Genomic DNA, 922,746 nt, shown 5'->3' with positions numbered 1-922,746 from the left:
TTTGCCTGTGCCCAAGAAACCGGACAAAATATATACCTCTGTTTTTCCCATGTTCTCATCACCTTTTTTTCTATGTAAGATGGAAAATCTCCAGCAAAAGCTGGAGATTCTTTTTTAATGAATAAGAAAGTATAAAATTTTTGTACTTAGATTAGTGTCCAGCGCCTAGCCCCTCCAGCGCTTATCGGGGCTGACCAAGGCGCTTGCGCTTTTCTTATTTATTCATTTCCTGCTTTAACACTTCTATTGCTTTCTGAATTTGTGGATCGTCGTTCTTGATCTGTTCGCGCAGAGCATTCATTAATTCGATTGTTGAGCTTCCTTTAAGAACACCGGTCTCTTCAAGCTCGTTTGATTTTTGGAATGCCATGACAGCTTCCTTTGTCTTTTCATCATAGAAACCATCTTCACGGCCTGGTTCAAAGCCTAGAGCTTTCAGCATTTTTTGTGCAGCGCTGACCTGTTCTGAAGCTGTTGATACCTTCAATTCAGTTTCCGGGTCGATGAAAGGTAGCGAGGCATATTCAGGCATTGAAACTTCATGATCCGGCTTAATACCTTTCTTATGGATCCAATTGCCTTTAGGAGTCAACCATTTTTCAGTCGTGAATTTCATATTCGAACCGTCTGAAAAATCCTCTGCTCTCTGGACTGTGCCTTTCCCGAATGACTTTTCGCCAACTAGAGTAACTCCAGCTGATTCACTGACTGCACCTGCAAGAATTTCCGAAGCACTTGCACTTCCCTTGTCAATGATGACTACTAAAGGTAGGTTATTATTATTTTCGTTCTCTGATGCATATTTCTCTACATTGCCTTCACGGTCTTCAACCTGGAAGAGTATTTCTCCCTCAGGCACAAAGAGACTGGATATTTTGATTGCCTGATCCAATAGTCCACCTGGATTTTGACGAAGATCCAATACCAGACCTTTCATTCCTTGTTTCTGGAGATCATTCAAAATATTTACTAGTTCATTTGCCGTGTTTTGCGAGAAGTTAGTAATCTGGACTTTGGCAATTCCGTCATCCAGCATTTCACCATATACGGTTTCTAACGGTATCGTGTCTCGGGTAATTGTGACATCAACTGGTTTTTCTCCACCCTGTCTAAGGATCGAAAGCTTTACGTCTGTTCCTTTCTCACCTCTAATGAGAGACACAGCTTCAGTCGAACTCATGCCTTGAAGACTCTTCCCGTCCACTGACATGATTTTATCCTCGGGTTGCAGGCCTGCTTTTTCTGCTGGAGACCCCTTCAAAGGAGTGACAATGAAAATGAAACCGTCTCTCTCCTGTATTTCAGCGCCAATTCCTTCAAAAGAGGATGACAGACTTTGATGGAAATTCTTTGCGTCTTCCTGGCTCATATAATCCGAATATGGATCGTCCAAAGATTCAAGCATTCCATCTATTGCACCATTTATTAGCTTTTCCTGATCAACTTCCTGAAAATAGTCATTTTTCAAAGTATCATAAGCATCGTATAGCTTTGCAAATTCTTCTCTTTCTCTAATTACCTGCACTGCTGGCTTGTCTTCACCAAAAGCAAGCGCAAAGGTGGTAATACCCGCTGTTAAAAAGACTAGAAAAAACAACAGCATTGCAAAGTGGAACTTCTTTATTCGAAGAAAACTATTCTTGGCCTCTGCTTCTGCGGCCTTTTCTTGACCCTTAAATTCTTCTTTGTTTTCTTCATTCATATTTTGCTGATCCAACCCTTTTCACCACTTTCCAATCAAGCTTAAAATCCTTAATGATTAGGATAACATTTTTACTGTAAAATTAACAGAAAAATAGGTAACCTCCAAGTAGCTATAGCTTAAAGGCCTTAGCTCTGGCTAAATGTCTAAGTTATAAGATAAAAGTAAGCGCCTTGCTCATCCCCGACAAGCGCTGCCTGCATATAACGCCACGTCCTGCAACTGGTGGGGCTAGCACATCGCGTGCATCGGAGAGCCTGGCAGTGAAGTCGTTCTTTGACTTCATGAGCAGGGCTGAAAATGAAAAATAAAGCCAACCGTCCAGAAACGCAGAAACTGGAGACTAAACAAAGATGCGCTTTTTGCGTCTGCCGGCGTAGCTGAAGTTTCGGAGTATCTAGGAAGATCCATTTCACTAAGGTCTCTGGGAGTTTGGATCCGAAACTGGACAAGAGACTCTAAGGGCTAGGCGCTGTGCGAGCCACTAATTTATGTTGAAAAGCTTAAACTTTCTCATAAAGTAAAGTAAAAAAGCAGCGGTCTGAAAACCGCTGCTTTGCATGCCTATTCTACATCATAGCCTTGATCTTCTACAGCTGCTTTCATTTTGCTTACTTCAGCTTTAGAAGAATCATATTCTACTTCAGCTTTACCATCTGAAAGTGAAACGACGACGCTAGCTACTCCATCGACTCCCATCAATGCGTTTTTAACTGCCTTTTCACAGTGACCGCAAGTCATACCAGATACATTTAAAGTTGTTTTTTCCATTTGAAATCTTCCTCTCTTTTTTTAAAATTTATAACTTAATCCGCTTCAAACGAAGGGAGTTAGTCACTACAGAAACTGAACTGAATGCCATCGCTGCACCTGCCACCCATGGAGCCAGGAGGCCCAACGCCGCAATCGGGATACCCGCTGAGTTGTATGCGAGAGCCCAGAACAAGTTTTGACGGATATTTTTCATTGTTTTTTTACTTAATGATATTGCTTTAGGTATCAGGGTCAATTCCCCGCCTAGTATGGTGACGTCTGCAGCCTCAATGGCAACATCAGTCCCAGTACCGATGGCGATACCTATATCAGCAAGCGCGAGTGCAGGCGCATCATTGATGCCGTCCCCGACCATCGCAACTTTTTTGCCTTTAAGCTGAAGTTCTTTAACATGGTTCGCTTTTTCCTCTGGAAGAACTTCTGCTATTACATTGTCTACACCAACCTGTGCTGCAATTGCCTTTGCAGTGCGAGTATTGTCGCCTGTAAGCATATACACTTCAATACCCATGTCTTTGAGTTCTTCAATCGCAGTTTTCGCTGTTTCCTTCACAGTATCAGCAACTGCGACGATTCCATTCACCTTACTATTGATTGAAATCATCATCGCAGTCTTGCCTTCAGTCTCCAGTTTCTCAAGCAGATCTTCATATTGAGCGAATTCGATACCCTCTTTGCCCATCAGTTTTCTGGTTCCTACATACACTTTTTCACCGTTGATGGTTGCCGCGATGCCGTGTCCAGGTATTGCAGCGAACTCATCCATTGGTAATACCTCGATATTTTTTGCGCTCCCGTATTCCACAATGGCTTCAGCAAGAGGATGCTCAGATGCTTTTTCAGCAGATACCAAATATTTCAGGGTCTTTTCTTCATCACCAAAAACTTCCAGGTCGGTTACACTTGGCTTTCCTTTAGTAATTGTTCCCGTTTTATCAAGAACAATGGCATTAATTTTGTGTGTGGCTTCTAAGTGCTCTCCACCTTTAAAAAGAATCCCATTTTCTGCTCCTTTTCCCGTACCAACCATGATGGAGGTTGGTGTTGCGAGACCGAGTGCACAAGGGCAGGCAATAACAAGCACGGCAATGGCTGTTTCAAGGGCTGAGGCAAAGTTGCCAGGTGTGATGACAAAGAACCAGACAAGGAATGTAACGATTGCGATTGCGACAACAATTGGAACGAAAATTCCGGAAATCTGGTCAGCCACACGCTGGATTGGCGCCTTGCTTCCCTGAGCGTCCTCCACCACTTTAATAATTCCTGCAAGTGCCGTATCTTTACCAACCTTAGTAGCACTCATCGTCATGGTGCCATTCTTATTGATTGTAGCACCGATCAAAGAATCGCCAGCTGCTTTTTCAACCGGGATTGATTCGCCGGTGATCATCGCTTCATCCACTGCCGATTGGCCGGATAAGACCTTTCCATCGACCGGAATCTTCTCTCCAGGTTTAACGATGATGGTATCATTTACTTTTACTTCTTCAATCGGAATTTTAATTTCCTCACCATCCCTGATGACAGTTGCTTCTTTTGCCTGTAGGCTAAGAAGCTTGGAGATTGCCTCAGTTGTGCGTCCTTTTGCAAGAGCCTCAAACAATTTACCAACAAGTATCAAGGTAATCAGGACAGCACTTGTTTCAAAGTATAAATGCGGCATATAACCCGGATTGCCAATTGTTTTCATTGCTTCTGCAAGACTGTAGAAATATGCAGCCGATGTACCAAGAGCCACAAGAACATCCATATTTGCACTCTTGTTCTTGAGCGACTTATAAGCTCCCGCATAAAATTGTCCGCCAATCCAGAATTGAACTGGTGTTGCCAATAAAAGCTGGAACCACGGATTCATTAAGAAGTGAGGCATCGGCAGTCCCGTATCCCATGGAGCGTGGCCTATCATTGTATAAAGAAGTGGCAGTGATAAAAGGATTGAAATGAACAATTTTCGTTTCTTAGCATTGATCTCCTCTTCTTTTTGCTGTGCCTTCGCTTCCCGCAGTACTTTTTCCTTTGCATCATAACCCAGACCCTGGATCTTCTTGATGATTTTACCAGTTGACAGAACAGCACTATTAAACTCTACTGAAGCAGACTCGGTGGCCAGGTTAACAGTTGCTGAAACCATTCCGTCCATCTTGTTAAGGACTTTTTCAATCCTTGTTGAACAAGCTGCACATGTCATACCGAAAACATCCAAATCCATCTTTTCGTTTCTGACACCGTACCCCAGATTATTGATTTTATTGAAAATATCGTCAGGTTTAATTCTCTCAGGTTCATATGTGACTGAGGCATTTTCCATCGCCAGGTTTACAGTTGCCTCGACGCCTTCCATTTTATTAAGAACCTTCTCAATCCTTGTGGAACAGGAGGCACAAGTCATACCCGTAATGTCGACTGTCATTTGCTCTTTCATCATTTACACCCCGTTTCAATCGAAAATTATCATTCCCTCTACAATATTTACTATACCCCTGTATAGTATATTTAGCAACTGTAAAGCTTGTGTTTATTTTTTATTTTACCCTTAAATGTGAATACATCAGGTAAAAATGTCACAGTTAATACTTACTGATCATAATGAGATAAAATCGTTTGATTATTTACATATTCACAAAAAAAGCCTGGCAATAGACAGCCAGGCTTCTCTTATATTTTCTTCACATTTTCAAAGTACTCTTCTAGGGTCCAATCATTTTCATAAATCTCAGTTGCTGCCTTGATTCCCACATACCTGAAATGCCATGGCTCATACATATAGCCTGTTATACCTTCTTTACCCCTTGGGTATCTGAGTATAAACCCATATTTATGGGCATTGTGTGCAAGCCAGACACCTTCTTTAGTAGAGCCGAACTGTTCATTAAGATTAAAATTATTTGTCTTGCTTGAGATATCCATTGTCAATCCAGTTTGATGTTCACTGCTTCCCGGCCTCGCAACTGCCTGAAGTGCTTTTTCTTCACCAACTTTATTTACTTCAGCATTGAAGAGGGTTTCCTGGCGTCCATATGATCGGTACCCTGAAACAGCAGCTAGTTCAAATCCTTCAGACTTCGCTCCGTTAAACATCTTTTCCAATGCATCAGCAGCCTCTTTCCTCATCAGGCTCTTTTCAAGCTTCGCATCTCCAAAAGAGAATGGAACATTCGGACGAACTAAGTCTGCCGGAATATAGTTTTCGGGCAACCCAAATATTTTGTTAACTAGTGACATCGTGTTTTGGGGGTTCTGGATGACATTCTTCCCGTCTGAATCCTGGATGACATTGAAATAGGCAGCTTCTAGTGTCAGTTCATCTTCAGAAGTTGCGTCTTTCTCAGCCTGTTCATTATTATTCGAATCAGACTCCGTTTCTTCGACTTCCTCAGAAGGCTGATCAGCTTGTCCATCCTGTCCGAATAGTTTTTCTCCTAAATATGGTATTTTTTCCAGGTAAGGCTCGATCGGGGCACAACCTGTCAAAAGAATCGGAAATACAATCAATAGTAGTAATGTCTTTTTCATTATGTCCACCAATCTTCAACATTTTAAAGCAATAACACCATTCTATCACTTTTCGATAAACTTTCGAATGGCCTTTTTTACCATTATCACCTTTCTTCATTATATCTGCTTCAGGAGATGGGCAAACTCCCTGCATGCGGTGAAAGTGTATGGATTCTAATCTAAACTTGTTTGAAAATGTTATGCTGTTTCAGGTTCTTAGACATTTTGGGTTCTACTGTCCTTCGAAATGTCCATCAAACACAGGTTCTTAGACATTTTGGCTTCTACTGTCCTCCGAAATGTCCATGAAAGTTATTCCTAAGAAATATCCCCATAGGAAAACCCTCTCCTTAAGGGAAAGGGTTCTCTTCATTTTTATTCTTTTACTACAGCTTCAAGAGCTACTTCAATCATTTCGTTGAATGTAGTTTGGCGTTCTTCTGAAGTTGTTTCTTCTCCAGTCAGGATATGATCGCTGACTGTAAGGATTGACAGGGCTTTGCGATCATATTTAGCAGCAAGGGTGTAAAGTGCTGTGGTTTCCATTTCAACAGCAAGAATCTGGTACTGTGCCCACTTTTCCAACTCGGCGTTATCATTGTAGAACTGGTCTGCAGTGAATACATTTCCGACTTTAAGGTTCAAACCCTTTTCAAGTCCTGTGTTGTAGGCTTTGTACAATAAATCAAAGTTTGCTGTTGGTGCAAAGTCCACTCCGCCGAAAGTTAGGCGGTTCATTTGTGAGTCAGTCGAGGAGCTCATAGCAAGAATAACATCCCGTACTTTAACGTCCTTTTGGATTGCTCCGCAAGTTCCAACACGAATCAAGTTTTGGACATTATAGCTATTCATCAATTCATTGATATAAATCGAAATGGACGGAACTCCCATGCCTGTACCTTGTACAGAAATCCGCTTACCTTTATATGTCCCTGTATAGCCAAACATATTTCTGACTTCATTATATAGCTGTGCATCTTCAAGGAATGTTTCTGCAATGTATTTTGCTCTTAATGGATCCCCGGGAAGCAATACCGTTTCTGCAATTTCATTTTCTTTAGCACCAATATGTACACTCATTCAATAATCCTCCATCCTATAGGTTGCTACCTCAAAACTATACCACAATATAGTTAAGCAGGAAAATCTTCAGTCTCATGACAATTTTGTTAACGGGCAAGCTAGAAATAGCTTTACCGAAGCTGAAATAAAAAATTCCCCATTACCAATTATCAAAAAAATGAGGAGGAGATTTGAATCATGGGTAAGAAGCATCGCAACCGGACCAATTCACCTAAGAAGAATAACCATATTCCCCCTGAAGCAATCGTAGCTGAGCAAGAAGCACACGGCAAAGAGTTTTCAGCTGGTGGGAGAAAAAAGCAAGGATAAGAAAAGACGATGAAGCAGTGAGATCGCTTCATCGTCTTATTATCTTCAGCAGTAACTTTCAATAGTGTTTTGAAGTTTTTGCTTTAATGAAGGTAGGTCTGAGGCATGGATGTTCATTCTTACGTATGTTTCATCTGTTCCCATCGCTTCTGACAAGAAACCTCCAATTCCCCTCGCACTGCGGTCAACTTGCATCAAAACATCAATTTCGTTCTCGCTGTTTGGATAGAAAATTACCTCTAGTTCATCAAGTCTTCCTCTAAATGGGCCTGATGCTGGCACGAATTCAAACTCCTGGACGAATGGCATATTTCTCCGAAGATGTCTTGGCGCTTGTTCGCACTCAGCTTCCCTCAGCCTGAAGCCAAGATCGCTAATCCCATTAAATACTCCATTCATCAACTGAGTGGGCACCACTGTTAAATAATCCTTATCGCTTGGATCTACTGCATTTTTGATATCAAGCCCCGTTGACACCCAAACTTTCGTTCTGCCCATCGATAGTGGCATTTCTAATGGAAGCCTGAAAGTAAAAGGAATTTCTTTAATTTCATTCTCTTTGATTATGAATGACTGTGTTAGTTTGAAACGATCAATTTGGGCAGTGGCAGTATATTTTTTATCATCCGCTTCCTTAATATAAGTGGTATGTAAACTCAAATAGATGTCATCGATATTCTGCTCTGTATTCCCTCCACGAACCTCAACAATCCCGCGTACTTCTTCTCCTGGCATCACCTGGTCTTTTTCAAGCTTCGTGTCAACCTTAGCACCACCAATGCCGACACTGGCAAAAACCTTATTAAAAAATGACATACCCTTTGCCTCCTGATTTTACATATTTTCTTTCATATAAATGTATACGATTATAAGTTGGGAGAGTTTCATTGAACAGGATGTTTTTTTAAAGTACCTTGATATAAAAATATAAAAAGGCAGATTCATAAGAACCTGCCATTACACATGTGCATCTTACCTAGTCTATATCTTCTTCCTCATCGATAATACATTTTTCGATCAGATATTCAAATGTGATATCTGCCATCTCTTCAAGTTCTTCCTCTGTGGGAACGTATCCCCTTTTTACAAGTTCATGAAAGAAAAATTCAGCAATCTCTTCTGTATCAATAACAACCTCAATCTCTTTCACAGATTCGCCCCCCTTTATTCCAAATGTATGTGCAGCACCGATGTTTAATGCCAAGCCAAACCAATTTTCTGATAATTGTTCTATTTCTTTTGGACAAGCATAGAATTGAATAAATCAAATGAGGAGTGATCTAGTATGCAGAGACTGGGTATTCTTGCCGCAATGTTTGTTGAAGATGTGAACAATGAAGATAGTGTGGTTGTGGAGTTGTATGGCAACATAGTGAATAACCTTTTTAAAGTTTTCCAATTGGTAGGGATTCCTTTTCTCATTTATGTGCTGCTTGAATTTGCAGATTTCTTTTAAACATGGCTTTTTCCATCATTATTAGCCAGCATCGAAAGTTTGCGTAAAATGACTCTCATGACATGCGCGTACTCTTCATCATTGAACCATTTATATAGAATGCGATAATCATTATATAAATCGAGAAGGTTATCAATCGTCAGCCTCTTCTGATGGATTTTCCGCAACTCTTCTTTTTCGCCTGCTCTAGGCTGATTTGACTTTTTCTCTAGGTTGACGGATGGCTTTACTTCTTTATTGGCTGAAAACAAAAGTCCAAGCTTCTGAATAAACGTATCTGCACTGTCCGAGTCAGCAACAAGTGTAAGTTCTTCTTCCCCTGCTTCAAGCCATTCTCCATCTTTAATCCTGGACAGTTCATAAATGACATCCTCCCAGGCATCTTCCTTATATCTCCAGATTTCTGTACGAAATCCGACAACTTTAAAAAGATCTGAACCATATCCCTTTACCTGCACTAAGTCTCCGAAGAAATATTTGTATTCGATGTCGATTTGCTCCTTTTCAAGCAGCTTCCCATCGTATTCAGAGAGCATCTGCAAACTGGTTTCCAAATACAAGCCCTCGCTCTTATTTATCTCGTATACATGAAGGTCATCAAGCCATTTTACATCTGTCACTTTCCCCACAGTCCCATAAATAGTGATCACGACTGTATCACCGATGTTAAACTTAGGTTTTTTCCGTTTTTCCATTTCCTCCATCCTCTCAACGATGAGTCGTGAATTGTAATTACAACAGTATATGCACTTTTCTGAAAATCGCTACGCCTAGATGGAGATTGGAAGAAGCTTTTAGCTATTGTTGAGAGTGAGTTAGAAAACATCAACATGTCATGTAAAAATCAAAAAAAAGACTCTCGCGGTTATTTCGCCGCGAGAGCTTATTAACTTTCTGCTATCAAATATTCCTCCCAGGCTTCATCAAACACAGCCATACTTTCAGGATAATGTCCGTTCAATTCCAGGTATGAGCTAATTTCATCATAATCCTCCGAATTTTTAGGAAACGAGAGGTCATCATATGCGGAATTGGCAAACCTGCTGATTCCATCGTTCGGTTTGGTGGTCCGGTATTTCATGAGAAAGTGATAAAAGCTTTTATACATATATGAACGCCTGCCTATAGTTAAAATTAGTTTGACCATACTATAACGGATTTGATGAGTACACGTCTACTTAAATGCAAAAAAAAGAGCACCTTCCAATTTAGGTAAGGTGCCCTATTTTCCAACTATAAGAAAGTGTGAATTCTTTACACTTAGATTAGTGTCTAGCTCCATTCCCTAGCCCATTTTCATCCAAGAATATGCTTCCTCAAGTATCTTGCGAGAAGCTTGGATATTGAGCAATTCGAGACGCATAGGGCCAATGAAGTCAAAGAAAAACTTCACTGGCAGACCCTCGACCGCTTATCGCGAATGCTTAAGACATTGCGCTTACCTTATTGCCATCTGGCTGATTTCGCCATCTCAAGCAAAGCCCATATTATGTTAAACATCAAAATCGCCACGGTGATTGGCACGGCATGGAGCCAGTTCATCCCAAATTTCTCAATGATCACCCTGACATAATATCCGCAAAAGAATAAGACAACCATAGCCGCTACCAGCATAATAGATAAAGCGATGGACATTTTCTCTCCCCATTTCCAAATTAAATACTCCCCACTCTATTATAAAGAGGAGGGAGTAACTGGATAAAAAGGAAGTATAAAACTTTTGTGAACACGATTCTAATTTAGGTTATATTTGTCACATCAGCTTTTAAGATGAATAATCAAAGTAATTTCGCTTTAACAATCTTGGCTGCGCCATCAGTTCCTCAAAGGTGACTACTTTCCCAAGCTTTTTCGTATCGATTAAAAATAATTGGTCTTCGATTTCCTTTGTAATCAATTCGGTCTGATATGTCATTTGGCAGTCCAGACAATGGATGGCAGGTGTATCATTGATTTGAATTGCATTTGTTCCATCCGGGAGTTCCCAATAAACCTTGTCAGTTACAGGTTTGGTATTTACACTGCTGCACCACTCGCAATTCCCCATCTTTCAACCTCCTATTCCTTTGTGGATGGGACTGCGCCTTGCCCATCAACTGCTTCAGTTGTCGTTTTTTGCTGCTGCGCCATAAATTTCTTTTCCTTCAGTTCATCACGTTTTTCACGCTTATCCTTCAATGAAGCATGTGCAGGATCTTCCTCATACTTTTCCCTGCGGTCGATCCTGCCAACTCCTTCAGGAATCAAGTTGAATTCACTGTCGTTCATAATTGCTGCGATTCCAGTGTTCGATTTTTTCTTTTCATAATCTGGGTACACTTGTTTGAAGTAACCCTCCGCTTTGCCTGGAACGTAATTTTCAGGCTCTGGGTAAGAGGTGATTACTCCTTCAAAATTTCGCAGCACAACTTTTTCCGGACTCTGGGAGATCAGGTAATTAGGCTGCAAGGAGATTTTCCCCCCTCCACCTGGCGCATCAACGACGAACGTCGGGACAGCGTTTTTTATTGTAAGTACTTTTCAAATACAAAAAACAGCAAATCAAAAAGAAAACCTTGACTGCTGTTTCTATTGATACATAATGATAATTTTGTCTTTCATGCACTATTGCATAGTATCATTGTACTGCAGAAAAAAATTCATTCCATTATCACCAATTATTACACGTTTGTAATCTTCAATATCTCCTCAACTGTTAAATCGTTGCTGTATTTTTTATCAAAACTTTCCCAGACCGAAAGCATCTTTCTATACATGCCCAACACTGGCCAGTGTGTATTATAGTCAGGATATTTCTCGTTATCCCAAAGTTCTTTGTATCGATTCATATCATGCATAAAGAATCTTGCATAGGTCATGTAGCTCGTTTCGTTATTGCCATCGAATCCTTTGAATTTCAATTTTTCCACTTCAATTTTTTGTTTTTCTTCACCATCTAAATTTTGATAAGAAAAAATTCAATATCTATAAATATAAAATACGCCTTCCGCTTTCGCTGAATAATCAGTCATCGCTATCTTTATAAGCTAGTCCTACTGTATCGGCATTACTTTCAGCCAGGTCGTTTAAAATCATTAACTCTATACGGATTTGGTTCCGCATTAGTTAATTGTTTGCTTGCAGCTGAAAAGCATGCATTTAGTCTAATATGAAAAGAGGATCACTTAAAAGTAATCGTCTCTTAGATGTTTATTCTATTACCACAAATATACTTTTTTCTAATTAATCATAAAATTAAACAAATATATTTGCTATATTATATTTAAGATTATTTTAAGGAGGGGTGTCTATGGTTAAAGAATATAAAGGGCATAAATTTAAAAGTGGTAAATTTGTTACTCCATTTAATGAGCTATTAACACAATTAGGTAAAGAGGAACAATGGTATTTAGGAAGATTACCTGAGTATATGTGGTTAGCTTTAATTTTTCATTCTCATCCTCGAGAAAAAGCAATAATTTTAACTCAAGATATCTTACAAGAATTAAATAAAATTTCACCTGATACAATTATACAACCTAAAGTTTCATATATTCTTCAATTAAGTGAAGAAAAACAACAAGATTTCTATAAATTCTTATTAAGTAAAATAGATAAAAGCGTTTTAAGTCCTCTGACCATAATTATTACTTATTCAATTAGCCGCCCTTTTTCAAAATACTTTTCAATTAAGGATGAAAGTATAGAGGAAAAAATAAGTAAATTAGAATATATATTACAAACGTTTTCAAGTCAACATTCAGAACAGACAACGGACATTAGATATCTAGTTTTCTATTTTATTCAATTAAAAAATAAAATAGTTATGTCCCAGGATCAAAGTAAATTAATCAATCAATATCCAAATTTAACTCACGATAATCATTTAATGGCAATGATTAGACCGATGGTAAGAAACTTAGAAATGATGTCTTCAAACTTTGAGGAAAATCCTAATATTACATATCTAGAACTATTTTGGGAGAGGATGAGTGAATTGACGGATTGTGAATTATTTACTGTTCAATTTGAAATAGAAGACGCTTTAGATAAAAAAACAGCTTTAGAAAATTGTAATAAAGAGCTTAAATACTTCACCGACCTTTTTCATACAGTTTCTCCCCTAGATCAAAAAATGTTGGTCTTATTAGGGTTAACAACATTTTCCTATAAACGCTTTTTAGAATTAGTTGAGCATGATCTTTATAATACAATCACTGGTCGAAGTATTATTAGATCCCTAATTGAGAATTATATAATGATGAAATATTTGATCTTAAGGGAGTCAGAGAAGCCGAATATATGGGAAGAATATCAATATTATGGTTTAGGTCAATTCAAGCTTATTACTGAGAGATATGAGGATACTGGAGATATATTTCCAAATAGTCACGTTGAATATAAATATCTAAGTTTACTTGTGGAAGAATACAAAATGAGAGATTTTGTTGATATGGATTTGAATTATTTTGATCGTCATAATATAAAAACTAAAGCTGAAATGGTTGGTGAATCAAATCTATATAAACATTTATATGATTACGATTCTATTTATGAACATGGCTTATGGGGAGCTATTAGAGAGAGTAGTTTATTAAAATGTAATACAGCTAGTCATCAGTTTCATTGCGTTCCAGATATAGAAAATCAGCAGCAACTTAAAAGTGTATGGCATGATTGTCGACTACTAATGCAAGAAACACTAAATATATTAAAGAAACTATACGGTTACCCATCTCATCTAGAGGTGAAAATAAATGACAAAAACTAAATTTCAAGAAGAACTTATACATATTCAAAATGAATATAAAACTTTATTAAAAAGGGGACTAAATGAATGGGAAGACGAATATTTTGTTGAATTTATTGAAGAAGTAAATCTCTTTTGGAAACAAAATGAGCCTGTATTGTTAAATATCTATAATTATGAATTTCCTCAAATAGATACAGTTTTCCTTACAGCAGTTACAAAGATTGACCTAGAATATATGCAGCATTATTCAATGAAAATAACTGGAAGTATTTGTTTGATAGACGACCCCTTAATTAGTTATTTAAATCTTTTGAACCGAGAAATACCTAAAAGTATGAGAGAAAAACTTGCATCCGTTGCCCAGGCTAATATAAATGAATCTTTAAGGCTAATTGATAATTGCCCTAATGACTTTTTTATTTTACCTATTCGAACAATAATACCAATTGATATAATTACGAAAGCTTCAAAGCAATTTTTTGTATCACTTTTTAATAATATATCGGATACTGAAGATTACTTTAAAAAGATTAAAACTTTCAATGATATTGAACAGAATTTAAAAGATGTAGTAAAGACATGGGTATTATTTGGTTGGAATGATAATGGGTATCGCAATGGCAGTTTAAAAGAGAGATTTGATGATTTTGTGAAGGCAGAATATATAGGTAACAAAAATAGTACAGCTGGTGAAATATTTTTCGTTTCACAGATAGGGTATATATCACAATCAATGAATATTTTATTTACTATGATGGAACTTAATTTTGTCCCTTATGTACGTGGAATTGTGCCTTTTAGATATCTAACAATTCTATATACCAGTCTCAAAGAAAGTTTGAATTTAAACTTAGATATTCAAATGGTCCGAACTAGTATTAGCTACTTTTTTGAGAGAGTCTTTGATTATAATTTAGTTTCAGAAATTTCCTACAACGAATATATAAAAAAGATAAATGGTTTAAGTTTGTACAAATATGTTGAGGATGCTTTATCACTCATTAACAAAGAGTTGGATGAAATAAGTCTTAGACAGATAAATTTAACAGTCGAACAGTTTTATAAAAATGAATTTTTAGTATGTTTAAAATAGCCGTTAATCATATTTTCGGCTATTTTTTTATGATTAATTATTTACCGTAATACTTCTCCTTATGATCCTTAACGATAGGTTGCGTTAGCATAGATATAATTGTTGGTAGTAATAATCTACTACGCATTAAGCAAATAAAGATTTCCTTATTCCACATTATTCTTTTATTTATATATTAACCAAGATAGATTTTATCACATGACAAAGGCACCCATCGCTGAGTGCCTAATAATTATAAAGTTATTCTAAGAAGAAAAATCAAAATAATTTCTCTTCAACAATCTAGGTAGTTCCGTTAATTCCTTAAAACTTATCGTATTGCTGATTATCCTTGTATCCACTAAAAACAATTGATCTTCAATTTCCTTTGTTACGTTTTCAGTCTGGTACACCATGTCACATTCTCTACAATTAACGGCAGGTGTTGATGTAATCTCAATCGCCCTCGAACTATCAGGCAACTCCCAATAAACCGTTCCTTCCCCGTTGATTGCTTTTCCGCCGCACCATTCACAGTTTATATCCATATTCACACTCCCTATTCACTGGCTTTTGAGCTTTCCTTAAGGAACTTCCTGGCTATCCACTGATTTGTTTTGTTGTGCCAGAAATTTCTTTTCCTTCAGCTCATCGCGCTTCTCACGTTTATCTTTTAAAGAAGAATGTGTTGAATCCTCTTGATATTTCTTTCTACGATTTAAACGGTTAAGGTCTTCTGTGACTGCTAGAATAAAGTGAACAGTTTCCGCTAAATAAAAATGAACACTTATTTACTACAGAGAGTCTTGGCTATATCATAGATTATTAGCTTCTTAGATATAGGCAGGAGGAAATGAAGGGTGGATAAGTTTGAAATGTATATAGAGATTAGAGGACTGATCAATCAGAAGTACAGCGTTTCAGCTATTGCAAGGAAAATGAAAATATCAAGAAACACTGTGTATAAGTACTTACAGAAGACACCTGATGAAATGGCAGAATGGACGGCAGCTACTATGGCTAGAACGAAAAAATTAGATATACATAAAGAGTTGATATTAAATTGGTTGAGGGAATATCCAGACATGACGGCAGCCCAAGTATATGATTGGCTGAAAGAAAAATTTCCTACTTTCAAAGTTGGAGAAAGTACAGTAAGGAATTATGTAAAAGATATTCGGGCAGAGTTTTCAATCCCTAAAGAGGTTAACAAACGGGAATATGAAGCCATTCCTGATCCACCAATGGGTGAACAAATACAAGCAGATTTCGGTTTCGTGACTGTAAGAAACAAAGCTGGTAAGCCAGTCAAACTCATGTTCATCGTATTTGTGCTAGCGCATTCGAGGTTTAAGTATGTTTGGTTTCAAAATAGGCCATTTACGACTAAGGACGTAGTAGAGGCACATAAAAAAGCGTTCATTGCTTTTAGCGGAGTTTCCAAAGAAATTGTGTACGACCAGGATCGGCTACTGGTAGTAGCAGAAAATGAAGGAGATATTCTTCTTACCGAGGAATTTCAGCAGTTTGTCAACGAGGTGGAGTTTAAAGTAGTTTTATGCCGAAAGGCAGACCCTGAAAGTAAGGGCAGAGTAGAAAACGTAGTAGGCTTCGTCAAGAAGAACTTCGTTCAACACAGAATCTATCACAATATTGACTCCTGGAACGAGCAATGCCAGCACTGGTTGGATAGGACAGGCAATGGAAAAGTTCATAATGGAACAAAAAGAAGACCCGCCGATGTGTTTCTCCTGGAAAAGCAACACATGAGACAGGTCAACCTTTTAAAACAAAACATTAAATCAAGTATAACAAGAAGTGTAAGGAAGGACAACACAGTGTTGTTTCATTCGAACCGTTATACAGTACCACTAGGCACTTTCCATAAATACCCCGAAGTGCAATTAAAGCCTAGTAAGGAAAACAAACTAATCATTTTTGTTAAAGATACTGGAGAGATTTTAGCAGTTCATTCAATCAGCCAGGATAAAGGTCAGTTGATCCGTAATACTTCCCATCAACGGGATCGATCCAAGGGACTTACAGAATTAAAAGATTCTATAAGCAGCCACTTCACCGATCCTGAGAGAGCAAAGATGTATATTCAGGAGCTACAAAGAAAATATCCTAGATATGTTCGTGACCAGCTAAGCATCATAAAAAAGTGCATAGATGTGAGTGCTGTCGACGTTTTAGATGATTCCCTAGTGTTATGTATGGAGAGGAATCTATATAGTGCTAATGATTTCCGAGATGTAGTCCAGTTATTAAAACGCCAACGCCAAGTGAACATGAACAGTCCAAGTGCTATCGCTGAATACCAATCAACATCTGCCGATGTGGAGACATTGCCATTACTAAGCGCAGAAGCGAAACACCGTCCACTTAACCAATATGTCGCAATTATGGAGGGAATCAAATGAAACAGCTTCAGCAGCTTCAGGATGCCCTAGTATCCCTCCGTCTTTCGGAGGCTTCAAAAGAGCTTCCGGCTCTACTGGCCAAAGCCGAAAAGGAACAAGTCAGCTACCTTTCCTTCCTTCAAACTTTGGTGGATCATGAACGGGAAAAACGAGATGAAAAGAACATGGAAAAAAGGCTTAAGCTGGCCTCTTTTCCATGTATTACTCCTTTAGTGATTACAGCCACCCAAATGTACCACCTCTGCCATTGTTTTTACCAGAGAGTGACAAGAAATTTACCACTAATCGACAACTTAATTACCACCTAAAACCTTCCGTATAATTAGTGAGCATATCTACAGATATGACACTTTATATGGGAGGTTTTTTTATGATCCATTATCGTAAGATATTGGAATTATATGACGAGGGAATTAGTCTAAGGGGCATTGCCGCCAGTACTGGTCACTCTCGGCAGAAAGTAACTGAAATCATTGAATTGGCTGGAAAGAAAGGATTGGAATGCCCGCTAGAGGAGGAAATGGACGATAGATGGATTGAGGATTTTCTTTTTCCTGAAAAGACCATGGAAGGCTCCGGCAGACAGCCTCTTGATTTTGAGTACATTCACAAAGAGTTAGCTAAACCGAATGTTACTCTGTCTCTTTTGCATCATGAATACGAAGCACGTAGCCGTGCGAATAACACGATTCCTTACTCCTATCGGAGTTTTGTACGGTATTACAGTAATTATGCTCAAAAGTACAAGGCGACAATGCGTATTCGAAGAAAACCAGGCGAAATAATGGAGGTTGATTGGGCTGGGTCCACACTTTTCATTATTGATAGAGATACTGGGGAAAAAGTGAAGGCGTATGTATTTGTCGCTACATTACCGTGCAGTCAGTTTTCCTATGCGGAAGCAACGCTTTCAATGGATCGGCATTCCTGGATTAACGCACATATACATGCGTATGAATATTTTGGCGGCGTAACTCAGATACTGGTTTCGGATAATCTGAAAACCGGTGTAACGAAGCACACTTCTAGGGAACTTGTGTTGAATCCTACGTACAAGGAAATGGTAAATCATTACAATACAATCATTATGCCAGCACGTGTGCGCAGCCCTAAAGATAAAGCGAGTGTTGAAGGCTCTGTTGGTACGATTTCAACATGGATTATAGCAGCACTGAGGAATACGCATTGTTTTAGCATCGAAGAATTAAATGTGGAATTACGTAAGAAACTTGAGGAATATAACCAGCGTCCTTTTACCAGAAAAGAAGGATGCCGTTTTTCTGCTTTTGAGGAAGAGGAGAAATTTGCGCTTTCCCTCTCCCAGCCACGCCTTACAAAATATCTGAATGGAGAACGGCGAAAGTAAAGCCTGATTACCACATATCTGTAGACAGTATGTTTTACTCCGTGCCATACGAATATATTAATCAGGATGTGGATGTGAAGCTTACCGATGATATGGTTGTAGTCTATTTTAAGCACATGTGGCTAACTTCACACAAACGATTATATGGGAGATTCGGTCAGCCATCAACCCTTCCGGAGCATATGCCCGATAATCATAAGTTATATGTAGAGCACACGCCCGAAGTAGCGATTGAGTGGTAAGCAGCATTGGCTCCTCCACTACTATTGTCGTTCAATACCTTTTAGACTCCTATCAGTCTGAAAGACAGGCACTGCAATCTATCTTTTCTTTAAAGAAAATGGAGCAGCGTTACACCAAATATGAGATAGAACTGGCATGTAAAATGGTGTTATCCATGACAGGAAGACCGACGGTCAAAAGCATCCAGACAATATTGAAAAGCAACAAGAAAAAAGACGCTGAACAAGAAATAAATAAAAATACAGAGGTAAGCGAGACCAATTTTGGCTTCACACGTGGGGCTTCTTATTATGGAGGAAAAGAGTAATGTTAAATGAGCATATGTTATCCAAACTACAAGAAATGAATTTAGGAGGTATGGCCGAAGCATTTAGAGAACAATCCTTAAACAGAGAATACCAATCTATGAGTTTTGAAGATCGTTTTTCCTTGCTTGTCGACCTGGAATATTCGCGTCGGAAAAGCAATCATCTAAATCGTTTAATTAAAAACGCCACATTTTCAGACTCAAAAGCCTGCATTGAGGATATTGAATACCATGAGGATCGAAGACTTAAGAAGGAACTCATTTTGAAATTGGCCAGCGGCCTTTATATCCAAGATCATCATAACATCATTTTAAAAGGTCCCACTGGCTCCGGAAAAACCTACATGGCGTGTGCATTGGGTGTTTCCGCTTGCCGTCAGCAGTATAAAGTGAAGTATGTCCGGCTCCCAGAATTACTGGATGAACTGTCTCTGGCTAAATTGGCTGCCGACGGCAGCTATCGAAAGCTAATAAAAAAATACACAAAAACAGATGTACTCATTCTTGACGAGTGGTTACTTTCGGATCTTTCAAAAGATGAAGCAAATATCCTGTTGGAGATTACAGAAGCCCGGCACAAAACTGCTTCCACCATATATTGTTCCCAAATTGATCCGAGCGGTTGGCATATCAAATTGGGTAACGGAACGATGGCAGAAGCAATTTTGGATCGCATTGTTCATGACTCTTACCAACTACTTTTGGATGGGGATATTTCCATGCGGGAACGTCATGGATTGGGTATAGAGGTGTAGGATGAGGGAGTTATTAACGGTTCGGGAAGCCACCGAAATCTTACAATCTTGCGGAATAGAATGTCAGTTTCATGAAGTAAAGAAATGGGCTATAGAGGGGAAAATAAAAGCGAAGCATGAAAATAGAGTTTACAGAATCGGTCTTGATGATGTTTATGATTTCCTCGAAATACTTTGGAAAGGCAGCTCATACGAGATTGGAATAAATGATGAAACAAAGATAAGTAGGCTCATTCAGGAGAACAAAGAGATTAAGGATAGAATTATACAGCTAGAGAAGGAAAACAAAATACTAAGACAAAAGTTATCCTCGTTAAAATAAAGCTTTCAAAATTAATGGAATACCCCTGCCACTGGTCAAATAGGCAGGGGTATTCTATTGAAATGTGTATGGTAAAGAGCTTGGCATTTGGTGGTAAATTTTCTGTCATTGAGTGGTAAAAAAGATGGCACGGGTGGTAAATTCTTATGGCCGTAATCATTTAGAAACGTTTAACTTGGAAGAGCAAGAGTCATTGAGCCGAAAGGAATTCAACCAACTGAAGGAATTAGCATGGGTTGAACAGCTTTTCAACGTAATACTATTGGGACCGCCAGGTGTTGGTAAAACTCACTTAGCAGTCGGTTTAGGGTTGGAGGCCATTCAAAAGGGCTATAAGGTTTCATTTATTTCCATGGGGGGAATTGGTTCACACCTTAAAAACGCTGGACATAACGCGGAAATCGCAAACCAGGATAAAAAGGATTAAGGATTCACATTTAGTTATCATTGACGACTTAATGTACGCAGCAATGGATCCAAGGAAAGCCAACCTCTTCTTTCAGCTGGTCAACGATTTATATAACCATTCCTCGATTATTCTAACGTCTAACAGATCTCCAAAGGAATGGACAGAACTGCTTGGAGATGTAGGAGTAGCAACAGCTATTTTAGACAGATTAATTCATCGGGCTGAGATAGTAAGCTTCGTAGACGATAGTCATAGAATGAAGAACAGACAAAGAATTTTTATTGGAGAAAGTGTTCAAAAATAATCAGCGAAATTGTTCATTTTAACTTGACGCTCACATCTTCTGGGATAAGGTTGAATTTACTTTCGTTCATAACTGCAGCTATACCTACATTAGATTTATACTTATCATAATCATTGTAGATTCCATTGAAATAGTCATCCGCTCGGCCGGGTACGTAATTCTCCGGTTCAGGATATGACGTAATCACTCGTTCAAAATTTCGCAGCACCACTTTTTCTGTACTTTGTGAAATTAGATAATTTGGTTGTAAGGCAATCTTTCCTCCTCCACCTGGAGCATCGCAAACGAAGGTAGGGACGGCGTTTTTTAAAGTAAGTATGAAATCCCCAAAAAATCAGATCTTGATATGGCTTTGGATTGCATAGTATCGTTGTATTGCGAAGCAAATGACTATATTTTTTTTCGTCTTTCTTCTTCAACATAAGCACCCGTTTGTTTAAGTGCATTGTTTCACAATGCACCTTAAAACAAGGACCCAATTAAGGTCCTTGTATATGAAAACACACTAGTGAATTAGGCAGTAACTCATCAGTCAGAAGTTTTAATTAAATTCCCTTCGGAATCGAATTTAGACCAGCCATCTTCTAGACTTGGATAATGCATACCTTTTTCAATTGAACTCCCACCACTCATAGTAGGCGATTCATATACTATAAGTAAAACGCTATTAGTATTTTTATCGTACTCATACTCATATATTAGATTTGGTTCCTCAGCAAATTTATAAACAATCATCCACCTTCCTGTCTTAAAGTCTCTTGATGACCTCTTTTGGTATTCTTGCTCCAAATCTACTTTCTGAGCTTGCATATATGTATCAATTCTATCTTCTGCTATATTTTTATAACCAGGAAAATTCACATACCAAACAATAAAACAGACTAAAAAAATCACAATTGCAGTAATCCCAACAAACACTTTTTTCTTCACAAGAATCACCCTTAGTGTAATATTACACTAATTGTAGCATAAGAAATTATTAAACACTACCATAAAAATCCTTTTTTCATCATCCTGCTTCGTTTTTACAAAAAGGAATTCCACAAAAAAAGCGTTATTCCCTTCCTGGATCAACTAAACCGATTAAATCATTATTGTTGAAAAAATCGTTCTACTTTAGTATTGTCACTTATGTTTTCGTGCATAAAATCCCTTAATTCTTCCTCACTTTTATATTCACTAAAGTCTGTTCTGTACCATTCTAATAATTTTTCTCGAGAAACATTATATTCATTATCGTCAAACTTAATGGTAACCCAATCTACATTTTTAATTAGTGCAAAAATGAAGGTAGCATTATGGATTGCAGTTTCTTTTAAACTTAAATCGAACTCTACTTGTTCAATGTTGCCGTAATTTAAGATTTGAGTTCAAAGCTTGTCAATACTTCATTATAAGGTAATTGATTTAAAACTTTTCCTACTGAATTATTGTCTCCGACATATGAACCCTGATATTGATATAAATTTTCGTTATTTTTAGCTGCCAAGCAGCAACTAATCAATAAGATTAGTGATAATATGACCACCTGAAAAGCAATCTTCATTTATTGACCACCTTGCCCCTGTATAATTTCAACTTATAATTACGCTCGGTAATAAAATATTTTTCAGTTTTATTAAACTGCCCCAATAGAGTTCAATAAGGAATTCAACAAAAAAGTGCTTAATTCTTCCTGGATCAACGCACCTTATAGTTTAAGTAGAATTCTTCACATAGTCCAAATCTTACTTAAAAATAAATGTTTTATAATCTCCAGTATCAGAGGAGAATTTTATTATGTTTCCATCCGTAGGTATCCCTTCGAAAAAAGCCCCAATACAACCTGTGGTACATCTGTGACCAGATATAAGAATATTTAGTTCTTGCTTTCCATATTGATTTTCTAATTCTTTCATAAAACTAAACACTCTTTTAACAAAACTATTAGGTTGTTCTACCCCTTTATAGGCAGAAGAATCAGGTATATGACCAGACATCTTTACTTCGCTAATATGTAATCTGTCGGCTTCACCCAAATCAAATACATTCAACCTATCATCCAAAACAGCAGTTTTTCCAGTAACAATTTCTGCTGTTTGTACGGCTCTCTCTTGTGGGGAAGAAAATACAAAGTCAAAATCTATATTCTGTAATTTCTCTTTCAAGGCCTTTGCTTGTTTTATTCCGTACTCATTTAATGGTAAACCCTTTCTTCCCTGCATTTTACGTTCTTTATTTAAGTCTGTTTGTCCATGTCTAATTACATATATCATGTTAAATACCACCTCATTAAATATATCTAATGACTCCCTAATTGAATAATCCTGCATCTTATGTTTAATAAGAAATTTCTATAAAAACAGCGTTAATCCTTCTGGATCAACGCCCAATTAGCTCAACAAACTCCTTTAAACTCTATCTATGCTTTTCTAAACTTTTAGTAAGTCTTATTAACCAATATAAGAATATCCAAGGAAGAATAAATTTTATGGTCCATTCTACCACATTTGGTATCACATATGAAGAGTTGATACCAGCTAGTTCAAGAATTAACCAAAGTGCCAATATAATGCCGATACCCATAATTACATTTTTCTTCATATCAATCCCCTCCCACCACCATTATTTTTCCATATAAAACCAAACATACTTATTGAACATTACTGCCTCGTATGTTCAATAATAAATTTATGCCGATTTGAGAGAAATTGAAAAAGTGCATTACCTTTTTATGAGATAACGCACTTTAGATACTATATTCGTTGGCACGTTAGTCCTTTTGGTCAAACATTTTAAAATAGTGAATAGGTCGAATGTCTATTCTCCACCCTAAATGTTCACCAACTTCTATTTTTGTAGTTGGATGTGATGAAGCAATGCGAATAGCTTCTTCTATGGCATCTGCCTCTATGATAAAAACGCTGCCTACCACTTCTTTAGTTGTGGTAAATGGGCTGTTAATTACCTGGACGCTCCCGCCTACCCGCTGCAAAGATTTCACTTCTGAATCAGTACCTACATCCATTATTACTTGACCACTACTGTAAAGATTTTCGAGATGCGGTTGACATTGGCTCATTAAAGTTTCAATTTCAGCCTGAGGGAGGGATTCCATTTTCTCTTGATTAAAATAACCAATACAGAGATATTTCATTTTCAACCAACTCCTTTTTCATCTGAAAATCTAAAAAATGTATACTAACAAATTAATATTCAACAATCCTTTATAAAAATCCTTCTTCAACATTACTGCTCCGTTTGTTGAATAAGGAATTCAACAAAAAAGGACGTAAATCCTGCTGGATCAACTCTACCCGTTAGTTGAAAAAGGGGGTATTTCATTGATTTTCAGGTGAAGTTTAAATTCCTTATAAATCTATTCAATCTTTTCATTAGGTTTGAGTTTAGGGTTACTACCAATGCATTATATTAAAACCTTTAGTAATTTGTTTAGATTGCAAATGTCTTTAAATATTAATTCCGATTTCAAATCGTACCTTTTTTTATAAATGTTAATGGTCACGTTATTTTCATCGAGTAAGTTAAATTCCCATCTGTATTCAATAGTTTGCACCAGCTATGCAACCTATTAGATTACAAAACCCTTATATATTAAAATTTCCACTAATCCCCTTTCTATATCTCCTAATAGGGCTTTTCTCCACGTAAGGTTCGAGTAGTATTTTTTGAAAAACCAACTAAAAAAATCTACACCCTTTCCCCCCTTGGACTCCAAAATTCGGCAGGTTTGGGCTTGTCACCAAGCCGAACATATCCAAAAACGATTAAGTAATTCGGCTTGCTCTGGCCATTGTACCTACCGAACCGCCTGTGATGCCGTTCCAGGACCAACTCTCTCTGGCTCCCTTTAAAAAGTAAAAAGGACGCTGAGAAGCGCCCTCAATGCCTGAATTAATTAATCTTCAATGTACAATCGGACAGTATCCGAGGTAACTTTGCCTTTCATCTCTAAAAAAGATCTCGGCATAAACACTATCCACATATTGTTCAACATCAAGATTTGGACACATCAAAAAAGCATGTGTCTTAAAATCAACCCAAAGGTTGGTAGTTTTGTGTAAAATCCGCTAGCCAAAAATATAATGTCGTTGCAAAGAAAAAATAAAAAGGAAAGATAGTATGTGAATTATAGCAATTAATACGCTTGGTGTATATTTATTTTCTCTCTTTTACTGTTCTGAATCTAAATGTTCAATTTGTAGTAACTTTGTGGATTTTCCGCTTATCTCTGGTTGAGTACCTTGAGATTCCCATGTTACATTTACAAAATACTCTTTTTCATCCTCAATTAAGTTATAGACCCTTTCATCCTCAATGGTTATATAAAATTCTTGAAAAGGTGTATTAACATTTCTTGCTTTTACACCAAAACCTGAAAATCTATCATTATCTTTATATCGTTCAATTACTTGAATGTTCATAGTAGCCGAATGGTTAAAATCAGTAACTTCGTTTCTCTCGTTTTTTTTATCTGTATTCCAAAAATATACCAAAGCAAGTACTAATAAAAGAATGATGATACTTACACTTCTAATGATTGGCCTCATAAATTTCTACCTCTCGTTGCATATTTTTGGAACTTATTATAATATACTTTATTTCACTTATGAATTATATAGTTTATATTAATTTACAAAAATAGGTATAAAGTAGTTTCCTCTTTCTTACAAAAAATGATATAAATTTACATATAAGGGGGATGTTTTACAAATTATACAATTAGAGTGGAGGACAAAAAATGCGATACGTAGTCAGAACATGTTTATTAATTTTACTGGTAAGCCTAACAGGTATGTACACCACAAGTTCGGTTGATGCAGCGAAAATTAATAATAAAACTATCAATGAAGTAAATGCGCAGCTATTAGAGTTAGGTTATCCGAAAAGACTACTAGATAGGTTACCAATTGAAGAAAAATTGGATATCGTAAATGGTGACGAAATTGCAGAGTTTGTAGGAGCTAAAACAACTTATTTTGGTTTAGATAATGAAGTGTTATATGTAGATGATTATTCAGAACCTTTCTCGCCAGTACTTCCTGAAGGAACTATTAATAGTATGACTGTTAGCCAATATGCAAGTAGACTGGTAGATACAAGTTACAGAGATCGTTTTGAACTCCGAACTACACATCAATGGACAATCTCTCCAGTTTGGAGAAGAACAGATATGGTGGGTTATGCGTGGGATGGGAATAAGTTTAACTTGGTTCCTGGTACACACTACATTTCTGTTGGGGGTAACGGCATTAACGGTGCAGCAACTTATTCTAGTAAAAACTTATATAACTCAAGCTTTACAGGAGCTGGTTGGTCATTTCCGATGCCTACTTCCGGTGATCGCCCAGTGGCAATGACTAAAATTCAAATCCAAGAAGTTTCTCCAATATCTGGGTCCTCTCAATTTCATAGTTTATACGTACACACTAAAGATTCAAGTGGAACAATCGGATTGAATTATGGGATATTTAACGTAAGTTTTACAGGAAATATTAGTAATGATCAAAGAGCAGAAGTGGTAAATTTCAACCACTAAAATACTTTCCCCCTAGAAAAGAAAAAGCTGTACTCTCATTTAAGAGAATACGGCTTTTTCTTAATGCATGATGTGTTATTTTTTCGCTCTGAACACAATTTCAAGACTTCTTTTATTCAATCTCTTTTTAACCAACCTCTCAACAGTAGCAGCTTGTTCATTAATCCCGTTGGAAGGATAGTAACGTTGCCTGGCTGTCTCGAAGATTTCGTCGATCTCATCAAGAATTAATTTTCTCCAAAATCTTTAATAAACACGATTTGTCCATTGGAAATTCTCTTTCTTTGGATTTTGCCATCTCATCATTAGAATAACCAGAATTGTTTTTTAAGCAGCAAATGATCGCTCTATATAATTCTTAAAACATACTAAAAGCGGCCCTAATGAATACAGCCGATGAGCTTGCGAATGATTACACGCAGCTGAGTTGCCCCGATATGAGCAATGCTATCAGGGCTGGTGAAGCGCTTTTGCTTGTCCTGCTCCTACAATTTCTCAAGATGCTGGCGGCGGTTCGACTGTTTTCTCCGACTCCTTCTTCAACTAACCTTTGCTTCGTTAGTTCAATAAGGAATTCAACAAAAAAGGCAGTTAATCCTTCTGGATCGACACACCTGTTAGCTCAATTAGCATTTCATTACATCTTACTTTTCTTGAACAACGATATTTGTAATTTCGTTTTCTTCAATAGATAGAATACCACCTATATCGTAAAGGAAATATTTTATCTCATCGTAACGTTTACTTTTCCTTATAGTCTCAAATGTAAAAGTTAAGACATTATCTCTTACCTCTGCTTCCAATAATTTAAATGCCTTTATTCGTCTGTCTTCTCCCCAAGTCCATTGCTTGGCAAAATTCTTAAAACCATCAATCCAATATTCATCTAAAAATTCTTTAGCTGTAACAATTAAAACAAAGTTCTTACCTTTCTTATTTTCAAAGGGAGTGTAGAAGTTCAATACTTTTGTATATTCGAAATCTTCATCAGTAAAATAATCAAAATTGTCTTTTGTCATTTTAAACACCACCTAATGTAAAATAAAGTCGCTTAGCATCTTAAACTATCTTGCTCCGATAGTTCAATAAAATTTAGATTCCTTTAAGACTTGAAACCACTAGATTTCCAAATCTTTGAATATCTTTAACATAGTCAAACTCAGCATTTTCATTCGTATACAAACTATTGTACATCCTCACAGCAACAACGTTTAATTTTGGAATAACTGTACACGAACATCCTGAAGCACCTAGTATTTGATACGATCCTACTGGTAAGCTTGAACCTAATTCCTGTAAATCATATGAAGTACCAACACTTTTTATCCACCAAAGAAAACCAAACTTAGGAAGTTCTTTAGGTAGAGTTTCTGGGCTTTGTATTGTTGAAACAAGTTCAAAGATTTTATAAGGTAAGATTTCTTTTCCATCCATCATGCCTTTATTCAAATGTAAATTCCCCCAAAAAGCCAACTCCCTAGCACTTACATATAAATTTCTTTCATCTCCGATATTTGACCCAAGCCTTAGTGTAGGGTAACTATCAGGTGAACTTATGTCACAAACTAAATTATTTTTGCCTTCTGTTACCCACTCGGTATATCTCCATTTTAGTGGTTTAAATACTCTTTCTGTAAGTATTTCGTTGACTGTCTTACCAGTTGCTTTATATAATATTCGAGCTAACAGATCAGGTCTTTTTCCTTCAATATTGGTTCCTAAATCAAAGCTACGAACAACTTGATTATCTTTTATCTTCAGACCAGTACAGCGAGTTAATAAATGTCTAAGAGTTGTCTCGCCAAGAATTTGTTTATCGAGTTCAGGTAAATAACTACTAATCTTATCTTCTAAAGATAAGTAACCGTCAAATATAGCAATTGCCAGGGATAAACCAACATAGGTCACTCTTGTGGAATATACGTTGAACTGTGATTCCATGTCTATAGCTCTTGCTCCCTTTCCAAAATGGTGAGTGCCTGAATACCACTCATGAACTATTTTATTTTCTTTCATAATTACTAAGGCTGATCCTGTTGCGTGCATATCTTGCTTTATGCTTTCTGTATAATCCGTTATATCTTCGAAAGTTTTCAGTTTTGTTACTGCCATATGAATAGGTAGTCTCCCTTATGATTAGTTAATTGACTTTATATCGCATATCTTTGTTTTCTAATTACCTACTTCAACAAAAAAGTGCTTAATCCTTCCTGGATCAACGCACCTGTTAGCTGAATATCAAATATATATTAATTTAATGGGGATTCAATCTTTTCATTTAATGCCTCTGCTTGGCTCATAAAAGAATCCATATTGGCACTTATAGTAATATTTAATCCTAATCCAACTTCACGAAGTGTTTTCCGTAAGTCTTCAAAGTTCTGTTTATCCTCTTCAGTTAAATCAACAAAACTATATAATTTATCATTAGGATATTGATTTAATTTGGAATACAAGTTTTCAAGGATTTCCTTGTCACTTTTAGAGAGCGTTCCTAACTGCTTTCCAGTAGTCATTCCAAGCCAAATTCCGTTAGTTACATCCCCTAATTCAGTTGTAACCAGGTTAGGTTCAGGCCAATTATTATCCATCTGGTTAGCAATCAAGCCTTCCAATTCTACTAAATTATTTTGGACTTCTGTAACAAGAACTTGCTCCTTTACGAAGTTAATCTTTATAATTCCCCAAGCTACAATTGCGACGAGTAGTATATTCAAACCTATTGAAAATCTGAAAAGTAGCTTCTTTTTTTTACTCAATTTTATTCCCCCTTTACCCAAGATGATTTTACCATAAAAACCCATAACCCTTATTAAAGTATTCTGCTTCTTTAGTTTAATATGGAATTCAATAAAATAGTGCATTAATCCTTCCTGGAACAAGCACCCATTTTTGTTTAAGGATATTCAACTTTTAATAAAGTAAAAATGGGCTATTATGCATAGCCCTGTTTAAAATACTAATGTGCTTCCTTAAAACCCTTAAGAAAGTCTTTGGTTTCATCTAGTGATATATGTTGGCTTACCACATCATATATATAGTCACCTTTTTGCCCCGTTAAGTGAACCCATTCTCCATCAGTTTCCTTCAAACTTGTTCCTTTCCATTTAATCTCATTTAGTTGAAATGGAGATACAGTAGTATCTCCCACTATTTCAAAGTCCCCTATCTTTCTGACATATGAATCTTTATGATGAACCCTTACAGACAACATCTGGGAAGAATTATGGTCATTGTCTGGGTCAAGAATGTAGTACAAATAGCCAATTTTATATTCTTTAAAGGTTTCGTAGCTAGCAGAGATTAGTTGTAGATCAGAATGATTAAACCCATAGAGAAATGGCATATCGGACTTCATAAGATTATATACATCTTCTATCTCACTAGAACTTTTCGTTCCAGCCACTGGTACTACCTCATTTTCACGAGGATCTATTATTACTTTCTCCTTATCTCTACTGTTGGGTACATATCCCTCTAAGTCTGGGGTAAATAATTTCGTGTCAATAGGTACATTAACTTCTAGTTTTGTAGGATGTAAATAATCAACAATATCGCCATTAGCTTTATACGTCTCATACTTAATTAATATACCTGTGTCCTTATCTACCCAAAAGCGGAATGATTGGAAATCTCTATGATTTTTAATCCCTTTTATCACAAGTGTGTTATGACCTAGTAATTCTTCATTTTGTTTTTCTATTTCCCACTTTGTTAAATCTCGTGTATAGTTGGAGGCAATCTCATATGGAAACAAGGTTTCATTTGCAGTGCTAATTGGAGGCCTTTCTCTATAATTCGTTTGTGGATTTCCATCGGAAGCAGTTGAAAACGCTTGATCTAATGTTAGTGTAGTGCCACTGTTTCGGTTCGCTCTGAATTCCATATAGGTTTTTAATGATTCATTTATTGACCACACTTTACCATCTTTATAAAATTCTCGAGAAGTTATTTCACCTGTATCAAGTGTTCTTTTGCCATATCCTCCTGGTTCTTGCTTTAAACTAATAGCATATTCAACAGTCTCATAGCCAGGACTAAAGCTATAGTGCATTTTATATTCTCCTCTAGCAGTTTCAAAATAATCTACTGAGTTTATCATTTTAGTTAAAATCTCTTCTTTAGACATTTCATCATAATTTTCTTCTTGCTTAGGTGGTATATATGCCGATTTCTCATTTGAAGGTTTATTAAGAGAATCCTGTGTATTTTGTTTTGTTTCAGGGTCATTTAATAAGTTCAGCTGCGTTCCAACAAAATAGGTAATACCCAAAAACATTATAGAAACGACGGAAAAGCTAAGGAGATAATTAAACTTATTTTTTAGTAAAGACCTATTCTTGTCATTTTTGGAGTTTTCAATTGAGCTCAACACTTGTTGATATTGCTTAGCATCAAAATAAACATCTTTTAGAATGGTACTATCCATTTTATCTTTTAGATTTTCCAGTTTATTTACCACTAATTGCCCACGCTCCTTCAAATGATTCTTTTAGTTTAATGCGTCCCCGATGTAATCTAGTTTTAACCGTATTAGGATTAATCTTTAGCAAATTCGATATTTCCTCAATTGAAAACTCCTGATAGTAAAATAATATAATGACTTCCCTTAATTTCACTGGCAACTCTATTACTTGTTTAGAAATTAATTCATTTGCCTCGCCGCCAAAAGGTTTCTTCTCTAGAGAATTATAGGTTTGGTTTGGCTTAAAGAAGTTAGTAAGATATAAATTTTTAAAGGACCAACTTTTTAAAACATCTTTACATCTATTTACGGTAATTCTTATTAGCCACGTTTTATAAGATGATTCATTTCGAAAGGTATCCATTTTTTCATAGCATTTAATAAATACATCTTGTGCAACATCCTCGGCCAACTGTTTTTGTTTCAAATAAGTATAGGCAATTCGTATAACATCATTGCCATAGGCGTTCATTAACCATTTAAGCTTTTCTTCACGATTCAAATGATTCAGAGGTTCTGATTTAGAGTAATCTATCATATCAATCATTTTCTCCTCGCTTCCCTTTTGCTTTTTTAATTAGACGATTCGGATTTTTTTAAGGTTCTATTCTAAGACTTTTTCACAAAGAAATTTTGAGTAAATCAATTTACTTTCAACTAAAAAAGCCACCAATTATGGCAGCAATTCAATATTACCTTTATAAAAGAATGTTTAGAAGTGTTTCTTAGGAAGCTTTAGTCAATATGTAAGGGAGTTACAGTAGCCTATTGGTTGGCTTATGCATTCTTTAAATTGAATGACATTTTATTTATTTACAGCTTTTCTTAAATTAACAACGTTATTCGGGTTCATTGCCCATTTTCCCATAAGTTCCATTTGTTTCTTTTTTAAATCCTCATACGGTTCCTCAACTAACTCGACTTCATTAAATCTTCGCTCAAAAGCGTTGGTAGCTTTTATTTTTCTATATCCACCAAAACCTAAATCATCGTTTAATAGCCACACTACTCTTTTAATGTTAGCGAACAATATTCCACCTGTGCACATTGGGCAAGGCTCTAAGGAAGTATAGATTGTAAATTTCTCTCTTTTAACTTTCGCATCTAAGATTATATGACCAGCATTTCTAATAGTATCAATTTCTGCGTGAGCTGTTGCATCTTGATTTGGATGAACTCTGTTTCTCCCCTTAGCAATTAAATTATAATTTTCATCAACAATAATTGCTCCTATTGGATAAGTGTTCTCTTTCAATGCCTGTTCGGCTTCTTTAAGTGCAAGCTCTGAATAATACCTATCTTTATCCCTATTCATAGTTACTCCCCTGACGTTTTTCAGCAATGACTTATAAATTCGCTAAATTAGAACCTTCTCCTTCTTTCACTAAACTGCTTCGTTTGTTTAATAAGGAATTCAAACAAAAAAGGTGCCTAATCCATCTTGGATCATGCACCCTTTAGTTCAAGTTAGAAAGTATTATAAACGAAACAAATTACCTACTGACAAAATTAAAATTATCAATAAAGACAGCCATAAAGTAAGAAAGACAGTTACACTACTTCATATCATTGATTTCCAACAACTTATAAAAAGACAATAAAAAAAGACCTTCGGGCGATACATACAATACACAAAAAAGTGTAGATCCATCGACCACTAAGGTCGTTTATTTACTCAATAACCCACTAAACCCGATAGGTTTGTAAAAAAAGAGAAACAAAAAGTAATATAAAATTATCTTACAATGTTTTCTTTCCCTTTAAAATCTCTTGGTATAGTTAAATCCTACGTTTTAATAAAAGTGTTGCAATGATTATAAGAAATACAATCGAAACAACTAAAACAAAAAGGCCAGTATAAACATTCAATGCAGGGTTGTCGAGCAAAGTGGAAGCTTCTCCATTGACAATCCTATTTATGTCCAAGTACGTAAAAGGTGATAGATGTGCAGCAGCGACAAGGTAATGTTTACTACCCATAAATCCCCCGATCACGATGAATACTGTAGACACAAAAACAACGAATTGACTTTTGATAAAGATAGATAAGAATTGGCTTAGTATAAGAATAAAGAGCAATACCACCAAGAATAAAGATATAATTTGCATGAGGTACAATCCTAAGGGAATGAATTGAAATCCATAATAAATGGATTTCATGCCTTTATAGTCGGCTGTACTAGACTCACTCAATCCATCATAATGAAGGATAGGGTAATTCCAATCACCAAACCGGTCAAACACTGTCCCAATTAGGATGACAGTTCCGAATAAAATTAAGCATGTGATAATTGATACAATAGCTGAATGAAGGATTTTCCCATAAAAAATCGATTGTTCCGAAACTGGCTGTGTCCGCAATAAGGAGATTGTCGGGCGTTTTCCCCTCTCATAAGCCAGCCCTCCACCCACTAAAAACAACAGGAAAACTAGCGGCAGGAAATGGGCGTGTTGCTGGAAGAATAAATAAAGAGAAAATAGCCCATTATCATCTATTCTTTCATTGTTTACTATCCATTCCCTTGACAGCTTTTTCGTATTAGTATGGATATTTAAGAGAAGTCCCCCGGATGAAAGAGGACGTATCTTATGCTTTAAAAGCCACTGCTTTTCTGCGATGCTGGCATCCATTGTAAATTGTCCAATATCATCAACGACACTGTAGGATGAATCAAATTCCCCGTTTATTAAACGATTATCAAACAATTGATATTCAATTAAATGAATATAATTCCCTTTCTTATAGTCAGCTATTGCCAGACTGATAAGGTCCGCTAATTCTCTATGAGCGTTTAAGGCAATTTCTTGTTCGTTTAGTTGCTCCATTAAATAAGAGGTTTCCTCTTCCTTCTCCAAGGCTGTCTGCAGGTCAGTCTTTATATCATTTATGAATTGTTCTTGGAAGGGAATAGCAACTTCAATAAAGTCGATTCTGGAACTCTCCAAATTAGCTAAGAATTCCTGCTCCTTTTCTTTTGCTTCTTGAGAAATAAAAGCATAGCCGCAAGCGATAAAAATAATCGAAATCGCTAAAACAAACCGATAATTTCCTTTCCTTATCAATTTCCTCCATTCAAAAACGACGATCTTCCATAAAGAGTTCCTTCTAGCACTTGTCGCTCCCTTTCGAAAGGGCTTCTTGATTATCCTGGAATCTAAAAAGCTATATTCTCGTTCAGGCAGATAGACGGAAAGGAAAATCAAAAACAAACTCCAAACAAATGCGCTAATGACATATAGACCGTCTTTAGAATCAGGCACCGCAGTCAATAACGGTTCTAAATGAAGCAAGTAAAAAGGATTGAGCGGAGTCTCTAGAACTCCTGCCATGCTCGTCAACAAATACCCAGCAAATAAAATGGAAAACGTAATAACCAGGGCATTAAAGGTGTTTTGCATCCGGGTGCCAATGAATAAGTTCAAACCGAATGCAAATATCAACGCAACTATAAATAAAAAAATATTTTTTAATAAATATATGGCGGTTGAAATGATTTCGACTTCTGCTCCATTAAAGACAACTTGCGGATATTCCAATAGCAACGGCTGCTTTCCAAGTGCCATTGGAATCAACAAACCAAGACAGATGACGAATAAAATATACACCAGTGACACCAGCAAGATACTTACATACTTCGAAGTTAGCAGATCCCTCTGTGTAATCGGTTGTGTTCTTAACATTAAGATTGTCTTTTGGTCCTTCTCCTGTGTCAATGTGGTCCCAAAGAAAAATAGCAGGATCACAAGCCCAGCAAGCCCGATAAACAGGCTGCTTAACTGCTTTAATATCAGGTGGGGAGAAGTCGGATGTTCTTCATTTTCATATGGAAGGTTGTTGTCGCGCATATAGTCATTTTTCTTCACAGCTATTACTTTTTCCATGCCTTGCAAAGGAGGAAATACTCCTCCAGCCGTTTCAAATCGGCCCAAACTGTCAAGGAATTCTCCTTGCAGTTGAGGAATCTCGTCCCACTTTTTGCGCTCAACAGCGATTTGCCAATTATACAAGGCGTACCTTGCTTCCACGATATATTCTTGCTGCAGCAATCCAGGTTCATCAAGGAGATCTTCATTCCGTTTTCCTTCTAGGCCTGTCTGGATCTGTTCAGCCGCATTTTCGTACTCTACAATTTCTTCCTTTAACTTAATAACCCATTCATTCTGCTGGGAAGCATTGAAATGAAAAAGGTATGCCGTGCTGATAAGAATGATCAGGAAAAGCCACCATATCTTTTTTTGTTTCCAAATTTTCTTCAGTTCAAAGGTTAAAAGATTCATAAGATCTCTTCCTTTTTTCCAAAAATCATCTGATACCGTTCCTCGGAACCGATGGCTTTTTTCTCGATGTTCAATACCTGCACCCCATGGGTGCTTAACTGTTTGAACAACTGACTTAAAGAAGCATCTCCCAAACTTACAATCAGTTGATTTTCTTTTCCATGTTCAACTTCTATACCTGCGGCACTCAATACCCCGATCACTTTTTCTGGCTGCTGGACTGTAAGCTCATAGGCAACTTTTTCGTGGAGAGATAAATCTTCCTCAATAAGCTGGCCATTTTTTAAAAAGAGAATATGGGATGTCACTCTATCAATCTCGGACAGATTATGGGAGGAGAGAATAATGGCTGTACCTTCCTTATTCAACTCCAGCAGCAACTTCCTTACCCGGATGGCACTTGTTGGATCAGGCCGTTTAGAGGCTCGTCCAGAATCAGAAGCTTTGGCTCGTTGACAATTGCCATGGTAAGCAATAGATGCTGCTTCATCCCTAAAGAATACTTGCCAACTTTTTTATGCAAATAGCTTTCCATTCCAACCCGTTCAGCTGCAGATAGGATTTGACCTTTCGATATGCCTTGGACATCTCCGATAAATTGAAGATGGTCATAGCCTGTCAAATAATCATAGAGGACAGAGTTATCCTGCATAAAAGAAACATAGCGGAAAATTTCCGGATCTTTATTGGTACGATTTAAAATTTTCACCTTGCCATGGTCCGGGCTGATCAAGTTGGTGACGATTCCAAGAAGGGTAGACTTTCCCGATCCATTCGGTCCAACCAAAGCAACGATTTCAGGCTGATGAATCCGGATGCTCACTCCATGTAACACTTTTTCTTTCCCATATGATTTTTGTATTTCTTCAACAGATAAAATCATGTTTATCCCCCGTATAGCAATAATATATTATTGCTTTCGTTACCCTTAGTTTTTCAGCTTATCTTGTTAAACTACATTGTTAGCTAAATAAGGAAATCAATAAAAAAGGACGTTAATCCTTTGGATCAACGCACCCCTTCGCTGAACCTTCTTTTGCTAAACTGCTCCCCCCTGTTCGAAAATAAGCAAGAATGTACCTAAACAATTTTGTATCAATATTTTTTATAAACTAATTATTCCTAACTTATAACTCCTAAATAATAAAGAACAAAATATGCAATAAAGCACAATAGAGATCCTACTAAGAAGGGATTAATGGTAAATGTTGCTTTCTCATGTTGTGGCTTGTAATTTCCTAAGAACATATGAAAAACTGCTACCTGTGAATTCTTTGACAATGCGTCTCCTTTAGAACTAAATAAAAATGCTATAATGGTAAATCCAGCTGACCCTAAAAACATTGTATCTACAAGATTTGTTTCAAAATAATGTGATACCCAAAAAAGCAAACCTAATTCTAAAGCCAGGACTAGTGAAACGAAAAATACATACCATTTTAACTTCAATGTATCCCCCCTTTTATAGTATTTATTACGAATAAAATAGTCAGAAGTTTCAAAAATATGTTTATATAGGCATTTAAATCTTAAGAAGCCACTTCCCCTATTCGGTGCCTAATTTGACTAATCAAACTCAGTCCGCTGCCAACTGGTAACTCTAAGCCAGTTCTTCTCACTGCTGGATCTACACCTGCTCACACCTAATCTGCAAGCATTTTCGAACTTCCTACTGACTCGTACTCCTTCATTCCTAACTGTTCTCTAAATTCTTATTGAACTAACCTGCCTCTTGTGTTCAATAAAAGGTTCCAACAAAATTACATTTTTTCATCTCTCCATTTTAAAAAAAGCAATAATAATAAAATTATTATGATTACCCACCATAAATACAACAGCAGTTCATTTAATGAGCCTGGAAACCTACCTTCCATTTTATATGAGAAAAATAAGCTATTAGTTAAACTTATAAACCCAATAAATATGGTAATAAAAACTTGCCACCAATATCTCACTCTTCTTTTCTCCTCTTTATATTTCATTTATTGATGTTTCCTCAACCATTGATCTTCAAAATACCTGCCTCGTTTGTTGAAAAGCGGCAAGACAAAATTATTTATCTGCATTTTCTATCTCTTTTAAAATGCTCACACCATTTCTTTTAGTTTCGTAAGTTAACACATATGTTTTACCATTTTCAATTAAATTCCATACCATTGTTTCTTTTATGAAAATTTTTGACTTTTCTTCCTCCAAATACTTTTTAGATAAATCAGCATTTGGAGGTGCTACGATAATATATCCTTCACCATTTTCTTCAGAAAGGTCTTTTTCCAAGACTGTAACCACAGCGAATGTTGAACTTTCAGACAGCAAATTATACATAAGAACAGCAGCGGTCAAAACTATTATAAAAAATATAGTGCTTATTACTCTTCTTTTTTTTCTCATACTTTTAAATAACTCTCCCTATTAAGTTCAGCTATGTAATACTAATTGTTCTCATCTTCGGCTCTGCATCTTTAGCTCAATAAGGATTTCAACAAAAAAAGGAGGTAATCCTTCCTGGATTATTTATTTACAAAGCTTTTTACCTTTTATTGATTAAGTTCATCAATCGATTTGAATATTCTTGAATATACTTCTTTTATGTATTCATCCGTTTTTTTATCATTATACAAACCGTATTTCCAACTTTTTAACGAATCATCTTCTTTTAATGTAAGAACCCCAACAGCATAGCTTTGACCAACAGACCAATTCCAAGACTCATTATATTCTGTTTCTTTTGCGGTAAAAGGGATATGATTATTAGCTGATATAAAAAAGAATGGAATTGTAGAATTTAGGTAAACGTCTGCATATTGGCTTTCAGCAGCCTCTAAAAGATTATTTTCCCTGATAACTACTGCGTCATAAGACTTCAGTTCTTCACTTGCCATTTCATCAAATGTGATCTCTGTAAATATCACTTGTTCTTCATTTACTTCTGGTGGTTCTCCAACCACCGCTATTTCTAAAGGTTTTCCTTCATACAACTCAATATCAGGACTTTGAGTACAAGCTGTTTGTGCGAATAATAGTATTAGCAATATAAAAGATAAATAGTTTTTACCTTTTTTTCTATACATATGCAATCCCCTTTACACATCAAATCATACCATAAAATCCCATATTTTTTATTGAAGGATTCTGCACCGTTAGTTCAACAACTTCCTTAAATCAATTCTTGTATAAGTTTTGTTATAAGTCGTACCATCATCATTATAAAAAATGGCTTTTTTCAAATATGGATCTGAAATTGGTTCGTATCCGAGTTTGCCAATTAATTTTATCATTTTGGGATTTTCTATTGGGTCAACACTAACAAATATCTCAGAATAACCCAAATCCTTTGCAATTTTTTCTCTATACCTTATTAAACCTGAACCTATGCCATTACCTCGATAATCCTCTTTTACATAAAGGTCACTTAATTTAGGAAGAGTGATACCATTTAATTTAAGAACTCCAAAGCCAAATATAAGCGAATTTTGTTCAGCGATTGCTAAGTATGCTTCCTTTTTCGCATATTGCATTAAATATCTCGTAAATAAATCTTTATTGTTTCTAATTTTGCATAAACCAGATAAGTCTGTTTCATTAGCCAATCTTATAGAGTATTCCATTTAACTCCCCCTGGATCGCTTGCCCAACATTACTGCATCGTTAGTTCCATAAGGAATTCAACAAAAATGGTGCTTAATCCTTCCTGATTCAACGCACCCTTTATTTGTATCTCAAACTGAACAGTTGGAGTTGGAAATCCTTTTGGAACTAATGCTAAATCTTCACTGAATCCAATCTCAACAGCATTATTTTCAACAAAGTTTAGTGATGATCCTTCGCTATCTTCTATAGTAGGAAGCCAAAGTAAACTACTACAAACACTTACAAGGTTGAATAAACACCTAATTAGAGATAAAATAAAATTATGAAATCACTATATCATCCACCAATCGAATCAATTCCCTATACAAAAGTACTTCACGCATTAAGTGAACCAAACCGCATTCGAATTATTCGATGCCTAAATGAAAGCCGAGAAAATAATTGTTCTGCCTACTCGATAGAATTAATGCTAAAAAAATCCACTGTTTCCCATCATATAAAAATTCTTCGAGAAGCCGGACTAATTAAAGGTAGAATTGAAGGAAAAGAACATTTATATGCTCTACGCAAAGAAGAGATAGATGAAAAATTCCCAGGTCTCCTCAATTCAGTATTTGCTGTAAAAGAGGCAGATATTTAGAACATGTGAATTAAATACACATGTTCTTTTTTTTGTGAAAATAAAAGAATTAATACAAAATCCTTGTGTAAAAATATCGACGATGTTATTATCATTAAAGTTCGATGGTTATCGAACCATAAAACAATGGAGGGGAATATTATGAATAACATATTAGTAATTAACGGACATGAATATTATGATTTTGCGAAAGGACAATTAAACAAAACTTTATATAAAGATATTGTTTCTACTTTATCTGAAAAATTTGAAGTGAAAACAACTATCATAGAAGAAGGTTATGATATTAAAGAAGAGCAAGAAAAATTCAAATGGGCTGATACAGTCATTTTTCAAACACCGATCTATTGGTTCTCCCTTCCTGCTGCATTTAAGAAATATATTGACCAAGTTTATGAATACGGTGTTTTCTTTGGACCAGCAATCAACCAATATGGTGACGGTGGTTTAATGAAAGGAAAAAAATACATGTTCTCAACTACATGGAATGCCCCTGAATCTGCTTTTAACAATAAAGATGCAGACTCTTTCTTAAAAGGAGCAGACATTGAAGAGGCTATTCGTCACTTGCATAACATGCAGGCTTATGTAAATATGGTCCCTTTCAAAACATTCGGCGCTCACGATGTTGTAGCAAATCCAGATATTGAAAAGTATCGAAACGATTTACAAAAACATTTAAAAGAAGTTTTTGAGATTTAAGATTGGGAGGTCAAATGGCAATGAATTTATCAATGGAATTGGCCAAAGTAAAGGAAGCATTTCTATCTAGAGCACCGAAAGAGGTGATAGAAAGCGTTGAATTAGCAACAGAGGAGCTGATTCATTCAGGATTGGCAACTGGCCTTCGTGTAGGTGAAAAGGCACCAGATTTTCTTTTACCTAATGCAATCGGAGAAAGAATCTCTCTATATGAGCAATTAGAAAAAGGGCCTGTTGTGTTAACATTTTATAGAGGTGGTTGGTGTCCTTATTGTAACCTTGAATTAAGAGCATATCAGAATGTACTTAATAAAATTCAAGCAGCAGGAGCTACCCTTATGGCAATCAGTCCACAGAAACCAGATGTATCTCTTTCTACAACAGAAAAGAACGAATTATCATTTGAGGTACTAAGCGATGATACGTATGAGACAATCAAAGCTTATAATCTTTACTTTACTTTCCCTGAACATCTAATTCGCACATATTCAGACAAATTCAATATCAATTTAGCTGAAATAAATGGATCTGATAAACCTTGGAGTTTACCTATACCAGGCACATTTATTATTGATCAAGATGGTAAAGTGATATTTGCAAGTTCAGATGCTGATTATATGGAACGATTAGATCCATCAGAAGTAGTGAACTTTTTAAAATAGAGTTTATAAAAGGTGTCCATCTGGACGCCTTTTCTTTTCATAATCGATGGCTCATAAACAAAAAATGTTTGTTTCACAATGCCCCTTGTTTAATTGAATTTCTTCGCAATCTTAAAATGGTATGACTTCGTTTACGATTTTTGAAAACAACTATAAACATTCGACTAGAAGTTCTTAAATAAGCTTTAGTAAATGGAGTCCATTATCTTTTGAAATCCAAAGGGTGAAGTGAAAGCTAAGTAATCCTATTACAATAGAAGAAGCAGCAAAAACAACAAATTTACGAAAGGAAATTCCCCTCATATTTATAGGCGCTAAGAAATACTTTACTTAGACTAAAGGCAGTAATAAATATTATGATTGCTGAAAACATAGTTGCTAAGATTACCTCCATTGTGCAGCTCCTTTTAAAAACTCATTTATTGATTTTATAAAAAATTAATCAAATGCTTCTTCAACATTACTGCCCCTTTAGCTTAATAACACCAATTATAATACGTGAAGGTTTTCGATAGTAAAGGATACAATCTTTTGATTTTCATCTAATAAGGCTTCACAGGATAACGTTAAATCGCTACTTTGATTATCAATCCATAGTTCAAATTCTAAGGCATATCCAGAACCATCATTATATTTATAAAAAGCGACGTTTTCATAAGCTGCATCAGGAGGAACTGTTAATGTTCCCCATAGGCTCAACTCTTCTCTAAGGTCATTTATTGTAAGCCCGTTTTGTAACTTCTCTTGGATATTAATAAAATCACCTTTAACCAGATCTAGAATAGTTTCTCGAAGTAACAACTTAATTTTGTATTTTGTCTCCATAAACCCACCACACAGTCTTAATAATTCTGCAAATACCTTCTTAAGCTAACCTGCCCTTTTAGTCGAACAAGCAGCACGATTTGGAGCTCTGGTACCCGTTAGTGAAAATTTATTTTAAAAAATTCCGAAGGACATCAATAATCAAAGGAATTCCGCAAACTACCATTAAAGCAAACCCACTATATCGAAATATAACTTCTACATTATCCGTAACGTCTTTCCAAAAGAAAAAATGAGGTACAGGTAAAATCATTAATACAAAACCAACCATAAACCCATAAAAGAAAGTTCTTTGTTTATCCAATTTTATTCCTCTTCCCTACAATACTCTTCTTCAACATAACTGCATCTATAGCTTAATAAGGAATTCAACAAAAAACTACATAAATCCTTCCTGATCAACTCCCCCCTTACTCTTCACTAAGTTTTAGTTTTCCCTTTTGAAAACCTTATTTCGTTCTATAACTGTACATCCGTTATTCCGGAATGTTTTAAGCATTGGAAGGTTGTTGTGACCAGTGCAGCCAATATAATAGATCGCCATAAAGTCATTTTTTAATATTTCTAATGCTTGCTGATGAAGAAGTTTGCTTTTTCCCTTCCCCCTTTCGTTTGGAATGATGCCAAAATAAAATATCCTTCCTTCTTCTGAAGTCCCTGGTTCTATATGGGGCATAACTACTCCGATTGGATTTCCTTTATCATAAGCAATAATACAAGATTTCTTATAGTTTGGGCCTAACTCCAACTCTACACTTCGCATTTGTTCATCAACATCTAGCGAAGAAGGTGCATTTAATGATCCTTTCATAGATTCCTCCCAAACCCTTTTAAACTCTGCTAACGAAAGTTCGTGTAAATTCTTTAGTAAGAACCCGTTTTCAACCTTAGATGAATCATCTAAAACCTTGTGAACAGTAACATTCTCATCATGTAACTTAAACCCATTTTCTATTAAAAGAGAGTCTACTTCTTTGTTGAATTTACTATTTACCAGTATATTTACATTTTTACAGTTCTTTATAAATGACTGTCCCATCAGATATGTTAAAAGTTCAATTAGCTCTTGATTCGCCAGACTTTTTGTATCTTCTATAGTTACAAAGTTTTCTCCTCTTACAATTTTTATTCTTGCCAATAAATTAGAATTGCTTTGTGAATTCTTTACCTCCATCTTTTCAGCCCCTTAAACACAAATATAAAAGCATGGGACCACAGATGATCCGCAGTCCCACTCTATCATTCATTATTCAAATTCGATTATATTCCTAACAAACAAGTGCTTACTTTTATAAACAATTAAACTGACCACTGCAAGCAGTATTCCTGAGATCATAAACACGATTCTTATTCCCAGTAAATCTGCTAACAGTCCCATAACAAGAGAACCAACGCCAAAGATTCCAGTACCGATAGCTCCTAACGAAGTATAAACCGTTGATAGCTGTTCTTTTGTAACGCTGGTTTGTATCACTGTTTGTTGAGGTATGCCTTTAATTTGTCCAAAAATCCCTACAAAGAGCGACAATAGGAGTGCAGCTATTGGTATGCTGTTTATGCTAAATAGTAATGTTACTAAGGAACTTAGGATTGAACCTATAAATATAAAGGTCCCCAATTTTTTTCAATGATTGAAGAAAATTTAATACAGTAAACACTTCCTAAAATCAATCCTATAAAGAAGGCACCATTGATAAATCCCCACCACTGTCCACCAACCTCTAAAGCATCGTTAACGAACACAAGGAGTATGGCTGCTATCCAAACCGTTACTGCGATTGTCTCATAGAAGTCTAGCCAAGCAATCTTTCTTAATACTGGAGTGTTAGATAAAGTTACCCATCCCTCTGTAATCTGTTCAAATTTCCCTTTAGCAGCCTCAACTCTATTATCTGCTACATTTTCTAAAAGGCTGAGCAAGATGCTTGCTACTATAAACAAACCTCCTGCCATCCATACCAGTTGCTGTGAGCTCATAATAATCAAGAATAAACTCCCTATGAACCACATCACTGCTTGTATGATCTGTGTAACAGTTTCTGCAAATCCATTGGCTTTAATTAATTGACTAGGATTAACATAGTATGGAATTAATGTCTGCCTTATTGGATTTGCGCAGCCATCTAGTAAAGCAATCAATCCTATGATTAAGAAAATCAAAAAATAATTTGATGCTGTAACTCCACCTAACATTACTCCCAGAATAAAAAGCAGAATAGTCTTTCCGATTTGCGATCCAGCCATTAACCATTTAAGATTTACTTTCCCCACCAAAAGTGGTGTTAACAGACTAGATATAAACATGGAAGAAGTAATTGTAAATGGTACAAATGAGGAAGCTGTTGCCGAGCCCGTTAATACAAAAATCGTACTGATGATACTGACCATATACAATACATCGCCAATATTAGCGAGTGATTGACCCAATAGTAATAAAGAAAAGTTTTTATTCAAGTTCATTTTATGTCCCCCAATTTCTGAAATGAATGTTTTCTAAAATAGGGACATTTTTAAATTGGATAGTTCATTAAATATTTACTCCTTTCATATATCTGATAAATCTGGGGGACTAGATTTATCACAAGAATTGTTAGTATCATTATTAAATTTTTATATGAACTTCAGGCATATTTAAGACACTTAAAAACATTGTATTTGTAAAACTTATACTGCACACTCATATTGAATTAACCTGCTTAGTTTAGCAAAACCGCTTCCTGTATTTGTACTTCTCCATATACATTTCAACACTTCAAATGAATTAGCTCATTAGAAGACTTAGTTAAATTAACTAAGTTTGTTAGATATTATACAAATTCAATTCACCAAGTCTAAATTTCTATAAAACTGGCAAGAATACCTTCTAATATCCTAATTAAATGGGAGGGATTGGTTTGTTGTTATCAACTGCTTGGAAATCCTATGAAGCTGACAAACGTATAGAAGGCTTTTCACCTTATACTTTAAAAGCATATGGAATTCAAGCTAAGCTACTCATTGGTTATTTTAATGATCCGAATATCGATAGTTTCGAGACAGAAGGTTTAAAAAAAATATCTTGTTACTCAAGGAAAGGACTTAAAACCCTCAAGTTTGGCCCACAGAATCCGGTTTATGAAGTCATTGTTTCGATGGTGTCACGAGGAAGGCCAAACCATAAATCCAGCAGCAAAGATCAAGGAACCTAAAGCCGGCAAGAGAATTCCAAAGTTTCTATCAGAAAGGGAGATTGAACTTTTACGTGAAGCCTGTATCAGTCCTATGGAAAAGGCACTATTCGAATTGATGTTTTCTACTGGGTGCAGAATTGGAGAAATCGCTGCACTTGACCGCAATTGCTTTAATTGGTCTAACCGCTCTGCCATCGTCAGGGGAAAGGGTGACAAGGAACGTGAGGTGTATTTTAATATTCGGGCTGAATTATGGCTTAAGCGATACATTGATAGCCGCCAGGATAAAGATCCGGCCATTTTTGTAACAGAGAGACAGCCACACAGGATGAGTATTGCACAGATGAGGTATTACATTAAGAAAATCTCAGCGCGTGCCGGCATAGATAAGGAAATTCATCCCCACCAACTCAGACACAGCTATGCCACCCATTTATTGAATAATGGAGCCCCAGTTGAAGTTATCCAAAGCCTTTTGGGCTCCACGAGAAAAGTGAAACCACTCGAATATATGCCCTATTAAGCGGAAGGCTGAGACAGGAGTTTTATCAGAAATATTTCTAAGAAAGCGAAGAAGCAACGCAAATTATGCGTTGCTTCTATACTCTTGCTCACCTTAGTTCAACAAGGGTTGTAGATTAAAAATGATTAATCTCCTTGCTATCCATTATTCTTTCTCGTTGCTATCCACTAATGGTGGTTTAACGATTCCATGAAGTATGATACTTTTTTCTTTAAAATAGCTAAAAAATTCATGCTGGATAGCAAACTGGGGTATTTTGTATATTTCCTGCTTGTTCATATCTGATGTAAACACCATTATTTCCCCGTTTTTAAGTGGTAGCTTATATGTATTAGCCATATCTCAATCCCCTTTCGATACACGATTAAATTATATATAAAAGAGATTATTTAGCCGCATGTTGTTTATTAGCACCCGTTAGTTTAAGTGAAAGGGTTCGCAAACTTGTAAAAGCACGGCAAACCTTGCTGGATTATAAAACAAAAAAGATTGCAAAAAACAGAACAATTGTCCATATGTAGGAAGTAAGGATTGTTTTGTTGATACGATTGTTATTTCGTTGTTTCTTGTGCTCAATAGAAAAAATAAAGAGAAATATTAAAAATAGAAAGTAAATAAGGAATACATATAAGAGTGACCTCCACTGTTCCACCCAGCTCATAATTGTGTTAATGACGTTCTACAATGTCCAGAACTTGACGGCGCTAATTGTCCTAAAACTGACGGAATCACTGTCCATAATGAAGGGGAAGCAGCTCCGTTGCTTCCCCAATAATTTTACAAGTCAACTTGATACGTCTCATTTTTCTTAAGGTAGAACCTAACATCATTTCGACCCGTAAGGATGTACCAGTCTCTGCCCAGTTCCAGTCGACAGGAAAGAGTCTTCCCATTTCCCAGATGTAGATCAAACCATTCCCCACATCGCATCTTATAACCAGAATTTTCTCCCCAAAACACAACCCAACAATCCAACTCTTCATTGTAATTCATTTCTTTCCAGCGACTTTTCATGAAAGCTCACCCTGGATGACTTGCTTGATCATATGGTCGTCAATGATCCTTCGGCCATTTTGTGAGCCATAGAGTAGACTATGTGTGCAGAGTTTATTTATGAGCCTTGCGGCACCACCAGAAAACCGATGGATTTCGTCAAGAGCCCCATCAGAGAATATTGGTTGGTCAACTCCGGCATAACGAAGATGCCTAGAAACATATTCCTCAACCTGGGCACGATCGAGATGTCCTAACTGGAATTGGATATCGATTCTTTGGCGTATCGCTGCGTATGATTGGAGTCGAAGCCGATCCCACAATTCACTTTGACCGACGAGAATGAGTGCCATCGGGCTTTGCGAATCCATCTTGAAGTTCAGTAGGAAACGAACCTCTTCAAGCATTTCCCGGTCCAGAAGATGGGCTTCGTCCACTACCACTACAGGTTGTAGCCCTCGTATGCCTTTCATTAATTCAATCTCACGATGAAGCTGCCGTTTTGCATCTCCTCGATAAAACTTCGCTTCAGAACCTAACTGTTCCAAAAGACCTTTGTAAAAATGACGAGGCGTTAACTTAGAGTCGGACAGGTAAAGGATATGGAATTTCCCTTTATCCAATTTGTCCACAAACTTACGGATGGTTGTGGTCTTGCCAGTACCACTATCCCCACTCAGAACGGCAAAAAGCTGTCTTTCAGCTGTGTACTTCAGCCTTCCAAGAATTTCATGCATCATGGAGGAATCATACAATTGATCAGTCGGAAGATCTCTGGAGAAAGGGGTGTTATCCATTTCATAGAAGGCTTCAAACACGAGAATCATCCTCCTTCCAAACGGCACGGAAGGTCACGGCAGGTTTCTGTTCAGTTTGACGTTCCTGGTTCTTTCGTTCAGCTGCCTTTAATAGTCTTGAAGATTCTACACCCTGCACCTGCAGGTGCTCAGGTAATGCAGGACGCTTCCCAGCTCTTTCCCCAATGACAAGCTTCTTGGCTTTCCAAGGAGTATGATCATCGAACTCAATGGTAAGCTCCTCGATATTCGCAGGGTCATAAACTACCTCAACCTGTCGTCCAATGAATGCCAGGCCGACTTCATATTTTTGATCCATGAAACTGATGCATCCCGATTTATCGACTTTCCTCGTGTCACAATGGAGAAATGCATTACTCAACGTATCCGGATCGATGAACCGAATCGCTTTCTTATCTGAACGAAATGCCGTTTCTGAGCTGATTTTCTCCCCGAGTGCCGAATGGGGCTTATTCTGATAACACTCTGTCAGCCACACTTGGAAAAGTTCATTCAGACGATCCAAAGTATTGGGTTTTTCGATGACAGCTTCACTGATGAAAGAATCTATGACTCTATTAAAGCGTTCAATTTTCCCTTTTGATTCAGCTGAGTATGGCCGTGTGTAAGTAAGGCGGGTGCCTATTTTTGAACAGGTACGCGACATCCACTTGGTTCGATACTGCTTTCCATTATCGAAATAGACAGCTTCTGGAACACCATACTTCTGGATGGCCTGACGGAAGGCATCCTCAATGATCCTTGAATCCAATGTAGGATAGAAAGCTGCATGAAGCACAAACCTGGTGGCGTCATCGATAAAGGCGACAAGATATACTTGTTTCTTCATTCCATTCGGACCAATCGGCAAGTAAGGCCCATACTTGATATCTGACTGCCATAGTTGGTTGCGGTGTCGCTTCTGAAATCTCCTGGCAGCTACTCCTGTCTGGGAATAGAGTCGCATATGCCTTGTACTGTAACCTTTTTCCGTGAGCTTTTCCTGGAGTGTTGACCTTTTGATCTGTCCTGGTTCAGCCAAATCTTCCCATTCGAGAATCTGTATGATTTGAGCTACGCTCCGGCTAGGCACTTCCTTACGCAGAAGGATTGCCTGTTCCACTAAATGAGGAGGGATAGCTACTGACTTTCTAGTACCTTTTCTTCCTTGCGGCTTCAGTCCTCCAAACCCATCTTCCTGAAATTGAGCAAGATATCGCCTAATGGTTCTTTCTGAAAGTCCGCTGGCCTTCGCTATCTGGTCTCTTAACTCCTTTACTTTCCCAGCGTCAAGCCCCTCTGCCAATAATGGGGATATCAGCTGAAAACGCTGCACTGCCATTTCTTCTGATTTCTTATGGTCACTCATGATACATTCTCCTCTCTGTGTCTATCACGAGTGTAAATCAGGTTCTATTGGACAATGAATGCAGAACGGGTGTGTAACCATAAATTAATATTTACGATGGGACGGACAATTCTTGTCAGCCAACCATTGGCATCTCCTGCCATGCGTCCTATCCTTTGAAGTGCGGTCCCTGAACATTTGGACGTAACATCCTGGGGGATCTTTCCCTGGTTGGTCCTGATCATGATGGAATTCAAACAGCCGATCCAATAATCCATAAATTGATGAAACCAGCCGTGCCATCTCGAAAGAGTGGAATCATCGGCAGCAACAATGTGGGTGGATGGGTTCGTAAGAACGTCTTCGATACATTCAGCCTCATAGCGTTTATAAGGAATCAATAAATCTGGAAGTTCATGATGGATGGTCTGACAATTGGTGCACTGCAATCTTCGGATGTTATATGTTTTACTCTGACCTGTATGATCCTTGGCTTTTCGATTCTTTGTACCTCTAACCAACATGTCTTTACCACAGCAAGGGGAAGGAATCCTCCCCGCACCCCTAACTAAAAACTCCAGTAAGAGTGTTTTCAATCAGCTGATAATCTGATACAATAACCATATACTTTTTTGTGGGACGTCTCCTGTATAACTGTTGGCGCAGTTATACATTATGGGGGACGTCTTTTCCTTTCTCCAGAATAAATGTCGAAATGTTTCGAATTATATACGGACATTATAATCGACTAATTCTGGACAGGCAATACCGTCAACTTTCGGAAATTTAAGGGTGTCAAAAACAATAATTGGTCCTACAGTTCCCCCTACTAAAAACAGAATTATAGATAAAACACCAACCGAGATAGTAATCTTGGGCATCACATTCCAAAAGGGTCGTTTAAAAATATTGTTATTCTTTTTTGCCTCAAATAAAAAAATTAAATAGAAGCAAGATAAAACCACTGTTACGATAAAAAATGTGATGTAAATGTTGTTTGCTGGGGTCCAATTTGCAGAAGAGCTAACAATTCTGTTACCCTCATTTAATTCTAAAACCGCCATCAATATTCCTATAGCACCTAAAGTTAGGATTTGAAGTAAAAACCATTTCACGGAACATACACCTCCTAACTATATTACGAAGGACAATGGTAAAAGTTCTCAATAATTTCAGTTATTCAACATAACTGCTTCTTTAGTGCAATAAGAAATAATTCCACCAAAAAAGCGCAGGAATGCTCCCTCAATAAATGAAGCCAAAACGCCGATTTACTCATGTTTTCTTAGAATTTCATAGTCGTTTACCTTCGGTAACTGGCTTTATAAATGGAGGATCTTCACTTGAAAGGATTTTTTTGGACAGAGTAAGAAAAAAGAGCTACAACCCACTAACCAGTTCCTTACAGAAAATGGTGGATGAGTAAAAATATAACCGCACTGGTGGATGTCCACATTTACTCATGGAGGTCAACCCTCCCATGCCTCACAGAGTCTTCGCTCTCAAATTCCTTCGTCCAACCTTTCCATGAGGTGGATGTCAGCCATGCTGCCCCACAGGGTCTTAGCCCGTAATTTAGTTGCTTTGCCGACTAATCCGTGCTTCAAATGTCTCCAAAATCAATAAAACCAGAACTACTATTCATCTAAACTAAAACAGAGTTACGCTGCCATTTCCGTCTTCTTTGCTAGTGCCAAATGAGGGATGTCCTTTAACATCTTTTCTTCATTAAACTCAAATTGCTTTTTACCAATACTAAAGAGTATCCGGATTAGTTTATTACACAAAGCGATCAGGGACTGCATCTTCTTTAATGGATTATCCGGACGTTGAGTATAGTACGCATGTAACGCCTTAAATGCCGTATTTTTGGCGACAAGAATCATACAAACCCTGAATAACAGGGCCCTTAGCTTCTTACGGCCCCTTTTTGTAATGGTCGTTTTTCCTTTGTGCTTACCCGATGTATTTTCTTTCAAGCTTAAACCGGCCAGCTTGATAATTTGCCTGGGATGATTGTATTCGCCTAAATCTCCTACTTCAGCGAAGAAGCCGGCAATTGTATCCCTGCCCACACCTTTTATCGCTAACATTTGTGGTACACCTGGTATTTCATCAAGCAGACCATCAATTTTCGAATCTAATTCTTCGAATTGCAACTGAATTAATTCATACTTAGCCAGAATGGTTTTAAGCTCAAGTCTGGTCATATTGGCACCCTGTCTGAGTCCGATGGACTTAGTGGCTGCCTGTTTTAACTCGCGGATTTTGTTTAATCCAACACTCCGGGATACGGATTTTCTCAAATGGACAAGTAGCTCTTGTTCAGTGAATTCAGCTATTTCATAGGGTAAGGCATAGAGCTTTAAGAATTGTAAAGCAGCCTTACCCTCCCATTTCTTAAATACCTTGAGGAATTCCGGAAAATACCGGTCAATCCAGTTGTGTACCTGCCCTTGGACCGTTTGAAGGTCTTCAGTTAAAAGATCGCGTATTTTCTTTGCCACACGGAGTTCTGCATAAACACCTTGCGGTATCGTAGGTTCTGCGTATCTTCCGTCTTTGACCAGTTGGGCTATGACCTTGGCATCTTTCACATCATTCTTCGTAGGTGAGTTATCATCCAATTCCTTGCTTTTCTTGACGTGCAAGGGGTTTACAGCGACAAATTTAATCCCGTTTTCTTTTAAAATATGGGCCAAGTTAAACCAATAATGGCCGTCGGCTCCATGCCAACCATCACTTTTTCCATTCTCTGTTCTATTTTGATTACCGAAATCCATTTAAGAAAATGCTCAATTCCCTCTTTAGTATTTTTAAATTGACACGGTGATCCAAACTCTATTCCCCTGAAATCCTGGGCACGTGCCACATGCTTGAATTTTGCAATATCGACTCCTATAATAAGAGTCTGAGAAGTTATTTGAGCAATCTTCTTATTCTGGTTATAATTCATTTTAAAGCCTCCTGGTGTTTGAGATATTTGTCCTTTTTGCTGGCCAGCGTCAGGACTCTCTCATTCTACCAAGAGGTTATTTTCTTGTTCAAACTCCATTTTCTTTCATTACAGGAATGCTGCCTCGTTTGTTCAATAACAACGCTTCCTGATTGGTTAGGTGTTCCACTTGCAGAGGCATCTGAGTACATCAATCCATATTAGCTTTGATAATAAGGAATTGGGGACTTTTTAAAAGCATTTCATATTTTTCCTGGTGCCATTTGCTTAAACTTCTTTGTGGGTAGAGGTTCAATGACTTCTTCAATAGAAAAGTATTTCAGAGTTTCGTTTAAAATTAAGTTAAGAGGTCTTCGATAAAAAGGAACTTCAAATGACTTTCCATCTTTATTCCATTTATCAATAATTAATTCTGTGGAGAAATAGTTTGCATCCTGGAGCAGTTTTATATCTGAAAACGGATGGTGAACTGAAAATGCAAAAATGCCTTTTGGTTTTAAAATCCTTTTAAACTCACTAAAAGTAAGATTCCAATCCTTTATATAATGAAGAGTTAATGAACTTATAATGTAATCAAAGGAGTTATCTTTAAAAGGTAAGTTTTCTTCTAAATCCAAACAAAGAACATTTGCTCTATTTCCAACACGCCTAACAGTGGAACTAACCATATCGGGACTTATGTCAGTTGCAACCACATTCGCTCCTCTGTTGACTAATTGTTGAGTATACCAACCCGCTGCACAGCCAGCATCGAGAATATTCAAGTTATTTAAATTCTGTGGTAGCTGTCTTAACATTGAAGGTCTTTCGTATTCGCTATTAAATAAGCTAGTTGTATCCACTGTATTTTCATAAATATTAGCAAGGCTATCAAATGTGTCCTTTACTTTATCTTTCATATTTCACCTCTTTTTATATGATTTATGTAATTTACTTGTATACCTTATTAAGCAAACCTGCCCCATTTTTTGAATAAAGGAATTAAACAAAAAGGTGCCTCAATCCTCCTGGCTCAACGCACCAAGTATGTTGACCTGACGTCTTGGACTCATTACGAAAAGGCTTTGTTCTGAATTATTTTGTATTTATTCAAAACTTCCGATAATATTTCTTTGTTGTAACTCGTTCTTTGACTTATCTTTTCTACCCACTCTTCTATCTTTTCTAATTTAGGTTCCATAAATAAACCTTCACTTGTACTTAAAAAGCTCTCCCAATTATAGAACTCCCAATGTGCTATTTCGGATTTATAAGAGATTCTACATTCTAACAACGGGCTTGGCTTAATTAAATTCTGTGAAAACTCAGCAGCTTTTAGGAAGTAATTCATTTCAATTGGATGTGTATTGAATATCTGTTTTGATACTTTGCCGTTTGTACGATGATAAAGAATTTCTGTGCCATTTTGATTATTTAGTACTTGTACCTTAGCTCCAGGGAAAAAACCACTCAGTACATCATTGGTATAATCCTCACTATCAGTATCTATTAAAATTGGAGATAGCCATTGGTCTCCTAAATCGCATAAATAACGATTTCCTTTTTCATTTACTGCTATAACAGCAACGTGGGCATCTTCAGTGTTTAGGTTATGACCCACGGGATAAGCTTCTACTCCATCTTTATTAAATTCATCAAGTAACCAAAGAGCTAGGTCGAAACAATTACCTGATAAACCATATTGTTCTCTGTGTTCTCTCATAAGTGATACATTACGTTGTTTTTCAATATTTCCTTTGTTATAAAACCAAACCTTAGTTAATGTTTCCATCGGAAAATCGTTGAACTTCTCCCAAGTCTTCAGAATACTTTCTGTTGGTAACACCTGAACACCTTCTTTTATTAAAAATTTTAACTTCTATCCTGTCCCGTAAACTTAATAAAAGGTTTCAAGACTTCACCTAATTCTTTCTTTTTGTTTAGCCAAACATAATGTTCTGCTCCTTCGACTTCGATATATCTAGAATTAGAAATAAGGTTAGAGATTTGTTTAATGGACCAAGAAGGACGAATATCATTCTCGGCGTAAATAAAAAGTGAAGGTAAGTCAATCTGTGAGATTTCTTTTAACAATAATGGTTTCTTTATAAATGCTCTCCAAGAATCAATAAGAGATCGGTGAACAATCTTATTTGCTTCATACTCAAAATCCGGTTTCATTTCATCAATTTCTACTTTGTTTCGATTATAAGCTTCCTTCCAATCCCTATCATTTTGGATTCCAGTTCCTGAAATTGAAACATATCCTAATACAGAATTTGGATATAAAAGCGAATAAGCCAATCCTAAATCAGCTCCCCAGGAGTGCCCAATTACTACCCAGGTTTTTAGGCCGTACTCTTCCCGAATGTGTTCAATGTCTTGAAGACAAGCTTCTAAATTGTATCCATTCCCGTCAAAATGTGAACGACCACAACCTTTAGGATCAAACATAATAACTTCACAAATATCTTCAATAAGATTTGATAATGGTTCCAAATAATTACAAGAACCAGGTCCACCACTGATTAAAATAACTGGAACTCCCTGCCCTCTTTTTTCTGTCCATAGGTTGCCATTTTCAACTTTAATATACTTTTCAACCAACAATATCACCCTTGAAACAAGTTTTAATGCTGATATTCTTCCTAAATACTCCAAACTCCTTCTTCCACTAAACTGCTTCTTGTGTTTAATAAGCATATTCTGTAAAAAGAGCTTTAAGCTGGATGACTAACCCCCCGTTTGCATAATTAGGTTAGCCTACCAATCAGTTTATAAGGATTTACTTCCCAAGTTTCATAAGGGATAAAGTTGATTGCTTTTATAGAATCAAGTGTACGAGATCTCATATGCGGACGAGTTATGTAATTATCTATATTTTCTTCAGTAAGTTTAACGAATTTTGCTTCATTAATTTCTTCGGGTTGAATTTTTATTTCTCCGCTAACATATTTCGCCTTAAACACCACTGATAATAAATTTTTTGTGGCATTATATTATACTCCTGTTATTCCAATAGGTGAGATCACTATCCCTGTTTCCTCTAATACTTCTCTACAGACAGCTATATCAAGAGGTTCTCCTTCTTCTACCTGACCTCCTGGAGGTTCCCAAGTATCTTTTCTCCAATGAGTTTTGACTAATAAGGCTTCTCCATTTTCATTTGTAACATAAGCAGAAACTGCAATAATATGTTTCGGTGTAGTGTGCATATTAATTCCCCTAAAATCTTGTTATTAATAGTTTCTTGAGCTACGACGTTTTTACTTGTTTATTATCTGTTGTGAAACATTGCCTGCCCTTGTTCTATAAGAAAATGACACATTAGTGCACGAATTTTGGTTTCTTTCCCAGATTAGTTGCTTATTCTACTTCAGCATATTACTTAAGATTTTTTTATGGGTGTTTGACAGTTTAATCAAGCTGAAATTTCCTTTGTCTATTAAGCTTTTAAGATTTTCCACTTCGTTCAACGCCAATTTATATTGATATTTATCAATGATACCTCTTATTAACGCATCTTCCAGTTCATCCTCATCTTTTAAAATTAACTCTCCAGTTGGTAACACAACGATATCCAAAAATAAATCATCCCAAAAAGGAATATCATCTTCCGCTCCATTGTGAAGACAAATATCTATATTTCATTGAACTACGTTACCACTACTATCGAACATTGTAGTTACACAATGGTTTTTATCACAAGGAAATTGTTGAAGCCACATAAAACCATTATCAACAATACAAATATCTTTCTCGCCGTACCTCGTATGTAAAGGATTAGATACTTTTAATGTATGTAACAAAGTGATGTAACCTCTAAAGTCCTTTGTAGTAAGGAACGTCTGGGCATACCTTCTTTGCAATACTCGTTTCCAATCTTTTCGCTCTCCATATCTTCTCTTAATCATTCTCTTCCCCCTAAAGTTTTGCAAGACGCATTATCAGAGTTTGCTATGTTATCTTCTTGTACACAACAGTTTCTTTGCTCTCAGCTGCCTTTTTATTTCTCATAATCTTTTCAAGTTCTGTTTTTGTATCTGGATGCAGTATTATCTTATCTGTAAGATCCAAGTTCGATATTTTTACCTTTCTCCCCCACTTTCTTGAAAACGAACGCCAATCACAAACCATTTCAACCAGATATTTTCTGGGCATCGGCAAGGCTAGTTTTTTATTCGGATCAACAACCCAATACTCCCAATGGTGTTTATTTTTATGTTGATGATTTAGCCACGCATACTTCCATTTCATTTCCTCAAGAGGACTGAGTTCCTCATTAGAAAAGAATTTTTTAGCATACGGAAAAAATTCCTTTGGTGAAAATTTGGAAAGATCGTGGGTAATCCCTTGGATGTATAAACCTTCCTTCCAGCATTCAACAAAAACATTCAATTTATGGTCCAGTATGTATACTAAATTCCTCCAACAAGCCTTCCACATAAAATCCTCCACATATCCAATAATTGTTAGTTCATATTCTTCTTGTGAGCTTAAAATTCCTGCTTTTATTTCAGCAAAAAAGGACATTAATCCCTAACAGATTATGCCCTTGTTAATTAACCACGAGATTTCAACCCGTCTATATAGTAAAATCCTTGTTCAATTATCCTCCTCCATTTGTTCAATAAGGAATTCAACAAAAAAGGCTATTAATCCTTCTGATAAACTCATCCGTTAGTTAAGGACATTCTGTCTCAAACTTTAGATTCATTTAGATGTTTCTAAAATAAAATATTTTTCGAACATTATTGAATTATCAATTCTATAAATTTAGAATGTATACAAAGGAGGAATTACTATGAAACAGATTTATTCGCCACTACCCCAAGAAAGCTTATCAATATCCGTTGAGTCCTCACCAATATGGGAGATTGCCTTGGGTATTTCAGCCTTTACTCATAGCAAGTTACGTCACACCTTCGAGCAAGATGAAAATTGGTTGCAACACCAATCCTCTATGCCATTAACATTAGTGAGTAACCTAAAAGAAATCGAGGATTCAAATTTATGGTATGCGTTACTTATGTTGCAAAATAAACTTTGCTCTTCCAATGTTCAAGACTTTTTGAATTCATTAAATGAGTTGGAACCAGAATCGTTTTATGAAACAGTCTTACCCTATAAGGACCGTACATATGAGTCTATAAGGAAAAACACAGCAATGAATTATATGAATGGAGAGTCCTTTTTTCAATATGCTTCTTATTTTAAGGATCATGAATATCTCAATGATTATGTCCTTTCCTTTCGGCAAAAAGAATATAAGGTCATAATTGGCTTGTTAACTGAAACAATTCTTGTATGGTCTCAGTGGATCAGTGAACAAAAGGATTGGGCGAAGTGGTTGCAAGCCCTGTCTTTCGAAAATCAAAAAAACAGGGTAATTGATAATTCTAGACCATTGGAGGAAATTGAACGTATTACAGGAGGAGCGAAGTATCTGCCAGAACCATCTGTTTGGCAGGTAAAGCTTGTACCGCATGTATCCTATCGTCCATGGATTTTGGAACTACGCTCTCCAGACACAAAGCTGTTATTTTATCCATTAAACGAAGCTGCTCTTTTAGAACCTGGTGTTCCCCCTCAAGAACTCGTACAAGGTCATAAATCATTGGGAGACGAACTTCGCTTAAAGTTGTTGTTTCAAATCACAAAAAGAGCCATTTCTCTACAAGATTTGAGTATGCATTTTAATGTTTCAAAAACGACCCTTCATCATCAACTTTCCCTGTTAAAAGCAGCTAAGTTCATTAAGGTTGATAAAGGGATTTACTCAGCAAACACTTTGAAAATCCAATCTTTTTCCAAACTTCTTAATCAATATCTTGGAGAAATTCATGAATAATAAGAGATATTCGAGATCGTTCAAATCTCTTTGGATTGGAGAAATTGTTTCTGAGTTCGGGGGAGCTGCTGGCGGGATTGTAAATGGGCTTTTATTGTATGAGATTACGGGATCGAAGGAATGGATGGGAGCTCTCTGGTTGATTTACTTTCTTCCTTCCTTAGTACTTCAGGGAATAAGCTCACCTTTTCTTAACCATGTTATTAAAGAAAAAATGCTAAAAAATATACAACTAATTCGTTCAGGAGCATACCTTCTGCCTCTCTTAGGCTATTTAAGTGGAGAGAATTACATAACAATAATAGGTTTAATTATTTTACAATGTTTATTAGGCCTAGTTCAGCCAATATATGCAAGTCTTTCTTTCTCACTATTGCCTGATTTATGTTCTGAAAAAGAGCTAGTACAAGCAAATAGTTTATTAGACGGAACTCTTAGATTAATGAGTTTTATTGCGCCTGGTATTACATCATTACTTCTTATCGTCAGTCCTATTTATGTTATATACATAATTTCTAGTCTCATGTTTTTACTAAGCTATATATCCTTATTACAAATACCACAGAAGAGTGTTGAAAAAATTGCAACGTGGTCCAAAAAGTTCTGGTGGGACGAATTAAAAGCAGGGTACTTCACATTTTTTCAATACCCGCATTTATTAAAACTAACGATCTTATCTTCAATTGTGCAGTTTGCCGTAGGAGCAACTATGGTAATAAATGTTCCTTTTATTCGTGGGGAACTCAATGGACAAGCTTGGGAGTATGCTGTATTCTCTGGCGCTTTTCCCGTTGGATATGCTATAGGTATGTTACTGCTCACAAAGTTACCAAAAAACAATCTTTTAATGTATGCTGGTTTAATCGGTGGTGGACTTTCCTTTGTTCTGCTTTATTTCGTACCAACTATCCCATTAGCTTGGGCTTGTGAGCTAATAGGAGGAATTTTATTTCCATTGTTTAATGCACAGAGTGCTGCATACTTTCAGAGAGAAGCACCTAGAGAACGACTTTCACAGTTAAGTTCAATTCGTTTGCTATTTTTAAGACTTACTATGCCATTGGGGATTTTATTTGCATCTGCTTCATTCCTAGGAATTAGCACACGATTAACGTATTTGATAATTGGAACATTCATTGCACTTCCAGGTTTATACTTTTTAATAAAAACAATTATTAATAGGGACTCATCTCCTAAACAAATAAGAAATATTGGTTAACAAAAAGTGCAATGCCATTCAAATGCATTGCACTTTTTTTGTATTCTTCTTCAACTCTACTGCATCTATAGAATTCCTGTAGAGAGCTAATTCTCAACTTTGAAAAAAATAAGGTTCCTCAGTAAGATATGAGTATAGACACCACTCTAACTCAAAACCCTAGGAGGAACCCTTACTATGAAGTTTAAAATGCAGGACAAACAAAATCAACTAATAGAAAGAATTTCAGATAGCCACCTTGTGGTTGGTGTGGATATTGCACAAGAATTACACGTAGCTAGAGCTGTGAATTTCCGTGGAATAATAGTCGGAGATCCAATTACATTTGAAAATAATGAAGAAGGTTTTGCTAAATTACTAGAGTGGATAAACCAGTTAAAAACCTTAAGAGGATTTGCTTCCACTATCGTTGGTATGGAACCTACAGGACATTACTGGATTAACCTTTCAAAATGGCTTTATGACCAAGACATTGAAGCAGTAACTGTTAACCCTCATCTCGTCAAAAAGAATAAAGAAAACCGTGATAATAGCCGATCGAAAAGTGATAAAAAAGATGCTCTCGTCATCGCTGATATGGTCAAGAATGGTTATTATTCCTTTATTCATCATAGTTCTGAGACCTTTGAAAAACTAAGAGTTTTAATGTCTAACCGTGATATGACGGTTAAGAGACTTGTTAGTGCCATCAATCAAATCAACCGTTGGGTCGATATTGTTTTTCCAGAACTTCGACAGGTATTCAAAGATGTTAAAGGCAAAGGAGCTATGGCGACTCTTCGCCTATTCCCGACACCACTTGAACTTCGCTCAATGAAAGCAGTTGATATCGTTGAAGGCTGGAAATCCCAAATGAAAAGACAACCTGGGATAAAAAAAGCACAAGCGTTAATTGAATTAGCTGTGCATTCAGTCGGCACTCGACAAGCACTCGATGCTTATAAACTACACTTGGAACAGTTAATTGAAGAGTTTGATTTAGCCACTGTGCAACTTGAACGAGTTGAACAAGAAGTCACTTCCCTACTTAAACAAATTCCTTTCGCAAGAAAGTTGCTTGCCATCAAAGGAATTAGTGAAATTGCAATTGCAGGCATTCTTGGAGAATCAGGTGACCTCAGTGGTTTTGCGCATGGTAATTCTCTATTGCGCCATGCTGGATTACATCTTTCAGAGAGTAGTTCAGGTAAATGGAAAGGACAAATTGTCCTTTCTAAGCGTGGCAGATCTCGTTTACGGCGGTTTTTGTATTTAGCGACAATGAGTCTTGTCATGAACAACCCTGATTTTAAAGAGCTGCACGCCAATAATGTTAATGTGAAGAAGATGAAGAAAATGAAATCAATAATGAAATTAATCCATAAACTCGCCAGAGTATTAGTAGGAATGGCCAGAAAGAATGATTCTTATCGTTCCGAGAAGATCCAATCGATTTCACCAATAGCTGCCTAACGTTTAGTTGATAATTAAAGAAACACTTTAGATTTAATACCTTTCGAATACTGACTTATTCGCAGGACTCAAAGAAAGTACGAGTACCGGATTTATTGAACAAAAGGGCTCCGACCCGTTCCTATAGAAAGACCGGCCTCTACCACTTGGATAGGTGTAACGAAGGAATGAGAGGGCATTTGACCCGTTGAGACATGGGAGTGAAAACCTCCAAGGGTAGCGTGGAGAAAACGTGCATTATATGGAAATCATTGGATTTAGCATTAAATCCTTTATTAAAGTACGCCTTCTTGTAGCCATAATGTTCAAACTCATTCAATCAATCCCCTACTATTCTTTCAAGTGATTTGAAATCCTGCGAATAAGTGAGTATTCGAGAGATAATCGTATCTAACTGAGGGAGTTTAATAAATAAAAAGTGCTGCCCTACCACTACCTACTGGACACTTGCACCCCGCTAGTTAAAGATTATGGATAGTTATTTTGAAGGTATTTTTATTTAAATACACCTTTTCTTTTGGAAAGCCAATCTTCTAAGGCATCTTCGTGTTGTTTTGTGAATAATTTCGGTATTTGGTCTATTGGGAAGTATTTTAAATCTAAGGTCTCAATACCATCTGCGATAATTTCCCCATCAATTGGCTTGCATTGAAAAAAATGAGTGATAGTCTGAGCTTTATCTCCGTTCGGAAACTCACCAGAATATTTAGAGTAGACACCAATAAGATGTTCAACCTCAACATTTAATCCTGTCTCTTCAAGTATTTCTCGTTTAGCGGTTTCTTCAAGAGATTCTCCAAGTTCCATAGCACCACCTGGAAAACCCCACTCATTTCTATCTCCCCGTTTTTGTACAAGAATCTCATTTCGTTCGTTATAAACAATACCTCCAGCAAAATTAAGAAATATTAAATCGTGCCCTACTTTTCCCCGAATATAACGAATGTAGTCCTTATTTGTAGTCATAAATTCCCTCCCATTTTTAGCCTCTATCTAATTTTACAAATTATAAAGATAATAGAGTGATTAAATTAACCTGTACTTTAGTTCAATAACATGATAGGTCATCGAAAATAGCTTTGTATCTCGTATAAATTAGTCCATATGGATCGGAGAGTTTTCCTTTTGGTGTCTTTGGTAGATTTCCTATGTACTGTAATGATTCTATATGATGTTCTAAGCATAAATTAAGTCCTTTTACGGCTTTGTTATTACAGTGTTCTCTCCTACAATTTTCTTCTGATGCAACAAATTTATTTTCTGTTAAGAATCTGTCCATCAATGCCAAGTATATTAGTATTTCGTCAGGAGCAGTATAATGCTCTTCTTCCCACTTCTTTATTTCAATTGAAGGAATTTTAAACAAATATTCTCCATTACCAAAATTCCAAGCATAGCTCCCCTGCCACAGTTGATTGCATTCATTGCAAACATACAATTTTTCTTCGCCATTAGAGTGTTTAGCAATTAATTTAAATACTTCCTTTTGCATTTTACTTTCTTTAATACGTTTTGATATATCATTTCTTTGCAATGTTAAATCGTTATAGCTTTCACATCCGCAATTCATTACGAATCCCCATTTCATCTTCATATCCTACTTGAACTAACCTGCATCGTTCAATAAGAATTCTAAAAAAAGGGGTACAATCCGCACCCGTTTGTTCTTAATTATAAATTTTTTTCATTCCTATCTGTGACAATTGCCGATTTCTCTTAATAAATTCCATTCATAGTTGTAATTTGTTTTAAATTACTTTTATTTTTTAAAATCATATTTGTATAGAATGTTATTTACCTCCATTATCTGAATTGATTTGGCGTCTACATTGTTTTCATCAAAAATAACAACATTGTTCCCTGGCCCCATTGCACTATCGAATAAAATACCATCAAATCCTTTTGTTTTGATTAATTCAGTTATGTATTGAGTCGGTAAATATTCTATTTCTGATTTATTCGGGTCTACAGGAGTGCTTAATTCTTGAATAAAAGATGACAAAATTTTATTGATTTCTAAAATTTCATAAGGGGATTCAAAATCAAATGGAGATATTGGATCACTGAATAGACCAACCAATTTTAAATTCCTCTTTGGAATTAAGTGAGCAACAGTTACAGTAGCTCCTTTCCACGGCCTAATTTCAGCTATACTTGTAGCCTCATCTATAGCACAATATAAATAGCTTATTCCGCGAGGATTTGCTCTTCCTGGTGTAGTCAGTTCAGCGGGTGGTGCCATCATTTTTCCGATAGGATGTACACCTAACCTTGCTCTAAATAAATCCAACTTCTCGGTATATACAGTTCTATATTCTAAAATTTCATCAATTCGATCATTAAAAATATCATTTTTGGCTTCAGGAAAAAATCTATTAAAATGTTTTATTTCATTCTTGAAACTATCCCAGATTTGTTCCCAACCTTCTAAAGGATGAACAAAAGTAAATGCTTGCGTGATTCTTGAGTATAAATTATATGGATCAATATATCTTTCTGGGTCCCATCTCTTATTAAAGTTCAATATGTCGAATAATAAGTTTTCATCAGTTCCAGTTCCTATAATCTTTTCCGAAAATATATTCCAATCTTCATTTATTAAATCAATGAGCCTATCGCCAAATTCTGACGGATCATCATGAATCTCAGGATGAAAATATTCATAAGGTTCGGTACTTTCATAATGCTTAAATAGCCTATCAAAATCTTCGGTTAAATCATCTATATCTATAATAAATACTTCCTCACTATCACAATAGTCGCAATTTCCCACCTCATCATTTTCTCTAATCTTAGTAATTAAATGCATATCTTCAAAACAATATTGGCAGCATTTCAATTTTAAATCACCACTTCTAATCCATTTTTATACCATTATATAACATGTTGGTATTCAATGTTTCTTTTGAAGTAAAGTTATCCTTAAGCTAACCTGCCTAATAGTAGTTCCCGCAAGCTGACATGTTCTTCAGCCCATAACTTCCTATCAAAGGTGACTACTTCTTCCCTAGCCATTTTTCCCAATAATACATTGTCGTTTAAGGTATTAATTTACACACAAAATAGGCACCCATCATTGAGTGCCACGAAAAATTTTTCTATGAAGAAAAATCAAAATAATTTCTCTTTAATAGTCTTGGCAAATCCATAAGTTCCTTAAAGCTGATTGTATCTCCAATTATCTTGGTATCCACTAAAAACAATTGATCCTCAATCTCCTTAATTACCTTTTCTTCCTGATATACCATCGCACAACCTTTGCAAATCACAGCCGGTGTCTCCGTGATTTCAATTGCCCTTGACCCATCTGGCAGCTCCCAATAAACTTTACTAATTCCTAAAGCTGCTCTCCCTCCACACCACTCACAAATCATGTTCATGATCAATCATTCCCCGCTGGTTCTTTTTCTTGGCCAATTATCTTTGCTGAAGTTTGTTGTTGAGCTTTAAATTTCTTTTCTTTTAATTCATCTCGTTTTACCCGCTTATCCTTTAAAGAAGAATGATCTGGATCTTCATGATATTTTTGTCTTCTATCTAGGCGCTGAAGATCTTCTGGGACGAGATTGAATTTCTTATCATTCATCACAGCAGATATACCAACATTTGATTTATACTTTTCATATTCAGGATAAATACTCTTGAAATAACCTTCTGCAGTCCCTGAAACATAATTTTGAGGCTCTGGATAAGATGTGATAACACCTTCAAAGTTACGTAACACTACTTTGTCTGCACTTTGTGAAATCAGGTAATTAGGTTGTAGAGAAATCTTTCCTCCACCACCTGGACTATCAACAACAAAGGTTGGAACAGCATATCCTGAGGTGTGACCGCGTAAACCTTCAATAATCTCAAGCCCTTTTGAAACTGGGGCACGGAAGTGGCTAATTCCTTCAGATAGATCACACTGATAAATATAGTAGGGACGTACCCTTATTTTTACTAGGTCATGCATTAGTTTCTTCATAATTGGAACACTATCATTTATTCCTGCCAGAATAACAGACTGATTGCCAATAGGAACACCTGCATTCGCCAACATCTCGCATGCTCTTTTAGAATCCTCTGTAATTTCTATTGACGTGTTAAAGTGAGTGTTCAACCAAATTGGGTGGTACTTTTTTAAAATTGAACATAAATTTTCTGTAATTCGCTGTGGAAATACCACTGGTGCACGGGTGCCTATCCGAATAATTTCCACATGTTCAATCTCACGAAGTTTTTTTAGTATATACTCTAAAATTTGGTCGTTTATTAATAATCCATCTCCACCAGAAATTAAAACATCCCTTACCTCTTCAGTATTTCTAATATAATCAATTGCTTTATCTAATTGCTTTTTAGGTACGCCCATTCCAATTTGCCCTGAAAATCTTCTTCTCGTACAATATCTACAGTACATGGAACATTGATTCGTTACTAGAAATAGAACGCGATCTGGATATCGATGTGTTAGGCCCGGTGCCGGGGAATCTTCATCCTCGTAGAGTGGATCTTCTAAATCATATTTTGTTTTATAAGTCTCCTTAGATATAGGCACAGACTGTTTGCGAATTGGACAATTTGGATCATCAGGATTCATTAGCGAGGCATAGTAGGGAGTTATATTAAGTGGAATTGTTTTTGTTGAGATTCGAACACCTTCCTCCTCTTCAGGTGTCAAATTAATAACTTTTTTCAAATCATCCAATGTTCGTACTGTATTGGTTAATTGCCAAAGCCAATCATTCCACTGTTCTTCAGTAACTCTGTTCCAAAGATCAATTTCCTTCCAATGTCTTTTGGGTTTATATAATGTTTGTTTCATAATTGCCCCTCCTCTATACATTTTCACTCACTATTCAATTTGCAATTTCCGTGCCAACTTGAATTGTTAATTCCAAATGTTGGTGACAAATGGGTTTATCCGTTGAATGCACTTACAGGCTTTCGCAAACGCAAAAAAAACTGCCAATAAACGGGCAGTTAAATTGCATAGTATTTAAACTAATTCATAATTATTTATCGTAGTAATTTATTAAATGGGGAATTTAAAGTCGACTAAATATTAATTGCTTTCTAACTGGGGTTAGACACCGCTATGGAACCCAACAAAGCCATATAAGGACGAGATGTAATATTAAAATCTCGTTGTTATTACTTATTTTTTCAATACAAAGTGCTGATTTCTTGGCATTCCCATGCCCAAAAATTGGCATTAGTGGCATTATCCCTGTTACTGGATAATTCTAGTTGTCCTAAATTGTTTAAAAAATTTCTCAAACCCATCTTGCTTACTGTTAAATTCGATAAATAGGCGAATGGGATACCCTTCCAACAACAATACATACTTAAACTTTTTTGCTGCTCCTGAAGTTATATGACTAATCATGTGGTGGTTAATTCATTAATTTGCATTTTCATTTTTCTTTAATTCAATTTTGACATTGTAGCCATATTCCATAAACATCTGAATCAAATTAGATCCATCCAAAAGAGTCAGAGGCTTTCCTTTAGCAAATTCCCATGAATCGTTTCCATAATAACTTGTAGTTACTAATATTCCTTTTACTGCACCTTCATCTGCCATTATCCCATTCAACTCACGAACTGCTGATATAGGGACCACTTGGTTGTAACGTTTTGCTTGAATGATAAATTTCCCGCCACGAATAGGATCAGGGTCAAAAGCTACAGCGTCAATACCTCCATCACGGGTCGCTTTTGTTACTTTTACCTCAGCACCAACTGCGGAGAAATATTTTTCAAAGAGTTCTCTTACTAAATGTTCAAAATCTTCCCAGGACATAGCTGCTAAGTTTGGAATAGAATTGATCTCAGCTAAGATTTTTTTTGATTCTATAAAACGCTGATCCTCACGGTTAAGTTCCATTATTGGTCTTACTGGTGCTAACTGGTATAAAGCACCCGCGTTTAATCCCTTTAGATTTCGAAAACAATCTTTCGGTACTACCTTTTCAAGATTTAAGGCTAAAAACTCCTCCTTCATAGCCTGTAGGCTTACAATACAAGAGTGAAAATCTTGACCAGTTGAAGAATCAACCCCATGTATCCATCCATTAAATACAATAAGTTCAATTGTATTGCCATAATCAGCACTATAACACTCGTAAATATTTCGAAGTGTTAATTGGTAAATAACATCCTCGTAATATTCTTCAAATTCTTTTTTCTTCATTTTTTTAGAAACAATTTCGTTACGAGCTTGTACAAATTTATATTCAATGATGTCTGGAACATTTCCTGGTAGGGGTAAATCAAAATCAATAACCAAAGCTTTTGCTTCAGATAGATATTGGATATCAAGATTTTTATTTAATCCCTTTGGATAACCAGAAGAATCAATTACTGTACCAAAGTATTTTTCCACAAATGGAGTAACTGAATCTTCATATGCAAGCTTAAATTGTTTTACTGATTCGTTAATCTCCCTTTGTTCGTTAATAAATTCATTTTTTTCTCTCTGATATTCAGTATAGGCTAGATGATATTTCTTTTCTGCCTCATTCATTTTTTGAAGCCTCTTCTTCTTTAATGACGGGAGAAAAAACTCAAGAAATTTATCCTCTTTTGGAACATTTACCAGCTCAATGAATTTTTCTAACTCAGGTTCCTCAACTTCGTAAGTTTCCTTACTAAAAAGCTTGTCCCAATTAATAGAATGCTTTCTATTTAATGAGAATTGAAGAAGACACCGATATTCTTCAATTTGCTTTTGTGATCTTTTGGTATCTGTAATCGCAGAGCACTTTAACTTTTCAATCCTTTTTTGGTTCTTAACTTTATTTTCTTTATCTTTCCACCGCTGCTTTTGATTTTTAACTTTTTCTTCTAATTCCCAATGGGTCTTAGCTGTTATAACTTTATCTTCTTTTAGATAACGATTGGATATGTGAGTACGAAGCACTGATTAGATAACCTCCGTCATTTTCCAAGTTACTAAAAGTTTAACCATATATTTATAAAATAATAATTATAAAAACGTTACTTATTAAGCAAAAAAACATTAAGTATCCAATCTTTTACTTAAAGTTCATATGCCAAAAATTCTTGTTCGTTCATTTTATTTATGGAGCTAACTAACAATGGCTATAAATGTAACCTATACTCCTAATAAGTAAAGGAAAAGAACAAACAAGATCAAATAATTAGTTTTCAACTTAATTATTTTATTAGTGCTACTTCTAAAACCGACTGTTTAATTAGAAAAGGAAAAAGCTGAAGTTACAACGGTTATTTCACTGCCCCATAGCGAATCGTTATTAAATTTAAAAAAGGCCCCCCAAAAAGTAGAGAAGATCTTTCCTCTACTTATTTTCATTGATTGGCGAGCTTCAATAATTTATGAGTTTTTCAATGATCTTAAGTATAATTCCAGAAACCCTTTTGCCATTAGTTCTAAATTCGGATTATTTCTACATATTCTGGTGCAAGGTGGCTGGTTAGGACTCACATGGTTTGAGGTTTGATTCGCCTTTATCTTTATTTTCATGGTGACTTTTTTTCAGGTTTTATTATCTTTTCTTCCTCGTCTTTATATTTAAATCGTTCCTTTTCTTTTAGTTCCCATTTCTCCAATACTTTTAGAGCATTTAATTTTTTCTGTTCTAATGTTTGTGCTTTTGACTTACGCATCAAAAAACCTCCTATTACTTTAGTAATAAGAGGTTCTCTAGATCCTTGAAATAGTTTACGTGTATCATTAAATCATTATAAATACTTTAAATCTCCTTGCTATATAAGTCTATATTTTAAAACTTATAACTAATTGATTAAATTACTTTTAATTAGAAAAACCTCTTATTACTTCCTAGGATGTAATAAGAGGAATAAATATTTTAGGTATTAGAATGGATAGATTCTTTCTTTTCCAGGACTTTCACTTAAGTCATTTACATATTCCTCGAGTAGTTCAAGTGAGGTATTTTTATAAATGCCTATAAAAGTTAATTTTGGTACCTTTCTTAGTAACGACTCTTCTTTATACACATATTTTACACTACCCTGAAAAGCATTTAATAATTCCTTTATTTGACCTACTGATGCATATGGTCTTGATTCAAGGAAGATTTCAAATCGGAAGAAATTTACATTTTTATCCACTCTAACATATACATGATTTTTATGGACAAAAGGAATTTCCTTCTCGGAATTATCAACGATAAAACCCTCAATAATTCGACAGATATCTCTTTTCAGTGTCCATGATACAATTTCTGAAAACGATTGCTTATTATCCATTATCAAATAATCGTATTCATCAAAATCTGCAACTACCAATTCACTGGTGTCAAAACCTCTCAAATATCTAATGGGTATATCTAAGACTACAGCAAGTTTCAGGAGGGTTGTCTGCAAGCCCTCTTCTATCATTAATTCATAATTCTTTATATTAATGTAATTACCAGATGTAATTTGCATATTTTCTCTTAGATACGGAACCGATAAGTCTTCAGAATCCAGATATGCCTTTAGTCTAAAAGGCACAGGTAATCTTTCAATTAATTGATGCCAAATAAACGATTGCCTTCTTACAAACACCATGTGTTTCCACTTATAACCTCTACCAATCGGATGAAACCTTAAAAATTTTTCTAGCGTTATTTCCCCCAGCGCAAATTCATTTGCAGCTCTTACTTGATCAGTCTGGTACCCTTTCGGCTCTTTGGACATAGCTCATCACCAAAATAAGCATAGGTCCTTTTATCAAACAAAATCTCCAGTATCATAAAAACATGATAAATCTTCTCAAAAGTATTGATTAGGTTAATGCACTTAAAATATTTCATAACTATATCTTTATTATATATTGGATTCCTCGGTATTAGCTTAAAATGAAATCCAGTTAACAAACTTTATTTCAGCCTCCTTTAGCACTTTATTTGATTAAAGAGAAATGGCATAGAACAAAAATTCTACGCTAATTTTCTTTAACAAAGTAAAGCGAAATTGAATTACATGTGTTTAATTTGGTGATACTGGAAATTAGTATGACTGGTCAGGAAAAATTAACAGAGCAGAAAGTTAATTTCATAGCACTTTACGCAAGTATATTTTAACACAATATTCTAAATATTTATATTGGAGATTTTAAACCATGAGCAATCTAACAGTTATTAATAATGAAAATAATTTCGTAGTCCAAACTAATCCCGATTGTTTACCTGAAACCATAATTTCTTTTCTTGAAAGGAGTAATATTTCATCTAGTTATAAAAGAAAAATTAGCAGGGCTATAAATATTTTTCTAGCCGAATATGATATCAACCAGATGAACACTAAATTTCTATCCATAGAACATTTTAATTCTTATAAAAACACCTTAGAAAAGAAAATAGTTATGGGTGAATTAAATGCACGTACTGCGCAGGTCTATCTAAACATTATAAATTCACTATCAAAGCAATTATTTTTAGACAAACAGATCAACTTTATTTTCAATGCAACCTTAATTGAGAAATCAAAAAAAACTAAAGCTAAAAATAACGTTCCACCTGTTATTACTTCTTTTCTTGAGGATTTATCTTCTCAAAATTACAGCCAACTAAAAAACTATAGAAAAGACATTCTATACTTCTTTAAATTTTTAGCCGGAGAATTTGAAGATTTCCCAGCATCAGACTCACTCCAAGAGCGAGATGTAAAAAAATTAGAAAAAGAACATATTGGTTCATATCATAAATTCTTAGGGAGAAGAATTTCATTGAATGAAATTTCAAGAAGTAGGGCTTTGAATTTACTAAGGTGCTTAAAATTATTCCTTCAATATATTCGAAGACTGAACTTCATAAGTTTCAAATATGCTATACCTGACAAATTTCAAATTCAGCATACCCGAAATAATGAGTATGTTAATGCCAGAGAAACCATGAAATTAATAGATGCTATTCTAAATTATTCAAGGCTACCTGAAAGAAATTTAAGTGTTTTTTTAATTATTCTTGATACTGGATGTAGACCTATAGAAATCACTAATATGAAACTCCATGATGTATATACCTCAGAATCAACTATAGTGATTAGAAGCAAAAAATCAGGTCAGAGAAAGCTAAAGTTAAGTAACCTGGTAATGAAAGTACTAAGAAAATATCTAAAATACAGAGAACAATTAGATTATAATGGGGAAACTTTATTTTTATCAACAAGTAACGAACCGCTCACTGTTAATGCAATAGGTCAAATTTATGCTGCAGCAAATAAAAAAGTATTCGGAGAAGTAAAGTATACAGCGAAAACTTATAGGCATGCATATGCTACAAATGCACTAGAAAATAAAAATGACCTTGAAAAAGTATCCATGGCGCTGGGACACGCCCACTTAGTTTCAACTTACTATTATCTTGAAAAAAGCATTCAAAGACTTAAAAGGAATACTCTTCAATACAACCCTGAAACAGTACTAAAGGAGGAAAGTTAACGTGTCCTTAAAGATACAATCCAATATAGATTATGAACAGGTATGTAATGAGTTAGGGATTACCATGGAGACTTTAATGTCACTAACAAGTGCATATACAACGCAAAAAAACTCGTCAAAGGTTACTTTTTTAAAGGTAGCGGATGATTTTATAGAAAATTTAACATTGCAAGTTGAAAATAAAAAAAGAAGTGAAACTACACTGGTAACATACCTGAATTTCATAAATAGAATTAAAGAATATGTTAACGATGAAATTGATCCAAATTTAGCTTTGGACCAATTTAATGAAGTGATGCTTCTAAGATTCTTTTCTACTTTGAAGGCAAGGAGAAGTTCCAATAATCAAACTAAGGAGGAAAAGGAAGTTGACATAATAGAAAACGAAGAGAAAGAAAAATTATCGGATTATACAATTAATAAATATACTGCAATTATTAGAAAGCTATTTAAGTATGCATATATTGTTGAATATGTTGACAAAGACCTATCAGTTAGATTTGATTTTAATAAAACTAAATTACTCCCCAGGTATTTTAACAATAAACAGGTTAAGTCAATATTAAAACATGCTTATAGGAGAACATACGGTTACCGATGGTATTCTATGATATATTTTATGTTACTTACTGGGTGCAGAATTAGTGAAACAACTAATATTAAAATTAAAGATATTCATTTTGATAATGACATTATCTTTGTAAAAGGTAAAGGTGACAAAACAAGAATTGTCACATTATACCCTGAGACTAAAAAACACTTAATTAACTATTTAGATGAAACTGGCTTAACTAATAAGGAGAATTGCAATGGTTTTCTATTTTCACGGGACGAGGATAATGTTAGAAAGAAGCGGATCTCTAATAGGTCTCTTCAATATCAAATAAGTAATATTTTTAAAGATGCAAATATTAATGAAAGTTACTTTACGACTCATTCGTTCAGGCATACATTTGCTGTGAATTGCTTAAAAGCTGGAATGGAAATTCAATTCCTTTCTCAGTTACTGGGGCATACAAATCCGGCAACTACTGCAATTTATACTCAACTTCTTCCTATTGATTTAAAGGAACAAGTAATGAAAAATTATCCATTCCCTATGGAAGCTCTGCTTAATGAAATTTTTTAAAAGGAGTCAAAAAATTAGAAATGGAACCATATGTTAAGGAAATTAATAAATTTCTTCTATGCACAAATTTTACGAAGAAAACTAAAGAAGCTTATAAAGACAAACTGGAGCATTTTGGTCAATATCTATCCGAATTAACCGAACAAAAATATGGTGAATTGCATTTAGAACAAATATTTGAACTGATTGATGTAAACGGTAAAACTGTACGGTTTCTACCCATTAATTCTACTTTATTAGATCAGTTCTTATTTTCTAGAACTGATAAAGGGTATTCTTGGCTATCAACTTGTCACGCTGCACTTAAAAGTTTCTTTAAATATTTATTTAAGAACTATGCTTTTGATAATGTAATGATGGAAATTGAATTTAAATTAAAAAATTATAAACCATCGAGGATTCCACCGAGAATACTCAATCGGCATGAAATTATTAGGCTTTTACGAAGTATAATCAAACACAGTTGTAATTTAAAAAGAGATTTACTACTTTTCATTCTATTATTATCAACTGGCTCTAGAAAAAATGAAATATTGAATGCCACTGTCGAAAACATAGATTTCGACAATGATCTAATCTTTCTAAAAGAAACAAAAAACAAGCGATCACACTATTTAATTTTAAGACATGGTGTTGGTAAGCAAATACAAAAATATTGCATAGAAAATCACCTATCACATAGTGATAAACTTTTTCCCGGCTTAACTTATGATTCCGTAAATAAACTACTAAATTCATACCTAACTTTTGCGAATCTTCCCAAAGTTAGGGTTCACTCCATGAGACATAGTTTTGGAACAATGATGTTTGAATCGGGTGCGTTAATAACTACCATTCAACAATTGTTAAATCACATTGCTCTATCGTCCACTAGAACTTATATTGAACCAAACTACATTAGGAACTTTGAGTTATATATACCAGAAAACGAGGAAATATACAATAACATCAAATTACCTTGGTGAATTAGGCTGTAGGTATCTCAAAAAGACGAGATGCCTACAGTTTTAATTTATTGTTAACTAATTTTTGAATAGCTCATTTTAAATAGCTATTTTTTGTATTCAAATTCAAGCTGATACGGGTAGTACCTTCTCTGTTTATTCTGTGTGGATTTCACCAATAATTCTGCTGGAATAACTCTGGTATAAAATATCTTTTTTATAAATGTTTTAAGAGTTTGATTTACTTCTACAGTATTCATATTTTTAAGGTTTTCTATCGAATGAATAACGCCTTGTATATTTATTGTGATATTTTCAAATGATGGATTATTAATTTCATTTAATAAATCCTTTTTCTCTTTCTCTAAGTTCTGCTGTAGAGTTAATAACTCTTGCTTCTTTTCTCTTATCTGTTCAGTTGTAAAGATTCCCTCAACAGCAAAGTCTATTAGTCGCTTCTGTTGTCTTAAAACATCTTTTAACTTCTTTTCAACCTTTACAAGCCTTTCAGTTAGTTGATTTTTTAATTTAGTCTCATCGTTTAGCTGAATCATCCTGAGACTTTCCGTCAATTTATTTTTATATTCTTGTAGTTCATCGTACACTTCATTTTCTACGAATTCTAATTTAATTCCACAGTTTTGGCATTTTTCTCCACCAATTAGTAAATATTCACAGCGTTTTATAGTATAAGTACTTGTATTTTTATTATCTTTCCTAATTGTCATTTTTCTGCCACAAACGCCACAATAAATCAAGTCTTTTAACATAGTATATCCTGTTTTGATTGCAGGTTTTTCTCTAAATTGTCTTGCATTCTTTGCTCTTTCAAGACAATCCTGATTAGCTCTTTCCCACTCTTCAGGTGATATAATCCAAGGGTGAGCTTTATCCACTACAATGGTTTCTACAATTTCATACACAAACTTACCATCTTTCTTTTTCCTTTTCCTATCATTAAATACAATGGTTCCTTTATACACTGGATTTTTTATTATTCTTTTTATTGTAGGTAATTCAAAGTGATTGTTCTTTTTTGTTTTATATCCTTCTTTATTTAAAATTTCCCTTATTTTAAAACTGCCTAAACCACTTGAATGCAAGTCAAATATATACCTAACAATTTTAGCTTCCTTATCATTTATCTCTAGCTTCTTGGTTTCATTATTTCTAACATACCCAAACGGGACATTTCCACTAACATGTAAGCCTGCTTTAGACATCTGTATTTTGTTTATTTTACTGCGCTTGCCAATAACACCATGTTCATGGCTAGCAATCAAACTTCCTAAATCAAACATTAATCGGTCATTTTCATTATTTGCAAGGTCGTATTCATAGAATGGAGTAATAATGGGTTTATCAAAATCCATACAATATTGTTTAACCGTTTGAGAAATGAGTCCATTTCTTGATAAGCGCGAAAGCTCAATACATAAGATCGCATCATAATTTTCAATATTATTAAATAGCCTCTGAAGTTCTAACCTGTCTTCAATGTTAGATTTACCACCACTAATTACTTCACCATAAATATCATATGTACAATTAATAGCCTTGGCATGTTCCACCAGAATCTCCCTATGGTTCTTTAGTGTTTCTTCGTTTTCATTTCTTTTCTCCTGGCTGATTCTTAAATAGATTGCTACATGTTTGTGAAATCTTGTTTTTTCCATAAAAAAAACCTCTTATGCCTTTTTATTAAAAAAGTATAAGCAGGTAAAGTTATTTTTATACTTCCTATAAAAAATACTGTCGGGACGGCGTAACCAGACGTATGCCCTCTTAAGCCTTCGATAATTTCGAGTCCTTTTGTGACCGGCGCCCGGAAATGGCCAATGCCTTCTGACAGGTCACATTGATATATATAATAAGGCCGGACACGAATTTTCACCAGGTCATGCATAAGCTTTTTCATAATCGGAACACTGTCATTGATTCCTGCAAGTATGACAGATTGATTTCCGACAGGAACTCCTGCATTGGCAAGCATTTCACAGGCCATCTTCGATTCTTCAGTAATTTCAATTGATGTATTAAAGTGTGTATTCAGCCAGATTGGATGGTATTTTTTGAGGATCGAACAAAGATTTTCAGTAATTCGCTGTGGGAAAACAACTGGTGCCCGAGTTCCAATCCTGATGATTTCAACATGGTCGATTTCTCTCAGGTTCTTTAAGATATATTCGAGAATATTATCGTTAATTAGTAGCCCATCACCGCCAGAAATCAATACATCACGCACTTCAGGGGTATTCCTGATATAGTTGATTGCAGCATCAAGCTGTTTCTTCGCAACACCCATACCGATCTGTCCGGAAAATCTTCTGCGTGTGCAGTATCGGCAATACATCGAGCATTGGTTGGTCACAAGGAAAAGCACCCTATCAGGATATCTATGTGTTAAACCAGGTACTGGTGAATCCTCATCCTCATGAAGTGGATCTTCAAGATCATATTTTGTTTTGTGTATTTCCTTGGAGATTGGTACTGACTGCATCCTGATTGGACAGCGTGGGTCATCCGGATTCATTAATGAAGCGTAGTAAGGTGTGATATTCAGTGGAATTGTCTTCGTTGAGATCCTTACACCCTCTTCTTCTTCAGGTGTAAGATTAATAACCTTCTTTAGATCATCGAGTGTCCTGATAGTATTGGTAAGCTGCCATAGCCAATCATTCCACTGCTCTTCCGTAACATCCTTCCAGAGCTCAATATCCTTCCAATGTCTTGAAGGCTTATATAATGTTTGTTTCATCCCAATTCCCCCTAGCTGTTTTTATAGCTATTTATAATGCAAGTTCCGTGCCAAAAATGACGGATTATTCTGAATTCATTAAATTCAGCTTTCCGCAAAGGTTTGTGCATGATGCCGGGGTATATAAAGCGGGTATATAAGAAAATAACCTGCTGAAAATTCGGCAGATTAGATTGGGTTATATATTCAATTTCTTTATTTTATATTGCAATGTCTGTCTTGGAATTTCAAGGAGGACTGCTGCTTGCTGGACATTTCCGCCGGAAGCCTTCAGTGCATCATTGATTAATTGAATTTCGAGCTCCCTTAGATTCTCTCTCAAAACAAAGGAAGTACGAGTTTGTTCACTGGGATCTGGCTGGATGTTTTTCATCATCATTGGCAGGTCTTGACCAGTCAGCATCATTCTGTCTTCACACACGTTCATCATATATTCAACTGTATGCTTCAGCTCCCTGACATTACCTGGCCATTGATGTTTAAGGAAAATTGCTTTCACATTCTCGTCCAGACCTGAGACATGCTTCCGCAGCCGCTTGTTATATTGGCTGATAAAGATATCGGACAAATAAACGATGTCTTCCTTCCTTTGTCTTAAGGGCATCAGTTCGAATGTCAATACATTCAGGCGGTAAAACAGATCCGTCCGCAGCTGGTTTGCCTCCATTGCCACAGTAGGGTAAACATTCATCGCTGAAATCACTCTTACATCAACGGAAATGACATTCGACCCGCCGATTCTTCTGACAGCACCATCCTCAATGACACGAAGAAGCTTGGCTTGAAGGTCGAAGGGCATCGAATTCAATTCATCAAGGAAAAGTGTACCACCGTTAGCAAGCTCAAACAATCCAGGCCTGTCCACTGCTCCTGTATAGCTTCCCTTTGATGTACCGAAAAGGATGCTTTCAAGCAAATTCTCTGGTATTGCTGCACAGTTTTGCGCAATAAAAGGACCCGCTGCCCGGCTTGAGGCGTTATGGATGGATTGGACGAAAAGCTCCTTGCCGGTCCCGCTTTCCCCATACACAAGAATCGGAGAATCAGATTTTGCCAGTTTCTCTGCCTTCTCTTTAACCGTGATGAAATGTTTATTGTTTGTAAGCAGGTCTCTGAACGTATAGACTGCTTGTTGTTTTATTGCTTTTCCGCCACGTTGCTTGAGACTTTTTTGAATTTCGACCAGACGTTCAGAAAGCTGCTTGATTTGGGAATAATCCTTTGCAATTTCAACTGCTCCGATCAATTCCCCCTGTACAAAGATTGGCAAGGTTGTATTCACAGTGTCGATCTTATGTCCATGCAAATTAACGAAAGTTTGAGTTTCATTATAGATCGGTTTCTTCGTTTCGATTACTTTCAATAGAGTGCTAGACTGATTGTTCAATGAAGGGAATACATTAAGCAGGGGCTTCCCAACCACTTCGCTGATTCTCAGTCCATCGTGCTTGGCAGCAACTTCATTATAGAAAATGGTTATGCCTTCTGTATTCACGACATGGATGGCTTCGTCGATGCATTTCAATATTGCGCTCAAGATTTCTTCCGTCACATTTGATACTGAATTCAATCTCATCACACTCCCATATTGAGTATATGACAGAGTGCCGAAAAACTGTCTTATCACTGCCCAAAATTTGGCGGTTTTGCCAAATTCTTTACCCATACATTCATATTTTCAATTTTATCATAGATATATACATTGTTCACCAGCCTGCCTCGGTATGCATAACCCAATTGGTACAGTGCTGCGTTCATCCCGAATGATAAAGCCCTGGCGATAGAGTACGAGCAATAAATGCCATTTTCAATGAGTTCATCCTCTAGGCGGGCTAAAAGAACCTTCATCAGTCCATGCTTCCTATGCTCTTTTAATGTCGCGCAATCAGTCATTTCAGCATTTTTATAAAAAGAGTTCACTTCTGCTGATGCAGCGCTAACGATCTGACCATCATGAGCAAAACCGTAATAAATACTGCCTTCCTTCATCGTTTGGACGATATAGTCTTTATCATTCAACGGTGTGGGGTAAATTTGGAAAACTTCTTTGTATAACGCCGATAAACCTGAAGCATCAGTTTCGTCCATTTTTTTCAAAACATAATCTTTCGGAGGAGTGATTTTCTGTGCCGGCTCTGCCAAATGGTAAACACTTTTAATGATTCCGTCCTCTTGCAGCCAATGCGGTGAAGCCTTTCTATCGTCGCTGAAAAACTTCGAAAAGAACATACAATCTGAGCCTAGGAAAAATCCGTCAATACTTGCCTCAAAACTAAACCCTCGTTCAACCAGCTCGGTAAAATCTTCCCTTCTGCCCTTGATAATCAATTTATCGCCCTTTTCACTCTCTAGAAGTTCTTCAGCTCGGTCCAATACACTAGATAATCTCCCTAAATAGTCTTCAACTCTGACCCGCTTATTCTGTTTATCAAGATAAACGGTCATGTTATACTCCTTTTCTGATAAAACCATTGATCTCCCTAAATGCATCTTTGTGCCCCCTTTTAAAATCCCCATCGTATTAAAAGCCTGGCTTTTGGCCAGGCTGAGTGTTTAATCAAGTTTGATGGATACAAGCTTAAGTTCGGTCATCTCTTCTAAAGCATATTTAATACCTTCTCTCCCGGTCCCGCTCATTTTCACACCGCCATATGGCATATGATCAACCCGGAATGTCGGGATATCATTGATCATCACACCGCCTACATGTAGTTTTTTTTGCGGCTTTAAATGCTTTTTGCAGATCGTTCGTATATACTCCTGCCTGCAGCCCGTATTTAGAATCATTGACTTGATCAATTGCATCTTCGAATTCCTTAAAGGTGTTAATATGAACAACAGGTGCGAATACTTCCTCACAGGAAATTTTATCAGTAAGCTGGGCATTCAGCAGCACAGTTGGCTTGAGGATTTGTCTGTCACTTTCACCGCCATATACCAGCTCTGCTCCATTCTTCACCGCGTCCTGTATCCAGGTCTTTGCTCTTGTTACATCATTTCCGCTGATCATTGCAGCTAAATCTGTTTGCTCATCCAGAGGATCTCCTACCTTCAGTTTGCCAGCTTCTTCAATGAACAAAGATACAAATTCATCACATATCTTTTCGTGTACGAAAATCCTCTGGATAGAGATACAAACCTGCCCCTGATTAGAGAAGGCTCCAGTAACGACTCTTGGCATCACTTTTTTCAGGTGAGTCCCTTCATCGACAATCAATGCTGAGTTAGATCCCAGTTCAAGTGTTACACGTTTTAATCCTGCACGTTCACGGATGTGCTTCCCCACTTCAGGACTGCCAGTAAATGTGACCATTTTTACTCGATCATCGGAAGTCAGCACATCACCAACATTTTTTCCGCTGCCAGTCACTACATTTAAAGCACCCGCAGGGAGTCCTGCCTGATGGAAATAGGAAGCAATTTTATACGCGGATAATGGCGTCTGGCTGGCTGGTTTAAGGACTAACGTATTTCCGGCGGCGATTGCCGGACCGACCTTATGTGCTACAAGGTTCATCGGAAAGTTGAAAGGAGTGATTGCAGCAATTACTCCGAGCGGCTCCCTTTCAGTATAGGCCACTCTTCCTTCGCCTCCTGGAGCGGCATCCATCGGGATTGTTTCACCATGAAGCCTCCTCGCCTCTTCTGATGCAAATGTATACGTCATGATTGTACGGTCCACTTCACCAAGAGCAGCCTTCAATGGTTTAGAGGATTCCTCCGCGATCAGACGGGCACACTCCTCCCTGTCTTCCTGGATTAGTTCTGCCACTCGCCGAAGGATATCTGAACGCTTATGGGCGTCCATCTCTGCCATCATCCTTGCTGCCTCAGCAGCTGCATCGATTGCTCTTGTTACATCTTCCTTGCTCGCCTCTGCTACATCGGCAATAATTTTTCCATTATAGGGATTTGAAAGCGGCCGATATTTTTCTGTTTCAGCATGCTCTCCGTTAATCCATAAATTCTGTTTCATTTTCTTCCCCTCCTACCTCTGGCAGCATTCAGCAATTACTGATTCCAGTGCATTGAAGCCTTCATCCATCTGATCATCTGTTATTACAAGCGGAGCTAAAAGCCTGATTACATTTCCGTAGAGACCAGCACTCATTAAAATTAATCCTCTCTGATGGGCTTTCGCAAGTATTTCCCGGACGATTTGTCCGTTAGGCTGATTATTATCATCGAAAAATTCGATCGCACACATCGCTCCCAAAGAACGGATATCACCAACTTCGGTAAAACGATCTGTCAGTAGGCCGAACCTTTCCTGAAACTTCTCGCCGAACAGGTTCGCTCGTTCAAGAAGCTTCTGTTCTTCTATCATTTTAACGACTTCTATTGCCGCTACACAACCAAGAGGACTTCCGCCAAAGGTTCCGCCAATTTCCCCTATTCCGGCAGAATCCATAATTTCTGACTTTCCTGTGACCGCGCTGATTGGCAGCCCGGCAGCAATTGATTTGGACATTGTCATCAAATCAGGGATGACATCGTAATGCTCCATCGCAAACATCTTCCCTGTCCTGCCAAAACCGGTTTGGATTTCATCTGCAATAAAGAGGATGCCATACTGATCACAAATTCTCTTCACACCTTGAACAAAGCTTTTAGAGGGAATATTAAAGCCGCCTTCCCCCTGGATCGGTTCCATTATGACCGCTGCAATTTCAGTGCCTGGCACCTCGCTTAGGAAAAAGACCTCAAACTTTTTCAGCATAAATTCATCAAGTTCTTCAGGTGACATGGCTTTTTCTTGAGAATACACTGGGTAAGGTCATTTATATGTTTCTGGTGCGAAAGGTCCGAACTGGTACTTGTAGGGTTTCACTTTGCTAGTCAGGGACATGGTCATATAGGTCCTTCCATGAAATCCCCGTTCAAATGAAATAATTCCTTTTCGTCCTGAGTACTTCCTGGCTATTTTAATCGCATTTTCTACCGCTTCAGCTCCGCTGCTTAGGAAAAAAGTTTTTTTATCATGTGTACCAGGTGTGATTTTATTTAACAACTCCGAAAGTTCTATATATGGTTCATACATCATTACATGAAAGCAAGGGTGAAGATAGCGGTCGATTTGCTCATGAAGTGCCCTCACAACCTCAGGTGGACAGTGACCTACGTTCAGTGTGCCGATTGCACCTGCAAAATCGATGAATGTGTTTCCATCGACATCGGTCAATAATGCACCTTCGCCTCTTTCCGCAAAAGATTTAATTGTATTGAAAGGTCCAACAGGTACATTCTTTTCTTTTCTCTCCAGCAACTTCATTGCCTTTGGTCCAGGAATGGCCGTCCTTATCTTGATATCTCCCACTTTTTAATTCCCCCTCATCCTGATTTGAATGTTTAATTCCCTTTTATAAGATAGATATCAGTGCTCTTTGAGAATGGACAATTGTATAACTCTTAGTAAATGAACTGCTTTTTATCTGTGAAAAGTTTATTCGCTGATTCCACACCACTGAAGCAGTGTCAATGCAATGATTTCCGCTGCTTCAAAGATATCTTCAAGCTTGATATATTCATTTGCCTGATGAGCCGTTTCCGTCACTCCTGGACCAAAAACCACTACTGGCACTCCGCCGACCTTGGAAAGGATACCACCATCTGTAGCCCATGGAGATGCTTCGATTAATGGAGGCTGTTCCTTAACCTCCTTAAAGCTTTCAGTAAGGACGTGAATCAGTTCATGTTCAGGATCCAGGTCGCCTGGCAGCCAGCTTGCCCCGAACCATTCAAGTTCAGCCTTGTTTTCTGTTAACCAAGGATCCTGGTTGCAAACATCGACAATGGCTTTATACATTTCACGTTTTGCTTCTTCCTGTGTTTCATTTGGTGCAACCCCCCATCCTGCCCTCGATGACCGCTAAATCAGGTACAGAAGATGGCCAGTCCCCGGCCTGAATTTTACCAATATTGATAGGAATAGGAATGGGGATACTTTTAAAAAGCGGGTCTGTGATTCTTTCATTTCTCTGAGACTCCAAGCATCTCAATCTATCAATCACCAGCATCGCTTTTTCAATCGCATTGACACCTTCGTACCTCGTTCCGCCATGCGCCCCTTTTCCTTTTACAGAAACTCTGAACCACATCGAACCCTGCTGTTTTGGAAACAGCTTCATATTGGTCGGTTCTGGAATGATTGCAGCATCTGCTCCATAACCACGCAGGACTGTGGCAAGTGTGCCCGCTCCACCACTTTCTTCTTCAATCACACTTTGAAAAATGACATCGCCCTTTAATTTTATTCCTGAATTTTTTATTGCTTCCATTGCCATGAGCAGTGAAGTTGTTCCACCCTTCATATCCGTAGAACCTCTGCCAAACAACTTGCCACATTCAATATGGCAGCTAAACGCATCCTTATCCCAATCTTTTGGGTCACCAGCTGGAACTACATCGATATGTCCATTCAGGATCATCGACCTGCCTCCACCTGTTCCCCTCATGATTCCTACTGCATTCGGGTTTCCACTGAAATCTTTTCGATCAGAACAAAATGCGGGGTGAGCAGCCAGTCCGCTATCCCCGATTTCCCAAATATCCATTTCCAGTCCGAGCTCACGGCATTTTTCAATAATGACCGCCTGCGCTCCGCTTTCATTCCCTCTTGTACTTGGTTCCTGGACTAATTTTTGCAAAAGCCGTGTTCCCCTGATTCTGCTTTCCTTAATGTAATTTCTCACCTTTTGTTCAGCAGATTGCACGATATCAGCTCCTTTACTATTCAATAATCCGGATCTCCTCGGGGATTGAAAAGTCGCACGCGGTCTTGGCAGTAACTTCAGTAACAGTATGTGGAGCAAAAAGTTCAGACAGAATCAAGGAATCTTCATGTATTTTAAAAACAGCGAGATCCGTAATAATAATGTCGACACAGTTTTCGGCGGTCAAAGGCAATGTGCATGAGTCTACTATTTTAGGCACACCATTTTTGTCTGTATGGTTCATCAAAACGACTACCTTCCCTGCTTTTTGTGCCAGTTCCATCGCTCCGCCCATACCCGGAACTTTTTTGCCGGGAACGATCCAGTTTGCCAGGTCCCCTTTTTGGCTAACCTGCAAGGATCCTAGAATAGTAAGATCCACTCTGCCTCTGCGAATCATTCCGAAGGCTACAGCACTATCGCAATAAGACGAACCCGCCATGACCGTAACGGGAAAACCCCCAGCATTACACAGGTTTTCATCCTCCATTCCCTTTTCAGGCGACTCCCCCATACCAACAATTCCGTTTTCAGCATGAAACATCACACGAGTTTCTCTCGGAAGGTGGTTAGGTACTAGAGAGGGAATTCCAATGCCCAGATTGACAACCATACCTGGGACGATTTCTTCGGCTGCTCTGCGGTCCATCCTATTTCTTACATCTACTCCCATGCCCATTTCCAATCCACCCCTCCAGAAGGAATCACCATATCCACGAATACCCCAGGCGTCACGATTTCCTCAGGGTCCAGACTGCCAAGAGGTACAATTACCTCTGCCTCTGCTATCGTGAAATTTCCTGCCATGGCTACAAGCGGGTTGGTATTCCTGGCACTTTTATCAAAAACTAGATTTCCGTAAGGGTCTGCCTTTTTGGCATAAACAATTGATACTTCAGCGGTTAATGCTGTTTCGATCAAATACTCTTTCCCGTTTAAAGTCATTCTTTGTTTCCCTTTTGCAACGAAATCATGGTCAACACCTACATCTGTCAGAATGGCTCCAAGACCCATTCCACCAGCCCTGATGCGTTCCGTCAGAGTTCCCTGCGGCGAGAACTCAACCTCCATTTCACCCCTGGTCATCAGTTCGCCAGCTACTGGATTCGACCCAATATGGGAGGCGATGACTTTTCTTGCTTTTCCCCGGCTGACAATTTTCCCGATGCCGATTTCAGGGAAACCCGTATCATTTCCTATCAGCACCAGATCTTTTATTTTTTTTTCAAGAATGCCCTTTATCAGATCGGGAGGCGATCCTACTCCACCAAAACCGCCAAACATTAAGGTCATTCCGTCATAAAAATGATCCATTGCCTGCTCAAGCGTTGCTATTTTTCCGAATGGATTTTCCATCTATTATTCAACTCCATTTTCATAAGGAAATCCCAGTATTCTATATACTTCAAAGAAGGTTGCCTTCAGCAAGTTCACTAACTCGTCAATCTCACGCTTAGTGATAGTCAGCGGCGGGGAAATAATCACTGCGTCCCCTGACATTCCATCCAGGACGGCACCTGCAGGATACAGCAAGATTCCTTGATCCCTGCCAGCTTTTATAACCAGCTCAGTTAACTTCATACTTCGCTCGAACGGAATTTTCGCACCTGGCATTCTGACAAATTCTATACCTAGCAGCAAACCTTTTCCCCGTACATCTCCTATAAAATCAAACTGTTTTTTTAACTTATCAATTTTAGTTTTTAAGTAAATGGACTTTGATTCAACTTCACTTAAAATGTCATTTTTCTCGAGATATTCTAAAACTGCCAGTGCAGCGGCACATGATTGCGGATTCGCGCTAAGTGTATGGCCGCTCATAATCGATTTAGAGCCGTGCATGATTGGCTCCATGACGTGATCACTTACGACTGTCGCGGCAATCGGGGCGTACCCCGCGCCCATACCCTTGCCGAGCGCGACAATATCGGGGATGACATTCCAGTGTTCTGATGCCAGAATAGGACCTGTTCGGCCAAAGCCCGTCATCACCTCATCCGCAATGAATAATATATTATTATCGTCACAAATTTTTTTAATAGTTTCGTAGTAACCTTGTGGAGGTGTAATTGCCCCTCCCGCCGCACCAATCACAGGTTCTGCAATAAATCCTGCAATATGATCAGAACCGATCCGTTTGATTGCCCCCTCAAGCTCCATCGCACATAAATATCCGCACTCAGGTGCAGTGCTTTGATATGGACAGCGATAGCAATATGGAGGGGAAATCGATGGAAAGTCCTCAAGCAACGGAACAAATCTTGCTCTTCTGCCTGGATGTCCAGACATGGAAAGAGCACCCAGAGTAATGCCGTGGTAACTAATCCATCTTGATAGAATTTTTGTTTTTGACTTAATCCCTTTCTCTTGCCAGTACTGAATCGCAATTTTCAGGGCCGTTTCGGTTGCCTCGGAACCACTGTTCACAAAGAAACTCCAATTTAGATCCCCCGGCAAAGCATCAGCAAGTTTTTCTGCCAGTCTTTCTGCCGCCTCACTGGTGAATTGGGAGCGGTAAACAAAAGAAACCCGTTTCGATTGTTCATGCATAGCCAATATAATTTCCGGAACTCCGTGTCCAATATTTGCCGTGACAGCCCCGGATGCAGCATCAAGATACTTCTTGCCATCTTTGTCAAAAAGAAAGACACCTTTCCCATAATCAATTTCTGGATAGGTCTCATCCAGGGCAGGTTTAATTAAGTAGGACGGCTTCATAAATTCACTCCATTCACCGCAATTAAAATTAAATGGACATTCTGTAAAGTGTATGAATTGAAAATGGGAATCTTTCGTTAAGTTGTAAAAAATAAGTGGTATTGGTATTGGATTCTTGGGAAGGATGGATGTAGATCATATTTATAATTGAGGACTGCCTGCCTACATTGGACAAGTTCTGCTCTTCCGTTGGCTATTTTGTCTGAACCCGAGGTGACTTCGGACAAATTCTGCTTTTCCACCTGCTGTTTTGTCTGAACCCGGGGTGACTTCGGACAAATTCTATTCATTCACCAGCTATTTTGTCCGAACCCGGGGTGACTTCGGACAAATTCTGTTTTTTCAACGGCTGTTTTGTCCGAACCCGGGGTGATTTCGGACAAATTCTGCTTTTTCAACGGCTGTTTTGTCCGAACCCGGGGTGATTTCGGACAAATTCTGTTCATTCACCAGCTATTTTGTCTGAACCCGGGGTGACTTCGGACAAGTTTTGCTCTTCCATCGGCTGTTTTGTCCGAACCTGGGGTGACTTCGGACAAATTCTGCTTTTCCAACGGCTGTTTTGTCTGAACCCGGGGTGACTTCGGACAAATTCTATTCATTCACTAGCTATTTTGTCCGAACCCGGGGTGACTTCGGACAAATTCTGCTTTTCCAACGGCTGTTTTGTCTGAACCCGGGGTGACTTCGGACAAATTCTATTCATTCACTAGCTATTTTGTCCGAACCCGGGGTGACTTCGGACAAATTCTGCTTTTCCAACGGCTGTTTTGTCCGAACCCGGGGTGACTTCGGACAAATTCTATTCATTCACTAGCTATTTTGTCCGAACCTGGGGTGACTTCGGACAAATTCTACTTTTCCAACGGCTGTTTTGTCTGAACCCGGGGTGACTTCGGACAAATTCTATTCATTCACTAGCTATTTTGTCCGAACCCGGGGTGATTTCGGACAAATTCTGTTCATTCACCAGCTATTTTGTCTGAACATGGGGTGACTTCGGACAAGTTTTGCTCTTCCATCGGCTGTTTTGTCCGAACCTGGGGTGACTTCGGACAAATTCTGCTTTTCCAACGGCTGTTTTGTCTGAACCCGGGGTGACTTCGGACAAATTCTATTCATTCACTAGCTATTTTGTCCGAACCCGGGGTGACTTCGGACAAATTCTGCTTTTCCAACGGCTGTTTTGTCCGAACCCGGGGTGACTTCAGACAAATTTTGCTCTTCCATCGACTGTTTTGTCTGAACCCGGGGTGACTTCGGACAAATTCTGCTTTTCCAACGGCTGTTTTGTCCGAACCTGCACCTATTTCGGACAGATATTCTCTCCTTTTTTTCTTGATACAAAATCTGCAAATCCAGGCAAAAAAAAAAGGCACCCATAAAAAGGTGCCGTAATAATTGTAAACCCTATTCTTTTTGTTCGATAAAGATCTCCGTTTGGCCACGCTCTGCCTTTATTGTTGCAACTGCCCCAATAGGCAATGTGGCAAAAGGCTGGACATGTCCAAAGTTTACATTGGCGATGATTGGTATATTCCGCAACTCTTCCTTGCTGGATATAATCTTCCTTAATGCCTCTTCGGTAATATTGGAGTTCTTTTGGAATCGTCCTATCAATAGAGCTTTTATTGAATCAGAATCTGGGAGATGCAGCAGTGATTGCAGGTCCCTGTCAAAGCTTCTGGAATGGCTTTCTTCGTCATCTTCAATGAACAGGATGCTATCTTTCAGGGAAGGCATGAATTCTGTACCCTGAAGCAGGTTCATCGTACAGAGATTTCCCCCGATCAGTTTCCCCTCGGCTTCTCCTTCCTGGAGAATCAGGTAGCCATTTTGTTCGTGGAAAGTCCGATTTTCCTGGTCGAGATACCAGGCGTCGTCAGACCATGTTGTAGATGGTATCACTTCATATGGAGCATCATTGGTGACTGCCTCTAAAAATGATTCCATTGAATAATCAAGTCCATGTTTCACGCCGAAGCTCGAGAAATGGGGCCCTGAGTAAGTAACGAGACCAGCTTTCTGATAGATAGCCAGCTGAAGCGCTGTAATATCGCTATATCCGCAAAAAATCTTCGGATTGGCAGCAATTAAATCAAAATCAATGTACTTAAGCAATTGATTAGAGTTATATCCGCCAATCGCAGTAAGGATTCCTTTTACATTTGGATCCCCAAAAGCATCATGCAAATCCTGGATTCTTTCTGCTATCGAAGAGCTGAAAAACTCATCATGCGCATCTGCGTTCTTACCGAATGTCACATTGAATCCAAGCTTAGTCAGCCTTTCAACAGCCAAATCAACCTGAGCCTCTTTTAAAATAATCATGCTGGTCGCTGGTGCGATTACTCTTATTTCATCCCCTGGCAATAATCTAGGTGCAATCATACTCTCCCCGCCTCTTCTGTATTTAGGTTTATTTTATCAAAGAATAGGAAGAGTGTAAGCATGTTTAGACAAGTGCAGGCTCTGTTTTCCGTCCAGTCTTGGATTTTTGAATTATATCGGTCGCAATCCATACTCCGCATGCGCTTGCCTGAGCCAGTCCTCTAGTGATGCCGGCACCGTCCCCGCCAACATACAGGCAGCTGATTTCCGTTTCAAACCTGTCATTCAGCTTTGGTCTTGCGGAATAGAATTTCGCCTCAACTCCGTAAAACAAAGTATGTTCTGAAGCCAGACCAGGAGTAACTTGGTTGAGTGCTTCCGTCATTTCGATTAAACTCTTGAGTGTGTTATATGGAAGAACGAGTCCTAGATCTCCTGGCACCGCCTCTTTCATGGTAGGTTCCAGAAATCCTTCTTTAATCCTTTTTTCTGTGGATCTCCGCCCTTTTAAAATATCACCGTATTTCTGGACGATCAGACCGCCATTGGAAAGGCTGTTTGCCAGCCTGGAAATTTCATGTGCATATTCATTAGGCTTGTCAAATGGCTCAGAGAAAGTATGAGATACGAGCAAAGCAAAGTTTGTATTCCCGCTTCCCAGATTCGGATCTTTATAAGCATGGCCATTAGCAAGCATGATCCCAGAATGGTTCTCGACAACAACATGTCCAGATGGATTGCTGCAGAATGTTCTCACGCTAGTTCCCACGGATGTATTAAAAATAAATTTACCTTCATATAAATGTTCATTTATTTCTTCCATGACAACATTTGATGTTTCAACACGAACGCCAATATCGACCTGGTTATTGATCATTTTGAGCCTTCTTTTTTTCAATAACTGTGTCAGCCACTTGGATCCGTCACGGCCAGGGGCAACTACAACTTTATCAGCAAATATATTGTCACCGTTCCTAAGCTCAATACCTGTGACTTTATAGCCTTCTGGTGTTTTTTCGGTAATCAAATCCTGGATTTCTGTCTTGAATGCCATATCAACTTTATCTTTTAAGTACTCAAAAATATTTTTCAAGATCTCGAGATTCTGCTCAGTACCAAGATGGCGTACCTGTGCCCTTAGCAGCTTCAATCCGGCAGCATAGCCTCTTCGCTCAATTTCACGGACCTTATCTGTCATCGGATCTGTGATACTTTCGGTTGCGCCATGATTTAAATTGATTGCATCTACATATTTTATTAATTCGACAACTTTTGAATCAGGAAGATAATCCGTCATCCATCCGCCGAATTCACTTGTAATGTTGAACTTTCCATCCGAATAGGCTCCGGCACCGCCAAACCCATTCGTAATCGAACATGCCGGCAGGCAACCGGCAAAATCTTTCTTCCCTGCTGCTGGCGGACATTTTTCAATCTTCTTTTGTAAAATCGGGCAGTTCCTCCGATAAATATCGTGGCCTTTGTCAACAAGCAAGACTTTCGCTTCAGGCATCTTCAAAGATAATTCATAACAAGTAAATATACCTGCCGGACCTGCTCCAACGACAATCACATCATAGTTTGTATTCATACAGCATCCCCCGCCAATCAGTTATTTGCTTAACCATTGGTAAATATAACAAATGAAAGCAAGGTAGTCAATTAAAATTACGAACTATTAATTATAATACTCATTTTATCGTTCGTGTTTTAATGAATAAAATTAAAATAAGAGGCTGCCTGCTGTCAGACAACCTCTCCACATACTTTATTTTCAGTTCTTTTTGTTTTTACCAGTTATAGCTGCAGCAAGCACCAATGATGATTAACAAGATGAACAGAACAACGATCAATGCAAAACCGCCGTATCCGTAACCAGCACCGCCTACTCCTGCATAAGGATAACCTCCGCCACAGAAAGTGCCATGCATTGGTGCTGTTGCCATCGGTGCATTTACAGGCATTGGGGCATTATCATATCCGTACATTAAAAACCACTCCTCGTTTGTTTTTGAATTGCTTTCTCTTTACGGTATGATATGGGTACTTGACCCGTTTGTGCATTAGCCCATTTTTTCAAATTTATCGATTTTATCATTAAGGCTGTTTACAAGAGCGAGATTTCCGCTGAATTTTAAAAGAAAAATTTAATTATAATTGTCCAGAAATAACCGATAAAATATGGACAAAGATTTTTTTACCGGAGGGATACCATTAAGAATGAAATTCAGCGTTAAGAAGATTTTCAGTATAGTTTTCATTACCGCGGCAGTTATTTCTTTTTTAGCGATACAGTCAGAACATTACCTTTCCAAGGATTTAACAGTATATGAAAAAATCGAAGCGGGTATATCATTTAATTATTTGATCATCGGAGACAGCATTGGCCGTGGCGCTGGTGCAGAAAATAATAATTTGCGCTGGTACAGCCAGCTGGAAGTTCTTATAAAGGATTTCAGTGTTTCCCGTGCACGCCGGAATATGCTTGTCCAAAGCGGAGCAACTACCTTCGAAGGAATATACAAACTCCAGAAAGCTCCGAAATTTCCTGACATCGATCTCATCTTTATAGTTTTTGGCGAAAATGACCGTAAATACATGAATCCCGAACAGTTTACCTTTTTTTTACGAAAAATTAATCCGAGATGCCAAAGAGCGTTACCCTGGTTCAGAAATTATCACCATCATTGAAAGTCCATTGAGACAAGAACAATTTGCTGATGCCATTAAAAGAGTTTCCACCCATTACGAAGCAAAGACATTGGACATGCGCATTCCCTTCAAGCAATCAGGAATGCTCACAGAACAGCTAACGACTGATATGGTACATCCAAACGGCAATGGTTATCAGTTGTACGCTTCCTCCATACTTGAATTGATCAAGTATAATATCGAAATAGATGCCGAGATTGCCAGTCTGCCAAAGCCATTAACGAGGGGCCAAACCTTATACTTGTATGAAAAAAAAGCTAGTTTCTGCACGAAAAGGTTTTAGGATAGAAAATGGAATAAATATAAGCAAAGGTCTTGGAGATTATCTCGAGTACAACTTCGAAGGCTCCATCCTTGGGGTGGAGGCCATCCGAAGTCCGAATGGTGGAATGCTGAATGTTTTTATTGACGGGGAATATGTCAGGACACTTTCCACCTGGTGGCCTTTTACTCGTGAAAGATATCTTTATATCGCGAGCGGCTTGGATCATGGCGAACACACCGTTCGGTTTGAACCGGCAGAAAGTCCATCGCCAAGCACTACGAGTGAAAGATCATTGATTCAGATTTCATCCATAATCGTCGCCAAGGATAAGGAAAATTAATCATAGAAAAATCAAGGTAATATGTGTATGATACTTCCATAAGTTTTGTATAAGGAGTTAATTATGAAGAGTGTATTGAAAAATTTCATTAATGGGATCCTGACAATTGTCCCGATCATTCTCGTTATTTATGTCATTTATAAGACATTCATGTTTTTGGACAGCCTTCTTGGGAATGTTCTGAAGCCATATTTGCAAGAAAGGTACATTCCAGGTATCGGTCTTCTGACGACCCTTATCCTTATCACCATTTTAGGATGGTTGTCCACCCGATTCATCACCGGAAGCATCATCAAGCTCATTGACAGGCTATTGGAAACAACTCCTTTCGTCAAGACGGTATATTCTGTTATAAAGGATACAGTCCATTCTTTTCTTGGTGATAAAAAGTCGTTTTCCAAGGTCGCTTTAGTTACGATTCCAGGTACTAATATGAAGAGCCTTGGCTTCATTACTACAGAAAATCTGCAGGCATTCCATGAGCCATTGTCAGATCATGTTGCTGTCTACGTACCTCAAACATTCCAGGTTGCAGGATTCACTATCCTGATTCCCAGGACCGAGGTAGAAATCATTGATGTTAAACCAGAAGATGCCATGAAATTCATTCTCTCTGGCGGAATGACATCCCGCTAATGGCCAAAAGTCTGTTAATGAAAACAGCCGCTGAATCAGCGGCTGTTTTCATTTTGCCCTTACAGTTGTTTTCGGATGCTTTCCTAACTGCCGGGCATCCTGAAAAAGTGAATTCATTAGTCAAACGTCACCTCAAGGATCCCTGTCTCTCCCTTTTCAACATTTCCTTCTGTTAAAACCTTCAAAGAGGCCTCTTGATCTGTGTTGGTGATAATGACCGGTGTTACCGTACTCTTAGCCTTTTCGCTGATAATTCCAATATCAAAGGTCACTAGCTTCTCCCCTGCCTTGACTGTATCACCTTGCTTTACATGTGTTTCGAAGCCTTCTCCCTTGAGTGAAACAGTTTCCAATCCAATATGAATCAATATCTCTGCGCCGTTTTTCGCCCTGATTCCAACCGCGTGCTTAGTCGGGAATACCTGCATGATTTCACCATCAATCGGAGAGACGACAACTCCCTCTGACGGTTCAATTGCCAATCCGTCCCCCATCATTTTTTCAGAAAAAACTGGATCCGGAACTGCACTTAAATTTACTGCGTTCCCTGTCATTGGTGCTACCAGCTGAATTGTTTTTAAAGGTTCTTCTTTTTTCCCGAATAGCTTCTTAAACATACGAATCATCCCTTCCATTCTAAGAAGTATGAAAAAATCTCTGGATTAATCCTGGAACAGCTTCAGATACTCCCCATATCCTTCCTCTTCCATTTTTTCTTTAGGAATAAACCTTAGTGCAGCCGAATTAATGCAATATCGCAAACCATTTTCTCCTGGTCCATCATCAAACACATAGCCCAAATGAGAATCTGCTGTTTTGCTCCGCACTTCAGTTCTGACCATAAAATGACTTCTGTCTTGTTTTTCAATGACTTCTTCATCAATAATTGGCTTAGTGAAGCTCAGCCAGCCGCATCCAGCATCATATTTATCTCTGGAACTAAATAATGCCTTGCCTGAGACGACATCGACGTAGATACCCTCTCTTAAGTCATTCCAATATTCATTCCTGAAAGGTGGTTCTGTCCCGTTATTTTGCGTAACCTCATACTGCATGGGAGTCAATTTTTTCTTTAACTCCGCTTGATTTTTTTTCATCATTGCTTTTCCCCCCAATGATTCTTAATAAAAGCTGAACGTCCTGAACCAACCTGATAAGCATTATATCTCTCTGGGTTTTTCTTATAATAATGCTGATGGTATGTCTCTGCAGGATAAAATGGTTTTGCTGGCAGGATTGGCGTTACGATCGGCTTCTTAAATACTCCGCTTTCCCCAAGCTTTTTTTTTCGATTCTTCTGCTAACTCTCTTTGGCTTTCATTATTATAAAAGATCGCGGTTTGGTATGATAGTCCCCTGTCGTAAAACTGCCCTCCAGGATCGGTCGGATCTATTTGCTGCCAGTATAGTTCCAGCAGCTTCTCATAAGGGAAAATGTCTGGATCGAAAGTGATTTGTACTGCTTCATAATGGCCAGTTGTCTCGCTGCACACCTGTTCATATGTAGGATTCTCAGTCGTGCCTCCAGTATAGCCGGAAACAACACTGACAATCCCCGGCTGCTCATCAAACGGCTTTACCATACACCAGAAGCAGCCTCCGGCAAATGTCGCAAGCTCATGATTACCTTTTTCCATAGTGACACCTCTTCTTTCATGCTTTGGATAAATGAATGAAAATACTCTACTCAAATACTTATTCCCTATTGTATATCTTTTAAAGCAAAAAACACATTCAGAATGCTTAATCAGTAAAAGCCCCTTCCAGAGAAGGAGCTTTTCATTATTTCTGTTTGTGCTTTGAATGATGGCGGACTTCCTTACTAATGTTTTTCCAGTGTTTCTTTTCTTCAGCTTGCGCCTTTTTATCCAGCTTCCTGTCAATATAGGCCAGTTCTTTTTGCAGCTTTTTATAGCTTACAAGCCTATTTTCACTGAGTAGACCTTCGCTAATGGCTGATCTCACCGCACAGCCTGGTTCGTTTAAATGACTGCAATCGCGAAATTTGCAGCCTTCAGCATATTCTTCAATATCACTGAAGCTTTCCTTGATACCTTCCTCACTCGTCCAAAGCTGGATTTCCCTCATGCCCGGTGTGTCAATCAGTATCGCTCCTCCTGGAAGAAGAACCATTTCCCGATGGGTCGTAGTATGCTTGCCTTTATCATCTGTTTCCCTGATTTCCTGAACCAGCTGCTTTTCATATCCGGTGAAATAATTGACAAGACTTGACTTGCCGACTCCTGAAGAACCTATTAAGGTCACTGTTTTACCAGGAGCAAGATATGGTTGAAGCTCCTGAAGGCCCATTCCTTCAAGAACGCTTACTGCAATTACAGGGACCCCAATCGCCACGGCTGCAACCTGGTCTATTTTGGCATCTAGGTCTGTGGCTAAATCAGCTTTGCTTAAAATGATGACAGGGTTGGAACCACTTTCCCAAGCAAGCAGCAGGTAACGCTCAATCCTTCTTAAATTTAAATCATCATTAAGTGAGTTGACGATGAACACAGTATCAACATTCGCTGCGACTATTTGCTCCTCGGTAACATGACCGGCAGCCTTTCTGGAAAACTTGCTTTTACGCGGCAAGATTCCCTTGATAACCCCTTTCAATTCTCCTGGAGAAGTTTGCACGGCAACCCAGTCACCAACTGCTGGCAGGTCTTCACGCCCGACTGCCTCAAATGCTAATTTACCAGCTAGAGTACAAAGATATTCCCTATCTTCCAGCCATATCCTGTAACTATGCTTATGCTCTAACGCCACCCTGCCCAGTTTGAATCCATCAGGGTATTTTTCTATAAAGAGACTATTCAATTCAGCCGTCATTCCAATGTTTTTATTTGTTTTCAATTCTCATTTCCTCCATACTTTCCATAATATAAAAAAACCACAGGCACGCACAGCCCGTGGTTCATAAGCATGGAGAAAAAAAGACTAATAGTCTGTTGATCCGCTTAGGTTAGTGGGACGTGCAACAAGTAACCAACATCATCAATACATTTAACTTCCTGCTCATTGCACTCCACCTGCCTCTCGTTAAGTTATTTATAGTATATGGAAAAACATTCCGCTTGTAAAGCTTAAATTCAAACTTTTTAGAATAGCCATTGAAGCTGTTTCGCACCTATTGCGCCCAAATTGCATATTTTACATTTGAGCATTCATTAAAATTTAGGAGTGAGGGGTATGTCCAATAGGAACCAGAGTGATTACCTGCATAAAGCGGTCATGTATGATTTGTTGGCTAATTATTATAAATATCTTGACCCAAATAGGCACGTCATGTATTACCACAAACACCTGCGCAATATAAATAAGGCTGTCCAGTCAATGCGCTCTCATACGGTACCGGTTAGTCAATCCAACACATTACCATCCATGTTGCGTTTTTTGCACGCATCCCCAGAGGTGGAGGACGTCGATATTTATGTAAATGGCAGCAGAGTGCTCCGCGACTTCAGTTATAAAACGAACAGCAGCCACATGCAGCTACAGCCAGGAAAATATCAGATCGACATCTATCCTGCAGGAGATAGTGTTTCTACTGTAATCAGTAAAAAGATTACGGTAGAACCAGGGCGGATTTATACAGCTGCCATTGCCGGACCAGCCAATAAGCTAAGGCTGCTAACATTTGAAGACAACCCGCAGACACCTGTAGGAGAAACTAAAGCCCGATTTATCCACCTATCCCCTGACGCTCCTGCTGTAGACATCGCAGGGAAAAATGGTGATGTAATTTTCCCGAACGTATCTTATAAACAGGCAACAACCTATCTGGCCCTGACCCCAATGACCGTCACGCTAGAAGCAAAAATAGCCGGTACTAAGAATACGGTTGTTACGATTCCTGATGTGAAATTGGAGCCAAACAATGCCTACACAATCGTCGCGGTGGGCACTGCTAAAGGGGAACCGCCAATAGAAGTAATTTTATTGCAAGGATAAAGAGGCCGGTCGCCCGGCCTGACTTTTTTTTCTGCACTTCTTCATTTGGCCTACCAATCTATTCTTTTCTAGTTTTACTCCCTCAATTTAATAACATTTCCTTTCCTTTCCGAAACCAAAAAATAAAAAGAAGGCACCATAAAGTACCTTCTAATCCGCTGGAACCAGCAGGGTGAATTTAATATTGTCCTTTTTCAAATCAAACTTATTCACACGAACCTTGATATCACTTTTCAGCTTCAGTCTCTGCATAGATACATATACTCTTTCTTCCTTTGGCTGGATATTGACAGCATCCGGCATATCATAACTGTCACGAACAAATTTGAGTACGGTTGATACAGGAAGATTGAGTTTCCCCACTGAAATGGATCTCTGGTTCAAAATTAAATCACCATTCTTCAACGCTTGCGGTTCAAAGGTCAACTTCAATTCCAGTTCTTGACTGAAAAGTGGCAGCGTCCCATATAATTCAACTTCATCAGTAAGCAATACTTCGTAATTAATCTGACTGTTTTTTGCTTCTTCTTCTAAGTAATGGTTGATTACTTTGTTTAAGTCACGTTTGTTTGTCGAGACATTAAAAGCTACATCATCCGTTCCAGAGCCATTCGCTCCTTCTTCTAATTTTGTTTCCTCCAGTGGTGATGCTATAAGTATCCAAATTAACAGGATGGCTGCAATCATGACACCCAATAGAATAAAAAATCCGATTTTCCATTTATTTTTTTTCATTTATCTTTGTAACTCCTCTTCCCAATCTTTGGACCTTAATAAGACATGTAGTCGATGACCTGTTCATCAAGGATTTCATAGATCCTATCAGCAATTAATTGGTATCCCCGGTCATTTGGGTGAAAATAATCAGTATATAACAGATTTTCTTCATAATTACGAAAAATATCATCAATATCGACAAAGTAGGCATTCCCATCCTGCTTAACTATCGAAAGGCTTTCACCGTTCCACTCGTCAACTATTAAATTCATTTCCTTAACATCTGCAAACCAATTGTAAAATGGATTGTAGAGCCCGACTAAAACGATCGGTGCTTCTTGATTTTGGATTCGAATTGACATGAAAATTTCCTGCAGCTGCATAGCGAATAATTTTTGTTCTGTTTTGAATTGATTTAGTTTTAGGCTTGAGAAATTCTCTTTGACAACCTTCATCAAATCATTCCCGCCGATTGTTAACAAAATCAAGTCGGCTTCTTCAATAGAAGATTGTACATTTTTGTTTTTCAGTCTCTTAAGAAGCTGGTCGGTCCTATTGCCCCGCACTCCAAAATTCTCGAAATTCGCATTCTTTATTGTCTTTTCTTTTTCAAGCTGCTCAGCAAGATATGGGATATATCCCCCACCATTCGTACTGTCTCCAACACCCTGTGTCAGCGAATCTCCTGCAGCAACAATATGCAAATCCTTTGGAAAAAATGAAGTCGGCAATGGTTCCTTGATTTCCATTCCTGTTTCCTTGACCTTATTGAAGTTCCCTATTTGCAAACTTTCAAACTGACTGCAGGATCCTAATATTATGACAATTGCCAGTACAGCATAAAGTAAGGTGAATTTCTTCAACAATATTCATCACCTGCCTTTAAAAGTATTATTATTATAACATTTAATGCCACTTCAGGTGTTACTTACGCATTTTTGCTCTCTTTATCTTTGTTGGCGGTCTTACAAACGCATTTTGGAGGTCGGAATGATTATTTAATTTGTTCAAACTCGTGATGCTTATTCCTCGACCCAAAAAAACAGGCCACAAATGTGGCCTATTGAAGTGCTTTAATATCTTCAATTATTTGTTCAAAAGGAACTTCCTTCAATCCGGTATAATATTTCCTCATATCCCCGTTTTGATCGACAAGATAAAAATCAGTACCATGAATGACCTGATCTCCTGTTTCCGGTTTCTTGACAAGAGTCTTAAAATTCTCAAGCGCGAATTTTTCTATTTCCTCTTGTGTATATCCTGTAAGGAACGACCAGTTCTTGAAATCAACATTGAACTTCTTGCCATATTCCATAAGTGCCTCAGGATTGTCCACCGAAGGGTCTACACTGAAGGAAACAATCTCCACGTCCTTAAGCCCCTCTTCTTCAATCATATCCTGAAGCTTCGACATATTCGCTGTCATTGGCGGGCATACATCGGCACAATTCGTGAAAATAAAGCTTGCCATCCAGACTTGTCCTTCTAAATCCGCTTTGCTAAATGGTTCACCATCTTGATTCGTGAAAGTAAAATCCTCAACAGGATAGTTTTTTGCATCCTTTAATCCGCTGTTTCCACAGCCCGCAGCAAAGATGACTAATGCTGCAAGCATGAGTAGTGTAAAAACCTTTTTCAAAATCATCACCTGCAATCTTTCGAATAATGTCCATAGACAATTTTAGCAGACGCATTTGAGAGAAGAAAGAAAAAGGTATGAAAGAAGTGTGAATTTATCATCATTTACCTTGTGCCATTGTGAACTTGTGAATTTTTCATCGTAGTGAAGAAATCTTTGCTGAACTCTGTATAACTGAAGTTAACAGCCACTTTATGAGCTGGATATTCAGCTTTATCTATTGAATTCCTGAAATCCCCAATGCTTTGACCAAATGCCTCCCCTTTATTTACGACAATTTTAACCGGGATTTCATGGTAAACCACATGCGATTCTTTTACCAGCGCCCATAATGTAAGAACATCGTGAAGAGGGGCACCCGTCAAATCCGGATTTCGTTCTTTATAAAACTTATAGTAATAATCGAACATTGGCCTCACCAGCTTTCCTACTTCACTTCCGATAGTTTGGTAATATCTATCTAACTCATTGATCAATGCCGGCGTCACGATCGCTCCACTTGTCACATTAAGCGGAATGATTTTCACAGGTGGTTTTGCCTGTGTCAATACAATATTTGCTGCATAGGGATCTCCGTAGAAATTTGCTTCAGCCACTGGCGTCACATTCCCAGGTTCGTTGAATGCACCGCCCATAATGTAAAAATCCTTTACTTTTTTCATCGTCTCAGGATATAGGATGAAAGCAGCCGCAAGTGATGATAGCCTTCCTACATTGACGATTATGATTTCATCAGGATTTTTTTCGATGATTCCCTGAATGCCATGGAAGTTTTCAAGTGTGTAATCTCCATCAATATCAGGGATGATTGGACCGAACCCTTCAGTGCCGTGGACTTCAGGGACAAATTCAGGCCGATCTCCTGTTAATGGCATTTCTGCACCCGCAAAAGCTGGAACATCAGGTCTCCCTGTAAGCTTTTGCAAATAAGCGGCATTTCGAAGAGCATCTTGTTTTGAAACATTACCATAATCGGCAACTACACCAACAAGTTCTATCTCCTTACTAAAAAATGCGTATATGACAGCAATATTGTCATCTATCCCAAAATCACTAAAAAAAAGCACTTTTTTCAAGTCCGGGCACCTCCTTTATAAATTATACTTAGGTCTTTGAAAATAATGGCAAAAATTTAAAAAACCCTGAATTTTACTCAGGGTCTTCTGTAAAGATCGGGACCATTATCTCAAACGTGGTACCTTCACCTTTTTTGCTTGATACCTTTATCTGTCCTTTCATTCTTTCAACAATCTGGTAGCATACCATCAGCCCCATGCCTGTTCCCCGTTCCTTCAAAGAATAAAAAGCCGTTCCTAGTCTTGAAATCTCCTCCGCAGTCATCCCGGTGCCCGTATCCTTGATGACAAAAACACCGAAACTTCCTTGCTCCTCAAGCGTCACGCAAAGCTTTCCACCCTCACCCATAGCCTCAATGCCATTTTTCAGGATATTGATAAGAACTTGTTTCAATTCACTTTTATTGCCCTTTATTTTCACCTGATTCTTGATTTCAGTATGCAAAGAAATGTTTTTCGACATCATGGCGTAAGAGCTCATCAGATCCATTACTTGCTCCGCCATCTCACGGCCATCGATGATAACAAGTTTACCAACATCAGGTTTAGCTAGACTCAAATAGTCATTGATGATTGTCTCCGCCCTATTCAACTCTTCAATCATAAGCTTTAAATACATATGATCTTCCTCAGCCATTTCTTTTGAAAGGAAAATTTGCAGAAAACCTTTCACAACAGTCATGGGATTTCTGATTTCATGGGCAACAGAGGCAGCCAGCTGGCCTATTGCGTTCATTTTCTCCGCACGCTGAAGCTCCTGCTGAAGTTTTGTATGTTCATATATATCTTCCATTGTGTTTATTGCTTCTTCTAATAAGAGCGACTCCTTATCCTCCAGGTGTGTTTGGCCCAGCTGCTTTGATGCGGCTGACACCCTCTCGAATAGCTGGGAGAGCTGGGAAGCCATTTCATTGAATTTTTCGCTCAATAAACTTAACTCTGATTGATCATGCACTGGCAGTTTGACGGTGAAATTTCCAGAACTGATCTCTTTGATGCCAAAAAACAAATCATCTACCGGTTTCATGACCTTCCTAAGTCCCCAATGCAGGATTATATACACAACAGCCAGGATGGCCGCCATCTCCAATAATAACAGCAAGAGTATTTCCATTTGGTTTTCCTTGATGATGGATGCCTTTGCATCTATTCCAAGAATGGCCACCACATTTCCACTGTTATCTGTAATTGGGGCGAAGGATGAAACCCAAGATCCGTATTGATCAGTGAATACATCTGTACTCGTTATTGTCTTATTTTCCCTTGTATTTCGATATGCACTTATAAATTCTTCACCTGCATCATAATACATCAGGGAATCAAATGAGTAATCCCTGTAAATATCAGATGCAGAAAGGATATACACCTTCTGATTTGGGTATTCTTCAGGCAGCATTACATAGAATTTGCCCCGAGGAATGACGAACTCTTATCTCCCACCATAGTCAAAAGCTTCTCAAGACGCTTGATTGAAGGGTCTGACTTATCCCGTAATTCATCAGCTTTTCTAACATCCTCTGGATCAATTGTAGCTGACCAAATTCCTGCGACTCCTTCAACTTTGTCAGCCATTTGAGTCTTCAATTGTTTTGACTGCAGGTAGAAGCTCGTACCCATTATCAATACGACGACAACCGTTGTGATCATAAATGAGAACATTAGTATCTTTTTGAATAATGGCAGGTTCATTACGTTTAGCTTCATATTTTCGTTGTCACGTTCCGTTCTATGCTAAAGTGAATATTTTCAAATATTCGACATAATCCTTTGAATATCCTGTATTTTTAAAAAACTTTGAGTGATCAAAAACAACAAAAAAGCCCTGAAATTTTAAAATTCAGGACTTGAACGATTTTTTCTTATTCAATTATTCAAAGTAATACATGAACCCAATAGCGCCTGGTCCAGTATGAGTACTTACAATTGGCGTTGTTTCTTCAATGGAATAGTCTTCATATCCGGAAATCTCAAAAACAGCTTCTTTCACTTTCTCAGCGAGGCCTATTCCCTCTGCATGGGTAAGCCCTACCCCTTTAATGGATTTCCCTTTAATATCTGCGGCAAATTGATCTGAAAGGTATTTTACAACTTGCTTATGGCTTCTTGCTTTAGAGACAGGAGTATATTCTCCACCTTCGAGTGACGCAATTGGTTTAATATTTAATAATGAGCCAATCATTGCTTTTCCTTTGCCTATCCGTCCTCCCTTAACTAAGTTCTCAAGGGTATCCACGACGACAAAAAGGCGGGTTTGTTCTCTTATCTCATCCAGCCTTGTTACTATTTGTTCAACTGTTTTACCGGCAGCGGCCATCTGGGCAGCCTCAAGAACTTGAAATCCTAAAGCTTTCGAAATAAAGCGGGAATCAACCACATTTACCTTAGCACTAGTCATTTGGGCAGCACTTTCTGCAGAACGTACTGTACCGCTCATACCACCTGTCATATGTATAGAAATAATTTCAAACCCATCCGCAGCCAACTCGTCATACACCTTCAAAAATTCCCCCGCAGGCGGCTGCGAGCTCTTTGGCAATTCTGGAGCAGCTTTCATCTTTTCCATGAATTCTTTTGGGCTGATATCCACTCTATCTAAATAATTTTCACCATTAATAGAAATCGATAACGGGACAACGATAATTCCCCATTTTTCAATGATGTCACCATTCAAATCACAAGTAGAATCAGTTACAATCTTAATCTTAGCCATAAATTCACATCCCTATCAAAACACTAGATTATGACTATTATACCTATTATGAAATGCAAATAAAAATATTTACATTCGTTCCTGTAATTTGTTTTAGAATGCTAGAATTTTAGTGAAAATAGACAATTTTCCGGATTTGTTTAGCCATAAAATCAAATCCGAAAAAAGAACAAAAGCGCCTTTGTCAAGGCGCTTCAAAAATGAATCATCAGGCGTTATTTTTCAATTCAGCCGATTTGAATAACTGCTCATAATCCGGCCACTTCATAACTCTTTTTAGATACTCTTTAAAAGAATAAAACATTTTTGCGTTTCTTTCCTGATAGATCGCTGTAATAAAAGTTTGCAAACGGACTTGGATCATAAAATAATAGGTGCTCTCTTCTTCCAACACAGGAATATCCACGACTTTAACCTTCTGTCCAACAACATTTTTGAACTCTAGGCTTTTGAATAACAAAATATCAATCCTCTTTTATACCCGTTTGAATATATTATACCCTAAATCAGGGTCGAAATGTGTCTGTTTACGGAGATAAAAATATTTTTTTTAAACTTTTTTGATGCCGATAACTTAGTATTCTTCATGAATTCCAAATGAAAAATATGGGTGCTTATAGAGATTTTGGTCACAGAAAAACGTGTGGAAATTCCACACGTTTGAATGTCTGTTTATGCTTGTTTTAGATCTTGATCCATATCCTTACTTACAAGGATGATTCCTCTTCGCTATCCTCGTCCATATCCCCATATTGCTCTTGCCATTCTTTTTCCTTCTTCAGCTTACGTTTGTAAACAAATTTGGATAAGTTCACGCTAATTTCATACAAAACCAGGAGCGGAATCGTAACCAGGATATCTGACATGAAATCAGGCGGTGAAATAACGACTGAAATGACAATCAAAATAAAGTAAGCATACTTCCTTACCTTAACAAGGACGTAAGGATTAATGACTCCCAAGGAAGTCAAAAACATGACGACAACCGGCAATTCGAACAGTACTCCAAATGGTAGGGTCATATTCATGATGAACTTGAAATACTTTTCTGCTGTAAAGTTCGTAACAAGCATATCCCCGCTAAGTTCCACGAGGAAATTCAGAACCGTCGGGAAAATCACAAAGTATCCAAAAGCAAGACCCACGAGGAATAATATAAATAAAGCCGGGATATACGAAAGTGATATTTTCCTTTCAATCGGCCTGAGTGCTGGTTTGACAAAAAGCCAAATCTGTGTGGCCAATACCGGAATCGTACCAGCAATCGCGATGATGGTGGCAAGCATGAAGTAAATCCATACGATATCACTTGGACCCAATACTATTAACTTTACGTCCAAATCCCGGACAAAAAAGTTATATATTTCCTTAACATAGAAGAAACCTATGCCAAAGAAAATAATGAATGCTACAGCCGAAACAATCAGCCTGTTCCGCAGCTCATCGAGATGATCCACCAGATTTAATTCTTTATCGTCCATATAACAATCCCCTGCCAATTCCGTTTGGTGCATTTCTTGAATAAAGCCTGTCTTTTATTAGCCTTTTAAGAAAAAAGGTGTAAGACATAAGCATCTTACACCTTATTTAGTAACTTTCGTAATTTCCTTCTTTTCTTCTTCGAAATCTTCCATTACGTCGCTTGTCAATTCACGAGTTGACTTCTTGAATTCACGAAGCGTCTGTCCAAATGCACGTCCGATTTCTGGAAGCTTCTTTGGTCCAAAGATAATCAAGGCTAATACAAGGATCAAAATTAGTCCAGGAACTCCGATGTTTGATAACATATCAACATCTCCTTTTTCATATTGTAAATCTACTATGATTATAGTACTTTTACTCCCCAAAGTGGAAGTATCACGTGAAAGTTCATAAGAAATTCACAAAGATCTAAGTAATCCAACAAAGTGTGACATTTCTTATTTTATAACATCTATCTTCAATTATCTATTATAAATATTATACCAGTAAATTAAACAGCTGATTGTCCTTATTCAATTCCATGAAGTCAAAACCCTTATTTTCCATACTGGCGATCAGTCTCGGGTAATCCTGCCTGTTCTTCAATTCAATTCCGACGAGAGCCGGACCGCTTTCTTTATTATTTTTCTTAGTGTACTCAAACCTTGTAATATCGTCCCCAGGCCCAAGTACGTTATCAAGGAATTCACGCAACGCACCTGCACGCTGCGGGAAATTAACAATAAAGTAATGCAGCAAACCTTCATGGAGGAGCGACCTTTCCTTAATCTCCTGCATCCTGCTGATATCGTTGTTGCCGCCGCTTACGATACATACAACTGACTTTCCTTTTATCTCATCACCGAGAAGATCCAGGGCAGCAATCGGCAATGCTCCTGCCGGTTCAGTTACAATCGCATGCTCATTATATAGCTCGAGAATAGATGTACACACTTTCCCTTCTGGAACTGCAACTAATCTCCCCACATTTTCCTTACAAATTTCAAATGTCTTACTGCCTACGCATTTTACAGCTGCTCCATCTACGAATGTATCAATTTGCTTTAGGGGAATAACACCATTTTGGTCAAAAGCAGCTCGCATGGAGGCTGCACCGCTAGGCTCAACTCCAACCAGTCTGGTGGTCGGCGATACGCTTTTTATATATGTACTCAATCCTGCCATTAAGCCGCCACCACCAATACTTGCGATGATATAGTCAACAGAATCCTGACAATCATTCAAGATCTCCACCGCAACAGTTCCCTGTCCGGCAATCACTTTTTCATCATCGAAGGGATGGATGAATTCCCTTCCTTCTTTTTGAGCACATAGCTGCGCCTCCCGATATGAATCATCGAATGTATCCCCGACCAGGACAATCTCGACGAACTCACGGCCGAACATTTCCACCTGGCTGACTTTTTGGCCAGGAGTTGTCGCTGGCATAAAAATTTTTCCGTTTACTTTCAGCTGCCGGCATGCATATGCTACACCTTGAGCATGATTACCTGCACTAGCGCATACCACACCATGATCAAGCCCTTTTTCCCACAATAACTTCATTGAATAATAAGCGCCCCTTAATTTAAATGAACGGACATGCTGCAAGTCCTCGCGCTTTAAATAAATATCAGCTTCATATTTTTCAGATAAACGCTCATTCAATTGCAATGGAGTATGGGCAACAACCTCTTTAAGATGCCGATAGGCAATTAGGATATCCTCTACACTTACCCACTTTTTCCTCATAGTATCTTGTTCCATTTTGTCACCCTCACTTTGAAAAAAATATTAATTTGTCCATTATAACATGAAAAAAACTAATGGCGATTGAATTTTTTAAATATTTAAAATTCTAGGCTTTCATGTTGAATAAAATGGTAGTAAAATAACATATAATAACGAAAATATGCTGGAGGGAATGAGAATGGAATTTTCACTAAACAGTTATGACGGGGCTTTGCCGGTAGAGGTAACACTAGATGAAGACAATGGCCGCTATATGATTCGCAAAAGTGATACGAGCGGAGAGTACTTCAATAGTCCGCTGGAAATGGTAAGATGGATTCGTGATAACTTTAAACCCGACGATTTTTGCATACCTGCAGAATTCACACAAATGATGAATAGCCTTTCACAATTCGAATAACAACTCCATGACATCATCCAGCCATTTTTTCTAAAAATGAACAGCCCCTGCGATAAGCAGGGGCTGTTGACATTTAAAGAATGATTATGAGGCAATTCTTTTTTCCTTACGGGATTGAAGGATGGTATCCCTTATTTCTTCCGCAAGGGAAATCAGCTCTTTATCTTTATAATGCTGTCTATAAACTGGAGGACTTACGATTACTTTTATTTTTGAAGGTTTGACAAGACGTCCATTTTTTTCAAATACATCTGCTGTGCCCTGGATTGAAATCGGGACTATCGGAACACCAGAATCTTTCGCAAGACGGAATCCGCCTGCTTTAAAAAGACCTACAGGAGCACCTTTGCTTCTAGTTCCTTCCGGGAAAATCACCAGTGAATTTCCTTTCTTTAAAAGTTCCACTCCTGACATAATTGAATCAGCAGCTTTGTCACGATTCTTCCTGTCAATAAAGACACAATTGATGGCTTCCATCCAGGAAGATAAAACCGGTACCTTCTTCACTTCTATTTTCGAAATGAATCCAAAAGGCTTTTCAATGGCGCCAAGAAGAACAGGTATATCAAAATTACTCTCATGGTTACTGGCAAACAGCACTGGACCTTCAGGAATGTGATGAAGTCCTTCTACCTCTATCTGCGATCCTGTGAGTGCCATGAAAGTTTTTGCCCAGTTTTTTGGTGTATCATGAATTAGTTGTCTTTTTATATCTGATTTCATATCATCCGGCAGTCTCTTTACTCGTGAAAGCCTTGGGAAGGTATATACAAGATAGCCGCCCATATACAAAAAACACGCAATTAATCGAAGCATTGGATCCTCCTAATGTTATTCTGTTGTCATTATAATGGATTAGATCAATCAAGACTATATACTTCAAATAATTTTTTCAGAATCACTGAGGATAATTTATTGATCGCATGCCTCGAAAAATTCGGAATTCTGCATAAGAAAAGCACAAGCGTCTTGGTTAGCCCCTACAAGCGCTGGAGGGTCGACCGGTGAAGTCGTTCTTTGACTTCACCTGAGGGGACCGAAGCGACTCGAGGGGCTAGGCGCTGGAGCTGGCTTCATGAATGAACCAGGATTCAATACTTTTCAAAAGTACTTACCTATTAATAAAGCAGCCCAATTATTATGGACTGCTTCGGCATTACTTCCGTTTATAAATCAAAAACTCATAATCGTAAGGATTTCTTTCATCCTTCAGTCCGATTTCCCTTGATTCAAGCTCCCATTTATCAATGTCGAACACCGGGAAAAACGTATCTCCTTCAAACTGATGATGAATCATTGTTAAATAAAGCTTGTCTGCCTCTGGTAGTACTTCCTTAAAAATTTCAGCTCCACCGATGACAAATATCTCTTCAGAGTTGTTCTCAGAGGCATAGGCTACCATTTCCTCTATTGAATGCATCACTGTGCAGCCCTCTGGATTGTAATTTTCATCCCGTGTAATGACAATATTTTCTCTGCCCGGGAGAGGCTTTCCAATCGAATCGAAGGTTTTCCTGCCCATAACAATCGGATGTCCCATCGTCACTCGCTTAAAGAACTTAAGGTCTTCCGGAAGCCTCCACGGTAGCTGGTTATGGTATCCGATGACTCGGTTTTCATCCATTGCCCAAATTAGTGATATCATACACTGACAACCCCTTTGATATGCGGATGCGCTTCATAATTGACCAACTCGAAGTCATCATATTTAAAATCAAATATGGATTTGACTTCAGGGTTGATTTTCATTTGTGGCAATGGCTTAGGATCACGGGTAAGCTGAAGTTTAACTTGCTCCACGTGGTTCGAGTATATATGAGTATCTCCGAAAGTATGAACGAACTCGCCTGGCTCCAGCTCACAGACATGGGCGACCATTAAGGTCAGCAGCGCATAGGAAGCGATGTTGAACGGCACGCCGAGAAACACATCTGCTGATCTTTGATACAACTGACAGGAAAGCTTGCCATCAGCTACATAAAACTGAAACATGCAATGGCATGGAGGCAACGCCATTTTATCGATTTCAGCTACATTCCAGGCATTGACAATCATCCTTCTGGAATCAGGGTTCGTTTTAATGGTATGAATCAATTCTGAAATCTGGTCTACCGTTTCTCCGTTTGCTCCTGTCCAAGAACGCCATTGTCTGCCATAGACCGGGCCCAATTCACCATTTTCATCTGCCCATTCATTCCAGATGCGGACCCCATTCTCCTGCAGGTATTTCACGTTTGTATCGCCATTCAGGAACCATAGAAGTTCATGGATGATTGATCGTAAGTGGAGCTTTTTGGTTGTTAGCAGCGGAAATCCATCCTGGAGGTTAAAGCGCATTTGATAGCCGAAAGTACTGATGGTACCAGTACCTGTCCGATCTTCTTTTTTTACACCAGTGTTCAAAACATGTTCGCAAAGTTCTAGATATTGTTTCATGAATTTCCCTGCCCTTCAAAACGTTGAATTTCTTTTTCCTATTTTAGCAAATAAATCAACTATGGTGGAAGGAATTCTATTATTACTTTGCTATGGATTGCGTATTTCCTGCCAAAACACCACTAAATAGCAAAAAAGGCCTACTTAAGGCCTTCGATATATTGATAAGTTTGCGGTGCAGCTTCCTCAAGCAGCTTGGCCCTGCAATCCGCCAATATAGAACATCGCAAAGCATTCCGCAAAGAATTCCTCCGGATAATCAAGGAAATAGGCACGGCCTGGGAAGAGCAGCCGACTTTCATGCTTCCAGATTTTCAAGAATCTTTCTTCATTCCTGATTCCTTCATAAACATGGCGGTCAAGAGAGTGTGCCAGCTCATGCAATTCGAGGTTTACCGATCCATGTCCCTTCCCTTTCTCACTGCTGCCAATCTTAACAAGTACGGTCCTTGAACCTCCAATACCCGGAACCTGATCCCAAGTTTTATCAGAGGTATAACCCCGCGGAACAATCCCCTTCAAGTGGCTTGCACTTGGATTATCGGTCAATCTCCCTTCAAATAACTTTACTTTAATATTGCTGTCTACCGCTTTAATGATCATACTTTCCGGCAGGAGCATAAGCCTATTGATAATCCGGGCTGCTTCCCCTTGATCAAAGTCCTTTTCTGGCAGAACAATCAACTTACCGGCAAGATGGACGGTATCTGGCTGAAGCGATTCATATAGCAGAGATTGTTTAGGATACTCATATAAAAAAATGCCATCCATATTGGCATTGGAACTGCCAAGTAGTGATAAGGAAAGTATGATAACAACGAATATTTGAAAAATCCTTCGCATTTATTATCCCCTTTCCTGAAGTGTTTTTTCGAAGATGCAATAAGGGATGATGGAGTGTAATTATCGAGGAAAACATATTTATATTATTCTATTAAATTATAACATATGGTTGCTTGCCTGCAGGCTGAGAATTTCAGGAAATGCTTACGAATCCTCCATTATTTTTCGATAAAAAAAAACTCATCCAATTCTATATTCGGATGAGTCAGTCTGGTTTTAACAGCTATTGCAGCTTACTATTTTTATATTTTTTTTGCAGCTCTTGCAATCGTTGCCTTCCTTCTTCACGCAGCCGATTGTTTTCTTCCTCAATGGCTTTTGTTTCTTTTATCCCCTTAAGGATTATATGAAAGCATTCTTCAATCGTCTCAATCTTTAATCCTGGTGCACCTGATAGTCGGGCAATATCCACACTCCGAGCAGCAATGTCCTTGGCATTTTTACTCATCATTTCATTGGTGCGTCGATCGAGCTCCTTCAGTGATTCAGCCACCAGTTTTTGTCTCTTTGCTGTAACAGCCTGTATTAAGCCGCTTTTAAAAATTGGAATGGTCGTGACAAATGCCGAGTTTATTTTGCCAATCAGCTTGGCATTTCCTCGCTGAAGCAGCTTTATTTGAGGTGCGGTCTGCAGTGCGACCAGCTTTGCCAATCCAAGGTCATAAATTCTTTGTTCAAGAAGCTCGATTGCATTCCTGAGTGAATCTAGTTCCATTGATGACATTGTATCTCCATTCAAAGCCTCTTGTTCAAGTGGTGGAAGCTTTGTTGTTTTCAGTTCATTCAGCTTAAGCTCACCAGCCACTACATATTTTTCTAGTGTCAGGTAATATTGGTGGTTCTGTTCATACATGCGTTCAAGCCTGGTTGTCGTTTCTGTCATTTCACTCTGGTATTTAGAGATTTCCACATATACCTTTTCGATGTCCTTCCCCATAGACTGGTATTTGCTATAAAGTCTATCTAGCATCTTTTCACTTCTCTTGAATAGCTTACTGAACAGACCACCTGAGGCTTTGTCGAAATCCTTTTTGTCAAACCGATCCATGATCTTCCCAAGCTGCATTAGTAACTGCCCTGAGTCCTCCACATTGTTCGTCCGCATTACGCCAAGGATTTGATCAGAGAAGCTGGAGATTTCAACAGCGGGCTCCTTGCCGTATTCGAGGATTTTAATGATATCGTGTTCATCAATGCTCCGTGCCAGATTCTGCACCTCAGGCTCATTCCGCAACGCCAGCTTTATATCAGAAGCTGGCTCTCTACTCAACCGTTCCTTAAGATTATCAATTGGGGAGCTGGCATTTTGACCATTGATAGGATTCATCAACTTAATCTCTCCTTAGGATTTTTAGGATACCTTGAAAAATAACTTTCTTAAATGCGGAAGGTTCCTTTAGCTCTTGTTCAAATACAACATCCTCGAGCCAGTGGGAAACGAATGCGCCATTTTCGATGTATTTTTCTATGTCACTGTGACCAGCCGGGTTATAAATGACCAAATCAACACCTAGTTGGTTTAATAACAGCAGAAGCGCAGCATCTGGTCTTGTCAGCGATCCATTGAGTTGATTATCAAAAACAATCAACTTTGGCACGTTCTGGGAGTAATCGAATTTCTGGAGCATTTTCAAAATGAATTCTGGAATCTGCATCGCCTGGTTGAACAAATATACCTTTACATCCTCCTCTTTCTCACTGTTTAGAGGCTTCAGCTTCGGTACGGCACAAGTATTTCTGATTGCTGAAGCAAGACCTTTCTGCAGTCCAGAAGGCAGGTGATTGTACTTCCAATAATGGGCACCTTCCATCTTTTCAATATTGAGCAGCCCGTCATAGTCCAATGACTTACGATAATGAAATCGGAAGTCATTGTTCGTACCAGGAGAAAATGGCAAACTTTTAACTAGATACGTATTTTCCTGCAAAATTAATCGATGGAGGCGGTTCCAATATTCACGGCGATTACTTGTGACGCCATTAATTTTTGCAAAAATGGCAGGAATCTTTACCGTTCTGTTCTCGACTTCAAAACAGGGTCTGATCATCGACTTTTCCCTGGCAACTATAAACAATTCGTCATACGTTGTCTTCAAGGTAATGGCATTAGGTACGTAATCTCTCAACTGCCATGGTTTATAAAAAACCGTTCCCTCATAGTTTAGGATTTTTTCAATTTCCTTAGATGCCCTGTATGCCACAGTAGTAGTCTGCAAACTTTTTTCAACAGGCAATGGCATTGGAACACCAGTCTCCGGAAAAGTATGGACAAATTCTCCCATCCTACCTAGCGGATCTAAGGCTAATACGTCATTTCCCGCCGGTGTGAAAGTAACCAGATCTCCTCCAAATTCAATCAGATAGTATAGAAGATACTGATGGCTTACCCTGTAGTTTCCATACCATAGAAAAGCAGGCATTCCCCCTTCAGGATCTGCTTTTGTCAAATGGCAGCTCAGATGGTGGGTGATCCATACTAGGACATCGTTAAGAACAGTGCCGAACTCTTTGCTCCCCAACCCACCTTTTTCATTTCTTAAATACATTTGGATCATTTTAACTGCCGCTACTCTTATCTGTTTCTTAATCAAGAGATTTTCTGAAATGGGCAGTAAATTTTCTTGATCCAGGAGTTCCACAAATTGGTATACTGACACATGCTTCTTATTACTAATTTCGGTAATTTTCTGGATAGATTTTAAATGATCATTTGATTTATTCAACAACAGATCGCTCAACAAGATTAGTCCATTGGAGTGAACATAGGCTTGCAATTGATGATAATACTCAACTTCATCATGCGGAATGCCTATAAAACTAGCTTTGACTTGGCCTATATGTATGTTAGCACCATCTTTTTTGTAAAATGGTCTCTCGCTTGCCGGAGTAGTTAACAGCTCGAGCCAGTTGTAAATTGTAACAGGCAATGGATGTAGTATTAATTTTTTCATTGACGAATACATAGAATCACTTCCCGCCGAGGACGATAATCTTAAATTAATGATTTAAATTGGCTGATTATACTAATTATCATAACATAGATGTTAAAACACCTATTGGGCTTGTAATAGCAGTACGGACTACCTGATCAAAAGTTTCAAGAAAGTTCATAAATACTGAATTTCACCTTTATCCCTGTCCATGCATATAGATGAATACTTAAACCTGGAAGGTGAATTCACATGCGATTTATTTTTAAAAGAGAGCCTATTAAGGATTTGCGGTTGGAGTTACGGAAGGTCATCCAGGCAATGTGCTCCGGTCATCTTGTTTTAGTTGATCTATTATTCTATTCACTTATTTTCACTGTCTTAATCCTCCCAGCAACCTCTCCTATCCTCCACTTCACAGGTACTTTTTTACTCATATATGTATCATTTGCCTGCATATTCTTATTTGTCAGAAGGACAGTTAGAGAAAACATTGATTTTCACGAAAAGTAGGATTCAAATTAGGAAAATTAAAAAAGGAACAGACCTGTATCCGTTCCTGTGTTCCTTTATTGGACATTCTTTTGCTGTTCGCTTGCTTCAGCTTTTTTGTTGTTCATGTAATGGATAACAAATGTTGCTGTAAACGTAATCAGCAACAGAATAAAGAAATGGGCATGCTCTATATGGATGCCAAAAACGCCAGCCAACATTTTTGCGGATATGATAAAAATCAGAATATACGCAGTCGTCTCCAGTTCAGGTATCTTTTCAATCAATCTAAGGAATACACCCGCAACTCCTCGCATCATCAAGACACCGAGCATACCTCCAAGAAGCAGGACCCACACTTCTTCGCTGATCCCCAAAGCAGCCAGTACACTGTCTACTGAGAACGCAATATCCATTAATTCTACTGCGGCAACCGTACCCCAAAATGTACCAAACAACCGGATCAGCAGTCCATTCTGATTGATTCCTGCAACTTCCTGGTCATCCTGACTCTTCTCTTTTTTCTTTTCAATAAAATATTTAATTGCCAGCCAGGCAAGATAGCCTGCGCCCAGTACTTTCACCCACCAGAATTCGATCAAATATACACCTATACCAATTGCGATAAACCTGAAGGCATATGCGCCCAATAATCCATAAAACAAAGCTCTTTTCCTCTGTTTATCCGGCAAGTGTTTGACCATCACAGCCAGCACCAGGGCGTTATCAGCAGATAAAAGCCCTTCGAGGATGACGAGTGTCCCGATTAGCCCCCAGCTGACAGGATCAGTTAAAACCTCAACCCACATATCCCAATTGAAAAACTGGACATAAGTATCAACAAATCCTTGAAATATGTCTGCCATTCTAGATGTTCCTCCCATTTTTTGGTTCTTAGGAATTGTATAGAAAAACCCAGCATCAGCCGGGCTTCTATAAAAACTTATTTCGTTTTCCTCAATTTAAGTCCTAAATCAACCAAAATAAATGAGATTTATACTTGTTTCATTATTCAACCCAGCATTTTTTCTGGAGGTAATCCTCAACTTTTCCATTTGGGCGGAGTATTTTTCGCCCAGAAAATTCTACCAAGCTCGTAATGGGTCTGAAAGTTATCATGATAAGTGTGATAATGGAAATTAAACCAGAAACCATCCTTAGGCGGCTGGTCTCTTCTGACGTGAAACCGGATAATATCCTTGCCATTATCCCCGATTATATGAAATATTTTTTCAGACGCTCCGCCACCAGGTATTTCTGTAATACGGAGAGAATTGAGCTTTTCTCCGGGATACTGGAATGCTACCATTTCGATCGCCTTTTCGATGTTTGGCAGTATAGTTTGCCTGAATTCATCCTCAATCACTGGACCAATTTTCGCACCGAATTTCTGGAAGGACTGTTGTTCTGCTTCCATCATTGTCCGGTGTATGAACAATTCCCTCTCCGCTTCCTCATCTAAGGGGAGCTCGAGCGTATCAACGAAACTTGTTTCAGCAGCGGTCGATTTTTCAGATCTTTCTGTTGTAGTTGTCAGAAACCCATTAACCTGAGCAGGAGACACCATCCCAAATGTAACCATTGAGATCACGACAACAAGCGATTTGCGCAGCCATGCGGGCATGTGGATCACATCCTTATGTAAATAGGAACAATTATCTATAAAAATATTAATCTGTTTAAGTTAAATATCCATGTGTGTAGTAATAACCTGAATTGGTGATAATAAAAAATAGGCTTAGTATTATTATAACTTGTTTATACGTAAAATTGGGCAAAGGGTTTCAGATTTTTAAAAAATGGTAATAAGGAAATATTAGAGGCTTCAATTGAAGTTAAAAAGGGAGGTCATAAGTATGGAGTGGGTCGCTGTTGCAGTCAGCCTTTCTTTGCTTGCTTATTTTGTCTTTTTGGCAATAGCGGATTAAGCCCTTGTTGATGAGGGAAGTGATGAGTGATCTATTCTCCTTCATGTTCTGTTATTCCTATATTCTATTACATAGAAAAAGAATGGGGTTTTGCCTCATTCTTTTTCTATGGTTCCAAAATGAAATTTAGAGGATTTTCTTCTGTAAACATTGAATCCAAACTCTTCGAAGCGCTTGCTTTTGAAATGGTCTTTCAGGACTACCCTTTCCCTGGCTACACGAATTGCCTGCTGAATGACTTCCTCTGTTAGTCCGTCATATACAGCGAAGTGGCTGAGGCTCCTGATTCCATCCGACTCCAGAATCGATTCATCGAACATTGGATCAAAATAAACACAATCAAAACTCTTGTCTTCCTGAGCCTTAAGGAACTCTAAAGAATACCCGTTAATTACTTTTATTTTACCCATAGCATTATTGAGCGCTTCATATCCTGAATCCCATGATTTAAGCCCAGTTTTGACTAAATATGCGAGCTCCTGTCTTGCTTCTATCCCTGTGACAGAACCTGATTCACCAACAATAAAGCTAGCTACGATACTATCTGAACCAAGACCGAGTGAACAGTCAAGAAAGTTTTTGCCTTCCTGCAGTTTTCCTGCATCTAGGAGAGGATCACTTTCCCCTTTCATCAATCGTTTTACTCGGAACATAGCGGAATTCGGGTGGAAAAAGAAAGGCTCTGAAGCTCCTAATGGGAAAAGCTCGAGTCTCTCTTTGCCCACTACGAGGCAGTCGTCCTTCACGATATTCTGAAGTGCTGATACTGACCTTTTGTTCCTGGATACAAAATCTACTTCAAGCTCGCAGGCAATTGCTCTGGCATTAGCTGTCATTCCCTCATTTGTCCTGCCGGCAGTTGTCACAAACACACACAACACTTCCTGATACTAATTTTTAATTATTATAACTTCCTGGTTAACAAAGAAAAAGGACGTCCTTAGACATCCTTTTAACAAATTATAACATCGGCGATTATCTGTTCATTCTAAATGGAGATATCCTGAAATCAACTAAGCTTAGCAATGAGCATCGAAGGCAGATGTTAAGTTATCCATGATTGCTTCCATCGGCTGGCCTTCGATATCATGGCGCGGAATGAAGTGAACAACTTCTTTGCCTTTCAGCAGTGCCATTGACGGTGAAGATGGTTCAAGATCTGTGAAGTACTCTCGCATTTTTGCCGTTGCTTCTTTATCCTGTCCTGCAAAAACAGTCACAAGATGATCCGGTTTCTTCTCACTTCGCAAGATTGATTGAGTTGCTGATGGACGAGCCAGGCCTGCCGCACAGCCACAAACAGAGTTCACTACTACAAGGGTTGTTCCCTCAGCATTTTCCATAAATTCTTCTACTTCATCCGCTGTAAGCAGTTCTTTGAAATCCGCACGTGTCAATTCCTCACGCATCGGCTTGACCATTTGTCTCATATATTCTTCATATGCCATTGACATAAATAATCCCTCCCAAACGATAGTTTGCAGTGTTAGCATACTATATTATTTATATCAAACGCAATAAAAGAACGTCACATACTAGGAATGTACAGGCTCCTGAAGTGTCTTACCTTCAAAATGATCCGTTACGGCACCTTTGGAGGAACAAGAAACAAGTCTGGCGTATTTAGACAGTGCCCCTCTCTTCGGAAGGGGCGGCGGAGTCCAGTTTTTCCTCCGGGCAGCCAGTTCTTCCTCATTCAAGGCAACTGAGATCAGCCTTTGTTCACTATCAACCGTAATCATGTCCCCATCTTTGATTAGTGCAATCGGACCGCCAACCTGTGCTTCAGGAGCGATATGGTCAATGACCAGCCCATGGCTGCCTCCCGAGAACCTTCCGTCTGTCAGCAATGCAACCTCTTCTCCAAGGTCTTTGCCCACAAGGATCGCTGACAAACTCAGCATTTCAGGCATGCCCGGTCCACCTTTTGGCCCCTCATAACGGATGACCAGTACGTCTCCAGCGACGATTTCATCAGACATCACTGCTTTGGATGCTGACTCTTCATCATTAAAAACTTTTGCTGGACCAGTCATGGCTTTCACCTTCAGGCCGGATACTTTCGCTACTGCGCCATCTGGTGCAAGGTTTCCTTTTAAAACCACTAATGGTCCGTCCTTCCTAAACGGCTGAGATGCCGGCCGGATGACTTTCTGGCCATGTCTCAAGTCCGGAAAATCATTAAGGTTCTCTTCGATTGTTTTTCCAGTAACTGTGAGGCAATCACCGTGCAGCATTCCTTCTTTTAAAAGTAGCTTCATGACTGCTGGCACCCCTCCAGCTTCAAAAAGGTCCTGCATGACATATTTGCCGCTTGGCTTCAAGTCGGCAAGATGGGGAACTCTTTCCTGAATCCTGTTGAAATCATCCAGTGTCAGGTCGACTTCAGCAGCATGCGCGATGGCCATTAAATGCAGGACGGCATTCGTGGATCCGCCGAGAGCCATAACGACTGTAATCGCATTTTCAAATGCTTCCTTCGTTAAAATCTGTCTTGGACGGATATCCTGCTCCAGCATCCGGTAAACAACTTCTCCTGCCTTATAACAATCTTCCCTCTTTTCATCGGTTTCCGCCGGATGTGACGAACTGCCTGGCAGGCTCATACCAAGGGCCTCGATTGCACTGGCCATTGTATTGGCTGTGTACATTCCTCCACATGAACCCGAACCTGGACAAGCATGGCATTCAATCTTATGGAGCTGTTCATCACCAATTGCACCCTTGTTATATTGACCGACACCTTCGAACGCTGACACTATGTCAATGTCATTACCATCAAGCTTGCCCGGCTTGATGGTACCTCCATAAACAAAAACAGAAGGTAGGTCCATCCTCGCAATAGCCATCATACAACCAGGCATATTTTTATCACAACCCCCAATTGCTACGAAGCCATCAAGGCTCTCACCCTGAACCACGGTTTCTATTGAATCAGCGATTAAGTCGCGGCTTGGAAGTGAATAGCGCATTCCGTCTGTTCCCATCGAAATCCCATCTGATACCGTGATTGTGTTAAATATCAAAGGCGCCCCACCAGCAGCCCTGGCACCCTCTTTCGCTTTCACTGCGAGCTTATCAATATGTATATTACAAGGAGTAACCTCACTCCAGGTACTCGCTATCCCAATCATCGGTTTCCTGAAATCATCGTCACTGAATCCAACTGCCCGCAGCATAGCCCTGTTTGGCGCCTTTCTTGCATCATCACTAAATACATGGCTCTTGATTCTTAAATCTTTTTCCAAAGAATGTCCCTCCCGATTTTTTATTCATTACAATACCTCTTTCCGGGAATATTTGCAATAATAATCTAAATATTTTAATTATTACAAATAAGTAAGCGGATACATTTTTATCAGCGGAAAAATTACTAGGACCATAGCACCTGAAGGCTTTGAACTAAAAAAAGCATCCAGGATGATTTAAGAACATCCAGAATGCTTCACAGACTCTTTATTGTTTTCTAGCTTCAGTCATTTGTTTCCAAACTGAGCCTTTCGCTTCCTCACCATGCTCAATACGGGCAATTGCCAGTTTCACCTGCATGCTCACTTCAAATTCAGGATCTTCTTCAGCGGCATTTAACGCTGGCAGTGCCCTTTCGTCTCCAACTTCATACAGGAACATCGCTGCCCTCCAGCGTACAAGCTTGTTTGGATCCTTGAGGGCTTCCATCATTTCATCCATTGCTTCCGAAAAACCAAGGTCCGAAAGACAATCACCAGCAGTCCTGCGAACAGTAACCGTTTTGTCGTTCAAAGCTTTGTATAGCAATGGCAGGACCTTTTTGTCTTCGATCATTCCTAAATAAACGGTGGACAATCGGCGTATGGAAGCTTTCTCATCTTGAAGAGCCTTTTTAAGCACAGGCAAGTCCTCAATCGTTGGATCTTCCATTTGCTCAAGAAGCTGGTACCTTATCCGCCAGTCCGGATTGTCCAAATCGGCTTCTGTTACCCTGATTTTTTTCTTTGCTTCTTTAATCTGTGCCTCCTGACCAGGATTCTTAGCAAGCTTCACAAGCTCCTCCAGCCTCTCGGGAGGATATGCCGCTAACAGCTCTTCCACTACATCATTTCCTACCTGATCGAAATCTCCATAACGGACTCCCAGTTCCTTCCACCGGCGGACCATCACAACATTATCCTCCGGAGACTGCACCTCACCTACTTTTGTCACAAATGATTCTGGCAATCCAAACCGCTTCTCTTCATTGCCATCAGTCAGCTTCACCTGCATGGGAATTCCCTTATATACTTGTACAAGGACTTTTACTTCCCCAAAATGTTCATTGATTTCAGGCGTGCCGTCCCCCGATTCTTCTGCTTCTTCTCCGAACGCTTTCCTGACTTCAGGGAGGATTACCTTCCAGTCATATTTCGCATTTCTTTCGACTGCCAGAAAATCGGCAACATGGTAAACCCCTTTTACCCCATCAATATCCAGTATGTTCACAACGACTTCCGGTGCTCCAGCCGCTGAATCCTTTTTATAGTTATTGCTCTTGCCCATAGGAAGTTCTTCATCCAGATTGATCTTCATCGTATTCGGGCTTGGCGTTGGTTCAATTGATACAATTTTCACATTCCCACCCCTTTATTATTTTCAGGAATGAAGCCATTTTAACATAATGAAGATTAGATAGCATTTCGAAGCCCTTCACACCGAAATCATCAATGGTTCTGACAGGTTTTCCATTCCAATTCAACTAGGTAATCATCCAATACGCTTACCACCTATACAAAGGTAAAATAGAAAAGTTACAGAGTCTAAAAAGGGGTTCGGATATAAATATCTACCTATAACACAAACTTAACGAAAAATAAGACCCGGCACCCCAGGTCTTATTCGTCATCTGCGAGCTCAGATAAATAGCTCCATCTTTCAATTAAATATTCTAGCTGCTCATTCAACTCTTTCTCTTCGTTTACAAGTGCCTGGCCCTTTTCAAAATCGCTTCCGATATTGGCCATTTCTGCCTGGATCTCTTCAAGACGCGCTTCTGTTCCTGCGATTTTATCCTCAATTTCTGCCCATTCTTTTTGCTCTTTGAAGGAAAGTTTCTTTTTCTTAGGCTTTTCTGTCTGCTCTATCCTATCCTTCTTCGGCGTTGTCGGAGCAGGTTCTGGTTTCGGCCGTTTTTCCAGGTATTCAGTGTAGTTGCCATAATGCAAATCTGTCTGACCATTCCCCTCTAGTACAAGAAGCAAATCGACGACCTTATCAAGGAAGTATCGGTCGTGAGATACCGTTATGACAACACCCGGGAACTCTTCAAGATAATCTTCCAATACAGTTAACGTCTGCGTGTCCAAATCATTCGTCGGCTCATCGAGCAACAGGACATTGGGTTCTTCCATTAACAGCTTTAACAGGTAAAGTCTGCGCTTCTCGCCACCGGAAAGCTTCCTGATTGGAGTTCCGTGTGCATAGGGAGGAAACAGGAATCTCTCCAGCATTTGTGCTGCCGAGATGGTCTTACCATCGGTTGTATGGACAATTTCCGCTGTCTCTTTCAGGTATTCAATTACCCGCTTATTTTCGTCCATATCTTCATTTTCTTGGGTATAGTAAGCGATTTTCACGGTTTGTCCGGTAATGATTTCACCGTCATCAAGCAAGATCCTGCCGGCGAGAATATTTAGCAAAGTCGATTTGCCTGTCCCGTTGCGGACGATGATTCCCAGCCTGTCCCCAGGTTTCACAAGAAGATTGAAGTGATCAAGAATCACTTTATCTTCATATTTTTTGGTTGCTTCCTTCAGTTCAAGCACCTGTTTGCCCAGCCTGCTGCCGCTTAAAGAAATATCGAGTTTCTCTGAAGACTTCACGTTAGAGACTTCTTCGTCCAGTTTGTCAAAACGCTGAATACGTGCCTTTTGCTTAGTTGTCCTCGCCTTAGCGCCGCGCCTGATCCACTCGAGTTCCTGTCTGAACAAATTTTTCTTCTTTTCAAATGTTGCGGCTTCGTTCTCCTCACGGATAGCCTTTGCCTCAAGGAAGCTGGCATAGTTTGCCTTTGTAGCTGTAGAGACTGCCTCCATCAAGTTCAAAAATCCTGTTCGTCACTCTGTCAAGGAAATAGCGGTCATGGGTGACAAGCAAAAGTGATCCTGAATATCTGGAAAGGTAGTCTTCAAGCCATTTTACCGTCTCATAATCAAGATGGTTCGTAGGCTCATCAAGAATCAACAAATCTGGCGCTTCAATGAGTACCTGAGCGAGTGCAACACGTTTTTTCTGGCCGCCGGAAAGTTCGCCCATTTTTTTTGGAGAAGTCAGAAATTCCGAGCTGCATGAGAATGGACTTTGCTGCAGTATTGGCATCCCAGCCATCAGAACTATCCATCCTCCGCTGCAGGTCATAAAATCTTTCTTGAAGTCCCGAATCATCAGGCTTTCTGCTCAATTCAGAGAGAATAATCTCATAATTTCTCATCAGCTTTAAGATTGGCGCTTCTCCGCTGAAAACCTGATCAAGAACGGTATTTTCCAGTTCCATTTCAGGCTGTTGTGATAAAAAGGAGATTTTATAGTCTTTTGCAAAAATCAGATCTCCAGAATCTGGCTGATCAATCCCAGCGACTATCCGAAGTAAAGATGATTTACCTGTTCCATTGACACCAATTAAACCGACTCTTTCACGCTCTCCGATTGTAAAAGAAATCCCATTGAAGAGCTCTTTTTCTCCGTATGTTTTTGTCACATTTTCAACTGTGATCATCTTCATGCCTTACCATTCCATTCACTGTAAAATTGTTCAAGGAAAGATTCCATGAATTTATGTCTTTCCTCCGCAAGTTGTTTTGCTTGCTCGGTATTCATTTTATCTTTGAGCTTCAAAAGCTTTTCGTAAAAGTGATTAACTGAAGAACTGTCACCATTTCTATATTCTTCAAGCGACATCCGCCCTCTGACATTTAGTTCAGGCTCGTAAATCGGGTGACCTTTTTTTCCACCGAAGGCAAAGGTCCTTGCAATTCCGATCGCACCAAGAGCATCAAGGCGGTCAGCATCCTGGACAATCTCCGCTTCAATACTGTCAAGCTCGGTCACCCTGCCCCCTTTATAGGAAACTGTATCGATACAAGCTTTTATCCGTGATGAGATTTCGATATCCAAGTCTATGCTTTGTAAAAATGAATCTAGTTTCATCCATCCGGCTTCTTCCGATTCATTTAATTTATCATCTGGAATGTCGTGGAGCAAGGCGGTCATTTCAATAATGAACCAATCACCCTGCTGTTCTTTGCTCCATATAAGTCGGGCATTCTTTCTGACCCTGTCAATATGGTGCCAGTCATGTCCCGAAGAATCATTGCCAAGCTCAGTTTTAACAAATTCCTCTGCCATTGCTATTTTATCTATCATATCCTGCACCTACTTTCCTACCGAACTCATTTTACCATAGATGGTGATGAGAGATAGCTGGAATAATACTATTAGAATGCTTAAAATTCAGCATTTACTATTACCTTCGTTTTAATTTTATAAACAGCCTGTCTACCGGACACTTCTCACAGATCCTGATTTCCGTTTGTCACACGGAAACCTATTATCGGACACTTTATCCAGATTCTGCTCTCTTTTGTTCGTTAGAAGGATATCCCTAGTTTGTGGATTGTTCTTTCCAAAAGAAAAAGTGCCAAGATTGGCACTTACGCATCTCTATTATTCCAGCTAATCCCGATTGTGTGTTCACCAGCATGTACACCTATTACTGCTCCAATCGGACAACTGAGGAAACGGATATCAGGGAATGTCGCTTCAAGCTGGCCCTGCCATTCGTCAGCAACCTCTTTATGAAGGCCATATAGAATATACACTTCCTTAACACCGTATTTATCATGTGACTCTCTCAAGTAATCAAATATTTTCTCTCGCGCTTTTTTATCGCTGCGGACCTTTTCCTTTGTATTTAAAGCACCATCTTCAATACTGATGATGGGTTTGATATTTAGCATGCTTCCAAGATAAAACTGCATTCCTGACATACGGCCGCCGCTTCGATGAAGCTGTTCCAGACTGCCGATCATGACATAGGTTTCATTGGACTCTCGGATGACTTCCAGCTTTTCTTTAATCTCATCGACTGATGCTCCTTGCTCAGCTAAAGCCATTCCTTTTCTTAAAAGAGACGTCAATGCATATGTGAGAATTTTAGAATCAAAGGTCACGACAGGGATGTTAACTTCTTGTTCTGCCTGTACACTTGAAGCAACTGTTCCGCTCAGTTTGGATGAGATCAGGACTGAGAATACGATGTCATAATCTTTTTCAAGCCTCTTATATAATTCCATAAAAACCCCCACAGGCGGCTGAGAGGTTTTTGGTGCTGTTTTAACAGCTTTTAATTTTTCATATAGTTCTTCAGCCGTAAGATCCTTGCCATCCAGGTATTCTACATCATCCAAAACAATGGTCATCGGTACTTGAAAAACATCTGGATGGTTCCTTAACTCATCATCCAGATAGACCGTGCTATCTGTAACCCAGGCAATTTTCTTCAAACAATCTCCCCCTATTTCGCTTTTTTCGATTCTACTGAGTATCGCAGTTTTTGAAAATCCGCCAATCCCCTTTACTAAGAGACAGAAATGCTTGGACAATTCATGCGATACCTTCATCACACAGTGGATTTTTATATAATATTTTAAAATCCATTTGTTATAAGACTATTCTGAAAACAATACAGAAATTCCTGCCTCGGAGACAGGAATTATTATTCATCCAATAATTTTTTTGATTTTTTTCAGTGAAGCTATCATGTAATGAACCATTTCAGTTAAGTCATCAATCTGTTCTTCAAAAACTAGACGATTGAAGGACACCTGCACCAGGCTTTTGATAATTGGTTTATCTTCCAATGGGTCAACCAAAGCGGTGTGCACTATAACCCGTTCACTCCCCCAAATTTCCTCCAAGCCTTTATGTACTGCCTTAAAAATCACCTTTTCATTTTTATGTTGAAGTGAAAAAGAAATACTCACTTTACACCCGGCAAGCTGTTTAGCATTCACACTTTCCAATAGCTCTGCAGAGAGGTTCTCCAATCCTGCCTCAATGGTCATCTTTGCCGACAAAACCTCAGCCTCATAACCTTGTTTTGTCAAAGAAATTTCGTATTTACGCGACAACTTGGCGGCATTGATCCAGTCATTGCGATCGATGACGATGATTTCTCCGCTCAAATCCCTGTCATAAATATTGCCTTCAATTACGACTTTGATGTTTTCATAAGCTGTCGGATCGAACAAAGCTTTCACTCCTTTTTCAACCTTAGTCCTGCCATTTTATTAAAATTTAAAAATGGCCAGTCCATGCGCAGCACAGCGTCGGACGTGTGATTGAATACCATCTCACGTCAACACTATGCTGGCAGGACTGACCAAGGTTATGTTTTAGAACAATCCTACAGCGTTGCCATCTTCGTCAACGTCCATATTCAACGCTGCTGGAAGCTTCGGCAAACCAGGCATTGTCATAACTTCTCCTGTTAATGCAACGATGAACCCTGCACCAACTGGCTTAAGTTCCCGAACTGTGATGGTAAATCCTGATGGCCTGCCTAGTTTCTGAGGATCATCTGATAATGAATACTGTGTTTTAGCCATACAGACTGGCAGTACACCCCAGCCAAATCCATCAAAGTCAACGAGTTGCTTTTTCGCTTTCGGTGAAAATTCAACGCCATCCGCACCATAAACCTGACGGGCAATCGTCTTGATTTTATCTTCCAGTGAATCGGACAGATCATAAAGATGGGCAAACGTATTTTCACTTTTTTCAATTACTTCAAGAAGTCTCTCTGCAAGCTCCACTCCACCATTGCCACCTTTTTCCCAAACTTCGGTCAAGGCAACCGGGATTCCTGCATCCTCACACATTTCTATCAATGTACTTGTTTCAAGCTCTGTATCTGTTATAAATCGATTAATTGCAACTACATATGGCAAGCCAAAGCTGGCAATCGTCTCAATATGCTTTTTCAGGTTCGTGAAACCATCTCGTAATTCTTGAACGTCCTCGTTAACCAATTCTGTCTTCTTCATGCCACCATGCATTTTCAGAGCACGGATGGTTGCAACGATCACAACAGCGGAAGGATCAATTCCTACTGTTCTTGCTTTGATATTCAAGAACTTCTCGGCTCCAAGATCGGCTCCAAATCCTGCTTCTGTAACGACAAAATCAGCAAGCTTGGACGCAGCCTCGGTGGCGATGAGACTGTTGCATCCATGTGCGATATTCGCAAATGGGCCGCCATGGATTAACGCCGGGGTATGTTCAATAGTCTGGACAAGGTTAGGCTTGACTGCTTCCTTCAATAAAAGAGTCAAAGCCCCTTCTACTCCCAAATCGCCCACAGTAACAGGCTGTTTGTCATAATTATAAGCAACAACCATCTTTGAAAGACGGAGTTTCAAGTCCTTCAGGTCACTCGCAAGGCAAAGGACAGCCATAATCTCAGAAGCAACCGTAATATCAAAGCCATCTTCACGAGGAACACCCTGCATTGGCCCTCCAAGTCCGACGATCACTTTTCTCAGTGCACGGTCATTCAGATCTAGCGCACGCTTCCAAACAATTCGGCGCTGGTCTATGTTTAGCATGTTTCCTTGCTGCATGTGATTATCTATCAAAGCAGCCAACGCATTATTCGCTGTGGTAATCGCATGCAGGTCACCTGTAAAATGAAGATTGATATCCTCCATCGGAAGCACCTGTGCAAAACCTCCGCCTGTTGCGCCTCCCTTGATTCCCATAGTTGGCCCTAAAGAAGGCTCACGCATGGCAATCATTGTTTTTTTACCAAGTTTGTTCAGCGCATCTGCAAGTCCGACCGTTACTGTTGACTTCCCTTCACCGGCAGGAGTAGGATTAATCGCAGTGACAAGGACAACCTTGCCGCTTTCTTTTGTTTTTAATTTAGCCAAAGCTTCTGAAGACAGCTTCGCTTTATACTTTCCAAACAGTTCAATTTCATCGGCATCCAGGCCAATGCTCTCTGCAATATCAACAATCGGTTTCATTTTACTGTCACGAGCAATTTCAATATCTGACTTAACTTGAATATTTGTTCCCATTTCCAATCCCCCCAGATATTCTCTATATGCTTACCATCTTATATTTTACCATCAGAGAAATATTATCAGGTGAAAAAGATTCATTTGTCATAAAATTTCCTCTTTAGTCAATTGCTCCACGAAAGAATTCAGACTATAATAAAAATTATTGATTTTGTTTTCCAAAAGGGAGGTTACACTTTGCCAATAAAAATCCCGCTGCACTTGCCAGCGAAAGAAATTCTGGAAAAAGAAAATATTTTTATCATGGATAATAGCCGTGCTGCAAAACAGGATATCCGGCCGTTGAATATATTAATACTGAATCTAATGCCTGAAAAAGAAAAAACGGAAAGACAGCTGCTCCGCTTGCTCGGAAATACCCCACTACAGGTGAACATTACTTTTCTAAAGACGGCTACATACGAGGCAAAAAATACGTCACAATATCATCTTGAAGAATTTTATCAAACCTTCAATCAAGTAAAAGAAAAAAAATATGACGGCATGATCATTACCGGTGCACCAATCGAGTTGATGGATTTCGAGGAGGTAAACTACTGGGACGAACTAACGGAGATTCTCAACTGGACAGAGCGAAATGTAACGTCCACATTGCATATCTGCTGGGGAGCACAGGCTGCCTTATATCATCACTATGGCATCAATAAACATACTCTTCCGAGGAAATGCTCAGGCGTATTCACCCATAGAGTCCTAGACCATACCGAGAAGCTATTAAGAGGGTTCGACGATGAATTCATTGCTCCTCATTCAAGGAATACGGATATTTCCAAAAAGGCCTTGCAGAATCATCCTGAGCTGAAGCTGTTGGCTTCATCTGATGAAGCCGGTGCTCTAATTATTTCCAGCAAAGATAGCAGGAGAATCATGATCACCGGCCACCTTGAATACGAAGTTTCAACACTTGCCGAAGAATTCTTAAGAGATAAGAAAAAAGGCATTGAAATCGACATACCGGAGAATTATTTTCCACAGGATGATCCCGAAAAGGAACCGGTAAACCGCTGGAGATCACATGCCCATTTGTTCTTTTCCAATTGGCTGAATTACTATGTTTATCAGGAAACTCCTTATGAATGGGATTAGAAAAGGCATCGATGTGTTCGATGCCTTTTCCCTATGTTCTATTGTAATGAAAATAGGTGACTTGATGGTTTTCCCAAATGATCGGTGTTTCTTTTTCAAGATACACACCTTCAAAAGCAGTGCCTTTGAAGCAATTGAAATCATCTTCTTTCGTAAAGAAAACCATTGATACTTCATCAAAGTAACAAGTAAAACCGAATTCCTTATGTTCATCCATTAAGAACATAGGGCCGGAACAGAGGAAAAGTTTTTGGTCGAGGGTTAATTCTTTTAATTCAAACTCTCCTTCTCCCTCTATCAGTTTATTGTATAGGATTTTAGTTGCTCCTTTGGAGGTAAGAACCTTTAAGATGTCATCAATCAACAGAACTGAAAATTGATCCTCATTAGGAAAAAAAACTTCCGGATGGATAGCCTTCTGAATTTTCTCGAACAAATCCATCCTTTTGTAGATATTAATACCGCAGCCTCCTGTGACATACGCCGTTATCCCAATAGATACATCAGCTATTCTATCGAATCGAGTTCTAATTTGAACTTCCTTCCAGCTCACTCTATCAGCAAACTGGTAAACTTCCTCATCGCTAGGTCCATCCGGTGATTTCCAGCCATCAGGCATTTTAAAAAAGGGAGAAAAAATGACTGCAGCCAACTTATATCCATCTGGCAGCAGATCGATGACTGAATCCTTTATGGGTTCTTCTCCAAGAGGATAAAAAAAATCCAAGGGCATTCTCTCGCCTCCTAACCTTGCGGAGCATAATAGACTTCTTCAAATGGCTGGACGACAACGAAGCCATCCCCGGTGAATTTCATCTGGATCGATTCGCCGCTTCCACAGCCGAGGAATGTTTTGAACGAAATATCTGTTACAAATTCCGGCTGGAGATTACCAGACCAGGCTACTGTTGCGTTCGGGTCTGTATATACTGGATTATCCGGACTGACAATGAGGGTCAGCGGCTCATAATGAGATGTAATGGTCACCATTCCCACACCCTCGAGGCGGACATTGAACAAACCACCCGATAACATTCCGGCGACCCGGCGCATTAGCTTGATATCCCAGCTGATGGAAGGCTCAAAGGCCAGCAGGTCATTTCCGTTTACGAAAATGTCCTCATTTTGCAAATGCAAGATGGATATTTTCTTCCCCTGGTCAGCCAGATAAAGTTTTCCATTGCCATTTGCTTTCATTAGTGAAGCACCTTCACCTGTTAATGCTTTTTTGAACATCTTGCCGAGACCATGTTCAAGAACTCCCTCCCGCTCAAACTTGATCTGGCCGCGATACGATATCATCGCTCCTGCTTTTGACCATACCTGTCCATCCAGGTTGATCTCCAACATACGCGGTGTTTCCAATTCAAATAGCCCTTCCCCTTTATCCTGCTGCTTTGTGTTGCTCACAAACTCATCGATTGAATAACGACTCATATTAAAAACCTCCTTATTTTGTAACCTGGAACATGAAAACCCACATAAATGATAATGCCTGCTGAAGCTCTACTGGCAATGAATCAAGTGAAAGCTGCTCAGCCGCTTTTTTATATACTCCTAATTCACCTGCTTTTTCCCAGCCAGTTTCATGAGCAAGCCTTTCTAGCTCCCATGGCATGATTGTGTTGCAGATTACTTCTTCTCCATAAAGCCTTCTGTAGCTGTTCGTCCTCGGCCCTGCCGTTGGTCCAAGAATACCTATGCAAACAAAACCATTTGGCTTTACGATACGGGACGTTTCTTTCAGAGATAGATAGGGATTGTCTGTCCACTCTATTGAATTGATTGCCATTACGGCATCAAAAAAATTATCAGGACTTCCGCAATCTGACAGGGTAGCTTTACAGAAAGTACTTTGCTCATTCCGCGGATTCATTCTGGCTCTCTCCAGCATCTCCTCAGATACATCAATACCCGTCACATCATAGCCTGCCTCTGCCAACTTTTCCGAACCTGTTCCATCTCCGCAGCCTAAATCACAAACCAGGGAACCAGCCGGAACATACTGCTTGATGAATGGCACTATATCCTTGCGGCTTCCAGTTTCCCACATTCCCCTGCTTCTCGAATTCCACGAGGCAGCCATACTGTCCCACTGTTTTTCAGATTCCATTTCCCAATTGAAAGTACTCATAAGCTCACCTGCCTAGTTTTTAATTCCTATAATAACTATTTCGTTATGGATAAGGGAATTCCTCTTAAGTTTAAATTTCTCGAGAAAGAGCAAGACTAGAAAGGGAAAGGAGAGATTAGAATTTGGAACAGGAACAATTGGTTGCCATACATAAAAATAACGCTGGTGAAATCATCAGTTTCCAGACATCAACTGGAAGAATCATTTCCTACCGTAAAGCTTTGCTGGAAGCTAATACAGGAACAATTTCAGGAGTCGATATCCATGAAGAGGCAAATGGAACGACTTCTTTAGTTTCAGCAGATGGAACCGGTTTCGAACAATATCCTGATATTTACTAAGCATTAAGAAAAGCGTAAGCGCCTTGGTCAGCCCCGACAAGCGCTGGAGGGCCTGACAGTGAAGTCGCTCTTTGACTTCATTGGCAGGACCGAAACGTCTCGAGGAGTTAGGAGCCGCAGCAGGACAAGCGACTCGAGGGGCTAGGCGCTGGAGCTGGACACTAATCTAAGTACAAAAAATTTATACTTTCTTATTCATTGAAAAAAACACCTGACAGTTTTGTCAGGTGTTTAATTTACATATTAGAAAAGTATCTTAATAAAAATTGTTTAGATTCAAAACATGTCTGAACTTACTTATTCTTCTTCATTCTTTTTTTGAATTTCCCTTAATTCTTGTATACGGGATTTATCCTCTTCAAAGAACTGAACAAGGTCTCCAATTCTGTCGATTGCATCCCAGCTCAAATGATGTTCGATACCTTCGACATCATTATAGATATTTTCCTCTTTTACGCCGATCACCTTCAACAATTGCTCGAGCAGTTCATGACGGTCAACCAGCCTTTTGCCGGTTTTGTATCCTTTTGGTGTCAGCACTAGTCCCCGGTATTTCTCGTAAACCAGGAACTGGTCTTTATCAAGCTTTTGAACCATTTTCGTAACTGAGGAGGGATGGACCGATAATGCCTCCGCGATATCCACTACCCGGGCATATCCTTTTTGTTCTATTAATATAAATATTTGTTCAATATAATCTTCCATACTAGGTGTTGGCATCCCATGACCTCCAATGCTTAAACAATAGCCATATTAAAGTTTACTATAGAAGGACAGGGGTGACAAGGCGCTATCCACCTTGATTGACAGGCTGTGAATCTATATTGAATTTGAGTTTACTTTCCTCACCATCCCAATATAGCTTCGCGTTAAAGGATTTATCCTTGCTCTGAAACCCTTCAATCACATCCGTGCTTCCTTCGGCCAGCAGCTTCTTGATATTCTTTTGTGTTACTGTCTTGCCAAGGATTTGTTTAGAGAGTGTGAAATTACATTTTGTTTTCTGATAGTTTGAACATCCATAGAATGTTCCCTTGTCCACCACCATGCCATCACACTTTTTACATTTACCAAGAGTTGTACTCCGTTTGGAACGTCCGCCCTTTCTACCGGGCACAAAGGCGTTCGTAAGATCTTCGGAAAAAGTCCAGCCTGAGGAACCTTCGGATGTTTCAGACACAAGATGTTTAATCATTTTGGAAGTCTGCTCGATGAACTGCTTTGGTGATGCCTCTCCTTGCCCTATTTGATGCAACCTTTGCTCCCATTTCGCTGTCATTTCAGGAGAGGCCAGGACTTGTCCGCCAACAGCGGCCACGAGAATTTTCGCTTTGGCTGTCGCATATACGAGGTTTTTGCGGACTTCTATATACGCTCGATCCTTTAGCATCGTAATGATGCCCGCTCTCGTCGCTTCTGTTCCAAGTCCTTCAGCTTTCATCAGGACCTTTTCCAGTTCCTTGTCTTCAATATGCTTTCCTGCCGTCTTCATTAATGTAATCAACTGACCTTCAGTCAGCCTTTTTGGCGGCTGTGTCTTGCTTTCCTTCACCTCGGACTTAATGACAGTTCCGGTTTCGCCCTGCTGGACCGGAGGCAGCTCAGGTTCCTTGTCCGAGTCTTTTTGCGGGAGCACCTTTTTCCAGCCTTCATCGAGCTGAACTTTCCCTTTCGATATAAATTCAGCCCTTCCCTCCACGACTGTCTTGATTGTTGTATATTCCGCTATATACGGTCCGTAGTGGGCAGCAATCAGTGTCCTTGCCAGCAAATCATATAATTTTAGCTCGTCCCCTGACAGCCTGCTTAGATTAGGAACTTGTTCAGTTGGGATAATTGCGTAGTGATCCGTTACTTTTTTTTCATTTACGTAGCGTTTGTTATTATAGATCGATGAATTAGGCAATGGAAAAAGCGGCTGATAATCAGGGTTGGCCTGAAGTTTGCTCAAGATTGAAGAAAAGCCCTCTGCCTCCCCAGGGGTTACATGCCTGGAATCAGAACGAGGATAGGACACAATTCCCCTTTGATATAATCCTTGTAAAATGTCCAGCGTTTTTTTAGGTGACATTTTAAAACGGCGATTTGCTTCCGCCTGGATCGCTGACAGATTATAAAATAGCGGTGGCAAGAATTCTTTTTTCTCTGAAATAACCTCAGCGGCTTCTGCAGGTTTTCCATCGCAAAAAGCAGCAATTTTCTCAGCCATTTCCTTCGTTTTAATCCGTGATTCACCGTCTTTTTCCCATTTGCCGCTATACTTCTTACCATTGACATTGAATTTTGCAAGCACTTCCCAGAATGGTTCCGATACGAAGTTTTCGATTTCCAGCTCTCGTTTCACAATTAATGCGAGAGTGGGAGTCTGTACCCTGCCGACAGAGAACACATCTGAATAGCCTTTCATTTGAAGCAGAAGCGTGTACAGCCTGGATGCGTTCATTCCGACAACCCAGTCAGCACAAGCGCGGGTATAAGCTTCAAAATACAAATTTTTTGTTTCCGATTCATTCAAAAGGTTTTGAAAGCCTTCCTTTATCGCTTTTGGCGTCAGCGAGGAAATCCATAGTCTTTTCATAGGCTTCATGCAGTTGGCAAGGCGGAGGATATTCCTGATTATCAGTTCACCTTCGCGTCCAGCATCGCCTGCATGAATGATTTCAGAGACCTGTGGATCAGTTGCAAGCTTTTTTATGATTTGAAATTGCTTTGCTTTCGATTTGACAACTTCATACTTGAAGTTCTCTGGAATGATCGGCAGTGTATCGAGAGACCATTTTTTCCATGATGGATTGTAATGCTCAGGTGCGGACAATTCCGTTAAATGTCCGATTGCCCATGTGACGTATGCACCTTTAGGGGGAATATTTCATTTGGGAGAATCTCGATGAATCCATCCCTTTTTTTCATTTTAAATACGGAGGCCAGCGTTCTGCCCTGGTCAGGCTTTTCCGCAACAATCAATTTCATAAGTTCCTCCTGAAAAACTTTATATGAACGTACTTTATAAACCTCGCATTCTATTTTATCTTTTTTTCGACAAAAGCGTAAAGGACTTTTATTGCATATCGATTACCTGCCTGCAGGGAGTGTACATTCTGTCCTGTAAAAATAAACAGGCAGCTGAACTGATCAGCTGCCTTAAAGCTATTTTTCCTCAAATGGTTCAACTATGTTGTTGTCATTGATGTACCAACGATTCCTGTTAACGACTGCCGAAACGGTCAAAATCAGCGAAGGAATCTTTTCGATCCGCACCACTATTGCCCCCACCATCTGCTGGAAAATCACGAATGACTCCCCATGGCTAAATGCTGCCCACTGTGGGCCCATGATGGCAATGGAACGAATGATTTCTTCCTTTTCTGTTTGCTCAAGTGAAAGATGTTGAGAAAAAATGATGATCCAATCCTCATCACCTATCGAAAAGCGGTACATGCCCTCACCCTTTTAAATTCATCATCATTGACTAATAAAAGATATGAAGTGCATCTGGAGATTATACCCCTACAATGGAATCATTTATTACTCTCGAAATCCGCAAACCGCGATTAAGACGCAAGTCAACGAGTGTATCACCCGTTTTGATCAGTGCCCTTAACGGCTCGAATGGATCAACCATCAGGATTGTCCCTTCTTCTCCATCGCTAAGGAGAACACGTCTTCCGACAAGGCTGTCCATGATCCTAAACAGGAAAACGAGCATGATCTTCGGGTCGAATTTTCCGAATACATCGTTTTGCATCTGGGAAATAACAATATGGAAAGGTTCCGCCTGATGATAGACCCTTGAAGATGACATCGCATGGTACACATCCGCAATGGCGACGATTTTTGCAAGCTCGTCTATCTTCTCACTGCGAAGGCTGAAAGGATACCCTCCCCCATCCTCACGTTCATGGTGCTGCAGAGCAATCAGCGCGACTCTTTCATTTAGTTCCGGAATATCCTTCAACATTCGGTATCCATACACTGTATGGCGTTTCATTTCGTTGTATTCTTCACGTGTAAGCCTGCCTGGCTTGTTCAAGATGTTGACAGGGATACGAGCTTTTCCTATATCATGGAGTGTCGCTCCCAAAGCAAGGTCATGCAGCTCCGATTCATCTAAATTAAGCCATTTCCCTATCAATGTAGAGATGATGCCAACACAGACTGTGTGCCTGTAGGTATACTCATCCTGTGTTTTCAGCTCGTAGAAAAGGTGATAGATATGGGGAATTTCTGCTGCCTGCCTGATGACAGGCATGATGTCATTCTTGATTTCGCTCACAGGAACAACGCCTGTCTTTGCCACGATATCGAAAATTTCTTCCATTTGCATGGAGGCATCATCAATTTTTTTTGAAATATTATCAAGCTTCTTATTTACTGCGATCTGTGGTGTGTAGTCCTGAATGGCATTGCCATTCCTGATAGTATCCAATAATGCGTCAATTTGCTGATCAGTTAAGGACGTCAACGTCGATGGAGTGGTCTTCTTCATTCGTACCCTCCTCTTAGCTCAGAATACACTTCAAGACAAAATGAATTTTTAATCCATTACAGTTTACAATAGAGTGTTAATAAGAAAATAATAACAAATATTTCCGAAAATAGGAACTAAAGATGGAGATTTTCGATTTATTTTAAATTCGCATAATTTTAAGATTTTTTAGTTTGTAATACGCTTACATTGTTGACGCAATCCTTTGTGATATTGTATATTTAAGACATCATTTAATAGATTATACTTGCTATGTCAATACGGCAGATTGATCCATTGGATGATAATATTTAACTTTGGCACATATTTTTGTGTCGCGAAAGACATGGGAGGAAAGTTTATCATGCAAAACGGTAAAGTAAAATGGTTCAACAATGAAAAAGGTTTCGGTTTCATCGAAGTAGAAGGCGGAGACGATGTATTCGTTCACTTCTCAGCTATTCAGGGCGACGGCTATAAGTCACTGGAAGAAGGTCAGGAAGTTTCTTTCGAAATCGTCGAAGGAAATCGTGGGCCACAAGCTGCTAACGTAGTAAAACTATAATTTAAAAAGTTGAAGGCTGGCGCCTGGCGCCAGCCTTTTGATTTTTCTGCTATTCTCGTAAAAACCATTCAATGTCCATTTGAATTGGCTTTTTGGACATTTCAGTTTCCCTCATTCTCTGAAATGTCCAAAAAATGGTCTTTCTTAGACATTTTGGCTATGGACACCTCCTGAAATCTCCATAAAACGCTATTTCTTGGACATTTTGGCTTCGCGATTCCGATGAAATGTCTATTAAAAGCCATTTCTTAGACATTTTGCCCTCACACTTTCGCTGAAATGTCTAAAAGGTATGACCACGAGATCAACTCTACAGTTTTTGCCCGCAATTTTTTATTTTTTCCCCAACGGTGCACTCATTAATGCAGAACCGGTGGGCAGCCCTTTTTCCATGTTCTTGCCGATGATGCTTTTTCAGGAAACATCCATTGCAATAAGTTTTTAGCAATGTCTCAACCTCAGCAAGGATTTTAATACGCGTCAATCTATTCCCGCCTTTCCCTCCTGGTTATAATATTTGCATCTTACTGTTGATCATTTTACCCTGCAATGCCTGCGTGGCCAGTTTATCCGCTTCTTTATTTTCTTTCCTTCCTACTGGATTGTACTTCGGATACAAGCCAAGTTCCTTGATTTTCTTCTCGATTCTGTCAAGCCAGCGGTTGAGAGTTTCTTCATAGCAAGGCCACTCTCCTTCGAGCTGCTTCAAAACAACCTGGGAATCACCTTTTATATCGCAGCTCATGTTGCGGACACCCATTTCTTCAAGGATGGTTAAGGCAAAGTAAAGAGCAGCGTATTCTGCTTCATTATTCGTTTCAAGTTCATCGAAAACTTCATTGGCACGCAATCTGTACTTTTTCTTTCCTTGTTTGAAGTAGATTATGGTTCCGAGTCCTGCTTTATGATTATAATTATCAAAACCGCCGTCAAAAAAAACGGTAAGGTCATGTGGTTCTTCTTCTACTTCTGCAAGCAGCCTTCGCATTTCCTTCACTGTCCACAAAGTACCGATTTCATCTATGAATGAAATTTGTCCAACTCTACCCGATTTTTCTAATTCTTCACCAGCCTGGAGTGCATGCTCGCCATCAAGAAAATCCGAGCTGAAGAGGATGGGATTTATTCCTTTGGCTTTGTATTCCCACTCCAATTTATATCTCATGACTTCTCCCCCGCTTTCTGGACTGTTTTTTCCACTCTGCCAAATGGGTTATTTTTAGTTATCTTACCCATTTTACGAGCACGTTACAATTAAATAGGGACGATGATGCTTGAAATGGTCCTTGTATATTTTTATAAATTTCCACTGCTATTATGATACACTAACTATTATCTGTACAAACCAACTGGGAGTGATCTTTGTTGTTCGAAGTATATATTGATGGAGCAAGTGCTGGCAACCCAGGACCAAGCGGTGCTGGCATTTTTATAAAAGGAGAAGGGGAGGTTTTTAGATATTCCATTCCTCTTGGTGTCATGTCAAATCATGAAGCTGAATATCATGCATTTATAAAAGCATTGGAAATCTGCCTTGAAAATGGTTTTAAAGTTGTCTCCTTCCGAACGGATTCACAGCTTGTCAATGCAGCGGTTGAGAAAGAATTTGTCAAAAACAAACTATACGCACCCCTTTTGGAGGAAGCATTAATGCTTGCCAGTCAATTTGACCTCTTCTTCATGAAATGGATTCCATCGAGTGAAAATAAAACAGCTGACGATTTAGCAAGAAAAGCGGTAAGGAGCAATATCATGAAAGGAACCGAAAACTAACATGAAAGCATCAACCTTCGCGGATTTAAGCTTACTATTCGTAGCCCTCATCTGGGGCGCAACTTTTGTTCTTGTACAAAATGCAATTTCATTTCTTGAGCCACAATCCTTTAACGCAGTCCGCTTTGCCTTCGCAGCAATTTTGTTAGGACTCTGGCTTTTGTTTTTTGAAAAAGACCAGCTAAAAAAGCTGGATCAGAAATTACTATTATCTGGGATCATGCTGGGTTTCTGGCTGTTCATCGGCTATGCTTTCCAGACATTAGGTTTGCTTTATACGACCTCATCCAAGGCGGGCTTTATCACGGGTTTGAGCGTTGTCCTTGTTCCATTGTTATTGCTCGGAATCTTAAAACAGCGGCCCAGTTTGAACTCGATAGCTGGTGTTTCAGCCGCAACTGCAGGCCTTTACCTGTTAACTATGTCAGATGTGTCCAGCCTGAATATTGGTGACGGCTTCGTTCTAATATGTGCCGCAGGATTTGCATTGCACATTGTTTTCACCGGAAAATACAGCAGCAGCTTTCCGACACTCCTTTTGACGATGGTCCAAATTGCAACTGTCGCGGCTTTGTCTGCAATATCAGCTGTTCTTTTTGAGGATTGGCAAAAAGCATTCAATCCTGACGTCATCTTTTCAGCGAATGTCATGATTGCCTTGGTCGTTACTTCTGTATTGGCGACTGCTCTCGCTTTTTTTATCCAGACGAATTTTCAGAAACACACAACTGCCACTCGAGTTGCCTTAATTTTTGCAATGGAACCAGTTTTTGCGGCAATCACGGCTTACTTTTGGGCTGATGAACGTCTAACATACAGTGCTCTGGTCGGTTGTGCGCTCATTTTTGCCGGGATGATATTCGCAGAATTGCCCTCTGGCAGATTTGAAAGCTTTATTCGTAAGGTCTTCCCAAAAAAAGAGGCTGATTCTAAAGCGTAACGCTTTGAGACCAGCCTCTTTTTATAATTTTAATTATATAATTTCCACTTCGAGAATACTCCAGCTACAGCTCTTAGTCTTATGAGTGTCTTGTCTAGCTGCGGCTCTTAACTCCTCGAAACGCTTCAGTCCTGCCAATGAACTCAAATAGATAGTTCACCGGTCGGCTCTCCAGCGCTTCTCAAAGCCGACCAAGGCGCTTCCGTTTTTCGTCAGACGGTCAAAAGCTCGATTTTTTCAACATATTGTAATGCTGCTTTACGGGAATGAATTTTATTAGAAGCGAACGTTTCAAGCAACGAAATATAAAAGCTTCCATCAAAACCTTTTTGAGCCTTAAGGGTAATTTCAATGGCTGTATTTGTTAGCTCATCGGTGGAATTCGTATATTGCTGTCCGAAAAAAATAAAGCCGACGGCGTCCTCACGCAACTGGAACCCTTTGCTCTTCAAATGAAGCAAGTAATCTTCAACTGTCCGCACTGACTGAATCAATCCTCTCTTCAATCCGTTTCTAGTAAAATTTTACCGCAAATCCCGAGCTTTTTCTACCGTTTTTTTGTTAACAGATATCCAGCAAATCCCATAGCCATTCCAAAAAGTGCGCCGCCAAGTACCTCTTTTGGCTGATGGCCGAGCATTTCCTTTAATGGGTCTGGAGACTTTTCTTCAAACTCCACAGGGTCATCCTCGTGAATTTTATCAATTAATTCATCAAGATCATTAACTTTTAAAGTCAGTTCTCCGGTTTGTCTCCTTATCCCCTGGGCATCATACATGACAATGATGCCATACACGAGCGACAACGCGAATTCAACCGAACGTACACCTTTTGTTAGAGCAACATATGTTGTTAAAGATGAAACACCAGCAGAATGGGAACTTGGCATACCGCCGCTAGCCAAAAACAAATCTGGTTTCCACTCCAGTGTCTTTGCGTAATGAAACGGTATTTTTAAGGCCTGAGCAAGGCCAATACTTGAAATTGCAATAACTGCACCTTTATTCATCTTCTGTCACCTCCATGTTATTTTGAAGAAAAATGATTGCTTTTATTCTTGCCCGCTCATAATAAGGATTAAGCTGTAATAAGCAGACAACCTATAAAGGTTATTTCTCATTTCTGAACATTTTTAAACAAAAACTTTTTCTGGAGGGTCACTGATTATGAGTAAAAAGGGAAACAGAGGGACAAAGGCACCTGGTGTAAATCCACAAGGCTACGGACAGGATGTTGAATTTGCGGAAGAACCAAAGTCGAAGCTGGAAAATGCCGCTAAGAAGAAGAATACAAAATAAAAAGAAAAGCGTAAGCGTCTTGGTCAGCCCCGACAAGCGCTGGAAGGCCGACCGGTGAAGTCGTTCTTTGACTTCACCTGAGCGGACTGAAACCGAAATGGATAGCCGACTGGCCAGAAACGCAGAAACTGGAGACTCCGACAAAGAAGCGCTTTTTGCTTCTGCCGGCGGAGTTGAAGTTTCGGAGTTTCTAGGAGGCGACACTAGACAACTCGAAAAGCGGAGGCGACTGCCCAGCTCCGACAAACGCTGGAGGGCCTGACAGTGAAGTCATTCTTTGACTTCATTGGCAGGACCGAAGCGTCTCGAGGGGCTAGGCGCTGGAGCAAGACATCATCCGAAATTCGAAGAGTACAATATGTTATAAAAAAATAACGGCTGGTATAAAAACCAGCCGTTTCCATTATGCTTGCATCGTTTCGTATTCGAACAGCCGGTGCAGCCCTTTAAGTTCAACTTCATTGAACTTAAAAAGAAGTTTTTCCCGGTCAATTTTAAATTCTGCGTCGTCCATCTTGCATTCAACTGGTACATCACATTTGATTTCAGCTAGCTGTCTGCTTAAATGAAGCATTTCTAAATCTGCCTCGATTTTTGCTCGCTGTGATTTTGTCAGTTGATGCAGATTCGCGATAACACCTTCTACATCCCTGTGCTCCTGAAGCAACTTAATTGCTGTCTTTTCACCAATTCCGCGGACTCCAGGATAATTATCACTCGGGTCTCCCATGAAGGCTTTCAAATCGATCATTTGCTCAGGTCAGATACCCTTCTCAGCAAACAAGGAATTGCGGTCGTGGACCTGGTAATTGCCATAGCCCTTCTGTAGCAAGATGACAGAAATCCTGTCATCGATCAGCTGGAGAATATCCTTATCCCCTGTCAAAATCGTAACAGAATCCACTTCCTTAACCGTCCTGGCAATCGTCCCGATACAGTCATCAGCTTCATAGCCCCTCAAGCCAATGTTTGGGACGTCCAATGCTTCTACTACTTCTTTGACAAGGTCAAACTGTGGCAACAGCTCCACAGGCGCCTCAGGTCTATTCGCTTTATAATTATCGAACATTTCCGTACGGAAGGTTTTACTGCCCATATCCCAGCAAACAGCCGTATGGGTAGGCTTGAAATTTGCAAGTGCAGTCGCAAAGTGTTTGATGAAACCGTGGATCGCATTTGTCGGGACCCCTTTGGAATTTATCATGAACTGTCCGGAAACAGCTGTTGCATAGAATGCTCTGAACAACAAAGCCATTCCGTCAACCAGCATTAGCGAAGTTTTATTATTTTCCAAGTTGGTACCCCCATTGTGATAGTTTGAGCCAAGGCTCTATTTTAAAAGCATAATGTCTTAATATAAAAGTCAGCCTTGCTATTATAACATAATTCCTAGGTATCCCTTTTATATTCCGAAAATAACCATTCTTCGATTATTGATATACAGTTCATTGAAGAGCTGAATTTTCGCCAGAATTACATTCATTCCTGGAAACTGGATTTTCCTTGTAAGAAACCCAATCGCTATAGCTGCCTGCATAAAGCCTGACATTTTTGAAACCAGCTTCTTTTAGAGCGATAAAATTCGGTGTAGCTGTCACTCCGGAACCACAATAAACAATAACAGGCTGATTAGGGTTGAGTCCTGCGAATCTTTTTTCCTGTTCACTACTAGGTTTAAAAATTCCATTCTCATAGCCTTCCATCCAAGGCATATTGATCGCTGTTGGAATATGGCCTGGAACACGATCGATTGGCTCCTCGATCCCCAGGTACCTTTTACTTTCCCGTGAATCAATAAGGACCGCACTTCCCGACCCTTTTAGTGCGATATTTTTCACCTCTTCATAGGAAGCCAGCATATCATGATTTTCTGAGACAATGTATTTAGCAGTCTCATAATGGGGGACGGAATGATCAGTAGGGTAGCCTGACTTCTCCCATGCATCGAAGCCTCCGTTCAGGATATACACCTTTTCATGCCCAACGTATTTAAGAAGCCACCAAAACCTAGAGGCGAATGCTCCCTCCTTGCCGTCGTAAACAATAACCGATGTTTCATTATCAATCCCGGCATCCTGCAGCCTTTCTTTAAATAGATTTGTTTCAGGAAGCGGATGTCTGCCTCCATGCTCCCCGACTGTGCCGGACAAGTCTTTTTCGAGATCGAAATAAACCGCACCAGGGATATGACTTTGTTCATATTGAAGCCTGCCCTCCTCAGGACTCCCTAGCTTGAAACGACAATCGACAACTCTTATATTCTTGTCTCCAAGATGCTCATTGAGCCATTCAGAATCTACATGATTTTGCACCCAAACCACTCCTCAGGTAGTTTTTTTGGACATCAATTTTTTTACATGTTCTTTAGGATCCCAGCAGGAAAATTTATAATGGCTCTTCGTTTCATAGCCAAGCCTGCCACAATGGTAGTTCATTTTCCCATTCAGTTTTTCAGCCCGAAAATTAACACAAGTAGCACATGCATGAAATCTATTATGGGTCATCCTTGCACTCAACCTTTATTGAAAGTTTTTAATATTTACTAGTGCCGTTTTAACAGTATCAATAGAAAAATTATCTTCAAGTGCAGACGTAATTCCTTCATAATACTCTATGATCTGCTCTGAAATATCTTCCTGAACTTTTACAAACTCCCGAACCATTTCTGGCTGATAATGATTCTTCAGCCTGGCATTCTCTGCTTCAAGGTACTCACCTGCAGGTTCATGTAAAAGCTTTTCAAGTTCATCCGCCATTAATTTTTTTTCATTCTTCTCAAAGAAGGATTTAGGATTCTTAAACATACCAAGGGTTTTTTTAAACTTAGTTCGGTCAACGCTTTGATAGGCTGTTTCAAATTCCATTCCATTAAGCGGACCATTATCTGTTGCAGAAATGGACACTGTAGAGTTAATTTTCACTAGTTCTTTTAACAGTGCGTCCTGGAACTCTTTCAAGATCCGGATAATAAATGCTTCGGTCCTTAGCGACGTTGCTCTCATCTCCTGAGCCAGGTCATATCCAATGCTTTCAATCAACTCATCGAGCGCTGATTCTAGCGCCTTCTTCATATTGCGTCCATCATCCTTCAATAGCGCAGGATTGAACGCCTCCCTGAAAAAGTCGCCGAAACGGATGAAGACACGCTGACGAATGTAATAAGTCAATTCATCTGCTTCAAGGGTCAATCGTTCTTCAAGTACTGCTGATTTCTTTTGTGATAAGACACTCAGCATTTCTTCCTTTTCGGATAGGAGTTTTTCTCGTTTATCAGCCTTCGCTGCCTTGTCTTCTTCTGCAGAGTTGATCATTTCCTCAATCGTACCAACTGCCTGCCTCCATTTTGCCTCAGCGGCCTCAACAGCCATATTCATCAGGTCATTGGCTATGAAGGTGTAAAACGCATTTTCAAATTCATTAAATAGCTGGTCTCCGCCAGACTCATTTTCCAGCTTCGCATTTAGGCCCTTCAAACTGGAAACAGGAAATAAATGCGGCTTCCTGATGCCATACTGAACAAGCTGGCCCTCAACATACTCTAAAACTGCTTCCTGTTCTTCCTCCGAATTCGCTAAATCGACGGCATTGACTATGAAGAACATTTTATCAAGTTCAAACGTATCCTTGACCCTGCCAAGCTGTATCAGGAACTCACGATCAGCTTTTGAGAACGCGTGGTTATAGTAGGTTACAAATAAAATAGCATCTGAATTCTTAATATAATCGAAAGCCACCCCAGTATGGCGGGCATTGATTGAATCAGCACCTGGTGTATCAACAAGGGTTATTCCCTCTCTTGTAAGCTCACAATCAAAATAAACCTCAATCCACTCAACAAAACAGGATTTCTCCTCTTCTGCAACATACCCTCTGAATGATTCAAGATCCACCAATAGCTTTTCACCGAAGCTGTTTTTAAAACTGCTGAAGCCCTTGGCAAAGGCTTGCAGGAATGAGTAATGCGTCTTTTCTGCCGCACTGTAACCGCTATCCTCAGATTTAAGACTATTGATTTGATCGATCGCTCGCTCGAAATCAGATATGTTCTTGCCGAATAATCCTAATGATCGGTCCAATTCTTTCAGCAATTCGTCATCACTTTTGATTTTGACAATGACTGTCCCGTGAGGATGTTCAGTTGTCACCGGTTTAATTTTATTTATGGCAGCAGTTGTCGGATTGGGTGATACTGGCAATATCCGCTCACCTACCAGAGCGTTCGCGAAAGAGGATTTACCTGCACTGAATGCACCAAACAAGGCTACAGTAAATTCTCTTTCTTCTAAACGGACAGCTTTACCTTTCAATTCACGGGCGATTTTTTTCAAGCCAGGTATCGCTTCAATCTGTTCAGATGTGAAATTCATTTTCCTGACCAGCTGCTGCAGATTCTCGTGAAATTGCTCTATTCCATTCCCAGCTTGCTCTACTGGAACTTCTGCGGATGGAATAGCCTTTTCTCTAGTTTGGCTTACGGAATCAAAGTCCTTATTTAAAATCACTTCCGGCTTGTCTTCGACCGCTTTAAAGATAAGGAAGTCTTCCTCTCTATATTCTGCCGGTTCACCATAAAGAATTTCCGATACAAGTCTCCGTTGCTTGGAAAGGTTTCCCTGAATGGAATCCAACGATTTCCACGCAGATAAAAGTTTCTCGAGATTCTCTTCTTTTATGAGAAGTTCATTTACCTCCTCATCATCATGACCTTTAACATGGTTGATGAACAGTTCCTTAATCGGATCAAGTTTTCTCCTTGCAAGATTCTTCAATGCTTCAGCGACATCATTTGTATAATGGAGGACATAGTCCCCTGATAGTCTTGCACCAGTTTTAACGGCTTCCGAGAGCAGTTCTTTTTGGAACACGATATTGAAACCATTTGCTGCTGACTGCAGCTCGGTCTGCGATAAATTATGCTTCTTGAAAAGCTTTGATAAAAAGTCCTTGATATGCCAGTCAAGCTGCGATTTTACTTTATCCTCCATGTCTTGATAAAAATTTTCCAATCTAGCTGAGCGTTCCTGTTCTGTTTTCTGTTTTGAGAATAATAAACCCACCTTAAAGTCTGGCTGCCTTGACTGCAGATAAGCCTCGGCCAGTTCCCTTGTCTGGAAAGGCATAAGATAGGCGTTCTTTAAGATATCCGTCAGCCCCTCACGGAATTCCCGTTCAGGGTCCCTTTCAACTTGAATTTTTTCGATATGCATTCTTATTTTATCGAGTTCAGCTGAAAGCTGTAGTCGCTCACTGTCTGAAATACCTTCCAGTATCATTTCAGAATGATCTATTTTTTCAGCAACATCCTGATGAAGACTCACCTGATGGTCCTCCGAAAGCTTTTCTAACGACTTGAAAATTGAAACGGGCAGTATTTCTTTTCTCTTGCCTTTCCGCTCCATGATAAATGATCGAAGCTCTTGAAACTGGTTATGTGCTGATTCAGGGTATTTTAACGACGTATAAAAAATCCCTGCATGCTTTACTCCCCAATCAGCAAAAGAATCTTCAACACTTTGCTTAAATTGATTAAATGACAATTCTGCATCCTGATGTTTATCAACCTGGTTAATAATTAAGTAAAGTTCTTTTCCTGCGTCTGTTAATTCCTTTGTAAAAAGGAAATTAAGTTCCGATTGAACATGATTATAATCCATCATATAAAAGACGATGTCTGACAGATGGAGCGCCGATTCAGTCGCTATGCGATGGGCATCATCTGTAGAATCAATTCCCGGTGTATCCATAATGACTGCCTGCTCGAGGAAATCAGCTCCGTTATGGCTGATTTCAATAGCCTGGATTTGTTCGCCATCCTTGCAGTAGGTTTTGACCGTATCATAATCATACGGAGCCGGATACAGACGGGACCCGCCGTCCTTAAAGATGACCTTGGCATATTCAGAGCCTGATTTGATCCGCACCAAATTCGCACTGGTTGGGATTGGGCTTGACGGCAGGATGTTATCGCCAATCAGTTTGTTGATCATGCTCGATTTCCCTGCAGAGAAGTGTCCGCAAAAAGCGATTGAAAATTCCTCCTCAACTGCTTTCCGTCCCAATTCCTTTACTTTTTCAGCTGTATCTTCATCGTTATTTGTATTCATTAAATTATATAAAGATAGAATCTTTCCAAGAAGCTTTTGATCTTGCTGTGCAATAGTATGGCCCATTCCTCTAACCCCTTGTGACAAAATTGTGAATAACTTTATTTTAAATGATTTTTCGGTCTTTTCCTATAATTACATTTTCATCATGGGAAAAAGAAAAGCAAAAGCATCTTGATTAACTCGACAAGCAGATGGTTTGTTCAAAAAAGAAAAAGCCCGAACCTGAGTCCGGGCTTTCATCTAATTGAGAATATTGTTTATTAATGAGGTTTTAGAACATTGCTCAATACATATTTCATAAGTAAGGAATAAGCTGCTATGGTCGAAACAACTAACATGGAAACCATTGGTACGACACCATCCTTAAGATTCTTATTAACTGAGAATTATTTTCATCTTAAGAAAAGTGTAGCACTATTGATTATCATTTTCAATGGAAGTTGATTAATTGTCACACTTATTTAACAAATTAGGGACGAAACGACCCTGATTGGTGAATTCAGATTCATACTTCGTCAACTCCCTCAATGCCTTCTCCTCTGCTGGAATCCTGATGGATAAAATGAGGATATTCAGTAAAGTAAAAATCGCCATTGTAAAATAGGCATTGAACATTAACGGAATAACAATCAATTCTATGGCAACAATTAAATAGTTTGGATGCTTGATGATTTTATAGGGTCCTCTTTTAATGACATTAGCCCCTGGAAGAATGATAATCTTTGTATTCCAAAACCTTCCCAATGAAGTCAGTGCCCAGATTCGCATTGCCTGTGTAAATATAAACAGAGCAAGCAATACCGGCCAATAGAATGACAATTCTCTATCGTAAATGACTACTTCCAGGATGAAAAGTATAAAAAAAGCAGTGTGAATCGAAACCATTGCGGGATAGTGCCCCCTGGCCAAATTCCAATGCGCCTTGCGCTTTCATCCAGGCCTCATTTTTTCTCGCAATGACCAATTCTGTGATCCTTTGAAAGATAATCAACCCCACAAATATAAGGAATACCATCCTATTCCCACCTCATCAATAGCAATTCCGAGCTAAAACCAGGACCAAGTGCAGCACCAAGTCCCAGGTCGCCTTTCTCCGCAGACTCCATGAACCTTCTTAATACATATAGTATGGTCGCTGAAGACATATTCCCATATTCTTTTAAGACTTCCAGAGAAGTCTCTGTCATCGTTTCAGGAAATTTCATAGCAGAAACATAGGCATCCAGTACTTTTTTACCTCCTGGGTGCGCGATAAAATGATCAAGGTCTGGAACGTCAAGACCATTTGAATTTAAAAACCTTAAGACATTTGGCTGAAGCCAGTTTTCGATAATCGTGGGTATATCCTTTGAAAACACGACATACAATCCTTCATTCTTCACTTCCCATCCCATAACATCTTCAGAATCCGGCATGGTTGTGGACTGTGTACCGATAATATTTGGTGCAGCATCTTTTTTCATTATTTTTTCATACCCGGAATCATCACCACAGATCAGGGCGCAAGCAACCCCGTCTGCAAATAGAGAAGTTCCGATCAGATTGCTTTTTGAACGGTCGTTCCGCTGGAATGTTAAACTGCACAATTCAACGGATAGAACGAGTACTTTTGCCTTTGGGTAGGCCAGGCAGTACTCATAAGCGCGCGAAAGTCCGCTTGCCCCGCCAGCACAGCCGAGACCCCAAATCGGAATCCTTTTAGTGTATTGTGATGACGGCAAGATATTCATTATCCTCGCGTCAATGCTAGGCGTCGACACACCTGTACTGCTGATGGTAAAAATCGCATCGATTTCTTCAAGATGGACTTCGTTCTTTAGGAATTCATCATTCTTAAGGCAATTTGAAATCGCTTTTGCCCCAAGTTCCACAGCTGCCTCGATAAATGCATTATTCTTTTCTTCAAAAGTATGGTCACTTTCGAACCAATCAAGATCTTTCGCAAAATGGCGTTTCTCAATTTGGCCGTTCTGGAAAACGGTGAGCAGCCTATTTATATCTTTAAAGGATTCTTTGAATAGCTTTTCTGCGAAATCCATTACCTTTTCTTGTTCTATTGTAAATGGCGGCAATGCTTCAGCGATGGATATGACTCTTGGCATATTTATACTCTCTCCTCACATCTATATACGGTTACTTTTTCCATTTACCCAGAGAGTATACAATCAAACTCTCCAGGATTTAAACGAAAAAAAAGACTTTCCCGGTAATAAGGGAAAGCCTAACGTTTTGAAGGAGTTGCTGTGCAAGTTGATTATACAATGCTATATTGCCTTATTCACTATAAAATCTTTACCAGTTGACAAGCGATTTGTGTTTGTCAGTTACAAGTCAGTGCCTTTTTTCGAATAAAGCAGCATCCTAAAGAAGAAGATTCTTTTCCATTGAGTGTAATTCTATCTTCTCTTAATCAGAATCCGTGAATAGTCATGCCGCCGTCGACGAATATAGTTTGGCCAGTCACATAGTTTCCTGCATCAGAACTTAGGAAGACAACTGGTCCTACCAGCTCCGGCAATTCCCCAATTCTCTTCAAAGGAGTTACTGCAAGAATGTCTTTCACATACGTCTCATCTGCCAATAGTTTTTCAGTCAGAGGTGTTTTGAAATACCAAGGTCCAATTGAATTCACATTGATACCGTATTGTCCCCATTCCATTGCAAGCACCTTTGTCATCTGCATTAGGGCTGCCTTAGTTGCGGCATAGACTACACCGGTCCTTAGGGCTACTTGCCCTGCTACAGAAGCGATATTAATGATTTTGCCCCCTGATAGCTGTGCCTTCATGACTTTCCCTGCCTCCTGAGACATCATGAAAGCTGATTTTAAATTGGTATCCATGATCGTTTGCCATTCTTCATCTGTCGCCTCTAATGCCTTGGAACGGATATTCATGCCAGCATTATTGACTAGAATATCAATTTTCCCCCATTCAGTGCATACTGCTGAAATTGAATTATGTACTTGGTCCCTATTTGTTACATCGGTTGGGAGCACGAGCGTTTGATTCCCTAATTTTTCAATTACAGATGAAGTTTCCTTAAGATCCTCCTCCGTTCGTGCAAGCAATGCTACATTTGCTCCAGCTTCTGCAAGCCCGATTGCAATCGCCCGGCCTATTCCTCTTCCCGCACCAGTCACTACCGCTGTTTTACCGTTCAAATCAAAAGATGGCAAAAACATACACATCATCCTCCTGCTCTAAATTGACTTAATTTTAACATAATACGCAGGAGAATCAGGGTTACTCGACTGGCAAAAGAAAAAGCACCAAACCAGGTGCTATTTTTCGTTGGACTGCTTTTGTACCTCAATCCAGATTTGCTTTTCTGCTGCTCCCCCACATTTTTTACATAATCGCATTTCATCATATATTAAACGGCAATGTTCACAATAATACTTTTGCATATATACCACTTCCTGAGAGATCCATTTTCTATTAGTTTATTAGCTCTGCTCAGAATGGTGATTCCTGTTTTTACAATGGAATCAAGAATTCTTTATTATTTTGACATTTTTTAAGATGAATTGGACAAAGCTGTCATGATTCCTTTGCTCTCCAATGTCAAGTCGATTTATCACATCCTAATCCATGAGTGGTGATTTTGCTCACTTTTTCACATGATGGTTTTCACAGATTATTCACATTTACCCCTCGTTCCATGTGACTTAAATCACTGTGTTGACGGGTTTTCACCATTAACATAGTAAATATATCAAGTATGAACAATTTGTGAACTGTCTGAAACCATATTTACGTTTCCAAATTGTTTTGTATGATGAGAATGTACTTATCATTTACACATGAACATTTTATACGAAGGGAGTGGACCGGAATGGCTCAGCCTGGAATCGGGAAGAAAACACATACGAAGGTGGAAGACCAATCTTCCTTGAAAGGAACACTTGCATCCGTTTTCTTGTTAGGATTCTTTTTAATCGTTACTTGGGTAAGCATTTATTTCTTATTTGTTGATCGTTTTTAAGAGAGACCAAAAGGGGAGAAAGAAGCTATGCACATTCATAAATTTGAAAAAATCTGGCTGATATTCGGAATAACGACCTTGATCGTATTCCTAAGTGTAATTGGTGTCAGTGCCTTCTATTTAGGCAACCAGCCTCCAAGCTGTCTGGCAACCGTCAATCCTGAGAAGGTAGATACTACCGAACCTTTCAACGAGCCGGGACTGAAGAAGGTTGAAGGAAAAGAATGGGATTATGAACTTGTTTTTGTAGCATCCGCATTCGCCTACAACCCTGGACAGGTTGAAGTTCCAAAAGGAGCAAAAGTGAAAGTAATCGCGACAACAAAAGACGTTATTCACGGCTTTCAGGTTGCAGGCACTAATATCAACATGATGCTAGAGCCTGGATATATCAGTGAGTACGTTACTACGTTTGACAAAGCCGGTGATTACCTGATTGTCTGTAATGAGTATTGTGGTGTCAGCCACCACATGATGTCGTCTAAAATCGAGGTGGTAGAATAATGAATACAAAATCAGTAAATCCAAAGGTTGACCGCCGAGACGGCAAATTGGCAATAGCCCACTTTTATGTCGCATTCATCGCTCTTGCAATTGGTGGTCTTGCAGGTTTGCTACAAACCCTCGTCCGCTCTGGAAAATTCGAATTACCTTCATGGACAGGATACTACCAAATCCTGACGATCCACGGTGTCGTACTTGGCCTTGTTTTAACAACATTTTTCATCATGGGATTCCAGCTCGCGGCAGTGAGCAAAACATCTGGTACACTAACGGATAAACAACGATTGACTGGCTGGATTGGTTTCTGGACGATGACAATCGGTACTGTCATGGCTGCTATCATGATTCTTACAAACCAGGCTTCAGTCCTATATACGTTCTATGCACCATTACAAGCACACGCACTCTTTTACTTAGGATTAACTCTTGTCATCGTCGGAAGCTGGATTGACGGTGCAGCAATCATTATGGCTTACTCTTCATGGAGAAAAGCTAATCCTGGAAAGCCTAGCCCACTGCTGACTTTCATGTCACTCGTCAACACGCTTATGTGGATCGTAGCTACAATTGGAGTTGCTTCAACCGTCCTATTCCAACTGCTCCCTTGGTCACTCGGCCTTGTAGAGCGTGTAGATGTCCTTGTTAGCCGTACATTGTTCTGGTATTTCGGCCACCCTCTTGTGTATTTCTGGCTATTGCCTGCATACATGGCTTGGTACGCGATCGTTCCAAAAATCATTGGCGGAAAGATATTCTCAGATTCATTAGCAAGGATGTCGTTCATCCTGTTCCTGCTGTTTTCAATCCCGGTAGGTTTCCACCATCAGCTGATGGAACCAGGTATTGACCCAGCTTGGAAATTCCTTCAGGTTATTTTGACATTCCTAGTGGTTATCCCATCATTGATGACCGCATTCTCATTGTTTGCGACATTTGAAATGTTTGGACGTTCTAAAGGTTCTACCGGCCTATTTGGCTGGGTGAAAAAGCTTCCATGGGGAGATGCCCGTTTCGCAGTGCCGTTCATCGGAATGCTTGCATTCATCCCTGCTGGTGCTGGCGGACTTGTCAACGCATCCCACCAGCTTAACCAGGTCGTGCACAACACAATTTGGGTCACTGGTCACTTCCATTTGACTCTTGCAACTTCTGTCGTCCTTACATTCTTTGGAATTTCTTATTGGCTAGTCCCTCACTTGACTGGCAGGGTCCTGACAAAGGCTATGAATAAACTAGCCATTATCCAGGGTATTGTTTGGGCAATCGGTATGACTTTCATGTCCGGTGCGATGCACGCAGCTGGTCTGCTTGGAGCTCCACGCCGTTCTTCATTCTCAACATATGGCGGTTCAGAGCAGGCTGCAGAGTGGATTCCTTACCAGGTTGCACAGGCAGTTGGTGGATCGATTCTGTTCCTTGGAATCATCCTGATGCTTTACATTTTCATCAACCTTGCTTTCTTCGCACCTAAAGGGGAAGAAGAATTCCCTGTTGGAGAAGTTGCTGATGCAGCCGAGAAAACTCCAATGGTTTTCGAAAACTGGAAGCTTTGGCTCGGTATCACAGTTCTATTGATTCTATTCGCATACACGATACCGTTCATTGATATGATTGAAAATGCACCAATCGGGTCGAAGGGATATAAATTCTTCTAAGAAACACTTAAGCTGAATCAATAACGGATTTCTTTTAGAGGAAAAACCCCAACCAAAACAGGGAGTAAAATTTTTATAATTTCACTCCCTGTTTTTTTATGGGCTCTGTTAAACTCCGCTGTTGATTTTCATTCCATGCGCTTCGCGTTCCGCGCGAATGAATAATGAAAAATTCCAAAAGACGGATTATTCATAAACCAATTCCGCGTTGCATTCGGGAAGCCTTATCTGCGCTTTTTGCGCCTGCGGGGGTCTCCTCATGACTAGCTTATCCTGTAGGACATTGATTGGGCTTAATCGAACCATAAGACTACGTACGCACAAGGGAAATGCGTTAGCATCTTCGGAGGAGTCTTCTCCCCTTCCACTACAATCATCTGGAGTTGAAAAAATAGTTATAACAGAGCTTGTTCATAATAGCATTCACAAAAAAATAGGATGCCGCAGCATCCTATTTTTCATTTTTTACACCTATTAAAATTCTGCATTTCCTGGTGTACGCGGGAATGGAATGACATCACGGATGTTCTTCATTCCGGTCAGGTACATAACAAGTCGTTCGAAACCAATACCATACCCTGAATGCTTTGTGCTGCCGTATTTTCTAAGCTCCAAGTACCACCAGTAATCTTCTTCCAACATACCAAGTTCTTTAATTCGTTCTGCAAGGACTTCTTCTCTTTCTTCACGCTGGCTGCCGCCGATTAACTCGCCTATACCAGGAACCAAAAGGTCGGTCGCAGCAACTGTCTTGCCATCCTCATTCGCACGCATATAAAATGCCTTGATTTCTTTCGGATAGTCGGTTACGAAGACAGGGCGCTTGTAAATTTCCTCGCTAAGGTAACGCTCATGTTCCGTTTGCAGATCTGTACCCCATTCAACAGGGTATTCAAATTCCTTACCTGAGTTCTTTAATAGTTCAACAGCTTCACTATAAGTAACTCTTCCGAAATCTGATTGCAATGCATTCTGCAATCTCTCAATGAGCGTTTTATCGATAAAGCTGTTAAAAAAGGCCATTTCTTCTGGTGCATGCTCAAAAACGTAATCAATGACATACTTGACCATTTCTTCGCCAAGGTCCATGATATCCGGTAATTCCGCAAAGGCTACTTCAGGCTCGATCATCCAGAATTCTGAGGCATGTCGTGCCGTATTGGAATTTTCTGCTCTGAATGTCGGACCAAAAGTATACACATTACGGAAAGCAAGAGCAAAGCTTTCCACATTTAATTGACCACTCACGGTTAAGTTGGTTTCTTTCCCAAAGAAATCTGCACTGTCATCAACTTTTCCATCTTCGCTTTTTGGAAGCTTGTTCAAGTCCATTGATGTTACACGGAACATTTCCCCTGCTCCTTCAGTATCGCTTCCAGTAATAATCGGTGTATGTACATATACAAACCCTTTGTCTTGAAAGAATTTGTGAAGGGCATAGGATGCAAGAGACCTTACTCTGAAAACGGCTGAGAAGGCGTTGGCTCTCGGACGTAAATGAGCGATTGTCCTCAAATATTCAAGGGTATGTCTCTTTTTTTGTATAGGATAATCTGTATCCGACAATCCCTCGACGACAATCTTTGTCGCTTTAATTTCAAATGGCTGCTTCATCTCAGGAGTTGGAACAAATTCACCTTCTACTAAAACAGAAGAACTGATAGGCAACTTCGTAATTTCTTTAAAGTTATCAAGGGTATCCTCAAAAACAATCTGTACACTCTTAAAGAATGTTCCATCATTCAACTCCATAAAGCCAATGGTTTTTGAATCACGAAGAGTACGGATCCATCCTGTAATTTGAACAGTTTTGTCATTAAAATTCTCTTGATTTCTGTATAAGTCTTTTACTACTGTCTTAATCATAATTAGCCTCCTTATAGTAATTTTTTGCAATAAAAAAAGCCTTCTATCCCTAAAAAAAGGGACGAAAGGCTGAACTTCCGCGGTACCACCCAAATTGTCATAAAATGACCAACTTTACTATTGCATAACCCAGTATATAACGTGCTGGAAACGTCTAAGCCTACTCAAGTTTCCCCTTTCGGTTAGAACTCAAAGGTGTTCTTCATTTATGCTTCATCACCAGGCTTCCACCGTCCCCGGCTCGCTATTGAATATAGCAAAAACTACTTTCCTTTTCATCGATTTACCTTATGTAGTTTTCAAAAGGATTTTTACTGTAATAATTTATCACAAAAGATAATCCTTTGTCTAGTTGCCCCCTGATTTATCTGCATTTTTCCCTAAAAATCATCATATACAACCTTAAGATTATCTTAACTAAAAAACTATTTTAAATCGAGTTTTAAAAATAAACGGAAAAATTCCGCTTAAATTGAAAACCCCTCTTATTTTCTTAAAAATAAGGGGAGTTTTTCCGGTTATCTAAATCAAATCGTTGTATTTTGTCTTATTTTTAGCAATTAACCGGAATATCTCCGCCTATTCCACTTAAAAAACTTCAATTGTGTACAATAGCCGGAAATTCTCCCCTTTTAGATTCACTTATGATCACTAAAATCAGCTTTGAAAGATAACTGAGCCTTAGCTTAAAAGTACCTTTACTAAAATAGAAGCTTGGATTTGAACCTGGCTCTTTCCGTTTTTTATTTGCAATACTTTTCACACAGTGTAGTGATTTTTTTGCTTCCTGATTGGAATTGAGATATTGATAGATATCACAGATACGATGATCATCGAAGATCCGAGCATCTGAAGACTCCCCAGCCTGTCTCCATACACCAGTATTCCAAGCATGGTGGCAATAACGGGTTCCAGTGTAGCAACTACTGCAGCCGTACTGCTTTCCGTCCTTTCAAGGCCCCAGGAGTATGCAAAATAGGCAATTACAGTCGGGAAAATACCTAACCCTATCGCATAAAGCCACACATCATCAGCGAGAAGGACATCTGCTTTGCTGACGATTCCAGTTGTCGGTACCAGTACAGCGGAAGCCACAAGGAATGTATACAAAGTAACCGTAAAAGGGTGGTACCGGCGTAATGCGATCTTGCCAAAGATACTGTAAAGAGCATAGCCGAAGCCTGCCCCAAGTCCAATAAGGATACTGGAGACAGAATATGACGTTCCCCCATGTCCTGTCATGCCTGCTGCAAGCGTACACCCGATGACTGTCATGACAATTGCCAACAGCTTCTTCCTGTTTATCCTTTCTTTCAGGAAAAGAAAGGATAAAACCGCCACAAAAGCAGGAGAAGTATACAGTAAAGCTACTGCAATCGGGATGTTCATTAAGTTGATTGCTGTAAAGTAAGACCAATTAAAAAACACAATGCTTAAAATCCCTGTACCAACAAAAAGATACAAGTCTTTCACTCTTATTTTTAAATGGCCGCGGTAAAAAGAAATTCCCGTCAACATTAAAATAATGGCTGCAGTCAACACACGTATGGCCACAATCTCCATGGCTCCGAAACCCGCACTATTCAGGCCTTTGACAAAGAAACCAATTAGCCCCCACATTACGGCTGCAAATGCAATCAATAGATAAGGTAATTTCCTGGACAATAGGTTTCACCACACAGAAAAGATGGCAGAAAAACTGCCACCTTATTTTACTAAGACTCTTAATAGTTTAAAAGATGTATTTAGACTAATTCATATACCTTATTGTATTTGTCGTATAGGTAATCGACCAGATATTGCGCGTTGAGTCCCTCACCTGTTACCTCTGTCAAAATCTCAAGAGGCTTTTTCATTTTTCCATGTTTATGGACGTTCTCTGTCATCCATTCTTTAACAGGCTGAAGATTTCCTTGTTCTAGCAATTCCTCATAATTCGGTAAATCTTTCAGCATAGCGTTCTTGAACTGGGCGGCATACATGTAACCTAAAGCATATGACGGGAAATAGCCAAAGCTGCCCCCAGCCCAATGGACATCCTGAAGGACACCCTGTGCATCATTTTCGGTCCTGATGCCGAGATATTGTTCATACTTGTCATTCCAAATCTTAGGAAGATCCTTAACTTCTATTTCATCGTTGAACAATCCTTTTTCAATCTCATATCGCACCATTACATGCAGTGGATATGTTAGCTCATCTGCTTCAATCCTTATCAAGCTTGGTTTGGACTCATTGACAGCACGATAGAAACTCTCTACATCCACTCCGGAAAACTGACCATCTGAATACTCTTGCAGCAAGCTGTAATTGTGCTTCCAGAAAGAGTAATTGCGCCCAACAAAGTTCTCGTAGAATAGCGACTGTGATTCATGGATACCCATGGATGTGCCAGAACACAATGGAGTGCCGACTAGCTCTTCAGAAATGTTCTGTTCATAAAGAGCATGTCCGCCTTCGTGAATTGTACCGAAAACAGCTGTCCGGAAATCTGATTCATCATATTTTGTAGTAACCCTTACATCTCCAGGGTTAAGCCCCATCGCAAATGGATGGACCGTTTCATCAAGACGTCCAGCATCAAAGTCATAACCCATTTGTTTAAGGATTTCAAGACTGAATCCATGCTGCTTGTCTTTAGGAAAGTGCTTGAACAAGAATCCTGTTTCTGGTTTTGCTGTTGAACTGGAAATTTGCTGTACAAGTGGAACAATTTTTTCACGAAGATCCCCAAATACCTGGTCCAGAACTTCAACAGTAATACCAGGCTCATACATATCTAACAGTGTATTGTACTTATTTCCTTCGTATCCCCAGTAACCAATGAATTTCTTTGTCGTATTAACTAGTTTTTCAAGATAAGGTCTGAACAGATCAAAATCGGACTCGGCCTTCGCTTCTTCCCAAACTGTTTCTGCCTTGGATTGAAGAATCACATATTCTCGATATTCATCTGCAGGGATTTTCTTATTACGGTCATAATCCTTCATGCACTCATTCAGTGTTTTACGAGTAATTTCAGATAAGCTTTTTTCATTTGAAAGACGTGCTATGTATGATGCCATTTCTTCTGAAGTTGACATGTTAAAAAGCTCAGAAGAAAGTACCCCGATCACTTCTGAACGCTGTTCTGAGCCTTTTTTCGGCGCTCCTGTCCTTAAATCCCAATAAATCAAAGATAGTGCCTCACTATAGGCAGCCATTTTTTTGACATAATCCAAAAACTTCTTTTCTGTCTGCTTTACATCACTCATTGGTTTCACCTCATTTTTCTCTTTCCTGTTTATCTTATCATACTTTTCAGAAATTTAGTTTTTTCGAATATCAAAAAGCTGAAGCGCGTTGACATGCGCTGTAGAGCAAAACAGTGAAGTCGCACTTTGACTTCATTTGGCGAGTTAAAGCGTTCTCGAGGGGCTAGGCGCTGGAGCTGGACACTAATCTATGTACAAAAATTTTATACTTTATTATTCCGTAAAATAAAAACAACAGGCGAACCTGTTGTTTCAGTATCAGAGGATATTTTTAATTTTACTTAGTTTTTCCTATTGTCACACGCCATGTTTCTGGGCCTTCTTCAAGGTACTCCCATGAAAATGTTTCTGGACGCTCCATCATGAATTGGTATTGAAGCGGTCTAGGATCATGATCATTGACGATTTGCATGAATTCTCCCTTTTTCAGAGAATCAAAGCTTTTGAATATTGCAGGATGTTTTTCCCGTGGTGCATAGTCTGGTACATTGATAATTACGTTGAAAGTCATTTCCCTCTCTCCTTTATTTCCTGATTTCTTTACATTTTCATTATAAAAATTTTCAGTTTCCCTCTGTAGTGAGCGCGGTCACAGTTTGACTATGACTTCTTTCATTCAAGAGGAGCAGTTAATTTAATTATTCATAGTAAAATAGAGGAACTTATTTGATAAGAGAGAACTAAAAATGAGGGAGGGGATTTTTATATGAAAGATTTAGTAGGCAGCTGCGACCGTTGTGGAAGAGAGATTTTTTGTATGGATGGTTTTTTGAATGGTGTACATAAAGATGGGAAAGTGCTTTGTTTTGAATGCGACAAAGAAGAGGAACAGAAATCATCATAAAAACCGCAAAGCGATGACGCTTTGCGGTTTTCCTATTAGTCTTCATCAATAGCCAAATCTTTTACTGGCAGCTGTTCTTCTTCTTTATGTGTGACTTTACGGAGATTGAAAAGTGCTTTCACGCTGAATATTGCCAGCGCAGCAACACCAATCAAGAAGATTGTATCAGGGATTGATCTTAGCGTCAGGAGCATTTCAACTGTTTCCTGCTGTAAGAACTGTGATGAGCGTGAAGCTGCATAGCCGTTGAAGTATGCTTCTTTTAATTGAAGGTAGCCAATTGGCAGCAAGGACAGGAATACCATGCCAGCCAAGCCTGCGTTCAGCATGATGACAATGAATTTAACCCATCTGTCACTCCATTTTTCAGGCTTTACAATATTGCGCAATGAGTAGACCAATACTGCCCCTGCAAACATACCATACACACCCATCATCGCTGCGTGACCGTGGGCCGGTGTCAGGAATTGGCCGTGTTCAAGGAAGCTCACTGCAGGCAGGTTGATCAAGAAGCCGAGTACACCTGCACCTACCAAGTTCCAGATTGCTACAGAAATCAAGAACCAGAAAGTACCTTTGTAAGGGAAATCAACTCCCCCGTCTCTCATCATTTTGTACTGCTCATATGCTTCCAGGATAAGCAAAGTCAACGGAATGACTTCCAGTGCAGAAAATACTGAGCCCAGTGCGATCCAAACTTCGGAGGAACCATTGTAATAATAATGGTGTCCGATCCCAATGACGCCTGCTCCCATCAGCAGAATCAACTGGAAGTATAATGCCCTTATGGTTGATTTTTTTGTGACAAGCTTCATTTGGACCATCAAGAAACCAATGACAACTACTGCGAAAACCTCGAAAATCCCTTCAACCCATAGATGGATGATCCACCAGCGCCAGTAGTCAGCAAAGGTGTAATGTGTACCTGGATTGATCATGAAAGCAAAGAAGTAAAAGGCTGGTACGGCAATCGCTGAGTAGAACAATAGGTGAATCAAGCCGCCTTTGTCTGATTCCCTCTTCAAACCACTCTTGATGCCGCGGAATACGATGAACAGCCAGATCAGCATTCCGGTCGCAAGAATGAACTGCCATATGCGCCCCAGCTCAAGATATTCCCAGCCCTGGTGGTCCAGCAGGAACCAATTGTTTCCCAGATAACCGTTAGCACCAAGCCACTGGCCAATCATGCTGCCTGCTACAAGCACAACCAATGCCCAGAAAAGGATGTCAACCAGTAATCCCTGGCGCTTTGGTTCATGACCGCCAACCAGCGGCGCGATAAAAATACCCATCCCAAGCCATGCTGTCGCAATCCAGAAGATAGCCAGCTGCAGGTGGAAGCCTTTTGTAATATTGAAAGGCAGGATATCATAGACCCACTTCATTCCAAAGAAACTGTCAGGCTCGATATAATAGTGCGCAAGCAAAGCTCCGAACATTGCCTGTACAAAGAACAGCACAGATACAACTGCGAAATACTTACCTGTTTTCAATTGTGAAGAGGTAAGCGGCAGCTTCCTCAAATCGATCCTCGGAAAATTACCTGGTGTATAAGCCTCTTGCATTCCCAGGTGATATCGATAGAAGACAAACAGGATCAAGCCTATGAACAAGATCAAAATCGTCACACTCGCTCCGCTCCACCAGATTGCCGAAAATGACATCGTGTTTCCTGCGTCCTCATAATATGGCCAGTTATTTGTATAAGTGATATCATCGTCTGGTCTTTCAGTACTTGACAGCCAAGCAGTCCAGAAAAAGAAATCAGCGATTTGTTCAATCTGGTCGCCCTTTGAAACCCAGGCACGTTCGCCATCGGGCATATGCTTTTCCTGGATTAACCCTGGCTTCAGACCCCAATCATCACCCTTGGTAAAAATTGTATGATAAAATTCCCTTACTTTATCATGTCCATATAATTGCGCATCTGTCAGTACCAGCTTATCTGTATCCGGCACATAACGGTTTTCACGCATTTCCTTCATGACATTGTCACGGATAATCGTTTGTTGATCTTCTGATAACTCTTTAAAATTTTTACTGTATTTTTCTTGTGACTTGAAGTCATGCATACCATCAGTATAAATCTTCAGTGACTCAGCCGTATAATCAGGCCCCATATAGGAACCATGTCCTAATACAGTTCCATAATCCATCAAACCATATTTCTGAAAGACAGCCTGCCCTCCCATGATGCTCTCTTTCGTTAAGATGACCTCACCTTTTTCACTTGTGACTTCAAGCGGCCTCGGAGCCATCTCTTTAAAAATCCAGTAACCTCCTGTCAGGAGTACTGTAAAGCTAAGTAATAATGTAATGATGAGTACGGATTTCAACAGTGAGTTTCTATTCTTCTTGACCACTGTCTTCACGGATGTTACATGCTGGAGTTCCATTTACCATACATCCCCTTCCCAGTTTGATTTACAACCTAAGAATAAGGGGAATTTGAAGGTGAGTTTGTGAAGTTCCTCATTTTTCAGGTGTGATATTTCACACAGCAGTGATAATTATTTTCATAAAAACGTCAAAATATGATTCAGGTCACTTAGCTTTCCTGGATAGCTTGGTAAAATTCAACGTAGATAATAAACCCTATATAAAGAGGAGCAGTTTGATATGCATATATCCCAAATTAGACAGCAATTAAAAGAAGTTCCTATTTTCAAAGAATTATCACCTGAAGAACTGGATCCGATTGTTGAAATAGCCCACCCAAGATTCTTTAAAAATAAAATGTATGCATTCATGCAGGGAGATCCGCTTGATCGGGTGTTCTTCATCCATTCAGGAAAGGTGAAGATTTATAAAACAGACTCTTCAGGAAGAGAACAGATTGTGTCAGTCCTTGAAACTGGCGAGATGTTCCCTCACGCTGGCTTCTTCAGAAAAGGACAGTATCCCGCCCATGCGGAAATAATCGAGGACACCCAAATGATCATCGTCCCTATTTCTAAATTTGAAGAAATACTGGTTGCCTATCCTGAACTATCTATTAAGTTATTCCGCGTGCTTGGTGAGAAAATCATTGATTTGCAGGCGAGACTTGAGGAACAGATTCTTCATAATACGTACGAGCAGATCATCATGCTGCTGCTGCGCCTTTGTAAGACAAATGGCGAAAAAATAGAGCACGGTTTCAAATTAACCACTCATTTTACTAATAAAGAATTCGCCAACATGATCGGTACTTCGAGAGAAACCGTCAGCAGAACAATCAACCATTTAAAAAAGAAGGATTACATAAGCTTGGACGCTGACGGTTACTATCTGATTGATCATGAAAATTTGCATCAGGAATTGTTTTAAAAACAAAAAGCGCAAGCGCCTTGGTCAGCCCCGAGAAGCGCTGGAGAGCCGACCGGTGAAGTCGTTCTTTGACTTCATTGGACGGACCGAAATCGAAATGTATAGCCGACTGCTCAGAAACGCAGAAACTGGAGACTCAGACTAAGAAGCGCTTTTTGCTTCTGCGGGCGGAGTTGAAGTTTCGGAGTTTCTAGGAGGCGACACTAGACTAGCGTCTCGAGAAGTTAGGAGCCGTAGCTAGACAAGCGTCTCGAGAAGTTAGGAGCTGGATTAAGATACACAATAATACTTCTATAATTTCCTTTTCAACAGGAAAATGTAAATTTTGGAGTGTAAGTGATGCGCATCACGGAAGAGAAGACTGAAAATGATTATCATTTATTCATATCAACTAAAGTATCCGGGAGCTGATCGATATGGAACACAGAACGATTGAATTGGATGTACGTGAGGATATCAATAACAAGCTGGAACCTTTCCAGAAAATCATGGAGGACGTTGGCGAACTGCAATTGAACGACAGCCTGATTCTCCATGCCCCATTCAAGCCTGTTCCGCTCTATGGAGTGTTAAAAGCAAAGGGATTTGAACATGAAGTCGAAAAAATCGAGGCAAAACATTATAAAATCACTTTTACCAAAAAAGGAGGGAAATAAGATGATACTGGATAATAGAGGTCTAGAACCGCCACAGCCTATGATGAGGACGCTGACAAAGCTGGAAGAGCTTGAAGAAGGTGAGACGCTTATCATCATCAATGACCGCCGTCCGATGTTTCTTTTCGAGCAACTGGATGAACTTGGGTTTCTTTATTTGACCGAACAGCAAGAAGATGGCAGCTATCGCGTAACTATTTCCCGAAAAGCGGGGTGATTCAATTGTTTCAGCAAAGCAGTGGTAACGAAACAAATATAATACTTCCGTTTTCATTCATTGGCTTCAGCATGCTGGCATTGATACTTTCACAGCTGCTGATCCTGCTGAACGGTGACCTAATTGTTTCCGGCGTGTTCCGATTGCCTGCAATCTGGTCTGCTGCACATCTTTTCGTGCTTGGCTGGGCCCTGATGGTCGCAATGGGGGCGATGTACCAGCTGGTGCCTGTTGCATTCCTGACACCGATTTGGAACGAGAAATTCGGCTTTTGGCAATTGGCGGTAACAACTGCAGGAATTGTATCTTTCGCCGCGGCACTGTATCTTCGCCCACAGGATGCCCTATTACCTGGAATATTGACATTGCTCGGAATTTTGATGTTCATTTTTCAGATGTTCATGACGCTAAAAAGCCAGGCAAAACCAAATGTGCTGACATTGTTCGTCGGTACGGCACTTTTTTCTCTCCTGGCTACAATTACATTCGGTATCACACTGGTCCTGAGCATGAAGACAGGTTTTGCTTCAAGCTATTATCAAGCTATCTTTAAAACCCATATTCTGCTTGGGACAGTTGGCTGGTTCTCATTCTTGATCTTTGGCTTTTCTTATAAGATGGTTCCAATGTTCTCACTTTCCCATGCATATTCAATGAAACCTGCACCATATGTATTTAGTGTTTATGTTGTTGGAATTATTTTTTTGATTTCTTCATTTTTAACAGGCAGCCATCTGTTTGAAGTTTTGGGAACGCTCATGCTATTTGCCGGGTTCATGATTTTCACCTGGCATGTCAAAATGATCATCGATAAGCGTGTGAAAAAAAAGCTTGACCGCCCATTCATGTTCGCCTTGTTTGCGATTGGCTGCGGGGCTTTCATCCACTTTGCTGCTTTTGCAGGAAGTGCTGTGAATTTTCTTTCAAAAATGGCAGGACCAATTATTTTATTATATCTAGTCGCCTGGATTGCATTCAGCATCATTGGTTATCTATATAAAATCGTTCCATTCCTGTGGTGGACTCATAAATACAGCAAGGAAATCGGCAAAAAGAAGGTACCTGCATTAAAGGACATGATGGATGAGAAACTGGCAATACCGCTTTTCATCATGTTCACAGCAGGCACGATCCTTCTTTTACTGTCATTCATTGTCAAGCTTATGCCTGTCTTTTACATCAGCCAGGGATTGATTGTTATCGGAAGTGCCCTATTCAGCTATATTATCGCCAAAGTGGTAACCATATAAGGAGGAGTTAGAAATGACTGAATTAAAGGAAAAAATCAGGGAAAACTTAAAAACTGTGATAGATCCAGAATTGAATATTAATGTTGTTGACCTTGGCTTGATTTATGAAATCGGCGTTCCAGAACCTCGCACAGCAAGAATTTTAATGACACTCACGACTCCAGGCTGCCCTCTCCATGACAGCATCGCCAGCGGTATTAAGTATTCTGTGCAAAGCATGGAAGAAATTGACCGTGCAGACGTACAATTGACCTGGGAACCAGCCTGGACACCCGATCGGATAACGGAGGAGGGAAAAAGACTTCTGCAGGGTTTTTAATTGAACACCCGCACGTTTCAATACCTTTTAGAAAAATAAATGAAGTATTCATATAAAATAGCAAAAAAGAAACGCTTGGGCTCCAAGCGTTTCTTTGCAGGTTATTTAGCATTAGAAAGGCCAAATGACAATGCCTGACGAAAGTTGTTTTCTGCTTCCTTCAAGTCGGCCAGCTGGAATTCATCAGCATGCAATTCATTGCGCAAAGCCTCAGTACTGCTGGATAGAGCTTTTGAGATACGTTGAAAGTCGATAAAAGAATAATTCATTGCCATCCCTCCATTCATACGAAATGCTCAAGCGCCTTGCTCAGCTCCGACAAGCGCTGGAGGGCCTGACAGTGAAGTCGTTTTTTTTTGACTTCATTGGCAGGACCGAAACGTCTCGAGGAGTTAGGAGCCACAGCTAGACAAGCGACTCGATAGGCTAGGCGCTGGAGCTGGACATTAATCTATGTGTCAAAAGTTGATGTAAATGTATTTTATTCCCCACCACCCTTATTTATTCCAGAAAATAATGTGTCGTTGTTTTTCGAACATGTGCCTAAACGAATAAAGCATAAAATAGTGTTATCCACAAAAATCCCTTAAACAAAACACAAAAAACCTCCTGTTCGACAGGAGGTTTTGCGTGTACTTCTAATTATTTCTCAACTCTTGGAGGGCGTTTGCCCCAATATTGATAGTAGTCTGTTCTAATGAACCCATTGAACAGTTTCCGTTTCTTTGTTGCCGGTTTTCCGTATACTTGTTCAAAGTCCTCATTAGATGTCAGGATATAGATTGACCAAGTATCAAGTGGAGCAAAGGCTTCACCCATCTGGCTGTAAATTTCTTCAACAGCTTTCTTTTCACCCAATCGCTCACCGTATGGAGGGTTGCCAACAATGACACCATATTCCTTCTTTGTCGTAAAGTCCTGCACGCGCATTTGTTTGAATGAAATCAAATCGCCAAGACCTGCTTCAAAGGCATTTTCCTCTGCAATTTTCACCATCCGGTGGTCGATATCCATCCCGCTGATATCTAAAGGCTGGTCATAATTAGCAAGGTCCTCTGCTTCCATTCTTACCTCGTCCCAAATAGAATCAGGAAAAATAGGCCAGGCTTCTGATACAAATTCTCTATTAAAACCAGGCGCAATATTTTGACCGATTAACGCAGCTTCAATCGGAATTGTTCCAGACCCGCAAAATGGATCAACGAATGGTTTATCAGGATGCCAATTCGTCAGCTTGACCAGGGCAGCAGCAAGCGTCTCCTTCAATGGAGCCTCCCCCTGTCCAGACCTGTATCCACGCTTATGAAGGCCGCTTCCGCTTGTGTCGATTGTCAAAGTTACGACATCCTTTAGCAGAGCTACCTCTATTTTGAACAATGGCCCGTTCTCTTCAAACCATGAAGTCTTTTTGTAAGATTTTCTCATTCGTTCAACAATCGCTTTCTTAACGATCGCCTGGCAGTCAGATACACTGAAAAGCTTAGATTTTACTGACTTACCCGAAACAGGGAATTCAGCATTTTCCGGTAAAAATTCTTCCCATGGGAGGGCTTTAGTTTTTTCAAATAATTCGTCAAATGTATAGGCTTTGAATTCACCAATTTTGATTTTGATTCTGTCAGCAGTACGGAGCCACATATTGCTTCTGGCTATTGTCCTGACATCACCTTTATAAGTAATCTTCCCATTTTCTACTTGGCATTCATATCCAAGGTCCCGGACTTCCTTTGCGACGATTGCTTCAAGACCCATCGCAGAGGTTGCAATTATATCAAAATTCTTCATCGTTTCACCCTTTATATCCAATATCTTATGTACTTCATTAATAAGTTGCCCAATAACACTTAATATACATAAAAAAAGCTCTCCTGGCAAAAGGAGGGCTCTAGTAAACACTCATACAAATCCATTAATAACGTTCTGTAAGCCATGTTTTGTACCTTTGTACTGCAAACGACCATAAGTCTCGTACTCCGGTGGTAATCATCTATCTACAGATGAGTTCTCATCTGTCCTTCCCTTTGTTCAATTCCTCCAGGAAGGTGCCCCTACCATCGTTTGGGTTTCTCGCTCGTGGGGTTTACCTCGTTCCACCCTTCCGATTTCTCGGAAGGCTCCGTCACTGTGGCACTTTTATAGGTATTCATGCCATATCGTTGCCGACTTAGGCATTTTCCCGGCCGTCAGCCGAGCGTGAGCCCGACTGCCCTGGCTTATGAATTGGCCAGGCACGAACACTACAAGCATCTCAGCTTGTGCGAGCATGGACTTTCCTCTGCAGCAGAACTGCAGCGATTACCCGAACGTTATTAACAGCTACAAGAAACATTATATGAAAAATAGGTTTGAAAAGCAATGGTAATACATTTCAAAAACTAGCAAATACTGGATCAATCGTAAAGTTTATCGCCGAAAACATGCTTTTCTAGATTCGAAAGCCTTTTAAGGATATCGAAGTTAGTTGTACCAGCTGCCTGTGTACTTGGTCGGCGCGAAGCTTCGTCAAGCTGCTTTTTAAGACGCAAATTGTCCTGTTGAAGCTCTTCAATCTCCTGCTGCATCACTTCGTAGTCCTTGATGATCATATCAAGAAATTTATCAACATCTTCTGGTTTGTAACCCCGCATTGCTGTTTTGAATTCTTTTTCTAAAATATCTTTAGCATTTAACTGTATTTTATCGGATAGCATTCCATTCACCTCAATTATACCCCAATCGTCACATTTATTTTTTCAAAAACAAGGCGATTTGTCAATTTTTCTTTTATAAGCATTTTACATGGCTACACAAACAGGGAAATTTCAACAGAGAAAGACTTTTAATTAAAAACCCTGCTGCTTCAATTGCTCCTCTTCAACGACCATTTGTAAATCATATAGTGTAATTAATCTTATATCATAATCGTTAGTTTCTTGATATCTTTTTGCCGTTTCATATATAAATTTTGGACTGCCTTCTTTTTCAGGGTCATAAAGCAGGACCAACAGGTCGCTTTTCTCTATAAAAAATTGATTCTTCAGCCTGAATTGCCAAGGTTTTTCGTAAGGCTTTTTAGTGATGGAATCAACATGGTCAGCTCCGGCCATAACGGATTCATACCACTCCTTGTTGGTCTCTTTCCATTTGTCCTCCTGATTAAGGAATGGTGTGAACACCGATAGTTTTAAGTCAGGAAATTCTTCCTGCAGCTCGAATACAGCCTCACCAGCCCATAATTCAACACCGAGCTGTCCGCTTATCATCACCCATTCAAGTCCTTCCTCAATTAATGGAATCAGGCTCTTCTTTATCGCCATTTTTATGTATTCAGCTGACGGATGATCATGCTGGAATACGCCAAGTTCAAAAGGTTTATACCCAGATATCGCAGCTACTTTTGCCATGTAATCTCCTTTAAAACAAATTATGAATAAATCCATATTGAAGGTATTCCCTTTTAGGAGTAAATATTACACCTGAAATTGTCAAAAAAACAAGGGCTACAAGAGCCCTTGTTGAAGTCATTTTATCGACCAAATCCTGGACCGCCGAATCCTGGCCCAAATCCTGGACCGCCAAATCCCGGGCGTGGTCTAGGACCAACTGGAGCCACTCCGCCTGGTACCGGACCAGGTCCGCCATAAAAATTCTGGTGGGTCACCTGATTAACCGTGGACTGTGTCTGCGGGAAATAATGAACATGATCGTAATTGATGTGATTTACGTTTGTAGTGTGTGTTGGATGAATATGCGGAACCACATTGTTTGTAAAGTTATGGTTTGTACAGCACTTTGTAGGATGAACTACTGCTGGCAATACATGTGTCGGCTTGCAGTGCATAGTGCATAACTCCTTTCATTTAGACTTATTGTTTACATTATCAGCCTATGAAGAAGTGATGCGTCTTGTACTAATGAAAACACCTATTTTTCATAAAAATCTGCAATGGATGCCCTTATTTGATTTTTATAGGAATGTGTAAAAGTTGTCCTTAAGACCGCTGAAAATAACAGCGATGAGAGTGATTACGACAAAATATAAAATTAATACCGCTTTGTACATCAAACCCGCCCCGTAATATTATATTCTTTTTTAACACCATACAATTTTACATTTTACAATGTCTAAACAATACATACAACAGGATATTACAGGATTTGAAAAGATAAATGTTAAAATTTTGTTACAATTCAAGTGTACTTGGCGAATTTTAGCATAAAACCAGTTTACTTTGGCGAATTTTGCGCTTGCCCGGGAAATTCTTTCCGGGCAATCCTTTGAATTCTTTTTTCAAGCTCCTGGATAAAAATCATGTCTTTTTTTGTTGTTCCCTTTTCTTCGCTGTGTATTTCTTCAGCAAGCGAGCAATACTGCAACGCCTGTTCAAGATTTTTCTCGCGGTGCTCGTAATGTTTGGCCAGCTCGATGCACGCTTCTTTACGCTGCTTTTTTGTCCCTTTGGCTGCACTTTCTTTCCATAGCGCAACCGCTTTATTCCATTCCTTATGCTTCTTATACTCAAAAGCCAGTGCATGCTTAGCTGAAACCGCTTCTTCATCTTGACCATCCAGCAGCCCAGTGAATGCTTGCTTGGCTTTACCTGACTCACCAAGGTATGAAAACCAGCGTCCAACCTCGTAAGTTTCCCGTGATGTTTGGGCCTTGTCCCTTCCGAGAATCTGGAAGGTTAAATGTGTATAGAGCGTCAATAATGACAGGATATCTGTTTCATTATGCTTAATGACACCCAGCAATCCTTCTGGGTTTTTTCTCTCCAGAAAGTCAAAATATATCATTGGCGCCAAAAAGCCAGGAATGTCATCCTTTCTTTCAAGACCTAATATCTCTTGTTCCACTATGCTCAATTTCATCCGCTCAATTTTATGCTTCCATAATCTTCGCGCTGCATGGTACAAATCAAAATGGTCAAAGGAAGGCAGTTTGGGCACATGGTCACGGACAAGAGTGTGCCTCGTTTTGACCTGTGGCCAATCGAAGGCTTTGCCATTGTATGTAACCAATGTCGTGTAATCAGCATTTGTCAGAAAGCTCTGGTAAAGAGCAACTTCCGCTCCTGGATTCGGCAGGATATGCTGTTTCAACTTCACTGAATTCCCTTCTATGGATGCATGGCCAAGCAGGAAGATGGTGTTGCCTGCTCCTCCTCCAAGACCTGTTGTTTCGGTATCAAAAAACACCAGATCCAAAGGAGTGTGACCGGCTGCAGATAGCGGATGCTTCGTTCCCTCCTTGTTCCAGAGCGAAACAGCCTCGATCAAGTCGCCGAATCGGTAATGCCCATGCTGGTGATCAAGCGGATAACTGACTTCCCTGACCAGACAATATTGATCATCAAAATAGAAGGGGGAAACCTGTTGCTGCTCCCATATTTCCATATACGGAATTTCCAGAGTTTCTTTAGCTTCGGCCGGCATAGGCTTTTGTTTTTCAATTCCACTTTGTATATGAGGCTTTAACCGGTTTAATTTATTCTTAAGGCTCATTCTCCCCCTCCTCCCTTACACTGCTGCTTCAAGGAACAGATCCAGCAGCTTCACTACGTCCTTTTTTGAATGGATCGATGTGGTATCCGTGCCAATGCATGACGGACATCCGTCAGAGCACTGGCAATGCATCACCATTTCCTTTGCTTGATTGAGGATTTCTTCGATTCCGGAATAGATTTTCTCGCTCAAGCCAATTCCTCCAGGATAGCGGTCATAAAAGAAGATGGTCGGCTTTTCATTATGAGCTGCTTTCACCTGCGGGACTACATGGACGTCAGATGGGTCACACATCACGAACAATGGGGCGATATGCTTCAATGCCTGTGATGCACCTATCAGCCCTTCCTCGAGCCTGTCATGGCCAAATTCGGACAATTCCTTGTTGAGCGATATCCATGCTGAGCTTGTATGAAGTTCCTCTTCCGGAAGATAAATCGGTCCTGAACCGATATTTTCATGAGTTTCAAACCTGATCTTCTTGAAAATCGTTGCCATCGCTCTAACGCTGACATCTCCAAAGCCGATTTCTGATTCAGCATTGCCCCTCACCTTATCTTCCTCAAGAACGCTCAATTGAACTGCGAGATTTGCATCAGTAAAATAATCAACATCAACTTCACGGACATAGGCCTTTTTTTCCTCCCAATCAAGCTCTTCCACCTGGAATTGGATTCCTTGATGCAGATAAATGGCTTCTTCGTGCAGAAGCGTCATGGCTGAAAAAGTATCCATTTCGCCAATCACTCTGACATTGGCTACATCTGACTGGTCGATGATTACCACATTTTCCTGTGAAGCTGAACGAAGGCTGATATTGTGAGCGGGGAATGCATCATTCATCCAGAACCATTTGTCACCGTTTTGGTGAAGAATACGCTCCTCCGTCAAATAATCAAGTATCTCCTCAATTTCTGCAGCTCCAAAAGTGTCACCTTTTTTGAATGGCAATTCATAGGAAGCACATTTGATATGATCGATAAGGATAATTAAATTATCCGGATTGATCCTGGCAGTTTCCGGACTGCGGTTGAAAAAGTAATCGGGATTCTGGATAACGTACTGATCCAGCGGACTGGAGCTGGCCACCATGATGACAACAGACTCCCCGTGGCGCCGTCCTGCCCTTCCAGCCTGCTGCCAGGCACTTGCAATCGTTCCAGGGTAACCGTTCATGATACATACCTGAAGCTGTCCAATATCGACACCAAGTTCCAGCGCATTCGTGCTGACAACCCCGTATATATCACCTGAGCGTAGGCCCTTTTCGATTTCACGCCTTTCTGTCGGAAGGTATCCCCCCCGGTATCCTCGGATAGCCTTTGGTCCCAGCTTATGCTTGACCAACTCCTGAAGATAAGTCAGCAGGATTTCAACCCTCACTCTGCTTCTTGCAAACACGATGGTCTGGATCCTATTTTTTAAAAATTCACCTGCGAGCCTTCTTGTTTCAAGGGTTGCACTTCTGCGAACATTGAGCGGAATATTGACAACTGGAGGATTATAGAACAAAAAGTGCTTCCTGCCTGAAGGAGCTCCATTATTATCGATCAGAACCATACCCTTTTCAGTCAGACCTTCAGCAAGCTCCAGCGGGTTCGCTATCGTCGCAGAGGTACAGATGAAAACAGGATCGCTTCCATAGTAATTGCAGATTCTCTTTAGTCTTCTGATGACATTTGCCACATGGCTGCCAAAAACTCCCCGGTAAATATGCAATTCGTCGATGACTACATACTTGAGATTCTCAAACAAGGATACCCATTTTGTATGGTGCGGCAAGATCGCAGAGTGGAGCATGTCCGGATTCGTAATAACGATATGCCCTGCCCTCCTTACCTTTTGACGGATATTAGAAGGAGTATCACCGTCATATGTATAGCTGTTGATTGCCAGCTCCGCTTCCTGAATCAGCTCGTTGATCTCACTCTTTTGGTCCTGTGCCAGTGCTTTTGTCGGGAACATATATAGCGCTCTTGCGTTCGGATCATCAATGATTGATTGAAGTACTGGCAAGTTATAGCACAGTGTCTTTCCGGAAGCTGTAGGTGTGACAGCCACAATACTCTGCCCATTCATGATTTGGTCATAAGAAGACTTTTGATGTGTATACAAGCGGGAAATGCCACGTCTATCTAATGCTCTTTTCAGAATCTCACTCAATCCCTCTGGCATTTCTTCAGTTTGGGCTTCTTTCTCCTCAATCGTATGCCAGTGGACTATATTTTTCTTTACCGATTCACTAACCTTTAATTCTTGCAAAATCTCTTGCATGTTTTTCCGGACTTTCATAGCGTTCACCTCGTTATTCTTATTTTAGCGAATAAACGTTCGTTGCAAAAGATAAAAGTTCAATAAATCATATTGCTATTTTTTTGCATCCACCTTTTAGATTATCTTTTCTACCAAGCTTGGAACAATCAGTTATGTCAATTAATACAACCTTTTGCTAAAATAGAAGGGACATACAGTAGCTAATAGAGGTGTTTCTTTTGGATAAAATTGAAATCAAAAGTATTCTGGCCAGGTTTTCTTTGTTCAGGGACCTTGATGACTATGAACTTGAAAAGATTGTGGATATATCCATTTCACGAGAATGGCAGAAAAATAGTCATATTTTCATGCAGGGCGATCCGCTCGAAAATGTGTATTTTATTAATGAAGGAAAAGTGAAAATATATAAAAGTGATGCCAATGGCCGCGAGCAAATAGTGGCTATTTTGAAAAAAGGAGAAATGTTCCCTCACGTAGGATTTTTCAGAAAGGGCGGATATCCAGGTTATTCTGAAGTACTGGAGCAGGCAAGTCTTGTTGTCGTACCGATTTCGCAATTTGAGAAAGTTTTGGTTGATAACCCTCACTTAAGCATCAAGGTATTCAAAGTACTTGGAGAAAAAATCGTTGACCTTCAAGAAAGACTTGAAGCACAAATCCTGAACAATACTTACGAACAGATTATTAAGCTTTTAATCAGATTGGGTGAACTTCATGGCGAAAAACAGGAAGACGGCACAGTTCTGTTAAGGGCTGATTTCACCAATAAAGACCTGGGCAATATGATTGGGACGACGAGGGAAACGGTTAGCAGAACGCTGACCAAAATGAAAAAGGAAGAATTGATCACCACTGATTCCAATGGGAACATGATATTAGACCCGGACATATTGATGGATGAGCTTGTTTAATTTACTAGTAGTTGGGCAAACCCACTACCATCTTTTTTACTAGCATATGAATAAGGAACCCGAACAAAAGACAAACGTCTCGAGGGGCTAGGCCGCTCGAGCTTGATGAAAAAAAAACTGGATTGTTTTCGACATCGACATCTTTTTATCATTTCCCAGTATATAAAAAACGCCCGGAGCAATATTATGCTTCGGGCGTTCATATTATTATTCAGTTTTGCTTAACCCCATCATTGTTTCCAAATCTTCCTGTGCCGTTGTGATCAACTTCAGATTGAAGGTTTCCTGAAGTACTTCCATCACTCCATCAGAAATGAATTCTGGCGGCTTAGGCCCAATGCGAATATCCTGGATTCCGAGACTGAACAATCCAAGCAGGATTGCTACAGCCTTTTGCTCGAACCAAGAAAGGACGATACTTACAGGCAGATCATTTACTTCACAATCAAACGCATCAGCCAATGCCTTAGCGATTTTTACAGTGGAAACAGAGTTATTGCACTGTCCAAGATCCAAGTATCTAGGAATATCAGTTCCAGGAACCACTCCATAATCCACATCATTGAATCGGAACTTTCCGCAAGAAGTTGTCAGGATAACAGCTTCTGGAGGTAGTGATGTTGCAAGCTCACGGTAGTATTCTCCGCCTTTACCTGGAGCGTCACAGCCTGCAATCACAAAGAATCTCTTGATCTTTCCGGACTTTACTGCTTCGATGACCTCTGGAGCCAGGCCGATCACTGTTTCATGATGGAAGCCTGTCACCAATGTTTCTTCAGATTCCATATTCGCCTCAGGAAGCTCCAAAGCTTTTTCAATTAGCATGGTGAAATCATCATTCTCTATTTTTCTTACATTCTCAAGACCTGTAACTTCATAAGTAAACATACGGTCTGCATATGAACCTTTGATTGGCATTACACAGTTTGTCGTAGCCAGGATTGCTCCTGGGAACTTTTCAAACAAGCGGCGCTGGTCAAACCATGCTTTTCCGATATTCCCCTTAAGGTGCGGGTACTTTTTCAATGCCGGATAGCCATGCGCTGGAAGCATCTCTGAGTGAGTGTAAATGTTGATGCCTTTTCCCTCTGTTTGTTTAAGCAATTCTTCAAGTGCGAATAGGTTATGCCCCGTTACAACGATGCATTTTCCTTCAATTTTATTCTGGCTGACTTTTACAGGCTGAGGGATACCAAGGCGGCTTGTATGTGCTTCATCCAGCAGCTCCATCACGCGAACCGCTGATTGACCAACCTTCATAGCCATGTCGATATGTTCTTGTACATTAAAGTTTGAGTTAGTTAATGTCATATATAATGCTTCGTGGGTTGTTGCGTCAACAAATGGATCAGTAAAGCCAAGCTGGTTGGCATGTGTTCTATATGCTGCGATCCCCTTTAAAGCAAAGATCATAGTGTCTTGCAGACTTGCAATTGTTTCATCTTTTCCACATACACCAACAACTGTGCATCCTCCTGTTGGCGTTTGCTCACACTGGTAACAAAACATATGTGTATTCCCCTCTTCTGCGTTATTTACTGTTTTTAGCATACCGAGGATGAAATTATGGTTATGTGACCTAAATCACACTTAAGGCATTTTTCACAAAGTGTTCAAAAAGGTAAGGCGATGGAATGAAGTGTCATCAAGGAAATAATAGCTCAATCTTGAACATGGACATTCTTCTCAACATAACCTATTTATATGAATTTCTGCAGAGGAGGATGTGCATCGATGGCAACCAACAATCCTGACCGACCAAAAAGACATGAAGCCCTTGAACAATGGTTTAAATCCGTAAACCAGCTGATGCAGGAGAAGCCGGTAAAAGGCATACTCCAAAGTATTGATGATTTTTTCAGACAGCCCTTTCCGCATTCACCCTTCAATGTTGGGGTGCAAGAAACAGAAAAGGAATATATTGTGACAGCAGAATTGGCAGGAGTTAAAAGAGACCAGATTTCCATAAATATAATTAATAATTCGCTGACAATACTGGTCAATCAAACTGACGTCACTTCGGAAGTCAATGAAGTCTCAAAAACGGAGAGGCACATGGCTGCGGCGCGGCAATTAAGCAGGACGATCCCCTTTTCAGTTCCGGTCAATGAAAGAAAGACCCGCGCTTCCTATCGAAACGGTCTACTTGAAGTCAAAATCACAAAAAAACAAGGCAAGAAGATTGATATATTGTCAGATCACGTTGAATGAAATGATAAAACTTTTATCGTACCCTTATACCAGACGAAACCCTCGTATAAGGATACGATTTGCCCTTTATCGTACCCTTATACCAGACGAAATCCTCGCATAAGGATACGATTTGCCCTTTATCGTACCCTTATAGCGGACGAAATCCTCGCATAAGGATACGATTTGCCCTTTATCGTACCCTTATACCAGACGAAATCCTCGCATAAGGATACGATTTGCCCTTTATCGTACCCTTATAGCGGACGAAACCCTCGCATAAGGATACGATTTGCCCTTTATCGTACCCTTATACCAGACGAAACCCTCGCATAAGGATACGATTTGCCCTTTATCGTACCCTTATACCAGACGAAACCCTCGCATAAGGATACAATTTACCCTTTATCGTACCCTTATAGCGAACGAAACCCTCGCATAAGGATACGATTTGCCCTTTATCGTACCCTTATAGCGGACGAAATCCTCGCATAAGGATACGATTTGCTCTTTATCGTACCCTTATACCAGACGAAACCCTCGCATAAGGATACGATTTGCCCTTTATCGTACCCTTATAGCGGACGAAACCCTCGCATAAGGATACGATTTGCTCTTTATCGTACCCTTATAGCGGACAAAAACCTCGCATAAGGGTATGATCAAAAAACAAGCAGGCTAATTATTCGATAGCCTGCTTTTTTTTGTTCCTATAGCTTTCGATTCACCTCATAGTATTTCAGAAAATCTGGAAATCTCCATCTTAATTACACCTTAAACATTCCGCCTAGACCTTTGACGAGCGAAGACACCTGTGTCACGGCATTCATCATCTGTCCAGCAGTATCTACCATTTTGTTGACATCCAAATTTCCATCCTGGCTTTTGAAAGAGTTCATGATTGACTGCAAGCCAGAGGGCTGTTTAGGCATGAACGCATATTGTGGGTATGGGTTGAAGTTCTGATAATCCGCTTGTGGATTATAGTACCCGTAGATGGGGTCTCCCTCAGGCTCAAGCGGGTTTTGGAAAAGCATCTTAGAATAGTCATTCTTGTTCCCGCCCATTTGGTTAGGCTGATTCCAATAAGGATTCGCTTGCTGCATATTTGGATTCATAGGGTTGACCTGCTGCATATATGGGTTCACCGGGTTCTCCTGCTGCATATATTGGTTTTGCCAATTTCCTGGCATCCCATTCCAATTTGGATTGTTATACTGTTGAGGGAGCGGTTGCTGCCGGTTCAAACCTTGGTTATTCCCATATATATAATTTAGATCTGGATTATAATGGTATTCCCACCATTGTGGATGATTGGCATTCATATTGTTTCTGCGGCCAAACATGGCGAACATCCTCCTCCAAGTTTTCATTACGATATTATATGTTATTGCCGCCCAGTTGGTGATAAGGCTGGAAGGCACTTCCGATTTTGTCTAACGATGAAATATGTTGTCGGAAGTTTCAATTTTTGAAAAATAAAAGACAATTCCAATTTTATGATACGATTATTTCAAATGATGGAGGAGGATGAAAAATGAACGTTCACGAACTAAAAAATCTATTTGCCGAGACAAAAGAATGCTCTTCGGAACATGTAAATGAATTGCTCGATTTTACTAAAAAATCTTACATTCAGAATGAGATTACCATTTTAGAATACCGGAACCTGGTTCGTGAGCTGGAATTGCAAGGAGCTTTCATTCCCGAGGATCAGAAAGAAATATCGATATAAAAGGATTGAAGCACCAGATCAATAACAATAGATCTAGTGCTTCTTTATTTTCACTGCTTTGCTTTCTCAACGGCAATGATCATGCTATTTAATATGAATTCAACGGACTGAATCTGATCAAGGAATCTTTTCTTGCTCGTTTCAGGAAAAAAAGCCTGGACAGAAATGACTTCCAGATAGTCGGCCGCAGTTTCAATTTGATTAGCATGTAGATTCTTTGGTCTATTTTCCCTAATCCATTGGCTTGCTAATGCTCTCCATGAATCTGCTGCCAATTTCACCTCATCAGCGAATGGCTTTACTTCTGAATGAAAGTCACCCCTGACTCCCTCTTCCTTTGAAAGATGAAATCGTTTATGAGCTATTTCCACATCAACCAGCAGTTTTTTTGGATAATGCAAGAATGTTATTTTCCATTTCCACTTTAATCACACTTTCTTTGAATCTAATTTATTGTTTGTTAATGGCGTTAGTTCTCTCAATGGACTTAAACAAAAAAGCAGCCTTCTGTTAAGAAAGCTACTTAAATATGAATCCATTCTAATATAAGTTAAAAACTTAATTCAAGTTTTAAGGAGGATTGCTCTGACTTTGCTTGTAATTCAGTTTTTATGAATTGAGGCAGCTTGCCTTCCATTCTGTCTAAAAAAATGCCGGTTTCTGATAACTGTGATGAATGTGTCAGGCACATCGTTTCTCGTATTTCCACCAAATACTCATGCAGGTTGATATCCGTCTCTTCAAGGCTATGGTCCATATCAGTCAACATCCCTAAAATCTCTTCTTTTTCAATTCCTGGTCTCATCGGTCAATCTCTCCCAACTATAGTTATTTTAAGGTCTAGCAGCATGCACCCTGCTGAACGACAACGAATCCTCTATGAGGAAATATAGGAACTTACCTGTAAATTCTACTTATTGTTGAAACCTCCTTCACCGTTGACAAAACTAGTAGCAATTCGGCAAACAAAGTGGTTTTCAGCATCAATCTTTACAGCCTTCGACATTCAATTGCCGAATGAAAAAACAGCAAATGAACAAACTAATCTCGGGAGGTGTTCACATGAATAAGAAACAACAAAAAACTGCTCAGCAGCCCAATAAAATGGCTGAGAAGAAAACAGGCTATGGCGACAAGAAGCTGGAAGGACCAAACCGACCTGCAGAGTGAGACATAATGCTCCCGCGCCTCGAACTGCTTAACGCTTCTCGCAAGATACTCACGGGAGCTGTCTTGGGGATGAAAACCGGCTAGACGCTGGAGCTGGATTAAACAAAAAGCAAGGGAGCTCCCTTGCTTCTTTGTTTGGATCAATTTGAAGTGAACAATTCCTTTACCGATATCATGGCATGTAATTGTTTTTGCTTTTTTTTATACCACTTCGTCAAGTGAACAGGATGTTTCTGATTGAGTTCCTTGCTAAACCACCTCAGGTGAAATTTCCTCTCCTCATACCAGTCACCCTGTTGATGGAAATGATGCTGAATGATTGGATAAGTACAGCGAAGAAATGGAGTGTCTCTTTTTTTATCGTGAGGAAAGTACTGTTCATAGTCATGTCTTGAAGCAGTATGTTCTGTTCGGACCGCAAATTCCAGAAATAAGGGATAATACCTTTGATCAAATAAAATTGAAGCAAGCCTCTTCCCAAGATTTATTCTTTTACTCACAGATTTAAATCCATTCACGCTTGCCCCGTAGAGTTCTCCCTCACATGTTGGAAAAAGGACAGTGCTGAAATGCAGATAATCTTCAAAGGAAAACATCATTGTGTTAAATACTCTCTTTTTATAAACCGGATGTTTTATAACTGGCTTATGAATAACATTCTGTTCATTGATGATTAATGCGGTCAACAATCTTTTTTTATCTCCACGCTCCCAAAATAGCTGCCATTCTTTTTCCATAAACGTGGAAACGTCCAGGAATTTCAACAAATGAAACATTGGTGTTTTTTTTTTCGTCGAATAAGAGTATAGAGTGAGCTGCGAAAAGGCATCGCGGAATATCAGCCAATTGGCCCTTTCATATGTGAGGAACAACCGCTGGCGTATAGGAGGAGCCAGCATCTTTGGGAACCACTCACCCTCAAGGTCACACATACTATAGCCGCCATTCCTTGAAACCATGCTGGTCAGGAACGCCCAGATCATTTCGGGATACTCAAGATAAAAATCAAGATACGCTTTAGTTCTAGAGATATTGTCCAAATTCAGCTCATCAGTTTCAAGCCTTATTTTTCGGATGATCTCAGCTTCATGGTCAGGAAGCTGATGAAATTGAGGATTTTGGGTTATTGACACACCTTTTCTCTTCCTTCTCTATAGGTTCTTTATAGGGTGAATTGAAATGAGGCTTTTTATTCAACCAAAATCTGTTGATATTTGGTATGATATAGAGTAGTCTGCGAGGTGGTCAGCTTGATATTCAATTATCCAAATGGGAAAAAATATTCACCAAACACAAATACAGAGCCAGCAAAGAAAGCCAGGGTTCAAAAAAATGCAGCCTATAGTAATAGAGGAATGACATTGGAGGAGGACTTGAATGAAACAAACTCCTACTATGTGGACCGGGGCATAGCGGTCATCCATAAAAAACCGACACCCGTTCAAATTGTTAATGTGGACTATCCCCGCAGGAGTGCAGCTGTTATAAAAGAGGCATACTTTAAACAAGCTTCTACTACAGACTATAATGGGATATACAAAGGAAGGTACATCGATTTTGAAGCGAAAGAAACTAAGTTTTCAACATCTTTCCCTTTGAAAAACTTCCATGAACATCAGATTGTCCATATGAAAGCTGTGCTTGAGCAAGGAGGTATATGTTTTGTTATCCTCCGTTTCTCCTCGGAAGAAGAGATCTACATGCTGGAAGCGAGCCATTTGCTGACTTTCTGGGAAAGAATGAAAAATGGCGGCAGAAAGTCAATCACAAAGGAAGAAGTCATCGAATTTGGTCATCCAATCCCCCTTGGTCTTCACCCAAGGATTGACTATATAAAAGTTATCGATTATCTTTATAAACTTAGTTAGTTTTTTATTGCGAGAAAGGAATGAACTATATATGGCACAAAAACCTCAAACTAGAGAGGAGCGCCGAAAGCAACAAGCAGCCAAGACAAAGAAAACAAAAGGCAAGAAAGCGAATAAAGGAACCTTCAAGAAAATTTTCCTAACGCTGATTGCCCTTGGCATCATCGGCATGTTGACCGGAATCGCTACCTTCGCATTCATGATACAGGATACACCAAAACTCGATGAGTCCTTACTCAAAGACCCTATCTCTTCAAAAATCTATGATAAAGATAAAGAGCTTGTAACTGAAGTAGGCTCGCAGAACCGGGATTATGTAGCTTATGAGGATATACCAAAGCTAGTCGAAAACGCCTTTTTAGCGACAGAGGATGTAAGATTCTATAAACATAATGGGATTGACGTCATCCGTCTTGGTGGAGCGGTTATAGCCAATATAACTGACGGGTTTGGATCCGAAGGTGCTTCCACCATTACACAGCAGGTTGTCAAAAACTATTTCCTTGGGTTTGAAAAAACGATCTCAAGGAAAGCACAAGAAGCATGGTTAGCTTACCAGCTTGAACAAAAGTATACAAAGCAGCAAATCTTTGAAATGTATGTAAATAAAATTTATATGTCAGAAAATATGCATGGTGTCCTGACTGCATCAAAGACATACTTTGGCAAAGATGATTTAAGTGAGCTTGAGCTTCATGAAGCTGCACTGCTTGCAGGTATGCCTCAGAGCCCTAATAATTACAACCCTTTTACGAACCCTGAAAAAGCGGAGAAGCGAAGGAACACTGTATTATATTTGATGCATCAACATGGGTTCATTTCACAGGAAGAGAAAGAAAACGCCCAAAAAATCCCTGTTGAATCCAGCCTAGTGAAGGAAGAAAACAGAAATAACAAGAACGAAGAACCATTCGATGCCTTTATTGACATGGTAATCGAGGAAGTTACAGAAAAAACCGATTTTGATATTTTTTCCGATGGACTTGAGATTTATACAACCTTGGATCAAAGCGCACAAAAGCATGTAGAGAGTATCCTGAATACAGATTCAGCGGTACAATTCCCTAATGATGAAATGCAGGCTGGCATTACACTTCTTGATACGAAAACCGGGGAAATACGCGCGATTGGCGGCGGCAGGAAACAGCAGGTCAAGCGAGGCTTGAACTATGCAATAGATGTTAAAAGACAGCCTGGGTCAACGATTAAGCCAATCCTAGATTATGGCCCTGCAATCGAGCATTTACGATGGGGTACCTACCATATGCTAGAAGATAAGCCAATGACCTATTCCAATGGCGAACCGATCGGTAACTGGAACGACAAGTACAACGGGATCATGACGATGAGGATGGCCTTGGCCAAATCCATCAACATACCAGCCCTGCAGGCTTTCCAAGCTGTCGGTGATGAGAAAGCCAGAGAATTCGGTGTCAATCTTGGTTTGACTTTAAAAGACCCTATCTTCGAATCTGCTTCAATCGGTGCACATGAAATTGCGCCGATCGAAATGGCGGGTGCCTATGCGGCATTCGGAAACAATGGTTTCTTTACAGAGCCATACTCTGTGAATAAAATTGTCCTGCGTGATAAGACAGAAATTGATTTGGCCCCTGAAACTGAGGTGGTCATGAAAGACTATACTGCCTTTATGATTTCAGATATGCTTAAAACGGCCATCAAGCAAGGAACTGGTGCAACTTACGCAAACATTTCCAACCTGCATGTGGCGGGTAAAACCGGAACAACAAATTACACACAGGATGAAATTAATACATGGGGCATTAATAATGGCGGTGTTCCAGATTCCTGGTTTGTAGGCTATACAACAAGGTATACTGCATCGGTATGGACCGGTTACAATGACAGAAAGACCGCATTGTATGGAACCGAACAAAAAATATCACAGATGCTTTTCAAGGATCTGATGACCTATGTTTCAAAAGATGTAGATACTCCTGATTTCACCGTACCAAAGAGTGTTGAGAAGGTTAAAATCGAAAAAGGCACAATGCCTGCAAAACTAGCCAGTGAATACACTCCAAAGGATGAAATTATTTATGAATGGGCAGTCAAGGGCAATGTACCAAAGGAAACTTCCAAGAAGTTTGAAAAGCTCGAAACTCCTTCAAAGCTTGAAGCTAAATACGATGAAACAAAAAATGAAATTCTCCTGAGCTGGGAATTCAATCAGGAGAATAAAGAAGATATCCAATTCGAGGTGACCGCATCCCTTGATGAAGGTCCTGAGCAAACACTGACCACTACTGCAGAGACAGGCTTAAAAATCGCCAATGCAGTTCCAGGCGGAATTTATTCATTCAAAGTCACAGCAATACGTGGTGAACAGCGATCTGATCCAGCCACTCTAAAAGTTGAAGTTCCAGAACCATTCCTGCCAGAACCAGAAGACGGCCAGAAAGAAAAAGAAGAAGATGAGAAAGATGAAGGAAATGAAAATGGTCAAGGGAATGGGACCGGAACTGGGAATGGAAATGGAAATGATCCCGGTAACGGTGACGGTGAAGGAAATAATAATGGTAACAACAATGATGATGGAGACGACGACTGATCTCCATCCCAGAACTCAATAAAACAATAAAAAACAAACGTTCTGACTCAATCAGGACGTTTGTTTTTTGCTCTATTTAAAGCCACATGTTTGGCAAACTGTTTTTCCTGTTCAGCGAACAATTCAGCAAGTTGTTTATAAGAATGAAAAAGTTTGGGTCTTGATATGATAAATTCAAGCCTTTCTTCTACGTTCACCGGTTTGATTTCACAGTCTGTAATCGAACATAAATCTTGATTCATGCTATTTGAAAGATAAAGGAACTGTTCAAATAGATCAATTGCCCTCTTCATCCACGGCAGTGCCCTGTCGCTATCTCTGTTCTTGAAGTGAATATCTAGTTCATCTTTGCACTGGCCCCATTCACCTAGGACCCTCTCCACTGCTTGTACATGATCCTGAGAGGAAATATTTGTTCTTTCCATTACGTTTTGGCTCTCATTCTTTTTTTGCCCTCTCTGCACACATCCAGTAACGGACATGTTTCACACTTAGGATTTTGGGCTTTGCAATGGTATCGTCCAAAGAAAATCATCCTGTGATGAGTAATGGACCATTCTTCCTCAGGAATCTTCTTCATCAGTGTCTTCTCAACCTCGAGAACTGAATCCTTCCAGCGGCAAAAAGCCAGGCGCTTGCTGACACGCTCCACATGTGTATCAACTGCAATGGCAGGAATACCGAAAGCGACTGACACCACGACATTGGCAGTTTTACGCCCAACGCCAGGAAGCTTCGTCAATTCATCCCTGTCCTGCGGAACCTCTCCTTCATACTCATCAATTATCATCCTGCAAAGCTTTTGGATATTTTTCGCTTTATTGCGAAATAATCCAATTGACCGGATGTCCTGTTGCAGTTCTTCCAATGAAACACTCAAAAAATCCTCAGGACTTTTGTATTTTAGGAATAAGTTTTTGGTCACCTTATTCACCAATGCATCCGTGCACTGAGCAGATAGTGCGACTGCAATCACTAATTCAAAAGGGTTTGAATGGATCAGCTCACAATGCGCATTTGGGAACATACTTCCCATTTCATCAAGGCAAAACCTGATCTCCTGTTTATTTAACATATATCTCACCACATTCCTAAATTTACGATTTCTATATAAATTATTTCAGTCAAGACATCACGCCCAGAAAAAAACCTAAAAAAAGAGAGAATGGTTGAATTCTCTCGTTGCAATTACTGTTCAAGCCAATTATAAAATGGAACAGGATTCGCAGAAACTTTAGTTTCTTCCTTCCCTGTCTTTTGAGCACTCTGGTGCTGCCTGAATTTCCTTCCATAACTTTTGGCTTGTTCGATCGTCTTGATTCCATTCTTCTTCCATTCAAAAAGAATCCGGTCTATGTACCGAAAATTCAATTTTCCAGAAATGACAGCTTCTCTTAAAGCAGCTTTAATGATGATAGGGTCATGGTGATCATCATCCATCCACATTGCCAGTGACTCACATTCAAATGGTGATAATGGCCGTCCAAATTCCCTTTCAAACGCTGTATATAAATCCGTTTCTTCCTTCTGATTGGTCAACTCTTTTTCTTGTTTCCGTTTGAGCATAAACTGATCAAACAGCTTTTCCCACAGTGGTTCCAGTGAATATTTTTCATATCTGATTCCGTCCGTGGAATTCCCGTCACTTATCGATATAAACCCTCTCTGAATCAGTGCTCGGAGCAAATCTGTACATTCGAAAGCTGATATCGTCATTCGGGCTGCAAGTTCTGTAGGCGTAGGAAATTCATTTCCTTTTTCAGAAAAATAGAATACATGAAGTAATAATGCTAATTCTTGTTCGTTCAATCTCATTTCTTTGTACTGCGTAAGCAATGCAGCAGGAATTGTAACATTCCCCTCTTTCAGCCAATCTAACATATCTGCTTTTTTCATTCCGGACACCTCTTTTCATAGTATAGCATGAACAAGCCCGGCTGGTAATAAAATAGAAAAAGATTAAAAAGGGAAATTAGTCGAAAAATAACGAAAAGCAAGGCCGTTACTTCCCAAAATAAAACATGGTTCCCTAAGAAAAGCGCAAGCGCCTTGGTCAGCCCCGACTAGCGCTGGAGGGCCGACCAGTGAAGTCGCTCTTTGACTTCACCTGAGCGGACCGAAGCGACTCGAGGGGGTAGGCGCTGGAGCTAGACACTAATCTAAGTGAAAAAAGTTTATACTTTTTTATTCAGTAAAATACAACAAGACCCGCAATGAACGGGCCTTATCCATGGGTGTGTAATTTGTGAACAATGCAAGAGATCTCTAAAACTTGGAAAACGGATAATCAGCCGTTGATTCTCGGTTTCCTTTTTTACACGCGGCTTTCAACAAAGTGGTGAATTCTGCTGATCGCTTCCTCTAACTGGTCAAGGGATGTTGCGTATGACAGTCGCATATAGTCAGGAGCTCCAAAACCCGAGCCAGGAACTACCGCGACATTCGCTTCTGTCAGCAAGACTTCTGCAAACTCATCCACATCCTTGCAGCCTGCCATAAGTGCCGCTTCTTTTGCATTTGGGAACAGGTAAAATGCTCCCTGAGGCTTTATACAGCTGAATCCCGGTATTTTATTCAGCTTCGCATGAATGATTTCCAGTCTTTCTTCAAAAGCCGTACGCATTGTTACTACAGCAGCTTGTGACCCTGCATAAGCTGCTATCGTTGCATACTGGGCAGGAGTCGTTGGATTCGATGTACTATGGCTTGCAAGGTCGGTCATTGCATTGATGATTTTACTGTTCCCTGCTGCATAACCGATTCTCCAGCCTGTCATTGAATGGGATTTGGAAACGCCGTTGATGATGATCGTCTGCTTTTTAAGATCTTCTGAGAGCTCAGCAATTGAGATATGCTCAGCATCTCCATAAATTAACTTTTCATAAATCTCATCAGAGATGATCAGGATTCCATACTCAAGACATACATCACCAAGAGCCTTCAATTCTTCTCTGGAATAAACCATTCCGGTAGGATTGCTCGGGGAATTGATGATAACCGCCTTTGTCTTGTCGGTGACCTTTTCCTTTAGTTGTTCAGGGGTGATTTTGAAGTTGTTCTTTTCAATCCCTTCCACGTAGACAGGAGTTCCTCCTGCAAGCTTCACCTGCTCAGGATAGCTGACCCAATAAGGAATCGGAATGATCACTTCGTCACCCTCATCAAGAAGTACCTGGAAAAGGGTGTACAAGCCATGCTTAGCGCCGCTTGTTACAATGATTTCATTCAACTGATATTCTAGTCCTTGATCAACTTTTAACTTCGTTGCGATTTCCTTTCTCAACTCTGGCAGACCGCCGGCTGGTGTGTACTTAGTGAACCCCTCATTCATTGACTTAGCAGCAGCATCAATAATATGCTGTGGTGTATTAAAGTCAGGTTCTCCCGCTCCTAGTCCTATCACGTCTTTCCCTTGTGCTTTCAATTCTTTTGCTTTTGCGGTGATTGCCAATGTTGATGAAGGAGTTAGTGCTCCCACTCTGCTGGCTAATTGGATCTCCATCCCTTTCCCTCCTATTGTTTACATATGGCTATTATTAATTTCTTAATTTCGTATTGTCCATCAACTTCTTGAATCAAAAATTCGCAAAATGGAATCACAAATTATCAATGGCTCTCAGTTTCTCACCCGTATCAAAATCGACATAATAATAATTTATTGTATCGTTACTGTTCCGGTAAAATATTTCCCATGCCGGCCTGTCCGTCTTTTGAATTCTAGCCATACCGAGCCTTACATCAATAATTTCGTTAGGATTTTTTTCCTGATATAGTTTATTTAAAGCTTCTTTTTTCGTGATACCATTTTTTACATTTCTTGTGATAACTTCACTGTTTTTTTCATTGATCCAAACATAAACATCTTCCTGCTTGGAATTCTTACCCATCATCACATAATACGTCTCTTCACCACTATACAAACTGAAGTTTGTAAAATCTGATAGGTTCGTTTCTTTTAAGGCAATTTGGACAGCCTCTTTTTCAGCTGCCTTCACTGGCTCAACCGCGTTTAAGTATACATTGACCAGAATCCCCACAATTGTAACAACAATGAGGATACTGAATAATATCCATTTCTTCACTTGTATCCCCTTCTTTATGTATGCTCAATTACAATGACTAATCAAGACAACAGCTGAATTAATCAAGTACGATAAATAGTGAATATTGCTTTTTCTTTATCGTCCTGATCCAATGCAAGACCAAACATGAGGTCATCGCGTTTTAAAGTTCTGTTTAGTGCATCTACAATTTTATACAAATCAGGACTATTCTGTACTTTTACAGTCGAAACTACTTCAATTTTGCTTTCCATGTCCGCTACCTCTCCCTTCACACAATTTTTGTCATTTATATATGAGCGTTCAGATGGCAATAATACAATTAACACCACTCATTATATCAGGGGATGATCCTCACTGGTAAGAGTAAGTGCCGCACACCGAACAATTCAAAAAACTTATCTAGTCCACACATCAAAAATGGCTGCGCGATTTGCGCAGTTTTTCTTTGCCCCATTTATGATTTCGACATGAATTTCCAGCGAAAATAATATAAATTCACTGCACATCAAAACAGCTATTATTCTTCACTAAATATCGTGATGACATCATAGGTGGAATCGGTAAGCTTAATTGTAACAGTACCATGCTGCTTTGTGAAATAAACATCAATCCAGGCTTCATGCAGCATCTCCACTAAATCCGGATCAGGTTTAATCGAATTCGATTTGAAGATGATTGCTAGCTGAGGGTCGAGATGCTCGATCAACAAATCTGAAAAAGACCCTTTTGCAGCAAAAAACGGCACTTTGACAATATTGACATTCTTCAATGGTTCTGCAAGAAATGCTTGTTCAGAAGCATGACTAGCTGAACTAATATAAAAAATTTGATGATGGAAGAATTGAAAAGAGATGTCTGTTCCTTCTTTTTCTTCACTGCCATCGAAAATGACTTCTGCAGTCAGCCCTGGCACTAGTTTTATCAAATCTCCCTGCTTCCAGCTTTGGACCTTCACTTCTGTCGGGATTGGAGTTTCAGATAGAACCTGATTGCCAGCTTTTCCTGTAAATATTCTCTGGACATGATATTTCTGGATTATTTGATCGAGGTTTTCATGCCCCGCATTCTCTGTTAAGATAATCGTCGATAATTCATTAACATGAAAAAGCGTAAGCAGCCGCTCAAGTTCTTTGAATGTTCCATCGCCACCTGTATTCACCAGTATGTTCTCGCCATTAGCATGCTGAATCAGTGCGGCCTCTCCATCGCTTATTGCTAAAAATGTATAAGCCAGTTCGTTTCTTTTTAGATTGACATCTACCCCTTCAACCTCAACAGGAGCAGAAGGAGATTCATAAGGGAAATAATACCAATTCATAAATGCCAGGATTGCTACTAACAGCTTCATGTACACTCCTCCAATTACTTCTAGCTTTAGAGTGCGTCATTTAGCTGAAATTATAAAAAGCATTTTAAAAAAAGAAGTTCTATGTTATCTTTCACGCAACAGGACTAAAGCCAATCATGAATCATGTCGACTATTTCTGTTACAGATCCTTTTTCGACAGGAACATCAGGTACCGATTGTAAAAAGGCTCTTCCATAAGATGTGGTAACAAGCCTTCGATCAAAAATAAAAATAAGGCCTCTATCGTTTGATGTCCGGATTAGCCTTCCAAACCCTTGCTTAAATCTCAGGACGGCTTCAGGCAGGGATAATTCAGAGAATGGGCTACCGCCGTTTTCCTTGATTAACGCACACTTTGCAGCTGTTATTGGATCATCAGGTGGTGTGAATGGAAGTCTCACGATTATCAAGCATGATAGATCCTCACCTGGAATATCAACACCTTCCCAGAAACTGCTGGTGCCGAATAAAATCGCTTTGTCGAACCGTTTGAAGTTCCTTGTCAGCCTTGTTCTGCTGCCAGCAGTAATCCCCTGGGCAATCAGAATAAATTCTTCAAGAAGGCCGCTATCCTTTATCAGTTCGTAAGTCTTTTTCAGCATTTCATGAGATGTGAACAATATCAGCATTCTGCCTTTAGTTGCTTCTGCAATTGAAATGATATGTTCTGTTATGGCTGCCACATAATCATCATTAGATACAGACTTTATATCCGGCAAGTCATCAGGGACAATGAGCTTGACCTGGGACTCATAGGAAAATGGCGATGGAATTTGCTTTTCCATCAGCGTATTTCGCAGTCCCAATTCCTTTTTAATAAAGGTGAAGGAGTTATTCACAGAGAGGGTTGCTGATGTAACAACAACGCTTCTTTTTGTTGAAAAGAATTGTTCTGACAAATAATCAGATACATAAACAGGGCGTGAAAAAATGGTCGTAGAATTTTGCAAAGCCCTCGTATCTGCCTCAATCCATCTTACATACCCACTTTCATCTATAAAAAGCGTTCTAGCCGTAATTCGGATTTTTTCCAAGTCTTCTGTAACTGAAACAACCTCTTCAAGAATTGATTGCTGCATTGCGGTATAACGATGAGGGCTTTTCCCCGCCTCATCAAGTCTTCCTTCCAGACTGGTGATTAAATCTTTTAAGAGGAAATAAAATCTTTCTGCGGTTGTTTTCAATGCAGTCCAAATACGGTTATCCTTGTCCGGAACCATGCTTGCATTCAATTTGCTGCCATAAGATTTATTCTTCACCGCTTTTCTGGCATAAGTTCCTGCAAGCTTGAAGAGTTCTTCTGTTTCATATACCAAATCAGATATCAACTGATTGATTTCAAACGTATGAAGCCTGCTGTTTCCCGCATAGCCAATATTGTTAATCAATGTCTCCAATTTATAGAACAACTGATTTTGTTCATATAAACCAAGCTGATTAAGTACAAGCCTGACTGCCAGATAGTCCAGTGACTTGCCAAAATACTTTCCTGCCGCCTTCTCGAATTGATGACCCTCATCAAGTACTGCATAGTCATAATTCGGCAGCGGACCCTTCTCGGAAACAAGGTCGGCAAGCAGCATGGAATGGTTAGTGATCAAAATATCCGCATTATGCGCTTCTTCAATTGCCCTTTGATAAAAATCATAATCCTCCCAGTGCTTCGTCTTGAGGAAAAGCGCGCGTTCATTTTTCACTTTACTCCAGAATAGCATGCCTCCGCTGGACAAATTAAGTTCATCAAAGTCTCCAGTTTCTGTTTGCGTAAGCCAGACTAGGATTTGCATTTTAGTTAGGGCTGTATCGTAATTCTCCTCTAACTCCCTCAGAGAGTGCTCAAACCGGGCCATGCTAATATAGTTGTTCCTGCCTTTAATCAACGATGCATTAATGGTTGTACCCAATACCTTACCCAGTTTTGGGATGTCATTGAATAGAAGCTGTTCCTGAAGCTGTGTTGTGTATGTACTAATTACAACCGGATTGTTACTCTCCAATGAAAAAATTGCTGCTGGTATCAAATAACCAAGTGACTTTCCTACACCTGTTCCCGCTTCAATCAGAGCATGGCCATCGTGTGAGAATGCTTCACGAACGCAGTCCATCATCTCAAACTGTCCATGCCTGATCTCATATCCTGAAAATGCCTTTTGGAGTAAAGACTTCTTATCCTCCACTGATTCGGGATACACAACAGCACTTTGGGTAAATTTGCGGGTCTCGACTCTCTTTTTCAAGGCAATCCCACGGTAAACCTCAATCTGTTCAGGCAAGACCTCAAGACTACGCTCCTTCACATTTAAAACATCATCAAATATTAAGTGAAGGTCACTCTTAAGTCCTTCTGAAAGCTTTGCCAGTTCCTTGACTGTGACGATCGGCAAAGCGTTTAAATCTTCAAGCATAATCAGAAGCAACTCTGCCGTCACTTGAGCATCACTATCGGCTTGGTGAGGGCGGTCATGATGCAAGCCTTCCCTTGCGGCTAAATCAGTCAGTTTATAACTGTCAGCAGTCGGATACAGGATTCTTGCCATTTCCACAGTATCTATAACTGGTCCATAAAAACTTTCCTGACCTGACTTTAATAATTCTTCTTGTAAAAAAGAAAGATCAAATAAGACATTATGAGCCACGAAATAAGCATCTTCAAGCATATCAGAAACGTGTGGAGCGATTTTCTCAAATAATGGAGCATCCTTTACCATTGATTCAGAAATTCCTGTCAACTCTTCAATAAAAGCAGGAATCTCCTGCAAAGGATTAACAAGCGAGGAGAATCGGTCAACGATCTTCCCATCCTCTATGACCACTGCTCCAAATTGTATTATACGGTCCCCCTTTTTAGGAGAGTTGCCCGTTGTTTCTAAATCTACAACCACAAATTTTTGGCTCATTCTTCAATACACCTCTAACATTCAGTCAAACAAAACCGTATCATAAAATATATGAAAGTGGAAGCGTGACAGGCGGTATCGTCCCAACTCAGAAACTTTCCCCTTACAGTCCTACCCCTATTATTACCATTACTGTCTCTTTTGGATTATTCTTTTTTCGTTGATTGCCGTATGAAAAAACTCCCGATGATCCGGGAGTTTTCTGGCTCTATAGGAAAACCGTTCTTTCAGGTTCAGCATGGAGCATTTCAACTATGCGGTTATTCTCATCCATCAATGCTACTTTTGGCTGGTGAGACAGAACCTTCTCTTCAGGGACAAGCGCATAGGAGATGATGATTACAACGTCACCTTCATGAACTAGACGTGCTGCTGCACCATTCAGGCAAACCACTCCGCTCCCTCTTTCCCCAGGAATAATATAAGTTTCGAAACGCGCTCCATTGTTATTGTTAACAATTTGAACCTTTTCATTACCTACCATCCCGACTGCGTCGAGGATATCGGTGTCGATCGTGATGCTGCCGACATAGTTCAAATTGGCTTCAGTTACTCTAGCTCGATGTATTTTAGCATTCATCATGGTGCGGAACATGGAATATAATCCCCCTAAATAAATTATTCTACTTCTAAAATGATGTTGTCAATCAGCCTTGCCTTCAAAAACTTCACCGCAAGGGCAATGATCACTTTTCCCTTCACTGTCTCTAACTCTTGCAGCTCAGGATAAGAATAGATTTCAATATAATCAACGATACCTGACGTATTCTCATGGATATGATGTTTCATCATTCCAACAAGTTCATCCGGATTTCTTTCGCCTCTTCCAATGGAGAGCCTCGCCATCTCCAGGCTTCTGCTAAGTTCAACTGCCTGCTGTCTTTCATCTTCCCTTAGATAGACATTCCTCGAACTTTTTGCAAGGTCATCCTCTTCACGAACTGTTTCAACCTGAATCAATTCTATTGAAAAATTGAAATCCTTGATCAGACCATCGACGACAGCGACCTGCTGTGCATCCTTGAGGCCAAAATATGCCCTCGTTGGCTGGATGATATTAAACAGCTTGATTAAGACAGTTGCTACCCCGTCAAAATGTCCGGGCCTTGATTTACCGCAAAGGACATTTGTGCGGTCAACTACAGTTACTTTTACCGAAGCATTATCCGGATACATTTCCTCAACAGATGGATAGAAAATGAAATCTACTCCCTGATCCTCCGCAATTAGATGGTCACGTTCGAAATCACGTGGATAGGCGTCCAGATCCTCCGCAGGACCGAATTGAAGGGGATTCACGAAAATGCTCAGGACAAGAACGTCATTTTCCGGACGCGCCGTCTTCATCAATGATATATGTCCTTCATGCAGGAAACCCATGGTTGGAACATAACCAATGGATTTACCTTCAGATTTCATTTTTTGCATCTGTTCCTGCATCTCGGTGATTGTTCTAATGATTTTCATTCTTTTCCCCCGTACAATGCCTGCAATTCTTCTTCTTTCATGGTAAAGCTATGTTTATCTTCCGGGAAGGCCTTAAGCCTTACTTCTGCAACATAGGCACTGAGCCCGGAAGAGATTAGTTCATTCACATTCGTATATTGTTTCACAAATTTAGGTACCCTGTCCACGCCATAAGTGATTATATCGTGGTATACAAGTACCTGTCCGTCAACCTCCGCTCCCGCCCCGATACCTATCGTCGGGATAGTAATGGCCTGGCTGACCTGTTCGGCTATCTGTTTAGGGACGCATTCGAGCACGACTGCAAAGGCTCCTGCCTCTTCGCATTTTTTTGCGTCATCAATTAATTTTTTTGCTGCATCAGCGCTTCGCCCCTGGACTTTATAACCACCTAGTACCCCGACAGACTGCGGAGTGAGGCCAAGATGCGCTACTACAGGAACTCCTGCCTTGGTCAGTGCGTTTATATGATAAATGACCTCATCAGCACCCTCTAATTTTACGGCATTTGCCCCTGTTTCCTGCATGATTCTTGCAGCGTTTATAAGCGTGTCTTTGACTGACAGATGATAACTCATAAATGGCAAATCGACAACGATGAATGTATTGCCTGCTCCTCGCCTGACAGCTTTCGAATGGTGGATCATGTCCTCCATTGTCACTGGTATAGTCGAATCATAGCCGAGCACCACCATTCCAAGGGAATCGCCTACAAGGATTAAATCAGCTTCGGCCTGTTCGGCATGCTTGGCTGAAGGATAATCGTAGGCTGTCACCATGACGATCTTGTTGCCTGTTTGCTTCATTTTTAAGAAATCAGTTGTTTGTTTCATTTTCGTTCCTCCCTTTTTTTGAAGAGGAGATAAAACAATCCATCAATGCCAGACACTAAAAAAGGGCCCATCTATGCCAGAAGGACCCTTTGAAGCCTGTACTTGTTTCATCCCTCTGTCCCAGTCCGCTTCCGGATCCAGGCAGAACTATTTTTTTATAAAATAAATCAACAAGGTGCAGTTCTCTCGATACCGCCCAGATTGATTATAGCAAATGACTGCTTTTTTGGCTATATAAGTGTATTAACCTTCTATCTGAATATCTGCGGAGTAAATGTTGTGAATTTCCCCTTTTGCATCCTCAATCAAAAGAACTCCGTCTTCAGTAATCCCGATGGCTTTCCCTTTGATTTCCCCATTCAGGGTTCTTGCAGTAATTTGCTTGCCGATGCTTATAGCGTAGCTTTCCCACATTAGCTTTATCGGGAAAAAGCCTTTTTCCAGATAAAGCAAATACAGTTTTTCTAATTTTTCAAGTATGGTCCTGATCAACTTTTCTCTGTTTACGATTTTTCCAGATTCAATGGCGAGCGACGAAGCGATTGTTCGGATATCTTCAGGGAAATCTTCTGTGCCTGAATTGACGTTGATGCCGATTCCAATAATGATTGAATTAATCCGATCTGATTCAGCCTGAAGCTCAGTTAGGATTCCGGTAATTTTCTTGCCGTTAATGAGAATATCATTCGGCCATTTTATTTCTGGCAATAGGCCTGTTACTTCCTCTATAGCCTGCACAACTCCCACTGCAGTGATCAAGGTCAGCTGCGGAGCCTTTGGGATTGGGATTTTCGGCCTGAGGATGATGCTCATCCATATACCTGTTAATTTGGGAGAATGCCATTTCCGGTCCATCCTCCCTCTCCCTGCAGTTTGCTCTTCAGCAATCACCACAGTTCCCTCTTCAGCACGATCATAAGCAAGTTTATAAGCAATTTTTTGAGTGGACTCCACGCTGTCATGATAGTGCAAATTCCTGCCAAGAAATTCAGTGTTTAAACCGAGGGTTATTTTATCTGCGGACATATTGTCAGGAATTGAAATGATTTTGTATCCTTTTCTTCTGACCGCCTCAAATTCAAAACCTTCCTTGCGAAGCTCCTCGATATGCTTCCACACCGCGGTACGTGTACAGCCGGCAATGTCAGCCAGATGTTGCCCGGATAGATATTCAGTTTCATTTTTCGTAAAAGCATCTATCAATTTCTTTCTGATCTCAGATTGGACGCGCTCAGCCATTCCTTTATTTTCTCCTTCTCATTTGGCACGATGCCATAAATTACAGAACGTTCGATTTCCTCAAGAAACTCTCGCAGCCAGGGACCAGGCTGTCTGTTCAGCCAGGACATAACATCATTCCCCGTAACATTCAATTCCTTTCGATGCTTAATTGGAAGCACCCCATGCAATTCCCTGATTGTTTCAGTGCTGTCACTGATATTTTTAAGGGAGGCATACACTATTTCAGCGCTAATGGCATCTTCCAGCCCTGCATTATAAATCGATTCCAATTTCCAATCATTTTCGAGACGATATACTAACAAAGAATGAATTTGTTTGATCCTTTTAGTTTTTTGGACTGGAAGCTTCCATCCTCTCAGAAATCCGTCAATTTCTTTATCCTTCAGTCCTAATTCAGATACCAGCAGAACCCATGATTCCACTAACTGGATTTTTTCTCTAAATAGTTTTGAAAAACGTATTACTTCTTCCTTACGACCTTTCAATCCAGGCAAATATTGAATCATCCCACTCTTCGCCAGCAATTGGACCGCTTCGCTTCTGTCTGGCCCAATAAGCAATTTCTCGAATTCTACAGTTTTGCGTTCTACCGCTATGTTTTCCAGTAGATGACAGAGACCCGCAAGCGATTCCAGGGTCTGTTTTCCAATCGAAAAAGATAATTGTGACTGGAATCTAACAGCCCTCAGCATCCTCAATGCATCTTCACCGAAACGTTCATCCGGATTGCCTACTGTCACAATTTCTTTTTTATTTATCGCATCTTTGCCCGAAAAAGGATCAATTATGGTCCCTTCTTTGTCCATAGCTATTGCATTCATCGTGAAGTCACGCCGCTGGAGATCCTCATTTAATGACCGGATAAAAGAAACTTTGTCCGGTCTTCTGAAGTCGCTATACCCTTGCTCGGAACGGAAGGTCGTTATTTCATAATGCTCACCTTTATAATGTACAAGAATGGTTCCATGTTCAATTCCTACATCAGTAGTTTTAGGGAAAATTCCTTTTAGCTCCTCCGGTAATGCTGAAGTAGCTATATCAACATCGGATATTTCGCGACCGAGGATGTAATCCCTGACAGACCCGCCGACAAAATACGCTTCATACCCAGCATCCTCAATTAACTTAAGGACAGGCACTGCCTGTATGAATGGCTGACCAATCATTGTTGATCCTGCCTAATGAGATTATAGTAGATGCTTTCATATTCAGATACTATTTGTTCAGCGCTAAAGCTCTTTTCTGCCCGTTCAATCGAGTTCTCCGCAAATTGCTTGTGAATTTCCGGATTTGAGAGTAATTCAATAGCTTTTTCCGTTATCTCTTCGATATGTCCTAATTCGCAAATGTAACCTGTCTTTCCGTCCACAATCACTTCAGGTATACCTCCTACATTCGTACCAATACAAGGGACGCCGCAAGCCATTGCTTCTAAAGCTACTAACCCGAAACTTTCCTTTTCGGAGAGAAGAAGCATCAAATCACTTAATGAATATAGTTCCTCTACCCTCTCCTGTTTTCCAAGCAGCAGGACTTTGTCGCGAATCCCCAATTCACTCGCAAGATTGCATACAATCTTCATTTCCGGTCCATCCCCTACAAGTAAAAGCTTAGCCGGCATTTTTTCTGCGATGCCTGCGAATGTTTTGATCACATCCTGGACTCTTTTAACAGGTCGGAAATTGGATACATGGATGACCACTTTCTCTTCAGGAAGGATTCCAAATTCATTTCTTAGTTCTGAGGAATCTGTCCGTTTATTGATCCGAGTGTCTATGAAGTTGTACACACAGCCAATTTCTTTGTTTGGTTTGATCAAATCATGAGTTTGCTGGATGAGAGAATTGGACACAGCTGTAACGTAATCCGATTTTTCAATCCCGAATCGTATGGCATCAGTGAGTGATGGATCGTATCCAAGTACAGTAATATCCGTGCCATGAAGCGTTGTGACAATCTTCAAATCACGCCCGCTCATCTGGCGAGCCAATATAGCACACACAGCATGAGGAATGGCATAATGGACGTGAAGAACATCTAAATTCTCCAAAACTGCGACCTCTGCAATCTTGCTGGTCAGCGCAATATCATATGGAGGGTATTGAAAGACTGAGTATTGATTGACTTCAACTTCATGAGAATAAATATTTCGGTACATTTTTTTCAGGCGAAAAGGAAGACTCGAGGAGATGAAATGAATCTCATGACCTTTCTCCGCCAGCAGCTTCCCGAGTTCTGTTGCGACAACACCAGAACCACCTACCGTGGGATAGCAAGTGATGCCTATTTTAAGTTTCTTCATTTTCCTTCCCCTAACAAATCCTTGTGGATTAACATTGGTTTTTTGGACACAAAGCCTTCTGCGTATGCGACACCAGCTTCCTTGCCGAATAATTTCTCGCGTGCCTCTACTGTTTCGATATAGCCGTTCACAAGCGGGGTGTCAAATGTGCCTGCCCCTTTCATGAACTGGCTTTTGTAAGCATTCAGTGCATTGATTTTTAAATGGATATGATCCGATACATCAACTAGAAAATCAGGTTTATGGAATCCATTGATCATATAAAAATATAAAGCTTTTGGCCTGTGTGGCTTTAGCCCGCTCTCTTCATCATATTTTCTTACTGCTGCCGAAAAGACCGCCTCCTCAACAAGGCGGGCACAGCTGCCATGGTCAGGATGACGGTCATCAAAATAAGGTGCAAAAACTATGTCCGGTGTGTTTCGCCTGATCACTCTAACAATTTTCTTTATGTATTCTTCCTTTAAATATAAACCTCTATCAGGCATATCAAGCGCTTCTCTCATCTTCACTCCAAGAATGCCAGCTGCTTCTTCTGCTTCTCTGCTCCTGATCTCTACAGTTCCATTTGAAGACATTTCTGCTTTGGTCAAATCACAAATCCCAATCGATTTACCTTCAGCAGCATATTTTGCAATTGTACCAGCCATCCCGATTTCCACGTCATCAGCATGGGCACCAAATGCCAGTATATCAAGCTTCATTGTTGCCATGTTCATCACCAGTTTCTTCTTTCACTATATTTCGCCAACCAAGGTCTCCTCTTTCAATTCCCTTTACAAGAATCTCCGCTGTTCCCATATTGGTCGCAAGTGGAACCGAATATACATCACATAACCGAACCAAGGCTGTCACGTCAGGTTCATGTGGCTGGGCAGTCAATGGATCCCTGAAGAAAATCACTGCATCCATCAGATTGTTGGCAATCCTTGCACCAATTTCCTGGTCACCGCCAAGTGGACCGGATTGAAACCTTGTCACTTCCAAACCCGTTGCTTCAATGATCCTCAACCCAGTGGTTCCGGTTGCGAATAAAGTATGCTCTTCAAAAATCTCCTTATAAGCGACAGCGAAACCTACCAGATCATCTTTCTTTTTATCATGTGCAATTAAGGCAATGTTCATGGTTTCTCCTCTATTCTATGATATTCTCTAATCCGTACACAAAAGCATCCATTTTCATGACTGTATCTACTGCAAGCTTGACACCTGACATAAAAGAATTTCGATTGTATGAATCATGGCGGATCGTCAATGTTTGTCCGTCAGCACCGAATAAAACCTGCTGGTGGGCTATCAGTCCAGGAAGCCTTACGGAATGTATGTGCATACCTTCATAATCCGCACCGCGGGCACCTTGAATGGTTTCCTTTTCGTCAGGATGTCCTTGTGTTTTCTGCTCACGTACCTCAGATATCATTTGTGCCGTTTTTACTGCGGTACCAGATGGCGCATCAAGCTTCTGGTCATGGTGCATTTCAATAATCTCCACGTCATTGAAGTACTTGGCAGCCATTTGCGAAAATTTCATCATCAAAACGGCCCCGACTGCAAAGTTTGGAGCGATGATGCAGCCTGTTTCCTGTTCAGCACACAACTGTTCAAGTTCTTCAAGGTCTTCCTTACTGAAACCTGTTGTCCCAACTACCGGGCGAACTTTATATTTCAATGCGGTCTTTGTATGGAACATACCTACCTCAGGTGTTGTCAAGTCAATTAGTACATCTGGCCCAACTTCCTGGAGACATTTCTCAAAATCTGTATAAATTAAGGCATCGCTCGCTGGAAAACCCTCGAGCTCGCCAACTTTCATACCTTCATATTTCCTGTCAACAACTCCCACAAGTTCATATGTGCCGGTACCAAGCACTAGATTGACAGCCTCTTTTCCCATTCTTCCTCTAGGTCCTGCAATAACAATCTTTACTTTTTCCAATATATCTCGTCTCCTTTAGCTGTCTTTTCTCGTCCAACGGTCCTTGTCCCTTGTATTGAACTTCTCCATAACCATATTATGAGCTTCTTCAAGGTCTATATTTAAAGAGTTGGCAAAACAAATCATTACAAAAAGCATATCTCCCAGCTCTTCTTCTATTGTCTTTTCTGTTTCATCATTTTTCTTTGGCTTTTCTCCATAACAATGGTTTACCTCACGAGCCAGCTCCCCGAGCTCCTCGGTCATGCGTGCAGTCAAAGCAAGCGGACTGAAGTAACCTTCTTTAAATTGGCTTATATATGTATCCACTTCCTGCTGGAGTTCTTTCATTGTTTTATTTCCACTCAAGAAACTCACCCAACCTTTATATGTATGTTTTCTCTATATCGATGTTAGCTTAATGGAGGTGCTTTGACAAATATTTTTATTTCAGACTAATCATAGGCAATCACCAATAAAGCTTATTTCAACCTATTACTCTCATTACAAAACAGGCCTTAGAACATAGAATATTTCGACTCTTTATGCCCCTCCTGTAAAAGATTGCCCTTGTTGGTTATATTTTATATAATATAGACGCTTTATCAGGTAATTTTTAGTCGTACTAATTAGGAGGAATTCATCGTGCTTACCGGCCTAAAAATTAAAAATATCTTTTTCATATTGTTTGGTGCGGCTATTTTTTCATTCGGCCTCGTTCATTTCAATATGCAGAATAACCTTGCAGAAGGTGGTTTCACCGGTATTACGCTATTGCTTTATTTCGTATTTGGATGGTCTCCCCTCCATTACTAACCTATTATTAAACTTGCCGCTTTTTTTCATTGGATGGAAGCTGCTTGGGCGGAATGTGTTTATTTATACAATTATCGGCACTGTAGGCGTATCCATATTTCTGGCGATTTTCCAAAAATATCAAATTGAAATGCCATTGTATGAGGACTTATTTTTAGCGGCTTTGTTTGCGGGTGTGTTCATCGGTATTGGGCTCGGAATCATTTTCCGGTACGGAGGAACTACAGGCGGAGTCGACATTATCGCAAGGCTGGCTCAGAAATATTTTGGATGGACTATGGGCAGGACAATGTTCATGTTTGACTTTGGTGTCATAACACTTTCACTAATTACATACTTGAACTACAGGGAAGCCATGTATACACTAGTAGTCGTTTTTGTAGGAGCGAGGGTAATTGACTTCATGCAGGAAGGTGCATACGCCGCCAGGGGAGCCATGATCATCTCGGACAAAAATGAGGATATCGCAGCCAAAATCATGAAAGAAATGGACAGGGGCGTCACCAGCCTGAAAGCTGTAGGCTCTTATACAAGAGCAGAAAGAGATGTTTTATACTGCGTGGTTGCCAAAAATGAAATTGTCCGCTTGAAGAGTGTCATTAATTCAGTGGATCCCCACGCATTTGTATCTGTGACCGTTGTTCACGATGTCCTGGGTGAAGGATTTACGCTTGATGAAAATAAACTGCCTCTAGAAAGATAAAAAAAATCCGGATGATTATCCGGATTTTTTTTAATCTTCACTACTAGTCATGCCTGTGTAAATCATTACTAAACGAGCAAGTTCAAGTACCGCTACAGCTGCGGCAGCTACATAAGTCAAAGCTGCTGCATTCAATACTTTCTTCGTTTCTCTTTCTTCATCATTCCTGATGATTCCTGCTGATACTACTTGCTCCATTGCACGGTTCGAAGCATTGAATTCGACCGGCAAAGTTACCAGTTGGAACACAACAGCTGAGGTCATGAAAAGGATACCAAGCAACAGCAATCCGCTTAATTCAGCGAAAATACCAATCAGGACCAGGATCCAGGAGAAGTTTGAGCCCAGGCTTGCCACTGGAACAAGCGCATGGCGGAACCTGAGGAACGCATAGTCTTCAGCATCCTGCATCGCATGGCCTACTTCGTGAGAAGCAATTGCAGCTGCTGCTACTGAATGACCGAAAAAGTTATCTGAAGATAAACGGACAACCTTTGAACGTGGATCATAGTGATCACTCAAGTAACCTCTGGTTTCCTCGACGCCAACATTGTATAGACCGTTATCATCCAGGATTTTACGCGCCACCTCTGCACCCGTCATTTGGGACGAAGAAGCAACCTGTGAATATTTTTTGTATGCCCCTTTTACCTTAAATTGAGCCCATAACGGGATCAAAATAATTAGCGCAAAATAGATTATTATCGACATCTAGTACCTCCCATTACATCTCTTGATGTTATCACTATTTTATAAATACTAGAATAAGGTGTCAATTCTTATGTTCTTTTTGGACATTTTTCTTTTTATCATAATCACCTTTATATTTTCTCCACCCTACATAGGACAATGTAAGAATTATGATGCTTCCAGTAGAAATCATTACCCACCACAATGATGGGTCTGCTTCATCCTCAGTCATATCATCAAAAATGTTCTGCAAATCCGATTCTAACCCTTCTAGTTCTTCTTGACTGGAAGCTTCCTGCAACACCTGAGACCGGTACTGATCGATAAAGCTGACCTTGGCATCTACTTTTTGGATTCTTTCCGGGTTGATGTCAATCTTCAGGCTAGGATATATAACATTGTATAAGGAAAGGAAAGAATTAAGGTTTGAATGAAATTGATCATTGTCACCCTCATAGGCAGCAGTCTTCATATCATTAAAAACCGTCATGATAGGTCCTTCCATCTCTGTCCATAATGGCTGATGAGTGGAGGCAATCGCATCAATCACAAGCCTGAACTTTGTAACTCTGTTCATCCTTTCAGCATGTCCCAGATCAGCGTTTGCTACCGCCTCAACAGCTTCATCATGCGCCACAGTAATAATCCGCAGTTCATCCATAGTGAATGGCCTTCCATCTCCTGTGACTAGCAGGAATTCTTCCGAAAAATGATTCAACAGTCTGTTAGCGTCTTCGTATCGGTGGAGTTTCACCATTTGCAATGCTTGGTCTGATATATTGTCCAATTCTTCAACAGGCGACTGTGGTTCTGCATATGCTGCAAACGGCGCAAACAATAATAAAAGCACCGAAATGATTAATAGATATTTTGCTCTCATTCCTGTCCCCCCCCTCTAAATACTATTAAAATGTATGAGAAGGTGGACAAGGTTAGACCAAAATTCAAGGGTTATCTTGAGTTTTTTAGTGAAAGTGAGAAACGGCCCGGCCGCAGGGCGAAGTAATATCCAACGGCTATTGAGAAAATACTTAACCAAAATGTAAAGTAACCGATCTGGTCCATATACAAATCTAGCGTATGGTACCTTGGCATCATTTCAAAAACATAATCAATGATTTCATTATGTAGAAGAACAACTGCAGCTACAATCAAATGCCATGGTTTTATTCGATAAAAAGGTGCATATAAGACACCTTCCACTGCCATGGCAAAATGGGAAGCCATCAACATTAGCCCAATCCAATCAAGCTGACCTGAAACGAAGAATACCATTAAGTTCATCACTACCGCCCAAAGGCCATACTTGACTAGGCTAACGATAGCCAACGCTTCCATAAGCGGCCAGTTTTTACCCATCAAGAATGCCCCTAAAACGAACACAAAGAATAAGCTCGCAGTTGGACTATCCGGAACGAAAAGAAGAAATTTCGGCGGAGTATCGACAAGCTGCCACTTATACCAATAATACCCGTAAGCAGTCCCGAAAACATTCACCCAAAACAACAGCCATAATACGGATCTATTTCCTAGTAAAGGGTATATTTTTTTTTATCATTTTGAAAATCTCCATTCCCAAGTTTTCTATTCCTATTATTACAGCTTATAGAAAATAAACCAAGTTTTCCTTGGCTTTTTTCGTTAAGTGCTTTTATGTATTTAATTTAAACCCTGTCCATTATTCATCCTTAAAAAGTTTGCTGCTTCATGTAGGCTATAATTTCCATATCAGTCTTTTTACACAATGGGCATAAAAAAGAACCTGCAAGTTACCTTGCAGATTCTTTGACATATTACTCGCTAAGGTCATCGATGAATTCAGCAAGAGTCTGAAGTTCCTCGTCGGATCCTTTGAAGACCGCAGGCATGCTTCCTTTACCATTTTTGGCAACATCAGCAATTTCTTCTGCACTCATTTTACTATCCAATAGACTCGGAGCTGTAGCACCGCCGGCAAACTCACCGCCATGGCATGAAGTACAAGTTTGCGCCTGTGCAATTTTGTACCCATCAGAGTTCTTGTCAATCTCAACATCGACAATCGCCCCCTGCTTCTTTGCTGCTTCCCAGTCATGGTGGGCAACAGATTCCCATGTAAGGTAAAAGACTGAAGCGATCGACAACAGCATAAAACCAGTTGCAAGCGGACGCTTTGATGGGCGGCGTTCCGGACCGCGGTCAATAAATGGAGCCAGCAGTAGTGCTCCAAAAGCAAGACCCGGAATAACCAGTGCTCCGATTACTGTAAATGGACCGGAAGCATAAGAATATTTAAGCAATTGATATAAGAATAAGAAATACCAGTCTGGCAATGGAATATACCCTGTATCAGTAGGATCGGCAATCCTCTCAAGCGGAGACGGGTGAGCAATTGTCAAGCTCAAGTATCCGATGAGGAAGACCGCACCAACCATCCATTCCTTCAACAGGAAGTTTGGCCAAAACGCTTCCGTTTTACCAGGGTATTCCGAGTAGTCTTTCGGAATATTAGGCTTGCGTTCAGCAGGAACACGAGAGTCTCCTACGAACTTCATACCTTTACCACGATGCATCGAGCAATCCCCTCCTTTTTCCGTATCATTGAGCGAAACTCAATTCGCACAATCTTTTCATTCGAATTTTACAATGGACCAGAAATACCTTGCTTACGAATCATCAAGAAGTGCGCTCCCATTAAGCCTAATAATGCAGCAGGCAGGAAGAATACGTGAATCGCGAAGAAACGAGTCAAGGTTTGAGCACCAACAATTGTTGAATGTCCAGAAAGCAATATTTTAATGTAAGGCCCAATCAATGGAACAGCCTCTGCAATTTGCAATGTAACCTTAGTTGCGAATAATGCTTTCATATCCCATGGAAGCAAGTATCCTGTCAAGCCAAGAGCCAGCATGACGAAGAAAATCAGAACTCCGACAACCCAGTTCAATTCACGAGGTTTCTTATAAGCGCCCTGGAAAAACACGCGAAGCGTATGTAAGAACATCATAACGATAACAAGGCTCGCACCCCAGTGATGCATTCCGCGGACAATTTGTCCAAACGCTACCTGGTTTTGAAGATAATAAACAGATTCCCAAGCATTCTTGATGTCCGGCACATAATACATTGTCAGGAACATCCCTGATAGAATCTGAATGACAGTGATGAAAAACGTCAGACCGCCAAAGCAATACACGAACGCAGAAAAGTGGTGCGCCGGGTTAACGTGCTCAGGAACCTCATGGTCTGCGATATCGCGCCACAAAGGCGTAATATCTAAACGCTCATCTACCCAATCGTAAATTTTGTTTAACAAAGATTACGCCCCCTTTCGTGGTTCGGCTTTTCCTACATAAAGGAACCCGTCTTTTTCTTTTGTTGGATATACATCCAATGGTGCCAATGGCGGTGTGCCCTTTACGTTTGTTCCATCCTTTTCGTAAAGGCCGTAGTGGCAAGGACAGAAGAATCTGTTTTCATTTTTCTTATCCGTATTCCAGTCTACAACACAGCCAAGGTGTTTACATACTGGCGACAGGGCAATAATTTCCCCGCCTTCGTTCTTGAATACCCAAGCAGTTCCAGTTTCTTCCGATTCATACCATGCATCTTTTTGTGTGAATGAAAAGTTAACTTTTTGCGGTTCATTTGTGATATCTGCGATTTTCAATGGTGTCGCGATAAAATCTCCCGCATCCTCACCTTTAAGTACAGGATCAACGGCAAATCGGACCATTGGCATCAGCATCCCTGCAGCCATGAAACCGCCTACACCTGTTAGAGTATAGTTTAAGAATTGACGTCTTGAAACACGATGCTTACTCACGCTATTCCCCCCTCTATTCCCAAGTTAAGTCCCCAACGGACATAATTTAAACACATTTTAAAACTAGGACATAACCATGATATATCAATCTCATTACAAAATCAATATAATACTATGTTGAAAACATTTTTTGCAGTGATAAAAATAACATCAAGATTACTCCTCTTGCCATTTCTCAGTGAACAAAGATAATAGCTGATTCACCTGGTCTTCCACGATAGCCACCTTTTGCTGCTCCTGCATATGTTCCAAAGACAATGACGGCATCCACAGCAGGTTACCGGTTAACTCCTTCTCTTGCTGCCTCCAGCTGCTGTCAGAGGTAATATAAAACACATGCTTGAACTGCTTGTCCAATAAAGTGTCTTCCCATTCCTTCAAGGCTTTTATGCTAGCTTCATGTCCTTTTATGTATACAAAATCAGGAAATAAGAAGATACGACCTTTAAACTGCTTTTCCAGCTGTGTAGTAATGATTCCTATGAACTCTGCCATCGAGGCGTTTTGTTTCATATCGGCCCCAAAAGAAACTGGCAATAGCGGCACAATCGCCGTGTCTACATATTCTGCAGCTTTCTGGTACATCTCAACATCTGCAGCCACCCATTTCATAAAACCAACTCCATCATTCTATTAGGCCGCTGTCGTTTCTATTTAAATGAGTTACATAAGATACTCTACGACGAAAAGCCTGCTAATCAATCCATACCTATAATATCACGATTAAAACTCGTTTTCGAATGGTTTGTCAGGTTTGGACATTTCCACGGCTCCTCCATTGCGTTTTATCTGAAGTGAGAGTTGGTTCGGACATTTCGAAGGTCACTCCCTTGTGGTTTTGTCCGAAGTGAGGGCAAGTTCAGACACTTCAACCGCTCCCACCTTGAGTTTTGTCCGAAGTAAGGGCAAGTTCAGACACTTCCGCGATTCTCCCTTGTAACTTTGTCTGAAGTTGGATCAGGTTCGGACATTTCAACGGATCTTCCCTTGGGTTTTGTCTGAAGTTGGATCAGGTTCGAAAATTTCAACGGACCTTCCCTCTTGTTTTGTCCGAAGTAGAATCAGGTTCGGACATTTCAACGGACCTTCCCTCTTGTTTTGTCCGAAGTTGGATCAGGTTCCCCTCTTGTTTTGTCCGAAGTAGGATCAGGTTCGGACATTTCAACGGATCTTCCCTCTTGTTTTGTCCGAAGTAGGATCAGGTTCGGACATTTCAATGGACCTTCCCTCTTGTTTTGTCCGAAGTAGGATCAGGTTCGGACATTTCAATGGACCTTCCCTCTTGTTTTGTCCGAAGTAGGATCAGGTTCGAACATTTCAACGGCCTCTCCCTTGAGTTTTGTCCGAAGTTGGATCAGGTTCGGACATTTCAAAGGACCTTCCCTTGTGTTTTATCTGAAGTAGGATCAGGTTCGGACATTTCAAAGGTTCTTCCCTTGTGTTTTGTCCGAAGTTGGATCAGGTTCGGACATTTCAAAGGTTCTTCCCTTGTGTTTTGTCCGAAGTTGGATCAGGTTCGGACATTTCAAAGGTTCTTCCCTTGTGTTTTGTCCGAAGTTGGATCAGGTTCGGACATTTCAAAGGTTCTTCCCTCTTGTTTTGTCCGAAGTAGGATCAGGTTCGGACATTTCAAAGGTTCTTCCCTTGTGTTTTGTCCGAAGTTGGATCAGGTTCGGACATTTCAAAGGTTCTTCCCTCTTGTTTTGTCCGAAGTAGGATCAGGTTCGGACATTTCAAAGGTTCTTCCCTTGTGTTTTGTCCGAAGTTGGATCAGGTTCGGACATTTCAAAGGTTCTTCCCTCTTGTTTTGTCCGAAGTTGGATCAGGTTCGGACATTTCAACGGATCTTCCCTCTTGTTTTGTCCGAAGTTGGATCAGGTTCGGACATTTCAAAGGTTCTTCCCTCTTGTTTTGTCCGAAGTAGGATCAGGTTCGGACATTTCAACGGATCTTCCCTCTTGTTTTGTCCGAAGTTGGATAAGGTTCGGACATTTCACACCAGCCCGTTCAGTTCTTTTCCAAAAGAAAATAATTTTGCTCCAAATCAGCGACACAAGTGCTAATAACAGACAAAATAAAAAGCCTGCTAATAAAAAGCAAGCTATAACGAATTGACTGCGCCCAATCTTTTTAATTGTTCTGTAAGATGTTCGAAGGCTACCTGGTCCTGGCTGTCCAGTGCTTCATCGATCAAGGTAAGCAGTTTGTCTTTTTGGAATTTTTGAATGCTTTCCTCAAGAAATCTCTCTGCTACCATCTTGTCACTTTCGCTGATTTGGAGCTGACCTGGAACATAAGGGTTTTCTTCCAGCACGGCCGCAAACTGATGGGCTTTGTTTGAAGCGTGGAAATTCAATTGGATATAAATTTCTTCTTCCCTGTTCAAACGAATGTCGTGGAAAGACTTTTCAGCATCTGTCGTCATCACGTTTTCCTTGAAGAACCGGAATGGCACTTCCTCCACGCAATGGGTCGACATCACTAATCCCCTTGGGCAATATTGGGCATTTTCCACAAAGTGCACTTTTTCCATCAGCTGGTCATGGCTCATCAAGTAGTTAAGGATCCAAACGCATTCCCGCCTTTTAAGCTGGTAATGGTTTAAAAACCAGCGGATAAAATCCTTTTTCTCGTTGACAGATACAGGGGTTGTCATTTTTGAATCCCTCCTCTGCATAACTCATTTTTTTTGTTAAGCTTACTGATTCTCCGTCATGCGTTCCAATAATTCACGGAATTCTTCATTGCCAGGTTCTTTTTCAACTAACTTACTAAAAATTTCGGCGGCGTCAGCCATTTTTCCTTCTTCAATTAAAAAATATCCGTAGTCTGTCAAAAATTCTTTGTTGTCTTTAAAGAAAGTATATGCGAGTTGGTATTTGTTTAATGACTGTGAAAAGTCTTCCATTTGCTGGTAAGCAACTGCCTCATCCCAAAGAATTTGCGGTTCCTCTTCTTCTTCGTGGATGTCAGCTGCCCTCACAAGCTCAAGTACATCTTCATATCGTTCCTGTTTGAGCAGCAGTTTGTTCAGGACAAGGACTCCCTCCATGAAACCTGGATCAAGAGCAATCGCTTCACGAAGCAATTTTTCGGCAGCTTCTTCATCGGGAATTTTCAATGCTAATTTGCCGCCATAAAAGTATAAATCCTTATTGAACTCATCCTGCTCGATTCCCTGCTTCACTGCATCGAATGCCTCTTCAACCAGTTCTTCCCGCTCGTAAGCTTTGGCAAGATAAAGGTAAAGTGAATGGTATTCAGGATCAAGGGCTTTTAGTTCCTCAAACTTTTCGATTGCCGTTTTATTATAGCCTGCCTGCAATGCTGTAAAAGTATAACCGAACAATGTATTAATTTCCAGTTTTTGCTCAAGTGCTTTTTCATAATAATGAAGTGCCTCCTCAAACGATCCGCCGGCACTTAACGCTTCGGTCAATCGCTGGTTAATGTTCACTCCGCCAATCTCTTCATGCAACTTAAGAACCGTTTCGTAATACACGATTGCCTCAACAAGTTTTCCCTGGGAAGCGTACAGCTCACCAAGTGCAAAATCAATGACCGGCTCCTCCGGTAAAAGCCTTTTAGCTTGAAGTAGCTTTTTTTCACTCACTTCAAAAAGACCTTCCATCTGATACAGGTCAGCCAATAGAAGCAGCGCTTGAGGAAAAGAAGGGTCCTCTTCGTCAACTTTTTCAAGCGAAAGCATTGCCTCTTCCTCTTTGCCCATTTCGATCCGGGTTTCAGCGAGCAATACATGGAGTTCGCCCTCATCGGGATAATTCTTTAATAAACTCTCAATTAAAGTCTCCGTTTCTTCCATGAAACCGAAACGGAATAGCTCCTCAGAGAGCAGGAATTTTTCTTCGTCGCTGCCCTTTTCAAGAATTTCTTGATAGGCAACCATTGCTTTTTCAAGCTGTCCATTTTCAATATATTTTGTAATTTCTTCTACTGCGACCATCTCTATCATCCTATCCTTACTTCAGGCTGATCTATATTTTCCAGTTCACTTACAGCTGATTAACTAGCAATGCCTGAAGAGTTTTTAGTAATTGTCTGTAAAAAATCCTGGTGTCTTAATTATAACATTCTCTCCCTTTCCTGGCCGATAATAAACCTCGGCACCTGCGCGAATGACTTTTCCCTTGTCCACAGTCACCGCAAGATGCTTCGATTGAAAAAACAACCCGTGCTCATCACGGTATTTTGTTTCGAGGCTTCTGGAATAGAGATTATAGCTGAGTTCTCCGCCACTATGCAAATTTGATTTTTCAGGGAAGATTCCGGTCTTCTTTAAAATCGACCTTGACACAGGACCTGGATTCGATAAGTCTTCATACACCGCAGGAACCTTCTCCTTTTTCATCAAACCGCTCCAGGCATTAAGCTGAAGCTGCCTTCCTTTCTTATGCTTACTTTCAGGGAATGTTGGAATGATTGGACAGTTATAAGGAAACAGCGCTTCCTTAATCCATCCCCATGGCATCGTATTCAGAGTGTCCATCTCGTCGATCTCCAGAAAAATCGCTGGTACTTTCATCTTCTTACACTTCCTGATAAATCCAGGTTTCAATATTCGAGGCGGAACGCTGACCCGTAGAACAAAATCGATTGGGCTGTCTAGCAAATCACTTCTCGCCTGCTTAAGCTTTTCTTCGAGCTGCCGTTCAAATTGGATCTTTACTGTTGTGAATACAACGGTGCTTCCCTTTAGAATAAAATTATTCAAGTAATATTCTTTTCTTTCTTTAAAAGATTCCTTCATTGGGAGGTTCGTATCAAAGAGGACATGGGTTGGGGTCATGATATAGTTGTCAGCATCCATCCTCATGCAGTTATATCGTTCACAATTGGATGTTGTCGATATGATTCGCTGGTCCTCCACCAGTATATTTGTATCTGTGAAAGCTTGTCCTTTCAATAGATGGACATTCTCTATCATGTATGCCATAAAACCACTCCTTTATCGGTCTTATGACAAACTATGCAGAAATCCCGAGAATATAACGACGGCAGTTCTTTTTATAGATTTTACAAAAAGACAGAAGGCCATTCATTTATCATGATTGGCCTTCTAGACAATTTCTTATTTTCCTACAAGTGAATACAAGTCATCAAAAAAACCTGGGTAGGAAACGGCGACCGCCTCACTTTGTTCCAGTCTGACATCCTTTTTGCAGAGCAGAGCAGCGATGGAAAGCATCATTCCAATCCGGTGATCCCCATGTGCTGACACAGTACCGCCATCAAGGCTTTGTTGCCCATGTATAATCATCCCATCATCAGTAGCCTCGATATTTGCTCCAAGTTTCTTCAGTTCATTAACAACAGTATCAATTCGATTTGTTTCCTTAACCTTTAATTCTGATGCATCCTTAATGACCGTGTTTCCCTGCGCCTGCGTTGCCAGCAAAGCGATGACCGGGATTTCATCGATTAATCGAGGAATCAGATCACCTTCAACTATTATGCCCTTTAGTTTAGAATACTTAATTCTTATATCCCCAGCTGGTTCAGCTGATTCACTGTCATATGGTTCGATAACCAAATCTGCTCCCATTGCTTTAAGCACATCGATTATTCCAGTTCTTGTCGGGTTTAAACCAACATTCCGGAGTATGATGTCACTTCCAGGAACGATTGCTGCCGCCACCAGAAAAAAGGCGGCTGATGAAATGTCACCAGGAACATTTATATGTGTACCCTTTAGTATTTGTCCTCCAGTTATCCTAACTGTATCCCCTTCACGGACAAATTCGCCGCCAAACTGCTTGATCATGCGCTCAGTATGATCCCTTGTTTTCACTGGTTCGATAACGTTTGTTTCCCCTTCTGCTTGCAACCCGGCAAGGAGGATTGCCGACTTCACCTGCGCGCTTGCAACTGGCAGTTCATATGTAATCCCGTGTAATTTCTGGTCTTCCACTGTCAGTGGCGTAAATTCGCCATTATTCCTGCCAATAATGCTTGCACCCATTTTACCGAGAGGAAGAGTCACTCTAGTCATCGGCCTTTTGGCAATCGATTCATCACCTTCAAGGGTTGATGTGAAAGACAATCCAGAAAGAATCCCCATCATCAATCTGATGGTTGTTCCTGAATTCCCAACATACAGCGTGTCCTCGGGCTGGTGCAACCCTTCCGTGCCACTTCCGACAACCGTTACATCGCTCCCATTCTGGACAATGTCAACACCGAGCTGGCGGAAGCAGGAAATCGTACTTAAACAGTCTTCTCCTGGCAGGAAGTTTTCGATAGTGGTGATTCCATTGGCAATGGAGCCGAACATGACTGCTCTATGCGAGATTGATTTATCGCCAGGTACTTGGACCTGACCTTCCAAACTGGTTCTATTTATCAAAAGTGTTTTTACGGACATAGTTCTGCTCCTTCAGTTTACTTTCCAATAGACATATCATAGACTGTATTTCTTCCGATACATTCCTTGGCCCTGGCGCGGTCTTTAGGTGTCTGGAAGCTGATCACCAGGATGCCATAGATATCTTCACGAGTTTCTATGATTCTAATATTGGTTATACTGATATTTTCAATTGCCAGGTATCCCGTAATTTCAGAAATCACCCCTGGATAGTCGGGAACATCTACGAACAGGTCATAAAAACTAGGAATAGCTCCTTTTTCGCTGACAGGAAGTCCATCCCGGTAATTTTTTGCTGAATCAAAGAAATCATAGATGCTATCTCTATCATTAGTAACCAATAATTCTTTTACACGTCCCATTTCATCCTGCCAGTCATTTAACAAAGAAATTAGGACTTCACGGTTCTGAAGAAGAATATCTCTCCACATCCTCGGGCTGCTTGAAGCAATCCGTGTGATATCCCTGAACCCGCCAGCCGCCAGGCGTTTGACTAGCGGATTTCCTTCCTCCGCCCTTGACGCCTGGTGAACAAGGGACGCAGCGATGATATGCGGAAAATGGCTGACGACCCCTGTAAGATAGTCATGCTCTTCAGGGGAAACTTCGAGGAATTTGGCCCTCGTGCCAGAAAGCCAAGATTTTAACCGATCTACCGTCTCACTTCTGACCATTGAATCAGGTGTAAGAAGATAGAAAGCATTTTCAAACAGGATTTTCTTTGCTGCAGCTACACCACTTTTATGGGAACCAGCCATTGGATGGCCGCCAATGAATGCTATTCCTTTTTTTCTCAAGATGGCTGCCTTCATTGAAATGAATCCCTTCGTACTGCCAGTGTCGGTAACAATGACTTCATCTTTCAGTTGCAATGAAGCTAAAGATTCGATAATGCTTTCAGAGGTCAAAACCGGAGTGGCTACAATAATAAGATCCGCCTTAGGAGCTTCTATTTCGATACTTCCAGCTGCCCGGTCAATGACGCCCAGCATCATGGCCAGGTCCATTTGATCTTCGTCCGCATCAAATCCGATGAGTTCTGCCCCCGGATGCTGAGCTTTAATACACATCGCCAGAGAGCCGCCAATTAAACCGAGACCAATGATTAATACGCGGCCTTCCATAAGTTCCACACCCTTATTTAGATATTACAGTATCTACACTCAAATATTGTTTGATAACATCAATTACGCCTTGATTTTGTTCCTTTGAGCCAATGGTAATCCTTACACTAGTAGGGAAGCCGAGTGCTGTCCCGGAACGGACGATATACCCTCTTTCCAGGAGGAATTGAAATACCTCCTGACCGTCCCTTTTAAAGTTAATCAAGATGAAATTCCCTTGTGAAGGATAATAGCTCAACCCCGCACTATCACAGAACTGGTAAAACTGCTCTAAGCCAGCCTCGTTTTCTCTTTTGCATTCTTTTACAAAATCCTGATCATCAATTGCCGCAATAGCCGCAGCTTGTGCCAATGAGTTTACATTGAACGGCTCCCTGACAGGTTCGAGTGCTGAAATTGTATCCTCATGAGCAATTCCATATCCAACCCTAAAGCTGGCAAGTCCATAAATTTTTGAAAAAGTTCTCAGGATAATTAGGTTTTGGTATTGCTTAAGCAATCTTAAAGAATCATGATAATCCTCAGCGGTTACATATTCGAAGTAGGCTTCATCCAGCACGACAAGAACATGACTTGGCACACGTGCCATAAAAGCTGTCAATTCTTCTTCGGTTATATAAACCCCCGTTGGATTATTTGGAGAGCATAACCAGACCACCGTGGTGCGGTCATCAACAGCGGCAGCCATTCCATTCAAATCATGTGCACCATTTACCAATGGAATTTCTGTTATTTCACAGCCCTCAATAATACCATTGTGTTTATACTGAGGAAATGTTGGTGCCGCCATCACAGTTTTCGTGTGAGGTGTGAGCAGACCCCGGGCAATCATCTGGATGATTTCATCTGATCCGTTGCCAAGAATGATTTCTCCTTCTTTTACACCCAGGTGATCTGCCAGATGTGTACGAAGTTCGGTAGCATATCCATCTGGGTATACTGAAAATTTATCAGCATAGCCCGCGATTTCGTTTTTTACTTTTTCTGAAGAACCAAACGGATTTTCATTTGAAGCCAATTTTACAATCTCTGATAAACCATACTGCCTTTTCACTTCAGCAATCGATTTGCCAGGCTGGTATGGTTTAAGCTTTAAAAGCTGCTCTTTCCATCTCATCTTATCCACCTCGACTATTCTACTCTTTAATACACTATCTAATTAAAGCAATAAAGAACATGTCTATATCATACACTGTTTGGCGCTCGGGAAAAAGCATAAAATTAAAGATCAGGTCTAAGACTAGAAGCTCCCTCAAGATAAATGTGCTTGACCTCTTCCTGTGTTTTTTCGGTGTTGAAATGAATCATGACTCTGATACACTTCTGTAGCGAGCCGGGGACAGATAATTCTTGCATGCACATCACTGGGACATAGGTCCAGCCAGCCAGATTCCTTAAGGCTCTTGCCGGAAAGGCTGCATCAACATCAACCGTTGCTGATATGAAAATTGAAGCAACTTGATCCGGAGCAATCTTATTAGAAACGATAGCTTCCTTTAGAAGCCTTTCGGTCGCAGAAATGATTTCCTGCTCATCATTCTCGTTAACTGTAGTAGCTCCTCTTACTCCCCTAATCATCTTACTCCCCCTCTTCTACAAATTCCTTCAGGTGCATCAACAAAACTTTTTCTTCTATTTCAATGAGCGCAGGGACTCCAATCTTCTCTAGTAAAACGAAACGAATTGTATTGTTTACAGCTTTTTTATCCTGTTTCATCCTTTCAATCAGCTGCACATTAAAAAGTCCCGCTGGAATTGAAGTTTCGTATCCAAGATTTTTAAGCCAAATTTTAAATGCTTGTAAATTAAAATCAAGCCCAAGCAATTCTATGCTCAACTGAAGGGCAAATAGCATACCAATGATTATTGCCTCCCCGTGAGTCACTTTACCGTAACCTGCTTCAGCTTCAATTGCGTGGTCCAGTGTGTGTCCAAAATTCAAAAATGCACGGATTCCGGTCTCTCTCTCATCCTCTGCGATAATGGCTCCTTTAACTTGGATTCCCTTTGTCAAGAACTCGAGTATCTGTGAGTCATTCAGATTATCCAAAGAATGGATATCATTCTTAAGCCAGTTATAAAATACATCATCGCTTATCAGCGCGTGCTTGATGACCTCAGCAAAGCCAGATCGCACTTCATGTTCAGGAAGCGTCTGCAGGAAATTCAGATCATAAACCACAGCTTCTGGTTGATGGAATGCTCCAATCATGTTCTTGCCTAATGGATGATTGACTGCTACCTTCCCTCCCACCGCACTGTCATGCGCTAGAATAGTGGTTGGAACTTGTATGAATCGAATCCCTCTCATATAAGTAGCGGCGACAAATCCTGCTAAATCTCCCACTGCCCCTCCGCCAAATGAGATGATCAGCGATTTCCTGTCGAGTTTATTTTCAAGCGCTGAAGTAAGGCAATCTTGATATACCTCGAACGTTTTCGCTTTTTCCCCTGATGGGACGATCTTTACAACTATTTGTTCCAGAGCTGTATGTTCATGAAAAGCTTCAAGATGGTATGTTGCGACTGTTTCATCCGTAATGACCATGATAGATGTATAACTGTCTTCAGCACCATGAATAATCTCTGTTAGTTGCTGAATAGCACCTTTCCCTAGATGTACTGGATAGGATTTTGTGCTTGTATGGATATTGACTTGCTCCATCTTTAAAAATCCCTCGCAGTCCTTCTTTGCTCTTCAATTGATGCCTTCAGTGTGTCAAATCGATCGGCATAAAATTGATCAACGATAGCAGCAGCAAGCTCCCAGGCAACAACACTTTCTGCAACCACCGCTGCCGCAGGAACGGCACATGCATCAGAGCGTTCAATGCTCGCGGCAAAAGGTTCCTTTGACTCGATATCGACACTCATCAATGGCTTGTAAAGAGTCGGGATTGGTTTCATAACACCACGGACAACAATTGGCATACCTGTTGTCATCCCGCCTTCAAGACCTCCAAGCCTGTTCGTTTTCCGGTAGTAACCACGTCCCGCTTCCCAGGCAATCTCATCATGGACCTGGCTGCCAGGCCTACTGGCTGCTTCGAAACCAATCCCAATCTCAACGCCTTTGAAGGCATTGATGCTCATAATGGCAGAAGCAAGCTTCCCGTCAATCTTGCGGTCATAGTGAACATAACTGCCCACTCCAGCGGGCATTCCCTCTGCTATCACCTCGACAACACCGCCAATAGAGTCTCCATTTTGCTTTGCATCATCTATTGCTGCCATCATTTTCATTCCTGCATCTGCATCGAAGCATCTGACTGGAGAAGCTTCTGTTATTTCTTTAAGCTGTTCCAGTGATGTGAAGTCTTTCTTTTCAGCTTTTACTCCGCCGATTTCAACAACATGAGCAACTAACTCGATGCCCAGCAGTGACAAGAGTTTCTTTGCTGCAGCACCTGCAGCGACTCTGACAGTCGTTTCCCGGGCAGATGAGCGTTCAAGAACATTTCTCATATCCCGGTGTCCATATTTAATGGCTCCGTTCAAGTCTGCGTGACCGGGACGGGGACGGGTAATTTTCCTTTTCACCTCATCAGCGGATTGGTCATCGAGCGGTTCCTGTCCCATAATCCCGGTCCAATGCTTCCAATCATTATTTTCAACAACCAGGGCGATCGGTGAACCTAATGTCTGTCCGTGCCGAATTCCAGAGGTAATCTGCACCTGATCCTTTTCAATTTGCATCCTTCTGCCGCGGCCATAGCCTTTTTGCCTGCGCGAAAGCTCTTTGTTTATATCTTCCGCTACTAGCGGCACGCCTGCTGGCATACCCTCTATAATGGTTGTTAGCTGCGGTCCATGTGATTCTCCCGCTGTTAAGTATCTCATACACTTTCCCCCTTCAACTCGCTAAAGGATTTGTTTTACTATATCATACAGTTGAACAGAAATAAATTAAAAATTTCGAAATGTGTATTATGCCTTTTAAAGAATGAAGTCATTTTATCATGAAGAATGGTGACTCGCAAAAAACAATCTTCCGTACTCCAGCCTTAACTCTTCACCTGCAGAAATTGAATCCCATTGATTCGGGAAAAAACAAGAAGGAGCACGGAAATCCCGGCTCCTCCATTTATTTTTTCCTGTAAAAGAAAGTATCTGCAGTTTCAAACTCATATGTTCCAGGGTTGAAGATCTGTTCAGTGCTTCCAACAAACAGAATCCCTCCCGGTCTTAATGCCTGGCTGAATTTATGGTAAATGCTTTCCTTGGCTTCTTCGGTAAAATAAATGAGGACATTTCTGCAGACAATCAGGTCAAACGGACCGCCGAAACGATCGGCAAGCAGATTTTGCTTTTTAAACGTGACTGTCTTCTTAATGTCATCTTCCACCGTATAATAGGAACCTTCCTGCCGAAAAAATTTCTTTACCATTTCCCTAGGGGCTTCATTCAGTGACCTTTCTGCATAAACTCCGCGCTTCGCTTTGGTCAGGACGTTTTCATCTATATCAGTCGCCAGGACCTGGATTCTCGACAATGGCATATGGTTTGACAGCACCATCGCCAATGTGTATGGTTCTTCACCAGTGGAGCAAGCTGCACTCCAGATTTTCAGGTTCGGGTTTTTGCTTATTAACTCAGGAACTATCGATTTATCGAGTACTTCCCATCTTTTTGCATTTCTATAAAACTCAGATACATTGATTGTCATCCGATCCAGAAATTCGTTCATAAGCTGCTGGTCTTGATCAAGTACCTGAAAGAATTCCTTGAAAGATGAATAGCCTTTCTTTTGATAGAGTGAAGTCAACCTTCTTTTCATCTGGGCTTCTTTGTATAGAGCAAGGTTTATACCTGTCTTTTGGTGGATTCTCGAAATAAAGTGTTCATAGTCTTGCGGCATCATATTGCTCCTTAATTTTACTAGAAAAAGTTGAACATTTTCATTATATCGAAAAATAGGATTTTGGGTGATATATTTTTTTCATCTTTCTGAAGAGATATTAAACGTTCCTGAAAAAGAAAAAGGACACTTGCTTTTCACAAGTGTCCGAAGTTTAAGTCGGCTATACTTTTCGGTTTCGGTCAGCTCAGATGAAGTCAAAGAACGACTTCACTGCTCGGACCTCCATCGCTTGTCGGGGCTGACCAAGGCGCTTATGCTTTTTTTAGTAAACCCACTCGTTGATTAGTTTGCTGTATTCAGCTTGTTCTTCCTGTTTGAAGAAAAGTCCGATTTCACGCTCAGCGCTTTCTGGTGAGTCAGATCCGTGAATTACGTTCTTGCCTACAGTTACGCCGTAGTCACCGCGGATTGTTCCAGGTGCTGCATCCTTAGGGTTAGTAGCACCCATCATCTGGCGTGCAGTTGCAATAACATTCTCACCCTGCCATACCATAGCGAATACTGGTCCTGAAGTGATGAAGTCTACCAATTCGCCGAAGAATGGACGCTCTTTATGTTCGCCATAATGCTCTTCAGCAAGTTCTCTTGGGATGTTCAAAAGTTTTGCGCCAACTAACTGGAAGCCTTTCTTTTCGAAACGAGCTACAACTTCACCGATCAGGTTGCGTTGTACACCGTCAGGCTTGACCATCAAATAAGTCTTTTCCATGAGTTCCACTCCTAATTCATATATGTATGTGAACCGCTTACAAAAGCAACCCTTAGAAATAGTATCATTTTTTTGAAAAATTCGCAACTTGCTAATACTTACGTTTTCCAATGTATTTTGCGATGTCACGCAATGACTTCTTTGCCTTATTGTATGGGAGCTCTTCTAGGATTTCAAGAGCTTTATCCAGATAGCGGTCACTGATTGCCAGTGATTTTTCAATCGCTCCTGACTCTTGTACAAGCTTCAGGATGTCATTCAATTCTTCACTAGGCATCCCTTCATGGACAGTCCTGATCCGGTTTTCAATATACTCATCCTGCATTGCATACAGAACAGGGAGAGTGACATTCCCCTGGAGCAGATCTCCGCCAGCCGGCTTTCCAAGTTCCTTTTCCGTACCTGTGAAGTCCAGCACGTCATCAGTAATTTGAAAGGACATGCCTACATAGTATCCAAACTGATACAATTTACGATGGTCCTTCTCGGGAACACCTGCCACAACGGCACCAAGCTGGCAGCTCGCGGCAATAAGGAGAGCCGTTTTCCGCTTGATCCGCAGTAAATAATTACGCAGATTTTGATCAAAATTGTATTTATCTTTTATCTGTTCGATTTCCCCAACACTAAGTTCGACTATAGTATCAGAGAGGATCTGGTGTGCTTTTGGATTTTCTATGTCAGTCATAAGCTCCAATGCCCTGGCAAAAATATAATCCCCAGTATACATCGCAATCCTGTTATCCCATTTCGCTTTTATTGTCGCCTGCCCTCTACGCAATTCAGCATCGTCGATGACGTCATCGTGCACAAGCGAGTCCATATGGATGAGTTCCAGCGACACTGCGACATCCTTGATGATTTGAATATCATAATTTCCGAATTTACCGCCAAGGAGCACAAATACGGGTCTGATTCGTTTCCCACCAGCTTTCAGCAAGTGTAAGCTTGCCTGTCTGAGCAGCTGGGAATCCGCCTGAATCGCTTCTTCTAGTTCTCTTTCAATCAATGTCAAATCAGAATTCAAATATGTATATAATAGCTTCATCTTCATATATATCCACCCAGCTTTTACATCCTCTATATCCATTGATGCACATTCTCGCCTCAATGCAATCAGGAGATTTCTTATATGCACGGAGCTTTCCATCCGGCCAAACAAAAAAATACTTTTTTTGGCACCAATCCAGATACGGGTCACTTCGTTAAGCCGGAGAGAAGTGACAACTCTAAACTAAAACAGGCTGACCTTCCCTGCCGAGCGAAAAAGAAAAGGACAGCCATGGTCTATTGTAGACAGGATCAGGTTCCATATTGACCTGAAAGTATTGGTCCAAGCTCTAGCGCATTGTGAGCCTTCGACCAAGAAATGGCTGAAATTATCGATAGAAGCCACTCTTGGCATAGTCTTATAGCAGCAGGCTTGCGCTTTTCTTATTTGCGGCCGATATGCACGGCTGCTACTCCGCCGCTATATGGTTTATATTCAACGTTTACGAATCCTGCTTCAGAGAACATTTTCGCAAGTTCTTTCATGCCTGGGAAGTCCTTTGCAGATTCCTGAAGCCAAGAATACTCATCATAGCTCTTAGCGAACAGTTTGCCGAATATCGGCATGACAAACCTGAAGTACAATCTGTAAGCCTGCTTAAAACCTGGCATTGTAGGCTGGGATGTTTCCAGGCATACTGCCATTCCGCCGGGCTTTAAAATTCTGTACATTTCACGAAGCACCTGATTGTAATCAGGGACATTCCTCAAGCCAAAACCGATCGTGACATAGTCAAAACTATTATCTTCAAATGGGAGTTCCATTGCATTCCCATGGATTAGTGCTGCCTGGTCCAAGTTGCGGTCCTGCAATTTCTCCTCGCCAATCTTCAGCATATTTTTGCTGAAATCCAGTCCGACTACTTCACCATCTTTGCCAGCTGCTTCTGCAAGCGCAATTGTCCAATCAGCGGTGCCACAGCACACATCAAGTGCTTTCGCTCCTTTTGGGACATTCATCTTTTTCATTGTGTCATTGCGCCATTTAATATGCTGCTGAAAACTAATGACAGAATTCATCTGGTCGTAATTTTCATAGATTTTTTCAAAAACTCCATGAACACGTTGTTCTTTCGATTGCTGCATGGCATTACCCTTCTTCCACGAAATTTTTAGACATGGTCTGGTGCTGCCCGGAGATCAGGTCTAACCGTTCTATCAGCAAGCTGTTCATCCCTGGCAGCTTCTTTAACGCTGCATTAATTTTCGTCATTGAAAATTCAATATACCGAGTGCAAATTGTTAAAAGGTATTTTTGCTGTTCAGAAGAAATTTCAGTTGAACTCTGGTCCATTTTTGGCAAAGCAATTTTTTTTAGAGCATTGAATACCAATGAACTGCCGCTTTTAATGAACTTCGTTTCTTCAGATAGCATCCTCTTTACAAAAAGCCAATTAGAAGCGAATTCAAACCATTCAGCCGCATCAAAGTGATCAGCGACCTTGCCTAAAAGAGACGACTCAATTAATTTTACACTTTCCATTAACTTATCGATCGCTTCAGTTTCTTTTTGATACAGCGAAATTTTATGCTCATTGACTTCTTTTACACCCGAAGCCAACCGCTTGATCATTTCTATATCATCCATATCAGCCAGCAGCTTGTAATATAGTCCGCTGAAATAAATTCCAGCTAGAACCGTCAGCTGGCGGCGCTTATGGGTGTCATCCTCTTCACCTGGTTGTGAATTGTGGACATGCTCATGGGTATCAAGGGCAATTTGCAAGAGCATTGTGGTCACAGTGTAATTCTTTGCTCTATCCTGATCTACTTCCTGCTGTTCCAGCAAAGAAGTAAGCAACAAGAGCCGGTCATCATCTATAAAAGGAGATTCTACATGCTCCCGCAAATAAGGATGTGAAAGTTTTTTGAGTAGAAGCTCTCTGGTGCCATCTAATTTGTTTTGTAAATCTAGCAAATAAATCACCCTTGTTCCCCTTATTTATGCTGGATTGCCGGAGACATTATTCAATCAGGAAAGCCAGCAATTTGCAGATAGCTGGTCGTATCTAAATAGACATAAAAAAAGCGCCTAAGTTACTAGTTTGCAGTTGTACCGAACATTCCAAGGCAGTGACAATTATATCACAAATAGTGAAAACATAAACGAGATATTATAAATTAAACACGATTTGCATTGAATCGAACTTGATCTTGTAACAAAATAGTTGTTTTTTGAATTTACTCTTTCTTCTCACTCACTATTTCACCAAATGGAGTGACAATTTTCGCATGTCCCCTGATTTTGATGGCTGATGTATGTTCTGTGAACTGGGCAATCATAACTTCTCCCTGATCCAGCTTCTCTGAGTGATGGAATCGAGTGTCTGTTCCTCTAGTAAGACCAATCACGTTCACACCATCTTCAATAGCTTTGATGACAACATAGTCCGTGTTAACACCTTGTTTCTTATCCATTAGTATCCCCCTTACAGGAAAGAATATGTCGAACACGGGAGGTACCCACCCGAGTCGCAGTTATGTTTGTTTATGTGATTGGAAAGTATGGTATTCCTTTTTGAGAATTGTCAGGTCCAGCGCCTAGCCCCTCGTGTCGCATGTCTAGTGTCGCCTCCTAGAAACTCCGAAACTTCAACTCCGCCGGCAGAAGCAAAAGACGCTTCTTTGTCGGTGTCTCCAGTTTCTGCGTTTCTGGACAGTCGGCTATACATTTCGATTTCGGTCCTGCCAATGAAGTCAAAGAACGACTTCACTGGCAGGCCCTCCAGCGCTTGTCGGGGCTGACCAAGGCGCTTGCGCTTTTCTTATTGTCCAGCTCCAGCGCCTAGCCCCTCGTGTCGCTTCGGTCCTGCCAGTGAAGTCAAAGAACGACTTCACTGGCAGGCCCTCCAGCGCTTGTCGGGGCTGACCAAGGCGCTTGCGCTTTTCTTGTGATATAGCAAAAGGCTAAAAGAATTACTTTCAGCCTTTGACAACTTGAATGCTACTTTACGAAAAACTTCATTGCCATATTCTCTTAACCTTTAATCAATGAGAGAATTTCAGCCCTTGCGTTTACATCCTCTGCTAGAGTTCCTCTCACAGCAGATGTTACTGTTTTTGAGCCAGGTTTCTTGACCCCTCTCATTGTCATGCACATATGTTCCGCTTCTACCACTACCATGACACCATGGGGATCCAGCTTTTCCATGATGGAATTAGCAATAGTGGAAGTGATTCTTTCCTGTAACTGAGGTCTTTTCGCGACTGCTTCCACAGCTCTTGCAAGCTTGCTGAGTCCTGTAACCTTGCCACCACGCGGAATATATGCGACATGTGCCTTTCCAAAGAAAGGTACAAGGTGATGTTCACACATTGAATAGAAAGGGATATCCTTTACCAGGACTAGTTCCTCATGGTCCTCACCAAATATCGTTTCAAAATATTCTTTAGGATCCTGGTTCAACCCTGAGAAAACTTCCTCATACATCTTCGCGACTCGTTTGGGAGTATCAAGTAAACCTTCCCTGTTCGGATCTTCCCCGACTGCTTCTAATATTAAACGCACCGCTTCTTCGATTTGGGCACGATTGACGTTTGACATCTGCGTTTCCTCCTATGGTCCGACAATCTCATTATAATCTTGCATAGTTAATCAACTAATCGACTATAATATTTTCATCTTAGCATAACCAATTCTCAGCAGGCAAAACTTAATATTCCAGAACATAGAGAAAGGCCGCGAACAGGTCGCGGCCTTTAAGGTTTAGCATACGCTCAGTGCGTCGTATGTAATTATTTCACTGCATCCTTAAGCGCTTTGCCAGGTTTGAAAGCAGGCACCTTGCTTGCAGAGATTTCGATTTCATCACCAGTTTGTGGGTTGCGTCCTTTACGGGCAGCGCGCTCACGAACTTCGAAGTTACCAAAACCAATTAATTGTACTTTGTCCCCATCTTTTAATGCATTTAAGATTGAATCAAAAACAGCGTCAACTGCTTTTGTTGCATCTTTCTTAGAAAGCTCACTAGCTTCCGCAACTGCATTGATTAGTTCTGTTTTGTTCATGCCATTCACCTCCTCCCAAAGAGATCCCATTGCTCAGAAATTAAGCATCCTACTACATTTCTAAACAAAACATATGAATTCTATACGTTGTTGGAAGATTTTATTATCATAGTTTTAAAAAAACGATGATAGAGAAACCTTAAATCGCTTAAAACCGTGTTATATAAGGGTTTATAAGCTACAACGCTAATTCTGTTAAAAGATTATCATAATGTTTTCCTCTTATCAAGATAATTTCAAGAAATAATGGGAATCTTTTCTTCTTTGAAACATAATTGTAATATGATGACCCTAATTTATTACCCGTATAGGGTCGTATCAAACATACAATAATGAATTTTATGCCTATTCTTCTGTTTACGCAAGCAAAGGACATGTTCTTTACTCTTATTTTACTGATTATAAGTTATATTAGAAGATTAATTTTGGTCCAAAGTTACTTGAAAATAACTAGAATTTGCGGAAATCAATTTCTTTTGGCAGACAAAACAAAAAGACTCCCAAAAGGAGTCCCTTTATAAAATGATTGCGATTAATCCACCGGAACCTTCGTTGATGATTCTTTCCAGTGTTTCTTTTAATTTATACCTTGCATTTTCAGGCATCAAGCTCAATTTCGCCGAAATTCCTTCCCTGACAATTGAACTCAAGCTCCTGCCAAAGATATCCGAATTCCAGATTGACAGCGGATCGTCTTCAAAATCCTGCATCAGGTAGCGAACAAGCTCTTCACTTTGTTTCTCTGTCCCAATAATTGGCGAGAATTCGGATTCGACGTCCACTTTGATCATATGGATCGAAGGAGCAACTGCTCTTAGTCGAACACCGAAACGAGCTCCCTGGCGGATAATTTCAGGTTCTTCCAGACTCATGTCAGTCAGTGATGGCGAAGCGATGCCATATCCTGTCTGCTTAACCATTTTTAGCGCATCAGAAATCTGGTCAAACTCTGTTTTGGCGTATGCAAATTCCTGCATCAGCTCAAGCAAGTGATCCTTGCCGCGGATTTCTACGCCTACAATTTCTTTTAGAATCTCGTCATAAAGATCATCCGGTGCATACAGGTCGATTTCTGCTATACCCTGGCCCATTTCGATGCCCGCCAGTCCAGCCCTGTCGATGTACTCAAAGTCGCTGAATTGATGTACGACCCTGTCTACATCACGCAGCCTCTTAATGTCCTTGACAGTCTCCTTGACAGCTTCCTGATAGCTCTCACGCAACCAGTGGTTTTCGCGGAGCACCATTACCCAGCTTGGCAGATTAACGTTCACCTCGAGGACAGGGAATTCGTACAGTGCTTCCCTCATCACACTTAGAACATCTGATTCCCGCATGCTTTCAACACTCATAGCAAGCACAGGAATATCATATTTATCAGCCAATTGCGCACGAAGTGTTTCCGTATTTGGGTGATACGGCTGTGCGCTGTTGATCACCATAATGAACGGTTTTCCGACTTCCTTTAGTTCCTCAATTACTCTTTCCTCTGCCTCAATATAATCTTGTCTTGGGATTTCCCCAATTGTCCCATCTGTCGTAATGACGACACCGAGTGTAGAATGTTCCTGAATAACCTTCCTTGTTCCAATTTCAGCTGCTTCATGGAAAGGGATTGGTTCTTCATACCAAGGCGTATTGATCATCCTTGGCCCATTCTCATCCTCATAGCCCTTTGCTCCCGGAACTGTATACCCTACGCAATCTACGAGCCTGATATTTACATCCAGACCATCATCAACATGCACGGATGCTGCCTGGTTAGGCACGAATTTCGGTTCAGTGGTCATGATTGTTTTACCTGCTGCGCTCTGCGGCAGCTCATCAAGCGCTCTGGCTCTTTCAGCCTCGTTATTGATATTAGGTAAAACCACCAGCTCCATAAACTTTTTGATAAAAGTGGATTTTCCAGTGCGGACAGCACCTACAACCCCCAGGTAAATATCGCCGCCAGTCCTCTCGGCAATATCCTTAAAAATATCTACCTTTTCCAAGTGATCCCCTCCCGATCATAGAGTTAGTGGGAATAAATTCATCCAAATTAGTAATCTGGGACAGTATATATTTATGATGTTGTCCTATATCAATATGACAATTTTTTATTTTTTTACCCCCTTAATTTTAATTTCAAAAAAGACTTCTTCAATTCCCATTTATGAGAACAATCGATATCTTTTTAAAGACAAAAAAACCCTACTTCTACAATATATTTTGCAGAAACAGGGTTATGACTAATTTGTTAGAAAAGCGGAAGTGCCTTGGTCAGCCCCGACAAGCGGTGGAGGGCCGATCAGTGAAGTCGTACTTTGACTTCAATGAGCGGACCGAAGCGTCTCGAGGGGCTAGGGGCTAGGCGCTGGAGCTGGACAAAGAAATGCGCAAGCACACTGTCCATCTATACAAGTGCCAAGTTGTGAATTATTTTATTCTTTTACTAAAAAGACCGGTTCATCGGTCTCTTTATCAATCGTATAAGGCAAAGAATATGCTGGTACGAACATGGAATTATCTACGAGAATGTCACGGATATCCTCACCCTCTGAAAGCTCTTTGTTTGACGATTTAATAGCCTGGTAGAGGTCGCTCCGGTAATCTACATAAATTTCGCCATCCGTCGATATGATAAAATGCAAGTTCTGGTTTGTGAATGGGCTTACTACGACAGGCTCTTCTTTATAGCCAATTTTCTTAAAATCAAGAGTATATACATTTTCTGCGACCCGTTCCTTAAAAGGTGGATATCCAGATGCATTAATTCTCATTTTTATCTCACGAATAGTCTCTGCCATTCTCAAATCGAGCAGCTTCACTGTTGGATCTGTCTCAGCATCTACAAGGACATATTGAAACAGGCCACCGTTTTCATATGCATTTCCCGGTGCCTCAGCAATAAATCTTGGAACGATTTTCTTAAAATCTATTGGATACTTTTGATAAATCGGTGTTTCTAAATCCTTTGTTTTAATGGGCAGCAAGCCGCCATTGGCATCCTTATACTGGTCAACAGCAGACTGGACACTGTCTAATTGGTCCTTATAGGGAACCTGATTTTGCACAAGTTTTTCTTCCGGATACATACAGCCAGTCAATGTAAGTAACACCAGCATGCCTGTGATAAAAATACGGATTTTGTTCATTGATCCCAACCCTTTAATCCTATGTATTTTATTCGCTCGTCGGACCGCTGAAAACAACAAAAAAGATGATCAGCCCTGCTAAGATCATCAGCACATATGCTATGATCGCCGTCGCAATTTTGAAAACCCCTTTTAACTTATAACGGCTTAAATAGATGGCAAACAAAGACAGAATCATACTGCCCATGCCAACAAAAGAAATGTACATTTTCAATAATGCGGGTGACAAAATAAACCCCTCCCTTTTCCGAGAAGTATTATATCATATACAGCAAATATTCAAGCAAAAATAACCCTTATGAAAGCAAAAAAAACTGAAGTAAAGAAGGGGCGGTCAACTTTACCTCAGCCTACATGACTAAATACCCTAACACCCAGTTCAAACCACTAGTTTGCTTCGTTGCATCTTATGCAAGCATGGAATAAAACGCATCCTCGAATGCCTATATTGGCGATATTATTCATTAGAAAATTTTTCTAACTCAGATTTTACCTCCAAGGACATCAGCCAGGTCTTCCATCTCATGAGTTTTCTCGCGGGACATCAACCCATCAACAGCGTCCTTTGGATTGACGCCATTGAAAAGGATATTATATAACGCATTGGTTATCGGCATATTGACCCCAAATTTTTGAGCAAGCTGATATGCCGCCTTTGTCGTCCTTACACCTTCTACGACCATCCCCATGTTCTCAAGGACCTCATCAAGGTTTTGGCCTTTGCCGAGCAGATTTCCTGCCCGCCAATTCCTGGAATGGACGCTCGTACATGTGACAATCAAATCTCCTATTCCTGTCAATCCAGAAAAAGTCAACGGGCTGGCGCCCATCTTGACCCCAAGCCGGGCTATTTCAGCAAGCCCCCTTGTAATCAAAGCAGCCTTGGCATTATCTCCGTAACCTAATCCATCTGAAATCCCGGCAGCAAGAGCAATTATATTTTTAAGCGCCCCGCCGATTTCCACACCGATTAAATCGGGATTTGTATATACTCTAAAGTTATTGTTGATAAACATATCCTGGATCTTTTCAGCTGCTCCCATATTTTTCGAGGATACAGTAACCGTCGTCGGATGACGCAGGCTCACCTCTTCTGCATGACTTGGACCAGATAAGACTACAACGCTTTCTAATAAGCCTTCAGGCATTTCTTCTTCAATCATTTCAGAAATACGAAGCAAGGAATCAGGTTCGATCCCTTTACTGACATGGACAATTACCCACGGATCTGAAGTAACCTCAGTCATTTTTCGGATTACTTCACGGATTGCCTTAGTAGGGACAGCCATAATTACTGTTTTGATCCCTGCAAGTGCCTCCTGAAGTGATGAATAACCAATGATGGTTGCAGGCAGAGTAATTTCAGGAAGATATTTCTTGTTGGTATGGTGATGATTGATTTCATCAATTTGCACTGGATTGTGCCCCCAAAGACGAACCTCATGACCATTGTCGGCTAGGACCATAGCCAAAGCCGTTCCCCAGCTTCCAGCTCCAAGAACAGCTATTTTCTCACTCTTCCTTTCCATTTAAACCACAACCTTTACCTTATTTTCTTTGTCTTGCAAAAATCTTGATTGGTGTGCCTGTGAAATCGAAGGCATCCCTGATTCTGTTTTCAAGGAATCGCTCATAAGAAAAATGCAATAATTCAGGTTCATTGACAAAGACAACAAAAGTAGGCGGCTTTACCGAAACCTGCGTCGCGTAATAAATCTTTAGCCTCTTCCCTTTGTCTGTTGGCGTTGGATTCATCGCAATAGCGTCCATGATGACTTCATTCAGGATATTGGTCTGCACCCTCAGTGCATGATTCTCACTTGCCGTATTAATCATCGGCATCAATGTATGGATTCGTTTCTTTGTTTTTGCCGATAAGAAGACGATTGGGGCATAGCTCAGGAATTTGAAGTGGGCACGTATTTTCTCCTCAAATTCCTTCATAGTCTTTTCATCTTTCTCAATTGCATCCCATTTGTTAACGACTATGATGACTGCACGCCCTGCTTCTTCAGCATACCCGGCAATGTGCTTATCCTGCTCGATAATGCCCTCTTCTGCATCAATGACCACAAGGACAACGTCAGATCGCTCGATCGCCCTCAAAGCCCTTAGAACACTGTACTTTTCGGTCGTTTCGTAAACCTTACCCTTTTTGCGCATCCCTGCTGTGTCAATAATGACATATTTTTGCCCATCATAAGTCACTTGCGAGTCAATCGCGTCCCTTGTCGTACCTGCAATGTCACTTACAATTACGCGATCTTCTCCTAGAATGGCATTTGTCAAAGAAGACTTCCCTACGTTCGGCCGGCCAATTAATGAAAATTTGATTGCATCTTTATCATATTCATCTTCTTTGTCCTTTGGAAAATGCTTTGCGGCTTCATCCAGCAAATCACCCAAACCAAGTCCATGGGAGCCAGAAATCGGGAACGGTTCTCCAAACCCAAGAGCATAAAAGTCGTAGATTAGGTCTCTCATTTCCGGGTTGTCAATTTTATTGACCGCAAGAACCACTGGCTTGTTGGAACGATAGAGAATTTTCGCCACTTCTTCATCAGCAGAAGTGACTCCTTCTCTCCCGTTCACAAGGAAAATGATCACATCTGCCTCATCAATGGCAATTTCAGCCTGCTGGCGGATTTGATCCAAAAACGGCTCGTCTCCTAAATCTATCCCGCCAGTATCAATAATATTAAAATCATGTGTCAGCCATTCAGCTGAACTGTATATACGATCCCTCGTTACTCCAGGAATATCTTCAACGATCGAAATACGTTCACCAACGATTCGGTTAAAAATCGTAGACTTGCCGACATTCGGACGCCCAACGATAGCTACCACTGGTTTCGTCATGAACATCACCCTTTCAAAATTCTATTGTGCAGGTCAATGACCTGAGCCATAACAATTTCAAACTTAAGATCTATAGTTCTCATTATTAATTTAATGCCTTGAAGACACTTATAAAATAAACCCTTCTAGATTTACAGAAGGGTCTGGCTTAATCAGTTTATCAAAAGATGCCTTAAACAGGCAATGAAAACATTTCTTGTCAGTGTTTTACAATAATATAAAGTTCCTCCGTCAGGGCATGAGCGATCCCATCCAGGATGGCTTCAAGGTTCGCAGCGACCTTCTCCATTTCTTCCTTTGAATCGCAATGAAAAACAGCAGTTCCAGAGGGAACTTTTTTAGGATTCGTTGTGATGGCTGCAAGGACAAATTTCTCTAGCATCATAGAGTCCCACTCCCTTCATTGCTCTTTTTTTCAGAAGGCATCCTGATTGCATTCTCCAGTGTTGGCACATCACCAATCACTGTTATTGCCCACTCAATATCCCGTTCCTGGGGCAGCACGAACACTCCGACTCTGCCATCGTCCAGATCTCTTTTAGCTAGAGGAACAAGTGCAGGTGTTCCTGAATCACGATAAACACCAAGCGCAGTTGACAAATCATGCAGCACCGCCTGTCTCTGTCCCAGGTTCGCAATCGTGGAACGGGCATTCATGTTTTTCGGCTTTAAAATAAAGCCCATACCATAACGAAGTACCTCTTTCTGCCTTTCAGGAAGGCCTATATTCATAATATAAATATTATCAACATATAGGCCTGCGCCATCAAATCTAGGTTCCATGTATTCAATTTCTACAATATCCTTAAGCTTTCCGCCTGACATCAGCTTATGAGAAATAAGCACTGCGATGATAGCAGCAATAATTCCAGCCCAAATATTAAAAATCAAGTATGCGAGCGTGCTGACAAGAGAAGTGAAAATTACCAGGTAATTGCGGCTCTCAAATGCAATCGCAATACCCTCGATATAAGTCTTTCCACGGGAAACAAGTTCATAGCTATCAAGTTCAGTAAGAGTATTTCTCTCCATATTCCTGACTTCCCTGAATTGTGACGCAGCAAGGGTCAAGAAGGTGATCGCCGTGAATTCCTCCTCCATAATTGCAGGGCCTGCAACCGTGCCAAGGCCTGCTGCAATGAATCCGAGAGCTACATGAATGATTTTTCCATGCAAATACGTTGGATACTGACGGTAATCTGTCCTCAGCATAAAAAGTCTAGATAACGTTCCTATGGCAATTCCGAATACGATTGGTAACGTGTATTCATTCATGAAGTCTTTTGTTCCTCCCCTTCAACTTGGTTTATTGCGCTTCCCGACATGACCGCAATCATTGATTCAATACCTGACCAGGCAAGAAGCAATCCTATAGAAATGAACAATATGTCCATAAAACCCATGGATGCAACTGCATATGGAAAATTAAATTTCCACAGGATTGCAGAAAATAAAATATCACCCTGCAAAAAGCCTGAGATCATAGCCAATATACGATCATGTCTATCTTTATGTAACAGGACTGCCAGATAAAAACCTGCTGCTCCAAGCATGATTTTCCGATCGAACAATACCCACACCGGGTCAAATAATTCGAACATTAAAAAGCTTGTGTAGGCAAGCATGATAATAAATGAAGATAGAAATAAATAAAAAAATGAGCCAGTCGTCTTTCGCCTAGTTTCAATGAACATAAAAAAGGCAATCGTAAAAGCAGACAGGTGGAACTCAAAAATAAGAACATCCATTGTAAATGGCGCTGCAAAAATGACAGCAAGCAACATAACAGTCGATTTCCACCGCAGCGGATTATCTTTATTCATAAAGAAGGTAGTCCAAACCCAACCTATCCATGCCAGCCAATAAAAGTACAACCCTTCCATTCAACCCCTCCTATCATTTCCATTATGGTATTCACTTATGTAATTTAATCTTTTTTGCATAAAGTTTTTTACCTGTTCCATGTTAAGAAAAGCAGTACATTTCAAACCCGCACAATAACAGTTTCAGATTCGGGACATGGATTCGATCATCCGGACAAATCTCTGTAAGACTTTTATTTTTATGACCAGGAGGTAATGAAATGGGAAAAGACAGACAGGAAAAGAAACTTAAGAAGAGCGGACGAGTGGAGTCTGACCGTGACCAGGCACTGCACTACCCAGGAGCTGCTAAAATGCAAAGTCCTGAAGAAGCTCGTTCCTTAAATGACGGCAAGTATAGCTAAAACAAGAGCGACTGAGTGTTTATGACTGGCTGCACCATTCTGCTTCGTTATAACCACACAACCGACAGAAGGGCCCCCTGCAAAAGCAGGGGTACTCTTCTGTATATACTTTAAGATTAAAATTTTGCCCTTCTAGCATATATCTTCGTATCAATACCTCTTTGTTCAAGCCAATGATGCGTGTCTCCTGATATGACCAGAGGCACGTTTTTTAGCTCCTCAATTGTATGTACACCTAACGCTGTCATAATAACAGCCATTTCTTCTTTCAATATATGGATTTCGTTAATCAGATCTTCTGTTCGATTCTCCATCAAGATCTTTAGCAAGTAACCAGCCATTGCAGCACCATCCGCACCTAATGCTATTGCTTTAACAATGTCCAGGCTAGTCTGTATTCCTCCTGAAGCGATAACGGAAAGTTCTGGTGATGCAGATTTCGTTTCCATTATCGAGGCTGCAGTCGGTATTCCCCAAGCCTCGAAAAACGTCAACAAACGGTTCCTCCGCTTATTTTCTATTTCCGCAAAATTGGTACCTCCAAATCCGCCAATATCAATATAGCGGATACCTGAGGAGAAAAGCTTAGCTGCAGTCTCGGCACTTATGCCAAAACCAACTTCTTTCACGATTACTGGAACTCCCACACATTGTTGGATTTCAATCATCCTCTTTAACGCACCGTCAAAGTTTCGATCTCCTTCAGGCATGGTCAATTCCTGGACTACATTCAAATGAATTTGCAGTGCATCTGCCTGGATCATATGAATTGCGGCTTTTGCCTGCTCAACAGTTGCCTCACTGCCCACATTGGCAAGAATAATACCGTCAGGATGCATTTCCCTGACTACTTCATAGCTTCTTCGTTCGTCCGGATCCTTCAGTGCAGCCATTTGCGATCCAACAGCAATCGCAGACCCTGTCTCTCTTGCCGCTACAGCCAATTCACGGTTGATTCGGTACGTTCTCTCTCCGCCGCCGCCAGTCATGGCATTAATAAAAATTGGCGAACTTAAAGAAAGTTCGCCAATTTGAGTATTTAATTTTACTGAATCAAGATTTGATCCAGGCAAGCTTTGGTTTACAAACTTTATATCATCAAAACCAGTTTGTCGCTTCTGGCCTGTTTCGAGGGCATATTGTATATGGTCCCATTTACGTTTTGATCTTGACACTATTTATCACCATTACTGTTTAAGATTCTTTAGCTTGTCTCCGATCATATCACCTAAACTGAAACCTTTTGTTTCTTCAGGAAGTTCATAATCAAAAGCTTCATTGCTTTCTCTTTCCTCGAACTCCTTCATGCTAAGTGAAAGCCTTTGATCACCCTTGTTCACGTCAAGCACCTTCACTTTTACAGTCTGCCCTTCTTGAAGGACTTCATGCGGAGTGCCGATATGCTTATGGGAAATCTGTGAGATATGGACGAGGCCTTCAACCCCAGGGAATACTTCGACAAATGCACCGTAAGAAACTAAACGTCTTACAGTACCTTCTAGAGTGCTGCCCTTAGGAGCCTTCTCATCAATATCTGCCCATGGTCCAGGCAGTGTTTCTTTGATTGATAGTGAAATCCGCTCATTGTCACGATCAACGCTCAATACTTTAACTTTAACCTGCTGGCCTTCCTGAACAACATCTGATGGTTTTTCAACATGTTCATGGGAAAGCTGTGAAATATGGACAAGGTCATCAACTCCGCCGATGTCCACGAATGCACCAAAGTCCGTGATTCTCTGGACTGTACCTTCAATAACCTGTCCAGTTTGGATAGCAGCAAGCAAGTCTTGTTTCTTCTTGCCTTGCTCTTCTTCCACAACAGCGCGATGTGAGAGAATCAGGCGATTCTTCTCCTGATCTAGCTCGACGATTTTGAAGCTGAGTGTTTTCCCTTTGTAATCAGAGAAATCTTCCACAAAGTGGGATTCTACTAGGGATGCCGGAACAAACCCGCGTACTCCAAGGTCAACGACCAGGCCGCCCTTAACAACATCCTTTACTTCTGCCTCAAAGACTACTTCACTTTCAAACTTGCCTTTTAGTTCTTCCCAAGCCTTTACAGCATCTACTTTTCTCTTTGATAGAATTAAAGCTTCTTCCTCAACCTTTTGCACTTCAAGCTCCAGTTCATCACCGACAGATACTGCATCCTCAGCTTTTTCAACATGAAGACTTGAAAGTTCACTAATCGGAATGATTCCATCAAGCTTGCTTCCTTCAATGTCTACTAAAACTTGCTTTTCTTCCACTTTCGTTACCTGGCCTTTGACTCGGTCGCCAGCCTCAAAATTTTTTACCTCAACTTGATTCATATCTTCTGACATATGTACTCCTCCTTAATCCATGACTGCTGCAAATATATGCATTGTGGCAAAAAGCCACTTAAAAAACACAATAATTAGCCACTAAGTGAAAATTCTAAAAATATCTCTTCTTAATAACTTCTTACAAACAGACATTTTTGTCAAGCAAGAAACATTACTTATATTGGTTAATAAGTACTTGTATTTCACTCATGATCAAGTCAGTTGCCTGTTCAGCATTTAACTTTTTTTCCTTGATTGATCCCATATCGATAGGCTTGCCATATACCACCTTCAATTTCTTGAATGCTTTGTATGGACCGATGATCGCGCATGGAACGACATGAGCATCAGACCGAAGCGCAAAGAAGCCTGCTCCTGCAAGTCCCTTCCCCATTTCACCTGTCTTGCTTCTTGTTCCCTCTGGAAACAATCCTAAAACCTTTCCATCCTTTAAAATTCCTAGCCCTTTCCTTAAGGCTTCCCTGTCGCTCATACCTCTTTTGACAGGAAAAGCATTTAAGTGAGGAACAATTTTCCCAAGTAAAGGTACAGAGAAAAGCTCCTCCTTCGCCATGAAATGGACAGGACGGGGTGCGGTAATCCCGACAACCGGGGGATCCAGATTATCAATATGATTGGCACATAAAAGCACACCTCCATCGGAAGGCATATTTTCTCTGCCTATCACCTCAATACGATAAATCGGTTTTAATATTGAATTTACTAATGACCTTGCAAACGAATAAAACGTCAATTTCACCCGATCCTTTCAAGCGCCAAATCCATGATTTTTCCTACCACAGCTGTGATCGACATTGAGGTTGTATCAATTTCGACTGCATCATCTGCTTTTTTCAAAGGAGCCACTTCCCGCTCCGAATCAATTTTGTCACGTGCAGCAATCTCAACTTTCAGCTTTTCCAGATCTGATGGGAAGCCTTTCTGGGTATTCTCTGCATACCGGCGCTCTGCCCTTTCCTCAACACTTGCAAGTAAGAAGACCTTCACCTCGGCATTCGGCAATACATGAGTGCCAATATCTCTTCCATCCATCACTACACCGCCATCGACTGCAAACTGCTGCTGGCGTTTGACCATCTCTTTTCTCACTAGTTCATGAACCGCTACATATGATACTTGATTGGTAACTTCCGCGCTTCTAATTTCATTGGTAACTTCAGTACCGTCAAGCAAAACCTTTTGGCCTGTCTCTCCAGGCATTAGCTCGATTGATGTATTGTTCAAGATCTTCATCAACTCTGCTTCGTTGTCCAGACTGGCTCCTTTGTTCAAAGCCTTGTATGTAAGTGATCTGTACATCGCACCTGTATCGATGTAAATATAAGTCAGTTTTTCGGCTACAATTTTGGCAACCGTACTTTTTCCTGCTGCTGCAGGACCGTCTATGGCAATTGAAATTCGTCTAGTCATATTTCCTCCTGGTACACTCCTTGTTGTTCCTAGATATTCTCTTATATTTTAACACAAAAATCATTTAATCCTCGTCATTGAACACTTTTTTTAAGGCACTTTTCAAAACTTATCCTTTCCCCCTGTCATTAGAAAAATGTTCCTGGATTTAAGAATTTTAATACCTCATTTATAAAAAAAGCTTAACATAAAAAGTAAGCAGGCATATCACCAGCTTACTCTTTGCTCCTGAATGAATTCAGGACTTCTGAATGATTATTGTCCGTAACACCCTCGTATTGAGTAATTTGCTTGAGTTCAGGGAAAGCATTGAATTCATGGAAAAATACTTGGGCAATAACCAAGAAAATAAATTGAATGATAGCGATCTTGATTAAGATTCTTTCAAATGTTTTCATCTTTAATGCTCCTGTGAAAATTTTTATTCTAGTATTGGAGCATTTCCAGGTATTTATTCCTTTTAGACAGGAAGTCCTTTTTTCTTCATTTCAAGTTGTCTTTCGAAACAGAATCTTAGAAGCAATTGCCTGTCAATGCCCGATGAGTCAAAAAATTGAACAGAAGCTTTATTCATAGGTCCTTGACCATCGATAATCCGGACAACCTTGCCATGGAATTTCCGGTATTCGTATTCTCCATTTTGCATTGGGAGTACAAACCAGGTTTCAATCTCCATATCCTCTTTCAAACTGCTATTTTTCTCAATTAATAAGGCAACGCCCCCTGCACTGACATCATCAGTAACAGTTGTAAAAGGAGCGAATTCCCCCTTGCCAGAGTAAACAGCAACATCTACAGAGGTTTCCACCCTGACAAATTGCCTCCTCTGAATCTTGATAAGACGCTCATTTCCTGGATATGAAAGAATAACCATCGGGATGTTAAGCTTGATCCTTCCCTTAACCTCGGTGTCAAAACAATAGTGAGATCCTGATTCGGTTACAAAGTTAGCTTTCAAAGGTGTCCCCTCAAGCAAGAACACTGTCCTGTTAGTATTCATGTTTATAGGATAATCAATATACAGATCATTCCCTTTACGCTCCACCAGTTTACACTTATATTGTTCAAAACTATCGGAATACTTATGTTCAAGGATTATGTTATCACCAATTTTTATCATAGCTAATCCACTTCCCCACTTCTATCTATGCTGTTTTTCATATTTGGTTGATTGGTATCTTCTTTCTTTATGTCTATTATGACATGGCGGACTAAGCTGGTGCAATAGCCCTTTAATGGATGATTATTACAACGTTTTTTCAGGAAACTTTGTCAAGAGGAGAGTTGCAAACAATCTATCCGAAGTATCGTCTAAAAGAGCCATTTACCTTGTATCTGAATCTGAAAATAAAACAGGGAAAGCGCTTGGCTTTCCCTATACCACATCTTCATATACTGGTTCAGCGTTTTGAAGTTTTTCTACTTTTTCTTCTGTACCGTCTTCTGCATTGATATAAATCCTGAAGGTATCATTGCCGAGAACTCCGGTGAATTCATAGCATAGCACCTCTTCATTCAGGTCGTTCAGGATTATAACTTTTTTTTCATCCATCACTTTGAGGTTTGGATTGACCTTCTTTTTTGCCTCTTCTATCTCAATTCCTGCTTGCGGGATTTCTCTTGCTTTATGCGATTTTAAATAATCTTCTGCTGAAAAGCCAATCACATCGCCGTTATCCAACGCGACCTTCATGTTGATTGCATCTGGATAGACCCTTACACCGTCCTGGGTACCTACAAATGTAAAAACTCCAATTTTATCATATTGAGCACTTTCGAAGAGATCAAGGCTTTCAAAATTATGATCTTTTAAAAAGGCAATCGCCTTGTTAGACGCGTCATTAAGACTAAGCTTTCGATTCTTCACATCCCGATTAAGCAAGAACCAGATTGGATAGCCACCCTTTTTAGTTATATCCATACTCGCTTCCAGATTTGTTTCTGGATTTTGAATCGATACACTGAAAAAACCATAATCCGATCCTTTGCCGCTTTCGGTTACTTTTACTTTACCTCCGTTTTTGACAGGGGTGTATTCTTTAGTAATTTGAATAGCTTTTTCTTTTGATATCTTTTTACCAGGCAGCTTTTTAAAGTTTTCATCCTTCTTCTGAAGATTGATCTGTGCTGGACCGAAATCTGTTTCCGTATAGCCTTCGACTGTTTTTTCAACTGTCTTGAAACCATCAATGATGGTATTGTCAGTTTGTCCTTTTTCAGTCGCAAGGGCTAGCTCTACATCCATCCAGCGAAGATTATTTTCCAGTACCATATGCTGGACTTTTCTTAAATCCTGCTGAATTTCACCTGATTGCTCATACAGGGTCTTTAACGTCGAATATTCTTTTTCTGTCAACGGTTCTTTATCCAGATCACGAATCGCAGCTTTATAACTAAAATTCCCTATATTCGCTAAAAACTCTTCCGTTTTATTGAAAGGCAAAAGTGTCAAGGGAAGCTGGCCAACATCATTATGGGCCTGGGAAGTGATCTTCCATACTTCCGCTAGTTGAGGCGATAATGAACTTCTTGAATTCATCGCAAGTGTTGTACCGATTTTATCGTTGAGTAAATCAATTTGATAGGTCAAATCATGAAAAGCCCTTTGATAATTGTTTTCTGCATTGATAAGTACTGCTGTTTTTTCCCTATGTTCCTGATAACCCCAGAATGCTGTTCCTGCAATTCCAACAACCAGGACTGCTATGGCAATTCCTCTTAGCAATTCAACTCACCCCTATTTACAAAAAATGTGTTTTCCAATCTTTTTGATTTGCGGACGTGACCAAATCCAGGCGCTGGTTGCTGTATCGGGATTAAAATAGTACATAGCATTACCAGTAGGGTCCCAGCCATTGATAGCATCAAGAACAGCTTTTTTTGCAGTCTCATTTGGCGTGAGCCAGATTTGTCCATCAGCCACGGCTGTAAATGCCCTAGGTTCGAAAATAACCCCGGATATTGTATTCGGGAACGTGGCACTGTCCAAGCGATTTAAAATTACCGCTGCGACTGCTACCTGCCCGGTATACGGTTCACCCCTGGCTTCGCCATACACCGCATTAGCCATAAGCTGGATATCATTTTGTGAGAATCCATTGGGTGTATTTGTTGCAGCCGGTTTAGCTGCTGACTGACCTTGACCGCCACCTCCAGCTGAGCCACCACCTTGTGTTTCGCCACCCCAGGCAATTTTCGCATTTGGCGTCGCCTTCGCAAGCTTGAGTTTTGTTTTCCAGCCAGCAACCCCATCGATCTCCAAACCGAATTCGTATTGGAAATTCCTTAGAGCCCAGTAGGTACCCCATCCAAATACCCCGTCGATTTTGCCAGTATAAAAACCAATATGTTTGAGGCGTGACTGGAGTTCTATTACATCTTCTCCCGTCGAACCCTGCTGCAGCACCTGACTAGTAAAGGCCTCGGCCCTCTGATCCACTTCGCTAAATTGTACTAGAGACATGATCAAAGCCAACGCGGTCATCACCTTCAAGATAGACCGATAATTCTTCATTGAATGCAACCCCCAAAGATGTGTACTTAAAAGATTGCCCTTATTTTTTGTTAAGAGTTGACTTTTATTCCACAAAACAAAAAAACCCTCCATTTTTTAAGAATGAAGAGTTTTTTAGATTGGATATTGCTTCTCAATATGCTGAAGAGTCAATGTTCTCGCTTTTTTCACTTTTCGCAGTCCTAACCACCAGAGGAAAATCATAAATGGAACCATCAACACGAGCCAGTCTTCCCTGGTCATCAGAATGAAATCATACATACCGTGCAGAAGGACAGGAACTGATAACGAAAGGATGATCAACTTCTTTTGCACCACAGGTGAAAACTTTGCCTTACCTATATAGTAACCCATGATGACCCCAAAGAGCGCATGACTAGAAACAGGCAACAGCGCCCTTCCAAGTGCGTCCTGAAGACCGTTGGCAAGAAGATAAAAAATATTCTCGGCTGATGCGAAGCCCAGCGACACAGCCACACTGTATATGACTCCATCATAAGGTTCATCGAAGGAAATATGCTGAAAGATTGTGTAATATAGAATAAACCATTTAAAGAATTCTTCTAACAGGCCAACCGTCCCGAATGCTTTTATAAAATCATCCTGAAACAATCCCTCGGCAGAAAGAACATATTGAATGAACATAAGCGGAAATACAAGCAATGCACCGAATATAAACATTTTGAAAACCAAGGATAACGGCTCTGACCCATATTGGTCCCTTAAATAAAAATAACTTAACAGCGCCAGACCCGGAGCTAACCCGGCTGTAACTATTCCCAGCATATGCTGTCCTCTTTTCAATTTGTTTTTTTAATCGTATCATGTAATTAGAAGAAAGAAAATGGATTATTATTCTTTCTCACTGGTCATTCGGAGGTAATAGATTTGAAGAAGAATATTTTATTGATTCATACTGGCGGTACCATATCCATGAGTGAAGATACAAGTGGAGCAGTTAAACCAGGGAGGAATAACCCATTGACACAGGGAACGGATCTTTTATCCAGTTTGGCTGACCTTGTAGTCGAAGAGCCCTTCAATTTACCCTCTCCACATATTACGCCAAAAGAGATGATGCAGTTAAAATACATCCTTGAGGATTATGATAAAAAGGGCAACATTGACGGAGCCGTTATCACCCATGGAACAGATACACTTGAAGAGACAGCCTATTTCCTGGACCTCACCTGCCAGGCCAGCTTCCCAGTCGTCGTTACTGGCGCCATGAGGTCGAGCAATGAAATCGGTTCTGATGGGCTATATAATTTAATTTCTTCCTTAAGGGTTGCTTCCAGCCCAGATGCAAACGGTAAGGGTGTGCTTGTTGTCCTAAATGACGAGATTCACACAGCAGTAAACGTCACCAAAACACATACTAGCAATATCTCAACCTTTCAAAGCCCCCAATATGGCCCTATCGGCATCGTGACGAAACGAGGAGTACTTTTCCATCACACTCCAACGAAACACGAAAACTATTCGGTGGCGGACATTAGCAAAAAAGTCTCCTTGATCAAGGCACATGCAGGAATGGATTCTTCTTTGCTGCAAGCCGTACTCGGGTTAAACGTCGATGGAGTCGTGATTGAAGCACTTGGACAAGGCAACCTTCCACCTGCAGCACTTGAGGGCGTTCAAGATTTTCTTAAACACAATATCCCGGTAGTGATCGTATCCAGAAGCTTCGCTGGAATCGTACAGGATGTTTATGGCTATGAAGGCGGAGGCAAACATCTTAAGGAATTGGGTGTCATCTTCTCAAACGGTCTCAACGGGCAAAAAGCAAGAATCAAACTGCAAGTCGCTCTTGCTAAAACAGATCAGATGGATGAAATAGCCGAGATGTTCATGTTTTAAAATGATATAACAGAGACAATATATGAAAAACGCGGTGCCTGTATGTATGCAGGCACCGCGTTATTTTTTCAGTGACCATAAGGAAGCATTCCCTTATGGACATCGGATAAGCTCCATAAGGGTACGATTCTCCACTTATCGTATCCTTATAACACGCGATGGCTCTCCATAAGGGTACGATTCTCTCCTTATCTTATCCTTATAACATGCAAAAGCTCTCCGTAAGGGTACAATTCTCTCCTTATCTTATCCTTATAACATGCGATAGCTCTCCATAAGGGTACAATTCTCTCCTTATCTTATCCTTATAACATGCGATAGCTCTCCATAAGGGTACGATTCTCTCCTTATCTTATCCTTATAACATGCGATAGCTCTCCATAAGGGTACGATTCTCTCCTTATCTTATCCTTATAACATGCAAAAGCTCTCCGTAAGGGTACAATTCTCTCCTTATCTTATCCTTATAACATGCGATAGCTCTCCATAAGGGTACGATTCTCTCCTTATCTTATCCTTATAACATGCAAAAGCTCTCCGTAAGGGTACAATTCTCTCCTTATCTTATCCTTATAACATGCAAAAGCTCTCCATAAGGGTACGATTCTCCACTCATCGTATCCTTATAACACGCGACAGCTCTCCATAAGGGTACGATTCTCCCCTTATCTTATCCTTATAACATGCGATAGCTCTCCATAAGGGTACAATTCTCTCCTTATCGTACCCTTATAACACGCGACAGCTCTCCATAAGGGTACGATTCTCTCCTTATCTTATCCTTATAACATGCGATAGCTCTCCATAAGGGTACGATTCTCCACTTATCGTATCCTTATAACACGCGACAGCTCTCCATAAGGGTACGATTCTCCCCTTATCTTATCCTTATAACATGCGATAGCTCTCCATAAGGGTACAATTCTCTCCTTATCGTACCCTTATAACACGCGACAGCTCTCCATAAGGGTACGATTCTCTCCTTATCTTATCCTTATAACATGCGATAGCTCTCCATAAGGGTACAATCCACCTTAGTTGTGCCTTTATAAAGATTAACCTGCCTCCATTTTTTGTTCCCGTTCCGTAAACAAAGCGGTGCCATTCAGGCACCGCTTTCTTTCATTTACTTTAAGATTGGCTTGAGATAGCTTCTGCAATCTGGCCTCCATGGAATCGTCCATTCTCTATAAAAATTTCATTAGCATTATTACCAGCCGCAATTACTCCTGCAATATAGATACCTGGTACATTTGTCTCCATAGTTTCTGGATCAAAATGGGGACGTCCTGTTTCCGCCTCGATTTTCACGCCCATCTTTTGAAGGAAAGTGTGATCCGGCCGTAGATAACCAGTCATTGCGAATACATGGTCATTTTTCAATTCCACCAATTCCCCATCCTGTTCATAAACAATGGAGTCCTTAGTGATTTCTTTGACTTGTGCGTTAAATACCATATCAACAACACCTGTTTTAACTAGTGCCTCGAATTCTGGCAGCACCCACGGTTTAATGCTTGGCGAATACTCTGCTCCTCGATAAAGGACAGTTACTCTCGCCCCGGCCTTCTCTAGCTCGATCCCTGCATCCACACTTGAGTTCTTCCCACCAATGACTGCAACATCCATGTCAAAGAAAGGATGTGCCTCCTTGAAGTAGTGCGAGACCTTTTCAAGCTCTTCGCCCGGGATACCCATGAAGTTAGGATTATCATAATAACCAGTGGCGATGACAATATTTTGCGCGATGTATTTCTGTTTATCTGTTGTCACTTCAAAAAGGGATTCCTGGCTTTTAACTATTTCTGTGACCCTCTCATATTTATTCACTCTAAGCTTTTCCAGCTTCACGACTTCCCGGTAATAAACCAGCGCCTGATTACGCTTTGGTTTAAGGTTCTCAGTAATGAAGGGTACATCGCCTATAGCAAGTTTTTCACTGCTGCTAAAAAAAGTCTGGTGGGTTGGATAATTATAAATCGCATTGACAATATTACCTTTTTCGATGATAAGCGGATTCATACCCTTTTTCTGCAAAGCAATGGCGGCAGAAAGACCACATGGGACTCCTCCAACAATAATGACATCTTCCTTATTCATGTAGCAAAATCACTCCTTATGGATCTATATAAACCGTAACAGGATATATAAAGAAATCTCCCATCATTAAATGATAGGAGATTTGATCGTAATATTCAATGAAGAACCCTTTTCAAATATTAAATCCAGCCTCTGAAGCGGCTTGCTTCAGCCATTTTGCGGACACCGACCATATAAGCAGCAAGACGCATGTCTACTCTGCGGGTCTGGGCTGTATCATAGATACTGTCAAAGGATTTCACCATGACTTTTTCGAGCTTCTCTTCTACTTCATCCTCCGTCCAATAATACCCCTGGTTATTTTGTACCCATTCAAAGTAAGAAACGGTTACTCCACCAGCAGAGGCAAGGACGTCAGGTACAAGCAGGATGCCGCGCTCTGTAAGGATTTCTGTTGCTTCCAGCGTCGTCGGACCGTTCGCAGCCTCAACGACGATACTAGCCCTGATATTGTGGGCATTATCTTCAGTAATTTGATTTTCTATTGCAGCTGGAACAAGAATATCACAATCAAGTTCCAACAATTCTTTATTTGTAATTGTATTATTGAATAATTTGGTTACTGTACCAAAGCTGTCACGACGGTCAAGCAAGTAATCGATATCGAGTCCTTCTGGGTCATGCAGCGCTCCGTATGCATCTGAAATACCGATGATTTTTGCACCAGCATCATGCATAAATTTGGTCAAGTAGCTTCCGGCATTTCCAAATCCCTGGACAACCACTCTTGCGCCTTCAAGCTCTATTCCCTTTTTCTTTGCAGCTTCGCGGATACAAATCGTAACCCCTTTTGCTGTTGCTGATTCACGACCATGTGAACCACCGAGTACCAGCGGCTTGCCTGTAATGAATCCTGGAGAGTTAAATTCATCGATACGGCTGTATTCGTCCATCATCCAAGCCATAATCTGAGAGTTTGTGAAAACATCAGGTGCCGGGATGTCTTTTGTTGGTCCTACGATCTGGCTGATCGCACGTACATATCCCCGGCTCAATCTTTCCAGTTCCCTGAACGACATATCGCGAGGATCACATACGATCCCGCCTTTACCGCCGCCGTACGGCAAATCGACGATGCCGCATTTCAAGCTCATCCAGATTGATAAAGCTTTTACTTCTTTCTCCGATACGTTTGGATGGAAACGTATTCCTCCCTTTGTTGGACCCACTGCATCATTGTGCTGCGCCCGGTAGCCAGTAAAGACTTTAACAGATCCGTCATCCATCCTGACAGGAATTTTTACTGTCATCATCCTGAGCGGCTCCTTTAAAAGCTCAAAAACCTCATCAGGGTATCCGAGTTTTTCCAAAGCCTTGTGAATAACAGTTTGTGTAGATCGTAAGACGTCATGTTTGTCTTCTTTATTTGGATTTTCATTACCGTTTGCGGCTACCATTGATAAACCTCCTAAATCACTTTTGCGGATGTTGTCTTCTTTCATGGATTAGTATACACCTTTGGATATTTTATGCAAGAAGAAAAAAACAGTTTTCCGCATTTTTTGATTATTAAATGAAAACGCTACCATTCAAGTCCTTATTATTATTGACTTGATAATAAATTAACAGAATAATAAGACATTGTTTGGTGACAAGACTGTATTTTAAGAGTCAGATTTGAAGATAACTCCATAAAAATTCTCTAAAAATCCCACCTTAGCAATCAGCCCTATTTTTGCCTAAAGCGGCAAATTCCACAAGCACCTTTCCAGCACAAAATCTTCCATAAAAAAAGCCGAAGCCATCCATTATTTTATAAAATAATGGACAAGGCTTTCGACTGCACGTTCTTCCATAATCTCGTTCCCATATTCGAGCAGTCTGTGGATGCTCAATATTGATGGAACTCCATATTCCGCCATTAAAGACACTGTCTTAGTGGTCTCATCAGGCATTATTCCATTCATAAGCAAGTAATAATGATCATTCATGAAATGCAGGCTGCCTCCTTCAATACCGGAGTCCAGAAGTCTTTTTGCCAACTGGATAACGTCTTCGACATTTTTGAATTCAAACAAAATGTCTTCGCTTCCATCGACCGTGACCTGCATTTCGATAATCCCATCATCAAACTGTTCCTCATCTTCATCCTGTTCGATCATTGTGACGATCATGACCATCCCCTGGGCATGCAATGAGAAGATTTCCACTGCAACTGAACCGATGATATCCAAATCGAATTCTTCGCTGGCTTCCTCTAGCATATCGTGAAAAAGCTGATGCCACTTCATCGAATCTTTCCATATATCCTCTTTGGTCAATCCCCGGTCGGATAAGTCATCTATCGTAAGGAATATCTTAATTTTATTGTTGGTTAATCGTTCCAAGCGCATATTCATGCCCCCTGCCATCGACAAAGCTCTTATTTTAGTTTATGAAAATATCGCAGGTTGGTGAGTTATTTAATTTGATCAATGCGCTTTTTCAACCATTTTTCCCATTCCGCTCTTGTCATGCCAACAATGTTCTCTTTATATTCTTCCCGCTGTTCTAACGGTATGGAGTCAATGGCTATTCCACCCAGCCCAACTATAAGATCTGGATAGACTTTATTAACCTCCTCGGCGAGCTTCAAAGTTGCCTCTATATTTTCATCAAGAGTGCAGGATAAGAAGAGGAATTTGGGTTTCACCTTTTCCACCACTACTTCAAGATCATTCTCGGCAAGGCTTGTACCTAGGAAGACTACCTCAAATCCTTTTCGCCTTAGATACAATGTAAAGATTAATAAGCCTAATTCATGTCTTTCTCCAGGCCCGCAGACAGCAATTGACTTTGGCAGAAACGAATTGTGTGGAAATGAATTTGATAAACCTTCAATTCTCGAACGTATAAAAGACGAAGCAAAATGCTCATGTGCAGTCGTTATACTTCCCTCTTCCCATAAATCGCCTACCTTAATCAAAATCGGGCCTAATAAATCAATAACAGTTTTATCGATTGTAAACAAACTGAAGGCCTGGTTAATCAATTCATGAGCTTTGGAGCTATTGAACTCCAGAAGTGCAGTCAACAGATTGTCTCCAATCTCATCTAACATGTCCCGTGAAGGCACTTCAGCCTTTTCATTTGATATAGCTGAGTTTTCAAGCAAAGACACAGCCTGGCTGATGGTGAAGCCTTGATTTATTTTTGAGATCAGCCACCGCAAAATTTCTACATGCTCTTCGGTATACAATCGATGACCGGATTCATTTCTGACAGGGGCAATCATCTGATATCTTCTTTCCCAAGCCCTGAGTGTCCCAGGCTGAATACCAAGCATTTTGGATACTGCTTTAATATTGAATTTCCCTGTGTCGTTCCCCATCCTAAAACCTCCGTTATTACCAGTACTACCGATTATAGCCGTGTTGCTGCTCATGTGTAAAACTTCAATCTGCTGTTTTAGAATCCGCAGTCAATGTAAGTAAATGGGTCTCCGCTCTGGCTCCAAGTCTAAGAGGCACAGCAGTTGTGCCGTATCCATTGCTGGTAAGCACTGTTGCACTATTCTTCGTTTTAATACCGCCTAATTCATAAGGACCGAACCCGAATACCCTGATCTGTCCCCCATGTGTATGCCCGCTTAAGACGAGACTGATATTATGCTCTGGCTTGAGGCTGTTGACGATGGCAGGGTTATGACTAACTAGAATCTTGAATCCTTCTTCACCAGCATCACGGATTGCCAGGTCCAGTCTGCTTTTACCTAGACTTAAATCATCAATACCTAAAATATGTAATACATCCCCAGTACCCGATTCAAATTTCACTGCTGTGTTGTCAAGAACTTTAACACCCAGGTGGTAAAGGAGTGAGTCTAGTTCATGTGAGTTAAATTCATAATCATTGTTTCCCCAGACGAAGAATACTGGGGCAATCGTCTTTAATTTTTCTATATTGGCAGACACCCTCTCTAAAGGAACGCCTTTTTCCGCAAGATCTCCTCCAATAACTACAAGATCGGCCTTTCCTTTCACCTCGTTGACTATCGAATCTTGAATAGTCCGCTTATGGATATCTGATATAAAAAAGATTTTAACAGCCCCAAAGCTCTCCGGAAAATCCTTCAACCGGATTTCTTGATTCAATACTCTGTCTGTAAAGGCCTGGCGGTACATATATAGTAGAAGGAAGCTGCCGATCAGCAGCATTCCAAGTATAAAATAAATGAACTCCATTTCTTCCTCCCGCAAATCTTTATCTAGCTTCATCTAGCTTTCATTCGTGCCCTCTGTTGAACTAAATGACATCATACCATAAAGCAAGCAGAAAACGAAAAATACTGCTGTCTGCCAAGCTCCTAACGGTAAAAGCAGATAAAATGAGCCTAGACAGGCAATGGCTAAAATAATATCAGGTACTGAGTTTTCATTGCCTTTATATGCTCTTATGACAGCAACTCCTCCATCTCTGATCAATCCTCCAAGTGCATACATTCCGAATACAAGTGCCACTGCACCAGCAAGGTACTCAAATGGATTTAAAATAAACTCACCCAGGAACCCTCCAGAGGAGAACGGAAATATCGCTGCCAGAGAAAGGACAAACAGATAACCGCATAGCAGTCCAATGACCAACCTGAAAAATTTCCAAAGCATACAAAAACCTCCCATACACAATGTATGAAAGGCCCTTGTCTTTATTTCCGTATTAAGAAAAGCGGAAGCGCCTTGGTCAGCACCGAAACGTCTCGAGGTGCTAGGCGCTGGAGCTCGACATTTCTCGAAGTAAATGATTATCCTTTCTTATCTATGAAAAATCATACTTCATGAATATCAAGAATGCGGAATCCTGACTCTTCCAGCTTCTTGACAAACTTGTCAATGTTGTCCTTCTTTTCTATTTTCATGACGATCCTGCGAACGAGCTTGTCCGTCTCATCAAAAGTAACCAAAGATATAATATGTTCATGGAACTGGTGAGCAATATCTGCCAGCCTTGCGATACGACCTTCCGTTTCTACAGAAGTAAACGCAATCCTGACCCCCTCTCTATGAACACCAAATGCACTCTGGAACTGATCCAGAGCATCTGAGCGGGTTACAGCTCCCTGGAATTTCCCATTCTCATCTATTACCGCCATTAACGGAATGTCTTTCAATTTCACTAATGTTGTTTCGAAAACTTCAATGCCATGCAGAATTTGATCCTGTAAGGTCAAAATGTCTTTCGCGTATTTACTTTGCAGAAATTCATCTTTTTGCCCGCCGGTATTGAAGAATTCCTGATAAATCCCATGTCTTGTGACGACGCCAACATATTTGTCACCATCCAATACTGGAACTCCATCAATTTCATTGCCATCCAACTTTTCCAGCACAGTTTGCAATGCCTCATCCTGTTGAACAGTAATGCATTTGTACTTCGGTATCATGATACTTTTAACAAACATTCAACTCACCTCAAATTTAAAGTACTGCCATATATATATATAATTCTACAAGTTATTAATTATCCCTGCCTCCCAGACAAATTTAACATGAAATGAAATTTTGCTCATAAAATGAAATGAAGTTCATTTAGAGGAGGGCTTAGTTTGTCTACACACAGAAGAGTATGGTATCCGTACGCCAGTCCCTTCGATCCTTGTCCGCCTATTAAGGTAAAAACGTTCTCTACGCCGCCAAATTTATTTCTTGGCTTCCAGCCGCCCAATCTAGAGCAGTTTACGCCCATGCAAGCTTTAAGAACAGGGACACTGTGGAAGGTTTTCTATGATCCTTGGTATTCGCCATACGAAGCTCCAAGGGAGGATGATCACTCATGAAACAGTTGCCAAAGGAATTTTATGCTGCCATGGAAGAGCTCCAGGCAGTCGATTTTGTTCTCGTTGATCTAACCTTATACTTAGATACCCATCCAGAGGACTATGATGCGATTAACCAATTCAATCAGTTTGCAAAAGAAAGGCGCAGATTAAAAAAGGTCGTTGAAAGCATGTATGGGCCTCTCCAGCAATACGGAAACAGCTATTCTGGATATCCATGGGACTGGAAAGAAGGTCCATAGCCATGGCAGATCTAAACTAATATAGGAGGGGGTATGGAACATGTGGCTTTATGAAAAAAAATTACAGTATCCCGTAAAAGTAAGCACCTGTAATCCCATGCTTGCTAAATTCCTTGTAGAGCAATACGGCGGAGCTGATGGGGAGCTTGCTGCAGCACTAAGATACTTAAACCAGCGATATACAATTCCGGATAAAGTAATCGGGTTATTGACTGATATTGGTACTGAAGAATTCGCTCATTTGGAAATGATCGCCACAATGATTTACAAATAGATCATTTCTAAAGTGCAATAATATATTTTACGTTAATCTTCCTTATTATATAACTGCACCGATAAATTTACATAAAAAAAAGGATCACCTCCAAAATGAAGGTAATCCCATCGCAACTTCTATAAATTTATCCATATCCAATTCCCCTACGTCCTCAGCTTTTCCTATTCCTTTTACCTCAACAGTTTTGTCATCTACAATAACAATTTCATTTTCATGATGTTTTATCATGCTGTTCACCGTCCCTAACCGAATGTATGAGTGTTAGAGAATGTCCAATAACCTCCCACTCGGTAAAGAACTTGCAAACTCTACCTATATTAGGACATATATTTTAATTTTTATTCTGGGGAACCTGTACCGCCCTCCCCTTTCCTGCACATAGTATTAAGGGGAATTAAAGTTCCCTACGGTATAGACTTAAGAGTTCTCTTAATAAGGTATGGCTGTTGCCATTCCTTTTTTATTTGAACTTCTATTCCATAAAAACAGAACCACTAAGGAGGAAGACAGTGAAACCAGCTAATAACCGCTTACCTTACAACATGGAATATGATCAAAGGTATATAAAGCTAATTAGACTTTCCAGAAATAAAACACAGGTTGATTTTAGTGAGTACATGGGCATTGACCCAAGCACTATTGCAAAACTAGAAACACGAAAACTAGCATTTACCGCACACTATGAAAAGAAACTAAAGTACGCAATTCAGCGTCTGAGAATTTCAAATGCTGAACTAGCTTCAATTAAAAACATAATTGAATTAAAGGAAAGAAAAGGCTACAAGTAAAAAAACATTAGAAAGAGGGTTCTAACAATGACAAACTTTAATCCGGAACTAGTAAAGGCATTAGCACATGGAGATAAGCAAGCACAGGAACAGATTAAGGATTTACCAATACCAACTCGAATTGCTTTAGGTACTGCTGTAGATCAGATGAGACGGGATGAAAGCATTGTTCCAATGAATAGTGGCTTCTCTCTTTATGAGGAAAAACAAAGTGCTTACGTAAACGATGAAGCTGTTGGAGAAGCATTAGCAGAACGTAATAGGTTGCTAAGAGAGGCTGAGGAACGTAAAGAAAAAATCAGACAGGAACACTTAGAGAAAGAAGTTAAAGCAAAAGTAGCGAGGGCACGTGCTGGTCTTGCAATGAACGACAGATAAAATAAACAAATTGACCGTTAGCTAAATTGCTGACGGTCTTTTTAATTTACATTTGAAAGGGATTGATAGATATGTGTAATGCAATAAAAAAACTAGTAAGGACAAGCTGTGCTAATTATGTGGCGGGGCATTGTGCTTTATTAGATAAAGAATGTCCTTTAATTTCTGGTGGAGAGTATCGAGGAAAAGAGATACCAGCTAGCGACTGTAGCTGTAGTTATTTTGAAAAAGCTGTACTTCCATCCCATATTACCGCTGAGGCTATATATTATGGCAAAGAAGCTGTTATAGATAAGTTTTGTATTGGTTGTGGAAAAGGCTTTAATGCAGTATCTAACAGGACTGTATATTGCAGTGATATTTGCAGAAAGTCAGCTAGGAAACAATCACACGTGAAATACAATCAAAAGAGGGCTAAATAACGACAGTTAGAATGGACTGACCCCTTACACATCAAGGGCTGTAGAGGCTGTAAATTGAGGTCACATACTTTACTATTCAGACAGTTTCTAACTGTCGTTAAGAAAGGATAATGTCATGAATAAACAAGAATACGAAGCTAAGATTAACAAGACCTACAACGGGGCTGTTAAGGTTATTTCGCCCTATTTGAACCACCACTCTTCAATGAAGTTCCATTGTAGTAAATGTAACACTGTGTTTTACAATAAAGCTGGCTACATGCTAGGTAAAGATCATCAGAAACATATTTGTACTATGCCTTATGGTACTGCCCACGGTGAAAGGCTGTTAAAGGTCAGATCATCAAAACAAAATAGAACAAGAAAAACAAGGGACATTAGCAAAAGAATTTACCAGATGATCATAGAGGATTACACATACAAAGAAATAGCCAGTGAAATAAAAGTTAATTCAGTTATCATTAGAGACCACTTTATCGCTGAGGGTCTTATTGAAAGCAACACAAATAACCCCTAGTTTTTTATGCTAGGGGCTTCATTTTATTTACCATGACAATATTTATATTTCAGCCCACTTAGACACGGACAAGGTTCATTCCTACCGATTTTTCTATTAGGCATTTCAGATGTAGGGCTAACTTCCAGATTAGAAATATGCTGCTGATTCATATTATTATCAGGGGTAAAATACTGAATTTCGGTCTTAGGGTTAATATTTATTTCTGGGTTAATTTCAATATCCCCACCCATTCCTCCAATTAACGAAGCAACTGCTGTTAGATAAACTCCAAATTCTTTTGCATTCTTGGGAAGGTATTTTGCTAAGAAGGATAATTTAGGTGCTTCCTCTTCAATCTCCTTATGTACTTCTTCTGGAGGAATATTTTCTCTACTTGCTTTATCGACAATTACAAATAGTTTTTTTAAGTCTCTAATAGTTTCTGGAGTAGCTTCAAGTACCTCGATTGCACTATTGTAAAAGTTAAATACACCGTCTGGAACTCTAGCAGAATATCCACATCTAGGACATTGAGACGTACAACCTGACATTGTCACTCCTACACAATTCTCAAATACAAAACCTGATGGAAAAATATTGGTACAATTGTCACAAAAAGCAGGTACATTTACCATTAAACCCCTCCTAATATTTTCTAGTAAAATTATATCATATCTTGTGGAAATATATAGAAGTTAAATATTAAAACTTTCCCCAAAAAAATATTTTATAGACTTTTAAACACATCCATTGAAAGTTTCAAAAATGGTGCATATATTTAGCATACAGCAGACCGACCCCTACAGACCCCCCCGTCCCCCCTGCATACCCCCCTTCCCGCACATAAAGACAGCACATATTTACAGACTAGCTATGACCTCTTTGCCTTATCATTCTTTCTTTCATTCGTTTCTTTTGTTTGTCCATTCGATTGACTTGCTTCACTTGTCTATTGTTCTGATGTTCTTCTATCCTTAGTGCCTTACTTATGCTGTATCTATCCCTATGCCTATATGCTTCCACTGTAGCCCCTGTGTATCGTTCTATTACTTTACCAATCAACTTGTTCAGAACAGACCAACCTTCTTTCTACGGTACTATGTAAGGCGTATAGCAAGGGGGTTAATAGACTACCCCTAACCCTTTCTTTTAATCCCCTGATACCCTTCAATTTTGACAGCGATTTTTGATAGTAGCTAAACCTGCATTGTTACGTTGTTCAAGTGGTTCTATCAAATGTGCTGAGTTTTGATAGCTGTATAAAAAAAGTGTCATAACTTAAAAGTATTGACACCGTTTTAAGGGTGCTGTATTATCAGGGTGTCAATAGGTGTCATAACTTAGTGTCATAAATACATACTGAAAAGAGGCTGTTTTTCATGAAATACGGTTATGCAAGGGTTTCAACAGTACATCAAGATTTAGAGGCACAGATTAAGACTTTAAAAAATGAAGGCTGTGAAGAAATATATTCTGAGAAATTCACAGGAACTAAAGCAGATCGCCCAAAGTTTAAAGAGTTGCTGTCAATCCTTAAAGAAGGTGACACATTAGTAATAACTAAACTAGATCGCTTTGCACGTTCCACTGGTGACGCTATAGAGACCATTAAAGGGCTATTTAAAAAGGGTGTAAGGGTTCATGTCTTGAACATGGGAATAGTTGAGGACACGCCCACAGGAAGGCTTATATTCAATATCATGAGTTCTTTTGCTGAGTTTGAAAGAGATATGATAGTAGAACGTACTCAGGAAGGCAAGGCGATAGCTAAACAGCGTGATGATTTTAGAGAGGGTCGCCCTAACAAGTACAAAAAAGATCAAGTAGAACACGCATTAAAGCTGTTACAAGACCATTCCTATAAAGAAGTTGAAAGCATGACAGGAATAAGTAAAAGTACGCTTATAAGGGCAAAGAAGAAGGCTACACAGTAAAATGTGATAGCCTCTTTTTTATTTCTATATATTAGAACCAAAAGGAAGTCAGCACTTACTAGTCCTATTGTGCAGTGGTATTTTAATGTGCTTCTCTAGATCGCTTAGGGCTATTTACGAAATATCGTAAACTCAGGCGTTGTGCATTAAAAAGTTTTAGCAGGCTGTCCATACAAAGGGCAAGCAAGCGTTTCTAACGCACAAGAATGCACAGTCACTGTATTCATTAAACACACCACCATATTTCCATTTTTCACAAATAAAAAAAGCACCCTTTCGAGTGCCTTTATCTTATCTATGAAATTTCCTTTCAATACACTCTACCATAAAGTCTAAAGGATTCATTTCATGTTCTTCTATAGTCATCCACGGTATTTCACGTTTTTGATCTTTAGGTTCTATAGCCTTACCACGGTATTCTGTACCTTTAGAAGCTATAAAAACTTCCCAATGATAAGTACGAGTTTGTGAACCATTACTACCAAAAGGTTTCGTTTCTTTGATTTCTACTAAATGATGTTCCTCAACTTCAAAAGTCTTTTTTTCCATTCTATAAGCACCCCTTTTAAAATGGCATTGATTGATAAGCATTAAACACAGTCTGTGCCATGTTAACAAGTGACTGGACGGTACTAGCGTTGTCAGTGAATGTAGTAATCTTTTTCATAACTTCGGTGTACTTGCTTTCAGCCTCTTCCTGATTTGAACTTTTCATAATTGCTAGTATCTCAACCATTAGTTCAAACATATCGTCTTGCTTTTCATTGTTCTTTTGGAGAAGTAAAGTCATTTCTGCTAGCAGTGCTGTATTCTTTTCTATACCTTGTAATGTGCTAATGACCGATTCTCTGTATTCCTGTTCTTTCTTTTCTTTTTCTTCTTTCTCTAAAGCAATTTCCTCCATAGCCTCATCAAGATGACTAGTGTCAAAGGTCTGTCTTTCTACTGTAGGTAAAGGGGCTAATTTCGGCATTTCAAAGTCAAAATTTTTCCCCATTAAATCACTTAGCGTTTTCTTACTCATTTACCCGCCTCCTCAGTAGGTACATTATACGATAAAAAGGAAGGTTTTTCCTAGTATAGTCTATTTTTTTATTACACTGATTTAAGTGTTTTAGAGTATTACACGTTATGTACAATAAGCCCTTAAAAGTACCTTGTGATTAACAACTTTTAAAAAGCCTTTAATATCAAGGGTTCATGAGATTTAATAATCACAAGGAAAGTCACAGATAGTGTGATTAACAAAGTCCCTGTTTTACTGACTTTCATATTACTCAAAGACTATTAAGGTTAATCCCTAAAATGTTACCTTTGACAAAACCCTGTCATATCAAGGGTTTCAGCCTTCCCAGAAAATTTCTTTAAAAACTGCCTGTATCAGGTGGGGCTTTGGCACACTATAGGGTAAGGAACCTTTAAGGAACTGTAAATAACTATAATAAAGATAAAAGAATATGGCTTCGCCAGTTCGGAACTAAAGTTCCTCACCGATACTAAAAACAATAACTAATAACTACTCTAATAATTACTAGCATAGAATAATAGATAATACATATAAGATATACACTGAATGAACGTAGTGAATGAAGTGGCGTAAGCAATTCAATATCATTCTATCCCTCTAATGGCTTAATAGCTATTAGGGGGATTATTCTTTTATCCAAAATAAAAAACTGTCAGGCGTTAACCTAACAGTTCTCGTTTATATATTTAATCCTCAGACTGACCTTTATAGTGGATTTTCATTTCAATCTCTGCTTTATGATCGCCAACTCTTTTATATTCAATACGATCAATTATAGAGGTAAGCAGTTGATTTATATCTTTTGTTTCTAAATCTGACTTTCCTTCTAATAGGCTTTTTAGCTTGTCTAAAGTCCTTTGTAACTCGTCAACCTTCTCGTCTTTAGATTTAGTATCTAGCCTGCTTATTTGTTCCTGTATATACTCTTTTTGTTCCTTTAATCGCTTGATTTCTTTCTGTGCTTCTTCCTCTGTATATATCTCAGCTATAAAGCCCTTCTGTACTCTTTTAATACTTGCTTCAACCTTTTTCAAATTAGCTGTTTGTATAGCTTTCTCGTCAACAGGATTATTAGAATTATCCTCTTTCATGTTCCGCTTTACTGCTTCCAGATAGGATTCTAATTTATCTACAAACTGTTGGAACTTCGCAAAGAATACTAATTCAAATAGTTCCAGCTTTACACCCTTATTTTTACATACAGTATATTTCTCTCCGTCATCATCATAATACCTAGTTTGACATGATGTAATCCTAAGTTCTTTCCCTTTTCTTCGTTGAAAGCTGTGAGTTCTTCCACACAAGCTACATTTAATCAAGCCTGTGAATATAACCTTCCCTATCCTAGCTGACGGTGGCTTAGACAGACGACCTTCTCTAATGGTTCTTACAGCTTCCCAATCCTCAGGTGAAACAATAGGTGTGTGTGCATTCTCAATAATAATCTGATCATTTTCCTCAGTTTTCAGCTGTCTTGGAGAACCTGACGGCTTTTTATCTACCTTTGAAACTTTGGTTTTTCCATAGATTACAGTACCTTTATAAACAGGATTAGATAAAACTACAGATATTCTTGCTTTGTTCCACTTTGAACCTGAAGGTGTTAGCGTTCCTTCTAAGTCAAAAATTCTTTCAATGGCTGTAGATGAATTTCCAGACATATATAAATCATAAATTCTTTTAATGGTAGGTGCGTTCTCGTCAGGTGTTAGTTTCTTTGTCTTATGATCGTAACTATATCCAATAGGGGTTTTTCCACCTACCCAATTCCCGTCTTTAGCTGACTGCCTTTTTCCCCTCACAAGCCTTTTCTTAATGTTTAAATATTCCTGCTTAGCTACAACAGACTGCATATCAGACATTAAGTCATCTTCTTGTGTGGTGTAGTCATATATCTTAGATGAGGTTACTACCTGCACTCCATAATTAGTTAGAATTTCTTTTACCTGATGAAATCCCAATGTACTTCTGCTTAATCTATCCTGATCTGTAACTACAACAGCGTCATAGTGAAATGACTGTACTTTATCTAGCATTTTATTTAGTTCAGGTCTGTTACTATCTAGTGAAGAACCGTATTCTTGAAACACTTCAAATTCCCAGTTATTTTCTACACATTTATCAATAAGAAAAGCTAACTGTCTTTTGAGTGTTTCCTCAGTTTCATCAGGTCTGGATTTCCTGCTGTATATAGCAACCTTTTTAATTTTGTTCATTGGCACTGTTTCCATGCTGTCCTCTCCTGTCCGCAAAAATCCTTATGTATCAATATTTTAGCATGGTTGCATTTTGGTTACAATATATAAATTGACGAAGGACGCAACACCTGATCAAATGAAGCAGGCTGGGCTTGACGCGCACTACGCTAACCATGATAGCGCTCTCTTCTACCATAATGCAGCTGGTGTGCCATGGACTGCATCCTATATCGCTGCTAAAGGAGACCCGATAGCAGACTTATATGAAGATATTGCTGCCGAAGAAAAAGCAAGTGCCACTTATCAATGGATCATTAATATGAGCGATGACACTGATCTGAACGATGGATTACGATACCTCAGAGAACGCGAAATCATCCACTCTCAGCGCTTTCGTGAAGCAGTAGAGATTCTTAAGGACGAACAAGGAAAAAAGAGAGTATTCTAGAATATATTGAAGCATCCCTATTGGATGCTTCTATTTATTTTCGTGAAACAAGTTAATATCAAACTTTTTCTTCATCATATCAAACACTATATGACGGTTCTTCCATTCTTCTTCTTTTTTCCATAAATCCTTACTTCGGTCTACTATTTCACACCGAAGCGCCTGGTATTCTTTCTCTGCCTTTTCACGCTTCTCCTTATACAAGATCATTAATCCGTATGTACCAACCGTTAAGATGAGAAAATATAAATTCGCGGAGTTCTGGACATACACCGAAATAATCTCAGCGAAAGAATAAGAATACGGCTTTAACACCGTAATATAAAGATAGTAGAAATAGACAGAGATCAACCCAATCGTCACCCATACTGACATAAGATGGCGGGATTTATACCGGTCAAACTTTTTCTTTCGGTCTATTACGTTCTGAAGCATCCTTTTTGTTGCAGGATCCGTACGTTGATCCAGGTTCTCGATTTCCTGTTCCATGGCAAGCCCTCCCCTTTTTTAAAGCTCTTTACTCAAACTTTGTTGCTATTGAAAAAAAAAAGATTGAATGACCTATGTTCTTTCACAAAAAATTAAAGCGAATGAGAAAAGAGCTTGCACACTCAAAACTTTAAACAACAATCTTTACAAAACAGCCTTTTATAATTTTTATGAACTTGTCCATGGAGTTATGATATTGTGATCCAAAAAATAAGCGTAAATATTAGAAAAGCGGAGGCGACTACCCAACTCCGACAAGCGCTGGAGGGCCTGACAGTGAAGTCGTTCTTTGACTTCATTGGCAGGACCGAAATAGAAAAGTATAGCCGACTGTCCAGAAACGCAGAAACTGGAGACTCAGACAAAGAAGAGCTTTTTGCTTCTGCCGGCGGAGTTGAAGTTTCGGAGTTTCTAGGAGACGACACTAGACAAGCGTCTCGAGAAGTTAGGAGCCGCAGCTAGACAAGCGACTTGATGGCTAGGCGGTGGAGATAAACACTATTCAAAGTAAAAAAATTTATACTTTTTTATTCAACAAGAAGAACCGGATTCATTCCAATAGATGGACTGAATCCGGTTCTCGTTTGGGTTCTTCAGAAGACATAGTTTTATTAAGTCTTGATTTCTCTCAGGCTAATTTTTAATAGGTATCTTCAATACTTGTCCTGCCTGAATTTCATTTCCCTGGATGTTGTTTGCTTTTTTGATGATGGGGATGCCTTCCTGGGATTTATAATAGGTCATAGCTACTCTGAATAATGTTTCATTCGGCTTGACTGTATGATATACGATTTTTTCACCGCTTACGGGTTCAGCTTCACCTGCTGGTTTGGTGCCTTCTGTATCTGCTGGCTCATCCTCGGGCTCGGCAGAAGCTGAAGTTGGTAATTTTCCCCCTTCTTTATCATCACTGTCACCAGAGGATTCAGCAGTGTTTTTGTCCCCGCTGCTTGATGGAGCAGGCCCTGCTGCCACAACATCGATTTCCTCTGTTTCAGTAATTTCTTCATAAGACGGTGCCTCTTGGTCTTCTACCTGGTCATCACCATTTCCATCGTTCCGACTTTCCACATTGATCATTTCGACTCCTGCACGTTCCAGCGACTTATTCAAAGGCATCTTTGTGCCATCCAAATACGAGATAATACTGAAAAAAGAGATAGGCAGCAGAATGAAAAACAGAGCCATCAGCCTAATGACAGGGTATTTTACTTTGACTTTCGTTTTTTTCTGTTTTTGTCTGTGCATTTCACTTCTTGGTGGAAGGGATTCCTTTTTTTCAGCAGAATGCTCTGATTTACGTTCCACCCTTTTTCTCAGTCGCTCTGCCTGGTCCCTGATAGGTTTTTCCTTATTCACTGTCTGTACCCCCAGTTGTTGCTTGAGTCCTGAATTTAATGATCAATCCTAAAATGAAATCAATGATAAAATGCATCACGATCGTAACCACTAGATTATTTGTCATCATATAAATATAGCCAATCAAGAAACTCAATAAAATAATGTTAGTAAATAAAAACCAATTAAACAGATAGCGGTAATGAACGACTGCGAAAATCAAGCTTGAGATGATTAACCCTGTGTTCGTCTGAATGACTCCCCTAAAAAGGATTTCCTCACTGATTGCTACCATCGCCGCAATAAGCATGATTTGGAATACACTTCTATTTCTAAATATTCTTTCGTTCAATCCGCCATCGTCGTAGTACGACTTTGGCAGATATTTCATAAGGGTGAAGTCCAGAGCCACGACTGCCAGACCAGCAACCAACCCGATCGATAAAATGTTCCAATCGGCCCAAATAAACAATTCTTTGAATTCGGTCAAGCCGTCAAACAATATCATACCTAATATAGTTGAAATCGTTAATAGTAAAATTTGCGTAGCAACCAAGTGGAAAAGCAGTTCTTTTTCTGTAAGTCCTGCCACTGTATCCCTATATTCATCTTTCATTATATCCGCTCTCTCATCAATAGGATTGAAGCCAATTCCTGCTTCCAGTCCATCGCAGCGAGCGATTGTTCACTGGATGGGTCAGTTTCTTTAAAATAATCCAGTTCTATTCCACAACTGATGCAGCAATTCTGTGGTCGTTCCTGGACTTCTTCACCGAACATTTCCAAAATCACTTTCCTCTTACATTCCTTTGTATTAATCCAACCCAGCATCTTCTTAATTTTTGTGTTTTTTACCTCCAAGCGGTTTTCGATCAAGCGGAGGAGGCTCTGTTTATCCATCATATAATCTAGCTCTTCAATATTAGACAGATAATCTTCGACAATCCTCCATTGAATTTCGGTGAAGCCTCCTATCATTGACAGCTCTTCGGCGCGGCCAGGCAAGATCTTTATAAAGGAAACGGTTATCGATTAAAAACACAAACAGTCTTTCAATCTGATATTGGTCAGGGAGCTCACCTTCAGCTAGCTGATAGGCCAGTTGTTCATCTCCCGGCGAATAAATAAGGATGGCTATAGAATCGTGGTCATCTCTTGCTGCTCTTCCTATTTCCTGAAGGTAGGATTCTATTTGCATAGGCATGTGGAAATGGATCACATATCGGACATTTTCTTTATTAATTCCCATCCCAAAAGCGCTGGTAGCACATACAACGTCAAGTTGACCATTGATGAATTGCTGCTGTATGAGGACGCGGCTTTCAGAATCCAGTCCCCCATGATAGGCCATTGCTTTCTTGATCCCTTTTTCTCTCATATGAACTGCCGTTTGCTCAGCGACTTTCTTGCTGGAAAAATAGATGATCCCAGGACCCTTTAAATATTTCACCAGCTCAACTGTCCGGTCCAGCTTATCCTGAAAGGTAGATGCAAACTCCAAAGCTAGTGAAATAGCAGGGCGGTCTACAGAATAGACAACCTCATTCCAATCTCCTAAATGAAGCTTATCAGCAATATCCTTTCGAACTTCCTCTGAGGCTGTAGCTGTTAACGCAAGCGTCCATGGCTGTCCAAGCTTCTCTCTGAATTCACCAAGCTTTAGGTAGTCGGGACTAAAATCGTATCCCCACTGAGAGATACAGTGTGCCTCATCGACTACAAACAGGGATACAGCCAATTTCCTGATCCGATTCAACACAGATTCAATCCCCAGCATTTCTGGAGATATAAAAATAAACTGAAACCTTTCGAGTTCTTCCAGGGTCTTGGCTTTTTGCTGAGGTGACAAAAAGGAATTCAAGGCAATAACCCTCTTTTCCCCCATTGCCATCATTTGCTCCACCTGATCCTGCATTAGAGAGAGCAGCGGTGAAACAATCAAGACTGGCCCGTCAACTATATAGCCGGGAAGTTGATAGCAGAGCGATTTTCCTGTTCCGGTTGGCAACATAGAGATCGTATGTCTTCCTTTTAAAACGGATTCAACCGTTTCTTCCTGCCCTGGACGGAAATCCTCGAACTTAAAATACTTTTTTAAAAATCTTCTTAACTCCATTCCACATCACCATATTTGGCCAGAACTAGCCTGATTTCAAAATAAGAAGCATCAGCCACATGTTCCTTTATTTGCTTTAACTTTTTGGCAGAATTTCGCTGTGCCGTTTGAAGAATGCTTTCCCTTTTATCAAGAGGAACATAGTCATCTATATTGAATCCCTTGATAGAAAGAGCAATTTCCACGACATGATCTTCGATTGTGCTTTGTTTTAAGTTACGGACAGCCGCTATCTCTTCCAGGGCATAACCCTTTAGCATTAACTTATATGTCTTATCTGTCGAAATCGTCAAAGGAACGTTACGCTCTGGCTTCTTGATCAACCCATTTAGTAATGGGTAAGCATTTGAATTCTCCAGGACCTTATCAAACATAGCATGCAAGCAGTTGAGGAATTCGAAGTGATAGTGAGCCGGTTCCAGCCCGATCCATTCAGCAGCCTGCAAAGTCGTCAATCCAATTTTCCTGTAACCTGTCAATCTTAAAACAACCAGTTCAGGTTTCACATTTGGATTATCCAGTGCAGAGATAAGTTCAACATACAGCCTTTCTGCCAGCTTATATCGATCTTCATTCTGTTGCTTAATGTATTGTTTTACCCAGGTAAGAGTATCTCGCTTGTTCCTGACTGGTATAAAGGAGCGTTCATGGTTAATTAAATTCGAACTAACCTGGATGAGAAGCGTCAACCTTTCCCAAAAGGTACCCGTCACCTGGTGGTATTTCCAACCATTAAGATAATCAGGAAGTTTGTATTCAGATAATTGTTGATCCAGGACTGCTTCGCCCTTTCCTGTTAAAATTACCTTTGAATCTGCTATCTCCTCCACCAGCCCTCGATGCAGTAACCGGCTAATCATTTTTTCGAGCCCTTCTCTTGTAACTGAGGGATATGTATGAAAATATGCGGTGATTTTATATAAATGAGCGTCCTGAATTGTCTGAGAGGAACGCTTTCCCTGTAAAAGATGAAATAACGAATAGATGGTTCTTTCGCCATTGATGCGTTTCAATATTGACAAAACAACTGTCTCCAAATACGTTATCCCCATAACATCACCTTTGAATGAAATATTAAGCAATGGGCACGATAATATTCAGCCCCCACTATAGCAGAAAAATAATATACCATTATTTTAACATGAAAATATCTAGTGAAATGTTTTATTTTCAATGAAAAAACCATTCAATGCCTTGTGTGATAAGCATTCTCAATGCTTTTTTTATTGAAATGTTGGCGATACAGTTTTACAATAGATATGAGGAATACGTTTTCACTACTTTGTGAAAACAGCATATTATTGTTAAACACTTGGGAGGAATTATATCATGGCTAAGTACACAATTGTTGACAAAGAAACTTGTATTGCATGCGGAGCTTGCGGTGCTGCTGCTCCAGATATCTACGATTACGATGATGAAGGCATCGCATTCGTAACACTTGATGAAAATGAAGGGATTGTTGAAATTCCTGATGTATTACTTGACGACATGATGGATGCATTCGAAGGCTGCCCAACTGACTCAATCAAAGTTGCAGAAGAGCCATTTAATGGAGATGCTACTAAGTTCGAATAAAGAAATACATAATTCCCGCTTATAAGCGGGAATTTTTTTATGTTAAAAATTTTCGATATATTTGCTTTTAGTAAAGATTGCGGTAAAAATCCTAAAGCCGATTTTAACGTTTTATCTGTCATGCATCACCACATTTGAACAGCTGTCATGCATCACCACATTTGAACAGAATCTTTAGCTTCCTAAAAATTTAAAAGCAACGGTGCAGGCCGTTGCTTTTTTAAGACTCACATGAGTTTATGCACTTTTAAATGTCTGCTGTCTCTCGATCCATGTTTTCATCCTTGTGAAAATCAGCATGAATATGACAGACATCAGTATACCTTTGACGAAATTGAACGGCAGAATCCCGGCAACAATCATCGCACGCGCTTCCGGTCCAGACATTGCTGGCATGTTTAAGAACAATGTGTAGGCAGGAAGGAAAACGTAGTAGTTAAGGACACTCATCAGGATTGCCATACTTGCTGTCCCAGCTACTAAGGCAAACGTCATTCCCCTATTGGATTTCATCCGTTGATAAATATAGTAAGTTGGCAGAATAAATAAAACTCCTGCAACAAAGTTGGCAGCATGGCCTACTGGAACACCAGTATCACTGCCAGTCATGAAATAATCAAGCGTATTCTTCAAGAATTCTACTAAAATACCTGCTACCGGTCCAAAAATCAACGCAGCAATCAATGCAGGAAGATCACTGAAATCGACCATTAAAAATTTTGGAAACGGTGGCAGCGGAAAGTTCAGCAGCATCAATACATAAGAGATACTGCTCAGCATACCAATTGATACCATGGCTTTGACACTAAATTTTTTCATTTTCCTCTCTCCTTATAGAGATCCATCTCACATAAAGAAGAAAGGTTCAGCAATCACATACCATTAACAAATAAAACCCTCAAGATGTGAGCTTGAGGGAGTTTTGTGAAAGGCATGCTTAATAAACGTTCAAAACCTGCATTTTTTGAACGTCTGCAGAACCTCCATCTTCTCCCATCCAGACTATACTGTCGGCTTTGGAATCGCACCAAATCCTGCCCATACAGGCTCGCGGGCTTAGAGAATCAATCTCATTACCGCCGATCGGGAATTTCACCCTGCCCCGAAGATAGACCATATTTAATTTAACAAGTTCATTATACTGAAAAAAAGATCATTTGTGAAGATGTCTGCTTGTGACGATTTTTTGACTGTCCCATGTAAAATGAGACATGGCATGGAATGACCCACACAAATGCTAAAAAACTCCTGATAAATTCGGATTAACAGAATATATTTAGAATAAATCCGATAATTTTGACAGCGCTTGCATAGTATTTATGAACAATCTCGCAGTTTGACAAAAGAATATTCGTTTTGTAAAATAATCAGAAAATTAACACTTTGTTTTCAATAAAAGGAGTGGGTAAAAGATGTTTCACGTTCTAGCTGCAGATTCTATTAAAGAAGAAGGATTAAGGCCCCTTTTAGAACACAAGGGAATCCAGGTACATATCGGAAGTGTAGACTCAGGAACAATCGATTTACAAAAGATTGACGCCCTTCTCGTCAGGAGCGCAACAAAAGTCACCCAGGAACTGCTCGATCGAATGCCCTCACTAAAAATCGTCGGCCGTGCAGGTGTCGGTGTAGATAATATTGATATCGCCGAGGCGACAAAAAGAGGAATTATCATCGTGAATGCTCCAGATGGGAATACGATTTCTACCGCAGAACATACTTTTGCGATGATGTCAGCTTTAATGAGAAACATTCCGCAGGCACACTCTACTGTAAAAAAAGGAGAATGGAAGAGAAATAAATTCATTGGGAATGAACTTTACGGAAAAATATTAGGAATAATTGGTTTAGGAAGGATTGGTTCTGAGCTTGCAAAAAGAGCCAAGGCTTTTGGGATGTCAGTAAAGGTATACGACCCGTTCCTGACAAAGGAGCGTGCAGCCGTTTTAGGCGTTCAATTATCGACGTTCGATGAGGTTCTCGCCGAAACAGATATCATATCGGTCCACACGCCTTTAACGAAGGAAACGAAAGGCCTTCTTAACGAAAAGACTTTGAGCCAAACCAAAAAAGGGGTCTATCTCCTGAATTGTGCAAGAGGAGGCATAATTGACGAGATGGCTCTCGCCCATTATATTGAGAACGGTCATATTGCTGGTGCTGCACTGGATGTATTTGAAGTTGAACCCCCCAGAGAATCACCCTTTACTTAAGTTTGATTCAGTTATTGCCACCCCACACCTAGGAGCCTCTACAAAAGAAGCGCAGTTGAATGTTGCCACTCAGGTCGCAAGTGAAATCAGAACATTTTTTGAAAATAACCCTGTTGCCAATTCAATTAATCTTCCGGCCATGTCCAAAGAAATTTACCAAAAAATCCAACCTTATCACCAGCTAGCAAAAGAAATGGGAAAAATCGTTTCAGAATGCCATAACAAAGGAATCAGCGAGCTTACAGCTACTTATTCAGGCACTGCGGCAGAACTCGAAACCTCTTTTTTAACAAAGGCCTTGCTTGCAGGATTTTTTGAAAACCGCATTGATATGAAAGTAAATGAAGTAAATGCTATCCACATTGCCAAAGAACGCGGCATCATGGTTGGTGAAAAAGTGACCGGAAACTCCTATGGTTACGCAAATACGATAACAGTAACCGCAAGTGGGGATGGTGAATCTTTTACGGTGAGAGGAACTTACATTGACCATTACGGACCAAGGATTGTCAGCCTCGATGGCTTTAACATCGATTTTCATCCATCAGGAAACCTTTTGTATATCCAGCATATGGACCGCCCAGGTGTTATCGGGCATGTAGGAAAAGTCCTTGGTGATCATGGCGTGAACATTGCGACCATGCAGGTAGGCAGAAAAGAAGCAGGCGGCGAAGCAATCATGGTCCTGTCGTTTGATAAGCCCCTTTCAACAGAAATGATCGGCAAGCTTGAGTCGCTTCAGGACATTGTCACAATCAATAGTATCGTTCTATAAACACCGCGAACAGGCCTCCAATTAGCGAGGCCTGTGTTTTTTTGGGGGCGTTCTGCATCATAAGAAAATTAGCTGCGTTATCCCAAAGGATAGGATTTTCGCTCACCTTTGGAAAAGGTCACGATTTCCTCATAGCCAACTTCCCGAGCTAGCTCAAGAGCCTGATCGAAATCAGCACCGACATGCTCAGGTACATGGGCATCAGATGACAAGACGATTGGTATTTTCTTATCAAAGCACATCTGCAATAATTTTTTGTCTGGATACAAAGTCTGAGTAGGCTTCCGCAGTCCGGCTGTGCTAATTTCCACACATGTCTTGGACTGTGCCAATGCTGAGGTCGCACGGTCATACTGTTCCATGAGGAAGTTTTCATCTTCAGGCACATACTTAAAAATTTTTACCAGATCAATATGACCAATGATATCAAAAAGATTGGATTGAGCCAGCGTTACCACCTGATCAAAATAACTTCTGTAAACTTCATAAACATCTCTTTTGTCCCATTCTTCGCGAAACTCTGCAAGGTCTATCCCAAAATCATCAATCCAATGAATTGATCCGATTACATAATCGAAGTTATAGCTTTTGATAAACTGTTCCATCTCCTTATGCTTTCCAGGGGTATAGTCCATCTCGATGGACATTTTAACGTCAATTTCGTTTCTCCAGGCTTTCTCAAAAAGATGGACATAATCTGCCATATCATAAAATCTGCGTTCATCCACCCAGCTGTTGCGTAAAATATTCGCAGTCTGATAAAAGTGATATGCATGCTCAGAAATCCCGAAATGCTGGATTCCTTTTTGAGCCGCCGTATCAGTAAACTGCTTTAAATAGTCCAGCGTCAATGTGCCTCTTTCCAAATGGTTGTGGTAATCCGTCAGCATAGTCCCCATCCCCTTTGTGACCGTTTTACCTATTATACTTTCAGATTATAACCGGTACAAGGATAGATTATCGGGTAATTAATATTTGCTGAGGCTGTATCGTGTCAGATGTCAGATTGTTCAATGCTTTTAATTTTCCCACAGATGTATTTGTCTTTCTTGCGATCGAATGGAGTGTATCTCCTGAAGAAACGACATAACTCTTTCCAGCTGACTTCTCAATTATCAATATATCACCTTGAGTGATAATGCTATTATTTATATTATTTGTTTGCTTAATCGCTTCTACCGAAGTATTATAGTGATCCGCTATTGACCATAGCGTGTCTCCTCTCTGTACAGTATGCTTTAGCTGTCTTTCAACTGATTGAGGTACACTAGCCACTGGATTCTGTCCATTAATTTCTACACCTTCACCAATTAGGTTCTCGCCTTGACTTCCATTGGTGGTATCATCTGTCAGACGCAGCTTCGCGATTGTTTCCAGCGTCACTTGATTACTTTTTTGCTCCATCGCTACTATAGGTTGTCCTACAGTTGCTTCTCCCAAAGCCAGCACGGGATCTACGGCATTTCCCTTATCATATGTCCATTTTTCTTCATGGATTTCAAAATGGAGATGAACTCCAGAAGAATCCCCTGTATTTCCCATCAGGCCGATAATATCACCTTGCTGAACGGCCTGCCCTTTTTTTGACATTTCTTTTGTTCAAATGAGCATATACAGTTTCAAGGTTGTTATCATGCTTGATGAACACAACATGTCCATAAGAGCCTGAATAATAAGACTTTGTTACTACTCCTTTATCAACACTATGTATAGGTGTTTTGAATTCACCGGCAATGTCAATTCCCTTGTGGTGGCCATGACGTGTTCCATATAAATCCGTAATGACCCCTTCAGCTGGCCAAACCCAATCTGAAGTCAATTCCTTTATATTGAGCATTTCTGCCTGTGAGTGCTTTCCGCCAAGAAATAACAAGCTGATACAGAGTGCCATGATCCCGGCTATGAGTAAACGCTTTATGTAATCCTGCATTTTTTTCCTCCTTAACTTTTTACTCCCTTTCCATCCCTATGACAGCCTGTACGATATTAGAACTGTTCAGGCAGGAAAAGCAGCAGCTAAAAAAGCACATTCGTTATAATTGGTGGTAAACTGCTTTTTTATGCAAAAGAAGGAAAATTTGTTTTACAATAGGGATTTCAGTTATATCAAATCCACAAAAAAAAGAAAGACCTAGTAGCCTTTCTTTATTAATCAATATTTTTTTTGTTTGGAGCGAGTGGCAGGGGAAGAACTACGTTCAGATTAAAAGGTCCAAGCTGGTCGATGTTCGCATTTGTGAACCTGACTCCAGAGTAATCAAACTCCCTCGCTGTCATTAAGACTGCCTCAAGATTTGGCAGGAAACTATCGTCCAGGGTTGTATTTTTATCTAAGGTAATCTCTAATATACCATCTGCAGTTGTATTGGTTTGTGCCAAGCTGAAATCTTCCGGAAGTGATGCTGAGAGGTATCCTATTTCATCACCTTTCCACATCTGCGCGAAGGCAGCTCCTATTGTTTCATGCTGTTCTTTTGTCGGCACTAGGTACGGATTTGGCATACCTTCCACTGTCAAAAATAAGTATCCCCTTCTATTTTTTGATTCTGTGTTGAGTGGGAGTTCTTTCATTTGGCCATAGTTGCTTAATTCGATCCCTGGTTTGCCCTCTGTTGTGAGAACCATTTTATCTATACCTGCTCCAGAGAAATTTTGCGTCATCGATTCGACAAACATGATATTCGCTGCACTTCCATCACGATAAGGGTGATCTTGTTTCACATCCATGGTCAAAGTCTTCGTGGCTTCATCAAAGTTCCAGGTTGCATCCATAGGATAATAATCGGTCAATCCCCATTCCTTCTCCTTTAGCTTGGGCATCGTTTCGGTATAACTCTCTATCAGGGACTTGCCTTCTTCTTTCGGTGTTGTGACGGTAACCGGAACGATCGCCATAGCCTGGTCATCAGGAATTGCATAAGTGAAGGTTTCTGAAGTCTCAATGTCTACCTCTTCTGGATATAAAGAAATCAGGCCGTCATATGAATTTGCCTTATCCATTGCTGAGAACTCTTTGCTCTTTTTCTCAACATCACCATCGGCTGCATCCATCATGAGAGTGCTCTCCTCCTGGCTAGCACTTTCATTTGCTGTATCATCCCTGACAGCTGTATCCATCTCCATGGACGATTTGGCATCAGAAGCAGAATTGCTTTCCATGCTCTTATCGGCGGAGTGGTTCACACCCATCAATCCCGGTGAAAGGATGAACGCGAGGAATAGTACAGCTGCCAGTGCCGCACCCGGAATGACCCATGTCGGCATTTTTTTCCTTTTTTCAACACGATGGGCGATATTCTGATAAATGTCACGAGAGTCGCGATGATCTTTAACCTTAGGCATTTGGCCGAGGATGTCTTCTAGCTGCTTATCGCTTAGCTGTGACTTTTTCACTAGTCATCCCTTCCTTTTCAATCATTTCTTCCATCAGCTTTTTCAATGTCTTCAGAGCACGGTGCTGAGTCGTCTTTACCTTACTTTCCGTCCATGATAAAGCTTCTGCTGTTTCGCTGATAGTTAATTCATGTATATAGCGCATGATGATGACCATTCGCTGGTCAACCGTGCATTGGTCAAGGCATTTGTATATCACTTGAATCTCTTCACTTTGAAGTGCCATCTCTTCAGGAAGAGGCTGATCGTCCCTAACCTGCCGTGCAGACATATCAAAGGACTCAAGCAATCGCTGCTTCCAGCCCTTCTGTTTGCGGAAATGATCAATGGCGACATTTTTGGCAATCGAGAACAGCCATGTCTTTTCACTGCTCTTTCCCTCAAACCGGTCGTATGCCTTCAAAACACGAATGTATACTTCCTGTACAAGGTCTTCAGCAAGCTCCCTGCTTTTAACCATATAAAATAAAAATTGAAAAACGTCATGATGATATTTTTGATACAATTCATCAAAAACGGAGTTCATAGCTCTATTCGCCTCCGTATTCATTAGATTAGTCGTAAAGTATTAATAAAAGTTTCATATTAACTATATTATTTTTAGAATGGAAAAGAAAGGATTTTTCGGGGACAAAATATTTAATACAGATCCTTTAATTAAAAAAAATTCCCTAAACCTAACGATGGGTTTTGCTTTAAATGATATCCTCTATCAACGCTCTAATGGACCCTCTCTCTTTGTTTCCCCTCGAGTTTGTCCGATAGAAGGGTTCTAACGGACACCTTCCCCTCGTTCCTCTTGGAGTTTGTCCGATAGAAGGGCTCTAACGGACACTTTTCCCTTGTTCCCTTTGGAGTTTGTCCGATAGAAGGGTTTTAACGGACACTTTCCTCTTGATCCCCTTGGAGTTTGTCCAATAGAAGAGGTCTTACGGACATTTTACACCCATTCCCGTCTTTGTTTGTCCAATAGAAAGGGAGGCAGACTTTTCTTAGAGTTTACTACCACGGATTCATCTTGTCTTTCCTTTAGAAACACAAACAAGTCCACCCCAAAACGGCATGGACTTGAAGTTAATATTCATTGTTCCTCGTGAATCAAGAATAGTCGGCAAGTTATTCAATATTTCGAGGGATGAAAAAGGAAAATGTCGTACCTTGTCCGAGTTTGCTTTTTACAGAAATATTGCCTCGATGTGCGTCGATAATATTCTTGGCAATCGCTAGTCCAAGGCCGGTGCCAGATACACCGCGAGTCCTGGATTTATCGCCTTTATAAAACCTCTCGAACAAGAATGGCAAGTCTTCTTCAGGGATACCAGGTCCCTGGTCGCTTACTTCGAAATATAAGCCTTTTTCATCGGTTCTTCCGCTGACCACAACGGATGCCGAATCCGGTACATGCCTGATTGCATTATCGATCAGGTTAGTTAGGACCTGTTCGATGCGGTCTGGATCAAAACGGAAATCCTCTTCCTCTGCATTAACCTGGACAGATAACTCAATTCCCTTTTCCTTCGCCAAGCCATGGAATTTACGGATAATTCGATTTACATAGGGATTAATTTCGACAGATTCAACGTTCAGAAGGATATGACCTGCTTCCATGCGTGCCAGGTCAAGAAGTTCATTAACAAGGCGGCCCATCCGCAGGGATTCATCATATATGACCTTAGCCATTTCCTTCTTTTCTTCATCCGTTTGAGCGATGTCATCGACAATCGCTTCACTGTATCCTTGCATCATCGAAATTGGCGTCCTTAATTCGTGTGAAACATTCGCGATGAAATCTTCTCTCATCTTGTCAAGCTTTCGTTCCTCTGTCATATCCCGGACTACAGCAACAGCACCACGGATGAATCTTTTATTATAAAGCGGGCTGACGATGATCACCCAGGTTCTTCCCTGGGCAGTAATCTCACCAACCTGTTCTTTCTCCGTATTTACTGCGAGTTGGAATAACTCCATCACCTCAGAAGGGACGGCATCTGTGTTCTCGGAAGCAAGACCCTGTTCATAATACCAATACCTCAGGAATACTTCAGCAGGCGGATTCGTAATCAGGATTGTACCATCCCGATTGAATGTGATGACTCCATCTGCCATGCTGCTAAGGATGCTTGTCAGCTGTTCTTTTTCCTGACTCAATGCATTCATATTGAATTTTAGCTGCCTGCCCATCTGATTGAAGGCGGTTGCTAATTCCCCAATTTCATCATGAGTAAGGATTGGTACCTTTGTGTCGAACTTTCCTCTGGCTACTTCAAAGGCTGCCTCCCTCATTTTCCGCAAAGGTGCAGTAATTCTGGTGGACAGGAAAAAGGCAAATATGGTGGTAAGGACGATAGCGACTCCTGCAGCAAGCAAGATGAACTTGGTTGTCAGCCGGGTTGTCTCTTCCATCACTTCAAGGGACTGATAAATGAAAACTGCACCGTTCTCTTGCTCAAACTGGTCCAGCGGAACGCCGATCATTAAATATTGAGTATCATCAACTTCGTTTGATATCCCTGGCAAGGGCGTGATGATATCAACAGTCTTGTCCTTCTCAAAAACCGAAGAAAGATCCTGATCGTCCATAAAAAATGAAATTGGGACATGTGTCGCGTCGTCTCCACCAGGTGAGTAAAAATAAGTATCCCGATTTTTGATGACTGTTACCCTGGAGTCATCATCAACCATTTCCCATGCAATCTCCAGGCCCTAATTGTTCCTCCTGGCCAGGATGGTCTTCCAGAACCCTGGCTATTTTCTCTGCAGTATTGGTCATTCCTTTTCTGGTTTCATTAATGTGATAGTTCTCAAAGAACTCCATCAGCATGACTGTCAAGATGAATAACACAAATGAAACCAGTAAAAGGATGGTAATCCAAAGTTTACCTACTACACTGCGCCAAAACATCATTCATTGACTACCTCGAACTTGTAGCCAACCCCCCCAGACTGTCACGATCATTTTCGCAGCCTGTTCAGATACTTTATTCAGCTTTTCGCGCAGTCTTTTAACATGTGTATCGACGGTTCGCAAATCACCGAAAAATTCATAATGCCAAACTTCTTTCAATAATTGCTCACGATCAAAAACTTTATCTGGAGCTTTTGCAAGGAAGTATAGCAGTTCATATTCCTTAGGCGTCAGGCTCACTTCTTTGCCATCTGCCAAAACCCTATGGGCATCATTATCAATGGTTAAATGAGGGAAAACAATCACATCTTTAGCAGTCGTCTCTGTCTGCAGGTAGCTTGTGCTCGATGAACGGCGCAGCATAGCTTTGACTCTCAGGACAACTTCACGAGGACTGAAAGGTTTGACGATATAATCATCAGTACCGACCTCGAAGCCTTGTACCCTGTTCACTTCTTCGCCTTTAGCGGTTAGCATGATAACAGGTGTTGACTTCTTTTCACGGAGATCACGACAAACCTCGATCCCGTCTTTCCCAGGCATCATCAAATCAAGAAGGATTACATCATAATCGTTGGCAATCGATTTTGCCAGCGCTTCATTACCATCTTCTGCTTCATCAATTATATAGTTCTCTCTTTCAAGATACATCTTTAATAATCTTCTAATTCTTTCTTCATCATCCACAACTAAAATCTTCACGTCTTTTTCCATAAGGTATATCCCTCCCTGCGATTATTTTACATAAACATGCGCCTACTTGCCACGATTTTTTAAAAAAGGCCTTCACTTAAAACAGTGAAGGCAGTCATAAAATTGACACAAATCACGAACCTGCATAAGAATGCAGACCTGCAATAACTAGGTTAACTGCAACAAGGTTGAACATGATAATGATAAAGCCAATTACCGCTAGCCATGCAGATTTTTCACCATGCCATCCTTTTGAAAGGCGCAAATGCAAGAAAGCTGCATAGAAAAGCCAGGTTATCAATGCCCATACTTCCTTTGGATCCCAGCCCCAGAAGCGTGTCCAGGCAATTTGGGCCCAAATCATCGCAAAAATCAGACCGCCAAGCGTGAAGACCGGGAAGCCGATTAAAACGGAACGATAGCCAATCTCATCCACGAGATCCATGTTGATATTTTTCGTCCACGGTTGTAATGCGGCAGCAACGCGCTTGCGCAGGATAGCTCTTAATAAAAGATATAATACTATACCCGCTGCGAGCGACCAAATAACAGTATTCAATTGCTTAGCATCGATAAGTGCAGGTGTTTGGAACAACGGTTCAAAGCGTTCCTTGTCTGTTATCTCAAACTGATGGGGTCCAACAAGAGCTGGAACTGTATATTCTTCAGTAGCGGGCTGGTCATCCTTGTTGATGTAGTTAAAATTCGCTGAATAATCTGTAGCTGCGAAGAAACTCGAGACAAATACGAAGCCCAGTGTACTGATCAATCCAAACAAAACAATCTCAAGCCATAAAGTACTTTTACTTTTCTTAGTCTGGTCTACACTTTTCACGAGATAGATCAGTCCTGCAGCAAAACTGATAGCCAGGATTGCCTGCCCGATTGCTGTTGTCGTTACGTGTATGTGGAGCCAGTAACTTTGAAGTGCCGGAATTAACGGTGTAACATCCCTTGGGAACATGCTTCCATAGGCGATGATTAAAGCAGCTACCGGCAATGTGAACAATCCCAGCAATGGAGTTTTATACATGAAATAAATAACGATAAATGCCCCAACCAATGACATTCCGAAAAATGTTGTGAATTCGAACAGGTTGCTGACTGGCGCGTGTCCGGAAGCAATCCATCTTAAAATGAAAAATGTCAACTGCGAAAGGAATCCCGCAATCGTTACAACAAGTCCAATTTTCGCCCATTTATTAGGGGTGTCCTTTTTATCATGCCTTTTATCTTTAATAGCTCCCCCGAAAAACAAAATACCGACTAGATAGAGGATAAATGCTGCAAACAGAAAGTTAGAACTCAATTCAACCATTATTTTCCCTCCTTACTCCTTCTTTTCTTCTGACACCTGGTCTTCTGGAGCAGCTATTCCTGAATCTGAAAAGACATCTTCAAGCTCCCTTTTTAAGCCGTGCCAGTTTTTGTTTGTATGAGCGGCTGTCCACACCTGGTTATTTATTCTTCTCAACCATATACGTCGATGATTCCAATACGCCCCCTGGATTACACCGATCATGAATATTAATCCTCCAAGCGCGATGATCCAAAGAGTATGGTCTTTTCTGACAGTCAGAGCGGTAACATTCTTCGTTTCGATCCCATTGAATGTCATCTTGTAATCATTTTCACCCAATGGTTCGAGATTTTGCCTGATGGCTACGAAACTGACTTCCCCTTCAGGCTTTTCCGGGCTGAACATCTTGAAGATGAACGCAGGATTATTCGGGATTCGCGACTTTGTAGCAGGTTCCCCATCTTCATTGAACTCAAAATCGGGGAAATAGCTCATCACTTCGACTTTGTAGCCTTTCCCTAATTCGTACTCCATTTCAGTGCCATATAAATCTACAACTACATCACCAAATTGTTCATTCGTTTTTTTATTCTCCAGTTTGAACGCCATTTTGTTCATTTCATCAAGCTTATAATCAACCTGGTATAAAGCAAAGCCATCTATCTTCAGCGGCTTATTGACCTGAATTGCCTGGTCACGGATTTTTTCAAGTTCAGGTTTTTCACCAGGGACAATTACTCCCTGCCTTTGATATAACGTGGCATTGGTTTGATAGTTTTTAACAACCGTCCCTGCCTTGTTAATCGCATCCTGGAAAACTTCCTCATCTTTTTCCTTGTCATATACTTCAAAGATAAATTGATTGTTTTCAAGATAATAGCGGCCTTCAGTCCCAGGAATGGCTTTTGTCTCGCCTTCCCTTAGCCAGAGGATTTCATCGATATACATCCCAGGTACGAACCTCAGCATGCCGCCAATCAGAAAAATGATTAGTCCCAGATGGTTTACATATGGGCCCCATCGTGAAAAGCGATTTTTCTCCGCAAGAATGTCATCATTTTCCTCACGCAGCTTATACCGTTTTTTGGTAAGGTTTTCTTTGATTTTCCCTACTGCTTCATCAGTTAGTACAGCATCTGAAGTGCTGAACATTCTCTGGCGCTTCAAAAAGCTTTCATGCCTCGATACTCGCTGGTTTTTAAGTGATCTGTATAATGGAACCACCCTGTCAATACTGGCAATAACAAGTGATATACCAAGCGCAGCGATTAATAACAAATACCACCATGAACTGTACAGGTTATGGAAACCAAGGTCATAATAAAGCTTTCCTAACCAACCGTATTGCTCTTCATAGTATTCCCATGCGGGCATGACTGGCGGAATGTACATTTCCTGTGGAAAGATCGTTCCTAAAGAGGATGCAATCAAGAGAATGACGATCAGCCACACTCCTACTTTAACCGACGAAAAGAAATTCCAGATTTTATCGATGATTGTCTTGTTATATGTTTGGGAACGGCGTGCGCTTCCTTCATAACGCATATCGACTAGCTGTTTTTCTTTCTCCTTTTCCTCCAGCATTCTTCCGCAAGATTCACATAGGATTGTTCCCTGCGGATTTACATAGCCGCACTCGCATTTTACTTCGTTCATAGTAAAAACTCCCTGCTCCCCTTACTTTATTAAGGTTTTATCTGCTCCATGAAATCACGGACTGTTTTTTCATCTAATTCACCAGTATGACTCCTTACGACAATTCCTTCTTTATCAATCAAAAAGGTTATTGGCAAGGGGTTGATCCCATATGCTGCCTGAACTGGTCCCTCGTCGATCATCACTGGAAATGTCATACCTTTCCGTTCAATAAACCTATTAACGGCAAGTTTCGATTCACCTGAGTCAATTGCCAGGACTTGAACACCCTGGTCCTTAAACTGCTGATACTGCTTTTCAATATAAGGCATTTCTCTCTCACATGGCTTGCACCATGTTGCCCAAAAATTAAGAAAAACTCCTTGTCCCTTATATTCGGAAAGCCTGTGCTTATTGCCTTCCATATCTACAAGGACAAAATCAGGAGCAGGTTTTCCAATCACAATCTTCTGGTTTTTATCCTTATTCATGTTAGCGTATAAAGTATAGCCAACAGCCAAAACCATAACCGCGAGAATAATAGTTCGAGTGATTAGACGCTTCTGCTTCATTCCCTAAACCTCCCACCGTATTTCTCCCTTATTATAACATTCTAACTATAACAGTGTTGAAAAGTTAAGATTTTTTCATAGCCAATACACGAAGCTGCTTGACTTCGTGATGTGTAAGCTCTCTGATTTCCCCAGTCCTTAAGCCATTCAGCGTCAGGAAACCGTATTTTTCCCTTTTTAATTTCAATACAGGATGCCCGATGGCATCGAACATTCTTCTGACCTGTCTATTTCGGCCCTCATGAATCGTGATTTCGACAATTGCTGTATCCTTCTTTTTATCAACACTTAGCAATTTTATTCTAGCCGGTGCAGTTTTTCCATCTTCAAGCATGACGCCTCGAGCCAGGCTAGTCAGCTTTTCCTTTGAAGGAATTCCTTTTACCTTTGCCACATACATCTTATCAATCTCATTGCTTGGATGCATGAGCAAGTTTGCAAATTCTCCATCGTTCGTAAGCAATAGCAGCCCTGATGTATCATAATCTAGCCGCCCAACGGGATAGATCCTTTGTTCGATCGTTTGAAAAAAGTCGGTAACAACCTTCCGGCCTTTATCATCATGTACACTTGAAATAACACCGCGGGGTTTATAGAACAAGAAATATACTGGTTCTTCCCCTTCAATCTGGACTCCATCAACTTCAACTCTGTCAGATGGGGTCACCTTCCTGCCAAGTTCCTTGATAACACTTCCATTAACCCTGACTCTTCCTTCGAGGATCATTTCCTCAGCTTTTCTTCTCGATGCTATTCCTGCATGAGCAATAACTTTTTGCAGTCTTTCCATAAGGTCACTCCTAATTAATATCAATTAACTATGGTTAATATTTATATCTAATCCATCCTTATGAATTATGACATAACTCTCGCTGTTTTCAAAGTAAGCAATGGTGTAAAAAGTGAAAAATAAATAGGGAAAGTTAATGGTTCTTTAACAAAAGTTCGTTTTATAAACCTACTGTAATATTATTTTATCCTAATAATTGATTGGTTTGCGAATACTGAGGTAGCGATTTTTACTATGTTTGGCTCTGTTATTTTAGATTTTTGTTAAAAAAAAACAGAGAAGATACCTGCAGCAGGTATCTTCTCTTTATGATAGACATATGAGATTTCATTTTGTGCTCTTGCATGTGTTAATAATGGCTTTTTTTTAAAACATAAAAGCAACTACAATTATTGCAGTAATGATCGCTACTGCATCTGCTAGAAAGCCGACTTTGAGTGCGTCTCCCATTTTTTTTATGCCGACAGCGCCGAAATATACAGTTAGGACATAGAATGTCGTATCGGTGCTTCCTTGGAGTGTGGCAGCGAGTGTTCCTATAAAAGAGTCCGGACCATGTACCCCTATTAGGTCGCTCGTAATTCCGAGCGCTGCTGTCCCTGAAATTGGCCGAATCAGCGCAAGGGGGACGATTTCAGCAGGGATCCCTACCATCTCAAGACCAGGCCGGAGCCAATTGACCATTACATCAAGTGCGCCTGACGCTCGAAAAACAGCAATGGCCACCATCATCCCTACAAGAAATGGCATGATGGAAACGGCCATTTTGATACCTTCCTTACCGCCTTCTACAAAACTTTCATAGGTGGGGACTTTTTTATAGGTTCCATAAATCAGGATAAAGGCAATCATGACAGGGATGAACCATAGTGATATGGCAGATACAATTTCCATTTGGATTTACCCCTTTTTGCTTCTTCTGTAATAAAAGAAACGGTCAATTAATATCGCTGCAACTGCAGAGACAGCGGTCGCCACAAGAGTAGGTCCAACGATATCCGTTGGATTGGCTGAGTCATAATTCATCCTGATCGCGATAACCGTCGTCGGAATGAGGGTGATGCTCGCTGTATTGATTGCAAGGAAAGTGATCATCGATCGGCTTGCTTCATTCTTCCCATCATTCAGCTCTTTCAGTTCTTCCATTGCTTTGATCCCAAGAGGTGTAGCGGCGTTCCCAAGTCCGAACATGTTGGCAATCATGTTCGACAGGATATAGCCCATCGCAGGATGATTGGAAGGTACTTCAGGGAATAACTTTGAAATCACCGGTTTAAATAAAGTGGAGAGCTTTGACAATAGACCTGAATCCTCCGCGATCCTCATCATTCCAAGCCAGAATACAAGGATGCTAATCAAGCCGATACTAAGGGTAATGGCTTCCTTTGCACCAGTAAAAACCGCTTCGTTCACCTCAGCCATTGTGCCATTCACCATTGCAAAGCCAAGTCCGATTAAGATCATAACCACCCATATATAATTAACCATGATTCTTGATTCCTGCTATTGATGTGAAGATATTCTTAAAAAGATCGAAGAAGGACTTTTTTTCTTTTGTCTCCACCTTGAAATAGACAGGCAGACTTGCAATCTGCTTATCATCCAGGTAGACATTTGCCCGACCTGCAATCGAATTTCGCATATCCTCTTCATTTTTTTCAGCCTTTTTCAATCGATATTCTACTTTGACCTTGTCTTCTTCCTCTGAAGTTAGCGGGTAAACAAAGGAATGATCCAGGTAAACTTTATTCTTATAATGCGAATCCTTTATCCCTGTCACTTTACCTTTTGAAAGAATCTCTGCGACATCGTAATTTGAAAATCCTGTTTCAAACATCTGGATGTGGTCATTCCAATCATCAGGTGCATTAAGTGTCACTGCGATCAACTCAAAATCGTCCTTTTTTGCTGTGGAGACTAAAGTTCTTTTCGCCCGCTTTGTATACCCGGTTTTTCCGCCAGTACTAAACTTATATTTCTCTGTCAGCAGCCTGTTTTTATTTTTCCATACCCTGTCCCATGTTTCTGTTGGATTAGGAGCCCGGTGTATTTTTGTACCGGAAATTTCCTTGTAAATCTCATTTTTCATTGCATAGCGTGTCAGAATGGTCATATCATACGCTGTGGACACGTGGTCTTCGTGGTCATCCAACCCGTGTGGATTTGCAAAATGAGTATTTTCCATGCCGATTTGCTGCGCTTTTTCGTTCATTAGGTATGCAAATCCATCCAGACTGCCGCCTACGTGTTCCGCAATTGCAACAGCCGCATCATTGCCGGACCTCAGCATCAAACCATACACAAGATCCTCGAGCCTGATCTTTTCTCCGGGCTTCAAGTAAATCGATGATCCTTCAGCACGGACAGCAGTCTCGCTTACCTTGACCTTTTCATCCAGCATGCCCGATTCTATCGCAAGGATGGCCGTCATGATTTTAGTAATACTGGCGATTCTACTTACTCTGTGAGCATCTTTTTCAAATAACACCCTGCCAGATTCCTGTTCTATCAAAACTGCGCTTCTGGCACTTACCGACACAGAAGCCTGCACTGTTTGAGGAATGCAGTATATCAACAGAGTGGTAATTAACAATAATTTCATCCAATTCCTTTTCATTGACAGACCCTCGTCTCCTTTGGCAGTTTGTACAAGTTTATGCAGGACAAGGAGTGTTATGACATAAAAAGGTGATTGCCTCACAGGATGGACTGACAGAAATCCTAAGTTACAACCAAAACCAAAAGCGCCAGCGTCTCGAGGTGACTGGTGCAGTAGCTGTGTAAAGAAAACCCGTATAGATATCCACACTAAAATTTTCTTGTAAAATGAAAAAAGGAACAGCTGTAAATAGCTGTTCCCTTGTTTAGGTTATCTTGATTGGAGCATTTTTGTACGGTAATCTGTTTCATAGTATTCCAGTTCTTCCCGGCTTCTTTGAAAACCGTTTTCGAGGCTGACCATCAAATGGTGTACTCCAGCTGACACTGGTTGTCTGAATTTGATGGCATTTTTCCCTGTATAAGCAGCCCTGCTGTCTTCATACCAGGCATCACTTTTAGGTGAGAAGAATTCTTCAATGCATTGATAGTATATTCGATATAATGTTTTTTCAGCTGCAGGTTTTGAAAAAACCTCTGCATGAAGGATCACCTTGCAGGCATCTAATCCTTCCTCACAGTAAACAGCCAGCTTGCGAAGGCTTGAAAGAATCGTTTTATAGTATTCTTCGTCTGCCTGCTGCTCTTGTTTTAGAACTTCAAGAGTTGTGACATTCAGGTAGTTCTCAAGCTTAACTACAGTATCTGCCAAGAATTCTTTTACTTCCTCAATTTGTGTTTTAACTATCGTATTCCCCAAATTGACACCCCCAATGGATTTTTACCATAACTTTTTCGATAGTTGTTGCTTTACCATCAATATTAGCAGTCGACACTATTCAGGAACCAGGCTTTAGATCATATCCCGCAACCAAGAATCCATTAAAGCTAAAGGCAAAGCCAGCAAAGTTCACGAAAACAGCCTTGTTCTATACCGGCTGGACAATATAATCCAAGGGAGAGCGCACTTCAAAGCTGCCTTTTTGCTCGATACCCTCGAATACTCCAGGAATCTTGCTATAATCCAGTCCTTTGAATATATCCGCGAACTCTCTCTGTTCATTTATATATACCCTTTTCCGATGGCGATATCCCGGATTTTTCAATAATGCAGCAAGTGCTACCAAATCCCTCATATATACATCCTTCGTTCCAGCCTTGAAGATTGGGTCCTGTTCAAATGGAGTGATACTTCCAGCCAACTCATCAAAATACCTTACATAAAGAACATGCAGGGTCTTCTCCTTGCCATCTTCCACAAAAGTCACTTCGCTTCGGTTGAAAAAATCCTCCGAGGTGTTTGATTTTTCTTTTTCAAGTTCATAACCAATACATTGCTTAATAAGCATGGTATTCCTCCCGTTGGACATTCATTCTTAAATCCTTATAAGAATCGCACAGGCGACTTGACAAGCGTTGCCCTTTATCAAAAAATATGTAGCATCTTATAAAGAGTAGAAAGAAATGCTTTTCCAGAAGAAGCCTGCAGTGCGGCATCCAAATTAAAGCATTTCCCAAATAATTATTTTGATTTTATCATATATTCCAAACTTTGTGCACAAAAGCTATTGATCTGTTTCCATTGTTTCCTGGAATTTCTCGAAGAATAGATCCGCGTCATCCTGCAATTCGTCATCCTCAATATGATCCGGCAGAGGAGGCAGTTCGCTAATATGTTTCAAGCCAAAATAGTCAAGGAATTCTTTTGTCGTTCCATATAAAATGGCCCGTCCCGTTCCTTCTGCTCTTCCAACCTCTTTAATCAATGCCCTTGAAGACAAAGTATGAAGCGGCCTTTCCGTTTTCACTCCGCGTATTTCTTCGATCTCTGCTCTTGTGATTGGCTGCTTGTAAGCTACAATCGCCAACGTCTCAAGTGCTGCTTGCGACAGATGTGCCGTCCCTGGTGATTCGACAAGCTTCTTTAAATAATCAGCATGCTCTTTTTTAGTAGCGAGCTGGTAGGTTCCTGCCAGTTGGACGATTGTTATACCGCGGTTTTCATCCCTTTCATAATCCCTCTGAAGTTCAGATACAATTTCGTTTGCCTGGATTTCATCAACTTCCAGAACAGAGGTAATCTGCTTCAGGCTCAACCCTTCATCACCAGCTGCAAAAAGAAGGCTCTCTAATATCCCTTTCCACTTCACTATTCCCACGCTCTTACTCCTTTCTCGCTGTCATATATATTTCAGCAAAGTTTTGTTCCTGTTCAACGTCGATTTCTTTCCGTTTGATAAGTTCGAGAATTGCCAGGAAAGTAACGACAATATGTTCACGGTCAGATTCGGGAAACAGGTCATAGAATTTTTTCCTTGTGCCGCTAATTTTCAGGAAACTCAAGACTTCGTCCATCCTTTTTTTCTATGGAAATTTCCTGACGGGCTATTTTAGTCGATATGGGCCTTTGTAGTTTTTTCCTTCTTAAAAGCTTTTGAAATGCACCAAGCATGTCATACAAAGATATATCAAGATTAGTATTTTCACCTTTTATTTCATCAGCATACTCTGTAAGGTCACTTGGAGGTTTGGTATACATTAATCCCCGTTCCTCCTCAAGGGATTTCAGGTCAATTGCTGCCTCTTTGAATTTCTTATATTCAATCAATCTTTCCACGAGTTCATTTCGCGGATCCTCTTCTTGATCAAAATCAAATCCATCTTCCAATTCTTCTTCATGCTTAGGAAGGAGCATCTTGCTTTTTATTGCCAACAGCGTCGCTGCCATTACAAGATATTCACTTGCGACATCGAGCTGCAATTCCTTCATCGCATGGATATACATTAAATACTGTTCAGTTATTTCCGCAACAGGTATATCATAAATATCAATCTCCAAAGTATTGATCAAGTGCAGAAGTAAATCCAACGGGCCTTCAAAGGCCTCAATTTTCACGTTATATTGCATTATTTCCCACCAAAATTCCTATAATGAACTGCATCATTATATAAGTATAGTAGATTAACTTCATGTTATCCATTACAAATTTATAAGCACAAATATCTAGTTCATCCTTAAAAATACAAGCTTGCGCCCAAACCCTTCTCATCGTACCTGCATATGCTGTAATTGTATATTAGGCTATTTCACTAATAGGAGGTAATGCTAAATGTCAGATAAAAAAGGTTATGGATACGGAGCTGGATTTGCTTTAATCGTCGTGCTTTTCATTTTGCTCATCATCGTTGGTGCAGCCTGGTTATAAGCTAAGATAATTTGAAAAGCAATGAGTAAATGCCCGGCACCAGCCGGGCATTTTTAGCTTTGCTGTTTTCTTGTTTCATCATTTTATTAAATTTATGCTAAGCTAGGGGTACTTGATTGGGGGTTATTACATGACAAAATATCCATCATCCTATATACAATTCCTTTCTCATTTCCACGGAGACAGGGATTATTTTGAATGCCATGAGATCTTGGAAGAATATTGGAAAGCAACAGATTCTGGCAATAAAAAATCGATTTGGGTAGCACTAATCCTTTTGGCTGTGTCAACTTACCACCATCGCCGCAATAATTTTCCTGGAGCAATTAGGACTTTAACGAAAGCAGAGGAAATTTTTGCAGATACAAAAGAATCAACAGCAGAATTGGGAATCGACCCTGAGCTTTTGACAGAAACACTGTCTAAAAGAAGGCACACCCTGCTCAACAACGCTCCTTACACCAGCTTTAACCTGCCCTTATGCGACACCGAGCTTAAAAGACTTTGCTATGATGAGTGCAGAAATAATGGTTTTACATGGGGAACAAGCAGTAATCTGCAAAATCCAGACTTAATCCATCGGCACTCCACAAGAGATCGAAGCGATGTCATTTCAGATCGGCGGATGGCCCTTGAGGAAAGGAAAAGCAGAAAAAAATAAAAAGGCAGTTGGATTTAACATCCACTGCCTTCTACGCTATTGCACTTTTCGAAAAAGGAAGCCGTCTCAGCATTCGCAACTGCTTTCCATTCAGGAAACATCTCCTGCAGGGAATTGACCATACGCTTTCCAATCCCTTGATGGCGATGTGAAGGGTTCACTGAGATGTGAAGAAGCTGCATGATTTTATCTTCAGTGAAGTTAACACCCAATAGCCCGATGATATCTTCACCTTCCTTCCATAAAAACAGCTGCCAGGAATCATCTGTTTCATAATTCCTCATTGTCTGCTGAAGTTTTTTCAGATCCTTCTCATTTGGCATGAAAGATAGCAACCCCATCGCAATCTTTTCAAATGCCTTTTTATATCGAATTAACATAGATATCCCTCATTGTGGTTTGACAGTAATAATGGAATGATAACAAAACCATTTTTTCCATATTTCATCCAACTTAAACCTTTGCTTCCCGGAAATAGAAAGCACAAACAATCAAATGTTAAAACTTCATTTTGATAATATATGTTTTTCCGTCATTTATGGTTCTTCATTTTAATTGAATTGATAATATCATACATAATCTGTACCGATACTTCAAATCTTTTTCTGTGGCTATTGTCCTGGCACGATAAAAAACCAATAGTATGCTCCCCATCCAACAGACATCAATAATAATAACACAAATAGCAGCCAGTTGTTCTTTTTCAAACCAGAATCCCTCCCAATCAGTAATTCTACAATAAGACCGGGATTTTAGCCAACTTAAACAGGATAGCGCATGCGCCTTGGTTAGCCCCGACAAGCGCTGGAGGGCCTGACAGTGAAGTCGTTCTTTGACTTCATTGGCAGGACCGAAGCGACTCGAGGGGCTAGGCGCTGGAGCTGGATAAAGGAAAGCGCATGCGCCTTGGTTAGCCCCGACAAGCGCTGGAGCTAGATTAAGAATACTACATGTAGTTATCCACACCTGTACAATTTTATAGTTCCCCGCTTACCAACCAAAAAAAGCTGCGGAGTGCAGCTTAATTTTTCACCTTTTCTTTAAAAGGAAGATCCAATTTCACCATGTCTTCAAATGTTTCACGACGGACCACTAGCGTATCTTTGGAATCCTCCAGGAAAACGACCGCAGGCCTTGGAAGGCGATTATAGTTATTGGTCATTGAATAGCCGTAGGCACCTGTACAAAAAACAGCCAAAAGATCCTGGTCACCAGACTTTGGCAACGGAAGGTCCCAAATTAGCATATCTCCCGATTCACAACACTTACCGGCAATCGATACGGTTTCTTCAGGATTGTCCATTACCCTGTTTGCAAGAACTGCTTCGTATTTAGCCTGGTACAATGCCGGGCGAATATTATCACTCATTCCCCCGTCGACAGCTACGTACTGGCGGACATTCGGAACATCCTTTCGAGAACCGATACGGTAAAGGGTCGTGCCGGCATCTCCAACAAGGGAACGTCCTGGCTCGATCCAGATTTCCGGCATAGTCATCGAATAGTGAGAAGCTTGCTTTTTCACCTCAGCAATAATTTCCTCTACGTACTGTGCTGCTGGAATAGGATCATCTTCTTCTGTATAGCGAATACCAAAACCGCCGCCGAGATTGAGGACTTTGGAATCAAAAGACAAATCTTCTTTCCACTGATGCAGTTTTTCAAAAATTTTCTGTGCAGCAAGTATGAATCCTGTTGTTTCAAAAATCTGTGAACCTATATGGCAATGCAGTCCCAGAACATCGATATTCTTGTCATCAAGGCAAAGTTTCATAGCTGTATCAGCCTGTCCATTCTGTAAATCAAATCCAAACTTCGAATCTTCCTGGCCTGTTAATATATAATCATGTGTATGTGCTTCAATACCTGGTGTAACTCGTAATAAAACCTTGATTACCTTACTCTTCTCATTGCAAATATCCTTCAGCATTTCAAGTTCATAAAAGTTATCGACTACAATACAGCCGACATTGTTTTCAATAGCCATTACCAGCTCTTCCCGGCTTTTATTGTTGCCATGAAAATGGATTCTTTCTGTGGGAAAGCCAGCAGCTAGCGCCGTATAAAGCTCGCCGCCAGAAACGACATCAAGCGAAAGGTTTTCCTGCGCAGCCAATTGCACCATCGCAACGGTTGAAAAAGCTTTGCTAGCATAAGCTACTTGAGCGGTAATCCCAGCAGTCTCGAAAGTCCTTTTGAATGCTCTTGCACGTTCCCGGATCAAGGCAACGTCATAAACATACAGCGGGGTTCCATATTTTTCAGCCAAATGGATTGTATCAACACCGCCAATCTCCAAATGCCCTAGTCGGTTAACCTTTGCAGTTCCATGAAATTCCATGTTGTCCCCTCATCCCTTGCCTATCATTTAATTTGAGCTTGTTTTCTTATTGTTCTGTTATTTCAGCATAAACTTGTTTACATGCTTCGGTATCAGAACGATTAGCCGTGAAAATAAATAAATAGACAGTTCCCCTAATGAACTGTCTATTTATTTTTCGCTTTAAGTCTTTAGTAAATTAAAAACACTTTATCATAATTTGAGGGAACGCGCAATTGTAACATGGTCAGGACTATGATGGCTGCTTGTAGCGATTCCGTGCATGAACGATGCTTGGACGGATTTTCGATCCTGGCACAGCTCTCCTGATTATAATCTGCATGAAGGCTACAGGATGAAAAGGAATAAACGGCCATAGGTAAGGAGTGTTCAGGGATTTAATACTTGCAAGCATCAGCAGCCAAACGGTGGTTCCTGCTACAAATCCCGGTACATGGAATAAAGCAGTCGAAATCAACAGGAATACCCTTCCTATTTTGTTTGCTATGCTAAGTTCATAACTTGGCGTTGCGTAGGTCCCGATTGCCGCCACAGCAACATAAAGGATGACTTCTGGCACAAATAATCCTACATCGATTGCGATTTGCCCGATCAGGACTGCAGCGATTAATCCCATCGCTGTTGAGAGAGGTGTAGGCGTATGAATGGCCGCCATCCTTAGGAACTCAATGCCTCCATCTGCAAGCATGATCTGCAAGAAAATCGGAATATTGGAATCTTCATTCGGCCCGATAAATGAAATTTTATCCGGAAGCAGATCTGGATTCTGCACAAATAAATACCATAACGGCAAAAGTAATAATGAAGCAAGCACCCCAAGGAATCGTATCCAGCGAACCATTGTGCCGACACCAGGTGACTGCCTGTACTCTTCAGCATGTTGAAGATGGTGGAAATAGGTCGTTGGCGTAATGATGACACTAGGAGATGTATCCACATAAATCAGGACATGTCCTTCTAACAGATGGGTCGCCGCTACATCGGCACGTTCAGTATACCTTACGAGTGGGTAAGGGTTATAACCCTGTTTTACAAGGAATTCCTCAATGGTCTTATCTGCCATCGTAATCCCATCTATTTTGATTGTATTTAGTTCCTTTTTGATGACCTCAATCAAGTCCGGATTCGCAATATCTTTTATATATCCAATTGCAACATCTGATTTTGACCTTTCGCCAACCTTCATCATTTCGAAACGCAGGTTTTCATCCCTGATCCGTCTTCTTGTTAATGCAGTGTTGACAATGATATTTTCTACAAAGCCATCACGAGATCCACGCACGACCTTTTCGGTATCAGGTTCCTGGGGTTGTCTTCCGGGATAGCTTCTTACATCGACTACGAGTCCGATTGATTCACCTTCAACCATTATGACAATAAGTCCAGAAAGAACCTGATCGACAAGTTCATCCATCGTTTTGATTTTCTCGACGGATTGGTGGGTAATTCTATTTTCAACAATCTCCTGGAGATGGGTTGAAAGCTTTTCGTTATCATTAATATCCACGAGTTCTTCAACGATATGTACGATGAAGCTTGTATCGCACAACCCATTCACATAATAAAAATGGACATTTTTCTTCAGGATTTTCAGCTTTCGGACTCCAAGGTCAAAACTGGTTTCAAGGCCAACGTGCTCTTTCATATACTTTTCAGCTTCGTCCAATGATCGCGGGATTGGCAGCTTGTCATTCTTCTCTGGCATAGAATCCGCTCCTTTCAAGGATGATTTCCACTGCTTTCTTCGTTATCGGCGAACCTAATTTATAGTGGTCACGCCTTGCCATTTTACCTATATCACCTATCCCGATAATTAAGGGGACATCAAGCGTATCCAAGCAGTACACTGTATCTCCATTAATTCTCCCCATCTCAAGTTCTTGCAGCCCATGCTTATCAACACCATATGGCGTGAGTTCACCATCCCGGTCTATACAAAAATCAACCCGGCTCCATTCCGCCATATGTGTTTTCGATGCTACGGCAATCGCTCCGAGTACCTCAATGTCCTTATGCTCAGCTACGTATTTCAGCGCTTTCTCTCCGGCTCCTTCTCCAAGAAAACCACTGTCATCAAACATGACCAAAACTGGATCCTCCGCTGCTTTTTTGATCAATTTAACAAGCTGTGGCCCAGAAAGGACAGTAGGATTTCCATGTGAAAGAGAGATGCACCGCCCGCCAACATCTGCAGCCACACTCTCAACCGCACGCCGAGCGTAATCATCACCATCTGTAATTAAGATTACCTTCCTTTTCTCGGCCATTTTTTGCCGTCCTTTCTGCAGCTCATTTCTCTGCTAGCTGGGTGCCCGGATTTTTTCAGCATTCACAAAAGCCTTAACGTCCAACAAAGTAAATCCAATGGAATAATGATCCGAATACTTTTCCCAGCACGATCGCCATAAGCAACGTTTCTAGTTTGTCATCCACCCTGACTCTTTTAGCGAGAATGGGAAGTACATTCAGGACCTCTGTCAACGCCGCAGCCAGCATTCCCACAAATATTCCCCCCGCCAATCCAAGCGGAATCATAACCAGCGGAGAAAAACTGAGAAGTGGGTCCCTAAGGCTGCCGACAGTTCCCAAGAGAGCCCCAAGGACAACAGACCATTCATACCAGGAAATCAATTTCATTGTCTTCGTAAGCTGTGTAAGTCTGGGGATCACTCCTAGAACAGACAAAAACGCTACAAATCCAGACCCTACCGCCAGCCCGCTCGCCAGTCCCACCAGCATTATGAATAAGATGCTAATCGTCATCTATATGCTTCACGCTTTCCTTGTTTTCATGCAAGATTACATATTGGTCAAGCGATTGCTGGTAGTTGAACATTTCAACTTCAAGTGGACTGGGCTCTTCATTTAACCTCTTTTTAAATACATGATTAAAAAATACCACCATGCCAACTCCTATTCCAATTGAATAAGGAATTTGGAACAAAAGCGGCTTCTCTACTTTTTCTCCAGTCATAATGTAGTAAAGACGCTCATGGACCGTTTGCATACTGACATCCTCATGGAAATTCATAATGGTCAATGCTGCACCGAAAAACAAAAGGAACCAGACGAGGATAAAAAATGGAATTGACATTCCTTTTTTCTTGTAAATCACCTCGATAATTGTTTGCGGCGGTCCAACTGCCTGAACCTCATGATCCCTGTATATCCCCGTGATATATTCAATGACCTTCATGACATCAACAATGTGGATATGATCCTTAGGCGTAACTTTAAGGACCTTTAGTGCTGCCAATTCATCATAAATATCCTCACTGGCAATGATTTGCGCAATATCCTCTAACAAAAGCGATTCCTCAGGCTTGACCTGGACGCGGTTTCGCATGCGGATATAAATCGTTTTTTCCATCAGTTTCACTTCCAACACATTGTTTTCCTCGTATATTTAGTATGGGTTCATAACGCTTTTTCATGAAGTCCAATAAATGGTTAAGAAAGTAGCTACAATTGGTGGATGTTTTTCTGTAAAGAAGAGTTTGGGGGAGTGAATAACAGCTATTAATGAACTGTTTTTCCATGATCCGTAGTTTTATGATGCCAATAAGTCTGTTGGTGGTCTTATTTTCCATAATATGTATTTTCCAAGTGCCAATTCGTTCTGTAGGCGACCTCATTTTCCATAATAAGGAATTTTAATGCACCAACAAGCTCTATTGGTTTACCTTTTTTCCATAATCCGGAATTTTCGTGTGTCAACAAGATCTGTTGGTGAACTATTTTTCCATAATATGTATTTTATCGGCGCCAATAAGCTCAAATAGCGTATCTATTTTCCACAATAAGGAATTTTAATGCATCAACAAGCTCTATTGGTTACCTTTTTTCCATAAACCGGAATTTTCGTATGTCAACAAGATCTGTTGGTGAACTGTTTTTCCATAATCTGTATCTTACCAACACCAACAAGCTCTATTGATGGCCTATTATAAAATGAAAAAAAGCCATATGGATTCAAAGATCCATACGGCCTTTCATTTGCTGCAGTATTTTCTTTTCGAGGCGTGAGACCTGGACCTGGGAGATTCCGAGCCGGACTGCGACCTCGGATTGGGTCTGATCTTTATAATATCTCAGATATACGATCAGTCTTTCCCGTTCGTCCAGTTCATTTATTGCTTCTTTTAATGCGATTTTATCGAACCAGCGGCCTTCTTCCCCATTATCTATCTGGTCTAGCAGGGTAATCGGGTCACCGTCATTTTCGTACACCGTTTCATGGATGGATGCAGGACTGCGGCTTGCTTCCTGTGCCATGATCACATCTTCAGGCGAAATTTCCAGAAACTCGGCTATTTCATTGACGGTCGGGACTCTGCCGAAAGTCTTGGAAAGCTCATCCTTCGCTTTCCTGATTTTATTGCCAGTTTCTTTTAGTGACCTGCTTACTTTCACGGTACCATCATCCCTGATGAACCGCTGAATTTCTCCAATGATCATTGGAACGGCATACGTCGAAAACTTCACATCATACGAGAGGTCAAATTTATCAACTGATTTCAAGAGGTCGATGCTGCCAATCTGGAACAGATCGTCAGGCTCATATCCTCTGTTGAGAAAGCGCTGGACAACAGACCACACAAGCCGCATGTTCTTCTGGACGATTAGGTCCCTGGCGGCTTGATCTCCCTGCTGGCTTCTCAAAATCAGTTCTTTGACTTCATGGTCCTTAAGATACGTTTGGCTATTATCCTTTTTTACCTCCACATCCATAAGCAGAACTCCCTTAATTGCACAGCGCTTTGCTCTTTGACAGGTGCTTTTTCAAACGAATCTCTGTCCCAAAGCCGGGCTCTGATCTCACTTGTACTTCATCCATGAAATTTTCCATAATCGTAAAACCCATACCGGACCTTTCAAGTTCAGGCTTGGATGTATAGAGCGGCTGCATAGCTTCATCGATATCTGGAATCCCTATTCCTTCGTCTTTAATCAGCATTTCCACCGTTCCATCCTGAATCATCACAGAAATGAACACTTTTCCATCTGAATTACTTTCGTAACCATGAATGATGGCGTTTGTTACTGCTTCCGACACAACCGTTTTTATTTCGGTGAGTTCATCCATCGTTGGGTCCAGCTGTGCAATGAATGCTGCAACCGTGACGCGGGCAAAAGATTCATTTTGGCTTAATGCGCTAAAATGAAGATTCATTTCATTTTTCATAGATCAAGCAACCCCCAATCTCTCTAATGCATATTCTTCTGACGGTTCAAGACGGATGATCTTGAATAAACCCGACATGTCAAATAACCTTTTGATTGGCGGAGAAATTGCACAAACTACCATTTCTCCATGGAGCTGCTTAATTTGTTTATACCTTCCTAAAACTACCCCTAGACCCGAACTATCCATAAAGGTGAGGTGTTCGAGGTTCAAGACAATGTGGCGGACTTCTTCGTTTTCAAGGGCTTTTGTTGCCTGCTCGCGAAGCTGGTCTGCAGTATGGTGATCCAATTCACCACTAACTCGAATCAATAAGACATCATGCTTCACTTCAATATCAATGTTAAGACTCACTATCCAAAGCCTCCTTATCTGGTATAGTGAGTCAAATTCTCCATCGATTCGGTCAAATCCTTCTAATGAACAAAACTAGTGCTCATTCGCTAAAACTAGATGGAATGGCAGTGTTTTCGACAATCCATGCGGAGCCTGCGTTAATGCTGGTTTCCAGCTCTCGTAAACATACCGAACGAGCGCTTGTAAAGAATCCACCAGCTCGCTTTTTCTACCTTTGCATCTGCAACAAGAGGCGTTTCCGCAAGGGTCTTGCCGTCTTTTACCAGCTTCAAAGTACCAACTTGGTCTCCTTTTTCGACTGGCGCTTTTAGAGTTTTACTCAAAGTGATTTTCTGCTTTACGTCCTTTACGTCTGCTCCTTTTTTCGTTAGGAGAGAGACACTTTCAGATGTAACAGCATTGATTGACTTCTTGTCACCTTTACTGATCGCTGCCTTTCCTAGTGGATGTCCTTTCTTGAACATAGGATGGGTCTGGTATTGGCTGAAGGCATAGTCCAGCATCTTCGTTACCTGTGCATTCCTGGTCTTGGAAGTTGGTGCTCCAAATACAACAGCAATCGCACGCATGCCATCCTTTTCCGCTGTAGCAGTCAGGCAATATTTCGCTTCATTCGTAAAGCCTGTTTTCAGGCCATCGACTCCAGGATAAAAACGTACAAGCTTATTCGTATTGACCAGCCAGAACTTCTTCTCAGAATCCTCACGGAGGTAATCTTCATACGTTCCTGTGAACTTGGTAATTTTTTCGTATTTCAACAATTCTTTTGCCATCATAGCCATATCATATGCCGAGCTGTAATAGCCATCGACAGGCAATCCGGTAGTGTTCTTGAAAACCGTATCCTTCAGACCAAGTTCCTTTACTTTCTCATTCATCATTTTCACGAATGCTTCTTCTGAGCCGCCAATCCTCTCAGCCATTGCAACAGACGCATCGTTTCCAGATCCAATTGCTATCCCTTTCAGCATTTGCTCAACTGTCATTTCTTCTCCTGGCTCAAGGAAAATTTGAGAACCCCCCATCGATGCGGCATATTCACTGGCACGGACCTTTTCATCCATTTTCAGCCTTCCTTCATCGAGCGACTCCATGATCAAGAGCATTGTCATGATTTTAGTCATGCTCGCCGGCGGCAGCTCTTCATGACTGTTTTTATCAAATAGAACCTGACCTGTGTCACGTTCAATCAAAATAGCTGAACTGGCATCATTGGCGAGTCCAGGGTCTCCTTCATTCGCATACCCTTTTGGGGAGATAATTGCAGCGCCCATCAAAAAAACAAGCAGTAAACTCGTTAACTTTTTCAGATTCATGGCCATAACCCTCCTATCTTTATAGGGTCTATTTTTTCCAATGAATCCATTTTTATACAAACAAGGTATATAAAACCGATATTTTTGCACAGAACAAAAAGCGCCAGCGCCTCGTTCAGCCCCGACCAGCGCTGGGGCCTGCTGCCAGTGAAGTCGTTCTTTGAATTCATTGGCAGGACCGAAATCGATATGTGAAGCCGACTGTCCAGAAACGCAGAAACTGGAGACTCCGACAAAGAAACGCTTTTTGCTTTTGCCGGCGGAGTTGAAGTTTCGGAGTTTCTAGGAGGCGACACTAGACAAGCGTCACGAGGAGTTAGAAGCCGTAGCTAGGCAATCGACTCGAGGGGCTAGGCGCTGGAGCTGGATTAAGACACCTACATGTAGTTATCCAAACAAAAATGATTTTATATTTTCTTATACAACAAAAAAAGCGAAGAGTCTCCTCTTCGCTTTTTCTACTTTATTCATTCTGTAATTTCTTCATGAACCAAAATCGGTGCATCTACATGTTCGCTTGATACCATAATATTTTCATACAGCATTTCTTTCACTTCGCTTACATCCTCGAAGTTGCTGAAAATGGTTAACAGAGAGTCGCCTTTTTCAACTTTGTCGCCGATTTTCTTACGCAATACCAAACCTACTGCCAAATCGATTTCTGATTCCTTTGTTGCTCTTCCTGCACCAAGAAGCATCGCGGCTGTTCCTACTTCGTCAGCAACGATTTCGGAAACATATCCTGCATCTTTTGCTTCAAGTTCGAAAGTATATTTTGCTTGAGGAAGCCTGCTTGGATCATCAACAACAGAAGCATCTCCACCCTGAGATGCCAGGAATATCTTGAATGTTTCAAGTGCCGATCCGTCCTTAATCACTTCTTCTAATTTACTGCGTGCTTCTCCAAGGGTGTCAGCTTTTCCAGCAAGGAATACCATGTGGCTGCCAAGCGTCAAGCAAAGTTCTGTCAAGTCTTCTGGGCCTTCACCCTTCAATGTATCGATTGCTTCCTTAACTTCCAATGCGTTACCGATTGCATAGCCAAGAGGCTGGCTCATATCTGAAATGACAGCCATCGTCCTGCGGCCGACATTATTACCGATTCGGACCATCGCCTTAGCCAGTTCACGTGAATCATCAAGTGTCTTCATGAATGCACCTGCGCCTGTTTTCACGTCCAGGACAATTGCATCCGCTCCAGCAGCAATCTTCTTGCTCATGATCGAGCTTGCAATCAATGGGATGCTGTCAACGGTTGCTGTTACATCACGCAATGAATAGAGCTTTTTATCAGCAGGAGTCAGGTTCCCACTTTGGCCGATAACCGCAATTTTATTTTTATTTACAAGATTGATGAATTCCTCATTGTCGATTTCAACATGGAAACCTTCAACAGCCTCCAATTTATCGATCGTTCCTCCCGTGTGGTCAAGTCCGCGACCGGACATTTTTGCAACCGGAACACCCAAAGCTGCCACTAAAGGCCCTAGAACAAGAGTCGTAGTATCACCTACACCACCTGTAGAATGCTTGTCAACTTTCACACCTTCAATCGCAGATAGGTCAATCTGGTCACCAGACTTAACCATTGCCATTGTAAGGTCTGCGCGTTCTTTTTCCGTCATTCCCTGGAAAAAAATCGCCATTGTCAGCGCACTTACCTGGTAATCAGGAATTGAGCCATCTGTATATCCATCAACAAAAAACTGGATCTCTTCAGTTGATAATTCATGTCCGTCACGTTTTTTCTCAATAACGTCAACCATTCTCATCAATATCACCACTTATCATTATTTAGCCAAGAAGCTATATTTACTTATTTCCTAACGTTTTTACAATTTCATTTACTAGTAAAAGGAAGCTTGACTTCACCTTTTCAGTCGTTTCAATTACCTCATCATGGCTTAATGGCTGGTTCAAGATCCCTGCTGCCATGTTTGAAATGCAAGAGATGCCGAGCACTTCTAGTCCTGAATGTTTCGCAACGATTACTTCCGGTACTGTAGACATTCCGACTGCGTCTCCGCCCATCGTCCGGATCATTCTTACTTCAGCTGGTGTTTCATAAACTGGTCCAGGATTGCCGACATATACTCCCTCTTTAATTGTCAGGTTGTTCTTGTCAGCGACCTCTTTTGCGATTCTTCTTAGATTTTTTGAATAGGCTTCGCTCATATCTGGGAAGCGGACGCCGAAATGCGAATCATTCGGCCCGATGAGCGGATTCGTTCCCATATTGTTGATATGGTCCGTAATGATCATCAAATCGCCTGGCTCAAAGCTTTCATTCACACCGCCGGCTGCGTTCGTAACGATTAGTTTCTCAATTCCAAGTTCTTTCATAACGCGAACCGGGAAGGTAACCTTATCCATGCTGTAGCCTTCGTAATAATGGAAACGCCCTTGCATTGCGATTACTTCCACTCCGCTTAATTGTCCGCAAACCAACTGTCCTGCGTGCCCTTCTACAGTGGAAACCGGAAACCCTGGAATCTCGTTGTAGGGAATCTTAACCGGGTTTTCGATATCCTCAGCAAGGACACCAAGCCCAGAACCGAGAATCAATCCGATGATCGGTTGTTGTTTAAGCTTGTCATTGATAAATGATGCTGCTGTTTGAATTTGATTGTAATCCATGAAATCCTCTCCTTATTTCAATTCCTTCAGGAAACTTGTTCCGTGTTCAGGCATTTTGACATTAAAGTTTTCTGCCACAGTTGCACCGATGTCAGCAAAGGTTTTACGAACAGGCAGTTCTTTTCCTTCAATCATTCCTTTTGAGTAAACAAGGAGCGGCACGTATTCACGCGTATGGTCAGTTCCGTAATGAACCGGGTCATTTCCGTGGTCAGCTGTAATGATGAGCAGGTCATCTTCTTTCAATTTCTCGAATACCTCGGGAAGGCGGGCATCATATTCTTCAAGTGCCTTTCCATAGCCTTCTGGATCGCGACGATGTCCGAATAGAGCATCAAAGTCAACAAGGTTCAGGAAACTTAATCCTGTAAAATCCTGATCCAAAGTTTGGAGCAATTTATCCATTCCGTCCATGTTTGACACCGTCCGCAGAGATTCAGTCACACCTTCACCGTCATAAATATCTGAGATTTTACCGATAGCCAGTACGTCAAGGCCTGAGTCCTTCAATTCATTCATAACTGTTCTGCCAAATGGCTTCAACGCATAGTCATGACGGTTGGATGTACGTTTGAAGTCCCCTGGTTCACCGGTAAATGGTCTTGCGATTACTCTTCCAACCATGTATTTTTCATCAAGTGTCAATTCCCTGGCTATTTTACAAATGTCATAAAGCTCTTCAATTGGAACGATTTCTTCATGAGCAGCGATTTGCAGAACTGAGTCAGCAGATGTATAGACGATTAAGGCACCTGTCTTCACATGCTCTTCGCCAAGCTCAACAAGGATTTCTGTTCCGCTTGCCGGTTTATTGCCGATGATCTTCCTGCCAGTACGTGATTCAAGCTCGGATATCAACTCATCCGGGAACCCGTCAGGGAACACCTGGAATGGAGTCTGGATATTCAAACCCATGATCTCCCAGTGACCAGTCATTGTATCTTTGCCATTGGAAGCTTCTTCCATCTTAGTATAATAGGCGAGCGGCTTTTCTGCAGGTGCGATACCTTTGATTTCCTCGATATTACTTAGTCCTAGTTCACCCATGTTAGGCATTTTCAATCCATTCATTTTTTCTCCGATATAGCCTAATGTATGGGAACCTTTATCTCCAAACTTTTCCGCGTCTGGTGCTTCTCCAATTCCGACTGAATCCATAACGACTAAAAATACTCTTTTATATGTATGAGACATTCCTTCTCCTCCTTAAAAGTGTGAATGCGTTATTAACCTATTTACAATTTTATGATACCCTTTTTTGTTTCAGTTAATCGAATGCTTGCGTTTTCATTTGTCAGAAGTCTGACATCCTCATTGTACTAAATATAATTAAAAACACAAGAAAAAAAGCCGACTTTTAGACGGCTTTTTATGACAATTCTATGAAACTATTAAGCAATTGGAAAACAGCCTGTTAAATGGTCCCAGCATCGCAAAAGCAAATAGTCAAACTTTTAATTATGCACGAGGATGGAACTTTGTATATACGTCCTTTAATCTCGTCTTTGTCACATGGGTATAAATCTGGGTGGTCGAGATGTCCGCATGGCCGAGCATCTCTTGCACAGCGCGAAGGTCTGCCCCATTTTCAAGCAGATGGGTTGCAAATGAATGGCGCATCGTGTGCGGAGTCAATTCTTTCTCAATGCCTGCTTCTGTCGCAAGGCGCTTAAGAATCTTCCAAAAGCCCTGGCGTGATAGCCCTTTCCCATGGTGATTCAAAAATAAAGCGTCATCCTTATGTTTTTTTGATACCAGCTTGGGCCTCCCTTTTCCAGGTATTGCTCAATTGCGCCTGAAGCTGTCTTGCCAATCGGGATGATCCTTTCCTTGCTGCCTTTTCCCATGCAGCGGACAAACCCCATTGTCAGATGGACATCAGATAGCGTTAATCCAATCAACTCGCTCACACGGATGCCGGTAGCATACATCATTTCCAGCATTGCCTTATCACGATAACCAAAGTGGTCTGTCAGCTTCGGGCTGTCGAGAAGTATCTCGACCTCTTCCATGCTCAATACTTTTGGCAAGGAACGTTCATGTTGAGGACTCTCGATGTGCACAGTTGGATCATGGTCCACTGCCTTTTCTCGAAGCAGGAAGTGATGGAAAGCTCTGATCGAGGCTATGTGTCTTGCCAATGTTTTTGATGATTTGCCTGCGTCTTTCAAATGACCCAGAAAATGAACAATCTGAGGACGCTGCACACCATTAAAGTCTCCAAGCTGTTCAACATTTTTCAAATAAGTGATATAGCTATTCAAATCTCGTTTATAGGACACGATTGTGTTCTTTGAAAGTCCCTTTTCAACAACTAAAAAGTGGATAAAGTCTTCAAGCCTGTCTTCCATGTTTATTACTCCCCATTCAGATAAAACAGTATCAGCCTTTCAAGCATACTTCCTTTTTCTTCGTCAAAAGTACCTGACACCTTTATGGCTGCTCCCTCTGGTGCGTCATATCGATGATAGCTTTCATACTCTTCGTTAACCCACATGATACCATAATAAAATAAGATTGTGCATCCAGTGAATAATATAAACACCTTAATGGTATGCATGACTAATCCGAACCAAGATTTCATTTTACTTGCCTCCAACTCGACACATAGGACCATGAGTTTTTTCAAGGTCGTCTCATGTTCTATTCGACTTTACTTAATTACTAATCTGTATGCCAATTTGGACAAGAATTATACCTTTTACTGAAGCAATTTTAATAGGAAAATAAAAAACCCTTTCTCATGGAAAAAGGGTTTTGGGATCATTCAGTTTCAGCCGGTTCTTTTTCCTGGCATCTGTGGCAAATACCATGGAAAGTCAGGCGGTGGTCCTTAATTTTAAATTTCCAGTCTCTTTCAACGATTTCTTCAACATCTTCAAGAAGGTCGTCCTGGATTTCATCCACTGCTCCGCATTCGATGCAGACGAGGTGATGGTGGAAATGGGCAGCGCCTTCCTGGCGGAGATCGTAACGGGATACACCGTCCCCAAAGTTAATTTTATCAACAATTTTCAGTTCAGTCAGCAGCTCAAGTGTCCGGTACACTGTTGCCAAACCGATCTCAGGAGATTTCTCTTTGACAAGCAAATAAACATCTTCCGCACTCAAGTGGTCTTCTTCATGTTCAAGCAAAACGCGAACCGTAGCTTCACGCTGAGGCGTTAATTTATAGCTGGACGAATGCAGCTGTTTCTTGATTCTCTCAATTCTGTTTTCCATTTCGATAACTCTCACTCCCCCGCCACTATTCTTATATTATACCAGAAGGAAAATGAGATTCAAAATAAAATTATTACAAATAAGAAACAATAGTTTTTATCATTTAAGATTAATTTTAATTTATCGAATTAATGACTGCTTTCAATAATGCCGGTGATAAATAAGCCTCGACTCCTGCCGCCACAGCCAGGAAGACAAGAGCGGCGACAAATGAAAAAATATATCTAAAGAACTGCGGCATAATTGGCTGGTTGATTTTCTTCATGAATTGGTTCCGGATCATTTTCAGTGAAAAGGTCACCGCCATTGCAGCCGTAATAATGAATACCGGAATGATGATGAAGTTTTGCGGCAGGATGGATACAAAGGAGAGCAGAAATCCGTCCCATTGCATTTGATTGACAAGGAAGCCGACTGTGAAACCAACAACCATTCCCTTCATAAAAAGCAGGATCAGTATGACCGGAAGCCCTATGATGGAAACTCCGAGGATCCAGATTAGTCCGATGAATTTCCCATTGTGTAAGAAGCTTTGTAGAAATAAATCTTTTCCATCTGCTACTTTTCCGGAAGCGGCCTGGCCAAAAAACTGAGATAAGTAATAGAATAAATCCTCTTTTTGAGTAAAGCTGAGGCTGTTCACGATTACTGCCCCAAAGATGACTCCCATCAAAAACAGGACAATGACAAAAAGATAGATTGAGGAATATTCTCTTAAATGGGTTACTGCGACGTCCTGGTACCTTCGTTTCTTCATCTCTCTTCCTCCTGCATATTGGTTACTATCATCATATGCGGGGACAAGGAGTCTATGACTGCAAATCTTCTATTTCTAAAATAATAGAAGGCTGTTCTCGTTAGATTTTTGTTAAAATCCTAAAGCCGATTTTAACGTAATATATACCCATTTGGCAGGTCGGTACTAAGTTTACATGCTCTTTTCTCATAAGAAGCATCAACTTTACGAAAGAATATAGTTCAATCAAATTGTGCATTCAATAGCAATACAGTTTGAGAATAGAGCCTAACAGAAACAAAAATCCGGTCGCATGGACCGGACCAACTTAATCTGATATTTTTCCGTATTTGCCTCCCCCGCCTGCGTGAAAAGCGAGTTGGCCTCTTCTTGCTCTATCTATGGTTACTGCTGTCCTTTCCGGAATGACCTTTTTTAAAGAATCTAAAGGCACAGAATGAAGGACAGCCATTTCTGTCCCGAAGTGGTCCATCAGCTTTTCTAGCATTTTCGGCCCAAGCCCCGGAATGAATTCGAGCGGCACCTGGTGGATATATGGCGGCCTTCCACTTTGATTTCCCTCTGAAGTCTTCAATTCCTGGATTCTGTCGGCGACACCTTTTACCCTATTGACAGATCCACATTCATCGCACGCACGATCATATGATGGATTGAAAGCCAGACATTCTGCACAGACTGTACGGTGATACTTTCCAAGTTGCGGATCCAGACCGTAATTCGCTTTGATACCCCTGCCTTCCAGTTGTTTTAAAGCAAGTTCCAGCTCACGAAAAGATGGCTCAGCCATTTCAATCTTCTGGTATTCTCTCGCAATTTTAGCAAGAGAGTGGGCGTCGGAATTCGTTACAAATGAGTAACGATGAAGCTCAGCTAACTGGTCTGCCATGTTCGTATCCGAGCTTAAGCCTAATTCAATGCCATCAATCATGTCTGCATCAAAAATCTCTGAAAGAGAACTCTTCACCCCTTTTCCGTATAAGCTTTTGAAGGGTGTAAAAACATGAGCGGGAATGAAGAGGCCGCCAAGTTGTTTCACCTTCTTTTGCAAAACACGGCCAGAAATATAGACTCTTTGCGAGCTCAAATGAATATTTTTCAAGTGATTTTCCAGCCATTCTGAAAAAGCTCTCATCGTTTTCAAGCTGGGCAGGTAGCATAGCACGTGGAGTGGCCCCCTGGGTGCTTTCATCATTAATCTCTAACTCAGAACCAAGGATCACACTCATCCCGCCATAATTCAACCCACCATCTGGATGTTCCTGCAGTTCACCTGCTTTAAACAATTCTTCCATTTCATCAAGGACTTCAGGTGAATGACTGTCTATCACCCCTATCAGATCCAATCCTTTATAATCACGTGCGTGGCGGATTATATTGCTGAATGTCAGCGATTTTGCACCAGTGATTTTAACGGCACGGCCTGATTTCGTTCTGCCAATATGGATGTGCAGATCAACGAAGTATTCCTTCATTTACTTTTCCAATGCCTCCTGCAACTGCAGATGCTGCACTGCAAATGCTGTCTTCGCATCGAAGATCTTTTGTTCTTTCACAAGCTGAATTGCCTCTTCAAGGGTTATTTCCATCAAATTGACAAATTCATCTTCATCGGCTGCTGCCGGATTTGCTTTTTTATTTAGCCCTGTTGCCTTATATACATGGATGATTTCATTTGCAAACCCTGGAGATGTATAGAAGGAAATTAGCCATTCCAAATTAGCGCATTCATAGCCTGTTTCTTCCTCAAGTTCACGTGCAGCACAAACTTCCGGATTTTCTCCTGCCTCAAGCTTGCCTGCCGGAATCTCGACGATCGTCCTTTCAAGCGCCTTCCTGTATTGTTCAACCATGATGATTTTATGATCAGCTGTTACCGGAATGACCGCGACTGCGCCTGGATGCTTGACGATCTCCCTTTTTGATGTTTTTCCGTTCGGTAATTCTACATCGTCTAACTGCAGGCTAATGACCTTACCTGAAAAAATCTTCTCCGACTTCAATGTTTTTTCTTCAAGAGATTTCATTCATGTACACTCCTGTTCTAATCCGATATCGATTGCTCATACATTTTATCATACTTATTCGAGAGGAGTATGCTGATGAAAATATACGTCCATAGCCAGGGGATCACTCTTGCAGGCAAGGCATGGGAAATCAAACGCATACTGAAAGAGTATGGCAAAAAGCATGAGCTGGTAAAAGATTGGGTGGAGACAGTCAATCAGCCGGTCCGCCAACCTAAATAGTTGAATGCACTCCTTTCCTTTCGTTAAAATAAAATCAACATTGGATCGGAGTGATTTTTTATGAAGAGAAGGAAACTAGGTACATCTGACTTCTACGTCAGCGAAATCGGCCTTGGCTGCATGTCGCTTGGAACAGATTTTCTAAAGGCACAATCCGTAGTCGAATCTGCTTTGGAGGAAGGGATCAACTATTTTGATACTGCCGATTTATATGATTTCGGGGAGAACGAAAGGATAATCGGACAAACCTTAAAGAATGTCCGGGAGCAGGTCATCATCGCTACGAAGGCTGGCAATCGTTGGACTGAGGCGAAAGACAGCTGGACCTGGGATCCATCGAAGGATCACATCAAAGAAGCCGTCAAGCAAAGCTTGAAAAGGCTGAATACCGATTATATTGATCTTTACCAGCTGCACGGCGGGACGGTTGAAGACAATATTGACGAAACAATCGAGGCTTTTGAAGAATTGAAGGATGAAGGCTATATCAAATATTATGGAATCTCATCCATCAGGCCCAATGTCATTCGTGAATTTGCTCAAAAATCAAGCATCGTCTCCGTTATGATGCAGCTCAGCATCCTTGACCGGCGTCCTGAAGAAGAAGTGTTGCCTCTCCTACATGAAAAGAACATCAGTGCAGTAACAAGAGGCACCGTGGCTAAAGGCATGCTTAGTGACAGGATGCTCGAGAAAGCAGCCTCTAAAGGGTATCTTGATTACAGCTTTGAAGAATTGCAAGAGGTCCTTCCATTGTTGAAAGAGAAGCTTGCCTCAACTAGATCCCTTGCAGAAGTCGCCATTCAGTATAATTTATCACACCCTGCAGTAGCTTCTGTCGTAGCAGGGGCAAGCACCCCTGAACAAATAAGGGAAAATGCCAGGGCAGCAAATTCCGCTTTGCTCTCTACCGAGGAAGTCGAATTAATTCGATCAATTACAAAAGCAAATAAATATGACCAGCACAGATGAGCATAGAAAAGAACACTTTCGCATGTGAAAGTGTTCCTTTTTAGGCCTATTACAGGGTTTAAGCTAGCATCAACAAAAATGTGTAGCCTGCCAGTCCAGCGGCAAAGGCCCAAAAGTTACTCTCTCTTTCCTCTGGAAGCTCTTCTTTCATTACATTTAAAATGACACCCCCTGCAAGCAGGGCAAATAGCACTGCAATAATGCTTTCATCTACTTCCCAGATGAGGCCGATTGCCCAGCCTATCACTATTGCGCCAGCAAGAAGCCATCTTCCAATTCGGTCATATATTTCCTTGTGCGCCTCCCTAAGCGCATGGTCGCTCGTGATGAAATGGACGGCCAGGGCTATAAAATAAAATACCAGCCCCTTTACCGTTTCCTGTTCTCCATCAAGCAGCAAGTATCCTATCAAACTGTTATAAAGGAAAAAAGAAACGATATGGATCCAAAACACGCCCATAGTAGCCCTGTCCAGATTATTTTTCTCTTGCTGTCTTTTCTTTGAGTTCTTCACCATACGTTCCAGTCCATAAAATATGGCCAGACCAAGCATCGCTACTATGTATGTATGATTTTCAAAGAAGTTCAGGGCGTCAGATTGGATACTCTTGTCAAGGACCTCGTTATGTTTATTCAACTCAGGGAGCAGGTGGATGAATACGTATGCTACAGAAATGCCTCCTGCAGCTGAAAGCAGTCGGCTTCGAGGTACGTTGTCGAGGAAAGGTACATATCTTGAAAATAGATGGATTGAAACGAATCCAGCCGCTAATATGAAAGTAATAAGTAACAATGCTTTGCTCCTTTGCTTTTTTTACTTAATTGCCCTTTCGCACAGGGAGCAAAACATTTCTTATCTGACTGACCTCCATTGCATCGCTTTATTCTCCAACTCCTTTACAATCGGGGATTTTTCTGAAATATAGGATTCAATATCATACTCATATTTTTGGGCAGCTTTTTCTTTTACTTCAGCGTATTTTCTGGCTTCTCGTGGGTGAGCCCTTAAGTAATCGCGAAATACAAGATGCCTGTGCAATTGATGGCTGCCTTTTTCAAAAGAGTGCAAATGAACTTTTCGCACTCCATTTTCGTCATGTTTTTGAAAATACCGCCTCCGAGGGATGCCGTTTTCCCCTTTCGCCTCGTAGCCAGCACCCTCTATGGCAGGGGTTGCCTTTTCAACTTGCTCAAGGCTGTCAGCGGCTAACATGATGTCTATGATCGGCTTGGCGCTAAGTCCAGGGACAGATGTACTGCCGATATGGTAGATTTCCACTTCTGCTGGTAAAAAGATGGATTCCAGAAGTTGCTTCTCCTTTCCGAAAAGCGTTTTCCATTCATGATTATATGGAACTACTTCCACTCTTCTTCGGGTCATTTGAACCTCTTCCAATCCATGTCGCTTTCGGAGAGCAATTCTTCAAATGATTTGTTCTTCTCCCTTAAACGCTTCTCTTCCTTCTTGCGATCCCATTCAGCCTGCTTTTTCTTTTCTTCCTCCTCCTTTAATTGTTGTTGCTGGTCTTTTAACTTTTGCATGATATCCTGGTTCAGGAGATCGCCCAGTGTTGCTGGTTTTTCTTCTTTCTTTACTTGTTGCTGCTGGCGTTTTTGTTTCTTTTTCATCGTTGATCCCTCTTCTTTGCTCAGCTGAAGCAGATTAGCTTAGCCTATTTTTTACAAGATTATATCATGAAAACTTTTAAGTTAAATATCTAACAGTTTTAAAGACGAAGGAACGCCCTTTAACAGGCGTTCCCGATTAATCAATATGCGTCTAAGACAACTGAGTCGTCTACCTGGAGTTCAGGTTCTGTTGATTTGATGACATCGTCGACTGTGTAGCCTGAAGCTACTTCTACAAGCTTCAGTCCAAAAGGTGTTACGTCAATGACAGCCATATCTGTGATGATGCGGTTGACAACACCTTTTCCTGTCAGCGGCAAGCTGCATTCCTTAAGGATTTTCGCATCACCACTCTTGTTCACATGCTCCATGATCACGATGATTTTTTGTGCTCCGTGGACAAGGTCCATTGCACCGCCCATACCTTTAATCATCTTTCCTGGAATCATCCAATTAGCAAGATCTCCAGCTTCAGAAACTTCCATTCCGCCAAGAATAGCGATATTGATGTGTCCTCCGCGAATCATTGCAAAGGATTCTGCAGAATCAAAATACGCAGCCCCTGGAATCGCGGTAACCGTTTCTTTGCCTGCGTTGATCAAATCGGGATCGACGCTGTCCTCGGAAGGATAAGGTCCAATCCCAAGCAAGCCGTTTTCAGACTGTAGGACTACCTGCTTGTCGTCGGAAATGAAATTTGCAACCAGTGTCGGCATCCCGATGCCAAGGTTTACATAAAAACCATTTTCGATTTCTTTTTCAGCCCGGCGCGCGATTTTCTCCCGGACATTCCCTTTGTTTTTAATCATATGCCTTCTCCTTTCTTGATCAGCCAGAGTTAAGAGTTAACTTCTCACTGTCAGCCTTTCAATCCGTTTCTCCTGATTGCCCTCAATCAGTGTCTGGACATAAATGCTTGGAGTATGGATACTGTTCGGATCTAATTCTCCAACCTCATATAAATTCTCGACTTCAGCAATTGTGACCCTGCCGGCAGCTGCTATCATCGGATTGAAGTTCCTCGCTGTTTTATGATAGACCAGGTTTCCCATTTTATCGCCCTTCCAGGCACGGACTATGCTAAAATCCGCTGTCAGTGACTCTTCAAGGAGATACTCTTTGCCATTGAACATGCGGGTTTCTTTTCCTTCAGCAATTGGAGTTCCTACTCCTGCCGGTGTATAGAAAGCCGGAATGCCAGCTCCGCCTGCCCTGATTTTTTCCGCCAGCGTTCCTTGTGGGATCAATTCGACTTCGATTTCACCAGATAATACCTGTCTTTCGAACTCTTTGTTTTCCCCAACATAGGAACCTACCATTTTCTTAATCTGCTTGTTTTTAAGCAGCAGCCCAAGGCCCCCAGTCATCAACTCCACAGTTATTGGAGATGACAGTCAGGTCTTTCACCCCTTTTTCAACAAGTGCGAGGATGACATTTTCCGGGATCCCGCACAGACCAAAGCCGCCAACCATCAATGTTGCGCCATCTTGGATTTCTGCTACAGCGTCTTGAAAGGATGTGCAAATTGTTTTCATCGTTCTTCCCCCCTTTGACTATGGAAGCACGGGCAAATGCCGGTGCCTGATTTATTAAGTTACAAGATTTATAGGCTTAAGCGAGTTCCACAACTGTTGCGACACCCTGCCCGCCGCCTATGCACAGTGTAGCAAGACCGGTCTTTGCGTTACGGCGCTTCATTTCATGGATCAGTGTAACAAGGATTCTGGCTCCACTCGCTCCGATTGGATGGCCCAGGGCAATCGCACCGCCATTTACATTTAGAATGTCCTTGTTAAAATTAAGCTCACGATCGACAGCCAGAGACTGAGCGGCAAATGCTTCATTCGCCTCGATCAGCTCGATGTTTTCCATCGTCATGCCCGCTTTGTTCAATGCTTTCTTAACTGCGTCAACTGGTCCGATGCCCATGATGCTTGGGATCCACACCTGCGCTCGCATTTCCCTTAATGACAACGAGCGGTTTTAAGCCAAGCTCTTCAGCCTTTGCCCTGCTCATGACAACCAATGCAGCAGCTCCATCATTGATTCCTGATGCGTTCCCCGCCGTTACACTGCCATCCTTTTTGAATGCCGGACGAAGGCCGCCAAGCTTCTCAGCAGTTGTCCCTTTTTTTTGGGTACTCATCCGTATCAAAAACGACCGGATCTCCTTTTCGCTGCGGAATTTCGATTGGCACGATTTCATCCTTGAACGTGCCTTCTTCAATCGCCTTTGCTGCTTTTTCCTGGCTAGCTGACGCAAACTCGTCCTGCTCGCTTCTTCCGATTTCATATTTTGAGCACAGGTTTTCAGCCGTGACACCCATGTGGTAGTCATTGAATGCACACCAAAGGCCGTCTGAGATCATGCTGTCTTCGAGCTTCTGATCACCCATCTTGAATCCATCCCGTGCATTTTTCAATAAATATGGTGCCTGGCTCATATTCTCCATTCCGCCGGCAACGACAACTTCCGCATCACCTGCTATGATGGCTTGCGCTGCCAGGTGTACAGCCTTCAAACCTGAGCCGCATACTTTATTGATTGTCATAGAGGAAGCGCTTTCAGGAATACCCGCCTTAATCGCTGCCTGTCTTGCAGGGTTTTGTCCAAGACCAGCCTGAAGTACATTGCCCATGATGATTTCATCCACTTGACCAGGATCGACACCCGCCTGCTTCAATGCATCTTTAATTACAGCGGCACCGAGTTCTGGTGCGGAAATATTTTTCAAACTACCATTAAAGCTGCCAATTGCTGTCCTTACTGCAGCTACGATTACTGCTTCAGTCTTGCTCAAACTGCTCACCCTTTCTCTGGTTCTCACGTTTTAATTACTTCTATTGCTTTCGATAAAATCCCTTTTATTTTATCAAAATTTTATTTATTCTTGCATTTTTTAAAATATTCTATTTACAATTAAGGTATCTTAAGAGGAGGGTTATATCAAATGCTGCAGCTTCCCGAGAAGGTTGAAATAATTGAAGTTGGCCCGAGAGATGGGCTTCAAAATGAAAAGAATTTTGTTCCTACTGATGTAAAAAAAGCTTTTATAAATTCCCTGAAGCTTGCCGGAGTCAAAGAAATGGAACTTACTTCCTTTGTATCTCCTAAATGGGTGCCACAGATGGCAGATGCCTCAGAGATCGTTGCTGACTGTCTTGACAGCAATACAAGGAATATTGTCCTCGCTCCCAATAAAAAGGGTGTTGAACGTGTCTATATGACTGACTGCAAAGCAGTCGCTGTTTTCGTCGGAGTCAGCAATACCTTCAACCAAAAAAATATCAACAAAACGACTGCAGAGAGCCTTACGGAGGTTCTACCGTTAATCGCAGAGCTTAAGTCGAAAGACTATTTTGTTCGCGCATGCATCTCAACAGCTTTTTATTGTCCATATGAAGGCAAGGTTGAAGAAGATGAGGTCCTCGCATTATGCAGTAAATTCGTTGAGGCCGGGGTCGATGAATTGAGCGTCGCCGATACAATCGGCATGGCTGCACCCCATGAGTCCTATTCTTTATTTTCCAAACTAAAGGATGCCTGTCCGGATGTGCTGCTGACTGCACATTTCCATGATACAAGAAAGCTGGCATTGTCGAATATTTTTGCCGCTCTACAGGCAGGAGTCACCCGGTTTGACACTTCTGCCGGGGGCCTTGGCGGATGCCCGTTCGCCCCAGGTGCTGCAGGCAACGCTGCTACCGAGGATGTCGTCTATATGCTCCACAGGATGGGAATCGAAACCGGCGTCGATCTTGACACGCTGCTCAAGGCTATTGAGGTGATTCAGCCTCATATCTCAAGGACGATTGATAGTACCTATTTCAAGCTGAATTCTGTTACTGTTTAAGTTTTTGCATAAGCTTCCGCTCTTGAATCCATCTTATTAGAAGAGGTTATTTTGAAGAAGGGAGCATATTGCATGAGCCAAAAACGTGACAAAGGCTATAGCCAGCAAGGCAAGCCAAACGCAGATAATGTAAAACAGCAGATTGCCGCCGAGGATCTTGAAAAAGCGATTCACCCAACAAAGCGCCAGAATTCGCAGCAATAACGATGGGGGGACCGCCTGATTCGGCGGTCTTTTTTATGTTTGTTTTATATCCGCTAATGGTAAAATAGAGAAAATGAATTATCGGAGGGTTTAGCTTGAGAAAGGCATTCCGCGTGTTATTTTCTTTTTTGCTTGTCCTGACCTCACTGGGGGTTTTTATATCTAACAGAGTCATGTTCTTGAAAAAGAAAGATGATGACGAAATCTTTAACCGGGAAAAAGACGCTGGCCATCTGGTGCCAGATGAATATGAAGCACTGCCAAAAAGGGAAGTTAGCATTCCCTCTTCTCTCGGGTATCCTTTGAAGGCCGTCCTTGTCGAACCTCACGAGACAAACCGGTATATCATCATCGCCCACGGAGTTACCCAGAGCAAGACGAATTCTGTGAAATACATGAATTTGTTCCTCAACAGAGGCTTCAACGCAGTTATATACGACCATCGCCGCCATGGCGAATCTGGCGGTAAAACTACGAGCTATGGATATTATGAAAAATTCGATCTTAAATCGGTGGTAGATTGGCTCAGGAAAGAAAAAGGGCCGGATCTGCTTCTCGGAGTCCATGGTGAATCCATGGGGGCAGCTACGCTTCTCCTATATGCGGGCATGATTGAGGATGGCGCCGATTTCTATGTCGCAGATTGTCCGTTCTCCGACTTCAGTGAGCAACTCTCCTATCGCATCAAGGAAGAGGTTAAATTTTTGCCGCCAAGGTTATTGCTGCCAGTCGCCAGTATGTTTGTCCGCATCCGTGATAAATATTCTTTGAGTCAGGTATCTCCGATTGCAGTTATCGAAAATATTAAAAACCCAATCCTTTTCATCCATAGCCGCATGGACGATTTCATCCTGCCATCGATGACCGAGGCCTTGTTTGAACAGAAGCAAGGGCCGAAGAAGCTATACATGGCCGATAACGGCCTACACGCCCAATCCTACAGCGAGAACCGGGAACAATACGAGAAGGTGCTTGATGAATTTCTTGAGGAATATGTCTTCGCCGATCATGGAAGTACGAACGCAGATCATTAATACATGCTGAGCGAGGTTGTATCTTTTCAGCTCGTATAAATCCAATAGAGGTTTCTATTGGACACTTTTCTTCCGTGCCTACTTCCATTTGTCCGATAGAGACCTTCTATCGGACACTCTTCTTTGATTCCTGCTTCCGTTTATCCGCTCTTCTCCACAAAAAAAAAGACTGGCTCTTCTGAAGCCAATCTTTTACTGTTTTTCTCCCTGGCGATCCATTTCTTTTCCAGCACCGTCCAGTGCCCTGACTTCTTTGTAATCGCCAATTGCGTAATAATAACGTTCGTTTTCTTTTTCAAAGATTTCAATTTTGGTAAACTTTCCATCTGGTCCTGCAGCTTCAATGGTTTTGATATCGGGATTCACGATTTTCCCAAAAATCACGGGAAACTTCGTATCCAAAGTTCCGTCTTCTTTAAAGGTTGTGAAAGTGTCGGCATACAGGATCATGAAATCATTTTTATAATAAGTCCAGTGGTTATGCCCCGCATTTTCCCAGCCTTCTTTTTCGCTACCTTTGATATAGGCTACTGCGAGTGCGTCGAATGTGTTTGAGCCTTCTTTTTGCTCTGTTGTGTAAAAGATAAGCCATCCATCCTCGACTTTTTCCTTGTGGACGGTTTGTTTGATGTTGAACGGAATATCGTTTTGGATTGCTTCTCCCGCAGTCTTATAAGCGCACCCTGACAGCACAATCATGCACAAAACCAATATGGCTGACCTCCACAATTTCCCCATCTTTCTCCCCTGCCTTCTCATCAAACTTCTATGTATTTCTACACCCTTCTCTCTTATTTAACCTTTTTTTCAATTTTTTGTAAACTTAAAACTTCCTTTTATCATGGAAGCTCATTCTTGGATTCAGATATTCATTCGGGCTTTTTAATTGGAAGCACCCTGCTGTATCCTTATAATCAATTGTCATTTCTTCATCAAAAAAGACTTCCTTGGATTTTTCCATATAGATCGGAATCCCGTCTGTCTCTATCTTGTTTTCTTCCTCATATCGTTCACTTTCAAACCAGAGGGCAGCTACCCCACTTACTGCACAGCCGCATCCGTCTATATCATATTTCAATTTTATATACCCTTGTTTTCCTGAAATTTTTTCTTGAAGCTTGTTTAAAGCTGCTTCAGTGATCTTTAGTTTCATTAAACTGCACTCCCTTTCCAGTTTTTCATTTTATCATAAGAGAATCATTATTTCGTACGATAACCACTTGTCAATCTCAAAATAGTCTTGCAATTTTCCCGTTTAGCTTTTACTATCAAAGATAATTGTGACATTTGAAAGGGGTGCTTATTTTGACGAAAGTAACAATCAAGGTGAATGATAATGGTTCTTTAAGGATTTCCGGCGATGTTGAGCTGCTGGATGGGGCCGGCAATAAATATGAAACGAAGCCTGCTTTCTCGCTTTGCCGCTGCGGCCTGAGCAAAAACATGCCGTTCTGCGATGCTTCCCATAAAGGGAAATTCGAATCAGTCGTGCGTGCACCGGAAGCGGATGAAACGGAATAATATTTTTGAGGGCAATGGACAATCCATTGCTCTTTTTCATGAGGATATTTCTGGTGATTTTTTTTAAAATAAAAGCTCTCTCAGATTTCAAGTGAATCAAACTACCATTCATCCGCAATCCTGACATCGGCAATGTGTGTGATCCCGATACGATGGATTTCTTCGAATCTGTCAACGATATGGAGCTTCTGTCCAAGTTCATTCCAATAATGAATTTTCCCAATCACCAATTCATATTTCCTTTGCCTGAAATAGGTGATGCTGAGCGGGCGGTTATACTCCATCGCTTCGAGAATCGTTTCATTCAATTGTTCAAGCTGCTGTTCATCAAGCTGCTTCTCCGTTTCATATGCATCCTCCTGTGCCCAGTCACGCAGCATCTTGACATGCTCAGGAAGCATCATTGACGTCCATTTAATTCTTCCGCGGTCACGAATCACCTTGCTCTCCTCCTCCTTTTATCAACCCTTATGCCCGCCAACGAGTGCGGCGCGATGCCTTGCTGTTCCGGCTGCCGTATACGATACCGCCCTTAAGATAGCTGTCGAGCCGTAGCGGCTGCGGATCTGGTCCATTGCATAGCCCAGCTTTTTCTTTTTCCAGCCGTTTTTTTCAAAAAGATTCAATTGAAATTCACTGTCGGTGACGAGATTCCCGAGTGAAATCGAAATGCTTCGCACCGTCTTTCCCGTGTAGTTCTCGGCAAAAAGCTCGAGGCAGACACGATACAGGTCCATTGTAATATTGGTTGGGTCCTGAATTGTTCTTGAGCGATGGAAGCCTCCGCCGAATTCATCCTGGCTGTAACCGATCCCGAAGCTGATGGTCCGGCCAGCCTTACCATGGCTTCTTGCCCTGCGCGCGACTTCCTCGCTCATTTCGAGTATGACATGCTTGATTTCCTCTTCTTCTTTGTAATCCCGAAGCAGGATCTGGCTTTTCCCAAAGCTGATCTGCCCTTCCATGATTGGGGCACCGATATCTGAAAAATCGACTCCCCATGCGTGCCAGTATAGCTGATTGCCCATGATACCGAATTTTTTCTCCAGCTTCTCCAGGTCATAGCGCGCCAGCTGGCCGACTGTAAAAATGCCCATACTGTTCAGTGTTTTCTCGACACGGCGGCCGATTCCCCACATTTCCCTGAGCGGCGAGACATTCCACAGCTTCGTCTGGACATCCTCATAGGTCCATTCGGCAACGCCCTTTTTTTTTGCATCGAGGTCAAGGCAGAGCTTTGACATCAGCATGTTCGGTCCAATCCCGATTGCGCAAGGAAGCTGGAACTCACGCTCAATATCATCTTTGATTTTTTTTGCGATTGAAGCAGCGTCTCCCCAAAGCTTCGAAGCACCGTCTACCTTTATGAAGCTTTCGTCGACACTGTAGGTATGAATCGCTTCCTTTGGAACATAGCGATTGAATACACGGGAGATTTCTGTGGAAATTCGCAGGTAGGTGGACATCTGTGGATCAACGACCACAATTCGCGGATCATCGGGAATTTCAAATTTCCGTGATCCAGTCTTAATGCCAAACTCCTTTTTCAAACGCGGTGAGGCTGCGAGGACGACACTTCCCGGGCGGTCAAGATTCCCGACGACAGCCAGGTAGCAGTCAAGCGGATCGAGTCCAAGCATCACGGCGGAACAGCTCGCATAAAAGCTCTTCATGTCCACACATAAAATTTTATTTTGCGGCATTTCGCTGTAATCGATCATGTTCTTCTCTCCTTTCCGCAGGGATACCCACCAACAACAACAAGAACATCTGTTCCATTTCATTATACCCATTATATTAAGCGAATATGCGTTCGGTTTCAATGGTAATTTTCCGCCGGACTGACTTAATTAAGGGGGAAATGGTGGGTCATGCCAGGAATGGAGATATTTACGGAGGGTGTTTTAAAGGCGAACTTCCAAGTATAATCAGGGTGAGAGGTGCTAAGTTATGGATAAAAAACTCATTCGCAAGATGGTCCAGAAATGCCTCATCCAGTACCGGCATGATGGTTCACTGCCTTTCGGCGAGGCGGAATTCGAAGAAATTTATATAAAGATTGTGAAACAGAAAAATGAGGAGCCCGAAGCTGATTTGCATGACATCATCAATGACGCTGTTTATGAATTTTTGGCTACTTAAAAAAATCCCCTGAAAACTAAAGGCTGCCCTGGAATAAACAGGACAGCCTTTTGATTATTTTAATCTGATATTTGCTTCGCCGTTGATTGTTGCCGGATATTCATTCAACTTTAAGGTAATCGGGCCAGAAGTTGCTCCTTCACCGAAGTATGGGATCAAATAAGCAACTTGCTGTTCACCCGTGCTCCATCTGTAAGAGGCTGAACCGTCACCGATTTCATTCCCATTGCCGTCGACTGCCTGGTCGAGAGAAATATTTGTCGGTCCTTTCTTTGAACTTCTTTTGAAGGTAAGCATCAACTGATCCTCTTCTCTGCTGACTTGCAGCAATCGGCCGTCACTTGGAGCCTTCAGGATTTCCAGTTTATCGGGATCGACGATTAATTCGAGCTCATTTTTATTAAGTGCACGCACAGAATTGAAGCGAAGAAAAAGCTCCTTAGGTTTTTTAAAATAATTGCTTTGCAGGTAAAATTCCTTTCTGTTCTCCTCCGAATGGATCGAAGTGGTTCCATTATTAATTGCAGCCCATTCTTCTCCTGTTTCATCCACAAGCCTCAAATCCTCAAAGCCAAAAACCTGCTTGGTGTTCTGCTCGTTAAAATGGACGGTTACCCCAATTCTCGTAGGGTAAATGGACACTTCTTCGACAGTGATTTTCTGTCCTTCAAACTCAACTGTCTCATTTAAGACAAACACTTCTTTTTTATCCTTGAAAGCATCTTTATCAATCGAGAATGGAATTACCCATGTGTCATCCAGCTTAGCTATAGACTGACCATCTTCTGTTCTTCCTTCAGCGAGCTCAATACTCAGCTGCAAACTCTCTGAAAGATTATTCTGGTAAAACTCATATGTCGCCTGAAGCAGCTGCTCGTTATTCTCTGCATCATCCACCCATCCACCAAAAGAAAACACGGTTTCTTCAATGTTATTTCCTGCGCTGTCGGTCAGCCTCATGTTTTCAACCGAGATTTCCTTGTGTCCGCCTGAAGAGTCAACCTTATAAAACAGCACCATCATCTGCTCGTCAACAATCACCGAATCGAGGGTAATCTTGATGCCGTCATGTTCATCGGACACACCGATTTTTTGCGCGAAATCATTTTCGATGGCAGAGGTCAGCCCTTTGTCATAACGGACAAGCTCTACAATCCTCTCCATCCCAGGTATCGCGGTGACATACGTAGCAAATGTCTCTGACGTCCTGAGCATCGCTGTAAAAGCAAAAATCAAGATTGCTGCTGACGCAAAGGTCCTCATATATAAAAGGTTTCTCTTCCGCTTTCCTTTCCCCTTGCTGATTCCGGCAGCAATGGCCTGGTCCAGCTGGAGTTCAGGAACTTCGATATTCTCAAGTGCTGCCTGAGCGTTTGTCAGCTTTTTTTCCTCGGCATTAAGCATAGCCTAATCCCCCCTTTTCCTCGAGCTGTACGCGAAGCTCTTTCAGCCCTTTGTTTAGCCAAGTCTTCACGGTACCTTCAGGGCATTCGAGAATCTCGGCAATTTCCTTTATTTTAAAATCATGAACATATTTCAGTTCGATGACCTGTCTTGTCTTGGGATCAAGCTTGCCAATCACTTCATCGACCTCAAGCCAACTGGACTGGTGCTCAGCTCCCATCAGGCTTATGAGATCATCGCTGACGAGAATTTTCTTTCTCTTCTTTAATTCATCATTGCAATAGTTTATTAGGATCCTTGTCAGCCAAGTCGTAAAATACTGCGGCTCCTTCACCTTCCGGATCGATTGGAACGCCCTGAAGGTGACCTCCTGCAGCGCTTCCACTGCATCCTCACTATTTTTCAGGTAGCTGAGGGCCATCCGGTACAGTCGTATTTTATGAAGTTGCATCAATTCGTAAAATGCCGCTTCGTCGCCTTTCTTTGCTCTATGTACGAGTTCTTGAAGCTCCAAAATGTCTCCCCCTGACTTTGTCTCTATCTATTAGACATCGAACGCGGAAAAAAGTTTTACTCAATTGAAAAAACCGCCAAAAATTTTACAAGGCGGTCTTCGAAAGATAAAAATCGATATTTCTACTAAAGTTATTTCTGGTTAAAAACTCTTTTGCCTAAAAGTTCAAATGTACGGGGGAAGAGCGAGTAGACAATGCTGCCAGGACTCATCCAGCGCGGCAAATTGATTTCACGAGTTCTCGTCATCATGCGGTTGACCACTTGTTTCGCCACGTATTCAGGCTGCAGCATAAAACGTTTGACATTTTCCACATAGGTACCCTGTTTATCTGCGACCTCAAAAAAGTTCGTAGCAATTGGACCCGGATTGACTGAAGTGACAAAGATATTCTCGTCTGCAACCTCCATTCTCAGGCTGTTCGTATACCCAAGCACGGCATGCTTTGTTGCCGAATATACACTTGATTTAGGTGTGGCAATCTTGCCGGCCTGGGAAGCTATATTGATAATATGGCCGCTTCTCCGCTGCTTCATTGCAGGCAGCACCATCGAGGTACAGGCCATCAAGCCGACGACATTGACATCGAACATCGTTTTGATGTCTTCAATTTTCGCTTCATGTGCATAATCAAAAATACCAAAGCCGGCATTGTTGACCAATATATCAACGTAGCGAATATCAGTAAGCACCTCTGAAAAGACCTGCTTGATTGCTTCAGGATCAGACACATCCAGCTTCTGGGCATGGACATTGATCGCATATTTTGATTGTAATTCCTTTTTTAAACTCTCAAGTTTATCGATACTCCTAGCCAGAAGGACGAGATTCGCTCCGCGCGCAGCGCAAAGCCTGGCAATCTCGGCACCAATCCCCCCGGAGGCACCGGTTATAATTATATTTTTCCCTTTTAAGGATGACATCGTCTTTCACCTCATTTTGCTGTATAAACGAAGGATGTACCTTCTTCTCTGACTGAAATTGCGTCCAGGGATTGTAAATAGTCAAGCTGGCCGACTGTTTCCGAAATGGTCAGATTCAGTTCACGCTCATATACTGTCGGGAAGAGCAATTTGCAAATCTCAAAAACAGTGAGTTCCCTGCCTTCAAGCATCCCCCTTACCTGCAATGCCCTGTCATGCTGGCGGGCAAGTCTTTTTTCGATCAGGCTTTGCAATTCTGTTATCTCTGTTCCATGTCCGGTGTATACAAGCCCAATCGGGTACTGCTGCAGTTTTTTTAGTGTTGCGTTATATTGAACCAGGGGCTTCGGCCTTTCCGTTTCGCCTGGAAGCGGCGGCTCCAGTAATGGATTGGGCGAAATGCCAGCAAGAATTGTATCCCCGGCAATCATTGTGCCGTCTTTTTCACGCAATAGCACGACATGGCTCTGGGCATGGCCCGGTGTCTCGATCACTTTCCACCCTGGCAATGCCGGAGCAACATCGTTTTCCTGAATAGTTCCAGTCAATGAACGATCGCAAGAAAATACTAATGTCTTTTTCATCACTTTCATCGAGGGCACAAAATACTGCTCTGGTATGGCTGATTGTAAAAAGAATTTTTGATAGAATTCCTGATGTTCCTTTTCAAATTCCGGCGTCCTGTTGATCCACCTTTCATTCAGCTGATGTCCAAATACGCTGAGACTTGGCGAAAAATAATCCAGCATTCCAACATGATCTGGGTGATCATGAGTCAGGATGACCTGTTCAATATCCTCCGGCTTCAGTTTCAAATCGGCAAGCTGGGATTTGAACGACTCCCAGGACTGCTCCGTCTTCGTTCCAGCGTCAACAAGTGTCAACCTGTCCCCTTTTATTAAATATGCGTTCACATCACCGACCGGAAAAGGCGTCGGCAAAGTCAGTTTGGCAATTCCATCTATCCATTCAGCCATATAATCTATACACCCCAAAACATTATTTTTCTATAAGATAAACGGTTTGTTAATTTTAGAAATCATTCAACTTTATAGCCCGTGGTATTTTTTCAATATAAAATTAAGTTTACCTTTAAAGCGGGCAAATGTCATTATTTTCAGATTTTATTTTCTGAAAAAACTAAAAATTTACCGATTTCCTCTTGACATAAGGGTTGTCTTTCTTGCATAATCACTATTAAAATTTCGTAAAATCTTAAAAAGCATTCGAGCAAGACGAGTAGACAGGAATGGTGTAAGAGAGTGGAGTCCACCGGCTGAAAGGCTCCGCCGCCCTCTTCGTGTTGAACCCTACCTTGCGAGCTGCCAGGCAAACCTGGACGTAGACCGGCGTTAACGGGTGTTGAGCTGCACTTTTTTCAGCGCTGGCTGAGGAAGTGAATGAAGGTGGTACCACGGAAGCATGGCCTTTCGTCCTTTTTTGGATGAAGGGCTTTTTTGTTTTTCCCTTGTTTACTAAACGTAAACGAAACAAAAATATTTTGGAGGCGATCTTGATGAAGAAGCTTGTTTTTGTTGGAGCAGGTTCGATGGCAGAAGCGATGATTTCCGGAATAGGGGCAAGCGGGCTTCTTCCGGGAGAGCAGATTTGGGTTACTAATAAACAGGATACTGACAGATTACACACTCTGGAGCAGAGGTATGGAATCAAAGCGACATATGATTCAGGGGCACTTTTTAAAGACGCGGATGCAGTCGTCCTGGCAATGAAACCGAAGGATGCAGCAGCAGCAATCGAGGAGGTCAAATCTTATTTACCAGAAGGAACGCTTGTCATTTCCGTCCTCGCTGGGATTTCGATTGAGACAATTGAGTCAGCAGCAGGAAAATCGCTGGCAGTAGCAAGGGCAATGCCAAATACCTCGGCTGCGATTGGCAAATCGGCAACTGCCCTGGCAGTCAACTCCCTGGTGAATGAAATGCAAAAGACACTGGTGCAGGAGCTTTTTAACACGATTGGCATGACAACAAACGTTGAGGAATATCAGCTTGACGCAGTCACAGGATTATCAGGAAGCGGACCAGCGTATATTTATTACCTTGTTGAAGCGATGGAGAAAAGCGCCGCCGAAATCGGTCTTGAAAAGCAAACCGCAAAGCAGCTGATTATCCAGACGCTACTGGGAGCGGCAGAAATGCTGACGAAATCGGATAAGGAGCCTGCCCAGCTTCGCTTTGAGGTGACCAGCCCGGGCGGTACGACCGAAGCTGGAATCAGCATTCTTGAGCAGCATGGCGTCCAAACTGCTTTCGTTTCTTGTATAAAAGAAGCCACAGCCCAATCAAAAAGGCTTGGCCAACTGCTTGGCAATGAACTAGCAGCCGCAAATCGCCCGCTCTAAAATTGCATTTGGGCCTTGGGCCCTATGTTTCTCTACAATGGAGAAAAACAACAGGGACGTGTGCTTGGTGCTTATCATTTTACTTTCTTTGACTTTGGTCATCTGGATTGCAGCGACGATTGACGCTTTGATTGGTTTCAGGAAATTGGATTCCCTTGAAAAAGCTGAAGCTGCTGACCGGGGACCACTGCTCAGCGTAATCGTGGCTGCCAGAAATGAAGAGGAACATATTGTCCAGAGCGTTCGCACGCAGATGATACAATCCTATCAAAATGTTGAATGGATTTTGGTAAATGACCGCTCCGAGGATGGAACAGGTCAGGTGATGGAAGACTTAAAGAAGTCAGATTCGAGAATCAAAGTCATCCATGTCGAGAGTTTGCCAGAAGGATGGCTCGGCAAGAACCATGCTCTCTATAAAGGCTGCCAGCTCGCAGCTGGCAACATGCTCTTGTTTACGGATGCTGATGTTATGTATCATCCCCAGGCTTTTTCAAAGGCGGTTGGCTATTTTCAAAAGCATGAGCTCGATCATTTGACCGCGACTCCGAACCTTAGTGCAAGGCAGTTTTGGCTAAAAGCCTTCGTTGCCTTCTTTTTGTTTGGCTTTTCTTATTACAAGAGGCCGTGGCTTGGCAATAATCCACGTTCTAAAACGGGAGTCGGCATCGGTGCGTTCAATATGATTTCCCGGTCGGCCTATGAAAAAGTCGGCACCCATGAATATATAAGGATGCGGCCTGATGATGACTTGCAGCTGGGAATGATGGTAAAGCGTCAGGGGCTCAAGCAGAGGATCGTCACTGCTATGACGCTCATTGAAGTGGAATGGTACCAAAGCTTGAATGATGCATTAGCTGGTCTTGAGAAAAATACCTTTGCCGGTCTTCACTACCGGATCAGCATGGTATTATTTTCAGTATTTGGTGTCTTTGTTTCCCAGGTTGTGCCTTTCTTCACTCTTTTTTCAACAAATCATGCTGTTGCCATTTTAAGTGCTGCCAATCTCGTATTCCTGGCTTTCCTTTATGTGATGGTTACAAAGAAGATGACGAAATTTTCACCATGGCTGTTCTTTGTCCTTCCGTTCACTGCCCTGCTGTTCATTTTCTCCATCCTGAGAGCCAGCTACCTGACAATCAAAAGAGGCGGTATCATCTGGCGCGGAACGAAATATACGCTTGCTGAATTAAGAAAAAACACATTGCGGTGAGTACAATTTTTCCTTTCCTCAGGGAGCCCTGTTATACTTAAAATATATTTTGATAAACGAAATAAAAGGAGGCACCAGGATTGGAAAAGAAATTATTTTCCCCTTACAAAATTAAAGATTTAACTCTGAAAAACCGGATTGTCATGGCTCCGATGTGTATGTACTCATGCGAAAAAGAAGACGGGATTGTCACAGACTTCCATATGACACACTATGTGAGCCGAGCTGTCGGTCAGGTCGGCCTGGTCATTCTTGAGGCAACTGCAGTGACGCCGCAAGGACGGATTTCCCATCAGGACCTGGGAATCTGGAGCGATGAGCATGTGCCAGGTCTGACAGCTTTGACGGAACAAATCAAGCAGAGCGGTGCAGCTGCTGGGATCCAGCTGGCACATGCCGGGCGAAAAGCAGCATTGCGTAATGAAATCATCGCGCCTTCTGCTTTAGTGTTTGACGAGAATTATAAAGAACCGAAGGCTATGACAGTCGAAGAAATTAAGGAAACCGTCGAGGCGTTCAGGCTTGCTGCAGAAAGATCAAAGCATGCTGGCTTCGATGTCATTGAAATTCACGCTGCACATGGCTATTTAATCAACCAGTTCCTCTCCCCGCTTACGAATAAACGAGAGGACGAATACGGCGGCACTGCCGAGAAGCGCTTCCGCTTCCTTCAGGAAATTCTTGAAGAGGTAAAGACGGTATGGGATGGACCTCTGTTTGTCCGGGTTTCAGCTAGTGACTATCATGATGCTGGCCTGACCATCGATGATTATGTGACAATTGGTGCATCACTAAAAGAACTGGGAGTTGACCTGATTGATGTCAGCTCAGGCGCCGTTGTCCCAGCAAGAATCAATGCCTATCCAGGCTACCAAGTTAAATTCGCTGAAAAAATCAAGCATGAAGCTGATGTAGCTACTGGTGCAGTAGGATTGATCACGACAGGAATCCAGGCAGAAGAAATACTGCAGAATGATCGCGCAGATTTAATTTTCATCGCCCGCGAACTGCTGCGAGATCCATACTGGTCAAGGACAGCGGCTAAGGAGCTTGGAACGAGTATCGAATCTCCTAAGCAATATGAACGAGGATGGATATTCTAAGCTAAAACAATTTTAATTCTAAAGAGGCTTTTCCAGAGTATAGCTTTGGGAGGCCTCTTTTTTGCTTTGTACCCTTTTAACCAAAATTAATATGCATGACGGACACTTTCTTGCGTTTTTCATGAATTTCTGTCCGTCATAGCCTTAATGACGGACACTTTCTTGTGCATTTCATGAATTTCTGTCCGTCATAGCCTTGATGACGGACACTTTCTTGCGTTTGCCGTGAATTTCTGTCCGTCATAGCCTTAATGACGGACACTTTCTTGTGCATTTCATGAATTTCTGTCCGTCATAGCCTTGATGACGGACACTTTCTTGCGTTTGCCGTGAATTTCTGTCCGTCATGACCTTGATGACGGACACTTTCTTGTGCATTTCATGAATTTCTGTCCGTCATAGCCTTGATGATGGACACTTTCTTGCGTTTGCCGTGAATTTCTGTCCGTCATGACCTTGATGACGGACACTTTCTTGTGCATTTCATGAATTTCTGTCCGTCATAGCCTTGATGACGGACACTTTCTTGTGCATTTCATGAATTTCTGTCCGTCATAGCCTTGATGATGGACACTTTCTTGCGTTTACCGTGAATTTCTGTCCATAATATGCCTAAGATCATTTTACTCATGCTTTAACACCATAGAAAAGAGGCTGTCATCAAACAGCCCCTTTTTCTATGAAATTCTTAATTTAACAGTCTTTTTCGAGCAAAATTCTCCGGTACATATTCCCGAACATGACTCCTTCATCAAAAATCAGCCTAACATTTGTCTTTTGCGTTTCGGAGATTTTCTCAAAAGATACACCGATATCCGTTCCAAACAGCTTGATCACATGCCTAATAGTCTTTTTAAAAGTGGATAAGCTTTTCCCCGGCTCTGCAAATTTATCGAATACCAGCACCAAGCCATCCTTTCGGCAAACTCTTACCATCTCGCCAAATGCCTTTCTGCCGTCAGGAACTACTGACAATATTAAACTTCCAACAACGTAATCAAAGGCACCATCAGTGAAATCGAGCTGTTGGGCATCCATTTGCAAAAAAGTAATCTTCGAGTTTCGATATTTATCCTTCGCTTTCTGAAACATATCTTCTGAATAATCGATCGCGGTGATTTCCAAGTTTTCATGGGGCAATCTATCGATGTCAGCACCTGTTCCGACACCAACGAACAGCACCTTATCTCCGGGCTTGAAGTGGATATCTTTAAATAATGCATCTCTCGCCTTCGAAAAAGGGCCAGCATTGAAAATGGCATCATAAATTGGCGCCCAGCCTTTGTAGATAACCTTATTCCAAGAGTTTTTCATTTTACCCACCCCAGCCCGAATGATTTTAAACTTTCAATAAAGTTAAACCTTATTTGCTTTTGGTCTTGCATTTAAGGAAATTAATATCACTGACATTGCGCAATCGTCTATTTATCCTTGACTCTCAAAAGCCTCAAGCCATTCAGAGTAACAATCAAGGTCGCTCCCATATCTGCAAAAATCGCGATCCACAGGGTGAGCCAGCCGGGGATGACCAATAGCAGTGCCAGCAATTTCACGCCAATTGAGAAGGCGATGTTTTGTTTGATGATTGCCAGAGTTTTGCGGCTCAATTTAATCGTGAACGGCAGCTTTTTCAAGTCATCGGACATCAGGGCGATATCCGCGGTTTCGAGTGCCGTATCGGTGCCTGCTCCGCCCATCGCGACTCCAACCGTCGCAGCGGCTAGTGCAGGTGCGTCATTGATTCCATCTCCGACCATCGCGACTTTTCCGTGGTTTTTCTGCAGGGCTTTTATGAAATTGAGCTTATCTTCTGGAAGCAAATCGGATTCAATATCAGACACACCAGCCTGGCTGCCAATGGCCTTTGCTGTTCCTTTGTTGTCACCAGTCAGCATGATTGTTTGTTCAATACCAAGCTCATGCAGTCGGGAAACGACTTCCCTGCTCGACTCTCTTACTTCGTCCGCAACCGCGATCAAAGCAAGTACTCTAGACTTAACTCCTGCAACCATGACTGTTTTGCCCTCAGACTGCAGACGTGAAATTACTTCAGCTACTGCACCGGGGATTCCACCTTCAACAATTTCTCCAAGGTAATTAGGACTGCCGATATAATAAGTAATTCCGTCGACAGTTCCCTTTAAACCTTTACCGGTTACCGATGTGAAATCTTCTATTACTTGATCCAAGTAAGGTACTGCGTCTGCTTCTGCTTTACGGACAATCGCAGATGCAAGCGGATGCTGTGATTTATTTTCAAGGGCGGCAATTACTGCAAAAAGGCCGCTTGAATCTTCGCCAGATACCATTTTGAAATCGGTAACAGCTGGCACTCCTTTTGTGAGCGTCCCAGTCTTATCAAAGGCAATTGCTTTCAGTGCCCCCATTTCCTCAAGGTGGACGCCACCCTTTACAAGCACACCATGTTTAGCGGCATTGCCAATCGCTGTCACGATTGAAACTGGTGTTGAAATGACAAGGGCACACGGGCAGCCGACAACGAGGACAGCCAGGCCTTGATAAATCCACTCGCTCCATCCTGCACCGAAGAATAGGGGCGGAACAATAGCGACCAAAAATGCGATAAGGATAATAATCGGTGTGTAATACTTGGCGAAGCGGTCAACAAATGCCTGGGAAGGGGCCTTTTCCGCCTGTGCCTCTTCGACAAGGTGAATGATTTTGGCGATTGTGGTATCATCGACCAGTTTAGTGATTTTAACCTCAATGAGACCTTCTCCATTCAGCGTACCGGCAAACACCTCATCGCCTATGTTCTTATCGGCTGGTACAGATTCCCCTGTGATTGCCGCCTGGTTGACAGCCGAGAACCCCGCAAGCACTTCCCCATCCATGGCAATTTTCTCGCCGGGTTTTACAATCATGATGTCTCCGACTTCTATTTCATTTACGTTTATGCTGTATTCCCTGCCATTCCTGCGGACCAGCGCTTCTTTTGGGGCGATATCCATTAACGAACGAATCGAGGCTCTTGCCTTATCCATTGAATATCTCTCAAGCACTTCACTAATCGCAAACAAAATAACAACGACAGCACCCTCGCTCCACTCGCCAATTATGGCAGCACCGATGATGGCAACAGTCATCAGTGCCCTCATGTCAAAATCGAGTTTGAGAAGATTCTTTATCCCACTCTTAAACAGGGAGTAGCCACCTACAATAATGGCTCCTAAAAATAACAAGATGGCCGGCAAGCTTTCTTCGCCATAATTAAACTGGAAAAAATACGCGGCAATGATCATAACTAAGCTGATCAGTACCGTAAAGTTTTCCTGCCAGAACGGTTTCTTTTTTTCAGGGATAATCTCTGCTTTATCCGGGTAAAGCCGCAGGTTCTCAAATGCGCCAGCTTGCTCCAGTTCTTCAATGGAGGCTTTACCGAAAACAGTCAGCTTGGAAGCGCCAAAATTAACTTTTGCATCAAAAACACCATCCAGGTGTTTTACGTTCTTTTCGAACTTTCCGGCACAGCCTGCTCAGGTGAAGCCCTGTACCCGGTATATGGTTTTCTCGCCAGATTGCGCTGCTTCAGTCATTCAACTCCATCTCCTTTTGATGTTCAAACGCTAGGTGAATCAATTGCTTCACATGGTCATCCACCAGTGAATAATAAACAAGCTTTCCTTCTTTGCGATACTTAGCAAGCCCTAGATTTTTCAACAGCCTCAAATGGTGTGAAGCTGTTGCTGTAGACGAGTTTACGACCGCTGCTACATCACAGACACAAAGCTCTTTGCCAACATATAGTGAGTATGCAATTTTAATCCTAGTTTCATCTGATAAAGCTTTGAATATTTTTGCTGCTTCAAAAGTATTTTGTTCCTTTAACCCAGCAGCTACCTGTTCAACTTTATCATTATGGACGCAATTGACCTGACAGACATCCTGCTCCTTCAATCTGCTCACCCCATTCATTCAAATGATCTTTTGACTATATCTTATTCAAATATGTGTTTGATTGTCAAACAAAAATACATTCAAATGATCTTTTGATTATACCTTATTCAAATACGCGTTTGATTGTCAAACAAAAATAAAAAACCAGGATATCTCCTGGTTTTAAAGGTTAAGCGATTTTCTCATTCTGACGCTCGGCAACCTTCTTGAAGTAAAACCCTAATTTGACGAGGCCAACTGCGGTCAAGGATAGAATCATATTAAAGAAAACTGCGAATATCGCAAGATCCATTACTTCAAAGATGACGGCATATAAAAAACCAGCTGCTCCAAATAGTGAAATCGTGATGAGAAAATGCAACCTTGGGAAAAGAAAAGTAATGATACCACTAAACAATAGGACAAGTGAACCCATGATAAATAGATGAAGACCGAATAATAGCAAAAACTCCAAAATAATTCCCCCAGTATTACTGTTGCTGGTCTGATGGAAATGGTTCCACCACTTTCTAATTCCCTCTGGGTTCTTTTTTTAAACTAAAAGACTCTAAATTCGGTCATCCCATATTCGATTTAGCATCGTTTTTTCACTGGAAACGACAAGTTCGAATACATCCGGATTCGTCATTTCCATCAGGCAGTCGTAACCGAAACTTTCATTGAAATACCGCATGAGCAATGTAGTCATGTTACCATGGCTGACTAGTAAAATGTGGTCATGTTCTGAACATAATAAATCCTCAATCAGTGATTTCGCACGATTCATCGCAGCTGAATGGGATTCTCCTCCTTCAAAAACAAGCTCAAAATCCTCAAAGGTTTGCTTTAGCTTATCACGCCAGTCCTCAAAATTGACCGTACTCAGCACTCTTTCTCCGAGTCTGTCATCTTCAAGGACCCTTATGCCCCTTGAATCTGAAAGTGGTTTAATGGTATCGACGGCTCTTTTAAAAGGGCTACAATAGATGAGATCTATTTCTTTTCGCTTGAAAAAGTCAACTAGTGCCATCGCCTGTTTCCTGCCGTGTTCAGTCAGTGGTGAGTCTACAGGCTGGCCAGTCGCACTTGCATGTCGTACAAGATAGATTGTTTTCAATCAAAACACCCCTTTATCCAGTCCTGTTCATAAGGTACGTTAATTTCCATAAAATCTTCTGAGACAACAGTATTGGCAAAAACTGTTCGTGCTTCCTTTTCAAGCTCCTTCCAGTCATTGCGGTCATACCTGGAGCTAATATGGGTCAGGCACAGTTTTTTCACACCAGCATTCAAGGCTGTTTCTGCGGCCTGCAGAGTAGTTGAATGGAAATATTCAAAGGCAAGTGTACCTTCATCTGCTGAAAAAGTTGCTTCGTGGACGAGAAGATCTGCATTTTGTGCAAGCACTTGAGCATTTGGACAAACCCTTGTGTCACCCAAAATCGTGACAATCCTTCCTTTTTGCGGCGGACCGACAAATGCAGCAGGATCGATGACCGTTCCGTCGTCCAATATGACTTCTTCCCCGTTCTTGATTTTCCTGTAGTCAGGACCGGGCTTCACCCCTGCACTTTGAAGCTTGTCAGCAAGCAAGGTCCCGGGACGATCTTTTTCCTTTACTCTGTACCCATATGAGGGGATTCCATGCTCTAACAGTCGTGCTTCAACGATAAACTGCTCATCTTCAAAAATGATTCCTTCCTTCAGCTCGATGATTTCAATATGATATTTCAAGTAGGATTTACTAATTCTCAAAGATACCTCGATATACTCTTTAATTCCGGGAGGCCCATAAACCGTAACCATCGACTCTCCTCCCTGGAAGGAACGGCTCGACAGCAACCCAGGCAAACCATATATATGATCTCCGTGCAGGTGGGTAATGAAGATTTTTTCAATCCTCCGCGGCTTGATACTTGTATGTAAAATTTGATGCTGAGTTGCTTCCCCACAGTCAAACAGCCATACAGTTCCCCGTTCCTCCAGCAATTTCAGTGCGATTGAGGTCACATTCCTCAGCTTGGCTGGGACGCCTGCCCCTGTTCCAAGAAAAAAAACATCCATAATCCTGACATCCTCCCGTACAAAATGCCTGCGATCCATACAGACAATTATTATTCATTTCAATATATCACAACTAGCTTTATTCAATGAAACCAAACGCCAGATTTACTCAGGCGGGGATAGTTCCACGCAATTGGAAGAAAACTAAGCTCAGTTTAAACAGTTGCTAATTGTTCTCGAAAGGGATAAAATTTTGTATTTGTAGAGTGTTTTTTTACATACATTTAAATTCACATAAAAGAGAGGTTCTATATTGTGGCACAAACCGAAAAACCAACAGCCTTAATCATGATCTTCGGGGCTACGGGAGACCTGGCAAACCGTAAATTGTTTCCTTCCCTCTATAATTTGTTTGAAAAAGGAAAACTGGACAAATTCGCGGTCGTCGGCGTTGCCCGCCGCTCACTTTCTAATGAAGAATTTCAGCTGAAGGTAAAAGAATCTGTGAAGCAAAATGGGGAGACAGAAGCTGACATCGACGAATTTGTTTCCAAGTTTTATTATCATTCCCATGATGTTACTGATTCAAGTTCTTATCTCGCTCTTGGAAAGCTTGCAGAAGAATTGGACAGCCACTATGAACTTAATGGCAATAGAATCTTCTACCTGGCAATGGCACCAGAATTTTTTGGAACGATTGCTGAACATTTAAAGAAGGATAAGCTTACTGACGTATCCGGGTTTAAACGCCTTGTCATCGAAAAGCCTTTCGGGCATGATCTTGAGTCAGCAAAAGTGTTGAACAAGCAAATTCGGAAAGCCTTTTCTGAAGATGAAATCTATCGAATTGACCATTATCTTGGGAAGGAAATGGTTCAAAACATTGAGGTAATCCGTTTTGCAAATGCGATGTTCGAACCACTTTGGAATAACCGATACATTTCCAATATCCAGGTGACATCAAGTGAAACGCTTGGAGTCGAAGAACGCGGACGCTATTATGAGAAAAGCGGCGCTCTAAGGGATATGGTTCAGAACCATATGCTGCAGATGGTTTCCTTACTTGCAATGGAGCCGCCTATCAAGCTGACGACAGATGAAATCCGTTCAGAAAAAGTACGAGTGTTCCGTGCTCTCCGTCCTATAAAAGGCGAGGAAGTCAATGAGTATTTTGTTCGCGGTCAATATGATCAAGGCAGCATGAATGAAACAGACGTCCCTGCATACCGCCAGGAGGAAATGGTCAACCCTGAATCGAATACGGAGACTTTTGTCGCTGGTAAGCTGATGATTGATAATTTCCGCTGGGCTGGAGTCCCTTTCTATATCCGTACAGGAAAAAGAATGAAGGCCAAGTCAACTAAAATTGTGATCCAATTCAAAGATATTCCGATGGATTTGTATTACCAGCCGGAGAAAACGGTGAAACCAAATCTTCTCGTCATTCATATCCAGCCTGAAGAAGGAATCACGCTTCACTTAAACGCCAAGAAATCCGGCCAGGGTACTGACGCTACACCTGTAAAATTGAATTATGCCAATAAAGGAATCGATGGGCTGAACACACCGGAAGCATATGAAAAACTCCTATTCGATTCATTGCGTGGCGATGCTACAAATTTCACGCATTGGGATGAAGTCGCATTATCTTGGAGCTTTGTTGATAATATTTCAGAAGTCTGGGAAAACACAAAGGAACCGTCATTCCCGAACTATACGTCAGGCTCCATGGGTCCTGACGCAGCAGACAAGCTGCTAGAGCAAGATGGATTCTTCTGGTGGTCACTTACTGAAATCGATGTAGAAAAATGCTAATAGAACATGAAATCCCGCCCTGGCAACAGGCGGGATTTTTTTGTTCATCCGAAGAACAAATCAAGGATATTAGAACCTGCAGAAGCATTTTTATTGTAAAACTCTGAGTATCCGCAATTCTTGCAGTAAACGACAGTAAACTGGTTATTTTGGAAATCAAACATCTTGGACAAGCCCGTTCCTGTCATCGCAACATCTTTCTGTCCTGCATCTTTGCTTCCGCACTTAATACAACCATTTCCGTTCATCTATTTCATCTCCTTTTTTACTATCTTACATCTACGACTCAGCTAAAAATTGGTTTCACTTTATTGCTGTTATAACGGGCTCTAAATTGGAATGAATAAAACCTCTTCATACTTTCATTCGGGCAGACAGCAAAGTTTACGGAGGAAGTCTACATAAAAGAAACCTAAAAGGGATAACTTATGTTTGTTCTATTTTTCAGACTAGAGGTGCAAACATGGAATGGCTTGGCCACAGTAATGAAGACTTCGATTTCAATATGTTTTCTGCGAGTCATTTTACGATATTGGCAATCTTTGTTTTGGTTAATACTTTCATTTTCATTTATCGAAAAAAATTAAGTGATGAAAGATGGAGGAAAGTGGAGCTGGCAACTGCATTGTCCTTAATCTTGATTGAGATCACGAATCATCTATGGATGTACAAGCATGGAGTCTGGAAAATAGGCCGATCGATGCCCCTGGAATTATGCAATATAGGCCTCCTGCTCGCAATTGGATTATTATTGACCAGGAAGAAGATCTATTTCGAGCTATTATTTTTCATTGCTTTATTAGGGGCAACACAAGCCATTATCACACCTGCATTAACTTACGATTTTCCACATTTCCGCTTTTTCCACTTTTTCTATGCACATCTGATGATTGTGTGGGTAACCCTATATTTCCTATGGGTAAAAGCTTATTACCCCACCTTCGGTTCCGTGGTAAAAGTTGTTCTATTTATCAACCTGATGTTGCCAGCAATCCTGTTCGTTAATAAGGTTGCTGACGGAAACTATTGGTTCTTACGCCATAAACCTAAAAGTCCAAGTTTCATGGATATACTCGGACCTTACCCATGGTACATTTTATCAATGGAGAGTTTATTGGTGTTTTTAAGTTTCATTGTATGGCTCTGTTTGCGAAGCTGGCTAAAAGATAATAAAAAAACTTCTTTTTCAGAGTCATGAAACTTCTTTATGGTTCCCGGTCTTCCTTTTCTTCACACGACCGGGCACATATTACTCAATTTGTGTAATTATATTTGTCATCCAAATGCACTTTTTTAGAAGACCTGAGGGATTTACGAAATTTTTTTTAAAAAAAGCTCATGGAAGAAAACTTTTCCACAAGCTATTTAAACATCAAAGCTGTTTTTTTATCAATTCAAGCGTTTTATCAATGATCATTTGCTGGTCGTTGTCCAGGGTAGCAACGTGATAGCTTTCTTTCATATGATGGATTGCTTTTGTTTCTGAGCTGATTCGATCGTAAATGGTTTGTGAATTATCAGGCGGGACAACATGGTCTTCGTCTGAAACAAATATTAAGGCTGGACAATAAACTTTCGAAAGGTTTTCTTTCACCGTTTTCATGAATGGCAGGATCTCTTTAATGGATTGCACCGGTGTTTTTTCATATGCGAGCTCCAATACTCCGGCCTTCTTGATATCAGACCCGATTGCATCCAGGAATCTTGTGCCTTCTAGCTCAAGGACTGGCTCCATTGCTGGTATTTCAACAGCCGCATTTATGAGGACAATCCCTCTGATCTCAGGGTATTGTTCTGCCATGTACAAGGTCAGCGTTCCGCCCATTGACAGACCAGTTACAAAAACCGTTTCACAACGCTCTTTTAACCAAGAATACCCTTCTTCTACCGATGCAATCCAATCTTGATAGGTTGTTTGTTCCATATCTTCATGATGTGTGCCATGCCCCCTCAATCTCGGTCCGCAAACAGTATAACCAACAGAAGCATATGCCTCCCCCAGTGGTCGCATACTCTGTGTAGAACCTGTAAATCCATGGGAAACCAATATACCTACAGAATTCCCCTCAAAATAAAACGGCTCTGCCCCTTCAAGAACTGGATAACTCTCTGTCATACTCTTCCCCTCCAATCTTAAGTTCCATCCTTTAAAAGTTTCGACTGGCCTTTTTGAAAATCCTCCATTCACAAATAACTTTTATAATAGAAAAAACACAGCGAACGGTAAATTCGCTGTGCTGCTTTCTTATTCCATCCATTCAGTATGGAAGATTCCTTCTTTGTCGATGCGCTGATATGTGTGTGCTCCGAAATAATCCCTCTGGGACTGAATCAGGTTGGCAGGCAAAGTTTCTGTCCTGTAGCTGTCAAAATATGAAAGAGCTGCAGAGAAGCTTGGTACTGGAATTCCATTCATGACAGCGGCTGAGATAATTTCTCGCAGCGACTGCTGGTAGCTTTCCGCTATTTCCTTAAAGTACGGATCAAGCAGCAGGTTTTTCAGAGCCGGATCTCGGTCGTATGCTTCTTTGATTTTTTGCAGGAACTGTGCCCTGATAATGCAGCCTCCACGGAAGATCATCGCGATATCGCCATAACTCAAATCCCAGCCGTACTCATCGGACGCTGCTCTCATTTGTGCGAAGCCCTGTGCATACGAACAAATTTTACTTAAATAAAGGGCCTTGCGGATTGATTCAATGAAAGCTTCACGGTCACCATTGAAAGGCTTTGATTCTGGTCCAGTCAGTACTTTACTCGCTTCAACACGCTCTTGCTTCATTGCAGAGATAAAGCGGGCGAAAACCGATTCTGTAATGATTGGCAGCGGTACTCCTAGATCAAGCGCACTCTGGCTTGTCCATTTACCAGTACCCTTTTGACCCGCTGTATCAAGGATCATATCTACAAGCGGCTTGCCCGTCTCGTCGTCCTTCTTAGTAAAAATATCAGCCGTTATTTCAATTAAATAGCTGTCAAGCTCCCCTTTGTTCCATTCAGCAAACACTTCATGAAGCTCTTGAGCATTTAATCCTAGAACATGCTTCAACATAAAATAGGATTCAGAAATGAGCTGCATATCTCCATATTCGATTCCGTTGTGGACCATTTTTACATAATGGCCTGCTCCATCCGGCCCAATATAAGTGGTGCATGCTTCTCCATTAACTTTTGCAGATATATCCTGGAAAATAGGCGCAACCAAGTCGTATGCTTCTTTTTGTCCGCCAGGCATGATAGAAGGTCCGTGAAGTGCACCTTCCTCCCCTCCTGATACACCAGTACCGATGAAGTGAAACCCTAGCTCGCTCAATTCCTTGTTTCGGCGCTGAGTATCAGCAAAGTATGTATTACCACCGTCAATGATAATGTCTCCCTTTTCCAGATGGGGCTTCAATTGCTCGATTGTCGCGTCCGTCGCTGCGCCAGCTTTTACCATCAGCAGGATCTTCCGCGGCATTTCAAGCGATTGAACAAACTCTTCAATAGTAAATGTTCCGACGATATTCTTGCCTTTCGTTTCCTCAAGCATTTCATCCGTCTTTTCCCTTGATCGATTATATACAGATACAGAATACCCTCTGCTCTCAATATTCATCGCCAGGTTTTTCCCCATGACAGCTAGACCAATGACTCCAATTTGCTGTTTTGACATAGTTCTGCTTCCTCCTTCATGAAAACTGTTTTAAATCATACAAACTAATTTAACAATGTACATATGAGGTTGCAAACAATCTAGTTTGTTCCTCTTTATTTTGACTTAAGCTTAAGCTGTTAAACATCCATCAAAAATCTTTTTACTCACTTTCATTGCTTCTTCTTTTTCTGAAGGAAATCCTTATTAAAACTCGTCCCTGCAGCGGTATTCTCCTTAGCCGCCGGCTTTTTCACTTGTGAGCCGGCACTCTCTATGATATTTTTGCCGTATTTCTCACGCAACTGGCTCATCGTATTGATTAGAGGTTCCTTTTTCGCATCCTGCTCATAAGAGAATAGGTCAAGCTGCTTGACTGCTTTGTCCGCTTCAAGCAAGTCGGTACCCGTTATTCCCAGCAGCCGGATTGGATCACCATTCCAATGCTTTAAAAAAAGCATTTTGGCAGCGGCGGCTATTTCGTCCTGCTTAGATACAGGATTCTGCAATTTTTGGCTTCGCGTAATTGTCTTCCTGTCCTTGAATCGTATCATTACACTAATGCTTGTGGCGACCGCTTCCTTCCTCTTCATCCTTGCAGCTACTTGCTCCGACAATCCATCAAGAACTTTCAGGAGCTCATGCTGATTCGAAATATCGCGTGGCAGCGTAGTAGAATTGCCGATACTTTTAAAATCGTACACAGAATCCGGATCGACCTGGCGATTGTCCTGGCCATTTGCTCTTTCCTTCAATCTTAATCCGTTGATGCCCAGCAGTCCTTTAAGCTGAATGTCATTCGCTGCTGCCAATCCGCCAATCGTATCAATTTCAATACTTTTTAGTTTGTCCGCTGTTTTTGTTCCTACTCCATGCATTTCCCCAACCTCGAGCGGCCAGAGGACTTTGGGAATGTCTCGCTTTCTTAAAACAGTTATCCCCATTGGCTTCTTCATATCCGAAGCCGTTTTCGCCAGGAATTTATTTGGGGCGACACCGATGCTGCACGGCAAGTCCAACTGTTCAAGGATTCTTTTTTGGATGCTTCCGGCTATCTCCAAAGGGGCTCCGAGGTCGGAGCAATCTGTTATATCCATATACCCTTCATCAATTGAAACGGGTTCTACGACCTCTGTGTACTGGCGTAAAATATCGAACATAGCAGCGGATGCTGTACGGTATCTGTCAAAATTCGGTTTTTTTATAATTAAATCAGGGCAAAGCTTCTTGGCTTCCCAAAGAGGCATGGTTGTCCGTACGCCAAACTTCCTCGCTTCATAGCTGCAAGTGACAATGATTCCACGTCGTTCTTCCGGATTGCCGGCAATTGCCAGTGGCTTGCCCTTCAAATCAGAATCGTATGCCATTTCTACTGAGGCATAGAAGCTGTTCATATCAACATGCAAAATGACTCTGCCCTTTTTTGGATACATTTCTTTCATGATCCCACTTCCCAAATATACGTTCCCTCTTAGTTTAACAAAAAACCGGCTTCAATACTTACGAAAAGACTGGATACAGCCAAGGTTGAATATGTGAACTTTATGTGAAGATATTGAATAATCCTTTAAAGATTTAATTAAACAGACCGATATATAGTTATATGACAGAGAAAAGACGGAGGCGTACGAAATGCAACACTGGTCGATTGGCAGAAAATATGCAAGCGTTTTCGCGTTTATTATGGTCATCTTCCTGGCTAGCTTTATTTATTTATCATCGGTTTTATCTAATCTCCAAGGAGTAATTAATCTTGCTGAGGAGAAAAGTGATTATGCGATCATGATTAGTGAAATGGGAGCTTCTTTCCGGCAGAAATATATTATTATCACTGACTACATAACAGATCCGAAACCGGAACTTCTAGAATTGTATAAAGAAGAGTCTAAGCAATTTAATGCTTCGTCAAAAAAACTGAAGGGATATGTAAAATCAGAAGAAGCAAAGACATTGCTTACTGCGATTGAGAATATCGATCAACATATGAATAAAGTCTGGGAAGAAGACATTTTTCAGACTGTCACGGAATTCAAACAGAATTATGAACAGGTTGATATATATACCCAAACCAGCTTGAAGAACAAAGCAGAAACAATCCGTGATATGAACATCGAAAAGTTAAATGCTCTCAGGACAACGATTCTTGATGACAGGACAAAGCTTATGAAGGAAACCAATTCTTCAATAGCTTCGATGATTCGAAACACTTTCATCCTTATAATCGTTGCATTCATTGTTTCATCTGTAGCCATGTACTTCGTCTCCCGCAACATCAGCAAAAGCCTTGAAAAAGTAGTCGCATACTGCAAAAAGCTCGCTGCCGGTGAATTAAATGTGCAAGCTTTGGAAGCGAAGAGCAAGGATGAAGTCGGCCACATCATTCTGGCAATGAACCAATTATCCGGGAACTTGAAGGCATCAATTTCAACTATTCTTGCGTCTTCTGACCAGGTAAATGACATGTCGAGAAACTTAAAACTCAATGCTGAAGCTACGACTGAAGCCAACAATGAAATTACCACATCGATCATGCAGGTGGCTTCTTCATCTGATGAACAAGTGAAGATATCGGAAAGAACAAATGAAGCGGCAGAAAATGTCTCTTCTCAATTAATTGAAGTTACCGGGTCATTAAAAGAAACTCTTTCTACAGCCTCTAGTACAAAGAAGAAAATTGAGGAAGGCAAACAGTATGCTTTTAACGTGACTGAGCAGATGGATCAGATTAACGGCAAAGTAACCGAGTTAGCGACCGTCATTCATTCATTGAAAAATAATTCACAAGAAATCCATAGAATCATTGAAATCATCACCGATATCTCAAATCAAACCAATTTACTGGCATTGAATGCTGCAATTGAAGCGGCAAGAGCTGGTGAGCATGGGAAAGGGTTTGGTGTCGTCGCCCAGGAGGTCCGTAAACTTGCTGAACAATCGGCTGGTGCGGCAGATAGCATACGTACGATTCTTGAGCAGACTGGAAAAGAAACCAACCAGGCCGTAAGCGTCATGGATGAAAGCCAGGTGACCGTGCTAAAAGGCAATGAGCTTGTGGAGAAAGTGGCTACAATTTTCAGTGAGATTGCTGAATCGATTGAGGAAGTAAGTTTGAAGGGCAATACGGTAAGTGAAGCAGTCATCAATGCTAATGAAAAGATGGAATCAATGGCACAGTCTGCTAATGAAGTGATTACCGCATCCTCCAGATCCGCACTATTCCTCGAGCAGGTAGCAGCAACGACAGAAGAACAGAATGCAACGATGCAGGAACTGTTGGATTCATCCAACAAGCTGTCAAGCATGGCTGAAGACCTGAGGAAGTCATTCTCCAGCTTTAAGCTATAAAAGGAAACAAGCTGACCCGGATTATTTTGGGGTCAGCTTGTTTGTTTTCGTGCCACTAGTTATGTAGTTCCTGCTTTTGCTGTTTCATATAGTCTTTGATCTCTTTGATTCCCTCTAGTGAGTGAATCAGTGTTTCCGGGTCGATGACCATGATCATCCGTTTTTCCAAATTAGCGATCCCCGTAATGAATTTCGTGTTCTGGTAGGCGATAAAGCCCGGCTGTTTCAAGTTTTCTTCTGGGATTTCAAGAATTTCCTTTGCATCCCTGACAAGTACACCCAAAGAAATATCCGATGTCTCCAGCACGACCAGTCTTGTCTTGTCATCCGCCTGAATTTCCCGATGATACAGGACCATTTCGAGATCGATGACCGGAATCAATTCTCCCCTTACCTTTGTGATTCCTGTGACATAATCAGGCATATGCGGAATCGCTGTCATCCCTTCCATTTTTTCAATTGAAACGACGTAAAGAATCGGAAAAGCGTATTCTTCATTCCCCGCTTGAAAAACTACCGTCTTACTGCTTTCAGCCATAGAAGTCCACACCCTTTAATAAATTTCTGTCTATCACTCTATGTATGTAGATTAGATCGTTCATGCTGAATGATGTCATTCGATGTGAAGGTCATTCTAAGTATTATATCGGAATCTATTAGGTCACTTTTAGGTTTTTTAAATCATGAGCAGGTTTTTATGGACATTTCAAGGGTTTCTTCTTTCATAAATGTCTATTAAACCTTGTTTATTGGCCATTTCGTGGGCTCACTCTTCCGGAAATGTCTATTATAACTCTTCTCAAAAACATAGTACCTGTTCCAATAAATATATAAAAGGCTTCCACCCAAGGAAGCCTTTCAATTCTTATTGTGCTGCTACTTCTTCAATTAATGCGATGACCATTTCGGCAAGCTTGTTGAGCTCTTCGATTGGCATTCTTTCGTTTGTTGTGTGAATTTCTTCATATCCTACAGCAAGGTTGACTGTTGGTACACCAAAGCCTGCAATGACATTTGCGTCGCTTCCGCCGCCACTGTGCAATAGTTCTGAGCTTCTGCCAATTTTTGCGGCTGCTTTTTTAGCAAGCTCAACGACCAGGTCGCCTTCACCGAATTTGAAACCAGGATACATAACCTGGACATCGACATCTGCCTTGCCGCCCATTTCCTGTGCAGCAGATTCGAATGCTTCCTTCATTTTCGCTACCTGAGCTTCCATTTTTTCAGGTATTAATGACCGGGCTTCGGCAAGGATTTCAACGTGGTCGCAAACGATATTTGTCTGCGTACCGCCCTGGGAAACGGCCGATATTCGCAGTAGTTTCCTCATCGATACGGCCTAGCGGCATTCTTGCGACGGCCTTGGCAGCAATCGTAATTGCGGAAACACCCTTTTCAGGAGCCACACCTGCGTGAGCAGTCTTGCCGTGGATAACAGCTGCAACTTTTGCCTGTGTTGGCGCTGCAACAATAATGTTTCCAACCTTGCCGTCACTATCAAGTGCATAGCCATATTTTGCTTTTACCAAAGATGAATCCAAGGCTTTAGCGCCAACTAGCCCTGATTCTTCTCCGACAGTAATGATGAACTGAATTGTTCCATGAGGAATTGTTTGTTCCTTCAGGACGCGAATCGTCTCAAGCATGACAGCAAGACCGGTCTTATCATCCGCACCAAGAATCGTCGTTCCGTCAGTCACGACATATCCATCTTTAATGGATGGCTTAACTCCCTTGGCAGGAATAACAGTATCCATATGAGAAGTAAAGTAGATTGTATCTACACCTTCTTTTGTACCTTGTAAAGTACAAATCAGGTTTCCTGCTCCATAGCCAGTTTGTGCCGTTGTATCGTCCTCGAAAACCTCTACTCCAAGGTCCTCAAATTTTTTCTTAAGGACGCGTGCAATTTCAGTTTCATACTTTGTTTCAGAGTCAATTTGGACAAGCTCTAAAAACTCATTCAATAAACGTTCGTTATTAATCATCCTAGCCGACCTCCAATTATGTATATACTACTAGAGTATAACGCTAATTGAATCTCAACACCAAACACAAAATCCTACAGCGGGATATTGCCATGTTTTTTGCCTGGTCTGTCTTCCTTCTTGGTCCGGAGCATTTCAAGAGACTGAATCAATTTAATTCGTGTTTCTCGCGGATCGATGACATCATCCACCATTCCCTGGCTTGCAGCGACATATGGATTCGCGAATTTCTCACGGTACTCATCGATTTTCTGTTGCCTTGTCTGCTCTGGATTGTCACTATTCTGAATTTCCTTCGCAAAAATAATATTGGCAGCTCCCTGAGGCCCCATTACAGCAATTTCAGCATTCGGCCATGCAAACACAAGATCCGCCCCGATGGATTTGCTGTTCAAGGCAACATATGCTCCTCCGTAGGCTTTTCGTAAGATAACGGTAAGCTTTGGAACTGTTGCTTCTGAATAAGCATACAGGATTTTCGCTCCATGGCGGATGATTCCTCCATGCTCCTGTTTGATCCCTGGGAAGAATCCAGTCACGTCTTCAAATGTAATAATCGGAATATTGAAGGAATCACAGAACCTGATGAAGCGCGAGGCTTTATCGGATGAATCGATATCTAGTCCGCCCGCCATCACCTTCGGCTGGTTGCAGACAAGTCCTACGACCTCACCTTTGATTCTCGCAAGTCCAATCACGATGTTTTTGGCAAAATCCTTCTGAATTTCAAGGAACGAACCTGCATCGACAACCTGCTCGATTACCTTACGCACGTCATACGGTCTTATCGCATCAAATGGAATGGTATCCGTCAAATCAGGCCTGTAGTCATCTTCAGCATCTGCCTCTAGCCTCGGGGGCTTTTCTTCATAGCTTTGCGGCAAATAGCTTAACAGCACCCTTACTTGCTCTAATGTCTCTTCTTCTGACTGACCATGGAAATGAGCATTGCCACTGATCGTGTTATGTACAATCGCACCGCCAAGATCTTCAGCAGAGATTTTCTCCCCTGTTACCGTTTCGATTACTTTAGGACCGGTGATGAACATCTGGCTCGTTTTTTTCGACCATGAAAACAAAATCAGTTATAGCTGGTGAATAAACCGCACCTCCTGCACAAGGCCCCATGATCACGGAAATTTGCGGGATTACCCCGGAATAAATTGAGTTGCGGTAAAAAATATGGTCATAGCCATCGAGAGAAACAACACCCTCCTGGATCCTCGCCCCACCCGAGTCATTCAAGCCGACAAATGGAGCACCATTTTTGGCTGCCAGATCCATGACATTGGCGATTTTCTTTGCATGCATTTCACCTAAAGCACCACCGAACACGGTGAAATCCTGAGAAAATAAGTAAATTGGCCTGCCATTCACCTTGCCGTAACCAGTTACAACTCCATCCCCCGGTCCCTTCTGCTTCTCAAGTCCAAAGTCCGTGCTCCGGTGCTGAATAAATGGATTCAACTCAACAAAGCTTCCTGGATCGACTAGTAAATCAATCCGTTCACGAGCTGTCAGCTTTCCCTTTTCATGCTGCTTTTCGATCCGCTCGTCACCGCCGCCGAGTTCGATTTCCCTGCGTTTATCATATAGTTCATTTATTTTTTCATAGATGTCTGGCATTTCTATTCAGCCTCCCCGTTCTTCTCGCAAAGTTCGTATAAAACGCTTCCTGTAGATTTGGGATGCATGAATGCGACAAGTGCACCCCCTGCACCTTTCTTCGGAACATCCTGGATCATTTTGATTCCATTTTCCTTCATATCATTGATTCTATCCTGTATCGACTCTACGCCGAGGGCAACATGGTGGATTCCTTCCCCACGCTTTTCAATAAAGGAAGCGATGGCGCTATCCTCCGATAAAGGTTCCAGTAACTCTAGCTTTGTTTCTCCTGCTTTCAGAAAAGCTACTTTTACCTTCTCGCTTTCTACTACCTCTATCCCAAGTAGTGGCAACTTCAGCACATCTGTATAAAATGGGAGGGCATGCTCAATAGATTTGACAGCAATGCCGATATGGTCGACCTTTTTAATCATGTAATTCCCTCCAAATATTATTTAAATATATTTAACTGTTTTAATATTCGACAAAAATGTCACAATTCCTTCTTATTTAATGTAGATTTAGGATTGATTTTGAATGATGAATTGGCATAATATCCAATATCAGTTTTATTCTACTCTAACTTATTTATCGTGGATCAAAGGCCGAAATGTATCTCTTAAAAGGGTTGTTGAATTCATTAAGTGGTTGTAAAATAGTAGTGATAGATAGCGTAAGCTTGGAAGGGGGGATTTCAATTATGCGTAAGCCAAATATCAGGAAAGTCGTAGTATACGTCATGCTTTTTACTATGCTTGCTTCAACCCTTCTCATGGGATTATCAACTTTCCTATAATAACTTCAAAATGATCAAAGGGCTGTCAATTAGATTGACAGCCCTTTTTTATTCCTTGATTGCTCCATATTCTTTACCTAGTTCTGTAAAGTCTTTTGAAGTAGAAGTAACCAGGATTTTTGTTCCTAATGGTATGTAATCATACAATGATTCTACTGCCTCATTTTGAAGACGGACGCAGCCCATGGATATTTTTTTCCCGATGCTCAAGGGGTCATTCGTGCCATGGATTCCGTATGTTCGGCCATCCGTATTCTCCGCGTCGAATCCAATCCACCTGCTGCCAAGAGGATTGTTGGGGTCACCGCCAGGAATATCTTTTTTACGGTAGTATGGGTCAGGAGCTTTGACAGTGACGGTAAATAAACCTTCGGGTGTCAGTTCCTCTGTTTTACCAGTTGCGGCGCTGACTATCGTCTGGACTCTGTTCTCATTAATCAGTGCTACCTCATTCGTCTGTTTATTGACAATCACAAATGGATCTCCTGGCAGCGGGTTGGTACCCAGCAGCCATATAGGCGAAAAAATAAACGCTGCTAGAAGCATAGAAAGAAACACTGGCATGTTAATCCCTCCGTGGTCTATTTCCGTTAGTTTGTCACGGCAGCTTCAGATTTATCCTCACCCGTCTTCAATCCTTTAAATGAACGTTTCAACAATAGGAATTGTTCCATTTCATTAACAAAATGAAGCAGTGCGGCCCGCGCTTCGAACTCTTCCCTTGTTTTAGGAAGCTCCATATTCTCAAACTCCATTTTCATCCTCATTAATTTTTCGAGGTATATAAGGACGGTATTACCGGGATGGATTCCTCTAGACAGCGACTCGACAAACTCAGCAACAATATTAGCCTGTTCAACATGCTTAGGAATAGAAGTGATAGAAGGAAGAACCCTTTCAATGATTTCGTATTGCTTTTCCCTGATTTTAAAATATTGATAATATAAATTTTCATCTCTTAAAAAATGATTTTCTACGTCCTGGATGGCAAGTGCTTTTGCCTTTTCAATCAGTCTCGCAGTTTCAGTCAGCTCCCGGCCATCCCAGCTGGAATCCTGACTTTTAAGGTATAAGGCGATTTCGCTGAAAATCCTTTTAAAATGAGCTTCAATTCCTCGTTGGTACTCTTCCAGCTTATTATCGACACTTGGCATATACAAATTCATGATCAAAGCGACGCCAATTCCGATCGTAATGATCCCCAGCTCGTTCAATAATAGTTGTCCAGTGAACTTTTCCGCAGAGTAAATATGCATGATGATGACACTGCTTGTGACTACGCCTTCCTTTGCTTTAAACATAACCACGGTCGGGATGAAAAACAACAATAATAATCCAATGACTAGCGGATGATAAGCAATTCCTTCAAAAAATACCGCAGAGAATGCCATCGCAATAATACAGGCCAGGAACCGATGCCATGAAGCCTGAAGTGAACGTTTTTTAGTCACCTGGATGCAGAGAATTGTCAAAATCCCCGCTGACACATAATTTCCCAATCCAAGGTACTGGGCAATGATGATGGAAATCGCCGTCCCCAGCGCTGTTTTTAACGTACGATAACCAATTCTGAATTTCACATTAAATTCTCCTATCAAAAAACTTAAGCTTTCATAATTGCACGAACACCCATAACTGATTCCATATCCAATAAAAGTACGAAACTTCCTTTTACAGAAAATCTATCCGAGATTGGTAAAAGGGGAATGCAGCATGAAGCATGTATTTATAGTGAAAATTAAAAGATGACCACATCTAAGATATGATCATCCACTAGTTTATCAGATGCGTCACCATTTATAAAAGCAACGCATGTATCTTATAGCATTTTTTCGAGGAATTCTTTTGCCCTTGTGCTTTTTGGGCTGCTGAAGAATTCTGCTGGAGGGGCATCTTCAACAAGTACTCCACCGTCAAGGAACAGTACGCGATCCGCTACTTCACGGGCAAAACCCATTTCGTGAGTAACGATCGCCATTGTCATGCCGGTGTGCGCCAGTGACTTCATGACCTCGAGCACTTCTTTTACCATCTCGGGGTCAAGGGCAGACGTTGGCTCATCGAAAAGCATCACTTCAGGATCCATTGCAAGCGCACGGGCAATGGCTACGCGCTGTTTTTGGCCGCCTGAGAGTCTGTTAGGAAAGTCACGTGCTTTTTCAGAAAGTCCAACCTTTTTGAGAAGCTCTAAGCCTTGGCTTTCCGCTTCTGTTTTAGACAGTCCTTTTACCTTAATCGGTGCGTAAGTGATGTTCTGCAATACGGTCATGTGTGGAAAAAGGTGAAAATGCTGGAATACCATGCCGACATTTTCCCTGACTTTCATGATGTTGTTTTTTTTGTCTGTAATATCTCCTCCGTCAATTAGTATGTTTCCGCCCGTAGGCTGCTCGAGCAGATTCAAGCAACGAAGGAAGGTTGATTTGCCCGAACCAGATGGCCCTATAATCGCTACAACTTCACCATTTTCAATTGTTGTAGAAATGCCTTTCAAAACTTCTAATTTTCCAAATGACTTATGAAGGCCGTGTACTTTAATCACTCTGTCTCAATCTCCTTTCCACTGCCTTGCCAATCATTGTCAAGGTAATAACCATTACATAATAGATCAATCCGGCAAAAATCAACGGTTCAAAAAACCTGTACTGATCACCGCCAACAATATAAGCTCTGCGCATAATATCATTCACCGCAATAACTGTAACGATAGCAGATTCCTTTGTAAGAGTAATGAATTCATTCATTAAAGCAGGCAGGATGTTTTTCATTGCCTGTGGCAGGATAATATCAAACATCATCCTCTTCCCCGGAACGCCAAGGGTCATGGCGGCTTCTTGCTGCCCTTTATCGACAGCTAAAATTCCCGCCCTGATGATTTCTGAAATATACGCCCCTGAATTCAAGGAAAATGAAGCCACGGCAGCCCAGTAAGGAGCAATTTCATAATCAATCAGTTGAGGCAGCCCATAGTAGATGATCATCAGCTGAAGGATGAGCGGAGTTCCACGGAAAATCGATGTATAAGCGTCCGCAAACCAATTCAGTGCTTTTAATTTGCTGATCTTAAAAATGGCAAGGATGATTCCAAACGCAAAACCCAGGAGTCCCGCCAAAATTACTATTTTTAAAGTGACGCCGATGCCTTCCAATATATACGGCAGTGAAGGAAGGATTGCGGTAAAATCAAGATTCATAGTCTTAACAGCCCTCTCTATCTATTTCATGAAGGAGAAAGGCGCCCAGAAGGCACGAGCATCCTGAACGCCAAATAATGATTCTTACTTTTCTCCGCCAAACCATTTAACAATCAATTTGTCTACTTCACCGTTTTCCATTTTTTCTTTCAGAACCTTGTTAAATTCCTCCGTCAGCTTGCTTCCTTTAGGGAAAGCGATCGCAGATCCAGCTTCTTCTTCACTTCCGTCTTCGATTGTAAATCCATCAAGATCAGGATTATTCTTAAAGTACCCATCTGCTACTGTATCCTCGATAATCGCAGCATCAATACGACCAGCTTTGATTTCCTGAACCAATTCAGGAATTCTTGTGCGCTTCTCAATCTTGATATCCACTGTTTCAGCGATTTTCTCAGCTTCTTCTTCCTGAATGGATGAAAGCTGAACGCCAACTGTTTTACCTTCAAGGTCCTTAATTGATTTGATATTGCTATCTTTTGCAGAAACAATCATGTGCTTCGCAGTATAGTAAACTTCAGTGAAATCTACGTTCTTCTTTCGGTCATCTGTCGGAGTCATGCCTGCCATGACAAAATCAACACGGTCGGACTGAAGAGCACCAATAAGACCATTAAAATCCATATCTTTAATTTCTACTTCATACCCTAATTCATTTGCAATCAGATTGGCTAAATCTACATCAAAACCAATAATTTCATCACTTGTAGCTGTTTCTACGTATTCAAATGGCGGATAGTCCGCTGAAGTGCCCATTTTCAGGACTTTCTTTTCCTCGTCGCCGGTGCCTGATGTTTTTTCACTGCTTGTCCCACACGCAGCGAGGACTCCCGTTAATATAATGCCCACCAATAAAACTGAAATTAACTTTTTCATTTGATTGTTTTCCCCCTATAATGTCCATTCTGTAATTTTATACAAAATTATTAATATATCAGCTAGAAAACTCTTGTATTCATGCAAGATAATTAATAATTATTAACTAAAATGTATTTTAACACATATGAGTAAATATGCAATAATATTTTTAAATATAAATATATGATAATTTTAAACAAAAAAAGAACCCCGATAAAACCGGGATCCTTCAGTGTTTAAATTTCTTCACAATATTCTTCGAATGCATTTTGCAGCTTGTTTACTACTTGCATTGGGTCGTGTCCTTCGATTTCGTGACGTTCGACCATTGTGCAAAGCTTTCCGTCCTTCAGCAATGCGAAAGATGGGGACGATGGCGGATAGCCCGTAAAATAGCTTCTTGCTTTTTCTGTCGCTTCCTTATCCTGTCCGGCGAAAACAGTCACAAGATGATCTGGACGTTTATCATAGTGAACAGCATGTGCAGCTGCAGGACGGGCAATACCTCCGGCGCAACCGCAGACTGAGTTAACCATCACAAGTGTTGTTCCCTCTTTAGCCAATGCTTGTTCTACTTCCTCGCTCGTTGTTAATTCTGTATATCCAGCTGCCCCAATTTCCTGGCGAGCCTGACGGACTACATCATTCATGAAAAAATTGAAATCCATGCTCATCGTTACATCTCTCCTCTGCTGTATAGTAACTAGTACATAAATATATGATACCAATTAAAATTAATTTTTCAAAGTATGTTTAACTTTTATGGATTCCGGGAATGTTAACAATACAGCTAGATCCATACCCCTAAACTCCCTAGATGAAGGACAACGGAACATTCCGTTGTCCATTTTTTTTGCACGGTGCATACATTGTTTCCGGTTCACGATCGCATCGAATAATCCCCAAATTCCTAGAATAGATATGAAGAAAAGCTGCCCATTGCTGGACAGCTTAATTTTTGTCTCCAAAAAATGCTTTAAATAACTCCTCGACACCTGAAGCAACTGGTCTGTTACCTGAGATAACTTCATTTTCCACCTTAGGAAGCAGATTTTTTATTGCTGGATTATGAAAGAAATTTGCCTGAAGCTGATCAATAATCATATCATTCAGCCACTCTTTCGTTTGGAATCTCCTTCTTTCATCAAAGACTCCACTTTTTTTCGTTAAGCTCTCAAAGGCTGAAATTGTTTTCCAAATCTCATCAATGCCTTTGTTTTGTAGTGCTGAACTCGTCATAGCGGCTGTCTGCCAGCCTTTTGTTGCAGGCTGAAGGAAATGCAGGATCCGGTTATACTCTTCTTTAGTCTTTTTCGCTGATTGTTCGTTTAAACCATCCGCCTTATTCACTATGACTGCATCTGCAAGCTCCATGATTCCTTTCTTCATTCCCTGAAGTTCATCACCGGCACCAGTCAGCACGAGAAGCATAAAGAAATCAACCATATCCCTGACGATGACCTCACTCTGACCCACCCCAACAGTTTCAACAAGGATGACATCGAATCCAGAAGCTTCACATAATAGCATTGTTTCCCGCGTTTTCCGGTGGACACCACCCAGCTTTCCACCAGAAGGTGATGGCCGAATGAATGCTCTCGGATTACGCGCAAGCTTTTCCATCCTCGTCTTATCGCCAAGGATGCTGCCTCCAGTCAAGCTTGAGGTGGGGTCCACAGCCAGAACTGCAACTTTATGACCAAGATGGCATAAATAGCTGCCAAAGCTCTCGATAAAAGTACTCTTGCCAGCACCAGGCACACCTGTTATACCAATACGGATGGAACGTCCAGAATCAGCCAACAATTTCTGCAAAAGAGTTTGAGCCGTCTGAAAGTCATGCTCCGCATTGCTCTCAACCAAAGTGATTCCTTTTGCCAGAGCTGTCCTGTCCCCAGCTTTGATGTCACTTGCAAGCGCAGCTGGATCCAGTTTGCGTAAATTCCTTTTTTTTAACGAAACGCCCGGCTTTCGCTGCCGATTTTTCGACATTTCCCCCTGCCACGCCAGGCTTCACTACACTTGAGAACGAATCAGCCTTTTCAGGATTGAACCATTCCGGCCTTTTCTCATCTGCCATTAACTAGACACTTCCTCATAGCCTAGACGCTCATAAATAGTCCGTAAAACTGTCTGGGCCGCAACAGGGATGACTGTACCTGGCCCAAAAATCGCACTTGCTCCATTATCATACAAGAATTGATAATCCTGAGCTGGGATGACCCCGCCGACAATGACAACAATATCTTCGCGGCCTAATTTTTTGAGTTCATTCACAAGCAGTGGTAATAATGTTTTATGTCCAGCGGCCAAAGAGCTGATTCCAATTGCATGCACATCATTTTCAACTGCCTGGACTGCTGTTTCTTCAGGGGTTTGGAAAAGTGGACCAATATCCACATCAAATCCTAAATCAGCGAAAGCGGTTGAAATGACCTTTGCTCCGCGGTCATGGTACCATCCTGTCCCATTTTGGCAATCATGATCCGCGGCCTGCGTCCTTCATTTTCAAGGAACTCCTGTGTCATTTGCTGGACTTCAGCAATTTCCTCTCCATTTGTGAAGGCTGTGCTGTATACTCCGCTGACTGAACGGATAACCGCTTTATGCCTACCAGCTGCTTTTTCGATTGCATCTGAAATTTCCCCAAGTGTCGCCCTTGCGCGTGCCGCCCTGACTGCATACTCCAGAAGGTTGCCTTCGCCTGTTTCTGCTACCCTGGCTAATTCATTTAATGCTTCTTCTGCTTTTTCGTCATCACGGTTTTCCTTCAGCTGCTTTAGCCTTTCAAGCTGTTTCGCACGGACAGCAGTATTATCGATATCGAGGATTTCCAGGGGATCCTCCTGGTCCAGTTTAAATTTATTCACGCCGATGATTGTTTCTTTTCCAGAATCAATCTGGGCCGCCTGTCGCCTTTGCAGCAGCTTCTTCGATCCGCATTTTTGGAAGTCCGGTTTCAATTGCTTTCGCCATCCCGCCAAGACCTTCAATTTCTTCAATATGCTCCCAGGCACGCTCAATCAGCGAGTTTGTCAGACTTTCAACATAGTAACTGCCTGCCCAAGGATCAATGACCTTCGTAATTCCTGTTTCTTCCTGAAGGAATAGTTGTGTATTACGGGCAATGCGTGCTGAAAAGTCAGTCGGCAGTGCAATTGCTTCATCCAGGGCATTGGTATGCAATGATTGAGTGTGCCCCATTGCCGCTGCATGCGCCTCTATCAGTGTCCGAATAACATTATTATATGGGTCCTGCTCGGTCAAACTCCATCCGGATGTTTGCGAATGAGTTCTCAATGCCATCGACTTTTCATTTTTTCGGATTGAATGTCTTGATCATTTTCGCCCAAATATAGCGGGCTGCCCTCATTTTGGCTACTTCCATGAAATAGTTCATTCCAATCGCCCAGAAGAAGCTTAAGCGTGGTGCGAATGAATCAATATCAATTCCAGCCTTAAGGCCAGTCCTAACATATTCAAGACCGTCTGCAAGAGTGTACGCCAATTCGATATCCGCGGGAGCACCAGCTTCCTGCATATGATAGCCTGAAATGCTGATTGAATTGAATTTCGGCATATATTTGGAAGTGTACTCGAAAATATCGGCAATAATTTTCATCGACATTTCCGGTGGATAAATGTACGTGTTCCTGACCATATACTCCTTCAGAATGTCATTCTGAATTGTCCCGGATAATTGATCCTGTGTCACACCCTGTTCCTCGGCTGTCACGATGAAAAACGCCATGATTGGCAGAACAGCACCATTCATTGTCATGGATACAGACATCTGGTCGAGCGGGATACCGTCAAACAAAATTTTCATATCTAAAATGGAATCAATTGCGACTCCAGCTTTCCCGACGTCGCCCTCGACGCGAGGATGGTCAGAATCATAGCCCCTGTGTGTTGCCAGGTCAAAGGCAACAGACAAACCTTTTTGCCCCATGGCAAGATTTCGTCTGTAGAATGCGTTGCTTTCTTCCGCAGTAGAAAAGCCTGCATACTGTCTTACCGTCCAAGGCCGGTTCACATACATCGCTGGATACGGCCCCCGTAAAAGGAGGTAGACCAGGCATGCCTTCCATATGATTCGAAGAGCTTACATCTTCTTTTGTGTACACTGGCTTCACCTTGATTTGCTCATTCGTTTCAAATAATAAATCATCAATCTCTTGCTCTATATGGCGATCCACTTGATCCTTGTTGACTTCCTTTTCCCCATCGAATAAACGTATTTTTGTAAAGTCAGGCTTTTGCATTTGCGCCCACCTCCATTTCCTGAAGCATAGCTGATAGAGTCTGTACGGCATTGCTTTTTATGTGAAGAAACTCAATAATGCCGGAAGTTTTCCATTCGCTTTGTTTTTCATCAGGGATACCTGCCAGGTAAAGCTTGACATCGTGCTCCCTTGTTATCTCCAGCGCCAGCTCCGGTCCAATAGAATTGTAGGCAGCCTGATCGCCGCAAATAATAAACTGTCTAGCTTGAGATGAGTTAATGAACTCAAGGGCTGCTGAACTGGAGTCCACTTCCCCGCTTCTTTCAGCATCGATTCCTCCCGCCGACAATAAGCCGGAAATGAAATCTGCCCTTGCCTTATGCTTCTTCAGCTCACCCAGGCAAATCAGTCCGACAATAGGGTCCACACCCTTTTTCTCAAGTTTCATAGCCCTGAACCTCAACTCTTCATAAGGCTCAGCTAATCTTTTTAGATTTAACGGTGTAAAGCTTGCTTTCATATCTTTGAAATTTTCTAACAGTGAGCTTTCAGCGGTGATTTTACTGATGGCAACCTCAAGAGAGTCTATCATATACTTTCTTTTTAACTCCTGGACTGCAGGTTCAACGATATCATCCGAAGGGTTGGCATAAACGTTCGTTCCAATTATGCTCTTCATACGAGTAGCAATGTCCTGCCCACGTGCTTCTGCGGTCTGTGCAATTTGCTCCTGAAGCCAGCCTGCTTTCAGCGTTTCATAAATTCCATCCTTGCCATCAATTTCGAGGAATAGCTCCCATGCTTTTTCAGCCAGTTCCTTTGTCAATGACTCGACATACCAGGAACCTCCTGCAGGGTCAGCTACTTTTTCAAGATGTGCTTCAGATTGAAGCACCAGTTGTGTATTTCGGGCAACTCTTTCCGAAAAAAGATTCGCAGATCGTGCCGATTCGTCAAAGCTTCCTGTATGAAGGTACTGGATTCCGCCCAAAACAGCGGCAAAGGCTTCATTTCCCGTCCTGAGCATGTTCACGTATGGGTCGAAAATAGTTTTTGTGAACTTTGAGGTTTCAGCTGATAAAACCATTTTCCGGTCATCAAGCTCTGCTCCGAAAGCTTCTGCTGTTTTACTCCACAGAAGCCTGGCAGCTCTAAGCTTAGCCGTTTCCATGAAGAAGTTAGAGCCGATTGCAAAATGGAACACCATCTTTGATAACGCTTTCTTTAATTCCCATCCATTGTCCAGCAACTTTTGTAGAAGATAAACTCCCGTTGATACGGCAATAGCGAGTTCCTGCACTGCATTAGCGCCGCTGTTATGGTATGGAACGGTATTGACCAGCACTGTCTTTACTTCTGGTAATTTTTCATCTGCTTCTTCAAGTACCTTTGTCCAATTTGCAAAGTATTCATTTTCCTCCGTCGGAAGTCCACCAATCAAACTCGCTTCAGCAACAGGATCCGCTGCAACGAAACCTGATAGCTTCTCTTCACTACCGGCATCTTTACTGGCAATAGCCAAAGCTGCAAGCATTGGCGTCTGGAGCAAACCAGCGTCCAGGCTGAACGGATACTTATTTTTGTAAGAAGAGATGAAAGAAACTAAGGAACGATTCTCGGAAAATAACTCAGGTTGCACATCAAAGGCAATGGCTGATTGTCCCTTTGACAGTGCGTTATCAAGTTTCTCTTTCAACTCACCAACATTGGAATAAACGAGGCGGTTTGCTATATGCCAGGACTCTGACTGGTATCCAAGAGAATGGATGCCTCTTCTATAATCCGGCTGACCAGGCAGTTCTCCAGTCAATTCCTCTGGAAGATTTCTTTTTGTGTAAAGCGGTTTAAGTTTAATGTCCTCATATGTATTTGTATAAAGAGCATCAATCGGCTTGCCTTTTAATGAAGCAGCAGCTTTTTCCTGCCAATCTTCAATTGTTGTATCTTTGAACAAGGTCGCTTTCATATTTTCTATCGTCATAAACCTTACTGTCCATAGTACAGACAGCTTTCCCCCCTTCACATAAAAATTGTAGTAAAATTCTAATTTTTATACTCTTCTATATTTTAGTATACGATTGCTTTTCAAGCAACGAAGTGAATCACAATATGAAAAGCGCAAGCGCCTTGGTCAGCCCCGACAAGCGCTGGAGGGCCGACCAGTGAAGTCGTTCTTTGACTTCACCTGAGCGGACCGAAACCGAAAAGTATAGCCGACTGCCCAGAAACGCAGAAACTGGAGACTCCGACAAAGAAGCGCTTTTTGCTTCTGCCGGCGGAGTTGAAGTTTCGGAGTTTCTAGGAGGCGACACTAGACAAGCGACTCGAGGGGCTAGGCGCTGGAGCTGGACACTAATCTAAGTATAAAAAATTTAAACTTTCTTATTCATGAACAAAAAGCGCAAGCGCCTTGGTCAGCCCCGACAAGCGCTGGAGGGACGACCAGTGAAGGCGTTCTTTGACTTCACCTGAGCGGACCGAAGCGACTCGAGGGGCTAGGCGCTGGAGCTAGCTTAAGATTACTACATGTAGTTATCCACAACTAAACAATTTTTTAATTTCCTGGTAAACAATATAAAAGCCGCTGCATTAGCAACGGCTTTAAAATACGATTAATAAATAGAAGTAGTTTCTTTCGATGTATTCTCAAGGATCTCTTTAACCCTTGCAAGGAATCGGCCGCAAACCATGCCATCCAACACACGGTGATCAAGAGACAGACATAGGTTCACCATATCACGAACAGCGATCATGCCATTGTTCATGACTACAGGGCGCTTAACGATCGATTCCACCTGGAGAATCGCTGCCTGCGGGTAATTGATGATTCCCATTGATTGAACGGAACCGAAAGAACCTGTGTTGTTGACAGTAAAGGTTCCACCTTGCATATCCTCGGATCGAAGCTTTCCTGCGCGTACCTTTTGAGCAAGTTCATTGATTTCACGGCCAATGCCTTTGATTGTTTTTTCGTCCGCGTTCTTGATGACAGGTACGAAAAGGGCATCATCAGTCGCGACAGCAATTGAAATATTGATATCTTTTTTCTGGATAATCTTATCTCCAGCCCACATTGAGTTAATTTGCGGAAATTCCTTCAATGCCTGGGCAACTGCCTTCACGAAGAAAGCAAAGAAGGTAAGATTGAAGCCTTCTTTTTTCTTGAAATCATCCTTAAGGCCATTCCTGTACTCTACTAGATTCGTAACATCCACTTCTACCATCGTCCAGGCATGCGGAGCTTCATGTTTGCTGCGCAGCATGTTCGCGGCAATTGCTTTGCGAATGCCAGTCACTGGGATTTCAATGTCACCAGCAGCAACCGGGACAGACAGAGCTGGCGCAGATGGCTGTGACTGTGCAGCAGGCTGTGGTTGCGCCGAAGCAGTTTCAACCTTAGCCGCTTCTTTAGGTGCTTCAGTCTGTGCAGAAGCTTGAGGAATATTACCGGATTCAATCATTTGCTTAAGATCCTTACGGGTAATCCTTCCGCCCGCTCCGCTTCCCTTAACCAGGGATAAATCAATGTTATTTTCCTGAGCCAGCTTCAATACTGCAGGTGAATATCTGCCTTTGTTGCCTTCCTCTGCTGCAGGTGCTGGAGTTGCACTTGCACTTGTTGTAGATTCAGTTTCTGAAGAAGCTGCTGGTGCTTCTTCAGTAGCTCCGCCTTCGATTTCTATTGTGCAGATAATTTCCCCAACTGCCAATGTATCGCCTTCACCCGCAATCAATTCTTTGACTGTCCCTGAAAATGAAGATGGTACTTCAGCGTTTACTTTGTCGGTCATAACTTCTGCAAGTGGATCATATTTATTCACTTTGTCACCAACGGAAATCAGCCATTTGCTGATTGTTCCCTCAGTAACACTCTCACCTAATTGAGGCATTTTGATTTGTTCGATTGCCACAGATTGACCCTCCTTCTCCATTCATTCTATTTCCAATATGATTATGTTAAAATTCAGCAAGTTCTCTCATTGCTTTTTCAACTTTATCAGGATTGATCATAAAATATTTCTCCATAGTTGGAGCATAAGGCATTGCTGGTACATCAGGTCCTGCCAGTCTCTTGATTGGAGCATCCAATTCGAATAAGCAGTGCTCTGCAATAATCGCAGAAACTTCACTCATGATGCTGCCTTCTTTATTGTCTTCCGTTACAAGCAGTACTTTTCCGGTCTTTGAAGCAGCCTCGATGATGGCTTCTTTATCCAATGGATATACAGTACGAAGGTCAAGGATGTGCGCGGAAATCCCGTCTTTTGCAAGCCTTTCAGCTGCCTGAAGGGCAAAGTGGACCGCTAGACCGTAAGTAATGACGGTGATATCCTCGCCTTCACGTTTGACGTCAGCTTTGCCAATTGGAAGCACATAATCATCATCAGGTACTTCGCCTTTGATCAAACGGTAGGCACGCTTATGTTCAAAGAATAAGACTGGATCCTCATCCCTTATAGCCGCTTTCAACAGGCCTTTTACATCATAAGGTGTTGATGGCATGACGATTTTCAAGCCTGGCTGGTTCGCGAAAACCGCTTCAACCGACTGTGAGTGGTAAAGCGCACCGTGTACACCGCCGCCATAAGGAGCGCGGATGACCATCGGACAGCTCCAGTCATTATTTGAACGGTAACGAATTCTTGCTGCCTCTGAAATAATCTGGTTTACAGCCGGCATAATGAAATCTGCGAATTGCATCTCGGCGATTGGACGCATGCCGTACATTGCAGCACCAATTCCAACCCCTGCAATCGCTGATTCTGCAAGCGGAGCATCAATAACGCGATCTTCTCCAAACTTCTCAAATAAGCCTTGTGTCGCTTTGAATACTCCACCCTTTTTACCAACATCTTCACCGAGGACAAAAACTCTCGGGTCTCTTTCCATTTCTTCTTTGATTGCCAATGTCACTGCATCTATATAAGAAATTACCGCCATTTTCGTTCCTCCTTACTCTTCAGCATATACGTATTTCAGAGCTTGTTCAGGCTCAGCATACGGTGCATTTTCAGCATAATCAGTTGCTTCATTAACCAGCTTCATGATTCGATCGTTGATTTCCTTTTCAGTTTCATCATTCATGATGCCATTTTCCTTCAGATAAGCGCCGAAGGTAATGATCGGGTCCTTCGTTTTTGCCTGTGCAACTTCATCAGGCGCGCGGTAGCTTCTGTCATCATCATCTGATGAGTGTGGAGTCAGGCGGTAGGAAACTGCCTCGACAAGAGTCGGTCCTTCACCGCGTCGTCCTCGGTCAGCCGCTTCCTTGACGACTTTATAAACTTCTAATGGATCATTTCCATCAACAGTGACTCCAGGCATGCCATAACCGATCGCACGGTCGGAAACCTTCTCGGCTGCAACTTGCCTCTCGTATGGAATCGAAATCGCATATTTATTGTTTTCAACCATGAAAATGACAGGAAGCTTATGGACTCCCGCAAAGTTTGCTCCTTCATGGAAATCACCCTGGTTCGACGAACCTTCTCCAAACGTAACGAACGTTACTAAATCCTTCTTCTCCATTTTACCTGCAAGAGCGATTCCAACAGCATGAGGAACCTGTGTTGTTACCGGAGAAGAACCTGTGACGATCCTGTTCTTCTTTTGACCAAAGTGTCCAGGCATCTGGCGCCCACCTGAATTTGGGTCTTCCGCTTTGGCAAAACCGGAAAGCATCAGGTCTTTAGCAGTCATGCCAAAAGTTAAGACCACACCCATGTCACGGTAGTATGGAAGCACATAATCCTTATCCCGATCCAGGGCAAAAGCAGCTCCTACCTGTGCAGCTTCCTGTCCCTGACAGGAAATGACAAACGGGATTTTCCCGGCACGGTTCAATAGCCACATCCGCTCATCCAGCCGGCGGGCCAAAAGCATTGTTTCATACATTTTCATAACCTTTTCATCACTTAAGCCAAGTGCAGCGTGACGATTTTCTGCCATCTTTATACCTCCCAATTGTTCGTACAAGGCTCTTTTCCGGGGAAAAGAGCTCTTGCTTTTAAAATAGAATTTAAGAATGGATTGCCTTGCCATCCACAGCCAAGGCCGCTTCACCGATTGCCTCGGACAATGTAGGGTGAGGATGGATGGTGTGGGCAATTTCCCATGGTGTAGCATCTAGCACTTTTGCAAGTCCCGCTTCTGAAATCATATCTGTTACATGAGGTCCAATCATATGGACACCAAGAATATCATTCGTTTCCTTGTCAGCTATAATCTTTACAAAGCCATCGGATTCACCATATACGAGTGCCTTTCCGATTGCCTTGAAGGAGAATTTTCCTGTCTTCACATCGTGGCCTTTTTCTTTTGCTTCATCTTCAGTCAAACCAACACTGGCAGCCTCTGGAGAGCTGTATATGCATTTTGAGACAAGCGTATAGTCGATTGGGTGCGGATTTTGATTGGCAATGTGCTCAACTGCCACTATTCCTTCATGTGAAGCCAAATGCGCAAGCTGCAAGCCTCCAATCACATCGCCAATTCCATAGATATGAGATTCTTTTGTCTGGAAAAATTCGTTTGTCTGAATGAATCCTTTTTCCAGCTGTATTTCTGTATTCTCAAGTCCGATTCCTTCAACATTTGCCTGGCGTCCAACTGAAACAAGCAATTTATCAGCAGAAAATTCCTTCGTTTCACCTTTAACCTCTGCGCTGATCGTGACACCATCAGCTTTTTGCAGGGTCTCTGATAAGACTTTCGCGTTTGTTACGATTTTCACGCCTTTTTTCTTCATCGCACGCTGCATTTCTCTTGAAACTTCCTTGTCTTCGGTTGGAACAATTCGATCTGCATACTCAATCACAGTCACAGCAGAGCCAAAATCAGCGAGCATGGAAGCCCATTCGATTCCGATTACACCACCGCCAACGATGATGATTGACTTAGGAAGATCCTCCATGACAAGCGCTTCGTCTGATGTCATCACATATTGCCCATCTGCTTCAAGACCAGGCAATGTTCTAGGTCTTGAACCTGTCGCAACGATGACATTCTTCGGGATCAGCATTTCATTTTCTTCGCCATTGTTCATCTCTACAGAAATGGTTCCTGGCATCGGCGAGAAGATGGATGGGCCCAAGATTCTTCCCAGACCTTCATAAACATCGATCTTGCCCTGTTTCATCAGATGCTGTACACCACGGTGCAGCTGCTCGACGATTTTCTCTTTTCTTTCCTGAACCTTTACGAAGTTGACGCCAACTTCACCTGTCGTCACGCCAAATTCTTCGCTTTTCTTTGCGGTAGCATAAACCTCAGCACTGCGAAGCAATGCTTTGCTTGGGATACATCCTTTATGCAGGCATGTTCCGCCAAGCTTTCCTTTTTCAACAATGGCAGTTTTCAAGCCAAGCTGAGAAGCTCTGATTGCTGCTACATATCCGCCTGTACCGCCTCCAAGAATGACCAAATCATATTCTTGAGCCATCTGGATCCCTCCTCTATATATGGTCTAACCCTTTTATAAGAATGCTGATTTTCGCTCCAGGCTTTGGCATGTGTTATAAATAAGCCAGTCTTACATCCCCGGATATTCTTTTACATCTTCTTCACCGCGAAGGATTCGGAGGGCTCCTTCAGCAAGGGCCTGAAGTTCGTTTTCTCCCGGGTGGACTATAACGTCGGCAATCCAATTGATTCGTTCAGAGATTTCCTGGACGAACTCTTTGCCGTAAGCAAGTCCGCCAGTCAGTACAATCGCGTCCACTTTACCAGCGAGGACTGCACTAGCTGATCCGATTTCCTTCGCTACCTGATAAGCCATTGCTTCGTATACAAGCTTTGCCTTCCCATTTCCTTGCTTGATCATTTTTTCGACTTTCACTGCATCATTCGTGCCAAGATACCCCACAAGGCCGCCCTGGCCGACTAGTTTTTTCATTATTTCTTCGCGGAAATAATCGCCAGAAAAACATAGCTGAACAAGGTCACCCGCTGGTACTGTACCTGCACGTTCTGGACTGAATGGTCCATCGCCATGCAGACCGTTATTCACATCAACAACTCTTCCCTTTTTATGGGCACCTACAGTGATACCACCGCCAAGATGGGTAATAATCAAGTTCAGCTCTTCATATTTTTTACCCAGTTCTTTTGATACCCTGCGGGCGACTGCCTTTTGGTTCAATGCATGGAAAATACTCTTCCGTTCAATAAGCGAGAATCCCGATACACGCGCAACCGGGTCAAGTTCATCGACCACGACTGGGTCGACGATGAAGGAAGGGATATTCAAACCAGATGCAATTTCATAGGCTAGAATACCTCCCAGATTTGAAGCATGCTGGCCTGAATAACCTGCACGCAGGTCATCGAGCATCTTATTATTCACTGCATATGTTCCGCCTTCGATTGGCCGTAAAAGCCCGCCGCGCCCACAAACAGCACTCAATTTTGAAATGTTGATCCCTTCAGTATCAAGCGTTTCAAGTATCGTATTCTTCCTGAATTCGTATTGGTCGATGATGGTTTCATAGGAGTTGATGACAGCTGAATCATGACGGATCGTTTTTTCAAAAACCGAAACCTCATTGTCAAATACTCCAATTTTCGTTGATGTAGATCCTGGATTGATAACTAGAATCCGATGTTCTGTTTGTTGCACAGTTAAACCTCCAATTTGCTCGCGGAATGAAAAATCCGCAATACGTCAGTAGCATTTAGGAACAGCAGAGGCGCCGAAACAAATATTCAGCGCTCTCTGCAAAACCTTTTAGGCTATTTTCGAGAAATCATTGTTGGTCTCTGAATACCTAAACCCATTGAGTATATACTTCGGGGCTTTGTGCTGCTTATAAAAAGCATGATATTCACCCCAACAACTCTCTCGATATGAGCCAATATTAACGGCGGCTAAGGATATGGTGGCCGTTTTGCAGGAACTGGCTGCGAGAATTGCGCATTCTTTCAATACGCTCCTCTGCCATACGGTCAGCCGCTTTATAAGTAGGAATTCCATCCCTTTTAGCAATTTCGATTACTTTTTCGATATTATTGTAGATCGTTTCAACTTTCTTCATTGCTCTTTCAGCGTTATAGCCGTAAAGCTCATCCGCAACATTGATTACACCGCCAGCATTGATGACATAATCCGGAGCGTAAACAATTCCCATTTCATGGATGATATCACCATGTTTAGTATCCTTAAGCTGATTGTTCGCAGCTCCGGCAATAACCTTCGCTTTTAGCTGAGGAATTGTTTCGTCGTTGATTACTGCACCTAAGGCACATGGTGCGTAAATATCACAGTCTACGCTGTAGATTTCATCCGGCTCAACCGCTTTCGCGCCGAAGTCCTCAACAGCTCTTTGTACTGCTTCTCTATTAATATCCGTAACAATCAGCTGTGCTCCTTCTTCGTGAAGGTGGCGGCAAAGATTAAATGCAACGTTCCCTACACCCTGAACAGCAATTGTCTTTCCTTCTAGAGAATCAGTGCCAAAAGCTTCCTTAGCAGCAGCCTTCATTCCTCTGTATACACCATAAGCAGTTACCGGTGATGGATTTCCTGATGAACCGAATGCTGGTGAGATTCCAGTTACATAATCCGTTTCCTCATGGATTAAGTCCATATCTGCCACAGTAGTACCTACATCTTCTGCAGTGATATATCTTCCATTCAAGCCCTGGATATAGCGGCCGAATGCACGGAACATTTCTTCATTCTTATCCTTGCGCGGATCGCCGATAATAACTGTCTTGCCGCCACCAAGGTTCAGGCCAGCAGCAGCATTCTTGTACGTCATACCTTTAGCTAGTCGAAGCGCATCCTCGATAGCAGCTTCTTCTGATGCATAAGTCCACATACGAGTTCCGCCCAAAGCTGGTCCAAGAGTTGTATCATGAATTGCGATGATTGCTTTCAATCCTGACTGTTTATCCTGACAAAATACAACCTGCTCATAATCGTACTGTTCTAGATACTTAAAAATTTCCATTTCTAATTTCCTCCCCTGGTTTATGTAAATTATTTAATAGCAGAGCATAACGCTAATGCAAGTGAGTATAACTTACTTTCAGCAGTGTCAGCCCTGGATGTTAACACGATTGGTGCTTTTGCCCCGGCGATGACTGCGCCAACCTTTGCATTGGCAAAGTAAATTAATGATTTATAAAGGACATTTCCTACCTCGATCGCAGGGACCAGAAGGATATCAGCCCTTCCTGCCACTTCACTTTTTATCCCCTTATGCTCTGCGGCAAGCTGTGAAACTGCATTATCGAGGACCAGCGGTCCATCCACGATACATCCGGTAATTTGTCCTCTTTTGTTCATCAATGTTAATGAAGCTGCATCTATTGTAGCCTGCATGGTCGGATTAATCACCTCAACCGCTGCTAGTGGCGCGACTTTCGGCAGTTCAATCCCTATAGAATGGGCTATCTTGATAGTATTCTTGATGATTTGAGCTTTTTGCTCTAGATCTGGTGCAATATTCATCGCTGCATCGGTAACGATTGTAAATCGATCATAGCCCGGCACTTCAAATACAGCGACATGGGAAAGCACGGACCCGGTCCTAAGCCCATTTTCTTTATTTAAGACAGCCTTCAAAATCGCAGCAGTCGGGATATGCCCTTTCATCAGAACATTGGCTTCATTGTCTTTGACCGCTTTCACAGCCATTTCAGCTGCAGCATGATGATTAGGCGCAGAGATGATTCTAACCCCTTTGCTGTCTGCAAGCCCTGGATGCTTAGCTGCAATCATTTTTTCGATTTCTTCCTCGTTTCCATATAGAAGAAAATCGGCAAGCTCCAGGTTTACAGCTTGAGCAACTGCCTCCAATACTTCGGCATCTTCAGCCGCTGCGACCGCAACTGTTTTCCTGTCATTTTGGGATGCCATGCTGATAAGTGAGTCTAATTTCATGACTGATTCAACCCTTTCTGTCCTTCTCACATCACCGCTAATTAATTATGCAAGAACTGTGCCAACTTAAAAACGTTGGAAACGCTTTATTTTTGCCCAAAAATATTATGAAAAAAATTGCAGAGTATGAAGATTATTGCATGCTATCTCCTTCAATATTGAATTTTTCGAGCTTATAATATAAATTCCTGACGGATACCCCTAAAACTTTCGCTGCAGCAGTTTTATTTCCTTTTACAGCTTTAAGTGTAGTTTTGATTACCTTCGCTTCGTAGTTTTCCAACTGGAGCGCAAGCGGTTCAGTCGGAATTGACTGCCCGATTGGATCATCCCTATCCTTCAGTTGGCTGTTCTGCAATTCAGGCAAATGCTCTTTCTGGATGATCGTTTCACTAAAGCTCAAGAAGATAATAGCTCGGCCAAGGACATTTTCAAGCTCCCTTACATTTCCGGGCCAATCATAATCCATCAATTTATTAATGGCATCTTCAGAAATCCCTTCAACGACACGTCCATAATCTTGATTAATTTTATGGATCAACCTTTCACACAGGAGCGGGATATCTTCTTTCCTTCTTCTAAGAGGCGGGATATGAATCGGCATCCTGTTCAATCGATAATATAAGTCTTCTCTAAAACTGCCATTCGCAATCGCTTTTTCAAGGTTCATATTTGTGGCAGCTATCACCCTGACGTTGATTGGTACGGGCTTTGTTCCGCCCACACGTACAATTTCTCTCTCCTGTAAAACCCTGAGTAATTTGGCTTGCGTATTGGCCGGCAATTCGCCGATTTCATCAAGGAAAATGCTGCCGTTATTGGCTTCCTCAAAAAAACCGCGTTTCCCCCCCACGCTTAGCTCCTGAAAAGGCTCCTTCTTCATAGCCGAAAAGTTCGCTTTCGAGCAGCGATTCAGAAATTGCAGCGCAATTCACACGTATGAACTTATTGAACCTGCGATCACTGGCATTGTGAATGGCATGGGCAAATAACTCTTTCCCTGTTCCTGATTCCCCGCGAAGGAGGACAGTTGCAGGCGTTTTCGCCCCGAGCTTTGCTTGTTCAATCGGAATTGTCATTTCTTCTGATTGGCCGATAATATCCTCAAACGAGTATTTCGCTTCAAGAGTCCTGATAATCTGTCTTGCTCGTGTCAGCTCCCGGTTCAAGTTCTGGATTTCCGACATATCATGGATAACCCCTACACTTCCCTTTAACTTCCCATCAACTATAACGGGCGCTACGTTGACAACAACTTCCTTTTTATTAGGGCCGACCCTCATCGCTGTTCCTCGAACTGGTCTTCTCGTCTTAAGGACTTTCATGTGCATGCTATCGCCTTCTGATATATCTGCGGTAGCTGGCTGCCCGATTACTTCCTCTTCCTTAAGTCCGGTTATTCTGGTATAAGCTGGATTGATCAAAATCCCCCTGCCATCTTCATCTACTACAGAAATTGCTTCATCGCTTGAATTTATGATTGCCTGAAGCATTGTTTGGATTTCTTTTAGATTCGTTATCTCTTCGGCAAGATTAACGACTTCTGTAATGTCCTTAAAAACAGAGAACGCTCCAATCAGTTGGTCATTTTCATCAATGATCGGAATTCGTGTAGTGATGATTTTCGACCCATTTGGAAGCAATAATTCCTGGTTCGACTCTGTCTTTCTTGTATTCAAAATTCCCGGAAGTTTGCTTGTTGGTATAATTTCTAAAACATGTTGCCCTTCTGCCTGTTCCCTCGTTGTTCCGATAATTTTTTCAGCGCTTTTGTTAAACAAAGTTATGATTCCTTCTGTATTGATGACTACCATGCCATCTCCAGAGGAGTTAAAAATCAAATCATGCTCATATGTAATTTTTCTAAGAGTTTTTATTAACTCTTCCTTTTCCTCTAAAAGGGTCGCCAGTAGGAATGCGACACTGCCGGGTATCAGGACCGTGTTTTTGCCGCGCGCTTCCCTTAAATCCTTGAAAACTTCGTCCTCGCCGGTCACTTCAATGATGATATCCAGCTGATCTGACATATATTGACGCCAATCTGTTCCCGTTTGGATGCCAGCATTCTGAGCTGCAAGTATTCCGGGGGCGTGCGGATCAAGGTCAACCACTGCTATCACATCTGCAGTCTGTTTGAAAATGTTCAGGATGGCTGTTCCACCCTTACCCGCTCCTACAATCATTACTTTCTGCATAATATCCACCACATATCTGGAAAAATATTTCATGGCTCTAACATTCTAGTCTGCAAAATCTTTCACTATTATTATTGTAATTCTTTTTGTATGCGCTGACAAATTTCTTTGTTTTCTAACTCTTCTGTAAGTAATGCTCCTTGAACAACTTATATTGCGGAAAAACACGGGGTTAAGTATACTTTTAAAAAGAGGACAAATAACGAGGGGAAACCGAATGATCAGGATCATAGCATTAATCATTATGTTGATACCAGGAGTCATCGCTGCTCTAGGGGTAAAACTTATGCGAGACATGGTGTTTGGAATCTTGCAGGCACCATTTCCGTTTTTGTGGCTCCAATTCCTTGCTGGACTTCTGTTTTTCCTTGCTGGACTTGGGTTCATCGCTGGTTTTATCCTGCATCGTGATCGTAAAAGAAATAAAGTCCAGGCATTTTTCCGAATACCTGATAGCAATAAAAAGCAAAACAGGCCCTTGATTTATTCAGGCCCTGTTTATTTTTTTCCTTATTCTCTTTGCCTTTGCAGGGTCATCTGTTATAAGTGCACTGCAATTAACCTTGAATAGCCTTTCCAGCTCTGACTCTTTATTCACTGTATATGGTCTCACTTCAATCCCGCTTTCTAGCGAAGCCTTGACAATTTGATCTGGCGCAGCCCGCCAGTGCGGGTGAAATCCTTTAGCTTTTATCGACTGTGCATATATCCATGGCATGTATAAGCCTTCAGAAAGCAAAGGGGCTATTTCAATCTCTGGTGCCAGCAAATAACTGTGGACAATGCTGTAATGATTGAAAGAGGAAATGATAATCCTGTCTGATAAGCCAAAGGTCCTAACCATATTTATGACCTTTTCTTCCATCCCCTCATAAGGGATGATGCTGTTTTTTAACTCAATATTGCAGACCATTTTGGTTGCCGATATCCATTCGAGAACTTCATTCAAGGTAGGAATTTGTTCTTTTTTTGTTAATTCCTTGAATTTATAACGGGCATCCAACTTTCTTAAATCCTCATAATTGTATTCCTTTACCAGTCCAGAGCCATCTGTCGTCCGATCAACCTTTTCATCATGAATCACGACTAGCTCACCGTCTTTTGTCATCTGGACATCGAGCTCCAGACCTTCAGCACCTGCTTTTTCAGCTTCTTTAAATGCCAGCAAAGTGTTTTCAGGATATTCTGCTGCATAGCCGCGATGTGCTAAAATAAGAGTCATAATCCATCACACCATTCTTTTCAATTTGGAGGTAACTAAACAATGAGGCCATTACATATTTCTGCTGAGACTGCTGTTAAACTATCCGAAAAACTCGGAGTACCTATTGAACAAATCATGCATATGCCCCAACATATCTTAATTCAAAAGTTAACGGAACTTGAAAAAGAAAAAGAAAAATAAAGCCAAAACGCCTATAGGGCGTTTTTTCATGTAATCCTTATATATAATATACATGATAATACGCCTACTCATGGTTTTCCAATTTCCAGGCATATAAAAACATCTTACTTTCGTACGGCTAGACCGCGGTAAAGTAAGATGTTCCATAAAATATTATAAAAAAATTACTAAATCTTCCCTAACTCTTTCAAGAAGCTTTATGCTCCAGACGAAGCTTGTCAGCGACCATGGCGATGAATTCGGAATTTGTCGGCTTTGCCTTTGACATTGAAACAGTATATCCAAACAACGAGGAAATGGAATCAATATTCCCTCTGCTCCACGCTACTTCAATCGCATGGCGGATTGCACGTTCTACGCGGCTTGCCGTTGTATTGAATTTCTTGGCAATATCTGGATAGAGGACTTTTGTGATCGAGCCAAGTAGTTCAATATCGTTATACACCATTGAAATAGCTTCACGCAAGTACATATATCCTTTAATATGTGCAGGGACGCCAATTTCATGAATGATGCTCGTAATGCTTGCATCAAGGTTTTTAGGCTTTTGTTCCGCATTTGATCTGCCATAATTGATTGATGACGATGGCTTACGTGCTACTGATTTTGCCTTGCCGCTAACCTGACGGATATGACCTGCTAATTGCTCCATATCAAACGGCTTCAGAATGAAATAGGATGCCCCAAGGTCTACAGCTTTCTTGGTTACATCTTCCTGACCAAACGCAGTCAGCATGATTACATTTGGAATGATGCCCTTCTTCATTTCACGGAGTCTCTCCAGGACCGCCAGTCCATCCAGGTGCGGCATAATAATATCTAAAAGCAAAACATCAGGATCTGTATCTTCAAGCATTTCTAAACATTCCTGGTCATTATGGGCAACTCCAACAATCTCCATATCATCCTGAGAGGAAATGTATTCCTCAAGAAGACCTACTAATTCTCTGTTGTCATCAACTACGCATACTTTAATTTTGTTCACTACTTGGTTCCTCCTCAATCCAATTATGATCACAAACATTATCTTCTCTAAATTCTATTCTAAATGACTAATTCGACAATGCAACAGAAATTCCTCTTATTTTTAATTTTTTCTTAAAAAAGTAATATTTTCTTACTAATGCTTCATTTTCCTTTGTTTTTCGACTTATTTCGATAGTTGACAAAAAAGCTTCTGTTAATTTGTCGAATAATCTTGATATTTAAGTATTAATATTAGTTTGTACTGATATCTGTTCCATGCACTACGCTTTCCTCGGGACTGGCGCTGAGCCTACTCGTCGTCATAAGCTGACACTTTTGAGTTTCGTTGGCATTCTCTAGGTCTTCTTGCTTCTGATGACGGACACTTTTTCGGATTTCTCTTCGATTTCTGTCCGTCATCCCCTTGATGACGGACATTTTTTCACGATTTTCTTCGATTTCTGTCCGTCACGACCCTGATGACGGACACTTTTTCACGATTTCCTTCGATTTCTGTCCGTCATGACCCTGATGACGGACACTTTTTAGGATTTCTCTTCGATTTCTGTCCGTCACGACCCTGATGACGGACACTTTTTCACGATTTCCTTCGATTTCTGTCCGTCATGACCCTGATGACGGACACTTTTTAGGATTTCTCTTCGATTTCTGTCCGTCACGACCCTGATGACGGACACTTTTTCACGATTTCCTTCGATTTCTGTCCGTCAGCCCCTCACTCGCGGCGTATGTATTGTTACATACAAAGAAAAGGCGGCTATTTGCCGCCGCCGAATTCCTGTTTTAGCTTGCCTGCTCTCTTGGTTTTTCGTAAATATCTATGCCTGCTTCGTTCAACATCCATTCTATATGAACTCCATATCCACTTGTTGGGTCATTTACAAAGACGTGGGTTACTGCCCCAACTAGCTTATCTTCCTGGATGATGGGACTTCCGCTCATTCCCTGGACAATTCCACCTGTTTTTTCTAACAGTTCCGGGTCTGTTACCTTTATGACCATACCCTTGGTTGCTGGAAACTTCTGAGGGATGGTGCTGACAATTTCTATATCAAAAAGGTTTACTTCGTCATTGTTCACGACAGTCAAGATTTTTGCCGGGCCTTCTTTTACTTGATGCGAAAGCGCAATTGGCAGAGGTTTATCGAATATGCCATTTGAAATATCTTTGTTCAGTTCACCAAAGATTCCAAAAGGACTATTTCTTCTAATATTCCCAATTACTTCTCGATCAGATGAAAAACGGGCCAGCTTCTCCCCTGGATTGCCTTTATCGCCTTTTTCAATCGAAGTTACTGTAGATCTTACGATTTGCCCATCACCTACGACGATAGGCTTTTTCGTATCCATGTCAGAAATGACATGCCCCAGCGCTCCATATTTTTTTGACTGAGGATGATAAAAAGTCATTGTTCCAATCCCTGCAGCTGAATCGCGTATATACAATCCAAGCTTATAGGTGTTTTCATTTACATCCTTTTCTGGCTGGAGTTGAGTTTTGATTTTTTCATTTTCCCTCTTAATCACAACATCCAATGGCTTCCCGTCTTCCCCGGCTTGCTTCACAAACGGGACAACGTCCGCCATTTTTTCAATTTGCTGTCCATTGATTTCTGTGATAATATCGCCTTTTCTTATCCCTGCTTTTTCACCTGGTGACACTCTTCCAGCATCAGCTTGAACCTGATGATGCCCGACCACAAGGACACCAACCGTATTCAGCTTCACTCCTATTGATTGACCGCCTGGCCTGACCTTGAAATCCTTAAGGACATTGACATCGACCTTTTTGACGGGGAACCCGGCTAGTTCTAGGACCATTTCATCCTTACCGTGCCTTTTTGCCTCTAGAGACAAGGTTTCGCCTTTTTGGTCTACTGCGATATTAGTTTCTTTTACGGGAGCTGAGACTTGGACTGCATTCGCCTGGAAGTCAAGCTTTTGCCCCTCGAATAATGTTATATCTCCTGGAATAGATAAATAATCATGTACTGGTTTTGCAAATCCTAAAGCAATTAATGAAACAAGGAGAATTCCACCAATAAATTTTCTGAGAAAATCTTTTTTCAAATCCATTCACTCTCCTCGCTTCTAGTCCACACACATCGAAAATGGCTACATCTTTAATTTTGCCTCGACTCCCCGCATTTATAACCTGTATAAAAATAAAAAAGCTACCCATTATGGATAGCTTTTCATGTAATGGCCTTCATATTCTGTGCAAGCTTCAGTAATTCTTCAGCATGCTGTTTCGTGAGGTCAGTAACTTCAACCCCTGAAATCATCCTGACGATTTCCTTTACCTTCTCAGAAGAAGAAAGTGGAGTGACAGAGGTTTTTGTCCTTCCATTCTTTATAACCTTTGCGATATACAGGTGGGTATCGGCCATTGCAGCGACTTGAGGCAAGTGCGAAATACACAAAACCTGAGATCCAGTCGACACACTGTAAATTTTTTCTGCAATCGATTGTGCAACCCGGCCGCTTACTCCTGTGTCCACTTCATCGAAAATAATTGAAGTGACACCCTGATGTTTCGAGAAAATGCTCTTCAGGGCGAGCATGATCCTTGAAAGTTCTCCTCCGGATGCAATTTTTGACAAAGGCTTCAGAGGTTCACCTGGATTTGTCGAGATATAAAATTCTACCTTATCGGCACCACTTTTATGGAAATGTTCAGAGTCCGGGTCGATTCTAAGGTCGAATACCGTCTTTTCCATATACAGCTCTTTAAGTTCTTTATGAATTAATTTTGTAAGCTTTTTGGTCCATTTCCTGCGAGTTTGAGTCAGATTATTTGCCTCGATGCGCAAATCCTTCTTAAGTGACGCAAGCTCCTTCTCCATCTGGCCGATATGGACTTCCTTATTTTGCAGCGTCTCAATTTCTTCTTCGATTTTCGAGGAATACTCAAGGATTTCTTCTATCGTTTTCCCATATTTCCGCTTCAATTGATTGATTTCATTTAGTCTGTCCTCAATTACAATCAAGCGCTGCGGGTCATACTCAAGGGAATCCAAATCATTCCTGATAGTCCTCGCTGCATCTTCAAGCATATAAAAACTGTTTGCTACTGTGTCAGCTACATTTTTGTAGTCAGGATCCAGATCCGCTGCATTCTGCAGGTTATCCATGACCAAAGCAATCCAGTCAAGGCCCTTTTGCTCGCCCTGCAAAGCTGAATAACTGGTCTGAATGCTTTCGTAAATCTTTTCGAAGTTGCCAAGCTTATTCTTCTCTTCAAGAAGCTCCTCATCCTCATTCAACTTAAGGTCTGCCGAGAGGATTTCATCATGCTGGAACTGGATTAAATCAAGTCTATGGTCCATTTGCTGTTCATTTTCACTTAAGCTTTTGAGTTTTTTCTGTGTTTGTTCAAATGACCGGAAAACCTGCTGGTACTCATGAAGGGCAGGCATGATTTCATCTGATCCGAATTGGTCAAGCAGATTGATATGCTTTGCGTCATCCATCAATTCCTGGTGCTCGTGCTGGTCATGAATATCAATCAAGGTTGAACCTACCTCACGCAGGACTGCAATCGTGACAAGCTTCCCATTAATGCGGCAGACGCTTTTTCCACTCGCTGAAATATCTCTTCTCAAGACAATCATGGCATCTTCAATTTCAATGCCAAACTCTGCAACTTTTCCGTAACTCGGATGATTTTCGCCTTCCAGATGGAATAAACCTTCAATTTCAGCTTTACCTTCGCCATGGCGGACGAATTCTGCTGAACCCCTTCCACCCACGAGCAGGTGGATGGCATCAATGATGATGGATTTCCCAGCTCCAGTTTCGCCAGTTAGTACGGTAAGACCTTTATTAAAAGAAACGGATAATGATTCAATTATTGCGAAGTTTCGTATCGATAATTCATTTAACAAGCAAACGTCACCTCATTTACAGCATATCGAGAAAACGATTTGTAACTTGCTCCGTATCCTCTGGAGTACGGCAAATAATTAAGATGGTATCGTCTCCACAAATCGTGCCAAGAATATCTTCCCAATCGAGATTATCAATCAATGCTCCGATGGCATTCGCATTGCCTGGCAGAGTTTTCATTACTAAAAGATGGCCTGCCTGGTCAATCCGGATAAAAGCATCCATTAAAGACCTTTTTAATTTTTGCAATGGGTTGAAACGCTGATCTGCAGGAAGACTGTACTTGTACCTGCCGTCAATCAAAGGAACTTTTACAAGATGAAGCTCCTTAATGTCACGTGAAACGGTCGCCTGGGTTACGTTAAAACCAGCAGCTTTCAACCGATCGACGAGTTCATCCTGCGTCTCGATATCTTTACTTGCGATTAATTCACGGATTTTTATATGTCGCTGTCCTTTATTCATTAATATCACCCCTGGATATATCCGAAACATTCATATACTCATATGTTAGCCGATTTCAACAGAATGTACAATCATTCGTGGTCTTTCGGCAAAAGTTATCGGTGGAATTGACGAAGTGGTGAAAATTCCATAAAGAGAATTTTTTACAAAATTGTCCTTTAAAATTTGGCTGTTGATTTTCAACAACAGCATTAACAGAACCTAAAACCTATAGGGTTAAGGGTTAATTCCACTGCAAACATTATGGAATCTTAATTCACACAAAAAAGAACAGGCATAATCAGCCTATTCTTCCTCGCTAGTTTGCTTTGATTTCAGTTCATTATGCGCTTCTGTTACGACTGCTTCGGGCTTGGTTTTCAACAGCTGCCTGCCTACCTCATCTACGTTGTTGTTCCACTGAAGATGAAGCAGGAATTCGATATTGCCATCACCGCCAGTGATTGGCGAGTAGCTTAAGTCGATGACATCATAGCCCTCCGCTAATGAAAAAGATATGATCCTGTCCAACACTTGTTCGTGGACCTTCCTGTCACGGACGATGCCTTTTTTGCCGACTTGTTCTCTCCCAGCCTCAAATTGCGGCTTAACGAGAGCGACGATATCCCCGCCTGTTACCAGCAAGGTTTTTAAGACAGGCAATATCAGCCGGAGTGATATGAAAGATACATCGATGCTTGCGAAATTCGGCATCCCTTTCATGAGGTCCTCCGGTTTGACATAGCGGAAGTTTGTCCGCTCCATCACGACGACACGTTCATCCTGTCGCAGCTTCCAGGCAAGTTGGTTGTAGCCGACATCCAGGGCATAGGACATTTCAGCGCCATTTTGAAGAGCACAATCGGTAAAGCCGCCAGTCGAAGCTCCGATATCCAGCAGCGTTTTGCCCTGGACATCGAGGTTGAATACCTTCAGTGCCTTTTCTAGCTTCAAACCTCCACGGCTTACGTATGGGAGAGCATTCCCTTTTACAGTCAAGGGGATGTCACTGCTAACCTTTTCACCAGGCTTATCCAGTCGAGTTTCATTGGAGTAGACGAGCCCCGCCATGATTGTCCGTTTGGCCTTTTCCCTTGTTTCGGAAAGACCGCGTTCAACAAGCAGTACATCTAATCGTTCTTTTTTGATTTTCATTTGCTACGCCCTTTTTTGTTTCTGTCTCGCAAGCTTCTGCATTCGCAAGACGACATCTTCTGTTGTCATTCCAATTTCCTCAAGAAGCTTATCGACACTGCCATGCTCAATGAACTGATCCGGAATTCCCATCCTGTCGATATCGACATGCTGATAGCCGAGATCATGCGCTGTTTCAAGCACGAAGCTGCCGAATCCACCTTGAAGCACAGCTTCCTCAATTGTAAGAATCGGCATGTTTTCATTCAGGATGCCCACAAGCATCTTTTCATCAAGAGGCTTGATAAAACGGGTATTGACGACTTTTACAGATATGCCTTGCTTACCAAGGATCTCTGCTGCCTCGATTGCCATCGGAATTGTCGTTCCGAATGTCAGGATGGCTGCGTCTTCACCTTCACGAAGCACTTCCCATGTACCAATCGGGACTTCTTTCAACTCTTCATCCATTGGCACACCCAACCCATTGCCTCGTGGATAACGCATCGCAATCGGGCCTTCGTCATACTTTAGGGCCGTGTATACCATATGTTGTCCTTCATTTTCATCTTTCGGCATCATCAATACCATATTAGGCAAGTGCCTTAAAAAGGCGATATCAAATACTCCTTGGTGAGTTTCACCGTCAGCACCAACAAGTCCGGCACGGTCAATTCCAATGAACACATTCAAGTTCTGGCGGCAAATATCATGGACCACCTGATCATATGCCCGCTGCAAGAAGGTCGAATAGATTGCCAAGAATGGTTTCATATTTTGCGTTGCCAGTCCAGCTGCAAAAGTAGTCGCATGCTGTTCAGCAATCCCGACATCGATCATCCTGTCAGGAAATTCGCTCGCAAAACCCTCAAGCTTTGAACCAACAGGCATAGCAGGTGTTACAGCAACAATACGTTCGTCTGTCCTCGCGATTTTCCTGACTGTCTCACTAACTAGCTTACTCCAGGCTGGTGGTGAGGAATCTGGCTTTACAAAATCACCAGTTTCCATTTTATAAGGACCGGTTCCATGCCAAGTGCCTATTTTATCATTTTCAGCCGGGTTATATCCCTTGCCTTTTTTCGTAATCACATGCAACAATACAGGCCCTTCCTGTTTTTTGGCATATGCTAGGTTTTCAAACAGGTCGTCGTAATCATGGTCATCTACCGGTCCGAGATAAGTAAATCCTAATTCCTCGAAAAAGATGCCTGATACAAACAGATATTTTAAGCTGTCCTTGATTCTTTCGGCAGTCGCCGCGAGCTGACCGCCAATAGCCGGAACCTTTTTTAATAAGTATTCAAGTTCATCTTTTACCCAATGGTACTTACCAGCTGTCCGAAGGCGGCCAAGCACATTATGCAATGCGCCGACATTAGGAGCGATCGACATTTCGTTATCATTCAAAATGACAATCAGCTTCTTCTTTTCATGCCCGATGTGATTCAAGGCCTCTAAAGCCATGCCTCCTGTTAGGGCACCATCACCGATAACCGGAACGATATGGGAATCTTCCTTTTTCAGGTCACGGGCAATCGCCATTCCCATTGCAGCAGATAGTGAAGTTGAACTATGGTCAGTCTCCCAGACATCATGCTCACTTTCAATCATCTTTGGAAAACCGCACAGTCCTTTATGCTGCCTTAACGTATCAAATTGGCATGCTCTTCCGGTTAGGATTTTATGTACGTATGATTGATGGTCAACATCCCAAAGAAATTTATCCTTGGGGCTGTCAAAACATTTATGAAGGGCAATCGTTAATTCAACAACACCAAGGTTAGGTCCTATGTGTCCGCCTGTAACCGATAGTTTTTCAATTAAAAACTGCCGAATCTCCCCGCTTAACTCTTCCAATTCCTTATTCGAAAGGTTCTTTAAGAAGGAAGGGTCTTTTATTGATAAAAGATCCATTTCGGACCACTCACTTTCATTTCTGACTTATTATTCCTCGTTGTTCATTCATATTCTGAAAACGTTGTTAGTAATAACATATATTAAGTAAAGAAAGGTTTTCAAGCACTACCTGCAAATATGCGTCTATTTTTCTAATTTATGTATAAAAAAAGCTGCCAACACTGCCGTGCCAACAGCCAATTATAGCACACTGCTCACTATTGTACTATTCTCAGGCGACTGCTCTAATGATTGCGCAGTCCAATCAAATCAGTGATCTGGTCAAGAATTCCAACCTCAAGCCCACTTTTGGCAAGTAAAGCTTTCGCTTTTTGCAAATGGGAACCAAGCGCTTCTTTGGCTCCATCCAATCCAAGTAAAGCAGGATACGTGCTTTTTTCATTAACTGTGTCGCTTCCAACAGGCTTGCCGATCATTTCTTCAGTACCCTCAAGATCGAGGATATCATCGCGGATCTGGAATGCGAGGCCAATATGGTAGGCGAACTTGGACAGTGTTTCCTTTTGCTCCAAAGCTGCCCCGGCAATTTCTGCACCTGCAATGATGCTGTATTCGAGCAATTTCCCTGTTTTATTAATATGGATATATTCAAGCTGCTCAAGCGTCAGCTTCTTATTTTCCCCTTCCATGTCTGCTACCTGACCGCCCACCATACCAAGAGCACCAGCAGCCGCGGATAATTCGCGGATAAGTGCAAGCTTAACAGGGGCAGGTACGACATCCTCAGGAATGTCCGCCAGCAAGTTGAAACTCAATGTCAATAAAGCATCGCCTGCAAGAATGGCAGTCGCTTCACCGAATACTTTATGGTTCGTCGGCTTCCCTCTTCTCAAATCATCATCATCCATACTTGGCAAATCATCATGGATAAGTGAATAAGTATGGATCATTTCAATCGCCGCAGCTGCATCAAGCCCATCATTGGGGTCTTTTCCGAATGCCTCGATTACGGCGAAAGTGAGTAGAGGACGAATCCTTTTCCCGCCTGCTTCGAGTGAATAAAGCATTGCCTTAGCAAGATTCTCCGGCGTCTCAAGGGCACCAACAACCTCTCTAAGCCGTTCCTCGACAAGTGTCTTATATTTTTTTGCAAAAGAATCAAGTGAAACAGGCTGCAATACTATTCCTCCTCATTTATGGAGAAACCTTCAGTTCGTCCATCTTCAGTAATGATCTGGGCCAGCTGATCTTCCACATTCTTTAACTTATCATGGCAAAGCTTGGATAATTCCATTCCTTCTTTATAAAAAGAGATCGCTTCTTCCAAAGGCACATCGCCTTCTTCAAGTTTTTCAACTATAGTCTCAAGTTGATCCATCGCCTGTTCAAAACTTAGTTTTTTTTCATCCGCCATTGTTTTCACTCTCCTTGATATCTGTCACAACACATTGAATGCTTCCATCAGAAAGCTTCACCTTTATTTTCCGTTCAGGTTTTACCTGGGAGACTGTTTTGATCAGTTCACCATCGTCTGTGTATGCAAGGCTATAGCCTCGATCCATAATCTTCAGAGGGCTTAAGGCTTCAAGCGTTGAAAGTATTCCTTGGAACTCCTTTCGCTTCTCAGATAAAACGGCTGTCATAGCTCTGTTTAAAGCCCTCGTAGTTCTTACGCGCCTGTCAGCAGACACCTTTCTCAATTCTTCTGGGTGACTTCGTTCTAATCTTCTCTTCAGTTGAAGAAGTGCATCGTTTTTTGAAAAATAAAGCTTTTCAGCTCCACGAGTCAGCGATTCTGTCAGCTTGTCTACTTGTTCAAGTTTTTGTTCATATAACTTCCTTGGATAACGAAAGGCATATGACCTGATCAGCCGCTGATAGCGCTCCTGCTGGAAGAACACCTTTTCCCTCATCGCCCTCATTAATCTTGTTTCTCTGTTCATTACCCTCTCACTGAGCTCCTGGATATGAGGAACGGTCAGCTCCGCCGCTCCAGTTGGAGTCGGTGCTCTCATATCCGCGACAAAGTCAGCGATTGTAAAGTCTGTTTCATGGTCGACTGCTGAAATAATAGGAATTTTCGAGGAGAAAATTGCCCTGGCAACAGATTCCTCATTAAAATTCCATAGCTCTTCAATCGATCCGCCCCCGCGGCCAATAATCAGAACATCAATATCTGCCCTTGCATTTGCCTTCTCAATTGCCCTAACAATGGATGGGCCTCCCTGTTCTCCCTGTACCAGTGCAGGAAAAATGAGTATCTTCGTAATGGGGTATCTTCGCTTGATTGTTGTTAAAATATCGCGGATTGCTGCTCCAGTTGGTGAAGTAACAATGCCAACGGCTTTTGGGTACTTCGGTATAGGCTGCTTGTACTTTGGAGAAAAAAGGCCTTCTTGCTCAAGCTTCTTCTTCAGCTGCTCATAAGCAACAAATAAATCGCCAACTCCATCGGTTTTCATTTCTTTTATGTATACCTGATACTGTCCACTGCCTTCATACACTGAGATATCTCCTCTTACCAGAACCTTCATGCCATTTTCAGGCTTAAAATTCATGGTCCTGGCGGCACCAGCGAACATGACAGCAAGAATTCGGGCTTTCTCATCCTTGAGCGTAAAATACATATGACCGCTCGAATGCCTTTTAAAGTTGGAAATCTCCCCTTTGATATAGACGCCCTGAAGATGCGGATCGGCATCGAATTTTCGTTTTATGTATTTGGTTAACGCGTTGACGGTTAGATAACGCTGATTATCCATTTAGAAACTCCTTTTGTGGAACTATTAATTAGAAAAGCTTAAGCACCTTGGGCAGACCCGGCGAGAACTGGAGGTCCTGACAGTGAAGTCGTACTTTGACTTCATTGACAGGATCGAAACCGAAATGTATAGCCGACTGACCAGAAACGGAGAAACTGGAGACTCCGACAAAGAAGCGCTTTTTGCTTCTGCCGGCGGAGTTGAAGTTTCGGAGTTTCTAGGAGGCGAAACTAGACAATTCGAAAAGCGGAGGCGACTGCCCAGCTCCGACAAGCGTTGGAGGGCCTGACAGTGAAGTCGCTTTTTGACTTCATTGGCAGGACCGAAACGTCTCGAGGAGCTAGGAGCCGCAGCTAGACAAGTGACTCGACGGTCTAGGCGCTGAAGCTAGACACTAATCTAAGTTTAAAAAGTACATGCTTTCTTTAATATCAAAAAACTGCCCATACCCATTATAAATTTAGAATCCCGATTCGTCACTTTACATAAGTGGATTTTCAGTTTCTAACTTATAACAGATATGGACAGAATCACGCCCTTATAGATTTGAATTTTGCAGTCTATTCAAACGGTTCTTTGCAGACTTCATGGTATTGAACATCAACATGGCGATGGTCATTGGACCAACACCCCCAGGTACAGGAGTGATATAGCCGGCTTTTTCCTTGACTTCATCATAGGCTACATCACCACACAGTTTGCCTTGATCATCGCGGTTCATGCCAACATCGATGACGACAGCTCCTGGTTTGATATGGTCAGCGGTAATCAGGCCGGCTTTCCCGACTGCGGCTATGACTACATCCGCCTGTTTCGTGTGTTCCTTTAAATCTTTTGTCCTCGAATGGCAGTATGTAACTGTTGCATTTTCATTCAAGAAAAGCTGGCCTGCCGGCTTGCCGACAATATTGCTTCTGCCTACGACAACTACATGCTTCCCTGCAAGGTCAAACCCTATTTCCTTCATCATCACCATTACACCATATGGCGTGCACGGTAAAAAAGCATCCTGGCCAGTCATCATCCGACCAATATTGATTGGATGGAAGCCATCAACGTCTTTTTCAGGGGAAATAGCCTCAATCAGATTTTTTTCACTGATGTGATCTGGAAGAGGCAGCTGAACCAAGATGCCGTGAATGTTTTCATCACGATTGAGTTCGTCAATCTTAGCCAATAGCTCCTGTTCAGTAATAGAGACAGGATATTCTATCAGAACATTATGCATCCCAAGTTCCCTTGCAGTTTTTTGCTTGCTGTTGACATAGGTTCTCGATGCCTGGTTATCACCGACAAGTATCACAGCCAGGCCTGGAGTCATTCCCTGCTTTTTCAGCTCCTGAACCTCGTCGGCAATTTCGAGTTTCTTCTTTTTAGAAATTTCTTTTCCATCAATAATACTAGCAGCCATACTTTCTCCCCCTATGTGATCAGGGAAGGTCCAACCGCCTGCTTTAATGGTTTTTAGGAAATGCTCCGCTTTACTTTGGACAGAACACCATTAATGAAACGGCTTGATTGGTCATCCCCATATAATTTTGCAATTTCGATCGCTTCATCAAGAACGACATTCATTGGTACGTCTTCGTTACAATACTTCAACTCGTATACGGCAAGGCGCAAAAGATTCCGGTCAACAGCTGCAATTCTGTCGAGCGACCATTTTTCTAGATACGTCTTGATCTCTTCATCGATTTCTTGCTGATGCTCAACCGTACCGTTCACAAGCTTGTTCAGGTAATCATCCCCGGCTTCTTCTTCAAGGACATGTTCAATCGCGTCTGAAACTTCCACCTTGCTTATATCAATCTGGAATAAGGCTTGTAATGCCTTTTCTCGTGCTGTTCTTCTTTTCATTGAATTCTTTAGCTCCTTTAATGGCTTGTCTGATTCTAACAAAATAATAGCATATCATATCTTTTTACGCATGGTTTCCTATTATTTTTCACTTTTTAAAAAAAGTTAATCAAAACAAACGGAAATATCTCTTATCAGCTAATAATTTATGAGTAAATTAGAACAGCACTGGCAACTTTAACACTTAGCATTATATACTCCCACAAACAGTAACTTCTGTGGCGGGAATGGGTATTACCCTTATTTGGAGTTACTACGGACAACTTTTTCGCTACAGCACCAAATTTTACCCCAACCTCAAACACTCTGAGTCTCAATGTTACCAGGAGGAAAAACTCCCTGGACTACAAAAAAAACCAAAGGCATGCATAATTATGCCTTTGGTTCGGTGTTTAAACTTCTTGTTCGACTTCAGGTTCTACTTTTTGGTTTTCAAACTGGACGCCGACTACATGAATATTTACTTCAGTTGCATCAAGTGCAGTCATGTTCAATAATGCCTGGCGGATGTTATCCTGGATTTTTTGAGCAACCACAGGAATGGACACGCCAAACTTCATGACACAATAAACGTCAACCTTGATTCCTTCTTCTGCAAGTTCGACCTTTACACCTTTGCCGTGATTTTTCTTACCTAGTCTTTCAACTACTCCAGCCGCGAAGCTGCCGCGCATTTGCGTTACACCTTCTACTTCGGATGCAGCGATGCTTGCAATGACTTCAATTACTTCAGGTGCAATTTCCACTTTCCCTAAGCCGTTCTCATCATGGCTCATTTCAAGTAAATGTTGCTGTTCACTCATGGCTAGACCTCCTATTATTCTTCTTTCATAAGATCATGCATTTCTAAAAATTTTGTATTGAACTGCCCTTCCACGAAATCCTCATGGTTCAGCAGCTTGAGATGGAACGGGATGGTTGTGTGAATGCCTTCAATCACAAACTCACCAAGCGCTCTCTTCATGCGGTCAATTGCTTCTTCCCGACTGCTTCCATAAGTAATGACCTTCGCAATCATTGAATCATAGTAAGGCGGGATTGTATAACCAGGATATGCCGCTGAGTCTATTCTAACACCAAATCCGCCTGGAGGGAGATACATTTTGATTTTACCCGCAGATGGCATGAAGTTTTTTGCAGGATTTTCTGCGTTGATGCGGCATTCAATCGCCCATCCATTGAACTCAACATCTTCCTGTTTCAGGTTCAGCCTTTCACCTGAAGCAATCTTGATCTGTTCTTTGATTAAATCGACGCCTGTTACCATTTCAGTTACAGGATGTTCAACCTGTATGCGAGTATTCATCTCCATGAAATAAAATTTACGATTGTGATAATCATAAATAAATTCTACCGTGCCGGCTCCGGTATAATCAACTGCTTTCGCCGCTTTGACTGCAGCTGCTCCCATTTCAGCCCTTACTTCTCCGTCAAGTGCAGGTGATGGTGTTTCCTCGAGAAGCTTTTGAAGGCGCCTCTGGATTGAGCAATCACGTTCGCCGAGATGAATGGTGTTGCCATAGCTGTCTGCAAGCACCTGGATTTCAACATGGCGGAAGTCTTCGATATATTTTTCAATATAAACACCCGGATTACCGAATGCTGTCATCGCTTCCTGCTGGGTGATATTGATGCCTTTGATCATCTCCTGCTCCGTTCTGGCAACACGGATTCCTTTACCCCCGCCTCCTGCTGTCGCTTTGATAATGACAGGATAACCGATGTCGTTTGCAAGGCTGACAGCATCTTTCGTGCTCTCAATGATTCCCTGTGATCCAGGAACGATTGGAACATTTGCCTTCTTCATTGTTTCCCTTGCGACATCTTTCGTACCCATTTGTTGGATTGCTTCAGGAGATGGTCCGACGAAAATGATGTTGCACTCTCTGCAAAGCTCGGCGAAATCAGCATTTTCAGCAAGGAAACCATATCCAGGGTGGATGGCGTCACAACCAGTCAGTTTCGCTACGCTGATAATATTTGTGAAATTCAAATAGCTGTCTTTTGAAGCTTTCGGTCCGATACAATATGCTTCATCAGCAAGCTGTACATGAAGTGATTCCTTATCAGCCTCAGAGTATACAGCTACAGATTCGACTCCCAATTCCCTGCAGGCACGGATGACCCGGACTGCGATTTCTCCTCTATTGGCTATCAATAATTTTTTTATCATCAATATCGCTCCTTATTCGGGCTTGACCAGGAATAAAGCTTGGCCGTATTCAACCAGCTGGCCGTCTTTAACAAGAATTTCAACGATTTCCCCGTTTATTTCTGCTTCGATTTCGTTGAAGAGCTTCATGGCTTCTACTATGCATACAATTGAATCTTTGCTGACCTTTGAGCCTGCTTTTACATATGCATCTGCTTCAGGAGAGGAAGATTGATAGAAAGTTCCAACCATTGGTGAAACAATCTTATGTAAATTGGAAGTATCCTCGGTTTCTTCCTGCTTCACTTCCTGTACAGCTGCTGCTTCAAGCTTAGGCTCAGTTCGAGGAGCTTCCTGAACTGCCGGCACTGGTTGTGGAGCAGATGCTGGTGCGCTTGGCTGAACATGCTCAACTACAGATTTGGCTGCTCCATGCTTCTTCATCTTGATTTTTGATCCTTCATATTCATATGAAAATTCGTCAATGCTTGATTGGTCCACTAATTTGATTAACTCTCTGATTTCCTGTACTTTTAACATCTTTAGGCACCCCTTGTCCATTTCATAATTAAGACTAGATACTAATACTATACGATAATACCATGTAAAAATTCAATATGGAACGCTGTTTCTTGTCTTCCTTCTCTATTTTAATATTTTCTGAAAAAAAAGTGAATTCATACGACAGGAATCGCGAAATTTCTAGCGAATATAACAGTAGTTGAATTTTAGAGGAGAATACATTCGATGAAAAGTATGGAAGAAATTAAGAGAGATGATTTGGAAAGAAAAAATTCTTTAATCGTCAAAGCCACATTGGTATCTGTCATTTTGGCTGCAGTTGTTGATATTGCAATGCATAAGGAAATTGCCGTAATTTTTTCAATCATAGTGGGCGGGGGAGCCGGAGTAGGAATCGTTGCATTTCTCCACTATTCAAAAAAGTTAACGAAACTAATCCCTTATCTTTCTGTTGTCATTGTTTCCGCAGTACTTTTCTTAATTATGGAAACTAGTGTCTCACCTACTGCCTATACGCTTCTTTATTTTATCCTTGCTGCCGCAGCGATCTACATGGACAGGAAATTACTGATTTTGGCTTCAGGTCTCGGGTTTGTAATTATCACGGCATTCACATTGATGCATAACCACGAGCTGCCATTGGAAACGAAAAACTATGTAACTATTTATCTATTGTATATGCTGGTTACAGTCATGCTTGGCTTTCAGTTTTCCATCTCCAAGAAGCTCGCTCAAACGATTGTGTCGGCACAGCAGGAAACAGAGAGTCTGTTGATAAAAGATCTAGAGACACGCAAAGTAATCGAAAGCAATACAAGGAGCATTGCAAAGCTGATAGATGATGTTAAATTCAAGAGCAAGGAAAATTATCAATCTTCCATTGAAATGACCCAGTCCGTAACAGAGATATCTGCTGGGATCAATATTCAGTCTGATTCAGTTGTGGATATCACCCAATCTCTTGAGAGTACAAATCAGGTCATCTCCAGAACATCTCAACTTGTAACAAAGTTGCATCAGGACGCAATGACTGCCGAAATGGTTTCAGATAAAGGCGATGAACTGATGTCCAGCCTTATCTCAGAATTGACAGCTTCATATGAGAATATGCAGAATGTCAATTCACACATCCTGTCTCTATCCGCGCTGATCAAGGAAACAACCAGCTTTGCAGCGGATATCCAGGGAATTGCTTCCCAAACTAATTTGCTGGCATTGAACGCATCTATTGAGGCAGCGCGTGCTGGAGAAAGCGGAAAAGGATTCGCCGTCGTTGCAGAAGAAGTAAGGAAGCTCGCTGACATCACAAGTAATACAGCGACGCAAATAACCGAAAACTTACAAAGCGTTATGAGCGATACTTCTAAAACAAAAGAAGGGGTTAACCTGACGGCGGAAAAACTTACACAAAACCTTGAATTAGCTGCAGAGACAATGGAAGCATTTGAAACTATACACCAAACTTTCAAAGTATTGAAGAGTGACATTACTGAGCAGGAGGGTCTGACAAGAACCATTTTGGATTCCTCAATGGCAATCGAAAGTTCCATTACCGGCTTCAGCTCCGTCATCCAGCAGGCAAGCGCCGCGCTGGAGGAAATTTCATCATCAGCAATTTCGCAGAGCGAACATCATGAACATTTATTTAAATCAGTTGAAGCAGCACATCAATCTTTGGATAACTTAATTAAGCTGCAGGAATAAGAATAGCGCAAGCGCCTTGTTCAGCCCCGAAAAGCGCTTCGGTCCTGACAGTGAAGTCGTTCTTTGACTTCATTGGCAGGACCGAAGCGTCTCGATGAGTTAGGAGCGTAGCTAGACACTAATCTAAATACAAAAATTTTATACTCTCTTATTCAGAAATAAAGGGAAGGCCTTCGCCTTCCCTTTTACTTATCGTTCATTTATTTTACAGGCTCAAATTGTACAGCTACTGGCTGTAATGAGCCAAGTTCTGTACGCACCATCTGAATGATCTCGTTTGCTGCAGATGCTGAATGCTCCTGAGCTTTCACCGTGATTCTGACGTTTTCTCCGTCAGCACGGACAAGTGCATCTTCATAGCCCATTGAAGTAATCAATGTTTCAAGTACGCCTTCCTTTTGAGCCACTTCATCAAGCTCGTTCATCTTTTCAATAGCGTCGCTGCGGTCTTGGGCAGGCAGGTCAGTGGAAGCCACAATTGCCTGGAGGTCTTCCTTCATTTTAGTGCGCTGCTCCTCAAGCTTCATGCGAAGTGCTTCGAACTTTTCATCGCTTGCAATGCCAGAAATGACTGTTTTGCCATCCTTGGATTCTGTTGCCGCTGTTTCTTTACCTTCAGCCTGCTGCTCTTCAACACCTGCAAGATCTGCTTTTTGCTGCTCAGGTGCAGTAATATAATACACCGACAGTACCACTACAAGACTTAACATCGTCAATAACCAAACCGTTTGCTTTTTCAATAACATCTATTATTCCCCCTTAGATTTTTTAGGCATGACAGCCACCCGATGGTTTGGTACATCCAAAGCCCTGGTGACGGCCTCGATAATCCATTTTTTCACTTGTATATTTTCGGCACCCTTTGCCACTACGAGAACTCCTCTGATTTCTGGCTTCTTTGTCTCCAGAACGATAGGAACCTCTTTTTCACCGTTGCGGATGATGACCAGCTGCTCATCCTGTGAAGCGTCCTGGACCTTGCGTTTGCCGCCTTCACGATCCGTTTCATCAGTGGTCTGTGATTGGATGACCGTATTCTTTTCAAAGACTTTCTTGTCAGTAGCGTCCACGTTTACAAAAACTGTGACATCCCCAACGCCATTAATACCTTCGAGCATCTCGGTCAATTGGGCTTCATAAGCTTCTTCATACTCGGAAATGACGTCATTGCCTGCCGATTTCTTTTGTCCGAACACGGCAGCTTCCTCTTCAGTTCCTGCCTCCTTCGTGGCTGTAACCGCCACATCGGGATTCTGGTCACCCAGGATGTTGCCTATGAGCATGATTGCTGCCCCGAACAGGACGACAATCATTAAGTATTGGTATTTGCCAGATTTCTTCTCTGGCGGTCCGTCCTTGCCGCTCAATTGCTTCTTAAGCCAGCTTAGTGGACCCTTCTCATTATCCATCCTCGTCACTCCCCCCTTCTATCATTATTTGAATAGACTTTTCAGGAACATTCCATTTTTCTGACAGAAGAGAAGATATTTGATCTGTATTCTGAGAGGTTTGTTTTGATGGAAGGGGTGCGTTCGTATCAATTTCTACTTCTCTTACTACTGCCACAGTCTCTCCCTCATCTTCGGCTTTTTTCACATGCACGATGACATACTCCAGGTTTTCAGGGAAAGGCCGCTGATCCTGATCATTTACTGCAAGCTCGATATTAGCAATCTCCATTCCTTCTTGCTCCATCAACTCCTCCTCTGCGGCTGTTTTCAATTGGACAGCCATTGTTTCTAAAATATATGCATGCTGGGATGCTTGTATTTCTTTTTTCTGAAATTCTATTGAATTTTTTACATTTTCATTCTCCAAATGATTGAATTGGCCCATAGAAGCGATCGCCGATTCAAAGTCTGAAGTAAATAGTTTCATGACCGGGGACAGAATGATGGCGATTAAAATAAGGCCAGTAACAATTTTTGTGTATTTTTGGAAACTAGAATTTGGCAGCAGCATGTCAAGGACAGTCGCCAGGAGGATGAAGATAATAATATTGGTAACCCACTCTTTAATAAAACCCATTTCTTCTCCCCCTACCTCACCATCATCGTTAGATTTCCAGCGGCAATAATGACCGTAATCGTCAAAAAGAACATAAGTGAAACAATTCCCAGTGCGGCAAAAACATAGATGATGCTTTTGCTGATAATATCAAGACAGGTTATCACTGGTCCGCCACCCAAAGGCTGTAGAATCGCAGCGGCAAATTTATATATGAATGCTACCATCAGGATTTTCACGGCAGGAAAAGCAGCGATGATTAGAAGTATGGCCACACCCGCCAGACCGACTGTGTTCTTAAGCAGCATCGAAGCGCTGATCACGGTATCTGTCGCATCCGTGAACACACGGCCGATCACCGGAACAAAATTGCCGGTAATGAATTTAGCCGTCTTTACAGTGACTCCATCTGTTACGGCTGAGGATGCTCCCTGAACAGAAATGACACCCAGGAATACGGTTAGTAAAATACCCAGCAGCCCGACACTCCAGTTCCTGAGCATACTCGCCAACTGTGTGACCTTGTAATGCTCTGACAGGATACTGACGATACTCAGAAGGGTTGAAAGAAATAAGAGCGGGAGCACGACATATTGGATGAACATACCGCTGGTGTTCATCATAAAAATGATGACTGGATGGAAAAATGCTGCCGATATCAGGCCCCCCCCGGATGTTGCCATCAGGGCCAGGAGCAGCGGGATTAAGGCCAGGATGAATTGAATCATTGTGCCTATCGTGTCATTTGTGTAATCCACCACAACATGGAAACTGTTGAGCGCAATAATGATGAGGACCATGAACACGATAGAATAGGCAACCTTGCTGATCGTGCTTTTTTCAAAAGAATTTTGCAGGGCTTGAAGAAACATACTGAATACGGTGAGCAAAATAAGTGAACCTAATAATTTTCCATTGACGATAAATTCATGGAATGCAAAATTCAGTATGCCTTTGAACCATTCTTTCATTGAAAACTTTTTTTCACCGCTGATGAAATCATATAGACTGCCTTTCTGGCTTTCGGGCAAATAACCATCATATTTATTGATGATATCTTCCCAGAAACCTTTTAGCTCATCGATATTCAAGTCCTCAAGCTGTGCTCCGGCGATTTTATCCGGATTGATCAAGGAGCTGGTTTTCTCTTCGTCACCAGCAGCTTGTACAATTGGAATGAAAAAGAATAATTGGATCAATAGAATGCCAAGGATAAACTGCAGACGCTGCTTCAACTATGTTCACCTCTTTACGGGAGGGCTATCAATCAGCCCGGAATCAAGCGAATGATGGTTTCAATCATTACGGTGAGGATTGGAATGGTCATGGTCAGAATAAGGATCTTCCCACCTAACTCTATCTTTGAAGCAATTGCACCCTGACCTGCATCTTTTGTGATTTGGGCAGCAAATTCGGCAATATAGGCAATCCCAATAATTTTCAGGATCGTTTCCACATACACGAGATTTACCTTCGCATTAGCCGCAAGACTTTGGATCATTGAAATTATCTGGTAGATTTGATCAACCAGAAAGAGGAAGATCGCTGAACCAGTGAACACAATCAGCAAGAAAGCAAAGTTCGGCTTTTGTTCCTTGACAATCAGGGTCAGGAAAGTCGCGATCAGTGCTACACCTGTTATTTGAAGAATTTCAATGGCAGAGCCCTCCCTTACCCTTGAAATAGGAAAACAGACTTAATTTTTTGAAAGAGATCATCGACAATCGACGCCACCATGAAAAGGATGTAGATGAACCCAAACAAGGTTACCCACTGTGCATATTCCTTCTTTCCCACCTGATCGAGTATGGTGTGTAGAAATGCAACGACGATGCCTACACCTGCGATTTTAAAAATAATATCCACTTCAAGACCCATCTTGTCCTCCTCCTAAACGCTATATCAGTAAGATGATTAATAATAAGCCAGATAAAAAGCCGATACTTTTCACCATTTTTTCGTATTTCATTTGTTTTTCGCAGGCATCTGCTTCTTCTCTTTCCAGATGGGAGATCGTCAGCAGGATTTGTTTTTGCTGTGAATGCCGGTCATGCCTGCCGAGCGTCTCACCAAATTGCTTCATGATTTCAAACTCCCCCTGTTTGAAGGCGGTCAGTTTCCATACTTCTTTCAGACTTTCTTCCCATGCGGCTTTCACTGTTGTATCGGATTCTGTCAGCTTTTTAGAAAAAGCTTCAAAAAACCAGGATAAAGGCTTAGACATCTGGGCAGCGAGCTTTCTCGAGGCATCATGCAGTGGTGTGTGTCCATACATGATTTCTGCCTCCAAAGATTGAAGTGCCGACTTCAGGAGCCTAAGCTGTCTTGGACGCTCGCTAAGGTGCCTTGATGCCTCGAAACCTGTCCAAGTCGTGGTCAGGATAATTAAAATAGCGCCAATTATTTTTATCATTTATGTCACTCTCACTTTTTGGCGGATTTCTTTCCCGCTTGCTTCCCTGATCGAGATAATTGTTCCCGGGCCAGAAATCCTTCCAAGTTCCACAAATCGCTCAAAAATCCCCATCTCCAAAATCGGCTTCAACGTTGGCCTTTTCTGGATATCCTCTAGCGAATCTCCGTGTGTTGTCATGATCAATTTTATTCCTGCATTAACGGCTTCAAGAATTGCTTCTCCGTCTTCTTTGCGGCCGATCTCATCAACAATCAGGACATCGGGGCTCATTGAGCGGATCATCATCATCATCCCCTCGGCCTTGGGGCAAGAATCGAGGATATCTACTCTTGGTCCAAATGTAAGTTGCGGGACCCCTTTTACACACCCTGCTATTTCCGATCGCTCATCCACAATGCCTGCTTTTAGAGGAGGCAATTTCTTATCAGGAATTCCATTGGAAATCATCCTTGCTATATCCCTGAGCAATGTGGTCTTTCCAGTCTGGGGCGGTCCAATTATCATTGTATGCTTCCAGCCATTCTGATAAATGTATGGAAGCAACGGCTCTGCGATCCCGATTTTTTCCCTTGCGATCCTCAGATTAAAGGAAGAAATATCCCTTATTGCTTTGACAAAGCCATTTTCAAGGATCACTTTGCCTGCCAATCCCACTCGATGACCTCCGGCAATCGTGATATAGCCTCGCTTTAGTTCTTCCTCCAAGGTATACATTGAAAAATGCCCTAGCTTGTTCAATAGCTGGACAGCATCCTCAGGCGGAATGATGTACGGCAGGAATTGTGGCTTTCCTCTTACCGTTATTTCAAGCGGCCGGTTAATTCGTATCCGCACTTCTTCCATTCCATCTTTGTCATTAGGAGGCACTGCATCCAGCAATTCCGCAATTCGTTTCGGCAAAAAAGATAAGATATCGTCCATCATCGATCCTCCTGACATACGCTTACTTAATATGTATGCCTGCTTGGCCACTTTATGACCGGCAGATTCGTGGACGGTTGATAGAGATAGTTTGTAAAGTGTTGATCAAATACGATATTTTTCATGAAGGCTTTAAGCTAGCTGCATTGCTAAAACGAAATAATATCGCTTTTAAACGAAAAGAATAATGTCGAAAGGAGTTGATAAAAATGAATGAGGATCACAAGAAGTTCCAGAAAGTCCAGAGAGACGACCGCGCTTCATACCTTGGGGGCGGCAGAAGTCCAAAGGAATCACCGATGACAGACACTAAATATAACAACAAGAATGACACTGACAAAGCACCTGGAGCTGGTGAGTAAAAGGTTCAGTTCCTTTAATCCCATACCACGCTTTTTTCTATGACCGTTATTTGTTTTTCAATACCAACATAGAAATAGGTAATAGAAAAAGTAGTGTGGAGGGATGCTGGATGGATAGTGGATTGTATAAAGGCTACCGTAGCAACAGTTTCGGAAATGGAAAAAAGATCACTGTTAGCGGAGAAGGTTCTGTGTTTGCTGCGCCAAACAGGGCGACAGCAACGGTTGGCGTTCGGACCGAAAATCAAAACCTGCAAACTGCACAGGCTGAAAATGCCGCAAAATCCAATGAAATGTTAGCAGCCTTGCACAACCTTGGAATTGCAAAGGATGATATTAAAACGGCCGATTTCCGGATCGACCCAATTTACACTTATGAGGACGGCAAGCAGTTCTTTCAGGGATATCGTGTCACACATCTGTACACGATCACGATCAGGAATCTTCCACAGGCAGGATTGATCATCGACACTGCTGTTGAAAATGGCGCAAACGAGATCATGAATATACAATTTTCCGTAGCAGAGCCTCAGGAATTGTACAATCGCGCACTTTCAATGGCAGTAGTTGATTCATACAACAAAGCACAAACTGTTGCTCGGACTTTAGGAATCCAGACACCCATTTCCCCACTCACAATTACCGAAGAAGCCCAGAAAGGTTCACCAGGTCCCTTCCTAGTTGCATCTTTAGATACAAGCAGCGGGAGCGGGACACCGATTGAACCAGGACAACTGGAAATCAAAGCTACTGTAACAGGAACATATATTAGTTAATGAATGTGCAAAAGTCAGGCTTATTGCCTGGCTTTTTTGTGGTATAACGGTATAAGCTGAACATGCAAACAACAGCTGACACAAATTATCTATATCCAGTTTAATATTTTTACGTTAAAATACCTCTATATGTATTTAATAAGGAGAGATCTTCATGAAGAAATTATTCGTTTCAGTTATGTTCATATTATTGATCACCGGCTGTTCGGGTGGCGGTTCCTATACTGATGTTTCAGTCGATGAAGCAAAAGAATTGATCGATAGTGAGGAAGTTCAAGTTTTGGATGTACGTACACCTGATGAATTCGCAGCAGGACATATCCCAGGAGCGAAATTAGTTCCATTGCAAGTCATTGATAGCATGCTTTCCGAGCTTGATAAAGACCAAAAATATTTAGTCGTCTGCAGAAGTGGCAACCGCTCTACCCAGGCTAGCGAAATCCTCGTGGAAAATGGCTTCAAGAATATCTACAACATGACCGGCGGAATGAATGAGTGGACGTATGAAATAGAGAAATAGGCAATCGATGGCATTTGCCATCTCTGGCAAGCGCTGCAATATATTTAAGCATCTCGTTATTCGAGATGCCTTTTTCATACAGCTTTGGTATATCTGATAGTTGCCTTCACAGTATTTGAAAAATAAACGGATAAATTCCGCTTAAATTGAAAATGACCCTTGTTTGATTAAAAATAAGGGTAGTTTTTCCGTCTATTTACTCCAAATCGTTGGATTTTGTCTTATTTATCGCAGTTAACCGGAATATCTCCGCTTATTTCTGCTTCATAAGCTCCCTCTAAATACAATAGCCGGAAATTCTCCGCTTATGATTTCTTAAACCTACATGAATATCAACAGTGAATAATAACAGAGATTTTCATAAAAAAAACCTGCATAGCTGCAGGTTTTTTACTTTTAATTATGCACGAGATACATAAGATGAATCCGTTGTGTTGATGATGAGTCTGTCGCCCTGGTTGATGAAGAATGGAACCTGTACTGTAAGGCCGGTTTCCAAAGTCGCAGACTTAGTGCCGCCAGAAGAAGTGTCACCTTTGATACCAGGTTCTGTTTCTGTTACTTCAAGTTCTACAGAGTTTGGAAGTTCGACACCAAGAGTTTCGTGGCAGAATTGCATGATGTATACTTCCATGTTTTCCTTAAGGAATTTCAACTCATATTCAATAGAAGAACCTGGCAATTCGATTTGCTCATAAGATTCATTATCCATGAATACGTGCTGGTCGCCGCTTGCATATAGGTATTGCATTTTGCGGTTCTCAATCTGTGCTTTCGCTACTTTTTCACCAGCGCGGAAAGTTTTTTCCTGGATCGCGCCTGTACGAAGGTTGCGAAGCTTTGAACGAACGAAGGCAGCTCCTTTTCCTGGCTTTACGTGTTGGAAATCAAGTACACGCCAAATCCCATTGTCCACTTCGATTGTTAAACCTGTACGGAAATCGTTAACTGAAATCATTATTTGTCCTCCTAATGTGTCCTATAATATGATGAGTTCCTTAGTAGAATGTGTCAGTGACTCATTATGGTCTTTCGTAATAACAGTATCATCCTCAATCCTTACACCGCCAAGTCCAGCAATATAGATTCCTGGCTCAACAGTCACAACCATACCTGTTTCAAGGACGGTATCAGATCTGAAGGAAAGACCAGGTCCTTCATGTACTTCTAGTCCGATTCCATGCCCTGTAGAGTGGTCAAAATACTCTCCGTATCCTTTTTCGGTGATAAAGTTGCGTGTAAGGGCATCGGCTTCTTTTCCTGTCATGCCCGGCTTGATACCTGCCATTCCCCGAAGCTGCGCTTCAAGTACAATATCATAGATTTCCTTTAGCTTGTCTGATGGGCTGCCTACGGCTAATGTACGGGTAATATCAGATACATAACCATTAAAATATGCACCATAATCCAGGGTTACAAAATCTCCTGATTCAATCACCTTGTCACTCGCTACTCCGTGCGGAAGTGCTGAACGGTAGCCTGATGCTACAATGATATCGAATGAAGAGGATGATGCTCCCTGTTTTCTCATGAAGAATTCCAGTTCATTAGATACTTCCAGCTCTGTCCTGCCCGGACGAATAAACTCAAGTATATGTGTAAACGCAGCATCTGCAATAGCTGCTGCTTCCTTTAATATCTTAATCTCTGAATCAGTCTTAATCAAGCGTAACTTTTCGATTTCCCCTGATACGGGCACTAATTCAGCTTCCACACCATTATCGAAAGTTTTATAAGCTGAATATGTAACATGGTTTTCTTCGAAGCCTAACTTTTTGATTCCCAGGTTTTTGGCTTGTGCCGCCACTTCTTCCTGAATCAGTCCTTTATGCAGGACCACTTCGTAACCTTCGCATTGTTTTGCAGCCTGCTCGGTATACCTGAAATCCGTGATGAATAATGCTTTTTCTGCGCTGATCAGCACCATGCCTGCAGAACCAGTAAACCCCGTCATATATCTGCGATTGTAATCACTTGTGACCAGCATTCCATCGATTCCGAGCCTTTGAAAGCTCTCGCGCAATTTTTGAATTTTATTCATTACCTATTCCTCCCCTTTTGCTTCTCTTTTGAATGCTTCAAGCGCCAATTCATAGCCTAGAAAGCCAAGACCGGCAATCTGCCCCTTTGATACTGGAGCAATCACCGATGTGTGCCTGAATTCTTCTCTTTGATAAACATTGGAAATATGTACTTCGATAACGGGACAATTAATCCCTGCAATCGCATCCCTGATGGCATAGCTATAATGAGTAAAGGCTCCTGGGTTAAATATAATGCCATCCAAACCAGTGTCTTCTGCCTCATGGAGTTTGTCGATCAGATCTCCTTCATGATTCGATTGGAAGCATGTAACCTCAATCTGGCTTTCCACACCAAGCTGGACCATCCGTTTTTCCAAATCCTCCAAAGTCCTGACACCGTATATTCCGGGTTCTCTTTTTCCCAGACGGTTCAAGTTTGGACCATTGAGCATAAGTATTTTTTTCATGACAGGCTCCCGTAAAAAAAGAATGTTCAATAAGAACATTCTATCACAATTGATTTCGTTAAAACTACCACGAGACGCTCAAGAGGTAACTTCCTGCTGATTATTCTCACTGTTTCGATTTTCATTTTCTTCATATGATATGGAATAACCAACAAAAACACCGTAAAGAACATAAATGCAAATCGATGTGATCAACGTGTCCTTTGACAAGTCCCAGAAAGGTTTAATACCAGGAAACAGCGGATTGAGCACATAGAATACAAGAAAAAACAACGCCAGCCCAAAAGCTGCACCTGCCCATATGGACTTAAGCTTTCTCATTGCTGCATAATACACAAGAGCGGCGCCCGTAGAAAAAAGACCAATGACAACAATGGATATAACCGTACCGAGCCATTGCTTCTTCCATGCTCCCAAAGCCCATGGTTCGAGAATGACATTCGGACGAATCTCAGTAAAATGAAAGACATAGGCTAAATAAGCAAGCGAACTCCAAAAAATCCCTCCAAACAACCCGGTGATTATACTCATCACGATGAAAGACATTGGTTTTTCCCTTTGATTCTGTTCAAGGTTTTCTTGATTTTCTGCCATTAATTGCACCTCCATACTTAGTATGTCCCGGACAGACTAATCAATTGCACTTCTGGAAAAAATGTTGCATATGCTGTCCACTATATAGAGGTTTGTGCTAATTTTTAGTAAAATAAAAGTAACTGAACAAGTGGCTGTAATAATTTGAAATGAAAATCTATCGTTTAAAGCCCTTTTAAAAAGGAAAAAGTAGCAGGAGAAGAGTATAAAATTGGAGAATTTGTACAAAGTAATCGTTGGCAAGTTTAAAAGCTGGAAAAATTGCTCATGATGCTAGTAGGGAGGTGGCTTTCATTGAAGAATCGTATTTCTACGTATGTGGTTTCAGGACTGATCATTCTTGCAATCTTTGGTTTCGCCTTTACGTTATTTACTGATCCATTAAGTATCCTTATAACGCTTGCAACAATCGCCCTGATTGGTGCGTTAATTTATTTCCTTGTAACCCGCCTGACAAGTTCTAGCTCGGGAAGACAGCAGCAACGTGCATTCCAAAAGGCTGCAAAACGTTCCAAAAAGCGGTTTCAGCCAAAAGACGCAAATACTTCCTCTAAACGTTCAAAAATAAAGTCGCTCGCATCCGCGCGCAACAATAAGAAGGATGCGTCACATTTAACGGTCATAGATGGTAAAAAGAGCAGAAAAAAAAATCGGGCTTCGTTTTAAGCTCGATTTTTTCTGTATTTTAAAGCTAATAACACCAGGATTTAAAAAACTTCTCTGCGTTCTTTTTCCCCAGATCAATCAATTCCTGCTTCTTTTCATCTGAGAGCTGGAACTCAGTGGTCAAATTACCTTCTGTCGGAACGAAAATGATATTCTTTTCATGTTTTCTCGATATATAGCGGGAGTCATGAGCATCCTTCATCGTTTCAAACAAAGCTTCGAACATATTCAGGGCGTTTTTGATTTTGTTGGTAGGCTGCTGGATCAGATTTTGGCTCAGCTTGACCCCAAGTACCGGCCTGACTTTTTTGACATTATCCTTATCAAATAACCACATTGGGAAATTGCTTAGCACGCCTCCATCAACAACGATATTATTGCCGACCCGGTCACGCAGCTTTACCGGTTCGAAGAAGAACGGAAGACTGCAACTCATTCTGATGGCCCTTGCCACAGGAAAGGTTCTCGGGTCAACGCCATATTTGGGTAGATCGTCCGGAAGGATTAGCAGCCGGCCATTCGTAAGATCGGACGCGATGACCCTTAATGCATCTGGAGCAAGGTCTCCAAAAGTGCGCAGCCCTCTGGCGGTCAATATTTCAGCTATCCAGCACTCCAATTCATCACCTTTATAGAGACCCAGCCGCCAGTATACAAAAAGCCACTTGGTCAATGCTGATGGGAAGATCGTTTTTCTCGAATCAAGAAATTTCTTCAGGTCAAGTTCATCCAAAAGATTTGCCATCTCTGTGCTAGTGTAGCCAGCGGCGATCAGGCCCGCTATCAATGAACCCGCACTAGTTCCGGCAACCCTTTTAAATCGGAATCCCCGTTCTTCGATTGCTGCACAGGCACCCACCAATGCTAGCCCTTTAATTCCTCCGCCGGAAAAAACGCCGTCAATATACATATGAGCCACTCCCGTCGATGTAATCCCATCTTTACATCTTTAAGCGCTCAATTTGTAAAATAGTACGGCGTACAAGTTATAAATTTCAGTTTTATGTGAAATATTGAATCTCGGCTTCAGGGAAAAAAGAATGGATATACCCTCGAATTGTTGACTCAAGATCCTTTGCTTCATCGGTCTGGTAGACGTACTTTCCTATCCCGTAACGTCCCCATTTATATTTTCGTTTCTCTTCATCCATTTCAAGCTTGGATTTAGGGTAACGCTTTTGAATCACATTTTTTGCAGGCTTAGTGAAACGATGCTGGATAAGTTCAAAGCTTAGGCCTGTCAGATCGATTCCTTCAAGGGAATGGCTGAGTCTTTCAAATAATTCGTGATAGCCTTCTCTCCAGCCTTCATGGATATAAATGGGCGCAACAATGAAGCCCAGCGGGTAACCTGCTTGGGCTACCTTTCTCGCTGCCTCCAGTCTTTCATCAAAGGATGATGTGCCAGGTTCAAAATTTTTGATTACATACCGGGCATTGACGCTAAAACGAAATCTTGTTTTACCGTTATGCTTTGCATCGAGCAGGTGATCGACATGATGGTATTTCGTCACAAACCTTAATTGCCCATATTCCGACTCCCCGAAAAATTCGATTGTCTTCTTTAAAGCGTGGGTTAAATGATCTATTCCGACTATATCCGACGTACAGGCAGCTTCGAACCTGGTGATTTCCGGTTTTCTTTCGTCCATGTACTTTTGCGCCTGATCAAAAATTTCATCAAGGTTCACATATGTGCGGATATACGGTTTGCTTCCAAGCGTCGTTTGCAGATAACAATAATGGCAATGGCCCATGCACCCGGTCGCAAGCGGGATGGCATATTCGGCTGAGGGCTTGGATGTATCGAACTTCAGCGTCTTCCTGACACCAACAACAAGTGTCGACTTCGCATTGCGGTATTGTTGAAGTTCATTCTCTCCAGGTATGCCGCGAACCTGGTTATGCGAAGTAGTCTCTTTGATTTCAAGTCCCATCTTCTCGAACTTTTCCTTTAGCTCCCGCCCAAGCGGGTACTCCAAAGCCCTAGGCTCAATGTATACAAGCTGTGGTACAAAAGCTTTCATTTCAATTTCCTCATTTCATTCCATATAGTCAATAGTGTTAGTATGAGCAGAAATTAAAAAAGAGGATGGAAAAAATATTTCCATCCTCTTGAAGTATTATTATAATCCACATTTTAGCTGTGCGTTACAGTTTGTGCATGTATTGCAGCCGCCGATTTCTTTTACTTCGCCTTTGCGGCAGACAGGGCATGTATTGCCGACTTCAGAGCCGATCGTTACATTGGTAGAACGCAATTCATTGATCGTATCAACAAGGACAACATGCTGCTTTTGTCTTTCTTTCTTGTCGATTTCCTCTTCCATCGTGTTTTCTTCCGCTTTTAGCGTCAATACTTGGGAATCGCGGGAGCCGTCTACATAAACAGTTCCACCCTTCGCTCCACCTTTATACAGGCGCTCATAAACTTTTTCAACCTGCTCAACACTATAACCCTTCGGTGCGTTGACCGTCTTGCTGATTGAGCTGTCAATCCAGCGCTGGATGACACATTGAACATCAGCATGTGCTTCAGGAGCCAATTCCATCGCTGAAACGAACCAGTTCGGCAGGTTCTCAGGATCAGCTTCCGGATTGCGCTCAAGATATTCTTGAACGATATCAGCCTTCACTTCGATGAACTTGCCAAGACGGCCGCTACGGAAGTAAGAAAAGCTAAAGTAAGGCTCAAGTCCTGTTGAGACGCCAACCATTGTACCAGTTGATCCCGTGGGAGCAACAGTCAGCAAGTGTGAGTTGCGAATACCGTTTTCGAGGATCGACTCACGAATATCTTCAGGCATTTTCTTCATGAAACCAGTGTTCGTGAATGCCTTACGAAGCCTGTTTGTTTCTTCTTCTGTACCGCCTTGAAGGAATGGGAAGCTGCCTTTTTCCTTCCCAAGTTCAACAGATGCACGGTAAGCCGAAGTAGCGATTGTTTCAAAAACCTTATCAACTAGCTTGTTCCCTTCTTCAGAACCGTATTCTGTTTCACAGTAGATCAGAAGATCGTGAAGTCCCATGACACCAAGACCGACACGGCGTTCACCCAATGCTTGTCTCTTATTATCTTCAAGGAAGTAAGGAGTCGCATCGATGACATTGTCCTGCATGCGCACGCCAACTTCTACAGTACGCTTCAATTTTTCAAAGTTCACTGTCCTTGTTTCCTTGTCCGCCATTTCTGCAAGGTTAACAGCAGCAAGGTTGCAGACAGAATTTGGTGCGAGAGGCTGTTCCATTTTGTTATCCTAAAGGCTTTTTATCCCTTAGTTCTAACGGTTCGTTTCCCGTTAGTTCAGCATATCTTTTCAATGCTTCATCAGCATTGTTGCGGCCTCGTGGATGGATTATATTCTGCTATCGCAGGTTCACCATCTATGCGTTGCCCCTGACCTTGTTTTTACCCAAGGCCTTCGGTTCGGATTCCCATCTCAGGGTTCCCGCTTTATTCCGCAATTTTTAACGTGAGGCAAACTAAGCTACTCTACCACACGGATTTGTTGCTACAACTTTCTGTCCATATGCCTGTGCGTTTGTCATGTCGTTGGCATTGTCGATAAAGAAGATGCCTGGTTCGGCTGAGTATGTCGCACAGATGTTAATCAGGTTCCATAGTTCTTTTGCCTTGATTTTTCTATAGGTCCGGACTTTATAACCGAGCGTTTCCCACTCGCGAACATCACCGATTTTATGCCATTCTTCGTTATAAACCTTCATTGTCTCAGCATCATAGCTTTCAACATCAGGGAAGCGAAGTTCATAATCTGCATCATTGTCGACTGCGTCCATGAAATCCTTTGTCAGGGTGACGGAAATATTCGCACCTGTAAGGAATTCTGAGTTATGGACGGTATACGTTCCGCCTGTTGCAAGCTTTTCTTCAGCCGCTTTGATAATATCTGCGCTGAATCCACCGTATCCCGGGATGCTCTTGTAGTTCACGATTCCCTGGTACATTGCTTCTTCCTGCAACGTCAGTGGTGTGAATTTCAACTTTTCCTTCGCCATTTTCTTGATTGATTCATCATTTGTGCTTTCAATCAGGAAGCGTAGGATCCTTGGATTTTGCATTTTTGAAATGATGAATTCTACAATGTCAGGATGCCAGTCACTAAGCATGATCATCTGTGCCAAGTTGTTACGTTGATTCGCTACATCAACTCTTCAGGTCACCCTGAAGCTCAGACCATATCTTACACTCTTGCTTGAGTGCCCTCGCACTTCGGAATCACTTGATTCCTACTCTACTCACTTCCGCTGTCAGCGTGCTTTCGATGGTCGTTGAACCTTCTCCCTTTAAGGAGCTTGGCTGCTGATTGTCTTTAACCACTTGCTGTTTTTAAGCATTCACGCTTACTGTTTCCAGTTACGTTGTAGCCAGCAAGTCATAAAAGAGTTTCCAGCAATTCACGAGGTTTATTTATAGACGAGGCACGTTAAGCTGCTTTACCACGTCTTGACCCGCCCTGCTCAACTAAATGTGTCAGCTTGGCTATGTCATCAAGCCATGAAACCGATCCGGATGATTTTCCGTTTACACCCTTGGCTAGTGTGTTGCGCGGCCTTAGTGTCGAACCATTCGTTCCTACTCCGCCGCCGCGGCTCATGATTTCCATGACCTGCTTACGATGCTCGGAAATTCCTTCGCGTGAATCTTTTACAAACGGCATGACATAACAGTTGAAGTAGGTCACGTCTGTTGCCGCACCCGCACCGTAGAGAACACGGCCTGCAGGAATGAAGTTCATCGATACAAGCTCTTGATAGAACTTCTCAAACCATTCCTGGCGCTTTTCCTCAGTCTTTTCAACAGCTGCAAGGCCTGTAGCATTACGTTTCGCGATTTGCTCGTAGAATACTTCCAACGGCTTTTCGATGACATCCAGTGACTTTGTGATCACGCCGGTTGCTGCTTCTTCCGGGTCATCCAGCACACCGCGGAATTCTTCATCCACGAGCACTTTAGCTTTTTTGTTTTCCCAATCAATATCTTGTATGAATCCAAGTCCGCGTGCCGGGAACTTTGGATCCTCTTTGATAGTGAGGACGACGAAGTCACCATTTGATAGAGTAATTTTTTCAGTGTCTTTAAAAGTATAGCGGTCCAGCATGACTAAACGGGAGACGCCTTTGTGGGTAAGTTTCATATCAGAGGTAATCGGGTGAACCTGCGGGAACAGCTTAATATCCTTGTTCAGGCTTTCAACATCCAGGCTCATTTTTTGTCCAATAGTTACAGACATTTCTACAACTCCTTCTACGGTTTTAAATCTTTTCTCTAATGTATTACTAGAAGTATGTAATTCTAGCTGCATTTTTGAATTACCCTTACGTTATCATATCGAAACACCAAAAATCAATATATAGTGTATTTTTAATTTTCGACAATACTATATATGGTGTTAAGGTCAAAGGTTAGTGTTTTTGTCAAACCTGAAAACTATTAAAAAATAGAGATATAAAGAGAGAAAGATAGAATATCTCCAGTAAATGATAAAAAACAACAAATTTCGAGGGTTGCACTTTTTTATAAATCCTCAAAACCTAGAAAATACTGGATACAAACAAAAAAAAGCGGAAAATCCGCTTTTAAATATTTTTATCTTTTAAAATTCCACTCATCAGATTCGTACTTATTTTTAGCCAGTGCATTTACATAATCCAATTCATCTTGACTTAAATTATATGGCTCCAAAATAATTCCCAAGCCATCTTCAAAACCTTCCTTGAATGCTTTCTTCGCTTCTTCAAGATTAATCTTGCGGTTGCTGATCTCATTAATGGCAACAGCTTTTGTTTTAAAGGCCTTCTGCATTCTCTCTTTAACACGGTCATTCGGATACTTGAATAAACTGAAAAGCTTATCCTCATCTAAATCAAGCAAAATAGAACCATGCTGAAGGATAACCCCTTTTTGCCGGGTCTGTGCGCTGCCTGCTACTTTACGGCCCTCAACAACAAGCTCATACCAGCTTGGAGCATCAAAACAAACTGCAGATCGCGGGTTTTTCAACGTTTCTTTATCAGCAGAGGTTTTTGGTACAGCAAAATAAGCTTCCAGTCCTAACTTTTGGAACCCTTGTAAAATCCCTTCCGATATCACCCGGTATGCTTCTGTTACTGTTTTTGGCATTTCTGGGTGTTCTTCAGTTACAATTACGCTGTATGTAAGTTCATGTTCATGCAGGACGCCCCTGCCCCCAGTAGGTCTCCTTACAAAACCAAGACCGTGCTGCTTCACAGCCTCCATATCAATTTCTCTTTCGATCTTTTGAAAATAACCAACTGATAGTGTCGCCGGGTTCCAACCATAGAAACGGACCACCGGAGGAATTATTCCTGCACCATGCCAATCAAGCAAGGCCTCATCCAGCGCCATGTTAAAAGAAGGCGAACAGTCTCCTGAATCAATAAATCCCCATACCTCTTTATTCATACAAATTTAACCCCATTTAAAATAGTTTAAAGCTAAGATTTTTTTAGTCTAACAAAATAAATTTCAAAAGCAAAGCAAGTTGATTTAAAGAAATTTATTAATTTCCTTTGCTCTCTGCCATGAAGGCTTATATAATTAAAAGTGGCTCAGCTAAGCTTGAAAGGAGAAATATGTTTTGGATACACTTATCTTTTTAATCGTCCTAACAGTTGCGGTTATTCTTTACTCTGTGTTTATGTATTTCCGCCAAAAGAAAATCCTCAAGACCCTGACAGAGGAAGAATTTAAAGCCGGTTATCGCAAAGCGCAACTAATCGATGTCCGTGAACCAAATGAATTCGCTGGTGGACACATTTTAGGCGCGAGAAATATCCCGCTTACCCAGCTTAAGACACGCCTGAAGGAAATCAGGCCGGACAAGCCTGTCTACCTATACTGCCAGAGCGGATCACGCAGCGGACGTGCTGCACAGCTGCTTTACAAAAAAGGCTATAAGGACTTGAACCAACTTCAAGGCGGCTTCAAAAAATGGGGCGGCAAAGTCAAAGCTAAATAAGCAATTATCCCATAAAATTACCCCTCAGCATGATTGCTGGGGGGTTTAGTATTTTTTTTAGAAATCCGTAATATTGAATAGTCCAGAGACAGAATTCATGCTAGGTTCGGACAAAACTTTTGCTTATCCACCTGGTTTTGTCCGAAGTCACATCAGGTTCAGACAAAATCTCTGCTTGTCCTCTTAGTTTTGTCCGAAGTTATACCAGGTTCGGACAAAATCTTAGCTCTTCCTCTTAGTTTTGTCCGAAGTCATACCGGGTTCAGACAAAATCTCGACTTTCACTCTTAATTTTGTCCGAAGTCACACCAACTTCAGACAAAATCTCCGCTTTCACTCTTAATTTTGTCCGAAGTCACACCAACTTCAGACAAAATCTCGACTTTCACTCTTAATTTTGTCCGAAGTCACACCAACTTCAGACAAAATCTCCGCTTTCACTCTTAATTTTGTCCGAAGTCACACCAACTTCAGACAAAATCTCCGCTTTCACTCTTAATTTTGTCCGAAGTCACACCAGGTTCGGACAAAATCTCAATGCTCCCTTGACTTTTTGTCCGAAGTCATACCGGGTTCAGACAAAATCTCGACTTTCACTCTTAATTTTGTCCGAAGTCACACCAGGTTCGGACAAAATCTCAGCTTCTCTTCTCAGATTTGTCCGAAGTCACCCCAACTTAAGACAAATTCTCAGCCTCCGCTCTTGATTTTGTCCGAAGTCATGCCAGGTTTGCTTCCTTAAGGGATAAAAATGCAATAAAGTCCTGCCGAAACAAACCGGCAGGACCCTCAATCAATTCATTATTCTGCTTTCTGGTAGCGCAAGATCGGCTTCCTTGCAGCAGTTGTTTCATCCATACGGCCTACTACTGTGGAGTGTGGCGCTTCCTGGACGATTTCCGGATTCTCTTCCGCTTCCCTGGCGATTTGAATCATCGCATCGATGAAGGCATCAAGGGTTTCCTTGGATTCCGTTTCAGTCGGCTCGATCATGATCGCTTCTTCCACATTCAATGGGAAGTAGATCGTCGGCGGATGGTAGCCAAAGTCTAACAGGCGTTTGGCGATATCCAACGTACGAACGCCTAACTTCTTCTGGCGCTTGCCGCTAAGGACGAATTCATGCTTGCAATGCCTGTTAAATGGAAGGTCATAGTACTCAGCAAGCCTTCTCATCATATAGTTAGCGTTCAACACAGCATACTCCGTAACAGCTTTCAGGTCATCTGGACCCATTGTACGAATATACGTATAGGCGCGGACATTGATGCCGAAGTTGCCATAGTATGGCTTCACCCTTCCGATTGATTGCGGACGGTCGTAATCGAACTTATAAACACCATCCTGCTTCGTCACGATTGGCTTTGGCAGGAATGGTATCAGGTCTGCTTTTACACCGACCGGGCCTGAACCTGGTCCTCCGCCGCCATGAGGGCCTGTGAATGTCTTATGAAGGTTCAAGTGAACTACATCAAAGCCCATGTCGCCAGGGCGTGCCTTGGACATAACAGCGTTCAGGTTTGCTCCATCATAATAAAGCTTGCCGCCTGCGCTGTGGACGATTTCAGCCATCTCAAGAATGTTTTCTTCAAATAGACCAAGGGTGTTCGGATTCGTCAGCATCAACGCAGCTGTATCCTCACCGACAACCTTCTTCAGGTCTTCTAAATCGACCAGACCGTTTTCATCTGATTTTACAGTGATTGTTTCAAAACCAGCTACAGTTGCGGATGCCGGGTTTGTTCCGTGAGCAGAGTCAGGAACAATGACCTTCGTACGCTTGTCGTCACCATTTGCTTCGTGATAAGCACGGATCATCATCAAGCCCGTCCACTCGCCATGTGCACCAGCTGCCGGCTGTAGTGTCACCTCGTCCATGCCAGTAATTTCAATCAAGTGTTCCTGCAGGTCGTACATCAATTCAAGAGCACCCTGAACGGAGCTTTCATCCTGCAGTGGATGCAAATGGGCAAAACCATTGAAGCGGGCAACATTTTCATTCATCTTCGGATTGTATTTCATCGTACAAGATCCAAGCGGATAGAACCCGGAATCAACACCATGGTTGCGCTTGGATAGTGCAGTGTAATGGCGCATGATATCAAGCTCGGAAGCTTCAGGAAGTTCTGGTTCTTCTTCACGAAGGAATCCTTCTGGCAAAAGCTCGGATAAATTGGCTTCTGGAACATCCATTTCCGGAAGGCTGTAGCCGACACGGCCCGGTGTGCTTAATTCAAAAATGAGTGGCTGATCTTCCTTATGCATTGATATCCCCCATTTCCTTTACAAAAGTATCGATTTCTTCTTTTGTTCTTAATTCTGTTATCGCAACAAGCATGTGGTTTTCGAGATTGGAATCATCGCGTCCAAGGTCATAGCCACCGATAATGCCATGTTCAAGAAGCTTTTGGTTTACTTCTTTAACCGGCTTATTCAGCTTAACGACAAACTCATTGAAAGTAGGTCCTTCGAATGCGATTTCGAAGCCATTCTCTTTAAAAGCCTTTTTCGCATAATGAGCTTTTTGGATATTGGCCACAGCCATTTCACGAACGCCTTTTTTGCCAAGAGCCGTCATCGCTACTGATGCAGCCAGTGCATTCAGTGCCTGGTTTGAGCAAATATTGGATGTCGCTTTGTCGCGGCGGATATGCTGTTCTCTCGCCTGAAGCGTCAATACGAATCCCCGGCGTCCCTGGTCATCCTTCGTCTGGCCGACTAGTCTGCCTGGAACCTTTCTCATGAGCTTTCCAGAAACAGCGAAATATCCGCAGTGAGGACCGCCGAATGCTGTCGGTATTCCAAAAGGCTGGGCATCTCCGGTTACGATATCAGCACCGAACTTCCCTGGAGGAGTCAATGCTCCAAGTGCAAGAGGGTTGCTGGATACAACGAACAACGATTTATTTTCATGGACGATTTCTTCGATTTCCTTCATTGATTCAAGTCCGCCGAAGAAGTTTGGATATTGAACGATGACAGCAGCGACATCTTCACTTGCCATATCCTTAAGCACTTCAAGGTCAGTTACGCCATCCTTATGCGGTACTTCCACAACATCGATGTACTGTCCCTTTGCATATGATTTGACTACGTCCTTGTATTCAGGATGGACAGCACTTGAGATCAAGACTTTTTTACGTCTTGTATGTCCTGCACTCAGCATCGCTGCTTCAGCAAGAGCTGTTCCTCCGTCATACATGGATGAATTCGCTACCTCCATGCCAGTCAATTCACTGATCATGGTCTGGAATTCAAAGATTGCCTGAAGTTCCCCTTGTGAAATCTCAGGCTGATATGGTGTATAAGCAGTGTAGAACTCTGAACGTGAAAGGACATGGTCAACAATCACTGGAATGTAATGGTCGTAGACACCAGCGCCGATAAAGGAAGTGTTCATTTTCAAATCGGCATTTTTCGCAGCCATTGTTGTCAGTTCTTTCATAAGAGCTGTTTCAGACTTGGCTGGTTTAATGTTATATTCTCCGGCAAAACGGACTTTTTCAGGAATATCGCCGAATAATTCATCGATCGATGAAACGCCGATGCTTTCCAACATTGCGTTTTTATCACTTTCAGTCAGCGGTAAATAGCGATGCTTCATAACTTTTTCCCCTCTCCGGCTTTTACTTTTTATCTTTTATAAAAAGGTGTAGCTGAAACAGCAGCTTTTAGGCGTTTGCCGCGAATTTCAACTTCCACTTCATTTCCTAACTCAGTTTCCTTTGCATCAATCAGTGCCAGCCCGATATTTTTCTTGAGCGTCGGTGATTGCGTGCCCGTCGTGACTTCGCCAATCCGAGTAGCCCCTTTGTAAACGGGATATCCATGGCGAGGGATCCCGCGATCGATCATTTCAATGCCGACAAGCTTTCTAGGCAGTTCATTTTCTTTTTGTTGTTTAAGTGCTTCTTTTCCAATGAAATCAGCTTCCTTATTTAGCTTCACAGCAAAGCCTATTCCAGCTTCAAGCGGACTGATCTCAGATGAAAGTTCCTGTCCATACAGAGCAAGGTTCGCTTCAAAGCGGAGTGTATCCCTGGCACCAAGCCCGCATGGAATGACTCCTTCTTCTTTGCCTGCGTCAAGGATTTCTTTCCATAGGCTAACAGCATCCTTTGAATCGCAGTAAATTTCAAATCCATCCTCGCCTGTATATCCTGTTCGTGACACAAGCGCTTTCTTGCCGTTAAGATCAACTTCCTCACTGAATTTGAAAAAGCCGATTGAGCTAAGATCATGGTCCGTAAGCTTTTGAAGGACTACCTCAGCAAGGGGTCCCTGCAGAGCAAGCTGGGCTATGCCTTCGGACAAGTTCTCGATTGTCACATTGCCTGCAAGATGATCCTGCATCCATTCAAAATCTTTTTCAATATTGGAGGCATTCACAACGAGAAGGTAATGCTCATCCTCAAGTTTATAGACCAATAAATCATCAACAGTGCCGCCGGTCTCATAACACATCGCTGTGTATTGGGCACCGCCGTTTTTAAGTTTTGAAACATCATTTGTCATCATCTTTTGTAAATAGTCCAGACTATCGGAGCCTTTCACTTCAATTTCTCCCATATGGGAAACATCGAATAGACCAGATTTTGTCCTTACTGCTTCATGCTCTTCTTTGATGCTTGAAAATTGGACCGGAAGCTCCCAGCCTCCAAAATCAACCGTCTTCCCGCCGTATTCCTTGTACACTTCAAATAGCGGCGTTCGTTTTAATTCAGTCATTATGTATCCCCCTTCGTCCTATAGAAAAAAAATCAGTTTACAAAACGGGTTTTAAAGCGGTCAAAATTGTTACTGGTTCCCCTGCGCCAATGAAGCCATAAAAAAGGACAGAGTACCCCCTCTGAATCTGAGAAGGTCTCTGTCCTTTCACCTGAAAGTTTACCTTTAAAGGCTTTCCCCTTTGGTGGCTCCCACTAAAAAAGCGCTCTCCAGAGATGCGTCAAACAAGAGTTCTTTTGCCTGAGAGATTCACAAAGATTGCTTGCTCCTTCGGCGCTACGTAAGTAGTCTCTCCCCTTGTTGTCATCCGCATTAATATTATTTTCACAATTGGGCATGCTAGACGTTATTACATGTCTGTAAACTGACTATTTAAGTCTATAAAATGACAAATTTCAAAACATTCAAAAGCTAACTTCATCCTACCATTAGAGAGCCAATTTCGGCAATATATTTATACATTAAAAGAGGTGGATAAAATGACCGTTCAAATTAACTTTGATTCTTCCTGGCAGGACGAGATGGCTGAAAGAAATGAGAATGACGGCCCATGGGGAAATTGGGAGCTTTATAAGCTTGCCGTTGAGATAGAAAAACATACAATTATCCCGGAATTCGAAGGACTTCAGGCACCAGCGCATCTGCCTCAACTTACTCCTTTGCCACATCAGCTGGAGGTCGCGAAACAAGTCGTTGAAAACATGAACGGAAAAGCAATACTGGCCGATGAAGTCGGCCTTGGGAAAACAATCGAGGCTGGATTGATTTTGAAAGAATACATGATCAGAGGCCTGGTCAAAAAAGTATTGATTCTTGTTCCTGCATCCCTTGTCTCGCAGTGGGCCATGGAACTTAATACAAAATTCCATATTCCTGCTATTGCGCAAAAGAAAAGTTATGTATGGGAGCAATGCGATGTTGTCGTTTCATCAATCGACACAGCCAAAAGGGCGCCACACAAGGAAATCATCAACAACTTAAATTATGACCTTATCATTATTGATGAAGCTCACAAGCTAAAAAATAACAAAACAAAAAACTATGAATTTGTCCAAAATCTTAAGAAAAGATTTTGTCTTCTGCTGACAGCGACACCGATACAAAATCGGATTGAAGAAATTTTCAATCTCGTTTCACTCTTAAAACCAGGACATCTGGGCAGTGAATCGGTGTTCTATGATAAGTATAAGAAGGATGCCAGGTCTGTTAATGATGATGAACACCTTAGAGAGCTAGTCAATAAAGTCATGATCCGCAACAGGCGCTCCGATACGGGAATCGAATGGACTAAACGCCATGTAGAGACCATTCCTATCTACTTCTCAGAAGAAGAACGTGCACTGTACGATTCGGTTCAATCTTTAAGAGGATCAGAAGCCGGTCTTAGCTCCAGTCAATTCTCGTTAATGACACTTCAACGGGAAGCTTGCAGCAGCAGGGAAGCTGTATTCTACACCCTCAGGAACATGCTTCAGAGACAAGAAAATCCTTCGGTGGGATTCCAGAATACTATCGCCCAGCTGATAAAACGCGTTGAGGCGGTTACGAAAAACTCTAAGGCCGAAAAAGCACTTGAATTAATACAGCAGATTAATGACAAAGTGATTATTTTTACGGAATACAGGGCCACTCAGCTATACCTTCAATGGTTTTTGAAGCAAAATGGCATCACTTCTGTTCCTTTTCGAGGAGGATTCAAACGCGGGAAAAAGGATTGGATGAGGGAGCTTTTCCAGAAGAATGTCCAGGTGTTGATCGCAACAGAGGCTGGCGGCGAAGGGATTAATCTCCAATTCTGCAGCCATATCATCAACTTTGATCTTCCCTGGAATCCGATGAGGCTTGAACAAAGAATCGGAAGAATACATCGCCTTGGGCAGGAGAAAGATGTTAAAATTTATAATTTCGCGACAAAAGATACGGTAGAAGAACATGTACTGAAACTGTTATACGAAAAAATCAATCTGTTTGAAAAAGTCATCGGTGAACTTGACGATATACTGACGAAATTGGAATTTGGCAATATCGAAGATCATTTGACCGATATTTTCGGAAAATCAAATTCTGAAGGTGAGATTCGGATCAAAATGGAAAACCTGACATCAATGATTCAGTTCGCAGAGGAAATGAAGGAGGGACAGCAGCATGCAGCAACAGGAAATCCATAATTTTCTCGAGAGATATTTTACAGCTAATAACTGTGAATTAATGGAGAATGACAAGGGGTATATGACAGTCCAGTTAACTGTTGATCTCGATAAGGAATTGATGAACCGCCCGTTTTACTGGCATTACCTCGAGAAAACAGGCGGTGTTCCTAATCCAATGAAGCTGACCTTCATTACCAATAAACAGAAAGCACCAGATGATATCAAAGGTGAGGTCATCCATTTCGGGTCTCCTCGCCTTCATCAGATTTTTGCATCGACAAAAAATCTTGCCAGGTTTATCCGATTGTATCAAAGCAACCAATTTCCTACTCAAACACCGCTTATTCCCTGGATAGGGTTGAATGTGAAAATATCGTATCAATGTGACAGGAAGCGGGATGTATTCCATTCGATTGGTCTGCAGCTGATCAACGGAATGATGGTAGAAGACTTTCATGACAAAATATTGAAGCTGCCGTTGAATTCAAAGATTCCGGATTATGCCTATACACTTTCTCCATTAATAAGGCCAAAAAGTGGTGTAAACAGAATCCAGTCTTTTTTGACAACAAGGGTAGAACAAGAGGATCATACCTGGGCTGAAGAGGCAAGAAAACGCTGGCAGAAGGACCTGGAATTGCTTCATCACTTTTATGAGGACGAGGATGAAGAAACTGATAGTTTTAACACCGAAAAAGCCGCCTTACAAGAGCAATATGAACCTAAGGTCAATATCGCAATCGTCAACGGCGGATTATTTTATTTAACCGAAAATGCTATATGAGTGATCCTGATGCAAGAATAATAAGCACATGCGATTCGAGAGGTTAGCCGCTGAAGCTGGATTAAGAAAACTTCATGGAGTTATCTACACCTCAATAACTTTATAAATTCCTGGTTAAGAAAAGCGCCAGCGCCTTGGTCAGCCCCGACAAGCGCTGGAGGGCCTGACAGTGAAGTCGTTCTTTGACTTCATTGGCAGGACCGAAATCGAAAAGTATAGCCGACTGCCCAGAAACGCAGAAACTGGAGACTCCGACAAAGAAGCGCTTTTTGCTTCTGCCGGCGGAGTTGAAGTTTCGGGTTTCTAGGAGGCGACACTAGACAAGCGTCTCGAGGAGTTAGGAGCCGTAGCTAGACCAGCGACTCGAGGGGCTAGGCGCTGGAGCTGGACACTTTAACAAAAACAAACCCGGCTATCGATTTAGCCGGGTTTTCAAATTATCTCTTCTTTTTCTTTTTTATGCTCGACATTAACATGAACGGCAGGATACCAAACCACCTGAACAAAAAGGTAGCTTCTGCTTCTTTTTTCGCCTGCTTCATCTTCCGGCGTTCTTCTTTCGGCTGGTCAATATATTTTACAACAGTCTGGGTAAGGTATTTAACATAATCATTTGTTTTCATGGTTACACCATCCTTCATACGTTAACAAGTATAACCATGACTTACTTTTTCATACGCTGGATGATTTCATCGGCGATCATTGAAACTGATTTACCAGAGGCATCGACCTCAATATTTGCTGACTCTCGATATAGTGGGAGTCTGAGTTTGTACAGTTTTTCAGCAGCATTCAGATTGTCATGACTTAATAACGGCCTGGTATCATCATCTTTCAGTCTCTCCATGATGGTATTGAAATTCGCATTCAAGAAGGCTACATTCATTTTTTCTTTTAAGAACAACCTGTTCCTTTCGCAGCCAATAATTCCTCCTCCTGTGGAGACAACGGCATCAACTAGAGGCATAGCATGTAAAACCTTAGACTCCATTTCACGAAAATACTCTTCACCATCAATTGCAAAAATTTCATTTATTGTCTTTCCGGCCAATTTGACAATCTCCTGGTCTGTGTCAAATAAAGCCACTTTCAGCTTTTTGGCCAATTCATGTGATACCGTCGTCTTGCCAGATCCCATGAACCCAATTAAATATACAGCTTTCATTAACATAATCACCCGTCAATTCTTTTCTCTCCATCTTACCATCGCACCAGTCACCTTGTCATATTGGCCAATGCCAAGAGCCTTTTCCCCACTGTCAAGGTTAAGGTTGAATGTCACTTCATCCAAACTTACTGACAGAGGTTGTCTCTGATAGGCAACATTCCCTAACTCATAGGTCAATATGCCTGAAGCCGGTAAATTGCCCTCCTTCAGCATGGTCGCAGCCTGTTTTACCGAACACATCATATAGTACTCCTGTAATCGTATTGTCTCTGTTTCATTCGCGAATCTTTTCCCTGCTAGATAATTCTCGGTCAGTATCAGTAAATAAAAGGAAATCAGTAGCAAAAAGATCATCGTTAGCGGATACATAAAACCTTTTTGATTTATGGCTCCACACCCCCCGTTTGATAAAATTGGTGTATCCTAACAGAATAATTCCCTCCTTGTACACTCTTTGCCTTTATCTCGACACCATCAGCTATTTTGCCAAAGCTGAAGCTGGATAGATTTTGGACCAAAATTTCATGCCCCTGATAATTCACTCTCCTCCTCATACTGGAAGCATATTTTTCATAAAGAATGAATTGCCCATCAACCTTCATCAAAAGCTTATCAGACTGGACTGTAAGCTGCTGTGCTGACCGGATTTCCTTTTTCACCTGGCTGCTGAAGACCTCCCACTCCATCTTCCTTACTGCAGTATCAGCTACACGATTATCAAGGATAATTTTCATACCTAACGGCAGCATTGAGACGATCAGCAAAAATAGCAGTACAGATAAAAGCATTTCAACCATGGTGAAGCCTTTCTCACTCTGCGGGAGCACATTTTTCATATTGCTTCTGTAATAGATCATAATGAATACAAACCTCCCACGAAGAATCTTCCTCAATCTTAGTGACCACCACTTCATACTGATCGCCATTCTGTTCAATCTCTCTTCTCCCAGAATATACACCTGTGATTTTTAAGTACATCAGTTCGTCATACAATAAATTGATCGCTGTTGCTTTTTTTTCGGACTCCACTGTCTGGTTGATGACATGAATGGCAATCGGCAGCAATATTGCACTACCCATCAAAAACGCAGCCAGTGATAGCAGCATTTCACTAAGGAAAAAACCATCATTCCTCCAAAACATAGAACCTTCCCTTTCCAATTTGGATCATTAACTTGTATTTCTTCGAACCGGCTGTGACATATAAAGACCCGAAGCTATCGATATTCCCATCAGGCATGTAGTGAAATACCAGATTCATCGTCCCTTTTTTCAGCTTGATTCTTGAAGAATAATGTCTCTGGGACAAATACGGTGCAGCATAATCGGTTCCGCGGATATAGTAATAATTATTTTCCGGCATGATATGGACAGTAATTGTTTCTTGATGGGAGATCGCATATTGCTGGCTGTATAGAAGGTCGGTTCTTAATTGCGAAAAGAAAAGATCCTTTTCAAGCATGTCCTTTTGGGGTGAAAACAGGAAGGTTGATGTGAGGGTAAGCATCAGGAAGGCTGAAAGTACAATCAGCATTTCGACCAATGTAAAACCGTCAGAGTTGTTCATCATGAGCCAGGTGTAGTTGAAGATTTCTGAACAATCCCTTCTGCAGTAATCTCAATTGCAGTTCCGTCAGGACAAGCGGCTGCTTCACCTTTTAAGTAACCCCCACTCTGAAGCTGCGCAATCGTAGGAGTCCCATTTTTATCAATTTTGTACGCCTGTACCTGGGCTTCGACCATTTTCATATAAGCCTCGCAGCCCTTCTTATTGATATTAGAACTATGTGAAGATATATTGGGGACTGTAATGATAAGAAGTACGGAAATTACGAATAAAACAATCATCATTTCAATTAAAGTAAAGCCCTTTTGATTTTTCATCCTCTATTCTCCTTTATATTTTCGCATTAAGAAAATGCTTAAATCCCTTTCATCATTTGGAACATCGGCAACAAGATGGCTAGATACAGTGAAACGACAATCAGGCCAATGAAGCTGTATAAAATGGGCTGCACTGTTTTCAGCACCTTTTCCGTTTTTTCTTCGAGTTCTTTCAGGCAATGCCTGCTGTAAAAATAAAGCTCCTGGTCAAGCTTGCCATTTTTTTGTCCATGCCTGATGATCCTCGAAAGCTCAGCTTCAAAAAACTGGTACTCTCCCACTGCTCTGTCAAAATCTTGCCCGGCAGCCAACTTCGAAATCAAATCCTTGCCTAATTCCCTTGAAAAAGGTTCATGGAGATTTTGCTCGAACACCTTCAATGCAGCAAGCACTGAAAGGCCGCCAGAAAACAAATAGCTTAGCTGAACCGAGAAATAGTGTGAGTAAAAAAGCCTGATAAATTTGCCAGCAAACGGCAGCTTCACAAGCATCAATTTTTGTTTTAGTGGGTGAAGGTTCTTAAAGCTAATGAGGTAGTATAAGACAAGAAATGTAGTGAGACTAAGAAGAAAATAGAGCATGAAAGGAAGAATATTAGCTGCCGCTGCGATGGTTTCCATAAAAATATTGGGGGCAAGATTCATGTCTGTGAAAAGTGAATTGAATTTCGGCAGCAAAACCCTGTTGACGAAAAAAAACAATATAAACGTAAGCAATACTAGAAATATTGGATATGCGCCAAGCCTTTTTAATCTCTGGTAATCTGCTTCCCGCTTAAGGACCATGTCGCTGCCCTCTGATAAGGTACGGTCCAGTCCGCCATGCTGCTCGGCAAAGTAAACATAGCTGACCAGGTCTTTTTTAAATTTCAATTCTGCAAGAATCAAATATAAGGGAAAGCCCTCACGCAGCTTTTCAAGGCTTCTTTTAACCTCCTCTTTCCTATTTTTCTCCAAGTAAAAAGTCATGGATTCCATCGCTTCCGCCAAAGAATAACCCCGTGACAGCAGTTCCCCACTCCTTTTGAGGAACCGGGCCTGTTCAGCGACAGTCCACTTACTCTCCATCATTGAGAACCCACCTCTGGTATTCTGATTCCTTGATGAACCCCAGCGCGATGCCTTTACGGATTGCATCTTTGAGAGTTTTATAATGATAGCTCTGGAGTTCCCCTCTTGCTTCCTTCAGTACTGCAGATAAATCCTTCCCGGTAAGGATTTCAAAAACATTTCCTCTTTTGCCGCTGCCTGATGAATAGCAAAATGGCGAACATGTACCTTCGCAGTAAGGGCAAGTCAGCTCAACGAGTCTCTGTGCCGTAACTGCGATCAATGTTTGTTCAATCTCAAGCCAATTAATCCCGAATTCAATCAGCCTGTAAATCGCTCCTCTGGCATCCCTTGTATGCATCGTTGTCAGGACAAGATGTCCTGTGAGCGCTGCTCTTATCGCCGTTTCAGCAGTCTCTTTATCCCGAATTTCCCCAACCATTATAATATCCGGGTCATGCCGGAGGATTGCTTTCAGTCCGGCAGAATATGATATTCCGGCGCGTTCATTGACCTGGACCTGCAGCACTGTGTCACTCGGCTTTTCGATTGGATCTTCTAGCGTAATGACATTACGATTCACCAAATCCGAGGTTTCAGAAAGCATCGAATATAAAGTTGTCGTCTTGCCACTGCCTGTCGGGCCAGTAAAAATAATCAAACCATGTGCGTGTTTAAGTAGGGAAATCAGTTTTTTTGATGTGGATGGGAATAATGAAATTTGGTATGAAGGAGTTTGGTTTTGTTCGGGAAGGAGACGGATGACCATGCTTTCACTCTGGTAGGCTGGAAGCGTAGAGATCCTTAAGCCAATCTTCATTTCTTGATATTGATAAGTAAACGCACCACTTTGAGGCCGTCTTTTTTCACCAATATCCATTGATGCTGTAAATTTGAAGTGGGATATGAGCCGTTCACAATCAGCCTGGTCAAGCGTGTACCGGGGAAGCAGCTGATTACCGAGCCTGAATTTAATCAGTGTGTCTTTTTCACGGGGGATAATATGAATGTCCGACGCGCCACTTCTAAAAGCATCTTTCAAAACATTATCCGCTAGCTGTTCGATTGATTTAACAATAAGGATGCACCACCTTTTTCGGATATAGAGAAAGATTTCGTCATACACTTTTCCTTTCCTGCAAGAAATCCGATTTAAATGTGTATAAAAAGTGACAATTCTTATCATAATAACTAGCGTAACGTCAGCAAGTGCAATTATTGGGCTATAGCCAAGCGGTAAGGCAACGGACTTTGACTCCGTCATGCGTTGGTTCGAATCCAGCTAGCCCAGTACACAAAAAACGGAAGCGTTGTGCTTCCGTTTTTTCATTTATTTCCCGATTTTTTTCAAGGCATCAGGGTTAAATCCAACAATCAACTTTTTGCCATCAGTCAAAATCGGCCGTCTAAGCAGCTTCGGTTCCTTTATGACGAGTCTGATTACTTCTGAAAGCGGCAGGTCTTCCATATCCACTCCCAAATTTTTGTAAGTTTCTCCCCTTGTTGCAAGCAGTTCATCAAAGCCTTCAGTCGTGAGCGATAAAATCTGCAGAAGTTCTTTTTTTGTTGGAGTATCTCTGAACATATGGCGTTCATTGAATTTTACGCTGTTTGAAACCAGCCATTTTTTTGTTTTACGGCATGAAGTACAGCTTGGATATGAATAAAACGTCAGCTCTTCCATTAAGTTAACCTCCCGGCGATCGAATTATCTTATATACACATTGTATAACTTTTGTATAACTTTTGTATACTATTTTGTCATCATTTCGCCATTTAGTTGTGAACATTTTCTAAACATATAGTGCAAACAGTGTAAACCTTATTTTCCTCTGTATTATAATGAAGGCAAATTAGTGGTCTGAGGTGAACTAAGATGGAGCAAACATTAAAGATTACAAGTGTTTTGTCTGACCCAACGCGTTATTATATTTATCAATACATTACAAAAAGACATAAGGACGTCACTGTCCAGGAAATCGCCGACAATTTTGATATCCATCCAAATGTGGCAAGGCTGCATTTATCGAAACTTGAAGATGTGAACATGCTGATTTCAGAAACGAAAAAGACTGGAAAAGGAGGACGTCCAAGCAGACTATACCGACTGTCCGATGAAGTGATCCAGCTTCACTTCCCATTCCGGGATTACCAGCTATTGTCGAAGATCCTAATGACAACAATGATGTCGCTTGGAGAAGCAGGAAAAAAAGCATTGTATATGACAGGAAAACGTTTCGGGGAAGAACTGATTGAACAAGAAGTCACCCGACACCCACATATGTCAGCTGAAATGACGTTTGAGCATAAACTGAACTCAATCAAGAATGCTGCGACCCTAGCTGGTTTTTATCCTGAATTCGAAACTAACAGCGAAAAGACTAAGATTTACTTCCAGATATTCAACTGTCCTTTCAAGGAAGTCGCAATGGAACATACAGAAACAGTGTGCAATATGCACTATGAATTTTTGCGTGGAATGTTCGAATCCCTGTTTGGTGATATCGAGCTGATCGAAAAAGAGAACATGTTCACAGGCTGTGACTCTTGTTCCTATCAAGCTGTTATTGCACAATAATCAATCCTTGTTTACTTTTCACTCCACTTTACTTTATAATATGATAGTGATGGACTTGTAGGGTAAAGGAGGGATATCTTTGGATCGTATGTACAGAGTTTTAGGATTCTGGACGGGAATCTTTGCTGTGATGTTTTTCTTGGGTCACATGTATACGACGTCCTTGATTTTCTTTGGTCAAACTGGATTTTTCTTGCTTTTAAGTTACTTGAAACTGTCTGAGCGTATGTACATCTACGTTTTCGGCGCATACTTAACGGTTTTCTTTGCTGGATTTACTTACTGGTCAACATTTATGATGCCTTTAGGTGGAGCTGGACATTGATCAATTGTTACGCTCAAATAAAAAAAGCGATGTTTATACATCGCTTTTTTTATTTGATACGCGTATATTAAAATAATTTCCCACTTGTATGATCCAGCCCCTTCGTTTGAACAACGACATCAAAGGACTGGCTGATGCCCCCTGGCAAGATCAGACTTCGTATAGCGCGATTTCGCTTACTTTCAGCAGAAAACGGATTAGGGTCATTGTGGTCAGCAAGCTCTTCTAAAATGCCTGCAGCTAGAAGGAACTCATCCTGTCTCATTTTTTGCATAAAGTTCAGGCTGTATTTCTCCCCAATTAATTTGAGTACATCAAAATGCACATGACTAGTAATATCCATCTCTCCCGGATGCTGCAAAACATCATGATGCATCTGATGCTGATAATATCCCCTTAAGCTCCCACGGCCTCCTCGATGGGTTCATCCATTCTTCTTTCGTGTATCCGTAATCGACAGTCAACACGAGGCCTTTTGTTAAGTTTTCGGAGATAGATTTAATGAACGGTTCATAAGCAAGCGGAATCTCCATTCTTTGTCCTTCTGCCAGTTCAAGTTCTTGGTCCTTTAAAAAAAGAGATAATCCGTTCATCCTTTACCGGAACCATGATTTCTTTTAAACATCCATAATCAAGGCCCACGAAAACTTCTCTCACGATACCCTCACTTTTTTCGACGACATGGACTGGGAAAGCATCAAATAATTCATTCGAAAAAATCAGTCCTTGTTTCATGCCCGTATCTGCAAAAGTACTAGCGTAAAGGATCTTCACTTCTTCTAGCCCTTTCAACTCCGCTTCTTGAAGCTTACGATGATAAGGGCTGGCTTCAATGATAGAGTAGGTCAGCCTCTCATCATTCAATTCATTCCAACCCTGAATAAATGCCCGTGCAAACCGGCCATTCCCTGCTCCTACTTCACAAACAGATGGCGGCAGACCCAGTTTTCTTGAATGTTTCGCAAACCATTTCCCTATCAATTTGCCGTATACATCGGAAACATTGCTGGAAGTATAAAAGTCTCCTTCTTTGCCGATTTTTTGGCGTTCCTTTATGTAATAACCTTCCTCCGGGTGATAGAGTGCCTGTTCCATATACTCAGCATATGAAATCATTTTCTCCGGAGAAGCGTCAATAATCTGTCTAATAATTTCTTTCATATTAACTCCTCGAAAAAAAGTTTTCACTATTGACATAGTGTTTTTGATATTATATTGTTTTAGTAGTAGCTTAACTATATCCCCTCCCATGATATGAATAGAACATCCCCCCAGGAAAGCCCTTCTCTTTGAGAAGGGCTTTCCTTGCTTACTAGGAAAATTATAAAGGATAACTATACGGGTTTTCTTAATCCAGCTCCAGAGCCTAGCCCCTCGAGTCGCTTCGGTCCGCCCAATGAAGTCAAAGAACGACTTCACAGGTCGGCCCTCCAGCGCTTGTCGGGGCTGAACGAGGCGCTTGCGCTTTTTGTTCTTCTGCTACCTTATTAAAATCCGTTTAAAAAAGGATTCGAATCCATCTCTATACCAATGGAGGTTGTCGGTCCATGGCCAGGAAGCACCTCTGTTTGCTCCGGCAATACGAGCAGCTTTTCATGGATGCTTCTGATTAATTGATTATGGTTGCCACCCGGCAAGTCCGTCCTTCCGATGCTGCCGTTAAACAGAGCATCTCCTGCGAGGACAAACTCTGCATCTTGAAAATAAATCGATATACTTCCTGGAGAATGTCCAGGGGTTTCAAACACTTCTAATTTAAAGCTGCCAATTGTCATGGCACCTTCATCTTTAATCAAATGGTCAGCAGGACGTGCTTTGATTGGCTCATTAAGCATAAAATGCTTTGAACCATTCAAAGCAGGATCTGATAGCCAATCCTTTTCTTTCTCATGAATATATACCTTGATTCCGTACTTATCTCTTATTCTATCCACTGCCCCGATATGATCGAAATGAGCATGCGTGAGCACAATTGCTTCAGGATGCAATTCCAGTTGTTCTAGCACGGTTGCAAGCTTTTTCGGATTGTCACCAGGATCGACAATCAAGCATGATTTGTTTTCATCATAGACGATATAGCAATTCGTTTGTAAAGGACCTAGGGGAATCTGTTTCCATTTCATCAAAATAGCCTCCAGCTTCTAGTGGTATTATTAATACATTTATTTTACACTATTGTCAGGCAAGTTTTAAGGATTGCGATCGAAAAGCTCATGTGCCCTGATGAGCAAACCTGATGAGTTATTAAATCACAATTCATTCGTTTCGCACAACTAAGTACAAAGGAGGCTGCTAAGTGAAAGCTTTCATTGGAATTGAGGCTAGCCCTTTACTTTCAGAATTGGATGACTTTGAACAGTTTCTTCAATCTGCTGCACCTCCGCTTCTTGTTCATGAAAATATTTATATTTATCATGATCAGCAAATGGCAGATGTAGCTTCAGGCTTGATGTCAGAAGCAGACCTTTATGAAGAAACGCATCAATTGATAAAAACAGAAGGAACAACTGGAGAAGATTTTTTCGATTATGGTTTTCAAGCTGGTGATGATGTTTTTCTATTTGCTAATGATTTATCAGCCTTCAGATTTACAGACGGCAGCGAAGTTCAGAGTGAAATGGCTCTCCTGCAAATAGAAGAACATCTTGTTTTTACGAGTACGGAAGGCATTTATTTTACAATAAACCATTATACTGACCTGATATTGGGTATAGTAAGGGCATATGAGGTGAAAGTTGAGTTTTTAGACCTCGACAAATGGTGTAAAAAAAATATAAAATATAAAACGAGTGTATGCTTGTCATTACATAACAGGCTGCCGCCTAAAATTCAATCAAACTTATTCAACAAACAGGCTTTATGCCTGCCTAATTTATGAAGGGGGCTTTTCCATGGGTTTTGCTATTCTTTGCGCATTAATTACACTGCTTGCCGGCTATGCAACATTCTCGGCACTTAAAAACAAAAACATTCTTGGTATCGTGTTTGGTGGAGGAACATTCCTGGTTATTGGCTGGTTCACAGTCATGACAGTCCTTAACTCCGGATTCCCAGTAGCGCATTAATTCGGACACAAAAAGACCACCTGTAATGGGTGGTCTTTTTTTCGTTTTCTATTTCTGCAGCAATTCATTTACTCTGTTAACCTTATCCTGCATCTTTCTTTTCACATCACGTCTGTCATCAATCCGGATATTTGTGGCTACTCGCTGGATGCCAGCATTGAAAGGTGCTTCGTGAATTGCCTGGATTACCTCAAACAAAACGGGAAGTTCACCCTCTATCAAGGTATTCATCGGTGTAAGTTGATATTGGATTTTGCCCTGATCTTCATACTGCTTAAGAATTCTTTGGATATCTGCTACATAGGAACTGACACTTGGTGTCTGTGTTCCGATTGGGATCACTGTTACATCAACAATTGCCATTAATATCTCTCCTTGAAAAAAATTAGTGAACGAGATCAATTATCTCTTTAGTCTCAATATTCAAGACTTTATCAAACTGGAAACCGTACAGGCACAATTCACCTGAGGGAGAACAGGAAAGTGGCTCGTTGGCCATTTCGGTGAAGAGTACTTCGTCGTTACCTGTATCTAAATGATAACGCATTAAATCAAATCCTCTATCGTAAAGGTCCGCTTCACCCTGCTCTGTTGCCCGCAAATAAATAAAATTCTTTCCATTTTCCATTAAATCATAAAAGGGAACCACCCATCCAGAAAAAGAAGTTAAAAACGGAGCCTCGATACTTCCAACCGATTTGCCACCATTCCTGAAGAAGGCATACAGTCCCGATTCTTGATTTTCTTCTTCATTAACTTTTACAGCCATTAGGTATGGTCCTTGAGAATCAAATTGGTATACATCTTCGACTAGGGTTTCAGTTTTGTTTCCTTTCAAAGAAAAGATTCGTAACGGGGCTTTAAGTGAAATCCCGTCCTCGTCCCACTCCTGATAAACAAGGTCATCCTCAGAAATCCATCTTACAAAAGGCTCTGGCAGTTTGATTTCTTTCAGGTTATTGCTCTTTAAATCCAATAAATAACTATTGAAATCCCAGTCTTCAGTAAATGCAGAAACCTCGATCAAATTCTCATCGAATGGATTCCATTCAAAAGTCAGTTCATATGATTGAATGCTTGTCGAATACAATTCTTTCCCCGACAAATCAATAACAATGAGGATCCCTTCCTCTGAAGCAGCACTATGAATCATTACCTTTGTCTTCTCTGGACTTGGTATGGCGGTTATGATTGGCTGCTCACTTCTATACAGCAATGACGCCTTTCCTGTCCCAAGATTGTATGAATATAATAACGACGTACTGTCCCCTTTGTTTGAAATATAGAGAATTTCTGAATCACTCACCCAGCCTGCAGACTTATAGAATTCTTCCTGCTCCCCCATTTCGATTGGAACAATTTCCGCTCCTAAAAATGAAGGCCCAGGAGAATCCTTTACTCTATTGGAGCCGTGACCCGCTCCCTCATGCAATGAAGCATCAAGCTTCTGGGAGCAGCCGAAAAGGCCGAAAGCAGAAGTGATGATGACCAGCAATAACATGCTAACATAAGGTATACGATATGTATTCTCCTTCATGCTTCTCACCTCTCCCCCCAGTTTTAACAATGTATATATCTGTACGTTATAAACCCATAAATGTTTCAATGAATTTTGAAAAATCCATATATTCAATACCAAATGTTGCTTGCATATACCAATCTTTATAAAATCCTAATAAGTAATATCCCATGGTTTCAGACAAATTACCACCTTTATTTTAAATTCTGTAATGGATTATACTTCATAATAAAAACCTGCACCATTAAGGCGCAGGTTTCACTTGTATTCATTCATTTGTTTTAGGATAACCTTTTTCTTTACTGGCATTTTTCTCGCCATAAAATCTCAGCAAGTCGCCATAAATAATTTTATCGGAATACTCGAGCTCGTTCTTTGCTTGGTCAATAAAAGGCTCACAAGCTGCTTTGTCAGTCGGCTCACCAGTTGATTTATCATAGCAAGTTTCTCTAGTGAATACGTGGTCCTTAGTGATGAAGCTGCCATCGCGCAGAACCGCAAAGTCAAGCCGTTCCTTTGAGAATAAATCTGAACCGAAGTCAATGTTGTTCTTAGTGTCGATTCCTAACAGGTGGAGAATAGTCGGTTTGAGATCAATCTGTCCGCCAACAGTTGGAATCGTCTTGCCTTCCTGACCAGGAATATGAACAATCAGCGGCACCTGCTGCAGCTGCGTGCTTTCGAATGGTGTAATCTCCTTGCCGAGATACTCACCCATAGCCTTATTATGGTTTTCGGATATTCCATAATGATCTCCGTATAAAATGATGATTGAGTCTTCATAGAGACCTTCATCTTTTAGTTTTTGTATAAAGAGTTTCAAAGCTTCATCCTGATAACGGACAGTCGGGAAATAATTGTTGACTGTCTTGTCATTTGATGTAAAAGAATCAACAAAGCGATCTTCTTCATTCAATTCGAATGGGAAGTGATTCGTTAATGTAATGAACTTTGAATAGAATGGTTTTGGCATGGCCTTCAAATGATCAACAGACTGCTGGAAGAACTCAATATCCTTCATTCCCCAGCCTACTGAATTTTCTTCTTCCACATCATAATCCGGCAACGAGTAGAAGCGCTCGTAACCAAGTGCTTGATACATGATATCTCTGTTCCAGAAGCTCTTGTTATTCGCATGTAGAGAAGCAGTGAAATAGCCGTTCTCATTCAGGATTTCAGGTGTCGCTGTATATTCATTGCCTGAATGCGTAAAGAAAACTGCACCACGGCTTAATGGATACAATGAGTTATCAACCAGGAATTCTGAGTCTGAAGTTTTCCCCTGTCCCGTCTGGTGATAAAAATTGTTAAAGTAGTAACTTTCTTTAATGAAATCGTTCAGGAACGGTGTAATTTCCTGTCCATTCACAGTTTGATTGATCACAAAGTTCTGTGTGGATTCCATTGAAACCAGAATCACGTTTTTCCCCTTTGCAATACCAAACATGTCATCGCTCGGTGGAAGATAGTTAGCACGCACATAGTTATCGATATCCGCCAGTTCACTGCCATCTGCCATAGCTCTCTGTGCCGAAGACTTTGACTGTAGGAAAGCATCATACAGGTGATAATTGTAAGTCCCAATATTCTTGACCAGCATTTCTCTGTCGAATGTCCTTGTCAACAGCTGGGGCCGCTCCGTTTCAGCCATTCCCAGGTTAAAAAATGAGATCGCAATTGCCACAAGGAAATATGCTCTGCGGTCCACCTTGGAATATTCCCGGTATCCTAATATATTGGGTTTAACTTTTAATAAAAGTGCCAATACAACGATATCAGCGAAATATAACAAATCACTGAAGTTGATCAACTCGGTAACACTGCTTCCCAAGTCGCTCATATTGCTCGTTTGGAAAAGAACAGGTATCGTCAGGAAATCATTGAAGAAACGGTAAAACACCACATTCGCGAAAAGAATCGCTGAAACTATGAAACTTGTAATTAAAATGTAGCGTTTCTGCGCCTTTTCCTTCATGAACATGCTGACTCCAAAGATGACCATCAGAAAACTTAATGGATTCATGAACAGGATGATTTCCTGTCTCCAGTTCTCAATTTTTATATCAAAACTAGTTTTATAGGCAATATAAGTTTTTAACCAAAGCAGAATTGTCGCAATCGAAACAATGGATGCCTTAGTCCATTTATTATTGTTCATTTGTTTGTTACCTCCCTGTTAAAAATAACAGATATGGGAATTTTAAGGTGATTTTTTCCGCATGCTCAAGAATCAAAGATAATCTTAATACTTTTTTTTCTAAAAAGCAAACATAAATCACAGCTAAAAAAGCATAGACCAATTACTGTCATTTTCCTCTATTTTAGACGATTCAAACCCGAAAAAGTTTCAGGAATGTCCAAATTCCGAAAATTGAAACTTTTGGCACAGAAAAGCTCAAGCACATTGTTCAGGTCCGAATAACGGCTTAAGGGGGAGCTAGACACTAATCTTCAAAGAAATAAGTTTACACTTATAAAATAAAAAAACAGGGAGCTTTGTAACAAAACTCCCTGCAGATGCTTATTCATGTCCAAGTTTGTTCTTGACCAGCCACGCAGCACCAATCACGCCGGCATCATTACCCAATGTTGCGATACTGATTTCAGTCGATTGCGCTACTCGAGGAAAAGAATTTCGTAAAAATTGTTCTTTTATTGGTTCAAGTAAAACATCTCCTGCTTTTGAAACTCCGCCTCCAAGTACAATTTTTTCTGGATTAAGAGTATTAGCGATATTCGCAAGAGCAATTCCCAAATGCAAAGCAACAGAATCTATAACTTTCAGCGCTAATTGGTCTTTTCTTTTAGCAGAATCGAAAACATCTTTAGCTGTCACATGGCCAGTTTCCTTATACACCGCTGCCAGTTCTCCGGCTTGGGTTCCTTCGTTCAATGCTTCAGTAGCAATTCGGACAATTCCAGTTGCTGATGCAATGGTTTCCAGACAGCCAGTCTTGCCACAGTTACACGGAGCACCACCTTCAGCCATAGAAGTAATATAGCCTATTTCACCAGCAGCACCGCTAGCACCGTGTACAATGTCTCCATTCGTGATAACGCCGCCGCCTACACCTGTTCCCAGAGTGACACATACAAGATCTTTTGCACCATTTCCAGCACCTTTCCACATCTCACCGAGTGCTGCGCAGTTAGCGTCATTATCTATTACGGCAGGAAGTGATGTTTCGACTTCAAGTAAGTCTTTTAATGGGTACGGTTTTCTCCATCCAAGGTTCACCGCTTCATAAATCACACCAGAAGCAAGGTCAACTGGGTCAGGTGCTCCCATGCCTATCCCGATGATTTCACTTTTTGAGTGACCTAATTCTTCAATTTTCGCATCAATCGTCTTTGCGATATTGACCGTTATATTTTTCCCTGCGTCTGAAACATCTGTCGGAATCTCCCATTTATGAAGGATTTCTCCATATAAACTAATGAACGCAAGTTTAGTTGTTGTTCCTCCTAAATCTACACCTACAAGCCACTTTTCAGCCATAATAAGTCACCTTTTCTCATTTGCTTTTTTTTCTTTTTCCATCCGGATTTCCTGTCTTAAAATCAAAATGGCAGACTGGTAATCTTTTGTCTCAATCAATTGGGAATTATACAGTTCCTTCAATTCGCCTCCCATGAGCTCTAAATCAGCCACTCTGTCACCTATGTAAATAAATGTCCCGAATTTTTTCAGGAATTGCTGGATATCGTAAATTGTCTTCAACGTAATCCCCTCAATGTTTGTGAAAATAAGAGCATGTTTCCATTACTTAAGTATAAAGGATACTTAATGCCTCCTCAAGTATGCAGAAAAAGATTTTATGACAAATACCACTCAATTGGTCTGCTCTTCAGAATACACAAAAATAGACTATGGTTACTTTTTATAAGAAAAGCGCAAGCGCCTTGGTTAGCCCCGACAAGCGCTGGAGGGCCGACCGGTGAAGTCGTTCTTTGACTTCACCTGAGCGGACCGAAGCGACTCGAGGGGCTAGGCGCTAGAGCTGGACATTTCTCGAAGTGATATTTATACTTTTTTTCTCATATAAAAAAAAAAGCAGCAAACGCTGCTTTTTCATTCTTATCGATCTGGATCCTGCGGTTTGAGAATCCGCGGCCTTCTATTTTTTAATGGAATTGGAGACCGGACAAGTACGTCGCGGAATGCGCGCGGGTTGAACGGTATGAATGGCCACAGGTAAGGTACTCCAAAAGACTTCATTCTTGCAAGCAAGATGCTGAACAAGACGATCCCAATCAGGAATCCGTACAACTGGAATGCTGCAGTCAATACTAATAAAAAAATTCTTACAAGCCGATTTGCCAGGCTCATTTCATAACTTGGTGTGGCAAAAGTCCCTATTGCTGCAATCGCAAGGTAAAGGATGACTTCATTTGTCAGCAGACCTACTTCGACTGCCACTTGCCCAATCATCAGGGCGGCGACAAGACCAAGTGCGGTAGCCAGAGAGGTCGGCGTATGGATGGCGGTCATCCTGAGAATATCGATTCCTATTTCAATCAGGAAGAACTGAAGGAATAACGGAATTTGACCTGGATCATTCGGACCGATAAATGCCAGTTTCTCAGGGAGAAGTTCTGGTTTGACCGCGAATAAATACCATAAAGGAAGCATGAACAAGGATGCCCAGACAGCCATGAAGCGCACCATTCTCAGATATGCCCCGACAAGCGGTTTATTTCGGTACTCCTCGGCATGCTGTAAATGGTGCCAGAAGGTTGTCGGCGTAATAAGGACACTTGGCGAGCCGTCAACGATGATACAGACATGACCTTCATATAAATGTGTTGCCGCGGTATCCGGACGTTCTGTGTATCTTACAGTGGGAAATGGATTCCAGTGCTGGCCCGAGATAAATTCCTCGATTGTTTTCTCACCCATCGGCAGTCCGTCTGTATCTATTTTACTGATTGAATCCTTTACTTTCCTGACCATCTCCGGATCAGCAATATCCTCAATGTAACTGACTACTACATCCGTTTGCGACCTTCTGCCAACCTGCATGTACTCCATTCTCAGTGTGCGGTCACGAATCCTTCTTCTTGTAAGCGCAGTATTGAAGACCAATGTTTCAACGAAACCATCTCTCGAGCCTCTTACCACCCTTTCGGTATCTGGTTCCTGCGGCCCGCGGACAGGATAGGTTCTAGCATCAATCAGGATGATTTCAGCCACTCCATCTACCGCTAGCGCCGTAGGGCCGGCCAGTACCATATCTGCTACCTTATCGAGGTCGTCAGTCGTTTCTACTTCAACATAAGGGATGTATGTCTTGACCAGTTTCTTCAGTGTATCAATGTCCAGTGCGCCAGGCTCAAGCTTCGCAAGCAACTGCATGATATAGAGAAGGATATCGTCCTTAACGAATCCATCCACAAGGAACAAAGCCATTTCCCTGCCAGCATACTCGACATCCAGCTGGATGACATCAAAACTCTTGCCAATTCCAAGTTCTTCTCTAAGATACTCAATATTACTTTTCAGATTTTCCTGTACGGGATGCTTCGTTTTTTCTGCCATATTCTATCCAAACACCTTTCATTAAGGCTCTTTAATTAATTTTGTCGGTGCGGTCTTAAACCTAACTCCGTTCTTGATATAGGTTAAAGTTGAAAGAGCGCTTACCAGTATTACGGGAACAGCCATTAAGCAATTAGCTGACCAATATTTTCCTGTCCGCTTCTTTCACCATCTTAGACAAAAAAACTTAAATGCATACTTAATTGCATGTGTTCCGGACAAGTATCATATAGTGGTTATACCGACCTACCAGACAATCTGAAAAGGGTGAGCTTAATGAAAAAATATATATTTTTGGGATTTAGCGCTTTAGCCATTGCAGTCTCCGCATTAATGATCCAGCTGCAGATCGTTAACAGTACGGAAGAGACGATCACTTTTTTCCCATTGAATGAATCTGTGCAGTACAAGAGCGCAAGTACTTCGCTGACGCTGCAAAATGGGAAAAACAATGGGAAACATACGATTGGCTGGAAGATGCAATCCCGATTGGACCAGGAGGCTTATTTAAGACAGGATTTGGGGCTATTATTCGTCAACGGCCTTTTAAAAGGAAAAGCTGCCAAATGGGAACAGGATACAGAAGATGTATACCAGGAAGACTTCATTTCAAACGGGGAAAGCGCAAGGTATGACGCCATCACTTTTCATTATTCCGAACTGCATGGCGGCGGCGACATAATCACAAGCGCTCAAAGGATGTCTGATGACATGCTATATGTGATTGATTCGCGTTTCAGTCCACTTCAATCCTTCTCAGTCGCTAAGAGTAAACAAGAGAAGGAATGGAAGAACGTGCTGGATAAGAGTGTAAGGAACAGGCTGAATAAAAGCTTGAGTAAGGCTGAAAAGGCGTATGGGTTTAACGCTCTGAATTATATTGCTTTACCTCTCGATACAATCAGGCAATACGAAGACCAGCCTTTAAACGGTTTTACACAAAAGGAGACGGCCAATATCATCGGGAAGCTATGGGAGGGTATATATAAGAATTATTACCTCGGCATAAAAAAAAGCGATGGCACTGTCGTTGATCCGATTGACAGTACCATGCCTTTGATTTTGGTTTCAAATGACAAGAGTCATCTGCTGGTTGTAACACAAACTTACTCTGGTGAGAGCATCGTACTCAAGCAGCTTCTTCAAGAAAATAATTAATCTGTTCAAGTGTTTTTCGATAGCTATCCTCCCCAGGATTTAACTCTACCGCCTTTTTCGCAAATGTTTGAGCATTATCAAGGTCTTTTTCATCGAAATAAATCAATGCCAGATTGTAATAGGCTTCATGGAAGTCAGGAGACATATCAATAACCTTAAGAAGATTATTTTTAGCATCTTCAAGCTGACCCAGCTTGATTTCAGTAAAAGAAAGCATGAATAATGATTCCGATGAAAGTGTCTCTAACTGGCGATAATCCGTAAGCAGTTCATTTGCCTGCTCGTACTCTTCCGCTTTTATATGCTGTTGTGCAAGCATCAATATTGAACTTTCATCTACTAAATTTGCTTTGCCGCTAAAACTATACTGCATGGATAAAAAAACTGCAGCAACTGATACAACCAGGAATGCTGATTGAAGCAGTGGACGTTTCTTCTTAGGAAGATGGAGAATACCTGCTGATGCAAATCCTCCGACAAGACCTCCTATATGTCCAGCATTATCGATTCCAGGAATGGTAAAGCCAAAAGCAAGGTTGATTCCAAGCACTACAAGGATATTCAGTCCCAATGTCCTCCAAAACAGTCTTGGTTTAGCGACACCAAAATAAAGTAAAGCTCCAAAGCAACCAAATATCGCGCCGCTCGCACCTGCTGAAAGATTTGGACTGAAGATGAAGCTTGCCAGGACTCCGGCGAAACCTGAGAAAATATATATAAACAAAAACCGCAAATTGCCGTAAAGTCGTTCAACCATCGTCCCTAAGTAGTATAAAGCGAGTGTATTCATGAATAGGTGGAGCAGCCCAATGTGGATGATAATTGGTGTGAAAAACCGCCACCATTCTCCCTCAAGTATAAGAGGGTTGAATTTTGCACCAAATTTTATCAGCGTTGAAGTATCCGTGCTTCCCCCCCGCTGCCTCAAGAACCAGGAACATAAGCACCTGTACTGCAATGAATAGATAAGTGAAAAAAGGCTTCCCATAATTAAATATCGATTGTTCTTCCTTTGCACGACCAACCGCGCTGGAAAGAGCTTTTTTCTTTATAGACTCTATATCATCGACAGAGTATTCCTCTGCAAGATCAATCTCGATGTTGCCATCCATCCTATTTTCTATTTTCCATAATGCTTCAGACGCATTGGCCCGGTCCACTATAATGGACTCAACATTTACCTTGCCATTTTCAGAAAGGGTCGGTTCGGTCATTCTAAATTCATAATCGTCTACTGGCGAATACGCACTAAAGTAGAGGTTAAGAATCTTCAACTCTCCTTTGGCAAGTTTCCTGCGGATTCTGTCTCCATTCTCCGCAGTCATCCCGATATCACGGAGCAGCCAGTTGCTCCAATCAAGATTATAATGCAGCAGGCGAACAACCTGCGTATTCTTGTTTTCTGTCTTTTCCAGCCATAGCTCTCCATGTTCCTGTGATAACTGGAGGATACGATACTCCTTCTTCACAATCAGGAATTCCGTGACCTTCCAGTACAAATACTCTTCCAAAAAAGCCAACATCTCCCCTACTTTCCTGCTCCGGTCCAAGCCGTTGATATGTATTTATTTTTTCCTCTATAAAATTATTATAAACTAAAGATTCATTTGCAAGATATCAAGAGCCCTCAAAACAGAAAAAGACCTAAAAAGGTCTTTTTACTGAAACTCCGAAGGTCCTGAGAATAATGAATCCATCATTTTGCTTCTTATACCCGGAAGACCCATGATTGAACCCACGGCTAATCGGCGTAAAAACTTGTTGCCAAGAAGCATATTCATGACCCTGTACCTGTTCTCAAAAACAAGATAACCTGCCAGACCAAGCATGAAAATCGAAAGCATCTTCCTTGCCATATATATCCCTCCCTTTTTATTTTGGGAATAAAATCAATTTTTTATCCACGCATCTTTACAAGAACAATCGTAAGGAGTATATATAATAGAAGAAAACGATTACATAAGAAAAGTGCAAGCGCCTTGGTCAGCCCCGATAAGCGCTGGAGGGCCGCTAAATAGCAAAAAAATGAGCTGCACTAATTGGCAGCCCATCCATCTGTCCTTATATGATTGAATCCATTACTTTCCTCAATACTCCCACAGAATGGTCAAACTTCTGTTGTTCATCTTCATCCAGTGATAGTTCAACAATTTCCCGGATTCCGTTGCGGTTCACGATAGCCGGCACTCCTATATAGATATCTTCATGGCCATATTCGCCGTTTAGTTGTGCTGAAACAGTCAAGATTGAGTTTTCATCCTGAAGAATCGCTTTGGTTAAGCGAACTAGACCCATGGCAATTCCATAATAGGTAGCGCCTTTACGCTGGATGATATGATAGGCAGCGTCACGTACATTTGTGAAAATTTCTTCGAGATCATCATGCTTAAAATGCTCTTGATCTTTCATCATTTTTGCGATTGGCTTTCCGCCTATATCGGCATGACTCCATACAGGCAATTCTGTATCGCCATGTTCTCCAATGATATAGGCATGGACATTCCTGGTATCCACTTTGAAATAGTCTCCGAGTAAGAATCGGAATCTTGCTGTATCCAGAATCGTCCCAGAACCGATGACACGTTCTTTTGGCAGACCGGAGTATTTCCATACAGCATATGTAAGAATGTCAACAGGGTTTGTTGCCACAAGGAAAATGCCGTCAAAACCGCTTGCCATGATTTCATCAACTATACTCTTAAAAATTCTTGAGTTTTTTTCCACAAGATCAAGCCTTGTTTCTCCTGGTTTTTGATTGGCACCTGCGCAAAGAACTACCAAGTCTGCATCCTTGCAATCAGCATATGAGCCAAACCATATTTTCGTCTGGGAAGGAGCGAATGCCATTCCATGGTTTAAATCCATCGCGTCCCCTTCAGACTTTTCCTTGTTAAGGTCAACAAGCACTAATTCTTCTGTCACTCCCTGATTGACCATTGCAAATGCATAACTTGAACCAACGAAGCCTGTACCAACCAGGACAACACGATTTACATGATTTTTCATCTAGAATCCCACCTTGTTAAAATTATTAGTTATTCTAATTGTACTTTTTCTTCTCAGCTGAATATATGGCTTTTCTTCTGAGTAACCGTTATCATTATAAACATTTTGTTACATTTCAATTCGGATGGTTTTAAAGCATATTATATAATGACATTCCCAGTATAGCCACTGTAAAACATGAGACAAAATTCACGGCGTCGTTGTTCATTCTGTTAAAGCCTGAAACCTGCTTAGTTGGCATGGAGCAATGGGTTAATTTTTCAGTAAGAACATTGCAGTGAACGCATTTGAATTCAGCTTGAAAATAGGCACCAAGCACGGTGTCTGCCAACGACCCTGCCAGCCCGAACAAAAACACGAATAACACCCAAACAGGATCTCCGCCGAAAAGTAATAAAGCGGTTAAAGCAATCAATAAGGAACCTGCTGCTGAAGCTGCCGTACCAAAACCAGAAATCGCACCCGAAGTTCCTCGTGGCACCCTTTTAAAAGATTTGATCGATATTGGCTGCTGTTTACTTAAAACACCGAGTTCTGATGCCCATGTATCTGCATTGGCACTGGCTAGGGAGATGGCAAGGACAAGGAGCCAGACCGGATCAGGTGACAGAAAATTACCAAGGCCTGCAAAAGCTGCAGTACCACCATTTGCAGCTACTTGGGCCTTGGCCCAATCCCTTGCCGAGCCTTTTTCATGTATTTCTCCCAGTTGTTCCTTCACCTTACTTTTATACCTGGACAGGAAGCTGGAGGTTAGAAAGAAAACTCCCATTAAGATAAGTCCCTTCAAACCGAATCCTGCCCATACGAGCAAACCGGTTAAAAAAGCAGCAAATGCTCCCGATGGTTTCAATAATTTAATAAAACCTGAAGCTATCGAGAATATAGCAATAAACCCAATTACCAAGAGCTGGTCAATCCCCAATGATGATGACTCCTTCACTGCTGACTATTTTACGTACCGGGATATCATGATTTTCAACAGGGACTTCATGAACAATCTGGTCTTTAAACGCCAGGGACACCGTATATCCTTGATAGTTTGCCAGAAAACGGTCATAGTATCCTCCCCCGAACCCGAGCCTGTACCCGTCTCTTGAAAAAGCGAGTCCCGGCACAACCACTAAGTCTATTTCATCAGCGCTTACTGACTTCGTTTCGGAAACGATCGGCTCCAATAAACCATAATAGACTGATTCCAGTTCGGAAAACCTCTTCAATGTCCTGAAGTTTAATTGGCGGGACTTTGGCTCGCATTTTGGGACGACAATCCTTTTCCCTTGTTCCCAGCCTTGTCTGATGATCTGGAAAGTATCAACTTCCGGAGATCTCGAAACAGTGACTGCGATTGTTGAAGCATCAATCCATTCATCCGTTTGAAATAACTGTTGCGCAACCTGATAGCTCAGGTCTTCATATTGTGGCAGGCTCAGCTCTCCTAGTTTTGCTGTTATACTTTTTCTCAGGTCTTTTTTTGCATCCATCCATGCTTCCCCCTAACTATATAGGCTCTTATATGCAAAGATTTCTGAACATCTATCTGAATTATATATTAACAATACCATTCCTGGCAGTCCCGGAGAAATGATTTATAGGTTTTTAGACAAACAAAAAAGCAGCTGGGAAAAATCCCGCTGCTTATTTTGTTTCGCGATGTGTAGTTGCGCGCTTATCTCTAGAGCAGTATTTCTTAAGCTCAAGACGATCTGGATTGTTACGCTTATTTTTTTTAGAAATATAGTTGCGCTCTCCGCATTCTGTGCAAGCTAATGTAATATTTACACGCATGTAATTTCCCTCCAAACTATTCAAGCTAGGTTCGTGCATACGACTTTTCTATAATATCACTTTTTGTCGGGAATTGCTAGTGTGTTTTTTAAAAGCATTTCATTCAGATGAACAACCATATTTTTTTCATTTCCTTCGATCATCCAGCAGCTGCTTTTTTGTGTTTCACGAGGACCGATTTGCAAATCGAGCGAAAAAAGGCTGGCTGCAGAACCCTTTGCCATTGGCTGATAATTAAGCTTTCCTGATTGCCGGCAGTTCCAGAGTCGCTCAGTGCTCACATTCCATAACGGCTGGACTGTACACTGTTTCATCCTGCCATTGCTGTTCAAACCGTTTACAAGATAGATTCTTTTATCTGCAAAGTGAAAGATGACATCTTCATTTGGTGATACAAAACTGAATTGTTCATTAACACTATCCGCATGACGCTGCATCAAGATCAATTTCGCTTCTTTGCCAACTTTGGAATGGTTCGTCACATAGAGATTGAAAAACTCTATCCTTGAATGTACATTTGCCTGTTTGATTTTTATTGATAAATCTTCCTGTGGCAAAAGTTTCTCCGTTACATTCCCAAGCCAATAGACTTTTCCGTTTACCCATATGCCAGGACTAAAAATTAATGGTTTCCTGCTGTATTCAAAGTTTTCTTCATTTTCTATTTTGAGATAAGCATTTGTCTTCATTAATACCCTCCTTATGGCAATAGTTTGATATCGCTCTTATATATAGTGTATCTGTTGTCCTTGCATTTCGTTCCCAGCTGAATTTATCTTGAACTGACATCATACCGTTTCGGCCAATTTCCTCCGCATGAGCATCATTTTCAAGAATCCAATTAATGATATGGACAAGGCTTTCTTCATTTCCAGGCTGCATATGGAACCCGGTTTTGAAATCCTCAATCAATGTTTGCAACCCTCCGGTTTTTGCGACGACTGTCGGGATGCCAGCCGAAAGTGCCTCAGCTGCGGCAGGCCAAAGGGTTCATAGCTGCTGGCAAAAACAGCTACATCTGACCTTTTCATTAAAGCGGAACGGACTTCTTCATTAACAAACCCTATAAAATTTACGAACTCATCCAATCCCATCTCCACAACCTTTTCCCTATACTCTTCTAATAACGGACCATTTCCCGCTACCACAAAGCATAGTTCCGCAGCTTTATGTTTCAGATGTTCAGCTGCTTCAATCAAAGTTTGGAATCCTTTTTCCTTAACGATTCTTCCTATTGAAAAAACCAGTTTCTTGCCCGAAATGAACGGATATACCTCTTCAATATCGAAATCAGGTTCATTTGCTTTTTCTAGTAGAGCCCCATTAGGGACCACTGTGATTTTGTTGTGGGGAACTTTAAATAATGAGTTGACTTCAGATCTCATAAAATCGCTGCATACAATGATTTCATCTGCAGAATGGCAAAGTTCATTTTCTTTCCTGGAAATAAACTGCTGAAGCTCGGTAAAAATCCCCTTATTACGCCCGAATTCTGTACCATGAATCGTTGCAATCAGTGGGATATCAAATGTTCTGCCGATAAAATCAGCGGCTGGGCCTGTCATCCAGTCATGGGTGTGAACAGCATTAAATTCAATATGTCTTGCCATTCTCAAAGCTTCTTCGATGATTGCAAGATTCAAGCCGCCCATCCAGGAAAGGAAATCGGGATCCAGGTCATTAATGGGATTAACCCGGTGTACATGGACAGATCCATGATTTTCATAGTCTTGACTATCGTAGGGTTTACTGGTTATAACATGAATTTCCTGATGGCTTTTAGCAAGTTCAATTGACAGCGCATGTACATGTCTCGCAAGCCCGCCTATTATATGAGGTGGGTATTCCCATGAGAGCATCAGGATTGTTTTCTCTTTTTGACTAAGGCTGCCTTTCACTTAAGGATGCTCCCTTCAATACTCTCATAATATGTGTAGGTGCTTACCTTCGGAAAATTTGGCCCACCCAGGTGACAGTGGTTTGTCCACCATTATTTGACTTTCATTTTGCTGGATAGCCGGACTTGATTTTAGCAATGGAAAGAATATCTCTCTGCTTCGTTTAATTCCCAGTTCAACATAGTAATTCCCGGTAGGTTTAACTCCTTTGAACAGCCAGCTTGACACACCATGACGAAGAATGACTTCATGAATGACTTTCATGGAGTCATGATCGTATAAGCGCAGGATTCTAGTGGGCTGATCTTCCGGTATGTAAAAATACTTGCAAATGAACTGCACTTTTTCATCATGAAGCTGCCAGTAAACAAATAGTTTGCCAGGTGAAAGGATTCTCGCAACTAATTGATCCTGATGCTTGGTCATAGAATGCGTCTTCTTCGCCACGATGCACCCCCAAATTAATCATTATATTAATGGAATTGAAAATATAATCGTTAAATTTATGTTAGCATGTTCGTCTCCCAGCCACAATGAACGCAAATTGTCGTAATTTGCAGCTTGTTGGATACTCTGCGCAAAAACGTTTATTAATTTTTCAATAGTCTTTTAGGATTACAAATATGGCGGGGATTCGACAGCCTTTACAGCGACTGGAAATCATAATAAGACAAAACTATCATTTTTTTTTCAGGAAAAAAATATAAATCGAATTTTCCTACCTTGAATGGTAAACTAATTCTATGTGTTCTAATAACAGCTCGGGAGGAATAACAGATGGGCTACATGATTATCATTCTTTTTGTCCTGGCCGCGCTTCTTTTCGCAATTTCTTTTTTCTTGAAAGATCCATATAAAGAGTTGCGTGAAGAAATCGACCAGCTGACAATACAGCAAATCCAGGATCTATACCAGATCAAGAAAAAGCTTAAGGTACTGGAGGAAGAATTGCTCGTCAACGATACAACCCTGGATAAGCAATCTTCATTCAATACTGGCAAAAACCAAATTCACGCTATCATAAAAAATCAGGTATGGTCGCTTGCCCAGCAAGGGATGAATATAAATCAAATTGCCAAACAATCCTCACTTTCAAACAAGGAAGTCCAGGAAATCATTAATGAATTTGTTGATAAAGGACAGATCGTATGAATAAACGCACAGCGCAAGCATTCGCATTAGGACTTATTTTTGCAGCGATATTCCTCTGGGCAGGCAGCAGCGTAATAGCTGAAAAAGAACCAGAGAAGAAAGTTGCCGTTTCAGATGCCAAGAAGATCCTCGAAAAAGAAGGCTATAAGGTGTTGAACAGCGGCGAATTTGCCAAACTTAACGAGAAAAAAGCAGAAGTCGTGAAAGAAGAACAACCAAAAGAAAAAGCTCCTGCTGAGAAAGAAGAAAAAGTAGAAGAAGTAAAAGAAGAAAAGAAATTCACGCTCATAATTGCGAGCGGCATGTCACCCGGCGATGTAGCGACAATGCTTGAAAGTCAGGGAATCGTCGATGACGAGAGCAAATTCGAGCGATTCCTGATTGATAAGGGCTACCATACAAAGGTACAAATCGGGAAGTACGAACTAAAAAGCGGCCTGGATTATCATCAAATCGCGAAAATTATCACGAAAAATAGATAGTGAAATGAAGAAGGCCCTCTTTTGGAGGGTCTTTCTCATTGTATTTTTGAATTTTCATAGAAAAAGGAGCAGGGAATCCCTGCTCCTTAATCGCTTATTGATTTAGATCGTATCTTTTCCCTTTTACCAGGTAAAAGACGTTTTCGGCTATATTTGTTACATGGTCTGCTGAGCGTTCGAGGTAACGGCTGATAAATGAGAGCTGGGTGATTTGCGCCAGCTGCTCGGGCTTCGTTTGAGCAAGGCTCAAAAGCTCCTTGATTGTCTGCCCATACAGTTCGTCAACCTGATCGTCCATTTGCGCAACCTGTCTTGCTTTACCCAGGTCCTCTTCGTTATAAGCTTCTAATGATAACTTAAGCATTTCAAGTGAAATTTCGTGCATCTGCTTGATATGCTTAATTGGCTTTACAAGAGGCTCTTTCCCTATCCTGATCGTCGATTTCGCGATGTTTACAGCAAAATCCGCCATTCGCTCGATATCAGTTGCGATCTTGATCGCAACGATCAGCCTTCTTAAATCCACAGCTACAGGCTGTTGCTTCGCAATCAAAAGGATAGCAAAATCATTGATTTCTTCTTCGAGAAGGTTAGCGTTCGCGTCATCTTCAAGAATTTTCAAAGCAAGCTCAATATCTTTTTTTTCAAGGGCTTCTAGAGATTGATTAAGCGCATTGACTGCAAAGTTCCCTAGTTCCAGCAACTTTTCATGCAATGTCTTTAAGTCTTCATCAAACTTCCCTCTAACTACCATACATCATCATCCTTCCCATGAAATAATTCAATCAACCGAAACGTCCAGTAATATAATCCTCTGTTCTCTTGTCAGATGGATTTGAGAAAATCTTATCAGTTTCAGCAAACTCAATGACTTCTCCATTCAGGAAGAATGCAGTCTTGTCAGAAATACGTGCAGCCTGCTGCATATTATGAGTAACAATGATGATACTGTAATCTTTTTTTAATTCCTGGACCAATTCCTCTACCTTCAATGTTGATATCGGATCAAGCGCTGATGTCGGTTCATCCATCAAGATGACATCCGGTTCAATGGCAAGGGCACGGGCGATACAAATACGCTGCTGCTGTCCCCCAGACAAGCCGTATGCATTCTGGTTCAATCGATCTTTTACATCATCCCAGATGGCAGCACCTCTCAAGCTCTTTTCGACAATTTCATCAAGGATCTTTTTATCACGGATTCCATGAATCTTAGGGCCGTAAGCGATATTTTCATATATAGTTTTAGGGAATGGGTTAGGCTTTTGGAACACCATCCCGACACTTGTCCTTAAATCTTCTACCTGGTACGATTTTTCAAGAATGTTTCTTCCTCTGTATAAAATCTCCCCAGAAATCTTCACAGTCGGGACAAGTTCTACCATACGGTTCAACGTTTTGATATAAGTAGACTTACCACAACCAGATGGGCCAATGATAGCTGTAACCTCATTCTCGTTAATCGCAAGGTTAATATTCTTTAAAGCATGGCCTTCACCATACCAGAGATTCAGATCCTTTGTTTCATATACAACCTTTTTTGTATCCTCTTTTGCTGAATTCTGTGTATATTTTACAGAAGTATTCGACTGATCTGTTACTACTGACATATGTTACCCCTCCCAGACTAATATCTTTTTTGGAATTTATTACGAATTAAGATGGCAATTGAGTTCATCACAAATAAAACGAGTAGCAAAATGACGATTGTTGCAGCTGCCAGATTTGCATATTCAGCTACAAGAGCAGAGTCAATTGTCCAGTAATAAATTTGCACTGGCAAAATCGTGAACTTATCAAAGATTCCGTCTGGAATAGGTATTAACAATGCCGGAATACCGATTACAACAAGGGGTGCTGTTTCCCCAATCGCACGTGATAGAGCAAGGATGACACCAGTCAGGATCCCTGGCAATGCGGCAGGCAAAACAACATTCTTGATAGTCTGCCATTTAGTAGCGCCCATCCCATAGGAAGCTTCACGCAAAAATTGAGGTACCGCACGAATCGCTTCCTGACTTGCCACAACAACGACAGGGAGTACGAGCAATGCCATCGTCAAACCGCCAGCCAGAACAACTGAACCTAAATCAAGTGTCCTAGCAAATACCGTCAAACCAAGAATTCCAAATACAACAGATGGAACCCCTGCGAGATTTGAAATGTTGGTTTTAATAAAAGAAGAAACGCGTCCTTTAGTTGCATATTCTTCAAGGTAAATGGCAGTACCGATTCCGAGGAGCATCGTTACTGGTGCAACTACCACCATCAGCCAAAAAGTTCCTGTGATTGCGCCCCATATTCCCGCTCTTTCGGGATCAGTTGATAGTCTGTTCATCAGGAAATCGATGTTGATCCATGGTAATCCGTCTTTTATAACACGATACATCAGAACAACTAAGACTAGCAGCCCAAAGAGTGTTGACAGGAAGAAAAGTGCTTTGGCAAGGTTGTTGGCCAATAAACGAGAACCCATCTTTTTTTGGACTTGAGTGGAATCTACATATTTCATCTTAATATTCCTCCCTGAACTTGCGAGAGATATATTGAGCAACCAGGTTCATGATCAATGTAAAAACAAACAAAGTCATCGCTACTGCATATAGGCTGTAATACAATGTAGAGCCCGCCGCAGCTTCCCCCCTCCGGTAACTTCAACAATATATGCTGTCATTGTCTGCATGGATTGAGTGACATCAAATGTGAAGTTCTTTGAACTCCCGCTTGCAATCGTTACAATCATGGTTTCACCTATTGCCCTGGAAATCCCGAGAACAAATGAAGCGATAATACCAGAGATTGCAGCTGGAATGACAACTTTCCAGGTTACCTCAAGCTTGGTTGCCCCCAAAGCCAGTGCCCCTTCCCTCATCGCATTGGGCACAGAGCTCATTGCATCTTCGGATAAGGATGCAACCATCGGTATGATCATGATTCCCATAACCAATCCTGGACTCAATATATTTGTTGGTTCAAGACCAGGAATAAATGACCTTAATAAAGGTGTCACAAAGGTAAAAGCAAAAAAACCATAAACGATCGTTGGTATGCCTGCAAGAATTTCAAGGATTGGCTTTAGCAGCCTGCGCGTCTTTTCAGAAGCATACTCACTTAGGAATACCGCTGTCATCAGCCCCACCGGGATGGCGACTAGCATGGCAATTACAGTGGAAATAAGTGTACCGGTAAGCAATGGCAATACCCCAAATACAGCATTCTCACCTAGTGGCTTCAACTTTGTGCCTGTAAAGAAATCTATAAAAGGAACATCCTTAAAAAAGGCGATTGTTTCAGTAAGTAAGGTAAGTACAATTCCAATTGTCGTGAAAACTGAGATAGCTGCAATCCCAAATAGAATTTTCGGTATGAATTTTTCCGTATAATTATTAAAACTCTTTGTTTTTTTCTTTTGTTGGATTATATCACGCACATTCAAATTCTGGTCGTGTTCATGCACAACACCTTTTGCCACAAAAAAAACCCCTTTCATCCTCATCCAAGGAAGAACATCCTTTTTTACTAAAGGAAAACGATCCATTTATCATGAGCAAGAAGATGAGAAGGTCAGACTTCTCATCTTCCGCCATAAGTTTTACTTCTTCAAGCCATTTAGAGTGTCAAGTGATGCTTGTACGTCTTCATCAGATAACGGAGCGAACCCTGTTTCCTTTGCAACGGACTGAGCATTGTTCATTGTGTAGATAGCATAGTCCAGTACTTGAGGCTTTTCTTTTGCAAGATTCACGTTTAAATATGTGAACACTGGACGAGTGAATGGTGCATAGTCACCATCTTCTTTGATTGTTTCCAATGAAGGCTCTACAGGACCATTGCCGAAGTCAACTTTCACTGCAGAAAGCTTATCTTGATTGCTTTCATAGTACCCATAACCGAAGAAACCAATTGCATTCTTGTCTTTGGATACAAGGTCAACAAGAGTAGAGTAGTCTTGCTGAAGATTAATATCTTCAGGGAGATCTTGTTCCTCAAGGATTTTTTCAAACATGAATTCATATGTTCCGTGATTTTCATTTGGTCCGTATGTCTTGATTTCTTCATCCGGGAAATCAGCACGCACATCAGACCATTTTTTCTTTCCAGCGCTAGCGAGGAAAATATCTTTCACTTCTTGTTCAGTAAGTTCAGCAGCCCAGTCATTATCTTTGTTGATGACGATTGTAATACCATCAAGCGCAACTTTCATTTCTTGTACTTCAATACCAAGTTTTTCTGCTTCTGCTTTTTCTTCTTCCTTAATCTGACGTGAAGCATCGTTGAAATCTGTTCCATCTTCAACAAGGAATTTCTTAAAGCCCGCTGACGTTCCTGAGCGGCTTACTTCAACTGAGACATTTTCTTGTTCTCCCATATAATTTTCAGCCATACGTGCCATGAAAGGGTACACTGTACCAGAACCATCGATGACCACACTGCCTTCAAGTTCTTCACCATTTCCACCATCATTATCTCCGCCACCGCAAGCTGCAGTAAATACCATTACAGCTGCAAGGATTAAAAACAGGCTCATCTTTTTAAGACTCTTCATTGCTTAATTCCCCCTACGAGATGTGGTTGTTATGTCCTACTAGACCAAGAATACAGTTCTTCTTTTAAGACTGTTTTAACTGAATGTAAAGGTTTTGTAAATTCGTTGATTCTTGTGTATTCTTGTCGAAAAAAGGTAATACATTAAGTTTGTCCGGTTGGCGTTAGTATACCCATACTAATAAAAAAAACTGCCTCATAGAGACAGTTTTACCACTATTATTGTTCAATTTCTTCAGCAATTTCTTCAAGAAGTTCAGTTCCTTCTTCTTTCTCTTCAATTTCCTGGATTGGCTGCTCCGGATTCATATTTCCCTCAAGACGTTTCTTTTTCAGTTCGAAATACGTATCAAGGACTCTCCGCCCGATGTCATTATTTGCATGGTGTCCCTGATTGCCTTCATATGCCCAGGGAACCATGACAGCCATCGAAATTTCCGGATTTTCATGGGGAGCATAAGCAACCAGGCTCAAGTTCATTACTTCAGGAGGCTGATTATAATTCTCCCTTTTTGGTCCATCATAAAAAGCTTGTGCTGTACCCGTTTTGCCGGCAGGTTTATAATCGGCAGTATTAAATGCTCCATAGGCAGTTCCGCCTCTTTCCTGCATAACCATTCTGAAACCTTCCTGGACTCTGTCGAACCATTCTGGCTTGGCATCGACCTTGTTCAGGATAACAGGTTCGAATTCGTTCATGACCGGACCAACCTCATTATTTTTCATGACCGGCTCTCTGATCTCTTTGACGATCCTTGGCTGAATCCGATTGCCACCATTTGCGATCGTTGATACATATTGTGCCAATTGAAGTGTCGTGTACGTATCATACTGGCCAATCGCAAAGTCTAGCAAGAGACCTGGTCTATTCTCTGTTCCCTTAAAACCGACCATTTCATTTGGCAGATCGATTCCCGTCCTGGTGCCAAGGCCAAATTGACTGAAATAATTTCTCATTGTATCAAAAGCTTGTGGCTCAAGGTACAATGGCTGATCATACTTGTAATTTCCTTTTCCTATGTTTATTGCCGTCCTGAACATGTAGACGTTAGATGACACCTTCAATGCATTGCGGTCATCTAGTGTACCTAATCCTGCCTTCCAGGATTTTTTTGGGTTCGTCCCTTTAATCTTAATCGGAGTATCGTAAAACTGTGTACCTGGACTGATTGCTCCTGTGTTGAACCCTGTTAATATGGTTGCGCCTTTAACAGCGGACCCGACATTATAGGAAGTTGTAAAGTTGCCACTCGCAAAATCCTGCATAACCGTTTTTCCTGTTTCATCATCCTTAACGATTTGCTTACCAGCTAGTGTTAAGACCTCACCAGTATTAGGATCCATTAACACAACAAATGCCCTGTCCAGGAGTCCTGTTCTCGGCTGCTGCTTCGCCTTGGCCAATTCTTCTTCGATAATCTTCTCAACAGCAAGCTGCAAGTCCATGTCGATCGTCAGCACGAGGTCCTTGCCACGCTGTCCATCCGTAATCACCTGTGTGTCAAGAACGTTTCCGCCCTTATCGGTGATGTTTTTCACTTTTGCCTTCTGGCCGTGAAGCACGTCCTCATATTGCTGTTCAATGTAACTTAAACCGACTCTATCATTCCGGCTGTACCCGCGAGCAAGGTAAAACTCAAGCTTTTCTTTCGGCAGTCCCTTTTCGGAATCACTTACTTTTCCTAAAATGGACCTAAGCGTCTTGTCAAAAGAATATTTTCGCTCCCAGTCAGTCGTTGTATCGACACCTGGCAGCATTTCGAGGTTCTCACTGACAATAGCGAATTCCTCCGGTGTAACCTCTTTTTTGACGATTTGCGGCGATAAGGCGTATCCGCTCATCATCTCACGTAAAATAGCGAGTATTTCAAGATCTTCTTTTGTTAATTCATTGAGCTCATTTTCAGTGATGCGGTCCAGCTGGAGGTTATATAAGTCTTTATCATCCAGCTTTTTATTATCATACTGTGCCCATTCTTTTTCTTTGATTTTTTTCTTCGCACGCTCTTCATTTGTAATAATCCAATAATCTTTTTTGTCCCTTTCTCTGACTTTCTTCAAATCCTCTTCTGAATCCTTTGATATCAGTTTTGCGAGGCGTTCTGCGACCATGAGCATCTCTTTCGTCTCAGTGCTCTGGCTCTTTGTATATGTTATAGCCTTACTAGGTGTATTATCGACTATCGTTTTCATGTTCCGATCGTACATTTTCCCTCTTGGAACAGGATTGTTCACGGTAACGTCTTCGGTTCGCTCTATTTCCCTTTTGAAATCCTCACCGTAAACAATTTGAACAATGCCTAGTCTTAAAATTAGCATGGAAAACAAAACAAAAACTGCAAAAAACACAATATTCAGCCTGAATGGCACATGTGTCTTCTTCTTTTTCTTCTTATTCAAGCCTCTCCCACCTCTTCAGTCTGTATGTCCCTGATTATGCACTAACTTTTATTTTATCGAAAGTGACCGTTTTTTTCTATCAATAAACCATAGAAGAAATATTTTCCACATCTATTGGACTATAGAGAAAAGACCGGGGGGGGGGGGACAACCCGGTCATGCTGGAGCTTTTAGTTGGATTTTCCTTATAAAAAAGTAAATCAATGTATGGCCGCTCCCAAGAATGACCAGCAGGATGGGGATTGCCCTTTCCTCATTGAACATATGGGTCGAAACCAGGAATAAAATTATCGAAGCAATACGGCCAAGATTGAGAAATAATTCGCGGACAACTACATATTCGATTCTCATTTCAGCAGCTTTCCAGCCACGTCCAATCACATCATAGGTCATGGATGCATATGGGACGAGAAGCAATGGATAAGCGACGGCAATCAGAGCCGCATATAACAACAGACGGAAATAGCTGACCTGGAAAACCAACAGGAAAATGGCTAAAAAGAGGAGAACCCCGCCAACTAGAATCGCTTTTTTCCTGTGCTGTTTTTTCAGCATTCTTGAGACAATAAAATAGGCAACAAAGGATATACCTGAATTAATCAACCCATAGGTGCCTAACGCCATTTCGCTGTCTGTCGCAACAAATACAAATACCGAAACAATGAAAACAAATACTCCCTCCCTCAAGCCTTGAAAAAAATGAGCATTTGTAACCAATCGCCAATTTTTATTATGTTTCCTCTCCGTGATAATGCGCTGAAACCAATACTTCCCATGAGCAGGTCTCCGTTTCAGGAAGAAACTTAGCAACACTGCGATTGAAAAAAGACCTAATGAAAGTCCAAATACTACCGTATAACCAGTTAATTTTTCAAGACGGGAAATAATGAAACCTGCAGCTACGGGACCTATCATCCCACCGACTGAACCCAAGATGCCAAGAAAGCCATTAAAGAAATCACGTGTTTCCGGTTCCGTTATTTCAAAGGTAAGGACATTGTAGGCAAGCCAATAAAAACCATAGCCAATTCCTAAAAGAACACCTAGTATCAGTAAAAATTCAGAAGCTTTCGTCCCTACAATTAAAACTGTTACATAAAACAAAGCGAGAAAAATTACACCAATTCGAAGGACAATCACCCTGTCGACTTTTTTGGCCCATCTTCCCGCAAGAATGAATGTAAGTGGCTGGGCAATGAAAACCGATAAATTATACATTGCCAGATCGGCAAGCTCACCAGATTGCTTCCATAAATAAATGTTAACAAAGGTATTCGAAAGGGCAATGCTTAATGAGTACAATCCCCCAATAATCAAAAGGAGCGCTAAATCCTTTGTCAATTCAATGTCTCCTAATAATTTGCTTACTTTGCTCATGATCGACTCCCCTTTTCTCTTGGGTAGTTTCTAACAAAGTAATGGGGGTTATTCAGTTTTTCCAGAGGTCTTCAGTCGCTCTAAAAAGTTGAAATAAAAAAAGAGAGGCTGCAGTCAAAGGCAGCCCCCCAAGTTATCATAATTATTTTGCTGAAGCGAAACGCTTGCTAACTTCTTCCCAGTTAACAACATTCCAGAATGCACCAATGTATTCTGGTCTTCTGTTTTGGTAGTTCAGGTAGTATGCGTGCTCCCAAACATCAAGGTCAAGAACTGGAGTCTTGCCTTCCATTAATGGAGAGTCCTGGTTTGGAGTGCTAGTAACTTCAAGCTCACCGTTGTTAACAACAAGCCAAGCCCAGCCTGAGCCGAAACGAGTAGTAGCTGCCTTAGAAAACTCTTCCTTGAAGCCTTCGAAGCCGCCAAATTTAGAATTGATTGCTTCTGCAAGCTCGCCAGTAGGTTCTCCGCCGCCATTAGGAGAAATGACTTGCCAGAATAAAGAGTGGTTTGCGTGTCCGCCACCATTGTTGCGTACTGCTGTGCGTGCTGCTTCTGGAACTGCGTCAAGGTTAGATACTACTTCCTCAACAGTTTTAGAAAGCAGCTCTTCGTTGCCTTCCAAAGCATTGTTAAGATTTGTTACATAAGTGTTGTGGTGCTTAGTGTGGTGAATATTCATTGTTTCCTTGTCGATGTGTGGCTCAAGTGCATCATATCCATAAGGTAATTGTGGTAATTCAAATGCCATTATTAACATCCTCCTATGTATCGTGTTTCACTTCGAGAACAAAACCTTTCACATAATTCTGTTATTAGAATTGTTCTAAAAGTGCTTCTTGTTTAGATTACCAAAGAACGATAATCGTTTCAAATAAAATGCTTTGTTATAGCGTATTTAAAATCCCCTTTTCTTTAATCATGTATACATAATATTTTCATTAGCACTATCATTAATGAAAATTAAGTGGAAATTCTCTTGTGCCAGTCTATCAATTCTGTTCATAACAAATCGGCAATGGAGTCATATATAAAAGTTTCAGAAATTCGTCAATATTGCTCAAATGCAGTCCTGTCAACGATATATGTCGCATCAACAACATATATGCTCCAGTTATTCCCAATACACCGTTGACACAGTAAGAACAATTCTTTTAAATCAAAAGTATAGAAAGGCTTAATAAGGAGACGACCTTGATGGACAAAAATATATCATTATATAGCTTAATTCTGCAAAACTTCATTGATCGGGAAACCATTCAAAAAATAAAGCCGGATACATTGCTATTCCAGGAAGATGAAAATGTTCAGAATGTGTATGTAATCCTCAGTGGAAGTGTATCTGTTGGCCGTGTCCATATGAAAGGAAAGGAATTCATCCTAAAAATCTTGAATGGCGAAGAAATGATTATTGAATATGAACTGTTCAAGCATAATCCACGGTATCACTTCTCTGCTAAGACACTTACAGAATGTGAAATTCTCTTGATCAAAAGAGAGCAGTTCGAAGAATTCATTATGAACGATAAAACTGCTATGCACGCGATGGTAAACTGGCTAAGCACCAGATACCTAAAAGCACAGATGAAATGTCAGGATCTGATCATGAACGGAAAGAAAGGCGGCCTGTACTCAATTTTAATTCGGCTGTGCAATAGTTATGGTGTCATGACAGACGAAGGAATCCTGATTGATATACCTCTCACCCACCAGGAGCTGGTCAATTTAACGTATGGAACACGTGAAGTGATTCAAAGAATGCTGAAGGAATTACGCGAAAAAGACGTCATCGCTTATGATCAGCTTAAATTCACGGTAAAAAACCTGGGCTATCTAAAGAAAGAAGTTGATTGCCAGAATTGTTCATTTGAAATTTGCGGGCTTAACTAATAAATCCTGCAAAAGATGATGAAGTGCAAGCTTATGCATGGACTGAACTCAGCATTAGATCACGAATGCCTTCCGGTTGAACCCCTACCGCCTGTATACGGAGTTATAAAAAAATCGTGCTGCTACAGCACGATTTTTTTATACCAATAGGAAGAAATATATGAGCATGATGGTCATGATTAGACCTTTTGTTACCACACTGCTGACAAAACCGACCACAGAACCGAAGCCGACCTTAATCGCTTCATTCAGATTCTTTTTATTAACGAACAATTCTGCAAGTGCCGCTCCTAAAAATGGACCAACCAGGATACCAAGGACTGGTATGACAAAAGGTCCGACCAGCAAACCGATTGTGCTTCCCCACATCCCCGCCTTGCTTCCCCCGTATTTCTTCACACCAATTATGTTGGCAATATAATCCGCACCAAACAGTAATGCTACGAATAGACCTTGAACTGTCCAGAACAGCCAGTTAAAAGGCTCGAATGAAAAAAACAAGCCGTAAAGGATAAAACCTCCAAACAATAAGAGTACCCCAGGCAAAATGGGAACAACCAAGCTGGCAAAAGCTCCTACAAAAAGCACTCCAATAATGATCCAATATACAAAGTCCATTCTAACCATCCTTTTTTAAATAATAAATGCGCAAGCGCCTTGGGCAGCCCCGACAAGCGCTGGAGGACCGACCAGTGAAGTCGCCCTTTGACTTCACCTGAGCGGACCGAAGCGACTCGAGGGGCTAGGCGCTGGAGCTAGACAAAGAAAAGCGCAAGCGCCTTGGGCAGCCCCGACAAGCGCTGGAGGACCGATCAGTGAAGTCGCCCTTTGACTTCACCTGAGCGGACCGAAGCGACTCGAGGGGCTAGGAGCTGGAGCTAGACACTTATCTAAATGCAAAAAATTTATACTTTCTTATCCAGTAAAATAAAAAATAAGCAAAGGTTTCCCTTTGCTTATTTTACCACTATTTCTGATCTCCCAAAACGTACTCAGCGATGTTTACTGCATGGTCGCCGATTCGCTCCAGGTTGCTGACGATATCAACAAAGACGATGCCTGCCTGTCCAGAACACTGACCTTCATTCATGCGAAGGATGTGCTGCTTCCTGAGCGTACGCTCCATGCTGTCAATTTCATCTTCTTTTGTGACAACTGCTCTGGCTGCATCAGGATTCTTCTGATCCAACGCCTGAAGTGCTTCTTCGACAGTACTTACAGTCAGGTTGAACATGACTTCCAGGTCTTCCATTGCTGTATTAGTCATCTTGACCTTATTCGCCTGCTGATACTCGATTAGTTCTACTATATTTTCGAAGTGGTCCCCGATTCTTTCAATATCCCGGACTGTATCCATCAGCATGCTGTGTTCTTCTGATTCATGTTCTGATAGAGAGCTTGTTGCCAAATCTACTAGATAATCCGTAATTTTGCGGTCAAGGTTATTGATTGCTTCCTCTAACTGATATGCATTAGAAGAATGCTTTGTATTTTTTGTCTTTAAAAATTCATTTGTTTCTTCAAGTCCCTTCAGCGCAAACTTACCCATGCGCAGAACTTCTTCCTTCGCCTGTCCCAATGCAATCGAAGGAGATTGCTCGATGAATACTGGATCAAGGTGCTGCGCCTTGTAATCAACGATAGCATCTTCTCCCGGAATCAACTTCGTCACAATCAATGCCAATACTGCTACAAAAGGCAGCTGGATCAGAGTATTAGAAGTGTTGAAAATCCCGTGGGCAAATGCAATTGTCATTTCAGGATTTAGCGAAAGGTTGTCCCTCATGATTTCGATTATAGCAGTAAAAGGCTTTAACAATATTAAAAATAGGGTAGTTCCTATTAAGTTGAATAATACATGTGTTGCCGCAGCTCTTTTTGCAGCAACAGAAGTGCCAATGGCTGCAAGAACAGCGGTAATTGTTGTACCAACATTATCTCCAAATAATACTGGAAGGGCACCATTGAGATTAATCAAATTCTCAGCATGCAAGCCTTGCAGGATTCCAATTGTCGCACTTGAACTTTGGACGATAACAGTGAAAACTGTACCGATAACAACTCCAAGGAAAGGATTTGAGCTAAGCTCTACTGTCAATTCATGGAAAGATTCGAGGCTGCGAAGTGGCTTCATTCCACCACTCATCAATTCGAGTCCATAAAACAAGGCACCAAAACCGAAAACGATTTGTCCGATATTATGTACCTTTTTACTTTTAAAGAAAAATAATAGAATAGAACCAACTGCAATAATCGGCAATGCATATTCACCAACATCAATACCGATGATAAACGCAGTAATCGTCGTACCGATGTTTGCGCCCATAATGACCCCAATTGCCTGGCGCAGGGTCATGAACCCGGCACTTACTAATCCAACCGTAATAACTGTGGTTGCTGAACTACTCTGGACTAATACAGTTACAATCAGACCAGCTAGAACACCCATGATCGGGTTGGTCGTAAAGCGGTCAAGAACATCGCGCAATCGATCCCCGGCTGACTTTTGCAAACCATCACCCATAAATTTAATGCCGTATAAGAAAATTCCAAAGCCACCAAAGAACTCAAACAGCATTTCTTGAAGATTCAATTCCATTTTTTCAACCCCTAGATTTATTTCGACAAACATCTACAAACACAGCTTATTATGAAGTAAATATTAACGAAAAGTAAACTATTTTCGACTCGAATTTACAATACCTTAACATTTCATCGTTATGTTACAATTATGTTACAAAGTGCAGGTAAAAAGGTTGTTATTCAACTAGGTGAAAAGCTAAAATAGTGAGTGGAATTCTAATAAAGGACGTGTATTCATGAGTATTTTTACACAAATGGCTAAAAGCATGTATTCTCCGAAGGTGATTGCGGACACTCGATTTCAGGGAATAGGTAAAACTATCTTATTTGTCTTCATGCTGACCCTAATATCCATTCTACCTGTAGTCTCTTATATGTTTGTCGGGATTTCAGAGGCTGTTGGCTCTGTCAAGCAATCCATCAAAACGGATTTACCTTCTTTTACGATTCAAGATGGAGTACTGAAGTCAGAAATTAAGGCACCGGTCACAATTAAAAATGGTAGTTTCACGTTAATTTTTGACCCAACTGGTGCTATCGAAGAAAGTGAACTGGCTGGCATGAATGCAAACGTTGCAATGCTTCAAAATGAGATTGTGCTGGCTGCCGGCGGCGAAACCAATGCAGTTCCTTACACTCTTTTCACAACGGAAACTATGACGAAGGATGACATTATTTCTCTCATCAATACGGCTGAATCCTCGCTCCCTGTATTGCTAGGGATACTATTTATTGTCATTTATGCTTTTTCCAGCGGCATAAAATTCATCGAGGTTTCTCTATTAGCACTCTTTGGCCTTCTATTGAAAAATCTCGCTGGGAGAACGCTTCAATACAGACACTTATGGAGGATGGCAGCATACAGCATCACTCTCCCTACTATATTTTTCACGATCATGGCATTATTAAAAACAGAAGTGCCCTTCAGTTTCTCCATTAATTGGTTTGTTGCTTCAATGATGCTTTTACTGGCGATTAAAGAGCTGCCAGCGAAGAAACAATCGGAAAGTTAAGAAATGCGCCTCTGGCGTATTTTTTTCTTTCATATCATTCTTTAAGGTTTTCTTTCTTTCTGCCCCATTATGTATCCTCTTAAACAAAGTGTTTCCTCAACCCTAACAGATAGATTATTTTATTTTCTTGATATAAACTTTCATTTTTTTCTATCAAATATGTTCTTAACTCTATTTCTCCTGCATAAATAATGATATAAGCATTTAGGGAGGAAGGTCCTATGAAAAAACTGGCTGGATTATTGGTTTTCTTAATAGTAACTTACGCAGTCTACAATGATTTGAGCATAGGAACACTTCCAGCAGCGAAATTACAAGAACCTGAAATATTGGAAAATAAAATGGCAGAAACGGAAGATGGAGAAACTCAATCCACACAAGCAATCCCTTTTTTTGAACACGAAGTCCTGCCAGGTGATACGGTGCTATCAGTAATTGACAGTTATATGGACAAACCACTGAACGTTCCTGTCTCACAAGCAGTGGAAGACTTTAAAAAGCTGAACGATGGAACAAATCCACAAAAAATCAAGTTCGGTAACGTTTATAAATTCCCGGACTACAGCAGCCAAAATTAGCAAAGGCTAACAATTGAAGTCTTTCCTTGTCAATTTGAGCAAAAGATTGATAAAATGGGGTTGTGCATCTTTAGGAACATATTCATGAATTCCATTTTTCAAAGGAGCGAATCACTGTTGAGTGAAATTATACATCGTACCAAAACCCGTCCAATCAAGGTTGGGAATTTAACCATTGGAGGCAACAATGAAGTTGTCATCCAGAGTATGACTACTACGAAGACGCATGATGTCGAAGCGACTGTCGCTGAAATCATGCGCCTTGAAGAAGCAGGCTGCCAGGTTGTGCGTGTTGCTTGCCCGGATGAAAGAGCTGCAAATGCTATTTCAGAAATCAAAAAAAGAATAAACATTCCTCTGGTTGTTGATATCCATTTTGATTACCGTCTGGCGTTAAAGGCGATAGAAGGCGGAGCTGACAAAATCAGGATCAATCCTGGTAATATCGGCAGGCGCGAAAAGGTAGAGGACGTTGTAAAAGCTGCAAAAGAGCGCGGGATCCCTATCAGAATCGGCGTAAATGCTGGTTCTCTTGAAAGACGTATCCTTGAAAAATATGGCTATCCTACAGCTGATGGAATGGTCGAGAGCGCTTTGCACCACATCAAAATCCTTGAGGACCTTGATTTCCATAATATCATCGTCTCCATGAAGGCTTCTGATGTTAATCTGGCGATCGAGGCTTACGAAAAAGCTGCAAAGGCTTTTGATTATCCGCTTCACCTTGGAATCACGGAATCAGGCACTTTATTTGCAGGTACTGTCAAAAGTGCCGCTGGCCTGGGAGCGATTCTCAGCAAAGGAATCGGAAATACTGTCAGGGTATCATTAAGTGCAGATCCAGTGGAGGAAGTTAAGGTCGCAAGAGAACTGTTAAAATCGTTTGGACTTGCAGCGAATGCTGCGACATTAATCTCTTGTCCAACATGCGGACGAATCGAAATCGATTTGATCAGCATTGCCAATGAGGTAGAAGAGTACATCTCAAAGATAAAGGCACCGATTAAGGTAGCTGTGCTTGGATGTGCTGTTAACGGTCCTGGCGAAGCACGTGAAGCTGATATCGGCATTGCAGGTGCGAGAGGGGAAGGTCTTCTTTTTAGAAAAGGTGAGATTGTCCGCAAAGTGCCAGAAGAAACAATGGTGGAAGAACTAAAGAAAGAAATCGATAAAATTGCTGAAGAAAAGATTCGCGAAGCTGCGCTTCAGAAATAACATGATCAAAATGCCCGGGAATTAATTCCCGGGCATTTTTTATTGGCATTCAATTTAATACCGTTAAAAGAACGGCAATATAAAGATGCCGACGAGAATTGAGATTGTCCCTATCCCAATTGCCCAGCTTCCGATTGCGGATCCTCTTCTGCGAGCCATGAAGCCAAGGACAATCCCCGCAGCTCCGAAAAGAACAGGTAAAATAAACAGCGACAAGATCGATAAGGCAAGAGCTGATAAAGCAAGCCCTCGTCCTCCAGTTGTACTTTCTTCTTCTGACCTTCTTGTAAATGCAGGTTGAGCAGGAGCAGCAATCTCCGCCGCAGTTTCTTCCTGATACTGTTCCTTACGTACAGGCCGGGCGATTGCAGTCATCTCCTGGTAGTGCTCATCACGCCCAGGTCCAGCGATTGCTGTCATTTCCTGATAATGTTCCTCACGTTCAGGTCCTGCAATTGCAGTCATTTCCTGGTAATGATCATCACGTGCAGGAGAGTACAGTTCAGTTGCTGTTTCTTCCTGGTATATTTCATCACGCGCATCCCTTATAGTGATGACATCCTGCTTAGGTTCAGTGATATACTCGGTACCTCTCTGTTTTCGCTCTTGGTCTGCCACTTTAATCCCTCGCTTTCTTAAGTGGAGCATTTATTATTGTTTACGAGTAGCGAGGATTTCATCATGGCAATGTTTGACTAACTTGAGAAAGTAAATCTTTTGCGGGCCTTCCATATTTGGTAAGATGAAAGAAAGATCAATGTTTAAGGAGAAGATTGATGAAAAAACGTTTTGGCATAGACATCGATGGTACAGTCACTTGTCCGACTACATTTGTACCTTATTTAAATGAAGGATTCAATTTAAACATTACTTTAGATGATATTAAGCAATATGATTTTATGCCGCTTGTATCTGTATCTGAAAGAGAGTTCGCAGCCTGGTTCAAAAAGATGGAACCCGTGATTTATTCCAACTCCCCGTTAGCAGAAGGAGCAAAGGATATTTTAAAGAGCTGGGAGACACAGCACGAATTATATTTCATTAGCGCAAGGGGAACACATTTATTAAATCTGACTAAAGAATGGTTTTCTGCCAATGAACTGAGGTATCATGACATCCATCTGATTGGCTCACATGATAAAATCGAGGCAGCCCGCAAGTATGAAGTGGATATCTTTTTCGAGGATAAACACGACAATGCTGTCAGCCTGCACGAGGAACTTAGTATCCCGGTGATCCTTTTCAACACTCCTTATAACCAGGAACCGATTCCTGATGGAGTGATCCGGGTGAATGACTGGCAGGAAGCAAATGAATGGGTAAAAAACTGGTTTGAAAATAGTTAAAAACGGCCATTAGCATGGCCGTTTTTCCGTTTCAGTCAATATTTTATATATTTTGTCTATTGAACACAGTCAGGGCAGCGACCGTATATTTCAAATTTATGCCCGGAAATGTCATAGCCTTTGAAGCTTGCTTCGATATTCCTCATTGGACAGGTCTCAATCTCCTTCGTTTTTCCACAGTCAAGGCAAATGAAGTGATGATGATGCTCTTTGTGTGAGCAGGTGAATCGAAAATGCTTTTCACCTGACAACTCTGTCATTTCCAAAATACCTAGATCAGCAAACACGCTCAAATTCCGGTAGATGGTATCGAAGCTCAAGCCAGGATAATTTCCCTTCATTTGTTCAAGGACATCGCGAGCAGTCAGATATTTGTCATTATCGGAAAACAACTGGAGCATATCTTCCCTTTTCCCAGTATGCTTATAACCCTGTTCTTTCAACAGGTCCATTGCTTCGTTCACATTCATGATATCACCCCATTAGATGGATCTCGTAGCCGCTCGTTTTTTTAGCCAAATGGATAGCACAAGGATAAGGACTGCAATCATCACAATCGTTCCGCCAGGAGCAAGGTCAAGGTAATAGGACAGGAACAAACCGCCCAAAACAGATATCTCACCGAACAGGATGGAAAAGAAGATGGTTTGTTTGAAACCTTTCGCAAACCGAATGCTTGCGGCAACTGGCAGGGTCATCAGGGATGAGACCAACAGGATGCCAACGATCCTCATTGATGCGGCTATCACCAGTGCCACCATAACAATAAAAATAAAGTGAAGAATCTTTGCGGCAATACCAGTTGCTCTTGCATACTCTTCATCAAATGATAAAAGGAAAAGTTCTTTATATAATAATACAACAAGAGCGATAACCAGTATGCTGATAATCAGGATTGTCCATAGGTCAGCCCTGCTCACAGCACTCACGCTGCCAAATAAATAACTGAACAAATCTGTATTGAAACCATCCGCGAGCGAAATAAATATTACCCCAAGCCCGATTCCGCCAGACAGGATAATCGGTATCGCCAACTCCTGGTAATGTTTATAAACAGAACGCAGTTTTTCGATGAACAATGAGCCGCCAACTGAGAAAGCCATTCCCATGTAAAGTGGATTCACACCACTGAACATCATGAATTTTTTCTCAAGAAGCAGGCTTGCGGCAATTCCCGCTAATGTGACATGGCTGAGTGCATCAGCTATAAGCGAAAGCCTTCTGACTACGATAAACACGCCTAGAAGCGGAGCAATCACCCCGATGATCATTCCGGTCAAAAAAGCATTCTGCAAAAACTCATATTGCAACAGTCCGCTAATCATGAAGGTGCCCCCCTCCATGATGATGATGATGGTCGTGTGTCAATACATGGACATCATGACCATAAATCTCCGAAACATCATTTATCTTCAATTGTTCGAATTCCTCAGCACTTCCATGGAAATGCATGTTTTTGTTCAAGCAGGCCACATTTGTGACTTTTTCTGAAATCGTCCCTATATCATGAGTAACCAATAGAAGAGTGATCCCTTTCTCTTTATTGAGTAATTCAAGCATCCCATAAAAAGAATTGACGTTTTGAACGTCCACACCTACCGTTGGTTCATCCAAAATCAGCAATTCAGGCTCACTGACAAGTGCCCTCGCAATAAATACCCTTTGCTGCTGGCCTCCTGATAGTTCCCCAATATTCCTGTCGAGGAATTTCCCCATTCCGACAGAGTCGATCGCTTCCTTTATTTTTGAATGGTCATTCTTCTTCAAGAAGTTGAAAAGGCCAAGCTTTTTCGTCAGCCCGCTTGCGACTACTTCAAAAACGGTAGCGGGGAAGCCGGTGTTGAAAGAATTTGCCTTTTGCGATACAAATCCAATTTTTTGCTGTTCCTTAAACTTGCCGATATCTTGTCCGAAAAGGCTGATTGAACCTTGCTGCGGCTTAATCAGTCCGAGCATTAGCTTAAGCAATGTGGACTTTCCAGAACCGTTCGGACCCACAATTGCTAAAAAACTGCCTTTACGGATAGACAGATTTATATTTTCAAGAACATTTTCTTTATCATATCGATAATAAAGATCCTGTACCTGGACGATGTAATCATTCGTGTCCATTTTTATCACCTGCAAAATAAGAATCATTCCGATTTACTTTTAGTAGTATATCTCTTACTGACGATAATGTAAATAAAAGAACTCATAATCCAATAAAATTGTCACAAATCCAGAACTGGGCACATACCCTACTATGAAGGAGTGATGATCTTTGGCTATTTTCGAAAACATCATTAACCATAAAATAGGGAACATCACGGCAGATGAACTGCTGAAATACGCTTCTCAATTTAACATTTCCATAACAAAGGGGCAGGCAGAAAAAATCGCCGGATACTTACGCGGTAAAAAAGTGAACATCTTTATTGATTCAGAGAGAGCGGCATTGGTCAAACAAATCGCCAGAATCACCAGCCCTGAAACAGCAAAAGAAGTTAATAAGTTATTTGTTAATTTCACTAAATAAAAGGTGTGTCCGTCATGATTTCTATGACGGACACTTTTTTCTTTTTCCCGCCTATTTCTGTCCGTCATGACTCTCTTGACGGACACTTTTTCCTCTTTCCCGCCTATTTCTGTCCGTCACGACCCTTATTACGGACACTTTCTCCTCTCTCTCGGCTATTTCTGTCCGTCATGACCCTTATGACGGACACTTTCTCCTCTCTCTCGGCTATTTCTGTCCGTCATGACCCTTATGACGGACACTTTCTCCTCTCTCTCGGCTATTTCTGTCCGTCACGACCCTTATTACGGACACTTTTTCCTCTTTCCCGCCTATTTCTGTCCGTCATGACCCTTTTGACGGACATTTTTTCCTCTTTTCCGGCTATTTCTGTCCGTCATGCCTGTAACTATCATTCCACCTAGTGGTCACTCATAACCGGTCCTATTTTACCCGCAAAAAAAGCTGTGGAACTAAATCCACAGCTTTTGTTTAGCTATTCCTGATGATATCAAGCAAATTTTCTTCAAATTGTTTGCTTTTCAGCATGTCAATCTCATGTTTGTAGGGCGCCTTTTTACTGTTCTTGTCCTCACCGACAAAAGGAGTTTCGAGAATCTTAGGAACATGTGTCAATTGCGGATGATGGACAATATAGCTTAATGCCTCAAAGCCGATATGTCCGAATCCGATATTCTCGTGACGGTCCTTCCTCATCCCGACCTCATTTTTGCTGTCATTGAGGTGAAGCACCTTCAATCTATCAAGACCGATGATTTTATCGAATTCATTCAGCACACCATCAAAATCTTCAACGATCCGGTATCCTGCATCATGAGTATGGCAAGTATCGAAGCAAATAGAAAGCTTGTCGTTATGGGTTACTCCATCGATGATCATCGCGAGTTCTTCAAAGGATTTTCCGCACTCCGATCCTTTTCCAGCCATTGTTTCAAGAGCAATTTGAACTCGATCATCCTGTGAAAGCACTTCATTAAGTCCCTCTATGATTTTTTCAATCCCTTTTTCTGTACCTGCTCCAACATGCGCACCTGGGTGGAGCACAATTTGCCTGGAACCAATTGCCTCTGTCCTATCGATTTCACTTCGTAAAAATCTTACTCCTAAATCAAAGGTATCAGGATTTTGACTGTTCCCTATATTGATGATATAAGGGGCATGGACGACGATTTCATCGATACCATTCTGCTCCATATGCAGACGGCCAGCTTCAATATTCAGGTCCTCGATTTTTTTCCTTCTTGTATTCTGAGGTGCCCCCGTATAGATCATAAAAGTATTTGCACCATATGAGACAGCTTCCTCACTAGCAGCAAGCAGCATCTTTTTGCCGCTCATGGAAACATGTGATCCAATTAACATCTTGATCTCTCCTAAATCCCTTTATTTATTTCTTTTTTGTATACGGTTTTCTCGCTTTTTAATTTTATCCATCTCATATTTCATTTTCTTCTTATAGCCTGGTTTTACCTTTTTAGGTTTGGAAACAAGATTCTTTGCCTTCGCCTCGCCTGTAGTTTCTTTTTTCTTTCTGTTCAGGCGTCTGTTCCGCTCCTCGATTTCGGTAAGTTCACCTTTTTTCAAATCAATGTTTCTAAAAGTGATGCCCATTTTTTCAAGACGGATCAGTGCATCTTCATCACTCTGCTCATAGACCGTCAGGGCAACACCTGAAGAACCTGCACGGGCAGTCCTTCCAACCCTGTGAATATAAAAATCCAGGTCTGTAGGAAGTTCATAGTTGATGACATGGCTGATCCCTTGAATATCGATTCCTCTGGCGGCCAGGTCAGTAGCAACAAGATACTGGAACTCAAGGTCCTTAATCTGTTTCATGACACGCTTGCGTTCGCGCGGGCTCAGGTCTCCATGGATACGGCCAACCTTCATCCCTTTTTGGATCAAACCATCAGCAATTTCATCTACTTTTTTCTTTGTATTAGCAAATACAATACCAAGATACGGATTGAACGCAACCAGCGCTGAATAAACAAGCCCAATTTTATCACGATGCCTTGCAGGCAGAAGAATATGTTCAATCTTCTCTGCTGTAGCCTGTTTAGGATCGATTTGTACATATTTTGGGTTTTCCATGTACTTTTTAAGGAATGGTTTTAATTTTTCAGGAATCGTTGCTGAAAATACAAGCATTTGAAGCTTTTCTGGCATACGGGATGCGAACTGGTCAATGTCCTCGATGAATCCCATATCAAGCATTAAGTCTGCCTCATCGATCACGAGCATGTTCGCCGTATGCACAAATAGCGCGTTTTCCTTTACCAGGTCGTTAATCCTCCCCGGAGTGCCAATGACGATTTGCGGCTGTGTCTTGAGCTTTTCAATCGTTCTTTGCTTGTCTGTCCCGCCAATATAGCAACGAGCTGTGATCTGCTCTCCCTGCGGAGCGTGTTCAGCAATTTTAAGAACTTCATGGTAAATTTGGTTGGCAAGCTCACGAGTTGGCGCAGTGATTACCGCCTGCACCTCATTGCGTGATGGGTTAAGCTTGTCCATGATAGGCAGTACATAGGCATGCGTCTTTCCTGTACCCGTCTGGGATTGGCCGATGGCACTTTCTCCCTTCATGATCGTAGGGATAAGACGTTCCTGGATTTCAGTTGGCTCATGAAAACCTAGTTTATTGATCGCATCTATAATGAATGGTTTCAATTCATAACGATTAAATTTTGTTTCACTCATTGAGAATCTCCTTCTTTCACCCTGTTCCCTGTTAAAAAGGGATTTCAGCCGTTCCGTAAGCTGATTTCATCAGGTTCATCCTGTAATTATAATAAAGATTGCAGAAAATCTCCAATCAGTACTATCTTAACCTTTCCTTATAAAAAAACAAACCTGTTTCGCAAACATACTTTTTTCTTAAACCAATTCTGATTATATGCATACTCTAATAGGAGATGAAATAATGGGAAAGGAGGGGTCACGATGCTACATGGACCCCGTATGAACTCACGCGGAATGCAGAATCGGTTTTATGGTCCTGGCATGATGGGAGGTCCCTTCATGGGTCAGCGGCAGATGTACCCAAATCAATTTGGTCCTGGACCCAGGATGCCGCAGGGACAAATGCCTCGAATGATGGGAAGAAAACCGCAATCAAGACAAGGTGGAGGTTTGCTTTCAAAGATCCTAGGGAAAGGCAGCAGAGGCCAGGGAAATGGTATCTCGGGTTTAATACCAGGAGGCGGAAGTGGGCCTGCTCGTGCAGCCAGCTCTGGCGGAGGAATCCTGAAGACCCTCGCTGATCCATCTGCACTGAATGGTTTTCTCACCAACACGCAAAAAGTTCTTAGCACCGCACAGCAATTCGGACCGATGATCCAGCAATACGGTCCTCTCGTCCGTAATTTGCCTTCAATGTGGAAACTGTACAGAGGATTGAAGGACCTCCCGGATGCTGATGAACCAACAACCGAACAAGAAACGAACGAAAAAATCGACAAAAAGATTAAAGCCAAGAAGTCCAAAAACGCTGGTTCCAGTTCTCCATCACAAAAACCGCCAATCAAAAAGCAAAGCAATAATTCAGCTTCTACTCCTAAATTGTTCATATAATTGGAAAACAGTTAATTCATTCCTTCTGGAAAGTGGCTTTTGTATTCTTTCTGCAAGTCTTATATAATAAAAGAAAGAATCAGAGGTATTCTTAGGAGGTTGACTCAATGAATGTAATAAAAATATCGCCACGCGGTTATTGCTATGGTGTTGTCGACGCCATGGTCATTGCACGTAATGCTGCATTGGATAAAAGCCTGCCGCGTCCAATATATATACTTGGGATGATTGTCCATAATAAACATGTCACGGATGCATTTGAAGAAGAAGGCATCATTACATTGGATGGAAACAACCGCAAGGAAATCCTAGAAAAAGTTGAAGGCGGGACAGTTATTTTCACTGCCCACGGCATTTCCCCCGAAGTCAGGGAGCTTGCCAAGGAAAAGGGCCTTGTCTCGATTGACGCGACATGTCCAGACGTTACAAACACTCATAACCTGATCACGGAAAAAGAAAAAGAAGGTTATGAAGTTATTTACATCGGCAAAAAAGGGCATCCCGAACCTGAGGGAGCAGTAGGTGTCGCACCAGGGATCGTTCATCTTGTGGAAACAGCAGCTGATGTCGAGGCTTTAGAACTGCATGCTGAAAAACTGATTGTAACCAATCAGACAACGATGAGCCAGTGGGACGTTGCCGAAATCATGAAGAAAGTAACAGAAAAGTATCCGCACTCAGAAGTCCATAGAGAAATTTGCATGGCTACACAAGTACGCCAGGAGGCAGTCGCCGAGCAGGCTAAGGAAGCAGATGTGCTGATCGTAGTTGGAGATCCAAAAAGCAATAATTCAAATCGTCTCGCACAAGTATCTGAAGAAATAGCCGGAACTAAGGCATATCGAATTGCCGATATCACCGAACTTGATATCAATTGGATAAAAGATGCTGATACTGTCGCCGTAACATCTGGAGCATCTACTCCTACACCAATCACAAAAGAGGTCATTTCCTTCCTCCAGCAGTTTGACAAGAAAAACGAAGGAACTTGGGTAAAAGAGAAAAAAGTACCTCTTCACAAAATCCTGCCAAAGGTCAAGAAGACCGAAGCAAACGTATAAGTATAATATGAAAAGCAGCCTGAATTATCCATTCAGGCTGCTTTCTTATTTTTAGCGCTCATAAATACAACCCGAGATTTGGTGCTGTGACCGAACTCGTACTCGACTTCATTATTCTAGCGCAGTTTTTCTTATTCTGTGAGCGGAATGTTGCTAGAACAATCTTGAATCGATGGCAAATCCTAAATATGAGTAAATGGATCGGTCGATATTTCAGATGGAATGAACTTTACATCGTACCCTTTTTCCTGGCATCGTGCTTCCATCACAGTGGCGACTCCCACTTTCATGACCTTCTCGACATTATGACCCGGATCAATCATATTCAGTCCGGCCATCAGCGCGTCGTGTGCTGTGTGATAGTATATATCTCCGGTAATGTATACATCCGCCCCGCGGAATTTCGCCTGTGAGTAATACTTATTTCCGTCACCACCAAGGACAGCTACCTTTTTCACCTTTGCGTTCAAGTCACCGACAACCCGAACTTTATCAACTCCCAGGGCTTTCTTAACAACATTGGCATATTCAGACAGCGTCGTTTCTTCGACTGTTCCAATTCTACCAAGTCCAAGCTGTTCTCCCATATTTTCAAGTCGATATACATCATAGGCGACCTCCTCATAAGGATGGGCCTTGATCATCGCTTGAATCACCCTCTTTTCAATACTTTGCGGGAAAACAGTTTCAACGCGCACTTCATTGACCGCTTCAAGCTTTCCTTGTTCGCCGATATAAGGATCTGTATTATGACCTGGAAGGAACCGTCCCTCTCCGGGCCCGGAGAACGTACAATGGCTGTAGTTGCCGATTGCACCGGCTCCTGCATTCCCTAAGGCATCTCTGAGAATCTCAGCATTTTCCTCAGGTACGAAAACGACAAGCTTTTTCAACTTATCCTCATACGTTGGCACCAGCACTTGAGGGTTCTTTAAACCGAGAGCATCAGCCAGCAGGTCATTTACACCTCCTTTAGCGACATCAAGATTCGTATGGGCCGCATAAACTGCGATGTCATGCTTGATTAACTTGGCAATCATTCTTCCAGCAGGGGTGTCCGTCGCGATCTTCTTCAATGGCCTGAATATTGGCGGATGATGCGCAATGATCAATTGAACATTCTTGGCAATTGCCTCCTCCACCACTTCTTCTGTTACATCAAGCGCAACCAGGACATTATTGACCGCTGAGTTCAACGCACCTATTTGCAGGCCAACCTTATCGCCTTCCATTGCAAATACCTTAGGCGAAAATTGTTCAAAAAGCTGAATCACTTGATGGCCATTCACGTTTTTCACTGTAACGCCTCCTCTGCCATCTTTAGTTTCATTTTAAGTTCTTGTCTCTTGCTTTCTGTATCATCATTCTGTACAGCCTCATCGAGCTGCTTTAGGATACGCTCCCAATTTCGTTTTTCCCCATTCCACTTTTCAATGAATACCTTTGATTTTTCCTTCAGTAAAAATGGGCCAAACAATATTCCAATATCAAAATCAATATGCTGATATGGCTTCATTGGTTCGCCTTTCTCAGCAACTAGGATTTCGTAAATTTTCCCGTCTTCTTCTAAAATTTCTTCTTTGACCAATTCCCATCCACTGTCAACCAGCCATTTGCGGACCGCAAAGCTTCCAACATTAGGCTGTAGGACAAGCCTGCTGACTCCTTCTAGTTTCGATTTCCCTTGTTCGAGAATCGTTGATATCAATGTACCACCCATACCAGCGATGGTAATACAATCCACCTCTCCTGGTTGAATGACTTCAAGACCATCTCCTTTTCTGACTGAAATCTTCTCAGTGAGATTTTCTTCACGAACTTGCTCAATGGCAGATTGAAAAGGCCCTTCGGCGACCTCGCCTGCGATCGCCATTGTAACAGTTCCCTTCTTTACAACATTACACGGAAGATAAGCATGGTCAGAACCAATATCGGCCAGGCTTGCACCTTCAGGAATATAATTTGCTACGGCTTCAAGCCTGTCTGATAGTTTTTCAGCATTCATACAAGTCACCTACTAAATCTTATTTTGCTTTTATAAGTATATGAAAACCACGTGCCTCTTGTCCAATTATGTAAGAAAAGCGCAAGCGCCTTGGTCAGCCCCGACAAGCGCTGGAGGGCCTGGCAGTGAAGTCGTTCTTTGACTTCATTGCCAGGACCGAAATCGAAAAGTATAGCCGACTGGCCAGAAACGCAGAAACTGGAGACTCTGGCAAAGAAGCGCTTTTTGCTTCTGCCGGCGGAGTTGAAGTTTCGGAGTTTCTAGGAGGCGAGACTAGACAAGCGTCTCGAGGAGTTAGGAGCCGCAGCCAGACAAGCGACTCTAGGGGCTAGGCGCTGGAGCTGGACACTAATCTAAGTACAAAAATTTATACTTTTCAATAAAAAAGGCTCTTTGCAAAAGCAAAGAGCCTCAGACTGTAGACAAACTCGATGGAAATCGAGCTTGTCTACAGTCTTTTTTTTGGTTGGTGCTGGAATGGGGGCTGTTGATTTCCGTTCCAGGCGCTTCGCTTTCCGCGGGGCTGGCGGTGAGCCTCCTCACCGCCGTTGGCGTCTGCGGGGTCTCACCTGTCCAGCTGAGCCCGCAGGAGTCTACGCGCCTTCCACTCCAATCAACAGGACTTCCAAACTTAACGTGGAACTAACCATAAGTCTATTTTAAAATAGATATATATAACGCTTGAGGTGATAAACATGCTTTCGAAAAATAATCCAATCCAACGAGATCAATTAGAAGTGGTTGCTTTAGACCAACTGGTTCCTCAGGAACATTTAGTCCGTAAGATGGAAGCTGCCCTAGATTTTTCTTTCATTTATGACTTGGTGAAAGATGTGTATTCGGAAGTAGGCCGCCCAAGCATTGACCCTGTTATTCTGATTAAACTCTCATTCATTCAATATACATTCGGCATCCGTTCCATGCGCCAGACCATTGCCGAAGTAGAAACGAACATAGTACCGCCGCTGGTTTTTGGGTTATGGATTCCATGATAAAGTGCCCCACTTCTCCACCTTCGGGAAGAATTACGAACGCCGTTTTAAAGACACTGATTTGTTTGAACAGATCTTCTATCGAATTCTTAAGACCGCAGCTGATAAGAAACTTATTAGTGCAGAACACGTCTTCATTGATTCAACCCACGTAAAAGCCAGTGCGAATAAACATAAATTCGAGAAAAAAGTGGTGCGTAAGGAAACACGGGCGTATCAAGAGAAACTCCAGGAAGAGATCAATCTGGATCGGGAAGACCATGGGAAGGAACCTTTTCCACCTGATAAGTTCGATAAGGAAGAAACGAAGGAAATCAAGGAAAGTACGACCGATCCTGAGAGTGGATACTACGTCAAGGACGAACGGACAAAGCAGTTTGCCTACTCTTTCCATGCGGCATCAGATCGTAACGGATTTGTCCTGGGGACAATTGTGACACCTGGTAACACGCATGACAGCCTGATTCTTGAGCCACTGGTAGAACAAGTGATAGAGAAAGTTGGAAAGCCTACTGCTGTTGCGGTACGACGCAGCCTATAAAACACCAGCGATTACGAAGTTTCTGATGGAAAATGAAATGACCCCGGCTTTGCCTTATACCCGACCACGAACGAAGGATGGCTTCTTCCGTAAATATGACTATGTATATGACGAATTTTACGACTGTTACTTGTGTCCTGCCGGTGAAATCTTGAAGTATTCAACCACCACTAAAGAGGGATATCGTGAATATAATATCCCCCAAGCATATCTGCGCCAACTGCCCGTTTTTAGCGCAATGCACAGAAAGCAAGGACCACCAAAAGGTGGTAACGCGCCATATCTGGCAAGAGTACGTAGAAGAGGTAGACCACTTGAGACACAAACCAGAAGTAAAACAAATCTATGCGAAGCGCAAAGAAACCATTGAGCGCGTTTTCGCAGATGCAAAAGAAAAGCATGGCATGCGTTGGACAACCCTAAGGGGACTTAAAAAATTGTCGATGCAGGCGATGCTTACTTTCGCTGCATTGAACCTGAAGAAGATGGCCAACTGGACATGGAGAAGTCCAGTAATGGCCTAAAAGTATAGCAAAGAGAGTCTATTTCCTTAGAAAAATTCGATGAAATCCAAAAAGGGGTTCGGAATGAGAGCATTCCGAACCCCTTTTGTCTACAAACTGAGGCTCTTTGCAAAAGCAAAGAGCCTTTCATTCATTACTTCAATTCATTGACAATCCATTCTGCCATTTGATCTTCCTTGCCAGCAGCCAGACCAGGAGGCATTGCTCCTTTACCATTAACGAGGATGTCTTTGATTTCATCCTGTGAGTACTTGCTGCCTACACCTTTCAATGAAGGACCTGAAACGCCTTCATACTGGTTTCCGTGGCACATCGCACAGGATTGCTGGTAAAAATCCTCAGGGTTTGCATCAGCAGTTTCTTCTGTCTTTTCACCGCCGCCTTCTTTTTCCTTTGCAAGATCCTTGGAATCCCCAACACCCTTAAACGAAAGCAGGAACATCAAGCCGATCCCCATTACCATAATCAATACGAACGGAATAATTGGATTACGATTCATCATATACCCTCCTTTTATGTACAACATCTATTTAAATAATGATTTCACACAGATATTATTTTACTTGAAAAACGTTTACAGGGAAAGTAAAAAAGCAAACTTTGTCACACTTGTTCACAATTTAGACAAAAAACTTCATCGTATGATGAAGTTTTTGCGGTACATAGCATATTTAGGATATCCTTTTAGCAACCAATTAATCTTGCAATGACCATCCTTTGGACTTCGGACGTGCCTTCACCAATTTCCAGAAGCTTCGCATCCCTCATATAACGTTCCACTTCATATTCCTTCATATAGCCATAACCGCCGTGTATCTGGACTGCCTGATCAGCTACTTCCATTGCAATTTCAGAAGCATAGAGCTTACACATTGATGCTTCCTTTGAGAATGGACGTCCCTGATCCTTCAACCAGGCGGCCTTATATACCATATTGCGTGCAAGTTCAATTTTCATTGCCATGTCAGCAAGCTTAAACTGGATAGCCTGAAACTGTGATATCGGTCTGCCGAACTGCTGTCTTTCTTTGGCATACTTCAAGGCTTTTTCATAAGCAGCCTGAGCTACTCCTACAGCCATCGCTCCAATGCCGATCCTGCCTCCGTCCAATGTCACAAGGAATTGCTTGAAGCCCTCCCCTTTCTTGCCAAGCAGGTTTTCAAGCGGGACATGGACATCCTCCATCACCAGCTGAGTAGTATTCGATGCATTTAACCCCATCTTTTCATAATTATCGATGACAGAAAACCCTGGTGCATCTGTTGGCACAATAATTGCGCTAATTTCCTTTTTTCCATCCACATTACCAGTGATTGCGGTCATTGCGAGATGTTTGGCATAGCTTGCATTCGTGATAAAATTCTTGCTGCCATTGATGATGTATTCCCCATTAAGCTCTTTGGCAGTCGTCTGTGTTCCTCCAGCGTCTGAGCCTGCATTTGGTTCAGTTAGTCCGAAAGCTCCGAGTGATTCACCTGTGCAAATTGGTGCCAGGTATTTTTGCTTCTGCTCCTCTGTACCGAATAGATTGATAGGAGCGCCTCCAAGGGATATGTGGGCAGAGTATGTAATCCCAGTTGAGGCGCATGCCTTGCTCAATTCCTCTGTGACAATTGCAAAACTGACCGTATCAGCTCCTGCTCCGCCATATTCCTCGGGGAACGGCAAGCCCAGCATTCCTAGTTCTCCCAGTTTTTTGAAGATTTCTGTCGGGAATTGTTTTGTTCTATCTCTTTCAATCGCTCCTGGAGCAACTTCTTCCTCCGCAAACTCTCTAATTGTCCTTTTAATCATCGTCTGTTCTGATGTTAAATCAAAATTCATTTCCATCCCCCTTAAAACATTGAATGCGTTTACATTCTTCATTATAAAGGGGATTAAACAATTTTCTCAACATTTAAAAACTTTTAAATTTTTAAAAATTATATGAATATAGTAATTAACAGGACAATTAACCCGATGATTCCTGATAGTTTGAAGCTCACCATCTTCCACCTCATTCCTGCTGTAACCCACACTAAACAGTTCAGGCCCGTTACGATGTAAATCATGACCGGGTGTTTTGGAAATATTATTTCAGCTGCCTGAACAGATGTGATTAATAAAAGCAGGGCACAAGTAAGTAATGGAACCAATTCATAAAAAGATTTTTTCACCATGAAAACAGCTACTGTAAGAGTAGTCATTCCGAAAAAAAGGATAAGGGCCGTTTGCAAAAAGAGCGACAATTCAGTAAAATAAAATAAAAAAACTGAAAACGATAACAATCCAATTAAAATAAGACTTATTATTCCTTTAGAGCGGCTCGGAGTATATCTGGAAGTCGTTTCAGCTTCAGAGCTTCCCCCAGTATACAGGTTCAAGAGGAAATCACAATAGTGCTCTGGCAACAGCCTGTTTTGTTTCCAGTATTTAATCTCATTGGTGATGATTTTCCTGCGATGGTCATCCATATGTAGGCACATCCTGTCTTATTGGTTATCCAAACTTATAGCCAACGGTAAGAAAGTAAAAAAGGAATAGTTTACTTTTATTTTAAAAAGTAAACTATTCCTTGGCAATCCTATTCTAAAAAGTCTTTTAATCGTTTGCTGCGACTAGGGTGTCTGAGCTTACGAAGTGCCTTTGCTTCAATTTGACGAATACGCTCGCGCGTAACGCCAAATACCTTGCCCACTTCTTCCAATGTGCGTGTGCGCCCATCATCAAGTCCGAAACGGAGTCGAAGGACGTTTTCTTCACGGTCAGTAAGAGTATCAAGGACATCCTCAAGCTGTTCCTTTAAAAGCTCATATGCAGCATGTTCAGAAGGAGAGGTAGCATCCTGGTCCTCAATGAAATCACCAAGGTGGGAATCATCTTCTTCTCCCTATCGGAGTTTCCAGGGAAACTGGCTCCTGAGCAATCTTAAGGATTTCACGCACCTTCTCAGGTGACAGGTCCATGTCTTCACCAATCTCTTCAGGCGTTGGTTCGCGGCCTAAGTCCTGAAGTAATTGTCTTTGTACACGGATCAATTTATTAATGGTTTCCACCATATGGACAGGAATCCTGATAGTCCTTGCCTGGTCAGCTATAGCACGAGTGATCGCCTGACGTATCCACCAGGTAGCGTAAGTACTGAATTTAAAACCTTTGCGGTAATCAAACTTTTCAACTGCTTTGATCAAACCCATATTCCCTTCCTGAATAAGGTCAAGGAATAACATACCACGGCCAACATAGCGTTTCGCAATACTTACTACGAGTCGAAGGTTTGCTTCGGCAAGACGTCTTTTGGCTTCTTCATCGCCTTGTTCGATTCTTTCTGCCAGGTTGATCTCTTCTTCTGCAGAAAGCAAGTCGACTCGACCAATTTCCTTTAGGTACATCCTTACCGGGTCGTTGATTTTGACCCCAGGCGGGACACTTAAGTCATTCAAGTCAAATTCTTCATCATCTTTTGCAAGCTGTTTGATGTCAGGGTCTTCAACTTCATCGCTTTCACCTACGAGTTCAATCCCTTGTTCACCAAGGAACTCATAGAATTCGTCCATCTGATCGGAATCAAGGTCAAAGCTTGATAACCTTTCTGCGATATCATCATAGGCTAGGACACCTGTTTTCTTTCCAATTGCCGTTAACTGGTCTTTCACTTGTTCAACTGTCACTTCATTTTCAGTGACCTCTTTAGAACGGGCTGACTTTTCAGCCATATGTCCCCCTCCTTCCAAAAATCAAAAACAATCAGCATAGCTTTATAAGGTCTTGCGCAATTGGATAATTTCCGTTGCGATAGCCGCAGCGCGCAAGAAATCGTTTTGTCGTTCTGCCTGTTTTTGTTCTGCTGTTTTTTCCTTTATTTGTAACATTTTTTGATAATTCAAAACCTGCTTGATATAATCAGATAATTCCTGATCACTGATCTCCTCGTTAAGAGGCATCATCTCTATATCTGCAACGACCCTTTTTAGCTTATTATCCTGGAGATAATTTAAGAACGCGCTTGGGTCAGGATCATGTCCTTTTTCATAGTATGCAAATAAATAAGTAATAACAGCCTGATGTTCATCAATGTTAAATGTACTTCCTGCAAGCATTTCCTGTACCTTATATGCGACATCGGCATCTCTCATCATATGAAAGATCATTCGCCTTTCCGCAGTGTGATATGCAGGCTTCAGTTCTGATTTCCTGGCGTAGCTTACAGGTTTTGATTTTGCTTGCGGTTGATTTTGCCCCCTCTTTTGGCTTGACCCCTGAACCAGCTGATTGAGCTGTTGGGCTAAGGCATCCAGTGATAGCGAAAACTCATTTGCAAGCTGCCTCAAGTAAAGGTCAATTTCTACTGCTTTATCGAGGGTGCTGATTTCTTTAAGTACTTCTTCGATATATTGTAGGCGATCTCCTTCATTCTGAAGGTTTTTCCCTCGCCGATAATATATTAATTTAAAAGCCATCAAGGTGGCGCTGGAGCCAATAATATCGTTCCTGAATTTCTCCTCGCCATGCACCTTTATGAAATCATCAGGATCCATCCCATCTGGCATAGTTGCAACCCTGACAGCGAATCCCGCTTTTGACAACATGTTAGATGCCCTGAAAGCCGCTTCAATCCCGGCTTTGTCCGAGTCGTAGCAAATCGTTACAGCTTGAACATTTCTTTTTAGCAAGGAAATATGTTCTTCCGTTAACGATGTCCCCATCGTGGCTACTCCGTTTTCTACGCCTGCGCGATTAGCGGAAATTACATCGGCAAAGCCTTCGAAAAGTACAGCATGCTGCTGTTTTCGGATCACACCACGGGCAAGGTGAAAGTTATATAAAATTTTACTTTTGTTGAAGATCTGCGTCTCGGGACTATTCAGATATTTGGGTTCTTCGTCCCCCTGTGCACGCCCTGAAAACGCGATCGTATTTCCTTGATGGTCGAGGATCGGAAACATGATCCTGTTCCTGAACCTGTCAAAGTATGTCCCATCGTTTTCACGCTGGATGACCAGTCCTGCTCTCGAGATAATATCCAGGGGAAAAACCCCGTTTTTCAAGCAGTTTAACTGCAAAGTCCCATGAAGGCAGTGAATAGCCAATTTGGAATGTGTCAATGGACTCCTGAGTAAATCCCCTATTCAGAAGATATTCCAAGGCCTCTTGACCTTCTTTTGTGTTTACTAGCAAATGATGATAAAATTTACGCAATAGTTCATGCGCTTCAATCATTTGTTTGGAGCCTTCAGGCAGTTGTGGATTTTTTCCCGAAGCCGGTCCTTCTAGCTTCAGTTCGATGTTCGCACTTTCCGCGAGCTTGACTGCAGCTTCTTGAAACGACAGGCCATCAATATCCATCAGAAATGAAAATACATTCCCGCCGGCCCCCACAACCAAAGCAGTGATAAATCTGCTTATCAGGTGAAACTGAAAATGATGGAGAGTTTTCCCCATGAAATGGACAAAGCCCAAAATAATTCCGGCCTTGTTTTTTCAATTGGACGTAATCACCAATGACATCGACTATTTCAACCGCCTGCCGGATTTCATTTACTTTTTCCTCGGCAATCCTCTCTGCCATAAGCATGACCTCTAATTAGTTGTGATTACTTGAACATATCTTAAAATTCGACAAAAGCATGTTCAATTCCTTTATAAACTTTTCCCTGTCTTTTTCTGTAAAGGGTTTTGGTCCCTTACCATAGGATCCCTGCCTTCTAGCCTTGGCAGAAAGATACCTTAAGTCAAGGGCAGTCTGAATGTCCTTTTCTTCAAATAAACTTCCCCTAGGAGAGATGGCATAAACCCCTTTCGCAATGAGGGTAGATGCAAGACCAATGTCCTGCGTCACCGCAAAATCACCTTTCTTAACGTGATTCATTAAATAAAGGTCTACAGCCTCCTTATGAGAATCGACAAAAACCCAGTTCTGCCCTTGAAGGTCATTCTTCATATGAGCATATGAAGCCACAAAAACAGCTTCGATGGAAAACTTCGAAGCGATTTCGACAATTTCCTTAATAACCGGGCAAGAGTCCGCATCAACAAAAAGGGTCTGACTGTTGATTTTACTAGTATTAATTCTACATCACTCCGCATATTCCTTCTAAAGGATTGTATTTTTTCAAGGGAATTTTGTCGAATTTTTTCGTGGTCAACATCTTGACAACTGATAGTAAATAGTTTATTCGTAATCTGTCCAGTCTAAACCTAAACAGATACATTTTTATCACAATTTTTTATTATAGTATAAGAAAGCCTATTTTTCCATTATTTTTTCTCAGATAATGCATTAACAATCAAAAAAGAATAGCTTCACTAAGAACTGCCAAAAAGAAAAGCACATACAAAATATGTGCTAATCGTCCATTTTCTTATTTCGGACCATATTCAGAATGACATTCGCCGTTTCCTCTACCGCTTTGTTTGTTACATCAATGACTGGACATCCTATTTTTTCAACAATCCCATCAAAATATTCTATCTCTTCCTTGATTCTTTCGATATTCGCATATATCGCCTGATCGTTCAATCCAAGTGAGATTAACCTTTCACGGCGGATTTGGTTCAATTTATCCGGAGTTATCCTTAGGCCAAAGCACTTTTCCTTGGGTACAAGGAATAATTCTTCTGGTGGGTCGACTTCTGGCACAAGTGGCACATTCGCAACTTTGTAGCGCTTGTGGGCGAGATATTGTGATAATGGTGTCTTGGATGTCCTCGAAACGCCCACCAGGACGATATCTGCTTTCAGTATACCTCTAGGATCGCGGCCATCATCATATTTCACTGCGAATTCGATTGCTTCAACTTTTTTGAAGTAGTCTTCGTCCAGTTTACGGACAAGGCCAGGTTCGTATAGTGGTGTTTCACCACTTAGCTGCTGAACCTGCTGCATGAGCGGCCCCGATGATATCACAGGCATAGATTCCCTCTTTGGCCGCAGATTCTTGAAGATAGTTGCTTATATCTGGCTTGACCAATGTGTAGGCGATCATTCCGCCGTCATGCTTAGCAAGTGAAACGACTTCATCAATATGTACTTTATCCTCAACATAAGGAAATCTTTTCAGTGAAACATCCAAATGTTCGAATTGGCTGATGGCAGCCTTCGTAACGAGCTCTGCAGTCTCGCCGACAGAGTCAGAAACCACATAAATAATAGGTGTTTTATTCATCTTCTAACCAACCCCTTCTCTATTTGCTTCTTATTCCTCTGCCAAGGCTACAAACGCCTTTGTAATATTCGTCTTCGTCAATCTTCCTACTAACTCGTACCCATCATCTTCATCTTTGATGATCGGTAGGGCGTCAATCTGCTTTTCAATCAATTCCTTGGCAGCATCAATGAGCAAGTCATCCCGACGGCACACCGTAATATTTGGCATCCTTGTCATGATGATATTAACTGGCAAAGTAGTCAGCTCCTGCTTTCCAATGCTTGCTCTCAATAAATCTTTGCGAGAAAGGACACCTACTAGCCTTGAAGCGTTATCGACCACAAATAAAGTGCCTACATCTTCAAGAAACATCGTAACGATCGCATCGTAGACAGATACATTTTCAGGGACGACGACTGGAATGGACTGATAATCCCTGACGAGGATTTTTTTTCAGGTTTTCCGAAAGCAGCTGATTCCCGGATTTTCCTGTGTAGAAATAACCTACACGAGGTCTGGCATCCAAATATCCCGCCATCGTCAGAATGGCAAGATCAGGCCTGAGGGTAGCCCTTGTCAGATTTAACTTTTCAGCGATATTCTCCCCAGTGATTGGTCCGTTATCTTTAACGATTTGCAGAATATGCTCTTGGCGTTTATTCAGTTCGATTGTCCTCACCACCCATCGGGAGATTTTTAAAATAAGCTGTTCTCGCATTGGTTATTAAGTATTCAGTTATTTATCATTGCTACTATTTGGACCAGATTGCTAACCCTGTACCGATCCATGAAAGCATTAGACTGAACGTATAACAGCCTTTATGTAAAAAGACTAATACATTAATTATATACTACACAAGGTAATGAATAGGAATAAATATTCTATACTTATTAACAATTCTTTCTCGCTATTTCCACTGACTAAAGTTACTTGCTAAAGTGCCTCCCTGTATAGGAAGGCACTCAAATCATGCTTAACATTAAAAAGGTGTCTACTTTACGACAATGTCATTTACTTTTGCAAGCTTCATGATCAAAGCTGCCAGTGCAGCCATCTGATTCAGGCGGTTTTCACGTACATCCTGCTTATCAGACATGACCATTGTATGTTCAAAATAATCATTGATTTCAGGCTTAATGTCAACCAAAAGGTTATAATATGAAGTTGCATCCATTCCGTCCTCGGCTTTCTTTCCGAGTTCAAGATACTTTTTATACAATCTTTGTTCATACTCGTTTTCGAAACGTTCTGGATCGATATCTCCCTGAACATCTTTCTTGCTTGCGATATTAAGTACTCGGCTCAATGCCTCCATACTTTCTTTAAAGCCCTCACCACTGCTGGCAGACTGGAGCGCTTCTGCTTTTTCAATCAGTCTCGACACAATCCCAATCTCTCCTCCGAGGACAGCATCAATTAAATCGTAGCGGATCCCTCGCTCCTGTAACAAGTGCTTGACACGTAATTTAAAGAATTGGACTAGGTCATGGTAAACTTCTTCGTCAGTGCGCTTAGTAATTCCTGCTTCTGAAACAAGATTAAGTGAAAGGTCGACTAGATTTTCAAGTGAGATATTCCATTTCTTTTCGATCAGGGTCTGCACGATTCCGGTCGCCTGTCTCCTCAATGCATATGGATCCTGAGATCCGCTTGGAATGATACCTAGAGAGAAGAACGCAACAATTGTATCCAGTTTATCGGCAATTGCAACTGACGCTCCTGCTTGTGATTCTGGAATTGAATCATCTGCATTGCGAGGCATATAATGCTCATTGATAGCCACTGCCACTTCTGGGCTTTCGCCTTTTTGCAAGGCGTACTTTTCTCCCATTATCCCTTGTAATTCTGGGAACTCGTATACCATCTGTGAAACTAAATCGAATTTGCTGATTTGTGCCGCCCGATCCGCAAAATTGATAACATCTTGCGAGAATTCCAATCTTTCGCCAACCAAGCCCACAAGCTTGCGCACTCGTTCTGATTTTTCAGCAATTGTTCCAATCTCTTCGTGGTATACAACATTCTTCAATTTTTCCAAGGCTGCATCAATTTGCATTCTCTGGTCTTCCTTATAGAAAAATGCTGCATCTGCCAGTCGAGCTCTCAGTACTTTCTCATTCCCCCGTGCAACCTTTTCAATATGGACATGATCACCGTTCCTAACTGTAACGAAATGAGGCAGCAATTCTCCCCTCGTGGATTTCACCGGAAAATACCTTTGATGTTCCTTCATGGAAGTGATCAGTACTTCGCTTGGAATATCCAGAAATTCTTCCTCGAACCGGCCATATAAAGCTGTTGGATATTCAACAAGGTTATTGACTTCTTCCAATAGGTCCTCATCAACCGGAATAACCCAACCGTTCTCTTCCTCAATTCTTTCAAGCTGAGAAGTTATTGCGTCCTTACGCTTTTGCGCATCAGCAACCACATATTGTCCTAACAATGCTTCTTCATATTCCTGCGGATTGGATAATTGGATTTCACCCTCACTAAGGAATCGATAGCCTCTTGTCACGCTGCCTGTTTGGACACCAGCAATTTCAAATGGAATGATATCGTTTCCGAACATCGCAACAAGCCATTTAATTGGACGGACATAACGAAGCTCGAGGTCGGCCCAGCGCATGTTTTTCGGGAATGTCAACCCAGAAATGATTGCTTTCAGCTCAACAAGCAATTCAAAAGTTTCTTTTCCTTTGATGAATTTCTTTACGTGAGCATATTCAACACCGTTGATCTCCTTAAAATAAATATCCTCTACCGTTAAGCCTTGTCCGCGTGTAAATCCAATGGCTGCTTTTGACCACTCTCCGTCTTCAGCAAGGGCAATTTTTTTAGCAGGGACTTTTGCTTCTTCCTCGCTGTCCTCCTGGCGATCATCAACATCCAGGACCAGTAGTGCAAGCCTGCGCGGGGTAGAATAAAGCTGGATGGCTTCAAAACCAATATTATTCGTTTTCAGCCAATTCTCCACCTTGGAAGCCAGCTGGTTCATGGAGTCAGTAATAAATCTGGCAGGCATTTCTTCCAAACCGATTTCAAGCAATAAATTACGTTTAGTCATTTTCCACCTGCTCCTTCCGTTTAATGATTGGGAAGCCTAACTTTTCTCTTTCTTCATAGAACGTTTTCGCAACTTTCTTTGCAAGGTTTCTGATACGGGCAATATAACCGGTCCGTTCTGTAACTGAAATGGCTCCGCGAGCATCTAGAATGTTAAAAGTGTGAGAGCATTTAAGGACATAATCATAAGCAGGGTGTACAAGGCTTTCATCCATTTGTCGATTTGCTTCTTTTTCGTAAATATTGAAAAGGTTGAAAAGCATATCTTTGTCAGATGTTTCGAAAGTATATTTTGAATGCTCATATTCTGGCTGCCCAAAAATATCCCTTACTGTAAAATCGTTTGTCCATACAAGATCGAAGACATTTTCTTTGTCCTGGATATAGGACGCCAAACGTTCGATTCCGTAAGTGATTTCAACGGAAACTGGTTTGCAGTCAAGTCCGCCTACTTGTTGAAAGTAGGTGAATTGCGTGATTTCCATGCCATCCAGCCAGACCTCCCACCCTAGGACTGCACAGCCCAGAGAAGGATTCTCCCAGTTGTCCTCTACGAAGCGAATGTCATGTTCTAGTGGATCAATTCCCAGAGCTTTCAATGAGTCTAAATACAGTTCCTGAATATTGTCTGGAGAAGGCTTCATGATTACCTGGAATTGATGATGCTGATATAGCCTGTTTGGATTTTCCCCATAGCGTCCATCAGCTGGACGGCGTGATGGCTCAACATAGGCGACACTCCACGGTTCCGGTCCAATCGCCCGTAAAAACGTGTATGGACTCATTGTTCCTGCACCTTTTTCGGTGTCATAAGCCTGCATGAGGACGCATCCTTGTTCAGACCAGTGTTTTTGCAATGTTAAAATCATATTTTGGATATTCATCTTTACACCTCCGAAAATTTTAAATCAATTTTAAATCGATTGTTTCTAATACCTTTTATTACTATTGGCTTTCTTGCTCACTGGCAAATTCTATTGAAAATCACCAAGCAAAAAATCCTGAATTAAAACTCAAAAAACTCCCGCCCCCTATGCATCTTTTCATGCATAGGGACGAGAGTTTACCCGCGGTTCCACCCTACTTGCTGCAAAAAAGCAGCCTCTTTAAAAGTGATGTCGCTCCGGAACGCCTTCCTTAAATACTGCAATCCGGCTCACACCATACCCGGACTCGCTTTTACAGAGGGATTAAGTACTCTTTTCCTTCACAGCAACATATGTAATTTTTATCAACCGATACAGCGAAACGATTTCTTTAATCATATAGGTTGATTGCTACTAGCTTTTGAATTGAATAATAGCGAAAAGAAGACGCGATGTCAATAGCTACAGTTTGTCCCTGAATGAATCCATTTGGTCAAGGAATTTCCTTGTTTTCAGATAAAGTCCTGAGTACTCATCATAATAAGCGGAAATCACTTTTTTTAGCTCTGCTTTTGTTTCTGGCTTCACCGATATATTACCAAGACGGCTTAGGTCGAGCAAATAAAATAGGCGCAGCAGCCTCACCGTGCCTGACGAAGTTTTGATCCTGTATGGATCCATCCTGAAGCATCGATGGCAGAGCAGTCCTCCCTCTCTGATCGAAAAGTTGAAATCCCCCTCTGTATTGCCACAGTTTGCACACTTGTCCAAAACAGGGTAAAGTCCCTGGACATTCAGCATTTTCATTTCATAAATAAAAGTGAGAATCTCCATATCGTAACCTTCATTCATATAGTTTAGGGTCTGGAGAAGCAATTCGAACAAGAAAGGGTTGGACTTCTTGTCCTCTGTCACTTTATCTGTCAAATCGACAATGTAGCTGGCATGGGCTGTAAGGAAGATATCCTCCCTGATCGACCGCATCGAAGATATCATATCTCCCTGTTGAAGTCCGCCGAGTCCAGAACTTGCCTGGAAAAGGAAATATCCATAAGTAAAAAGCTGGGTGACAGCAGCAAGCCTGCTATTAGGCTTTTTAGCACCTCTTGCCATCACACCAACTTTTCCGAATTCCCTGGTATATAAGGTAACAATTTTGTTGTTTTCACCATAATTCGTCGTTCTAATGACAATGCCTTCACATTTCTGCAGCATCAGCTGTCACCATCCATTACTACAGACAAACCTATGAGATTGGAAAATCAATTTCTGCTAGTTCTTCCTCCTGATAACCGGGTATTTCTTGATCGTCTTTCTCTAATTCCTTAAAGAGAAGATATGTGTCAATGTTACCTGTGTGAGAGAACACCTTCCAGGTAAAATCCAACATCGAAAACCCCACCTTTCAATTTTTCACTAGCAATTTATTTATCCCAAATCCTTATGAATATCATAGCCTGTCAATCAGATTTTCATGTTACATAAAAATTGTTAATCCTATTTATGAATAATGTTTGCAACCCATTAATATGTTAATGAGGGAGCATTTTGCAAACAGGATTAATACTCATCTTCCCTGAAACCATAATCACGAAGCTGTGTGGCTTTGTTTCTCCAATCCTTCTGAACCTTTACCCATAATTCCAGAAATACTTTAGTACCGAGCAGATTCTCGATATCATGACGCGCCCTTTTGCCAATTTCCTTCAGCATACCGCCCTGCTTGCCAATGATGATGCCCTTTTGGGAATCCCTCTCGACAATGATCGTAGCCATGACATGCACCATTTCTTTTTCAGGCTGACGTTCCATCTTTTCAATTACAACTGCAAGCGAATGAGGAATTTCTTCTCTCGTCAAGTGCAGCGCTTTTTCCCTGATCAGTTCAGAAACAATGAAACGCTCTGGATGGTCTGTTACCTGGTCAGCGGGATAAAATTGCGGGCCCTTCTGGCATTTTCTCCTTGATTTGCTCCAGAAGCTTCTCAATATTGTTTCCTTCAAGAGCAGATATCGGCACAATTTCAGCGAAATTGAACTTTTCATTGTAGGAATCGATTAATTTAAACAACTCATCAGGATGGATTAAATCAATTTTATTGATGACAAGGAAAACTGGCGTTTTAACATTTTGAAGTTTCTCAATAATAAATTCTTCCCCGCGGCCATATCCTTCCTGGGCATTGACCATAAACAATACGAGATCGACTTCTTTTAAAGTATTTTGTGCAACCTTCATCATGAAATCGCCAAGCCTGTGCTTTGGTTTATGGATTCCAGGAGTGTCGATGAAGATCAGCTGTGAATCATCAAGTGTAAGGACACCCTGAACCTTATTACGGGTCGTTTGCGGCTTATCACTCATAATCGCAATCTTTTGCCCAATTACCCTGTTAAGAAAGGTCGACTTTCCTACATTAGGTCTGCCAATGATTGAAATGAAGCCTGATTTGTGAGATTCATTGTTATTGCCTTGATTATTAAAGTTCATACTGTATTTCCCTTCTCCACTTTATTTTAACTTATTTTCAGTGTGATTTCATCGTTTGTAGCAAAAATGAAATATAAAATTTTAAATTTTCTAAAAACATACAAGCACTGTTTATACACTGTGATGATATTTTACTGGAGTTTTCCCCTGTTTTCAAATTGGTACAAACATGAGGTGGGATATTGCAGTGCTTTTGATGGTAAAACAATCTTCAACCCCGCTCGTCATGGATAAAAAACTAATGAACCAATTACAAAAAAAGTTGCCCTCTATATGGACAACTAATTAAACCATGCAACTATTCTTGGCAGGAAAATGATTAGTCCAATCATGACACTGGCAATCGCAAATACCAGGACGGCACCTGCAGCGATATCTTTTGCCTCCTTTGCAAGCGGGTGGTATTCTTTCGTGTACATATCAACGGTTCTTTCAATTGCCGTATTCATCATTTCCAGCGAAAGCATTCCGCCAATGGATAGGATAATGGCCATCCATTCGTATTTGTTAATCGAAAAAATAAACCCGGCTAAAATGACGATAACAGAAATAGCCAGATGGATTTGCACATTTCGTTCCTTTGCTGCAGCTGCAATGATTCCCTCGAAACCAAATTTGAAAGAGGAAGCCAATGGATGCTTCCTCTGTTTATCAGCGGCCAAGACCAAACCCATCCAGAATTTCTTTTTGCCTGTCAAACATTTGCTTTTCATCCTGTTCGTTCATATGGTCATAGCCTAATAAATGCAAAAGACCATGTACCGCAAGGAAACCAAGTTCCCTCATGAAGGAATGGTTATATTCTTCAGCCTGTTCCCTTGCCCTTGGAATGGAAATGATAATATCGCCTAACACCCTCGGTATATCAGCACCAATTATTTCAAGCTCCCCTTCACCCATTTCCTCCAGTGCGAAAGAAATGACGTCTGTCGGGCGATCCTTGTCCCGATATTCACGGTTTATCTCTTGGATCCTTTCATTCGATACAAAGGTAACGGATAGTTCGCTCCCGTCCTGGACATTCTCTTTATCTGCTGTATAGTTCAACAAATTTTCTATTTTAATTATTTCTTCCTGTGTTAGTTCATTTATTTCATCCAAAAAATCGATTTCTAAACTCATGCCTGCTTCACCTTCTGCTTATTCATTTCTGGATATTCTATTCTTGAGTGAAATATTCCCTTTAAGGTTTCACAAAGTGTATCAGCGACGGTGTCCAGCTCTTTCAGCGTAATATCGCACTCACTTAGCTGGCCATCCTGAAGCCGATCCCCAATTATATTGTGTACCAAATTTTCAATTTGTTCATGAGTCGGGTGCGCCATCGAACGCACAGCAGCTTCCACACTATCCGCAATCCCAATGACCGCAGACTCTTTCGTTTGCGGCTTTGGTCCAGGATAGCGGAAATCCTCCTCCTTAACCTCATGCCCGCTTTGCACTTCTTTATGGTAAAAGAATTTTAGCAGCGTAGTTCCATGGTGCTGTTCTGCTATATCAATGATTTCTTTTGGCATCCGATGCTTTCGAAGCATCTCCGCTCCGTCAGTCGCATGGGCGATGATGATATTTTTACTTGTCAACGCCGGCAATTTATCATGAGGATTATCCATGTTAATCTGATTTTCAATAAAGAATTGCGGACGCTTCGTCTTCCCAATGTCATGATAATAACATCCGACCCTGGCAAGAAGGTCGTTAGCCCCGATTGCCTCACATGCCGCTTCAGATAAATTAGCCACCATGACACTATGGTGATAAGTGCCAGGAGCTTCCGTAAGTATCTTTCTTAAAAGCGGGTGGTTTGGATTGGAAAGCTCAATCAGCCTTAAAGTTGAAAGAATGCCAAACCCTGCTTCAAAAAACGGCAGCAAACCAATCGTCAATACTGCTGAAACGGTCCCTGAAACGAACGCTGCGATAAAATAAAACCCGTATTCAAGACCCGAATATTGACTGTTTCTTAAAAACAGAATCGAAAGGATAACAATCAGGTTAACGACCGACACACTCAGACCCGCTTGTAAAATCTTTGATCGTCTGCTCTGTTTCTGTAAGAACAAAATTGCCGCCAGACCGCTGATTAAAATGTAAATACCTATGGTGACATTCAATGTGCCTGTAATGCCTTCATTAAAGATGATCGTCCCGCAGATTGCAAGGATTGCCATCTGAAACAGAGCCAGTCGTTCATTGATTAAAATCTTGATCAACATCGCCCCCATTGCTGCAGGGAAAATATAGCCAATTTCCGAGTATTCAAATTCGTCAAAAAGACTGACCATCTTCATCAACAATATAGAAGTAATAAAAATAATACTGAATATCAAAAGGTTCTTCTGTTTTTTATCAGGGTTTTCCATCTCGTTGAAAACGACAAACAGCGCAAATAGTACTAACGCTACGAGCATAGCCAGCCCGATAAAAGGTTTAAAAGAATTTTCACTTTCCAACAAACCGACCAGCTTGAGTTTTTTATAGACGTCCCGGCTGATCAACTGACCCTCATCCACCAGAATTTGTCCCTCAAGGATCCTAACAGGTTCCACATTTTCCATAGCCTGCTGGCGCAACTCCTCAGTAGCTTCAGGGTCGTAGAACTCATTTTGGACGACCGCATACCGGCCGAGTTCGATAACAGCTTTCTTTAAACTGCTGCTTAAACTGGTATACTTTAATTCTTCCTCTACGTTAAGTTTTGCATTCTCTACTTCATCTGCAGGAACACTGCGTTTCATCGTATTGTTGATAGCTGTAACAGTCAGGTCTTTGGCAACCAGCAGTTCTTCCTTCGAAGATTGAAGCAAAGCAATGAACACTTCATCAGAAAGAGCTTTTGTTTCATTCTCAGTCAATTTCATTTTCAGCTTAGCCAGTTTTTCCTCAATTGTTGGCTCTTCAGGTGCAGGTGCATCTTCCCCATCTGCGTCTTCGGCTGCTTTTTTCTTTTGGTCAAGCTCTTCCTTCACCTCGTCATTCACTTCTGAAACCGAACCAAAAATCGAAGTGACCAAATCAACCCTGTTCTGTGCATATTCACTCTTGACTCTGTAAACATCCTTTACTAATTCGACCGCTTTCCTGTAGTTTGCATCTGTACTTTCTTTATCCTCAATCGTAATAGGTGACCGGATGGTTTGCTCAGCCACAGAGAACTGCTCCAACTTAAGCTTTTCAGGCTTAACATTGCTGTACATCGCCGAATACATCACGACACCAATCAGCAAAAATAACAAAATGCGAAAGATTTTTATATTCAGCAAGTTCAAAATGGAAGTTAATCGGACCTGCAGCTTATTCATTAACAACCCTCCTATTTGAAAAGCGTAAGCGCCTCGTTCAGGCCCGACAAGCGCTGGAGGACCTGTCAGTGAAGTCGTTCTTTGACTTCATTGGCAGGACCGAAGCGACTCGAGGGGCTAGGCGCTGAAGCTAGACACGAATCTAAGTTTAAAAGTTTATACTTTTAGAAAACGAAAAGCGTAAGCGCCTCGTTCAGGCCCGACAAGCGCTGGAGGACCTGCCAATGAAGTCGTTCTTTGACTTCATTGGCAGGACCGAAGCGACTCGAGGGGCTAGGCGCTGAAGCTAGACACGAATCTAAGTTTAAAAGTTTATACTTTTAGAAAACGAAAAGCGTAAGCGCCTCGTTCAGGCCCGACAAGCGCTGGAGGACCTGTCAGTGAAGTCGTTCTTTGACTTCATTGGCAGGACCGAAGCGACTCGAGGGGCTAGACGCTGAAGCTAGACACGAATCTAAGTTTAAAAGTTTATACTTTTAGAAAACGAAAAGCGTAAGCGCCTCGTTCAGGCCCGACAAGCGCTGGAGGACCTGCCAATGAAGTCGTTCTTTGACTTCATTGGCAGGACCGAATTTGAAAAGCGGAGGCGACTGCCCAACTCCGACAAGCGCTGGAGGGCTTGACAGTGAAGTCGCTCTTTGACTTCATTGGCAGGACCGAAGCGTCTCGAGGAGTTAGGAGCCGCAGCTAGACAAACGTCTCGAGCTGCTCAAAGCTGACGCTTATCCCAAGATACTCGAGGAAGCACTTTCGATGATGAAAATTGGCTAGGCGCTGGGGCTAGACTCTACTTAAAGTGTATCTAGATTTTATGTAAATATTAAATACAATGGAGTCAGTTTGAGAATAACTGGGAAATACACCTGACTTTATGTACCATCATATCAGTTTTTCTCTAAACTTTCATCTCTATTTAAAATTAGACCTAACTGCGGGAAAGCGGAGGGAGGGGGAAAAGATGATTATCTCCCTTTTTTCCTTCATACACCTTCGGAAGCAAAAATCCGCTCTTGGTTGCCAAGAGCGGACTAAGGTGTTTATTCATTTTTGCCATATGCTTCAATGATGCGACCAACAAGTGGGTGTCGCACTACATCAGCTTGTTCGAGGTGCACAAAGGAGATTCCAGATACACCGTTTAAGATTCTATCAGCCTCAACCAGCCCAGATTTTGCACCCTTTGGCAAATCAATCTGGGAAGTATCTCCAGTAATGATCATTTTAGATCCAAATCCCAGGCGAGTCAGAAACATCTTCATCTGTGCCTGAGTCGTATTCTGCGCCTCGTCCAGGATCACAAATGCATCATCGAGAGTCCTCCCGCGCATATAGGCAAGAGGTGCAATTTCAATCGTCCCTCTTTCTATCAGACGCAATGTATGTTCTGTACCAAGGATATCGTGCAGGGCATCGTATAACGGGCGGAGATAAGGGTCTACCTTCTCCTTCAAGTCTCCTGGAAGGAAGCCAAGGCTTTCTCCAGCCTCTACGGCTGGCCTTGTTAAGATAATTTTGGATACAGTGCCATTCTTAAGTGCCATGACTGCCATAACGACCGCAAGATACGTTTTACCAGTACCAGCAGGCCCAATTCCAAAAACAAGATCGCGGCTTTTAATAGCGTTAACATAGTGTCTTTGTCCGAGCGTCTTGACCCTGATCGATTTACCCTTTACGTTTTTGCTGATTTCTTCATCGTATAAATCCTTGAAATATTCCAAGGTTCCCTTTTCAGCCATTTGGATCGCGTAAATAGCTTCTCTCTGGCTAATGCTGATTCCTTTCCTGATAACAGCAAGCAGATTGTCCAAAACAGCCTGAGCTAACTCAACCTTGTCCTCCGGTCCTGAGATTCCTACTGCCTCTCCCCGGGTCACGATCGAGACACCAAGCTCCTGTTCAATCAGCTTAAGGTTCATATCTGCATTGCCGAATAATGAAATGGCTTCAGTGGGGTTCGCTAGTTGTATTTCCATCGTTTTTAAGTCTTCTGTCATTCTCAGTCTCCTTGATAATTGGTTGTCCTTCTGCTATATCTTCAATGATTGTAAAATGTGTGGTTAGATTTACTTTATCATTCTCAATTGACTGATGTAAAATTTTTTCCCCTTTAATGATAGCATTTTCAGGAAGATAGTTTTTTATATTCTTCCTCGCTAATTCTTTTGCACTTTCAACCGCTTCCTTCTTTGTATAGATGCGTGTTACCTGTTCCCGCTCCCTGATCGTCTTTTTTTCAACCTTTATGGGAAGTTCCCATTTCAAAAGCTTTATCGGCTGTTCAGATACTTCTATTTCATATTCGCTGAATTCTGGTTTTCCAAATCCCCAGACAGGCAGGGCTTTACCGCCGATCACGAGGGAAAATTTCTTTTTCTCATTCCCATTATATACTTGGAACGTACTCTTCAAAGGCAACTCCACCTTCGTGGAATACCATGTCTCGCCAAGGATTTCACCTTCAGCCGCCACAACTTTCAGGTCATCTTCTTTTCCATATAGACCAGAAACGAGAAGCTGGCCTGGCATTACATAATCATTCACCTCAACAACCGGCTCCCCTTTTTCCACAAAAATTTTGACGATGGCTGCTTTCCTTTTTGCTACCAGGTTCCTAGGCCCAATTACTTCTGCTTTTTCCGGCTCACTCTTTTCCACAGCCTGAAAATGATAGGTCGTCCCTTTCAGTTCCACACCTATCCATGTCAGGGCTCCTACTTTATCTGTCAGTTCCCTCTGTATACTCTCCACACTATCTATAGAAAATTGCATTTTCCCGAAGCCGATCCCCATCCTGTCCAATTCTTTGCGAATCTGGTGTTCCGTTGCCGGGCTCGCCCCTTTTATCTCTATGCCCCAAACCATGTTAGAAAGAAGAATCATCAAACCTAAAAATAAAAATGCTCCCGCTAAAAATCCACTGTTTGTCCATAATTTCCTCAATAAGAAAGGGCCGCCCACCCTCTCTAAAAACCTGATTTTGCAATGGCTGTTCCTTGCTGGAATTCTCAGCTTTTTTACATCCTGAAGATTAACATAAAAGGTGACAGCCTCGGATCCATGTTTTTTAACATTCCATATTGAAACACCACTCCGTGTCAACTGATTTAAAAATCTTTCTATACCCTTTCCGGTCAATTTCACTTTGACTGTGCCAGAAAAGGTGTGAATCCATTGGTTTTTCATTCGTCTCCCCCTCAATCACTCATTTATATAAATCACCTGATCTATTTTTCCTTCAAGCAAGATTTCTTCAGGCAGTATTGTTTTAATCACAAATGCTTTTCCCTTAACGAGAAGCTGGCCGCCTTTAATCATCAATCGCACTTCTCCATCAGAAAAAGTTAGCAGCCCCCTGTGATTCTCTATATAAATATGGACATGCCCAATCATCGTGATTCTAGGGAGATCCATCATGACATCTTGAGGAAGATCCATTTTTTGTGTCATCCATTTGCGTACATACTGGCTCCATTTTTTTGCCATAAAAAAAAGAACCCCCTTTCATCTCATATGTATGAGAAAAAAGGAGGTTCTAGCACCATTTTTAACTTTATGGATAGGCATTCTTCCAAAACTAGTGCGAATTACTATCCCTACTACCTTCGAAGCGGATTGTACGGTCTTTTGGCCCTCGGTTTGCCAAGGACTTCAGACCAAATCAATCCTTCTACCAGGGTGTCCCTGTCTGGCTGGAAGACAACTTCTGTTTCTTTTTCTTCTCTTTTCTGCTGCAATCGTCCCGATCCTTCACCAGACATGCGTCCGTTGCTTGATCTCTGTTTGTTCATCTGCTCTTCAGACTGAAGCTTTCTTTCCAGATATACCGTCTGGAGGTCATTTACGATTTCAACACCAGTTTCACGCAGAACTTGTTTTTCTGATTCCCGGCTTCGCTGTGTGTCTCTGCTCGTTTCATAACGGGGCTCAAAATCTTTTTCGATTTCCGCCCGAGGCTCAACCTTGGCCTCTGCCGGCTGTCTCCGGGCAGGAGCAGGACGAGGCTGCCTCGCTGGTCCAGGCTGTTGCATCGGACCGGGCGGCCTGACAGGACGGCGCTGTGGCTGCTGGCCGTCCTGCTTCTTTTTATTAAAAAGACTGGAGATGACCCCGATCAGAATAAACAGGGCTACCGGATTACTAAATAAAACAAATAAAAGTTCCATGAGGAGCCCCCCTTTCTTTTAACGGGTTCTCGCATCAGTTATTATTTTTGTCATCTTTTTTATTGTTTGAAAGTTTGCCAATGGATCCTCTCATGTCTGTGTCCGCTTCGATATTCTGGATATTCATATAATCCATCACACCGATATTGCCTTCACGCAGCGCTTCCGCCATTGCTAATGGAACAGTCGCTTCAGCCTCGACGACCTTCGCTCTCATTTCCTCGACGCGCGCTTTCATTTCCTGTTCTTGAGCTACGGCCATAGCACGACGCTCTTCAGCTTTCGCCTGGGCAATCTTCTTATCGGCTTCCGCCTGCTCTGTCTGGAGCTCGGCACCGATGTTCTTGCCGATATCAACGTCCGCGATATCAATCGATAAGATCTCGAACGCTGTACCCGCATCCAGACCTTTTGAAAGGACTGTTTGCGAAATCATATCTGGATTTTCCAACACTTTTTTATGGTTACCAGAAGAACCGATTGTCGATACAATACCCTCACCTACACGGGCAACGATTGTTTCTTCACCAGCACCACCGACAAGTCTGTCGATGTTTGCTCTTACCGTGATTCTCGCCTTAGCTTTTACTTCGATTCCATCCATAGCCACACCAGCGATGAATGGCGTTTCAATTACCTTCGGATTTACACTCATTTGCACAGCTTCTAATACATCACGGCCAGCAAGGTCAATCGCTGCCGCTCTTTCAAATGAAAGCTCAATATTCGCACGGTGTGCAGCAATAAGGGCATTTACGACCCTGTCAACATTACCGCCCGCAAGATAATGGCTTTCAAGCTGGTTTGTCGTTACACTCAAACCTGCTTTGTGCGCTTTGATCATCGGGTTGATGACTCTGCTCGGGATAACCCTTCTTAACCTCATACCAATCAGCGTAAAAATGCTGACCCTGACACCTGCCGCTAATGCTGAAATCCATAGCATTACCGGTACGAATGTCAGCAAAACACCAAGGAAAATGATCCCAAGTGCAATTGCTACTAAAACAAATGCTGTACTTGCATCCATATGAACTGCCTCCTAAAAATATTATTCCCTGTTCTTTGACTCTTCTTTATTTTACCAAATAAACTCAAAGACCACAGGTTTTATCTTCACTTGCTGTCTCATCGATTTGTCACGGCTAGAATAGCTCATTAAACAATACCAATGAAAGAACAAATTAGATCTCTGTCATTTCTCTAACCACAATTCTCGAGCCTTCCGTTTTTACAATTCTAACTTTCTTGCCCTTTGCAATAAATCCACCCTCACTGACTGCATCAATACGTTCATCTTCAACAACGATTGTGCCTGAAGGTCTGAGCGGAGTCAATGTAATCCCTTCTACGCCAATCAGTTCAAGACGGTTTTTATTGGATACATAACCCTTTTCAGTGCTTGTTGAATCTGTTAAAATGATTCTTCTGAAAAATTTCATCTTTTTTCCAAACACCCTTATCATTAAAATAGATAACACGATGGACGCAGTCAAGGCGATCAGTAACGAAATCCCCATATGCACCACATTATCAGATGCCATAAAAAAGCTTGCAAAGATAGCTAGTAAACCAATTGCCCCAGCTATGCCTCCTGGAATGAATAACTCAAGCAATATGAGCCCAACCCCAAGCGCGAACAAAATCAGCGTTTCAAAACCTGCCAGACCTGCAACCATATGACCATAGAAGAATAGGAGCAAAGATGACAAGCCTGCAATTCCTGGCAGTCCGAATCCTGGCGAATACAGTTCAAGCACCAACCCTAAGCTTCCGATCGTCATTAAAATCGGGATCACGACTGGATGCGTTATGAATCTCGCCAGCTTTTCAGCGAAAGTTTCATTCACATTCGTGATTTCAGCATTCTCCAAACCGAGCATTTCCAATACCTCATTGAGGTTTTTTACTGTTCCTTCTGAATAGCCCACTTCAAGGGCCTGATCTGCCGTAAGAGTCAGCAGTTCACCCTTGCCAGCCCCTAATTCAGGAAGATCAATGCTCTCATCAGCCATCGCCTGGGCATAAATCGGATCCCTGCCACTCTCGACCGCTGCCGCATTCATGGCAGCAAACCAGTAAGACTCTGCTTTCTTTCCCGCAGTGTTGCCCTGCTGGTCTATGATCGCAGCCGATCCCATGGTAGCTCCAGGAACCATGTATATCTCATCTGTATTCAAAGAAATATAGGCACCCGCGGATAGCGCTTTTTTATTGACAAAGGCAACTGTTTTCAAGTCAGTACCTGTCAAAAGTTTTCCAATCCCGTCAGCGGCATCAACGACTCCACCAGGTGTATGCACATCAAAAATGATTGCTTCTGCTCCAGCCTCTTCAGCCTCCTCCACCGCTCTTTCCAGGAAGGCAAGCAAGCCCTTTTCGACTGTTTCTGCAATCGGCACCACGTAGACAACCTTTTCATCTGCATTTGCAGAGAACGGATTGATCAGACTGGCCAGTGACAAGAGGATGATGATGCTCGCAATCACTGATTTGATTTTCAATTCGGCACCTCCATTCTATAAAATAAGGTCATAGTGGTAATACGCATTCGCACAACAAAAGGTTTCATTGATTTTTTACAGATTTCAAAAAGAATTCTTCTGAAAGTGTAAAAATTATGTATTTAATTTCAATGAAACACAAAGTACTATGTGAAGACACTTTTATTATACGCTAAAAAGGCCACAAGAATATCCTGCGGCCTTCGAGCTTTTTATGAAAGGTGTTGTTGTACAAGTTTATTAACGAGAGATCCGTCTGCTTTACCTTTTACTTTAGGCATAATGACAGCCATTACTCTACCCATATCGGCTTTAGATGCCGCACCGGTCTCTGCGATAGCTTCTTTGACGATTGCCGTCACTTCTTCTTCGCTAAGCTGCTGTGGCATGTAAATTTCGACATGCTTTAATTCTGTTTGTATCTTTTCAACAAGGTCTTGACGACCTGCTTTTTCAAATTCCTGGAGGGAATCTTTGCGTTGCTTCACTTCACGAGAAAGTACAGTTAACTCTTCTTCTTCGGATAATTCCTGCTTGCCGAATTTGATAGCTTCGTTTTGCAGGGATGCTTTGACCATCCGAATTGTCGTGAGTCTGTCCTTTTCTTTGTTCTTCATCGCTTGTTTCATATCATTATTTAAACGCTCGAGCAGACTCAATTTGATTCCACCCTCTCTTAGAACTTGCGTTTTCTAGCAGCTTCAGACTTTTTCTTACGCTTTACACTAGGTTTTTCGTAGAATTCGCGCTTTCTAGCTTCTTGGATAGTACCTGATTTAGATACAGTACGTTTGAAGCGTCGAAGAGCATCTTCAAGCGATTCGTTTTTACGAACGACAGTTTTAGACATTCTCTTTCCCTCCCTCCGAGCACAACACACTAACACCAAAACACATGGAAACCATGTACCTTGCAATTATAATATAACACTGGCATGAGGTCAACTGTATTTAGCCCTTGTTTTTACATTATGTATTTTTACAGGATATCATACAGGAAACAAATTTTGTTAGCATGTCCAGCCCTCCTTTTCATACATTTAAATGGGAGGGGAAGTCCAATGGTCTATCTACTATTTTTCCTATTATTTCTCGCTGTTTTCATCGGCGGCATGGCATTGCTTCGTAAAGGCTTGTTCGAGCTTTCCGCCACCAGAATGAAAAACTGGCTGTCCGTCATGACAGATACTCCACTTAAAGGGTTGGTTGCGGGAGCGATAGTGACCGCACTTTTGCACAGCAGTTCGGCTGTCATGGTGATTACGATCGGATTGATATCGGCAGGCCTTCTGAGATTCTCACAATCAATCGGAATAATTCTTGGATCAAATATAGGAACAACCTTCACTCTTGAAATCATTACTTTCAATATCGACGCTTTTATCGTCCCATTTGCTATTATTGGTGCCATTTTAATGGTATACCGTAATAAAACATGGCAAAACATCGGTGCGATTTCTTTTGGGATGGCTGCTGTTTTTGCTGCGATGCGAGGCTTCACCTTCCTTGCCGAACCACTGACCAGCCTGCCATTTGTAGAGCTAGCACTTACCAACCTGAATAACAGTCATTTAATCAGCATTTTCACAGGTACCATTGTGACTGCTATGATTCAATCTAGCACCGCCATGACAGGAATCATCATGGGCTTTTTATCAGAAGGAACATTAAGCATGGATACAGCAATTTCTGCGATGCTTGGTGCAAACATAGGAACTTGCATTACTGCGATGCTGGCATCTATTGGTGCAGGCAAAGAAGCCAGGCTCACAGCATTTGCCCACGTATGGCTTAATATCGCAGGAGCGGTATTCTTCTACCCTTTCATCGAGCAAATAGCTGCATTGGCTCCGATGACAGCCGCAAGACCAGAAGTTCAGCTGGCGCATGTCAGTGTCGTTTACAATATAATTGCTTCTTTGCTCATTCTTCCAGTCGCGGATCAGTTCGGAAAGATGATTGAATTCATTCACGGGAAAGAAAAACGTATTTAGCGGCAGGAATACCACTTCGACTAATAAACAGTAGATGTGGGTGAATTAGCTTAAAGTGTAGTTGATATATTTAAAAGTGTAGTCGAAATAGTTTAAAATGTGGTCGATATATCTCTATATGTGGTCGATATATTTAAACGTGTGGTCTAAATATCTCTAAATTGTGGTCTAAATATTAAAAATCTGGTCGGTTTTGGTCTATAACTTGGTCGATATATTTTCCCTGATTTATCGAAAATATTGCCGAAATACTTAAAAATGGTCGTTTAAATACCTGAATCCGTCCTTTGATTTCAAAAAAGAGCTGGCACTTTGCCAGCTCTTTCACATTGAACTACATAACAGCTTGTTCAGCTAAAATTTCATCTTCCAATACACGGACAAACTGACCTTCATTGAAAGGATAGCCTGCTTTGGCAATCTTGACCTTCACAATTTTTCCAACCATCTCTTCATTAGCAGGGAAAACAACCTTCAAGTAGTTGTCTGTATAACCTACATATAGTCCGCTATCTGATTGTTCCTTGTAGATTTCTTCAGGAATCACTTCAAGCACTTCATTTTCAAACTGGGAAGCATATTCCTTTGCAAGCTGGTTGGAAAGCTCAATCAATCTGTGAACGCGTTCGTTCTTCACTTCTTCATCAACCTGGTCTTCCATTCTCGCAGCAGGAGTGCCTGTCCGTTTTGAATAAGGGAAGACATGCAGCTCTGAGAATTGGTGCTTCTTAATAAAACTATAAGTTTCCATGAACTCTTCTTCCGTTTCACCAGGGAAACCAACAATTATATCAGAAGTAACCGCAAGACCTGGCAATACTTCCTTAAGGCGGTCAAGACGTTCACCGAAAAATTCCATCGTGTATTTGCGGCGCATGCGCTTCAGGACTGTGTCAGAACCTGATTGAAGCGGGATGTGCAGGTGACGCACGATGATATTGGATTGATCAATTACCTCTATTACTTCGTCCGTGATCTGGCTAGCTTCAATAGAAGAAATGCGCAGGCGCTTTATACCTTTAACTTGTGCCTCAAGATCTTTAAGCAGGGAAGCAAGGTTGTAGTCTTTCATGTCTTCACCGTAGCCGCCTGTATGGATACCGGTAAGAACAATTTCTTTGTAGCCAGCATCAACAAGCTGCTGAGCCTGGCGAATGACCTCCTGTGGATCACGGGATCTCATCAAGCCACGTGCCCAAGGGATGATACAGAAAGTACAAAAGTTATTGCAGCCTTCCTGGATTTTCAATGAAGCCCTAGTACGGTCCGTAAATGCAGGTACGTCAAGCTCTTCATATACACGGTTCTTCATGATATTGCCAACAGCATTGATTGGCTGGCGCTCTTGCTTGTACTGTTCGATATACTCAAGCATTTTCACGCGGTCCTGCGTTCCGACAACGATATCAACGCCAGGAATCGCCATGATTTCCGCTGGCGACGTTTGTGCGTAACAGCCGGTAACACAAATAACCGCGTCCGGATTCTTACGTACAGCACGGCGGATGACCTGGCGGCTTTTCTTGTCCCCTGTATTCGTTACCGTACATGTGTTGATGACATAAACATCTGAAGTAGATTCAAACTCTACCCGTTCGTATCCTTGTTCCTTAAATAACTGCCAAATGGCTTCTGTTTCGTAATGGTTAACCTTACAACCTAATGTATGAAAAGCAACTGTAGGCATTATCTTCACCCCAATAATTCAAAATGATAGGAAACAGCAGACAAGGCATATAGCGGTGCTGTTTCTGTACGCAAGATGCGCGGCCCGAGACCACAACCTAAAAATCCATTCTTATTTAAAAGGTCAACTTCTTCCGAGGTCAGCCCTCCCTCGGGACCAAATACAATTAGGAGGCTGTCGCCTTTCCCCAATTTACCGAGAGTAGAAGAAAGGACCGAAGCTTCTCCCTCCCTTGCTTCTTCCTCATATGCAACAAGCTTATAAGTATACTCACCGCTAGCTTTGATCAGTTCTTTAAGACTGACCGGTTCTTTCACTTCTGGAACATAGCTGCGATGGGACTGCTCCGCAGCTTCCTTGGCAATCTTCTGCCAGCGTTCAACCTTTTTGGCAGCTTTTTTGCCGTCCCATTTAACGATTGAGCGGGATGCGGTAAAAGGGACAAATTCATAGGCACCGAGTTCAGTACCCTTCTGGATAATCAATTCGAGCTTATCCCCTTTGGGCAGACCGCTCGCAATCACGACATGGACCGGAAGCTCCGTGGTCCCTTCCTCCCATTTTACAACGTGTGCCTCAACAATTTCAGCGGTAATTTCTGCAATCTGGCAAACCGCGCTTTTGCCCTTAGGCGTGACGCAGATGATTTCGTCCCCAGCCTTCATCCTCATAACACGGACAATGTGATGATGATCATCACCGGTAATATTGAATTGTTCCATATTCTCTTGTTCATCAATAAAATAACGCTGCACCACAGCACCTGCTTTCTGAAAAGCGCAAGCGCCTTGGTCATCCCCGACAAGCGCTGGAGCTAGACATTTCTCAGATTTAAGACAAATGATTAAAAAAGACAGAAAAAAGGGGTTATGCTTTTCCCCTTTTTTCCACATTATTTCTTTTTAGAGATGATCGCAACCCAGTCTTCCATAGAAATGATCTCTTCTATTTCAAAACCTGCATTGATCATTGCATCCTTAACGACTTCTTTCTTCTGCTGAATGATTCCAGATGTGATGAAATATCCACCTTGTTTCACGATCTTGCCGGCATCGTCAGCAAAGCGGAGAATTACTTCTGCAAGAATATTTGCTACTACAATATCCGCTCCTTCTGCTACACCATCCAGAAGATTGTTTTGTGAAATAGTTGCAACATCGTGGACTTTGTTCAGCTTGAGGTTAAGTTTCGCAACCTGTACAGCTACATCATCCAAATCCATCGCTTCTACTTTTTCAGCACCCAGCTTTGCCGCTGCAATACTGAGAACACCTGAACCAGTTCCAACATCCACGACGCGGTCACCAGGCTGGACTGTTCTTTCCAGCGCCTGGATACACATTACCGTTGTCGGGTGGGTCCCTGTTCCGAATGCCATACCAGGGTCAAGCTCAATGATCAATTCATCCGTGGTGACTGGAGTGTAATCCTCCCAGGTTGGCACGATCGTGAATTTCTCGGAAATTTTCACAGGATTATAGTATTTCTTCCAGGCAGTTGCCCATTCTTCTTCGTTCACTTCACTGATTGAAACTTTATTCAACCCGATATCAATATTGTAGATAATCAAGTTATTGATTGCTTCTTTTATTTCATCTACTGTCTCACCCAAGAAACTATTTACAGGGAGGTACGCTTTTACAATGACTCCTTCTTCCGGATAATCGTCTGGATTAAGCTGGTATATTTCTCCGAACTGGTCCTCTCTCTCCTTTTCAAGCTCCAGCGGATCTTCGATAACAACTCCGCTTGCACCTGCTTCATGCAGGATATTGGAAATCGGCTCAACCGCTTCATTTGTAGTTAAAATGCTGATTTCAGACCACTTCATTTATACCAGCTCCATTCGATTAATCACCTTTAAAGGCACGTTTTACTTTTGAAAAAAAGCTTTCCTCCTGCTCTCCAAGAGGGGACTGTCCGCTTACTTCGGCAAAGTCACGGAGCAGCTGCTTTTGTTTTTCAGACAGCTTTGTCGGAGTTATGATTTTAACCAAGACATGCTGGTCTCCAGTACCATATCCGCGGACATTCGGGACACCTTTGCCCTTCAGGCGGAATTTAGTACCCGTCTGTGTACCAGCAGGAACTTTCAATTTTACTTTGCCATGCAGTGTAGGGACTTCAACTTCATCCCCAAGGCTTGCCTGGACAAATGTGATTGGCATTTCACAATAAATATCATCGCCATCACGTTCAAAGAATTCATGCGACCTTATATGGAAGACAATATAAAGATCTCCTGAAGGTCCGCCATTGATTCCGGCTTCCCCTTTTCCTGCTACTCTCAACTGCTGGTCATCATCGACACCAGCCGGGATTTTAACATGAATCTTGTTTCTTCTAGTAACCTTACCGGTACCTGAACACGTTGTACATTTTTCTTTGATTTCCTTACCTGTTCCGTTACAGTAATGACACACCCGGCGATTAACAATACGTCCAAATGGCGTGTTTTGTTCAACACTCATCTGACCGCTGCCATGACAGTGTTTACATGTATCGACTTTAGTACCCGGTTTAGCACCAGTTCCATCACAAGTGTCGCATTCTTCTTCACGAGGAATCTCGATATCTGTTTCCTTGCCAAATACAGCTTCCTCGAACTTTAATGTCATTGTGTACTGAAGATCTGCACCCTGTCTTGGCGCATTAGGATCACGGCGTCTGCCGCCTCCTCCGCCGAAGAAGGAATTGAAGATGTCTTCGAATCCGCCAAAACCGCCGCCAAAATCCCCGCCGCCGCCAAATCCCTGGTTAGGGTCGACATGGTCAAACTGGTCATATTGGGCACGCTTCTGATCGTCACTAAGGACCTCGTATGCTTCTTTTACTTCTTTGAACTTTTCATCTGCTCCCGGCTCTTTGTTGATGTCCGGATGGAATTGTTTAGAAAGCTTACGGTAAGCCTTCTTTATTTCATCCTTCGAAGCCGAATTACTGACTCCGAGGACTTCATAGTAATCCCGTTTACTCATGATTACCACTCCCGAATCTTTTCACATAAAGATAATTCTAACATTCCCGTACATCCATACGCAATATTTAAAATATCTCGATATGCGTTTATTTTGTTTCTGTATTGGACCCAGTCCGTTACCCCTCATAAAATCAAAAAGCCAAAGCCAAGTATGACCTGACTTTGACTTTTTGGTTGCTATAAGAAATTATTTTTTATCGTCGTTTACTTCTTCGAACTCTGCGTCTACGACATTGTCGTCTTTTGCAGAACCTTCTTGTCCTTCTGCGCCTTGCTGTGCCTGCTGTTGCTTGGCAGCTTCTTCGTAAAGCTTGACGCTTAGGTTTGTAACGATTTCTTGAAGAGCGTCCTTCTTAGTGCGGATTTCTTCAATTTCTCCCTTTTCAATTGCAGCCTTCAGCTCGTCTTTTGCTTCGTTCGCTTTCTTGACTTCTTCTTCATCTACCTTGCCTTCAAGGTCCTTCAGAGTCTTTTCAGCAGTGAATACTAGCTGGTCAGCTTCGTTGCGAAGTTCGACTTCTTCTTTAAGCTTTTTGTCAGCTTCAGCGTTCTCTTCCGCTTCTCTTACCATGCGGTCGATTTCATCATCAGAAAGTCCAGTAGATGACTTGATTGTGATTTGCTGTTCTTTGTTTGTGCCAAGGTCCTTCGCACGCACATTTACGATACCATTTTTATCGATATCGAATGTTACTTCAACCTGAGGTACTCCGCGTGGTGCTGGAGGAATATCAGTTAATTGGAAGCGTCCGAGCGTCTTATTGGCAGAAGCCATTGAACGCTCACCTTGAAGCACGTGAATATCAACCGCAGTCTGGTTGTCAGCAGCTGTTGAGAAAACCTGTGACTTTGAAGTAGGGATTGTTGTATTGCGATCGATCAGCTTTGTGAATACGCCGCCCATTGTTTCGATACCAAGTGAAAGCGGAGTAACGTCAAGAAGAACGACATCCTTTACATCCCCAGAGATAACACCGCCCTGGATCGCTGCGCCCATTGCTACAACTTCATCAGGATTTACACCTTTATGAGGTTCTTTCCCAGTTTCCTTTTTAATAGCTTCTTGTACAGCTGGGATACGTGTAGATCCGCCGACAAGGATTACTTTATCAAGCTCGGATGGGCTTAAGCCAGCATCTTTTAGTGCCTGGCGAGTAGGTCCCATTGTGCGTTCAACCAACCCAGCAGAAAGCTCATCAAATTTCGCGCGAGTCATGTTCACTTCAAGGTGCAGAGGCCCTGCTTCCCCAGCCGTGATGAAAGGAAGGGAAATCTGTGTAGAAGTTACACCAGAAAGATCTTTCTTAGCTTTTTCAGCAGCGTCTTTTAAGCGCTGAAGAGCCATCTTGTCTTTCGATAGGTCGATGCCGTTTTCTTTCTTGAATTGTTCTACTAAATAATCAATGATGACCTGGTCAAAGTCGTCACCGCCAAGACGGTTGTCACCTGCAGTAGACTTAACTTCGAATACGCCATCACCAAGTTCAAGGATGGAAACGTCGAAAGTACCGCCGCCAAGGTCATATACAAGAATCGTCTGGTCTTCATCCATTTTATCAAGACCGTAAGCCAGTGCTGCGGCTGTAGGTTCGTTGATGATCCGTTCAACTTCAAGACCTGCGATTCTTCCAGCATCCTTAGTTGCCTGGCGTTCTGCATCGTTGAAGTAAGCAGGAACAGTGATAACCGCTTTTGTTACAGGCTCACCAAGATAGTCTTCAGCATAAGACTTCAAGTATTGAAGAATGACTGCTGATAATTCTTGCGGCGAGTATTCTTTTCCTTCCGCTTCAACTTTATGGTCTGTTCCCATGTGACGTTTGATAGAGATGATTGTATTAGGGTTAGTGATTGCCTGGCGTTTTGCCACTTCACCAACTTGGCGTTCGCCATTTTTGAATGCGATGACAGAAGGAGTTGTTCTGTTTCCTTCTGGATTTGGGATTACTTTCGGTTCGCCGCCTTCTAGTACGGAAACACAAGAGTTAGTTGTTCCTAAGTCAATACCGATAATTTTACTCATTTTCAAATACCTCCTGGTTCATTTATGTAGGTTCTTTTCGTAAACTTCGTTGCTTTCTCAAGCACACATCCAATCTATTCGGATGTCTCCTCGAAAAGAGCCCAGATACAACTGTTATTGGTTCACCTTCACCATAGCTGGACGAATGATGCGGTCTTTTAGCATGTAGCCTTTTTGGAACTCTTCAACAACAATGTTATGACCGAAATTCTCATCTTCAGCCTGCATGACAGCCTGATGAAGATGCGGGTCAAATTCCTTGCCAACACCTTCGATTTCTTCTACGCCTTCATTTTTAAGGGCATCAAGCAAGCTGCGGTAAACCATTTCCACTCCCTGTTTAAGGGATTTAGCCTGTTCATTATCCACATCCATCTTCAAAGCCCGCTCGAAGTTGTCGATTGCTGGCAGCAGATCGGAAATAATGCTTTGAGCTCTATATTTAGCGCTCGCTTCAAGTTCAATCCTTGAACGGCGGCGGAAGTTGTCAAAATCAGCCTGAAGGCGCAAGTAACGGTTGTCGGCTTCCTCAAGCTTCCCTTCTAGTTCAGCCACTTTTTGCTCCATTAGATCTTGAGCTGGCATCTCTTCAGTATTTTCAGAAGCTTCATTTTCAGCAAAAACTTCCTCAACCGTTTCCTCTTCCATCTGGCTGTTCAATTCTTGCTCAGTATTTCTCTCTTCTGTCACGTTAACTCACCTCCCTCAAAGTTTCGCGGCATTGTATTGCCACACTGTTCCAGAATATCTGGTTTGATTTATATTTCAACGAAGCAAATATGCTTCAGTAGAAAACACATGACGATTCAGGATGGAACGGGCTGCTCCACCCTTAATCAATATTTCCATGCCTATTTATTTTGATACAGGTCAGTCAACACCTTGGATAAATCTGTGCTGATCAATTGCAGCAAGCTGATCACACGTGAATACTCCATACGAGTCGGACCTAACACCGCGATTGTCCCCAATTTCTCTTCGCCTATTGCATAGGTCGCTGTTATGAGGCTGCAATTTTCCATCGCAGAATTATCATTTTCCGTGCCAATCCTGACGTTAATCCCTGCCGGATTTTGTTTGAGCAGCTGATATAAGCCGTCCTCATGTTCAATCATGTTCATAAGGCTCCGGATTTTCTCAACATCATTGAATTCTGGCTGGCTTAGGATATTGGTCTTGCCGCCGAAAAACACTTTTTCATGTGAAGGCAGATTGAGTGTATCCGCAATCGAATGCAGGAGAGTATCATAGCTGCTTATATGCTGGCGTAACAGCATGGCTATCTCCTTGTAAATCTTAGAGTTAAGGCTTGTTAGCGGGACTCCTGCCAGGCGTTCGTTCAGGATGTTGACCATTTTCTCAACATCAGAAGGATCGACACTTGTAGGGAAATTGAACATCCTGTTCTCAACATGTCCAGTGTCCGTCACGATGATGGCGATCGCTGTGTCCTTTGTCAGCGGAACGATCTGAAGCTTCTTCAATCTGTTGTCCTTAACAGCCGGACCTAAGACAATTGAAGTATAATTTGTCATTTCAGACAGGATTTTTGCTGACTTCTGAACGATTTTTTCCAGCTCGTATATCCGCTCGGCAAAAATCGATTTAACCGTCGCCATATCTGAATGATTGACTTTTTGAGGCAGCAAAAGATTATCGACATAAAAACGATATCCCTTCTCCGATGGTATCCTTCCAGAGGATGTATGGGTTTTTTCAATGAACCCCAAATCCTCCAAATCCGCCATTTCATTTCGAATAGTCGCCGAACTGAAATTAATTTCTTCCTTTTTCGACAAGCTCCTGGAACCTATCGGTTGAGCTGAACGAATAAAGTCATCAACAATCACCTGCAAAATAAGCACCTGACGATCTGTTAACAACATCATCACCTCTGTTAGCACTCTATAAGAACGAGTGCTAATTCTAAAAATAATTTATCAATAAACGCTGAGGATGTCAATGATTTGATACCCCAATGAATGATTGAAAGACTTCATTGCCGAGCAGGCGTCCCTGCCTTGTTAGTGAGATTTTTTCTCCATCACTTTTCAGAAGGCCTCTCTCTGACCATTCCTTTATTTGACCTGCAAATAAATTCAGCGGATTCCGCCCGAATTTTTCCTCGAATTGTCGAATCGATACACCTTCTGTCTTCCGTAGTCCGAGGAACATTTCTTCTTCCATTTTTTCCTCAAGAGTCACTTTATGCGCATCCATGATTGGAAGTTCACCTTTAGATAATGGCTCCATATATTTTTTTAATGGTCCGAAATTTGACTGCCTGGTTCCACCGACATATCCATGAGCCCCGGCACCGAACCCGTAATACTCTTCGTTGTTCCAATAGGTAATGTTGTGTCTGCTTTCGAATCCTGGGACGGAGAAATTGCTGATCTCATATTGCCTCAGCCCCCCGCTTTCCATTTGCTCCATTAGTGTTTCATACATTTCTGCTTCTGCATCCTCACCTGGGAGCGGGAGCTTACCTTTTTGCATTAAGTTGTAGAACACTGTTTTCGGTTCAATGATTAATGAATATCCTGAATAATGAACCAGCCCTAGTCCAAGGGCTGTTTGGATTGATTCTTTGAAATCCTGCTTTGTCTGCCCTGGAAGGCTATAAATCAAGTCAATGCTGATATTATCAAAACCTGCTGTTTTTGCATTTTCAATTGATTCAAACACATCCTTAGCCCGATGGCTGCGGTCAATTTTTTCCAAAAGTTCATCATTGAAAGTCTGTACTCCAAAACTAAGCCGATTGACACCGGCATTCTTCAGGATTGCCAGCTTTTCTTTTGACAAATCCCCCGGGTTGGCTTCGAAGGAATATTCCGTATTGGAGTCTATATAAAGCTGTCTGTTGATCGCGGAAACAAGCTTATCCAATTGTTTTTCATTTAAGGCTGTAGGTGTGCCGCCACCGACAAACACGGTTTCCATTACTTGCTTGTTTACCGACAGGCTCATTTCCTTTTCTAGTGCCGCCAGGTATTCATCAACTGGCTGCCCCTTCATGAATACCTTATTGAAATCACAGTAATGGCAAATATGGTGGCAGAAAGGAATATGGATGTATGCTGCTTTCATTTTTGTTCACTTCCTAATGTGGCTTTTCAGGCCAGGATTTAGATCCATTTTTCTATTGAGACGATGAATTTATTGAAAAAAGAGTCCAGAATCGCTTGCTTTACCAAGCACATCCAGCCTCCCCTGCTATTTTACTTCTTCGTATTGTTGTCGTCCATTTTTAGGACTGCCATGAAGGCTTCTTGCGGAACTTCTACAGAACCAACTTGCTTCATGCGCTTTTTACCTTCTTTTTGCTTCTCAAGGAGCTTACGTTTACGGGAGATATCCCCACCGTAACACTTCGCCAGTACGTTTTTACGCATCGCCTTGATTGTCGAACGGGCAACAATTTTCTGTCCGATTGCTGCCTGGATTGGCACCTCGAACTGCTGACGTGGAATCAGGTCCTTAAGCTTATCTACAATAATCTTTCCGCGCTCGTAAGCAAAATCATTATGGACGATGAAACTCAAAGCATCAACTTTTTCAGCGTTCAAAAGAATGTCCATCTTCACTAGCTTTGAAGGCTTGTATCCTATCAGTTCATAATCGAATGACGCATAGCCTTTCGTGCTTGATTTTAGCTGATCAAAGAAATCATAAACGATTTCAGAGAGCGGGATTTCATACACGATGCTGACGCGCGTTTCGTCCATATATTGCATATCGATAAAGATACCGCGTTTTTCCTGGCAAAGCTCCATGATTGCTCCAACATATTCATTCGGTGCCATCATTGTTGCTTTTACATAAGGCTCTTCAACACGGTCAATCTTCTGAGGGTCAGGCATGTTTGATGGGTTGTCTACCTTCAATTCAGTACCATCAGTCATGATTACATCATAGATTACACTTGGCGCTGTCGTAATCAAATCAATCTTGAATTCACGTTCGATTCGCTCTTGAATGATTTCCATATGAAGAAGTCCGAGGAATCCACATCGGAAACCGAAGCCTAACGCCTGTGAAGTTTCAGGCTCGAATTGAAGCGCTGAATCGTTAAGCTCTAATTTTTCAAGAGCTTCCCTAAGGTCGTTGAATTTCGCTGAGTCAATTGGATACAGACCGCAATATACCATCGGGTTCAAACGACGGTATCCAGGAAGTGCTTCGGCAGCTCCATTTTTCGCGTTTGTGATCGTATCACCAACACGTGTGTCGCCGACGTTCTTAATTGCCGCAGTCAGGAAACCTACATCTCCGACAGTCAATTCAGCTGCGGGAGTTGCCTTTGGAGTAAATACTCCAACTTCCGTTACTTCAAATTCTTTGCCTGTTGCCATCATTCTGACTTTATCGCCAACTTTTACGGTGCCATCGACAACACGGATATAAGCGACTACGCCGCGGTATGCGTCGTACAAAGAGTCAAAAATCAATGCTTTTAAAGGAGCTTCAGGGTCTCCTTGTGGAGCCGGAACTTTCTCGACGATTTGTTCCAGGATTTCTTCTATTCCAATTCCCGCTTTAGCAGAAGCAAGAACAGCATCAGTAGCATCAAGCCCGATCACATCTTCAATTTCATTCCTTACTCGCTCAGGATCCGCACTTGGCAAATCGATTTTGTTGATGACTGGCACGATCTCCAGGTCATTGTCGATCGCAAGGTATACGTTCGCCAATGTCTGTGCCTCGATCCCTTGTGCCGCATCGACAACAAGAACCGCTCCCTCACATGCTGCCAGACTTCGGGAAACCTCGTATGTAAAGTCTACGTGTCCAGGAGTATCGATCAGGTGGAAGGTGTAGATTTCTCCATCCTTCGCCTTGTACTTCAATTGCACTGAATTCAGTTTTATTGTTATTCCGCGCTCACGCTCTAGATCCATCGAATCCAGAAGCTGATCCTTCATTTCCCGCGCAGTCAATGCATTCGTCTTTTCAAGGATACGGTCAGCCAGCGTCGACTTACCATGGTCAATATGGGCGATAATCGAAAAATTTCGTATTTTACTTTGTCTATTAAGTCTATCTTCTCTGCTCATTGCGTTCACTCCTACTATACTCGCGCATGTACACTATTGTTGATTATATCAGCAGGAATATCAAGATTCAATAAATAATGGAGGAAGTGTCACGTTTGGGCCAGCTAGCCGAGCTGGAATGTGTCCTTAAATTGTTCACAGAAAATTAAGAACTCATTATGTAAAATGAAGTTAGAAAGGATGTGCATTATGTTTAAAAAGGATCGTTATGAATCGGAAGAATTAAGAGTATTCAAGGTATTGAACAGGCGGATGGATTTAACAGAGAAAGAGAAACAATATTATTTTAATCTCAAAAAAGGATTTGAAGGCGAGGTGATGTTTGATGGGTATCTGCGACAAATATTCATTCAATCATACATCCTTAATGACCTGCTGTTTGAACAGAATCATTCACATTTTCAAATTGATTCACTGATGATTTCTCAGATTCTCACCTACTTATTTGAAGTGAAATACTTTGAAGGAGAGTATTATTTTGATGGCGATCAATTCAAGACAATTAAAGGAAAAGAAGTTAAGAATCCACTCCTTCAGCTTGAAAGGAACGAATCTCTATTAAGACAATTTTTTAATAGTATTGGATTTAAAGTCCCCATAGAAGCCTATCTCGTTTTTGTCAATCCGGATTTCACTTTGTACCAGGCTCCTCTCAACAGGCGAATCATCCTCCCGACCAACCTCAACCGTTTTATCCACAAAATGAATAACCAAAAGTCTACTTTAAATAGCCAACATTCCAGACTGTCAGAAAAACTACTATCCTCTCATTTGACGAAATCTCCATTCACTAAAATACCAGCATTTGAATATTCCCAGCTGCGAAAAGGAGTGTTTTGCCATTCGTGCGGAACGGTTATGGAGGAATACAGCGGGGTTATACTAACTTGTAAGAAATGCGGAAAGCATGAAAATACAAAAGAAGTATTATTACGAAGTATCGAGGAGCTTCAAATTTTATATCCAACTAAAAAGATCTCTACAAATACTATCTATGAATGGTGCGGTGAAATATTTCCGAAATTAAAAATCCAGCAACTATTGAAGGAAAACTTTATCATGTCAGGTTATGGCCAATGGTCGTATTATAATTAATTTTTCCTTTCGATCACCAATGAGTAGTCATTGGTGATCTTTTTTTTACTGTAGACCATTCAGCTTTAGTAGCGTTCTTATTAGCCTAATGCTAATTACTAATTACTTCATTGGCGACCTTTTTTACCAGCATCTGATTTTCCAGAGTGCCAATCAACTCCATTGGTGAATAATTTTAACAATATTTGATTGTATGCCTGCCGATCACTTATATTAGTGATTATATTTACCATAAAATGGATTTTCACAATACCAAGCAGCTCTATTGGCAACTCATTTTACCAGCAGCTTTATCAACGTGCCATTCACCAGTATTGGTGGTTCGTTTTTCCATAAGATGGATTTTCATAAAACCAATTAGCTCTATTGGCAACTCTTTTTACTAACATCTGGATTTTGTGTGTTCTAATCAACTCCATTGGTGACTCATTTTACCAGTATATGGATTATGAATGCACCAATCACCTGTATTGGTGATTCATTTTACCAGTATATGGATTATGAATGCATCAATCACCTGTATTGGTGATCATTTTAACCATAAATTGGATTTTTGTGATGCCAATCAACTCAATTGACAACTCGTTTTACCATCATCTGGATTTTAAGCGTGCTAACCAGCTATATTGGCGACCTTTTTTACCAACATTTGGATTTTAACAATAACAACCAGCTCCATCGTCAACCTCTTTTTCCCGAAATCCTGCTTAATCGAGCGGCTAATCGGCTATATAGGTGTGTCATATGTACTTAACAGCCCTATAATACAAAAACAGCGGGCTTAAGCCCGCTGCTCTACTCACTTCCCTGTAATTAAATCTACTGTTTTTTCCACAACCAGCGAGACTCCTTCTGCCAGATTTTTACCTAATGATGAAAAGAGGTTAAATGCTTTCATTTCTTCAAGTTTTTCCCGCTTTTGTTCCAAATCGTGGCTTGAAATCTCATTCCCTAAAATGGCGGTTTCAAAGCTGCCGTTTCCCTTTTCGTCGATGCTGAACGCACTTTTGAATTCAGGATCTTCGTACCCTTTCATTTTATGGATGCCTTCATTTGCCTGCTGCATGCCGAACAATACGGATATGAACATTAAAGAAGCAAGCATTAAGCTTTTAAGCATAAACATTTTCATCTCAATCACCTAATTGATTTTTTATTGGTTATCAGAAGATTCCTGCGCTGGGGCATCTACTTTTTCCGCCTGCCAGTAGAATTCACTGAACACATCTGCCAGAGCATCGGCGGACCTGTTCAATTCTTCGAATGTGTTGTCCACGCCGCCAAACTCTATTAGCAGTGCATTGCCGGACAAGTCTTGATTGAATTTGCCATTCGTCGAGGCTCCCTTTTTCTCGATGACGCCCCTGCTTAATCCCTTGCCGTACTTTTTATCGAGTAGATTGTGCAGTTCTCGTGCGAGAGCAAGGTTTTTTTCATAATTGGCATTTTCCCCTCCGATAACAAATGCCAGTTTTGCGTATGGCTTACCGTTGATTTGGATCGTCGTTTTGTCTTTTCGATACCCATCCCGGTGGATATCAATAAAGTATTGAAGATTCCGGTCTCCAGCCATCGCCGCTTCCACAACCGGCCGTGATTCCTGATAGGCTTTTCCAAATCCAAGCCCTTTCTTGTTGAGATTGGTAGCCATAACGTCCGTCTTATCTACCGTTGTTCCGATTCCGCGCTGCTCCAGACTTGACTTCAGCTGGTCGCCTATCTTCGTGACATTCACCTGTGAGTGATAGGCTTTATTCGGGTCGGTCACTCCCTTAAGATAAGGAAGATAGGATTCTCTTGTGTGTGTAAAATAAACATAAACAGCTTTTCGGTCTCCAGTGGATAGCGGAGGTGCTTCCGTATCTTCAGGATTCCCCGTATCTAAACCTTCCGTGTTTTGCAGCGCCGCTTCCTGCTCTGCTTTCAATACATCGACAGGAGGAGCGGATTCCATTGGCATGTTCGTATAATTTGTTCCTTCACCTGCGACTAGTATCTTCCCGTCAAAAAGCGAGAAACCCGGTAGTTCCCTGCCAAGCAAGCTCCGTGGATCATCCAGATTGATATTGGTAGTAAGCTTGAACATGATATTTGTGAGCTTCGGTGTCTCATATTCATCCGGGAGCGCCTGGAGGAATTGATGGTTTTCCCAACCCATTAAACTGAAAAGCAGTTGGCCATTCAGATTGTTTGCTGCCTGATTAACGGAATCCGAGGTGATCCTGTATTCAGGCTTTAGCGAAGTCATTGCTCCGCTTATGGAAAAAATCCCAATGAGAAAGAACACAAATGCTAATGCGGCTTTTACTACTTGAGTCCCTTGGACGGCTACAATTATTCCAGATCGTTTATTAAATCTCATTGTTCCACCTCTCTAATGCAAGTCTAGTAAATGTTATGACTTTGCTAGAGAAGATAGAACTTCAAATCTTTCCGTAACGAATTTTAAATAAATCTAATAGAATTTATTTTAATGTGTATACATGCCTGTATTATCCTGGTCCACCTTAGTATGCAGCGCTGAATTAAGACCGCTGGCAATCAGGTTAGCCATATCTTCGATGAACACATCCACTTCTTTAGGAGTGACCATAAGGTTGTGTCCTAAAGGAGATAGAACCTCATAAATAAGCTTCCTCTTTTCTTCATCTTCAAGTGTTCCGATCATTCCAAGGAAGGTTTGGCGATGTTCAGCTTCAGGGAGATCTTCTTCTGTCAGCTTCTTTCTTTTGCCAAAACTCATGCCCGCCGGCACAAGTGACCTCGAAGGCTTATCGCCTTCTCTCATTTCCTTGCCAAAATGCTTCAAAATGAAATCGATCGTATCACTTGTAATTGAAACCGCATCGACTACTGTTGGAACTCCAATCGCTATCACTGGAATACCTAAAGTTTCTTTGCTAATTTCCTTCCTTTTATTCCCTACGCCTGATCCAGGATGGATGCCTGTATCTGAAATCTGGATCGTCGAATTGACTCTTTCTATGGACCGAGAAGCGAGTGCATCAATTGCAATGACAAAGTCAGGCTTCGTTTTCTCCACGACGCCAAAAATAATATCAGAAGTCTCTATCCCCGTTAGCCCCATGACTCCAGGTGAAAGCGCGCTGACAGAACGGTAACCTTCTTCAACATTCTCAGGCTGGAGATCGAACAGATGCTTGGTAACAAGTAAATTTTCACATACAAGCGGCCCTAAAGCATCGGGTGTAACATTCCAGTTCCCCAGACCAACAATAAGGCAGGATGCATCTTCCTTGATGCCAGATTGCTTTATAAAATTGGCAAATTCATTGGCGAATAATTTTTCGACTTTCCCCTGCAGTTCGGTATCCTGCTGGCGAATGCCGACCACTTCGATTGTCAAATAATGCCCCTGTTTTTTGCCAAGGCTCTTTTCACCCTCCGCGGTGACCTCTACTAGAGAAATCTTTATATCATTTTCTTCTTTTTCTTTTATAATCACGCCTTCAATATGGGAGAGATTCTCCTGGGTATGTACGGTAGCTTGCTGGTCTGCCAGCACCATCTCCCTCGCTTCCACAGCCAGGTCAGTCCTGATTGAATACATGCTCAAGTCTACTGGTTCCTTCATTGTCGCATTCCTCCCAAATACAGTTTGGCTGCAATACAGCATACTATTGCCTATCTTTTCCTTTTACATAAAAAAACATTCACGATACACTAGACTTAAATTAGAGCAGAGTATTGCATTATTAACCCCTGTTTGATAAAATATCATTTGTTCTTAATAAATAAGAAATGTACTGGAAATATCGAGTTCCATAAAATCTCGATGCTTTTTTAGGAGGTGAACGGAATGCCAAACATTAAATCTGCAATCAAACGCGTAAAAACTAGTGAAGCGAGCAAAGCTCAAAACATTACTGTGAAATCTTCTATGCGTACAGCAGTTAAAAAAGCAGAAGCAGCAATCGTGAACAATGATACTGAAGCAAAAGTTTCTTTCGCTGAAGCAGCTAGCAAGCTTGACAAAGCAGCAGCTAAAGGTCTTATCCACAAAAACGCAGCTTCCCGCAAAAAAGCTCGTTTAATGAAAAAATTAAACGCTAATGGCTAATTTTAAATGCTAAATGCAAATAAAAAAACGACCTTCTTGGGTCGTTTTTTTATTTGTACATGAAAAATCATTTCCTGCCATTAATCTGGAATAATATCATTTCAATCAACATTTCTTTTTTCATGCCGCCAGTTTTCATTTGATAATCAGCATCAGCTAGAAGTTTCATGATCCTCGTCAATTCCTCATCAGAAAATGCTCCTGCCTGCCCTGCTGCCAATTTTACCCTGAATGGATGGACTTTCAAAGTACCGGCAATCTGCTGCTGGCCATAGCCTTCGCGGGCAAGCTCCTTCACCTGGTAAATCAGCCTGAATTGCCCCGTTATCACAGCAAGAATTTTAATCGGTTCTTCATTTTGTTTTAATAAATCATAATAAATCCTTAAGGCTGACTCAACATTACGGTGGACAACCTTGTCGACCAGAGAGAAAATATTCTGTTCCAACGATCTTGCAGTCAGTCGGTCGACAATTTCCCTGCTGATTGGCTCGTTTTCTCCCGCATAAAGTGCCAGTTTATCTATTTCAGACGTCAACATGAACAAATTCGTCCCTGCAAGCGTCAAGAGAAGCTCAATTGCATCTTGATCTATCACAGCTCCATTGGCTTGAGCGCGTTCTTTTACCCAGGCTTTAGTTTCCGGTTCACTCAGCTTCTTGGCTTCGATGACCGTAGCTTTTCGCTTTAACTCCTTAGTCACTTTCTTTCTTTCGTCCAGTTTCTCGTATGGAGCAGAAAAAACAACGATCGAGTATGGTGCAGGCTGTGAAAGATATTCCTCCAGTTTCGCTAAGTTATGCTCTACCTTAGCTTTTGACTTTTCCGATGTCAAAAATACAGGATTTTGGAGAATGACCAATCGTTTCTCTCCCATGAATGGAAAAGTTTCAGCATCTTCCAGAGCTGCCTCAATTGGTGTTTCTTCTAAATCGTATACCGAATAATTGAAATCTTTCTCTTCATCGTCCAAAACATTGTCCACAAGAAGCTGTTTTGTCTCATTTATTAAAAAAGCTTCGGTTCCATACATTAAATAGACAGGATCCACCTGTTTTTTGCTTATTTTTTTCCAAATGTCCAATACCACTTTTTTTCCGCTCCGTTCAATCCAGTTTCGCCATATATCTATCGTAAAGAAGCTTGGACATTTTGACAAGCATTCTAAGGGAATTGGCCTTCTATCCGGACCAATTCCCCTATTTATATTGAACGCTGAGATGTAAGGCCTAGGATACTTATATCTCAGCGGTGCATCATGGTAAGATTATTTTAGCCGCAGACGGGAAAAGTATTTGTGACAACTCTTGGTACATTGACACACATATAGGAAAGGGGCAGCAAACTCTGTTTGACTTTTCATTTACATCGCTGCGCAGAGAACACTGGATTTTTTAATTTGAATCGCTTATACTATTATAGAATTATTAGGGGGGATTGACTGTGAATCAATTCGAAGAAAATGTCCAAAGCAATCGCAATGACGCTGTTGACTCAGGTGTTGGATTCATCGTTTCTTTTGGATTCTTTGCAACAATGTTCATTATTGCTACAGTCGTGCAGTTAATCGGGAATTAATCACGGCTACATAGGATAAACTTTGGAGACTGCATTTGAAAAAATGCAGTCTCTTCTCATGTTCTTGTGATTTTCAGGGGAGAGAACTAATCGTTCTTGCTTTATACTATGGGAGTTGTTTCGTAAACGTTCCTGATTTGTCTTTAAACTTGTAACTGATTGCGCCCTGTTCATCCGTCCTGAAAATCTGCATTCCACGTTCTTCTAACCTTTTGATGACATCTTCGCCGGGATAGCCATACCGGTTATTTTTACCTACAGAAATGACTGCATAATCTGCGTTTGTTCTTTCCAGGAAAAGTTCTGAACTTGAGTATTTGCTGCCATGATGTCCTATTTTTAAAACATCTATGTCAATGTCCTTTATCTTCCTAGCCATAGAATTTTCTCCTTCGAGACCCAGGTCACCTGTAAAAAGCCACTTTTTTCCGCCAATAGCTGCGAGCAGCACAATCGACTGATCGTTTCGCTCCCCAACATTTTCACTAGGATTTAGAATTAAAAAGTCTCCTCCAGCCGCTTCCCACCCAGTGCCTATACCAGCTGCATAAACGTCTGCTCCCTTCTCATAAGCACTGTCCATGATCTCTTGCTCCAATACTGACCTCTCTTCGACACGCGGGACTATCAGCTGTTTTACGCGTATTTCCTCCAACAAAGCAGCAGCTCCCCCTATATGATCCGCGTCCCCATGAGTCAAGATCAATTTATCCACTGTCCTGATCCCTTCACTTTTTAAAAACGGAACGACGATTCTCATCCCGGGATCATAAGGAGTGCCTCTCTGCTGCCATTTTTCTTTTTCGAAACGCATGACACCTCCTGTATCAATAAGATAATTGCCCTGATTATACGGCAGCCTGATGAAGATGCTGTCACCCTGCCCGACATCCAGGAAGGTGATTTGCCCATAAGGACTTAAATAGGGCAGTAGTATTTGCAGTAATAGAGGAAGTAACGGCAAGGTAAAAAGTGATAGAGGAGGTTTTACCTTTTTAAAAATAAATCCCTCCCACCTGAATAAAAATAGTGGAATCAAAATGACCTGTACGATCAGCAAAAATGGCTCAAGCTTACCAATAATGATTGTCGAAATTGGAAGCTCAGAAAGTTTCATGGCGGAAAGGTTTACATGGTGTACGAGGTACTCGAGAAGGGACAAATAGATGGAAGGTAATGCTCCCATAAGAATCAAAACCACATAGGAAATCAACAAAAGGGGGAGCAATACAAAAGAGAAAAGCGGTACGAACAAGAGATTTGCGAAAATCGAAATTGCAGAGACTTCATAGAAAGTAGTAAGGATGACAGGGAGGCTTGAGAGCTGGGCTATAAAAGAGGCTGCAGCAGTCTGGTTTACAAACGAAGTAAAACTTTTAAGTATAACCGGTGCTGAAATGACCAGGGAGAAGCTGACCGAAAATGAAAGTTGGAACCCTGTATCAAATATGATACTCGGCTGGATCAGTGCCATTAGCATAAAGGCTGCTGAAACTGCGTCAAGCGGCGTCAGGCGGAGCGATATACGCCTTGAGCCAATCAATATGACAAGCATCGCTGCAGCTCTGACAACTGGAGGAGATAACCCAGTGATTACTGCGTAAACAGGCAGGTAGGCCATTAGCAAGATTTCGGTTTTTTCCTTCGTCACTCCCATCCTTATACAAAGAAAATATATCATACCTGTAAGCAACCCTACATGAAGGTCAGATATTGCCAGCAAATGGACAATTCCTATTTTCTGATAAGATCGTTCTGTTTCCGGATTAAAGAGTTTTCTATCTCCAAATATAAGTGCTGCAGCAAGTGCTGAGGTTTCCTCTGGAAAAGTGTCTTTGATCCTGGCAATTTCGTTATGCCTGAAGGCTTTTAATGCAGATAAAATCCCCTCGGATTGTTGATAACATGTTTCCACAGACAGTTTGTCGACATCAAAGCTCCAGAAAATATCGTTCCGTTGAAGATAATCTTTGTAATCGAATGCATTGGGATTTCTGGCAGGAGATGGACGATTGAGGGCCCCGGACGCTGCACAAGCCATTCCAGGAGTGAGAAGCGTTTGAATAACTTGTTTTTCGGTATTTGATTTGATTCTGTATTTAACAAGCAGTTCTTCGTTAGTAGGCAATGCTTTTCCATGAGCAAACAGCAAGTCACCGTCCAGTTGGATTTCATCGTAGAATAAGATCAGGAAATTTTTTTCATTGCCTGTAAAGACGGATTCAGAACGTGAATCTGAAACACCAGCAATCATAAAAATGAGGTAACAAGCCGCCATAAGTACGAGAGTGGAAGCGGGGAATTTCTTCCGTTTTTTTAACAAAATCAGGGTAAGGAAGAACATTCCCCCGTATATGAACTTATTTTCGGTTATGGTCAAAAGACCGAGTAAGGAGACAGCTGCCAGGTAAAACAGCTGCCCTTTAAGTCGATTTTGCAACATATTCTCTTTTCCTTAATTAGTTATTTAGATAAGTGCACAACCTCAACATCCCTTAAGAAAAGTTCATTGTATTTGTTAGGATAGGCACTGAGGTATACGATTCTTGTAATCCCTGACTGCGCGAGTGTCTTGGAGCATTTTTCACAAGGCTCGTGGGTTACAAAGGCTGTTGCCCCTTTCAGAAGCCCTCTGTCGGCATGGAGGACTGCATTCTCCTCTGCATGCAAGGTTCTGATACATCTTCCCTGCTCGTTTATCAGGCAGCCGACATCCTCACAGTGGTCATGACCATGTATTGACCCGTTGTAACCGGTTGATACAATGTGCTTGTCCTTTACAATGACACAGCCTACATGCAGCCTTGGACAGGTAGAACGTGTGCCAACTTCTTCAGCGATATCCAGAAAGTATTCATCCCAACTCTTTCGATCCATGCTGTAATCCCCCTTTAATAGCTCAAAAATGTACAGGTATTTTAAATAAACCCTTGCCATGTCTCTAATTTTAATACTTATCATCAAAGAGTCAATTTCAATGCAGCTATTTTACAGAAATCAAGTCTTTTAATTTTTCGAAAGTTTTATCACCAATTCCGCTGATTTCTTTTAAATCTTCGATTGATTTATACGGACCGTTCTTTTCGCGGTATTCAATAATGGCCTCTGCTTTTGCAGGCCCCTATCCCTGGCAATGTCTGCAGCTCACTGGACCCGGCAGAGTTCAGGTTCACCGTCCCCTTCCCTGCTGTCTCCCCGGCCTGTACAGGAAGGACAGCATTAACTTCCTCGCCGATATGCGGTACGTATATGGCCATTTCATCCTGAACATATAACGCAAAATTAATGGCAGCCGTATCGGCGTCCTCCTTAAGCCCTCCCGCCAGTTCAATTAGGTCAACCACCCTTCCACCCTCATTTATTTCGTAAACGCCAGGGTTTACGACTGCGCCCTTGATGTCAGCCATCATGACCAATACCACTTCATCAACTTTCGTTTCTTCTTTTTCATCACTGTATGTTTCGACATCTGCAACCTTAGCTAAAGTTCCTTCATTCATTTCGGTCAAATCATCTTTATGACCGAACGATGAATAAAGAAAAAATAATACAGCCGTTATTCCTGCAATAACATAAATTTTATTTTCTCTGATCCAGTCCACAAAGTGTCAACACCTTTCTAAATGTCATAAACTAAAACTTGAAATCATATGGATATAGGAGAATAAATGTACGAAGGAGGGAAGGGTTATGAAAATAGGGATTATAGGCACAGGGAATATGGGGAGAATTCTCGCCGAAGCTCTCATTGATGGGAATGCCGTTTCCCCTTCTTCAATGATGATTACAAATAGGACATTATCAAAAGCTTTAGAGATTCAAAAAATATATCCAGGCTTATCAGTTGGAAAAAGTGCAGCAGAAGTCGCTGAAAACGCGGATGCTATTTTCGTATGCGTGAAGCCCCATCATGTTTTGGGAGTCCTCGAGGCCATCAATCCTGTGCTCACAAGGGATAAATGTGTAATTTCGATAACAAGTCCTATTAGTGCAGGGCAAATCGAAAGCAAAGTGAATTGTTCTGTCATGAGGATCATTCCTAGCATTACAAACAGAGCGCTTGCAGGGGTATCACTCTTCTCGTTTGGAACTCGATGCACTACGGAATGGAGGGAGGCACTGTTTACCCTCTTTAAAAAGGTATCTGTTCCACTGGAGATCGAGGAGAATATCACAAGGGTGGCATCAGATATTGTCAGCTGCGGTCCAGCTTTCTTCAGTCACCTTGTCCAGAGCTTTATCAACGGAGCTGTCAAAGCAACGGAAATTGACCCTGAAACTGCCACCAAACTTTCAAGTGAAATGCTAATTGGTCTAGGAGAATTATTGAGCCAAAATCATTATACACTACAAACTTTACAGGAAAAGGTTTGTGTTAAAGGCGGTATAACAGGAGAAGGAATCAAGGTTCTTGAAAGTGAAACAGGAGATATGTTTGAAAAATTGTTTCAGGCCACACATAATAAATTCGCCAAGGAAGTTGAAAAAACCGAAGAACAATTCCGTCCTTAAAGATTTCCCTATCGGTCTTCTTAATCCTTCTTTATAAATGTGACAAATTTAGTACAAGAAAGGCTCCCGAGGAATCGGGAGCCTTTCTTATTCACTTCTTTATCATAGCAAAAAACAATCGCTCAGCTTTTGGCACTGGGGGATTCAAGGTGTAGTCCCCGGTTACCTCAATATTTGCAAAGCCTTCCTGCTCTAACCATTTTACATAGGATTGTTCGGGATATGTACGCTGGTAATGCAATTCATCGACTCGGTCATACTTTCCTGATTCTCCATCGAGAACGAAAAATGTAAGCTCATGTTCAACACTGTGAACGCCTTCCCCCTTGAAGCTATTCCAAATATAAGTGATTTCATCATCATCCCAAGTAAATGTTGCGTCAGAGAAAATATGATCCATTTTATAGACAGAATGGACATCAAACAGGAATAAGCCCCCTTTTTTCAATAGGCGGGACACTCCCTGGAATGCCAGGCGGACTGCCTGTTCATCCTCCAAGTAATTCAAGGAATCACAGAAGATGCCAACGATATCGAATTCACCTAAATCATCAAGCTCGGTCATGTCCTGCTGAAAAAATTGGATTGGCAACGATAGCGCCTGAGCTTTCGACTGGGCTACTGAGAGCATATCTGTTGATAAATCCGCGCCAGTCACATCAAAGCCTTTTTGAGCAAATCTTACAGATAGCTCCCCTGTCCCACATGCAAGGTCGAGGAGCTTCATTCCGTTCACTTGATATTTCTCTTTGTATGCCTCTACAATCGAAACCCAGTTATCATAGGGAACATCCTGCATGAGCTCATCATACAAATAAGCGAACCTTTCGTAAGACATTAATTTAGCTCACTTTGTACGTTTTCGATTGGAGCATCTCCCCATAGGCGCTCAAGGTTATAGTAGCTTCGCTCTTCTTTGTGGAAGACATGGACAACGACATCACCGATATCGATCAGCACCCATCTTGCTTCGTCAAAACCTTCCATCCTCTTAAGATTATGTCCCTGCTCTTCTGCTTTTTCCCTGATTTCACGAGCAATAGCCTGAACCTGCTTATCAGAATTCCCGTGGCAGATGACAAAGTAATCGGCAATCAATGAGATGCCTTTCATGTTCAGTACCATAATATCCTCTGCTCTTTTATCGTCTGCTGCTTTTACCGCTGTCATTAATAATTCGCGCTCACTCATTAAGTCAACCTCCTGAATTTTGTACGATGCTGTTGTATGCATTAAATGTATCTGGAAAGACCGGCTGGTTTTTCTTCATCAAAAATTGAATTGTATTTTTCATTGATTGAATCAATGCTTTGTCCAAATCATACTCTGCCAGTTCCCTGACTTCATCAACTCCTGGAAAATGGCGGCCTGGCTCAATATAATCAGCCAGATAGATGACTTTATCAAGAAGTGTCATGCCGATCCTTCCTGAAGTGTGGTAACGGATTGCATCAAGAATTTCCCTATCCTCGATTCCCGCTTCCTTTTCGGCAAGGAACGCCCCGACTGGCGCATGCCAGAGCTCGCTGTTAAACTCGAGCAGGATTGCAGGCATTTTTTGTTCCTCAATGATTTCTCTCATTTCTTCCTTCGGGCGGAATTTAGCATAATCATGAAAAATAGCAGCCAGTTCCGCTTTTTTAATATCTGCCCCATATTTCCCGGCCAGCTTGACGGCTGTCTCCATCACGCCAATAGTATGCTGATAGCGGTGTTCAGTTAATTGTGGCTTCACGACCTGAAGTGCCTGTTCACGCTCCATATAAACCATGCTCCTCTATATAAACCCTAACAGGATCGGGAAGCAGATAGCGTATGCTCCGACTGTCCCTCACTCTGTCTCTTATCATACTTGAAGAGATGTCCATTTGCGGTGTCTCTGCATAAAGAATATCATAAGGTGAATCAGTACTGTATGATGGCCTGCTGACACCCACAAACTTGACCATTTTCAATAATTCATCTATTTTATGCCATTTCGGCAGATATTCAACCATATCACCACCAATGATAAAGTGGAAATCGGTTTCTTTATACATATCTTTTAATATTTTCATCGTTTCATACGTATAAGATGGACCGCTTCTCTCGAGCTCTGCTTTCTCAATCCTGAATTGCTCGTTATCAGCAATAGCAAGCTCGAGCATAGCCAGCCTGTCTGATTGGCTGATGGGCTCATCTACTGTTTTGTGCGGCGGCACCTGATTTGGCATGAACCAAATCTCATCCAGCCCAAAAGCATGAAGCACTTCATTCGCAATAACTAAATGTCCGGTATGCGGCGGGTTGAAGGTTCCGCCTAAAATGCCAACTTTTTTCAAACAGGCACCTCCCAGTATTTATCTTGGAAGAACGATTTGCTTATTTTCACGGGACTCTTTATATAACACAATCGTATTACCGATAACCTGAACTAGCTCTGCTTTTGCACCGCGAGACAGCTGGTCAGCCACAGTATCCCTATCTTCATCACAGTTCTGCAGAATGCTGACCTTAATCAACTCTCTAGCCTCCAGCACATCTGCGATTTGCTTGATCATATTTTCATTTACCCCACCTTTTCCCACTTGAAAAATCGGAGAAAGATGATGGGCTTTCGATCTTAAAAAACGTTTCTGCTTACCTGTTAACATATGTTAGCCTCCTAAATTTCTTAAAACATTCATTTCCATTCTATCAACATCAGGAAAAATCCCTGTCCATATCTCAAAAGCAAGCGCTCCCTGGAACACAAACATACCTAATCCATTCTGGACTGCAGCTCCCATCCTCGAAGCTTCTTTTAAAAACTTTGTTTGCAATGGATTATAAATTATATCACTAACTATCGTATTTTGGCTTATGTTTTCAGGAGAAAGCGGCAAACTTTCTGTGTCTGGCACCATACCAATGGAAGTTGTCTGTATGATCAGCTGATATTCTGCAAGTAACTTTACAGCCTCTTCCCGGCCTAAAACCTTTGATTTCACTTTGAAAGGACACGAGTTTACAAGCTCTTCAGCTTTTTCAGGAGTGCGATTATACAAGTCAATTCGCTCGATCCCAGCCTGTGCCATCGAAAAGTAAATGGCTCTTGAAGCACCACCTGCACCAATAATCAAAGCTGATCTTGAACCAAGATCAGCAGCCATATATTCAAGCCCTTTAACAAAACCAGGACCATCAGTATTATAGCCTACCAGTAGGCCATTTTCATTTTTGACTGTGTTGACCGCTCCTATTGCCCTTGCCAACGGATCGACTTTATCCAGGTGAGCGATGATATCCGTTTTATGCGGAATGGTTACATTAAATCCACTTACACCCAGCGCTTTCAAGCCTTTCACGGCATCCGCAAGATCCCCTCTACTCACACGGAAAGGCAAATAAACTGCATCTATTCCATAAAAATCAAATAAATCATTGTGCATGGCAGGAGACATCGAATGTGCGATAGGTTCTCCGATAACGCCGAACAATTTTTTCATTCCGCCTCCCACCCTTTCTCTTTATATCTGCCAAACAACGAATTCTAAATAAGTGACCTTCTCAGCATAACATGAACGCCTTTAGGAACATGCGCCGCGATTTTTGCTCCCGCCTCATTGACCGTTACCCAGCCGAGTCCTGAAAACACAACATCGGTTTTGGCTTCCTTAATTGTGAACTCATGTCGGACCAATTCAGGGAATTCATCCATCTGCTCACGCCGCGGAGGTGTCAGAAGCTCACCTGCATGATTCTTATACAGTTCATCCGCATTATCAAGCTTTGTTCGATGAATGTTGATTTCATTCGGCACATAGCATGAAAAAGACCTTCTTCCACCTGATATATAATCGAAACGAGCCAGCCCGCCGAAAAACAGCGTCTGTTCTTCGTTTAATTGATACACCTTAGGCTTGATTTCTTTTTTAGGGGTGATGAATTTCAAATCACGCTTATCCACATAGTGGGCCATCTGATGATGGTTGATGATCCCTGGTGTATCAACAATCGCTTTACCGTCCTCAAGCGGTATTTCTATCATATCAAGTGTAGTTCCAGGAAAGTGAGAGGTAGTGATCACATCGCCTTCCCCTGTCACTTCCTTGATAATTCTATTGATAAAAGTGGATTTCCCTACATTTGTACAGCCTACAATATAAACGTCCTTGCCATTGCGATATTCATCAATTGCCGCAGCTGCTTCCCGGATATTTAATCCTTTCGCAGCACTGACTAGGGATACATCAATTGGATTCAGTCCCAAATCCCTGGATTCCTTCTTCATCCAGTCGATCAGCTTTCGCTGCTTGACCGATTTAGGAACAAGATCCGCTTTATTGCCAATCAATAATACTGGATTCTTTCCCGCAAAACGCTGAATCCCTGGCAGCCAGCTGCCATTGAAGTCAAATATATCAACAATCTTAACAATCAGGGCATCCTTGTTGCTAAGTTCATTTAAAATTTTTAAGAAGTCGTCATCCGTCAGGCTGACATCCTGAATCTCATTATAGTTTTTTAAACGGAAGCACCTCTGGCATACCACAACTTCTTTTTCTAATGAAGAGGCGGGAGCATACCCTAATTCCTCTGGATTTTCCGTCTGGATTTTTACACCACAGCCTGTACAGTTAAATTGCTCACTCAAATCTTAGTCCTCCCAATTCATCTTTCCATGTTTCCTGAACCAATTCAAAATTCTTCTTTCTACTCTCCTGTTGAATCTAGTAACAAACCCATCCGTCTGGGCAACTGGAACGACGAGGATCGTATGGAAGCCGCCCCTGTTGCCTCCTAGGACATCAGTCAACAGCTGGTCACCAATCACGACCGTCTCTTCCTTCCGGAGCCCCATTTGTTTTACAGCTTTATGGAAGGCACGGCTCATCGGTTTTCTGGCTTGAAATATAAAAGGTATATGAAGGGGATCCGAAAAGGATTTAACCCTCTTCTCATTATTATTAGAAACAATGGTTACTAGTATTTCGTTTTTCCTCATATTATCAAACCACTCGATCAGCTTTGGCGTCGCAAGCAGCCGGTCCCACTCAACGAGTGTGTTATCAAGATCTGTTATGATGCCCTTCACACCTTTGTCCTTTAGGCTTTCGGGGGTGATTTCAAATATACTTTTCACATGCTGATCCGGCAAAAAATGCTTTAGCAATTTCATTACACCTCATTAATTAAATTCCTATCATACCGTTAACATCATACCCAATTTTATCCTCGTATTCAAAACAAACATTTAAATGGCCAGGAAATAATGAAATATACACGATAACGGTCGACAAAAACAACATTTATTCGCTTAGCTTCAACTTTTTTTAAAATAATCCAAAAAACTTTTCGACAAAATCCAACGATTTCCAATCCTGTGGATAACCTTATTCACATAACACACATTGATTTTATTAATAATTTCCCATTTATAAACAAATTAATCACAGGTTATCCACTGCCAATTGTGGATAATTAGAACAGTTGTTCTCCGTGATTCATTCTGCTAGAGTAAGGATAGAACGAAATAACTTACAATTATATGCAATTAGCATCTGTTTTAGAAGATCCTTTTGGGGGTGAATGACTGGAATGCGTAAACTGTCGGACGAGCTGTTGGTCGAGTCTTATTTTAAAGCAAGAGAGTTGAATTTAAGCTATGAGTTTATTCGTTTGATTGAAACGGAAATCCACCGGCGTTCATTATCTAACCGAATTAAAGCTACATCCTGACAGCCCCCTAAAAGGGCTTTTTTTTTGCACCAAGAGCTTCATAAACCTGTGCCCTTCAGTCTTCAGCCTTGTCCAATAAGCGTCCCGATTTTTTCTCCATACTTAATATGATGTGGAGGAGCTATTTCAGGCATCAGGTTAATCGTACCTTTTTCGAACAGCAATACCACAGTCGAACCGAAGGTGAAGTATGCCATTTGGTCACCTTTCTGCAGCTTCGATCCATCATGTGTTGTTTCAATCGAATTAACAAACATAGCCCCTACTTTAATAACAGCTGTCATGCCAGCATTATGCCTGATTTCAGTAATCTTCCGGTAGTTTTTTGACAACGGGTAGTTCCCATATTTCAATCCCATTTTATTTACAGGGTATGACTTTCCTCCCAAAGTCCATTGATTGGTTACCTTTCCAGTTACCGGGCTGTGGATTTGATGGTAATGGCTTGGACTCAGGTAAAAGATCATATAAGTACCCTGGTCGTACCTGACCATGGCTTCATCACTTCCAAGCATCTCAGAAATAGAATAAACCTTTCCCTTTACCAGTATTGTTTTATCAGCCTCGATTTGTCCAACCTCTTCGATTACTGAATCTACTGGACTAACCACTGACAAAGGATCCTCATCTATTTTCCTTGCGCCATCTTTTAGGTTCCTGATGAAAAATTGATGAAGGTTTTCATACTCCCCGATTGGCTTCTCCATTTCCTCCTGGTTGATGTTATACGTTTTAGCAAATGAAGGAACAATTCTTCTGCTGCTATTTGATTTTGCGAATTTATGCAAAATGGCAGAAGTCCACTTCCCATTTGTCAATTCTATAAGCATTCGATATATAGATTGGAACAATGCTCTTCCCTCCGATTATTATTCAAGTGTTTGCATAGCTTAATTTTTATTTCGCGATGATTAATCTAAAATTTCAAAAACTACTAAAAGAAATCTTTACGAAATAGCATAATCAGCTTAGAATTATATATTATTATATAATAACCCAATGTGCTAGTTCCCTTTTCTGATTAGGCTATTTTCGTAAGGGTAGTTGTTAAAATCTAAAGCAGATTTTAACGTTATATAAAGCCGTATTGCTGGTCGATATTAAGTGTGTATGCTCTTTTCTCATTAGAAAGAGTCAAGTGTTGAAAGAAAAAAGGTTATTAAATCTTATTTTGTATTCAATATCAACAAGGTTTGAGAAAAGAGCCTCTGATTATGAGGAGTGAAATGATATGTTTCTGCATGATGTAGTGGACTCAACAGTCAAGAAAGTAAAATCCCAGACAGCCAATCTTCTGACATTGGCGAATCTTAGTTTAGGTGGATTCGCGATTATCGTTGCCATCCACGGAAATCTGAACTTAAGCCTCCTTTTGATTTTCATTGCTGCCCTTGCTGACCGATTTGACGGCATGGTAGCCAGAAAACTTCATATTGAGTCAGAACTTGGAAAGCAGCTGGATTCCATGAGTGATATTATATTATTTGGAGTTGCACCTGCATTATTAATCTATCAGGGAATTTTATCCGATTTTGGCGCTCCTGGAGCATTCTTCATCGTATTCTATATTGGCTGCGGGGCCTTCCGCCTTGCACGATTCAATATTACAGAGAATACAGGGTATTTCACAGGAATGCCGATTACTGCAGCAGGCGTGCTGGCAACGCTTAGCTTCTTGGCTATTCCTCACCTTCCGCCTCAGACATTCCTATTCATTATGATGGCTCTCAGCCTGTTGATGATCAGTCCCTTCAAGCTGAGAAAAATGTAAAAACCCAGCTTCATGGCTGGGTTTTTGTATATTTTAGAGATTATAAACCTGTCTAATTCTCTTAAATAGTCGAAAACTGGTTTTTCCTCTCTGACAAGCTGATTACTCCTCGGTCAAAGCGATAAATTCCTCGACATCCTCCACGCACATGCGGACAGCTTTTTCCCAGAAATCCTTTTGCGTTAGGTCGACGTTCAGATGCTTTTGGGCGAGGTCCTCGACTGTCATAGATGCTGAGTCCTTCAATAGGGCAATATATTTCTCTTCATACCCCTTGCCTTCTTCCTGTGCTAACGCATAAATCCCAAGAGAGAATAAATAGCCGAAAGTATAAGGGAAGTTATAGAAAGGTACTCCTGTGATGAAGAAGTGAAGCTTTGAAGCCCAGAATAAAGGATGGTACTCTTCCAGTGCACCGCCATATGCTTCTGACTGTGCCTTCTTCATTAATTCACCCAGTCTTTCTGTGGTGACAACACCCTCTTTGCGCTCTTCATAGAATTTCGTTTCAAACAGGAACCTCGAATGAATATTCATCAGAAGCGCTACCGACCGCTGAATTTTATCTTCCAACAGACTGAGTTTCTCTTCTTTTGTTTTCGCGTTCTTGACGGAAGCATCGGAAACAATCATTTCAGCGAAAGTAGAGGACGTTTCAGCAACATTCATTGCATAATTGCGATTAAGCAAGTGTAAATCGCGCATTGCATAGGTATGGAAACCATGTCCAAGCTCATGTGCAAGTGTAGATACATTGGAAGGAGTGCCTGAGTAGGTCATGAAAATCCGAGATTGGCTGCTTTCCGGGAAGAATGTGTGGAAACCTCCTGGAGCTTTACCAGGACGATCTTCCGCTTCAATCCAATTGTTTTCAAACGCCATCCTTGCAAAGTCAGCATTCTCCTTGCCAAACCTTTCAAAATTATCGACGATAAAATCTGCACCTTCCTGATAGGACATTTTCGATTCCGTACTGCCTATCGGTGCATCTAAGTCGTACCAGCTCAGCTTTTCCAGCCCAAGAAGCTTTGATTTGCGATGCAGGAACTGAACAAATGGCTCCTTATTGTCGGAAATGACCTCCCACATGGCTTCAAGCGTTTCTTTTTTCATTCGGTTAATGTCAAGGGGCTCTTTCAATACATCCTCCCAGCCACGAAGTTTATAGACATTCAAGCGAAAGCCTGCAAGATGATTAAGCGTCTTCGCGAAGGCTTCCTCATTCTCTCCCCATGCTTTTTCCCATTGAGCAAACACTTCTTTCCGGACGGACCGATCAGGATTGGAAAGCTTATTGGCTGCCTGTCCCACTGAAAGGCTTTCCCCATTAAAGTTGATTTTCGTGTTTCCTACAAGAAGGTCGTACATCTGGCCCCAGCCATGATAGCCGTCCACACTCAATGCATTGATGACCGATTCTTCTTTTCCGGAAAGCCTTTCCGCTGCCCGTTCGCGACGTTCTGTAAGCACAAAGCGCAGCTCCTGTAAAAGCCCATGCTGAACAAGCTCACTCCAGACAGAATCCGAAAAACTGGATAACTTCTTGTCAAATATCGTAAGTGCTGTCTGTAAGGACGCACTAAGTTCCGTAACAGCTGCTTTTAATTGTCCGGCCTTCTTATCGTTTGTATTTTGAGCATCCAGACAGCTGACAAAAGCTCCTGCCTGCCTTACCTTCCTTGCCGCTTTATCAAACATTGCAACGAGGCCCTCCAGCCTGGACCCTTCGCTTTCATGGTCAGCAGGCTGCCAGCTTTCAACTTCCTTTTTGAATTGCTCTATTTCCGCTCCTGCAGCCTTCAGGTGTGCAGCAAATTCCGGCGAAGCACTTCCTCCTTCAAAAAATACGTCTAAGTCCCAGACTTCCGAGTATGTATTGGTCATTGAATTGATCCCCCTTTTTTCTACTATATTATTATAATGTTATTTTTCTAAAATTTCTATTTTTTCAATGATTATCTAAAAAGATGTAACTAAAAGTTATGAAGGGGAAAATTCTGGACGTAAAAAGGTTTATCCCATTCTTAGGGATAAACCTCTTTCCCTTCTAGCAGTAAAAATACCACCATCCGCCAAAAATCAGGACGATTACGAGCAGGATGATGAACAGTGCAAACCATACACCACTTCCTCCGTAATAACCCGGATAACCGCCATAGGGTGCACCGTATGGTGGATAGTAACCGTAAGGCATACTTTCACACTCCTTTTCTGTATCCTATTATTATTTTATGGGATTCTGTCCATTTTGGTTTGGGCTTTTTGCGAACCTTTAAAAAAATCACAGGGCTTTACAGGGTCAACATGATAAATGAAAGACATCAAAAGTGCACGGTTTTTCCAAACTTTTCGTGTAAGATAAACTCAAGAATATTTTTCAAGGGGGTTTTTTATATAGCCACGATTTTGTTAGTAGATGATGAAACGCGCATGCTTGATTTGCTTGCTCTGTATTTAACACCAGCAGGATTCACTTGCATGAAAAAAACTTCCGGCAATGAGGCCATAAGCTTCCTGGAGGACAACCATGCTGATCTCGTGTTGCTCGATGTTATGATGCCCGAGATGGATGGCTGGGAGACATGCACTGAAATCCGCAGGCATTGGAAGGATATACCCGTCATCATGCTTACTGCCAGGAGTGAGAAGCCAGACGTTGTCAGAGGGTTGAAAATAGGAGCTGATGATTATATAACCAAGCCTTTTGATGAAGGTGAATTAATTGCAAGAATCGAAGCAGTACTTAGGAGACACTCTGTCAAAAGCCCACTGGTCGATTTCAATGGCTTGAAACTTAACACGGAATCCTATGATGTACAGTATAATGACATTCTCATTCCTCTTACGCCTAAGGAGTTTGCCTTGCTGAGCCTATTTTTGCAAAACATTAATAAGGTTTTCACAAGGGAACACTTAATTTCAACCATTTGGGGATACGGTGTCGATACCGAAGACCGTACAATAGATTCACATGTAAGGAACCTTAGAGATAAACTTCGTAAATCAGGTTTTGCTGTGGACGAATTTTTGTCTACTGTTTGGGGCGTGGGCTATAAATGGATGAATTAGTGTTTGCATTTTGATCTAAAAGGTTTCATTCATAATCCTTTGGTTAAAAAGAATTAATAGTGACGTTAACTATGGTTAGGAGGATTATAGAATGGAAACTTTATACGATCGTCTCGGCGGACAAGATGCCATTTCAAAAGTGGTCGATGTTTTTTACGAAAAGGTATTGGCGGATGAAACAGTCAATAAGTTCTTTGAAGAAACGGATATGGAAAAACAGCGCAGACACCAATCATTGTTTATCAGCTGGGCATTGGGCGGACCTAATCAGTATTCCGGAAGAAGCATGGAGCTCGCGCATAAAGGCATGAACCTGAATGATGAGCACTTCGGCGCCATAGCCAATCACCTTGCTGCCAGCCTGAGGGAATTCAATGTATCTGAAGATGATATCAATCAAGTATTGGAGAAACTGACAGGCATGAAGAATGATATTCTATATAAATGAAGCTAAGGAGAGGGAAAATTCCCTCTCCTTTTATTTGTTCAACTGTTTCGGCAGATTTTGCAGGAAGGAGATCATTAATGTCATGCCTTCTCTTGTTTCTTTCTGAGTGACAGCCTTCATCAACTGCATGGATGATAACGGCTCTTTATCCTTTGTTTCCTCTTGAGCATTATGGAACGCAGTTAGCATACCTTCTACCAGATCAATGGCACCCAGCTGAACGAACGAATCTGCTATTTCTACACCTTTGATTGCTTTCTCAGCCATATCCGTAACCATCGGTCCAGTCATGGCACCCTTCATAGCCGCTGCCATATCTGCAAGCTGCATCAAGGATTTCAATACACCAGTTTCTTCCATGCGTTTTACTTCCATTAAAGTACGCTCGAGGTTCTCAGCCACCTCAGGAAGGACTTTTAATAAAGAAAGCGTTTCAGGCTGAAGCAAATCATCAGCCATCTCAACCATCTTTACGCCTGTCTCGGCGATCGTCGAGACCATTTCCCCGGTTACAGCATTCATGGCTGCATCGGTGAAGCTGACAAGTTTATGTTGAGCATTCTGCTCCGCTTGAGGTGTTTCTGTAGCCATCTCAACCACCCCTTCTATAAAATCCCTTTGGCATTTAACCAGTAAAGCTCATTGTATACTGCTTTGAACCAATGCAGCAGATCAGAAGTTTCTGCTGGCTGCGGAGGGTTGTTGTAGTCAAATGTAATCATGCTCGCATCTTCAAGGCTGTTCTCAAGGAAGCAAGCTACCTTACCATTGTATACAGCTGTTTCCGGGCGACCAGTCAATCTGCTGATGATATTTGCCACAAGTGATTCAGATTGGTAGTGTGCAGTTGAACCAGCTTTGCTGATTGGAAGGTTCGTAGCGTCACCAATGACGTATACATCATCCTGGTCAATCATTTTCAATGTTGTACGGTTTGTTGGAATAAAGCCGGACTCATCTCCAATACCAGAATCCAATACTGCTTTTGCGCCAGTATGGGCTGGGATCGTAATCAGCATGTCATAATGGTGTTCCGAACCATCCATTGTGATGGCCACTTTGCGCTTCGGATCCACTTCTTCAAGATTGAAGAATGTTTCGTATTTGATATCGCGCTTTTCAAACTGCGGAAGTGCCCATTCTGCAACTGGAACCAATGAATGGATTCGTCCGATAGGATAAGAATATTTGATTTCAATATCCTTGCGTCGGCCATTCTTCCGATAGTAGTCATCAAGCATCAATGCCAGTTCAAGCGGAGCAGCAGGACATTTATGCGGCACGTCAATCGTGATCAGGATTTTCCCTTTTTCCATCGCTGCAAGATCATCGCGCAGGCGTTCTGCGCCATCAAGCGTATAGAAATTATGCGCTCCTTCTCTTAAGCCGGGTACACTGTCAAGGTCTGGATGTGATCCAGTCGCGACAACAAGATAGTCATATTGATACTGCTTCTTTCCTTTGACCATTTTCTTCTCGACATCGATTTTCTCTACATCATCATATACAAGGTTTACATGTCGATGAACAAGTGCTTCCTGTTTTCTGATGAAGTGCTCAGATGGCTTTTCATTGAAAGCGATGAATAAGTATCCTGGCTGGTAGATATGCTTTTCAGTATTGGAAATCAAAGTGACTTCGACTTCACGCTTCTTGATTTCATCTCCAAGCTGGCGGGCTAATCTGTTTGCGACCATTGTTCCCGCGCTGCCGGCACCAAGAATAACAATTTTCTTTGTCATTTGGTCCACACCTCTTTATTGGATTCTTTGATGAAGGCTGTTAGCTGAACAAACAGCGATCGATTACTTTGCCTTTTTAACAGCGATTTTGAATTCATCGCCTTCATTTTCGAGGTAGGCAATTTCGTGGCCCATTTTATTTACCCACTCAGGGATATCGACTGCTGACCCTTTATCAGTGGACAGTACTTCTACAACATCTCCGACTTGTGCTGTCTTGATTCCTTTTACCAATTCCATTAAAGGTCCTGGGCAATATGCTCCTCTGGCATCGATTGATTTAGTTACTTGTACTTCACTCATGATTTTTCCTCCTATATAGTGATGTTTTGTGTTAAAATTAGAAAAGATTTTTTATTTTTGCATGAAGGGGAAAAGGATGAAAGGCCTGCACGCCATATCACTTTTTCCTGCTTCAGCAGCCTACATTGTAATAACTGTTGCACCTTGAGTCATACCAAGGAATTTAGTAACCCCGATTACACCATCAAACACATCAATCATGTCTTCTTCTTGCCAATCCATGATATCCATCGCTAATGCGCAACCGTAAATATTAAGCTCTCCCATATCCTTGCCTTCCTGTAAAAGTGAATCGAACAATGGGATTTTCTTTGCCAGCATTTCCTTGCCAATAGTTCCAGTAATGAAATCAGTCGTTTCAAAGCTGTCTTTGCGGAAAGATTTCAATGCGTTCATTGTCACGAATACATTGACTGTCATTCCTGACATTGATGCAACTGAGCCTACAAGTGCTCCTGCATGCAGCTTTTCTAGATCTTCCGATAATAAGATGACCGCTAAAGATGGGGCTTGTTGTTCCATGATTTTTTCCTCCTAATAATTTCGAATGAATTTTCTTTACACCTAAATTATACCCATACCCCTACCTCTATGTCTGTTTCTTTTATGTGAACGTTCTTAGTCTAAAAAGTGACAAAACAACGCGTTCACAGAATTAACTATTGATTCTTGAAAATTGTTTTTGGATTAAATTCCCAAACCAAAATATTTAATTGGACAGACACAATCCAGCCCTTTAAGACATAGGAATTTATTATAGGCGAAAGCCTAAAAAAGCGGGGGTGGAAACATGTCGGGCATACTAACAGCACTCGGCTACTTAGTTAAAGAAGTGATCCTTCTTGTTTCGTATGTTAAAAACAATGCATTTCCTCAACCGTTATCTGCAGCTGATGAGCGGAAGTACTTAAGGTTGATGGCAAATGGTGACCCACACGCAAGAAATATGCTGATTGAACATAACCTGAGACTTGTCGCACATATCGTGAAAAAGTTTGAAAACACTGGCGAGGATTCGGAGGATTTGATTTCTATCGGGACAATCGGCCTGATCAAGGCAATCGAAAGCTATTCGGAAGGCAAAGGAACCAAACTGGCAACATATGCTGCTCGCTGCATTGAGAACGAGATTCTAATGCATTTGCGGGCATTGAAGAAGACTAAAAAGGATGTTTCATTGCATGACCCTATCGGCCAGGACAAAGAAGGAAATGAAATTTCACTGATCGATGTCCTGAAGTCTGAATCAGAAGATGTCATTGATACCATCCAGCTCAATATGGAGCTGGAAAAAGTGAAGGAATATATCAATGTCCTCGATGAACGTGAAAAAGAGGTCATTGTTGGCCGCTTTGGCCTTGATTTAAAGAAGGAGAAAACGCAGCGGGAAATTGCCAAAGAGCTTGGCATCTCGAGAAGTTATGTATCCCGGATCGAGAAGAGGGCATTGATGAAAATGTTCCATGAGTTTTATCGGGCGGAGAAGGAAAAGAAGAAGAATAAGGGACAATAACAAAGATTTGGACATTTGCTTAACGGGTTCTGATACCTTTCTCAAACATCCAAAATGCACTTTAAAATGACCATCAATTTGCATGTTAAGTTGATGGTCTTTTTTTATTGATATAACGTTAAAATTATATTAATAGGCTCTTGATGATTACGGTCATAAGAATTTACCACCCGTGCCATCTTTTTTACCACTCAATGACAGAAAATTTACCACCAAATGCCAAGCTCTTTACCATACACATTTCAATAGAATACCCCTGCCTATTTGACCAGTGGCAGGGGTATTCCATTAATTTTGAAAGCTTTATTTTAACGAGGATAACTTTTGTCTTAGTATTTTGTTTTCCTTCTCTAGCTGTATAATTCTATCCTTAATCTCTTTGTTCTCCTGAATGAGCCTACTTATCTTTGTTTCATCATTTATTCCAATCTCGTATGAGCTGCCTTTCCAAAGTATTTCGAGGAAATCATAAACATCATCAAGACCGATTCTGTAAACTCTATTTTCATGCTTCGCTTTTATTTTCCCCTCTATAGCCCATTTCTTTACTTCATGAAACTGACATTCTATTCCGCAAGATTGTAAGATTTCGGTGGCTTCCCGAACCGTTAATAACTCCCTCATCCTACACCTCTATACCCAATCCATGACGTTCCCGCATGGAAATATCCCCATCCAAAAGTAGTTGGTAAGAGTCATGAACAATGCGATCCAAAATTGCTTCTGCCATCGTTCCGTTACCCAATTTGATATGCCAACCGCTCGGATCAATTTGGGAACAATATATGGTGGAAGCAGTTTTGTGCCGGGCTTCTGTAATCTCCAACAGGATATTTGCTTCATCTTTTGAAAGATCCGAAAGTAACCACTCGTCAAGAATGAGTACATCTGTTTTTGTGTATTTTTTTATTAGCTTTCGATAGCTGCCGTCGGCAGCCAATTTAGCCAGAGACAGTTCATCCAGTAATTCTGGGAGCCGGACATACTTCACTTTATACTGCTGACGGCAAGCGGAAACACCCAATGCACACGCCATGTAGGTTTTTCCGGAGCCAGTGGGACCTTTTAAAATGATGTTATGATGATCTTGATATAAAAGTACCGCTTTACCAATTTCAAAATGAGTTCCTTCTTAAGTCTTCGATCCTCATGGTATTCAATATCCTCAATGCAGGCTTTTGAGTCTGAAAATGTGGCGTTTTTAATTAAACGATTTAGATGATTGCTTTTCCGACGCGAATATTCCAGGTCGACAAGCAAGGAAAAACGATCTTCAAAACTCATAGATTGGTATTCTCTGTTTAAGGATTGTTCTCTAAATGCTTCGGCCATACCTCCTAAATTCATTTCTTGTAGTTTGGATAACATATGCTCATTTAACATTACTCTTTTCCTCCATAATAAGAAGCCCCACGTGTGAAGCCAAAATTGGTCTCGCTTACCTCTGTATTTTTATTTATTTCTTGTTCAGCGTCTTTTTTCTTGTTGCTTTTCAATATTGTCTGGATGCTTTTGACCGTCGGTCTTCCTGTCATGGATAACACCATTTTACATGCCAGTTCTATCTCATATTTGGTGTAACGCTGCTCCATTTTCTTTAAAGAAAAGATAGATTGCAGTGCCTGTCTTTCAGACTGATAGGAGTCTAAAAGGTATTGAACGACAATAGTAGTGGAGGAGCCAATGCTGCTGGCCCACTCAATCGCTACTTCGGGCGTGTGCTCTACATATAACTTATGATTATCGGGCATATGCTCCGGAAGGGTTGATGGCTGACCGAATCTCCCATATAATCGTTTGTGTGAAGTTAGCCACATGTGCTTAAAATAGACTACAACCATATCATCGGTAAGCTTCACATCCACATCCTGATTAATATATTCGTATGGCACGGAGTAAAACATACTGTCTACAGATATGTGGTAATCAGGCTTTACTTTCGCCGTTCTCCATTCAGATATTTTGTAAGGCGTGGCTGGGAGAGGGGAAAGCGCAAATTTCTCCTCTTCCTCAAAAGCAGAAAAACGGCATCCTTCTTTTCTGGTAAAAGGACGCTGGTTATATTCCTCAAGTTTCTTACGTAATTCCACATTTAATTCTTCGATGCTAAAACAATGCGTATTCCTCAGTGCTGCTATAATCCATGTTGAAATCGTACCAACAGAGCCTTCAACACTCGCTTTATCTTTAGGGCTGCGCACACGTGCTGGCATAATGATTGTATTGTAATGATTGGCCATTTCCTTGTACGTAGGATTCAACACAAGTTCCCTAGAAGTGTGCTTCGTTACACCGGTTTTCAGATTATCCGAAACCAGTATCTGAGTTACGCCGCCAAAATATTCATACGCATGTATATGTGCGTTAATCCAGGAATGCCGATCCATTGAAAGCGTTGCTTCCGCATAGGAAAACTGACTGCACGGTAATGTAGCGACAAATACATACGCCTTCACTTTTTCCCCAGTATCTCTATCAATAATGAAAAGTGTGGACCCAGCCCAATCAACCTCCATTATTTCGCCTGGTTTTCTTCGAATACGCATTGTCGCCTTGTACTTTTGAGCATAATTACTGTAATACCGTACAAAACTCCGATAGGAGTAAGGAATCGTGTTATTCGCACGGCTACGTGCTTCGTATTCATGATGCAAAAGAGACAGAGTAACATTCGGTTTAGCTAACTCTTTGTGAATGTACTCAAAATCAAGAGGCTGTCTGCCGGAGCCTTCCATGGTCTTTTCAGGAAAAAGAAAATCCTCAATCCATCTATCGTCCATTTCCTCCTCTAGCGGGCATTCCAATCCTTTCTTTCCAGCCAATTCAATGATTTCAGTTACTTTCTGCCGAGAGTGACCAGTACTGGCGGCAATGCCCCTTAGACTAATTCCCTCGTCATATAATTCCAATATCTTACGATAATGGATCATAAAAAAACCTCCCATATAAAGTGTCATATCTGTAGATATGCTCACTAATTATACGGAAGGTTTTAGGTGGTAATTAAGTTGTCGATTAGTGGTAAATTTCTTGTCACTCTCTGGTAAAAACAATGGCAGAGGTGGTACATTTGGGTGGCTGTAATCACTTGAAGCTGTACATCAAAATGTATGGTCACAAGATTTCTGTTATTGCAAATTGGACAGCACAATGCTTTGTTTTTTATTTACAAAAGCCACGTTTTTCTTTGGCCGCTGCTCTTGTTTATTCATTATTGATTCTTGTGTAGGTATGAGGATAAATAGGCGGAGAATTTCCGGCTAATATATAAAAGAAAGCTTTAGAAGCAGAAATAAGCAGAGATATTCCGGTTAACTACTCTAAAATACGACAAAACCAAAGGTTTGGATCAAATAAGCGGAAAAACTCCTCTTATTTTCAAGAAAAAAAGAGTATTTCCCAATTTAAACGGATTTTTTCCGTTTATTTTTTAAACACAGTGAAATCAATATTTAATTGTTACAGAGCTTTGGCCTTAAAATGCATTATACATTAGGGTTATCGGCTCTTTTTAATGTTCTTACAAAACAAAAAGCCCTGCGTTTTGCCGGACAAAAGGAAAATAAATATGAAGACATTTTTAAATGTATTTTTATGAAATCTTACAGGCATCTGAACCCGTTAAAATTTGCTCCAGGTTTTCGTTTTTTCAAAAGTACGTTTCAGAAGAACAACAAAGGCATCAATCACAATTGATTGATACCTTTTCACACCCTATTCCACACTCACTTCTGCAGCAACTACCAAACCGACAGCGCCACAGATCACCAATCCCATGACAATCAAGAACATGCCCTTCACCCCTTTAGCATCCACCGATATTTACATCAAATTTATCATATAATTATGGTGCTAAAAGTATGTGGATGTGAACATTTAGTTAACGATTGGATTTCTTTTTCTTGAAAATGAGAGTTAACAGCAATACATGTAGTGACATACAAATTCCCTCCCGACTCCGTCGTTAGGTGGTGTCCTTCTCCACCCATAAGCTAGCCAGTCTTCTTTGAATTAAATAAATCATTTTCTTTCCACCTTTCTAAAGTTTTTTTCAAATGAATTAAAACGGGCGCAGCATTGTTTGACGGGTTTTGTTATCTTCAACCATTTTTTCTACCATTTCGTTATGGCGTATTTCTTCCAAAGACACTGGGCGTTTGTTGATTGTAATTGTTAAAAACAAGATATTTAGGGTCATTATCGGTTCACCTCCTTTTTAATTCCACCCCAAAAAGCCGCAGGGATTCCTCCCCTGCGGCAAAATGGGCATAAAAAAGCCACAGGGGCACGATTCTCCCTGCAGCCATGGATGTATTAGTTTAAGAAAACAACTTAAATAATCCAGTCCGATCCGGTCGAATGCGTAATAAGATATGAAGTTTGTGCGTTATTCCAGTATCCAATCATGATCATTTCACTCGACCTCCTTTTGAATTACTTAATTACATTGGTAAGTATATCCACTTTAATGTGTTTTGTAAACCCTTTTTGGTCGTTTTTCCCAAAAAAGTATTCGTCATAAATCAACAAAAAAAACGCCCTGCACGGACGTTTATTTCTTCATCAGCAATTCCTGACCTTCTTCTGTTTCTACCAGCTGGTTGCGGTATTTTTTAGCGATTGAGAAAAATGATACTGAACCAGCAAGGAAACCAACAGAGGCACCTGTTGCAATATATATATCTGTCATCACTTTCGTTTCAGATGGAATGATTATACCAAGGTAAAAAAAAGCTCCTACAGCAAGAAGTACAGTTGCAAATTGTTTAAAATCAACCATTTTATCATAGAGTTGTTTAGCGTCCAAATTAATCACCTTCACTTTCAGACTTAACCACAACCCTACTTTAACATTTTTTAAACACTTTTTTGGTAAGTAAATACTGGAAAATAAGTGCCTTTTATTGAAAAGACCTTCAGGCATTTGCCTAGGTTTTCACCTCCGTTTCGGCCGAACATGGCCCTACTTCGGACATTTGCCTATGCTTCCACCGCTGTTTTGTCCGAACATGTTGCTACTTCAGACATTTGCCGCGGCTTTCACCTCTGTTTTGGCTGAACATGGCCCTACTTCGGACATTTGCCTATGCTTCCACTTCTGTTTTGTCCGAACCTACCCCTACTTCGGACATTTGCCGCGGCTTTTACCGCTGTTTTGTCTGAACATGGCCCTACTTCAGACATTTGCCGCGCCTTTCACCTCTGTTTTGTCTGAACATGGCCCTACTTCGGACATTTGCCTATGCTTCCACTGCTGTTTTGTCCGAACCTACCCCTACTTCAGACATTTGCCTATGCTTCCACCGCTGTTTTGTCCGAACCTACCCCTACTTCGGACATTTGCCTAAGCTTCCACTGCTGTTTTGTCCGAACCTACCCCTACTTCAGACATTTGCCGCGGCTTTCACCTCTGTTTTGTCTGAACATGGGCCTACTTCGGACATTTGCCTATGCTTCCACCGCTGTTTTGTCCGAACCTACCCCTACTTCGGACATTTGCCGCGGCTTTCACCTCTGTTTTGTCTGAACATTGCCCTACTTTAGACATTAGCCTAGGCTTCCACCGCTGTTTTGTCCGGACATGGTGCTACTTCTGACATTTGCGGAGTTTCCAAGCTCTGTTTTGTCTGAAGCTGCCTCTACTTAAGACATTTGCAGCAATCTCCCCACTTATTTGTCTGAACCAGCGACTACTTAGAAAAAAAGCGTGAAATCCCCCAGATGTGATTTCACGCTAAAATAATTTTATGATTTATAACACTCAATCTTATCGTAAACTGGAAAGCTATTTTAAGTAAAATTAATCCAGGTTCCAGTTCTTGATCATCTCATTTACGATCTCAAAGGAGTTCTGTGAAGCGAGTTTCGTGAATTCCAGGAAGTTAACATCAGCGGATCCATCTGCCTGATCAGACATTGACCTTATGATAACGAATGGAATGTTGTTCATGCTGCATACTTGTCCAACGGCTGCCCCTTCCATTTCTGTACAATAACCATTAAGCTCCTCATGAAGGAATTTCACTTTATCACGATCGGCGATGAATTGGTCACCAGATAAAATGCGTCCACTGACGATTTTCTTGTCATCTACAATTTCTTTGCTCGCTGTAATCGCCAAATCCACCAATCTCTCATCCGCTTTGAATACAGACACTTCTGTATAAGGGATTATCCCTAGCTCGAAACCTAATGCACGAACGTCCATATCATGCTGTACACAATCAGTTGAAACAACAATATCCCCTATTTTCAAGTCCGGATTAACAGCACCGGCAACACCTGTAAATACTATATTTGACGCAGTGAATTCATCAATTAATATTTGAGTACATACGCTCGCGTTAACTTTCCCGACTCCTGACTTGCAAAGTACAACGTCATATCCGTTGAAAGTGCCGACATAAAAAGTGATGCCTGCTTTCTTTTTTTCATCATAGCCTTTCATTGCGTCAAGGATATGCTGAATCTCTTCATCCATTGCGCCTATAATACCAATTCTGCTCATTCATCTGACCTCCACTGACCTTATTGAAAATTTGTTTTCCATGGATCAAGCCTTAAAGACATTTTTTCATATGCAAAAAATCACGAAAGAAGTTTTGACATTCTGTTAGCTTCATAAAGTACTTTTTCTTCATCAATTGTTTTGAACTGTCCATTATCTAGTATTTGTTTTCCCTTGACATAGACATCCTTGACATCCCGTCCGGATCCGGAATAAACAAGATGGGATACTGGATTATGCTTAGGGTAAAAGAATGACTGATTGGCATTCACGACAATAAAGTCTGCATCTTTGCCAACTTCCAGCGATCCAATCCTTTTCTCGAGCCAAAGTGATTCTGCTCCTTGGATGGTCGCCATCCTTAAGGCTTGCTGGGCAGTTATTACAGTTGCATCACTGGCTGCTCCTTTATGGATTGTCGCTGCTGCTTTCAGTTCTTCAAACAAATCCAGGTTATTGTTTGAAGCGACGCTATCTGTACCAAGGCTGACTGTGACTTCTTTTTCGAGCATTTTGCCAACCGGAGCAATTCCGCTGCCTAATTTGAGATTACTGATCACATTATGGGAAACCTTCACATCTTTTTTTGCAAGGATTTCAATATCCTCATCGCTAACATGGACAGCATGTGCCACCAACGATGGACGGTCAAAGAATCCAAGTTTGTCCAGGTGCACTACTGGTGTTACACCAAAGTCCTCGATATTCTTTTCTACTTCAAATCTCGTTTCAGACATATGGGTATGCAGTGGTACGTTCAGTTCGGCAGATTTATCAATGATTTGAGAGATATACTCAGGTGAGCATGTATAAGGAGAATGAGGTGACAGCATAGTCGTAATACGGCCACCAGCGCCAGTGTTCCAGCTTTTCGCAAAGTCCGCTGCTTCCTTAAGCTTGCTCTGTCGAAGCTCATCTGAACCAAAACCAATCACACCGCGGCACAGCACTCCACGTACTCCTGCTTCATCAACCGCCTTTGCGATTTCTTCCATATTGTCATACATATCAACAAAAGTCGTGGTACCTGTACGGATCATTTCAAGGATAGATAGCTTCGCGCCCCATTTTGCATGCTCAGCTGTGTATTTTGCTTCAAGCGGCCAGATTTTTTCTTCCAGCCATGTTTGCAAATGCAAATCATCCGCATATCCTCTCAGCAAAGACATTGGTGTGTGTCCATGCGTATTGACAAGTCCTGGCAGGAGAATATTTCCTTTCAAATCTATTTTTTCATCATAAGAAGCAAAATCTTCAGGAGTTGCTCCCACATAAACAATTTTTTCATCTTCAATGCCTATAGCGCCATTTTCGATCACTTCATTATTCGAATTACTCGTAACGACGGTGACGTTATATAATAACTTTCTTGCCATGATTAATCTCTCCTATGTAAAAACACTTGTGCATATTTGTACTAACTAGAATTCGGTGTAAAACGTTGAAATATGCCTATCGTTTTAATTTATCAAAAAATGTTTTATATTTATAGAGAATTTGCTATTTTTATTTGTAAAGCTTGTTAGAGACTATTTTAACAAAATTGAAAAAAGGGAGCTAAATGAATGAATTTCCAATTTGATTTAATTGAAGATAAGATTGAATTTTTTGATGCAATCGATTTGAAAGCCCTGGAACAAAAAATCAATAAGCAAATCGAAATCAATAAAGCAATCATGCTGTCTGTCCATCACGTGTCCCACCAGATGCATTTAGACGATAAAGGCAGACTGTTCTATTCAGCTGTCGTCCACTTCAAAGCAAAAAAATAAAGGGGCCGCTGCTTTCAAGCCCCCTTTAAAATTTTTTATGGGTTTTTATCATTTTTGATCAATTCTTCCACCTTCAGCGGCTTCCAGCCCTGGCCGTCCACCCATTGAATCGATACCCTGTACGTCTGGTCACTTCCCTTTTCAGAGATGGTTCCTACGGCGGTATTAGGCGCACCGCCATTTCCATTAAACCATACCGTCATATTATTCTTATCAATGCCGGTAGCATAGGAATAGGCAAGAATCATTTCCTGCCAATCAACCGCATTTTGGTCGAACACAGTCGTATGTTCTCCAGATTGGGTTGTGCCAACCGGCTTCCATTCAGGATTTTCAATCGTCTGCTTGACATTGGCATCACTTCCGCCTTCTGTCACTATTGGATCAGCCAATTCCTCATTCTCTTCCGACTCCTCTTCAGACTCTGATTCATCAGCTGCATTTTTATCGGAATCCTGGCTATCGTCTTTTTTGTCAGTATCCTTGCTGTCCTCTTTTTTATCAGGGGAAGCTGCGGCCTGATCTTTCTCAGCCGCAACATCGTTTTGGTCGGCTGCCCCTTCATCATTGCTGAAAAAAATGTTAAAAGAGACAATTCCGATCAACAAAATAACGACAACAATCAAGCTATTTAAAATAAGGTTCGTTTTTCTGCGCTTGGATCTTAATCGTGAACGTGTCCCCTCATTTAGGTTATCCTCATCGTGCTTCAAGATCTTTCCCTCCCTTATAAGGCTGTCAACATTCTACCATGACTTGGGTTAAACTTGAAGGATTTTATATTCTTCTCTTGCTGTTTCAATTGTGTTTAGGACCTTCATCCGGGGTTCCATGGTTAAATCCATAGACCTCTTTTACTATATCCGCAAAAAGAGGATTCACCCCGCCTTCATTCTCGATCACTCCAAGGTTGACAGTCACAAGCGCATACTTTGGATTTTCATAGGGAAAATATCCAGCAAACCATTTATTATGCAATTGCTTGCCTTCTTTGTATATCCCGGTTTCGGCTGTCCCGGATTTTCCCGCAACACCATATGGCAAATCCCTGAACCATCTTCCCGTTCCTTCTTCGTTCAACACAACCTCACGTAAAAGCTTTTGGAGCTTCATAGCTGTAAATGGTGAAATTTTTTCCCCTTCCAGCTCCCGTTTTGAGAACTCAGTCATTTTAGCACCATTTTGGTACTGAATGGAGAAAACAGCCCTGACCATGTCTTTTTCTCCTCCTCTGGCGATTGTAGCCATCATGTTCGCCACAGCGAGAGGAGACACCCTCACTTCATGCTGACCAATCCCTGACAAAGCGGCAAAATTCCGATCCTTCTTCGCTTCATCTGATAAAAACACCCGTCCCTTTTCTTCATCCTGCAGCTGTTCGAAATCTTCTAGATGGAAAATGTCACCCTTCCATCCGGCACCGCCAGTGATGGACAGCATCTCCGCGTATTTTTCGAGTATATTTGGGTCCTTCTCCTGCAGTTCCCGAGCCACCTCCCCAAAAGTCCTGTTGCAGCTCACTGCAAAGCTATCTGAGAAATTAAGCATTCCATGGTCATATTTCAAATCAGGATCCCCGTTGATCTTCTTACTGCAATCAAACTTCCTGGCTGGATCATCGAGTCCATGATCGATTGCTGCCGCTGCAACAACCGTTTTAAAGACAGAACCAGGTATATGCTGCTTGACCATCATATTTTCTGTTCCTACGCCATTATAAGGGTTCACACGATTAATGTCTGGTCTTGAAACCATTGCCAATATGCTGTTCGTTTCAATATCCAGCAGCACGACGCCCCCTCTGCTGATGTTATAATCGTCAACTTTTTTCTCAAGGAGTACCTGCAAATCTTTGTCTATCGATGTCTGCAGGTTGATTGGATAAAATGGATTTGCTGGGTCTATGTATTTTACATTGATCCCGAATAGCGGCGCACCCGCTCCGTCGACATGATAAACCAACTTTGATTTCCCTTCGGCAACCAGAAATTCATCAAAGCTTTTTTCCAGCCCTGAGATACCAATCAAGGTTCTTGGCAGCAAATCTTTCTCCCCATACCTTGATTTCAGAAGCGATTCATTCTCACCAATAATCCCCAGAAGCTGGGCAGCTGGCACTTTCTCTAATGGATACTTTCGCTCAACTGCAAATACCCCTGGAATTTCCATCTTGTTAATAATATCCATTTGGCTTTTAGACAAGATCATCGGATCAGGATCACCAAAGGCGAAAGGTTCCTTGGACCTTTCTACTGCATTTTTCAAAGCGTATCCAGAGACACCGATAGTCCTTGCGACCTTGTCAGCTTCCCAGTCCATTTTCTTTAAAAATGGAAACAGAACAAGCACCGACGATGTTTCATAGGATAAAGGGGCTCCTGACCTGTCAAGGAAATTCCCCCTGCCATTGTCAACGACCATTTCTTGTGATCTTTGCTTAACACTTGCTTCTATTAAATTGATTTCATGCTTGGAAAAGGACTCTGTATCAAATAGCTGCAGCTGTGCCAGACGGAACACCAGCAGACCAAAGGCAGCTATACAAATGGAGATCCACGCTACCATTCTTTTTTTACGCATAAAAAAACACCTCGTCAAAAGTGTTGACGAGGTGCTGATATTTCAAACATAAGGTACTTACTTAATTGTGGTAATGCGGACGTTCATTTCGCCGCCAGGAGTCTGGACAGTCACTTCATCTCCAACCTTCTTGCCCATCAAGCTTTTAGCAATTGGAGAATCGTTTGAAATTTTACCATCAAACGGGTCTGCTTCAGCACTTCCTACGATTGTATACGATTCCTCATCCCCATCAGGAAGCTCGACAAAAGTCACTGTGCGGCCAAGGCTGACTGCATCTGTGCTAACTTCATCTTCCTGGATGATCTTTGCATTGCGAATCATATTTTCAAGAGTCGTGATACGGCCTTCAACAAAGGCTTGCTCTTCTTTGGCTGAATCATACTCAGAGTTCTCTGATAGGTCACCAAAGCTGCGCGCGATCTTGATTCTCTCAACAACTTCTTTACGTTTTACCGTTTTTAACTGTTCCAATTCATGTTCCAGCTTTTCTTTTCCAGCCTGTGTCATAGGAAAAACTTTTTCTGTAGCCAAAATACTTCACTCCTTCTAGTCTTCACAATTCCCCAAAAAATAGATTGTGTACTATTATATTATGTATCCTGAAAAATATACAGGAGCGCGTCCTTCACCAGGGCGCGCATTTTAAATAGAGCCATTTCAGGCCATTTATTTCTCTCTGGACAAAAGGAAGCACTTTATTCAAGTACTTCCATGTCCACATTATCTATGCTATTGTGTCACAAAAATGATTTTTGTTCAAGAATTGTTTGAATTTTTGTTACCATCAGGTCAATCGCCACGTGATTGTGGCCTCCCTCAGGGATGATGACATCCGCATAACGCTTTGTTGGCTCGATGAACTGGTTATGCATCGGCCTGACAACATTCACGTATTGTTCGATGACAGAGTCCATTGAACGTCCACGCTCTTTTATGTCACGCAGCAGCCTGCGGATGATCCGTAAATCAGCATCTGTATCGACATAAAGTTTGATATCCATCAAGTTGCGCAGTCTCTCATCTTCAAGAATCAGGATGCCTTCAAGAATGATCACGTCTTTTGGTTCAACATGGACAACTTCGCTTGACCTTGTATGGATCGCATAATCATAAACAGGCTTATTAATCTCCTCGTGGCGAAGCAGCGTTTTGATATGATCTATCAAAAGGTCATTATCAAATGCCAGTGGGTGGTCATAGTTTGTCTTTAAACGCTCTTCCATTGGAAGATGACTTTGGTCTTTATAGTAGTAGTCTTGTTCAATCATCAGGATTGATTGGCTCTTAAAGCTATCGAAAATTGCTTTCGTTACACTTGTCTTTCCTGAGCCGGATCCGCCGGCTACACCAATTACAACAGGTTTGCGGGCCATTTATTTACTTCTCCTTCCGCATCATGTTATTTGGGTAAACAGGCTTGTCCATCTTGAACTTGACGACTTGTAAAGGATGGCGGGCTACATCCAGCTCATTGCCATCTTCATCCCAAATCTTCTCAACGACATGAGTGAAGTTCTCGATTTCTGGTCCAAAGAATTCAACCTCGTCGCCTGGCTTGAAGTAATTTCTTTGCTGAAGTGTTACCATTTGCGTCTCAGCATCGTAATCAAGCACAAGGCCGGCAAAATCGAAAGTTGTCTTTTTGCTATGGTTTCCAAACATTTGCTCTTTATACCCAGGAACTCCCTCAAAGAAGGCAGTTGCTGTTTCACGATTCGCACATTTGTCCAATTCCTCAAGCCATTCCTGCTTGATGACGAAGTTTTCAGGGTCTGCACAATACGCATCAATCACTTTTCGGTAGACGCTGACTACAGTCGCAATATAGTGGATAGACTTCATTCGTCCTTCAATTTTCAGACTATCAATTCCCAATTCGATCATACGAGGAATCGATTCGATAAGTTTAAGATCCTTTGGGCTCATCGCAAATGGAGAGTCCCCTTCAGCAAAAAGGGCGTTTTCTTCATTTCCTTCAAGTGTGTACAAGTCATAATCCCAGCGGCAAGACTGGCAGCAGCCGCCGCGGTTCGAATCGCGTGCTGTCATATGATTGCTCAATGTACAGCGGCCTGAGTATGCGATACACATAGCTCCATGTATGAAGGTTTCGATCTCGATATCTACTTTTTCCTTCATTTCCTTAATTTCATCCGCACTTGTTTCACGAGCAAGAACGACACGCTCGAGACCTTCTTCCTTCCAGAACTGGACAGCTTTCCAGTTTGATAGGGATTGCTGTGTGCTTAAATGTACCTCGATCTCCGGAGCTACCCTGCGGCAAGTTTCAATGATCAGAGGATCAGCGACGATGATACCGTGCACGCCAGCTCCTTTCAATCCTAAGAGATAGTCTTCAAGACCCTCAATATTTTCATTATGTGCAAAAATGTTTGTTGTGACATAGATTTTCGCACCATACTTCTTGGCGAACTCCACGCCTTCCTTCATCTCTTCAAATGTAAAATTATCAGCGTTTGAGCGCAAACCATATTCCTGCCCGCCGATGAAGACGGCATCTGCACCATATTGTACGGCAATCTTAAGTTTTTCAAGATTACCGGCTGGAGCAAGCAGTTCTGGTTTTTTCACAATTACACGCTTCCCGTCAACAATTTGCGAGATATTATCTGCTACTGCTGCCATTACGCAACCTCCTCATAGTTCATACTGTTAATAAACCGTCTCTTTGAAAAAGAATCCTGTATCAAGTGGGCGGTTATGCGGCTGCAGTTCTTCCGCTGCTTCAAGCAAGCCGTCTTTATCTTCGTCGTATTGGTCTGGATCTTCAACAGCCAAGTCAATCGCTTTGCGATAAAGCTTAGTAACTTCCAGGATATATTCAGGGCTCTTCAGAATGCCGTCAATTTTAAAAGAATCGATTCCAGCTTCCACAAGCTCCGTTAGTTCGTCAATTATGCAAATATCATTAGGACTCATGATATGTGTGCCATTTTCATCTTCGAAAATTGGGTATTTATTTTCTCGCTCTTTATCATGAAGAAACATATTGCGTTCTTGTTTGCGGTTTTCAACTTCAAGCGCCTTGCCTTGATATTCAAAGTAATGACCGAGCAATGGGCGTTTCGACTGGAACATGTTCATCATTCCGTGAACCTGTACCTCGACTTCAACCTCGGCATTTTCCTTGATCTCAACGATCGCGTCCATATTTATTTCTCTTGCAAGAACGGCACGTTTTGCACCCTTCCTGCCCCAATAGTTGCAAGTATACCAGTTCGTTCCTGTAATTTCCGTGCTCCAATGAAGCTTCATCTCAGGGGCATATTCCTTTGCGGCCATCAATAAAGCAGGGTCGCCGAATGTAACTCCATCCGCATTCACATCTTTTAAGAAAGTAAGGTAATCACCAAGCAAGTCCACTTTTTCATTGTGGAACAACGCGTTCATTGCGACGTACACTTTCTTGCCTTTTGAATGAGCCAGTTCGATTGCCTGTTTTACGTCTTCACGGTTAAACTCTCCAGCGAGACGCAAGCCGAATTTCTGTTCACCAATCAAGAAGGCATCCGCGCCTGCCTCAGCCAGTGGAATAATATCCTCAACACTCTTTGGTGTTACCAATAATTCAGGTTTATTCATTCCGTTCACCTCTTCTTACTAACCGCTATGCCATCGCCAATCGGAAGGATGACTGTATCATACTCCTGATTAGCTGTGAGCCAGCGGTTGAATTCGTCTATTTTTTTAACCAGGCTGCGAAGTCTTCTGCTATCCGCTTCCTGATTATATACAAGCCCTTTAAAAAGGACATTATCCGTAATGATCATTCCTGCTGGTTTTAAATACCTGGGAGTACATTTCGAAAAAGCGCTTATATTGGCCTTTTGCCGCATCAATGAAAATGGCGTCAAACGGACCATGTCTGGCAACTTCTTCTTCCAGTTCAAGCGCGTCTCCACAGATTTGGACAATCCGTTCCTGCATGTCTGCCCTCTGAATATAATCAAGGGCGAGATTAAAACGTTCCTCATCACGTTCCAAAGTGACAATTTTTGTTTGAGGATTGGCGTACGCCATCCTTAACGCGGAATAGCCAATTGCAGTTCCTACTTCCAGAATCGCTTCTGGCTGCTGGATTCTCAAAAGCTGAAGCAACGTTTCAATACCTGATGGCTCCATGATCGGGACTCCATTTTGGTCTGCATATTCCTCCATCTCAGTAAGGAGGCCATTCCTGGGCTGTATTAAAGAATCTATATAATTTTGCAGCTCTTGACTAAGCAAGCTGCTTCACCTCTATTCAAAGGCTATCTCTCAGCCAGAGTAGGTATATGAATGACTGTCAGAGCATGAAAAAAATAGCGTTCACAGGTTAAGAGGGGACACCGCCAGGCAATGTTGCCCTACAGGTTCAAACGCTGAAAGCCGCAACTCCTACTTCTGCAATACACGCTATCAAATACATAAAAGCTCCAATAAAGAGCCTTCGCTAGACAGTAAAATGCTATTTTGACCTAGAAAAAACACTTGTATTATTTTATCACAATAAGAAGGGAAATGCTAATCTTTCTGCATTTCCCTTTAAATTACTGTTATTTTTTGTTTGTGATATGTTCGTTCACTTTGCGATTATGTTCTGCAAGTGTTTTAGAGAAGAGCACATCTCCAGTAGACGTTGCAAGGAAATACATATCATCCGTGTCCGCAGGTGCCAGAGCGGCTTCAATCGACATTATGCCTGGATTGGCAATCGGGACTGGCGGCAAACCTTGGATTTTATAGGTATTATAAGGGTCATCGATTTCAAGGTCCTTGTAGAAAACCCGATCTTTATGTTCTCCATGCGCATATAGTACAGTCGGGTCTGTTTGCAACATCATTCCGTCTTCAAGGCGATTATAGAAGACACTAGCGATTTTATCGCGGTCAACTTTTTTCGTCGCTTCTTCTTCAATGAGTGATGCCATCGTCATCAATTCATGAGTCGTCATTTCTTTTTCTTCCATCTGACCGCTGAATTCACCGAGTACTTCCTTGGTCTTAGTCAGCATGACCGTAACGATTTCCTCAACCGTTGGCTTTTCAGAATAGAAAGGATAAGTTGCCGGGAACAAATAGCCTTCTAGCGGATATTTCACATTTTCTTTTAAAATGTCTTCCGTCAGGACGTCAGGATATCTTCCCATCATTTTCGTGATGAACTCTTTATCATTCAGCTGTTTGAAAATTTCATCTTCGTTTTGCTGTGTCTTTTCGGCAATGATTCCAGCAATCTGCTTTAATTGCTTGCCCTCGGGAATTGTTATTTTCATGACAACCTCTTGCATGACCTTACCGGTTTTCAGGCTTGTGATGATTTCAGGAAGCGTCATGGAAGGTTTCATTTTATAATCTCCAGCCATAAAACCCGCTTCGTTCTTAAATTTCACATAATATTTAAAGACTCTAGCATCCCTGATAATCCCTTGATCTTCGAGAATCTGTCCGATTCCAGTTGTTGATGATCCTATCGGGATATTGACATCGACTGTTTTCTTGCTGTTTTCATCCACCGGCTTCAGGGCTTCTTTAATATAGTAATAGCCGCCCCCGCCAATCGCCCCAATAAGCAGAATTGCCATGATTGAGGTGATGAAGACAATCTTTCTCACGATTCTCGCTTCCTTTTGCTGCTCGACTAACTTCTCGGCGATCAGCTTCTTTTTATCGGTTTTTATATTTTTTTCGTCAGACATAAGTTCCCCCTCCAGATAACAATGACAATGCTAACTTCACTGGATACTCTCTTTTATCACATCTCGACCCATTATACTATATTTTCTATTTCTGTTTGCAAATAATTACGAAAAAATACTCACAACGACAAATAAACTAATAATTCGACAACATTACTAGTTGTGTAAGCGGGCGACACATGCAGCAGTGGAGAGGTCCTGCCTATCGGACACTTCTTGCGCATTCTGACTTCTGTTTGTCCGATAGAGCCCTTCTATCGAACACTTCTCACTCATTCTGACTTCTGTTTGTCCGATAGTCTGATAAGTCAGTAAAAAAAATAAGGACCGGGCTTCAAGCGCCCGATCCTTATAGTCTATTTTTTTATTCTTCGTCCTGCTCAGCAAGGAAAGTTTCTAGCATTTCCTCGATCATGTCCCATTCTGCGTCAGTTTCGATTGGCATCAATTCGCCATCTTCGTTATCTTCTGATGGGGTGAATGCTGATGCGTGGATTTCGATGTCTTCCTCATCATTATCCTCTGCACCTACTGGATAGTAGAGCACATATGACTTTCCGAACTCTTCGGAGTCAAATGTGAAAAGTACTTCGCATAGTTGTTCGTTGCCGTTTTCGTCTACTACTGTAATGTTGTTTTCGCCGTGATCCATGTGTAGTCACCTCAATTTAGTTTTGGCTGTTTAGATAGCCTTGTAGAATCATCATTGCTGCCATTTTATCAATGACCTTTTTGCGCTTTTTTCGGCTTACGTCTGCCTCGAGCAAAACCCGCTCGGCAGCCACTGTCGTCAAACGCTCGTCCCAGAGGATGACAGGCACGCCGAACCTTTCCTCCAATTCACGGGCAAAGAATTGGCTGGCCTCTCCGCGCGGGCCAATACTGCCGTTCATGTTTTTAGGCAGCCCGACGACAACTTTGCCGACTTCGTACTCTTTTATTATTTTACCTAATTCATCGAAACCAAACACATTTTCTTCTTCATTGATTTTCAATGTTTCAAGTCCCTGAGCAGTCCATCCCAGTTCATCGCTCAGCGCAATGCCGACTGTTTTTGAGCCGACATCCAGTCCCATCGTACGCATTTATTTCCCCTCTCGGTGGTTCCTTAAATAGGATTTAACCAGTTCCTCAATGATTTCATCCCGTTCCAGCTTGCGGATGATATTGCGGGCATCCCGATGGCGGGGAATATAGGCCGGGTCGCCAGAGAGCAGATATCCGACGATCTGGTTGATCGGGTTATATCCCTTTTCCTGTAAGGCTTCATATACCTGAAGCAGTACTTCATTGGCGTCATGCTCAAAAGGCTCTTCGGGAAAATTAAATCTCATCGTCTTGTCAAACGAGCTCATCGAATGCACCTCACTTTTTTAAAAATAGCAGGTAAAATATTCTTCAAGATACCTTCATTCTACACTACTTTAGCTGTATATCAAATTGATTTTACCCATTCTTCGGCAAATTGAAGCGCATTGTCGAGTTTTGATGGGTCCTTCCCGCCAGCCTGGGCCCATATCCGGACGGCCTCCGCCGCCTCCGCCGCAAATTGCCGCTGCTTCCTTGATCAATTTTCCAGCCTGGTACCCTTGCTTAATCAGATCATCTGTCACTGCAGCAATCAGATTCACTTTGCTGCCGTCGGTCATGCCAAGGAGGATGACAGCTGAACCTAACTTTTGCTTCAAGTCATCAGCCATATTGCGCAGGCTGTTCATATCCGCTGCCTGAACGCGTGCTGCAAGCAGCTGGACACCATTCACTTCTTTGACCTTGGAAGTAAGGCTTCCTGCTTCAATATTACCCAATTTTGCTGATAGAGATTCATTTTCACGCTGAAGCTGCTTCATTTCAACAAGCATTGTTTCGATTCTGTTTGCAACTTCTTTTGGAGATGTCTTTAATTTTGCGGCTGCTTCTTTCAGGATGCTGATTTGATCATTAAGCACTTTGTAAGCTGCTTCGCCAGTTACTGCTTCAATCCTTCTTGTGCCAGCTCCAATACCGCCCTCAGACACAATCTTGAACAATCCAATCACAGATGTATTAGGAACATGGCAGCCGCCACAAAGCTCAAGGCTGTAGTCGCCAACTTTTACAACACGGACGATATCTCCGTATTTTTCACCGAATAATGCCATCGCGCCCATTTCTTTCGCTTCAGCAATCGGTTTGAAGCTAGTCTCTACCTGGATGCTTCTCCAGATTTTTTCGTTGACGATTGCTTCTACTTGCTCAAGCTCTTCAGCAGTCACCTGACCAAAATGAGAGAAGTCAAAACGCAATCTTTCAGGCTCGACCAGTGATCCTGCCTGATTTACGTGACCTCCCAGTACATCCTTCAATGCCTGGTGGAGCAAGTGTGTTGCAGTATGGTTCTTGATGATGCTCGTACGGTTTTCCTGGTCAACTTTAGCTGTCACTTCAAGGTCCTGAGTTACGGTCCCCTCTTCTACAACTGCATGGTGAAGGTTTTGTCCGTTTGGAGCTTTCTTTACATCCTTGACAGATAGCTTAACGCCATTCGCTTCCACTGTTCCCTTGTCAGCGATCTGGCCGCCACTTTCTGCATAGAAAGGTGTAGTATCAAGGATGAAATGAATCTCATCACCTGCTTTCGCTTCCTCAACAAGCTCGCCTTTCTTGACTAATGCAACAATCTTGCTGTTTGTTCCAAAATTGTCATAACCGACGAATTCGCTGCTTTCTTTGATGTCACCAAGAATGCCACCTTGCACCTGCATGGAACCTACATCCTGTCGTGCTGCACGAGCTCTTTCACGCTGTAGCTCCATTTCTTTTTCAAAGCCTTCATGATCGACCTTCAAGCCTTCTTCTTCAGCATACTCTTCTGTTAATTCGACAGGGAATCCGTATGTGTCATAAAGGCGGAATACATCCTCGCCCTGCACCATACCGCTGCCTTTTTCCTTTTCTTTCTTGATCAGTTCAGAAAGAATGGCAAGGCCTTCGTTCAGTGTTTCATGGAAGCGGTCTTCTTCGTTCTTAATGACCTTCTGGATAAATTCTGTCTTTTCTTTTACCTCTGGATAAAAGTCATGCATGATTTCACCGACAACCGGCACCAGCTCGTACATAAACGGACGATTGATGTTCAGCTTCTTCGCATAACGGACCGCGCGTCGCAACAATCTGCGAAGTACATAGCCGCGGCCTTCATTTGATGGGAGGGCCCCGTCACCGACAGCAAAAGCAACAGTACGAATGTGGTCTGCGATCACCTTGAACGCTTCGTCCTTCTCCTTGGACTGTCCGTACTTTTCATTGGAGATTTCTTCAGTTGCATTGATGATTGGCATGAACAAATCTGTTTCAAAGTTTGTTGGAACGTCCTGGACAACAGAAGCCATACGTTCAAGACCCATGCCTGTATCAATATTTTTCTTTGGCAGTGGAGTATACGTTCCATCAGGATTATGGTTGAACTCTGAAAACACCAAGTTCCAAACCTCTAAATAACGGTCATTTTCGCCGCCAGGGTACAATTCTGGATCGTCAGGGTCATTGCCGTATTCAGGGCCTCTGTCATAAAAGATTTCCGTGTTCGGACCACTAGGGCCTTCACCGATATCCCAGAAGTTCCCTTCCAAGCGGATGATCCGATCTTCAGGCACACCGACTTTTTCTTTCCAGATCTGGAAAGCTTCATCGTCCTCAGGGTGAATTGTCACGGACAGTTTTTCAGGATCAAAGCCGATCCATTTTTCATCCGTAAGGAATTCCCATGCGAATTCAATTGCTTCCACCTTGAAATAATCACCAATCGAGAAGTTCCCGAGCATTTCAAAAAAAAGTATGGTGGCGCGCTGTCTTGCCGACATTTTCAATATCGTTCGTACGGATTGATTTCTGCGCGTTTGTGATCCGCGGATTTGCCGGGATCACACGGCCGTCAAAATACTTTTTAAGTGTTGCAACACCGCTGTTAATCCATAGAAGGGAAGGGTCATCATGCGGGACAAGCGGCGCACTCGGTTCGATTGCGTGACCTTTTTCCTTAAAATAATCAAGATACATTTTTCTTATTTCAGCACCTGTCAGTTTTTTCATAAAACCAACCTCCTAAATCCAAGTGAAATGTAAGCTTTCAGGGATTTTAGGCAACAAAAAAAAGCCCTCATCCCTGGACAGGGACGAGAGCTTGCTCGCGGTACCACCCTGATTATGGACACAAACTTGCGCGCCCATCTCTCAAAAACGCTTTAACGCAGCTGCTACGGCAGGTTTTTCCTGCACTCCGGAATAGCCTTCTGTTATTCTTCACCGGGAATTCTTTCAGCCTGGGAACCCCTCTCTGGACGATGGTCTATAACATACTCGTTCCTTCTACATTTTTCGAATTATTAATCTATAGCCGAATTATATATAGCCTGTCGCAGTTTGTCAAACGACATGACGAAAATTATGAAGGCCGTTCTTTCTTTCTCTCAAGGATGATATGATCTTTTGCATGAATCAATGCCGCCCTCAATACAACCAGGACAGGTACGGCAAGTATTAATCCAAGGATGCCGCCAACCTCCTCCCCTGCCAGCAATGCAAACATGATCATCAGCGGATGCATATGCAGGCTTTTGCCGACAATCAGCGGAGACAGAATATTCCCCTCGAGGAACTGAAGAGAAAAGACGATCACGAGTGCTAGAAGCACCATTTTAACCGACATAGTCGCCGCGATGATGACTGCCGGAATAGCTCCGATGATTGGCCCGAAATAAGGAATTACATTGGTTATCCCGACAATCGCTCCAAGCAGCAGCGAATATTTTATGCCTGCCAGCCAAAAAAACAAGGAGGATAGGACACCGATTATTAAACAAATAAGCAGCTGTCCGCGGATATAACTGCCGAGCGATTTGTCGACTTCATGCAAGAACTTGGCGCCTGGCTGTCTCCACTGCCGAGGGGTTAGATACCACGCCGCTTTTTTAATGGCACCGAAATCTTTCAGCATGTAAAAAGCAATAAACGGGATTACAGCAATTGTAAGGATGGAATTAATGGTATCCATCAGGAACGTCATCGTACCAGCAAGCACACCATCAAGCCATTGCTCCATCCGAGTAATTCCATCTTCGATTCTTTCATGGATGCCTGCCAGCCACTTAGAAGTCTGGTCAATAATATTATTGACCATTTGTTTATACTGCTCGGCGAAATACGGAGCATTTTCTGCCAGGTCGCCGAGCTGGTGAATCAGCGCAGGAATCCCTTTGTAAAAAGCGAAGCCCGCTCCACCAAAAAACAAAATATAGATAATCAGGATCGAAACTCCTCGATGAAGCCCTCTTTGGTGAAGAGCCTCCACTATCGGATGGAGTAAATATGTAATGAAAGCAGCCACGGAAAAAGGCACAAGCAGCGAAAGCAATACTTCCAAAAAAGGAACCCATATGGATTGTAATTTTATGAAAACGAACAGAACAATGAACAAAAGGAGAAGAAATCCAAGCCGGTAATACCATTTCATCTGGATGTTCATCATCTTCGCCCTCCTTCCTGTTTTATTCTGAAAAGAAAGGGAGTGGATTATACATTTTTGTCCTTGTCTGGATATTATTTAAGCTATAATTTACGGTTTTATAGCGAAAAGTTCTCTTTTATAGCGAAAATCTCATTTTTATAGCGAAAAAAATTATTTTATAGCGAAAATTTGATTATTATAGCGAAAAACGTTTTTTTATAGCGAATTGGAAATTACCAGCTTTTTTTTCCAATTTGAATCATAAAAGATCCCTTGCGAAACGCAAGGGATCAAGTTGAACATCCGAATTAGAATAAAGCTTTGCTCATTTTCTTGCCAAGCTTCTTCATTTTCCTTCCAGACATCATATTGTTGTTGGAAGCATAATTGTAAGCTGCCATACCAGCGCCAAAAGCGATTGCGGAGGTTAACATTTTATTCATGTGCTTCACCTCTTTGATTTATTTTACATGCCGTATTGACGTTGATCTTCTTCGAATAAATCATCAAGTGAGCTCAATGTTCCATCTTCTTCGACTTGATGGGTATGAATCAAGCCTTTGTTCAGAGACAGTTCGATGAAGCAATTCCAGCAGTAATATTGGTTGATGCCAATTTTACCGATATCCTTGCTCCTGCAATTGGGACAACTTAACATAAGGACACCTCATCTCGATTTGACAGTGACGACGATGGCATCCTTTCCGATTGCAGGTGGACCAGTGGTCTTTATGACACGCTTTCCATTCGCTATATCCGAAAAAAAGCCATCCGTTAATTCGTACCCTACAATCGTGCCCAATTCTTCCATAAAATATACATCCTCAAGCAAGCCAAGCTGCTCCCCTTCATTCGAAAGAAGCTTTTTCCCAGCAAGACTCTCATTATGCTCAAATGTATATTCAGGCTCTGTCTCCAATCGCTCCAAGGCTGATTTGTCTTTCACCATGATCCCATCTTCACCAAAAGATGAAACTTGATCCACTTTCACCTGAAACGTTTTCTTGATGAACGCACCCTTTTTTACAAGTAAGCCTACTACGCTTCCATTGCCAGAAATGCTTACATCACAAACTTCGCCCAGTTTTTGACCATTAACCAATTCATATACAGGCAGTCCCTTTAAAAGTGAAAATGTCCGCAAAAGTGTGTCCCGCCTTTCCCGAACAGTTATAGTTTCTACTCTATTCCCCGTTTCATGTGGTGTAAGGATTTCCATTCGAAGACCAGAAAAATATTTTTAAAATACTGTGTAATTCTTTGATGGTTTTGCACACTAAATAAAAAAATACCAATCGAAAGGGAATTAACATCATGAAAAAACGGATCTCAGTGTTATTGTTCAGTTTATGTTTAGTTTTAACGAATGTTGGGTTTGGATCTGCTGCCAACCATCCGAGGAATACTTATGAGGTTAAGCCTGGGGATTATTTATGGAAAATCGCTGCTACATACCGGACATCAGTTGAAGACATTAAACTCATTAACGGTCTGCAGTCGGATTTGATTTTAATTGGACAGAAGCTAAGAGTACCGATCATGTATGAAGTCGTCCCTGGGGACACATTATGGAAGCTGTCTGTTGCGTTCAATTCCACCGTACAGTCAATCAAAACCACTAATCATCTTAACTCAAACATGATATATGCAGGGCAAATTTTGCGGATACCTCCAAAACAACTTACCATGGAGGGGCAGTATGTCCTTATGACAAGGGAGGAATTCAAGGACTGGCTATTCAATCACCTTTTCACCCGAAAGATCGGTAAAATCCAGCAGCATCACACGTATCAGCCATCGTACCAGCAGTTTAATGGTTCCAATCACTTTACCTTATTAAAGGGAATGGAAGACTATCATGTTAATTCCATGAAGTGGAGCACAATCAGCCAGCAATTGACGACATTTCCGGATGGATTGGTTGCTGTAGGAAGATCATTTAACAAACCTCCTGAAGGTTCGTTTGGACTGCTGAATAAATCGGTGATGGAAGAGATTGAAGCAGATGCACTTGCAATAGAGAATGTGGGGAATTTCGATGCTGGCAATAACCAGATGACCGCTGAGCAAAGGGAGACCGTACTTACGGTCACAGCATTGCTTATGATGAAATTTGGACTAACACCATCGGTTGACAGTATTACCTATCACCATTGGTGGGATATCAATTCAGGTGAAAGAGTACTGGATGAAGGAGAAGGGCACGCGGTCAAAACTTGCCCAGGCACCGGATTTTTTGGCGGAAATTCCACAGCGGACGCTAAGAATCATTTTTATCCTATGGTGAAGAAAAAAATGCAGGAAATATCTGCTGCTTTAAGGTGAAGGTGAAGGTGAACAAGCAAGAACCCGCGCAGCGATTACGCGGGTTCATCTTAAGACTAACTACCTTCCTCCATAAAATCATAAGGAGTCAGATTGTCCATTCCAATCATCGGATCAGCGTTTTTAATAATTTCAATATAATTCATTTTTTCAACTTTGATGTTATCTTCATGATTTTGGTGCTTACACTCCGAATGTTCCTTTGTACCCGTTTCATCCTGCAATTCGGGCAGCAATAGAACAAGCTTTTCTACAAGAGTTGTATTCCTTTCGGTATCTTCACCGCGTTCGATCCCCATCTTCAGTGCTTCTTCTTCACCAACAAGAATCAGGAATTGCTTGCTCCTGGTGATTGCGGTATAAATCAGATTCCTGCGCAGCATTCTGAAGTAGCTTTTCACTACTGGAAGGACGACAATCGGAAATTCACTACCCTGGGATTTATGCACGGAACAGCAATAAGCGTGGGTGATTTGCGAGAGGTCTGCCCTATTATATGTAACTTCTATGCCATCAAAGGACACAATCAGCTGATCTTGCTTTTCGGTGTTTTCCTTCGCGTAAAAGATCGCGACAACCTCACCCATGTCACCATTGAACACATTGGCTTCCGGCTGATTTACCAGCTGAAGGACCTTATCCCCGATACGATACTTCACATCGCCAAATGCAAGCTCTTTTCTCGTTCCATCAGAATTAGGATTGAAGAGATCCTGCAGCAGCTCGTTCAACCGGTCAATGCCGGCTGGACCACGGTACATTGGTGCCAGCACCTGGATGCTCCTAGGAGAATACCCTTTATTCTTAGCATTGGCGACAACCTTTTCGACTACCTGAGGAATCTGGCTTGTCGTACATTTTATAAAAGAACGGTCAGGCTGCTGAGCAGAAATATCTTCTGGCAGAAAGCCTTTTTTGATTTGATGAGCAAGTTCGATTATTGATGATCCTTCAGCCTGTCGGTATATATCCGTCAGCCTAACAGTCGGGACCCTGCCGGAATCAAGTAGATCCTTCAGTACCTGGCCAGGACCTACTGAAGGAAGCTGGTCTTCATCTCCTACAACGATCACCTGAATATTGTCAGGCAGAGATTTGAATAATTGATGGGCGAGCCATATATCAACCATTGAGGTTTCATCAATAATCAATATCTTTCCCTCAAGCGGCTGGTCTTCATTATGGTCAAAACCTTCTGCGCCATTCCAGCGCAAAAGCCTATGAATGGTCACGGCAGGAAGACCTGTTGACTCAGTCATCCTCTTTGCCGCACGACCAGTCGGCGCCGCAAGCAAGAACGGATAAGGTTCTTCTTTTTTATAATCTTTCGGGTCAAGTGAACAGCCATGTAGCTCTGCATATAGCTCAACAATTCCTTTAATGACCGTCGTTTTACCTGTGCCGGGCCCACCGGTCAGAATCATCATCGGTGACATAAGCGCTGTCTGAATCGCTTCCTTCTGGCTTGGCCCATATTGGACACCAAGGCGCTCCTCAAGATTTCCGAGCGCTAGGAGAAACTCCGATTCAGGAAATTGATTTTCGTATTCTGTCTGTTCAAGGATTCTTTTAATGTTCACAACCAGGCCCTTTTCCGAATAATAGAGAGATGGCAAATAGACTCTCTGTTCTTCAGCAACCAGCTTTCCTTCTTCACCGAGCTTGATGATTTCCTTTGAGATATCAGTAAATACAATTTCAACATTTTGATTGTCTTCTAGAAGCTTTTTCACTTCGACGAGAAGGTTTTCTGCTTCCATGAAAACATGACCGCCCTGTATGCTTGAATTTTCAAGTGTATAGAGACAGGCTGCCTTGATCCGGTCAGGATGGTTACCAGTTAAACCGAGCTGGCTGCCCAGTTCATCCGCCCTCCCGAAACCGATGCCTTCGATATCCTCCACAAGCTTGTACGGATTGTTCTGAATTACATCAATCGCCTGTTCCTTGTAAACTTGATAAATTTTCATCGACAGCTGAGGACCAAAGCCATATTCATTCAATGCGACCATCACTTGTTCGAGGCCCTGATGCTCCATCAATGTGTCATAAAGTTCCTTTGCTTTTTCAGGTGCCAGCTTCGGAATCTGGTCAAGGACAGACGGGTTCTCGATAATCCTTGTGATGGTCTTTTCACCCAGTGTATCAACGATTTTCTCAGCTGTTTTCTTCCCGATTCCTTTGAAAAGGTCACCGGAAAGGTAGCTGATGATCCCCTGCTTTGACTGCGGCAAGTCTTTCCGGAAATGAGTCGCATGGAATTGTGCACCGAACTTAGGATGTTCTTTTACCTCACCAAAGAAAATATAAGTCTCCTGCTCATGAATCCGGGGGAAATACCCTGTAATGACTGCTTCCTTATCCTCGTACTGCTCATTTGTTTCCTCAACCCTGATCCTAAGGACTGTGTATAGATTCTGTTCATTATGAAAAATGGTAACAAGATGCTTCCCTTTCATGAACTTGCCTTGTTCTGAAAACAAATCAAGCGAGTCCTGTTTGTCCAAAGTACTTCCCCCTTTCCGTCAAACCAATTTGTTCAAGCTGGTTTCGCATTGAGTGAGAAACAAAGACGAAGAAAAGGTGCTTAATTAATCGATATCTTGTCCCTCAATCAATTTTTTGCCGTGTCCTGCAAGCAAGTGGTCTGGCTGGATTTCCAATGCACGATTGAACATCTGGAGCGCCTTTTCACCATTTTCCTTATAACCATAAGCCACACCTAGGTTATAGAGGGCGTCTGCATGCTCCGAATCCATTGATATTGCAAGTTCAAACACATTAATCGCTTCGTCGATAAACCCTTCCCTTGCAAGGCAAAGCCCATATTGAAAATTGGCTTCGGCATCATTTTCGAGAAGCTCTGTACTGCGCTGTAAATATGGCAAAGCAAGCTTGCTGCTGCCCATCTGAGCGAGGCTCATTCCCAGCATAAAAAAGTTATCGCCACTATCCAGCCCTTTTTTAAGCGCAAGTTCGAACATGTTTTTTGCTTTCTCGAAATTTTGTCCATCATAATAAACTCCGCCTTTGCTGTAGTATGCTGCGGTTGCATTCTCATCAAGGCTGATTGCTTTATCGTAAAAGTTCATTGCTCGTTCATTATCACCCACTGCGGTGAGGACGTTTCCGAAATTTATGTATGCAACCGGGTCTTCTGGATGAGCATCAATCGCTTCCGCGAATGCTTTGGCAGCCTCTTCCCATTTACCTTCTTTCATAAACTCAATACCTGTCTGGTTTTTATCCATTTCTAACACTCCATTCTCCATGAAAGTATACCATATTAATGCAGGGTTTAGACTCTTTTCGAGGAACACCTGAAATGCAGATTTTTCGATTTAGTAGAATGTATCCCAAAAAGATCATAAGCTAAAACAATCCCCGGCGAAGCTGGCCCGCCGGGGATTGGATCAGGATTAACCGACATATGTCAGTTTGTTTCCATTCTTGAAAATTTCATCAATCGTACCTCCGCCAAGACACTCTTCCCCATCGTAAAAAACGACAGCCTGTCCGGGAGTCACGGCACGTATTGGTTCTTTGAACAAGACTTTTGCCGTACCGTCATCCTGCAGCTCGACCGTTACAGCATTATCAGGCTGACGGTAGCGGAATTTAGCTGTACATTCGAACGTTTTCGACTTCTCCTTGTCAGATACAAAGCTGACATTAACCGCCGTGATACTGTTAGAATAAAGCAGTTCGTTATGAAAGCCTTGTTCAACAAGCAAGACATTACGCTCGAGGTCTTTCCCGACAACAAACCAAGGTTCACCTGATCCGCCAATGCCTAAACCCTGGCGCTGGCCGATTGTATAGTACATCAGACCATCATGCTTCCCTTTTACCTCGCCGGTCATCGTCTCCATATTGCCTGGTTGGGACGGAAGGTAATTTCCAAGGAACTCCTTGAAGTTCCTTTCACCAATGAAGCAAATGCCGGTGCTGTCTTTTTTAGTTGCTGTAGCAAGATCCGCTTCTTTTGCAAGCTCCCTGACACGGGATTTTTCCAGATTCCCAATAGGGAACAACACTTTTTCTATCTGGTCCTGACTCAATTGGTTCAAGAAATAAGTCTGGTCCTTATTTTCATCCAGCCCACGAAGCATTTTGCGTTCTCCGCCGATGTCTTCCACTCGTGCATAATGACCTGTTGCCAGGTAATCTGCGCCAAGATTCATTGCATGCTCAAGGAATGCTTTGAATTTAATTTCCTTGTTGCACATGACGTCCGGGTTAGGAGTCCTTCCTGCTTTATATTCATCTAGGAAATAAGTAAACACTTTATCCCAATATTGTTTTTCAAAATTAACCGCATAATATGGAATGCCAATCTGGTTGCAGACGCGGATCACATCCTCGTAATCCTCGGTAGCCGTGCAGACTCCGTTTTCATCCGTGTCGTCCCAGTTTTTCATGAAGATGCCGATCACATCATATCCCTGCTCCTTCAAAATGAGCGCAGCAACTGATGAATCAACACCGCCGGACATTCCTACCACCACTCTTGTATCCTTCGGTGATTTTCCCATTATGCTTCACCTCTTTTCTGTTCCTATAAAACTTATTCTTCCCTTAAACCTGGTTATTCTTCGCAAGCCTTCGGACAATTTTCACCGTATCCTCTGCTGCTTTTTCAATCTGTTCTCTTGTATTGTGCAGACCGAAGCTGAACCGGATAGAATTTGTCAGCTTATCATCTTCTTTTCCGAACATCGCTACAAGCACATGAGAAGGCTCGATTGATCCAGCCGTACACGCCGATCCGCTTGAAGCAGCAATTCCAGATAAGTCTAGGTTAACAAGCATCGCCTCGACATTCGTGCCTGGAAAACTTAAGTTTAAAATATGCGGGAGTGATTTATCAAGCAATCCGTTCAGCTGGAAAGAGATTCCGCTCATTTGGAGTTTATCAATGAACAAATTCTTTAAATCATCATAGAAGCTGCGTTTTGTCTCAAGCTCCTGCCGGGATAGCTGAACTGCTTTTCGAAACCCCGCGATCGCTGCAACATTCTCGGTGCCGGCACGGCGTTTTCTTTCTTGTTCGCCGCCGAAAAGCTGACGTGCCAGCTTGATTCCATCACGGATAAAAAGAAAGCCAATCCCCTTGGGCCCATTGATTTTATGGGCTGAAACAGAAAGTAAATCAATTTTCAATTCATCAACTTCCAATTTTTCAATGCCATAGGCCCTGGACAGCGTCTGTATGGAATACAGCTTGATGATCTACAAGCATTTCACCAATCTCTTTTATCGGCTGGATTGTGCCTACCTCATTGTTTCCGTACATTATGGTTACAAGGATCGTATCATCACGCAATGCTTCTTCGAATGATACCATGGATATTTGGCCATGTTCGTCCACCGGCAGATAGGTGACCTCAAATCCTCGTTTCTCCAATTCCTCACAGCTGTGCAGGACAGCATGGTGTTCAATCTGAGTCGTGATGATATGCTGCCCCTTCGAGCGGTTATTTTCCGCATAGCCGATAATAGCCAGATTATCTGCTTCAGTGCCGCCGCTCGTAAAAATGATATTGTTCCCCTTCGTTCCTATGCTCTTCGCCAGTTCATCACGAGTATCATCGAGGATTTTCCTGGTCACACGGCCGAAATGATGGATGCTTGAAGGGTTGCCGAATTCCACTTCCATTACCTTGACCATTTCAGCCAGGACGTCCGGATGCATTGGTGTAGTGGCTGCATGGTCCAAATAGATTCTTTCCAAAGTCGTACCCTCTCTTCAGAAGTTTTTTTAAAAATTGCCTTTGTTGCATCTCCATTAATAATGGGTTGTGCAAGACAACAAATTTCCACTTAAGAAAACCTAAATATAAAACATATAAGCGTCAGACTCACCAAAGTTGTCTGAATGATTGGCGAGGTCTTCGATTGTTGTATTATCGAGTACGTCCTTGACCGCGTCTCTGATTCTTGTCCAGAGCTCACGCTTGGCTGGTTCCTCGTCATCTATACCTTCGACAATGCTGATGGGCCCTTCCAGGACTCGAATTATATCTCCAGCTGAAATGGTAGACGGTTCAGAACTGAGAATGTAGCCGCCATATGCTCCCCTGATACTTTTCACCAGTCCGGCATTCCTTAGCGGCGCAACCAATTGCTCCAGGTAATGCTCTGATAAATCATTTGTTTGCGCAATGGATTTCAAAGATATTGGGCCTTCTCCATATTTTTTGGCCAGCTCGATCATAATGGTCAGTCCATAGCGCCCTTTCGTTGAAATTTTCATAATGCACCTCTATTCAAATTTTTCTTAAAGGTTAGCTATTTTTTCAGATATATTCATAATGCCCCATATGGCATTCTCTCACTTTAAATACTACCAAAAATCCTCAGTCAATAGGTAGGCTTTTGCAATTATAGCACAAATTGCGCGGACCATGCGCAAGTCCCTCGTTCGTGTTATTGTATATATACGAAATATGCGTTATTGGAGCGATGAGCATGAATCTTAAACCTCTTGCTTTCAGAATGCGGCCGCGGACGATTGAGGAAGTGATTGGTCAGTCGCATCTTGTAGCTGAAGGGAAAATTATCAATCGAATGGTCAAGGCAAAGCAATTGTCCTCCATGATTCTTTACGGACCGCCTGGAATCGGAAAAACCTCCATTGCCAGCGCTATAGCAGGAAGCACGAATTTCGCGTTCAGGACTCTGAACGCTGTTACCAATAATAAAAAGGATATGGAAGTCGTCGCCGCTGAAGCAAAAATGTCTGGGAAGGTCATTCTCCTTCTAGATGAGGTTCACCGCCTTGATAAAGCAAAGCAGGACTTCCTGCTTCCTTACCTCGAAAATGGGATGATAGTCTTGATTGGAGCGACCACAAGCAATCCATATCACGCAATAAATCCCGCAATTAGGTCAAGATGCCAGATTTTTGAACTGAAACCGCTTGAACCTGATGATATAAAAAAAGCATTGCAAAGGGCCATTGCGGATGACGAAAGAGGCCTTGGAGACTTGAAAATCGAAATTACCGATAAGGCACTTACCCATTTCGCCACTGCCTCAGGGGGAGATGTGAGAAGCTCACTGAATGCTCTTGAACTAGCCGTGCTGTCCACCGAACCCGATGGGGATGGGATCATCCATATTGATGAATCTGAAGCGGAAGAATGCATGCAGAAAAAAAAAGTCTCGCCCATGATAAAGACGGAGATGCCCATTACGATGTGCTCTCAGGTTTCCAGAAATCCATCAGAGGCAGCGATGTAAATGCCGCGCTCCACTATCTTGGCAGATTGATAGAAGCAGGCGACCTAGTCAGCATCAACCGAAGACTCCTTATCATTGCCTATGAAGATATTGGACTGGCTAGCCCGCAGGCGGGACAACGGACGCTGGCCGCAATAGAAGCGGCAGATCGGGTTGGCTTTCCGGAAGCAAGAATTCCCCTGGCGAATGCGGTTATAGAACTCTGTCTGTCCCCAAAGTCCAATTCTGCTTATGCTGCTCTTGATGCCGCTCTTGCAGATATCCGCTCTGGTATCAGCGGCGAGGTGCCTGACCATCTAAAGGATGCTCATTATAAAGGAGCGAAAGACCTGGGAAGAGGAGTGGATTACCTTTACCCGCATGATTATGAAGGTGGTTGGGTCAAACAACAGTATCTCCCGGACAGGATTAAAAATAAAGTATATTACAAGCCAAAGAAGACCGGAAAATTCGAACAGGCGATTGCTGCGATTTATGAAAAAATTACAGGCAATAAAAAATAAGCGGCAGGACCACCGTCATGGTGGTCCTTGCCGCTTTTTTAGCTGTTCACACGCTCTATTTCAATGTCTTTTAACAATTCCTTTACAACATAGCTCGCCATGATGAGCCCAGCTACTGACGGAACAAACGCATTTGAAGATGGCGGCATTTTCGCCTTCCGAATTTCAGCATTATCATTGCCGACCTCTTTACGTACATCTTCACGGATTACAATCGGGCTTTCATCTGAAAAAACAACCGGAATCCCTTTTTTGACTCCTTCTTTGCGCAAACGGGTACGAATGACTTTAGCAAGAGGATCAGTGTGCGTCTTGAAAATATCAGCGATTTGGAACCGGGTCGGATCCATCTTGTTAGCTGCGCCCATGCTTGAAATCATTGGAATGTTACGCTTAATGGACTCCTTGATCAGATGGATTTTATAAGAGATTGTATCAGAAGCATCCACAATAAAATCCAGATCGTATCCAAAAATCTCTTCATATGTTTCTTCTGTATAGAACATTTTTAACGCAATGACTTCACATTCAGGATTAATATCCATGATCCTGTCGCGCATCACTTCTACCTTCTGCTTGCCCACAGTCGAAAGCAGGGCAATAAGCTGGCGATTAACATTCGTGATATCGACATCATCCTTGTCGATCAGAATCAGCTTGCCAACACCCGATCTAGCTAAAGCTTCTGCCGCAAAAGAACCAACCCCGCCAATTCCTAAAACAGCGACAGTACTATTTTTCATTATATCAAGGCCTTCCTTACCAATGGCCAATTCATTACGAGAAAATTGATGAAGCATCCATACTCACTCCAAATAAAAGATTGATGTTACTATCTATACCCGCTTTTGAATATAACATACCCAAAGTTAATTTCAAGTATTTTTATAGGAATTAGTGTGTATATTAGCACTGAATGTGCTGAATTAATGATTTAACGCCGATTATAAGAGTTCTATCGGACAAACCGAAGCCAGAAAGCCCAAAAAGTGTCCGTTAGAAGGGCTCTATCGGACAAACGGAACCCGGAATTCCTGAAAAGTGTCCGTTAGAAAGGCTCTATCGGACAAACGGAACCCGGAATTCCTGAAAAGTGTCCGTTAGAAGGGCTCTATCGGACAAACGGAAGCCGGAAATCCCGAAAAGTGTCCGTTAGAAGGGCTCTATCGGACAAACCGAAGCACGAATTCACAAAATCTGTCCGTTAGAAGCTCTCTATCGGACAAAAGGATGAACAAAATCATAATAACTGTCCGTTAGGGGGAATACGGATTCAGTCATATTGGCCTTTATAGGAAGATTATTAGAACATCAAAAAAACCATGCATCCGCATGGTTTTTGATTACGTATGTAGGAAGAGTCCCAATCGTGCCGTCGTGTTGGTTGCCTTCGTCTTGAACCCGCTCTCAGCAGGTGGGTGCCCTGTTCCGGGTTTCTGTAAGTCCTCTAGCCAGAGGCATTTACGCGGCCCGAAAACGCGAACTCCCGAAGGATAGATGTTAGGTCAAAACTTCAGGTTAAACAACGAACACATCAGGACTCTTCGTCTGTTGTAATTATATTACCACACACCTGAGTGAACTTCAAGGATATGACTAATGGATATTACTGGTCTTTTTTAACTTTTAATGACAAGTGAAGTTCATCAAGCTGGGCTTCGCTTACTTCGCCAGGAGCGTCTGTCAATAGATCGCTTGCACTTGCTGTTTTCGGGAACGCAATCGTATCGCGCAGGTTTGTTCTTCCGGCAAGGAGCATGACCATTCTGTCAAGTCCAAGTGCGATTCCGCCGTGTGGAGGCGTTCCATATTCAAATGCCTCAAGAAGGAATCCAAACTGCTCGACTGCCTGTTCCTTTGTGAAGCCAAGAACAGAGAACATTTTTTCCTGTACATCTCTTTCAAAAATCCTTAAGGATCCGCCACCTAGCTCGTAGCCGTTGAGGACAAGGTCATATGCCTGTGCCTTGACGCTTGCTGGATCGCTCTCTAATTTAGACAGGTCTTCGCGGGCTGGCATCGTGAATGGATGGTGAGCTGCGAAATAACGATCTGCTTCCTCGTCAAACTCCAATAGTGGTCAGTCAGTAATCCAAAGGAAATTGAATTTGCTCTGGTCAATCAAGCCTAGCTCTTTTCCAAGCTTTAAGCGCAAGGCTCCAAGTGCATCAGCTACAACAGACTTTTTATCCGCTACGAAAAGCAGGAGGTCGCCGGCTGAAACTTCTAATTTCGCCTGAAGTGCTGCCTGTTCTTCTTCTCCAAAGAACTTCGAGATCGGGCCTTTCAAGCCGTCCTCTTCAGCTTTCAGCCATGCAAGACCTTTGGCACCGTATACAGAAACAAATTCAGTCAGTCCATCAATATCCTTACGTGAATAGTTAGCTGCGGCACCTTTTACATTTATAGCTTTCACCTGGTCGCCGTTTGCAACTGCAGAAGCAAATACTTTGAATCCAGAATCCTTAACCGTTTCCGAAAGGTCCACAAGTTCCATTCCAAAACGCGTATCCGGTTTGTCAGATCCGAAGCGACTCATCGCCTCTTCGTAACTCATGCGAGGAAATGGCTCCGTCACATACATACCTTTTACATCCTTCATGACCTTCTGCATCATTTTTTCAGTCAAGCCCATGATCTCTTCCTGGCTCATGAAACTTGTTTCAATATCGATTTGCGTGAATTCCGGCTGTCGGTCAGCTCGCAAGTCCTCATCGCGGAAGCAGCGGGCAATCTGGTAATAGCGTTCAAAGCCGCCAACCATCATCAGCTGTTTGAAAATCTGCGGCGATTGAGGCAGAGCGTAGAATTCGCCTGGGTGAACACGGCTTGGCACTAGATAGTCACGCGCACCCTCAGGTGTACTCTTTGTTAAAATCGGTGTTTCTACATCAAGGAATCCTTCGCCATCAAGGAAGTCACGAATCGCTTTGGTTGCCTGATGTCTCATCTTGAAAGTTTCGAACATTACCGGACGACGGAGGTCGAGATATCGGTATTTCAAACGAACATCCTCGGATACATCTGTTTTATCAGCAATTACGAAAGGTGTCGTCTTCGCTTCATTAATGATGGTAAGCTCCTCAGCCTGGATTTCAATCCTTCCAGTCTTAAGATTTTCATTGATGCTTCCTTCGCTGCGGGCAATGACTTGCCCTTTTACATCAAGAACGTATTCCGTACGAACTTTTTCAGCAAGCGACAGTGCCTCTTGGGACACGTCAGGATTGAAGACAATTTGTACAAGTCCTGTCCTGTCACGCAAGTCGATGAATATCAGCCCGCCAAGATCCCGGCGCTTCTGCACCCAGCCTTTCAGCGTTACCTTTTCACCGATTGCTTCTTCTGTTACTTCACCGCAAAAATATGATCTCCCAAACATCGAAACTCCCCCCTCTACTTACAAATGTCCTTGAATTTTTCAACAAAGCTCTCAAGCGGTAATTCGGTTTGTTCCCCGTCCGCCATTGATTTCAAATTGATTTTATTTGCTTTTAATTCATCCTCACCCAGCACTGCCACATATTTAGCATTCATTCTGTCAGCAGCCTTGAATTGGGCCTTGATTTTACGATCCTGATAATCTCTTTCCGCAGAGAATCCTGCCATTCTCAGATTGTGCAGCAGGCCTACAGTATAATCCTTTGCCTCATCCCCTAAAGAAACGAGGTAGCAATCGATTCCTTCATTAACCAGTAGCTCAACACCTTCTGCATCTAGTGCTGCAAGCAGTCTTTCTATGCTTAAAGCGAATCCGATACCGGGTGTTTCCGGTCCGCCGATTTCTTCAACAAGGCCATTGTACCTGCCGCCGCCGCAAAGTGTGGTGATTGCTCCAAAGCCTTCCGCATCACTCATGATTTCAAAGGCTGTGTGGTTATAATAATCCAATCCTCGCACCAGATTGGCGTCAACTTCGTATTCAATCCCTAGATCAGTCAAATATTTCGTCACTTTACTAAAATATTGAGCTGAATCATCTGTCAGATAATCAATGATCGATGGTGCGGACTTCATAAGTTCATGGTCGCGGTCTGCTTTGCAATCCAGGATTCGCATTGGATTTTTTTCAAGCCGGTTCTGGCAGTCGCTGCAGAATTCGCCAATCCGAGGTTTGAAATGATTCACTAGAGCTTCTCTGTGTGCCGTACGGCTCTCTTTATCTCCCAGGCTATTCACGACCAGCTTGAGTTTTTTCAATCCAAGTTCCTTATAAAGGGACATCGCTAGGGAAATCACTTCAGCGTCAATCGCCGGGTCTGCACTTCCCATTGCCTCGACACCAAACTGCACAAACTGGCGGAAACGGCCTGCTTGCGGACGTTCGTAGCGGAACATCGGTCCCATATAGTAAAGCTTCACTGGCTGATTAGGACTTCCGAACATTTTATTCTCTACAAAAGAACGAACAGCCGCTGCTGTACCCTCAGGACGGAGCGTCAGGCTTCGGTCACCCCTGTCAGTGAATGTGTACATTTCTTTTTGGACGATATCTGTTGTATCACCAACGCTACGCTTGAAAAGGTCTGTATGCTCAAATATCGGAGTCCTTAATTCCTGATATTGATATCTTTCACAAAGTTCTCTCGCCTTTGCTTCAATAAGCTGCCATTTCTCTGTCTGGCCTGGCAAAATGTCCTGTGTTCCCCGAGGGATGTTGATTTGATTAGCCACAGTGCATCCTCCTCCATTCAATTCGAATCATTTCTAGTGCATCTACTTATAACCTTCTCTGGAACATCGCGAATCTAGCAACATTCCTGAGAAAAATAGCTTATGTAAAAAAGAATACAAAAAAGCCCCCAATCCCTTGCCATAATAACAAGGGACGAGAGCTTTGGATTCCCGTGGTGCCACCCTAATTGAAGCGCATGTATGCACTTCCACTTTAACAGTTAACGCCTGATTACGTCTTCTCCTAATAACTGGACAGCCATGTTCAGAGAAAATCCTACGGAGTGTTCATTCACCAGGTCATCGTGCAGAAATGCTTTCAGCCAGGGCATTCCCTCTCTTTTCACGTGTTTCATGGTTACTGTGCTCCATCAACGGTTTGTTTTCTGTATAACATTTTATTTATATTATAATACGGAGTACAAATGCCCTTGTCAAGAACAATTCAAGAACGTTCAATCTGTTTTTTCAGTTTTCGGACATCACGGAGAGAAAGCCCAAATTCCGAAGCTAATTCTACTGTGTTAGTGCTTTGTTCCTTTTGAATAAAATCGTGGAAATCTACTCCGAATAATTGATTCTCACCAAATGAAGCAGATCTTCCTTTATCACTGAACCGCATCGTATCACCTACCATAGTTTATTGCTTACTATTCTTCCCAGCGACTATGGAAATTTTTCATGATTTTGAGATATTCTTTTCACACTTGAATTTTTCTTGTTCCAAACCGATATAAGAGAAAAGTCCTCGTGATTTTACCGGAAAAATCCGGTAAAATATTTTTAAGAGAATTGGAAAGGGAGGGAGATTATTGCCCAGAAATAAAATGGTTCCGATCATCCTTTGCCTGATGCTGATTTTTGGGAGCCTTCCAGCTTTAGAATCAGTTCGGGCGGATAATGGGAGTGTCTCGATAACTGCCACAAGTTTGAATGTAAGAACTGGGCCGGGACTAAGTTACCCGATATCAGGATCAGTTAAAAAGGGAGAAAAGTTTTCCATCGTCAAGAAAGAAGGCGAATGGATCCAAATTAGCTTAGGAGGCAGTAAAAAGGGATGGATCGCTGACTGGTTTACTGCTAAGGAATCAGCTAAGACAGCAGTTTCACCAGCTGTTACGGCAAATTCCAAAGGTTCAGGCAGTGTTAACGTCAATGGTTTAAGAGTCAGAAAAGGGCCGGGTACGACCAGCAGGTCATTGGGTCTTTTAATAGTGGACAAGCTGTCGAAATTCTTGGCTTCAACGGGAATTGGGCAGAAGTCCGAACAAAGAACTTACAGGGATGGGTCTCGAAGGAATACATATCTGTTACAGAGAGCAAGGCTAATGAAGCGCCAGTGCCGGCAGCCAGTGCCAAAACAAGCGGGACGGTCACCGCTACTTCCCTAAATGTAAGAGAAAAGCCTTCATTGAATTCTGGCAAAGTAGGTCAATTAAGTTATGGAGCTGCAGTGACAGTCCATTCCCAGTCCAATGGGTGGGACGAGATTGCATACGCAGGAAAAAATGCCTGGGTAAGCGCTCAGTACTTGAAAATCGGAGGAAAACTCTCAACTGACAGCAGCAAGCCAGCAGCTCCTGTCGATCAGTTCACAGGGACAGTAACTGCATCACAGCTGAATGTCCGTGATAAAAACTCACTCGACGGCAGCGTCGTCGGCTCTGTATCAAAAGGGCAAAGCTTCAAAATTCTCGATGAACAAAATAATTGGGTCAAGATTGAATATCAATCTGGGAAAACAGGCTGGGCAGCTGGCTGGTTCTTCGAAAAAAAGAAAAACGGTCCCGCCGCTGCACCTAGCCAGTCCGTGAATAACAGCAGTGTCTCAATGCTTCATAATGGGACAAATATTCGCAAAGGGACAAGCACAGGCACAGCCGTTATTTTCCGTGCCAATCAGGGGGACAGCTTTGAAATCCTAAGCGTCGAAAAAAATTGGTATGAGATTGCACTGCCAAATGGAACAAGCGGGTTTGTAGCCGGCTGGATCGTTTCTGTTAAAGGTAGTGCACCGCAAATTGAAAGACCGGGAGCGGAGAAACACACGAAAAATAAAACAGTCGTCATTGACCCTGGTCATGGCGGCAGGGATAATGGGACAACAGGTGTAAGAGGAACCATGGAGAAGACGCTTACCCTGAAAACTGCCCAGCTTTTATATGACAAACTAAGAGCGGCCGGTACGAACGTTATATTGACAAGGAACAATGATCATTATATTTCCCTAGGTTCCAGGGTCAGCAGCTCCCATTACCATGATTCCGACGCGTTCATCAGCATCCATTATGACAGCATCAACGATCGGACTGTCCGAGGCATGACGACTTACTACTATAATTCAAAGCAAAAGCCTTTAGGTGAACAAATTCACTCTTCGGTTATAGGTAAAACCATGTTGAAGGATCGTGGCACACGCTTTGGGGATTATCACGTCATCAGGGAAAACAAGCAAGCAGCCGTCCTACTTGAATTAGGATATTTAAGCAATCCTGCTGAAGAGATGCTCGTCAATACACCTCAATATCAGGAAGCTGTAGCTAACGGGATATTTGAAGGACTTGCGCGATATTTTAAAAATAATTAAGCAAACCTATATACTAAAAAGAAGGTATCCCTCAAGTGGGGATACCTTCTTTAACTTTTGTTTATTTACTATCGATGATCAACGTAACCGGACCGTCATTTGTCAATTGAACGTCCATCATCGCGCCGAACACACCAGTTTCAACCTTGATTCCTTTTTCAGCAAGGAAGGAGTTGAATGTATCATAGACATTTTCTGCATGATCTGGCTTGGCTGCGTTCATGAAGTTTGGGCGGCGCCCTTTGCGGCAATCACCATACAGGGTGAACTGCGAAACAGATAGAATCTCTCCTTCTACATCAAGAAGGGACAAGTTCATTTTTCCTGCTTCATCTTCGAATACCCTGAGGTTTGCTGCCTTCTCGGCAAGAAAGGCAGCATCTTTTTCTGTATCATCATGGGTAACGCCTACAAGGATGACAAATCCCTTATTAATGGAGCCTGTTACCTCGCCATCTACTGTTACTTTTGCTTCTTTGCTTCTCTGTATGACTAAACGCATAGTGAATCTCCTTACACACTTTCTCTTCTTGCTAAAATGAAATCTGTCTAGCTCATTACCCTTCTGACAGCATAGATGTCTGGAATTTGCTTAATCCGATCCACGACTCTTTGCAGGTGGCTGACATTATGGATGGCGATCGACATATTGATGGTCGCCATCTTATTTTTATCAGATTTGCCGGATACTGCGGTAATGTTTGTCTTTGTTTCGTTTACCGCCTGCAGTACTTCATTCAGCAAACCTCTGCGGTCATAGCCGCTGATTTCAATATCAACATTATACTCTTTGCTTTCATTCAATCCGGTCTCCCATTCAACCGGAATCAGCCTTGCCTGTGCATCCTCTGTATGAATGTTCGTGCAATCAGAACGGTGAACAGATACTCCGCGGCCTTTTGTGATGAAACCTACAATATCATCTCCAGGTACAGGGTTGCAGCAACGGGATAGCCTGATCAGCAAATTATCAATACCTGACACCCGAACGCCAGACTCACGTTTCTTGGCAGGTGTAAATGCTTTAAGCTCGGAAACAGCATTCGAAATATCCTTTTCCTGTTCCATATCACGTAGCTTGCGCAGTTTTTCTGTCAGTCTATTCGCCACCTGAAGAGCTGTTATTCCGTTGTACCCGATTGAAGCAAACAGATCTTCTTCATTCGAGAAATTATATTTCTCGGAAACCTTTTTCAGGTTTTCTGGTGTCAAAATTTCCTTCACATCAAAATCCATATTGCGGATTTCTTTTTCCAAAAGCTCTCAGCCTTTTTCAACATTTTCGTCCTTCTGCTGTTTCTTGAAGAATTGGCGAATCTTGTTTTTAGCCTGTGAGGTCTGTGCAAGCTTTAACCAATCTTTGCTCGGACCATAAGAGTGTTTTGAAGTAAGGATTTCAATGATATCTCCAGTTTTCAACTGGTAATCAAGAGTCACCATCTTGCCATTTACCTTGGCACCGATCGTCTTATTCCCAATTTCGGAGTGGATCCGATAGGCAAAATCGATTGGAACGGAACCAGCAGGCAATTCAATGACATCGCCTTTTGGTGTGAAAATAAATACCATATCCGAAAAAAAGGTCAATTTTAAGGGACTCCATGAATTCTTCTGCGTTGGCAGTATCATTCTGGAATTCAAGTATTTCACGGAACCAGGATAGCTTAGTTTCAAAATTGGAAGCATCAGTTGGTTTCCCCTCTTTATATGCCCAGTGGGCGGCAACCCCAAATTCAGCAATTCTGTGCATTTCATCTGTCCTGATCTGGACTTCCAGAGGATCGCCTTTAGGACCAATTACTGTAGTGTGCAGTGATTGATACATATTAGGCTTTGGCATTGCGATATAGTCCTTGAATCGGCCAGGCATCGGTTTCCAGCAAGTATGGATGATTCCAAGGATTGCGTAGCAGTCTTTGATGCTGTTGACGACAATGCGGACAGCCAGCAAATCATAAATTTCATTGAACTGTTTATTTTGCAACACCATTTTACGATAGATGCTGTATATATGCTTCGGTCTTCCGGAAATTTCAGCTTTGATTGAAACTTCATTAAGCCTTTCCTTCACCTCATCAATGACTTCATCAAGATATTGCTCGCGTTCTGCCCTTTTCTTTTTCATCAGATTGACGATACGATAATATTGCTGGGGATTGAGATAGCGCAAAGCTGTATCTTCAAGTTCCCATTTGATCTTGGAAATACCGAGTCTGTGAGCGAGAGGCGCAAAAATTTCCAGCGTTTCATTCGAGATCCTGCGCTGTTTTTCACTCGGCAAATGCTTTAAAGTCCTCATGTTATGAAGCCTGTCAGCCAGCTTGATGAGGATGACACGAATATCCTGCGCCATCGCTACGAACATCTTTCTGTGATTTTCAGCCTGTTGCTCTTCATGCGACTTGTACTTTATTTTACCAAGCTTCGTGACACCATCAACAAGCATCGCCACTTCATCGTTGAAGGCCTCTCTTATATCATTAAGTGTTATATCTGTATCTTCAACGACATCATGAAGAAAACCAGCTGCAACCGTCGCCGGGTCCATCTCCAGGTCGGCCAGGATGCCTGCTACCTGGATAGGGTGGATGATGTACGGTTCCCCCGACTTCCTGAATTGATCATGATGAGCCTGTCTGGCGAACTCATATGCCTTGCTTACCAATTCAACATGTTTATCATTTAAATATGATTTTGTACAGTCAATGACTTGTTCTGCGGTCATTACCTGGTCATTCGCCATAGGATCACCTAATTTAAATTTCTTTATACTAACCCGCATTTTCTCTCCAGCGGGAACCAAGGAAAAAGGAATAAAAAAGAAAACCCTTTATATACAATAATTATTCTTATAAAGGATTGTTACTATTATCAAAGAAAAAATCGAAGATGTAAAGAGAAAGGGAGATATTTTGCAGCAGAAATTAAAAAAATTGTCGAAAGATATTAAATTTCTTTTATTAATAGGTTTATTTTAGCAAGTGTACCTGCCTTTGGATGGATTTCTACTAATTCAAAGAAAAGGGCACTTCGCAATGAAGCGCCCGGTCAAATTAATATTGCATCAAGGTTAAAACATCATAGCCTTCCAGCTTTTCTCGTCCATCAAGATAAGTCAGTTCAATCAGGAATGCTATGCCTGCCACGATTCCACCTAGTTCTTCAACTAGCTTGATCGTTGCATCAATCGTTCCTCCAGTTGCCAGCAAGTCATCGGTGATCAATACTCTTTGTCCTGGCTTGATTGCGTCTTTATGGATTGTTAAAACATCACTGCCGTATTCAAGTCCGTAATTCACTTTGATTGTTTCGCGCGGAAGTTTTCCTTCCTTCCTGACAGGAGCGAAACCTACGCCATGTGCGTAGGCAACCGGACAGCCAATGATAAAGCCTCGGGCTTCGGGTCCGACTACAAGGTCAATTTGCTTTTCACGGGCATAGGCCACGATTTGGTCTGTTGCATATCTATAAGCCTCACCATTGTCCATTAAGGTTGTGATGTCCTTAAATTTAATGCCGGGCTTTGGTCAATCGGGAACGATTGTTACAAATTGTTTCAAATCCATTGAATAATTGCCTCCTCATTTTTCACCGACTCTTGAACGAAATGGTCAAACCAATTCTTCAATTGCTCATACGATGAGTAGAGCAATTCATTTTCAAGAGTAAATGCTTGCACCTTGTGCTGATATGTTTTGGATTCAGAAAGATCCCTTTTAGGGAGATTTTCTTCTAGTGAAATAAACCCATTGTTTATTTTAACAAACTCTAGTTCAAAAAACACCTGCGACATGAATTCTACTGTTTCTTTTGTCCACCCTTTATGCTTGGCCAAATCGCCGCCATAACGTTTTAGGTCAAATGGCCCTTTCTTTGCGAGGAAAGCATAAAACCATTTGAAATGCTCCCTGGTTGGCATAGTCGTGAAGAAATCGCTGTTTTCTTTGTAAAAATGGACATAAATCCTTCCCGGCTTCTTCCCGGCAAATAATTTCTCCAGTATATCTTTGGAAGGCGGCAGGTCCAACAGGACGACATAAGATTGGTCGAACCCGATTTGTTCAGCCTGCTCTTCAGTTGATACCAGTTCCAATGAGTCTCCGATTATAGGAGAAAACTTATTTTTCAAATCGGAGTTGAATAGAATCCACTTAATATTACTGCCTGGAATCATGGCTGGAAGCTTTTCCAACCTTTTAAGCCCACGAAAATCGAATAGCTGCCAGTTCTTGACGGCTACGTCCCTAAGAAAAATCTGCGGTTTCTTGATATTGTTCCATTCGTTGATCGACAGTTCGCCAATGACCGACAGCTGCGAACTCGGCGAGATATGGTCATGGAGATATCCAAAGCCGAAACCTATTCCATCAATCACAGTACCTTCCTCTTCAAGTGCCAGCTTAAGATGTGACTGATCTGCCCCTATCTTTCTCAGGGTGGAAATATTGGCCCCATCAATCAGCACTTTCGGTTTAGGGTTGCTTACACCATATGGAGAAAGCATTCCAAGTTCATTTATCGTTTCAATCGTAATCTCTTTCACATCAATCCTGGCATCGATATGGGATACCGGAATTAAATCTTCTTCTTTCAGCTGCTCTATTGCCAGTGCATTCAACCTTGACCTTAATGCGTCGACATCATCAAGACTCAATGTCATGCCCGCGGCCATTGGATGTCCGCCAAAATGAGGAAGGATGTCTCTGCAGGTTGAAAGATTTTTAAAAAGATCGAAACCGGCGATACTGCGTGCAGATCCTTTCGCGAGCCCCTTCTCTTTATCAAAACTGAGAACAATCGTTGGTCGGTAATATTTCTCAACGAGCTTGGAGGCTACGATGCCAATGACTCCTGCGTTCCAGCCTTCCTTGCCGACGACAAGGACTGAATTATCTTCTATTGGATAATTCCTTTCTACTTCAGCAACTGCTTCTTCAGCAATTTGTGAAACAATATTCTGCCGTTCTTTATTTATTGAATCGATTTCTTCTGCTAGCATCATCGCCTCTTCAGGATCAAGAGTCATCATCAATTGAACCGCAGGATCAGCGCTGCCAAGCCGGCCGGCTGCATTAACCCTCGGGCCAATCATAAAACCGATGGTTTCTTCATCAATGCCTGCCCTGTCTGTTTTAGCCAGCTTAAGAAGCGCATTCAAACCAGGTGACTGGGTCGCCTTCAATTTCTCTATTCCCCTCTGAGCAATCAGCCTGTTCTCTCCCATCAGGGGTACGAGGTCGGCAATTGTCCCTATAGCGGCAAACTCCAACAAATGCTCCGGGACTCTTCCAAGCAAAGCATGTGCAACCTTAAAAGCGACACCTACACCAGCTAAATCCTTGAAAGGGTATACACTGTCGTCCAGCTTTGGATGAATGATCGCAAACGCATCAGGCAGGACCGGACCCGGTTCATGGTGATCCGTTATGATCAGGTCGACACCTAAGTCCTTGGCAACAGTTGCTTCATGAAGAGCTGATATGCCCGTATCGACAGTAATGATCAAGCCTACTCCGCTGTCTGCGGCACTTCGGAATGCTTTCTCATTTGGACCGTACCCTTCTGTAAAACGGTTCGGTATGTAATAGTCAGCGTTCGCTCCTAGTTCAGCCAGAGCCTTCATCAGGACTGTTGTACTGCTTACACCATCTGCATCATAATCACCAAATACCAAAATAGGCTCTTGCGTTTCTATTGCCTTATTGATCCGCTCAACAGCCTTATCCATATCTTTCAGCAAAAATGGGTCGTGAAATTCGCTTTTTTGCCCAAATAAAAAATACCGGGCATCTTCCACGGTATCCAGTCCGCGATTGACTAGCAATGAAGCAGTCAGATGATTTATGTTCATTTCCTCGGCGAGTGACTCTATTATTGTCTGGTCAGATTTTTTAACAATCCACCTTGATTTTGGCTTTAACATACGTTCACCTCTCAGCTTATTCATTATACAAAAGCGGCGAGGCGGTTTCAATGACAATGAATGCTAATAGGAGAAGTCTTCGCCCCTTCCACTGCAATCAACTAAGGTTTCTAAATGTATTTTACTTTTACCCAGCCCTTCTAAACAGAGGTCCAGTTTTATTGTCCAATTGATCGTTCTTACCATGATCCTTGTGAACACCATAAAAAAAGAGGCGACTCTCAGGTGGATTTTTCGACCTTTTGAGTTAGCCTCTTTCTTTGATTAATGGATATCTTCGATTTGCTGTTCGTGTGCTGTTTCTTTCTTGATTGTATCCTCTTGCGCCAACTGAGCTTCTAGTGAATTGTTTCTCTTCTTCAATGTTTTTACTTCCCTTTGAAGCACAAACATCCTGAACAGACCGACAGAGCCAACGATGAGTCCGCCCATCAATACAGATCCTAAGATGACCAAGATTAAAGGCCATTCTGACTCCCCAAATAAATAGTTCACTGTTACTGGATCGACGTTGATGACTGCAAAAACAGCAACAATCAAAGCAAACGCTAATCCCAACAGCAATGTCCATTGAAACTTCATGCTATCTCCCCCCATGAGACTTATTGAATATCTATGTCATCTTCAAAACTTCCACTCTCACTGTATGGATTTATATGGACCAGGACATTTTGGACATGGTTGTTTTCCATCAGTTTCTTTTTCACACTTTTTCCAATCCGGTGGCCCTGTTCAACGGTAATATGTGGATCAACAGATATCTTCAAATCAATGATAACATAGTGACCGTGTTCTCTGGCATGTAATTCATCCAATTTTTTCACTTCTGGTATTGACTGTACAATGTTCTTGAACTCTTCTGTATCCTCATCATGAAGCACATGATCAAGTGTGTTGTGGATGGATTCCTTGCCTAGCTTCCATGCCATCCTGATGACCAGCAAGGCGACAAGCAGCCCAGTGACCGGGTCAGCATATTCCAGCCATGCTATACCAAAGATGCCGCCCAACACAGCAGCGCTTATCCCAATAAGTGCTGCTATGGAAGAATAGACATCCGACCTATGTTCATACGCATTAACAATCAACGCATCACTCTTTAGTTGCTTCCCCAATCTGTATTTGTACCTGAACATTCCCTCTTTTACGATAATTGAAACGACAACAGCCACTATCGCAATTGATTTCGGAGGTTCAATGGGATGAAAGAATGCCTCGATTGAGGATCTGCCGATTTCTACTCCCACAAGCATCAATAATACGGCAACAATGATGGCCGCAATCGATTCGGCCTTACCATGGCCGTATGGATGGTCTTCATCCGGCGGTGCTTTCGCTGCCTTGAGACCTATGTATACGGCTAATGATCCAGCCACATCCGATGCAGAATGCACTGCATCCGCTACAAGCGCTTTACTATTCGCATAAATGCCTACTCCCCACTTTAACCCTGCCAGTAAAATATTCCCGACAACTCCCACCATTGCTGCAAATTCCGCTTTCTTAAATCGATCATCTTTTTCCAAAAGCAAAATCCCTCCCTGCTCAGTGCTTATATAAGATTCCGTGCACACCCACCATAATTAGTCTGGCGGCATTCATTTTATTTTATCCGGAAAAATGGCTTTTCTAACCAGAAATAAAAATACCACGGAAAAATCCGTGGTATTTCGAATGGGCATATTTTAAACTTGCGGCTCATCTGAGTAGACTTTCTTTTCCTTGTAAGTCTTGATTGAGCCTTTCTTCTTAAGCTCTTTATTTTTCCATATATACCACAGCTGTGCTGCGATGAAAATGGAAGAATACGTACCGGCAATCAGACCAATAAGAAGGGCGAACGAGAAATTCCAGATGGACGAACTTCCGAATATCAATAGAGCCACGACTGTTATGACAACAGTAAGAATGGTGTTGACCGAACGGCCAAGCGTCTGGCGAAGCGCGGTATTCACTACGTCCGCAATGTCTTCCGGTGTCTTCAGTCGTCTCTTCTTCACCATATTCTCACGCATCCTGTCAAAAGTAACAATTGTATCATTGATTGAATAACCAACAATTGTCAGGACGGCTGCAATGAAGGTAATATCAACTTCAAGCCTTGTCAGACTGAATAGGACGATGATAAAGAAAGCATCGTGAAGCAGTGCGATAATAGCAGCCAACGCCATGTAAATCTCGAATCGGATCGTTACATAGATGATGATCCCTACTGAAGCAATTGCGACAGCAATCATGGCGTTCTTAGCAAGCTCTTTACCGATTGTTGGTGAAACTGTACCAACATTCGGTTCAGCACCGAATTCTTCGTTGAAATGTGATTTAAGCTCAGAAATCTTATCCTTGGATAAAACTGTTTTAAACCTTGCGACGCCAATTTCTCCATTATCACCAGAGATGACAATATCGTTTGTTTCCAAATCAACTTGCTTAAGTTCCTCTTTTAATTGCTCCGCTGTCAGTTTGCTGTCAGACATGACCTCTACCCTCGTCCCAGCCGCAAAATCAATTCCAAGATTCAGGCGGAACACTAAGAGTGCAATCAGGCCAATACCGATAAGAACAGCTGAGGCGGTAAAGAACTTGTTTCGGCTCTTGATGAAATCGAAACGATCAAATTTAGTTTTTAAATCCAATGTATCCTTGCCTTCAGAAATATCATGGATTTCACTTTTCTTAACTCCGAACAAGCCCGGCTTATCTTTAAATAAGCCACTGTTCACAAGCAGTCCGAGGAACAGTCGCGCTCCAAAAACTGCAGTGATGAAGCTTGCCAGGATACTGATGATCAGCATAGTGGCAAAGCCTTTTACAGAGCTTGTACCATACGCGAATAAAACGATTGCCGCTAGCAAAGTCGTGATGTTGGCATCAAATATAGTAGACAGTGAGCCTTTGCTCCCCGCGTCAAATGCTGCTTTGATATTGCGTCCAACCTTCAATTCTTCTTTAATCCGCTCATACGTGATGATATTCGCATCCACCGCCATGCCGACACCGAGGATCAGGGCCGCGATTCCAGGCAGCGTGAGCACCCCGTTCATCCAATCAAATACAAGCAGGATGAGGTACACATAAATAGATAAAGTGATAACTGCGACTATACCAGGTATACGGTATAGAACGAGCATGAAGACGAAAACAGCAAGAATGCCAATAATCCCAGCAAAGACTGTTTCATTGAGAGCCTGTTCACCGAACTTCGCTCCAACAGAAGTAGAATACGTTTCTTCTAGATTAACCGGCAGTGAACCGGCATTAAGCAAAGAAGCAAGCTGTTGAGCTTCTTCTATTGTAAAATTACCTGTAATTTCAACATTTTTTTGATTCAGGATCTTATCAACATTAGGATTGGAAAGGAACTTTGGTTCAGGCTTCATCCTTTCTTCCTTATAAGAATCCTTGCCTTCCTCGAAATCCAGCCAGATAACCAGTTGATTTTCAGGATACATATCACGGATTTCCTTCGTGATTTCACCGAATTGGTCTCCATCTTTAAGAGTAATCGAAATACTCGGCTTGTTTTGCTGGTCGAAGCTTTGCTTTGCCCCGTTTTCTTCCAAGTCACTTCCATCCATCATAACGCGGTCGTTCACGTCACGGAAGGTAAGATTCGCTTCGGTAGAAAGAATCTCGCGTGCTTTATTCTGGTCTTTTACGCCAGCGAGCTGAACGCGAATCCGGTCATCTCCTTCAATTTGAATATTTGGTTCACTGACACCAAGAACGTTGACTCTTCGTTCAAGCGCCTCAGCCGTGCTTTTCAAGGTTTCGCGATCAACTTTCTCGCCTTTCTTTCCATTCAGAGGCTGAACTTCATAAAGAACCTCAAAGCCTCCCTGCAGGTCAAGACCAAGTTTGATATCTTTTAATATATTCTGGGTTGTTGCACCCATGGCGCTTCCGATTAAAATAACCAGCAAAAAGAAGGCCACGATGCGGCTGCGTTTTACCATTATGTATGAATCCTCCTTATTCTTCGCACACGACATGCTGACAGACAAAAAAACAAAAAGACAAAAGAAAATAAACAGTAGCCAATTTATAGCATTCTAATTATGTAACAGTTTAAAAAAACTGTCAATTAAGCTTTTTCCGTTAACTAAATAAATAAAGATTCTCTCTATAAAAAATCAGCATTGGGATGTTTTCGTGTAAATCAGCACAAAGAGCCATTTCCCCTGCTACTTCAGCAGTTCCCTTCGTCCCTCTTCATCATCAAGCGCAAAGTCTCCCAGTTTGAATGCTTCAACGGTGGTAAAATTCATTACGTCACCTATTTTTGCGGATAAAATATCAGCGATGATTTCATATAGTTGTATTTCTTCTTTCGGTTTCTTCCATTTTTTCTTTGTGAGATAATCCCATAATTCTTTTTCCTTAATCTGTTCATAACCGAATATTTTGAATTCTTCAATTTTGCTTTCCAATGCCGGCTTTACTTGCTTGTAAAACCGTCCGTATGTATGGCTTGAATTCATCCCCTGGCCCCCTCGTCCAATTTTCTAGTCTTAATGTTTTAACCTTGTCATGCTTTGTCCACTTTCTTGCATATAGTTAATTGTATATGAAATATGCATTTTTGAGAAGGCAGGGAGCGTAATGTCGAAGTTTTTAAAAGGAACATTTATTTTGTTAATGGCCGGGCTCGTCACGAGGGTGCTTGGTTTCATAAACCGGATCGTCATTGCCCGTTCCATCGGAGAAGAAGGTGTTGGTCTTTACATGATGGCCTTCCCCACTTTGGTGCTTGTCGTGACGATTACACAACTGGGTCTCCCAGTTGCGATTTCGAAAAATGTAGCTGAAGCGGAGGCAAGGGGCGACTTCCGAAAAATCAAGAAAATCCTTGTCGTTTCACTTGCAACCACTATATCACTATCTATTGTCTTTACACCGGCTCTCATTTTCCTTGCTCCATACTTGTCTGAGACATTGTTCACGGATCCCAGGACGCAATGGCCGTTGCTGGCCATCGCACCAATCGTGCCAATCGTTGCGGTTTCCTCGGTTCTCCGCGGCTACTTCCAGGGAAGGCAGAATATGCGGCCTTCCGCAATCTCCCAGGTAATCGAACAGCTCGTCCGGATCACGTTGATTGCTGTTTTGACAAAAACTTTCATGCCTTATGGAATTGAATATGCGGCAGCAGGTGCCATGATTGCCTCTGTGATCGGTGAGCTAATTTCACTATTCTATCTAATGACGACCTTCAAGCTTCGGAAAAAATTCAGGCTGCGGAATAACTTTTTTCAGTTCGTCCATTCCGGAAAATCGACCTTTAATGATTTAATGAGGATTGCCTTGCCAACTACTGGTTCAAGGCTGATTGGCTCTGTTTCCTGGTTTTTTGAACCAATCGTCGTTGCACACAGTCTGGCGATTGCCGGTGTGGCAGCTGTGGCTGCCACGAAACAATACGGAGCCTTGACCGGCTTCGCGATGCCATTGCTGCTATTGCCATCATTCATCACCTATTCCTTATCCACCTCACTTGTACCGGCAATCAGTGAAGCGAACTCCCGCAAGAACATGAAGATAATCGAACACCTTCTGCAGCAATCCTTGCGATTTTCCCTTTTGACAGGCGGTCTGGCGATCGTTGTTTTATATGTATTGGCTGAACCATTAATGACATTGATGTACGGTACGGCAAATGGTTCACAATTCATCAAGCTGATGGCACCATTCTTCCTGTTCTACTATTTCCAGGGACCACTGCAGGCTGCATTGCAGGCTCTTGATTTGGCTAGGGCAGCTATGATCAACAGCCTGATCGGAAATCTGGTCAAGACCGCTGTGATTTTCCTGTTGGCAAGCCAGCCTGCTTTTGGCATAAACGGTGTAGCCCTCGGAATGGTCATGGGAATCGTCCTTATCACCCTGCTCCATTTCGCGACAATGCTTAAGGCTGTTTCATTCACTTTTTATGTAAGAGATTATGTAAAGGTACTTGCCATTATCATTCTTTCAGGATCACTTGGTTTCCTTCTATGGGATTGGCTGGATGAAAGTCTTTCACTGGCACTAAGAATTCTTATAAATGCAGGAACTGTAACCTGCCTGTACTTGTCCCTTTCTCTTGCTCTCAGCCTCCTGATCAGGAAAAATGAACTTTCGAAATTACGATCTGTCCTTGCATCATTTTTAAAAAAATAAGTAAAAACGTGGACATTGTATCCACGTTTTTATTTATCCTTTAAGTCAATATAGAATTTGCCATTTTGGTAGCTGCAAAAAGAAATCTCTCCTGGATCTTCATATTTCTGTTTTTTCAGCTGCTCCAACAGCCAGAAAATTGATTTGTCAATCATTTCAAGGTTATCCTCCTGGACCTCGCCGTCGATGATTAGCGGAAGTGCAAGGCTGCTGCTGTCTTGTTTTCCTTCCTGTTCTCCCTGTTTCTTTTGGAAAATGGACAAAGTGCCTGACGGCTCCAAAATGGCATACTCCACATCGGCAATATCCCCTACATCCTTTTCTCTTAACTGCAGCAGCAGGTCGTCAAAATTATATCTTTGCGACCGCATTGCTTTTTCATCGATTTTCCCATTATTGATGATGATTGTCGGCTTTCCATCCACAATGTCCCTGAACTTTTTGCTTTTAAGAGAAAGCAAGGCAAATACTATTTGAATGATGACAAGGAAACCGATTGGGAGAAGGGTGTCAATCAAAGGATCTTTCGTATTTTCGATTGCAAGGGACGCCATCTCGGCAATCATGATATAGACCACTAAATCGAGGATGCTCAACTCTCCAATTTCCCTTTTTCCCATTAAACGAAAGATCAAAAGGATCAATAAATAAAGGAGCAATGTCCTAAAAAGGATAATGAAATATTGTTCCACTTTCCCCCCGCCCTTCACACAGCATTCCTCCATAGTCTTTAACCAAGAAGTGAAATCATACTTATTGTTTCATTAATTTTTCAGTGTAATCCTGAATAAAAACTGATTCTATTTGTCCATGAGCGTGAATATGCTTGTACTAGGCATTTCCCGTTTAGAGGGATTAGATCAGAGAGGAGAGGGGTTAATGGAATCTAAAAGTTTAGGCAAAGCCGTCCTGTACGGGGTGATTGCAATTTTCCTGTTGGCAATCGTGAGCAGCTTTATATTTTCTCTTCTTTTAAAGTTCACCTCCGTTCAAGAATCTTCGCTTCAATACGTCATGACATCTATTTCTTTTTTATCGATTTTCATCGGCGGCTTTATCACTGGCGGAAATGGCAAAGAAAAAGGCTGGATGATAGGTGGAGCTACAGGACTGGCATATTCTTTGATTATTTTCTTGTTCCAATACCTGGGTTATGACAGTTTATTCTCGCTTGAGCAGATTATCTACCATATTTGCTATATCCTGACGGCAATGATGGGCGGCATCCTTGGAGTAAACATCGTTGGAGGAACATCAAAGGCATAAAAAAGAAGCGAACCAAGTTCGCTTCTTTTTTTATTTTAGTTATACACCTGCTGCTGTTTCCTTGACATCGCGAATTGCCGCGCGGTCATATGTAAGACGGCTTCCGTCTCCACATTTGATGACAACAGTGCCTTCATCAAGTGCATCAACAATTCCATGCAAACCGCCGATTGTTACTATCTTGTCACCTTTTTGCAAATCACTTTGCATTTGCTGAACCGCTTTTTGCCTCTTTTGCTGAGGGCGGATCAGTAAAAAGTAGAACAATACAAACATCAGCAACAGCGGGAATACTGTACCTAATAATCCTTCCATTCATTTCCCCTCCTTTCATTGTTTGGCCTTACTCGTATAACGAAACAGCCTAAGTAAAAGCAGTTTATTTAGAAGTTTTTGGCATTCGGCTTATTGTAGCCATATTGCTCAAAGAACTCTTCTCTAAAGTCCCCCAGACGGTCTTCACGGATTGCCTGTCTGACCTGCTCCATTAATTTTAGCAGAAAATAGAGATTATGGTAAGAAGTAAGTCGAATTCCAAACGATTCATCCGTTTTAATCAAGTGGCGGATGTAAGCCCTGCTATAATTTTTGCATGTATAGCAATCGCAGTTGGGGTCCAATGGTCCAAAGTCACGGGCAAATTTCGCGTTCTTGACAACCAACCTTCCCTCGCTCGTCATCAATGTACCATTCCTGGCGATACGAGTTGGCAGCACACAATCGAACATATCAATTCCGCGGATGGCGCCATCAATCAATGAATCTGGTGAACCTACCCCCATTAGATAGCGCGGCTTGTCCATTGGCAGCCATGGTGTCGTGAATTCCAGTACTCGGTCCATAACATCCTTCGGTTCGCCGACAGAAAGGCCACCAACAGCATAGCCAGGGAAGTCCATTGATACAAGGTCCTTCGCACTCTGCTTTCTCAGTTCCTCATATTCTCCGCCCTGGACGATTCCGAATAATCCCTGGTCCTGTGGACGCTGATGCGCAGACAAGCACCGTTCAGCCCAGCGGGAAGTCCGTTCTACCGACTTTTTCATATAATCATATTCCGCAGGGTATGGCGGGCATTCATCGAATGCCATCATGATATCTGACCCAAGGGCATTCTGGATCTCCATCGCCTTTTCTGGAGAAAGGAAAAGCTTATCTCCGTTCAAATGGTTGCGGAAGTGGACGCCCTCCTCTTCAATTTTCCTGAACTCGCTCAAAGAGAACACCTGGAATCCACCTGAGTCTGTAAGAATGGCACGGTCCCAATTCATGAATTTATGCAGGCCGCCTGCCTCTTTGATTATTTCATGACCTGGCCTTAACCAGAGATGGTAAGTGTTGCTCAGGATGATTCCTGCACCCATCTGGACCAATTCTTCAGGTGACATCGTTTTAACTGTAGCCAGTGTACCTACCGGCATGAAGACAGGAGTTTCAAAGGACCCATGAGGCGTATGTACACGACCAAGCCTTGCTCCTGTTTGCTTACAGGTCTTGATTAATTCGTAACGGATTGCTGACAATGTTTAAGCTCCTTCCAGAAATACAAGTGTTTTTATTTTACGAAAAGCATGAAAAATTATAATATCAACATTGCATCGCCGAAGCTGAAAAAGCGATACCTTTCCTCTACTGCATTATTATAGGCATTAAGAACATTATCGCGTCCAGCCAAAGCACTTACAAGCATGATCAGCGTCGACTTTGGCAAATGGAAATTGGTAATCATCCCGTCGATTGCCTTAAACTCGTATCCAGGATAAATGAAGATATTGGTCCAGCCATTTTCAGCGACAAACTTACCATCGTTGGCTGTAGCAATGGTTTCAAGCGTCCGGGTTGAGGTTGTTCCCACGGTAATGATACGCCCGCCCTGCTTCCGTACAGAGTTTAACAGCAATGCCGTTCCCTCAGTCACCTGATAAAACTCAGAATGCATATCGTGCTCCTCAATGGAATCCACGCTGACAGGCCTGAATGTTCCCAGCCCGACATGAAGGGTAATGAAGGCGATATGAACGCCCATTTCCTTAAGCTCTTCCAGCAATTCCTCGGTAAAGTGCAAACCAGCAGTCGGTGCTGCCGCAGAACCTCTTTCCCTTGCAAAAACCGTCTGGTATCTATCCTTGTCTTCCAGCTGCTCCTTAATATAAGGAGGAAGAGGCATTTCACCCAGCTGTTCAAGCACTTCATAAAAGATGCCATTATATGAAAATTTAAGGTTTCTTCCACCGTGTTCAGCTTCCCCTGTGCATTCTGCAGTTAATAGGCCGTCTCCAAAAATAATTTTCGTGCCTGCCTTCACTCTCTTTGCGGGTTTCACAAGTGTTTCCCACTCTTCACCCTCAAGCTGCTTCAGTAGAAGAACTTCAATTTTAGCACCCGTGTCCTCTTTCATCCCAAAAAGCCTTGCCGGTAGAACTTTTGTGTCATTCAGGACGAGGCAATCACCCGGTTTAAGGTAGCTTTTGATATTCTTGAAAATATCATGTTCTAAATGGCCCGTTTCTTTATTTAGGACCATGAGCCTACTTTCCGCTCTTTGTTCAAGCGGAGTCTGGGCAATCAATTCCTCAGGTAAATGGAAATCAAACAAATCTACTTTCATGTTGTCACCCTTACTAATTTTCTATTTATTTGTTCATGGACCGATCATCTGAATCAGCCAATAAAGTAAAAGATTGCGGATAAGATAATGCTTGCCAGAATAGACGTTACAATGGGGAAGTAAAAGGTTGTGCTGCCTTTTTTAAAGACGATGTCTCCTGGCAATCTTCCCAGATTGACAAACTGCATGATGAATCCAATGATGAAAATGACTGCACCGGCGATCATCACGAACTTCGCTGCTCCTGTCATCGTTCAGGCACCTCCATTTCAAAATGTCGGTATACAGCCTCCGTTACAATTCTTCCCCTAGGAGTCCTTTGCAAAAACCCGATCTGCAATAAATATGGTTCATACACATCTTCAATTGTCTGAGATTCCTCTCCTATTGTTGCAGAGATCGTCTCTAACCCGACGGGACCGCCGCGGTATTTTTCGATGATGCCCTTCAGCAATTTATGGTCTATATGGTCAAGACCAAGTTGGTCAACCTGCATCAATTCCAAAGCTTCCCGAGCAAGAGTTTCCTCTACAGCACCATTTCCGCGCACTTGCGCAAAGTCGCGCACTCGCTTCAATAGGCGGTTGGCAATCCTCGGTGTTCCTCTCGATCTCCTTGCAAGCTCCTCGGCGGCAGGCCAGTCGATGTCAGTTTCCAAAAGCTCAGCTGTCCTGACGACAATATCAGTAAGTTGTTTCTCATTATAGTATTCCAAACGGCTCAGAACTCCAAACCTGTCTCTTAAAGGAGCTGACAACGAACCGGCACGAGTAGTTGCACCAACAAGCGTGAACGGAGGAAGGTCAAGTCTGACAGATCTGGCACTTGGACCTTTGCCGATGACGATATCAAGGCAAAAGTCTTCCATCGCAGGATAGAGTACTTCCTCAATTGTTCTTGGGAGCCTGTGAATTTCATCTATGAACAGGACATCCCCCGGTTCCAATGCCGTCAGGATGGCTGCCAGGTCACCTGGCCTTTCAATGGCCGGTCCTGAGGTCGTCCTGAGGTTGACGCCCATTTCATTGGCGATGATGGCTGCCAGTGTCGTCTTACCCAGACCAGGCGGTCCGTAGAGCAACACATGATCCAGCGTTTCCCGCCTCATTTTGGCGGCTTCAATGAAAACCTCAAGGTTTGCTTTCACTTTATCCTGGCCGATATATTGCCTGAGTGTCTGCGGACGCAGGCTCTGCTCAAATGAAACATCCTGGTCGCCCGCTTCACTGGAGATGATTCGTTCTTCCATCTGTTTCTCACCCTTCTTATAAGCTGGTTAACAGATCATTTTTAACACAGCGTTACTTTAATAGCCTCTGTAATGCTTTCTTGATATATTGGTCTGTCGTCAATGTTTCTTTCTTCAGTTCAGGAGTGATTTTGCGTATTTCTTTTTCAGAGTAACCAAGTGCCTTCAGTGCCAACACAGCCTCATCAAACTCGGTTGACTGGCTTATGCTTGCTGCTACCTCGTCCGAATTGAACAGATTAGGGAAATAATCTGGCACAAGGTCATGCAGCTTCCCCTTTAAATCGAGGATCATTTGTCTCGCGGTCTTCTTGCCTACTCCAGGGAATTTGACCAGGAAGGATTCATCTTCATTTTCAACTGCCTGAACCACTTGACCGGGTTCTCCTGAAGCAAGGATAGCCAGTGCCCCTTTCGGACCGATTCCCGAAACATTCAAGAGTCTTGTGAAAAGTGCTTTTTCCTCACGATTCTTAAATCCATAGAGGGTCATCAGATCTTCTCTGACATAATGATATGTATAGATACAAATCTCTTTACCCGCTTCTTTCGTGAATGCGAATGGATTTGGTGTCATGATTTGATACCCAATCCCGTTGTTTTCTACTACTATATATTCAGGACCGACAAAATCGACGGTGCCTTTTATGAATTCATACAATACTCTCGCCCCTCTGCTTTGCTGTAACTCATTTTAACATACTCTTTTAAAAGGTATGAATAAAAATATGCGAAAAGGCGAACGTATGATCATTTTATAAGAAAAGCGCAAGCGCCTTGGTCAGCCCCGACAAGCGCTGGAAGGCCTGACAGTGAAGTCGTTCTTTGACTTCATTGGCAGGACCGAAGCGACTCGAGGGGCTAGGCGCTGGAGCTGGACAATAAGAAAAGCGCAAGCGCCTTGGTCAGCCCCGACAAGCGCTGGAAGGCCTGACAGTGAAGTCGTTCTTTGACTTCATTGGCAGGACCGAAGCGACTCGAGGGGCTAGGCGCTGGAGCTGGACAATAAGAAAAGCGCAAGCGCCTTGTTCAGCCCCGACAAGCGCTGGAAGGCCTGACAGTGAAGTCGTTCTTTGACTTCATTGGCAGGACCGAAATTGAGGGATGAAAACTGGCTAGGCGCTGGAGCTAGACACTACTTTAAGTGGATAAATTTATTCTTTCTTAACCAGTAATAAATTCTCTCCGAATCCTTAGGAAACACAAATAAGAGCCAGTCAGCCCGGCTCTTCACTGTTTTCCCTCACCGTATACGGTTTAAAAGTCTCCAATACCTCTTCATAGCATTGTTTATTCCTGATTGGAATCCCTTTTTTCAATTGATCGCGTTTAATGCTTTCAAGTCTGCCTAGATCGATTTGAAAGAACGACTGGATAATGTTCGAACCATCGGGCCTTCCATTGAAGATTGTAAGGACGCCTTCATCTGACAACCCGAAATATCCATTTGCCTTCAATAGCGGTGATATATCATCATAGTCCAGTCTGAAAACAGCTTTGTTCGCTTCCATATCTACTAGCTGCCATTCGTCATACTTGGCCCAAAAGTCTTCCATTGACCAAATCGTTTCCTCAATACGTTCCTCACTCATTTCACCATCAAGATAAACTCTTTGCAAAATGATTGTGACCTTAAGAGGTTCATTGATTTCAGGGACTGCTTCTTCAGGCTTCTCAGCAAAAACTGGCTCTGTCTGAAGTACTAAACTGTATCCTGATAGACCCATTAGGAGTATAACAGCTGTACTGAACGTTTTTAATAATTTGATTGAAGCCATTGCTGTCCACCTCTCTTATTTGCTAAAATTTGTTCTTTTTCACTAATAGTGTAGCCAAAATGAACTTATTTATCCTTTTTAAAGTAAACATGAAAAATAGAAGGCAAAGGTTACTCTGCCTTCTATTTTATTATGGGTTGAAGTTGATGCTTTCCCTTGGATTCCCATTTCTTTTGTCATAATCAATATTCCTTGTCCTGCTGAAGGTTCCTTCATCCTCAAGGATGCGCAGTATTCTTCCTTCTGTATAAGGATGTACAGCCTTTTTAATTTTCTCATCTGTTTGTTTTTTCAGCGACTTATCCTTATATGTCACCGTCACCTCTACTTCTCGGCCGAATAACACGGACCTGACTTTATCAACATTCGCGACAGACTCGGCTGCAATCCCTACTTTGCGAGCCAACCGGTTATCTTGTTCATTATTGGAGTATATCCCAGCCTTGCCGCTTCCCCTGCGCTCACTTAGGTGTCCATGATAATTTAAATCACCGCGGCTATATCTATTATCTTTTTGGAAAAAATTATGGTCATGGTCAGATCGGGGAACCGTTGGATTGGGCGGGTTGCCGTTTTCATCTCTGGATTGTAGCATTGCCCGTTTCCGGTTTTCCGCGGCTTGACCTTCTTTCCCAAAATTATGGTCAAAAATTTCCGTGATTGCCCCCTCACGATCATCCATCACGTCAATTTCATTCCCTTTTTCATTCGAGTAATAGCCAAGTGGCTGACCGCCATCGTCATTCTGGCTTTGAACAGCGGCTTCATCATTTCCATTGCAAGCCGTCAGTCCTATTGTGAGCAAGGAAGCTAAAGGTACGAACAACATCTTTTTGTTCAATTGAAAAACCCCCATCCTAGCTAAAATGAGCACTTTTTTCATGCTCATTATTAGAGTGCGGATGGGGCAGGATTTTCATTCTGACAGATACGTCCAAATACCTAATAATCCAATCTTGATTTAACTTCTTCCTGGAATTGTTTCCTTTGCTGAAACTGACCAACAGTCATTTCTATGATTGGTGCAAGGCTATACGGATGTGTCTGGGTTCTGTTTCTCAACAAGCGGTTCCATTCCCTTAAAATATCTGCAGGATACAATAGTCCGGCTAAAAAGGCATCAGAATCCAGCCATTTATTTAAATGGTTTATTTTTTTCAGTGATTCGAACTGCCAATCCAAAAAAGGCAGGATACGGTTTGCATACTGCAACATATCAAAAGCTGGTGATCCAGAGCTGATTAAATCAAAATCAATTAAGTACAGTTTACCTTCCTTCGATCGGAGAAAATTGTGATGCGCGACATCCCCATGGAGAATTGTTGGTGCATTGTTTTCAAGCTCACCTTTCAATTTCACAAAATTCGCCAGTGAAAAGTCCGCCCATTCCAGCAGCTCTTCGGTAATGGCTTTATTGACATAGTAATTAATTCTTGGCAAATTTTTCGCAAATTCATTCTTTCGATGTGTCCATTTTCTTGGCAAATCTGTTTTCGGCAGCATTCCAGCATACGAAGGAACAAGTACAGAAGTGTGGTCATGGAAGCCATTCAGAAGTTCAACGCCTTTCTCTCTGTCAGAATGGACCCCGTAATCAAAACGCTTTTCGTGGTGGTCTATATATTCAATCAATCCATAGTAGGACCCATGGAATTGTAGAGGATCTTTATTCTGATTATAAAATCGGTATGAATGGTCGAAACCGGATTTTCTCAAAGACGAAGTAAATGCTTGTTGAATTTTTAACTTCCGCAGATCACTATATCCTTTTAAAATGAAACGCGTTTTCACTGTTTCAACCAGATAGACATTTCCTCTTAATTGAGTCATCTCTTTGATTTCAACTTCCAGTTCGCTCGATAAATAAGAGAAGAGACGATTGAAAAAATAATCGTCTCCACCTCTCTTGATGTTAATATTCATTGCTCTCTTCATCTTCGAAACGAGGCATCGGCATACCATATCCACCCACCGGACCTGCTCCATAAGGATTCATGAATCCCTGTGGCCCCATGCCCATTTGTTGTGGGTAAGGCTGCATACCCTGAGCACCTTGAAAACCTTGTTGCATGTGGTATGGATGCATACCTGGATATCCTTGATGCATGTGGTGTGGATGGTGCATGCCTGCACCCATCATCCCATAAGGGTTACCCATCTGACCGCCGCAGCCACAATCATTGCCGGCACCTTGGACAGCCTGCTTAGGCATCATCGGCTGCTTCATCATTCCGCCTACCTGCGGCATTTGATTATCCATCATGCCACCCACCTGCGGCATCTGATTATCCATCATGCCACCTACCTGCGGCATCTGATTATCCATCATGCCACCTACCTGCGGCATCATCGGCATCTGGTTATCCATCATTCCGCCCACCTGCGGCATCATTGGCATTTGGTTATCCATCATTCCGCCCACCTGTGGCATCATTGGCATCTGATTATCCATCATTCCGCCTACTTGCGGCATTTGATGTGGCATCTGGCCCTGCATCATTCCACCGACCTGCGGCATTTGATGTGGCATCTGACCCTGCATCATTCCACCGACCTGCGGCATTTGATGTGGCATCTGACCCTGCATCATTCCACCGACCTGCGGCATTTGATGTGGCATCTGACCCTGCATCATTCCACCGACCTGCGGCATCATTGGCATTTGACTGTGCATCATTCCGCCTACTTGTGGCATTTGATGTGGCATCTGGCCCTGCATCATTCCACCGACCTGCGGCATTTGACTATCCATCATTCCTCCAACTTGTGGCATCTGCGGCATTGGCATTTCTGATGATTCGTCATCCATCATTCCACCGACCTGCGGCATTGATTGATTATCCATCATTCCGCCTACCTGTGGCTGCATTGGCATTTGATCCTCCATGGCTCCCGGTACCTGAGGCATATATGGCATGTGTTGCTGAAAACCCTGCTCATGCGGAGGGCAGTAACCGGACCCAGGCATTACAGGTGAAATAGGTACACCATGGAAAGTAGGACCTGTCATTTGTGGTGCCCCATAATGAGGCAAATTCCCTTCCATATCAGGGCTCAATGGCATTTGCATCTGAGCAAAGGATGATGATTCCATACCTTCGGCTGGCATTGCCATATTTGGCATCATCCCTGGGTACTGGGACATTCCCTGTACCTGAGGGTATGGCATTTGCTGTCCTGGGTGTCCATATGCGGGACCTGTCATCGAAGGCGCACCTGGATAACAGTTATAAGGATAAGGGATCATCGGCTGCTGGTAACCTCCTTGAACGAATGGCATCATAGATGGTGATTCATCCATGAAATCATTCTTTTCAATTTTTATCTCAGGCTTTATTTGTGGTTTTACATTTGGTTTCATCTCAGCTTTTGGCAGCTGAGGCTTTACCTCTTGCTTTACCTGTGGTTTAATCTGCTGCTTGACTGGCGCCTTGACCTCAGGCTTCACTTCAGGTTTTACCTCTGGTTTAACTTCTGGGAAAATATTGTCTGGCTTGGGCGGGAGCTGCGGCTTCGGCTGTGGTTTAGGCTGTGGCTGTGGCGGGAGCTGCATATTAGCCATATTCATCATATAATAATTGTTGATATCAATCTCCGGCTTGATTTGCACTGGCATTTTAGGTTTATATGGTTTAACAGGCGCTTCCTTCTTCGGCTGTTCCTTTACAGGAGCCTCTTTCGGCACTTCTTTCTTCACTTCTGGCATTGGCATCGGTTTCTCTTTGGCAATTGGCATTTCCTTTTTGCCACCCATATTGATTTTTGCTTGAGGCGTTCCACCTGCAATTGGAGCTTCTTTCTTTACTGTTCCTCCAGCGGTTGGAACTTTTATTTTCATACCGGGCATAATCATATCAGGGTTGCTGAGCTGCGCGTTCATCTTTTTCAGCTCTTCAAAGTTCACGCCGTACTTCTTGGCGATCTTCCAAAGAGTATCCCCTTTCTGTACGATATGGATTTTCACTCTGATTCCCTCCTATGGCATAAGTCCATATATTCTATGTTGGTGTGGGCAATTTGCTAACAATCTTCAAAAAAACTTATGCTTCTATGTAAATAAATATGTTTTTCAGCATGAGATTAAGCTTTTCCCAGAATAAAAAGCGCAAGCTCCTCATTCAGCCCCGACATGCGCTGGAGCTGGAATAAGAAAACTTCATGTAGTTATCCACACTTAAATAATTTTATAATTCCCTGATTAACAATAATAAAATCCTCCCCGGTCAGGGAAGGATTCTAGATTAAGATTGCTCAAGCATTCGATTAAGGGCAAGCTTCGCATTGAATGCTGTTTGTTGATCTACTTTTATAAGATTAATTTCCTGACCCTGGATTACCGATTCAAGGCTCCAAGCAAGATGCTGCAGATCAATTCTGTTCATTGTCAGGCATGGGCACATATGAGGGTTCAGGGAAATAATTTTTTTATCGGGATGCTGTGAAATCAGTCGGTTTACCAAGTTCATTTCTGTTCCGACTGCCCAGGATGAGCCGGCAGGGGATGCTTCGATTGCTTCAATAATATAATTTGTGGAGCCTGCCATATCTGACAACGCAACAACTTCACGTGAGCATTCAGGATGAACAATGATCTTCATGTCCGGGTATGTATCACGGACATGACTGATATTTTCAACCGTGAAATTCTCATGAACAGAGCAATGCCCCTTCCAGAGTATAACCTTCACTTTTTCCAGCGGACCATCAAATTCAAGGATATTCTCAATCGGGTTGTAAACAGCCATTTCGTCAAGATGGACACCAATATTAAAAGCAGTATTCCTGCCTAAATGCTGATCTGGAAGGAAAAGCAGTCGTTCTTTTTTTGAAAAAGCCCAGCGTACCATCTTCTCAGCGTTGGAAGACGTCACCGTTGCTCCGCCATTAGCTCCGACAAATGATTTTATCGCTGCAGTCGAGTTCACATATGTTAATGGCAAAATAGTATCCCCAAACAGGACCTGGAGGAAATCCCAGGCTCTTTCTGTCTGATGTATATCAGCCATATCCGCCATCGAGCAGCCCGCCCTCATATCAGGCAGGTAGACCTTCTGGCTTTCGGTCGTTAAAATATCCGCCGTTTCAGCCATGAAATGGACGCCGCAGAACACAATATGTTCCGCTTCTTTGTTCTCTTCCGACAGCTGGGCCAATTTCAATGAATCTCCAGTCGCATCGGCAAATTGAATGACTTCATCTTTTTGATAATGATGTCCAGGAATAAAGAGCTTGTTGCCCATTTTCTCCTTAATACTCTTGATCATGTCCTCCAGTTCCTGGACAGACATATTTTTATATTTATCAGGAAGCATCTTAGATTTCGCTTCGAGCGCCTCCAATATATTCATATGCTTCAACCCCTTTCGTTTCAGCCATCACTTTTGCGCTAATATCCATTGATTTTACAGAGTGCGTAAGGAATCCAAGAGAAATATAATCCACACCGCAATCTCTATAGCTATGGAGGTTATCGAGCGTAATGCCTCCAGATGCTTCTGTTAAAATTCCTGCTGGAACATTGCCGATCCATTCTGCGATTTGTTCTGGGGTCCTGTTATCAAACATGATGCAGTCAACCCTTGAAGCAATTGCTTCATGTAACTGGTCTTTCGTTTCGATCTCCACTTCAACCTTTACCATATGGTCAAGATTTGATCTCACTGCTTCAACGGCATTGCTGATTGAGCCTGCGAATGAGATGTGGTTATCCTTGATCATCACAGCGTCATAAAGCCCATAACGGTGATTGAAGCCTCCTCCGCACCGAACTGCATACTTCTCAAGCATCCTTAGACCCGGTGTAGTTTTGCGTGTATCACAGATTCTCGTTTTTGCGCTGTGCAATACGCTGACAGCCTCATTCGTTTTGGTCGCAATCCCGCTCATCCGCTGTACAAGATTCAGCACGACTCTTTCCGCTTTAAGCAAATCGGAAACCCTGCCGGAGATCACGGCAAGTTCCTGACCTTTCACAACATTATCTCCATCTTTCACATTCAGGGTAATCTGACTGCTCTCATCAAGCAGCCTGAAGCCTGTATGGATGATTTGCTCACCACAGAAAATCCCTTCATCCTTGGTGATTAAAACGAGACTTCCTCTATTTTCTTTTCCGAAAATCAGTTCACTGGTGACATCACGTTCACCAATATCTTCAATAAAAAATTGTTCAAGTAGCAAGCGCAGTTTGATTGAATTCATGCTTACCATCCTTTACGTTTTTTCGTTGATGGATGATTTGTTTCTTCATCCAATTGGCGTTATCCTCATGCGGGAAATCTTCTCGGTAGTGCCCGCCCCTGCTTTCCGTCCGCTCCATGGCAGCCTTTGTTATTAAAGATGCAGTGATATACATGAAGAGCCTATTTAATTCATGTGTATCCAAATGGTCCAGACTAACCTCTAGCCATTCATCCAGGCCGAACTGCGCGAGCCACTCATTCTGTAAGATCAGTAATTCCTTTGTACGGACAATCCCTGTCCGGTCCATCATTGTTTGTTTTAAGGAGGAAATATCAGGGAGCTCGCCACTGAAAACTGTTTGATTAAGGCATTCCAGCATAGCCGAGCTTGAAACAGTTTGATCTTGGCTCGGCATAATGTTGTCTGCTCTATAAGCGGTTTGACTATGGATCCAAGTATTTCTTGCTACATCCCGTTCGGCAGCTTGATCGCTGTTGAGCCAATCCGCAAGATTACCGCCAACAAACATGCCTTCTAATAAGGAATTGCTCGCCAGTCTATTTGCTCCGTGTATTCCTGTACATGCCGCTTCACCGATTGCAAATAGTCCAGGGATGCTTGTTTAGCCCTGCAAATCGGTCTTGATCCCGCCCATGATAAAATGGCTCCCAGGAACCACAGGAATCATGCCTTTTCCAATATTTATTCCATGCTCAGTACAAAGCTTGCTGATTGTTGGGAAGCGGCTGCTGAAATCATGGATAGTTGTGATATCCAGATAGATTCGAATTCCTCTTCGGGAATAGTCATAAATGGTTTGCGAGACAATATGCCGCGGCGCCAGATCCTTCAACGGATGAATCCCCTCCATGATCCGCGTGCCTTCATCGGTTACAAGTACGGCACCTTCACCCCTTACTGCTTCCGAAATAAGACCTTTTGTCTTTCCATCCACATAAAGAAGCGTAGGATGGAACTGCACAAATTCCATGTCGACAAGCTCAGCACCTGCCCTGTATGCCAGCGCCATTCCATCACCGGTTGCAGTCTCGGCATTAGAGGTAAAAGCAAAGACCTGCCCGCATCCGCCAGTAGCAAGGACAACGCGGGGAGCAAGATATACTTCATTCGTTCCGTCCATACGCTTTGCTTTAACACCAATACAACGATTTACCTCATTGTCTAAAATTAACTCATATACAAATGTGGATTGTTCTATTGAAATATTAGCATCCAGATTCGAGAGCAAAAATTCGACCATATGCCTACCGGTTGCATCCCCGCCGCTGTGGACAATCCTCTTTTCACTGTGAGCTCCTTCCATTCCGAGAAGCAATTTTCCTTTTCCATCTTCATCAAAGCTGCAGCCTGATTGCCATAATCCTTTGATTAACTCCGGCGCTTTTTTGGTCATTTCAAGTACAGCTTCAGCACTATTATGATGAGCTCCCGCCTCCATTGTGTCGAGATAATGGAAGTAGGGGTCATCGCTCGGAGAAACCGCAGCAGCAACCCCTCCCTGGGCAAGGTAGGAGTTACCTGAAGTCATATCCATCTTTGTGAGAATAATCACATTTAAACTCTTTGCTAATTTATTGGCCAATTGCAGTGCGGCAATCCCACTGCCTACAATGATTACATCTGCTTGTTTCATATAGTGATAGCCTCCTGGATTAACAGGTGTCTTGACATCTATATTTACACAGAATTACACTGTTGACAAGAACTTTTATTTTGATGGAGGATAAAGCAATAACTGCAGAGACTGCACCCCTGTTACAGTAATACGAGCGAAAGCAACGTTTCGGGCACATGTTAGCTCTTCTTGTGACCGAGATTCGTAAGAAAGTCTGATTTCGGGCACATGTTGGCCCTTCTTGTGACCGAGATTCGTAAGACAGTCTGATTTCGGGCACATGTTAGCTCTTCTTGTGACCGAGATTCGTAAGAAAGTCTGATTTCGGGCACATGTTAGCTCTTCTTGTGACCGAGATTCGTAAGAAAGTCTGATTTCGGGCACATGTTAGCTCTTCTTGTGACCGAGATTCGGAAAACACACAGATTTCGGGCACATGTTGGCTCTTCTTGTTACCGAGATCCGGAAAACACTCAGGTTTCGGGCACATGTTGGCCCTTCTTGTTACCGAGATCCGGAAAACACTCAGGTTTCGGGCACATGTTGGCTCTTCTTGTGACCGAGATTCGTAAGAAAGTCTGATTTCGGGCACATGTTGGCCCTTCTTGTTACCGAGATTCGGAAAACACACAGATTTCGGGCACATGTTGGCCCTTCTTGTTACCGAAATCCGGAAAACACACAGATTTCGGGCACATGTTGGCCCTTCTTGTTACCGAGATCCGGAAAACACACAGATTTCGAGCACATGTGGGCTCTTCTTTGTTACCGAGATTCGATAGAAAGACAGTTTTCGGGCAAAAGTTGAACCTTCATATAACCTTAATACAAGAAACTCATATTACCGGGCACATACAAGCCAATAATATTGAACAGGAGCGAACCCATGAAATATTTTGATTACGCGGCAACTTGTCCGCTTGACCATGATGCGGCAGATATTTTTATTCAGGCATCGACAAAGTACTTTGGAAATAGTCAGAGCCTTCATGAAGCGGGCAGTGCTTCTGCTAATCTATTGGAGAGCTGCAGACAGGAATTCGCGCGCTTGCTTGGTGTTGATAAGGCTGGGATTTATTTTACAAGTGGAGGATCTGAAGCGAATTACCTTGGCATTATGGCTCTCCTCTCTGCCAAAAGAAAACACGGCAATCATATTATTACCGGGGCAGCAGAACATTCCTCCGTCTATAATTTGATGAATAAGCTTGAAGGCGAAGGATGGGAGATCACATTCCTCCCTTTGAACCAAAATGGCAAAATTGAGCTTGAGCGTTTCATCGAAGCTGTCCGACCCGAAACTGTGCTCGTTTCGATTCAGCATGGGAATCCTGAAGTCGGAACAATCCAGCCAATCATCAATTTGGCTGACTATTGCCGATCAAAAGAAATACTGTTTCACACGGACTGTGTGCAGACCTTTGGAAAAGTTACAATTGCTCCACTTGCCGGAAGAGTGGATGCCCTTTCGATTTCATGCCATAAGTTTTACGGACCTAAAGGAACTGGAGTGGCTTATGTAAATCCCAAGCTTGCCTGGAGGCCTTACATTGATGGTACTGTACATGAAAAAGGCTTCAGGCCTGGCACGGTTAATGTCCCGGGAATCGCAGCAATGACTGCTGCAGCGCAAAAAGCACATTCCCTCATGGATAAAGAAAGAGAAAGACTTATTAAATTAAGAGAGGCTCTAATCGAATCTCTTTCAGATGTCAGGGAATCAATTGAGATTTTTGGTGCAGAGGGCGATGAACAGCTTACAGGGATCATGGGAATGGCGATAAAGGGATTGGAGGGACAATATGTCCTTCTTGAATGCAACCGCAAAGGCTTTGCGATTTCCACGGGTACCGCTTGTCATACAGGCATGCTCTCACCGGCAAAAACGATGTCTGCAATGGGTATCACAGGGAAACAGGCAAAGGAATTCTTCAGAATTTCATTCGGGAGGGAAACCAGTCAGGAAGATGCAGTCGATCTTGGAAAAATGCTTGCAGCAGTCACAGCTCAAATCCCGGCCGTTTAACTTCAAGCTGATTTTATGGTAAAATTTTCGAATGAAGAAGTCGAAGGAGCGATCGGATTATGAAGGAACCTACGAAAATTCTCGGAGATGAACGCCGGGCTTACATCCTGAAACGTCTGCAGGAAAGCAGAGAGCCCATAACCGGAGGCGAGCTTTCGGCGATAACGAATGTAAGCAGACAGGTCATTGTGGGCGATATTACGTTGCTTAAAGCGAAAAACGAACCAATCATTGCTACCAGCCAGGGATATCTATATATGCATGCATCACGTCCTTCAGCAGCGGAAAGGACCATTGCCGTTTCCCATGGCCCTGAAAGGACAGAAGAAGAACTCCTGCTTCTTGTTGATCACGGAGTAACTGTTAAGGACGTGAAAATCGAGCACCCTGTTTATGGGGATTTAACAGCATCCATCATGGTCTCAAATCGAAATGAAGTTAAGCAGTTCATGGAAAAAATCAGAGCCACCAATGCTTCCTATTTATCAGAGTTAACGGATGGAATCCACTTGCACACAATTTCTGCTCCGACAGAAAAGGCGCTCGATGAAGCAGAAGAGACGTTAAGAAAAGAAGATTTACTGATTAATCTAGAATAGAATGCAAAAAGATCCATCACACTCGATGGATCTTTTTTATACCCTATGGCTTGAATAGCTTCCAAGCATTTTAACGGTGCAGCCTAGTGCTTCTAGTTCAGCCATGGCTCCTGGAATTAATACGTCATCCATTTTCAAATTGATATCGATAATGAAAAAGTATTTACCCAACCCTGTTTTCATAGGGCGTGATTCAATTTTAGACAAATTGAGCTTCCGCCATGAGAAAGCAGATAACACCTGATGGAGGGCTCCTGCTCGATCTGAAGGCAGTGTAATCATCAAGCTTGTCTTGGACTCTTCGGTTGGAGCCATGTAACTGTCATGACCTTCCTTCGCCAGAACAGCAAATACCGTATGGTTATAACTGTAATCATGGACATTTTGCTCAACCATAACTAATCCATATTCCTCTGCAGCAAGGCTATTGGCAATCGCAGCGATGTTCCTTTCTGGATGACTCTGTACAAATTTAGCCGCTGCGGCTGTAGATGACATATGTTCAAGAGGAATTCCTTTGAATTCTTTATGTAAAAATTTATGGCACTGTGCTAGTGCGTGCGGATGGCTGCAAATCGTCTCAGTTTTCCTCCACTTGCCGATATTATCCCCATGAACCAGCAGATGCTGCCTGATTGGCACCACGGCTTCACCAACAATCTGAAGATCCGTTTCATGGACTAAATAATCGATTGTGACATTAACTGAACCCTCGATGGAGTTTTCCAGCGGTACGATTGCGGCATCAATTTCTCCTGCTGAGGCCGCATCCATGCATTCTGGTATACTCACAAACGGAATTCTCTCAGCCTCTTTAAATAATTGCCGGGCAGCATAATCCGTAAAGGTTGCTTCCGGTCCAAGATAACCAATTTTCAAGCCCATCTCCCCCTGCAGCAAAGCACTCTCTTTAAGCTCCTGAACCCAGTACTTCAACTTTTTCTACAAACTCCAGTCTTTTCAGCCTTGCGAGCATCTCATCCATTTCGACTCTCATTTCAGTGACATTCAAGCTTAGCGTTACATTCGCCCTGCTTTGCAGCGGAATCGTCTGATGAATGGTCAGAACATTGCAGCCAGTCTCAGCTACCGTACTCAGCAGTTCAGATAGCGTACCAGACCGGTCTTCAAGCTGGAAAAACAGTGTAATGATCCGTTCCTTCACCACTGTATGGAACGGAAAGACTGTATCTCGGTATTTGTAAAATGCACTCCGGCTCAAGTCGACCCTTTGAACTGCATCCCAGACCGACTCTGCTTTACCACGTTCGATCATTTCCTTTGCCTCAAGCGTCTTCTTCATCGCCTCAGGCAGGACATCTTCACGAACAAGATAAAACTTCCTATCTTGATTTTGCTTCATCTCCACCACCCCATCAGAATGCCAGCTTTTTTATTTTTTTTATAAAATGCGAAAAAACAATTATGTAAAGAGGAAAGCCGATTAACCTGTGATGGCTAATCGACCTTCCAAAATCATTTAAGCCTATTCCACGAATTCAAATTCATATTCAAGCAGCTTGACTGTATCTCCATCTTTTGCGCCTCTTTCACGAAGAGCATCATCAATGCCCATGCCGCGCATCTGGCGGGCGAACCTTTGGACAGATTCATCCCTAGAGAAATCTGTCATCTTGAACAGCCTTTCGATACTGTCACCCGAAATGACGAATGTTCCATCCGATTCGCGGGTAATCTGGAATTCCTGTTCTGCTTTTTCATGCTTGTACATCACGCGGTTTTCATCTTTTTCCAATTCCTCTTCTTCAATCAGAGGGAACTCCGGAGTCTTTTCAATCAGGTCAGCTACCGCGAACAATAATTCACGCAGACCTTCTCTTGTAACAGCGGAGATAGGGAAAACAGGGTGTTCGTCCCCTAGCTTTTCCTTGAACACTTTCAGATTTTCTTCCGCATCAGGCATGTCCATTTTATTGGCTACAATTACTTGTGGTCTCTCTGTCAGCCTTAAGTTATATTCTTTCAATTCGTTGTTGATTGTTAAGTAATCCTCATAAGGATCGCGGCCTTCTGTTGCGGCCATGTCGATTACATGGATGATGACACGTGTACGTTCGATATGGCGAAGGAACTGATGTCCAAGGCCGACACCTGAATGCGCACCTTCGATAAGACCTGGCAAGTCCGCAAGAACAAAGCTTCTGTTGTCTTCAGTTTCGACCATCCCCAGGTTCGGTGCAATCGTCGTGAAGTGGTATTCTGCAATCTTCGGTCTAGCTGCTGAAACAACAGACAACAACGTTGATTTCCCTACGCTCGGGAAGCCTACCAGCCCTACATCTGCAAGCAATTTCAATTCCATGATGATTTCTCTTTCCTGTCCTGGTTCACCTTTTTCGGAAAGCTCTGGTGCAGGGTTGGCCGGTGTTGCGAAACGTGAGTTGCCACGTCCGCCGCGTCCGCCCTTCGCGATGACAGATTTCTGACCATGCTCTACCAGGTCAGCAATGATCGCGCCGGTCTCGGCATCGGAAACAATTGTCCCTGGTGGAACCTTGACAATCATATCCTTTGAATTTTTACCATGCTGGTTTTTAGACATTCCGTGCTCGCCGCGCGGTGCCTTGAAATGGCGCTGGTATCTGAAATCCATCAGAGTGCGCAGTCCCTCTTCCACCTGGAAAACTACATTGGCACCGTTACCTCCGTCGCCGCCGGCAGGGCCGCCCTTCGGAACATATTTTTCACGTCGGAACGCGACCATTCCATCGCCGCCGTCCCCGCCTTTTACATAAATTTTAACCTGATCGACAAACATTATGTCATTACCACCTGTCTGAAATTTGTTATGTTCTATGTTTCCCTAGAGTGATTCCATAAAAACTTCTATCGTCAATTCCCCGTCGACAATGCCATCCGACATTACTTTCATATTGTAACCCGGCTGCTGGTCCAGGAACCTTTTCAAACGATTTTTATCATTTATTATTCCGCTAAAATCAAAAAAGAACCCGATTCCTTTCTCCTGCGGTTCAATTGTGACGGAGAGATGATTTTCCTGATATTGTTCAATCGAAGAATTCAATGCATCAAAAAGCTGCTCTGTCCAGCCTGTCAACAGCTGGTCATCTAATCTGTGGAAGTTCTGGGAGTCCATTACTTCATATTCCAATTGGAAATGATGATTCTCCCAATTGCAGGTTAACAATGTAGAGGCAAACTGAGGAAGATGTAAATTAGATAGCTTTGCATCCTGCCTGGCTTCCATGATAATTTCTTCAATGATCTCTTTAGCCCGGTCCACTTTATTCAGCGATAAATTCCCTTTAATTAGTTGAAGCTGATTCATCCAATCATGGCGTGCATGGCGCAAAACCTCGATTGTATCCCACTCTTTATTCATACACATACTCCTACTCATAAGACTGCTTGGTGTAAGTATAACAAAAAAGCCATTCTGCGTAAGCTAATTATGTATATTGTTTAGTATAGAAGCTATAAATAGAACAAAAAGCGCAAGCGCCTCGTTCAGCCACGCAAGCGCTGGAGGGCCTGACAGTGAAGTCGCTCTTTGACTTCATTGGCAGAATCGAAACGATTCGAAGGGCTAGGCGCTGGAGCTGGATTAAGGAAATTTCATAGAGTTAACCATAACTCAACAAATTTTATGAATTCCTTAACAACAAGAAAACCCTAACCGCAGTGGTTAGGGCTTCTCTTTGGCTTACGCTTCTTGAGCTGCAGGATAAACACTTACTTGCTTGCGGTCACGGCCAAGACGTTCGAATTTAACGACGCCGTCAACCTTAGCGAATAGAGTGTCATCTCCACCTTTACCCACGTTTACACCTGGGTAGATTTTAGTTCCGCGCTGACGGTAAAGGATAGAACCACCAGTTACGAATTGACCATCTGCACGCTTAGCGCCAAGACGCTTAGAGATTGAGTCACGTCCGTTCTTAGTTGAACCTACACCCTTCTTAGAAGCGAAGAATTGAAGATCTAATCTTAACATTTTGTTCCACCTCCTACTTTTTGAAGGTTAATTTTATGTGCTTTCCGTACTCTTTTTCCATCGATTGCAATGTAATGACCATGCTTTCGAGGAGCAACTGAATTTTCTCCTGTGTATCCTCAGGCAAATTGTCCGGGATTTCACAGCGGAGAAAGCCATCTGCACCCTGTTCAATGTCCGGGGTGATACCTGTCAATCCAATAATGGAATTGACGGTTCCGATCGAGATGGTCGAAACACCTGCACAGACAATGTCGCTGCCATGGGCAGCAAATCCAGCGTGGCCGCTAATCGTAAACGATTGGATGCTTCCGGATTTTGTACGATTAATCGTTGCACGAATCATGGTAATCCGCCTATAACCTAAGCGTTGATCTTTTCGATAACAACTTTAGTGTAAGGCTGACGATGACCTTGCTTCTTACGATTGTTCTTTTTCGCTTTGTACTTGAAAACGATGATTTTCTTTTGACGGCCGTTCTTTTCAACTTTAGCAGTTACAGTTGCGCCTTCAACTACTGGGCTACCAACTTTAACGTTATCGCCACCTACAAAAAGAACCTTGTCAAAAGTTACAGTTTCGCCTTCAGCTGCGTTTAGCTTTTCAATGTAGATTGCTTGTCCTTCTTCTACCTTTACTTGCTTGCCGCCAGTTTCGATAATTGCGTACATTCCAGTGCACCTCCTCATTAGACTCAGACTCGCCATCAACAGGCGTTGCAAAATGCAATCTTAATTACCTGGTGTGAGCGGTTGTAGCACGGGTGCTACAAACAATAACATTAAAATACTACCATATGCCGAGCAAAAGTGTCAACATAATAATCAATGTTCTTTTAATAGCCAGCCTTAGTTCAACCATGTTCTGTCGAAGCACGAACCTTAAGAATTTCATAAAAAGGTTTCCCCGCGTCTGACACCGAGAATTTTATCGTAAAACCAAGTGCTTTTTCAAGCCTCAATTTATGGATATCAGCTTCACCTGAAAAAGTGTGTATGACCTCATTCGTCGCTGCGACATGAATCTCTTCATAATCGGAGTGTTTGTACTCCCACAATGCGCGCTCTAGTGTATAGGCGACCGATTCCGTGCTCAGTACCTGACCTGTACCTCCGCATGTCCAGCATTTCTCGGTCAGAGTCTCGGCCAGTGACTGTTTCGTCTTCTTTCTTGTCAACTGGAGGATGCCAAGCTCCGTAAACCCGATGACCCTTGTCCTGCGTTCATCCTGGGTCAGCTCGTTTTGAATAAGTTTCAGCACCTTGCTCCGTTCACTATCAGCCTTCATATCAATAAAATCGATCAAAATGATGCCAGCAAGATCCCTGAGCCTGATTTGCCTTGCTGCTTCGACTGCCGCATTCATATTCGTTTTCATAATAGTGTCACGCAAATCGGTTTTGCCGGAAAACTTTCCTGTATTCACATCAATCATCGTAAGTGCTTCACCCTGATCAATGACCATATACGCTCCTTTTTCCAGCCAAACAATCCTTTTAAGCAAACGCTCGATTTCCTGTTCGATTTTATAAAAAGAAAAAATATGATCTTTCCCATTATAAAGCTTTATCTCTATACCTTCTGTAATATGACGCTCCATACTTTTCTTGAAATCGAGGCAATCCGTAATCACTTCTCCATTTGCAAAAGATAGAAGTGCTGTCACTGCCTGCTCAAAAAAGTAATCACGGGTGTGAACGATTCCGGACTTCTTCATTGTTGAAATCGTCTTTTTCATTTGCGCGTATCGACGGCGCTGCTCCTCCAGCTCATGCATGATTGTTTCCTCGGTCTGATTCAGGCTTTCAGTTCTGAAAATAAGACCTTCCTCGGGCGTTTTGACCTGGCTGGCGAAGTCTTTCCATTTATTTCTGACCTCTGGTGAGTCTGCTTTTTTTGAAACAGCTATATATTTTCCCTGGGGCATATAGATAAGGTTCTCTCCCTGTAATTCAATGACTCCCGTCAGCCTCGCTCCTTTTGTTCCGGATGCATCTTTTTCAACCTGAACCAAGAACTTCTCGCCTTGATGGACATAGGAAGAGATCGAGCGGTTCGTTTTATTCTCGTCATCGGACAGTATGTAGGATGCTAACTTATCTTTCTGAAGAAAGCCGCTTATTTCTTCGCCAAAATTCACGAATGCTGCGTTCATTCCCGGGATCACTTTTTCTACGGTGCCAAGGTAAATATTCCCGACTAGCGATTGCTGGTCTGGCTGTTCAATATATAATTTTTCGACTTCACCATTTTTGACCAAAGCGAAGCGCTTTTCTCTAGAATTTGCATTAATGATTAACTTGTACATCGTTTCTCCTTAACCGCAAAAAAATGCAGCGCAAATAGTGTCTGCGCTGCATTCATTATCCTATTTTAGAAGGTGTAAAGCAAATCTCCTATTTTCGCCGATAATAACTTCTCACTGAAAAAAGCATGGAGCAATTCATTCTCATCCATGACCATTTCCGTGCCGTTCTGCTGCTTGACGATGATTGGATGCTTACAGCCACGCTGGAACTTTTCAAGGACCTGGTCGACCATTTCATTTTCGGCTGCATTTATCGGCTTGAGCTCTCGCAAATCCAACTGTCTCCCATAATGCCTTTCCATCAAAAAACGCATGAAGATAAATCGCCGCTGCTTCCATTCATAGTAAAGCGAAAATGCCAGGAAACCGATGATGACCCAGACATTCAATGTCAACGGGGCGATGATGAGAAGGACTGCTGAGAATATCATCAATGTACCTGCTGATACATAGATCGTCCGCAGATGGGCTTCTTGAAATGATTTGTTCATTGATAACAAAATGAACACGAGTTTGCCTCCATCCAAAGGCCAGATCGGGATAAGATTGAACAAGAGGATCATCATATTATATTGAATGAACAGCAAATGCCATTTTTCCGGGAAAAACCCTGCGATAAACAGGATATAAGACAGCGCAATCATCCAAACATGCTGCAGCGGGCCTGCCAGAACAACAAGCAACTCTTCTTTTAATGGCCTGTTCCCGTGCTCATCCATTTCAGCTACCCCGCCAAAAGGAAGCAGGGAGATTTTCTTTATCCGCCACGAAAAAAAAGAAGCTGCAGCACCATGTCCCAGTTCATGAACAAAAATAATCAGCAGCACCATCATCAGCTCTATGAAATGCGCGGTCGCAACAGCAAGGGCGATGATCACCCATAATAAAGGATGGATGTGTATTTTTCGCAATAACGCAATGGCTTTATTCAAACTTGATCACCTGGACGGGATCTACGAAGTCATCCCCTTTTTTAATGGCGAAATAAAATGAACCTTTTATTCCATCCACACTATCCATTGCCGTACCTACCTTCGCTCCTTTAGAAATATACTCATAGAGGCTTACATCAATTTTTTCAAGATTCCCGTACCATGTTTCACTCTTGTCAGCATGCTGCACAACGACCGTTTTACCAAAACCTTCTTTTATACCGACAAAGTGGACAAGCCCTTCATCCATGGCTTCCACGCCGGCTCCTTTGCCAGTTTCAATCTGGATTCTCTGGCCATTGTCGCCAAAATCTTCAAGGATTTTCCCGGAAGCAGGGAGTGCGTACTGATTGTCTGGAATTAAATCCTGCTGGTTTTCTTCATCACCACTTTTTTTTGGCTGGAAGCAACGCCAGCGGTTTGCCAAATTTGTCTTCATACCAGTCTGAAACGGCTGCAAACTGAAATTCCTGATCCATCGTATGCTTCACATAATGCTGGATGGTTTCTGCTTTTTCAGATGGACTCCGAAAAATAATCGCCACAATCAAAACAAGGCAAGCGGAAGCAAGTACCTTGAAGAGAAACACTTCCTTCTTGAATAGGGGGTGCCCGCCTTCCCCTGGACCCGTGTCATAAGAGGGAATCCTGTCAAAACCATGCCGTTCTTCCTCCGTTGAGAAAAGGCGGTTATGGCTCATTTTCTCCATTCTTTCCCGCTCTCTTTTCCTTTTCATCATCCTTCTGCGTATATCATCAGCTCTCGAGTTCATCCAATCCCCACCATTCCCCTTGTACTCTAAGTTAGTACAAGTCTATGACCTGTCCATCAAGAGTATGACAAATTCAATCATTAGAAAATGTGTTTTGAGTGAATCGAATAGAAAAAGCATCTGTCCTCGTAGAACGAGAGCAGATGCTTTTTTTTAGCGGACTCCGAAGAACTTCTTAATCTTCGAAAATACACCTTTATTATCGTTGTCTAATTGCTGCAAGGGAACGGACTCGCCGAGAATCCTCCTGGCGATATTCCTGTATGCAATGGATGCTTTGCTATTTGGATTCAGTGCGATTGGCTCACCGTGGTTTGATGCTTTGATGACTTCATCATCATCGGCAACAATCCCGATTAAGTCAATCGAAAGATGTGTTGTGATTTCATCCACATCAAGCATGTCGCCATTTTTCATCATATGGGTGCGGATCCTGTTGATGACAAGTTTTGGTGCTTCCACATTTTCTTCTTTTTCCAGCAGACCGATAATCCTGTCCGCATCCCTGACAGCGGATACTTCTGGTGTTGTCACGACAATCGCCTTGTCAGCACCGGCGACGGCGTTTTTATAGCCCTGCTCGATTCCAGCCGGGCAATCGATCACGATATAGTCATAATCCTGCTTCAGTTCATTCACCAATTTTCTCATTTGTTCCGGCTGAACAGCAGTTTTATCACTCGTCTGGGCTGCTGGGAGCAAATAAAGATGGTCATCAAAGCGCTTATCTTTTACAAGTGCCTGATGAATCTTGCATCTTCCTTCGATTACATCGACAAGATCATATATAATGCGGTTTTCAAGCCCCATGACAACGTCCAGGTTGCGCAAGCCGATATCTGTATCGACCAGGCAGACTCTTTTGCCTTGAAGGGCCAAAGCAGTACCTATATTAGCAGAAGTTGTCGTTTTGCCAACCCCGCCTTTTCCGGATGTAACTACTATTGCTTCTCCCACTTTAGAGGCCTCTTCAAATCTGGTTAAACTAGGTCTTTTCTTCATTAAAACTTGCAATCTATCAACAACAATCTGTTGACTGTCAGATATATAAGCACATTCCATCACGCGGTTATCATCTTCAGGGGTTTGGTCCGGAGACCGGTTGATGCAATCACCGATCCTGAGCTGCGAGGGTTTCATAACAGAGGCCCCAATGACCGCTTCGTTATTCCCTTCCGTACCAGCATGTGCAACCCCTTTCAAGGCACCCATGATAAAAATATTCCCTGTTGCCTTGACCGTTCCTCCAGGATTGACGTCACCAATGAGCAGCAGGTCTCCTGTTATCTCAAGAACCTGGCCTGAACGGATCACTTTGGCAACAGGCACGATCTCTGTTTCCTGGCGAAGCCTTGCAGCTTCCTCCCTGGTAATCACATTCGTCTCAAGGTCCTCGACAAACAAGTTTCTCTTTTGCCTGATAAGGTCTTTCAGCTCTTCTTCCTGAGCTTTTGTCAGATACCTATTCCCTACTTTCACTTTGACAGAAAGCAGCTGTTGCTCCTCCTGAACACGAGTTGAATTCGAAAGCTTCCTGTCTAATTCCTTCTTCAATTCATCATAGGAGCAAGTATCGTCCAAATGGAGCGTAAGTCCATCTTTTGTTCCTTTTATTGTCACATTTTGTGTTTTCTTCATACTGGATGTTCACCTCATAAGAAAAGCGCTAGCGCCTTGGTCAGCCTCAACAGGAATGAAACACCCTGTGAGGAAGCAATTCCACAGCCTGTCAAGTACTCAAATAAACTCCCCTTGCTCCAAAGCGACAAAGCCTAACACCTGTGTCAGCCTACATCCTCCAAAGGTCTTCTAAAGAACCCCTTTGACCTGAGGAGCAGTAAGGGGCTGGAAAGTCTGTTTTATTTCACCTAAAAGGAATTCGACAAGCTTCCCTCAGATTCCTTTATTTGAATGGGCGTGATCAATAATTCCCACAATTCGCTGTTTCCTTCAAGTCAAAAAAGAATAGCTTCTTTTTTATGTGCCCTTCAAAAACACAACTGATAAGGGTTTATTAATCGTTTCTAAGTCTGTCTGCAGCATTCTCGAACTGTCTTTTAAATGGATAGGCAGCCAATATTATAAAAGCTAGATTTAGGATCAATGTCGGAACTAGTCTTATTTTAACATAGGTCGAAAAGTCCAGGTCAGTCGTTTTTATCAACAGCATCAACTCGTAGACTCCTACCTCCAAGAGGATGATGCCAAGAAGTGATAGGATTGAAACGATCAAAATATTGGTCTGCAGCATTCGCATCATATTTGCAATCAAATAAGCGATGAACGGGAACATGAATAGATATATCCCGATGATTTCTGTGTAGATGACATCAAAAAGCAGACCGAAGATAATACCATAAAGAATCCCATGTTTTGGGTTCAGGTAAGCCGTCAAAAATAGAATCCCTGCCATGAGGAAATGCGGAACAAGGATCCGGTCACTGTTGAATAATTCTGCAGGCAGAAGTTCGACAAACAAACTTTCGAGAATGAATAACAAAGCGAAAAGTGCCGGGAGCAGGAAACGGATCAATTGCCTTCCTCCTCACCTTCACTATCTTCCAAGCTTTCTTCAATGTCGACGGAGACCATCGATTTTTTGACAACCATGACATGTTCCAAATCATAAAGATTTGCTTCAGGCTTAATATATGCTGTTTGATTCAGGCCAAATTGATCCGGTACAACTTTGACAACCTTGCCGATTGGAAGGTCTTTCGGGAAAATCCCACCCATACCAGTCGTGACGACATTCTGTCCTTTCTCAATTTCAGCATCATACGGCAGCCCTTTTAACAAGAGAAGTTCTTTCTTCTTGTCATACCCTTCGATGGTCCCGTAAAGCGGCTCATCGGCCTGGAGAATCGCAGAAATTCTGTTAGTCGGGTCAATGGAGCTGATCAGCTGCACGGTTGCCGAAAATGGTGTCGTGCTCTTAACCTTGCCAATTAACCCTTTTGCAGTGATGACAGCCATGTTTTTTTTCAACGCCGTTAGATGCACCTTTGTTGATGATGATCAGTTCATTCCAGCGTTCAGGACTTCTGGCAATCCTGACTGCCTGGATTGGTTCATAGTCTGCTAGCGATTCTTTCTTATCTAAAATTTCCTGAAGCTCCTCGTTTTCTTTTTCAAGGGAGTATACTTTCGCTTCAAGGCGGTCCATATCATCAACGCGTTTCTTCAACTCTTTGTTTTCCTGATATGTATTTTGCAAGTCTTGAAGGTTTTCGATTAAACCGGCAATATAATTCGCTGGTCTTGAGACAACGGATTGCACCCAGCTTGTAGAGTCTTTGACAAACTGCTCGGGCCATGTCAATGCTTCTCTTTCCCTTAAAGAAAATCCAATCAATGCCACGAGGACTATAATGCTCACAAGCAGCATTATCAGGCGTTTATTAAAGAAAAACTGTGGCATGATCTACACCTCTAATCTAAAAAAATGGATGACAGAAGAGGAGGGAAGTGGATTTCCCCCGCTTCCCTTCTTCCTATTTGTTAAGAAAATTATAAAATTATTTAGGTGGATAACTGCATTTGGTTTTCTTGATCCAGCTCCAGCTCTTGTCGGGGCTGAACAAGGCGCTTGCGCTTTTGTTCTTACCTGGATTCTTTTGCTTTGTTCTTAAATAAATCGATATGATCCAATGCCTTGCCTGTACCAATTGCCACACAGTCAAGCGGGTCTTCAGCAATCAATACGGGCATCTTCGTTTCTTCACTGATGACCTTGTCCAAGTTACGAAGCAACGCGCCTCCGCCTGTGAGGACAATTCCACGGTCCATGATATCTGAAGCAAGTTCTGGCGGTGTTTTTTCAAGCGTCAGCTTAACAGCATCAACAATGGCGTATACTGTGTCACGAAGCGCTTTGGCAATTTCCTCTGCCGTAATTTCTATTGTCTTAGGCAATCCTGTCAGCAAGTCACGGCCTCGGATTTCCATATTCTCAATTCCATCGGCATTTCCTGCTGAACCAACTTCCATTTTAATCGCTTCAGCTGTTCTCTCACCAATCATCAGATTGTAAGTTTTACGGATATAATTGATAATTGCAGCATCCATCTCGTCACCAGCAATGCGGACAGATTGTGATGTAACAATGCCGCCAAGAGAAATGATCGCCACTTCTGTCGTACCGCCGCCAATGTCGACAACCATGCTGCCGGTTGGCTCCCAAACTGGCAGATTTGCGCCGATTGCTGCTGCAAACGGTTCCTCAATCGTAAACGCATCTCTTGCGCCTGCCTGTCGAGTTGCGTCAATAACCGCACGTTCTTCAACAGCTGTTATTCCTGAAGGAACACATACCATCACATAAGGCTTGCCGGCAAACCAGCCTTTATTCTTCGTTGCCTGTTTAATATAGTATTTCATCATTGACGCTGTTGTCTCATAATCAGCAATAACGCCGTCCTTCATTGGCCTTAATGCAACGACATTACCCGGTGTACGCCCAATCATATTTTTTGCATCATTACCGACAGCAACAATATTTTTTGTATCCGTCTGAAGCGCAACAACGGACGGCTCTCTTAAAACAATTCCTTTTCCTTTTACATAAACAAGTGTATTAGCAGTACCAAGGTCGATTCCGAGGTCTCTTGTTCCAATCCCAAACATGTTTGTATCTCCCTTTCTTAACAAAAAATGCAATAAAAAGAACAGGCAATCTATAACAAAATTAGTTGATTGTTCATAGGCAGATTTCCTGACAAAATTTTAACTTTGTCCGCAAAAATCATAAATTATATTATATCGCAACGTCAATCAAAATCCTAGTATCATACATACCCTTTTTCCTTCAAACTAACATATTTATTTTCCCCAATGATCAAATGATCTAACAATTCGATCCCGACAATTTTCCCGGATTCTGCAAGTCTTTTTGTCACTTCTATATCCTCCCTGCTCGGGGTCGGATCACCGGAGGGATGATTGTGGACGCAAATGACAGACGCTGCCGACCGGCGAACCGCTTCCTTATATACCTCTCTAGGGTGGACAATGGAAGCGTTAAGGCTGCCGATAAATATTGTCTGCCTGTGGATCACCTGATTTTTCGTATTCAAGTACAGACAGACAAAATGCTCCTGAGTCAAAAAGCGCATATCATTCATTAAATATTTCGCTCCGTCTTCCGGTGAGCGGATCACATAGCGTTCATCAAGGGTATGGTTGGCGATGCGCCTGCCGATTTCAACTGCTGCGAGGACATGAATCGCTTTTGCCTGGCCGATCCCTTTTATCTGGGTCAGCTCTTCAAGGGTCGCATCCTTTAACAGACGTAGCCCTTCAAACTGGGAAAGCATCCGATTGGCAAGCTGGAGGACTGATTCCTCCCGCGAGCCTGTACCAAGCAGCAGGGCAAGCAATTCATGATTAGATAGGCTTTGGGGGCCATTCTGGACAAATCGCTCCCTAGGCCGCTCATTTTGCGGATAATCTCTGATCATTAATGAATGTGTAGACAATAGATTTTCCTCCCGGTCATTGATTATGACGAGGGAAGTGTAGAAGAAGTTTCTGTGGCTTTCTTTTAATAAGGAAGGTTATAACCGATTTTTCTTAACTCCCTGATCAATCTCGATACAGGAAGTCCAACAACTGTGTAATAATCCCCACTGATTTCTTTGACAAGCATGCTGCCGAATCCCTGGATTCCATATCCGCCTGCCTTATCGAATGGTTCCCCGCTCTTTATATAGGTGTCGATTTCTTCATCTGACAAATCCCAGAACGTCACATCTGTTTTTTCATAGAAACGCGTTTCCTTCTCAGGGGAGATGATTGATACTCCAGTGTATACTGAATGGGTGTTCCCAGACAGCTTTTTGAGCATCTGCAAGGCTTCTTGTCCGCTTTCAGGCTTCCCAAGGATTGTTCCATCGTGGACCACGACAGTATCTGAGCCAATCACGAAACAATCTGGATAATCTTGAAACACAGTTCCCGACTTTCTTGAAGCAAGCTCCATGACCGCTTCAGCAGGGCTTAGGGACTCACAGAAACTTTCGTCTGCATCACTGCTCAAGATTTCGAATTTCAAGCGGAGATTTTCAAGAAGTTCTTTTCGCCGTGGAGAAGAAGAGGCTAAAATGAGGCGTTGCATAAAATCACCTTTCTTTTCTTATTGCATCAAAGGGAGATACAAGCTAATACTAACAAAGTTCATCCGTTCAAACAATCTTAAGTCCTTATTCTGGCAAAAAAAATCAGAGCCTGGCGCATTTTGCCGAAGGCTCTGTTAATTTGTACAATTTTCCGGGAAATATTCTGTAACATGACTTGCAAATTCTCTTCATTACTTGCCGAGCGACTGGTAGGCAGAAAGGAATGCCAGAAGGCTTTTCTCCATTTCCGCCAGTTGATTTGCATCCTTACTTTTTTGATAGCTTATAAAAGCGGCACCCGCCCTCTCCATGCTCGTCTTAGCCTTTAGGACGGTTTGATTCTTTACACTCTTGTCATCAACCTTGCTGACCATGGTCTGATAATTCCCTGCTTTCTTGACTTCCTCTGGAGCAGCAGCTGAACCTTTCATCATGATGGAATAGATTTCCGGTGCCTGCTTGAGGAATTCTGATTCTCCTGAAGTTAAGCCGGCTGCAGTGCCACCTGTAATTTCGAATGGTTTTGCAAATACCTCAACGCCCTTGGCTTTGAGTGCCTCTGCCTGCTGTTTGGCAGCCTCAATGCTTCCGGCAGTTCCCAGATAGACGGCGAACTGGCCATTGACAGGAAACAACTCAGCTGTGACGCCCTGGCCACCAAGGAGACTCACTCTTTCCTTTGCAGCAGCCTCAGTAGTGAAGATGCCATTCTGGACGACAAAGGTCGGGATTGTTGTTAACTCAATTGACTCTTCCCCGCCTGCCGGTTTCTCTGCTGTCTGCCCAGATTTTGGCTGAGCGACTGCTGGTGCAGCAGTATCTGGCTCTGATGGCAGGAATTTAAGGAATGTCACTCCAAACGCTGTCCCTAGCAAAACGGCAAAAAGGACATTCATAATAATAGTTGGATAAAGGCGATTGTTCTTTTTTGTCTTCCAAACCGAAATACCAATACCTTTCTTTTTCGGCTTTTTTTCTTGCTTCGGAGCGATTTTATATTCTTTGATGACTTCCTCTTGTACTGGATCAGGCAAAATCCAGTCAAAACTTTCCTCGGATTGTTCCTGTGCAGCCGCACTTTCATTCATTGCTACCTCATTTTCGAGCGGATACGTTCTGCTGCTCTCTCCCTGGCTCTCATTGGTCTGGTAACTGCTGCTTTTTCCTTTATCATATGGAAGCTTTTCTTCTTGTTTAGGTTTCTTTACGACTCCATTAACCTTACTTTTTTTGTCTGCCTGAACCGGACGGTCCTTGCCATTAATCTTGATCGTGATCGTCTTTCCATGCTTGTCCAATGCTTGTACCTCCCCCTGCCCGTTCGTGTTTGCTCCATCCTATCATAATGGCAAAAAAAAATAACAAGACTTTTGTCGTCTTGTTATAGAATGCTTTCGTCAATTTTTTTAGTAGATTTGCAACAACACATTTTATTGAGGTTGATCTTCAGCTTTCACATCCTCAAATCTAGTAAATGGATCTCTTTTAGATGAAGGTTCAGGAAAGCTGGATTTTGGGAGCAAATCTTGCAATTCCAATAAATCGGGCATATAGAAAGCAGATACAATCAGCTTATATGGAATGGTTACAGAGTTACGTGCCGCCAGATCTCTGATTTCATCAGGTCCAGTGAATTCAATTGCCTCTACCGTCATGATCCGTTTAGATTTCTCGAGTGTTTGAATGAATTTTTCAAGTCCCAAATAGTTGATAGACTCGATTTCAAGTGTAATCGTGATTTTTCTCATCCCTGGGATTCCTGCTTCTGCTGGTAGATCCCCTTCTGCTTGGGTTTCTGAGTCGGATTGCTGTTCTTCAGTATTCTGCTGGCTTGCTGGATTTTCTTCCGCTGCCAACACGGGCAGACCTTGCGTTTCACTTACATGTACATTTTTTACAAAGCTGTCGGAAATGGTCTCAGCCTTGGCAACTTCAAGAATAAGTTGCTCTGTTAAAGGTTTGACCGGCAGCTTTTGTTGAAGAGAAGCCACACTCATGCTATCACTTTTAATGTTACTGCCTTCATTGCTGCCGATCGTCTGAAGCAGCTGTTCGTTCATTCTCAATTCGTTCTGTTTTAGCTCCACACTTTGTTGAATCGGCTTTATATAAAAGAAAAATACTCCAGAGAATATGGCGGCAAAAAACAAAACGGACATGATGATGAACACAGTCTGCTTATTCACTCTGCTACTCATCATCATCACCATCCACTTCTGCTATTTGAGCTGCAGGATTCCGTTTCACCTTGGACCGATCGATGCTGATCGCATATTCAGCAAAATACCTGAGAACATAGTCTGAATTAGACAGGTTATTCGATTCCTGATTTTCAGCAGCTTCAGGCAGTTCAGCTTCCGCAGTCAATGACACCAGCTTTGCATCTATGATCCAATCAGCTTCTAACAGTGAGTTAAGGTAATAGGCTGAGTCTCTGTTTGTATCGAATTGAACTCTAAGAAGGAGATCTGAGCCTTCGCTATACGAAAAGAATTGAATAAAGCCCCGTTCTGGCAAAAGCGCAATCAACTGCTGCATCAACTTCACAGTGTCAATCGGAGAATGCTCCGCCCATTCTGCAGCCTGCTCCAGAATCGCAATGGAGCCAATCGCTTCTGATTCTTCATGTTTTGCCTCTTCTGCAGCAATCAAGGCTTGTGTATTCGAAATTTGCTGGTCTACAGTATCCATCTTTTGCTCGTAATGGTTTCCCCAAAAATACATGGCGGCTGTGAACAACGCAGCGACGAGAAGGAAAACAAAGGCACCAAGCTTATATGGAATCTTTTTCTCGCTGCTCCTGGGTAACAGGTTTATATCGACTTGCATCATTTCACCTCTTTTAATCCCAGGCCAAGCCCCAGATAATAACTGCGAGGAAACTCTTCCATTTCGGCATGCAATGACCCATCATAGGTAATCGGTTTGACGGGGATGGTGAAACGTTCTCCCATTTCCGCCAAAATCCTTTCAAATAAAGGATGATCACCGTTTACAGCGATTTGTTCAATCATCTTCTTTCCTTGTGTAAAAGAATATGTATAAAAATCCATTAATTTGCTGATTTCCTTGTAGACATCTTCAAATTGGTAATTCAATTCATTCACTTGTCCAACTCCATCCTGCTGCACGCTCATAGCATCAGGGTTCAGCCAATCATTCAATTCAATCGACAAGTGACGAAGGAACAATGGAAAGGCTCCCTCGAATATGGTCATGCTGACAAGGTGAGTGTCGAATTGTACGAGAATGGCATTCGCTTTTTCCAGCTCATCTGTAGCCGCGCTGAACAAACGATAATTAGCGAGCGGAGATATATCTGCCGCAATCGGCTTAAGCTTTGCCTCTGATAGCAAATCCGAATATTCAAGGACGTTTTTCTCTGGTGCCGCAAACAGGATAATCTCCTGCTTTTCCCCGGCTTTAGACATGATAACTGTATCGAACACTGCATGTTCAAAAGGTAAATGAATGGTGGCACCAAGTTCGAGGTAGATGTAGCTATTAATCTCATCTACTGCTATATCGGAGGGAATCGATAATTTCCTGATAATCACAATGGAATCAGGAACAATGAACCGGACTTCCCTTTTATTAATTTTCCAATCTTGTATGCACTCATCGATCACCATCGAAAGCGTATCAAAATCAACGATTTTCCCGTCAGAGATCATTCCAGGACTTAATTTCTTTTCTCCCCATCTCAAAGGAACCGGAGGGGTTGATTGCTTCAATTCCACATAGCGAATATATTGGTCATTAAAGACGAGATTGATCACTTTGCTTCTTGATGAAAAGACCGAGAGTGCCATAACAAAACTCCTTTTTCTAAAATCCTGATTGCAGGAAACTGAGGTAGATCTGGACGATGGTTTCGCCGTAAAAGTATGTCGTAAGCGTTCCGATTGCGATGAATGGCCCGAATGGAATGGCCTGTTTCCGTTTGAGAAGCCCGAGAACGAGACCTAAACCGCCAAATAATGCTCCGAAAAGCGTAGAAAGAAAGAATGATAGAAGCAGGCCTTTCAGCCCAAGGACAAAGCCAATCAAGGCGAAAAGCTTGATGTCTCCTCCCCCCATCCCGCCACGGCTGATGACGGCAATCAGAAGCAAGAGTGCAAAGCCTACCGCTCCGCCAACCAGCGAGACCCACCACGGGTCTATAGGAATGATTAAGCGGACAGCGATAAAAATCACGGAGAACACAATCAGCACCTTGTCAGGGATGATCATATAGTTCAAATCAGACACCGTAATGATCACAAACAAAGAAATCAACAGCAATGCAACAAGGAGCTCGGGCACCAGGCCCCAACTGTATGTATGCGAAGGCAAACAAGCCCCCCGTCAACAGCTCAAACAGCGGATAAACAGGAGAAATGCCAGCCTTGCACCGGCGGCATTTCCCTTTTTGAAAAATATAAGACAGCACCGGAACCAGATCCCTGGCCCCAAGCTGATACCCGCATTTCGGACAAGAAGAGCGGGGTGAGACAATTGATTTCCCTTCCGGCACCCTGAGGCCGACTACATTGTAGAAGGAGCCTAGGATTAGGCCGTATAAAAAAATACAGAAAATATTAATTAGCATTTGTATAAGTTCTTAGTTCCGCCTCAGTAACTGTATTGGCACCATCAGCAGCATCATTAGTAACAATGGTAGATGCCTCATGATCAACAAGTGTGTATTTATATTTTCCACTAGTTTGAGCAACTTTAACACTAAAATCAGTATCTTTTGGATTATCTAAGTACTGTGAAAGATCACTAGTTGAAATAGTTGTGGCTGTTGGATTAGTAGTTATATAAAGCTTAGCGGCATTAATAATTTGAATACCTTCAGCAACTTGAGCATCTTTTTTAGTTTTGTTAATTATCCCACCAATACTCGGCACAGCAATCGCAGCAATAATCCCCAAAATAACGATAACGGCTAGCAATTCAATCAGGGTCAGACCTTTTTGATTCTTGAGTGTTTTTTTCATTTGCTTGAACATTTCATTCTCTCCCTTGTAGTAGTATTTTCCTATCGGCATTTTCTGAATCTATTACTATTATAATAGATTGGATGGTGTCATAGCATCATATAATATAAAGTTTTTGTAACTTTTTGACTGTTCATTAATTTATTTGGTTAAAAATCTCGAACATTGGCACCATAATGGCGGTGACGATGGTGCCGACGAGGGCGGCTAGTACGACAATCATCAATGGTTCAATCAAGGATTTCAATTGGTCGGTGCCATTCTCGACTTCTTTTTCATAAAAATCGGCGACTTTCGCGAGCATGGCGTCAAGGGAGCCTGTCTCTTCTCCTATCGCAATCATCTGGGTGACAAGCGGCGGGAATGCCCAGTGGCCTTTCATCGGCCTTGTCAGTGACTGGCCGCTCTCGAGCGAGAGACGGGATTCCCTAATCACTTTAGCCATGACTTCATTCTCGACGACATTTTCGACGATCTGCAGCGCTTGAAGAATCGGTACCGAGCTTGTAAACAAAGAGCTCAATGTCCGGCTCATCCTCGCAATCGACGCCTTCCTGAGCAGCTTGCCGAAGATCGGTAAACGGAGGATGAAATAATCAAGATAATATTTTGATACTTTATTATTCCTGGCAACCGCAATTCCCACCATAACGCCAACTATCAAGATGATAACAAGCCACCAGAAACGTTGCATGAACTCACTGGCACCGAGGACAAACCGGGTAATCGCCGGCAGTTCGCCGCCGAAGTCTGCAAACATTTGCACAAAGGTCGGCACGACAGAAACGAGCAGGAAAATCACGACACCGATGGCAATAAAAGCAATGACGGCCGGATAAGTCATCGCACCAACGATTTTCTGCCTCGTATTATGCTGCTTCTCAAAATGGACAGCCAGCCTTTCCAGCGTTTCATCCATGCTGCCGCTTGCCTCACCGGCTTTCATCATATTGATGAACATAGGCGTGAAGATCTTTTTATGCCTAGCTGCAGCGGCTGAAAGCGGATTTCCTTCGACCAGTTCTTGTTCAATGTCAAGCAGTGCCTTCTTCAGTGCCTTGCTTTCTGTCTGTTCTGCAAGGATCCTGGTCGAATCGACCACGGAAACACCTGCCTTAAGCAAGGTGGCGAACTGCCGCAAGTAAATGACCATATGCTGCAGCTTGACAGGACTGCCGATTGAGATATCTTTTGTCAACAATGTCTCGGGTATCTCTTCGATCATGGATGTCCTGACTCCGCGCTCCTTTAATTTCTGAAGCGCATCACGTTTCGAAGTTGCATTCATTATTCCTTTTGTACTGCCTTTTTTGTCTCGTCCTGCATATCGGAACCTTGCCATTACGTCACCCTCTCCTGGAGGTATGGCTCCCCTGCTTCCTTCGAGATAAGTCCTTGCTGGATGAACTCCTTGACGGTCATTTCCAGCGTATGCATCCCGATAGAACGAGAGGTCTGCATGATGTTCAGGATCTGATGGATTTTCTCGCTACGAATCAGGTTCGCAGTAGCGGCATTATTGATCAGGATTTCCGTTGCGGCGACCCGGCCTTTTTTATCTGGAAGTGGAAACAGGCGCTGTGAAACGATCGAAACTAGCACCGATGCAAGCTGTATCCTAATTTGGGCTTGCTGCGTCGGCGGGAACACGTCGATAATCCGGTTGATCGTAGCTGGTGCACTTGATGTATGCAATGTCCCCAAAACAAGGTGCCCGGTTTCGGCAGCGGTGATGGCTGTTTGAATTGTCTCTAAATCGCGCATTTCGCCGACGAGGATGACATCCGGATCCTGTCGGAGGGCTGCCCGCAATCCATTCGCAAAATTATTCGTATCAAATCCAACTTCCCTCTGATCAATAATCGAGTTGCCATGCTTATGCAAATATTCAATTGGATCTTCTAGTGTGATAATATGCTTCCTCATCGTCTGGTTCATATAATGGATCATGCTTGCGAGCGTAGTTGATTTGCCGCTTCCAGTCGGGCCGGTGACGAGTACCAACCCCTGAGGTTTCGCAGCGATTTTCTGCAATACTTCTGGAAGCCCCAGCTCTTCCATGGATGGAATCATTGTCGGCACAACCCGGATGGCCAGCGAAAGGCATGTTCTTTGATGATAAGCGTTCACACGGAACCTAGACACTCCTGGCAAGCCATATGAAAAATCAAGTTCCCCATTTTCTTTCAATCTGCCCCACAAATCAGTCGGAACAATTGCTCGGGCCATTCCTTCAGTATCCTCAGGTTTCAGCATATCCTTCCCATACCTTCGTAACTCACCGTTAATTCTGAAGATCGGCGGCACGCCAACGGTTAGATGGATCCGAGGCTTTAAGTTCAAATCCTATTCGCAATAATTGCTCCATTTTTTCCTTCATCAGCTTTCACCTATTCCGCTATCGCTACTCTTAAAACTTCTTCGGTCGTCGTCAGTCCCTGCTTAACTTTTAGCAAGCCGTCATCAAGCAAGAAAATGGTTTTGTTTTTAACAGCAATTTCCCTCAAACGGACAATCGATTCCTCATTCATAATCACGCGCCGCATTTCATCATTGATTTGCAGTACCTCATGGATGGCAATCCTTCCTTTATATCCGGACATATTGCATGAAGAGCAGCCTCGTCCTCTCCAGACCTTCTCAATTCCCAAACCCCGTTTGGCAAAAATCTGTTTTTCCCTTACGGTTGGAACCTGCTGCTCGGCGCAATCACGGCACACTTTCCTGATCAGTCTTTGAGACACAATGCCGCTGACCGATGAAGCAACAAGGAATGGTTCGACTCCCATATCGATGAGTCTTGTCACGGTGCTGATGGAATCATTCGTATGAAGAGTGCTCAGAACCAGGTGGCCTGTCAGCGAAGCTCTGATTGCGACTTCAACAGTTTCACGGTCACGGATTTCCCCGACCATGATGATGTTGGGATCCTGACGGAGAATGGCTCGCAGCCCTGAAGCAAATGTCATTCCGACATTTGAATTCACCTGAATCTGGTTGATTCCTTCCAGCTGATATTCAACTGGATCCTCAATCGTAATGATGTTGACTTCCTCGCTGTTCAACCGGTTCAATGCCGCATAGAGTGTTGAGGATTTACCGGAGCCAGTCGGACCGGTGATCAGGACAATTCCGTTAGGTTTATTGATCATATTAGTAAATCTCGACAAATTAACTTTGTTGAAGCCAAGCTTATCCAAGTCATTAAGGGAGCTTCCTAAATCGAGAATACGCATAACAATCTTTTCTCCGTAAACGGTTGGCAAAGTCGAAACACGAAGATCGACTTGATGGAAATCCAGGCTCGTTTTTATCCTTCCATCCTGAGGTGTGCGGCTTTCAGTGATATCAAGGTTAGCCATGATTTTTAAGCGAGCGGTCAAAACGCTCTGCATATTTTTCGGCAGCACCCTCTCAACTCGCAACACCCCATCGATTCGGTAACGGACTACAACCTTGGTCTCCTGGGGATCGATGTGAATATCACTCGCTTTTGCGGATACCGCACTTGACAGCAACTGATTCACTACCCTGACGATCGGTGAATCACTTTCGGTGATATTTTCTTCAGTCACTGTTTCCGATGCAGGGTTCATACTCGAAAACTCTTCGAACCCCTCATCGACTTCATAGTACTTATTAATTGCCCTTATGATATCGTCCTTCGTCGCGATTGCAGTCTCAATTTGAAATCCTGTAGACAGCCGCAAATCATCGACAGAAATAAAATCCATCGGATCCGCCATTGCGACAAAAAGTTTATTGCCTTCTTTTTTCAGCGGAATCACCAGGTTGCGCTTGGCGATATCCTTTGAAATCAAGCTGAAAATACTGTGGTCGAAGGGATAACGGTAAAGACTGATATGAGGGATGCCGAGCTGGAATTCCAGCACTTCAATCAATTGCTGTTCAGTGATGAAGCCTTTTTGCAGCAATGCATCACCAAGTTTCTGTCCCTTAGGCTTATCAGCAAGGGCAGACTTAAGCTGATCCTCTGTGAGCAGTCCGGCATCTATCAGCAAATCACCTAGTCTTTTTCTCGTCTGGATCATCACGCACACCCCCCATTATTTTTCATCTTCATCCGGTTTTCCCCAAATTCCGCCATCATCTTGACCAGTACCACTCTGATTGTCTTTGTCAGCATTGTTCCCGTCTTCCTCTGGACCAGTATTGACAGGGGCTTTTACAGCGCCATTAGCTGCAGGTGGAGGTGTCGCACCACTGTCCTGCTGCTCAGATCCTGTTCCGCCTTGAGAAACGTCCTGTCCAGGGAGGACGATGGTTTCCGGACTGGATAAATTCGGAGCTGTATTGGTAGGTTCTGGCTTAAGGCCGCTGATTTCGATTTTGTGTACTGGGGGATAAAAGTCCTCAGATATCAACTCGGTATTTATTAATTTCCCTTCACTATCCAAGCTTTTTCTTGTGACAGTTACTAGCAAGCCATTCTTCCCTTCCTGTTCCACCTTATTTTCATCAGGATTCAGTAAAGGGTTGTACCGCTTAATGGTCTTAGGCTTGAATTCCTCTGTTTCCACAGTCACTTCAAAATTCCCTGTAAAAGGAACCCCGATTAATTTTACTGCAAGGCTGCTATTCTCGATGGATAATTCAAGATTGTATTCCTGCTCATTCGGATTAAAAACCACCAAATCCATATTGCTGCCCTTAGATATTTTAACATCGTAGCCAATTCGCTCTTTGCCAGGGACGTCGGTGCTTATATGCCGCTCGATCACTTTGAAATTCGCTTTTAAAAACACTTCATATATTGATGATGCAACCATGTTCAACAAAACCGGATCAGCTTGAAGCTGTTCCTGTTCCTTCATGAATTGGTTCAGTGAAAATTGAGAGACGGGAGATATCGTAATCACACCGAGAGCTTCCAAAAGTTCTGCTACTCCAGTTGTTTCTGCCGGAAGACTAATCTTTGAAACTGCTAAACTAGTTTTTTCTTTTGCACTGGCAATTTCATAGTTTTGCAAATCAATCGTTACAGATTCACCTGACAAGATACTGGCTTGCGAGATAATCTCATTAGAAATCTCTTCGATGCCGAAATTGCCGGCGGATTGGCCCGGTGCTACTGCGCCAATTGATTCAAGCAGCTTTTCCCTGGTCACCTCTACCTTTAAAATGACATTGCCAGGCACAGCTGCTTGCAGGCTTTCTTCGACGAAGAATTGATAGCTGCCACTTCCTAGCGGCTGCTCTTTTCCTCTATAAACGATTTTGATTGTCTGGGCTTCTTCCCAGTTTCCAACGGCTTCTTTTACAAGAGGAGCTGCTTCCGAAGCAGTTTTCCCGCTTAAATCAATAGTTGAAATTTGTATCCCATTCGAAAAGCTATCTCCTGAAATCGAGGAAAAAGCAAAGGCTCCAACTTGAGAGAAAGCTACAAGAAAGGAAGTACAGCAAGTGAGAATAAAAAACAGCTTCAGGCCCCTGCTGGTTTTTCAAGCGAAATAACCTCCTTATCTGCCTTCAATATTCATGGAGATTTCAACAACAATTCCTGACCCTGCTTCCTGGGCTTTCACTACATCTTCATTGTTAAGGACCGTTCCTGCTGAAAACAGGAGATTTCCGTCATGATCAAAAACATCCTTGGTCAGTTTTTTTCCAGTTAATAATAATGCCTGTTTTTTCCTTAGAGCTACCATCTCTTGCTCATCGTATAATTCAGGAGCCTCCACTTGCTGAATTTCATCCATTACATCCTGTTTTGCAGCTTTCGATTCATTCTCGGCATCAAGCTCCACTAATTCGCCAAGTTCATCACTTGACCCATCCAATTCTTCCGGGGAGTTCAAGAACCGGCCAGATGCATCCTCACTAACGATGATGATGTCCTTGCCGAAAGTAATGACGGCTTCAGAAGACAATGCTACTTGCTTATCTTTAGTCGTAAGCAGCATACCAATGATGTCTCCGGTATTATCGTCCAGAAAGTATTCATTTACTTCACCGATCAGTTCACCTTTTCTTGTCATCATTTTTGTATTGAGGATTTTGATTTTTTTATTAACAAGCTGATTAGCGATCGGAATTTCATTCAAATCGATGATGGCATTTTCATTATCGACTGTTACAGCATACTCACCTATTCCAATTACCTTCTTGAAAGGAATAGCTTTTACGCTTACTTGCCAGTCTTCGTGCTCAATCGTGATAAAATCCACAGAACCTTTGTCTGGATTGATGACTAACGATTTAACTTTACCAACTTCTCCGCCATCAGCTATGCTGATGATTGGAAGACCTAAAATTTGATTGCTGTTTTTCACTGCGTTCACCACACCTAATCATTTAATTATTTTGCCATACAGCTTTTGTTGAATAGATTCTATTCTATTTAATTGCTTGCGCTATTTAATCATAGGCAGGCGGGATAAAAATCGAAAACTATGTGACATCCATTATTGATCATGTAAATCGTTTTCAATAATGTATATCGGTTTATTGCATGGACTTTTTAACATTCCTAAAAAGTGTTTCAAGTTCTAAAGAAACAGCTGGCAAATGACCAAGTTCTGATTTCATTTCCTCAATTACGTCCATGGATTTGCTGAATTGACCAGCTTTGAAGAACGCATGAATGAGCATGAGAGCAATTTCATAGTTCATTTGGACCGGCAGTTCTTTTTGAAGCTGATTTTCAAGGAGGCTGATATAGCTTTCTAGGTCCATTTCAAATTGAGCAAATTTCAGTGATTCAATAATAAGATTATTCAATTCTTTGCGCTGCAAGGAATTTGAAATTCCCTCTACTGCTGTAGACAATATGTCTTCTTCACCGCCATCCTCAAGCGTGGTATCTTCTTTAGGAACAGGCATTTCACCCCATTCTTCCTGAACAATGTCTTCACTGTCCATATCGGCTTGTATAATAGAGTCCGTTTCTTCGGAATTTGGCGAGTTGTTTGACTCTTGGTCTGCGTCCTCAGCTTCTTCCGCTAAGGATTCCAATTCTTCAGTTAACTCATTCTGTTTGATGTCAGTGCTATCGAACGGTTCTGTGCCGGATTCAAATGCATCGAGATCATACATATCTCCTTCTTCAAGCATTTTTTCGATTGAAGCCAGATAAGAATTCTCCCCTTCTTGTTCTTTGCTTTCTCCAGTTAGGGAATCTGACTCTTCATCCGTAATCTCAGGCACCAACCTAGACTCTTCGCTACTTTCTCTGGACTTTTCTTCCTGAACCTCTTCAATGTATTCCATAACATCTGCATCCAATCGTCCATCTATTATGTATTCAGAGTTATCTCCCGCCATTGTACCCGATTCATCAACTTCGCTGCTGTCACCCATATCCATGTACATTTCGCCAGGTTCCATGATTGTCCCCGGAAATACCTCCGGTTCATCAAGTTCGGTGCTGCCTTCTGTGTCCTGGTTTTCTTCTGCAAGTTCCATAATTTCTTCTGGCAATATGTCCGTATCGTCAAGTTTAACGCTGTTGCCCGGCGTGATATCTGTTTCATATTGCTCAGCTCCGGATTCTCCCTCAACTGATTCAACCATCAAATACCTGGCCTTGTCACTTTCCGTAAATTCTTCATCCATGATGGTTGCATCCTTATCATGACTTTCCTTTGAAAGAAACTCTTGTTCACGAGAATACATTTCAGGTTCATCACTTTTTTCTTTCGCAGCTCCCGTTTCCATTTCGGCTGAATCGATAAAAATACTGCCCGCCCGATTATGTAATAGATACGAGGTCAAAATGATAAGAAGCAAGAATACACCCGCTGCCTGCCAGTATGGAAAGATGTTCAATGCCAGCACCCCAGTTTCAGCTATGATAAAGGAGGCAAACAAGAGGACCCATTTTCCTTTCACGGCTATATTGGAAGGCACAAAGAATATGACAGGCCCCAGTAGTCCAATTCCAATCAGTGTAATAATATATGGATTCATTTCTTCACCTCGTTTCACTAGAGAAGATTCTGCAAATAAATCGTAAATATGATAAAAAAAGACAAGTTTCTTACTTTACATATTGTATAATAAACTTAGGTATAAAGAAAGAAGCCGTGACAAAATAACACAAGTTTCCTTGCAAAATCAAATAGGGACTAAGTCTTTTTTACTAGGTGAGGCTGAATGGACAAACTTTCGAATGAAAAAGGGATCTCTTTGATCGAAGTCTTGGCTTCGATCGTCATCATTTCAATTATTTTTTCAGTAGTCAGCTCTTACATACTAAGCAGCGCACAGCACACAAAGAGCATGTCGAATAAGTATACAGCTGTCCAGTTGGCAGAAAGCCTTCTGAACGTCTACAAAGATATGGAATATTCGTTCCTCCAGTCCAAGACAGGAGCAACAGAAAACATTAACATCCAGGCTACACTCGGGCTGGACAACCAGGTGGACAGGAACTACTCCGCGACGTTATCGGTAGCCAGGCACAACAATTATAAATTGAGTGACCGCGTTCTGTTATTGACCGTTAAGGTGTACACGATGGAGAATGGTGTAAAAAAAGAAACGATTTTAGAAGGGTATAGACGTAAATGAAAAGGATATTGAAGGAATCACAGGGGTTGACACTTATAGAGGTCCTGATGGTCATTACCATTTCATCAATCATCGCCGGAGTAGCCTATTCCATACTCTTTTCCTCCATGACTTCGACAAAATCCACTTTATCTGACACCAACCTTCGAAATGAAGCTGTTTTGGTCACACAGCAATTTGATGCGTTAATGAAAAATATCGATGGAATCAATACTGTTAGTTTAGATACTCCACTAAAAAAGGTGGAGCTATCCAACAAGAAAGCGGACCTCGACTCATCAGGGAAACTGCAGTCAGTGACACAACTGACAACTTTCGAGATTAAGAGCGATGATCTTCATATGTCGTTTTACGAGAATGGCATACTAGTTACATCAAAAGTATTGAACTCCAGATTAGTTTCAATGAAAAAGACGACTTTTAAGGTAACAGAACTTGTCAGTGGCAGTAAAAAGAAAAAAGCGCTGCATGTCCTTTTCCAATTTGAAGAAAACGAGACTGGAAACACAAAAATCATAGAGAAAATCTACCGACTGCAAAGTGAGTGATCGTTATGAAGAAATTATTCCTGCGGAATGAATCAGGGTATTCGCTGTTGGTTGTCCTCATGGTCATGACGCTTTTAAGTGTCGTAGGTCTTATGGTCATGGGCATCACAGTCAATTCTGTAAAACATGTGACTGTAAATGAACAATCAGTGAAGGTGAAATCGGCAACGGACATGGCAATTGAAGAAGCGATGGCACAGATCGATAGAGAAGTAGAGGAATTGAATAAAGATATAAAAAACAAAACGATTTTAATCGATGCTGTCGTTTCGAGACTTAATAACAGTCTGAACAACCTTAAAAGCCTGGGAACACTCCCTTATACAATCCAGACCCAAACAATTAAAGATGGATCAGAAGGAATTTACCAAGAAAAGGTAACCATTAAAACTCCAGTCGGGACAAGCGGAAAGTTCGCTACAAGAACGATTCTCATCTCATCCATCAACAACGTCTTTAAATACAGCACGGTTACTCCTGGGGATTTGGTATTGAATGGCGCTGCGTATATTGAAGGGGATGTCAGGGTAGGGGGCAACTTATATAGCAGCAATTACGGAAAGTACGTAGATGGAATTAACCTATATGAAAAAACATCATTCCCAGCACTAAACGGAAATCTTACGGTATTAGGGAATCACAATAGATTAAGTAATATGGACCGAAGGGGAAATTGGTTTTTTGGTTACTACTATGTTCCTGTATTCCAAAATTTCTCTCCTACTCCAGTTGAATTAAAAAAATATTTTTCTGTTGTTCCTAGAATGCCAGTAAACTCCCTGCCAGTTGAAAAAGTGGATGTAGCAGCCATGATACTTAAGAAGAGCGGAAATCTTTCTTCCTCGAAGACACTTGGATCCCTAAATGTCAATGCCAATGAAACAGTTAGATTGACTGGCAATTATACAATTAACAATGACCTCGTTATGAAAGAGGGAAGCAGGCTTGAGGTTAATGGATCCTTAAAAGTAAAGGGGAATGCTGAACTAAGCGGCACAATTACGACTCAAAACCCAAACGATTATATTTACATCCAAGGGAAATCTTCATCTCCTGTCACTATAAGTAATCTCACCTTATCAGGGCAAATGTACCTCGGATATTCATTGGATATCCAAAATAATTTGAATACAAATGGTTCCATTTATGTGATGGGAAATATAGATGTTGCAAACTTCACCAACAATGACCCTGGAACACTATTATTGCTCGCTGAAGGAGATATCAAAGTTTCCAACAACAACTTATATAATGATCTGCCGAAACCCATTAACGCCTTTCTATATTCTAACTCTCAACTCGAAATCTACGGAATTGGATCTCACTTGAAAATAACAGGCGGTATATACGGAAAAGACATTATACTAAATGCTGTTAAAGGAAAAACAAAAAAAGGTTCTGGGAGCAGCCTGATTTTTGAATCTAATCAGGATGGCTTGCCGCCTGAGTCCTCACGATTATCCGTTATATATAAGAAAGATTTGATATTGAACCCGCCGACAGGTATACCCGTCAGCAGTGAATTAAGCGTTGAAATCCTTGATACCGAATACGAATAGAAGCGTGGAGCATATGATTTGATATGCTCCACGCTTCTTTTTTTCATTTCACATATTCTGCAACCCGATTCCGTCCGGATCGCTTTGCACCGACATACAATGCCCGGTCCGCATGCCTGATTAATGCCAAAGAGTCGTCCGCATCTTGAGGTGCTGTTGCAACTCCTATTGAGGCTGTGATATTGACCAGGAGCTGCTTTCCTTCTTCGTCCATCGATTGCAGCAGAGTGAATGGCTCGTTGGCGATCAGCAGCCTGATTTGTTCTGCGAGTTTAAGGGCATCGCCTTTCATCGTTTCAGGCAGGAGGATAACGAATTCTTCGCCTCCGTAGCGGGCAACAGTGCCGATTCCGCCAATTCTTTTCCGCAGTCGTTCTCCTAACTCTATTAATATCTCGTTACCGCTTTGATGGCCGTATGTATCGTTGACGGACTTGAAGTGGTCGATGTCGAGCAGGATGAGTGATAAAAGGTTCCTGTGGCCAAATTGCAATTTTTCGAATTCGGCAGTCAGCATGTTTTCGAAATATCGATAATTGTATAATCCCGTTAATGCGCAGCGTTCACTATTTTCCTTTGTTTTCTCGTGGTGCCTTGCATTCTCCACCGCCACCGCAAAATGGGAACAAAGGATGTCGATGATCATCAGCTGTGATTTTTCGAATGCCCTTTTTTTGTTTGCGGCCAGGACAAGGACACCGATTACCTGGTTGTTCCTGACGATCGGTACACCAAGGATACTTTCAGCACCTGCCGGAATATAGCCTGAATTAATATGCTTCCATTGCTTTTTCGAATGGAAAAGAACAGGCTTTTTCTCTTCCCAAACAAGACCGCTTATTCCTTTTCCTTTTTCAAGGCGCTCGGATACCGGATCCAGGACTTCCCCGAATTCCACCTTATGAATGAGTATTAATTCTCTGTCTTCTTCCACATCCAAAATATAGGCATAGTCAACCGGAAGCATCTCAATGAGCTTTTGAACAAAGAGGTCGAGTACATCATCTGATTTTAGTCTTTCCGCCAACTGGTGCCCTATTTCAGCCGCACTCTGCAAAAATTGATTTACTTTATCGCTTGAATAATAGAGACCGAGGATAATAGACAAACTTGCAAAAGGTATTCCGACGAATAGCAAGGCGATTGGGCCCATGTCCTTGCTTAGTTCGTATAGAACAAACCCGATTGGAAAAGTGATTAAGGTCGTTACGGTTTCCCAAATGAAGTCTTTTCCAAAGTATGGACCTTCCAGCTTAAACAGCAGTGCCTGGATTGAAACCAGAATAAACGTATTGATGCCAAAGTTGCTAATACCATACACAGCTCCAAGGAATAAATAGTATGGATCTGATGATAGCTGCTCACCATGTGTTCCGCCTAACGCGTAAAACAACATACCGCTAAATAGCGAAACAAAGAAGAACATCAATGAATTTAGTGGGAATTTGTGCACATCAGCTTTTGGAACCCTGATCCTGATTAAAAGAATCAGGACAGAAACCTGCATCAACACCATTTCTATGAAAATACCGTATTTCAGGAAAACTGCTAGCGATACCCATTGTATTAAGAAAATAGGGGTATTGTTGACAACGAGCGGCATCGCAGCCACAACGCTCATCAGGATAATAAACGGGATGACTTCCCATATACTCACTTGTGCAGGTGGATAGACTTGATATGTAATCCAGATTCCGACTGGAACTATCAACAGCCAGGCAAACCAAATAGATTTTTTGATCACAGAGCTAATCATCGCCTATCCACCTCCTTTTTCATCTAGGTAAAAAGTCTTACTCATTTAAATATTAGCAAATCTTTTGTATAATGGGCATAATTTTCTTAATTATTTTTCAACACGTTCATGATAAAGGGCTTCACTTCTGATAAAAAGTAGAGAGACCCTGTGATAATTAAAATTTCATCTTTGTTCATTTCATTTATCTTCTTATCGAGATAGCTTTTATAATCATTTGCGATGTTTTTATTTCCGCTGTTGCTTCCAGCTTCCATTAGATCTTCCGCTGAAGCGGCCCGTGGAAAATCGAATGATGTGAAAGTCAGGTGATCTGCAGCATCTTCAAGAGTCTCAATCATCTTGTCCAATTTCTTGTCTTTTAGAGCCGCAAAAAGAATGCTAATCTTTTTATCGGCAAATCGGGAGTTAATTTCACTTGCCAGAGCATTTATTCCTTCTTCATTATGCGCGCCATCGATCAGGACAAAAGGATTCTCACTTAAAATCTCAAGCCGGCCCGACCAGTATGCTTGAGTCAGGCCGTTCCTTATATGCTCTTCCTCGATCATAAACGAATAGTAGTTTGCAAGAACCTGGCTGGCCATTACAGCACAGGCTGCATTGTCTACTTGATGTGAACCAATCATCGATGTTTCCAGCTTCGCAAGCTGGCCGAACATACTGGAGAATGAAAACTGTTCTCCACGTTTTAAAGTCACTCTTGTACTTGTGGAAAATTCATCGCCAAGATGGTACAGAGGGGACTCGCTATCAACCGCTTTTTTTTTGAATGACATCCAGTGCTTCAGGCTGCTTCACTCCCGTAATGACGCTTACACCATTCTTAATGATACCAGCTTTTTCAAAAGCAATCTGTTCATATGTATCACCAAGTATCGCCGTGTGATCCAGCCCTATGCTAGTGATGATCGATAGCAGCGGATGAATGACATTGGTTGAATCGAAGCGGCCGCCGAGTCCTACCTCGTAAACGGCTACATCAACAGGGGACATCTTCGCAAAGTAATAGAAAGACATTGCCGTGATGACTTCGAATTCGGTTGGTCCGCCAAGTTCAGTCTGGTCCAATTCATCTGCCAGAGGCTTGATCACATTGGTCAGCTCAATCAGTTCCTGATCCTTTATAGGCTGGCCATTGATGCTGATTCTTTCATTGAATTGCTCAAAGTATGGTGATGTAAAAGTTCCAACTCTATATCCTGCTTCTTGCAGGATCGAGCGAAGAAAAGTGACGGTTGATCCTTTTCCATTAGTGCCCCCGATGTGGATCGCTTTAATCCTTCTTTCAGGATGGTCCAGCCTTTCCAGCATCCATTCCATTCTTGAAAGTCCTGGTTTTATTCCAAGTCTCAGTCTTGCATGGATCCACTCGATTGCCTGTTCATATGTATCAAACATGTAACACACCTCAATTCAAGATGAAGACGAACCAATACTGGTTCGCCTTCAAATTTTTGAACTTAAATTAGTTTCTTAATTCGTTGATGCGTGCTTCGACTGCTGCACGTTTTTCCAAGTAGTCTTTTTCCTTGCTCCGTTCTTCTTCAATAACTTTTTCAGGAGCTTTCTTGACAAAGCCTTCGTTTGACAGCTTCTTCTGTACTCGTTCTACCTCTTTATCGAGCTTCTCTTTTTCCTTTTGAAGGCGGGCAATTTCTTCATCGATATTGATCAGGCCTTCAAGCGGCATGATGATTTCGAGTCCTGTAGCGACTGCTGTCATCGCTTTTTCAGGAGCATTGACTTCAAGCCCGATTTCAAGGTTCTCCGGATTACAGAAGCGGACAATGTAACCGCGGTTGTTTTCCAGCATGCGTAATGTCTTTTCATCCTTTGCCTTCAGGAACATATCAACCTTCTTGCTGAGCGGCGTGTTCACCTCGGAGCGAATATTCCTAACAGAACGGATGACTTCAACAAGAAGCTTCATGTCGTCTGCTGCCTCTTTATCAGTCAGAGCCGGGTCAACCTTTGGTCAGCTTGCGATCGTAATGGACTCCCCTTCATGAGGAAGGTTCTGCCAGATTTCCTCCGTAATGAATGGCATGAATGGGTGAAGCAGGCGCATGGTGTTATCAAGAACGTAGGCAAGAATCGATCTTGTTGTCTTCTTAGCAGCTTCGTCCTCACCGTATAGCGGAAGCTTTGCCATTTCAATATACCAGTCACAGAAATCATCCCAGATAAAGTTGTAAAGCGCTCGGCCAACCTCACCAAACTCGTAACGGTCTGAAAGTCTTGTAACAGTCTCGATTGTTTCATTCAGCCTTGTCAAAATCCACTTGTCTGCAACGGATTTCTCGCCGCTCAAATCGATTTCTTCGTACTTCATGCCGTTCATGTTCATCAAGGCAAAACGGGATGCATTCCAGATTTTATTGGCGAAGTTCCAGGTCGCTTCTACCTTTTCCGTGCTGTAGCGAAGGTCCTGTCCCGGCGAGCTTCCTGTTGTCAGGAAGTAGCGGAGTGAGTCAGCTCCGTACTGGTCGATGACATCCATCGGGTCAACACCATTGCCAAGTGATTTACTCATCTTGCGGCCATCTTCTGCACGAACGAGTCCGTGGATCAGTACATCCTTGAATGGTCTCTGGCCAGTGAACTCAAGTCCCTGGAAAATCATCCTGGAAACCCAGAAGAAGATAATGTCATAACCCGTTACGAGTGCATCGGTTGGGTAGTGTCGCTTATAGTCCGCCGCTTCCTCATTCGGCCAACCCATTGTCGAGAATGGCCATAGTGCTGAACTGAACCATGTATCAAGAACGTCATTGTCCTGTTCCCAATTTTCAGGGTCTGCAGGTGGCTCATGGTCAACATATACCTCGCCTGTTTCTTTATGGTACCAGGCTGGAATCCGGTGGCCCCACCAAAGCTGACGGGAGATACACCAGTCGCGGATATTCTCCATCCAGCGCATATAAGTGTTTTCAAAACGCTCAGGGACGAAGTTTACTTTGTCTTCCTTGCTTTGAAGCGCAATGGCTTCATCAGCAAGCGGCTGCATTTTAACGAACCATTGAGTGGATAGATACGGCTCAACTACTGCTCCGCTTCGCTCAGAATGTCCTACCGAGTGCATGTGCTCTTCAATTTTGAAAAGTACACCTTCCTCCTGAAGGTCCTTGACGATTTGCTTGCGGCATTCAAAGCGGTCCATGCCCTGATACTTACCGGCCCTTACGTTCATTGAGCCATCTTCGTTCATGACGAGGACTCTTTCAAGGTTGTGGCGGTTGCCGATTTCAAAGTCGTTAGGGTCGTGTGCAGGTGTTATCTTTACGGCTCCAGAGCCGAATTCCATATCGACATAATCGTCACCAACAATCGGAATTTCACGTCCGACGATTGGAAGGATTACCGTTTTGCCGATCAGGTGCTTATAACGGTCGTCTTCAGGATGTACCGCAACAGCAGTATCTCCGAGCATTGTTTCCGGTCTTGTCGTCGCAATTTCAATATGGTCGCTGCCGTCTGCCAGAGGATATCTCATGTGGTAGAATGCACCCTGGACATCTTTATGGATAACCTCGATATCAGATAAAGCTGTTTTCGCTGCCGGATCCCAGTTGATGATGTATTCACCCCTGTAAATCAAGCCTTTGCGATATAAAGAAACGAAAACTTCTTTAACTGCATCTGAAAGCCCTTCATCCAATGTAAAGCGTTCCCTGCTGTAATCAAGCCCTAATCCTAGCTTTGACCATTGTGTGCGGATATGCTGTGCATATTCCTCTTTCCACTTCCATGATTCTTCCAAGAACTTTTCACGGCCAAGTTCGTAGCGGTTGATGCCCTGGCTGCGAAGTTTCTCGTCAACCTTTGCCTGTGTCGCGATGCCCGCATGGTCCATACCTGGAAGCCATAGAACATCGTAGCCCTGCATCCGCTTCATTCGTGTAAGGATATCCTGAAGCGCTGTATCCCACGCATGGCCCAGGTGAAGCTTCCCAGTTACGTTTGGCGGCGGTATCACGATTGTATAAGGCTTCTTCGTTTCATCGTCCTTCGCTTCGAAAAATTTCCCTTTGATCCACCAATCATAACGTCCTTGCTCAATCGAAGACGGATCGTATTTAGTCGGCATTGACAAATTCTCTTCCATCAGTTTTTCCTCCATTCAAATACATTTCCTTGAATTAGAAAAGCGCAAGCGCCTTGTTCAGCCCCGACAAGCGCTGGAGGTCCGACCAGTGAAGTCGTTCTTTGACTTCACCTGAGCGAACCGAAGCGACTCTAGAGGTTAGGCGCTGGAGCTAGACAATTCTCAAAGTGAAAATTTATACTTTCTTATCTTAAAATAAAAAAACTCCATTCGCCTTAAAAGGACGAATGGAGTATGTTCGCGGTACCACCTTTTTTCCCAGCAACGGTAAAAACATCTCAGCTGCTGGCTCAAATCTGGATAACGGCTCTTCACCGTCGCCTGTTACTGGGAGTCACTCCGTTCCCAGGCGATGCTCAAGGGCGACCTTCCATGGTTCCTGCTTAGAAGTCCTCTCAGCTACTGGACTCCCTCTCTTCAAGCTGGCTGCTCATGTACTATTCCCTGTCAAAGCTTTGCTTTATGAATGTGTTTTGTATATTAGATATACTACCCAAAAAAGTGGATTGACGTCAATCATCATTTCCTATTTTTTATTATTTTATACCTTTTGCATCTTAATGTGCGAGCAATAAGCACATTTTGGGCAAGTCACTCATAGACTGGAAAAAGGGATACCAGATTGTTTGGAGGGATGACGATGAAGAGACGAAGGTATAATCCTTATACACTCCCTAAGTGGGCGAGGACGGCACGGGCAGTATGTGCTCAGCTCATTATTCCTTTTTGTGTTTTCCAGGGAATCCGCACCCTTTTTTTTCCGTCGACCTTTGATGTATTTTTGCTATCAATTTTCATTTTGATTGCACTGGCAATAAAGTTCGACATGATTTAAGGAGCCTGAGCATCTTTTAGCTCTGGGCTCCTTCTTGTTTTGCCTGCTCCTTTTGCTTCTCTAGTTCGTCTATCTTGGTTACTACATAACCCGTGTTACTCAAGAGCCAATACTGTCGCTGCAGCTTTTGGACAAACTTTCTCTCATCCACTTCATCCTTACGCTGATGGTATAATTCCGCGACACGGATAACCCCCGATGGAAAAGCAAGATAGCTCATGAATAACTGCATTTCATCCTCACGGAACGGAAAATACTTCAGATAGACATAAATCCAGTCGATGATTTCATCTCCATACTTCGGCTGTGTCTTCAGCGATCTTGCTAAAAACGGCAGCAGATCCTGAATCGGCGAACCCTGCCGCGCCTTCTCGAAGTTGATGAAATACCCGTATCCTCTTTCATCAAATAGGAAGTGTTCTGGAGAGACTTTTCCATGAAGCGTTACGGTCCTCGTTTTCTTTTGCTCCTTCGTTTTTTCATTCCAGGTCTCAAGTTTCTGCTTTGCAAACTGGATTGCCTGACTGATTTGAATGTAATAAAGGCAAAAGGTCAGTTCAAACGGAGACATATATATCCTGTTCTCACAACTTTCTAAGAATCCATTAATGAATTCTTCTTCCTTTTCCCATTCTTTTAACGTTTTTTCGTAATGTTCTTGCTTAACTTCCATGCTGATTTCCATTTCCTTTACTGACAAAGTATGCATCCTCGCCAGTTCCCTGAACAACTGTTGATGTCTTTGTGATTGGTCCTCCCTTGTCTCATTCGGCATCCAGGGCATTAAATAATACAGTGACTTATTATACAAAACTGCATATCGCCCGTCGTTTGCCGGATAGACCGGAACAATCCTGTTATAGCCTTTTTGATAGAGATGCTGGATATGCCTGATAAAATCCGACCCCTCATACGGGTGTATTTTTTTCAGAGCGAATGTCCCTGACTTCGAATAGACTTTTTTCACTTTGCCGTAGTCCTCAGCAAAATACGGATCTATAGGGTACTGCTTTAACACTGCGGATTCTTCTTTTAAAAAATTGCGATCATCCATTGGATCTCGCCTACTTTCTAGACTTCGTATCGATAAATAGAGCTGGGCAGGTGTTAGACACCTGCCCATACTAAAAGCTATAGCAATCCCAGCCAGCAGCCAAGCCAGCCCTGACAACCAGCCTTCTTTTGGACAAGATTGCTACAGAACAAAAAGCGCAAGCGCCTCGTTCAGCCCCGAAGCGAGTCAAAGGACTAGGCAATGGAGCCAGGCTCTAATCTCAGCAGAAAAAATTTATAGTCTTTTACGAATTGTGAACCGCTACTCCCGGAACATATAGAACCTGGTCTTCATGGACCTCATGGTCGATGCTTAAGTGATTCACCCGCAAAAGCTGCTGCACCGGTACTTCATAGCGCTCAGAAATCGATTGGAGTGAGTCGCCTTGCTGGACAATGCACACTCTGATTTTGGCAACTTCTGTTTCTTCTTCCTTCCTCGCCAAAAATTCTGCGATGGAAATACCTTGCTTCATATTCGGTTTTTTCTTTTTCAATACTGGTGAAGATGAGCTTTCCGGTGATTCTTCCACTTCTGCAGGGATATTTTCAGCCTCAGTCTGGTCTTCTACTTCCAGCTCGACTTCAACTTCCTCCTGCTCTACTTCTACTTCTGCAACAGGCTCGGGCTCACCTCTGAAGTCACTTAAAGCATATTCAGGAACTGGCTGGTGTTCTCTTTGATCTTGCAGTTCAGGTTCAGATGCTGCTTCGGCATCTGCTTCTTTCTTTGCTTCTGCCCTGAATGGTGCATACAATTCCTCTTCATAGGAATCTTGTTCTTCATGATTTAAGGTTTCATTTTGCTGAACAAAAGAATAGGTCGGCGCTTCTGGGAAGTCTGCTTCAGCATCCTCTTCTGTTCTATCGCTAACTGCATCTGCAAAGGCTTCAGCCTCAACCTCTGCAGTAGCCTCCTCGCGGTAACTGACCTCCAGTTCCTCCGCTTCTTCCTGATCAGCCTCATGCTGCTGTTCGCCGTATAATCCTGTGATAGCAAGATCTGCGTTCAGCTTCAGGCGGTCTTTTTCAGGAAAAACATAATCAAATCCTTCCACTTGGATATCAATGTCATAAATACTTTCAATCCGATTTTTGGGGATTGTGATATCCACAGGGAAACGGTGAAGGAATTCATACACCCCCTCTTCCCGCTCCATGACAGAATGGACATACTTAAGAGCAGAGAGCTGTTCATCATTCTCTTGCTGCTGTTCATGACATGTATATTCCCCAGTCAACTCCAGCGATCCGCGAATGGATACGTATTGCTCATTCTCCTGGATGGTTATGCTCGGATCGAGTGAAATCGAGACAAGCTCCGCGACTTCCTGTCCTCTTTGAAACCACACTGACTCTTCTAATGAAAATCGCAGGCACGATTGATTCCCCTGAGACAAAGCGACTCCTCCTTTCATTCCTTAAACGTAAAATCACTATGTCATTAACACTTTATGAGTCTGTATTTACTTTTATGATAATTTAGAACATAAAAAGAGTTGGAGAGGGATTGTTTTGAAGGGAATCTTTATTGAAGAAAATTAAGACCAGGGAGACTTCGGACAAAGTGACAAGATCATTACCGGGTTTTGTCCGAACCTGACCCTACTTCGGACAAAGTTTCAAGATCTTGACTGGATTTTGTCCGAACCTGACCCTACTTCGGACAAAGTTTCAAGATCTTGACTGGGTTTTGTCTGAACCTGATGCTACTTCGGACAAAGTGACAAGATCATGACTGGGTTTTGTCCGAACCTGATGCTACTTCGGACAAAGTGACAAGATCATGACCGGGTTTTGTCCGAACCTGACCCTACTTCGGACAAAGTGACAAGATCATGACTGGGTTTTGTCTGAACCTGACCCTACTTCGGACAAAGTTTCAAGATCTTGACTGGGTTTTGTCCGAACCTGATGCTACTTCGGACAAAGTGACAAGATCATGACTGGGTTTTGTCCGAACCTGATGCTACTTCGGACAAAGTGACAAGATCATGACCGGGTTTTGTCTGAACCTGATGCTACTTCGGACAAAGTGACAAGATCATGACTGGGTTTTGTCCGAACCTGATGCTACTTCGGACAAAGTGACAAGATCATGACTGGGTTTTGTCCGAACCTGACCCTACTTCGGACAAAGTTATGAGATCATGACTGGGTTTTGTCCGAACCTGACCCTACTTCGGACAAAGTTACGAGATCATGACCGGGTTTTGTCCGAACCTGACCCTACTTCGGACAAAGTTATGAGATCATGACTGGGTTTTGTCTGAACCTGACCCTACTTCGGACAAAGTGACAAGATCATGACTGGGTTTTGTCCGAACCTGACCCTACTTCGGACAAAGTTTCAAGATCTTGACTGGGTTTTGTCTGAACCTGATGCTACTTCGGACAAAGTTTCAAGATCATGACCGGGTTTTGTCCGAACCTGACCCTACTTCGGACAAAGTGACAAGATCATGACCAGGTTTTGTCCGAACATGGGCTTACTTCGGACAAAGTGACGGGAAGATAACTGGATTTTGTCCGAACCATGCTGCCCACGCCCAAAAAAAAACACTCCCCATAAACGGAGAGTGTCATACCAATTATTTATTTTGCAGCTTGGCAAATGCTTTTTCAGCTGCTTGTATTGTTTTTTCCAGGTCTTCGTCTGTGTGTGCTGTTGAGAGGAATAATCCCTCAAATTGTGATGGCGGAAGGAATACTCCTTCATTAGCCATTTCACGGTAATAGGCTGCAAAGAACTCCAGGTCTGATTGTCTGGTCACGTCATAGTTGATGACATTTTCATTAGTGAAGAAGATGCCGATCATCGAGCCTGCACGGTTGATTGTGTGCGGAATTCCGTATTTCTCAGCCACAGTCTTCAGACCATTTTCAAGAATGTCAGCTTTGCGCTCAAACTCTTTGTATGACTCAGGAGTCAGCTGCTTCAATGTTTCAAGGCCAGCTGTCATCGCCAGCGGGTTGCCTGATAAAGTCCCAGCTTGGTAGATAGGACCACTTGGGGCTATTTGCTCCATTATTTCTCTTTTTCCACCATAAGCTCCCACTGGCAGTCCTCCGCCGATCACTTTTCCAAGGCAAGTCAGATCAGGTGTTACATTGTAATAACCCTGTGCACAGTGGTAGCCTACGCGGAATCCTGTCATGACCTCATCAAAAATCAAAACCGTCCCGTATTGTGTAGTGATTTCGCGAAGTCCCTCGAGGAAGCCTTCAACAGGAGGAACAACTCCCATATTCCCGGCTACTGGTTCCACGATCACGCCGGCGATATCATCACCATATTGCTGAAATGCGTAACGGACGCTCTCAAGATCATTGTAAGGTACTGTAATCGTGTTCTTGGCAACTCCCTCAGGAACACCAGGGCTGTCAGGCAAACCAAGCGTGGCGACGCCTGAACCAGCTTTTATAAGTAATGAATCCCCATGTCCATGGTAGCAGCCCTCAAACTTAAGGATTTTGTTTCGGTCAGTATACCCGCGAGCAAGGCGCAATGCACTCATCGTCGCCTCAGTTCCGGAAGAAACCATTCTTACCATCTCAATCGAAGGTACACGGTCAATAACTAATTGAGCAAGTTCATTTTCAACAACTGTTGGTGCACCAAAGCTTGTCCCAAGCTCAGCGACTTTCTTGATTCCTTCAACCACCTTTTCGTTCGTGTGGCCAAGAATCAGTGGTCCCCATGATAATACATAGTCAATATATTCATTGCCATCGATGTCATAGATTTTTGAACCTTTTCCTTTTTCCATGAAGATAGGATCCATATCGACAGACTTGAATGCGCGAACGGGGCTGTTAACTCCTCCAGGCAAAAGTTCTGTCGCTTCTTTAAAAGCTGCTATCGATTTATCATATGAGCGCATACTATCCCTCATTTCTATTAATTGGCTACGTGCCTCTCAAGATACCTCAAAATACCAGGACCTTTTATCAATTATTGTTCCTTCAGCCAGCGTGCTGCATCCTTCGCATGGTAGGTGATGATCAGGTCTGATCCAGCGCGCTTCATTCCTGTCAGCATTTCCATGACGATGCTCTTCTCGTCAACCCAGCCGTTTTGAGCTGCTGCTTTGACCATTGAATATTCACCGCTGACATTATAGATAACAACAGGCAGGTTAAAGTTATTTTTTACGTCACGGACGATATCCAGGTAAGGCATGCCCGGTTTGACGATAAGAAAGTCTGCTCCTTCGATGACATCTGATTCAGCTTCGCGCATCGCTTCAATACGGTTTGCAGGGTCCATCTGGTAGGATTTGCGGTCACCGAACTGTGGTGTGCTCTCAGCCGCTTCACGGAATGGACCGTAAAAGGCAGAAGAATATTTTACTGCGTAGGACATGATCGGCACATCATGGAATCCTGCTTCATCCAAAGCAAAACGAATAGCTGCAACAAATCCGTCCATCATGTTTGATGGTGCGATGATATCGGCGCCGGCTTGTGCCTGGCTGACGGCAGTCTTTCCCAACAGCTCAAGAGAAGGGTCGTTAAGAACTTTGCCATCCTCAATGACGCCGCAGTGGTCATGGCTTGTGTATTCACAAAGGCAAGTATCGGCGATGACAACCATCTCAGGAAAATCCTTTTTGATGACACGGATCGCTTCCTGCAAAATTCCGTGGTCGTGGTACGCCTGGCAGCCTACTTCATCTTTTTCGTCAGGAACACCGAAAAGAAGCACGGATTTAATGCCCAAAGAATCTACTTCAGTCATTTCTTCTTTTAAGTTATCAAGGGATAATTGATAGACTCCCGGCATTGAAGAAACTTCTTTTTTTACATTTTCTCCTTCAACGACAAAAAGCGGGTAGATCAAGTCTTCAGTGCGAAGATAGTTTTCACGTACAAGGGCGCGCATATTCGCTGTTTGGCGAAGACGGCGGTGTCGGCTGAATTCAAGGTGTTTCATGGATTACCCTCCAATATTCATAAAATTGGCAACGCTTTTCAGCATCTCTTCAACGGTGTATTTTTCTGGCATGGCATGGACCTTCAATCCCCGCTGCTCTGCCATCCTTTTGGATACAGGACCGATGCAGGCAACGATGCAATGATCCAGCTTGCCCCCTAAGTTATGTTCCTCTACGATTTTCATAAAATGATCAATCGTCGAAGGGCTTGTAAATGTAAGTATATCAAGACTTTCTTCTGTTAGCATCTTAACGAGCTTGGTTCTGCTTTCCTCGGGCAGGAACGTTTCGTAGATTATGATTTCGTCGACAATTGCGCCCTTTTCCTTCAATGAAGTGGAAATATAATCCCTGGCTAGATTTCCTTTTGGGATCAGGATCCTCTCGCCATGATTGACAAATGGTAAGAACTTATCAATAAATCCTTCGGCAACATATTCTGCTGGAACGAAGTCTACCTTTTCTCCCATGTCTTCAAGAGTTTCTTTTGTTTTTTCCCCAATCACAGCTTTTTTAGGCAGAAGAGCCTGTCCCTTTTTCATGAAGGAATAGAATGTCTCCACAGTTACATTGCTCGTAAAAATTATCCAATCGTAGGTATGTAAATTCGCAAGAGTATTATGTAGTTTATTAGAAGCCGCAACAGGCTGAAAGGCAATAAGAGGGATCTCCACGGGAATCCCTCCATTTCTTTTAACCATATCGGAGAAAGACTTCGCGTGAGCCTTTCCCCTAGGAATCATGACTGTTTTATTTTGGAGCGAATGCGCCGGAATCATTCACTATCAAGCTCCTGTTTTACCTTGTCGATCAAGTCTTTCGCTCCCTGGCTGATCAATTTATCAGCTGCAAGCTCACCAAGTTCTTCTGGATTCTTTCCAGTTACAATCTCCTTGAAGATCGTCTTTCCATCTGGAGAACCGACTAGTGCTGTCAGAACGATTTCTTCGTTATCGTTAAGATGCGCATAACCGGCAATCGGTACCTGGCAGCCGCCTTCCATCTTGTGAAGGAATGCTCTTTCGGCTCTAACCGTCGCACTTGTTTCAGCGCAAGTGAATTTTTCAAGCAATTGAAGAAGCTCTTCGTCATCGCCGCGGCACTCGATTGAAAGTGCGCCCTGGCCGACAGCAGGTACACAAATATCCTCATCAATGAACTCGGTTACTGTATCACTAGCCCATCCCATACGCTTCAAACCGGCAGCAGCAAGGATTATGCCATCATAGTCTTCCGTTTCAAGCTTAGAGATCCTTGTATCAATGTTTCCACGGATCCACTTCATTTCAAGGTCAGGGCGTTGAGCCAATAGCTGAGCGCTCCTGCGAAGGCTGCTTGTGCCAATTACTGAACCTGATTTTAATTCTTTTAAAAGTACATTGCCGTTGGAAATCAGCACATCCCGGTGGTCTTCCCTCTCAGGAATTGCCCCAATGACAAGCCCTTCTGGAAGTACTGCAGGCATATCTTTCATACTATGGACAGCCATATCAATTTCTTTGTCGAGCATAGCCTGTTCAATCTCTTTTACAAAAAGGCCTTTTCCTCCGACCTTTGATAAAGTCACATCGAGAATTTTGTCTCCTTTTGTGACAATTTCCTTTACTTCAAATTCAAAAGGAGCACCCAATTTCTTTAACTGTTCAATTACCCAATTTGTTTGTGTCAATGCTAGCTTACTCCGTCTGGAGCCAACGATAATTTTCCTCATGACAGCCTCCTAATTATTGATACCAAAAATGGAAAGATGATAATTTTCCGAAAAGGAAAAAATTTATTAAAACAATCAGGAACGAAGCGACGTTCCATAGCGCAAGTGCTCTTCCATACATTTCTTTTCCAACCCTTAAATATAGGTAAATGCTGTATACTGCGAGAACGATGAATGAACCGAGCAGCTTGGCATCATACCAGGCAAGGTCAGGTACTTTGATCCACGCCCATTGAAGACCGAGGATGAGGCTCAGGATTAACATCGGCACTCCGATGACATTCAATATGTATGACCAATAATCAAGTTTCGTTAAATCGGTGATCCGCCATAACAGCTTACCCCACTTTTTCCGCTTTAAAAGGTCATACTGAATAAGGTATAGCAGTGAAAAGACCACTGAAATAGAGAATGCCCCATATGACAGGATCGCCATGGTGATATGAATGAGCAAAAGCTCTGATATCAGTTGTTCGGACATGACATTGGAGTCATAGTGCACCGGTGCAAAGGTATGGATCGCCATGATGATAAATCCAAGCACATTTGTAAAAAAGACAATAAAATCTACTTTTAATAGTTTATTGATCGCCAGCGACAGCGTCACGAGTACCCACGCATAAAAGTAAAGTCCTTCAGAGAGCGTCAGGACTGGGAAACGGCCTTTGTCGACCATATAATATAACAGAAAAATCGTCTGGAATCCCCAAACAAATGCAAGTAACCAGAAGGCACTTTTGTTTGCCCTCCGGTTACTGTTAAGAAAATCGATAAAGTATAAGAGCACGCTTGCCGCATAAATCACAATGGTTATTTCATGGAGACGCGTAATATAAAGTTCACCCATGGGCAACTACCTCTCTTACGACTGAAAAGAAGCCTGAGGCGAAGGAACTTTTACCTGCTTGGTTTCAGCCGTTTTCATTCCTTCTTGTTCAGCGACGAGCTGTTCAATATTAAAAATCTTCACGAATAAATTCAGTGCTTCATCTGCATCAGGTCCAGCAGCAAGCTCTTTCGCCTGCAGGATTGGATCCTTTAGGAGCTGATTGATGATGCTCTTTGTATGCTTGTTAAGCACTTTAATATCACGTTCAGATAGATGTGACAATTTCCGTTCGATGCTGTCCATCGTTTCCTGCTGGATTGAAAGGGCTTTGACCCTCAATGCAGAGATGACAGGAACGACGCCAAGCGTATTGAGCCACTGTTTGAATTGGACAATCTCACTTTCTATCATGATCAGGATTTTCTCTGCAGCCTTCTGGCGTTCTTGCAGATTCGCTTCAACGATACCCTCTAGATCATCGATATCATAGAGGAACACATTTTCAAGCGTCGCAATTTCCGGGTCAAGGTCACGCGGAACAGCTATATCGACCATGAATAATGGTTTGCCTTTTCTCATTTGCTCGACCTTTGCCATCATATCCTTTGTGACGACAAAGTTTTTCGCACCTGTTGAACTGATCAGGATATCTGCATCCACCAGCTCAGTCTGAAGCTCATCCATAGTTTTGGCCATACCGGAAAATCGATTAGCCAAATCCTCAGCTTTCTGGTAAGTACGGTTGATGACCGTCACTTTCTTCGCGCCATTTGCATGCAGGTTCTGGATCGCAAGCTCGCCCATCTTGCCTGCACCAAGAATCAGCACATGCTTTTGATCAAGAGAGCCGAAAATCTTCTTGGCAAGTTCAACAGCTGCGTAGCTGACTGAAACAGCGTTCGCTCCGATATCTGTTTCGGAATGGCCGCGCTTGGCAATTGTGACTGCCTGTTTGAATAGCTGATTGAAGACCGTTCCGGTCGTGTTCTTGTCAAGGCCAAGCATGAAGCTTGAGCGCACTTGTCCAAGTATTTGAGTTTCACCCAGAACCATGGAATTCAAGCCGCAAGAAACCTTAAATAAATGTTCAATTGCGCCATCTTGTTCGTAAATGAACAGGAAAGGCGTAAATTCTGCCTGTGGGATTCCGAACCATTCAGATAAAAACTCTTTGATATAATATCTGCCAGTGTGAAGCTGGTCCACGACAGCATATATTTCTGTACGGTTGCACGTTGATACGATGACATTCTCTAGGATGCTCTTCTTTTCCTGAAGGGCACTCATCGCTTCACCAAGGTTTCCCTCGTTGAATGTCAATCTTTCGCGGATTTCAACAGGGGCAGTTTTATAGTTTAGACCGACAACGATAATATGCATTATTAATTGACACCCCCACATAGAAATTGCATAATTGGCTAAGGCAATTATACATGACGTTTTTTACCTTTAAATGATGTAAATGTGAACAACTGTTGAAAAAAACATATATATATTAGCATTGATTAAATTTAACTATTTCGTCCGTCTGTTTGTTATACTTTTATACTATATCAAAAGCAAATAAACATACTCCCTAATGTACCTTATCAAAGTTTGTCCCTTAATTCAAGTGAGCCTTTCTGGAAGTGGTGAAACAATGAAAAATCAGAGAATTACACCAGGAATGATACTAATCGGTTTTGGTATTTACTTTTATCTTCAGCAGGAAAATGTTTCGTTGTTCACTGAGTTTTATACGTGGCAGACACTCTTGATTATTGTCGGGGCTGCCTTTTTAGTTCAAGGCTACTGGGGAAAGGATTATGAAGCTATCTTTCCAGGCGTAATCCTCGTCGGCTTCGGTGTCCACTTTCATGTGGTCAATAAGTTCGACCTATGGCCCGATCACCTCGGCGCCTTCATCTTAATCATCGCTCTAGGATTCTTGCTGCGATACCAGAAAACAGGCAATGGCTTGTTTCACGGAGTCCTCTTTCTCATTTTAGCTGGTTTGCTATTGTTTTATGACAGAATCACCGGATGGCTTGGTTTATTGGAAAATGGAGTCTCGACGGCATGGAGATTTTGGCCGGCAACATTGATCTTTATTGGTGTTTACTTGTTATTCATTAAAAAGAAATAAGAAAATTAGCCAATCCTAGAAGCCCGACACCCATCTTAGACGTCCAAAGAGCAAATACTTAAAAAAGTAATAAAACCCGCACCTTAATTGTCAACGGTGCGGGTTTCTTGTTTTATAATGATTATTTCATGAAACTTCCTAATACTGACCAGGCTTTGTCTTTCCCTTCTCCTGTTTCTGATGAGAAAAGAATGATTGTATCGTCCGGATCCATATCAAGGGTTTCTCTTGTAATCTTCACATGCTTTTGCCACTTTGATTTTGGAATTTTATCGGCCTTGGTTGCGATGATGATGACAGGGATCTCATAATGCTTCAGGAAATCATACATCATCACATCGTCCTTTGAAGGCGGGTGCCTCAAATCAACGATCATCAGCATTGCTTTCAGTTGTTCCCGTGAAGTAATGTAAGTTTCAATCATCTTACCCCATGCTTCACGTTCGGATTTTGATACTTTAGCGTAACCATAACCCGGAACATCTACAAAATGAAGTATTTCATTTATTAAATAAAAATTCAAGGTCTGTGTTTTTCCAGGCTTTGACGAAGTCCTGGTCAGGGCTTTTCTATTTAGCATTTTATTGATAAACGAAGACTTGCCAACATTCGACCGGCCTGCAAGAGCGAACTCCGGAAGATTGCTTTCCGGATATTGATTCAGCCTTACGGCACTGATTACGATTTCTGCACTATTTACCTTCATTGTGAATCACCGCTTGCGAGAGCGTGCTTCAGTACTTCATCTAAATGAGAAACTAACACAAATTCAAGCTCCTTACGTACACTTTCTGGAATATCATCAATATCTTTTTCATTATCTTTTGGACAAATAACCTTTGTTAAACCTGCTCTGTGAGCACTTAATGATTTTTCCTTGAGACCGCCAATTGGCAATACGCGTCCCCTAAGAGTTATTTCTCCTGTCATTCCTACTTCCCTGCGGATCGGCTTTCCTGATAAAGCAGATACAAGCGCAGTTGCAATCGTAATACCCGCAGAAGGACCATCTTTCGGAACAGCACCCTCAGGAACATGGATATGGATATCATTCTTTTCATGGAAGTCCGGATCAATGTCCAGATCCTTCGCCTTTGAGCGAACATAGCTGAACGCAGCCTGGGCTGACTCCTTCATGACATCCCCAAGCTTACCAGTAAGGACGAGCTTGCCTTTTCCTGGAGACAGGGAGACTTCTATTTGGAGGGTATCTCCACCAACTGTTGTATATGCGAGACCGGTAGCAACACCTATCTGGTCCTCCAACTCAGCCTGCCCATACCTGAACTTAGTCTTTCCGAGGAAGTCCTCGACGTTCTTTTCGCTAACGGTCACACGTTTTTTCTCTCCAGAAACAACAATTTTCGCTGTTTTTCTGCAGATGGATGCGAGCTGCCTTTCAAGGGAGCGCACACCAGATTCCCGTGTATAATAACGAATTACCTTGGTAATCGCGTCATCCTTCATTTGAAGCTGTGATTTCGACAGGCCATGGTCGTTGATTTGTCTTGGAAGGAGATGGTCCTTGGCAATGTGCAGCTTTTCCTGCTCTGTATAGCCCGCAATATTGATGATCTCCATTCTGTCGAGCAAAGGGCCAGGTACAGTTGAAAGATTGTTGGCTGTAGCAATGAACATTACTTTAGAAAGGTCATATGGCTCTTCAATGTAATGATCGCTGAAATTATGGTTTTGTTCGGGATCGAGCACTTCTAGCATCGCTGAAGAAGGATCACCTCGGAAATCATTGGACATTTTATCGATTTCATCAAGAAGGAAAACAGGGTTAATCGTTCCTGCCTTTTTCATCCCCTGGATGACCCTGCCCGGCATAGCACCGACATAAGTCCTTCTGTGGCCGCGAATTTCTGACTCATCCCGTACACCGCCTAAAGACACCCTTACGAAATTACGGTTCAGGGATTTAGCGATCGACCTGGCCAGGCTCGTTTTACCGACTCCCGGAGGTCCCGCCAGACAAAGGATCGGTCCTTTCAATGAGTTTGTCAGCTTCTGGACAGCTAGATACTCAAGAACTCTTTCCTTTACTTTTTCCAGGCCGTAATGGTCCTTATCAAGGATCTTTTCAGCTTTGCTGATATCAAGATCATCCTCTGTCGCCTTTGACCAAGGCAAAGCAACTAGCCATTCAATATAATTCCGGATTACTGCACTTTCTGCTGAAGTTGTCGGCACCTTTTCATAACGGTCTAGTTCCTTCAAAGCAGTTTCCTTCACATGATCAGGCATTCCAGCAAGCTCGATTTTTTCGGTAAGCTCAGCAATTTCTCCTGTCTTTCCTTCCTTTTCACCAAGCTCCTTCTGGATGGCCTTCATTTGTTCACGCAAATAATATTCTTTCTGAGTTCGCTCCATCGAACGCTTTACACGCTGGCCAATCTTTTTCTCGAGGCCCCAGCACTTCTTTTTCATTATGGATGATTTCGATGACCCGATTCATCCGGTCCTTGATGTCAATCGTCTCGAGAATTTCCTGCTTCTCTTTCAGCTTTAGCGGAAGGTGGGAAGCGATGATATCAGCCATTCTTCCTGGCTCTTCAATATCAGAAACAGATGCATACGTTTCCGCAGAGATTTTCTTGGACATTTTTATGTATTGTTCGAAATACTCAAGCATTGTCCTCATCAATGCTTCATCTTCGACATCCTTTGATTCATCATCTTCAAAGGTTCTTACTTTGCAGGAATAATGGTCATTCTCATCAAAAAGTTCAATGATTTCAGCTCTGGACAATCCTTCAACCAATACGCGGATCGTTCCGTTCGGGAGCTTCAGCATTTGTTTGACGCGAGTCAATGTACCCACCTGGTACAGATCCTCCTCGCCTGGTTCATCTATGGATATATCCTTTTGGGTTGTGAGATAGATTAAATGGTCATCCACCATTGCCTTCTCCAATGCCTGTACCGATTTTTCCCGCCCTACATCCAAATGCAGAACCATCGTCGGGTACACAAGCAAACCGCGCAGCGGCAGGAGTGGGACAGTGTGCTCATTCTTATTCGCCATGACATTGCACCTCCAACATGCATTGTATCAAACCATAAGTATAAAAATACTTGTTGTTCAATTCTATCGTATTTATTTTCAAGTGTCTAATAACAAGAGCCGTTTGCACCGTTTTGCCTCATTGATTAGTATCCTGATTTTCATGTAAAATATGTCCACATCTGAAGTTACTTTCAAATCCAAAAGGCAGCTATTTTGAAAATAGCAACTTCAGCATTCGTCCCTTACCCCCTCTTTCCTTTTTCATGGAAAAATAAACACTTTTTTGCCGCTTGGCTGACTTTCATGCTAAACAGCGGCAAAATAGCGTAAAAAAAGAACGCCCGCAAGCGTTCTTCTTTTATTCTAGCTCGTCTCTTTTGCTGTTAAGTCACTAGCAGCCTGGATGATTTGCTCCCGCGGATGGTCTTTTTCAAGAGCAATCTCAAAAACCTCATTCAGATGGGTGACTGGAATAATTTCTATATCTGTGATTTCGTTAAGGATCGTCTGCACATTTTCCTTTGGAATGATGACCTTCTTGGCTCCTGCTTTTTTCGCTGCCTTTACTTTTGGGTAGACACCGCCAATCGGCTTTACATTTCCATGGATGCTGATTTCTCCAGTCATTGCGACTGTATGGTCCATCGGGATTTTATAGATTGCTGAATAAATTCCCGTCGCCATTGCGATCCCGGCAGATGGACCATCGATCGGGGTACCACCAGGGAAATTCACATGGATGTCGAACTCATCAGCCGGAACACCCATCGATCTTAGAACAGTGATCACATTCTCAATCGAACCTCGTGCCATGCTCTTTCTGCGGATTGATTTCCCCTGTCCGCCGATGCTCTCTTCATCGACGATTCCAGTAATGTTGATTGAGCCCTTTTCCTTCGCTTTAATAACAGTAACTTCGATTTCAAGAAGCGCTCCGGTATTTGGACCATACACAGCCAGTCCATTAACTAGGCCGACCGTTGACTTTTCATTGATCCTTCTTTCCATCCTTGGTGTCAGTTGACTTGAATGAACGACCCATTCAATTTCCTCTTCTTTAATGTAGGTTCTTTCATCGGTAATGGCAAGCCCAGCAGCAATCTGGACCATATTTACGGCTTCTCGGCCATTCCGCGCATAATTTGACAGAATGTCTATCGCTTTTTCACTCATAGCCAGTTCTACTTTCTCTGCTGCATTCCTCGCTACCTCTGAAATTTCCTCCTGTGTCAGCTCACGGAAAAATACTTCCATGCATCTTGATCTTATTGCTGGAGGGATTTCACTCGGAGTCCTTGTTGTCGCACCTACGAGACGGAAGTCTGCAGGGAGCCCATTTTTGAAGATGTCGTGGATATGGCTCGGGATTTGCGTATTTTCCTCATTATAATAAGCACTCTCTAAAAACACTTTCCTGTCTTCCAGTACTTTTAAAAGCTTGTTCATCTGAATTGGGTGCAGCTCGCCAATTTCATCAATGAATAAAACGCCTCCATGTGCATTGGTCACAGCACCCTGTTTTGGCTGAGGAATGCCAGCCTGTCCCATCGCACCGGCCCCTTGATAGATCGGATCATGAACAGAACCGATTAACGGGTCGGCAATTCCCCGCTCATCAAACCTGGCAGTGGTAGCATCCAGCTCAACAAATACTGATGCTTTTTTGAAGGGGGATTTTTGGTTTTGCTTTGCTTCTTCCAATACGAGCCTGGCTGCAGCAGTTTTCCCTACTCCCGGCGGCCCATAAATGATGACGTGCTGTGGATTGGGCCCACACAATGCTGCTTTGAGTGCCTTGATTCCATCTTCCTGTCCAACTATGTCCTTGAAGCTGGATGGCCTGACTTTTTCAGCAAGCGGTTCACTCAATGAGACGGATCTCATCTTTCTTAACTGCTCCATTTCCTTTCGGGATTCCCGATCAATTGATACTTTTTGCGTCCGCTGATTCCTGAGTAAATTCCAGAAATACAGCCCGATGATAATTCCGAAAAACAGCTGTATAAACAAGGCGATTCCGGTCCAACTCAATTTACATTCCCTCCCGTTGATACTATTGGCTTTAACCTAGTATCTCCCTGACACTGTTGGAATAAACAATATTTCCAAGTGAATTTTTCCACCTGGAGAGACCGGGTTTGATCGAGAATTATCGGGATTTTTCAGGAGGATTTTGGGTAGATCGAACAACTTTTCTTCTTTTACTACTAAACCAGTCCGAAGTTGGCCCTGGTTCGGACACCTTTTCGTCTTTTACCACTATACTTGTCCGAAGATGGGTCTTATTCTGACAGCTTTTCCTCCTTCATCATCAATTCTGTCCGAAGGTCCCCCTAACTTTGACTGTAATCTAAGTTTCAGATGGAATTTTACATAATAAAAAATCCCGGTGAAAATTCACCGGGATTTAATAAGCATTATGCTGAATTTCTTTCGTCTTTAAGGACTGTTCCGTCCTCTAATACTAGCTTTGGCGGCATGTTGTTTTCGACTGTTTCCTTTGTGATGATACATTTTACGATATCTTCACGGGATGGTAGGTCGAACATGACGTCCAGCATGATGCCTTCGATGATTGAACGAAGTCCGCGTGCACCAGTTTTGCGTTCGATTGCCTTTTTGGCAATTTCAATGAGTGCATCGTCTTCAAAATCAAGCTCGACATCATCAAGATTAAGCATTTTTTGATACTGTTTTACAAGAGCGTTCTTCGGTTTTGTCAGGATTTCGACTAGCGCTTCTTCATCAAGCGGAGTCAGACTGGCAATTACCGGAAGACGGCCGATGAATTCAGGAATCAACCCGAATTTAAGCAGGTCTTCAGGAAGGACTTTTGAAAGCAATTCTTTCTTGTCTAGGTCTTCCTCTTTCTTTTCAGAGCCAAAGCCAATTACTTTCTGGCCAAGGCGACGCTTAATGATTTGCTCGATCCCGTCGAATGCTCCGCCGCAAATGAACAGGATATTTGTTGTATCGATTTGGATGAATTCTTGGTGTGGATGCTTTCGTCCACCTTGTGGCGGTACACTTGCAACTGTTCCTTCAAGAATTTTAAGGAGCGCCTGCTGCACACCTTCACCGGAAACATCTCTAGTAATGGAAGGGTTTTCGGATTTCCTGGCAATCTTATCGATTTCATCGATGTAAATGATTCCTTTTTCAGCCTTTTCAACATCGTAATCAGCTGATTGGATCAATTTCAATAGAATGTTTTCAACATCTTCACCAACATAACCTGCTTCTGTCAGTGATGTTGCATCAGCGATTGCGAATGGAACATTGAGAATACGAGCTAATGTTTGAGCAAGCAAAGTTTTGCCGCTACCAGTAGGCCCGATCATCGCAATATTACTTTTTGAAAGTTCTACATCATCAATCTTGCTGTTTGAGTTGATACGCTTATAGTGATTGTAAACGGCTACAGACAGGTTCTTTTTCGCCTGGTCCTGACCAATTACATACTCATTAAGGATATCACGGATTTCCAATGGTTTTGGAACATCCTTAAACTCAACTTCTTCTTCAGTGCCAAGTTCTTCTTCAACGATTTCTGTGCATAATTCAATACACTCGTCACAGATATAGACGCCTGGCCCTGCTACCAATTTGCGAACTTGATCCTGCGTCTTGCCGCAGAAAGAACATTTAAGCTGCCCTTTTTCATCATTAAATTTGAACAATGCCTTCACCCCTTGAGAACTTCTAAACATATATAAAGCTGCGATTCATAAGCAAACGATAAGTTAAGTAACAGTTGTTTCTGCTGCTTTTTCGAGCAGGTATGTATTGCATTGTATCACATTTTGCCAGGGGACAGGAAATAATAACCCTCAGCCATTTCAGTTTCGCGCTTATGAATCGAAAAAAATATGTACTAATTCATCTTTTCCATAAATCATGCCGTTAAATCGACTTATATGAAATTGCTAAAAAAATTATGTATGTATATTGGTGTTAATTGTAGAAAACAAGGCACGATATACTCGCGCCTTGTTTCTATATTATATACTTAGTATAAAATTGACTTCGAGATATGTCTAGCTGTGGCTTCTGACTCCACGAAATATTTGCCGGAGTTGACCAGTCGCCTGCTCTTTTCTCTAATTATTCAGCAGTTTTGCTGTTTTCTACTAGGAAATCAACTGCTTTCTTCATTTGAAGATCGCCTTTGATTCCGTCTAAGCTTCCGCCTAGTGCTGCCTGGATTTGGTCAGCAGTCATATTGTACATTTCAGACATCTTTTGAAGCTCTGCACTTACTTCTTCATCAGTTACTTCGATGTTTTCAGCTTTTGCAATTGCTTCAAGAGTAAGATTCACACGTACGCGTGTAGAAGCTTCTTCGTTCATTTGTTCGCGAAGAGCAGCTTCATCTTGACCTGAGAACTGGTAGTATAGGTCAAGGTTCATGCCTTGCATTTGAAGGCGTTGTTCGAATTCGTTAACCATACGGTCGATTTCAGTGTTGATCATTGATTCAGGAACTTCGATTTCAGCGTTAGCTGCTGCTTTTTCTACAACAGTGTCACGTTCGAAATGTTCTTTTTGGTGTGCTTTATCGTGTGCAAGACGATCTTTGATCTTTGTCTTAAGCTCATCTAAAGTTTCAACTTCTTCGTCAGCATCTTTAGCGAACTCATCATCTAGAGCTGGAAGTTCTTTTCCTTTGATTTCGTGAATTTTCACTTTGAAAGTTGCTGGCTTACCAGCAAGTTCAGCTGCATGGTACTCTTCAGGGAAAGAAACCTCTACATCTTTTTCTTCGCCAGTAGATGTTCCAACTAGCTGTTCTTCGAAGCCAGGGATGAATGAACCTGAACCAAGTTCAAGTGCATAGTTTTCAGCTTTGCCGCCTTCGAAAGCTTCGCCATCAACGAATCCTTCGAAATCGATGACAACATTGTCGCCATTGTCAGCTGTTCCTTCTTCTTTAACAACAAGTTCAGCTTGCTTTTCTTGCATTGCTTTCAATTCGTTCTCTACTTCTTCATCAGTTACGTTTGTGTCGAATGCTTCTACTTCAAGTCCTTTGTAATCGCCAAGCTTTACTTCAGGCTTTACTGTTACAGTTGCCTTGATGATCAAGCTCTTGCCCTTTTCGATTTGTTCTACATCGATTTCTGGGCGGTCAACTGGCTCGATTCCAGTTTCGTCGATTGCACTTGCATATGCTTCTGGAAGAAGGATATCAATTGCATCCTGATATAAAGATTCTACGCCGAAACGCTTTTCAAACATTTGGCGAGGCATTTTTCCTTTACGGAATCCTGGTACGTTAATTTGCTTAACGACTTTCTTGAATGCAGCGTCAAGACCTTGGTTGACCTTTTCTGCATCTACTTCAATTGTTAGAACCGTTTGGTTCCCTTCTCTTTTTTCTACCTTTGCAGACATACGTTTCCCTCCAACAATAATCTATTGTCATTTTCATTCGACGATGAATACTCTTGTTTACCAAGCAATATTCCTGATTAAATGTAAAATAGAATGATTTTTACATAATACAACCACTACATTATAACACAGGATTATTTCGTTTCAACAGCTTGGACTATATTATCGGATAAGAAATTTCTTCTAGCTTCCTGATGAAGCTCAGTACCTGTTCCGTCTCCTCAATGTTGCTGTTGTATATTTCAGCAAATGATTCCAGCGGATCTTCAAAACCATAATATTCATTGGCAATGAAGTGGCAAGCAGCTGCCCATGCCGAATCCAACCCTTTAGGAACTTCGAATGGATACAGTAAGAAAAAATAACGCTCAACCAATTTTTGTGTATTTTCGAATAAAACAGGATCATCGCTTTCAATCTCACCGCTTAAAAGCTGAATAACCCCACTATTCTCTATATAATCCTTCAATTCAGGTAAATCTGCTGTATTGATCGATCGTGACATTCCGAATTTGCGAACATCTATCTCTTCAAAACACTCTTGTTCTTTCAATATATTAAGCAGCATCGTTTTCAAAAAAGGTTGTCCTTCTTCTGCGGCAGTATATTCCCTTATTTTTTTAAAAAAGGGGCGAACATTTACCTTCGAAAGGCCTGCAGCAACCATTAGCTGCTCATTTGGAGCTTTATAGTCAAAAAAATTAAGTTCTGGTTTTTCACGCTCACCTTCAAAACTTTCCTCTACAAAAGACTCGTGCGCCTCCACTTCTGCTTCCCCATAAAGCAGCTCCTTGCAGGTTTTAAGCGCGGTGATAAATACTTCATACTTGTCTGCTGGAATTTCACGTTCTTCTAAAAGAGCTTCTACAGTTGTAACGACTTTATTATATTCTTTCAACTGGAAAAGGATCATTAAATACTTATCAATGACTTTTATGTAATCACCTATGCCGCACCGCAGCATCTCTTCGACAACTTCCTTCGCCTGTCGGTTATACCCGGCTTCATAATTAGCACGAACAAGCCCAAAGTATACGTCACTGTTCTCAGGATCGTGATCCAAAGCCTGCTCGAGAAATTTAATCGCATCCCTGTACTTTTGCTGTTTTAAATAATCCAGGCCCTTTTCCAACAGGCGCTTTTCCAGACCGGGAAACATGATCACATTATCTTTTTTTGATTCCCGCTTATCCATAAACATACCGCCTTACTTTTATTAGTTGACTCTACTGATTTCGCATTTTCCATCTTTAGTTCAGCTTTGTTAGAAATTTTAGCACGAATCCTTGAAAAAACAAAAAGATTCACAAGCAAGGCCTGTGAATCAATCGTTCTTCTTTTAAAATCAGATTACTTTTTCTATCTGATTTTCTTCATATTCTTTAATACTGCCTTCAAGTTGCAGGGTTAGCTCGATCTCATCCCAGCCATTGAGGAGCATATTATACCAATATGGAGTGATATCAAATTTGGCTTCGAATCCCTGGTCGTCATAAACTCTCTTCTGTTCAAGTGAAACGGTCAGTTCATAGGCCTGCCCGCTTGCTTTCTTAAGCAGATAGGAAACGTCTTTTTCAGGCAGTACAACTGGGAGAATCCCGTTTTTCAGGCAGTTCTGTTTGAAAATATCAGCAAATGACGGGGCGATCAAGACCTTGAATCCGTAATCTAGCAAAGCCCATGGCGCATGCTCCCTCGATGAACCACAACCAAAATTTTCATTCGCTATTAAAATACTTGCTCCCTTGTTATCAGGGTGGTTAAGCTCAAAATCGTCATTCAGCTCTCCATTTGCTTTATAGAGCCAGTCGTAAAACAAATACTGCCCAAAACCTGTTTTTTCGGTTCTTTTCAGGAATTGCTTTGGAATGATTTGATCTGTGTCAACATTTGTCCGGTCCATCGCAGCGACTTTTCCCTTCATTTCTGTAAAACTAGACATTTCAGGCTCCTTTCATCAAAAAAAGTAAACGAATTACGGCAATAGGATAGTGAAATGACCCGATATATATAGGTTTCGGGTCATTTTTGCAGCTATAATTATTGCTGGAAAAATTATTCTCTTATTCGACGGGGATATTTGCACATTAAAATTTAATAATTGCACCAATAAAGCCAATAATTGAACCAAAACCTTCAATATTTGCACAGGAAAGTTGATTAATTGCACGTTCTACCATTTTCTAGTAAAAATAAAACTAAACGGTCATCCCAATCATTGACCTGACATCCACAAACCGACCATAAAGTGCGGCGGCGGCTGCCATTGCCGGGCTGACAAGATGAGTACGCGCTCCAGCTCCCTGCCTGCCCTCAAAGTTGCGGTTCGATGTGGAAGCACAATGTTCCCCGGCTAGCACGATGTCTGCATTCATACTCAGGCACATGCTGCAGCCGGATTCACGCCATTCAAAGCCTGCTTCAATAAATGCCTGAGCTATGCCTTCTGCTTCAGCTTTCTTCTTTACCTGCTGGGAACCGGGCACAACAATCGCTTGGACTCCAGGAGCCACTTTTTTCCCTTTGATAACCTCGGAGGCTGCCCTGAGATCCTCAATTCTTGAATTCGTGCAGGATCCGATGAAGACTTTGGTTACATTGATATCTGTAATTGGCTGTCCTTCCTCCAGCCCCATGTATGATAATGCCCTTTCCAGTGACTTCCTTTCTGAATCAGTATCACATTCAATCAGGTAAGGCACTCTTTCCGTGACGGGAGCTGTCATCGATGGGTTCGTGCCCCAGCTGACCATCGGCACGATGTCATTTCCATCTACTTTAATAACGTGGTCATAATCTGCATCTTCATCAGAAGAGAGCTGCTGCCACTCAAGAATTTTATCGAGGAAGGCGTCTCCTTGCACAACATATTTCCTTCCATTCAGGTAGGCAAAGGTTTTATCATCAGGAGCAACGATTGATGCTTTCGCCCCTCCTTCAATGGACATATTGCAAATTGTCATCCGTTCCTCCATCGACATCTTCCTGATGGCATCACCGCAAAATTCGATAACATAACCAGTACCGAAATTGACTCCATTCTTACTGATGATGAACAAGATGAGATCTTTTGCGCTCACGCCTGGTGCCAAAGAGCCTGACACATCGACTTTCAGCGTTTTTGGTTTTGTCTGCCAGAGTGTTTGAGTCGCAAGGACATGCTCAACCTCACTCGTACCGATTCCGAATGCCAGGGCTCCGAATGCACCGTGCGTCGAAGTGTGACTGTCTCCGCACACAATCGTCTTCCCTGGCTGTGTCAAGCCTAACTCAGGGCCGATGACATGGACGATGCCCTGCTCCGGACTATCAAGATCAGCCAATGGAATGGTGAATTCAAGGCAATTATCCCTTAAAGTATCCATCTGGTTTTTCGCAACAGAATCACTAATCACACTCCGGTTGATTGTAGGTACATTGTGGTCCATCGTCGCAAATGTCAAATCAGGCCTCCGTACAGACCTTTTTTTCATCCTAAGTCCTGAAAAAGCCTGTGGCGAGGTTACCTCATGGACAAGATGAAGGTCGATATACACCAGGTCTGGTTTACCTTCTTCCCGATGAACAATATGCTTCTCCCATATTTTTTCAATGATCGTCTTCCCCAAAAATACCCTCCCCTTTTTGTAAATACTTCTTTCTTCCCTGCCTGGATTTTTTATTGTTCTCCAAATTTTTGCCTGTCAGGATTTTTGATTGCTCCTACAATTTTTCTAACTCGCCGATAGTTTCTTCCTTATGCGTAAGCACTCATGATATTCAAAATCGCTTCATTGTCGAGCAGAGCGGCTTTGATTTCTTCAACCATTCCCTCAGTTGTTAAGAACGCTGAGCCAAATAAGGCAATGTCGCGGGTCCTGCTGCCAGCGTCCAGCACCTGCTCTACCGCATTCTCGATTGCCTCAGCTTCTTCTTCAAGACCGAAGGACAGCCGCAGCATCATCGCAGCTGACAGGATCATCGCGATTGGATTAGCCGCGTTCATTCCAGCAATATCTGGTGCAGAACCATGAATAGGCTCATACAGATATGGTCCTGCAGTCGAAACGCTGGCTGATGGCAGCATGCCAAGCGAGCCGGTCAGCACGGATGCTTCATCGCTTAAAATATCACCAAACATATTCTCTGTGACGAGCACATCGAACTGACGTGGATTCTTGATCAGCTGCATCGCCGCATTATCGACCAGCATATGGTGAAGTTGAACATCAGGAAAGTCCTTTGCCACTTCTTCTGCAGTTTCGCGCCACATCCGGCTCGATTCCAGAACATTTGCCTTATCCACAGAAGTGACCTTGCCTTTTCTCATGGCAGCCAATTCAAATGCATAGCGGATGACTCTCTCAATCTCGTTTTTCTGGTAAAACAAAGTATCTACTACAGAAGCTTCGCCCTTCTGTACACTTCTTTCACTCGGTTTCCCAAAGTAAAGCCCGCCTGTCAATTCCCTGACTACTACCATGTCAACTCCTTCAACGACTTCCTTGCGAAGCGGTGAGATGCCGGAAATACTGGAGTAATATTGAACCGGCCGGACATTTGCATATAATCCGAGCTCTTTCCGGATTTTCAACAAACCTTTTTCGGGGCGAATATGTCCAGGCAACATATCCCACTTAGGGCCGCCTACTGCTCCTAATAGCACAGCATCACTAGCCTTGCAGAGATCGAGTATGTGCTCCGGAAGCGGGGTTCCAAATTCATCGATGGCTGCCCCGCCGATTTCCCCATAAGTAAAATTGAACTTATGGTTAAAAAGCTCAGCTACTGCCTGGAGGATGGTAACCGCCCCCCCTGCTTACTTCCTTGCCTACGCCATCTCCTGGCAGGATTGCGATCCTTTTTTCCATTACATTCGCCTCCGATTTCTTCAATTTTTTTAACCGCTGACCGCGATTTTCTTCGTTTCTTCCATATATAGAACTCTATTGACTGCATTCAAATAGGCTTTTGCTGAAGCCTCAAGGACATCCTGTGCAAGGCCTCTCCCACTCGTCTCGACACCGCCGAAATTCAGCTTTACATATACCTGGGCCAGGGCATCCCTGCCGGCTCCAACAGACTGAATCCGGTAATCAAGCAAACAAGCTTTTTCTTTCAGGCAATTTTCAAGCGTATTGTATAAAGCCTCAATACTTCCAGACCCTGTTGACGCTTCCTGAATCTTTTCATTTTCACAGCCATACAGTGTAACTGTGGCTGTAGGAACCTGGTTGGTCCCATATTGGACCTGAATGGAATCAAGACGGTAATATTGTTGTTCTTTTGACAGCTTCTCTTCAAGGATGATCGCCACAAGGTCGTCATCGGTCATTTCTTTTTTCCTGTCTGCCAATTCTTTAAATACAGAGAATAATTGATTGATATCCTGCTCTGGTACCGTCAGCCCGATCTCAGTCAACCTGTTCCGGAATGCATGGCGTCCAGAATGTTTCCCCAGAACCATTGAATTATTTTGCAGTCCAACAAGTTCCGGGGAAATAATTTCATAAGTTGTTTTCTCTTTCAAAACCCCATCCTGATGGATTCCTGACTCATGGGCAAAGGCATTCCTTCCAACCACAGCTTTATTGGTCGGAACCGCCATTCCAGTCAGCTTGCTGACAAGGCTGCTCGTTCTGCTAATTTCCTTAAGGTTCAATCCCGTTTCCGCCTGGTAAAAATCTTTGCGGATATGAAGCGCCACAGCAAATTCCTCCAGCGCAGCGTTTCCTGCCCTCTCACCTATCCCATTGATGGTGCCTTCAACCTGTGTGGCTCCTGCAGATACAGCAGCAAGTGAATTGGCGATTGACATTCCAAGGTCATCATGACAATGTGCTGATAATTCAACCTTACTAATAGAAGGAACATTCTCTCGCAAGTAAGTGAATATCTGGCCATATTCCTGTGGAGATATATAACCGACAGTGTCAGGAATATTGATGACCTTTGCCCCGGCTTTGATCACCTCTTCTACGATTTCAGCAAGGAAGTCAAGCTCGGTGCGGCATGCATCCTCTGCAGACCACTGAATCACCGGAAACTTGGCAGCCGCATATTTCACGGTACTTACCGCCGTTTCGATGACCTCCGCTTTTGTCTGCCTCAGCTTGTGTACCCTGTGGATGGGCGAGGTGGCGATGAACAGGTGAAGCCTTGGCTCTGCACCATGCTTCAATGCCTCCCATGCAGTATCGATATCTGTTACAACCGATCTCGCCAGTCCGGTAACCGAACAACCTTTGATCTGTCGTGCAATTTCGGCTACTGAAGCAAAGTCCCCTTTAGATGCGGCTGGGAACCCAGCCTCAATTATGTCAACGCTCAGCCTCTCTAATTGCCTGGCAATCTCCAGCTTTTCGGAAAAATTAAGATTGACCCCGGCTGACTGTTCCCCATCCCTCAAAGTCGTATCAAATATTTTAATTCTTTGCACTGGCAGCCACTTCTCTCTGCTTTTGTTTGTTGACAAACGGCATCATCTTTCTTAATTCTCTTCCAACCTCTTCAATCTGGTGGGTGTTTTCCTTGTCGTTGATGCTATTAAATACCGGTCTGTTGTTTTCATTTTCCGCAATCCAGCCTTTTGCGAAAGTGCCTTCCTGAATGTCGGTCAACACTTTTTTCATTTCCGCTTTCACCTGGTCATTTACGACTCTTGGCCCGCTGACAAAGTCGCCCCATTGAGCAGTATCAGAAATTGAGTAGCGCATACCTTCGAGTCCGCCTTCATACATCAGGTCGACGATCAGCTTCAGCTCATGCATCGTTTCAAAATATGCCAGCTCCGGCTGGTAGCCAGCCTCTACAAGCGTTTCGAAACCAGCTTTCACAAGCGAGGTAAGGCCTCCGCATAAAACTGCCTGTTCTCCGAATAGATCCGTTTCAGTTTCTTCTTTAAACGTTGTTTCAAGTGCTCCCGCTCTCAAGGCACCGATTGCTTTTGCGTAAGCAAGTGCAAGGTCCCTTGCATTCCCCGATACATCCTGATGGATGGCAAATAGCGCCGGGACACCTGCTCCCTCTTCATATGTCCTTCTTACCAAATGACCCGGCCCCTTTGGTGCGACAAGCAAAACATCACAGTTTTCCGGAGGGACAATCTGGTTAAAGTGAACATTAAAGCCGTGTGCGAACATGAGCGCCTGGCCTGTCAGCTGAGGTTCGATCTCATTTTTGTACACAGCAGTCTGTCTCTCATCAGGCAGAAGAATCATGACTACTTCGGATGACGCCACAGCTTCCGCAACTGTTTTAACCTCAAAGCCATCCTGCTCCGCTTTCTCCCATGACTTTCCTTGCCTTAAACCAACGACAACCTCAACCCCACTGTCTCTGAGATTCTGCGCATGTGCATGGCCCTGTGAACCGTACCCCACAACTGCCACTCTCTTTCCGTTAAAATAAGCCTCATTCGCATCTCCGTTATAGTACATTTTCGCCATAGTCTCTCTCCCTTTCTGAATGTGAATTTAGTTTTTTTTATACAAATGACATCGGTTTTTGCTGGCCGGTTCGCTGGTTTCCCCTTGGGAAGGCTGTCGTTCCGGTACGAGCCAATTCTCTGATACCATATGGTTTAATTAACTCGATAAACGCCTCAATTTTTTCCGTTTCGCCTGTCAATTGAATGATGATGCTATCCCTGCTGACATCAATCACCGATGCCCGGAATGGCTCAATGATTGAATAAATCTCTGCCCGATTGTGGGGAAGGACAGGTACCTTCATGAGAATAAGCTCTCGTGCGACAATTGCCTGGTCACTGATATCCGCTACCTTGAGGACATCAATCTGTTTATTGAGCTGTTTGGTGATTTGTTCGACCATCCCATCATTCGCTACATGGACAACACAGGTAATCCGCGAAACTCCCCTCTTGCTCGGTAAGGCCTACCGAGATGCTTTCGATATTGTAATTTCTCTTTGTAAATAGATTCGTGATCCTGTTAAGTACTCCCGGCCGGTTCAAGACCGTCATCGTTATAATTCTCTTCATTTCTTCACTCCCACCATTTCGTGGATTCCTTTCCCAGGCGCGATCATCGGGTAGACATTTTCTGCCTCATCAACCCTGAAATCAAGCAGCACCGGCTCCTTGTCATGCAGGACCTCATTCAGGATTGAATGCGCTTCTGCTTCGGAGTTGATTTCAAATCCTCTGATACCATAGGCCTCGGCCAGTTTTACAAAAGATGGCTGAACCGGATTTTTACTGTGGGAATATCTTTCTTTGTAAAAAATCTCCTGCCATTGTCTGACCATTCCAAGCGCTTTGTTATTGAAAATCGCTATTTTGATCGGCAGCTGAAATTCAGCGATGACCGCCAGCTCCTGAGTTGACATCTGGAAGCCTCCATCACCTAGAACGGCGACAACGCATGCAGTCGGATCTGCCAGCTGTGCTCCAATGCTTGCAGGAAGTCCGAATCCCATTGTCCCGAGTCCTCCCGAGGTCACCCACTGATCCGCTTTCTGAAACTGATAATACTGTGCTGCCCACATTTGATGCTGACCGACATCGGTCACGACAATCGCTTCCCCTGCTGTTTTTTCATATAGAAGTTCCATCACCTTTTGGGGTTTTAACACTTCGCTGTTTTCATAATGATAAGGAAAATCTTTTTTCCAGCCTTTAAGCGTTTCCACCCATTCTTCCTGGAGAGGCGTACTGCCTGCAAGCTTTAACAACTGTCTTAAAGCCTCTCCTGCATCGCCGACAACCGGAATTTGCGTTGGCACATTTTTTCCGATTTCTGCCGGATCGATATCGATATGGGCAACAGTTGCATTGGGAGCGAAATGTTTCAAGTTTCCGGTCAGCCGGTCATCAAATCGTGCTCCGATATTGATCAGCAGGTCACAATGATAAAGCGCCATGTTCGCTGCATAGCAGCCATGCATCCCGGCCATTCCAAGGAACATTTCATGGTTAGCCGGAAAGCCTCCCAACCCCAATAATGTATGGACAACATGAAGGTTTTGCTGCTCTGCATATTCTTTTAACAGGCTCGACGCCTTCGCGTGAAGGACACCTGCCCCTGCGAGAACGACCGGCCTTTTCGCCCTGCTCACTGCTTCGGACAATTTTCTTACCTGAAGGAAATTCGGCTCTGTAGTCGGCTGGTAACCAGGAAGGTGGATTTCTTCTTCTGCAGGTTCTGCCGATAGACCCGCCGCAAGGTCTTTTGGGAAATCGATGACGACTGGGCCAGGCCTTCCGCTTGTCGCAATATAAAATGCTTCCTTGATAATTCGCGGGATGTCTTTGATATCCCTGATCTGATAGTTGTATTTCGTAATAGGAGTGGTGATGCCTAGAATGTCGGCTTCCTGGAACGCATCTGTACCGATCACCCCTGTCGCAACCTGGCCTGTGAAAACGACCAGCGGCAAGGAGTCCATCATCGCATCCGCAATGCCGGTGATGATATTGGTCGCTCCCGGTCCAGATGTAGCAATTACCACGCCCGGTTTCCCGCTGATTCTCGCATATCCTTCAGCTGCATGGATTCCTCCTTGTTCATGCCTTGGCAGCACATGAAGAATGTTAGAGTCATAGAGTTTGTCGTAAATCGGAAGGACAGCTCCTCCCGGGTAGCCAAAAATGACTTCGACGTTTTCCTTTTCCAGCGCCTTAAGCAGTAAATCCGCTCCGCTTACTTCACTCGTTTTAGCCTTTGTTTCCTTCAAGGCAGCTTCCATTATCGAACCTCCCAATGTCAACTCAATGTATTTTTTCAAAATAAAAAAGCCCATCCATCTCCATATGCCTAAGGTTGCCCAGGCAAAGGGATGGAATAGGCTTTATCTCCTTTTCCACGGTACCACCCTTATTCACGCATGAAGCGTGCACTCGTGACAGCTGAAGCTGCCGGTTTTGATAACAAGTGCCATGCACTCGACCAGTTTTACTAGAATCCCTTTCAAACTGGTGCTCCAGGGTGAGTTCATTTATTGCGGCATCACCGGCTTCCAGCAACCCCGGCTCTCTGTGCATGCTGATCGCAATAAATTACTTGTCCCTGTCCTCGCTTTATCCTTATTCAATTAGTCGTTATCGTATAGAATAATCAACTGACCTGATGCGCTTTTTCCGAATAAACCTGAACTCCGTCTGTCACTACTTTCGCCCTGAACTCACGCAGGATATTCTGTGTATGCTCTCCTGGTACTCCATCACCGATGGTTCTTCCATCCACTTTGATGACGGCGATCACTTCTGCTGCCGTCCCTGTAAGGAATACTTCGTCGGCCGTGTATACATCATGGCGGGTAAATGGTTCCTCCTTCACCTCGTACCCCAGATTTTTCGCGATATCGATAACCGCATTTCTGGTGATTCCTTCTAAAGCCCCTACATATCCTGGCGGTGTGAGGAACGTATTGCCTCTCACGATAAAAATATTATCTGCGGAGCCTTCTGCAACATATCCCTGATCGTTAAGCATTAATGCTTCACTTACATTTGCCAGATGAGCTTCAATTTTTACAAGAACGTTATTTAAATAGTTCAGTGATTTCACTTTCGGGCTCAATACGTCTGGACGATTTCTTCTGGTCGCGACTGTTACTATTTCCAAACCCAGGTCATACAGCTCCTTCGGGAAAATAGCCAGTGGCTCTACGATGATGACCACATTCGCGTTCGGGCATTTAAAAGGATCAAGCCCTAGGTCCCCGACACCCCTGGAGACGACAATACGGATATAAGCATCCCTCAATTGATTCCGTTCCACCGTCTCAACAACCAGTCCGGTGAACTCCTCCTTGGAGTGCGGCATGTTCAGCATGATGGACTTGGCTGACCGGTAAAGCCGGTCCATATGTTCTTCCATCCTGAAAATATTGCCGCTGTATACCCGTATCCCTTCAAAAATACCGTCTCCGTATAGAAATCCATGATCATATACCGAAACCTTAGCATTTTCCTTGGTGACAAATTCACCATTTAAGTAGATCCATTGATCGGGCACAATAAACACTCCTTTAATGAATAGACGCTTTAAATTATTAAACTCACAGGTTAAAAAAATACAGTTCCACATTTTTAAGAAACTAATATAAACCCCAGATTCACTTTCGATTCATTTAACTTGTTTTTTTATTTGAGGATTATCTTACGCCCAATTTCAACACTCGTCAACACCCTTTTTCTAAATTATTAGATAATTTAGATTAGTTAGTTAATTTGTATCCGCTTACATTGTTGATATATTCACATTTTAAAAAAATATTTTTTTTATTTGATCCCTCAGATTTACCTTCATTTTCACGAGCGGAAAATAGAGCAAATAAAAAAACTCACCTTTCAAGAAAGGTGAGTTAAAGTATGTAGTTTAAATGGCGTCCCAGGAGAGATTCGAACTCCCGACCGTACGCTTAGAAGGCGTATGCTCTATCCGGCTGAGCTACTGGGACATGGTTGTTTTTTAAAGACAAGATTTATTATATTAGGCAAACAGCTAAAAGTCAATAATAAATCTCAACTTTTTTCTGAGGGAAACCTGCTGATTCCCCTCAGAAAATTATTATAGTAGTTTCAACTCGTTTTGTGAAGTGAAAACTCCTGCTTCAAGTCAGTCAACTCACCGTTTCCAAAGTCATAAATCCTCACTACCGCTTTTCCATTTACCAGCTCGAGTATGGCATAACTCTTTTCAGTCCTGCCTCGTGGAAGTCTGATACTTCCTGGATTGATGAATAGTACATCATCCACCATTTCTGCTCCCAGCACATGAGAATGTCCAAAGCAGACGATATCAGCCTGCAGTTCTTTTGCCTTATAGTATAAATTTACGAGGGTAGATTTTACTGAGTAGAGATGCCCATGCGTCACAAAGATTTTTACGCCATTTACGACATGTGTTTCGTCATCAGGAAAGTTTCCATTAAAGTCGCAATTTCCTTTGACCGAACTGAAATTCAAAATTGCTGCGTCGCTTTCAGAAAGCTCGGAGTCTCCGCAGTGAATCATCAAGTCCACATCATTGCCATGCAGCCTCTCAATTCCCTCAAGCACCTCAGTCGACCCGTGGCTGTCACTGACAATCAGCACCCTATTCATGGCGTTCCTCACGCTCGTTAAGGAGCTCATCCAGCTTTCTGATGGCATTAGCTCTATGGCTGATCTTGTTTTTTTCGTCTGATGCCAATTCCGCCATCGATTTCGCCTTTGTTTCTACGAAGAAAATCGGATCATAGCCAAAACCATTGGTACCGTGTCTCTCCTCGAGGATTCTTCCTTCACACGTCCCAAATACAGTCAATGTTTCCTTACCAGGCTCTGCCATCGCTAGTGCGCAGCAGAATCTTGCGGTGCGCTCGCTTTCCGGTACAGCCTCAAGTTCTTCAAGAACTTTGTCGATGTTATTTTCATCATTTTTTTCAGCACCTGCGTAACGTGCCGAATAAACACCTGGTCTGCCTTCCAACGCGTCAATTTCAAGTCCTGAATCATCCGCAATTACTCTTACTCCAAGAATATTAGCGATAGCCTCAGCTTTTAAGATGGCGTTCTCTTCAAACGTAGTACCAGTTTCCTCTACATCTTCAATTTCCGGGAAATCAAGCAATGTTTTTACCGACAACCCTTTTGGTAGAAAAAGCTTTTCGAACTCTTTTGCTTTTCCTTTGTTTTTTGTCGCAATAATGACTGAATCCATTTCGAACTCCCCTATCTCTGTTTTCCGCCCTCAATTTTGGCAGTCAATTCCTCTCCCAGGGCTTCCTTCTGTTTTTCGAACAGTTCTGTTATTCCATCTTGAGCCGCTTTTAAAAGCTCCTGCAGCTGGCTGTATGAAAAAGTAGCTTCTTCTCCAGTGCCCTGCAGTTCAACAAATTCCCCATTGCCTGTCATGACTACATTCATGTCGACATTTGCAGCAGAATCCTCAACATAATTCAAGTCAACAACAGCCTCGCCATTCTTCAAGATCCCGACACTTGTCGCAGCAAGAAAGTCTGTCACAGGAAAAGCAGAAAGCTTCTTTTGCTTGCTCAGCTTCTCAAGAGCCATAGCCATCGCAACAAAAGCTCCGGTGATAGAAGCAGTTCTGGTGCCGCCATCTGCCTGGATGACATCGCAATCGATCCAAACAGTACGCTCTCCGATTGCCTCGAGATTTACGACGGCGCGCAACGCCCTTCCAATCAATCGCTGGATTTCCATCGTCCTTCCGGAAATCTTCCCTTTTGCCGCCTCACGAATATTCCTCTGTTCTGTAGCACGGGGCAGCATCGAGTATTCTGCGGTGATCCATCCTTTACCCTCGCCGCGCATGAAATGCGGAACACGGTCCTCAATGCTCGCTGTACAGATCACTTTCGTATCTCCCACCGAAATCAGTACTGATCCTTCTGGATGTTTCAGATAATCCGTTTCAATATGTATTGGTCTTAATTGCAATGGTTCACGCCCATCAAATCGCATTATTATTGTCCTCCTTAGCATGTTAAAAGGCAGTCTGCCTGCCTGGAACAAAAAGCGCAAGCGCCTCGTTCAGCCCCGACAAGCGCTGGAGGGCCGACCAGTGAAGTCGTTTTTGACTTCATTGGGCGGACCGAAGCGACTCGAGGGGCTAGGCGCTGGAGCTGGATTAAGAAAACTTCATTGAGTAATCCACAACTCAATAACTTTAACCATAAATAAGAGGCAGGAAATAGGCCTGCCTCTTTGGATGTCTTTAATTAGTATATCAAAATCTGGCTATTAAAAACTACCTGTGTTTACTTTTTCAGGTCTTGTAACCGGTTCAGCCAGTTTTTCTCCCTTTTCTGTCAGCACATCCGCCTTACCGTTAACCGTAAGGGCTACGCTCTCCACTCCCGCCTGTTCTGTCAGTGACAGTACAAGTGAATTTAACAGGTGTTCAGAAACCATTTTTTCTTCCAGGCTTACGTAGATGGATTCATTGAAGTTCAATGTAATCTTTCCATCCTCAACCTTAGGAGTATCGAGCAGCTTTACACCCGACTGGAAGTCCGACAAGAGATTCGAAGCATAAGCAGGACCATCAACAAGCTCGTTCACAATTGCGGTAATGTTATCCTTCACATCACTGCTGACGCGTTTTGTTACAGGAACATAATAATATGCCCCTTCCTCACCGCCAATATAGTAAACAGTAACCGCTTTAGTATTCGTAATATCCACCACATCGGAGTTATCGTTGTTGATGCCATCCGCACGGCTTAACTCTTCCCCAATAGGAGTACCGCCTACAGGCATCGCCTCAAGTGGAGTGCCATTCATTTGAAGCTTCACTTCATCAACTGTATCAAATTGTGTAAGCGTCCATGTCACAGCCTGAAGAATCTTTTTCTCATCCTCTTTTTTATAGCTTGCAAACTCCTTTGAAAAGTCTACTGTTGCTGTTCCGTCCTTAATGTTCACTGTCATTTGGGTGTCAGCTGGAAGGACGGCCCTGAAGCCATTTGGAAGCATTTGCTCAACAGGCCCATTCGCAACCAGGTGTTCCAGCGCCTGCTGCGCTACTCCCTCTTTTTTCGGAAGACCCATCGTCTGCGAGACGACATACCCATTTTTATCGATCAAATAAAGTTCTGTCTGGATGGACGTCTCACCTGCTTCTTTTCCATCCTCATTTATTTCTGTAGAAACATTTTCATCAAGCGCCTCCCCATCTTCCATTAAAGTAACATCCTGGGGAGGATCAATCTTCTTCTTTTCCTCGCCTCCGAACAGTCCACAGCCAGACAGGAATACCGTAGTTGCCAATGTAGCAGCTGTAACGACCAAAGCCTTCTTATTTTTTGACATATAAATCCCTCCAAAGACAGTTTGTACTAATATGTATACGAGCCTTTGGACATTTTAGACCGCCTTTGAGAAGATTTTTGTTAAATACAGAATCGAAAACAATCAAAAAAGACCTCCGTCTCCGGAAGCCAGATTTAACCTAATTTAATTTTTTCAATGTTTTCTATCGGCCTTTCCAGCCACTGAGATGCTATCGCGGAAAAAATCGTTCTGGAACCTGTCATGTAATAGCAATGCTCCGGAAGCTCTTCCCTGTCAGCAAACATGTCGTTATGGCCGAGGATCGTGCTTACCTCACGGGCTGTTTCCTCGCCTGAACTGATTACCTTGACCTCAGGACCCATGACTTCCTTAATGAGCGGCTCGAGCAAAGGATAGTGGGTGCAGCCAAGGATCAACGTATCGAGTCCTTGCCCCAGTAATGGCTGCAGGGTTTCGGTGACCACTTTTTTTGCGACCCGTCCATCGTATTCCCCGCTTTCTACAAGCGGCACGAATTTGGGGCAAGCGAGTGCTTCAATGGCAGTCCTCCGGTTGATGGATTTCAGCGCATGCTCGTAGGCTCGGCTTTTTACAGTGCCTTCAGTTCCGATAATGCCAATTTTATAATTGTCCGTTACTTTGATTGCTGTCCTCGCACCAGGCTGGATGACACCTAACACAGGAATTGAGAGTTCATTCCGTATCTCGTCCAGAACCACCGCGGTCGCAGTATTACACGCAATAACAAGCATTTTAATATTCTTTTCAAGCAGGAATCGGGTCATTTGCCAGGTGAATCTCTTAACTTCTTCAACAGGACGAGGCCCGTATGGACAACGAGCCGTATCACCGACATAGATAATCTGTTCGTATGGAAGCTGTCTCATGACTTCCTTGGCAACGGTCAACCCGCCTACTCCTGAATCAATGATTCCGATTGGTCGATTCAAAAAACTCGCCTCATTCTCCACGCATTTCTTGATGTAGTTTCGCTAAGCCCTCTTTAAGGGATACTATTTCCTCACCTGAAAAATCCTTTAGTACTTCTTGAAGGTACAATTGGCGTTTCTTGATCACTTCATCGATGATCCTTTCACCTTCGTCCAGCAGATGTATGCGAACAACACGCCTGTCATTTGGATCCTTTACCCTTACTACAAGTTCATTTTTCTCCATCCTGTCAACAAGATCAGTGGTCGTACTGCAGACCAGGAACATTTTATTCGACAATTCACCGATCGTCATATCCCCGTCCTCAAATAACCATTGCAAGGCAATGAACTGGGGAGGAGTGATCGTATAATTGCTGAGAAGTTCGCGTCCCTTCTGCTTAATGATGCCTGATATGTATCGTAAATCCTTTTCGATATCAGCTACTGTCTCCAGCCCCTGATTCTTTTCTACCCCTTCAAGTTTCATCCGTAACAACTCCTAAGAATTCTTTTTCCTTTATCATAAAACTTGTTTCCAAGCTGAGAAGATTTTAGCTATTGCCCTTATTTTCTACTTTTTTCGAGCAAATTTCAAGATAGAATTAAGTTTCCAGCCTGTTTTTACCCCTTTAAACATCTTAACCGGCCCCCCCCATACGGGTCGGCCGGTCATGATTAAAGTTCTAGCTCTCCCATACGCAGGAGCTCTACAACAGCTTGGGAACGCCCCTTTACACCAAGCTTTTGCATGGCGTTTGAAATATGGTTCCGAACCGTTTTTTCGCTGATAAATAATTCACTAGCGATCTCTTTTGTTGTTTTGTCTTGTACTAACAGTTCGAAAACTTCTCTTTCGCGTTTAGTGAGTAATGGCTTGTGAGTATATTCATTTTCCTTCAAGTATTGTAACCCTCCTTGCCTTCGCCAGCTGTGAACTGCGGGGTGGGTATAAATTTAGTCAAAATATCATATGTGAAGGAAAGAATTGTAGTGACAATATTTATGGGACTTCATGACAATTTTTATTACAAAAACAAAACTTATTTAACAATGGATTTCTTGCCTTCTAAAAACAAGTGCCTCATATCCTCTGTCCAGGATACTCCCTTGCCAGTTTTCTTGGAAATTTGAACGATTGTTCCCCTTCCAGTCAGGCAAATTGATCCGTCTGCTTTTTTTACCATATAGTGCAGATCAACCGAGGAATTTCCGATTGAATTGGCTTTGACATAAATTTTCAGATCCTCATCAAAAAAGATCTGACTTAAATAATCACAGTGCAGATCGGCAACGACCGGAATCATCTCATTCTCTGGTTTGACCCAGTCCTGCATGAACCCCTTGCTCTTGAAATATTCAATCCTCGCCTGTTCGAAATATGTAAACGGAACGGTGTTATTTAAGTGCCCGAACATATCTGTCTCCGAAAACCGTACCTTTATCTGATAAAAGAATTCAAACTCCTCTTCCCAGCTTACAATCTCATTAATGTAGTCCATCTTTTTCATGTTGAACCCTCCCGTAAAATGAATGAACATTCATTCTTTTCTCTATTATAAGTATTTTTATTCTTTTTGAAAACAAAAAAGAAGAGATTGGAAATTCCCAATCCCTCCTTTCGATTCAGCCAGCCTTGTCATAACCACATGCTTTACCTTTTTTATCGTGCCCTAAATGCTTTCCATTATCTTGATTCTTCTTTTCTGGTCCCTTCCCAATTTTATCGGGACATTGACTTTGCCCATTATTCAAATGAATCTGTACCATTACAGGATCATGGTCACTTGCTCGTCCATGTTCTTCCATATACAAGGAGTTGATATTGATAATATCAGCCTCGGTTTGATCAGCGAGATGATTAGATACAAGGATATGATCCAACACCTGTGAATTCCCCTGGTAGTTGTAAGTGAACCTCTCGCCTTCTGGCAAAGTCTCAACCATATTAGTCAATTGACCGTTTACCAGAACCTCAATTGGCTCGGAAAATTCAAAGTCATTCAAATCGCCAAGAACGACAACATTAGCCTTTGAATCTTCCTCATGGATACCGGCAACAAATTCATTGAGCAATCTGGCAATCTCGATTCTTTTTACCTCGCTATCTAGTACAGGCGGCTGGGTAACACCAAACAAAGGATCATCCCCGCCTTTGGAGTTGAAATGGTTAGCAATGACAATTACTTCCTGCCCCTTAAATACAAACTCTGCAGCCAATGGCTTTCTCGTATCTTCAAAAATAGGATTCTGTGGATCAATTCTACCCGGATTCAAGGTCAGGTCCCCATTTTCATAGGCAACAGCGTCTGTAGCTGTTCCTTTCGGGGCTTCTTTAAGTTGTACTCGTTCTGGATTATATATATATCCAACCCGGATATTACCTCCAGGCGCACCACCATCCTCGTTATACTCAGGGGCAATGTCGGTCCAGCGGTATGCAGGTCCACCTTGAGCAATAATTTCATCAATCAAAGCCTGGTAGCTTTGTGATGCATCCGCAGAGCCACTGGCAATCTGTCCATCATTATCCTGGACCTCTACAAGGCCAATAATATCGGGTGTTTGTAAATTATTGATCATGGAATCTGCAATTCTTGAGGTCTTGGCTGCACTCGTTTCAGCTGAAAAGTTCTCAATATTATAGCTGGCGATGGTCAGTTTATTTTCTTTATATTCCAATGCGACAACATCCTCGATCAAGTCACTTTCAATTAGCTCAGGAAGAGTTTCCTGATCAACAAGGATTTTATAATTTGAATAACCATAGCTTACAACACCTGTAACCAAGCCGTTAAATCGGTCGCCTGCTTTTGCTACAAAATCACGATCGATTAACAGGAACATTCTTTCAGGATTAGAGCTTTCCTCAGTCAGCAGGATGCCGCCTTGCGGGCTGTATACTTTCCCTTCTACCTTATTCGCGATGACCGGTACTTCGCCATATTTTTGAGGGCCAACTACCTGAGGTCCGTCTACCCCGATTCTCATTCCTTCAAGGCTTTCATAAAAATCGATGCCATCTTCAGATGGATCGAAAACACTAAACTGGTCATTATCAATTATTTCGGTTGGTATGATGCGGTCTTGGCCTATGATGACAGGCTCTGGCAGTTCCAGTCCTGAAGCAAGCTTACGGACTGCAGTAGCGTTAATTTCAGTCATGGCAAGATCTGTTTGGAGTTTTTCACTATATCCATCAAGTACCCACTCCTTTACAAGTCCACCGACTTCGACTCGATCACCCACAGTAAGGCCGTGAGCTTTTTTGTACACATAGATAGCTTCTGATGTATTTGGATTTCCATCGTCTTCAGGCTCTTGCATAAAGAAAGCATTGGTTCCTTCAATCCTTGTCACAACACCTGAAACTCCGGCTACTTCCTTGTCTTTATATGGAGAAACGTGGCCTTCACCCTGGATATCATGAATATTCAGGCCAGTTACTGCTGGTGGCTTTGGCTCACCAGGGGCACCTGGTTCTCCACCACTGCCGTCAGCGAACTGCATTGAAGTAGGAGATTTAAGGCCGGGGACAGTGAAATAGGCTTCAAGCGAACCTGCAACCTGCACCTTTTTTCCAACGATATCAGGATTAGTCTTTAAGCCAAATTCACTTCTAAAGCTCGATTTAATTTGTACAGGCAATAATTTAGCAGGGTCGGTTTCTCCTGCAATATCAGCCATCAGAAAATTATAATCATCCCCAAACGGCGCTTCATAGTTGTAAGAGTTGGTACCCCTTGCATGTCCTACTATGTAACCTTCCACTGTAGCTGTACCACTATTATTCTCGATTGCCTGCTGAACAGTCATAACGGTTTCAGCAGATGCTTGACCAGAAAACGGGATCGCATAGCTTACTAGTAAAATAATTGCTGTGAGCCAGGAAAAAGTTTTACGCTTAATATTCCCCACCTATATTCCTCCTAAAAATTTTGTCGGAATTTATAGTCTTCCGCCAAGAGAAATATAACATGGATAATTACGCCTTTTCATGAAGTGAATGTAAGTTTTTTGTTAAATACTGAAAAATGAATCTATAGTATGAAAACGTTTTCTTAAAATACAACTTATTTACCAGATAAAAAGTAAGCAAGCCAGGACTATAGGTCCTGGCTTGCTTTTATAGTATTTCGGATTCAATGATCATCCGATGTCCTTTTTGCATAAATAATATAACGGTCGGGGGCATCACCTACATAGCTGAATGGATAGCATGTTGTCAAAATGAGTTCCTCTTCGGAATTTTGCAGGGTAATGATACTGGTATCATCTGCGCTGACAATCTTCGTGCCTGTTATCTCGTATGTATAATCACCATAAGGCATTTTCATCGTCAGGTGATCACCCAACTCCAGGTCGCCTGCTTTTCGAAAAACCGTATCACGATGCCCTGAGAGGACAATTTGTCCATTTTCTTCAGGGTAGAACGAACCCTTATAGTGACCAACCCCTTTTTCAAGGTCGTCAGCATCCGTTCCTTCCACTATTGCCAGTTCCGCATTAATTTTTGGTATCACGAGTAAGCCAGAAGCTTTTCCTGTCTCAGGCTTGAACTCTTCCTTTTTAGCCTTCGGTTTATCTTCCTTGACCAATTCTTTTGCTGCTTCAAGTGAAACCTGCTCCTGCCGTTTAATGTCCCATAACTGAAACAACCCAATCCCCAGAATAACTACACCACTAACCATAATTCCAAGCGCCAAGATCTTTGTAAGTTTCATATACCGCTCCCATTTCTGCCTTAAGTAAAGTATAACAAGGGAACCACACTCAAAAATAGTACTATTTTTCTGCGGAAATAAGAAAAGCGCAAGCTCCTTGGTCAGCCCCGACAAGCGCTGGAGGGCCGACCAGTGAAGTCGCTCCTTGACTTCATTGACAGGACCGAAACTGAAATGTATAGCCGAATGTCCAGAAACGCAGAAACTGGAGACTCCGACAAAGAAGCGCTTTTTGCTTCTGCCGGCGGAGTTGAAGTTTCGGAGTTTCTAGGAGGCGACACTGGACAAGCGCCTCGAGGAGTTAGGAGCCTCAGCTAGACAAGCGACTCGAGGGGATAGGCGCTCGAGCTAGACACTAATCTAAATGCAAAAAATTTATACTTTCTTATTCAGTTAAAAAACCTCCCTTTCTAAAAGAAAAGGAGGTTACTTATTAAACTTGATCACTACCAAAGAAGTTCTTGAATGCCTGCAATGTTGTATCACGGTTCAAAGCTGCGATTGAAGTTATCAATGGAATGCCTTTCGGGCAAGACTGTACGCAGTTCTGTGAGTTACCGCAGTTTGCAAGTCCGCCGTCTCCCATGATTGTTTCAAGACGCTCGCCTTTGTTCAAAGCACCTGTTGGGTGGGCATTGAAGAGACGAACCTGTGATAATGACTGCGGCCCGATGAAATCTGATTTGTCGTTTACATTAGGGCAAGCCTCCAGGCAGACACCGCAAGTCATACACTTGGAAAGTTCATATGCCCACTGACGCTTTTTCTCAGGCATACGTGGACCAGGTCCAAGATCGTAAGTACCATCGATTGGGACCCATGCTTTAACACGCTTCAAAGAATCGAACATGCGGCTGCGGTCAACCTGCAAATCGCGGACAACCGGGAATGTTCTCATCGGCTCGAGCCTGATTGGCTGCTCCAACTGGTCAACCAGCGCAGAACAAGACTGGCGAGGACGTCCGTTAATGACCATGGAACATGCGCCACATACTTCCTCAAGACAGTTCATATCCCATGAAATCGGTGTAGTGGCTTCGCCTTTTGAATTCACTGGATTACGTCGGATTTCCATCAGTGCCGAAATGACGTTCATATTTGGACGATAATCTAATACGAACGTTTCCTCATAAGGGGCTGAATCAGGAGTATCCTGACGGCTGATTACAAAAGTAACAGTTTTATTCTCTGACATGCCTTATTACTCCCCCTTCTTCTTAGAGTAATCGCGCTTACGCGGTTGGATTAATGAAGTATCTACTTCTTCATAATGGAATGCTGGAGCAGAGTTTGCATCAACAAACTTCGCCATCGTTGTTTTCATGAAATCCTCATCATTACGATCAGGGAATTCTGGTTTATAGTGAGCCCCACGGCTTTCGTTACGATTATAAGCACCGATTGTAATAACTCGTGCAAGCTGAAGCATGTTTTGAAGCTGGCGTGTGAATACAGCACCCTGGTTGCTCCATTTTGCAGTATCGTTGATATTGATATTCTTATAGCGCTCCATCAACTCGACGATTTTCTCGTCTGTCTTGAGAAGTCTGTCATTGTAGCGTACAACCGTTACATTGTCAGTCATCCACTCGCCAAGCTCTTTGTGAAGAACATATGCATTTTCAGTGCCATCAAGTGACATGACATTGTCCCACTTTTCCTGTTCCATCATTACAGCATCATCGAATAGAGCCGTAGAAACTGCATCGGAGCTCTTTTCAAGGCCATTAATGTAACGGATCGCATTCGGGCCTGCTACCATACCGCCATAGATTGCTGACAATAAAGAGTTGGCTCCAAGACGGTTCGCACCGTGCTGTGAGTAATCAACCTCACCTGCTGCAAACAATCCAGGAATGTTTGTCATTTGATCATAGTCCACCCATAGTCCACCCATAGAATAGTGAACTGCAGGGAAGATTTTCATAGGAACTTTTCTTGGGTCATCACCCATGAATTTCTCATAGATTTCAATGATACCGCCAAGCTTGATATCAAGCTCTTTAGGATCCTTATGTGAAAGATCAAGATAAACCATGTTCTCGCCGTTGATGCCAAGCTTTTGGCTTACGCACACATCGAAAATTTCTCGTGTTGCGATGTCACGAGGAACAAGGTTTCCATATGCAGGGTACTTCTCTTCAAGGAAGTACCATGGCTTGCCATCCTTATAAGTCCAAACTCTTCCGCCTTCACCGCGGGCAGATTCACTCATCAGGCGGAGTTTGTCATCTCCCGGGATTGCAGTAGGGTGGATTTGGATGAATTCACCGTTAGCGTAATATCCTCCCTGCTGATAAATGATCGCAGCAGCTGAACCCGTATTGATAACTGAGTTCGTAGTTTTACCAAAAATGATACCAGGACCGCCAGTTGCCATGATAACGGCATCAGCAGCAAAGGACTTGATTTCCATTGAAGTAAGGTTTTGCGCTACGACACCGCGGCAAACACCTTCTTCATCCTTGACTATTCCGAGGAATTCCCATCCTTCGTACTTTGTGACCAAACCAGCCACTTCATGGCGGCGTACCTGTTCATCCAAAGCGTATAGAAGCTGTTGTCCAGTTGTCGCACCTGCAAATGCTGTACGGTGGTGCTGTGTACCTCCGAAACGGCGGAAGTCAAGCAATCCTTCAGGTGTACGGTTGAACATTACACCCATACGGTCAAGAAGGTGGATGATCCCCGGTGCTGCTTCAGCCATTGCTTTTACAGGAGGCTGATTCGCAAGGAAGTCACCGCCGTATATTGTATCATCGAAGTGTACCCACGGAGAGTCACCTTCACCTTTTGTATTTACTGCACCGTTGATTCCGCCCTGTGCACAAACAGAGTGGGAACGTTTTACCGGCACAAGAGAAAACAGTTCAACAGGAGTTCCTGTTTCTGCAACTTTTATAGTAGCCATTAAGCCAGCCAAACCACCGCCGACTACGATCACCTTACCTTTACTCATCGTGACTCACTCCCTTAAATCCAAGTCTGTCTTTCATATACGATCAAAAGTAATTCTTTTTCATCATTTAGTCCTTTCACGAAGGGCTTAAACGAATGCCAGGATTGCGCGGACACCTACGATCGAAAGCGCAATGAAAACTCCGATAGTAACATAAGTAGAAATTACTTGTGAACGCGGTGTTACAGTGATACCCCAGCTTACGAAGAATGACCATAATCCATTCGCAAAGTGGAAAGTAGTAGAAATAACACCAATTAAATAGATCCATAGCATAAATGGAGTTGATAGAATCGTCTCCATCATCTGGAAGTTAACGTCTGCACCAAATGCTGCAGCAATACGAGTTTCCCATACATGCCATGCTACGAAAATCAATGTGATGACACCAGAGACACGCTGAAGCATGAACATCCAGTTCCTGAAAAAGCCATATTGGCCTATATTGTTTTTAGCTGTAAAAGCAATATAAAGACCGTAGATTGCATGGAATAATAATGGTAAGAAGATAATGAAAATTTCTAGAAAATACCTGAAAGGCAACTGCTCCATAAAATGTGCTGCGTTATTGAATGATTCTTCTCCCCCTGTAGCAAAATGGTTGACTACAAGGTGCTGCATAAGGAAAAGACCTACTGGAATAACACCCAGTAAAGAATGCAGCCTCCGCCAATAAAACTCTTGTCTACCTGCCATATGTATACCCCCCTTGAAATTTGGCCGTGATGTTCAGGCTTGTCTCCCCATCCCTATTAACCTAACAGATTGATTCAACCCAACATCAAAAAATAAGCATTTCTTACAATTATGTGACATGTTCATTTTACTCCCATCATATTTGAGCGTCAAGAAAACGTATACATAAAAATGCTTATATAAATAAAATTTTTAAAATATATTGATATTGAAAAAATCCCACTTTCTAATTATTTCAACGTATGAAAGAGTATATTAAAATAATACTATTGGCTATCTCACACAGCTGATTTAATTTTCCGGAACAATAATTTTTAGATACTAAAGTTTCGGGTATTGTATAAACATGGAAAAATTTTATAGAAATTCTTATACCAAGCAAAATTTAACAACTTTTAAATTTAATGTTTTCGTGGCATATTGTTTATAATAGAGTGATAGAAAGAGGGGAGAACATGAGCGAAATAACTACTTCTGAGCAAAAAACCGAGAGCGAGCGACTGGCTGTCCCGGCGTTTGGATACGAATTGATCAGGGAATTCCTTCTGCCGGAATTGCTCAGCAAAGATGCGCCAGAAATTATGTATTGGGACGGAAAACGAATTGCCCGAAAGTTTCCATTAGCAACCCTAGAAGAGACCATCCGCTTTTTCGAGGATGCCGGCTGGGGAATACTTACCATCAAAGAAGAATCCCGAAGAGAAATGGTGCTTGAACTGGGCAGCGAGCTAATTTCCTCTCGACTGAAAAACAATCCAAATTGCACATTCCAGCTAGAAGCAGGCTTCATCGCCCAACAAATGGAACAGCAGAAAAACGTGACAGCCGAAACCTTCGAACATCCAAATAAAAAATCATCAAAAATTCTGTTCACGGTCAAATGGGATAAGAATGATTTGATTGATGAGAAGTAATTAATCACTACTGGTTGTAAGTAACTACGTATCGTATCGCATCCATTCAATCTGAGTTCACAGGGCACAGTGAAACCTTTCTGTGCCCTTTACTATGCTTAAAACCCCATTTATGTGCCCGAAATTCTCTGCACTCTCCGATTTCGGGCACATGTTCCTCATTTATGTTACCGAGATTCTCTTCATTCTGCGATTTCGGGCACATGTTCCTCATTTATGTTACCGCGATTCTCCCCACTCTCGGATTTCGGGCACATGTTCCTCATTTATGTTACCGAGATTCTCCGCACTCTCCGATTTCAGGCACATGTTCCTCATTTATGTTACCGAGATTCTCTGCATTCTGGGATTTCGGGCACATGTTCCTCATTTATGTTACCGAGATTCTCCGCACTCTCGGATTTCGGGCACATGTTCCTCATTTATGTTACCGAAATTCTCTGCATTCTCCGATTTCGGGCACATGTTCCTCATTTATGTTACCGAAATTCTCTGCACTCTTCGATTTCGGGCACATGTTCCTCATTTATGTTACCGAAATTCTCTGCACTCTTCGATTTCGGGCACATGTTCCTCATTTATGTTACCGAAATTCTCTGCATTCTCCGATTTCGGGCACATGTTCCTCATTTATGTTACCGAAATTCTCCCCACTCTCGGATTTCGGGCACATGTTCCTCATTTATGTTACCGAGATTCTCCGCACTCTCGGATTTCAGGCACATGTTCCTCATTTATGTTACCGAAATTCTCTGCATTCTGGGATTTCGGGCACATGTTCCTCATTTATGTTACCGAGATTCTCCGCACTCTCGGATTTCGGGCACATGTTCCTCATTTATGTTACCGAAATTCTCTGCATTCTCCGATTTCGGGCACATGTTCCTCATTTATGTTACCGAGATTCTCTGTACTCTCGGATTTCGGGCACATTTTCATTTTTAGGTGGCCGTACACATTGCAATATCACTTTTTCCGGACATGATGATTCAATGGATAAAAAAGCCTTACTCATTTCCACTCTCTTAATTTGTCTTAACCGCTCCTGAATATAGCTCAAATGCTTCATGCAATGATTCTACTGCGTTCACCATTTGTTTTTCATCAACTACGGTCGAGACTTTGATTTCAGATGTGCTGACCATCTTTACCTGGATGCCATTTCCTTCAAGGACTTCGAACATTTTGGCAGCTACACCCGGGTTTGAAACCATTCCTGAACCTACAATCGACACCTTTGCCAGGACGGTCTCGGATTCGACCGCTTGATAGTTTAATGTTTCTTTATTGCGTTCCAATACGTCTAGTACTTCCGGGAGATCGTTACTTTTAATGGAGAACGAGATATTGGCTAACCCTGCTTCTGTACGGCTCTGGACAATGATGTCGACATTTATGTGGTTATGTGCAAGTGTGGTAAATATAGTTGACAGTCCTTTTAATGAAGTACTTACTCCAAGGACTGATACTCTCGTAATCTGATCTTCAAACGCTACACCGCGTACGATTAAATTCTGTTCCAATTCATTCTCCTCCTCGATGATCGTACCTCTTTCTTTTTCCATGCTGGACCTTACTTCAAGTGGTAGCCCATAGTTCTTAGCGAATTCCACTGCACGCGGATGGAGCACACCTGCCCCGAGGTTTGCCAACTCGAGCATTTCATCATAGGAAACAGTCAGCAATTTTCTCGCGCTTTTCACATATCTAGGGTCTGTCGTGAACACGCCAGTCACATCGGTATAGATATCGCATTTATCCGCCTTCAAAGCCGCCGCAAGGGCTACGGCCGTTGTATCTGATCCGCCGCGTCCAAGCGTAGTGATTTCCCCTTCATCGGTCACACCCTGGAATCCCGCTACAATAACCACCTTGCCACTCTCTAAATCATGGGCAATTCTGTCTGAGTCGATATCGACAATCCGGGCGTTTCCGTGTACGGCTTCCGTCTTGATTCCTGCTTGCCAGCCGGTATAGGAAACAGCATCAATGCCATTTTGCTTCAACGCCATGGAATAAAGCGCGATCGTAATTTGCTCTCCCGTTGTCAAAAGCATATCCATCTCTCTCTTTGATGGCGAGCTGGAAATATCATTCGCCATGTCAACAAGATGGTCCGTCGTTTTGCCCATTGCTGATACGACCACGACGACATTGTTGCCATTCTGCAGTTCTTCTGCTGTCCTGCTGGCAGCGTTCCTGATCCTTTCAACGCTGCCTACCGATGTTCCTCCGAATTTCTGTACAATCAATCCCATACGTTTCCCCTGCCTCTTCATTCTTTATTTTGCCTCTAATAGAGTTTCATGGACACGCCGCATATGTATTTTCCCCAAGGACTTTCACATATCTGTTAAAATGCCCTTAAAAACAGAAAAAGCAATGGAAGTGGCTCCCAATGCTTAATTAACGTAGATATACGCTGCAACATGAGATAGCACTCCAAGATGGCAATCTTGACAATCCAGCGTTTATTCAACGAAGGACCAGCGAGAAAATCGATAGGTATTTCCCCACTTCGGCGAACATCCCCTTTCAAAGTCCATCAATGAATCCTACAATTCTCATGACTTTTACTCTTGAAGTTCGCACCTCTATCTACACTTTAATGCTCTAAAGTGATAGTTATATGAAATTTTCATAATTATAGCACACCTAAAAATAGAATGCTACATTAATTCTGTAATTTCTGATATAATTCCTCCGCAACATTAGCTGGAACTCCGGCAGCATTCAGCTCTTCCACAGATGCTTCCCTCATTTTTTTCACCGAACCGAAATGCTTCAGCAGAGCCTTCTTGCGCTTTTCGCCAATTCCCGGAATATCATCAAGCAAGGATTGAAACGCACTTTTGCCTCTTAACTGGCGATGGAAAGTAATCGCGAACCGGTGGACTTCATCCTGGATTCTTTGCAGCAAGTAAAACTCCTGACTGTTCCGCGCCAGTTCGATTACCTGCAGCGGGTTACCATACAGCAGCTGAGAAGTCCTGTGCTTATCATCCTTAGCCAGACCGGCAAGCGGAATATCGAGTCCGAGCTCATTTTCAAGCACATCACGTGCAGACTCGATATGTCCCTTTCCGCCATCTATGATAATCAAATCCGGCAGCGGCAATCCTTCCTTCAAGACCCGTGTATATCTGCGCCTGACGACTTCCCTCATCGATTCATAGTCATCCGGTCCCTTGACCGATTTAATTTTATATTTGCGGTATTCCCTTTTTTCAGGCTTGCCGTCGATGAAAACAATCATCGCTGAAACCGGATCGGTCCCCTGGATATTGGAGTTATCGAAAGACTCAATGCGATGAGGGGTGTAGATACCCATTTGCTTGCCAAGGTTTTCAACAGCGTTAATGGTTCGCTCCTCATCACGCTCAATTAACGAAAATTTTTCTTTGAGGGCGATACTCGCATTCTTGGACGCCAGGTGGACAAGTTCTTTCTTCTTTCCTCTCTGCGGTTTCAGGACTTTCACTTCAAGCAGCCCCTCCGCAAGTTCCAGGTCTACGCCCTCTGGTACCAATACTTCCTTTGGCTTGAAATGCTCATTTTTTGAGTAAAATTGGCCCAGATATGTGAGGATATCTTCTTCAGGTTCATTGTGGATCGGGAACATCGAAACCTCGCGTTCGATCAACTTTCCCTGACGGATAAAAAAGACCTGTACACACATCCAGCCTTTGTCGACTGCATAGCCAAACACATCACGGTCGGTAAAATCAGTCGTCGTCATCTTCTGCTTTTCCATCGTCGCCTCAATATGAGCGATCTTGTCGCGAAATTCCTTGGCACGTTCGAAATCAAGTTCTTCAGCAGCTGCAGCCATTTTTACCGTCAAATCTTCCTTGATTTCTTTATATCCCCCGTTGAGGAAACGAGTAATCTCATCTGTAATCTGCTTATACTCATCTTTGCTTACATCCTTGACACAAGGAGCAAGACACTGCCCCATATGATAATAAAGGCAGACACGGTCAGGTAAAGTAGAACACTTACGGAGCGGATAAATCCTGTCCAGCAGCTTTTTCGTCTCATTCGCCGCCTGTACATTTGGATACGGACCAAAATATTTGCCGCTGTCCTTCTTTACTTTTCTCGTAATGATCAGCTTCGGATGCCGTTCCGCAGTAAGCTTGATGAACGGATATGATTTATCATCCTTAAGCATGATATTATATTTTGGATCATATTTCTTGATCAGGTTGATTTCAAGAAGCAATGCTTCCATATCGGAGGAAGTGACGATATACTCAAAATCTTCAATTTCATTAACAAGACGAAGTGTTTTTCCGTCATGCGACCCTGTAAAATAAGAGCGTACCCTATTCTTCAATACCTTCGCTTTCCCAACGTAAATGATGGTTCCCTGCCTGTCCTTCATCAAATAACATCCTGGCTGTCCAGGGAGAAGAGCAAGCTTATTCCTGATCTGCTCATTCATGCCGTTCACCTCCTGTTACGGTATCCATTTATATAAAATAATTTCGTGATATACTGGATCGAAAATTTCATCTGACGAAAATGTCCTAACCTTCTCCAGTTTCCCTTCAGGATTAAAGCCTTGGGAGCGGAAGCCTTCAACAACACTGTTTGTTAAAAAAATTGTCTTACCTTTATATAATCCCTTATCATGCAGGAAAATCTTATAGGTATAGATTCGTTTATGCGGATAAGGCACGTCCAGATACTGAAGCACCCTCGTTTCTTCCCATGTGTAAAGAACGAATTCCTCTGGTTGCTTTTCCATATAGTTTGCAAGCTGATAGAGAGCTGGCTCGATTGCAGCCTGTTTTTGCACATACCCAGAAGAAATAATGACCTGGGCAATGATAACGACTACTATTAAAAAGCCGGCATACGCTCCTGTCCTTTTTGTGAAAAAGACTGTCAAACCAAGAAATACAATCAATAGCGCCAGCGGCAGTATATGCCGCGGCTTATCAATATTCTGCGCAAAAAGCGCCCATACCCCATAAGCGAGCAGCAGCAAGGTACCGAGTAAAACGCTGCTGTCTTTATAAACTTTGCTTCTAGATGCCTGCAAAAAAATCAATATGCTGATAACTATATATAATACCATCAAAACAGTTGTTCGTGAAAAGATTCCCCACCACAAGATGTTGGTAAATAAGAATGCCTTCAGCCTTGCCCAAATGGACAGTTCATTGGAAACTGAAGTGCCTCCCCATTCCTGGAAATGTCCGCCGGTAAATCCAAAGGCAAGTTCAAGGAAATTACCGAGACCCCCTTCAGAAATGATCAGACCTCCAACCCAGATGAACTGGAACAAAATGGCGATGACCACATATTTGATAACACCACCCAAGGCAATCTCCCGTTTGGCCCATTTTCTATATAAAAGATAAACGAGTCCAATTCCCATAGCCATATAGCTTAGCCTGATTCCCAGTAGGACACTGAATAATAACAGGGGAAGCAGCATCCATTTGCCGGCAGGTCTGGACTCTGCAGCTATGATACTCCAGAAGTACCACCAAAAAGCAGCAAGAGCAGCACCCTCTGACATCGGCTGGTTCACAATGATCAACGGATAACTGGCAGTATAAATGGCAGACGCGATCAGGAAGGCATCCACGCCGGGAACATATTTTCTCGCCAGGAGAAACACTGGAAGAATCGAACTGGCATAAATCAGCACATTAAATAAAACCAATGCCTGATTTGGGGTATCTGCCAAAAAATTGACCAGCATGCCGCCAAAAATAAAATATGGATAGCCGGGAAAATGGGGCTGCATCGCTCGCAGGTCATACCTGTCCATTGCCAGAGTAAAGTCAACTTGGTCCCAGGAGGATACGAATGGATTAAGCGAGCTCAACTGAATTGTGAAAATGTAAAGAATCGCCAGCGAACTCAGTCCAGGAATGATTAATTTGTTGATTTTTTTAGAATTCATCATTTTGCACACCAACTAACTTCCTTTTACGTATGAAAAAAGCACAAGGAATTTCCCTGTACTTTTTCGGAGAGAGGATCATAAAGCCTCAAATAAAATTGATTACTTAACTTGTGGGTTCAAGACTACTTGCTTATTCTCTGCAGCTTTATTTTCAACAGCCTTCACTTTCTTAGGACTGCGTGATGTAGTCAGCAGATAAATGGCTGAAAAGTATCCGATATAGGCAATGACCTCTTCGATTGAAGGCATTGATGAGTATCCAAACAGCGCCTTCAGGAAGATGCCCACATCGCCTGAGATAAGCGGCGCGACGCCGGTGTCACGCAGATAATGCGCATAATCGATCGGGTGTTCAGGCATTAGCCATGTTATGTCGTACACATGGTACATGACGCTGCCGATTATATTGACATCCTGCATCATTGAAATTGCCTGAACAAGCAATCCAGCAGAGATCAGGATGATGAATGCTCCAGTAATTTGGAAGAACGTCTTAAGCTTAACCTTCATCGTACCTTTGAAGAACATGTACGATACCGCAACGGCAATCAGCGTACCAGTGATTGCTCCCCATCCCTGCATGGCAGCACCGATGTTACCACCTGTGATTGCCGCAAAGAAAAAGACCGTTTCAATTCCTTCACGCAAAACGACAAGGAATGAATGGATGACCATACCGACAATATTTCCAGTCGAAATGAACTTGTTCATTTTGCCTTCCATATTGCCTTTAAGATCTTTACTGTGGCTTGCCATCCAGAATACCATCTGGGTTAAGAGCACCGTCGACACAATCATGATCCCTATTTTCAGGTAAATCTCACTGCCCATTGCCGCGAACCCTGTGAATACTACCTGGAACAGGATCGCTACCCCAATGCTTGCAAGGATCGCAAGCGCTGCCCCTAGCCATACATACTTCGTATACTTCGGATTACCTGTTCTCTTTAGGTAGGTTGTGATGATTCCAATGATTAATAACGCTTCCAATACTTCACGAAAAGTAATCAATAATGCTTGAACTTCCATTGCTGATTCTCCCCTCTCCAAGGTGTCATCAAAATTTATTATTTTCTTCTCTTAATACCAATAAAGACAAGTGCACCAATGACCGCGACAATCAGGATCAAAGGGATCCAGTTGCGGATATTCGAACGATCCGTCCAGTCCTTTTTCCCGGTGCCCTCTTGTTCCTCTGTATCTGTAAAATGGCCTACTTCCAGGTTAGGAAGATCGAATTCATCTTGCAATGCTTTCAGGATTTCTTCTTTCTTCTCTTTAAAAATCTTTATGTCAGAAGGTTTCTTCCCGACTCCAAATAGTCCGGGGTTCCCTAGTGCTTCCAGTGCAGCATCAAAGTCAGCTTTTATTTCTTTATCGGCTTCAGGATTACTTGCCTCTACCTTTGAGGAAAGCGCCTGATATGTAGCATAACCTTTTGCCAGCAGCTTCTTTGATGTATCAAATTGATCAAAACTCTTTTCAATACTTTCAAGCCTTCTTGCAACATTCAAGACGAGGAGTTTTTCCATATTCTCAATTGTTGCTTCTTTATCTTCTTCTGCCAAACTTTTCATGATAACTTCCCCTGGCTCTGTTCCCATATGCATATCGATTTCTTCTTTAACCGTTTCAAACAGGGATGTTGCCGCCGAGAAGTTTGGAGGGTCCTCATCCAGTTTCAAAACCATTTCCTTATGGACTTCCGCCACTTTTTCTTCATTTGGATCACCATATGAATAAGCATTGGCAGTCATTGGAATGCTGTTAATGAGAATCAATATCAATGAAAAACAAAAAAATATAGCTTTTTTCATTTTGCTGTTTCCCTCCTACAATGATAATGATAATGATTATCATTATGAATGTCAATCATATTTGATAACCGTCACTTTTTTGTCACTATTTCTACTGTTTTTAGATTGGGATTGACTTTCGCCACCAACCCTGGAGACCGGTCTCGCCATTTCGCGGATCACAGCCGGTACAACATTCGTCATATATTTCTTGAATGAAATGAACGATGTTCCAGTTGTCCTGACCCTGTATTTAATTGGTACTTCTAGCACCCTGAATCCTTTTCTGACGAGATTGAGCGTCAAGACCTGCGCATAGTTGTAATCATGGATGATCTCAGCATGCTCAAGCACTTTTCGTGAAAAAGCCCTCATCCCGGATTGGCCGTCAAACAGCCACTTTCTCAACAACAATGTTTGCAGGAATGTGAAAAAATAGTTCCCCATCCTGCGATGAAATTTCATTCCTTTTATTGTGCCCATAAAGCGGGAACCCATTGTATAATCGGTTTCGCCATTCAGTATCGGCTTAACAATGTCTGGAATTTGCCATGCGGGATATTCACCATCAGCATCAATCATTACACCGACATCGGCTCCCATGCGAAAACATTCCTCAATTCCTTTTCTTACCGCGGCTCCGAGGCCGCGGTTACTTTCAAAGCTTATGATATGGTCAGCACCTGCTTTTTTTGCCTCTGAGACAGTTCCGTCAGTTGAGCCATCATCAATCACTAATACTTCCACAAGATCAGCACCGGCAAAACTGCGTGGGATTTTTCCGATGACTTCACCAATTGATTCTTCTTCGTTGAAAGCCGGCAAAAATACGATAACTTTACTCAATTCAACTCTCATCCTTCTCTGCTTTTATTGCATCCATTAAAACTTTTCCTCTGCTGCTTGATGGATATGGTGCACCCATAAGATAGGAAATTGTGGGAGCCAGGGATACCAGACTATGTTTTTCCTGGACTTTCTTCCCCCTGACAATATGCGGACCATGCATAAAAAATGGAACAAACCGTTCTCCTTCATCCAGGTGTCCGTGCCCGCCGATTCCATCAGCCTGTCCGTGGTCTGCACAGACTACAAGTGTCGTGTTCTCCATTTTCCCTTCTGCTTCAAGCCATTGGACAAAGTCTTTAATCAGAGCGTCAGCTTCTTCAATTTTTTCAATATAGTCATCATAAAGGACGCCTCGGCTATGACCAACTTGATCTGTACCGATCATCTGGACAATGAATAAATCCGGATCCTGTTCGTCCATGATTTTCCGGGCTCTAGCAAGCATGTTTGTGTCTGCCTTATCCTTATGCATGACAGCAGTAACTGTCTCGACATCGCTGCCCATCGCATCAACGAGGTGCGCAATGCCAAGAAGTCTCCCTCTTTTACCCACCTTGCGAAGCGAGTCGAAAATGGTTTCTGTATTGACCCCGAGCTTATAGACCATATTTGATTTAATGCCATGCTCAAATGGATAGGTTCCTGTGAACATTGAACTAAAACAAACCACGGTTCTTGCAGGATACAATGTTTCCATATTCATGTATTCCGTACCATTTTCTTTTAACTGATCGAGAAACGGTGTATTGGCTTCGTAAAAGCGTTCTTTGCGCATTCCATCGATGACGATGACAATGACCTTATCTGACAGGCCATTCTTTGGTACTTCCAGCCCATCCTCCTTCGTATAGCTCTCATACGCCTTGGGCTTCCAGTCAAATAAATATCTGTGAAGAATGAACGCAAAAACGAGTACAAAGCCATAAAACAAGACAATTTCAAGCAGTGGAACACTTGCAGCACCTGCTAATGAAGTGAATGAAAGTTCCCAAACAGAGAGCAGCAGGAATACTTTTGGAAGCTGCTCCTGGGCATTTCCGCTGGTGGAGTCACTATTTTTCAAAACCAGCTTCCAAAATCTCGTGAAGTTCAGCCAGGAAGTACCGATCCTAAGGTGATAATAAAACGTTCCCCAGAAAAAAACTGTAAAGAAGAAGTACAATCCAGCAGCGAAAAGCAGCAGATTAATATTAAGTTCAGGCCAAACAATAATAAAAACGACAAATGGTATCCACAAATAGTTTCTCAAAAATAGTGGAAAATCATAAACAAAATAAAGAATGAATAACGGTAGTACAGTCAAGAGCGCGAGTAAAAACTCTGTGATCCCTGCTGTATTGCCTATTTCTCCGAGATGAAATAATACCATGGTGCCAACTGTAAAAATTGGCGTGAAAGGCTTCCCTTCATTAAGTAAATTCCAGCTTCGGGTCGCGAACTTTTCAAACTTTGAAGCACTTTTCATGATTCGTTGCCCCTTTCTCTAGTCCATTTTTTTAATAAATTCGTCGACACAGGATGAGCAGCCAAGGCAATCCCTCCAACGATGAATGAAAATAAATATTTAAGTCCATGCGTAATCACCGCAGCTGTATATGCGTTTTCTGCGGCTATCCCGTTAGCTCCCAATGCGAAAACCATTGTGGCCTCATAACTGGCAATTCCACCAGGTGTAATCTGAAAAATCTGCCCCGCAACAGTGATACTGTTTACCCAGATAGCCTGTACAAAGCTGATCATGTTCCCCCCACTCCATACAACCCCATAGATCACTGCAGCTTCAAGCATCCAGCTAAAGAGTGTCAACCCAATAATCCAAATTCCCCGCCAACCGGAGAAAGCAGTTTTCATTATAGAAAGCTGTCTGTCAAAAAAAGAGCGGAATTTAAAGTAAACAATGATAATGATTACAAATCCAATTACACCGAGCCATTCAAGCACCGAGCCATTCAAAGGCAGCTCAAGAAAAGCGAGTCCAGCCGCTGCCATAGCAAAGAGGATTGCCGTATCCATTATCCTAAGTACAATTACTGAATTAAATGCTTCATGCCCGGTAATACCAGGCTCCCTTGCTTTCATCACACCTATCCGCGCAAAATCCCCCGCTTTGACGGGCAGGAGATGATTCAGCAGCAAGCTATAAAACAGTCCGTACATGCAGGTTGTAAGTCGTACTCTGTTGCCCAAATAGAGCTTCCAGGCAAATCCTCTTGCCAAAAAAGCGAGGGAATAACTGCTAAAAATAAACAATAGCACTCCAGGACTAGTTGCGATGGCTTTTATTTCGGCGAGGAGCCTGCCTGCATCAAGATATAAAAACGTCATAATCAAAAATAATGTAATCAGCAGAATTGCGATTAGTTTTTTAAAGGTAGTCTTCATACTGCTCAGCCCATGCCACCGTTTTTGAGATTCCGGTTTTAAAATCCACCTCGGGTTCATAGCCAAGCAATTCACGTGCCAGTGATATATCTGCCCATGTCCTATCCACGTCTCCGGCACGATCGACTTCCCGTCTAATCCTCATATCAGGATAGTAGAGCTTGAGCTCGCCCAATAGCTGATCCATCGATACCGGCCTGCCAGACCCGATATTTATAATTGCGCTCTGCTGCAAATTTTGCAATGCAAGGCCAATGCCATTCACAATGTCGCTCACATATGTATAATCCCTGGTGCCACCCTGGCCGAAAATTGTAACCTCTTCCCTGTTCTTTAATTTTTTTATAAAATTGGCAATCGCCATATCAGGTCTTCCCCACGGCCCATATACGGTAAAGAACCGGAGGATTTTGACATGCATGCCATAAAGATGGCCATAAACATGACAAAAAAGATTCAGCTGCATATTTTGAAGCAGCGTAAGGAGAAATAGGCTTGCCATCAGCCATTTCCTCTTTAAATGGTGTATTTTCCATCATTCCATACACTGATGATGAAGAAGCAAAAATGACTTGCTTCACACCTGCCTGCCCCGCTCCTTCGAGTACGTTAACGGTTGCCTTTACATCATAATCTATGTATTCGAGGGGACGTAGGATTGAATATGCAACACCGGGCAATGCAGCGAGGTGCACAATCGCATCAGGAGAGATTTTTTTGATAATGTTGATGGTATCATCGCGGTTGAGAAGATCTGTTGAGTAGAATAGATAATCTCCTGCTTCTTTAATTACTCCAAGATGCTGCCTTTTTCTCTCAACAGAATAATAGGGATGCAAATTATCGATGATCGCCACCTCATGCTGCTCCTTGAGCATTTTGAGTGCAAAATGGCTTCCGATAAAACCCGCTCCCCCAGTGATCAATATTTTCACGATTACACCTCTTCCTTAGCACAAGCCAATTTTACCATAGTATTTACTTCTAAAAGTAAAAACAGAGCCGCATCGCTGCGGCTCTCCATTATTAAAGCAAACCATTTACTGCATTTATAACTGCTTCACCTTTTGCTTTTGCATCTTCAGGCTTATTTTCCGCAATGGCATTATACCATGCCTCTGCATCTGCAAAGACAGCTTGTGTTTTTTCTTCACCTAATTTTTCAGTCATCTGTCCTTGAAGCATTTTCAAGAACATATTCCCTTCCATTGCACCTACTTTTGCTTCTACTTCATTACCTTCTGCAAGCAGGTTCGGTGACTTCTCGTAGTAACCTTTGATTTTACCAGCAATTGTTTTTGCGAATAATGCATTTGTTTCAGCTGCTTTAATTGTAGCCGGATCAGTTGTATTAAGTGTGAAAAGCTTATCTAACTGCGCTGCTGCTGCTTCATCTCCACCGCCAAGTGATCCTTTAATCGCTTGATAGAAGCCCCATGCCTCAGCTTGCATAATGGATAGTTCCTTGGCATCTTTTCCTTCCTTTACTCCTGCTTCAATTTTCTCAGCATAGGATTTTGCAGCTAAATAGTAGCTTCTGTAGATGGACTTATCAGTTACCTGAAGGTAAACCTGGAAGTCTTCAGCGTTTCCTGAGTTCAGTGCTTCTTCCTGTGCTGATAAACCTGAGTTGATATTCTCAACAAGACTTGAATCTCCGCTTAACTCGTAGTACTTATCACGCTTTTCAGCTGTTGGAATGAAAACCTTTTCTGCCAGGTGCTTGATTTGTGCGAATGCAAGATTAGCATCTTCCTTTTTATCATCAGTCAAAGCAGCAACTGCTTCCTTTTGAAGTGCCTTTTGATTTTGATAGAAATAAGATTGAGTTGTCTTATCGATTAATTGTACAGCGATAATCGGTTCCATTTCTCCGCTTTTTCCAGCAGTTAGTGCAGCCTGGATCGCCTGGTCGAATTCAGGATTAAGTTCGGCAATATCCTTTTGAAGACCAGCTTCATATTTTTGTTGGGCAGTATCCCAATTAACTTCCTGGCCTTCTTTTGCTTTTACAAGTTCAGACATCATATCGGAATAAGCAGCAGCTTGTTTTGCTGCATCAGTATCTTCTACATTGACTTCTTTCGTTTCTTCAGTATTTTCCTTATTTTCTTCAGTCTTTCCATCTGTTTCTGCCTGCTTGTTCTCCTCTGGCTTCTCTGCAGAATCATCTCCTCCGCATGCTGCTAAAACTGTGCTTGCCATCAAAAAACTTGCAAAAATTACTTTCAGTTGCTTCTTCTTGTTCATGTTTGTAATCCCCCTATGTAATATGATTCTTTTTTAATTGATAATGATTTTCATTGACAGTTGTTATTATAGTCGAGAATGATTATCACTGTCAACGAACTTTACAATAAAACTTTGACAAACTTGTGAAAAGTTATTTTTCCTCTTATTGACTGAACCCATTCAAAAACTTTAATAGTCTGTGATTGGAAGGCTTTTAGGGGTGATTAGAACACTCTTAATTATCCGAAACAGGTTTGGAATAGCTATCAAAAATTGTATTGTAATATGTTTTTATTTCAGTTCTCTTTTCAATTACACGAACAAAAAGCGCAAGCGCCTCGTTCAGCACCGGCAAGCGCTGGAGGGCCTGACAGTGAAGTCGTTCTTTGACTTCATTGGCAGGACCGAAATCGGAATGTATAGCCGACTGTCCAGAAACGCAGAAACTGGAGACTCCGACAAAGAAGCGCTTTTTGCTTCTGCCAGCGGAGTTGAAGTTTTGGAGTTTCTAGGAGGCGACACTAGACAAGCGTCTCGAGGAGTTAGGAGCCGCAGCCAGACAAGCGACTCGAGCCTCGAGGGGCTAGGCGTTGGAGCTGGATTAAAAAACTACATGTAGTTATACACACTTAAATAATTTTATATTTTCCTTAACACAAAAAATCCCGCCTTTCAAAGAAGGCGGGATTCTTACATTCAATATTAGATATGTTGCTCCAAGCGGCCTGCAAGTGCTTCTTTTGGTTGGAAACCTACTACCTTGTCAACTGGTTGACCATCTTTAAGGACAAGTAGCGTTGGGATGCTCATGATGCCGTATTGTGCAGCAGTTTGCTGATTGTCGTCAACATCAAGCTTTACGATTTTCACTTTGTCGCCCATTTCTGAATCTAGTTCTTCAAGAACAGGAGCGATCATCTTACAAGGTCCGCACCAAGGTGCCCAAAAATCAACAAGCACTAGGCCTGATCCTGTTTCGTTAGCAAAAGTTGCGTCAGTAGCATGTGTAATAGCCATTTAAATGCCTCCTAAAAAAATCTGAATACTAACGTCAGTATATCATCGTTTACCAGTTGACGCTATTTATCTGCTCTTGTTGTAATTTACCCTTATCACATGTGAATATTCCAGTAAATTGTGTTAACAGACAAAGAAAACGGACGTGAGTGACGTCCGTTTCTTGAGCTTAATTATTAAGCATTGACCTTAAGCTTCTTGAATTCTTCAGTAAGCATTGGAATAACTTCGAATAAATCGCCAACGATACCGTAGTCTGCGACTTTAAAGATATTCGCTTCTGGATCTTTGTTAATCGCTACGATTACCTTGGAGTTGGACATGCCTGCAAGGTGCTGGATTGCTCCTGAGATACCGGCAGCGATATACAGGTCTGGAGTTACGACTTTACCTGTCTGGCCGATTTGCAATGAATAGTCACAGTAGTCAGCGTCACATGCACCACGTGAAGCTCCTACTGCTCCGCCAAGAACGTCGGCAAGTTCCTTGAGCGGCTCAAAGCCGTCTTCGCTCTTTACACCGCGCCCGCCTGCTACAACAACTTTGGCTTCGGAAAGGTCTACACCTTCAGTTGCTTTACGGACAACATCCTTAATGATCGTTCTTAAATCTTTAATATCAGCTGAAACAGTTGATACTTCTCCAGATTTCCCTGCATCCTTTTCAAGTGGAGCGATATTGTTCGGACGAATCGTCGCAAACACTAGTCCATCGGTAACAATCTTCTTTTCGAAGGCTTTACCAGAATAGATTGGACGAGTGAAAACAAGATTTCCGCCTGCTTCTTCAACTGCTACTGCATCTGAAATCAAACCTGAACTCAATTTGCTTGCGATTTTAGGAGCAAGGTCCTTTCCAAGTGAAGTATGGTCAAAAATGATACCTTCTGGATTTTCCTGTTCGATTACAGCCATTAATGCTTGTGAAAAGCCATCTGGTGTATATTGTGCAAGCTTGGCTTCTTCTACTGCCACAACTTTATCGGCACCATACTGATATAGGTCGTTTCCTAATGAATTTACAGACTCACCAATCAATACTCCAACTACTTCTCCGCCCTCAGCAACTGTTTTTGCAGCTGCAATCGCTTCGAAAGAAACGTTTCTTAGTTGTCCGTCACGTGCTTCTCCCAATACTAATACTTTTCTCGCCATTTGTTTTTACCTCCTGCTTATTTATTCTTCCTGTATGTCTTAAACGACTTTTGCTTCAGTGTGAAGCAGGTTGACAAGTTCCTTAACCTGATCGGCAAGTTCACCTTGAAGGACTTTTCCTGCCTCTTTTTGCGGAGGAAGATAAATTTCAATTGTCTTTGTCTTAGCTTCTACATCGTCCTCATCCAGATCAAGATCATCAAGCTCAAGCTCATCAAGAGGCTTTTTCTTTGCTTTCATGATTCCCGGAAGAGATGGATAGCGAGGCTCATTCAGGCCTTGCTGTGCAGTTACAAGGACAGGAAGGCTTGTCTCAATGACTTCTGAATCCCCTTCTACGTCCCTAGTAATAGTAGCAGTCGTTCCATTGATTTCTAGTTTAGTAATTGTTGTTACATAAGGCATTCCCAACTGTTCAGCCACACGAGGGCCTACCTGGCCTGATCCGCCATCGATTGCGACATTTCCGCCAAGGATGAGATCAGCTTCCTTATCCTTAAGGTATTCAGCAAGGATTTTTGCAGTTGTGAACTGGTCGCCGTCTTCAAAGTCATCCTCGATATTGATCAATACAGCTTTGTCTGCTCCCATAGCTAAAGCCGTGCGCAGCTGCTTTTCAGTTTCTTCATTGCCTACAGAAACGACAGTAACTTCGCCGCCCTGAGCGTCTCTTACCTGGATTGCTTCCTCAATTGCATATTCATCGTAAGGATTGATGATGAATTCAGCGCCATCTTCATTGATCTTGCCGTTTGCAATCGTGATTTTTTCTTCTGTATCGAATGTCCTTTTCATTAGAACGTAGATATTCATTTGTTCCCCTCCTAAGTATTCAAACATTTTAGCTGTTCTAAAGATTAGAAAAATTTATGATAAAAAAATTTGATGCTAAAAGGTTTGCTTATCTGCCTTTAAAATCCGGCGACCTTTTTTCCAGGAATGCCTTGATTCCCTCCTGGCCGTCTTCTGACAGGAAGACGTCGCCAAAAAGCTTGGCTTCTTCCTTAACTCCATTGTAGAAAGATTCGTGCTTGGAATAGTTCAAGAGTTTAATAGCCGCACCAATGGAGACTGGACTCTTTTTTTGCAATTTTCCCGGCAATCTTGTATGCGTTTTCAAGCAGCTGCTCTTCAGGATAAGCGTGATTGGCCAACCCATATTGGACTGCTTCCTCACCTGTGATTGGGTCACTTGTAAACAGCATCTCTGCCGCTCTTGCAACACCCACGTATCGCGGAAGACGCTGGCTGCCTGCAAACCCTGGAACTAGTCCTAGCTGCAGCTCTGGCAATCCCAATTTCGCGTTTTCAGCTACAAGACGGAAGTGGCAGGCCATTGCAAGCTCAAGCCCTCCGCCCAATGCCGCGCCATGGATAGCAGCGATAATAGGCTTTGGAAAATGCTCCATGCGTTCGAACAAATCCTGACCGTACTCAGCAAGCTTGGCAAAATCTTCGCCCGTTTTGATCGTTGTGAATTCCTTGATATCTGCTCCTGCTGAGAAGAACTTTCCTTCACCATGGATTAAGACAACCCTGACTTCTTCATTCCCTTCGATTTCATCCAAAACCCCTGAAATTTCTTTCAGCAGCCCGGATGCAAGGGCATTAGCCGGTGGACGGGCAATGGTAATTGTTGCAACCCTGTCCTCCTTAGACCATTTGAGATACTCCACATTTTCCCCTCCTTTTACATGAAGGCATATTTCGCATTTAAAATATAACACCTTTTGACGAAATACGCCTGTTAAGTGCCTCTTCCTGTATCCTCGCAGATCATTCTGCCGGAATACTGGTGAGGCCAGATTAAAGGACCGGTTTGGCACCATGGTATCCGCAGCCGTTGATCAGCAGCTGGTGTACCGCTTTTGCCAGGTCAGTAAGATTGTATTTCTGTTCATTCATGACCCATGAAGTCGCAGTTTCATCTACTGTACCAAAAATCATCTGCCTTGCAAGACGCAAATCCAGGGAGCTTGAAAACTCTCCATTCTCTATGCCTTCCAAAATGATTTTGTCGATCAGCATTAAGTAGCCCTTAAGCACCTCGTTGATTTTATGCCGGAGATCCTTATTTGACTGCCTTAGCTCCAGCTGGGTTACAATTGCAAGATGCCGGTCATCAGAAAGAATTTTAAAATGCGTTTCAACCAACATATATAATTTCTCTGTTGCTGTTTGTTTTCCTGCAATTTTCTCTTCAATACTTCCCACGAAGTAACCCATTTTCTCCTGGAACAGAGAAATCAGTATGTCTTCCTTATTCTTGAAATACAAATAAATGGTCCCATCAGCCACTCCAGCCTGCTTTGCTATTTTAGACACTTGCGCCTGGTGGTAGCCGTTTTCTGCGATAATGACCACTGCTGCGTCAATTATTTGCATATATTTCGGCTTGTTTTTCTTCATTTCTTTCACTCCCGCTCCAGGAAAAGCACAAGCAATAAATGCTACAGTGGCACACTCCCGTTTACGATTTTCGTCTGCAATCCTTATTCACTGAATGAATCGTCATTCATATTTTTATAATAGTATTCACTCACATTTCTGTCAAGGAATTGTGTTTCATTTGGACAACCCTTCTTACTCAAAAAGAAAGAGCCGATATTGGGAGCCGGCTTCTAAATTAAGCGTGCTTCTGCTGGTCTTCCTGATTCTTTGCTTTTTCTTCATCAACTAATGCTCTTCTGAGAATTTTACCTACCGCAGTTTTAGGAAGTTCTTTCCTGAATTCATATAATCTTGGAACCTTGTATGCAGCAAGATGTTTGCGGCAATATTCATTCAGATCTTCTTCTGTCGCTTGTGCACCTTCTTTAAGAACAACATATACTTTTACCGTTTCACCCCGATAAGGGTCTGGAATTCCAGCTGCTACAACCTCCTGGATCGATGGATGTTCATATAGGACTTCTTCAATTTCCCGCGGATAAATATTGAAGCCTCCGGCAATGATCATATCTTTCTTCCGGTCGACAATATAAAAATATCCTTCCTCGTCCATATACCCAAGGTCTCCAGTAAGCAGCCATCCATCTTTAAGTGTTTGCTCGGTCTCTTCGGGCTTGTTCCAATACCCCTTCATCACTTGCGGACCTTTGACTGCTATTTCTCCTATTTCACCCGGTGGCAGCGGTTCGCCCGTTTCCATTGACAGGATGATTGAATCTGTATCCGGCCATGGTACTCCAATACTGCCCTTCACACGTATTTTATCCCAAAGGAAATTTGCATGGGTGACTGGCGACGATTCAGTAAGGCCGTACCCTTCAACAAGCTTTCCTCCTGTTATCTCTTCAAACTTCTCCTGGACCTCGGCAGGCAGAGGAGCTGAGCCGCTTATACAGGAATCGATGGAAGACAGGTCATATTTTTTCAGGTCAGGGTGGTTCAGCAAACCGATATAAATTGTTGGTGCTCCTGGAAACAGTGTAGGCTTCTGTTTCTGGATGGTCTTTAATGTTGTTTCAGGATCGAATTTTGGCAATAGAACCATTTTCGAACCTTGCATTACGGATAGGATCAATACAGCTGTCATGCCATAAACATGGAAAAACGGCAGGATTCCAAGAACTGTTTCTTCACCCTCTTTGCATTTGTAAAGCCATGCATTGCTCATCGCCGCATTTGCAACCAGGTTTTTATGAGTCAGCATAACCCCTTTTGGAAACCCTGTTGTTCCGCCCGTATATTGTAATAAAGCCAAGTCTTCTTCAAAATCATAATCGTATTCTTTAATTTTGCCTGCAGGCTGTTTCATAATTTCAGTAAAAAGATGATTCTGCCCTTCATGCTTGACATTTACGATAATGCCATACTGTTTTTTCTGGATGAATGGATAGACAAGGTTTTTAGGGAAAGGAAGATAATCCTTGATAGCGGTTACAATCACATTCTCTAAATCCGTGTTTGCGATGACCTTGGAGACCCTTGGGAATAAAATGTCGAGCGTAATGATTGCTTTCGCTCCAGAGTCCTTCATCTGGTATTCAAGTTCACGTTCCATATAGAGAGGGTTCGTTTGGACGACTATCCCTCCTGCCATCAGGATTGCATAGTAACTGATGATCGACTGAGGAGTGTTCGGGAGCATGATCGCGACCCTATCCCCTTTTTCAATTCCCAGGTCTTGCAAATAGGCAGCCAGTTTTTTCGCATAGTTGTAAACTTGCTTATACGTTAGTTCTTTTCCCATAAAGTGGATTGCCACCTTATCTGGGTATTTCTCAGCAGTCTGCTTCAAATAATCCTGCACCGTTGCTTGCTGAAGATCCAAGTGGGACGGAATTTCTGGAGGGTACTGCGACAGCCATGGCTTTGCTACTTCCATCTTGTTGCCTCCTTATTTAAAATTTTTTGAAAATTCTATCTCTCATTATAATATAATGGCCTTTTTATGACAATTAGAATAGTTTTTTCGTGGTTTATAGGGACAAACTCCTATTTCATATCCTGAGCCTGCTTTAACCTATCACCCTTAAAATGCATGAAAAAACCGCCAATAGAGGCGGTTTTCTTTGCTTTTATACAAAAAACATCATATAAACAATGCCGACTAGCAGAAAAATTCCACATAGAATCAGCAATATTTTGGTCAGTTTTTCCACTCTTTTAGATCCCCCTGTTAAATTCCTGCTCCGATGATATAAGACAGACCGATTGAAATGACCATGGATATCAGTCCTACTGCACGGTTGTCGTTTTCTATTTCTTTATCAATGTTGAACTTTGGTGTCAGGAATTCAAAAATAAAGTATCCAATCAAAAGCAAGACGAAGCCGAAAACTCCCCAGCTGATCATCGTGAGCAGTGAGTCATGCTGATTGATGGAATAACGGAATATATTGGCTACACCGAAGATTTTCCCGCCGGTAGCCATCGCAACGGAAATATTCCCTTTTTTGATTTCTTCCCAGTTTCGGTATTTTGTCACCAGTTCAAAAACAGCCAGGAATACGACGATGCAAAGAATCGATACACTATAATAACCAGCTGTAACTATATATTCATTTTCCCAAAAATGATCCATATCCATTCTCCCCGAAAAGATTTTACCCCAGAGCCTATTATAAAGTGTTGTTACGGGGTTTTACATTATTTTGCATGCGTTATTCTATTTGAATTCTACTACAGTTACACCAGTTCCACCTTCACCTGCGTCTCCAAATCTTATTTTCTTGACTGACCGGTGGTTTCGGAGGTATTCCTGGACTCCCTGCCTTAATGCCCCGGTTCCTTTTCCGTGGATGATATTGACTCTAGGGTAACTGGCAAGCAAAGCATCATCGATATATTTTTCTACTCTCATGAGGGCATCTTCATAACGCTCTCCTCTAAGATCCAGCTCAAGCCCCACGTGAAAGTCCTTGCCTTTCACTATGGTCAATGGTTTGGTTTCTACTGGCTTAGGGGAGTTGATATATTCCATATCTGTTTCTTTCACTTTCATCTTTAGAATACCAATCTGTACTTGCCATTCTTTAGGGTTAACGCGCTCAACAAGATGTCCTTTTTGGTCAAAGGTCAGAACCTTGACCTCATCCCCTGCCTTGAATTCGTGTTTTACAGATTTCGCTTTGCCTCCGCCTTTTTTCACCTGATTCAGTTCAGGGGTTGCCTCGGTCAGGCGTCTTTTGGCGTCGATTAATTCATGCTCTTTGATCTCTGCACCTTTATCGAGACGCAGCTTCCGAAGGTCACGGATGATTTCTTCCGCTTCTTCTTTCGCTTTTTCCAAGATTGACGCAGCCTTTTCTTTTGCCTTTTCGGCTAGTTCATCTTTTTTTCTGATAATACTCTGCCGTCTGCTTTTGCAAATCCTCATGCAAATGTTCTGCATCTTTCAACAGCTGGTGTGCTTCTTCACGGTCTCTCTCTGCCTGCTTACGGCTAGACTCAAGGGAAGCAATCATGTTTTCGACTTCATTGCTGTCCGCGCTGATATAAGATCTCGCAGTAGTAATGACAGATTCTTTCAACCCTAATCTCTTGGAAATTTCAAAAGCATTGCTTCGGCCAGGTACACCAATCAATAGTTTATAAGTCGGGCTCAATGTTTCCACATCGAATTCTACACTTGCATTGGAGACGCCTTCCCGATTGTATCCATAGGCCTTAGCTCTGGATAGTGGGTTGTCGCAATCACTCTTGCTCCTCGCTGATATACTTCATCCAATATCGAGATGGCCAGTGCTGCTCCTTCCTGAGGATCAGTACCGGCACCAAGCTCATCAAATAGCACAAGGCTATTGTGGTCAACCTTTTCAAGGATTTCTACGATATTGACCATATGAGATGAAAAAGTACTCAAACTTTGCTCAATCGACTGTTCGTCGCCAATATCGGCATAAACTGACCCGAATACAGCCACTTCTGACCCGTCCAGTGCGGGAATCTGCAATCCTGCCTGGTCCATTAGCGTACAAAGTCCGACTGTCTTCAAAGTAACAGTTTTACCCCCAGTATTCGGACCGGTGATGACGATCGTCGTATAATCACTCCCTAGAGTGACACTGTTAGGAACAACCTCATCCATCGCAATAAGTGGATGTCTTGCCTGGAAGAGATTGATGCGACCCTCATCATTGACGATAGGCTTTGAACCCTTAATTTTGCTCCCATATCGAGCCTTCGCAAACATGAAATCAAGCTCGCCCATAATGCTGACGATTTGCAATAGCTCATCATGATGGTCGGCAGTAAGTGCAGATAGCTCTGAAAGGATTCTTTCGATTTCCTGCTGCTCTTTTACCCGGATGCCCTGAAGTTCATTATTTAGCTGGACAACAGATTGTGGCTCAATGAACAGAGTCTGCCCGGATGAACTTTGATCATGGATGATACCACCATAATGCGAGCGATATTCCTGTTTTACAGGAATGACAAATCGATCATTCCTGATGGTAATGATAGCATCCGAGAGCATTTTTGAGGCGTTGGATGAGCGAATCATGCTTTCCAATTTTTCACGCACTCTTGCTTCTCGCGTTCGCATCTGCTGCCTGAGTGACCTTAGTGCTTCACTTGCACTGTCAAGAACCTCTCCGCCTTCATCGATTGAATTCCTGATCGATTCTTCCAAATTAGCAAGGACGATGATTCCCTCTGTATAGCTCAGTAAAATGGGAACCTCGGTAACTTCCTGCAAATCATCAACAAATCGTTTCATCTGCCTGCTGGCATGTACAGTGCTAGCCACCTGAACCAGCTCAATTGGACTGAGCATGCCTCCGATTTGCGCCCTTTTCACATGCGGCCTTATATCATGAATACCGCCTAATGGAACATTTCCTTTAAGTCTTAGAACCTTCGCTGCTTCATCTGTTTCTTCCTGTAAACGGGACACTTCCGAAAAATCTACAGAAGGCATTAACGCAATTGCTTTTCCCCGTCCCAATGAGGATGAGACATGTTCGATCAGCTGGTTCCTGATTTTATCAAATTCAAGTGTTTTCAAAACTCGCTGCTGCACAAAAATTTCCTCCTTCTTAGAAAAGCGGAAGCGCCTTGGTCAGCCCCGACAAGCGCTGGAGGGCCGGCCAGTGAAGTCGCTCTTTGACTTCATTGGACGGACCGAAATCGAAAAGTATAGCCGACTGCCCAGAAACGCAGAAACTGGAGACTCCGACAAAGAAGCGCTCTTTGCTGCCGGCGGAGTTGAAGTTTCGGAGTTTCTAGGAGGCGACACTAGACAAACGACTCGAGGGGCTAGGCGCTGGAGCTAGACATTTCTTCAAGAGAATACTTTCTCATCTTGTTTAAAGTCCCTTTATTCATTGCGCCCGTGCAGAAAATCAAGCAAATCATTAAGATCCATTGCATTCAGGACGGATGATTCCTTGATCCAGCCTTTTCTGGCGGCTGTTACGCCTATTTCCATATGTTCAAGTGTATCCACTTTATGTGCGTCCGTATTAATGACAAGCTTGACACCTTCATCCTGTGCTTTCCTTAAATACTCTGATGCCAGGTCAAGTCTGTTTGGATTCGCATTCAACTCAAGGGCTGTATTCGTTTCTTTTGCCAGCTTGATCAGCATATCGATATCAACTGAATAGCCATCACGACGGCCAATCAGCCGGCCAGTTGGATGTGCGATAATATCAACATGAGCATTTACCAGAGCAGTCTTCAAACGGTTCATGATCTTTTCTGTTGATTGGGAGAATGAAGAATGGATAGACGCAATGACCAAGTCCAGGTCTGCAAGCAGATCATCTTCAAAATCCAATGAACCATCTGGTAAAATATCCATTTCAATACCTGTCAAAATCGTGAAATCTTCGAATTTCTTGTTCAGTTCCTTCACTTCTTCAATTTGCTTCCGCAGGCGTTCCGGCGTTAAACCGTTCGCTACCTTCAAATACTGGGAATGATCTGTGATCGCCATATATTTATAGCCTCTCGCGATACACTCCCTTGCCATTTCCTCGATTGAATGGCCGCCATCGCTCCACGTTGAATGCATGTGAAGATCGCCTTTAATGTCTTCCAATGTAATGAGTTTCAAATCTTCTTTATATACCTCAACTTCCGACCCGTCTTCCCTTAACTCAGGTGGAATGAAAGGAAGGCCAAATACTCATAAAATTCCTCCTCAGACTTGAATGTGGTGACTTCACCTGTCTCTACATTCTCTACACCATATTCGCTGATCTTCTCTCCTTTTTCCTTCGCAAGCTGCCGCATTCTTACATTATGATCTTTTGAACCAGTGAAGTGATGGAGGGCAGTTGCGAATTCTTCAGGATCAACAAGGCGGAAGTCTACGTTCACATCATAATCCAGGCCAAGTGTGACAGAAACCTTCGTGTCTCCAGCTGCGATGATTTCTTTTATTTTCGGCAGTTTGACCAGCTCGTCCTTCACCGCCAATGGATTTTTTGAAGCAATGATGAAATCTAAATCCTTGATCGTCTCTCTCATTCTGCGCAAGCTTCCTGCTTTTGAAAATTGTTCGATTTCCTCTATCTCTTGAAGATATGATTCAATTAATTCCGCAACCGGAAGCATGTATGCAAGCGGCAGCCTTTCCGGCCTTGTGCCAAAGTTTTCAATTGCCGCAAGAATCTTTTCTTCACTCTTTTTCCCAAAGCCTGCAAGGTCACGAATTTCACCTGACTTCGCAGCCTCCTCCAAGTCGTGGATGCTTTCTACTCCCAGTTCCTTGTAAAGCTTGGCTATCTTTTTCCCGCCCATTCCGGGCAGCTGCAAGAGTGGGATCAGCCCGTTCGGTACTTCTTCCTGCAATTCCTTCAGCTCAGTTGATTGCCCTGTCTCCATGAATTCCTGTATGACTCCCGCTGTTCCTTTGCCGATTCCTTTAAGTTCAGTCAACTCGCCGATTTCTGACATACTGCGCTCATCTCCCTCAAGAGCAGCCGCAGCCTTGCGGAATGCAGAGACTTTAAATGGGTTTTCACCTTTCAATTCCATATATATAGCGATCGTTTCAAGTAATTGCACAATATCTTTTTTATTTACTGACATTATGTCCACCTGCCTTATTAAATTCCCGACCGGATGACCCGACCTAGTCATTGTCTTCTATTTTATAGAAAACAAGTCCTACTGTGAAATTAAATGAAAATAATACGATGATAATTTATAAACAGCCCGAATATGTACTGGCTTTATAGTATAAGATATTGCTGCACTTTTCAGCCTTACCCTAAAATAGAACCGCGGGGAATCAATAAAAAGAAAAAACTTCTCCGCAACAGAGAAGTTATGCAGCCGTGTATTCAATCCAAAGTTGTTTAACTTGCTGGGAAAATACTGGGGTATTTTTTATGATGTTTTCGGCTAGAATTGAATCGTTCAGCGGTCCCTGGATCGCCTGGATCGGCAATAAAGCAGCAATGTAGAGAACAATAAACAAAAGAAGGTACACTTCAACAAAACCAAGGAATCCTCCTGCAAAGACATTCAATTGCTTCAGGATTGGCAGGTGAGCCACAAAATCGAGCATTGAACCGATGATCTGGAGCAGGATTTTCACTGCGAAGAAGATGGCAGCGAATGCAATCGCCCGATAATACGCATCTTCTAAATTGGCATTCTCGAATATGAGATTTAACGTTGAATTGCTGCCAAGGTTTGGATATGGAATCCATAGAGTCAGCTTTGGCGCCAGTTTGTCATAATATATGTACGCAACGATAAAGGCAGCGATGAATCCAGCCAGATGGATGGTTTGCAGGATGAACCCCCTCTTCAATCCTACGATGAAGCCAATAACCAATATAGCTAATACAGCAAGATCAAGCATTCATTTTTCAGTCCTTTAACCTTTTAATTTCCGCTTCGAGCGATTCAACACGATCTTTCATTTTTATGTAATCATTAACGGCATTCACAGCAGTTAATACAGCTAATTTACTAGTATCAAGTGAAGGATTCGCTGAGCCGATCTCACGCATTTTATCGTCTACCATCGAGGCAATGAGCCGGATATGGCTGGTGCTTTCTGTGCCGACAATCGTATATTGCTGTCCGTATATATCGACAGTCGACTTATTTTTTTTTGTGTCTGACAACATTTATGCCCCCATTCATAAGAATCCTATTTTATACTATAACATGAACGTAAAACGCTGGGAAGTATTTGCCTGTCAGATCTATAAGAATTTTGGAAGAATATGTCTAACTTTGAAAACGTAGAACAGGGAGTGTATAGCAATGGGAAACAGTGTCCTTCAAAAAAGTCCGGAAGAAATCAAAAAGATGAAAGAGTACTACAGTAAGTATCTTATTGATAAGCTTCCACCTGGCAGCATCTTTGCCGCCAAAACACCTTCCTGCGCAATCACTGCCTACAAATCAGGAAAAGTATTGTTCCAGGGAAGAGATGGAGAGACCGAGGCAGCAAGATGGGGAACCGCATTGATGCCTTCTGGTAAAAAAGCCGCTGCACCAACTCCTGGCTCCCATTTACCAAAGAATATTGGCGAGATTTCCATCATCGGTTCAGATGAAGTGGGCACGGGTGATTATTTCGGCCCGATCACAGTTGTTGCAGCCTATGTCAGGCAGCAGGACATCCCAGTATTGAAGGAGCTCGGTGTCCAGGATTCAAAGAACCTCAAGGATGATAAAATCATCGAAATTGCCAAGCAACTCGTAACCTTTTTACCTTACAGCCTGATGACACTGCATAATGAAAAGTACAACCAAATGCAGATGACAGGCATGTCGCAGGGCAAGCTGAAAGCCCTTTTGCATAACCAGGCAATCAACCATGTTCTAGAAAAAATCGCACCTGAAAAACCAGAAGCCATTTTGATCGATGAATTTGCAAAAGAGCAGATTTATTACGCCCATTTGAAAGGTCAAAAGAAGATTATCAGGGAAAATGTTTTGTTCAGCACAAAAGCAGAAGGAATTCATCTGGGAGTGGCTGCAGCGTCGATGATCGCCCGCTACGCGTTTGTCCGCCATTTCGAGAACCTCAGCAAACGCGCGGGATTCACCATACCAAAAGGTGCTGGCGCAGCAGTTGATAAAGCAGCTGCCAGGCTCATCATGGACAAAGGTATCGATGTACTGCCAGAATACGTCAAACTTCATTTTGCCAATACGGAAAAGGCGAAGAAGATTGCGAGGGTATAAACAATTGAACCATATGAAAAAGGCAGCCGGCGGGCTGCCTTTTTTTACATTTATCCTCTTAATACTGCTCCAGCTTTTTCTTCAAGAGCTGCAAGGACTTTATTGTGTGCTTTTGCAATGTCTTCGTCTGTCAGTGTTTTTTCTGGATCGAAGTATTTCAGTGAGAACGCAAGGGATTTCTTGCCTTGTTCCATCTTTTCTCCTTCGTACAGGTCAAAAACATGCACTTCTTTTAATAATGATCCCCCGGCTTCTGTGATAATCTTCTCCAGATCACCGGCAGCAGTTGCTTTTTCAACAACAAGCGCAATATCCCTTGAGATCGACGGGAAGCGAGGGATTGCTGTGTACTGAAGCGGTGCTGTTTCTGCTTCCAATAAAGACTTAAGCGACAGTTCGAATACATAAGTTTCTTTCAGATCGAGTGATTTTTGCATGGTTGGATGAACCTGGCCGATGAAGCCGATAACATTGCCATTCAGCAAAATTTCAGCCGTGCGTCCAGGGTGCAACCCATCAAGCTCAGCCTTCACGAAATCTAACTGGCTTTCAAGTCCCAGCTTTGCAAATAACCCTTCAACGATTCCTTTAAGGACGAAGAAGTCAACAGGCTTCTTCTCCCCTTGCCAAGGATGGCTTTCCCATAGGCCAGTTACCGCGGCAGCTAGATGTTCGCGTTCTTCAGGCAGGTCTTCATTGCTGTTTTTCAGGAAGACAGCCCCCGTTTCATAAACAGCGAAACTTTCAGTCTGACGAGCGATATTATATTTCAATACTTCAAGAAGTTGAGGTACGATACTTAAGCGCAGCAAGCTGCGGTCTTCGCTCATTGGCATCGCCAGTTCAACAGGCTCGCGCTGATCCAATGCGTACTGTGTAGCTTTTTCCGCGCTTGTAAGGGAATACGTGACTGCCTGATAAAGTCCTGCACCTTCCATGTAGCGACGGACAAGTCGGCGCTTTTTCTGATACTCCGATAAATGTCCTGGTGTCGATGGGCCTACAGGAAGTGTTGTTGGCAAGTTATCATAACCAAACAAACGGCCAACTTCTTCTATAAGATCCTCTTCAATCGTGATGTCACCGCGTCGGCTAGGTACTGTTACTGTGATGGTGTCATTATCAACAGATGTTCCGAACTTCAGAGAGGCAAAAATGTCCTCAACCTGCACCATTACGAGGTCAGTTCCCAGAACTTTATTGATTTTTCCAAGTGTAGTTGAAACAACAGCTGGCTTAACTTCGAGTGAATTTGCCTCGACAACGCCTCCAAGAAGTTCTCCGCCAGCTAACTGAATCATTAATTCAGCTGCACGTTCTGCAGCTGGTCGAACTCTTTCAGGATCCACACCTTTTTCGTAGCGTGAGCTTGCTTCACTTCTTAATCCATGGTCCTTGGATGCCTTTCGGATGGCACCGCCTGTAAAATAAGCGGATTCAAGCAGGACAGTCGTTGTATCATTGCCTACCTCGGAATTCGCTCCGCCCATAACACCCGCAAGCGCCACAGGCTCAGTTCCGTTCGTGATGACAAGATGGTCTGGAGTCAATGTACGCTTAACATCATCAAGCGTTTCAATCACTTCGCCATCTTTTGCACGGCGGACAAGGATTTCTTTTGAGCCTAGCTTATCGTAATCGAATGCGTGAAGCGGTTGTCCGTACTCCAAAAGAATAAAGTTCGTGATATCAACTACATTATTGTGAGGACGGATGCCAGCAGCCATCAACCTTGTTTGAAGCCAGACCGGTGATGGACCAACCTTTACATTTTTGACTACTTTGGCAACGTAGAGGGGATTATCTTCTTTTGCCTCTACCGTTACGTTAATATAGTCGCTTGCCTGTTCCGAAGAAGTCTTAGGCTGTGGATTGGGAAGCTTGACATCCTTTCCAAGGATTGCCCCCACTTCATATGCTACACCAAGCATACTCATCGCATCAGCACGGTTTGGCGTCAAGCCCAGCTCAAGGATCTCGTCATCCCTGTTAAGGACTTCTAGCGCATCCTGACCAATTTCTGTTTCCGGAGTGAAGTTAAAAATCCCCTCAGCATACTCTTTTGGTGCCAGCTTTCCTTCGATTCCAAGCTCCTGAAGCGAGCAGATCATCCCGTGGGATTCTTCGCCGCGCAGTTTCGCTTTCTTAATCTTGAAGTTGCCAGGAAGTACGGCTCCAACTGTTGCAACAGCAACCTTCTGTCCTTTGCCGACATTTGGAGCGCCACAGATGATTTGAACCGGTTCACCGTTGCCAAGATCAACTAGTGTTTTGTTCAATTTTTCTGCATTCGGATGCTTTTCGCATTCAAGCACATGGCCAACCACTATTCCACTCATGCCCTCGTTTAACTTTTCTACACCTTCAACCTCTATGCCGCTCTTCGTGATTTTTTCAGCAAGCTCTTCAGCAGATACGCCTTCCAAATCGATATATTCCTGCAGCCATTTATATGATACCAACATGGTTTTACCCTCCTAATCCTTATTCTTCAACTGAAAATTGCTTCAAGAAACGGACATCGTTTGTATAGAAATGTCGGATGTCATCGACTCCATATTTAAGCATCGCAATACGTTCAGGTCCCATTCCAAATGCGAATCCAGTGTATTTCTTCGAATCATATCCTGCCATTTCGAGAACATTCGGGTGGACCATCCCTGCTCCAAGAATCTCGATCCAGCCAGTTCTTTTACATACGCTGCAGCCTGCTCCCCCGCAAATTTTACAAGAGATATCCATTTCGACTGATGGCTCAGTGAAAGGGAAGAAGCTAGGGCGCAGTCGGATTTCACGATCATCACCGAACATCTTCTTTGCAAAAACTTCAAGTGTTCCTTTCAAATCGCTCATTCTTACATTCTCATCGATGACAAGCCCTTCAATTTGCATGAACTGATGTGAGTGTGTTGCATCGTCGTTATCACGGCGATAAACCTTGCCCGGGCAGATGATTTTTACAGGACCCTTGCCCTGGTGCTTTTCCATCGTCCTTGCCTGAACAGGAGATGTATGTGTGCGCATCAATGTCTCTTCTGTAATGTAGAAAGAATCCTGCATATCACGAGCGGGATGTCCCTTCGGAAGATTCAGCGCTTCAAAGTTATAATAGTCCTTTTCAACTTCAGGTCCTTCTTCGACTGTGTAGCCCATGCCGATGAAAAGGTCTTCGATTTCTTCAATGATGCTTGTAAGAGGATGATGGCTGCCAGTTTTAACAGGTCTTCCAGGAAGAGTCACGTCGATTTGCTCAGCTGCCAATTGTTTTTGGACCGCTGCTTCCTCAAGTTCCTTCTGCTTAACCTCAATCTGGCCTGAAATCGCATCACGGACTTCATTAGCCAGAGCACCCATTTTCAGCCTTTCTTCTGCTGATAACTTTCCCATTCCCTTTAGTACTTCTGTGATTGGACCCTTTTTTCCAAGATAGGAAACGCGGACATCATTCAATTCTTTAAGGTCAGCTGCTGCTGCGACTTTTTCAAGTGCCTCAGCCTGCAGTTCTTTCAAACGATCCTGCATTGGTAAATCCTCCTTCATATTCTTCTTTTTTGAACACAAAAAGACCTCATCCCTGATAAAGGGACGAGGTCTGAGGTTTCGCGGTACCACCCTTTTTAACAGGCAATACAGTTATGTATTACATGTTCGCTTCATTGAGATAACGGCTTTGTGCCGATGCATCTTTACGCTTCTAAAAAGCGGTCCCGATGCCAACTCAGGAGGTGAACTTCGCTTGTCTGATCCATAAAAATGCTCCCAGTCATCGGCATTTTCTCCCTGGATAGCCACTTCAAGCTACTTTTCTCCGTCATCGTTTTTATAATATTATTTTTGCTGTTTATTATATTATAATCTTGGCGCAGTATCAAATGGTTTTAGAGCCTATTTTGCTGTTTTTAAATAATATAGCAAAATCCCTGCCGCGACAGCGACATTCAGTGATTCACTTTTACCGTATATCGGGATATAAAGGTTTTTTGTTGTTTTTGCCAGAAGATCTTTGTTTACACCGCTTCCTTCATTTCCTACAAGCAGTGCGAAGGTTTCCCCCTTTTCAGCCTCGGTAAAAACAACACCATTTTCAAGGGCCGTTCCATAAACCGGGATGTTTTCAGCTTGAAGCTTGTTCATCCACTGTGAAAGGTCGCCACTTAAAACCGGCAAATGGAAATGGCTTCCCTGCGCAGAGCGCAATACCTTGGGATTGTAAATGTCGACACTGCCCTTCCCTACAATGACAGCATCAATTCCGGCCGCATCAGCCGTCCGAATCATCGTGCCAAGGTTACCCGGATCCTGGACGGAATCGATCAGCAAAAATCTTTTTCCATTTGTTTCTGAGTTCTTAGGCTGCTGGCATACAGCAAATATACCCTGAGTTGTCTCCGTGTCAGCAAGCTGCCTGCTGATTTCATCCGTTACAACCGTAACAGGAATGGAACCGTAATCCAGTCCATGCGGCAATTCGGTTTTTTCACTTAAAATGATTTCCTCAACATTTTCTTTTTGCATAAGCGCTTCTTCAACTAAATGGAAGCCCTCGACAAGGAACATACCGGATTTGTCGCGTTCCTTTCGCGTCAATAATTTCTTCCATTGCTTCACTTGCGGATTTTTATCAGATTGAATGTACTTCAACTCTGGCTCTCCTTTGTTTTGTCTTGTTCAATTTTACTATTATAGCTCAAAACAGATACATAATAAAACCAAAATTGTTCATCCTATAACCATCTTGGCAATTTGAAAGGAGTTTAAGCAAAGGATGAACTTAAACCTTAGGAATGCTGTCATTACTAATGTAGCAGGAAATTCACAGGACGAGCTTAAAGATACAATCGTCGACGCCATTCAAAACGGCGAGGAAAAAATGCTTCCCGGACTTGGAGTTTTGTTCGAAGTCATCTGGCAGAACGCCTCAGAGGAAGAAAAGCAGGAAATGCTGAACGCATTGGAAGATGGATTAAAAGGAAAGCAATAAACACGAAAGAACTCCTCCACTTTGAGGAGTTTTTTTGTGCTTAAGCACGATTTTTGCAGGGGAGCTTATGGAAAAAAAAGTCCAGAAACCCAGTTTTCACTGATTTCTGGACTTACTTAATTACTCGAATGTAATCTTTTCAACTGTTTCTTTATCTAGACGCTTGATGACTTCTACAATCAGCTTTACAGCATTTTCGTAGTCGTCGCGGTGAAGCATCGCTGCGTGTGAGTGGATGTAGCGTGTCGCAATTGTGATGGACAGCGCTGGTACACCTCGGTGTGTCAGATGGATAGCACCAGAGTCTGTTCCTCCGCCTGCAACTGCATCGAACTGATATGGAATGTTCAATTCATCAGCCAGGTCTGTCACAAAATCACGAAGTCCCTTGTGGGATACCATCGATGCGTCATAGATGATGATCTGTGGTCCGTCACCCATTTTGCTAAGCGCTTCTTTTTCAGTAACGCCTGGAGTATCTCCAGCAATCCCGACATCAACGCCGAAAGCGATGTCAGGCTGGATCATTTGAGCAGAAGTTTTCGCGCCGCGAAGGCCAACTTCTTCCTGAACTGTTCCAACTCCGTATACAACGTTTGGATGTTCTGCATCTTTAAGCCCCTTAAGGACATCGATTGCAATGGCGCAGCCGATGCGGTTATCCCATGCTTTAGCAAGAAGCATTTTCTCATTATTCATAACAGTGAATTCGAAGTAAGGAACAACCATGTCCCCAGGAGTGACTCCCCATTCCTTCACTTCGTCACGGCTTGAAGCACCAATATCGATGAACATATCCTTGATATCAACTGGCTTTTTTCGTGCTTCTGGAGGAAGGATGTGAGGCGGTTTAGAACCGATTACCCCAGTGATTTCCCCTTTGCGTGTAACGATTGTCACGCGTTGTGCAAGCATAACCTGGCTCCACCAGCCACCGACTGTCTGGAAGCGGATGAATCCTTTGTCATCGATGCTTGTCACCATGAAGCCAACTTCGTCAAGATGGCCGGCAACCATGATCTTCGGTCCATTCTCATTGCCGACTTTCTTGGCAACCAGACTGCCAAGGCCGTCCGTAGTCACTTCATCAGCGAATGGAGTTATGTATTTCTTCATTACTTCTCTTGGCTCACGCTCATTGCCGGGAATGCCTTTGGCATCGGTTAAATCTTTTAGCATTGTTAAAGTTTCATCTAATTTCGCCATTATTTCGACTCCCTTAATATGTAGTTTCCAAACCTATTATACTAGACATGCGGGGTATTGTACAAAAAATTCTGCCTAATAGCCTTTTTGCTGCCTATCATAATTTACTTCATTTTTCTTAATATATGCCTGTTCAATTTGATCCTCGTTCAAACCGAGCAACTGGGCAAGCTTCAGGTAGCCTTGGAATAATTGGACATAATCTTCTTTGCTGCGGCTGTTCCTGAATTCCTGGGCGTACTCGTAAATAGCAAGGAACTGCTTGGTAGCGTCAAACTCATCCAGTTGGCTTTGCATGATTGTCTCCAGGTCCTCAAAACCACACTCAATCCCCAAGGACAATATAAAATGAACTCCATCAACAAACTCCTCGAGGATGACATCTCTTTCGGAGGCAGGCTTCACACTCCAAAACTTGAAACATCTAGTCTCGTTAGCAAGTTCGCCAATTTCAACAAGCAGCGAGAGGACCTTTCGATCAAATAAATCTTCATTTTCAAGACCATGTTGCGATTCAATATGACTATCGAGTGCTTTTTGCATTTTAAAAAGGGTTGTTGTGTTCATTTTTCAGCTCCATCTTATGAATTTGTTGACTAAATGATTAAGTTTCTGACTTCGGACAGCTTTCTCGCGCTTTCCTTCAATCCTGTCCGAACTTACTCTGACTTCGGACAACTTTCTCGCCTTTTCCAAACCTGTCCGAACTTGACCTGACTTCAGACATCGACTTTCTTCTGATTCACCCAAAATCTGTCCGAATCGCCAAATCTCATTCTTCATCCTAAAAAAAGTATAAATCAATTATAAAATTGTTGAAACTATTTACAATCTCATACGTAAATAAGGAAAGTTCGCATTGGAGGGGCAGTCATGATTCTGCTTTTACGTCTTATTTTCTTACTGTTATTCATTTTTCTAATATACAGCGCGGTGAAGTATTTATTCCACCCAAAAAGGAAACTGGAGCTTGCTCATGAGCAGAAGCGTTTTTTCTTATTGGATGATGCAGACAATGTCCGCAAGAATTTCTTATTAACATATAAGGGTGTTTTATTTGAGGGCGAAAAGTATTTAGGTACAACTCCGTCTGCTTTTGAGGTCGTTTCCATTTTCATTTGGCCTAAGAAGACGTCAGCATTAAAAGGGCTCGTCCTGGAGGATTTCCAATTCATAGAACGGAAAATCCGTGAGAGCTATCCTGTGGCAAAAATCGACTGGAAAAGCCCGATTAAGGAGTTCATGGCAACTCATGACCAGGATGATGAGATATAAAATGAAAAAGGCGTCCGGAAAATTTCCGGACGCCTTTTTCTTATGTTGTTCTATCAAAAAATTCATGCCATTTAATGAACGTAATTTTCTCACGCAGCAAATAGGCCAACAGCAAAAATATAATCATCAGAAACAGCCCTGTCAGTGAGCCGAATTCTCCGATATACTCCCCGAATATCGTATAAAAGATGACGAATGGAATATTCGCGAGAAATGAAGCAAACATAAAGTCTTTAAAACTACTTTTCCGCTCGTAAAGGCAAAAGCTTAGCAGCTGGTAATGAATCACCGGCACAAGTCTTAACAGCGCGACCTGGGGAACGTTCAGATTCCTGAAGCGCCCTACCAGCCTTTTTTTCAGCCTGCTTAACTTGTTCATCATTTCTGGAATCTGTCTCATTAAAAAGTAGAATAAGATACTTGCTCCTGACAAACCGAGCAGTGAGTATACGATTCCCAGTACAACCCCGAACATTAAACCTCCAGCGATACAGACAACGGCAGGAGGTATGAATACAAATTGCCGGAAGACATGAAACAATATAAACAATACTGGTGCATACCAGCCTCCAGATTCCATAATGATCAGCAGCATTGACCACGCATCATCCATTCTTGTCACCTGCCTGCTTAATCTTTGTTGCTTCTAGCTTATAGAATCATACAAGCTGTTATGCCAAAAGCTTAAATAAATATGTAAAAATACCAATCTCTATTATAGCAAGGAGCGGCAACCCATATTTAAACTGAGCATGCTTCGTCTTATGCCTGTAATGCTTCATACCAGCAGTTGCCCCGATTGCTCCTCCCAAAAAAGCAACATTCCATAGTGTTTTTTCGCTTATTCGATAATGATTGTTTCTTGCCCGCTTTTTATCCATTCCCATGATAAAAAAGCCCGCAAGGTTCATGACTGCAATCAAGCCGGCCAAACTCCATATCCCCACATCTTCACGTCCTCTTTAAGTTCTTTGAAATCATTATATCTTATAAAAAGAAAAAACCACTCTCAAAATGAGAATGGTTCATCTTATCGATTTAATTACTTGTTGAACTGCTGCTTAGCTGTTTCAGCCAATTGAGCGAATGCTTGAGCATCGCTTACTGCAAGTTCAGCAAGCATCTTGCGGTTTACTTCGATACCTGCAAGCTTAAGGCCGTGCATCATACGGCTGTAAGAAAGGCCGTTCATGCGAGCTGCTGCGTTGATACGAGCAATCCAAAGTTTGCGGAAGTCGCGCTTCTTCTGGCGACGGTCGCGGAATGCATACATTAGGGATTTCATAACCTGCTGGTTAGCAACTTTGTATAATGTATGTTTTGAACCATAATAACCTTTAGCTAATTTAATGACTTTTTTACGACGCTTGCGCGTAACTGTACCGCCTTTTACACGTGGCATTTAATTACCCTCCTATATAAATCGAGATTGCTCGATTTTACTTAATGTTGTCAAGCATGTGACGAATACGTTTGAAATCGCCTTTTGAAACGATTGCAGATTTGCGAAGCTTACGCTTAGCCTTTGTAGACTTGTTAGCAAATAAGTGGCTAGTGTAAGCGTGTGAACGCTTAAGCTTGCCAGTTCCAGTTTTCTTGAAACGCTTGGCAGTGCCGCGGTGAGTTTTCATTTTTGGCATAGGGACTTCCTCCTCGTTACTTTTCAGTTTTAGGTGCTAGTACCAGGAACATGCTTCAGCCATCCATTTTTGGATGTGATTCAATTGTCGCTACCTCTTTGCAAGCTTCAGAGAAGCGATCAAGAACACGCTGACCGATTTCCTTATGAGTTATAGCACGGCCCCTTTAAAACGGATTGATGCTTTAACTTTATCGCCTTTTTCCAGGAACTTGATAGCATTGCGCAACTTCGTGTTAAAGTCATGCTCATCAATTGACGGACTAAGACGGACTTCTTTAGTTGTGATGATTTTCTGGTTCTTACGTGCTTCTTTTTCTTTCTTTTGCTGTTCAAACTTGAATTTTCCGTAGTCCATGATTCGGCCTACAGGAGGTTTCGCGTTCGGAGCAACAAGGACAAGATCAAGATTTACGCGCGTTGCGATCTCAAGAGCCTCAGCTTTGGATTTAATTCCTAATTGCTCGCCATTTTGATCGATCAAACGAATTTCGCGAGCACGAATTCCCTCGTTTAGTAACATCGCATCTTTGCTAATAATTAGCCACCTCCAGGGTTTTATCGAATACATTGTCAAGGAGAAGAAGTACATTGCAAGGACAAAGCCTTTATCTAGCTCACACAATGACATACGATATAGTCCGTTTTTATTTTGCAATAAAAAAAGTGCAGGCGACGACACCCACACTTACGGAAACAAAATAATTAGACGTTTACGTATACCTGCCAACAGCTGAAATAGCGTCAACCAGGTGAGAAGCGGGTGCTTCTTCTTTCCTAAAACTTGTATTCAGTTCACTCTTGCTAATATAGCATAAAGAAATTAATGTGTCAAACGAATCACTTTCGTTAACTGCAACAAAAAGTATTTTATCAGATAGAAATACGTGGTGCAATACTTTTTTTAGGCAGAATTAAATTTATCTATAAAAGGTAGGTCGCGGAATCATAACAAAATGCTAATTTGTCACGCTTGATTCCTTATTTCTTGCTATAATTATTGGTAGAAATAGACAAGAAAGCTGGTGGACAAATGCTGATCGCGATTATCATCACAGGTGTGATTACTGGACTGCTCGCTGGCACTGCATTGAAATTTTTCAGGACTGGCTATGGGTTTTCCAATGATATTGACAATATGCCTGTTAATATAAAAGCCTGCCGGAATTGCGGTGAAAAAATCCAGCGCAGCTATACAAAAAATTTATGTCCAGCCTGTTCCAAACCTATTGAATGATTCCATAAAAATAAGAGGAGCCACCTGCCCCTCTTATTTTATGTTCAGCTCTGTCGCCAAGACCTCGAGGCGCTTCCGCTGATCTTATTTCTTCGCTTCTTTCCTGAATGACTCCAGGAATTCCTCAAAGGCAATTGTTTCGGATTTCTGTTCACCATATTTACGAACGTTGACTGCTTTTTCTTCTACTTCATTGTCACCGACTACGAGCATATAAGGAACTTTCTGCATTTGTGCTTCGCGGATTTTGTAGCCGATTTTTTCATCACGGCCATCGATTTCAACGCGGAAGCCTTCTGCCTTAAGCTTTTCCTTGATTTCTCTTGCATAGTCATAGTGGACTGTTGGTGATACCGGGATGATCTGCGCCTGGACTGGTGCCAGCCATGTCGGGAACGCCCCTTTGTACTCTTCGATCAGGAAGGCAACAAAGCGTTCCATAGTTGATACAACGCCACGGTGGATGACAACTGGACGATGGTGCTTGCCGTCTTCGCCGATATAAGTCAGGTCGAAACGTTCCGGAAGCAAGAAATCAAGCTGGACTGTTGAAAGAGTTTCCTCTTTGCCGAGAGCAGTCTTGACCTGTACATCAAGCTTCGGTCCGTAGAATGCCGCTTCGCCGTCAGCTTCGAAATACTCAAGACCCATTTCATCCATCGCTTCTTTAAGCATGGACTGAGCCTTTTCCCACATCTGGTCATCATCAAAATATTTTTCTTTATCTTCAGGGTCTCTGTAGGAGAGACGGAACGAATAGTCATTCATGTCAAAATCCTTGTAGACTTCAAGCACAAGCTCGACGACACGTTTGAACTCTTCCTTGATCTGGTCAGGGCGGACAAACAGGTGAGCATCGTTCAGAGTCATGCCGCGCACACGCTGCAACCCAGCCAACGCGCCGGACATTTCATAACGGTGCATTGTTCCAAGCTCGGCAATTCTGATAGGAAGTTCCCTGTAGCTATGGATGCTGTTTTTGTACACCATCATATGGTGCGGACAGTTCATCGGTCTTAACACGAGCTGTTCATTTTCCATTTCCATGACCGGGAACATGTTTTCCTGATAGTGGTCCCAGTGTCCGGATGTTTTATAAAGCTCGACACTTCCCATTACTGGAGTGTAGACATGGTCATAACCAAGGCTGACTTCTTTATCGACAATATAGCGTTCGATGATGCGGCGGATTGTCGCACCTTTCGGAAGCCATAAAGGAAGTCCCTAGCCCACCTTCTGTGAATTAGTAAATAAGCTAAGTTCCTTGCCAAGCTTGCGATGGTCACGCTCTTTCGCTTCTTCAAGCAGCCTCAAGTGCTCTTTCAAATCTTCCTTCTTGAAGAAAGCAGTACCATAAATACGCTGGAGCATTTTGTTGTCGCTGTCGCCGCGCCAGTATGCACCAGCAATGCTCAACAATTTGAATTCCTTCAGTTTGCCTGTTGAAGGTACGTGTACCCCGCGGCAAAGATCGACAAAGTCTCCCTGTTCATAAAGAGTGACCTTCTCATCCGCCGGGATCGCTTCAATCAACTCAAGTTTATAAGGGTCTCCAAGCTCTTTGAAAAACTTGACTGCCTCTTCACGGCTTACTTCTTTACGGACAATCTCAATGTTCTCATTGATGATTTTCTTCATTTCCTTTTCAATCTCTGGCAAATCTTCCGGAGATAAAGAATGTTCCATATCGATATCATAGTAGAAGCCGCCTTCGATTACTGGCCCTGCCCTACTCCAAGGTTAACATCTTTATATAGACGCTTGATTGCCTGTGCCATTAAGTGAGCTGAGCTGTGGCGCAGGATTTCAAGAGCCTCAGGATGGTCCGGAGTGACGATTTCGATCGATGCATCCTCCTCGATTGCTCTCTTAAGGTCATACGGCTGTCCATTGACCATACCGGCAATGGCTTTCTTCTTTAGGCCCGGGCTGATCGAGCTGGCGATATCTTCAGTCGTTGTGCCTGCCGGAAACTCCTTCACTGCTCCATCTGGAAACGATATTTTTAACATGTCTGCCATTGGCTTTTCCTCCTTTTAAAATATAGCGCAATTTTTGCGTGAAAAATAAAAAAACCCGTCCCTAAAAACAGGGACGAGTTTGATCACACGTGGTTCCACCCAATTCCCACTCTTGCGCAAAAATAACGCAGGAATGGCTCTGGTTGCGGTAACGGCTTCTGCCGCCAGCCAATACTTGCCCTATGGGCGTTCACAGCTGGAGTTCAGAGGTGGTAAGCGTTTCTTTCATGTTAGGAAGTTTTCAGCCTAGCCTTCCCTCTCTGCAAACCTTTAAAGAATGCCCATGTCCTCATCATTACATTTACTTTTGATTTAGTATGTAGGTAATTATAGTTTGTAATGTTTTGAAAATCAAGTGGGCTATTGTACATTTTCACGATCCTCTTTGAAAAAGTTTACTTTTTCATCATGAAATGCGGTAACTGGACTGACTACCACGCGTTCTTCAAAAAGATTGATGATTGTCCTCACTAACGGCTGGTGAGGATCATCCGTATACATGTAAATGGTTTCAGGAGCTATCGAAAGCAACGGCGCTATCGTCCCGGAATCCACATAGACCGGGTGATTGACAAGCAGCTTGCGGTCAATCGTTTTAAACAGATCACTTCGTTTCATTTCTGTGAATTGCTGATTATAAAAGACCATATTCTCCTCAATCACCAAATATAAATGAGACATCTGCGGCTTCCTGTCCTCCAGGAAATCCCTCAGTGTTTGCAGGAAAACCTGGTACTCCTGTTCCATCTTATACTCATCAATCGCAATCTCTATCCATTGGGAGAGCTGCTCAGTATAGGCCTTCAACCTGAACATGACAAAGGAATCAAATGAAAATGAAACTCTTTCATCAAAAATTTCACTGATCGAACTCTGGACCATCCTTTGTTCTCCGACACCTTCCATAAAAGGAGCTAATTCTTTACGGTTGCCTTCGATGACGGAGTAAATGATATCAAGAATTTGGTCTTGTTCTTCACTGTCATTATAAAAGTATGATTCTGCCAGGATGGCTCTTAGCCAATCATCACGTTTCACCTTTAAAATAAAATCATAAACACTTTTTTTGAGTACATTCAACGTTTCATGTTTATAAAATTCTTCTGGAATAAGCACTCTATTTCGATCTTCATTAAGAAGAATTGAATTCGTTTCCTGCCACGAAGCAAGCCTGGTGACTAAATGTTGATACAAATTCCAGGCATCTTGCTTTTTTTGGAAGATGATTTCAATCAACCATATCCCCCCTTTTTAAATAATCCCTGATTATATATATGGGGAACTTGGACAATTTAGAAGTGTCCATATGGTCGATAACTGGTTATAAGTGCAAAAAAATGTGCCGCAGCTTGTTTAGCCGCGGCACATTTTTTATATCCTGCGATTTTTGCCTTCAACTTTCACCGGCTCCGCAAGGTATTTAATACGTTCCATGATTCTTGCTGCCTTCAATTGCTCTTCTTCTCCCCGCTGGCTGTGTGTCAAATGATGTTCCAGTCCTTTAAGGTCGAAGTTCGAGGTAAAGAAGGTCGGAAGGTTCTCGAGCATGCGGAACTGCAGGATCGTCCCGAGGATCTCATCCCTCGCCCAGCTGCTCATTGTTTCCGCTCCGATGTCATCGAGCATGAGAACATTCGCCTTTTTGATTGCTTCCAGCTTGTCATTGACAGTATGGTCCCCAATCGCATTTTTCATTTCCCTGAAAAATTCGGGTACATACACAATCAATGAACTGATCTGTTTCTGGGCAAGCTCGTTTGCGATGGCACCGAGCAAATAAGATTTCCCTGTCCCGAAAGGTCCATGAAGGAATAAACCCTTTTGCTTCTGGCCCGTCTCATAATTCTCAACAAAATCCTTTGCCATCTTGATCGCCTTGAACCTCCCGGCGTCATCGAGCTCTATATCACCAAATGATGCATTCAAAATTTCCTTAGGCACAAAAATGCTATTGATCAGGCGTGCATTCTTTTGCTGCTCATCATTCATGACCTTCTTCTTACAACGGTCATATTTTATGTCAATGAAGTTTCCTTTTATGAAAAGCTCTGGTTCATAACCTTTGATCATATTCTTGCAGCCTGCGAGACTCTCGCAATCTTCACAGCCTTTGCTCTGGTTGGAGAACTCATAAAGCTTTGACATACTGCCATCGAGCATTTCCCGGGTGATATAATCTGCATTATCATCGAGGAATTCCTTGATATGTTTATCGTGCATGACCTGTCGCTTAATAGCTTCATAGCGCTGCTGGAAATTCTGGTTATTCGCCAGCTTCTTCAATGTTTCATTAATGTTTTGCAAATGAATCACCTCCCGGATTTGAACTTTTTCAATTCTTCTTCAAGCTTTTTCTTTTCTATTTCAAAATCAGGATCCACATCAGCAGCATTTTTTTGCTGTTGAGGCTCACCATCGGTCTTTTTACCAAACCAATCCGGCAGAACTTCTTTACGGATAGACTTTCTTTTTCCAGATGATGAAGAGGGTACTTTTTTTCCTTCTGCCCATTCGAGATACTGCCTGTGCTCGCTTTTGGCCAGCTGCATCGCATCCCTGACCGTCGAAATTTTTTTCCGCGACCAATGGCTGGCAATCTTTTCGATATAGCCTTTTGTCAGCTTCATATCCGTCTTGAGCATAACATATTGAACTAAAACATTCACGACTCCCGGCAGCAGCTTTTGCTTGAACATCACCTCTTCGATGATTTGCAGATCTCCTTTTGATGGCTCGGCACCGCCTGTAAGATCGATCAACAGCTGGCGTGGGGATGTTTTTTCAAGATAAACCACCAATTCCTCTTCCTGAGTTTTCGGCTTCTCGATACCAGCTTTATGCTGTAATGGCTGGGTCCGGTCGAGGAGTGCCGGCAGCTGGTCCTGGTGTTCAAATTGGTACCAGTCCCGGGCAGCCTTCCTCAATTCTTCTATATCTATCTCATTTTCTGCAGTTACTGCACTTAATATGATATTCTTCATCTTCAAGGCATCGATACCATATAGGAAGGCAAGATTGCTAATCGCTTCCTTAACCTTCGATGTAAAAGCTTTTTTAGCTATGAGTGATTCCTGCAGCCCTCCCAAAAGCAAATCGAAGTTGAACTCAGCAGGGTCAATCTGTATTTTTGAAGATTCCACTCTGCCAATAAACGAATTACCTTCCTCCGCCTCTAGGTCGGCAGCTGAATCATCATTAGGCAAAAGTGCCTGAGTTGGTACAGACACGAACACATCCTGGAATGCCTTTGTAATTTCCTTAAATCCAGGCTCTGACTCAGCAGATTTATCGCTGAAAAATCGCTTTAGCCTCAAAAACTGATTCTTGCCGACTTTCCGATACAAATAAACATTCAGCATCCCATCAAGGAAAAATTGTTCAGGAGTCAAAGGCGGTTGCAATTCATAAATAAATGAACGACCATCCTCGCTGTTTTTTACATATGTCTTCAGCAACCCCATACCTTCGAGCTTTTGGCGGTCCAGGTAAATATCCTTCAAGTTCATGTCCATGATCGTCATTAAGTTATGGTGTGTGACAGGCTGTGACCAAAGCCGGTTCTCTTCCAGTTCAGCCCATAAGGTCATATAAAGGCTTGAGCAAGCTGGCCCAATCAAAGGCTGGTACAAAAAAGTGAGTACCTTGCGATCGTAGTCATGCAATAAACCACCGGATGCAACAATATATTGGTCTACAGGCAAAGTCTCTTGCCAATGCTGAGCCATCCTTTTTCCTCCATTCTGAATTGTAAGTCCCTGTTATACATTTACCTCTAAAATACATAAACAGCCTTAAAAAGAGCTGAAGTTTACTTCAGCTCAACAGGATTTTAACAGGAGTCAAACGGACCCCAATTGTTATGATTGTTCCCTTTTTAACAACTCTTTCAATTCATCAATAAATACGTTGATATCCTTAAACTGACGGTAAACAGAAGCAAAACGGACATAGGCAACTTCATCAATCTTCGCCAGCCTGTCCATCACCATTTCCCCAACGGCTTCACTCTTAACTTCAGAAACTCCATGGCTGCGAAGTTCTTTTTCTACTTCGGATACCAGATCCTCTAGCTCTTTCAAAGCGACTGGACGTTTTTCACAAGCTTTTATTAACCCGCGAAAAAGTTTTTCCCGATTGAACTCTTCACGAGTACCTTCTTTTTTTACGACAATCAAAGGAATTTCTTCAACCTTCTCAAAGGTGGTAAAGCGAAATCCGCAAGCTTCGCATTCGCGTCTGCGTCGAATTGATCGGCTATCGTCAACAGGTCTTGAATCAAGAACCCGGGTAGAGTTATTTTGGCAAGTTGGACATTTCATTTCGATCAGCTCCGAATAATTTGAAATATAGTATGAGCGAAGGACCATTCGCTTGTTCCACCAATATGCCCATAAGCATTATCCTAGTATTATCTTATAAAAAAGATGGGGACGGGACAAGAGGAACTATTGATTTCCATACTTGCCTGAACCAATAAAAGGGTGTGCGGAGTCCAGCTTGTCATAAATCTTCAACAACTCCTGCTTCAAGGTCGGGTTAATACCTGCCAATGAAAACTTTTCCGTAGAGATATGTAGGTCGACTGCTGTCTCAAATGGTTTTGTTGTGACAACTGTCGCTGTTAAAAAAGCAGGCAGCTTCCCCTTCAATTCGGCTGACATTTCCCCATGTTCTTTGGAGATACTCGTTATCTTAAACGAAGGGTCTGCCTTCAGCAAGTCTTCGACTGTCTGGAACATCTGATTAAAGTTTGTTTTATAATAACGTGTTTTAAGCTGTTCATCTCTATTGTTTTCACTTGTTCCGCTGAATTTTTCGTACCGTCCTGTTACGGATTTTAATAAAGACATCAAAAATCCTCCTGCTAGTTATTTCTATTATCATTCTACCGTATTTTACGGAAAAATAAAAAGAGGTGTATCGCTACACCTCTTGTGAATTTTCATATTTTCAATTATAGTGCTTTAGCTTGTGCTTGCTTCACATGCACAGGACCCATGCCGCGTGGAATTTCGATGTTCTCACGAGTTTGAGCACCAAGTGCTTCTGCAATATAGTCAGCTGCAATATTAGGATCCAGATCACCGCAAGTGTAAACATCTATGCTAGCGTATCCGTGTTCCGGGAAGCTATGAATTGTTAAATGAGATTCAGAAATAATGACAACTCCGCTAACGCCTTGTGGCGCAAATTTGTGGAATGCCACCTCGCGGATTTCAGCACCCGATTTCAAAGCTGCTCCAACAAAAGTTTGTTCAATAAAATCCATATCATTCAATTTTTCAAAATCGCAACCCCAAAGTTCAGAAATTACATGACGACCCATTGTTTCCATATTCAATTTCCCCCTCTAACAGTATTAGAATGAAGTCCTTAGCTTCAATGGTATCTTAACTACCACGGGGGGAAAGTTAGTCCAGAGAGGTCCTAACCCTTTAAGTAGCCAATTGGTACCGTTATTAAGAAGTTCACGATGACTAGTATACTTTGTTTATATTTTTTTTGCAACACATGAAATTAAATTTTTTTCATGGATTTCAAACTTCGATTTTTGTAGTTTGGCAGATAGCTATTCCGTAGGCTTCCAGGGGGGTATTAGCTATAAAAACTGTTGGGATTTCAACATGGAAACAGGCTGCTAAATTATATTAAAATCATGCAAAAAACACAGACAACACAAAAAGCTTGCCCGTAAGCAAGCTTTTACGTTTTTAAATTATCCTACCTTTACGGTTGCAGAATTTGACATTGAGTGTGCTACGTGCTTTGTCAGGTCAACAACCCTGCTTGAATAACCCCATTCATTGTCATACCAAGCAAGTACTTTTACTTTGTTCGCACCGATGACCATTGTAGACAGGCCATCAATGATCGCAGAATGTTCATTCGTATTAAAGTCGATTGAAACAAGTGGATCTGTGGTGATATCAAGAACGCCTTTGAGCTTTCCTTTTGATGCTGAGTAGAATGCGTCATTGATTTCGTCCACAGTAACCTCACGCTTCAAGTCGACAACAAGGTCTACTAGAGAGACGTTCGGTGTCGGTACCCTTAGCGCCATACCATGCAGCTTTCCTTTAAGCTGAGGAAGCACAAGCGAAAGTGCCTTTGCTGCCCCAGTCGAGGTTGGAATGATCGATTGGCCGCAAGAACGTGCCCTGCGCAAATCCTTGTGCGGGTTATCGATATTATTCTGGTCATTTGTATAAGCATGAACAGTTGTCATCAAACCATTCTCGATACCGAAAGTGTCATCCAGCACTTTCGCAACTGGTGCAAGGCAGTTTGTTGTGCATGATGCATTTGAAATGATATCATGCTCTTCAATATTTAATGCGCTTTCATTTACTCCCATAACGATAGTGATATCCTCATTCGTACCAGGTGCTGTCAAGATGACCTTCTTTGCACCAGCATCAAGATGAAGTGCAGCCTTGTCTCGGGAATTGAACTTACCTGTAGCTTCTATTACAATATCAATCTTCATTTCCTTCCACGGAAGTTCCTCAGGATTTCGATTGCTTAATAGTTTAACTGTCTTCCCGTTAACAACCAGGTGATCATCAGCTGGGATAACTTCTCCAGCAAATTGTCCATGATTTGAATCATATTTTATTAAATGCGCCAGTGTTTCAGCTGGGTAGCTCGCATTAATCGCTACAACCTCTAGATTTTCATCAAGAATGGCTCTTCTGAACACCATTCTTCCAATTCTCCCAAAACCGTTAATCGCAATTCTCGCCTTCATTGTACGGCCCCTTCCGAATTAGTGTTATACTTAATAACCCCTTTGTATGGTATTAGTATAACATATTAAATTTTATTTGTGATAAATAAATGCACACATTTAAAATATAAAATAATTCTGATAATAACACTTATTTAGCTGCAACTTTTTAGACGTTAACAAGCTTAGCCTGACGAAGATTATTTTGCTTTTAACAAGGATGAATGCCTAGAAATCAATAGGAATACAACAACCTTAACGATTCGAGACAGAACAAAAAGCGCAAGCGCCTCGTTCAGCCCCGACAAGCGCTGGAGGGCCTGACAGTGAAGTCGTTCTTTGACTTCATTGGCAGGACCGAAGCGTCTCGAGGGGCTAGGCGCTGGAGCTGGATTAAGAAAACAACATGTAGTTATCCACACTTAAAAAATTCTTTTAATTTCCTAAGCAACCAAAAAAGAGCCTACTCGGCTCTTAGGATTTCCCAATTATTCAATATATCCAACAACTGCTGCTTCGATTGTTCGATGCTGCCGCTGTTATCAATGACTGCGTCCGCCAGACTGACTTTATCCTTCAGCGGCATTTGTGATTTAATCCTGGAAGTTGCTTCTTCTTCCGAGAACCTGTTTCGCTTCATCAGTCTTTCTAACTGCGTTTGCTCATCAACATATACGACGATGATTTTTTCGACGAGTCCTGTCAGCTTGCTTTCGAAGAGTAGTGGAATGTCCAGCACGACTGCTTTTTCATTTGCCTCTTCTGCTTTCGCTCTCTTTAGGGCCATCCGCTCTCTTACGGCCGGATGGACAATCGAATTAAGCAGCATGCGCTTTTCTTCGTTGTTAAAAATGATTTCGCCCAACTTAGCGCGATTTATCGCACCGTTCTCTTCTAAAATTCCAGTGCCAAAATGGCTGACAATTTCAATGTATGCTGTTTCTCCTGGTTCAACAGCAAGCCTGGCTTCAATATCTGCATCGACCACCGTGATGCCCATGTCAGTGAACATGGCTGATATCGTGCTTTTCCCGCTTGCTATACCTCCTGTCAATCCGATAACTAATGACATCCGATTTTATCCTTTCATAGACCTGTTAAATTTTCATCAGACCTATTATGATCAATAATATTCCCGGTACAAAAGAAAATCTTTGCATCCATCCGCTCTCCGAAAAATAACTTCCCAATCTCATACCTGCATAAACAAATAATGAACTCATGCAGGCGACTGTCAAAGCTAGATATCCTGGAGAGAATCCTAAAAATGCCGCCCCTACCCCTGCACCAAATGCATCAAGTGACAGGGCAAGCCCAAGCATGACTGCTTCAATACCATTGATTGTACCCGATCGGTCAAAATCCGCTGTCATTGGCTTTCTCAAGATATTGATGACGATACCAAGTGATTTGATTTCAAGATTAAGAATGATTTTTTCGTGACAGAGCAATTCTGTTTTGTCTTCGCGGAAAAATTGAAATAGTACCCATCCACCTAAAACGATCAAGACAGTCCCACCAAGCGTTTCTGCCATTCCTGGTGAAAAAAAGCTCTCGAGAAAATGCCCGATCATCATGGCTGCCATCAGTACGACAGCCGAACAAACGGCTATTACAGAAATCGATTTAATTGGGATCTTCATTTTCCGCAATCCATACGTTAACCCTACACTGAAACTGTCAAGGCTGACAGCGAATGCAAGTAAAAGCAGGGAGATTGTTTGTGCCATACACTGAGCTCCTTCCTGTCAATCGCTACGTTAGTATATGGAAGGAGCCTAGATATGGTGAGAGTTCATTATCTTATTTAAGCTTCTGGCACGAAGGGCAATAATGCGTACCCCGTCCGCCAACTACGGTTTTCTCCAATGGTGTTCCGCAAACTTTGCATGGTTCACCCTTGCGACCGTATGCATAAAGCTGAAGTTGGAACATTCCAATCTGTCCTTGAGAGTTCACATAAGACCGGATCGTGCTGCCACCTTTCTCAACGGCTTCAGAAAGAGTGCTGACTATTTCCTTATAAAGCACGGTCTCCTCATCTGGAGTCAGGGAATTAGCGATCCTTTCCGGATGAATCTTTGCACGGAAAAGAGCTTCATCTACATAGATATTCCCAAGGCCAACAAGAATTTTTTGATCAAGCAGTGCCGGCTTTATTTTTCTATTGGTTTTTTTTAAGTTTTTCAGACAGCCATTCTACGGAAAAATCTTCTGAAAAAGGTTCTGGACCTAAATCAGCGAGAGGCTGCGTTTCAAACTCTTTCCCTTTTTCATAAAGGTGCATCGTACCGAATTTCCTGACATCTTTGTAGCGCAATTCTGTTCCATCGGTAAAATGGAAGATGACGTGCGTGTGCTTATCTACAGGTTCATCCGTATTGAATACTCCATACTTCCCTTCCATCCTTAAGTGGGAAACGAGCGCGAAATATTCCGTGTACAAGATCAGAAATTTACCCCTCCGGCCAACCTCTTTTATTGTCTGGCCCATGAGTGCATCATTGAACTGTTCGACCTCATTCGGGGTTTTTATCATTTTAGGTCAAAAAACGGAAACCTCTTTGATTTCTTTGCCGATCGCCAAGACCTCTAACGTCCGCCTGACAGTTTCGACCTCTGGTAGTTCAGGCATTTTATCCCGCCTTTCTCTGTGAAAATCCTGTTGGAACTGCTACTTTGCGTCATACCAAGTCGGACCATATGAGAAGTCCACCTTTAATGGCACCATCAATTCAATGGCATTTTCCATGACTTCCGGAACGATTTTTTTCAATAATTCAATCTCGTCTTCAGGTGCTTCAAAAATCAATTCATCATGTACTTGAAGCAGCAGCCTTGTCTTTACTCCCTCTTCTCGCAGTCTTTCTGCCATATCAATCATTGCCTTCTTGATAATATCTGCGGCACTTCCCTGGATCGGGGTATTCATTGCGGTACGTTCCGCAAAGCTTCTTAAATTGAAATTACGGGACGTGATTTCAGGGATATATCTGCGGCGATGCAATAATGTCTGGACATAGCCCTTCGCTTTTGCATCGTTGACGATTTCATCCATATACTCTTTGACACCAGGATAGCTTTCTAGATAGCGTTCAATAAATTCGCCCGCTTCCTTCCTTGTAATGTTCAGACTTTGGGATAATCCGTAATCACTGATTCCATATACAATTCCGAAGTTGACCGCTTTTGCATGTCGGCGCATATTAGAGGTGACTTCATCTTTCCCTACATTGAACACTTCCATTGCTGTCTTAGTATGGATGTCCAAATCATTCTTGAAAGCATCGATCAATTTCTCGTCTCCAGCAATATGTGCAAGTACACGCAGTTCAATTTGCGAATAGTCCGCTGCAAAGATGACCCAGCCTTTTTCGGATGGAACAAATGCCTGTCTGATCTTCCGGCCTTCTTCCAGCCTGATTGGGATGTTCTGGAGGTTCGGATCCGTCGAACTCAATCTTCCTGTCGCTGTCAGGGCCTGGTTGAATCTTGTATGCACTTTTTCTGTCTCTTTATTGACAACCTTTTGCAAGCCTTCAATATAGGTTGATTGCAGTTTTCCCAGTTGACGGTAGTTAAGGATTTCTTCGATAATCTTATGTTTAGCTGCCAGTTTCTCAAGGACGTCCGCTGAAGTAGAATAACCTGTCTTCGTTTTTTTCACGGCAGGCAATCCCAGTTTTTCAAACAGGATGACACCTAATTGTTTAGGAGAATTGATATTGAACTGTTCTCCTGCCAGTTCAAAAATCCTGGTTTCAATATCGGTTAGACGGCCTTTGATTTCTTCGCCCATTTTATCCAGGCGGTTCATATCAAGCTTAACGCCTTGATATTCCATATCCGCAAGCACCAATGACAGCGGCATTTCCAGGCTGCTGAACAGATCATGCTGGTCATTGTCCCATAGCTCCTGCTCAAGCTTTTCTTTTAATGCCACAAGCACATCTGCCTTGCGCACCAGATGTTCTCCAAGAATACTTATCTCAGGGATTTTCCGTTTAGCTCCCTTTCCATAAACAGCTTCGTCAGCCTGCACGCTCATGAAGCCATGCTGCCTTGCAATAGCTGCCAGGTCATCCGGTGACTCGGAAGGATTGATGATATAGGATGCAAGCGACACATCGAAGTCAGCACCCTTAAGATGGATGCCGTGGTGACGCAACGAGACCTCGGAACGTTTCGCATCATAGACAGTCTTTTTGCTTGTTTCATCCTCGGCCCATTTCTTGAATTCTTCTGATTCCAACGCGATCTCCACCGGCAGATAGAAGCTGCCGTTTTCATTTACAACCGCAAAACCGATAATGTCTGCATAATGGTAGTTATCTTCTAGCACCTCAACATAAAAGCCATTGTCTTGTGCAAAAATATCCTGATCAATCTTGTCCAGCTGCTTGAACTCTATGTCTTCAAGCTCCACATCCTCAGTTTCCGCAACTGCTCCCAACTTGTCCAGCAAGGAATTGAACCCAAGTTCCTTGAACATTTTCACGAGCTTCTCGTTCTCTGCGCCTTCGTACTCAAGCTCACTCAACTCTAATCCAACAGGCGCTTCACGCGTAATGGTTGCGAGTTCCTTGCTCATCACAGCCTGATCTTTGAATTCCTCAAGCTTTTCCTTAAGCTTTTTCCCACTGACTTGATCGATCGATTCCAGAAGATTTTCAAGTGTACCGTATTCCTTCAACAGTTTGATCGCTGTTTTTTCACCTACACCGGGAACGCCTGGAATATTATCGGAAGCATCACCCATGAGACCTTTCATATCAATGATTTGTTCCGCAGAGAGACCATATTTCTCCTTGATATGCTCAGGAGTATATTCTTCAATATCGGTGATTCCTTTTCTAGTAATATTGACCGTCGTTTTGTCAGAGCTCAACTGGGTTAAGTCCTTATCCCCTGAAATGACTTTTGTTTCGAAGTCTTCTTTTTCAGCCAGCAAGCTTAATGTACCGATAATGTCATCGGCTTCATAGTTCTCCAGCTCATATTGCGGGATGCCGTAAGCTGTCAGCAATTCACGGATAAACGGAAACTGCTCAGAAAGCTCTGGCGGCGTTTTTTGCCTGCCACCCTTGTACTCGCTGAAGGTTTTATGCCTGAACGTCGTTTTCCCGGCATCGAACGCAACAAGAATATGGGTAGGCTTTTCATCCTCGAGAATTTTCATCAGCATCATCGTGAAACCATAAACTGCATTCGTATGTATCCCTTTTTCATTATTCAATAGCGGCAATGCAAAAAAGGCACGGTATGCAATGCTGTTTCCATCTATCAATACAAGCTTTTTAGACATGCGATTCCTCCTTTTAAAGACTGGCAAAACATTTTTGATTGATTCTATATAGAAAAAAAGACCGTTAGATTCCTTCCTATTTTATCATGAGAGATAATAGAAAGAAAAATAACGGCCTTATCAGTTGATTATTAATTGGTATAGCCCATCAGCATTCTTGCGTACGGAGAATTGGATGGGAGGACAATGACGGTTTCACCGTTGATTGTCTTTTTATAGGATTCCAGTGTACGGAACATTGAATAGAATTCCGGGTCCTTGGAAAACGTCTGGTTGTATACTTTAGCAGCTTCTCCTTCGCCTTCGCCGCGGATGGTTTCAGCGTCTGCCGATGCCTTTGCAAGAAGCTCCTTCACTTCCCTGTCCGTCTGGGCGATGACTCTGTTTTTCTCTGCATCACCCATTGAAAGGTATTCCTGGGCCTTGGACTCACGTTCAGAAATCATTCTCGTAAAAACAGACAATTCATTTTCTTCCGGCAGGTCCGTCCTCTTCATTCGGACATCCGTCACAACGACTCCATAATTACCGCCAGAGAGGAGCTCATTGACTTTTTCAGACACCCTGTCATTCAATGAACCACGGGAAGACTTTTCATCATTGATAATTTCGTCATAGTCCAGCTTCCCAAGCTCAGAACGGACAACCGAATAGATGAATTCCTCCATTCTCGATTCCGCACCTTCTAGTGTTCTTGCATTGGAAATCATCTTTTTAGGGTCTTCAATACGCCAGATCGCATAATTGTCGATCAACATTCTCTTTTTGTCCTTTGTGTTAATTTCCGCCTGGGAAACATCATAGGTCATCTGGTATTTCGGCAGTGTTGTGACACTCTGGACAAATGGAATTTTGTAGTTCAAGCCCGGTTCTTTGACGATCCTGACAACCTCTCCAAATTGCCTAACCACTTTATACTCGCCCTGCTTCACGATGAATACATTCGTAAAAATAAAGACAAGCAGTGCAATAATGATGACTAGGAGAATTCCTAGTTTGGTATACTTTCTCCAGGATCCACCGCCGCGTTCATTTATATCTATCACGTTTTGATCAGCCATTATTTTTCTCACTGCCTTCCTGCTCTGACTTAGGTGTAGCTTTTTCTGTTTCAAGTGGGCGAATCGGGAAATACTTCATTGTATTGCCTTCATCATTCATGATGTAAATCTCTGTTCCAGGCAGGACTTGCTCAAGCGTTTCCAATATTAAACGCTGCCTTGTGATGTCCGGATTGGTTTTGTATTCAACAAGCAGCTTATTGAAGACTGCCACGTCACCTCTAGCCCGTTCGATCCTCGCGGCTTTTTCCCCTTCCGCTCTTGAAATCAGCGCATCCTTTTCCCCCTGGGCTTCGTTTAACTTCTGGTTGCGGTATTTCTTTGCCTCATTTATTTTCGTGTTCATTGTTTCACGCGCATCCGTTACATCGGTAAAAGCCTTGCGCACTTCTTGATTTGGCAATTCAACATCCTGCAGCTTTACACCAAGGACAGATACACCTATATCATACTTTTCAATCAAAGAAGACAATAAGTCTCGGACTTCTGCTTCAATTTCTGCCTTCCCTGATGTCAGAGCCTCATCAATTTCGGAACTTCCGATAATACTTCTTACAGACGCTGAAGTCGCATCATATAGAATTTCTCTCGGATTATCAGCGTTAAATAAATATTTTTCAGGATCAGTTATTTTCCATTGAACAACCAGGTCAGCAAGGACGATGTTTTCATCACCAGTAATCATTTTAGTTTCATCAGGAAATTCCTGGATTTCCCCATTCTTTTCCTCATAGCCAAACTGTAGGCTGAAAGTTTCTTTCGATAACTTCTCGACACTCTGGATTGGCCAAGGCAGCTTGAAGTGCAAGCCAGGTTCGCTAATCCCTTCCTCCACTCTTCCAAACGTCAAGATGACCGCCTGCTCAGATTCATCGACCGTATACCACGTTGTGAAAGCCGAAAGACCTAAAATAATGGCCAAGACAACAATCCCGCTCGTCACGTAGATTTTTTTTAAGCTTACCATCTCATTCCCCTCTTTCTATGCTTTTAGCTATGTTTGTATTTACGTTTCTAAAACGTAAAAGTTTCAAAAGAATGATAAATGGAATACAGATTTGTTACAATGTGGTTTTTAATAGTACAGACATATGAAAAAAGCACAAGCGGGGTTTGCTTGTGCTTTTTTCTAGCTCCTTGGATGAAGGGGTTTTCACTAATGATTGTAGCAAGGCAGTATTAAGGAAAAATAAACCTTCTGTAAAGTAAATGTAAATTTAGCGCTTTTTCAATCTGGCTGTTGCTTTAGTTCCAGTACTGCTTTCTGTGAAGAGCAATATGAAAGCGCAAGAACCTTGGTCAGCCCAGACAAGCGCTGGAGGGCCTGAAAGTGAAGTCGTTCTTTGACTTCACCTGAGCGGACAGAAGCGTCTCGAGGAGTTAGGATCCGCAGCTAGACATGCGATTCGAGGGGCTAGGCGCTGAAGCGAGACACTAAGCTAAGTGAAAAAAAATTATACTTTATTATTCAGCAAAAAGCCCAATTCAGTTCGAATTGGGCTTGCCAGTTAACTATTTTACTCATTTGACTCTCGATTATTTTTCACTATTGAGGCAGCTTTTTAAAAAGCTTGATCGTAAAGGTTGTCCCTTCTCCTATCCGGCTGTCGACTTCGATATGTCCCTTATGTGCTTCAATAATGTGTTTGACGATGGCCAGGCCTAAACCTGTTCCGCCGGAGTTCCGGCTCCTTGCCTTGTCCACCCGGTAAAATCGTTCGAAAATCCTCGGTATTTCACTCTTCTCGATTCCTATACCGGAATCCTGGACCACAACCGAAACAAAATTTCCCTGGTCAGTTAACGAAATCTCTACACTGCCTCCATTTGGAGTGTAGGTAATTGCATTGCTGACAAGGTTGATCAGTACCTGCTTAAGCCTGTCTGGATCACCTTCAATAACTGCCTCCTCGGTGTATTGACTCAGATTCAGCATAATATCCTTTTGTGCTGCTTTCCCTTTTAAAATCTCAATGACTTCATTTGTTTCTTTTACGAGGTCAACAATTCCATTAGTAAGCCGGAAACCATGCTGCTCTATCTTTGAAAGGTCCAGCAATTCCTGGATCAATACCTGAAGACGGTCACTTTCCTTTAAAATGATTTCCAGAAATGCTTCAAGTGTTGCCTTATCATGCATGGCACCATCCAGCAGCGTTTCAGAAAAACCTTTTATAGAGGTAATCGGTGTCTTAAGTTCATGGGAAACATTTGCCACAAAGTCCTTTCTCATCTGTTCCAGTTTCTTCAGTTCGGTAATATCATGGAAAACGAGAAGGATTCCCTTCCAGACATTGTTAGTCCCTATAATCGGCACTCCATAAACTTCGAAATGGCGTCGCTCGATTTCCAATGGCAAAACAACTTGCTTGCGTACTTTTTGTTCTGTCATGAAAATCTCTTCAACCATATGGGTAATTTCCTCGTGGTCAATTACTTCATAGTAAAGTTTATAAAGGTATTCAGAAGCCTCCACATTAAAAATTTCCTTGTAAGGCTTATTAATCAGGTTTATAAAGCCCCTGCTGTCGATCAGAATCAGGCCGCTGCCCATATTCTCAATCAGTGTGGTCAATCTATCTTGCTGGGATTCTTTCAGCTTCATCAGTTCCTGAAGATTCCTGGCAAGGATATTGATTGACGAACTTAGCATGCCTGTTTCATCAATATGATCCTCGTATGTCCTGGTCCGATAGTTTCCTTTAGCCAGTTCAATGGCTACGTTTGTTGCAGACTCAATTGGTTTTGTATAGCGATTGGTGATCCTAGTACCAAGAAGGATAATGAGCATTAATGCCATGCCCAGACTAATGGTGAGAATCCACCAGATTTGACGATAAGCCTTCTGAAGCTCATCAATCTTTGTTGTTAAAAAAACATAGCCTTCCTTTTCACCATCACGAATCAATGGGTTCCAATAATAATGCAGGTCAAAACCTCCACCAACTTCCAGGTCACTCCTGTCTCTAGGAGTTTCGTCAACAATACCTTCAATAATTTCCCTGTGCCTGTTGATTTTAGTACTCGATAGTTCACCTGTGTCATAATGGATATCACCCTCAAGATCAACGATGGTGATCCTTGCGTTAAGCAGGCCGCCGCTCATCCGTGAAATTTCTTCAGTATCCAGAGATGCGAGCCCTCCATTTTGCTCAATATTGGAGGTTAAAAGAATCATTTCAATCTTCAGCCGCTCGTTGAAAGAATTAATATAATAATTTTTGAATAATTGCCCTAAAAGCAGGCCCAAGCCCAACAAAACGATGATGATCAGAGTAATGAGGGCGAATAAGAGACGAGTCCGGTACTTTGTCATTCTCCCTTTGGTTCCTCCAGCTTATAACCTAGGCCCGCGTATCGTTTTGATATATGATGGCTTTTTCGTGTTCTGCTCGATTTTTTCCCGTAAGTGGCTTATATGTACATCTACAATTCGTGTATCTCCTGCAAAGTCATAATTCCAAACAGCGCTGAGCAGTTGGTCACGCGTAAGCACCCTGCCTTTATTCTTCGCCAGGTAAAGGAGCAACTCGAATTCTTTTGGTGTCAATTCAAGCAATTTTTCCATAAAATAAGCTTCATAGAAATCTGGGATGATCCTAATATCGCCAATTTTTAGTTGTCCGTCTTCTTCGGGCTTTTCCTCTACTGTTTCTGGCTGTGTCTGCGTTCTTCTCAAAATGGCTTTTACCCTTGCTACGACCTCACGTGGACTGAATGGCTTAGTCATGTAATCATCAGCGCCCAGCTCCAGACCAAGCACTTTGTCAAATTCATCATCTTTTGCCGTCAGCATCAGTATCGGCACATTGATTTTCTGCTGCCTGAGCTGCTTGCATACTTCCATTCCATCGAGTTTTGGAAGCATCAAATCCAAAATCATCAAATCTGGTCTTTCATCAGCTGCAAGGCGAATACCTTCCTCGCCGTCCATACCGGTTACCACTGAATAACCAGCCTGCTCTAGATTATACTTCAGCAGTGTCACAATAGATTGTTCATCATCCACAACCAAGACCTTCTTGTTCATATAAGCCTCCAAAAAAGTTATTACCCCTGTTTCATCCAGACTCTTTTCTCAAATTTCGTTGCTAATGACAACAAAGTTTGATTATATGACCAATGTTGCTCTGCGTAAGTTAAAGCTGATCATAAGAAAAGAGCTTGCTAACTTAATACCGACCAACAAATTGGCTTTAAATCACGTTAAAATCGGCTTTAGGATCTTAACGATAATCTTAAGAAAACAGCCTTCATCCAATAGATCTATTTACATTATAATATCAATCCAACCTGTAAAATCAAATGATAAACTAAAAGGGATGCACAAATAATGTACATCCCGAAAATTTAAAAGTTTTCTAATGCTTTTCCTTCCATACGCTGAACTGAATATGGAGGGCAGACGAGCAGAAGCCCCTTTACAACTGTCTCATCTTCTTCATTTTTTCCTATTACCGAAATTTCAACATGATGCTTACTTCTGATCACTTCGGTTACTTCAAAAAAGAATTGTACTGTACCGTAATGGTAAACAGGCTTCACATACTCAATTTCCTGTTTCAGAATATGGCTCCCTGGTCCTGGGAGATATTTTGAAACAGCCGAAGTGATGATTCCATTCAACATGATTGCCGGAACAATCGGTTTTTCATAAGGTGTCTGTGACGCGTAATCATGCTGGATGTATAAAGGATTGGCATCGTTCGTCAATCCCAAATATAAAAGAAGATCTTTATCTTCAATTTTTTCTGTTAAAGTTAATTTTTCTCCGACTGTGATTTCTTCTATTTTCCTGCCAAGCTTACGTTTTCTTCCAAGAAGCATAGCATTTACCCCTTTGTAATAGAAGTCCAGGAATGTACATTCCCATCTCTTGTCCCAAATTCATATACTGTATAATTTTTGTAAAAAAATCGGGGAATATTCCCCGATTTTTTTATTTGTTGTGTTAATTAGGCTGTTGATTTCCACTTTAGTCTTGAACAGAGTGTCTTATTTAGTAATCTTTTATCGCTTAAGCAAGTACTGCCATAACGTTGCGGACTGCTTCGGCAGACTTATCAAGTGCTGCTTTTTCTTCTGCAGTCAATTCAAGCTCGATCACTTTCTCAATACCGCCTGCGCCAAGGATTGTTGGAACTCCAAGGTAAATACCTTCGTATCCATACTCTCCTTCAAGATATGCAATGGACGGCAATACGCGCCGCTGGTCCTTCAAGATAGCTTCACACATTTCAACCAGGGAAGCTGCCGGCGCATAGTAAGCACTGCCATTCCCAAGGAGGTTGACGATTTCGCCGCCACCTTTGCGAGTGCGTTCGACGATGGCCTCAAGGCGTTCTTTTGGAATAAGTGTTTCAAGAGGAATGCCCCCTGCATATGAATAACGCACAAGTGGAACCATGTCATCGCCGTGGCCTCCAAGAACGAAACCAGTAATGTCTTTTACAGACAGGTTTAATTCCTGAGCTACGAATGTACGGAAACGAGCAGTATCCAGTACGCCCGATTGGCCGATTACGCGATTTTTTGGAAAGCCTGACTCTTTGAAAATAGTATAAGTCATCGCATCAACTGGATTAGTCAATACAACAATGAAACTATCAGGAGAATGCTTGGCGATTTCCTGGGCTACACTTTTCATGATTTTTTGGTTCGTCTGGACAAGGTCATCACGGCTCATGCCAGGTTTGCGCGCAATACCAGCTGTTACAACAACGATATCTGAGTCTTTCGTATCTTCATAGCTGGAAGTACCGGTAATGTTCGCGTCAAAACCTTGGACTGGGCTCGCTTCAAGCATATCAAGCGCTTTACCCTTTGTAGGGTTTTCCATTTGCGGGATATCGACTAATACTACATCCCCAAGTTCCTTCTGTGCTAGCATGAATGCTGTTGTTGCTCCTGTGAATCCTCCACCAATGACTGAAATCTTTTTGCGTTTCAATGACATAAGGCTTCCTCCTCAGAACGAATATATTTTTAAAAATATATGTTATTTATGTAAAGGCTATCCTTAAAAAGGATAGCCTTCCGCATATTTTTAGCCCATGTTCTTGATTAGTTCATCACCGAACTCAGAAGTCTTGACTTCTGTAGCGCCATCCATCAAACGTGCGAAGTCATATGTTACAACCTTAGAAGCGATTGATTTCTCCATTGACTTGACGATCAGGTTAGCTGCTTCAGTCCAGCCAAGGTGTTCAAGCATAAGAACGCCTGAAAGGATTACAGAAGATGGATTCACTTTATCCAAACCAGCATATTTCGGAGCAGTACCATGTGTCGCTTCGAAAATAGCGTAGCCAGTTTCATAGTTGATGTTTGCTCCAGGAGCGATACCGATACCGCCTACCTGTGCTGCAAGTGCATCAGAAATATAGTCACCGTTCAGGTTCATAGTTGCAACAACATCGAACTCTTTCGGGCGTGTAAGAATTTGCTGAAGGAAGATATCCGCAATCGCATCTTTAACGATGATCTTGCCAGCAGCCTCTGCGTCAGACTGAGCTTTGTTCGCTGCATCAGTACCTTGTTCTTCCTTGATCTTGTCATACTGTGCCCATGTGAATACCTTATCACCGAATTCCTTTTCAGCCAGTTCATAACCCCAGTTTTTGAACGCGCCTTCTGTGAATTTCATGATATTGCCCTTATGTACAAGCGTTAATGACTTACGGCCTTCAGTGATGGCGTAATTGATTGCTGCACGTACAAGGCGCTCTGTTCCTTCTTTGGAAACAGGCTTGATACCAAGACCTGAAGTTTCAGGGAAACGGATTTTGTTTACACCCATTTCGTTTTGCAAGAATTCAAGAAGTTTTTTGGCTTCGTCAGAACCGCTTGCATACTCGATACCAGCGTAGATATCTTCAGTATTTTCACGGAAAATAACCATGTCAGTGTCTTCCGGACGCTTTACAGGTGAAGGAACACCTTCGAACCAGCGAACAGGACGCAGGCAGACGAATAGATCAAGCTCTTGACGCAATGCAACATTAAGAGAGCGGATTCCGCCACCAATTGGTGTTGTTAAAGGTCCCTTTATCGCGATTAAGTATTCATTGATCAACTCTAGAGTTTCGCTTGGAAGCCACTCACCAGTCTGGTTGAATGCCTTTTCTCCAGCAAGAACTTCTTTCCAGACAATCTTTTTCTCACCCTTGTATGCTTTTTCAACTGCTGCATCAAGAACGCGGACAGAAGCTGCCCAGATGTCCGGACCTGTACCGTCACCTTCGATAAAAGGAACGATTGGATTATTTGGTACGTTTAAAACTCCATCTTTGACTGTGATTTTTTCACCTTGCATATTATTCTCTCCCCTCCAAAATCCTAATTCATTAACAGAATCAAAGGTTAGCAGGCAAGATTGCCACTAACCTTCTTTTGGGAAGCCTTGTATCCATCGATTTATAAAAATTGTATGGATACAAGGCTTCCTTCACTCTCCTATTAGAACAATTTTTCACTAAAAAGTAAAATATTGCTCCTTTTTCTCTAATAATTATCTCATTTCGATGGCAACGTATTCTTGCTTGCCAGGACCTGTATAGTCTGCACGCGGGCGGATCAGGCGGTTGTTATCATACTGTTCAAGGATATGTGCAAGCCATCCGGAAACACGGCTTACAGCGAAAATCGGCGTGAAAAGGTCATGGTCGATGCCAAGGCTGTGGTATACAGATGCTGAGTAGAAGTCAACATTTGGCGGAAGGTTCTTTTCACCTGTAACGATTTCTTCAATCTTAGTGGACATTTCGTACCAGTGAGGTTCACCAGTCAGCCCAGTCAGCCTCTTGGACATTTCTCTCAAATGCTTCGCACGTGGATCTCCCTGACGATATACACGGTGCCCGAAGCCCATGATTTTTTCTTTGTTCGCAAGCTTTCCGCGGATTGCCGGCTCAACATTTTCAAGAGTTCCGATTTCCGTCAGCATTTTCATAACTGCTTCATTCGCTCCTCCATGAAGAGGACCTTTCAATGCACCGATTGCAGCCGTAACACCAGAATAAACATCAGAGAGTGTCGCAACACAGACACGCGCAGTGAAAGTTGAAGCGTTAAGCTCATGGTCAGCATGAAGCACTAGCGCCTTATTCATTGCTTCTACTGCTATTTCATCTGGTTCTTCTCCAGTCAGCATGTACAAGAAATTTGCCGCGAAGTTAAGGTCTTCCCTTGGCGCAATTGGCTCAAGGCCTTTCCTTACTCTTGCGAAAGCCGTAACGATAGCTGGCATCTTAGCCTGAAGGCGGATCGCTTTGCGGTAATTGGCTTCTTTTTCCATCACGTCTGATTCATCATCATATAATCCTAAAAAGAGATACAGCCGAGCGAACTGCAGCCATCGGATGGACTTTATCGATCGGGTACATCTTGAAATGCTCAAGAACTTCTTTCGGCAAAGCCGCATTCTCTGCAAGCTGCTTTTTCAATTCGTCCAATTCTGCTGCTGTAGGAAGCTTGCGGTGCCATAATAAGTAAATCACTTCTTCGAAACTAGCATTTTCAGCTAAATCGTCAATGTCATAGCCTACATAAGTCAGCGTGTCATCAATAATAGAGCTGATAGAAGATGTTGTTGCCACTACCCCTTCAAGACCACGTGTTACTGTCATACTCAATCTCTCCTTTGTAGTTAATTTCCCCATATCCCATTTTTGTCTGTATGTTGAATTGCTGTTAAAAACAGCGTTATCAGAAAAAAGAAATTTCTGACACTTTATACGAAAAGCCGGACCATACGCCGGCGACAGACCGATTCCAGCCGAAATGCCCTGAAAATAATGGGTATCGAGCGCTTGCTCAGGCAACCGGCAAAAAGAAAATGCTTACATTTTGTTAAATTAAAAAACCGTGGATAAACTTCTAATCCCCAGGCTATACAGGGGGATGGAAGCAGTTACAAGTCCTATTATAAACAATTATCTGACATTTGTGAATGAAAACAACTTAAATCAATATAAAATATTATTTTACAAAAAGGCTATTTAAAGAATTCAAAGATTTTCATAGCCGCAAATGCGATTCCAGCACCAATTAGAGGACCAACTGCTACTCCTTTGAATAATGATACGGCCAGAATTGTTCCCAGTACAAGTGCGGTCGTTATATGGGGATCTTCGGCCAGCAAGGTAACTCCGCCTTTCGCAAGCAGAGCAACTGCCATCCCTGATATCAGCGCAATCCATGCATAAGGGGACTTGAAAGCACCGCCTAAATCCTTGAAACCAATATCACCGCTGGCAATGGGCGCCAGGACAGCAATAGTGATAACCGTTACTCCCCAGTTAATTCCCTTACCCTGGAGCAGCGAAAATGTTTTCGCTTCAACACCAGCAATCTTCATCACAAGCAGGACCAGGACCGCAATAATTAACGATTGGTTTTTCGCCAGAAAAGCAATTGCCAATAAAGTTAGTAAAAAAAGCATAGGCTCAAGCATAAATATGTCATCCTTCCACGGTTAAAACTATTGTAACATAATTAAAAATATTACAGCAAACAGGTAGGATTAAGATTGTTTTGACTACTGATTATACGCTTTAGATGATTGTTTGAATGCACAATGTTACTTATGAATTTCCTGCATTAATCAAAATTCATTTTTTTTGGACAGCCTTTCTGCGGATTTCATTTTAAAAGGAACCGTGGCCGCTATAAGAAATGATCAATTTATTGCATTCGAATTTCAGTATCTCTGAGATATTTTGTTTTTTAAAGGATTTTTTAAAATTTAATCGAATCTTTTAAAATTATAAACGTATATATTAGGAAACTTTCAGGACTGGCATCAAGCTTTTAAGATATACAGACAGCATTGGCATCCAGTTGGCCATTCCAAAAGGAGGAACCTGTTTGAATCTAGTATATCTACATAGGACATTGCGATTTATTTTCGTCATAGGCATCGTTATGTCAGGTACACTTGCACTATTTTTCGTATCCAAGGTGACCTACCCATTCATCATCGGCTTCCTTATTGCCTTTATGATGAATCCGCTCGTCAACTTTTTCCAGGCGCGGGCAAAAATGCCCAGGTCCCTGGCAGTACTCATTTCCCTTGTGCTGATCATGTTGGTGTTTGCAGGACTGATCACATTGCTTGTTGTCGAAATCGCTTCAGGAGCTGAATACTTAGCAAAAGTTGTTCCTGAACATCTAGTAACTTTGATTGATTATATTGAACATTTATTTGCGGCTCAACTTATTCCACTCTACAATCAACTAACAGGCATGTTCCAAAGTCTTGGATCGGGGCAGCAGGATACCATAATGGATAACATCCAAAACGTCGGTGCCACCATCGGAACAACGACAGGGAATTTTATCAAGGACTTTTTTGAGAAAATCCCCAACATTCTTTCCTGGTTTCCGAATGCAGCAACTGTCCTGATTTTCTCATTATTAGGGACATTCTTCATAAGTAAAGACTGGTATCGATTATCGGCGATGGGGACCAGATTTTTACCAAACCGCGCAAGGACGAGCAGCAAGACTGTATTTGCCGATTTAAAAAAGGCATTATTTGGTTTTGTCAGGGCCCAGGCTACATTGGTTTCGATCACTACGGTCATCATCCTGATTGGTTTGCTGATCCTTCGCGTCGATTATGCTATCACGATTGCCCTTGTTACGGGCATCGTCGACATCATTCCATATCTCGGAACAGGTGCTGTCTTTGTCCCGTGGATCATCTATGAAGCGATTGCCGGTGAGATGAGTACAGCCATAGGTTTAGGTGTCTTGTATATTGTCGTACTCGTGCAGAGGCAGATCATGGAGCCCAAAATACTCTCTTCAAGCATTGGGCTTGACCCGCTCGCAACCTTGATCGCTCTGTTTGTGGGCTTTAAGACCATCGGCTTTCTGGGACTGATTGTCGGTCCGGTCATCCTGGTCATTATCAATACACTGCAGCGCGCGAATGTATTCCATGATATCTGGTCATTCATTAAAGGCAAAGACGAAGTGATTATAAAATAGAATCGGATAAATACCTTATGCAAAAAACGCCAACCGACTGAGGTTGGCGTTTTCTATTTGTCTAACTTTAGCGCCTAGCCCCTCGAGTCACTTCGGACAGACCAATGAAGTCAAAGAACGTCTTCACTGGGACGGCCCTCCAGTGCTTGTCGGGGCTGAACAAGGCGCTTGCGCTTTTACGTGTTAACGAATTACTTTGATTGTACCTCTATCAATCCAGTTACGGAATAATTTGAGCATTAATGCTTTGAAAAACTTCCTGGTCGGTGATGCCAATAGTAAAAATCCCAGGGCGTCGGTAATGAAGCCTGGTGTCAGAAGAAGAGTACCACCCACAAGGATGCTCACTCCATCCAGGATGACATCTCCAGGCATCATGCCTCTTCTTAACTGGTCCTGAGTTCTTCTTATCGTTTCCAATCCTTGCTGCTTCGCCAAGAAAGCCCCAAGGAAACCTGTCAGGATGATGATCAGAATCGTCGGCCAAATCCCAATCGTTTGCCCAGAAATAAGCAGGACACCAATTTCAGCAGCCGGGACAATAACTAAAAACAAAAATATATATTTCATTCTCCACCTCAATGTTTTGGAATAGCGTGTCCTTCTATTATACGTGGCGTGTTGGCGAGAATACAATAATATGATTGGTTGAGGTTCCTAAAAGCAGGATGGGATTGAAAAAACGGACAGTACCTTATTAGACAACCACTTCGGACATTTCCGGCAAGTCCGCTCTCTGTTTTGTCCGAACATGGGGTGACTTCGGACATTTTCGACAAATCCGCTCGCTGTTTTGGCCGAACATGAGGTAACTTTGGACATTTCCGGCAAGTCCGATCGCTATTTTGTCCGAACATGGGGTGACTTCGGACATTTTCGACAAATCCGCTCGCTGTTTTGGCCGAACACAGGATGACTTCGGACATTTCCTGCAAATCCGCTCTCTGTTTTGGCCGAACATGAGGTGATTTCGGACATTTTCGGCAAGTCCGCTCTCTGTTTTGGCCGAACATGGGATGACTTCGGACATTTTCGGCAAATCCGCTCTCTGTTTTGGCCGAACATGGGATAACTTCGGACATTTTCGACAAATCCGATTGCTGTTTTGGCCGAACATGAGGTGACTTCGGACAATTCCAGCAAGTCCGCTCTCTGTTTTGTTCGAACATGGGGTGACTTCGGACATTTCCGGCAAGTCCGCTCTCTGTTTTGTCCGAACATGAGGTGACTTCGGACATTTCCGGCAAATCCGATCTCTGTTTTGGCCGAACATGGGGTGACTTCGGACATTTTCGGCAAATCCGCTCGCTATTTTGTCCGAACACAGGGTGACTTCGAACATTTTCGGCAAATCCGCTCGCTATTTTGTCCGAACACAGGGTGACTTCGGACATTTCCGGCAAGTCCGATCGCTGTTTTGGCTGAACATGAGGTGATTTCGGACATTTTCGGCAAGTCCGATCTCTGTTTTGGCCGAACATGGGATGACTTCGGACATTTTCGGCAAATCCGCTCGCTATTTTGTCCGAACACAGGGTGATTTCGGACATTTTCGGCAAGTCCGCTCTCTGTTTTGGCCGAACATGGGATGACTTCGGACATTTTCGGCAAATCCGCTCGCTATTTTGTCCGAACACAGGGTGACTTCGGACATTTCCGGCAAGTCCGATCGCTGTTTTGGCTGAACATGAGGTGATTTCGGACATTTTCGGCAAGTCCGATCGCTGTTTTGGCCGAACATGGGATGACTTCGGACATTTTCGGCAAATCCGCTCGCTATTTTGTCCGAACACAGGGTGACTTCGGACATTTCCGGCAAATCCGATCTCTGTTTTGGCCGAACATGGGGTGACTTCGGACATTTTCGGCAAATCCGCTCGCTGTTTTGGCTGAACATGAGGTGATTTCGGACATTTTCGGCAAGTCCGATCGCTGTTTTGGCCGAACATGGGATGACTTCGGACATTTTCGGCAAATCCGCTCGCTATTTTGTCCGAACACAGGGTGACTTCGGACATTTTCGGCAAGTCCGATCTCTGTTTTGGCCGAACATGGGATGACTTCGGACATTTTCGGCAAATCCGCTCGCTATTTTGTCCGAACACAGGGTGACTTCGGACATTTCCGACAAGTCCGCTCGCTGTTTTGGCCGAACACAGGGTGACTTCGGACATTTTCGACAAATCCGCTCGCTATTTTGTCCGAACATGGGATGACTTCGGACATTTTCGGCAAGATCACTCGGTGTTTTGTATGAAATAGAAGTTGACCTGGCACTTCCAAACATCAATCTAGAATTTTATCAAATAGGAAGCGATTTATCCGAAAATTAAAAAGCGTGAAATCAAATTTGATTTCACGCTGAATTTGTAACTTATCTTATATTACAAAACACTTGCATGTCCTTTGTAGATGACGCCTCTTGCTGAGTCTACCGTAATTTCCTGGCCATCTTCAAACAGATTCATGGCGTTTTCTACACCTACGATAACAGGGATTCCCAGGTTCAATCCGACTACTGCCGCATGGCTTGTTAAACCGCCTTCTTCTGTGATCAAAGCACTGCACTTTTCTAGTGCAGGGACCATTTCGCGGTCTGACCCGATTGTTACAAGGATGCTGCCTTGTTTTACTTTGCTGATTGCTTCTTGAGCATCCTTTGCTACAACTACTCTTCCGTATGCAGATTTACGTCCGATACCTTGAGCTTTCGCAAGGATATCCCCTACTACATGAATCTTCATCAGGTTAGTTGTGCCTGCTTCTCCAACTGGTACACCAGCTGTGATGACTACTAGGTCACCGTGAGAAACAAGACCGCTGTTCACACTTTCTTCCACTGCGATTGCGAGCATTTCGTCTGTTGTTTCTGCTTTCTGCCCAAGCTGTGGATATACTCCCCATACTAGAGCCAGGCGGCGAAGAACATGATCATTCGATGTTGCTGCAATGATTGGAGCCTTCGGGCGATATTTTGAAATCATACGTGCTGTATGACCGCTTTCAGTTGGTGTGATGATTGCATTCACTTCAAGGTTCAACGCTGTATGTGCAACCGATTGTCCGATAGCATCAGTGATATTGTGCTCTGTGTCCTTACTGCGAGCTGATAAAAGTTCTTTATGATCAAGTGCTTGTTCTGCGCGTGATGCGATATTATGCATGGTCTGTACAGCTTCAACCGGGTAGTGTCCAGCAGCTGTTTCACCAGAAAGCATGATTGCATCTGTACCGTCAAAGATCGCGTTTGCTACGTCACTAGCTTCTGCGCGTGTCGGGCGCGGATTGCGCTGCATGGAATCAAGCATCTGAGTTGCTGTGATAACAGGCTTGCCTAGTACATTGCACTTTTTGATCAGGTCTTTTTGAACAAGTGGCACTTCTTCTGCCGGTATTTCAACACCAAGGTCACCACGAGCAACCATCAGGCCATCAGAAACTTCAAGGATTTCATTGATATTGTCGACGCCTTCCTGGTTTTCGATTTTAGGGATGATCTGGATATGGGATCCGTTATTTTCTTCGAGAAGCTGGCGGATTTCCAATACATCAGTTGCACGGCGCACAAAAGAGGCTGCGACGAAATCGACGCCTTGCTCAACACCGAAAAGGATATCCTTTGCGTCTTTTTCTGTGATTCCAGGCAGGGTTAACTGAAACACCTGGTACGTTCACACCTTTTTTATTCTTAAGTGTTCCGCTGTTCAGAACTCTAGTTTTAATTTCCTTGCTAGTCTTGTCGATGCTGATAACTTCCAGACCGATCAATCCGTCATCAAGAAGAATTTTCGCTCCTGGATGTACATCATCAATCAATTGGTCATAAGTTACTGAGAACTTCTCAACTGTGCCCAGAACCTCTGTCATGGAAACGACGCATTCCTGGCCTGTCGTAAGTTCAACCGCTCCGTTTTCCATATCATTCGTGCGGATTTCAGGGCCTTTTGTATCAAGAAGGATACCTACCTTCTTCCCTGTTTTCTCAGCAGCTTCTCTGATATTCTTGATACGTGCCGCGTGTTCCTCATGATTTCCGTGAGAGAAATTAAGACGGGAAACATTCATTCCTGCTTCAATCAATTGAACTAATTTGTCTACACTTTCACTAGCTGGACCAATCGTACAAACAATTTTTGTTTTGCGCATAGCTTGCAACCTCCTGGTTTACTGTAAAGAGATTAAATAGAAAGCTCTTTTGATAATTTATATAAATTCAAGTCAACAGTATGCTCTTTTGCCAAAGCTTCAATGATATCGTAATCAACTAATTGATTCTTCTCCATTCCGACAGCACGTCCGCCTTTGCCTTCCAATAAAAGCTCAACTGCCCTTGCTCCCAGCCTGCTTGCAAGTACGCGGTCAAATGCTGTAGGCGTTCCTCCGCGCTGAACATGGCCAAGTACGGTAACACGTGTATCAAAGTCAGTTTCTTCCTGCAAAAGCTTTCCGAACTCATACCCGTTCATGACACCCTCTGCAACAATAATGATACTGTGTTTTTTGCCACGCTCATGACCTTTTTTAAGGCGGCTAGCAATGTCTTTCATATCATGCGGGTCCTCAGGAATAAGGATTGTTTCCGCACCGCCTGCCAGACCAGACCATAACGCAAGGTCTCCAGCATTGCGTCCCATTACTTCGACAACAAATGTTCTTTCATGTGAAGAAGCCGTATCACGAATTTTATCGATTGCATCAATGACCGTATTTAGCGCAGTATCAAATCCAATGGTGAATTCAGTTCCTGGGATATCATTGTCAATCGTTCCAGGTACACCAACACAAGGGTATCCTTGTTCTGTCAATGCCTTAGCGCCTCTGTAAGATCCGTCTCCGCCAATGACGACAAGTCCGTCAATACCAAGCTTATTCAATTGCTCGATTCCTTTTTGCTGGCCTTCCTTTGTCTTGAATTCTTCACTTCTCGCGGAATAAAGGAACGTGCCACCCCGGTGGATGATATCACCGACTGAACCAAGCTCCAACTTTTTAATATTTCCGCTCATCAAGCCTGCGTAACCGCCAAACACACCATAAACCTCTACATCATGGTAAATCGCTTTTCTAACAACCGCACGTACTGCGGCATTCATGCCGGGCGAATCCCCGCCGCTCGTCAAAACACCAATTCTTTTCATCTTTTCACCTCATTCAGTATGTACTGTACCAAAAGCTAAACACTGTAGTATTCTGGTATTAGCTTGTCTTATTATAAACAGAATACCCGGGAATATTTCTAAAATACCACGTAGAATACCTTATCTCAACTGAATCCTCAATATTGACAATAAGACGGAATAATCATGTAATTGCAAGCGCTTCAATAGGGATTTTAGCACATCTCCCTTCGCATCAATGGCTCCATTGAGGCACATGTCCAAGTTGTCAAGCTTTAATTTTATAAAATAAAAAATAAAACGTGCACTTTCGCACGTTTTATTTTACCCCTATAAATTCATTTGGAAACGAAAACTCTCCAATTCGCTTGTATTTTTCGTAACGATGGCTGAGGAGGGTCTCTTCATCGAGTACAAGCAGTTCAGACATTGAATCTTTTAAAACTTTATCCATATACTTTGCCTGCTGCTTTAGATCTTTATGCGCCCCGCCCTTTACTTCAGGTATGATTTCATCAATGATACCTAGCCCCTTTAAGGTCAGGTGCTGTGATCTTCATTGTTTCGGCTGCTTTCTTCGCCAAAGAAGAATCTTTCCACAGAATGGCCGCTGCTCCCTCTGGGGAGATCACCGAGTAAGTGGAATTCTCTAGCATATGAATGTAATTGCCGACTCCAAGAGCCAACGCACCACCGCTTCCGCCTTCACCAATGACTACACAGATTACGGGAACTGTGAGTCCTGCCATCTCGAATAGATTGCGGGCAATTGCTTCGCTTTGGCCCCGTTCTTCTGCCGCTTTCCCGGGGTATGCTCCCTTCGTATCAATGAAGCAAATAATCGGACGCCTGAATTTCTCAGCCTGCTTCATTAAACGCAATGCTTTCCGGTAACCTTCAGGGTGTGGCATGCCAAAATTCCTGCGGATATTTTCCTTTGTGTCTTTTCCGCGTTGATGGCCAATAACGGTAACGGGGTAGCCATGGAACTTGGCGATACCGCCAACAATTGCTTCATCGTCCCCATATGATCTGTCACCATGACATTCAAAGAAGTCGGTAAAAAGTAAAGAAATATATTCAAGCGTTGTTGGGCGATTAGGATGGCGGGCAATCTGCACCCGATCCCACGGTTTCATGTTCTCGTAAATTTCAGACTCTAGCTTTTGCAGTCTTGTTTCCAATTTATCGATTTCATCCATAAGATCAACATCCGTATTTTTCGTGAATTCCTTGAGCTCACTGATTTTTTTCCTTAGCTCAATAACTGGTTTCTCAAATTCTAGTTCTCCTGCCATTCGAAAGTCCCTCCTGGCTGATGGATTTCAAGTATTCCTGAGATTTTTTCTTTTAATTCCGTTCTCGAGATCACAGCATCAAGCTGTCCATGCTTCAGCAAGAATTCAGATGTCTGGAAGTCTTCCGGCAGTTCTTCGCGGATTGTCTGTTCAATGATCCTTCTTCCTGCGAAGCCAATCAAAGCTCCAGGTTCTGCTAGATTGTAGTCCCCAAGCGAGGCAAAACTCGCGGAAACTCCACCTGTTGTCGGGTGTGTCATAATTGATATGATCAATCCGCCATTATCACTGAATCTTTTCAATGCGACGCTTGTTTTCGCCATTTGCATTAAACTGAGGACACCTTCCTGCATTCTGGCCCCGCCCGATGCGGTAAAAATGATAAATGGTACCGATAATTCATCGGCTTTTTCAATCGCCCTCGTAATCTTTTCCCCTACGACGGAACCCATACTTCCCATCCTGAAAGTCGCATCCATGATCGCTATAGTGACATCTAACCCATTCACACTGCCTAACCCGGTAACTACTGCTTCATTTAATCCTGTTTTATCCCGGTCCTTCTCGAGCTTATCCTCATATCCTGGAAATCCTAATGGATTGCCTGAGACCATCTCGCGGTCCAGCTCTCGGAAACTTCCCGCATCGAGGAAGCTGTGGATTCTCTCTGCCGAATTCATTTGATGGTGGTAGCCGCACTGGAAACAAACCTTGCAATTTTTGTTCAGTTCTTTCGTATACATGATTTTCTTGCAGTTCGGGCATTTGGTCATGATTCCTTCAGGAACATCCTGCTTCGCTGCTTCAGAAGGAATTGTCGCGTACTTTTTCTTTTTCGTTTTAGTAAAAAGTTCCTTAAGCAAGTTAAAACCCCCTCCGAATAATGCTGGTTGTTTTGTAACATCCTAAATTTAGGAATAAAGCACTAAGTGGTCAGACCACTATGTCAAAAAAGAAAGAGAGCTAGTCCTCCTGGCATCTTAGGCATGTCCACAAGTATATAACATCCTTTCATCAAAAGATGTTACTTCGTGTCGTCAGTCTGTCGACATTTTCCGCAACATGCGATACCTTTCCAGGATCAATTCTCCTTTTTTTGTTTCAAGTGAGTCTACCAGTCTGTGATAATCTGCTTTCTCAGCTGGTGATTCCTTCAGCTGAAGGGCATCATAATAATCATTCAATATATACCAAATCCGATAGAAAAGATGATTGTCGGCAAGCTCAGCGATTTTCCTGAAAAATTCCTCGTCCTCAAAATTATGGTCATCAATCCAAGCCTTTAATCGTTTGATTTCGCCTTCCTGTCCCTTTTCTGCAGCCAGGTATAGACAATCAACCTCAATCATATTTTTCGTTTCGACTACGTCGTCTTTTGCTTTTTCATCCTGCAGGATAAAGGTGCTTAATAATTGGACGAGCTGGTTGCCGCGGAAGTCCCTGATAAACGTACCTTCTCCTCTTCTCGTCTCGATCAAGCCGAGAAGCTCAAGGGCACGCAATGCCTCGCGAACGGATGAGCGCCCGGCATTCAGGCGCTCTGAGAGTTCACGTTCGGATGGAATTTTATCCCCCGGCTTTAAGCCGCCTTTATTAATCATTTCCCTTAGCTGCCTGACGATTTCCACATATACTTTTGTGTTTTTTTCAGGCTGTGTCACTAAGAGATCACTCACCTTTTCCAATCAATGCAAGGCGCATCGTGCGCTCTTTCACTTCTTCTGGATCCACTTTAATGCGGTCCACGCCTGTTTCCATCGCCGCATTCGCTACAGCTGCTGCAACAGCAGGTGCTACACGAGGGTCAAATGGTCCAGGAATGACGTAATCACTCGCAAGTTCGGACTCCTCAATGAGGCTGGCGATTGCGTTTACAGCAGCTACCTTCATCTTTTCATTGATGTGGGTAGCCCTGGCATCCAATGCACCGCGGAAAATTCCCGGGAACGCAAGAACATTGTTCACCTGGTTAGGGAAATCGGAACGGCCTGTACCTATAACCGCCGCACCTGCTACTTTTGCTTCATCAGGCATAATTTCCGGAACAGGGTTTGCCATTGCAAAAATAATCGAATCGTTATTCATTGTCTCGATCATTTCAGCAGTAAGCGCTCCAGCGACAGAAACTCCGATGAACACATCTGCTCCTTTAATCGCATCAGCAAGGGACCCCTCAACATTGTCACGGTTCGTGAACTTCGCAACTTCATCCTTGATCGCATTCATCCCGTTAGGTCGTCCTTCATAGATGGCACCCTTTGTATCACACATGATGATGTCACGGACTCCGTATGAATACAAAAGCTTAATGATTGCAATTCCCGCAGCTCCTGCTCCGTTTGCGACTACCTTGATTTCGTTCATTTTTTTGCCGACAATTTTCAGCGCATTGACGAGACCAGCCACTGTTACAATCGCAGTTCCGTGCTGATCATCGTGGAATACCGGGATATTTGTTTCTTTTTTCAATCGTTCTTCTACAGCGAAGCAGTTTGGAGCAGCGATGTCCTCCAGGTTGACTCCACCGAATGTCGGCTCAAGCAGTTTTACAGTCTCAACAATTTTATCCACATCCGTTGTATTCAAACAGATCGGAAAGGCATCAACGCCAGCAAAGCTCTTGAAAAGAACGGCTTTGCCTTCCATTACTGGAAGCGCGGCTTCAGGCCCCGATATTTCCCAGGCCCCAATACGGCTGTGCCATCAGAGACGACGGCTACCATATTGCCCTTCATTGTATAGTCATAAACAGTTTCCGGCTTATCATATATCTCTTTGCAAGGTTCCGCTACACCAGGAGAATAAGCAAGACTCAAATCTCTTGCATTTCTTACAGGCACTTTTGATTTTGACTCTAATTTTCCTTTGTTTACACGGTGCATGTGCAAAGCTTCTTCACGTAATGTCAACTCAGGTCCACTCCTTAGTTATAGGCTTTCTTCGCCAAAGATTGGCGCATTCGTCTCGCTCATTTCCATCTATCGATCAAATTGTTCTTGATAAGAACGAGGAAGGCTGAATTCCTTCCTTCCAATAACGACAATATTTTACGAAAAAATACCTGGTTATTAAAAAAGTTTGCCTACTCAGTGGTCTGACCACGCATATCCTTTTCCAATATAACACATCTATTATACTTGTAAAGAACTAATTTTTAAGGATGACATTATTGTCACCCAATACCTTTTTCAATTCTCCCATACTTCCACGTTCTGTATTAATGCTGAACTCTTCCGTAAGCAGAAGTGATTTCTCGGTTTCTTCGTTATACACGATTACCGGTACAGTGCCATGATGTTTTTTCAATAAAGCTTTGAGTGCGTTCATCTTGCCAGCACTGTCCGTTCCTTTAGCAATCCGCAAATATAGAACCGGTTTTTGTTCTGATTCTTTTTCAAGGTCAAGCACTTGTTGCACGATGAATTGGCTTTTTCCTTCACGTTCATCGAATTTTCCTTCCAGCAGCGCCATTTTCCCCTGGCCTAACACATGTCCATACTGCTTATAGACAGAAGGGAATACAACAGCATCTGTTTCCCCGCTTGCATCGCTAATAGTGAGGAAGGACATTGCTTCACCTTTTTTCGTGCGGATTTTCTTTTCCTCAGTGACATAGACGCCAAGCCGAACTTTGCTTCCAGGAGATTTCGAGGCAATCTTTTTAACACCTGCTGCCTTGAACTCTTTTTCGTAAATCGAGGCGGGGTGCTTGGATAAATAAACCCCGAGCACATCCTTTTCAAAGCTGAGCTTGTCTTCAATCCGGATTGGGTCAACCTGGGTATATTTTGGCTTCAGGGAAAACTCTGCTTCAGTGAACATATCAATCTGTCCTGAGTCATCGGGAGCCACGAGCTGTGCGTGCTCAATCGCGACATCAATCGTCGCTAAAAGAACAGCGCGGTCCTGGCAGAATTCATCGAAAGCACCTGAATAAATCAATGCTTCGAGTACTTTCCTAGAAGCTGCTTTTTGAGGCACCCGGATACAAAAGTCAAATATATCTTTAAATGGCTGGTTTCTTCTCGCCTGGAATATTTCCTTGAGAGAGGCAATTCCTACTCCTTTTATCCCAGCGAGGCTATACCTGACACCATCCCCTTCTGGCTGGAAACTGAAAGCACTTTTGTTGATCGAGGGAGGAAGAAGCTTTATTTCCATTTGCTGCAGCTCTCTTGCATACTGAGCGATTTTTACATCATTGCCGATTGCCGAACTAAGCAGCGCAGCCATAAAATAAAGCGGATAATGTGCTTTCAGGTACGCCAGCTGATAGGCGATCATACTGTATGCGACCGCATGGCTCCGGTTAAATCCGTAGTTTGCGAATCGGACAATCAAATCATAAATAAGGTTCGCTGTTTGCTCGTCATATCTTTTCTTTAAAGCCCCGTTTACAAAGTGTTCACGCTCCTGGGCAAGAACTTCCTTCTTCTTCTTTGAAACAGCTCTCCTCAGCAAGTCCGCTTCACCTAACGAAAATCCTGCCATCTGTGATGCAATCTGCATGATTTGCTCCTGGTAAACGATGACCCCGTATGTATCCTTGAGGATCGGTTCAAGGTCCTTGTGGTAATAGTCTATCGGCTGCCTTCCGTGCTTACGGTCAATGAACAGCGGGATATTTTCCATCGGTCCTGGACGGTAAAGAGCATTGACTGCAACAATATCTTCGAACCTTGATGGCCCCAGCTTCATCAGTACTTTTCTCATCCCATCGGATTCTAGCTGAAAAATACCAGTCGTCTCTCCCCTTCCAAGCATCGCGAATGTCTCTTTATCTTCAACGGGGATATCATGAATGTCCAGCCTGTCCCTTGTTTTCTTCTTAATGGATTGAAGAATTGAATCTATTAATGTCAGATTCCTTAATCCTAGGAAATCCATCTTCAACAGACCTATTTCTTCCAGGTGGTCCATAGAATATTGGGTAAGGAACACTTTGGACTGGCCGGATTGGATCGGTACGACATTTGTAAGTGGCTGTTCGCTGATTACGACTCCCGCAGCGTGGGTCGAAGTATGCCGCGGCAAACCTTCGAGCTTGATTGCCGTTTCGAGGATTCTCTTATTCTTGGAGGATTCTTCAATAAAATTGCTTAACCCGGCAGATTCCTTGATAGCATCTTTCAATGTGATTCCAAGTCTCGATGGCACAAGCTTTGACAGCCGGTCGAGCTCCTTCGCGTTCAAACCGAAAACACGGCCAACATCCCTTACGGCTGCCTTTGCAGCGAGTGTTCCGAAAGTGGCAATCTGTGCTACATGAAGCTCGCCATATTTTGATGCGACATAATCAATTACTTCATCCCTGCGGTTATCTGGGAAGTCGATATCGATATCTGGCATCGATATTCGTTCAGGATTAAGGAACCTTTCAAAGAGAAGATTATGTTCAATCGGGTCGGCATCGGTAATGTACAGTACATAGGAAACGATGGAGCCAGCCGCGGAACCGCGCCCCGGTCCGATGAGGATTCCTCTTTCCCTCGAGTATTTAATGAAATCCCAGACAATCAGGAAGTAATCACTGAAGTTCATTTTTTTTTATGATGGACAACTCAAACTTCAGTCTCTCTCTATGTTTTGGAGATGGTTTCCCGTAACGTTCTTCAAGGCCCTGAAAACACAGTTCTTCGAGCATTCCATCTGCATTTTTCCCTGGTGGGACCGGAAATTTTGGCAGATGCCTTGTTTCAAAGTCAAGCATGACATTGCAGTCCTCTGCTATTTTCAGGGTATTTTCCAATGCTTCTGGATACTCCGAAAACAGCTCTCCCATATCTTTTGCCGGCTTTAGGTAAAATTCCCTGCTGCCCAGCTTTTCACGTGCATCATCCTGGAGCTTCTCCCCATTTCTGATTGCCAGCAGGCACTCCTGGGCAAATGAATCTTCTTTTTCCAGATAATGAACCTGGTTGGAAGCAGTCAGTGGAGTACTGGTTTCCATGCCCAGCCTTGCCAGCTGTCCGACTAATTCTTTTTGCCCCGGAAGGCCCTGGTCCTGTATGGATAGGTAAAAATTGTCCCTGCCAAAGATTTGCTTATATAAATCCACTGTCTGGAGAGCTTTCTCTTTTTCATCGTTTGATAGATAGTATTCTATTTCCCCCTGGGTCCCTGGAGTCATCGCAATCAGGTCAGAAGCGTAATGCTTCAGCCATTTCACCGGTATTCCCTCAGGTGATTTCGTCTGTACAGCACTTGAGATCTTGATCAGGTTTTGGAACCCTCCATTGTTTTTCGCAAGCAGCACAAGCGGGAAGGATTCATGTTCCAAAGTGGGGCTGACGACGTCAACAGTCAGGCCGAGCAGTGGTTTGACCGAGTTCCTCAGGCATTCTTTATAAAATGCGACACTTCCGTACATGACATTGCGGTCCGTCAGTGCGAGTGCGGAAAATCCTTTTGCCCTGGCATCGCGGACTAACTGCTCTACTGTGGCCGTACTCGTGAGCAGGCTGTATGCACTATAGACATGAAGGTGAATAAATGGCATTTCTCTCACACCCTTAAAGGTTAGGTTCATCTTCTTTCATTATAGGCTTTTCAGGCAAAAAAAGAAAATATGTTCTCATTTGTTCGAGGAAGTTTAAACATATTAAAAGCAGATTGTCCATATGATGAACTACGAGGAAAAAATCTACCATTTACTGAGGGTGTTTAATGTGAATCAACCATTTGCTTCTCATTTATTCGAAGCCTATTTCATCGCGCTCGGTGTTTTGCTTGGCGGCTCCCTGATTGGCGGATTAGCCGCTTTTTTGACCGGTCAGCCTTTAATGACGGAAATTGCCCGGTTTTCAAGTTCTATCAGGATATGGTCCATCATTGCCGCGATTGGCGGTACCTTTGATACCGTCTACAGCTTTGAACGCGGACTTTTGAACGGTGAAACAAAAGATATTGTCAAACAATTCCTTTTGATCCTGACAGCTATGGGTGGTGCGCAGACTGGAGCACTGCTGATCAACTGGCTGACACAGGAGCATGTATAAAATGAGAATCCCCCCTTATTACCGCAGGCCTGAATGGCAGAGATTTATTTCAGGTGTAGCAGTTGGCGCCCTAGTTAGCTGGGTATTATTTTTATACATTAATGGTGCATGGATGGAAAAACACGCAAAAAAAATTGAGCAACAAAAAGATGAAATCGCCGACTTGCAAAGCGATATCAAAATCTGGATGGAAGATTATGAAGAATTAAACAAAAAGAACCAGGAGAACTTAACGGTCCAGGAAATTAAGGTGAAGATCGTCAACGATAAAAAATATAAGCAGCTTGATACGCTAAGCATCTACGAGATCGAGGAAGAGACGAAAGGGCAGTTGAACATGCTACTTGCCAAGGATCTGGATTCGGTTTTCAAAAGCAGGGATTTGATCACCAGAGTGATTGAAAACAAATCCATCAAAGTGAATGACAAGCGTTATAAACTGAAAATCAAATCAATGGTCATCTATACTTCTGTCAGCATCCAGGTGGAAATCAGCCTCGATTGATTGGCCGTGGTGTTGGCGGTGCAATAATTAGGGACGATTATCGGCAAGCTGTCACGATTCCGGCTTTATTTCGACTATGAGTTCCACCCGAAAGCTGTCACGACTCTGGCTTTATTTTGACAGCTTTGATTAGTTCATCAAGAAAGTTGTCTCAAACAGCCCCCAAACAAAGGTAATTTTCTCCAGTTGTTATCAGTTTGTGTGACTCCTTAATTAACCGGAAAAAATAAAAGTATAGACTGGAGGGATTCAGATGACTTTTAACAACGGAGCAGGAAATAGCGGCAGTGGTGTTGGCGGAGGTTTATTCCCTGCGTATGCAATGAATAACCGCGACCAGGAGAACCAGATGAAATTAAATGAGGATCAGTATGATGTATATGTAAATGATGATTTGGTCGGACAAAAAAGTCTTAAAAACCAAGGTGAGAATCTTTCTGACATCGATGGCTTCTTAAAACAGCAAGGAATCAGTGATTTTACAGCATCCCTTGATGGTGACCACTACAAGATCATGACAGATGGTTCTAAAGCGGAAATCGCCGATGCATTAAATGTTTATTTTAATAATAGATAAACGGTAATCGCAAGGTGCGCTTTTTCATTGAAGCGCACCTTGCTATTTTCTGATGGAGTTGTTATTCCTTGCAGGCTTGAATAAGATCAGCAAGAACATTGTCGACATCATCCCATGAATAAATGGATGCACCGGCGGCAAGTGGATGGTCGCCGCCATTATACTTCCTGGCGATCGTATTGATCACAGGTCCTTTGGAGCGGAGGCGAACCCTGATTTGGTCTTCTTCCTCAATGAAGAATACCCAAGCTTTAATCCCCCGGACATTTCCCAGCTCACTCACAAGCAATGATGCTTCAGATGGCTTGACTGAATACTGATCAAGCAATTCGCGTTTCATCACAACCTTAGCTGCACCATTTTCCAGCAGTTCGAAGTTCTGGAGGATGTATCCATTCAACTTTACTACATTCGGTGCTAATTCATACATTTTGTCGTAAAGCTCTGTACGCGAAAAGTTATAATGAATCAGTTCTCCCGCGTAGGCAAAAGTTTTATTGGTTGTGCTTGGATACAGGAAGCGGCCAGTGTCGCCAACAATTCCGGCATACAGCAATCTGGCGGCCTCCTCAGACATCTTCAGGCCATTCTCCTTAAAAGTAAGGTAAAACTCGTAGATCATCTCACTAGTAGAGCTTGCAGATGTATCTACCCACTGCAGGTCTCCATACGGATCTTCATTCGGATGATGGTCGATCTTGACAAGCTGCTCCCCTAAAAGATAACGCTCATCGCATATCCGCTCGGCATTGGCTGTATCACAGACAATAACCAGCGCACTTTTAAAAGCAGCATCTGAGATGGAATCAAGCCTCCTCAGGTAATTAAGCGATGGCTCCTCTGCACCAACAGTGTAAATATTCTTTTCAGGATACGAAGCCATCAGGATTTCAGCAAGACCTCCCTGCGACCCATAAGCATCAGGATCCGGTCTCACATGGCGATGGATGATGATCGTTTCATAATTTTCAATAGCTTCAAGTATTTGCTCTTTCATTAAAATGCTCCTTCACCTTATTCATATCTTAATTATGAACATATTTTTTGGAAAAGAAAAGCAGGAATACGATGACGGAAAGTGTTGGGCTAGAAAAAAAAGAGCGTTTTTTTCAGTTTGGAAATAAAAGGGTGGTTTTTGCGAATAAAGCTCATAGTTTGCGAATAAAGCTATTTTACTTGCGAATACACCATGGGTGACGGCGAAAAATCCTTGACCATAAGCAAATAAACACCATCCCACACTTTACTTTAGAGTATTTCAAACTATGCATTGGCCCAATGCAACGCAAACTGTATAGCATTCTGTTTGATTTAACGGTAAAATAAGAGTGATTCTGAATGTGGAGGAAATGCAATGCCTATTTTTGTACTACTCATCGTACTTTCATTTGTTTTTTATATTTTTTACAAGGTTAAGTATGTCCGCAGCAAACGCCCTGCTGAGCGAAAATGGCTATCAGCCAAGTCAAGCATCGCTTTGGGATTGTTCGTCGCACTATTTGGCATCAATCAACTGTTCCTTTTCCAGACTACTGTCACATATATCGTGGGAGCTATCTTCATTGCCATTGGTGCATTGAGCATCTGGGGCGGGATTAAAGCATATAAATTCTACCTTCCTCACGCTGCAAAGGAAGCTCAGGAAAATTAACCACAATAAAGCCGATCCGGTTAAGGATCTGCTTTTTACATCTATTAATGCCGGTTGTTCAGCTATTCCACATCCATTAGTGCCTGTCAATCAGCTGGCACATCATCATCGCTTTGCCGACGAGAACTCCGTCATTGAAGGCTTCGATATCGACCTTACCGAATTTCCTTCCCACCTCGAGAACCTTCGGATAAATTTCTATGACACTGTCAATCTGTACCGGCTTCATAAAATAAATCGTCATATTTTCGACAACAAGATCGCCTTTTTTATATCCCCTCAGCACTCGGTTCGCGGCCTCTGTAACAATGGTTGTAAACACGCCATATGACACCGTCCCAAGGTGGTTCGTCATCTGCGGAGTCACCTGGCAGCGGAAGATGTCTTCATCCTTAGTTTTTCCTTTTGCAAGGACCAGTTGGTTTGTAACCGTGTCATCAAGTGTTTCTCCTACCTGCGGCTGGCGCTGAATCATTTGCAGAGCCTTCAGTACATCCTGCCTGCTGACAATGCCTTGAAGCCTGTTGGCGTCATCCACTACCGGCAGTACCTCAATGCCTTCCCAAACCATCATATGGGCAGATGACGCGACACTCGTCGACCCGCTTACAGTCATCGGATTTTTTGTCATGATTTTTTCAATCAAAGTCTCTTGTTCGTGACCCATAACGTCCTTCGATGTGATCATCCCGATTACTTTCATATTCTGATCCACTACCGGAAAGCGGCTGTGCAGTGTTTCATCCTTATGACGATACCAATCTGATACCCGGTCATCCGCTTTGAGAAAAATGGTTTCAGAAACTGTCGTCAGAATATCCTCGACAAGGATGATTTCCTTTTTAATTAATTGATCGTAAATTGCGCGGTTGATCATTGTCGCCACTGTAAAAGTATCATAGCTGCTGGAAATGATCGGCAGCTGCAGTTCATCAGCCAGCTTTTTCACATGGTCCTCGGCATCGAAGCCACCGGTCACTAAAACAGCTGCGCCTGCCCTTAGCGCTTGCTCATGCGCTTTGTCACGATTTCCGACAATTAGCAGGTTGCCGGCTCCTGTATATCGCATCATTGCTTCAAGCTTCATCGCTCCGATGACGAATTTATTCAGCGTTTTATGAAGTCCGGCGCGGCCGCCCAGTACTTGCCCGTCAACGATATTGACGACTTCGGCAAAAGTAAGCTTTTCAATGTTCTCTTTCTTTTTCCTCTCAATCCTGATTGTGCCTACACGTTCAATCGTACTCACATACCCTTTATTTTCAGCATCTTTAATGGCTCTATATGCAGTTCCTTCGCTTACGTTCAGCGCCTTGGCGATTTGGCGTACCGATATTTTTTCTCCTATTGGCAATTCATCTATATATTGAAGTATTTGTTCATGCTTAGTTGCCAAGACTTTCACCCTTTATCATAATTTTCCGTACAAAGTAGTTCTATCCATTATCATTATAAGGTTTTAAAGGGTTGGATTCAATTTAATTAGGGTGTGAGGAGTTTTTAGGGCAAAAAGAAAAACTGACTGATCCACTCAGCCAGTATAAACGCGTGATTTTCTTTTCAGGTTGGCTTCCATTTTTCTGCTGTCTCTCCTGGCGCGCTTTTTTGGAGTGTATAAAAAGGCTCCCAAATTCCCTGCAAAGACGAGCAAAGCCAGGAACAGCCATGAACCGGCGAACAGTGCTTCTTTGCCTCCAATCTGGAAGTTTAGCTCCGGCAGAGCTATGTAAAGCATCACGCCGCATAACAACAAATATAGCAAGTAGCGGTTTTTCTTCATTTTCCCCCTCCTACAGGTTGTCTTAGTTTATATCTATGCTTCCACAGCTAAAAAAAGCATGTGAAATAAAAAAAGCTGCACAATTTCTGTGCAGCTCGGTCTCGGTTACAGTTCGATTGTCTCTCCAGCTTCAAGAACTGTGCCTTTATTTTTCTTAAGCATTTTCACAAAGGCATGTGGGTCTTGCTTAATTGGCGGGAATGTGTTGAAGTGAATCGGAACTACCTCCCTGGCATTAAGGAATTCTGCTGCCAATGCAGCATCTTCCGGTCCCATTGTAAAATTGTCGCCAATCGGCAGGAATGCCAGATCAATGGGATGTCTTTCACCAATCAGCTTCATGTCTGAAAAAAGCCCGGTGTCACCTGCATGGAACACGGTCTTCCCTTCTGCCATGAATAAGATCCCCGCCGGCATGCCGCCATAAAGGATTTGGTTATCTTCAGTGATCATGCCCGTACCATGAAATGCCTGTGTCATTTTCACTTTGCCAAAATCAAATTCATAAGCGCCGCCAATGGACATGCCGTGAGTGTTCAAGCCTTTCCAGCTTAAATATGTAGACACTTCGAAGTTGGCGATAACCAGAGAATCATGATTCTTCGCAAGCTCAACCGTATCCCCCAGATGGTCTCCGTGCGCATGGGTGAGGATGATGACATCCGGCTTCACGTCCTCCACCTTCAGATCAGTCAAGTCATTGCCTGTAATGAATGGATCAATCAGAATGGTCTTCCCATTTGCCTCAATTTTAACAACAGAATGGCCGTGATAAGATACTTTCATATTATCGCTCCTTTCAATCATTCATTAGATATTTCAACGTTACTTGCCTATCTCCTGCTTCTCTTCTGTATACCCACAGAATCTGATCGTTAAAAGTTTTACTTTTCACCGGCGAATTGCTACTCTCATAGTGTGATGTACATATCAGAGGAGGAATTTTTATGACTGAAAGATTGGCTGCATTATCAGGTTGGATGAAGGACAACAATGTCGACGTCACATTCGTCACATCTCCTGACAATGTATTTTATCTGAGCGGATTTTTAAGCGATCCACACGAAAGACTGCTGGCAGTTGCCGTTTTCCCAGATGCCGAGCCATTCATGATTTGCCCGGCGATGGATAAGGAAAATGCGAAAAATGCGGGCTGGGACATGGAAATCATCGGCTACAGCGATACGGATGATTCAATGGAACTTGCTTACAATGCCATTAAAAAGCGCGTTTCTTCCGTCAAGAAAACCGCCATCGAGAAGGAACAACTAAATGTAGAGCGCTATGAAAAAATGGCTGGACTTTTTGGCGGTTCCGAATTTGTTTCGGCGGAAGAAAAATTGCGCATCATGCGTATGGTAAAAAGCGAAGAAGAATTGCAGAAACTGAGGGTTGCATGTGAATTAGCCGACTTTGCCATCCAGACAGGAGTAAATGAAATACAGGAAGGCAAAACCGAGCTGGATGTCCTTGCGGCGATTGAATACGAATTGAAGAAAAAAGGCGTAACAGAAATGTCGTTTTCAACGATGGTCCTTACTGGTAAAAATGCAGCAGCTCCACACGGTACACCTGGACTGACAAAAATTAAAAAGGGCGACCTCGTCTTGTTCGACCTTGGCGTTGTAATGGATGGCTACTGCTCTGATATCACGAGGACTGTTGCTTACGGTGAGATCAACAAACAGCAGGAAGAAATTTATCATACCGTTTTAAAAGCTCAACTGACAGCCCTTGATACTGCACGAGCTGGTATTGCATGCTCAGAGGTCGATCTTGCCGCACGCCGTGTGATTGAAGAAGCTGGATACGGGGACTACTTCCCTCACCGCCTCGGACACGGACTCGGAGTCAGCGTCCACGAGTATCCTTCATTAACAAGCACCAATCCTTTATTAATGGAAAAAGGGATGGTGTTCACTGCTGAACCCGGAATATATGTACCAGGCGTGGCTGGAGTCAGAATTGAAGATGACGTGGTCATTACAGAGGATGGAATCGAAATTTTAACGAAATTTCCAAAAGAATTGGTTTTTGTATCGTAAAATGAACCCAAAACCGCCTGAGATCCTGGACCCAGGCGGTTTTTGTGGGTGAAAAAGTCAGTTCCGTAGCGTAAACACTCCGCTTATATGGCGGAAAGTTCTATTTTATAGCGAGTATCAGCTTTTTATAGCGGAAATTTCTTTTTTATAGCGAATTTATATTTTTTATAGCGGAATTTTTATTTTTTATAGCGGAATTTTTATTTTTATAGCGAAAAAAACTTTTTTATAGCGAAATCCCGATTTTTATAGCGAAATCCCGATTTTTATAGCGAAATGGAAAATATCCGTGCTTTTTTCCACTAAAAAAAGAGCAGCGTGTGCAGCTGCTCTTTCCGTATTAGCGATTATCCACTTTTTCCGGATACATATCATGGTTCATCATCCGGTAATCAGCCATTTCTTCGTACTTAGTACCAGGCTTGCCGTAGTTGGTGTAAGGATCGATTGAGATTCCGCCTCTTGGTGTGAATTTGCCCCAAACCTCAATATATCTTGGATCCATCAGCTTAATCAAATCGTTCATGATGATGTTCATGCAATCTTCATGGAAGTCACCATGGTTCCTGAAGCTGAAAAGATAAAGCTTCAGCGACTTGCTTTCGACCATCAACTTGTCTGGGATGTAGCTGATATAAATGGACGCAAAGTCAGGCTGTCCTGTAATCGGGCAAAGACTTGTGAATTCTGGTGTGTTGAATTTCACGAAGTAATCCCGGTTTGGATGTTTATTTTCAAACGTTTCAAGGATTTCAGGACTGTATTCAAATAAGTATTTCGTCCCCTGATTGCCAAGCAATGTTATATCTTTCAATTCCTCATCTTTTCTTCCAGCCATTTTAATTGCCCCCTATTATATCTGCAAACGCTATTCGATGCCAGGAACCCTGCTGATCAAATAAAAAACCATATCCTCTGGGATATGGTTGAATTAATCAAAGCCATAGTTTTTTATAGAGGGTGTCCGCTATGAACCTCTCCCGCGAATGCAGGATGATTTATTCATTTTTATATAGCAACTATAATGAAATACCAATTCAAAGTCAAAAGAAAATTTTGATATGAAATATGACAAATTCATGTATTTCCATATTTTATTTTTACATATGTTCACGAGGTTATTTACATATGTTCACCTACCTGATATATTATTCATGTAAGTAACACATAATAAATTTGTGCGATATATTTTCTTCATAATGAAAGCGTTTCAACATATTTTTTATACGGAAAGGGTTTGAGCAAATGACTAAAGATTTGGCAAGAATGATCGACCACACATTACTTAAAGCGACTGCAACCGAAGCGGAGATTGTAAAGCTGGCTGAGGAAGCAAAAGAATATAAATTTGCTTCTGTTTGCGTTAACCCAACATGGGTTAAGAAAGCTGCTGAAATTCTTAAGGATGCTGAAGGTGTAGAAGTTTGTACAGTAATCGGCTTCCCTCTAGGAGCTTCTACTTCTGAAGTAAAAGCTTTCGAAACAAAGGATGCAATCGAAAATGGTGCTACTGAAGTGGACATGGTCATCAACATCGGCGCATTAAAAGATAAAAAGTACGATGTAGTTGAAAATGATATCAAGGCTGTAGTTGACGCTGCAAAAGGCAAAGCTTTGACTAAAGTCATCATTGAGACTTGCCTTCTTACTGACGAGGAAAAAGAAATGGCATGCAAGCTTTCTGTTAATGCTGGAGCAGATTTCGTAAAGACTTCAACTGGTTTCTCAACAGGTGGAGCAACTGTGGAAGACATCGCCCTCATGAGAAAAACCGTTGGCCCTGATCTTGGCGTTAAAGCTTCAGGTGGAGTCAGAAGCCTTGAAGATGCACAAAACATGATTGAAGCTGGCGCAACTAGAATTGGTGCAAGCTCTGGCGTGGCAATCGTAAACGGCCTGACTTCTGAGTCTTCATACTAAGCATTAACAAATATTCAATTGGGAATGGAGAATGGACGATGGATAAAAAAACGCTTGTTGAAAAAGCTATCGAAGCAAGAAACACAGCATACGTTCCATATTCTAAGTTTCAGGTTGGCGCCGCAATCATCACTAGCAATAACCAAGTCTATCTTGGCTGCAATATCGAAAACGCCTCCTATGGTCTGACTAACTGTGCTGAAAGAACAGCTATTTTCAAGGCTGTATCAGAAGGCGATACTGAGATTAAAGCTATTGCAGTAGTCGCAGATACTGAAGGGCCCGTTTCTCCTTGCGGTGCCTGCCGCCAGGTAATTGCAGAGTTTGCAACTGACGAAACAAAAATTTACCTTGCCAATCTGAATGGCGATGTAAAGGAAACGACAATCAGCGAAATCCTTCCTGGATATTTCACATCTAAGGATATGGATAAGGTTGATCTGTCCAAGAAAATGGTTTAATTGATTCATTTAAGTTAACAAGGGGCAACTCCTCTATCCTAACGGGTAAAAGAGTTGCTCTTTCTTATTCGATTGCATAGACCGTTGCTTTCCAATTACATGCTCATATCACCATGCCTAAAGAGATTAGCGCTCTTTTCGTGGAGATTTCCAACCTTGAGTGAATAACTATCTTTAAAACTCTGGCTCTGAAACAACAAAGCCACCACAAGAACCTTGATAAAGGAGGAAAGAAGCTGGCCCATCAATTGGGACGGCAAACATCATGGGAGACGCAGGTTTATTATTATCAGGTGCAGCACTTTTCCTGAACAGCTTGATGCTTTTAGGGAAGGCAAATGCAAAAAGTGTGGCAATATTCAACTTATTCATCGGGGCACTGCAAGTGATTGTTCCGTTTTACTTGATTGCTGTATCTGACCAGAACAACTGGACGGTGTACAGCCTGGCAAGCATCTTTCTTTTTGGTTTTACCTATTTATATGTCGGTTTGACATTATGGAAAGACCTTGATGGCAGCGGACTGGGCTGGTATTCCTTCTGGGTTGCAGTCCTTGCCGTCATTTATGCAGCTGTAGCATATGCATATTTTGAAGATCTCGTTGGTGCTTTGACATGGCTTATGTGGGCGTATCTATGGTTCCTGTTCTTCCTTTCAATGGGGCTGAACAAGAAAATCGACGTCTATATAGGCAAGGTGGCGATGGTCCAATCATGGCTGACTTTGACATTCCCGGCACTGCTGTCCATGACAGGACTATGGAAGACGGATCAGGTTGCCAATGCGTGGATTTACTTCTCAATTGCCGCTTTTCTCTACTTTGCATATATAACATTGAGACTGAAGAAAGCTTCTGCCAGAACCGAGAAGTTTGCATAAAACCTAAAAACCGTCCCGCCAAATTGGCTAAACCATTCTGTTTTAGGGTGCATATCATTCAAATGACAATAAAAATGGCGTGTAAACTGACATCAGTTTTGACACGCCATTTTTCTGATTTAATGTATTTTCGGATCTAAAATATAATGGTTCTTATTCAACAAAGCACCCGTTTATTCCACACCATAAAAGAACGGACCCTAGTGAAGGGATCATCATGGGCTGATAAATAAGCGGAGAAACTTCCCTTATTTAGAAAATGGCACGGAAAACAGCTTAAATAGACGGAAGATTTCCGCCTATTTACTTGAAAAACATAAAAAATTGGCAATCGTGCTTGCTTAACCGGAAAACCTCCGCTTATTTACCCCTCACCGAGCTATACTCTACAGTTTAACCGGATATTCTCCGTTTATATTTAGGATTGTTTGTTACTCAATTAAGGTTAAGTCTTCCCTTGTTCTAGAAAAAATCAATCTTCCGCTAACTGCTCCCTTCGGTGAGAAAAAAATAAAGTAAAATTCCATGTTCATCGTTATACAGGCTATACTTGAATGCAATGTTCGTAGAATGGAACCCTTAAATTGACTTCCGGACTGGTCATAAAATTGACAGTGGAAATGACCGTCATTATTCCTTGTACAACAAACATTGTCAATGGCATTTACTATCATTTTGCAGGTGTTAATTTGTAATGAAATGGCTTATAAATCCTGGCACAAGAGGAAAAATGGCGTGGACAATTTCCACGCCATTTACTGTGCCATTTTCGCCATATACACCTCAAAACGGAACGGTTTACAAGTTGGCAAGGACGGTTTTTCATTATGATTTACTTCGTAAGTACATTTGTCAATACAGGAACGACCTGCTTCTTGCGTGAAACGACGCCTTTAAGTGTCGCTGTATTATTTTCAAGCGCAACATTGAATGCTTCTTCAACAGCAGCAGCCTTTTCACCAATCGCAAGCGCTGCGGAATCATTTGTCAAGATATCGGTAATCACCAATAAGAATAGACTAAGATTCTTTTCTGTCACTTTATTGATCAATGCCTCTTCAAGCTCAACCTTGCGCAAAAGAACATCATTGACATCAACAGTGTTTACCTGTGCGATTTCAACCTTGGAATCTCCCATCTGGAATTCCTTGGCATCAAGGGAAATAAGCTCTTCGATTGTTTTGCTGCTAAGATCCGCACCGGCTTTTAACATGTCCAGACCGTATTCTTCAGCATCCACACCTGCAATTTCTGCCAATTCTCTTGCTGCCGCAACGTCCTGGTCAGTGCAAGTAGGAGACTTGAACAATAATGAATCAGAGATGATTGCAGAAAGCATCAGGCCTGCGATGTCTTTGTCGATTTCAACATTGTTTTCCTTATACATCTTATTCAAAATTGTCGCAGTGCAGCCTACTGGCTCAACTCGGAAATAGAGTGGATCGCTCGTCTCGAAATTTGCCACACGGTGGTGATCGATAACTTCGACGATTTGAACATCTGTAATGTCATCAGCGCTTTGTTGGCGTTCGTTGTGGTCAACAAGAATGACTTGTTTTACCTCTTCTGAAACTCTGCCTGCGAGACGCGGTGCTTCAGCCTTGAAGTAATCCAGTGCATATTGAGTTTCTCCATTGACCTGGCCCAAACGCACCGCTTCTGCATCAACACCAAGCTTTTGCTTTAAATTAGCATAGGCGATGGCAGAGCAGATTGTATCCGTATCAGGATTTTTATGTCCAAAAACAAGTACTTTTTCCATCATGACACTCCTCAATAACAAATTAACACGGGCACTCTAGCAAATGAACCCGTATATCCCATAAATAATATACGCTAAAATTGAAAGATTTTAAACAGCTTTGTGCTAAAAAGCATGGCTTTTCACTCCTGTTATAACGGAAATAGAGCAAATAAAAGATCCGGAATATTTCATCCGGATCGAGAAAAATTAGATTTGCTCTAACAATGTTTTTGTTTCAGAGTAAACGAGGTTGTGTGCTTCAGCTACTGCCTGGTAAGTCACATAACCATTAAGCGTGTTGATTCCTTTTAACAATGCTTCATTGTCCATGCAAGCCTGCTTGTAGCCTTTGTTCGCAATCTGGACAGCGTACGGCACTGTCACATTAGTCAGCGCGATGGTTGATGTTCTAGGAACTGCACCTGGCATGTTTGCAACAGCGTAGTGTACAACGCCATGCTTTTCATAGGTAGGATTGTCATGTGTCGTGATCCTGTCAGTTGTTTCGAAGATTCCACCCTGGTCGATGGCGATATCGACAACGACAGAACCTGGGTTCATCGATTGGATCATTTCTTCTGTTACAAGCTTAGGAGCCTTCGCGCCTGGAATCAAAACTGCACCGATGACAAGATCAGATGCTTTGACTGCTTCAGCAATGTTTAATGGATTGGACATTAGAGTTGTAATGTCAGATCCAAAAATATCATCCAGCTGGCGAAGACGGTCTGGATTCAGGTCGATCATTGTGACATGAGCACCAAGGCCGACAGCCATTTTCGCTGCATTCGTGCCAGCAACGCCGCCACCGATGATTGATACTTTCCCTCTTTGTACACCTGGAACGCCTCCAAGCAGGATTCCCTTGCCGCCGTGTACCTTTTCAAGGAATTGAGCTCCGATTTGTGTGGACATACGGCCAGCAACCTCACTCATAGGTGTAAGCAATGGAAGTGATCCGTTAGCCAGTTGCACAGTTTCATAAGCGATGCCGACAACCTTGTTCTCGATCAAAGCCTTTGTCAGCTCTGGTTCTGGAGCAAGATGTAAATATGTAAATAAAATTAAGCCTTCACGGAAATAACCATATTCTTCTGCCAGAGGTTCTTTAACCTTCATGACCATATCCTGTGCCCATGCTTCTTCTGCACTTTCAACGATCAGCGCACCGGCTGCTTTGTAGTCCTCGTCAGTAAAACTAGAGCCGACTCCAGCTTCAGTTTCAATATAAACTTCATGTCCAAAGTTTACAAGGTTTACTACTCCCGCAGGCGTCATAGCCACACGATTCTCATTGTTTTTTATCTCTTTAGGTACACCGATACGCATTATTGCATACCTCCTATAATAATAATTGCCCTACCATTTCTACCCTTCCACCACTATATCATTTTTTCATATTATGAAATAGGAAAAATAGGTTCAGCAGCCCAGGATGAAAACACTTTCATTTTAGTAGAAAAAAATGCTTTTGGCAAAACAATTCGTACAAAATTCCCTAAAATATACTATTCTGTATATTTTTAATTTTGGAGAAAGTAAGAAAGGCTTGCTAAGCTATCGTTTCTTAGCAAGCCGATTCATTCCATTTAGCCAGTTTGAAAAGGTTTCCGTATTAAGAAGTACCTCTGAAAACTACTTCTATCTATGTTCCTCGTTGTTTTCTACTGCTGCTTTCATCTGTCCCTGCGGTACTACCCCGCTGTTGTAAGAATCCATGATTTGCTGGCTTACCTGCATGACACCCTGATCATCGTAATCATAAAACGACCGACCTTGCTGATCTTTTTTTTCCATATGAAATCCTCCTTCAATATGATGCTTGCATTAGATAGTTTTCGTTGGATTGTCACAGCTATACCAATGAAAGTGTTGTATAATATAGGTAAAGGAGGCGAGAGCTATGGCGCTTTATTATAAGAATATTTTAGTTGCCGTTGACGGTTCTAAACAAGCAGCATGGGCATTTAAAAAAGCCATTGAGATCGCAAAAAGAAACGATGCAAGTCTGGTCATGACCCACATAATCGATTTACGCACTTTCGCTACAGTTGAGGCATATGACCGCACTATCTCAGAGCGTGCGACACAATTTGCTACAGAGTTGATGGAAAGCTACAAACAGCAGGCAATCGAAGCTGGTATAAAAAACGTAGAATATGACATCGATTATGGTTCACCAAAGGTCAAGATTGCGAAAGATGTTGCAAAGAAATATAACGCCGACCTGATTATCTGCGGAGCAACAGGAATGAATGCAGTGGAACGCTTTTTCATTGGAAGTGTCTCCGAGCATATCACCCGCTATTCATCATGTGATGTCCTGGTTGTCCGTACTGATAAAGAAAATTAACTCAATAAACATACAAAAAAGCACGCAGCTTTTGAGAGACTGCGTGCTTTTTCCATTTATAGAGATCTTTTGGCTTTTTCGATTTGGATTTTCACCTGTGAAAATCCTGTACCTCCAGCGCTGTTTCGTCTTTCCACTGCATTATAAGGGTTCAATGCATCATAAATATTTTCATCAAATAAAGCATTCATCGACTTGTATGCTTCCAGTGGCAGTTCTGCAAGAAAGCAGCCTTTCTGGATACATTCAAGAACAAGCTTGCCAACGATTTCATGCGCCTCACGAAAAGGTACTCCTTTTGCTGCCAGATAGTCAGCCAGCTCCGTCGCATTTGAAAAATCATTCTTGATCGATTTTTCCATTATCTCCTTTTTCACTTTCATCGTACTGATCATGCCAGCAAAAATCTTCAAGGAGCCCCTTACTGTTTTGACAGTATCAAACATGCCCTCTTTATCCTCTTGCATATCTTTGTTATATGCTAAAGGCAATCCTTTCAATACGGTCAAGAGCCCCATCAGGCTGCCATAGACACGGCCTGTTTTGCCGCGAATCAGTTCAGCCATATCCGGATTCTTCTTCTGAGGCATGATACTGCTGCCTGTCGTAAAAGCATCTGATAACTCGATGAATTGGAACTCCTGACTCGACCACAGAATGATTTCCTCGCACAATCGTGACAGATGCATCATTAAAACCGAACTGCCAGAGAGGAATTCAAGTATAAAATCGCGGTCACTTACAGCGTCAAGGCTGTTTTCATAAATGCCTTCAAAACCGAGCATTTCTGCTGTCATATGGCGGTCGATTGGAAAAGTAGTTCCTGCAAGCGCCCCTGCACCAAGAGGTGAAAGATTGATTCTTTTCATGCTATCCATATAGCGCTGTTTATCCCGGTCAAGCATCCAAAAGTAAGCCATCAGATGATGGGCAAAAGAGATTGGCTGGGCTCTTTGCAAATGTGTATAGCCGGGCATCAGTGTTTCGATGTTCTGTTCTGCCTGCTCAACCAACGTTCTTTGGAATTCAGTGATCAGCTCGATGATTTCGGATACCTGTTCTTTAAGATATAAATGCATATCCGTCGCCACTTGGTCATTCCTGCTTCTTGCCGTATGGAGCTTGCCGCCAGTTGGACCAATCAATTCAGTCAGGTGATGCTCAATGTTCAGGTGGATATCCTCAAGCTTAGCTGAGTATTTTAATTCGCCTTTGAATGCTTTTTGCTTTAATTCTTTCAATCCTTGGATGATTACATCCGCTTCATCTTCGCTAATGACCCCGCACTTCGCTAGAATTGTGGCATGGGCGATACTTCCCTCAATATCCTGGCCCGCCAGTTCCTGGTCAAAGCCAATCGATGCCCCAAACTCATCGACCCATTCCTCTGCGGATCCGGCGAATCTGCCTCCCCATAATTTCTTCACACTGTCACCTTCTTGCCCTGTACCATGCTGTGAACAACTGTTGGCAGCCCCCATAAATTGATGAATCCAACAGCAGCATTGTGGTCGAACTCATCATCCGCCGTGTAAGTAGCCAGCTTTTCATTATATAAAGAATACGGAGATTTTCTGCCTTCAATAATCGCATGCCCTTTGAAAAGCTTGATACGGACAGTACCTGTGACATGCTTCTGGGTTGATTTCAGGAAAGCTGCCAGTGCTTCCTGAAGCGGTGAGAACCAGAGTCCTTCATAAATTAATTCTGTCATTTTCTTCTCAATTACTGGTTTAAAATGGGCTACTTCTTTGACAAGCGTGATATCCTCAAGTTCCTTATGTGCTTTAATCAAGGTCATCGCGGCAGGTGCTTCATATACCTCACGCGACTTGATGCCGATAAGACGGTTTTCCACATGATCAATCCTTCCGACTCCGTGCTTGCCTGCAACAGCGTTCAGCTCAAGGATCAATTCTGAAAGAGTATATACTTTGCCATCAATCGCTTTTGGTACACCTTCAACAAATTCAATCTCGATGATATCAGGGGTATCCGGCGTGTCTTCAAGCTCTGCTGTCAATTCATAAGCCTCAACTGGAGGCGCTTGCCATGGATCTTCAAGAATTCCACATTCATTGCTTCTTCCCCAAAGATTCTGATCAATCGAGAACGGGCTGTCAAGATTGATTGGGATTGGGATGCCATTATTAGCTGCATATGCAATCTCTTCCTCACGTGACCATCTCCATTCACGGACTGGAGCAATAACATTAAGATCCGGGTTCAGCGCTTTGATTGATACCTCGAAACGCACCTGGTCATTTCCTTTCCCTGTGCAGCCATGCGCGACAGCTGATGCACCTTCCATTTCGGCTATTTCTACTAGTTTCTTAGAAATCAATGGACGTGATAGTGCAGATATGAGCGGATATTTCCCTTCGTACAATGCATGGGACTGCAGGGCGAAAAGTGCATAATCATTGGCGAATTCTTCTTTGACATCTAGCACATATGACTGGATCGCACCGACCTTCAGAGCTTTTTGTTTTATGAAATCAAGATCCTTTCCTTCACCAACATCAAGGCAGCAAGCTATTACTGCGTAGCCCTGATCCTTCAGCCATTTGATTGCTACAGATGTATCAAGCCCGCCGGAATAGGCAAGCACCACTTTATTATCAGTCATTTTTCTTGCTCCTTTATCCGAATATTTATTCATCGTATTAAATTTTTATTCACGTTTATTAAGTTAACAGGTTTTCGGGCACTTTTCAAGATAAAATATATTTTTTATTGACCTCGTGAATGGCTCTCGAATTAGACTAGTGTGGAAGCAGGTTTGAAAGTATAGTAGAATGTAAGCAAGATTACCGGAATGGGGGCACCATTAGAAATGGAACAATATTTTCTTTTTAACAGCCGACTTGGCATTCCCCTGCCAGAGATAAAAGAAAACTGGGAAGAATATGATCTTGATACACGACACGGAATTCTCCTCCATTGGGAAAAAATTCGCGGCAGCATTCCTGACCGGATCGCAGAGCTTGAAAATAAAATCAACCTGAAACAATCTCAGCTTTCAGATGAAAGCAACTTTATACGCTCATGCGAACTGAACAGTGAAATTTCAGAGCTCGCGTCCATCATTAATGACCTCTGGCTCTGGTATCGCACCCAACAGGATATTTCATCAGAAAAAATGCATCGATAGCATGTTGATTCCAGAACAAAGAGCGCATGCGCCTCGTTCAGCCCCGACAAGCGCTGGAGGGCCTGACAGTGAAGTCGTTCTTCGACTTCATTGGCAGGACCGAAGCGTCTCGAGGGGCTAAGCGCTGGAGCTGGATTAAGAAAACTACATGTAGTTATACACACTTAAATAATTTTATAATTTCCTTAACAATAAGAAAATAGCCCGGAATCTCTGGGCTATTTTTTGTTTTTACTTTCATTAAAAGAATATACGGCACCAATCATCAAAGCTGCCCCTGTTAATCTCAACACCCCATTTCCGATTCCACTGAGTTGATGAATGGTCGAACCAACGAGAATACTGCCAATAAACACAATAATAATCGTGATTAATAACCTCATATATGCTCCTTTTGAAGTTTCTTACCCATAATGACATAAGAGTCTTTATCACCGTTTGGATCAAATGCATTGTTTAAAACGGTCCACCCCAAGCTTTCATATAGACTCCGAGCAGGACCATTATTATGTTGCGTTGTTAATACCGCTGTCTTATGTTCTACACCGTCTAACAACCGGGTTACCAGCTGTTTTGCCAGCCTTTGATTCCTAAATGTAGGATGCACCCCTAATTCAACGAACTCAAAACAATCCGCTAACCAGTATTGATAGCCTTCAGGGCTGAACGCTTTCGACAGCAGTCCATGATAATATTGACCCGGCTGAGAAAAGTAACCATAAGCATAACCAGCCACATCCCCATGCTCAGAAATTGCTACAAAACCTTTATAGCCATCATAGCCTGCATGCCTCATCACTCGCTCCGTGACGGTATTATCTTCTTGATTCCATACCTGTTGATATAATACCGCTACCTGGTTCACTAATTCTTGATCTCTATTAATTTCTCTATAGTTGAACATCTTTTGGCTCCCCCACAACTGTTATTTTGACAGCTTTGCTTGTGTTCACTTCAAACCTGTCACGATTCCGAGGTTTTTTTGACAGCTTTGGCCTCTTCCTCCTCAAACCTGTCACAATAACGGTCTTTTCTTGACAGCTTTGGCCTCTTCCTCCTCAAACCTGTCACAATAACGATCTTTTCTTGACAGCTTTGGGCTCCTTCAACTGAAACCTGTCACAATAACCGCCTTTTCTTGACAGCTTTAGCCTCTTTCAACTGAAACCTGTCACAATAACCGTCTTTTCTTGACAGCTTTAGCCTCTTCCACCTGAAACCTGTCACAATAACCGTCTTTTCTTGACAGCTTTGGTCTCTTCCTCCTCAAACCTGTCACAATAACGATCTTTTCTTGACAGCTTTGGCCTCTTCCACCTGAAACCTGTCACAATAACCGTCTTTTCTTGACAGCTTTGGACTCCTCCTCCTCAAACCTGTCACAATAACGATCTTTTCTTGACAGCTTTGGGCTCCTCCTCCTCAAACCTGTCACATTAACGGTCTTTTCTTGACAGCTTTAGGCTCCTTCAACTGAAACCTGTCACAATAATGGTCTTTTCTTGACAGCTTTGGGCTCCTTCAACTGAAACCTGTCCAAAATTCCCTACAGACTCCCTTTCTCGTACCCCTCTCAAAACCTATCTGAACTTGAACCTACTTCTGACCGGTTCGAGATTGTTCTTTAACAAACACTGTCACCTTCCTTTTATCTGGAAACTCCATACAGTAATTCGACCATGTTTTCAAAATTCCTTTGTATACACAAAAAAAAGATGAAACCCATAAGGCTTCATCTCTGTCATGAATTATAAATCTTTTGTCAGTTCTCTTACAACGTGTCCGATTTCAGGAATGATCAGCTTTTCCATTGCCAGGCGAACTGCACCCGTTGATCCTGGTGTTGAGAAGACAGCTCGGTCATTGACGACTCCGGCTGCAGCACGTGATAGCAGCGCCGCCGAACCGATATCCTCGGTATAGCTTAGCATGCGGAAAATTTCACCGAATCCAGGTATTTCTTTTTCAAATATGCTCTGGACTGTTTCGATTGTGACGTCACGCTTGGCAATCCCTGTGCCACCGTTCGTCAGCACGACATCAACTTCGGAGTTGCTGCATCCTTTCAACACTTCAGATTTAATCGGTTCTGATTCATCTTTGACAATCACGTAATCGACAATCTTATGACCCGCAGCCTCAAGCATTTCCATCATCAGCTTGCCGCTTTTGTCTGTATCAGGCGTTCTTGTATCGCTTATTGTTATGACTTTGCAGCGCACCTGGCTTGGTGCAGCTTGTTTGTGTTCCTGTGTACTCATAACTCTATAGTGCTCCTTTTTCTTTGAAATATCTCATCTGGTAAAACTTATGCGCGAAGTCAGTCACCCTTCTCGTCAATTGATAGTTTGCCCCAGCACCGATCGCCATGCTGATCACTGGCATGCCCTGGACATGCTTTTTGCGGAACATCAGGATTGCCATACCCTTGAAAATCTGTTTAATTGGCTGCTCTAGCCATGTCACATCTGTCAGATCATCATTGCCTTCATAGAAATAATAGTCTTCTGCCTGTTCGAGGTCATTCTTCAACTCTTCCCAGCCAGCGCTCTGCATCCTCGAAGGCATTGTCGCAGTATGAAAAACTTTCAAAGCGATCATCATTTCAAATGGAGTATTCACTTCGAAACCATAGGTCATCGCAACCAGCTGAACAATCCGTAAATTAATGACCGCCATCGACGGCATATCTGCTCCTAGCACAAGATTACCACCACTCCCTGACATACCGCCCTGGACGAAGGAATAGAGTCTGTGTCGGGCAATTTGCTGTTTGGCAATGAACTCTAGCTGTTCAATCGGCAGCTCCCTTAAATCCTGAATGGTATCAAGGTCAGGCTGGAAAACCCGCCCCGCGGAAAGAATCCGTTCCTTTGCATCCATCTGCAGCTGTGAACCCTGAATCAGGGAATGAAGATGGAAAAGCCAGCCGTCGAATAAGGTGAAAAAGCGTTCCTGCACCTCATCTGGCAAAAGCGAAAAAGATCGTTCAAGATATCGATCATACGCTAATTCAAAATCATTCGGTTCATAATCGTAGAGATTGTTTTCCCAAACACTTAATTCATCCAGCACCTTTTGTTCCCGTTGAGTCAAAGGCATTGAAAAACCTCCAGCAAATCAGAATTTTCTTCCAGTATAGCACAAGAAAAGCGGAAGCGCCTTGGTCAGCCCCGACAAGCGCTGGAGGGCCTGACAGTGAAGTCGTTCTTTGACTTCATTGGCAGGACCGAAACGACTCGAGGGGCTAGGCGCTGAAGCTGGACAAAGAAAAGCGGAAGCGCCTTGGTCAGCCCCGACAAGCGCTGGAGCTGGAGCTGAATTCAATCCGAATTCCTTTCTACATAAAAAGGCAGAAGCTTCTGCGCTTCTGCCTGAGAGATGTGATTTATTTTGCCAAACGTACGACATCACGAGCAATCATGACTTCCTCGTCTGTCGGGATGACCATTACTTTTACTGGAGAGTGCGGGTAGCTGATGAAAGCTTCTTCTCCGCGCACCTTGTTCAAAGCTGGGTCCCAGTAGATGCCCATGAACTCAAGACCCTGCAGTACACGAGCACGGATTGCCGAACTATTTTCGCCAATGCCGGCAGTAAAGATAATCGCGTCAACACCGCACATACGGGCTGCATATGAACCGATGTACTTGTGGATTCTGTCCGCGAAAACTTTTAGCGCAAGCTCAGCACGTTCATTTCCATTTTCTGCTTCGTCTTCGATGTCACGAAGGTCACTTGAGAATCCCGATACACCTAGCATACCGCTTTCCTTGTTCAGGACGTCCAATACTTCATCAGCATTCTTATCCGTTTTTTCCATAATATATGGAATCAAAGCAGGGTCAATGTTACCTGAACGAGTTCCCATTGTCACACCTGCAAGCGGAGTGAATCCCATTGATGTATCAATAGATTTACCGCCTTCGATCGCCGCGATACTTGCACCATTTCCAAGGTGGCAGGAAATCAGGCGCAAGTGCTCGACTGGACGGCCAAGCATTTCTGCTGCACGCTGGGAAACATACTTGTGTGATGTGCCATGGAAACCATATTTACGGATACCGTACTTTTTATAATAATCGTAAGGAAGACTGTAAAGGAAAGAGTTCTCAGGCATTGTCTGGTGGAAAGCTGTATCAAACACAGCAATTGCCGGTACATTCGGAAGTACCTGCTGGAATGCACGGATTCCAGTCAAGTTAGCTGGATTATGCAGCGGGGCAAGCTCTGAAAGCTCCTCGATTTTTTGTAAAACTTCTTCGGTGATCAATATAGAATCGCTGAATTCTTCACCGCCGTGAACGACACGGTGGTCGATTCCTTCGATTTCATCAAGTGATTGGATAATTCCCAATGACGTCAATTTATCAAGAAGGATTTTTACCGCAACCGCATGATCAGGGATATCAGTAACTTCCTTATTTTTTTCTCCATTCACTGAAATAGTGAAGATCGAATCCTTAAGTCCGATTCTTTCTACAATACCTTTAGTGATAACTTCTTCGCTTGGCATTTCGAACAGTTGGAACTTTAGTGACGAACTGCCCGCATTAATTGCAATTATTTTAGACATTTGTACCGCTCCTTTTATATAACAACCTGATTAAAATACAGTTAAATAGTACACCATTATTGTGTGCTACAGGCCGAAATTATATCTCTCATTTCCCCATTTAAACACTGTCTTTTTCACATTTCAAGCAAAGTTTTACCAAACGGGAAATGAGTTTTTATTCAGATACTTCTAATGATTTGAAAAAAACACTGCCAAGTTTTTTATACCATAAACAAACGGAAAAAGAACCGGTTAATTAGCCGGTTCTATTGCTTTACAGCTTTATTTTCGCTGAACCATTGATCGATTTTATTCAGCATCCTGTTTACAGCGGAGCCGTCCGATAGTTTTGGAAGCTCGGCCAGAAGTGCCTGCTTTGGTGCTTTCACTTCTTCACCGTGTTTCTGCAGGATTAAGATACTTTTAGCTGCCTGTTTGTTTTTAAACAATGAAGCAGGAAGCTGTAAAATACCCTGGACAATCAAATGGTTTTTAATGAATTCATGAAGCATAGGAGCTTGTTCACTTTCAAAAAGACCATTAGGAATCATGAAGAACAAATACCCGCCTTCTTTTACATGCTTAGTACTTTGCTCGATAAACATGTGATGAGAGTACGTATAGCCTTCTTTTGCTTTTGCTTTTACTTCATATTGTTCCGCTCGAAGGTCATTTGGATAGTAGCCTACTGGAAGGTCACAAATGGCCACATCTGCTGGATCGACAAACAACGGTTCAAGACTGTCCTGATTGAAAAACTCGACAGGATGCTTTTGAAGATTGGCATTCACGAAAGCCAGACGGATCAGCAAGTCATCAATTTCAACACCAACAGAATCGATTTCCTTGTCTGTCTGCTGGTTCAAAACCGTAGCCAGCAAGTTCCCTGTTCCCACTGCTGGATCAAGCAGCCTGAATGACTTCTCGGCGACAAACTTATTGACCAGGTAGCCGATGAACATGCCGACAGAATCAGGTGTCATTTGATGGTTCGGCTGCACATGTTCCTTCATGCCCTTCAAAATCGCAAGCTGGAAGCCTTTGCGGATTTCTTCCTTGCTAAAAGAATCAAGGTTGATCTCCTTGTATACTTTTTCAAGCCTTTTCTGTGTCACTTCATTTAGTTCGTCTTGAAGCACTGTGCCCTGAAACATGTTTTCACCGGTTTCAGCCAGCGCCTCTAAATATGTACATGATAACTCATCTTTTAAAATATCTGCACTTGTATTGAACGCAGTAAATAATTGTTCGACCGGAGTCACACTCACTTTATTTCCTCCTGATTTGAATAGATATTTATCTATTTTAGCTGTGTTTCGCCTTACGTACAAGGCATATGGCTGGAGCAGGTTTTGCTGTATCAGATATTCTATCGGACACTTTTCTCGGTTTACACCTTCCATTTGTCCGATTTAGAGCCTTACTAACGAACACTTTTCTCGGTTTACGCCTTCCGTTTGTCCGATAGGAAGCCTTGAATCGTTGGAATTTATACATTCTCACACTCAAAGCAAAACAAGCCGCAGTTTTTTTCTGCGGCTTGTTTCCAAAGTTGTGTTTAGTTCGCTTGTTTTGCAGCTTCGATTGCTGCTTCGTAGTTAGGGTGGTCTGTTGCTTCGCTTACATACTCAACGTATGTTACTTTGTCGTTTGAATCCACAACAAATACTGCGCGTGCTAGTAGGCGAAGTTCCTTGATTCCTACTCCGTAAGCTTCACCGAATGAAAGCTCGCGGTGATCAGATAGTGTCTGGACTTTATCGATTCCAGCCGCTCCGCACCAGCGCTTTTGTGCGAAAGGAAGGTCCACGCTGACTGTCAAAATCTTAACGTTATCAACGTTTGCAGTTTCTTCATTGAAACGGCGAGTCTGCGCATCACAAACTCCTGTATCAAGTGAAGGAACAACGCTGATCAAACGTACTTGTCCTTTTGAATCTTGAAGTGTCACTTCAGAAAGATCGTTTGCAAGCACTTTAAAATCTGGTGCCTGGTCTCCAACCTTCACTTCATTTCCTAATAATGTAACTGGGTTCCCCTTAAATGTAACAGATGCCATACCTGCTCATCCTCCTTGTCCATTATATGTACAGTGTTAATATATCTTTTTAAAAATTTTTTTGCAATTATTTTACTAAACGGAGACCAAGACCCAACATACATAGCTAAGCCGCCTTTCCGCTGGAAAAGGCAGCTCCCTGTTAAATTGTTGGTTTTCCCGTTACTGTGTAAATTCAACTGCTTAGAGATCCAGGTCTGTTTTCGGACCGTTGTAATCAGACTGAGAATGGCCTTGGTTCTTGTTCTGGCTGCCATCCTGGCTGTTCTGGTCTTTCTTTGACATCATTTGCTGAATTTTTTCAACGGCCTGTGGAGCCAGATCAAGTATCTTCTCGTACAAATGTGTACTTTCATCAAGATGGAGCATTTTTACACCCTTAGAGTTGACGATCAGGAAAGCAATTGGTGTGATTGACACACCGCCACCGCTACCTCCTCCAAAAGGGTGCTGGGAACCTCCAGACTGTCCTCCTGAGCCACCAGAACCGCCTGAGCCACCGGATCCTCCTTTAGAGCTTTCCAAAACAAATTCACTTCCACCAGCTGCAAAACCGAAACCTACCTTTGAAACTGTCAGGATTACACTTCCATCCGGAGTTTCTACGGGGTCTCCAATGATTGTGTTAACATCAATCATTTCTTTCAAGCTTTCCATGGCAGTTGTCATTAATCCTTGAATTGGATGGTCGGACATTCCTGTTTCCTCCTTAATTTTAGACAGAATTAGTATTATCACCAGAAAGAGCGGATAATGGCTTTGATTTAAATTCTGGCCAGCCGCCTTTCCAATATTTAACCAGCTTTATTCCTGCTAAAATAGCATGCCCGACTCTTACTTGAATCATACATTTAAAACTAGTAATTGAAACAGTTTGCTGGAAGCTTGGTGAAATCGTCATGACAGGCATTTCTTTCATTTTCATATAGTAGCTCAGGAGACCGATCACTCCGCCTTTGACTGCCCAAAAAGCCCCGGTTATCACGCCTGTGGCCGCTGCATCTGAAACGCCAACCATGGTGTGCCATTCGATATTCCGTATTGTAACCTTTTTTAAAAAATCCCGGACGATTTTATGGAGACCGGTGATGTGGGTGATCAGCTGCTTGAAATCATGAAGGCTGCTAAGTAAATCATTTTTATCCACTTGCGTTGTTTTTTGTTGTTTCATATTTTCATCGGGACCTGTTTTAACTTTTTGCTCTGCGATGATTGTTGGAGAATTATCATCAATTTTTACTACAGGAACTTCTATCGTAAACTTGAGCAAACCACCCCAAGCTTTAATCGTTACCTTAAAATAATCATTATCATTGCCGTGGAAATAATCTAAAAAAATCTTAACTTTTGTAAAAAAGATTATTAGTACAAGCACCGTGAGAATCAGTATGGCGAGCAGCACCCATTTCATCGTCCTCCACAACCTTTCAGCTTATTATTATCAACAAAAAGGCAAAAAAATAAACCTGCCGCAGCAGGTTCATTCTAACGTGGTTCATATATTACCGTTGTATCGGCAAACAGATCATGCAATCCCTGTTTCTTTTTTGTAAAAGCGACTACCACATATAAAACCAAGATGGTCGCTGAAATGAAACGGCCGATCCATTCTCGGAAAATAACGGTTCCCCATGTAAGTCCCTTTCCATCCAGCTCCACCACTTTCAAACCAAAGACCATTTTGCCGAGGGTCTGGCAGAAGTACTTTGTCATTAACACAAAATATAAGTAGAAGACGACAGCTGTAGTGATGGTGATCGGTGAAAGGATTCCATCCTCAATCAACGGCACATCCAATGCCCGAAACACAGGATTGATGACCATACGGTTGATGCTTCCAATTACAATCAAGTCAAGCAAGTACGCCCAAAAACGTGTCCAGAAACCGGCATAGTGACCAGCGTATATATAATTCCCCTGTTCCGCCTTGTCATGTTCATAAACTTCAGGTTTCCGGTCGTCTTCCACTTGTATATTGCTAGAATCAGACTGAGGATCGCGACGATCCGTTTCTGACTGGAAATGTGACTTGTCATCAGAGATTTCGGTCCCTTCCTTGACTTTTCCTGGTTCAGTTTGAGAGGGTACATTTTCCCGTTCTTTAAAATCATCCGAATTCATATTTTATCCCTCCTTATTCCGCATATAAATACATCAGGCGTGGAGAATTAGGCTGGGACAATAACTTCATTAAGCCTGCCATTTCTGCGTCTTTCCCCATGATTTTTTGTGCTCCCATGCTGAAAAATGAACCAAAACCCATGCTTTCTGTGTATTTTACAACAGTAGCATCGCCGAGCTTTTCGTCCTTTCTGACATTCTCAATGACATCCTCAAGATAACCGAATCCGTCGATTAACTTCAGCTGCTTTGCCTGACGTCCATCGTAAATACGGTCATCGGCAATTTCCTTGACCCGTTCAACAGACATATCGCGTCCTTCTGAAATGACTTTTACGAACCCCTCATATGAGTTGTCAATCATTGATTGGAGGATTTTGCGTTCATCCTCTGTCATTGGTCTCGATGGGCTCATGATATCCTTATATGGCCCACTTTTGATTGTCGTGAATTCAACTCCATACTTTTCGGCAAGACCTGCATAATTAACTCCCTGCATAATGACTCCAAGCGACCCGGTAAGCGTTTCAGGGCTGGCAAAAATTTTATCAGCAGGCGCAGACACATAATAACCTCCAGAAGCGGTCATCGATCCCATCGATACATATACCGGCTTTTTCGCTTCCTTCTGAATTTCCTTGATTTTGTCATGAATTTGTGCGCTTTCCACGACACCGCCACCAGGCGAGTTCACTTGCAGGATGATTGCCTTAACATCATCCGCTTCCTTAACATAATCAAGCTGTTCCATGAAAGTTCTATGATTATATAGAGGACTTTCAAAGAATGACTCAGCATCCCCTGTATCCTGGATTACTCCATTGATGGACAATACCGCTATTTTGCTCAGCATGTCACCTTCTTCGATTATTTCTTCAGCGAACATTTCTTCTGATACCGCAAACATATCGGTAAAAGCATTTTCTGCGTCACTAAATGCCACTGTAGACAGAAGATTAATAACTGTTGACGCAATGAATAATCCGACGGCTATCCCTAATGCCGCCCACCTTTTCCCATTCATCTTGAAGCCCCCTTGTAAGTTTCTCGTACTTTCAAAATCTTATGAAAAAATGATAAACTAATGTCAATAACATTTATTTTAGCAAAAGATTTCAAAAGTGGGTAAAATTATGGAAGAAATACGAAATGTTTGGAGGAATTTTTATGCCAGATCGCCGTAATATTTATTTTCACCATACACCCGACACAACGATGCTGGAAAAAGTTGAGCCTCTTTATGAGCTGGCTCGCCGTTATGATTTCAATATCGTGACCGACTATCGAACCGCAAATATTATTGTAAGTATTGGTGATGACGGTACCTTCCTGCAGGCTGTCAGGAAGACCGGCTTCCGCGATGATTGCCTATATGCCGGTATTTCAGTGACTGGATCGCTGAATATGTATTGCGATTTCCATCTCGAAGATACGGATAAAATGATTGAAGCAATCACTAATGCACAAATCGAAGTCAGACGCTATCCGACGATCGAAGTAACAATCGATGGCGATACAACATTTGTCTGCCTGAATGAATTCAGCGTACGTTCAGCGATCATAAAAGCATTTGTAATGGATGTATATATCGACGACAAGCATTTTGAAACCTTCCGTGGAGATGGTATGATTGTCGCTACTCCTACGGGAAGCACAGCGTATAATAAGTCGGTAAACGGCGCAGTTGTTGACCCTCTCCTTCCGTGCATGCAAGTCAGCGAACTTGCTTCTGTAAACAATAATGATTTCCGGACCCTCGGCTCTTCTTTCATCTTGAGCGGAGACCGAAAGCTTACCTTCAAGGTTGCCCAGGACGGAAATGATTATCCAATCATGGGAATGGATAACGAAGCACTTAGCATTCAACATGTCGAAAAATTCGATGTGAAACTGAGCAACAAAATCATCAAAACTGTCAAACTCAAGGACAACTCATTCTGGGAAAAAGTAAAGAGGACATTCTTATAAGAAAAGCGCAAGCGCCTGGGTCAGCCCCGACAAGCGCTGGATGGCCGACCGGTGAAGTCGATCTTTGACTTCACCTGAGCGAACTGAAACCGAAAAGTGTAGCCGACTGTCCAGAAACGCAGAAACTGGAGACTCCGACAAAGAAGCGCTTTTTGCTTCTGCCGGCGGAGTTGAAGTTACTGCGTTTCTAGGAGGCGACACTAGACAATTCGAAAAGCGGAGGCGACTGCTCAACTCCGACAAGCGTTGGAGGGCCTGACAGTGAAGTCGCTCTTTGACTTCATTGGCAGGACCGAAACGTCTCGAGGAGTTAGGAGCCGCAGCTAGACAAACGTCTCGAGGAGTTAGGAGCCGCAGCTAGACAAGCGAATCGAGGGGCTAGGCGCTGGAGCTGGACAATTCTCGAAGTAGAATTTATACTTACTAACTTCTTAAAAAAAGAGCTGCGGATTATTCCGCAGCTCTTTTTTGGGATCTTTGTTGCAGCCCTTACATAGGCAAACCCTTTTCTTTTTTCCACTTAACTGTCAGCGCTGCTGCCATTTTTGTCCTTGATAAAGAGTAAAGGATCAAGGCTGACCAGATAAAGGTAAAAGCAAGCAGGTGGATTGTCGAGAATGTTTCGTGATAGACGAAAACCCCAAGGATGAGCGTCAATGTGGGTGCGATATATTGCAGGATACCAAGTGTTGCGAGCGGAATCCTTTGAGCACCTTTAGCGAAAAAGAGAAGAGGAACCGCCGTAGCCGCCCCTGCACCCGCCAGCAGCAGCGTAGTCGACACTGAGCCAGCAAATAGTGAGTTTGTTCCCTGGTTTAGGAGGTAGCCAATGTAGATAGCAGCGAGCGGCATAACGACCAGTGTTTCAAGCGCAAGCCCAACAGCCGAGTCTACCTTGATCAATTTCTTCGCCAATCCGTACAGACCAAAGGAAATTGCTAGTGATAAAGCAATCCAAGGAAATTGTCCGTAGGAAATCGTCATAATCAAAACACCGATTGCTGCGAGAGCAAACGATACATATTGCAGCAAAGATAGACGTTCCTTCAGAAAGACCATTCCGAGAAGGACACTTACGAGCGGATTGATATAATAGCCAAGGCTAGCTTCGATCATCTGGTCTGTATTCACCGCCCAGATATACATGAACCAGTTAATGCTGATTAACATAGATGCCACAGCCAGGGCGGCTAATTGCCTTTTGTTCTTAGCCAACCCAAGCAATGTCCCTGTAAAAAGTCCCCACTTCTTATTAATGAGCAGAATAAAGGCGATGAAGAAGAAAGACCAAAACACACGATTAGCCAAAATTTCATCAGCATTCACATGATCTAACAGCTTCCAATAGACAGGGAGGAACCCCCATAATATGTAAGAAAAAGCTGCGTATAGGACACCAGCTTGTTGTTCAGTCCTTTTATCCATAGGGATAGCCTCCTAATATTTCTAGACTCGAAATAATATCATTATAAAGCGGAACCCTCCGGACTGACAATCTTTTTTTTCGGTACCAATAATAGACGAATTATGCAGATTTAGCATCTCTCTCTTACCACCAAAGCGATGGTGGATGACGATTCCTTCTGATCCTGCTGCTTTTTGTGTCTCCATAAGTACGATGGATTTACGCTTTCTTCTGGTCCTGCACCATTTTGTGTCCCCATAAGCCCGGTGGATGGCGCTTCATCTGTTCATGCGCCTTTTTGTGTCTCCATAAACCCGATGGATTACGCTTCCTTCTAATCCTGCTCTTTTTTGTGCCTCCATAAGCCCGATGGATGGCACTTTCTTCTGGTCCTGCTCCTTTTTGCGTCTCCATAAGCGCGATGGATGGCGCTTTCTTCTGATCCTGCGCCTTTTTGTGCCTCTATAAGCTCGGTGGAGAGGAATTTCTTTTTTCTTGCGTTTTATGCGCCACCATAATGTTGATTGGATGGGTTTTATCATAAAAAAATAACCCGCACTGGGTTATTTCTCTTGTCGTGGTTTAAGTTTGAAGTTATAGCCATATGTCTCTTCAGCGGAGGATATTTTATAGCCGAAACCTTGTTTGTAATCTAAAAATATTTTTGAAGGCAGTGATTCCAACGATAATTCCGGTACGAAAAAGTGGATGCCGCTTACTGTGAGGACTTCATCATCAGCCTGCTTCTCCTCTACTTGCAACTCGATGTCTGTCGCGATTGAACATGTCCCAACAAACTCTGCCAGAATTCTGATTCCTTCCCTTTCGCCGAATTGGACCTTTTTTAACTCGTCCAATGCAGCCTCCCTGATTTCAATTTCCATAAATAATCACCCTTTCTATCTTAAAATATACCCAAGTTTTCATTTTCAACGCATTCTTTGATACTTGCATAATTACATACAAAAAGCAGGCACAATGGCCTGCCTTTTGTTTACACTGTTTATTTTGCGCCTTCTAATTCCTTCTTGCGTAATTCGATGCGGCGGATTTTACCGGAAGTTGTTTTTGGTAGTTCATCAAGGAACTCGATCTTCCTCGGATACTTATAGGGTGCCGTCAAGTCCTTTACATGCTGCTGCAGCTCACCTACAAGGTTTTCCTGTTCACGGCTGATTCCTTCACGCAGGACCACAAATGCTTTGACGATATGGCCGCGGATTTCATCCGGTGATGCGACTACAGCACATTCACTTACATAAGGATGTTTTACCAGTGCATCCTCAACTTCAAAAGGCCCGATCGTATAACCAGAACTGATGATGATATCATCTCCCCGTCCCTCAAACCAGAAGTAGCCCTCTTCATCTTTGCTCGCTTTGTCGCCTGTTACGTAATAATCGCCGCGGAACTGCATCGCTGTTCTCTCTGGATCCTTGTAATAGTTCTTGAATAACGCTGGTGTTTCTACATGGACAGCGATGTCTCCCACTTCTCCTGGAGCACATGGCTCACCATCCTCATTGATAATCTCGACAGAGTTTCCAGGCGTTGGCTTGCCCATGGACCCCGGTCTCAATTCCATGCCCTTCGTCACGCCGACAAGCAATGTATTTTCTGTCTGTCCATAACCGTCTCGCACCTCTACATTGAAATGCTTCTTAAATGTATCAATTACTTCACGGTTAAGCGGTTCTCCCGCAGAAACGGCACTGTGAAGTCCTGGAAGGTTAAAATCACTTAAGTTTTCTACCTTCGCCATCAGACGGTATTCCGTCGGTGTGCAGCAAAGGACATTCACATTGTATTTTTGTAAAAGTGACAAGTATTTTTGCGGCTCGAATTTTCCCTGGTAAACCAGGCCGGTTGCTCCGGTTCCCATAACAGATAAGAACGGGCTCCAGATCCACTTTTGCCAGCCAGGACCTGCAGTGGCCCAGACAGTGTCACCATCCTCAATTCCAAGCCAGTTTGTTGCTGCTGTGCGAAGATGCGCATATGCCCATCCATGAGTATGGACGACCCCTTTTGGATTGCCAGTCGTTCCGGAGGTGTAGCTAAGGAATGCCATGTCATCTCGTTCAGTAGCTGCAAGTGGAAGGTCAGCCGAAGCATTTTCCATTTCTGCATTCAGATGAATCCAGCCTTCTTTCTCGTCTCCAATAACGAACTTAGGCAGGTGATCCGCTTCCTCGATTCCGGCAAATTCATTAGTAAAAGGAGCATAGCTGACAATTGCTTTTACGTCGCCATGGTTGATTCGATATTGAAAATCCTTCGTTCTTAGCATTTCGGAACTAGGAATGACAACTAACCCCATTTTCAAGGCTGAAATATAAACCTGATAGGCTTCAATCAATCTCGGTACAACGACCAGGACGACATCACCCTGCTGCAATCCATGATTCGAGAAAACGTTTCCAATTTTATTCGCATTATTTAGAAGTTCACGGTATGTAATCTCTTTCGTGCTGCCTGCTTCATTTTCCCAGATAATCGCTTTTCTTTCCTGATCCTGAGCGAAGCGCTCTATTTCAGATACAAGGTTATACTTTTCTGGTGCAATCAATTGTTCCCTGTTCATATTCTTCCCCCTCATAATGTTTTGTTAAGGCCGGTTTCGCTTATGCGACTACTTGCCTTACTAATCCCCAATCCCTATTATACAAAATTATTTAAAAATTTAAAATTATATAACAACATTTTTCAATATAATAATTCTCATTTGTTTTTTTCCATATAAAAAGAGCGGGGCATGTGCCCCGCTCCTTGTAGCCATATTATTAATTTGTAATTAGCGAGAGTATCCGCCACCAAGTTGTTGTTCAGCCATTTGAACCAAACGCTTAGTGATCTCTCCACCTACAGAACCGTTAGCGCGAGAAGTAGTTTCTCCGCCAAGCTGTACACCAAATTCAGAAGCGATTTCGTACTTCATTTGGTCAAGAGCTTGTGATACTCCAGGTACTAGAAGTTGATTTGAGCTGTTGTTGTTTGCCATGTGTTTCACCTCCTTGTGAGTATAGAGTGTGTAAAAACACATGGCTTAATTCAAAACTTTAATTGGTAATTGTTCACAAATTTTTCATAATCTAAAATAAGTCACCCAATGTGTCATCTTTTCGTTCTGATGCAGGTTGAAGAAGGATACGTTCCGTTCCTTCGACGGCTTTTTGGATCAATTCCTCAAAGTCAAAGAAGCTTTCATATTTTTGAACCTTTTCTAGTTTTGGCTTTGTTTTTGGTGATGCAGGAACAAAAACCGTGCAGCAATCTTCATAGGGGCGGATCGATATGTCATGGGTATCGATATGATGAGCAATATCCATGATTTGAAGTTTGTCCATTGTAATCAAAGGTCTGATGATTGGTGTAGCAGTCACTTCATTGATCGCATACATGCTTTCAAGCGTCTGGCTTGCGACCTGCCCAAGACTTTCACCAGTGATAATCGCAAGGCCGCCCTGTTTTTCCCTTATAGCGTCAGTGATGCGGAGCATAATTCTCCTTGTTGTTGTCATCGTATAGTTTTCCGGAATTTGCTTGTGGATAGCCTGCTGGATTTCAGTGAACGGTACGATGTGAAGCACGAAATGCCCATATACCTCAGCTAGTTTTTCAGAAAGATCGATAACTTTTTGTTTTGCCCGCTCACTTGTAAATGGCGGACTGAAGAAATGGACTCCTTCAACTTCGAGACCTCTCTTCATTGAAAGGTAACCTGCTACGGGACTGTCAATACCTCCGGAAAGCATCAGCATCCCTTTGCCCGCAGAGGCAGCAGGGAGTCCACCAGCACCACTTATCGTTTCTGCCGAAATATAGGCGGCTTCTTTCCTGATTTCAATCTGAAGATTAATATCAGGGTTGCGGACGTCCACTTTCAAGTTATCAACATTCCTTAAGATGTGGCCGCCGAATTCTGAATTGATCCCGTTTGTATCCAATTCAAATGTCTTATCTGACCGTTTAGCAGTGATTTTAAAAGTCTGTTCCGGTTTATGAATCTTCCTGAACAGTTCGAGTGAAGCATCTTTCATTTTATCTAGATCTTTTTCAACTTTCACAGCCGGGCTGAAGGATTGAATCCCGAATATTTCTTTCAGTTTCTCTCCAATTCCATCGCTATCCTCACCATTAAGAAGGATGAACATGCGGTCGCGTTCTGCCTTGATGGTTATATTCGGATAGTTGATTAAAGCTCTTTTAATATTTTTTCTCAGTCGATCAATGAATTTATTCCTGTTTCTTCCTTTAGTCGATATTTCTCCATACCGAACCAAAATACGGTCATACATCATTTCTTTACTACCTCGCTTAAATGTTTTACTGTCTCAGCAATTGCCTTTGCTGCCAGCTCTGCTTCTTCTACTGTATTGCTGAATGTCAGGCTTACCCTGATCGCGCTTTCCGCTTCATCTTGCGGCACTCCCATTGCCAGCAAAGTCGTGCTTGCAGCTTTCTTTTTGGATGAGCAGGCGCTTGTCGTTGATACATATATATTTCTTTTTCCCATGGCATGTACAAATGTTTCAGCCTTCAAGCCCTTGATGGAAAAGTTCAAAATGTGAGGGGCGCGATTTTTTATCGGCGTGTGAATGATAATTTCCTTAATTTCGGTGATACCACTTCTTAATCTTTCCATCGCTTCTTCCATTTGATTCAGCTTTTCTTTTCTCTGTTCAAATGTCATTCTCAAAGCCTTGGCCATTGCTACCATGCCTGCTACATTTTCTGTTCCGCTGCGCTGCTTCCATTCCTGATTCCCGCCGGAGAATAGTGGAGACAAGTGGACTCCTTCTTTGATAAATAATGCACCTGTCCCTTTCAGTCCATGGAATTTATAGCCCGATATGGTGGATAAGTGGACTCCGGCTTCGTAAAAGTTAAGTGGTACCTTTCCTACTCCCTGAACAAAGTCCACATGAAAAAACACTTTTGGATACTTTTTAAGCATGGTTCCAATTTCCTTTATAGGCTGAATGGTACCGACTTCATTATTGACATGAATCACAGACACCAGAATCGTATCGTTACGCATTTCCCTCTGAATCGACTCCGCGCTGATAAAGCCGTTACGATCTGGCTTTACATAAGTTATTTCATAGCCGAGCGATTCAAGCTGAACCATCGCATTGTGGATGGAAGCATGCTCAATGCTTGTGGTTATGATATGCCTGCCTCTTTCGCGGTGGTCCATCGCGATTCCTTTTACAGCAAGATTATTGCTTTCCGTTCCACCGGATGTGAACAGGATTTCCGTTTCTTTTACATTCAGCAGCTTGCCTACCTGGGAACGAGCCTGCTGAAGCAGCTTCTCTGCCTGGCCGCCGATTTTATGAAGAGATGAAGGATTTCCGAAAAATTCTTCTGAGACCTTTAAAAATGAATTCAGCACTTCTTTATAGGGTTTGGTTGTGGCACTGTTGTCTAAGTAAATCATCATATCCCCCCTTATTCAATACGTTAATGCTAACTAGAAATCTTATCATAAGAAATAATCAATGAAAAATATTTGGAATTGACATTATATAGTATGTCCGGAAGATTGAAAAGCGCAAGCGCCTTGGTCAGCCCCGACAAGCACTGGAGGGCCTGACAGTGAAGTCGTTCTTTGACTTCATTGGCAGGACCGAATTCGAAATGCGGAGGCGACTGTCCAACTCCGACAAGCGCTGGAGGGCCTGACAGTGAAGTCGTTCTTTGACTTCATTGGCAGGACCGAAGCGTCTCGAGGAGTTAGGAGCCGCAGCTAGACAAGTGACTCGAGGGGCTAGGCGCTGGAGCTAGACACTAATCTAAGTGGATAAATTTATACTTTTTTATTCCGCATAAAAACAGGTCTCCATGACGGAGACCCACGTTTATTATTACTCTTTTTCAGCTAACATTTGCTCGATTCTCTTTAGGGCACCAGGATCTACTTCCTCTATAGATGTAGCCGCCTGTTCAAGTGCATCACGATAATCGTAATTCCGGAAACACTCTTCTGCTTCTCTAAGTCCACGATCAACCGAAGGATATCGACTGCGGTATCTATTTCCATATTGAATGACTCGTTCAGCCAGCATGACTGTCTCGACGATTTCTTCAGTCGATGCCTCAAGCTTTTCAACCGTCAGCACAGCGATTTCTAAATACTGTTGAACAACAGGAATATCCAGCGGCTTTTCCTCAAGCTTTTCATTGACTTGTTTGATGCTTTCATTGGCATCTTCTAGAAGGTATTTATATTCCTGTGACAGACCAGGCATATTGCTCTTGGAAACAATTCGGATCAGTTCGGAGATCTTTTTAGAAAGATCCCATACCTTATCCCTAGCCGCCATTTCATCCTTCCTTAGGGCACTCAACTTTTCCATTAATACTTTTTGCTCTTCAACAAGTGTATCAAGCAGCTGCTTCGCTTCTTCAAGCTCCACCATTATCAGGCTTTGCGCTGTGTCGTTTTCAGTAATTCTGTGATCAATCAGCTCAAAGCGCTTAAGCAGCGCTTTAAGCTGTTGTTCTACATTCGTTTGTGCCGACAGCTCTTTATCATTCAGGTGATAGCTCTCCTGGATATGCTTTGTCTCTTCTTTCAACGTCTTGCTTTCTGTTATTGCTTTTACGAGGGTTTCTTTCGCCTCGTGTTCTGTCTTCGTAATGTATTGTTTAGCCAGGACCTCAGCTTCAAGGAGATCGAATAACTTCTCTACGCGTTCCTTTAAGCCCTGAATACCCTGTTCAGCCTTCTCAACATCGCCCTTTTCAAGAGAAGCCCGATATTCAGTCAATTCAATGCCGATTTCCTCGACCTCTTTTTCTGAATTCAGATGGTCAAGTACATATCCCTGTGCAGCCATTTCTTTGACGCCGTCCTTCAGATCGCTGACTTGAGCAGGAATGACCGACTGGCAATCATGCAGCAGCGCTGGTATTGAATCCATCTTGCTGGATACCTGTTCCAGCATGGACTGGATGGACAACACCGTTTCCCTTGCTTCAAGGTAATTCCCATTATCTGTCTTCTCATCAAATTCGATGAATTTTGCCTGGATGTTTTCAAGCATGACTTCGAGACTGGCCTCAGCACTTCCAAAACTGTGGCGGTGTGACAGAAGGTTTTTCTTATTATCCCTGTATTGCTCCTTCAAGCCATCGATTTCTTCACGGTTTTTCTCTTCGCTTCCAACAAGTTCATTTAACTCATCGAGGATTTTTTTGATCTTATCCTCAGTTTCCGTTAGCTTGCGATCAATGACGGCAAGAGATTCCTTAGCCTTTTTGAATCTGTATTTGTCAATGTACTCCTCTGCATCGAACAAATAATCTTCGATGCCTGGCAGCTTGGACGTAACAAGTTCATCCCATTCCTGACGCCAGCGTTCGAAAAGTTCCTCCGTCTGGCCCGTCATGTTCAACTGTTTTACCTTTGACATTTCATCGAGTACAGGCCGGTTCATAATATCGATTTTCCATGACTCATACCGGTCGACCTCACTGTAATACTTCCGTTTCATAAAATATCCTAATAAAAAAAAGAATTATCAATATAGCTATTCCGCCGATTATGTACTCCATTGTTATCCCCCTGGCCTCACAAATTCCAAGTTCTGAATCCTTCTATATAAAATGAATTTATAAATGCGTGTATAATGTATTTATATTACCATGTAAACGACAATTTTTGACTATTAAATTCATATTTTTTGTTGAAATTATCCGAATTAAGCTGATTTAACTTGAATTCTTGCATAATATATTACTTTGGGAGGCCTGAAATCATGAAAGATGGGCACGTACACACATCTTTTTGCCCGCATGGCACTAAAGATCAGATTGAAGAATACGTCGAGAGAGCCCTTCAGCTTGGCTATACAGAAATTACATTCGCAGAACACGCCCCGCTACCTGAAGATTTCATAGATCCTACACCAATGCAGGATAGCGCAATGCGTTATGAGGATTTGGAGCAATATTTTGATTCTATCGAAGAAGCGAAGGTGAAATACCGCGGTAAAATTAAAATCAATATTGGTTTCGAGATTGATTTTATCGAAGGTTATGAGGTACAGACTGCCAAATTCCTAGACGAGTTCGGTTCTCGTCTCGATGACTCGATTCTATCAGTTCACTTCCTGAAAAACCCCTCTGGAAAATATGATTGTCTTGATTACAGTCCGGACAACTTCCGCGAAATAGCAGAAGCATACGGTTCGGTGGAAAACGTTCATCGTCATTACTACCAAACTGTATTGAAATCCATCCAGACCGATTTGGGACTCTATAAGCCGAAAAGAATCGGGCATATGACCCTGGCGAATAAATTCCGCTTAAAATTCCCCACCGCGCTGGAATGCACTGATGAGATCATTGAAATACTGGAGTTGGTTTCGAAGCATGATTACGAGCTGGATTATAATGGAGCCGGTACAGCAAAACCATTATGCCGTGAGCCCTACCCTCCAGATTGGGTAATAAGCGAAGCTAAAAAGCGTGGAATCCGACTCGTTTACGGATCAGATGCGCACCAGGCGAAGGAGCTTGGACAAGGAATAGAAAGAATGCTTTTAAAAAAATAAGGAAACCGGCAGCTTTACCGGTTTCCTATATATTGATCAACATTTTCTCCAGCACTTTTTGCTCTGTACAAAGGGTTCCTTTGATCCATTGTGAAATCTCATAGCTGTATTTGTCAGCAAAATATTTTTCATGAGGCTGCACATGCAAAACCTCCGTCACATAATGGGTATTTAAAAACGGCATTGACAGCAGCCCTTTTAGCTGTAAAATGCTGAACTGGACGGAATTCTTTTTAAATTCCCCGTTCACCATACCTGCTTCAAGCACCTTTTTAAACATATAGCGTTCTTTTACATGGTAGGTGGACATAATTTCCCTGACAACCTGCGAGTCTATAGTCATCTCTCTTAAAATAAACCTTGTTAACTGACTGTTTTGGCACTGGTATCTCAAAACATTGTCAACCATTGCATTCAGGCATAATTCAGCACCGTATTCCAGCAATGAAAAACCTTTCTCCAATTCTTCCATGTAGCTTTCAAAAAAAACGGTAAAACAATTTTCGAGGAGTCCATTTTTATTCCGGAAGTAGTATGAGATATTCGCTGCATTTACGTCCGCCCTTGCCGCTATATCCCTCACAGATGTCCCATTGAACCCCTTCGTATTGAATAAGTAGATGGCCGCATCAATAATCGCAGCTTTTGAATTTTTCCTCATTGCTCCACCCCTCACTTTCCGCAATTAACCTTACTGTTTACCTTTCTGGAAATCATTTAAATTTCCTTTATAAAAAGCTCGACAAAGTCTCCATTGTTTCGCTGATTTTTGATACAATGTAGATTAAAACTTCAAGAATGAGGGGGAAAAACTGTGTTTAAAGTCGAAACATACAGCGACAGCCGTGAAAAAAAATTACAATTTATTGATAAAGCAACTGAAAGCATTGGTGGAAGATGAAAGGAATGCGATTGCGAACTTAAGCAATGCCTCTGCTTTATTGAACCAATTTCTCGATCGCGTCAACTGGGTCGGCTTTTACCTGATGGAAGATGGCGAGCTTGTTCTCGGACCATTCCAGGGTCTTCCAGCTTGTGTAAGAATCCCGCTCGGCAAAGGAGTTTGCGGAACTGCCGCATCCAGGAAGGAAACATTTAGAGTTGAAGATGTCCATGCCTTCCCTGGCCACATCGCTTGCGATGCCGCATCCCAATCGGAAATCGTCGTTCCAATTGTCAAAGAGGGCAATGTAATTGGGGTCCTTGATATCGACTCACCGGAAAAAAATCGCTTTGACGAATTAGATCAGCAAAAACTCGAGGAATTCGTTGAAATGCTGGTGCAATATATATAAGAAAAGATTATGAAACCCTCCCATTCATGGGAGGGTTTTTGTAATGAATCTCTTAAATGAATCCAGTCCCCATGGTGCTTTCTTTTCTGACAGCCTCAAATGCGGCTTCGAGGTCATCTCTTAAGTCTTCCCATGCTTCCAATCCAACTGACAGCCTTAACATGTTGTCTTTGATTCCCATCTTTTCTCTTGCTTCTTTTGGGACTACGGCATGCGTCATCGTCGCCGGATGCTGGATCAGTGTTTCTGCATCTCCTAGACTGACGGCTATTTTAATGAGTTTTAACTTATTGATGAATGCCTGAGCTTCTTTTTGGCCTCCTTTGATGTTAAAGGAAATCAGGCCGCCCGGCTTGCGCATCTGCTTTTTCGCAATTGCGTAATCAGGATGCTTAGGGTTACCCGGGAAAATGACTTCCTCGACCGCAGGATGATCAGAAAGATACGATGCCAATTTTTCAGCATTGTCACAATGGCGGTCCATCCTTACCGGCAATGTTTTCAAACCACGAAGCAATAACCATGCATCGAATGGTGAAATCACGCCGCCAATGTCCTTTTTGTGTTGTCATCGATATTTTAGTCATGATTTCTTTTGGTCCCACTGCTACGCCGGCAATGACATCACCATGTCCACAAATATACTTTGTTGCGCTGTGGATAACGAAATCACAGCCAAGCTCGAGCGGATTCTGGAGATATGGCGAACTGAATGTATTATCAACAACGACCGGAATCCCTTTTTCCTTCGCAACGTCTGCGACCATTTCCAGGTCAACCAGCCTCATTGTCGGGTTGATCGGCGTTTCGATATAGATGACTCTTGTCTCTGGGGTAATGGCAGCCAATACTTCTTCTCTCGTTGACATCAACGAAAAATCATGATTAATATCATATTTTTCTTTCATGAGCTGCAGCAGTCCAAACGTACATCCGTACACTCCCTGTGAGCAAAGGATGTGGTCGCCTGAGCGTGTCAGCGCTATCAATATCGCAGAGACAGCAGCCATCCCTGATCCAAACGCAAGGGCTTTTTCCCCTTTTTCAATCGTTGCCATCCGCTCCTCAAGCATAGCCACTGTAGGGTTTCCAAGACGTGAATAGATGAAACCTTCCTCTTCTCCGGCAAAGCGCCTTTCACCCTGTTCAGCAGTATCGAAAGTGAACGTACTAGTTTGAAATAACGGAGGCGCAAGGCTTCCCCTGAATTCGTCCGACTTATATCCAGAATGGATCACTTTTGTTTCAAATCTTTTCTCTCCCATTACGATTCCTCCTACTTATTCTGTAAACGCTTACAAAATACCCCCATAATCAGGATATGACATTTACTCTGATATGGAAAGTGATTTCACTCACACCAGTTGAAAAAGTCCTGTGGTCTGTTAAATAGAAAAAGCACTCAATCTTGAGTGCTTTTTAAAAATATGCTGGCGCCTTTGTCAGCCCCGGCAAGCGCTGGAGCTGGACAATTCTTAAAGTGAAAGTCATACATTATCACTAAAGCAAGATTGTTCTTCATCCTGGACGACGACTTTATTTTTTCCTGAGCCTTTTGCTACATAAAGAGCCTGGTCTGCTCTTTTGAACACCGTCTTGGTTGTATCTTCCTGTCCCCTGATCCATGTGGATACCCCGCATGAAACTGTGACCCTAGGGTTCGTTTGCTTTTCAACTTTGTCCACTAGCCTATTCGCAATCATGACACCCGTCTCAAGAGGTGCTCCTGGAAGATAAATCGCCAGCTCCTCCCCGCCCCATCTGGCACCAATGTCAGTCCCGCGGATATTCTTCGCAATCTGGCGGGACAGCTGGATGAGTACCTCGTCTCCCACTTGATAGCCATATTGATCATTAACGTTTTTAAAATTATCAATATCAATCAAAATAAAGGTTCCCTGCTGATCTTCAAGCATGGAAAGATTCATTTTATCATCCAAGTATCCACGGGAATACAACTTCGTCAGATGATCTGTCACAACCATTTTCTCCAGCTCTTCACGCAGCATTGAATTGGTAAAAGCCAAAGTTGAATGGTGGATCAGAGACTGGAGGAGTTTGAACGTATCAAACGCAAAGTGATACGGCTCCTCATGCATGACAAGTGCAAATCCCTTTAATTCCCCGCTCTGAATCATCGGAACACCCATAATCGAGTGGAAGTATAAAGAAGAGTCTTCGCTATCAGAAGAGATATCTCCGATGAATAATGGTTCCATTTCCTGCTTGATTCGTTTAGCCATCCTCAATATATAGCTGGAAGCATTTTTTGAATAGAAAAAGCTAGTGCTGCCTTGCAGGACCGAGTAATCATCCTGATCTTCATCAATCATGATGAAACCGACTTCCTGAGCATTAAAGGACTTGATGATTTGTCCGCAGATAAACTTCATTGTATCTGTCAAACGCAAGCTTGTATTCAGTTGATGCGAGGTTTCGTTGATTAACTGCAAATCGGCAATCAATTTCCTGGATTGCTCATATAGCTTGGCGTTTTCCAGCGCACTGCCTGCGGTGTTGGCGAGCAGCTTAATAAACTCAACTTCATTTTGCGGAAAAACAAGTGAGTTTGGGGCAATCACCTGCAAAACTCCGTAAACACCCTGTTTTCCTTTTAAAGGTGCGTACATGATGGAGTTTTTTTCTGTAACAGAGTCCTCGAATTGGATCTGCCCGCTTACATATGACTGCATCGCAGTCAGGTTATCACTATCGTATTCAAGGTCTTTAACCGGCAATCCACCGTACCCCTTATGATCATGGGATAACAGCAGGTAATAGGTGAAAGAAGGATATACTTCCCTTAATGTAGAAATGATTTCACCGAGCACGGCATCCATATCCATCGTTGAATGAAATTTTTTTGTTACTCTGAATAATTGTTTATATCTTTTTTCCTCTTCCATTGTATCCGCAAAGCTTCGCGCCTTCTCAATAAATACATTGCACTCATAAGAAAGCTTATTAAAAAACGTGTCTGATAACCGGGAAAGTGAACCACCGGTAAATTGAAAACCGAACAGCCCCTTTGTATTTTCATTAGCAGCCATGATAAGCAACAGTTCGTACTGAGGCATAGATTCTGGATATCTAATGAAAGAATAGGGTTTCCCAGCCAATTCACTGACCAGACATTCAGGAAAAGTACCCATCACTTCGTCACTTGTCGATAAACGAGTAGTAGCCTCCAGGAGCATTCCCTGTTTCCATTCCTGGCAGCCATAGAAATCGATCTCATCAACTTTTAGGAGTTCTTTTAAAATAGTCATCATTTGCGAGAGAACTTCTGAGAAAGATAAAGATAGTCAGCCAGCGCTGATCAAATCAAAAAATCTGCTCTTTAGTTCTAATATAATCTCGCGTTCCAATAATTCTTCCATATATATCACCTGTTTTAAAATCACTTAACAGCGATTTGTAAGTAGCTGTTTGGACAGGCAGCAGCCCGAAAAAACTAAAATGATTCATCACGCGGCAAGGTAATATCCAAATATTTGTAAAATATAACAATTACTATTCATTATACCATAGACCTAGTAAAATAGTATGATATAAAAAGACAATCTTTTTAGTATTAGCTGACAAATGAATTTAACTTCAACTTAAATAAGACCTTGACTTTATAGCACTATAAATTATATAATACTCTTTGTGTAAAATATCGCAGCCTATGTGGTCTATATTATGTATGTATTTTGTTCCTCAAACTTTGTTTGATGGTGTATCTCGTAACCCGCTGCTGCTAGGGCGAAGGTACATGAAAACAAAATACCCATAAATATTTAATCACAATCTGTTTTTATTTTACAAAATAAAAACTAAGGAGGAGTCATTCATGGCTCGTTATACCAGCCCAAGCTGGAAACTATCCCGCCGTCTTGGAATTTCACTAAGCGGTACAGGTAAAGAATTAGAAAAACGCCCTTACGCACCAGGTCCTCATGGTCCTAACCAGCGTAAAAAATTATCCGAATACGGATTACAACTTCAAGAGAAGCAAAAGCTTCGTCACATGTACGGAGTTACTGAGCGCCAGTTCCGTAACTTGTTCGACAAAGCAGGCAAAATGCCTGGTAAGCACGGCGAAAACTTCATGATTCTTCTTGAAGCTCGTCTTGACAACGTTGTTTACCGTCTTGGTCTTGCTCGCACTCGTCGCGCAGCTCGCCAGTTAGTAAACCACGGTCACATCATGGTTGATGGCGCTCGCGTAGATATCCCATCTTACCGCGTAGCACCAGGTCAGACAATCACACTTCGTGAAAAGTCTCGCAACCTTGATGTTGTTAAAGAAGCTATCGAAGTGAACAACTTCGTACCTGACTTCTTGACTTTCGACGCAGACAAGCTAGAAGGAACTTTCACTCGTATGCCTGAGCGTTCTGAACTTCCAGCTGAAATCAACGAAGCTCTTATCGTTGAATTCTACTCTCGTTAATAGAGTGCTTTATAAAACCCCGGCCATTTTGGCTGGGGTTTTTGTTTTTATAAATATTCTTTTTTCTGATTTCGTATGCTTCATAACTCAACTAAAATACGGCCCCTGTTTTACCAGGAAGGCCGTTTTCTTAATCTTATATCGGTGGTATGCCTGATGACGGACAGTAATCTCGTTCCACCAGCGATTTTTGTCCGTCTTACCCATGATGACGGACAGTTTTTCCGTTCCACCAGCGATAATTGTCTGTCATCCCTAGTGTAGATCTATCTTCAGTCCATTCTAGTACTTAATCATAAAGTACTTCTTCTTGCCGCGACGGACGATGGTGAACTGTCCCTCGATCTTGTCTGCATCGCTAAGGACGTATGCTGTATCGGTGACACGCTCTCCGTTCAGGGAGACTGCACCGTTCGTTACATCCTCACGCGCCTGGCGCTTGGATGGCGAGATGTTTGCTGCAACAAGCAAGTCCACTAGACCTTGTTCTTCTTCTCCTTCTACTGTAAAAGAAGGAACGTCCTTGAAGCCTTGCTTGATCTCATCAGCGCTCAGGTTTTTGATGTCACCGCTGAAAAGGGCCGCTGAAATCCTGATTGCCTGCTGAAGGGATTCTTCGCCATGGATCATGCGGGTCATTTCTTCAGCAAGGGCTTTTTGAGCCTCGCGAAGATGTGGTTCTTCCTCGACTGCTTTCGCAAGCGCCTCGATTTCTTCTTTTTCTAAGAAAGTGAAGAATTTCAAGTATTTCACTACATCGGCATCAGCTGTGTTGATCCAGAACTGGTAGAACTCGTATGGAGACGTCTTTTCCGGGTCGAGCCATACAGCGCCGCTTTCTGACTTTCCGAATTTCGTTCCGTCTGCTTTCGTAACAAGCGGGATTGTCAGGCCGAAAGCTTTTGAGCCTTCTGCAGACATTTTACGGATCAGTTCGAGACCTGTCGTAATATTGCCCCACTGGTCGCTGCCGCCAATCTGGAGCTTGCAGTCGTGCTTTTCGTATAAGTGGTAGAAATCCATTGCCTGCAGGATTGTGTAAGTGAATTCTGTAAAAGAAATACCTGTTTCAAGTCTTGAAGCGATTGTATCCTTCGCAAGCATGTAGTTTACGCCGACGTTCTTCCCGAAGTCACGGAGGAATGTAACAATATCCATGGACCCAGCCCAGTCATAGTTGTTAACCATTATGGCTCCATTTTCGCCCTCAACGTTAAAGATCTTCTCAAGCTGCTTTTGGATACCTTCCACATTCAACTGAACTTGCTCGAGCGTCTGTAATTTGCGCTCCTCACTCTTTCCGCTTGGGTCGCCAATTAAGCCGGTCGCTCCACCGACAAGAACAATCGGACGATGCCCTGCATTTTGGAAACGGCGAAGTGTCAGAAACGGAAGGAGGTGACCGATATGCATGCTGTCCGCTGTTGGATCGACACCGCAGTAAAGAGAGATTTTTTCCTTTGAAAGCAAATCCTTCATTCCCTCTTCATCTGTTTGTTGGTAAATAATCCCGCGCCATTCGAGGTCTTTTAGTAATTCCATCTTTTCTTCCTCCATTCGGAAATATATTTCGTAACCGGATTTTTGCGAAAAATAAAAAACGCCCCTGCAATAAATGCAGGGGCGCTGTATGCGCGGTACCACCCGGCTTGAAAACAACATAAAAAAATGTCTTCCACTCAATAAAATAACGGTTAAACCGGCCGCGGCTACTATGTGATCCCACTTCACTGCGGCGCTCGGGGAGGTAATTCATCCTTCTGTTTGTACCGGCTCACAGCGGCCGCCGGCTTTCTGGAACATGGACAGAAGCACTACTCATTCCCTTCACAGCTTTTTACTATAAAGTTAATAAAGCATTTTTACCATAAAGAGAGACTTGTTGTCAAATTCGACATAAATTTTCAGAAAAATGCACATTAACAGCTATTCGACAGCCTGTTTATGCTATAATGTATGTGATTTTAGGGGGAATGATATGAATGCATGAAGGAAAACAGGCTTGGAAAGAGAAGCTTAAATCCTTTGGTGCTTTTTTTACGAATAAAAAGACCGTAAAAGGAGCCAGGATTACTTATTCGGTTGTCTGGAACATGCTGTTGTTATTGATCATTGTATTGGTTCTCGGCGGCGGTTTCGCCGCAGGTGCAGGTGCAGGCTACTTCGCATCCCTTGTCAAAGATGAACAAATCCGACCTTATGAAAACATGAGGAAAGATATATACAACTATGAAGAAACCTCGGATTTATATTTTGATAATGATGTTTATCTTGGCAAGCTTCGAACGGACCTTTACCGTGAGGAAGTCAAGCTTGACGATATGTCGAAGCATTTGGTAAATGCAGTGGTCGCAACAGAAGATGAGTACTTTTACGAGCATGATGGCGTTGTTCCAAAAGCGATCATGCGCGCACTATTCCAGGAAGTCACAAACTCAGCGACATCCTCCGGAGGAAGTACACTTACACAACAGCTCATCAAAAACCAGATTTTGACTAATGAAATTTCCTTCGAGCGTAAAGCGAAAGAAATCCTGCTCGCCCTTCGTCTCGAAAAATTCTTTGATAAAAAGGAAATTCTTGAAGCTTACTTGAATGTCGCCACGTTTGGCCGGAATGCGAATGGCAGCAACATTGCCGGTGTCCAGGCCGCAGCGAAGGGAATCTTCGGAAAAGAAGCGAAAGACCTGACTTTACCTCAGGCCGCTTTTATCGCAGGTCTTCCACAGAGTCCATTCGGCTATACACCTTTCAGCAGTGACCATGGGAAGCTCAAGGATCCAGCAGGGCTTGAGCCAGGCCTGTCCCAGATACAAGACAGTCGTTACCAGGATGCATGGAGCTGGTTTCATTACCGATGATGAGTTCAAGGATGCGATCAACTACGATATAACCAAGGATTTTGTAAAAGAAGTTCCTAGTGATAACACGGTTGAGGAATATCCTTTCCTGACGTTTGAAATCGAGGCCCGTTCAGTAGAAATCCTGGCTAATATACTGGCCGAGCGAGATGGATATGAACTTGAAGATTTGAAAAAAGACGAGAAATTACTGGCAGAATATCATGCACTTGCTGACCGTGACCTTCGCCAGAATGGCTATAAGATTTATACAACTATCAATAAAGATATTTATGTAAAGATGCAGGAAACAGCAAAGAATTACCCTTACTATGGCAGAGATAAACCTCAGGAAGTTCCTGACCCGGATGACCCTAACAAAATGACAGTAGTCCAGGAGCCTGTTGAAATCGGTGCAACTCTCATAGAAAACAAAACTGGTAAAATCATCAGTTTTGTCGGCGGCCGCAACTTTAAGCGTGAACAGACTAACCACGCCACCAGGGCTCCGCGACAGAACGGATCGACGATGAAGCCGCTTTTGGTTTATGCACCAGCAATGGAGCTCGGAAAATTGCATCCTGGTTCCGTTCTGCCAGATGTTCAAGTGTTTTTGAACGGAGCTGGAAAAGCCTGGCCTAACAACTATGATATGAGATACAGCGGTTTAACCACTGCAAGACATGCATTGACGAAGTCTTACAACGTTCCGGCTGTTCTAGCTTATAAAAACATACTAAACCAGCGCCCGGCGAACTTCCTTGATAAAATGGGCTTTTCGAATTTAAAACCAGATGACTATACCAACAAATCAACCGCTATCGGTTCATTACGCGGCGGTGTCACTGTTGAAGAAAACACCAACGCATTTGGCACATTCGCAAATGGCGGTAAGTTCATCGATGCTTATATGATCGAGAAGATTGTCGACAAAAATGGCGAAGTCGTATTCCAACATAAATCTGAACCAGTAGATGTTTTCAGTCCACAGACTTCTTACTTAACAATTGATATGATGCGTGATGTTATTAACCGCGGTACTGCTACAGCTGTTAAAGGGAGATTGAAATTTGGATCTGACTGGGCTGGTAAAACAGGAACAGGGCATGAATATATTGATTCGTGGTTTGTGGCAACCAATCCAAATGTCTCTTTCGGTGTATGGCTTGGATACGATACGCCAAAAGCCCTTGAAAGAAGCTATAAAAATCTTTCTTATGGAGTCCGGACCCAATACATCTGGGCAGACCTAATGAACGACGCCTATGAGGTCGCTCCTAAGCTAGTGGATCCTGAAGAACGATTCAAAATGCCTGGCGGAATCGTAAAGCGTTCATATTGTGCAGTATCTGGTTTGCTGCCTTCAAGTGCTTGCTCTAAAGCAGGGCTTGTTGAATCAGATTACTTCATAGCGAAATATGCACCAACTAAAGTTGATGACAGTCTCGTCGAAAATAAATTTGTTACCGTTGGAGATAAGCGTTATATAGCGCTTGATTCTACTCCTTCTGAATTCACCGACACCGGGGTAATACTGAATCCAGAGTATATGGAAAGCATCATCAGCCATAAAATCAGGGATCCACAGCAGTTAATCCCTAAAAAGGATGCATGGAACAAGATCCTCGTTGCGGACGATAAGCTGAGCGAAAATGGCAAGACGCCTGCAGCGCTGGGAATCAAACTTTCAGGCAAGACCATAACATGGGGCAAACATCCTGAAAATGATATTGTTGGCTATCGAATCTATAACAACAAGAAAAAAGTCGGCAGCATCAAAGCAGGAGAAGCCCTGAGCTTCAATGCCGGAGACGGCTCATTCTATGTTACAGCAGTCGATATAGCTGGAAAAGAATCAGCGCCATCCAATATCATTGAAATTGGCAAAAAGCCAGAGCCTAAGGATCCGCCAAAGGATGACAAACCTACTGATCCTAAACCGAAGGATCCGCCTCCAACTAATCCTAAACCGAAGGATCCTCCTAAGCCACCGCCACCACCTCCTCCTGGAGATGGTGATGGAGACGGCGAGGGTGAAGGTAATGGAACTGGCGAAGGCAATGGAAATTAGCATTTAAGTAAAAATGAACACCGCATCCACATTGGAGCGGTGTTTATTTTATTCGCAAAAAGAGCGTGAAACCCGGTTTCACGCTCTTTTTATGTATGCTATTAATCTTCCATTGTAGAAAGGTCGCCAGTTGGGAGGTCCAGTTCCCAGGCCTTCAATACACGACGCATAATCTTGCCGCTTCGTGTTTTCGGCAGCTTATCGCGGAATTCGATTTCACGAGGAGCAGCATGTGCAGCAAGTCCTCTTTTAACGAATTGGCGAATTTCTTCGATTAGTTCGTCCGACTGTTCATAACCGTCACGCAATGCAATGAACGCCTTGATGATTTCACCGCGGACAGGGTCTGGCTTGCCAATGACACCAGCTTCAGCAACTGCAGGGTGTTCAACAAGCTTGCTTTCGACTTCAAATGGTCCGACACGCTCACCTGAAGTCATGATGACATCATCAATCCGTCCCTGGAACCAGAAGTAGCCATCTTCATCCATATACGCTGAGTCACCGGAAACGTACCAGTCACCTGGCATGAAGTAAGAATCATACTTCTGAGGGTTGTTCCAGATTGTATGCATCATAGATGGCCAGCCCTTTTGGATAGCTAAATTGCCCATTCTGTATGGCGGCAATTCGTTGCCCTGGTCATCAACAATCGCAGCCTTCACACCTGGGATTGGTTTACCCATTGATCCAGGCTTGATTTCCATGCTTGGATAGTTACAGATCAATTGTGCTCCTGTCTCAGTCATCCACCAGGTATCATGGATGCGCAGGTTGAACACCTTCATTCCCCATCTGACTACCTCCGGGTTCAGCGGCTCACCGACACTCAGGATATGACGAAGACAGCTAAGATCAAACCTCTTCACTACTTCATCTCCCGCGCCCATCAGCATCCTGAAAGCTGTAGGGGCACTGTACCAGACAGTCACTCCGTATTCTTCAATCATCTTATACCATGTTTCTGGATTGAAGCGCCCGCCAATGATGACATTAGACGTTCCTGCAAGCCATGGACCGAAAATTCCGTAAGAAGTTCCTGTTACCCAGCCTGGATCCGCTGTGCACCAGTACACATCTTCTTCTTTAAGATCAAGCACCCATTTGGCAGTCTGATAATGCTGAATCATCGCATTATGAACGTGGAGAACGCCTTTCGGTTTTCCAGTTGAACCAGAAGTATAATGTAAGATCAGACCATCCGTACGGTCTACCCATTCTATATCAAGCTTCTTGCTAGCTACAGCTAGCTTTTGCTTGAAATCAACATACTTGTCGTTTTCCTCAATATTGTCGCCTACGAGAAGAATATGCTTCAAGTCAGGAAGCTCATCAACAGGAACACGCTCAAGAAGCTCAGGGGTCGTAACTAATACCTTTGCCCCACTGTCCTCCAATCTGTCACGGACAGCACCTTCCATGAATGCTTCAAATAATGGGACTACAATCGCGCCTAGCTTGACCGCCCCGAGAACAGCAAAGTACAGTTCTGGAGAACGAGGCATGAAAATAAACACGCGGTCCCCTTTTTCCACATCAGCATAAGTTTTAAAAACATTACCAGCTTTATTTGAAAGCTCCTTCATTTCTTTAAAAGTATATTTCTCCTTGCGCACTCCATCCTGATAATATAGCGCAATTTTATTTTTCCTGAATCCTTTTGCATGGCGATCAATTGCTTCATATGCCATATTGACCCTGCCTGTTTCAGACCAGGAAAACTCTTTCTCCGCTTCGTTCCAATCAAATTGGCCTTGAAGCTGTTGATAATTTTTTTAAGTTGTGATCCCCCTGTGTAACTGGTAGCGCTTCCACTTTCATGTATCCATCCCCCTTGGCTTTATATTTAACATCCATTATAGTATAAAAATTCGATTTTCTCAATTTTTAAAATATTAGTAGAATATATATTGTGATTGGAAAATCACTTTGGATCAGTAAGTATTGCAAATCCACTGAAGCATACCGTTTATATGTAGAAGTTTCCTTTAAAAATTTCATATTTATATACAGAAAATTTTGTGAAAGCGCTTTTATCTGTTAGATTTTATGTATAATAGAATTATCGTTTGAATTGTTGACGGGTGGTGACTGAATGGAACATAAAAAGACTTATAACGCAAAAGAATTAAAGACTCCTCATGGCCGTTTAATCATTGAAGGCCCCAATTTCTCCTGAAAAACTTGCAAGCTATGAATTCCATGAAGATTTAGTGGCGTTCCGTCCCCCTGCCCAGCAGCACAAGGCACTCGTCGAGATTGCCGGTCTGCCGGAGGGACGCATCATCGTAGCGCGCTCAGGCCATATGATTGTCGGTTATGTTACTTACCTTTATCCAGACCCGCTTGAAAGATGGTCAGAAGGAAAAATGGAAGATTTAATAGAGCTGGGTGCAATTGAGGTCATTCCTGAATTCCGTGGCAGCCGAGTCGGCAAGAATTTGCTGATGGTATCCATGATGGATGACGCGATGGAAGATTATATCATTATCACGACTGAATACTACTGGCATTGGGACTTAAAAGGAACCGGCTTGAATGTTTGGGAATACCGCAAAGTCATGGAAAAAATGATGAATGCTGGCGGTCTAACCTGGTACGCAACAGATGACCCTGAAATCAGCTCCCATCCAGCAAACTGCCTGATGGCGCGAATTGGCAAGAGAATTGAGCCTGAATCAATCCAGCAGTTTGACCAGCTGCGGTTTATGAACCGTTTTATGTATTGATGAATTTTTAGATGCCTCATCATTCAAGGAGGAAGGAACCATGATCGTCGAGGAAATTATGAAAAAGGATGTAACGACCCTTTTTCCTGAAAATACAATTGCGGATGCAATCAAGCTAATGGCGGATAAGAAGATTCGCCACATCCCAATAGTAAATAAGGACAATAGTGTGATCGGACTGGTATCCGACAGGGACATCAAGGATGCAGCCCCTTCTGTGTTCCATTGGGATGAGCATAAGGGTGAACTCGAGAATCCAGTCAAATCGATTATGACGACTAATGTGATCACTGGGCATCCCCTAGATTTTGTCGAGGAAATTTCGGCCATTTTTTATGAACATAATATTAGCTGCCTGCCAATCACCAAGGATAAAAAGCTGGTAGGTATCGTCACTGAGACAGATCTTCTGCATACACTGGTTGAGCTTACTGGCGCACATCAGCCAGGCTCACAAATCGAAGTTAAGGTGCCAAATAAGGCTGGAATGCTTTGTGAAGTTGCATCTGTTATCAGTATGAGGAAAGCCAATATCCAGAGCGTACTTATATACCCTGACCAAAAGGATGAACGTTATAAAATCCTCGTCGTAAGAATCCAGACGATGAATCCGATCGCTGTGATCGAGGACTTGAAAAAGGCCGGACATCATGTACTCTGGCCGAACCTTCCGGGAGTTTCATCATGAGCGATCGCTCTGTATTCGTTTTTTCCGAAGAGCTGCTGAATTACCGTTTCAGCAGCCATCATCCTTTCAACCAGATGAGGTTGAAACTCACGCTGGATTTACTGCGTAAAATTGGTGCAATTGATGAGGAAGATATTGTTGCTCCTCGGATGGCAACGGACGAGGAACTTCACCTCGTTCATGACCCCAATTTTGTAAACGCTGTTAAGCTTGCTGGCCAGGGAAAGCTTAAGAGTGAACCTGCAGAAGGATATGGATTGGGAACGGAAGATACACCGATTTTTGCTAATATGCATGAAGCGAGTGCTTTGCTTGTCGGGGGCACCCTGACAGCAGTGGATTATGTCATGAACGGTAAGGCCAGCCACGCACTGAATCTCGGTGGCGGTCTGCATCATGGCTTCAGGGGAAAAGCGTCGGGCTTCTGCATTTATAATGATAGTTCTGTAGCGATCAAATACCTGCAGAAAAAATACAATGCCCGCGTACTATATGTCGATACTGATGCCCACCACGGAGATGGGGTACAATGGTCATTTTACGACGATCCTGATGTATGTACTCTCTCAATCCATGAAACAGGACGTTATCTCTTCCCGGGTACTGGAAATGTGAATGAGCGCGGTCAGGGCAAGGGCTATGGATATTCTTTCAATATCCCTGTTGATGCTTTTACAGAGGATGAATCATGGCTCGACGCCTATAGGAGTTCCCTGATGGAAGTTGCCGAGTTCTTTAAACCAGACGTGATTCTTACGCAAAATGGAGCAGATGCTCATTATCTTGACCCATTGACGCATTTATCTTCTACAATGAAAATATATCGTGAGATCCCAAAGCTGGCACATGAAGTTGCCCATAAATATTGCGGCGGCAAATGGATTGCTGTTGGCGGTGGAGGCTACGATATTTGGCGCGTTGTACCTAGAGCCTGGTCATTGATCTGGCTTGAGATGATTGAAAACTCAAACTGTTATGGCAGCTTGCCTCAGGAGTGGATAGATGAATGGAAGGAGCAAGCACCTGTAGAATTGCCACAGCAGTGGGATGATCCTGAAGATTTATATCCTCCTATCCCGCGCAAACCTGAAATCACAGAAAAGAATGCCCAGACAGTGGAGAAAGCCTTGTACCCAATCCGCTCAAATAAAAAGTCTGAAACTGTGTAAATTGAAACCGGGAGCATTTCACCCGGTTTTTTGTGTGTTTCATTAAAAGGTCAATAAAGTAGTACAAGGTTCAGGCACTAACTGGGTATCCGCTGAAGTGACACCAGGTTCGGACATAGTTGCGGCTTCCCCTCTCTATTTTGTCTAAAGTGACACCACGTTCGGACATAGTTGCGGCTTCATCTCCTAATTTTGTCTGAAGTGACACCAGGTTCAGACAAAGTTGCGGCTTCATCTCCTGATTTTGTCTGAAGTGACACCAGGTTCAGACAAAGTTGCGGCTTCATCTCCTGATTTTGTCTGAAGTGACACCAGGTTCAGACAATGTTGCGGCTTCATCTCCTGATTTTGTCTGAAGTGGCACCAGGTTCGGACATAGTTACGGCTTCATCTCCTAATTTTGTCTGAAGTAACACCAGGTTCAGACAATATTACGAGTTTCCCTCCTGATTTTGTCTGAAGTGACACCAGGTTCAGACAAAGTTGCGGCTTCCCCACTTTATTTTGTCTGAAGTGATACCAGGTTCGGACATAGTTGCGGCTTCCCCTCTCTATTTTGTCTAAAGTGACACCACGTTCGGACATAGTTGCGGCTTCATCTCCTAATTTTGTCTGAAGTGACACCAGGTTCGGACAATATTACGGCTTCATCTCCTGATCTTGTCTGAAGTGACACCACGTTCGGACATAGTTGCGGCTTCATCTCCTGATTTTGTCTGAAGTGGCACCAGGTTCGGACATAGTTACGGCTTCATCTCCTGATTTTGTCTGAAGTGGCACCAGGTTCGGACATAGTTACGGCTTCATCTCCTAATTTTGTCTGAAGTAACACCAGGTTCAGACAATATTACGAGTTTCCCTCCTGATTTTGTCTGAAGTGACACCAGGTACAGACAAAGTTGCGGCTTCCCCACTTTATTTTGTCTGAAGTGATACCAGGTTCGGACATAGTTGCGGCTTCCCCTCTCTATTTTGTCTAAAGTGACACCACGTTCGGACATAGTTGCGGCTTCATCTCCTAATTTTGTCTGAAGTGACACCAGGTTCGGACAATATTACGGCTTCATCTCCTGATTTTGTCTGAAGTGACACCACGTTCGGACATAGTTGCGGCTTCATCTCCTGATTTTGTCTGAAGTGACACCAGGTTCAGACAATATTACGAGTTTCCCTCCTGATTTTGTCTGAAGTGACACCAGGTTCAGACAATATTACGAGTTTCCCTCCTGATTTTGCCTGAAGTGATACCAGGTTCAGACAATATTACCAGTTCCCCTCCTGATTTTGTCTAAAGTGACACCAGGTTCGGACAGAATTACGATTTCCTCTCTCGATTTTGAACGGAAATTTAGTTAAACACTCATAAAAAACCCCTCGCATCAGCAAGGGGTTTCTCTATTATTTCGTTGAATTTCTGTTTTCGATCCGGTGCGGCAGTACAACGATATTTTCATCGACGTTTTCTTTGTTCATATATTTCGTCAACAAACGCATCGCAACTGCTCCAATATCGTATAGAGGCTGGACAATTGTTGTAAGTTGCGGACGTACCATAAGTGTAAGCCTTGTGTTGTCTGAACTGATTACCTCGAAATCCTCAGGTACACTGTAGCCGCGGTCGAACGCACCATGGATTACGCCAAGTGCCATCTCATCCGATCCGACCAGGATTGCTGTTGGCTTCTTATCAAACTCAAGGATTCTTTCAATCGCCTCGAGACCTGAATCATATGTGTAGTCCCCTTCAACAACAAGCTCTTCGTTATAGTCAATTTCCGCATCTTTTAATGCGCGCTTATAACCTTCCAGCTTCTTATCCTTGTTGATTGGCTCCAGTAGTGGTCCAATAACGAATGCGATTTGCTTGTGCCCTTTTTCTATAAATGTAGAAACAGCATCGAATGTTGCCTGCTCATAATCAATATTGACTGATGGTATTTCTCCTGTTTCCTCAATTGAACCGGCAAGGACGATTGGTACTTGTGACTTCTTGAATTCCTCAACATGCTCGGCTTTAATATTGCCGCCCATGAAAACAATCCCGTCTACTTGTTTGCCAAGCATTGTGTTCAGCAAATGCAGTTCTTTTTCAATATTCTGGTCAGAGTTACTCAGGATAATATTGTATTTATACATCGTAGCAATATCCTCTATTCCCCTTGCCAGCTCAGCAAAAAACGGGCTCGCTATATCGGGAATGATGACACCGACAGTAGTGGTCTTTTTGCTCGCCAGTCCGCGTGCAACAGCATTCGGACGATAACCAAGACGATCAATAACCTCCATGACTTTCTTCCTTGTAGCTGGTTTAACATTCGGATTTCCGTTGACAACACGTGAAACCGTTGCCATTGAAACGTTCGCTTCCCGTGCAACATCATATATTGTAATATTCATCTATTTCACTCCTTCAGGTAATAAACGGCGCTTTTCAGTTAGTTTACAGCAAAAATTGCCACAATAATCATATTTTAAGTTTGTGATTATATGTACAAGCATAATTATGTTATTAATCATACGACATCCTTATCAATCCCGCAATCTGAACAACTTAATTTATTTATTTTTATTACTTTTTCTGATAAAAAAACTTCTTTTTATGTTACCCTGAATTGCTCAATTTAAAAGCGCAGGCGCCTCGGTCAGTCCCTACAGGCGCTGCCCGCCTATAACGCCACATCGTGTGGCTTGCGGTTTGGCACGTCGTGTGCCTCAGAGGGCCGACTAGTGAAGTCGCTCTTTGACTTCATTGGCAGGACCGAAACGTCTAGAGGAGTTAGGAGGCGCAGCTCGAGGAGATAGGCGCTGGAGCTGAACACTCATTTAAGTAAAAAATTTTTTATTTCCCAGTAAAAAACCTTCCTGTTAAAAGGAAGGTTTCAAATTTTTATATTCTCACAAATGGAGTGGATTTCAATCCCTCCAAGAACTCATCAAACTGCTTTAAATCCATTTGCTGGGCATTGTCAGATAAAGCTACTGCAGGATCTGGATGAACTTCTGCCATTACTCCATCTGCACCAATTGCAAGTGCAGCTTTGGCTGCTGGCAGCAACAGGTCTCTCCTGCCTGTAGAGTGCGTCACATCTACCATGACCGGAAGATGTGTTTCCTTTTTCAAAATTGGCACTGCAGAAATATCAAGTGTATTCCGTGTAGCCCTTTCGTATGTCCGGATTCCGCGTTCACACAGAATGATTTGTCCATTGCCCTGTGACATGATATATTCGGCCGCATTGATGAACTCCTCAATTGTGGCGGAAATTCCCCGTTTTAGTAAAATAGGTTTGTTCACGGCTCCTGCTGCTTTAAGCAGCTCGAAGTTTTGCATGTTACGGGCGCCGATTTGAATCACATCAAGGTAGTCGACAGCAATTTCGATATCAGCAGGCGTGACAATTTCACTAATCACAGCGAGATCATATTCATCTGCGACTCTTTTTAAGATTTTAAGTCCTTCTAACCCTAATCCTTGGAAGTCATAAGGTGAAGTCCGAGGCTTGAAAGCTCCGCCGCGCAACAGCTTGAACCCTTTCGCTTTAACTGCTTCAGCCACAGTCGCCACTTGTTCATATGATTCAACTGAACAAGGACCGAAAACAAAGTCCGGTGTCCCATCGCCAATTTTTAAGCCCTTAATATCTATAATCGTATCTTCAGGCTTTTTCTTTCTTGAAACGAGAAGCGCTTTACGGTGATCATCTGATTGAAGTTCAAGGCCTGCCTTGAACACTTCTTTAAAGATATGTTCGATTGTTGAATTCTCAAAAGGACCGTTATTCTTTTCCTTGATTAAATCAAGCATTTCCCTCTCGCGCACAGGGTCATAACGGTAGACACCCTGAGTTTCTTTTGCACGGCCAATTTCCTGGACGAGCAGGGCTCTTTCATTAATTAATGATAGAAGCTCTAGATTCAATTCATCCACACGATTTCTAAGCTGGTCAAGATTTTTACTCATTTTCTGTCCCGTCCTTTCGGAATTCATTTTAGTCCTAACCTTAGGACTTTTCTAACAAACAGACACTCTTTCCTTTAACTGCACGCTGGAAATGCGTATAATCTGATCTTTTTTACACCAACGGGATTTCTTAATGGTGCAGTTTTTATTAAATCAGCTTAATGCGGCTTCGAGCCTTAAGCAATCTCACTACAAAGCCGATAATAGTAGAGAACCCAGATGTATGAAGATGCAGCTAATGTGCTATGAATCAAGCTGTATAATATGATAATGGTTATTATATCTGAAAAAATATCGATTGTCACGTAAAAATTCTTTAATAATTAAACGCTTTTAAGTGATAAAGCATCGTATGAGACCAAAAGTTAGAGGGTGCATGATTTGCATATGAATAATAAACTGTTTGCATTAGATATAGGAACCAGGTCTGTTGTCGGAATCATCCTGGAGGAAACGGATGGACATTATGAAGCGGTCGACATCATTGTCCGCGAGCACAAAGAAAGGTCGATGCTCGACGGACAAATCCATGATGTTTTGTCGGTATCCGAAATCATCACTGAAATAAAAGAGACACTGGAAGCTAGCCATGGTCCCTTAACAAAAGTCTGTGTTGCTGCAGCTGGCCGTGCTTTAAAAACTGAACAATCAAAAGCTGTCGTCGACATCTCAGGCAAGCCGATGTTTTCAAAGCAGGACATCCTCCACCTTGAATTAAGTGCAGTCCAACTGGCACAAGCTGTCGTTGCTGGTGAAAAACACAATGAACACCACTATTATTGTGTAGGATACTCTGTACTTTATTACCAGCTCGATGGAGAGGAAATCGGGAGCCTGATTGATCAGCGAGGAAATGAAGCATCCGTGGAAATCATAGCGACCTTCCTGCCAAAAGTTGTCGTTGAATCACTGCTATCTGCTTTGGACCGGGCTGGTCTGGAGATGGACGCTCTTACACTTGAACCGATCGCTGCAATCAATGTATTGATACCTGCCTCAATGAGAAGATTGAATGTCGCCCTCGTTGATATTGGAGCAGGGACATCCGATATCGCACTTACCGACTCAGGTACCGTCATTGCTTATGGAATGGTACCAGTAGCGGGAGATGAAATCACTGAAGCGGTGAGTGATGAGTTTTTGCTGGACTTCCCCCTTGCTGAAAAAGCAAAGCGGGACTTGCTTGAACACAAATCCATATCTATTACAGATATACTTGGCTTCGAAACAACGATTAGCAAAGAAGAAGCTGTTGACCGCATCGCTCCTGCGATTGACCGGTTGGCACAAACAATTGCAGAAGAAATCCTAAGGCTGAATGGCAATAAGTCACCTAAAGCAGTCATGCTTGTTGGAGGGGGAAGCCTTACGCCTGATTTGCCAAAAAGGCTTGCCAGCAGATTAAACCTTCCTGAAAACAGGGTTGCCATCCGCGGACTGGAAGCAATCACCTCCGTGTCATTTGCAGACCATATTACCAAAGGCCCTGAACTTGTGACACCAATCGGAATTGCCATTGCAGCAAAACAATCTCCTGTCCAATATCATACGGTTTACGTGAACGACCAGCCGGTAAGACTGTTTGAGATCAATAAATTGACTGTAGGCGACTGTCTTCTTGCTGCCGGAATCAAAATGAATAAACTATACGGCAGGCCTGGCCTTGCTATGATTGTCAGCCTGAATGGCAAAAATGTGACCATACCCGGTGAGCTTGGACAGCAACCCGTCTTATTGAAAAATGGTTTACCTTGCTCATTCGATGACCAGGTAGATGGAGGAGATAAACTAACTGTCCAAAAGGGAGAGGATGGAGTCAGACCAGAGCTAACACTCGGTGACTTAATCGGAGAGCTTCCTTCCAAGACACTCATTATCAATAGTCAAAGATATGAAGTTAGCGCAGCTTTGACCTGCAATAGTCTTCCTGCTTCGATGCAACAATCTGTTGAGGATAGGGACGAGATCATTTTTAATATGGCTGACACTGTCGAAGGAGTTCTAAAAGATCTTAAACTCGCCGAACTGCTTACTGACACTCGCCCATTTTTTATAAAAATTGACGGTAGAGAACACAAAATCACAGAATTTATGGGCAAGATATATGTAAACGGTTTAACAGCAAAATTGCATACTAAAGTCGACCACCTTGATGATATCCGTTTTGAAAAAGGCACTATACCTACACTTAGAAAATTGAAGGAAATTCTGGAGATGCCTGCTACTGAATCAATGCCGATTTTTTTTAATGGCCAGCAAATCCAGCTAGAGCAGGAACGGATAGAATTCACGCGTGAGGGGATTAAGCTAGGGTTGGACGAACAGATCCATTGCGGAGACCATCTCATCACAAAGCAAAAAGATGTCCAACCGTTTATTTTTCAGGACTTATTCAATTTTGCACAGGTTGAAATCCCAGAAGACAGCCGCGGGTTCACGCTATTGAAGAACGGAGAAAAAGCAGCGTTTGACGATTATCTTGCACCTGGTGATGAATTGAATATTACCTTTGAAAGTCCAATAGGTCTAAAGTAAAAAAAACATCCAATGGATGTTTTTTTTTACTTTACATTTTCTTCTTTAGCTCCCGCCAATGATTTGGCAGTGATTTTAAAATGGGACGCATGCCATGCAACGTCTGAATTCACAAATAAAATTGCCTGCGGCGATTCATGTTTAACATGGAATTTTTCAGCAATATGGTTGGATAGATCACGTGAATCTTGTACTGTCAGATAATATAGATTATCGTTGCCAGCATTATCGAATTTCGCGAATTCATCATATCCCGCCGCACTGATTGGGCAGGTCGTGCTGTGCTTCAGCATGAAGAATGTGTCACCGGAATCGACAAGTGCATCAAACTGTTCAATTGAATCAATCTTTTCCATCCTACTCTCTCCTTTTATAACCCTCTTAATCCGAGCTTTTTTTATCAAAAAATAAACGGTGAAGTTATCTTACCACTTCACCGTTTCATTGACAAACTTACTGATTTAGCTTGTTTTCAGTATCATCAAAGGCTTTTTGTGTTTCTTCAAGCTTCTTTTGGATTTCTTCGCCAGTGGCAGTATGTGTGTTTTCCATTGTGCTTGTTTCTGCCATTGAAGTTGGTACCTCTTGAAGTTCGTTCTCGTCAACATCCGTATTCTGTGAAGTATTTCCGCTTTTGTTCTTCATGTCCTTTACCTTGTTGACAATCGTAGAAGACTGCTGTGAAACAGTGTCTTTCAAGCCGCTTGCTTTCTCCTTCGCTACTGATGCAAGGTCACCACTCTTGTTCTTAAGTGTAGAAGTTTGCTCATTGAGCGAATCTCTCAACTCTTTTCCAGTCTTAGGAGCAAGCAATAGTGCCGCCAGTGCCCCCGCAAGTCCGCCAACAATAGCTCCAGTTACAAAATCCCTGGAATTGTTATTGTCTTTGTCTGTCTCTCTCATTGTTCCATTTACATCGTATTGGCTTTGTTCTCTGTTCATCATTTATCTCCACCTTTCATTAATACCGAACACGTTCACGCTGCCTTGTTACCATCTCTTCGCCTTCTAGCTGATGGTCAATCTTGGCTGTTTTTTTTGATTGCCACTTATCCCTTAACTCGAGGAATACGTTGCTCCATTGAACAACCTGGGAAATCTTGTCCTTATTTTTGTCAATCTGAAGGTCCACCATTGTTTGGACATTATGAATAGATTGATTGAATCTCTGAACAGAATTTCCTACATCCTTCACAGCATTAACAACACCGTTCAGGCTCTCAGATTTCCTGGAAATATCGTCGGCCAAATTATTAGTTTTATGCAGAAGCTCCGTTGTTTCACGAGTCACTCCATCCAACTGCTTCTCCAGGCCATCAAGTGTGCCTGATACACTGTCTAAAGTTGTTTGTAAGGATTTAAGAGTTTTGGATAACGAAACCACCAGAACCAAGAATGCGATTGCTATAACAGCAACACTTAAATACAAAATAATTTCCACTGTTTAACACCTCCGTTAGCATATGTACATTTTACCCCGCAGTTAGCAACGTAAACCACCTTGTCTAATATGTATTTCAATATAAGCATACCCTTTTCCTTCCTGAATAAGAATATCTTTCTGGAAAACATATCAGAAAGGTTTCGCCTCTCGATTTCGGTCATCTACTTTTTGCGGAGATAGTCGCTCGGAAGTTTACTGCAGTGAAAAGAGCACAAATTCCAGCGTTTCGGTTACAATATGTTTATGTGCTTTATTTTAATACATAGGAGTGATATTTGTGAAAGATCCGCGTATTCAAAAACTGGCTAAAAACCTTATCAATTACTCGGTCAAGCTTCAAAAGGGCGAAAAGGTCCTGATTGAAAATTTCGGCCTCCAGCGTGAGCTTGTTACTGCTTTAGTGAAAGAAGCATATGAAGCAGGAGGATATCCATTCGTATCATTGAAGGATCACCAGGTGGACCGTTCTTTGCTTATGGGTGCCGAGCAGGAGCAATTTGACATGATTGCAGAATTTGAAGCAAACGTGATGAGTAAAATGGATGCTTACATCGGTCTTCGTTCTGGAGATAACATCAATGAACACGCTGATGTTCCGGCAGATAAAATGAAGATCCATGGCAATACTGTTGGCAAGAAGGTACATAGGGACATTCGCGTTCCAAAAACGAAATGGGTTGTCCTTCGTTATCCTAATTCAGCAATGGCACAGCTTGCGAAGATGAGTACGGAAGCCTTCGAAGATTTTTACTTCAATGTTTGTAACCTTGATTACGGAAAAATGGACAAGGCAATGGACAGCCTGGCAGATTTGATGAACCGTACAGATAAGGTAAGGATTACCGGACCAGGAACTGATCTTACCTTCTCGATTAAAGATATCCCGGCAGTAAAGTGTGCTGGAGAACTGAATATCCCAGATGGAGAGGTTTACACAGCACCTGTTCGTGATTCTGTAAATGGCGTAATCACATACAATACGCCATCTCCTTACCAGGGATTCACCTTCGAAAATGTGAAGTTGACTTTCAAGGATGGAAAAATTGTTGAGGCGACCGCGAATGATTCAGAGCGCATTAATAAGATCTTTGATACAGATGAAGGAGCTCGTTTTGTGGGAGAGTTCGCAATTGGCGTGAATCCGTATATCCTTCATCCAATGCAAGACATTCTGTTTGATGAAAAAATCGATGGAAGCTTCCACTTCACACCAGGACAGTGCTATGACGATGCATTCAATGGGAATCATTCAAATATCCATTGGGATATGGTCAACATCCAGCGCCCTGAATACGGAGGCGGCGAGATCTACTTTGATGACGTACTGATTCGCAAAGATGGACGCTTTGTCATTTCCGAACTTGAGGGATTAAACCCTGAGAACCTTAAATAAGTGAAATCCAGCTGACAAACAAAAGGATGCGGACCCATGGGCCGCATCCTTTTTATTAAACTTGCAACTGATTTTCATATGCTTGCTGGAACTTCTGGATATCACCTGCACCCATGAATAGGATGACGCCATTTCCATGTTCTTTTAAACGTGATGTATCTTCCTCTGTGATGATTTCTGCGTCGTCGATTTTATCTTTCAAATCGGAAATCGATAATTTCCCATGTATCTCACGAGCTGAACCAAAGATTTCACACAAATAAACCTTGTTTGCTTTATTTAAGCTTTCTGCAAATTCATTCAGAAAAGCTTGAGTCCTCGTAAAGGTATGCGGCTGGAAAACTGCGACGATTTCACGATCAGGATACTTCTGTTTCGCAGCTTCGATTGTTACTTTAATTTCTGTAGGATGATGGGCGTAGTCATCAATGATTACCTGATCGGCAACCTTCTTTTCAGAAAATCTCCTTTTCACGCCCTCAAACGTTTCAAGCTGAGCCTGAATCACTTTGGATTCAATATTTTCGTAATGGCACAAAGCAATGACAGCCAGTGAGTTCAGGACATTATGGTCCCCATAAGCCGGAATCGAGAAGGTGTCATAGAAATTATTCCTGACAAAAACATCGAATGTAGTGCCTTCAGTGGACTTGACGATATTGCGAGCCTGGAAATCATTTTCTTCACCAAAACCATAGAATACAACTGGTACCTTGGCCTGGATTTTTTGCAGCTGCTCATCGTCACCGCATGCAAAGATACCCTTTTTGACTTGCCATGACATCTCCTGGAAAGCAGAAAAAACGTCTTCTATATTGGCAAAGTAATCCGGGTGGTCAAAGTCGATATTCGTCATGATTGCGTAATCAGGGAAATATGAAAGGAAATGACGGCGGTACTCACATGCTTCGAAAACAAAGTATTGAGCATCTTTGTCACCCTTCCCAGTGCCATCACCAATTAAGAATGATGTTGGCTTGGCGCCCCTCATCACATGCGCAAGCAATCCAGTAGTCGAAGTTTTCCCATGCGCACCTGTAATCGCTACACTCGTAAAGTTTTGCATAAAATCACCAAGGAACCGGTGATACCTGACGATTGGAAGACCAAGCTTCATTGCCTCCTGAATCTCCTCGTGGGTATCCGGATAGGCATTGCCAGCAATAACCGTCATCCCAGGCTGTATATTTTCCTTATCAAACGGAAGGATCTTTATTCCAGATTTCTCAAGGGTCACCTGGGTAAAAAAGTGCTTATCATAATCGGAGCCCTGTACCTGATAATCCATATCATGGAGAACTTGAGCTAACGCACTCATTCCAGACCCCTTTATACCTACAAAATGGTAAATAGTCATATAAAGAACCTCCAACAACGTCTGTATGTAACACAGTATATGACAGATATCCTGAATTGCTCATTTCGCCTGTTTACTGTATTAAACAGAGCAAATTCATTAAAAATTTGTATCTGTCTTTCATGTATTGAATCATTATAACATCATTACGGTAAATAACACAGTTTCATCAAAGCATGGCACATTAGGTGCTGCGCATAAACCTGCACCTTTAAGTATAGGCAAAGTAAATGGATAAGACCGCAATGATGAATAAAAGTACATATTCCCTCTATTAGTCGCTTTAAACTTTTTAAAATTCTACTTTTTCAAGACGGGGATTTGGCCTGAACTTTCTGCCTGACTTTGCCTGATGTTTCCCGTTCAACATGACATTGTCACCAGTAAAGCCAACCTTCAATTTCAAAAGGCTTCCTCCTACACCATACATATCGACGGGTACATTTTGCTTTTCAAAATCAAGGATTCTTTTTTCACTGAAGCCTCCGCTCACGACAATTTTCACATGGTCAAAGCCTTCGTCATCAAGCGCTTTTCTTAGTGCGAAAATTAATTCAGCATTCACTCCGCGGGGGTCGAATGTTCCAAGCAAGTGCTGGTTGCGGAGGAAATACTGGTCAATCAGCGTACGGGAAGTATCAACCCTAACACCCTTCAGCTTCTCCCCAAATTTCCTTGCGACTTTCAACGAATCAGTAATCGCATCATTATTGTAATCGACAAGAGCGATCAAATCATCATTCGGAAAAGTCTCGTGATACGCCTGTGTGGCTGCAACGATATCGCCGTTGAACATTTGAATCAATGCATGCGGCATCGTACCCATGCCATGCTTTCCCCACCATTCATTCATCGCATGGGTGGCCTGGGCAGTGGCGCCTCCTATATAGGCAGCATAACCATCCCCAGCCTGGGTTGTATAATGGTCGTCACGGTCTCCCATAAAAATGACCGGCTTCTGCTGGCCTGAATAGCTTGCTGCCTTGACGACATTATAAACATTCGTGGAGACAGACGTTCTTCTTGCCAGGATGCCGTCAATGATACCCTCAAGGTAACCGAAACTCTGGTATGGTCCTGTAATGGTAAGGACTGTTTCAAACGGGGAAATTTTGTCTCCATCCTTAAGTGAATGAATCTCAAGCTCTTCAGGACGATCAGCAAATGTTTTTACCAGTGCGATCACTTCATCAGTTCCGCACAAAACCGCTTCGTCCTTCTGGAAAAACTGCATCGTGATAATATTGTCTGCATGATACTTCTTTACTAGCTCCCGAGTTTTAAGAAAATACACGGCTGAAAACCAGCCGTCCCGAATCCTTTCATCAAACTTAAACGTATGATTAGTGAGACGGCTGATTTTTCCTTGCATTTTCAATTCGATTTCTTTCATCCAAAAAGCTCCTTCAATAACAACCCAACATCTATAGTCATTTATCCTTATTATGAGTACATGTAAATAAAGAATACCATTTATTAATTGAATGTACTAGTTTCCTGGAGGGACTCAAGGTCCGCAGCAGTAATCAGTACATCCCTCGGCTTGCTGCCCTTGCCCTCAGAAATGAAACCTTGCTGCTCCATCATCTCAATCAGTCTTGCCGCCCGGTTATAGCCGATCTTAAAACGGCGCTGTACGCTTGAAGTTGAAGCGCCTCCTTGATCGATGACAAATTCACAGGCTTCATAGAAAAGCTCATCCTCGTCCTCAGTGATCTGAGCCTTCTTGAGCAGTTCCTCCTGTTCAAACAAGTATTGTGGAGCCCGCTGCTCCCTGACAAATGCGACAATATCATCAATCTCATTATCCGTTACGAAATTGCCCTGCAGACGGAATGGCTTTGATGACCCATTTTCAAGGAATAACATATCCCCTCGGTCAAGAAGCTTTTCAGCTCCACTGATATCGATGATCGTCCTGGAATCCACCTGTGAGGAAACAGAAAAGGCAATTCTTGTAGGAACATTCGCTTTAATCAGGCCTGTAATAACATCAACGGATGGACGCTGTGTCGCAATGATCAAATGGATTCCGCAAGCCCTCGCCTTTTGGGCAATCCGGCAAATTGCCTCTTCCACATCGCCTGGAGCCATCATCATCAGATCAGCCAGCTCATCAATCACAATGACGATATACGGGAGTTTATCAGAAAACCTGCGATGCTTTTCTGCAAGTTCATTAAATCTGCCTATATCACGGACTCCTGTATGTGCGAACAATTCATAACGGCGCTCCATTTCCTCAACCGCCCACTTCAGCGAGGCTGTTGCTGCTTTTACATCAGTGATGACCGGGCTGACTAGGTGAGGTATTCGGTTATAAGGTGCTAGTTCAACCATTTTAGGATCAATTAGCAACAGCTTGACCTCATCTGGATGTGCTTTATAAAGCAGGCTTACAAGCATCGTGTTGATACAGACACTCTTTCCAGATCCAGTGGCACCGGCAATCAATCCGTGAGGCATCTTTTTCAGATCCGTGACGATTGGATTCCCGGCAATATCAAGTCCCAGGTCCACTGATAACGGAGATTCAAGCTCCATAAAACCTGCAGACTGTAAAATTTCACTTAATAATACCGGTCTGCTCGAATGGTTTGGCACTTCAATCCCGATTGTGTGCTTTCCTGGTATTGGGGCTTCAATCCGGATATCCTTCGCAGCAAGACTTAGTTTGATGTCATCTGATAGATTAGTGATCTTATTGACTTTCACACCTGGTTCCGGCTGTACCTCAAAACGGGTAACCGATGGCCCCTGTGTCACATGGACCACCCTGGCGCCTACATTAAAATTCCTTAATGTCTCATTGAGCATATGCTCCTGCTCCGAAAGCCATTCAGGATCAGGAGCTTTGAAAACAGGTGGACTCAAAAGATCCAGTGGCGGGAAATCATATACGGCTGCTGGTTGGACCTCTGGCTGTACGGCCGCCGCTTTCTGATCAATGAATTGGATTTCTCCTCGATCGACCTGACGGTTCATTGGTGCAGAAGAGGAAGACGACACAGCCAGTTCAGCTTGAGTTTGCTCTACGCTTTTTGATGAAACCATTACTCGACTATCTTCAACCGATAAAGGTTTCTGCTTATTTGAGGACGCATCCGGGATTGCGGCAGCTGTTAATGTTTCCACCTGTGTGAGTCTTTTCAGGTTCCTGTTGTGAGACTGGCGGCTCTTCCTGCTGCATTGGCTGGAAATCTGAATGGCTGCCAGCTGACAAAATTTCTTCGCCATGTTGGTTCATCTCACCAGTAATAACTGACGAGGATTCTTCAAGAACAGTATGAGTTTCGCTATCTTCCGGCTTGGATGCTCCAGGCATTCTTCCTTCATTCATAAAGGAAGGATATTTAGATGCCTTCCGCTCTTCCCACTTCCTCTTGTCCTGCTTAAGCATAAGAACATTGAATGGAAGCTGCCTTTTTGTTCCTGCAGGCTGAGCCTCTATTTTCAATTCAGCATCAAGACTTTGTTCTGGCTCTAATTCCTTATTAAGGTCTTCTGTTTCTGTGGTCTGTTCCAGTGAAACATCTGCAGGCTGAACTTTTAGCTCTTCCTCGCTTTGTTGATAGTCAATTGCTTCAGCCTCATTCGTGCTAGTTTGGATGTTGATTATTTCACCCTCTGCTTCTGTACTTTTTTGGATACCGAATGCTTCTTTCTCTTCTTGATCTTGGTGATAATCGTTCCAGGCTGTAATTTCGGAAGCCTGTTCAAACTCGATTTCAGTTATCGTGCCAGGTCGGGAATCCGTCCTACTATTCTCTGGTCCAGGCTCGTTATTGAGAATTATATCGAGCGCCTCTGTTTCCAACTGTGATGGCTCTGCTTGTTCATTGACTTCAGTGACCTCTAGATCCTGGGTTTCAGCAAGATCATCTTCTATGTATTGATCTTGGGGCACTCCCCCCAGGAACTTCTGCTGAATCAGGGACTTCCTTTAACTTCATAGCTTGTGGCATGATATTCTTGTCAATATGCATTATTTGTTCGACTGCACTGCTCTGATCCTTTTCAAACCCATCCAGTTCATATTCAACATCCTCCAGGTCCGTTTGGGTCTTGCTTTTTCTGGGAGGCCTGTTAAATGCATAAATCGGGGAAGGAATTTCGGTTGGTTTAAAAGGCTGCCGAAATTTCGGGCCGTTGTCTTTCCGAGTTTCATAATGGAACTTCGGTGCAGACTCCACAGCTGCTTTTTTAGGCTTGTAGGATTCCATTGGCTCTCTTGCGGTATCGCGTCTGGATTTACTTCTGTCATCCACGGCTGGCTCACGGCGTTGATTGTGGAAGGAGTCACCTTCATCCTGCCGTTCATTTTTAATCCTCAGTGATCCTTGCTCATTAATGAACGGTTTAATCTCAACATCCTGGTTGACCCTTTCAGGACGCACTTTTCTCGGCTTGGATTTTTCAGCTGCTGCCTCACCATCCGGTATTAGTGGAAAACGGAATTGACCTTTTGGATATTGGTACAATACCTTTGCTTCTATATCCCTATTTTCATTCTGTTCTTTTTTTAATGGCTTTGAAACAGCTTGATCTTGTTCAATATCATCAAATTCATCATCGTTTTGGAACATGGTAAAAATCTTTTTAATCCAACTCAATATAAATCACTCTTTCTTTCGCATTTCATTATTATTTTAACAGTAAATCCATATTTTTCGAGATAAAATGAAAGAATGAGCATTTTTTACGAGAAGAAATCTGCAATGACAATCAACTTTAGGCTCAGTTATTTACAAAACATGACATCGTAAGTATATAAAGGAAAGTGCAAGCGCCTTGGTCAGCCCCGACAAGCGTTGGAGGTCCTGACAGTGAAGTCGCTCTTTGACTTCATTGGCAGGACCGAAGCGTCTCGAGGAGTTAGGAGGCGAAACAAGACAAACGTCTCGAGGGGCTAAGCGCTGGAACTAGAACATGGAAAAAAGCCCGTTAATTCCGGGCTTTCGGTTCTTTCGTAACTATTCCTTTTTTGTTTTACCTAAAATAAAGATTGGCTCCAATTCTCCATCTTCATATAGGAAGCTTAGGGCAGTAATCGGCACTCTTCCACTCGCAAAAAAGCTCATCGTCATCTGGGCTAATATATCATAACCTGTGTTATTTTCCACATCTGCGATGATTAAAACATCTTGATGGGGAACGGCCACAGTCATGGTTCCCTTCATCTTTTTCTTCATTTCATTCAAAAAACTTGTATTAAGAATTCTGCTGGCATCATAGCCGTCATTAGAATTCAGGAAATAAAATGTGTTTTCAGCCACACGGTCCTCTTTTAATTTTACGGAGAGTGAACGGACATTGAACAAAGCCGTCTCGCGAACCTGTTCCGCTGACCATCCTTCTTTTTTCAAAAGCTTCGCATCAATCAGCCTGTATGTAGTGCCTAAATCCAAAGCGTAATAAATCCTTGTTTCCGCGGTATGATTGTCATAAAGGAACGGAATCCCTTCCTCGGCCTCAGATGGAAATGACGTTGAACGAATGACAGGAAAAATATTTTTTTCCTGTCCTGACAGCTCCAGCTGACTCTCCATCGCATCTAGACCTTCTGATACATAATAGACAACCTCATCAATCGCTTTTTCCTTTTGATCCTGCCACTTGGCGACAATCCCAGACAGGGCAATGGTGATGCCACGGCCAGTGTTTTTATTTTCAATTCTCAACTGATCCTTTTCCCGGTCATAGGAAAAAGTCCGGTCAGGATGTTGAAGCCGATTCTCCAACTCTTTCCGCATTTTTCTGCTATCCATTGTCTTATCCCTCCATTTCTTCAGGAATTTCTGCAACTCATTTTACATGAAATTTCCCTCCACCTCAAAAGATGGAGGGAATTGATTAATCAGGCAAGGCCTTCAATAAATTTTTCGATTTCAGACTGTGTCTTTCTGTTCTTGCTGACAAAACGGCCAAGTTCCGTGCCGTTTTCAAAAGCAACAAAGCTGGGAATTCCATATACATCGAGCTGGATGCAAAGATCGATGAAGTCATCACGATCCACAGACACGAATTCGTATTCGCTGTATTTGCTTTCAATTTCAGGTAATACCGGCTCGATTACACGGCAGTCAGGGCACCAGCCCGCAGTGAATAAAAATATATGTTTACCATCGTTTTTCAACGCTTCGAACTGTTCCATTGATTCCAAGTTTTTCATAAGAAAACCTCCCGGGAAAATCTCATTGTACTTCACTTATTTTACCCATGCTTTGAAAAAAAAGAAACTAATCTGATCAAAGCTTTTTGCCAGCGTACGTACGGGAAATAAGAAAAGCGCAAGCGCCTTGGTCAGCCCCGACAAGCGCTGGAGGGCCGATCAGTGAAGTCGTTCTTTGACTTCAGCTGAGCGGACCGAAGCGACTCGAGGGGCTAGGCGCTGGAGCTGGACTAAGAAAAGCGCAAGCGCCTTGGTCAGCCCCGACAAGCGCTGGAGGGTCGATCAGTGAAGTCGTTCTTTGTCTTCACCTGAGCGGACCGAAGCGACTCGAGGAGCTAGGCGCTGGAGCTGGACACTAATCTAAGCACAAAAATTTTCTTTCTTATTCATTAAAGAAAACGCCATCAATAGAATGGCGTCATTTTATACTCACAGAGTTAGCAATTTGCATCATTGCTTCTGCATCTTCTCTTACATTCTCGGTTTCTGTAGTCAGCTTGACGCCGCCGATCCCGACAATTAGTTGAAAATGGTTTTCTTTCAGCTCTTTTACAAGCATATAGCCAAATTTGCCATCTTTCGTGAATGTTTCATTAGCGTCCCATTCCTTCTGTTGCTTCAAAGTGGAATTATAGACGACTTTACTATCTTCTTTTTCATGCTGGTTATAAAAAAGGATATATGTTTTTGATTCATCTTTGAGCAATACATTATTCGGTGATTCTTTCTCCACCTTGACATCCGCTGGCAAGTAATAATCTATATCTTTAGTACTAGTGTTGGTTTTTTCTGGTTGGCTTTCAAAAGTAGACGCAACTTCCTTTTTTATTTCAGCCTTCTGTTCGGAAAAAGAGGCAGAACAAGCGCTTAACAGGAATAATCCTACTAAAGTAAGCCCAAATGCCCTTCTGAACTTTATCATACTTTTTTCCCCCTTGGTAAGGACTTAACCACTTCTTTTCTATCATACCTTTCTTGTTTAACGGGTGACAAGGCTTGCCGAGCAATTTTTGTTGGAATTTATAGTATTTTTCAGAAATTTGTCGATAAATCTTCCATTAGGCACTTATGCAGAACAATTCTCCTGCCTTTTTGTAAGTTCATATGGAACTAGATTAACAAAAAAAAAAACAGCTATTAGACTGTTTTTTTACTTTGCCCTATTTGATATTCATATTGTCCTAATAGCAATTTCATGACATGAGTGAACATTTCGCTTCTGTTGATTTGTCCATTTGTGAAGATCCCGACTGCGCCTTCGTTTTTTCGGACGTTTTGTTTCTGGGCATACTCATCCATGACAGGGACAAGTTCGGCACCTAGTAATAATTGCCGGGCAATTTCTTCGGGAAGCGGAATTCTGGCGCCTCCCGCAATGATGGGCTCCATTCCTTTCACTGCAAGAGCTCCCCAATTACAAAGCATCAGTCCATAAGGTGTCTGCTGGACGCCACCTTCGAGACCGATGCCGATTTCAGCTTCACCCTGTTCTGCCGCGTGTATGGCGCTGTTGACTGCCCCTTTGATCGTTTCTTCATCAGAGATTGGCTGTTCGCTTACCCCAGATCCAGCATCGACTGAAATGATTTTGTACTGATACTCGTTAAAAGCTTCTTTTACAGCGTTTATTTTAGCCGGATTCTTTGAACCCACTGCAACTCGCATTAATTGTGCCACCTTTCATGCCATGAGAAAAGCGCAAGCGCCTTGGTAAGCCGCGACAAGCGCTGGAGCTAGACACTAAACCAAGTGTTAAAGTTTATATCTACAGAGTGAAAAAGGGACAGTTTTATCTGCCCCTCACTTCTAATTTTCATTAGCTGTTTTGCTTGATTGTTTCCACAGTTGTCTTATCTGCCGCCTTTACAAGCTTCACGAGCAGTTCCTTGGCTGCCGCATAATCATCGACATGGATCATGGATGCTGCCGTATGGATGTAGCGTGAGCAGATACCAATTACAGCACTTGGAATTCCTTGATTGGAGGTGTGTACTCTTCCTGCATCCGTGCCACCCTGGGAAACGAAGTACTGGTATTGAATATCATGCGTTTCTGCCATATCAAGAATGAACTCTCTCATGCCTCGGTGCGTAACCATTGAGCGGTCAAGGATTCTCAACAGCGTCCCCTTGCCTAGCTGGCCAAATTCATTCTTATCTCCTGACATATCATTAGCCGGACTTGCATCCAATGCGAAGAAGATGTCCGGGTCAATCATGTTCGCTGCAGTCTGTGCGCCTCTTAAGCCTACTTCTTCCTGGACTGTAGCACCAGAGTACAGCATGTTTGGCAGCTGGATGTCCTTCGTTTCTTGTAAAAGCTCGATTGCCAGGCCGCAGCCATAGCGGTTATCCCAGGCTTTAGCAAGAATCTTTTTCTCATTTGCCATTGGAGTGAACGGGCAAATTGGTACGATTTGCTGTCCTGGTTTTATGCCAATCTTGATGGCATCTTCTTTATCATCTGCACCGATATCGATCAGCATATTCTTGATTTCCATCGGCTTATTACGTTTTGACTCATCGAGCAGATGCGGCGGAATCGAACCAATTACACCTGTTACCGGTCCATTATTCGTCATGATCTGGACGCGCTGTGCCAAAAGCACCTGGCTCCACCAGCCGCCAAGTGTTTGGAATCTGATCATCCCGTTTTTCGTAATGGATGTAACCATGAAGCCAACTTCATCCATATGGCCTGCAACCATGATTTTCGGTCCGTTCGGGTCACCTTTTTTAACGCCGAAAACACTGCCAAGTTTATCCTGGATCAGTTCATCAGAATACTGTTCTAATTGCTCGCGCATGAATTTCCGTACTGCGTGCTCATTGCCCGGGGCTCCAGGCAGTTCTGTCAGTGTTTTAAACAGGCTCAATGTTTGCTCGTTCATTTAACTTCTCCTTCGCACTAAAAATTTAGATTTACTAAAGATTATGTATTATAGATTCCATTTTACAGAACATTCATTATCCTTGCCAGTCTTAATCCTGACATACACGTTTTTTTGCGTGCATTATTTCTTTGCTCCACCTGTGTGATTTGTTATGATGAAGGTAACTTGAAATTCCATATTTAACCTTGGAGGTCCTTGACTATGAACTGGAAAGCCTTTTTCATTGGCGTTGGCGCCGGCTTGGCGGGTGCGTATGCTGTAAAGGAACTTGCTTCACAAAAAGAAACCGTGTCAGCTGATAGAGTGCTGAATCATGCAAAGGCAGCTTTTAAAAAATCAGGGCCAATCAGCGGCTCATGGATCAATATGACTGCCGAGCCTTATTCAATTGCCCCCCTTGATTACCAGGTATATAAAGGTGGCATCTCCCGCAATATCGATGGCAAGGTGGAACAATATGAATTTATTGCTGATGCATCGACTGGAGCTATTCTCGATGCATACCCATTAGCTTAAAGGAAATTCCAGACCTGCGGATGCAGGTCTATTTTTTTCTCGCAATCGTCTCTGTTATTTTCCCATCCTGATCGAATTTAACTGCACGATAGACACCATCATGGTAAAAAGTGAACCAGGCGTCCCTGCTGATTCCAAATTCAAGCCATTTCTGTTTGGCGAAAATTGAATCCATCGGGTAATCGTCGTAAGCCATGACCCAGAGAGGATTTTGGTGAGCATGTGTCGGCATGATATCAGCCATGTGAACCACTGTCATCTCTTCATCTTCAATAATCAGAATTGAATGTCCATCACTATAGCCACCAGTGTGGATCATTTTAATTGGTCCACATGACCATTCCTTCTCAAAAGTCTCAACCTGCTGTTCAATCCCCTGCCAGTTTTCTTTCCAGTATGTACTCTTTGACCTGATATTTGGATTGCGCATCTCATCCCACTCTACCTGGGAAGTGATAATTTTCGCGTTCGGGAAAACCGAAACAAGTTCCCCGTCTGTATCCTTCGTCAATCCGCAGGCATGATCAAAATGCATGTGTGTCATTAATACATAATCAATATCTTTAGTCGATAAACCAAGTCGATTCAGTTCTGAATCCAGACTTGATTCCTCAAGCACTCCAAAATTGCGTTTTTGCTTCTCATTCAGTTTTCCATTGCCAATGCCGCTTTCAACAAGAAAATTCTTTCCATCAGCCTGGATGAAAATTGGATCTGTTCTCAACTCAATCTGGTTTTTGTCATTAACAGAATATTTCCGGGACCATAGCGGTTTTGGCACAACCCCAAACATCGCGCCGCCATCAAGATGAGTGACTCCGCCGTTCAGCCACTCCAGCTTTACATTCCGAAGCTCAAGCTTTTCCATAATGAATCCCCCTTTTTTACTTGATTGTAACACTTGGATTCTTAATTTTTAAATAATTCAGCTTGTATTTGGTTAGGTGAGAGGGAAATATGGTGAATTTTTTAGTCCATTCAATTGGATTTCTATTTTATTGGCGGAGTTCACAATTATATTGGCGATAAATTATTTTTATTGGCGAAAATAAATTTTTATTAGCGGTTTTCACATTTTTATTGGCGAAATGGAAATTAACACGTTTTTTTTTTTCAGTTCAAAAAAACCGGTCGATACTAAAATCGCCGGTTTGTTGGTCTTCATTATTCAGAGATAAATTGAACTTCACAGCGGTAAATCCTGCTGCCGCGTGAGGAGAATTTCTCTTCGTATTCGGTCATGACATTGCCTTCGTAATCACTGTTGTGAAGGTCGAGGCTGACATAGTTAAGCTTCATGCCATAGTGCGAGAAGCTGACTAGGGAGTACTCGAATAATCCCTGGTTGTCTGTCTTGAAGTGGATTTCTCCATTTTTCACAAGAATGGATTCATATACGTCAAGGAATGTTTTGTAAGTCAACCTTCTCTTTTCATGGCGAGTTTTTGGTCAAGGATCAGAGAAGTTTAAGTAAACTCGGCTGACATCTCCGCTCTCAAAGTACTTGGCAAGCTCAGCACCATTAACATTCATCAGTTTGCAGTTTGGCAAATCTTCTTCAATCAGCTTGTCCAGCGCGCTGACGATGACGCTTTCCTGCAATTCAATGCCGATATAGTTAATGTCCGGATTCGCTTTAGCCATTCCAGTGATGAACTGGCCTTTTCCTGTTCCAATCTCAATGTGGAGGGGCTGATCCTTTTCAAAAACTTGACCCCATTTTCCACGGTGCTGTTCCGGTCCATGAATTACAAAATTTGAATACTGAAGTAATTTATCTTTAGCCCAAGGCTTGTTTCTTAGTCTCATATTGACACCTCTGTACTATTTTCATTCGTTTCAAACAATATCATGCAACCCATATGTTTTCAAGATGAAATTTATCCTGGCTGCATAAACACAAAAAGGAATCCACAATCTATATGTGAATTCCTTTAAAACGAAAGGGTGATCATTGTGCCTTTAAGCCACCAAGATCAGGTAAATTTATTAAAGGATATATTAAGCAACCAGCAGACTGACTGCTGTGGTTCAGTTGCGGAGTATCAACAATTGGAACGCCTGATTAAATCGCTGATGGTCAACACAAATGTTGACGGCAACATTAAATCGATTCTTCAGGATGTTTATCAGTATAGCCAACATGGCGTCAACGCCTCTGACATGGAGCAGCATATCCAGACAAATCAGGGTCAGCTGTCACAATGGGTTAATGATATCGGAAGTTTTTCGTAAAAGTTAAATAAGTGCTTTTAAAAAATCAATCCACTTGTCCATTTCAGGAATGCGATTCTGGTTTTTATGCCACTGGATTGCTGAAAGTGATTGTGCAAGTGCATACCATTTCATACGCTGCTTAAGGTTCTCTGTCAGGATGATGCCGTATTTATCCAGCCATTCCTCCCATTCCTCTACCGGTATATAGGAATACAGGAGAAGTCCAAGGTCAATGGCAGGGTCAGCAATCATCGCCCCATCCCAGTCAATTAAATACAACTGGTTGTCTTCGGTAAGCAGCCAGTTGTTATGGTTTACATCACAATGGCAAACGACCTTTTCGTCCACATCAATATGGCTAACGTTTGCAGTCAAATACGTCCACGATTCTATAACAGCCTGCTTCCCGCGAAGTTCATCATCCAATTCCTCATTCAGGGCATGAAGGACCATTTCGGGTTTCAACGGGCTTTTTCCCAGCCTCGTAAGCATTCCTAGAAGCGGTTCTGAAGCATGGATTTTCTTCAGCAGCTTGGCCACACGGTCATTGTTCATATCCCCGGGCTTCAGCTCTCCACCATTCATCCATTGCTGTGCCGTAATGACATCTCCGTTTTCTAACCTTTTTGTCCAAACAAGCTTGGGTACAATTCCTTCTGCGGAGAGAACAGCAAGAAAAGGGGATGAATTGCGTTTTAGGAAAAGCCTTTGTTCTTCATGCTGCGCAAAATAAGCGGCACCGGTTGCACCACCTGCAGGAACGATCTCCCAATCCTGTCCAAATAAATGTTCCAAAGTTAGTCACCTTCATTTATCACTATTTCCCTTATGCTAAAACCGGAAATGGATTCTTTAAAATCAAAATTCACTGTTGTTATACTTATTATCGGAAATAAAAAGACAGCTATTGATAGGAACAATAGCTATCCTATAAATTTTATCCCCTAGAGGTTGAGTACGTCAACCCCATGGAACCTAAATTAAAATTTGTGAAAAAACGATTAAAAAGAAAACAGACAACATCGGTAAGCACTTGACAGTGAACTATTAGTCAGTCACTCTATTTTGCCAGCACAAACAGCGAGCATGGCTCCAGCAGCAGCTGATCTCCTTCTATATGGCGAAATGGCTGTGCTGAAGCTTTTTCATGGTCGGCGAGGACATTCCATCTCGCCTCTTCAGTGAGTTGTACAAGTTGCTGATCCATTAATGGGTTTAGAAACACGAGAATTTTTTTCCAATTTTCACTTGGTTTTATTTCTATCAGCGAAAAGCCGATCAACGGTGCTGGCAAGGAGAAAAATTCCATTTGCTTGCGGATTTGTTCACTGTCAGGAAGCCGGAAAGCTTCGTTTGATTTACGGATATCGATGATCCCTTTGATGTATTCGACATTACCCATATTTGCATCACGCAGGTCCCAATCCATCCAGTTTATTTCATCTGGAGACCGGTAGCTGTTTCCAATTCCGTTCTTCGACCTGAAAAATTCCTGGCCGCTGTGCAGAAATGGGATTCCCTGGGCCAGTAATACCATCGATGTCGCGAGCCTGTGCTGCTTTTTTAATATAGTTTCATCCTGGGCTGGGTCACTTATTTTCAGCTTATCCCACAATGTATGGTTATCATGTGATTCAATGTAATTCACGGTTTGTCCCGGCTGCAAAAACAGGCCATGTTTTCGCTTGCCGATTCCAATGCTGCCAGCCATCACCTGTTTTGCCGCTTCCAGGTAACGATCGTTCCCTAATGCGTAGCCTTTATCATAAATGTTAAAAGTACTGCCTTTAATACAATCGCGGAACCAATCATTAAACTGCCCTATTCCTGGCAATTTTGCCTGGTTCGAAATATTGGCTTTCCGATCAGGCGGGAGAGGTGTATTCAAATCCCAGCCTTCCCCAATGATCAAAATGTCGGAACTCACGCTATTGACCGAATTCCTGACAGCAGTCATTGTCTCGATATCCAAAATGCCCATCAAATCAAAACGGAAGCCATCAACATGAAATTCATTCAGCCAAAACATAACAGAGTCAACGATGTATTTTCTCGCCATCAGCCTTTCGGATGCGATATCGTTCCCCACTCCGGTTCCATTTGAGGGAAGGTCATATGCATCGTGACGAAAAAAGTAACCTGGAACAATTTTTTCAAAAGGGGATTCCTCACGGATGTAGACGTGATTATAGACAACATCCATAATCACTCCCATTCCCTGGCTATGGATAGAAGAAATCAATTGCTTCAGCTCGATAATCCGATTATACGGATCAAAAGGGTCAGAAGCATAGCTGCCATCCGGCACATTATAGTGAACCGGATTATATCCCCAGTTATATTCCCTGTCCGGATCCAGTTCATCTACTCCCTCGAAATCATGGAATGGAAGCAGTTCAATATGTGTGACACCGAGATTTTTAATATAGGAAAGCCCGGTCTCAATTCCTGTTTCGCTTTTTGTTCCCGTTTCCGCTGCTCCAAGGTATGTTCCCTTATTTACAGCTCCACTGTTCGGGTGCATCGTCAGGTCCCTGATATGAGCTTCATAGATGATTGCATCAACTGGCTGTTTTATTTTCGGGACATCAATATGTGCTCCCTTTGCTTTTTCCGGATCTATCACGACGCCATACCCACCATTGACTGTTAAAGCAGTGGCATAAGGATCCACAGCTTCTCTCCACTCAAGATTGATACATGCCAGGAATGAATAGCGGTAAAGCTCCAAATCCCCGGCTACCTCTATGCTCCATACGCCTTTATCAATCCTAGTCATATCGATAAGCTTGGGGTTTGGGTCACCTTCCTTAAAAAACTTGAGCTTCATTTTTGCAGCGGTAGGAGCCCATAATTTGAAAAGAGCTTTATCACGTGAGTAGCTGACACCAAGATCATCGCCGCCGTAAAAAAATAGTGAATCAAATTCTTCTGTTCGGATGACTGCTCCGATTTGCAGATCCGTTTGACCGCCATTCTCATCCAAAACTTCGTAGGTTTTGCCTATCTCAGGCCTGATACTTGATAAGCAAATGTATTTTACTGCATCCTCCAGCAATACTTTCTCTTGGATTGCCAATGGCAAATCAACGCCTTCTCCTTTTAGCCGGAACTCATTGGAGGTTCCTTTAAAATAAGAATAAGGAAGCAATACAGTAATAACATCCATTTGATCAAGATAGGCGTTAAAATCCCTTTCAATGGCAATCATTTATTTTCAACTCCTCGGTATGCCCCTTATTGTTTTTACCAGATAGAATTTTCAAGGCCTTTGGACATGCCTGGATTTTCAGCGGTGTATATCCGATCGCTTCACCATCTGCATGAGCTAGAACTTCATCAGGTGATTCAATCGTGATCGATTTTCCTGTAAACTGCTCTACTTCCCGGAACATTGTATGCTTTCCCCAGAATACACTGACGAAAACCAATAGCAGCTTCAATCTCGAAATCTGGTGCACGACAGTGATGTCAAGAATTCCGTCATCCGGGAGAGCCACAGGCGCAATCTTCATACCCCCTCCGTAGTATGGCTGGTTTGAAACGGTGACAAACCAGGCGTTGCTGTATTTGTACACTTTGCCATCAGTCGTCACTTCTATTGGAATGGTCCTGAAGGTGAGCAGTTTTTTGACAAGGATATACACATAGACCAGCCTGCCCAGTGAAAAACGGTTCAGAAGCTGCTTCATACTTGACTCGTTTGAATCCTTCGCAACTGCCGCATCAAAGCCTACTCCCATATTATTCATAAAATAGGTTTTCTGTAATTCATTGTGCTGAATTTTTCCAATATCGATTTCAGTTTTGCCGCCATAATTTTCAAGCACTAAACTTAAAGCATGAACTGCCTTTTTCGGTATTTCAAAGCCTCTTGAGAAATCGTTTCCTGAACCGCCAGGAATGAAACCGACCGTTATGTTTGAATATGATGCAACGCCGTTTACCACTTCATGCAGTGTACCGTCCCCTCCGACAGCTGCAATCACCTCTGGGGTTCCGTCAGCCTTTCGGGCAATAGACTCTGCAAGCTCCTGCGCATGCCCCGAATACTCAGTGAAAAATGCAAGGTATGGAATGTCCAGATTCTCCAGCTCTTTCTCTATGTTTCTCCAAATCTCCCGACAGCTCCCATTTTTCGCATTGGGGTTGACGATAAAATAAATCTTTTCCATATGATCAACCTTTATCTATTTATTAGGTTTATAATTTACTATTCGCTCTTTGAATTGTTTTCCCATTCAAGCCTTCTGACGGATGTTGTCTGGCAGTATTGCAGAAGGACCTGTGCTGCTTTTAATTGCATATGCTTCAATGGAGATTTCATGCCTCTCAGGGACATGAACCATTCCTCAAAATTGCGTTTTTCAATGAATTGGACCCCATATGGTTGAAGTGGATAGTCAAAGAATCCATTCCTGCTGATTAGCAGCTTTTGCACAGGAAGCTCGACATCGTACATCTCAAAAAGAGTCTTGACGATTTTCTCAGTCCGATTGAGCGCAATCAATGGATTTAGAATTTTCTTTTCCTTATTTCTCGTTTTCTTGACCCAGAAGCGATCCTTTGACCCGATATAAGCAGCATTCTCTTCGGCTTCGATGAACGAAATGCACATGGCTGCAGCAGGAGTGATGATGATTAACTCGGCCTCGACCGGCGCTTTTTTCAATAAAAATATAGGTTTATATAAAATGAGGAAGGTATCAGGAAATCGCTGCAGCAAAAATTTCAATGTCTGATCACTGTTGAATTCTTTTGCGATAAAGGATCTTTCCGTCAAAGTCGAGCTCGCCCATTTCAACTGGAATGGCAGCAATCCATCGAGGAAATGATGTTTCAATTCTTCGATCGTTTTTATGTTAGAGAGTGAACTCAAAGAACCAGTGTCCATCAAATTCTCTTGATCTTCCAGGTTCTCATGAGCACTCTCCACATGTACAGGATCCGGCTGGCGCACGATGCTTTTGAGCTTATGAAGGATATTATTAGGCTGCTGTTCTTCTTTTATCTCAGTAAGTATAGTTGCTTCAGGACCGTTTTCCCACTTTTGCTTAATCCCTTCCCACTGTTTTTTCTTCAGACGGACATATCTCGAGGGGTAAAGGTAAATGTCCTGGGCATAGCGTGATACATAGTCTTGAAGCTTGATTAATTGTGCCATTGATTGACCTGCCTTCATTCCTGCTTCCCATACAAATCAAGAACGGGAAGCAAGCGGGAATAGTATTATTGGTTCATATTTTGGACTTTTCCCCAAATGAGTCTTGTACAAAACGACTCTTTCGGCATGAAAAGTAAATTCTTTTTTAATTGGGTTTAATACTTCAAGCTGGTCAGTGGTGAAAGCTTCCTCTCCGGCCCATTTCCTGGAAAGAGTGATATGCGGGCTGAACGGGCGTGTCTCAAGGGTAAAGCCAGCGGACGTGCAAGATGAAAATACCGCTTCTCTTACTTCATTCAACTCCGTGGATTTTTCTAGCCCTGCCCAAAAAATTCTTGGAGCGTCCTTTCTGCCAAAAATGCCTAGATGATTGATCTCCAGTTTAAATGTTGTTGTTTTATTTATTGCTGCTTCTATCCGTTCATTGGCAGCCTTTATTTTCTCTTCAGGAGCGTTCCCAAGGAAAGCGAGCGTAATATGTAAATCCTGTGGATGTACCCAGGTTTTAAAAGGCAATTCCCCTTGCAGGCTGTGGATTGTGCCCTTCATGATTTCTTTTATCTCCCCAGGAAGTTCGAGAGCATAGAAATAATGTGTTTGCTGACCTGTCAATCAAATGCACCCCTTCTTGTCCACTTGAATTTATTGTAGCAAATGGTAAGGAACATTGGGATAATTTCCTTATGAACATTTCTAATCCCTACAAGTTGATAGGAATAGTCATTTTTTATATGATAAGAAGAAGCTATCATTATTTTTCAATTGCTCATCATCAATTATTCACGCAAATGGAAATACTAAGCATGTCGATATCGATCAAGGAGGCTATCATATGAGAGTCGTTAACAATATTGCTTCATTAATTGGGGAAACGCCGCTTGTAAAATTGAACAAGTTGGCACCTGAGGGCGGAGCGTCGGTTTACCTAAAACTTGAAAACTTCAATCCCAGCAAAAGCGTAAAAGACAGGGCAGCATTCAATATGATTGTTTCGGCCGAAGATGAAGGAAAGCTCAAACCTGGCTCTACGATCATTGAGCCAACAAGCGGCAACACCGGTATTGGGCTCGCTATGAACGCCGCGGCAAGAGGCTATAAAGCGATTCTTGTCATGCCTGACACGATGACAGAAGAGAGAATCAATTTGTTAAAAGCATATGGAGCAGAAGTCGTACTTACACCAGGTGACGAAAAAATGCCCGGCGCAATCAAAAAAGCGGAAGAGTTAGTAAAAGAAATTCCAGACAGCTTCATGCCAATGCAGTTTGAAAATGGTGCGAATCCAGACGCCCACCGTAAAACAACAGCAAAAGAAATCATCAATGCGATGGAGGAGCTGAAAAAGCCGCTCAGCGCGTTCGTAGCTACAGCTGGGACTGGAGGGACTATTACCGGTACAGGCGAAGCTCTGAAGGAAGAGTTCCCTGATCTGGCAGTACACGTTGTAGAACCTGCTGGGTCGCCAGTGCTATCCGGCGGCGAGCCTGGAAAGCACAAACTGGTCGGCACAAGTCCAGGCTTCATCCCTGAAATCCTCAATCAGGATGTGTATGAAAAAATCCATAAAATCGAGGATGAAGATGCTTATGAAACGGCAAGAAGACTGGCTAGGGAAGAAGGCATCCTTGTCAGCCCATCATCAGGAGCCGCCTGCTTCGCCGCCATCAATGTCGCCAAGGATCTAAAGCCAGATGAAGTCGTCATCTGCATTGCCTGCGATACAGGCGAAAGATATCTATCCAGTGATTTGTTCAGGTTTGAAGATTAGTCATGAAGAGAACTCGCCATATGTTTGGCGGGTTTTTTTATAGGAGAATACACCCTTCTCAGCGTTTTAGTACCCTTAAGTATCGGATTTCTCTTGCATAAGGGGATCTTTCGAGGTTTATAGTACCCTTATGTATAGGAGTTCTCTTGCATAAGGGGATCTTTCGGGATTTATAGTACCATTATGTATAGGAGTTCTCTTGCATAAGGGGATCTTTCGGGAGCTTCCATGTTATCTTTGATAACAAGAAAAACTGCAGACAAATGGTAGTTCGTCTGCAGTCTTAAACATGTGCCAGCCACACGCCTTATTTGTGTTATTCTTCGATTTCTTCCTCTTCATCTTCAAAAATCGTTCCCGAATGGAGCGTCACTCCCGATACGATCTCTTCCATCTCGGCCTGGATCCTTTCAGTAATTTCTTCGCGTTCTTCAGGAGATAGTGATTCCTTTGTATAACCGAAGAGATAATTATCCAAATCAAATTCTCTAAGCTTGCACTTGGTGTGGAAAATATTTTCCTGATAAACATTGACGTCGACCATATCGAATTGATTTTTAATATTTTCGGGGATATAGTTTTGGATTGAACTAATATCATGGTCGATGAACAGTTTGTTGCCATCTTTATCTCGAGTAAATCCCCTTACCCGATAGTCCATTGTCATGACATCGGTTTCGAAGGAATGAATCAAATAATGCAACGCCTTCAGCGGCGAAATTTCCCCGCATGTCGATACATCGATATCTGCCCTGAACGTACTGATTCCCTCGTCCGGATGGAATTCCGGATACGTATGGACAGTTATATGGCTTTTATCGAGCTGTAGGACGACATTGTCCGGCAGCGGGCCTGGGGACTCATCATACGCTTCATCAGGAACCTCGACGACCGGTCCTTCAGAAACGAGGATGGTGACACTTGCTCCCTGCGGCACATAATCCTGCTTGGCCACGTTCAGGACATGGGCACCAATGATATCTGAAACGTGAGTGAGTATCTTTGTCAGCCGGTCAGCATTATACTGTTCATCAATATAATCGAGATAAGCTTCACGCTCTTCTTTTGTCTTTGTATAACAGATGTCATACATATTAAAACTTAATGATTTCGTAAGATTATTGAATCCATGCAATTCAATATGCTGTTCAGAAGTGATTTTCATTTCTGTTCCCCCTGTTCGGTATTCTGCTGTAGTTTGTCTAAGTATGAACAAAAGCAGGTATCCTGATGATTTAAATATTTTTATGATACCCATTCCTGCCAGGAAAAAACAAAGCAAGCGGAAAACCTTTCTTAGGGAGCGAACCCCATAATTTAAAAATGGATGTAAAAATGTAATATTTTTTTGCTTGCTGCTTGATGACCGAAAAAGCCTAGTAATAGAAAAAAGGTCACCAATGAAGCTGATTGATGTCCTAAAATTCCAAATAACGGAAAAACAAGTCGCCAATGAAGCCGATTTGCTCCCTGAAAATCCAGATTACGGAAAAAAAGGTCACCACTGAAGCTGATTGGTCACCTGAATATCCAGATAACGGAAAAATAGGTCATCAATGAAGCCGATTGTTGACCTGAAAATCAAGATAACGGAAAAACAGGTCGCCAATGAAGCCGATTGGTGACCTGAAAATCCAGATAACGGAAAAAAGATCACCAATGAAGCTGATTGGTCACCTGAATATCCAGATAACGGAAAAATAGGTCATCAATGAAGCCGATTGTTGACCTGAAAATCCAGATAACGGAAAAACAGGTCATCAATAAAGCTGATTAGCCACCTGAATATCCAGATAACGGAAAAACAAGTCGCCAATGAAGCCGATTGATGACCTGAAAATCCAGATAACGGAAAAATAGGTCACCAATGAAGCTGATTGGTGACCGTAAGAGCATTTCATGGAAAAACTGCTCTCGTAAAAATTGTCCCCCGCTGGAAACATCCGCATTGAACAAAACAATGAATTTAAAAAATAATAACCTGCAGCTTTATAGCTGCAGGTTAACGATTATAGTTTGCCGCACTGGCTTTCAATTTCTGCTTTAAAAAGGTTTTGCAGGTTTCTGGTGACTGGACCTGGCTGGCCATTTCCCACAGTTTTACCATCAATCTCAACAATCGGCATCACTTCAACAGTTGTGCCAGATGAGAAGACTTCATCTGCTGAGGATAATTCATCCAGTGTATATGCTCGTTCTTCAAAAGGAATTCCCTCATTGCTGCAAATCTCAAGCACCTTTTGTCTTGTGATTCCATTGAGTATCAAATTGTTGGCCTGATGAGTGATAATCACACCGTCTTTTACAATCGAAATATTGGAATGGCTGCCTTCGGTAACGGTTTCTCCCCGATGGAGGATCGCCTCGAAACAGCCGGCTTCCGCCGCTTTTTGTTTAGAAAGCAAATTCCCAAGCAGATTCAAGCTTTTGATGTCACAGCGCAGCCAGCGGATATCTTCATCAATGATTGAGCTGACCCCTTTTCCCATCGGTTCGACAGGCCGTGCCACCTTGCGCGTGTATGCGACAAAGGTTGGCGCCACATTCTCTCCGGGAAAAACATGGTTGCGCGGTGAAGTTCCTCTCGTAAATTGCATATAAACAATACCAGTGTCTAATTCGTTTTTTGAAATCAACTCTTCCATTTTTGTTTCAAGCTCTTCAGAACTATATGGCAGCTTCATCCTGATTTTTTCAGCACTTTCTACAAGTCTGTTTAAATGCTCTTTTCCAGTGAACATCTTACCGTTATATACCCGGATGACTTCATAAACACCATCGCCAAATTGATAGCCTCTGTCCTCAATGTCTACCTTGGCGATATTCCGGTCAAGAACCTCGCCGTCTACAATTACATATTCCAACCTTTTTCCCCTCCTTGAATTCCGGTAATCTCTTTTTTATTTTGCCAATTCATAGATCGCTTGAGCGTATATTGCAGTTGCTCTAAGAAGATCTTCAATAATCATATATTCATCCTTCTGGTGGGCGATATCAGGTCTTCCTGGGAAAAGTGGACCAAATGCCACACCTGACTTCAATGACCTTGCATATGTTCCGCCGCCAATAGAAATAAGTTCCGCTTTTTTACCGACCTGTTCTTCATACACTTTTTTCAGAGTCTGGATGAGAAAGTCATTTTCGTCGACATGATGCGGGTTGGAGTTTGAGAAGTTCTCAATGGTTAATCCTTCAGCCTCTAACACCTGATTAAGAACTCCCTTTGTCTTCTCGAGATCAGTTGTTACTGGATAGCGCATATTCAAGCCGGCGCGGCCGCCGTTTTCTCGTGTATAAGATAGCTTACCAACATTGATCGTCAAATCTCCGGTGATGTCATCTGTATAGGCGACGCCCAATTCCTTGCCGCGTGAATCTTTGCCAAGGTACTTGGCAACGAACTGAAAGTATTTTTCACTGCTTCCATCAAGGTTCAATTCTGACAGGAAGCCGGCCATATATAGGCCTGCGTTTTTCCCGTTGTCTGGTTCCATACCGTGAGCTGAAACACCTTCGAGCTCAAGGATCAGTTTGCCGCTTTCAACGGTTGCCTTGCCATCCAATGCATTGTTCTTTTTGTACTCATCAAATCGCTGAACAACATCCGTTTGTCCTTGTTGTACAACCAGCACGGCCTTCGCAAAATCCGGTACCATATTATAGCGGCGGCCTGATGAAAATTCAATTACTTCAGCATCAAAGTTATCTTTTTCGATGCCGGCACCTTTTGATACCAAATCATAATCTGCAATTCCTTTTTCAGCGTAGATAATAGGAAAGTCAGCATCCGGCGCAAAGCCCATCGCTGGCATTTCTTCATGTTCAAAATAATGGTCAACACAGCGCCAGTCACTTTCCTCATCCGTACCGATGATCATCCTGACCCGCTTGTTCAGAGGCAAGCCTGATTCTTTAACGATTTTCATTGCATAATAAGCAGCCATTGTTGGCCCTTTGTCATCGATAGCGCCACGGGCAAAGATTTTACCATCACGGATTTCCGCACCGTATGGGTCACTTGACCAGCCATCCCCTTCAGGGACAACATCGACATGGCAAAGGACACCAACAATTTCATCTCCTTGTCCAAACTCCAGATGGCCAGGCAAGATTGCCAACATTCTTTGGAGTGAAGCCATCCTTTTCACCTAACTGAAGCAAAAAGTCCAACGCTTCCTTAACCCCCTCACCAAGCGGGACCTCCGGAGACGTATTTTCCTCGTCAAGAACACTTTTGATTCTCAGGAGTTCCTGAGCGTCTTTAATTAAATCATTCTGTCTTTTTTCTACTTCCTGTGCCCAATTGATTGAAGTCATCCATCCAAACCTCCAATTTACTATTATATGTATAAAGATGGTATTCCCTTTCCAAGAATACTTAAGCGCGAAGATGTACTTATTGTACTCTAAATCCCCACTTGAAAACTTGAATATTATTTTACTCCTTATAACCTCACTTCGTAAACTCTGGGTAAAAGTAAAGTTATCCTTTGTTATATTTTTGTAATTTTCTAATAACTGTCATATTTAACCTGTTTAACACCATATTATTAAGTATATAAACCATTATGAAGGGGGTACGTTCTCGGAAAAATATTAATTTTTCGTAAAAAACAGTAAATATTCTGGAATTATATTTTATTAAAGTGTAAAATAGTCCAAAAGGTAAGACATCTTAGGACTGCCTTTTAAAATGGACGCAAAAGGAGCTGTCTGGAAAGAAGAAAACTACATACTTGAGGATTCGTCTTCAACTCAAAAGTCGGTTGCAGGAAAATGACAAAGGGGTTTAAAAAAGGATAGGGAGTGGTTGTTTGAAACCTTCGACTAACCGGATGATAAACCGCATCAAATCCATCTACATGTATATATGTCAGAATGGTACTGTCACAACTCAAGATCTTGTAGAGGAATTCGGAATTACTCCTCGAACCATCCAGAGGGATTTGAATGTCCTGGCTTATAACGACTTAGTGAAAAGTCCGAGCCGAGGTAAATGGACAACGACCCAGAAAAAGGTAAAGATGACTTCTTAGAGAAAAATTATTAAACTTCATAATAAAAGAAATCGCCAGTGGCTTTCACTCGCGATTTCTTTTTTATACTTCATAGGTTTGCAGCATTTCTACTTCTTCGTCAGTAAGCTCCCTGTATTCCCCAAGCTCCAGCGTGTCATCGAGCTTCAGAGGCCCCATCGAGAACCGTTTCAGGTATATGACCCTTTTTCCAACTGCCTCAAACATCCTTTTCACCTGATGGAATTTCCCTTCGGTGATCGTCAGTTCTATATCAGACGTCAATCCTGATTTTAAAATAACGAGCTCCCCTGGTTTTGTTTCATAACCATCATCCAGGGTGACACCTTTTTTGAAGGCATCGATATCCTCTTCTGTCACTTCACCCTCAATAACCGCGAAATACGTTTTTGGTACATGCTTTTTTGGCGATAAAAGCTTGTGGGAAAGCTGTCCGTCATTTGTGATCAGCAGCAAGCCTTCTGTATCCTTATCAAGCCTGCCTACCGGGAATGGCTCAAATACCTGGTCTTCGATCTCAAGCAAATCAATTACTGTCTCATCACGGTTGTCCTCCGTCGCTGAGATGACACCAGGAGGCTTGTTCATCATTAAATAAATAAATTCCCGATAATGAATCTCTTCCCCGTTCAGTGTTATTGAATCGTTTTCTGGATTCACATGCTGTTTTGCATCCTTAACGATTTCATTATTCACTTTGACAGAACCATCTTTTAAAAGTTTCTTCACATCTTTCCTGCTTCCATATCCAAGGTTGGAAAGCACTTTATCGATTCTCATTGTGTACCTCCTTTTATTCATATGGGCAAGTGCCCATTCCATTTCTAGCAGCCTTACATAGACTATTATCATACTTTACATCAGATTATGAGGAGATGACCTGAATGAACCATCGACAGCAAGGACAAGGCTTGTACATCCCGATCCCCGGCCTGCCAGGCGGAGGCGGCGGATTCCCTGGTGGATACCCTGGCGGCGGATTTCCCGGTGGAGGATACCCTGGTGGCGGCGGCCAATTCGACCAGAGACTTAATCGCCTTGAGCGGCAAGTTCAAAGACTGAGTAATCAAATCGATCGCTTGGACCGCAGGGTCGACAGAATTGAGCGTCGTTTGAATATCCGTGATGACGATCAGCAGTTTTACTATTAAAATGTTAACAAAAATGGCCTTCATGACAGAAGGCCATTTTATTATTATACAGGAAGCCTTAATTTACGCTTGATCTTGGTTACACGGTCTCCGAAAAGCCTGTCGACCAATTTCGTCCGGAATCCAAGGTAAAAGTACACCGCAGCGCCTACCAGAGCAGAAATTCCGATAATCAGAATAGACTGGAACTTGGACGCTGGTGAAAGGAAGTCGGCAAGCACTTCATAGAATGCCAGTGTTACGCCTGCCATCAAACCTGAGAAGATCAAAATCAGGACAATTCTTCTCGTCACAAAGCCCATTGGATATCTGGCGAACTTTTTTATCACAAGTAAGTTGATGATGATTGCTGCCATATAGCCCAATGCTGTTGACATTATAGCCCCCTGTGTTTCAAAAAGCTTGATTAATGGGATGTTAAAAGTTAGCTTCACCAATAATCCCGTCAGCAAACTCAAAATCGTAAATCGCTGCTCGTTGATTCCTTGCAGGATTGCAGCTGTTACCGAGAAGAGAGCGAATAGGATGGCTACTGGTGCGTAGGTTGTCAAAACCTTTGTACCAAGGTCATTATGCGCATAGAAGATGGTATACATCGGTTCAGCAAGTATCGCTATCCCAATGGCAGCAGGTACTGTCAGGTACATCAACACCTGGAAGGTCTGGTCAAGCTGCCGTCTCATACCCTTGCGGTCGTTTTCTGTAAAAGCCTTTGTGATGCTTGGTACCAGTGTCAGTGAAAATGCCGTAGCCAGAGAAACAGGAATGATGACGAGCTTATGCGATTGGAAGTTCAACACTGAAAATGCCGAGCTGGCTTCATTTTGACTAAAACCGACTGCCATCATCGCTCTCGTAAAGGTCATCATGTCTACAAATTGGAACAAAGGATTGGCAATTCCGACAAAGACAAAAGGTGCGGCGTATAGCAGGATTTCCTTGTAAATATCCTTTAAAGAAATATCCATCGTCTTCTTGTCTTCTTCAAGCAGTTTATCTAAATGAGGCTTCCTTTTCATCCAGTACCAGCCAAGTACTCCAAGGCTGCCCAGAGCACCGATGAAGGCAGCAAACGTCGCAACACTAACAGCTGTAACCATATCTCCTTCAAGTACGTTCAGGACAAAAAAGGCACCGGCCAGCACGAAAACAATCCTGACAATTTGCTCAACAACCTGAGAAACTGCTGATGGCCCCATTGATTGATGACCCTGGAAGAAACCACGAATCAAGCTCATGAACGGAACAACAATCAATGCAAAACTAACCGCACGGATGACCGTCGTCACATCTGCAGCTGTTATCTTCACATTTTCATCATTACTGGTATCCATGACCATGTCAGCAAGCCCGGGAGCGGAAATATACATAACCAGGAAAGAAAGAACCCCGGTTGTCAGCATGACAGCCACACCAGATTTAAACAATTTCCTTCCAACTGCATACTCTTCAAGAGCATTGTATTTCGCTATGAATTTAGAAACAGCAAGCGGTACGCCAGCTGTAGCAATACTAATGAAAATTGTATATGGAATATAAGAGAAGGAGTATAAGGCTGTCCCATACTCTCCTACTATTGCGAAAAAGGGAATTACATAAAACAATCCCAGCACTTTAGATAAAATCGTACCGAGCGTCAAAATGAACGTCCCTCTTAAAAGCTTCGATGACATAGAATCCCTACTTTTCAATCTATAAATTAAAAAACAGATTACAAACTTGTATTTTACCATAACACAAACAGACATTATGATATTTATCAATGGATGCAGATATTTCCTGCATTCCCGCTTCAGATATTTCCTGCATCCCTTAGTTTACTCCTTCTCCAGCCTGACTGCCAGTTTTCCGGCCAGGAATTAATAAACGGCTGTTTGAGAAACCTCATTCGAGGCAATGTTTTTAATGAAGAGATGGATTATAATAATAAAAGTGCTTAATTGCATCTAAAAAGTAATACGAAAAGTTGGTGAAGCAATGAAATACGATGTAATCGTCCTTGGCGGCGGTCCGTCTGGCTTGATGGCCGCGATTGCTGCTGGTGAGCAGGGGGCAAAGGTGCTGCTGATCGATAAAGGAGACAAGCTTGGCCGAAAGCTGGCAATCTCCGGTGGCGGCCGCTGTAATGTGACCAATCGTCTTCCAGTGGAAGAGATCATTAAACATATACCCGGAAATGGACGGTTCTTATACAGCGCACTGTCGATTTTTAGCAATGAAGATATCATTTCTTTTTTCGAAGGGCTTGGAATTCAGCTCAAAGAAGAAGATCATGGCCGGATGTTCCCGGTCACTGACAAAGCCCAGTCCGTTGTTGACGCCCTTTTATCAAAGCTTAAGGAATTAAAAGTGGAAATCAAAACGAACACCCCTGTTGCCGATGTCCACTACAAAAATGGCAAGGTAGAGTCTGTCGAATTGAAAAATGGTGATTTGATTTTTGCAGACAGCGTCATCATTGCCGTCGGTGGTAAATCAGTTCCCCATACAGGTTCCACTGGCGATGGGTATGCATGGGCTGAAAAAGCAGGACATACAATCACAACATTATTCCCGACTGAAGTGCCGTTGAAGTCCTCTGAATCTTTTATAAAAGAAAAAGTTCTGCAGGGACTTTCATTAAGAGGGGTAGGGCTCAGCGTCCTAAATCCAAAAGGGAAAGCGCTGATTACGCATAAAATGGATATGATTTTTACACACATTGGTGTCAGTGGGACTGCGGTTCTTCGCTGCAGCCAGTTCGTCGTCAAAGCGATGCAGAAATGGGATTTGAAAGAAGTCGTCATGTCCCTGGACGCCCTTCCTGACATAAAGGAAGAAGAAGTGTTCCAGGAAATCAATAAGTTGATAAAAGCGGAGCCAAAAAAAGCGGTGAAGAATTTATTGAAGGGTCTTCTGCCCGAACGGTACCTACTGTTCCTGCTTGAGCTGAATGAGATAGACCCGGCGATGCAGGGCGGACAGCTAGGCCATGAGAAAATAAGAAGCTTCACCAAATCAGCAAAGCAATTTGAGTTCAAAGTGAACGGTACCCTTCCGCTTGATAAAGCATTTGTAACCGGAGGCGGCGTATCAGTCAAAGAAGTCGAACCGCAAACAATGGCATCCAAGAAAGCAGAAGGACTTTACTTTTGCGGTGAAATCCTGGATATCCACGGATATACCGGGGGATATAACATCACCTCAGCCCTGGTAACCGGACGGCTTGCGGGAAGCAATGCAGCTGAGTTTGCCCTAGAGAAATAGATTCCTTTACTTAGTGTCTGTCACTACCATGTGACGGACACTTTTTCTGGTTTTCCCCTGATTTCTGTCGGTCATGGTCTTGATGACGGACATTTTTTCTGATTTCACGATGATTTCTGTCCGTCATGGACTTTATGACGGACACTTTTTCTGATTACACGATGATTTCTATCCGTCATAGCCTTGATGACGGACACTTTTTCCGTTTCATCGTCTATTTTTGTCCGTCATAGCCTTGATGACGGACACTTTTATCATTTTCTCGTCCATTTCTGTCCGTCATGACCTTGATGACGGACACTTTTTCTCGTTTCCGGCTTATTTCTGTCCGTCATAGCCTTGATGACGGACACTCTTATCGTTTTCTCGTCCATTTCTGTCCGTCATAGCCTTGATGACGGACACTTTTATCATTTTCTCGTCCATTTCTGTCCGTCATGACCTTGATGTCGAACACTTTTTCTCGTTTCCGGCTAATTGCTATCCGTCATTCTAAAAAGAAACAGAGCCCGAGTAAATACTCAGGCTCTGTAAACTACCATGGCTGAAAAACAATATATCTGCTCTTCGTCCATTTCTTCAGGAATGACCGCGACATTATATTTAATGTCCAAAAGCTTTTTCTCATCGAGCTTTTCTAGAAACCGGTTCATTTCCTGCTCAAGGTCTTTTTCATGTTCGTGATCAAATACTCTGACCTGGATCAAGGGAAGTCATCCTTCCTTTTTTACATCCATTCTGGCCATGTTTTCAGAATTTTATAATTATAGGCGTTTTGTTTCTCCGCCCCAGCTCATCATGCCGCCAACCATGTTGCGGACTTTGTAGCCTTGCTCGTTCATGTAGTGGCAAACGTTGCCGCTGCGTGCGCTTGAACGGCAGATGAAGATATATTCTTTGTCTTTGTCGAATTCGTTCATTCTTTCAGGAATTTCTCCCATTGGCACATGCTTAGCTCCTGGGATCATTCCGGATTCAACCTCGTCATGTTCACGTACGTCAACCATTTCTGGCTTTTCGCCAGCTTCCAGCTTCTTTTGAAGTTCTTCAGGTGAGATTGTTTCAATTTTATTCATGAGTCATTTCCTCCAATATTTAGTAAAATTAATCCTATTATAAGGATACAATACCTTAGTGTATTTTCCCCTATTTATTATATAAAAACCCATTTGAAATTACAAAAAATAAACCTATCGGGGTATTTAACGATAGAAAACTAAGGGTCGCCAATAAACGACCCTTAAAAGATTAAATCTTAGTTTGCTACTATGTTAACTAACTTTCCTGGTACTGCAATTACCTTGCGAACGGTTTTTCCGTCGATTTGTTCCTTGACAGCATCATCGCCCATCGCGATTTGCTCAAGGGTTTCCCTGTTTGCATCTGCAGGTACCATCATTTTCGCTTTGATTTTACCGTTTACCTGGACAACGATTTCGACTTCGTCGTCAACAAGCTTGGCTTCATCGTAAGCCGGCCAAGCTGCATATGTGATTGACTCACCATTGCCAAGCTTTGTCCAAAGCTCTTCAGCTATATGCGGCGTAATCGGCGCCAGCATTTTTACAAAGCCTTCAACGTATGCTTTTGGAAGCTCTTCTGCCTTATACGCTTCATTGATGAAGACCATCATTTGTGAAATCGCAGTGTTGAAGCGAAGTCCTTCGTAGTCTTCGGTCACCTTTTTAACCGTCTGATGGTAGACCTTCTCCAGGTTCGTGCTTTCAACATCCTTGATTTTGTCGCTCAAGCTGCCGTTTTCATTGACAAGCAGGCGCCAGATGCGGTCTAAGAAACGGCGTGAACCGTCCAGACCATTTGTAGACCATGCGATGGATGCTTCAAGCGGTCCCATGAACATTTCGTAAAGGCGTAGCGTATCTGCACCATGGCTTTCAACGATTTCATCTGGGTTAACGACATTGCCTTTTGATTTACTCATCTTTTCGTTATTTTCACCAAGAATCATACCCTGGTTGAAAAGCTTTTGGAAAGGCTCCTTCGTGTGGACAACTCCTATATCGTAAAGGACCTTGTGCCAGAAACGAGCATATAGCAAGTGCAATACCGCGTGTTCCGCTCCGCCGATATAAATATCAACCGGAAGCCACTGCTTTAATTTTTCCTTATCAGCAAGTGCCTGGTCGTTCTTTGGATCGATATAGCGCAGATAGTACCAGCAGCTGCCACCCCACTGCGGCATTGTATTCGTTTCCCTGCGGCCTTTTTTGCCTGTTTCAGGGTCGACAACATTCACCCAGTCATCGATATTGGCAAGTGGAGACTCGCCTGTGCCAGAAGGCTTGATATCCTTCGTTTTAGGAAGAACTAAAGGCAACTGGTCTTCTGGAACTGCTGACATTGTTCCATCTTCCCAGTGGATGATTGGAATTGGCTCACCCCAGTATCGCTGGCGACTGAACAGCCAATCGCGAAGGCGGTAAGTGACCTTCTTCGTGCCAATGCCTTTTTCCTCAAGCCATGCGATCATCTTGCTGATGCCATCTTCCTTGTTCATGCCGTTAAGGAATTCAGAGTTAACGTGTTCGCCATCGCCTGTGTAAGCTTCTTTTTCGATGTTTCCGCCGGCTACGACTTCCTTGATCTCCAGATCGAACTTTTTCGCAAACTCATAGTCGCGCTCATCATGGCCAGGTACCGCCATGATTGCACCTGTTCCATATGAAGCAAGAACATAGTCGGCAATCCAGATTGGCATTTTTTCGCCGTTAGCCGGATTGGTCGCATAAGCGCCAGTGAAGACGCCTGTTTTGTCCTTTGAAAGGTCCGTACGCTCAAGATCACTCTTACTCTTGATTTCATCGATATATTTTTCAACTGCATCCTTCTGCACGGCTGTCGTGATTGTATCAACAAGCTGGTGTTCTGGTGCAAGCACCGCATAAGTTGCGCCGAACAATGTATCCGGACGAGTCGTGAACACGGTGAACGTTCCGTCATGCCCTTCAATTTTGAAAGTGATTTCCGCTCCTTCTGAACGGCCGATCCAGTTGCGCTGCATATCCTTCAAGCTTTCCGGCCAATCAAGTAAATCCAAATCTTCAAGAAGACGATCTGCGTAGGCAGTGATTTTAAGCATCCACTGTCTCATCGGCCGGCGCTCAACTGGGTGGTCGCCGCGCTCACTTTTTCCATCGATTACTTCTTCATTCGCTAAAACAGTTCCAAGTGCCGGACACCAGTTAACTGCAACTTCATCAATGTAGGCAAGGTCTTTTTCATAAAGCTTAAGGAAAATCCATTGCGTCCACTTGTAATACTCTGGGTCAGTCGTGTTGACTTCTCGATCCCAGTCGTATGAAAAACCTAATGCCTTAATCTGGCGGCGGAACGTGTTGATGTTATGCTCCGTGAACTCTGCAGGGTCATTCCCTGTATCCAATGCATACTGCTCAGCAGGAAGGCCGAAAGCATCCCAGCCCATTGGATGAAGGACGTTGAAGCCCTGCATCCTTTTCATGCGGGAAAGGATATCAGTCGCTGTGTAACCTTCCGGGTGGCCAACGTGAAGGCCTGCTCCCGATGGATACGGGAACATATCAAGCGCGTAAAACTTCTCTTTCCCTTTATCTTCAGTTGTTTTGAACGTTTTGTTTTGTTCCCAATGTGCTTGCCATTTTTTCTCGATTTCCTGATGGTTAAAACTCATCGTTTTGTCCTCCTGTTTGGTTTCGCTTTATTTTTAGTGGCTGGGTTTTCTTTTTTAAAAAAAATAAAAAAATCCCGTCCCTGTAAAAGGGACGAGAGGTTATGTATGATCTCCCGCGGTACCACCCAAATTAGTGTGTAACACTCGCTTCATTCATCCTTAACGCGGAAAACGGCAAACGCTACTAAAAAATTCGCGCCTGCGACTCAAAGGCGAGTTCATGATGGATCCCGTCTGGCTTGCACCAACCGCCAGCTCTCTACATCAGGCTTTGCATCACTACTACTCCTTGTCGAAGTCTTTCGTTATGAATATAGAGTTATTGTAATAAAATTCCCCTGCAGATGCAAGCGGGGATGAAATAAATGATGATAGAGAGTATTATATGATGGTTTCTGCTGCTCGTGCAGGCTTTTTCCTATGGCCAGCAGCCAGAAACCATCGGTCTTGAAAAGTAGCCCATCTGTAAAAATCCAGAAGTCCGTTATCGATTACTTAGTTTGTGCTGCCTCCAAAAGCAGATCAACAATATGCACGCCTCTCATTTTGTCAGGAAGTCCTTCACGTTCAATCCCGAGCTTCATTTGAAGAAGACAGCCTGGATTAGCGGTAACAATTGTCGTTGCATGGGTAGCCTTTGCCTGTACCATTTTTGAATCAAGGAGCTGCATTGACATTTCACTCTCGACAATATTATAGATTCCTGCTGAACCACAGCAGCTGTCAGCATTCTGCATTTCCTGGTATTGAATCCCCTTGATGGACTGCAGCAAGATCCTCGGTGCTGAAGCTGTTTTCATGACATTGCGAAGATGGCATGAATCCTGATAGGTAATGATTTGATGCGGCAGTTCGAGGCTCACTTTTTCATGAAAGCCGACTTCGACCAAAATTTGCGAGATATCCATGATTTTATCAGCAAATTCCTGGGCCCCGTCCCTTCCATTCCGAATCATCTTTAAGCAAATGATCATAATCAATTAAAAAAGCCCCGCAGCCCCCTGCATTGGTGATGATGAAATCGACTCCGGAATCTTCAAAGGCTTTAATATTCCTGCGGGCAAGTGCTTTCGCATCTTCCTTTTCACCACTATGTCCATGAAGCGCTCCACAGCAGGCCTGTTCCTTCGGGAATGACAATTTCACAGCCTGCAAGCTGCAAAAGCTTCATCGTTGCATTGTTTGTTTCCAGAAACATTGTATCCATCAGGCAGCCGCTAAAGAATGCGACCTTATGCGTCTTCATGCCAATGGGTCCAAGGTGCTCCGGACGATTTTTCATTTCCTTCATTGTCGGGACCTTTGGAAGGACCTTTTCCATCGTGGCAATTGACTCTGGAAAGAGCTTCATCACACCTGTTCCACGCGCCAACTTTTGGAGGCCAGAACGTTGATAAAATCCTATCAGTCCAGTCAGTCCCCTCATTCGCTCCTGATGCGGGAAAAGCCCTTTGAAGACTGCATTTCTGACCACTTTTACCGGCATTGAAAACTTCTTGTTTTGATTGACAATATCACGGGAATCTTCGAGAAGATGGTCATAGTTCACTCCTGATGGGCAGACCGGTTCACATGCACGGCAGCCAAGGCAAAGGTCAAGTGACCGTTCAAAATCCTCATCCGGTTCAATAATCCCATCGACGACCGCCTTCATCAAAGCGATTCGGCCCCGAGGTGAATGTGATTCCTGATAGCCCGATTCGATATAAGTCGGACATGTCGGCAGGCAGAACCCGCAGCGCATGCAGTTCAGTAGTTCGTTCTGGTCCATCTTTTCCTGGAATTCTGTCTGGATCCTCTGCTGTTCTTGAGCTGTTGTCATTTTGAAACCACCACCCGTTTTCTGCTGTCCTTCGCGAAAACCTTACCAGGATTCATGATATTGTTTGGGTCAAGGGCCATTTTCACTGCCTTCATAGCGGCAATTCCTGCTTCTCCTAATTTCAACTCCAGGTATGGTGCCTTCATGACGCCGACGCCGTGTTCACCCGTAATCGTGCCGCCGAATTCAATCGCCTTTTCAAAGATTTCGGCAAATGCCTTCTCGACTCTTTCCATTTCTTCATGATTACGAGAATCCGTCGGACATGTAGGATGAAGGTTTCCATCTCCTGCATGGCCAAAGGTACAGATATTCAAGTCATACTTATTTCCAATTTCGTTGATAGCATTGACCATTCTCGCAATCTCAGATCTCGGAACTGTTGCATCCTCCAATATTGTCGTCGGCGCTAACCGCGCCAGTGCAGACAATGCACTTCTGCGCGCAGTCCTAAGTGCTTCTGCCTCAGCTTCTGTTTGTGCTACCTGCACAGATACAGCCTTTTCTTCTTTACAAACCTCAGCAATCCTGGTCATATCACGCTCAACGACTTCCAGAGGACCATCCTGTTCAATTAATAGCACGGCTTTGACATCTGTTGGCAGCCCGATTTTCGCAAAATCTTCTACTACCCTCAAAGTCGGCTGGTCAAGGAATTCAAGCGTAGCCGGAATGATTTTGCTCGAGATAATCTTGGAAACCGATTTAGCTGCTGCTTCGAGATCCTGATATAAAGCAAGCATTGTTTGTTTTGTTTCCGGAATCGGAATCAGCTTAAGTGTAGCTTCAGTAATGATGCCGAGTGTCCCCTCCGAGCCAACCAACAGCCTGGTAAAGTCATATCCAGCAACGTCCTTGGTCAATTTCCCTCCTGTGGTGATGATGTCTCCGTTTGGCATCACTGCCTCAAGCCCCATCACATAATCCCTTGTCACTCCATATTTCAATCCACGGAGCCCGCCGGAGTTTTCATTAATATTGCCCCCGATGGTCGAAATTTTCATCGAACTTGGATCCGGTGGGTAAAACAAGCCTTTTGATTCAACCATGTGAATCAAATCAAGAGTTACCACTCCAGGCTGCACAGTAGCAGTAAGATTCTCTTCATCCACCTCAAGAATTTTGTTCATATGTTTGAAAAGAAGTACGATCCCGCCTTCTGTTGGACAAGTGCCTGCACATAGGTTCGTTCCTGATCCACGTGGGACAATGGGAATATTAAATTCATTACAGATTTTCACAATTTGTGAAATTTCCTGTTTGTTTCTCGGACTTACAACTGCATCCGGCATTGATTGAAAGTTAGGTGTTGCATCATATGAATAGACTAGTCTCCCCGTTTTTGAGTCAACAAAATTAGCAGCAGTTACAATTGAAATTATTTTTTCTTTCGCTATATTTGGAAGCATGAACGTTCCCCCTTCGTTAGTTACAATAAGCCAGCCATTGAATGCGAAACAGTTTTTCAATGTTTCTATTCTCAGTTGTTTACAAGAGAAAATCTTTTATCAATAAACTATTCTCCCAAAAACATTCCACTTGGTAATCGCTTACAATAAGTTGTATGGTCATCAGATGACCATACCTTAGATTATAGGATGAACAATGCGGTAATTTCAATCTATTTTTACTTTCACCCAAATTAATATTGGTTCCTTTAAATGAAATTCCGCTTCTAAAAGTCCAGAAACTTATAGAAGTGTGATAAAAATTGTATAATGAAAGCTAAGAGAATGAACTTTGGAGGATTTACTTTGCAATATAATAGAATTAAACCTAAAAAGATCTATGAAGAAGTTGCGGAGGCAATCCATAACATGATCAGTTCAGGTCAACTTAAGCCTGGCGATAAACTCGATTCTGTCCAACAGCTGGCGGAGAATTTCCAGGTAGGGAGATCTGCCATAAGGGAAGCATTGACTGCATTGAGAGCAATGGGACTCATTGAAATCAGGCAGGGTGAAGGCACATATGTGAAGCAATTCGAGTCTGAGCAAATCAGTTTCCCTTTATCGACAGCCATCCTGATGAATGCACAGGATACAGCTAACCTCTTGGAAGTGAGGAAAATCCTTGAGACTGGGACTGTCTTTTCCGCTGCAAAGAAGAGGACCGAAGACCAGCTGCAGAAAATAGAAGAAGCGCTAGAGGAAATGAAGCTTGCAAGTGGGAATGAGGAGCTTGGTGAAAAGGCTGATTTACAGTTCCATATAGCCATTGCTGAAAGCTCGCATAATCCATTATTGATCAGCTTGATGAACCATGTTTCCGGCCTGATGGGAGAAACAATGAGGGAAACCCGACGGCTTTGGCTCTATTCAAAACAAACGACAACAGATCGCCTCTATGAGGAACACTATGCTATTTATCAAGCGATAAAAGAACAGAATGCAGAAGAAGCAAGACGAGTGATGCTCAGCCATATCGAGAACGTCGAAATTATTCTCCATAAGTATTTGAACCAAACTAAAAATTAGAGTTCCAATCATATAAATCTAAAGCTGGCTTCCGAAAAATAGGAAACCAGCTTTTTTGATTATTGAATCGTATAACCTCCGTCAATGACTGCCGCCTGGCCAGTGATTCCTATTGCAGCATCACTGGCCAGGTATAAAACATAACTGGCAATTTCCTCGACAGCCAGCAGGCGTCTCTGCGGTACGAGCGGAAAAATGACCTCCTCTAGCACTTTTTCAAGTGGGATATTCCTGGTCTCCGCCAGGCTAGATAGCTGATTGCGGACTAACGGTGTATCGACATATCCCGGGCAGACGGCGTTGACGGTGATTCCGTGCTCTGCGGTTTCAAGTGCAGCCACCTTCGTCAATCCAATGACTCCGTGCTTGGCGCTGTTATATGCTGCCTTGCCAGCAAAACCGACTAGCCCATTGATCGACGCCATGTTGATTACCCGACCCATACCTTGCTTTTTCATGACCGGCAGTACATGTTTCAACGCTACAAACGGGGCTGTGAGCATTACTTTTATCAACAGCTCGAATTTTTCCGTCGGGAAATCCTCAATCATTGATACATATTGCAAGCCAGCATTGTTGATTAGAACATCCACTGTGCCAAATTGCTCTACACACTTCGAAACAGCTGTTTCGATGTCTTTTTCGCTAGTGACATCACATTTCAAACCAGCTGCTTCATATCCTGATTGACGCAGCCTGGCAGCTGCTTTTTCCACCGTTTCTTCCTGTAGGTCTGTCAAAAATACCTTCCCGCCCTGCTCAGCAAAACTCCCAGCGAGCTCATATCCGATTCCCTGGGCGGCACCGGTTATCAGGACTACTTTATCTTTTACCATCGGGAAACTCCTTTCCTTAAATCCCTAATCCTAGAGAGAATAGAACAATCGCGATTGCCACACCAATCAGCGGTACAATGACAGTAACTGCTGCGACTGGATTGTAGGCATCCTTATGGGACTCGCCGCAGATTGCCCTTACAGTCGTAACCACGTACCCATTATGCGGAAGGGAATCAAGCGCTCCGGAGGGAAATGGCCGCTACCCTGTGCAGCGCTTCCGGATTAACGCCCATATCCAGATAATGCGGAGCGAGCAACGGAAGCGCAATCGCCTGACCCCCGGATGCAGAACCTGTCATCCCGGCAATGACACTTACAGCAATGGCCCGCCCCAATCAACGGGCTTCCAGGTATATTCGTCATCGCATCAACCGCCGTCTGGAAGGCCGGTACTGCTTTTGCCACACCGCCAAATCCTACAACAGCAGCAGTGTTACCGATCGCAATCAAGGCACCCATCGTTCCTTCTGAAAGGGCTTCCCAGAAATTTTTGAAATACTTGCGATTCAGCAAATAGGCAGATACTACCCCGCCAAGCAGAGCTATGATGAGGGCAGATTGTTTTAATGAGTCATGGAAAACGAAAGAAATAACGAGTACCACAATCAAAGGGATAAGACCCAGTAAAGGATGAGGCAGCTCACGTTTCTCCATCATTGGATCTGTCTTCCTGGCTTCGAATTTTTCTCCTCTTGCCATGGCCTTTGTAATCATTCGCTTCAGCCACCAGTACCCAAAGATCATCATGAAGACGGCAACGATGGCACTGACCTCCCAGCCTGCAATCGGCGAAGTATCCAGGAATTGAATTGGAATCCAGTTCTGAATTTCCGGAGAACCGGCAGAAGTCATGGTAAAGGTAACCGAACCAAAGGCCAATGCAGCTGGAATGAATCGCCTCGGCAAATTCGCCTGCCTGAACAAGCTTAATGCCATTGGATAAACTGAAAATGCTACGACAAACAGGCTAACGCCGCCATATGTCAACACAGCACAAGCAGCGACGATCGCGAGCACAGCATACTTCATCCCCAATTTATCAACGATGAACTCAGATACACTGTCAGCCGCGCCGCTATCCTCCATTACCTTTCCAAAAATTGCTCCAAGCAGGAACATCATATACCAGGCAGTAACGAATCCAGAAAAACCAGACATATAGTTGCCGACAAAGTTGGCCGCACCTTCTTCAACAAGCTGCGGAAACAATGGCATCCCGCTAAATACTGCAACAAACAACGCAGAAAGTGGTCCAACGATTAGCAGGTTCATGCCCCTCATCGTCAGATAAATCAATAAAGCCAGACCGCCAATCAATCCAAACATACTCAGCATTCTTTTTCCCCCTTGTTATTTTAAAGTGAAAACAACCAATAACTGCCCTCCCTCAAGAACGGATTGATAACGCTTACAAAAGAAGATTGAATAAAATTGCTGTTTTACCTTATTGCAACTATCGTGCCAACTTTTTGGACTAGGCAAATCTATATTTATTTTTAATTTTCAGTTATTTATTTCCGGATTTCCGGACTCTATTATCCTGCCATTACCTTTAATTAATAGAATCCGAGTTATTAAACCAGTCCTATTTATGTGAATTAACACCATGTATACAGTGATTACTCAGTTTAATATTGCTAGAAAAAACAAAGTCCGAAAACCCGGACAGCATTCCGGAATTTCGGACTACAACAGACCATGTTTATTCAGTTTTTCATAAAGAGTGGATTTGCTTATACCAAGTTCCCTGCCAACCAGAGCTTTGTCGTCTTTATTCCTTTCAAGACTTTGCTTCAGTACCCATTTTTCAGTTTCTTCAACTATATCCTTAAGCTTCTTGTTATTGAAACGGTAAATGGCAGTCTGAGTTTGCAAGTAATCTGGCAAGGAATCCAGCGTAATCTGTTCTCTTTTTGTCAAATGGACCGCAGCTTCGATGACATTTTCCAGTTCGCGGATATTTCCAGGCCAGCTGTAAGATTTCAGTATTTCCATTACATTACTTTCAATTCCTGCAATCCGCTTGCCTAACCGATTTGTGACCTTATCGATAAAGTACTTGATTAACAGCGTTAGGTCCTCTGCTCGTTCCCTTAATGGAGGGACACTGAAAGGAACGACATTGATCCGATAAAATAGATCCTCCCTGAAGCGCTTTTCTTCAATCATATTTTCCAGCGGTCTATTCGTCGCTGCGATAATCCGGACATCAACCGATATCGATTTTGTGGAACCAATCGGTTCTATTTCCCCATCCTGCAAGGCACGCAATAGTTTTACCTGCATGCTTAGCGGCATGTCCCCGATTTCATCCAGAAAGAGCGTACCTCCATTAGCCAGCTGGAATTTCCCTTTTTTCCCTCCTTTTTTTGCCCCTGTAAAAGCTCCTTCCTCATAGCCAAATAACTCGGATTCGAGCAGGTTTTCCGGGATTGCTCCGCAGTTCACCTTAATAAACGGCTTTTGGCTCCGGCTGCTTAGCTGGTGGATGCTGTGGGCGAACAATTCCTTGCCTGTCCCGCTCTCTCCCCTGATTAAAATGGAGATATCACTGTTAGATACCATTTTCACTTTTTCTTTTAAACTAACAATCTGTTGCGATTCGCCAAGGATGTCATCAAGCGTATATTTTACCCCTGAATCAATTTTCTGGATGTATGGCTGCATTCTGGTCAGCAGGCTTTTCACATGGCTGTCCATCTTCATCCATTCTTGAGTATCCCTGAAAAACACCGTTCCAAACGCGGCAATTACCTCGCCGTTCTTAATTATGGGCACCCGATTGGCAATCATATAGTTGCCTTTGATAAATTGCAGGTCAGCCAGTTCCTCTTTTCCCGACTCGGCCACAACATGCATCCTGGTATTCTCGATGATTTCTGTCACATGCCTGCCGATCGTTTCTTCACGATTGACTTCAAGGAACTCGCAATAATTGTGATTGATATAAATGATCCTTCCTTCCCGATCCACCACAACAAGCCATTCAAACGCATTTTCGACTATGGTTTCAATAATATCTGCCGGAATATGTAAAAGCTTAGTATTCATAATCCTTCACCTTGTTTTTTCTTTTGATTTTATCACATTTTTCTGAAAATAATATTGAAAAGAACAAAAAGCGCAAACGCCTCGTTCAGCCCCGACAAGCGCTGGAGGGCCGACCGGTGAAGTCGTTCTTTGACTTCACCTGAGCGGACCGAAATCGAATTGTATAGCCGACTGTCCAGAAACGGAGAAACTGGAGACTCCGACAAAGAAGCGCTTTTTGCTTCTGCCGGCGGAGTTGAAGTTTCGGAGTTTCTAGGAGGCGACACTAGACAATTCGAAATGCGGAGGCGACTGCCCAACTCCGACAAGCGTTGGAGGGCCTGACAGTGAAGTCGATCTTTGACCTCATTGGCAGGACCGAAACGTCTCGAGGAGTTAGGAGCCAAAGCTAGACAATTCGAAAAGCGGAGGCGACTGCTCAACTCCGACAAGCGTTGGAGGGCCTGACAGTGAAGTCGCTCTTTGACTTCATTGGCAGGACCGAAACGTCTCGAGGAGTTAGGAGCCGCAGCAGGACAAGCGACTCGAGGGGCTAGGCGCTGGAGCTGAATTTAAAAAATACATGTAGTTTTCCACACTAAATAAATTTTTAATTTCCTAAACAATAAAAAAAAGCACCTGAAAATAGGTGCTTTAGTCTACATTAGCTGCATTGTTGTAATACAAGTGGCGTCATTCTCAAAAGTGGAAATTTCTGATTCTACAGTTTTCCCGTTATATCCAATCGTTGTTTTGAACTTTTTATCACGAGGAAGCCACAAATCGATGAAACCATTCTGGTGGGATGTCATTTTCTCATCAACGACCACGTTTCCATCCTCATCCTCAATATATACATCAAACTCTTTTTCAACCAGTTCACCTTGACAACCTGTCAAGCTATGATTCGTTCAAGGATGGGTTTGATTTTCATAAGGTGCGATTGAGACAAAGAAGTCTTCGTCCGAAATGTCATAGACTTGCTTGTCCCCTTCACTGTCGGCAATCGTCAGCTCATTTGAGGTGATGGAAGCTTTGTGGCCCTCAATTTTATCTGTGCTGTAATCACTCACCAATTTCTTGATGTCTTGTTGTTGTTTTTCAGGTTCCGCAGATTCCTCCCCGCCATTACAGGCAGTTAATAAACCGGCAGCCAAAAACGCCATTCCGAGGATTTTAAATTTCAACCCAATCACCCCCTTGTCTTTCAAAGTATGATTATATCATAATCTCACTTTTCTATATTAGATGAAAAATATGCATTTTTTATCGAGAAAAATTGCATAAATTGTGACCGATAAGAACGGAAGCCTCTCGATCCGCCCTGATAAGTCAACTGGAGCTGAATAATTCACAACCTACTTATCTAAAAAAAATAGAAGCCAGGCAACTAACCCCAGCTCCATTCTATCTTTATGCTTGTGCAGCAACTTCGTGTGATTCCTTTAATTTCCGATCATAAATTACTGTAGTAAAGACCCCAACAAACATGAGCGCAATCAGGATTGCGAATAGCATTGGCATACCATGCAGGTCAACAAGGATTCCACCCATGAGCGGGCCAATCATCCTTCCGCCCGTTGCAGTGCTGTTGACGATTCCCTGGTAAAAGCCTTCCCGGCCTTTTGGCGCGAGGTCATTTGCGATCGTCGGAACAGCTGGCCAAATCATCATTTCGCCAATCGTCAGGATCACCATAGCAGCCACGAAGCCTGAGAAAGCTTGAGCTCCTGCTGCAACTGCATAAGAAACCATGAAAATGACCATGCCGATGATGATTTGCTGCTTCAATTTATTCTGGAACGGCTTAATCAGCCTATTTACAATTGGCTGGCCAAGAACGATCAGTGCGCCGTTGATTGTCCAGAGAATACTATACTGGTTCAGAGAGATGTTCAATTCCTGTGTATAAGCTGCGATCGTTGTTTGCCACTGTACGTAACCAACCCAGCAAAGCAAGTAGCCAACAGCAAGGATAAGCAGCGCATACAGCTTGGTATGGTTTTTGATGGCCCCGTTTTCCTGGAGGACGTTCGTTTGCTTCGCTGCCCGAGTGTCGATGCTGCGATAACCAAAAATAGCGATCATCATGAAAATCAGGTACATGGCGGCGTTCGCCATGAAAATCAGCTGGAATGAATAAGATGCGACAAGTCCACCTAACGCAGCTCCAACTGCCACTCCGAGGTTCTGTGCGACATAAATGGCGTTGAATGCTTTACGGCCGCCTTCCTTCCAGACCGACCCTGCCATTGCGTACATCGCCGGAAAGACGATTCCAGAACCAAAACCAACCAGCGTCAAAAAGAAAATATACTGCGGCCAGCCAGGCCATAAGGTCAAGCCAAGCAGCGCCAGGATGGTTATGCTGATTCCAAGAATAATAGACTTATAACCGCCGATTTTATCAAAAAGACTCCCGCCAAAAAGATTCCCAATAACGCTGGCAGCAGAGTTTAGCATCAGTACGATTCCGGCAACAGACAACGATTTGCCGAGGTGATCATGTATATAGATAGTGTTCAGAGGCCTATATAAAAATGAAGATCCAGTAACATTGACTGCCATCCCGATAATTAAAAGCCACAAGGCTCTAGGCATCATGTAACGCCTTCTTTCACTGAATTAATTTCGAAAAAACAAAAAGCGCAAGCGCCTTGTTCAGCCCCGACAAGCACTGGAGGGACGAACGGTGAAGTCGTTCTTTGACTTCATTGGGCGGACCGAACTCGAAAAGGCGGAGGCGACTGCTCAACTCCGAAAAGCGCTGGAGGGCCTGACCGTGAAGTCGTTCTTTGACTTCATTGGCAGGACTGAACTCGAAAAGTATAGCCGACTGTCCAGAAACACAGAAACTGGAGACTCCGACAAAGAAGCGCTTCTTGCTTCTGCCGGAAAAGTTGAAGTTTCGGAGTTTCTAGGAGGCGACACTAGACTAGCGTCTCGAGGAGTTAGGAGCCGCAGCTAGACAAGTGACTCGAGGGGCTAGGCGCTGGAGCTGGATTAAGAAAAACTTATATAGTAACCCAAACAGCATATAATTTAAATTCCCTATACAATACCAAAGTAATTCTAGAGCTTTTCACAATTGGTTGCAATAGGAATTTTAGCAGAATTTGAAGTTGAAATTTTCTATTTTTTTGAAGTGGAATGAACAAAAAGCACAAGCGCCTCGTTTAGCCCCGACAAGCGCTGGAGGGCCTGACAGTGAAGTCGTTCTTTGACTTCATTGGCAGGACCGAAATCGAAATGTATAGCCGACTGCTCAGAAACGCAGAAACTGGAGACTCCGCCAAAGAAGCGCTTTTTGCTTCTGCCGGCGGAGTTGAAGTTTCGGAGATTCTAGGAGGCGACACTAGACAAGCGTCTCGAGGGCTAGGTGCTGGAGCTGGATTATGAAAACTACATGTAGTTATCACACTTAAATATTTTTTAATTTCCTGGTAAGCAATGAAAAAGTACGTGGTATTTTAAGATTGCGGAACTACGGGGGTTTTTCCTGGATAATGCTTTCTGGCCCATCATGTATTCGCAGGAATATTTAAAAATGAATCCGGGAATATTGACACTCCATCCATTTTCTGTGAAACTAAAGAAAACACCGTACAAACTACCATTTGCACAGTGTTTTCCTATTTATCTTTTCTCTAAATTTACTATTCTCTATTTTTTCGGAGCTGGCTGTTGTGCTGGGAAGTAACTGTTCACTGCTTTTTCTTTCTTCTTGAAGTTATCTTTTTCGTCGTAAACAGCCTTCTTCACCTTTTCAATCTCTTCTTTGACCTCTTCAAGATTTACACCTTTCTTGGTCAATTCCTCGATAGCAAGATTGATGGCCTCATTCGACTCTTCAATCGATACTCTCAATGAATCCATTGCTCCCTGCGGGTTATGGAATCCTGCCGCACTTTCAGCTGCAACCATATCCCAGAACCATTGTCCTTTTCTGATATGCTCCTGAGCTTGCTTGATTTTCTCTTCGGTTACGCCAGAAGTAATCATCTTATTTACGTAATAATGCGAGGTGATCGATATATCCTCGGCCTTATGAAGTGCTTCCATATGTTTATCCTGGATACCGATTACACGCTCTTTCAGTTCATCCATATCTCTGTTCGTATGGCAGGTTGCACATGACCGATCCATCGTCTTCAGTGGAGATGTCCACCAGTGTGAGCTGATTTTCTTTTTTTCCATCCACCCTGTCATATGGCATGTGACAGTCTGAACATGTGACTCCTGCTTCACCATGCGGTCCTTCTATATGAGTCTCAAAGTCAGGATGCTGCGCTTTTAGCATTGGCGTTCCTGAAACGTTGTGGACCCAGTCCTTCTCGAAACCTTGCTCTTTAGCAGTCGTTTCATAGTATTCGTACATATCTTCAGACTCGAAGCCATTTGCCCAAGGATACGTTACTTCTCCGTTATCTGCTGCGAAGTAGTACTCTACGTGACACTGGCCGCAAACATAGTTTCTCATATCATTCTTCGTCGGATTGGACATGTCGATACCCTGAGATTCCATTCCCTTGATAAAGCTTGGACGGGTAACTCGCAAATCCATTGTCTGTGGATCATGGCAGTCTGAGCAGCCGATTGGTGAATGGCCCATCGCTTCTGCTTTTAGCCAGATATCTTTGTTAAAATTGCCCCCCCAGTAATCGTCTCCCATTTCCTCAATCATGTGAGGAACAGCAGTCGACTTACAGGTTAAGCATGATCCGATTGATTTGTCAGTGATACGAGCGATTGCCCGGACATCCTCATTGGCATAGATATGGCCGCGATCCTCATTGTACTCAGTCGCAAAGCCATAGCCGTTAAAAAGGACTGGCAGATACGGTTCCTTGTCATGATCGAACTTGCTTCGTTTGACGGAACCGCTGTACTTCGTATCCTCCATTTTTTCATTTTGCTTGTAGCTGTCATATTGCAGCGGGAAAAGGTCCTTGAAGGCCTCGTTGCTGATTTCATCTTTGCTCAGCCCAGTTTTCAGCTCGCTTGCGGAAGTTGCTTCATCTTCCGAGCTCGAGCAGCCTGTTATGATGAGCATGACAGCCGCAAGGAGCAAGAATGCCCAGCGGAAATTTCTAGCCATTGTTCATCGTACCTCCTTTATTTTCTAAAAGCTCGCCTGGTTTCGGCGGTTTAAAATAGTCTTCTGTTTTAAAGCCTTTGCCGTGCGGTATTGCCTGGTGGCAGCTTGAACAGCTGTCTTTCGCATCATGTGAGATGTTGTCCAGCGTATTCTCATGGCAGCTGATGCAGTTCTCATTGATGACTTCCTCAGAACCTTCCGTTGCGTGAAGCACCTTCGGGATCTTTGCTTCACCAAGCGTGTTGAAATACACATGCGTCATTCCGGCCTTTGCCTTATAGGTGTATTTATTCACCATGCTATCATGCGGTAAATGGCAGTCTCCGCAGGACAGACCGGCGTGATTGGAATCAGAGAATGAATCATGGACCTCTGTCATGATATGGCAGCTCGAGCAAAATTCCGGTGAATCGGTATAAGCAAGCGTTTTGACAGTGACGACAGAAACAATGATTCCAGCAAATAGGCCAATGAATAACAGCATCTTTTTGTCTATTCCCAGTAGCTTTTTCAGCATCTTTTTCACCTCCCTTAAAGCGGATTCTCGCAATCTACTAAAATCTGTTTTCTCATGGTTCAACTAAAAAACAGCTTTATTAAAACACGGGTGTGCTTTAACCAAGGTTATGGTGAAACGTTTTCCTGGATCATTCTGATTAAATCGTCCTTCGTTGTCGGGCCGGAGAAACGTTCAACAATGACACCGTTACCATCGATGATGATGGTTTCAGGCTGGCCGATGACGTTGTAATCTTTTGAAATGTCTTCTTTTGTATCTAAAAGATACGTAAGCTCAGAGCCGCTTTCCGAAATGTATTTTCCCATTCGTTTTTTCGATTCGCCTTTAGCAAGGATCAAAAGCTTCGCATCCTTATACTCCTTACCGAATGCTTCCAGTTCAGGAGCTTCGTCAATGCACGGTGCGCACCAGGTCGCGAAAAAGTTAAGCACTACTGGCTTGCCTTTAAAATCCGATAATTTATACGTGTTGCCTTCGATATCCTGCAGCTCAAAATCGATGGACTGGTCACCAGGCTGGTCCGATGCTTTTCCTCCCAGTCCGCTGACCAAAAAGCCGAGAACTCCGATGACGGCAGCGATGACAATGATCGGAACAATCTTTTTGCCCATTCTATTCACCCGCTTTTTAAAAATCTGAGTTCCATTCTTCCAGAAGTTCGAGCTCTTTCTTCAACTGCTTCTGGCGGCGGCCAAGCACTACAACATAACCAGCGATCAACGTCCAAATAACTGAGTAAGCCATGAATAAGTAAGTCATTTTAAACTCCTCCTTAGTAATTATCCTGCTAGCTTTTCCATTGCTTTTGATTTTGCTTTTTTGACTATGTGCCTCATTTTTTCAATTTCGATACCTTTGCGCATCAAGAACGCATACAGCAAGGTAATCGTAAAAATCGAGAACAGCAATGCGACCAGCATATCTGGTTCAACTCCGCCGCCTGACTGGTTTTTGCCTTCACCGAACACAACCGGATGCAGCTTCGTGTTCCACCAGCGAATTGCCATGAAGACAATCGGGACATTGATGACACCAATGATTCCAAAAACAGCTGATAGCCTCGCGATTTTTTCCATTGAGCCATCCATCTTGCGGACGAACAGATAAGCAACATAGATGAACCATAGAATCAGGGTTGTCGCTAGACGCGGTTCCCAAGTCCACCATGTATTCCAGCTTGATTTTCCCCAGATCATGCCGGTAATCAGTGTGATGGTCGTGAAAAGCACACCAATTTCAGCTGAAATTCCGGCATTGATATGATGCTGAAGCCTTGGTTTGATCAGCACCCTCACGCTGTAATAGCCAACAACTCCGAAGGCCAAAAAGGCTACCCAGGCACTGCCTACATGAAAGTAGAAAATCTTCTGTGAAGCGCCCATGAATTTTTCTACAGGCGACCATATAAAAATCAGATAAAGCGCGATAAAAACTGTCGGAATCAACGTAAACAGCAGCAGCCGGTCGATAATGCCAGTATTCTTTTTCATCAAGATCCCTCCATAATAAATTCGAATAAGAAAAAGCACGCCGCCAGGAACAATAAATCGTAAGCAGCCATCAATCTGATCCAGGAAGCTGCATCTGCAATCCCTTCATTTTCAAGAATGATCCTTGTTGCCTGGACCCCGGCGATCAGCAGCGGACTTAGCAGCGGCAGGAGCAATACCGGCAAAAGCATCTCACTGTTCTTGGCGTTCGCCGAAAGCGCAGCCAGGAAGGTCCCGACGATAATGAATCCGAGCGTGCCGATGATGACCACAAGGATGAACCAGCTTACTTTTCCGAAAAAGCGGTAGTCGAACAGCAGGAACAACACTGGAATGCTTACCAGCTGCACTGCCGTAACAAGGATGAAGTTCGCCAAAACCTTTCCAAGATAGATGCTGGAAGGGTCGATCGGTGCCGAGCGCAGTCCTGTCAGCGCATCGTTTTCATGCTCAGAAAGAAAGGAACGATTTAGCCCGAGGATTCCGGAAAAGACGGTAATCAGCCAGACAAGCCCTGGAATGACAGCCTTTACCATATTGTTTGTCGGATCGAATGCAAAGCTGAAAATCAAGACGACGAGACTTGAGAAGATGATCATCATGCCGATTGTCTGCTTAGTTTTGATCTCATTGCTCAGATCTTTGCTGGCAATCGTCCAAGCATCTCTAAGGATCGAAATCATGAGCTCTTCACCTCTGCTTCGTACCAGGTTTTCATCTCTGCCAGGCTTACTTCTTTTCCAAGGCGCCTTGTTGAGACGATCTTGCCTTTTTTTAGTACGGCGGCTCTGTCAGCAAGTGCATGCACCTGCTCAAAATCATGAGAGATGATCAGGATTGAAGTCCCGATGTCCCGTTTGTTTTTAATGATTTTATTCAGCAATGCCACAGCCTCCTGATCAAGACCCGTATGCGGTTCATCAAGCATCAGGATATCCGGGTCAGGCAGCAGCACTCTGGCGATGGCCAGTCTTTGCATCATTCCTCTTGAAAAGGAGCGAATGGGCATATCGCGAAAAAGATAGAGCCCCACTTCTTTCAAAAGTTCATTGGCTTTCCTGTCCAGGTGCTTTACTTTGTAAAGCTTTCCATAAAATTTGAGATTTTCGAGCGGGGACAGATTATTGTACAAAAATGATTCATGACCTAAAAAGCCAATCCGCTGCTTAATCTCAGCTGTATTTTTCTTAACAAGCTTTCCATCCAGGAGAATTTCCCCGCTCGTTGGCTGAAGGAGTCCGACTGTGCATTTAAAGAAGGTGCTCTTTCCTGCTCCGTTCGGGACAATCACCGCTAAGATTTCCCCTTTTTCCAATGAAAGGGTGATGTTCCTTAAGACGAGTTTGTCGCCCAGCATTTTGGTCATTTTCTTCAGTTCCAGCATGGTCCCCAACTCTTTCGTTAAGTGTATTGTTCGAGTTCTTTGTTTACCTCGGCGAGATGACTCTGGTAATCAAGTTTCAGTTTTTTAAAGTTCTCTTCAGTGATTTCTGATGCTGACAGCCTTGCTTCGAGACCGGCCAGCTCCCCTTCGATCACTTTTTTTCTGAGTAAAAGATGTTTGAACAACTGGTCTTCCTCACCAAGAATGTGCACGGCAGGTTTCCTCTGCTTTCGCAAAAACCACAAAACAATAATCACAGCAGTTAAAACGATCAGCAAATAGTGCGGATTCACCATGTTCACACCCGGAGTACTGAGCCAGAAGTTCACAAGCCATTCAGGATGGTAGGCTGGCGCCATACTATCACTCCTTCTGCTGGCGAAGCTTTTTCAGTTCTTTAAGAATTTCTGCCTCTGCTTCGGCATCCTTTATCTTCTTTTTGTTCTTTTGGAGATGTTTTGCCTTGCGTCCTTGCGCTTCTTCCTTTAACATTTCGACCGCGAGCAATTGGTAATCTTCTTTCAATTTTTCAAAATCCTCACGAGTGATTTTCTTCATTAAGAAGTCCATTTCCAGCTCATTCACAGCACTGTAAACCTGCTCAAGCGTCAGCTTTTCACTCTCTGTCTCCATTTCCTCAGCAGGCCCCATCGCCAGCCAAGAAGAAAGGTGAAATGATGAAGTAAAAGCAAGTAATGATTACGAGTGAACCAATTATTAAAAATAGATAATCCATTTTGATCAGCTCCTAGAAAAGCTTCCGGCGCTCTTCGTCAAATGTTTTTGCCGCAATTTCTTTTTCAACTTCCGAATTCCATTCAGCCTTTGTCACAAGCTTTGATTCTGCTTTTTTGGCCGTTAATTTCCTGAGCCAGACACCGACAATCACACTGCCAATCCCCACTCCCGCAGCTGGCATTCCCCAGGCAATCCAGCCACTTGTGCCGCCGCCCGGAGTTCTCAAGGCTGCCTGCCCGTATTCATCAACATAGGACTGGATGATTTCCGGTTCTGATTTGCCGCCATTCAGCATTTCAACTACTTCATCGTAATAGATTTTTTTTTACTGAACAGGTGGATAGTTCATGATCAGCATGGCCCTGCATATCAAGCTGGCCGATGATGTGCTTGAATTCCTTCGAATTGTAAGTAAAAGCTGTCGTTATACTTGGAATCAGGATAAGCAAAAGAAGTGTTGTTAAAAGAATTTTCTTATTCATCTTCTTCACCCTCCCACTCTCGAGATGCCTTTATTGATTTGATAGCGGGATGTTGACGGCCTGCCGCCTATGAGGGCGAATGCTGTGCCGATCACCATGATGATGCCGCCCATCCATATCCAGCTGACGAACGGATTTACTTTTACCATGAACGTCACTTTGTCTTTGTTCTCCCAGGAGCTTAATACCACGTACAAATCCTGGCTCCAGTTCGTCTTGATTGCTACTTCTGTTGATGGTTCAGTCCATGTTTCGTAAAAGATTTTTTCTGGCTTGATTTTGCCGATGTTCTTACCCTTATAGGTCACATCGATATCAGCCACCACTATTCCGTTGCCGTTTTTCGTATGTTCGGTCAGTTCGTTGAATCTAAGGCTGTAATCCCCGGTTTTGATGCTGTTGCCGGCATCTACCGTTTTCAACACTTCTGTTGAGTAAGTGTGCGAAGAAATGACACCCACTGCGATGACCGCAATTCCGATGTGCACGATATAGCCACCGTAGCGGCGCTGGTTTTTTACCGTCAGTTTGAAAGCAGCCTTCAGGATGTTTTCCTTCGTTGCTTTCCGTCTGGCACTGATGCCTCTAGCGAATTCTTGCAGGTGCGTCCCGAACATGAAGCTTGTTGCCGACAGGCCGATAATCGCGTAAATTCCCTTGACGCCAAAAGCGAGCAGGATGATGGCTGTTGCCACACCCATTGCCAGCGGCCAAAGCGTGTTCTTCATGAATTTTTCAAAGACCGCTTTTTGCCATGCAATCAGCGGGCAGATGCCCATCAATATGATTAGCACAAGCAAGATCGGAGCCATGACTGTATTAAAATATGGTGCTCCGACATTAACCTTTGTGCCTGTAAAAGTTTCTGAAATCAGCGGATACATTGTCCCCCAGAAAACAGCGAACGCGGCAGCCACCAGAATCAGGTTGTTCAGCAGGAAGCTGCTTTCTTTTGAGAAATAAGCTTCAATTGGACTGCTGTCTTTTTTAATCAGTCCATACCTTGTCATCACGATATACAGAGAAAACAGCATCATGAAAGCCATGAAAACAAGGAAGTAAGTACCCAGATTACTGTCACCGAACGCATGGACACTCGTCAGGATTCCGCTCCTGACAAGGAAGGTTCCAAAAAGTGTCAGGATGTAAGAAAGAATGATCAAGCTTACATTCCAGGTTTTCAGCATGTTTTTCCGTTCCTGGATCATCACTGAGTGCAGGAACGCGGATACAGTCAGCCATGGAAGGAACGAGGCATTTTCAACCGGGTCCCATGCCCAGTAACCGCCCCAGCCTAGCTCAAGATATGCCCACCAGCCGCCAATCACATTGCCGAGCGTCAGGAACAGCCATGCAAGCAAGGTCCATCTCCTCGTCAGCTTGATCCATTCTGAATCCATTCTTTTCAGGATCAGAGCAGCAATTCCGAATGCGAATGGTACTGCCAGCCCGACATAACCCATATAGAGTGTGACAGGGTGCAGGATCATTCCCGGATTCTGCAGCATCGGGTTAAGACCTTTGCCGTCAGCTGGAATTTTATCGGTCATTTCAAAAGGGTTGGCATTGAGGGTCATCACTGTAAAAAAGAACAGGATGTTCACCAGCAGAATGCTCGAAACATATGGCATCATCGGGTTCTTCTTTTCTTTTGAAAAAACGATCATTGACGTGTATAGCGCTAGAAGGACGGCCCATAACAACAGGGATCCAGCGTTGCCTGCCCAAAATGCTGTCAGCTTATAAGCCATCGGCAGGCTCTCATTTGTATACGAAGCCACATATTTATATTGGAACTGGCTCGTTCCGAGAAGATAAAGCAACAGGAAGGATGCGATGCTTGCCACAAAAGCTAGGGATAGTACTGCGCCTCTTGCACTTTCAATCCACTTACCGCTTTTCTTCTTAATCCCGACAATATTGTCCATGATTCCATAAAGTGAAATCACAATGCCAAGGTAAATTGAGATGTTCCCAATTAAATACATACAGATAACCACCCATCTGTTTTATTCCGGCTTGTCATTTTTGTATATTTCCTTATGCATTTCGGTATCATAGTTCTCCATGTCTTCGCCTTCATATTTTGTCGGGCATTTTGTCTGGACTTTTTCAGCTTTGAACACTCCGTCTTTTTGGATAAAGCCTTCCACTAAAACGATGACATCCTCTGTGAAATTGTCCGGCTTGATGCCTTTATGGAATATTTGAAGCGCTCCTTGTCCTTCCTCGTGTAGTTCGAAACGGAGCTCCAGTTTGTCTGCGTCCCATTTAACAGATTCTTTATTGAGCAATCCCTGCGTCATAATATAATCGCCTTCATATTTCGAACCATTTTTGCTGAGATCGGCAATCGTGATTTCCTTGCTCCCTGCGCTAGGCATTGTTGAAAACATCATGATCACGAATGCCACTGCTGCCAGACCCAGCCCCACCACAATTTTTTTATTTTTGGACATCAATTCCTACCTCCCAGCTTTTTGATCAATTCGTTGTATTCCGCTTCGGTAATGCTTCCTTCCACAAGCATGGCACGGAGCTTTGACTTTTTGGCTTCATAATCCTTTGAAGCTTCATCCTTAACCGGCTTTACTTTCTTTTTCTTCATAAAGAAAATCAATAGTACTGCTGCAAATGTTGTCACACTGCCAACGACTGTAATGACAAGCCACAGAGGCATTTTTTCTTCATTTTGTTTTACAGTGCCAGCCTTGTTTGCATCCCCGGCCATAGCCTCCATGATCTCCGCTGTAGTCCTATCGTCAGCTCGTTTGTATTCAAGTGAGATATTCTTTTCTTCACCAGGCTTCATCCCTTGGCTTTGATACAGAAACATATTCATGTTGTAGGAGTTTTTCTGATGCTGCTCTGAAGGAGGCTCCAGCTTAAAGCTTTCCGAATTAAGCGGCTCAACAAAAATCAAGTTCAACAATCCGATCTCAGCAAAGTTTTTAAAATCGTAAGTCAATGATTTAGTGCCGTCTTTTTCCTTGATGCTGTCTGTATAGTACTCAATCACAAACTTGTAGATCTCTTGGGGCTGTATTTCCTCACTCGTTTCCCATGATATCGTCCCGTTTTCCTTATCAAGTTCATATCGAATTTCATTCATTTCAGTAAGGTCACGAGAATAATCAGCAACAAAACCAATTCTGAAATTCTTTTCATCCATTGGCAGAGGGATGACTACCTGACCTTTTTGTGCTTCTTCCGCATTGTTCTTCAATGCTCCATGATATCCGACCAAAAGCGGGGCATTCTTTTTCTTATCTTTTGGATGGTAGGAATATTCTGGCATCACCTGAATCGTTAGCTCCTCCATATTCAAGACATTGTTTTTTTCCTCAGCGTTACCCATAACAGGCAGCTGGAATATGAATAATAAAATAATGACGGACAATAGCTTCAAAATTTTCATTTGAATGGCTCCTTTCTATATGTGACAAATTCGTGAATATCTTCACAAGATTATTTACAATGAAAATGTCGATTTATTTTCCTAAGGTTTTATTCAAAATGAAACTTTATATCCTTCAAGCTTCATTTTCTTCTACCTTATTTAAACCATTTCTAAAAGCCCTCATTCTGTGATATACATCACGGAATTTTAGCCAGTTTTATCCGATTTGTGAACGGGGGGTATTTGGAAGAAAAGAGCAAGCGCCTGGTCAGCCCCAAGCTGGACAATTGGCGAAGGAAAAAAATTCATTTTGAAACTGGCATAAAAAAACCTCACTTCTGTTGAGAAGTGAGGGTGTTACAAATTTATGAAGATTGCCCTGGTTCAGGATGAAATTTTGATTTTACGGGCTGTCCACCGCTTTTTTCATATCTTTTCTTCGCTTCTTTTACCGGATTCTGGTCCATTCCAAGCTCAAGATCCTGGTTATTGATGCCATTGCGCGTTTTTTGTTCAGGATTGTTCTGCTTTGAGCGTTTTTTCAAGATATTTTCCCTCCTGTTTAATGATCAAGCAAAATCATATTGTTTTGGACTTGCTGAAGCTGAAGCCTCATTCTGTGCAGTTGTTCACGCTGCTGGGAATTTGCGCTGAAGGAAAGCTTGGCCAGATCATTATATGCTTCCTCAAGCGCCTGCAGTGCATTGGTGTAATTGCCATCATTATAATGTTCCTGAGTAGCGGCATTCTTGTATTGATCCTGGGCCAGATTGATTGCATCCTCACATTGCTGAAGTAACTGGTCAACCGATTGACGTGTAGCCAATTGTAGCCCCTCCTTTACTTGATGCTGAAGCAAAGTCTGCTTCTTCTTTATTTTGTTCACAATACATTTTCCTATCACGATTTTGCCAATGTTTAATGATGCCAATTGTATTCGGTATACATTGTAATCTTTTTGCAATTGGATTCACGTTTTTTAAATGGTACAATTTTTATTATTAATTTTTTTGACAGACAGGCTTTAGGAGGTTTCTGGCATGAAACAGACCAACCCTTTTCACTATGCAACAGACGATAAAAGGTATCATACTTGGAATTACCATCTGCGCAACCATTTTAGCCATAAGGTTTTCAAGGTTGCACTTGATGGCGGATTTGATTGCCCGAACCGTGACGGCACTGTAGCCCACGGTGGCTGCACATTTTGCAGCGCAGCTGGTTCAGGAGATTTCGCCGGTGACAGAGTAGAAGATCTCGGCACACAGTTCGCAAAGATAAAAGAAAAAATGCATTCTAAGTGGAAAGACGGTAAATACATGGCCTATTTCCAGGCTTTCACCAATACACACGCGCCAGTCGAGGTGCTGCGGGAGAAATACGAAACCGTTCTGAATGAAAAAGGCGTTGTCGGACTCTCAATTGCAACGAGACCGGACTGCCTGCCTGACGATGTCGTGGAATACCTGGCTGAGCTAAACGAGCGAACGTATTTATGGGTAGAGCTTGGACTTCAGACGGTCCATGAAAAAACAGCCAATATAATCAACCGGGCCCATGATTATGCTGTGTACAAAGAAGGTGTGGACAAGCTCAGAAAGCATGGCATCAGGGTTTGCTCCCATATCATCAACGGACTGCCGCTGGAAACCCCTGAAATGATGATGGAAACAGCTCAAGAAGTCGCTAAGCTTGATGTTCAGGGAATCAAAATCCATCTTCTGCATTTACTGAAGGGCACGCCGATGGTCAAGCAATATGAAAAAGGATTGCTTGAATTCCTTAGCTTTGAGGACTATGTAAAATTAGTTTGTGACCAGTTGGAGATCCTGCCTCCTGAAATGATCATCCACCGGATTACCGGAGATGGTCCGATCGAGCTGATGGTCGGTCCAATGTGGAGCGTCAATAAATGGGAAGTACTGAACGCGATTGACAAAGAATTAAAGCATCGCGACAGCTGGCAGGGGAAATTTTACACTGGAAAAAAAGTGGTGATTGAAAATGAAGCTTGAACGGATCCTGCCATTTGCCAGGAACCTTCTTGAAACTGCCGTGCAGCCAGGCGATATCGCTGTCGATGCTACAGTTGGCAACGGGCATGATACATTATTTTTAGCCAATCTTGTCGGACCTGCCGGCAGGATTTACGGCTTTGATATTCAGGATGATGCGCTCATGTCCTGCAAAACGAAGCTTCGCGAACATGATTTGCAGGATCAGGTTACACTGTTCCATACCGGGCATGAAAACATCACCGAATGCATTCCGCCTTTGCACTTTGGAAAAATTACCGGTGCCGTTTTCAACCTAGGCTATCTTCCCGGTGGTGATAAGGACATCGTCACTGTCCCCGAGACAACCCTCTCGGCCATCGACCAGCTGCTAGAAATCATAGCCCCAGAAGGCATCATCGTCATCGTGATCTACCACGGACATCCCGAAGGCAAGGTCGAACGGGAGTACTTATTGCGTTATGTAAAATCACTGGATCAAAATATCGCACATGTATTGGAATATAAATTTCTGAATCAGAAGAACAATCCGCCATTTATTATTGCGATTGAGAAGAGATGATGGCTATTGACTTAACTTTTCTAGGAACACTTTTTGATATTACTTAGGTACTCTGTCCTTCATCGCCTTGATGACGGACATTTTTTCGAGAATTTCCACGATTTCTGTCCGTCATCGCCCTCGTGACGGACACTTTTTCGAGAATTCCTATGATTTCTGTCCGTCATCGCCCTCATGACGGACATTTTTTCGAGATTCCTCAAGATTTCTGTCCTTCATCGCCTTGATGACGGACATTTTTTCGAGAATTTCCACGATTTCTGTCCGTCATCGCCCTCATGACGGACATTTTTTCGAGAATTCCTATGATTTCTGTCCGTCATCGCCCTCATGACGGACACTTTTTTGGGATTCCTCAGAATTTCTGTCCGTCATCGCCTTGATGACGGACATTTTTTGGGGATTCCTCAAGATATCTGTCCGTCATCAAAAAAACAGCCAGGTCTTTTTCCCCTGGCTGCAATCTATTTAATAAACGCCTTAACCACTCCCGAAGGCACCCATTTCTGCAATGACCGATAAGCTCGTCCATTAATATAAAAGAAGTAGCTAACAGGTCCGGCTGTCTTGATCATTTCCTTGGCAAGCTTCCGGATTCTTTCCTGGCGCCTTACTTTTTCATCGGACAGATAAACGCCGAGCAAACCTCGATTAATGAGTTTGTGGAATTTGCGATGTGGCAATTTGGCTGTATGATGATCCGCATTTTCAACAAAGTGCCTCAGGCGGTCAAACAAAGCTTCTTCATTTTTATAATAAAAACAAAAGTTCAAATCGCCGCCTTCGAAGTCCTCTTCCTGGTCGATGAAATAGTCGAGCAGGATGTGAAGGCCTTGTATGTAAGGGAAATATCCGCTGCGAATGCTGTCGGCATATTCGGGCTTAAAATCATCGCGAAGCGCGTAGGATACGAGACAAAAGATCCCTAGCGTCGAGCCGGTGCACGCTGAGAATTCATACCACTCCATGTCCGGAATATTTTCACGGTGACCGTCGAACCACGTTTGCAGCCGTGGTACACGGTCCTTGACTTCTACATGCTTGTGTATCTGCAAATCACAATAATAATTACAAAGCTCGCTCAAATGCAGTTGGATACACTTGTAGTGATCCAGCTCTAACAGAACTTCCCGGCAGACCGTCACGAGCTCAATGAGATATCCTCCGTCATTCTGGTCTTCCCGCTCCCGATAGTAATTTTTCAATTGTCGATCTGGATTCAAAGCGTCTGCCATTGATTCATGCAATGCAGCGAAATCGGCAGGATCGAGTGATGTACTGCGGTCACAAAGATTATCAAGGTAATCACTGATTGTCTGATAAGCGACTATGAAACGAATCGCTTTTTTGTAATTCTTTTTCGCGGTCAGGCTCAAAATCGAGCCACCTTCACAATGGAAGGTTTTATGCTCGATACTGGCCAGGGCCTGTTTCCTTAATTCCGGGTTCGGGATTTCCTCTGCCCTGCTCTTCCAATACCCCAGCTCCCTGTGTACTTGAGGCAGAACTTGTTTGTATACACGAAACATTAAACTGATTGGCATTGATGGGATCAACATGTATACACCTTCATCCTTTCCATGGAAAAACCAACACTAATAAACATATCCAATTGCCTTCAGCTGGCTGATGACAAAATCATGTGCATAGTCAAAAACCTCTTCGCGTTCAGGTTCGTTGAACACTTCATGATAGCAATGGGGCCATTCTTTATATCTTTTTTCTGACAGCGGAGCATTGTTGAACCATTCTTTGACAGAACGTTTATCGACAATCTTATCGTCTCCGGCCTGCACAAGCAGTGTGGGAACGTCCTGGACTTTACCCATGTTTTCAAAGGCTTGCTCCATTGCTGCGACAAGCTCCCGATACCAGCGGATGGAAACCTTGGTGATGTAGAGTGAGTCATTTGCATCAACAGCCCTTACGTCCTCATTCCTTGTTGCCATTTCAACCGTCAGGCCTGGCGACATCCGCATTGAAGGTACTAGTACATTCAAGCCGTGCGAAAGCATATCCAGCATTTTCGAAGGATAATTGACCAAGCCTAGGCATGGCGATGAAAGAATGAGTCCGGCAATCTCTACACGTTCCTCTTGCAGCATGCGGATCGCTACAAGGCCTCCCATGCTATGCCCGAGCAAGAACACCGGCAGGTCAAATTCATATGCTGCCTCAACCCATTCTTTTACTTCCAAAATATATTCATCAAATGAATCAATATGGCCACGGTTTGCTCTTGTAGTCAATCCCTGTCCAGGCAAATCACCCATAATGACATGAAATCCAGACGAGCGCCAAGCTTCAATAAGCCACCCGTATCGCCTATGATGCTCGAGGGCACCATGAATCATAACGATTACAGCCTTAGCATCCCCGTCAGCTTCCCACTTCCACATGACCATTCCCCCACTCAAATACTTTTTCTTTCTTTAAAAGAACTATAATATATAATTAACTAAAAATAAAAATGAAAGCATTGAATTAAACTTATTTTATTTAGGAGTGTATACAATGATGTATCCTTACAAAGGCAAGACACCTAAAATAGCGGATTCCGCTTTTATTGCAGATTATGTAACAATCACCGGTGAAGTTGAAATCGGCGAGGAATCGAGCGTCTGGTTCAACACCTCGATCCGCGGCGATGTTGCTCCCACCATTATCGGTAATAAAGTGAATATACAGGATAACTCTGTACTCCATCAGAGCCCTAATAACCCTTTAATACTTGAGGATGAAGTGACAGTTGGGCACCAGGTCGTCCTCCACAGCTGTATCATCCGAAAAAAGGCATTGATTGGGATGGGCTCCATCATCCTTGACCAGGCTGAAATTGGCGAAGGTGCTTTCATAGGAGCAGGCAGCCTTGTCCCTCAAGGCAAAAAAATCCCGCCGAACACGCTTGCATTCGGACGCCCAGCCAAGGTCATCCGAGAGCTGAATGAAGACGACATTCGAGACATGGAGCGAATCTCAAGAGAGTATGCCGAAAAAGGACAATATTATAAGAAAAGCGCAAGCGTCTTGACCAGCCCCGAAAAGCGCTGGAGGGCTGACCAGTGAAGTCGTTCTTTGACTTCATTGGTCAGACCGAAATCTAAATGTGTAGCCGACTGCCCAGAAACGCAGAAACTGGAGACTCCGACAAAGAAGCGCTTTTTGCTTCTGACGGCGGAGTTGAAGTTTCGGAGTTTCTAGGAGGCGCAACTAGACAAGCGACTCGAGGGGCTAGACGCTGAAGCTAGACACTGATCTTAGTTCAAAAAATTTATTCATTTCCTATAAAAACCTACAAAACAAAGAATAATGATTGATTAAACAATTCCCGCATCAGTCCGATATTAATTTATATATTATACCCTGCAATTTTTAAAATATGCGGACGGGACAGGTGATCGATGTGGATATGTTATATATATCAATGGCGGCTGTTGTACCTCTGCTAGTCTTGTTTTTTCTGTTAATCCGAAATCAAAATAGCATGATAAAATCCATCTTGATGTTCTTGCTTGTTTTTACATCGGTAGCCGGGGCCTTCCTGCTTGAAAATCAGCAGGCTTCACATGTCGTAAAGGCTGTCCAGTACGTCAAGGAATGGCTTGATGAGCCTGAACCAAGCACACCGCGACAGGCAGCTGCAATCATAGAAAAATACGAACCTGAAATCATCCCTATAAAAAATGAGGTACTCCTCGACGCCCCGGTCATCTGGCAGATGCCTGAGCTCCCGAGAGGATGCGAAGTCACAAGCCTGGCCATGCTTCTGCAGTACCAGGGAGTTCAAGTGGACAAGCTGACACTTGCCAGTGAAGTAAAGAAAAACCCTGCTGAATTCCGGCTCAACAACGGCAAAATCTATTTCGGCGATCCTAATGAAGGATTTGTCGGCAATATGTACACCTATACCCAACCAGGACTGGGTGTCTATCACAAACCGATTGCTGAACTGGCACAACAATATCTTCCTGGTAAAATAAAAGACCTGACCGGTGCAGAATTTGAGGAACTTAAAATCCACTTATCAGATAACCGGCCAGTGTGGATCATCACGAACACTGAATATAAAAAATTGGACGACAGCTTTTTCCAAACATGGTACACACCTAATGGGGAAGTCAAGGTAACAACGAAAGAGCATTCGGTTTTGGTTACCGGCTATGATGGAAATTCCATTTATTTCAACGACCCGCTGACTGGTGAAAAAAATAAAAAAGCACCCATAAAGGACTTCTTGGAAGCCTGGGTGCAGATGGGAAGGCAAGCAGTTACCTACCTTCCCTGATTTTTATGATTGTAATACTTTCTGAGCTTCATACTCCTTCTGGAAGGAGTATTTTTTTTCGACATAAACATCATGCCACATCATGAACATCAGCACTGTCCAGATTTTGCGGCTGTTGTCAGCCTTGTTCTGGCAGTGGTCATCCAATAGCTTCAATAAGTACGACTTATTGATCAGATGCTCAGTGTTGCTTTCTTTGATGATGTTCTTTGCCCACTCGTTCATTTCATTCTTCAGCCAGTGGCGAATCGGTACTGGGAAGCCAAGCTTTTTGCGAGTAAGGACGTGTTCAGGTACAACACCTTCAGCCGCTTTACGCAAAATGTACTTGGTTGTGTTGTTAGCTGTTTTCAAGCTTGTAGGGATCTTTGAAGCTGTTTCGAAAACAATCTTATCCAGGAATGGAACACGAAGTTCCAAAGAATGAGCCATCGTCATTTTATCAGCCTTCAATAAAATATCCCCGCGCATCCAAGTGTGGATATCAATATATTGCATTGTATCAACCGGGTCGTAGCCTCTGCTCTCGCGATAAAGTGGCTTTGTGATATCCCTGTAATCATACTGTCCATTATAAACGTGGAGCAGTTCGCTCTTCTCTTTTTCAGTGAACATCTTCGCATTTCCAATGTAACGCTCTTCCATTGGCGTCACGCCGCGTTCGATGAAGCTCTTGCCCCTCATACCCTCTGGCATCATTTTCGAAATGCCCTTCAGCATCGACTTCCCTACCTGGGGAATCTTGTTGAACATTTCAAGGTCCTGCGGTTCACGGTAGATATTGTATCCGCCGAACAATTCATCCGCGCCTTCTCCGGATAGGACAACCGTTACATGCTTCCTTGCTTCACGGGCAACAAAGTACAAAGGTATAGCAGCCGGGTCAGCAAGCGGGTCATCCATATGCCACATGATTTTCGGAAGTTCATCCATATATTCCTGCGGACTGATCACATAGCTGATGTTTTCAACTCCGAGTCTATCAGCCGTTTCCTTAGCGACATCAATCTCGCTGAAGCCATTCTGTTCAAATCCAACAGAGAATGTCTTGATTGAAGGATGATACTGCTTCGCAATCGATGCAATGATGGAGGAATCAATTCCGCCAGAAAGGAAAGAACCAACTGGCACATCACTGCGCATGTGGATTTTCACTGATTCAAACAGGACATCCCTGATCTCCTTCGTGAATTCATCCTCAGTCTTGTGGATCGGTGAGAAGCTCGCTTTCCAATAGCGCTTGATTTCCATCGGCGATCCGATTTTCTTTGTAAAATAATGCCCTGGCTCAAGCTTATAAATGCCTTCAGACATCGTATTTGGTTCTGGCACGAACTGATAAGTCAAATAATGCTGCAGTGCCTTGTAATCAAGAACATCATTCTCAAGCGCTAGCAAAATACTCTTTTTTTCAGACCCGAAGAATGTACGATTCTCATCTTCAAAGTAGAAAAATGGCTTGATGCCGAAATGGTCACGCGCGCCGTAAAGAATCTGCTCCTGTTTATCCCAGATGACAAACGCAAACATCCCGCGCAGCTTGTCAACAGCCTGCTCTTTATAATAGCTGTATAGGGCAATGATGACTTCAGTGTCCGAATGAGTTTCGAAGGTAAGCCCTTCTTCAATCAACTCTTCACGAAGCTCAAGATAGTTGTAGATTTCTCCATTGAAAATGATCCAGTAGCGCTCATTCTCATACGTCAATGGCTGATGGCCAGCCTCAAGGTCGATGATGCTCAAACGGCGGAAGCCGAACTGGATATGCTCATCATAAAAATACCCATCATCATCAGGCCCGCGGTGGGTGATGATATCATTCATATTTTTAAACAGCTGCTTATCATCGCTGCTGAATTCCTGTGCATTTTCATGTACACAACCGATAAAGCCACACATTATGTACTTCACCTTCTCCATTTCAGATAAAAATTTATTGTTATTTTCCAATGATTTTACTGTTCTCTTCAAAACCAACTCCATATCCGCTTTCGTGGATTACAGTCAGCGAAAGAACCTATCTAAAAACATACCATCTAATACTATCATTAAACACAAAGTTTTTGCAGTAAAATCTAAGGGAAATTTAAGGTAATACTCTATTTTACACCTTTTGGACCATTCGCAAACCAGAGCTCTTTATGCGTCTTACCTGATTAGACGGCAAATAATAAAGGGAGTTACATATTTCTATGCAACTCCCTTTTGAATTTATTTTCCTTGAGCTTGAGTGCGAAGTACCTCAGCCTTATCTGTACGCTCCCATGGAAGGTCAACGTCAGAACGGCCGAAGTGTCCATAAGCAGCTGTCTGCTTGTAGATTGGCTTGCGCAGGTCAAGCATGTTGATGATACCAGCCGGACGAAGGTCGAAGTTGCTTTCAACAACGTCGATCAATACATCTTCGCTCACTTTGCCTGTTCCGAATGTATCGATTGAAATGGATACTGGACGAGCAACGCCGATTGCGTAAGCTAGCTGAACTTCAACTTTTTCAGCAAGGCCAGCAGCTACGATGTTCTTCGCAACGTAACGTGCAGCGTATGCAGCGGAACGGTCAACTTTTGTCGGATCCTTACCAGAGAATGCGCCCCCGCCGTGGCGAGCGTATCCGCCGTAAGTGTCAACGATGATTTTGCGGCCAGTAAGACCTGCATCACCCTGTGGTCCGCCGATTACGAAACGGCCAGTTGGGTTGATGAAGTATTTTGTGTTCTCGTCGATCAATTCTGCTGGTACAACAGGATTGATGACATGTTCTTTCAGATTGCGCTGGATTTGCTCAAGCGATACCTCTGGATGGTGCTGAGTTGAGATAACGATTGTATCGATGCGGACAGGCTTGTCGTTCTCATCGTATTCAACTGTTACTTGAGTTTTTCCGTCTGGACGAAGATATGGAAGGATTTCTTCCTTACGAACCTCAGTCAGGCGGCGAGAAATCTTATGTGCCAGTGAAATCGGAAGAGGCATAAGCTCTTTTGTTTCGTTGCACGCAAAACCGAACATCAATCCCTGGTCTCCAGCTCCGATTGCTTCGATTTCTTCATCTGACATTTGGCCTTCACGTGCTTCAAGAGCCTGGTCAACGCCCATAGCGATATCAGCAGATTGCTCGTCAATGGAAGTTAAAACGGCGCAAGTTTCAGAGTCGAAACCATATTTAGCACGAGTGTAGCCAATTTCCTTCACTGTTTCACGAACAATTTTCGGAATATCTACATATGTAGATGTCGTAATTTCCCCTGCAACTAGTACAAGGCCTGTAGTAACTGATGTTTCAGCAGCAACACGTGCGTTAGCATCCTTTGCAAGGATCGCGTCCAAAATCGCGTCAGAAATCTGGTCGCAAATTTTATCCGGATGGCCTTCTGTTACTGATTCAGAAGTGAACAAACGGCGTTTGTTTGACATCTGAGTTCCTCCCTTATTTATAAAAATTGATCGAGGCTGTCCCAATACAGACCTCGGGTTGATACGGTACTCATTCCCTATGTAGTATGAAATAAACGCTGAGTTTTTATTAGAAAAATTTGTTTAGGATTCATGATGAAATTCTTTTTTTTCCTAATTTTCACCCACGGGAGCAATGACACCTAAGAAGGCAGTCCGATAGCATTTTCATGCATTTGGACAGAAAAAAGCAATATAAAAAACCTCTCCAACTTAGAGGAAAGGTTTAAGCTTAAATCCGCGCCTTTCGCTCTTATCGTTCAAGGGCAGTTCCCTTGCGTCAGGTTAGCACCTTTGCCCGGAAATAGCACAGCATGACAAAGCTGTTTTTTCACGTCTGCAGGTTGCTGGGTTTCATTGGGCCTGTCCCTCCACCAGCTCGGGATAAGAGAGTATCCGTTCAAGACCAAATCATAACGAAACTACAATTGCATGTCAATGATTTTCTCGGTAAATTTGTCGATTGTTGTTGAAAGTTTTTTTGTATAATAAAATGGCCTCATAATGCTTCTTTTTGCTTGACTATATAAAGAAAGAATTATATAACGCAAGGTAGGTACAAGGTATTTTTTCGAGTCATTAGTATAGATTAATTAAACGAATGTGTTATACTAATACCGAGATGTAAACACTTACAAAATATTAAACTTACAAGAAATGCAAATGCGCCTTGTTCAGCCCCGACAAGCGCTGGAGGGTCGACCGGTGAAGTCGTTCTTTGACTTCATTGGGCGGACCGAACTCGAAAAGCGGAGGCGACTGCTCAACTCCGACAAGCGCTGGAGGGCCTGACAGTGAAGTCGTTCTTTGACTTCATGGGCAGGACTGAACTCGAAAAGTATAGCCGACTGTCCAGAAACGCAGAAACTGGAGACTCCGACAAAGAAGCGCTTTTTGCTTCTGCCGGCGGAGTTGAAGTTTCGGAGTTTCTAGGAGGCGACACTAGACAATTCGAAAAGCGGAGGCGACTGCTCAACTCCGACAAGCGTTGGAGGGCCTGACAGTGAAGTCGCTCTTTGACTTCATTGGCAGGACCGAAACGTCTCGAGGAGTTAGGAGCCGCAGCTAGACAAGCGACTCGAGGGGCTAGGCGCTGGCGCTGGACATTTCTCGAGGTTAATATTCAAATCTAGAATCTATAAAAAAGGAAGGTATTCTCCGATGAATGTTGTAGGAATATCAAATGAACTTTCAGCATTATTAAAAGGAAACAATGTAAAGGTGCAGTTATCTGTTCCCCAGCTTGTTGAAAAAGTCTTGAACCGAAACGAAGGGCTCCTGACTTCAACTGGTGCCGTAAGAGCAACCACTGGTAAGTATACTGGCCGTTCACCTAAAGATAAATTCATTGTCGAGGAAGAATCCGTTAAGGACAAAATTGACTGGGGCTCTGTCAACCAGCCGATTTCCGAGGAATCTTTTACAAAACTATATAATAAGGTATTGAACTTCCTTAAAGAAAAAGAAGAAGTATTTGTATTCAAAGGATTTGCGGGTGCTGATAAGAAATATCAGCTTCCAATCCAGGTTATCAATGAATACGCCTGGCACAACCTTTTCGCTCATCAATTGTTCATCCGACCAACGGAGGAAGAGCTGGTTGATCATGAATCTGAATTCACGGTTATTTCTGCTCCAACTTTCAAAGCAGATCCAAAAGTAGACGGAACGAATTCCGAGACTTTCATCATCGTATCCTTCGAACAGCGCGTCGTGTTAATTGGCGGAACAGAATATGCGGGTGAAATGAAGAAGTCGATTTTCTCCGTGATGAACTATTTGCTGCCTGAAAACGGTATCCTTTCCATGCACTGCTCTGCAAACGTGGGACGCGAAGGCGACGTTGCATTGTTCTTTGGTCTTTCAGGAACAGGAAAGACAACTTTATCAGCTGATAACAACCGACGCCTGATTGGTGATGATGAGCACGGCTGGTCATCCAACGGTGTGTTCAATATCGAAGGCGGATGCTATGCGAAGTGCATCAACTTATCCAAGGAAAAAGAACCGCAAATTTATGATGCGATCCGATTCGGTTCTGTACTTGAAAATGTAGTTGTTGATGAAGAAACCCGTGTTGCGGACTATGATGACGGCAGCCTGACTGAAAATACACGTGCAGCTTATCCAATCCAGGCAATTGATAACATAGTGGATCCAAGCATTGCCGGACATCCAAACGCGATTGTATTCCTAACGGCTGATGCTTTCGGAGTTCTGCCTCCAATCGCAAAGCTTACAAAGGAACAGGCAATGTACCATTTCTTGAGCGGATATACTTCAAAACTGGCAGGCACCGAGCGCGGCATCACTTCACCGCAGGCAACGTTCTCAACATGCTTTGGTTCACCATTCCTTCCCCTTGCAGCAACAAGATATGCAGAAATGCTCGGTGAAAAAATCGACGAGCACAATGCGAAAGTATTCCTTGTGAATACAGGCTGGACAGGCGGAGAGTATGGTACCGGCAGCCGAATGAAGCTTGCATATACTCGCGCAATGGTCCAGGCAGCACTTGAGGGCGAACTGAACAATGTCGAAACCGTTAAAGACGAAATTTTCGGGCTTAGTATCCCGGCACACGTACCAGGTGTACCTGATGACGTCCTTCAGCCAGTCAAGACATGGAGCGACAAAGAAGCCTATAACGCAAAAGCAAACGAACTTGCAGCCAAGTTCCGCAAAAATTTCAAGAAGTTCTCAAACGTACCTTCCGTGATTGAAGAAAAAGGCGGTCCGGCAGCGAAATAAACCAAAAAGCCATTTCCAATCGGAAATGGCTTTTTTACTCCCATTGTAGAAACTAAATATGCTTACTATTTACTTCTGTTTCTTAATGCTTCCCTGTCAACATTTTGAGGAGGCTGTTCCATCCATCTATTATTAATCATTATTTTAATCCCGTCATTTGCATATTGAAGGATTTCAGTCACAAGTCTCGTGTAATCTCCGCCTAAATCTTTTCTTAGGCTCGCTCCAATTGCTGTTCCGTAACCACCAACACTGATAGCACTCAGACTATTGGTTTGAAACATCATCAACTTATCTGAAAAAGGCGGATCAATGGATTGTGATATCGCAGAATCCCAGGTACTTGGAAGCGGAACTCCATCTTGCAATAAAATTTCTCTAAATACAGTCTCATGCTTAGCAGCTATTTCAGTCCCTCTTTCCATAAACTTCCTTACCTCTTGTGATTGGGCTGTTTGCGAAAAACCAGCTAAAAATGTTCTGCCAATGGAATTTGTCTCTGTATTTTTAGATATATGAGCCAGCTCCACAGCTGTTAGCGGCCGATGTCTTCCAATTAAACTAGACAAGAATGATTCATCCTGAAGATATTCTGCTTTCTCCATTGGTGGTATAGTTGGAGAGCGTACGAATGTCCCCTTTTTCAGAAGCAAGTCACAAGAATCATTATAAAGTTTCATGAATATCTTAGAAGTCTGCGAAAATAATTCTCTTACATCATTCCTTGCCAAGACTTCCAGAAATGCTGCTGCAGCTACTGTCCCTGCCGAAGCCATATATTTAATATATCGCAACCCAAAAAGGTCTGAATACACTCGGCCCGCCTTAAAATTCACGTCCTCTAGAGTGAAGCCAATGGGCACTGCATGTTGATTTTTTTCAAAGATTGATTGGACCTGATCCACTACAAATTTACAATTCAATAACGCATCATTTATGATTTCCGTCATTTCGCTATCTTCATTTACCTTTGCAAAATGCTGAACGATACAGTGAGCCATTGAATTTTGCATATATGCTCCCCACATCAGCAACCTCTGATGAAGTCAATTGAGGGTTATGTTCCATTTCAATTCATAACTCCTTCTTTTTTCCTTATTTTTCACAAAGAAAGAGATAATATTCGTTGATAAACCTATTGTCTTCAAAGACATTAGTAACACATGCAAACTCATGTTTACCTAATAATGAATATGGCTGAAAAGAAAAAACAGAGCACAAAGTGCCCTGCTTAGTTGGTTGAATTCAAAGATATTAACTGATACGTAAGTGTGGTTGTGTTTTCTGTCCATTCTACTTTCTTGATGACACCTGTTCCGGTAAGGTCACCTTCGATTGTCTTTTTGACTTCTAGTGGAATGTCAACTGGATAAAGCCTGTAGCCTTCCTTAGTCAAAGAGAAGAAATTGTCTTCAAGCCGTGTTTCCCGACCCTTTGTTACGATCATTGTATTCAACTCTAATGGCATCCCCATTGTACTCGCTCCTCTATTTTTCATCATTCATATCACTTTCATTTTAGCATTGTTGCTATTGTGATTTCATCCAATTCGTTAAGTCGGACACAACTTTCCGGTTCATCACTGGCGGAAAATAATGCGTATAGTCATCAAAATACCAGCTGTCAACAGGCTTTTCCAACTCCTTCATCCTCTTCTCTAACCTGTAAGAGTGCTCAACCGACACATTGCCGTCATTCCTGCCGTGAATCAGCAGCACCAGTGCTTTCAAGTTTTCGATTTCGTATAAAGGCGTCCGGAACTTATATCTGTTTGGCACCTTTTTCGGCGACCCGCCGATCACCCTTTTCATCATCCTGCGCAGGTCCTTTCTTTCTACATACGTTAGGAACATATCCGTAACCCCTCCCCAGGTGACGACCGACGCTGTCTCCGGAAATTCAATCGCAGTCAGCAAAGCCATCAAACCTCCGCGTGAAAATCCAAAAACATGAACTCTATCGACCCATGGCAAGGATTGCAGCAGCCTGAATCCGGCAAAGGCATCGACCCGGTCATCCCCTCCGAAGTCCTCATCTCCTTCTCCTCCCTGGTTCCCCCGGGTAAAAAGGAGCGAAAACTGTGAAGCCTTCTGCAGCGAATTGTGCAATCCTGGCAGGCCTCACTTTGCCGACATTTTTAATGCCACCTCGCAAATATAGAAATCCTTCTGTCCCGCTTCCGTCTGCCGGCTTGGCGAGAAGTCCTTTGACACGCAGTCCGCCTGCATAATAGGTCACCATTTGCAGATCGATTGCCGGGTTGGGGGAAGGAAATTTATAAGCAGAAATAATTTGCCCGTCACTTTCCAAAGTAAACACTCCTCTTATATGAATATTTTTACTATCGGTTACTGGGCATTCACACATTTTTAGCTGATTCATACGATATCTTAAGCCCAAATTAAGACAGATTTTTAGGAGGATCATTATGAAAAAATGGTTCAAAGCAGGTTTTGCTTTATTTATGGTTGCAGTACTTATTATACCTCTTGCAGCCTGCGGTCAAGACAATGTACAGACTGTCAAAGTTGCAGAGGTAACGCGTTCAATCTTTTATGCTCCTCAATATGTTGCCCTTGAAAAGGGATTTTTTGAAGAGGAAGGTTTAGAAATAGAGCTCACAACAACTTGGGGCGGCGACAAGACGATGACCGCCGTGCTGTCGAACGCAGCAGATATTGGACTCGTAGGTTCTGAGACATCCATCTACGTTTATGCCCAGGGATCAAATGATCCAGTCATCAACTTTGCCCAGCTGACGCAGACAGATGGCACTTTTCTTGTATCGAGAGAAAAAATCGATGATTTTTCATGGGATCAGTTAAAAGGCGCAACCTACCTCGGTCAGCGTACAGGCGGAATGCCACAAATGGTCGGTGAATTCGTCCTTAAAAAGCACGGCATCGATCCAAAGTCAGACTTGAATATGATCCAAAATATTGATTACGCGAATATACCGAATGCCTTCGCTTCCGGTACTGGCGACTTTGTCCAGCTATTCGAACCTCAAGCCAGCTTGTTTGAAAAAGAAGGCAAAGGGCATATCGTCGCTTCATTCGGTACAGAGTCCGGTCATGTACCATATACCACATTTATGGGCAAACAAAGCTATATGAAGGAAAACCCGGAAACAATCGAAAAATTCACTCGTGCAATTTATAAGGCCCAGCAATGGGTAGACTCTCACAGTGCCAAAGAAACAGCTGAGGTCATCCAGCCCTTTTTTTAAAGACACAGATTTAGAGTTAATTGAAACGGTTGTGGATCGATACAAGAGTCAGGGTTCTTACGCCACGGACCCTATTCTCGATGAAGAGGAATGGAAAAACCTGCAGGACATAATGGATGAGGCAGGGGAACTTCCTGAAGAAGTCAGCCACAGCACCCTAGTCAATACAGAGGTGGCAGAAGAAATCATGAAATAACAGGAGGTTGCAGCCAATGGACTTTTTGACTTTAACAGGGATCCAGCACACTTATTTCACAAAAACATCCGCTGTCACTGCTTTGAATGATATTTCACTGCACGTCCAGGAAGGAGAGTTCGTTTCCTTCCTGGGTCCGAGCGGCTGCGGCAAAACAACACTGCTTTCAATCATCGCAGGGCTGATTGAGCCTACTGATGGACAGGTAAAACTTGAAGGGAAATCAGTCAAAAATTCTGCAAATCAAACCGGATATATGCTGCAGCAGGATTATTTATTTCCTTGGAAAACGATTGAGGAAAATGTCTTTCTCGGCTTGAAGATTAGCGGAACTCTGGAAGCTTCAAAAAAGGAAGAGGTTTTATCGCTGCTGAGGCAAATGGGGTTGGAGAATGTTGAAGAACTATACCCAAAACAGCTGTCAGGCGGTATGCGCCAGCGTGTCGCACTGGTAAGGACACTAGCAACAGAGCCAAAACTGCTGATGCTTGATGAACCTTTTTCTGCATTGGACTATCAAACGAAATTGAAGCTTGAGGACCTGGTTTCAAACACATTCAAGACTTTCAAAAAAACAGCGATACTCGTCACCCATGATATCGGAGAGGCGATAGCGATGAGCGACCGGATCTTCCTGTTTTCACCGAGTCCTGGCCGGTTGCATAGAACTTTCACGATTCCGGAGGAGTTAAGGAATTTGAGCCCTTTCGAGGCGCGGAACCATCATTTATACAATGAACTGTTCCAAACAGTATGGAAGGAGTTGGAGTCAATTGAACCAGAAGAAAACTGAACTCCTCCATCAAGAGTATCTAAAAAAGTTAAGGCGCGAGCGAAAAGTCATCCGCATCTATCAGTTGCTGATTTTCATTGCCTTTTTTACTCTATGGGAAATCTCGAGCCAGCAAAAATGGATCGACCCGCTTCTATTCAGTTCACCGTCAAAAATATGGAATATGATGATTGAGAAGACAATGGATGGGTCGCTAGCCGTTAACCTTGGAGTGACATTGGCTGAAACCGTCCTTGGGTTTATCCTGGGCACACTTGCAGGTACGATACTCGCAGCAATCTTGTGGTGGTCACCGCTGCTTTCCAGGATTTTGGATCCTTACCTCGTAATATTGAATTCAATGCCAAAAGTTGCACTTGGCCCGATTTTAATTGTTGCGCTTGGAACCAATATGACCTCCATTATTGCAATGGGCGCAATCATCTCAATAATCATCACGACAATCGTTGTGTATACCGCTTTTAAAGAGGTGGACCCCAACTATCTGAAGGTGCTTCAGACATTTGGAGCAACAAGAACACAATGCTTCCGGGAGGCAATCTTGCCAGCTTCCTTCCCGACTATCATTTCCACCTTGAAAGTGAATGTCGGATTGAGCTGGGTAGGAGTCATTGTCGGAGAATTCCTCGTTTCTGCGCGCGGCCTTGGATATATGATCATCTACGGTTTCCAGGTTTTTAACTTCACGCTCGTCTATTTGGCGCTGCTTGTCATAGCACTGTTTGCCACGGTGATGTACCAACTGGTCGAATTACTCGAAAAGAAACTGATCAAGAGCAATCAGTAACGAAGCCGGGTGATGTTCCGGCTTCGTTCCATTCTGTGATCTTCTTCTTTAGAATCATTAGCGCCTGCGCCAATAAATCTAAATTTTCGCCAATAAAGTTGTGAACTTCTTCAATAAAATCAGATTCTCGCCATTAAAGTTGTGAACTTTGCTAATAAAATCAGATTTTCGCCATTATATGAATATTCGAGTTAAATTAACGGTTAATTTTTTTTGCTTTTAACTGGCAGAATTAAAAAAGCGGCGGTCCTCCCTTGAAGTCCGCCACTTTCAGTACTATTTCTGCAAAAATTCAAGACTATGCTTAATCACATCGTCCTTCATGATAAAACTGTATTCCTCCTTCATTCTTTCCTCTAATAAATCCCCACTGACAAGAACCGGACCGCCTGTTTCCATGTAGTCATCCAGGGAGACGATTTTTTCTGCTTCCCCGTAAAAGATTCTTTTGACAAACGATTCCTCTCCATCACTCACCTGATACTCCCCAATGCTGACAAGCTTGCATAAAACTGCGCCAGTCTCCTCCATAACCTCACGCCGAGCTGCATCTTCAAGAGTTTCACCGTTTTCCACTTTGCCGCCCGGGAACTCAAGACCTCTGACACTATGATGGGTCAGAAGCCATTTGCCATGATATTTACAGACAACCAGCACATGTCTCGCACTTTTTTCAAAGGCATTTTTCTGAAAAATTAAGGTCACTTCTCCGCCGTTCATATCTTTAAATTTCATCATGAAAACTCCCTGCCTACATTCCTAACCTAATTATATAGAAAACCAGGAAATGAATAAACCGCAGACCTCTGTCTGCGGCTGCTCTATTTTTCAGGAAGAATCCCCATGCTTTCAATATGGCTCCTGGCTTCTTCATCACCAAGCTTATATATCATTTCATACGTCTGGACCAATTGTCTGTCGAGCGCATCGTTTTCACGATCATAATGGTATTGCACATATGGAACGTGCGCCCTCATGAAATTTTGCCAGCCAGTGGAATAGCTCTGATCGAATATTTCCCTTAACGCAGTGATGTCCTCGTCACTTGCCTCAATTTTAAAATTCCACGGAGATGCAGTTGAAACGCTTGAAATCTCCCCTTCGCTGATGTTGATGTAGTATGTTTTTTTCCCTTCTGGCATATGCCTCACCTCAAGGATATCGTTCCCTGCGTCTATATTTGTTTATACTGAATATCATTAAAATAAATAATTTTTTCTGCCCTCCAAAGTACTCTTCAAGTTGTCTGTATGTTAAAATGAGACCAATAAAGATACAGGAACATCCGAAAACCCAACAGGAAAACACTTCAATTCCAAGGCATATTTTTTCCGCTGGAGGGTATTAAATAAGTATAAGGAATTATGGACGATTAAGAAGGAGAGGTGAAATCTAATGAAACTGATTGATGAGCTATACGAACTGTACCGCAATAAGTTGACCGGTGATGAAGAGGATATCGATATGCTCGCTTTTGCCTTTCTTGAAGAAATGAGCCGTGAGGACTTGTTGAAAATCATTCAGGACCTTGATAAGCAGGAACTTTATGATTTGATGGGACTTTATTTGATTGAGAGCTTAAAGGGAAAGTTTGCCCAAGATGATTTCGGCGCGCGCTCTGTCAATTCATATCCTTCACGGAATGTGCATTAAGGCTAGTAAATAACCATACATACAAACCGGCTTCGGGCCGGTTTTTCTTTTGTCTCAATTCGTATAGCACTGAAAAAAACTGGCCGATTGGTCGGCCAGTTTCCTTTTATCCTAAATACGCCTTGAACATCCACATATGTTTGCGAAGGCTCATTTTCACTTCAGTCATCATATCCGCTGTAGCTGTATCTTCTGCTTTTTCAGCAAGTTCGATTGCTTCCTGAAGCTCGTCCACGATCGTGGCAAAGTCATCATGCAATTGTTTAACCATGTCTTCTTCTTTTTCTGAACCAGCTGCTTCACTGATTGATGATAATTCAAGATACTCCTTAAGCGTTGCAACAGGCTTGCCTTCCAATGCGAGGATTCGTTCTGCGAATTCATCAATGATTGTCGCTGCTTCGTTATAAAGCTCTTCGAATTTTACATGCAGTGTGAAAAAGTGACGCCCTTTTACATACCAATGATAGTTGTGAAGCTTTGTGTAAAGAACCGTCCAGTTTGCAACTTGTTTGTTAACCGCTTGAATTAAATCTTTTTGTGCCATAATGATTTCATCCTCCCTTTTAGTCACTGTTTATATTCCCCTTTCCGGCTTATAAAAAACATAATGGCAGGATTTTTTTTTACCTACCGAGGTAAAGAAACATGCTACAATAATTTTGAAGCAAAGGAGGCTTTTTTATGTATACCGTTTTGATTATCTCAGTCATTATCGTTATCATTGTTTTAATATTAAGTGTAGTCACCACTTCGAAGGCTTATCAGTATAAACACACTGTCGATCCGATTGACAACAATAACAGCCATGCAGTTACTAATGAATCAAAATCTCAAGAAGAAAATAAATAAAAGGAGCTGGCCCTCAGCTCCTTCTTAAATTTTAAAGAAAGGATGAACACGATGCTAAAAAAAGCATTCATCGCCATCATACGTTTTTATCAGGTTGTGATTTCGCCATTAAAGCCGCCTACATGCCGCTTTTATCCTACATGCTCCCATTACGGTCTCGAAGCGATCAAAAGGTTTGGTCCCTTCAAAGGCGGTTGGCTGACGATTGTGCGCATCCTGAAGTGCCAGCCCTTCCATCCAGGAGGCATGGACCCGGTACCAGAAGAGTGGTCATCAAAGAAAAACACTAAAGCTCATAATCATTAATATTACTTTTCGTAACCATCGATGACTTGATCAAGCCTTCCCGTTGAAGGATCAATCACCAGTCCATGAACCGGAACATCTTTTGGCATCAAGGGATGGTTTTTAACGATTTCAACACTGTGGGAAACGCTGTCCTTGACATTGTCGAAACCGTGAAGCCATTCCTCTACGTTTATTTCCCGAATAATTCAGTGTTCCGAGCATATCATCTGTAACACCGCGTTTCTTCATCTCATCAATCATGATGTCGGGCTTCATCCCGCTCATTCCGCAGTCATAATGGCCAATGATTGCCACTTCTTCCGCCTGCAGCTGATAGACTGCGACGAGGAGACTTCTCATGATACTTCCGAATGGATGCATGATCAGCGCACCGGCATTCTTCACAATTTTCACATCACCATTGCGGATATTCAAAGCCCTTGGCAACAGTTCAACAAGCCTTGTATCCATGCATGTTAAGATAACCATTTTTTTATTAGGAAACTTAGTTGTGGTGAATTCTTCATATTTCTTTTCAGCTACAAATTTCTCATTAAAATCAAGGATTTCATCAAGCATTCTCATCGTTTCATTCTCCTTTTAAACATTCTCTTTCTAATAGAATACCGTAAATTGTTTCTGAACCAAAATGTTTTACTTGATTTTGCCGCCATCCTTTTGTATGATACAGAAGGTAAATCGTAACCATTACGAATTATTTTTTTTGAATAAGAAAAGAAAACTAATAACAAATAAACCTCATTCCCTAAATCGTAATGAGTCCGTTTTGACTATCAGGAGGCATATATGAAAAAAACTGCATTTATTTTATCTTTGTTTATGATGATTGCTGCATTTCTAAGCGGCTGTGGGCAGGACGCTTCTAATCCAAAAAAGAACGATGATCTGCTGCAAGTCTATACTACGGTTTATCCGCTCCAGTTCTTCGCACAGCAAATTGGCGGTGATTATGTCAATGTTGAAACCGTTTATCCACCGGGAGCAGATGAGCATACATTCGAGCCCTCCCAAAAAGATATGATGGCACTGGCAGACGCAGATTTATTTTTCTTTATCGGCCTGGGACTTGAAGGTTTTGTTGATAAAGCCAGCAAGACACTAAAAAATGAAGATGTGAAAATGGTTCCGGTTGGTGAGTCTTTGCATCTGGATGAGAATGGCGAACATCAAGACGAGGCACACAACGAGGATGGCTCAGATGAAGAGAGTCATGATGAGGAAGGTCATGCCGAGGAAGAAGGTCATGTCGAGGAAGAACATGCTGATGAAAACGCGCATGATGAGGAAAGCCATAAAGATGAGGATCAACATGCTCACGGAAATTTCGACCCTCACGTATGGCTTGATCCAATTTACGCAAACGAACTGGCACTTGCAATCAAAGAACAATTAACTGAACAGATGCCTGAGCATAAAGACACTTTCGAACAAAACTACACCGAGCTTACTGATCAATTGACGAATCTTGACGACGAGTTTTCTGAAGTCATTAGCTCAGCTAAGCGCAAGGAAATCCTAGTATCACACTCTGCCTTTAGTTATTGGGAGACGCGCTACGGGATCCAGCAGATCAGTATTTCTGGACAATCAACTACAAATGAGCCATCTCAAAAAGAGCTTCAAAAGTTGATTTCACATGCAAAGGATGAAAAGATCAAATACGTCCTGAATGAACAAAATTTCAATTCCAAGCTGGCAAAAATGGTTCAAGAAGAAATCGGAGCAAAATCACTGACACTCCACAATCTTTCCGTATTGACCGACGAAGATATTAAAAATAATGAAACTTACTTCACACTAATGGAAAAAAATATCGCGACACTTGAAAAAGCATTGAAAGAATAGATACCTTCACCTCCCTCTATTGGAGGCCTTATTCTTTCCTGATTTTAGCGGGAATCATAACCCTGTTTTCGCTGCATGCTAAGTGTGTATCAAACCAAAAAGGAGTGGTACACCAATGGTCAAAGATGTTCTATGTGAAGTTAGCAACTGCCACTATTGGAAAGATGGGAATCTTTGCAGTGCCGATAAGATTTATGTAGTCAGCCATTCCGGCGAGCAAGCCGACAATAGCCGCGAAACAGACTGCAAAACGTTTGAAGCGTTAAGTTGATGGGAGTTAAGACCGGGTTCGTCCGGTCTTATTTTTTTTTATTAAATATTGAGTACGCCTGACTACCCAAAATAATTCCAGGTCACTTACCGGAAGATGCAAAGATCCGTTACATAAGCCCATGCTCCTCCGATAAAAATACTCATTTGAAAAACCTCCTTATGCAATTGAAAAAAATAAAAAACCCCGCCCTTAACTGCACTAGTTAAGGACGAGGTTTAATTCCCACGTGTTACCACCTTATTTCGCAAACGACTCACACCATTTGCCTCATCAAGTACGGAGCATAGGATGCCTGCTCTTATACTGTGACATGGATAACGAGTGTCAAATCTCGCCGAATCCTACTTATGCAAAAAGCATGTTCAGGACGGAGCTCGGAGACCATTTTTCAAGTGTCTGTCTTTGCTTCTTTTCAGCTGACGAAGCTCTCTGTAAAAAACAGGGGCACTCTACTTTTTCTCTTCATTGCTACTATAAAGATGTTAATCAGTATTTTATTCAGAATTTTCCAGGAAGTCAATAGCCTTTTTGAAATTTCATTACTGGAAACTAGGTACCTTCTTATTGCTGAATGGCTGTGACGACTAGCCGCTCTTCGTGATTTTTTGTTAGCGGATTGAACCATCCTGTGCAGGTAATTAATTGTATTCGTTTTTGTGAAGTAAAGCCGAAAATTTCTTCGATTGGTCCGTCATCATAAGGGTAGGATTCAATCTTTACGATTTTATAGCGCAAGGAAGTTCCCTGATCGGATAATACTACTTCATCACCAATAGAGACATTTTCCAGATCGAAAAAAACACCTTTTCCAAGATAGTTATCAACATGCCCAGCTAAAACGGCATTTCCCTTCTCGCCTGGCCTGGCACCTTTAGTGTACCACCCAATTTCCATCACATCCTCCGGGACCTCCATTGCTCCATCCTCTTGAAGTCCTACTGGAATGATCTTCGCATCAAGGCCGATTGATGAAATGGTCAGGTTTATAGGCACCATGCCTTTTTCTTGTGTGACCTTTTGGGCGGAAGGGGTGGAACTCGAAGCCGTTGTACTAACAACTGGTTCTGACTGTACTTCTTCAACCTCCACCATTCGATCTGAGTTCATCGGCTGACAACCAGCAAGAAGAATGACGACTAATAATAGTTTAAGCTTGAAAAGCATTCTTTCTTTTATAGAAAAAGAAACTGACTGCGCCAATCAGCAATACAAATGGCAGCATGCTCATCATCAGTCCTGTTACTCCACCTTTACCCGTGTCAGGCATTTCTTTTGGCATCACATTTGTGGATGGATCCGCCAAAACAATGGCATCAAGTGCAGGTTCTCCGCTGGCAAGACCAACAGCAAGCACCGTATAAATCATATCTGCTTTGAGCTCAGTTCCTGGTAAAGACAACACCACATCTTGAGTGCCGGCTGCCCTAACTTCTAAATCCAATGTGGCTGGAGCAACTTCCAAGTAATCCGTTACACCCTTGAATGGCGCATTCGGAAAAAGAACATCTCCACCAGTTACTGCTACATCAACGGCTGGAGCGTCCGGAGAGAAATGGTCGACCCGAACCTTTGCTTTGCCCTTTTCTGTCATCATATCATCATTCATTACTGTAACTTCAAGCGCTTCTAATTTGTTGACAGCAAGGACCGTGTAAGCTTTATCTGCTTCAACAGATAATTGTGCCGTCAATACCGGCTTGCCGTCAGCTACTGTACCGGCAGCAAAAATACTTACTTCATGCTCACCAGACGGTACCATTAAATAATCTGTCACTGCCTTAAACTCTGCGTTTTCCACAACCACATTACCATCAACTGTAATATCGACTGCTGGCGCATCAGGGGAAGCATGAACAATCCGTACCTTCGCTTCGTTATGACCATCAGCAAGCGCAGAACCTCCAAACATGGAAAAAATCAGGGTGAACACCAACAAAAACGAAAACTTCTTCATCTCCATCTCTCCTTTGTTTAAATGTTGTATAACTTATAAGCTAATTATGTATAAATTTAGCACTATAAGTTATACAATGCTTATACAAAACTTATATAATATTTGTCAATCGATAACCTTTTCGAATGTGCTAAAAGATGAAAAATAATAAAAAGCACCCTTCTATGATGAAGAGTGCCTGTTTGTATTACGCCTCTAGGCTTGCCATTGGTCCGAAAAATTCGAAGTGAATTCTTTCCTCGGTGACACCAAGATCTTTTAACGCTGCATTGATAGCTTTCATAAATGGTACTGGGCCGCAGAAATAGAAGTCTGATTGTCCAAGATTCACATTTTTCTTGAGCCAGTCTTCAGTGATATAACCTTCTACATCAAAGCTGCTGTTTTTGCGATCTTCTTCAGTTGGCTGATCGTAGAATACCACAGAGTTCACTTTTGCTTTTGCCGCTGTTGCTGCGACTTCGTCTTTCAGTGCATGGACTTTGCCGTTTTGGGCTGCATGGATGAAGGTGACTTCTTTTTCAGGCTGCAATTCCGCTACTGTCTTCAGCATGCTGACCATCGGAGTCAGTCCGACACCACCGCTTATCAATACAACTGGCGTGTCTTTTTTGGTATCAAGGAAGAAGTCGCCAGCAGGAGCGCTAATTTGCAGGACCTCTCCCTCTTCTACACTGCTGTGCAGATAGTTGGATACTTTGCCATCAGGAGTCTCGATACCCGCTTCCTTTTTAACGCTGATACGGTAGTAATCTTTACCTGGTGCATCAGACAAGCTGTATTGACGGATATGAGTGAATTCTTCCCCTTCGATCTCAAGTTTGACGCTGATGTATTGACCTGGCTTGAAAAAAGCAATAGCTTTTCCATCTACCGGCTTCAGGTAGAAAGAAGTGATGGTTTCACTTTCCTCCACTTTGTTCGCAACAATGAATGGACGGAAATCCTTCCAGCCACCATTCTGGTTCGCTGCTGCATCATACATTTCCGCTTCCACAGAGATGAACGCATCAGCAATTACGCCATATGCTTCTGCCCAAGCATTGATAATTTCATCTGTAGCCGCATCTCCAAGCACTTCTTTGATAGCAAGCAGTAAGTGCTTTCCAACAATCGGGTAATGCTCAGGCATGATGCCAAGGCTGCGGTGCTTGTGGGCAATCTGGGTTACTACCGGCAAGATCGCTTCCAGATTGTCGATGTATTTGGCAGCTGCATAGACAGTTCCAGCCAATGCTCTTTGCTGTCAGCCCTGCTTCTGGTTCGCATGGTTAAAAATATTCAAAAGCTCCGGATGATTTTCGAACATCGTTTTATAAAATACCGTCGTGATTTGTTCCCCGTGTACTTCAAGAACCGGTACTGTGGATTTGATGATATCAATTGTTTTTTGATCTAGCATAATTTACACTCCCCTATGTCTTTTAATACTCTGCGAGGCGTTTTACCTCATTCCCATAGTGATTATAATAAATTAATAGAGTCGACTAAGTGATGCAAATCACACTATCGTAAAATGGTTCTTTTAGAGCATCAGTATTAGGGGAAATTGACTCATCTCAAACGAAATTGCAACTGAAAGTTCATCTGACCACCAGATGAGCCTGTTAAGATCAACCAGATTCTTACGAAATAGCTCGGGCAAAACTTTAATAGCGAAAATTTCTTTTTGATAGCGACTTTTTGATTTTAATAGCGAAAATTTACTTTTTATAGCGACTTTTTGGGTTTAATAGCGAAAATTTACTTTTTATAGCGAACTGGGAATTACCCCGGATTTTTTCCAGTTTTTATTCCGCAGCAATATATCTTATGCACAAAAAAAACACTGCCTTAGCAGTGCTCCTCCAATTTAAAAATGAAAATGTTCTTCAAAAACAGTGACTTCATTCATGCGCTTTTTATTCAGTTGGAACCCAATGCCTGGACGTTCTGGTATGCTGATTATTCCATTATCTACTTTAATATCCGGCTGGATAATGTCTTCTTCCCAATAGCGGTCAGAGCCGGATATATCGCCTGGTATAGTGAATCCTGGAAGCGATGCGAGAGCGATATTGTGCGCTCTGGAGATACCAAACTCAATCATCCCGCCTGCCCAGACTGGAATCCCTTTGGAATGACAGTAATCGTGAATCCGTTTCGCTTCGCCAATTCCGCCGACCCGGCCTATTTTTATATTGAGAACCTTGCAGCTGCCTAACTCGACTGCTTTCCTTGCGTCATCAAAAGTAACGATGCTTTCATCAAGGCAAATTGGTGTCTCGATTTGAGCCTGCAACTTGGCATGGTCAACAATGTCATCATATCCTAGCGGCTGTTCGATCATCAGCAAGCCGAATTCATCCAGTGCTTTTAAGCGGTCAACATTCTTCAAAGAATAGGCCGAATTGGCATCCGCCATCAATGGTAAATCGGGAAATTGTTTACGAATTCCTGATATATAGGCGTAATCATCTTCCGGACTGATTTTTACTTTTACCCGCTTAAAACCTTGATCCAGATAGACTTCGATTTGTTTCAATGACTCAGGCAAATTCGGATTGCCGACAACGACTCCGGCAGGGAGGGCTTCCATGGTTCCGCCAATCAGCTTGGATAATGGAATGCCCTCTTTCTTCGCCTGCAAATCCCAAAGTGCTGTTTCTAGCGCAGCCTTTGCCATATGATTCCTGCGAACCGACCTGAATAAGAGCGAGGCTTCATCAGGATGGCCGATCCCCTTCTTTTTCAAAAGAGGAATCAGAAAATCTTTCAGCACATGGTATGAAGTCTTGACGGTCTCCTCGGTATACCAAGGAGATGAAAAGGCCACACCTTCCCCATAACCAATCAAACCATTGCGATCCTCCACCTCAACGATAATAGCTTCTCTTTCTGTCACTGATCCTAAATGGGTAGTGAATGGATGTTTCAATGGCATTTTGATGATTGATAGTTTAACGGTTTTAATTTTCAATGCCTTCATCCTCCGCTTCGAGCCATTCACGCAGTTTGCGCCTTAATAATTTCTTCGCAGCATTCCTTGGCAGGCCTCCTGCAAAGTAAATTTTTTTCGGAATCTTGTATTTGGTCAGTTTCTCTTCACAATGAGCCAATAATGCCTCTTCGGAAATCCCTGGATCGCTTTTTACAATAAAAGCCACAGGCACCTGTTGCCATTGTTCATCTGGTGCACCAATCACTCCCGCATCCCCAACTCCTGGATATGATAGCAGTACGCCTTCAATTTCCGCTGGATAGATGTTTTCTCCTCCAGAAATGATTAAATCTGAGCGGCGATCAAGGACATAAAGGAAGCCATCTCTGTCCAAATAGCCAATATCACCTGTGTGAAGCCAATGACCCCGGATTGTATCAGCTGTTGCATCTGGACGGTTCAAATAGCCACTCGTCACATTTGGGCCTTTGACCAGGATCTCTCCCCTCTGCTCCAGGCGGAACTTCCTGGTCATCACCATCGACAATCCTAATTTGGTTGGGGAACAGCGGCTTTCCCGCAGAACCAAGGCGTTCAATACTGTACTCAGGAGACAAGGTCGCAAATTGTGACGAAGTTTCCGTCATTCCATATGTCTGGAATACAGGAATTTCTTTATCAAGACATGCTTCTAGCAAAGGGAGCGGCGCAGGCCCGCCGCCTAGCAGCATACATCGAAATGAATCTGGCAGTTTTTCTGACCCAAGCTCCGCCAAGACTCTCCTTAGCATCGTACTGACCACAGACATCACTGTCACTTCATATCTTCGTATATCATCGACTACCTTTTTTTCTTCAAAAGAGGAATGCAAGATTACTGGCATTCCATATATCTGGCTCCTCATTAAAATGGAGTAGCCGCTAATATGGAAGATAGGCACAGTGCAAAGCCATTTATCGTGTTCATGCAATCCCAGATTAAGCGCTGACGCATTTGCGCTCCACCAATGGTTTCCATATGTTTGCATGACCCCCTTCGGATTGCCGGTTGTTCCAGATGTGTACATGATCGTCGTTATTTCGTCCAAATTGTACTCTTCGAGAATAGAGGACGTGTTCTCCGGAAGCTGGCTCCATTCATCTGTACTTATTTTTCTAATATCAGAGTTCATCTCTGACACTTTGTCATCAAATCGATTACCATATATAAGTATTTTTGCTTCACTGTCACCAAGCTGCCATGAAAGCTCTTCGGAAGTGAGACGATTGTTCAAAATAACCGTCCTGATTCCAGCCATTTGCAAAGCGTATAATATGAATACGGATTCCGCCTGATTAGAAAAAAGTACAGCTGCCGTTGAACCCTTCTGCAAATCCAGAGCTCCAAACTTTCCGGCGTATGCCTTTGCTCGTTCAAAAACTTCTAAAAACGTATATGTATGCCCATCGAAGACTAGTGCTTCACGTTTGGGAGACAGTTCAGCCCTCTTTTTCAGCCAATTTGGCATGGTTTCAGCCAATTGATTTCACCTCTTCTCTCTATACTAAAACAGCTTGATGGAAATTCCATCAAGCTGTCTGGCAAACAAGAAAAGTGCAAGCGCCGTGGCCAGCCCCGACAAGCGGTGGAGGACCTACCGATGAAGTCGTTCTGTGACTTCATTGGGCGGACCGAACTCGAAAAGCCTAGGCGACTGTCAAACTCCGACAAGCGCTGGAGGGCCTGACAGTGAAGTTGCTCTTTGACTTCATTGGCAGGACCGAAGCGTCTCGAGGAGTTAGGAGCCGAACTAGACAAGCGACACGAGGGGCTAGGAGCTGGAGCTAGACACAAATCTTTGTGCAAAAATTTAATTTTTTTAGCGTTATAAAATCAAGGGAATCTTGGGAACTGGCCAAAGTCTGGCTTGCGCTTTTCCTTGAACGCATCGCGGACTTCTTTTGCTTCTTCAGTTGTGTAGTAAAGCAATGTTGCGTCCCCTGCCATCTGCTGTAGTCCAGCAAGTCCATCAGTGTCTGCATTCATTGCAGCTTTCAAGAAACGAAGTGCGGTTGGGCTCTTCTCAAGGATTTCCTCACACCACTTGAGTGTTTCCTCTTCAACCTGGTCAAGAGGTACAACTGTGTTGACAAGACCCATGTCCAAAGCTTCCTGGGCATTGTACTGACGGCAAAGGAACCAGATTTCGCGAGCCTTTTTGTGGCCAACGATTCTAGCTAGGTAGCCTGAACCGTATCCAGCATCAAAGCTTCCTACTTTTGGTCCAGTCTGGCCGAATATTGCATTATCTGCTGCAATTGTAAGATCACATACAACATGAAGGACATGTCCCCCACCGATGGCATAACCTTTAACCTGTGCAATGACCGGCTTTGGAATCACACGGATCAAACGCTGAAGGTCTAGGACATTCAAGCGAGGAATCTGGTCATCACCAACGTATCCGCCATGTCCGCGAACTTTCTGGTCTCCACCAGAGCAGAATGCATCATCTCCCGCACCAGTAAGAACGATAACACCTACACTGGAATCATCACGTGCATAAGCAAATGCATCGATCAATTCCATAACCGTTTTAGGACGGAAGGCATTGCGCACTTCCGGGCGGTTAATGGTGATTCTTGCGATACCATTATATGTTTCATACAGAATATCTTCATACTTGCGTTCTGAAACCCATTCAACTGTCATCAAGACAACCTCCTATTATGTATTCGACAAAAACTCACTTACTATTGTACCAAATTTTTCACGTTCTTCCACATGAATTGCATAGCCACAATCATTTATCGACAAATGTTTCGCTTGTGGAAGTTTTGATGCCATGTCAGCCGCTATTCTACAAAACTTATCATCAAGTTCACCAGTAATTAATAGAGACTCGAAATCGAAAGTCGATAGCTTGTCCCACCATGAAGGCTGGACACCTGTCCCCATCCCCCTCAGACTGTTTGCCAGTCCAACAGGATTATTCCTGAGCCTTTGACTCCTTATTTGTTCCCTTATATTGTTTGGAAGATTCAGCTGTGATCGAAATAGCGGGATGGATTCCCAAAAATCAATGAACCTTGCCATACCTTCTGTTTCAATCTTCATAGCCAGCCTTTGGTCCTGCTGGACGCGATTTTCCCGTTCTTCAGGATTCTCGAGGCCTGGTGTAGTGCTCTCAAGGACCAGCTTCCTGATTCTTTCGGGATACATACTTGCAAATGTGATAGCTGTTCGGCCGCCCATTGAATACCCAAGCATATCGGTTTTCTCAATCTCCAGCCGGTCTAAAAGCTCTTTCATGTCATTTGCAGCTTTCATGATGCCATATCGCACCATATCGCCTGGCGATTCAGTCTCTCCATGACCAATAAGATCGACCATCAACATTGTTGAATGTTGTCCCCATATAGGACAAAACGGCTTCCAAGCAGAAGCCGCCCCTGTAAAACCATGAAGCAACACAAGAGGAAAACCATCGCCGCATTGCTCGACATTATATCTTACGCCATTAATCATGGTTTTCATTTCGTGTCACCTTTTAGCAAAGTAGTTATTTCCCGGGAAACAGATTTCCACAAATCTCGATGTTCCATCATGTTGGAATCCCTGGTTGTTCTTATTTCCATTACTTTTAAACCGCCAACCCTTCTGTTTTGGTCAAAAGTCTCTGAAAAATGATCCCAATCTTTGATTAAATCATATTTCCCGTTGTACATTTCGACAACATGACTAAAATCCAGGTCCAAAGGGGTGCCGAAAAGTTTTTCAAAATGCTTAGGTTCTTTTGCCTGAGGGAGGAACGAGAAGATTCCGCCGCCATTATTGTTGATAAGCAAAATATTGATATCGATATTATATAATTTTGAAGCTAATAAGCCGTTTAGGTCATGGTAGAATGTAAGGTCACCCAGCACCAGGTAACAAGGCTGGGACACGCTTGCAATGCCGAGGGCAGTGGAAACGATTCCGTCTATACCGTTCGCTCCTCTGTTTGCCATCACCTTGATATTCTTTTTATTTAATAGGAAGAACGAATCAAGGTCCCTGATTGGCATGCTGTTGCCGACAAACAATGTTGAGCCTTCCGGAAGCATTTCAGTGAGCTGTTGGAATAGCTTTCCTTCACTTAACTCCTCAACTTTAGAAATGGATGATAAATGTTGTTTTGCAAGTTCATTTACGGTGAGCCAGTTATGCAGATAGTCGGATTGGCCTGGTCGTGCAGGAGCCTCGCCAATTTTTTTACAGAACAAAGCTTCATCGCAATATAGCATTTCAGAAGCAGACATCGTAGGTTCCCGCCAGCCGGCGCCGCTGTCGACAACGAATTGTCGGGCAGTCCGGTTTTCTTTTATAAAAATTGTCAATGCTTTCGAGATTGGCATTGCTCCAAACCTGATGATCACTTCTGGCTTCAACGATTCCTTCGCATCTTCATTCCTTAAAAATGCATCATAAGCATCAATTATATGTTGATGATCATGATTTCCGCTGCGCAATTGTGACAGTGGATCAGCGATGATCGGGAATTGTAATTTATCAGCAAGAGCAATGACTTCATTGGTAAATTCGCTATTGTCGAGCTGACCGCAGACAATGATCCCCTTTGAATATGAAGCGATATCCTCCCTGATTGCTGCAAAAGTTTGATCAGATAAACTGAAGTGACCTGTCTCGATTTCCACATAACCGCCAACACGCTCAGGCAGTTCAAACATATTTTCATCCGTACTCGGAATCAAAGGTTCCCTGAACGGAAAGTTCAAATGGACAGGTCCCTGTGGATTGCTTGATGCAGTAGCGGCAGCCCTACCACAAACTGTTCGAGCATAGCGAATCATATCCTCCGTTTTTTCCGGCGGTGCCATTTCAACAAACCATTTTACATTCTTGCCGTATAGATGAATCTGGTCAATCGCCTGCGGGGCTCCTATATCGCGCAATTCATGCGGCCGGTCTGCTGTCAGGACAATCAACGGAACCCTTGAAATAGTGGCTTCAATCACCGCTGGATAATAATTCGCAGCAGCTGTTCCTGACGTACAAAGCAAAGCGACTGGCTTACTAGTGGCTTTCGCAATTCCTAGGGCGAAGAATGAAGCAGATCGTTCATCGACCTGAATATGGATGCGCAGGTCTGGATGCTCAGCCATAACCAGGGCCATTGGCGTTGACCTCGATCCAGGACTGATGACGACATCCTCCACTCCTGTTTTGGATAATTCCGCAACGAATGCTGCGATATATGCTGTTAAACCTTCCTGGTGGCTCATTTGGTCTTTCCTCCAAGTGCTGTAAGCATCGGCCGAAACTTGATGCTAGTCTCTATATATTCACTTTCGGCATTTGAATCTGCAACGATGCCGCAGCCGGCAAATAGCGATGCCTCATTTCCCTGAATCAGCCCTGAGCGGATTGCTACGGCAAATTCACCATTTCCCTGATAATCCATCCAGCCAACAGGTGCTGCATAAAGGCCCTCTGTCGAGTAACTCAATTTCCCTGATTTTTTCGATTGCTGCCTGCTTCGGCAACCCGCCCAATGCAGGAGTCGGGTGAAGTCTGTCCACCAAATGAAGAAGTGATGTACCTTCCCGGTTCTTGCCGATGACAGGTGTATATAAATGCTGAATATATTTCATTTTCATCAATACAGGCTGTTCAGGAAGAAGCACCTCATCACAAGTTTCTTCCATCGCTCCCTTAATCATATCAACGACATATTGATGCTCAATTAAGTTTTTCTGGTCTGTTAAAAGTTCCTCCCCTAGCTTTTCATCTTCTTCAGTAGTTTTGCCCCTTGCGATTGAACCTGCCAGGCAGGCTGAAAACAAGCTTGATCCATCCTTCTTGACCAGCCGCTCAGGAGATGCACCGATAAAGCAGTCACCATTGGATTCAAAGGCAAAAGTAAAGCTTTCTTGCTGATTCTTCAAAAGATTCACCAGGACACTTTCTGACTGGACTTCATCCTTAAAATTCAGACGAAGCTCCCTCGCCAGGACAACCTTTTTCAATTCGCTGTTTTCAAAATCTGCTAATACATCAGTGACTGTCTGCTTCCATGCTTCAGGAGCAATTTCAATAACATCCTTAAGATTAAGCTCCGCTAGAGCTGGTTTCTGGCCAGCCTTTGATAGAACATCTTCCCTCTCCCTTGTGACTTTATCAAAAAGTGACATATCGTCATGCTGGGTGCAGACTACATTGGTCGTAAAGTACGCCTCTCCCTTGACGATTGTCAGCATATATTTCGGAATGTGGAACAGTGCCCCGGAAAATTTTGACCATAAATCTGTCTTTTTCTTCAATGGGTCAAAGGTAAATCCGCCAAACATGGACGGACCGGTTCCATTTATATTGTGCTTATTAAAAACCAGCGCTGTATCCATGAAGCGCTTCCACTCTTTTTCAACATGAAAAAAGCGGTCAGCTCCCTGATCCGACTGTATTTGCCCGCATATACCCAATCCAGTTAGGAATTGCTCCCCTTCAGAATCCTTCCAGAAAAAGCGTTCTCCAAAAAAACTTTTCCCTCCCTGAAGCAAAAAAATAAAAAGGATCTATACGATCTATTTTATGGACCTCGCTGACCAAAATCGACTGAGATTGTCCTTTGGCCCGCTCAATCGCATCAAGAATTCCCTGTCTTAGTTCCGTTTCCTGAATGGCAACCAAAATTATCCCCCCAATAACAGCCTCTCTGTTATCACACGTTTTTAAGCTTATTTTAAGATACACCTCATACACCACGATGTCAATAATGGCGGGCTTTCCTAACCTGTTAGCATCCTTATTATATATTACACGCAAACGCTTGAGGCAATCTGGAAAATACATCCTCATTATACGTGAAAATACTAATTGACAGTGTTTATGTGAATATCTACACTTATAATTGTAAGGTAATTTAGCCTAGATATGAAAGGTCTTTTTGACAATTTCGGCTCTTTTAGATAAAATATTAAGGTTTGATAGATTGATATATAAGGGAGAGAATTAGTTATGCAACCACAGCTACAGCCTAGTTCTTCACCAGCAGTCAATGGCGCAGATTGGAGAGTCTGGTGGCAGCTTACTCGGCCCCATACTTTGACTGCCGCATTTGCCCCTGTCCTTCTAGGGACTGCTTTAGCGATAGAATACAGTGGTGGAATCCATTGGGGATTGTTCCTCGCGATGTTAATTGCGAGTCTGTTAATTCAGGCAGCAACAAATATGTTCAATGAATATTATGATTTCAAACGTGGACTGGATAATGAAAATTCTGTTGGAATCGGCGGGGCGATCGTCCGCCATGGCATAAAGCCTAAAACGGTTTTGAACCTGGCGTTTAGCCTTTATGGAATTTCAGTCCTTCTTGGCGTTTATATTTGCATGAGTACCAGCTGGTGGGTCGCTGCTGTCGGTGTCGTATCCCTTGCAGCTGGTTATCTTTATACAGGCGGTCCATTGCCGATTGCCTATACTCCTTTCGGGGAACTTGTCGCAGGATTTTTCATGGGTGTATTGATCATCCTGATCTCCTTCTACATCCAGACTGGCACGGTAACTACTACAAGTGTACTTGTTTCTTTTCCAAGCTTTTTGCTTGTCGGCGCGATCCTGCTTGCGAATAATATTCGTGACCTTGATGGAGACAAGGAATTTGGCCGGAAAACACTGGCGATCCTGCTTGGACGAAAAGGCGCCATCAGGCTGCTCGCGGGCATGTTCATTGTTTCCTACGCCTGGGTAATCGGCTTAATCATTGCAAGTGTCGTTTCACCTTGGCTTGCGATTGTTGCTTTAAGCATTCCTAAGGCAGTAAAAGCAACGAAAGGCTTCATCGGGAAATCCAATCCGTTGCAAATGATGCCGGCTATGGCAGCAACAGCAAAGACTAACACCATTTTCGGCTTGCTTTTATCAGTAGGGATTTTCATCAGTTTAATATAATTCACATGAGAAGCTTCTGCCTTTGGCGGAAGCTTTTTCTATGTTTCTTAAAATTACGAGCGGGTATTTAGTATGTATGAACACGAATTAAAACTAAGGATGTGTATATATGCTGACAAATGACCAGCTTAATCAATTGAAGCAAACGCTTATAGATGAAAAAGAAACACTTAATTCGCAAATAGATCACACTAATGAGGAAGGTTACCTTGAGGGCAGCCAGCGTGAAGCAACAGGGGAGTTGTCTTCATATGATAATCACCCCGCTGACAGTGGTACAGAACTGTTTGAACGCAGCAAGAACCTGGCGTTGGACGAGCATCATGATGAACAGATTGGAAAAGTCGATCAAGCCCTAGAGGCTATTGAGGATGGTACCTACGGTAAATGCGCAGAGTGCGGCAAAGAGATCCCGTTTGAACGTCTTGAAATTGTGCCATATACCTTATATTGTGTCGAGCACTCACAAGAACAAAACCTATCAAACGGCCGTCCGGCGGAAGAGGATGTATTGGAATATACTCATGACACAAACTTTGACCGTAGGCAAAATGAAGAAATGGCCGACAACAGAAACAGCTTTGATGACGTAGCAGAATTCGGAACATCGGAAACTCCATCCGATCTTACCGGTGATCATGAAGATTATAATAAGCTCTATATTGACAATGAAAAAGAACGCGGCTTCACGGAAGATCTTGAATCCTTTAGCGCTACTGACATTGAAGGTGATGATCGACAAGTATTCCAAAGTGATGCGGAAGAGGACTATGAGGAAAAGCTGGACGAAACCGGCATGGAATCAGAACTTGGTAATATCCCTTTTAAAGAGGGAGATAGTTATATAGAGGATAATAAGAAAAAAAATGAATAAGCAAAAAGCCTCAGTTCATCGACTGAGGCTTTTTCAATCGTGGAAGATATCGATTTGAAAAATAACAGCCCGAAAACCATTAGCAAACAGAATTTCCGTTTTGGGGAAGATGGATTCCATAAGGACTATTAGCAGCTGCTATAACCATTTTAAGGATAAAAATGATCTCAGTGGCGATTATTTATGATCCTTCTGCCCAGTTTATGTTAATTTGCAACTCCAATGACGACTATTGGTGAATCGTTTTACCAGTTTATGTAATATCCCAACTCCAATGACGGCTATTGATGAATCATTTTACCAGTTTTTGTTACATCACAACTCCAATGACGACTATTGATGAATCATTTTACCAGTTTTTGTTACATCACAACTCCAATGACGGCTATTGATGAATCATTTTACCAGTTTTTGTTACATCACAACTCCAATGACGACTATTGATGAATTGTTTTACCATTTTATGTTATTTAGCGCCTGGAATTTTTCCATATTATACGGTAAATCAAAAAAAATTGGAGAGATTAATCTCCAATCCCAGTATTCAATATTTACTCGGCAGCTTCAGCATCTGCTTTTGTTTCATGGACTGTTCCGAATGGATGTTCAGGTGGTGCATAGATGACATATACCTTAAGCTTTGTATCGCCAATATTGGTGACATTATGCCACTTTCCTTCAGGTATCATGATCGCGTAGTCGTCAGATACTCTAGACTCAAAATCGAGATTATCTTTGCTGTCCCCCATTTGTACGAGCGCTTCGCCTTCTTCTACACGGATAAATTGATCGCCAGTTTCGTGAACTTCCAGGCCAATGTCATCACCCACATCGATGCTCATGACTGTCACCTGAAGGTTTCTCCCCGTCCATAAGGCGGTACGGAATGTCTCGTTTTGCGTAGTTGCCTCTTCTATATTGATGGTAAATGGTTCTTTGCCATAGTCCTGCAAACGGGGATCTGTCTCTTGACGCAGGCATTCTAACCTTGTTGCATGCTCTAATTCATCCGCGAACGCGCGGAAAAACACATTGCTCACCGGCAGGTTTTGGGTAAGCAAATAGCTGTTTCGATATTCATGATAATCTTCTACTTCTGTTTCATAAGCCTTTTGCAAACCTTCTCGATATGATTGGAAGTTCACCCGGTCATACTGATACTGCAGCCTTTGGTCAGTTAAAGTGACATACAGATCAGTAAATTGCCTTAAGTGGATATGTTTATCCTCTAACGCCTTCATTATCGCTTTCTTATGTCTCTGGTTTGGCGCTGATTCCGCCAGGCGACTGTAAAAATCAACCGCTGAAGCTTCCCCTTTTATTCCAGCAAGCAGCGCTTCAAGTACTTGCTGATGGCTATTTTGGCTGGATCTAGGGCTATATGCTGAAGAATCAACATAATATGGATAGGAATAGGGTGGAACGTTATACAATTAGCTCATTCCCTTCACAGGTTTTATCAACCTATCCTATGCCCAGTCCCCAGGAAACGTACATTGTTCAATTTTTGGACAAGAATATTCCTGCTGCAGATTCCCAAACTAAATGTACCTCAATAGAAATGGAGATAAACGATGAGTATCATTTTAGCTTTACTGGCCGCACTATTTGCTTCCTTTACCGCCATTCTAGCGAAAATTGGAATTGAAGATGTCGATTCAAACCTGGCAACGGCTGTCAGGACGATCGTAGTTGTAATCATGGCCTACTTGATGGTCTTAATTACCGGCCAAACTGAAAGCATTGCTGCAGTGTCAATGAAATCATTCATTTTCCTAGTTCTCTCTGGATTGACAACCGGTCTTTCCTGGCTTGCCTTTTTTAAAGCAATTCAGATTGGCGATGTATCAAAAGTTGTCCCAATTGATAAGGCCAGTGTCGTATTGACGATTGTGTTATCCTTCATAGTATTGAGGGAGCCTGCAACCATGCCTGTTGTGGCAGGTGGTGTCATTATTTCTATTGGAACCTTTGTGCTGATTGGGAAAGACAAAAAGAAGAAAAAGCAGAGAAAAAAGGTATTCAACACAAAGTCATATATTTTTCTCGCCATCATGTCAGCAGTTTTCGCTGCCCTGACAAATATCCTGGCGAAAATCGGAATTGAGGATGTTGACTCCAATGTGGCCACCTTCATCCGTACAGTCGTGATCGTCATTTTTGCATGGGGAATTGTGTTTTTCCAGGGCACTGTGAAGGACCTCAGAAAAATCTCAAGGAAATCTTACATTTTTCTAATCCTATCAGGTGCAGCAACAGGCTTCTCATGGTTATGTTATTTTGCAGCACTGGCAATCGGAAAAGTGAGCATCGTCAATCCGATTGATAAGTTCAGCGTCGTATTGACCATGACCCTGAGCTTCATCATTTTAAAAGAAAAGCCAACTAAATCTACCGTCTCAGGTGCAGTGTTGATTACTATTGGGACTGCTTTGCTGATTTTATAGGAGGTTCACTGACCTCAAATGGGGCTATAACATATTTCTATTTGCTCGTTGAATTTCTTCTGTATCAACAGACTTACACGACCAAATTCAGGCATTTTCAGCCTCCTATGTTGTTCCTCGTCCTACACTTTTCCAGAATAACAAAAGGCCAAATCATCATCGATTTGGCCTGAAGCTTCTTAAACTTTTAAAGCAGATTGTACTTTCCAGATTTGATCTGCGTATTCCATAATGGTCCTGTCACTGGAGAAATAACCTGACCTCGCGATGTTAACCAGGCTCTTTTTCAGCCATGCATTTCGATTCAAATAACTCCGGCTGACCTCCTCGTGAGCCTCTGTATATGAAGCGAAATCTCTCAATACAAAATATTGGTCGTTATGGCCAAGCAAGGTATCAAAGATTTCATTGAAATGGTTTTCTGTATCAGGGAAGAATCCATTGACCAGCTGATCGACCACTTCCCTGATCCGCTCATCGTGGTGATAATATTCGAGCGAATGGTAGCCGCCATTATTCTGGTAATCAAGCACTTCCTCTGCGGTCAACCCGAATAGGAAGATATTCTCCCTGCCAACCAAATCGGTGATTTCGACATTTGCGCCATCAAGCGTCCCAAGGGTCATGGCACCGTTCATCATGAATTTCATATTCCCTGTTCCTGAAGCTTCTTTGCTTGCGGTTGAGATTTGTTCACTGATATCCGCAGCCGGAAAAATATCCTCAGCCAGAGAGACGCGGTAATTTTCAAGAAATACAACTTTCAGCTTTCCATTAGTTGCGGGATCATTGTTCACCTTATCGGCCACACAGTTAATCAGCTTAATGACTTTCTTGGCAAAATAATAGCCAGGAGATGCCTTTGCACCGAAAATAAATGTTCGCGGATATAGCAATGCTTCAGGATCCTTTTTCAAAAAATTATACAAATGCATGATGTGCAGTACATTCAGCAGCTGACGCTTATAAGCGTGAAGTCTTTTTACCTGGACATCAAAAATTGATTCTGTATCAACCTGTATCCCTGTTTTATCCAGAATCCGCTTTGCCAGACGCTCTTTATTTCCCTGCTTGATTTCATGCAATTTCTCAAGGAAAGCAGAGTCGGTATTAAACCGCATCAAATTCTCCAATTGTTGAGGGGATGAAACCCATTCAGGCCCAATAGCATCCGTGATCAACCCTGACAGCCCCGGATTCGCCTTCAACAGCCAGCGTCGGTGGGTAATTCCATTTGTCTTGTTGTTAAAACGCTCAGGATAAAACTGATAAAACAGGTTCATCTCCCTGTTTTTCAGGATCTCGGTGTGAAGCTGTGCAACGCCATTGACGCTGTGGCTTCCGACAATGGCAAGTGGCGCCATACGCACCTCTTCATGGGCGATGATTGCCATGTTTTCAACCCTGCTCCAGTCGCCTGGATACTGCTCCCACACCTCCTTTGCAGAAGCGCTCATTGATTTCCTCAACAATCATGAAAATACGTGGCAGCAGCGGCTTGAAGATCCGGATCGGCCATCTCTCCAGCGCCTCAGCCAGTGTCGTATGGTTCGTATAGGAAAGCGTCTGCACGGTAATGTCCCAGGCATCGTCCCACCCAAGGCCTTCCTCATCCATCAGTATTCTCATCAGTTCAGGAACGGCTATCGCAGGGTGCGTGTCATTAATATGGATGCTCACATAATCATGAAACTCTAGCAAACTCTTATTCTTCTTTTTAAAAGAATTCACTATCGCCTTCAAACTGGACGTGACCAGGAAATATTGCTGCTTGAGACGAAGGATTTTTCCTTCATCATGCGTGTCATCCGGATAAAGAAATTCAGAAACCGATTCGGTATCCTTCTTGTATTTAAAAATATCTGCATTTGCCGGGAACCTGGATGGCTCGGCATTCCACAGTCTCAACGTGTTGACTGTCTGAGTCTCGTAGCCGATGACAGGCAGGTCGTAAGGTACAGCCATGATAGTCTCGGCGTTCAGGTGCCTGAAAACAAGCCGCCCATTCTCCATCCTGCTTTCGATTTCACCCCAGAATGGGACCTCGACCGCATCATCCGCCTTGCGCACCTCCCAAACATGGCCATGTCTCAGCCATTGCTCAGGAAGCTCCACTTGATAGCCATCGACTATTTTTTGCTCGAATAGACCGTGTTTATAGCGAATTCCGCAGCCATGTCCGGGCAAATCAAGAGATGCAAGGGAATCAAGGAAACAGGCAGCTAGGCGGCCGAGACCGCCATTGCCAAGCCCGGCATCCGCCTCGATTTCCTCCAGCTGATCCAGCTCGATGCCCAGATCCCTGAGCCCCTCACAGACCACTTTTTCGACGCCTAAATTAATCAGGTTATGCCTCAGCAGCCAGCCCAGCAGGAACTCAATTGACAAGTAATAGACCTGTTTCTTCGCTCCGGCACGATATAATTCGTTTGTTTTGATCCAATCAGAACTCACATGCTCCCTGATCATATGCCCGAGAGTCTGGAACTGCTCACGGCTCGTGCTTTCTTCAAAGCTGGTTCCAAACATCATCTCGAGTTTTTTCAAGAAAGCATTTTTGAATTTAGGAACACTAGAAAACATGCGATTCACTCCTTGAGATGAGATCGGTATACAACTCATTGTATTGTTTGGCAGATTGTACCCAGCTATAGTCTGTTTCCATAGCATTTTTCGCCAGCATAAGCCATTTTTCGCGCTTATGGTAAAAAGACAACGCCCGTTGGATTGTAAAGAGCATGTCATGGGCATTGAAGTCGGCAAAGGAAAAACCATTGCCCTCACCATTAAATTCATTATAAGACTGTACGGTATCGTTCAGGCCACCTGTCTCTCTCACAACAGGAATGGATCCATAACGCATTGCGATCATCTGGCTCAGACCGCATGGCTCGAACCTGGATGGCATCAGGAACAAATCAGATCCTGCGTAGACCAGATGGGCCAGATTCTCATCAAAGCCGATGTATATGCCACACTGTTCAGGATAACGCGCTGACATATCCCTGAAAAATTGCTCAAACTCAGGGTCTCCTGATCCCAGCACGACAAGTTGCATTCCTGTCGCCAGGATTTCATGGAAAACTCCCCTGACCAAATCGAGACCCTTTTGCTTCGTCAGCCTAGTTATCATTGCTGCAACAGGAATATTTTCGTTTTCAGGCAAACCGAAATCACGCTGGACCTGAAGCTTGTTTTCGACTCTTCTTTCAAGTGAGTCCACTCCGAAATTGGCAGCCAATCCAGAGTACCTTTCAGGATCATATAAATCGTGATCAATCCCATTCAGTATTCCAGATAGATCCTCGCTTCTTTTACGCAGGATGCCATCCAGCTTTTCACCAAAATAATCTGTCTGAATTTCATTCTTGTACGTAGGACTGACCGTAGTAATATGGTCAGATGCAATCAAAGCCGCTTTCATGAAATTGGCATTCCCGAAAAACTCCAGCTGCTCTTCATTGAAATAACGGCTGTCAATCTGCAGCAAGTTCTCCAATACTGATGGAGGGAAAATCCCCTGGAACTGCAGATTATGAATCGTAAACACGGACTGTATCAATCCGTAGCCATGGCGCTTATAGTACTCTGTCCTTAGTAAAAAGGGAATCATGCCTGTATGCCAGTCATGGCAATGAATCACATCAGGGTAGAATTCGATTTCTCCGATGAATTCAAGGACAGCTCTGTTAAAAAACGCGAACCGTTCCCCATCATCATAATGTCCGTAAAGGCTATCGCGCTTGAAATAATACTCATTGTCTACAAAATAGAAAGTAACACCTTCATGCTCAAGAGTTTCAATGCCACAATATTGCGAGCGCCAGCCTAGTTGCACATTATACTCTTTTACTTTCTTCATTTCAGAACGGAATCTCTCAGGTATCAAACCATATTTCGGTAATATGACCCGGACATCCGTCCCCAGCTTTTTGAGTCCTTTTGGAAGTGAGCCCGCTACATCCGCCAGTCCGCCTGACTTGATGAACGGGACACATTCCGAAACGGCAAATAATACCTTCACGACCTGCTCCCCACTCCCTGGACCGTACCCTTGCGGATAACAGCCGGTGATTCTGCTGGCGCTGTTATCACAGTTCCTGCTTCAATTCTTACATCCTTATCAACAATCACTGAATCCAATTGACAATTCTCCTTAATCTGCGTCTTCTGCATGATGATGCAATTGCGGATGACGGTACCCTTGCCGATTTTTACTCCGCGAGCAATGATGCTGTTTTCGACAGTCCCTTCAATCATTCCGCCATTGGCTACCATCGAATTTCTTACGGATGCATCATTATCATAACGGGTAGGCGGCTCATCCTTCACCTTGGTCAGGATTGGCCTGTCTTTCGGGAACAACTCCTTCCAGACTTCAGGTTTAAGCAAATCCATGCTCGTTTTAAAATACTGATCAATTGTATCAACCATCGAGGCGTACCCTTCAAAGTTGTAGTAGCAGAGATGGAACTGGCTATCATGATCAGACGCGACATCCCTCATATTTGAGTAGCCAGTTTCATTGCGCGTCGTGATCAAATCCATCAATAATGTCTTTTTAACAAGGTACATGCCTAAGGATTTTCCTTCCTTATGCACCTCCGTGATATCGCACCCTGACTTGATATGCCAATCCAGCAGCGGCTGGAAATCCATATTGAATACCGTATATGAGTTAGCAATCAATGCATACTCCTGTGCAGCCCGTTCAAAAAAATCAATGTTGTCAGCAAAATGGTCCAGCGTGCCAATTCCTGTATAATGTTTATCCAGGTTAGGCGCAGGGAAGAAAAATAGTCCATCCCTTTTCCGGTTAAGATCCCAGTTCCTCCCTGACCCCAAATGGTCCATCAGCGATCTGTATTGAAATTTAGGGAAAATCGCTACGCTCTGGATTCCAGAGTTGACCATATTGGAAAGGATAAAATCAATCAGTCTGTATCGCCCGCCAAACGGGATTGCTGCCACCGACCGGTGAATGGACAGTTCATGCAGATCATCGTGAACCGTTGTCGCATCTATTACTCCTAATAGTTGTTTATTCATTTCTTTTACCTCCTGAATCGGTTCAATTGGATTGCAATTCTCCGATGGTTTCTTCAGATACTAGTGTAATGTCATTCTCGCTCTCGTCCGGCTTTATGATTGTTCCATCCGGAACATAGACACCAGGGGATACAATCGCTTTTTCAATCACACAGTTGTGTCCGATCACAGCATCTGGCATGATAACAGTTTCCTTTATAACCGCTCCCTTTTTCACCGTCACTCCCTGGAATACTACCGTTCTGGAAACCTCTCCTTCAATTTTGCAGCCTTCATTGACCAGTGACTCTGATACTTCCCCTTCTGGGCAAATATATTGCGGAGGCTGATTTGGATTGACAGAGTAGATTCGCCAAGAGTGATCAAACAGGTTCAACTCACATTCTTTATCCAATAAATCCATATTCGCTTCCCAAAGACTTTGCACTGTCCCAACATCTTTCCAGTAGCCTTTAAAAGGATAGGCAAATAAGTTCATATTTTCTTGTATTAACAGAGGAATGATATCCTTGCCAAAATCATGGCTGGAATCAGGATTCTGGTCATCCCTTATCAGATATTCCCTTAAAACGTTCCATTTAAAAATATAAATCCCCATCGAAGCGAGATTATTTTTCGCTATGTCCGGTTTTTCTTCGAATTCAGTGATTCTCAGCTCAGAATCGGTATTCATGATTCCGAACCGATTCGTCTCTTCCCAAGGCACCTCTATGACCGAAATGGTCACATCAGCACTTTTTTCGATATGGTAATTGAGCATAGATTCATAATTCATTTTATAAATATGGTCACCAGAAAGAATCAACACGTACTCAGGGTTATACTGATCTAGGTAGTTCAGGTTCTGAAAAATGGCGCTAGCGGTACCGGAATACCATTTCACTTCGGAGCTTTCAGAATAAGGCGGCAGTACCGTCACACCGCCATCCTTCCTGTCGAGGTCCCATGCGCTGCCGATGCCAATATAAGAATTGAGCAAAAGCGGCTGGTACTGCGTTAATACGCCTACTGTATGGATTCCTGAGTTCGTGCAATTGCTTAACGGGAAATCGATGATTCGATATTTGCCTCCAAACGGGACAGCAGGCTTAGCGAGATTCTTCGTCAATGAGTGCAGCCGGCTTCCTTTTCCTCCTGCCAACAGCATTGCTACGCATTTCTTCTTTTGCATGATTGTTTCTCCCCTTTCTTTTTATAACAGGACGTAAAACTGAGATTCCGAATGGAGAAATATTCATCTCTATAGAATATGGTCTTCCATGGAAGGCTATTTCTTCAGCTTTCATTACTTTTTTATTGATGACACCCGAACCTCCAAAAACCAGGGCATCACTGTTCAAAATTTCCCGATATTCACCCTGCTTTGGCACGCCGATTCGATAATCGCTATATACTTTTTCTGTAAAATTGCAAACGATGACCAGAAGTTCTTCAGGATTCTTCCCTTTTCTGATAAATGAAAAAATGGACTGGTCACGGTTATCAGCATCGATCCACTCAAAGCCTTCATAGCTTTGATCGACCTCATACAGCGGCTTTGAACGCTTATACAATTTGATAAGTTCCTTATTATAATGGTTCATCTTTTCGTGCATTTCATAATTGAAAAGATTCCAGTCCAACTGTTCCTTATCCTTCCATTCCGAGAACTGCCCAAATTCAGTCCCCATGAACGTCAGCTTCTTTCCTGGGTGTGCTGTCATGAACCCTAGCAATCCCCTCAGCTGTGCGAACTTTTGCCAGTAATCGCCCGGCATCTTATCAAGAAGAGACTTCTTCCCGTGGACGACTTCATCATGTGAAAAGGGCAGAACAAAATTCTCTGAAAATGCATAAAGCAACGAAAAGGTAACTTTCTCATGTATATGCTTCCTGTTATGGGATTCTTCCTCCATATACTTCAATGTGTCATTCATCCATCCCATGTTCCACTTGTATGTAAAACCAAGACCGCCATACTCCACAGGAGCCGTCACCTTCGGCCAGTCAGTCGAATCCTCTGCGATCATCAGCGCTCCCGGCTCATATTCCTTGACCGCTTTGTTCAGCTTTTTTAAAAACTCTACTCCATATTGGTTCGCCGCATGGATGGAATTCGGCCAGTAGATGATATTGGCCCACAGCATCAACCCTGAAGCCGTCAATATGGTATTTCTCCAGCCAGAAAAGTGCACTCGAAATCAGGAAGCTCTGTACCTCTGTTTTTCCCAAGTCGAAGTTGGCAGTTCCCCAAACATGGTTCTCACGATCATTCTCCCGCTGATATTCAAACACATAGCTGCCATCAAACTGGTACAGCCCATGAGCATCCTTGCAAAAATGCCCCGGAATCCAATCAAGGAAGACCCCGATTCCGTTTTGGTGGCACCTATCAACGAAATACATGAAATCATGAGGCGAACCATACCTGCTTGTAACCGAAAAATAGCCTGTGGATTGGTAGCCCCAAGAGATGTCGAGCGGATGCTCAGTTAGAGGCAATAATTCGATATGTGTGTATCCGTGCTCAACAATATATGGGATTAACTCATCAACGAGCTCGCGATATGTAAAGAACGAACCATCCTCATGCTTTTTCCATGAACCCACATGCAGTTCATAAATGAACATCGGCTCATCGAATGTGCTCCTCTTCTCACGCTTCTGAAGCCACTTCTGGTCGTTCCATTTGTAGCCGTCTATTGAGTAGACAATCGAAGCTGTGTCTGGCCTTAATTCAGAGAAAAATGCATAAGGATCAGATTTGAGCCTTCGTTCACCAGACGCAGTTACGATCTCATATTTATAAATGGCCCCGGTCAAGTCCCCCTCAAGAGCGAGCTGCCAGACCCCCCTCCTGATTGACTTTATGAAACTCGTAGCCATTTCCATCCCAATTATTAAAATCACCTGCAAGCCTGACCTGAGCCGCTTTAGGAGCCCACACACAAAATCGAGTATATGTTTCAATTCCTTTTTTAATGACATGTGCTCCAAATAAATTGTAACTCTGGAACAGATTGCCTTCATGGAACAAATGTAATTCATACTCTGTAGGATTAATCACCAAGATCCTTCCACCTGCCTTCCGTAAAACTTATGAAAACTCCCTTTTTAAGTAGTATTCTAGTTACCATATAAAATCCCTTGTGAACATTTTTTAAATATTTCGACAATAATACTCATTAAATAATGATATTCGACAAATCCAACTAAATGGTAGCGCTTCAATGTACTAAATCTTCCAATTGCGCGGTATTTGTAGAACGAAAGTTGAATATAGAATAATTATTTTTGGGAAGGGTGAGTTGATTTTATTATGTTTGATAGAGAAACGAGAATAAAAAACATTTTTGTATTGATAACGTTTTCATTTTGTAGAAGAAGTGATGAGAGAGTGTTTGGATATGAGGGCTACTAAATTTGACATGCTACGGAAGTGATTAAGCAATTTAATTTCGGAGTGATATCGGAGTGATAGTTGTACAGCTAGCCAGATCATGTGACTGTCTCGTTATTTACGAGTAGTAAGTGCCGTACACTCGCTTCCTTGGTCATTAGGTTATCTATCACTTCTATATATGACCGGTTTTCTTCTTTATCCCATTAACCGGGTACATATCTCTTCTTTATGTGACCGGTTTTTCTCCTTTGTTACTTAACCGAGTACATATATATCTTAATGTCATTATGAATATCCGCTTTGCTTAGTACTTGATGCTGCTTACTGTAATTCTTAAACAGCACCTCAGAGCAAGTTCGAAGCAAATACCTGGTTGCTGTGTGGAATTTTTTAAGAGCAGAACAAAAAGCGCAAGCGCCTCGTTCAGCCCCGACAAGCGCTGGAGGGCCTGACAGTGAAGTCGTTCTTTGACTTCATTGGCAGGACCGAAGCGTCTCGAGGGGCTAGGCGCTGGAGCTGGATTAGGAAAACTACATGTAGTTATCCACACTTAAATAATTTTATAATTTCCTAAAAAATAAAAAAAACTGTTAGCATAAATGCTAACAGCTTTCCTTATGACCCCTACGGGATTCGAACCCGTGTTACCGCCGTGAAAGGGCGGTGTCTTAACCGCTTGACCAAGGAGCCTAGTGGCGGAGAAGGAGGGATTTGAACCCTCGCGCCGGTTACCCGACCTACACCCTTAGCAGGGGCGCCTCTTCAGCCTCTTGAGTACTTCCCCATAAAAATGGCTCCGCAGGTAGGATTCGAACCTACGACCGCTCGGTTAACAGCCGAGTGCTCTACCACTGAGCTACTGCGGAATAATATAAAAAATGGGCCTAAGTGGACTCGAACCACCGACCTCACGCTTATCAGGCGTGCGCTCTAACCAGCTGAGCTATAGGCCCTTATGGAGCGGGTGAAGAGAATCGAACTCTCATCATCAGCTTGGAAGGCTGAGGTTTTACCACTAAACTACACCCGCAAAAAATGGGGCGACTGATGGGAATCGAACCCACGAATGCCTGAACCACAATCAGGTGCGTTAACCACTTCGCCACAACCGCCATGTCAATTATTGAATATTACTTGAAATTAAATAAGGTGGCTCAGGACGGAATCGAACCGCCGACACAAGGATTTTCAGTCCTTTGCTCTACCGACTGAGCTACTGAGCCACTATAATATTGCACCCTAAACTTTTACCAGTTTAAGTCCTTTGTTCGAATGACCTTCGGTCTTTCTCACAGATTGCCGCAGAAGCTTATTCAGGATGTGAGCAATCTGCTCTACCGACTGAGCTACTGAGCCACTATAAATATTGCTTCCTAAACTTTTACTGGTTTAGGTCCTTTGCTCGAATGACCTTCGGTCTTTCTCGCAAGTTGCCGCAGAAGCGTATTCGAAGATGTGAGCAACTTGCTCTACCGACTGAGCTGCTGAGCCACTAAAATATTGTTGTCTAAACTTTATTAGACCTATGTCATTTACTCGTTTATTAGAGTAAAAATGGCGGTCCCGACCGGGATCGAACCGGCGATCTCCTGCGTGACAGGCAGGCATGTTAACCGCTACACCACGGGACCAGATTGCGGGGGCAGGATTTGAACCTGCGACCTTCGGGTTATGAGCCCGACGAGCTACCGGACTGCTCCACCCCGCGACGATATTAATCATATAATAATGTTTATGCTCTAAGTGAGCATGGACTGTCCCGATCTCAGGAAGCTTAATCAAGAAGCAGCTCGATCGGTACAACTCGCAGCATATTCAGTGAAGTAACGCTCGTTGCTCCACCCCGCGACGATATTAATGATATTAAAATTATGGAGGAGGTAGAGGGATTCGAACCCCCGCGCGGTGTTACCCGCCTGTCGGTTTTCAAGACCGATCCCTTCAGCCAGACTTGGGTATACCTCCGTATGAAATAAGCAATGGTGGACCTTGTAGGACTCGAACCTACGACCGGACGGTTATGAGCCGTCTGCTCTAACCAGCTGAGCTAAAGGTCCAGGATATCCTAGATTGAATAGGTTCAACCAGATTGAATTTGGTAGCGGCGGAGGGGATCGAACCCCCGACCTTACGGGTATGAACCGTACGCTCTAGCCAGCTGAGCTACACCGCCAAATTATTATTTAAAATTTATATGGTGGAGCCTAGCGGGATCGAACCGCTGACCTCCTGCGTGCAAGGCAGGCGCTCTCCCAGCTGAGCTAAAGCCCCATATAATATAAGTAGCATGGTCGGGAAGACAGGATTCGAACCTGCGACCCCTTGGTCCCAAACCAAGTGCTCTACCAAGCTGAGCTACTCCCCGATAAAGAGAAAATATAATGGCGCGCCCGAAAGGAGTCGAACCCATAACCTTCTGATCCGTAGTCAGACGCTCTATCCAATTGAGCTACGGGCGCAATATAAATGTTTATTAGCTAACTTGGTGGTGCCGAGGACCGGAATCGAACCGGTACGGTAGTCACCTACCGCAGGATTTTAAGTCCTGTGCGTCTGCCAGTTCCGCCACCCCGGCTTAGGAACTATGGAGCGGAAGACGGGATTCGAACCCGCGACCCCAACCTTGGCAAGGTTGTATTCTACCACTGAACTACTTCCGCAAACCTTATGTTTTTAAAAATGGTGCGGGTGAAGGGAGTCGAACCCCCACGCCTTGCGGCGCCAGATCCTAAGTCTGGTGCGTCTGCCAATTCCGCCACACCCGCATATTTGGTATAATGTTATTTTACTTTCGTAAAAAACATTGGTGAGCCATGAAGGACTCGAACCTTCGACCCTCTGATTAAAAGTCAGATGCTCTACCGACTGAGCTAATGGCTCGTACAAAAGGTGCCGGCAAGAGGACTTGAACCCCCAACCTACTGATTACAAGTCAGTTGCTCTACCAATTGAGCTACACCGGCATAATGAGTAGAAAATATATGGTGGAGGATGACGGGATCGAACCGCCGACCCTCTGCTTGTAAGGCAGATGCTCTCCCAGCTGAGCTAATCCTCCATTTGAAACTGCCCGGCGACGTCCTACTCTCACAGGGGGAAACCCCCAACTACCATCGGCGCTGAGAAGCTTAACTTCCGTGTTCGGTATGGGAACGGGTGTGACCTTCTCGCTATCGTCACCAGACATTTTTTAAAGACAATCTCTATTATACTGTCTTTTATTCATTTTGCAAGAGAAAATTTTAAAAAGTTATTTTGCTTAACAAAAAACTTTATTCCCTCAAAACTAGATAATGTGTAAGAAGAATTCAAGAAAAACGAGTAATCTAATTTGGTTAAGTCCTCGAACGATTAGTATCAGTCAGCTCCACACGTCACCGCGCTTCCACCTCTGACCTATCAACCTGATCATCTTTCAGGGTTCTTACTAGCTTGCGCTATGGGAAATCTCATCTTGAGGGGGGCTTCATGCTTAGATGCTTTCAGCACTTATCCCGTCCGCACATAGCTACCCAGCGATGCCTTTGGCAAGACAACTGGTACACCAGCGGTGCGTCCATCCCGGTCCTCTCGTACTAAGGACAGCTCCTCTCAAATTTCCTGCGCCCACGACGGATAGGGACCGAACTGTCTCACGACGTTCTGAACCCAGCTCGCGTACCGCTTTAATGGGCGAACAGCCCAACCCTTGGGACCGACTACAGCCCCAGGATGCGATGAGCCGACATCGAGGTGCCAAACCTCCCCGTCGATGTGGACTCTTGGGGGAGATAAGCCTGTTATCCCCGGGGTAGCTTTTATCCGTTGAGCGATGGCCCTTCCATGCGGAACCACCGGATCACTAAGCCCGACTTTCGTCCCTGCTCGACTTGTAGGTCTCGCAGTCAAGCTCCCTTGTGCCTTTACACTCTGCGAATGATTTCCAACCATTCTGAGGGAACCTTTGGGCGCCTCCGTTACTCTTTAGAGGCGACCGCCCCAGTCAAACTGCCCACCTGACACTGTCTCCCGCCCCGATCATCAGGGCGTGGGTTAGAATTTCAATACAGCCAGGGTAGTATCCCACCAGCGCCTCCACCGAAGCTGGCGCTCCGGTTTCTCAGGCTCCTACCTATCCTGTACAAGCTGTACCAAAATTCAATATCAGGCTACAGTAAAGCTCCACGGGGTCTTTCCGTCCTGTCGCGGGTAACCTGCATCTTCACAGGTACTATAATTTCACCGAGTCTCTCGTTGAGACAGTGCCCAGATCGTTACGCCTTTCGTGCGGGTCGGAACTTACCCGACAAGGAATTTCGCTACCTTAGGACCGTTATAGTTACGGCCGCCGTTTACTGGGGCTTCGATTCAGAGCTTCGCGTGAGCTAACCCCTCCTCTTAACCTTCCAGCACCGGGCAGGCGTCAGCCCCTATACTTCGCCTTGCGGCTTCGCAGAGACCTGTGTTTTTGCTAAACAGTCGCCTGGGCCTATTCACTGCGGCTCATCTAGGCTATTCACCCAAATGAGCACCCCTTCTCCCGAAGTTACGGGGTCATTTTGCCGAGTTCCTTAACGAGAGTTCTCTCGCTCACCTTAGGATTCTCTCCTCGCCTACCTGTGTCGGTTTGCGGTACGGGCACCTTTTATCTCGCTAGAGGCTTTTCTTGGCAGTGTGAAATCAGGAACTTCGGTACTATATTTCCCTCGCTGTCACAGCTCAGCCTTCACGCAAGCGGGATTTGCCTCACTTGCAGCCTTACTGCTTAGACGCGCATATCCAACAGCGCGCTTACCCTATCCTACTGCGTCCCCCCCATTGCTCAAACGATAAAGAGGTGGTACAGGAATATCAACCTGTTGTCCATCGCCTACGCCTTTCGGCCTCGGCTTAGGTCCCGACTAACCCTGAGAGGACGAGCCTTCCTCAGGAAACCTTGGGCATTCGGTGGATGGGATTCTCACCCATCTTTCGCTACTCATACCGGCATTCTCACTTCTAAGCGCTCCACCAGTCCTTACGGTCTGACTTCAACGCCCTTAGAACGCTCTCCTACCACTGACATCTAAGATGTCAATCCACAGCTTCGGTGATACGTTTAGCCCCGGTACATTTTCGGCGCAGAGTCACTCGACCAGTGAGCTATTACGCACTCTTTAAATGGTGGCTGCTTCTAAGCCAACATCCTGGTTGTCTAAGCAACTCCACATCCTTTTCCACTTAACGTATACTTTGGGACCTTAGCTGGTGGTCTGGGCTGTTTCCCTTTTGACTACGGATCTTATCACTCGCAGTCTGACTCCCACGGATAAGTCTTTGGCATTCGGAGTTTGTCTGAATTCGGTAACCCGATGAGGCTACTAGTCCAAACAGTGCTCTACCTCCAAGACTCTTACAACGTGAGGCTAGCCCTAAAGCTATTTCGGAGAGAACCAGCTATCTCCAAGTTCGATTGGAATTTCTCCGCTACCCACACCTCATCCCCGCACTTTTCAACGTGCGTGGGTTCGAAGCCTCCAGTTGGTGTTACCCAACCTTCACCCTGGACATGGGTAGATCACCTGGTTTCGGGTCTACGACCACATACTAAATTCGCCCTATTCAGACTCGCTTTCGCTGCGGCTCCGTCTTCTCAACTTAACCTTGCATGTAATCGTAACTCGCCGGTTCATTCTACAAAGGCACGCCATCACCCATGAACGGGCTCTGACTACTTGTAGGCACACGGTTTCAGGATCTATTTCACTCCCCTTCCGGGGTGCTTTTCACCTTTCCCTCACGGTACTGGTTCACTATCGGTCACTAGGGAGTATTTAGCCTTGGGAGATGGTCCTCCCAGCTTCCGACGGGATTTCTCGTGTCCCGCCGTACTCAGGATCCACTCAGGAGGGAACGAAGTTTCAACTACAGGGTTTTTACCTTCTCTGACGGTACTTTCCAGACCACTTCATCTACCCCGTTCCTTTGTAACTCCATGTTGAGTGTCCTACAACCCCAAGAGGCAAGCCTCTTGGTTTGGGCTATGTCCCGTTTCGCTCGCCGCTACTCAGGGAATCGCGTTTGCTTTCTCTTCCTCCGGGTACTTAGATGTTTCAGTTCCCCGGGTCTGCCTTCAATACCCTATGTATTCAGGTAAAGATACTGTTCCATTACGAACAGTGGGTTTCCCCATTCGGAAATCTCCGGATCAAAGCTTACTTACAGCTCCCCGAAGCATATCGGTGTTAGTCCCGTCCTTCATCGGCTCCTAGTGCCAAGGCATCCACCGTGCGCCCTTTCTAACTTAACCTAAAAGGTCATTTCTCTATTAAATAGAGAGAAAAACTAAAATGGCGATCACTCGGTTTTTTCTTGGTTCTTCTTACTTACGATTATCTAGTTTTCAAGGAACAAAAAAGTCTTGAGGCAATTGCTCCCTCAAAACTAAACAAACAAGCTAGTCAACTATGTGGATTACATCCACAGTACGAACCAGAAGGTTCGCATTCCGATTGCCTTTACGGCAATATCCTTAGAAAGGAGGTGATCCAGCCGCACCTTCCGATACGGCTACCTTGTTACGACTTCACCCCAATCATCTGTCCCACCTTAGGCGGCTGGCTCCATAAAGGTTACCCCACCGACTTCGGGTGTTACAAACTCTCGTGGTGTGACGGGCGGTGTGTACAAGGCCCGGGAACGTATTCACCGCGGCATGCTGATCCGCGATTACTAGCGATTCCGGCTTCATGCAGGCGAGTTGCAGCCTGCAATCCGAACTGAGAATGGATTTATGGGATTGGCTCGACCTCGCGGCTTCGCGACCCTTTGTTCCATCCATTGTAGCACGTGTGTAGCCCAGGTCATAAGGGGCATGATGATTTGACGTCATCCCCACCTTCCTCCGGTTTGTCACCGGCAGTCACCTTAGAGTGCCCAACTGAATGCTGGCAACTAAGATCAAGGGTTGCGCTCGTTGCGGGACTTAACCCAACATCTCACGACACGAGCTGACGACAACCATGCACCACCTGTCACTCTGTCCCCCGAAGGACGCCCTATCTCTAGGGAAATCAAGAGGATGTCAAGACCTGGTAAGGTTCTTCGCGTTGCTTCGAATTAAACCACATGCTCCACCGCTTGTGCGGTACTCGTCAATTCCTTTGAGTTTCAGCCTTGCGGCCGTACTCCCCAGGCGGAGTGCTTAATGCGTTTGCTGCAGCACTAAAGGGCGGAAACCCTCTAACACTTAGCACTCATCGTTTACGGCGTGGACTACCAGGGTATCTAATCCTGTTCGCTCCCCACGCTTTCGCGCCTCAGCGTCAGTTACAGACCAGAGAGCCGCCTTCGCCACTGGTGTTCCTCCACATCTCTACGCATTTCACCGCTACACGTGGAATTCCGCTCTCCTCTTCTGCACTCAAGTTCCCCAGTTTCCAATGACCCTCCCCGGTTGAGCCGGGGGCTTTCACATCAGACTTAAGGAACCGCCTGCGCGCGCTTTACGCCCAATAATTCCGGACAACGCTTGCCACCTACGTATTACCGCGGTTGCTGGCACGTAGTTAGCCGTGGCTTTCTGGTCAGGTACCGTCAAGGTACCGGCAGTTACTCCGATACTTGTTCTTCCCTGACAACAGAACTTTACGACCCGAAAGCCTTCATCGTTCACGCGGCGTTGCTCCGTCAGACTTTCGTCCATTGCGGAAGATTCCCTACTGCTGCCTCCCGTAGGAGTCTGGTAGTGTGTCTCAGTCCCAGTGTGGTGATCACCCTCTCAGGTCGGCTACGCATCGTTGCCTTGGTGAGCCGTTACCTCACCAACTAGCTAATGCGCCGCGGGCCCATCTGTAAGTGACAGCCGAAACCGTCTTTCAGCTTTCCCTCATGAGAGGGAAAGGATTATCCGGTATTAGCTCCGGTTTCCCGAAGTTATCCCAGTCTTACAGGCAGGTTGCCCACGTGTTACTCACCCGTCCGCCGCTGATCTTCAAAAGCAAGCTAATGAAGATCCGCTCGACTTGCATGTATTAGGCACGCCGCCAGCGTTCGTCCTGAGCCAGGATCAAACTCTCCAAGAAAGAGTATGAGTTTAGCTCATAATTTAAAACGTTGGCTAGTGATCAACTATATAATAGAAGTCACTATAAATATTGTTTGTTGACGCTTGTTTGTTTAGTTTTCAAAGAGCAAGTTGTTTAGCTTGTCGCCTAGAAGCGACTTTATTAATATAACACGCTGATTTGTTATTGTCAACATCATTTTTTGTTTTTCTTTTTCGTAAAAACTGATGTTTATTTTTTCAATTCAACGCTGTTTTTCTGAAGCGAGATTAAATATACCATGGATAAAATATGTTTGCAATATAATTTTAAAAGATTTTTTCACAATAAGAGAATTATTATCATGTCTTCCATGTTTCTTCTTATTAAAGCCTTTTATTAATAATTCTCTGCTCATGCTCATATAATGGACCAGACAAACTATTTTAAAGAGGTGATCCTATTTGCTGCAATCCATTGCACTTTATCTCTCACTTATCATGGCAATACTTTTATTTAGCATTGCCTACATTGAAGCCATTACAATAGCAAACGCTGAAGGAAAGGTTCACGGAGGTACTCTTATTTTAAGCTCTGTCTGTGCATTATTGTTTTCAAGGTTCACTTATCTATTCATTTAAAAAATCCCCTCTCCAAAGGGGATTTTTTGATTTTACCTTACAGAGTTATTTGCACCTATACTCTTATAGTTTTTCTATAGTAGTCTGATGCAGCATTTTTATATTCTTCCAAATATAAGCTACTTCGAGATATTTCTTTCCTGCAATATTCACAACTTCTTCTCCAGCTTTTTGTGGCTGAAGGCTTTCATAAAACTTCCGGCTTTCATTATCGGCTAACACCCAAACGAGCATGGCTTCATAATCTTGCTTCAGCAAATCTTCCAAACCCGCTAAAAGTAGCTTCATTCCCAGTTTCATTCCTTGGTACTCTTTAAGAATATAGATTGCGTACAATTCTCCATCGGCATCAAAATTTCCTGATCTTTCTTTACCAAAAGATGCAAAGCCAACTATCTCTCCCTCTGAATTAACAGCGACAAAAACCGGTGATGTATCAGCACTTTCAGACAAGCTTTTTTTCCATAAAGGTTTCCGGTCATCCACCTTCAAAGAATCTAAGTAATCCTGACTTACTATTCCCTGATAAGTTTCTTGCCAGCTTCTAACGTGGACCTTGGCAATGCCGCTCGCATCTTCAATCGTAGCTTTTCTAATTTGCACTTTCATCCCCTACCCCGAGATTGATTTAATTTCGGCTTGATTTTTTATCTTCATCTTTCTTTCATCTACTAAAAACAATGTTATCCCAGCAATAACAACTAGTCCTCCGATCACCTGTGTCAAAATTACTTTTTCACCGAGCAGGTAGTAAGCCAGAACGGTTGCACCAACTGGTTCAAATAGTATCGCCATGGATATGACCGATGCGCTGATCCATTTTATCGACCAGTTAAACAGTGTATGGCCTAGCAATGTAGGAATCAGCGCCAGAAGGATAAAGTATACCCAATCACTTGCAGGGTATGGATAAAAAGAATCACCTACTGCTATTACATAGAAGAATAAAGTAATTGAACTGATGGTATAGACGATAAAAGTATAGGTAATCAAAGACATTCTTTTCCTAACGGTTTGGCCGAATAGAAGGTATACAGTTACTAATGCGCAGGCTATAATCGCCAAAAAGTCCCCGAATAGTGCGCTTCCGCTGATTTTAAAATCACCCCAACTGATGATGAAACTGCCGCCAATTGCTATTAAGCCGCTTAAAATTGCTTTAACTGACACACGTTCCTTAAAGAATAAGTAAGCTCCTATAAATGCGAAAAGCGGCTGAAGTGTAACCAGCACTGTTGAGCTTGCTACCGAGGTATAGTTCAGAGATTCGAACCAGAGTATAAAGTGAAAGGCCAGAAATATCCCTGCTATCCCGGAGAATACCCAATCCCGTTTCGTAATAAGACGAAGTTCTGAAACATACTTTATAAGAAACACCGGCAGCATTAAAAGTACAGAAAAGAATAATCGATAAAAAGCTATGACTCCCGACGGCGCGGATGAGACTTTGACCAGGATTGCAGAAGTTGAGACTGCCACTACACCGATGGCTACCGCCAAATATGGATTTACTTTAGGTGCTTCCATTTCCATTCTCCTTTAAGTAACACGTTGTGAATTATATGTATTTTACAATGAAATCAAACTTTAATCTTGAATTAAATTAAAATTTCATCAGAAAAGTTTAGTCCATCATTTTTAGGGAAAGTAAATACATCTTATCAGGGGCAGGAGAAACGACATGTTCTTTTCAATTGATATGGAAATCTTACTTAAGTTAGGGATATCCGCTTTTTTGGGTCTGGTGATCGGGCTTGAAAGGGAGATTAAACGGAAACCGGTTGGTCTTAAAACAAGCCTAGTTATATCGATTGTCAGCTGTCTTTTGACAATTGTGTCAAGTGAGTCGGCTTATATGTTCCCCGGGGATGAAGATGTGAATATCACAATGGACCCTCTTCGTTTGGCAGCCCAAATCGTATCGGGTATCGGCTTCCTCGGTGCCGGTGTTATTTTACGAAGAGGGAATGACACAATATCGGGTCTGACTACAGCTGCAATGATCTGGGGTGCAGCTGGTATTGGAATCACAGTTGGAGCCGGATTTTACTGGGAAGCCATTGCAGGTGTTGCTCTACTTATTGTGAGTGTGGAATTCATACCGTTTCTGATGACTTTCATAGGTCCAAGGCAATTAAGGGAAAAAGAGATCCGTCTGCAGTTCAATGTCAATGGCCGGGAAAGCATTGCAAATATCATTACCAGGATTAAAGGGGAAAAAATTGCATTGAAAAACGTTCGCATCAAGGATCTGGAGGAAGGCAACCAGCTAGTACAATTGATTGTCACTGTGGACTTCCGCAGAAAGACGACGGATGTGTATGAAACCGTGTCTGAAATCGAAGGGATTAACCGGGTAGAAATCGAAGGCTTATAGGAAAAGCCGCTCAATTGCGGCTTTTTTAGTTCACTTATAAATTTTATCTTGCATGTCCGGCAAGATGATTATATAATCTTTCTTGTACCTTATCTATTTAGATATGGGGGATTAGCTCAGCTGGGAGAGCGCAACGCTGGCAGCGTTGAGGTCAGGGGTTCGAGCCCCCTATTCTCCATCAACAAAAACCCTTGCCCTGCAAGGGTTTTTTACTTTTGAAATCTCATAATTCCTAAAATTGTTATTAACTGGTCACGATATTGGTCACAAAACCGGTTATTTGTAAATACTTTTGATTGGTATTACCCGGATTGACAGTCATTCAAAAAAAATTTCTGAAAACCAGGAAAAAGAGTCTCTAAATGATTATTAATACGCAAAAACAGAACAACCCCAAATTATAAATATTGGGGTTGTTCGTTTTTAGATTGGGAAGCATCATCTAGGTAATGATGTTCAATATTTAATTTTTGATAAATATTTTTCATTATTTCTTTATCATCAAAAAATAACATTCCATATTTAGATGATGCCGATTTCACTTTTTTAATCACATAGTTTGAATAAGAACACCCTTTAAACTCTGCTTGAATGTCAATATTATTGGATTTCTCCATTTCATGTGTAAACCAAAGCCTCTCTTTTATTGCATATTGCTGTTGACCATAGAGAAGAATCCGCATCTTTTTGCAACAATAATCAAATGTTTCTTTGTTTAAACCAACCAAACCAATTTCGTTCTCCTCTTTTTTCACTGAACTTTCTTCAGTGGATTCAAGGATGGAAGTAAATACAGATGGGTTCTGCCTAAGGTTTTTATATGCCTCATTTATATCCTCACCATTAAAATTTGTAATCATATACTTAACTAAAAAACCAGCTGTTCCATATTGAGAAATTTCTATTGCCTTCACTAATGATTGTAAAAGAATTATTAGTGCATTATTTTTCATGTTTATTTTGTTTTGGGCGGTAATCGCTCTGTACATAGGATTTAACGGTGGCTTTGCCTGTTCGTCCCCATCAATAATATGCTCTTTAAAGTCGTAGACAACTGTAGTCAGTAATCCTAAATTACCCTTTATTATTAATTTTTGAAAAAGGTTTTTATAGATGATTAACGTACTTTCTACTGGTAAATTTCTCAACCCACCCAAAAAGTGATTAAATTGTCGTTCGTTTGAAGTATCAAGCGAATCTAAAAATTCATTCAGACTTAACGTAAAATGCTGTTTAAGACTACCTTCACCGGCTAAAAACATTGAAAAATAAAGGTCTGTTAGTTTCTTCCCTTTATTGAAGTGATTGTTCTTGTAAGTGTGTAAGGTTAAGGATAATGTATTCCTCAGCAAAGAATTATAAATACCTAAGAACTGTTCCTTGTCCCTTTTCAATAAATAACTGGATACATTATCGATTCCGAATATATTGTTAGGTTCTTTTAATTTATCAATCACCCTAGAAAATGACTCTATATTTCCATCAAAATCTTTGTTCATATTATTATCTGCAATAAACTTAAGGTATTGAAAAATACTTTCTATATTATGATGCATAGATTTATATCGCTCATTTAGGAGTACATCAAATCTTTTTGTACGATAGAAAGAAGTTAATACATCTATGTATTCGCTTACCTGCCGAATGGAACTCCTTAACATTTTATCGGTATTCATCGAAGAAAATAGATACTTTATTAATTCAATTACAAATATGATGGCGATTCCGATGCCAAAAGCCCATATAGCAAATTTAAATACCAGAACTTTAGTACCATGTAAAGGGTGGAAATTTGCATAATCCTCCTGCTGCATAATAGATTCGATATTAGAGATAAGAGTATGCCCCGTAATCATTGTAAAAACAAGAATAATTATAGCCATTACCATTAAGCCATTTTTCTTTGTTTCATTATAAAGCGAAGGAGAAATAGATTTTTGTTCCCTATGAGTAAAAACATACATAGCAGATAAAATTGATAGTAAAGTCACTAATAAATTCGTGGTTGTTGAAATAATGTACTTTATTGTTACATCACCAAACCCCGCAAAGCCGGAAGGTGCAAATATACTTTTTACTACATTGAAAGTCCATTCAGGAGCTGGTTTAGTGAATGGTGGCATTAGAAAGTAGATAAAAATAAATAATAAATAAATTGCAAATAGAGTTAGATGTATATTATCTGATATCCTTTGCTTTAATTCCGACTTAAAGTAGAGATGGGTTGTAGATATAAATCTTCTTAAGCTGAGTTTAACCTCCCTAATATTCTCTACAGAAAAAAGCTTTTTCATTTCCAAATTCTCTATTTGTTTTTTTATTTTATTTAAGAACTGAAGCATTATGAAATTCCCCTTTAAAATAAGAAAGAGACGAGGAACCCCCCGTCTTTCCTGTTTTTATCACTATGCCTTCTGTGCCAATTGCGAGAAAAATTGTAGTAATTTTCTTTTATCAATGACGGCATTTTTGGGTGTCACTATCCAAGGTTCTTCTTGATGAGTAAGTTCTTCTAGATACTTACCATCAAATTGCCCGTAGGTGTCCCAAACCGTATTAATTATGTCAAGTTGTCTTTGTTTGATAATAGGCTTTCCCTTACTGTTTTTATTTTCAAAGTGTTCTTTCGGTATTGTTAAATACCTATGATGTTTATATTTAAAGTAAATATCCGGATTCACTGGTCCATGTTCCCAAGCCTCTAGGTTTTCAGTGAATAAGGGTTCACCCTTATTAAAAGCCATGTGCCAACCTTGGCAATAATATAATAATTTTTGGAGTTTCAGCGGAGTAATTGACCATTCGGTTCCTGGGTTGCTAACGCTTAATAAATATGAAGCAACATGCTCGACTTTTGGCATATTTCCTCCTCCTCCCTTTAATTCCATTTTATATTATAAAATTGAAATTGTCACCTGTGATTAATCAGTTTTGAAAAAGAAACGGAAACATACGTTTCCATTTCTTTCTTAATGTAATTTCTTAATTTTCTACGACTTATTTTTGAATAACATATTATCCAGGACATCAATTGTTTCCTTTTGCATAGATGGAAGAAGATGAGAATAAAATTGAAGCAAAATTTTTACGTTTGAATGTCCCAGCCTCTCCTGAACAAGCTTTGGACTAATTCCT

At 42.2% G+C, this 922,746-nt stretch carries 859 protein-coding genes, 24 tRNA genes, 3 rRNA genes, 2 other RNA genes, 87 pseudogenes, 4 riboswitches and 12 other annotated features (2 of these 991 cut by a window edge); of the genes and pseudogenes, 200 read left to right on the top strand and 775 right to left on the bottom strand.

Annotation, left to right across the window (positions count from 1 at the left end; genetic code table 11):
- The 6 genes from LC048_RS07635 to deoD form a co-directional block, all read right to left on the bottom strand.
- A protein-coding gene (locus LC048_RS07635) for a CobW family GTP-binding protein (RefSeq protein WP_226607823.1) crosses the window boundary here: on the bottom strand, positions 1-51 show its 5' end (the start). The gene continues 864 nt to the left of window position 1, outside the view; 51 of the gene's 915 nt are visible here — the first part of the coding sequence; it begins with the start codon at positions 49-51; the stop codon falls past the left edge of the window.
- A gap of 163 nt (positions 52-214) precedes the next feature.
- The gene (locus tag LC048_RS07630; RefSeq protein ID WP_226607845.1) at positions 215-1,702 is read right to left on the bottom strand and encodes a lmo1851 family serine protease; all 1,488 of its coding nucleotides are present in this window, start codon (positions 1,700-1,702) and stop codon (positions 215-217) included.
- A gap of 564 nt (positions 1,703-2,266) precedes the next feature.
- Positions 2,267-2,473, bottom strand: coding sequence for a copper chaperone CopZ (copZ, locus tag LC048_RS07625; protein ID WP_226607826.1), 207 nt, complete (start codon positions 2,471-2,473; stop codon positions 2,267-2,269).
- Between the two features lie 28 nt (positions 2,474-2,501).
- Entirely contained in the window at positions 2,502-4,898 is a 2,397-nt protein-coding gene (locus LC048_RS07620) for a heavy metal translocating P-type ATPase (protein WP_226607847.1), read from the bottom strand.
- A gap of 233 nt (positions 4,899-5,131) precedes the next feature.
- Positions 5,132-5,989, bottom strand: coding sequence for a M15 family metallopeptidase (locus tag LC048_RS07615; RefSeq protein ID WP_226607828.1), 858 nt, complete (start codon positions 5,987-5,989; stop codon positions 5,132-5,134).
- A 357-nt stretch (positions 5,990-6,346) separates the two neighbouring features.
- The gene (gene deoD, locus LC048_RS07610; RefSeq protein ID WP_226607831.1) at positions 6,347-7,051 is read right to left on the bottom strand and encodes a purine-nucleoside phosphorylase; all 705 of its coding nucleotides are present in this window, start codon (positions 7,049-7,051) and stop codon (positions 6,347-6,349) included.
- A 180-nt stretch (positions 7,052-7,231) separates the two neighbouring features.
- On the opposite strand from deoD, the gene LC048_RS07605 reads away from it, so the two are divergent.
- Positions 7,232-7,363, top strand: coding sequence for a hypothetical protein (locus LC048_RS07605; RefSeq protein ID WP_264188563.1), 132 nt, complete (start codon positions 7,232-7,234; stop codon positions 7,361-7,363).
- Positions 7,364-7,408: 45 nt separating this feature from the next.
- Here the strand turns inward: LC048_RS07605 and LC048_RS07600 are convergent, their stop codons facing one another.
- Together LC048_RS07600 and LC048_RS07595 are read right to left on the bottom strand one after the other, a co-directional pair.
- A complete protein-coding gene (locus tag LC048_RS07600) occupies positions 7,409-8,179 on the bottom strand; it encodes a sporulation protein (RefSeq protein WP_226607833.1) in 771 nt (256 codons plus the stop codon).
- Between the two features lie 160 nt (positions 8,180-8,339).
- Complete coding sequence (locus tag LC048_RS07595; RefSeq protein ID WP_023627690.1) at positions 8,340-8,513, bottom strand: YozD family protein; 174 nt, start codon at positions 8,511-8,513, stop codon at positions 8,340-8,342.
- A 135-nt stretch (positions 8,514-8,648) separates the two neighbouring features.
- Between LC048_RS07595 and LC048_RS07590 the strand changes: the two genes are divergently transcribed.
- Entirely contained in the window at positions 8,649-8,819 is a 171-nt protein-coding gene (locus LC048_RS07590; protein WP_226607835.1) for a hypothetical protein, read from the top strand.
- On the opposite strand, the gene LC048_RS07585 is transcribed toward LC048_RS07590, so the two are convergent.
- The 6 genes and pseudogenes from LC048_RS07585 to LC048_RS07560 form a co-directional block, all read right to left on the bottom strand.
- Positions 8,816-9,514, bottom strand: coding sequence for a hypothetical protein (locus LC048_RS07585; protein WP_306049883.1), 699 nt, complete (start codon positions 9,512-9,514; stop codon positions 8,816-8,818). The two genes, LC048_RS07590 and LC048_RS07585, sit on opposite strands and share 4 nt — an antisense overlap.
- A gap of 191 nt (positions 9,515-9,705) precedes the next feature.
- Positions 9,706-9,927 (bottom strand): YozE family protein, encoded by a 222-nt coding sequence (locus LC048_RS07580; RefSeq protein WP_226607839.1) that lies wholly within the window; start codon positions 9,925-9,927, stop codon positions 9,706-9,708.
- A 335-nt stretch (positions 9,928-10,262) separates the two neighbouring features.
- The gene (locus tag LC048_RS07575; protein WP_226607841.1) at positions 10,263-10,454 is read right to left on the bottom strand and encodes a hypothetical protein; all 192 of its coding nucleotides are present in this window, start codon (positions 10,452-10,454) and stop codon (positions 10,263-10,265) included.
- Between the two features lie 130 nt (positions 10,455-10,584).
- Positions 10,585-10,866, bottom strand: a complete 282-nt coding sequence (locus LC048_RS07570; protein ID WP_226607843.1) for a YokU family protein — start codon at positions 10,864-10,866, stop codon at positions 10,585-10,587.
- Positions 10,867-10,877: 11 nt separating this feature from the next.
- Positions 10,878-11,318 (bottom strand): annotated as a pseudogene (locus LC048_RS07565) (lysine 2,3-aminomutase); the annotation flags it as partial.
- 161 nt (positions 11,319-11,479) lie between these two features.
- Positions 11,480-11,776 (bottom strand): YfbU family protein, encoded by a 297-nt coding sequence (locus tag LC048_RS07560; protein WP_102263235.1) that lies wholly within the window; start codon positions 11,774-11,776, stop codon positions 11,480-11,482.
- 332 nt (positions 11,777-12,108) lie between these two features.
- On the opposite strand from LC048_RS07560, the gene LC048_RS07555 reads away from it, so the two are divergent.
- Both LC048_RS07555 and LC048_RS07550 read left to right on the top strand, forming a co-directional pair.
- Positions 12,109-13,569, top strand: a complete 1,461-nt coding sequence (locus LC048_RS07555) for a DUF5677 domain-containing protein (protein ID WP_102263236.1) — start codon at positions 12,109-12,111, stop codon at positions 13,567-13,569.
- Complete coding sequence (locus LC048_RS07550; RefSeq protein ID WP_102263237.1) at positions 13,556-14,644, top strand: hypothetical protein; 1,089 nt, start codon at positions 13,556-13,558, stop codon at positions 14,642-14,644. The genes LC048_RS07555 and LC048_RS07550 overlap by 14 nt, the downstream gene beginning before the upstream one ends.
- Positions 14,645-14,889: 245 nt before the next feature.
- Here LC048_RS07550 and LC048_RS07545 read toward each other — a convergent pair whose 3' ends face one another.
- On the bottom strand, positions 14,890-15,171 hold the full coding sequence (locus LC048_RS07545; RefSeq protein WP_102263238.1) for a YokU family protein: 282 nt from the start codon (positions 15,169-15,171) through the stop codon (positions 14,890-14,892).
- Positions 15,172-15,483: 312 nt separating this feature from the next.
- On the opposite strand from LC048_RS07545, the gene istA (LC048_RS07540) reads away from it, so the two are divergent.
- The 8 genes and pseudogenes from istA (LC048_RS07540) to LC048_RS25255 form a co-directional block, all read left to right on the top strand.
- Positions 15,484-17,046 (top strand): IS21 family transposase, encoded by a 1,563-nt coding sequence (istA, locus tag LC048_RS07540; protein ID WP_306049881.1) that lies wholly within the window; start codon positions 15,484-15,486, stop codon positions 17,044-17,046.
- The gene (locus LC048_RS07535) at positions 17,043-17,354 is read left to right on the top strand and encodes an ATP-binding protein (RefSeq protein WP_306049880.1); all 312 of its coding nucleotides are present in this window, start codon (positions 17,043-17,045) and stop codon (positions 17,352-17,354) included. Before istA (LC048_RS07540) ends, LC048_RS07535 begins: the two co-directional genes overlap by 4 nt.
- Before the next feature lie 62 nt (positions 17,355-17,416).
- The gene (istA, locus tag LC048_RS24970; RefSeq protein WP_371932011.1) at positions 17,417-18,412 is read left to right on the top strand and encodes an IS21 family transposase; all 996 of its coding nucleotides are present in this window, start codon (positions 17,417-17,419) and stop codon (positions 18,410-18,412) included.
- Positions 18,349-18,654 (top strand): Mu transposase domain-containing protein, encoded by a 306-nt coding sequence (locus tag LC048_RS24965; RefSeq protein ID WP_371932050.1) that lies wholly within the window; start codon positions 18,349-18,351, stop codon positions 18,652-18,654. Before istA (LC048_RS24970) ends, LC048_RS24965 begins: the two co-directional genes overlap by 64 nt.
- Positions 18,648-18,962 carry a hypothetical protein gene (locus tag LC048_RS24960; protein ID WP_371932010.1) on the top strand — a complete coding sequence of 105 codons (315 nt, stop codon included), beginning with the start codon at positions 18,648-18,650 and terminating at the stop codon, positions 18,960-18,962. Before LC048_RS24965 ends, LC048_RS24960 begins: the two co-directional genes overlap by 7 nt.
- Positions 18,962-19,717: an IS21-like element helper ATPase IstB gene (gene istB, locus LC048_RS07525; protein ID WP_226607960.1), complete on the top strand. Its 756-nt coding sequence runs from the start codon at positions 18,962-18,964 to the stop codon at positions 19,715-19,717. The genes LC048_RS24960 and istB (LC048_RS07525) overlap by 1 nt, the downstream gene beginning before the upstream one ends.
- Before the next feature lies 1 nt (position 19,718).
- Positions 19,719-20,039: a hypothetical protein gene (locus LC048_RS07520; protein ID WP_226607958.1), complete on the top strand. Its 321-nt coding sequence runs from the start codon at positions 19,719-19,721 to the stop codon at positions 20,037-20,039.
- A 160-nt stretch (positions 20,040-20,199) separates the two neighbouring features.
- Positions 20,200-20,752: pseudogene (locus tag LC048_RS25255) on the top strand (ATP-binding protein); the annotation flags it as partial.
- A gap of 31 nt (positions 20,753-20,783) precedes the next feature.
- On the opposite strand, the pseudogene LC048_RS07510 reads toward LC048_RS25255, so the two are convergent.
- The 7 genes and pseudogenes from LC048_RS07510 to LC048_RS07480 form a co-directional block, all read right to left on the bottom strand.
- Positions 20,784-21,053, bottom strand: a pseudogene (locus LC048_RS07510) (lysine 2,3-aminomutase); the annotation flags it as partial.
- Between the two features lie 227 nt (positions 21,054-21,280).
- The gene (locus tag LC048_RS07505; protein ID WP_226607768.1) at positions 21,281-21,682 is read right to left on the bottom strand and encodes a DUF3139 domain-containing protein; all 402 of its coding nucleotides are present in this window, start codon (positions 21,680-21,682) and stop codon (positions 21,281-21,283) included.
- Between the two features lie 427 nt (positions 21,683-22,109).
- Complete coding sequence (locus LC048_RS07500) at positions 22,110-22,298, bottom strand: DUF4825 domain-containing protein (protein ID WP_226607766.1); 189 nt, start codon at positions 22,296-22,298, stop codon at positions 22,110-22,112.
- Between the two features lie 181 nt (positions 22,299-22,479).
- A complete protein-coding gene (locus LC048_RS07495) occupies positions 22,480-23,007 on the bottom strand; it encodes a histidine phosphatase family protein (protein ID WP_226607763.1) in 528 nt (175 codons plus the stop codon).
- 142 nt (positions 23,008-23,149) lie between these two features.
- On the bottom strand, positions 23,150-23,335 hold the full coding sequence (locus LC048_RS07490) for a hypothetical protein (RefSeq protein WP_226607760.1): 186 nt from the start codon (positions 23,333-23,335) through the stop codon (positions 23,150-23,152).
- A gap of 169 nt (positions 23,336-23,504) precedes the next feature.
- On the bottom strand, positions 23,505-23,888 hold the full coding sequence (locus LC048_RS07485) for a YciI family protein (RefSeq protein WP_226607758.1): 384 nt from the start codon (positions 23,886-23,888) through the stop codon (positions 23,505-23,507).
- 1,036 nt (positions 23,889-24,924) lie between these two features.
- Positions 24,925-25,302, bottom strand: coding sequence for a hypothetical protein (locus tag LC048_RS07480; RefSeq protein WP_102263254.1), 378 nt, complete (start codon positions 25,300-25,302; stop codon positions 24,925-24,927).
- A 191-nt stretch (positions 25,303-25,493) separates the two neighbouring features.
- Here LC048_RS07480 and LC048_RS07475 point away from each other — a divergent pair, with 191 nt between their 5' ends.
- Entirely contained in the window at positions 25,494-26,291 is a 798-nt protein-coding gene (locus LC048_RS07475) for a hypothetical protein (RefSeq protein WP_102263255.1), read from the top strand.
- A gap of 644 nt (positions 26,292-26,935) precedes the next feature.
- On the opposite strand, the gene LC048_RS07470 is transcribed toward LC048_RS07475, so the two are convergent.
- The 13 genes from LC048_RS07470 to LC048_RS07410 all read right to left on the bottom strand — a co-directional run bounded on the left by LC048_RS07470 (position 26,936) and on the right by LC048_RS07410 (position 38,642).
- Entirely contained in the window at positions 26,936-27,310 is a 375-nt protein-coding gene (locus LC048_RS07470; RefSeq protein WP_102263256.1) for a hypothetical protein, read from the bottom strand.
- 73 nt (positions 27,311-27,383) lie between these two features.
- The gene (locus tag LC048_RS07465; protein ID WP_102263257.1) at positions 27,384-28,403 is read right to left on the bottom strand and encodes a serine hydrolase domain-containing protein; all 1,020 of its coding nucleotides are present in this window, start codon (positions 28,401-28,403) and stop codon (positions 27,384-27,386) included.
- 137 nt (positions 28,404-28,540) lie between these two features.
- A complete protein-coding gene (locus tag LC048_RS07460) occupies positions 28,541-29,155 on the bottom strand; it encodes a hypothetical protein (RefSeq protein ID WP_226607755.1) in 615 nt (204 codons plus the stop codon).
- Between the two features lie 95 nt (positions 29,156-29,250).
- Entirely contained in the window at positions 29,251-30,753 is a 1,503-nt protein-coding gene (locus tag LC048_RS07455) for a hypothetical protein (RefSeq protein ID WP_023613408.1), read from the bottom strand.
- On the bottom strand, positions 30,743-31,303 hold the full coding sequence (locus LC048_RS07450; protein WP_226607753.1) for a sigma-70 family RNA polymerase sigma factor: 561 nt from the start codon (positions 31,301-31,303) through the stop codon (positions 30,743-30,745). The genes LC048_RS07455 and LC048_RS07450 overlap by 11 nt, the downstream gene beginning before the upstream one ends.
- A gap of 258 nt (positions 31,304-31,561) precedes the next feature.
- Complete coding sequence (locus LC048_RS07445) at positions 31,562-32,071, bottom strand: nucleoside deaminase (protein WP_102263259.1); 510 nt, start codon at positions 32,069-32,071, stop codon at positions 31,562-31,564.
- 464 nt (positions 32,072-32,535) lie between these two features.
- Positions 32,536-35,034, bottom strand: coding sequence for an ABC transporter permease (locus LC048_RS07440; protein WP_102263260.1), 2,499 nt, complete (start codon positions 35,032-35,034; stop codon positions 32,536-32,538).
- Complete coding sequence (locus tag LC048_RS07435) at positions 35,031-35,402, bottom strand: hypothetical protein (RefSeq protein ID WP_306049872.1); 372 nt, start codon at positions 35,400-35,402, stop codon at positions 35,031-35,033. The genes LC048_RS07440 and LC048_RS07435 overlap by 4 nt, the downstream gene beginning before the upstream one ends.
- Before the next feature lie 17 nt (positions 35,403-35,419).
- On the bottom strand, positions 35,420-35,917 hold the full coding sequence (locus LC048_RS07430; RefSeq protein ID WP_306049870.1) for an ATP-binding cassette domain-containing protein: 498 nt from the start codon (positions 35,915-35,917) through the stop codon (positions 35,420-35,422).
- 239 nt (positions 35,918-36,156) lie between these two features.
- Positions 36,157-36,483: a hypothetical protein gene (locus tag LC048_RS07425; RefSeq protein WP_102263262.1), complete on the bottom strand. Its 327-nt coding sequence runs from the start codon at positions 36,481-36,483 to the stop codon at positions 36,157-36,159.
- A 603-nt stretch (positions 36,484-37,086) separates the two neighbouring features.
- Complete coding sequence (locus LC048_RS07420) at positions 37,087-37,425, bottom strand: hypothetical protein (protein ID WP_102263264.1); 339 nt, start codon at positions 37,423-37,425, stop codon at positions 37,087-37,089.
- 146 nt (positions 37,426-37,571) lie between these two features.
- Positions 37,572-38,105 carry a hypothetical protein gene (locus LC048_RS07415; RefSeq protein ID WP_102263265.1) on the bottom strand — a complete coding sequence of 178 codons (534 nt, stop codon included), beginning with the start codon at positions 38,103-38,105 and terminating at the stop codon, positions 37,572-37,574.
- A gap of 69 nt (positions 38,106-38,174) precedes the next feature.
- Entirely contained in the window at positions 38,175-38,642 is a 468-nt protein-coding gene (locus LC048_RS07410; RefSeq protein WP_102263266.1) for a GNAT family N-acetyltransferase, read from the bottom strand.
- A gap of 305 nt (positions 38,643-38,947) precedes the next feature.
- Between LC048_RS07410 and LC048_RS07405 the strand changes: the two genes are divergently transcribed.
- From LC048_RS07405 to LC048_RS07395, 3 genes are all read left to right on the top strand, one after another.
- Positions 38,948-39,265 (top strand): ArsR/SmtB family transcription factor, encoded by a 318-nt coding sequence (locus LC048_RS07405; protein WP_102263267.1) that lies wholly within the window; start codon positions 38,948-38,950, stop codon positions 39,263-39,265.
- A gap of 141 nt (positions 39,266-39,406) precedes the next feature.
- On the top strand, positions 39,407-39,967 hold the full coding sequence (locus LC048_RS07400; RefSeq protein WP_102263268.1) for an NAD(P)H-dependent oxidoreductase: 561 nt from the start codon (positions 39,407-39,409) through the stop codon (positions 39,965-39,967).
- A gap of 14 nt (positions 39,968-39,981) precedes the next feature.
- Positions 39,982-40,629: a peroxiredoxin-like family protein gene (locus LC048_RS07395; RefSeq protein WP_226607750.1), complete on the top strand. Its 648-nt coding sequence runs from the start codon at positions 39,982-39,984 to the stop codon at positions 40,627-40,629.
- A gap of 489 nt (positions 40,630-41,118) precedes the next feature.
- On the opposite strand, the gene LC048_RS07390 is transcribed toward LC048_RS07395, so the two are convergent.
- The 5 genes from LC048_RS07390 to LC048_RS07370 form a co-directional block, all read right to left on the bottom strand.
- A complete protein-coding gene (locus tag LC048_RS07390) occupies positions 41,119-41,454 on the bottom strand; it encodes a DUF7668 domain-containing protein (protein WP_102263269.1) in 336 nt (111 codons plus the stop codon).
- 109 nt (positions 41,455-41,563) lie between these two features.
- Positions 41,564-41,758, bottom strand: coding sequence for a hypothetical protein (locus LC048_RS07385; RefSeq protein ID WP_102263270.1), 195 nt, complete (start codon positions 41,756-41,758; stop codon positions 41,564-41,566).
- Positions 41,759-41,881: 123 nt separating this feature from the next.
- On the bottom strand, positions 41,882-42,628 hold the full coding sequence (locus LC048_RS07380) for a GNAT family N-acetyltransferase (protein ID WP_102263271.1): 747 nt from the start codon (positions 42,626-42,628) through the stop codon (positions 41,882-41,884).
- 72 nt (positions 42,629-42,700) lie between these two features.
- On the bottom strand, positions 42,701-42,982 hold the full coding sequence (locus LC048_RS07375) for an MFS transporter (RefSeq protein WP_306049866.1): 282 nt from the start codon (positions 42,980-42,982) through the stop codon (positions 42,701-42,703).
- A 68-nt stretch (positions 42,983-43,050) separates the two neighbouring features.
- On the bottom strand, positions 43,051-43,914 hold the full coding sequence (locus LC048_RS07370) for an MFS transporter (protein WP_226607748.1): 864 nt from the start codon (positions 43,912-43,914) through the stop codon (positions 43,051-43,053).
- 434 nt (positions 43,915-44,348) lie between these two features.
- Between LC048_RS07370 and LC048_RS07365 the strand changes: the two are divergent.
- Positions 44,349-45,188 (top strand): annotated as a pseudogene (locus LC048_RS07365) (tyrosine-type recombinase/integrase).
- A 103-nt stretch (positions 45,189-45,291) separates the two neighbouring features.
- On the opposite strand, the gene LC048_RS07360 reads toward LC048_RS07365, so the two are convergent.
- The 14 genes and pseudogenes from LC048_RS07360 to LC048_RS07295 all read right to left on the bottom strand — a co-directional run bounded on the left by LC048_RS07360 (position 45,292) and on the right by LC048_RS07295 (position 55,753).
- The gene (locus tag LC048_RS07360; protein WP_102263274.1) at positions 45,292-45,486 is read right to left on the bottom strand and encodes a hypothetical protein; all 195 of its coding nucleotides are present in this window, start codon (positions 45,484-45,486) and stop codon (positions 45,292-45,294) included.
- Positions 45,487-45,924: 438 nt separating this feature from the next.
- On the bottom strand, positions 45,925-46,140 hold the full coding sequence (locus tag LC048_RS07355; RefSeq protein ID WP_226607956.1) for a DUF5348 domain-containing protein: 216 nt from the start codon (positions 46,138-46,140) through the stop codon (positions 45,925-45,927).
- 17 nt (positions 46,141-46,157) lie between these two features.
- A complete protein-coding gene (locus LC048_RS07350) occupies positions 46,158-46,958 on the bottom strand; it encodes an ExeA family protein (RefSeq protein ID WP_306048676.1) in 801 nt (266 codons plus the stop codon).
- Entirely contained in the window at positions 46,951-48,306 is a 1,356-nt protein-coding gene (locus tag LC048_RS07345) for a DDE-type integrase/transposase/recombinase (RefSeq protein WP_226607953.1), read from the bottom strand. Before LC048_RS07345 ends, LC048_RS07350 begins: the two co-directional genes overlap by 8 nt.
- 44 nt (positions 48,307-48,350) lie before the next feature.
- Positions 48,351-48,881, bottom strand: coding sequence for a DUF6431 domain-containing protein (locus LC048_RS07340; RefSeq protein ID WP_226607951.1), 531 nt, complete (start codon positions 48,879-48,881; stop codon positions 48,351-48,353).
- Between the two features lie 129 nt (positions 48,882-49,010).
- Entirely contained in the window at positions 49,011-49,400 is a 390-nt protein-coding gene (locus LC048_RS07335) for a hypothetical protein (protein WP_226607935.1), read from the bottom strand.
- A 546-nt stretch (positions 49,401-49,946) separates the two neighbouring features.
- A pseudogene (locus tag LC048_RS07330) lies at positions 49,947-51,241 on the bottom strand (IS110 family transposase).
- A 242-nt stretch (positions 51,242-51,483) separates the two neighbouring features.
- A complete protein-coding gene (locus tag LC048_RS07325; protein WP_324781844.1) occupies positions 51,484-52,140 on the bottom strand; it encodes a class I SAM-dependent methyltransferase in 657 nt (218 codons plus the stop codon).
- 152 nt (positions 52,141-52,292) lie between these two features.
- The gene (locus LC048_RS07320) at positions 52,293-53,066 is read right to left on the bottom strand and encodes a hypothetical protein (RefSeq protein ID WP_226607933.1); all 774 of its coding nucleotides are present in this window, start codon (positions 53,064-53,066) and stop codon (positions 52,293-52,295) included.
- Between the two features lie 26 nt (positions 53,067-53,092).
- Positions 53,093-53,881: an alpha/beta fold hydrolase gene (locus LC048_RS07315; RefSeq protein WP_226607932.1), complete on the bottom strand. Its 789-nt coding sequence runs from the start codon at positions 53,879-53,881 to the stop codon at positions 53,093-53,095.
- Between the two features lie 92 nt (positions 53,882-53,973).
- A pseudogene (locus tag LC048_RS07310) lies at positions 53,974-54,435 on the bottom strand (NUDIX hydrolase).
- A gap of 156 nt (positions 54,436-54,591) precedes the next feature.
- Positions 54,592-54,804 carry a DUF402 domain-containing protein gene (locus LC048_RS07305; protein WP_226607931.1) on the bottom strand — a complete coding sequence of 71 codons (213 nt, stop codon included), beginning with the start codon at positions 54,802-54,804 and terminating at the stop codon, positions 54,592-54,594.
- A 63-nt stretch (positions 54,805-54,867) separates the two neighbouring features.
- Entirely contained in the window at positions 54,868-55,134 is a 267-nt protein-coding gene (locus LC048_RS07300; protein ID WP_226607930.1) for a hypothetical protein, read from the bottom strand.
- Positions 55,135-55,177: 43 nt separating this feature from the next.
- Positions 55,178-55,753 carry a DUF5662 family protein gene (locus tag LC048_RS07295; protein ID WP_226607929.1) on the bottom strand — a complete coding sequence of 192 codons (576 nt, stop codon included), beginning with the start codon at positions 55,751-55,753 and terminating at the stop codon, positions 55,178-55,180.
- Between the two features lie 271 nt (positions 55,754-56,024).
- Here LC048_RS07295 and LC048_RS07290 point away from each other — a divergent pair, with 271 nt between their 5' ends.
- The 3 genes from LC048_RS07290 (at position 56,025) to LC048_RS07280 (ending at position 59,742) form a co-directional block, all read left to right on the top strand.
- Entirely contained in the window at positions 56,025-57,071 is a 1,047-nt protein-coding gene (locus LC048_RS07290) for an ArsR/SmtB family transcription factor (RefSeq protein ID WP_102263279.1), read from the top strand.
- A complete protein-coding gene (locus LC048_RS07285) occupies positions 57,064-58,290 on the top strand; it encodes an MFS transporter (RefSeq protein WP_102263280.1) in 1,227 nt (408 codons plus the stop codon). The genes LC048_RS07290 and LC048_RS07285 overlap by 8 nt, the downstream gene beginning before the upstream one ends.
- Positions 58,291-58,467: 177 nt before the next feature.
- The gene (locus LC048_RS07280) at positions 58,468-59,742 is read left to right on the top strand and encodes an IS110 family RNA-guided transposase (RefSeq protein ID WP_306049862.1); all 1,275 of its coding nucleotides are present in this window, start codon (positions 58,468-58,470) and stop codon (positions 59,740-59,742) included.
- A gap of 495 nt (positions 59,743-60,237) precedes the next feature.
- Here LC048_RS07280 and LC048_RS07275 read toward each other — a convergent pair whose 3' ends face one another.
- The 8 genes from LC048_RS07275 to LC048_RS07240 form a co-directional block, all read right to left on the bottom strand.
- A complete protein-coding gene (locus LC048_RS07275) occupies positions 60,238-60,708 on the bottom strand; it encodes an NUDIX hydrolase (RefSeq protein ID WP_102263281.1) in 471 nt (156 codons plus the stop codon).
- Positions 60,709-60,790: 82 nt separating this feature from the next.
- The gene (locus LC048_RS07270; RefSeq protein WP_226602370.1) at positions 60,791-61,330 is read right to left on the bottom strand and encodes a hypothetical protein; all 540 of its coding nucleotides are present in this window, start codon (positions 61,328-61,330) and stop codon (positions 60,791-60,793) included.
- Positions 61,331-61,501: 171 nt separating this feature from the next.
- Positions 61,502-62,581, bottom strand: coding sequence for an RES family NAD+ phosphorylase (locus tag LC048_RS07265; RefSeq protein WP_102263283.1), 1,080 nt, complete (start codon positions 62,579-62,581; stop codon positions 61,502-61,504).
- 259 nt (positions 62,582-62,840) lie between these two features.
- Entirely contained in the window at positions 62,841-63,122 is a 282-nt protein-coding gene (locus LC048_RS07260; protein ID WP_102265106.1) for a YokU family protein, read from the bottom strand.
- A 2-nt stretch (positions 63,123-63,124) separates the two neighbouring features.
- Entirely contained in the window at positions 63,125-64,552 is a 1,428-nt protein-coding gene (gene ablA / locus LC048_RS07255; protein WP_102263284.1) for a lysine 2,3-aminomutase, read from the bottom strand.
- Between the two features lie 579 nt (positions 64,553-65,131).
- A complete protein-coding gene (locus LC048_RS07250; protein WP_102263285.1) occupies positions 65,132-66,652 on the bottom strand; it encodes a restriction endonuclease in 1,521 nt (506 codons plus the stop codon).
- Positions 66,653-67,233: 581 nt separating this feature from the next.
- A complete protein-coding gene (locus LC048_RS07245; protein ID WP_158651563.1) occupies positions 67,234-67,380 on the bottom strand; it encodes a hypothetical protein in 147 nt (48 codons plus the stop codon).
- A gap of 210 nt (positions 67,381-67,590) precedes the next feature.
- Positions 67,591-68,418 carry a hypothetical protein gene (locus tag LC048_RS07240; RefSeq protein WP_226602369.1) on the bottom strand — a complete coding sequence of 276 codons (828 nt, stop codon included), beginning with the start codon at positions 68,416-68,418 and terminating at the stop codon, positions 67,591-67,593.
- A gap of 424 nt (positions 68,419-68,842) precedes the next feature.
- Between LC048_RS07240 and LC048_RS07235 the strand changes: the two genes are divergently transcribed.
- Genes LC048_RS07235 through LC048_RS07225 form a run of 3 tightly spaced genes read left to right on the top strand, consistent with a single transcriptional unit; the run spans position 68,843 to position 72,256 of the window.
- The gene (locus LC048_RS07235) at positions 68,843-70,162 is read left to right on the top strand and encodes a tyrosine-type recombinase/integrase (RefSeq protein ID WP_102263287.1); all 1,320 of its coding nucleotides are present in this window, start codon (positions 68,843-68,845) and stop codon (positions 70,160-70,162) included.
- A 1-nt stretch (position 70,163) separates the two neighbouring features.
- Positions 70,164-71,291 carry a tyrosine-type recombinase/integrase gene (locus LC048_RS07230; RefSeq protein ID WP_102263288.1) on the top strand — a complete coding sequence of 376 codons (1,128 nt, stop codon included), beginning with the start codon at positions 70,164-70,166 and terminating at the stop codon, positions 71,289-71,291.
- A 20-nt stretch (positions 71,292-71,311) separates the two neighbouring features.
- Entirely contained in the window at positions 71,312-72,256 is a 945-nt protein-coding gene (locus tag LC048_RS07225; protein ID WP_102263289.1) for a tyrosine-type recombinase/integrase, read from the top strand.
- 86 nt (positions 72,257-72,342) lie between these two features.
- On the opposite strand, the gene LC048_RS07220 is transcribed toward LC048_RS07225, so the two are convergent.
- The 13 genes and pseudogenes from LC048_RS07220 to LC048_RS07160 all read right to left on the bottom strand — a co-directional run bounded on the left by LC048_RS07220 (position 72,343) and on the right by LC048_RS07160 (position 88,686).
- Positions 72,343-73,911: a recombinase family protein gene (locus LC048_RS07220; RefSeq protein WP_226602368.1), complete on the bottom strand. Its 1,569-nt coding sequence runs from the start codon at positions 73,909-73,911 to the stop codon at positions 72,343-72,345.
- Positions 73,912-73,988: 77 nt separating this feature from the next.
- Positions 73,989-74,993, bottom strand: a pseudogene (gene ablA, locus LC048_RS07215) (lysine 2,3-aminomutase); the annotation flags it as partial.
- A gap of 178 nt (positions 74,994-75,171) precedes the next feature.
- The gene (locus tag LC048_RS07210; RefSeq protein WP_226602367.1) at positions 75,172-76,569 is read right to left on the bottom strand and encodes a sigma-54 interaction domain-containing protein; all 1,398 of its coding nucleotides are present in this window, start codon (positions 76,567-76,569) and stop codon (positions 75,172-75,174) included.
- A gap of 47 nt (positions 76,570-76,616) precedes the next feature.
- Entirely contained in the window at positions 76,617-77,483 is an 867-nt protein-coding gene (ablB, locus tag LC048_RS07205) for a putative beta-lysine N-acetyltransferase (RefSeq protein ID WP_226602366.1), read from the bottom strand.
- A 63-nt stretch (positions 77,484-77,546) separates the two neighbouring features.
- Positions 77,547-78,969, bottom strand: a pseudogene (locus LC048_RS07200) (aldehyde dehydrogenase family protein).
- 12 nt (positions 78,970-78,981) lie between these two features.
- Positions 78,982-80,265, bottom strand: a pseudogene (gene gabT / locus LC048_RS07195) (4-aminobutyrate--2-oxoglutarate transaminase).
- A gap of 171 nt (positions 80,266-80,436) precedes the next feature.
- Positions 80,437-81,706, bottom strand: a pseudogene (locus LC048_RS07190) (peptidase).
- A 16-nt stretch (positions 81,707-81,722) separates the two neighbouring features.
- Positions 81,723-82,385 carry a 3-oxoacid CoA-transferase subunit B gene (locus LC048_RS07185; protein WP_306049858.1) on the bottom strand — a complete coding sequence of 221 codons (663 nt, stop codon included), beginning with the start codon at positions 82,383-82,385 and terminating at the stop codon, positions 81,723-81,725.
- On the bottom strand, positions 82,370-83,062 hold the full coding sequence (locus tag LC048_RS07180; RefSeq protein WP_226602362.1) for a CoA transferase subunit A: 693 nt from the start codon (positions 83,060-83,062) through the stop codon (positions 82,370-82,372). Before LC048_RS07180 ends, LC048_RS07185 begins: the two co-directional genes overlap by 16 nt.
- A gap of 3 nt (positions 83,063-83,065) precedes the next feature.
- A complete protein-coding gene (locus LC048_RS07175; RefSeq protein WP_306049856.1) occupies positions 83,066-84,424 on the bottom strand; it encodes an aspartate aminotransferase family protein in 1,359 nt (452 codons plus the stop codon).
- A gap of 1,410 nt (positions 84,425-85,834) precedes the next feature.
- Positions 85,835-86,815: a S66 family peptidase gene (locus LC048_RS07170; protein ID WP_226602360.1), complete on the bottom strand. Its 981-nt coding sequence runs from the start codon at positions 86,813-86,815 to the stop codon at positions 85,835-85,837.
- Between the two features lie 64 nt (positions 86,816-86,879).
- On the bottom strand, positions 86,880-88,346 hold the full coding sequence (locus tag LC048_RS07165; RefSeq protein ID WP_306049854.1) for an NAD(P)/FAD-dependent oxidoreductase: 1,467 nt from the start codon (positions 88,344-88,346) through the stop codon (positions 86,880-86,882).
- Positions 88,347-88,545: 199 nt separating this feature from the next.
- On the bottom strand, positions 88,546-88,686 hold the full coding sequence (locus LC048_RS07160; RefSeq protein ID WP_081742121.1) for a YjcZ family sporulation protein: 141 nt from the start codon (positions 88,684-88,686) through the stop codon (positions 88,546-88,548).
- Between the two features lie 289 nt (positions 88,687-88,975).
- Here LC048_RS07160 and LC048_RS07155 point away from each other — a divergent pair, with 289 nt between their 5' ends.
- From LC048_RS07155 to LC048_RS07140, 4 genes are all read left to right on the top strand, one after another.
- Positions 88,976-89,446, top strand: coding sequence for an SGNH/GDSL hydrolase family protein (locus tag LC048_RS07155; RefSeq protein WP_306049852.1), 471 nt, complete (start codon positions 88,976-88,978; stop codon positions 89,444-89,446).
- Between the two features lie 7 nt (positions 89,447-89,453).
- On the top strand, positions 89,454-89,750 hold the full coding sequence (locus LC048_RS07150; protein ID WP_306049850.1) for an SGNH/GDSL hydrolase family protein: 297 nt from the start codon (positions 89,454-89,456) through the stop codon (positions 89,748-89,750).
- Complete coding sequence (locus LC048_RS07145; protein ID WP_306049848.1) at positions 89,713-90,072, top strand: hypothetical protein; 360 nt, start codon at positions 89,713-89,715, stop codon at positions 90,070-90,072. The genes LC048_RS07150 and LC048_RS07145 overlap by 38 nt, the downstream gene beginning before the upstream one ends.
- Before the next feature lie 63 nt (positions 90,073-90,135).
- A complete protein-coding gene (locus LC048_RS07140) occupies positions 90,136-90,708 on the top strand; it encodes a DUF502 domain-containing protein (protein ID WP_226602357.1) in 573 nt (190 codons plus the stop codon).
- Between the two features lie 116 nt (positions 90,709-90,824).
- On the opposite strand, the gene LC048_RS07135 is transcribed toward LC048_RS07140, so the two are convergent.
- From LC048_RS07135 to rsgA, 4 genes and pseudogenes are all read right to left on the bottom strand, one after another.
- Complete coding sequence (locus tag LC048_RS07135; RefSeq protein WP_306049847.1) at positions 90,825-91,325, bottom strand: PTS sugar transporter subunit IIA; 501 nt, start codon at positions 91,323-91,325, stop codon at positions 90,825-90,827.
- Between the two features lie 45 nt (positions 91,326-91,370).
- Positions 91,371-91,805: a peptide-methionine (R)-S-oxide reductase MsrB gene (gene msrB / locus LC048_RS07130; RefSeq protein ID WP_306050473.1), complete on the bottom strand. Its 435-nt coding sequence runs from the start codon at positions 91,803-91,805 to the stop codon at positions 91,371-91,373.
- Positions 91,805-92,345 (bottom strand): annotated as a pseudogene (gene msrA, locus LC048_RS07125) (peptide-methionine (S)-S-oxide reductase MsrA). Before msrA ends, msrB begins: the two are co-directional and overlap by 1 nt.
- Positions 92,346-92,490: 145 nt before the next feature.
- Complete coding sequence (gene rsgA / locus LC048_RS07120) at positions 92,491-93,540, bottom strand: ribosome small subunit-dependent GTPase A (RefSeq protein WP_306050470.1); 1,050 nt, start codon at positions 93,538-93,540, stop codon at positions 92,491-92,493.
- Between the two features lie 360 nt (positions 93,541-93,900).
- Between rsgA and LC048_RS07115 the strand changes: the two genes are divergently transcribed.
- Entirely contained in the window at positions 93,901-94,662 is a 762-nt protein-coding gene (locus LC048_RS07115) for a DUF4397 domain-containing protein (protein ID WP_306049843.1), read from the top strand.
- Between the two features lie 150 nt (positions 94,663-94,812).
- Here the strand turns inward: LC048_RS07115 and LC048_RS07110 are convergent, their stop codons facing one another.
- From LC048_RS07110 to ilvA, 11 genes are all read right to left on the bottom strand, one after another.
- Positions 94,813-95,397: a YpmS family protein gene (locus tag LC048_RS07110; RefSeq protein ID WP_226602353.1), complete on the bottom strand. Its 585-nt coding sequence runs from the start codon at positions 95,395-95,397 to the stop codon at positions 94,813-94,815.
- Between the two features lie 35 nt (positions 95,398-95,432).
- On the bottom strand, positions 95,433-96,245 hold the full coding sequence (locus tag LC048_RS07105) for an SGNH/GDSL hydrolase family protein (protein WP_226602352.1): 813 nt from the start codon (positions 96,243-96,245) through the stop codon (positions 95,433-95,435).
- Positions 96,246-96,439: 194 nt separating this feature from the next.
- Positions 96,440-97,024: an SCO family protein gene (locus LC048_RS07100; protein WP_371932007.1), complete on the bottom strand. Its 585-nt coding sequence runs from the start codon at positions 97,022-97,024 to the stop codon at positions 96,440-96,442.
- A gap of 98 nt (positions 97,025-97,122) precedes the next feature.
- Positions 97,123-98,085, bottom strand: a complete 963-nt coding sequence (locus LC048_RS07095) for a nucleoside hydrolase (protein WP_226602379.1) — start codon at positions 98,083-98,085, stop codon at positions 97,123-97,125.
- Between the two features lie 82 nt (positions 98,086-98,167).
- A complete protein-coding gene (locus LC048_RS07090; protein ID WP_306049841.1) occupies positions 98,168-99,490 on the bottom strand; it encodes an ATP-binding protein in 1,323 nt (440 codons plus the stop codon).
- Complete coding sequence (locus LC048_RS07085) at positions 99,490-99,798, bottom strand: hypothetical protein (protein ID WP_306049839.1); 309 nt, start codon at positions 99,796-99,798, stop codon at positions 99,490-99,492. Before LC048_RS07085 ends, LC048_RS07090 begins: the two co-directional genes overlap by 1 nt.
- Positions 99,799-99,961: 163 nt before the next feature.
- Positions 99,962-100,804 carry a DegV family protein gene (locus LC048_RS07080; protein ID WP_226602350.1) on the bottom strand — a complete coding sequence of 281 codons (843 nt, stop codon included), beginning with the start codon at positions 100,802-100,804 and terminating at the stop codon, positions 99,962-99,964.
- Positions 100,805-101,012: 208 nt separating this feature from the next.
- Positions 101,013-101,264, bottom strand: a complete 252-nt coding sequence (locus tag LC048_RS07075; protein WP_226602349.1) for a DUF2535 family protein — start codon at positions 101,262-101,264, stop codon at positions 101,013-101,015.
- Between the two features lie 247 nt (positions 101,265-101,511).
- On the bottom strand, positions 101,512-102,285 hold the full coding sequence (gene tatC, locus LC048_RS07070; RefSeq protein ID WP_226602348.1) for a twin-arginine translocase subunit TatC: 774 nt from the start codon (positions 102,283-102,285) through the stop codon (positions 101,512-101,514).
- A 102-nt stretch (positions 102,286-102,387) separates the two neighbouring features.
- Positions 102,388-102,591, bottom strand: a complete 204-nt coding sequence (locus LC048_RS07065; RefSeq protein WP_023627655.1) for a twin-arginine translocase TatA/TatE family subunit — start codon at positions 102,589-102,591, stop codon at positions 102,388-102,390.
- A 172-nt stretch (positions 102,592-102,763) separates the two neighbouring features.
- Positions 102,764-104,032, bottom strand: coding sequence for a threonine ammonia-lyase IlvA (ilvA, locus tag LC048_RS07060; RefSeq protein ID WP_226602347.1), 1,269 nt, complete (start codon positions 104,030-104,032; stop codon positions 102,764-102,766).
- Positions 104,033-104,195: 163 nt separating this feature from the next.
- On the opposite strand from ilvA, the gene LC048_RS07055 reads away from it, so the two are divergent.
- Entirely contained in the window at positions 104,196-104,417 is a 222-nt protein-coding gene (locus LC048_RS07055; RefSeq protein WP_226602346.1) for a hypothetical protein, read from the top strand.
- Positions 104,418-104,501: 84 nt separating this feature from the next.
- Here LC048_RS07055 and LC048_RS07050 read toward each other — a convergent pair whose 3' ends face one another.
- From LC048_RS07050 to LC048_RS06970, 17 genes and pseudogenes are all read right to left on the bottom strand, one after another.
- Positions 104,502-105,233: a lysophospholipid acyltransferase family protein gene (locus tag LC048_RS07050; RefSeq protein ID WP_226602345.1), complete on the bottom strand. Its 732-nt coding sequence runs from the start codon at positions 105,231-105,233 to the stop codon at positions 104,502-104,504.
- A gap of 340 nt (positions 105,234-105,573) precedes the next feature.
- On the bottom strand, positions 105,574-106,062 hold the full coding sequence (locus tag LC048_RS07045; protein ID WP_226602344.1) for a dihydrofolate reductase: 489 nt from the start codon (positions 106,060-106,062) through the stop codon (positions 105,574-105,576).
- The gene (locus LC048_RS07040) at positions 106,059-106,853 is read right to left on the bottom strand and encodes a thymidylate synthase (protein ID WP_226602343.1); all 795 of its coding nucleotides are present in this window, start codon (positions 106,851-106,853) and stop codon (positions 106,059-106,061) included. The genes LC048_RS07045 and LC048_RS07040 overlap by 4 nt, the downstream gene beginning before the upstream one ends.
- Positions 106,854-107,039: 186 nt before the next feature.
- The gene (locus tag LC048_RS07035) at positions 107,040-107,696 is read right to left on the bottom strand and encodes an anthrax toxin lethal factor-related metalloendopeptidase (protein ID WP_306049836.1); all 657 of its coding nucleotides are present in this window, start codon (positions 107,694-107,696) and stop codon (positions 107,040-107,042) included.
- 223 nt (positions 107,697-107,919) lie between these two features.
- Positions 107,920-109,014, bottom strand: a complete 1,095-nt coding sequence (locus LC048_RS07030) for a toxic anion resistance protein (protein WP_371932049.1) — start codon at positions 109,012-109,014, stop codon at positions 107,920-107,922.
- Between the two features lie 13 nt (positions 109,015-109,027).
- Entirely contained in the window at positions 109,028-110,659 is a 1,632-nt protein-coding gene (locus LC048_RS07025) for a YceG family protein (RefSeq protein ID WP_226602341.1), read from the bottom strand.
- A 536-nt stretch (positions 110,660-111,195) separates the two neighbouring features.
- Entirely contained in the window at positions 111,196-111,984 is a 789-nt protein-coding gene (locus LC048_RS07020) for a TerC family protein (protein ID WP_226602340.1), read from the bottom strand.
- A gap of 176 nt (positions 111,985-112,160) precedes the next feature.
- Positions 112,161-112,742: a YpjP family protein gene (locus tag LC048_RS07015; RefSeq protein WP_226602339.1), complete on the bottom strand. Its 582-nt coding sequence runs from the start codon at positions 112,740-112,742 to the stop codon at positions 112,161-112,163.
- Positions 112,743-113,141: 399 nt separating this feature from the next.
- Entirely contained in the window at positions 113,142-113,918 is a 777-nt protein-coding gene (locus LC048_RS07010) for a class I SAM-dependent methyltransferase (protein WP_306049833.1), read from the bottom strand.
- A gap of 147 nt (positions 113,919-114,065) precedes the next feature.
- Positions 114,066-114,500: a BrxA/BrxB family bacilliredoxin gene (locus LC048_RS07005; RefSeq protein WP_226602337.1), complete on the bottom strand. Its 435-nt coding sequence runs from the start codon at positions 114,498-114,500 to the stop codon at positions 114,066-114,068.
- 81 nt (positions 114,501-114,581) lie between these two features.
- Entirely contained in the window at positions 114,582-116,294 is a 1,713-nt protein-coding gene (ilvD, locus tag LC048_RS07000; protein WP_306049831.1) for a dihydroxy-acid dehydratase, read from the bottom strand.
- Positions 116,295-116,502: 208 nt separating this feature from the next.
- The gene (locus LC048_RS06995; RefSeq protein ID WP_226602335.1) at positions 116,503-117,633 is read right to left on the bottom strand and encodes a conserved virulence factor C family protein; all 1,131 of its coding nucleotides are present in this window, start codon (positions 117,631-117,633) and stop codon (positions 116,503-116,505) included.
- Between the two features lie 260 nt (positions 117,634-117,893).
- Positions 117,894-119,779 (bottom strand): annotated as a pseudogene (locus tag LC048_RS06990) (ABC-F family ATP-binding cassette domain-containing protein).
- Complete coding sequence (locus LC048_RS06985; protein WP_306049829.1) at positions 119,776-120,420, bottom strand: HD domain-containing protein; 645 nt, start codon at positions 120,418-120,420, stop codon at positions 119,776-119,778. The pseudogene LC048_RS06990 and the gene LC048_RS06985 overlap by 4 nt, the downstream one beginning before the upstream one ends.
- A gap of 287 nt (positions 120,421-120,707) precedes the next feature.
- Entirely contained in the window at positions 120,708-121,559 is an 852-nt protein-coding gene (locus LC048_RS06980) for a DegV family protein (RefSeq protein ID WP_306049827.1), read from the bottom strand.
- A gap of 216 nt (positions 121,560-121,775) precedes the next feature.
- Complete coding sequence (locus tag LC048_RS06975; RefSeq protein ID WP_226602331.1) at positions 121,776-122,306, bottom strand: hypothetical protein; 531 nt, start codon at positions 122,304-122,306, stop codon at positions 121,776-121,778.
- A 144-nt stretch (positions 122,307-122,450) separates the two neighbouring features.
- Entirely contained in the window at positions 122,451-124,136 is a 1,686-nt protein-coding gene (locus tag LC048_RS06970) for a formate--tetrahydrofolate ligase (protein ID WP_306049825.1), read from the bottom strand.
- Between the two features lie 180 nt (positions 124,137-124,316).
- Here LC048_RS06970 and metA point away from each other — a divergent pair, with 180 nt between their 5' ends.
- Entirely contained in the window at positions 124,317-125,225 is a 909-nt protein-coding gene (metA, locus tag LC048_RS06965) for a homoserine O-acetyltransferase MetA (protein ID WP_226602329.1), read from the top strand.
- A gap of 31 nt (positions 125,226-125,256) precedes the next feature.
- Here the strand turns inward: metA and LC048_RS06960 are convergent, their stop codons facing one another.
- The 3 genes from LC048_RS06960 to LC048_RS06950 are packed head-to-tail and all read right to left on the bottom strand — an operon-like array spanning position 125,257 to position 127,359.
- Positions 125,257-125,958: a DUF2711 family protein gene (locus LC048_RS06960; RefSeq protein WP_226602328.1), complete on the bottom strand. Its 702-nt coding sequence runs from the start codon at positions 125,956-125,958 to the stop codon at positions 125,257-125,259.
- A gap of 11 nt (positions 125,959-125,969) precedes the next feature.
- The gene (locus LC048_RS06955; protein ID WP_306049822.1) at positions 125,970-126,662 is read right to left on the bottom strand and encodes an AIM24 family protein; all 693 of its coding nucleotides are present in this window, start codon (positions 126,660-126,662) and stop codon (positions 125,970-125,972) included.
- 13 nt (positions 126,663-126,675) lie between these two features.
- A complete protein-coding gene (locus tag LC048_RS06950) occupies positions 126,676-127,359 on the bottom strand; it encodes a class I SAM-dependent methyltransferase (RefSeq protein WP_306049820.1) in 684 nt (227 codons plus the stop codon).
- Positions 127,360-127,481: 122 nt separating this feature from the next.
- On the opposite strand from LC048_RS06950, the gene LC048_RS06945 reads away from it, so the two are divergent.
- The gene (locus LC048_RS06945; RefSeq protein WP_226602325.1) at positions 127,482-127,700 is read left to right on the top strand and encodes a DUF3892 domain-containing protein; all 219 of its coding nucleotides are present in this window, start codon (positions 127,482-127,484) and stop codon (positions 127,698-127,700) included.
- A 297-nt stretch (positions 127,701-127,997) separates the two neighbouring features.
- Here LC048_RS06945 and mntR read toward each other — a convergent pair whose 3' ends face one another.
- The 4 genes and pseudogenes from mntR to LC048_RS06925 form a co-directional block, all read right to left on the bottom strand.
- Positions 127,998-128,420, bottom strand: a complete 423-nt coding sequence (mntR, locus tag LC048_RS06940; protein ID WP_226602324.1) for a transcriptional regulator MntR — start codon at positions 128,418-128,420, stop codon at positions 127,998-128,000.
- Positions 128,421-128,490: 70 nt separating this feature from the next.
- Positions 128,491-130,670 (bottom strand): annotated as a pseudogene (locus LC048_RS06935) (DNA topoisomerase III).
- A 177-nt stretch (positions 130,671-130,847) separates the two neighbouring features.
- Positions 130,848-131,138: a hypothetical protein gene (locus LC048_RS06930; protein ID WP_226602322.1), complete on the bottom strand. Its 291-nt coding sequence runs from the start codon at positions 131,136-131,138 to the stop codon at positions 130,848-130,850.
- Positions 131,139-131,199: 61 nt separating this feature from the next.
- Positions 131,200-132,186, bottom strand: coding sequence for an HD-GYP domain-containing protein (locus LC048_RS06925; RefSeq protein WP_226602321.1), 987 nt, complete (start codon positions 132,184-132,186; stop codon positions 131,200-131,202).
- A 343-nt stretch (positions 132,187-132,529) separates the two neighbouring features.
- Here LC048_RS06925 and cspD point away from each other — a divergent pair, with 343 nt between their 5' ends.
- Entirely contained in the window at positions 132,530-132,730 is a 201-nt protein-coding gene (gene cspD, locus LC048_RS06920) for a cold-shock protein CspD (protein WP_023627628.1), read from the top strand.
- 310 nt (positions 132,731-133,040) lie between these two features.
- Here cspD and LC048_RS06915 read toward each other — a convergent pair whose 3' ends face one another.
- Complete coding sequence (locus LC048_RS06915) at positions 133,041-133,214, bottom strand: zinc-finger domain-containing protein (RefSeq protein WP_226602320.1); 174 nt, start codon at positions 133,212-133,214, stop codon at positions 133,041-133,043.
- 24 nt (positions 133,215-133,238) lie between these two features.
- Positions 133,239-133,895: a reverse transcriptase-like protein gene (locus LC048_RS06910; protein WP_226602319.1), complete on the bottom strand. Its 657-nt coding sequence runs from the start codon at positions 133,893-133,895 to the stop codon at positions 133,239-133,241.
- A gap of 200 nt (positions 133,896-134,095) precedes the next feature.
- Between LC048_RS06910 and LC048_RS06905 the strand changes: the two genes are divergently transcribed.
- Positions 134,096-134,503, top strand: a complete 408-nt coding sequence (locus LC048_RS06905) for a reverse transcriptase-like protein (protein ID WP_226602318.1) — start codon at positions 134,096-134,098, stop codon at positions 134,501-134,503.
- A gap of 1 nt (position 134,504) precedes the next feature.
- On the top strand, positions 134,505-135,443 hold the full coding sequence (locus LC048_RS06900) for a DMT family transporter (protein WP_226602317.1): 939 nt from the start codon (positions 134,505-134,507) through the stop codon (positions 135,441-135,443).
- A gap of 212 nt (positions 135,444-135,655) precedes the next feature.
- Here LC048_RS06900 and LC048_RS06895 read toward each other — a convergent pair whose 3' ends face one another.
- Both LC048_RS06895 and LC048_RS06890 read right to left on the bottom strand, forming a co-directional pair.
- Positions 135,656-135,925 (bottom strand): DUF6123 family protein, encoded by a 270-nt coding sequence (locus tag LC048_RS06895; RefSeq protein ID WP_306049816.1) that lies wholly within the window; start codon positions 135,923-135,925, stop codon positions 135,656-135,658.
- 65 nt (positions 135,926-135,990) lie between these two features.
- The gene (locus LC048_RS06890; RefSeq protein ID WP_226602315.1) at positions 135,991-136,452 is read right to left on the bottom strand and encodes a divergent PAP2 family protein; all 462 of its coding nucleotides are present in this window, start codon (positions 136,450-136,452) and stop codon (positions 135,991-135,993) included.
- A 157-nt stretch (positions 136,453-136,609) separates the two neighbouring features.
- On the opposite strand from LC048_RS06890, the gene sspL reads away from it, so the two are divergent.
- A complete protein-coding gene (sspL, locus tag LC048_RS06885) occupies positions 136,610-136,741 on the top strand; it encodes a small, acid-soluble spore protein L (protein WP_226602314.1) in 132 nt (43 codons plus the stop codon).
- Between the two features lie 67 nt (positions 136,742-136,808).
- Positions 136,809-137,003: a hypothetical protein gene (locus tag LC048_RS06880; RefSeq protein ID WP_226602313.1), complete on the top strand. Its 195-nt coding sequence runs from the start codon at positions 136,809-136,811 to the stop codon at positions 137,001-137,003.
- A gap of 141 nt (positions 137,004-137,144) precedes the next feature.
- Here LC048_RS06880 and LC048_RS06875 read toward each other — a convergent pair.
- The 6 genes and pseudogenes from LC048_RS06875 to LC048_RS06845 all read right to left on the bottom strand — a co-directional run bounded on the left by LC048_RS06875 (position 137,145) and on the right by LC048_RS06845 (position 146,032).
- Positions 137,145-138,011, bottom strand: a pseudogene (locus tag LC048_RS06875) (5'-3' exonuclease).
- 175 nt (positions 138,012-138,186) lie between these two features.
- On the bottom strand, positions 138,187-139,053 hold the full coding sequence (locus tag LC048_RS06870; RefSeq protein WP_226602312.1) for a sulfurtransferase: 867 nt from the start codon (positions 139,051-139,053) through the stop codon (positions 138,187-138,189).
- Between the two features lie 207 nt (positions 139,054-139,260).
- On the bottom strand, positions 139,261-142,911 hold the full coding sequence (locus tag LC048_RS06860; protein ID WP_226602310.1) for a dynamin family protein: 3,651 nt from the start codon (positions 142,909-142,911) through the stop codon (positions 139,261-139,263).
- A 381-nt stretch (positions 142,912-143,292) separates the two neighbouring features.
- Positions 143,293-143,863: pseudogene (locus tag LC048_RS06855) on the bottom strand (isoprenylcysteine carboxyl methyltransferase family protein).
- Between the two features lies 1 nt (position 143,864).
- Positions 143,865-144,950: a type III polyketide synthase gene (locus tag LC048_RS06850; RefSeq protein WP_226602308.1), complete on the bottom strand. Its 1,086-nt coding sequence runs from the start codon at positions 144,948-144,950 to the stop codon at positions 143,865-143,867.
- Positions 144,951-145,258: 308 nt separating this feature from the next.
- Entirely contained in the window at positions 145,259-146,032 is a 774-nt protein-coding gene (locus LC048_RS06845; RefSeq protein WP_226602307.1) for an SDR family NAD(P)-dependent oxidoreductase, read from the bottom strand.
- A 653-nt stretch (positions 146,033-146,685) separates the two neighbouring features.
- On the opposite strand from LC048_RS06845, the gene LC048_RS06840 reads away from it, so the two are divergent.
- Genes LC048_RS06840 through LC048_RS06830 form a run of 3 tightly spaced genes read left to right on the top strand, consistent with a single transcriptional unit; the run spans position 146,686 to position 148,994 of the window.
- Positions 146,686-146,835 (top strand): cytochrome c oxidase subunit 2A, encoded by a 150-nt coding sequence (locus LC048_RS06840; RefSeq protein ID WP_226602306.1) that lies wholly within the window; start codon positions 146,686-146,688, stop codon positions 146,833-146,835.
- A gap of 27 nt (positions 146,836-146,862) precedes the next feature.
- Positions 146,863-147,339: a cytochrome c oxidase subunit II gene (locus tag LC048_RS06835; protein WP_306049811.1), complete on the top strand. Its 477-nt coding sequence runs from the start codon at positions 146,863-146,865 to the stop codon at positions 147,337-147,339.
- On the top strand, positions 147,339-148,994 hold the full coding sequence (locus tag LC048_RS06830; RefSeq protein ID WP_306049809.1) for a b(o/a)3-type cytochrome-c oxidase subunit 1: 1,656 nt from the start codon (positions 147,339-147,341) through the stop codon (positions 148,992-148,994). Before LC048_RS06835 ends, LC048_RS06830 begins: the two co-directional genes overlap by 1 nt.
- Before the next feature lie 474 nt (positions 148,995-149,468).
- On the opposite strand, the gene asnS is transcribed toward LC048_RS06830, so the two are convergent.
- The 4 genes from asnS to LC048_RS06810 all read right to left on the bottom strand — a co-directional run bounded on the left by asnS (position 149,469) and on the right by LC048_RS06810 (position 154,625).
- Entirely contained in the window at positions 149,469-150,860 is a 1,392-nt protein-coding gene (gene asnS / locus LC048_RS06825; RefSeq protein ID WP_226602303.1) for an asparagine--tRNA ligase, read from the bottom strand.
- A 54-nt stretch (positions 150,861-150,914) separates the two neighbouring features.
- Positions 150,915-151,148, bottom strand: a binding site (T-box leader).
- Between the two features lie 471 nt (positions 151,149-151,619).
- Positions 151,620-152,525: a DMT family transporter gene (locus LC048_RS06820; RefSeq protein WP_226602302.1), complete on the bottom strand. Its 906-nt coding sequence runs from the start codon at positions 152,523-152,525 to the stop codon at positions 151,620-151,622.
- A gap of 80 nt (positions 152,526-152,605) precedes the next feature.
- On the bottom strand, positions 152,606-154,114 hold the full coding sequence (locus LC048_RS06815; protein WP_226602301.1) for a carboxypeptidase M32: 1,509 nt from the start codon (positions 154,112-154,114) through the stop codon (positions 152,606-152,608).
- A gap of 277 nt (positions 154,115-154,391) precedes the next feature.
- Positions 154,392-154,625: a DUF2249 domain-containing protein gene (locus LC048_RS06810; RefSeq protein ID WP_226602300.1), complete on the bottom strand. Its 234-nt coding sequence runs from the start codon at positions 154,623-154,625 to the stop codon at positions 154,392-154,394.
- A gap of 195 nt (positions 154,626-154,820) precedes the next feature.
- Here LC048_RS06810 and LC048_RS06805 point away from each other — a divergent pair, with 195 nt between their 5' ends.
- Positions 154,821-154,958 (top strand): hypothetical protein, encoded by a 138-nt coding sequence (locus LC048_RS06805; protein ID WP_226602299.1) that lies wholly within the window; start codon positions 154,821-154,823, stop codon positions 154,956-154,958.
- Positions 154,959-154,993: 35 nt separating this feature from the next.
- On the opposite strand, the gene LC048_RS06800 is transcribed toward LC048_RS06805, so the two are convergent.
- The gene (locus LC048_RS06800) at positions 154,994-157,357 is read right to left on the bottom strand and encodes a nitric-oxide reductase large subunit (RefSeq protein ID WP_306049805.1); all 2,364 of its coding nucleotides are present in this window, start codon (positions 157,355-157,357) and stop codon (positions 154,994-154,996) included.
- 223 nt (positions 157,358-157,580) lie between these two features.
- On the opposite strand from LC048_RS06800, the gene LC048_RS06795 reads away from it, so the two are divergent.
- The 5 genes from LC048_RS06795 to LC048_RS06775 all read left to right on the top strand — a co-directional run bounded on the left by LC048_RS06795 (position 157,581) and on the right by LC048_RS06775 (position 160,712).
- Positions 157,581-158,270: a Crp/Fnr family transcriptional regulator gene (locus LC048_RS06795; protein ID WP_226602297.1), complete on the top strand. Its 690-nt coding sequence runs from the start codon at positions 157,581-157,583 to the stop codon at positions 158,268-158,270.
- Between the two features lie 416 nt (positions 158,271-158,686).
- Entirely contained in the window at positions 158,687-158,926 is a 240-nt protein-coding gene (locus LC048_RS06790) for a DUF2249 domain-containing protein (RefSeq protein ID WP_226602296.1), read from the top strand.
- A gap of 1 nt (position 158,927) precedes the next feature.
- Positions 158,928-159,143: a DUF2249 domain-containing protein gene (locus LC048_RS06785; RefSeq protein WP_226602295.1), complete on the top strand. Its 216-nt coding sequence runs from the start codon at positions 158,928-158,930 to the stop codon at positions 159,141-159,143.
- On the top strand, positions 159,140-160,393 hold the full coding sequence (locus tag LC048_RS06780) for a hypothetical protein (RefSeq protein ID WP_371932006.1): 1,254 nt from the start codon (positions 159,140-159,142) through the stop codon (positions 160,391-160,393). The genes LC048_RS06785 and LC048_RS06780 overlap by 4 nt, the downstream gene beginning before the upstream one ends.
- A gap of 13 nt (positions 160,394-160,406) precedes the next feature.
- Positions 160,407-160,712 carry a metal-sulfur cluster assembly factor gene (locus LC048_RS06775; protein WP_226602293.1) on the top strand — a complete coding sequence of 102 codons (306 nt, stop codon included), beginning with the start codon at positions 160,407-160,409 and terminating at the stop codon, positions 160,710-160,712.
- 101 nt (positions 160,713-160,813) lie between these two features.
- Here the strand turns inward: LC048_RS06775 and LC048_RS06770 are convergent, their stop codons facing one another.
- The 8 genes from LC048_RS06770 to LC048_RS06730 form a co-directional block, all read right to left on the bottom strand.
- The gene (locus LC048_RS06770; RefSeq protein ID WP_226602292.1) at positions 160,814-160,981 is read right to left on the bottom strand and encodes a hypothetical protein; all 168 of its coding nucleotides are present in this window, start codon (positions 160,979-160,981) and stop codon (positions 160,814-160,816) included.
- A gap of 373 nt (positions 160,982-161,354) precedes the next feature.
- The gene (locus LC048_RS06765; RefSeq protein ID WP_226602291.1) at positions 161,355-162,497 is read right to left on the bottom strand and encodes a THUMP domain-containing class I SAM-dependent RNA methyltransferase; all 1,143 of its coding nucleotides are present in this window, start codon (positions 162,495-162,497) and stop codon (positions 161,355-161,357) included.
- Between the two features lie 133 nt (positions 162,498-162,630).
- Positions 162,631-163,019: RNase P RNA component class B (gene rnpB / locus LC048_RS06760), an RNA gene on the bottom strand.
- Positions 163,020-163,102: 83 nt separating this feature from the next.
- Positions 163,103-163,402, bottom strand: a complete 300-nt coding sequence (gene gpsB, locus LC048_RS06755; RefSeq protein ID WP_226602290.1) for a cell division regulator GpsB — start codon at positions 163,400-163,402, stop codon at positions 163,103-163,105.
- A gap of 132 nt (positions 163,403-163,534) precedes the next feature.
- Positions 163,535-164,095, bottom strand: a complete 561-nt coding sequence (locus tag LC048_RS06750; RefSeq protein WP_226602289.1) for an SLOG family protein — start codon at positions 164,093-164,095, stop codon at positions 163,535-163,537.
- 122 nt (positions 164,096-164,217) lie between these two features.
- The gene (locus LC048_RS06745; RefSeq protein ID WP_226602288.1) at positions 164,218-164,532 is read right to left on the bottom strand and encodes a CotD family spore coat protein; all 315 of its coding nucleotides are present in this window, start codon (positions 164,530-164,532) and stop codon (positions 164,218-164,220) included.
- 386 nt (positions 164,533-164,918) lie between these two features.
- A complete protein-coding gene (locus LC048_RS06735; RefSeq protein ID WP_306049798.1) occupies positions 164,919-166,196 on the bottom strand; it encodes a ribonuclease H-like domain-containing protein in 1,278 nt (425 codons plus the stop codon).
- A 15-nt stretch (positions 166,197-166,211) separates the two neighbouring features.
- A complete protein-coding gene (locus LC048_RS06730) occupies positions 166,212-168,488 on the bottom strand; it encodes a DEAD/DEAH box helicase (RefSeq protein WP_226602285.1) in 2,277 nt (758 codons plus the stop codon).
- Positions 168,489-168,688: 200 nt separating this feature from the next.
- On the opposite strand from LC048_RS06730, the gene LC048_RS06725 reads away from it, so the two are divergent.
- Positions 168,689-169,381, top strand: a complete 693-nt coding sequence (locus LC048_RS06725; protein WP_226602284.1) for a Crp/Fnr family transcriptional regulator — start codon at positions 168,689-168,691, stop codon at positions 169,379-169,381.
- A 207-nt stretch (positions 169,382-169,588) separates the two neighbouring features.
- Here the strand turns inward: LC048_RS06725 and hcp are convergent, their stop codons facing one another.
- Positions 169,589-170,890: a hydroxylamine reductase gene (gene hcp / locus LC048_RS06720; RefSeq protein WP_226602283.1), complete on the bottom strand. Its 1,302-nt coding sequence runs from the start codon at positions 170,888-170,890 to the stop codon at positions 169,589-169,591.
- A 225-nt stretch (positions 170,891-171,115) separates the two neighbouring features.
- On the opposite strand from hcp, the gene LC048_RS06715 reads away from it, so the two are divergent.
- Complete coding sequence (locus LC048_RS06715) at positions 171,116-171,592, top strand: Hsp20/alpha crystallin family protein (RefSeq protein ID WP_226602282.1); 477 nt, start codon at positions 171,116-171,118, stop codon at positions 171,590-171,592.
- Positions 171,593-172,338: 746 nt separating this feature from the next.
- On the opposite strand, the gene LC048_RS06710 is transcribed toward LC048_RS06715, so the two are convergent.
- Positions 172,339-172,917: a YppG family protein gene (locus LC048_RS06710; protein WP_226602281.1), complete on the bottom strand. Its 579-nt coding sequence runs from the start codon at positions 172,915-172,917 to the stop codon at positions 172,339-172,341.
- A gap of 191 nt (positions 172,918-173,108) precedes the next feature.
- On the opposite strand from LC048_RS06710, the gene LC048_RS06705 reads away from it, so the two are divergent.
- On the top strand, positions 173,109-173,306 hold the full coding sequence (locus tag LC048_RS06705) for a YppF family protein (protein WP_226602280.1): 198 nt from the start codon (positions 173,109-173,111) through the stop codon (positions 173,304-173,306).
- A 50-nt stretch (positions 173,307-173,356) separates the two neighbouring features.
- Here LC048_RS06705 and LC048_RS06700 read toward each other — a convergent pair whose 3' ends face one another.
- The 3 genes from LC048_RS06700 to LC048_RS06690 all read right to left on the bottom strand — a co-directional run bounded on the left by LC048_RS06700 (position 173,357) and on the right by LC048_RS06690 (position 175,603).
- Positions 173,357-173,707: a YppE family protein gene (locus tag LC048_RS06700; RefSeq protein WP_306049797.1), complete on the bottom strand. Its 351-nt coding sequence runs from the start codon at positions 173,705-173,707 to the stop codon at positions 173,357-173,359.
- A gap of 149 nt (positions 173,708-173,856) precedes the next feature.
- Positions 173,857-174,111, bottom strand: coding sequence for a hypothetical protein (locus LC048_RS06695; protein ID WP_306049795.1), 255 nt, complete (start codon positions 174,109-174,111; stop codon positions 173,857-173,859).
- A 505-nt stretch (positions 174,112-174,616) separates the two neighbouring features.
- Positions 174,617-175,603 (bottom strand): DUF2515 domain-containing protein, encoded by a 987-nt coding sequence (locus LC048_RS06690; protein ID WP_371932048.1) that lies wholly within the window; start codon positions 175,601-175,603, stop codon positions 174,617-174,619.
- Between the two features lie 123 nt (positions 175,604-175,726).
- Here LC048_RS06690 and recU point away from each other — a divergent pair, with 123 nt between their 5' ends.
- Both recU and LC048_RS06680 read left to right on the top strand, forming a co-directional pair.
- The gene (recU, locus tag LC048_RS06685; RefSeq protein ID WP_226602276.1) at positions 175,727-176,344 is read left to right on the top strand and encodes a Holliday junction resolvase RecU; all 618 of its coding nucleotides are present in this window, start codon (positions 175,727-175,729) and stop codon (positions 176,342-176,344) included.
- A gap of 31 nt (positions 176,345-176,375) precedes the next feature.
- Positions 176,376-178,916, top strand: a complete 2,541-nt coding sequence (locus LC048_RS06680) for a penicillin-binding protein 1A (RefSeq protein WP_226602275.1) — start codon at positions 176,376-176,378, stop codon at positions 178,914-178,916.
- A gap of 47 nt (positions 178,917-178,963) precedes the next feature.
- On the opposite strand, the gene LC048_RS06675 is transcribed toward LC048_RS06680, so the two are convergent.
- The 18 genes from LC048_RS06675 to LC048_RS06590 all read right to left on the bottom strand — a co-directional run bounded on the left by LC048_RS06675 (position 178,964) and on the right by LC048_RS06590 (position 195,335).
- Positions 178,964-179,341 (bottom strand): YpoC family protein, encoded by a 378-nt coding sequence (locus LC048_RS06675; protein WP_226602274.1) that lies wholly within the window; start codon positions 179,339-179,341, stop codon positions 178,964-178,966.
- A complete protein-coding gene (gene nth / locus LC048_RS06670) occupies positions 179,341-179,991 on the bottom strand; it encodes an endonuclease III (RefSeq protein ID WP_226602273.1) in 651 nt (216 codons plus the stop codon). The genes LC048_RS06675 and nth overlap by 1 nt, the downstream gene beginning before the upstream one ends.
- A gap of 113 nt (positions 179,992-180,104) precedes the next feature.
- Positions 180,105-180,812, bottom strand: coding sequence for a DnaD domain-containing protein (locus LC048_RS06665; RefSeq protein WP_226602272.1), 708 nt, complete (start codon positions 180,810-180,812; stop codon positions 180,105-180,107).
- Between the two features lie 418 nt (positions 180,813-181,230).
- Entirely contained in the window at positions 181,231-182,412 is a 1,182-nt protein-coding gene (locus LC048_RS06660) for a pyridoxal phosphate-dependent aminotransferase (protein WP_226602376.1), read from the bottom strand.
- 100 nt (positions 182,413-182,512) lie between these two features.
- Positions 182,513-182,998, bottom strand: coding sequence for a cell wall elongation regulator TseB-like domain-containing protein (locus LC048_RS06655; protein ID WP_226602271.1), 486 nt, complete (start codon positions 182,996-182,998; stop codon positions 182,513-182,515).
- 62 nt (positions 182,999-183,060) lie between these two features.
- Positions 183,061-183,231 (bottom strand): YpmA family protein, encoded by a 171-nt coding sequence (locus LC048_RS06650; RefSeq protein WP_084135367.1) that lies wholly within the window; start codon positions 183,229-183,231, stop codon positions 183,061-183,063.
- Positions 183,232-183,497: 266 nt separating this feature from the next.
- Positions 183,498-184,328 carry a ComEC/Rec2 family competence protein gene (locus LC048_RS06645; protein WP_226602270.1) on the bottom strand — a complete coding sequence of 277 codons (831 nt, stop codon included), beginning with the start codon at positions 184,326-184,328 and terminating at the stop codon, positions 183,498-183,500.
- Between the two features lie 104 nt (positions 184,329-184,432).
- Complete coding sequence (dinG, locus tag LC048_RS06640; protein ID WP_306049789.1) at positions 184,433-187,225, bottom strand: ATP-dependent DNA helicase DinG; 2,793 nt, start codon at positions 187,223-187,225, stop codon at positions 184,433-184,435.
- 208 nt (positions 187,226-187,433) lie between these two features.
- Positions 187,434-187,820 (bottom strand): aspartate 1-decarboxylase, encoded by a 387-nt coding sequence (panD, locus tag LC048_RS06635; protein ID WP_226602268.1) that lies wholly within the window; start codon positions 187,818-187,820, stop codon positions 187,434-187,436.
- Positions 187,821-187,843: 23 nt separating this feature from the next.
- Entirely contained in the window at positions 187,844-188,692 is an 849-nt protein-coding gene (panC, locus tag LC048_RS06630; protein WP_306049787.1) for a pantoate--beta-alanine ligase, read from the bottom strand.
- Positions 188,689-189,525 carry a 3-methyl-2-oxobutanoate hydroxymethyltransferase gene (gene panB, locus LC048_RS06625; RefSeq protein WP_226602266.1) on the bottom strand — a complete coding sequence of 279 codons (837 nt, stop codon included), beginning with the start codon at positions 189,523-189,525 and terminating at the stop codon, positions 188,689-188,691. Before panB ends, panC begins: the two co-directional genes overlap by 4 nt.
- A 243-nt stretch (positions 189,526-189,768) precedes the next feature.
- Positions 189,769-190,764: a biotin--[acetyl-CoA-carboxylase] ligase gene (locus LC048_RS06620; protein WP_226602265.1), complete on the bottom strand. Its 996-nt coding sequence runs from the start codon at positions 190,762-190,764 to the stop codon at positions 189,769-189,771.
- A complete protein-coding gene (locus LC048_RS06615) occupies positions 190,725-191,933 on the bottom strand; it encodes a CCA tRNA nucleotidyltransferase (RefSeq protein WP_264188405.1) in 1,209 nt (402 codons plus the stop codon). Before LC048_RS06615 ends, LC048_RS06620 begins: the two co-directional genes overlap by 40 nt.
- The gene (bshA, locus tag LC048_RS06610) at positions 191,930-193,069 is read right to left on the bottom strand and encodes an N-acetyl-alpha-D-glucosaminyl L-malate synthase BshA (protein ID WP_306049784.1); all 1,140 of its coding nucleotides are present in this window, start codon (positions 193,067-193,069) and stop codon (positions 191,930-191,932) included. The genes LC048_RS06615 and bshA overlap by 4 nt, the downstream gene beginning before the upstream one ends.
- On the bottom strand, positions 193,066-193,782 hold the full coding sequence (gene bshB1, locus LC048_RS06605; RefSeq protein WP_371932047.1) for a bacillithiol biosynthesis deacetylase BshB1: 717 nt from the start codon (positions 193,780-193,782) through the stop codon (positions 193,066-193,068). Before bshB1 ends, bshA begins: the two co-directional genes overlap by 4 nt.
- Positions 193,763-194,194 carry a methylglyoxal synthase gene (gene mgsA / locus LC048_RS06600; protein ID WP_226602263.1) on the bottom strand — a complete coding sequence of 144 codons (432 nt, stop codon included), beginning with the start codon at positions 194,192-194,194 and terminating at the stop codon, positions 193,763-193,765. Before mgsA ends, bshB1 begins: the two co-directional genes overlap by 20 nt.
- Positions 194,195-194,204: 10 nt before the next feature.
- Positions 194,205-195,005: a 4-hydroxy-tetrahydrodipicolinate reductase gene (gene dapB, locus LC048_RS06595; RefSeq protein WP_226602262.1), complete on the bottom strand. Its 801-nt coding sequence runs from the start codon at positions 195,003-195,005 to the stop codon at positions 194,205-194,207.
- A 15-nt stretch (positions 195,006-195,020) separates the two neighbouring features.
- Positions 195,021-195,335 (bottom strand): nucleotide pyrophosphohydrolase, encoded by a 315-nt coding sequence (locus tag LC048_RS06590; protein ID WP_226602373.1) that lies wholly within the window; start codon positions 195,333-195,335, stop codon positions 195,021-195,023.
- A gap of 294 nt (positions 195,336-195,629) precedes the next feature.
- On the opposite strand from LC048_RS06590, the pseudogene LC048_RS06585 reads away from it, so the two are divergent.
- A pseudogene (locus tag LC048_RS06585) lies at positions 195,630-196,503 on the top strand (YitT family protein).
- A gap of 30 nt (positions 196,504-196,533) precedes the next feature.
- Here LC048_RS06585 and LC048_RS06580 read toward each other — a convergent pair.
- The 34 genes from LC048_RS06580 to LC048_RS06415 all read right to left on the bottom strand — a co-directional run bounded on the left by LC048_RS06580 (position 196,534) and on the right by LC048_RS06415 (position 227,011).
- Positions 196,534-197,214 (bottom strand): zinc metallopeptidase, encoded by a 681-nt coding sequence (locus LC048_RS06580; RefSeq protein ID WP_306049782.1) that lies wholly within the window; start codon positions 197,212-197,214, stop codon positions 196,534-196,536.
- 61 nt (positions 197,215-197,275) lie between these two features.
- Positions 197,276-198,073: a sporulation protein YpjB gene (ypjB, locus tag LC048_RS06575; protein ID WP_306049780.1), complete on the bottom strand. Its 798-nt coding sequence runs from the start codon at positions 198,071-198,073 to the stop codon at positions 197,276-197,278.
- 71 nt (positions 198,074-198,144) lie between these two features.
- Positions 198,145-198,738: a lipoprotein heptaprenylglyceryl N-acetyltransferase LhaT gene (locus tag LC048_RS06570; protein WP_306050464.1), complete on the bottom strand. Its 594-nt coding sequence runs from the start codon at positions 198,736-198,738 to the stop codon at positions 198,145-198,147.
- Positions 198,739-198,986: 248 nt separating this feature from the next.
- Positions 198,987-199,745 carry a menaquinol-cytochrome c reductase cytochrome b/c subunit gene (locus tag LC048_RS06565; RefSeq protein WP_306049778.1) on the bottom strand — a complete coding sequence of 253 codons (759 nt, stop codon included), beginning with the start codon at positions 199,743-199,745 and terminating at the stop codon, positions 198,987-198,989.
- A gap of 68 nt (positions 199,746-199,813) precedes the next feature.
- The gene (gene qcrB, locus LC048_RS06560; protein WP_102263395.1) at positions 199,814-200,488 is read right to left on the bottom strand and encodes a menaquinol-cytochrome c reductase cytochrome b subunit; all 675 of its coding nucleotides are present in this window, start codon (positions 200,486-200,488) and stop codon (positions 199,814-199,816) included.
- 3 nt (positions 200,489-200,491) lie between these two features.
- Positions 200,492-200,998 carry a QcrA and Rieske domain-containing protein gene (locus LC048_RS06555; protein ID WP_306049775.1) on the bottom strand — a complete coding sequence of 169 codons (507 nt, stop codon included), beginning with the start codon at positions 200,996-200,998 and terminating at the stop codon, positions 200,492-200,494.
- A 156-nt stretch (positions 200,999-201,154) separates the two neighbouring features.
- Positions 201,155-201,610 (bottom strand): YpiF family protein, encoded by a 456-nt coding sequence (locus LC048_RS06550; protein WP_226602257.1) that lies wholly within the window; start codon positions 201,608-201,610, stop codon positions 201,155-201,157.
- Positions 201,611-203,099: 1,489 nt separating this feature from the next.
- Positions 203,100-203,654, bottom strand: a complete 555-nt coding sequence (locus LC048_RS06545) for a ReoY family proteolytic degradation factor (protein ID WP_226602254.1) — start codon at positions 203,652-203,654, stop codon at positions 203,100-203,102.
- Between the two features lie 42 nt (positions 203,655-203,696).
- On the bottom strand, positions 203,697-204,962 hold the full coding sequence (locus LC048_RS06540) for a tetratricopeptide repeat protein (protein ID WP_306049772.1): 1,266 nt from the start codon (positions 204,960-204,962) through the stop codon (positions 203,697-203,699).
- 84 nt (positions 204,963-205,046) lie between these two features.
- On the bottom strand, positions 205,047-205,952 hold the full coding sequence (locus tag LC048_RS06535; RefSeq protein WP_306049770.1) for a hypothetical protein: 906 nt from the start codon (positions 205,950-205,952) through the stop codon (positions 205,047-205,049).
- A 135-nt stretch (positions 205,953-206,087) separates the two neighbouring features.
- On the bottom strand, positions 206,088-207,380 hold the full coding sequence (aroA, locus tag LC048_RS06530) for a 3-phosphoshikimate 1-carboxyvinyltransferase (protein WP_306049768.1): 1,293 nt from the start codon (positions 207,378-207,380) through the stop codon (positions 206,088-206,090).
- 17 nt (positions 207,381-207,397) lie between these two features.
- Complete coding sequence (locus LC048_RS06525) at positions 207,398-208,504, bottom strand: prephenate dehydrogenase (protein ID WP_226602250.1); 1,107 nt, start codon at positions 208,502-208,504, stop codon at positions 207,398-207,400.
- Positions 208,505-208,517: 13 nt separating this feature from the next.
- Positions 208,518-209,621, bottom strand: coding sequence for a histidinol-phosphate transaminase (gene hisC, locus LC048_RS06520; protein WP_226602249.1), 1,104 nt, complete (start codon positions 209,619-209,621; stop codon positions 208,518-208,520).
- A gap of 104 nt (positions 209,622-209,725) precedes the next feature.
- A complete protein-coding gene (gene aroH, locus LC048_RS06515; protein WP_226602248.1) occupies positions 209,726-210,082 on the bottom strand; it encodes a chorismate mutase in 357 nt (118 codons plus the stop codon).
- Between the two features lies 1 nt (position 210,083).
- Complete coding sequence (gene aroB, locus LC048_RS06510) at positions 210,084-211,169, bottom strand: 3-dehydroquinate synthase (protein ID WP_306049765.1); 1,086 nt, start codon at positions 211,167-211,169, stop codon at positions 210,084-210,086.
- Positions 211,170-211,171: 2 nt separating this feature from the next.
- On the bottom strand, positions 211,172-212,344 hold the full coding sequence (gene aroC, locus LC048_RS06505) for a chorismate synthase (RefSeq protein WP_226602246.1): 1,173 nt from the start codon (positions 212,342-212,344) through the stop codon (positions 211,172-211,174).
- 244 nt (positions 212,345-212,588) lie between these two features.
- Positions 212,589-213,362 (bottom strand): CheR family methyltransferase, encoded by a 774-nt coding sequence (locus LC048_RS06500; RefSeq protein WP_306050462.1) that lies wholly within the window; start codon positions 213,360-213,362, stop codon positions 212,589-212,591.
- A 265-nt stretch (positions 213,363-213,627) separates the two neighbouring features.
- Positions 213,628-214,074: a nucleoside-diphosphate kinase gene (ndk, locus tag LC048_RS06495; protein WP_226602244.1), complete on the bottom strand. Its 447-nt coding sequence runs from the start codon at positions 214,072-214,074 to the stop codon at positions 213,628-213,630.
- A 91-nt stretch (positions 214,075-214,165) separates the two neighbouring features.
- Entirely contained in the window at positions 214,166-215,128 is a 963-nt protein-coding gene (hepT, locus tag LC048_RS06490; RefSeq protein WP_306049762.1) for a heptaprenyl diphosphate synthase component II, read from the bottom strand.
- A gap of 380 nt (positions 215,129-215,508) precedes the next feature.
- A complete protein-coding gene (locus LC048_RS06485) occupies positions 215,509-216,210 on the bottom strand; it encodes a demethylmenaquinone methyltransferase (protein ID WP_226602242.1) in 702 nt (233 codons plus the stop codon).
- 4 nt (positions 216,211-216,214) lie between these two features.
- Positions 216,215-217,051, bottom strand: coding sequence for a heptaprenyl diphosphate synthase component 1 (locus LC048_RS06480; RefSeq protein ID WP_226602241.1), 837 nt, complete (start codon positions 217,049-217,051; stop codon positions 216,215-216,217).
- A 254-nt stretch (positions 217,052-217,305) separates the two neighbouring features.
- Complete coding sequence (gene mtrB / locus LC048_RS06475) at positions 217,306-217,542, bottom strand: trp RNA-binding attenuation protein MtrB (RefSeq protein ID WP_226602240.1); 237 nt, start codon at positions 217,540-217,542, stop codon at positions 217,306-217,308.
- A 110-nt stretch (positions 217,543-217,652) separates the two neighbouring features.
- Complete coding sequence (locus LC048_RS06470) at positions 217,653-217,838, bottom strand: hypothetical protein (RefSeq protein WP_226602239.1); 186 nt, start codon at positions 217,836-217,838, stop codon at positions 217,653-217,655.
- On the bottom strand, positions 217,822-217,962 hold the full coding sequence (locus LC048_RS06465; RefSeq protein ID WP_226602238.1) for a hypothetical protein: 141 nt from the start codon (positions 217,960-217,962) through the stop codon (positions 217,822-217,824). Before LC048_RS06465 ends, LC048_RS06470 begins: the two co-directional genes overlap by 17 nt.
- Positions 217,963-218,101: 139 nt before the next feature.
- Complete coding sequence (gene folE / locus LC048_RS06460; RefSeq protein WP_041965672.1) at positions 218,102-218,668, bottom strand: GTP cyclohydrolase I FolE; 567 nt, start codon at positions 218,666-218,668, stop codon at positions 218,102-218,104.
- Positions 218,669-218,859: 191 nt separating this feature from the next.
- Positions 218,860-219,132: an HU family DNA-binding protein gene (locus LC048_RS06455; protein ID WP_023627533.1), complete on the bottom strand. Its 273-nt coding sequence runs from the start codon at positions 219,130-219,132 to the stop codon at positions 218,860-218,862.
- 515 nt (positions 219,133-219,647) lie between these two features.
- On the bottom strand, positions 219,648-221,126 hold the full coding sequence (spoIVA, locus tag LC048_RS06450; RefSeq protein WP_226602237.1) for a stage IV sporulation protein A: 1,479 nt from the start codon (positions 221,124-221,126) through the stop codon (positions 219,648-219,650).
- Positions 221,127-221,555: 429 nt separating this feature from the next.
- Entirely contained in the window at positions 221,556-222,269 is a 714-nt protein-coding gene (locus tag LC048_RS06445) for a hypothetical protein (RefSeq protein WP_226602236.1), read from the bottom strand.
- 28 nt (positions 222,270-222,297) lie between these two features.
- Complete coding sequence (locus tag LC048_RS06440) at positions 222,298-222,498, bottom strand: DUF2768 domain-containing protein (protein WP_226602235.1); 201 nt, start codon at positions 222,496-222,498, stop codon at positions 222,298-222,300.
- 253 nt (positions 222,499-222,751) lie between these two features.
- Positions 222,752-223,798 carry an NAD(P)H-dependent glycerol-3-phosphate dehydrogenase gene (locus LC048_RS06435; RefSeq protein ID WP_226602234.1) on the bottom strand — a complete coding sequence of 349 codons (1,047 nt, stop codon included), beginning with the start codon at positions 223,796-223,798 and terminating at the stop codon, positions 222,752-222,754.
- A 19-nt stretch (positions 223,799-223,817) separates the two neighbouring features.
- Positions 223,818-225,128, bottom strand: a complete 1,311-nt coding sequence (gene der, locus LC048_RS06430) for a ribosome biogenesis GTPase Der (RefSeq protein ID WP_226602233.1) — start codon at positions 225,126-225,128, stop codon at positions 223,818-223,820.
- A 199-nt stretch (positions 225,129-225,327) separates the two neighbouring features.
- Positions 225,328-225,513 carry a capping complex subunit for YIEGIA gene (locus LC048_RS06425; RefSeq protein ID WP_226602232.1) on the bottom strand — a complete coding sequence of 62 codons (186 nt, stop codon included), beginning with the start codon at positions 225,511-225,513 and terminating at the stop codon, positions 225,328-225,330.
- Positions 225,510-226,403 (bottom strand): YIEGIA family protein, encoded by an 894-nt coding sequence (locus LC048_RS06420; RefSeq protein ID WP_226602231.1) that lies wholly within the window; start codon positions 226,401-226,403, stop codon positions 225,510-225,512. Before LC048_RS06420 ends, LC048_RS06425 begins: the two co-directional genes overlap by 4 nt.
- A complete protein-coding gene (locus LC048_RS06415; protein ID WP_226602230.1) occupies positions 226,400-227,011 on the bottom strand; it encodes a YphA family membrane protein in 612 nt (203 codons plus the stop codon). Before LC048_RS06415 ends, LC048_RS06420 begins: the two co-directional genes overlap by 4 nt.
- A 200-nt stretch (positions 227,012-227,211) precedes the next feature.
- Here LC048_RS06415 and LC048_RS06410 point away from each other — a divergent pair, with 200 nt between their 5' ends.
- Positions 227,212-227,355, top strand: coding sequence for a YpzI family protein (locus LC048_RS06410; RefSeq protein WP_084135440.1), 144 nt, complete (start codon positions 227,212-227,214; stop codon positions 227,353-227,355).
- A 116-nt stretch (positions 227,356-227,471) separates the two neighbouring features.
- On the opposite strand, the gene fni is transcribed toward LC048_RS06410, so the two are convergent.
- From fni to prsW, 9 genes are all read right to left on the bottom strand, one after another.
- Positions 227,472-228,530 (bottom strand): type 2 isopentenyl-diphosphate Delta-isomerase, encoded by a 1,059-nt coding sequence (fni, locus tag LC048_RS06405; protein WP_226602229.1) that lies wholly within the window; start codon positions 228,528-228,530, stop codon positions 227,472-227,474.
- Positions 228,531-228,542: 12 nt separating this feature from the next.
- Complete coding sequence (gene rpsA, locus LC048_RS06400; protein ID WP_306049755.1) at positions 228,543-229,682, bottom strand: 30S ribosomal protein S1; 1,140 nt, start codon at positions 229,680-229,682, stop codon at positions 228,543-228,545.
- Between the two features lie 154 nt (positions 229,683-229,836).
- Positions 229,837-230,418, bottom strand: coding sequence for a lysophospholipid acyltransferase family protein (locus tag LC048_RS06395; RefSeq protein WP_226602227.1), 582 nt, complete (start codon positions 230,416-230,418; stop codon positions 229,837-229,839).
- A 2-nt stretch (positions 230,419-230,420) separates the two neighbouring features.
- Complete coding sequence (gene cmk, locus LC048_RS06390; protein ID WP_226602226.1) at positions 230,421-231,095, bottom strand: (d)CMP kinase; 675 nt, start codon at positions 231,093-231,095, stop codon at positions 230,421-230,423.
- Positions 231,096-231,310: 215 nt separating this feature from the next.
- Positions 231,311-231,493 carry a YpfB family protein gene (locus LC048_RS06385; RefSeq protein WP_041965683.1) on the bottom strand — a complete coding sequence of 61 codons (183 nt, stop codon included), beginning with the start codon at positions 231,491-231,493 and terminating at the stop codon, positions 231,311-231,313.
- A 62-nt stretch (positions 231,494-231,555) separates the two neighbouring features.
- Positions 231,556-232,215, bottom strand: coding sequence for a flagellar brake protein (locus tag LC048_RS06380; protein WP_226602225.1), 660 nt, complete (start codon positions 232,213-232,215; stop codon positions 231,556-231,558).
- A gap of 255 nt (positions 232,216-232,470) precedes the next feature.
- Complete coding sequence (gene ypeB, locus LC048_RS06375) at positions 232,471-233,820, bottom strand: germination protein YpeB (RefSeq protein ID WP_226602224.1); 1,350 nt, start codon at positions 233,818-233,820, stop codon at positions 232,471-232,473.
- 12 nt (positions 233,821-233,832) lie between these two features.
- The gene (sleB, locus tag LC048_RS06370; RefSeq protein ID WP_371932046.1) at positions 233,833-234,609 is read right to left on the bottom strand and encodes a spore cortex-lytic enzyme; all 777 of its coding nucleotides are present in this window, start codon (positions 234,607-234,609) and stop codon (positions 233,833-233,835) included.
- 114 nt (positions 234,610-234,723) lie between these two features.
- Positions 234,724-235,395, bottom strand: coding sequence for a glutamic-type intramembrane protease PrsW (gene prsW / locus LC048_RS06365; protein WP_226602223.1), 672 nt, complete (start codon positions 235,393-235,395; stop codon positions 234,724-234,726).
- Positions 235,396-235,497: 102 nt separating this feature from the next.
- Here prsW and LC048_RS06360 point away from each other — a divergent pair, with 102 nt between their 5' ends.
- Entirely contained in the window at positions 235,498-236,469 is a 972-nt protein-coding gene (locus LC048_RS06360) for an asparaginase (protein ID WP_226602222.1), read from the top strand.
- 1,131 nt (positions 236,470-237,600) lie between these two features.
- Here LC048_RS06360 and LC048_RS06355 read toward each other — a convergent pair.
- The 7 genes from LC048_RS06355 to LC048_RS06325 form a co-directional block, all read right to left on the bottom strand.
- Positions 237,601-238,569 (bottom strand): YpdA family putative bacillithiol disulfide reductase, encoded by a 969-nt coding sequence (locus tag LC048_RS06355; protein ID WP_306049752.1) that lies wholly within the window; start codon positions 238,567-238,569, stop codon positions 237,601-237,603.
- Between the two features lie 119 nt (positions 238,570-238,688).
- The gene (locus LC048_RS06350) at positions 238,689-239,966 is read right to left on the bottom strand and encodes a Glu/Leu/Phe/Val family dehydrogenase (RefSeq protein ID WP_306049750.1); all 1,278 of its coding nucleotides are present in this window, start codon (positions 239,964-239,966) and stop codon (positions 238,689-238,691) included.
- Between the two features lie 351 nt (positions 239,967-240,317).
- Positions 240,318-240,902: a genetic competence negative regulator gene (locus LC048_RS06345; protein ID WP_226602219.1), complete on the bottom strand. Its 585-nt coding sequence runs from the start codon at positions 240,900-240,902 to the stop codon at positions 240,318-240,320.
- A gap of 65 nt (positions 240,903-240,967) precedes the next feature.
- The gene (locus tag LC048_RS06340) at positions 240,968-241,879 is read right to left on the bottom strand and encodes a MerR family transcriptional regulator (protein WP_226602218.1); all 912 of its coding nucleotides are present in this window, start codon (positions 241,877-241,879) and stop codon (positions 240,968-240,970) included.
- Between the two features lie 64 nt (positions 241,880-241,943).
- Positions 241,944-242,732, bottom strand: a complete 789-nt coding sequence (locus LC048_RS06335) for a metallophosphoesterase (protein ID WP_226602217.1) — start codon at positions 242,730-242,732, stop codon at positions 241,944-241,946.
- A gap of 33 nt (positions 242,733-242,765) precedes the next feature.
- Positions 242,766-243,152, bottom strand: a complete 387-nt coding sequence (locus LC048_RS06330; RefSeq protein WP_226602216.1) for a hypothetical protein — start codon at positions 243,150-243,152, stop codon at positions 242,766-242,768.
- Between the two features lie 161 nt (positions 243,153-243,313).
- The gene (locus LC048_RS06325) at positions 243,314-243,946 is read right to left on the bottom strand and encodes a CBS domain-containing protein (RefSeq protein ID WP_226602215.1); all 633 of its coding nucleotides are present in this window, start codon (positions 243,944-243,946) and stop codon (positions 243,314-243,316) included.
- A 144-nt stretch (positions 243,947-244,090) separates the two neighbouring features.
- Here LC048_RS06325 and LC048_RS06320 point away from each other — a divergent pair, with 144 nt between their 5' ends.
- The 3 genes and pseudogenes from LC048_RS06320 to cotJC all read left to right on the top strand — a co-directional run.
- Entirely contained in the window at positions 244,091-244,321 is a 231-nt protein-coding gene (locus LC048_RS06320) for a spore coat associated protein CotJA (protein WP_226602214.1), read from the top strand.
- The gene (locus LC048_RS06315) at positions 244,318-244,563 is read left to right on the top strand and encodes a spore coat protein CotJB (protein WP_306049746.1); all 246 of its coding nucleotides are present in this window, start codon (positions 244,318-244,320) and stop codon (positions 244,561-244,563) included. The genes LC048_RS06320 and LC048_RS06315 overlap by 4 nt, the downstream gene beginning before the upstream one ends.
- Before the next feature lie 40 nt (positions 244,564-244,603).
- A pseudogene (gene cotJC / locus LC048_RS06310) lies at positions 244,604-244,834 on the top strand (spore coat protein CotJC); the annotation flags it as partial.
- A gap of 87 nt (positions 244,835-244,921) precedes the next feature.
- On the opposite strand, the gene LC048_RS06305 reads toward cotJC, so the two are convergent.
- A complete protein-coding gene (locus LC048_RS06305; protein WP_226602212.1) occupies positions 244,922-245,068 on the bottom strand; it encodes a hypothetical protein in 147 nt (48 codons plus the stop codon).
- A gap of 281 nt (positions 245,069-245,349) precedes the next feature.
- Between LC048_RS06305 and LC048_RS06300 the strand changes: the two genes are divergently transcribed.
- The 4 genes from LC048_RS06300 (at position 245,350) to LC048_RS06285 (ending at position 246,945) form a co-directional block, all read left to right on the top strand.
- The gene (locus LC048_RS06300) at positions 245,350-245,628 is read left to right on the top strand and encodes a helix-turn-helix domain-containing protein (protein ID WP_226602211.1); all 279 of its coding nucleotides are present in this window, start codon (positions 245,350-245,352) and stop codon (positions 245,626-245,628) included.
- Between the two features lie 27 nt (positions 245,629-245,655).
- Complete coding sequence (locus tag LC048_RS06295) at positions 245,656-246,006, top strand: hypothetical protein (RefSeq protein ID WP_226602210.1); 351 nt, start codon at positions 245,656-245,658, stop codon at positions 246,004-246,006.
- A gap of 71 nt (positions 246,007-246,077) precedes the next feature.
- Positions 246,078-246,428 (top strand): cysteine-rich VLP protein, encoded by a 351-nt coding sequence (locus tag LC048_RS06290; RefSeq protein WP_226602209.1) that lies wholly within the window; start codon positions 246,078-246,080, stop codon positions 246,426-246,428.
- Positions 246,429-246,543: 115 nt separating this feature from the next.
- Complete coding sequence (locus tag LC048_RS06285; protein ID WP_226602208.1) at positions 246,544-246,945, top strand: adenylate kinase; 402 nt, start codon at positions 246,544-246,546, stop codon at positions 246,943-246,945.
- Positions 246,946-246,968: 23 nt separating this feature from the next.
- Here the strand turns inward: LC048_RS06285 and LC048_RS06280 are convergent, their stop codons facing one another.
- A complete protein-coding gene (locus tag LC048_RS06280; protein WP_226602207.1) occupies positions 246,969-247,562 on the bottom strand; it encodes an SEC-C metal-binding domain-containing protein in 594 nt (197 codons plus the stop codon).
- Between the two features lie 744 nt (positions 247,563-248,306).
- Between LC048_RS06280 and LC048_RS06275 the strand changes: the two genes are divergently transcribed.
- Entirely contained in the window at positions 248,307-248,861 is a 555-nt protein-coding gene (locus tag LC048_RS06275; RefSeq protein WP_226602206.1) for a recombinase family protein, read from the top strand.
- Between the two features lie 291 nt (positions 248,862-249,152).
- Here the strand turns inward: LC048_RS06275 and LC048_RS06270 are convergent, their stop codons facing one another.
- The 3 genes from LC048_RS06270 to LC048_RS06260 form a co-directional block, all read right to left on the bottom strand.
- On the bottom strand, positions 249,153-249,410 hold the full coding sequence (locus LC048_RS06270) for a hypothetical protein (protein WP_226602205.1): 258 nt from the start codon (positions 249,408-249,410) through the stop codon (positions 249,153-249,155).
- Positions 249,411-249,426: 16 nt separating this feature from the next.
- Positions 249,427-249,885: a hypothetical protein gene (locus tag LC048_RS06265; protein ID WP_226602204.1), complete on the bottom strand. Its 459-nt coding sequence runs from the start codon at positions 249,883-249,885 to the stop codon at positions 249,427-249,429.
- A gap of 689 nt (positions 249,886-250,574) precedes the next feature.
- The gene (locus LC048_RS06260) at positions 250,575-252,119 is read right to left on the bottom strand and encodes a recombinase family protein (RefSeq protein ID WP_226602203.1); all 1,545 of its coding nucleotides are present in this window, start codon (positions 252,117-252,119) and stop codon (positions 250,575-250,577) included.
- 55 nt (positions 252,120-252,174) lie between these two features.
- Here LC048_RS06260 and LC048_RS06255 point away from each other — a divergent pair.
- Positions 252,175-252,534: pseudogene (locus LC048_RS06255) on the top strand (manganese catalase family protein); the annotation flags it as partial.
- 30 nt (positions 252,535-252,564) lie between these two features.
- Here the strand turns inward: LC048_RS06255 and LC048_RS06250 are convergent.
- Complete coding sequence (locus LC048_RS06250; protein ID WP_226602202.1) at positions 252,565-253,023, bottom strand: YpbF family protein; 459 nt, start codon at positions 253,021-253,023, stop codon at positions 252,565-252,567.
- 276 nt (positions 253,024-253,299) lie between these two features.
- Here LC048_RS06250 and LC048_RS06245 point away from each other — a divergent pair, with 276 nt between their 5' ends.
- Positions 253,300-253,485, top strand: a complete 186-nt coding sequence (locus LC048_RS06245) for a hypothetical protein (RefSeq protein WP_226602201.1) — start codon at positions 253,300-253,302, stop codon at positions 253,483-253,485.
- Positions 253,486-253,656: 171 nt separating this feature from the next.
- Here the strand turns inward: LC048_RS06245 and LC048_RS06240 are convergent, their stop codons facing one another.
- From LC048_RS06240 to LC048_RS06225, 5 genes are read right to left on the bottom strand one after another with little or no spacing between them, the layout of a single operon-like run.
- On the bottom strand, positions 253,657-254,382 hold the full coding sequence (locus LC048_RS06240) for a LysM peptidoglycan-binding domain-containing protein (RefSeq protein ID WP_226602200.1): 726 nt from the start codon (positions 254,380-254,382) through the stop codon (positions 253,657-253,659).
- Positions 254,375-254,977, bottom strand: a complete 603-nt coding sequence (locus tag LC048_RS06235; RefSeq protein WP_226602199.1) for a CPBP family intramembrane glutamic endopeptidase — start codon at positions 254,975-254,977, stop codon at positions 254,375-254,377. The genes LC048_RS06240 and LC048_RS06235 overlap by 8 nt, the downstream gene beginning before the upstream one ends.
- Complete coding sequence (locus LC048_RS24945; protein WP_371932005.1) at positions 254,977-255,264, bottom strand: RecQ family zinc-binding domain-containing protein; 288 nt, start codon at positions 255,262-255,264, stop codon at positions 254,977-254,979. The genes LC048_RS06235 and LC048_RS24945 overlap by 1 nt, the downstream gene beginning before the upstream one ends.
- 19 nt (positions 255,265-255,283) lie before the next feature.
- On the bottom strand, positions 255,284-256,477 hold the full coding sequence (locus LC048_RS06230; protein WP_371932004.1) for a RecQ family ATP-dependent DNA helicase: 1,194 nt from the start codon (positions 256,475-256,477) through the stop codon (positions 255,284-255,286).
- Positions 256,468-257,499, bottom strand: coding sequence for a YpbB family protein (locus LC048_RS06225; RefSeq protein ID WP_226602197.1), 1,032 nt, complete (start codon positions 257,497-257,499; stop codon positions 256,468-256,470). The genes LC048_RS06230 and LC048_RS06225 overlap by 10 nt, the downstream gene beginning before the upstream one ends.
- Before the next feature lie 307 nt (positions 257,500-257,806).
- Between LC048_RS06225 and LC048_RS06220 the strand changes: the two genes are divergently transcribed.
- A complete protein-coding gene (locus tag LC048_RS06220) occupies positions 257,807-258,055 on the top strand; it encodes a ferredoxin (RefSeq protein ID WP_226602196.1) in 249 nt (82 codons plus the stop codon).
- Between the two features lie 237 nt (positions 258,056-258,292).
- Here the strand turns inward: LC048_RS06220 and LC048_RS06215 are convergent, their stop codons facing one another.
- Positions 258,293-258,874: an ECF transporter S component gene (locus LC048_RS06215; protein WP_226602195.1), complete on the bottom strand. Its 582-nt coding sequence runs from the start codon at positions 258,872-258,874 to the stop codon at positions 258,293-258,295.
- A gap of 162 nt (positions 258,875-259,036) precedes the next feature.
- Positions 259,037-259,169, bottom strand: a riboswitch (FMN riboswitch).
- A 298-nt stretch (positions 259,170-259,467) separates the two neighbouring features.
- Between LC048_RS06215 and serA the strand changes: the two are divergent.
- Positions 259,468-261,043 (top strand): annotated as a pseudogene (gene serA / locus LC048_RS06210) (phosphoglycerate dehydrogenase).
- A gap of 77 nt (positions 261,044-261,120) precedes the next feature.
- On the opposite strand, the gene LC048_RS06205 reads toward serA, so the two are convergent.
- The 18 genes and pseudogenes from LC048_RS06205 to LC048_RS06120 all read right to left on the bottom strand — a co-directional run bounded on the left by LC048_RS06205 (position 261,121) and on the right by LC048_RS06120 (position 277,837).
- Positions 261,121-261,933, bottom strand: coding sequence for a histidinol-phosphatase (locus tag LC048_RS06205; protein ID WP_226602193.1), 813 nt, complete (start codon positions 261,931-261,933; stop codon positions 261,121-261,123).
- A gap of 67 nt (positions 261,934-262,000) precedes the next feature.
- Complete coding sequence (locus LC048_RS06200; protein WP_306049744.1) at positions 262,001-262,633, bottom strand: LysM peptidoglycan-binding domain-containing protein; 633 nt, start codon at positions 262,631-262,633, stop codon at positions 262,001-262,003.
- A complete protein-coding gene (locus LC048_RS06195; RefSeq protein WP_306049743.1) occupies positions 262,599-262,973 on the bottom strand; it encodes a M23 family metallopeptidase in 375 nt (124 codons plus the stop codon). Before LC048_RS06195 ends, LC048_RS06200 begins: the two co-directional genes overlap by 35 nt.
- Before the next feature lie 218 nt (positions 262,974-263,191).
- The gene (locus LC048_RS06190) at positions 263,192-264,436 is read right to left on the bottom strand and encodes a hypothetical protein (protein WP_226602191.1); all 1,245 of its coding nucleotides are present in this window, start codon (positions 264,434-264,436) and stop codon (positions 263,192-263,194) included.
- Positions 264,411-264,962, bottom strand: a complete 552-nt coding sequence (gene sigX, locus LC048_RS06185) for an RNA polymerase sigma factor SigX (protein ID WP_306049740.1) — start codon at positions 264,960-264,962, stop codon at positions 264,411-264,413. The genes LC048_RS06190 and sigX overlap by 26 nt, the downstream gene beginning before the upstream one ends.
- Positions 264,963-265,552: 590 nt before the next feature.
- Positions 265,553-267,341, bottom strand: a pseudogene (locus tag LC048_RS06180) (ATP-binding protein).
- Positions 267,338-268,055 (bottom strand): annotated as a pseudogene (locus LC048_RS06175) (response regulator). The pseudogenes LC048_RS06180 and LC048_RS06175 overlap by 4 nt, the downstream one beginning before the upstream one ends.
- A gap of 112 nt (positions 268,056-268,167) precedes the next feature.
- Positions 268,168-269,352 (bottom strand): c-type cytochrome biogenesis protein CcsB, encoded by a 1,185-nt coding sequence (gene ccsB / locus LC048_RS06170; protein ID WP_306049739.1) that lies wholly within the window; start codon positions 269,350-269,352, stop codon positions 268,168-268,170.
- A gap of 12 nt (positions 269,353-269,364) precedes the next feature.
- Complete coding sequence (gene resB / locus LC048_RS06165) at positions 269,365-270,990, bottom strand: cytochrome c biogenesis protein ResB (RefSeq protein WP_306049737.1); 1,626 nt, start codon at positions 270,988-270,990, stop codon at positions 269,365-269,367.
- A 29-nt stretch (positions 270,991-271,019) separates the two neighbouring features.
- Positions 271,020-271,541, bottom strand: a complete 522-nt coding sequence (resA, locus tag LC048_RS06160; RefSeq protein ID WP_226602185.1) for a thiol-disulfide oxidoreductase ResA — start codon at positions 271,539-271,541, stop codon at positions 271,020-271,022.
- A gap of 64 nt (positions 271,542-271,605) precedes the next feature.
- The gene (rluB, locus tag LC048_RS06155; RefSeq protein ID WP_226602184.1) at positions 271,606-272,331 is read right to left on the bottom strand and encodes a 23S rRNA pseudouridine(2605) synthase RluB; all 726 of its coding nucleotides are present in this window, start codon (positions 272,329-272,331) and stop codon (positions 271,606-271,608) included.
- Between the two features lie 366 nt (positions 272,332-272,697).
- The gene (locus LC048_RS06150) at positions 272,698-273,225 is read right to left on the bottom strand and encodes a spore maturation protein (RefSeq protein ID WP_306049735.1); all 528 of its coding nucleotides are present in this window, start codon (positions 273,223-273,225) and stop codon (positions 272,698-272,700) included.
- 6 nt (positions 273,226-273,231) lie between these two features.
- Entirely contained in the window at positions 273,232-273,819 is a 588-nt protein-coding gene (locus LC048_RS06145) for a nucleoside recognition domain-containing protein (RefSeq protein ID WP_226602182.1), read from the bottom strand.
- Positions 273,812-274,948, bottom strand: a complete 1,137-nt coding sequence (locus LC048_RS06140; protein WP_306049733.1) for a D-alanyl-D-alanine carboxypeptidase family protein — start codon at positions 274,946-274,948, stop codon at positions 273,812-273,814. The genes LC048_RS06145 and LC048_RS06140 overlap by 8 nt, the downstream gene beginning before the upstream one ends.
- A 252-nt stretch (positions 274,949-275,200) precedes the next feature.
- Positions 275,201-275,689: a DUF3907 family protein gene (locus LC048_RS06135; protein WP_226602180.1), complete on the bottom strand. Its 489-nt coding sequence runs from the start codon at positions 275,687-275,689 to the stop codon at positions 275,201-275,203.
- 169 nt (positions 275,690-275,858) lie between these two features.
- Positions 275,859-276,278, bottom strand: a complete 420-nt coding sequence (locus tag LC048_RS06130) for a hypothetical protein (protein WP_226602179.1) — start codon at positions 276,276-276,278, stop codon at positions 275,859-275,861.
- A gap of 216 nt (positions 276,279-276,494) precedes the next feature.
- Complete coding sequence (gene scpB / locus LC048_RS06125) at positions 276,495-277,088, bottom strand: SMC-Scp complex subunit ScpB (protein ID WP_226602178.1); 594 nt, start codon at positions 277,086-277,088, stop codon at positions 276,495-276,497.
- A gap of 4 nt (positions 277,089-277,092) precedes the next feature.
- Positions 277,093-277,837: pseudogene (locus LC048_RS06120) on the bottom strand (segregation/condensation protein A).
- 202 nt (positions 277,838-278,039) lie between these two features.
- Here LC048_RS06120 and LC048_RS06115 point away from each other — a divergent pair.
- Entirely contained in the window at positions 278,040-278,135 is a 96-nt protein-coding gene (locus tag LC048_RS06115) for a YjcZ family sporulation protein (RefSeq protein ID WP_226602176.1), read from the top strand.
- Positions 278,136-278,265: 130 nt separating this feature from the next.
- Positions 278,266-278,796, top strand: coding sequence for a DUF309 domain-containing protein (locus tag LC048_RS06110; protein WP_226602175.1), 531 nt, complete (start codon positions 278,266-278,268; stop codon positions 278,794-278,796).
- A 14-nt stretch (positions 278,797-278,810) separates the two neighbouring features.
- On the opposite strand, the gene LC048_RS06105 is transcribed toward LC048_RS06110, so the two are convergent.
- The 19 genes and pseudogenes from LC048_RS06105 to LC048_RS06015 form a co-directional block, all read right to left on the bottom strand.
- On the bottom strand, positions 278,811-279,176 hold the full coding sequence (locus LC048_RS06105; protein WP_226602174.1) for a GNAT family N-acetyltransferase: 366 nt from the start codon (positions 279,174-279,176) through the stop codon (positions 278,811-278,813).
- Between the two features lie 641 nt (positions 279,177-279,817).
- On the bottom strand, positions 279,818-281,137 hold the full coding sequence (gene lysA, locus LC048_RS06100; protein ID WP_306049729.1) for a diaminopimelate decarboxylase: 1,320 nt from the start codon (positions 281,135-281,137) through the stop codon (positions 279,818-279,820).
- Positions 281,138-281,369: 232 nt separating this feature from the next.
- Positions 281,370-282,842 carry a spore germination protein gene (locus LC048_RS06095; RefSeq protein WP_226602172.1) on the bottom strand — a complete coding sequence of 491 codons (1,473 nt, stop codon included), beginning with the start codon at positions 282,840-282,842 and terminating at the stop codon, positions 281,370-281,372.
- On the bottom strand, positions 282,826-283,404 hold the full coding sequence (locus LC048_RS06090) for a stage V sporulation protein SpoVABEA (protein ID WP_226602171.1): 579 nt from the start codon (positions 283,402-283,404) through the stop codon (positions 282,826-282,828). The genes LC048_RS06095 and LC048_RS06090 overlap by 17 nt, the downstream gene beginning before the upstream one ends.
- Positions 283,405-283,477: 73 nt before the next feature.
- A complete protein-coding gene (locus tag LC048_RS06085) occupies positions 283,478-283,900 on the bottom strand; it encodes a stage V sporulation protein AB (RefSeq protein ID WP_226602170.1) in 423 nt (140 codons plus the stop codon).
- On the bottom strand, positions 283,890-284,507 hold the full coding sequence (locus LC048_RS06080; RefSeq protein WP_226602169.1) for a stage V sporulation protein AA: 618 nt from the start codon (positions 284,505-284,507) through the stop codon (positions 283,890-283,892). Before LC048_RS06080 ends, LC048_RS06085 begins: the two co-directional genes overlap by 11 nt.
- A gap of 602 nt (positions 284,508-285,109) precedes the next feature.
- The gene (gene sigF, locus LC048_RS06075) at positions 285,110-285,868 is read right to left on the bottom strand and encodes an RNA polymerase sporulation sigma factor SigF (protein WP_306049727.1); all 759 of its coding nucleotides are present in this window, start codon (positions 285,866-285,868) and stop codon (positions 285,110-285,112) included.
- 13 nt (positions 285,869-285,881) lie between these two features.
- The gene (spoIIAB, locus tag LC048_RS06070) at positions 285,882-286,322 is read right to left on the bottom strand and encodes an anti-sigma F factor (RefSeq protein WP_226602167.1); all 441 of its coding nucleotides are present in this window, start codon (positions 286,320-286,322) and stop codon (positions 285,882-285,884) included.
- A gap of 3 nt (positions 286,323-286,325) precedes the next feature.
- Complete coding sequence (gene spoIIAA / locus LC048_RS06065) at positions 286,326-286,676, bottom strand: anti-sigma F factor antagonist (RefSeq protein ID WP_041965294.1); 351 nt, start codon at positions 286,674-286,676, stop codon at positions 286,326-286,328.
- Positions 286,677-286,816: 140 nt separating this feature from the next.
- Positions 286,817-287,989 carry a D-alanyl-D-alanine carboxypeptidase family protein gene (locus tag LC048_RS06060; protein WP_306050456.1) on the bottom strand — a complete coding sequence of 391 codons (1,173 nt, stop codon included), beginning with the start codon at positions 287,987-287,989 and terminating at the stop codon, positions 286,817-286,819.
- Between the two features lie 473 nt (positions 287,990-288,462).
- Positions 288,463-289,767 carry a pyrimidine-nucleoside phosphorylase gene (locus tag LC048_RS06055; protein ID WP_306049723.1) on the bottom strand — a complete coding sequence of 435 codons (1,305 nt, stop codon included), beginning with the start codon at positions 289,765-289,767 and terminating at the stop codon, positions 288,463-288,465.
- 40 nt (positions 289,768-289,807) lie between these two features.
- Positions 289,808-290,632, bottom strand: coding sequence for a purine-nucleoside phosphorylase (locus LC048_RS06050; protein WP_226602165.1), 825 nt, complete (start codon positions 290,630-290,632; stop codon positions 289,808-289,810).
- A gap of 12 nt (positions 290,633-290,644) precedes the next feature.
- The gene (deoB, locus tag LC048_RS06045; RefSeq protein ID WP_306049721.1) at positions 290,645-291,826 is read right to left on the bottom strand and encodes a phosphopentomutase; all 1,182 of its coding nucleotides are present in this window, start codon (positions 291,824-291,826) and stop codon (positions 290,645-290,647) included.
- Positions 291,827-292,090: 264 nt separating this feature from the next.
- Positions 292,091-292,983, bottom strand: a pseudogene (gene xerD / locus LC048_RS06040) (site-specific tyrosine recombinase XerD).
- Positions 292,984-292,988: 5 nt separating this feature from the next.
- A complete protein-coding gene (locus tag LC048_RS06035; protein WP_226602162.1) occupies positions 292,989-293,216 on the bottom strand; it encodes a YqzK family protein in 228 nt (75 codons plus the stop codon).
- Between the two features lie 179 nt (positions 293,217-293,395).
- Positions 293,396-293,854 carry a ferric iron uptake transcriptional regulator gene (gene fur / locus LC048_RS06030; protein ID WP_041965288.1) on the bottom strand — a complete coding sequence of 153 codons (459 nt, stop codon included), beginning with the start codon at positions 293,852-293,854 and terminating at the stop codon, positions 293,396-293,398.
- A gap of 115 nt (positions 293,855-293,969) precedes the next feature.
- A complete protein-coding gene (spoIIM, locus tag LC048_RS06025) occupies positions 293,970-294,611 on the bottom strand; it encodes a stage II sporulation protein M (protein ID WP_023627454.1) in 642 nt (213 codons plus the stop codon).
- Between the two features lie 307 nt (positions 294,612-294,918).
- Positions 294,919-296,083, bottom strand: a pseudogene (locus LC048_RS06020) (endonuclease Q family protein).
- Positions 296,084-296,635, bottom strand: coding sequence for an NUDIX hydrolase (locus LC048_RS06015; protein WP_226602160.1), 552 nt, complete (start codon positions 296,633-296,635; stop codon positions 296,084-296,086).
- A 75-nt stretch (positions 296,636-296,710) separates the two neighbouring features.
- Between LC048_RS06015 and mciZ the strand changes: the two genes are divergently transcribed.
- Positions 296,711-296,857 (top strand): Z-ring formation inhibitor MciZ, encoded by a 147-nt coding sequence (gene mciZ / locus LC048_RS06010; RefSeq protein WP_306049718.1) that lies wholly within the window; start codon positions 296,711-296,713, stop codon positions 296,855-296,857.
- A 60-nt stretch (positions 296,858-296,917) separates the two neighbouring features.
- On the top strand, positions 296,918-297,829 hold the full coding sequence (locus tag LC048_RS06005; protein WP_226602158.1) for an aldo/keto reductase: 912 nt from the start codon (positions 296,918-296,920) through the stop codon (positions 297,827-297,829).
- Between the two features lie 58 nt (positions 297,830-297,887).
- On the opposite strand, the gene LC048_RS06000 is transcribed toward LC048_RS06005, so the two are convergent.
- From LC048_RS06000 to LC048_RS05965, 8 genes and pseudogenes are all read right to left on the bottom strand, one after another.
- Positions 297,888-298,622 carry a ZIP family metal transporter gene (locus tag LC048_RS06000; RefSeq protein ID WP_226602157.1) on the bottom strand — a complete coding sequence of 245 codons (735 nt, stop codon included), beginning with the start codon at positions 298,620-298,622 and terminating at the stop codon, positions 297,888-297,890.
- Positions 298,623-298,682: 60 nt separating this feature from the next.
- Positions 298,683-299,210, bottom strand: a complete 528-nt coding sequence (locus LC048_RS05995) for a GrpB family protein (protein WP_226602156.1) — start codon at positions 299,208-299,210, stop codon at positions 298,683-298,685.
- On the bottom strand, positions 299,207-299,458 hold the full coding sequence (locus LC048_RS05990) for a YqkE family protein (RefSeq protein WP_226602155.1): 252 nt from the start codon (positions 299,456-299,458) through the stop codon (positions 299,207-299,209). Before LC048_RS05990 ends, LC048_RS05995 begins: the two co-directional genes overlap by 4 nt.
- 140 nt (positions 299,459-299,598) lie before the next feature.
- Positions 299,599-300,267 (bottom strand): 3-oxoacid CoA-transferase subunit B, encoded by a 669-nt coding sequence (locus LC048_RS05985; protein ID WP_226602154.1) that lies wholly within the window; start codon positions 300,265-300,267, stop codon positions 299,599-299,601.
- A gap of 36 nt (positions 300,268-300,303) precedes the next feature.
- Positions 300,304-300,994 (bottom strand): annotated as a pseudogene (locus tag LC048_RS05980) (CoA transferase subunit A).
- 76 nt (positions 300,995-301,070) lie between these two features.
- Positions 301,071-301,388: an acetyl-CoA C-acetyltransferase gene (locus tag LC048_RS05975; protein ID WP_306049715.1), complete on the bottom strand. Its 318-nt coding sequence runs from the start codon at positions 301,386-301,388 to the stop codon at positions 301,071-301,073.
- The gene (locus tag LC048_RS05970) at positions 301,369-301,686 is read right to left on the bottom strand and encodes a thiolase family protein (protein ID WP_306049713.1); all 318 of its coding nucleotides are present in this window, start codon (positions 301,684-301,686) and stop codon (positions 301,369-301,371) included. The genes LC048_RS05975 and LC048_RS05970 overlap by 20 nt, the downstream gene beginning before the upstream one ends.
- Complete coding sequence (locus tag LC048_RS05965) at positions 301,574-302,260, bottom strand: acetyl-CoA C-acyltransferase (RefSeq protein ID WP_306049711.1); 687 nt, start codon at positions 302,258-302,260, stop codon at positions 301,574-301,576. The genes LC048_RS05970 and LC048_RS05965 overlap by 113 nt, the downstream gene beginning before the upstream one ends.
- Before the next feature lie 150 nt (positions 302,261-302,410).
- Here LC048_RS05965 and LC048_RS05960 point away from each other — a divergent pair, with 150 nt between their 5' ends.
- From LC048_RS05960 to LC048_RS05950, 3 genes are all read left to right on the top strand, one after another.
- Positions 302,411-303,313 (top strand): hydroxymethylglutaryl-CoA lyase, encoded by a 903-nt coding sequence (locus tag LC048_RS05960; RefSeq protein WP_226602151.1) that lies wholly within the window; start codon positions 302,411-302,413, stop codon positions 303,311-303,313.
- A 72-nt stretch (positions 303,314-303,385) separates the two neighbouring features.
- Positions 303,386-303,517, top strand: a complete 132-nt coding sequence (locus LC048_RS05955; RefSeq protein WP_264188393.1) for a hypothetical protein — start codon at positions 303,386-303,388, stop codon at positions 303,515-303,517.
- 95 nt (positions 303,518-303,612) lie between these two features.
- Positions 303,613-304,551: an alpha/beta hydrolase gene (locus LC048_RS05950; protein WP_226602150.1), complete on the top strand. Its 939-nt coding sequence runs from the start codon at positions 303,613-303,615 to the stop codon at positions 304,549-304,551.
- 192 nt (positions 304,552-304,743) lie between these two features.
- Here LC048_RS05950 and LC048_RS05945 read toward each other — a convergent pair whose 3' ends face one another.
- Entirely contained in the window at positions 304,744-305,289 is a 546-nt protein-coding gene (locus tag LC048_RS05945; protein ID WP_226602149.1) for a hypothetical protein, read from the bottom strand.
- Between the two features lie 85 nt (positions 305,290-305,374).
- Positions 305,375-305,704, bottom strand: a complete 330-nt coding sequence (locus tag LC048_RS05940; RefSeq protein WP_226602148.1) for an iron-sulfur cluster biosynthesis family protein — start codon at positions 305,702-305,704, stop codon at positions 305,375-305,377.
- Between the two features lie 143 nt (positions 305,705-305,847).
- Between LC048_RS05940 and LC048_RS05935 the strand changes: the two genes are divergently transcribed.
- Positions 305,848-306,072, top strand: coding sequence for a CDGSH iron-sulfur domain-containing protein (locus tag LC048_RS05935; protein ID WP_371932045.1), 225 nt, complete (start codon positions 305,848-305,850; stop codon positions 306,070-306,072).
- Positions 306,073-306,173: 101 nt separating this feature from the next.
- Here the strand turns inward: LC048_RS05935 and LC048_RS05930 are convergent, their stop codons facing one another.
- Together LC048_RS05930 and LC048_RS05925 are read right to left on the bottom strand one after the other, a co-directional pair.
- The gene (locus LC048_RS05930; RefSeq protein WP_226602146.1) at positions 306,174-306,512 is read right to left on the bottom strand and encodes a YolD-like family protein; all 339 of its coding nucleotides are present in this window, start codon (positions 306,510-306,512) and stop codon (positions 306,174-306,176) included.
- Positions 306,513-306,533: 21 nt separating this feature from the next.
- Complete coding sequence (locus tag LC048_RS05925) at positions 306,534-307,793, bottom strand: Y-family DNA polymerase (RefSeq protein ID WP_226602145.1); 1,260 nt, start codon at positions 307,791-307,793, stop codon at positions 306,534-306,536.
- A 229-nt stretch (positions 307,794-308,022) separates the two neighbouring features.
- On the opposite strand from LC048_RS05925, the gene LC048_RS05920 reads away from it, so the two are divergent.
- Positions 308,023-308,214 (top strand): YqzH family protein, encoded by a 192-nt coding sequence (locus LC048_RS05920; RefSeq protein ID WP_226602144.1) that lies wholly within the window; start codon positions 308,023-308,025, stop codon positions 308,212-308,214.
- 54 nt (positions 308,215-308,268) lie between these two features.
- On the opposite strand, the gene LC048_RS05915 is transcribed toward LC048_RS05920, so the two are convergent.
- The 4 genes from LC048_RS05915 to LC048_RS05900 all read right to left on the bottom strand — a co-directional run bounded on the left by LC048_RS05915 (position 308,269) and on the right by LC048_RS05900 (position 312,032).
- Positions 308,269-309,618 (bottom strand): DUF4179 domain-containing protein, encoded by a 1,350-nt coding sequence (locus LC048_RS05915; protein ID WP_226602143.1) that lies wholly within the window; start codon positions 309,616-309,618, stop codon positions 308,269-308,271.
- On the bottom strand, positions 309,611-310,132 hold the full coding sequence (locus tag LC048_RS05910; RefSeq protein WP_226602142.1) for a sigma-70 family RNA polymerase sigma factor: 522 nt from the start codon (positions 310,130-310,132) through the stop codon (positions 309,611-309,613). The genes LC048_RS05915 and LC048_RS05910 overlap by 8 nt, the downstream gene beginning before the upstream one ends.
- Before the next feature lie 131 nt (positions 310,133-310,263).
- Entirely contained in the window at positions 310,264-311,055 is a 792-nt protein-coding gene (locus LC048_RS05905; protein ID WP_226602141.1) for an SDR family NAD(P)-dependent oxidoreductase, read from the bottom strand.
- An 11-nt stretch (positions 311,056-311,066) separates the two neighbouring features.
- Positions 311,067-312,032, bottom strand: a complete 966-nt coding sequence (locus tag LC048_RS05900; RefSeq protein ID WP_226602140.1) for an MBL fold metallo-hydrolase — start codon at positions 312,030-312,032, stop codon at positions 311,067-311,069.
- 539 nt (positions 312,033-312,571) lie between these two features.
- Here LC048_RS05900 and proC point away from each other — a divergent pair.
- The 3 genes from proC to namA all read left to right on the top strand — a co-directional run bounded on the left by proC (position 312,572) and on the right by namA (position 315,733).
- Entirely contained in the window at positions 312,572-313,417 is an 846-nt protein-coding gene (gene proC, locus LC048_RS05895) for a pyrroline-5-carboxylate reductase (RefSeq protein ID WP_226602139.1), read from the top strand.
- Between the two features lie 67 nt (positions 313,418-313,484).
- Positions 313,485-314,630 carry a glycosyltransferase family 2 protein gene (locus LC048_RS05890; RefSeq protein WP_226602138.1) on the top strand — a complete coding sequence of 382 codons (1,146 nt, stop codon included), beginning with the start codon at positions 313,485-313,487 and terminating at the stop codon, positions 314,628-314,630.
- Positions 314,631-314,710: 80 nt separating this feature from the next.
- Complete coding sequence (gene namA / locus LC048_RS05885; RefSeq protein ID WP_306049706.1) at positions 314,711-315,733, top strand: NADPH dehydrogenase NamA; 1,023 nt, start codon at positions 314,711-314,713, stop codon at positions 315,731-315,733.
- Between the two features lie 693 nt (positions 315,734-316,426).
- Here the strand turns inward: namA and LC048_RS05880 are convergent.
- The 6 genes from LC048_RS05880 to rnz all read right to left on the bottom strand — a co-directional run bounded on the left by LC048_RS05880 (position 316,427) and on the right by rnz (position 321,694).
- The gene (locus LC048_RS05880; protein WP_226602131.1) at positions 316,427-317,047 is read right to left on the bottom strand and encodes a class I SAM-dependent methyltransferase; all 621 of its coding nucleotides are present in this window, start codon (positions 317,045-317,047) and stop codon (positions 316,427-316,429) included.
- Between the two features lie 107 nt (positions 317,048-317,154).
- A complete protein-coding gene (locus LC048_RS05875) occupies positions 317,155-319,290 on the bottom strand; it encodes a heavy metal translocating P-type ATPase (protein ID WP_226602130.1) in 2,136 nt (711 codons plus the stop codon).
- Positions 319,283-319,651: an ArsR/SmtB family transcription factor gene (locus LC048_RS05870; protein WP_102263500.1), complete on the bottom strand. Its 369-nt coding sequence runs from the start codon at positions 319,649-319,651 to the stop codon at positions 319,283-319,285. The genes LC048_RS05875 and LC048_RS05870 overlap by 8 nt, the downstream gene beginning before the upstream one ends.
- Positions 319,652-319,820: 169 nt before the next feature.
- Positions 319,821-320,105 (bottom strand): hypothetical protein, encoded by a 285-nt coding sequence (locus tag LC048_RS05865; protein WP_226602129.1) that lies wholly within the window; start codon positions 320,103-320,105, stop codon positions 319,821-319,823.
- Positions 320,106-320,198: 93 nt separating this feature from the next.
- Entirely contained in the window at positions 320,199-320,747 is a 549-nt protein-coding gene (locus tag LC048_RS05860; protein WP_226602128.1) for a histidine phosphatase family protein, read from the bottom strand.
- Positions 320,744-321,694, bottom strand: a complete 951-nt coding sequence (gene rnz, locus LC048_RS05855) for a ribonuclease Z (protein WP_226602127.1) — start codon at positions 321,692-321,694, stop codon at positions 320,744-320,746. The genes LC048_RS05860 and rnz overlap by 4 nt, the downstream gene beginning before the upstream one ends.
- A gap of 255 nt (positions 321,695-321,949) precedes the next feature.
- Here rnz and zwf point away from each other — a divergent pair, with 255 nt between their 5' ends.
- Positions 321,950-323,449: a glucose-6-phosphate dehydrogenase gene (zwf, locus tag LC048_RS05850; protein ID WP_306049701.1), complete on the top strand. Its 1,500-nt coding sequence runs from the start codon at positions 321,950-321,952 to the stop codon at positions 323,447-323,449.
- A 44-nt stretch (positions 323,450-323,493) separates the two neighbouring features.
- Here zwf and LC048_RS05845 read toward each other — a convergent pair whose 3' ends face one another.
- A complete protein-coding gene (locus LC048_RS05845; protein WP_226602125.1) occupies positions 323,494-323,697 on the bottom strand; it encodes a zinc ribbon domain-containing protein in 204 nt (67 codons plus the stop codon).
- Positions 323,698-323,912: 215 nt separating this feature from the next.
- Between LC048_RS05845 and LC048_RS05840 the strand changes: the two genes are divergently transcribed.
- A complete protein-coding gene (locus tag LC048_RS05840) occupies positions 323,913-324,647 on the top strand; it encodes a YwaF family protein (RefSeq protein WP_226602124.1) in 735 nt (244 codons plus the stop codon).
- 174 nt (positions 324,648-324,821) lie between these two features.
- On the opposite strand, the gene LC048_RS05835 is transcribed toward LC048_RS05840, so the two are convergent.
- The 3 genes from LC048_RS05835 to LC048_RS05825 form a co-directional block, all read right to left on the bottom strand.
- The gene (locus LC048_RS05835) at positions 324,822-325,565 is read right to left on the bottom strand and encodes an alpha/beta hydrolase (RefSeq protein ID WP_226602123.1); all 744 of its coding nucleotides are present in this window, start codon (positions 325,563-325,565) and stop codon (positions 324,822-324,824) included.
- A gap of 129 nt (positions 325,566-325,694) precedes the next feature.
- The gene (gene gndA, locus LC048_RS05830; protein WP_306049700.1) at positions 325,695-327,104 is read right to left on the bottom strand and encodes an NADP-dependent phosphogluconate dehydrogenase; all 1,410 of its coding nucleotides are present in this window, start codon (positions 327,102-327,104) and stop codon (positions 325,695-325,697) included.
- A 152-nt stretch (positions 327,105-327,256) separates the two neighbouring features.
- Positions 327,257-328,525, bottom strand: a complete 1,269-nt coding sequence (locus tag LC048_RS05825; RefSeq protein ID WP_226602121.1) for a DNA polymerase IV — start codon at positions 328,523-328,525, stop codon at positions 327,257-327,259.
- Between the two features lie 190 nt (positions 328,526-328,715).
- On the opposite strand from LC048_RS05825, the gene LC048_RS05820 reads away from it, so the two are divergent.
- Entirely contained in the window at positions 328,716-330,428 is a 1,713-nt protein-coding gene (locus LC048_RS05820) for a methyl-accepting chemotaxis protein (protein ID WP_226602120.1), read from the top strand.
- A gap of 55 nt (positions 330,429-330,483) precedes the next feature.
- Here LC048_RS05820 and LC048_RS05815 read toward each other — a convergent pair whose 3' ends face one another.
- From LC048_RS05815 to mce, 4 genes and pseudogenes are all read right to left on the bottom strand, one after another.
- Positions 330,484-330,966: a chemotaxis protein CheW gene (locus LC048_RS05815; protein WP_226602119.1), complete on the bottom strand. Its 483-nt coding sequence runs from the start codon at positions 330,964-330,966 to the stop codon at positions 330,484-330,486.
- A 327-nt stretch (positions 330,967-331,293) separates the two neighbouring features.
- Positions 331,294-332,416 (bottom strand): annotated as a pseudogene (locus LC048_RS05810) (tripeptidase T).
- A gap of 74 nt (positions 332,417-332,490) precedes the next feature.
- Positions 332,491-334,042, bottom strand: a pseudogene (locus tag LC048_RS05805) (acyl-CoA carboxylase subunit beta).
- Between the two features lie 2 nt (positions 334,043-334,044).
- Positions 334,045-334,458: a methylmalonyl-CoA epimerase gene (mce, locus tag LC048_RS05800; protein WP_226602116.1), complete on the bottom strand. Its 414-nt coding sequence runs from the start codon at positions 334,456-334,458 to the stop codon at positions 334,045-334,047.
- Positions 334,459-334,724: 266 nt separating this feature from the next.
- Between mce and prli42 the strand changes: the two genes are divergently transcribed.
- Positions 334,725-334,820 carry a stressosome-associated protein Prli42 gene (gene prli42, locus LC048_RS05795; protein WP_158651567.1) on the top strand — a complete coding sequence of 32 codons (96 nt, stop codon included), beginning with the start codon at positions 334,725-334,727 and terminating at the stop codon, positions 334,818-334,820.
- A gap of 48 nt (positions 334,821-334,868) precedes the next feature.
- Here prli42 and LC048_RS05790 read toward each other — a convergent pair whose 3' ends face one another.
- The 9 genes and pseudogenes from LC048_RS05790 to LC048_RS05750 all read right to left on the bottom strand — a co-directional run bounded on the left by LC048_RS05790 (position 334,869) and on the right by LC048_RS05750 (position 345,079).
- The gene (locus LC048_RS05790; RefSeq protein WP_306049698.1) at positions 334,869-335,384 is read right to left on the bottom strand and encodes a L,D-transpeptidase; all 516 of its coding nucleotides are present in this window, start codon (positions 335,382-335,384) and stop codon (positions 334,869-334,871) included.
- A gap of 26 nt (positions 335,385-335,410) precedes the next feature.
- Positions 335,411-336,400, bottom strand: coding sequence for an aromatic acid exporter family protein (locus LC048_RS05785; RefSeq protein WP_226602114.1), 990 nt, complete (start codon positions 336,398-336,400; stop codon positions 335,411-335,413).
- Between the two features lie 239 nt (positions 336,401-336,639).
- Positions 336,640-337,362, bottom strand: a complete 723-nt coding sequence (locus LC048_RS05780) for an amino acid ABC transporter ATP-binding protein (protein ID WP_226602113.1) — start codon at positions 337,360-337,362, stop codon at positions 336,640-336,642.
- Positions 337,355-338,014, bottom strand: a complete 660-nt coding sequence (locus LC048_RS05775) for an amino acid ABC transporter permease (protein ID WP_306049695.1) — start codon at positions 338,012-338,014, stop codon at positions 337,355-337,357. The genes LC048_RS05780 and LC048_RS05775 overlap by 8 nt, the downstream gene beginning before the upstream one ends.
- A gap of 84 nt (positions 338,015-338,098) precedes the next feature.
- Complete coding sequence (locus LC048_RS05770; protein ID WP_226602111.1) at positions 338,099-338,890, bottom strand: transporter substrate-binding domain-containing protein; 792 nt, start codon at positions 338,888-338,890, stop codon at positions 338,099-338,101.
- A gap of 218 nt (positions 338,891-339,108) precedes the next feature.
- Positions 339,109-339,546, bottom strand: a complete 438-nt coding sequence (locus tag LC048_RS05765; protein ID WP_226602110.1) for a BrxA/BrxB family bacilliredoxin — start codon at positions 339,544-339,546, stop codon at positions 339,109-339,111.
- Positions 339,547-339,823: 277 nt separating this feature from the next.
- Positions 339,824-340,864 (bottom strand): methylmalonyl Co-A mutase-associated GTPase MeaB, encoded by a 1,041-nt coding sequence (meaB, locus tag LC048_RS05760; protein ID WP_306049692.1) that lies wholly within the window; start codon positions 340,862-340,864, stop codon positions 339,824-339,826.
- Between the two features lie 87 nt (positions 340,865-340,951).
- A pseudogene (scpA, locus tag LC048_RS05755) lies at positions 340,952-343,137 on the bottom strand (methylmalonyl-CoA mutase).
- On the bottom strand, positions 343,124-345,079 hold the full coding sequence (locus tag LC048_RS05750; RefSeq protein ID WP_306049690.1) for a methylmalonyl-CoA mutase family protein: 1,956 nt from the start codon (positions 345,077-345,079) through the stop codon (positions 343,124-343,126). The pseudogene scpA and the gene LC048_RS05750 overlap by 14 nt, the downstream one beginning before the upstream one ends.
- A gap of 194 nt (positions 345,080-345,273) precedes the next feature.
- Between LC048_RS05750 and LC048_RS05745 the strand changes: the two genes are divergently transcribed.
- The gene (locus tag LC048_RS05745) at positions 345,274-345,459 is read left to right on the top strand and encodes a hypothetical protein (protein ID WP_226602106.1); all 186 of its coding nucleotides are present in this window, start codon (positions 345,274-345,276) and stop codon (positions 345,457-345,459) included.
- A 251-nt stretch (positions 345,460-345,710) separates the two neighbouring features.
- On the opposite strand, the gene LC048_RS05740 is transcribed toward LC048_RS05745, so the two are convergent.
- From LC048_RS05740 to LC048_RS05705, 8 genes and pseudogenes are all read right to left on the bottom strand, one after another.
- Positions 345,711-347,009, bottom strand: a complete 1,299-nt coding sequence (locus tag LC048_RS05740; RefSeq protein ID WP_306049688.1) for a dihydrolipoamide acetyltransferase family protein — start codon at positions 347,007-347,009, stop codon at positions 345,711-345,713.
- Between the two features lie 46 nt (positions 347,010-347,055).
- Positions 347,056-348,039, bottom strand: coding sequence for an alpha-ketoacid dehydrogenase subunit beta (locus LC048_RS05735; protein ID WP_226602104.1), 984 nt, complete (start codon positions 348,037-348,039; stop codon positions 347,056-347,058).
- A 12-nt stretch (positions 348,040-348,051) separates the two neighbouring features.
- Entirely contained in the window at positions 348,052-349,047 is a 996-nt protein-coding gene (locus LC048_RS05730; protein WP_226602103.1) for a thiamine pyrophosphate-dependent dehydrogenase E1 component subunit alpha, read from the bottom strand.
- 70 nt (positions 349,048-349,117) lie between these two features.
- Positions 349,118-350,539, bottom strand: coding sequence for a dihydrolipoyl dehydrogenase (gene lpdA, locus LC048_RS05725; RefSeq protein WP_226602102.1), 1,422 nt, complete (start codon positions 350,537-350,539; stop codon positions 349,118-349,120).
- A gap of 90 nt (positions 350,540-350,629) precedes the next feature.
- Positions 350,630-351,715 (bottom strand): butyrate kinase, encoded by a 1,086-nt coding sequence (gene buk, locus LC048_RS05720; protein ID WP_226602101.1) that lies wholly within the window; start codon positions 351,713-351,715, stop codon positions 350,630-350,632.
- A gap of 238 nt (positions 351,716-351,953) precedes the next feature.
- The gene (gene bcd / locus LC048_RS05715; RefSeq protein ID WP_226602100.1) at positions 351,954-353,048 is read right to left on the bottom strand and encodes a Leu/Phe/Val dehydrogenase; all 1,095 of its coding nucleotides are present in this window, start codon (positions 353,046-353,048) and stop codon (positions 351,954-351,956) included.
- 29 nt (positions 353,049-353,077) lie between these two features.
- Positions 353,078-353,983 carry a phosphate butyryltransferase gene (yqiS, locus tag LC048_RS05710; protein ID WP_306049685.1) on the bottom strand — a complete coding sequence of 302 codons (906 nt, stop codon included), beginning with the start codon at positions 353,981-353,983 and terminating at the stop codon, positions 353,078-353,080.
- Between the two features lie 133 nt (positions 353,984-354,116).
- Positions 354,117-356,178: pseudogene (locus LC048_RS05705) on the bottom strand (sigma 54-interacting transcriptional regulator).
- A 217-nt stretch (positions 356,179-356,395) separates the two neighbouring features.
- Here LC048_RS05705 and LC048_RS05700 point away from each other — a divergent pair.
- Positions 356,396-356,623, top strand: a pseudogene (locus LC048_RS05700) (DUF2627 domain-containing protein); the annotation flags it as partial.
- Between the two features lie 42 nt (positions 356,624-356,665).
- Here LC048_RS05700 and LC048_RS05695 read toward each other — a convergent pair.
- Positions 356,666-357,400, bottom strand: a complete 735-nt coding sequence (locus LC048_RS05695; protein ID WP_306049683.1) for a glycerophosphodiester phosphodiesterase — start codon at positions 357,398-357,400, stop codon at positions 356,666-356,668.
- 42 nt (positions 357,401-357,442) lie between these two features.
- Between LC048_RS05695 and LC048_RS05690 the strand changes: the two genes are divergently transcribed.
- Positions 357,443-357,583: a YycC family protein gene (locus LC048_RS05690; protein WP_023627393.1), complete on the top strand. Its 141-nt coding sequence runs from the start codon at positions 357,443-357,445 to the stop codon at positions 357,581-357,583.
- A 187-nt stretch (positions 357,584-357,770) separates the two neighbouring features.
- Here the strand turns inward: LC048_RS05690 and spo0A are convergent, their stop codons facing one another.
- The 9 genes from spo0A to xseA all read right to left on the bottom strand — a co-directional run bounded on the left by spo0A (position 357,771) and on the right by xseA (position 368,658).
- Complete coding sequence (gene spo0A, locus LC048_RS05685; protein ID WP_306049680.1) at positions 357,771-358,568, bottom strand: sporulation transcription factor Spo0A; 798 nt, start codon at positions 358,566-358,568, stop codon at positions 357,771-357,773.
- 785 nt (positions 358,569-359,353) lie between these two features.
- Positions 359,354-360,640 (bottom strand): SpoIVB peptidase, encoded by a 1,287-nt coding sequence (spoIVB, locus tag LC048_RS05680; protein WP_371932044.1) that lies wholly within the window; start codon positions 360,638-360,640, stop codon positions 359,354-359,356.
- Between the two features lie 125 nt (positions 360,641-360,765).
- A complete protein-coding gene (gene recN, locus LC048_RS05675; RefSeq protein WP_306049676.1) occupies positions 360,766-362,457 on the bottom strand; it encodes a DNA repair protein RecN in 1,692 nt (563 codons plus the stop codon).
- Between the two features lie 16 nt (positions 362,458-362,473).
- Positions 362,474-362,923 carry a transcriptional regulator AhrC/ArgR gene (gene ahrC, locus LC048_RS05670; protein ID WP_215026605.1) on the bottom strand — a complete coding sequence of 150 codons (450 nt, stop codon included), beginning with the start codon at positions 362,921-362,923 and terminating at the stop codon, positions 362,474-362,476.
- 285 nt (positions 362,924-363,208) lie between these two features.
- The gene (locus LC048_RS05665; protein WP_226602092.1) at positions 363,209-364,057 is read right to left on the bottom strand and encodes a TlyA family RNA methyltransferase; all 849 of its coding nucleotides are present in this window, start codon (positions 364,055-364,057) and stop codon (positions 363,209-363,211) included.
- 3 nt (positions 364,058-364,060) lie between these two features.
- On the bottom strand, positions 364,061-365,953 hold the full coding sequence (gene dxs, locus LC048_RS05660) for a 1-deoxy-D-xylulose-5-phosphate synthase (protein ID WP_306049674.1): 1,893 nt from the start codon (positions 365,951-365,953) through the stop codon (positions 364,061-364,063).
- 227 nt (positions 365,954-366,180) lie between these two features.
- Entirely contained in the window at positions 366,181-367,074 is an 894-nt protein-coding gene (locus LC048_RS05655) for a polyprenyl synthetase family protein (RefSeq protein ID WP_226602090.1), read from the bottom strand.
- Between the two features lie 2 nt (positions 367,075-367,076).
- Entirely contained in the window at positions 367,077-367,310 is a 234-nt protein-coding gene (locus tag LC048_RS05650) for an exodeoxyribonuclease VII small subunit (protein WP_226602089.1), read from the bottom strand.
- Positions 367,300-368,658 carry an exodeoxyribonuclease VII large subunit gene (gene xseA / locus LC048_RS05645; protein ID WP_306049671.1) on the bottom strand — a complete coding sequence of 453 codons (1,359 nt, stop codon included), beginning with the start codon at positions 368,656-368,658 and terminating at the stop codon, positions 367,300-367,302. Before xseA ends, LC048_RS05650 begins: the two co-directional genes overlap by 11 nt.
- Positions 368,659-368,740: 82 nt before the next feature.
- On the opposite strand from xseA, the gene LC048_RS05640 reads away from it, so the two are divergent.
- Complete coding sequence (locus tag LC048_RS05640; RefSeq protein WP_226602087.1) at positions 368,741-368,947, top strand: hypothetical protein; 207 nt, start codon at positions 368,741-368,743, stop codon at positions 368,945-368,947.
- A 249-nt stretch (positions 368,948-369,196) separates the two neighbouring features.
- Here the strand turns inward: LC048_RS05640 and folD are convergent, their stop codons facing one another.
- The 5 genes from folD to accB all read right to left on the bottom strand — a co-directional run bounded on the left by folD (position 369,197) and on the right by accB (position 373,207).
- Positions 369,197-370,069, bottom strand: a complete 873-nt coding sequence (gene folD / locus LC048_RS05635; RefSeq protein WP_226602086.1) for a bifunctional methylenetetrahydrofolate dehydrogenase/methenyltetrahydrofolate cyclohydrolase FolD — start codon at positions 370,067-370,069, stop codon at positions 369,197-369,199.
- Positions 370,070-370,122: 53 nt separating this feature from the next.
- Positions 370,123-370,515 (bottom strand): transcription antitermination factor NusB, encoded by a 393-nt coding sequence (nusB, locus tag LC048_RS05630; RefSeq protein WP_226602085.1) that lies wholly within the window; start codon positions 370,513-370,515, stop codon positions 370,123-370,125.
- Positions 370,516-370,907: 392 nt separating this feature from the next.
- A complete protein-coding gene (locus LC048_RS05625; RefSeq protein ID WP_023627378.1) occupies positions 370,908-371,318 on the bottom strand; it encodes an Asp23/Gls24 family envelope stress response protein in 411 nt (136 codons plus the stop codon).
- A gap of 14 nt (positions 371,319-371,332) precedes the next feature.
- Positions 371,333-372,688, bottom strand: coding sequence for an acetyl-CoA carboxylase biotin carboxylase subunit (gene accC / locus LC048_RS05620; protein ID WP_226602084.1), 1,356 nt, complete (start codon positions 372,686-372,688; stop codon positions 371,333-371,335).
- 12 nt (positions 372,689-372,700) lie between these two features.
- Entirely contained in the window at positions 372,701-373,207 is a 507-nt protein-coding gene (accB, locus tag LC048_RS05615) for an acetyl-CoA carboxylase biotin carboxyl carrier protein (protein WP_226602083.1), read from the bottom strand.
- Positions 373,208-373,414: 207 nt separating this feature from the next.
- Here accB and LC048_RS05610 point away from each other — a divergent pair, with 207 nt between their 5' ends.
- Positions 373,415-374,893, top strand: coding sequence for a methyl-accepting chemotaxis protein (locus LC048_RS05610; RefSeq protein ID WP_226602082.1), 1,479 nt, complete (start codon positions 373,415-373,417; stop codon positions 374,891-374,893).
- A 200-nt stretch (positions 374,894-375,093) separates the two neighbouring features.
- Here the strand turns inward: LC048_RS05610 and LC048_RS05605 are convergent, their stop codons facing one another.
- The 8 genes from LC048_RS05605 to spoIIIAA are packed head-to-tail and all read right to left on the bottom strand — an operon-like array spanning position 375,094 to position 380,237.
- The gene (locus LC048_RS05605) at positions 375,094-375,639 is read right to left on the bottom strand and encodes a SpoIIIAH-like family protein (protein ID WP_226602081.1); all 546 of its coding nucleotides are present in this window, start codon (positions 375,637-375,639) and stop codon (positions 375,094-375,096) included.
- Between the two features lie 3 nt (positions 375,640-375,642).
- Positions 375,643-376,302, bottom strand: a complete 660-nt coding sequence (gene spoIIIAG / locus LC048_RS05600) for a stage III sporulation protein AG (RefSeq protein WP_226602080.1) — start codon at positions 376,300-376,302, stop codon at positions 375,643-375,645.
- On the bottom strand, positions 376,295-376,921 hold the full coding sequence (gene spoIIIAF / locus LC048_RS05595; RefSeq protein ID WP_226602079.1) for a stage III sporulation protein AF: 627 nt from the start codon (positions 376,919-376,921) through the stop codon (positions 376,295-376,297). Before spoIIIAF ends, spoIIIAG begins: the two co-directional genes overlap by 8 nt.
- 11 nt (positions 376,922-376,932) lie before the next feature.
- Positions 376,933-378,135, bottom strand: coding sequence for a stage III sporulation protein AE (gene spoIIIAE, locus LC048_RS05590; protein ID WP_306049669.1), 1,203 nt, complete (start codon positions 378,133-378,135; stop codon positions 376,933-376,935).
- 32 nt (positions 378,136-378,167) lie between these two features.
- Positions 378,168-378,557, bottom strand: coding sequence for a stage III sporulation protein AD (gene spoIIIAD / locus LC048_RS05585; RefSeq protein ID WP_306050453.1), 390 nt, complete (start codon positions 378,555-378,557; stop codon positions 378,168-378,170).
- 14 nt (positions 378,558-378,571) lie between these two features.
- Entirely contained in the window at positions 378,572-378,778 is a 207-nt protein-coding gene (spoIIIAC, locus tag LC048_RS05580; protein ID WP_009794945.1) for a stage III sporulation protein AC, read from the bottom strand.
- A gap of 19 nt (positions 378,779-378,797) precedes the next feature.
- Positions 378,798-379,313, bottom strand: a complete 516-nt coding sequence (gene spoIIIAB, locus LC048_RS05575; RefSeq protein WP_306049668.1) for a stage III sporulation protein SpoIIIAB — start codon at positions 379,311-379,313, stop codon at positions 378,798-378,800.
- On the bottom strand, positions 379,314-380,237 hold the full coding sequence (gene spoIIIAA / locus LC048_RS05570) for a stage III sporulation protein AA (protein ID WP_226602077.1): 924 nt from the start codon (positions 380,235-380,237) through the stop codon (positions 379,314-379,316). It lies immediately after the preceding gene.
- A 209-nt stretch (positions 380,238-380,446) separates the two neighbouring features.
- Between spoIIIAA and LC048_RS05565 the strand changes: the two genes are divergently transcribed.
- From LC048_RS05565 to LC048_RS05555, 3 genes are all read left to right on the top strand, one after another.
- The gene (locus tag LC048_RS05565) at positions 380,447-380,599 is read left to right on the top strand and encodes a hypothetical protein (protein WP_156972708.1); all 153 of its coding nucleotides are present in this window, start codon (positions 380,447-380,449) and stop codon (positions 380,597-380,599) included.
- 110 nt (positions 380,600-380,709) lie between these two features.
- A complete protein-coding gene (locus LC048_RS05560) occupies positions 380,710-381,375 on the top strand; it encodes an SIMPL domain-containing protein (RefSeq protein ID WP_226602076.1) in 666 nt (221 codons plus the stop codon).
- 154 nt (positions 381,376-381,529) lie between these two features.
- Positions 381,530-381,895: a rhodanese-like domain-containing protein gene (locus tag LC048_RS05555; RefSeq protein ID WP_226602075.1), complete on the top strand. Its 366-nt coding sequence runs from the start codon at positions 381,530-381,532 to the stop codon at positions 381,893-381,895.
- A 400-nt stretch (positions 381,896-382,295) separates the two neighbouring features.
- On the opposite strand, the gene efp is transcribed toward LC048_RS05555, so the two are convergent.
- The 4 genes from efp to LC048_RS05535 all read right to left on the bottom strand — a co-directional run bounded on the left by efp (position 382,296) and on the right by LC048_RS05535 (position 384,980).
- The gene (gene efp, locus LC048_RS05550) at positions 382,296-382,853 is read right to left on the bottom strand and encodes an elongation factor P (RefSeq protein ID WP_306049666.1); all 558 of its coding nucleotides are present in this window, start codon (positions 382,851-382,853) and stop codon (positions 382,296-382,298) included.
- Between the two features lie 21 nt (positions 382,854-382,874).
- On the bottom strand, positions 382,875-383,936 hold the full coding sequence (locus LC048_RS05545) for a M24 family metallopeptidase (protein WP_306049664.1): 1,062 nt from the start codon (positions 383,934-383,936) through the stop codon (positions 382,875-382,877).
- Positions 383,937-383,939: 3 nt separating this feature from the next.
- Positions 383,940-384,386 carry a type II 3-dehydroquinate dehydratase gene (gene aroQ / locus LC048_RS05540; protein ID WP_226602072.1) on the bottom strand — a complete coding sequence of 149 codons (447 nt, stop codon included), beginning with the start codon at positions 384,384-384,386 and terminating at the stop codon, positions 383,940-383,942.
- A gap of 78 nt (positions 384,387-384,464) precedes the next feature.
- Positions 384,465-384,980 carry a YqhR family membrane protein gene (locus tag LC048_RS05535; protein WP_226602071.1) on the bottom strand — a complete coding sequence of 172 codons (516 nt, stop codon included), beginning with the start codon at positions 384,978-384,980 and terminating at the stop codon, positions 384,465-384,467.
- Between the two features lie 294 nt (positions 384,981-385,274).
- On the opposite strand from LC048_RS05535, the gene LC048_RS05530 reads away from it, so the two are divergent.
- Positions 385,275-385,646, top strand: coding sequence for an SA1362 family protein (locus LC048_RS05530; protein ID WP_226602070.1), 372 nt, complete (start codon positions 385,275-385,277; stop codon positions 385,644-385,646).
- Between the two features lie 25 nt (positions 385,647-385,671).
- Here LC048_RS05530 and LC048_RS05525 read toward each other — a convergent pair whose 3' ends face one another.
- The 6 genes and pseudogenes from LC048_RS05525 to LC048_RS05500 all read right to left on the bottom strand — a co-directional run bounded on the left by LC048_RS05525 (position 385,672) and on the right by LC048_RS05500 (position 392,091).
- A complete protein-coding gene (locus LC048_RS05525) occupies positions 385,672-386,556 on the bottom strand; it encodes a patatin-like phospholipase family protein (RefSeq protein ID WP_306049662.1) in 885 nt (294 codons plus the stop codon).
- Positions 386,557-386,647: 91 nt separating this feature from the next.
- Entirely contained in the window at positions 386,648-387,673 is a 1,026-nt protein-coding gene (splB, locus tag LC048_RS05520) for a spore photoproduct lyase (RefSeq protein ID WP_226602068.1), read from the bottom strand.
- A 99-nt stretch (positions 387,674-387,772) separates the two neighbouring features.
- A pseudogene (locus LC048_RS05515) lies at positions 387,773-388,891 on the bottom strand (vitamin B12-dependent ribonucleotide reductase); the annotation flags it as partial.
- Positions 388,892-389,144: 253 nt separating this feature from the next.
- Positions 389,145-389,786, bottom strand: a pseudogene (locus LC048_RS05510) (vitamin B12-dependent ribonucleotide reductase); the annotation flags it as partial.
- Between the two features lie 320 nt (positions 389,787-390,106).
- Positions 390,107-390,898, bottom strand: a pseudogene (locus LC048_RS05505) (ribonucleotide reductase N-terminal alpha domain-containing protein); the annotation flags it as partial.
- A gap of 356 nt (positions 390,899-391,254) precedes the next feature.
- Entirely contained in the window at positions 391,255-392,091 is an 837-nt protein-coding gene (locus tag LC048_RS05500) for a lipoate--protein ligase family protein (RefSeq protein ID WP_226602067.1), read from the bottom strand.
- Between the two features lie 175 nt (positions 392,092-392,266).
- Here LC048_RS05500 and LC048_RS05495 point away from each other — a divergent pair, with 175 nt between their 5' ends.
- Complete coding sequence (locus LC048_RS05495) at positions 392,267-392,647, top strand: rhodanese-like domain-containing protein (protein ID WP_226602066.1); 381 nt, start codon at positions 392,267-392,269, stop codon at positions 392,645-392,647.
- A gap of 801 nt (positions 392,648-393,448) precedes the next feature.
- On the opposite strand, the gene gcvPB is transcribed toward LC048_RS05495, so the two are convergent.
- From gcvPB to gcvT, 3 genes are read right to left on the bottom strand one after another with little or no spacing between them, the layout of a single operon-like run.
- Entirely contained in the window at positions 393,449-394,912 is a 1,464-nt protein-coding gene (gene gcvPB / locus LC048_RS05490) for an aminomethyl-transferring glycine dehydrogenase subunit GcvPB (RefSeq protein WP_306049660.1), read from the bottom strand.
- Positions 394,905-396,251, bottom strand: a complete 1,347-nt coding sequence (gene gcvPA / locus LC048_RS05485; RefSeq protein WP_226602064.1) for an aminomethyl-transferring glycine dehydrogenase subunit GcvPA — start codon at positions 396,249-396,251, stop codon at positions 394,905-394,907. The genes gcvPB and gcvPA overlap by 8 nt, the downstream gene beginning before the upstream one ends.
- Before the next feature lie 29 nt (positions 396,252-396,280).
- Positions 396,281-397,375: a glycine cleavage system aminomethyltransferase GcvT gene (gcvT, locus tag LC048_RS05480; protein ID WP_306049658.1), complete on the bottom strand. Its 1,095-nt coding sequence runs from the start codon at positions 397,373-397,375 to the stop codon at positions 396,281-396,283.
- 218 nt (positions 397,376-397,593) lie between these two features.
- Positions 397,594-397,682: riboswitch (glycine riboswitch) on the bottom strand.
- A gap of 172 nt (positions 397,683-397,854) precedes the next feature.
- Here gcvT and LC048_RS05475 point away from each other — a divergent pair.
- From LC048_RS05475 to LC048_RS05465, 3 genes are all read left to right on the top strand, one after another.
- A complete protein-coding gene (locus tag LC048_RS05475; protein ID WP_226602062.1) occupies positions 397,855-399,543 on the top strand; it encodes a DEAD/DEAH box helicase in 1,689 nt (562 codons plus the stop codon).
- A complete protein-coding gene (locus LC048_RS05470; protein WP_226602061.1) occupies positions 399,521-400,309 on the top strand; it encodes a YqhG family protein in 789 nt (262 codons plus the stop codon). The genes LC048_RS05475 and LC048_RS05470 overlap by 23 nt, the downstream gene beginning before the upstream one ends.
- Before the next feature lie 169 nt (positions 400,310-400,478).
- The gene (locus LC048_RS05465; RefSeq protein WP_226602060.1) at positions 400,479-400,616 is read left to right on the top strand and encodes a hypothetical protein; all 138 of its coding nucleotides are present in this window, start codon (positions 400,479-400,481) and stop codon (positions 400,614-400,616) included.
- 130 nt (positions 400,617-400,746) lie between these two features.
- Here LC048_RS05465 and LC048_RS05460 read toward each other — a convergent pair whose 3' ends face one another.
- From LC048_RS05460 to comGA, 9 genes are read right to left on the bottom strand one after another with little or no spacing between them, the layout of a single operon-like run.
- Positions 400,747-400,932 carry a YqzE family protein gene (locus tag LC048_RS05460; protein WP_226602059.1) on the bottom strand — a complete coding sequence of 62 codons (186 nt, stop codon included), beginning with the start codon at positions 400,930-400,932 and terminating at the stop codon, positions 400,747-400,749.
- A gap of 41 nt (positions 400,933-400,973) precedes the next feature.
- On the bottom strand, positions 400,974-401,474 hold the full coding sequence (locus tag LC048_RS05455) for a shikimate kinase (protein ID WP_226602058.1): 501 nt from the start codon (positions 401,472-401,474) through the stop codon (positions 400,974-400,976).
- Positions 401,475-401,489: 15 nt separating this feature from the next.
- Positions 401,490-401,831: a competence type IV pilus minor pilin ComGG gene (comGG, locus tag LC048_RS05450; RefSeq protein ID WP_306050450.1), complete on the bottom strand. Its 342-nt coding sequence runs from the start codon at positions 401,829-401,831 to the stop codon at positions 401,490-401,492.
- A 29-nt stretch (positions 401,832-401,860) separates the two neighbouring features.
- On the bottom strand, positions 401,861-402,334 hold the full coding sequence (gene comGF, locus LC048_RS05445; protein ID WP_226602057.1) for a competence type IV pilus minor pilin ComGF: 474 nt from the start codon (positions 402,332-402,334) through the stop codon (positions 401,861-401,863).
- Entirely contained in the window at positions 402,288-402,620 is a 333-nt protein-coding gene (locus tag LC048_RS05440) for a hypothetical protein (protein ID WP_226602056.1), read from the bottom strand. Before LC048_RS05440 ends, comGF begins: the two co-directional genes overlap by 47 nt.
- On the bottom strand, positions 402,604-403,044 hold the full coding sequence (comGD, locus tag LC048_RS05435) for a competence type IV pilus minor pilin ComGD (RefSeq protein ID WP_306050447.1): 441 nt from the start codon (positions 403,042-403,044) through the stop codon (positions 402,604-402,606). The genes LC048_RS05440 and comGD overlap by 17 nt, the downstream gene beginning before the upstream one ends.
- Positions 403,044-403,361: a competence type IV pilus major pilin ComGC gene (gene comGC, locus LC048_RS05430; RefSeq protein ID WP_226602054.1), complete on the bottom strand. Its 318-nt coding sequence runs from the start codon at positions 403,359-403,361 to the stop codon at positions 403,044-403,046. Before comGC ends, comGD begins: the two co-directional genes overlap by 1 nt.
- A gap of 38 nt (positions 403,362-403,399) precedes the next feature.
- Positions 403,400-404,431 (bottom strand): competence type IV pilus assembly protein ComGB, encoded by a 1,032-nt coding sequence (comGB, locus tag LC048_RS05425; RefSeq protein WP_306049655.1) that lies wholly within the window; start codon positions 404,429-404,431, stop codon positions 403,400-403,402.
- Complete coding sequence (gene comGA, locus LC048_RS05420; protein WP_306049652.1) at positions 404,418-405,536, bottom strand: competence type IV pilus ATPase ComGA; 1,119 nt, start codon at positions 405,534-405,536, stop codon at positions 404,418-404,420. The genes comGB and comGA overlap by 14 nt, the downstream gene beginning before the upstream one ends.
- 93 nt (positions 405,537-405,629) lie before the next feature.
- Here comGA and LC048_RS05415 point away from each other — a divergent pair.
- Positions 405,630-405,701: transfer RNA gene (locus LC048_RS05415), tRNA-Gln, on the top strand.
- 39 nt (positions 405,702-405,740) lie between these two features.
- Here the strand turns inward: LC048_RS05415 and LC048_RS05410 are convergent.
- Positions 405,741-406,094, bottom strand: coding sequence for a Spx/MgsR family RNA polymerase-binding regulatory protein (locus LC048_RS05410; protein ID WP_226602052.1), 354 nt, complete (start codon positions 406,092-406,094; stop codon positions 405,741-405,743).
- 192 nt (positions 406,095-406,286) lie between these two features.
- On the opposite strand from LC048_RS05410, the gene LC048_RS05405 reads away from it, so the two are divergent.
- Together LC048_RS05405 and LC048_RS05400 are read left to right on the top strand one after the other, a co-directional pair.
- On the top strand, positions 406,287-406,988 hold the full coding sequence (locus tag LC048_RS05405) for a helix-turn-helix transcriptional regulator (RefSeq protein ID WP_226602051.1): 702 nt from the start codon (positions 406,287-406,289) through the stop codon (positions 406,986-406,988).
- Positions 406,989-407,067: 79 nt separating this feature from the next.
- Positions 407,068-407,313: a DUF2626 domain-containing protein gene (locus tag LC048_RS05400; protein WP_226602050.1), complete on the top strand. Its 246-nt coding sequence runs from the start codon at positions 407,068-407,070 to the stop codon at positions 407,311-407,313.
- Positions 407,314-407,380: 67 nt separating this feature from the next.
- Here LC048_RS05400 and LC048_RS24940 read toward each other — a convergent pair whose 3' ends face one another.
- From LC048_RS24940 to LC048_RS05390, 4 genes are all read right to left on the bottom strand, one after another.
- A complete protein-coding gene (locus LC048_RS24940; RefSeq protein ID WP_371932003.1) occupies positions 407,381-407,689 on the bottom strand; it encodes an SAM-dependent methyltransferase in 309 nt (102 codons plus the stop codon).
- Positions 407,679-407,846 (bottom strand): SAM-dependent methyltransferase, encoded by a 168-nt coding sequence (locus tag LC048_RS24935; RefSeq protein ID WP_371932002.1) that lies wholly within the window; start codon positions 407,844-407,846, stop codon positions 407,679-407,681. Before LC048_RS24935 ends, LC048_RS24940 begins: the two co-directional genes overlap by 11 nt.
- A 19-nt stretch (positions 407,847-407,865) precedes the next feature.
- Positions 407,866-408,474, bottom strand: coding sequence for an SAM-dependent methyltransferase (locus LC048_RS24930; protein ID WP_371932001.1), 609 nt, complete (start codon positions 408,472-408,474; stop codon positions 407,866-407,868).
- Between the two features lie 326 nt (positions 408,475-408,800).
- Entirely contained in the window at positions 408,801-409,436 is a 636-nt protein-coding gene (locus tag LC048_RS05390) for an MBL fold metallo-hydrolase (RefSeq protein ID WP_226602047.1), read from the bottom strand.
- Positions 409,437-409,609: 173 nt separating this feature from the next.
- Between LC048_RS05390 and LC048_RS05385 the strand changes: the two genes are divergently transcribed.
- Complete coding sequence (locus LC048_RS05385) at positions 409,610-410,191, top strand: hypothetical protein (protein ID WP_306049649.1); 582 nt, start codon at positions 409,610-409,612, stop codon at positions 410,189-410,191.
- A 13-nt stretch (positions 410,192-410,204) separates the two neighbouring features.
- The gene (locus LC048_RS05380; RefSeq protein ID WP_226602045.1) at positions 410,205-410,378 is read left to right on the top strand and encodes a DUF2759 domain-containing protein; all 174 of its coding nucleotides are present in this window, start codon (positions 410,205-410,207) and stop codon (positions 410,376-410,378) included.
- Between the two features lie 48 nt (positions 410,379-410,426).
- Here LC048_RS05380 and LC048_RS05375 read toward each other — a convergent pair whose 3' ends face one another.
- The 6 genes from LC048_RS05375 to LC048_RS05350 form a co-directional block, all read right to left on the bottom strand.
- Positions 410,427-410,741 (bottom strand): MTH1187 family thiamine-binding protein, encoded by a 315-nt coding sequence (locus LC048_RS05375; RefSeq protein WP_226602044.1) that lies wholly within the window; start codon positions 410,739-410,741, stop codon positions 410,427-410,429.
- Between the two features lie 22 nt (positions 410,742-410,763).
- Positions 410,764-411,915, bottom strand: coding sequence for a YqgU-like beta propeller domain-containing protein (locus LC048_RS05370; RefSeq protein ID WP_226602043.1), 1,152 nt, complete (start codon positions 411,913-411,915; stop codon positions 410,764-410,766).
- Between the two features lie 250 nt (positions 411,916-412,165).
- Complete coding sequence (locus LC048_RS05365) at positions 412,166-414,055, bottom strand: LTA synthase family protein (protein ID WP_226602042.1); 1,890 nt, start codon at positions 414,053-414,055, stop codon at positions 412,166-412,168.
- Between the two features lie 363 nt (positions 414,056-414,418).
- A complete protein-coding gene (locus tag LC048_RS05360; RefSeq protein WP_306049647.1) occupies positions 414,419-415,396 on the bottom strand; it encodes an ROK family glucokinase in 978 nt (325 codons plus the stop codon).
- Positions 415,397-415,402: 6 nt separating this feature from the next.
- The gene (locus tag LC048_RS05355; protein ID WP_226602040.1) at positions 415,403-415,618 is read right to left on the bottom strand and encodes a YqgQ family protein; all 216 of its coding nucleotides are present in this window, start codon (positions 415,616-415,618) and stop codon (positions 415,403-415,405) included.
- Positions 415,619-415,975: 357 nt separating this feature from the next.
- Positions 415,976-417,436: a spore germination protein gene (locus tag LC048_RS05350; protein WP_306049645.1), complete on the bottom strand. Its 1,461-nt coding sequence runs from the start codon at positions 417,434-417,436 to the stop codon at positions 415,976-415,978.
- A gap of 276 nt (positions 417,437-417,712) precedes the next feature.
- Here LC048_RS05350 and LC048_RS05345 point away from each other — a divergent pair, with 276 nt between their 5' ends.
- A complete protein-coding gene (locus LC048_RS05345) occupies positions 417,713-418,594 on the top strand; it encodes a hypothetical protein (RefSeq protein WP_226602038.1) in 882 nt (293 codons plus the stop codon).
- Here the strand turns inward: LC048_RS05345 and LC048_RS05340 are convergent.
- The 10 genes and pseudogenes from LC048_RS05340 to LC048_RS05295 form a co-directional block, all read right to left on the bottom strand.
- On the bottom strand, positions 418,566-419,384 hold the full coding sequence (locus LC048_RS05340) for a rhomboid family intramembrane serine protease (RefSeq protein WP_371932000.1): 819 nt from the start codon (positions 419,382-419,384) through the stop codon (positions 418,566-418,568). The two genes, LC048_RS05345 and LC048_RS05340, sit on opposite strands and share 29 nt — an antisense overlap.
- A 61-nt stretch (positions 419,385-419,445) precedes the next feature.
- Positions 419,446-420,105 carry a hypothetical protein gene (locus LC048_RS05335; RefSeq protein WP_306049642.1) on the bottom strand — a complete coding sequence of 220 codons (660 nt, stop codon included), beginning with the start codon at positions 420,103-420,105 and terminating at the stop codon, positions 419,446-419,448.
- A gap of 147 nt (positions 420,106-420,252) precedes the next feature.
- On the bottom strand, positions 420,253-420,450 hold the full coding sequence (locus LC048_RS05330) for a hypothetical protein (protein WP_226602037.1): 198 nt from the start codon (positions 420,448-420,450) through the stop codon (positions 420,253-420,255).
- Between the two features lie 205 nt (positions 420,451-420,655).
- Positions 420,656-421,600 (bottom strand): L-lactate dehydrogenase, encoded by a 945-nt coding sequence (locus LC048_RS05325; protein ID WP_226602036.1) that lies wholly within the window; start codon positions 421,598-421,600, stop codon positions 420,656-420,658.
- 130 nt (positions 421,601-421,730) lie between these two features.
- On the bottom strand, positions 421,731-422,525 hold the full coding sequence (locus LC048_RS05320) for a DUF92 domain-containing protein (RefSeq protein WP_306049640.1): 795 nt from the start codon (positions 422,523-422,525) through the stop codon (positions 421,731-421,733).
- Complete coding sequence (locus tag LC048_RS05315) at positions 422,515-423,084, bottom strand: 5-formyltetrahydrofolate cyclo-ligase (RefSeq protein WP_226602034.1); 570 nt, start codon at positions 423,082-423,084, stop codon at positions 422,515-422,517. The genes LC048_RS05320 and LC048_RS05315 overlap by 11 nt, the downstream gene beginning before the upstream one ends.
- 154 nt (positions 423,085-423,238) lie before the next feature.
- Positions 423,239-423,388 (bottom strand): 50S ribosomal protein L33, encoded by a 150-nt coding sequence (gene rpmG / locus LC048_RS05310; RefSeq protein ID WP_192470885.1) that lies wholly within the window; start codon positions 423,386-423,388, stop codon positions 423,239-423,241.
- Positions 423,389-423,444: 56 nt separating this feature from the next.
- On the bottom strand, positions 423,445-424,077 hold the full coding sequence (locus tag LC048_RS05305; RefSeq protein WP_226602033.1) for a hypothetical protein: 633 nt from the start codon (positions 424,075-424,077) through the stop codon (positions 423,445-423,447).
- Between the two features lie 102 nt (positions 424,078-424,179).
- Positions 424,180-425,247: pseudogene (locus LC048_RS05300) on the bottom strand (glycosyltransferase family 4 protein); the annotation flags it as partial.
- 63 nt (positions 425,248-425,310) lie between these two features.
- Entirely contained in the window at positions 425,311-425,733 is a 423-nt protein-coding gene (locus LC048_RS05295) for a DUF4912 domain-containing protein (protein ID WP_306049638.1), read from the bottom strand.
- A gap of 330 nt (positions 425,734-426,063) precedes the next feature.
- Here LC048_RS05295 and LC048_RS05290 point away from each other — a divergent pair, with 330 nt between their 5' ends.
- Positions 426,064-426,438 carry a hypothetical protein gene (locus LC048_RS05290; protein ID WP_226602030.1) on the top strand — a complete coding sequence of 125 codons (375 nt, stop codon included), beginning with the start codon at positions 426,064-426,066 and terminating at the stop codon, positions 426,436-426,438.
- Positions 426,435-426,920: a hypothetical protein gene (locus LC048_RS05285; RefSeq protein ID WP_226602029.1), complete on the top strand. Its 486-nt coding sequence runs from the start codon at positions 426,435-426,437 to the stop codon at positions 426,918-426,920. Before LC048_RS05290 ends, LC048_RS05285 begins: the two co-directional genes overlap by 4 nt.
- 94 nt (positions 426,921-427,014) lie before the next feature.
- Here the strand turns inward: LC048_RS05285 and phoU are convergent, their stop codons facing one another.
- The 8 genes and pseudogenes from phoU to LC048_RS05245 all read right to left on the bottom strand — a co-directional run bounded on the left by phoU (position 427,015) and on the right by LC048_RS05245 (position 435,993).
- Positions 427,015-427,674 (bottom strand): phosphate signaling complex protein PhoU, encoded by a 660-nt coding sequence (phoU, locus tag LC048_RS05280; protein ID WP_226602028.1) that lies wholly within the window; start codon positions 427,672-427,674, stop codon positions 427,015-427,017.
- 31 nt (positions 427,675-427,705) lie between these two features.
- Complete coding sequence (gene pstB / locus LC048_RS05275; RefSeq protein ID WP_226602027.1) at positions 427,706-428,530, bottom strand: phosphate ABC transporter ATP-binding protein PstB; 825 nt, start codon at positions 428,528-428,530, stop codon at positions 427,706-427,708.
- A 17-nt stretch (positions 428,531-428,547) separates the two neighbouring features.
- Positions 428,548-429,432 carry a phosphate ABC transporter permease PstA gene (gene pstA / locus LC048_RS05270; RefSeq protein ID WP_226602026.1) on the bottom strand — a complete coding sequence of 295 codons (885 nt, stop codon included), beginning with the start codon at positions 429,430-429,432 and terminating at the stop codon, positions 428,548-428,550.
- Position 429,433: 1 nt separating this feature from the next.
- Positions 429,434-430,416, bottom strand: a pseudogene (gene pstC / locus LC048_RS05265) (phosphate ABC transporter permease subunit PstC).
- 96 nt (positions 430,417-430,512) lie between these two features.
- Positions 430,513-431,466 carry a PstS family phosphate ABC transporter substrate-binding protein gene (locus LC048_RS05260; protein ID WP_226602025.1) on the bottom strand — a complete coding sequence of 318 codons (954 nt, stop codon included), beginning with the start codon at positions 431,464-431,466 and terminating at the stop codon, positions 430,513-430,515.
- A gap of 218 nt (positions 431,467-431,684) precedes the next feature.
- On the bottom strand, positions 431,685-433,865 hold the full coding sequence (locus LC048_RS05255; protein ID WP_226602024.1) for a peptidoglycan D,D-transpeptidase FtsI family protein: 2,181 nt from the start codon (positions 433,863-433,865) through the stop codon (positions 431,685-431,687).
- Positions 433,866-434,021: 156 nt separating this feature from the next.
- Entirely contained in the window at positions 434,022-435,242 is a 1,221-nt protein-coding gene (locus LC048_RS05250; RefSeq protein WP_226602023.1) for an MFS transporter, read from the bottom strand.
- 142 nt (positions 435,243-435,384) lie between these two features.
- Positions 435,385-435,993 (bottom strand): superoxide dismutase, encoded by a 609-nt coding sequence (locus LC048_RS05245; RefSeq protein ID WP_306049634.1) that lies wholly within the window; start codon positions 435,991-435,993, stop codon positions 435,385-435,387.
- A gap of 446 nt (positions 435,994-436,439) precedes the next feature.
- Here LC048_RS05245 and LC048_RS05240 point away from each other — a divergent pair, with 446 nt between their 5' ends.
- Entirely contained in the window at positions 436,440-437,132 is a 693-nt protein-coding gene (locus LC048_RS05240; protein WP_306049632.1) for a Crp/Fnr family transcriptional regulator, read from the top strand.
- A 138-nt stretch (positions 437,133-437,270) separates the two neighbouring features.
- Here LC048_RS05240 and LC048_RS05235 read toward each other — a convergent pair whose 3' ends face one another.
- Positions 437,271-437,750: a DUF456 domain-containing protein gene (locus LC048_RS05235; RefSeq protein ID WP_226602020.1), complete on the bottom strand. Its 480-nt coding sequence runs from the start codon at positions 437,748-437,750 to the stop codon at positions 437,271-437,273.
- 349 nt (positions 437,751-438,099) lie between these two features.
- The gene (locus tag LC048_RS05230; protein ID WP_306049630.1) at positions 438,100-439,731 is read right to left on the bottom strand and encodes a Na/Pi cotransporter family protein; all 1,632 of its coding nucleotides are present in this window, start codon (positions 439,729-439,731) and stop codon (positions 438,100-438,102) included.
- Positions 439,732-439,951: 220 nt separating this feature from the next.
- Between LC048_RS05230 and LC048_RS05225 the strand changes: the two genes are divergently transcribed.
- The 3 genes from LC048_RS05225 to ispG all read left to right on the top strand — a co-directional run bounded on the left by LC048_RS05225 (position 439,952) and on the right by ispG (position 442,521).
- Positions 439,952-440,728, top strand: a complete 777-nt coding sequence (locus LC048_RS05225) for a DUF1189 domain-containing protein (protein WP_226602018.1) — start codon at positions 439,952-439,954, stop codon at positions 440,726-440,728.
- A gap of 221 nt (positions 440,729-440,949) precedes the next feature.
- Entirely contained in the window at positions 440,950-441,306 is a 357-nt protein-coding gene (locus LC048_RS05220) for a hypothetical protein (RefSeq protein WP_226602017.1), read from the top strand.
- An 84-nt stretch (positions 441,307-441,390) separates the two neighbouring features.
- Positions 441,391-442,521 (top strand): flavodoxin-dependent (E)-4-hydroxy-3-methylbut-2-enyl-diphosphate synthase, encoded by a 1,131-nt coding sequence (ispG, locus tag LC048_RS05215; RefSeq protein WP_371931999.1) that lies wholly within the window; start codon positions 441,391-441,393, stop codon positions 442,519-442,521.
- A gap of 63 nt (positions 442,522-442,584) precedes the next feature.
- On the opposite strand, the gene LC048_RS05210 is transcribed toward ispG, so the two are convergent.
- Positions 442,585-443,139: a DUF4190 domain-containing protein gene (locus LC048_RS05210; protein WP_226602015.1), complete on the bottom strand. Its 555-nt coding sequence runs from the start codon at positions 443,137-443,139 to the stop codon at positions 442,585-442,587.
- Between the two features lie 158 nt (positions 443,140-443,297).
- Between LC048_RS05210 and LC048_RS05205 the strand changes: the two genes are divergently transcribed.
- Positions 443,298-443,867 (top strand): 5' nucleotidase, NT5C type, encoded by a 570-nt coding sequence (locus LC048_RS05205; RefSeq protein ID WP_226602014.1) that lies wholly within the window; start codon positions 443,298-443,300, stop codon positions 443,865-443,867.
- A gap of 56 nt (positions 443,868-443,923) precedes the next feature.
- On the opposite strand, the gene LC048_RS05200 is transcribed toward LC048_RS05205, so the two are convergent.
- Genes LC048_RS05200 through LC048_RS05190 form a run of 3 tightly spaced genes read right to left on the bottom strand, consistent with a single transcriptional unit; the run spans position 443,924 to position 445,979 of the window.
- Positions 443,924-444,337, bottom strand: coding sequence for a zinc uptake transcriptional repressor Zur (locus LC048_RS05200; RefSeq protein ID WP_226602013.1), 414 nt, complete (start codon positions 444,335-444,337; stop codon positions 443,924-443,926).
- 12 nt (positions 444,338-444,349) lie between these two features.
- A complete protein-coding gene (locus LC048_RS05195; protein ID WP_226602012.1) occupies positions 444,350-445,192 on the bottom strand; it encodes a metal ABC transporter permease in 843 nt (280 codons plus the stop codon).
- Complete coding sequence (locus tag LC048_RS05190; RefSeq protein WP_226602011.1) at positions 445,185-445,979, bottom strand: metal ABC transporter ATP-binding protein; 795 nt, start codon at positions 445,977-445,979, stop codon at positions 445,185-445,187. Before LC048_RS05190 ends, LC048_RS05195 begins: the two co-directional genes overlap by 8 nt.
- Before the next feature lie 151 nt (positions 445,980-446,130).
- On the opposite strand from LC048_RS05190, the gene LC048_RS05185 reads away from it, so the two are divergent.
- Positions 446,131-446,385 carry a DUF2624 domain-containing protein gene (locus LC048_RS05185; RefSeq protein ID WP_226602010.1) on the top strand — a complete coding sequence of 85 codons (255 nt, stop codon included), beginning with the start codon at positions 446,131-446,133 and terminating at the stop codon, positions 446,383-446,385.
- 471 nt (positions 446,386-446,856) lie between these two features.
- Here the strand turns inward: LC048_RS05185 and LC048_RS05180 are convergent, their stop codons facing one another.
- Positions 446,857-447,747: a deoxyribonuclease IV gene (locus LC048_RS05180; RefSeq protein WP_226602009.1), complete on the bottom strand. Its 891-nt coding sequence runs from the start codon at positions 447,745-447,747 to the stop codon at positions 446,857-446,859.
- A 21-nt stretch (positions 447,748-447,768) separates the two neighbouring features.
- Positions 447,769-449,085 (bottom strand): DEAD/DEAH box helicase, encoded by a 1,317-nt coding sequence (locus tag LC048_RS05175; RefSeq protein ID WP_226602008.1) that lies wholly within the window; start codon positions 449,083-449,085, stop codon positions 447,769-447,771.
- A gap of 243 nt (positions 449,086-449,328) precedes the next feature.
- On the opposite strand from LC048_RS05175, the gene LC048_RS05170 reads away from it, so the two are divergent.
- Positions 449,329-449,958, top strand: a complete 630-nt coding sequence (locus LC048_RS05170) for a YqfQ family protein (RefSeq protein ID WP_226602007.1) — start codon at positions 449,329-449,331, stop codon at positions 449,956-449,958.
- A 107-nt stretch (positions 449,959-450,065) separates the two neighbouring features.
- Positions 450,066-451,019, top strand: a complete 954-nt coding sequence (locus LC048_RS05165; protein WP_226602006.1) for a 4-hydroxy-3-methylbut-2-enyl diphosphate reductase — start codon at positions 450,066-450,068, stop codon at positions 451,017-451,019.
- Positions 451,020-451,201: 182 nt separating this feature from the next.
- Here the strand turns inward: LC048_RS05165 and LC048_RS05160 are convergent, their stop codons facing one another.
- Entirely contained in the window at positions 451,202-452,317 is a 1,116-nt protein-coding gene (locus LC048_RS05160; protein ID WP_226602005.1) for a Nif3-like dinuclear metal center hexameric protein, read from the bottom strand.
- The gene (locus tag LC048_RS05155; RefSeq protein ID WP_226602004.1) at positions 452,314-453,024 is read right to left on the bottom strand and encodes a tRNA (adenine(22)-N(1))-methyltransferase; all 711 of its coding nucleotides are present in this window, start codon (positions 453,022-453,024) and stop codon (positions 452,314-452,316) included. The genes LC048_RS05160 and LC048_RS05155 overlap by 4 nt, the downstream gene beginning before the upstream one ends.
- A 125-nt stretch (positions 453,025-453,149) precedes the next feature.
- Between LC048_RS05155 and LC048_RS05150 the strand changes: the two genes are divergently transcribed.
- Positions 453,150-453,356, top strand: coding sequence for a hypothetical protein (locus tag LC048_RS05150; protein WP_226602003.1), 207 nt, complete (start codon positions 453,150-453,152; stop codon positions 453,354-453,356).
- A 363-nt stretch (positions 453,357-453,719) separates the two neighbouring features.
- Positions 453,720-455,081 (top strand): annotated as a pseudogene (locus LC048_RS05145) (IS1182 family transposase).
- Between the two features lie 133 nt (positions 455,082-455,214).
- Here LC048_RS05145 and cccA read toward each other — a convergent pair.
- The 24 genes and pseudogenes from cccA to rpsU form a co-directional block, all read right to left on the bottom strand.
- A complete protein-coding gene (gene cccA, locus LC048_RS05140) occupies positions 455,215-455,580 on the bottom strand; it encodes a cytochrome c550 (protein WP_226607089.1) in 366 nt (121 codons plus the stop codon).
- A gap of 185 nt (positions 455,581-455,765) precedes the next feature.
- Positions 455,766-456,905 carry an acyl-CoA dehydrogenase family protein gene (locus LC048_RS05135; protein ID WP_226607087.1) on the bottom strand — a complete coding sequence of 380 codons (1,140 nt, stop codon included), beginning with the start codon at positions 456,903-456,905 and terminating at the stop codon, positions 455,766-455,768.
- Positions 456,906-457,003: 98 nt separating this feature from the next.
- Positions 457,004-457,534, bottom strand: coding sequence for a hypothetical protein (locus LC048_RS05130; protein ID WP_226607086.1), 531 nt, complete (start codon positions 457,532-457,534; stop codon positions 457,004-457,006).
- Between the two features lie 110 nt (positions 457,535-457,644).
- A pseudogene (gene rpoD, locus LC048_RS05125) lies at positions 457,645-458,776 on the bottom strand (RNA polymerase sigma factor RpoD).
- Between the two features lie 42 nt (positions 458,777-458,818).
- Positions 458,819-460,629, bottom strand: a pseudogene (gene dnaG / locus LC048_RS05120) (DNA primase).
- Positions 460,630-460,644: 15 nt separating this feature from the next.
- A complete protein-coding gene (locus LC048_RS05115; protein WP_226607098.1) occupies positions 460,645-461,115 on the bottom strand; it encodes a YaiI/YqxD family protein in 471 nt (156 codons plus the stop codon).
- Between the two features lie 291 nt (positions 461,116-461,406).
- Positions 461,407-462,226 (bottom strand): annotated as a pseudogene (locus LC048_RS05110) (pyruvate, water dikinase regulatory protein).
- 30 nt (positions 462,227-462,256) lie between these two features.
- Positions 462,257-462,887 (bottom strand): annotated as a pseudogene (locus tag LC048_RS05105) (helix-turn-helix transcriptional regulator).
- A 313-nt stretch (positions 462,888-463,200) separates the two neighbouring features.
- Complete coding sequence (glyS, locus tag LC048_RS05100) at positions 463,201-465,276, bottom strand: glycine--tRNA ligase subunit beta (protein ID WP_306049623.1); 2,076 nt, start codon at positions 465,274-465,276, stop codon at positions 463,201-463,203.
- The gene (gene glyQ / locus LC048_RS05095) at positions 465,269-466,159 is read right to left on the bottom strand and encodes a glycine--tRNA ligase subunit alpha (RefSeq protein WP_306049620.1); all 891 of its coding nucleotides are present in this window, start codon (positions 466,157-466,159) and stop codon (positions 465,269-465,271) included. The genes glyS and glyQ overlap by 8 nt, the downstream gene beginning before the upstream one ends.
- 164 nt (positions 466,160-466,323) lie before the next feature.
- Positions 466,324-466,495: a binding site (T-box leader), on the bottom strand.
- 108 nt (positions 466,496-466,603) lie between these two features.
- A complete protein-coding gene (gene recO, locus LC048_RS05090; protein ID WP_226607073.1) occupies positions 466,604-467,356 on the bottom strand; it encodes a DNA repair protein RecO in 753 nt (250 codons plus the stop codon).
- 31 nt (positions 467,357-467,387) lie between these two features.
- Entirely contained in the window at positions 467,388-467,531 is a 144-nt protein-coding gene (locus tag LC048_RS05085; protein ID WP_226607071.1) for a YqzL family protein, read from the bottom strand.
- 170 nt (positions 467,532-467,701) lie between these two features.
- Positions 467,702-468,632 (bottom strand): annotated as a pseudogene (gene era / locus LC048_RS05080) (GTPase Era).
- A gap of 281 nt (positions 468,633-468,913) precedes the next feature.
- Positions 468,914-469,306: a diacylglycerol kinase family protein gene (locus LC048_RS05075; protein ID WP_371931998.1), complete on the bottom strand. Its 393-nt coding sequence runs from the start codon at positions 469,304-469,306 to the stop codon at positions 468,914-468,916.
- Entirely contained in the window at positions 469,284-469,754 is a 471-nt protein-coding gene (gene ybeY / locus LC048_RS05070) for an rRNA maturation RNase YbeY (RefSeq protein ID WP_226607066.1), read from the bottom strand. Before ybeY ends, LC048_RS05075 begins: the two co-directional genes overlap by 23 nt.
- Positions 469,751-471,934 carry an HD family phosphohydrolase gene (locus tag LC048_RS05065; RefSeq protein ID WP_306049617.1) on the bottom strand — a complete coding sequence of 728 codons (2,184 nt, stop codon included), beginning with the start codon at positions 471,932-471,934 and terminating at the stop codon, positions 469,751-469,753. Before LC048_RS05065 ends, ybeY begins: the two co-directional genes overlap by 4 nt.
- A 1,037-nt stretch (positions 471,935-472,971) precedes the next feature.
- Positions 472,972-473,931, bottom strand: coding sequence for a PhoH family protein (locus tag LC048_RS05060; RefSeq protein WP_226607062.1), 960 nt, complete (start codon positions 473,929-473,931; stop codon positions 472,972-472,974).
- Positions 473,882-475,120 (bottom strand): sporulation protein YqfD, encoded by a 1,239-nt coding sequence (gene yqfD / locus LC048_RS05055; RefSeq protein WP_226607060.1) that lies wholly within the window; start codon positions 475,118-475,120, stop codon positions 473,882-473,884. The genes LC048_RS05060 and yqfD overlap by 50 nt, the downstream gene beginning before the upstream one ends.
- A 15-nt stretch (positions 475,121-475,135) precedes the next feature.
- The gene (yqfC, locus tag LC048_RS05050) at positions 475,136-475,420 is read right to left on the bottom strand and encodes a sporulation protein YqfC (protein ID WP_226607057.1); all 285 of its coding nucleotides are present in this window, start codon (positions 475,418-475,420) and stop codon (positions 475,136-475,138) included.
- A gap of 113 nt (positions 475,421-475,533) precedes the next feature.
- A complete protein-coding gene (locus LC048_RS05045; protein WP_226607055.1) occupies positions 475,534-476,100 on the bottom strand; it encodes a hypothetical protein in 567 nt (188 codons plus the stop codon).
- Positions 476,101-476,134: 34 nt separating this feature from the next.
- Complete coding sequence (gene floA, locus LC048_RS05040) at positions 476,135-477,130, bottom strand: flotillin-like protein FloA (RefSeq protein ID WP_226607053.1); 996 nt, start codon at positions 477,128-477,130, stop codon at positions 476,135-476,137.
- A gap of 154 nt (positions 477,131-477,284) precedes the next feature.
- Positions 477,285-478,577: an NfeD family protein gene (locus LC048_RS05035; protein ID WP_371932043.1), complete on the bottom strand. Its 1,293-nt coding sequence runs from the start codon at positions 478,575-478,577 to the stop codon at positions 477,285-477,287.
- 239 nt (positions 478,578-478,816) lie between these two features.
- On the bottom strand, positions 478,817-479,263 hold the full coding sequence (locus tag LC048_RS05030; RefSeq protein WP_226607051.1) for a GatB/YqeY domain-containing protein: 447 nt from the start codon (positions 479,261-479,263) through the stop codon (positions 478,817-478,819).
- A 17-nt stretch (positions 479,264-479,280) separates the two neighbouring features.
- Positions 479,281-479,454, bottom strand: coding sequence for a 30S ribosomal protein S21 (rpsU, locus tag LC048_RS05025; RefSeq protein ID WP_015595024.1), 174 nt, complete (start codon positions 479,452-479,454; stop codon positions 479,281-479,283).
- Positions 479,455-479,664: 210 nt separating this feature from the next.
- Here rpsU and LC048_RS05020 point away from each other — a divergent pair, with 210 nt between their 5' ends.
- Positions 479,665-480,597: a Na/Pi symporter gene (locus LC048_RS05020; protein ID WP_226607049.1), complete on the top strand. Its 933-nt coding sequence runs from the start codon at positions 479,665-479,667 to the stop codon at positions 480,595-480,597.
- Positions 480,598-480,931: 334 nt separating this feature from the next.
- Here the strand turns inward: LC048_RS05020 and mtaB are convergent, their stop codons facing one another.
- From mtaB to lepA, 9 genes are all read right to left on the bottom strand, one after another.
- Positions 480,932-482,284 (bottom strand): tRNA (N(6)-L-threonylcarbamoyladenosine(37)-C(2))-methylthiotransferase MtaB, encoded by a 1,353-nt coding sequence (gene mtaB / locus LC048_RS05015; RefSeq protein ID WP_226607045.1) that lies wholly within the window; start codon positions 482,282-482,284, stop codon positions 480,932-480,934.
- A gap of 5 nt (positions 482,285-482,289) precedes the next feature.
- Complete coding sequence (locus LC048_RS05010) at positions 482,290-483,039, bottom strand: 16S rRNA (uracil(1498)-N(3))-methyltransferase (protein ID WP_226607042.1); 750 nt, start codon at positions 483,037-483,039, stop codon at positions 482,290-482,292.
- Positions 483,040-483,176: 137 nt separating this feature from the next.
- Positions 483,177-484,115 carry a 50S ribosomal protein L11 methyltransferase gene (gene prmA / locus LC048_RS05005; protein WP_226607041.1) on the bottom strand — a complete coding sequence of 313 codons (939 nt, stop codon included), beginning with the start codon at positions 484,113-484,115 and terminating at the stop codon, positions 483,177-483,179.
- 19 nt (positions 484,116-484,134) lie between these two features.
- Complete coding sequence (gene dnaJ, locus LC048_RS05000; RefSeq protein ID WP_306049597.1) at positions 484,135-485,262, bottom strand: molecular chaperone DnaJ; 1,128 nt, start codon at positions 485,260-485,262, stop codon at positions 484,135-484,137.
- Between the two features lie 189 nt (positions 485,263-485,451).
- Positions 485,452-487,287, bottom strand: coding sequence for a molecular chaperone DnaK (dnaK, locus tag LC048_RS04995; RefSeq protein ID WP_226607034.1), 1,836 nt, complete (start codon positions 487,285-487,287; stop codon positions 485,452-485,454).
- A 114-nt stretch (positions 487,288-487,401) separates the two neighbouring features.
- Positions 487,402-487,977 carry a nucleotide exchange factor GrpE gene (grpE, locus tag LC048_RS04990; RefSeq protein ID WP_226607033.1) on the bottom strand — a complete coding sequence of 192 codons (576 nt, stop codon included), beginning with the start codon at positions 487,975-487,977 and terminating at the stop codon, positions 487,402-487,404.
- 161 nt (positions 487,978-488,138) lie between these two features.
- Positions 488,139-489,170, bottom strand: coding sequence for a heat-inducible transcriptional repressor HrcA (gene hrcA / locus LC048_RS04985; RefSeq protein WP_226607091.1), 1,032 nt, complete (start codon positions 489,168-489,170; stop codon positions 488,139-488,141).
- A gap of 76 nt (positions 489,171-489,246) precedes the next feature.
- Entirely contained in the window at positions 489,247-490,380 is a 1,134-nt protein-coding gene (gene hemW, locus LC048_RS04980) for a radical SAM family heme chaperone HemW (protein ID WP_306049594.1), read from the bottom strand.
- Between the two features lie 131 nt (positions 490,381-490,511).
- The gene (gene lepA, locus LC048_RS04975) at positions 490,512-492,347 is read right to left on the bottom strand and encodes a translation elongation factor 4 (RefSeq protein ID WP_226607029.1); all 1,836 of its coding nucleotides are present in this window, start codon (positions 492,345-492,347) and stop codon (positions 490,512-490,514) included.
- A 189-nt stretch (positions 492,348-492,536) separates the two neighbouring features.
- Here lepA and LC048_RS04970 point away from each other — a divergent pair, with 189 nt between their 5' ends.
- Positions 492,537-493,442: a nuclease-related domain-containing protein gene (locus LC048_RS04970; protein WP_226607027.1), complete on the top strand. Its 906-nt coding sequence runs from the start codon at positions 492,537-492,539 to the stop codon at positions 493,440-493,442.
- A gap of 799 nt (positions 493,443-494,241) precedes the next feature.
- Here LC048_RS04970 and LC048_RS04965 read toward each other — a convergent pair.
- The 3 genes from LC048_RS04965 to gpr all read right to left on the bottom strand — a co-directional run bounded on the left by LC048_RS04965 (position 494,242) and on the right by gpr (position 497,037).
- Positions 494,242-494,574, bottom strand: a complete 333-nt coding sequence (locus tag LC048_RS04965) for a YqxA family protein (RefSeq protein ID WP_226607025.1) — start codon at positions 494,572-494,574, stop codon at positions 494,242-494,244.
- 21 nt (positions 494,575-494,595) lie between these two features.
- A complete protein-coding gene (spoIIP, locus tag LC048_RS04960; RefSeq protein ID WP_306049592.1) occupies positions 494,596-495,804 on the bottom strand; it encodes a stage II sporulation protein P in 1,209 nt (402 codons plus the stop codon).
- Between the two features lie 108 nt (positions 495,805-495,912).
- Positions 495,913-497,037 carry a GPR endopeptidase gene (gene gpr, locus LC048_RS04955; RefSeq protein ID WP_226607020.1) on the bottom strand — a complete coding sequence of 375 codons (1,125 nt, stop codon included), beginning with the start codon at positions 497,035-497,037 and terminating at the stop codon, positions 495,913-495,915.
- Positions 497,038-497,262: 225 nt separating this feature from the next.
- On the opposite strand from gpr, the gene rpsT reads away from it, so the two are divergent.
- Positions 497,263-497,523 carry a 30S ribosomal protein S20 gene (rpsT, locus tag LC048_RS04950; protein ID WP_035209610.1) on the top strand — a complete coding sequence of 87 codons (261 nt, stop codon included), beginning with the start codon at positions 497,263-497,265 and terminating at the stop codon, positions 497,521-497,523.
- A gap of 67 nt (positions 497,524-497,590) precedes the next feature.
- Here rpsT and holA read toward each other — a convergent pair whose 3' ends face one another.
- On the bottom strand, positions 497,591-498,613 hold the full coding sequence (gene holA, locus LC048_RS04945) for a DNA polymerase III subunit delta (RefSeq protein WP_226607017.1): 1,023 nt from the start codon (positions 498,611-498,613) through the stop codon (positions 497,591-497,593).
- Positions 498,614-498,966: 353 nt separating this feature from the next.
- On the opposite strand from holA, the gene LC048_RS04940 reads away from it, so the two are divergent.
- The gene (locus LC048_RS04940; RefSeq protein WP_226607016.1) at positions 498,967-499,101 is read left to right on the top strand and encodes a YqzM family protein; all 135 of its coding nucleotides are present in this window, start codon (positions 498,967-498,969) and stop codon (positions 499,099-499,101) included.
- 106 nt (positions 499,102-499,207) lie between these two features.
- Here LC048_RS04940 and LC048_RS04935 read toward each other — a convergent pair whose 3' ends face one another.
- The 4 genes from LC048_RS04935 to LC048_RS04920 form a co-directional block, all read right to left on the bottom strand.
- Positions 499,208-501,544 (bottom strand): DNA internalization-related competence protein ComEC/Rec2, encoded by a 2,337-nt coding sequence (locus LC048_RS04935; protein WP_306049589.1) that lies wholly within the window; start codon positions 501,542-501,544, stop codon positions 499,208-499,210.
- A gap of 20 nt (positions 501,545-501,564) precedes the next feature.
- Entirely contained in the window at positions 501,565-501,978 is a 414-nt protein-coding gene (locus LC048_RS04930; protein ID WP_226607012.1) for a deoxycytidylate deaminase, read from the bottom strand.
- A gap of 106 nt (positions 501,979-502,084) precedes the next feature.
- Entirely contained in the window at positions 502,085-502,162 is a 78-nt protein-coding gene (locus LC048_RS04925) for a ComEA family DNA-binding protein (RefSeq protein ID WP_306050442.1), read from the bottom strand.
- Between the two features lie 31 nt (positions 502,163-502,193).
- Positions 502,194-502,703, bottom strand: a complete 510-nt coding sequence (locus LC048_RS04920) for an SLBB domain-containing protein (protein WP_306049587.1) — start codon at positions 502,701-502,703, stop codon at positions 502,194-502,196.
- Between the two features lie 88 nt (positions 502,704-502,791).
- Between LC048_RS04920 and comER the strand changes: the two genes are divergently transcribed.
- The gene (comER, locus tag LC048_RS04915) at positions 502,792-503,613 is read left to right on the top strand and encodes a late competence protein ComER (RefSeq protein WP_226607009.1); all 822 of its coding nucleotides are present in this window, start codon (positions 502,792-502,794) and stop codon (positions 503,611-503,613) included.
- Between the two features lie 91 nt (positions 503,614-503,704).
- On the opposite strand, the gene LC048_RS04910 is transcribed toward comER, so the two are convergent.
- From LC048_RS04910 to LC048_RS04875, 8 genes are read right to left on the bottom strand one after another with little or no spacing between them, the layout of a single operon-like run.
- A complete protein-coding gene (locus LC048_RS04910; protein ID WP_226607007.1) occupies positions 503,705-504,451 on the bottom strand; it encodes a class I SAM-dependent DNA methyltransferase in 747 nt (248 codons plus the stop codon).
- Positions 504,451-504,804 (bottom strand): ribosome silencing factor, encoded by a 354-nt coding sequence (rsfS, locus tag LC048_RS04905; protein WP_226607004.1) that lies wholly within the window; start codon positions 504,802-504,804, stop codon positions 504,451-504,453. Before rsfS ends, LC048_RS04910 begins: the two co-directional genes overlap by 1 nt.
- Positions 504,805-504,808: 4 nt before the next feature.
- Positions 504,809-505,375 carry a bis(5'-nucleosyl)-tetraphosphatase (symmetrical) YqeK gene (gene yqeK, locus LC048_RS04900; protein WP_226607001.1) on the bottom strand — a complete coding sequence of 189 codons (567 nt, stop codon included), beginning with the start codon at positions 505,373-505,375 and terminating at the stop codon, positions 504,809-504,811.
- Entirely contained in the window at positions 505,365-505,934 is a 570-nt protein-coding gene (locus LC048_RS04895; protein WP_226606999.1) for a nicotinate-nucleotide adenylyltransferase, read from the bottom strand. The genes yqeK and LC048_RS04895 overlap by 11 nt, the downstream gene beginning before the upstream one ends.
- A gap of 18 nt (positions 505,935-505,952) precedes the next feature.
- Positions 505,953-506,246, bottom strand: coding sequence for a ribosome assembly RNA-binding protein YhbY (yhbY, locus tag LC048_RS04890; protein WP_226606997.1), 294 nt, complete (start codon positions 506,244-506,246; stop codon positions 505,953-505,955).
- A gap of 3 nt (positions 506,247-506,249) precedes the next feature.
- Entirely contained in the window at positions 506,250-507,080 is an 831-nt protein-coding gene (gene aroE / locus LC048_RS04885; protein ID WP_226606994.1) for a shikimate dehydrogenase, read from the bottom strand.
- Positions 507,081-507,124: 44 nt separating this feature from the next.
- Positions 507,125-508,228 (bottom strand): ribosome biogenesis GTPase YqeH, encoded by a 1,104-nt coding sequence (yqeH, locus tag LC048_RS04880; RefSeq protein WP_226606992.1) that lies wholly within the window; start codon positions 508,226-508,228, stop codon positions 507,125-507,127.
- 3 nt (positions 508,229-508,231) lie between these two features.
- Positions 508,232-508,747, bottom strand: a complete 516-nt coding sequence (locus tag LC048_RS04875) for a YqeG family HAD IIIA-type phosphatase (protein ID WP_306049582.1) — start codon at positions 508,745-508,747, stop codon at positions 508,232-508,234.
- A gap of 425 nt (positions 508,748-509,172) precedes the next feature.
- Here LC048_RS04875 and LC048_RS04870 point away from each other — a divergent pair, with 425 nt between their 5' ends.
- Positions 509,173-509,313 (top strand): sporulation histidine kinase inhibitor Sda, encoded by a 141-nt coding sequence (locus LC048_RS04870; RefSeq protein WP_226606987.1) that lies wholly within the window; start codon positions 509,173-509,175, stop codon positions 509,311-509,313.
- 62 nt (positions 509,314-509,375) lie between these two features.
- On the opposite strand, the gene LC048_RS04865 is transcribed toward LC048_RS04870, so the two are convergent.
- Positions 509,376-510,164, bottom strand: coding sequence for a phosphatidylserine decarboxylase (locus tag LC048_RS04865; RefSeq protein WP_226606985.1), 789 nt, complete (start codon positions 510,162-510,164; stop codon positions 509,376-509,378).
- A 380-nt stretch (positions 510,165-510,544) separates the two neighbouring features.
- On the opposite strand from LC048_RS04865, the gene pssA reads away from it, so the two are divergent.
- Positions 510,545-511,084 carry a CDP-diacylglycerol--serine O-phosphatidyltransferase gene (gene pssA, locus LC048_RS04860; RefSeq protein ID WP_226606983.1) on the top strand — a complete coding sequence of 180 codons (540 nt, stop codon included), beginning with the start codon at positions 510,545-510,547 and terminating at the stop codon, positions 511,082-511,084.
- 102 nt (positions 511,085-511,186) lie between these two features.
- Here the strand turns inward: pssA and LC048_RS04855 are convergent, their stop codons facing one another.
- Complete coding sequence (locus LC048_RS04855; RefSeq protein WP_306049580.1) at positions 511,187-512,968, bottom strand: M3 family oligoendopeptidase; 1,782 nt, start codon at positions 512,966-512,968, stop codon at positions 511,187-511,189.
- A gap of 163 nt (positions 512,969-513,131) precedes the next feature.
- Positions 513,132-513,278: a hypothetical protein gene (locus tag LC048_RS04850; protein ID WP_226606979.1), complete on the bottom strand. Its 147-nt coding sequence runs from the start codon at positions 513,276-513,278 to the stop codon at positions 513,132-513,134.
- Positions 513,279-513,478: 200 nt separating this feature from the next.
- On the opposite strand from LC048_RS04850, the gene LC048_RS04845 reads away from it, so the two are divergent.
- Together LC048_RS04845 and LC048_RS04840 are read left to right on the top strand one after the other, a co-directional pair.
- Entirely contained in the window at positions 513,479-514,153 is a 675-nt protein-coding gene (locus LC048_RS04845) for a response regulator transcription factor (RefSeq protein ID WP_226606977.1), read from the top strand.
- 91 nt (positions 514,154-514,244) lie between these two features.
- Positions 514,245-514,601 (top strand): group I truncated hemoglobin, encoded by a 357-nt coding sequence (locus LC048_RS04840; protein ID WP_226606975.1) that lies wholly within the window; start codon positions 514,245-514,247, stop codon positions 514,599-514,601.
- A gap of 30 nt (positions 514,602-514,631) precedes the next feature.
- Here LC048_RS04840 and LC048_RS04835 read toward each other — a convergent pair whose 3' ends face one another.
- The 4 genes from LC048_RS04835 to LC048_RS04820 form a co-directional block, all read right to left on the bottom strand.
- A complete protein-coding gene (locus tag LC048_RS04835; RefSeq protein WP_226606973.1) occupies positions 514,632-515,192 on the bottom strand; it encodes a helical membrane plugin domain-containing protein in 561 nt (186 codons plus the stop codon).
- Between the two features lie 14 nt (positions 515,193-515,206).
- Entirely contained in the window at positions 515,207-516,343 is a 1,137-nt protein-coding gene (locus tag LC048_RS04830) for an NAD(P)/FAD-dependent oxidoreductase (RefSeq protein ID WP_306049578.1), read from the bottom strand.
- 63 nt (positions 516,344-516,406) lie between these two features.
- Complete coding sequence (locus LC048_RS04825) at positions 516,407-516,646, bottom strand: sulfurtransferase TusA family protein (protein ID WP_226606969.1); 240 nt, start codon at positions 516,644-516,646, stop codon at positions 516,407-516,409.
- Positions 516,647-516,766: 120 nt separating this feature from the next.
- The gene (locus LC048_RS04820) at positions 516,767-517,168 is read right to left on the bottom strand and encodes a DsrE/DsrF/DrsH-like family protein (protein ID WP_041965171.1); all 402 of its coding nucleotides are present in this window, start codon (positions 517,166-517,168) and stop codon (positions 516,767-516,769) included.
- Between the two features lie 268 nt (positions 517,169-517,436).
- Between LC048_RS04820 and sigK the strand changes: the two genes are divergently transcribed.
- On the top strand, positions 517,437-518,159 hold the full coding sequence (gene sigK, locus LC048_RS04815; protein WP_226606967.1) for an RNA polymerase sporulation sigma factor SigK: 723 nt from the start codon (positions 517,437-517,439) through the stop codon (positions 518,157-518,159).
- 303 nt (positions 518,160-518,462) lie between these two features.
- Here sigK and LC048_RS04810 read toward each other — a convergent pair whose 3' ends face one another.
- The 7 genes and pseudogenes from LC048_RS04810 to LC048_RS04780 form a co-directional block, all read right to left on the bottom strand.
- Positions 518,463-518,783 carry a hypothetical protein gene (locus LC048_RS04810; RefSeq protein WP_226607958.1) on the bottom strand — a complete coding sequence of 107 codons (321 nt, stop codon included), beginning with the start codon at positions 518,781-518,783 and terminating at the stop codon, positions 518,463-518,465.
- A gap of 1 nt (position 518,784) precedes the next feature.
- Positions 518,785-519,542, bottom strand: a pseudogene (gene istB, locus LC048_RS04805) (IS21-like element helper ATPase IstB).
- Entirely contained in the window at positions 519,542-521,089 is a 1,548-nt protein-coding gene (istA, locus tag LC048_RS04800; protein WP_226607962.1) for an IS21 family transposase, read from the bottom strand. Before istA (LC048_RS04800) ends, istB (LC048_RS04805) begins: the two are co-directional and overlap by 1 nt.
- 1,130 nt (positions 521,090-522,219) lie before the next feature.
- Positions 522,220-522,357 (bottom strand): YrzI family small protein, encoded by a 138-nt coding sequence (locus tag LC048_RS04795; RefSeq protein WP_226604258.1) that lies wholly within the window; start codon positions 522,355-522,357, stop codon positions 522,220-522,222.
- 354 nt (positions 522,358-522,711) lie between these two features.
- Positions 522,712-522,975, bottom strand: a complete 264-nt coding sequence (locus LC048_RS04790) for a YrhC family protein (RefSeq protein ID WP_371932042.1) — start codon at positions 522,973-522,975, stop codon at positions 522,712-522,714.
- Positions 522,976-523,959: 984 nt separating this feature from the next.
- Positions 523,960-524,667: a 5'-methylthioadenosine/adenosylhomocysteine nucleosidase gene (locus LC048_RS04785; protein ID WP_226604256.1), complete on the bottom strand. Its 708-nt coding sequence runs from the start codon at positions 524,665-524,667 to the stop codon at positions 523,960-523,962.
- A gap of 80 nt (positions 524,668-524,747) precedes the next feature.
- Complete coding sequence (locus LC048_RS04780; RefSeq protein WP_226604254.1) at positions 524,748-526,043, bottom strand: amidohydrolase family protein; 1,296 nt, start codon at positions 526,041-526,043, stop codon at positions 524,748-524,750.
- A 189-nt stretch (positions 526,044-526,232) separates the two neighbouring features.
- Between LC048_RS04780 and LC048_RS04775 the strand changes: the two genes are divergently transcribed.
- Entirely contained in the window at positions 526,233-526,439 is a 207-nt protein-coding gene (locus LC048_RS04775) for a YrzA family protein (RefSeq protein WP_226604242.1), read from the top strand.
- 35 nt (positions 526,440-526,474) lie between these two features.
- Here LC048_RS04775 and LC048_RS04770 read toward each other — a convergent pair whose 3' ends face one another.
- From LC048_RS04770 to LC048_RS04695, 16 genes and pseudogenes are all read right to left on the bottom strand, one after another.
- Positions 526,475-527,152 (bottom strand): YrrS family protein, encoded by a 678-nt coding sequence (locus LC048_RS04770; protein ID WP_226604240.1) that lies wholly within the window; start codon positions 527,150-527,152, stop codon positions 526,475-526,477.
- A gap of 85 nt (positions 527,153-527,237) precedes the next feature.
- Positions 527,238-529,019, bottom strand: a complete 1,782-nt coding sequence (locus LC048_RS04765) for a peptidoglycan D,D-transpeptidase FtsI family protein (protein WP_226604229.1) — start codon at positions 529,017-529,019, stop codon at positions 527,238-527,240.
- A gap of 57 nt (positions 529,020-529,076) precedes the next feature.
- The gene (gene greA, locus LC048_RS04760; RefSeq protein ID WP_226604226.1) at positions 529,077-529,553 is read right to left on the bottom strand and encodes a transcription elongation factor GreA; all 477 of its coding nucleotides are present in this window, start codon (positions 529,551-529,553) and stop codon (positions 529,077-529,079) included.
- Between the two features lie 206 nt (positions 529,554-529,759).
- Complete coding sequence (gene udk / locus LC048_RS04755) at positions 529,760-530,395, bottom strand: uridine kinase (RefSeq protein ID WP_226604224.1); 636 nt, start codon at positions 530,393-530,395, stop codon at positions 529,760-529,762.
- 4 nt (positions 530,396-530,399) lie between these two features.
- Positions 530,400-531,668 (bottom strand): peptidase U32 family protein, encoded by a 1,269-nt coding sequence (locus LC048_RS04750; protein WP_226604222.1) that lies wholly within the window; start codon positions 531,666-531,668, stop codon positions 530,400-530,402.
- A gap of 27 nt (positions 531,669-531,695) precedes the next feature.
- Positions 531,696-532,625 (bottom strand): peptidase U32 family protein, encoded by a 930-nt coding sequence (locus LC048_RS04745; protein ID WP_226604219.1) that lies wholly within the window; start codon positions 532,623-532,625, stop codon positions 531,696-531,698.
- 5 nt (positions 532,626-532,630) lie between these two features.
- A pseudogene (locus LC048_RS04740) lies at positions 532,631-533,270 on the bottom strand (O-methyltransferase).
- 308 nt (positions 533,271-533,578) lie between these two features.
- Positions 533,579-534,721 (bottom strand): endolytic transglycosylase MltG, encoded by a 1,143-nt coding sequence (gene mltG / locus LC048_RS04735; RefSeq protein ID WP_306049572.1) that lies wholly within the window; start codon positions 534,719-534,721, stop codon positions 533,579-533,581.
- Positions 534,722-535,085: 364 nt separating this feature from the next.
- On the bottom strand, positions 535,086-535,373 hold the full coding sequence (locus LC048_RS04730; protein ID WP_226604212.1) for a DUF1292 domain-containing protein: 288 nt from the start codon (positions 535,371-535,373) through the stop codon (positions 535,086-535,088).
- Between the two features lie 16 nt (positions 535,374-535,389).
- Positions 535,390-535,806: a Holliday junction resolvase RuvX gene (ruvX, locus tag LC048_RS04725; RefSeq protein WP_226604209.1), complete on the bottom strand. Its 417-nt coding sequence runs from the start codon at positions 535,804-535,806 to the stop codon at positions 535,390-535,392.
- Positions 535,807-536,076 (bottom strand): IreB family regulatory phosphoprotein, encoded by a 270-nt coding sequence (locus LC048_RS04720; protein ID WP_023627198.1) that lies wholly within the window; start codon positions 536,074-536,076, stop codon positions 535,807-535,809.
- Positions 536,077-536,156: 80 nt separating this feature from the next.
- Positions 536,157-538,792, bottom strand: a pseudogene (gene alaS, locus LC048_RS04715) (alanine--tRNA ligase).
- 76 nt (positions 538,793-538,868) lie between these two features.
- Positions 538,869-539,080, bottom strand: a binding site (T-box leader).
- 64 nt (positions 539,081-539,144) lie between these two features.
- Positions 539,145-540,224, bottom strand: coding sequence for an AI-2E family transporter (locus LC048_RS04710; RefSeq protein WP_306050439.1), 1,080 nt, complete (start codon positions 540,222-540,224; stop codon positions 539,145-539,147).
- 290 nt (positions 540,225-540,514) lie between these two features.
- A complete protein-coding gene (locus LC048_RS04705; RefSeq protein ID WP_226604193.1) occupies positions 540,515-540,649 on the bottom strand; it encodes a YrzQ family protein in 135 nt (44 codons plus the stop codon).
- 23 nt (positions 540,650-540,672) lie between these two features.
- Positions 540,673-540,864 carry a hypothetical protein gene (locus LC048_RS04700; protein ID WP_102263688.1) on the bottom strand — a complete coding sequence of 64 codons (192 nt, stop codon included), beginning with the start codon at positions 540,862-540,864 and terminating at the stop codon, positions 540,673-540,675.
- 9 nt (positions 540,865-540,873) lie between these two features.
- A complete protein-coding gene (locus tag LC048_RS04695; RefSeq protein WP_226604190.1) occupies positions 540,874-541,350 on the bottom strand; it encodes a PRC-barrel domain-containing protein in 477 nt (158 codons plus the stop codon).
- 170 nt (positions 541,351-541,520) lie between these two features.
- On the opposite strand from LC048_RS04695, the gene LC048_RS04690 reads away from it, so the two are divergent.
- Positions 541,521-542,531, top strand: coding sequence for a LysM peptidoglycan-binding domain-containing protein (locus LC048_RS04690; RefSeq protein ID WP_226604188.1), 1,011 nt, complete (start codon positions 541,521-541,523; stop codon positions 542,529-542,531).
- Positions 542,532-542,587: 56 nt separating this feature from the next.
- On the opposite strand, the gene recD2 is transcribed toward LC048_RS04690, so the two are convergent.
- The 5 genes and pseudogenes from recD2 to cymR all read right to left on the bottom strand — a co-directional run bounded on the left by recD2 (position 542,588) and on the right by cymR (position 548,787).
- The gene (gene recD2, locus LC048_RS04685) at positions 542,588-545,038 is read right to left on the bottom strand and encodes an SF1B family DNA helicase RecD2 (RefSeq protein ID WP_306049567.1); all 2,451 of its coding nucleotides are present in this window, start codon (positions 545,036-545,038) and stop codon (positions 542,588-542,590) included.
- A gap of 84 nt (positions 545,039-545,122) precedes the next feature.
- Positions 545,123-545,782 (bottom strand): tetratricopeptide repeat protein, encoded by a 660-nt coding sequence (locus LC048_RS04680; protein WP_226604182.1) that lies wholly within the window; start codon positions 545,780-545,782, stop codon positions 545,123-545,125.
- A gap of 168 nt (positions 545,783-545,950) precedes the next feature.
- Positions 545,951-547,066 (bottom strand): tRNA 2-thiouridine(34) synthase MnmA, encoded by a 1,116-nt coding sequence (gene mnmA, locus LC048_RS04675; protein WP_306049565.1) that lies wholly within the window; start codon positions 547,064-547,066, stop codon positions 545,951-545,953.
- A gap of 43 nt (positions 547,067-547,109) precedes the next feature.
- A pseudogene (locus LC048_RS04670) lies at positions 547,110-548,265 on the bottom strand (cysteine desulfurase family protein).
- 99 nt (positions 548,266-548,364) lie between these two features.
- Positions 548,365-548,787 carry a cysteine metabolism transcriptional regulator CymR gene (cymR, locus tag LC048_RS04665; RefSeq protein ID WP_226604172.1) on the bottom strand — a complete coding sequence of 141 codons (423 nt, stop codon included), beginning with the start codon at positions 548,785-548,787 and terminating at the stop codon, positions 548,365-548,367.
- Between the two features lie 215 nt (positions 548,788-549,002).
- Between cymR and LC048_RS04660 the strand changes: the two are divergent.
- Positions 549,003-550,279 (top strand): annotated as a pseudogene (locus tag LC048_RS04660) (replication-associated recombination protein A).
- Positions 550,280-550,317: 38 nt separating this feature from the next.
- Here the strand turns inward: LC048_RS04660 and LC048_RS04655 are convergent.
- From LC048_RS04655 to hisS, 4 genes and pseudogenes are all read right to left on the bottom strand, one after another.
- Positions 550,318-551,079, bottom strand: a complete 762-nt coding sequence (locus LC048_RS04655; RefSeq protein ID WP_226604149.1) for a tRNA threonylcarbamoyladenosine dehydratase — start codon at positions 551,077-551,079, stop codon at positions 550,318-550,320.
- 556 nt (positions 551,080-551,635) lie between these two features.
- Positions 551,636-551,823: non-coding RNA, 6S RNA (gene ssrS, locus LC048_RS04650), on the bottom strand.
- 62 nt (positions 551,824-551,885) lie between these two features.
- Positions 551,886-553,661: pseudogene (gene aspS, locus LC048_RS04645) on the bottom strand (aspartate--tRNA ligase).
- Between the two features lie 14 nt (positions 553,662-553,675).
- On the bottom strand, positions 553,676-554,953 hold the full coding sequence (gene hisS / locus LC048_RS04640; protein WP_226604144.1) for a histidine--tRNA ligase: 1,278 nt from the start codon (positions 554,951-554,953) through the stop codon (positions 553,676-553,678).
- 147 nt (positions 554,954-555,100) lie between these two features.
- Positions 555,101-555,337, bottom strand: a binding site (T-box leader).
- A gap of 443 nt (positions 555,338-555,780) precedes the next feature.
- Here hisS and LC048_RS04635 point away from each other — a divergent pair.
- The 3 genes and pseudogenes from LC048_RS04635 to LC048_RS04630 all read left to right on the top strand — a co-directional run.
- Positions 555,781-555,966, top strand: a pseudogene (locus tag LC048_RS04635) (SH3 domain-containing protein); the annotation flags it as partial.
- 185 nt (positions 555,967-556,151) lie between these two features.
- Positions 556,152-556,202, top strand: a pseudogene (locus tag LC048_RS24925) (hypothetical protein); the annotation flags it as partial.
- Between the two features lie 162 nt (positions 556,203-556,364).
- Positions 556,365-557,540 carry an N-acetylmuramoyl-L-alanine amidase family protein gene (locus tag LC048_RS04630; RefSeq protein WP_306049562.1) on the top strand — a complete coding sequence of 392 codons (1,176 nt, stop codon included), beginning with the start codon at positions 556,365-556,367 and terminating at the stop codon, positions 557,538-557,540.
- Between the two features lie 61 nt (positions 557,541-557,601).
- Here the strand turns inward: LC048_RS04630 and dtd are convergent, their stop codons facing one another.
- The 8 genes and pseudogenes from dtd to LC048_RS04590 form a co-directional block, all read right to left on the bottom strand.
- Entirely contained in the window at positions 557,602-558,042 is a 441-nt protein-coding gene (dtd, locus tag LC048_RS04625) for a D-aminoacyl-tRNA deacylase (RefSeq protein WP_226604139.1), read from the bottom strand.
- 47 nt (positions 558,043-558,089) lie between these two features.
- Positions 558,090-560,283: pseudogene (locus LC048_RS04620) on the bottom strand (RelA/SpoT family protein).
- Between the two features lie 310 nt (positions 560,284-560,593).
- Positions 560,594-561,055 (bottom strand): adenine phosphoribosyltransferase, encoded by a 462-nt coding sequence (locus tag LC048_RS04615; protein WP_306050436.1) that lies wholly within the window; start codon positions 561,053-561,055, stop codon positions 560,594-560,596.
- Between the two features lie 41 nt (positions 561,056-561,096).
- Entirely contained in the window at positions 561,097-563,463 is a 2,367-nt protein-coding gene (gene recJ, locus LC048_RS04610; RefSeq protein WP_226604118.1) for a single-stranded-DNA-specific exonuclease RecJ, read from the bottom strand.
- A 264-nt stretch (positions 563,464-563,727) separates the two neighbouring features.
- Positions 563,728-564,045, bottom strand: coding sequence for a LapA family protein (locus LC048_RS04605; RefSeq protein ID WP_226604115.1), 318 nt, complete (start codon positions 564,043-564,045; stop codon positions 563,728-563,730).
- A gap of 20 nt (positions 564,046-564,065) precedes the next feature.
- Positions 564,066-564,989, bottom strand: a complete 924-nt coding sequence (locus LC048_RS04600) for a cation diffusion facilitator family transporter (protein WP_226604112.1) — start codon at positions 564,987-564,989, stop codon at positions 564,066-564,068.
- 159 nt (positions 564,990-565,148) lie between these two features.
- Positions 565,149-567,419, bottom strand: a complete 2,271-nt coding sequence (secDF, locus tag LC048_RS04595; protein WP_226604109.1) for a protein translocase subunit SecDF — start codon at positions 567,417-567,419, stop codon at positions 565,149-565,151.
- Positions 567,420-567,647: 228 nt separating this feature from the next.
- Complete coding sequence (locus LC048_RS04590) at positions 567,648-567,944, bottom strand: post-transcriptional regulator (RefSeq protein WP_226604107.1); 297 nt, start codon at positions 567,942-567,944, stop codon at positions 567,648-567,650.
- A gap of 121 nt (positions 567,945-568,065) precedes the next feature.
- On the opposite strand from LC048_RS04590, the gene spoVB reads away from it, so the two are divergent.
- Positions 568,066-569,622, top strand: a complete 1,557-nt coding sequence (spoVB, locus tag LC048_RS04585) for a stage V sporulation protein B (protein ID WP_306049557.1) — start codon at positions 568,066-568,068, stop codon at positions 569,620-569,622.
- Positions 569,623-569,651: 29 nt separating this feature from the next.
- Here the strand turns inward: spoVB and LC048_RS04580 are convergent, their stop codons facing one another.
- Positions 569,652-570,314, bottom strand: a complete 663-nt coding sequence (locus LC048_RS04580) for a DUF421 domain-containing protein (RefSeq protein WP_226604270.1) — start codon at positions 570,312-570,314, stop codon at positions 569,652-569,654.
- Positions 570,315-570,501: 187 nt separating this feature from the next.
- On the opposite strand from LC048_RS04580, the gene LC048_RS04575 reads away from it, so the two are divergent.
- Positions 570,502-570,888 carry a TIGR04086 family membrane protein gene (locus LC048_RS04575; RefSeq protein ID WP_226604101.1) on the top strand — a complete coding sequence of 129 codons (387 nt, stop codon included), beginning with the start codon at positions 570,502-570,504 and terminating at the stop codon, positions 570,886-570,888.
- Positions 570,889-570,927: 39 nt separating this feature from the next.
- On the opposite strand, the gene yajC is transcribed toward LC048_RS04575, so the two are convergent.
- From yajC to ruvA, 6 genes are all read right to left on the bottom strand, one after another.
- Positions 570,928-571,203, bottom strand: coding sequence for a preprotein translocase subunit YajC (gene yajC / locus LC048_RS04570; RefSeq protein WP_226604099.1), 276 nt, complete (start codon positions 571,201-571,203; stop codon positions 570,928-570,930).
- A gap of 68 nt (positions 571,204-571,271) precedes the next feature.
- Complete coding sequence (gene tgt / locus LC048_RS04565) at positions 571,272-572,411, bottom strand: tRNA guanosine(34) transglycosylase Tgt (RefSeq protein ID WP_226604096.1); 1,140 nt, start codon at positions 572,409-572,411, stop codon at positions 571,272-571,274.
- Positions 572,412-572,467: 56 nt separating this feature from the next.
- The gene (gene queA / locus LC048_RS04560; RefSeq protein WP_226604093.1) at positions 572,468-573,496 is read right to left on the bottom strand and encodes a tRNA preQ1(34) S-adenosylmethionine ribosyltransferase-isomerase QueA; all 1,029 of its coding nucleotides are present in this window, start codon (positions 573,494-573,496) and stop codon (positions 572,468-572,470) included.
- Positions 573,497-573,549: 53 nt separating this feature from the next.
- Positions 573,550-573,747, bottom strand: coding sequence for a DUF2905 domain-containing protein (locus LC048_RS04555; RefSeq protein WP_306049554.1), 198 nt, complete (start codon positions 573,745-573,747; stop codon positions 573,550-573,552).
- Entirely contained in the window at positions 573,744-574,745 is a 1,002-nt protein-coding gene (gene ruvB / locus LC048_RS04550) for a Holliday junction branch migration DNA helicase RuvB (protein WP_226604088.1), read from the bottom strand. Before ruvB ends, LC048_RS04555 begins: the two co-directional genes overlap by 4 nt.
- 52 nt (positions 574,746-574,797) lie before the next feature.
- Entirely contained in the window at positions 574,798-575,406 is a 609-nt protein-coding gene (ruvA, locus tag LC048_RS04545; RefSeq protein WP_306049552.1) for a Holliday junction branch migration protein RuvA, read from the bottom strand.
- 151 nt (positions 575,407-575,557) lie between these two features.
- On the opposite strand from ruvA, the gene LC048_RS04540 reads away from it, so the two are divergent.
- Both LC048_RS04540 and LC048_RS04535 read left to right on the top strand, forming a co-directional pair.
- Positions 575,558-575,698 carry a hypothetical protein gene (locus LC048_RS04540; RefSeq protein ID WP_306049551.1) on the top strand — a complete coding sequence of 47 codons (141 nt, stop codon included), beginning with the start codon at positions 575,558-575,560 and terminating at the stop codon, positions 575,696-575,698.
- Positions 575,682-575,822, top strand: a complete 141-nt coding sequence (locus LC048_RS04535; RefSeq protein ID WP_226604083.1) for a hypothetical protein — start codon at positions 575,682-575,684, stop codon at positions 575,820-575,822. Before LC048_RS04540 ends, LC048_RS04535 begins: the two co-directional genes overlap by 17 nt.
- Positions 575,823-575,962: 140 nt before the next feature.
- On the opposite strand, the gene LC048_RS04530 is transcribed toward LC048_RS04535, so the two are convergent.
- The 8 genes and pseudogenes from LC048_RS04530 to LC048_RS04500 form a co-directional block, all read right to left on the bottom strand.
- Positions 575,963-576,523, bottom strand: a complete 561-nt coding sequence (locus LC048_RS04530; RefSeq protein ID WP_226604082.1) for an intercompartmental signaling factor BofC — start codon at positions 576,521-576,523, stop codon at positions 575,963-575,965.
- A gap of 130 nt (positions 576,524-576,653) precedes the next feature.
- Positions 576,654-577,364, bottom strand: coding sequence for a YhcN/YlaJ family sporulation lipoprotein (locus LC048_RS04525; protein ID WP_226604079.1), 711 nt, complete (start codon positions 577,362-577,364; stop codon positions 576,654-576,656).
- Positions 577,365-577,465: 101 nt separating this feature from the next.
- On the bottom strand, positions 577,466-578,446 hold the full coding sequence (locus tag LC048_RS04520) for an aminoglycoside phosphotransferase family protein (protein WP_226604077.1): 981 nt from the start codon (positions 578,444-578,446) through the stop codon (positions 577,466-577,468).
- Entirely contained in the window at positions 578,436-580,487 is a 2,052-nt protein-coding gene (gene safA / locus LC048_RS04515) for a SafA/ExsA family spore coat assembly protein (RefSeq protein WP_306049546.1), read from the bottom strand. Before safA ends, LC048_RS04520 begins: the two co-directional genes overlap by 11 nt.
- A gap of 277 nt (positions 580,488-580,764) precedes the next feature.
- A complete protein-coding gene (gene nadA / locus LC048_RS04510; protein ID WP_226604034.1) occupies positions 580,765-581,871 on the bottom strand; it encodes a quinolinate synthase NadA in 1,107 nt (368 codons plus the stop codon).
- Positions 581,837-582,724: a carboxylating nicotinate-nucleotide diphosphorylase gene (gene nadC / locus LC048_RS04505; RefSeq protein WP_306049544.1), complete on the bottom strand. Its 888-nt coding sequence runs from the start codon at positions 582,722-582,724 to the stop codon at positions 581,837-581,839. Before nadC ends, nadA begins: the two co-directional genes overlap by 35 nt.
- Complete coding sequence (locus LC048_RS24920) at positions 582,693-583,121, bottom strand: hypothetical protein (RefSeq protein ID WP_371932041.1); 429 nt, start codon at positions 583,119-583,121, stop codon at positions 582,693-582,695. Before LC048_RS24920 ends, nadC begins: the two co-directional genes overlap by 32 nt.
- 135 nt (positions 583,122-583,256) lie before the next feature.
- Positions 583,257-584,360: pseudogene (locus LC048_RS04500) on the bottom strand (FAD-binding protein); the annotation flags it as partial.
- Between the two features lie 868 nt (positions 584,361-585,228).
- On the opposite strand from LC048_RS04500, the gene LC048_RS04495 reads away from it, so the two are divergent.
- Together LC048_RS04495 and LC048_RS04490 are read left to right on the top strand one after the other, a co-directional pair.
- Positions 585,229-586,368 carry an IscS subfamily cysteine desulfurase gene (locus tag LC048_RS04495; protein WP_306049542.1) on the top strand — a complete coding sequence of 380 codons (1,140 nt, stop codon included), beginning with the start codon at positions 585,229-585,231 and terminating at the stop codon, positions 586,366-586,368.
- 59 nt (positions 586,369-586,427) lie between these two features.
- On the top strand, positions 586,428-586,967 hold the full coding sequence (locus LC048_RS04490) for a transcription repressor NadR (protein ID WP_226604023.1): 540 nt from the start codon (positions 586,428-586,430) through the stop codon (positions 586,965-586,967).
- 36 nt (positions 586,968-587,003) lie between these two features.
- Here the strand turns inward: LC048_RS04490 and pheA are convergent, their stop codons facing one another.
- From pheA to LC048_RS04345, 30 genes and pseudogenes are all read right to left on the bottom strand, one after another.
- Positions 587,004-587,852: a prephenate dehydratase gene (pheA, locus tag LC048_RS04485; RefSeq protein ID WP_226604072.1), complete on the bottom strand. Its 849-nt coding sequence runs from the start codon at positions 587,850-587,852 to the stop codon at positions 587,004-587,006.
- A 25-nt stretch (positions 587,853-587,877) separates the two neighbouring features.
- Positions 587,878-588,330 carry an ACT domain-containing protein gene (locus tag LC048_RS04480; RefSeq protein WP_226604021.1) on the bottom strand — a complete coding sequence of 151 codons (453 nt, stop codon included), beginning with the start codon at positions 588,328-588,330 and terminating at the stop codon, positions 587,878-587,880.
- A 123-nt stretch (positions 588,331-588,453) separates the two neighbouring features.
- Positions 588,454-589,746: a GTPase ObgE gene (obgE, locus tag LC048_RS04475; RefSeq protein ID WP_226604019.1), complete on the bottom strand. Its 1,293-nt coding sequence runs from the start codon at positions 589,744-589,746 to the stop codon at positions 588,454-588,456.
- A gap of 45 nt (positions 589,747-589,791) precedes the next feature.
- Positions 589,792-590,331, bottom strand: a complete 540-nt coding sequence (locus LC048_RS04470) for a Spo0B C-terminal domain-containing protein (RefSeq protein ID WP_226604016.1) — start codon at positions 590,329-590,331, stop codon at positions 589,792-589,794.
- Positions 590,332-590,652: 321 nt separating this feature from the next.
- Complete coding sequence (gene rpmA / locus LC048_RS04465) at positions 590,653-590,943, bottom strand: 50S ribosomal protein L27 (protein ID WP_023627149.1); 291 nt, start codon at positions 590,941-590,943, stop codon at positions 590,653-590,655.
- 13 nt (positions 590,944-590,956) lie between these two features.
- Positions 590,957-591,289, bottom strand: coding sequence for a ribosomal-processing cysteine protease Prp (locus LC048_RS04460; protein ID WP_226604013.1), 333 nt, complete (start codon positions 591,287-591,289; stop codon positions 590,957-590,959).
- Positions 591,290-591,306: 17 nt separating this feature from the next.
- Entirely contained in the window at positions 591,307-591,615 is a 309-nt protein-coding gene (gene rplU / locus LC048_RS04455; protein WP_023627147.1) for a 50S ribosomal protein L21, read from the bottom strand.
- Positions 591,616-591,630: 15 nt separating this feature from the next.
- Positions 591,631-591,708, bottom strand: a sequence feature (ribosomal protein L21 leader region).
- Positions 591,709-591,797: 89 nt separating this feature from the next.
- Positions 591,798-593,252 carry an Rne/Rng family ribonuclease gene (locus tag LC048_RS04450; RefSeq protein WP_226604011.1) on the bottom strand — a complete coding sequence of 485 codons (1,455 nt, stop codon included), beginning with the start codon at positions 593,250-593,252 and terminating at the stop codon, positions 591,798-591,800.
- A gap of 65 nt (positions 593,253-593,317) precedes the next feature.
- Positions 593,318-594,184, bottom strand: coding sequence for a M50 family metallopeptidase (locus LC048_RS04445; RefSeq protein WP_306049539.1), 867 nt, complete (start codon positions 594,182-594,184; stop codon positions 593,318-593,320).
- Positions 594,177-594,957, bottom strand: a pseudogene (locus tag LC048_RS04440) (peptidoglycan DD-metalloendopeptidase family protein). The gene LC048_RS04445 and the pseudogene LC048_RS04440 overlap by 8 nt, the downstream one beginning before the upstream one ends.
- 153 nt (positions 594,958-595,110) lie before the next feature.
- Positions 595,111-595,914, bottom strand: coding sequence for a septum site-determining protein MinD (gene minD, locus LC048_RS04435; RefSeq protein ID WP_226604002.1), 804 nt, complete (start codon positions 595,912-595,914; stop codon positions 595,111-595,113).
- A gap of 69 nt (positions 595,915-595,983) precedes the next feature.
- Positions 595,984-596,595: pseudogene (gene minC / locus LC048_RS04430) on the bottom strand (septum site-determining protein MinC); the annotation flags it as partial.
- 376 nt (positions 596,596-596,971) lie between these two features.
- A complete protein-coding gene (gene mreD, locus LC048_RS04425) occupies positions 596,972-597,490 on the bottom strand; it encodes a rod shape-determining protein MreD (RefSeq protein WP_226603997.1) in 519 nt (172 codons plus the stop codon).
- Positions 597,487-598,378, bottom strand: a pseudogene (gene mreC, locus LC048_RS04420) (rod shape-determining protein MreC). Before mreC ends, mreD begins: the two are co-directional and overlap by 4 nt.
- Before the next feature lie 182 nt (positions 598,379-598,560).
- Positions 598,561-599,583 (bottom strand): rod shape-determining protein, encoded by a 1,023-nt coding sequence (locus tag LC048_RS04415; protein WP_226603981.1) that lies wholly within the window; start codon positions 599,581-599,583, stop codon positions 598,561-598,563.
- A gap of 161 nt (positions 599,584-599,744) precedes the next feature.
- The gene (gene radC, locus LC048_RS04410) at positions 599,745-600,416 is read right to left on the bottom strand and encodes a RadC family protein (protein WP_226604069.1); all 672 of its coding nucleotides are present in this window, start codon (positions 600,414-600,416) and stop codon (positions 599,745-599,747) included.
- An 83-nt stretch (positions 600,417-600,499) separates the two neighbouring features.
- The gene (locus LC048_RS04405; RefSeq protein ID WP_226603979.1) at positions 600,500-601,072 is read right to left on the bottom strand and encodes a Maf family protein; all 573 of its coding nucleotides are present in this window, start codon (positions 601,070-601,072) and stop codon (positions 600,500-600,502) included.
- 192 nt (positions 601,073-601,264) lie between these two features.
- On the bottom strand, positions 601,265-602,371 hold the full coding sequence (locus tag LC048_RS04400) for an SPOR domain-containing protein (RefSeq protein WP_226603976.1): 1,107 nt from the start codon (positions 602,369-602,371) through the stop codon (positions 601,265-601,267).
- A 132-nt stretch (positions 602,372-602,503) separates the two neighbouring features.
- Positions 602,504-603,277, bottom strand: a complete 774-nt coding sequence (locus LC048_RS04395) for a hypothetical protein (protein ID WP_226603974.1) — start codon at positions 603,275-603,277, stop codon at positions 602,504-602,506.
- Positions 603,264-603,905 (bottom strand): hypothetical protein, encoded by a 642-nt coding sequence (locus LC048_RS04390; protein ID WP_306049534.1) that lies wholly within the window; start codon positions 603,903-603,905, stop codon positions 603,264-603,266. The genes LC048_RS04395 and LC048_RS04390 overlap by 14 nt, the downstream gene beginning before the upstream one ends.
- Positions 603,902-604,885, bottom strand: a complete 984-nt coding sequence (gene pilM / locus LC048_RS04385) for a type IV pilus biogenesis protein PilM (RefSeq protein ID WP_226603970.1) — start codon at positions 604,883-604,885, stop codon at positions 603,902-603,904. Before pilM ends, LC048_RS04390 begins: the two co-directional genes overlap by 4 nt.
- A 16-nt stretch (positions 604,886-604,901) precedes the next feature.
- Positions 604,902-605,408: a prepilin peptidase gene (locus LC048_RS04380; RefSeq protein ID WP_371931997.1), complete on the bottom strand. Its 507-nt coding sequence runs from the start codon at positions 605,406-605,408 to the stop codon at positions 604,902-604,904.
- Positions 605,317-605,664 (bottom strand): prepilin peptidase, encoded by a 348-nt coding sequence (locus LC048_RS24915; RefSeq protein WP_371931996.1) that lies wholly within the window; start codon positions 605,662-605,664, stop codon positions 605,317-605,319. The genes LC048_RS04380 and LC048_RS24915 overlap by 92 nt, the downstream gene beginning before the upstream one ends.
- Positions 605,654-606,070: a type II secretion system protein gene (locus tag LC048_RS04375; RefSeq protein WP_226603964.1), complete on the bottom strand. Its 417-nt coding sequence runs from the start codon at positions 606,068-606,070 to the stop codon at positions 605,654-605,656. The genes LC048_RS24915 and LC048_RS04375 overlap by 11 nt, the downstream gene beginning before the upstream one ends.
- 124 nt (positions 606,071-606,194) lie before the next feature.
- On the bottom strand, positions 606,195-607,400 hold the full coding sequence (locus tag LC048_RS04370) for a type II secretion system F family protein (RefSeq protein ID WP_226603962.1): 1,206 nt from the start codon (positions 607,398-607,400) through the stop codon (positions 606,195-606,197).
- Positions 607,400-608,438: pseudogene (locus tag LC048_RS04365) on the bottom strand (type IV pilus twitching motility protein PilT). The gene LC048_RS04370 and the pseudogene LC048_RS04365 overlap by 1 nt, the downstream one beginning before the upstream one ends.
- 10 nt (positions 608,439-608,448) lie before the next feature.
- Positions 608,449-610,110 carry a GspE/PulE family protein gene (locus LC048_RS04360; RefSeq protein ID WP_226603957.1) on the bottom strand — a complete coding sequence of 554 codons (1,662 nt, stop codon included), beginning with the start codon at positions 610,108-610,110 and terminating at the stop codon, positions 608,449-608,451.
- A 15-nt stretch (positions 610,111-610,125) separates the two neighbouring features.
- The gene (locus LC048_RS04355) at positions 610,126-611,217 is read right to left on the bottom strand and encodes a G5 domain-containing protein (RefSeq protein ID WP_306049532.1); all 1,092 of its coding nucleotides are present in this window, start codon (positions 611,215-611,217) and stop codon (positions 610,126-610,128) included.
- A 321-nt stretch (positions 611,218-611,538) separates the two neighbouring features.
- Positions 611,539-612,351, bottom strand: coding sequence for a PRC-barrel domain-containing protein (locus LC048_RS04350; RefSeq protein WP_226603945.1), 813 nt, complete (start codon positions 612,349-612,351; stop codon positions 611,539-611,541).
- 172 nt (positions 612,352-612,523) lie between these two features.
- Positions 612,524-613,987 carry a hypothetical protein gene (locus tag LC048_RS04345; protein ID WP_226603943.1) on the bottom strand — a complete coding sequence of 488 codons (1,464 nt, stop codon included), beginning with the start codon at positions 613,985-613,987 and terminating at the stop codon, positions 612,524-612,526.
- A 186-nt stretch (positions 613,988-614,173) separates the two neighbouring features.
- Between LC048_RS04345 and LC048_RS04340 the strand changes: the two genes are divergently transcribed.
- The 3 genes from LC048_RS04340 to LC048_RS04330 are packed head-to-tail and all read left to right on the top strand — an operon-like array spanning position 614,174 to position 616,697.
- The gene (locus LC048_RS04340; protein WP_226603942.1) at positions 614,174-614,590 is read left to right on the top strand and encodes a prepilin-type N-terminal cleavage/methylation domain-containing protein; all 417 of its coding nucleotides are present in this window, start codon (positions 614,174-614,176) and stop codon (positions 614,588-614,590) included.
- A complete protein-coding gene (locus tag LC048_RS04335) occupies positions 614,587-615,138 on the top strand; it encodes a PulJ/GspJ family protein (RefSeq protein ID WP_226603940.1) in 552 nt (183 codons plus the stop codon). The genes LC048_RS04340 and LC048_RS04335 overlap by 4 nt, the downstream gene beginning before the upstream one ends.
- A 5-nt stretch (positions 615,139-615,143) precedes the next feature.
- Entirely contained in the window at positions 615,144-616,697 is a 1,554-nt protein-coding gene (locus tag LC048_RS04330) for a hypothetical protein (protein ID WP_226603938.1), read from the top strand.
- Between the two features lie 43 nt (positions 616,698-616,740).
- Here LC048_RS04330 and LC048_RS04325 read toward each other — a convergent pair whose 3' ends face one another.
- From LC048_RS04325 to LC048_RS04315, 3 genes and pseudogenes are all read right to left on the bottom strand, one after another.
- Complete coding sequence (locus tag LC048_RS04325; protein WP_226603936.1) at positions 616,741-618,453, bottom strand: sensor domain-containing diguanylate cyclase; 1,713 nt, start codon at positions 618,451-618,453, stop codon at positions 616,741-616,743.
- A gap of 86 nt (positions 618,454-618,539) precedes the next feature.
- Positions 618,540-619,854 (bottom strand): annotated as a pseudogene (locus LC048_RS04320) (bifunctional folylpolyglutamate synthase/dihydrofolate synthase).
- 67 nt (positions 619,855-619,921) lie between these two features.
- A pseudogene (locus LC048_RS04315) lies at positions 619,922-622,561 on the bottom strand (valine--tRNA ligase).
- Positions 622,562-622,777: 216 nt separating this feature from the next.
- Positions 622,778-623,021: a binding site (T-box leader), on the bottom strand.
- Positions 623,022-623,201: 180 nt separating this feature from the next.
- On the opposite strand from LC048_RS04315, the gene LC048_RS04310 reads away from it, so the two are divergent.
- Positions 623,202-623,396: a hypothetical protein gene (locus LC048_RS04310; protein ID WP_226603927.1), complete on the top strand. Its 195-nt coding sequence runs from the start codon at positions 623,202-623,204 to the stop codon at positions 623,394-623,396.
- A 16-nt stretch (positions 623,397-623,412) separates the two neighbouring features.
- On the opposite strand, the gene ysxE is transcribed toward LC048_RS04310, so the two are convergent.
- The 8 genes from ysxE to hemA form a co-directional block, all read right to left on the bottom strand.
- On the bottom strand, positions 623,413-624,450 hold the full coding sequence (gene ysxE / locus LC048_RS04305; protein WP_226603924.1) for a spore coat protein YsxE: 1,038 nt from the start codon (positions 624,448-624,450) through the stop codon (positions 623,413-623,415).
- 244 nt (positions 624,451-624,694) lie between these two features.
- Positions 624,695-625,849 (bottom strand): stage VI sporulation protein D, encoded by a 1,155-nt coding sequence (spoVID, locus tag LC048_RS04300; protein WP_306049528.1) that lies wholly within the window; start codon positions 625,847-625,849, stop codon positions 624,695-624,697.
- A gap of 1,191 nt (positions 625,850-627,040) precedes the next feature.
- Positions 627,041-628,333, bottom strand: a complete 1,293-nt coding sequence (gene hemL / locus LC048_RS04295) for a glutamate-1-semialdehyde 2,1-aminomutase (RefSeq protein WP_306049526.1) — start codon at positions 628,331-628,333, stop codon at positions 627,041-627,043.
- 71 nt (positions 628,334-628,404) lie between these two features.
- A complete protein-coding gene (gene hemB / locus LC048_RS04290) occupies positions 628,405-629,385 on the bottom strand; it encodes a porphobilinogen synthase (RefSeq protein ID WP_306049524.1) in 981 nt (326 codons plus the stop codon).
- Between the two features lie 3 nt (positions 629,386-629,388).
- Complete coding sequence (locus tag LC048_RS04285) at positions 629,389-630,129, bottom strand: uroporphyrinogen-III synthase (RefSeq protein WP_371932040.1); 741 nt, start codon at positions 630,127-630,129, stop codon at positions 629,389-629,391.
- Positions 630,130-630,161: 32 nt separating this feature from the next.
- Complete coding sequence (hemC, locus tag LC048_RS04280) at positions 630,162-631,097, bottom strand: hydroxymethylbilane synthase (protein ID WP_226603910.1); 936 nt, start codon at positions 631,095-631,097, stop codon at positions 630,162-630,164.
- Positions 631,098-631,110: 13 nt separating this feature from the next.
- Positions 631,111-631,944 (bottom strand): cytochrome C assembly family protein, encoded by an 834-nt coding sequence (locus LC048_RS04275; protein ID WP_226603908.1) that lies wholly within the window; start codon positions 631,942-631,944, stop codon positions 631,111-631,113.
- A gap of 15 nt (positions 631,945-631,959) precedes the next feature.
- Complete coding sequence (gene hemA / locus LC048_RS04270; protein WP_226603907.1) at positions 631,960-633,306, bottom strand: glutamyl-tRNA reductase; 1,347 nt, start codon at positions 633,304-633,306, stop codon at positions 631,960-631,962.
- A gap of 259 nt (positions 633,307-633,565) precedes the next feature.
- Here hemA and LC048_RS04265 point away from each other — a divergent pair, with 259 nt between their 5' ends.
- Complete coding sequence (locus LC048_RS04265) at positions 633,566-634,051, top strand: LiaI-LiaF-like domain-containing protein (protein WP_306049521.1); 486 nt, start codon at positions 633,566-633,568, stop codon at positions 634,049-634,051.
- A 121-nt stretch (positions 634,052-634,172) separates the two neighbouring features.
- On the opposite strand, the gene yihA is transcribed toward LC048_RS04265, so the two are convergent.
- The 25 genes and pseudogenes from yihA to LC048_RS04140 form a co-directional block, all read right to left on the bottom strand.
- Positions 634,173-634,757, bottom strand: coding sequence for a ribosome biogenesis GTP-binding protein YihA/YsxC (gene yihA / locus LC048_RS04260; RefSeq protein WP_306049519.1), 585 nt, complete (start codon positions 634,755-634,757; stop codon positions 634,173-634,175).
- Positions 634,754-637,082 (bottom strand): annotated as a pseudogene (lon, locus tag LC048_RS04255) (endopeptidase La). The gene yihA and the pseudogene lon overlap by 4 nt, the downstream one beginning before the upstream one ends.
- Before the next feature lie 345 nt (positions 637,083-637,427).
- Positions 637,428-639,095, bottom strand: a complete 1,668-nt coding sequence (gene lonB, locus LC048_RS04250; protein ID WP_226603897.1) for an ATP-dependent protease LonB — start codon at positions 639,093-639,095, stop codon at positions 637,428-637,430.
- Between the two features lie 386 nt (positions 639,096-639,481).
- Positions 639,482-640,744, bottom strand: coding sequence for an ATP-dependent protease ATP-binding subunit ClpX (gene clpX, locus LC048_RS04245; protein ID WP_226603883.1), 1,263 nt, complete (start codon positions 640,742-640,744; stop codon positions 639,482-639,484).
- A 424-nt stretch (positions 640,745-641,168) separates the two neighbouring features.
- Positions 641,169-642,458: a trigger factor gene (gene tig, locus LC048_RS04240; RefSeq protein WP_226603880.1), complete on the bottom strand. Its 1,290-nt coding sequence runs from the start codon at positions 642,456-642,458 to the stop codon at positions 641,169-641,171.
- A 157-nt stretch (positions 642,459-642,615) separates the two neighbouring features.
- A complete protein-coding gene (locus LC048_RS04235; protein ID WP_226603878.1) occupies positions 642,616-643,653 on the bottom strand; it encodes a tetratricopeptide repeat protein in 1,038 nt (345 codons plus the stop codon).
- Between the two features lie 150 nt (positions 643,654-643,803).
- Positions 643,804-644,400: a 3-isopropylmalate dehydratase small subunit gene (gene leuD, locus LC048_RS04230; protein ID WP_226603873.1), complete on the bottom strand. Its 597-nt coding sequence runs from the start codon at positions 644,398-644,400 to the stop codon at positions 643,804-643,806.
- 256 nt (positions 644,401-644,656) lie between these two features.
- Positions 644,657-646,066 (bottom strand): 3-isopropylmalate dehydratase large subunit, encoded by a 1,410-nt coding sequence (leuC, locus tag LC048_RS04225; RefSeq protein WP_226603871.1) that lies wholly within the window; start codon positions 646,064-646,066, stop codon positions 644,657-644,659.
- 128 nt (positions 646,067-646,194) lie between these two features.
- Positions 646,195-647,308 (bottom strand): annotated as a pseudogene (gene leuB / locus LC048_RS04220) (3-isopropylmalate dehydrogenase).
- A 29-nt stretch (positions 647,309-647,337) separates the two neighbouring features.
- Positions 647,338-648,876: a 2-isopropylmalate synthase gene (locus LC048_RS04215; RefSeq protein ID WP_306050433.1), complete on the bottom strand. Its 1,539-nt coding sequence runs from the start codon at positions 648,874-648,876 to the stop codon at positions 647,338-647,340.
- Positions 648,863-649,885, bottom strand: coding sequence for a ketol-acid reductoisomerase (ilvC, locus tag LC048_RS04210; RefSeq protein WP_226603862.1), 1,023 nt, complete (start codon positions 649,883-649,885; stop codon positions 648,863-648,865). The genes LC048_RS04215 and ilvC overlap by 14 nt, the downstream gene beginning before the upstream one ends.
- Positions 649,886-649,922: 37 nt before the next feature.
- A pseudogene (gene ilvN / locus LC048_RS04205) lies at positions 649,923-650,439 on the bottom strand (acetolactate synthase small subunit).
- Entirely contained in the window at positions 650,436-652,145 is a 1,710-nt protein-coding gene (ilvB, locus tag LC048_RS04200; protein WP_226603856.1) for an acetolactate synthase large subunit, read from the bottom strand. The pseudogene ilvN and the gene ilvB overlap by 4 nt, the downstream one beginning before the upstream one ends.
- An 83-nt stretch (positions 652,146-652,228) precedes the next feature.
- Positions 652,229-652,481: a binding site (T-box leader), on the bottom strand.
- Positions 652,482-652,513: 32 nt separating this feature from the next.
- Complete coding sequence (gene ilvE, locus LC048_RS04195; protein ID WP_226603853.1) at positions 652,514-653,416, bottom strand: branched-chain-amino-acid transaminase; 903 nt, start codon at positions 653,414-653,416, stop codon at positions 652,514-652,516.
- A 368-nt stretch (positions 653,417-653,784) separates the two neighbouring features.
- A tRNA-Arg gene (locus LC048_RS04190) sits at positions 653,785-653,861 on the bottom strand.
- A 121-nt stretch (positions 653,862-653,982) separates the two neighbouring features.
- A complete protein-coding gene (locus LC048_RS04185; RefSeq protein WP_226603850.1) occupies positions 653,983-654,507 on the bottom strand; it encodes a metallophosphoesterase in 525 nt (174 codons plus the stop codon).
- Entirely contained in the window at positions 654,500-655,105 is a 606-nt protein-coding gene (locus LC048_RS04180) for an XTP/dITP diphosphatase (protein WP_226603844.1), read from the bottom strand. The genes LC048_RS04185 and LC048_RS04180 overlap by 8 nt, the downstream gene beginning before the upstream one ends.
- A gap of 11 nt (positions 655,106-655,116) precedes the next feature.
- The gene (gene rph / locus LC048_RS04175; protein ID WP_226603842.1) at positions 655,117-655,872 is read right to left on the bottom strand and encodes a ribonuclease PH; all 756 of its coding nucleotides are present in this window, start codon (positions 655,870-655,872) and stop codon (positions 655,117-655,119) included.
- A 279-nt stretch (positions 655,873-656,151) separates the two neighbouring features.
- Positions 656,152-657,222: a GerMN domain-containing protein gene (locus tag LC048_RS04170; protein ID WP_226603839.1), complete on the bottom strand. Its 1,071-nt coding sequence runs from the start codon at positions 657,220-657,222 to the stop codon at positions 656,152-656,154.
- A gap of 134 nt (positions 657,223-657,356) precedes the next feature.
- Positions 657,357-658,154, bottom strand: a complete 798-nt coding sequence (gene racE, locus LC048_RS04165) for a glutamate racemase (RefSeq protein WP_226603837.1) — start codon at positions 658,152-658,154, stop codon at positions 657,357-657,359.
- A 10-nt stretch (positions 658,155-658,164) separates the two neighbouring features.
- Positions 658,165-658,623, bottom strand: a complete 459-nt coding sequence (locus LC048_RS04160) for a MarR family winged helix-turn-helix transcriptional regulator (RefSeq protein WP_306049513.1) — start codon at positions 658,621-658,623, stop codon at positions 658,165-658,167.
- 188 nt (positions 658,624-658,811) lie between these two features.
- On the bottom strand, positions 658,812-659,036 hold the full coding sequence (gene gerE, locus LC048_RS04155) for a spore germination transcription factor GerE (RefSeq protein ID WP_019154738.1): 225 nt from the start codon (positions 659,034-659,036) through the stop codon (positions 658,812-658,814).
- 140 nt (positions 659,037-659,176) lie between these two features.
- The gene (locus LC048_RS04150; RefSeq protein WP_226603835.1) at positions 659,177-659,644 is read right to left on the bottom strand and encodes an acyl-CoA thioesterase; all 468 of its coding nucleotides are present in this window, start codon (positions 659,642-659,644) and stop codon (positions 659,177-659,179) included.
- A 115-nt stretch (positions 659,645-659,759) separates the two neighbouring features.
- A complete protein-coding gene (locus tag LC048_RS04145; protein WP_226603825.1) occupies positions 659,760-662,051 on the bottom strand; it encodes a DUF6359 domain-containing protein in 2,292 nt (763 codons plus the stop codon).
- A gap of 224 nt (positions 662,052-662,275) precedes the next feature.
- Complete coding sequence (locus LC048_RS04140; protein ID WP_226603811.1) at positions 662,276-662,857, bottom strand: class D sortase; 582 nt, start codon at positions 662,855-662,857, stop codon at positions 662,276-662,278.
- Between the two features lie 132 nt (positions 662,858-662,989).
- Here LC048_RS04140 and LC048_RS04135 point away from each other — a divergent pair, with 132 nt between their 5' ends.
- Positions 662,990-663,175 carry a hypothetical protein gene (locus tag LC048_RS04135; protein WP_226603808.1) on the top strand — a complete coding sequence of 62 codons (186 nt, stop codon included), beginning with the start codon at positions 662,990-662,992 and terminating at the stop codon, positions 663,173-663,175.
- Between the two features lie 115 nt (positions 663,176-663,290).
- Here the strand turns inward: LC048_RS04135 and sdhB are convergent, their stop codons facing one another.
- The 3 genes from sdhB to LC048_RS04120 all read right to left on the bottom strand — a co-directional run bounded on the left by sdhB (position 663,291) and on the right by LC048_RS04120 (position 666,512).
- Positions 663,291-664,052, bottom strand: a complete 762-nt coding sequence (gene sdhB, locus LC048_RS04130; protein WP_226603806.1) for a succinate dehydrogenase iron-sulfur subunit — start codon at positions 664,050-664,052, stop codon at positions 663,291-663,293.
- Between the two features lie 6 nt (positions 664,053-664,058).
- Positions 664,059-665,816 carry a succinate dehydrogenase flavoprotein subunit gene (gene sdhA, locus LC048_RS04125; RefSeq protein ID WP_226603804.1) on the bottom strand — a complete coding sequence of 586 codons (1,758 nt, stop codon included), beginning with the start codon at positions 665,814-665,816 and terminating at the stop codon, positions 664,059-664,061.
- 87 nt (positions 665,817-665,903) lie between these two features.
- Positions 665,904-666,512, bottom strand: a complete 609-nt coding sequence (locus LC048_RS04120) for a succinate dehydrogenase cytochrome b558 subunit (protein ID WP_226603801.1) — start codon at positions 666,510-666,512, stop codon at positions 665,904-665,906.
- Between the two features lie 455 nt (positions 666,513-666,967).
- On the opposite strand from LC048_RS04120, the gene LC048_RS04115 reads away from it, so the two are divergent.
- A complete protein-coding gene (locus LC048_RS04115; protein WP_306049507.1) occupies positions 666,968-667,426 on the top strand; it encodes a YslB family protein in 459 nt (152 codons plus the stop codon).
- A gap of 1,025 nt (positions 667,427-668,451) precedes the next feature.
- On the opposite strand, the gene LC048_RS04110 is transcribed toward LC048_RS04115, so the two are convergent.
- From LC048_RS04110 to LC048_RS04065, 10 genes and pseudogenes are all read right to left on the bottom strand, one after another.
- On the bottom strand, positions 668,452-669,684 hold the full coding sequence (locus LC048_RS04110; protein WP_306049505.1) for an aspartate kinase: 1,233 nt from the start codon (positions 669,682-669,684) through the stop codon (positions 668,452-668,454).
- A 169-nt stretch (positions 669,685-669,853) separates the two neighbouring features.
- Positions 669,854-670,031: riboswitch (Lysine riboswitch) on the bottom strand.
- A 69-nt stretch (positions 670,032-670,100) separates the two neighbouring features.
- Complete coding sequence (gene uvrC / locus LC048_RS04105; protein WP_226603792.1) at positions 670,101-671,873, bottom strand: excinuclease ABC subunit UvrC; 1,773 nt, start codon at positions 671,871-671,873, stop codon at positions 670,101-670,103.
- A gap of 15 nt (positions 671,874-671,888) precedes the next feature.
- Positions 671,889-673,352 carry a hypothetical protein gene (locus LC048_RS04100; RefSeq protein ID WP_226603785.1) on the bottom strand — a complete coding sequence of 488 codons (1,464 nt, stop codon included), beginning with the start codon at positions 673,350-673,352 and terminating at the stop codon, positions 671,889-671,891.
- A gap of 99 nt (positions 673,353-673,451) precedes the next feature.
- On the bottom strand, positions 673,452-674,381 hold the full coding sequence (locus LC048_RS04095) for an FTR1 family iron permease (RefSeq protein ID WP_226603777.1): 930 nt from the start codon (positions 674,379-674,381) through the stop codon (positions 673,452-673,454).
- A 38-nt stretch (positions 674,382-674,419) separates the two neighbouring features.
- Positions 674,420-675,169, bottom strand: a complete 750-nt coding sequence (locus tag LC048_RS04090) for a hypothetical protein (RefSeq protein WP_226603775.1) — start codon at positions 675,167-675,169, stop codon at positions 674,420-674,422.
- A gap of 51 nt (positions 675,170-675,220) precedes the next feature.
- On the bottom strand, positions 675,221-675,994 hold the full coding sequence (locus LC048_RS04085) for a glycosyltransferase family 2 protein (protein WP_371931995.1): 774 nt from the start codon (positions 675,992-675,994) through the stop codon (positions 675,221-675,223).
- 1 nt (position 675,995) lies between these two features.
- Entirely contained in the window at positions 675,996-677,462 is a 1,467-nt protein-coding gene (locus tag LC048_RS04080) for an alkaline phosphatase family protein (RefSeq protein WP_306049502.1), read from the bottom strand.
- Positions 677,459-678,379 (bottom strand): lysylphosphatidylglycerol synthase transmembrane domain-containing protein, encoded by a 921-nt coding sequence (locus LC048_RS04075; RefSeq protein ID WP_226603768.1) that lies wholly within the window; start codon positions 678,377-678,379, stop codon positions 677,459-677,461. The genes LC048_RS04080 and LC048_RS04075 overlap by 4 nt, the downstream gene beginning before the upstream one ends.
- Positions 678,363-679,314: pseudogene (locus LC048_RS04070) on the bottom strand (NAD-dependent epimerase/dehydratase family protein). Before LC048_RS04070 ends, LC048_RS04075 begins: the two are co-directional and overlap by 17 nt.
- Before the next feature lie 91 nt (positions 679,315-679,405).
- A complete protein-coding gene (locus LC048_RS04065; protein ID WP_226603763.1) occupies positions 679,406-680,629 on the bottom strand; it encodes a hypothetical protein in 1,224 nt (407 codons plus the stop codon).
- 355 nt (positions 680,630-680,984) lie between these two features.
- Here LC048_RS04065 and LC048_RS04060 point away from each other — a divergent pair, with 355 nt between their 5' ends.
- Positions 680,985-681,230, top strand: a complete 246-nt coding sequence (locus LC048_RS04060) for a hypothetical protein (protein ID WP_226603761.1) — start codon at positions 680,985-680,987, stop codon at positions 681,228-681,230.
- Between the two features lie 83 nt (positions 681,231-681,313).
- Here the strand turns inward: LC048_RS04060 and trxA are convergent, their stop codons facing one another.
- The 9 genes and pseudogenes from trxA to LC048_RS04015 all read right to left on the bottom strand — a co-directional run bounded on the left by trxA (position 681,314) and on the right by LC048_RS04015 (position 690,253).
- On the bottom strand, positions 681,314-681,628 hold the full coding sequence (gene trxA / locus LC048_RS04055; RefSeq protein ID WP_041967575.1) for a thioredoxin: 315 nt from the start codon (positions 681,626-681,628) through the stop codon (positions 681,314-681,316).
- 176 nt (positions 681,629-681,804) lie between these two features.
- Entirely contained in the window at positions 681,805-682,782 is a 978-nt protein-coding gene (locus tag LC048_RS04050; RefSeq protein ID WP_306049501.1) for an electron transfer flavoprotein subunit alpha/FixB family protein, read from the bottom strand.
- A 39-nt stretch (positions 682,783-682,821) separates the two neighbouring features.
- A complete protein-coding gene (locus LC048_RS04045; protein WP_226603745.1) occupies positions 682,822-683,595 on the bottom strand; it encodes an electron transfer flavoprotein subunit beta/FixA family protein in 774 nt (257 codons plus the stop codon).
- 88 nt (positions 683,596-683,683) lie between these two features.
- Complete coding sequence (locus LC048_RS04040; RefSeq protein WP_306049499.1) at positions 683,684-683,941, bottom strand: enoyl-CoA hydratase-related protein; 258 nt, start codon at positions 683,939-683,941, stop codon at positions 683,684-683,686.
- Positions 683,832-684,458 carry an enoyl-CoA hydratase gene (locus LC048_RS04035; RefSeq protein WP_306049497.1) on the bottom strand — a complete coding sequence of 209 codons (627 nt, stop codon included), beginning with the start codon at positions 684,456-684,458 and terminating at the stop codon, positions 683,832-683,834. The genes LC048_RS04040 and LC048_RS04035 overlap by 110 nt, the downstream gene beginning before the upstream one ends.
- A gap of 130 nt (positions 684,459-684,588) precedes the next feature.
- Positions 684,589-685,191: a fatty acid metabolism transcriptional regulator FadR gene (locus LC048_RS04030; protein ID WP_041967571.1), complete on the bottom strand. Its 603-nt coding sequence runs from the start codon at positions 685,189-685,191 to the stop codon at positions 684,589-684,591.
- Positions 685,192-685,408: 217 nt separating this feature from the next.
- Complete coding sequence (locus tag LC048_RS04025) at positions 685,409-687,112, bottom strand: long-chain-fatty-acid--CoA ligase (protein ID WP_306049495.1); 1,704 nt, start codon at positions 687,110-687,112, stop codon at positions 685,409-685,411.
- A gap of 294 nt (positions 687,113-687,406) precedes the next feature.
- Complete coding sequence (locus LC048_RS04020) at positions 687,407-687,811, bottom strand: DUF350 domain-containing protein (RefSeq protein WP_102263806.1); 405 nt, start codon at positions 687,809-687,811, stop codon at positions 687,407-687,409.
- 84 nt (positions 687,812-687,895) lie between these two features.
- Positions 687,896-690,253, bottom strand: a pseudogene (locus LC048_RS04015) (endonuclease MutS2).
- Positions 690,254-690,323: 70 nt separating this feature from the next.
- Between LC048_RS04015 and LC048_RS04010 the strand changes: the two are divergent.
- Positions 690,324-690,506 (top strand): hypothetical protein, encoded by a 183-nt coding sequence (locus LC048_RS04010; protein ID WP_306049493.1) that lies wholly within the window; start codon positions 690,324-690,326, stop codon positions 690,504-690,506.
- Between the two features lie 44 nt (positions 690,507-690,550).
- Here the strand turns inward: LC048_RS04010 and polX are convergent.
- The 3 genes and pseudogenes from polX to zapA all read right to left on the bottom strand — a co-directional run bounded on the left by polX (position 690,551) and on the right by zapA (position 693,323).
- Positions 690,551-692,271 (bottom strand): annotated as a pseudogene (gene polX / locus LC048_RS04005) (DNA polymerase/3'-5' exonuclease PolX).
- Positions 692,272-692,509: 238 nt separating this feature from the next.
- Entirely contained in the window at positions 692,510-693,052 is a 543-nt protein-coding gene (locus LC048_RS04000) for a CvpA family protein (protein ID WP_226603730.1), read from the bottom strand.
- 7 nt (positions 693,053-693,059) lie between these two features.
- The gene (gene zapA / locus LC048_RS03995) at positions 693,060-693,323 is read right to left on the bottom strand and encodes a cell division protein ZapA (RefSeq protein ID WP_371931994.1); all 264 of its coding nucleotides are present in this window, start codon (positions 693,321-693,323) and stop codon (positions 693,060-693,062) included.
- Between the two features lie 139 nt (positions 693,324-693,462).
- Between zapA and rnhC the strand changes: the two genes are divergently transcribed.
- Positions 693,463-694,392, top strand: a complete 930-nt coding sequence (gene rnhC / locus LC048_RS03990) for a ribonuclease HIII (RefSeq protein WP_226603729.1) — start codon at positions 693,463-693,465, stop codon at positions 694,390-694,392.
- Between the two features lie 50 nt (positions 694,393-694,442).
- Here the strand turns inward: rnhC and pheT are convergent, their stop codons facing one another.
- From pheT to LC048_RS03975, 3 genes are all read right to left on the bottom strand, one after another.
- Positions 694,443-696,857, bottom strand: a complete 2,415-nt coding sequence (pheT, locus tag LC048_RS03985) for a phenylalanine--tRNA ligase subunit beta (RefSeq protein WP_226603726.1) — start codon at positions 696,855-696,857, stop codon at positions 694,443-694,445.
- A 19-nt stretch (positions 696,858-696,876) separates the two neighbouring features.
- Positions 696,877-697,914, bottom strand: coding sequence for a phenylalanine--tRNA ligase subunit alpha (pheS, locus tag LC048_RS03980; RefSeq protein ID WP_306049491.1), 1,038 nt, complete (start codon positions 697,912-697,914; stop codon positions 696,877-696,879).
- A gap of 56 nt (positions 697,915-697,970) precedes the next feature.
- Positions 697,971-698,216 (bottom strand) — a binding site (T-box leader).
- 61 nt (positions 698,217-698,277) lie between these two features.
- The gene (locus LC048_RS03975; RefSeq protein WP_226603720.1) at positions 698,278-699,033 is read right to left on the bottom strand and encodes a TrmH family RNA methyltransferase; all 756 of its coding nucleotides are present in this window, start codon (positions 699,031-699,033) and stop codon (positions 698,278-698,280) included.
- Positions 699,034-699,157: 124 nt separating this feature from the next.
- On the opposite strand from LC048_RS03975, the gene sspI reads away from it, so the two are divergent.
- Positions 699,158-699,373 (top strand): small acid-soluble spore protein SspI, encoded by a 216-nt coding sequence (sspI, locus tag LC048_RS03970; RefSeq protein WP_226603717.1) that lies wholly within the window; start codon positions 699,158-699,160, stop codon positions 699,371-699,373.
- A 120-nt stretch (positions 699,374-699,493) separates the two neighbouring features.
- Here the strand turns inward: sspI and LC048_RS03965 are convergent, their stop codons facing one another.
- Together LC048_RS03965 and LC048_RS03960 are read right to left on the bottom strand one after the other, a co-directional pair.
- A complete protein-coding gene (locus LC048_RS03965; protein ID WP_226603715.1) occupies positions 699,494-700,579 on the bottom strand; it encodes a M42 family metallopeptidase in 1,086 nt (361 codons plus the stop codon).
- Between the two features lie 75 nt (positions 700,580-700,654).
- Positions 700,655-701,146, bottom strand: a complete 492-nt coding sequence (locus LC048_RS03960) for a dUTP diphosphatase (RefSeq protein ID WP_226603713.1) — start codon at positions 701,144-701,146, stop codon at positions 700,655-700,657.
- A 306-nt stretch (positions 701,147-701,452) separates the two neighbouring features.
- Between LC048_RS03960 and LC048_RS03955 the strand changes: the two genes are divergently transcribed.
- Positions 701,453-701,854 (top strand): sigma-w pathway protein ysdB, encoded by a 402-nt coding sequence (locus tag LC048_RS03955; protein WP_226603710.1) that lies wholly within the window; start codon positions 701,453-701,455, stop codon positions 701,852-701,854.
- A gap of 40 nt (positions 701,855-701,894) precedes the next feature.
- On the opposite strand, the gene LC048_RS03950 is transcribed toward LC048_RS03955, so the two are convergent.
- The 5 genes and pseudogenes from LC048_RS03950 to infC all read right to left on the bottom strand — a co-directional run bounded on the left by LC048_RS03950 (position 701,895) and on the right by infC (position 704,034).
- A complete protein-coding gene (locus tag LC048_RS03950) occupies positions 701,895-702,467 on the bottom strand; it encodes a TVP38/TMEM64 family protein (RefSeq protein ID WP_226603708.1) in 573 nt (190 codons plus the stop codon).
- A gap of 58 nt (positions 702,468-702,525) precedes the next feature.
- Positions 702,526-702,801 (bottom strand): DUF1294 domain-containing protein, encoded by a 276-nt coding sequence (locus LC048_RS03945; RefSeq protein WP_371931993.1) that lies wholly within the window; start codon positions 702,799-702,801, stop codon positions 702,526-702,528.
- 95 nt (positions 702,802-702,896) lie between these two features.
- Complete coding sequence (gene rplT / locus LC048_RS03940) at positions 702,897-703,256, bottom strand: 50S ribosomal protein L20 (protein WP_215037128.1); 360 nt, start codon at positions 703,254-703,256, stop codon at positions 702,897-702,899.
- A 37-nt stretch (positions 703,257-703,293) separates the two neighbouring features.
- Entirely contained in the window at positions 703,294-703,494 is a 201-nt protein-coding gene (gene rpmI, locus LC048_RS03935; RefSeq protein WP_023627047.1) for a 50S ribosomal protein L35, read from the bottom strand.
- A 55-nt stretch (positions 703,495-703,549) separates the two neighbouring features.
- A pseudogene (infC, locus tag LC048_RS03930) lies at positions 703,550-704,034 on the bottom strand (translation initiation factor IF-3).
- A gap of 113 nt (positions 704,035-704,147) precedes the next feature.
- Positions 704,148-704,274 (bottom strand) — a sequence feature (ribosomal protein L20 leader region).
- A gap of 252 nt (positions 704,275-704,526) precedes the next feature.
- On the opposite strand from infC, the gene LC048_RS03925 reads away from it, so the two are divergent.
- Positions 704,527-704,730 (top strand): hypothetical protein, encoded by a 204-nt coding sequence (locus LC048_RS03925; RefSeq protein ID WP_226603705.1) that lies wholly within the window; start codon positions 704,527-704,529, stop codon positions 704,728-704,730.
- A gap of 84 nt (positions 704,731-704,814) precedes the next feature.
- Here the strand turns inward: LC048_RS03925 and thrS are convergent.
- The 21 genes and pseudogenes from thrS to LC048_RS03820 form a co-directional block, all read right to left on the bottom strand.
- A pseudogene (thrS, locus tag LC048_RS03920) lies at positions 704,815-706,751 on the bottom strand (threonine--tRNA ligase).
- Between the two features lie 360 nt (positions 706,752-707,111).
- Entirely contained in the window at positions 707,112-707,987 is an 876-nt protein-coding gene (gene ytxC / locus LC048_RS03915) for a putative sporulation protein YtxC (protein WP_226603699.1), read from the bottom strand.
- A 135-nt stretch (positions 707,988-708,122) separates the two neighbouring features.
- Positions 708,123-709,055, bottom strand: a complete 933-nt coding sequence (gene dnaI / locus LC048_RS03910) for a primosomal protein DnaI (protein ID WP_226603698.1) — start codon at positions 709,053-709,055, stop codon at positions 708,123-708,125.
- Positions 709,056-709,060: 5 nt separating this feature from the next.
- Positions 709,061-710,476: a replication initiation and membrane attachment family protein gene (locus LC048_RS03905; RefSeq protein ID WP_306049487.1), complete on the bottom strand. Its 1,416-nt coding sequence runs from the start codon at positions 710,474-710,476 to the stop codon at positions 709,061-709,063.
- 132 nt (positions 710,477-710,608) lie between these two features.
- Positions 710,609-711,070, bottom strand: a complete 462-nt coding sequence (gene nrdR, locus LC048_RS03900) for a transcriptional regulator NrdR (RefSeq protein WP_226604063.1) — start codon at positions 711,068-711,070, stop codon at positions 710,609-710,611.
- 126 nt (positions 711,071-711,196) lie between these two features.
- Complete coding sequence (locus tag LC048_RS03895) at positions 711,197-711,601, bottom strand: hypothetical protein (RefSeq protein WP_226603693.1); 405 nt, start codon at positions 711,599-711,601, stop codon at positions 711,197-711,199.
- Between the two features lie 104 nt (positions 711,602-711,705).
- On the bottom strand, positions 711,706-712,086 hold the full coding sequence (gene speD, locus LC048_RS03890; RefSeq protein WP_041967626.1) for an adenosylmethionine decarboxylase: 381 nt from the start codon (positions 712,084-712,086) through the stop codon (positions 711,706-711,708).
- Between the two features lie 381 nt (positions 712,087-712,467).
- Positions 712,468-713,499 carry a glyceraldehyde-3-phosphate dehydrogenase gene (locus LC048_RS03885; RefSeq protein ID WP_226603690.1) on the bottom strand — a complete coding sequence of 344 codons (1,032 nt, stop codon included), beginning with the start codon at positions 713,497-713,499 and terminating at the stop codon, positions 712,468-712,470.
- A gap of 442 nt (positions 713,500-713,941) precedes the next feature.
- On the bottom strand, positions 713,942-714,550 hold the full coding sequence (gene coaE, locus LC048_RS03880; protein ID WP_226603687.1) for a dephospho-CoA kinase: 609 nt from the start codon (positions 714,548-714,550) through the stop codon (positions 713,942-713,944).
- A gap of 25 nt (positions 714,551-714,575) precedes the next feature.
- Complete coding sequence (ytaF, locus tag LC048_RS03875; protein WP_226603685.1) at positions 714,576-715,208, bottom strand: sporulation membrane protein YtaF; 633 nt, start codon at positions 715,206-715,208, stop codon at positions 714,576-714,578.
- Positions 715,209-715,281: 73 nt separating this feature from the next.
- A pseudogene (mutM, locus tag LC048_RS03870) lies at positions 715,282-716,113 on the bottom strand (DNA-formamidopyrimidine glycosylase).
- Positions 716,114-716,152: 39 nt separating this feature from the next.
- Complete coding sequence (polA, locus tag LC048_RS03865; protein ID WP_306049484.1) at positions 716,153-718,783, bottom strand: DNA polymerase I; 2,631 nt, start codon at positions 718,781-718,783, stop codon at positions 716,153-716,155.
- Between the two features lie 131 nt (positions 718,784-718,914).
- Positions 718,915-719,844 (bottom strand): protease modulator HflC, encoded by a 930-nt coding sequence (gene hflC / locus LC048_RS03860; protein ID WP_226604051.1) that lies wholly within the window; start codon positions 719,842-719,844, stop codon positions 718,915-718,917.
- Complete coding sequence (gene hflK / locus LC048_RS03855; protein WP_226603669.1) at positions 719,837-720,811, bottom strand: FtsH protease activity modulator HflK; 975 nt, start codon at positions 720,809-720,811, stop codon at positions 719,837-719,839. The genes hflC and hflK overlap by 8 nt, the downstream gene beginning before the upstream one ends.
- 579 nt (positions 720,812-721,390) lie before the next feature.
- Positions 721,391-723,160 (bottom strand): two-component system histidine kinase PnpS, encoded by a 1,770-nt coding sequence (gene pnpS, locus LC048_RS03850; RefSeq protein WP_306049482.1) that lies wholly within the window; start codon positions 723,158-723,160, stop codon positions 721,391-721,393.
- Positions 723,157-723,874: pseudogene (locus tag LC048_RS03845) on the bottom strand (response regulator). The gene pnpS and the pseudogene LC048_RS03845 overlap by 4 nt, the downstream one beginning before the upstream one ends.
- Positions 723,875-724,194: 320 nt before the next feature.
- A complete protein-coding gene (locus tag LC048_RS03840; RefSeq protein WP_226603659.1) occupies positions 724,195-724,671 on the bottom strand; it encodes a MaoC/PaaZ C-terminal domain-containing protein in 477 nt (158 codons plus the stop codon).
- 190 nt (positions 724,672-724,861) lie between these two features.
- Positions 724,862-725,800 carry a malate dehydrogenase gene (mdh, locus tag LC048_RS03835; protein ID WP_226603656.1) on the bottom strand — a complete coding sequence of 313 codons (939 nt, stop codon included), beginning with the start codon at positions 725,798-725,800 and terminating at the stop codon, positions 724,862-724,864.
- A 90-nt stretch (positions 725,801-725,890) separates the two neighbouring features.
- Complete coding sequence (gene icd, locus LC048_RS03830; RefSeq protein ID WP_306049479.1) at positions 725,891-727,159, bottom strand: NADP-dependent isocitrate dehydrogenase; 1,269 nt, start codon at positions 727,157-727,159, stop codon at positions 725,891-725,893.
- A 195-nt stretch (positions 727,160-727,354) separates the two neighbouring features.
- A pseudogene (gene citZ, locus LC048_RS03825) lies at positions 727,355-728,471 on the bottom strand (citrate synthase).
- Between the two features lie 368 nt (positions 728,472-728,839).
- Positions 728,840-729,298, bottom strand: coding sequence for a DUF441 domain-containing protein (locus tag LC048_RS03820; protein ID WP_226603646.1), 459 nt, complete (start codon positions 729,296-729,298; stop codon positions 728,840-728,842).
- 413 nt (positions 729,299-729,711) lie between these two features.
- Between LC048_RS03820 and ytvI the strand changes: the two genes are divergently transcribed.
- On the top strand, positions 729,712-730,839 hold the full coding sequence (ytvI, locus tag LC048_RS03815; protein WP_226603644.1) for a sporulation integral membrane protein YtvI: 1,128 nt from the start codon (positions 729,712-729,714) through the stop codon (positions 730,837-730,839).
- 183 nt (positions 730,840-731,022) lie between these two features.
- Here ytvI and LC048_RS03810 read toward each other — a convergent pair whose 3' ends face one another.
- From LC048_RS03810 to dnaE, 8 genes and pseudogenes are all read right to left on the bottom strand, one after another.
- On the bottom strand, positions 731,023-731,409 hold the full coding sequence (locus LC048_RS03810; RefSeq protein ID WP_226603642.1) for an FxsA family protein: 387 nt from the start codon (positions 731,407-731,409) through the stop codon (positions 731,023-731,025).
- A 1,814-nt stretch (positions 731,410-733,223) separates the two neighbouring features.
- A pseudogene (gene pyk / locus LC048_RS03805) lies at positions 733,224-734,985 on the bottom strand (pyruvate kinase).
- A gap of 32 nt (positions 734,986-735,017) precedes the next feature.
- The gene (gene pfkA / locus LC048_RS03800; RefSeq protein ID WP_226603630.1) at positions 735,018-735,977 is read right to left on the bottom strand and encodes a 6-phosphofructokinase; all 960 of its coding nucleotides are present in this window, start codon (positions 735,975-735,977) and stop codon (positions 735,018-735,020) included.
- 298 nt (positions 735,978-736,275) lie between these two features.
- Positions 736,276-737,254 (bottom strand): annotated as a pseudogene (gene accA, locus LC048_RS03795) (acetyl-CoA carboxylase carboxyl transferase subunit alpha).
- Positions 737,239-738,117, bottom strand: coding sequence for an acetyl-CoA carboxylase, carboxyltransferase subunit beta (gene accD, locus LC048_RS03790; RefSeq protein WP_226603609.1), 879 nt, complete (start codon positions 738,115-738,117; stop codon positions 737,239-737,241). Before accD ends, accA begins: the two are co-directional and overlap by 16 nt.
- A gap of 174 nt (positions 738,118-738,291) precedes the next feature.
- Positions 738,292-738,855 carry a FadR/GntR family transcriptional regulator gene (locus tag LC048_RS03785; RefSeq protein WP_371932039.1) on the bottom strand — a complete coding sequence of 188 codons (564 nt, stop codon included), beginning with the start codon at positions 738,853-738,855 and terminating at the stop codon, positions 738,292-738,294.
- A 67-nt stretch (positions 738,856-738,922) separates the two neighbouring features.
- Positions 738,923-740,163, bottom strand: a pseudogene (locus LC048_RS03780) (NAD(P)-dependent malic enzyme).
- Between the two features lie 238 nt (positions 740,164-740,401).
- A pseudogene (gene dnaE / locus LC048_RS03775) lies at positions 740,402-743,753 on the bottom strand (DNA polymerase III subunit alpha).
- Positions 743,754-743,874: 121 nt separating this feature from the next.
- Here dnaE and LC048_RS03770 point away from each other — a divergent pair.
- The 3 genes from LC048_RS03770 (at position 743,875) to LC048_RS03760 (ending at position 745,334) form a co-directional block, all read left to right on the top strand.
- Positions 743,875-744,252, top strand: coding sequence for a sporulation membrane protein YtrH (locus LC048_RS03770; protein WP_306049476.1), 378 nt, complete (start codon positions 743,875-743,877; stop codon positions 744,250-744,252).
- 1 nt (position 744,253) lies between these two features.
- Complete coding sequence (ytrI, locus tag LC048_RS03765) at positions 744,254-744,757, top strand: sporulation membrane protein YtrI (RefSeq protein ID WP_226603588.1); 504 nt, start codon at positions 744,254-744,256, stop codon at positions 744,755-744,757.
- Positions 744,758-745,010: 253 nt separating this feature from the next.
- The gene (locus tag LC048_RS03760; RefSeq protein ID WP_226603586.1) at positions 745,011-745,334 is read left to right on the top strand and encodes a hypothetical protein; all 324 of its coding nucleotides are present in this window, start codon (positions 745,011-745,013) and stop codon (positions 745,332-745,334) included.
- 61 nt (positions 745,335-745,395) lie between these two features.
- Here LC048_RS03760 and LC048_RS03755 read toward each other — a convergent pair whose 3' ends face one another.
- Positions 745,396-746,331 carry a DHH family phosphoesterase gene (locus tag LC048_RS03755; protein ID WP_306049474.1) on the bottom strand — a complete coding sequence of 312 codons (936 nt, stop codon included), beginning with the start codon at positions 746,329-746,331 and terminating at the stop codon, positions 745,396-745,398.
- Positions 746,332-746,688: 357 nt separating this feature from the next.
- On the opposite strand from LC048_RS03755, the gene LC048_RS03750 reads away from it, so the two are divergent.
- The gene (locus LC048_RS03750; protein WP_226603582.1) at positions 746,689-746,985 is read left to right on the top strand and encodes a YtpI family protein; all 297 of its coding nucleotides are present in this window, start codon (positions 746,689-746,691) and stop codon (positions 746,983-746,985) included.
- A gap of 76 nt (positions 746,986-747,061) precedes the next feature.
- Here LC048_RS03750 and LC048_RS03745 read toward each other — a convergent pair whose 3' ends face one another.
- From LC048_RS03745 to LC048_RS03735, 3 genes are all read right to left on the bottom strand, one after another.
- Positions 747,062-748,381 (bottom strand): CBS domain-containing protein, encoded by a 1,320-nt coding sequence (locus LC048_RS03745; protein WP_226603580.1) that lies wholly within the window; start codon positions 748,379-748,381, stop codon positions 747,062-747,064.
- Positions 748,382-748,516: 135 nt separating this feature from the next.
- Positions 748,517-748,765, bottom strand: a complete 249-nt coding sequence (locus LC048_RS03740; RefSeq protein ID WP_226603578.1) for a hypothetical protein — start codon at positions 748,763-748,765, stop codon at positions 748,517-748,519.
- Positions 748,766-748,870: 105 nt separating this feature from the next.
- The gene (locus tag LC048_RS03735) at positions 748,871-749,551 is read right to left on the bottom strand and encodes a metal-dependent hydrolase (protein WP_226603576.1); all 681 of its coding nucleotides are present in this window, start codon (positions 749,549-749,551) and stop codon (positions 748,871-748,873) included.
- A 161-nt stretch (positions 749,552-749,712) separates the two neighbouring features.
- On the opposite strand from LC048_RS03735, the gene LC048_RS03730 reads away from it, so the two are divergent.
- The gene (locus tag LC048_RS03730; protein ID WP_226603575.1) at positions 749,713-750,810 is read left to right on the top strand and encodes a M24 family metallopeptidase; all 1,098 of its coding nucleotides are present in this window, start codon (positions 749,713-749,715) and stop codon (positions 750,808-750,810) included.
- Positions 750,811-751,150: 340 nt separating this feature from the next.
- Here LC048_RS03730 and queF read toward each other — a convergent pair whose 3' ends face one another.
- Positions 751,151-751,648: a preQ(1) synthase gene (gene queF / locus LC048_RS03725; RefSeq protein ID WP_226603572.1), complete on the bottom strand. Its 498-nt coding sequence runs from the start codon at positions 751,646-751,648 to the stop codon at positions 751,151-751,153.
- A gap of 407 nt (positions 751,649-752,055) precedes the next feature.
- Between queF and deoC the strand changes: the two genes are divergently transcribed.
- The 3 genes from deoC (at position 752,056) to LC048_RS03710 (ending at position 754,071) form a co-directional block, all read left to right on the top strand.
- Positions 752,056-752,730 carry a deoxyribose-phosphate aldolase gene (deoC, locus tag LC048_RS03720; protein WP_226603570.1) on the top strand — a complete coding sequence of 225 codons (675 nt, stop codon included), beginning with the start codon at positions 752,056-752,058 and terminating at the stop codon, positions 752,728-752,730.
- 38 nt (positions 752,731-752,768) lie between these two features.
- Positions 752,769-753,191, top strand: coding sequence for a cytidine deaminase (locus LC048_RS03715; RefSeq protein WP_226603567.1), 423 nt, complete (start codon positions 752,769-752,771; stop codon positions 753,189-753,191).
- 265 nt (positions 753,192-753,456) lie between these two features.
- Positions 753,457-754,071 carry an AmiS/UreI family transporter gene (locus LC048_RS03710; RefSeq protein ID WP_226603564.1) on the top strand — a complete coding sequence of 205 codons (615 nt, stop codon included), beginning with the start codon at positions 753,457-753,459 and terminating at the stop codon, positions 754,069-754,071.
- 832 nt (positions 754,072-754,903) lie between these two features.
- Here the strand turns inward: LC048_RS03710 and LC048_RS03705 are convergent.
- The 3 genes from LC048_RS03705 to LC048_RS03695 all read right to left on the bottom strand — a co-directional run bounded on the left by LC048_RS03705 (position 754,904) and on the right by LC048_RS03695 (position 757,612).
- Positions 754,904-755,833: a manganese-dependent inorganic pyrophosphatase gene (locus tag LC048_RS03705; protein ID WP_226602734.1), complete on the bottom strand. Its 930-nt coding sequence runs from the start codon at positions 755,831-755,833 to the stop codon at positions 754,904-754,906.
- A 189-nt stretch (positions 755,834-756,022) separates the two neighbouring features.
- Positions 756,023-757,144, bottom strand: coding sequence for an alanine dehydrogenase (gene ald, locus LC048_RS03700; RefSeq protein WP_226602735.1), 1,122 nt, complete (start codon positions 757,142-757,144; stop codon positions 756,023-756,025).
- A gap of 312 nt (positions 757,145-757,456) precedes the next feature.
- A complete protein-coding gene (locus LC048_RS03695) occupies positions 757,457-757,612 on the bottom strand; it encodes a hypothetical protein (protein ID WP_226602736.1) in 156 nt (51 codons plus the stop codon).
- A gap of 106 nt (positions 757,613-757,718) precedes the next feature.
- Here LC048_RS03695 and LC048_RS03690 point away from each other — a divergent pair, with 106 nt between their 5' ends.
- On the top strand, positions 757,719-758,168 hold the full coding sequence (locus LC048_RS03690; protein WP_226602739.1) for a universal stress protein: 450 nt from the start codon (positions 757,719-757,721) through the stop codon (positions 758,166-758,168).
- 56 nt (positions 758,169-758,224) lie between these two features.
- On the opposite strand, the gene argH is transcribed toward LC048_RS03690, so the two are convergent.
- Both argH and LC048_RS03680 read right to left on the bottom strand, forming a co-directional pair.
- A complete protein-coding gene (gene argH, locus LC048_RS03685; protein ID WP_226602740.1) occupies positions 758,225-759,595 on the bottom strand; it encodes an argininosuccinate lyase in 1,371 nt (456 codons plus the stop codon).
- Positions 759,592-760,797, bottom strand: a complete 1,206-nt coding sequence (locus LC048_RS03680; RefSeq protein ID WP_306049470.1) for an argininosuccinate synthase — start codon at positions 760,795-760,797, stop codon at positions 759,592-759,594. The genes argH and LC048_RS03680 overlap by 4 nt, the downstream gene beginning before the upstream one ends.
- A 207-nt stretch (positions 760,798-761,004) precedes the next feature.
- On the opposite strand from LC048_RS03680, the gene LC048_RS03675 reads away from it, so the two are divergent.
- Both LC048_RS03675 and LC048_RS03670 read left to right on the top strand, forming a co-directional pair.
- On the top strand, positions 761,005-761,322 hold the full coding sequence (locus tag LC048_RS03675; RefSeq protein ID WP_226602743.1) for a hypothetical protein: 318 nt from the start codon (positions 761,005-761,007) through the stop codon (positions 761,320-761,322).
- 68 nt (positions 761,323-761,390) lie between these two features.
- On the top strand, positions 761,391-761,525 hold the full coding sequence (locus tag LC048_RS03670; protein WP_264188450.1) for a hypothetical protein: 135 nt from the start codon (positions 761,391-761,393) through the stop codon (positions 761,523-761,525).
- A 15-nt stretch (positions 761,526-761,540) separates the two neighbouring features.
- Here the strand turns inward: LC048_RS03670 and LC048_RS03665 are convergent, their stop codons facing one another.
- From LC048_RS03665 to sppA, 11 genes are all read right to left on the bottom strand, one after another.
- Positions 761,541-761,705, bottom strand: coding sequence for a hypothetical protein (locus LC048_RS03665; protein ID WP_226602744.1), 165 nt, complete (start codon positions 761,703-761,705; stop codon positions 761,541-761,543).
- The gene (locus LC048_RS03660; RefSeq protein ID WP_226602746.1) at positions 761,702-762,226 is read right to left on the bottom strand and encodes a GNAT family N-acetyltransferase; all 525 of its coding nucleotides are present in this window, start codon (positions 762,224-762,226) and stop codon (positions 761,702-761,704) included. The genes LC048_RS03665 and LC048_RS03660 overlap by 4 nt, the downstream gene beginning before the upstream one ends.
- Before the next feature lie 844 nt (positions 762,227-763,070).
- On the bottom strand, positions 763,071-763,583 hold the full coding sequence (locus LC048_RS03655) for a MogA/MoaB family molybdenum cofactor biosynthesis protein (protein WP_226602747.1): 513 nt from the start codon (positions 763,581-763,583) through the stop codon (positions 763,071-763,073).
- 4 nt (positions 763,584-763,587) lie between these two features.
- Positions 763,588-764,424, bottom strand: coding sequence for an EcsC family protein (locus LC048_RS03650; RefSeq protein ID WP_226602749.1), 837 nt, complete (start codon positions 764,422-764,424; stop codon positions 763,588-763,590).
- A 286-nt stretch (positions 764,425-764,710) separates the two neighbouring features.
- Positions 764,711-765,898: an acetate kinase gene (locus tag LC048_RS03645; RefSeq protein WP_306049467.1), complete on the bottom strand. Its 1,188-nt coding sequence runs from the start codon at positions 765,896-765,898 to the stop codon at positions 764,711-764,713.
- A 248-nt stretch (positions 765,899-766,146) separates the two neighbouring features.
- Positions 766,147-767,148 carry a class I SAM-dependent methyltransferase gene (locus tag LC048_RS03640; protein ID WP_306049465.1) on the bottom strand — a complete coding sequence of 334 codons (1,002 nt, stop codon included), beginning with the start codon at positions 767,146-767,148 and terminating at the stop codon, positions 766,147-766,149.
- 290 nt (positions 767,149-767,438) lie between these two features.
- Positions 767,439-767,939 carry a thiol peroxidase gene (gene tpx, locus LC048_RS03635; protein WP_226602753.1) on the bottom strand — a complete coding sequence of 167 codons (501 nt, stop codon included), beginning with the start codon at positions 767,937-767,939 and terminating at the stop codon, positions 767,439-767,441.
- Between the two features lie 183 nt (positions 767,940-768,122).
- Positions 768,123-768,635: a GerW family sporulation protein gene (gene ytfJ, locus LC048_RS03630; protein ID WP_226602755.1), complete on the bottom strand. Its 513-nt coding sequence runs from the start codon at positions 768,633-768,635 to the stop codon at positions 768,123-768,125.
- A 19-nt stretch (positions 768,636-768,654) separates the two neighbouring features.
- Positions 768,655-769,350 carry a DUF2953 domain-containing protein gene (locus tag LC048_RS03625; RefSeq protein WP_226602756.1) on the bottom strand — a complete coding sequence of 232 codons (696 nt, stop codon included), beginning with the start codon at positions 769,348-769,350 and terminating at the stop codon, positions 768,655-768,657.
- A gap of 74 nt (positions 769,351-769,424) precedes the next feature.
- The gene (locus LC048_RS03620; RefSeq protein WP_371931992.1) at positions 769,425-770,060 is read right to left on the bottom strand and encodes an RDD family protein; all 636 of its coding nucleotides are present in this window, start codon (positions 770,058-770,060) and stop codon (positions 769,425-769,427) included.
- A 13-nt stretch (positions 770,061-770,073) separates the two neighbouring features.
- Positions 770,074-771,084, bottom strand: a complete 1,011-nt coding sequence (gene sppA / locus LC048_RS03615; protein ID WP_306049462.1) for a signal peptide peptidase SppA — start codon at positions 771,082-771,084, stop codon at positions 770,074-770,076.
- Positions 771,085-771,227: 143 nt separating this feature from the next.
- On the opposite strand from sppA, the gene LC048_RS03610 reads away from it, so the two are divergent.
- Positions 771,228-772,028, top strand: coding sequence for an NAD kinase (locus LC048_RS03610; RefSeq protein WP_226602758.1), 801 nt, complete (start codon positions 771,228-771,230; stop codon positions 772,026-772,028).
- Positions 772,029-772,092: 64 nt separating this feature from the next.
- Positions 772,093-772,287: a hypothetical protein gene (locus LC048_RS03605; protein WP_226602759.1), complete on the top strand. Its 195-nt coding sequence runs from the start codon at positions 772,093-772,095 to the stop codon at positions 772,285-772,287.
- A gap of 230 nt (positions 772,288-772,517) precedes the next feature.
- Here the strand turns inward: LC048_RS03605 and rarD are convergent, their stop codons facing one another.
- The 7 genes from rarD to ezrA all read right to left on the bottom strand — a co-directional run bounded on the left by rarD (position 772,518) and on the right by ezrA (position 780,935).
- Positions 772,518-773,453, bottom strand: a complete 936-nt coding sequence (rarD, locus tag LC048_RS03600; RefSeq protein WP_226602760.1) for an EamA family transporter RarD — start codon at positions 773,451-773,453, stop codon at positions 772,518-772,520.
- A 543-nt stretch (positions 773,454-773,996) separates the two neighbouring features.
- On the bottom strand, positions 773,997-774,317 hold the full coding sequence (locus tag LC048_RS03595; protein WP_226602762.1) for an iron-sulfur cluster biosynthesis family protein: 321 nt from the start codon (positions 774,315-774,317) through the stop codon (positions 773,997-773,999).
- Positions 774,318-774,436: 119 nt separating this feature from the next.
- Complete coding sequence (gene mbcS, locus LC048_RS03590; protein WP_226602763.1) at positions 774,437-776,017, bottom strand: acyl-CoA synthetase MbcS; 1,581 nt, start codon at positions 776,015-776,017, stop codon at positions 774,437-774,439.
- Positions 776,018-776,227: 210 nt separating this feature from the next.
- Positions 776,228-776,434 (bottom strand): alpha/beta-type small acid-soluble spore protein, encoded by a 207-nt coding sequence (locus LC048_RS03585; protein ID WP_102263877.1) that lies wholly within the window; start codon positions 776,432-776,434, stop codon positions 776,228-776,230.
- 91 nt (positions 776,435-776,525) lie between these two features.
- On the bottom strand, positions 776,526-777,734 hold the full coding sequence (gene thiI / locus LC048_RS03580) for a tRNA uracil 4-sulfurtransferase ThiI (RefSeq protein ID WP_226602765.1): 1,209 nt from the start codon (positions 777,732-777,734) through the stop codon (positions 776,526-776,528).
- The gene (locus tag LC048_RS03575; protein WP_306050427.1) at positions 777,731-778,876 is read right to left on the bottom strand and encodes a cysteine desulfurase family protein; all 1,146 of its coding nucleotides are present in this window, start codon (positions 778,874-778,876) and stop codon (positions 777,731-777,733) included. Before LC048_RS03575 ends, thiI begins: the two co-directional genes overlap by 4 nt.
- Positions 778,877-779,303: 427 nt before the next feature.
- Positions 779,304-780,935: a septation ring formation regulator EzrA gene (gene ezrA, locus LC048_RS03570; RefSeq protein WP_371931991.1), complete on the bottom strand. Its 1,632-nt coding sequence runs from the start codon at positions 780,933-780,935 to the stop codon at positions 779,304-779,306.
- Positions 780,936-781,199: 264 nt separating this feature from the next.
- Here ezrA and hisJ point away from each other — a divergent pair, with 264 nt between their 5' ends.
- On the top strand, positions 781,200-781,997 hold the full coding sequence (hisJ, locus tag LC048_RS03565) for a histidinol-phosphatase HisJ (RefSeq protein ID WP_306049459.1): 798 nt from the start codon (positions 781,200-781,202) through the stop codon (positions 781,995-781,997).
- 25 nt (positions 781,998-782,022) lie between these two features.
- On the opposite strand, the gene refZ is transcribed toward hisJ, so the two are convergent.
- Positions 782,023-782,658 carry a forespore capture DNA-binding protein RefZ gene (gene refZ, locus LC048_RS03560; protein ID WP_226602772.1) on the bottom strand — a complete coding sequence of 212 codons (636 nt, stop codon included), beginning with the start codon at positions 782,656-782,658 and terminating at the stop codon, positions 782,023-782,025.
- A gap of 153 nt (positions 782,659-782,811) precedes the next feature.
- Here refZ and LC048_RS03555 point away from each other — a divergent pair.
- Positions 782,812-783,292 (top strand): annotated as a pseudogene (locus LC048_RS03555) (GAF domain-containing protein).
- 52 nt (positions 783,293-783,344) lie between these two features.
- Here the strand turns inward: LC048_RS03555 and megL are convergent.
- Positions 783,345-784,557, bottom strand: a pseudogene (gene megL, locus LC048_RS03550) (methionine gamma-lyase).
- 222 nt (positions 784,558-784,779) lie between these two features.
- On the bottom strand, positions 784,780-786,564 hold the full coding sequence (locus LC048_RS03545; RefSeq protein WP_306049457.1) for a sensor domain-containing diguanylate cyclase: 1,785 nt from the start codon (positions 786,562-786,564) through the stop codon (positions 784,780-784,782).
- A gap of 563 nt (positions 786,565-787,127) precedes the next feature.
- Here LC048_RS03545 and rpsD point away from each other — a divergent pair.
- Positions 787,128-787,730 carry a 30S ribosomal protein S4 gene (rpsD, locus tag LC048_RS03540; RefSeq protein WP_306049455.1) on the top strand — a complete coding sequence of 201 codons (603 nt, stop codon included), beginning with the start codon at positions 787,128-787,130 and terminating at the stop codon, positions 787,728-787,730.
- A 282-nt stretch (positions 787,731-788,012) separates the two neighbouring features.
- Here the strand turns inward: rpsD and tyrS are convergent, their stop codons facing one another.
- Positions 788,013-789,272 carry a tyrosine--tRNA ligase gene (gene tyrS / locus LC048_RS03535; RefSeq protein WP_226602780.1) on the bottom strand — a complete coding sequence of 420 codons (1,260 nt, stop codon included), beginning with the start codon at positions 789,270-789,272 and terminating at the stop codon, positions 788,013-788,015.
- Between the two features lie 74 nt (positions 789,273-789,346).
- Positions 789,347-789,570: a binding site (T-box leader), on the bottom strand.
- Between the two features lie 142 nt (positions 789,571-789,712).
- On the opposite strand from tyrS, the pseudogene LC048_RS03530 reads away from it, so the two are divergent.
- Positions 789,713-792,641, top strand: a pseudogene (locus LC048_RS03530) (transglycosylase domain-containing protein).
- Positions 792,642-792,742: 101 nt separating this feature from the next.
- On the opposite strand, the pseudogene acsA reads toward LC048_RS03530, so the two are convergent.
- Positions 792,743-794,462 (bottom strand): annotated as a pseudogene (gene acsA, locus LC048_RS03525) (acetate--CoA ligase).
- A gap of 274 nt (positions 794,463-794,736) precedes the next feature.
- Between acsA and LC048_RS03520 the strand changes: the two are divergent.
- The 3 genes and pseudogenes from LC048_RS03520 to LC048_RS03510 all read left to right on the top strand — a co-directional run bounded on the left by LC048_RS03520 (position 794,737) and on the right by LC048_RS03510 (position 797,227).
- Positions 794,737-795,370, top strand: a pseudogene (locus tag LC048_RS03520) (GNAT family N-acetyltransferase).
- Positions 795,371-795,410: 40 nt separating this feature from the next.
- Positions 795,411-796,058: an acetoin utilization AcuB family protein gene (locus LC048_RS03515; protein WP_226602787.1), complete on the top strand. Its 648-nt coding sequence runs from the start codon at positions 795,411-795,413 to the stop codon at positions 796,056-796,058.
- A complete protein-coding gene (locus LC048_RS03510; RefSeq protein WP_226602789.1) occupies positions 796,055-797,227 on the top strand; it encodes an acetoin utilization protein AcuC in 1,173 nt (390 codons plus the stop codon). Before LC048_RS03515 ends, LC048_RS03510 begins: the two co-directional genes overlap by 4 nt.
- Positions 797,228-798,625: 1,398 nt before the next feature.
- On the opposite strand, the gene ccpA is transcribed toward LC048_RS03510, so the two are convergent.
- Both ccpA and LC048_RS03500 read right to left on the bottom strand, forming a co-directional pair.
- Positions 798,626-799,624, bottom strand: a complete 999-nt coding sequence (ccpA, locus tag LC048_RS03505) for a catabolite control protein A (RefSeq protein ID WP_226602796.1) — start codon at positions 799,622-799,624, stop codon at positions 798,626-798,628.
- A gap of 490 nt (positions 799,625-800,114) precedes the next feature.
- Positions 800,115-801,188: a bifunctional 3-deoxy-7-phosphoheptulonate synthase/chorismate mutase gene (locus tag LC048_RS03500; protein WP_226602797.1), complete on the bottom strand. Its 1,074-nt coding sequence runs from the start codon at positions 801,186-801,188 to the stop codon at positions 800,115-800,117.
- Positions 801,189-801,575: 387 nt separating this feature from the next.
- Between LC048_RS03500 and LC048_RS03495 the strand changes: the two genes are divergently transcribed.
- Entirely contained in the window at positions 801,576-803,723 is a 2,148-nt protein-coding gene (locus LC048_RS03495) for a cell division protein FtsA (protein ID WP_226602798.1), read from the top strand.
- Positions 803,724-803,749: 26 nt separating this feature from the next.
- Here LC048_RS03495 and ytxJ read toward each other — a convergent pair whose 3' ends face one another.
- The 3 genes from ytxJ to LC048_RS03480 all read right to left on the bottom strand — a co-directional run bounded on the left by ytxJ (position 803,750) and on the right by LC048_RS03480 (position 805,164).
- Complete coding sequence (ytxJ, locus tag LC048_RS03490; protein WP_226602799.1) at positions 803,750-804,079, bottom strand: bacillithiol system redox-active protein YtxJ; 330 nt, start codon at positions 804,077-804,079, stop codon at positions 803,750-803,752.
- Positions 804,080-804,176: 97 nt separating this feature from the next.
- A complete protein-coding gene (locus tag LC048_RS03485) occupies positions 804,177-804,668 on the bottom strand; it encodes a YtxH domain-containing protein (protein ID WP_226602801.1) in 492 nt (163 codons plus the stop codon).
- Between the two features lie 16 nt (positions 804,669-804,684).
- Positions 804,685-805,164, bottom strand: coding sequence for a DUF948 domain-containing protein (locus LC048_RS03480; protein ID WP_023626954.1), 480 nt, complete (start codon positions 805,162-805,164; stop codon positions 804,685-804,687).
- 280 nt (positions 805,165-805,444) lie between these two features.
- Here LC048_RS03480 and LC048_RS03475 point away from each other — a divergent pair, with 280 nt between their 5' ends.
- Positions 805,445-806,560, top strand: a complete 1,116-nt coding sequence (locus tag LC048_RS03475) for an aminopeptidase (protein WP_226602803.1) — start codon at positions 805,445-805,447, stop codon at positions 806,558-806,560.
- 55 nt (positions 806,561-806,615) lie between these two features.
- On the opposite strand, the gene murC is transcribed toward LC048_RS03475, so the two are convergent.
- The 10 genes from murC to LC048_RS03425 all read right to left on the bottom strand — a co-directional run bounded on the left by murC (position 806,616) and on the right by LC048_RS03425 (position 816,979).
- Entirely contained in the window at positions 806,616-807,917 is a 1,302-nt protein-coding gene (murC, locus tag LC048_RS03470; RefSeq protein WP_306049450.1) for a UDP-N-acetylmuramate--L-alanine ligase, read from the bottom strand.
- A 292-nt stretch (positions 807,918-808,209) separates the two neighbouring features.
- On the bottom strand, positions 808,210-809,310 hold the full coding sequence (locus LC048_RS03465; protein WP_226602806.1) for a nicotinate phosphoribosyltransferase: 1,101 nt from the start codon (positions 809,308-809,310) through the stop codon (positions 808,210-808,212).
- An 83-nt stretch (positions 809,311-809,393) separates the two neighbouring features.
- Positions 809,394-811,052: a DNA translocase FtsK gene (locus tag LC048_RS03460; RefSeq protein ID WP_306049448.1), complete on the bottom strand. Its 1,659-nt coding sequence runs from the start codon at positions 811,050-811,052 to the stop codon at positions 809,394-809,396.
- Positions 811,006-811,824: a hypothetical protein gene (locus LC048_RS03455; RefSeq protein WP_306049446.1), complete on the bottom strand. Its 819-nt coding sequence runs from the start codon at positions 811,822-811,824 to the stop codon at positions 811,006-811,008. Before LC048_RS03455 ends, LC048_RS03460 begins: the two co-directional genes overlap by 47 nt.
- Positions 811,796-812,530, bottom strand: coding sequence for a hypothetical protein (locus LC048_RS03450; protein WP_306049444.1), 735 nt, complete (start codon positions 812,528-812,530; stop codon positions 811,796-811,798). Before LC048_RS03450 ends, LC048_RS03455 begins: the two co-directional genes overlap by 29 nt.
- 360 nt (positions 812,531-812,890) lie before the next feature.
- Positions 812,891-813,685 (bottom strand): DUF1444 domain-containing protein, encoded by a 795-nt coding sequence (locus tag LC048_RS03445; protein WP_226602808.1) that lies wholly within the window; start codon positions 813,683-813,685, stop codon positions 812,891-812,893.
- Positions 813,686-813,774: 89 nt separating this feature from the next.
- Complete coding sequence (locus LC048_RS03440) at positions 813,775-814,089, bottom strand: thioredoxin family protein (protein WP_226602809.1); 315 nt, start codon at positions 814,087-814,089, stop codon at positions 813,775-813,777.
- 418 nt (positions 814,090-814,507) lie between these two features.
- A complete protein-coding gene (locus tag LC048_RS03435) occupies positions 814,508-815,011 on the bottom strand; it encodes a hypothetical protein (protein WP_226602810.1) in 504 nt (167 codons plus the stop codon).
- Positions 815,012-815,226: 215 nt separating this feature from the next.
- Positions 815,227-815,754, bottom strand: a complete 528-nt coding sequence (locus LC048_RS03430; protein WP_306049442.1) for a DUF84 family protein — start codon at positions 815,752-815,754, stop codon at positions 815,227-815,229.
- Between the two features lie 151 nt (positions 815,755-815,905).
- The gene (locus tag LC048_RS03425; protein WP_226602812.1) at positions 815,906-816,979 is read right to left on the bottom strand and encodes a M42 family metallopeptidase; all 1,074 of its coding nucleotides are present in this window, start codon (positions 816,977-816,979) and stop codon (positions 815,906-815,908) included.
- Between the two features lie 204 nt (positions 816,980-817,183).
- Between LC048_RS03425 and LC048_RS03420 the strand changes: the two genes are divergently transcribed.
- Positions 817,184-817,498: a PepSY domain-containing protein gene (locus LC048_RS03420; protein ID WP_226602813.1), complete on the top strand. Its 315-nt coding sequence runs from the start codon at positions 817,184-817,186 to the stop codon at positions 817,496-817,498.
- Between the two features lie 28 nt (positions 817,499-817,526).
- Here the strand turns inward: LC048_RS03420 and LC048_RS03415 are convergent, their stop codons facing one another.
- Together LC048_RS03415 and trmB are read right to left on the bottom strand one after the other, a co-directional pair.
- Positions 817,527-818,366, bottom strand: a complete 840-nt coding sequence (locus tag LC048_RS03415; protein WP_306049440.1) for a YtnP family quorum-quenching lactonase — start codon at positions 818,364-818,366, stop codon at positions 817,527-817,529.
- A gap of 296 nt (positions 818,367-818,662) precedes the next feature.
- Positions 818,663-819,307, bottom strand: a pseudogene (gene trmB / locus LC048_RS03410) (tRNA (guanosine(46)-N7)-methyltransferase TrmB).
- A gap of 147 nt (positions 819,308-819,454) precedes the next feature.
- Here trmB and LC048_RS03405 point away from each other — a divergent pair.
- Positions 819,455-819,733, top strand: coding sequence for a YtzH-like family protein (locus tag LC048_RS03405; protein WP_226602819.1), 279 nt, complete (start codon positions 819,455-819,457; stop codon positions 819,731-819,733).
- A 3-nt stretch (positions 819,734-819,736) separates the two neighbouring features.
- On the opposite strand, the gene LC048_RS03400 is transcribed toward LC048_RS03405, so the two are convergent.
- The 5 genes from LC048_RS03400 to thpR all read right to left on the bottom strand — a co-directional run bounded on the left by LC048_RS03400 (position 819,737) and on the right by thpR (position 825,491).
- Positions 819,737-820,510, bottom strand: a complete 774-nt coding sequence (locus LC048_RS03400) for a phosphotransferase family protein (RefSeq protein ID WP_226602820.1) — start codon at positions 820,508-820,510, stop codon at positions 819,737-819,739.
- 265 nt (positions 820,511-820,775) lie between these two features.
- Positions 820,776-822,926, bottom strand: coding sequence for a type I pullulanase (gene pulA, locus LC048_RS03395; protein WP_306049437.1), 2,151 nt, complete (start codon positions 822,924-822,926; stop codon positions 820,776-820,778).
- On the bottom strand, positions 822,913-823,890 hold the full coding sequence (locus LC048_RS03390; RefSeq protein ID WP_226602824.1) for a diacylglycerol/lipid kinase family protein: 978 nt from the start codon (positions 823,888-823,890) through the stop codon (positions 822,913-822,915). The genes pulA and LC048_RS03390 overlap by 14 nt, the downstream gene beginning before the upstream one ends.
- 38 nt (positions 823,891-823,928) lie before the next feature.
- Positions 823,929-824,879, bottom strand: a complete 951-nt coding sequence (locus tag LC048_RS03385; protein ID WP_226602825.1) for an NERD domain-containing protein — start codon at positions 824,877-824,879, stop codon at positions 823,929-823,931.
- Between the two features lie 36 nt (positions 824,880-824,915).
- Positions 824,916-825,491: an RNA 2',3'-cyclic phosphodiesterase gene (gene thpR, locus LC048_RS03380; RefSeq protein ID WP_226602827.1), complete on the bottom strand. Its 576-nt coding sequence runs from the start codon at positions 825,489-825,491 to the stop codon at positions 824,916-824,918.
- A gap of 220 nt (positions 825,492-825,711) precedes the next feature.
- On the opposite strand from thpR, the gene cysK reads away from it, so the two are divergent.
- Entirely contained in the window at positions 825,712-826,647 is a 936-nt protein-coding gene (gene cysK / locus LC048_RS03375; RefSeq protein WP_306049435.1) for a cysteine synthase A, read from the top strand.
- Positions 826,648-826,963: 316 nt separating this feature from the next.
- On the opposite strand, the gene speD (LC048_RS03370) is transcribed toward cysK, so the two are convergent.
- From speD (LC048_RS03370) to pepV, 3 genes and pseudogenes are all read right to left on the bottom strand, one after another.
- On the bottom strand, positions 826,964-827,812 hold the full coding sequence (gene speD / locus LC048_RS03370; RefSeq protein WP_226602830.1) for an adenosylmethionine decarboxylase: 849 nt from the start codon (positions 827,810-827,812) through the stop codon (positions 826,964-826,966).
- 844 nt (positions 827,813-828,656) lie between these two features.
- Positions 828,657-829,511: a D-amino-acid transaminase gene (gene dat, locus LC048_RS03365; RefSeq protein ID WP_226602833.1), complete on the bottom strand. Its 855-nt coding sequence runs from the start codon at positions 829,509-829,511 to the stop codon at positions 828,657-828,659.
- A gap of 36 nt (positions 829,512-829,547) precedes the next feature.
- A pseudogene (gene pepV, locus LC048_RS03360) lies at positions 829,548-830,964 on the bottom strand (dipeptidase PepV).
- A 497-nt stretch (positions 830,965-831,461) separates the two neighbouring features.
- Here pepV and LC048_RS03355 point away from each other — a divergent pair.
- A complete protein-coding gene (locus LC048_RS03355) occupies positions 831,462-831,683 on the top strand; it encodes a DeoR family transcriptional regulator (protein ID WP_226602836.1) in 222 nt (73 codons plus the stop codon).
- Positions 831,684-831,746: 63 nt separating this feature from the next.
- Here the strand turns inward: LC048_RS03355 and LC048_RS03350 are convergent, their stop codons facing one another.
- Positions 831,747-832,463 carry a pseudouridine synthase gene (locus LC048_RS03350; RefSeq protein ID WP_226602838.1) on the bottom strand — a complete coding sequence of 239 codons (717 nt, stop codon included), beginning with the start codon at positions 832,461-832,463 and terminating at the stop codon, positions 831,747-831,749.
- Positions 832,464-832,567: 104 nt separating this feature from the next.
- Here LC048_RS03350 and LC048_RS03345 point away from each other — a divergent pair, with 104 nt between their 5' ends.
- Entirely contained in the window at positions 832,568-832,834 is a 267-nt protein-coding gene (locus LC048_RS03345; RefSeq protein ID WP_226602840.1) for a hypothetical protein, read from the top strand.
- Between the two features lie 44 nt (positions 832,835-832,878).
- Here LC048_RS03345 and LC048_RS03340 read toward each other — a convergent pair whose 3' ends face one another.
- On the bottom strand, positions 832,879-834,507 hold the full coding sequence (locus tag LC048_RS03340; RefSeq protein WP_226602842.1) for a putative polysaccharide biosynthesis protein: 1,629 nt from the start codon (positions 834,505-834,507) through the stop codon (positions 832,879-832,881).
- Positions 834,508-834,811: 304 nt separating this feature from the next.
- On the opposite strand from LC048_RS03340, the gene LC048_RS03335 reads away from it, so the two are divergent.
- Positions 834,812-836,080: a BaiN/RdsA family NAD(P)/FAD-dependent oxidoreductase gene (locus tag LC048_RS03335; protein ID WP_306049432.1), complete on the top strand. Its 1,269-nt coding sequence runs from the start codon at positions 834,812-834,814 to the stop codon at positions 836,078-836,080.
- Positions 836,081-836,601: 521 nt separating this feature from the next.
- On the opposite strand, the gene LC048_RS03330 is transcribed toward LC048_RS03335, so the two are convergent.
- From LC048_RS03330 to glcD, 5 genes and pseudogenes are all read right to left on the bottom strand, one after another.
- Complete coding sequence (locus tag LC048_RS03330; protein WP_102263921.1) at positions 836,602-836,787, bottom strand: sporulation protein Cse60; 186 nt, start codon at positions 836,785-836,787, stop codon at positions 836,602-836,604.
- 57 nt (positions 836,788-836,844) lie between these two features.
- On the bottom strand, positions 836,845-837,156 hold the full coding sequence (locus LC048_RS03325) for a rhodanese-like domain-containing protein (RefSeq protein WP_226602846.1): 312 nt from the start codon (positions 837,154-837,156) through the stop codon (positions 836,845-836,847).
- Positions 837,157-837,335: 179 nt separating this feature from the next.
- Positions 837,336-839,750, bottom strand: coding sequence for a leucine--tRNA ligase (leuS, locus tag LC048_RS03320; RefSeq protein ID WP_306049429.1), 2,415 nt, complete (start codon positions 839,748-839,750; stop codon positions 837,336-837,338).
- A gap of 84 nt (positions 839,751-839,834) precedes the next feature.
- Positions 839,835-840,055: a binding site (T-box leader), on the bottom strand.
- A gap of 186 nt (positions 840,056-840,241) precedes the next feature.
- Positions 840,242-841,572 (bottom strand): annotated as a pseudogene (locus tag LC048_RS03315) ((Fe-S)-binding protein).
- Positions 841,569-842,981: a glycolate oxidase subunit GlcD gene (gene glcD / locus LC048_RS03310; RefSeq protein ID WP_306049427.1), complete on the bottom strand. Its 1,413-nt coding sequence runs from the start codon at positions 842,979-842,981 to the stop codon at positions 841,569-841,571. Before glcD ends, LC048_RS03315 begins: the two are co-directional and overlap by 4 nt.
- Positions 842,982-843,326: 345 nt before the next feature.
- Between glcD and LC048_RS03305 the strand changes: the two genes are divergently transcribed.
- Positions 843,327-844,049 (top strand): FadR/GntR family transcriptional regulator, encoded by a 723-nt coding sequence (locus LC048_RS03305; RefSeq protein ID WP_226602851.1) that lies wholly within the window; start codon positions 843,327-843,329, stop codon positions 844,047-844,049.
- A 59-nt stretch (positions 844,050-844,108) separates the two neighbouring features.
- On the opposite strand, the gene LC048_RS03300 is transcribed toward LC048_RS03305, so the two are convergent.
- The 3 genes and pseudogenes from LC048_RS03300 to LC048_RS03290 form a co-directional block, all read right to left on the bottom strand.
- Positions 844,109-844,885 carry a 3-hydroxybutyrate dehydrogenase gene (locus LC048_RS03300; protein WP_226602852.1) on the bottom strand — a complete coding sequence of 259 codons (777 nt, stop codon included), beginning with the start codon at positions 844,883-844,885 and terminating at the stop codon, positions 844,109-844,111.
- Between the two features lie 16 nt (positions 844,886-844,901).
- A pseudogene (locus tag LC048_RS03295) lies at positions 844,902-846,223 on the bottom strand (GntP family permease).
- 351 nt (positions 846,224-846,574) lie between these two features.
- Entirely contained in the window at positions 846,575-847,939 is a 1,365-nt protein-coding gene (locus LC048_RS03290) for a sigma-54 interaction domain-containing protein (protein ID WP_226602858.1), read from the bottom strand.
- Positions 847,940-848,068: 129 nt separating this feature from the next.
- On the opposite strand from LC048_RS03290, the gene LC048_RS03285 reads away from it, so the two are divergent.
- On the top strand, positions 848,069-848,263 hold the full coding sequence (locus LC048_RS03285; protein WP_226601876.1) for a hypothetical protein: 195 nt from the start codon (positions 848,069-848,071) through the stop codon (positions 848,261-848,263).
- Positions 848,264-848,577: 314 nt separating this feature from the next.
- On the opposite strand, the gene LC048_RS03280 is transcribed toward LC048_RS03285, so the two are convergent.
- Together LC048_RS03280 and LC048_RS03275 are read right to left on the bottom strand one after the other, a co-directional pair.
- The gene (locus LC048_RS03280; RefSeq protein WP_264188534.1) at positions 848,578-849,105 is read right to left on the bottom strand and encodes a CueP family metal-binding protein; all 528 of its coding nucleotides are present in this window, start codon (positions 849,103-849,105) and stop codon (positions 848,578-848,580) included.
- A 226-nt stretch (positions 849,106-849,331) separates the two neighbouring features.
- Positions 849,332-850,519, bottom strand: a complete 1,188-nt coding sequence (locus LC048_RS03275; protein WP_306050424.1) for an MDR family MFS transporter — start codon at positions 850,517-850,519, stop codon at positions 849,332-849,334.
- 91 nt (positions 850,520-850,610) lie between these two features.
- Here LC048_RS03275 and LC048_RS03270 point away from each other — a divergent pair, with 91 nt between their 5' ends.
- Positions 850,611-850,886 carry a hypothetical protein gene (locus LC048_RS03270; RefSeq protein ID WP_226606697.1) on the top strand — a complete coding sequence of 92 codons (276 nt, stop codon included), beginning with the start codon at positions 850,611-850,613 and terminating at the stop codon, positions 850,884-850,886.
- A 239-nt stretch (positions 850,887-851,125) separates the two neighbouring features.
- On the top strand, positions 851,126-851,317 hold the full coding sequence (locus LC048_RS03265) for a hypothetical protein (protein WP_226606699.1): 192 nt from the start codon (positions 851,126-851,128) through the stop codon (positions 851,315-851,317).
- A 264-nt stretch (positions 851,318-851,581) separates the two neighbouring features.
- Here LC048_RS03265 and LC048_RS03260 read toward each other — a convergent pair whose 3' ends face one another.
- The 17 genes from LC048_RS03260 to LC048_RS03180 form a co-directional block, all read right to left on the bottom strand.
- The gene (locus LC048_RS03260; protein ID WP_306049425.1) at positions 851,582-852,115 is read right to left on the bottom strand and encodes an ammonia-forming cytochrome c nitrite reductase subunit c552; all 534 of its coding nucleotides are present in this window, start codon (positions 852,113-852,115) and stop codon (positions 851,582-851,584) included.
- Positions 852,018-853,016 carry an ammonia-forming cytochrome c nitrite reductase subunit c552 gene (locus LC048_RS03255; RefSeq protein WP_306049423.1) on the bottom strand — a complete coding sequence of 333 codons (999 nt, stop codon included), beginning with the start codon at positions 853,014-853,016 and terminating at the stop codon, positions 852,018-852,020. The genes LC048_RS03260 and LC048_RS03255 overlap by 98 nt, the downstream gene beginning before the upstream one ends.
- Positions 853,009-853,533, bottom strand: coding sequence for a cytochrome c3 family protein (locus tag LC048_RS03250; protein WP_226606703.1), 525 nt, complete (start codon positions 853,531-853,533; stop codon positions 853,009-853,011). The genes LC048_RS03255 and LC048_RS03250 overlap by 8 nt, the downstream gene beginning before the upstream one ends.
- Positions 853,534-853,640: 107 nt before the next feature.
- A complete protein-coding gene (locus tag LC048_RS03245) occupies positions 853,641-854,147 on the bottom strand; it encodes a TlpA family protein disulfide reductase (protein WP_306049421.1) in 507 nt (168 codons plus the stop codon).
- Between the two features lie 16 nt (positions 854,148-854,163).
- A complete protein-coding gene (locus tag LC048_RS03240) occupies positions 854,164-854,295 on the bottom strand; it encodes a CcmD family protein (RefSeq protein ID WP_023626909.1) in 132 nt (43 codons plus the stop codon).
- A gap of 20 nt (positions 854,296-854,315) precedes the next feature.
- The gene (locus tag LC048_RS03235; protein ID WP_264188535.1) at positions 854,316-855,026 is read right to left on the bottom strand and encodes a cytochrome c biogenesis protein; all 711 of its coding nucleotides are present in this window, start codon (positions 855,024-855,026) and stop codon (positions 854,316-854,318) included.
- A complete protein-coding gene (locus LC048_RS03230) occupies positions 855,026-855,709 on the bottom strand; it encodes a heme exporter protein CcmB (protein WP_226606712.1) in 684 nt (227 codons plus the stop codon). Before LC048_RS03230 ends, LC048_RS03235 begins: the two co-directional genes overlap by 1 nt.
- Complete coding sequence (gene ccmA / locus LC048_RS03225) at positions 855,706-856,410, bottom strand: heme ABC exporter ATP-binding protein CcmA (RefSeq protein WP_306049418.1); 705 nt, start codon at positions 856,408-856,410, stop codon at positions 855,706-855,708. The genes LC048_RS03230 and ccmA overlap by 4 nt, the downstream gene beginning before the upstream one ends.
- Positions 856,411-856,427: 17 nt before the next feature.
- Complete coding sequence (locus LC048_RS03220; RefSeq protein ID WP_226606716.1) at positions 856,428-856,769, bottom strand: hypothetical protein; 342 nt, start codon at positions 856,767-856,769, stop codon at positions 856,428-856,430.
- 4 nt (positions 856,770-856,773) lie between these two features.
- Positions 856,774-857,043, bottom strand: coding sequence for a hypothetical protein (locus LC048_RS03215; RefSeq protein ID WP_306049416.1), 270 nt, complete (start codon positions 857,041-857,043; stop codon positions 856,774-856,776).
- 115 nt (positions 857,044-857,158) lie between these two features.
- Positions 857,159-857,443, bottom strand: coding sequence for a cytochrome c-type biogenesis protein CcmH (locus LC048_RS03210; RefSeq protein ID WP_306049415.1), 285 nt, complete (start codon positions 857,441-857,443; stop codon positions 857,159-857,161).
- A 10-nt stretch (positions 857,444-857,453) separates the two neighbouring features.
- Positions 857,454-857,630, bottom strand: a complete 177-nt coding sequence (locus LC048_RS03205; RefSeq protein WP_306049413.1) for a hypothetical protein — start codon at positions 857,628-857,630, stop codon at positions 857,454-857,456.
- A gap of 5 nt (positions 857,631-857,635) precedes the next feature.
- Positions 857,636-859,618, bottom strand: a complete 1,983-nt coding sequence (locus LC048_RS03200) for a heme lyase CcmF/NrfE family subunit (protein ID WP_306049411.1) — start codon at positions 859,616-859,618, stop codon at positions 857,636-857,638.
- 21 nt (positions 859,619-859,639) lie between these two features.
- Positions 859,640-860,089 (bottom strand): cytochrome c maturation protein CcmE, encoded by a 450-nt coding sequence (locus tag LC048_RS03195; RefSeq protein WP_226606724.1) that lies wholly within the window; start codon positions 860,087-860,089, stop codon positions 859,640-859,642.
- Positions 860,089-861,048, bottom strand: a complete 960-nt coding sequence (locus tag LC048_RS03190) for a hypothetical protein (RefSeq protein WP_226606726.1) — start codon at positions 861,046-861,048, stop codon at positions 860,089-860,091. Before LC048_RS03190 ends, LC048_RS03195 begins: the two co-directional genes overlap by 1 nt.
- A gap of 347 nt (positions 861,049-861,395) precedes the next feature.
- On the bottom strand, positions 861,396-861,575 hold the full coding sequence (locus LC048_RS03185) for a glycogen biosynthesis protein GlgD (protein WP_226606729.1): 180 nt from the start codon (positions 861,573-861,575) through the stop codon (positions 861,396-861,398).
- A gap of 17 nt (positions 861,576-861,592) precedes the next feature.
- The gene (locus LC048_RS03180; protein ID WP_226606731.1) at positions 861,593-861,856 is read right to left on the bottom strand and encodes a YtzC family protein; all 264 of its coding nucleotides are present in this window, start codon (positions 861,854-861,856) and stop codon (positions 861,593-861,595) included.
- Positions 861,857-862,070: 214 nt separating this feature from the next.
- On the opposite strand from LC048_RS03180, the gene LC048_RS03175 reads away from it, so the two are divergent.
- Together LC048_RS03175 and LC048_RS03170 are read left to right on the top strand one after the other, a co-directional pair.
- Positions 862,071-863,045 (top strand): tRNA modification radical SAM protein MnmL/YtqA, encoded by a 975-nt coding sequence (locus LC048_RS03175; protein WP_306049409.1) that lies wholly within the window; start codon positions 862,071-862,073, stop codon positions 863,043-863,045.
- The gene (locus LC048_RS03170) at positions 863,035-863,607 is read left to right on the top strand and encodes a tRNA 5-(aminomethyl)-2-thiouridylate-methyltransferase MnmM (protein ID WP_306049407.1); all 573 of its coding nucleotides are present in this window, start codon (positions 863,035-863,037) and stop codon (positions 863,605-863,607) included. The genes LC048_RS03175 and LC048_RS03170 overlap by 11 nt, the downstream gene beginning before the upstream one ends.
- A gap of 464 nt (positions 863,608-864,071) precedes the next feature.
- Here the strand turns inward: LC048_RS03170 and LC048_RS03165 are convergent, their stop codons facing one another.
- On the bottom strand, positions 864,072-865,166 hold the full coding sequence (locus LC048_RS03165; protein WP_226606738.1) for a tetraprenyl-beta-curcumene synthase family protein: 1,095 nt from the start codon (positions 865,164-865,166) through the stop codon (positions 864,072-864,074).
- A 36-nt stretch (positions 865,167-865,202) separates the two neighbouring features.
- On the bottom strand, positions 865,203-866,006 hold the full coding sequence (locus tag LC048_RS03160; RefSeq protein WP_226606741.1) for an alpha/beta hydrolase: 804 nt from the start codon (positions 866,004-866,006) through the stop codon (positions 865,203-865,205).
- Positions 866,007-866,121: 115 nt separating this feature from the next.
- Here LC048_RS03160 and LC048_RS03155 point away from each other — a divergent pair, with 115 nt between their 5' ends.
- The 3 genes from LC048_RS03155 to LC048_RS03145 all read left to right on the top strand — a co-directional run bounded on the left by LC048_RS03155 (position 866,122) and on the right by LC048_RS03145 (position 867,892).
- Positions 866,122-866,673 (top strand): gamma carbonic anhydrase, encoded by a 552-nt coding sequence (locus LC048_RS03155; RefSeq protein ID WP_226606743.1) that lies wholly within the window; start codon positions 866,122-866,124, stop codon positions 866,671-866,673.
- Positions 866,674-866,711: 38 nt separating this feature from the next.
- Positions 866,712-866,849, top strand: coding sequence for a hypothetical protein (locus LC048_RS03150; RefSeq protein ID WP_226606745.1), 138 nt, complete (start codon positions 866,712-866,714; stop codon positions 866,847-866,849).
- Positions 866,850-867,016: 167 nt separating this feature from the next.
- On the top strand, positions 867,017-867,892 hold the full coding sequence (locus tag LC048_RS03145; protein ID WP_226606820.1) for a C39 family peptidase: 876 nt from the start codon (positions 867,017-867,019) through the stop codon (positions 867,890-867,892).
- Positions 867,893-867,895: 3 nt separating this feature from the next.
- Here the strand turns inward: LC048_RS03145 and asnB are convergent, their stop codons facing one another.
- Both asnB and metK read right to left on the bottom strand, forming a co-directional pair.
- Positions 867,896-869,791, bottom strand: coding sequence for an asparagine synthase (glutamine-hydrolyzing) (gene asnB / locus LC048_RS03140; RefSeq protein ID WP_226606822.1), 1,896 nt, complete (start codon positions 869,789-869,791; stop codon positions 867,896-867,898).
- Between the two features lie 312 nt (positions 869,792-870,103).
- Positions 870,104-871,306, bottom strand: coding sequence for a methionine adenosyltransferase (gene metK, locus LC048_RS03135; protein WP_226606747.1), 1,203 nt, complete (start codon positions 871,304-871,306; stop codon positions 870,104-870,106).
- 289 nt (positions 871,307-871,595) lie between these two features.
- Positions 871,596-871,736: riboswitch (SAM riboswitch) on the bottom strand.
- Between the two features lie 403 nt (positions 871,737-872,139).
- Between metK and LC048_RS03130 the strand changes: the two genes are divergently transcribed.
- Positions 872,140-872,346 carry a hypothetical protein gene (locus LC048_RS03130; protein WP_226606748.1) on the top strand — a complete coding sequence of 69 codons (207 nt, stop codon included), beginning with the start codon at positions 872,140-872,142 and terminating at the stop codon, positions 872,344-872,346.
- Between the two features lie 160 nt (positions 872,347-872,506).
- Positions 872,507-874,096 carry a phosphoenolpyruvate carboxykinase (ATP) gene (gene pckA, locus LC048_RS03125; RefSeq protein WP_226606750.1) on the top strand — a complete coding sequence of 530 codons (1,590 nt, stop codon included), beginning with the start codon at positions 872,507-872,509 and terminating at the stop codon, positions 874,094-874,096.
- A gap of 65 nt (positions 874,097-874,161) precedes the next feature.
- On the opposite strand, the gene LC048_RS03120 is transcribed toward pckA, so the two are convergent.
- The 3 genes and pseudogenes from LC048_RS03120 to LC048_RS03110 all read right to left on the bottom strand — a co-directional run bounded on the left by LC048_RS03120 (position 874,162) and on the right by LC048_RS03110 (position 876,463).
- A complete protein-coding gene (locus LC048_RS03120; RefSeq protein ID WP_306049404.1) occupies positions 874,162-875,109 on the bottom strand; it encodes a DUF3231 family protein in 948 nt (315 codons plus the stop codon).
- Between the two features lie 218 nt (positions 875,110-875,327).
- Positions 875,328-875,570: a DUF2584 domain-containing protein gene (locus tag LC048_RS03115; protein ID WP_226606755.1), complete on the bottom strand. Its 243-nt coding sequence runs from the start codon at positions 875,568-875,570 to the stop codon at positions 875,328-875,330.
- Positions 875,571-875,625: 55 nt separating this feature from the next.
- A pseudogene (locus LC048_RS03110) lies at positions 875,626-876,463 on the bottom strand (alpha/beta hydrolase family protein).
- Between the two features lie 61 nt (positions 876,464-876,524).
- Here LC048_RS03110 and LC048_RS03105 point away from each other — a divergent pair.
- The 3 genes and pseudogenes from LC048_RS03105 (at position 876,525) to LC048_RS03095 (ending at position 879,101) form a co-directional block, all read left to right on the top strand.
- A pseudogene (locus LC048_RS03105) lies at positions 876,525-877,521 on the top strand (ABC transporter substrate-binding protein).
- A 16-nt stretch (positions 877,522-877,537) separates the two neighbouring features.
- Entirely contained in the window at positions 877,538-878,314 is a 777-nt protein-coding gene (locus tag LC048_RS03100) for an ABC transporter ATP-binding protein (RefSeq protein WP_226606762.1), read from the top strand.
- Positions 878,295-879,101 carry an ABC transporter permease gene (locus LC048_RS03095; protein WP_371931990.1) on the top strand — a complete coding sequence of 269 codons (807 nt, stop codon included), beginning with the start codon at positions 878,295-878,297 and terminating at the stop codon, positions 879,099-879,101. Before LC048_RS03100 ends, LC048_RS03095 begins: the two co-directional genes overlap by 20 nt.
- A 276-nt stretch (positions 879,102-879,377) precedes the next feature.
- Here LC048_RS03095 and ytkD read toward each other — a convergent pair whose 3' ends face one another.
- Together ytkD and LC048_RS03085 are read right to left on the bottom strand one after the other, a co-directional pair.
- Positions 879,378-879,839 carry an RNA deprotection pyrophosphohydrolase gene (gene ytkD / locus LC048_RS03090; RefSeq protein WP_226606766.1) on the bottom strand — a complete coding sequence of 154 codons (462 nt, stop codon included), beginning with the start codon at positions 879,837-879,839 and terminating at the stop codon, positions 879,378-879,380.
- Positions 879,840-879,922: 83 nt separating this feature from the next.
- The gene (locus LC048_RS03085) at positions 879,923-880,243 is read right to left on the bottom strand and encodes a hydrolase (protein ID WP_226606768.1); all 321 of its coding nucleotides are present in this window, start codon (positions 880,241-880,243) and stop codon (positions 879,923-879,925) included.
- 253 nt (positions 880,244-880,496) lie between these two features.
- Here LC048_RS03085 and LC048_RS03080 point away from each other — a divergent pair, with 253 nt between their 5' ends.
- Positions 880,497-880,754, top strand: a complete 258-nt coding sequence (locus LC048_RS03080; RefSeq protein ID WP_023626881.1) for a DUF6154 family protein — start codon at positions 880,497-880,499, stop codon at positions 880,752-880,754.
- A gap of 106 nt (positions 880,755-880,860) precedes the next feature.
- Here LC048_RS03080 and LC048_RS03075 read toward each other — a convergent pair whose 3' ends face one another.
- Positions 880,861-881,301 (bottom strand): Dps family protein, encoded by a 441-nt coding sequence (locus LC048_RS03075; RefSeq protein WP_226606824.1) that lies wholly within the window; start codon positions 881,299-881,301, stop codon positions 880,861-880,863.
- A gap of 137 nt (positions 881,302-881,438) precedes the next feature.
- Here LC048_RS03075 and ytzI point away from each other — a divergent pair, with 137 nt between their 5' ends.
- Both ytzI and yidD read left to right on the top strand, forming a co-directional pair.
- Positions 881,439-881,606 carry a YtzI protein gene (gene ytzI, locus LC048_RS03070; RefSeq protein ID WP_226606770.1) on the top strand — a complete coding sequence of 56 codons (168 nt, stop codon included), beginning with the start codon at positions 881,439-881,441 and terminating at the stop codon, positions 881,604-881,606.
- Positions 881,607-881,657: 51 nt separating this feature from the next.
- The gene (gene yidD, locus LC048_RS03065; protein WP_306049400.1) at positions 881,658-881,912 is read left to right on the top strand and encodes a membrane protein insertion efficiency factor YidD; all 255 of its coding nucleotides are present in this window, start codon (positions 881,658-881,660) and stop codon (positions 881,910-881,912) included.
- Positions 881,913-881,914: 2 nt separating this feature from the next.
- On the opposite strand, the pseudogene LC048_RS03060 reads toward yidD, so the two are convergent.
- Positions 881,915-882,479: pseudogene (locus tag LC048_RS03060) on the bottom strand (beta-class carbonic anhydrase).
- A gap of 222 nt (positions 882,480-882,701) precedes the next feature.
- Here LC048_RS03060 and LC048_RS03055 point away from each other — a divergent pair.
- Both LC048_RS03055 and LC048_RS03050 read left to right on the top strand, forming a co-directional pair.
- Positions 882,702-883,760 carry a metal ABC transporter solute-binding protein, Zn/Mn family gene (locus LC048_RS03055; RefSeq protein WP_226606777.1) on the top strand — a complete coding sequence of 353 codons (1,059 nt, stop codon included), beginning with the start codon at positions 882,702-882,704 and terminating at the stop codon, positions 883,758-883,760.
- A gap of 115 nt (positions 883,761-883,875) precedes the next feature.
- Positions 883,876-884,031 carry a DUF1540 domain-containing protein gene (locus tag LC048_RS03050; RefSeq protein WP_306049398.1) on the top strand — a complete coding sequence of 52 codons (156 nt, stop codon included), beginning with the start codon at positions 883,876-883,878 and terminating at the stop codon, positions 884,029-884,031.
- A gap of 204 nt (positions 884,032-884,235) precedes the next feature.
- Positions 884,236-884,509, bottom strand: a binding site (T-box leader).
- Between the two features lie 86 nt (positions 884,510-884,595).
- On the opposite strand, the gene LC048_RS03045 is transcribed toward LC048_RS03050, so the two are convergent.
- The 11 genes and pseudogenes from LC048_RS03045 to LC048_RS03005 all read right to left on the bottom strand — a co-directional run bounded on the left by LC048_RS03045 (position 884,596) and on the right by LC048_RS03005 (position 895,292).
- Positions 884,596-885,141 (bottom strand): class F sortase, encoded by a 546-nt coding sequence (locus LC048_RS03045; RefSeq protein ID WP_226606783.1) that lies wholly within the window; start codon positions 885,139-885,141, stop codon positions 884,596-884,598.
- Positions 885,142-885,181: 40 nt separating this feature from the next.
- A complete protein-coding gene (locus tag LC048_RS03040; protein ID WP_306049396.1) occupies positions 885,182-885,988 on the bottom strand; it encodes a DUF4397 domain-containing protein in 807 nt (268 codons plus the stop codon).
- 187 nt (positions 885,989-886,175) lie between these two features.
- Positions 886,176-887,222 (bottom strand): NO-inducible flavohemoprotein, encoded by a 1,047-nt coding sequence (gene hmpA, locus LC048_RS03035; RefSeq protein ID WP_371931989.1) that lies wholly within the window; start codon positions 887,220-887,222, stop codon positions 886,176-886,178.
- A 12-nt stretch (positions 887,223-887,234) separates the two neighbouring features.
- The gene (locus tag LC048_RS24910) at positions 887,235-887,390 is read right to left on the bottom strand and encodes a hypothetical protein (RefSeq protein ID WP_371931988.1); all 156 of its coding nucleotides are present in this window, start codon (positions 887,388-887,390) and stop codon (positions 887,235-887,237) included.
- Between the two features lie 450 nt (positions 887,391-887,840).
- Complete coding sequence (gene menC, locus LC048_RS03030) at positions 887,841-888,947, bottom strand: o-succinylbenzoate synthase (protein WP_371931987.1); 1,107 nt, start codon at positions 888,945-888,947, stop codon at positions 887,841-887,843.
- Positions 888,937-890,416: pseudogene (locus LC048_RS03025) on the bottom strand (o-succinylbenzoate--CoA ligase). The gene menC and the pseudogene LC048_RS03025 overlap by 11 nt, the downstream one beginning before the upstream one ends.
- 365 nt (positions 890,417-890,781) lie before the next feature.
- Entirely contained in the window at positions 890,782-891,600 is an 819-nt protein-coding gene (gene menB, locus LC048_RS03020; RefSeq protein ID WP_306049394.1) for a 1,4-dihydroxy-2-naphthoyl-CoA synthase, read from the bottom strand.
- A 15-nt stretch (positions 891,601-891,615) separates the two neighbouring features.
- Complete coding sequence (menH, locus tag LC048_RS03015) at positions 891,616-892,425, bottom strand: 2-succinyl-6-hydroxy-2,4-cyclohexadiene-1-carboxylate synthase (RefSeq protein ID WP_306049392.1); 810 nt, start codon at positions 892,423-892,425, stop codon at positions 891,616-891,618.
- Positions 892,422-894,173 (bottom strand): 2-succinyl-5-enolpyruvyl-6-hydroxy-3-cyclohexene-1-carboxylic-acid synthase, encoded by a 1,752-nt coding sequence (gene menD, locus LC048_RS03010; RefSeq protein WP_226606799.1) that lies wholly within the window; start codon positions 894,171-894,173, stop codon positions 892,422-892,424. The genes menH and menD overlap by 4 nt, the downstream gene beginning before the upstream one ends.
- Positions 894,170-894,352 carry a chorismate-binding protein gene (locus tag LC048_RS24905; RefSeq protein WP_371931986.1) on the bottom strand — a complete coding sequence of 61 codons (183 nt, stop codon included), beginning with the start codon at positions 894,350-894,352 and terminating at the stop codon, positions 894,170-894,172. The genes menD and LC048_RS24905 overlap by 4 nt, the downstream gene beginning before the upstream one ends.
- Complete coding sequence (locus tag LC048_RS03005; protein ID WP_371931985.1) at positions 894,330-895,292, bottom strand: isochorismate synthase; 963 nt, start codon at positions 895,290-895,292, stop codon at positions 894,330-894,332. Before LC048_RS03005 ends, LC048_RS24905 begins: the two co-directional genes overlap by 23 nt.
- A 613-nt stretch (positions 895,293-895,905) precedes the next feature.
- On the opposite strand from LC048_RS03005, the gene LC048_RS03000 reads away from it, so the two are divergent.
- The gene (locus LC048_RS03000) at positions 895,906-896,838 is read left to right on the top strand and encodes a 1,4-dihydroxy-2-naphthoate polyprenyltransferase (protein ID WP_226606803.1); all 933 of its coding nucleotides are present in this window, start codon (positions 895,906-895,908) and stop codon (positions 896,836-896,838) included.
- Between the two features lie 109 nt (positions 896,839-896,947).
- A complete protein-coding gene (locus LC048_RS02995; protein ID WP_226606805.1) occupies positions 896,948-897,712 on the top strand; it encodes a TraR/DksA C4-type zinc finger protein in 765 nt (254 codons plus the stop codon).
- A 551-nt stretch (positions 897,713-898,263) separates the two neighbouring features.
- On the opposite strand, the gene LC048_RS02990 is transcribed toward LC048_RS02995, so the two are convergent.
- Positions 898,264-899,145, bottom strand: a complete 882-nt coding sequence (locus LC048_RS02990; RefSeq protein ID WP_306049389.1) for a cupin domain-containing protein — start codon at positions 899,143-899,145, stop codon at positions 898,264-898,266.
- A 141-nt stretch (positions 899,146-899,286) separates the two neighbouring features.
- Here LC048_RS02990 and LC048_RS02985 point away from each other — a divergent pair, with 141 nt between their 5' ends.
- Complete coding sequence (locus tag LC048_RS02985; RefSeq protein WP_226606809.1) at positions 899,287-900,159, top strand: EamA family transporter; 873 nt, start codon at positions 899,287-899,289, stop codon at positions 900,157-900,159.
- A gap of 179 nt (positions 900,160-900,338) precedes the next feature.
- Here the strand turns inward: LC048_RS02985 and LC048_RS02980 are convergent.
- From LC048_RS02980 to LC048_RS02830, 31 genes and pseudogenes are all read right to left on the bottom strand, one after another.
- Positions 900,339-902,742: pseudogene (locus LC048_RS02980) on the bottom strand (glycogen/starch/alpha-glucan phosphorylase).
- On the bottom strand, positions 902,732-904,183 hold the full coding sequence (glgA, locus tag LC048_RS02975; RefSeq protein ID WP_226606812.1) for a glycogen synthase GlgA: 1,452 nt from the start codon (positions 904,181-904,183) through the stop codon (positions 902,732-902,734). The pseudogene LC048_RS02980 and the gene glgA overlap by 11 nt, the downstream one beginning before the upstream one ends.
- A complete protein-coding gene (locus LC048_RS02970; RefSeq protein ID WP_226606814.1) occupies positions 904,180-905,208 on the bottom strand; it encodes a GlgC family sugar phosphate nucleotidyltransferase in 1,029 nt (342 codons plus the stop codon). Before LC048_RS02970 ends, glgA begins: the two co-directional genes overlap by 4 nt.
- A 22-nt stretch (positions 905,209-905,230) precedes the next feature.
- Positions 905,231-906,379, bottom strand: coding sequence for a glucose-1-phosphate adenylyltransferase (locus LC048_RS02965; RefSeq protein ID WP_264188536.1), 1,149 nt, complete (start codon positions 906,377-906,379; stop codon positions 905,231-905,233).
- Positions 906,297-908,260, bottom strand: a pseudogene (gene glgB / locus LC048_RS02960) (1,4-alpha-glucan branching protein GlgB). The gene LC048_RS02965 and the pseudogene glgB overlap by 83 nt, the downstream one beginning before the upstream one ends.
- Positions 908,261-909,208: 948 nt before the next feature.
- Positions 909,209-909,280, bottom strand: a tRNA-Glu gene (locus LC048_RS02955).
- Between the two features lie 3 nt (positions 909,281-909,283).
- Positions 909,284-909,374: transfer RNA gene (locus LC048_RS02950), tRNA-Ser, on the bottom strand.
- Between the two features lie 7 nt (positions 909,375-909,381).
- Positions 909,382-909,456: transfer RNA gene (locus LC048_RS02945), tRNA-Asn, on the bottom strand.
- A gap of 13 nt (positions 909,457-909,469) precedes the next feature.
- Positions 909,470-909,543: transfer RNA gene (locus tag LC048_RS02940), tRNA-Ile, on the bottom strand.
- A 3-nt stretch (positions 909,544-909,546) separates the two neighbouring features.
- Positions 909,547-909,620: transfer RNA gene (locus LC048_RS02935), tRNA-Gly, on the bottom strand.
- A 6-nt stretch (positions 909,621-909,626) separates the two neighbouring features.
- Positions 909,627-909,702 (bottom strand) — tRNA-His (locus tag LC048_RS02930).
- A gap of 38 nt (positions 909,703-909,740) precedes the next feature.
- Positions 909,741-909,813: transfer RNA gene (locus tag LC048_RS02925), tRNA-Phe, on the bottom strand.
- Positions 909,814-910,145: 332 nt separating this feature from the next.
- Positions 910,146-910,221: transfer RNA gene (locus LC048_RS02920), tRNA-Asp, on the bottom strand.
- 3 nt (positions 910,222-910,224) lie between these two features.
- Positions 910,225-910,298, bottom strand: a tRNA-Met gene (locus tag LC048_RS02915).
- 164 nt (positions 910,299-910,462) lie between these two features.
- Positions 910,463-910,555: transfer RNA gene (locus LC048_RS02910), tRNA-Ser, on the bottom strand.
- Positions 910,556-910,570: 15 nt separating this feature from the next.
- Positions 910,571-910,647, bottom strand: a tRNA-Ile gene (locus tag LC048_RS02905).
- A 39-nt stretch (positions 910,648-910,686) separates the two neighbouring features.
- Positions 910,687-910,763: transfer RNA gene (locus LC048_RS02900), tRNA-Met, on the bottom strand.
- A gap of 22 nt (positions 910,764-910,785) precedes the next feature.
- Positions 910,786-910,861, bottom strand: a tRNA-Ala gene (locus LC048_RS02895).
- 17 nt (positions 910,862-910,878) lie between these two features.
- A tRNA-Pro gene (locus LC048_RS02890) sits at positions 910,879-910,955 on the bottom strand.
- A 17-nt stretch (positions 910,956-910,972) separates the two neighbouring features.
- Positions 910,973-911,049, bottom strand: a tRNA-Arg gene (locus LC048_RS02885).
- A gap of 27 nt (positions 911,050-911,076) precedes the next feature.
- Positions 911,077-911,165, bottom strand: a tRNA-Leu gene (locus LC048_RS02880).
- Positions 911,166-911,175: 10 nt separating this feature from the next.
- Positions 911,176-911,250: transfer RNA gene (locus LC048_RS02875), tRNA-Gly, on the bottom strand.
- A gap of 20 nt (positions 911,251-911,270) precedes the next feature.
- Positions 911,271-911,355 (bottom strand) — tRNA-Leu (locus LC048_RS02870).
- Between the two features lie 39 nt (positions 911,356-911,394).
- Positions 911,395-911,470: transfer RNA gene (locus LC048_RS02865), tRNA-Lys, on the bottom strand.
- Positions 911,471-911,480: 10 nt separating this feature from the next.
- Positions 911,481-911,553 (bottom strand) — tRNA-Thr (locus tag LC048_RS02860).
- Between the two features lie 19 nt (positions 911,554-911,572).
- Positions 911,573-911,648 (bottom strand) — tRNA-Val (locus LC048_RS02855).
- A 10-nt stretch (positions 911,649-911,658) separates the two neighbouring features.
- Positions 911,659-911,774 (bottom strand): 5S ribosomal RNA (rrf, locus tag LC048_RS02850).
- A gap of 147 nt (positions 911,775-911,921) precedes the next feature.
- Positions 911,922-914,858 (bottom strand): 23S ribosomal RNA (locus LC048_RS02845).
- A gap of 226 nt (positions 914,859-915,084) precedes the next feature.
- A 16S ribosomal RNA gene (locus tag LC048_RS02840) occupies positions 915,085-916,632 on the bottom strand.
- Together the 16S, 23S and 5S rRNA genes with 21 tRNA genes alongside form the textbook arrangement of a ribosomal RNA operon.
- A 665-nt stretch (positions 916,633-917,297) precedes the next feature.
- Positions 917,298-917,843: a GNAT family N-acetyltransferase gene (locus LC048_RS02835; protein WP_226601992.1), complete on the bottom strand. Its 546-nt coding sequence runs from the start codon at positions 917,841-917,843 to the stop codon at positions 917,298-917,300.
- A 3-nt stretch (positions 917,844-917,846) separates the two neighbouring features.
- Entirely contained in the window at positions 917,847-918,761 is a 915-nt protein-coding gene (locus LC048_RS02830; protein ID WP_226601991.1) for a DMT family transporter, read from the bottom strand.
- Positions 918,762-918,915: 154 nt separating this feature from the next.
- On the opposite strand from LC048_RS02830, the gene LC048_RS02825 reads away from it, so the two are divergent.
- Complete coding sequence (locus tag LC048_RS02825) at positions 918,916-919,611, top strand: MgtC/SapB family protein (protein WP_226601990.1); 696 nt, start codon at positions 918,916-918,918, stop codon at positions 919,609-919,611.
- Between the two features lie 105 nt (positions 919,612-919,716).
- Positions 919,717-919,789 (top strand) — tRNA-Ala (locus tag LC048_RS02820).
- A 220-nt stretch (positions 919,790-920,009) separates the two neighbouring features.
- On the opposite strand, the gene LC048_RS02815 is transcribed toward LC048_RS02820, so the two are convergent.
- The 3 genes from LC048_RS02815 to LC048_RS02805 form a co-directional block, all read right to left on the bottom strand.
- Positions 920,010-921,953, bottom strand: coding sequence for a hypothetical protein (locus LC048_RS02815; RefSeq protein WP_226601989.1), 1,944 nt, complete (start codon positions 921,951-921,953; stop codon positions 920,010-920,012).
- Between the two features lie 63 nt (positions 921,954-922,016).
- The gene (locus tag LC048_RS02810) at positions 922,017-922,472 is read right to left on the bottom strand and encodes a Panacea domain-containing protein (protein ID WP_226601988.1); all 456 of its coding nucleotides are present in this window, start codon (positions 922,470-922,472) and stop codon (positions 922,017-922,019) included.
- 129 nt (positions 922,473-922,601) lie between these two features.
- Positions 922,602-922,746, bottom strand: partial view of a site-specific integrase gene (locus LC048_RS02805; RefSeq protein WP_226601987.1) — the end only. The gene runs 1,034 nt beyond the window's last position; 145 of the gene's 1,179 nt are visible here — the last part of the coding sequence; the start codon falls outside the window, past its right edge; the stop codon is at positions 922,602-922,604.

This window comes from Mesobacillus subterraneus (assembly GCF_020524355.2).
GTDB lineage: Bacteria > Bacillota > Bacilli > Bacillales > Cytobacillaceae > Mesobacillus > Mesobacillus subterraneus_C.
The sequence above is the reverse complement of the archived record's forward strand: the minus strand, read 5'-3'. Positions and strand labels throughout refer to the sequence as shown.

Bases quoted from the DNA above. Each gene is read 5' to 3' on its own strand.
- LC048_RS05765 (WP_226602110.1), bottom strand. From the start codon at position 339,546: ATGAGCATGGATTTCAATTTTTTCATGAATGATGTAGTCCGTCAGGCT.
- LC048_RS06235 (WP_226602199.1), bottom strand. From the start codon at position 254,977: ATGAAAGATGAATATAGGGATACAGTGGCAGGACTTACAGAAAAAGAA.
- LC048_RS04965 (WP_226607025.1), bottom strand. From the start codon at position 494,574: ATGAAAATGTTTATGCTTAAAAGCTTAATGCTTGCTTCTTTAATGTTC.
- LC048_RS03415 (WP_306049440.1), bottom strand. From the start codon at position 818,366: ATGGAAAAGCTTGAGCTTCGGAATGTAAAGCTGGAGTGGCTGAACGGC.
- LC048_RS06140 (WP_306049733.1), bottom strand. From the start codon at position 274,948: ATGAAAAGGAATTGGATGAAATTATTGTTAATTACCACTCTGTTGATA.
- LC048_RS03665 (WP_226602744.1), bottom strand. From the start codon at position 761,705: ATGAGGTTATTAATCACGATTATTATTGTGTTTATTGGCAGTATTCTC.
- LC048_RS03325 (WP_226602846.1), bottom strand. From the start codon at position 837,156: ATGAATAAAATTGAAACAATCTCACCTGAAGAACTTCAAAAGAAGCTG.
- panD (WP_226602268.1), bottom strand. From the start codon at position 187,820: ATGTTCCGCACCATGATGAATGCTAAAATACATCGAGCTAGAGTAACT.
- LC048_RS06315 (WP_306049746.1), top strand. From the start codon at position 244,318: ATGAAACAGTTGCCAAAGGAATTTTATGCTGCCATGGAAGAGCTCCAG.
- LC048_RS03000 (WP_226606803.1), top strand. From the start codon at position 895,906: ATGCAACCACAGCTACAGCCTAGTTCTTCACCAGCAGTCAATGGCGCA.
- LC048_RS04075 (WP_226603768.1), bottom strand. From the start codon at position 678,379: ATGAAGACTACCTTTAAAAAACTAATCGCAATTCTGCTGATTACATTA.
- LC048_RS03955 (WP_226603710.1), top strand. From the start codon at position 701,453: ATGATTCTGCTTTTACGTCTTATTTTCTTACTGTTATTCATTTTTCTA.
- LC048_RS07100 (WP_371932007.1), bottom strand. From the start codon at position 97,024: ATGATTTTGAAAAAGGTTTTTACACTACTCATGCTTGCAGCATTAGTC.
- LC048_RS03085 (WP_226606768.1), bottom strand. From the start codon at position 880,243: ATGCCAGAAGGGAAAAAAACATACTACATCAACATCAGCGAAGGGGAG.
- LC048_RS07520 (WP_226607958.1), top strand. From the start codon at position 19,719: ATGAGGGAGTTATTAACGGTTCGGGAAGCCACCGAAATCTTACAATCT.
- LC048_RS03925 (WP_226603705.1), top strand. From the start codon at position 704,527: ATGCTGATCGCGATTATCATCACAGGTGTGATTACTGGACTGCTCGCT.
- LC048_RS06590 (WP_226602373.1), bottom strand. From the start codon at position 195,335: ATGAAAGAACTCCAGCAGGAAGTGGATACATATATAAGCCAATTTAAA.
- gcvPA (WP_226602064.1), bottom strand. From the start codon at position 396,251: ATGAAGCATCGCTATTTACCGCTGACTGAAAGTGATAAAAACGCAATG.
- mce (WP_226602116.1), bottom strand. From the start codon at position 334,458: ATGATTAAAAAGGTCGACCATATCGGCATTGCTGTCAAATCTATTGAG.
- LC048_RS04935 (WP_306049589.1), bottom strand. From the start codon at position 501,544: ATGTTGCAAAATCGACTTAAAGGGCAGCTGTTTTACCTGGCAGCTGTC.
- LC048_RS05565 (WP_156972708.1), top strand. From the start codon at position 380,447: ATGAATGAGGATCACAAGAAGTTCCAGAAAGTCCAGAGAGACGACCGC.
- LC048_RS03430 (WP_306049442.1), bottom strand. From the start codon at position 815,754: ATGCGAGTTGCAGTGGGTTCAAAGAATCCGGCTAAAATAAACGCTGTA.
- LC048_RS06765 (WP_226602291.1), bottom strand. From the start codon at position 162,497: ATGAAGAATTTTGATATAATTGCAACCTCTGCGATGGGTCTTGAAGCA.
- cccA (WP_226607089.1), bottom strand. From the start codon at position 455,580: ATGAATCGTAATCCAATTATTCCGTTCGTATTGATTATGGTAATGGGG.
- LC048_RS03190 (WP_226606726.1), bottom strand. From the start codon at position 861,048: ATGAAAATTTTGAAGCTATTGTCCGTCATTATTTTATTATTCATATTC.
- LC048_RS03220 (WP_226606716.1), bottom strand. From the start codon at position 856,769: ATGGCGCCAGCCTACCATCCTGAATGGCTTGTGAACTTCTGGCTCAGT.
- pilM (WP_226603970.1), bottom strand. From the start codon at position 604,885: ATGGCACTCTCGGTCTTTTCATCAAGAAGCAAAGTGATCAATCTCGTC.
- uvrC (WP_226603792.1), bottom strand. From the start codon at position 671,873: ATGAATGAGCAGATCAGGAATAAGCTTGCTCTTCTCCCTGGACAGCCA.
- LC048_RS06115 (WP_226602176.1), top strand. From the start codon at position 278,040: ATGTCAGATAAAAAAGGTTATGGATACGGAGCTGGATTTGCTTTAATC.
- LC048_RS07440 (WP_102263260.1), bottom strand. From the start codon at position 35,034: ATGAATCTTTTAACCTTTGAACTGAAGAAAATTTGGAAACAAAAAAAG.
- LC048_RS03005 (WP_371931985.1), bottom strand. From the start codon at position 895,292: ATGGATACAGCGCTGGTTTTTAATAAGCACAATATAAATGGAACCGGT.
- LC048_RS03465 (WP_226602806.1), bottom strand. From the start codon at position 809,310: ATGAAAGAAATCGAATTGAAAATGCAAGGAAAAATCAGCCGTCTCACT.
- splB (WP_226602068.1), bottom strand. From the start codon at position 387,673: ATGAAAGCTTTTGTACCACAGCTTGTATACATTGAGCCTAGGGCTTTG.
- LC048_RS03610 (WP_226602758.1), top strand. From the start codon at position 771,228: ATGCCAGATCGCCGTAATATTTATTTTCACCATACACCCGACACAACG.
- LC048_RS07220 (WP_226602368.1), bottom strand. From the start codon at position 73,911: ATGGAAAAAACAAGATTTCACAAACATGTAGCAATCTATTTAAGAATC.
- LC048_RS04235 (WP_226603878.1), bottom strand. From the start codon at position 643,653: ATGGATAAGCGGGAATCAAAAAAAGATAATGTGATCATGTTTCCCGGT.
- LC048_RS07300 (WP_226607930.1), bottom strand. From the start codon at position 55,134: ATGATTAAGAGAAGATATGGAGAGCGAAAAGATTGGAAACGAGTATTG.
- yqfC (WP_226607057.1), bottom strand. From the start codon at position 475,420: ATGGCAAAAAAATGGAGCCAGTATGTACGCAAATGGATGACACAAAAA.
- deoC (WP_226603570.1), top strand. From the start codon at position 752,056: ATGACTAAAGATTTGGCAAGAATGATCGACCACACATTACTTAAAGCG.
- LC048_RS07580 (WP_226607839.1), bottom strand. From the start codon at position 9,927: ATGTATAAAAGCTTTTATCACTTTCTCATGAAATACCGGACCACCAAA.
- LC048_RS05260 (WP_226602025.1), bottom strand. From the start codon at position 431,466: ATGAAGAGTCTTAAAAAGATGAGCCTGTTTTTAATCCTTGCAGCTGTA.
- LC048_RS07480 (WP_102263254.1), bottom strand. From the start codon at position 25,302: ATGAGGCCAATCATTAGAAGTGTAAGTATCATCATTCTTTTATTAGTA.
- LC048_RS04825 (WP_226606969.1), bottom strand. From the start codon at position 516,646: ATGAGTGAAGTACAAGTAACTAAATCAATCGATGCCAGAGGAGCATAT.
- LC048_RS06455 (WP_023627533.1), bottom strand. From the start codon at position 219,132: ATGAACAAAACAGAACTAATCAATGCAGTTGCGGAAGCTAGTGAGCTT.
- ypjB (WP_306049780.1), bottom strand. From the start codon at position 198,073: ATGAGAGCAAAATATCTATTAATCATTTCGGTGCTTTTATTATTGTTT.
- yqeK (WP_226607001.1), bottom strand. From the start codon at position 505,375: ATGGAGCGTGAACAGGCACTTCAGGTCGTGAAGCCACAATTAACTGAA.
- LC048_RS04930 (WP_226607012.1), bottom strand. From the start codon at position 501,978: ATGGATCGAAAGAGTTGGGATGAATACTTTCTGGATATCGCTGAAGAA.
- LC048_RS06800 (WP_306049805.1), bottom strand. From the start codon at position 157,357: ATGGAACTCCAGCATGTAACATCCGTGAAGACAGTGGTCAAGAAGAAT.
- LC048_RS04460 (WP_226604013.1), bottom strand. From the start codon at position 591,289: ATGATTCGTGCAACGATTAATCGTACAAAATCCGGAAGCATCCAATCG.
- nadC (WP_306049544.1), bottom strand. From the start codon at position 582,724: ATGAATTCAATCAAACTGCGCTTGCTACTTGAACAATTTTTTATTGAA.
- spoIIIAC (WP_009794945.1), bottom strand. From the start codon at position 378,778: ATGGGTCTTGAAGTGGATATTATTTTTAAAATCGCAGGTGTAGGCATC.
- LC048_RS04750 (WP_226604222.1), bottom strand. From the start codon at position 531,668: ATGGCAGCAGTAGCAGATAATATCTCGCAAATTGTTGACGGGAAGCGT.
- dtd (WP_226604139.1), bottom strand. From the start codon at position 558,042: ATGCGTTTAGTCATACAGAGAAGCAAAGAAGCAAAAGTAACAGTAGAT.
- mtrB (WP_226602240.1), bottom strand. From the start codon at position 217,542: ATGGATAAGAAACAAGGTGTTAACACGGACTATGTTGTCATCAAAGCT.
- LC048_RS05200 (WP_226602013.1), bottom strand. From the start codon at position 444,337: ATGAATGTGAACGAAGCAATGGACCTGTTGAAAGAACAGGGTTATAAG.
- LC048_RS06145 (WP_226602182.1), bottom strand. From the start codon at position 273,819: ATGGTTAATTATATATGGGTGGTTATGATCTTAATCGGACTTGGCTTT.
- ahrC (WP_215026605.1), bottom strand. From the start codon at position 362,923: ATGAATAAAGGACAGCGACATATAAAAATCCGTGAATTAATCGCAAGT.
- LC048_RS04840 (WP_226606975.1), top strand. From the start codon at position 514,245: ATGGAAACTTTATACGATCGTCTCGGCGGACAAGATGCCATTTCAAAA.
- LC048_RS05085 (WP_226607071.1), bottom strand. From the start codon at position 467,531: ATGTTGGATTTTACCTGGAAGGTGTTCTCTCACACAGGTAACATTGAC.
- LC048_RS05815 (WP_226602119.1), bottom strand. From the start codon at position 330,966: ATGGCTGAAAGCAGTAAGACGGTAGTTTTTCAAGCGGGGAATGAAGAA.
- LC048_RS07415 (WP_102263265.1), bottom strand. From the start codon at position 38,105: ATGTATAGAAAAAAAGGTAAAAACTATTTATCTTTTATATTGCTAATA.
- LC048_RS06055 (WP_306049723.1), bottom strand. From the start codon at position 289,767: ATGAGAATGGTTGACGTTATTGAGAAAAAACGTGACGGACATGAATTA.
- deoB (WP_306049721.1), bottom strand. From the start codon at position 291,826: ATGTCTCATACATATAAAAGAGTATTTTTAGTCGTTATGGATTCAGTC.
- LC048_RS07395 (WP_226607750.1), top strand. From the start codon at position 39,982: ATGGCAATGAATTTATCAATGGAATTGGCCAAAGTAAAGGAAGCATTT.
- istB (WP_226607960.1), top strand. From the start codon at position 18,962: ATGTTAAATGAGCATATGTTATCCAAACTACAAGAAATGAATTTAGGA.
- tpx (WP_226602753.1), bottom strand. From the start codon at position 767,939: ATGGCATCTGTTACATTTAAGGGGAACCCAGTTACATTATTAGGAAAT.
- aroB (WP_306049765.1), bottom strand. From the start codon at position 211,169: ATGGAGCAAGTCAATATCCATACAAGCACAAAATCCTATCCAGTACAT.
- LC048_RS24905 (WP_371931986.1), bottom strand. From the start codon at position 894,352: ATGGATTATCAGGGAAATGGTGAATTTGCCGTAGCAATCCGCTCAGGG.
- LC048_RS03040 (WP_306049396.1), bottom strand. From the start codon at position 885,988: ATGAAGAAGTTTTCGTTTTTGTTGGTGTTCACCCTGATTTTTTCCATG.
- ytkD (WP_226606766.1), bottom strand. From the start codon at position 879,839: ATGATGAAATTTAAAGATATGAACGGCGGAGAAGTGACCTTAATTTTT.
- menD (WP_226606799.1), bottom strand. From the start codon at position 894,173: ATGAGCCACCAGGAAGGTTTAACAGCATATATCGCAGCATTCGTTGCG.
- spoIIAB (WP_226602167.1), bottom strand. From the start codon at position 286,322: ATGAAAAATGAAATGAATCTTCATTTTAGCGCATTAAGCCAAAATGAA.
- LC048_RS05920 (WP_226602144.1), top strand. From the start codon at position 308,023: ATGGATAAAAAACTCATTCGCAAGATGGTCCAGAAATGCCTCATCCAG.
- pheS (WP_306049491.1), bottom strand. From the start codon at position 697,914: ATGCAGGATCGTTTGAAAGAACTGCAGGCTGAGGCACTTGAAAAAGTC.
- rplU (WP_023627147.1), bottom strand. From the start codon at position 591,615: ATGTACGCAATTATCGAAACTGGCGGCAAGCAAGTAAAGGTAGAAGAA.
- LC048_RS05990 (WP_226602155.1), bottom strand. From the start codon at position 299,458: ATGAAAAAGAAACAAAAACGCCAGCAGCAACAAGTAAAGAAAGAAGAA.
- glyQ (WP_306049620.1), bottom strand. From the start codon at position 466,159: ATGAATATCCAAAATATGATTTTAACATTGCAAAAACACTGGTCTGAA.
- gcvPB (WP_306049660.1), bottom strand. From the start codon at position 394,912: ATGCATAAGGAAGATCAGCCACTCATTTTTGAATTAAGCACACCGGGC.
- LC048_RS04160 (WP_306049513.1), bottom strand. From the start codon at position 658,623: ATGAAACTTGAAGGGGTAGAAAAGAATCAGGGGCTGGAGACAGTAGCT.
- nth (WP_226602273.1), bottom strand. From the start codon at position 179,991: ATGTTAAATAAACAGGAGATCAGGTTTTGCCTTGATGAAATGGGAAGT.
- ytfJ (WP_226602755.1), bottom strand. From the start codon at position 768,635: ATGTCCGACCATCCAATTCAAGGATTAATGACAACTGCCATGGAAAGC.
- hemL (WP_306049526.1), bottom strand. From the start codon at position 628,333: ATGCGCTCATATGATAAATCGATAGCAGCTTTTAAAGAAGCGACAGAA.
- LC048_RS04345 (WP_226603943.1), bottom strand. From the start codon at position 613,987: ATGAATCCATATATTATTACACTGATTGGAATTGGACTACTGGGGCCT.
- LC048_RS05180 (WP_226602009.1), bottom strand. From the start codon at position 447,747: ATGTTAATTGGATCACATGTTTCCATGAGCGGCAAAAAGATGCTGCTT.
- LC048_RS05130 (WP_226607086.1), bottom strand. From the start codon at position 457,534: ATGGATGACCATCGCAGGAAAATCATCACCAATGAGATTAAATACTGG.
- asnB (WP_226606822.1), bottom strand. From the start codon at position 869,791: ATGTGTGGCTTTATCGGTTGTGTACATGAAAATGCACAGGAATTCAGC.
- LC048_RS05625 (WP_023627378.1), bottom strand. From the start codon at position 371,318: ATGAGTGAACAGCAACATTTACTTGAAATGAGCCATGATGAGAACGGC.
- LC048_RS05690 (WP_023627393.1), top strand. From the start codon at position 357,443: ATGAGGCCATTACATATTTCTGCTGAGACTGCTGTTAAACTATCCGAA.
- LC048_RS05195 (WP_226602012.1), bottom strand. From the start codon at position 445,192: ATGATTAGCGGACTGTTGCAATATGAGTTTTTGCAGAATGCTTTTTTG.
- rpmI (WP_023627047.1), bottom strand. From the start codon at position 703,494: ATGCCAAAAATGAAAACTCACCGCGGCACTGCCAAGCGTTTCAAGAAA.
- LC048_RS05325 (WP_226602036.1), bottom strand. From the start codon at position 421,600: ATGAAAAATCATGTAAATCGTGTTGTCCTGGTTGGTACAGGCTTCGTT.
- LC048_RS03230 (WP_226606712.1), bottom strand. From the start codon at position 855,709: ATGATTTCGATCCTTAGAGATGCTTGGACGATTGCCAGCAAAGATCTG.
- LC048_RS04360 (WP_226603957.1), bottom strand. From the start codon at position 610,110: ATGATCCAGACGAGAAAAAGACTAGGTGATTTGCTGATAGATGCCGGA.
- LC048_RS05455 (WP_226602058.1), bottom strand. From the start codon at position 401,474: ATGAAAGCTGTATATTTAATTGGGTTCATGGGATCTGGCAAGACGACG.
- LC048_RS03300 (WP_226602852.1), bottom strand. From the start codon at position 844,885: ATGGTAAAAGATAAAGTAGTCCTGATAACCGGTGCCGCCCAGGGAATC.
- LC048_RS07165 (WP_306049854.1), bottom strand. From the start codon at position 88,346: ATGAATACAAACTATGATGTGATTGTCGTTGGAGCAGGTCCGGCAGGT.
- LC048_RS04180 (WP_226603844.1), bottom strand. From the start codon at position 655,105: ATGGATTCAGTCATTATTGCGACAAAAAACAAAGGAAAAGCAAAAGAG.
- LC048_RS06250 (WP_226602202.1), bottom strand. From the start codon at position 253,023: ATGGAACAGGAAATCGAGAACCTGGATCAACGTACGGATCCTGCAACA.
- LC048_RS03950 (WP_226603708.1), bottom strand. From the start codon at position 702,467: ATGGATGATGCGTGGTCAATGCTGCTGATCATTATGGAATCTGGAGGC.
- phoU (WP_226602028.1), bottom strand. From the start codon at position 427,674: ATGGTAGTTAGAGGGAAGTTTGATGAAGACTTAAAGACATTGCATGAA.
- hemB (WP_306049524.1), bottom strand. From the start codon at position 629,385: ATGAAACACCTTGAATTCAGCCGACACCGCCGTCTTCGCCAAACAGCG.
- LC048_RS03200 (WP_306049411.1), bottom strand. From the start codon at position 859,618: ATGTATTTAATTGGGAACATCTCAATTTACCTTGGCATTGTGATTTCA.
- radC (WP_226604069.1), bottom strand. From the start codon at position 600,416: ATGATCAGAGATTATCCGCAAAATGAGCGGCCTAGGGAGCGATTTGTC.
- LC048_RS05360 (WP_306049647.1), bottom strand. From the start codon at position 415,396: ATGGCTGAAAAGTGGCTTGTAGGTGTAGATTTAGGAGGAACAACAACT.
- LC048_RS05845 (WP_226602125.1), bottom strand. From the start codon at position 323,697: ATGAACGGAAATGGTTGTATTAAGTGCGGAAGCAAAGATGCAGGACAG.
- LC048_RS04115 (WP_306049507.1), top strand. From the start codon at position 666,968: ATGAGCGAAATAACTACTTCTGAGCAAAAAACCGAGAGCGAGCGACTG.
- LC048_RS24910 (WP_371931988.1), bottom strand. From the start codon at position 887,390: ATGCTAGATCAAAAAACAATTGATATCATCAAATCCACAGTACCGGTT.
- spoIIIAA (WP_226602077.1), bottom strand. From the start codon at position 380,237: ATGGACGATATCTTATCTTTTTTGCCGAAACGAATTGCGGAATTGCTG.
- LC048_RS05060 (WP_226607062.1), bottom strand. From the start codon at position 473,931: ATGACAGAAGACTTAAAAACGATGGAAATACAACTAGCGAACCCCACT.
- LC048_RS07080 (WP_226602350.1), bottom strand. From the start codon at position 100,804: ATGGCTAAGATTAAGATTGTAACTGATTCTACTTGTGATTTGAATGGT.
- LC048_RS06285 (WP_226602208.1), top strand. From the start codon at position 246,544: ATGAATAAACAAGAATACGAAGCTAAGATTAACAAGACCTACAACGGG.
- LC048_RS07020 (WP_226602340.1), bottom strand. From the start codon at position 111,984: ATGGCAGACATATTTCAAGGATTTGTTGATACTTATGTCCAGTTTTTC.
- LC048_RS05560 (WP_226602076.1), top strand. From the start codon at position 380,710: ATGGATAGTGGATTGTATAAAGGCTACCGTAGCAACAGTTTCGGAAAT.
- LC048_RS07115 (WP_306049843.1), top strand. From the start codon at position 93,901: ATGTCCAATAGGAACCAGAGTGATTACCTGCATAAAGCGGTCATGTAT.
- pulA (WP_306049437.1), bottom strand. From the start codon at position 822,926: ATGATTGCCATTGAAAGGGATTTTAACGCCTATCTTGATCAAATGGAT.
- ybeY (WP_226607066.1), bottom strand. From the start codon at position 469,754: ATGAGTTTAGAAATCGATTTTTTGGATGAAATAAATGAACTAACACAG.
- recO (WP_226607073.1), bottom strand. From the start codon at position 467,356: ATGCTGCAGAAATGTGAAGGCATTGTCATTAGAACGACGAATTATGGT.
- LC048_RS04030 (WP_041967571.1), bottom strand. From the start codon at position 685,191: ATGAAGAAAAACAAGCCGAAATATATGCAAATAATTGACGCAGCAGTG.
- LC048_RS05290 (WP_226602030.1), top strand. From the start codon at position 426,064: ATGGGCTACATGATTATCATTCTTTTTGTCCTGGCCGCGCTTCTTTTC.
- LC048_RS03495 (WP_226602798.1), top strand. From the start codon at position 801,576: ATGAATAATAAACTGTTTGCATTAGATATAGGAACCAGGTCTGTTGTC.
- LC048_RS06960 (WP_226602328.1), bottom strand. From the start codon at position 125,958: ATGCCCTTGGATTTTTTTTATCCTCTTGGAGAAGAACCCATAAAGGAT.
- leuS (WP_306049429.1), bottom strand. From the start codon at position 839,750: ATGAGTTTTAACCATCAGGAAATCGAGAAAAAATGGCAAGCACATTGG.
- LC048_RS06810 (WP_226602300.1), bottom strand. From the start codon at position 154,625: ATGACTTTCAACGTAATTATCAATGTACCAGACTATGCACCACGGGAA.
- gpr (WP_226607020.1), bottom strand. From the start codon at position 497,037: ATGAAGGAACCAGTAGACTTGAGCATGTATTCAATCAGGACTGACCTG.
- gcvT (WP_306049658.1), bottom strand. From the start codon at position 397,375: ATGACTGAATTAAAACGAACGCCGCTATTTGAAGTGTACAAGGAATAC.
- LC048_RS07630 (WP_226607845.1), bottom strand. From the start codon at position 1,702: ATGAATGAAGAAAACAAAGAAGAATTTAAGGGTCAAGAAAAGGCCGCA.
- ilvB (WP_226603856.1), bottom strand. From the start codon at position 652,145: ATGGAAGCTGCCTTGAAGGAAACAAAGGCTAAAACGAGTGAAGTAAGC.
- LC048_RS06805 (WP_226602299.1), top strand. From the start codon at position 154,821: ATGAAAGATTTAGTAGGCAGCTGCGACCGTTGTGGAAGAGAGATTTTT.
- spoIIIAG (WP_226602080.1), bottom strand. From the start codon at position 376,302: ATGGATAATGAGAAGGGTCCACTAAGCTGGCTTAAGAAGCAATTGAGC.
- LC048_RS06565 (WP_306049778.1), bottom strand. From the start codon at position 199,745: ATGCATCGTGGTAAAGGTATGAAGTTCGTAGGAGACTCTCGTGTTCCT.
- LC048_RS07135 (WP_306049847.1), bottom strand. From the start codon at position 91,325: ATGTTTAAGAAGCTATTCGGGAAAAAAGAAGAACCTTTAAAAACAATT.
- LC048_RS04405 (WP_226603979.1), bottom strand. From the start codon at position 601,072: ATGCAACGCCTCATTTTAGCCTCTTCTTCTCCACGGCGAAAAGAACTT.
- lysA (WP_306049729.1), bottom strand. From the start codon at position 281,137: ATGGAATTTCATGGAACTGCAAAGGTTAACCGACTAGGGCATTTGGAG.
- LC048_RS04555 (WP_306049554.1), bottom strand. From the start codon at position 573,747: ATGACAGGAGCAGCGAAGTTCGTGATGATCGCCGGTGCAGTCATTTTC.
- ablA (WP_102263284.1), bottom strand. From the start codon at position 64,552: ATGAAACAAACATTATATAAACCCAAAAGACATTGGAAGGAAATTGAT.
- accC (WP_226602084.1), bottom strand. From the start codon at position 372,688: ATGATAAAAAAATTATTGATAGCCAATAGAGGAGAAATCGCAGTCCGG.
- hisC (WP_226602249.1), bottom strand. From the start codon at position 209,621: ATGAGATGGAAAGAGCAGCTTTTAAAGCTTAAACCATACCAGCCTGGC.
- yidD (WP_306049400.1), top strand. From the start codon at position 881,658: ATGCTAAAAAAAGCATTCATCGCCATCATACGTTTTTATCAGGTTGTG.
- LC048_RS06380 (WP_226602225.1), bottom strand. From the start codon at position 232,215: ATGATAAAAATTGGTGATAACATAATCCTTGAACATAAGTATTCCGAT.
- ablB (WP_226602366.1), bottom strand. From the start codon at position 77,483: ATGCATTTAGGGAGATCAATGGTTTTATCAGAAAAGGAGTATAACATG.
- LC048_RS07555 (WP_102263236.1), top strand. From the start codon at position 12,109: ATGGTTAAAGAATATAAAGGGCATAAATTTAAAAGTGGTAAATTTGTT.
- LC048_RS07015 (WP_226602339.1), bottom strand. From the start codon at position 112,742: ATGCCCGCATGGCTGCGCAAATCGCTTGTTGTCGTGATCTCAATGGTT.
- LC048_RS07570 (WP_226607843.1), bottom strand. From the start codon at position 10,866: ATGGGGAATTGCGAGTGGTGCAGCAGTGTAAATACCAAACCTGTAACT.
- LC048_RS05330 (WP_226602037.1), bottom strand. From the start codon at position 420,450: ATGGCAAGGAAGATGCTTTCGATTTTCATGCTTGGTCTGGCAGGTTAT.
- LC048_RS07110 (WP_226602353.1), bottom strand. From the start codon at position 95,397: ATGAAAAAAAATAAATGGAAAATCGGATTTTTTATTCTATTGGGTGTC.
- LC048_RS04370 (WP_226603962.1), bottom strand. From the start codon at position 607,400: ATGGCAAGGTTCCGATATGCAGGACGAGACAAAAAAGGCAGTACAAAA.
- fur (WP_041965288.1), bottom strand. From the start codon at position 293,854: ATGGAAAACAGAATTGAGAGAATCAAGAAACAGCTGCATTCGTCCAGC.
- LC048_RS06230 (WP_371932004.1), bottom strand. From the start codon at position 256,477: ATGGAGTTAAGAAGATTTTTAAAAAAGTATTTTAAGTTCGAGGATTTC.
- LC048_RS06830 (WP_306049809.1), top strand. From the start codon at position 147,339: ATGAATACAAAATCAGTAAATCCAAAGGTTGACCGCCGAGACGGCAAA.
- LC048_RS05900 (WP_226602140.1), bottom strand. From the start codon at position 312,032: ATGGCTGAATGGATAGATGGAATTGCCAAACTGACTTTGCCGACGCCT.
- LC048_RS04910 (WP_226607007.1), bottom strand. From the start codon at position 504,451: ATGTCTTACGAAAGGTTCGCTTATTTGTATGATGAGCTCATGCAGGAT.
- LC048_RS06305 (WP_226602212.1), bottom strand. From the start codon at position 245,068: ATGATAAAACATCATGAAAATGAAATTGTTATTGTAGATGACAAAACT.
- LC048_RS03960 (WP_226603713.1), bottom strand. From the start codon at position 701,146: ATGAACACAACAACCCTTTTTAAAATGCAAAAAGCACTCGATAGTCAT.
- yhbY (WP_226606997.1), bottom strand. From the start codon at position 506,246: ATGTTAACAGGTAAGCAGAAACGTTTTTTAAGATCGAAAGCCCATCAT.
- dxs (WP_306049674.1), bottom strand. From the start codon at position 365,953: ATGGATCTTTTATCAATAAAAGACCCTTCCTTCTTAAAGAACCTTTCG.
- LC048_RS03440 (WP_226602809.1), bottom strand. From the start codon at position 814,089: ATGAAAAACTTGGAATCAATGGAACAGTTCGAAGCGTTGAAAAACGAT.
- LC048_RS05995 (WP_226602156.1), bottom strand. From the start codon at position 299,210: ATGACCCGAAGAAGAGTGGAAGTAGTTCCATATAATCATGAATGGAAA.
- LC048_RS05475 (WP_226602062.1), top strand. From the start codon at position 397,855: ATGACCGTTCAAATTAACTTTGATTCTTCCTGGCAGGACGAGATGGCT.
- zapA (WP_371931994.1), bottom strand. From the start codon at position 693,323: ATGTTGTCAGACACAAAAAAAAATAAGTCGACTGTCGATATATACGGA.
- LC048_RS06845 (WP_226602307.1), bottom strand. From the start codon at position 146,032: ATGTTTTTGCCATCTTTTGATTTGAACGGTAAAACAGCGGTAGTGACT.
- meaB (WP_306049692.1), bottom strand. From the start codon at position 340,864: ATGTCGAAAAATCGGCAGCGAAAGCCGGGCGTTTCGTTAAAAAAAAGG.
- LC048_RS04140 (WP_226603811.1), bottom strand. From the start codon at position 662,857: ATGAAACTTACAAAGATCTTGGCGCTTGGAATTATGGTTAGTGGTGTA.
- LC048_RS06325 (WP_226602215.1), bottom strand. From the start codon at position 243,946: ATGTTTGTTAAAAGTATCATGATACCGAAGTACAAATGCATTACTGTT.
- LC048_RS06815 (WP_226602301.1), bottom strand. From the start codon at position 154,114: ATGAGTGATGTAAAGCAGACAGAAAAGAAGTTTTTGGATTATGTCAAA.
- sppA (WP_306049462.1), bottom strand. From the start codon at position 771,084: ATGAATGGGAAAAGGTGGGCGGCATTAGGGATAGCCGTCGGATTATTC.
- LC048_RS05380 (WP_226602045.1), top strand. From the start codon at position 410,205: ATGGGTTTTGCTATTCTTTGCGCATTAATTACACTGCTTGCCGGCTAT.
- LC048_RS04495 (WP_306049542.1), top strand. From the start codon at position 585,229: ATGAAATATTTTGATTACGCGGCAACTTGTCCGCTTGACCATGATGCG.
- LC048_RS06005 (WP_226602158.1), top strand. From the start codon at position 296,918: ATGAAGAGAAGGAAACTAGGTACATCTGACTTCTACGTCAGCGAAATC.
- aroQ (WP_226602072.1), bottom strand. From the start codon at position 384,386: ATGAAAAAAATACTTATGCTCAATGGTCCAAACTTGAACCGTCTGGGA.
- rpsA (WP_306049755.1), bottom strand. From the start codon at position 229,682: ATGTCAGAAGATATGAATCAAGTTGAGGTAAAAAATTTTGAGGCTGGC.
- LC048_RS06415 (WP_226602230.1), bottom strand. From the start codon at position 227,011: ATGGAAGGGTTGTACTTTTATTGGCTGGCATGGATAGGTTGGGTTTGG.
- LC048_RS04730 (WP_226604212.1), bottom strand. From the start codon at position 535,373: ATGGATCACGGCGAAAACAACATTACAGTAGTAGACGAAAACGGCAAC.
- LC048_RS07145 (WP_306049848.1), top strand. From the start codon at position 89,713: ATGAAAAAAAAGCTAGTTTCTGCACGAAAAGGTTTTAGGATAGAAAAT.
- hemW (WP_306049594.1), bottom strand. From the start codon at position 490,380: ATGAAAGCAGCATACATCCATATTCCTTTCTGCCACCATATTTGCCAT.
- LC048_RS05075 (WP_371931998.1), bottom strand. From the start codon at position 469,306: ATGGGTTTGGTCTTGGCCGCTGATAAACAGAGGAAGCATCCATTGGCT.
- panC (WP_306049787.1), bottom strand. From the start codon at position 188,692: ATGAAAATCATTAGAACAATCACCGAGATGCAGGAACAGATGCAAAAA.
- LC048_RS05390 (WP_226602047.1), bottom strand. From the start codon at position 409,436: ATGAAATGGAAACAGATTCCCCTAGGTCCTTTACAAACGAATTGCTAT.
- LC048_RS07545 (WP_102263238.1), bottom strand. From the start codon at position 15,171: ATGGATATAAACTGTGAATGGTGCGGCGGAAAAGCAATCAACGGGGAA.
- LC048_RS07280 (WP_306049862.1), top strand. From the start codon at position 58,468: ATGAAGTTTAAAATGCAGGACAAACAAAATCAACTAATAGAAAGAATT.
- LC048_RS05735 (WP_226602104.1), bottom strand. From the start codon at position 348,039: ATGGCGGTAATTTCTTATATAGATGCAGTGACATTGGCAATCAAAGAA.
- LC048_RS04065 (WP_226603763.1), bottom strand. From the start codon at position 680,629: ATGAACAAGAAGAAGCAACTGAAAGTAATTTTTGCAAGTTTTTTGATG.
- ccpA (WP_226602796.1), bottom strand. From the start codon at position 799,624: ATGAATATTACAATATATGATGTTGCACGGGAAGCGAACGTTTCAATG.
- LC048_RS03730 (WP_226603575.1), top strand. From the start codon at position 749,713: ATGACTGAAAGATTGGCTGCATTATCAGGTTGGATGAAGGACAACAAT.
- LC048_RS07590 (WP_226607835.1), top strand. From the start codon at position 8,649: ATGCAGAGACTGGGTATTCTTGCCGCAATGTTTGTTGAAGATGTGAAC.
- LC048_RS06110 (WP_226602175.1), top strand. From the start codon at position 278,266: ATGACAAAATATCCATCATCCTATATACAATTCCTTTCTCATTTCCAC.
- gndA (WP_306049700.1), bottom strand. From the start codon at position 327,104: ATGTCAAAACAGCAAATTGGAGTCATTGGTCTAGCTGTCATGGGGAAA.
- leuD (WP_226603873.1), bottom strand. From the start codon at position 644,400: ATGTCTAGTTTTACAGAAATGAAGGGAAAAGTCGCTGCGATGGACCGG.
- LC048_RS03750 (WP_226603582.1), top strand. From the start codon at position 746,689: ATGCCTATTTTTGTACTACTCATCGTACTTTCATTTGTTTTTTATATT.
- secDF (WP_226604109.1), bottom strand. From the start codon at position 567,419: ATGGTAAAACGCAGCCGCATCGTGGCCTTCTTTTTGCTGGTTATTTTA.
- LC048_RS04705 (WP_226604193.1), bottom strand. From the start codon at position 540,649: ATGAATAAAATGTTAACCTCCGCAATCGCTTTTGGCGCTGGTATGGCA.
- LC048_RS05440 (WP_226602056.1), bottom strand. From the start codon at position 402,620: ATGTTTTGGAGGAATGATGGTTTTTTCCTTAGTGAAATGCTGCTATCA.
- LC048_RS06715 (WP_226602282.1), top strand. From the start codon at position 171,116: ATGGCAACCAACAATCCTGACCGACCAAAAAGACATGAAGCCCTTGAA.
- LC048_RS05350 (WP_306049645.1), bottom strand. From the start codon at position 417,436: ATGGCAGAAAAAACGAAGCATCCCGTACAGGAAAATCTGAAAAGTAAT.
- LC048_RS06525 (WP_226602250.1), bottom strand. From the start codon at position 208,504: ATGGAAGGCCGCGTATTAATCATTGGTCTCGGTTTAATTGGCGGCTCT.
- LC048_RS03715 (WP_226603567.1), top strand. From the start codon at position 752,769: ATGGATAAAAAAACGCTTGTTGAAAAAGCTATCGAAGCAAGAAACACA.
- LC048_RS06580 (WP_306049782.1), bottom strand. From the start codon at position 197,214: ATGTCGATAATAATCTATTTTGCGCTAATTATTTTGATCCCGTTATGG.
- LC048_RS06435 (WP_226602234.1), bottom strand. From the start codon at position 223,798: ATGGAAAGGAAGAGTGAGAAAATAGCTGTTCTTGGAGCTGGAAGCTGG.
- LC048_RS03655 (WP_226602747.1), bottom strand. From the start codon at position 763,583: ATGAGTACACAGGAACACAAACAAGCTGCACCAAGCCAGGTGCGCTGC.
- LC048_RS04765 (WP_226604229.1), bottom strand. From the start codon at position 529,019: ATGCGTAAAAAAAGAATGGTAGCGTGGATCTCCATTTGTATAGCTGCC.
- menH (WP_306049392.1), bottom strand. From the start codon at position 892,425: ATGAAAACCATGATTAATGGCGTAAGATATAATGTCGAGCAATGCGGC.
- LC048_RS07550 (WP_102263237.1), top strand. From the start codon at position 13,556: ATGACAAAAACTAAATTTCAAGAAGAACTTATACATATTCAAAATGAA.
- LC048_RS03195 (WP_226606724.1), bottom strand. From the start codon at position 860,089: ATGTCCAAAAATAAAAAAATTGTGGTGGGGCTGGGTCTGGCAGCAGTG.
- LC048_RS04025 (WP_306049495.1), bottom strand. From the start codon at position 687,112: ATGGAAGTAGCAAAGCCATGGCTGTCGCAGTACCCTCCAGAAATTCCG.
- rluB (WP_226602184.1), bottom strand. From the start codon at position 272,331: ATGGAAAGACTGCAAAAAGTTATTGCTCATGCAGGAATAGCATCGAGA.
- LC048_RS04040 (WP_306049499.1), bottom strand. From the start codon at position 683,941: ATGGGTTGGCCAATCACGCTTATCCTGAAGAGCAGCTGCTTGAAAACG.
- ispG (WP_371931999.1), top strand. From the start codon at position 441,391: ATGAATTCCATTTTTCAAAGGAGCGAATCACTGTTGAGTGAAATTATA.
- LC048_RS06930 (WP_226602322.1), bottom strand. From the start codon at position 131,138: ATGTACCGCTTTTCGATAGGTGATGAGGATTGGATCATCATTTTTTCT.
- rarD (WP_226602760.1), bottom strand. From the start codon at position 773,453: ATGGATAAAAGGACTGAACAACAAGCTGGTGTCCTATACGCAGCTTTT.
- LC048_RS04870 (WP_226606987.1), top strand. From the start codon at position 509,173: ATGCGTAAACTGTCGGACGAGCTGTTGGTCGAGTCTTATTTTAAAGCA.
- LC048_RS02815 (WP_226601989.1), bottom strand. From the start codon at position 921,953: ATGCTTCAGTTCTTAAATAAAATAAAAAAACAAATAGAGAATTTGGAA.
- LC048_RS04090 (WP_226603775.1), bottom strand. From the start codon at position 675,169: ATGAAAAAAGCTATATTTTTTTGTTTTTCATTGATATTGATTCTCATT.
- sigX (WP_306049740.1), bottom strand. From the start codon at position 264,962: ATGAACTCCGTTTTTGATGAATTGTATCAAAAATATCATCATGACGTT.
- LC048_RS06665 (WP_226602272.1), bottom strand. From the start codon at position 180,812: ATGAAAAAAGCAGATATGTTAGATTGGCTGAAAGAGGGGAATGTTACA.
- LC048_RS04820 (WP_041965171.1), bottom strand. From the start codon at position 517,168: ATGGAACAACAAGCCCCATCTTTAGCGGTCATCTTATTATCGGAAGAT.
- floA (WP_226607053.1), bottom strand. From the start codon at position 477,130: ATGGATGCAAGTACAGCATTTGTTTTAGTAGCAATTGCACTTGGGATC.
- LC048_RS05225 (WP_226602018.1), top strand. From the start codon at position 439,952: ATGAGTATTTTTACACAAATGGCTAAAAGCATGTATTCTCCGAAGGTG.
- LC048_RS02830 (WP_226601991.1), bottom strand. From the start codon at position 918,761: ATGGAAGCACCTAAAGTAAATCCATATTTGGCGGTAGCCATCGGTGTA.
- ytrI (WP_226603588.1), top strand. From the start codon at position 744,254: ATGAGAATCCCCCCTTATTACCGCAGGCCTGAATGGCAGAGATTTATT.
- LC048_RS06130 (WP_226602179.1), bottom strand. From the start codon at position 276,278: ATGCTTATTAAGCAATGTATTGGTTATGAACTTGAAAAAGAAAAATCA.
- LC048_RS05240 (WP_306049632.1), top strand. From the start codon at position 436,440: ATGGACAAAAATATATCATTATATAGCTTAATTCTGCAAAACTTCATT.
- LC048_RS07065 (WP_023627655.1), bottom strand. From the start codon at position 102,591: ATGTTATCAAACATCGGAGTTCCTGGACTAATTTTGATCCTTGTATTA.
- LC048_RS05410 (WP_226602052.1), bottom strand. From the start codon at position 406,094: ATGGAAGAGCTGACGTTTTATTCATATCCAAGCTGTACTTCATGCCGT.
- LC048_RS07360 (WP_102263274.1), bottom strand. From the start codon at position 45,486: ATGGCTAATACATATAAGCTACCACTTAAAAACGGGGAAATAATGGTG.
- LC048_RS04720 (WP_023627198.1), bottom strand. From the start codon at position 536,076: ATGAGCTCGTTTGACAAGACGATGAGATTTAATTTTCCCGAAGAGCCT.
- LC048_RS07325 (WP_324781844.1), bottom strand. From the start codon at position 52,140: ATGAAAGATAAAGTAAAGGACACATTTGATAGCCTTGCTAATATTTAT.
- prmA (WP_226607041.1), bottom strand. From the start codon at position 484,115: ATGAAGTGGTCTGAAATCAGCATTTTAACTACAAATGAAGCGGTTGAG.
- LC048_RS03965 (WP_226603715.1), bottom strand. From the start codon at position 700,579: ATGGCGAAATTAGATGAAACTTTAACAATGCTAAAAGATTTAACCGAT.
- LC048_RS04710 (WP_306050439.1), bottom strand. From the start codon at position 540,224: ATGAACATCCAGATGAAATGGTATTACCGGCTTGGATTTCTTCTCCTT.
- rpsD (WP_306049455.1), top strand. From the start codon at position 787,128: ATGGCTCGTTATACCAGCCCAAGCTGGAAACTATCCCGCCGTCTTGGA.
- LC048_RS03250 (WP_226606703.1), bottom strand. From the start codon at position 853,533: ATGCTGAAAAAGCTACTGGGAATAGACAAAAAGATGCTGTTATTCATT.
- ytxJ (WP_226602799.1), bottom strand. From the start codon at position 804,079: ATGGAAAAGATTGATTCAATTGAACAGTTTGATGCACTTGTCGATTCC.
- mdh (WP_226603656.1), bottom strand. From the start codon at position 725,800: ATGTCATTGAAACGCAAAAAGATTTCAGTCATTGGTGGAGGATTCACA.
- LC048_RS04340 (WP_226603942.1), top strand. From the start codon at position 614,174: ATGGACAAACTTTCGAATGAAAAAGGGATCTCTTTGATCGAAGTCTTG.
- LC048_RS05975 (WP_306049715.1), bottom strand. From the start codon at position 301,388: ATGGGCATCGGACCAGTTGACGCAGTTAAGAAAGCATTGAACAAAGCG.
- LC048_RS03740 (WP_226603578.1), bottom strand. From the start codon at position 748,765: ATGAAGAAAAACCGCTACTTGCTATATTTGTTGTTATGCGGCGTGATG.
- LC048_RS06550 (WP_226602257.1), bottom strand. From the start codon at position 201,610: ATGAAATGGGTGGCTGCAGATGTTGAGATGTACCAGAAAGCTGCAGAA.
- aroH (WP_226602248.1), bottom strand. From the start codon at position 210,082: ATGATTAGGGGAGTAAGAGGAGCTACTACAGTTAACGAGAATGATGAG.
- LC048_RS03215 (WP_306049416.1), bottom strand. From the start codon at position 857,043: ATGGAGACAGAGAGTGAAAAGCTGACGCTTGAGCAGGTTTACAGTGCT.
- hepT (WP_306049762.1), bottom strand. From the start codon at position 215,128: ATGAAGATGAAGCTATTATATACATATTTGAATTCTGATTTGACATTG.
- mbcS (WP_226602763.1), bottom strand. From the start codon at position 776,017: ATGAACAGGGAACAATTGATTGCACCAGAAAAGTATAACCTTGTATCT.
- LC048_RS03080 (WP_023626881.1), top strand. From the start codon at position 880,497: ATGAAACTGATTGATGAGCTATACGAACTGTACCGCAATAAGTTGACC.
- LC048_RS24930 (WP_371932001.1), bottom strand. From the start codon at position 408,474: ATGAAAGAAATTATTAGACAGATTATTGACGCTTCTCCGGAGAAAATG.
- LC048_RS07140 (WP_226602357.1), top strand. From the start codon at position 90,136: ATGAAGAGTGTATTGAAAAATTTCATTAATGGGATCCTGACAATTGTC.
- LC048_RS03385 (WP_226602825.1), bottom strand. From the start codon at position 824,879: ATGGCACAATTAATCAAGCTTCAAGACTATGTATCACGCTATGCCCAG.
- comER (WP_226607009.1), top strand. From the start codon at position 502,792: ATGAAAATAGGGATTATAGGCACAGGGAATATGGGGAGAATTCTCGCC.
- prli42 (WP_158651567.1), top strand. From the start codon at position 334,725: ATGCGTAAGCCAAATATCAGGAAAGTCGTAGTATACGTCATGCTTTTT.
- mltG (WP_306049572.1), bottom strand. From the start codon at position 534,721: ATGTCTGACGAAAAAAATATAAAAACCGATAAAAAGAAGCTGATCGCC.
- LC048_RS05175 (WP_226602008.1), bottom strand. From the start codon at position 449,085: ATGAGTGAAACAAAATTTAATCGTTATGAATTGAAACCATTCATTATA.
- LC048_RS07235 (WP_102263287.1), top strand. From the start codon at position 68,843: ATGAGCAATCTAACAGTTATTAATAATGAAAATAATTTCGTAGTCCAA.
- LC048_RS02810 (WP_226601988.1), bottom strand. From the start codon at position 922,472: ATGCCAAAAGTCGAGCATGTTGCTTCATATTTATTAAGCGTTAGCAAC.
- LC048_RS06785 (WP_226602295.1), top strand. From the start codon at position 158,928: ATGATACTGGATAATAGAGGTCTAGAACCGCCACAGCCTATGATGAGG.
- LC048_RS07605 (WP_264188563.1), top strand. From the start codon at position 7,232: ATGGGTAAGAAGCATCGCAACCGGACCAATTCACCTAAGAAGAATAAC.
- LC048_RS07295 (WP_226607929.1), bottom strand. From the start codon at position 55,753: ATGTCCTTTTTTGCTGAAATAAAAGCAGGAATTTTAAGCTCACAAGAA.
- LC048_RS03165 (WP_226606738.1), bottom strand. From the start codon at position 865,166: ATGTTGATCCCATCAATGCCAATCAGTTTAATGTTTCGTGTATACAAA.
- LC048_RS07240 (WP_226602369.1), bottom strand. From the start codon at position 68,418: ATGTCCAAAGAGCCGAAAGGGTACCAGACTGATCAAGTAAGAGCTGCA.
- comGD (WP_306050447.1), bottom strand. From the start codon at position 403,044: ATGAACAACTCTGACGGTTTTACATTGGTCGAAATGCTGATTGTACTT.
- rpmA (WP_023627149.1), bottom strand. From the start codon at position 590,943: ATGTTAAGATTAGATCTTCAATTCTTCGCTTCTAAGAAGGGTGTAGGT.
- LC048_RS05840 (WP_226602124.1), top strand. From the start codon at position 323,913: ATGGAATGGCTTGGCCACAGTAATGAAGACTTCGATTTCAATATGTTT.
- LC048_RS07270 (WP_226602370.1), bottom strand. From the start codon at position 61,330: ATGAAATGGGGATTCGTAATGAATTGCGGATGTGAAAGCTATAACGAT.
- LC048_RS03675 (WP_226602743.1), top strand. From the start codon at position 761,005: ATGGAACAATATTTTCTTTTTAACAGCCGACTTGGCATTCCCCTGCCA.
- LC048_RS04020 (WP_102263806.1), bottom strand. From the start codon at position 687,811: ATGGATCATTTTTGGGAAAATGAATATATAGTTACAGCTGGTTATTAT.
- speD (WP_041967626.1), bottom strand. From the start codon at position 712,086: ATGGAAACAATGGGTCGTCATGTAATTTCTGAACTTTGGGGTTGCGAT.
- lpdA (WP_226602102.1), bottom strand. From the start codon at position 350,539: ATGGCTCAAGAATATGATTTGGTCATTCTTGGAGGCGGTACAGGCGGA.
- metK (WP_226606747.1), bottom strand. From the start codon at position 871,306: ATGTCAAACAAACGCCGTTTGTTCACTTCTGAATCAGTAACAGAAGGC.
- asnS (WP_226602303.1), bottom strand. From the start codon at position 150,860: ATGATTAAGACAGTAGTAAAAGACTTATACAGAAATCAAGAGAATTTT.
- LC048_RS04050 (WP_306049501.1), bottom strand. From the start codon at position 682,782: ATGGCGAGAAAAGTATTAGTATTGGGAGAAGCACGTGACGGACAACTA.
- LC048_RS07460 (WP_226607755.1), bottom strand. From the start codon at position 29,155: ATGCACTATTTTATTGAATTCCATATTAAACTAAAGAAGCAGAATACT.
- LC048_RS03820 (WP_226603646.1), bottom strand. From the start codon at position 729,298: ATGCTTGAGCCTATGCTTTTTTTACTAACTTTATTGGCAATTGCTTTT.
- bshB1 (WP_371932047.1), bottom strand. From the start codon at position 193,782: ATGGCAACAATGAAGCTTGATATACTGGCATTTGGTGCCCATGCTGAT.
- LC048_RS05695 (WP_306049683.1), bottom strand. From the start codon at position 357,400: ATGACTCTTATTTTAGCACATCGCGGCTATGCAGCAGAATATCCTGAA.
- LC048_RS03210 (WP_306049415.1), bottom strand. From the start codon at position 857,443: ATGCTGAATGGCGGCAAATCAGAACCGGAAATCATCCAGTCCTATGTT.
- LC048_RS04095 (WP_226603777.1), bottom strand. From the start codon at position 674,381: ATGGAAGTTCAAGCATTATTGATTACTTTTCGTGAAGTATTGGAAGCG.
- LC048_RS07400 (WP_102263268.1), top strand. From the start codon at position 39,407: ATGAATAACATATTAGTAATTAACGGACATGAATATTATGATTTTGCG.
- LC048_RS07475 (WP_102263255.1), top strand. From the start codon at position 25,494: ATGCGATACGTAGTCAGAACATGTTTATTAATTTTACTGGTAAGCCTA.
- LC048_RS03345 (WP_226602840.1), top strand. From the start codon at position 832,568: ATGAACCATCGACAGCAAGGACAAGGCTTGTACATCCCGATCCCCGGC.
- LC048_RS07370 (WP_226607748.1), bottom strand. From the start codon at position 43,914: ATGAACTTGAATAAAAACTTTTCTTTATTACTATTGGGTCAATCACTC.
- LC048_RS07025 (WP_226602341.1), bottom strand. From the start codon at position 110,659: ATGTATTCGTCAATGAAAAAATTAATACTACATCCATTGCCTGTTACA.
- polA (WP_306049484.1), bottom strand. From the start codon at position 718,783: ATGTCTAAAAAGCTTGTATTGATAGATGGAAACAGCATTGCATACCGT.
- LC048_RS03595 (WP_226602762.1), bottom strand. From the start codon at position 774,317: ATGGAAATTGAAATCAGGGAGGCTGCATTGGACGAGTTAAAAAAGGTC.
- LC048_RS03680 (WP_306049470.1), bottom strand. From the start codon at position 760,797: ATGACTGATAATAAAGTGGTGCTTGCCTATTCCGGCGGGCTTGATACA.
- pheA (WP_226604072.1), bottom strand. From the start codon at position 587,852: ATGGGCTTGAAAATTGGTTATCTTGGACCGGAAGCAACCTTTACGGAT.
- LC048_RS07420 (WP_102263264.1), bottom strand. From the start codon at position 37,425: ATGAGAAAAAAAAGAAGAGTAATAAGCACTATATTTTTTATAATAGTT.
- spoVB (WP_306049557.1), top strand. From the start codon at position 568,066: ATGTCGAAGTTTTTAAAAGGAACATTTATTTTGTTAATGGCCGGGCTC.
- LC048_RS06205 (WP_226602193.1), bottom strand. From the start codon at position 261,933: ATGCTGACGGATTACCACAACCATTTGGAAAGAGGCACATTGACGCTG.
- LC048_RS04375 (WP_226603964.1), bottom strand. From the start codon at position 606,070: ATGTTCAAGCAAATGAAAAAAACACTCAAGAATCAAAAAGGTCTGACC.
- ilvA (WP_226602347.1), bottom strand. From the start codon at position 104,032: ATGGAACAAGATACTATGAGGAAAAAGTGGGTAAGTGTAGAGGATATC.
- mgsA (WP_226602263.1), bottom strand. From the start codon at position 194,194: ATGAACATTGCCTTAATTGCACATGATAAAAAGAAAGATGATCTGGTA.
- LC048_RS06265 (WP_226602204.1), bottom strand. From the start codon at position 249,885: ATGAGTAAGAAAACGCTAAGTGATTTAATGGGGAAAAATTTTGACTTT.
- LC048_RS03255 (WP_306049423.1), bottom strand. From the start codon at position 853,016: ATGGCTAGAAATTTCCGCTGGGCATTCTTGCTCCTTGCGGCTGTCATG.
- LC048_RS05825 (WP_226602121.1), bottom strand. From the start codon at position 328,525: ATGAAAGAAATGTATCCAAAAAAGGGCAGAGTCATTTTGCATGTTGAT.
- LC048_RS04470 (WP_226604016.1), bottom strand. From the start codon at position 590,331: ATGAATAAAGAGTGGGATACAATCGAGGTTTTGCGCCATGCACGCCAT.
- LC048_RS06955 (WP_306049822.1), bottom strand. From the start codon at position 126,662: ATGAGTCGTTATTCAATCGATGAGTTTGTGAGCAACACAAAGCAGCAG.
- LC048_RS05230 (WP_306049630.1), bottom strand. From the start codon at position 439,731: ATGGAATTGAATCTTCAAGAAATGCTGTTTGAGTTCTTTGGTGGCTTT.
- LC048_RS04110 (WP_306049505.1), bottom strand. From the start codon at position 669,684: ATGGGATTGATTGTACAGAAATTCGGAGGAACATCGGTAGGCAGCGTT.
- LC048_RS04415 (WP_226603981.1), bottom strand. From the start codon at position 599,583: ATGTTTGGGATTGGAACAAGAGACCTCGGAATCGACCTTGGTACTGCT.
- LC048_RS04700 (WP_102263688.1), bottom strand. From the start codon at position 540,864: ATGTTAAGTTGTCCCAATTGCAGGAGCAAGGATATCGGTAAAATTGGC.
- pssA (WP_226606983.1), top strand. From the start codon at position 510,545: ATGTTTCTGCATGATGTAGTGGACTCAACAGTCAAGAAAGTAAAATCC.
- LC048_RS03340 (WP_226602842.1), bottom strand. From the start codon at position 834,507: ATGTCATCGAAGCTTTTAAGAGGGACGTTCATTTTGACGCTCGGTACG.
- LC048_RS06695 (WP_306049795.1), bottom strand. From the start codon at position 174,111: ATGAGACCAGGAATTGAAAAAGAAGAGATTTTAGGGATGTTGACTGAT.
- LC048_RS06015 (WP_226602160.1), bottom strand. From the start codon at position 296,635: ATGAAATCTCTTGAAGAAAAAACATTGAAGTCGGAGAAGATTTTTTCA.
- LC048_RS05955 (WP_264188393.1), top strand. From the start codon at position 303,386: ATGAGCCAAAAACGTGACAAAGGCTATAGCCAGCAAGGCAAGCCAAAC.
- LC048_RS04530 (WP_226604082.1), bottom strand. From the start codon at position 576,523: ATGGCTTCAATCAAATTATTAAAAACGTTCAGTACAGCTGTTATACTC.
- LC048_RS03545 (WP_306049457.1), bottom strand. From the start codon at position 786,564: ATGATGACTATTTTAAAAGAACTCCTAAAAGTTGATGAGATCGATTTC.
- LC048_RS06195 (WP_306049743.1), bottom strand. From the start codon at position 262,973: ATGCAGGATTACATAAAGCGTTTACTCATAGCCGGGATCATGGCACTC.
- tatC (WP_226602348.1), bottom strand. From the start codon at position 102,285: ATGGACGATAAAGAATTAAATCTGGTGGATCATCTCGATGAGCTGCGG.
- recJ (WP_226604118.1), bottom strand. From the start codon at position 563,463: ATGTTAAAGCCAAAATCAAGGTGGATTGTTAAAAAATCTGACCAGACA.
- tig (WP_226603880.1), bottom strand. From the start codon at position 642,458: ATGTCTGCAAAGGTAGAAAAAAGAGAAGGGAACCAAACGGTTCTAACA.
- LC048_RS06350 (WP_306049750.1), bottom strand. From the start codon at position 239,966: ATGGTAGCCGCAAACGGTAATGAAAATCCAAATAAAGAAGACAAACAT.
- LC048_RS06890 (WP_226602315.1), bottom strand. From the start codon at position 136,452: ATGAATAAAGGTGCAGTTATTGCAATTTCAAGTATTGGCCTTGCTCAG.
- LC048_RS07615 (WP_226607828.1), bottom strand. From the start codon at position 5,989: ATGAAAAAGACATTACTACTATTGATTGTATTTCCGATTCTTTTGACA.
- pstB (WP_226602027.1), bottom strand. From the start codon at position 428,530: ATGTCAGTAGTAACAGATCAGTCGAATACTTCTGTAAAATATACACAG.
- LC048_RS03055 (WP_226606777.1), top strand. From the start codon at position 882,702: ATGAAAAAAACTGCATTTATTTTATCTTTGTTTATGATGATTGCTGCA.
- LC048_RS04480 (WP_226604021.1), bottom strand. From the start codon at position 588,330: ATGAAGCAAAATCAAGATAGGAAGTTTTATCTTGTTCGTGAAGATGTC.
- LC048_RS03760 (WP_226603586.1), top strand. From the start codon at position 745,011: ATGACTTTTAACAACGGAGCAGGAAATAGCGGCAGTGGTGTTGGCGGA.
- pnpS (WP_306049482.1), bottom strand. From the start codon at position 723,160: ATGACAAAGTACCGGACTCGTCTCTTATTCGCCCTCATTACTCTGATC.
- LC048_RS05155 (WP_226602004.1), bottom strand. From the start codon at position 453,024: ATGAATGCTGAAAAACTATCAGACAGGCTTGAAGCCGTAGCAAATTAT.
- cysK (WP_306049435.1), top strand. From the start codon at position 825,712: ATGAGAGTCGTTAACAATATTGCTTCATTAATTGGGGAAACGCCGCTT.
- bshA (WP_306049784.1), bottom strand. From the start codon at position 193,069: ATGAAGAAACTTAAAATAGGCATCACTTGCTATCCCACGGTAGGTGGT.
- LC048_RS03260 (WP_306049425.1), bottom strand. From the start codon at position 852,115: ATGGAAAAAAAGAAAATCAGCTCACACTGGTGGACATCTCCACTGAAG.
- rpsU (WP_015595024.1), bottom strand. From the start codon at position 479,454: ATGTCTAAAACTGTCGTTCGTAAAAACGAATCGCTTGAAGATGCTCTT.
- LC048_RS05945 (WP_226602149.1), bottom strand. From the start codon at position 305,289: ATGGGGAAATTGTGGAGGTCAGCCATATTGGTTTTGTGCATGATTGTG.
- LC048_RS07345 (WP_226607953.1), bottom strand. From the start codon at position 48,306: ATGAGTGACCATAAGAAATCAGAAGAAATGGCAGTGCAGCGTTTTCAG.
- rnhC (WP_226603729.1), top strand. From the start codon at position 693,463: ATGGGAAACAGTGTCCTTCAAAAAAGTCCGGAAGAAATCAAAAAGATG.
- LC048_RS05165 (WP_226602006.1), top strand. From the start codon at position 450,066: ATGAATGTAATAAAAATATCGCCACGCGGTTATTGCTATGGTGTTGTC.
- gpsB (WP_226602290.1), bottom strand. From the start codon at position 163,402: ATGCTATCCGATAAAATACAGTTAAATGCTAAAGATATTTTAGAAAAA.
- LC048_RS05345 (WP_226602038.1), top strand. From the start codon at position 417,713: ATGAAAAAATATATATTTTTGGGATTTAGCGCTTTAGCCATTGCAGTC.
- LC048_RS07170 (WP_226602360.1), bottom strand. From the start codon at position 86,815: ATGATTGCACCTAGATTATTGCCAGGGGATGAAATAAGAGTAATCGCA.
- LC048_RS03625 (WP_226602756.1), bottom strand. From the start codon at position 769,350: ATGAAATGGGTGCTGCTCGCCATACTGATTCTCACGGTGCTTGTACTA.
- ruvX (WP_226604209.1), bottom strand. From the start codon at position 535,806: ATGCGTACGATGGGACTGGATGTCGGCTCAAAAACAGTCGGCATTGCG.
- aroA (WP_306049768.1), bottom strand. From the start codon at position 207,380: ATGTCCGTAAAAACACTTTTGATAAATAGAACCAGTTTGGAAGGTCAG.
- LC048_RS06215 (WP_226602195.1), bottom strand. From the start codon at position 258,874: ATGAAAAAATTTAGTGTCAAAGCCATGGTATCAATTGGTATGCTGAGC.
- LC048_RS07180 (WP_226602362.1), bottom strand. From the start codon at position 83,062: ATGGAAAATCCATTCGGAAAAATAGCAACGCTTGAGCAGGCAATGGAT.
- comGB (WP_306049655.1), bottom strand. From the start codon at position 404,431: ATGATGGAGAGTAAGTGGACTGTCGCTGAACAGGCCCGGTTCCTCAAA.
- LC048_RS06355 (WP_306049752.1), bottom strand. From the start codon at position 238,569: ATGAATAAGGAAGATGTCATTATTGTTGGAGGAGTCCCATGTGGTCTT.
- resA (WP_226602185.1), bottom strand. From the start codon at position 271,541: ATGAAGCAGAAGCGTCTAATCACTCGAACTATTATTCTCGCGGTTATG.
- LC048_RS03050 (WP_306049398.1), top strand. From the start codon at position 883,876: ATGGTCAAAGATGTTCTATGTGAAGTTAGCAACTGCCACTATTGGAAA.
- LC048_RS04080 (WP_306049502.1), bottom strand. From the start codon at position 677,462: ATGAAAAGTGCTTCAAAGTTTGAAAAGTTCGCGACCCGAAGCTGGAAT.
- LC048_RS07355 (WP_226607956.1), bottom strand. From the start codon at position 46,140: ATGAATTACAATGAAGAGTTGGATTGTTGGGTTGTGTTTTGGGGAGAA.
- LC048_RS06410 (WP_084135440.1), top strand. From the start codon at position 227,212: ATGGGAAAAGACAGACAGGAAAAGAAACTTAAGAAGAGCGGACGAGTG.
- LC048_RS24940 (WP_371932003.1), bottom strand. From the start codon at position 407,689: ATGCATCATGATGTTTTGCAGCATCCGGGAGAGATGGATATTACTAGT.
- LC048_RS03895 (WP_226603693.1), bottom strand. From the start codon at position 711,601: ATGTCTTTATTAAAATCCGTAACAGGACGGTACGAAAAATTCAGCGGA.
- murC (WP_306049450.1), bottom strand. From the start codon at position 807,917: ATGACTATTTACCATTTTGTAGGTATAAAGGGGTCTGGAATGAGTGCG.
- LC048_RS06035 (WP_226602162.1), bottom strand. From the start codon at position 293,216: ATGAAATCTTGGTTCGGATTAGTCATGCATACCATTAAGGTGTTTATA.
- LC048_RS03510 (WP_226602789.1), top strand. From the start codon at position 796,055: ATGAGCGATCGCTCTGTATTCGTTTTTTCCGAAGAGCTGCTGAATTAC.
- LC048_RS03485 (WP_226602801.1), bottom strand. From the start codon at position 804,668: ATGATGAACAGAGAACAAAGCCAATACGATGTAAATGGAACAATGAGA.
- comGC (WP_226602054.1), bottom strand. From the start codon at position 403,361: ATGAAAAATCAAAAGGGCTTTACTTTAATTGAAATGATGATTGTTTTA.
- hisJ (WP_306049459.1), top strand. From the start codon at position 781,200: ATGAAAGATGGGCACGTACACACATCTTTTTGCCCGCATGGCACTAAA.
- LC048_RS06260 (WP_226602203.1), bottom strand. From the start codon at position 252,119: ATGGAAACAGTGCCAATGAACAAAATTAAAAAGGTTGCTATATACAGC.
- LC048_RS05665 (WP_226602092.1), bottom strand. From the start codon at position 364,057: ATGAAAATCAAAAAAGAACGATTAGATGTACTGCTTGTTGAACGCGGT.
- spoIIM (WP_023627454.1), bottom strand. From the start codon at position 294,611: ATGAAGAAACGAAGGTACCAGGACGTCGCAGTAACCCATTTAAGAGAA.
- LC048_RS03335 (WP_306049432.1), top strand. From the start codon at position 834,812: ATGAAATACGATGTAATCGTCCTTGGCGGCGGTCCGTCTGGCTTGATG.
- LC048_RS05880 (WP_226602131.1), bottom strand. From the start codon at position 317,047: ATGAAAAACTCTTGGAATAAGGTTATCTACAAAGGCTGGGCGCCAATT.
- LC048_RS06710 (WP_226602281.1), bottom strand. From the start codon at position 172,917: ATGTTTGGCCGCAGAAACAATATGAATGCCAATCATCCACAATGGTGG.
- LC048_RS06275 (WP_226602206.1), top strand. From the start codon at position 248,307: ATGAAATACGGTTATGCAAGGGTTTCAACAGTACATCAAGATTTAGAG.
- LC048_RS07290 (WP_102263279.1), top strand. From the start codon at position 56,025: ATGAAACAGATTTATTCGCCACTACCCCAAGAAAGCTTATCAATATCC.
- comGF (WP_226602057.1), bottom strand. From the start codon at position 402,334: ATGATCTATTACAGAAGCAATATGAAAAATGTGCTCCCGCAGAGTGAG.
- LC048_RS03290 (WP_226602858.1), bottom strand. From the start codon at position 847,939: ATGAATACTAAGCTTTTACATATTCCGGCAGATATTATTGAAACCATA.
- LC048_RS06080 (WP_226602169.1), bottom strand. From the start codon at position 284,507: ATGGAAAAAACGATTTATATCCGCATGCGAAACCGCGTCCAGGTCAAG.
- LC048_RS05205 (WP_226602014.1), top strand. From the start codon at position 443,298: ATGAAAAAACGTTTTGGCATAGACATCGATGGTACAGTCACTTGTCCG.
- hflC (WP_226604051.1), bottom strand. From the start codon at position 719,844: ATGGCTGATCAAAACGTGATAGATATAAATGAACGCGGCGGTGGATCC.
- hflK (WP_226603669.1), bottom strand. From the start codon at position 720,811: ATGGTAAGCTTAAAAAAAATCTACGTGACGAGCGGGATTGTTGTCTTG.
- LC048_RS06340 (WP_226602218.1), bottom strand. From the start codon at position 241,879: ATGGGGAACGACACAGGGAAATTCAATATTAAAGCAGTATCCAAAATG.
- LC048_RS06335 (WP_226602217.1), bottom strand. From the start codon at position 242,732: ATGGAGTTCATTTATTTTATACTTGGAATGCTGCTGATCGGCAGCTTC.
- sigF (WP_306049727.1), bottom strand. From the start codon at position 285,868: ATGGATGTGGAGGTAAAAAAGGATAATAGCCAAACGTATCTTAAGGAC.
- LC048_RS07470 (WP_102263256.1), bottom strand. From the start codon at position 27,310: ATGACAAAAGACAATTTTGATTATTTTACTGATGAAGATTTCGAATAT.
- LC048_RS03690 (WP_226602739.1), top strand. From the start codon at position 757,719: ATGGCGCTTTATTATAAGAATATTTTAGTTGCCGTTGACGGTTCTAAA.
- ald (WP_226602735.1), bottom strand. From the start codon at position 757,144: ATGCGTATCGGTGTACCTAAAGAGATAAAAAACAATGAGAATCGTGTG.
- LC048_RS04780 (WP_226604254.1), bottom strand. From the start codon at position 526,043: ATGGCAAGAAAGTTATTATATAACGTCACCGTCGTTACGAGTAATTCG.
- LC048_RS03240 (WP_023626909.1), bottom strand. From the start codon at position 854,295: ATGACTTACTTATTCATGGCTTACTCAGTTATTTGGACGTTGATCGCT.
- LC048_RS04275 (WP_226603908.1), bottom strand. From the start codon at position 631,944: ATGGGTGAACTTTATATTACGCGTCTCCATGAAATAACCATTGTGATT.
- LC048_RS06770 (WP_226602292.1), bottom strand. From the start codon at position 160,981: ATGAATTATTCTTTTATCGACTTTCAACGTATCTCAAAAGCTCTATCC.
- LC048_RS05245 (WP_306049634.1), bottom strand. From the start codon at position 435,993: ATGGCATTTGAATTACCACAATTACCTTATGGATATGATGCACTTGAG.
- LC048_RS05020 (WP_226607049.1), top strand. From the start codon at position 479,665: ATGGTCTATCTACTATTTTTCCTATTATTTCTCGCTGTTTTCATCGGC.
- LC048_RS04855 (WP_306049580.1), bottom strand. From the start codon at position 512,968: ATGACCAATACATACTCGGAAGTCTGGGACTTAGACGTATTTTTTGAA.
- LC048_RS06750 (WP_226602289.1), bottom strand. From the start codon at position 164,095: ATGGCAAAAGTAGCTGCGATATCTGGGTATAAACCTTTTGAACTTGGC.
- LC048_RS05235 (WP_226602020.1), bottom strand. From the start codon at position 437,750: ATGGACTTTGTATATTGGATCATTATTGGAGTGCTTTTTGTAGGAGCT.
- LC048_RS04795 (WP_226604258.1), bottom strand. From the start codon at position 522,357: ATGACCCTAAATATCTTGTTTTTAACAATTACAATCAACAAACGCCCA.
- LC048_RS07500 (WP_226607766.1), bottom strand. From the start codon at position 22,298: ATGAAGATTGCTTTTCAGGTGGTCATATTATCACTAATCTTATTGATT.
- LC048_RS04265 (WP_306049521.1), top strand. From the start codon at position 633,566: ATGAAAAATCAGAGAATTACACCAGGAATGATACTAATCGGTTTTGGT.
- LC048_RS05405 (WP_226602051.1), top strand. From the start codon at position 406,287: ATGGAGCAAACATTAAAGATTACAAGTGTTTTGTCTGACCCAACGCGT.
- LC048_RS04390 (WP_306049534.1), bottom strand. From the start codon at position 603,905: ATGATGCAAGTCGATATAAACCTGTTACCCAGGAGCAGCGAGAAAAAG.
- hemA (WP_226603907.1), bottom strand. From the start codon at position 633,306: ATGCATATTATCGTTGTCGGTCTAAACTATAAAACTGCCCCTGTTGAA.
- LC048_RS04970 (WP_226607027.1), top strand. From the start codon at position 492,537: ATGTTTAAAAAGGATCGTTATGAATCGGAAGAATTAAGAGTATTCAAG.
- LC048_RS03515 (WP_226602787.1), top strand. From the start codon at position 795,411: ATGATCGTCGAGGAAATTATGAAAAAGGATGTAACGACCCTTTTTCCT.
- LC048_RS05555 (WP_226602075.1), top strand. From the start codon at position 381,530: ATGAAGAAATTATTCGTTTCAGTTATGTTCATATTATTGATCACCGGC.
- LC048_RS06290 (WP_226602209.1), top strand. From the start codon at position 246,078: ATGTGTAATGCAATAAAAAAACTAGTAAGGACAAGCTGTGCTAATTAT.
- LC048_RS04450 (WP_226604011.1), bottom strand. From the start codon at position 593,252: ATGTACAAGTTAATCATTAATGCAAATTCTAGAGAAAAGCGCTTCGCT.
- pfkA (WP_226603630.1), bottom strand. From the start codon at position 735,977: ATGAAAAGAATTGGTGTTTTGACGAGCGGCGGGGATTCGCCCGGCATG.
- prsW (WP_226602223.1), bottom strand. From the start codon at position 235,395: ATGCTGGGAATAGTTACAGCCGGGTTAGCTCCGGGTCTGGCGCTGTTA.
- LC048_RS06790 (WP_226602296.1), top strand. From the start codon at position 158,687: ATGGAACACAGAACGATTGAATTGGATGTACGTGAGGATATCAATAAC.
- pckA (WP_226606750.1), top strand. From the start codon at position 872,507: ATGAATGTTGTAGGAATATCAAATGAACTTTCAGCATTATTAAAAGGA.
- LC048_RS03275 (WP_306050424.1), bottom strand. From the start codon at position 850,519: ATGCCTAGAGCCTTGTGGCTTTTAATTATCGGGATGGCAGTCAATGTT.
- LC048_RS05940 (WP_226602148.1), bottom strand. From the start codon at position 305,704: ATGAAACTAAAGATCACTGAAGCAGCTTTAAACAAGCTTCAAGAAAAA.
- LC048_RS03160 (WP_226606741.1), bottom strand. From the start codon at position 866,006: ATGTGGAAGTGGGAAGCTGACGGGGATGCTAAGGCTGTAATCGTTATG.
- LC048_RS04830 (WP_306049578.1), bottom strand. From the start codon at position 516,343: ATGACAAAGAAAATTGTTATTCTTGGTGCCGGCAGCGCGGGAACAATG.
- proC (WP_226602139.1), top strand. From the start codon at position 312,572: ATGAAGAAGCTTGTTTTTGTTGGAGCAGGTTCGATGGCAGAAGCGATG.
- LC048_RS06500 (WP_306050462.1), bottom strand. From the start codon at position 213,362: ATGCCGCAAGACTATGAACACTTTATTTCGAGAATCCACCAAAAGACA.
- LC048_RS04575 (WP_226604101.1), top strand. From the start codon at position 570,502: ATGGAATCTAAAAGTTTAGGCAAAGCCGTCCTGTACGGGGTGATTGCA.
- LC048_RS03205 (WP_306049413.1), bottom strand. From the start codon at position 857,630: ATGAATAAGAAAATTCTTTTAACAACACTTCTTTTGCTTATCCTGATT.
- menB (WP_306049394.1), bottom strand. From the start codon at position 891,600: ATGACAGTTGAATGGGTTTCAGAACGCAAGTATGAAGATATTCTGTAT.
- LC048_RS07175 (WP_306049856.1), bottom strand. From the start codon at position 84,424: ATGAAGCCGTCCTACTTAATTAAACCTGCCCTGGATGAGACCTATCCA.
- istA (WP_371932011.1), top strand. From the start codon at position 17,417: ATGATCCATTATCGTAAGATATTGGAATTATATGACGAGGGAATTAGT.
- LC048_RS06095 (WP_226602172.1), bottom strand. From the start codon at position 282,842: ATGCCAGAGAAGAATGACAAGCTGCCAATCCCGCGATCATTGGACGAA.
- LC048_RS05960 (WP_226602151.1), top strand. From the start codon at position 302,411: ATGCTGCAGCTTCCCGAGAAGGTTGAAATAATTGAAGTTGGCCCGAGA.
- rsfS (WP_226607004.1), bottom strand. From the start codon at position 504,804: ATGAGTGAGCGCGAATTATTAATGACAGCGGTAAAAGCAGCAGACGAT.
- LC048_RS06345 (WP_226602219.1), bottom strand. From the start codon at position 240,902: ATGCGCTTGGAACGATTAACCAACAATAAAATTAAGATATTCCTTACG.
- aroE (WP_226606994.1), bottom strand. From the start codon at position 507,080: ATGAAAAAATTGTTCGGCGTTATCGGAGAACCTATCGCACATTCGATG.
- LC048_RS24920 (WP_371932041.1), bottom strand. From the start codon at position 583,121: ATGCCGAGCCAAGATCAAACTGTTTCAAGCTCGGCTATGCTGGAATGC.
- LC048_RS03155 (WP_226606743.1), top strand. From the start codon at position 866,122: ATGATGTATCCTTACAAAGGCAAGACACCTAAAATAGCGGATTCCGCT.
- LC048_RS03660 (WP_226602746.1), bottom strand. From the start codon at position 762,226: ATGTTCAACTATAGAGAAATTAATAGAGATCAAGAATTAGTGAACCAG.
- LC048_RS06330 (WP_226602216.1), bottom strand. From the start codon at position 243,152: ATGCTTTGGAAATTTTTCAGGTTGGTCATTGGACTGCTATGCGGTTAT.
- LC048_RS03585 (WP_102263877.1), bottom strand. From the start codon at position 776,434: ATGGCAAACAACAACAGCTCAAATCAACTTCTAGTACCTGGAGTATCA.
- LC048_RS05470 (WP_226602061.1), top strand. From the start codon at position 399,521: ATGCAGCAACAGGAAATCCATAATTTTCTCGAGAGATATTTTACAGCT.
- LC048_RS06745 (WP_226602288.1), bottom strand. From the start codon at position 164,532: ATGCACTGCAAGCCGACACATGTATTGCCAGCAGTAGTTCATCCTACA.
- LC048_RS06105 (WP_226602174.1), bottom strand. From the start codon at position 279,176: ATGTTAATTCGATATAAAAAGGCATTTGAAAAGATTGCGATGGGGTTG.
- LC048_RS05915 (WP_226602143.1), bottom strand. From the start codon at position 309,618: ATGCTTAATGCCGAGGAAAAAAAGCTGACAAACGCTCAGGCAGCACTT.
- LC048_RS07275 (WP_102263281.1), bottom strand. From the start codon at position 60,708: ATGACTACAAATAAGGACTACATTCGTTATATTCGGGGAAAAGTAGGG.
- LC048_RS04150 (WP_226603835.1), bottom strand. From the start codon at position 659,644: ATGAAAAAGATGGACTACATTAATGAGATTGTAAGCTGGGAAGAGGAG.
- LC048_RS06270 (WP_226602205.1), bottom strand. From the start codon at position 249,410: ATGGAAAAAAAGACTTTTGAAGTTGAGGAACATCATTTAGTAGAAATC.
- LC048_RS06950 (WP_306049820.1), bottom strand. From the start codon at position 127,359: ATGAGTACTTTCAATTGGGAAATGGAATCTGAAAAACAGTGGGACAGT.
- efp (WP_306049666.1), bottom strand. From the start codon at position 382,853: ATGATTTCAGTTAACGATTTCCGTACAGGTTTAACAATCGAAGTGGAC.
- LC048_RS03115 (WP_226606755.1), bottom strand. From the start codon at position 875,570: ATGGGGATGCCATTAGAGTTGAATACAATGATCGTAACAAAGGGTCGG.
- accB (WP_226602083.1), bottom strand. From the start codon at position 373,207: ATGTTAAAAGTACAGGAAATCAGAGAGTTAATCAAATTAGTGGACCAA.
- LC048_RS06735 (WP_306049798.1), bottom strand. From the start codon at position 166,196: ATGAGCCTTAAGAATAAATTAAACCGGTTAAAGCCTCATATACAAAGT.
- LC048_RS07490 (WP_226607760.1), bottom strand. From the start codon at position 23,335: ATGAAGAAAAATGTAATTATGGGTATCGGCATTATATTGGCACTTTGG.
- LC048_RS04100 (WP_226603785.1), bottom strand. From the start codon at position 673,352: ATGATGAATTCTAAAAAAATCAACAAATTAATCATTCCTGGACTGAGT.
- LC048_RS07090 (WP_306049841.1), bottom strand. From the start codon at position 99,490: ATGCTGCCTGAAGAATACCCAAATCAGAAGGTGTATATCCTTTCTGCA.
- istA (WP_226607962.1), bottom strand. From the start codon at position 521,089: ATGATCCATTATCGTAAGATATTGGAATTATATGACGAGGGAATTAGT.
- LC048_RS06645 (WP_226602270.1), bottom strand. From the start codon at position 184,328: ATGAAGCTGTTAGTAGCAATCCTGGCATTTATGAATTGGTATTATTTC.
- LC048_RS04745 (WP_226604219.1), bottom strand. From the start codon at position 532,625: ATGAATAAACCTGAATTATTGGTAACACCAAAGAGTGTTGAGGATATT.
- xseA (WP_306049671.1), bottom strand. From the start codon at position 368,658: ATGGATAATCAGCGTTATCTAACCGTCAACGCGTTAACCAAATACATA.
- LC048_RS05460 (WP_226602059.1), bottom strand. From the start codon at position 400,932: ATGAAAACAAATGATTATGTTAAATACCTTACCCAGACTGTTGTAAAA.
- LC048_RS05285 (WP_226602029.1), top strand. From the start codon at position 426,435: ATGAATAAACGCACAGCGCAAGCATTCGCATTAGGACTTATTTTTGCA.
- LC048_RS04120 (WP_226603801.1), bottom strand. From the start codon at position 666,512: ATGGCAGGTAGACAAGAGTTTTATTGGCGGAGGCTGCATTCTTTACTG.
- thiI (WP_226602765.1), bottom strand. From the start codon at position 777,734: ATGATGTATGACCGTATTTTGGTTCGGTATGGAGAAATATCGACTAAA.
- msrB (WP_306050473.1), bottom strand. From the start codon at position 91,805: ATGAAAAAAAATCAAGCGGAGTTAAAGAAAAAATTGACTCCCATGCAG.
- LC048_RS06050 (WP_226602165.1), bottom strand. From the start codon at position 290,632: ATGGATTACAATCAAATTCAAACAGCAGCATCATTTATCAATGACAAG.
- LC048_RS05730 (WP_226602103.1), bottom strand. From the start codon at position 349,047: ATGGCAGAAAATCGTCACGCTGCACTTGGCTTAAGTGATGAAAAGGTT.
- deoD (WP_226607831.1), bottom strand. From the start codon at position 7,051: ATGAGTGTACATATTGGTGCTAAAGAAAATGAAATTGCAGAAACGGTA.
- LC048_RS06900 (WP_226602317.1), top strand. From the start codon at position 134,505: ATGAAAGCATCAACCTTCGCGGATTTAAGCTTACTATTCGTAGCCCTC.
- LC048_RS02965 (WP_264188536.1), bottom strand. From the start codon at position 906,379: ATGCAAAAGAAGAAATGCGTAGCAATGCTGTTGGCAGGAGGAAAAGGA.
- LC048_RS07245 (WP_158651563.1), bottom strand. From the start codon at position 67,380: ATGCGTAAGTCAAAAGCACAAACATTAGAACAGAAAAAATTAAATGCT.
- LC048_RS07035 (WP_306049836.1), bottom strand. From the start codon at position 107,696: ATGCGAAGGATTTTTCAAATATTCGTTGTTATCATACTTTCCTTATCA.
- speD (WP_226602830.1), bottom strand. From the start codon at position 827,812: ATGAAAATCACTTCTGAACAGCATATTGAATTGCATGGATTCAATAAT.
- LC048_RS03445 (WP_226602808.1), bottom strand. From the start codon at position 813,685: ATGGATAGCAGAAAAATGCGGAAAGAGTTGGAGAATCGGCTTCAACAT.
- LC048_RS05605 (WP_226602081.1), bottom strand. From the start codon at position 375,639: ATGTTATTGAAAAAGCAAACGGTTTGGTTATTGACGATGTTAAGTCTT.
- hcp (WP_226602283.1), bottom strand. From the start codon at position 170,890: ATGTTTTGTTACCAGTGTGAGCAAACGCCAACAGGAGGATGCACAGTT.
- LC048_RS03575 (WP_306050427.1), bottom strand. From the start codon at position 778,876: ATGATTTACTTAGACAACAGTGCCACAACCAAACCCTATAAAGAAGTG.
- LC048_RS02995 (WP_226606805.1), top strand. From the start codon at position 896,948: ATGCTGACAAATGACCAGCTTAATCAATTGAAGCAAACGCTTATAGAT.
- LC048_RS06850 (WP_226602308.1), bottom strand. From the start codon at position 144,950: ATGCCAAGAGTCATATCCATCGCTGAAGCATTGCCGCCATTTACAATA.
- LC048_RS06295 (WP_226602210.1), top strand. From the start codon at position 245,656: ATGACAAACTTTAATCCGGAACTAGTAAAGGCATTAGCACATGGAGAT.
- LC048_RS05065 (WP_306049617.1), bottom strand. From the start codon at position 471,934: ATGAATAAGCTGCAGGTCCGATTAACTTCCATTTTGAACTTGCTGAAT.
- LC048_RS06425 (WP_226602232.1), bottom strand. From the start codon at position 225,513: ATGATGCTAGAGAAATTTGTCCTTGCAGCCATCACAACGAATCCTAAA.
- sdhA (WP_226603804.1), bottom strand. From the start codon at position 665,816: ATGAGTAAAGGTAAGGTGATCGTAGTCGGCGGTGGTTTGGCTGGCTTA.
- LC048_RS06200 (WP_306049744.1), bottom strand. From the start codon at position 262,633: ATGTCAAAAAAAGGGCAGGCCGTTCAGCAAGGTGATATTATCGGCCTG.
- aroC (WP_226602246.1), bottom strand. From the start codon at position 212,344: ATGAGATACTTAACAGCGGGAGAATCACATGGACCGCAGCTAACAACC.
- LC048_RS06970 (WP_306049825.1), bottom strand. From the start codon at position 124,136: ATGGGAACAAATATTCAAGTTAAGTCAGATATTGAAATTGCTCGTGAC.
- LC048_RS07575 (WP_226607841.1), bottom strand. From the start codon at position 10,454: ATGTCCATCGCTTTATCTATTATGCTGGTAGCGGCTATGGTTGTCTTA.
- LC048_RS06540 (WP_306049772.1), bottom strand. From the start codon at position 204,962: ATGGTCGCAGTAGAAGAAATTACAAAATATATTGAAAATGGACAGCTT.
- bcd (WP_226602100.1), bottom strand. From the start codon at position 353,048: ATGGAAATTTTTAAGTATCTAGAACAGTACGATTATGAGCAGGTTGTA.
- copZ (WP_226607826.1), bottom strand. From the start codon at position 2,473: ATGGAAAAAACAACTTTAAATGTATCTGGTATGACTTGCGGTCACTGT.
- sigK (WP_226606967.1), top strand. From the start codon at position 517,437: ATGTCGGGCATACTAACAGCACTCGGCTACTTAGTTAAAGAAGTGATC.
- LC048_RS07495 (WP_226607763.1), bottom strand. From the start codon at position 23,007: ATGATATATGTAATTAGACATGGACAAACAGACTTAAATAAAGAACGT.
- LC048_RS07045 (WP_226602344.1), bottom strand. From the start codon at position 106,062: ATGATATCACTAATTTGGGCAATGGATGAAAACCGAGTCATCGGATAC.
- LC048_RS06795 (WP_226602297.1), top strand. From the start codon at position 157,581: ATGCATATATCCCAAATTAGACAGCAATTAAAAGAAGTTCCTATTTTC.
- LC048_RS04310 (WP_226603927.1), top strand. From the start codon at position 623,202: ATGAAGAGACGAAGGTATAATCCTTATACACTCCCTAAGTGGGCGAGG.
- LC048_RS06650 (WP_084135367.1), bottom strand. From the start codon at position 183,231: ATGGAAAGCAAAATTGAAGTAGTTTCGACTGTAAAAGTACAGAATAGT.
- sspL (WP_226602314.1), top strand. From the start codon at position 136,610: ATGAGTAAAAAGGGAAACAGAGGGACAAAGGCACCTGGTGTAAATCCA.
- LC048_RS03075 (WP_226606824.1), bottom strand. From the start codon at position 881,301: ATGGCACAAAAAGATTTAATTCAAGCGGTTAACAAACAAGTTGCAAAC.
- LC048_RS06775 (WP_226602293.1), top strand. From the start codon at position 160,407: ATGACTGAATTAAAGGAAAAAATCAGGGAAAACTTAAAAACTGTGATA.
- LC048_RS07260 (WP_102265106.1), bottom strand. From the start codon at position 63,122: ATGAACATGATTTGTGAGTGGTGTGGAGGGAGAGCAGCTTTAGGAATT.
- queF (WP_226603572.1), bottom strand. From the start codon at position 751,648: ATGGCTGGAAGAAAAGATGAGGAATTGAAAGATATAACATTGCTTGGC.
- LC048_RS05365 (WP_226602042.1), bottom strand. From the start codon at position 414,055: ATGAACAATAATAAATGGACTAAGGCATCCATTGTTTCGATTGCGACA.
- LC048_RS07535 (WP_306049880.1), top strand. From the start codon at position 17,043: ATGAAACAGCTTCAGCAGCTTCAGGATGCCCTAGTATCCCTCCGTCTT.
- dinG (WP_306049789.1), bottom strand. From the start codon at position 187,225: ATGAGCCAAAAATTTGTGGTTGTAGATTTAGAAACAACGGGCAACTCT.
- LC048_RS04655 (WP_226604149.1), bottom strand. From the start codon at position 551,079: ATGCTTCATCAATTTTCTCGTAATGAATTGGCCATTGGTAAGGAAGGC.
- LC048_RS04590 (WP_226604107.1), bottom strand. From the start codon at position 567,944: ATGAATTCAAGCCATACATACGGACGGTTTTACAAGCAAGTAAAGCCG.
- LC048_RS07450 (WP_226607753.1), bottom strand. From the start codon at position 31,303: ATGATTGATATGATAGATTACTCTAAATCAGAACCTCTGAATCATTTG.
- LC048_RS04680 (WP_226604182.1), bottom strand. From the start codon at position 545,782: ATGGATAAAAACCAGACAGGTATTGAGTTTATGAAAGAAGGTAAATGG.
- LC048_RS03420 (WP_226602813.1), top strand. From the start codon at position 817,184: ATGAACTGGAAAGCCTTTTTCATTGGCGTTGGCGCCGGCTTGGCGGGT.
- LC048_RS07210 (WP_226602367.1), bottom strand. From the start codon at position 76,569: ATGAGATTGAATTCAGTATCAAATGTGACGGAAGAAATCTTGAGCGCA.
- LC048_RS03350 (WP_226602838.1), bottom strand. From the start codon at position 832,463: ATGAGAATCGATAAAGTGCTTTCCAACCTTGGATATGGAAGCAGGAAA.
- LC048_RS03645 (WP_306049467.1), bottom strand. From the start codon at position 765,898: ATGTCTAAAATAATTGCAATTAATGCGGGCAGTTCGTCACTAAAGTTC.
- ezrA (WP_371931991.1), bottom strand. From the start codon at position 780,935: ATGAAACGGAAGTATTACAGTGAGGTCGACCGGTATGAGTCATGGAAA.
- sdhB (WP_226603806.1), bottom strand. From the start codon at position 664,052: ATGTCAGAGAATAAAACTGTTACTTTTGTAATCAGCCGTCAGGATACT.
- LC048_RS07410 (WP_102263266.1), bottom strand. From the start codon at position 38,642: ATGGAATACTCTATAAGATTGGCTAATGAAACAGACTTATCTGGTTTA.
- LC048_RS07055 (WP_226602346.1), top strand. From the start codon at position 104,196: ATGGAATTTTCACTAAACAGTTATGACGGGGCTTTGCCGGTAGAGGTA.
- LC048_RS05545 (WP_306049664.1), bottom strand. From the start codon at position 383,936: ATGAATAAAATTCAAAAATTGCGCGAGAGCTTTCAAAGGCTCGGAATC.
- LC048_RS05905 (WP_226602141.1), bottom strand. From the start codon at position 311,055: ATGTCATCCTTAAAAGGGAAAAATATAATTATAACCGGTGCCTCCGGG.
- rph (WP_226603842.1), bottom strand. From the start codon at position 655,872: ATGCGATTTGATGGGCGTGAACCATTGCAATTAAGACCAATACATATT.
- LC048_RS07600 (WP_226607833.1), bottom strand. From the start codon at position 8,179: ATGTCATTTTTTAATAAGGTTTTTGCCAGTGTCGGCATTGGTGGTGCT.
- LC048_RS04395 (WP_226603974.1), bottom strand. From the start codon at position 603,277: ATGATGATGAGTAGCAGAGTGAATAAGCAGACTGTGTTCATCATCATG.
- LC048_RS06535 (WP_306049770.1), bottom strand. From the start codon at position 205,952: ATGGCATACATGATAGAGAATGTCCATCTATTGAAAGGACAAGCTTTC.
- LC048_RS05775 (WP_306049695.1), bottom strand. From the start codon at position 338,014: ATGAATCTTGATTTTACCGCAATCCTTCCTTCACTGCCGTATATATTG.
- LC048_RS06985 (WP_306049829.1), bottom strand. From the start codon at position 120,420: ATGATAGATAAAATAGCAATGGCAGAGGAATTTGTTAAAACTGAGCTT.
- ccsB (WP_306049739.1), bottom strand. From the start codon at position 269,352: ATGGTTGAATTGAGTTCTAACTTTCTGTTTGCAGCATTTATCCTCTAT.
- LC048_RS24915 (WP_371931996.1), bottom strand. From the start codon at position 605,664: ATGCTAATTAATATTTTCTGTATTTTTTTATACGGCCTAATCCTAGGC.
- LC048_RS04325 (WP_226603936.1), bottom strand. From the start codon at position 618,453: ATGATTAGCTCTGTGATCAAAAAATCTATTTGGTTTGCCTGGCTGTTG.
- mnmA (WP_306049565.1), bottom strand. From the start codon at position 547,066: ATGGGAAAATCACCGAAGGATACAAGAGTGGTGGTAGGAATGTCCGGC.
- der (WP_226602233.1), bottom strand. From the start codon at position 225,128: ATGACGAAACCAGTGGTAGCTATCGTTGGGCGTCCGAATGTCGGCAAG.
- LC048_RS06675 (WP_226602274.1), bottom strand. From the start codon at position 179,341: ATGGAAAGAACAAATATTTCCTCTCAGGATCATGTACAAGCAGTGGAG.
- hemC (WP_226603910.1), bottom strand. From the start codon at position 631,097: ATGAGGAAAATTATCGTTGGCTCCAGACGGAGTAAGCTAGCATTGACA.
- LC048_RS05925 (WP_226602145.1), bottom strand. From the start codon at position 307,793: ATGATCGATTACAGCGAAATGCCGCAAAATAAAATTTTATGTGTGGAC.
- LC048_RS05500 (WP_226602067.1), bottom strand. From the start codon at position 392,091: ATGAATAAAGAGGTATGGGGATTTATTGATTCAGGAGACTGTTCGCCT.
- LC048_RS06730 (WP_226602285.1), bottom strand. From the start codon at position 168,488: ATGAAAGTCCGGAAAAACATGCAAGAGATTTTGCAAGAATTAAAGGTT.
- LC048_RS06910 (WP_226602319.1), bottom strand. From the start codon at position 133,895: ATGAGATATAAATTGGAGTGGGAATACAAAGCCAAAGGAATAAATCCC.
- LC048_RS07465 (WP_102263257.1), bottom strand. From the start codon at position 28,403: ATGGCAGTAACAAAACTGAAAACTTTCGAAGATATAACGGATTATACA.
- glcD (WP_306049427.1), bottom strand. From the start codon at position 842,981: ATGCTTCCAAATATAGCGAAAGAAAAAATAATTTCAATTGTAACTGCT.
- LC048_RS04185 (WP_226603850.1), bottom strand. From the start codon at position 654,507: ATGAATAGGGTGCTGATTGTCAGTGACAGCCACGGGTCGACTGAGGTG.
- LC048_RS06220 (WP_226602196.1), top strand. From the start codon at position 257,807: ATGGCTAAGTACACAATTGTTGACAAAGAAACTTGTATTGCATGCGGA.
- LC048_RS06620 (WP_226602265.1), bottom strand. From the start codon at position 190,764: ATGGCTGAGCGCGTCCAATCTGAGATCAGAAAGAAATTGATAGATGCT.
- LC048_RS06545 (WP_226602254.1), bottom strand. From the start codon at position 203,654: ATGACAACCCCTGTATCTGTCAACGAGAAAAAGGATTTTATCCGCTGG.
- lepA (WP_226607029.1), bottom strand. From the start codon at position 492,347: ATGAGCAGAGAAGATAGACTTAATAGACAAAGTAAAATACGAAATTTT.
- LC048_RS07405 (WP_102263267.1), top strand. From the start codon at position 38,948: ATGAAATCACTATATCATCCACCAATCGAATCAATTCCCTATACAAAA.
- LC048_RS04605 (WP_226604115.1), bottom strand. From the start codon at position 564,045: ATGAAGTTTCAATGGACATTGCTGTTGGGATTAGCGTTTGCTTTGATT.
- LC048_RS03695 (WP_226602736.1), bottom strand. From the start codon at position 757,612: ATGGAAAAAAAAGATCAGCAAGGTCGGTCGTTTTATGATTACGATGAT.
- LC048_RS05305 (WP_226602033.1), bottom strand. From the start codon at position 424,077: ATGAAGACAAATGCTTATCTCAAAATAGAAAATGAAGAAAACTTTGAA.
- LC048_RS06860 (WP_226602310.1), bottom strand. From the start codon at position 142,911: ATGGGCCATACTATTGCACAGCAAGATCAAAAGCTTCTTGGAAAGATT.
- LC048_RS07085 (WP_306049839.1), bottom strand. From the start codon at position 99,798: ATGAAGCTAAACGTAATGAACCTGCCATTATTCAAAAAGATACTAATG.
- LC048_RS05375 (WP_226602044.1), bottom strand. From the start codon at position 410,741: ATGGCAATTGTTGATGTAACAGTGATCCCAATCGGAACACAGACACCA.
- LC048_RS06090 (WP_226602171.1), bottom strand. From the start codon at position 283,404: ATGGCCGAGAAAAGGAAGGTAATCTTAATTACAGATGGTGATGATTAC.
- comGG (WP_306050450.1), bottom strand. From the start codon at position 401,831: ATGATCTTTTTGCTACTGATTTCCTTTTATTTACTGATACTGACCGAG.
- LC048_RS03620 (WP_371931992.1), bottom strand. From the start codon at position 770,060: ATGAATTCGGATGATTTTAAAGAACGGGAAAATGTACCCTCTCAAACT.
- LC048_RS03150 (WP_226606745.1), top strand. From the start codon at position 866,712: ATGTGTAGCCGACTGCCCAGAAACGCAGAAACTGGAGACTCCGACAAA.
- queA (WP_226604093.1), bottom strand. From the start codon at position 573,496: ATGAAAGTAGATTTGTTTGATTTCCATTTACCTGAGGAATTGATTGCC.
- LC048_RS02985 (WP_226606809.1), top strand. From the start codon at position 899,287: ATGAGTATCATTTTAGCTTTACTGGCCGCACTATTTGCTTCCTTTACC.
- cspD (WP_023627628.1), top strand. From the start codon at position 132,530: ATGCAAAACGGTAAAGTAAAATGGTTCAACAATGAAAAAGGTTTCGGT.
- LC048_RS03840 (WP_226603659.1), bottom strand. From the start codon at position 724,671: ATGCTTCTTGGAAGAAAACGTAAGCTTGGCAGGAAAATAGAAGAAATC.
- LC048_RS04775 (WP_226604242.1), top strand. From the start codon at position 526,233: ATGAATTTCCAATTTGATTTAATTGAAGATAAGATTGAATTTTTTGAT.
- LC048_RS04335 (WP_226603940.1), top strand. From the start codon at position 614,587: ATGAAAAGGATATTGAAGGAATCACAGGGGTTGACACTTATAGAGGTC.
- LC048_RS05610 (WP_226602082.1), top strand. From the start codon at position 373,415: ATGAAAAGTATGGAAGAAATTAAGAGAGATGATTTGGAAAGAAAAAAT.
- yqfD (WP_226607060.1), bottom strand. From the start codon at position 475,120: ATGAAAAACCAATGGATTCACACCTTTTCTGGCACAGTCAAAGTGAAA.
- icd (WP_306049479.1), bottom strand. From the start codon at position 727,159: ATGCAAGGTGAAAAAATCACAGTCAAAGATGGAGTTTTAAACGTACCA.
- ytzI (WP_226606770.1), top strand. From the start codon at position 881,439: ATGTATACCGTTTTGATTATCTCAGTCATTATCGTTATCATTGTTTTA.
- yihA (WP_306049519.1), bottom strand. From the start codon at position 634,757: ATGAAGGTAAATAGTGCAGAAATCGTAATCAGTGCCGTAAGGCTGAAT.
- LC048_RS06705 (WP_226602280.1), top strand. From the start codon at position 173,109: ATGAACGTTCACGAACTAAAAAATCTATTTGCCGAGACAAAAGAATGC.
- LC048_RS03735 (WP_226603576.1), bottom strand. From the start codon at position 749,551: ATGAAAGTATCTTATCACGGCCATTCTGTTGTTAAAATTGAGGCAAAT.
- LC048_RS07390 (WP_102263269.1), bottom strand. From the start codon at position 41,454: ATGGAGACAAAATACAAAATTAAGTTGTTACTTCGAGAAACTATTCTA.
- LC048_RS04330 (WP_226603938.1), top strand. From the start codon at position 615,144: ATGAAGAAATTATTCCTGCGGAATGAATCAGGGTATTCGCTGTTGGTT.
- LC048_RS05985 (WP_226602154.1), bottom strand. From the start codon at position 300,267: ATGATTAAAAACAAAGGGAATGTCCGGGAGAAAATCGCGCGCCGGGCT.
- LC048_RS06445 (WP_226602236.1), bottom strand. From the start codon at position 222,269: ATGAACAAAATCCGTATTTTTATCACAGGCATGCTGGTGTTACTTACA.
- LC048_RS24945 (WP_371932005.1), bottom strand. From the start codon at position 255,264: ATGATGGATAAACAGAGCCTCCTCCGCTTGATCGAAAACCGCTTGGAG.
- LC048_RS03425 (WP_226602812.1), bottom strand. From the start codon at position 816,979: ATGAACGAGCAAACATTGAGCCTGTTTAAAACACTGACAGAACTGCCT.
- LC048_RS03100 (WP_226606762.1), top strand. From the start codon at position 877,538: ATGGACTTTTTGACTTTAACAGGGATCCAGCACACTTATTTCACAAAA.
- LC048_RS06150 (WP_306049735.1), bottom strand. From the start codon at position 273,225: ATGGAAATTGTATCTGCCATATCACTATGGTTCATCCCTGTCATGATT.
- LC048_RS02825 (WP_226601990.1), top strand. From the start codon at position 918,916: ATGTTCTTTTCAATTGATATGGAAATCTTACTTAAGTTAGGGATATCC.
- rpmG (WP_192470885.1), bottom strand. From the start codon at position 423,388: ATGCGTGTAAATATTACATTAGCTTGCACAGAATGCGGAGAGCGCAAC.
- LC048_RS05250 (WP_226602023.1), bottom strand. From the start codon at position 435,242: ATGAGCAAAGTAAGCAAATTATTAGGAGACATTGAATTGACAAAGGAT.
- ndk (WP_226602244.1), bottom strand. From the start codon at position 214,074: ATGGAAAAGACTTATTTGATGGTCAAGCCTGACGGTGTACAACGCAAC.
- rnz (WP_226602127.1), bottom strand. From the start codon at position 321,694: ATGGATGTTTTTTTTCTTGGAACAGGGGCAGGCGTCCCAGCCAAGCTG.
- LC048_RS03710 (WP_226603564.1), top strand. From the start codon at position 753,457: ATGGGAGACGCAGGTTTATTATTATCAGGTGCAGCACTTTTCCTGAAC.
- trxA (WP_041967575.1), bottom strand. From the start codon at position 681,628: ATGGCTATTACACATGCTACTGACGCAACTTTTGCTAACGAAACAGGA.
- rsgA (WP_306050470.1), bottom strand. From the start codon at position 93,540: ATGACGGCTGAATTGAATAGTCTCTTTATAGAAAAATACCCTGATGGA.
- LC048_RS05315 (WP_226602034.1), bottom strand. From the start codon at position 423,084: ATGGATGCAAAAAAAGACCTGAGAAAAAGTATAACAGCAAAACTAGGA.
- tyrS (WP_226602780.1), bottom strand. From the start codon at position 789,272: ATGGAATTACTAAAAGACCTCGAATGGCGCGGGATTATTTACCAACAA.
- dnaK (WP_226607034.1), bottom strand. From the start codon at position 487,287: ATGAGTAAAATTATCGGTATTGACTTAGGAACAACTAACTCTTGTGTT.
- LC048_RS06680 (WP_226602275.1), top strand. From the start codon at position 176,376: ATGGCACAAAAACCTCAAACTAGAGAGGAGCGCCGAAAGCAACAAGCA.
- ruvB (WP_226604088.1), bottom strand. From the start codon at position 574,745: ATGGAAGAACGAATCATCTCCAGTGAAGCGGGCGACCAGGATGTTTCA.
- LC048_RS05790 (WP_306049698.1), bottom strand. From the start codon at position 335,384: ATGCCAGTGTTTCTTTCTATGCTTCTAGCAGCGTTTATTTTTTCGCCT.
- ysxE (WP_226603924.1), bottom strand. From the start codon at position 624,450: ATGGATGATCGCAATTTTTTAAAAGAAGAATCCGCAGTGTTAAAGCAG.
- LC048_RS05835 (WP_226602123.1), bottom strand. From the start codon at position 325,565: ATGACAGAGAGTTATCCAGTTCTTGAAGGGGCAGAGCCGTTTTATTTT.
- folD (WP_226602086.1), bottom strand. From the start codon at position 370,069: ATGGCTGCTAGTATTATTGATGGAAAAGAAATTTCTAAAAAGAAGAAA.
- LC048_RS07155 (WP_306049852.1), top strand. From the start codon at position 88,976: ATGAAATTCAGCGTTAAGAAGATTTTCAGTATAGTTTTCATTACCGCG.
- rpsT (WP_035209610.1), top strand. From the start codon at position 497,263: ATGCCAAACATTAAATCTGCAATCAAACGCGTAAAAACTAGTGAAGCG.
- LC048_RS24935 (WP_371932002.1), bottom strand. From the start codon at position 407,846: ATGGAGATTCCGCTTGCTTATGAACCGTTCATTAAATCTATCTCCGAA.
- LC048_RS03785 (WP_371932039.1), bottom strand. From the start codon at position 738,855: ATGATTAATAAAGGCGGCTTAAAGCCGGGGGATAAAATTCCATCCGAA.
- spoIIIAF (WP_226602079.1), bottom strand. From the start codon at position 376,921: ATGGGTTTTATTAAAGAGTGGGTTACCAATATTATTATCTTCATCCTC.
- LC048_RS06925 (WP_226602321.1), bottom strand. From the start codon at position 132,186: ATGAAGAAGACCACTCCATCGACGTTGACGTCCTTAACTGATCAGCAA.
- LC048_RS03120 (WP_306049404.1), bottom strand. From the start codon at position 875,109: ATGCAAAATTCAATGGCTCACTGTATCGTTCAGCATTTTGCAAAGGTA.
- yajC (WP_226604099.1), bottom strand. From the start codon at position 571,203: ATGGAAGGATTATTAGGTACAGTATTCCCGCTGTTGCTGATGTTTGTA.
- LC048_RS07430 (WP_306049870.1), bottom strand. From the start codon at position 35,917: ATGATTTTATCTGTTGAAGAAATACAAAAATCATATGGGAAAGAAAAA.
- LC048_RS07040 (WP_226602343.1), bottom strand. From the start codon at position 106,853: ATGAAACAATATCTAGAACTTTGCGAACATGTTTTGAACACTGGTGTA.
- LC048_RS05750 (WP_306049690.1), bottom strand. From the start codon at position 345,079: ATGACGATAGAAAATATGAAAGCGACCTTGTTCAAAGATACAACAATT.
- nusB (WP_226602085.1), bottom strand. From the start codon at position 370,515: ATGAAAAGAAGAACAGCACGAGAAAAGGCATTACAAGCCTTATTCCAG.
- LC048_RS05525 (WP_306049662.1), bottom strand. From the start codon at position 386,556: ATGTATATTGACGGCGTTTTTTCCGGCGGAGGAATTAAAGGGCTAGCA.
- LC048_RS04835 (WP_226606973.1), bottom strand. From the start codon at position 515,192: ATGGCTACAGAAACACCTCAAGCGGAGCAGAATGCTCAACATAAACTT.
- LC048_RS03175 (WP_306049409.1), top strand. From the start codon at position 862,071: ATGAAACAGACCAACCCTTTTCACTATGCAACAGACGATAAAAGGTAT.
- glyS (WP_306049623.1), bottom strand. From the start codon at position 465,276: ATGACTAAACGTAATTTATTGCTTGAAATCGGTTTGGAAGAAATGCCT.
- LC048_RS03145 (WP_226606820.1), top strand. From the start codon at position 867,017: ATGTTATATATATCAATGGCGGCTGTTGTACCTCTGCTAGTCTTGTTT.
- LC048_RS05340 (WP_371932000.1), bottom strand. From the start codon at position 419,384: ATGAATACACTCGCTTTATACTACTTAGGGACGATGGTTGAACGACTT.
- LC048_RS03905 (WP_306049487.1), bottom strand. From the start codon at position 710,476: ATGGCTCAGCATTGGCAAGAGACTTTGCCTGTAGACCAATATATTGTT.
- LC048_RS07050 (WP_226602345.1), bottom strand. From the start codon at position 105,233: ATGCTTCGATTAATTGCGTGTTTTTTGTATATGGGCGGCTATCTTGTA.
- obgE (WP_226604019.1), bottom strand. From the start codon at position 589,746: ATGTTTGTCGATCAGGTTAAAATTTATGTAAAAGGCGGGGACGGCGGC.
- LC048_RS02970 (WP_226606814.1), bottom strand. From the start codon at position 905,208: ATGAATAAACAACTATTAGGAGTAATAGATGCGACAACGGTTCACGAT.
- LC048_RS04285 (WP_371932040.1), bottom strand. From the start codon at position 630,129: ATGATTCCTAGGGGAAAGGCTCACGCGAAGTCTTTCTCCGATATGGTT.
- udk (WP_226604224.1), bottom strand. From the start codon at position 530,395: ATGGCCCGCAAACCTGTTGTAATTGGTGTAGCCGGCGGATCCGGCTCA.
- LC048_RS05220 (WP_226602017.1), top strand. From the start codon at position 440,950: ATGAAAAAACTGGCTGGATTATTGGTTTTCTTAATAGTAACTTACGCA.
- LC048_RS05045 (WP_226607055.1), bottom strand. From the start codon at position 476,100: ATGGAACTTTTATTTGTTTTATTTAGTAATCCGGTAGCCCTGTTTATT.
- pstA (WP_226602026.1), bottom strand. From the start codon at position 429,432: ATGAAATATGTAGATTCCACTCAAGTCCAAAAAAAGATGGGTTCTCGT.
- ilvC (WP_226603862.1), bottom strand. From the start codon at position 649,885: ATGGCGAAAATGTACTATAACGGAGATGCGAATGAGGCTTATTTTAAC.
- nrdR (WP_226604063.1), bottom strand. From the start codon at position 711,070: ATGAAATGTCCAACTTGCCAAAATAACTCTACCCGGGTTCTTGATTCA.
- mtaB (WP_226607045.1), bottom strand. From the start codon at position 482,284: ATGCCTACAGTTGCTTTTCATACATTAGGTTGTAAGGTTAACCATTAC.
- LC048_RS07225 (WP_102263289.1), top strand. From the start codon at position 71,312: ATGGAACCATATGTTAAGGAAATTAATAAATTTCTTCTATGCACAAAT.
- LC048_RS04490 (WP_226604023.1), top strand. From the start codon at position 586,428: ATGAAGGAACCTACGAAAATTCTCGGAGATGAACGCCGGGCTTACATC.
- LC048_RS07185 (WP_306049858.1), bottom strand. From the start codon at position 82,385: ATGGGCATGGGAGTAGATGTAAGAAATAGGATGGACCGCAGAGCAGCC.
- sleB (WP_371932046.1), bottom strand. From the start codon at position 234,609: ATGAAGAATTATCGGTCTATCTTGAAGGTGATGACCGCGTTGGCTTTG.
- pheT (WP_226603726.1), bottom strand. From the start codon at position 696,857: ATGTTGGTATCATATAAATGGCTGCAGGAATATATCGATTTGGAAGGC.
- LC048_RS04000 (WP_226603730.1), bottom strand. From the start codon at position 693,052: ATGCTTGATCTTGCTGTATTAGCTATATTGGTTATTGGCTTCATCGTA.
- dnaJ (WP_306049597.1), bottom strand. From the start codon at position 485,262: ATGAGTAAACGGGATTACTATGAAGTCCTCGGAGTCAGTAATTCGGCT.
- folE (WP_041965672.1), bottom strand. From the start codon at position 218,668: ATGTCAAACGTCAATCGTGCCCAAATCGAAGAAGCGGTGCGTTTAATA.
- LC048_RS03770 (WP_306049476.1), top strand. From the start codon at position 743,875: ATGATGAACTACGAGGAAAAAATCTACCATTTACTGAGGGTGTTTAAT.
- cymR (WP_226604172.1), bottom strand. From the start codon at position 548,787: ATGAAAATTTCAACGAAAGGGCGCTATGGACTGACCATTATGATCGAG.
- LC048_RS05190 (WP_226602011.1), bottom strand. From the start codon at position 445,979: ATGGACACGAATGATTACATCGTCCAGGTACAGGATCTTTATTATCGA.
- resB (WP_306049737.1), bottom strand. From the start codon at position 270,990: ATGAACGAAGTAAAATGCGAGTGCGGCTATGTAAATCCGCAGGGAACA.
- LC048_RS04045 (WP_226603745.1), bottom strand. From the start codon at position 683,595: ATGAATATCTACGTTCTAATGAAAAGGACATTCGATACAGAAGAAAAA.
- LC048_RS07285 (WP_102263280.1), top strand. From the start codon at position 57,064: ATGAATAATAAGAGATATTCGAGATCGTTCAAATCTCTTTGGATTGGA.
- LC048_RS03755 (WP_306049474.1), bottom strand. From the start codon at position 746,331: ATGAAAGAGCAAATACTTGAAGCTATTGAAAATTATGAAACGATCATC.
- LC048_RS03810 (WP_226603642.1), bottom strand. From the start codon at position 731,409: ATGAAATATATATTTTTGTTTTTAGTTATTGTCCCGGCTGCTGAAATT.
- LC048_RS07485 (WP_226607758.1), bottom strand. From the start codon at position 23,888: ATGAAATATCTCTGTATTGGTTATTTTAATCAAGAGAAAATGGAATCC.
- yqiS (WP_306049685.1), bottom strand. From the start codon at position 353,983: ATGAAATTAGACTCACTTATCAGCATGGCATCCCAAAATGACAGGAAA.
- LC048_RS04170 (WP_226603839.1), bottom strand. From the start codon at position 657,222: ATGTCAAAAAATAAGAAGGCTTTGGTCGTTACAGCTGCTACATTGGCA.
- mciZ (WP_306049718.1), top strand. From the start codon at position 296,711: ATGAAAATATACGTCCATAGCCAGGGGATCACTCTTGCAGGCAAGGCA.
- LC048_RS03045 (WP_226606783.1), bottom strand. From the start codon at position 885,141: ATGAACTCAGATCGAATGGTGGAGGTTGAAGAAGTACAGTCAGAACCA.
- LC048_RS07160 (WP_081742121.1), bottom strand. From the start codon at position 88,686: ATGCATGGCACTTTCTGTGGCGGAGGTTATCCTTATGCAGGAGTAGGC.
- LC048_RS07380 (WP_102263271.1), bottom strand. From the start codon at position 42,628: ATGGAGGTAAAGAATTCACAAAGCAATTCTAATTTATTGGCAAGAATA.
- LC048_RS02835 (WP_226601992.1), bottom strand. From the start codon at position 917,843: ATGAAAGTGCAAATTAGAAAAGCTACGATTGAAGATGCGAGCGGCATT.
- LC048_RS03705 (WP_226602734.1), bottom strand. From the start codon at position 755,833: ATGGAAAAAGTACTTGTTTTTGGACATAAAAATCCTGATACGGATACA.
- LC048_RS03245 (WP_306049421.1), bottom strand. From the start codon at position 854,147: ATGGGCAAAAAGATTGTTCCGATCATTGTCATCGCTGCCGTCATCGGA.
- LC048_RS06835 (WP_306049811.1), top strand. From the start codon at position 146,863: ATGCACATTCATAAATTTGAAAAAATCTGGCTGATATTCGGAATAACG.
- LC048_RS07585 (WP_306049883.1), bottom strand. From the start codon at position 9,514: ATGGAAAAACGGAAAAAACCTAAGTTTAACATCGGTGATACAGTCGTG.
- LC048_RS06615 (WP_264188405.1), bottom strand. From the start codon at position 191,933: ATGATTGGTCAGCCATTCATACAGGCAGTGCCTGTCCTTAAGTTAATT.
- LC048_RS03435 (WP_226602810.1), bottom strand. From the start codon at position 815,011: ATGATAAAGTTCAGAAGGGCATTTGGGCTTACTTTAGTAGGATTATTC.
- LC048_RS04785 (WP_226604256.1), bottom strand. From the start codon at position 524,667: ATGAGCAGAATTGGTATTATAGGCGCAATGGATGAAGAGATTCAGCAT.
- LC048_RS04810 (WP_226607958.1), bottom strand. From the start codon at position 518,783: ATGAGGGAGTTATTAACGGTTCGGGAAGCCACCGAAATCTTACAATCT.
- LC048_RS04690 (WP_226604188.1), top strand. From the start codon at position 541,521: ATGAAAAAACGGATCTCAGTGTTATTGTTCAGTTTATGTTTAGTTTTA.
- LC048_RS03170 (WP_306049407.1), top strand. From the start codon at position 863,035: ATGAAGCTTGAACGGATCCTGCCATTTGCCAGGAACCTTCTTGAAACT.
- sspI (WP_226603717.1), top strand. From the start codon at position 699,158: ATGAACTTAAACCTTAGGAATGCTGTCATTACTAATGTAGCAGGAAAT.
- LC048_RS07620 (WP_226607847.1), bottom strand. From the start codon at position 4,898: ATGAAAGAGCAAATGACAGTCGACATTACGGGTATGACTTGTGCCTCC.
- LC048_RS04850 (WP_226606979.1), bottom strand. From the start codon at position 513,278: ATGCCTTACGGTTACTATCCACCATACGGTGCACCCTATGGCGGTTAT.
- LC048_RS05535 (WP_226602071.1), bottom strand. From the start codon at position 384,980: ATGGCAGAAAATCAAGAAAACCTTGAACAGAATCAAAGGGAAAAACCA.
- ccmA (WP_306049418.1), bottom strand. From the start codon at position 856,410: ATGCTGGAACTGAAGAAAATGACCAAAATGCTGGGCGACAAACTCGTC.
- LC048_RS06420 (WP_226602231.1), bottom strand. From the start codon at position 226,403: ATGAATGAATACACGTTACCAATCGTATTCGGAATTGCCATAGGAACG.
- LC048_RS03390 (WP_226602824.1), bottom strand. From the start codon at position 823,890: ATGGAAAAGATTTATTTTATCGTCAACCCCAATGCGAAAAATGGGAGC.
- nadA (WP_226604034.1), bottom strand. From the start codon at position 581,871: ATGAATATATTGGAGGCGCTCGAAGCGAAATCTAAGATGCTTCCTGAT.
- LC048_RS05170 (WP_226602007.1), top strand. From the start codon at position 449,329: ATGCTACATGGACCCCGTATGAACTCACGCGGAATGCAGAATCGGTTT.
- coaE (WP_226603687.1), bottom strand. From the start codon at position 714,550: ATGTCATTAGTTATCGGATTGACAGGAGGTATAGCAAGCGGGAAAAGC.
- LC048_RS05135 (WP_226607087.1), bottom strand. From the start codon at position 456,905: ATGAATTTTGATTTAACATCAGAACAGACGATGATTAAAAGGACAATT.
- LC048_RS07005 (WP_226602337.1), bottom strand. From the start codon at position 114,500: ATGTCAATGGCATATGAAGAATATATGAGACAAATGGTCAAGCCGATG.
- panB (WP_226602266.1), bottom strand. From the start codon at position 189,525: ATGAAACAAACAACTGATTTCTTAAAAATGAAGCAAACAGGCAACAAG.
- refZ (WP_226602772.1), bottom strand. From the start codon at position 782,658: ATGAGGAAAAATTCAAAAGCTGCGATTATTGATGCGGCCATCTACTTA.
- mntR (WP_226602324.1), bottom strand. From the start codon at position 128,420: ATGCCAACACCTAGTATGGAAGATTATATTGAACAAATATTTATATTA.
- LC048_RS05650 (WP_226602089.1), bottom strand. From the start codon at position 367,310: ATGGCGGATGAAAAAAAACTAAGTTTTGAACAGGCGATGGATCAACTT.
- LC048_RS06840 (WP_226602306.1), top strand. From the start codon at position 146,686: ATGGCTCAGCCTGGAATCGGGAAGAAAACACATACGAAGGTGGAAGAC.
- LC048_RS03235 (WP_264188535.1), bottom strand. From the start codon at position 855,026: ATGAAAAAGAATACTGGCATTATCGACCGGCTGCTGCTGTTTACGTTG.
- LC048_RS03885 (WP_226603690.1), bottom strand. From the start codon at position 713,499: ATGAAGGCGAGAATTGCGATTAACGGTTTTGGGAGAATTGGAAGAATG.
- LC048_RS06280 (WP_226602207.1), bottom strand. From the start codon at position 247,562: ATGGTAAATGTACCTGCTTTTTGTGACAATTGTACCAATATTTTTCCA.
- LC048_RS03650 (WP_226602749.1), bottom strand. From the start codon at position 764,424: ATGCCTTTGACTCAACGGGAACAAAAGGTGCTGGATGAATTAAGTGTT.
- LC048_RS05820 (WP_226602120.1), top strand. From the start codon at position 328,716: ATGCAACACTGGTCGATTGGCAGAAAATATGCAAGCGTTTTCGCGTTT.
- spoIIIAB (WP_306049668.1), bottom strand. From the start codon at position 379,313: ATGATAAAAATAATTGGCGCTATTTTAATTATCCTGACCACGACTTGG.
- cmk (WP_226602226.1), bottom strand. From the start codon at position 231,095: ATGACTAGACGAATTTCAATTGCCATAGACGGTCCTGCAGCAGCAGGA.
- LC048_RS04520 (WP_226604077.1), bottom strand. From the start codon at position 578,446: ATGAATATTAACATCAAGAGAGGTGGAGACGATTATTTTTTCAATCGT.
- LC048_RS06085 (WP_226602170.1), bottom strand. From the start codon at position 283,900: ATGACGATTAGCATCTTATTCATAATGCTGGTGGGACTGGCGAGCGGG.
- spoIIP (WP_306049592.1), bottom strand. From the start codon at position 495,804: ATGAGATTTAATAAACGATCTGGAATAATTGTAGCCGTCCAAGGGACT.
- ytaF (WP_226603685.1), bottom strand. From the start codon at position 715,208: ATGGCACAAACAATCTCCCTGCTTTTACTTGCATTCGCTGTCAGCCTT.
- LC048_RS05770 (WP_226602111.1), bottom strand. From the start codon at position 338,890: ATGAAAAAGTTAATTTCAGTTTTATTGGTGGGCATTATATTAACGGGA.
- LC048_RS06485 (WP_226602242.1), bottom strand. From the start codon at position 216,210: ATGCAGCAATCGAAAGAACAACGTGTTCATGGAGTTTTTGAAAAAATC.
- LC048_RS07445 (WP_102263259.1), bottom strand. From the start codon at position 32,071: ATGAATAGGGATAAAGATAGGTATTATTCAGAGCTTGCACTTAAAGAA.
- LC048_RS06385 (WP_041965683.1), bottom strand. From the start codon at position 231,493: ATGAAAACATTTGAAAGAATCTTAATCAAGATCGCTATCATTCAATTT.
- rplT (WP_215037128.1), bottom strand. From the start codon at position 703,256: ATGCCACGTGTAAAAGGCGGTACAGTTACGCGCAAGCGTCGTAAAAAA.
- LC048_RS05370 (WP_226602043.1), bottom strand. From the start codon at position 411,915: ATGAAGGAGAATACATATCGTATACCTTATGTTAGCATGTTATTGCTG.
- LC048_RS03500 (WP_226602797.1), bottom strand. From the start codon at position 801,188: ATGAGTAAAAATCTTGACCAGCTTAGAAATCGTGTGGATGAATTGAAT.